This is a genomic window from Trinickia acidisoli, assembly GCF_017315725.1.
In the GTDB taxonomy this organism is placed as follows: Bacteria; Pseudomonadota; Gammaproteobacteria; order Burkholderiales; family Burkholderiaceae; genus Trinickia; species Trinickia acidisoli.
This window is the reverse complement of sequence record NZ_JAFLRG010000001.1, coordinates 3,269,656-4,069,305: the sequence shown is the minus strand read 5'-3', so window position 1 is coordinate 4,069,305 and position 799,650 is coordinate 3,269,656. Positions and strand designations below refer to the sequence as shown.

Genomic DNA, 799,650 nt, shown 5'->3' with positions numbered 1-799,650 from the left:
TTGAATCGCCGCCGCCCGCGCCAGTTGATTGGCCTTACCGGTGACGAAATTGTCGAAGGTCAACACCGGGTTCAGCTTCGAGCGCTCGTACATCGATTCCGATTCCGCGCCCCCCAACCCCGGACGCGCGCCGGGACGCCATGTGCGGCGCGCGGCCGCAGCCTCGTGTGCATCGACGCTCGGCAGATCGAGATCGGCGGCGTCATCGAGCGCGCCATTCGCTGCCTGCCCACCGCCCGACCCGCTCGACCCGTTTCCGGCCTTCGGCCCCGGCGCGGCAGCGCCCATACCGCCCATACTCGCCGCGGCGCCGGCCCCGCCTTCGAGCGGCAAGCCGGCCGCGCTCATGGCGGCGGCCGCGGACGCCGGCACGCGCGGCAGCGGCACCGATTGGGCGCCGCTGCTCGGGCGCATGCCCGCCTTCGGATCGAGAACGAATTGCACTTCGACGGGAGCCTGCCAAAAATCGCGGGCGAGATCGGAGATACGGCCCGAAAACTGGCTCTTGACCCAGTCGAGCTTGAAGCGGTTCGGCGCGGCAATGGACAACATGTTCGCACTAGCGTCGAAGGCGACCGGGGCCAACGGTTTGATCCACGTCACGTACTGTTGGGGCGTCAACTCGCGCTCCAGCAATGCGGAACAGTGTTGCCAGAATTCGTTCATCAAGGCGATATCTTTTTAAGGCACGTCGACCCGCCGCCGCCCTCCCGTGCGTCGCGCGGCGAAAGGACCCGAACCGGCAAAGCGAGCGAGCCCCGCGGCCCGTCGCCACAAGGGTTTGCGGCGAGCTGGCCGAGTCGGAGCGGCGTGCTGGTTTCTTGAAGTAAGGCGAGATTCTACCGCCAAACACGTGGTGCCAGGAAGTTATCCACAGGGCCGGATCGAGCATCGCGTGCGCCTCGCGTGCCTTCTTCGCGCGGCGGGCGCAAGCGGTTGAGACACGTAAGGTATTGACGACCAAGAGAAAAGCGGTTTAAATAGCGGGTTCCCGCGAAAGCGAACACCCTTTTTTCGACCCCGGCCATTGCCTAGCGTTTAGCGGTTCAGCGCGCGCCTAGTGCCGATGCGTACGCGGTCCATTCTCAAGTGAGATCGACATGAAACGTACTTACCAACCGTCCGTTACGCGCCGCAAGCGCACCCATGGCTTTCGCGTGCGCATGAAGACCGCCGGCGGCCGCAAAGTGATCAACGCTCGCCGCGCCAAGGGCCGCAAGCGTCTGGCCATCTAAGTCGAAGGCGACGCGCGCCGTAGCCGTCGCTCGCGGTAACGCGGGCTCTGCCGGCACCGGTTGCACTTCCTCATCGGGCCCGGTTCCGTTGCAAGCGCCAGCAGCCTTCCCCAAAGCCGCGAGGCTCCTTAAAACGGATGAGTTTTCATCCGTTTTTCGTTTGCGCCCGTGGCGCCGCTCGCCGCATTTCGTCGTCTACGCACGGCCGACCGGCCAGGCGGCACGCCTTGGGCTCGTCGTCGGCAAGAAGTTCGCCCCTCGGGCCGCGACGCGCAATCTCGTGAAACGGATCGCGCGGGAAAGCTTTAGGCTGCGCCGCGCCGATTTCGACGGCTGGGACGTGCTGCTGCGCCTGTCCACGCGCTTGGACAAGGCCGCGTTGCCGAGCGCCGTCTCGCCGCCGCTGAGAGCGCTCTGTCGAACGGAAGTCGAGATGCTGCTTGGCAAGGTGGCGCGCGAAATCGCGCGACGCCAGGCATCGCCGCCGCCCGAATCGGCGCAAGATTGACATGCGTGCCCGATGCCGTCCCCGCATCCGCTGCACGCGCGCCCCTGCTCGGTGGGAGCCCGGCTCCCCAATGCTATGCAAACGGTACTGATCGCGTTGCTGCGTCTGTATAAGGTTGCCGTAAGCCCTCTGCTCGGCAACCGTTGCCGTTTTTATCCCTCTTGTTCGGATTACGCGCGCGAGGCAATCCAGTATCATGGCGCCGCGCGCGGGAGTTATCTCGCGGTGAAGCGCTTATGCCGCTGCCATCCGTTTTCCGCGGGCGGGATCGATCTCGTTCCACCCGCACCCCCGAAAAAGCGCTGAAACGCCGCTCCATCGACTCTGAGACCACGCATGGATATCAAACGCACCATCCTATGGGCGATCTTCTTCGTGTCAGCGATCATGCTGTTCGACAACTGGCAACGCGATCACGGACGCCCGTCGATGTTCTTTCCGAACCCGACGCAGACGCAGACGAGCACCGGCCCGGCCTCGGGCACGCCCGGCTCCGAAGCCGCCGCGACTTCGAGCGCCGCGACGCCCAGCGCCGTCACGCCCGCTGCCGGCACGGCACCGAGCCAGCCGCTAGCAGCCGCGCAGTTGATCCATTTCAGCACCGACGTCTATGACGGCGAGATCGATACGCGCGGCGGCACGCTCGAGAAGCTCGTCCTGACGAAGAACGCCAACCCCAAGGGTGCGCCGTTCGACGTCACGCTGTTCGACCGCACCGCGAAGCACACGTATCTCGCGCGCACGGGCCTGATGGGCGGCGATTTCCCGAATCACAACGACGTCTTTACGCCGGTTCCGGGCCCGCTCACACTCAGCGACGACCAAAAGACGCTGCACGTAGCGCTCGAATCGCCGGTCAAAGGCGGCCTGAAGGTCGTCAAGACGTACACGTTCACGCGCGGCAGCTACGTGATCGGCGTCGACACGAAGATCGAAAACGTCGGCACCTTGCCGGTCAAGCCGAGCATCTATATGGAGCTCGTGCGCGATAGCCAGTCCGTCGATACGCCGCGCTTCTCGCACACGTTCCTCGGCCCGGCGGTCTATACGGACGAGCATCACTTCCAAAAGATCACGTTCAGCGACATCGACAAAAACAAGGTCGACGTTGCGTCTTCGGCCAATAACGGCTGGGTCGCGATGATCCAGCACTACTTCGCGACGGCTTGGATTCCGCAGCAAGGCGCCGCGCGCAACATCTACGTCGAGAAGATCGATCCGACGCTCTACCGCATCGGCGTGCAGCAGCCGCTCTCGACGATCGCACCGGGACAGTCGACCGACGTATCGGCACGCCTGTTCGCGGGCCCCGAAGAAGAGCGCGTGCTCGAAGGCATCGCACCGGGCCTCGAACTCGTGAAGGATTACGGCTATGTGACGATCATCGCCAAGCCGCTGTTCTGGCTGCTCGAGAAGATCCACGGCGTGGTCGGCAACTGGGGCTGGGCAATCGTGCTGCTGACGGTGCTGATCAAGGCGGTGTTTTTCCCGCTGTCGGCGGCCAGCTACAAGTCGATGGCGCGCATGAAGGCGATCACGCCGCGCATGCAGGCGCTGCGCGAGCGCTTCAAGAGCGACCCGCAGAAGATGAACGCGGCGCTCATGGAACTGTACAAGACGGAAAAGGTGAATCCGTTCGGCGGCTGCTTCCCGATCGTCATTCAGATCCCGGTGTTCATCTCGCTCTACTGGGTGCTGCTCTCGTCGGTCGAAATGCGCGGCGCGCCGTGGATTCTCTGGATTCACGACCTCTCGCAGCAAGACCCGTTCTTCATCCTGCCCGTGCTGATGGCCGTGTCGATGTTCCTGCAAACCCGCTTGAACCCGACGCCGCCCGATCCCGTTCAGGCCAAGATGATGATGTTCATGCCGATCGCGTTCTCGTTCATGTTCTTCTTCTTCCCGGCCGGCCTCGTGCTGTACTACGTCGTGAACAACGTGCTGTCGATGTCGCAGCAGTACTACATCACGCGCGTGATGGGTAAGAAGAAAGAAGCGTAATCGTCGCCGGCGCGGCTTAGGCCGCGCCTTCCGGCAAGCCGCGCTTCGAAAGCGAATCGCCCGGTGCTAGCCGGGCGATTTTTTTTGGCGTCGATTTTGTTGGGTTGGGGGTTGGCTTCGATGCTGGATCGATGCGCGGCGCGTTTAACGCTCCGCGCTGTCGCCGTAGAACTGCTCGACGAGTTCCTGGACCAGATAGCGATGGTGCGCCGAAAGCGACTCGATCTTCGATGCAAGCTCGATCGTCTCGGGCGTGAGCGGATATTTTTCGTCGCGCGGCAGCGGCTTGGGCGTCGTGCGGGCGGCCGCATTCGGCGGCGGCCCGTAATGCAGCCAGTGCAAATCGACGCGCAGCCATTGCGCGAGCGTGTATAGCTTGTCGGGTGTCGGGACCGTGCGGCCCGTCAGCCATTTGTGAGCCGTTTGGGGGGAGATCGGATGCTCGCCGTGATGGCGCAAGTTGAAGTGCAACGCAAGCTGGGTCCCGCCCGTCGCCTTCTCCGGACTGCGCTGCAACGCAAACTTGAGGCGCTCTGAGAACGCCGCTTTTTCTTCGACGGTTGGCATCGCGAAATTGTGCAATTCAGCGCGCGCAGAGGAGACAACCGGTCGGGCCAGCTTTAGCCTGATCGGGCACGAACACCGCGTGTTCGAAGCGCGCCGCAAGGGGTGATGCATCGGCCTTTCACCGCGCAAAACCCGCATGGCATCGCGCATCATGCCAATATGGCCCCGTTCTCATGCTTCGCTTCGTCCTAATTCTACGCTATCTTAATCGAGATAGATCTTAACTATGCTAACGGGTTGCCGCGCCTTACCGGGTGTCCAGAGGGGCGCAGGTACCGGCGCGCTACAATGCCGGGCATGCGCGGGCATGCATAACGGCGCCGGCCTTGGGCCCTGCAAGCCACCCCGTTCGATTCTTCCCGTTTGACCATGCTCGCTCTCGATTCCGATCCGATCGTCGCCATCGCCACCGCCCCTGGCCGCGGAGGGATCGGTGTCGTCCGTATCTCGTGCGGGCGGGCGGGGGAAGCCGCGGCGCTGGCATGGATGAGCGCGCTGTGTGGCCAGACGCTGGCGCCGCGCCATGCGAGCTACGTGCCGTTCCTCGACGCCGGCGGCAACGCGCTCGATCGCGGCATCGCGCTTTATTTTTCCGCGCCGCATTCGTACACGGGCGAGCATGTGCTCGAGCTGCAAGGCCACGGCGGGCCCGTCGTGCTGCAACTCGTTTTGCAGCGCTGCCTCGATGTTGGGCATGCGTTCGGGCTCCGGCTCGCCGAGCCGGGCGAATTCACGCGGCGCGCGTTTTTGAACGACAAGCTCGATCTCGCGCAAGCCGAGGCGGTCGCCGACCTCATCGAAGCGAGCACGGAAGCGGCGGCGCGCTCGGCGGGACGCTCGCTCGAAGGGGCGTTCTCGCGCGACATTCACGCGCTCGTCGACGAGGTCATTGCCCTGCGCATGCTCGTCGAGGCGACGCTCGATTTCCCCGAGGAGGAGATCGACTTCCTCGAAGCCGCCGACGCGCGCGGCAAACTCGCCCACATTCGCGATCGGCTCGATCACATCCTTGGCGAGGCGCGCCAGGGTGCGCTGTTGCGCGAGGGCTTGTCGGTCGTGCTCGCGGGGCAACCGAACGTCGGCAAATCGTCGCTGCTCAACGCGTTGGCCGGAGCCGAGCTCGCGATCGTCACGGCAATCGCGGGGACGACGCGCGACAAGGTCACCCAGACGATTCAAATCGAGGGCATTCCGTTGCACGTGATCGACACGGCCGGGTTGCGCGAGACGGAAGATGAGGTGGAGCGCATCGGCATCGCGCGCACCTGGAGCGAGATCGAGCGCGCCGATGTTGTCTTGCATTTGCTCGATGCGCGCTTGGGGATGACCGATGAGGACTTCGTCATCGCCAAGCGGTTTCCGGCCGGGGTACCTGTCGTACGCGTGCTGAACAAGACGGATTTGACCGAGATCGGGCCTTCGGTGAATCGACATGCCGTGGATGGAGATGAAGCCGACGTCTGCGAAATCCGGCTGTCAGCGAAGAAGAGCGAGGGCATCGACCTGTTGCGCGCGGAGTTGCTGCGGATCGCGGGGTGGCAGGCGGGAACGGAGAGCGTCTATCTTGCGCGCGAGCGGCATTTGATCGCGCTGCGGGCAGCGCAGGACCATGTGGGGATTGCCGCAGCGCATGCGCAGGAACGCGCGCAATCGCTCGATTTGTTTGCCGAAGAGTTGCGGCTCGCGCAGGAAGCGCTAAACTCGATTACCGGGGAGTTCACGGCCGACGATTTGCTCGGGGTGATTTTTAGTCGGTTTTGTATTGGAAAATAATTGGCGTCGCCTTGCTCGGCTTCGCAGCATTCGATTACCCGCCGGCGGCGAGCTTCCGGGTTCGGCGTGCGGCGGACATCTCGTCACGGGTGGCTAGCGCGCAAGTCGACATCATCGAGCAAGGGCCCGAGATGTTCAGCGATCACAGGTACCGCGCGTTCATCCCGAAGCATGCCCTCGTGCGAACCGGGGAGCCGATAGGTCAAGATCTGGCCGTCGATCAATTTGGACCAGCCCATTTTGGGGTCGACGAGGGGGCTGACCGGTATCTGCTCGCTTTGGAATAAGACTACGTCGCCCGTGAACGCGCGCGGCCGATAGTTGTCTTGCGCATCCGCAAGCGCTGATAAAAACCAGCGGTTCGCCCAGTCTTCCTTGCCCAGTTCCCCAAGTTCTTCTGCGAGACGCAATTTGGACAGCAGGTGCAGCAACCTCTTCCAACGCACGACTCGGGTCGATCCCAAAAACTGCGCAATTCGCAGCTTGCCACTTCGAAGGAGCGTCAATTGATGCCTGCGAAAACGGAGTTTGTACCTTGAGGTGACGAATCCGATAAGAATGCGTTGGACAAAGGAGAACTGCGCTGAATAGCCAGGGCACCAGGTGTCGCCCATCACGACGAGGGGTACCTGTTCGCCGGCCTGCCTGAGCTGATGCGCGGCCTCATAGGCGATGAGTCCCGCGACACATAGGCCGATCAGGACATAGGGGCCGTTCGGTTGCGCCCTGCGGATGAGGTTTACGTAATCGGTCGCAATCTCCTCCAAGCTGCGTTGGGGCAACGAACGAGGGTTGCTGGGATCGAACAACTGAACCGCGAACAACGGCCGATGCGCGCCTATTTTCCTCGCGAGGTTGTAGTACAGCATCGTATTGTTGATGGCGATGACCGGCGTTTTCTCGCCTAACGGCTGAATTTTGACGACATTCCAAGGTTCAGGCGGCGCTTCGGTCCTGGACACACGGACCGCAAACTGCTTGATGGTCGGCGCCGCGAAAAGCGCCGCAACACCCACTTGAACGCCAAAGGCGCTCTGCACTCGGGCAACGATCCGCAAGGCCACCAAGGAATGGCCGCCGAGCTCGAAGAAGTTGTCATGTCGGCCGATCCGATCGAGCTTGAGCAGCTCGACCCAAATCTGGGCCAGACGGGTTTCGACGTCACCGACCGGCGCTTCATCGCCGCGTGCTGCATAGGCCGCGCTGTCCGGGGCCGGCAACGCCTTGCGGTCGAGCTTGCCGTTGGGTGTGAGCGGGAAGGTGTCGAGCCGCACGTAGGCCGCCGGTACCATGTACTCCGGCAATGCCGAGCCCAGATGCGCACGTAGTGCATCGACTGCAATCGACTTGCCATTGGCCGACGTGTAGTAGCAGACCAGCCGTTTCGCATCCGGCTCATCGTCGCGCGCGAGCGCCACCGCTTCCCGTATCCCCGGGTACGATGACAGCCGCGCTTCGATCTCGCCCAGTTCGATTCGGAAGCCGCGGATCTTGACCTGGAAGTCCTCGCGCCCGAGAAACTCGATGTTGCCGTCGGGCAGATAGCGGCCAAGATCGCCGCTTTTATACATCCGCGCATCGGGCTCCCCGGCGAACGGGTCCGCCAAAAAGCGCGCCGCCGTCAGCTCGGGCCGGTTCAGATAGCCGCGCGCTACCCCAGTCCCGCCAATGTGAATCTCCCCCGCCACGCCAGTCGGAACCGGCTCCCCGTTCCTATCCAAAATGTAAATGCGCGTGTTCGAGATCGGACGACCGATCGGGATGCTCGTGGATGCCGCCAGCATGTCCCGCACTTCATGGGTAGCCGCAAAGGTGGTGGTTTCCGTCGGACCATAGCCATTGAGAAGGTGTTGCGGCGGACTGCGCTGAAGCACGTGGGCGATCGCTCTGGGATTGAGCACATCGCCGCCCACAATCAAATAGCGCAGACGGGAGAACGCTTCGGCGAGCGTGTCAGCGTATTGATTAAAGAGCGCTGCCGTCAGCCACAAGACATTGATCGCTTCCTGCTCTAGCCGTTGCTTGAATAATTCATGATCAAGCACGATCGATTGGTCAATGACGACGATGCGGCCACCATTGAGCAGAGGCGCCCATATTTCCATGGTGCAGGCGTCAAATGTCGGGTTCGAGGCAAAGGCGACACGGTCGCTGGCTTGAAAATCGGCATAGCCGCTGTTCAGCACCAGCCGTCCCACCGCTCGATGCGCAATCATGACGCCTTTGGGCTGACCGGTGGAGCCCGAGGTGTACATGACATAGGCAAGATGTCTGGATGTGAGATCGATGTTGCTTTGATCGGGGTTGCTATCCGGCAGGTTCGCCCAGATCGCCGCGTCGGCATCGAGATCGATCACGGGCACGGCTGCCGTCGCCCGACTGAATGCCGCCGGCAACTGCGCCTTGGCATCCGTGAGCACCGCCACCGGGGCGCTGTCGTCGAGCATATAGGCGAGCCGCTCCGCCGGGTAGGCCGGGTCAAGCGGCACATAAGCGCCGCCGGCCTTGAGAATGGCCAAAAGCCCGGCCACCATCTCCAGACTGCGCTCGGCACAGACTGCCACGCGCGAATCGGGCCGGACACCCAGCGTCCTCAGGTGGTGTGCGAGGCGGTTGGCCTTGCCGTTCAACTCGGCATAGGTTAGCCGCGCGTCGTTATGCGCGACGGCAATGGCATCCGGTCGTCGGGACGCTTGTGCCTCGAACAGTTCATGCACGCATTTGTCTTGCGGGTAGTCCGCCTTGGTCGCGTTCCATGCCACGAGCAACCGATGGCGTTCGGCGTCGCTCATCAACGGCAACCGGTCGACCGCCGCCGCGTCATCCTCCGTCATCGCCTTAAGCACGCTGCGCAAGTACCCGCCATAACGCTCAACCGTCGCCCGGTCGAACAACACCGCGGCATATTCCAGCGTACCGGCGATGCGTCCGCCCACCTCGGCGAGGGTGAGCGTCAGATCAAATGTCGCGACAGAGTAAGGCGGCTTCACCGGCGCAACGGTCAGCCCCGGCAGATCGAGGTCGCTTTCGCCGAAGTCCTCCTGCCAGTCGAACAACACCTGAAACACCGGCGTATGCGCTTGGCTGCGCGGCGGCCGCACGATATCGAGCACGTGTTCGAACGACAACTGGTTTTGTTGCACCTCGAGCACTCGGGCTTTGACCCGTCGCAGAAGCCCCGCAACGACGAGTTGCCCGGAAAGGTCCACCCGCAACGCCACGCAGTCGACGAAGCGCCCAATCAGCGGCGCGACCTCGACGGGGCCTCGATTGGCAACCGGCGTGCCGATCACCACATCGTCCTGACCGGAAAGCCGGGCGAGCAGCGCTGCCCAACCGGCCAGCAGCGTCATGAATAGGGTCGCGTTATGGCGCTCGCTCAGCGCCTTCAATCCCACCGTGAGGTTGTCGTCCAGTTCCACCGCAACAGACGCGCCGGAATGTTCCTGCTGGACGGGACGCGGGTGATCGGTGGGCAACTTTAGAACGGACGGCGCGCCCGCCAGAGCGCGATGCCAATAGTCGCGCTGCGCTTGCAGAATGTCCGCGGTGAGCCACCGCCGCTGCCAGACGGCATAGTCAGGGTACTGGATGGCTAGCGCCGGCAGTGGGTCGGTCCGGCCATTCCGGAAGGCGGCGTAGAGCGCGCTTAATTCGCGCCTTATCACGTTCGTCGACCAACGGTCGGAAACGATATGGTGCAGGGTGACGAGCAGAATATGCTCGCGATCAGCCAGCCGGATGAGTCGCCCGCGAATCAGCGGGCCGACTTGCAGATCGAACGCGGCGGTGGTTTCCTCGACGGCTAGCTGCTGCAACGCACTTTCGGTATCGCCGCGGTGGCGCAGGTCATGCTCGCGCAGGTCGAAGACGCGGTGTTTGGCCGCAATGCGTTGAACCGGTTGACCATCGACGGAAGGGAACCGGGTCCGCAGCACTTCGTGCCGGGCGACGAGGCGGTCCAGCGCGCGGTGCAATGCGCCGCGGTCCAACTCTCCGGTCAACCGCAGGCACAACTGAGTGTGAAAGGCCTGGCTGGCGCCCTGCAGTTGCACCAGGAACCAGAGCCGCTCTTGCTCGAAGGACAGGGGCAACGGCTCGTCGCGATTGGCCATGACGATCGGCGGCGGCAGGCGCATCTGCAAGTCCGGACGCCCGAGAAACCGAATGTTGCCGTCGGGCCAATCAGGATCGCCCTTCTGATCGTTCCGCGCCCCCGGTAATACCGTACTGGAGCGACGCGGAGCATCATACTGCCATTGGGCGTCGAGGCAGCCATCATCTCGCGCTCTGGGCCTGCGCCAAAGCCACCGCATGACTTAACTCCCCTCGAATCAAGTTCAGCCCAACAAAGATAGCTCGGATCGGCCGATTAGGTGGCACGAGGCGCCGCGGCCATCGTCGCCATTGCGTTCTCGTCGCCCGCCATCTTGGCGCGAACATCCTCGGATGTCTGGGCGCAACCGAACGAATCCGACCTGACCACGCATCGGCACTACGTGAACAAATTCGGCCAAGACGTGCTCGCGACATGGCGGCGTGGCGCAGTGGGAATGAGGCGTCGGGGCGGTATCATGCGCTCGTTGAAGTGTCGACGCTGCCGGCGGGCTCCCGCCTCTCCCATCTACACGGAACATCGATGAAATCGCAATCTAGGCTCACGAAACGGCTCGCCGCACTAGGCGTCGCTGCTGCCGCCTGCTCTATGCTCGCATCGCCGGCCTCGGCGCAAGGTGTTTCACCCGCCACCGCCAGTACGCTCGACGTTCCAGGCACGCAGGTTGTGGTATCGCTCGAAGCGAGCGGGGTGCAAATCTACACCTGCAAACAGAAAAGCGACGGCACGCTCGAGTGGACGTTGAGAGCGCCGGATGCGTATCTGTACGACGACGCGGGTGCGCTCGCGGTGCATCACGTTGCGGGGCCGTCGTGGCGTGCAAACGACGGCAGTCGAATCGAGGGAAAGGTGCTTCATCAGGCGCCCAGCAGCACGCCGAACAGCATCCCTCAACTGTTGCTCACCACCCAAAGCGTCGGCGCGAAGGGCATGCTCTCGGACGTGCGGTACGTGCAGCGGCTCGCCACCGTTGGCGGCGTCGCTCCGTCTCGTGCCTGCGCGAAAGTCGGCGAAGAAGGTCGTTCGCCCTATCTCGCCCGATACGTGTTTTTGCGCTGAATCATGATGCGGCAGGGGTAACACGCCATCCCCAGAGCGCTCCCCCTTGAAAACCGCCACCCAGCCCCGCATGTTCGGCCCTACTCTGCGTTGGAGAACGACGATCATGGGAAGTCGCCCTGCTTTCATCGATGATCTCGCGCGCGTGCCGTCCGACGACCACAGCGCGGGCGAGATCGCATTCGATCACGATGACGCCCTGCTCGATGCCTACTCGCGCACCGTCATCGGCGCGCTCGAACGCGTTCAGCAGGCCGTCGTCTTCGTTTCCGTCGAGCGCGCGCGGCCGGGCGACAATACCCGGCGCGGCGGCACCGGCTCGGGCTTTCTCTTCACGCCCGACGGCTATCTACTGACCAACAGCCACGTCGTGCACGGCGCAACCGCCATTCGCATCACGCTCGCCGACGGCGCCACGCACGAGGCCAGCCTCGTCGGCGACGATCCGAGCACCGATCTCGCCGTGTTGCGAATCGGTTCGGCCGAGCCGTTGCCGCACGCCGAGCTCGGCGAGTCCGCGAAGCTGCGCGTCGGTCAAATCGCGATCGCAGTCGGCAATCCGCTCGGGCTCGCACACACCGTCACGACCGGTGTCGTCTCCGCGCTCGGCCGCTCGCTACGCTCGGCATCGGGCCGCATGATCTACGACGTGATCCAAACCGACGCAGCCTTGAATCCCGGCAACTCGGGCGGGCCGCTCGTCAATTCGCGCGGGCAAGTCATCGGCGTCAACACGGCCATCATTCCCGGCGCACAGGCGATCTGCTTTGCAACCGCGATCGACACGGCCAAGTGGGTCATCATGCAATTGTTTGCGCACGGGCGCGTGCGGCGCGCCTACATCGGCGTGGCCGGCACCGCCGTGCCGATCGCCCGTAAGTCACAGCGCTATTTCGCGCTGGAGACGGCGAGCGGGGTGCGCGTGATCGAGGTCGTCAAAGGCAGCCCGGCCGCGCTCGGCGGGCTACGTGTCGACGATACGATCGTCGCGATCGACGGAGCGCCAGTGGACGGCGTCGATGCGTTGCAACGCGTGCTCGATGCGTCGAGGATCGATCGTACCGTCGAGATCACGGTACTGCGCTTGACGCAAAAACTCACGTTGCGCGTCACGCCGGTCGAGCCGGCCGATGCGCGCTCGGCGTGAGGCTTAGCGCAACCGCCGCTCGAGATCGGGCAACTCGGCGTGCATCGTCGTCACGGCGCGCTTCAAACTAGCGGCGCAGCAACCGCAGCCCGTTCGCGACGACGATGAGGCTCGCCCCCGCATCGGCGAATACGGCCATCCACATCGTCCCGAGCCCGGCCAGCGTGAGCGCCAAGAATATCGCCTTGATCGTCAGCGCAAATGCGATGTTCTGCACGAGCACTGCGTACGTCGCGCGCGATAGGCGCACGAACGCCGGGATCTTACGCAAATCGTCGTCCATCAACGCGACGTCGGCCGTCTCGATCGCCGCGTCGCTGCCCATCGCGCCCATCGCGAAGCCGATCCGCGCACGCGCGAGCGCAGGCGCATCGTTGATGCCATCGCCGACCATGCCGACCGCACCGCCGTCGGCCGCAAGCGTCTCGATCACGCGCAACTTGTCCTCGGGCAGTTGCTCGCCGCGCACGTCGTCGATCCCGACTTCGGCCGCGATCGCGCGCGCCGTGTGCGTGTTGTCGCCGGTCAGCATGGCCGTCCGAATGCCCAGCGCATGCAATTGCGCGAGCGCGGCGCGACTCGTCTGTTTGATCGTGTCGGCTACGGCGAAGAGCGCGAGAACGCGCGTCTCGTTCATCAGTAGGACGACCGATCGCCCCAGCCGCTCGAGTTCGCTCGCGCGCAGCTCGATGGCAGGGGTGAGCCGCCCCCGTTCGCGCGCGAGCCGCGGGTTGCCGAGCCAATAACGCGCGCCTTCGACGAGCCCCGTCACGCCGCGCCCCGGCAACGCTTCGAAGCCGTCGACGGCAGTGGTCGCGCCGGCCTGCTCGCGGCCGAGCGTCGGCGCCGCCGCGGCCGCAATCGCGCGCGATACGGGGTGCGCCGAGCGCTGCGCGAGCGCGGCCGCGATGCGTCGGCAGTCGGCCACCGGCACGTCGGCCTGGGGCTCGAAATCGGTCTGCGACGGCGCGCCCGTCGTGATCGTGCCCGTCTTGTCGAGCGCGAGCCACGCGAGCTTGCGCCCCTCTTCCAAGTAGACGCCGCCTTTCACGAGGATGCCGCGCCGTGCGGCGGCGGCCAATCCGCTCACGATCGTCACGGGTGTCGAAATGACGAGCGCGCACGGGCATGCGATGACGAGCATGACGAGAGCACGGTAGATCCATTCGCGCCAAGCGCCGCCCGCAACGAGCGGCGGCACGACAGCGACGAGCAGCGCGCAGGCAAAGACGATCGGCGTATAGACACGCGCGAAGCGGTCGACGAAACGCTGCGTCGGCGCCCGTTTGCCCTGTGCCTGCTCGACTGCGTGGATGATGCGCGCGAGCGTCGTGTCGCCGGCGAGTGCGCGGACCCGATACTCGAACGAGCCGGCCTCGTTGATCGTGCCTGCGAAGACGGCATCGCCAGGGCCTTTGTCGACGGGCAGGCTTTCACCCGTGATCGGCGCTTGATTCACGCTCGATTCGCCGGCGACGATCTCGCCGTCGAGCGCGATGCGCTCGCCCGGCCCCACGCGCACGCGCGCGCCGACCGCCACGGTCTTCGCCTCGACAGTGGCCCAACTGCCGTCGGCTTGCTGGACGCTCGCCTGCTCCGGCGCCAATTGCATGAGCGAGTGAATCGCGTTGCGCGCGCGATCGAGCGACTGCGCCTCGATCCGCTCGGCGAGCGCGAACAGCACCATCACCATCGCCGCTTCGGGCCATTGGCGCAATGCCATCGCCCCCGTCACCGCGATGCTCATCAGCGCGTTGATATTGAGATTGCCGTTGCGGATCGCGATCCATCCCTTGCGGTACGTGCCAAGGCCGCTCAGCGCAAGCGCGAAGCCAGCGCAGCCGCCGGCAAGCCAAGGCGACGCGCCGAACCAAGTCGCGGCCTCGGATACAAGAGCCGCCAGCACGGCCAGCGCGAGCGGCCACCACGGACGCGCGAGTTCGGCGGCAGCCGGCTCGCGCGTCGCCGGATCGGGCAACTCCGGCACGAAGCCGAGCGAACGGATGGCGGCGAGAATGGCCGGCTCCGCGCCCGGCGCGTGCACGACCGTCAGCGTCCGTTGCATCAGGTTGAAGTCGAGACCGACCACCTCCGACATACCGTCGAGCTTGCCGCGAATCAGGGCTTCCTCCGTCGGGCAGTCCATCTGCATGATGCGGATCGCCGTCTCGACGCCGTCGGCGCGCCTCGACGCGGCCCGCAGCGGCGTGAGCACCGGCGCCTCGTGCCCGCAACATCCTTCATCGCGGGCATGCCCCTCGCCGTGATCTGCATGGCTGTGCGATGCGGCGTGCTCGTGCTCGTGCTCGTGCTCGTGCTCGTGCTCGTGCTCGTGCTCGTGGCTGCAATGATGCGGCTGCGGGCACGCGCCAGCGGCGTCATGGCGATGCGTATTGCCGTCATTGCCCGTGGCGTCGTCGTGCCGCCGCTCGGGGTGCACGCGATGCGTTTGTGTCATGAAATACCCTCGGAGAACCGTTGGGGTACAGTAAACACCTTGTAGCCACTCCAAGGTCAACCCACGACCGCTGCGAGGCCCCATGAAAATCGGCGAACTGGCGAAGGCCGCCCATTGCACGACGGAAACGATCCGCTTCTACGAGAAAGAGGGGCTGTTGCCCGATGCGCAGCGCACCGAGGCGAACTATCGCAACTACGGCCCCGAGCACATCGAGCGGCTGCGCTTCATCCGCAATTGCCGCGCGCTGGACATGACGCACGACGAGATTCGGATGCTGCTGCGCTTGATGGACCGCCATTCGGACCGCTGCGAATCGATCGACGCATTGCTCGACGCGCACATCGGCCACGTCGATACGCGGCTCGCCGAACTCGAGCATCTGAAGGGGCAATTGATCACGTTGCGCGAGCAATGCCACGGTGAAGGAACCGTCGATGCCTGCGGCATCGTTCACGGGCTCGCCGCGATGGAAACGCTGCCGGCGCCGGCCAAGCGCACGCACGTCGGCTGAGCCGAGCGCTTTCGCTCATGGCTCAGGGTGCGACTCGGCGATAAACGCAGAAGCGCGGCGCAACGGCCGTAAAAATAAAAGCCCCGCGCGACGTTCGTCCGCGGGGCTTTTGGCGAGGCGCTCAGCAAGCGCCGCGCGTCAGCGCAGTGCGACTATGCGACTACTTCGCACGATTACTGCGTGCGATTACTTCGCGCCGACGCTCTTGAGCGGGGCCCACTGGCCATCCTTGACCTGATAGATCGTGATGCCGCCGTTCTTCAGATCGCCATGCGCGTCATACGCCAAGTGCGTCGTCGTCACGCCGGGCATGTTCGTTTGCGCGAGCACCGGCAGGTACTTCGCCGGATCGGTCGAGTTGGCCTTCTTCATCGCCGTCAGCATGGCCATCGTGCCGTCGTAGGCATACGGCGAGTACGTTTCGACGTCGGTGCCGAACGCCTTCTTGTACTTCGCGACGTATTGGTTGCCGCCAGGCATGGCAGTGAGCGGCAGGCCGGCGAGCGATGCGTACGTGCCTTCGGCAGCCGGGCCGGCGATCTTCAGGAAGTCGGGCGTGTGGAGCATTTCGCCGCCCATCAGCGGCGTCTTCATCCCGAGCGAGCGCATTTGCTTGACCATCGGCGCGGCTTGCGAGTCGGCGCCGCCGTAGTAGATCAGGTCGGGGTTCGCGGATTTCAGCTTCGTCAGGATCGCCTTGAAATCGACAGCCTTGTCGTTCGTGAATTCGCGATCGATGATCGTCGCGCCGGCAGCCTTCGCGGCCTTCGCGAATTGATCGGCCAGGCCTTGGCCGTAAGCCGTGCGATCGTCGACGACCGCGATCTTCTTCATCTTGAGATCCTTCACGGCGAACGTGCCCGCGACCGCCCCTTGCTGCGTATCCGAGGTCATCATGCGGAACGTCGTCTTGAAGCCTTGCTGCGTGTATTCAGGCGCCGTCGCCATCGCCACTTCGGGGATGCCCGCGTTCGCGTAGATACGCGAAGCCGGGATCGTCGTGCCCGAATTGAAGTGGCCGATCATGCCCTTGATGCCGTCGTCGACGAGCTTTTGCGCCACGGTCGTACCCGTGCGCGGGTCGGCTTGGTCATCGGCCGAGTCGAGCACGAACTCGACTTGCTTGCCGCCGATCACGGGCTTCGTCGCGTTCATGTCGGCGATCGCGAGCTTCACCCCGTTCTGGAAGTCGGTGCCGTAGTGCGCTTGCGCGCCCGTCATCGGGCCGGCGAAGCCGATCTTCACTTGTTCTGCTTGCTGTGCGTGTGCGGTCCCCACCAGCGACATTGCCGCAACGAGCGTCGCGCCTGCCAGCGTTTTCATTTTGTGCTGCATAGCTTCTCCTAGATACCAAGGTAGTTGGAAGCGGCGTCGGGGTCGCCGCGCCGCTCCCTCTTTTGAATCCATCGACAAGGATTGCTCAGCCGATCGTCATCAAATTCGCATTGCCGCCCGCCGCTGCCGTGTTCACGCTCACCGAGCGTTCCGTCAACAGCCTCTCGAGGGTGTAGTCTTCGTCGCCGTTCTCGAGCGCATGCGTCGAGACGCCTTGCACCGATACGATCGGCCCCGGGCGCTTGGCCACTTCCTTCACGAGCGTAAGCAGTTCGTCGCTGTCGCCCTCGAACAGCACGGCGTCGAACGGTGTCTCGGCGCTCTTTTGCACGTCGGCGAACGGCTTGAGATGCCCAGGCAGCGCCGCAACGAGCGCCTCGCCAGCCGCGCCCGAGAACATCGCCCGGTTACCCGTGGCGAGCACCGCCGCGAACTGCGCACGCGCGCCGGTTACCGTCGAGGGCACGCAGGATACCGTGCCGCGCGCGCCGAGCGTATAAGTGTTGCGCTCGCCCGTGGGACCAGGCAACACGGCCGTGGCACCGGCCGGCATATTTGCGAGATAGCCGTCGCAGCGCGCGGCGAGCGCGGGCTGCAGCTCGGTGATGAGCCAGTCGCGCAGCGACGTGAGCGCGGCACGCGGCGAGCGCGGCGCGCCGCCCTTGTCTTGCTCGCCTGCGCCATCAGCGATGAGCGAAGCCGCCAGCGACTTCGGCAAGCCCGACGGGCGCTTGGCCAAGAGGCGCTGCAGATAGAGCGCACCGCCCGCCTTCGGGCCCGTGCCCGACAACCCTTCGCCACCGAACGGCTGCACGCCGACGACCGCACCCACCACGTTACGGTTGACGTAGATGTTACCGACATGAGCACGCGAAATGACGTGCGCAATGGTTTCGTCGATCCGCGTATGGATGCCTAGCGTGAGCCCGTAGCCGGTTGCGCGAATCTGCTCGAGCAGCTTGTCGAGGCCGCTGCGGCGATAGCGGACCACGTGCAGCACCGGACCGAACACCTCCCGCTTGAGCTCCTCGATGCCGTCGAGCTCAATCAGCGTCGGCGGCACGAACGTGCCGTGTGCGCAGCCTTCGGGCAGTGAAAGCTGCGTGACGAAGCGGCCTTTCTCGCGCAGCGCGGCGACGTGCGTGTCGATCGTGCGCTTCGCTTCGGCATCGATGACGGGACCGACGTCGATCGACAAACGATCGGGATTGCCGAGCGCCAGTTCGTGCATCGCCCCTTTGAGCATCGTAAGCGTGCGATCGGCGACGTCGTCCTGCAAGCACAGCACGCGCAGCGCCGAGCAGCGCTGGCCGGCCGAATCGAACGCCGATTGCATGACGTCGGCGACGACTTGCTCCGCGAGCGCGGACGAATCGACGATCATCGCGTTTTGCCCGCCCGTCTCGGCGATCAGCGGAATCGGCTTGCCGTCCGGATCGAGACGATCGGCGAGCGTTTTGTTGATGAGGCGCGCGACTTCGGTTGAGCCCGTGAACATGACGGCACGCGTCCGCGCATCGGCAACGAGCGCGGCTCCAACTGTTTCGCCGTCGCCGGGCAGCAGTTGCACGGCGCCTGCGGGCACGCCCGCTTCGCGCAGCAGACGCACCGCTTGCGCGGCGATCAGCGGCGTTTGCTCGGCGGGCTTGGCAAGCACGGTATTGCCGGCCGCGAGCGCGGCGGCCACTTGCCCCATGAAGATCGCGAGCGGGAAGTTCCACGGGCTGATGCAGACCACGGGGCCAAGCGGCCGGTGCGTATCGTTCGAGAATTCCTCGCGGATCTGCGCCGAGTAGTAGCGCAGAAAATCGACCGCCTCGCGAATTTCGGCGATCGCGTTCGGCAGCGACTTGCCGGCCTCGCGCACGATGAGGCCCATCAGCGTATGCATCTGCGCTTCGAGCAGATCGGCCGCACGCGCGAGGCAATCGGCGCGCGCATAGACCGGTGTCGCTTGCCAGATCGGCGCGGCGGCGACGGCGGCGACGAGGGCTGCGTTCACGTCCTCGCGCGTGGCTTCGACGACGGTGCCGACGATGTCGCGGTGATCGGCCGGATTGCGCACGACGCGCTCGCTGCGACCCGCCGCGCTCGACGCGGCCAACTCGCCGCTCTCGAGCATCGGAGCGCCGCGCCACGGGTGATGACCGCTCGCGAGCAGCGCCGACGACAGCGAGGCGAGGCGATGTTCGTTCGACAGATCGAGGCCCATCGAATTGAGCCGCTCGCTGCCGTACAAGTCGCGCGGCAGCGGGATTTTCGCGTGCGGCGCGCCGAGCGGGACGATCTTCGAGGCTTCGTCGACGGGATCGGTGACGAGCGCGGCGACGGGCACCGTTTCGTCGGCGATGCGATTGACGAACGAGGTGTTCGCGCCGTTCTCGAGCAGGCGCCGCACGAGATACGCGAGCAGCGTTTCATGCGTGCCGACGGGGGCGTAGATGCGGCACGGGCGGTTCAATTTCTCGCGGCCCGTGACTTCCTCGTACAGCGGCTCGCCCATGCCGTGCAGGCATTGGAACTCGTACTGGCCGGGGTAATAGTTCTGGCCGGCGAGGTGATAAATGGCCGCCAGCGTGTACGCGTTGTGCGTCGCGAATTGCGGGTAGACGGCATCGGGCGCGCCGAGCAGCTTCTTCGCGCAGGCGATATACGAGACGTCGGTGTAGACCTTGCGCGTATAGACCGGATAGCCTTCGAGCCCATCGAGCTGCGCGCGCTTGATCTCGCTGTCCCAATATGCGCCCTTGACGAGGCGAACCATGATGCGATGCCGGCTGCGGCGGGCGAGATCGACAACGTAGTCGATCACGAACGGGCAGCGCTTTTGGTAGGCCTGCACGACGAAGCCGATGCCGTTCCAGCCCGCGAGCTCCGGATCGAAGCAAAGCGCTTCGAGCAGATCGAACGACAACTCGAGGCGGTCGGCTTCTTCGGCGTCGATATTGAGGCCGATGTCGTAGCGGCGCGCGAGCACGGCGAGCGAGCGCACGCGCGGCAGCAGCTCGTTCATCGTGCGTTCTTGCTGGGCGCGCGAGTAGCGCGGATGCAGCGCCGAGAGCTTGATCGAAATGCCGGGGCCTTCGTAGATGCCGCGCCCGCCTGCCGCCTTGCCGATCGCGTGAATCGCCTGTTCGTACGAGGCGTAGTAGCGCTGCGCGTCCTCTTCGGTCGTGGCAGCCTCGCCGAGCATGTCGTACGAGTAACGAAAGCCCCGCGCTTCGTACTTGCGGCTGTTCGCGAGCGCTTCCGAAATCGTTTCGCCCGTCACGAACTGCTCGCCCATCAGGCGCATCGCCATATCGACGCCCTTGCGGATCAGCGGCTCGCCGCCCCTGCCGATCAAGCGCGTGAGCGCCGACGACAGACCCGCTTCGCTGTTGGTCGTGACGAGCTTGCCCGTGATCATGAGGCCCCAGGTGGCCGCGTTGACGAACAGCGACGGCGCATGGCCGACGTGCGACTTCCAATCGCCCTTGCTGATCTTGTCGCGAATGAGCGCGTCGCGCGTCGCGCGATCGGGAATGCGCAGGAGCGCTTCGGCCAGGCACATCAGCGCGACGCCTTCCTGGCTCGACAGCGAGAACTCGTGGATGAGGCCCTCGACGCCGCCGCCCGTGCGCTTGGCGCGCAGCGTCTCGACGAGCTTCGTCGCCATCTTGCCGACGTCGGCCGCCAACTGCGCGGGCAAACGCGCTTCGCCGATCAGGAACGGCACGCACTCGGGCTCGGGGCGGCGATACGCGGCCGTGATCGCCGCGCGCAGCACCGACTGCGGCTGCACGTTCTGCGCGAAATCGAGGAACGGATGCGGCGCGCCGTCGTCCTCATGCTCGGGAACGGGGCCGTCGCCGACGTCGCCCACGGCCGTGACGCCCGATAGCTCGGGAGGAAGCTGCCCATGCTCGATTTTCTCGAGGTACGCGAAGATCGCCTGCTTGATGAGCCAATGCGGCGTGCGTTCGAGACGCGCGGCGGCCTCTTTGAGGCGGGAGCGCAGGAGATCGTCGACTTTGACGCCTAGGGTAGTACTGGCCATGGTTCCTTCGATCGCCGGCGATACGAGCCGGCCGCTGACTAAAAGTTGGCCGAATCCTACGCCTCCCAATAAAAAGGTGCAACCAAATTTCCGTTATGGTTGCACCCCGTAAAAACCTATACCGGACAAGGGTTGCGGCGAAATCGAAGCGAACCGAACATCGTGGATTGCGCTCGGTATTTTCCCTGACGCGAAATCGTTCTCAGCGCCCTATTGCAGGGCTGAGGAATGCCGTTAACGCAGGAAAGCGTTCTAGCGCACGGTAAGCGCCGAGAAAGGAGAGGCGAAATGGAAAAGTGGATCGTAGTCGGCGGTATCTGGACGATGGCCGTGGCCTGTCTCGCGATGTTCGTGCGCGGCGCTTCGCCTGCGCACAGCCGTGCCGTCGCGCTGGCGCGCGTGCGGCAGGCCCGGCTCAAGGCCGAAGCGGCGAACGACTCGCTCCTGATCGAACGTAGCTGAACGGCGGACAAGATCTCCGCCCAAAAAAGGGAGCGACTGCCTCGGGGACGTTCGACGTGTTCGACGCCACCGAGCGACAGGGACGGCCGGGCCTAGGTTGCACCCGGTCGTACCCGATGCAATCGCATGTACTTCAGATCGCACCCACCTCGAGGCTCAACATGATTTGCTCGAACGAAAGCCGGTCCTCCGCCCGGAATCTGCAGGCGGCGCGACGCCGGCGTTCTCCCGTCGCCGCTTGTGCACGCCCTCTCACCTCGCCGGCGCCGAGCTACACGAACCGATTCCGGACGCGTGCGCGCAACGCGCGCAGCCGCCTGCGCTATTGAACCGTTTCCCGCGCCTCGCATCGAAGCGGGCGCGTCGCCGATCTGCGATGCGCCCGCCCGGCATACACGTTTCCTTCTCCTCGCTCACGTCCTAGAAACGCTCAAATGTCGAGCGGATCGACCTCGACACTCCAGCGTATGACGCCCTTCAATGTCCGCAGCGTCGGCTGCCAAGCGCGCAGCGTCGCGAGCAGCGATGCGCGCGACGCGCTCTCGACGAGCAGTTGGGCGCGGTGCACGTTGGCGACTTTGACGATCGTCATCGGCACCGCGTCGTAGACGGTCACGCGCTCGGCGAACGGCGCGTCCGCCAACGCCGCACCGGCCTGGCCGAGAAACGCCAAGGCCGCCTCGAGCGTGCGCCCTTCGGCGCGCAGCAGCGCCTGATAGACGAATGGCGGCAGGTGCGCGTCGCGCCGCTCGTCCAGCGTCGCGTTGGCAAAGCCGACATAGTCGTGGCGGCCCAACGCGTGGTACAGCGCGTGCCGCGGATAGCGTGTCTGCACGAGCACTTCGCCGGGCAGCCCCGCGCGCCCGGCGCGCCCACTCACCTGCATGAGCTGCGCGAACAGCCGCTCGCCCGCGCGAAAGTCGTGCGAGAACAGGGCGGAATCGGCATTGAGCACGCCCACGAGGGAAACGCGCTGAAAGTCGTGCCCTTTGGCGATCATCTGCGTGCCGACGAGGATGTCGACCTCGCCGGCATGCACGTTCGAAAAGAGCGTCTGCGCGCTGCCCTTGCGGCGCGTGCTGTCCGCGTCGATCCGCAACACGCGCGCGCCCGGTACGAGGCCGGCGAGCGTTTCCTCCACGCGCTGCGTGCCGCGCCCGAGCGGCGCGATGTCGACGTTGCCGCAATCAGGACAGGCGCGCGGGACGCGCGCTTCCCAGCCGCAGTGATGACAGCGCAGCGCATGCGCGCTCTTGTGCAGCACGACGTAAGCGCTGCAACGTGGGCAACCGGCCACCCATCCGCAAGCATCGCACGCGAGCACGGGCGCATAGCCGCGGCGATTGAGAAAGACGAGGCTCTGCTCGCCGCGCTCGAGCCGCGATTTCAGCGCGGCGACGAGCGGCCCGGAAATGCCGTCTACGCTGCCTCGCCCGCGGCGGCGCTCCTCTTCGAGGTCGATCATCTTGACGGCGGGCAGCACGGCATCGGCCACCGCGCGCCGCGAGAGCGAAAGCCGCCGATAGCGGCCCTGTTCCGCCTGCCACCAACTTTCGAGCGACGGTGTCGCCGATCCGAGCACGACGGCGATGCCGCGCTGCTTCGCTCGCCAAATCGCCAAGTCGCGCGCGGAATAGCGCAGGCCCTCCTGCTGCTTATAGGCCGGCTCGTGTTCTTCGTCGACGACGATCAGCGCGAGCTCGGGCAGCGAAGCGAGGACGGCGAGCCGCGTACCGAGCACGATCCGCGCGCGGCCCCGATGGGCGGCGAGCCAGCTACGCGCGCGCTCGCCGTCGGCCATCGCGCTGTGCAAGGTGACGATCGATGCGTCGCCGGCAAGCGCGGCAAAGCGTGCGCGAAAAGCCGCCTCGAACTGCGGCGTCAAATTGATCTCGGGGACGAGCACGAGCGCCTGCGCATCGGGCCGTGCGGCGAACAAGCGCTCGAGCGCGCTCAAATAGACTTCGGTTTTGCCGCTGCCCGTGACGCCATGCAGCAGAAACGGCGAGAAACCTTGCGCACCGGCAATGGCATCGACGGCCTGCGCCTGCTCGTCGGTCAAAGCCGGGCGAGCCGCAATAGCGGAGACAGCGGAAGCCATAACGGCGACGGCCGCATCGCCGTCGGCCCCCCAATCGGCGCGAGCGTCGAATGCGCGGGCCGCGTCGGCATCCGTTTCGACGTCGATCCACCCCTGCGCCTGCCAAGCGGCCAACGTGGCGCCAGCCTTGGGATGAAGCGCGCGGGCGTCGGGCGCATCGAGCGAGCGAGCGTCGGCCAACGCCGCGGCGAGCCGGCGCAGCGCGGCAGCACGCGCAGGGAGCGCATCGGGCAGCGCGGCCCGTCCGGCCGCCGTCAATCGAAAACGCGGCTCGACGGCGAACAGCCGCGGCCACCGCGACCGATCGCGCAGCGCCTGCGGCAAGGCCGGCAGCGCGACCTCGCCGAGCGAGCGCTGGTAGTAATCGGCGGCGAAGGCAACGAGGGCGAGCCATTCGGACGAGAGTGGCGCACAGGCGCCGCATGTCGCCTCGATATTGCGCACGCGCCCGGCAGCCAGATCGCTGTGAGCGCTCACTTCGACAACAAGCCCCACGACGCTGCGTTTGCCGAACGGCACGGCGACGAGGGTGCCCGGCTCGGGCGGCGGCGCGTCGCATCGATAATCGAAAAGGGTCGGCAGCGGATGGTCGAGCGCGACGCGAACGAACGTCTCGCTCATTGCGAACGGCTCCCGGGCACCTTGCCGCGGCAGCCCCCCCATCGCACGCACATCGAGCCTCGACCGAACGGGACGAACTTAAAGTAAAACATGAGATTCGCCGCTAACTTATGGATCTCGCTGAACTTTGCCGTCCACCGGAGGCTGCCTGTGGATAACTTTGTTGAAAAGTGTGAAGGCGGAACCGAAAAAAGGCCGTCGCACTGGCGTTCCGTGGGCAACCGCACACGGCGGGTCTTTGGCGCAAACCCTTGTCGGTCAAGGCCTCGACAGCGGGGCTACATCGTTTGCCGGGTTGCGTCAATCTTTCTTCTCTCTACCGCGCCGCAACGAGAAAAATGTGTATAAGTCAAGTCTTGACAAGCGCAAGACGACCCGGCGATGCCATCTTGCGGGCAACTCGCCCCCTAGACCGAGAGCCCACTTTATTGCGATGCAACAAAACCATCATGTCATGACGAGCCGGACCCGGCGCGCATCGCCCGGCTGTATCGGTGCACTTCGTCGACGAGCTCGGCGACGTGCTCGGGCGGCGCGAACTGCGAGATGCCGTGCCCGAGATTGAAGACGTGTCCGGGGTGATTGCCATAGCTGTCGAGCACGGCCCGCGCTTGCGCGCGCACTGCCTCAGGGGGCGCGAACAGCACCGTCGGATCGACGTTGCCCTGTAGCGCCACGCGCGAACCGACCCGCTCGCGGGCGCGCCCGAGGTTGACCGTCCAGTCGAGACCGACCGCATCGACGCCGCATGCCGCGATGTCGTCGAGCCAGAGGCCGCCGCCCTTGGTGAACGTGATCACGGGCACGCGCTTGCCTTCGTGCTCGCGCGCGAGGCGACGCACCACCGCGTCGATGTAATGCAGCGAGAATCGCTGAAATACGCCGTCGGCCAGCGCCCCGCCCCAGGTATCGAAAATCATCACGGCCTGCGCGCCGGCTTGGATCTGCGCATTCAGGTAAGCGGCGACGGCCTCGGCGTTGATTTGGAGGATTCGGTGCATGAGATCCGGGCGCGCATACAGCATCGACTTCACGGTGCGGAAGTCGTCCGAGCCGGCCCCCTCGACCATATAGCACGCGAGCGTCCACGGGCTGCCCGAAAAACCGATCAGCGGGACGCGCTGGCGCCCCTGTCCGTCCGTCAACGCCCGGCGGATCGAGCGGACCGCGTCGGTCACGTAGCCGAGCGTCGCATCGATGTCCGGCACGCGCAACCGCGCGACGTCTTCCTCGGTCCGCACGGGATGCGCGAATCGCGGCCCCTCGCCCGCCGCGAACGACAGCCCCAAGCCCATCGCATCGGGCACCGTGAGGATGTCCGAAAACAGGATGGCGGCGTCGAGCGGGAAACGCTCGAGCGGCTGCAGCGTGACTTCCGTGGCGAAGTCGGGATTCTTGGCCAGGCCGAGAAAGCTGCCGGCGCGCGCGCGCGTGGCGTTGTACTCGGGCAGATAGCGACCCGCCTGACGCATCAGCCAAATCGGGGTGTAATCGGTCGGCTCGCGCAGCAGCGCGCGCAGAAACGTATCGTTGAGGAGGGTCGAGGGCACGGGAGTCCGGCGAAAGGCAGAGCGAAAGAGACAGCCATTTTACCGGAGGCGCGCAACCCTTCGCGCCGCATATCCATCTTCACAACCGTGCGCCGGCCACGGCCACCGCAGCGTCGCCGCCCGTGTCATTTTGGCGCCGCTATCATCGAGCGAAGCGATGCACCCCACGGCCTAAGCCCGCCCTCGTAGAACAAAGGAGACCTCGATGACCAAGCAGAAACGATTCGCGCACATTTCGATCGCCGCGATTGCGCTCGCGGCCGGCTGCACGGGCAGTGCGTTCGCGCAGGCGACGCAGGCAAGCGCGGCTATGCCGGCTGCGACTTCGGGCTCGCGCCTCGATGCGGTCATCGCGCGCGGCACGCTGCGCGTGTGCACGACGGGCGACTACAAGCCGTACTCGTTCCTCAAGCCCGACGGCACGTTCGAAGGCATCGACATCGACATGGCCGAATCGCTGGCCAAATCGCTCGGCGTGAAGGTCGAATACGTGAAGACCACGTGGTCGAACCTCATGAACGATTTCCTCGCGAAATGCGACATCGCCGTGGGTGGCGTGTCGACGTCGCTCGAGCGCCAAAAGCACGTGTTCTTCACGCAGCCCTACATGATCGACGGCAAAACGCCGATCACACGTTGCGCGGACGTCAACAAATACCAAACGCTCGCGCAGATCGACCGGCCGACGACGCGCGTGATCGTCAACCCCGGCGGCACGAACGATCGCTTCGCGAAACAATACTTGACGCACGCGAACGTGACGGTCTATCCCGATAACGTCACGATCTTCAAGCAAATCCTCGCGGGCAAGGCCGACGTGATGGTGACCGATGCCTCGGAGACGCTGCTGCAGCAAAAGCTCAATCCCGGGCTGTGCTCGGTGCATCCCGACAAGCCTTTCCAGTACGGCGAGAAGGCGTACATGCTGCCGCCGGGAGACGTGACGTTCCAGCAATACGTCGATCAGTGGCTGCACCTCGCGCGTGCGACGGGGGAGTTCCAATCGATTTCGGACAAGTGGCTCAAGTGAGTGCCGGCGCCACGCGCCGTGTCGATCGAGATCGAGGCGGCGCGCGGCAAGCTCGTTCAGGCGCTCACTCGAGCGCTCACTCAGGCACGCGCGGCGCTGGCGCATTCGCGCGGTGCGTCGTGCCGAGCAGCCGCTCGTGCTCGACCTTCACGCAGACGTTCATCGCGACGTCGAGCCCCGCCGCTTTCGCGCGAGCGATCGCTTCGTCGTTGACCACGCCGAGCTGCAGCCACAGCGACTTCGCACCGATCGCGACCGCTTGCTCGGCGACATCGGCCGCTTGCTCGGATCGACGAAACACATCGACCATCTCGATGACGGCGCCTTCCTGCGCCAGCGCGTGCGCGGCGTCGGCGAGCGAAGCGTAGCAGCGCTGTCCCAGCACCCCGGCGGTATCGTTTGCATATGCGGGGTTCACGGGCACGATGCGATAACCGTGCGACTGCATGTAGGCCGCCACCGAATGACTCGGACGGTAGGGATGCGTGGACAAGCCGACGACGGCGATCACGCGATCGCGGTCCAGGATGCGTTTGAGTGTCTCAGGCTCGTTCATTGTGTTGCTGCAACGATGGGTAAAAATGTCGGCGTATGCAACGCTTCGGTCGTTTTCACGCGTGGCGTGCGAGCATGGTGGGTCATCTTAAGCCTGCAATTCCATAGACGAAACCCATTTATGCTTTTTTATTGATAAAATCCGCAGACGCTTTTTCACGCTGCATTTCATTTCTTCCCATTAATCGGAAATACTGACTTAATCGCATTGAGGCTTGGTAAAAACTCCCGCAATGCCTTACCTGGCGGGCGTTACAACCTGAAACACTTTGTTACCGCGTCTCCGTCTCAATTCGCCCACAATGCCCCTCAACGGTTTCAACATGGGTGTGGCTCACTTGCTGTCGTCTGTAAATAACAGCAAAACGCGAGCCGGTCGGTCTGCCGAATCCCTCGAGGGGCATCTCTGTTGGAGTCGTTGCCGGTGCGCTGCAGTTCGCTGTCCGCTGCGCCCGACGGCTTCATCATTGGTCTCCTCGCGCTAACCCCGTAGCGTGTGGTTTTTAGCGGGCTACTAAGCCCGCTTTTTTTTTGCCCCCCCGAACTTGGCACGTCGACACGACGCCAAGTCCGGCTCCGTGCGGCGCCTGCCTTCGCTGCGCGCTCGCGTGTCTTGGTGACGCCTCGGTCTCATGCTCCGGTCGGTCCCTGCCCTTTGAGTTCGGCGATCATCCGCTCGCGCATGACGAACTTCTGGACCTTGCCGGTCACCGTCATCGGCATCTCCTCGACGAAGCGGATGTAGCGCGGCACCTTGTAGTGCGCAATCTGTCCGCGGCAGTAATCCTTGATTTCTTCCTCCGTCAACTGCTCCCCCGGGCGCACGACGATCCACGCACAGACCTCCTCACCGTACTTCTCGTCGGGCACGCCGAATACCTGCACGCTCTGAACCTTAGGATGCCTAAATAAAAACTCTTCCACCTCGCGCGGATAAATATTCTCGCCGCCGCGAATGAGCATGTCCTTCAGGCGGCCGACAATATTGCAATAGCCGTCCGCATCGAGGGTCGCGAGATCGCCGGTGCGCATCCAGCCTTCGACGATCGCCTCACGCGTGCGCGCCTCATCCTCCCAGTAGCCACGCATGACCGAATAACCGCGCGTCCACAGCTCGCCCGTTTCGCCGACCGGCACCGTATTGCCGAGGGCATCGACGATTTTCGCTTCCAAGTGCGGGGCGATGCGCCCGACCGTCGACGTCCGCTTGTCGAGCGGATCGTCGGTCGAACTCTGAAACGAGACAGGGCTCGTTTCCGTCATGCCGTAGGCGATCGTGATCTCCGATTGGTGCATGCGCGCGACGACGCGCTTCATCGTCTCGATCGGGCACGGCGAGCCCGCCATGATGCCCGTACGCAGCGTCGACAGATCGAACGAGGCGAAGTCGGGGTGATCGAGTTCAGCGATGAACATCGTCGGCACGCCGTGCAGCGCGGTGCAGCGCTCCTGCGCACAAGCGGCCAAGGCCGCCGCGGGCTCGAAGGCTTCGCCCGGAAACACCATCTTCGCGCCCGTCGACACGCTCGCGAGCACCGATAACACCATGCCGAAGCAGTGATAGAACGGAACCGGGATGCAGAGTGCATCGGCCTCGGTGAAGCGCATGGCCATCGCGATATAGCGCGCGTTGTTGACCACATTGCGATGCGTGAGCGTCGCGCCCTTCGGGTTGCCCGTCGTACCGCTCGTGAACTGGATGTTGATCGGGTCGTGCGCGGACAGCGTCACGCCGATCGCGTCGAGATCGATCGTTTCGCGCGCCACGCGCCCCGCCTCGATCAGATCGGAAAACGTCATCATGCCCGGCGTCTGCGTATCGCACATCCGCACGACGAGGCGCAGATGCGGCAATCGCGCCGCGCGAAGCCAGCCGCTCTCGCATTGAGCGAGTTCCGGCGCCAGTGCTTGCAGCATCTCGACGTACTTCGACGTCTTGAAGCTTTCGGCCGTGACGAGCGCGCAGCAGCCCGACATGTTCAGCGCGTATTCGAGCTCCGCCAACCGATAGGCCGGATTGACGTTCACCAGGATCGCGCCGATGCGCGCGGTCGCGAATTGCGTCAGCAGCCATTCGACACGATTCGGCGACCAAATGCCGACACGATCGCCGCGCACGATGCCGGCCGATGCCAGGCCCGCGGCCAGCACGTCGACTTCGTCGGCGAACTCGCGCCACGTCCACCGAATACCCTGTTCGCGGAATACGACGGCGGGCCGATCGGGAAAGCGCGCCGCCGTATCGCGCAGGAATTGGCCGATCGTCGCTTCGCTCAGCGCGACGTCGGTCGCGCCACGCACGTATGACAGGCCATTGACCGGCGCAATGAGGGCGCCTTCCTCGGGAAGCTGCGTCGCCATCTCGATGTCTCCCATGTCTTTGGAAAAATTTTCCGACTGATTGTGCCATCGAGCACGGGCCGCCCGCATCAAGTCTTACCCGCAGCAAATGACGCCGACGTCGGCGCGCGTGAGTGCTGCAGCACGCCACCCCGGCCCCCGCGGAGGCAAAAAAAACGCCGCGAGGCATTTAGCCCGGCGGCACATACATCTTATTAATCGCATTTCTTTTCACGCAGCGTTGGCCCATCGCAGTGCGATGAGCCATCTGCCAAAACGCCGCTGCGAAGCGCTTTTCTTTTAGTGCTGCGCGCGAATCTTGCGCAAACGAGCGATCGCGGCGAGTTGCGCCGTGGCATAGGCCAGCTCGGCTTGCGCCGTCGCATACTCGATGTTCGAGCCCGAGTTCTGCAGCACTTCCTCGGCGCGTTTGCGGGCCTGCTCGGCTTTCGCTTCGTCGAGATCGGCACCGCGGATCGCCGTATCGGCGAGCACGGTCACCGCACCCGGTTGCACTTCGAGAATGCCGCCGGCAACGAACACGAACTCTTCTTCGCCGTTTTCGGCCTCGATGCGCACGGCGCCGGGACGAATGCGCGTGATGAGCGGGGTGTGGCCCGGCAAGATGCCGAGTTCACCGGCCTCGCCCGGCAGCGCGACGAACTTCGCCATGCCCGAGAAGATCTGCTCTTCCGCGCTGACGACGTCTACTTTGATGGTTGCCATATCGATTCCTGTGCAAGGCTCGGTTGAGCGTGATGCGTGCGGCGAGCCCAGCGGTCAATGCGAACGCCAAGCCCGCCTCGAAGCGAGCACACTTACCGTTACTGGATCTTCTTGGCCTTTTCGAAGGCTTCGTCGATCGTGCCGACCATGTAGAACGCCTGCTCGGGCAAATGATCGCACTCGCCTTCGACGATCATCTTGAAGCCGCGGATCGTTTCCTTCAGCGGCACGTACTTGCCCGGCGAACCCGTGAACACTTCCGCGACGTGAAACGGCTGCGACAGGAAACGCTGGATCTTACGCGCGCGGGCCACCGACAGCTTGTCTTCCGGCGACAGTTCGTCCATGCCCAGAATCGCGATGATGTCGCGCAGTTCCTTGTAGCGCTGCAGCGTTTGCTGCACGCCGCGCGTGATCGAGTAGTGCTCTTCGCCGATCACGTTCGGGTCGATCTGACGCGACGTGGAATCGAGCGGGTCGACGGCCGGGTAGATCCCGAGCGAAGCGATGTCACGCGAGAGCACGACCGTCGCGTCCAAATGGCCGAAGGTCGTCGCGGGCGACGGGTCGGTCAAGTCATCCGCCGGCACGTACACGGCTTGCACCGACGTGATCGAACCCTTCTTCGTCGACGTGATGCGCTCTTGCAGCCGGCCCATTTCTTCAGCCAGCGTCGGCTGATAACCCACGGCCGACGGCATCCGGCCAAGCAGTGCCGACACTTCGGTACCGGCCAGCGTGAAACGGTAGATGTTGTCGACGAAGAACAGCACGTCGAGACCTTCGTCGCGGAAGTGCTCGGCCATCGTGAGGCCCGTCAACGCCACGCGCAGACGGTTGCCCGGCGGCTCGTTCATCTGACCGTACACGAGCGCGACCTTGTCGAGCACGTTCGAGTCCTTCATTTCATGGTAGAAGTCGTTCCCTTCACGGGTACGCTCGCCCACGCCCGCGAACACGGAGTAACCGCCGTGCTCCTTCGCGATGTTGTTGATGAGCTCCATCATGTTGACGGTCTTGCCGACGCCGGCGCCGCCGAACAGGCCCACCTTGCCGCCCTTCGCGAACGGGCAGATCAAATCGATCACCTTGATGCCCGTTTCCAGCAGTTCCGTCGACGGCGACAGCTCGTCGAACTTAGGTGCCTTCTGGTGGATCGAGCGCACGTGCTCGCTTTCGATCGGACCGGCTTCGTCGATCGGACGGCCGAGCACGTCCATGATGCGGCCGAGCGTCGGCTTGCCGACAGGCACGCTGATCGGCTTGCCCGTGTTCTTCACCATCGTGCCGCGGCGCAAACCGTCGGACGCGCCCAGACAGATCGTGCGCACGACGCCGTCGCCCAGCTGCTGCTGAACTTCGAGCGTCAGTTCCGTGCCTTCGAGCACGAGGGCGTCGTAGACCTTCGGCATGTGCTCACGCGGAAATTCCACGTCGATCACCGCGCCGATGCACTGTACGATCTTGCCTTCTACCAAAGCAGTAGTACTCATCGCTTTTCCTTTAGATACTCAATTCTTCACTCGCGCAAACGGCGCTTAGGACGGGTCAAACCGACACGCGTCAGACCGCGGCGGCACCACCGACGATTTCCGACAGTTCCTTCGTAATCGCGGCCTGGCGGCTCTTGTTGTAGACGAGCTGCAACTCGCTGATCACCGTCTTCGCGTTGTCCGACGCGGCCTTCATCGCCACCATGCGCGCCGATTGCTCGGACGCCATGTTTTCCGCGACGGCCTGGTACACGAGCGCCTCGACGTAGCGAACGAGCAGCTCGTCGACGACGGCCTGCGCGTCGGGTTCGTAGATGTAGTCCCATGCGGACTTCGGCGTCGACTCGTCAGTCTCGAAGTGCTCGGCCGACAGCGGCAGGAGCTGCTCGATCACGGGCTCTTGCTTCATCGTGTTGACGAAGCGCGTGTATGCGAGATACACGGCCGAGACCTTGCCTTCCGAGTACAGATCGAGCTGCACCTTCACCGCGCCGATCAGCTTTTCGAGGTGCGGCGTATCGCCGAGCTGAACCACGTGCGAGGCGACCTTCGCGCGCAGGCGCGTCAAAAAGCCGAGACCCTTGCCGCCGATCGCCGTCGCTTCGACGGTTTGGCCCTTGGCCTCGAGTTCCTTGAACTTGGCCACGGTCGCGCGCAGCACGTTCGTGTTCATGCCGCCGCACAACCCCTTATCGGTCGTGACGAGGATGATGCCGGCCGCCTTCGCGCCCTCGTTCGACACCATGAACGGGTGGCGATACTCGGGGTTCGCACGGCTCATATGCGCAGCGATGTCGCGAACCTTGTCGGCATACGGACGAGCGCCGCGCATGCGCTCCTGGGCGCGGCGCATCTTCGATGCGGCCACCATCTCCATCGCCTTGGTGATCTTGCGCGTGTTTTGCACGCTCTTGATCTTGCCGCGGATTTCCTTCATTCCAGCCATTGCTTGCTCCTTGATCGAAGCGGCGCGCGCTTCGTTACGACTCAAGCGCGCGCCGCTTCAAGGTCGTTATGCCTCGCGGATCAATAAGCGCCCGACTTCTTGAAGTCCTTCAGAGCGGCGTGGAGCACGCCCTCGTCGTCCTTCGACAAGTCCTTCGTGTCTTCGATGCGCTTGATGAGGTCGGCATGGCTCGTCTTCAGGAATTCGCGCATGCCCTTCTCGAACGGCAGCACGTCCTTCACGTCGAGATCGTCGAGGTAGCCGTTGTTCGCCGCGAACAGCGACACAGCCAGCTCCCACACCTGCAGCGGCTGATACTGCGGCTGCTTCAAGAGCTCCGTCACGCGGCGACCGCGCTCGAGTTGCTTGCGCGTGGCTTCGTCGAGATCCGATGCGAACTGCGCGAACGCGGCGAGCTCACGGTACTGCGCGAGGTCGGTACGGATACCGCCCGACAGCTTCTTCACGACCTTCGTTTGCGCCGCACCGCCGACGCGCGACACCGACACGCCCGCGTTGATGGCGGGACGGATACCGGCGTTGAACAAGTCGGTTTCGAGGAAGATCTGGCCGTCCGTGATCGAGATCACGTTCGTCGGAACGAATGCCGTCACGTCGCCCGCTTGCGTCTCGATGACGGGCAGCGCCGTCAGCGAACCGCTCTTGCCCTTCACTTCGCCGTTCGTGAACTTCTCGACGTAGTCTTCCGAGACGCGCGCGGCGCGCTCGAGCAGACGCGAGTGCAGATAGAACACGTCGCCCGGGTACGCTTCACGGCCCGGCGGGCGGCGCAGCAGCAGCGAGATCTGGCGATAGGCCCAAGCTTGCTTGGTCAAATCGTCATAAATGATGAGGGCGTCTTGACCGCGGTCGCGGAAGTATTCGCCCATCGTGCAGCCCGCGTACGGCGCGAGGTATTGCATCGCCGCCGATTCCGAAGCCGACGCCGCCACGACGATCGTGTACTCGAGCGCGCCCGATTCTTCGAGCTTGCGCACGACGTTTACGATCGACGAGGCCTTTTGGCCGATCGCGACGTAGATACAGATGAGGTCTTTGCCCTTCTGATTGATGATCGCGTCGATGGCCACCGCCGTCTTGCCGCACTGGCGGTCGCCGATGATCAGCTCGCGCTGGCCGCGGCCGATCGGCACCATCGCGTCGATCGACTTCAGACCCGTTTGCACCGGCTGCGACACCGACTTACGCCAAATCACGCCCGGCGCGATCTTCTCGACCGCGTCGGTCATCTTGGCGTTGATCGGACCCTTGCCGTCGATCGGATTGCCGAGCGCGTCGACGACACGGCCGACGAGTTCGGGGCCGACCGGTACTTCGAGAATGCGGCCCGTCGTCTTGACGACGTCGCCTTCCGAGATGTGTTCGTACTCACCGAGAATCACGGCGCCGACGGAGTCGCGCTCGAGGTTCAGCGCGAGGCCGAACGTGTTGCCCGGGAATTCGAGCATTTCGCCTTGCATCACGTCCGACAGGCCGTGAATGCGCACGATACCGTCGGTCACGGAGATCACGGTGCCCTGGTTGCGAACGTCGGTGCTCGCTTCAAGGCCCTGGATCCGGCTCTTGATCAGCTCGCTGATCTCAGAGGGATTGAGTTGCATTATTCGCTCCTGATAGTCAATTCTGTTGCGTGCCGTGGCGTGCGCTTCGCTTTACGCGGTGAGCGCCGTGCGCATATCGGCGAGCCGTGCGCGAACCGAGGTGTCGAGCACTTCGTCGCCGACGGTAGCGCGCACGCCACCGATCAGCGAAGCATCGACTTGAACCGTCGGCTTGAGCTTGCGCCCAAATTTGCGCTCGAGGCTCGCGACGAGATCGGCGAGCTGGGCCTCTTGCAGCGGAAACGCGCTGACGATCAGCGCATCGGCCGCGCCTTCGCGAGCATTTTTCAGTTCATCGAACTGGACGGCAATTTCGGACAGCAGCGAGAGACGGTGATTGTCGACCAGCATCTGCACGAAGTTCTTCGCCTGCGGCGAGTCTTTCGGGGCTGAGCGGGTTGCGGCCAGCAGCAGATCGACGACCTGCGCGCGGCTCACCTTCGGGCTCGAGGCGACCGACATGAGCTCGGGCAGACGCGCAACCTGTGCCAGCTCCTGCACGAGAGCGGACCAGGCGGCGAGGTCTCCGCCTTCGGCAACGCTGAACAGCGCTTCTGCGTAGGGACGGGCGATGGTTGCAAGTTCGGCCATGATCAGAGCTCTGCTTTCAGTTGATCGAGCAGTTGGGCATGCGCCGCCTGGTCGATTTCACGCTTCAGGATCTGCTCGGCGCCCTTGACCGCCAGCGTTGCCACTTCGGCGCGCAGCGTCTCGCGCGCCTTCACGACTTGCTGTTCGGCTTCGGCCTTGGCTTGGGCAATGATGCGCGCGGCTTCGGCTTGCGCATTGGCCTTGATTTCGTCGGCTACGGAGAGCGCACGCTTTTCAGCGTCGGCGATGCGTTGCTGACCGTCGTTGCGCGCCTGCGCGAGCTGCTGATCGACACGCTTGTGCGCCGCTTCGAGTTCCGTCTTGCCCTTTTCGGCGGCCGCGAGACCGTCGGCGATCTTCTTCGAACGCTCATCGAGGGCTTTGACCATCGGCGGCCACACGAATTTCATCGTGAACCAGGCGAGGATCAGGAACACGACCATTTGCGCAATCAGAGTTGCGTTGAGATTCACGGTGTTTCCTTAAACGTTGCTAATTCGGAAAGTGAAACGGTAAGGCGCTCATCGACGTTACGTTCGATCAGCGCCCGAGAGTCTTCCGTTTCGCCCCTGCGCCGGCTTACGAGCCGCGGCGCAACTATCCGACTGCCCCCATACCTGCCGCTTCGCGTCAGGCCCCCCCGAGGGGGACGGGAAAACTTGGGACGGCCCGGCGTTTCCCCGGGGCGATGAACCTCAGCCCGCCAACTTCGAGAGCAGCGGGTTCGCGAACGCAAACAGCATTGCCACACCAACGCCGATCAGGAACGCCGCGTCGATCAGACCAGCCAAGAGGAACATCTTGGTTTGCAGCGGGTTCATCAGTTCCGGCTGACGCGCGCAAGCTTCGATGTACTTGCCGCCCATCAGGCCGATACCGATACAGGCGCCGATTGCACCCAGGCCGATGATGATGCCGATACCGATGGCGGTCAGACCTTGGATGTTGGCGATGAAAGCTTGCATGATCACTCCTTTGTAAAAGACTTTTTAGAACCGGATTTAAAGAAACGAAAAACGAATCTGCATTCGCGCGGCACGCACTGCGATCAGTGCTTGTCGTGCGCCTGGCCGATGTACACGAGCGTCAGCATCATGAAGATGAACGCTTGCAACAAGACGATCAGGATGTGGAAGATCGACCAAACGGTACCTGCGATCACATGACCGATGAAGCCGAGCACCGTCGTGTCCGCGCCGAAGGTCCAGAGGCTGCCGAGCAATGCGATGAGCAGGAACAGCAGTTCGCCCGCGTACATGTTGCCGAACAGCCGCAACGCGAGCGAAACCGTCTTGGCGACGAACTCGATGATGTTCAGTGCGAGGTTCGGGATCCACAGAAGCGGATGCGCGCCGAACGGGGCCGACAGCAGTTCATGAAGGAAGCCGCCCGGGCCCTTGATCTTGAGGTTGTAGTAGATCATCAGCACGAACACGCCGAGCGCAATGCCGAACGTGCCGTTCAGATCGGCCGTCGGCACGATGCGGTGGTGCGTGATGACGTGCGAGAGACCTACCCACTGGATGATGCGGCCCGGCAGATCGACGGGGATGAAATCGAGCGAGTTCATCAGCGCGACCCAGATGAACACGAACAGGGCGAGCGGAGCGATGAACGTGCGATTGCCGTGAATGATCGATTTCGATTGATCCTCGACCATCTCGACGAGCATCTCGATCGCGCACTGGAAGCGGCTGGGCACGCCCGGCGTTGCATTGCGCGCGGCCATGCGCAAGATGAAGAGCGTCACGAGACCGCACATGATCGACCAGAACAGCGTGTCGATGTTCAACACGTGCATGTCGATGATCGACGTCTGGTGCGAAGTGGCGAAGTTTTGCAAGTGATGCGCGATGTACTCGGACGGATCCAAGTGCGTGCTTTCTGTAGCTGCCATATCGTTTATTGCCGCCTAAATTGTCGAAAATCTTTCGGTGCCCGCACGCTCCGCTCAACCGAGCTCAGTCGCGCGAACGCCGGCGCGCTGCGCCTTTTTCGCGCGCGCCGCCGGCCATCCACCGCCATCCCATTCTCAGCGCATCCTCAACGCCAAGCGAGCGCCAACCAGTACGTCTGCAGCGTGACGAGGAAAGTCACGAGCAGCGGCAGCCACCGCACGTCGTGATACCAGAGCGCCACCGCGACGAACATCGCAACGGTCACCCCCATCTTGAGCATCTCGCCGATCATCCATGTCAGGATGGATCCGGCGCCGCCCGCCCCTTTCAGACGTGCCGCGAACAATGCGCTCGGCACCCAGCAAATCGCTCCTCCCACCAAGGCCGACAGCGCAGCATCGCCCCGCGGCTTAGAAAACAGCCACCAAACCAGCGTGACGATCAGGGACAAAACCACTTGCGCTCTCACGACCTTGAACGGCGTTACGCGCGACGGGCGGCTCACGTCCGAGCCGAAGAGCTTCTCAGCCTCGGCCCGCGTGAGCGGAACGAAATTCTTGTCTTGCTGCTCGGCATCCCACGCATCGTCGAACGTTTCCGAACGACTGACCGCGCGAGCGGAAGAAGGATCGTGTCGCGCGCGTTCGTGGTGCCTTGTGCCCGGCTCTCGATCCGCCATCGCCCTATCCTGAACCCAGTATCCAACCCGCAGCTTTCGCTGTGCTTACGGGGCTGCCTAGCTAATAAATCCGGGCGATTGTAAGCGATAGTTGCAGGCGATTCAAGACTTTAGCCGCGACAAAAAACTGCCTGGAAACGACGTCCGAGGCGGCCGCAAAGCGGCCCGTCTGACGAACCGAAAGGCTGGGCGAGCGCGAACGAATCAAAGCGTGCGTGCCGCTTCATTTGCGTCTTCGTTTGCACCACCCTGGCGCATCGGGGGTGTGACTACAGATGCACGAGCAACCATCCGCCGAGCACGCCGGCAACGAGCCAGAACGGGACCGAGACGAGATGAAACGGCAGCCAAATGCCGCGTACCTTCGAGATCCGCACGGCGATCAGATTGGCCAGCGAGCCAATGGCGACGCCGAAACCGCCTACGCTGACCCCGAACGCCAGCGCGCGCCAATCCTTCGTGAATTGAGCGAGCATGATCGCCGCGGGCACGTTGCTGATGCCTTGGGACAACACGGCACCTGCGACATAAGCGCGCAGGGCTGAATCGAGCCCGAGATGCGCCACCGTGTCGTGAACCCACGACAGCGCCGCAACACTGCGCAGCACGACGAACATCAGCACGAAAATCAGCAGCAAAGCCCAGTCGATTTTCAGCACGGCGTCGCGTCGCCACAACACAAAGCCGCCCGCGACGCCGATGAGGCCGATGCCTGCGTGGTGTGAATCGGCCAGTAGGACGAAGGCAACGAAGAGCACGGCCGCGACGCCGGCATAGGCACGCTCGACGGTTTGCTTCTCGACGTCGCGCGACAAATCGAGCGATTTCGCCTTGAACGCGAACCAGGCCAGCACCGACAGCATCGCCATCAAAAGCGCACACAACGGCAGCATGGCCAAGACGAAGCGGCCGAACGGCACCGCGCCGACTTGCCATAAAAAGAGATTCTGCGGATTGCCGAGCGGCGTCAGAATCGAGCCCGCATTGACGGCCAGCGCCAAGAAGATCGTGAGCCGCTTGACGGGCAGCGGCGTCAGCGCGTGCAGCGAGAGCACGAGCGGCACGACGACGAACAGCGCGACGTCGTTCGTGACGAGCATCGACAGCGCCGCCGCGAGGCCGATCAGCAAGCACGCGAGCGTGCGCTCGGAGCGAACGCGATGCACGACGCGATGCGCGAGCCACATCAACAGACCGGAACGCTCGATCGCCTTCGTCAGCATCAAAAGGCCGGCCAGCGTCATCACGGTCGGCCAATCGACGAGCTTGGGCAGCGCGAGCCAAGGCTGCGGACGCGCGCATTGCAGCACGACGAGCGCAGCAATGAGAATCGTCAGGACCGGCTCTTTCAGTGCGAACGAGACGAGCTTGCGCGGCAGGTTCGAGCGAGCGGGATGCACATCGTCGGCAGTCGGCATGGGCGGCTGGAAGTCGAGCAGGGAGCAAAAGCGAGAGACGCGCGAGGGACGCGCCAGAACCGTGCCAAATTCAGGGCTACAGTCAGGCCGTCGAGCTGCCGCGCAGCCGCACGAGGATGCCGTCGAGCGCGTCCAGATCGCCGAATTCGATCTGCAGTTGACCGCGCCCGCGCCGATTGAGTTTGATCTTGACGGCCGCCGCGAACAGATCCGACAGCTCTTCTTCCAGGCGACGCGTGTCGCGACCGCCATCGTGATTCGCGCGCGCTTTCACCGCGGGCTCGGCTTTCGTCGTGACCGTGACGAGCCGTTCCGTTTCGCGCACCGACATGCGCTTGTTGATCACCTGATTGGCCAGCGTGATCTGCGTCGCCGCGTCGACTGCCAGCAAGGCGCGCGCGTGACCCATGTCGAGATCGCCGGCTAGCAGCATCGTCTGTACGGGCTGAGCGAGGTTGAGCAAACGCAACAGATTCGACACGGCACTGCGCGAACGCCCTACCGACTCGGCCGCCTGTTCATGCGTGAAGTCGAACTCGTCGAGCAGACGCTGAATGCCTTGCGCTTCTTCGAGCGGATTCAGATCCTCGCGCTGAATGTTCTCGATGAGGGCCATCGCCGCCGCGGCTTGGTCGGGCACGTCCTTGACGAGCACCGGCACCTCGGCGAGCCCAGCGATGTGCGCCGCGCGAAACCGGCGCTCACCCGCAATGATCTCGTACCTTTCTTCCGAAACGGGACGCACGAGGATCGGCTGCATGACACCCTGCGCGCGAATGCTCGCCGCGAGCTCCTGCAAACTGCCCTCGTCCATCCGTGTGCGTGGCTGATATTTGCCCGCCTGCAATTTGCCGAGCGGCAGCACATGGGGTTGCCCCTCGCCGCGCACAGCCGTCGTGATCTCGGCGCTGCCGCCGAGCAAGGCTTCCAGCCCGCGCCCCAATCCCTTTTTCTTCGCTACGGCATTCATCGCATTCCCTCGATCCGCTTTGCTGCTTCGCTATTGCGCCGCGCTGTGCTCACAGCGCGCGCACACGTTCAATCATTTCGGCCCCGAACTGCACGTAGGCCTGCGCCCCGCGCGACGCGCGATCGAAGACGACGCCCGGCAGCCCATAGCTCGGCGCCTCGGCCAAGCGCACGTTGCGTGGAATCACGACGTCGAACACCTTGTCGCCGAAATGCTCCTTGAGCTGATCCGACACCTGCTGCTGCAACGTGATGCGCGGATCGAACATGACACGCAGCAAGCCGATCACCTTCAAATCGCGATTCAGATTCGCGTGAACCTGCTTGATCGTATTGACAAGGTCGGACAGGCCCTCAAGCGCGAAGTACTCGCACTGCATCGGGATGACAACGCCGTGCGCGGCGCACAGGCCGTTCAGCGTCAGCAGCGACAATGCCGGCGGGCAGTCGATCAGCACGAAGTCATAATCATCGGCAACCACAGCCAACGCAACTTTCAATTGCCTTTCGCGATTCTGCACGCCGACGAGTTCGATTTCGGCGCCGGCGAGTTCGCGATTCGCAGGCAAGATGTCATACGAGGCCGCCTCGGACTTCACGCGTGCATCGGCTACCGACACGCCATCGACGAGCACCTCGTAGACCGTGTTCTCGCACTCGGCCTTGTTGATGCCGCTGCCCATCGTCGCGTTGCCCTGCGGATCGAGATCGATCAGCAGGACTCGTTGCCCCTGCGAAGCAAGACTCGCGGCGAGATTGACCGTCGTCGTCGTCTTGCCGACACCGCCTTTTTGATTCGCCACGCAGAAGATTTTTGCCATCGTTCGGAGATCCTCGTTACTGCCTCGTTATTGCTTCATTGCTTCACTGCTGCGCGAAATGCTTCATACCGGCGGCGAGTCTTCGACCACGACTTCGACGAGATGTCGCTCCGCATCAAGCAACGGCACATGAAGCCGCACGAGCTGGGCAACGCACGCCCCTGCCGGCAATCGCTCGATTTCGGTATCGGGCTGTACGCCTTTCATCGCCCAAATCGACCCTCGCTCGCTCACCAAGTGCCGCGCAAGTGTAACGAAATCGGCAAGCTCTGCGAATGCACGCGAGACGATCGCATCAAATTTTCCCGGCACTTCAACGCCGGGGCGCAGCGTTTCGACGCGCCCCGTCACGACCGAGAGGTTGTCCAGCTTGAGCTCGGCCTTCGCTTGCGACTGGAAGGCCGATTTCTTCTGCACGATGTCGTTCAGCGTCACGTGGCGCTCGGGCAACGCGATGGCAAGGACGATACCAGGCATCCCACCGCCTGAACCGACGTCGAGAATCGATCGCCCTTCGCGCGCCGCCAAATGCGGCACGATCGAGAGCGAATCGAGTATGTGGTGGATCAACATTTGGCGCGGGTCGCGGATCGCCGTCAGGTTGTAGACGGCGTTCCACTTCGCCAGCAACGCGACATAATCGGCAAGCCGGCCGACCTGCTCCTCCGATAGTGCGACGCCCAGTTCGGCTGCGCCCGCATGCAACAGATCCAACCATGAGGTTCGGTCGGTCGAATGCGCCCCTGCGGCGCGCGACCCCGTCATTGGGCAACCGGAGCCGGGCCGGCCCCGCTTCCATCGGCCGAGCTCGATTCAGTCACACTTGTCTGCGCTCGTCGACCCCATCCCTTTTTCAGATGAACCATCAGCAACGAAATCGTGGCGGGCGTGATCCCTGAAATGCGCGAGGCCTGGCCGATCGTTTCGGGCCGGAACTGATTGAGCTTTTGCCGTGCTTCGAACGAGAGCCCCCGCACCGATGCGTAGTCGATCCCTTCAGGCAGACGCGTGCTTTCGTTCGCCTCGTTGCGCTCGATCTCGTCGGCCTGGCGTTCGATGTAGCCTTGGTATTTGACCCCGATCTCGATCTGCTCCTTGATTTGCGCAAGCAATACCGGGTCGTCAGCTAGAGGCGCATCGGGGCCACAGGCACCGGCCCGCAAACCGCAGACGCCGTCATAAGACACGCCGGGGCGACACAGCAGATCGGCCAAGTTGTATTCGTGATCGATGGGCTTGCCGAGCAATGACGTCGCTTCGTCCGCCGAAAGCGTCTTAGGATTGACCCACGTCGCGCGCAACCGTTCTGTTTCACGTGAAACAGCGTCTCGCTTGCGGCAGAAGGCATCCCAGCGGGCGTCGTCCACGACACCAAGTTCGCGACCCATTTCTGTCAAGCGCATGTCGGCGTTGTCTTCACGAAGGCTGAGCCGATACTCAGCGCGACTGGTGAACATCCGATATGGCTCCGACACACCGCGCGTCACGAGGTCATCGACGAGCACGCCAAGATAAGCTTGGTCGCGTCGCGGGCACCAGGCTTCTTTCTCTTGAACGTAACGCCCGGCATTGATGCCGGCGAGAAGACCTTGCGCCGCCGCCTCTTCGTAACCCGTAGTGCCGTTGATCTGCCCGGCGAAGAAGAGGCCGCGAACCGCCTTCGTCTCGAGCGATGCCTTCAAACCCCTCGGATCGAAGTAGTCATACTCGATCGCGTAGCCGGGCCGCAAGATGTGTGCGTTCTCGAGCCCTGCCATCGAATGAACGAGGTCGAGTTGCACATCGAACGGGAGGCTCGTCGAAATACCGTTCGGATAGAACTCGTTCGTCGTCAGACCTTCCGGTTCTAGAAAGATTTGGTGCGATGTTTTCGACGCAAACCGGTGAATCTTGTCCTCGATTGACGGGCAGTAACGCGGCCCTACCCCTTCGATAACTCCGGTGTACATCGGGGAACGATCGAGCCCGCCGCGAATGATGTCGTGCGTCCGTTCGTTCGTGTGCGTCACCCAGCAAGGCACTTGACGGGGATGCTGCTCCACGCGGCCAAGGAACGAGAACACGGGGACGGGATCGAAGTCGCCCGGCTGCTCTTCAAGCTTCGAGAAATCGATGGTTAAGCCATCGATCCGCGGCGGCGTGCCCGTTTTCAGGCGACCCTGCGGCAACTTCAGATCTTTGAGCCGAGCGGACAGCGATACCGCAGCGGGGTCGCCCGCCCGGCCACCCGTGTAATTGTTCAGACCAACGTGGATCTTTCCATCGAGAAATGTGCCGGCCGTCAGGACGACCGCACGAGCGCGAAAGCGCACGCCGACCTGCGTCACCGCACCGACAACTCGATCGCCTTCGACGATCAAATCCTCCACGGCTTGCTGGAACAGGCTGAGATTCGGCTGGTTCTCGAGCCGGCGACGGATCGCCGCCTTATACAAAATGCGGTCGGCTTGCGCGCGAGTCGCACGGACGGCTGGCCCCTTCGACGAGTTGAGGATTCGAAACTGAATGCCGCCCTCATCGGTTGCAGCCGCCATCGCACCACCAAGCGCATCGACCTCCTTGACGAGATGCCCTTTGCCGATGCCGCCGATAGACGGATTGCAGCTCATCTGGCCGAGCGTTTCGATATTGTGGGTCAGCAACAGCGTCTTAGCGCCCATGCGGGCCGATGCCAAAGCGGCTTCCGTGCCGGCGTGACCACCGCCGACGACGATAACGTCAAATTCTATGGGATAAAGCATGGCGATCCCATGCGACGCGAAGCGCATGAGCCTGTCGGGAAAATGTATGCGCGAAATTATAGCGGGGATCGCGGACGAGGCGGACTCGCTAAACGGCTAAGTACTGTTTCACGTGGAACATACACGCGAGGGGAAGCGGAGCAAAATCACCTCTCACCCGTTGCAGCTAAGGATCTCCCCACATTGCATCCGATCTGCGCGGCCATGCAAGACCCAAGGAACACGGAGGCGGAATGACAACACAGCAATACACCGGCGGGTGCCACTGTGGAGACGTGCGATTCGACGTCGAACTCGACCTCGCACAAACGATTGTCTGCAACTGCTCGATCTGCACGAAGCGCGGCTTTATCTGGGCGTTCGCGTCACGCGAGCAATTCGCGTGGCGCAGCGGAGAAGACGCCACTGGGGAATATCTATTCAACAAGCATGCGATTAGCCATCGATTTTGTCGTCGCTGCGGAGTGGAACCGTTCGCGTTCGGTGTCGCGCCCAATGGCGCCCAAACGGCGGCTATCAATGTGCGCTGCCTGGATGGCGTCGATCTTGCCGGGTTGAATCCAACGCCCATCGACGGTGCCAGCCGCTGAGTTGGCCACCGAGTTGGCCACCGAGTTGGCCACTAAGGCTCGGTACCCTCAGGAGGGGCGTGCATCAACGGCACAACCGCACAGGCGGCCGGACTCGGCTCGCAGTCAAACGTGTGCCTCAAAACGTCCGTGCCCGTGCAACGGGCACTTAGGCCGTCTTCTTCGCCAGACCGAGATAGGTTTCGATGACACGCGGGTTCTGCGCCAACGAATCCGCCGCCCCCTCTAGCGCCAGCTCACCCGTTTCCAACACGTATCCGTGGTCTGAGATCTGCAGCGCCGCCCGCGCATTCTGTTCGATCAACAGCGTCGCCACGCCCGTCCCGCGCAGGGCACTGATGATATGGAAAATCTCTTTGACGATCAGCGGCGCGAGCCCGAGGCTAGGTTCGTCGAGCATCAGCAGATCGGGCTTGCCCATCAACGCACGGCCCAGCGCGAGCATCTGCCGCTCACCGCCTGACAATGTACCAGCAGCCTGCTTGCGGCGTTCCTTCAGGCGAGGAAACCGCTCGAACACCGGCTCGAGTTGATCGAGAAAATCGCGCTCCCCGGCCCGCTTGCGGCGATAGGCGCCGAGTACGAGATTATCCTCGACGGTCATCGTCGCAAACAGCTCGCGCTTTTCCGGAACCAGGCACATGCCTCGTTCGACGCGCTTTTCCACAGGCACCGCGGCGACGTCCTCCCCTCGATAACGCACGGCGCCTTTCGCGTGCCCAATGATCGGCAGCGCCCCCATGACGGCGTTCAGCAGCGTCGATTTACCGGCGCCGTTCGGTCCGATCACGCTGACGATCTGCCCAGGCCGGACTTCGATCGACACCTCATGGAGGGCCTCCACTTTTCCGTAGCGGACGGAAAGCCCGGATACCGACAAAATCGGCATGGTCGTCGTTTCGTTCATTGACTCAATTACTCCACTCACTCCACTCCGCCGAGATAGGCTTCGACGACGGCCGGGTCGTTCTGGACCTCCTCGGGCAACCCGTGTGCGATACGCGTGCCGAACTCCATGACGACCAGGCGATCGGCAAGATTCATCACGAAATCCATGTCGTGTTCGACGAGCAGAACGCTCATCCCGTCCGCCTGCAACTTGCGCAGCAACTCGGCGAGCTGCTGCTTTTCCCGATAGCGCAATCCTGCGGCCGGCTCGTCGAGCAATAGCAAGGTCGGATCGCAACACAGGGCCCGTGCGATCTCCAAGATGCGCTGCTGCCCGAGCGGCAGGCTGCCGGCTTCGTCGTACATATGCTGCTCGAGGCCGACGCGACGAATCTGTTCAGCCGCCTCGAACAACAGCCTGCCCTCCTCGGCCGCATTGAGTCGCCCGACGCTGCGCCAAACGCCGCTCGACCCGCGCAGATGGCCGCCGATCGCGACGTTTTCGAGCACCGTCATCGTCGGCAACAGCTTGACGTGCTGGAACGTACGACCAATACCGCGCTTCACAATTTCACGTGAAGTGAGGGCGTCGATGCGTTCGCCGCGGAAATGGATTTCGCCGCGCGTTGCCTGCAGCACGCCTGTCACGAGGTTGAACGTCGTCGATTTGCCTGCACCGTTCGGGCCGATCAATCCGACGATTTGCCCTGCTTTCACCTCGAAGCTGACGTCATTGACGGCCACGAGGCCGCCGAACTCCTTACGCGCACGATCGACGACGAGCAGTGCCTCTCCCGGCGACGGCGTGGCGCGGCGAGACAACGGCTCGGCATGCTCGGGCGCGCGCGCACGCGGGCCGCGTGGAAACCAGCGCGCGACAAACGGCCATACGCCCTGCCTCGCGTACTGCAAGAGCGCCACCATCAGTACGCCGAACACGATGATCTCGAAGTTGCCGCTTTGTCCGAGTAGCATCGGCAACAGCGTCTGCAAATAATCCTGCACGATGGTGAGGATCGCAGCCCCCAGAATCGCACCCCAAACGTGCCCGACGCCGCCGACCACGGCCATGAACAAATACTCGATACCGTGGTTGAGGCCGAATGGCGTGGGGTTCACGGCGCGCTGCAAGTGCGCGTAGAGAAACCCGGAGATCGCAGCAAGGACCGCCGCGTACACGAAAATGACGACGCGCATCCACGCGGTATGCACGCCCATCGCCTCGGCCATCACGCCCGCTCCGCGCAGCGCGCGGATGGCACGCCCTGGGCGACTATTAAGCAAATTCTGAATCGAGACGACGGCGGCGAGGACAACGAGCCAGATCAGGTAGTAGATGCTGCGTCCCGACTCCAGCGACATGCCGAACACGCTGAGCGCGGGAATGCCGTTGATGCCGTCGTACTTGCCGAGCGTATCGAGGTTGCCGAACAGGTAGTAGAGCGAGAGCCCCCAAGCGATCGTGCCGAGCGGCAGGAAATGGCCGGACAACCGCATCGTGACCGCGCCGATCACGAGCGCCACGACCACCGTCAACGCAATGCCGACGAACAGCGCGATCCAAGGCGAGATGCCGAACTGCGTCGTCAAATAGGCGGTCGCATAGGCGCCGACGCCGACGAACGCAGCCTGTCCGAAGCTCATCATGCCGCCAATGCCCGTCAGCAAAACGAGCCCGAGCGCGACGATCGAATACAAGCCGATGTAATTGAGCAGCGTGATCCAGTACTCGGACACATGCAGCGGATGCGGCAGCACGGGCAGCGCGAACAGAATCGCGAGAAAGCACCAGAACGGCTTCATTCCCGAAAATAGATGCTTCATCGCTCACTCCTCCTCTTCTTCGACGTGCGCGGTGGCTAGGCTGCGCCACAGCAGCACCGGGATGATGAGGGTGAAGACGATCACCTCCTTGTACGCGCTGGCCCAAAAAGACGAGTACGACTCGAGCAGCCCGACGAGGATCGATCCGGCCGCCGCGAGCGGATAGCTGACGAGCCCGCCGATGATCGCGCCAACGAAACCCTTCAAGCCGATCAAGAAGCCGGAGTCGTAGTAGATCGTCGTCAACGGTGCGACGAGCACGCCGCACAGCACACCGAGCCCAGCGGCCAGCGTAAAAGCGAGTCGTCCCGCTTGCGTCGTGCCGATGCCGACGAGCCGCGCGCCGAGCCGGTTGACCGACGTCGCGCGCAGCGCTTTGCCCGAGATCGAGCGCTCGAAGAACAGATAGAGCGCCGCGATGAGCACGAGCGCAGTCACCACGACCCAGAGGCTCTGCCCCGAGATCGATAGCCCGCCCACGCTCCACGAACCGTCGGAAAACGCCGTTGTGCGAAACCCCTCGGCACCGAACATGAGCAGCCCCAACCCCACCATGACGAAGTGAACCGCCACGGCCACGATCAGCAGCAGCAGCGTCGTCGCCTCAGCGATCGGCTCATAGGCCAAGCGGTAGATAAAGGGGCCCATCGGCACGACGATCGCGAGCGTCAGCGCGATCTGCGCGGCCATCGGCAGCGTCAGCGCATAGACGTGCTGCGTGATCGCGTAGATGGCGATCGGGCCGAGCAAATAACGGCTCGCCAGCGACGTCAGCACACGCGGCGCATGCCGGCGACGCTCCGCATGCCGCACGAGCCCCGCCGTCTCGACGACGAAACAAGCGGCTCCGAGCACCACCAACAAGATGACGGTGGCCGGAAACTTCTGCGCCTGCAGCATCGCCAGCGTCAGCGCGCCATATGAAACGAACTCCCCTTGCGGGATGAAGATGACGCGCGTGACGGAGAAGACGAGCACGAGCGCGAGCGCAAGCAGCGCATAGATCGCCCCGGTGGTGATGCCGTCTTGCGCGAGGATCGCCGCAATCGATAAATCCATGCTGTTTGAGTCCTGTGCCTACGACGCTACGAATGACGAATCGACGGAAATCAAAGCGATCAAAAAATCAAAAGAAAGGCTGCGAGCCGAATCGAGGCTCGCAGCGTGAGCGGCAATCCGCCTGCATCAGTCGTTCAACAACTTCCACTTGCCGTCGACGATCTCCACCATGACGCGCGCGCGTTGATCGAGCCCGTTGTGATTCGCCGGCGACGTGTTCATGATCCCTTGCGAAATCGGCAGCTCCTTGATGTTCTCGAGTGCGTCGCGCAGCGCCGAACGGAACGCCTCGGTGCCGGGCTGCGCCTTCTTGAGCGCCTCGGGAATCGCGCGCTGAAGCATCTGCCCCGCGTCCCACGCATGACCGCCGAACGTCACCACGGTGCCGGCGCCGTATGCCTTCTCATACGCGTTCTTGTAGGCGAGCGCCGATTGCTTCACGGGGTTGTTGTTCGGCAGTTGATCCGCCACGAGGATCGGGCCGGTCGGCAGGATCTCGCCCTCGCAATCCTTGCCGCATACGCGCAAGAAATCGTTGTTGGCCACGCCGTGCGTCTGATAGACCTTGCCCTTGTAGCCGCGCTCCTTCAGTTCCCTAGCCGGCAGCGCAGCCGGCGTACCCGAGCCCGCGATCAGCACGGCGTCGGGATTGGCGCTCATCACGCGCAGCACCTGGCCCGTGACGGAAGCATCGGTACGGTTGAACTTCTCGTTGGCGACGACCTTCAGGTGATCGGTGCTCGCGGCCTTGGCGAATTCGGCGCTCCAGCTTTCGCCGTAGGCATCGGCGAAGCCGATGAAGCCGACCGTCTTCACACCGTGCTTGGCCATGTAGTCGGCGATGGCGTTGGCCATGAGGCTGTCGTTTTGCGGCGTCTTGAACGCCCACTTGCGCTTGTCGTCCACCGGTTCGACGATCTTGGCCGAAGCGGCCAGCGAAATCATCGGTGTCTTGGCGGCGGAAATGGGATCGAGCATCGCGAGCGAGTTGGGCGTCACCGTCGAGCCGACGATCACGTCGACGTGATCTTCATCGATGAGCTTGTGCACATCCTGCACGGCTTTGCCCGTATCGGAACCGTCGTCGAGCACGATGTACTGCACGCTCTTGCCGTCGATCTCCTTGGGCAGCAGCGCCACCGTGTTCTTCTCGGGAATGCCGAGCGAGGCGGCCGGCCCCGTCGTCGACAGCACGACGCCAACCTTCACTTGCGCGAAAGCGGCCGTCACCCCGCACATCATTGCCATCGCCACGCTGCAGCGTACCCATTGCTTCATCGTCATTGCTGATCTCCTGAGGCTTGCGCGAGAAAGCGCGTTGTCATTGCCGGCTCATCGGCCGACTCGAATCGATTATTTTCGAAAGCGGATTTTCATCAACGGATCCGCACGGCCAATCGCGCCGTGCAGCGCCGTCGACGATCGTAGCCGATCGCGCCCGCGCAAGCACTGAGCGCCGCATACGGGCAGCGAAACGAAAACGAGAAAGGAAAAATTGGAAAAGCGAATACGGTTGCGAGATCGCGACACGGGGCCGAAGCGCACGCGTGCGAGCTTGGCGAAAGCGTGTTTTTGCGGGAAGAAGATGCGATCGACGAGTGCACGAAGCAGCGTGCACGAAGACAAATGCGCATAGGCAACGCACAAATGAAAAGCGCTGTTGGATCCTATCCAACAGCGCTTCCGTACGGGCACTGAGTGCCTCGATTGTCTCCTCGTTCTCCACCTGTAAATTCGGTGCATCAGAACTGAGACGAAGATTAAACAACCCCGTCTCCGCCCACAACCTAGCACTTTCCCTAGTGGTGCAGAGCAGCACGCAATTCGCGCAAGCATGCATCGTTTCACGTCGAGCCGAGCGCCGGCCCGCTACTGCAAGACCGCCTGATCGGCTTGCACCGGGCGTTCCCGCGCCTCGCCCTCGCGCCGTGCGCGCGCTGCGCTGAAATGGCGCGACGCAGCGCGAAAGCCCCGTGCCTGTTCGACTCACCCGCGCAGCGGCCTGACGCGCGCGACGATCTCGCCGACGATGCCGCGCCTGAACGCCAGCACGCATGCGATGAAGACGATGCCGATCACGATCGTCGTCGAATCGCCGAGCGAATTGAACCAATCGACGTGCGTCACCGAAGCGAGGCCAGCGCCGATGTCGCCGAGCCGATCTTCGAGCGTCACGACGAGCGCGGCACCGAGGAGCGGCCCGAACAGCGTGCCCATGCCGCCCACGAGCGTCATCAGGATGACGAGGCCCGACATCGTCCAGTAGGCATCGCCGAGCGTCTCGAAGCCGAGCACGAGCACCTTCAGCGAGCCGGCGAGACCGGCGATGCCGGCCGAGAGCACGAACGCGAGTAGCTTGAAGCGATCGGTGTCGTAGCCGAGCGAGATGGCACGCGGCTCGTTCTCGCGAATCGCCGTCAACACTTGCCCGAACGGCGAGTGAACGACGCGCACGATCAACGCGAACGCCAACACGACAGCGACGAGCAGAACGTAGTAGAGCGTCAAGTCCGACGATAAGCTGAGGAGTCCGAACAATTTACCGCGAGCCACGCCTTGCAAGCCGTCTTCGCCGCCCGTGAACGGCGCTTGCAGATAGACGAAGTAGACGAGTTGCGCAAGCGCGAGCGTGACCATCGCGAAGTAGATGCCTTGGCGACGGATCGCGAAGAAGCCGGCGACGAGCCCGAGCAGCGTCGCGGCCGCCGTGCCGGCGATGACGCCCAATTCGGGCGTGAGGCCAAGCGTTGCGATCGTATAGCCCGTGGTGTAGCCGGCCGTGGCGAGAAACATCGCATGGCCGAACGAGAGCAGCCCCGTATAGCCGATCAACAAATTGAACGCGGCCGCGAACAGCGCGAAGCAGAGCACCTTCATCACGAACACGGGATAGGCGCCGAACCACGGCGCAACGAGCAGCCCGACGAGCAAGAGGGCGTATAGCGCTTTTCTTTGCATCACCGTTCCTTGCCGAAGAGACCCGCGGGGCGCACGAGCAAAACGAGCGCCATGATGACGAAGACGACCGTGGCCGAAGCCTGCGGATAGAACACGCGCGTGAAACCCTCCACCACGCCGAGCATCAAACCGGTCAGGATCGAGCCCATGATCGAGCCCATGCCGCCGATCACGACCACCGCGAACACCGTGATGATCATCGGCTGCCCCATCAGCGGCGAGACTTGAATGACGGGGGCGGCAAGCACCCCGGCGAACGCGGCCAGCGCGACGCCGAAACCATACGTCAGCGTGATCATCAGCGGGACGTTCACGCCGAACGCTTCGACGATTTTCGGGTTCTCGGTGCCCGCGCGCAGATACGCGCCGAGCCGCGTCTTTTCGATGACGAACCAGGTGGCGAAGCACACGGTCAGCGAGGCGACGACGACCCACGCCCGATAGTTCGGCAGATACATGAACCCGACGTTCGTCGCGCCCGCGAGCGAATCGGGCACGTCGTACGGCTGTCCCGACGAGCCGTAGATCGAGCGGAACACGCCTTCGATGACGAGCGTGAGCCCGAACGTCAGCAGCAAGCCGTAGAGGTGATCGAGCCGATAGAGCCAGCGCAGCATCGAGCGCTCGATGACGACGCCGAACAGCCCGACGATGAGCGGCGCAAGCACGAGCATCGCCCAGTACGGCACGCCGAAATAGGCAAGGCCCATCCAGGCGAGCATCGCGCCGAGCATGAACAATGCGCCATGCGCGAAGTTGATGACGTTGAGCATGCCGAAGATCACGGCTAGCCCGAGACTCAGGATCGCATAGAACGATCCGTTGACGAGCCCGAGCAAAAGCTGGCCCGCCATGGCCTGCAACGGAATGCCGAAGATATTCATCGAACCTGCCGTCAGAGAGAGAGATACGCGCGCGATCTCGCCGCGCGCGTCATTGCCGCATACCGTTTAAGCGCTACTTCACTTCCAAAGATCGCACTGCGTATCCTTCTTCGTCGTGAACGCTTGCTCGCCCGGAATCGTCGCCTTCAGCGTGTAGTAATCCCACGGCTTCTTCGATTCGGCCGGCGTCTTCACTTGGTACAGATACATGTCGTGAATCATGCTGCCGTCTTCACGCACGTAGCCCTTCGCGTAGAAGTCGTCGATCTTCTGCTTGTGAAGCTGGGCCATCACCTTGTCGGCATCGGTCGAACCGACGGCCTTCACGGCGTTCAAGTAATCCATCGTGGCCGAGTAGTCCGCCGCTTGCAGGCTCGACGGCATCTTGCCCGTCTTCTTGAAATACTTCTGCGCCCAGGCGCGCGCCTTGTCGTTCTGATCCCAGTACCAGCTATCCGTGAGCAGCAGACCCTGCGCCGTCGGCAAGCCCACGCTATGCACGTCGTCGATGAACATCAGCAGCGCGGCGATCTTCATCGTCTTGCCGATGCCGAACTCCTTGGCCGCCTTCAGCGAATTCACGGTATCGCCGCCTGCGTTCGCAAGACCGAGCACCTGGGCCTTCGACGCTTGAGCCTGCAGCAAGAACGATGAGAAATCCGACGCCGACAGCGGATGCAGCGAGCGGCCCAGCACCTTGCCGCCGTTCTCTTCGACGACCTTCGTCGTATTCGCGTCGAGCGACTTGCCGAACGCATAGTCGGCCGTCAGGAAGTACCACGTCTTCAAGCCCTGCTTCACGATCGCGGAACCGGTGCCTTTCGCCAGCGCCGTCGTGTCATAGGCGTAGTGGATCGTGTACGGCGTGCATTGCTTGTTCGTCAGCGCGTCGGTACCCGCGCCGATCGAGATGTACGGACGCTTCTTCTCCTTGATCACGTCGTTCATCGCGAGTCCCGTCGCCGAGTTCGTCCCGCCGATCAGCAGGTCGAGGCCTTCCGTATCGATCCACTTGCGCGCGGTCGATGCGGCGATGTCGGCCTTGTTCTGGTGATCCTGAGTGAGCAGCTTGATCGGCAGCCCATTGACCTTACCGCCGAAATCGGCGATGGCCATTTGGATGGCCGTCACGCCGCCCTGGCCGTCGATGTCGGCATACAGGCCCGACAAGTCGGTGATGAAGCCGATCGTGACTTGCGTTTCCGCCGCCACCGCGTGCTGCGCCGCGAATGCGGCCGCGAGCGCGGTGCCGGTTACTGCGAGAGTGCGAACAGCGCTTGCGAGCAACTTGGTTCTCATTGGTATCTCCTTCTTCGCTTATGGTTGTGCGTGCAACTGTTTGATCATGCATCGGATACGGAGCGCCGGGCACGCTCCAAGACAACGGCGTCCGGCATCAAACGCCGAGCAGCTCGTGCAGCACCGGCATCTTGCCTTCGAGTTCGCTCGCGACGAAATGCTCGACGATGCGGCCGTGCTCCATCACGTAGAAGCGATCGGCCAGCGGCGCCGCGAAGCGGAAGTTCTGCTCGACCATCACGATCGTGTAGCCGCGCGATTTGAGCGCGAGGATCATGCGTGCAAGCGTTTGCACGATAACGGGCGCGAGCCCTTCGGAAATTTCGTCGAGCAAGAGCAGGTTCGCCCCCGTGCGCAAGATGCGCGCCACGGCCAGCATCTGCTGCTCGCCGCCCGAGAGCCGCGTGCCCTGGCTCATGCGGCGCTCTTTCAAATTCGGGAACATCTCGTAGATTTCGTCGAGCGACATGGCGTTGTCGCTCGCACCGACCATCGGCGGCAGCAGCAGGTTCTCCTCGCACGACAGACTCGAGAAGATCGCGCGCTCTTCAGGGCAATAGCCGACGCCGCAGTGCGCGATCTTGTGCGTCGACATCTGGATCGTCTCGCGCTCGCCGATGCGAACCGAGCCGGTGCGCCGGCCCGTGAGCCCCATGATCGCGCGCAGCGTCGTCGTGCGTCCCGCACCGTTGCGGCCGAGCAAGGTGACGACCTCGCCGCGTTTGACGGTCAGATCGACACCATGCAGGATGTGCGATTCGCCGTACCACGCTTGCAGGCCCGAGAGCGTCAATGCGGCCGGCGCGTCGGCCAGCGCTTGCTCGGTGCCGCTCACCGCGATGCTTTCCCGCTCCGTATGGTTCATCAGTGCGTCCCCGTCAACGCCGCGTCGGCGCTGCCCATGTAGGCCTGCATCACGAGCGCGTTCTTCGATACCTCGGCATAGCTGCCTTCCGCGAGCACTTCGCCGCGCTGCAAGACGGTGATCGTGTCGGAGATACCCGCGATCACGTTCATGTTGTGCTCGACCATCAGAATCGTGCGGCCCGCCGATACCTTCTTGATCAAGGCGGTCACGCGATCGACGTCCTCGTGGCCCATCCCCTGCGTCGGCTCGTCGAGCAGCATGAGCTCGGGCTCCATCGCGAGCGTCGTCGCGATCTCGAGTGCGCGTTTGCGGCCGTAGGAAAGCTCGACCGTGAGCGTATCGGCGAAATCGGTCAACCCGACCTGCGCGAGCAGCTCGTGCGCGCGATCGTCGAGACGATGCAGCGTGCGTTCGCTGCGCCAAAAGTGGTAAGCCGTGCCGAGCGTGCGCTGCAAGCCGATGCGCACGTTCTGCAAAACGGTCAGATGAGGAAAGACGGCCGAGATCTGAAACGAGCGGATGATGCCGCGCCGCGCGATCTGTGCGGGGCGCTCGCGCGTGATATCGACGTTGTTGAAGACGATTTGCCCCGCGCTGGGCTCGAGGAACTTCGTCAGCAGATTGAAGCAAGTGGTCTTGCCCGCGCCGTTCGGGCCGATCAACGCATGGATCGAGCCGCGGCGCACGCGCAGGTTCACGCCGTTCACGGCGGTGAAGCCCTTGAACTCTTTGGTCAGCCCGCGCGTTTCAAGAATCGTGTCGCCGAGAATCATGTCCCCTTCCATGCGAAGTCACGCGAAACACTGCATGTGGCACGCGCTTGTCGAGCACGTTGCATCGTTTGACGGCACACCCCGCGGTTATCGGGAGATCCGTCGTTTTTGGCATGGTGCATCAACGCTCAAGCGCTCGGTCCAGCACCATGCGGCATCGCGCATTGTCTCGCCAATGATGCAGCGCAATCATTGGGATTTGCACTAGTGCTTAATTGTGTCGTCAACAAACATGCCGCATGCTGTCTCGCATGCCTCGTGTGTATGCGCTCGCTTCTTACGATCGCGTCACGCAACGGTCACGCTCGACGCTCCGCCCACATTTTGAACAGCCCCCGTTCGCGCGCGCCGATCGGCGCGAATCATGTCGCTCGCGCGCTCGGCGATCATCAGCGTCGGCGAGTTCGTGTTGCCCGACGTGATCGTCGGCATGACCGATGCATCGACGACGCGCAGCCCGCTCACGCCGAGCACACGCAGGCGTGCATCGACAACCGCACCAGGGTCGTTGGATGTACCCATGCGGCATGTACCGACCGGATGAAAAATCGTCGTGCCGACTGCTCCCGCCGCGCGGACGAGTTCTTCTTCGGTCTGATATTGCGACCCCGGCAAGATCTCATCGGGCGCATAGCGCGTGAGCGCCGGCGCCTGCACGATGCGGCGCGTGAGCCGCAATGCATTGGCCGCGACGTGGCGATCGTAGTCGGTCGATAGATAGTTGGGCGCGATGAGCGGCGGCGCGAGCGGATCGGGCGATTCGATGTGAATGCTGCCGCGCGAAGTCGGCCGCAAATGACAGGCCGATGCCGTGAACGCATTGAAACGGTGTAGCGGTTCGCCGAAGCGATCGAGCGAGAGCGGCTGCACGTGATACTCGATGTCGGGGCGCGTAATCGACGCGTCGTCCTGCGACGACTTCGCGAAAGCGCCAAGCTGCGACGGCGACATCGACATCGGCCCGCTGCGCCACAACGCGTACTGCATCCCGATCAGCAGCTTGCCCCACCAATGCGCCGACATCGTGTTGAGCGTGCGCACGCCGCGCACGCGATAAGCCATGCGCAGCTGCAGATGATCCTGCAAGTTCTCGCCGACCCCACGCAGGTCGTGCACGACGTCGATCCCGAGCCGTTGCAACCGCGTCCCGTTGCCGATGCCGGATAGTTCGAGCAGTTGCGGCGAATTGACCGCGCCGGCGGCCAGCACGACTTCAACGCGCGCGCGTGCGACGAACTCGCGCGTGCCCGTCGCGCCGCCGCGACAAGCCACGCCCGTGCAGCGCTTTGCGTCGAACGTCAGCCGCCGCACTTGCGCGCCCGTGACGACGGTCAGATTCGGGCGGTCGAGCGCCGGGCGCAAAAATGCCTTCGACGCATTCCAACGAACTCCGCGCTTTTGATTGACCTCGAAGTAGCCGACACCGCTGTTGTCGCCGCGATTGAAATCGTCGGTAGCGGCAATCCCGGCCTGCTGCGCAGCCTCTCGAAACGCGTCGAGCACTTGCCATTTGAGACGCTGCTTTTCGACACGCCACGGACCGCCCGCGCCGTGCCAGGCATCGGCCCCGCCGTGGTGATCCTCGCTGCGCTTGAAGATGGGCAGCACGGCGTCCCACGACCACGACGAATCGCCCGTCGCGCGTGCCCATTCGTCATAATCCTCGCGCTGACCGCGCATATAGATCATGCCGTTGATCGACGAACTGCCGCCGAGCACGCGCCCGCGCGGATAGGCCAACGAACGGCCGCCCAGCCCAGCTTCCGAGCACGTGCGATAGAGCCAATCGGTGCGCGGGTTGCCGATGCAATAGAGATAGCCGACGGGCACGTGAATCCAGCGGTAGTCGTCCTTGCCGCCCGCCTCGATCAGGAGGACGCTGACGTCGGCGTCTTCGCTGAGCCGGTTCGCGAGCACACAGCCGGCCGTGCCCGCTCCGACGATTACATAATCGAACTCGCCTTCGGGAATCGTTTCGCTCATCATCGCGCGCACCATCCGGCATCGAATGAAATGGGGAAGGCCCACACGAATCCGCGAATCCGCGCGCGGGCCCGGGCTTCTCGTCGGCTCGACCTTACTTCGCGACCGGCATCGTGAATTCGGCACCCTTCGCGATGCTGTCGGGCCAGCGCTGCATCACGCTCTTGTAGCGCGTGTAAAAGCGCACGCCCTCCTCGCCGTAGGCGTGATGATCGCCGAACAGCGAGCGCTTCCAGCCGCCGAACGAATGCCATGCCATCGGCACCGGGATCGGCACGTTGATGCCGACCATGCCCACCTGGATCTGACGCGCGAACGCGCGCGCCACGCCGCCGTCGGTCGTGTAGCACGACACACCGTTGGCAAACTCGTGCGCGTTGATCAGCGCGACCGCGCTTGCGAAGTCGGGCACGCGCACGATGGCGAGCACCGGACCGAAAATCTCCTCGCGATAGATCCGCATGTTCGTCTTCACGTGATCGAACAGCGTGCCGCCGAGGAAGAAGCCCGCGTCCTGACCGGACACCTCATGAGCGCGGCCATCGACGACGAGCGTGGCGCCTTCGTCCACGCCGGCTCCGATATAGCCGATCACCTTGTCGCGATGCACCCCCGTCACGAGCGGACCCATCTCGGCATCGGCTTGCATGCCGTCCTTGATCTTCAAGGCCTTCACGCGCGGCACGAGCCGCTCGACGAGTTCATCGGCGATATGGCCGACGGCCACCGCGACCGAGATCGCCATGCAGCGCTCGCCGGCCGACCCATAGGCCGCCCCGATCAATGCATCGACGGCTTGGTCGAGATCGGCGTCGGGCATGACGACGAGGTGATTCTTGGCGCCGCCGAGTGCCTGCACGCGCTTGCCGCGCTTGGATGCCTCGCTATGGATGTACTCGGCGATCGGCGTCGAACCGACGAACGAGAGCGCCGCGACGTCATGATGCTCGATGAGCGCATCCACGGCCTGCTTGTCGCCGTGCACGACGTTGAAAACGCCGTCGGGCAACCCCGCTTCCTCGAGCAACTCGGCCAGGCGCACGGTGACGGACGGATCGCGCTCCGAAGGCTTGAGCACGAACGTGTTGCCGCAGGCGATCGCGATCGGGAACATCCAGCACGGCACCATCATCGGAAAATTGAACGGCGTGATGCCGGCGACAACGCCGAGCGGCTGACGCAAGTTCCAGTTGTCGATGCCGCCGCCGATTTGATCCGTGTAGTCGGTCTTGAGCAGGTTCGGAATGCCGCAAGCGAATTCGACGACTTCGATGCCGCGCATCACCTCGCCTTTCGCATCCGAGAACACCTTGCCGTGCTCGCGCGTAATGAGTTCGGCGAGTTCGTCATGATGCGTATCGAGCAACTGCTTGAACTTGAACATGACCCGAGCCCGCTTGAGCGGGGCCGTCTCGGCCCATGCCGGGAACGCGGCCTTGGCCGCAGCCACGGCGGCAGCGACTTCATCCGTGCCGGCCAGCGGCACGTGCGCCGCGACACGGCCTTCAGCCGGATTGAAGACGTCGCCGAATCGGCCGCTCGTGCCGGCCACGGTGCGACCGCCGATGAAATGCGTCACCTCGCGCACGCCGCTCCGATCTGCTTCGCTCATGTCGATCCTCGCTCAATCAGTGAAACGCTCGTCCGGGCAGCCCTGGCCCCGGCTCATTTGCAAAGAAGCGTACCCGCCAATGCAACTCGAAATCCAATGAGTTCTCCTCAACTGCAATATAAGGCGAGCTAATATCACCGTTATGGACCTCACCCTCCTTCGCGCCTTCGTGACGGTGGCGCGCGTGGGTAATCTCACGCGCGCGGCCGCCCAGCTTCATCTGACGCAGCCGGCCGTCAGCCTGCAGATCAAGAATCTGCAGGAGACGCTCGGCGTGGCGCTGTTCACGCGTACGTCGCACGGGCTCGTGCTGACGCGCGACGGCCAGGCGCTACTGCCGCATGCCGAGCGCACGCTTACCGCGGCAGGCGACGTCGAACGGGCGGCAGCCGCGCTGCGTCAGGAAGTGCGCGGCCGGCTGCGCATCGGCACCATCCTCGACCCGCAATTCCTGCGTCTAGGCGGATTCCTCAGACAACTCGTCGAAACCTATCCTCAGATCGAAACGGCCTTGCGCCACGGCATGTCGGGCTGGGTGGCCGAGCAAGTGCGGGCGAAAGAGCTCGACGTCGGTTACTACATCGGCCAACCCGTCGAAGACGGCATGCCGAGCGGCCTCTTTTATTCAGCGACGCTAACGCGTTTCCAATACCGCGTGCTCGCGCCGGCCGGCTGGAAGGAACGCGTGGGCCGCTCGCCCGATTGGCGCACACTCGCCGCGCTCCCGTGGATCTGGACGCCGCCGGCCTCCGCCCATCACCGGTTGCTGTCGCGGCTGTTCGGGCAAGCCGGGGCGGACCCGGTGAAGGTGGCTGAAGTGGATCAAGAGACGTCGATGCTCGACCTCGTCAAGTCGGGCGTCGGGCTTTCGCTCGCGCGCGACGCGATCGCGATCGACGAAGCGCACACGCATGCGCTGACGATCGTCGAGGGCGTGACGGTGCCGACCGAGCTGACCTTCGTCGCATTAGCGGCGCGCATGGACGAGCCCGCGATCGCCGCCGCGTTCAAGTTGATCGAAGCGCAATGGGCCATTTGACCGTGCCGTTTTCGCAAACGCGCGCCGACACTTTTTGTTAGATTACGGAGTCGGTTTGCATTTGCGTTCCGTTCCTTACGTTCCATCTGCAAGCAGGCGCCCTGCGCGCCGCCCGCTTCTCGTCGTGCGCGTTTTTTTCTAGTTTTGCGTTTCCCGCTGCCCTTTACGGCACGCTGCCGATACGGCCCATCGACGCGATCGGTTCGGTCGCAGCGGATCGGCAGTACTCGGTTGGCCGCCCGCCCCCGTCTCACTTTACGTTTCGACAGGAGCTCGACATGGCACGCAACATTGAACTCAAAGCGCGCGCCCGCGCATTCGACGAGCTGTGCGAACGCGCAGCCGCGCTCTCGGACGACGCCCCGCTCATCTTCCGCCAACAAGATTTCTTCTACGACGTGCCGCGCGGCCGCCTCAAGCTGCGCCAATTCGACGACGGCACGCCGCCCGAGCTGATCTTCTACCAGCGCGACGATCGCGATGGGCCGAAGGCGTCGTACTACACGCGCAGTCCCGTGACGAACCCCGATGCGATGCACGCGCTGCTCGCAACGGCGCTCACGACACGCGGCATCGTCACGAAGGAGCGCCACGTCTACCTGGCGGGGCGCACGCGCATTCATCTCGATCGCGTCGACGGGCTCGGCGACTTCGTCGAGCTGGAAGTCGTGCTCGCGCCCGACGACGATGAAGAAGACGGCGCAGCCGAAGCGCACGCGCTATTCTCGAAGCTCGGCGTGTCGCCGGCCGATCTCGTCGCGGTCGCTTACGTCGATCTACTCAACGAAGGCGTTCCCGCCTGACGCCCAGCGCCTGACGCTCGCGCCGCCGGCCGTTCAAGCAGGCCCGGCGCCGGGCGAAAGATGGTCGAGCGGCAGCGGCCCGTTGCGCTTGAACGTCGTCAGCACGATGTTCGAGCGCACGCTATCGACACCCGGCACGCGCATGAGCTTTTTCATGACGAACGACGAGAACGCGCTCAGATCCGGCGCGACGATCCGCAGCAGATAGTCGGCATCGCCCACCACGGCGTGGCATTCGAGCACCTCGGGCAGCACGTCGATTTGCTGCTGAAACTGCTCGACGATCGAATCGCCGTGATGCTTGAGCTTCAGGCTCGTGAACGCGGTCACGCCGAGCCCGAGCTTTTCCGGTCGCAGCACGACGCGGTAGCCGTCGATAATGCCGAGCGATTCGAGCCGCTGCAAACGCCGGCCGATTTGAGATGGCGACAACGGCACGCGCTCGCCGAGTTGCTGATGGGTCGCGCGGCCGAAGCGCTGCAGCACCTCGAGCAAGGCCAAATCGAAATGGTCGAGATCCAGCATGAAATTTCCCCGCGTTTATAGCCGCATTAATGCGTGATTAATGCATAATATAGATTTTTCTCGCGTCAATCGCGCCATTTACGCATAATACTCGCACTACGGTTGCATCGAACGAATCACCGACGCGGATCACTCGCCATGCCCGCCGCCGCGTCAGTTGTGAAAAAATGGCCGGGTCGATATGGGCCGCGCGGGGATTGGGTCGATCCCTCTATCCTGGGCCCAAATGAAAGGAAAGGAGGTGACGCAATGATTCACAAGCTGACTTCGGAGGAACGCGCAACTCAGCTTTCCCAACTAAGCGGCTGGCAAGCCGTCGCGGGACGCGACGCGATCCATCGTCAATTCAAATTCGCCGATTTCAACGAAGCGTTCGGCTTCATGACGCGCGTGGCGATCAAGGCGCAGGAAATGAACCACCATCCCGAGTGGTTCAACGTCTATCACACCGTGGACATCACGCTGACCACACATGAAGCGAACGGCGTGACCGAGCGCGACATCGCGCTGGCGCGCTTCATCGAAGACGTTGCGAAGGCGAAATAGGCGCTAGCCGTGCACGGCGCGCACGTAGGCTTCCCATGCATCGCGCGCCGTTCGTTCTAGTGCGTCTGCCGGTACGGCGGCCCGACGCTGTACAATCATCAACGCATACGGCTTGGAGAGTGCGCTAGCCTCCTTGCACAAGCTGAGCTCGTCGCCGCTCGAAGGCGAGCGGGCGCGCCAAAAATTGATCGCGGCTTCAAGTTCGCTGATCGTGATCTCGGACATGGTTCATGATCGTTTGGTCGCCCGCCGGAGCTTTTCTTGCGGTGGCACGCTTGGCTGTGGCGAAGAAGGCATTGCCGGTCGGCATGCTAGAAATGCGTTACCCATTGTACTTGAGCGAATCCCATGCGACTCCTTCTGATCGAAGACGACCGCCCTATCGCGCGCGGCATCCAAAGCAGCCTCGAACAAGCCGGGTTTACCGTCGACATGGTTCATGACGGCATCTTTGCGGAACAGGCCCTCACGCAAAACCGCCACGAACTCGTCATTCTCGACCTCGGCCTGCCCGGCATCGACGGCATGACGCTGCTCTCGCGCTTTCGGCAGTCGAACCGTCACACGCCCGTGATCGTGCTCACGGCGCGCGACGAGTTGAACGATCGGGTGCAAGGGCTGAACGCCGGCGCCGACGACTACATGCTCAAGCCGTTCGAGCCCGCCGAACTCGAAGCGCGCATTCGCGCCGTCATGCGCCGCAGCGGTCCGCACAGCGACATTCCGCGGCCCGAGGTCTCGCTCGGCGGGGTTCGCCTGTCGGGCGTCGATCGCCGCATCTTCAACGACGACAAAGCGCTCGAACTGTCTCCGCGCGAATTCGCGGTGCTCGAAATGCTGCTGCTGCGCCACGGAAGAGTCGTCAGCAAAGCACAATTGCAGGATCATCTGACGCACTTCGGCGGCGATCTCGGCGATACCGCCATCGAAGTCTATGTGCATCGCGTGCGCAAGAAGCTCGAAAATTGCCGAGTCGAGATCGTCACGGTACGCGGTTTCGGCTATCTGCTGCAGGAAATCCGCCAGGCGTCGTGAGCGGAGCCCAAGCGCGGGCCGCCGGCACGACGTCGGCCATGCTCGCGCGATGCCGCACACTGCACGGGCGCCGCTCGCGCCTTCTTTTTCCCGTTCCGCACGATTGATCGCCATGCCGCCCGTCGCCGCGACCAGCTTGCGCCGCTCGCTTCTGCGGCGGCTCGCCGGGCCGCTATCCCTGCTCGCACTGATGAGCGGCCTCATCGCCTATTGGCTCGCGTGGCAATACACGCAGCACGTCATCGACCGATCCTTGGCCGATCTCGCAACCGCCATCTCCAAGCAAATCCAAATCGCCGGGCCCAATGCGCGCTCGACGGTGCCGCCGCTCGCGCACGCGATGTTCTCCGATCCGAGCGATCAGTTGATCTACCGCATCAGCGACGGCGTGCACGAAATCGCCGGAGAATCGGCGCTGCCGCTATTCGGCACGCGTGTGCGCGAGCAACGCTCAGCGAACGTATTCGAGGCGCAATACGAGGGCATGCACGTGCGCGTCGCCCAGGTGCGCGTGCTACAGGCTTCAGGCAATCCGATCATCGTCGAGGTCGCGCAGCCGCTGCGGCACCGCTATCGCATCGCGGCCGAGTTCCTCGTCGCGATCATGATGCCGCTGCTGCTGCTGCTGTTTGCGGGTTGGGGCATCGTCTGGCGCGTCGTCAATCAGCAGCTCAATCCGTTGACCGTACTGGCCGATTCGCTGAACCGGCAAACCCACATGTCGCTCGAGCAGGTGGACGAGAGCTACGTCCCGATGGAGATCAAACCGCTGACGAGCGCGATGAACGCGCTGCTCGTCCGCTTGAAGACGGCCCTCGACGCTCAGCGAAAATTCATCGCAGATGCGGCCCATCAATTGCGCACGCCGCTCACTGCCGTCAAGCTCCATGCCGAGCAAGCGGCGAATGCGCGCGATGCGAACCAGACGCTCGTCGCCGTGCGCGAATTGCGCGCCGCGGCCGACCGCGCGGTGCGCCTTTCGAACCAATTGCTGTCGCTGGCACGCGCCGAACCGGGTGCACAAACGGCGCGCTTCGTCGAGCTCGACGTCGCGGCGCTCGCGTTCGAGACCGGCGCCGAATGGGTTCCGCGCGCGCTGGCCGCCCATGTCGACCTCGGCTTCCAGCGCCTGGACAGTCCGTCGAACGACAAACCGCTCATGGTCCGCGGCAGTGCCGTGCTGTTGCGCGAGGTCATCGCCAATTTGCTCGACAACGCGCTCAAGTATTTACCGTCGGCGACACTCCAGGGTGCGAACGTCACGGTAACCGTCTCGGAGGCAGCCGACGAAAACGGCGTGCGCTTCGCGGAAATTGCCGTCGAAGATAACGGCTCTGGGGTCCCGCCCACCTTGCAGGTCGATTTGTTCAAACGGTTTTTTCGCGGCGACCGTCAAGACACAGCCGATCCGAGCGTCGAAGCGGGCGCCGGCCTCGGCTTGGCGATCGTTCACGACATCATGAATTTGCACGGCGGCGACGTGCGTTACGAAGACGCGACGGGTGGCGGAGCACGCTTCGTATTGCGCGTGCCGCTCGTCATTTCCGCACAGCCGGTAACGCCTTCTCGCCAGCCCGCAGACCCCGCGAATATTCCCGATTAGGCCTTGCCGTTCTTCGCGCTACGCTTCGGCGCGAGCATCGTGCCGCGGCACTTGCGCGCGCCGCAACGGCACGCGTATTCGTCTTTGAGCTTTTTCGTCTGGCGTGCGTCGATCACGAGGCCATAGTCGTAAAACAGCTCTTCCTCGGCCGCGATATCGTGCAGCGCATGGATGAACACGCGGCCATCGACCTCTTCCGCTTCGCAATTGGGCGCGCACGAATGGTTGATCCATCGTGCACTGTTGCCGTTCACCTTGCCGTCGATGACGCGGCCGTCCTCGAGCGCGAAGTAGAACGTGTGATTCGGTTCGGAAGGATCGTGCGGATGCCGCCGCAATGCTTCCTTCCACGAGATGCGCTCACCCTTGTATTCCAGCAGACGCTCGCCCGCCTTTAGCGACACGGCGGCAAATACGCCCTTGCCATGCACGCCGGACTGGCGCACGACCAACTTGCGTGAACTCATCGATAAATCCTCAGAAAAACCATGGTGCCGCTTGCCGCCGGCATTGCGTTTTCGATCGCGGGATGGAAAACGCGGCGCCGATTGGGCGCCGCGCAGGCGAACGTCGTCTTCGTCGACGTCACAAATCGAAATCGTACACGCGGACGCCGAGTTCGTTCAACGTCGTCCGTGCGAATTTACGCAACGTTTATGCTTGGGCCGGCGCGAACGCGTCGAGCCACTCCCCGAACGCCTCGTTCGCAGCGCGCTCCAACGCAGGCCCGAATCGCTGGGTATCCGCGCGAAGCCGCGTCGTATCGATGCCCGGCGTCGTCTCGATTTCGTGCGCATGGCCGATCAGCCAACGCTCGAAACGATCGCCGCGAATTTCGGGATGGCACTGAAGCGCGAGGACGTTCGTACTCCAGGTGAACGCTTGATTCTCGCAGACAGGTGTCGAGGCAAGGCGCACCGCGTCGACCGGCAAATCGAACGTATCGCCATGCCAATGCAGCATCGAGGTGCGCGAACCGTCGAGATGCCGAACCGGTGAGTTGCGTCCTGCTTCGGTCAACGTAAGCGGCGACCAGCCGATTTCCTTGTGCCCCGACGCATACACGCGCGCGCCGAGCACACGCGCGATCAGTTGCGCGCCGAGGCAAATACCGAGCGTCGGCCGGCCCGCGGCAATTCTTTTTTCGAGCAGTGTCAGAAGCGGCTTGAGCGTCGGATACGACGCATCGTCGAAAGCGCTGATGGGGCCGCCCAGCACGACGGTCAACGCCGGCGCCTCGGGCTTGGGGGCCTCGAGCCGCGCCGAACCGACGTCGAGATAGCGTACCGACCACGCGCGCTCCCCTAGCGTCTGCTCGAGACTGCCAAGGTCTTCGAAATGCACATGGCGGATGGCGAGCGCTTCACGATTCATCGATTCCTCACGGCGAACGGGCGAACCCCTGACGCGCACGAGCCTCGTACTCGCTCGGCACGGGAAGAAGCGGGACAGGCGCGGGCGACTCGATGCCCGGCATATGGCAGCGCACAACATCGCAGCACGCAAGCGGGCAGAGCGAACCGAGCCTCGTGGGCCGATTACGCGGCGCTTTGCGTGAAGATCTTCCAGATCTTTTTTTGCGTCAGCGAGTCGGCCCCTTCGTGAATCGGGCAGTCGAGCCGCAGCTCGACGTCGCCGATCGGCTGATTGAGCGCCATGCAGCGATGGGCCGCCTTCTTCGGGCTCTTGCTCACGTCGAAATGCTTGCAGGTGACGCACATGCGATGCGGGGGGATGTCGCCCTGAACTTCGAGCTGGCGAATCATCTTGATCATCGTGCGGTAGAAGACGGCCTGCTCCTCGTCGCGTAGCGTACCGATCGCATCGATCAGGAAATCGGGCCACTGCTGAGCACGCTTGGCGGCCGTGCGCCCGCGCGAGGTCAGCTTGACGGCCAGCGCCCGGCCGTCTTCCGTTGCGCGGCGCTTTTCGATGAGCCCTTTCGCTTCGAGCGTGCTGACCGCATCGCTGGTCGTGGCTGCCGTCAGGGCGGTCTCGCGAGCAATCTCCCCAAGCCGCAGCGGAACCTTGCGCTGCATCAGCAGCACGAGGATCTCGCCCTGCGTGGGCGTGAGCCCTGCGCTTTCGGCCCACTCCCACGCTTGGCTGCGCATCGCCGTACTCAAGCGCAGCAAGCTGTGGGTCACGCGCCCAGTCGCCTGCTCTCCGTATACACCTTCGCTCATAGTCTTCGTTCGCTATTTCGCAATTGACAGCATGCCGCTGCTGATTCGGTTGCCTGCTCGCGCCTTATCTTGCGGCGCCCCGGCAGCCCCGTGGGACGGCTCGCCTTGTCGTCGAGCGTGCCGATTTTACTATTTCGAAAGCGCACCGCCCGCTGGACCGTGGAACCCTCTCCGCGCGAGGGCCGTCACGGGCTTGGCAACAGCAGCCGACGCTGCCTCGAACGTACGACACTCGGCCCGGCAGACGCGCCATTTTAAGCGACGAAGGAAAATAGTACAGCTAAGTTATTCCGATGCCGCTGTGGACAAGTTCTGTATAACGATACAAACCGATTGTGCGCGATTTTTGGATAACGTCGGACCGAATACGAATGCCTCTTGAGTTGTCCTGACCTCATGTCAGTTCCGCACGCGAGAACCATCTGGTTATCGTTTACGCATGTGGTTGAAGCGACAGCGGAATTGGGCGTTTTCCACAGACACCTCAGCCCATTGTTAACTACTACTACGAATGTATACGTGTAAACCTCATAAAACCTAAACACCGCGCCATCGTAAGCACTGCTGACGAACGGCTTCGTGCTGCGACTTCTCTTTTGCGACCACGCTGCGCAGCCACGTCGCATCATTGACTTGCCCTTGAGCGATGCCTGCGATTTCGCGCAATGCCGCCGACGAATGAAGCGCCTCGCCATGCGGCTCGATCACGCGGAGCGTCTCGAGAATGTCTTCGAAGATCGTCCGGCGCTGGCCGGTCTGAGGATTGATGCAGGTGCCGCCGAGCCCGAAACGGCAAGCCTCGAATCGATTGAACGTGTAGACGAGATAGTCGTCCTCCTTCGGTACGAACGGCCTGTCGACGAGCAAGTGACGCGCGAGCGTTTGAATGTAGCTGGCGATCGCCGCGGCGCGGTCGACGGACAGCGGCGTGTCCATCACGCGCACTTCGATCGTGCCGAAGCCGGGCTTGGGACGGATATCCCAGTAGAAATCTTTCATGCTGTTGACGACACCCGTCGCCACCATCTTCGAAAAATATTCCTCGAATCCCGCCCAAGTCAGCACGAACGGCGCGCGCCCCGAGAGCGGAAACGCGAACACCGAGTTCAGTCGAGCCGAGTGAAAACCCGTGTCGACGCCCTGCACGTAGGGCGAAGAGGCGGATAGCGCAATGAAATGCGGGATGAAGCGCGACATGGCATGCAGCAGGAACAGCGCGCTATCCGGGTCGGGACAGCCAATGTGAACGTGCTGCCCGAAGACGGTGAACTGCTTGGCCAAGTAGCCGTAGAGCTCGGACAAGTACTGAAAGCGCGGCGTATCGAAGATCTGCCGCTCGCTCCATTGCTGGAACGCGTGGGTGCCGCCGCCGGCCAGCCCGACGTTGAGATGATCGGCCGCCGCCACGAGCGTGTCGCGCAGCGTGCGCAATTGCGCGAGCGCTTCCTCGTGCGAGTTGCAGATGCCCGTTGACAACTCGATCATGCTCTCGGTGATTTCGGGCGTGATGTTGCCGGGAATCTTCTGATCTTTCACGAGCCGCATGAGGTCGGATGCGGCCTTCGTCAGGTCGTAATCGTGCGTGTTGACGACCTGGATCTCGAGCTCGACGCCAAATGTGAACGGCTTGGAATTGATGAACGGTTCAAGTGCCATGATGTTTTCCCTCTGACTTGCGAGCAGCTTTCAAGCGCGCCGTTCGCCGACGAGCGCGAGCGAGCGGTAGACCAACCAGGGGCCGACGAGCTGCAACACGACGATCGAGCACATCACGACGGCGCGCAGCGTCGGATCGAAATTCGGATACAGCGTATAGGTGTCGTCGACGAGCAAATAAGCGAGCGCCGACATCGGCGAAAGCGATAAGCCGAGCGCCACCCCTTGCTTCCATCCGATACCGCTCGGCTTCGCGAACGCGAGCACACCGACGAGCTTGGCGACGAAGCGCGCCACGATCAGCAAGAGCGCCGCAACGCCGCCAAGTGCGATATCGCGCCATTCGAACGCCGTCAGCGTCAGCACGAACAAGATGACCGTGAGCAGCCAGCCGGCCGTGCCGAAGTGCTCGGGCCATAGCTGAGGCTTCGCCTCGACGTTCTTCACGATGATGCCGGCCGCCAACAGGCTCAGGATCGTCGACAGATTGAACAGGTGGGCGATCGCGATCGCGAGCAGCACGAGGCCGAACAGCGCGACGAACGAATGCTCGTCCTGGATCTGCATCGAGCGATAGAACAGCGTGCAGGCTTTGGCGAGCAAGTAGGCGAGCACGAGCGAGCCGACGAGTAGGTACAGCGGCTGCACGATCGTCGCGAAGACGTTGCCGTAGACCTCCTGGTGCAGCCAGCCGGAGGCGATCTTCTCGATGACGACCGCGTACATGCTGTTGAGCGCCGTGAGCGTGAGCAGGCGCTGCGTGACTTGCCCTTCCGCGCGTAACTCCGTCTTGAGCTGGATGACCATCGCCGGCGAGGTCGACATCGCGATCGCGGCGATGACGGTCGCTACCGCCGCGCTAATGTGCGCGAACAGCAACGCGACCAGCACGAGTACGAACGTCAGCGTCGCTTCGGCCAGGCTCGATGCCACGAGCCAGGGATTGCGGCGAATCCAGCGCAGGTCGAGCCGGCCGCCGAGCTCGAACAGCAAGAGGCCCAGCGCGACGTCGAGGAGCAGCCGCAGCGTACCGCCTGAGCCCGCGTCGATCGCCCCGAGGCCGGCCGATCCCGCAATCAGCCCGATCACGGCATAGCCCGAGACCCGCGGCAGGCGCCAGGCACGATAGCAAAGCTCGCCCAAGAGGCCAGCGACGAGCAGCGCGAGCCCGGCCCAGAAGACCGCGTCCGGCACGAGAGGCCAGTGCGGAAGAAAGGAAAACGCCGATTTCATCTGATAGCTGCTCCTTTACGGATAGGCCGTGCAAGGCTTCCCGCCCGCGATGGCTCGTTCTCGTGGCTTGCTTGTCCGGTCCATCGGCGGTAGGGCCGCGACGCGGACGGAAAGGGTGATTGCCGACGAGCCGGCTGCGGCCGGACGTGGCGACGACGAAACGCACCGGGTTCGATACGCGGCCCCGAGCGCTTGGACAGAGCGCGGCGCGTGCCCGGCACGACGAAATTAGATGCGGCGGCCGCCCCCTGGCGGCTTGCGCCGACCCGGCTACGGGCATCGCCCCCATTGGCGCAGCGCATTCGCGATGCGCCGCCGTGCAACTTGTGCAAGAGGAACACGGATTGTGCCATAGCTTGCCTCCAAGTCGCGCGATTCATCATCGATTTGCATTCATCTCGGTATAAACGACGCGCAATTTCGTATTGCGGAGGAAAAATGTCCGATTTCTGCTTGCGTTTGGCTCAACCGACTGCATTCATGTAGACGAAAAATAGCGCGTTGGGGTTCGCCGTGCTTAGGCAATTCGAACAGCGAGGCGTGAGTCGTTAGCTAGGGTTTACCGTTTACGTATGTATACGTAGTAGCAGTTAACAAAGGGGGCCAAAATCTGTGCACAACCGTTGTTTACTCAACTGGATCAATGCTTTGGCGAACGCATAACCGCTTGTGCAGGATGTGTGGGGCGAATCGGTTTCCAAGCATAACTTTTGGCCGATCTCGCATGTGCGCGACTTGTCCCGTTTACGTCCACATCGACCCCACACGAATTTCACGCGTCTTTCGCTCGCTTATCCACACGTTGCAGTGGATAACCTCGTTGGGTGGCATGATGCGATTCGATTTGGCAGTCGGCTAATCTGGATCGAGCGCGCCCTGACGTAACGTGCGCAGCAAGAAGCGACTCGGGTCGAGCGCCTCGGCCAGATCGCGCTCGAGCGGCCAAGGCTCACCTTCGAGCTGGGAGGCGATGAGTTCGGCGCCGAGCGACGCCCAGACGAGTCCGCGCGAGCCGAACGCGAAGCTGCTGTAAAGACCGGGTGAGCGCGGCAGATCGAGCGGCCAGGCGCCGCGCAGCGCTGCTGCTTGATGCGCGCATGCGGCTTCGTCGGCCAGCGCGCCGATCATCGGCAAGCGATCGCTCGTGACGCAGCGAAAGGCTACGCGGCCCGGCAGCGTGGCGGGGTCGAGGCCGCCGTCGGCTTTGGCAGGATCGAAACCGGGAAGCAAGCGCGCGAGCCGGACGAGATTCTCGACGTGGCTTTGCGCACGCAGATCGTCGCCCGCGTCGTCGACGTCGTAAGTCGCGCCGGTCAACAACCCATCCGCGAGCGGGACGGCGTAACCGTCGCCGATGAGCGGTAGTCGCAAGGCAAGTGCGGCGCTCGCCGGCAAGCGCGTCAATTGGCCGCGCACGATGCGCGTCGGCGCATGTTTTGTGCCCGATAGTCGTGCTGCGTCGCGCGCATTTGAGAAGATGACGACAGATGAGCGCGCGATAGGCACATTATTCGCGTCGAAGACAACCCAAGCGTCGCCTTCTCGTTCGATGCGCTTGGCTTCGGTGCCGCGCCAAGCGATCGCGTCACCGGCGAGCGCGCGTTGCGCCGCACATAACGCAGCCGGGTCGAGCGAGCCTCCCGATGGATAGAACCATCCGCCGCGTGCAACGGGCACGCCGGCCGCCGCTTGTGCTTGCGCGCGCGACACTGGTTGTGCGAGCTCGCGCGGGTAGCCGAGCGATTCGATCGCCTCGGTGAGCGTCCGCGCTTCGTTTTCGTCGTCGGCAATCTGCAGCAAGCCATGGCTGCTACGCGCGAATGCGTGACCGGCCTGCTCGAGCGCTCGCCATCGCGCGAGCGCATAGAGAAAACCCGCGCGCGCGATTTTCGAAGCCACGCTGTCGTCGCGCGAAAGCAGTGGATGAAACACCGCCGCCGGATTGCCCGAGGCTTCGCATCCCGCGCGGGCGTGGCGTTCGATGATGGTGACTCGCCAGCCGCGCGCAGCCAGCCTGTCGGCCAAGGCGCAGCCGGCCAGCCCGGCGCCGACGACGATCGCGTGGCGTTCGCGCGTTGCGAACGGCAGCGGGGGTTCATGGCGACGCACGCGCCAGCGCGGCGCGAACCGCCCGACGAGCATGGCGCGCTTGCCTGCGAAACCTTCCGCCTTCGCGCAGTCGAATCCGGCTTCGCCGAGCCCGCGCCGCACGTGTCCGGCGCAGGTATACGTGGCGAGCGTGGCGCCGTCGCCGGCCAGCCGAGCCAGCGATTTGAAGACGGAAGGCGACCACAAATCGGGGTTCTTGGCCGGCGAAAAGCCGTCGAGATAAAACGCGTCGGCGCGCAGCCAAAGCTTGGGCAACAGATCGAGCGCATCGCCGAAAGCGATGGTCAGCGTCACCCGGCCGCCTTCGAATTCGAGTCGATGCAACCCCGGCGTCAACATCGGCCATGCGTCGGTCAACTGCTCGGCGAGGGCGGCCGTTGTGTCCGCAACCATGCCTGTATGTAGCGTGCGTAAGTCGCCGGCGCCGAACGGGTGCTTTTCGATCGAGACGAACGCGAGCCGTTCGCAGCGGTTCGGGTCCGCGCGCCAGGCTGCCCAGGTCGCGAGGAAGTTACCGCCGATGCCGAAGCCCGTCTCGAGGACGGTAAAGATGCGGCGGGCACGCCAGCGTTCCGGCAGGCCGTTTCCACCCAGAAAGACGTGCCCGGCTTGGGCGAAAGCGCCTGCGGCGCTGTGATAAACGTCGTCGTAGGCGGGGGAAAACGGTGTGCCGTCGTCGCGAAAAGCCAAGGTGGCGGGAATTAACTTGGAGCTCATCGGCAAAGCCAAAACTGTGGGAAAAGCGTTACGCGCATGTAAGGGGCAACCCTAACCGGCGCGTTCGGGGCAGCGTCGATCGGCCGCAAACGCCCGCGGGGCAGGGCTTTGCGAGCGTTGGCAAAATCCAACGACATAACGGTGCAATGTCGCGAGCCCCTTGGCAGCAGGCATTCGCGAGTAAGACAATGCTCAAACCCAGCGCCGACAAGGCTTAGCAGCGCTAAATTCTTTGGAAGCCTTGCCGTTATTGGGTTTGCGCTGAGCTATCATAGCAAGCGCCGCAAGGCCGTAGCGCCAGGGGCTCAGCGCGACCGAGCGGCGCACGCTTCGCCACAGCTACTCGACGGCACAGCTTGCGTACGTATAATTCGGCGCGTTTTGCGCTGTCCGTGTCATTTCAATCTGATAAAGAGGAACGTTAATGAACAAACAGGAACTGATCGACGCCGTCGCAGGACAGACTGGCGCTAGCAAAGCTCAAACCGGCGAAACGCTCGACACGCTGCTCGAAGTGATCAAGAAGGCAGTGTCCAAGGGTGACGCGGTGCAGCTCATCGGCTTTGGCAGCTTCGGCTCGGGCAAGCGCGCGGCGCGCACGGGCCGCAACCCCAAGACGGGCGAGACCATCAAGATTCCCGCAGCCAAGACCGTCAAGTTCACGGCAGGCAAGGCGTTCAAGGATGCCGTCAATAAGCGTTGAGCCCGCTTCGGCTTAGCACTTTGTCGACACCCGCCTACGGCGGGTTTTTTTCGCCCATGCCGTGGCGGCACGGGCGGTTCGGGGGCCTCGAGGACCGAGTCCCCGCGATTCAATGGACGACTTGTCCTTCGTCGTCGCCTTCGTGATCATCGGCGTCGATATCCCATGCCGGGAAAGGATCAGGCCATCGCTCCCAGCCTTGCGGACCAAGCGCATATTCGTCGTCGGTCAAGAGGCATGCGTCGAGCTTGGCGCGCCAACGTTCGGCGTCGAGCGCAACGCCAATCAACACGAGTTCCTGGCGGCGGTCGCCGATCGTCGCGTCATTGGCGCTGCCGTGCCAGTCGGCCGCGATTTCCGCCGCGAGTTCGTCGTCCTCGGGCCATTCGTCGCGCGGCTGCGCGGCCCACCACATCCCGGCCGGGCCATGACGGCACACTCCGCCCGCTTGCGATAGCGAGCCCGCCGCGTCGTTGCGCGTGGCCAGCCAGAAAAAGCCCTTGCTGCGCAGCACGCCCTGCCATTCCTCGTGCAGTAGCGCCCACAGCCGCTCGGGATGAAACGGCCGGCGCGCGCGGTAGACGAAATGGCCGATGCCGTATTGATCGGCTTCGCTGACGTGCGAATGCCCGGCATGCCCATGATCGTGATGCTCGTGGCCATGTTCAGGCTCGAGCGACGCGAGCCAGCCCGGTGCGCTTGCCGCAGCCTCGAAATCGAAGCGCTTCGTATCGATGACTTCGCGAAGCGGCACCGCGCCGAAGCGGCTGACGATCTGCACCGCGCGCGGATTGAACCGCGCGAGTATCCGCTTGAGCCGCTCGAGCGCGTCCGCATCGATGAGATCGGCTTTGTTGACGACGAGCACGTCGCAAAACTCGATTTGCTCGATCAAGAGTTCGACGATCGTCCGATCGTCGTCTTCACTGGCCGCGAGGCCGCGCTCGGCGAGCGCTTCGGCCGACGCATAATCGCGCAGAAAATTGAACGCGTCGACGACGGTCACCATCGTATCGAGCCGCGCGACGTCGGCCAGCGTACGGCCCTCGTCGTCGGTGAATGCGAAGGTTTCCGCGATCGGCATCGGTTCGGCGATGCCGGTCGATTCGATCAGGATCGCATCGAAGCGATCTTCGCCCGCGAGCCGGTGAATTTCGGCGAACAGGTCGTCGCGCAAGGTACAGCAGATGCAGCCGTTCGAGAGTTCGACGAGCCGTTCTTCGACGTGCGAGAGCGAAGCGGCGTCCCTGACGAGCGATGCGTCGATATTGACCGCCGCAAGGTCGTTGACGATGACGGCCACGCGCAGGCCGGCGCGGTTCGCGAGAATGTGGTTGAGCAGCGTGGTCTTGCCCGCGCCGAGAAAACCCGAGAGCACGGTAACGGGCAGAGGCGGATGGTTCATTGCAGTCGACATCGGATGGGGCGAAGGCGCAAAGCGCCGCCGCGTGAAGGGCTTAAGGAGCTTAGGGGGCGTAGGGAGCATTGTGCACCAAACGCCGGTGCCCCACCCCAGGACACCGCCACGCCGGCAACCGTTCGCCTTTGGACGCGCGTGCGCGCCGTGGTTCCTTACCGTGCCTTACCTTACCCGCCCTATCCTCAGCGCTGCGCTTGCAGCAGCTTCCATTGCGAGAGGATGCCGATGATCTGATGCGCGTAATGATCGCGCAGCGATGGCGTTTCCGAATGATAGGCGCCGACGGCCGCCCAGGTGTTGCCGTACTTGTTCATCTGTTGCCGCAGATGCCAAGCCGCGATGTATACGGCCTTGCACGGCTCCATCAGCGTTTCCGATGAAATACCGTAATGGGCTAGCGTCCGCAGATGGATCGAGTTGATCTGCATGAGCCCATAGTCGGTCGACCCGTTCGCATTCTTGTGCATAGCGTCGGGATGATTGTGCGACTCTTGCCAAGCGATCGCGCGCAGAATCAGCGGATTGACCTTCTGATAGCGCGCCGCCTCGTCGAAGCAGTCCGCGCGTGCGTTCGCCGCCGCGAGCGACGCGAGCGAGACCGCCAAGATCAGAACTGTCCGTTTCATGATTCGAGTGCCTTCGACAGCTTACGTTTTTGCGTGCAACGCGCTAGCCCGCCCCGGCCAGGGCAGGCGCCACGCGGGCAGGCTGGGGAAAACCCGAGCTTGCCGCTCGATTCAGTCGAAATATTCGCCCGTATGATACCGGGAGCCGCTCGAGCGCCACAGCATGTCGGCCGACATAACCGAGCCGTTGGCGGACATCGCCGAGCCGGCGACGATGCGGATTGTCGCCGATGCGGCTGTCGCGAGGGCTGGCGATCCGGAATTTTCAGACGCAAAAGCGAAGCGTTACTCGGCGCCTCGTGAATAATCGGACACAAAAAACTGCTAATGTTCGTTTTCTGAACGGCGGCCGAGCATCCGACACCAATACCGCGAGGGCCGAGCGGCGTTCGCGAGGCATCGCCGCCGAGGGCAGGCACTTTCGCATTGAACACATCTTCCATGACAAGAAATCGTATGGCACTGCGTCGCATCGCTACCGCGCTCCTGATGGCCGGGCTCATGACCGCACAGGCCGCGTACGCCGACGTGACGCTGAACTTCGTGAACGCGGACATCGATCAAGTGGCCAAAGCGATCGGCGCCGCGACGAACAAAACGATCATCGTCGACCCGCGCGTGAAGGGCCAACTAAACCTCGTCTCGGAGAATCCCGTCCCCGAGGCGCAGGCGCTGAAGACGCTCGAAGCCGCGCTGCGCATGCAGGGGTTCGCGATCGTCCAGGATCACGGCGTGCTCAAGGTGGTGCCGGAAGCCGACGCGAAGCTGCAAGGCGCGCCGACCTACGTCGGCAACGTCCCGCAGGCGCACGGCGATCAGATCATCACGCAGGTATTCGAACTGCATAACGAATCGGCCAACAACCTGCTGCCGGTGCTGCGGCCCCTCATCTCGCCGAACAACACGATCGCGGCTTATCCCGCGAACAATACGCTCGTCGTGACCGACTACGCCGACAACGTGCGGCGCATCGCGGCCATCATCGCGGGCGTCGACAACGCGGCCGGGCAGCAGATCGTCGTCGTGCCGCTCAGGAACGCGAACGCGCTCGATCTCGAGCCGCAGCTATCCAAACTGCTCGATCCGGGCTCGATCGGCAGCACCGACGCCACGCTGAAAGTCTCGGTCATGGCCGATCCGCGCACGAATTCGCTGATGCTGCGCGCATCGAACAAGGCGCGTCTCGATGCGGCGAAACGGCTCGTCGAAGAACTCGACGCGCCGAGCTCCGAGCCCGGCAACATCCACGTCGTTCACTTGCGCAATGCGGATGCGGTGGCGCTCGCGAAAACGCTGCGCGGGATGCTCGGCAAGGGCGGCGGCACCTCGGGCAATAGTGCGGAGTCGAGCAGCGCGAACTCGTTCAGCCAAGGCAATTCGGGGGGCAGCTCCTCTTCCACGGGTACGTCCGGCACCCCGCCTTTGCCTTCTTCGTCATACGGCAGCAGCTCGCTTGGCAGTACCTCGACGTCGGGCTCGAGCAGCGGCGGGCTTGGCGGCAGCAATAGCGACTTCCTCGGCCAGAAGCAAGGCCAGAGCAGTGACGACAATCAACCGGGCGGCATGATCCAGGCCGATGCGGCGACCAACTCGCTCGTCATTACCGCATCCGATCCGGTTTACCGCAATCTGCGCGCCGTGATCGACCAGCTCGACGCGCGTCGTGCGCAGGTCTATATCGAAGCGCTGGTCGTCGAGCTGAACTCGGCGACGGCCGGCAATCTCGGCATCCAGTGGCAGGTCGCGAGCGGCAACCTTCTGGCCGGCACCAACCTCGCGAGCACGGCCGGCAACGTGGGCGGCTCCAACATCCTCACGGTGGCGGGCGGACTGGCCGCGGGCGGAGCGACCGGGGCGGCCTCGCTGGCAACCAACCTTACCCAGGGGCTGAACGTCGGCTGGCTGCACAACATGTTCGGCGTGCAGGGCCTCGGCGGGCTGCTCCAGTACTTCGCCGGCACGAGCGACGCGAACGTGCTGTCCACACCGAACCTGATCACGCTCGACAACCAGGAAGCGAAGATCGTCGTCGGCCAAAACGTGCCGTACCTGACGGGCCAGTACTCGAACCTGACCAGTTCCACGACGAGCAACGCGTTCAACACGTATGACCGCCGCGATGTGGGCCTGACGCTTCACGTCAAGCCGCAGATCACCGCCGGTGGGATCCTCAAGCTCCAGCTCTATACCGAAGATTCGTCGATCGTCAGCGGCACGACGAGCACGGCGACGAATCCGTCGGGCCCGATATTCAACATCCGCTCGATCCAGTCGACGGTTCTCGCGGACAACGGCGAGATCATCGTGCTCGGCGGCTTGATGCAGGACAACTATCAGGTGTCGAACAGCAAAGTGCCGCTGCTCGGCGACATTCCGTGGATCGGCCAGCTATTCCGCTCGGAAACCAAGCAGCGCCAGAAAACCAATTTGATGGTGTTCTTGCGCCCGGTGATCATCAGCGACAGCGACACCGCGCAACAGATCACCCAGAACCGCTATGACTACGTACGCGGCGTGACGGACGACTATCGCTCGGACAATAACGTCATGCGCGACAAGGACTTCCCGGTCGTTCCGCCGATGCCGCTCGGCCCGAGCCAGGGCGTTGCGCCGGCAGCGAATTTGTTCGACCTCAGGCAGATGACTCACCCGACGACGCCCGCGTCTCAGCAGCCGGCGCCCGCGCAGCTCCCGGCCGTGCAGCCGCAGGCCGTGCCGCTGCAGCCACAGGCCGTGCCGCAACAGCCGCAGACGGCCACGCCGGGAGCGTCGCAGTGAGCGACCCGCTTGGTTCTTCCCAAGAAGGCGCGCCGGGCGAACGCCAGGCGCCCTCGCCGTTCGCGGCGCGGCTCGTGCCGTACGTGTTCGCGCGCAACGGCCAAATCCTCGTCGCGCACCAGCGGGCCGAGGGCATCGAGGTATGGATCAGCGACCGCACGAGCGGTGCGGCGCTGGCGGAAGTTGCGCGCAATTTCGGTGCGCTGACGGCCGTTCGCCTACCCGCCGACGAACTCGCGCAAGCGATCAACCGCGCTTACGAACGCCACGACGGCAGTGCCGCTCAGGTTGTCGGCGAAGTCGAGGGCGAAGTCGATCTGTCACGGCTGATGCAAGACATTCCCGAAGTCGAGGACTTGCTCGAATCGGAGGACGACGCGCCGATCATCCGCATGATCAATGCCCTGCTCACGCAAGCGGCGCGCGAACATGCGTCCGATATCCACATCGAGCCGTTCGAGAACGCGTCGGTCGTGCGTTTTCGCGTCGACGGTACGCTGCGCGACGTCGTGCGGCCGAAGAAGGCGCTTCACGGCGCGCTGATCTCGCGTATCAAGATCATGGCGCAACTCGACATCGCCGAGAAACGCTTGCCTCAAGACGGCCGCATCACGCTGCGCGTGGGCGGCCGCGCCGTCGACGTGCGGGTGTCGACGCTGCCGACGGGGCACGGCGAGCGCGCGGTGCTGCGCCTGCTCGAAAAGGACGCGCAGCATCTGAATCTCGAAGCGTTGGGCATGGGGCCCGATACGCTCGGTCGCTTCGACAAATTGATTTCGCGGCCGCACGGCATCGTCCTCGTGACGGGGCCGACAGGCTCGGGCAAGACGACGACGCTCTATGCGTCGCTGTCACGGCTCGAAACGGCAACGACGAACATCATGACCGTCGAGGACCCGATCGAGTACGACCTGCCCGGCATCGGCCAAACACAGGTCAACGAGCGCATCGGGATGAATTTCGCGCGCGCATTGCGCTCGATCCTGCGGCAAGATCCCGACATCATCATGATCGGCGAAATCCGTGACTTGGAAACGGCGCAGATCGCGGTGCAAGCGTCGTTGACGGGCCACTTGGTGCTGGCGACGCTGCATACGAACGATGCGGCCTCGGCCGTCACGCGTTTGACCGACATGGGCGTCGAACCTTACTTGCTCGCGTCCTCGCTGCTCGGCGTGCTCGCGCAGCGGCTCGTGCGCCGGTTGTGCCCGGTATGCAAGGAAGAGCGCGTCGAAGAGGGCCGTGCGCAGTGGCATCCGGTCGGTTGCGACAAATGCGCGAGATCGGGCTATTCGGGACGGCGTGGGGTATACGAACTGCTCCTCATCGACGACGCGATCCGCGCGATGATCCACCACAACGCGGCCGATGCCGAAATCCTTACGGCGGGTCGCGCGCAAGGCATGCGCACGTTGCGCGAGGATGCCGAGCGCTGGCTGTCGTCGGGTTTGACGTCGCTCGAAGAGGTGATCCGCGTGACGGGCGGGGTTTAGCGCATGCCGGCCTTTCGCTTCGAAGCGATCGATACGGCGGGGCACGCGCAAAAGGGCGTGCTCGATGCGGACAGCGCGCGGTCGGCGCGCGCGCAGCTACGCACGCAAGGGCTGACGCCGCTCGTGGTCGAGCCGGCAGGCAGCGCGGCGCGTGGCGAGCGCAGCCGGCGCCTGGCGCTCGGGCGCAAGCTGTCGGCGCGCGAGCAGGCGATCCTGACGCGCCAGCTCGCGAGCCTCTTGACGGCCGGGTTGCCGCTCGACGAGGCGCTCGCGGTCCTGACCGACCAAGCCGAGCGCGACTACATTCGCGAGCTCGTCGCGGCGATTCGCGCGGAGGTGCTCGGCGGCCACTCGCTCGCCAATGCGCTCACGCAGCACCCGCGCGATTTTCCCGACATCTACCGCGCGCTCGTCGCGGCCGGCGAGCATACGGGTAAGCTCGGCCTCGTGCTCTCGCGGCTCGCCGATTACATCGAACAGCGCAATGCGCTCAAGCAGAAGATCGTATTGGCGTTTACCTACCCGGCCATCGTCACGCTGATCGCATTCGGTATCGTCACGTTCCTGCTCAGCTACGTGGTGCCGCAGGTCGTCAACGTGTTCGTGAGCACGAAGCAACAGCTACCGGTGCTGACGGTGATGATGATGGCGCTGTCGGGATTCGTGCGGCATTGGTGGTGGGCGATCCTGCTCGGCGTCCTATTCGTCGTTTATGTGACACGCGCGATTTTGTCGCAAGCGGGGCCGCGTTTCGCGTTCGACCGATGGCTGCTGACGGCACCGCTGGCGGGCAAGCTCGTGCGCGGCTACAACACCGTGCGCTTTGCGAGTACGCTCGCGATTCTCACCGCGGCGGGCGTGCCGATTCTGCGCGCGCTGCAAGCGGCGGGCGAGACGCTCAACAATCGAGCGATGCGCGGCAACGTCGACGATGCGATCGTGCGCGTGCGCGAGGGGACATCGCTGTCTCGCGCGCTCGGTAATACGAAAACGTTTCCGCCCGTGCTCGTGCACTTGATTCGCTCGGGCGAGGCGACGGGCGACGTGACGACGATGCTCGATCGCGCATCGGAAGGCGAGGCAAGCGAACTCGAACGCCGCACGATGTTTCTGACGAGTTTGCTCGAGCCGCTGTTGATTCTGGCGATGGGCGGGGTCGTGCTCGTGATCGTGCTTGCCGTCATGCTGCCGATCATCGATTTGAACAACATGGTGCAGTAGCGGGTGCGATAGCGGCCATGTTCGACGCCGGTGGGCGCGCTTCAGAAAAACGCGCGACCCATGCGGGACGTGCAGCTCAGCGCACGTAGATGGTCGGGCCGCCCGCGTTCGGCGCCAGAGGGACTTCCGAGCGCACGCCGTTGTGATCGATGATGATCGAGCGAGCGCGCACTTCGGCGAGCGTCGTACCGTCGGTGATCTTGCTGCCGAGCGCGATGGCGCGAGCCGGCGCATCGCCGACGCCCACGATCGCCGCGGCGCCTTCGCGCAGCGACAGAATGCCGATGAGCTTGATGTTGCGATTGACTTCGTGCGTGAGTTTGCCGCCGAACAGCGCGGCGGCGTCTTCGACGGACACGCTCGGCGCGACGGCGGCCGCCTGCGGCGGCGGCGCGGGATGCGCGGTGAGCAGGACGATCCAATAGGTGAGCGTCGCGCAGAAAACCGCGAACAGCGCGAACGACAGTAGGCGGATTTGGAGAGTATTCATGCGCGCCATTGTACGAGCTATTCTGGGCTTTGCGCGGTTGACGATTTCTGGCGAGCAGCCCCATTACAATCGGCGGCGCGATGCGAAGCGCGCTCGATGTGCTTGGCCGACAATTTATCGAACGAGGTAGCGAATGATGCAACTGTGGAACCAACGCCGTACCGATATCGCGACGCTGCGCGCGCGACGTCAGCGAGGCTTTACGCTGATCGAGATCATGGTCGTGATCGCGATTCTCGGCATTCTCGCCGCGCTCATCGTGCCCAAGATCATGAGCCGTCCCGACGAGGCACGCCGCGTCGCGGCCAAGCAGGACATCGGCACGATCATGCAGGCACTCAAGCTGTATCGGCTCGATAACGGGCGCTATCCCACCCAGGAGCAAGGGCTGCGCGCACTGATCGAAAAGCCCTCCACCGATCCGATCCCGAACAACTGGAAAGACGGCGGTTATCTCGAGCGCCTGCCGAACGATCCGTGGGGTAACGCCTATCAGTACTTGAATCCCGGTGTGCACGGCGAGGTCGACGTGTTCAGCTACGGTGCGGACGGCAAGCCCGGCGGCGAAGGCAACGATGCCGACATCGGCTCATGGCAGTAGCGCAGCGCATGCCGCGCGTCGCGCGCGGCTTCACGCTGCTCGAAATGATGGTCGTGCTCGTCATTGCGGGGCTGCTCGTGTCGCTCGCGTCGATTTCGCTCAAGCGCAATCCACGCACCGATCTGAACGAGCAGGCACAGCGCCTCGCGTTGCTGTTCGAGTCGGCTTCCGACGAAGCGCAGGTGCGCTCGCGTCCGATCGCTTGGCAGCCTGTGACGGGTGGATACCGGTTCGACATTCGCACCGCGGACGGCTGGCGCCCGCTGCTGCGCGACGATCTGCTGCGCCAGCGCGACTGGGAGGGTGGTGTGACCGATGTGACGATCGACTACCCAGGCTCCGACCTCCATCCGAATCGCCTCGTGTTCGGCGTGGAAAGCATCGGCCAGGCCGTGACCGTCACGCTCTACTCGTCCATCGGGCGCACGACGATCGTCGGCACCGGCAACGGCCGCTACGAGGTGCGTTGACATGCGCACCGTTCGTTCCACTCGTCCGGCTCATATCGCGTCGCGCGCCGGCGGCTTCACGATGATCGAGGTGCTCGTCGCGCTGGCGATCATCGCCGTCGCGCTGGCCGCGTCGTTGCGCGCCGTCGGCATGCTCGCGAACGACGAGGCCGATCTGCATCGGCGCCTCTTGGCCGGGTGGAGCGCCGACAATGCGTTGACTCAATTGCATCTGTCACGCGAATGGCCCGATCTCGGGACGCAATCGTTCGATTGCCCGCAAGGCAATTTGCCGCTGACCTGCACCGAGCGCGTGAGCGCGACGCCGAACCCGATTTTCCGCCGCGTCGAGGTGTCGGTCACGACGCCGGGGCACGCGGGCAATCTCGCCCAACTCGTCACGGTGGTCGCCAATGAGTCGAATCGTGCGCTCTGAACGTCGACGCGCCGCGCGGCGCGAGCGTGGATTCACGCTGATCGAGTTGATGGTCGCGATCACGATCCTCGCCGTCATCGCGATTCTTGCGTGGCGCGGGCTCGACCAGATCATGCGCGGCCGGCAGGCGATCTCGAGCGCGATGGAAGACGAACGCGTGTTCGTTCAGCTATTCGATCAGCTACGCGTGGACGCGCAGCAGGCGGCGACCGACGACGAAGTCGGGCAACCCGCCATCTCCGTTTCCGGCGATGCGCTGCAGATCGTGCGTGCGTTCGGGCTTTCGGGGGAGGCACCGCGTCTGCAAGTGGTGCGCTATCAAGTGACGAACGGGATCGTTACGCGTTTCGCATCGCCGCCCGTCGCAACCGTCGGTCAGTTGCGGCGAACGCTGGCGGCGTCGAGCAGCGGTGAAAATTGGACTGCCGTGCCGCTCATCTCTGGAGTCGGCAAGATCACCGCGCGTCTTTACGTGCCGCGCGTCGGCTGGACGACGCAGATGAGCGACGTCAGCGCCGAGATCGCGCGCAACAACAACAACGTGAAGGTGCCGCAGTTCGGCAACGCGCCGTTGCCGCGAGCGGTAACGGGCCTCGAGGTGTCGATCGGCGCGCCGTCTTTGCACGTGCCGATCCGGCGCATGTTTCTCGTCGGAGAATGACGATGCGTGCGCGACGGCCCTCGTTCAGTCACCCGGTTTCTCGGCCGCGCCTGGCGCTGCGCCGTCAGCGCGGCGCGGCCATCATCACCGCGTTGCTCGTCGTGACGCTTTCGGCGATCCTCGTCGCCGGCGTGCTCTGGCGGCAGCAAGTGCAAATTCGCCGTATCCAGAATCAGCGGCTGCTCACGCAAGCGCAATGGGTGGCGCGCGGCGCGGTCGATTGGACGCGCTTGATCCTGCGCTCGCAAGCGGATACGGCGCCGACCGTCACCTATCTGGGCGGCATCTGGGCCGTACCGATCGCCAAGACACGACTCTCTGATTTCATCGGCAAGTCGGGCGGGGCCGACGCTGGCGAGAGCGCGCAAACGTATCTGTCGGGCTCGATCGAGGACGCGCAAGCGAAGTTCAACCTGCACAACCTCGTGGCGATCCCGGCACCCGGCCTGCTTCAGGTGGATCAAACGGAGACGGCCGCGTTCGCCAGGCTGCTCTCGCTGCTCGGCCTGGACGGCGGTCTCGCGAAAACGGTCGCGGTGCAAATGCGCGCCTCGTTGATGCAGTCGGCCACGCGTTTTCAGAATCCGCTCAGCACCACGCTCGGTTCGGCGGCAGCCCCGCAACCGCAGCCAGGCGGCGCGGTGGGCGCGGGCAACGTCACGGACCAACCGGGCCTCGAAGGCGGCGACGACGAAAGCGCCGATGCGCGGCCGCTGCAGTTCACGAGCGTCGATTCGCTGCTGAACGTGCCCGGCTTCACACCCGAGATCGTGGCGCGGCTGCGCCCGTTCGTTACCGTGCTGCCCACGCGTACACCGGTCAACATGAACACGGCGCCGGCCGAAGTCATCGCCGCCATCGTGCCGGGTATGTCGCTATCGAGTGCGCAGGCCATGGTATCCCGGCGCGAGAGTGCGTTCTACATCAATACGGCCAGCGTACAACTCGCTTTACAGGGCTCGGGCGCGGCGCTGCCCCCGGGGACCGACCTCAGCCAGATTCCCATGGACGTGACGACGAGCTATTTTTTCGTGCATGGACGCGTACAGTACGAGCGGGCGGAGGTCGATCGCACGACGCTCATTTATCGCGATCCGCTGACGCACACGACGCGCGTGGTGCGCGTGCGCGATCAGCTTTGAACCCGATTTAAACCAGGAGAGAGCGGGCCTTGAGCACGTTGATCGTCTTACTGCCGCCGCGAGATCCGGCGGTGCCGTCGCAAGAGTGGCAGCTCCCCGAGATGCCGTTCGTGCTGCTCGACAAGAGCGGGCGCAAGGAGCGCGCGGGCCGTGCGGCGCTCGCCTTCTTGCCGCGCGCGTCCACCACGGTGCTGATCGTCGCGGCGCGCGACATGCTGATGCTTGCCGCCGTGCTGCCGCCGGTCAAGGGGCAGCGGCTCAAGCAGGCGTTGCCGAACGTCGTGGAGGATTACCTCATCCAGGATGCGCAAACCTGCCACATCGCGCTCGACCCACAGCCGATCCCAGGCGGCAAGCGCATGATGGCCATCGTCGATCGAGGCTGGTTTCGCTTCATCGTCGAGGCCTTCAATGCGGCGGGCCACCGGAGCCTGCGTGCCGTGCCGGTCACGCGGTGCTTACCGACGCCGATGACCGAAGCGGCCGCCGCGCAGCCGGCTCCAGCCGAAGGGGTGGCTGCCGTCGGTGCGCTCAATGGCATGCCGGCGCCGACACTGGCCGGGCCCACGCCGCTCGTCGCGGCCGTCCTCGGGACGGTGGCGCAGACGGCGCCCGCGATCTTGGCGGATGCCGCGCTCTCGGCCACGCCGGAGCCGACGCTGCTCGACACCACGGAGCCGCGCGTCGAACTCGCCCTCGCCCGGGGCGATCACGGCGAGGGGCTCGCGGTACCGCTTTCGGCGCTCGGCACGACGCTTGCGGCACTGGCCGGCGAAGCGAGCGTCACGGTGTACGAGCTGACGGGGCTGCCGGGCGGCGAACCGACGCTGGCCGGCGAGGCTGTACCCGCGCACGGCGTGCACGTGGGTGTCGCTCCGCTGCCGTTCGAGACGCTTGCGCGCAACGCGCTCGCCAGCCGCTTCGACCTGTGCCAGTTCGAGTTCGAATCGCGGCCGTGGCGGCTCGATCGCGCGACGCTGCGCCGGTTGCGGGTACCGATCGCGCTTGGCGTCGTGGCGTTGCTGGTTGCCGTGGTAGGCGCCAACATTCAGTGGATGACCCTCGCGCGCGAGCGCGATGCGCTCAATGCGCAAATGACGGAGCTGTTGTTGAACGCCTTCCCGAGGACGACCGTCGTGCTCGATCCGGCGTCGCAAATGACGACGCAGCTCGAGCATCTGCGTGTCGCCGCCGGCGAATTGTCGCCCGATGATTACCTCTCGGTCGCGGCGCGTCTCGATCGTTCGCTCGGGGGCATCCCCGTCAACGGCATTGCGGCGCTCGATTACCACGATCGACGTCTCGACGTGACATTCAAGCCTGGCGTCAAGCCTGACGCGGGATTCGCGCAGCGGCTCGCACAGAACGGGCTCGTCGGCGACATCGATACGAACACCGGTAATTGGGTCATTCGAAACGGGGGCGGTCAATGAATCTAGGCGCATTCGGTGATGTCTGGGCCGGCTTCTGGGAGCCGCGCACCGGACGAGAAAAATTGTTGCTGACTTGGGGTGCCGCGGCCATCGGCGTCGTCGTCGCCTATTCAGTGCTGTGGGCGCCGGCACAGCAAGGCCGCGCGCACTTGCGGGACACGCTGCCGGCGATGCAGCGCGAGATCGCGCAGATGACCGCACAGGCCGACGAAGCGCGCGCGCTCGCGCCGGCCGCGCAAGGCGCCACGCCCACGGGCGGTGCGCTGCGCGATGCGCTGTCCGCCTCTCTGACGCAGGCGGGCCTCGCGACGACGCAGGTGCGCTTGACAGGCGATGCGGTGCAGATCGATGCGAAGAACGCTTCGTTTCCGGCTTGGACGATGTGGCTCGACGATGCGCGCAAGCAATTCAAAGTACGCGTCACCGAGCTGCACGCGACGGCGCTGGCGGCCGACGGGCAAGTCGACCTCACGGTGGCGCTGCAGCCGGCTACGACTCCCGCGAGATCCGAGCAATGACCGCGGTGCGCATGAGTTGGGCGGGCGGCGCGCCGCTGCCATGCCGAGCAAGAGGTTGCGCATGAACTCGGGATGGCGGCGCTTGCTCGCCGTGCTGCCGTGGCTCGTCATTGCCGTCGTGTCGTGCGGCGTGACGCTCGTCGCCATGATGCCGGCCGCCTGGATCACGCCGCAGTTCGCCAAGGCCACGCAGGGCCACGTCAATCTGATCGAGCCGGCGGGCTCGTTGTGGCACGGCTCCGCCGCACTCGTACTGGCGGCGGGCCCGGACGCCGGCGCGGGCACCCTGTTGCCTGGGCGCGTGCAATGGCAGACGGCGTTCTGGCCGCTGCTGACGGGCCACTTGAGCATGAGCATGCGGCAGACGCCGGCGATGCCCGATCCGATCCAAGTCGCCGCCGCGCCGCGAGGTGCCATGATCTCGGCGGGGCAAATCGCCGTACCGGCGGCGCTGCTCGCGGGGTTGGGGGCGCCGTTCAACACGCTCGACTTGCATGGCGCCGTGCAGCTTTCATGGACGCCGTGGCGGCTGCTCGGCGCGCGGACGTACGGGCAACTCGTCGTCACGTTGACCGACATGAGTTCGCGCGTATCGCCCGTCAAACCGCTGGGTTCTTACCGTGTCGCGCTGCAAGCGCAAGGCGATACGTCGACGATCGATCTGTCGACCCTCAATGGGCCGTTGATGCTGAGCGGGCATGGCGCCATCACGGCAACCACGACCTCGTTCCACGGGAAAGCGAGCGCGGTGGGCGCGGCCAGCGACAATCTGGCGGGGCTGCTCAACTTGCTTGGGCGTCCGACCGGCGATGGGGCGATCGCGCTCGACTACACGCGGTAGCGGGCGAGGTGGTCGGCGCAGCCGCTCAGCCCCACGCGCGAGGCCGAGCGACGTCGGCGTGTCATTCGCTTCGTGTCGACGTGCCGGCGGACGCAGCCGCGGCCGGTGCCGCAGCGGCCGCCGCCGGTGCGCAGGCCGAAGGTGCCGGTGCCGCCATGTCGCCGTTTTCGCGATTCATCTGCGCGACGTTCCATCCGCCTCCGAGCGCCTTCACGAGGCCGACCGACGAAACCATCCGCTCGCTCGCCAGATTCTCGAGCTTTTGCTCGGCGGCAAAGGCGGTCGTTTGCGCGGTCAGCACGCTGACGTAGTCGACGGTGCCGGCCTTGTACTCGTTGGTGACGATGGCGAGCGCTTGTTTGGCGGAATCGACGGCCTGCCGCTGGATGACGACCTCCCGCGCGAGGATGCGTTGCGAGGCGAGATTGTCTTCGACGTCCTGGAACGCGGCGAGCACCGTTTGCCGGTACACGGCCGCCTGCTGGTCGTAAGCGGCGCGCGCCGCTTCGGTCTGCGCGTGCCGCAGACCGCCGTCGAACAGCGTCGCCGCGAGCTCGGGGCCGACGGTCCAGAACCGCGACGGCAGCGTGAAGAGTTGCGACAGCACCGAGTTTTGGAATCCGCCTTGCGCCGACAGCGTCAGCGAGGGGAAGTAGGCGGAGATGGCGACGCCGATTTGCTCGTTGGCCTCGGCGGTGCGGCGCTCGGCGCCCGCGATGTCGGGCCGGCGCTCGAGCAGCGCAGAGGGTACGTCGACGGGTACCGTCGGCGGTTCGGCCTCGAGCGGGATCGAGGGAATCGAGAAGCTCGACGCGCTTTGCCCAACGAGCACGGCGATCGCATGTTCGTCCTGCGCGCGCGCCACGCCATTGTCGATCGCGGAGGCCTGAGCCGACTGTAGTTGCGTTTGTGCCTGAATCACGTCCGAGCGTGCGGCGACGCCCTGCGCATATTGGTTTTGCGTCAGCTTGAGCGCCTTCGCGTAAGCCGCGACGGTGTCGTCCAGTAGCTTTTGCATCGCATCGAGCGCGCGGAGTTGAAAGTAGGTTTGCGCGAGCGTGGCCTGGGCCGACAACCGCGCGTTCGCGAGATCGGCCGCCGCGCCCTGCCGCCCAGCCTCCTGAGCCGAGACGGTGCGGCTCACCTTGCCCCAGAGATCGGGCTCCCACGACGCATCGAGCGATGCGCTGAACGCATTGCCGATGCTCGACGTTGCGCCCGTCGAGGCGAGCGTGCTGTTGCGCGACACCTGCTGCCCCGAGCGCGTCGCGCTGGCCGAGAGCCCGAGCGTCGGGAAATACGCCGCGCGGGCTTCGCCGACGAGCGCGCGCGCTTGCCGGTAAGCTGCCGCGTACTGTGCGATCGTTTGGTTGGACGTATCGAGTTCGCCCATGAGCGCGGAGAGCCGGTCGTCGTGATAGATCGACCACCACGGGCCACGGTCGGTTCGGTCGGCCGGCTCGGCCACTTTCCATCCGGCCGGCGTTTCCTTGTATGCCGCAGCTGCCGGCGTGCTCGGACGGTGATAGTTGGGGCCGACGGCGCATCCGGCGAGCGCGGCGGCTACCGCGCAGGCAAGCGCGGTGGTGAGGCGAGCCGTCCGAGGAGCGGCGAGGAAAGGTGTGCGATGACGCGGCATGCCGGCGAGAGTTTCGATGGAGTGCGATGGAGATTCGCCCGATGGTAACGCAGGCGGCGCGCGGCCTGCGTTACCGCACGTTACGGTCGTTACCGCTGCTACCCCGAATCCCGGCCGACGGCTAGTTACAGGACTGAACCATCATTGCATAGAAAAATATTGACAGGGCAATCAAATATCGCGATATTGGCGCGCAATGGAATGCTCGAGCGAGTTGTCCGAGGGGCTCGCGTGATCAAAAAAGGAGAATACGCATGGCAAATGCGGCTTCCGCGGCGGCACGGCCGCAGGCGGGTCCCGCCCCGCTTGCGGGCGGCACGCTGGCACTGCTGACGGTCGGTCTCGCTTTCGGCACGTTCATGGAGGTGCTCGACACCTCGATCGCGAACGTCGCGGTGCCGACGATTTCAGGCAGCCTGGGCGTGGCCACGAGCGACGGCACCTGGGTCATTTCGTCGTACTCCGTGGCCGCGGCGATCGCAGTGCCGCTGACCGGCTGGCTCGCGCGCCGCGTCGGCGAAGTGCGGCTGTTCACGATCTCGGTATTGGCCTTCACGCTCGCGTCGGCCCTATGCGGCTTGGCCGTGAATTTCCCGTCGCTGATCGCGTGCCGTTTGCTGCAAGGGCTCGTATCGGGACCGATGGTTCCGCTTTCGCAGACGATTCTCATGCGCAGCTATCCGCCGCAAAAGCGTGGTTTGGCGTTGGGGCTGTGGGCGATGACGGTGATCGTCGCGCCGATCTTTGGGCCCGTCATGGGGGGCTGGATCACCGATAACTACACGTGGCCCTGGATCTTCTACATCAATTTGCCGATCGGCCTCATCTCGGCTGCATCGGCGTTCTTTCTGCTGCGCGGGCGCGAAACGAAGACGAGCAAGCAGCGGATCGACGCAGTCGGCCTCGGCCTGCTCGTCATCGGCATATCTTGCCTGCAGATGATGCTCGATCTCGGCAAAGACCGCGATTGGTTCAATTCGCCGTTCATCGTCTCGCTCGCGCTGATTGCCGCCGTCGCCCTCGCCTTCCTGCTTGCCTGGGAAATCACCGAGAAGACGCCCGTCATCGATTTGACGCTGTTCAAAGACCGCAACTTCGCCCTCGGCGCGCTGATCATCTTTCTCGGCTATATGACGTTCTTCGGATCGGTCGTCATCTTTCCGCTGTGGCTGCAGACGGTGATGGGCTACACGGCCGGTCTCGCCGGGCTCGCGACGGCGCCGGTCGGCCTGCTCGCGCTGGTGCTCTCGCCGATTATCGGGCGCAATCTGCATCGGCTCGACCTGCGCATGGTCGCCAGCTTCGCGTTCACGGTGTTCGCGATCGTCTCGGTCTGGAACGGCACCTTCACGCTCGACGTGCCGTTCAATCACGTCATCCTGCCGCGGATCGTGCAGGGCATCGGCGTTGCCTGCTTCTTCGTGCCGATGACCACGATCACGCTGTCGAGCATTCCCGATGAGCGGCTCGCCAGCGCGTCGGGCCTCTCGAACTTTTTGCGCACGCTTGCGGGCGCAATCGGCACGGCGATCAGCACGACCTATTGGGAGAACGACGCGATCTACCACCACGCAGTCCTCGCCGAATCCGTCAATGCGTATTCGTCGAACACCGTCGCCTATCAGAACGCGCTCGGCAACCTCGGCGTCACCGGCGACGGTATCGGCGCGCAGTTGAACGCGCTCGTCACCCAGCAGGGCTTCATGATGGCGACGAACGACTTCTTCCGGATTTCCTGCGCAGCGTTCGTGCTGCTGGCCGTGCTCGTCTGGATCACGAAACCGAAGCGCGGCGCCGGCGCCTCGATGGGGCACTGACGCGCGGCCAGGCGCGAAGCGGCTTACTGCGGCGGCTGTGCTTGCGCGGGTTGCGCGGGTTGCGCGGTCTCGGTTCCCGATCGGACGAATTGCTTGAAATCGGCCGTTGCCCGCCAAGGGTTCGGCCGGCAGCCGGCAAGCGGGCGATCGCAGTGTGCGGAAAACCCGATCGTCGACGAACCGTCGGGATTGTGTGCAAGCGTGACTTGGAACGCGGGGGCGCTGCCGCCGCCCGCGGGGCCGGCCGTCTCGATCGCTTCGTGGGTGTCCGTCCGCAATGGGTATTGCGCGTGTTGCGTGACCCATTGGTGCGCGCGTTGCCACCAGAGGTCGCATTCGCCGCCGCGGCACACGAGCGGCTTCGTCGCGATTTGCATCGTTTCCGGATCGACCTGATTGGTCGCAGCGCATCCCGCGATGAGTGCACAGGCGATCACCGATCCTAGCTTTTTCATGCGAACGCCCTCCTCGTTCTCGGGCGCTGCAATTAGCGTGCCTCTAGCTTCAGACAGGCCCCGCGCGCCGGCGTTCGCACGGAGCGAAGCGCGGCGGGTGGCCAGGGCCTCGCCTATACGCTGAAGCGTTCGAGCGTATAGGCGCGGTAGTCGTTGACGAAATCGTCGAACGAGCCCGGCGCGTCGCGCCGTTCGAGTTCGGTGTGCTCGACGAGCGAGCGCTCGACCAGTAGGCGCGCCGCCTGCAAAGCATCCGCCTCGAGCGGCCGAGCGCGGAAATACGCGGCATGCGCCTCGCTTTGCGCCAAGCCGAAATCGAGGAAAGACTGGCCGCGCTCGCGCATCGTGCGCAGCACATGAGCGGAAGGCGTCGTGTCGGGATCGGCAAGCTTGGCGCGCTGCGCGGCAACGGCGCGCACGTGCGCGCCGTTGCCGCCAAGCGCATCGAGCGCACGCGCGGCGGTCTCGATGCGCTCGAACAGTTCGTCGGCCCAGTCGCGCATCGATACGGCGCGGCCCTCGCGCATCAGCGTCAGGCCGGGTTTGCGGCCTTCGAGCGTGACGCGGCCGAAATTCGCATTCGCCTCGGCATAGGCCGCAGGCGGCAGCGTCGGGCTGTCCTCGAGCGCGCAAACCAGCAGATACGCATCGAGAAAGCGCGCCGTTTCGACCGAGATGCCGCACGGTTCGAACGGATCGATGTCGAGACAGCGCACCTCGACATACTGCACACCGCGCGACGCGAGCGCATGCAAGGGGCGCTCGCCCGAATGCGTGACGCGTTTGGGCCGAATCGTCGAATAGAACTCGTTCTCGATCTGCAGCACGTTCGTATTGAGCTGCACCCAGTCGCCGTCGCGATGCGTGCCGATCGACTCGTAGGGCGGATACGGCTCGCTGACGGCGCGCGCGAGCGCTTCCAGATAGCCGGGCAACGTGTCGTAATTGGGCTGCAACGCCGCCTGCGCCGTCGTGTTCGAGTAGCCGAGATCGCTCATGCGCAGGCTCGTCGCGTAGGGGCGGTAGAGCGTGCTTTCGTCGAACGTTTCGAGCGTGTGCGGGCGGCCTCGCAGGAACGCTCTGTCGAGCACGGGCGATGCGCCGAACAGATACATCAGCAGCCAGTTCGTGCGGCGGAAATTGCGGATCAAAGCCAGGTAGCACGCCGATTGGAAGTCGACGGCGGTGGCGGACGTCGGGCGTCGCGCATGCAGCAGACGCCACGCCTCCTCGCTGAGCGAGAAGTTGTAGTGAATGCCGGCAATGCACTGCATCGTGCGCCCGTACCGGAGCGCAAGCCCATGCCGGTAGACGTGCTTGAGCCTGCCGATATTCGACGTGCCGTATTCGGCGATGGGGATGTCGTCGTCTGCCGGCAGGCGGCCTGGCATCGAGTCGGTCCAGAGCAATTCGTCGCCGAGTTGCGAATAAACGAAGCGGTGCAGTTCGTCGAGCTGCGCGATCAGGTGTTCGACGCTCGCCTCGGCCGGCGTGATGATCTCGAGCAGGGCCTCGGAATAGTCGGTCGTGAGCAGCGGATGCGTGAGCGCCGAGCCGAACGCGCGCGGATGCGCGGTCATCGCAAGCGCGCCGTCGCGCTCGATGCGCAGGCTTTCCTTCTCGATTCCGCGCAAGCCACGGGCGAGCACGCCCTGCGCCGCCGGTGACGTCAACACCGACAAGCGCTGCGCGAATGCTTCCAACCTGGATGGTGTTTGGATATCTGACATCGAAGCCGATCGAGGCACCGGGCCGTGCTGCGCAAGGCGCCTCGATGCAATTATTTTTGGGTAGCGGGCACTTTAACACCGCGCCGAGAACCTCGCTTGCGGCCAATGCGGGCAAGGGAAAGCGGCCGCTCGGACGGCGGCGGATCGTGCGTGTGCGGGGTTCTCGATCGACCCATGCGACGCTTGCGGCACAAGCGATCGCGAGGCGCGCGGCGACTCAGCGGTTACTCCGCGGCTACCCGCCGCGGACACCGCCTGCTCGATCGGCGATTTCATTCCAGAGATGCATGGCCGCATACGCGCGATAGGGGCGCCATGTCCGCGTGCGCACCCGCTGAGCGGGGGCGCGCGTGAGCGAGGGATCGCGTGCGGCGATCGACTGCATCAGGACGAGGTCGGTGGACGGAAAAGCGTCGACGTCGCGCCATGCGCGCATCGCGATGTATTCGACCGTCCACGGGCCGATGCCCGGCAGCGCGAGCAGCGCAGCACGCGCGTCGGCCAAAGCGGCGGCCGGCAGGCGGGCGGCATGGATGTCGTCGATCGGCACGGCGCCCGAGGCCACGGCGCGGGCGAGCCCTTGCAGGGCGGCGACGCGCTTACCCGGCATGCCGATTTGCGCGAGATCGGCGTTGGCGAGCGCGGCCGGGCTCGGGAAGCGCCAGGCCGTGCCCGGATGCGGATGATCGTCGATGCGCCGGCCCGCGCGGACGACGAGGCGGCCGATCAGCGTCGTCGCGGCTTTGACGCTGACCTGCTGGCCGACGATCGCTCGCACGACGAGTTCGAATGCCGACCAGGCGCCGGGCAGGCGCAGGCCCGGCGCCGCCTCGACGAGCGGCGCGAGCCACGCATCGCGCGCGAGGTGACGGCCGATGGCGGCCGGGTCTGCGTCGACGTCGAACATCGTGGCGACGTGCGGTGCGAGCGCTTCGGCATAGCCGCTTGCGTCGCCTTCGATCGTCACGACGAGACGGTGCTTGCGCGCATGGCGCGCCACGCAGAGCGTGCCGCTCGCGCCGTCCCACTCGATCGCGCGCCGGTAGGTACCGTCCTCGATCGCTTCGACGCCGGGCGTCGCGCGCCCGGCAAAGAAGCGCAGCACGCGCGTCCAGTCGTAGGGTGCCTTGAACGGCAATTCGAAACTGACGGCGAGTACGGTGCTCAAGCTGCGTCGTCCATGTCGTTGATGTTGCGATTGCGGCGAACCCGGGCGTTTTCGCCGTTTTCGCCATTCTCGCCGCGCTCGCCCGGCGCCTGTTCGACGCCGCCGTGCCGCGCTTCGGCGTCGAGCAACGCCGCCTTGCGCGCAAGGCCCCAGCGATAGCCGGCGAGCGATCCGCCCTTTTGCAGGACGCGGTGACAGGGAATGGCGAGGGCGACCTGATTCGACGCGCACGCGCTCGCCACGGCCCGCACCGCGCGCGGGACACCCAGCAATTCGGCGATCTGCGTGTAGCTGCGCGTTTCGCCGTAAGGGATGTGGCGCAGCGCGTCCCATACCCGCTGGCGAAAGGCCGTCGTGCTGACATCGAGCGGCAGGTCGAATGTCTCGCGCCGGCCGCGCAGGTAGGCGTCGATTTGGTCGATGAAAGGCGCGATGCGGGCTTGATCCTCCACCAGTTCGGCGTTGGCGAAGGCGTGCCGAAGCGATTGAGCGAGTTCGACGGCGTCATCGCCGAAGGCGATGCGGCAAATGCCCTTGTCGGTTGCCGCAACGAGCACTTGGCCGAGCGCCGTGGCGGCGCTCGCGTAATGCACGCGCAGCCCTTCGCCCTTTTTCCGATACGCGGACGGCGCCATGCCGAGTTCGCCGGCGACGCTGTCATAGAGCCGCGAAGGCGAGTTGAAGCCCGCGTCGAGCGCGGCCCGCGTGACCCCTTCGCCGCGCTGAAGCGCTTCGCGCAGCGCGGCGCCTCGCCGGGCGGCCTGATATTCGCGCGGCGACACGCCGACGATGCGTTTGAACAGCCGCTGCAGATGAAACGGGCTCACGTGCACGGCTTCGCTGAGTTGTGCGAGCGTCAGGCGCGCTTGCGGATCGGCGTCGAGGGCCGCGCAAGCGCGCTCGACGATGGCCATGTCGCGCGGCAGCCCGTCCGGGCGACAGCGTTTGCACGGCCGAAAGCCTGCCGCGCACGCGTCGTCGGTCGTGGCGTAGAAGGCGACGTTTTCGCGGCGCGGCAGGCGCGAAGCGCACGAGGGGCGGCAGAAGACGCCGGTTGTCGCGACGGCATAGAAGAACGCGCCGTCCGCCTGCGCGTCGCGCTCGACGACGGCATCCCAGCGTTCGGCATCCGTGTGATAGGCGGTATTCATGATCTTCCTCGACATTGGCTCGGTGGACGATGCCAACTCTATGCGTCCTCGCTCGCGACCGCGCGCCGAATGTTGCGCTGTCATTCCCAATGCGTCACGGCGTGGCGCGATATTTGATTCGACCCCACGAAAAGTCGTAGCTCATTCACGGCAGAGCCGGCGGCGCACGGCGCAAGTCTTGGCCGCGCTGCCGGGCCTTATGAAATCCTTCGTCATTTTCCGTCATAAAAAAGATATTGCATTGCACCATCGCCGTGTGTATAGTTGGAACTGTCTCCTCCATGTCTCCTCCTGATATGGATTCACCCGCTCCGCGTGAGCGGGTTTTTTTTGTCTTTCGGGTTTGTCTTTTGGGTCTGGCGATGGCAGGGCACGGTTCTATCCGCCGGCTGCCGTACACTGATCCTATCCACGGACGCAGTCGCCGACACGTTTGCCCTATGGCCTGCTCGAAAATGGGAGAAGCCTCGATGAAGCCGACGATTCGCGAAATCGACCATGTCGTCATCCGCACGACCGACCCCGCGGCGATGACGCGCTTCTACTGCGAAGCGCTCGGATGCGCGGTCGAAAAAGCGCAGCCCGACATCGGGCTCACGCAATTGCGCGCGGGGCACTCGATGATCGATCTGCTCGCCGTCGGTGCATCGATCGATCGCGCCGACAGCGGGACGCCGGGCGTCGGCCGCAACATGGATCACCTGTGTCTGCGTGTCGAGCATTACGATGCAGCGCAACTGACCGAACATTTGATCGCGCACGGCGCACGGCTCGGTCCCGAGGGGCGAAGGTACGGCGCCGACGGGTACGGCCAGTCGCTTTACTTATTCGACCCCGAAGGCAACATGATCGAACTCAAGGGGCCGCCCGAGTCGGCACGCGTGACCACGCTTTAAGCGGCGCTGCGCGCCTTCAGCACGGTCCACTGCAGCTCGACGGGGTCCGCGTTCGCGCTGCTGAGCCACGCCGAACCGTCCTGCACGGTGAACTGCAGCCGCATCGTGCGCTCGGCGAGCCGGGAAATCGCTTCACCGACACCCTCGGCGAGCGACCAGACTTCGACGTTGCGCAGCCGCTCTACCTTGCCGCGCAAGCCGTCCCACCAGATTTGCGACGTGCGGCCGCCGTAAGCGATCACGTTCACCTGCTCAGCGCGTCCGCTCGCCTTGGCCAGCCGCCGCTCGTCGGGCTGCCCGACTTCGATCCACGTCTGAATCGCGCCCGTCAGGTCCTTTTCCCAGAGGTCGGGCTCGTCCGTGTCGGACAACCCCTTGGCAAGTTCCAGCCGCTCGTTCGCGAAGAACGCGAAGGCGGCGAGGCGCACCATCATTCGCTCGTCGGTTTCGGAAGGATGGCGCGCGACGGTCAGCGCGTGATCGCCGTAGTAATGCCGATCCATGTCTGCGATTTGGAGTTCGGCTTTATAGATCGTCGATTTGAGGGCCATGCGGCGTCGGAAAGGCTCGTTTGCGTGAATCGGTCGCGAATGGGTTGCGTGTCGGTCGCGGCCCGCGTTCGATACGCGCAGCTACCGTCGGCGCGTGATGATAGCGAAAAACCGGCGGTAGCGAAAAATGGGCGGACCAACGGCAAACGGCCCGGGCGTACCGGGCCATCGTCCGACGAATCGATGGAACAAACGACGAAGCGAAGGGCGAAGCTTATCGCCTGCTTTCGCGACTTGCTATTGCTTGATGAATTCGGCGTGGGTCCAAAGGCCCTCGGTATCGTCGTTGCCGGCATTCACGAATTCGACATCTCGCCCGACGACGCGCACGACGCGGAAATCCGCATGCTCCGGCGCCGACAAGCATTGGAAGCCGGAAAAGTATTCCTGCATCTGTTGCTGTTCGCCCGCTTGCGCATGCTGATAGGCGGAATCGAGTTTATCCTTCGATAAGCAGCCGTAGGCGTTCGGCTTGAATTGGAAAGTCTGTTGAGGCTTGAGGACGTTGTCCTGGGCTTGTGCTAGCGTGGCCGCGGCAGTCAATCCCACGAGCACCAAAAGCATGCCGGCTTGCTTTTTCATATATGCCTCCATGCGGGTTTTCACTTAGGTTAGCTATGTATTTAAAGGCAATCCAAAACCCGCAAGTTTTAGCCTAGAGCATGCATGAAAAAGCTCAAGCACATCTTGTGTGCACTTGCAAAAGCGGCGGATTGTCGCACCACCTGAAAGGTGCCAGAAAGATGCGCTTTGGCTCACCCATAGCGGGCTCGAGGCGAGTCGACGGACAATGCGATGGGCTCGATGACGGCATCCTGTAAGGCTTTGCGGCGATCGCCCGGTTCGCATCGAAAAAGAATTAAGTCGCTTAATAAATCGCAAATGCGTTTTGCCGCGCCGCACATAAAGTCACTTTAAAGTGAATGCTGAAAATGCGGAATAACGGTTTAGCTACAGGACAAGAATGATGCCTGGATCCATGCACCCTCTGCGTCGGCTAGTAAGAGCTACCCGGAACTACGAAGCTGCGGAGAAACGAGGCCGTCGATGCGGTCCGGCTTGCATTGCCGTCGGCGTCGTGAATAAATCGACGGACAACACCCAGGAGCCCGCTATGAGTTTCATTCACTGGCTGCCGTTCGCGCTCGCGTCGGCCATCGTCATCGTCATCCCGGGGCCGACGGTATTGCTCGTCGTCTCCTACGCGCTCGGGCACGGCAGGCGTTATGCGCTCGCTACGACGGCCGGCGTGGCGCTCGGCGATCTGACGTCGATGACGGCTTCGATGTTCGGTCTCGGCGCCCTGTTGGCCGCATCGGCCGAGTGGTTCATGGTCCTCAAGTGGATCGGCGCCATTTATCTCGTGTACCTCGGCGTGAAGCTGTGGCGCACGCCCGTCGCCGCGGGCGGCGAAACCCTCGACGTCTCCGAAACCCGGACGAGCCGGGTCGTGGCGCACGCCTATGCCGTCACGGCGCTCAACCCCAAGAGCATCGTGTTCTTCGTCGCGTTCGTGCCGCAGTTCATGGACTTGCACGCGCCGGCATGGCCGCAGGCAGCCGTACTCGAAGCGACGTTCGTCGTGCTGGCGACCCTGAACGCGTTCGGCTACGCGATGCTCGCGTCAGGCGCGCGCCGTGCTATTCGCAATGCATCGGTGCAGCGCGCGGTGAATCGCACCGGCGGATCGCTGTTGATGTGCGCGGGCGTGCTGGCAGTCGCGTGGAAGAAAGCCGCTTCTTGAAATAACCCGACGAATGCGCGCGGGCCCACGAAAGTGGCGTAGCCGATTGCACGCGTCGCGCGACATGCGCCTAGAATGAACCTCACCGTTTTCTGCTTTTGCCTTGCATTGGCACGGGAGACTCATCGTGATCGAGCGAGTGATTTTGGGCGCGTTTCTCGTGCTGCCGTTGTTGATCGTCGCGTTTCTTTTCTCGGATGAATTGTGGCAAGACCACCTGCGCCAGACGCGCGACGCGGCGCGACGCCACGTCGACTGGCGGCATCCGCTGCGCAGTCTTTTACATCGCCAGTAGGGTTTGGCCGGCGCGAGGCGGCAACGGGCCGAGCGGGCCGAGCGGGCCCAAACGCCGCGCTCGCCATGCGCTCAAAGCAACCGGTAAACGAGCCTGGCGGCCGCGCGAGCGGTCCGGCTGTCCTGGTCGTACTCGGGGTTGTATTCGGCGATGTCCGCCACGCGCAACTTGGCCGATGCGCGCACGCGCATGACCATCGCTTCGACCACGGCCGGCGGCACGCCCAGCGCAGCCGGCGCGGACACGCCCGGCGCAGCGCCGGCAGGCAGCACGTCGAGATCGATCGTCAGATAAATGTCGTCGGCCGCGGCGATCAATCGATCGAGTTCCAAGAGCCGCTCGCTCAGGTGGCGCTCCTGCATATCCAGATCGAGCGCGTAATGCGCACCGATTTCGTTTGCGCGTTCAAACAGTGCCGTCGTATTCGCCAGCTCGCTGATGCCGAAGCAGGCATAGGTCAGTGCTACGCCGCGCGCCCCGCAATCGCGAGCGATCTGATCGAAAGGCGTGCCCGAGTTGCCGGGGCGCGTCGTACGCAAATCGAAATGCGCATCGAAGTTGACGACGAGCAGTCGCGGTGCGCGCGCTGCGGCGTCGCCCGCAGGTTGCGCACGCGCGTCGAGCCAGCCGCGTAGACCGCCATAAGTGCCCCACGCCACTTCGTGACCGCCGCCGAGGACGACGGGCCGCCCGCCGGCCGCCAACACGCGCTCAACGTGTTCGCTAAGCGCGGCTTGCGCCCCCTCGAGATCCTCGCCCGCGCATGCGATGTCTCCCGCATCGAAGCATTGGGTCAGCCGATGCGCGGGCAATCCGGCGAGCGCGCGTCGCAACGCCCGCGGCGCATGCGCTGCGCCGACGCGCCCTTGATTGCGTCGCACGCCTTCATCGCAGGCGAATCCGATCAGCACGGGGGCACCGGCTGCCGAGGCTGATGCTTCGTCGTACGCACGGATGCGCTCGAATAGCCTCGCCGTATCGCCGCGCTCGCCGAGGTCGCGGCGGCCGGTCCAGACGGACGGATCGAAGGCGGCGCTCATGCGCGCGAAAGCACGGCTTGCAGGAACGCGCGCGTGCGCGGCTGCGTGGGCGTGGAAAAGATCGTTTGCGGCGGCCCCGCCTCGACGATGACGCCGCCGTCCATGACGACGACCACGTCCGCAACTTCCTTGGCAAAGCCCATCTCGTGCGTGACGACGACCATCGTCATGCCGTCGCCGGCAAGGATCTTCATCACTTGCAGCACCTCGCCGACCAGCTCGGGATCGAGCGCCGACGTCGGCTCGTCGAACAGCATCACGCGCGGACGCATCGCGAGCGCGCGTGCGATCGCGACGCGCTGCTTCTGCCCGCCCGACAGGCTGGCGGGCATCGCGTGCGCTTTGTGCGCGAGGCCCACTTTCTCGAGCAGCGCCATCGCGGCGGCGGCGGCTTCCTCTTTCGAGGCGCCGCGCAGCTTGCGCGGCCCGAGCGTGACGTTTCCGAGCACCGACAGATGCGGAAATAGATTGAACGACTGAAACACCATGCCGACCTCGGTGCGCAGCGCGTTGAGCGCGTGCTCCTTGAGCATCACGCCGTGATCGACGAGCCGATGGCCGCAGATGTCGACCGTACCGCCCTCGGGCTGCTCGAGGCCGTTGCAGCAGCGCAAGAACGTACTCTTGCCGGACCCGCTCGGCCCGATGACGACGACGACTTGCGACGGCGCGACGTCGAAGTCGATGCCGTTCAAAACCGTATGGACTCCGAACGATTTCTTGAGGCCGCGAATGCGGACGATGGGATCGTCGCTCGTGGGCGCGATCGCTTGTGGCAAGGCGTTCATTGCACCATCCCTCCGGCGCGCAGCCGTTGCTCCGCGCGTTGCAGCAAAAAGTTCGTCGTGCTCGTGAGCACGAGGTAGACGAGCGCGATGACCAGATAGACCTCGAGCGAGCGATAGGACACGCTGATGATCTTCTGGCCTTCGTGCATGAGATCGTCGATCGTTAGCAACGAGACGAGCGCCGAGTTCTTGATCAGGGCGATGAATTCGTTGCCGAGCGGCGGAATCATGCGCACGATGGCTTGCGGCAGGATCACGGTGCGCATCGCGAGCGACGACGACATCCCGATCGAGCGCGCCGCTTCCGTCTGCCCCCGGTCGATCGATTGAATCGCGCCGCGCACGATCTCCGACACGTAGGACGCCGAATAGAGCCCCAGGCCGATCACGCCGCAAAAGAAGGCCGGCAGCATGACGTTGAACTGCGGCAGCCCGAAGAACAACAGGAAAAGCTGCACGAGCAGGGGCGTGCCGCGAAAGAACGTCAAGTAGGCCGTGCAGAAGCCATAGATGAGTTTGTGTCGCCGCGAGAGCCGGCCGATGCCGATCAGTAGGCCGAGCGCGCAGCTCAGGACGAGCGAGGCCGCCGTGACTTCGATCGTGACGGCCGCGCCGTGCAAAATCTCGAGCCAGCCGGCGAATACGGGAGAAAAATCGAGTTGCATGAGCAATCGGTTCCTAAAAGCGAAACGCACGGCCGCGGCCATGCGCGGCCGGTAGTCGACGTCGGTTCGACGTCACGTCAACGTTACTTGTTGCTGAACCACTTCTTGACGATCACGGCATACGTCCCGTCGGCCTTGATCTTCTCGATCGCGGCATTGAGCGCGTCGCGCAGTTGCGGTTCGTCCTTGCGCACGGCGATCCCATACTTCTCCGTCGTCAATTGTTCGTCGAGCACGCGAAAGCCGGGCCGCGTCCGCACGAACTGGTAGGCCGCGGGCTTGCCCGTCACGGCCGCGTCGGCGCGTCCGATGCCGACGAGATCGAACATCTCCTCGTTCTTCTCCACCTCGACGCGCTGCACTTGCGGATAGTGTTCCTGCAGGTAGTTCACCGACTTCGTGCCGACTTGGACCGAAACCTTCTTGCCGTTCAGATCGGCGAGCGTCTTGATCGGCGAATCGGCCTTCACGAGCGCGACGAGGCCGCCCGCGTAGTAGGGCTCGGTAAAGTCGACCACCTGTGCGCGCTCGGGCGTGATGTAGATGGCCGAGATCGCGACGTCGAAACGATGCGCGACGAGGCCCGGAATCAAGCCCTTGAAGTCGATGTCGGTCCATTGCACCTGTTTGCCCATCGCCTTGGCTAGCGCGTTCATGAGGTCGATGTCGAAGCCCGTGCGTGCGCCGTTTTCCGTGAATTCCATGGGCGCGAAGGTCGCGTCGGTGGCTACCTTCAGCGTGCCGGCATCGGCGTCGGCGGCGTGCGCGCCACGCGGCGCGACGGCGAAGGCGAGAGCCGCGGACATGAAGAGCGCGGCAAGCAGACGGGTCGGTTTCATCGATGGTCTCCTAATGGGGCCGGTCGGCGCTTCAGCGCGCATCGGGGCCCATGCAAAGCTGCGAGATGCAGCGGTTCGGTCAATCGGTTTGCAGCCGGCGCGAAATCTCGCGCGCCGTGCTGCGGGTCGCGTCGATCAACGCGGCTTCACGGCCCGGCACGCGCGTGACCGGCACCATCAGCGTGATCGACGCGACGCTCGGGCTCCCACGCGCGGTCCGCGCGAAAATCGGAGCGCTCACGCCCCACACGCCGGGGTCGACTTCGCTGTCGCTGACGACATAGCCTTCGGTGCGGATCGTCGCGAGCTGCTCCGCTAGCGCCATTCGGGCCGCCTCGTCGTCGGTGAACATCGTTTCGAGAATCTGCGCGCAGCGGCGCTCGTTCATGAACGCGAGCAGCGACTTGGCCGACGCGCCGGCTTTGAGCGACACGGCCCGGCCCTTTTCGAACGAACAGCGAAGCGAGTGCAGGCTCTCGATCATTTCAAGACAGATCACCTGCTCCTTGACCGCAACGAGCAGCCCGACGCTCTCACCCGACGCCTGAGCGAGCCGCTGCATGGCGCCGCGGCTCGCTTCGACCAGATGCGAGCCGAGATCGAACGACAGCGCGAGCTGCAGGCTGACGGGGCCCGGTGCATACCGGCCGCCGTCTTCGGAGACGAAACCCCATCGCTTGAGCAGCGCGATTTGGCGATAGAGCGTGCTCTGCGCGAGCCCTGTCTTGCCGACGAGTTCGCGCACGGACATGGCTTTGCCGTGATGGGCGAGCGAGGCGAGCACGAGCAAGATTCGCTCGGCGCCGGTCCCGGGGGCATCCTGCATGACAGATCGGTCCGCACAAGAACGTAACGATGCTTAGGATGCCTGACTATTCCCAATAATGAAAAATCGAATTCCCATAGAGCGGGAGTTAAGACAAGGGGGTTTACACCTAACGATGTGAAAAAGCGGACGTTGACGGGGATCAAATTCGCGACCGTCTGGCCGGTCTATGTTGCGCGGTTCCGCGCATCGTTTTGTCATACTAAAAAGCATCTACACCCATTGCGTTTCCAACTATCTCGTCATTTGAAACGTTTTCATCCGATTAATCCCTTAAGGCATATCCCGGATATGCCGTTCACGGCGCTTGTAACCGGCAGGTGTTGCCGCAGGTACCAATGGACGGTGAGAGACGTCCTTTTATTAGAGGTAGTCAAGAGATGAACTTTTCCCACATGAAAGTGGCGAGCCGCCTCGGAATCGGGTTTGCGTTGGTTTCGGCTCTGCTCGTTCTCGTTACCGCCTTCGCGCTGCTGCGCATGTCCGCGCTCGAAACGTCGATGGTCGAAATCACCGACGTGAACTCCGTCGAAGCGAGCCTCGCCAATCGGCTCGACGAAAGCATCTCCAATCGTGCGCTGGCTTTGCGCAATTTGATCCTGCTGCAGGCCGATCAGCAAAGCCAAGTCGAGATCGAAACGCAGCGTTTCGACGAAGAAACCGAGGCCTATGACGACAGCCGGGCGAAGCTCGCCAAGCTGTTCGAGTTGCCGGGTACGACTTCCCAGGAAACGTCGCTGCTGCAGCAGATCAATCAACAAGGCGAACTCTCGCTGCAACTCATGCAGAAAGCGAAAACGCTCGCGTTGTCGGGGCAGCGCGACGACGCCTATCACGTGCTGCGCGCCGAGCTGCGGCCGATCCAGGCGAAGTGGTGGGCCTACGTGCGCCAGTTGCGCGATCTCGAGCACAAACAGAACGACGAGCTGACGGCGAACGCCAAGGCATCCTACGCATCGAGCCGAATCGGCATCTTCGCGCTTGCGCTGGCGGCGCTCGCCGTCGGCGTCGCCTCCGCGGTGCTGATCACGCGCGGCATCATCAAGCAGCTCGGCGGCGAACCCGCCGACGCGGCCGACGCCGCCGATCGCGTGGCGACGGGCGATTTGACGACCGACGTCGTCGTCAGGCCCGACGATCATACGAGCCTCATGCACGCGATGAGGACGATGCGCGAGAGCCTCGTTAGCATCGTCGGTCAGGTTCACCTCAGCACGGGTGCGATTGCGTCGGCGGCGGGCCAGATCGCGAGCGGCAACCTCGATCTGTCCTCGCGTACCGAAGAGCAAGCCGCTTCGCTCGAGCAGACGGCCGCGTCGATGGAAGAACTGACGGCCACGGTCAAGCGCAATTCCGAGCACGCACGGCAAGCGAACGAACTCGCCGCATCGGCTTCGCACGTATCGGCGCGCGCCGGGGGCGTCGTCTCCGAGGTCGTGCAGACGATGGGCGCGATCAATCAGGCGTCGCAAAAGATCGTCGAAATCATCGGCGTGATCGACGGCATCGCATTCCAAACGAACATCCTCGCACTGAACGCTGCGGTCGAAGCGGCGCGCGCCGGCGAGCAAGGTCGCGGCTTCGCCGTCGTGGCATCCGAAGTGCGCTCGCTCGCGCAGCGTTCGGCTACGGCAGCCAAAGAGATCAAGGCGCTGATCGGCGGCTCGGTCGAACAGGTCGAAGTGGGCAACCGTCTCGTCGACGAAGCGGGCGTGACGATGAAGGAGGTGCTCGATAGCGTCAAACGCGTGACGCTGATCATGGGCGAGATCATGAGTGCCAGCGAAGAGCAGGCGACCGGCATCGAGCAGATCAACCAGGCGCTCACGCAAATGGACCAAGTGACGCAGCAAAACGCCGCGCTCGTCGAGGAAGCGGCTGCCGCCGCCGAATCGATGCGCGAACAGGCGAGCACGCTCGTCTCGGCCGTCAGCGTGTTCAAGCTGCGCCAAGGCGAGCACGATGTCGCGACGCACGAACGCGCGGCCCCGCCGCCGTCGCGCCGGCTGGCGAAGCGGGCGGCGAGCGCGATGCTCGCTTATGAGCCGGCCTGATTCGAGCCGATCGAATCGGCGTATCGCGCAAACGTTTCAACGCGATCTTCGCCGCGACCGACCCGATTCGGACGCAGTGGAAAGCCCCGCGCGCTCGAGGGCGAAGCGAGACTGTGATTGCAGGCGCGCGGCGACTAAAGTGGTCAAGGTAACGCAGTGAAAATGGTGGCTTCGATGGACGATCAAGAGCCGGCTTACGAGGTGCAGTCTCATGCGAGCGTGTGCGACGCGCAAAGGGACGATGCGCGATCCGGGCGCGGGCGCGAAGCGGGCGCCAACATCTTTCGTCACGCAGGCGCGCTTTCCGACGACGCGCGCGCCCAGCAATTCGGGCATCCGCCGCTGACGTTTTGGCTGACGGGACTGAGCGGCGCAGGCAAATCGACGATTGCCTTCGAACTCGAGCACCTGCTGCGGCGCGAGCGGCGCCCGTGCATCGTTCTCGACGGCGACAATCTACGGTGCGGCCTGAGCCGCGATCTCGGCTTTTCCGAACGCGATCGGCGCGAGAACATTCGCCGCACCGCCGAAGTGGCGCGCATGATGAACGACGTCGGCCTTATCGTCGTCACCTCGCTGGTCTCGCCTTTGCGCGAGGATCGAGCCGCGGCGCGCGCGATCATCGGCGAGACGCGGTTCGTCGAGGTGTACGTCAGCACGGCGCTGCACGTGTGCGAGTCGCGCGATCCGAAAGGACTCTATCGCAAGGCCCGGCGCGGCGAGCTGACGGAGTTCACGGGCATCAGCGCCCCGTATGAGCGGCCGCTCGCGCCGGCGCTCGCGGTCGACACCTCGGACCTGCGCGCGGGGGGCGGCGCCGCGCTGCTGCACGCGTACCTGATGCGTCGCGATTCGGAGCACCGAGATGGCCTTGCCAGTTGAAGTGTCGCCGCGCTCGGCGAGTACCGCCTACGACGTGTTCAACGGAGACGCGGACGGGCTGTGCGCGCTGCATCAGCTACGGCTCGCGCAGCCACGCGAGGCGTACTGTGTGACGGGCATCAAGCGCGATGTCGCGCTGCTGTGTCGTGTGCCGTGCGAAGCGGGCATCGATGTGACCGTACTCGACGTCTCGCTCGATGCGAACGTCGATGCGCTCGCGCACCTGCTCGATGCCGGCGCACACGTCGCCTATTTCGATCATCACAGTGCCGATCGCGCGTTCGCTCATCCGCGGCTGCAGCTTGCATGGGACGATTCGCCCCATGTCTGCACGAGCCTCATCGTCGATCGCGCACTGGGCGGCCGTTATCGGCACTGGGCGATCGTCGGCGCGTTCGGCGACAACCTCGATACGACGGCCCGCAGGCTTGCGCAAGCGCACGGCATACGCGAGCGCGACGTCGCGGTGCTGGAGACGCTCGGGCGTCTGCTGAACTACAACGCGTACGGCGAGACGCTCGACGATCTGCATATCCGGCCCGACGTGCTCTATCGCACGCTGCACGCCTTCGCCGACCCGTTCGAATTCGTCGCGGCCGCGCCGTGCTATGCACAACTCGAACAGGGCTACCGCGAGGATCTCGCGCATGCCGACGCGCTCATGCCTTACCACGCATGCGGCGGCGGCGCCGTCTACCTGCTGCCCGACGAACCTTGGGCGAGGCGCATCTCCGGCACCTTCGCCAACCGCTTGGCCGGCGAGCGCCGCGATCAATCGTTCGCAGTCCTAAGCGAACGCACGGACGGCTCCTGCTGCATCAGCGTGCGCTCGGCCAGCCCCGACGCACGCCCGGCCAACGTGCTGTGCGAACGTTTCGACGGCGGCGGCGGCCGGCGCGGCGCGGCCGGCGTCAACGCACTGCCGTTCGCGGCCATCGATGCCTTCGTCGACGCGTTTTCAACCTATTTCACAACGACGGGCCGCGCGGACGCGGACGATGCCGTCGGTTCTGCGTAAGCAGTAAGAAGCAAAAAACGAGGACTCGAGAGATGACCGACAAACAAGATCCCGCGCCGGCCGGCGCGCGGCCGCGGCCCGTGTTGATGATTCCGCTGCGCCGCTGCGGCAGCCATGCATTGCGGTTGCGACTGAATTTCAATCCCGATTTTCATTCGCCGTATCCGCTGCACGTCGTCGATTTCATGCCGATCGTGCCGCTGTACGGCAACCTCGAGGATGATTGCGCTTATTTTCGTCTAGTGAGCGACGTCATCGGGTTGCAGGCGGCCAGCATGGTGAAATGGCCGGGTATCGTGTTCGATCCCGTCGAGATCTTCGAAGCCATTCGCCACGAGCCGCGCAGCGTGCATCGCATCGTCTGGGAACTGCTATTGCGGGCCGGCGAGCAGCGCGGCGCCCGCGTGGTGATGGACAAGTCGCTCGACAGCGTGCATTACGCGGACGAACTGATGCGTCTGTTCCCGGACATGCTGTTCCTGAACGTCGTGCGCGATCCGCGCGCGCAGATCGCGTCGATGAACAAGGCCATCATTCACGACTTCGATACGCTGCTCAACGCCCACATTTGGCTCGAGGCGCATCGCGCGGCCGACATGGTGCTCGCGGAGTATCCGGATCGCACGCTCACGATCCGCTATGAGGATTTCCTCGCCGACGAAGAGGCGGTGCTCAAGCAGATTTGCGCATTCTTCGACATTGCGTTTTTGCCGGGCATGCTCGACGTGTCTCATTCGGACGAAGCCAAGCAGATTTCACGCATGTCGGCGCTGTGGTCGTCGAATTGTTTTGCGCCGATCGCGGCCAACGTCGACAAGTACAAGAAGGTGCTGTCGCTGGAAGAGATCGCATTGATCGAAACGCTGACGCACGACCATATGCGGCGCTACGGCTACGAGCGCTTGACCGATGGGGCAGCGGCGATCGACGCGCCGATGTTCGACACGGCGCGCCGCAGCTCCGAGCTCGGCCGGACGCAAGCGTGGCAGGTGCTCGAGCGGACCAATTTCCGCGACTTCGCGCTGCGACGCCACCGTGCCGAGTATTTGACGTCTGTGCGCGCCCGCATGGAGCAATGCGCCGCGGTGCGCGCCTCGCGGCGCGATGGCGACTTCGCACCGATCAAGCTCGACGAATTGACCGAAGCCTTCGAAGTGACGGACTGACGCTCAAGCGAGCGATCATTCGATCGCGAGAACGCGTCACCCGATATAACGAATCAACGAAACGTACCGCATCGGACGCTGCGCGCACCGTACGCGCAGTGCCGATGACGGATGGCCTTGCAACCTGAGAGAGCCCCACCCATGTCGATCGCATCGATATTACAGACGCAGATCGCGCTCGCCGCGCTATCGGGCTTATCGATCGGCTTCGCGCTTGGGCTCGTCGGCGGCGGTGCCGGCACGCTGTCGGTGCCGCTGCTCCTTTATTTCGTGAAGGTCGGCGATCCGCACGTCGCGATCGGGACGACGGCCGCCGCCATCGCCGTGACGGCGCTCGTCAATCTAATCTCGTATGCACGGGCGGGGCTCGTGCGTTGGCGCACGAGCGGCGTCTTTGCCGCCGCGGGCATGGGCGGTGCGTTCGCCGGATCGCGCTGGTCGCTGCACGTCGACGGCGGCGCGGTCATGCTGCCGCTCGCGGCGATGGTCGCGCTCGTCGCGCTGCTGATGTTTTCGCGTACGCAAGCAGTGCAAGACGTCGCGCTCGCGCCCGTGGCATCGACCCGAGGTTTCGCCACCGCGGGGGCCGGCGCAGCCGTGGGCGGCGTGGCCGGCTTCTTCGGCATCAGCGGCGGATTCTTGTCGGTGCCTGCGCTGCATTACATCGCTCGCGTGCCGATGCTCGAAGCGGTGGCGTCGTCGCTGCTGTCGGTCGTCGTATTCGGCGCGACGACAGCCGTCAATTACGCGGTGGCCGGCAAGGTCGACGTGCCGCTTGCCGTCGCGCTCGTGGCCGGCGGCATCGTGGGCGGCCACGCCGGGATGGGCGCGGCCAAGGCCGTTGCCGTCAAGGGCCACCTGCTGCGGCGCATCTTTGCGGCCATGCTGCTGGCGATTGCCGCTTACATCACCTATCGAAGCGTCGGCTAGCCGAGACGATTTTTCGATCGATCCAATCCCCGCTTGTTCCGAAGCCCATTCCGAAGTCATCACCGAGACCCAAAGAGATGATCATGTGTACCCTTCTCGACCCCACCAATGCGACGGCCGCACCGATCACTGCCACGCGCATGGACCACCTCGACTGGCTCGAGGCGGAATCGATCCACATTCTGCGCGAGCTGGTGGCCGAGTGCAGCAAGCCGGCGCTGCTGTTCTCGGGGGGCAAGGATTCGGTGGTGGTGCTGCATCTGGCGCTCAAGGCGTTCGGGCTGGGTGCGAACCGCAAGACGTCGCTGCCGTTTCCGCTGGTGCACATCGACACGGGGCACAACTACCCGGAGGTGATCGATTTTCGCGATCGGCGCGCCGAGCAAATCGGCGCGCAACTGGTGGTGGGGCACGTGGAGGATTCGATCAAGCGCGGCACGGTGCGGCTACGGCGCGAGACCGATTCGCGCAACGCGGTGCAAGCGGTGACGCTGCTCGAGACGATCGAGGCGCACGGCTACACGGCGATGATCGGCGGGGCGCGCCGCGACGAGGAGAAGGCGCGTGCGAAGGAGCGCATCTTCTCGTTCCGCGACGAATTCGGCCAATGGGACCCGAAAGCGCAGCGCCCCGAGCTGTGGAGCCTGTACAACGCGCGCCTGCACAAGGGCGAGCACCTGCGCGTGTTTCCGATCTCGAACTGGACCGAGCTGGACATTTGGCAATACATCGCGCGAGAAGGGTTGGAGTTGCCCTCGATCTACTACGCGCACGAGCGCGAGATCGTGCGTCGGGGCGGCTTGCTCGTGCCGGTGACGCCGCTCACGCCGATGCGCGAGGGCGACCGAAGCGAGAAGGTGCTCGTGCGTTTTCGCACGGTGGGCGACATTAGCTGCACGTGCCCGGTGGAGAGCGACGCGGACGACGTGGAGAAGATCATCGCCGAGACGGCGGTGACCGACATCACCGAGCGGGGCGCGACGCGCATGGACGATCAGGCGTCCGAGGCTGCGATGGAGCAGCGCAAGAAGCAAGGCTACTTCTAATAGTCAGCACTCCGAAACATTGAAGACGGGATTGAGATCATGAGTACTCCTCATCAACCGGCAGACCTCGGTGTGCTGCGATTCATCACGGCGGGCAGCGTCGACGACGGCAAGAGCACGCTGATCGGGCGCCTGCTCTATGACAGCCGCGCGGTGCTGTCGGACCAGCTCTCGGCGCTCTCGCGGGCGAAGAACAAGCGCACGGTGGGCGATGAGATCGACCTGTCGCTGCTCACCGACGGCTTGGAGGCCGAGCGCGAGCAGGGCATCACGATCGACGTGGCGTATCGGTATTTCGCCACGGCGCGGCGCAAGTTCATCATCGCCGATACGCCGGGGCACGAGCAGTACACGCGCAACATGGTGACGGGGGCCTCGACGGCGCATGCGGCGATCATCCTGGTCGACGCCACCCGCGTCACAAAGGGCGACGACGGGCGCACAATCTTGCTGCCGCAGACCAAGCGGCACAGTGCGATCGTCAAGCTCTTGGGCTTGCAGCACGTGATCGTGGCGATCAACAAGATGGACTTGATCGAGTACAGCGAGACGCGCTTCAACGAGATCCGCGACGCGTACGTGGAGCTGGCGCGGCAACTGGGTTTGTCGGATGTGCGGTTCGTGCCGGTGTCGGCGCTCAAGGGCGACAACATCGTGCAGGCGAGCGAGCGGATGCCGTGGTATGCGGGCGAGCCGCTCTTGGACGTGCTCGAGCAGTTGCCGGTGGCGCAGGCGATGGGCGAAGCGCTGCGCTTTCCGGTGCAGTGGGTGGCGCGCCAGGACGGGGCGAGCGCGGACGATTTCCGCGGTTACATGGGGCGCGTGGAGGCGGGCGAGGTGCGAGTGGGCGATGCGCTCGTGGTGCTGCCGGCGCAGCGCGAGGCGACGGTGGCCGAGATCATCGCGCCGGTGCCGGGCGGCACGGCGCAAGTGGACCGGGCGTTCGCGGGGCAGACGGTGACGATCCGCCTGACGCAGGACCTGGACGTCTCGCGCGGCGATACGTTCGTGGCGGCGCAAGCTGCGCCGCAGCCGGCCAAGAAGCTGGAGGCCGATTTGTGCTGGTTCGATGAGGAGCCGCTCTCGACGCAGCGCAAATATCTGCTCAAGCAGACCACGACGACGGTATTTGCCCGAATCGGGACCGTCAAGGAAGTGCTGGACGTGCATACGCTGTTGCATTCGAGCGCGGTACACGACTTGAAGATGAACGATATCGGGCGCGTCGCATTGACGCTGCAAAAGCCGATCGTGTGCGATGCGTATGACGCGCATGCGGGCACGGGCGCGTTCGTGCTGATCGACGAGGCCACGCACCATACGGTCGCGGCCGGCATGATTCGCACGGCATCGGAATAAGTCTATTGCGGAAAAAGAAACAATACCTGTTAACAAATAACCACGTTAAACAAAAAGTTCACAAAAACTCGGTGAAAATCGGCAAGAATTCGCCCCGGCGCAATTGGGGCCGCTGTTCCAATTAACAAAGACCACTCAAAAGAGAAATGATGAAAAAACGTATTCTCGTGGCTGCCGTACTTGGCAGCATCGGCGTTGCCGCACATGCGCAAAGCAGCGTCACCCTCTATGGCTTGATCGACGCGGGCGTGAGCTACGTCAACAACGCCAAGACGGCATCGGGCCAATCGGGCAGCCTCGTGAAGTACGACGACGGCGTCGCGCAAGGCAGCCGTTGGGGCATCAAGGGCAGCGAAGATCTGGGCGGCGGCCTGAAGGCAATCTTCACGTTGGAAAACGGCTTCAACAGCGGCAACGGTACGCTGAGCCAAAACGGCCGTGAATTCGGCCGTCAAGCTTTCGTCGGCCTCTCGAAGGACGGCGCGGGCTCGCTGACGTTCGGCCGCCAGTACTCACTGTCGACGGACGTGCTCGGCAGCTTCACGACGGGTAGCAACACGGTCGCGGGCAACTACGCGTTCCACATCAACGACATCGACCAACTGACGTCGAGCCGCATCGACAACTCGGTGAAGTTCTCGAGCGCGAATTTCGCCGGCGTGACGTTCGGCGCGTTGTACGGCTTCTCGAACCAAGCCGGCGCGTTCGCCGGTGCGCCCTCGACGGGCAGCGGCGCCACGGCCGTGGCCGGTTCTGCGCGTACGTACAGCTTCGGCGCGAACTACGCGGCGGGCCCGGTCAGCGTGGGCGCGGCCTACACGGACATCCGCTATCCCGGCCAGCAATTGGGGATCACGACGGCCATTTCGAACGTGTCCGCTCCCGCCAACATCAAGGAGCTGCGCACGTTCGGTCTCGGCGGCCGCTACCTGATGGGCCCGGCGGCGTTCTGGGCGTTGTGGACGAACACGCGTCTCGTGCAAATGCCGGGCACGGGCCCGTCGGCGCTGGTATTCAGTGCCTATGAAGCAGGCGCGAAGTACTCGTTCACGCCGGCTCTCACGGCCGGCCTCGGCTACACGTACATGCATCTGGCCGATGCTGCCACGGGTCACTTCAACCAGGTCGACCTGAGCCTCGACTACGCGCTCAGCAAGCGTACCGACGTCTATGTGCTCGGCATCTACCAAAAGGCCTCGGGCAACAACGGCAACGTGCCGCTGCAAGCGCAAATCGGCGATTCGACGAGCTTCTTCGGCCCGTCGGGCTCGGGTTCGCAGCAGCAGTTCGCTACGCGCGTGGGCATTCGTCACAAGTTCTGACGTAACGACATAGGCGGTTCATCCCGCCTATCGTCCGAACCAAAAAAGGGGACGCGTGAGCGTCCCCTTTTTGCAACGTGAATGCCTTATTTGCCGAGTTCGTACCCGACGACACCGCCTGCAACGGCGCCGCCGACGGTGCCGAGCGTGCTGCCGTGCGTCAGCTTATTACCGGCTATGCCGCCGACGGCTGCGCCGCCGAGCGTGCATCCGGTGGTTAGAAGCGTGAGCGCTGCCGCGCAAGCAGCGCACACGAACCTTAGTCGTCCTAATCGATTCATGATCGTCTCCCGTCGACCCGGCATAACGCATCGGTGCGCGGTCGGGCTCCGTGAAAAGTTGCTATCAGCAAACGACGATCATGCAAGCTGCGTGCCGGATGGCACGCGTTTCGTTACGACGAACGATGCGCGACTTCGTTCAAGCCGTCGAAGTCGAGAATGCGCACTTCCTTTCCATGCACTTGAATGAGCCCCTGCTTCTGAAAGCGCGACAGCGTGCGGCTCACGGTTTCGAGCTTGAGCCCGAGAAAGCTGCCCGTTTCCTCGCGCGTCATCCGCAAGACGAACGCGCTCGGCGAATACGAGCGCGCCTGCCAGCGGCGCGATAGATCGAGCAGGAACGCGGCGACGCGCTCGTCCGCCGTCATGGTGCCGAGCAGCATCATCGAATGGCTTTCGCGCACGAGCTCGATACTCAGCATGCGAAAGACATGGTGCTGCACGGCCTTGACTTCGCGGCTCAGCAATTCGAGCAGATCGAACGGCATCACGCAGACACTGCTGTCTTCGAGCGCGATCATGTCGCTCGCGTAATGATCGGTCGCAATACCGTCGGCGCCGAGCGATTCGCCGGAGACACAGAAGCCCGTCACCTGCTCGCGCCCGTCGGCCAGCAGCGTGACCTTTTTGAACGAACCAGTGCGCACAGCATAGAGGTTGTTGAAGCCGTCGCCGACGCGATAGAGCGCCTCGCCCTTTTTGACATGACGGTAGCCGAGCACGAGGTCGTCCATTTGCTGCGAGCTGGCGAGCTCGTCGGGGTTGACCGCGCAGACTGGGCGCAGCGAGCAAGTCTTGCAGGAAGACGAAGCGACGCCACGGGACGTTTGCGGGCGCGTCGGCGTCTCGGCATGGACCGAAACCGAAGCAAGACCCTTGATGGCCGCATCGTGCGTGCTGGCCCGTTCGCTGGCACCCAACATTCGTATTCTCCTGTGTACATCGATAAACGCGAGACGCTTCGCCCATCTCGACCGGCTCGCGGCCTATGTCGGCATGCGGCTCACCGCTTACCGTTCGAACGAAGTGTCCCTCAACGCTTTGTCGTCGCCCATCGTCGATAGACGAGAGTCGTGTCGGGGCATTCGCACTCGTTGTAGGGAAATTCCTACTGCACACGGCCTGAGCCTGCGACAACGCCCGTCGTAGCTAGCTTCTTGCGTTGCCGCACCTTTGTCACGCGCTGACGGCGCGGCGAACGGCCGCATCGTGCCCATGCAACACGCTCATGCCACTCACATCGCGATTGTGCGAATGCATGATCCAGGTCAAGTCGATTTGCGCGCCCGCCTGATCTAATCGAAGAGTTTTGGCGATCGAATCGATGCGCCGGCTTTGAAGCCGGGATTCGAATGCGCGCTCTCGCCGCATGCCGTGCTTCCGTTTTCGTCTGCATTGATTAGAATCGACGGCACAGCTACGAAAGACGCATTGCCGTTCCGGTCCGCACCGCTGCAAGCTCAAATGCTGAAAGCCGTGGGCGCGCCGCATATCGTTCGTGTCCCCGGAGACGATGACGTGATGCTGAAAAGAAGAATTGCTGCTGTTGTCCTCACAAGCTTCGTCGGCCTTGCCGCTCATGCGCAGAGCGCGCAGAGCACGCAAACCGAGCAAATCGAGCGCGCGCCCGACACGATGCAAGCCCGAGTGCTGGCCTGCGCCGCGTGTCACGGCGCGCAAGGCCAAGGCACCGACAACGACTACTTTCCACGCTTGGCGGGTAAGCCGGCCGGCTATCTCTACAACCAGCTCATCGCATTTCGCGACGGCCGGCGGCAATACCCGCCGATGAATTATCTGCTCGGCTATCTGCCCGATGCCTACCTGCATCGGATTGCCGACTATTTCGCGAGCCAACGTCCGCCCTACCCGCCGGCCTCGACGCGAGCGGTGTCGGCAGCCCTCTTCGCGCGTGGCGAGCAGCTCGTGAAATCGGGCGACGCCTCGAAGCAGATCCCCGCGTGCGCGGCGTGCCACGGCGCTGCGCTCACTGGTATGGAGCCCGCGATTCCGGGGCTGCTCGGCTTGCACGCCGACTACATCAGCGCGCAACTGGGCGCATGGCGCTACGGCACGCGCAAATCGTACGCACCCGATTGCATGCATGAAGTCGCCTCGCGTTTGACGAACGACGACATCACGGCGGTTGCCGCATGGCTTGCGGCGTCGCCGGATCCGGCCAATCCCGCGTTCGCCCCGGCGGGGAGCTTGAAGATGCCGCTGCGTTGCGGCAGCGAACCGCAATGACGGAGTCTTTCGTGCCAGCCATTCTTTCTCTTTCCCGCTCACTCGCACGCGTGAGCGCGGGTATCGTGCTCGCCGCATCGAGCGCGCTTGCGCTCGCGCAAGGTCCGGCGAGCGCGTCGGCCGACGTCGTCAAGCAGGGCGAGTATCTGGCTCGAGCCGGCGACTGCATCGCCTGTCATACGCAGCCCGGCGGCAAGCTCTTTGGCGGCGGTCGCGCGATGCCGACGCCGTTCGGCACGCTCTATTCGCCGAACATCACGCCCGACGACGAGACCGGCATCGGCCAATGGACGGCCGACGAGTTCTATCGAATGATGCATACGGGCCGCTCGCGCGACGGTTCGTTGCTCTATCCCGCGATGCCCTACGGCGCGTACACGAAAGTCTCGCGCGCCGATTCCGACGCGATCTTCGCCTATCTGCGCTCGGTGCCGCCCGTGCATCAGCCGAACCGGCCGCACGAGATGCGCTTCCCCTACAACAACCGCGAGTTGCTGCTCGGCTGGCGCACGCTCTATTTCCGCGAAGGCGAGTATCAGGCCGATCCCACGCGCTCGGTCGAGTGGAATCGCGGTGCGTACCTCGTCCAAGGTCTCGGCCACTGCTCGATGTGCCACACCGCGATCAATGCGCTCGGCGGTAGTTCGGAGTCCAAAGCATTCGAGGGCGGCCTGATTCCGATGCAGGATTGGTACGCGCCGTCGCTGACTTCGAACAAGGAAGCCGGCCTTGGCGATTGGAGCATCGCCGACATCACCGCTCTGCTGCAAAAAGGCGCGTCCAACCGAGGCGCGGTGTATGGCCCGATGGCCGAAGTGGTCTACGACAGCCTGCAGTATCTGTCCGACGACGACGTGCGCGCGATGGCGGTCTACCTGAAGTCGCTGCCGCAGCACGGCGCCGAAAGCCAAACCGCGGCCAGCCCGGTATCGGGCGAAGAGCGCGACCTGCTCGCGCGGCTCGGCTCGAAGATCTACGACGCGCAATGCGCGACCTGTCATGGCAAGCACGGAGAAGGCAAACTGTCCGACTTCCCGCCGCTCGCGAACAATCAGTCGATCCAGATGACGTCGGCCGTCAACCCGATTCGAATGGTGCTCAACGGCGGCTATGCGCCGGGCACGGCGAAGAACCCCTCGCCCTACGGCATGCCGCCGTTCGCACAGTCGCTCTCCGATGAAGAAGTGGCGGCCGTCGTGACGTTCATTCGCACGGCCTGGGGCAATCACGGCACGCCCGTCACGGCCAAGGAAGCCAACGCCTTGCGCTCGGCACCGCTTTACTGAATCGAGGACGCCATGAACCCCAACAACGAAACGCGAGACGGCGCCATGCAAGAAGAGGACGCACGCGTGGACGAAATCGTGCGCTCGGGGCCGGCAGGCGCCATCGCGGTGGCCGGCATCGCCACGGCTATCGTCGTGGCGCTCTGGTTCGCGTTCTACTTCCTGGTCTTTTTGCCGCGCGGCGTCATTCACTGAGCGAGCGACATGTCGAACACTCCTTCTTCCAGCCACGCCGACGGCGCAGCAGTCGCCGCGAGCGTCGAGCGCAAATGGGCCGCGGTCGCCGTTGCCATCATCGTCTTGCTGGTTGCGATGGTCGTCTTCACGGGCCTGCACTGGGCGATGATGCCGCCTTCGCGCGTCGAGACGATCGATCCGACGACGCTGCACGTATCGGGCGAATTCATCGAAAGCAACCTCGGCAGCGCGGTCGAGACCGACGGCTCGGTGACGGTGCGCATCGTCGCGCAGCAGTACTCGTTCACGCCGCAATGCATCGTGGTGCCGGCCGATACGCCGATCACCTTCCGCGTGACGAGCGCCGACGTCGTGCACGGCTTTTTGATCGCCGATACGAACATCAATTCCATGGTCGAGCCGGGGTACGTCTCGACCTTCAAGACGCGCTTTCCCACGAGCGGCGAACACCTGATGCCATGCCACGAATACTGCGGCACCGGCCACGAAGGCATGTGGGCGCACGTGAAGGTGCTCGATCGCGCCGCATTCGACAAGCTCGCGGCCAACGTCCGGAGGCTTAGCTGTGCTCAATAACAAACGACTCGTCCTCGCGCACTTCTGGTTCGCCTTCGCCACATTCGGCGTCGCGCTGCTGCTCGGCGCCTGGCAGATGTACGTGCGCAGCCCGATGCACGCATGGCTCGGACATCCCGAACTCTATTACCGCTCGGTCACCGCGCACGGATCGGTCATGGGCTACGTGTTTCCGACCTTGATCGCGATGGGCTTCGGCTACGCGATCAGCGAGATCTCGCTCGAGCAGCCGCTCGTCGGCAAGCGCTGGGCGTGGCTCGGATGGTGGCTCGTCGTCGTCGGCTCGGTCACCGCTGTGATTCCCGTCGCGCTCGGCCGCGCCTCGGTGCTCTATACGTTCTATCCGCCGATGATCGGCAATGCGTTCTACTACATCGGCATCGTGCTCGTCGTCGTCGGGTCGTGGATCTGGGTGGCCCTGATGTCGATCAATCTGCGCACCTGGAAGCGCGCGAACCCGGGCAAGCCCGTGCCGCTGCCCATGTTCGCGAACGTCGCGGGCTCGTACCTGTGGGCCTGGACGGCCGTCGGTGCCGCGATCGAAATTCTGTTTCAGATCCTGCCCGTTGCGCTCGGACTCAAGTCGACGATCGATGCCGGGCTCGCACGCGTGTTCTTTTCGTGGACGCTGCACGCGATCGTCTACTTCTGGTTGATGCCGGCCTATATCGCCTATTACACGCTCGTGCCGCGCGCCGTGGGCGGGCGCCTCTACAGCGATGCGATGGCGCGCATCTCGTTCATCCTGTTTCTCGTCGTCGCGATGCCGATCGGCATTCACCACTTGTTCGCCGATCCGCAAGTCGGTTCGGGCTTCAAGTTCCTGCAATCGGTCTTTACGGCGTTCGTATCGGTGCCGACACTGTTGACCGTGTTCACGATCTGCGCATCGGTCGAGATCGCGGGCCGACTGCGCGGCGGGCGCGGCCCATTCGGTTGGCTGCGCGCCCTGCCCTGGCACGAACCGATGATGCTGGCCGTCGCATTCTCGTTCGTCATGCTCGGTTTCGGCGGCGCCGGCGGGCTCATCAACATGAGCTATCAGCTCGACTCGACCATCCACAACACGCAGTGGATCACGGGCCACTTCCATCTGATCTTCGGCGGCGCGATCGTCATCATGTACTTCGCGATCGCCTACGATTTGTGGCCGCAGTTGACTGGCCGCGCGCTCGCGAGCGTCAAGCTCATGCGCTGGCAATTGTGGCTCTGGTTCATCGGCATGATCGTGACGACGTTCCCGTGGCACTACGCCGGCATCCTCGGTATGCCGCGACGCATGGCCTACTTCGATTACAGCAATCCGGGGATCGCGCCCGAGGCGATTACCGTCGATATGTCGGTCGTCGGTGCGTTGATTCTCGTGGCCTCGGGCGTGCTCTTCTTCATCGTGCTCGCGCGCGGTCATCGCGGCCAGGTGGTACCGCAACAGAAGTTTACGTTCAGCACCGCCGTGCATCCGCCCACCACGCTGCCGATCGCCCTCAATAGCTTCGGCCTGTGGGTCGCGCTGATGATCGCGCTGACCGTCGTCAACTATGGCTACCCGATCGCCCAGCTTCTCGTGCTCAAACAGACGTCGGTGCCGGCCATCTACATGGGAGGCCCGCGATGAGCATCGAAGAACGCCTGTTCTCGCTGCGTAACCGCTGGTTTACCGTCAGCGTCGGGTTGACGGCCGGTATCGCCATCGTGTCGATTTTGATCGGCTTCATTTGGCTACCGTCGGTCCATACCGATTCGCAGTTCACGGGGATCTGGAACGCAATCTGCAGCGCGGCCGGCGTACCGCAGCAATGGTTCGTTTCAACGCCCGTCACGTCGCGCGAAAAAACGAGCGAGGTCGTCGTCACGCCGGCGATGTTCGCCCATGCCGATGCGCTCGCGATCGGCCGCGGCGCCACGCTCGCGCTGCGCTGCTCGATGTGTCACGGGCCGCAGGGGATCAGCCAAGCGAACTCGCCGAATCTGGCCGGGCAATACGAAACGGTGATCTACAAGCAGCTCAAGGATTTTCAAAGCGGCGCCCGCACGAATGCCGTGATGAGCCCGATGGTCGCGACGCTGTCCGATCAAGACATGCGCGACCTCGCCGCCTACTACGCCTATCTGCCGAAGCTGCCCGGCTATCACCCGTCGAGCCAGACGGTGCCGCCGATCGTGGCGACGGGCTCGCCGATGCGCAACATCGCGCCGTGCGCGTCGTGTCATGGCGCGGCGGATCACAAGACCGGCGCGCCTTGGCTCGAAGGCGAGCCCGTCGCGTATATCCGCGCGCAGTTGCAGGCATTCGCGGCGGGCGATCGCCACAACGACATCAGCGAGCAGATGCGCAACGTGGCGCGGCAAATGACGCCGGCTGAGATCGAAGCGGCTGCCCGCTACTATGCGAGCCAGCCTTGATAAACGTATAGCGCGGCTGCCGATCCGCAAACGCGGCCCCCTTCGCCGCGAACGGGTCGATGATATTTAGGACTGCTGACCAAATCGTCAGCTTGGAGAACTGCCCGCGTTTGCATGGACCGCGGCATTGTCTCCCGTTTAGGGGCGCGCGGCGAGTCGCCGGGCAAAGAGCGAATGAAGGACAATGCCGGCCAGCATCGCGACGATGAACAGCCATGCTTTAGGCTGGCCGCTCGAGGCGCTCACGACGGCCGGACCGGGACAGAAGCCGGCGAGCCCCCAGCCGATGCCGAACAGCGCGCTGCCGACGATGAGCGGTCGATCGACGCGCATGGCCTTCGGCCATGACATCGGCGCGCCGAGCAGGCTCGAGCTTCGGCGCCGCGCGATCGCGAATCCCACGGCGGTGACCGCCACGGCGCCGGCCATGACGAACGCGAGAGACGGGTCCCAGCGGCCGGCGAGATCGAGAAAGCCGAGCACTTTCTCGGGGTTGGCCATGTGGGACACGATGAGGCCGAATCCGAACAGGAGGCCGGCGGCAAGTGCGGCAAGAGCGGTGAGCGCGAACATGCTAGACGTGATGAAACAGAAAGACGGTTAGGACTCCGAATGATATGAACGTAGCCGTCGCGGCTAGCGAGCGGGCCGAGCCGCGCGAGATGCCGCATACGCCGTGGCCGCTCGTGCAGCCGGAGCCATAGCGGGTGCCGAAGCCCACGAGCAACCCGGCGACGATCAGCGTCGAATCGGATGCGGAAATGGTCACGCCCGGCAACGACGCGAAAACGCGCCACAACCATGGCGCGGCGACCAAGCCTGCAAGAAACGCGAACGGCGCCGCACGGTTCGCCGCTCGAGTATCGATCAAGCTCCCCAGCATGCCGCTGATGCCGGCAATGCGGCCGTTGAGCAGCATATAGAGCGCCGCGGCGACGCCGATTGCCACCCCGCCTGCCACGGCGGACACGGGCGTGAAGTGCACCATATCGATGCTCATGGCGTAGTCCCTTTCGTCTTACCGCAAAAGAGTTCCGAGAGCGTTTGCATGACGCGCACGACTTCGTGGCCGGCGAGGCGGTAGTAGATGTATTTCCCCTCTCGCCGCGCGGCCACGAGCCCCTCCTCGCGCAGCACGCCCAAATGCTGCGACAGGCTTGGCTGGCGAAGCCCGACGCGTTCCTCGAGCTGGCCGACGTTGTGCTCGCCTTCCGTGAGTTGGCACAGCAGCAGCAGCCGATCTTCGTGGGCCATCGCTTTGAGCAATGCGCAACACTGTGCCGCCGATTCACGTAGGTCTTCCAACCTTTGTGCACTAAGCTGGTTTTGCATCGGGTTCGATCTCAATGGCTGTCAGTATGTTGACGTACATTATATTGATCGATATATTGTTTTGACAACATAACCCATCAAAACGAGGCTTGACGATGCATCCCAACGTAGAGCCGTTTTTCGATACCGCCACGTCCACGTTCACCTACGTCGTGCATGCCGGAGACGGCACGCCGGCTGCCGTCATCGATTCGGTGCTCGATTACGATCCGAAGTCGGGCCGCACGTCGACGGCGTCGAGCGAGCGCGTCGTCGCCTTCGTGCGCGAGCACCGCTTGCAGGTGCAATGGCTGCTCGAAACGCATGCGCACGCCGATCATCTGTCGGCGGCGCAGTATTTGAAGCAGCAGCTCGGCGGCAAGATCGGCATCGGCGAGCAAATCCGCGCCGTTCAGCACAAGTTCAAAGGGGTGTTCAATCTGGGCGCCGACGTGTCGGAAGACGGCACCCAATTCGACCACTTGTTCAAGGACGACGAAACGTTCGAGATCGGTGCGCTGGCCGCGCGCGCGCTGCACGTGCCCGGCCATACGCCGGCCGATATCGCCTACCAGATCGGCGATGCGGTTTTCGTCGGCGATACGCTGTTCATGCCCGACGTGGGCTCGGCGCGTTGCGACTTCCCCGGCGGCGATGCGCATACGCTGTACCGGTCGGTGCGCAAGCTGTTGTCGCTGCCGCCGCGAACGCGCTTGTTCATGTGCCACGACTACCCGCCGGCGTCGCGCGTGGCGAGCTGCGAGACGACCGTCGACGACGAGCGCCGCGCGAACGTGCATCTGCACGAGGGCGTGTCCGAAGACGAGTTCGTCGAGATGCGGGTCGCACGCGATCGCACGCTCTCGATGCCGGTGCTGATTTTGCCTGCCGTCCAGGTGAACATCCGGGCCGGCGATATGCCGCCGGCCGAATCGAACGGCGTCCGTTACCTGAAGATTCCACTCAACGCGCTTTGATCGAGCGTAGGGAGCGCGGAGCGCGCTGCCCTGCCGTCAATCGCTCACTTGCGCGCGAGGCGCACGAGCGGCCGCTCGGTCGCGGTCAATCCGATCAGCCGCAAAAGCTTGCCCTGCTCGGCCGCGATGTCGGCCAACGTGAATTTATCGAGCACCTCGAAGTAGGCGCGCAACGCGCTGCCGAGCACACCGCGCAGGCCGCATGCCGCGGTGATCACGCAGGCATTGCCTTCCGTGTCGAAGCACTCGACCATGCGAAAGTCCGGCTCCATCGTGCGCACGACATCCCCGACGGTGATGCGCGAAGCCGGACGGCCGAGCTTCAAGCCCCCTGTCCTGCCGCGCGTCGTGCTCAGATAACCGGCACGCCCGAGCGCATGCACGATCTTGACGAGATGACCTCGTGCGATGCCGAGCGACGCCGAGATTTCGGCGATCGTAACGAGTTCGTCCGAGCGTACGGCCGCATACATCAATACGCGCAGGCTGTAATCGGTGAAGTCAGTGAGTCGCATAGCGCACCTATAAAGTCGATGAATTATATATCTTTTAGGCGAGCCACTGCTTGCGACGATGGATGCAACGCCGCCCCCGTAGCGAACGCGCGATCGAAACATGGATGACATGCATCAAGTTTTCGGCGCCGACCGGTTCGATAATGACCGTAGAGCCGCATCGCCGTGCGGTCATGCACGTCCACGAGAAAGCACATGTCTGCTCATTTGGCGCCACGCCGCGAGACCCCGCCGCAGGTCGAGTCGTCCGATGTCGGCCGCTTCGCCGACATCGACCTATCGGAAGCGCTGATTCGTCGCTTCGACAACGCGGGCCCGCGCTATACGTCCTACCCGAGCGCCGACCGCTTCGTGCCCGAGTTCGACGAAGCGGCCTATCGCGGCCACCTCGCCGAACGCGCGAGCGGCGCAACGCAATCGCCGCTGTCGATATACGTGCACCTGCCGTTTTGCGAGCAGCTTTGCTACTTCTGCGCCTGCAACAAGATCATCACGCGCGATCACAGCCGCGCGGCCCAATACCTCGACTACCTACTTCGCGAGATGGCGCTGGTCGCGCCTGAACTCGGCGCCGATCGACGCACGTCACATGTGCAGCAACTGCATTTGGGCGGCGGCACGCCCACGTTCTTCAGCATCGCCGAGCTGGGTCGTCTGAACGAAGCCCTGCACCGACATTTCGACTTCGCCGCGGACGCCGAACTCGGCGTGGAGATCGACCCGCGCACGGTAACGCCCGACACGCTGTCGCAGCTCGGCGCGCTGGGGTTCAATCGCACGAGCTTCGGCGTGCAGGATTTCGATCCCGCGGTGCAGCAGGCCGTCAATCGCATTCAGCCGCTCGACATGGTGGAGCGCGCGCTGGGCGCGAGTCGCGACGCCGGTTTCGAGTCGGTCAATGTCGATCTCATCTACGGCCTGCCGCGGCAATCGGTCGCGAGCTTCGACCGCACGCTAGACGAGGTCGTGCGCCTCGCGCCCGATCGCATCGCGTTGTACAACTACGCGCATTTGCCGAGCCGATTCAAGGCGCAACGATTGATCGACGCGCGCGAATTGCCGCTCGCGGAGGAACGGCTGCGAATCTTCATGCGCGCGACGCGCCGGCTGCTCGATGCGGGGTACGTTTATATCGGCCTCGATCATTTTGCGAAGCCCGATGACGAACTGAGCCGAGCGCTGCGTGACAACAGCTTGCACCGCAATTTCCAAGGCTATACGACGAGGGCCGAATGCGATCTCATCGGCTTCGGCGTTTCGGCGATCGGCAAGATCGGTCGCAGCTATTGCCAGTCGACGCGTTCGATCAAGACGTATTACGAATGCTTGGACGAAGGGCGGTTGCCCGTCGAGCGGGGCCTGACGCTCAGCGCCGACGATATGCTGCGCCGCGAAGTCGTCATGACGTTGATGTGCAGCGTGCCGCTCGACTATCGCGCGATCGAAGCGCGGCACGAGATCGAATTCGCGCGCTATTTCGAATCCGAGCTGACCGCGTTGCGGCCGCTCGTTGAAGCGGAACTCATCGAAGTGGGTGACGCCGCGATTCGCATCTTGCCGAAGGGGCGCCTGTTCGTGCGTGCCGTCGCGATGACGTTCGACAAATACCTTGCGCGACCGAGCACGGCCACGTATTCGAAGCTGATCTAGACCAAGCCGACGGAGGGCGCACATGCAAAAAGGGAAGATTCGCGTCCAGGACTTTCTGGCACGCATGCCGCTGTTCAACGAGCTTGGGGCCGACGAACTCGATCGCGTCGCGCAAGGCACCACGCAGCAACCGGTGGCGCGCAAGGAGATGGTGTTTCATTGCGGCGATGCCTGCACGGGCTTGCACGCCGTCGTGTACGGCCAGATCAAGCTCAGCGTCATCTCGCCGCTTGGTGAAGAAAAGGTCGTGCGGCTCGTCGGCCCCGGCGACAGCTTCGGCGAAGCGCTGATGTTTCTCGGCAAGCCGTATTTCGTCTCGGCCCAAGCGCTGGCCGATTCGCTGCTGTTGCATGTCACGAAAGCCGCGATCGTAAGCGAGCTGCGCGGCGATCCCGATTTCGCCTGCAAGATGCTCGCGGGCATGAGTGCGCGCTTGCACGCATTGATGCGCGACGTCGAAGCATACTCGTTGCGCTCGGGTACGCATCGTGTGATCGGCTATCTGCTTGCGCAACAGGGCGAGCCGGAGCCGGGCCCAGAGCTGGCGGGCATCCGTGTGCAACTCGAAGCGGGTAAGAAGATGGTCGCCTCGAGGCTCAATCTCACGCCTGAGCATTTTTCGCGGATCTTGCACGAGCTCGGCACGCGTGGCCTGTTGGCCATCAACGGGCGCGAGATCGTCATTCCCGATCCGTCAAAGCTGCGTGCCGCCTGCGCGTACTAAGGAAAGTTCGCGCTTGACGCGCAGATAGATGCGCATCGCGCGTGCCATGTCGACGCCGAGCCACACGCTCGAGACGCCGAACACGAACGCGGCGGGCCGGGCTAGCGCAGCGGGCCACGCGCTTGCCGCGAGCAGCATCAGCAACGCGCACAGATGCGCCCAGTATTGCCTGCGAGCCTGCGAGTCGGGCAAGACGGTTTTCATTTTCGGCACGAGCGGCGAACGCTCGTCGATCGATGCCTGCAAGTGATACCAGAGCAGGAACGGAACGATCTTGTAGAGCATGCCGTTGATCGCCGATGCGACTACCCCCACGAGCAACAGCACGCCGATCGTTACGTCGAGCGACGGCCGATGCGTTGCCGATGCGATCGCCCACGTCAGCGCACCGCAGACGATGCTGACCATCGACGTTCGCCAATAGAGCGTTGTCGTATCGGCGCCGATGCGCTTGCGACGGCCGAGCAATACGAGCGTGACGACGGCAAAGACGACGTAGCCCGCAAACGGCTGGGCGACGAACCATGGCGTGGCGGCGGGTTCGAGCGCTTGTAAGACAAAGTTCGATAACGACGCCAGCACGAGCGTCAGAAACGCGAGCGGCGCGAACGCACGAGCGAGCAGGCGAGGGTAGGGCTCGGTAACTTGAAACATCGGAATGACTTGATAGGCTATGCCAACGGTTAGGAGTCCTATCCATCCTGCCAATCCCCACGTCCAATGAAGATCGGTCAATGCGACGACCGGTACCGACATGGGCCACGTAAGCGAGACGGCCAGTGTCGCGCCGAGTGCCACGGTAACGATCAGCGCGGCCAGCGCGAGGCGAACCGCGTGCAGGATATCGACGACGCCGGGGACGGCGGCCGACGATGCACGCGCAAGGCCGATCGCGCATGCGACGACGAACCACAGGGCGGCTGCGCCACAGGCCAGTGCGGCGATCGGAAATAGTTCGGTCTCCGAACTAATGAACGCAAGCGCGAGGGCGAGCGTGCCGAACGTGAGCAGGGCATGAATGCCCGCGGCGCTTCTTCGAACCGAGGCAACGTGAACGCCGGCAACGACGGGCAGAATCTGCATCAGCGCACCCATCATGACGCTCGCGAATACCCCGAGCGTCATGAGATGGGTCGCGGCGAGCGCATACGGCGACCAGCGTGTAGCCCATGTGGACGGTCCCGCATACAGCAGCAATGCCGCGGCAAGCGACGCGAACACGGGCGCGTTCAAGAAGAATCGCAACGGTGCGCCGAGTGTGGGTGATGCGTCGAGCGCGAGATGACGCCGCATCAGCGCCGGCGCCAAATGTCGATATCGTAGCGCCCGGTGTGCGGACCGCGCACTTCGTAGTCGAAGCCGCCGCGTGTGAGCAGCGCATAGAGCGGCAACGGCTCACGATCGATGACCATGCGCAGATAGCGGCCGTCGACAAGCGTGGGCAACGCGGCGAGCACGCGCTCCATCGGTTCGGGCGGTTCGAGCCCGCATAGCGCGAGCGTAGTGTCACAAACAAGCGGTTTCATGCGCGGTTCTTCGTCGCACCTCGCCCTACACGACGCGGCGCGAATAACGGAATAAGACTTCTGGCCCACGATAGCAAAGGGCGCGGCGTGAGCCGCCATTACCCTCGTTCGCGTCGAGGATACGCTGCAAGCGAAACCCGTTCTTGACCCAAGTTAAGGTCTGCGGGGGACCGTCGCCGCACACTCTCGGATACTTCGAACGTCGTGAGGATGTCCCGTGTCAGTGCCGATGGTTGTATTCGAATCGCTGCGGATCAAAGGCAAGACGTTATTGCCGATCGTGCAGGGCGGAATGGGGGTGGGCGTCTCCGCGCATCGCTTGGCTGGAACCGTCGCCTCGCTCGGCGCGATGGGGACGATATCGAGTGTCGACTTGCGTCGGCATCATCCTGACTTGATGGTCAAGACAGCGCGTTCGCGCGATCGCGCACTGATCGATGCCGTCAATCTCGAAGCTTTGGCGCGCGAGGTGCGCGCTGCATTGGCGCTATCGGCCGGCAAGGGAGCGGTGGCCGTCAATGTGATGCGGGCGGTATCGGCCTATGCCGACTATGTGCGATGCGCGTGCGAAAGCGGCGCGCATGCCGTCGTCGTGGGAGCAGGGCTGCCGCTCGACTTGCCCGAGCTGACGGCCGAGCATCCCGAAGTCGCCTTGATTCCGATCTTGTCGGATGCGCGCGGCATCGGCCTCGTCATCAAGAAATGGATGCGCAAGCACCGGCTGCCCGACGCGATCGTCATCGAGAACCCACGCTATGCGGCCGGGCACCTTGGCGCGCCGACGCTCGACGGCGTTGCGAATCCGAGCTTCGCGTTTCCCGAGGTGATCGAGGGAACGCTGGCGTTATTCAAAGACCTCGGCCTCGAACGAGAACAGATTCCACTCATTGTCGCGGGCGGCATTCATACGCACGAGCAGGTGCGCGCACTCGTTTCGCTCGGCGCCACGGCCGTGCAACTGGGCACGCCGTTCGCGGTGACCGAAGAGGGCGATGCGCATCCGAACTTCAAACAGGCGCTCGTCGATGCGACGCCCGAGGACGTCGTCACGTTCATGAGCGTGGCGGGTTTGCCGGCGCGTGCCGTGCGCACGCCGTGGCTCGCCGAATACTTGGAGAAGGAGGCGAAGCTGCAGCGCGTGGCGAAAGCGCGTCGATGCACAGTGGGATTCGATTGTCTGCAGCAGTGCGGCTTGCGCGACGGCATCGCGAAACATGGGCAGTTCTGCATCGACCAGCGGCTTGCCTACGCGCTTGCCGGCGATGTCAAACGCGGGCTCTTCTTCCGAGGCTCCGAGCCGCTGCCGTTCGGCAATCGCATCCGTCCGTCCCGCGAGCTGATCGACTATCTGCTGACGGGCGCGATGCCTATGATCGAATCGGTTTCGACGACCGATGAGGCTTCGGCGCAATTTCATGAGGCGGCGTAATTGCCGGCGGCGATGTGAGCGGTATCTCTATGACGAACGAGCGATCCCAACAGATGGAGCTGGTGTGTCCGGCCGGCAGTTTGCCCGCGCTGAAAGCCGCGATCGATAACGGCGCCGATTGCGTCTACCTCGGGTTCCGCGATGCGACGAATGCAAGAAACTTCGCAGGCCTAAATTTCGACGAAGCCGCAATCGCGAGCGGCATCGACTATGCCCATGCGTGCGGACGCAAGGTCTTTCTCGCGCTCAATACCTACCCGCAGGCGAGCGCGTGGCCCATATGGCGCGCGGCCGTCGATCGCGCGGCGGCGGCAGGCATCGACGCGGTCATCATGGCCGATCCGGGGCTCATGCGCTACGCACGCGAACGCCATCCCGGCTTGCGTTTGCATCTCTCGGTGCAGGGTTCCGCGACGAATTACGAAGCGATCAACTTCTATCAAGCGCACTTCGGCATCTCGCGTGCCGTGCTGCCGCGCGTGCTGTCGTTGACGCAAGTCGAGCACGTGACCGAGAACACGACGGTGGAACTCGAGGTGTTCGGCTTCGGCAGCTTGTGCGTGATGGTGGAAGGGCGCTGCGCGTTGTCGTCGTATGTGACGGGCGAATCGCCGAATACGCACGGCGTGTGTTCTCCGGCCAAACACGTGCGCTGGCAGAGGACGCCACAGGGCCTCGAATCGCGCTTGAACGGCGTACTCATCGACCGCTACGCCGACGACGAGAACGCCGGCTATCCGACCTTGTGCAAAGGCCGTTTCGAGGTGGGCGACGAGCACTACTACGCGATCGAGGAGCCGACGAGCTTGAACACGCTCGAGTTGCTGCCGCGCCTCATGGGGATGGGCATACGCGCGATCAAGATCGAAGGGCGGCAACGCAGCCCGGCCTACGTGGCGCAGGTGACGCGCGTTTGGCGCGAGGCCATCGATCAATGCCGCGCGAATGCCCAGCGTTACAGCGTCAGGCCGGGCTGGATGAGCGAACTCGACAACGTTGCCGAAGGCCAGCAGCACACGCTTGGCGCTTACCATCGCCCTTGGAAATAACATGGCGCGGCTGCTGCGGCCGCCCGTCGGAGCCCCTCAGTGAAAATTGCATTAGGTCCGATTCATTACTACTGGTCGCGTATTGCGACGCTGCAGTTCTACGAAGCGATGAGCGCGACGAGCATCGACGTCGTCTATCTCGGCGAGACCGTGTGCGCACGCCGACACGAGTTGCGGCCGGCTGACTGGATCGAAATCGCGGACATGCTCGCGCAAGCCGGCAAGGAGGTGGTGCTGTCGACCCAGATCCTGCTCGAATCCGGTAAGGACGTGACGACGATGAAGGCGGTCGCGAGCAACGGACGCTATCTCGTCGAGGCGAACGACATGGGGGCTGTTCATTGCATGGAAGGCGGCGCATTCGTTGCCGGCCCTTGGCTCAATGTCTACAACGAGCCGACGTTGAACGTCTTGGCGGGGCTCGGCGCGAGGCGGTGGGTCATGCCGCTCGAAATGAGTGCCGATGCGCTGGCGCGCATGCAAGCTGAGCGGCCCGCTGGTTTGGAGACCGAAGTCTTTGCCTATGGCCGTTTGCCGCTTGCGTTTTCGGCGCGCTGCTTCACGGCGCGTAATCGAAATCTGCCGCGTGAGCACTGCCAATACGTATGCCTCGATCATCCGGACGGACTCACGCTGCGCACGCGCGAGGGGAAGCCGTTTCTCGTGCTCAACGGCATTTCGATTCAATCGGCGCGCGTCTATAACCTCGTCGATTCGATCGACACGTTGAAGCATCTCGGCGTCGACGTACTGCGCCTGAGCCCGCAATCGCAAGGCATGAGCGAGATCGTCGAACGCTTTCGGGAGGTGATCGACGATCGAGCGACGGGTGCGCAAGCGCTGGAATGTATGGGCCACTTGATGCCGGAGTCGCGCTGCGACGGCTATTGGTACGGTATGCCGGGCTTGGCGCAGCAGGGGGCGGACATGGCGCGAACGTTAAGGAGTACCGAATGAGTCAAGCTGACTATCGTGTGCCATCGGTGATTCGAGGCGTGCTCTCCAAGTTGCCCGCGTATCCGGGCTCGATTTTGTTTGTGAGTGGATTGAACGTCGTCGTCATGCCGCATCTGCCTGCCGATACGTTGACGCAACTAGAAGGCTGCACGCTGCGTATCGACGTGCGCGATGCCGGCATCGCGTTCGATTTCATCTATCGCGATGGGGCTTTTCGTGCCGCTCGGCATGAAGGGGACGTTGCGCTGACGATCGGCGCGAGCGCCTACGACTTCGTGCAGCTCGCGCGCCGCACGCAAGACCCGGACACGCTGTTTTTCAGCCGACGTTTGACGATGGAAGGCGATACGGAACTTGGGCTACTCGTGAAGAATTCGCTCGATGCGATCGATCTGTCGACGCTTTTCGTTGATCGCTTTGGACCTGTGCCTGCGTTTCGACGTAAGCATCGGTCGCCGCATTAGGGGATTCGTGGGCTTGTTTGCAAGCGTGCGGGCTGGGCCGTTTGTTCGGATAAAGAGGAAGGAGGTACGTTGATGAACAACGAACGTCGTGTGTTGCCGCTCGTCTATTCGTGTTCGGGGTGTTCGAGCGCGGCGCAGATGGCTAACCACGTGGCGGTGCAGCTCGACCGGCGCGGCGCAGCCGAGATGTCGTGCATCGCTGGCGTTGGTGGTGATGTGCCGGCTCTATTGAAGCTCGCGCACTCGGGGCGGCCGATCATCGCGATCGACGGATGCCCGCTCGCCTGCGTGAAGCATTCGCTCGCGCGGCATGAGATCGTTGCCGACGAATACGTTCAGTTGGCGGAGCATGGGGTGAGGAAGCGCTTTCATGCGGACTTCGATTTGGAACAGGCCGAGCGGGTGGTGAGGGAGGTTCAGGAGGTGGTGGAACGTCTCAATGAGCGGGAGCGCATCTCGTTGTGAGCGACGTGATGTATCTGCGAAGCGATGGGAATATGCTTAGTCGCTCGCCGAACAGTAGGTGCGTGATTTCCGCCAGGTGATCATCTTATTGCGGCATCGACCTCGTTTTGAGACCGACAGACTATTGGCGGCGATAAGTCGGGATCAGTGTCGGCAGCTACCTGTTTGGAAAGCGGACCCCCGGCTTCCTCCGATACGAGGGCTTCCAATTTGCTGACGCCCTTTCTGTTTTCCCGCGGGTGCACATCGACAAAAACGACTCACCGCCGCCGCACCTCGAAAGCCGAAAACAGATCCCGCATCCGACCGAGTGTCCGCTCGCTCGGATACCCTATGGTCTCCACGGCATTCAACGCCTCATCGCCCGACCCCTGCTTCCGAAAAATTTGCAGCACGTACTTCTCGACCCCCATCCGCGAAAGCATGCGGGCGAGCTGTAACAGCTCGATTTCCGACAGCAAGCTCGGATGCGCCGTCGTCCGACACTCGTAATCGACGCCGCTCGCCAGCAGCGTTTCAAGGCTGCGCCGAGCCGGTTCACCGCTATTGCGCACGCGCGTCACGCGCTCGTAATTCTCGAACGACGCTTTGACATCGAATCCCACCCAATCGAGCAGCGGCAACACACGCTCGAATCGGCGCACGTGCATGCCCGCACTGTGCAGTCCAATCTTGAAACCGAGCGCACGCACATCGCCAATCGCATGCGCGAGCGCCGGATCCGAAGTCGGCTCGCCGCCACTGAAAACGACCCCATCGATGAGCCCGACGCGACGCCCCAAAAAATGCATGACGTCGGGCCAACGTACGCGACCCACTCGCGTGCGTGGTTGCAAATGCGTGTTGTGGCAATAGCCGCACCGCCACGGACAACCTTGCACGAACACGACAGCCGCAAGCATGCCGGGATAATCCGTAGCCGAAAACGGCGTCACCCCGCCGACCTTGAGCTGTCTCGGTGAGGTGGCGCCGTCCAGCGCTTGCGCGATCGCCGCGTCAACCAGCAAGCGACGCCTCTTCCGTAAAGTACGTGCGCTCGTAGAACTCGCCCTTCTTGCCCGTGTTGAACGAAGAAACCGGCCGGTGATAGCCCATCACGCGCGTCCAGATCTCGCACGGCTGCCGCTCCTCGGCGCGCAACTCCAATGCGGTATCGGCAGTAGGGATCATCTCGTTCATCGTTAGGACTCCAAAGTTTCAGGTTGATCAAGTTTGCGTCGAAGCAGCGCCTCGTCGCATTTGGGACAAAACTCGTGCCTCCCGGGCAGATACCCGTGCTTGGGGCAAATCGAAAACGTCGGCGTGACGGTGACGTATGGCAGCGAGAAGCGGCTCAACGTTCGCTTGAGCAGTTCGCGGCAAGCCTCGGCCGACGAGATCGGCTCCGTCATATAGAGGTGCAGGACAGTGCCGCCCGTGTACTTGCGCTGCAGATCGTCCTGATGCTCGAGGGCTTCGAACGGGTCTTCGGTGAAGCCGACCGGCAACTGCGACGAGTTCGTGTAATACGGCATCTCGGGTGTGCCGGCTTGCAGGATGTCGGGATAGCGCTTGCAGTCTTCCTTCGCGAAGCGATAGGTCGTGCCTTCGGCCGGCGTGGCTTCGAGGTTGTACATATGCCCCGTCTCCTCCTGAAACGCGAGCATCTTCGCGCGCACGCGATCGAGCAGACGAATCGCCAACGCATGACCCCATTGCGTCGTCATATCGTGCTCGTCGCGCGTGAAGTTGCGAATCATCTCGTTGATGCCGTTTACGCCGAGCGTCGAGAAGTGATTGCGCAACGTACCGAGATAGCGCTTCGTGTAAGGGAACAAGCCATTGTCGATGTGCTTCTGGATGACGCGACGCTTGATTTCCAGGCTGTCCTTACCGAGTTCGAGTAGCGCGTCGACACGCGCCATCAGCGCCGCTTCGTCGCCCGCATGCAGATAGCCCAAGCGCGCGCAGTTCAACGTGACGACGCCGATCGAGCCCGTCTGCTCGGCCGAGCCGAACAGCCCATTGCCGCGCTTGAGCAACTCGCGCAGATCGAGCTGCAGCCGACAGCACATCGAGCGAATCATGTTCGGCTTGAGCTCGGAGTTGATGAAGTTCTGAAAGTAGGGCAAACCGTAGCGGGCCGTCATTTCGAACAGACGTGTTGCATTGGGGCTATCCCAATCGAAATCGGCCGTGATGTTGTAGGTTGGAATCGGGAACGTAAAGACGCGGCCTTTCGCATCGCCGGCCTGCATCACTTCGATATAGGCCTGATTGATCATGTCCATCTCGGCTTGCAGGTCGCCATAGCGGAAGTCCATCTCTTGGCCGCCGATCATCGGCACCTGCTCGCGCAGATCCTCGGGGCAGACCCAATCGAACGTCAAATTCGTGAATGGCGTTTGCGTGCCCCAACGCGAAGGCACGTTCAGGTTGTAGATCAATTCCTGAACGTACTGGCGCACTTCGTCGTAGCGCAACTGGTCCTTGCGCACGAACGGCGCCATGTAGGTATCGAACGAGCTGAATGCCTGCGCGCCGGCCCACTCGTTTTGCAGCGTCCCGAGGAAATTGACGATCTGTCCGACCGCACTCGACATGTGCTTGGGCGGGCTTGCTTCGACTTTGCCGGGTACGCCGTTGAGCCCTTCGGTCAGCAACGTGCGCAGCGACCATCCGGCGCAGTAGCCCGAGAGCATGTCGAGGTCGTGGATGTGCAGGTCGGCGTTACGGTGCGCTTCGCCGATCGCGGGCGGATAGACATGGCTTAGCCAGTAGTTGGCGACGAGCTTGCCCGAGATGTTGAGGATCAACCCGCCGAGCGAATAGCCCTGGTTCGCATTTGCGTTGACGCGCCAATCGCGGCGGTCGAGGTATTCGTCGATGGCCGAGGCGACTTCGACGTGGGGGGCGGTATGAGCAGAAGCCGGCGCGGGACGGCCGGCATGGCGTAGAGGGGCGGGCGTCGGTCGGCGTTCCATGCGGTTTCTCGGTTGGCACAAGATGTTGCGATATTTGCCATCCTATGCACCACATATAGTGTGGTCAACGTCGCCGGCCGACGATATTGCGTCTGCTTGATGTGGATTAAGTTTGGGGATTCGTATTCGGCAGTTGATTTGTCGTTGTGCGGCGTAGCGAAAGTGATGGGGTGCAAGTGGCACAAGAGGTGTCGCCGAACGGCCATAAAGGGACGGTCGACGAAGCAACATAGATCGTCGACAATGTGCCCTGGTTCTATGCCCAAGCCTCCGGACGCCCATGATCCACAACTACGATCTTTCGGTTATCTTGCCTCGTCTCAGCGGCCCTCTTCGCGAGATACTCGACTCCGAGCTTTGCATCGGTAACGCTATGGTCGAAATCAGCAGTGGTTGGCCAATGCCAAACGTGAATGTATGGCTGAAGGAGCCGCTGGGACGGAAATACGCGGCTGATTACCCGGACCTCGAATACACCTATCTCGGCGACGCGCGACAGTGGCTGGAACAATACGTAGACACCAAGACCGGGGCTATGGTCGCAGCCAAGTGTTGACAATAGGCAGCCCTCAAATGAGTGGCACGCCCGCCGAGTCAGTCGTCTCGATAGTCGACAATCGGCGCGGCGGCAACAATTGACTAGTTGGCGATTTTGAAGCATATGATACAAAAATTTACTATTTCTCGACGAGCAGGGGTAATTGTGGCTTCGCTACTCCTCGCTTTTCTCTACGGGCCCGTAAACGCCTCCGCACAGACCAACACAGCTACCGACGCTTTGATCGATAGAGTTGTTGCGTTGACCGAGCATGGAGATCCAGCCGCCATGGAAAAGACAACAGCTGGATATCAGATTGATGCATCAAGGAAGTTCAATCCAGGGATTCCGGAAGACACATGGGGATCTATCCGTGCTGATGTCAATGACATTATTTCAAACAAAATAAAGCCCAGGTACGGCGAGCAAGCTCTTCTAACAAGACACTTCGTTGAAAGCGCGAAATTCTCGGATGATGAACTCAGGCATCTAATAACGATAATGCAAGATCCTGTCATGCAAAGATGGGGCATTGCGATGCGCGACAGTAGCACTACGGCGTATATGGCAAAGCTATCGCAACAGGTGAATAGTCAGATGTGGATGGTGGTCTCCATTGTCCTCCGACGACATGGGTTGCAGACAACCGACACATCGACAACGGCTAAGCAGAGTCATTGAGCACGTACACCACTTCCGTCGATTCCGGAAAGCGACTTATGAACGTGACGGTCGCATCTGCTCGGCCAGGCGGCCAGCTAAGCCTGCGATTGTCCGTTAACGGAAGCGCCAATTGTCCGCTCCGGGTCGAAATGCGTCCGCCGTGAGGCGGACAGTTGGCGCGCCCGACTTTGGCGATGCAGCAGAGAATGCCAGTATCAACCGCAAAAGACGGATACCTTAAGGTTCGGCGGCCGCCGGGCCGATTCTCGTCGCTTGTCGCGATTCAGCCGCTGCAGCCGCACCCGCCGTTTCCGCCTCCGCCGCAGCTTTCAGTCGCGGCGTGCGCGGTGCTCGCTCCGTGATCGGTGGTGAGCCAAATGCCGAAGTCGATGACCACGCGTTCGGGATTGCGCTCGACATACCGAATTCGAACTTGATCACCATAGCGTTGCTGGATTTGATTCAACAGCGGAAGCGGATCGTGGTCGTTCACGAAGCGCATGGTTTCGCCATGGTCGAGCGTCTCGAGTGCGGCGAAGATGGCCGCATGACGAAAGCGCTTGGCAATGCCGCGAGCGTCGAGGAGGTAAGTCGTGTCGGGGTTGTTGAGGGTCATGTCGGACTCCTTTCGTGGAAGGGCAGTGCGGTGTCGATCTGGGTCGACCCGCCGGTTATCGGAAAATCGATTCGGTGGTGGTTCGAGATTGGTTCGGACTACTAATAATCGACGTCACCTCCTGGTCGAATTGTCGCGAGACTCGCCGCGTGCGGACCATGCCGCGCTTGCCATGACGAAGGCGAACAGTGCGAGCGCAGCAGCATTGCCGATCGCGCCGCCACGACGCAGGGAGAAGGCTTGAGCGAGCGAGCCGCTCACTCGCACCGCGAGCGCGGCATGCAAGGCCAGGAGCGGCAGATAGAAGACCGGGTGATAACGCACGCGCACCCGTGCGACCGCGGGCAAAACGATCGGCGCATGACCGAGCGCCATCGACATGACGAAGCCGAGTGTCAGCGCGTGGAGTGCCGCGTCATGCCAGGGGTGCGGGGCTTGCCACGCGCCGAAGAGCCCAAGTGCTCCGCTGATGGCGAGCCATCCGTAACCGGAAAGCAGACATACGGCGATGAAACGCGCGAGCCCACGCTGGCGCACGGTCGAACGCGCGATGTCGTATCGTGCGAGCCACGCGGCCAGTGCAACAAGACATGCCGAGAAGATGCGCATCGCGAGATCGGGCGCGCGCTGCACGCCGAAGACGGCTGCGAGCATGAGGACGATGACGGCTACGAAGCACACTCGTGCATGGCGAGGCGTGGGACGCATTCTCGTGAGTTCGAGCCGTTCCGCCGCGATCGTCAACACGAGAAAGGCGACCCAGCTCGGGACGGCCGCGAGCGCTGAGCCGGTGACGAGCCACGACACGTTGCCGAACCACCATCCCAACACGCCTAGTGCAAGCACGGAAAGATGTAGGGCAGCGTGCCGGCGCAGCAGGCCGAGTATGCTGGCCAGTGCGAGCGTCGCCGCGCCCACCAGCAGCACTTGCGCTGCAATGGGCGGTGCTCCCACCAATAAGACGGCGCACGCTAGTGCGGCTGCCACGGGCGCGCAGAGATGACGCCCGCCGCCGAGCGCGACGGCACGCTCCAAGCTCACGACTGCTCCGAAAAAGACCGGCAGCACGAGCACGCCATGCCAAGCCGCCATCGACAGCGCGTGGCGAGGAACGGATACGCCGAAACGAGCGAGACCTGCGAGCACGCCGCACGCGAATGCGGCGACGATACAGCCCGCGAGTGCTAGCCGCGCTGCTGAGCGAAGCGGATCACGCGAGCGTAGCGAAGGCGGGCTTTCGCCTTCGCTACGCGAAAACGACGCAATGCGCGAGACGCGATTCAATCGTCGCTCCACCCGAGCGCATCGCGCGCCGCGTCGCTCATCATGGCTGGCTCCCACGGCGGTTCCCAAACGAGGTCGATGTCGACGCTCGTCCCGATGGCGAGCGAAGCGTCGATGACTGCCTGCACATCGTCGAGAATCGACTGCCCCATCGGACAGGCTGGCGAGGTCATGGTCAGCGCGATACGCCAGCCTTCGGTTTTCGATTCGATGTCGTACACGAGACCGAGATCGACGATGTTGATGCCGATCTCTGGATCGATGACGCGTTGCAGGGCGGCGCGTATGTCCTCTCGCGTCGCCGGCGAGTCGGAAGCGATCGATAAGGAGTCCATAGCAATTCTCCGTGGCGATGCTGTGGGATGCGACGGCCTGCTACGAGCGCAGGGCCGTCGCATGGCATCAAGCGAGTGCGTTCGTCATGTCAGACGCGTGGCGCTGCGATCCGAGCGGCGCTCCGCTGCGCTGGGGATTCGACGGGCGCATGTGCGGGGCGCGCGGGCTCGACGCGGCGCAACAGCCGCAACGCGAACCAGCCCAGATAGAGCACGCCGCCCGCAAATACGAGATCCCCTGGCACGCGAACCCACACGAGCGCTTGCATGATCGGCGCATGCACGATCTCGGGCGAGCGCGCATACCACAGCCCCTTGCTGACGCTGGCCCAGGCTTCGTAGATGCCCGACGGCAGGATCGAGAAGAAGACCATCATGAACAAGCCGATGTTGAGCATCCAGAACGCGGGCTTGAGCAGATCGTCGTCCCAGGCTTCACGTGGGGAAAGGCCGCGCAGGCAGAACAGCATGAGCCCGATGCCGAGCATGCCGTACACGCCGAAGAGCGCGGCGTGGCCGTGCGCGGGCGTCATGTTGAGCCCTTGCACGTAGTAGAGCGAGATCGGCGGATTGATCGAGAAGCCGAGCAGGCCGGCACCGACGGTATTCCACACGCCGACGGCGACGAAACAGAGAATTGCCCATTTGTACGTTTGAACCCACGGGGCGGCCTTCGTCTTGCGATAGGTTTGCCAGCCTTCGAGCCCGATCAGCGCGAGCGGCACGACTTCGAAGGCCGAGAACACGGCGCCTACCGCAATCACGGCCGTCGATGCGCCCGTGAAGTAAAGATGGTGCAGCGTGCCGAGAATGCCGCCGAATAGGAACACGATCGTTTCGAGCACGATGGCGCGGTTTGCCGTTTCGATGCGGATCAGGCCGAGGCGCGAGAAGATCAGGGCGATGACGGCGGTGGCGAACACTTCGAAGAAGCCTTCGACCCACAGGTGCACGAGCCACCATCTCCAGTACTCGATCATCGAGTAGTGCGTATTCTGGCCCCACGCGAGCGAGGTCGAATAGAACGCGCCGATGCAGGCGGCGGACAGGAACACCATGCCGATGAGGCCACGCCCGTTCGTTTCGCGATTCTTGAGCGCCGGCATCAGCGCGCGGCCCATCAAGAGCAACCAGAACAGCAGGCCGATGAACAGCAGAATCTGCCAGACGCGGCCCATACTCGTATAGGCGAGGCCTTGATTGCCGATCCAGAAGGCGAAATGCGTGCCGCGATGCTGGAGCGTGCCGAGCCAGCCGCAGACGGTCGAGCCGACCACGATGAACAGCAGCGCATAGAAGAGCACGTTGACGCCGAGCTTTTGCAGCTTGGGCTCGTAGCCGGATAGAAGCGGCGAGATATAGAGCCCGGTGGCGAGCCATGCCGTCGCGATCCAGAGCACGCCGAACTGCGTATGAATCGTCCGGCTCACGACCCACGGCAGCACTTGCGCAAGCGGCAGGCCGAAAAAGCTGTGACCTTCGACGGCATAGTGCGCGGTGATCGCGCCCATCCCGACTTGCACCAGCAGCAGGCCGATGACGACGTAGAAGTACTTCTTCGTCGCCTTCATCGATGGCGTCGGCGTCACGTTGAACAGCGGATCGGCGGCGGGGGCGGCGACATGATGCCCGCCGTCGTCGTGCGAGGCGTGATACCAGATCATGCCGGCGATACCGGCCAGCAGCAGGATGACGCTCACGATCGACCACATGCCGTTGGCGACGGTCGGATTGTTGTCGACGAGCGGCTCGTGCGGCCAGTTGTTCGTATACGTGATGCCCGTTTGGCCGGGACGATCGGTCGTGGCCGACCACGCCGACCAGAAGAAGAACGACGCGAGCGCGGTGCGATCGTCAGCACTCCTAACGGAACCGGCATTCATCGCGTACTGATCGCGCAACGTATCGAGCGAGTGATCGGTGCCGAACAACGCTTCGTAATGCGCGGCCACCTCGCGCGCGGCGGTCGTGCGCTCGTTCGTCATCGTGATGCGGCCCGTCGACGCGTCGTAGCGATTCGCGCGCATTTCGCGCTTGAGGCGGGCGTCGAGCATGCCTTGTTGATCGGGCGTGAGCGCTGCGTAGGGTTTGCTAAATTGCTGCTGCGCCCAGATTTCGCGCAGCCGCGTTGCCTCGCGGTGCAGCCAATCGGCCGACCAGTCCGGTGCCACGTAGCTGCCGTGACCCCATACCGTACCGAGTTGTTGGCCGCCGGCGGCGAGCCATACTTGCTGGCCGCGCTTGATTTGCGCGCCGGTGAACAGCACTTGACCGCTGTCGCTGACGACAGCGCTCGGAATGGGCGGGGCGGCCAGATAGATTTCTTTGCCGAGCCACAGTAAAGCGGCGAACGATAGCAGGCAGACTAGCCCCAGCCATCTCCATAAGCGTTGTGTCGATTGCATATCCTCTCTCCTAGAGGGGTGAAGGGCGCGCCGGTCGTCGAGGTCTACGCGGCAGCCGGCTTACAGCGGCTTAAACATTCATTAAGAATGCATATTAATAGGCATCATAAGTTCGATCATTGACCTATGTAAAGGTGAGAGGATGCGGGAAGAGGCGGTTAGATCATGTTAAACATCGATAAAGTATCGATGTTTAAAGGCATTCGGGCTGCACTTGCGCTATTTGGCCGCAGTGCGTGGGAGGCATGTTGCGTGAGAGCGGACCGACGGGAAGGAGATCCTGGCATTTTTGCAGCCGTGGACACATCTTCGGCTGACGTAAATCAAGCCATCGCCAATAACTTTCCCACCGATACACGCCGATCATCTCTTCGCAAGTCGTCAAGCAACCCCCAGTCCCGCGGCATCGAGACAAACCGCAGCCTGGTACAAACCCTGTGAAGCCAAGCGCCGCGTGCCTCCAAGCGGCCATTCGCCCGTGTCGCTCGTTCACTCGTGCTCGCCCGGCTATTGCCTCGACGCCGCGCCCGCATTAATAATCGCGCTCGCAAGAGGGATAAGCAGGGATAAGCAGGGATAAGCAGGGATAAGCAGGGACACGCGGAGCGGCGCAAAGCGCGCCGTCCGCGGAACCGGCGCGCGCTGGCCGCGCCCGGCATCGAGGAGGCTAGGCATGACAGACAAACATCGAATCTTGGTCTTGGACGATGATCCGCAAGTGCGCGAGTGGTTGCACAAAGTGCTCGAAGAAGCGGGATTCGACGTATCGACGGTCGACACGGCGGCGCGCATGCAGGCTTGCTTAGCGGCAGCGCCGCATGCGCTCGTGATTCTCGACCTGAAGCTGCGCGGCGAAGACGGCTTGACTGTCGCGCGCGAGTTGCGCCGTCGATCGAGCGTGCCGATCATCATGATGAGCGGCCTCGGCGACGAAACCGACCGCGTGCTCGGCCTCGAAACGGCCGCGGACGATTTCGTGACGAAGCCGTTCTCGGGGCGCGAGCTGCTCGCGCGCGTGCGCGCGCAATTGCGGCGCACCACGGAATTGTCGATGCCGCGCATGGCAAACGGGGCATCCGGCGGGCCGCGCTTCGGCTTCGACGGCTGGCTGCTCGACCTCGCCTCGCGCACGCTCACGCACAACGGCGACCCATGTGCGTTGACGCAGGGCGAGTTCGCGCTGCTCTCGGCGATGATCCAGCAGCCCTCGCGCGTTTGGTCGCGAGACCAACTGCTCGAACACACGCGCGGCATCGATATCGACGTCTACGATCGCACGATCGACGTCCTGATTCTGCGGCTGCGACGCAAGATCGAGCCGAATCCCGCGCAGCCGCAGTACATCCGCACGCAGCGCGGCGCCGGGTATCTTTTCAGTGCGCAAGTCGTGAGGCTCTGAGGCAATGCGCCCGCCCCTGGCCCAGCTCGCGCCGCCGAGCGTGCGCGCCAAGCTCGTCGCCACGTTCCTGCTGCTGTTCGCGATCACGTTGGCCGTCGTCATCGTCGGCGTGCTCGGCATGCAGGCGAACCAGCGTGCGCTCGACGAATACGAGGCCAACGTCGTCCCCGAAATCGCGCGCGCGCTCGAATTGTCGGACAAGGTAGCGCAACTCGCGGCGGTCGCACCCAGCACGACGATGACGGCATCGCCCGACCTGCTGCGCGGCGACACCGATTTGTTGCGGGGGCTCCTCGCCGACATTCGGCGGTTGGCGCCGGACCCGCGCGGCAAATCGGGCGCCGATCTCGAGGTGCTCGACGATCTCGATGCGATCGACGAAGACCTGCCGCGCTTGCTCGTGGTGTCGGGCCGCCAGCGTCAGCTTGCCGACGAGCTAGCGAACTTGCGCACCGTCGCGGATCGCATCGGCGACAGCATCGCGCGCCGCAAGCAGATCGTTGCGCAAGGCGCGCCCACGTTGATCGAAGTCTGGGCGCGTACGACCGGCGCGCTGCAAGCGGCCGATGCGGCCGAGCTCGGCAGCGCCGAGAGCGACAACGAAGCACTCTGGCTGCAAGTGCATGCGCGCGGCGAAGACAAGCGGGAGCCCGAGCTCGCCGCCGCGCTGCAACGGCTCGACGGCGGCGCACGCAGCGTCTTCGACGTGCGCCGCGAATTTCTTGCGAGCGAGGCGCAGACCAACTACCTCGTCACGTTGCTGCGTGGACACGCCGATCATCTGAGCGGCAAGTCGGCGCGCTACGTCGAACGCTTGCGGCAAATCGCGCATGAGCGCAGCGAGAAGGTTCGCCGCGTCGCGCTCTCGAGCCAGTCGGGCCTCTTGTTGCTCGCGTTCGCGGGCGTGGCCGTTGCGCTAGCAGGCGTCGCCTACGTCAATCGCATCCTGCGCAAATTGCAGGCGATGACGCGCGTGATGGCGCGGCTCGCGGCGGGCGATGCGTCGGGACAAATCCCGTCGACGCACCGCCCCGATGAAATCGGCGAACTCGCGCGCGCCTTCGAAGTGTTCCGCACGAATCTGCACGAGAACGAGCGGCTGACACAAGGCCTCGAGGCACAGCGCCGCTTGCAGGAGTCGGTGTTCAACACGATGAACGACGGCGTTTCCGTTCACGATGCGCGCGGCTGCCTCATCGCCTGGAATCCGACCTTCGCGACGCTGCTCGGATGTTCGCCCGCCACGCTTTCGAGGGGGATGACGCTGGCGGAACTGCGTCGCGCGATCGCGCCGCCCGCGCGCTGGCGTCAAGTGTCGCGTCAGACGGCGACGCATAGCGCCGACGGTGTGCGCATCGCCGCTTCCGCGGAACTTCACATCAGAGATCGGCGCATCCTCGAGTTTCATTGCCAGCCGTTGCCCGATGGTGGCTGGGTGGCTGTCTGCCGCGATTTGACGAGCCGTCGCGCCGTGGAAGCCGAATTGATGCATGCGCAGAAGATGGACGTGCTCGGCCAACTGACGGGCGGTGTTGCGCACGACTTCAACAACTTTCTCGTCGCCATTCTCGGCAATCTCGAACTGCTGCTGCCGCGGCTAGCCGGTCGTGACGACGAGCATGCGATGGCCGGCCGCGCGAGCCGCGCAGCAGAACGCGCGTCGCGCCTCACGCGCCGCTTGCTGGCTTTTGCGCGTCGCCAGCCACTACAGGCGGAACGGATCGCGGTCGATACCATGCTCGCGGAAATGCTCGACCTCGTCGAATATTCGGCGGGGCTGCGCACGGAGGTTGCGCTCGCGCCGTCCGCGGCGGCGTGCTGGGTCGAGGTCGATCGTGGCCAACTCGAGAACGCGATCTTGAATTTGACGCTGAACAGCGTGGCGGCGATGCCGGACGGCGGCAAGCTCACGCTGTCGGTGCGTCACGGCGAGCCGTTGCCCGCAATGGCGGCACGACGTTCAGTAGTCCTAAGCGTTGCCGATACCGGATGCGGCATCGCGCCGATGTTGCTCGACAAGGTGGTCGAACCGTTCTTCACGACCAAAGCCGCCGGCGAGGGCAGCGGACTCGGGTTGAGCAGTGTCTACGGTTTCGTACGCCAAAGCGGCGGTGACTTGCGCATCCAAAGCGCGGTCGGCGGGGGGACGACGGTCGAGCTATGGCTGCCCGCGAGCGAGGCGCAACCGGCGCGGGCCGAGCGAATCGAGGCCCATGCGCCAGCGAGCGGTGGTCCTCTCCCTATGCGCGCAGGCGCGCGCGTGCTCGTTGTCGAAGACGATCCGGAAGTCCGCGAAACGGCGTTGACTCAGTTCGCCGCGCTCGGTGCGCAGGCGCATGCGGTCGCGAGCGTGACCGATGCACTCGCTTGGCTCGATGCGAACGGCCTCGTGACGCTCGTGCTCTCCGACATCTCGCTCGGCGCGAGCGGCAGCGGCATCGAGCTGGCGGTGCAAGTTACCCAGCGCTGGCCCGCGCAGCGCATCGCCTTGACCTCGGGCCTGCCGCCCGAAGCGCATCAAGGCCATCCCGATTGGCAGCCCGACCTGCCTTTCGTTCCCAAGCCCTTCGATCTCGCCACGCTCGCCGCGCTGCTGCACTGAGCCGCGCGGGCGTCGTGGCCTTCGCGCGATTGCTTCGATTGTTTCGATTGTTAATGGCGCGCCCCAATTCCGCAATCTTCGATTAACGCGGCTCGTGTTTCATACGCATGACGGCGAAGGGGCGCTGCGAACGTTGAGCGCCCGGCAGCCGGCGGCGCGGACCTGTCACCGCGCCGCAGCCCATACCTACACAAACACACCAGGAGACACTCGATGTTCAAGTTGAGGGCAGGCGTGGCAGTCATCGCCTTGATGCTCGCCGCCGGCAGCGCCGGTGCGGCGACCTTGCGGCTCGTTTGCGGCTCGGCCGGCATCGACCAAAGCAGTTGCGAGGCGGCCGCGAAGGCGTGGGCGCAAAAAACCGGCAACCAAGTCGAATTCGTCAGCATGCCGAACAATTCGAGCGAGGCGCTTGCGCTCTACGAGCAATTGCTGAGCAGCGGCTCGGACAAGCTCGACGTCATGCAGATCGACACTGTTTGGCCCGGCATCTTGGCCAATCAACTGGTCGACTTGAAGCCGTATCTGAAAGACAGGATCGCCGACTACTTCCCGAGCGCGATCGCCAACGATACGGTCAACGGCAAACTCGTTGCCGTGCCCTGGTACATCGACACGGGCATGCTCTACTATCGCAAGGACCTGCTCGCGAAGTACCACATGAGAGTGCCGACCACGTGGGAAGAACTCGGCGCCACCGCGCGCAAGATTCAAGACGCGGAACGCGCGGCCGGCAACGAAAAGATGTGGGGTTACGTCTGGCAGGGCCGCGCCTACGAAGGGTTGACCTGCGACGCGCTCGAATGGGTCAGCAGCTACAACGGCGGCAACGTCATCGACGCGCAAGGGCGTGTGACGATCGACAACCCGGCCGCCGCCAAGGCGCTCGAAACTGCCTCGAAGTGGGTCGGCACGATCACGCCGAAAGCGGTTCTGAATTACGGCGAAGAGGAAGCGCGCGGCGTATTCCAGTCCGGCAACGCGGTGTTCATGCGCAATTGGCCGTACGTCTGGTCGATCGCGAACAAGGACGGCAGCCCCGTCAAAGGCGAGATCGGCGTCGCGCCGCTGCCCAAGGGCGGCATCAACGGCCACCCCGCCGCGACGCTCGGCGGATGGCATCTCGCCGTCTCGCGCTACTCGCCCAATCCGAAGCTCGCGGCCGACCTCGTGCTCTATCTGTCGAGCGCCGAAGTCGAGAAGCAGCGCGCCGTCGAAGACTCGTTCAACCCGACAATCCCCGCGCTCTACAAAGACAAGGACGTGCTCAAGGCCAATCCGTTCATGGCCGACATGCTGCCCACCTTCAGCAGCGCCGTCGCCAGGCCGTCGACCGTCGCCGGTACGAAGTACAACCAGGTCAGCAATCAGTTTTGGAATGCGGCGCACGACGTGCTGTCCGGAACGGCTAGCGCATCGGACGCACTGACGCGGCTGGCGGCCTCGCTGCAGCGAATCGCGCCGAGCGGCAACTGGCATTGAGCTGCGGTTCGCAGGCGGACCGAGCGGGCGAGAAGCGGCGACTCGCGGCGTCATAGCGAGCCGCCGCGCGGAGCAGCGGAAAAGCGGAAACAGCGGAGACAGTCGACGTGAGAAGCAACACCCTAACGATTAGGACTCCTACCTATTCGGAGAACGAAGCGGTAGCGAACCCACGTGGTTCCGCGCTGGCGCGTGCACGGCGCCGTCAAGCGTGGCTGATGATGCTGCCGGCCATCGTCGCGCTCGCGGCGATCGCGGGGTGGCCGCTCGTTCGCACCGCCTGGTTCAGCTTGACCGACGCGCAGCTCTCCGACCTTTCGCATTGGCATTTCGTAGGCCTCGCGAACTATATCGGGCCGGCCGGCGTCTTGCGCGATCCCGAATGGTGGAATGCCGTCGCGAACACCGTCGCGTTCGCGCTCGTCTCGGTTGCGTTGGAGACGGCGGCGGGCTTGGTCGTCGCGCTGCTGCTCGATGCGCCGTCGCGCCTGCGAACGCTGTTGCGCGCCGCCGTGCTCGTGCCGTGGGCGATTCCGACCGTCGTCTCGGCGAAAATCTGGAGCTGGATGCTCAACGACCAATTCGGTGTCGTCAACGCGATGCTGCAATCGTTGGGCCTCATCCACACGCCGCTCGCATTCACGGCCGATGCTCGGCTCGTGTTTCCGACGATCGTGCTCGTCGACGTCTGGAAGACGACGCCGTTCATGGCCCTCCTGATGCTGGCGGCCTTGCAGACGGTACCGCGCGATTGCTACGAAGCGGCGCATATCGACGGCGTGCCGCGCACCCGCGTGTTCCGCTGCGTCACGCTGCCGCTTATCTGGCCCGGCGTGCTCGTCGCGATGATCTTCCGCACGCTGGACGCGTTGCGCGTCTTCGATCTGATCTACGTGATGACGTCGAACAGCAGCGCGACCAAGAGTATGTCCATCTACGTGCGCGAACAACTGATCGATTTTCAGCAAGTGGGCTTTGGTTCCGCCGCCGCCGTGCTGCTATTCCTGTCGATCGTGCTGTTCACGGTCGGCTACATGGTCTTGAACCGCAACCGCATGCAAGGTGTGTGAATGAGAAAGCATCCGCTCGAGAGGGCCTCGTATGCGATGTTGTCGGCCATCGTGCTCGTGGTCGCATTGTTCCCGTTCGTCTATATGGTCGCCACGTCGCTCAAGCAAGGCGATGCGCTCTACGATACGTCGCTGATCGCACTCCATCCGTCGCTGGAAAACTATCGGCAGCTTTTTCGCGACCAGCCGTTCGGCACCTACTTGCTCAATTCCGCGTTCGTCGCGGGGGCGACCGTGGCGTTGTCGATCGCTGTCTCCGTACCCGCGGCCTATGCGCTGGGGCGCGTCTCGTTCAAGGGCCGTGGCGTGCTGCTGATGTGCATCCTCGGCGTATCGATGTTTCCGCAAGTGGCGATCCTGTCGGGATTATTCGAACTCGTTCGTACGCTGGGGCTGTACGACCACCTATCGGCGCTCGCGCTGTCGGATCTCGTGTTCACGCTGCCGTTCACGATTTGGGTGCTCGTCACGTTCATGCGAGAACTACCGCGCGAACTCGAGGAAGCGGCGCTCGTCGATGGCGTCGGCGTGATGACGATGATCTTTCGCGTGTTCATGCCGTTGCTGCGGCCCGCGCTCGCCGCCACGGCGTTGCTCGCATTCGTTGCCGCGTGGAACGAGTTCCTGTTTGCGCTCACGTTCACGATCTCGTCGAACGAACGCACAGTGCCCGTCGCGATCACGATGGTCGGCGGCGCCAGCAGCTTCGAATTGCCGTGGGGCACCATCATGGCCGCCTCCGTCATCGTGACCGTGCCGCTCGTTGCACTCGTGCTCGTGTTTCAACGACACATCGTCTCCGGCCTGACGGCCGGTGCGATCAAGGGATGAACCCGCGCGCCTCGACGCCGGAATCGCATGCTGGAGAAAAGAAATGAGTCGTATCGAACTGACTGCCTTGCATAAGAACTTCGGCGCGACGCCCGTACTCGCCGACGTCGACCTCGAGATCGGGCCTGGTGAATTCTGCGTATTCATCGGGCCGTCGGGCTGCGGAAAATCGACGCTGCTGCGGCTCGTGGCCGGCCTCGAGGAGCCGAGCGGCGGCAAGATCGTGATCGACGGCAAGCGCGTCAACGACGTCGCGCCGGCCAAGCGCGACATCGCGATGGTGTTTCAAAGCTACGCGCTATATCCGCATATGACCGTCTACGAGAACATGGCCTTCGGCTTGCGTCATCTGCGCTTGCCCAAAGGCGAGGTGGATCGGCGCGTGCAAGTCGCATCGGCATCGCTGCGTTTGACCGAACTGCTCGAGCGCAAGCCGGCTGCGCTCTCGGGCGGACAACGTCAACGCGTCGCGATCGGCCGAGCGATCGTGCGCAAGCCGAAAGTGTTCTTGTTCGACGAACCGCTTTCGAATCTCGATGCCTCGCTGCGCGTGAAGACACGGGTGGAAATCGCGCGCCTGCACCGCGAACTGGGTCAAGTCAGCATGATCTACGTGACGCACGATCAAATCGAAGCGATGACGCTCGCCGACAAAATCGTACTGCTACGCCCGCTCGAAGGCCGCACCGGCGTGGCGAGCATCGCACAGGTCGGCTCGCCGCTCGAGCTCTACCATCGGCCGGCCAATCTGTTCGTGGCCGGCTTCATCGGTTCGCCCTCCATGAACTTCATCGGCGCGACCGTGGCGGCGACCGCCGCCGCGGAGGTGCGCGCGCTCGCGAATGACGTGCCGCTACGTGCCGCCGTCTCCAGCGAGGGTTTGTTGCCCGGTGCGCCGGTCACGCTCGGGATTCGGCCCGAGCATGTCCGTATCGGCGCCGGCGCGCAGACGGGGCAAGTGACGCACGTCGAACGGATGGGAGAGCACACCTATGTCTACCTCGACACGACGCTCTGCAAGCAACCGATCGTCGCGAAGACCGTGCCTACCGCCATCGGAATCGGCGAACGACTGCGCTTCGACTTGCCGCCGGAGGCATTGCATCTATTTCATGCGGACGGACGCGCGGCGAAGCGGCTTGCGCTCGAACCGGACGAGCGTGTGCTCGCCACGGCCTGAGCGGCGGGCGCGGAGACACGAAGCACAACGGTACTGACTTCTCGCGGCCCTAGGCGCATGGCCGCCAATGAATCGAGCGCCTCCATTTTATGAAAAAGGTTAGGAATGCTAAATAAAAAGCTATCGGTCATCGTGTGGAACGAATTCGAACACGAGCGCGAAAATCCCGGTGTTAAAGCCATCTACCCGCACGGCCTGCACGCGGTTATTGCGAGCGCCTTGGCCGAAACGCCGGCTATGACGCCGGGCGCGTTGCCGCTCGAGATCGGCACCGCCACGCTCGATCAGCCGGAGCACGGGCTGACCGAAGCGCGCTTGGCCTCGTGCGATGTGCTGATCTGGTGGGGCCATAAGGCCCATCAGAAGGTCTCCGACGAGATCGTCGAGCGCGTGCAACGTCGCGTACTCGAAGGGATGGGACTCATCGTCTTGCACTCGGGCCATTACTCGAAGATCTTTCGCCGCCTGCTCGGCACGCACTGCTCGCTCAAATGGCGCGAGGCCGCGGAGAAGGAGCGGCTTTGGGTGGTCGAACCATCGCACCCGGTCGCCGCGGGGCTCGGCGAGTACTTCGAGCTGCAGCACGAAGAGATGTACGGTGAGCGCTTCGATATCCCGCAGCCCGACACCACGGTGTTCATCTCCTGGTTCGAAGGTGGCGAGGTGTTCCGCTCCGGGTGCTGCTGGGAGCGCGGCCATGGCCGCATCTTCTACTTCCGCCCGGGCCACGAAGCGTATCCGACCTACCACGACGGCAACGTGCAGCGCGTGATCGCGAACGCCGTGCAATGGGCGGCCCCGCGCGTGAACATCGCCGACCGCTGCCCGAACTCGCCGCCGCTCGAAAAGCTGAGCGAGCGCAGCACGAACTTCGTCAGCGTCGGCATCGAGCAACACAACGGAGAAAATCGATGAACGACGATTACAAGGTCGAACTCGCCCAGCTCGACGCGGTGATCCGGGGCCGCCGCCTGCGGGTCGGCGTGATCGGACTAGGAATCGGGCGCAAGCATATCGAGGGGTGGCGCGAACATCCCGACGTCGACGTGGTGGCGATCGCCGATCCCGATACGAAACGGCTCGCCGAGCGCGGCGATGCGTTCGGTATCGCGGCGCGCTACACGAGTGCGGAGGCGATGCTGGCTGCCGAAAAGCTCGACGTCGTCAGCGTCTGCACGCCGAACAAGTTTCACCGCGAATTGACGATCGCCGCGTTCGAGGCAGGCGCTCACGTGCTGTGCGAAAAGCCGATGGCGATGAATGCCGAGGAAGCGCGCGAGATGCTGCGCGCCGCCGATCGCGCGGGCAGGCGCTTGATGATCAATTTTTCTTATCGCTTCAGCGCGCAATCGCGCGCGTTGAAAGCGCAGGTCGACGCGGGCTTGTTCGGTGAGTTCTACTTCGGCCGCACGGTATGGCACCGCCGCCGCGGCTTGCCGGGCTTCGGCGGATGGTTCGGCACGAAAGCGCTCGCGGGCGGTGGGCCGCTCATCGATCTCGGCGTGCATCGCCTCGATCTGGCGCTGTGGCTGATGGGCTATCCGAAGCCCGTCTGGGTACTTGGGAGTACTTACGATCCGATCGGCCGCGAGCTGGCTGCCCGTACGGGCAAGACCTTCGACGTCGAAGACCTGGCCGCGACGCTGATCCGCTTCGACAACGGCGCGACCCTCGTGCTCGAAGCATCGTGGGCGACGAATATTCAGGAGGCCGAACTGATGGAAACGCGCCTGTTGGGAACGCGCGCCGGATTGCTTCAAAAAAATCTGAACGAAGGCTACACGTTCGACGCGCAGGTATTCATGGAGCAGAACGGCGCGCAGTTCGATATGCGCGTGAGTCCGGCGAGCACGGCGCATTCGGCGATGTACGACTACGCCGAAGCGATTCTCACCGAGCGGCCGCACCCGGCGACGGGCGAGGAGGGGCTCATCGTGATGGAGATTCTCGATGCGATCTACGCGAGCGCGGCGGCGGGAGCGCCCATTCGTCTAGACGATGCGAAGAAGACGACGATGCCGGTGGCCGACCTCGATCTGGCGACCTGAGCCACGCGCTGTGTGGGCCGGCACGCCATGCGCCGGCCCATCGTTGCGCTCGATGACGCAATAAAAACTGCCGCGCACGTACGCGGCGAGATAACGATATTTGGAGACATTCGATGAACGACCGACAAGGCCGCGCGGTGAGCGCGCGCCATCCTGCTGCGTTGCCCTTAACTCGTTTGACCCGCTTGACCTGCTTGATCCGCCCGACCCGCTTGGCGTTCGCGCTGGCGTGCATGACCGCTTCGGCTGCGCTATACGCGGCAACTCCCGATTCGGCGGCAGCGTCGACGAACGCGGTCGACGGCACCGTGCAGCTTGCACAGGCGACGACGACCGTTGCTGCCGACAGCACGGCGGCGGATGCGGGTTCCGGCAACGCCCCCGCGGGCATCGGCAAGGCGACGGGCGTCGTACCGGCCGATACGACCGCAACGAACACCGCGCCTGCCACGCCACCCGCGGCATGGAATCAATTGACGCCTTGGACGCAGTTTCACGGGTACTTGCGCGCGGGCGTGGGAACGAGTGAAGGCCACGACCAAGCGTGCTTCCAACTGGCAGGCGCGCAGAGCAAGTATCGGCTCGGCAACGAATGCCAAATCTATAGCGAACTCGAGATCGACCAAAAACTGTTTCAGTTCTCGAACGGTTTGGTGCTTTCGGCCGTGGGCATGGCGAGTCTCGTGAACGATGTGGGTTATACGCCGACGTTTCATGGCGACCATGGCGCGATTCGCTTGCCGCAGTCATACGTGCAATTGACGAACTTCCCGGGCCTCGACGATATGCGCGTGTGGGCCGGGCGCATCTACTATCGCCGCAACGACGTTCATATCAACGACTTCTTCTATTGGAATCCGAGCGGCCTCGGGGCCGGGATCGAGAACATGCCCATCGGTCACGGGCTGAAACTCAGCTACGCGATGTTCCGCGAAGATTACATCGATCAGCCCAACTACGCGACGCGGCACGACTTGCAACTGTCGGGTGTGCATCCGAACCCGGGCGGCGAATTGCAGTTCGGCTTCTCCTATATTCCTTCGCGAGGGCCGATCTATGACAGCGACGGGCAGGATACGCACAGCGGCTGGTCGGTGACGGTCCAGCACATTCAGACGAACGTGCTCGGCGGTAAGAACAAGCTCGCGTTCCAATACGGACAGGGACCGGGCACAGGGCTCAGCTACACGGGCACGCTCACGAACAACAATCAATTCAAGAGCCTGCGTGTATTGGACGCCTTCGATTGGCAGGCAACGCGCGATTTCAGCGGGCAATTGCTCGGACTGTACGAACGCGACCTCGCGCCGTCCGGCGGATCGCAGACTTGGGTGTCGATGGGGGTGCGGCCGGTCTATGCGTTCACGAAGCACATCAAGCTGCAAGGCGATATCGGCAATGATCGCGTGACGCCCGACAACGGCCCGACGCGAACGCTGCTCAAGGCGAGCGTGGCACTCACGCTGGCAATGGATCGTTCGTTCTGGTCGAGGCCGGAGCTGCGGCTGTTCTACACGTACGCGCACTGGAATAAAGCGGCGCAAGATGCGGCCGCGCCGAGCGATCCGTTATCCACGACGGGGGTGTTCGGAACGTCCCGCACGGGTTCGACGGTGGGCGCACAGGTCGAGTGGTGGTGGTGAGGTGACGCGACGGAGCCCGGTTCGGTTCCCGCGTACCGGGCTTCGCCACGCTTCGCTTGACGCTACATTTCGCGCTGCACGGCCTCACCGCCTGCCGGCCCTGCTCTCGAAATATTGAAAGCACAGAATGCTGGCGGCCAAAACGATTAGCCCGAGCATACCGATGGTCGTGAAGGTTGCCTTGAACCAAAGCCGGTCGCCCGCAAAGCTGATCACGACCGAAAACAGCAGGAACATCGATACGAGCGACACCGACACTTCCTTCAGCGAAGTGACGAGTCCGACTTGATAGAGCAGGCCGCACACGCCGATGAGCGCGAGCAGCCCCCAAGGCGCGGTATTCATCGTTTGCACGACGCCCTGGTCGAAGAACAGGATGTATAGCATCAGCGCGATCGTCGAAATCGTGAAATACATGATGAGCACTGCATCCGAATCCTCCGATCGCGCGATGCGCTTGATTTCATACAGTGCGATTGCGCCGAACAGCGCCGATGCCAACGCAAAGGCGATGCCGACGACGTCGGCGTGTGCGCTCGGATTCGTGATACACGCCACGCCGATCAATGCGCCGACGATGAACAACCCGCGCGCGTCGAGCCGCTCGCGCCCGGAAATCAACGCGATCGCATAGGCGAAGAACGGCAGCGTGTACGACAGGCATAGCGCCGTCGACAGCGGGATGCGAGCGATCGCGGCGAACAAACAAGACACCGATAAGAACCCGAGCGTCGCGCGCAACACATGCTTGTGCGGGCGGATGCTTCTGAACGGATAGCGCTTATAGGCGAGCAGGCACCAGTAGATCAAAGCAGGCACGCCGAAGCGCGCGAGCAACAGCGCCGATTCGGGCACGCCTTGGGCTGCTTTGATGAACATCCCCATGCTGGCGAGACTGAGCGGGCACAGCAGGACGGAAGCGACGATTTCCGGTTTAATTGAACGCGATATCGTGCTCATTGGCCCAGACCTCGAAGATCAACCAAGCCCAAATCGAATTGCCGAGTGCCGTTGTGGGGCGGTTCATATTCTCCTCGATGCATTTGAGCAATACCTCCTTTTTCACGAAGCCGAGCGTTCGACACGACGAATGCAGCGTGTCCATGAGGTAATCGAATATCGCGAAGCCCGGCCGCAGCATTCCGGCGATGGGCAGCAAAAACGGCTGCTTGCGCCGCGTCAGGATCGCTTCGGGCAAGATGCCGCGCGCGCAATCGTAGATGGGCCGCTTGCGCGCTTGCCGATCGACGAGTTGCGCGTCTTCGCAAGCGGACGCATGGCGATAGACCGAAGGCAGACAAAACGGAACGCGTGCCTCGACCGAATGCGTCATGCTCAGCGCATCCACGCGATGCAGTATGTAATACGGCAGCCGATGCTTGGCTTCGAAGTGAAGGATCTTGCGGAACCAACTGTTTCCGGGAAGGCCGCGAATGAAGTCCTTCAATCGCATGGCGTATTGCATGTCGACCGCGCCGGACTCGATCAAGCGCGTGCGCAGACTGCTCGGTATGGCCGCCAGATCGCCGATATAGGCGAGGAGCGCTTCCTCCTGCACGGGCGCGGTGGCGACCTGAACCATCCGATCGTAACCACCGAAGAAATCGTCGGCGCCCTCGCCGACGAGCGCAACGCGAAATCCGGCGCCAGCGATGGCTTCATAGAGCCTGAACGTACTCAGACAGTGCGCGGCCGCGTTGGGCTGGCTCAACGCTCGGCACATCCGCTCGATGAGATCGGGAAAACGCGCGTTCTCGACGATCACTTGGTGGTAATCGATCTGCACGTGTGCGGCTACTCTCTCCGCGTAGGCCGTTTCGTCTTCGCGCCAGTCGCCTTCGTACCAGACATTGAATGCATGGGACATCTTCGGGTCGCGGCTCGCGAGTGCGGAGACGAGACTCGAATCAATGCCACCCGACAAGGTTGAACAAACGGGCACGTCGGCGTCGGTCATCGGTGCCATAGCGCGACGAAGGTCTTCTCCAAATCCCGTGGTGTCGTAGCGCTCCGGCAACGATTGCTCGAGCGACGGCACATAACGCTCGATCGAAATGCGCTCGCTGTCGAAAGTCAGATACGTGGCGGGCTCGAGTAGCTTGATGTTCGGAAAGATCGTTTGCGCACCGAGAAACGACCGGAATGCGCCATAGGTGTCGAAACTCGACGCTGGCACCGTTCTATCCGATACATCGATATCGGGAAGCGCTTCGATTTCCGAGGCGAAACTCAAGCAGCCGGGTGAAGGCTTGTAATAGACGGGCTTGACTGCGACGCTGTCGGTATACAGATAGAGTTTGTCGTTTTCTCGTGTATCGACGATAGCGATGGCGAACATGCCGTCGAGCTCTTCGACGAAGCGTGGGCCGAGACGATCGAACAACGGCAAGATGACGCTTCCATCGGAATCACCCTCATGCCGAGCAATGCCATACGTTTTCGATAACGCTTTATGATTGTAGATCTCGCCGACGAATAGGCAATGTCGGCCGTTAAGCGTATAGGGTTGGCTGCCATTCAATAGGCCGTTGATGGACAGACGGGTATGACCGAGAAAGCCGCTGCGCAAAAATCGAATGTTTTGCTCGTCGGGGCCGCCGGTATTCAGGTATTCAATGCATTCGATGATTTTGTCGCGCTTGTTGCAGCCGAACAGACCAAACATTCTGCACATTGGTGTTTCTCAATAAGAGGCGGTGATTGCATCGGCAATGAAGCGGGGTGCCGATTCTATTGCGATGATCGCGCACTGTCACATGGAATCTTCCGATAATGAACTGACAAGTTTGGCAGGCGAGGTGGGGGGGCGGCCATCACCGTCATCGCCCGTAAGCTCCCTACCAGGAAGGCTATCCGGCATCAGTGGGTGTCGGTCGGCCGTACTGACGCAGTTCCCGCGAGACGAACTTTCGTGCCGGAGTAATCGGAAGTTGTTGCTTGATTCGAGGTGAGATCGGAAATAATTCCAATTTCATTGGATTTGACGAATTTTCTCCTTGCTGATACCTTCCGCGGTCTCAAACAAAAAGGTTCGTTCTACCCGCCTCAGATTAATTGCGATGCATATCTGGTGGCGGTCAACGTGCGCGTTGCACACGCTTTCAGAGAGAATAAGCCGTGAACTATCCGAATCTGCCGCGCGCGTCATTTGGCCCGTTGCCCTCGCAAAAAAATCGGGCGATCCGGCTCAAGTGGAGCGAACAACAGCGCGAACTCGAACAACTGCTGTTGCCGCAGAGAGTCGATATTCGAGAAACGTTGTGTGGTGGCGTCGAGGGTAGCATCTCCTGCGTTTCGACGAGCGTTGGCATCCCGTTGAACAGCTTTATCGGTTTGCCGATCTCCGTTCAACTCGTAACGGATCAAGGCGGTCTACATCCCATCTCGGGCATCATCGTCGATGCGCGAGAGGGAGAGTGCGATGGCTCGTTGGCTGCTTATCAGTTATTCATCCGCGACGCACTGTCTATATTAGAGCGTCGCGTCAATACGCGAATCTTCCGCCACAAGAATGTGCTCGATGTGATCCAGACGCTCGTTTGGGAATGGCGAAGCAAGAGCACGGTGCTTGGCGGTGCGTTCTATCTCGACCTATCGAAGGTCGATGCTTCGAAGCTTCCCGCTCGAGAGCAGACCGTTCAGTTCGATGAGTCCGATGCCGCGTTCATTCGGCGCTTGTGTCGGCGCGAAGGGATCGGGTGGTTCGTGCGTGCGGGCAAGCTAGGACAAAAGGATGCGACGCAAACCGGCGATCCTGCCCATACGCTTGTCCTTTACGACAACGTGATCAAGCTCAAGCAGTCCGCGATCAGCCCGCTCGCCTATCGGCCCGATGCCGCGATCGGCGAACGCGACGCGGTGACGTCGCTGTGCACGGCTCGACAGTTGATGCCGGGATCGATCCGGCGCTTCAGTTGGGATCACAAGCCCGGCAGAATGGATCGCATCCAAGGGCCGACGCGCGTCGATCAAGGTACGGCGGGCAACGATCTCGCCGAACTGCTGATGGATTCGCGCATTGATGTGCCGCATATCGCCGACTCATGGGCCGACTACGATCGACTCGGTTTGGCGCGCGTGATGTCGCACGACGCACGGGCCGCGCGTGTCGACGGTGCCAGCGGTGTTCGCGATCTCGCAATCGGCGAATGGGTCGAAATCACGAGATCCTCAAAGCGGGATCGTTTATCGAACGACGATCAGCGGCTCACGATCACGAGCCTGCATCACCGCGCCGAGAACAACTTGCCGAAGGATTTGAACGAGCGCGCGCAGGCGTTGTTCACGGCGAGCCGCTGGTCGTTCGATTCGCCGCCGGTGTCGGTGGACACGCCGTCGCGTCGGACGGTCTACGGCGATTCGGCGCAAAGCCGATACGAGAACACGTTCAGCGGCGTTCCGCGCGGGATGCCGCTTGCCCCCACGTACGATCCGCATATCGATCTCCCGCGCGTCTATCCGATCGTCGGCGTGGTCGTCACGCCTGACGGCGAAGAAATCTACTGCGACGAGTACGGACGTATCAACGTCCAACTGCAAGGGCTCGATCCCGAGGATCACGAGCACGCCAACGGCATGGGCACGAGCGGCACGCAGAGCGACAGTGCTTGGGTACGCGTCATGACGGGGCTGGCGGGCGACAACTTCGGCGAGAACTGGTTGCCGCGCAAGGGCATGGAAGTTCTGTTGGATTTTCTTGGGGGTGATCCCGACAAGATGTACGTGGCGGGCGTGTTCCATAACGGTCCAAACATGCCGGCGACGTTCAGCAACACGGGCTCGCTGCCGGGCAATCGCTATGTATCGGGGAACAAGACCCGAGAAGTGAAAGGGCAGCGATATAACCAACTGCGTTTTGACGATACGCCATCGGAAATCAGTGCCCAACTCGCCAGCCAGCACCAAGCCAGCGAGGTTAACCTCGGCTACCTGACGCATCCACGAACCAACGGGGTCGGCGAGGCGCGTGGCGAGGGGGCGGAGCTACGCACGGACGCGGCAGCTGCGTTGCGGGCCGCGCAGGGCATTTTGCTGACGACCTACGCGCGGGCGCAGGCAAGTGGCAGCCATCTCGATCGCGACGAGCTTGTTCAACTGCTCGGCGAGTGCACGGAGCTGTTCAAGTCGCTCGGCGATTACGCCGGGCAGCATGGTGGACAAGCGGCCGACACCACGGGGCAAAGCGCCGTGGCGTCCGCCTTCAAGGGCTGGCAGGCGTCAGGTGGCCAAGCGGTGATGGCGTTCGGCGCACAGGCTGGGTCTGTGAACGTGACGCCGAAGACGCACGTCACCTACGCGGGCGAGAACATCGACCAGGTCGCGCAGCAACACCTTCAACTCATGAGCGGCCGGCGCTTCAACGCGACGGCTGGGCAGGGGATGCAGCTCTTCGCGCGCGGTACGGGCGTCCAGGCAGTCGCGGGCGAAGGCCCCGTATTGCTGCAGGCGCAGGCCGACGCGCTAACGGCGAATGCACAGAAGGGCGTGAAGATCAGTACGAACGAAAACGAAGTATTGGTCACGGCGCCCACGATTCGGCTCGTTGCGGAAGACGGCAGCTATATCAAGATCGGCGCAGGCGTGACGCTCGGCACGAACGGCGATATCAGCTTGTTGTCGGCCTCGCACAAGTGGGGCGGCCCGTCGACCCAGCAGGCGACGAAATCTGCTTTCCATAACGCGCCGACCGATCAGCGGTTTCGATTGCACTACCCCGGCGAGGATGGGCAGACGGCGGTCGCCGCCAATCAGGCGTATCGGATCACGCTCGATGATGGCTGCACGATCGAAGGCAAGAGCGACGCGAGCGGGCTGACCGAGATCGTGAAGGACGATGCGATGCGCATCCTGAAGGTCGACATCCTGAAGCCCGCTCTCTAAGCGGTTAACGGACAAGAAAGGCAACCATGACGAATTCCAGCAACGACTATCACGTGGTGAACCAGGCAGCCGCCGTTACACACGCGAATCGCGCGGGCGACCGTCCGGTGGCGCTGCCTCGTGATTTGCCGGGCATCGTGATCTTCATTCACGGCGTCAACGATCCGGGCGCCGTGTACTCCTTTGTGGAGGAGGGCCTATGCAAGGGGCTGAACGAGCGCTTGTCGAGGGATGACTTGAAGCCGGGCAGTTACGGCGCGGCGTACGAGGCGGCGGCCGGTAAGGACAAATCGCTGAAGACCGAGAAGGACGCGACTCTTCTGAATGACCCCGACCTGTATTTATACCTGCGCGAGGCCGTAGACACTACCCACAGCGGCTTCATTCCGTTCTACTGGGGCTACCGCGCCAGCAGCGACGACATCGCACGCGTGAACAATCCCGGCGACGTGATCAGTCGCGCTGCGGACGCCGACGGCAACCTGATGACGCGTGGACAGTATCAGGACATTCGCGGCAACCGGCTCGACCAACATTTCGCGAAGGGCGGCGGCTTCTTCGCCAACGCGACGAACAACATTCCCGACATGTATGGCGCGGGTTTCAAGGCGGACTGGAAAACGCAGCAAGTGACTAAGAATGCACTGGGCGGCAACTCCATGTATGCGGCCGATGGCCCTGACCGCCGGTACTTCGTCCTTGCGGCGACGCGCCTGGCTAACTTGATCAGCACAATCCGAGCCATCAAACCAAAGGCACTGGCCGATGCCCATGGCCTCGCCCCGCAGCACGAAACGATCACGGTCCTAGGTCACAGCCAGGGCACGATCCTGACGCTGCTGGCCCAGGCGATTCTGAAGCAGAAGAGCCAGCGCTACGCCGACTGCATCATCATGGTCGACACGCCCTACAGCCTGTACCAGACGGACGGCTGCAACCAGACCGGACATGCCAAGCTCAAGACACTGATCGACATCGTCAACGAGGTCACACGCGAGCCATACAGCATCCCGCAACTCGCCGATCTGCTGATCGGACAGGAGAAGCACGGCGGCTGGGCTGGCGCGGGATGGACGCCGACGCAAGGCAAGCGGCTGGACGTCAGCGGCAAAAACTGGATCACGTTCGACGAGCGCGACAACCGCGGCAAGGTGTATCTGTACTTCTGCCCGGAGGACACGGTGGTTGGTCTGAAGAGCATGCACGGTATCGGGACCTTCGGGGTGCCGGACGAGGTTCCGGCTGACGGTGCCGCGCTCACGTCCCCGTCCAAAAAGAAGACGATGGAGGCAATGACGGCCTTGGCGCCAAAACGTTTCTTCCAGCGCATGTGGACGCGCATGGAGCGCGACCACAACGGCGACGGCAAATTCATGAAGGTGTTGGTTGGCCTTAAGCCAGCCCGGGTGCCGGTGCGCGATGCGTTCGAACGTCTGAGCCCTGGGCCGGACGCTGGGGCGTCCATGCTCGGGACGGCGGCGACCATGGGAACGAATGCCGCGCTGCAGGCGAATTTCACGCGCAATGACATCCGGTTCATCAACGCGGAGGAATTGAAGCCGCCGTGCGAGCCGCAGCTATACGGCGGGGAGATCGTTCGCGGTGGCCCTCGGCCAGGGCATGCGGACGTAGCCGGGCAGATGGTGCCCGACGACGTGACGAAAGACGTGGTTCTCGGGAATCAGTACGCAAAGCTGAACTGGATCACGGACTCGCATTCCATGAATCCAGCGGCGGATCTCGAGCAGCGCAAGGCGGCGTTCAATGCGAACCTGGCACCCGATGATCAGTCACAGAACTGGAAGGTCGGCGGAGTGGGCGGCTTTGCGATCCTACGCGAGGAAACGCCGAATGAGGCTCGCAAGCGAATGGCGCGTGACCCGGCCGCCTATGAGGTAAACAACTACCATTCGGCGGTGCTGCATAGCGTGGAAAATCACCGATGGGTTACGGCGATGGACGTGGCGATAGGGCAGGCGGTCACGCTGGACGATCCGGTGTGGCGGGAGTTGCTGGTGTTGATCGCGGACTGGAAGATGGACCGGGCCGCGCTGAAAAAAATCAAGGACAACGCCAATTACGGACGCTTGCCTGCGGAAACCACGACCCTGGTCGAAGCCTGCAAGGATTACTACCAGAACGGTACGTTTCCCGAAGGATTGGTTTCGAGTACGCCGCCCGATCTGGTGACGAGCGAGTTGACGCCGAAGGCCGACGCTGCGCGCCAGCAAGCCGTCTCGGAGCAAATTGCCAACGAGCAGCGCTTCCACCAGAACCAGATGGCGCAGAGCTGGGGCTCGTTGGGAGGGAAGTGGTGAAGCTGCGTATCTGGCCTTACGCGACAGCCTTGGTATTGCTGTCGATCATCTGGACCGTCTACGTGATGGCGGAACACTACAGTTACTGGCGGGACACAGGAGTGGAAATGCCGGGCATGGTGAGCAGTATTCGGAATGGTGTGCTGGTGGTGTCGGCGCTGGTCGTCGTGGTCTTTGGGGCGAGTCTTGCGTGGCTGCACCGATCAGCGGCCGCATCAGGCGCTTCCGGCTTGTCCCCGGCGGTGCAGCAGAAGGCGCAATTGGCCACGGCATCGGGCTTCAATGGTTCGCCGGCGATGCTGTCAGGGACCGGGGCGGACTTCGTGCTCGAAGTGCGGGGGGTAGGTATCGTGACTGGCGACTTTACCAATCGAGAGATCTGGCAGCGTATCGAGGCCAAGGCGAACAACCACGTAACGTATCTTTCGCAAGATCCCGAGGACTATCCGGGTAACGACGATGCGCGGCTCACCAATTTGCAGGTTGCTACCACGACGGCCTTTCTATTCGGAGCTGGCCACGCGATTGATCGCTGGCCGGTGCCAGCAATTGCCTGGGGGCCACCGAAGGACAAGGCAAACGCGGATCGCGCAGCGATGGCTATTGCAGGTGGCCGCCAAGACGCAGGCCTGGGTGTGACGCTGTTCCTGTGGCAGGACGATGCCAACACGAATGACGGCACGGCCATGATCGACGAGCTGTTCCAGTTCTTCGATGCGCACCCGGACGTGCCCGCTGCATTGGTATACAGCGAAGACGGTTCATTGACGCGAAAATTCCTGGGTCCTCCCGGCAGCGGTGGCCCGCCGGTGATGAGGCACATCATCCCGGCCATGCCCGACAGCATCAGTGCATTGCTGGTGACCCGCTCGGACCGCGTCGACCGGTTGATCCGGCCGTTTGCCGTCGAGCAGTCGGCAGGTATCAACAAAACGAATACCGAGTACGACATCATCAAGCTGTGGAATTTCTACTGGTCACTGAATGATGATCGCGGTCCGGACAGTTTCAACGCGCAATTCGAGAAGAGCGAGAAAGACGCAGGTGTGACTTACCCGACGTCGCTTGGCGTCATGTCGTCGAGTTGGTGGCAAGCCCGCCTTCCCGAACTCTGGAAGACCCTGAGCAACCAAGGCCCTGGCCAATTCACCCCGACGCCCTATATCCCCGTGCGCTGGACGACCTGGCAGCTCAAGCAGTTCGACAACGCCCCATTGTTCGGATACCTGCACCGCCCGGTGGACGTCAAGCTCACCGACGATCACGGACGACCGCTGAAGACCACGCAGCAGACCGACGCACTGAAGGCCGGATGGGCCGAGGCGGTCGCGACGCTGCCCGGCGGTCAGGAACCGAAGCGCGTGTTCTACGACACGACGGGCGCCCGTCAATGGGCGATCCCGCTGAACCAGGCGTTGGTGCAGATGGGCAGCACGGCGCCGAACCTCGATGACGTGAAGGAGGGTTACGACATTGGCGCGCGGATCGGCAACACGGGCGTGAGTTCTCCACTGGTGCAGATCGGTCTCGGCCTGATTGCGAGCTACGACGACGGCGGCGCCAGCGCGACAGTGAACCGGCGTCCGAACGGAACGGCAAGCATCGTGATGGTGAGTCCGCCCGACGCGTCGGTGAAAGCGGCATGGTCGCAAAAGCGAAACGGCGCCGACCCATTCCAGTTGAGGCCATGATGCGCGGCGTAATTCGCATCGGCGACTCGACATCGCACGGCGGAAAAGTCCAGACTGGGCGAGAAAAATCGACGGTCATGGGCCGTGCCGTCGCGTGCATCGGCGACAAGTGCTCGTGCCCAATGAACGGCCACGACCACTGCGTGATCGTCGAAGGCGATCCGAACGTCATGATCGATGGGCAGGCGGTTGCATTCGACGGCCACAAGACATCCTGCGGCGCGACGCTGATTTCAAGCGTGCCGTCGTCTGGACGGGTATGACTCGATGGACGACCTACTTCCTGACTATGAGAGTGAGCTCGCCTTGCTGCGCCGTTCGCTCGGCGAATTCGCACAACGCTATCCGAAGGCGGCCGCCCGGCTCGCCATTGCGGGCGAACGATCCGAAGACCCGCATGTCGAGCGGCTCATTCAGTCGGCCGCATTGCTCAACGCGAGGGTAAGCGCGCGCCTCACCGACAATTACCCCGAACTGCCAACCGCGATGCTCGAGATTCTCGATTCCGAGTATCTACGGCCTTTCCCCTCCTGTTCCATCGCGCACTTCGAGGGCACCGGGGCGATTTCGAAACTGACGAATCCCCTAACTATCAAACGCGGCGTCGAACTGAAAGCCCGGATAGGCGAGTATCTATTTCGAACGATCTACGACGTGGTGTTCGCTCCATTGCGAATAACCGACGCGCGCTACACGCCGGCTACCCTTGCGCCCGCCAATGTCCGGCTGCACGAAAACACGACGGCCATCGTTTCGATCACGTTCGCGGCGCATGCGGTGCTCGGTAGTGGCGTGCCCGATCGCGTACGCGTCTTCGTCGATGGTGACCGTCGCATGGTGGCGGCGACGATCGATACGCTCTTGCTGCGCACGTCAAATGCATTCGTCGAGGCCGAAGGGTGCGGAACATGGATTGCACTGGATGCTGTGCCAGTATCGGCTTGCGGCTTTGACCTCGACGAGGCATTGATTGAACGGCGCGACGACAATCAATCGCGGTTTCGAATCTTGCTCGAATACTTTTCCTTTCCGGAAAAGTTCGATTTCCTCCACGTCGATCTATCGGCGCTAATTCGTACCGCTGGCCCCTGCCGCAGTGTGACGCTGCATCTTCCGATCAGAGACCTATCGCGCGACAGCGCGCCCGCTCAACGACTGCAAGCCCTCGACGCGACGCACTTCAAGCTGTTCTGCACGCCGGTCATCAATCTATTCAGTTCATCGTCGGAGCCGCTTCCGCTCGAGAAGGTGGAGTTCCCGGTGTTCCCGATCGTGCCGAGCGCACTGAACGCATCTGAGGTTTCGTCTTATCGAGTCGATGCGGTCCGGTTGACGGAGGACATGCCCAAAGGTACCGTTGCCCGAGAAATAGAGCCCTACCATTCCTTCGCGCACCACGTGACGCAGCATGCATCGACAGCCTATTGGCTCGCGGAGCGCGACGACCGGCTTGCCGAGTTCCTGCCGGGTCGGGATATGCTGCTTTCGCTCGTCGATGGGAACGGCCAGTTGACTTCCGTGCATGGGAAACAGATCGACATGGATCTGACCTGCACCAACGGCAACTTGCCTTCGAGCATGCGAGTCGGAGACTCAAAAGGGGATTTGGTCTACGCGAGCGAGACCCTGACCGGGCGCATATCGATGTTGCGCTTGCCTACGGAAAGCGTCGCACGACCGAACGCGCAGCGTCAGTTGTGGGGCGTCGTCGGAATGCTGTCGGCGGGAGCGCTGAGTTTGACTCAAGCGGGCTTGCCGGCATTCAAGCAACTCATGGCGGCTCATGTGTCTTCGCGCTCATCAGGCGCGATGCGGCATATCGACAGTATGACGTACCTCGCCCGCGAATCCGTCCTCGAATGGGTGCAGATGGAGCCGCAGCCGATGTTGGTGCGCGGTATCCGTGTCCGTTTGGCGGTCGATGAGGCGCGGCTCGTCGACTGTGTGATCAGCGCGTTTGCTCGCATGATCGAGAGCGTCCTGCGGTACTTCGCACCGGAAAACAGTTTCGTGCAACTTCTTCTCATATCGCAGAACGGCGTGCGGTTGTTCGAGGGCCGGCCGTTGCCCGGCGAGGTGGCGCTCATCTGACGGTGGATAACCACAGCCACCCGCAATGGGTCAACGCGTGGCCGATACCTCATCTAAGGGCTCACAGGTATCACGAGCACCGCACGACGCGCGGCTCGGCCCGTCTGCGCAGCGCCCGACTCGACGTCTCGCGCTTTCCCGCACCTATATGCGCCGCCACCCGGTATTCATGGCCGAGCGCGGTCGCCTCGGCATACCTGAGAGCATGTCGGGTTAAATTTCTTTCGATTTGCTTTCGCTTTTCTGCGACGTTGCGGCCAACCTGGCAGGTCGGGGAAATGACATGCAGCAATTGGGGCTGCTTTATCAGCATTTCCTCTTAAAGAGAACGCGAACGGCAACCGAAAGGCAACCAAGTCGCCTGTAGCCGCCGCGCGGGGCCGATCAAAAAGTCCCATCGAATCTAGTTTTTGTATAGGGACGCGTCCTGCGCACTCCCCTATCTTTACGTCAACACGATGCGATGCCCGCCGCCGATGCGCTCGCCGTATCGGCAGACGATGATTCGAAGGAGATGAAGTTGACCAAGAAAGTCCCGCTCAAGATCGCAATCGCTGAGCATCCGCACACATCGGCTATTCGGGACGGATCGATTCCGATCGAAGGCGTGGACGCCGAATTCGTCACCGTCAAGCCGCAGATCGGCGCGTTCCGCCGGATGGTGCGCGACGTCGAATTCGACGTTTGCGAACTGGCCCCGACGACTTACATCATCGCGCGCGCCTACGGTGCCCCCTTCGTTGCGCTGCCGATTTTCGTGGTGCGCCGTTTCCATCACAGCGGCCTGCTCGTGCGCCCGGGCGCGGGCATTAGGAGTCCTAAGGATCTCGAAGGCAAGAAAGTGGGCGTGCGCGCCTATTCGGTCACGACGGGCGTATGGACGCGCCAGGTGCTCATCGACGAGTTCGGGCTCGATTCGTCCAAGGTGACCTGGGTCGTCGACGACGAGGAACACGTCACGCAACTGAAACTGCCGGCGAACGTCATCCACGCGCCGCAAGGCCGCTCGCTGGCGGACATGATGGCCGACGGTGAGTTGTCCGCGGGCTTTGCCGCGGCCGCCGGCATCGGGCGGACCGGTGCGCCGACGGGCGGCTGGAAGGAAGTCGAAGCCGATTACCCCGATCTGCTGCCGAACGCCGCGGAGCTCGAGGCCGAGTACTACGGGCGCACCGGCGTCTATCCGATGCACGGCACGATCGTCGTCAAGGACGCGGTTCTCGCCGAGCATCCGTGGATCGCCCAATCGATCTTCGATGCGTTCGCGCAAGCGAAGAAGGAATGGCTCGCCCGTCTGGATGCCGGCGAGGCGCAAAGCGCGAGCGACAAGAAGTACCTCGAGCTGCGCAAGATCGTCGGACACGACCCGCTGCCGTACGGCCTTGCCGAGAATCTGAAGACGATCGAAGCGCTGGAGGCCACCGCATTCAAGCAGGCGCTTACGCCACGTCGGATGTCGATCGGCGAATTGTTCGTCGAGCCCCTGGCTCGCTGACCCGAACGGAGCAAGCATGATCATCGATTGTCATGGCCACTTCACGACCGTTCCCGCGTCGTTCCGCGCTTGGCGCGCGAAGCAGGTCGAGTTCGCGAACGATCCGGCCAATGCGCCGTCGCGCGATGGCGCCTACGTGAGCGACGACCAGATTCGAGAAGCGATCGGCAACGGTCAGTTGAAGCTGCAGCGCGAACGCGGCAGCGACCTCACGCTGTTTTCTCCGATCGCGGGGTTGATGAGCCATCACCTGGGCAACGAGCGGACGAGTCTGGAATGGGCCGAGGTGTCGAACGACCTCGTCTATCGCGTGACAGAGCTTTATCCCGACAACTTCGCGCCGGTTTGCCAACTGCCGCAATCGCCGGGCGCCGCGCCCGCGAACAGCATCGCCGAGTTGCGTCGCTGCGTCGAACAAATGGGTTTCGTCGGCTGCAATTTGAATCCCGATCCGACGGGCGGCTACTGGAGCGGCAAGCCGATGACCGATCGCGAGTGGTATCCGCTCTATGAAGCATTGGTCGATCTCGACGTGCCGGCGATGATTCACGTGGCCGCATCGTGCAATCCGTGCTTTCACGGGACGGGTGCCCATTATCTGAATGCCGATACGTCGGTGTTCATGCAACTGCTGCAATCGGACGTGTTCAAGGACTTCCCGACGCTGCGCCTCGTGATTCCCCACGGCGGCGGCGCGGTGCCGTATCACTGGGGACGCTATCGCGGCATGTCGCTCGAGATGCGCGAGCGGCCCCTCGAAGGCTTGCTCGATAACGTCTTCTTCGATTCCTGCGTCTATCACCAGCCCGGCGTGGAATTGCTGACCAAGGTCATCCCCGCGGACAACGTGTTGTTCGGTTCGGAAATGATCGGCGCGGTGCGCGGCAAGGACCCCTCGACGGGACAGTACTTCGACGACACGAAGCGCTACATCGACGCCTGCCCGGCACTGACGGACGAAGATCGCTTCAAGATCTTCGAGGGCAACGCCCGGCGCGTGTATCCGCGTCTCGATGCGCGCCTGAAAGCGCGCGGCCAATGAGATCCGGGTACGCCCCGCGCAATTGACAAGGACAGAGGCATTCATGTCGTCTTCAATCGTTGATATTCATCCTCACATCATTTCGGACGATGAGGGCCGCTATCCGCCGGCACCTTTGTTCGGCACACGCTCGGAGTGGTCGAAGGAGCGTCCGACGACGGTCGAAACGCTGATCGCGTCGATGGACGCGGCCGGCGTCGCCAAGGCGGCGGTCGTGCATTCGTCGACGACCTATGGGTTCGACAACAGCTACGTCGTCGACGGTTGTGCGAAGTATTCGGATCGGCTGGCGGCCGTCGGTTCGGTCGACGTGCTGCAGCCCGACGCGCCGGCGCGCATTCGCGGTTGGGTCGAACGTGGCCTCGCCGGCCTGCGGCTCTTCACCGGCGGCAGTACGAAAGAGTTCGACCCGAGCGAGCTCGACGATCCGCGCGCGTTTCCCGCTTGGGAGCTGTGTGCGGAACTCGGCCTGCCGATGTGCATCCAGACGGGGCCGATCGGTCTGCCGCAAGTGACCGCACTCGCGCGACGGTTTCCGACGGTGCCGATCATTCTCGATCACCTCGGACGTCCTGAGGTTGCCGACGGCGCGCCGTACGCGAAAGCGCAAAGCCTGTTCGATCTCGCGCCGCTCGAGAACGTCTATCTCAAGCTCACGCCGCGCATTTTCGGTGATGTGAAGAAGGAGAAGGCGAGCGCTGAAACATTCTTCCCGCGTGTGGTGGAAGCGTTCGGCGCGCAGCGGATGGCCTGGGGCTCGAACTTCCCGACTTCACCTGGGACGCTCGCCGAGATTTTCGCGACGGCCCAGGCGGGGTTGCGAAGCTTGAGCGAGGAAGACCGTGCATGGATTTTCGGCAAGACGGCATTGCGGTTGTATCCGGCGCTCGCTTGACGCTCCGCGCGCGTTAGCGCACACGCACTCGACGGGGAATGTTCCATTCGAGTGCTTCGTAGGTTGAATGAAGTCGCACCAAGCAGACAGGAAGATGGAGACGAGCAAATCAGCAGGACTTGGCAATGCGGGCCGATGGGTGATTCTGGCCCTTCTTGCGATCGGCGTGCTCACGTCTTTCGTCGATCGCACCAGCATTTCCACCGTGTTGGCGGACGCCAACTTCATTCAGCGTTTCGGGCTGACGAACATCCAGCGCGGCTGGATCAATGCCGCGTTCTTCTGGTCGTACGGTGCGTTCCAGATCCCGATGGGATGGGTGGCCGACCGCTATGGCGTGAAGTGGCCGTACGCCATCTGTTTCGGGTTCTGGTGTTTGGCGACGGCGTTGATGGGTACGGTAACGACCGTCGAAGCGCTCGTCCTGATGCGCCTCATCATCGGCGTTTGTGAAGCGATCGTCATTCCCGCTAGCTATCGCTGGATTCGCAACAACTTCGACGAAAGCAACAACGGCCTGGCCGTCGGCCTGCTGGCGATGGGCAACAAGTTCGGCCCCGCGCTCGGCGCGCCGCTCGTCGCGTGGTTCATCGTCAATTACTCATGGAAGGCGATGTTCGTCGCGACCGGCCTCGTCGGGCTGCTTTGGCTCGTGCCTTGGCTGCTGATGGTGCGCAACGATTTGCCGTCGGCCACCGAACTGAAAACAGCCGATCGCCGCGCGCGCTCCGTGGGCCTGACCAGCATCCTCGCGAGCCCGGTGGTGTGGGGCGGCTTGATTACCAACTTCTGCTACGGCTATTTCACGTTTTTCTGCATGACGTGGATGCCCGCGTATCTCGTCGAGCAGCATGGACTGTCGATCGCCAAGTCGGGGATCTACACGTTCTTCAGCTTTGCGGGTATCGCGATCGTCGCGGCCGTCGCCGGATGGGCGGCGGACCGCATCATCGCTCGAGGACACAACGCGATCGCCGTGCGCAAAGCGTTCATCATCGCGGGCTTCGTCGGCGGCTGCACCGTATTGCTCGGCGCGTATGCGCATTCGCTCGAAGTCGCGCTGTTCTGGAACGTCACGTCGCTATCGCTGCTCGGTTTGACGACGGCGAACAACCTCGCCCTGTCGCGCCTGACGTTGATCCCCAAACAAGCGATCGGTCTCGTCACCGGCGTGCAGCAAGTCGCCACGAGCCTGGCGGGCGGCGTCGCGGCAAGCCTATCGGGCTGGCTGCTCCACGTCGGCAAGAGCTATGACCTGCCGATGAACATGATCTTTCTGTTCCTTGTGATCGGCGCGGCGGCAACCGCGATCCTCTATCGACCCGAGTGGGCCCCGAAGGTGGGCGAACTCGATGAGTCCCATGCCGCGAGCGTCGCGGCCAACAAGTAGACGTTGTATCGCGCCCGACCGGACGCATGACGGCATGCGCGGGCGAACGATTCGAATTCCGACGAGATAGTGACTGGAAGACTCATACATGGCGAAGATCGTATTCGGGATGGCGGTGCCCCACAGCGGCATGCTCGGACAAGCCCCGGAGGACTGGCTCAAGAACGGCGAGCGGGACCGCAATAATTCGGAACTGTGGTATCGCAACCGGACCTGGACCTATCCCGAGCTCGAAGCCCATCGGGGCGCGGCGTTCGAGAAGTACCTGACGCTCGAGGAGCGCACCGCGCGCGCGGCACGCTGCCGCGCCGCGCTCGACAAGATGGCGGTCGCTTATCGCGAGGCGCGCGTCGACGTGGCAATCATTCTCGGCAAAGATCAAAAAGAGATCTTCACAGATCTCTCTCCGTCGATCGCGATCTACACGGGCGAGGAAGTGCACAACGGGCCGCCGCAGCGCCCCGTCTATGCGCCCGATCGTCACGTGACCCATCGCTGCCATCCGCAGCTCGCCAACTACTTGATCCAGTACTTCCAGCGCGAAGACTTCGATCTGTCGGATCTCTTCGCTTGGCCCGACAACGTGTGGATGAAGCCGCTGCCCGAGTATCCGGTCGTGCCGCATGCCTATAGCTTCGTCTATCACCAGATCATGGACGACAATCCGCCGCCGCACGTGCCCGTGATCATGAACTGCTTCTATCCGCCGACGCAGCCGTCGATGTCGCGTTGCATCGAATTCGGCCGCGTGTTGCGCGATGCGATTGCCGCCTGGCCCGAAGACGTGCGGGTCGGCATCTTCGCTTCGGGCGGGTTGTCCCACTTCGTCAATGACGAAGAGTTCGACCGCAGCATCATGAAGATGCTGGCCAGCTACGACTACGACTCGCTCGCCGCCGTGGACGAGCGTTCGTATCAGTCGGGCACGTCCGAGATCAAGCTCTACGTCAGCGTGATGAAGGCCGTTCAGGACACGGGCGCTGAGATGACGCTCGTCGATTACGTCCCATGCTGGCGCACGCCCGCGGGTACCGGCGAAGGCATGGGCTTCATGTATTGGAAAGCGGCCGACTGAATCGAGCCGCGCCGGCGCAACCAACGAGAGAGACATCGCATGAGCGATACCCGCCTGAACAGCATCATCCGCGCTTTCGAATCGGGGAAGGTCGCGCACGCGGCCTTCTCCAAGCTCGACAAGCAGACTGCCATCGAGATGAGCGATTCGCCCTATGACGGCATCGTCTTCGAGATGGAGCACAACCCCTACGACGTGAGCGCGCTCGGCGATGCGCTGCAGTACATGCTGAGCCGCAAGCAGATCGCCGAGTCCGGGTCGGTCGCGCCCAAAGTGACGCCGCTCGCACGCATTCCGGCCAACGGCGTCGAAATGAATCAGAGTTTTGCCAAGCAGGTGCTCGATCGCGGCGCCTATGGCGTGATTTGGCCGCACGTGGCGACTGTCGAACAGGCTTACAACGCCGTTGCGTCCTGTCGTTACGCTCGCCCGAAGAACGCTCCGCTGTACGAGCCGAAAGGCGTGCGCGGCGACGGCCCGGCGAACGCCGCGCGCTACTGGGGCTTGAGCATGGCCGAGTACTACGCGAAGGCCGACGTCTGGCCGCTGGTGCCGCAAGGCGAAATTCTCGTCGGCCTCATGTGCGAGAGCACGCAGGCCATCGAGAATCTGGACGACATCCTCGCCAACGTGCCAGGCATCGGTTTCATCCTGATCGGCGAGGGCGATCTGAGCCAGGAGCTGGGCTTCGCGCGCCAATACGAGCACCCGGAAGTCGTCGACGCGATGCGTCGCATCGTGGAGACCTGCCGCAAGCACAACGTCGTCGTCGGCAATCCGCACGTCACGGCCAAGAACCATCGCCGTTTGACCGAAGGGGGCTACCGCTTGATGTTGTCGGCGCCGCAGCGCACCTACGGCGTGGTCGGTCTCGCCCGCGACATGGCGGGGTACTGATGAACGGCGCCGAAAGTCTCGTCGCGACCCTCGTCGATCAGGGCGTGGACATTTGCTTCGCGAATCCCGGCACGTCGGAGATGCATTTTCTCGCGGCGCTGGGCGACAACGCGAAGATGCGCAGCGTGCTGTGCCTGTTCGAAGGTGTGGCGACGGGTGCGGCCGACGGCTGGTACCGGATGAAAGAGACGCCGGCCTCGACGCTGCTGCACCTCGGGCCGGGCTTGGCCAACGGGCTCGCCAACATTCACAACGCCAAGCGTGCGTCGTCGGGAATGGTCAATGTCGTCGGCGAGCATTCGGTGTCGCACCTCAAGTACGATCCGCCGCTGACCTCGGACATCGAGGGGCTCGCGCGGCCGCTCAGCCACTGGGTGCGCCGCGCCGAGTCATCGAACACGATCGCCTGGGACACCGCGCAAGCCGTGGCCAAGGCCAGCGAGCATCCGGGGCAGATCGCCACCTTGATCTTGCCGGGCGACACCTCCTGGCAGCAGGCTGGCGAGAGCCGATTGTTGCCGCCGCCCGTTGCGGTCAAGCGCAAGACGCCGAGCGCTGCGCGCATCGAGCACATCGCGCAGGTGCTGCGCTCGGGCGAGCCGACGCTGATCGTTCTGGCCAACCGAGCCACGCGCGGCGCTGCACTCGAAAAGGCGGGCCGTGTGGCCGCCGCCACGGGCGCGCGGCTCGGCTCGCAGTTCTTCACCGCGCGCATCGAGCGTGGCGCCGGGCGCGTACCGATCGAACGCATTCCCTACGCGGTGGCGCAAGCTACGGCTTTCCTCGAGGATTTCAAGCACATCGTCACGGTCGAGACGAAGGAGCCCGTGGCCTTCTTCGCCTACCCGGACAAACCGAGTTTGCTCAAGCCCGAGGGTACGCTGGTGCATGCGCTCGTCGAGGCCGACGAGGACAGCGAACTCGCGTTCGACATGCTGCTGCAGGCACTGGGCGCGGCCGGCACCGCAGCGCTCGTGCAGCCGCGCATCGAAACGCCGGCGCCGAGCGGCGCGCTCAACCCGACGAGCATTGCGCAGGCGTTGGCCGCGGCCCTGCCCGAGCACTGCATTCTCGTGGACGAATCGCTGACGACGGGCCGCGAGTCCATGGGCGTGACCATGGGCGCCGCGCCGCACGACCTCATCAACAACATGGGCGGCTCGATCGGCTATGCGACGCCCGTGGCGACGGGCGCGGCGCTCGCGTGCCCGGATCGGCGCGTGTTCTGCATGGTCGGCGACGGCAGCGCGATGTACACGATCCAGTCGTTATGGACTCAGGCGCGCGAGAGCTTGAACGTCACGACGATCATCTTCGCCAACAACAGCTACGCAATTCTCAAGGCTGAGTACGCCAACATGGGCGCGGGCACGCCCGGCGAACGCGCGCTGTCGATGATCGACATCGATCGCCCGCGCATCGATTGGCTTTCGATGGCGAAAAGCATGGGCGTGGAAGCCGTGGCTGTCGATACGGCCGAGGCGTTCTACAAAGCCATGGTCGATTCGACGCGCGAGCGCGGCCCGCGTTTGATCGAAGTCCGTTTGTAATTCGATTCACGAGATTCAAGCCAAGGAATGACATCCATGACAACGACGCTGACCGGGGTGCCGACGCTGCGCACCAATCTGTCTGAATACGCGGTGACGAAAGCAATGCGGGACGGACGGGTGAGCTCGGACCTCGTCACGCTCGACTTCTGCGGGCCGACGCCGGCGCACAACGGCTTCAAGGCGATGGTGCGCGAGAACCAGTTCGACGCGGGCGAACTCGCGATCGTCACGTTCTTGCAGGCCAAGGCATACGGCAAGCCGTACGTGTTGCTGCCGACACCGATCTCGGGGCGATTCCAGCATCACTGCGCGGGCTTCAACATCGACTTCGGTCATCTCGATCCGAAGGACATCGAGGGTAAGAAAGTTGGCGTGCGCACTTATACGCAGACGACCGCACTCTGGATACGCGGCATCTTGCGTCACGAATACGGCGTCGATCTGGACAAGGTCACGTGGATGACGCTCGGCGACGGACATCTGGCCGAGTACAACGACCCGCAGAACTGCGAGCGCTTGCCCAAGGGCTCGTCGATTCCGCAGATGATGCTCGACGGCGAACTGGCCGCGGCATTGCTTGGTGAAGACATGCCCAAGGATCCGCGCGTGCGCACGCTCGTGCCCGATGCGCAGAACGCGGCGAAAGCGTGGTTCGCGCGCGAAGGCGTCGTGCCGATCAACCATATGTTCGTCGTGCACGAAAGCATTTCGAAGACGCGTCCCGACGTCGTTCGCGAACTCTATCGAATGATCGTCGAAAGCCGTGCGCAGGCCGAGGGTGTGCCCGCGGTGTTTCCGCCGATCGGGATGGAGGCGAATCGCAAGGGAATCCAATTGGCGATCGACTGGGCGCTCGATCAGAAAATCATTCCGCGCCGGCTTTCCGTCGACGAGCTCTTCGACGACGTGACCGGAAGTCTCGATTGATGTGGATCTAATCATTAGGACTGCGAAGTAAATGCGGAGCAGACGAATACCGGCGTGATGGATCGACGCTCGAATCGCCATAAAGCACAAAGAACCACTACAAAAGGACCAGGAGACACGATGAAAAGAAAATTTGCGATCCCTATCTTGGGCGCGTTGTCGGTATTTGCCGCCGCATCGGCTCAGGCGCAATCGTCCGTGACGCTGTACGGAGTCATCGACAACGGTATCGAATTTCAGAACGCGGGGAACGGCTCGGTGGTGCGCGCGATATCGGGCGGATTGTTCGCGAGCCGATACGGCTTCAAAGGCAGCGAGGACATCGGCGGCGGCCTGCATGTCAACTTCCAGTTGGAAGAGGGCTTCTCGAGTCAGACGGGCGCGGTATCGAAAGCAGGCGAGGCATTCAGCCGGCAGGCATGGGTGGGTTTGTCGGGCGGCTTCGGCGAGGTGCGCATCGGCTTGCAGAACACGCCGCAGTACATTTTCATGAACCCCGAGCTGGACCCGATGGCGGTGATGACCTTGGCGTCACCGATGAACAACTTCAACAGCTTGACGATACGCGAGAACAACGCGATTTCGTATTTCACGCCGACTTATTACGGGCTGAAAGCGGAGTTCATGGTTGCGATGCGCGATTCGACGACCACGCCGAGCAACGGGTTTCAGTTCTACAACGGCGCGCTCCGCTACGAGAACGGCCCGTTCCGCGCCGCGGCCGGCTATGAGCAGGCGGCCAACGCGACCGGCAGCTCGATACTGAAGGTATTCAATGCGGGCGCGTCGGTTCGTGCCGGAGCCGCCACGTTCTTCCTCGCCTATCACACCGAACATCAAACGGATAACAGCATCAAGCGGGACGTCTACGAGGCATCGGCCGACTACCTCTTCGCTCCGGCCGACCAAGTGGCGTTGATGTACGGCTACGCGCGCGACCGGACCGGAAATGGCAATAACGCACAGCAATTGGGCTTGGCGTACGAGCACTATTTATCGAAGCGCACGACGCTTTACGCCGCGGCCGGGTTTATTCAAAATCGCAACCAGGCTGCATTCACGCTCAACGGTACGGCCTATGCGGGTATCCAGGGCGCGCCTGGTGCGGACGCACGCGGCGTCACGCTTGGCATCGTGCACAAGTTCTGACGCGAGCGCGCGTAGCACCGCGCGCTTGGCTTCGGTCCGGGTAAATCGCAGGTCGCGCGGCGCGGCGGTGTGTGCCAAGATGTGGGATGCTGCCAAGGAGATTCAATGACACAGCATGCCATGGCCAAGCATCGGCACGATTGGAACGGAGCGGCAAGATTGACCACCGTTCCGAAGGTTCGCCTATACGTCGATCGCCCTGAAGAACAGAACTGGTTCGTGCACGTCGGGCACGTCACCGAACGAGGCCGCTGGCGAACCGAGCCTCATGCGCATCCCGCTTACGGCCAGGTGATATTCGTCCACAGCGGGCGAGGCGTGATGAACCTCGAAGGCAGCACCGTGCCGTTCGAAGGCCCTTGCGCCTTGCTATTGCCGACCGAGTGCGTGCATGGCCTCGACTACGAGATCGACGTCGACCGGTGGGTCGTGACGATCGAGGTCGCCTATCTCACGCAAGTCAATGCGAAGCTCCATGAATTCATCGCGCTGTGGGCATCGCCGCGCGTGATTCCGTTCGCCGATTCCGCCGAGGCCGGCGCGGCGTTTCATGGCCTCATTCAGCGTTTGAAGCAAGAAGTCGAATCCGACGCGGTCGGTCGCGTGGTGGCCACCGAAGCGTTGTTGACGACGCTGCTGTTGATGCTCGTGCGCGAAGCGAGCGTGGATCAGGCCGGACATGAAGCCGCGGCGCGTAACGACGTGCGTTTGGTGGATCGCTTCCGCAAACTGATCGACGAGCATTACCGCGAGAACTTACCGCTGCAGGAGTACGCGTCGATGATGGCGGTGTCGCTCGTGCAACTGCGGGCCGCATGCACATCGGCGGCGGAGCAGAGCCCCACCAAGATGATCCATGCGCGCATCATCACCGAGGCCAAGCGCAACCTCATCTTCGGCAACATGTCCGTCGAACAGATTGCGTTCTGGCTCGGTTTTGCCGATGCCGCCTATTTCACGCGCTTCTTCCGCAGAGAAGTTGGGCAAGCACCCAGCCAATTCCGCATCGCCGCGCGGCAGCAGTCGCATGGCAAGACGATGCCGAAGTCGGCAAGCTGAAAAAATCCCGGTGAATGCAAGTTTTGTGCAGGGACTGCCGATCGCCGATCGCATACGCTTTGGCGAACGCATCCTCGAAACTTGCCTACGATGACCTCTTTCTACAAGAAGAACACACGGACGCGGTGGGGCATGAAGGTCGCACCGCTTCTGCTTGCGCTGTCGAGCGCGATGTACAGCGCGCCCGATCATGCCGCCGCGCCGCCGGGAGACGACACATCACAGACCGAATTCGCCTATGTCGGCACGCGAGCGAGCCAGATTCGCGCGTTGCGCCTCGATGTCGCGACGGGCAAGGTCACCGTCATAGGCTCGGTCGAACAACGGATGAAGCCGACGTGGGTGAGCGCCGATCCATCGTTGCCGGTTCTTTATGCCGTCGATGAGGAAAGAGACCAAGACGGCAGCGTGACTGCCTACGCGGTCGATCGTGCGACGGGCGCATTGACACGCATCAACTCGGTCGCGTCCGGCGGCAGCGGTACGACCTATTTGTCGTTCGACGCTGCATCGAAGACACTGCTTGCCGCCAATTACGGCAGCGGGTCCGTATCGAGTATCTCGGTCAAAGCCGACGGCAGCTTGGGCGCGCTCGTCTCGACGATGAAGGAGACGGGATCGGGGCCGAACGTGCACCGGCAAGCGAGCGCGCATGCGCACTGCGCCGTGGTCGATCCTTCGGGCGGATTCGCGCTCGTGCCGGACCTCGGGGCCGATCGTGTGTTCGTGTACGGCTTCGATCGCGCGACGCATGCGCTATCGCCCGATGCGGCCACGAATCCTCGCGCGTTCGTCGCTCCGCCCGGTAGCGGCCCGCGTCATCTTGCATTCGGTGCGAATGGCCGTTTCGTTTACCTCGATACCGAACTGTCGGCCGAGCTCATGGTGTTGAAGTGGAATGCCTCGCAGGGGCAACTGACGCTCGTGCAGTCGTTGCCGATCTCGAGCGAGGGATTCAAAGGACCGAAGAGCGGCGCCGAAATCGCCGTGAGCCGCGATGGGCGTTTCGTCTATGTCGAGGATCGCGGAGAAAATGCGGTGGCCGTCTATCGCATCGATCGCGAGTCGGGCAAGGTGTCGCTGATTCAGCGGATCGCTGCCGGTGGCGAGAATCCTTGGGGATTCGGCATCGATCGATCGGGTAAATGGATGCTCGTGGATAACGAAAAGAGCGGCGACGTGCACGTGCTCGGCATCGATACGAAGACAGGGCGGCTTTCGGATACCGGGCAGTCGATCGAGATTCCCGAGCCGATCAGCGTAGCGTTCGTGAAGTGAAGATTTAGCTGGGCTTAACGTGCTTCTCGTCGCGCGACATGCCCGGGTTTTGAGCCGGGCGGTCGTGTCGAGGGATGCGCTGTCATTGGGTGAGTCAATGCGAGAGGCCGCGCTCAAGCCTGTTGCGCGCACGCGGGATTGAACACGCGCTGGGTCGACGGCGGATTGCTCGCCAACTTATTCGCCGGGCGACGCGGGCGAGCGATGAGTTCGCCGCCGCAATTGGGGCATTTTCCATGCAGTACGTTGGTGGCGCAGTCTACGCAAAACGTACATTCGAAAGAGCAGATCCGCGCCTCGTCGGATTCCGCCGACAGGTTCTTGTCGCAGCATTCGCAGCCAGGCCTGAGTTCCAGCATCGGTTTCTCCTTTGATCAAGCGAACTGAAAAGTGGCGGGATACGTCGCAATGTTGCAGGGGAACACCATGCCAAAATTCTACCTGGATCGTGTTTGCAATCGACTTATTTGCACGATCACTTACCGACAAAAAACAGTCTTTTTGATTTGTCCGCGGCCCCCATTCTGGCGCAGAGGAATAGACCCAATGCGGGAAGCGCCATATAGCTCACGCCCAGCAGTGTAACGATATCGCTCGATACCGACGAGACGACGCTGTTGACGCCGAAAGCGATGGCCATTTGGGAGCAACAATACACTGCGCCGGCCGCCCCTCGCCGCGTGGGGAACCGACTCATGCAAATCGCTGAGGCGCACAGCACGATGAACGAGTAACTGAACGATACGCCCGCCACGCTTGCGAGGAATCCCCCGGCAGACATATACCCAAGTTTCGACAGGAGTAACAACGCCGAGCCGCAGATGACAGGTATGACGAACCCGACGAACATTGTCGAAAGCATGCCAAAGTGCGCGATGAGCCTCGGCAACAGCAAACGGCTGATGACGAGCCCGACGCCGACGAGCGCGATGGCCCAGCCGTAGTGCGTGCTGGAAAATCCGAATTGCTGTTGCAGCACGAATGGACTCGAGCTGGTGTACATGACGAAGCAGGTTATGCCGATACCCGCCATGATGGCCGAGGACACAAACGTGGTGTCCGACAACACCACTTTGTAACTGGCAAAGACTTCGCGTGCGGTGATCGATTTGTTCTTGTGCGTATTCGTTTCCCGACACTGCGAGTAAACGACGAAGATCGACGCCAGCAGCAGCGACATGGCTACGAAGTTCCCTCTCCACCCGAACCAGGATTGAACGAAGCTGCCCAGCAGCGGACCCAGCACGAAGGAAAGGCCCGTAAACAACGTGATATATGAGCTGGCGATAGCATATCGTTCTCCCTGAACGATATCCGACAGAACGATCCGCGACAGCGCCAGGCAGGCGCCACTGCCCACTCCCTGAACAAAGCGCGAGATCAGAAAGGCGGCGATCTTCGAAGCGAAAACAGCCCAAAGATTCCCCACGATCGCGATGACAACCCCGATGAGAATGACGGGTTTGCGGCCGCATTTGTCACTCACTGGTCCGTACACGAGCGAACCCACGCCTGTCCCGAACAGAAAAATGGAGATCGACGCTTGCATGTATTGCGGCGACACATGCATGACCTTCGCCATCTCCGGCAACGAGGAGAGGTGAATGTCGGTACCCAGCAGACCGATGAACAACAAGACCGTCACGATCGCGACGATCTTCAATTCGTCACGCGTGAAGCGCGCTATTTTTGATGCGGACACAGTCCATCCTTGTCATGTTTCAGGTTCGAGTGAGGAGGCGAGCGATCGCAACCACATTCTCTTTGCCCATGATGCTGTGGTGATCGCCCGGCACGCGGACAATGTTCAGTTGATCGGCAAGTACGCTCCAGCCGAGGTCCGGTTCGCCGAACTGCCGGGAGAAACCTTCATCGCCGCAGCAGAGCAACACGGGCCCTGCATAGGGTGCGGGACGGTAGGTGCGAAGCGCTTCATCATTCGCCTCCGTCACGGAAAGCACATTCCGTAACTGCCTTTCGCTCGTACCCGGCGGCAACAACCCTTGCGTCGTGGCCGCTTCGAGCACGTGTTGCCACTGAGCTTCGGTTGGCACGCCGAGCAAGCACTCCCAGTCGAAAGACAGCTTCGGCATCAGGATGCCGAGCATGACGGCGTCGTCGCTCAGCCAGTGTCGGCCCGCCATCTTGCCGTAAGTGCCGTTCCGATACAGTGGCTGAACGCTGGCGTTTTGCGCGCGAGAGTCGAGCAAGGCTAACAGCTCGACGCTTTCGCCCTTTTGCGTGAGTTTCTGAGCCATCTCATAGGCGATGCATCCGCCCATCGAGTGTCCGACCAGCCGATATGGGCCCAGCGGACGCACGGATTTCATCAAATCAATGTACGCGCAGGCCATGTCTTCGATCCGCCGCAACGGCGTCGATTCGCCTTGCAGGCCGGCTGCCTGGATGCCGTACACAGGTTGATCGGGCCCGAGGACGCGCGTCAGTTCGACATAGTTGGTTGTGTGCCCGCCGTAGGGGTGGATGCAAAATAGCGGCGTGAGCGATCCTGCGGTTCGCATGCCAACGAGCTGATGGCTGCGAGGCGCGCTAACGTTTTGCAATGCGACGGCGAGGGCCGCCACGGTCGGATTCTCCAGCAACGCCGCAGGCGATAGCCGATGCCCGAAGCGCTGTTCCGCCTGCAAGATGACGCTCAGGGCCGACAATGAACTTCCGCCGAGCTCGAAGAAATTGTCGGTGACCGCTACCGATTCCATCCCTAACACCTGCTCGAAAATCTTGACCAGCTCGTATTCGACGGCGTTGTTCGGACCGGCCGTCAGCGTACGCGGGCCGCAAGCCTCGCCTGCAAGAACGACCTCCTCGTGACGTTGCACCGAAGCCGCCCTGAACGTCTCGCGCGCCGGCGTGCTTTGACGCGCTTGCGGCCAGAAGCGTTGTCGCTCGAAAGGATAGCCCGGCAACGCGGCACGCCGTCGCGCCGCACCTTCGTGCAACTTGTCCCAGCGCGGAGCGGCGCCCGCTACCCACAGCCGTCCCAGGCTCATCGCCAGTGCGCCGCGATCGGACCATCCCGGCGCGCTCGAGAGGGTGGGGGCTACCACCCGCGCATTCGCGCTATTCGAATGCCGCCGGATGATGGAGGTGAAGGTATGCCCTGGGCCCACTTCGAGGAACATCGCGTCCGTCGCTTGCAGCAACGAGTCGAGTCCCTCGGCAAATCGCACGGTCTCGCGCAGATGACGCACCCAGTGTGCCGGATCGGTCGCCTGCTCGTTTGTTACCCATGAGCCGGTTACGTTCGTGACGTACGGTATTTGCGGAACATGGAGCTCGACCTCGCTGACGACCGCCATGAATGGCTCGAGGACGGGATCGAGCATGGCCGAATGAAACGCATGAGACGTCGACACGCGCTTCGCGCGCAAGCCCGCCGCGTCCAATCGCGCATGAACGGCGTCGATCTGCTCAGCCGGGCCGGCAAGCACGCACGCGCGCGCGGCGTTGACAACGGCGAGATCCACGCCGCCCTGCGCGAACGGCGCTAGCTCATGCGCCGACGCTTCCACGGCCAACATCGAACCGGTCGGCAGTTGCTGGATCAATCGCCCGCGCGCGGCGACCAACTTGAGCGCATCAGGCAGCGACATGACGCCGGCAAGACACGCGGCGACGTATTCGCCGAGACTGTGTCCCATCATCGCGCTGGGGCGCACGCCCCAATGTTCCAATTGCCGCGCCAACGCATACTCCACCACGAATAGTGCGGGCTGCGTGATCGACGTCTGCATGAGCCGCTGCCGCGCGACGTCGATCTCATCGAGCGGCGGATAAAGGGCAGCGCGAATGTCGAGCGCCATCAGCGACTGTAAAAGCTGCGCGCAGTGATCGATGCATTCGCGGAACACGGGCTCGGACTCATAAAGGTCACGGCCCATATTGACCTGCTGCAGCCCTTGTCCGGGGAACAGGAACGTGACCCGTGCGGCTGGCACCGGCCCGCCCGTGTAGCTCCAGGCCGATGGCAGAGACGTCAGCGCGTCGACTGCGCTCGATGGGTTGTCGCACACGACGACACGCCGATGCTGAAAATGCGTGCGCCCAACTTGAAGCGTGTAGGCGATATCGGCCAGATCGGCGGCAGGATGCTGCCGCAGATAGCCGGCAAGGTTCTCCGTCATCGCATTCAACGCGTGCTCGGATTTCGCGGACAAAGCCAGCACGTGGAACGCCGAATCGCGCTCAACCGGCGTGTGTCGCGGCGCTTGCTCCAGAATCACGTGCGCATTGGTACCGCCGATGCCGAACGAGCTGACGGCCGCGCGCCGCGGCATTGTTGTCGCCGGCCAGTCGGTCAGCGCATCGTTGACCCAGAACGGGCTGCTTGCCAGCTCGAGTTTCGGATTGGCCGACTGAAAATGCAGGGTCGCCGGAATCTGTCCGTGATGCAGGGACAGCGCGGCCTTGATGAGGCCGGTGACACCTGCCGCGACGTCGAGGTGGCCGACATTGGATTTCACCGAGCCGAGCGCGCAGAACCGCGCGGCTGCCGTATAGTGGCGCCAGGCGCGGGTCAGCGCTTGTACCTCGATCGGGTCGCCGAGCGGCGTGGCGGTGCCATGGGCTTCGACCATCCCGATACTGCTCGGATCGACGTTGGCGCGTTGCAGCGCCTGCTCGATGACGTCGGCTTGCCCGTCCACGGCCGGTGCCGTAAAGCCCACTTTGGCGTTGCCGTCGTTGTTGATCGCCGAGCCTTTGATGACGGCCCAGACGTGATCTCCGTCCGCCAGCGCGGCAGACAGGCGCTTCAAAACGACGATGGCGCCGCCGCTGCCTCGCACGGTGCCTTGTGCGCGGCTGTCGAAAGGACGGCAGCGCCCGTCGGCCGATAGGATGTGACCGTCTTGATGCAGATAGCCCGTGGCGTGCGGTGCTTCGATCGACACGCCGCCGGCCAAGGCAATGTCGCACTCGCCCAGCATCAGTTGCTGGCAGGCCAGATGGACGGCGACGAGCGAGGTCGAGCACGCCGTTTGCACGGTCAGTGCCGGACCATGCAAGTTGAGCTTGTAGGCAAGCCGCGTGGAAAGAAAGTCCTTCTCGTTCAGGATCGTGGTTTGGAACAGTTCGGCGGCGCTTTCCGGATTCGTTTCCAGGTAATGAAGCAGATAGGCCGCGCGGCCCGTTCCGCCGTATACGCCGATCCTGCCGGCGTAATCCGCGTTCGCATAGCCCGCATGTTCGAGCGCTTGCCAGCCTGTTTCAAGGAAAAGGCGCTGCTGCGGATCCATCAACAGGGCTTCGCGTGGCGGATAGCCAAAGAATGCCGCATCAAAGTTTTCCACGTCGTCGAGCACGCCCTTGCGTTTGACGTAGCGCGGATTTGCCAGCGAGGCGGGATCGACGCCTGCCGCGAGCAGTTCCTCATCGGTCAACGACTTGACGGACTCGACCCCCGCGGCCAGATTGCGCCAGAACTCGTCGACGTTTGCCGCGCCCGGAAACCGGCCCGCCATCCCGATGATCGCGATGTCGGTATCCGCGGGTCCCGCGCTGTTTGGCGCTACCGGTGCACGCATGGCTTGGTGCCCGGTACGGTCGGCATCGCCGAGCGACGCAGTAGTCGCTTGATCATTCGTCGCACCGCGCAGATGGTCCGCCAAGGTCCGGATGTTCGGAAAGCGGAACAGATCCATCGTCGGAACGCGATGTTCCAGGATTTTTTCCAGTTCGATTTCGACGCGCACGAGATCGAGCGAATGACCGCCCACTTCGAAGAAGTTGTCGTCGATGCCCACCGCGTCCAGCTTGAGTACCGTTTTCCATACGTCGGCAATCTGCTGTTCGAGTGCATCGCGAGGCGCGATCATGTTTTGCGTTGCCACGCGCTCGGTCGGATCGGGCAACGCCGCGCGATCGATCTTGCCGTTCGGCGTCAGTGGCCATGCGTCGAGCGGAACGATTGCCGACGGCAGCATGAATTCCGGCAATTTGCTTTGTGCATGGGCGCGAATGCCCGCGGCGGAGATACCCCCCGCGTTATCGGCAATCACGTAAGCAAGCAGCGACGGCGCGCTACCTGCCGTTCCACGCGCGATCACGAGTGCCTCACGCACGCCGGCATAGCTCGCAATGACCGACTCGACTTCTCCCAGCTCGATGCGGAAGCCGCGGATCTTCACCTGATGATCGAGGCGCCCGAGATACTCCAGGCTGCCGTCGGGTAGATAACGGGCAAGGTCGCCCGTCTTGTACATACGCGCGCCGGATTCCTCGAACGGGTTGGCGATGAAGCGTTCCGCCGTGAGGTCCTCGCGATTCAAGTAGCCGCGTGCAAGACCCATCCCGGCGATGTGAATCTCGCCTGCAATGCCGACAGGCACGGGTTGCAATTGCGCATCGAGTAAATAGATCCGAGTGTTCGCGATGGGGCGTCCGAGCGCGACGCGTTGAGTCTCCGGCTGCAGATGTGCAATGGTCGCGCACACCGTTGCTTCGGTCGGTCCGTAGGCGTTGAGGAAGCGTCGCCCATGCGCCCACCGCTTGACGATCTCCAGACTGCACGCTTCGCCCGCGGCGGCGACGGTGCGCAGTGTCGGCACGTCTTCGGGTTGCAACAACGCGAGGACCGAAGGCGGCAGCGTGACTACCGTGACGGCGTGACGCGCAATGGTGTTCACCAATGCCGAGCCGGGCATGATGTCCGCTTTCGACGCGAGGCAGAGCGCAGCGCCGGCGCACAGCGCCGTGAAGATCTCCGAGACGGACGCATCGAAACTGACCGACGCAAACTGCAAGACCCGGCTGTCCGGCCCAATGTCGAAAGCAGCGATCTGCGCATGCACCATGTTCGACAAGCCGTAGTGCTCCAGCATCACACCCTTTGGACGTCCGGTAGAGCCGGAGGTGTAGATGACATACGCGAGATCGGTCGGCTTCGACGACAGATCCAGGTTGTGAGCGGACTCATCGGCGATTGCAGCGGCATCCGTATCGACGCACAACTGCTGGATCTTCGCGGACGAAACTTGGGCGGCGGCACCCCGGCGCTTCAGCAGCAACGTCAAGCCCGCATCGTCCTGCATATATGCAAGACGCTCTTCGGGGTAGCTGGGATCGAGCGGCAAATACGCGCCACCAGCCTTCAGCACGGCGAGGATGCCGATCACCAGTTCCGGACTGCGCTCCATGCTCACGCCGACCAACTGGCCCGGCCTCAATCCGAGACGGTGCAAATGATGCGCAAGCTGGTTGGCGCGCGCATTGAGCTCGGCGTAGGACATCGTCTGCGCTTCGTGGTACAGCGCGACGGCTTGCGGTTTGCGTTCCGCCCGCTCCTCGACGAGCCGGTGCACGGGAGTCTGCGGGAAGCGGGCTTCGGTCGCGTTCCACGTCGCGTAGTCACTGCGCTCACGCCCGGTCAGCATCGACAGATGACGAAGCGCCTGTTGCGGTGTTTGGATTGCGCTCGCGATCACTGCCTGGTAATGGCCGATCAGATAGGCGATGCTTTGCGCGTCCCAAAGATCGGTGTTGTACCAGCACACTGCGCGCAGGTGGCCACCGACCTCTTCGACCACGAAGTCGAGATCGAATTTGACGCCATGCTGCTCCAACGGATACGACTCCAGCGGCAGGCCGGCGAGATCCAGTTTGGCGCCGCCCAGACCCATGCGCGCGGCCGCTACCCCGCGCATATGCGCGAGATGAGCCTTCTGGTACGTGAAGGACACCTGGAAAACGGGGCTGCGGCTCGTATCGCGCGCTACGCCCAGTTGTTCCACCAGCAATGGAAACGGATAGTCTTGATGCTCCTTCGCACCGACGAGTACGGCCCGGACGTGCTGCAAAAAATCGGCGAACGAGCGCTCGCCATTGAGTTGTGCGCGCAGCGCACAGGGGCTCGCGAAGTAGCCGACCGTGCGCGCATAGCCGTGCGGCGGCCGTCCGAAACGGGGCGAGCCCACGACGATGTCGTCTTGCCCGGTAGTCCGGTACAGCAGCACATAAAACGCCGCGAGCAATACCGTGTAGAACGTCACGTCCTCTTGCCGCGCGAGTGCCCGGATCTGCTGCGTGAGGGCCTGGTCGAACTCGAACGAATGACCGGCGCCGACGTGAGTTTGCACGCGAGGGCGCGGCCGATCCGTCGGCAGGTCGAGCACGGGGAGCCGATTCAGTTCCTTCTTCCAGTACGCCCAATGCTGATCGCCCACTGAAGAGGCGAGCATGCTCCGCTGCCATTCCACGTAGTCGACGTAAGACAGGCCGGCGGGCGGCAAGTCGGCCGTTTCTCCCGTTGTTTCCGTTTTCCCCGCCAAGCGTGCTCGATACAGAAACCCCAGTTCTTCCATCATCACGATCAGCGACCACGTGTCGGCGGCAATGTGATGACTGTTCAAAAACAGGACATGCTCATCGGGGCGGCTCGAGAACAGTCGCGCGCGAAAAACAGGTCCATTTTTCAGATCGAAACCGGTATCGGCCTCTTTTGACAGGCGTGCATGCAACTCGATGGCGTTCCACTGCGATGCATCTTCGTGCTGGAAGTCCGGCTGTCCGTGGGAATGAATCAGTTGTAGAGGCTCGCCTTGCGGCGCCGCATACGTTGTGCGCAGTACAGGATGCCGATCGACCAAATCCTGCAAGGCGCCGCGAAAGGCATCGATGTCGAGCGCGCTGCCGATCGTCCAGGCCATCGGCAGGCCGTATTCCGCACCCTCTGGGTTCAGATTCCACAAAAACCACATGGCGCGTTGCCCGCGCGAGAGTTCCGCCGTCGCGTAGGAGAGCGAAGACATGCTGGCGTCATCACGGGAAGTCATGCGGTGGTGCTGCTGTTGCGTACTGGTGGTCAAGCTTGTTCTAACCTTCTAAAGACGTTTTTTGGCCCGGGGCTCTTCAGAGCGCGCACGCGCTGTCAAATGAGAGTCCGCCGGGTAAGCGCGCTGGGATCCGGATCAGCGATATATCGAACGAAGACCAGCCGGTAAATTTTTACCGGACGGAGTGACCGTTTGATGGCGGGGGAAATGGCGAAAGGTAGCGATATGGCCCGACAACGTTGTTCGTGCGCTAGCTTGCGGCCTGCATCTCGCTTAGTCGTACAACGGCGCGATGACGGAAATCTTTAGATGCTTTTTGGGGGCTTGAACCAGCGGGTGCGTTGCGTTTGCGCGCGATCACGCATGTCGCGACGATGTACCGGCCCGCGAAATCGTTTGCGCGTGGAATTGCCCTCGGAATGCGAAGCGCTCGAGAGCGTGACGGCATGGGGTAGTCGAGCAGTGTGAATTCTTTCGATTACTTAGTAGTAAGACTCGTCGCTTTGGTGGCGTGAATTTGGCGGCTAACCTCGCGCCGTAGATAGCGGCTATGAAGATCACGACAAGCACGAAGACTGTCGAACGATCTGTTGGGGGAATTCGGCGCGAACAAAAGAAACGGCGCTATGTCGAATGCTGTAAGTAGGGCAACGCAAGGAGCGTGCAGGAGCCTGGGAAATATTCTGCGCATGAACGTCCCTCTGGAGCGGTGGTTTAGCAATTCGATCGCGGTCGCGAAGCCTTAACGAACCGTGATAGTGCCGTAATAATCGACTGCCGTACCGGGAATACTGCTTTCGGCTGTGACATCAAAAATTGACGCAGCTTACGAATTGTCTGGCATTGGGCAGTGTGATGCATCCTTGGCTCAGGCCCCACCGCCCTGAAGGATGTAGCCGGAAGTTGCCGCGGCGCACGCCCTCGATGAACGTCCAGTCGTCGATCGCTCCGTCGTTACGATAAAGCGCGAACCATTCTGAGCGGCTCGTGCCTGCTCTAATGTCTTGCCAAGCGTCGTTGAACCATCCGAGTCGGCCGCCGCTTTGATGGCGCGCTCGTTTACGGCAAGCGTCGCGCGATCGCTGAGATGTGTGGCTGGATAAGTCAGTACGCGTCGCAAGAACGTGTCGGCGGCCGAGTCGGTCACCTTGCGGTCGGTGAGGTTTCGCTGCGCCGACAGGTAGAGAGAATTGGCGCAGAACTGACGCGTCTCGGGACGACGCACGATTTTGAGCAGGGCGACCTTGTATGGCAAGCCGAGGCGACGTGGTAATTCATTTCTTAGGAAATCCGACGACATGGTCAATGCTGGGCGCCATCGCGCGCCGTGGCTGTATGGCCATTATAGGCGGGCAGTCCTGGGCGGCTTCGCCTGGGACTCGTTGCGAGTGACGAGCATTTCGGGATGAGATGTAGTCCTGTATCATACGGCTCGCACTTGAGAGGGTGCATCACCTACCGATTCTTTCAAAAAAAATAGATGAGCCGTTTCGAACCCAGTCTGCTCGATAAATTATTCGGCGACGGCCCGAATCAGGCGGCGCCGGCCGTCGTGCGGCAATTGTCGCTGGATGAACTCAAAGGCACGGTCGCGCGCCACATCGAGTCGCTCCTGAACGCCCGAATCACCTTTACCGACGATCGCCTCGTTGGGTTCGACGAATGCCAGCGGTCGGTGCTGACTTACGGGCTGAATGATTTCGCGGGGCTCAGCCTTGCAAGCCATGACGACCGTACGACCATCTGCACTTCGATTCAACGCGCGATCGAGCGCCACGAACGCAGGCTCAAGCAGGTCGACGTGAAGCTCGAGGTGAACGCGCAGTCGACGAACGTGCTGTGCTTCGCCATCAAGGCGATGCTCGTTGTGCATCCGGCTGCGGAGCCGGTCAACTTCGACGCCATGCTGCAACCGTCCACGCTGCAATATTCGGTCACCCGCGCGCGCCCCAAAAGGTCCTAACAAAAGGCTCTAACAAAAGGCCACGAACACGAGAGCGGCGCTCGGGCCGAGTAACAAATGAATCCTGAGACCTAGATGGAAGAATTGCTGCCGTACTACGAGCGCGAGCTATCGCACTTGCGACATTATTCCGGGGACTTCGCGCAGCGCTATCCCAAGATTGCGGGGCATCTTTTGCCGGCGGATGAGCATAGCGACGATCCGTACGTCGAGCAATTGGTCCAGGCGATCGCGATGCTCGATGCGCGCATCGGCAAGAAGCTCAAGGATGGTTACCCGCAGTGCGTCGAAGCGCTCTTGGACGTGATGCATCCGCATTATCCGCGGCCGTTCCCGGCGCGCTCGATCGCGCAGTTTTTCGTTGATCCAGCGGCCGGGGAGAAGCGTTCCTATGTGTTTGCGCGAGGCACGGAGCTGGTCAGCCGATCGATCAACGGAGTTCAATGCCGCTTCAAAACCGCTTACGACGTCACGCTCGCGCCCCTTACGATCAGCGAGGCACGCTACCTGCCGGCAGCGGCCGCCCCTGTCGTTCTGCCCGCAAACGCTGCCGGGATCGTATCCATTGTGTTCGAGTCGACTGCGCCGCAATTGAATTTGCGCGCGCTCGATCTGCGCACCATTCGCTTGCATTTGAACGGTGAGTCTTCGTTTATTGCCGCACTGGCCGACGGCCTGTTCATTCATGCGTTGGCGGGCTATGTGGAGGCCGATGGCGATGGCCGCTGGAGACGACTGCGGACGGCGCCGGTCGCGCAGGCCGGTTTTGGCGACAACGATACGCTGCTCGACTATCCTTTGAAGTCGCCCCCGGCCTACCAGCCGCTGGCGGAATATTTCGGATTCCAAGAAAAATTCGATTTCGCCGACATCGATCTCGCAGCGATGCTCGATACGGCGGGCTCTTGCCGACGCGTCACACTCCATGTGGTGTTGAAGAAGGGCCACGGCAACCCGCACACGGGGCGACTGCTGGAGTCGTTGTCAACTACCCATTTCAGGCTCTTCTCGACGCCCGTCGTCAACCTGTTCCGCCAGCGTGGCGAACCGATTCGCGTGACGCACGAAGAGGTTGCCTATCCGGTCGTGGCGGATGCGGGCCACGCGTCGGCCTACGACGTTTACTCGATTGATTCAGTGGTGCTCGTACGTCAAACGCAAGAGCAAGATCAGATCATCGAGTTACGGCCGTTTTACACGCAGCGCTACGGCGACGAGCACCGGGCCGGGCATTGCTGGTTTGCCCGTCGAGACGAGGCGGTGGCGTCCATGAGTCCTGGCTACGAAACGGAGATTTCGGTCGTGGACGCCAATTTCGACCCGATGGCCGCGCAGACCGATACGTTGAGTTTCAAGCTGACATGCACGAATCGCGATCTTCTGGCACGACTTGCCGTTGGCCTTGAAGGAGGCGATCTCTTCATGCCGGACGGCGTTGAAAGTGGCCCCGCACCTAGTATCGCGATGCTGCGCCGGCCAACGCAAACGCTGCGCTTCGAGAGCGAGGACGAACTGCATCTGCGGCTCGCCTCACACATGGCGCTCGATCACCTCGCGCTGACGGATGCCGCGCTCAAGGCCGTGTTGGTGTTATACGACGTGCGCCGCTCGGCAGTGTCATCCCGCCACATCGACGGGATCGTCGACGTCGAGTCGCGCAGTGCGGTGCTGGAGTTGCCCGGCAAACCGTACGCGACGCCCGTACGGGGCGTCGAAATGCGTCTTACCATCGATGAGCGCCATTTCATCGGAGCCAGCATCGCGACGTTCGTGGGGGCGATCAACGCATTTCTTGGTAACTACGTCGCGTTGAACAGCTTCGTTCAGTTAATCGTCGTCTCGAAGCATTCGGGCGAAGAGATCGTGCGATGCAAGCCGCGCAGTAGCGATTTCGTTTTTGCGTAATCAGGGGGACTTTGCCGATGAGTACAACCGACGATGATTTCGACGACGATCTGCTGCGGCACTATTACGAAAAGGAACTTGAGATCATGCGCCGCGACATGCGAGCCTTCGCGCAGCGGAACCCCGAAGCGGCCGCGCGCCTATCGATCAACAGCGATGGGCGCTCCGACGATCCGGGCGTCGAACGTCTCGCGCAGTCGACAGCGCTGCTTAACGCCCGCCACAGCGCGAAGATCGACGACGACTATCCCGAGTTGTCCGAGGCGCTGATCTGCCGGACGTATCCGCAGTACCTTCGCCCCTTCCCATCGTGTTCGGTCGCACAGTTCGACATTGCAGGCATGTTCGACGGTTTGGCGGAATCCGTGCACATTGCGCGTGGCACGCAGCTATTGACCAAGCGCGGAAAGTGCAGCTTCCGCACCGCGTACGATGTCGTGCTCGCGCCGTTGCGGATCGCGCGTGCGCATTACGCTCTTACCCCGGCAGCCCCACCCAGCGTGAAGCTGCCGCCGGAGATGAGCGGGATGCTGTCCGTGACCTTTGCTTCGGTCAAGTCCGGCTGCAACCTCGATGTGGCGACACCAGACACCCTGCGTATCCACGTGGCCGGCCAGCCCCAAACGGTCGCTGCACTCATCGATACCTTGCAGTTGCGTACCACCACCGCCTATGTGGAAGACAGTACGGGGCGCTGGACGCGTCTTGCGGACCATCCGGTCAAGAGGGTGGGTTTCGGACCGCAGGATTGGCTTTTCACGGATGCGAAGGAGCCCGGTCAGCCATTCGGGCTGCTCGGTGAGTATTTCGCGTTCGCGCAGCGTTTTCATTTCATCGACATCGATTTCGCCGGGCTGCGCTTGGCTGCCCCCGGCAGCCAACTCACCCTCCATCTGGCGGTGGAGCGTGTGCCGCCGAGTTCGTGGGTGGCGCAACAGCTGGCGCACGTGCATGCGGACCATTTAAAGCTATTTTGCACGCCGGTCGTCAACTTGTTTGCAAAGGCGGACGTGGCATTTAAATATGATGCGGGAACCCGCGCGTGGCCGATACAGGCGCAGGGGCGGGACGATTCACTCACTGAGATCTGGTCGGTGGATCAGGTTCGCACGCCGCAGGGCGTCGCTCTGAGCTCATCGTCCGCACTCATGACCGCGCTCGCAAGTAAAGCGCGCCCAAGTTGGACGTTGTTGCAGCGAGCTCGCCCTGCATCGCCGGATACCGTTCGACCGGCTGCGCTCTCCTTCGCGGGTATCGACGGCGCAACGCAAGCCAGCGGCGACATCGGCCCGCTGTGGGCCGATGTGACTTGCTCGAACGGCGATCTGCCTCGCTCGTTAAGCATCGGCGCCTCTGGAGGCGATATGCGGGTGGAGGGCAAGACGCCGGGTGAGGGCAAGATTGCGCTGTTAAGCGTCCCGACCGCAGTCACGCGACTTCCTCGTACAAACGGGGCACTGTGGAAGCTCATCGGCCAGCAGACAACGCATGCCTTCCGGTTGACCCAGGACGGCCTGCCTGCCTTGAAGCAGATCTTCCAGCAGTTTGCCGTGCTCTCGCCAGCACAAGCGCGGCACATCGACGGCATCACCGCACTGAGCCACAAGTCGGTCATGACGCTCATGATGAGGCGACCCCAGCCGGCCATGGTGCGCGGAATCGAAATCACATTGGTGATCGACGAGCAATTGTTCTCCGCGAACAGCGTTGCTGTGTTCGCTGGCGTGATGGAGCGCTACTTTGCGCCATACGCCTCGTCCAACAGCTTCGTGCAGCTCATGGTTAAGTCAACGGGCGGGGCTCTTTTGTGGCGCGGCGAGCCGCTAAAGGGAGCGGAGCCGCTCCTGTGAACGAGCGGTATTCGTAAAGCAATAATTGCTCAATGCACGATGCTAGATCGGCAATATTTTCTTTTTTCTATTAACGATGGTTAATCGCGTTCCAATCTGTTCTTTCACCGCGCAGTTGTGTGTAGAATCGCCGAACTTTGAATGTTGGCGTTTCTGTCGGGCTTGCCAATGAATACCAACGTGTCTGTCCAAGATCTCCGAAAAATCTCAGCTGGAATGCAGAACAAGCGGCTATTGACGCTGTCGTTCCCGCAGGGCGATGCTCCATACAACATCCTATTGATCAACCGCCTGGAAGGCGAAGAATCTCTATCGCGCGATTTCCAGTTCGTTGTCGAGATACTGTCGGATAACGCAAAGCTCGATCCAAAGGACTTCGTTGGCAAACAGATCTGCGTGCAATTGCTGCGCGATGACGGGAGCTTTCGGTATTTCAATGGCTATGTCTTTGCGTTCCGTCTGGTTAGGACCGATGGCGGGATCGCTTTCTACGAGGCCGATATAGGCCCGTGGATGCGGTATCTGAGACTACGCAAAAACAATCGCTTGTTCCTCGATCTAACTATCCGCGGTCAGACGGCCACGATCTTGGAAGACTACGGCACGCTGCCGGTGTGGGAGTGGCGGGTCTATGAGAAAGACCTGCCGATGACGATGGCGTGCCAGTTCGACGAGCACGATCACAATTACGTTCATCGGCGCTGGGAGCATCAGGGCCTGTGCTACTGGTACGAGCACACCGCGGCGGAGCACAAGCTGATCGTCTCCGATCCCGTGCGTACTGAGCCGGCGATCGACGGCAGCAGTCCCGACATTCCATATCAGGACAAGGCCGGCTCTCAGGAAGCGGACGGCATCGCGCGGTGGTCGCTGATTCAACAAGCCACGTCCACGCACATCGCACAGTCGCGTGCCAACTTCAAAGAGTCGGCGCTGAACGCGCGTACCGGCGGCTTGGCCGACGCGCGAACCGATGCGTCGAAAAGCACAGGCGCGCAGGAACTGGAGTGGTACGAGTACGTTGGCGCATACGGGCATCGCAACACGGATCACGGCCAGCAGCAAACCGGGCGACGTATCGACGCGATCGAGGTGATCGCGCGGCAATGGGAGGCGAGCGGTAACAACCGCTACGTGATGCCGGGCCGCTGGTTTCGGTTGAGGGACCACTTCGGTCAGTCGATCAGCGGTAACAGCCACGACGACGAATACCTGATCGTATCCGCGCATCACACGGCGACGAACAATTACCTTCAGGGTGCGGGCGCCCCGGCGACCTACAGCAATCGATTCACGTGTGTGAGCAAACGCACGCCGTGGCGGCCGATGCCTGGATACAACAGCGTGCAAACACGCATCCTGGCGCCCCAGACGGCGACGGTGGTCGGGCCGAGCGGCGAGAGCCTTTACACGGACGAGTACGGCCGTGTCCTGCTTCAGTTTCATTGGGATCGAGAAGGCAAGTACACAACGTGGGTGCGTGTGTCGAGCGGTTGGGCGGGGGGCAGTCAAGGCATGAATGCGCTGCCTCGGATTGGGTCCGAGGTGGTCGTGCAATGGCTTGATGGTAACCCTGACCATCCTCTTGTAACGGGCCGCGTGAGCAACTCGGCGAACCTGCCGGCGTGGCGGTTGCCGCATCAGCGGGCGCTGACCGGCATTCGCAGTCGCGAGCTTGTCGGCGACGCCGGTAATCGGGCGGGCGGACGCAGCAACCACCTGGTGTTCGACGATACGGCCAACGCTATCCAGACGCAGTTGAGATCGGACCATGTCGCGAGTCAGCTATCGCTGGGGAGCATCACGCGCATCGAGGACTGGCAGGGCCGGCAAGAAGCGCGCGGCGAAGGCTTCGAGTTGCGCACCGATGCGGTCGGCGCCATTCGCTCGGGCAAAGGTATGTTGGTCAGTACCGAGGTACGGCCGGAGGGGAAGTCGCACATCGCCGATGTCAGTGAGCCTGTGTCGCGTCTCACCAAAGCACAAACACTGCACGATCAGCTCGGCAAGCTGGCTCAAAAGCATGAGGCGCAGGACAGCGGTGCCGATCAGAGTCAGGTGGCCGATGCGCTGAAATCGCAGGCCGATGGCATCAAGGGGGCGGGTGGGGGTGAGGGGGCTTTCCCAGAGCTGAACGAAGCGCACTTGCTGCTTGCAGGGGCGGCCGGCTTGGAGATGACTACGCCTGCGACCGCACACCTGACGGGTGGCCAGCACGTTGCCGTCACCTCTGGTCAGAACGTCTCGATCGCGGCAGGCCAATCGCTTTTTGCAAGCGTGTCGGAGAAATTCTCGCTGTTCGTGCACCGCATGGGCGTGAAGCTCATTGCAGCCAGCGGCAAGATTCAGGTTCAAGCGCAGGACGATGAACTCGAGCTACTCGCGAAAAAGGTCGTGGCGATCATCAGTACCACCGACTGGATCAACATCACGGCGAAACAAGGTATTCGGCTCAACGCCGGCAACAGCGAACTCGTGATCGACGCCAATGGTATCAACGGCAAGACCCCCGGCAGCAACGTCATTTACGCGGCAAGCCACAGCACGATGGGGCCAGAAAGCGTTCCTGCACAGTTCCCAGGCAATGACCTTTGCGAGAAGGTTGCGAGTGGGGCAGCCCAGTCGGGCCAGGCGTCGGTCGCACTGAGTTGAGGATCCGGTATGACGATTTCTCAGATGCAGGCCGCCTCCAACCTCTCAGGACCATTGACCCGCGGTTTCTTGCTAATCGAACCGGCAGCGCTAGTTCACGTGCCCGAACTGGCCGAAGTCAATATGCGGCCCTGTACCCCACGGATACTCGCGCACCGCGAGGAACTGATGCCGCAACTGGTCGATGTGGCTGCGTTGGACGACGAAACGCGGGCGCTAGCGACGGAGTGCTGGATGGCGGAAGCATACGTGGAGCGGCCGCCGGTGGTGTGCGCATGGCTTGATAGTGAGGCTGACGCAGACGCAGTCAGCGAACACTTGGCACGCCACCTGGTGGGGCCGGGAGCAGACGGCAAGGCGGCCTTCTGGCGTTATTACGATCCACGCGTATTGACGCTGACGCTGGCGATTCTCGATTCGATGCAGCAACAAGCACTGCTTGGCCCGATCCGCGAGTGGCAGTTTGCGTGGGCGGGCCACCGATGGAGTGTCACGAATGCTCCCAAGGAGGCCGCGGATGACGATCGCCCGTTGGGCTGGCCGCGTCCAGAGCAATGGACCCGCATCAATCACAGCGAAGTCGCTGATCGCGTGCTGCGTCGCCTACCGGCCCTGTCGGTCGAGCTAGCCACTCGACTCCCTGCGACACTCGATGGGCTGTTTTCCGAATTGGAATTGAGTAGCGATACGAAGGATGTCGATGTGCTTGTGGGGTTCATGTCGCAGCGAGTGCGGGATGACTTCGCGATCGACGCCGAAATACAAGGATCGAAACGATGACAACAAAAGGCTGTCCGCTGTGCGATCGCCAGTCGGTACTGATCTATCCTGTTCGGTATGCCGTCGCTTGTCCGCGTGGTGCGGCGAAAGCCCCCGATTTGTCGGGCAATTTCAAAATCGACGGCCGTGCGCCGAAGTCGGTTGGCGCCGCGAAATACACTTTGCGGGGACTGCGCCAGGGGTATCTGTACACCTACGATGAGAAGCGCAAGCGGCTTGACGCCTACATGGTCCTCGATGACGGCTCGTTATGGCATTTTCCGCCCGACACGACGCCGCCGCCCGGGGCCAAGGATGCGCTGACCCAAAGCTGCATCAGCCGAGGCGAAATGGACTTCGAGTCTCTAGGAAGGTGCGTTAGTGTCGAACATACGCCCTCGACGGATGAGGCAACCAATTTTTGGATCGGGTGGTCGAATGTCCGATGGACGAAAGAGCTCGTTCACAACAAGATTGGCGATGCGGCATGGCGCAAGCAGCATATGCAATGCATCAACGTAACGGCGATGATTGCCGGCGGAGCGGCCGACACGGGGGAGTTCGAAGCGGCCCACGGCAAGGTCGCGCACTTCGCGATGGACGACAAAGCGATGAAGGACGCGTTCGGCTTTAGCAATCGCTCACCTAAAGACGAAATCCGCCTACGTCAGCGCAACACCGCAAAGCGCATCGGGGGAGCGATGGCGCAATCCCCTTTCAAGAAGGGCTTCATTGTCGCAGTGAACGACCCGGTCGGCATTGCGAATGATCTCGCCGAGCTGACCGTTCCGAATCGGAACAACGGTTTCGACGAGCAGATTTACTGGAAGTACATTTCGGCCCAACTCTTGGACCGTGCCGAGTCCGGCATTCGAGCTGACGCGAAGGCGCTAACGAACCTGACTTATGGTGGCTCGAAGGTCATTGAAGAAGCGAACAAGGCTAACATCGAAGCGCGTATGCCGGCCGTCGCAGATCCGATGGGCGCGTTCAATATGTTACGTGCGTGGATAAAGACCGGGAGTCTCGATCAAGCTGCAAAAGAGGTACAAGAGAAGACGGACAACATCCCCGCGACACAAGAGGAGGCTGCCAACGAAGCTTGGGAAGAAGCATCGACCAAAATTGGGCCGGACGGTAAGCGGATTAGCGTGATTGATGAGGAGTCGCTGAAACGCTTCCCTGAGGAATACCAACGCGCGCTCGATGCGTTTAAGCCGAAATGGCAACCCCTTGTCCAAGCGCATGCTGACTGGTTGAACTCGCAGCTTCTCGCCGATTGGATGGCGGGCAATCATGACATACACGACATCCGTAGCGGGTATGCGTACAGTGAATCGTGTGCACAGGCGATCGGCACGGCAGCCGGCACGGAAGCGTGTAAGAAGGTACTCGACGATTGGCTAAGCCAAAAGGCGGCCGATACGCGCAACGTCTACACACGAGCGTTGATGTTCAATTACGAACAGTTGATGAAGGCGGCGGACGCACAAGTTCACGGTTCGGATATTCAGTACGAGAACTTTCTCAATATCTATAAAGGTGCCGTCTCGGAGGTCGAGAAGCTCGAGAAGAGAGCCAATCTACGTGATCGACTGCTCGTTACCACCGCTAACCAGGTCGTTGCAATTCTGACGAAAGGCGTTCGCAACGCGGCCCTCGGATACATCACCATCCGGCTGTCGCTTCAAGCGGGCGTTCGGCTCAAGCCATCGCAGGTCAGCAAGCTCGCGATACGCGACTGGACATTGGAGCAAGCCAAAGAGGCGGGTCTTGATCTGGAGGGTGATCGAACGGAAAGGCGCGCGGCGGCGACTCAGGTTGGGAAGGAGGTCACGAAGGCGGCTCCACCGTCCGATCCAAATATCGTCGCCTATGAAATGGACACCGATGCGCTCGTTAAAGATGGGAAACTGAATGCCAGCGCGATCAAGGCCATCAAGGTGCCGGGAGTGGAAACCGCGAAAAAGTGGCTTGGCTCACCCAGTGAGTTCAACCTAGGCGTCGCGACCGCGGTGTTCCAGATGGCGACGCTTGTGTTCGCCACGCAGGACTTGTCCGGCAGCGATCAATTTAACCGGGGCGAAAACACGATGAAGTTCGCCGCGTGTATCGCGTCGGTAATGGGGAACGTGATCGAAACGGCGTCAGAAACCGTTGCGAAGTCGGAAAGCCATCCATTGTCGGCATTCATCATGAAGCATTGGGCGAACGCCGAACGCTATTCGGAGTACGGAAAATACGGAGGGCGGGCTCTCGGCGCGATTGCTGGGCTGGTGCTTGCAGGCTATGACCTGTTTCACAATGCGCCTGAAGCCTTCGGAAATCATGAGTCGAAGTTGGGATGGCTGTACGTCGCTAGCGGCGGGCTTGGAGCATATTGTGCGGTCGCGGCATTTCTGGGCTCAATCCCCTTCTTCTGGCCGATTTTGATTCTTTCGATCCTGGTTGGTGTGGCGATCGCTAAGGTTAAGGCCTCAGCGATTAAAGACTGGATATCGCGGTGCAAATTTGGTAGGGGCGAGCACTATGATTCGCTGGATGCTGAATTGCAGGCGTTTAATTCGGCGGCGGGAGGCTAGTGTATGGACGAACGTTTAATGAAGAACTGTATAGGTAAGCCCGTGCCCGCATGGGACATGGAACACCAACTGCAGATCGATCGACCCATGAGTCCAGATATGTGGGACACCGGATCGATATTCAGAATCAATGCGACATACATGGACGCGACGGAACCCGCGTTTCTAGAGAAACAGTGGTTCATTACGGGGGTCTTTTTTGCTTCCGCTTTCATCGGGATCGGGCCATATGTTTACTGGCTAACCAACGTCCGCTACCCATACGCCGGAGGCGTGCTGGGGAATATCGCGGCAGCAGGGATCTCACTTGTCTTTGCAGCTATTGTCTGGAAGGTGGGCCGAGGCTTGTTCTTCGGCCTGCGCTACCGGCCGATCCGGTTCCATCGCGAGGCTCGGAAGCTGTATGCGATTCGCGCCCGGCGATTCTTCGCAAAGCCGGGCGAGGGCGACGTTGTCTGGGAGGCGCCGTGGGCCGCAGAGTCCCTCTTTTGTTTGCACAAGGAAGTCACGCAGTTCAATACCGTGTACCACATTCGGCACTACACGGTTGACAACCAGGGCAACGTAACCCGCGTGTTCTCGATCGGCCGAGAGTGGGTGGGCGCGGTCGAAGTGGAACTTGCGCTTGCGCAATGGAACTACTGGTGCAAGTACATGAACGACGGTCCTAGCGGCTTGCCTAAACCGATGCTCTTCCACACCGAAAACGAGACACCGCGGGAATCGTTCCTGTTCTCGCTCTATAGTGTGGGCATGCGGGCTCCTGTCTTCTGGCGCATGATCATGATGCCGTTCATTGCGGTGTTCACGGTCATGCGCATTCTCGCCAACGCGACCTGTCGTGCGCCCATCTGGCCGGAGTCGATTGAAAAGATTTCGAAGATCGACCCGAATGACCCCAACGCCGAGCCACGCTCCGGCACACCGGTCGGCTGGGGCGACACTGTGCTGGCCCAGCAGCGAGGCGAGTACCCGAATGATCCGAAGGCGCGGACCGAAGGTTGGAGCGGAGAACCGGACGGCCGGTTGCATGCAGCAGCTTGGCTCAAGGATCCGAGTGTTGACCAACGCCTTGCAGTGAGGCGAGCATGAGGAAGGTTGCAAATGAAAGATGAAAGCGGGCGTGGCGTAATCCGTCTGAACGACACGACGACACATGGCGGCCAAGTGATCACCGCGAGCGACGACCTGAAAGCGTTGGGCGTGCCCGTCGCCTTGAAGGACGACATGACGTGGTGTCCGCAATGCAAGGGAAACTTCAAGATCCTTCCGGAGAACAGCCAGCGCAATCATCACGGTAAGCCGGTCGCGTATCACAACGACCCGACCGAATGCGGCGCTCGACTGATCTCGTCGTTGTAGCCCCGGCACGTCAGCCCTCTCTGGAGAGCAGATTTCACAACATTTCCGCTCGCGTTTCGGCGTGGACGCAGGAAACTTCGCGCCAGTAAGCTTGGTCGACAATCGGGCACTTCGAACCTGATCGGTTGGCGTTAGATTGCCTCCCGAGGTTATGTAGATTGGCTCCACAGTTTCTGAGCGCTGACGCAGGTTGCCGCAACGACTGTCTCTGATGCCCGACGAACGCAAGTGTTCGGGCTAGCCCGGTGCTCCGGCAAGCGAGTGAGGGCATCCAGGCTGTTTTGTTTAGGGCGACAGGAGGTCACGTCTCAGGTCGACCGTCCCCAAATATTTATCTACGATGAACCAACACCACGCCGCCGCGCTGGCGAAGTTCGCCTCGATTGCCATTTTGCCGCTTGTCTTTGTGTCGGACGACGGCGCCGTGAGCATCCGATTTCAAGAAGGGGGCGTAGCTGTCAACGCCGATTTAAATCTGACCCACTTTCCGGCGAATCGACGAAGTAAAACTGACCCACCCGGGCCCTTATCACGTGGCGGCCTTCGCGCCCGCCCGCGTGCTCGTTTGCCCAGCTTTGCGCTTGTCTTTTAAGCGGTAGCTCTCGCCGCTGATTTGCACAATGTGCGCGTGATGTAGCAACCTGTCGAGCATCGCTGCCGTTAGCGTCTGGTCGTCGGCGAACGCCGAAGCCCATTGCGTGAACGGCAAGTTGCTCGTCAATACGATGGCGCCGCGCTCGTAGCGCTTGGCGACGACGTTGAAGAACAGGTCCGCTTCCTCGCGCCCGAACGGCAAATAGCCGATTTCGTCGATTGCGAGTAGCCTCGGTCCGACGACCGCTCGATTGAAGAACTCCTTCAGTCGATTCTGCTGCCGCGCTGTTGCCAGTTGCATCATCAGGTCGGCGGCCGTGATGAACCGCGTCTTGATGCCCGCCTGCGTCGCGCGATAGGCAAGCGCACTCGCAACATGCGTCTTGCCGACGCCGCTTGGGCCGAGCAGCACCACATTCTCGGCGCGCTCGATAAACGCCAAGCTAGCTAACTCTTGAATCTGCGCTCGCGGTGCGCCGCTGGCGAAGGCGAAGTCGTATTGCTCCAACGTCTTGATGCTCGGCAACGACGCGAGCTTCGTGAGCGTCTGCCGCTTACGTTCTTCGCGCGCATCGAATTCCGCCTGTAGCAGTTGCTCCAGGAAGTCGGCCAAGCTCGCATCACGCGTTGCCGCGTGCTGCGCGAGCGAGCCCCAATCGCGGGCCATACAGTCGAGCTTGAGCTGCGTGCATAGGCCGGCAATACGTTCATTCCGGCAAAGGCCAGTTTTTGACGCCTGCACGCGCTGGCTATAGACGAAAAAAAAGCACCGCGATCGCTCGCAAGTGCTTGATTTTCAACTACAGAATTCTTTGGTGGGGCGTGAGTGGCTCGAACACTCGACCTACGGATTAAGAGGCACGTGTAAACCACAGTAAAATCAATGCGTTGCGCTTCCCATGCTTCTACAAAGTCGCTGCCTTGTGTCCCCTCGGAAGCCTCGCCACATCTGGGGGGCGGCGCTGATTGTAGATGGTGAACGCATCGAATTGACCTATCGTCTTGGAGCCCGGATGACGGACGCGACAATCATAGCTATCGGCGGCATCGTAATTTCGTTGATGTCGCTTGCGGTCTCGGTGAGCACAATGTATTTCGCATGGCTGCGGCGGGGCCGTCTGTGCATGACGAGACCATCTGTGGTGTTTTTCGGCTTTGATCCAGTCCCCAAATGGACGGCAAAGATATTCTTGCGAACTTTGCTCTACAGCACGTCTGTGAAGGGGCAGGTGATCGAAAGTATGCACGCGAAACTGTCGCGCGACGGCATTGGCGAAACATTCAGCTTCTGGGGCCACGGCGAGGCCACCCATATCACGCCGGGTAGCGGCTTGTACGTTGGACAAACGGGAGTGTCAGCGAACCATCATTTCGTTCTATCGGTGCATCGTTCGGCGTATGAGTTCGCGGCCGGCACATACACCATCGAGGTATTCGCGCTGCTTGTCGGCGCATCTGCGCCGGTGCGTTTGTCGCGAATTAGCGTCGCGGTGGATGACCGACAGGCTGCAGCTTTAAGTGAGCGAAAAGGCGTGCTATTCGAGTTGCAACCGGAGAGTGGAGCGTACGTGGGCCACCTCCGCGACCAGCGGTAGCCGTCGCGACCGTCGCTTTTAATAGGCTTTCATCCGGCGATTGATTGCGTCGGTTAAAGCGACGCCGGGAAAGACTTGTCACTGGTCCGGGGCTTTGTCAGTTCCGGTCATTATCGGCGGTGGTGCAAGTAGATGAATTGCACGGGGCGTTCCGGCAATGCGGCCGGGCTGCACATCTTGGCGCATCGCATGGAACGCCGCGCTCAACAAGGCGTCGTGCTTTTCGCCGCTTCGCGCAGTGTTACGGTAGGAAATTTCCTTTTGAAAGGCTTGAACCGCGTCCAACACTGCAGGAGAAGCAACGAGCGCTAGTGCATTCACCGCGTCAGCGTAACGATGCTGTGCCTCAGGCGTCGAACGGCCCGAGACGATGCTCGACAGCGCCGAGACGTACTCTTGATAGTGTTCGAGCTTCGTCTGGCGCCAACCTGACTCATGTTCGCGCCGCTGTGCGAGCGTCGACGTGACGACTACCCCGACCAGGGCGAAGACACCGGACGCGAGCGCGGCGAGAATCGCGGGAAAGGCTGCTGTGCTTAGGTTCATATCTGCCCCGTGGTGGTACCTTTTTCGTCAGTCCATCGAGCGGCATTATGCCGAAGGGCGCGACGCTGGGGGAGGGGCGGATTTGAAGTATCGGGTTGTGCGCAATCAGTTGCGCAAGTCAACGACTCTAATCGCTGTAACCGCCGCAACTGTCCCGCCCGCCTCCCTCAACCGGCTTTGGGATGGCTTGGTTGGTCCTAATGATGGCCGTGCAACCGGTTTCGTTGACCCAGTTGCGACCGTCGTAACTGGGCTGTCTGTGTTTAGCGAACCGGCCTCACGCGTTCCCCGATGCGCGTTCTGACATAGTGCTCCGTCATGTTTCGGCTCTGGTGTCCGAGTAACTTTTGCGAGTGCGCGAGGTCCCCGGTATCGCTCGCTGCTTTTGCCCGGAGGTCGCGAAACTGGAACGAAACGCCCGCCAGCTTGCGGGCCTTGTCGAATCTCGATCGCAGTTCGAACGGGCTTACCGGCGTGCCGTCGTCGTTCTGCAACAGGTTCGTGCCCGTCATCTTCCTGGGCCGAGCGATGATGCGCTCGATGACCGCCTTCAACTCACCCTCGACCGCGATTCTCAGGTGCTTCCCGGTCTTGTTCTGGACGATATGTAGGTGATCGCCCCGAATGTCCGCTCGCTTCACTTTGAGCACGTCGGCCGGGCGTTGCCCGGTAAGGTAGGCAACGTCCATCGCGTCTTGCAGCGTCGAATGCGCGACGGCATAGACGGCTCGGAACGCCTCGTCGGTCACGTAGATGTCCCGCCCGCTCTCGCGGAACCCTTTGACGCCCGCGCACGGGTTCGATGTGCTCGCGTAACCCCACTCTCGAGCCTTGTTGTAGATATGACTCAACAGCGCTTTCTCGCGGTTCGCGCGCACCTTCGCAGTTTCCCCTCGAATGTCCAGATACTCGCGCACGTGGACCGGTGTGATTGCGTCGATCGGCATCGCCCCGAACACGGCCTTGAGGTTCTCTAGCTCCTTGAGATTGTCGCTGCGCGTCCGTGGCGATTTTGTTGGCAGCACTTCTCGCGTGTAGCGGCGCGCGACGACCGCGAAGGCCCGGTCGTCGTCTTGCGCCGGCTCAGCTTCGATTTCGGCCCACTTGCGCCTCGCTTCATTCAGATCGGCCCCGAGGGGCGTCCACTGGCGCGGCAGCGATGTTCCGACGTGATAGTAGCGGCCTTCTTTCATGTGCATCCGTGGCGGGAGGTCAAGGTTCGTTTGTCGCCTACGCCCCATGCTCCGCCCCCCGGGTCGTACGTGTTCCGCGCAGCGCCTCGAAACGCGGCCGGTTTGCTGCCGCTGGGGATGCCTCCGGGGCTGACTGTGTTGCGCCAAGCCGTGCCTCGAAATAGCTGCGTGCAACCTTTGGACGGCGCTGCGAATCTTCCGCGAACCGCCAACCGTTCGCCTGCAACCATTCGATTTGCTTGGCAGATCGGACGAATCCCGTCAGATCTTCGAGTTCGATTTTTGAAAGGAACATGCCCTACCTCATCCGTGAGCCGCACCGCACGCGCCGGCACATAGGACGCGTACTGATAGATCGGCGCTCGCTTTGCTGCGCGCGACGATGCGCGAGAACGCGGCCGAGCCTTGCGTGCGGCCGATACGGTTTCTTCATTTTTCGGATGATGTGCATGCGCAAACGGGCCATGTTTGCCAGTGCGCTGACGGCCGTGTTGAGCTTGAATTGCTTTCTCATCGCGCCCCCGCTGCGGTGACCGGCGTTGGTTCCGCGTCGCCTTCCCCCTCGACGGGGAACGAATACACGTCTGCCGTGTGCAGCCGGCTCAGCAGTTCGCCAATTTGGGCCTGCATGCCTTCCAACTGTGTCTTGACGTGATGGCCCTTGAACATCCTTCGAAGCTCGGTATTTTCCTCGACGAGTTCGGCGATTCGAGCCTTCGCGCGCTCGCTTTCGGCTTGCACGGAATCGAGATGACCCATTGCCTGGGTGTAGTAGGCCAACTGGCCGTGCGTAAATCGGATGTCAGGATACTCGGCGCTGCACAGATAGGCCTTGCCGTCTCGATACTCTACATAGAGGTCCGTAAAACCGCATCGGCTCAACCAGACTTCCGGGTTTTGGAGGTGGCAATGCATGACGTACCATGCCGAGAATGGGATGGGGCTTTTGCCCTTTTCCCAATTCCCGATTGTCTTTTTGCTGACTCGAAACAGTGCCGCACACTCATCCGGAGTCAGGTTCACGAAGTAGCGCCGCCAGTGCTCGAACTCGCCGGGCGTGACGCTCTGCCGCTTCATCGCTTCGCGATACCAATCGGGCATGCCAAAGAAGGGTGCATCTTTCCCCTTGCCCTTCGGTTCACGGCGGGCCGGGAATGTTACCGCAGGGTAGCTCCAAACTTTGGCGATATTGGGATGTCGTGCATCAACGTCGCGATGCGCGGCGCCGAACCCGCGCTGCTCGGACACCCTCATCATTCGCAGCGTGTCGCGCCGCGCATCCTTCTCCTCGCTCTGTTGCCGCTCACGAATTGGAATTCTTGTTACCGTCGCATCGTGAAGCTCGGCCGCAATCGTTTGTGGTTCAGATGGTTCGTATCGCATCGTCTTATTCGTTATGTTCGGTTGGCGTCAGGCTACGTACGTGCTTGGTCGCATCGAGAGCCTTTTCGCTTCAATGTGGTCGGTCCTGCTTATGGAATTGATGGGACGAGGCTCGAAAATCGAGGAGATCACCTTCGCAGCACGTCGTTTTTCACGGGTTGGTTTGGGCGGTCCTCGGTGTAATCGGCTTCGTGCGGATGTGTTTCGCTGCCGTCGTGCGTACAGTTATTGACACGAGTCCGAGTGCTCGCGCCTTCGGCGCTGCGCTGAACCTCCTTCCACTCGTAACGCGTCGCCGGGACGAAAATCTCCGCTATGCGGCGGTAATCGCAGATGCCGTCCACGATGTGTGCGAGCCCTTGTGCGGCGACACCGTGCGGAGCGCGCACGAGGCGCAGGCCGTAGCGGCCCTCGCGCATTTCGGCTGTGTACTTCACGGAGATGCGTCGCGCTTCGCCCGCGACGCCACCCATCGCGCGCGCGTATTCCGCCCAATCCGCGCGATGGCCTTCTGTCTTCTGCGCCGCGCGCCACGCTGCGCGAATTTCCGGCGATTCGCTCTCGCTCGGTAGGTCTGCTTCCTTCACGCGCCGCAGTTCGCGCCACACGCCGATCGGTGCCCCGCCGAACTGTTGGAACTGCCGGATGCCCCACATCGCGGCCCAGGCTTCGATACGCATCGATGGCGTGATTTCCACGTCGCCGAGCATGTCGGTTGTGACGACGAAGCCTTCCTTCGTCTTGTGGTCCCCGACGCCGTGGCCGTCGATGTTCTTCGCGATGTACTTCGCGATGTAGCCGGCGGCTGAGCCCTTCGCGTCATCGATGGGCACGAAATCGACACGATGCTTGGCTGCGCCTCGCTCGTCGCCCGAGTCGCGCAGCGCGTGCGCACGCATGACTGCGCAGAATCGATCCACGTCATCGGCGAAAACGATGCCGTGCCAATGGGGCGTGCCGTCATGGTTTGGCTCGGCCACGCGCATGCCAAAGTAGGTCACGCCGTCGCGCTTCAACTGCGCGCGGATACGCGCCCACACCTTCCCCAAGTAGGCTTGCGCATCGCGTGGGTGCGATCCTTGGTACTTCCTGTTCGGGCGAAAGCGCGTCCCGCATTGGCTCACCGCGTGAAACCTGCTAGGGCACGTCAGCGAGAACATGACGCCACGCATGCGTGCATCGACGGCCAATTCCTCGCAGCCTCGCAGGCGCGTCATCAACTCGCCGCGCTTGAGCGCCTTGTTCGAAATGCTCTTCGCCGCGAGTTCGGCCAAGGTGAAGCGGTGCCCGAGTTCGTTTTCCAGCGTTACCGCCTCCAACGTCGCGGCGTTGCGTTGGTTCTGCGCGAGGCGGCGGCGCACTGCGTCATCGCTTGCATACGGGTCTGATCGGTAGTGGACGTAGTGGAGGCGGATATTCGAATGCTCAAGCCCACGGATATGCAGCTTCCGAAACTGCCGGCGCCACCACAGTGCGCAGCGCAGCCGCGCGACCTGGTCGGCCGGCCGATCGAAGGCGGGCGGGACGACGCCATAAGCCTTGCACGTCGCCTTCGCTACGGTGAGCGCGTCATCGTTCGTGAGCCCCAGCGTGCGCAACTGGAAATCGTTGGCGATCCGCCGCGCCTTCTCACAGATTTCTATGTCGGATGCGTTCGGGCGCACCGGCAACGTATCCGGAGCGTGCTCTTCGAGGAATGCGGCCGCGCTTTGCTCGGCCGCATTCAAGTCAAACATGTGCGGCGCGTTCGCGCGCTGAGCGCTGTTGCGGCCAGCTTCCTCTGCTTTTCGATACGCCCGCTTGTACCAGCGGAACGGCAAGCGTTGGCGGGCGCTCTGCATGGCCGGCAACGTCGGAAGGGTGTGGTCAATCGTATGCGCGTAGACCCACATTACCGCCCCCTCCCGGCGCGACGGTCGCGCAGGATGCGATCGAGCGCCGCGGCGCCGACCGGTGTTGCGCGAACGTGCGCGACGCACGGTGGCCGGCGCGCGACGAACGATAAGTGATTCGTGCCGGCGTATCCCGGTTCGCCATCTTCGACGTAGCAGCCGATTTCAACGAAGGCGACGGAATTATTCATCGTTGATGCTCCGCGACGTTTCGCCGCAGAAGCCCTGTCGCCACGCGCTCCATTCGTTCGAGCTTGGGAGGTAGGGGTTATCCCAAACGTCTTTTCCCGCAATGAACGCGGCGCATCCTTCGACATACGCTTGGTGAGCGCCACTCATCCCGCTACTGAACACATCGATTTCCACGTTAGGCCCCCAGCCAATAAAAGAAGCGGTCGAGAGCGTTCGCAACATGTGAGCGGTGGCGGAAGTACGGGCCATCCATCGTGAAGCCGCCGAGTGCTGATGCGTGTATGCGCGCCGACTTGGCCCGTTTGCCTGTCACTGCCGGGTGAGTTCTCGTGTTCATTGCCGAGCCTCGCATTGCGTTTCGTCAGGATGAGTGGATCCACGCCGGGGCGTTCGACGCCTTCGGCGGGGTATCTCGAAATTTGGGACGGGGCGCTTGCCTAGGCGCCGCGCACGGTCAACCGGTGGATACGAGCGGGTTTGTAGCGGTCGGCTGTTGATTCTTGATCGCGGCGACCACAGCCCACATGACGAGTGCGCCGACGACGAGCGTCGCGACGCTGCTGCCCTTTCCAGTCAGCATAGGGAACGGAGCGTCCATTTCTCAGGCCCCCTGTTGGCTGGCTTGGCCCTTGGTCTGCGCTTTCGAGCCTGCTGCGGCCTTCGCGTTGACCTTTTCGTCCGCGCCATCGAGTGATACTTGCGCGACGAGAGGCGAGCCCGAATCGGACGCCTTCCGCTGCACGATGTGCGCATGCGTTTCATCCTTCGCGTCATGATCGAGGTCCGCGAGGAAGTTTGTCCCCTGCATGTAGCGAAACAGCATGTAGTTTTCCGCCATCAGGCCGAATAGCCTCTGGCTGTCCAAGACGGTTTCATCGGTGTAGCCGCCCCACAACCCTTTCGAGGTCACTTTCCGCATGAGGTCCGAGATTTCTTCATCGTTCTCGTCCATGCGTGCGAGAGCCGACTCAACTTCCTGATCGGTCAGTTTCTCGCTTATGGTGAAGCTCATTCGCGGTGCGACGGTTCCCGGAGGAACGGGAAACGCGCCACGAGGTACGGGCGAGATCGCCGGCTTGTCGTTCGTCGACTTGCTGGATTCCTCGGCGCTGATGTCAACGCCCTTTTCCTTGAAGTATTCGACCAGCGCGTCCTGCGCGGACAGCGGGAGCGCGTTGATTCGAAACGTTTCGAAATGCTTGATGAGCGTGACGTTCACGCCCGTGTCTTCGGCGAGCTTTGCCTGAGTGACGCCTACGGCTCGCCGCGCCCGCCTCAGGGCGTCAGGTGAGATTTGAATCGCGGCCAATTTGGTTTCCCCTCGATATGACAGAAATGACGACGGTTGAACTATAAGCCGTCATTTCGTAACCGTCAAGAAAACTGTCAAATGTCGTGATTTCTGTCCATTGGGGGCAAAAAAAATCGGCCGTAGCCGATCAATTTGACTTGGTGGGGTACAACTCCTTGCCCCCTTTAAGCACGAGCCCCTGTTCGCCGTCGTCCTCTTCAAGGTTGAGCCGGTTGCCCCAGTTCGTAAGCATCGCTTCGCTCATCTCCAATGCGACCTTCTCCAAAGCATCGCTCAAAGAACGACCTTCAAAGATGTCGGCGTAGTCTTCTTTCAGTTTTTTCAGCACAGCGTCGCTGATCAGCGACGCTGAGTACAGCAAGCTCGACAGCTTGCGGTCCCCGAGTTTCCTACCCGCCATCGATAGGACGAGGCTGTAGAGCGCATCGCGTTCGTGTGGCTCCAACATGGATATCGCGAACGCCATCCTCATCGGCACGCCCGCTTCATGCTCGTTCGGACGTAGAGTAGTCATCTCCATGCTCGGTTGGAGCGCTTCGAATGGCGCTTCCCGATCGTACAGGAGCCAGTTTGGAGAGACCTTCAGTGTCTCGCACAGAACCCTTATCTCTCTTGCACCCGGTTTATATTCGCCCGTCTCGTACCCGCTGATGACGGTGCGCGAGATCCCTTCTCCATTCACGTCGGCGAGCTTTGTTCGGGTGGCCAGCACAGACTGTGACCAACCATATTCGGTGCGTTTCTGTTGAATGCGCTTGCCCACCCCGTCTTCGGGCGTACTAACCTTCGAGGTCGGCGATTTTGACGATCGCGGGTTCGATTCTTTTCCCTTGCTCATGTGCGCTTGTCCTCCGGCTACTCCTGCGATGACAGCCATATTGCGGCTTCCACGACATGCACTAGCGCTTAGATTTTTGTAGATCGCGCGGCGGGATTGTAGAAGCGAAAAGGGCTTAGCGAACGCTAAGCCCTTGAATTCCTTGGTGGGGCGTGAGTGGCTCGAACACTCGACCTACGGATTAAGAGTCCGCTGCTCTACCAACTGAGCTAACGCCCCAAGAGACTGCGAATTATGCAGGACTTTTTTATGCTTGCCTAGCCCATTTTCGTCATTTGTTCAAAAATTCCGCGTCCGCTCGCCGCACCCCCACTCCCGCCGGCGCGCCTGCGTTGTTCTTTGATACGATTTTTTCCGTCCCGGTATGATGGCGGCACCGCAACGCCGCACCTGTGCGACACCGCTGCCGGAGATGGGGCCAACGCGAGCGCCAAGCGCCCGCCCAACCGCCCACGGAATCCGAGCAAACGCTCCGCATGGAATGTCAGGCGCCGAAGCGATGGTCGAAAGCCCAAGAGCCGACCCGCCTCGACGCGGTCCACAGGAGACACGTCATGACAGAAACCGCCATCCTCGACTTGCTCGATCGCATCCTCGCTCCCTGGGTGCGCTCGCTCGCGCTCAAGCCGGTCTCGGTCTCCGACGAAAGCGTCACGCTGCGGCTGCCGTTTTCGGGCGAATTTCGACACTCGGGCGGCGTGATCTGCGGCCAAGTGTTCATGGCCGCAGCCGATACGGCCATGATCGTCGCCATCTCGTCGGCGCTCGGCGAGTTTCGTCCGATGACGACGGTCTCGCTCAACATCCACTTCATGCGCGCCGTGCGCGCAGGCGACGTGCTCGTGACCGCGCGCGTGCTGCGCATGGGCCGCAATCTCGTCTTCGGCGAAATCGAACTCGTCGATCAAGACGGCAAGATGGCCGTTCACGCAACGACCACCTACTCGCTCGTCAACTGAGCGCCCGCTCGTTCGTCGCGCGGCGTCCCCTGACAAAGGAATCGTTTATGTTCGACCAGGTCGTGTTCGCAGGCGGCGGCAATCGCTGCTGGTGGCAGGCCGGCTTCTGGGACGTCGTTCAACCCGAACTCGGGCTCGCGCCGCGCGTCATCACAGCCGTTTCGGCCGGCGCGGCGACGGCGTGCATGCTCTACACGCGCGATTCGCAATGGGTCATGCGCTATTACGAAGACGTGCTTCGCCACAATAAAAAGAACGTCTATTGGGGCAATCTGTGGCGGCGCGGGGCCGCCGTGTTCCCGCACTACGCGATCTATCGCCAAGCGTTGCTCGACATCTACGGCGAGCCCTTCGTCAAGCTCGCCGGCGCGCCCGAGATCCGGGTCGGCGTCTCGCGCGTGCCGCGGTGGCTCGGCGCTCGCACGTCGGTCGCGGCTGGCCTCATCGCCTACAACATCGACAAGCACGTGCGCAAAGTGCTACACCCCACCCTTGGCCACGCGCTCGGCTTTCGGCCCGAGTTCGTGCGTGTTCAAGATTGCGCGGTGGTCGACGAACTCGCGGATCTGATCTTGCAATCGTCGTGCACGCCACCGTTCACGCCGGTCTTGCGGCGCGACGGGCGCCCCGTGCTCGACGGCGGCATGGTCGACAACGTGCCCGTCGGCGCGCTCGACGAGATGCCCGGCCGCGTGCTGGTCTTGGTCACGCGTCGCTATCCGCATCCGCAAACGTTCGTGGTTTCGCACGGCGCACAGCAGCGTCTCTACGTTCAGCCCTCGCGTAAGGTGCCGATCTCGAGCTGGGACTACACGCAGCCGGCGCTGATGCAGCCCGCATATGATCTCGGCCGCGCCGACGGCGAAGCATTCCTCACCCGTTTGCCGCAGCTTTCGGAATTGACCGCCGAATCCACATAGACGAAATCTGAACGACGAACGACTGCGAGCGAAGGCCGGACGCGTGAACCAAGACGCGCACAGCCCTCGCAAGCGAGACGCTCGTCGGATCAGCGCCGTCGCGCGACGTTCAATGCCTCGGCATTGGCGACGCTCGATGTATCCCCTTCATCGAAGGCAAGGATGTTCTTGAACGCCGCGCTGAAATACAGCTCGTAGCTTTCGCGCTCGACATAGCCGATGTGCGGCGTGCAGATCACATTCTCCATACGTAAGAGCCCGTAGCCCTGCAGGATCGGTTCGCTTTCATAGACGTCGATGGCGACCATGCCTGGCCGATTGTGCGACAGGGCGTTCACGAGCGCGTTGTCTTCGAGCAGTTCGGCGCGGCTCGTGTTGACGAACAGCGCCGTCGGCTTCATCCGCAGCAAATCGGCTTGCTTGACGATGCCGCGCGTCTCGTCGTGCATGCGTAGGTGCAGTGTCAGTACGTCGCTCTCTTCGAACAGCGCCTCGCGGCTCGCCGCGGCCTCGTAGCCGTCGGCCTTCGCGGCTTCGAGCGAATGCTCGCGGCCCCAGATCAGCACGCGCATGCCGAACGCTTTCCCGTAGCCGGCCACGAGTCGGCCGATCTTGCCGTAGCCCCAGATGCCGAGCGTATGGCCGCGCAGCACGGTGCCGAGCCCGAAGTTCGGCGGCAGCGCCGAGGTCTTCAGCCCCGATTGCTGCCAGGCGCCTTGTTTCAGGTTCGCGACGTACTGCGGAATGCGGCGCTGTGCCGCCATGATGAGCGCCCACGTGAGTTCGGCCGGCGCAATGGGCGAGCCGACGCCTTCGAGGACGGCGATGCCGCGCTCGGTACAAGCGGGCAGGTCGATGTGATTCGACACTTTGCCCGTCTGGCTGATCATGCGTAGATGCGGGAGCTTGTCGAGCAGTTGCGATGTGACGCGCGTACGTTCCCGGATCAGCACCAAAGCTTCGACCTCCGCGAGCCGGCTGGCCAACTGTCCAAGGCCGCGCACCGTGTTATTGAACACTTTGACGTCATGACCGGTCAGTAGCTGGAAGCAATCGAGTTTGCGGACGGCGTCCTGGTAGTCGTCGAGGATGGCAATCTTCATAGGGTTGGGAGATGAGTGTTGCAGCGCAAGATGTACGCAATAGACGCAGTGATATGCTTGTCAGTTCCAACCGGTTGACTGGAGTACAAGCTGGCATGAGCGATGCAACACGCTTCGTTACGATGCTCACGGCTTTCACTAGGCAGGACCGTTTCTTTTTAACAGCTTGTCGCGCCGGCGCGCAAGCCGCAGATGACGTGCGCGCGCCAATCGGCTCGCACGGCCCGCGCGGCGCACGAATCGTGCACGCTCGGCGGCAAGCTTTCCCGCTCCTGACGCACCCGTTCGTACGCGCAGCGTACGCGTACGAACGCGTCTCTCGCATGCAGCGTCAGCGAGCCAAGCCCGTTTCCTTCTTAACGATCACAAAACGGAGACTGCTCGATGAATCATTCCGCCTTTGGAGGCTTCACCACATTTGAAGCGCCTGCTTACGTCAAACATCGCAAGCTGATTGACTGGGTCCAACGCATCGCCGCCCTGACGAAGCCCGAGCGCGTCGTTTGGTGCGACGGTTCGCAGGAGGAAAACGATCGCCTGTGCGAACTGATGGTCCAGGCCGGTACGCTCACGCGTTTGAATCCCGAAAAGCGTCCGAACTCGTATCTCGCTTGTTCGGATCCGTCCGACGTCGCGCGTGTCGAGGACCGCACGTTCATTTGCTCTGAGCACCGCGACGACGCGGGTCCGACCAACAACTGGACCGAGCCCGCCGAGATGCGCGCCACGCTCGAGGGGCTCTTCGACGGCGCCATGCGCGGCCGTACGCTGTATGTCGTGCCGTTTTCGATGGGGCCGATCGGTTCGCCGATCGCGCATATCGGCATCGAGTTGACCGATAGCCCCTACGTGGTCGTCAACATGCGGATCATGACGCGCATGGGTCGCGCGGTGTACGAAGTGCTCGGCACCGACGGCGACTTCGTTCCCTGTGTCCATTCGGTCGGCGCACCGCTCGCCGCGGGCCAAGCCGACGTCTCCTGGCCTTGTAATCCGACCAAGTACATCGTCCATTTCCCCGAGGCGCGCGAGATCTGGAGCTTTGGCTCGGGCTACGGCGGCAATGCGCTGCTCGGCAAGAAATGTTTCGCGTTGCGGATCGCGTCGACGATGGGACGCAAGGAAGGCTGGCTCGCCGAGCACATGCTGATTCTGACCGTCACGTCTCATGAAGGCCGCCAATATCGCGTGGCGGCGGCGTTCCCCTCGGCCTGCGGGAAGACCAACTTCGCGATGCTGATTCCGCCGCGGACGATGGACGGCTGGTCGATCTCGACGATCGGCGACGACATCGCCTGGATCAAGCCCGCCAAGGACGGGCGGCTCTACGCGATCAATCCCGAGGCCGGTTATTTCGGCGTTGCGCCCGGCACGAGCGAGAAGACGAACTTCAACGCCATGGCGACGCTGAAGGCCAACGTGATTTTCACGAACGTGGCCTTGACCGACGACGGCGACGTTTGGTGGGAAGGCATGACCGATACGCCGCCCGCGCACGTCGTCGATTGGCAGGGCAACGATTGGACGCCCGAGATTGCGAAGGAAACGGGGCGCAAGGCTGCCCATCCGAATGCACGCTTCACGGCGCCCGCCTCGCAATGCCCGTCGGTCGATCCCGATTGGGAAAATCCGGCAGGGGTACCGATCGATGCGTTCATCTTCGGTGGTCGGCGTTCGGGCACCGTGCCGCTCGTGACCGAGGCGCGCAATTGGGGCGAGGGCGTCTACATGGCCGCGACGATGGGCTCGGAGACAACCGCCGCCGCGGCCGGCAAACAAGGCGTCGTGCGGCGCGATCCGTTCGCGATGCTGCCGTTCTGCGGCTATCACATGGGCGATTATTTCGACCATTGGCTCAAGGTCGGCGCGCGGCTCGACACGCTCGGAGCGAAGCTGCCGAAGATCTTTTGCGTCAACTGGTTCCGCAAGGGGCCGGACGGCAAATTCGTCTGGCCGGGTTTCGGCGAGAACATGCGCGTCTTGCGCTGGATGATCGGGCGTATCGAGGGGCGCGCGGCCGGCTCCGATCATGCGTTCGGCGTGTCGCCTCGCTATGAGGATATCGATTGGAACGGGCTCGAATTTACGCGTGAGCAATTCGAGCAGGTCATTTCCGTCGACGATGCCGATTGGCGGCGCGAACTCTCGTTGCATGCCGAATTCTTCGATTCGTTGCGGCATCGGCTGCCGACGGCGCTGGCTCAGACTAAAGCTGAAATTGAAAACCGTCTGACCCCAGCTTGACGTTCTCGCGCACTCGCTCGGCGCGATGGGCGCCGAGAATGAGACTAAAGACCGCCTTCGGGCGGTTTTTTTCTCTATATGCACAATAATCTGGCGCGAATTTTCACCATATGAATTTTCATGGCGAGATTTGTTGCTGCTTATTTCTTGCTGCGAAATAAAAAGTCGCCGCGCTCGCAACTCTGCACGCGTTTCAAAGTCGTAGGACAATTACGGATTGGCGCGGGAATTTTTTTCTGGCCAACAACAAGCGGCAGGAGTCGTCAATGGATCATTTGCAGTCAATGCGTGTGTTCGTGAAGGTGGCGGATCTCGGTAGTTTCGCTCGTGCAGCCGGCGCGATGGATATCTCCAACGCCGTGGCCACGCGTCACGTGGCCGATCTCGAAGGCCGCCTCGGCACGCGCCTGCTCAACCGCACCACGCGTAGTCTCTCGCTGACCGAATCGGGCCAGGTCTATCTCGAGCGCGCCCGCCAAATTCTCGATGAGCTCGAAGACGTCGAGCAAATGGTTGTCGCGCGCAATCACGAGCCCGTCGGCACGCTGCGGATCGTAGCCCCGGTCGTGTTCGGTTTGCACAATCTTGCCCCCTTGCTGCAAACGTACACGCAACGTTATCCGAAAGTCATTCCCGACCTGACGCTCGTCGATCGCAGCGTCGATCTCGTCGAGGAAGGCTTCGACGTCGGTATCGTCATTGCGCAGAGAGTGCGCAGTGCGAGCATCGTTACGCGCCGCCTGACGACGGGCTGCATGATCGTCTGCGCGACGCCCGCGTATCTGGAAACGCACGGCACGCCGACGCGGCCCGAGGAACTGCTCGAGCACGCCTGCCTGAGCTTGCCGACTGAATATTGGGGCGACGAGCGCATTTTTACGGGGCCGGAAGGCGAAGTGCGCGTGCGGCCGTCGAACGTCATCATCGCGAACAACACGGAGATGCTGCGTCAGTTCGCGCTGCTCGACATGGGCATTGCGATCCTGCCGAGCTATTTGATCGGCAGCGATGCGACGCGCGGCAATCTCGTGCGCGTGCTGTCCGATTACCGGCTGCCGCAAGTCGAGATCAACATCGGTTACCCGAGCCGCCGCCACTTGCCGGCCAAGGTGCGGACGTTCATCGACCATCTCGTCGAGCACTTCAGCCAAACGCCGAACAGCACGCTCGGCGAACTCTGGCTCAAGGATGCGCCGGAGCCGTCGGCCATGCCGGTGTCGCCGCAGATCGACGAATCCATCGACGCGGACGAAGAGGCCTACGAAATCGAAAGCGAGGCGTTCGGCGGCCGGCGCGATAGCGCTATGCGCAAGATGGCGCGGCCGACACGCGCGCGCGTGAGCACATCCTCGCCGCTATAGCGATAGGGCGGTATGCACGTCGATTCGGTCCGATTGCGGCCAAGGCGTGGCGTGATGTGCGACGTTTGACATGACGAAAGCAAAGCGAGCGCACCTGTGCGCTCGCTTCGTTTCTTCTACCGTGCAGCCTCGACGCGTTTAGGCGTTGATTTTTCTCGCCGTCGCCCGCTTGGCCGGCGTTTTAGCCGCGGCCTTGGCGGTTGTTTTCGTCGCGGTTTTGGGGGCGGCTTTCTTGGCCGGCGGCGTGGCCGCGGCGGCTTCTTCGGCGCCGTCGACCTCCGCGTTCGACTTGGCTGCCGTGCGGGACGCGCTCTTGGCCGCCGTCTTGGCCGAAGGCTCTTTCTTTTCGAACTCGAAGCCGATCTTGCCGTCGCTTTGCTTGACGAGATAGGCCTTGAAATTGCGGCCCGTCCGTGATGACTTGAAACTCGTCAGCAAATCGGTGCGGCCTTCGCCGAGCAGCTTCGCCATCTGCTCGCGCGCGATCTCCTGCTGCAGGATCACCTTGCCCGAGCGGAAGTCGCACGTCTTCGGATTCGCCACGGAGTTCTCGCATACGTAGCTCATGCCGTGCTCGAATACGCGCGCATGGCACTTCGGGCAAGCGCCGACGCTTTCCTGCGCGGAGAAATCAGGCGCTTCGCCGTCCTCGCCACCGGCGTCCTGGCCGAAATCGAACTCGAGCTTGTAGTTCTTCGTCTCGTCGTCGAACGAGAGCTTGAGGATGGCCGAAAAGGGGCGCCCCATCTTGCTGCGAAAGCCCGACAGCGGCCCGATTGTCTTCTGCGCGAGCAGCGTTTCGACTTCCTCGGTTTCGAACTGGCGGCTGCCGGGAATCTTCGAAATCGAGAAGTCGCATTGCGTGCAAGCAAAGCGCCGGTAGTTCTCCTTGACCTGGCCTCCGCAGTTCGGGCAGGGCGTTGCGAGCGTCGCATAGTCGCCGGGAATCGTATCGGAGTCGTACTCCTTCGCGCGCTTGACGATGGTCTGCGTCATGCGGGCGATTTCCTGCATGAACGCGTCGCGCGCGAGCTTGCCGCGCTCCATCTGCGCAAGCTTGTATTCCCATTCGCCGGTCAGCTCGGGCGCCGTCAGTTCCTTCACGCCGAGCCCGCGCAGCAGCGTGGTCAACTGAAACGCTTTTGCCGTCGGAATCAAGTCGCGGCCTTCGCGCACGAGGTATTTCTCGCCGAGTAGGCCTTCGATGATGGCCGCGCGCGTAGCCGGCGTGCCGAGGCCTTTGGCCGCCATGGCTTCGCGCAGTTCGTCGTCCTCGACGAGCTTGCCCGCGCCTTCCATCGCCGAGAGCAGCGTCGCTTCGTTGTAACGCGCGGGCGGCTTCGTGGTCAGGCCATGCGCCGCGATTTTGTCCGTCTTGACCTTCTCGTCCTTTTGCACGGGCACGAGATTGGCGTCTTCGCCGCTCGTCTCGCGGCCGTAGATCTGCAGCCAGCCCGGCTCGACGAGCACCTTGCCTTCGGTCTTGAAGTGGTGCCCCGTTACTTCCGTGATGCGTGTCGTGACGCGATATTCGGCCGCGGGGAAGAACACGGCGAGGAAACGCTTGACGACGAGGTCGTACAGCTTTTGCTCGGGCTCCGACAGCGATTTGGGCGCCTGCAGCGTCGGGATGATGGCGAAGTGATCGCTGATCTTCGAGTTGTCGAAGATGCGCTTGTTCGGCTTGACCCATCCCTTGTCGAGCGCCTGCTTCGCGAACGGCAGGTAGTTGTTGCTCTCCTTGAGCATTTCGAGCGTGCTCTTGACTGTCTCGAGATAGTCCTCGGGCAGCGCGCGCGCGTCGGTACGCGGGTAGGTCAAGACCTTGTGCTTTTCGTACAGCGCTTGTGCGAGCCCGAGCGTGTTCTTCGCCGAGAAGCCGAAGCGGCCGTTCGCCTCGCGCTGCAAGCTCGTCAAATCGAAGAGCTGCGGTGAGAGTTGGGTCGAGGGTTTCGATTCCTCGGTCACCGTGCCGATATGGTCGCGGCACGCGGCCACGACCGTTTCGGCCGCGGCGAGGCTCCAAAGCCGCGAGTCGCGTTTTTCCGGGTCGAGTTCGTCGCGCTTGAATTTCGGGTCGAACCAGCGGCCTTCGTAGAACCCGCCCGCGCAGACGAATTCGGCACGCACTTCCCAGTAGTCGCGCGGCACGAAGTGACGAATTTTTTCTTCACGCTCGACGACGATCGACAGCGTCGGCGTCTGGACGCGTCCGACCGTCGTCAGGAAAAATCCGCCGCCCTTGCTGTTGAACGCGGTCATCGCCCGCGTGCCGTTGATGCCGACGAGCCAGTCGGCCTCCGATCGGCAGCGCGCGGCATCGGCGAGCGGTTGCATATCGGCGTCGCTGCGCAGATGGGCGAAACCGTCGCGGATCGCCGCCGGCGTCATCGATTGCAGCCAAAGCCGTTGGACCGGCTTCTTGACGTTCGCATGTTGCGCGATGAGGCGGAAGATCAACTCGCCTTCCCGCCCCGCGTCGCAGGCGTTGATGAGTTGCTCGACGTCCTTGCGCTTGATCAGCTTCGTCAGCACCTTCAGCCGAGATTCGCTCTTGGCGATCGGGTTGAGGTCGAAATGCGGCGGAATGACGGGCAGATGCGCGAAGCTCCATTTGCCGCGCTTGACGTCGTATTCTTCGGGCGCGGCGATCTCGAGCAGATGGCCGACCGCGGAGGAGAGCACGTATTCGTCGCTCTCGTAGTACTCGTCATGTTTGGCGAAGCCGCCGAGGGCGCGCGCGATGTCGTTCGCGACCGAGGGCTTCTCCGCAATGATCAGTGCTTTGGACATGACAGGATTGATTGAGTGACCGGGGTCCGATCCCGGATTGTGTTTCCTTTGACGACCGCTTTATAGCACACGGCGCGGCAGCGGCGGCGCGTCACCCGAAAAAGCACTGAGCCGGGGGATGGCCGCCGGCACCGGTTTGCCTCGCCAAGACGCGTGCGGCGCAAGCCTTTGCGGACGACGAACCGGCGTGCTGAGCATGCACGGAGCGTGCCACGCTTGCCCCGGTGTCGGCGCCGCGCAATGACGGTCAGGCCGTGGCAAGCGCCGGGCGCACTTTCGGCGCGCCCACGGCGCCGGGAAGGGCTGTCAGGTCGGAAAGCAAGCGCTCGGCGATGGCGCCGTGCGGCAGGACCGTCCCGAAAAAACGCGCCGTGACGCCGTCTTCGATCAGCAGCGTCGGGAAATTTTCCACATCGAGGTCGTCGAAGCGGTCCGCGTGCGTTTCGATGTCGATCCAGACGAAGCACATGGCGGGATGCGCGTCGGCAAGCCGATCGAACGTTTCGCAATAGTCGCGGCACGTGCCGCACCACTGTGCGCACAGGCAAGCGACGAGCAGCGTGTTCGGGTCGTTGACGCGCTCGGCGATCCGGTCTGAATCGGTGTCGAGGTTCAGCGCGGGCATGATGCGTTCCTTCTTTCTGGTTCCCGATGATGGTTTGGGGGACTGTAGCACGCCCGATTCGGCTACCGCTTCGCATCAAGCGCGCTCGTGCCGAACGTAACGGCCGCCCGGCTGCGCCGTCAGGTGTCCGCGCAGCTCGAGCTCGAGCAGCGCGCCTTGTAGCGTCGCACTGTCCATTTCTGTGCGGGCGGCCAGGATTTCAAGGGCGGCCGGCGCATGACCGAGCGCCTCGAGCAGCCGCGCGGCGGGGGCGGATAGAGACCGCGCAGGCGTTTGCGTTCGGCGCTGCGTCGGCGTCGGCGGATCGGCCGCTGCATCGAACAGCGGCAGGCTCGCAGCCGGTGGCAGTGGAGCGTCGCGTGGCTCGCCGATGCCCGTGTGGGGGCGCCTGCGTGGATTCGGGGAGCCGCAAGCGGCAGGGCGCACGGCCTCCTTCGGTTTCGCGACCAAAGCGTGCTCGGTGCTTGCCGCGACGATCGGCGCCGCGGCCGCGGTGTCGGCCCGGAGCACACCCGCGGGCGGACCGGATGCCAGGCCGAGTTCGGCGAGAACGTCGTCCGGCGTTTCGGTCAGCATCGCGCCTTCTTTGATGAGCCGATGGCAGCCTCGCGAAAGCGGCGCGTGGATCGATCCCGGTATCGCGAAGACGTCGCGCCCCATTTCATTGGCGAGGCGTGCGGTGATGAGCGAGCCGGAGCGCAGGGCGGCTTCGACGACGAGTACGCCTTGGGTCATCCCGGCAATGAGCCGATTGCGCTGCGGAAAGTGGGCCGGTTTGGCCGGCGTGCCGAGCGGCCACTCCGAGACGATCGCGCCGTGCGCCGCGATCTCGTGCGCCAATGCGCGATGCTTGGCCGGATAGACGAGATCGGCGCCCGTTCCCACCACGGCGACGGTTGTGCCTCCCGCTTCCAGCGCGCCGCGGTGGGCCGCGGCATCGACGCCGAGCGCGAGCCCGGAGACGATGACGAGCCCCGCGCCGGCGAGCTCGCGTGCGAAACGCGCGGCGTCGTCGATGCCTTGCGGTGTCGCATTGCGACTGCCGACGATGGCCACGCTCGGCGCGTGCAGCCATGCGAGCCCACCGCTCACGTAAAGCAGCGGCGGCGGATCGTGCATGTTGAGTAGCGCGTTCGGGTAGGACGGATCATCGAGCGCGACGAGCGCATTGCCGGGCAGTGCGCACCAGTTACGCGTGCGTTCGAACTGCTCGCGCACGTCCGCTCGCGCCGCCGAGGCGATGGCGCGAGCGGCAGGATTGCCGGCCGTTTCGGCGAGCGCGCGAAAGGGTTGCGCGATCAGCGTTCGTGCGTCGCCGAAGGCGGACAGCAGTAGGCGCAGCGCGGCCGGCGCAAGCCTGCGGGCCGTGGCCAGTGCGAGCCACGCACTCAGATCTTCGGGCGTCATCGACCGTGCGTGCATCGACGCTCGCCTTCGCCCGGCAGCCTGCGAACTCCCAAGCACCGTGATAAAATTTTCACCATCCGAAATTTGATTGACGTTGCGGGTGCGCGCGCATGATTGCTGCGAGCGGCCTGACGGCGCGCGCGGTTCAGCGTATCTTCGATTGTCGGCGAGGGCCGCGCCAGCTAGCCGAACGGCCTAGCGCATCGCGGAAATCGCCGGCGCGAGAGGTAAGCGAGAATTGCGCGAAACCCGAGCAACGTCGCAACGACTTTTTGACACCATGGCTTTACTGAGCATTCTCAATTACCCCGACAAGCGGCTGCACAAAATCGCCAAACCGGTCGAGAAGGTCGACGAGCGCATCCGCAAGCTCGTGGCCAACATGGCTGAAACGATGTACGCGGCGCCCGGTGTGGGTCTTGCCGCGACGCAAGTCGACGTGCACGAGCGCGTCATCGTCATCGACGTCTCCGAAACGCACGATCAGTTGCGCGCGTTCATCAATCCCGAGATCGTCTGGTCCAGCGACGAGCGCCAGGTCCATGAAGAAGGCTGCTTGTCGGTGCCTGGCATCTACGATGAAGTCGAGCGGGCCGAGCGTGTGCGCGTACGCGCGCTGAACGAGAAGGGCGAGACGTTCGAGCTCGATTGCGAGGACCTGCTGGCCGTTTGCATTCAGCACGAGATGGATCATCTGATGGGCCGCGTCTTCGTCGAATATCTGTCGCTGCTCAAGCAGACGCGCATCAAGACGAAGATGAAGAAGCTCGCGCACGCGATGTGACGCTCCATCCCGACGCGTATCCGATACCTGCCGTTTCCGCCCGCCCCATGACTCATACGCTGCGCGTCGTCTTCGCCGGTACGCCCGAGTTCGCCTCCGCCGCGCTCGCCGCCATCCATGAGGCCGGCTTTCCCGTGCCGCTCGTCTTGACGCAGCCCGACCGGCCCGCCGGACGCGGCATGAAGTTGCAGGCGAGCGCCGTCAAGCGCTACGCGCTCGAGCACGGCTTGCCCGTCGCGCAGCCGCCATCGCTGCGGCGAGCCGGCAAGTTCCCCGCGGAAGCGGCAGCGGCCATCGACCGGCTGCGCGAGACGCCGCACGACGTGATGGTCGTGGCCGCGTACGGCTTGCTGCTGCCGCAGGAAGTGCTCGACATCCCGCCGCGCGGCTGTCTCAACATTCACGCATCGCTGCTGCCGCGCTGGCGCGGCGCGGCGCCGATTCATCGCGCGCTTCAGGCCGGCGATGCCGAGACGGGCATCACGCTGATGCAGATGGATGCGGGGCTCGATACAGGCGCGATGATCGAGGTGGCGCGCACGCCGATCGCTTCGCGCGATACCACGGCGACGCTGCACGACAAGCTCGCCGCGCAAGGCGCGCAGCTCATCGTCGAGGCGCTTTCGACGCTCGAGCGCACGGGCGCGTTGCCGTCGATGCCGCAGCCCGCGGAAGGCGTGACGTACGCGGAGAAGATCGGCAAGCACGAGGCGGCGCTCGACTGGCGTGAGTCTGCCGCTGCGCTCGCACGGCAAGTGCGTGCGTTCGATCCGTTTCCGGGCGGCGTCGCGACGCTCGAGGACGGCACGGCGCTGAAGGTCTGGGCCGCCGAGGCCATCTCGGCGGCGGGCGTGGGCGCCGGCGTCGCGTCGCCGGGGACGATCGTCGAAGTCTCGTCCGACGGCGTGCTGATCGCCTGCGGCGAAGGGGCCTTGCGCCTTACGCAACTGCAAAAGCCGGGCGGCAAGCGCTTGCCCGCGCGCGAATTTTTGGCCGGCGCGACGCTCAAGGCGGGCCAGCGGCTGCAATTGCCCGAAGCGATTTGAGCGCAGGCTGCCGCCGCTGAAAGACAGATGTCTCGAGCGCGGCGGCCGTGCGATCATCGAGGGGCGAAGTGTTCAATCGAGGGAGACCTAGCGCATGTTCGGCATCGTCCATTTTCCGTTTTTCGTCGCCGCCGTCTTCTTGCTCAACGTGACGCCGGGCCCGGATACCGCGTACATCGTCGGGCGCAGCGTCGCGCAGGGCCGCGGTGCCGGCTTGATGTCCGCGCTCGGCATCTGCACGGGCTGCTGCGTGCACACGATCGCGTGCGCGTTCGGCCTGACGGCTTTGTTGGCCGCATCCGCCACGGCGTTTACCGTCATCAAGTTCGCCGGCGCGATCTACCTGATCTATCTCGGCGCGCGTCTCGCATTCGCTTCGCCGTCCAAAGCGCGGGCTGCCCCCGACGAAGCGGGCGCGGGTCTCGTGCAAGGCTCGCGGCCGCTCAAGCAGCTCTATCTGCAGGGTTTTTGGACCAACGTGCTGAACCCGAAGGTCGTGCTTTTCTTCGTCTCGTTCTTTCCTCAGTTCGTGTCGAACGAAAGCGACCACAAAGCGCTGGCGTTTCTCACGTTGGGCGGTGTTTTCGTCACGATGAGCGTCGTTTGGTGCGTGTTTCTCGTTTGGGTCGCGAGCAGCGTCACGCGGCGCCTGGGCGGCAAGCCCGTGGTGAAGAAATGGCTCGATCGCGTGGTCGGCAGCGCGTTCGTCGGCCTGGGGCTCAGGCTCGCGGCAATGCAGCGCTGAAGGGGATTTTCGTTTTCGCCGCGGCTCGCGTAAGCCGATATCTAACGAATGGCTTACAATTGAGCGCTGCCGCCAGGGGCGGCATCGGTCGGGCTGGCCGTCGGGGCGCAAACGAAAAAGGAGTGCACATGTTCAATTGGGTCAAAACCGCGATGCTGATGGCCGCGATCACGGCCCTGTTCGTCGTGATCGGCGGCATGATCGGTGGCACGCGCGGAATGATGTTCGCGCTCGTCATCGCGCTGGCGATGAACTTCTTCTCGTATTGGTTCTCGGACAAGATGGTCCTGCGCATGTACAACGCGCAGGAAGTGGACGAAACGAGCGCGCCGCAGTTCTATCGCATGGTTCGCGAGCTCGCGACGCGAGCGGGCCTGCCGATGCCGCGCGTGTATCTCATCAACGAAAATGCGCCGAACGCCTTCGCGACGGGGCGCAACCCCGAGCACGCGGCCGTCGCCGCGACCACCGGCATCCTGCGCATCTTGTCCGAGCGTGAAATGCGCGGCGTGATGGCGCATGAGCTCTCGCACGTCAAGCATCGGGATATTCTGATTTCGACGATCTCCGCGACGATGGCCGGCGCGATATCGGCGCTCGCCAATTTCGCGATGTTCTTCGGCGGGCGCGATGAGGACGGGCGTCGGGCCAACCCGATCGCGGGCATTGCCGTCGCGCTGCTCGCGCCGATCGCCGCCGCCATGATCCAAATGGCGATTTCGCGCGCCCGGGAATTCGAGGCCGATCGCAGTGGCGCTCAACTGTCCGGCGATCCGCAAGCGCTCGCCTCCGCGCTCGACAAGATTCACCGTTTTGCGGCCGGCATCCCGTTTGCCGCTGCCGAAGCCCATCCCACGACCGCGCAAATGATGATTTTGAACCCGTTGAGCGGCGGTGGAATAGCCAACCTGTTCAGTACCCACCCGGCAACCGAGGAACGCATCGCGCGGCTCACGGAGATGGCGCGCACGGGCCGTTACGACTGATCTTGCCCGCACGGGCCGAGCGAAGTTGGTAGAGCGGGTTCTAGCCGGTCCGTTTTTCATCGCCGCGCGGCGACGCCGGTTGGACCGCTGGCGCGCCGACGCGAGGCAAGCGCTCGCCCTCGGTCGGGGCGAACTGTGCCCCGCGTTACAATGTCGCGTTTGTTTCGCGCGACGCTTGCTTGCTCCATGACTCGATCTGCCTCCAACCGCCGCGTGGCGCCCAAAGCCGTCGCAGCACGCCTTTCCCCACTGCATCTCGCGCCCGATTCGCTCGGCTTCGCGCTCGACGGCGCGGCGTTCGCCGTGGGCGCCGTGCGCAAGGGCATGGCGTTGCCCGCGGCGCTTGCCGCCGTGCCGGTGTCGGCGCCTGCGGCCATGGCGGGCCACGCGCGAGGCGCCATCCAGGACATCGCTTATCGCACGCTGAGACGGCTCGGCACCGCCGATGTCCTCATCGCACAGCTCGTACGCAAGGCGCCTGCCGCGCACGTCGGCGACGTGCTTGCCTGTGCGCTGGCCCTGTTGGCCGACGATGCGCAACACGCTGCCTACACCCCGTTTACGGTCGTCGATCAAGCAGTCACCGCCATCGGGGCGCGCCGCGAGTTTGCATTCGCCAAGGGGCTCGTCAACGCCGTTTTGCGCACCTTCCTGCGGGAGCGCGAAGCATGTCTCGAGAAGGCGCAAGCCGAGGCGGTCGCGAAATGGAACTATCCGGTCTGGTGGATCGAGGCGGTGCGACGCGCGTGGCCCGACGCCTGGCAGAACGTGCTTGCGGCCGGTAACCGACCGGGGCCGCTCACCCTGCGCGTCAATGCGCGGCGTGCCACCGTGGCCGAGTATCTGCACACGCTCGACGCGAACGGCATCGCGGCCGCAGCGGTCGGGCCGCATGCGGTGAGGCTTGCGTCGCCGTTGCCTGTCGACCGTATTCCGGGCTTTGCGCAAGGCGTCGTGTCGGTGCAGGATGCCGGCGCGCAGCGGGCGGCCGAGCAGCTTGGCGCACGCGACGGCATGCGCGTGCTCGATGCGTGCGCGGCGCCGGGCGGCAAGACGTGCCACGTACTCGAATTGGCCGATGTCGAACTCGTGTCGCTCGAATCGGATCCCGTGCGCGCGGCGCGCATCGAAGAAAACCTAGTGCGGCTCGGGTTGAGCGCGAGCGTGATCGTCGGCGACGCCGGTGCGCCGTCGGCGTGGTACGACGCTCGGCCGTTCGACCGCATTCTCGCCGATGTGCCTTGCTCGGCATCCGGCATCGTGCGGCGCCATCCCGACGTGCGCTGGCTGCGGCGCGCGACGGATATCCCCGCGCTCGTCGCGGAGCAGCGGCGCATCCTCGAGGCGCTGTGGCCGCTGCTCGCGCCGGGTGGGGAGCTGCTCTACATTACCTGCTCGATCTTCCCCGAAGAGGGCGAGGAACAAGCGCGCTGGTTTGAAAGCACGCATGAAGATGCGGTACGATTGGGCGCGCCGGGCCAACTGCTGCCGACCTGCCCCGGCGCTGCGGCCGAGCTCTCGGCGCCTTTACCGATCGGGACGCATGCTGCCGAGTCCGAGCGCACCGGTGCCGACATCGACCACGACGGTTTTTTCTACGCACGTTTTCAGAAACGGTGACGATCAGCAAACGCTTTTTTCGGCTTCGGCTCGTGGCCTTGCTCTGGATGTGGCTGACCGTTTGCCTCGTTGCGGCGGGGCCGGCGCGCGCCGATACGATCGCGGTGCAGCGGGCGTCGCTGCAGGCCGACGGCACGGGCTGGAGCCTCGACGCGCGCTTCGACTTCGAGCTGAACAGCAGCTTGGAGGACGCCGTCAACAAAGGTATTCCGCTGTATTTCACGACCGAGTTCGAGCTCACGCGGCCGCGCTGGTATTGGTTCGACGAGCAGCCCGTGTCGATCACGCAAACGCTGCGCCTGTCGTTCCAACCGCTGACGCGCGAGTACCGCGTATCGAGCGGTGGCTTGCAGCAGGGCTTTTCGTCGCTGACCGAGGCGCTTGCCGTCATCAAGCACGTCACGTCCTGGCACGTCATCGATCGCAACCAGGCGCAGCCGGGGGAGACGTATACGGCGTCGGTGCGTATGCAGCTCGACACGGCGCTGATGCCCAAGCCGTTCCAGGTCGATGCGGTCAACAATCGAGACTGGACGCTCGCTTCCGACTGGAAGCGCTTTACCTTCACGGTGGCCGAACGTGCTAAATAGCGTGCGTCGAAAAGCGGACGTGCAAAGCATACTCGTCCGCGTGATCGTCTCGACGGTAGCCGTCACGGCGCTGCTGCTGCTCGTGCTGCTCGCCGCGGCCAGCGCCAATACCGAGTTCTTCGATCGCTACTACTCGTGGCTCTATGCGGCCAACATCGCTGTCGCGCTCGTCTTCCTGCTGATCGTTCTCGCGCTCGTCGTGATGATCCTAGCGCGGCTGCGCAAGGGCAAATTCGGCACGCGGCTGCTCGCGAAGCTCGCCGTCTTCTTCGCGCTCGTCGGCGTGCTGCCGGGCGCGATCATTTACGTGGTGTCGTATCAGTTCGTTTCGCGCAGCATCGAGTCGTGGTTCGACGTCAATGTCGAAACGGCGCTCACTTCCGGCTTGAACCTCGGGCGCGCGATGCTCGATGCCTCGCTGTCCGATTTGCAGACGAAGGCGCACGTGATGGCCGAGCAGCTCGCGAGCACGGCACCGACGAATACGACGCTGACGTTGCTGCGCATGCGCGATCAATTCGGCATCCAGGACGCGATGCTCGTCGAATCGGCGCGCAGCGTATCGGGTGCGTCGCCCGGGTTGCACGTGATCGCGCAAGCCTCGAACAACATCGCTTCACTGATGCCCGACGATTTGCCCACGCCGATCATGCTCGACCAGGCCCGAACCCGCGGTTACGCCGCGATCGAAGGCGAAGTCGACGGCGACCCGCACGCGAAGGGCGCCAAGGGCGCGTTGCTTTTGCGCGTGGTGGTGCTCGTGCCTGACGTTAGTGCATCGCTTCTGCAGCCGGCCGAGCGTTTCCTGCAGTTGACGCAGCCTGTCTCGCCGACACTCGCACGCAATGCCGACGCCGTGCAGCGCGCCTATCGCGAGTATCAAGAGAAAGCGCTGGGCCGCACGGGCCTGCGCAAGATGTATATTGGCACGCTGACGCTCGCGCTCTTTTTGGCGACCTTCATCGCGATGATGCTTGCGCTCGCGCTCGGCAATCAGCTTGCGCGGCCGCTATTCCTGCTGGCCAAGGGCACGAAGGAAGTGGCCGAGGGCGATTACACGCCCAAGCGCGAGATCAAGTCGCGCGACGAACTCGGCTTCCTGACGCAATCGTTCAACGCGATGACGCGCCAATTGTCGGAGGCGCGGGCTGCCGTCGAACGCAACCGCGTGGCGCTCGAGCACTCGAAGGCTTACCTCGAGAGCATTCTCGCCAATCTGACGGCGGGCGTGTTCGTGCTCGATCGCCAGTTCCGCTTGACCACGGCCAATCGCGGCGCCGAGCGCATCTTCCGGCAGCCGTTCCAATCGATGCTCGGCGCATCGCTCGAGCACATCGGCGTGCTTGCCGAGTTCGCGACGATGGTACGTAAGGCCTTTGCCGATCGCGAGGCGGCCAGCGAGGGGGTCGTCGACGACGGCGGCCATTGGCAGCAGCAGGTTTCGGTGTCGGTGCCGGGCGAGACGGAGTCGCTCACGTTGCTCGTGCGCGGCACGCGGCTCGTGGCCGCGACGCCGCCGGAGGGTGGCGGCGAAGTGGGCACGGCCGGTTACGTCGTCGTGTTCGACGACATCTCCGACGTCATTTCCGCGCAGCGCTCGGCGGCATGGGGCGAAGTTGCGCGGCGGCTCGCGCACGAGATCAAGAATCCGCTCACGCCGATCCAACTATCGGCCGAGCGGCTGCAGATGAAGCTGGCCGATAAACTGTCGGCGCACGATGCCGAGGTACTGAAGCGCGGCGCGACGACGATCGTCAATCAAGTCGCCGCGATGAAGCAGATGGTCGACGATTTCCGCGATTACGCGCGCACGCCGCCGGCGGTCCTCGCGAACCTGCAATTGAACGAACTCGTGACGGAAGTACTGGCGTTGTACGGCGTGGAAGAGGGCAAGAGCGCGATCAGGGCCGAGTTGTCGGCGTTGCCCGTGATCCGCGGCGATGCGACGCAACTGCGCCAAGTCATCCACAATTTGCTGCAAAACGCGCAGGATGCGGTGGCGGACGTCGCAAGCCCGCGTGTCGTCATCGAAACCAAGACAGTAGAATATGGCGACCTCGACGCCCAAGGCAAAATACACGTTGCGGTTCGCCTGACCGTGTCCGATAACGGTCCTGGCTTTCCCGCACGGATTCTCACGCGCGCGTTCGAACCTTACGTGACGACGAAAGCAAAAGGAACGGGGCTCGGGCTCGCGATGGTCAAGAAGATCGCCGACGAGCACGGCGCACGCGTCGATATCCGCAATCGCGTGAAAGCAGGTGAGGCAATCGAAGGCGCGCAGATCTCGATTTTGTTCCTGCAATTGGCAGACGACACGGCACCCGTCGGCGGCTGGGCCTCGAACGGCGGTGCGGTGCCGGGGACGACAAAAGCAATAGCGCAGACAAGGGCAGCATAAATGGCAACCATCCTGGTGGTAGACGACGAAATGGGTATCCGGGAGTTGCTCTCGGAAATCCTGAGCGACGAGGGGCATGCCGTGGAGGTGGCGGAAAACGCGCAGCAGGCGCGCGACGCCCGTCTGCGTCAAGCACCCGATCTCGTGCTGCTCGACATATGGATGCCCGACACCGACGGGGTGACGCTGCTCAAGGAATGGGGGGCGCAGGGGCTGTTGACGATGCCCGTCATTATGATGTCGGGGCATGCGACGATCGACACGGCGGTCGAGGCGACGAAGATCGGCGCGCTGAATTTCCTCGAAAAGCCGATCGCCCTGCAAAAGCTGCTCAAGGCGGTCGAGCAGGGGCTCGCGCGCGGGAGTTCGGCAATGCCGATCGCCGGTGCCGCGGTGATGAAGACGGCGGTGCCGGTCAATGCGGCGACGGTCGCCGCAGCCGTCGCGTTGCCGATGCTCGCGGCCGACGCAATGGCGGTGAGCGCGGCGGCCGCGCAGCCCACGTCGATTTCCTTCGACATCCCGCTGCGCGATGCGCGCGATGCGTTCGAGCGCGCCTACTTCGAATATCACTTGGCGCGCGAAAACGGCAGCATGACGCGCGTGGCGGAAAAGACGGGGCTCGAGCGCACGCACCTTTATCGCAAGCTCAAGCAACTCGGCGTCGATTTGAGCAAGAACAAGGGGGAGTAACGCGCGGCGCCGCTGGGCGTTGGGCCGTTGGGGCGGCTTGGAGCGCGTCGGCGAAAAATGCTTGAGCCCCCTCCAACTCCTTGCTATACTCTCGCTTCTTCGTGGCCCGGTAGCTCAGTTGGTAGAGCAGCGGATTGAAAATCCGCGTGTCGGTGGTTCGATTCCGCCCCAGGCCACCAGCAGTATTGAACCCCAAGAACCGCAAGGTCCTTGGGGTTTTTCTCATGGCGCACACCGCGAGAATTGGCAGGTAACGCGTGACCGGGCGTGACCGGGCGTGACCGGGGAGGGCGCACCGCGAGGGTGTCCTCTGCTCCGCAGTATAAGTGCCGCGCTGCTCGGCCTCGAGAGGTGAAGCATATACTTGGCACCGCAGGGCGGCACAGCGCGCGCGCCGCGCCCGGACATGCGCCGCGCGCTCACCCTATTGATCAGGTCCACGGAGTATTCACGGTGATTCGGACAGACGCTAAGCATCGCGCGCTCGTGCTGTTTTCGGGCGGCCAAGATTCGACCACGTGCCTGGCCTGGGCGCTCGAGCGTTATGAGACGGTCGAGACGCTCGGCTTCGACTATGGCCAGCGCCACCGCGTCGAGCTCGAGTGCCGCGACGGCGTGCGTCAGGCGATTGCGCAGGCGTTCCCGGCTTGGGCCGAGCGCCTCGGCGACGATCATATGATCGACCTGTCCGTGCTCGGTTCGATCAGCGACACGGCCATGACGCGCGAGATTCAGATCGAGTCCGCGGCGAACGGTTTGCCGAACACGTTCGTGCCGGGCCGCAATTTGATGTTCATGACGATCGCCGCCGCGATTGCCTACCGCCGGGGCCTGTCGGTGCTCGTCGGCGGCATGTGCGAAACCGACTTCTCGGGCTACCCCGATTGCCGCGACGATACGATGAAGGCGCTGCAAGTGGCGCTGAACCTCGGTATGGACAGCCGTTTCGTCGTCGAGACGCCGCTCATGTGGCTCGACAAGGCCGATACTTGGCGCCTCGCGCTCGAGCTGGGCGGTGAGGCATTCGTCGAATTGGTGCGCATCGAGACGCATACCTGCTATGTCGGCGAACGCGCCGAGTTGCACCATTGGGGCTTCGGCTGTGGCGAATGCCCGGCGTGTCGTTTGCGCAAGCGCGGCTACGAAGCGTTTCTCGCCGGTGAAAAGGTGTTGCAGCCGGTGTAGCTAGCGGTGCTTAGGCGCCTAGGCGTCGGGCCGATTCGTCGTGGATCGGCCTAAAATCGAGACGGATGAAAGAAGCGGCATGACGTACGCGGTCAAGGAAGTTTTCTACACGTTGCAAGGCGAAGGCGCGAATGCCGGCCGCCCGGCCGTGTTTTGCCGGTTTGCGGGCTGCAACTTGTGGTCGGGCCGCGAGGAGGATCGCGAGAGCGCTGTTTGCCGCTTCTGCGATACCGATTTTGTCGGCACGGATGGCGAGAACGGCGGGAAGTATCGCGACGCTCGCGTGCTGGTCGACGTGATCGCCTCGCTCTGGCCCGAGGGCGAGGGACATCGGTTCGTCGTCTGCACGGGCGGCGAGCCGATGCTGCAGATGGACGAGTCGCTCGTCGGCGCGCTGCATGCGGCGGGCTTCGAGGTCGCGATCGAGACGAACGGTTCGCTGCCCGTGCTCGAGTCGATCGATTGGATCTGCGTCAGCCCGAAGGCCGATGCGCCGCTCATCGTCACGAAAGGCAACGAACTCAAGGTCGTCGTGCCCCAGGACAATCAACGTTTGGCCGAGTATGCCGAGCTCGACTTCGACTACTTTCTCGTGCAACCGATGGACGGCCCTTCGCGCGAACTCAACACCCGTCTTGCGATCGATTGGTGCAAGCGCCATCCGCGCTGGCGGCTCTCGATGCAGACTCACAAGTATCTGAACATTCCCTGATTCACCGTGCTGACGATTACTCGAAAACTCGAATTCGATGCGGGCCACCGCATTCCCGACCACCGCAGCCAGTGCCGCAACTTGCACGGGCATCGCTATGTGATCGAAATCACGCTGTGCGGCGACGTCGTGGAAACGGAAGGCGCACCCGATCGCGGCATGGTGATGGACTTCGCCGACGTCAAGTCGCTCGCGATCGAGCATCTCGTGAGCCGCTGGGATCATGCGTTCCTCGTTTTCGAAGGCGATACGCGCGTGCGCGAATTCCTCCAATCGATGCCCGACCACAAAACGGTCGTGCTCGAGCGCATCCCAACCGTCGAAAATTTGGCCGCGATAGCCTTCGATACGCTGGCCCAGGTCTATGACGCGCACTATGGCGTCAACTTGCGATTGCAGCACGTGCGTCTCTACGAAACGCCGAACTGCTGGGCCGACGTCGTGCGCGACGCCTAGGTTCGGCTCGGCCGTTTCCCGGCAAGCGAAAGAACTCGAAGCCGCCGTGAACGGCCCCTTGACGCTCGCGGTACGGGGTATGCTCCGGCCTTGCAGGTAAGGCTTTCAGGGGTGTTCGTCGCCCCGCATCGGAGCATTTATTGTCGGGGTATGATCGTGCCAGAGCAGGCTGCGCAGCGACGCGGCCAGCCGACGACCGATCCAAGGAACGAGACATGCCGGCCACCGCATCCGCGAGCGTACGTCGCTCGGCGCTTGCGTGGCGCGCGCAGGGAGCACCCCGATGAGCGCGTTCACGAATCCCCTCAAGCAGCGTCTGAAGGAAGGCGAGCCTCTGCTCGGGCTCTGGTTGTCGCTCGCCAGTGCCGATGCGGCCGAAGCGCTCGCCCACGCGGGCTTCGATTGGCTTTGCATCGACATGGAGCATGCGCCGAACGATTCGGCCGATGTAAGCGCGCAGTTGCGCGCGATCGCCGCCGCGCATTTGCCCACCGAGCCGATCGTGCGTGTGCCCGCGCGAGAAGGCTGGCTCGTCAAGCGGGTACTCGACGCGGGTGCGCGCACGCTGATGTTTCCGAATATCGAATCGGCCGAGGATGCCGCGCACGCGATTCGCCTGACGCGCTATCCGGGCGTCGATGCGCCCGACGGGTTGCGCGGCGTCGCGGGCGCCGTGCGCGCGGCCGCGTTCGGCGCGCGCCGCGATTACATCCAAAGCGCGAACACCCAAATCGCCACGATCGTACAGATCGAATCGGCTCAGGCGCTGGCGGACGTCGAGGCCATCGCCGCCACGCCCGGCGTCGATTGCTTGTTCATAGGGCCGGCCGATCTGGCAGCGAGTCTCGGCTATCTTGGCGATTCGAAGCATCCGGACGTGCAGGCGGCGATCGCACGAATCGCCGATGCGGCGAGCAAGGCCGGAATTCCGGCGGGCATTTTTGCACTCGATGTCGCGAGCGCACGCCAGTACCGTGACGCGGGTTTTCGCATGATCGCGCTCGCGGCGGACGTCATTTGGCTCGTGCGCGCGACGCGGGCGGCATTGCAGGAGGCGAGATCATGAGACCAAAGACGATGAAGACGCGGATGCTATCGATGCTCGTGCTCGGCGCCGCGGCGTTCGCGCAAGCGAGCGGTGCGCTGGCGCAGGCCGCCTCGGCGCCGCAGGCGCAAGCGGGTGCGGAGGCCGAAACGCAGACGGCCGTTGCCGATTACAACGCGGGTAATCTCAGCACGGCGCTCAAGGAGTTTCGCGAGGCGGCCGATCAAGGCAATCGGCTTGCCGAGTTCAATTACGCCATGATGCTGCTCAACGGGGAGGGCACGACGGCCAACGTCGACGAAGGTCGCAAGTGGCTGCTCAAGGCGGCGCAGGCGAACATGTCGCATGCTCAATACGTCTATGGAAAGATGTACGACGACGGCGACTTCGTTGCGCGCGACCCGGCCGTCGCGCACCAATGGTTCCTCAAGGCGGCGCAGCAAGGCCATGTGCAAGCGGAACTGGCGCTGGCGAACCAGTTCCTCGACGGACGCGGCACGCCACGCGACAACGCGCAGGCCTTCATTTGGTACAAGAAGGCGGCGGAGGCAGGCGATATGACCGCGCAGTACGTCACGGGCTCGTTCTACGAGCATGGCGGCGACGGCGTGACGGTCAATCTGAACGTCGCGCGAGCCTATTATGCGGCGGCGGCGGCCCAGGGCGATCCGGCCGCCCGACTCAAGTATCAGGATCTGAGCCGGGAGCTGCAGGACGAGGCCAAGAAGCAGCAGTCGAAATAGCGCGGAGCGATCAACTCTTCATCAGCCGCTTCTGTCGGCCGACGCTCATGATGAGGCCGACGGCGATCCCGAGCGTCGTCAGCGCGGTGCCGCCGTAGCTCATGAACGGCAGCGGCACGCCGACGACGGGCAAGATTCCGCTGACCATGCCGACGTTGACGAATGCGTAGGTAAAAAACGCCATCGTCAACGAACCGGCGAGCAGCCGGCCGAATAGCGTCGCGCCGTTGGCCGCGATATAGAGCCCTCGCGCGATCAGCGCCGTATAGAGCGTCAGCAGTACGAGCTCGCCGACGAGCCCGAATTCCTCCGAAAACACCGCAAAAATGAAGTCGGTATGCTTTTCGGGGATGAAGTCCAGGTGCGCCTGCGTACCTTTGAGCCAACCCTTGCCGAGCGGGCCGCCCGAGCCGATCGCAATGACGGCTTGGATCGTATGGAACCCCTTGCCGAGCGGGTCGGACGTCGGGTCGAGCAGCGTGCAGATGCGGTGCTTTTGATAGTCGTGCATCAACGGCCACTGCACTTGCGGCTGGCAGATTTTCTCTTGAAAGGTCGCGATGAGGCTGACCCCGATGACGGCCGCGATCAGCACCGGCACGATCAGCTTGAACGAGAGGCCGGCGAAGTAGATGACGAAGAGCCCCGCTGCGAACACGAGCACGGCCGTGCCGAGATCCGGCTGCTTGGCGATCAACCCCACCGGCACCAGCAAGATCACGAAGCCGACGATGAAGTCGTACCAGCGGATCGAGCTCTCCCGGCGCTGGTAGTACCACGCCAGCATCAGCGGCGTGGCGATTTTCAAGATTTCCGATGGCTGAATGACGACGCCGACGTTGATCCAGCGCTTCGCTCCCTTTTTCGTGACGCCGAACATCGCTACCGCGACGAGCATCGCGATGCCGAACGTATAGAGCGGGACGGCAAAGCGCATCAGCGTTTGCGGCGGGATCGTGGCGAGCACCCACATCAAAACGAACGTCAGCAGGATGTTGCGTAGTTGGTCTTCGACGCGCCCGGGGACGTCGATGCTCGCGCTGTAGAGCGTGACGATGCCGACGCACAACAGCAGAAACACCGTCAGCGCGAGCGGACGATCGAAGCCGGCGAACATCTTCTTGAAGCGGTCGAGCCAGGCGCGCTTATCGAAGGGCATGCCTTTCTCCGTTAATCGTTGGGGCCGGACGCGTCCGGCGTGGCGGCGGCGCCCGTCTGCACATCGCCGCGGTTTTCCCGCGGCACGGCGAGCGCGGCGCTGGCGGCCGCGTCGGATGGTGCACGCCGCTTCTGCGGTGCCGGGGTCGCGCCGTTGGCGGCTGCACCCGAGGCCGCACCTTTATGCAAACGCCGCATTGCTTCGGCGGCCGGAGGCCGCGGTGCCGAGGCCGCCGAACGGGCCGGCGGCGCGGATGCGGCCGCCGTCGCGCGCGAACCGGGCTGACCGCTGCGTCCGGACGGACCGGCGGCTACGGCTGCGCTCGCCCCCGAGGTGGCCGCTGCGGCTGCAGTCGTATTCGACGTCGAGGCCGTTTGCGATGCGGCGACGACATCCGATGCGATCAGCGGTGCCGACGCGTCATGCGGTGCGGACGCCGGCACCGCCGGCAGCGGCAGCGCCGCGAATCCGACCGCAACCTTGACGGGGGCTGCCGTGCCGTCGGCATCGGCATTGGCGTCGGCATCCGATGCGCCGATGACCGGCACCGCCGTTGTTTGCGTGGCCGAGGCGGCGGCGGCGACAGCGGCCTGCAGCACGCCGGGCTTGCCCCGCTGGAGCAGGTAATAGTCGAGCACGCGACGCACGATCGGGCCGGCCGCGCTGGCGCCCCATCCGCCGTTTTCGACGATACAGGCGACGGCGATCGTCGGATGATCGGCCGGCGCGAACGCGATGAACAGCGAGTGGTCGCGCAAACGCTCGGGGATCGCGCCGCCGTGATATTTCTGGCCTTGCAGCGAAAACACCTGCGCGGTACCGGTCTTGCCGGCCACCGTGTAAGGCGCATTGCGGAAGACCTCGTAGCCCGTGCCGGAGGGGTTGCTCGTCACGGCCACCATACCGCGCTTGACGACGTCGATATCGGCTTGGCTCACGTCGATGCGGCCGCTCTCGTGCGGCACCGTGAGCCGCATTTCGCGCGTGATCGGGTTCTCGATTTCCTTGACGAGGTGGGGGCGCATGACGATGCCGTTGTCGGCCAGCGTCGCCGTGGCGTGCGCGAGCTGCAGCATCGTGAACGAGTTGTACCCTTGGCCGATGCCGAGGCTGATCGTCTCGCCTTCATACCAGCGCTGCTGTTCGGGTTTGCGGTATGCCTTCTTCTTCCATTCGGTGGACGGCAGGATGCCGCGTGCTTCGCCGGCGATGTCGATCCCGGTCAGTTGCCCGAAGCCCCACGGCTTCATGAACTTGGCGATTGCGTTGACGCCGAGATCGTGCGCGAGCATGTAGAAGTAAGTGTCGTTCGACACCATGATCGCGCGGTTCATGTCGATCCAGCCCTGGCCTTGCGGCACGTCGTTGCGGAACGTGTGTCCGCCGAACTGGTAGAAGCCGGGATCGTGGAAACCCCATTCGGGCGTGCGCTTGTGCAGCGTCAGCGCCGCGAGCGCCATGAACGGCTTGTAGGTCGAGCCCGGCGGGTAGGCGCTGTGCAGCGGCCGGTTCAGCAGCGGGTGATCGGGCGAATTGTTGAGCTCGTCCCACGTCTGTTGATCGATGCCGTCGACGAACGCGTTCGGATCGAAGCTCGGCGCCGACACGAACGCGAGGACGTCGCCCGTCGACGGCTCGATCGCGACGAGTGCGCCGCGCTTGCCTGCGAACGCTTGCTCGGCCACCTCTTGCACGCCGATGTCGAGCGAGAGCACGAGATTGTTGCCCGGCGTTGCCTGCGTGCGCGAGAGCGTGCGCACGGGGCGGCCGCCCGCCGTCACTTCCACTTCCTCGAAGCCCGTCAGGCCGTGCAGTTCGGCCTCGTAGCTCTGCTCGACGCCGATCTTGCCGATGTAGTCGGTTCCCTTGTAGTTGTTGGCGTCGAGGCGCGGATCGTAATGATCGGGATCGCTGTCGTTCTGTTCGCTGACGGCGTCGATTTTTTCCTGATCGCGCTGCGAAATGCGGCCGATATAGCCGATCACGTGCGCAGCCGTCGTGCCGAGCGGATATTGGCGGAACAGCCGCGCACGCACGTCCACGCCGGGAAAGCGAAAGCGCTGCGCCGTGAAGCGCGCGACTTCCTCGTCGGTCAAGCGCGTGCGGATCGGCAGGCTTTCGAAATTCTTCGAATCCTCGAGCAGCTTTTTGAAGCGGCGGCGATCGCGCGCGTCGATCGTGATAACCGTCGAGAGCTTGTCGATGACGTGGTCGAGCGTGTCGTCGAGCTTGGACGGCGTGATCTCGAGCGTATACGCCGAATAGTTGCGGGCGAGCACGACGCCGTTGCGATCGGTGATGATGCCGCGATTGGGGACGATCGGCGCGACCGAGATCCGGTTCTCCTCGGCCTCGAGCGAATACTTGCTGTAGTGCCAGACCTGCAGGAACAGAAAGCGCAGGATCAAGAGCCCGAAGCAGACGAGCACGAACAGCCCCGCCGCCGCCACGCGGAAGCGGAACTTCGAGAGCTGCAACTGGGTGTTTTTGAATTCCGTCATGCTTTAGCGCGAGGTGCGCTCAAATCGGCCCTCAATGGGCCCTCAAATAGGCCGCGTGTCGTCCGGGTCGGCCGGGCGGCGCTGCGGCATGAGAAGCAGCGAACAGGTGAGCGGCCACAACGCCGCCTCGACGAAACCGTGCACGAGCTGGCCCCAGCCCGGGAACGCGGCGCCGGTCAACAAGCGAATGACGAACGGCACGAACTGCGCGATCACGAGCAGCGGCGCGACCGCGAAAACCTGCACGCCGCGCGGCATCCACAGCACGCGTCGATGGATCGTGATCGCGCCGTACGAGAGCAGCGTATAGGCGAGCGCGTGCTCGCCGAGCAGGCTGGCGTCATGCACGTCCATCAAGAGCCCGAGAAAGAACGCGATGCCCATGCCGACCTTGCGCGGCTGATGCACGTTCCAAAACAGCAGGACGAGTGCGACGAAATCGGGTACGCCGATGAGCCGGCCCCACGGCATCAGGTTCAGCAAGAACGCCGCGGCGAGGCTGAATCCGATGAAATAGGGGTTGACCGGCAGCAGGATGTATTGCGGACGATTCATCGCCGGGCTCCCGATGCGGCGCGCGGGGCGGCCGCGCTATGGGCTTTCGCCTCGGCCGCGGGGGGCGCGGCCTTCTCGGCCTTCTTCGCCTTGGCGTCCTTCGGTTGAGAAGCGGGCGCGGGCGCCTCGGGGCGCGCTGGGACGTCGCTCTTGTAGTGGAGCACGAGCACGTCGCGTGCGCCGCGCACGGCCGCCACCGGCACGCAGACGACACGTGCGAACGCCGTATCGGCCTGCTTGTCGACGCGCACGACCTTCGCGACGGGCAGCCCTTCCGGGTAGACGCCGTCGAGCCCGCTCGTGACGAGTTCGTCGCCGGCCACCACGTCGGCGCTGATCGGCACGAAGTGCAGCTCGAGCGTGTCGCCGGTCGCGGTGCCGTAGACGACGCTGCGCAAGCCCGTGCGCACGACTTCGACGGGCACCGCTTCGTCTTTGTCGGTCAGCAGCGTGACTTCCGATTGCATCGGGAACACACGCGTGACCTGTCCGATCATGCCGTCTTCGCTGACGACCGGCGAGCCGTTTTGAACGCCTTGCTGCGAGCCGCGTCCGATCACGACTTTCTGCGTGAACGGATCGCGCATGCCGTACTGCACTTCGGCCGGGATCGACTGCGTCGTGACATTGTGCGACAAGCCGAGCAGCGCGCGCAGATGCATGTTTTCGGCCGTGAGCGTGGCGACTTGATTGGCCTGCAGCGAAAGCTGGAGATTCTTGGCCGTGAGCGTTTGATTGTCGCGCCGCAGCGTGTTGTTCGCGACGGCGAACTGCGCCGCCCCCAGCACGAGGTCGCGCGGCAAGAGCGCCGCGCGCTGCAGCGGATAGAGCCCCGCATCGAGCACGGCGCGCACGACTTCGAGCGTCTTGAAGCGTGCGTCGGAGACCAGCAGCACCAGCGAGAGGACGACGAAGAAGATGAGCCGCGCAAGCGCGGACGGGCCTTGCTTAAATAGAGGCGGCGGACTGTATTCCATGGTCGACGCCGAAAGCGTGAACGTTGGCGGGTACCGGGGCGGCGCGCATCATTGCTCGATCGGCGATGAACGAGCGATGCGCGCGCGGCATGCCTGCGACGTCACTCGTACGAAAAGATGCTGCCGAGCTTGTCCATGCGCTCGAGCGCCATTCCGGAGCCGCGCACGACGCAGGTCAGCGGATCTTCGGCGACAAGCACGGGCAGGCCCGTTTCTTCGGCCAGCAGGCGATCGAGATCGCGCAGCAGCGCGCCGCCGCCCGTCAGCATCATGCCGCGCTCGGCGATGTCGGCGCCGAGTTCCGGCGGCGTTTGCTCGAGCGCGATCTTGACCGACGACACGATCTGATTGAGCGGATCGGTCAGCGCTTCGAGGATTTCGTTGCTCGAGATCGTGAAGCTGCGCGGAATGCCCTCCGACAGATTGCGCCCTTTTACTTCCATTTCCTTGACTTCGGAGCCGGGGAACGCCGAGCCGATTTCCTTCTTGATCGCTTCGGCCGTTTGCTCGCCGATCAGCATGCCGTAGTTGCGGCGGATGTAGTTGACGATCGCTTCGTCGAACTTGTCGCCGCCCACGCGCACGGAGCCCTTGTAGACGATACCGCCGAGCGAGATCACGCCGACTTCGGTCGTGCCGCCGCCGATGTCGACGACCATCGAGCCCGTCGCTTCCGACACGGGCAGGCCCGCACCGATCGCGGCCGCCATCGGCTCCTCGATCAGGTAGACCTGCGAGGCGCCGGCGCCGTGGGCCGCTTCCTTGATCGCGCGACGCTCGACTTGCGTCGAGCCGCACGGCACGCAGATGATGATGCGCGGGGAGGGCGAGAACATGCGCGATTCATGGGCCGTTTTGATGAACTGCTTGATCATCTGCTCGGTGACCGTGAAATCGGCGATGACACCGTCCTTCATCGGGCGGATCGCTTCGATGTTGCCCGGCACCTTACCGAGCATTTGCTTGGCCTCGCGGCCGACTGCCTGGATGGTTTTCTTGCCGTTGGGGCCGCCTTCCTGACGAATCGACACGACGGACGGTTCGTCGAGGACGATGCCCTTGCCGCGCATGTAGATCAGCGTGTTGGCGGTGCCGAGATCAATTGCCAGGTCGTTGGAGAAGTAGCTGCGCAAAAAGCCGAACATGAAATTCCTGTCTCGCGGGAGAGGCCGGGCTTCGCCGTGATGGCGCCGCGCGGCGGCGGAAAAAATAAAAGCTTCGGGTTCTGAGCGGCTGCCGTTCGAGCGCCGCCACGCGAGCGCGAAGCTGCAAAGAATTCGACCGGAGGCCGTGGCTCGCGAGGCGGCGGCTTATTCTGAGGCGCCGAGTGGCCTGGGGCAGGGCTGTCCGGGTTTGGATCGAACGCGTAATGATACCTTATAATTTCGACCTATTTGTAGTAAACGGGCGGTCCTTTTTGCCGTTGCCGGCCCCCTGTACGAGGGTCCGATCCAACGCCCTAACTCACTGGCGCAACATTGTTTTTTTCCGCGTTGCGCCTTGCCCTTGCCTCCGGTGAAACGCATGGCTTTGACCCTGACCGATGTGAAACGCATCGCCCATCTCGCGCGGCTCGAATTGGCCGACGCCGATTGCGAGCACACGCTCGCCCAGCTCAACGAGTTTTTCGGGCTCGTCGAGCAAATGCAGGCCGTGGATACGTCCGGCATCGTGCCGCTCGCCCATCCGATCGAGCAGATCGAGGACGTCGCGCTGCGGCTGCGCCCGGACGCCGTCACCGAAGCGGTCGATCGCGATGCCTCTCAGCGCTGCGCGCCCGCCGTGCAAGAGGGGCTGTATCTGGTCCCCAAGGTGATCGAATAACGGCCTTGACGGTCTTGACGGATCTACGGAAAGAAAACGACATGTACGAAAAAAGTTTGAGCGAGCTTGCGAGCGCGCTCGCAAGCAAGGCGATTTCCGCCGTCGAGCTCGCGCAGCTCTATCTGAAGCGGATCGACGCGGCGAGCGAGCTGAACGCGTTCATCGAGGTCGAGCCCGAGCGCACGCTCGAGCAGGCGCGTGCCGCCGATGCGCGGCTCGCGCGCGGCGAGGGCACGCCGCTCACCGGCCTGCCCGTCGCGCACAAGGATGTGTTCGTCACGCGCGGCTGGCATTCGACGGCGGGCTCCAAGATGCTCGCGGGCTACGAAAGTCCGTTCGATGCGACCGTCGTCGAGCGCCTCGCGAGCGCCGGCATGGTGACGCTCGGCAAGACGAACATGGATGAGTTCGCGATGGGCTCGTCCAACGAGAATTCGGCGTTCGGCCCCGTGCGCAACCCCTGGAACACGCACGCGGTGCCGGGCGGCTCGTCCGGCGGCTCGGCCGCGGCCGTGGCCGCGCGTCTGGCTCCCGCCGCGACGGCGACGGATACGGGCGGCTCGATCCGTCAGCCTGCGTCGTTCTCGGGCGTGACGGGCATCAAGCCCACCTATGGGCGCGTCTCGCGCTACGGGATGATCGCGTTCGCCTCGTCGCTCGATCAGGGTGGCCCGTTGGCCAAGAGCGCGGCCGATTGCGCCCTGCTGCTCGGCGCGATGGCCGGCTTCGACGAGCGCGACTCGACGAGCCTGCAACGCGCCGATGAAGACTACACCCGCTACTTGGGTCAGCCCTTCACGTCCGCCGCACCCGCCGGCAAGCCGCTCGCCGGCCTGCGCATCGGGCTGCCCGCCGAGTATTTCGGCGCGGGTCTCGCCGATGACGTGCGCGCGGCCGTCGACGCCGCGCTCAAGCAATACGAGGCGCTCGGCGCGACGCTCGTGCCCGTGTCGCTGCCTAAAACAGAGCTTTCGATTCCCGTCTACTACGTGCTCGCACCGGCCGAAGCGTCGTCGAATCTGTCGCGTTTCGACGGCGTGCGTTACGGCCACCGCGCGAGCGAATACCGCGACTTGCTCGACATGTACAAGAAGTCGCGTGCGCAAGGGTTCGGCCCCGAGGTCAAGCGCCGCATCATGGTGGGCGCGTACGTGTTGTCGCACGGCTACTACGACGCCTACTATCTGCAGGCGCAAAAGATCCGCCGCATCATCGCCCAGGACTTTCAAGAAGCCTTCAAGACTTGCGATTTCATCATGGGCCCGGTTGCGCCCTCGGTCGCGTGGGACATCGGCGCCAAGGGAGACGATCCCGTCCAGATGTACCTGGCCGACATTTACACGCTGTCGGTCAGCCTGGCCGGCTTGCCCGGCATGAGCGTGCCGTGCGGCTTCGGCACGGGCGCCGGCGCGGGCCGCCCTGTCGGCCTGCAGATCATCGGCAACTATTTCGACGAAGCCCGTATGCTGCAGGTCGCCGATGCGTTCCAGCGTGCAACGGATTGGCACACGCGAGCGCCGCAAGCGGCTGCGCGGGAGGCATGAATATGGAATGGGAAGTCGTTATCGGTCTCGAGACGCACGCGCAGCTTTCGACCGTCTCGAAGATTTTCTCGGGGGCATCGACGCGTTTCGGCGCCGAGCCCAACACGCAAGCGTGCGTAGTCGACCTGGCGTTGCCGGGTGTGCTGCCCGTGATGAACCGCGGCGCCGTGGAGCGCGCGATTCGCTTCGGCCTCGCGATCGGCGCGACGGTCGCGCCGCGCAGCATTTTCGCGCGCAAGAATTACTTCTACCCCGATCTGCCGAAGGGCTATCAGATCAGCCAGTACGAGATCCCCGTCGTGCAAGGCGGCACGATCACGATCCAAGTGCCCGCGAACGAGAAGGCCGGCACCGCGGCGTACGAGAAGACCATTCAGTTGACGCGCGCGCACCTCGAGGAAGACGCGGGCAAATCGCTGCATGAAGACTTCGCCGGCATGACGGGCATCGACCTGAACCGCGCGGGCACGCCGCTGCTCGAAATCGTCACCGAACCCGAGATGCGCAGCGCCGCGGAGGCCGTGGCCTACGCGAAGTCGCTGCACGCGCTCGTCGTTTGGCTCGGCATCTGCGACGGCAACATGCAGGAAGGCTCGTTCCGCTGCGACGCCAACGTCTCCGTGCGCCCCGTCGGGCAGAAGGAATTCGGCACGCGCGCCGAAATCAAAAACCTGAACTCGTTCCGTTTCCTCGAAGAGGCGATCCAGTTCGAGGTACGCCGCCAGATCGAATTGATCGAGGACGGCGGGACGGTGGTGCAGGAAACGCGCCTCTACGATCCCGACCGCCGCGAAACGCGTTCGATGCGCAGCAAGGAAGATGCGCATGACTACCGCTATTTCCCCGACCCCGATCTGATGCCGCTCGTCATCGATGCGGCCTGGATCGAGCGCGTGCGGGGCGAAATGCCCGAACTGCCGGCATCGATGCAGCAGCGCTTCGCCGAACAATACGGCGTGACGCCTTACGATGCGACGGTGCTCACTTCGAGCAAGGCGATGGCCGGCTACTTCGAGGCCGTCGTCGCGAAGGCGGGCGCGGCGCAGGCGAAGGCGGCCGCGAACTGGCTGATGGGCGAAGTGTCGTCGCAACTGAATCGCGACGGGCTCGAGATCGATGCCTGCCCCGTGTCGGCCGCGCAACTGGCGCTCGTCCTGCAGCGGATCGCGGACGGTACGATCTCGAACAAGCTCGCGAAGGAAATCTTCCTCGCCATTTGGGAAGAAAAGGCGGCCGACGAAGGCGCGGCCGATCGTATCATCGACGCGAAGGGGCTGAAGCAGATCTCCGATACCGGTGCGCTCGAAGCGATCATCGACGAGGTGCTCGCGGCGAATCAGAAATCGGTCGAAGAATTCCGCGCCGGCAAGGAAAAGGCGTTCAACGCGCTGATCGGTCAAGCCATGAAGGCGACGAAAGGCAAGGCCAATCCGCAGCAAGTGAACGAGTTGCTCAAGAAGAAGCTTTCCTGAGTCTCACCAACGAGAGGGGACGAGAGGGCATGGCCAAGCGCGCGCAATTGGATGACTTCCGAGTCCCGTTTTTCGACGGCGACAAACCGAGCAAGGCGTTTTCGCTAGCCGATTTCGACACGGGCGCCAAGCCCTTCTCGGCCGGCTCGAAGCAAGGCGACCGAGAACGCCTGGCCGCCTATGCCGCCAAGCTCGACGAAATGCAGGAGCGCTTGCATGCGCAGCGTCGCGAGCGCGTGCTGCTCGTCTTGCAGGGCATGGACACGAGCGGCAAGGACGGCACGATTCGCGCCGTCTTTCACGAAGTCGATCCGCTCGGCCTGCGCATCGCGACGTTCCGCGTGCCGACGCCCGAGGAAGCCGCACACGATTTTCTATGGCGCGTCCATCGACAGACGCCGCAGGCCGGCGAACTGACGATCTTCAACCGCAGCCACTACGAAGACGTGCTCGTGCCACGCATTCAGGGCGAACTGCACGCCGCCGAACTTGCGCACCGGTACGCGCATATTCGCCACTTCGAGGCGCTGCTCGCCGATTCCGGCACGGCCATTCTCAAGTGTTTCCTGCACATTTCGAAGGACGAGCAGCGCGAGCGCTTGCAAGCGCGGATCGACGACGACACGAAGCACTGGAAATTCGAGCCGTCCGATCTCGAAGCGCGTCGGCATTGGGACGACTATCAGGCCGCCTATACGGAGGCGCTGGCGGCGACGTCGACCGAACGCGCGCCGTGGTACGTGATCCCGGCCGATTCGAAGTCGCATCGAAACTGCATGGTGGCGGCGCTGCTGCTGCGCGTATTCGAGCGTTTGGACCTCGAGTACCCGGGCGCGAAGGAATCGCTGAAGGGACTCACGGTCACCTGAGCCGGTGGCGACGGTTCGCCGGGCGCTTTCAAGCTTTCAACGACTGTCCACGGCATACGCTAGGCATCGACGCTTCGTACCGAACCCGACTACAACAAGGATTTCTCATGCTGCGAGTGATTACGGCCAATTTGAACGGCATCCGTTCGGCCGCCAAGAAAGGCTTTTTCGAATGGTTCGGCGAGCAGAGCGCCGACGTCGTTTGCGTGCAGGAAGTCAAATGCTCGCAAGACGACATGACGCCCGAGTTCCTCGCGCCGCACGGCTTCGGCGGCTACTTCCAGCACGCCGTGAAGAAAGGGTATAGCGGAGCGGGCCTCTACACGCGGCACGAGCCCGACGACGTCGTCATCGGCTTCGGCAGCGAGGAGTTCGATCCTGAAGGCCGTTACGTCGAGGCGCGTTTCGGCAAGCTCTCGGTCATCTCGGTGTACGTGCCGTCCGGTTCGAGCGGCGAAGACCGGCAGCAGGCGAAGTTCCGTTTCATGGACGAGTTCATGCCGCACCTCGCCGCGCTGCGCAAGGTGCGCGAGGTGATCGTTTGCGGCGATGTGAACATCGTCCACAAAGAGATCGACATCAAGAACTGGAAGAGCAACCAGAAAAATTCCGGCTGCCTGCCCGAGGAACGCGCTTGGCTCACGACGCTGTTCGACGAGGTGGGCTATGTCGACGTATTTCGCCGGCTCGATTCGCGCGCCGAGCAGTACACGTGGTGGAGCAATCGCGGCCAGGCGTATGCAAAGAACGTGGGGTGGCGTATCGACTATCAAATCGCGACGCCCGGCATCGCCGAGACGGCGAAAGGCACGTCGATTTTCCGCGACATCAAGTTCAGCGATCACGCGCCGCTGACGGTCGATTATGCGCACAATTTGACGTGAGCGCGACCGTCGCGGCGTCGTGCAGGCTCGACGTCTCGGCTAGCCGCTAGCGGCGGCGGTGGTCCGGCAGCAAGGGATTTTCCGCGTAGTACCGGCGCAGGAAAGCGTGCCGCGGCGTATCGGGATCGATGATGGTTTTCGTATCCACTGCGATCTGTTGGCGCAGCAGCCCGCCTCGGTCTTCGCGCGACGCAGGCCAAGCGGGCAGCGACGGGTCGTTCGGCGTGCCCGTTTTGACGAAATGCGCTACATAACCCGAGAAGATGCGCGAGACGGCGTGGTCCTCGGGCCTCCAGACAAACCGATTCGACAACCCGAGCGTGCCCAGCACGTATTTGATCTCGCTGCTGTGCACCGCACCGTCCTCGGGCAATTGGTCCGGTTCAGGGGTTCGTTTCGGTGGGCGTTTGTGTGTGTAGTAGTAGAAGTAGACGAACGAGCCGCCCGTTTGCCGATGCGCATCGACCCAGCGGCGCGTGGCGTGGCTGATGAAGATGTCGCTCGCCAGCGACGTGGCTGAGCGCCGCACTTCGTCGTCGTCGTTGCCGGGATAGAGCGCCAGCGCTTCGGTCGCGTACGGGCCGAACGTGCGCTGGAGCACGGCGCGCCAGTTTTCGGGCGTCGGCGGCTTGGCATCGAGAATCATCGTATGGGGGGCTTCGTGCGAATTGCTGCCGACGAGCAGCGGCACGCGCGCTTGCGAGCCTGCCTCATACGCCGATTCGAGCGATTGAGTCAGGAAGTGGCTATCGACCGACGGCCAAAAGAGGAACTCCGGATTGTCCTTCGTGCCTGTGGCATTCAGTAGCGCTTGGGCCGGCATGGCGCGCAGCGCGCTGAGCGACTTCGCGTTCACCTTTTGTCGAAATCCCTCCGACATCGTTGTGGCATCGTGGCGCGACCATACCGTGAGCGGCCCGAACGCAGCGCCGCTTTGGCCGATGGCGCGGGTGAAGAGCCCCTTCGACAACGGCGACGCCATATGGGCGCTGACTGCGACGGCGCCGGCCGATTCGCCGCCGATCGTCACTTTATCGGGATCGCCGCCGAATTTGGCGATGTTCTCGCGCACCCAGTGCAGCGCGGCCTGTTGATCGAGCAGACCGTAATTGCCGGCAGCGCCATACGCAGATTCGCGCGCCATTTCCGGCAGCGCCAGGAAACCGAATACGCCGAGGCGGTAGTTGACCGTCACCGTCACGATACCGCGCGAGGCGAGGGCGGCGCCGTCGTATCGCGGCTCCGAGCTGTCGCCAGCCGCGAAGCCGCCGCCATAGAAGTAGACGAGCACCGGCAGCTTCTCGCCGTCCGTCCGCGCCGGCGTCCATACGTTCAAAAAAAGGCAATCCTCGCTCATTTGGCGTGCGCGAAATTCCATGGGAAACAGCGGCAGTTGCATGCAACGGGCGCCGAACTGCGTGGCCTGGCGTACGCCGCCCCAGGCCGCGGCAGGTTGTGGTGGTTTCCAGCGAAGTTCGCCGATGGGCGCAGCGGCGTAGGGAATGCCCCGGAACGCGCGCAATTCGATGTCCTTGAACGCGCTTCTCGCCCCTTCGATCGTGCCGGCCGGCAAGTCGATGCGCGTCGTCGGTTGATTCGCCGCCGCGCAAAGTGCGTTCGACAGCAGGCAGCCGAGCGATGCGGCGACGAGCGCGGCGGCGCGGCGATGTGACGCGCGCAATGGGCGCAATGGGCGCGGGAAAGCAAAGCGTTGAATGGCCGTCATTTGAGTCTTCGTCATGATCCTCTCGAGTTATAAAATAATGAGCGCGGACCGCTATTCGCAATGAAGACGCGAATGAATCATCGACGCCATGAATCGATGGCGTAATGAGATTGCTGCTGAATTGAATTTATTCGAAACGATGCGTCACGCATCGATCGTGTACATACGCCTTGTAGGTATGAAGTTGAGGCAAAGGCGTGAGCGGTATTCTCTTGTAGATTCTGCCGGTGATCGACGCAATTTCCTCAAATAAGACGAAGCGAATCACGATCGAATGTCTATGTCGACTGCATATCGAATTGTTTCATTGCGGCAGGACGATCGTTTGATCGTGCCGTCCTCGCGTCTGGCCGGTTCGATCAGTTGCGCTTCGGGCTGCCCTTGGTCGCGCGCATTCCCGCATAGGCGGGTAGCTGCTCGACGGTGATGCCGCGAGCCTTGGCATACAACGCGAGCATGTCGGGCAGCCGCTTGATGAGGTCGAGCCGCCGCGCGGCGCTATAGGGGTGGATGGCGATGAAGCCGCCGTCCTTCTCGCCGCGTGCCTCGAGCGCGAGCTTGTCCCAAAGCGTGACGGCGGCGCGCGGATCGAAACCCGCGCGCGATGCGATGTCGCTGCCGATGACGTCGGCTTCCGTCTCGTCCGTTGCGTCGAACTCGAGCGAAGCAAGCGGGGCGGTAGGCGCCGGCGTAGAAGGTTCGCCTAGTTCGGACACGCCGAACAGCCGCGAGAGCGCTACCGCGGCAAGGGGTACCCGCTGCTCGCCAAGCTGCTCGCGGACCTGCTCGCGCAGCGCATGCGCGATCTCGTGGCCGAACAGCATCGCCATCTCGTCGTCATTCAGGTGCACGCGTTCGAGCAGTCCGCTGTAGACAACCAGCTTGCCGCCCGGAAAGCTGACCATACGCACGTCGCGCGAGCGGATCACGCTGACCTCCCACCGCCAGTCTTTCGTGCGGTCGCTCCATTTCGTCGCGAGCGGCGAGAGCTTGGCAAGCAGCGTGCGCAGCCGCTTCACGCGCGGATCGTCGGCGGGCAGTAGGCGATCCTCGCCGCGGGCGCGGTCCATGAGCCGATCGTATTCGGCGATCGACTGCGCCTCGACGACGGGAGGCGGCAAAAGATTGCGGAACAGGCGCGTCTGGCCGAAACGGATCGGCTCACGCGATGCGGGCTCGGCCGCAGCGGCGGCGCCGGGCGCGGGCGTGATGGCGGGGGCGCCCCAGGCGGCGAGCGCGAGTGTGGGCGAGAGCGCCGAGGTTATGGTGACTGCCACGGCAACGGTCACCGCGAGGGCGCGGAACATCGAGCGTGACAGGTGCGGCGTGCGGGCCGCCGTCGCTAGGTGCGCGCGCTCCACGGGGCGATCCTCGGCAACAACAACATGCCTGGTGCCGCGAGTGCGGCGCAGACGAGAAAATAGTCGAACCAGCCGATTTTCGCGACGACGAAGCCGCTCGCCGCCGACGCCAGTGTGCGCGGTACGGAGGCGAGGCTCGTGAAGAGCGCGAATTGCGTCGCCGTATAGCGCGGATCGGTGGTACTCGCGATATAGGCCGTGAAAGCGGCGAGCGTGAGGCCCGTGGCGAACGTTTCGAAACCGTAGATGAGCGCGAGCGCACCCGGCGAGGGACCGATTTTTGCGAGCCAGGCAAAGCCGAGCGTCGAGACGATCTGCACGAAGCCGAAGATCCAGAGCCCGCGGGCGATCCCGATCTTCACGAGCCAGACGCCACCGACGATGCCGCCCGCGAGGCTCGCCCAAAACGCCGTGGTCTTCGCGATCACGCCGATCTGCGTCTTGTCGAAGCCGAGATCGAGGAAGAACGACGTCGACAGCGTCGTCGCCATCGTGTCGCCGAGCTTGTAGAGGAAGATGAACCCGAGCACCAGCAACGCGGCGGAAAGGCCATCGCGCGTGACGAATTCGGCGAGCGGCAACGCGATGGCCTCGCGCAGGTTCTTCGGCGGCGCGCCGTGCACTTGCGGCTCGCGCACGACGAGCGTCATGACCATGCCGGGCAGCATGAACGCCGCCGTGACGGCGAACACGGCCGTCCACGGCAGGTGATCGGACAGAATCAGCGACAGCGAGCCGGGGATGAGCGCCGCGACCTTGTAGGCGTTCACGTGCACGGCGTTGCCGAGCCCTTGCTCGGTGTCGGCGAGCAGCTCGCGCCGGTAGGCGTCGATGACGATGTCTTGGCTCGCGCCGAAGAACGCGACGAGCGCGGTCAGCGCGGCGACGGTCCAAATCGCGTCGCGCGGCGAGACGAAGCCGAGCGAGGCGATCGCGCCGGCCACGAGCACCTGGGTTGCGAGCATCCAGCCGCGACGGCGCCCAGGGCGCCAGAACGGCAGCCTAGGCACATAGCGGTCCATCAACGGTGCCCAGACGAATTTCCACGTATAGGGAAATTGAATCAGCGCGAACAGGCCGATTTCCTTCAGATTGACGCCTTCCGAGCGCAGCCACGCCTGCACGAGATAGACGAGCGTAAACAGCGGCAATCCCGACGTGAAACCCAGAAAGACGCAGATCAGGATGCGCCGGTTGAGGAATGCGCGCCAACCGGGGTGAGCCTCATGAGCGCTCAGTGCGGCGCGCTCGTGCGACGGGGGCGGGATATCTCGTTTGATGGTCGGCCTCTTCGATGCAGCGCTCTCAAGCGGGCGCGGGCTTGCCCGTGCTGCGCCTGACGCGATAGACCGCAAGACTACCACGCCAGTTCTCGCCCCAACGCACCGTGCGCCCTCCGTGCAGAACCGCGCGATCGAGAATCTCGACGCCGACCTCGGGCGCGAGCGCCTCGAAGTCGCGGATCGTCAGCACGCGCACGTTCGGCGTGTTGTGCCACTGATGGGGCAGCGATTTCGAGACCGGCATGCGGCCGCGCAGTACCGAGAGCCGGTGCGGCCAATAGCCGAAGTTCGGGAACGAGACGATGCATTCCTTGCCGACGCGCGCCGTCTCGCGCAGGATCGCGGCGGTTTGGTGGATCGTCTGCAGCGTCTGCGAGAGGATCGCGAAATCGAAGCTCTCGTCCTCGAACAAGCGCAGGCCGTCTTCGAGATTCTGCTGGATGACGTTGACGCCTTGCCGCGCGCAGGCGAGCACGCCCGCATCGTTGATCTCGATGCCGTAGCCCGTGACGTCGAGCTCTTCGCTCAGCAGCGCGAGGAGGCTGCCGTCGCCGCAGCCCAGATCGAGCACGGTCGCATTGGGCTCGACCCAGCGGGCGATCGCCCGAAAATCGGCCCGGGTCGTGAGCGAATCGATGGCAGCTTGGTTCATGCGCCTACCTCCAGAGCAATGCGTTCGTAATAGGCGCGCACGACATTGTGATAACGCGCGTCGTCCAGCAAAAAGGCATCGTGTCCGTGCGGCGCGTCGATTTCGGCATAAGTGACGCGCCGCTTGTGGTCGAGCAGCGCCTTGACCAGTTCGCGCGAGCGCGTCGGGGCGAACCGCCAATCGGTCGTGAAGCTGGCCACGAGGTACTGCGCTTGCGTGTGCGCGAGCGCCGCGGTGAGATCGCCGTCGAACGCCTTGGCGGGGTCGAAATAGTCGAGCGCGCGCGTGATCAAGAGGTAGGTGTTCGCATCGAAGTAGTCGGCGAATTTGTCGCCCTGGTAGCGTAGGTACGACTCGACCTCGAACTCCACGTCGAAGCTGAAACGGTAGTCGTCGCCGTTGCCGGTACTGCCTGCGCTGCGGCGCAGCGCGCGTCCGAACTTGGTGGCCATGTCGTCGTCGGACAGGTACGTGATGTGGCCGATCATGCGGGCGACGCGCAGGCCGCGCTTGGGCTTGACCCCGTGCGCGTAGTAGTCGCCGCCGTGAAAATCGGGATCGGAGAGGATGGCCGAGCGCGCCACTTCGTTGAACGCGATGTTCTGCGCCGACAGTTTCGGCGTCGATGCGACGATGATGCAGTGCCCGATGCGCTCGGGATACATGAGGCTCCAGGCCAGTGCCTGCATACCGCCGAGGCTGCCGCCCATGACGGCGGCGAAGCGGTCGATGCCGAAGGCGTCGGCCAAGCGCGCCTGCGCATGCACCCAATCCTCGACCGTCACGACCGGAAAACGCGCGCCATAGGGCTTGCCCGTGGCCGGATCGAGGCTCATCGGGCCTGTCGAGCCGAAGCACGAGCCGAGATTGTTCACGCCGATCACGAAAAAGCGGTTCGTATCGAGCGGCTTGCCCGGCCCCACCATGTTGTCCCACCAGCCGACGTTCTTCGGTTCGCCCGCGTAGACGCCCGCGACGTGATGGGAGGCGTTGAGCGCGTGGCAGACGAGCACGGCGTTCGAGCGCTGGGCGTTGAGCGTGCCGTACGTCTCGACCATGAGGTCGTAGCCGCTCAGGCTCGCCCCGCTTTGCAGCGCGAGCGGCTCGTTGAAATGCATGCGTTGTGGCGCGACGATGCCGATCGATTCCATGTATTCCGCCTTCTGACAGGGCGGCTAAATGGTGTCGGCGGCGCGCGGGAAGGGGGGCGGATAGTGCGCGGCAGACGACCTCTTTAGCCGCATTTATAGTGAACCGGAGTGAAAGCCCAGGTTCGCGCGCCCGCAATCGAGTCGACAAATCGGCGCGCCCGCCTTCAGCGACCTCGACCTTGACCTCGACCATATATCGAGGGTGATCTTCGCTTAAGGCAATAGCAATAGCCGGCAAAGGATAGCGGAAAACCCGATAACGCGCTATTGGAGAATCAGGTGCAATTGAGCGTCCGCGTGCTCGGCCGGCTCGCGCGTGAAGCCGCTGCGCGCATAGCGGTGCCAGCGGCCCACGACGTAGCTCACGAGCAGGTTCGCGCGCACGGCGGGATCGTAGCCGGCCGGCAGCGGCCCGGTGGCGGCGGGCCGGCCGGGCTCGCGCTCGGCCTCGGCCTGATTCGCGTCCATGAGCGCGATGCGCAGGCTTTGCTTGACCGAGGTTTCGACGCGCTCGAGCATCTGCGCGACCCGCTCGGCGAGCCGCGCGTGCTCGCCGACGAGGGCTTCGCCTGTCAGCACGCGCGTCATCCCGCGGTTTTTCGCGGAAAAGTTGAGCAGCATCATCCCGATCGCGCGCGCTTGCAGCACGCCGTTCGGCTCTTTTTCCGCTATCTGGTTGATGAGCCCGAAGAACGTCGCCTCGATGAACTCGATCAGCGCTTCGAACATTTGCGCCTTGCTCGCGAATTGGCGGTAGAGCGCCGCTTCCGACACGCCGAGCCGGGCGGCCAGCGCGGCCGTCGTGATCTTCTCGGTTTTCGGCGCCTCGAGCATCGCGGCGAGCGTCTGCAGAATGTGCACGCGTCGCTCGCCCGGCTTCATGCGCGGCGCGCGCGCCGCGCTCGTCGGCTGCGTATCGCGGCCTACGTCCGCTTCCTGCCCTCGAATCGGCTCCATCTGGTCCCCGCATCGTGACCCGGTCGAAGCGATTTTAGCGAACGAATGCGACGATCGATATAGTGCGGCCGTCCGCTGCCGGGCGCGCGCGCGATTCGCCCGTCGGGCCGCGTCGGCGTGGGGAGGTGCCCGACGATCCAGACGGTGCCGATGCCGAGCCGCTTGTAATGCTTCAAATGCGAGCGCGTGTCCTCGACGAGGATCGCATCCGCGATCGGCACGCGCGCCTCGCGCAGCACCCGGCGCAGCATCGGGAGGTCCGGCTTGGCGTGCCAGGCGCCGCGCCTCTTCATGTGCTCGATCGCGATGACGCGCTCGAACAGACGCTCGATCCCGAGCTCTGCCAGCACCGCGCGCGCGTACGTCTCGGGCGCGTTCGTGAGGATGAGCTTGCGGCCGGGCAGCGAGGCGACGAGCCGGGCGAGGCCGCGCTCGGACCGCACCATCGCCGGCAGATCGGGGAAGGTGTGGACGACGCGCAGGAAATCGTGCGGATCGATCGGATGATGGCGCGCGAGCCCGAGCAGGGTTGCCCCGTAGCGCCGGACATAGCGCAGCCGCAGGCGGTCGGCCTCGGCCGTTTCGACACCGAGTGCGTCGACGATGTAGCGCGTCATGGCCGCGTTGATCGCCGGGAAAATGGCGTGCGACGCGTGATGCAGCGTGTTGTCGAGATCGAACAGCCACACCGGGCCGCCCGCGCGCGGACGCGCACGGGGACGCCTGCGGAAGATCGGCGACGAAGACATGGGCCGGTGTTCGGATGCGGCGCTCGGGGCGACGGCTTCGTCGCGGGCCCGAGCGCGGGCGCTCAATGCGAGCGGATCATCGTGCCGAACGGCTGCTCGGTCAGAATTTCGAGCAGCACCGAGTGCTCGATGCGCCCGTCGATGATGTGAACCGAGCGCACGCCGCTCTTGGCGGCGTCGAGCGCCGAGGCGATCTTGGGCAGCATGCCGCCCGAAATCGTGCCGTCTTCGAACAGCGCGTCGATTTCGCGCGCCGACAGATCGGTGAGCAGCGTGCCGGATTTATCCATGACGCCGGGGATGTTCGTCATCATGACGAGCTTTTCAGCGTTCAGGACGACGGCGAGCTTGCCCGCCACCAGATCGGCGTTGATGTTGTAGGACAGGCCGTCCTCGCCGAAGCCGATGGGCGAGATGACGGGGATGAACGCATCGTCCTGCAGCGCGCGCACGACGGCCGGATTGATCGATTCGACTTCGCCGACTTGGCCGATGTCGACGTACTGTCCCGCGTGGTCGCGGTCGGGCATCATCATCTTGCGCGCGTGGATGAGGCCGCCGTCCTTGCCGGTCAGGCCGACGGCATGGCCGCCGAAGTGATTGATCAGCGTGACGATGTCTTGCTGCACCTCGCCGCCGAGCACCCATTCGACGACTTCCATCGTCTCTTCGTCCGTCACGCGCATACCTTGGATGAAGGTGCCTTGTTTGCCGATCTTTTTGAGCGCCTGATCGATCTGCGGGCCGCCGCCGTGGACGATGACGGGATTGATGCCCACGAGCTTGAGCAGAATGACGTCGCGCGCGAAGCCTTGCTTCAGGCGCTCCTCGGTCATGGCATTGCCGCCGTATTTGATGACGACGGTTTTGCCGTGATATTGGCGAATATAGGGCAATGCCTCGGCCAGAATTTCAGCTTTCAGGGTGGGCGCGATCTGGGCGAGGTCGAGAGGCTCGGACATGGCGGCAAGCTCTACAGGCAACGGTTCAAACGGGGGCGGCGAAAACAGGCGGAATTGTACAGGACTGCGCGGCCGCGCCGCGGTTTTTGGTCGCAGTGCGTGTATGACGCGTCGATTCTTTGACAAAGATGCATGCGACGTGCCGGGAACGCTGGCATGATGACTTCATCGTGTTGTTTTTACGACATTTTTTGTGTACTTCGCTTTGACGATGTTGCCCACGGACGTCCGAGACCCCCTTGTGCGGGCTAAGTCATGCCCGCGCTGTCCACGTTGCGGGGGCGCATTTGACTGCGGCCGCATGGCGCAGCCGTTCGACTGCTGGTGCGCGCGCATGCCGGCGTTGCCGAAGCGGCCGGCAGCGGGCGAAGCCTGCTCGGCGCGCTGCTTGTGCCCGGCTTGCTATGCGGATGAACTGGCCGCGGGCAGCCGCGGCGCCGAACGCGACAACCCCCACTCCTGAATGGCGATGCAGCGTATTACGAATACCGGCCGTGTGAATCTCGGGCACTTGTTTTGGCTGCGCTGCCTGGCGATCATCGGGCAACTCGTCACGATCGCCGTCGTTCAGCAGTTTTTCGGCGTGCATCTCCCGCTACCGGCGATGTTGATGATCATCGCGCTCGAGGTGATCTTCAACGCGGTGACGTGGATTCGCGTGTCGAGCGCGCGGCCCGAAACGGACCTCGAACTGCTCGGGCAGCTATGGGTCGATCTCGGCGCGTTGTCGGCGCTGCTGTTCCTGTCGGGCGGGACGACGAACCCGTTCGTCTCGCTTTATCTGCCCTCGCTCGCGATTGCGGCGGCCGTGCTGCCGTGGCGGCACATGATTTGGCTCGCGATTTTCGCGATGTGCTGCTACGTTGCGCTCGGTTTCGATTCGGTCCCGCTGAACATGGACAACCCCGCGAACGTGTTCGATTACTACCGCACGGGGATGTGGGTGAACTTCATGGTGAGCGTGGGGCTCATCGCCTGGTTCGTCGCGCGCATGTCGAATGCGCTGCGCCAGCGCGATGCGGCGCTCGGCGATGCCCAGCAGCGGCTCTTGCGCGATGAGCGCGCCGTCGCGCTCGGTGTGCAGGCGGCGACCGTCGCGCATGAGATGGGCACCCCGTTGTCGACGATCGCAATGGTGACCGAGGAACTGCGCGAGGCCGCTCGCGGCGACGAAGGCCTCGCGCCGTATGCGGACGACTTCGCATTGCTCGAGCAGCAGATGACCTTGTGCACGTCGGCGCTCGCGCGGCTGCGCAGCCGCGCGACGGTGCCGCCGGCTCGCGAGCGGCTCGATACGTGGCTTGCGAGCTTTTGCGAGCAATGGCGCTTGCGCCATCCGCATGTGAAGTTCGTGCGGCTCGGCGTCGCAGCCGATGACGTATGGCTCGACGAGACGGCTGCCGTCGGCCAGATTTTGACGATCTTGCTCGACAACGCGGCACGCGTGAGCCGCGATCGGGTGACGCTTGCCGCCGCCGCGGCCGACGGTTTCATCGAATTTCAGGTCTGCGATTCGGGGCCCGGCATTTCGCCGGCGCTGCGCACGAAGCTCGGTGCGGCACCGGTCGACAGCACCCAAGGCGGGCACGGGGTCGGCCTGTATCTCGCCTTTGCCGCGGCCGCCCGGTTGAACGGATCGGTCGAACTGCTCGACGGCGAGCCGAGCGGCACGCGCGCGGTGCTGCGCGTGCCGGCGGCGACGGACGACGGACAACCGCGGCGCGGCGCGCCCTCTTTATCGAATTCCCAGGAGAAAGCACGATGAGCGGCAATCAATTTCTCGTTATCGACGATGACGAAGTCTTTTCGGGCATCTTGGCTCGCGGGCTCACGCGTCGCGGCTATACGACCCATCAGGCGCACAACGCCGAAGAGGCGATCGCGTTGGCCAATCAGCATCGATTCGACTTCATCACCGTCGATCTGCATTTGGGCAGCGATTCGGGCTTGAGCCTCGTCGCGCCGCTGCGTGAGCTGCAGTCCGATGCACGCATGCTGGTGCTCACCGGTTACGCGAGCATCGCGACGGCGGTGCAGGCGGTGAAGGACGGCGCCGACAACTACCTGGCCAAGCCGGCCAACGTCGAATCGATCTTGGCGGCGCTGCAAACCGAGGCGAGCGAGGCGCAGGCCGAGGCCGCGATCGAGCATCCGACGCTGCTGTCGGTAGCGCGGCTCGAATGGGAGCACATCCAGCGCGCGCTGGCCGAGAACGGCGGCAATATCTCGGCCACCGCACGCGCGTTGAACATGCATCGGCGGACGTTGCAGAGGAAGCTCGCGAAGCGGCCGGTGAAGCAGTAGACAGGCGTGACGCCGCACGCCGGACCTAGTCGTCTTAGTCGTCTTAGTCGTCTTAGTCGTCGTTCCCGATCGCGATCTTGATGTCGACGATGGGGGTGCCGTCGACCGCCTCGATGGGACCGACCCGTAGCCGGTTTCCGTCGATCTCGCGCACGGTCACGCGATGCATCCCGATCGGGTTGGGTCGATGCGGCGAGCGTGTCGCAAACACACCCGTGAGCGGTCGATCGCGGTCGCCTCGAGGATGAATGACTAGCTTCGAGCGATCGGCCAGGTGAAACCAGGCGAGCACGATGAGTTCGTCGCCGCTCGACAGCCCCGTCAACCCTTCGGCGTATTGGGGAGCGAGTTCGATCCAGGCATCGGGCGCGCCTTCCCCACCCTGATGCGGTGCCGCTGCCAATTCGTCGAGCGACGACCGGATATAGCCGATTGGGTTGAGCGAGAACGTGACAGGCTGTTGCGGCATCGGTGGTTCCCCTTGAGATCGTGGTTCTTTCGCTAACCCGATGAGTGGACAACGACTGGTTGTCCACTCTCCCGTTCCCGCCTCGCCGCTTACAGCACGTAGCGCGACAAATCCTCGCTTTGCGCCACATCGCCTAACGCGCGATCGACATAAGCCGCATCGATCATCACCTTTTGCCCGGTGTGGTTGCCAGCCGAGAACGACACTTCCTCGAGCAGCTTCTCGATGACGGTATAGAGCCGCCGCGCGCCGATGTTCTCCGTCCGCTCGTTGACCGAGAACGCGATCTCGGCCATGCGCTGGATGCCGTCCGGCGCGAACTCGAGCTCGACCTCTTCGGTCGCGAGCAGCGCTTGGTACTGCTTGACGAGGCTCGCATCGGTTGCGACGAGAATCGATTCGAAATCCTCGATCGACAGCGAGTCGAGCTCGACGCGAATCGGAAAACGTCCTTGCAATTCGGGGATCAGATCGCTGGGCTTGGACAAGTGGAACGCGCCGCTCGCGATGAATAGGACGTGATCGGTCTTGACCATCCCGTAGCGCGTATTGATCGTCGTGCCTTCGACGAGCGGCAGCAGATCGCGCTGCACGCCCTGGCGCGACACCTCGGCGCCGCCGGCTTCGCTGCGCGAGGCGATCTTGTCGATCTCGTCGAGAAATACGATGCCGTTCTGCTCGACGTTCTGCACGGCCTTGGCCTTGACCTCTTCGTCGTTGAGCATCTTCGACGCTTCCTCGTCGGTCAAGACCTTCATCGCCTCCTTGACCTTGAGTTTGCGGCGCGCCTTCTTGCCGCCGCCGATGTTCGCGAACATCGAGCGGATCTGCTCGGTCATGTCTTCCATGCCCGGCGGCCCCATGATGTCCATGCCCGCTTGCGGCATTTCGACGTCGAGCTCGATCTCCTTGTCGTCGAGTTGGCCTTCGCGCAGGCGCTTGCGGAACGTTTGGCGCGTCGCGCTGCCGTCGCTTGCGGATGCATCGGTCGCGGCGGCCCCGCCGAAGCCGACGGGCCTCGCGCTCGGCAACAGGATGTCGAGGATGCGGTCTTCGGCTTGATCCTGCGCTTTCGTGCGGACCTTACGCATCTCCGATTCGCGTGTTTGCTTCACCGCGATTTCGATGAGATCGCGCACGATGCTGTCGACATCACGCCCAACGTAGCCCACTTCCGTGAACTTCGTCGCTTCGATCTTGATGAACGGCGCGTCGGCCAGCTTGGCCAGGCGCCGCGCAATCTCGGTCTTGCCGACGCCCGTCGGCCCGATCATCAGAATGTTCTTCGGCGTGATTTCCTGGCGCAGCGGCTCGGCCACTTGCTGCCGGCGCCAGCGGTTGCGCAGCGCGACGGCCACGGCCTTCTTCGCCTTGTTTTGGCCGATGATGTGTTTGTCGAGTTCCGAGACGATCTCGGCCGGGGTCATGGTGCTCATCGGTTCCTCACTTACTCGATCGTCTCGATGACGCGGTTATGGTTCGTGTAAATGCACATGTCGCCCGCAATCCCGAGCGATTTCTCGACGATTTCGCGCGGCGACAGCGTCGTGTTTTCGGCCAGCGCGCGCGCGGCCGCCTGAGCATAGGCGCCGCCCGAGCCGATCGCGCAGATGCCGCCTTCGGGGTCGAGCACGTCGCCGTTGCCGGTGATGACGAGCGTCGTTTGCGCATCGGCCGTGATCAGCATCGCCTCGAGCCGGCGCAGCATGCGGTCGGTGCGCCAGTCCTTGGCGAGTTCGACCGCCGAGCGCGTCAGGTTGCCCTGATGCTTCTCGAGTTTCGCCTCGAAGCGGTCGAGCAGCGAGAATGCGTCGGCCGTGCCGCCGGCGAAGCCGACCAGGACTTTGCCGTTATAGATGCGCCGCACTTTCTTTGCGCCGCCTTTCATGACGATGTTGCCGAGCGTCACTTGGCCGTCGCCACCGAGCGCAACTTTGTCGCCGTTGCGCACGGAGACGATCGTCGTACCGTGAAATTGCTCCATGATGCATTCCTCGAGAATACGGAAGGGGCTCGGCGGCGCTGCGCCGCGCGAGCGGAAAACGGGCGGCGTCAGGCACGCATCGAGCGCGTGCCCGCTTCTGCACGCATTGAGCCCATTTTAGGGCGTCCGCGCTTTTATCAAGAGGAAGGAGATCGGTTTGCGCCGCGGAGAATCGAAGCGGTAAGCGCAGACGAGCGACGGCGCACTCCGCACGGCACCGGTAAGGTTTGCCGATTTCAGGCAACCCGCGGGTGATTGCGGGTGATCGCCCGCGCGGTGCGCCGCCTATCGCGCGGGCGCGACGCCAAGAACAAAAAAAGCGCGCGGGATACCGCGCGCCTCGTCTGAAGCAGCGTACGCATGCGCGGCACGTCTTGCCGCGCTGCCTCAAGCGTCAATCGCCGAACAGCTTTTGCCGCAACTCGCGGCGTTCCTGCGCTTCGAGCGACAGCGTGGCGGTCGGCCGCGCGAGCATACGCGGGACGCCGATCGGTTCGCCCGTTTCTTCGCACCAGCCGTACTCGCCCGATTCGATGCGCGCGAGCGATTGCTGCACTTTCTTCAGCAGCTTGCGTTCGCGATCGCGCGTGCGCAGCTCGAGCGCATGCTCTTCCTCGATCGTCGCGCGATCGGCCGGATCGGGCACGATCACCGTCTCTCGCAGGTTTTCGGTCGTTTGCCCGGCGTTGCGGAGGATCTCCGCTTGAAGCTGTTCGAGCCTGTTCTTGAAGAAGGCGAGCTGATCCTCGTTCATGTAATCCTTGTCGCTCATCTTCAGGATTTCGGCTTCGGTCAAGAGTCGTTTCGTCGTCATCTGCGTGCTTCTTCAATGTGGGGCAAAACCCATACATATTGCCCGCACTTTCGTATTGCCCGCAAGCGGTGCCTTGGAAGCGCCGACGCCCGCGGCCCGTTAGCCGCCAAGACGCCCTCGCGCCGATGCGGGGCCGAACTCCTCTGGAAACCGATCCTCGGGTGCTTCTACCCATTCGATACGGCATCGCAGCACCCGCCGCTCGAGATGCGTGAGCGTGGTGCGGCGTCTTTCGGTGTACTCGTTGTTTTGTTTCGGCTTTTGCCCGGATAAGGTTTCCCGGTGCCGTCGCGTTACCCGTCGCGATACGTCACGCTATCAGCCGCCCTAAGCGGCGGGGACGTATTGTAACTGAATCGATCTTCGGCGCTGCAACAGAGAAAACCCTGCCGGGACGCCTCTAATATCCTGAAAATATAGCGCGCGCCCGTTCAAAAAGCGAACCCCCGAACAGCCGCGCGCGTGCGGCTTCCCACGTGTCGGGCCGAGTCGGGCGACCTATCAGGCGAGGCAAGCGTCGAGTCCGTCCGTGATGAGATCCTGCGGCAGGTCGATGCCGATGAACACCATCTTGTTCGTCTTCTTCTCGGCCGGCAGCCACTTGGCCGCGAGATCGCTGCCCATCATTTCGTGGACGCCCTGGAACACGACCTTGCGATCGACGCCCTTCATATAGAGCACGCCCTTGTAGCGAAGCAGGCGCTGGCCGTAGATCTGCAGCACGCCGCCCAGGAAGTCTTCCAGCTTGTTCGGATCGAACGGGCGATCGTTGCGATAGACGAACGACTTGATGCGATCGTCATGGTGCGCATGGTGGTGATGCGTATGCCCTTCATGAGCACACTGACCATGGTCGTGGTCGCAACCCTCGTGATCGTGATCGTGGTCATGATCGTGATGCGCGTGAGCGTGGTCGTCCTCGGCCAGGAAGTCCGGATCGATCTCGAGCTTCGCATTGAGGTTGAAGCCGCGCAGATCGAAGATTTCCTTGATGTTCGCTTCCCCGAAATTGACGACCTTGATCGCCGCCTTCGGATTCATGTGCACGAGCCGGTGCCGCAACTCGCCCAGAACCGCTTCGTCGACGAGATCGGACTTCGTGACGAACAGCCGATCGGCGAAGCCGACTTGTCGTTGCACGACTTCGTGTTCGTCGAGTTGCGCATCGGCGTGCTTGGCGTCGACGAGCGTGATGATCGCGTCGAGCAAGAATTCGTCGGCGATTTCGCTATCGATGAAGAAGGTTTGCGCCACGGGGCCCGGATTGGCCAAGCCCGTCGTTTCGATGACGACGCGATCGAACGCGATTTCGCCGGCACGCTTGCGCGCGGCGAGATCGCCGAGCGCGCGTGCCAGGTCGCCGCGGATCGTGCAGCAGATGCAGCCGTTGCTCATCTGCACGATCTGCTCGGCTTGGTTCTGGACGAGGATCTCGTTGTCGATGTTCTCCTCGCCGAATTCGTTTTCGATCACGGCGATCTTCATGCCGTGCTTTTCGTTGAGGATGCGCTTGAGCAGCGTGGTTTTGCCGCTGCCGAGGAAGCCGGTCAAGATAGTGACGGGGATCATGGTCAATCGCCTTTGGGTCGAAAATCAGGGACGGTTCAAGCGAGCCGGCCGCGAAAAGAGTGAAGTGTAAACCGCACGCTAATTGGGGGCGGTCATACGATTTGCAACAGCAGCCCCTTCAGGTATTCGCCTTCCGGGAATGCGGCGAGCAGGGGATGGTCCACGCCCGCGCCGAGCCGTTTCAAGATCCGCGCGTCGACGCGTGCGTCGGCCGCGGCGCCCGCGACGATCTTTTGGAACAGATCCGCATCGATCGCGCCCGAGCACGAGTACGTGAACAGCAGGCCGCCCGGGCGCAGCAGGCGAAAGCCGGACAGGTTGATGTCCTTGTAGGCGCGCGCCGCGCGGTCGACGTGCTCGCGCGCGGGCGCGAACTTGGGCGGGTCGAGCACGACGAGGTCGAACCGCTCGCCGTCGTCGACGAGGCTGCGCAGCGTGCGGAAGGCATCGGCATCGAGCCACTGCGCGCGCTCGGCATCGAAGCCGTTGGCCTCGACGTTCGCGCGCGCGAGGGCGAGGGCGTCGCCCGACGAGTCGATCGACACGACGCGCCTGGCGCCGCCGCCGAGTGCGGCCAGCGAGAACCCGCCCGTGTAGCAGAAGCAATTGAGGACGTCGCGTTCCTTCGCGTAGGCTTGCACGAGCGCGCGGTTGTCGCGCTGGTCGACGTAGAAGCCGGTCTTGTGTCCGGCGCGCACGTCGATGTGATACCGCACGCCGTTTTCGCGCGTGATGAGCGTGTCGGGCGGCGCGTCGCCGGCCAGCACGCCCGTCATCTGTTCCAAGCCTTCCTTTTCCCGAATCGACACGTCCGAACGTTCGTAGACGTTCGGGCAGCCGGTCGTGCCAACGAGCGCCGCGACGAGCGCTTCCTTCCACGCCTCGACACCGGCGGCCATGAACTGGCAGACGAGCTGGCCGCGGCCGGCGCCGCCGTCTTCCACGTAGTAGTCGACGACGAGACCGGGCAGGCCGTCGGCTTCGCCGAAGATCAGCCGCACGGCCCCCGTGTCGCGCACGAACGTTTGCCGATGCGCGAACGCACGCTGCACGCGCCGCTTGAAAAACGCGTGATCGATCGGCTCGGCTTCATCGAAGCTCCACACGCGTACGCGAATCTGCGAGTGCGGGCTGTAGGCCGCCCGCGCGAGAAAACGGCCGTCGTGGGCTCGCACGATGACGGTGGCGCCGGGCGCGGGCTTGCCCTCGACGCGGTCGATCGCATTGGCATAGACCCACGGATGGCGGCGCAACAGCGATTTTTCCTTCGACGGCTTGAGCGTAACGGTATTCATCGGGTATTCATCGATCAGTCTGCAAAAACGAAGTTGAGCGGTGCGAGCGCGGCAAGTGCCCGCCAGCCGCGAGTTCGGTCGTCAATCGCGCTTCTTGGCGCGCGGGTGAGCCGTGTCGTAGATTCGCGCGAGATGCTGAAAATCGAGCGAGGTATAGATTTGCGTCGCGGCGACGCTGGCATGGCCGAGCAACTCTTGCACCGCGCGTAGGTCGCCGCTCGATTGCAGCACGTGCGTCGCGAACGAGTGGCGCAGCACGTGCGGATGCACGTTGGCCGGGATGCCCGCACGCAGCGCGGCGCGCTTGACGCGCTCGCGGACGACGTTCGGCGACATGCGCGCGCCGCGCACCGACAGGAACAGCGGATGCGGGTCGGCCTTCACGAATTGGCCGCGCACCGCGAGCCACGCGGCGAGCGCCTCGATCGCCTTGCTGCCGACGGGCACCGCGCGCTGGCGCTTGCCTTTGCCGAGCACGGTCACCTCGGCTGCCGCCATGTCGAGCCAGCCCGACGAGCGGTAGCCGTCGCCTTCGGCGAAGGCGGCATCGAGCCCGACGAGTTCGGACAGCCGCAGCCCCGACGAGTAGAACAATTCGAGAATCGCGTGATCGCGCAACCCCTCGGCGTTTTGCTCGGGGCTCGCTTGCATGAGTGCGGCGGCGTCGTCGACGGACAGCGCTTTCGGCAAGCGCTTCGGTTGCTTCGGCGCGCGCACGGTCGCGACCGGATTCGCCGGAAGCTCGACGCGCTCGCCCAGCCACCGGTAGAACGCGCGCCAGGCGGACAGCCGATGCGCGATCGAGCGCGCCGACAGCCCGCCCGCATGCGCTCTGGCGACGGCGCCGCGCATATCGATTGCCGATAGGCTCGCGAGTGGCCGGTCGCTCGCCAGTTGCGCGAGCATCTCGAGCTCATGCGCATAACTGCGCAGCGTGTGCTCGGACAGCCGCCGCGCGTGCGCGAGGCTGGAAAGGTATTGTGCGATCAGTTCGGCGTGGGCGTTGGCGGCGGGCACGAGCGGGGCTCTTTCGTTGCGCTTTCGTTCGAGGCGCGTGCTGGCCGCGGCCTTATCGCGCGAGCAGGCGGCTTAGCGCCGCGCTCGCGAGCGTGCCGATCTGCATCAAGAAATCGGTCGCCATGCCGTCGTGGAAGCGGCGCGGATCGGGCGAGCCCATCACGAGCAGGCCGAACGCCGGTGCCGCGGGCTCTGCCAGCGCGCCGTCCTGGGACGCATCGTTGCCGAGCGCCCGCGGTTCGCGCAGCGCAAGCAGCGCGATCGATTGAACAGCACCGGCACCGACGTCGCTCGTCGCGCCAGCGGCATCGCCGATGGCCAGCCAGTGCGCCGCCTCGAACCCTGCGTTGGCGCCGCAGTAGGGGGCGTCGAGTCCGTTTGCGAACAGCCGTACCTCCTCGCCCACTTGGCGCGCGAAGTCGGCGTCGCGATAGGTGTCGGCGACGTCCCAGATGCGCAGCGCAGCCTGCGGCACGTCGAACACCTCCATGAGGCCCTGCGCGACCGTGCGCGGCAGCGCGTGGGCGTCGCGCTCGGCGATCACGCGCGCCGTCCAGCGGTTGAACTTGGCGGCGATGCCGTCGTTTTCGTGGCCGTAGCGCACGAGCTCGGCGAGGCGCCGCTCGAGCAGCTTGTTCTTTTCGCGCAGCATGTCCATCTGCCGCTCTTGGAGCGAGACCGCGGCTTTGCCGTGCGGATTGGCGAGCCGGATCGCGGCCAACAGCTCCGCGTGTTGCGAGAAGAATTCCGGATTGGCGAGCAGGTAGTCGGCGACTTCGCGATCGGTCATGGTGGCGGCAAAGATGCGTGCAAAAGCGGATGGGCGGAAAAGGCGGGCGTGCCGTATCGGTATCAGCCGGCGAGCTCGATCTCGCCCTCGAACACGGTCGCGGCGGGGCCCGACATCAAGAGGGGGGCGGCTTCGTCGCGCGCGCCGTCCCAGGCGATCGTCAGCGTGCCGCCGAGCGCGCGGACCGTGACCGGCGAGTCCAGGAGCCCCCGGCGGATGCCCGCCACGACGGCCGCGCAGGCGCCCGTGCCGCAGGCGAGCGTTTCGCCGGCGCCGCGCTCGAACACGCGCAGCGCGATTTCCCGGCGCGAGAGCACCTGCATGAAACCCGCGTTGACGCGCTGGGGAAAGCGCGCGTGATGCTCGACCTTGGGGCCGACGGCGGCCACCGGAAGCGTGCGGACGTCGTCGACGACTTGCACGGCGTGCGGATTGCCCATCGATACGACCGACACCCAGTGCGTGCCGCCGTCGATCTCGACGGGCCAGAGCGTATCGGCGCCTTCGCGGCGGCCGGTAAGGCCGTTCGCGTCGAACGGTACGCGTGCAGGCTCGAGCACGGGGCTGCCCATGTCGACGACGACTTCGCCGTTTCCCTGCATCGTCAGCGTGATGAGCCCGCCGTGTACCTGCACTCGGACGCTGCGCTTCTCGGTCAGCCCTTGGTCGCGAACGAACTTGACGAAGCAGCGCGCCCCGTTGCCGCAGTGCTCGACTTCGCCGCCGTCGCAATTGAAGATGCGGTACTTGAAATCGGCGCCTTCGACCGTGGGCCGCTCGACGAGCAGCAACTGATCGGCCCCGATGCCGAAATGGCGATCGGCGAGCGCGCGCACCTGCTCGCTCGTCAGGGCGAGCGGCCGGCTGTAGCCGTCGAGCACGACGAAGTCGTTGCCCGTGCCATGCATCTTGGTGAACTTGAGCTTCATGATCGCGCTATTGTAAGCGGAAGGGACGCTCCGGGCGTCGCCTAATCGTAGACGCTCGGCATGCCGGGCGGCCGTGTCTTGAACCGCTTGTGCACCCAGTAGTACTGCTCGGGCATGCGCGGAATCTGCTCTTCGAGGAACGCGTTCATGCGGCGCGCGTCGGCGTCGTCGCTGCCCGTGGGGTAGTCGTCCCAAGGTTTGAAGACTTTGAGCCGATATCCTTTGTAGTTCGGCAGCACCTCGCCGATGAAGGGCAGGACCCGCGCGCGGCCCACTTGCGCGAAGCGGCCGACCGCTGTGAGCGTGCATGTCGGGATGCCGAAGAACGGCACGAAGGTCGAATTGCGCAAGCCGTAGTCCATATCGGCGCCGAGCATCACGGGCTTGCGCTCGCGCAGCCAGCGCAGCACGACGCGGGCGCTGTCGGCGCGGCTCGCCATGTCGGCGCCGAACCGGCCGCGCGCTTGCTTCGCGACTTCTTCGAACTCGGGGTTCGACATCGGCTGGTAGAGCGCGGCGCATTGGCGTTGCAGCGCGATGTTGATGAAGACCGAGCCTGCCTCGATGCCGACGAAGTGAAAGCCGAGCAGCAAGGTAGGCGGCATGTTGGGGTCGGTCAAATCCACGTCGCTGTCGACTTCGACGAGCTTCTCGAGCTGCTCGAGCGAGCCGAACCACTGCACGCTGCGTTCGACGTAGCTGCGGATTGCGTGACGAAAGTGCCTCTGCGCGATTTCTTTGCGCTTTTGCGCGCTCCATTCGGGAAAGCACAGCGCCAGGTTCGTATGAACGATGCGCCGCCGCCCGCTCGGGATTTGGTAGAGCAGCCAGCCGAGGCCATCGCCCAGGCGCGCGACGAAACCATACGGCAAGATCGCGAGAAACTTGAGCAGGCCGATGACGCACTTCGTGCCGATCCGTTTCAGCATGCCCGGCCCTCGCGCACGAACGAGCAAAACGAATATCGCGCCGGCATGACGGCAGGCGCTATGGATGGATGCGACGCGCAATGCGATGAATAGAGGGGAAGGCACATGGCAATTCGCTCTGTGACATTCTCGAGAAGCCGTTATAATACGGGCTTCGCCGAGTTAATAGACAACTTGCGGGGCGAAGTCGCCGGGTGCTAGCCGCGTCCGGATGACACGAGAAGTCCGCTAAAGCGTCGCCGCTTCAGGCTCCCGGAGCTGGCTACGTGAACACAAACACCGTAACCCAGGAGTCTGCAACGTGGCAAACGACTACCTCTTCACGTCCGAATCCGTTTCCGAAGGCCATCCCGACAAGGTTGCCGACCAAATCTCGGACGCCATCCTCGACGCGATCCTCGCGCAGGACAAATACTCGCGCGTAGCCGCCGAAACGCTCTGCAACACGGGCCTCGTCGTGCTGGCCGGTGAAATCACGACGACGGCCAACGTCGATTACATCCAAGTCGCGCGCGACACGATCAAGCGCATCGGCTACGACAACACCGATTACGGCATCGACTATCGCGGCTGCGCAGTGCTCGTCGCCTACGACAAGCAATCGCCCGACATCGCGCAAGGCGTGAATCGCGCGCACGACGACAACCTCGATCAAGGCGCGGGCGACCAGGGCTTGATGTTCGGCTATGCCTGCGACGAAACGCCCGAGCTCATGCCGTTGCCGATCCACCTGTCGCACCGGCTCGTCGAGCGCCAAGCGTCCCTGCGCCGCGACGGCCGCCTGCCTTGGCTGCGTCCCGACGCGAAGTCGCAGGTGACGGTGCGCTACGTCGACGGCAAACCGCATTCGATCGACACTGTCGTCCTTTCGACGCAGCACGCGCCGGACATCGAGCTTGCCGCGCTGCGCGAAGCCGTGATCGAGGAAGTCATCAAGCCGACGCTGCCGGCCGAGCTGATCAAGGGCGACATCAAGTTCCTCGTCAATCCGACGGGCCGTTTCGTCATCGGCGGGCCGCAGGGCGACTGCGGTTTGACGGGCCGTAAGATCATCGTCGATACGTACGGCGGCGCGGCGCCGCACGGCGGCGGCGCGTTCTCGGGCAAGGATCCGTCGAAGGTCGACCGTTCGGCCGCTTACGCGGGCCGCTACGTCGCCAAGAACATCGTGGCCGCGGGCCTGGCATCGCGCTGCTTGATCCAGGTGTCGTATGCGATCGGCGTGGCGCAGCCCACGTCCGTCATGGTCAATACGTTCGGCACGGGCAAGGTGTCCGATGCCACGATCACGGCGCTCGTGCGCGAGCATTTCGATCTGCGTCCGAAGGGCATCATCCAGATGCTCGACTTGCTGCGCCCCGTCTACGAGAAGACGGCGGCCTACGGCCACTTCGGTCGCGAGGAACCCGAGTTTTCGTGGGAAGCGACCGACAAGGCGCTCGTGCTGGCCGAGGCGGCCGGCACGGAGCCCGTGGCGGAAGTGGCGTGATCCCTGCTGGCCGCGTTCGGTAGAGCGCGGTAACAGTGCGATGAAAACCCCGGTTTAGTGCCGGGGTTTCTTTATTTTGGCCACGGTGTAGTGACCACGCGGCTATCGTTCACGCCGCATGGCGCCGATAGAGCGCGAGCGAGCCGGCCAGCGCGATCAGCATCGCGCCGCTGATGCGTTCGAGCCACCGCGCCCCCGTTTGCTTGAGCAGCCGAATAGCACGGGCGCCCAAGAGCGCGTAGCCGAACATGATCGACAGATCGAGCAGCGCAAACGTGACGGCGAGCGCGACGTACTGTGGCGCGAGCGGCGATGACGGCGCAATGAACTGCGGCAGGAATGCCGAAAAGAATAGATAGCCTTTCGGGTTCGTCACGGCTGTCAGGAAACTCTTCAGGAAGATCGCGCGATCGCTGTCGCCGCTCGCTTGGGCGCTATCGGTAGCGGCATCGAACGTGCCGTTCGACGTCAGCAAGCGGATACCCACATAGGCGAGATACGCAGCGCCGACCCATTTCACGACCGTAAACCAAAACACCGACGCCGCCAGCAGCGCGCCGAGGCCCAGCGCGACGGCGCAGATCAGTACGAAATCGGAGGCGACGGCACCCGCGAAGCCGTAGGTGGCGCGCCGCACACCGTAGCGGGAGCCGTTCGTCAACGCGAGCAATACGGTGGGGCCGGGCGTCGCGATGCCGACGCATGAGACTGCGGCGAATAGGAACAGCGTAGTTTCATGCATGTCGACGATTCTCGCTTTGTTCAACTCGATTCGATCGAGTATATCGAAAGCGATCGCCTTGGCGCGAGTGGGCAATTTCGTAGAAAGTCGCGGCTGTTTGTCCGCGGCGCAAAGGGTGCGCGCCGCGTTGCCAAGAACGAGCATCGCGACGATCGGCCTGCAGGCTCAATCCCAGCAGTTACGAAAGGCCACCGCTGCGATGACGGGCACGCAAAGCACGAGCGGAATCGCGAAATAGGGCACGTCGAGATCGGTCATCCAACTGTAGACGAGCCAGCCGACGCCGGCCGCGAGCGTTCCGACGCCGACGAGCGCGGTGAGCACGTTCAGCGTACGCTTGGACGGGCCCTTATGCGGCCGTTCTTGGGGAGTGGGCGTATTCATCGCAGCATCCCGGACACATGCGGCCGGGCCAATCGCTATGGATTTCCCGATTTTACGCTCGCGCTAGCGCGCCGCGAATGCGAACCATCCCGCACTGGCCGAAAGCCGACGCGGCCGGCGACTGCCGATGGACGCGGCATGCTGAGTGCCGGCAATCGACGAGCGACGAATCGTCGTGCGACGCAGCAGCCTTCGCAATAGCAAGCGGCGCCCACGCGTGCCGGTGCGCAGCGCCGAAATCACGGCGCGCAGCCAAGCGCGCAGCAATCCGCCCGCGCGCGCCGTCGCCAGAGGGGCTGCATCGCGGCGCGGCAGCACGCGTGTGCGCGCGACGTGGTGCCGCAGCGCGCGCGCCGATGCACGGCGGACCAGGCGGGCGGGACTGAGCGTCAGACGCTGTTGCGTATGACGAGAGACACGAGAGGCGAGACGTTTATGCATGGCAAGGAGAAAGCAGTGAGCGGTCCCGCGACGGCGGCGAGGCCGCTGCAGCGACGCAGCAACCGTGCCACCCGCTTATCGAGCGGGCTTGGGCCGGTGTGTGCGGCGAGCGCGAAATCGGTGGAGACGGCGGTGAACACGCGGCGGCGCGCGACGCAAAACGGGGTCGCAAGCGGCGGGTGACGACGATCGACATGCAGAGCAGCCTACACGCGATTCGTGACATGTGTAAGTCGTGCCGACCCTTGCACTTCAGCGGGGCGGCGACGCACTCTCCTCGCGCGCTTTAAAATAAAACGTTTCCGCCCGAAGCGGGCCCTCCAGCAAGGAAGGTTTCATGTCAGCGCAATCGAAAAAAGAACAAGTGCAGGAGCTGCGCGAGCGCGGCTTCGTCGTCGTGAAAGGGCTCGTGTCGCGCGAGCGGTGTGCCGTGCTCAAAGCTATTGCGATGCAGCAATTGCAGGAGGCGGCGCAGCCGGTCGAATACGAAGCCGATCTGCGCTATCCGGGTGCTCCGGATTCGAAGCACGCGCCTGGGGGGCATACGGTGCGGCGTCTGCTCGATGCCTACGCGCGCGATGCGCTCTTTCGCGAATGGGCGACGGCACCCGAAGTCAAAGGCTGGATGGAGCTGTATTTCGGCGAAGCACCGCGTCTTTCGCGCGCCCATCACAACTGCATGATGACGAAGCACCCCGCGTACGGTAGCTTGACGGGCTGGCATCGCGATGCGCGCTATTGGTCGTTCGAGCGCGACGATCTCGTCTCGAGCTGGCTCGCGCTCGGCAAGGAAACGGCCGGCAACGGCGCGTTGTGGCTCGTGCCCGGCTCGCATGCGATGACGTTCACGTCGGAACGATTCGACGCTCAGAAGTTTTTCCGCGCGGACCTGCCCGAGAACGAAGCGTTGATCCGCACGGCCGTGTCGCCGGAACTCGACGCGGGAGACGTCGTCTTTTTCCATTGCAACACGTTGCATTCGGCGGGCCAAAACGTTACCGACGATGTCAAGTACTCGCTCGTGTTCACGTACCACGGTGCGAGCAACGTACCGTTGCCCGGTACGCGCTCGGCTTCCAAACCTGAAGTGGCGGTGTGAGCGGCGCAGCGCGGCCAGCCGGGGCCGGTCAGCGCTTGCCGGAGGATGCCGTCAGCCCGATGATGCCGGCGAGCGTCGCGACGACGCCGCCCGCGATGAGCCAAATCGTCTTGTTGGTGGGGGCGCCCGTGAAGACGCGCGAGACATCGTTGGCGAGCGAATGGAACGACTGGCCGCCGAAATACAGCAGCACGACGCCACCCGCGATCAACGCCACGGAAATCGCTTTGATCATGGACTCTCTCATCGTTGGTTCGAGCAGGCGGCAGTGTATGAAACTTGCCGTGCACGTGTCCATCGGTTCGCACCCATCGTCGTCGCGCAGCGGTATCGCCGGCGAATCCATCCACGCACTCATCGAGGACTCTCATGGCCTATGAAGCCGCCTGCGCCCGCTACTCGGACATGCAATACCGCACCTGCGGCCGCTCGGGGCTGAAGCTGCCGGCCTTGTCGCTCGGCCTATGGCACAACTTCGGCGATACGACGCCGCTCTCGACGCAGCGCGAGATCTTGCGCACGGCGTTCGATCTCGGCATTAACCACTTCGATTTGGCCAACAACTACGGGCCGCCCTATGGCAGCGCCGAAACGAATTTCGGCCGGCTCTTCAAAGACGATTTCCGTCCCTATCGCGACGAGTTGTTGATTTCGACGAAAGCGGGCTGGGACATGTGGCCCGGGCCGTACGGCCAGGGCGGCGGCTCGCGCAAATACGTGCTCGCGAGCCTCGATCAGAGCCTGCGACGCATGGGGCTCGACTACGTCGACATCTTCTATTCACACCGGTTCGACGCCGATACGCCGCTCGAGGAAACGGCCGCGGCGCTCGCGAGCGCCGTGCATCAAGGCAAGGCGCTCTACATCGGCATTTCTTCGTACTCGGCCGCGAAGACGCGCGAGATGGTGCCGCTGTTGCGCGAGCACAAAGTTCCGCTGCTCATCCATCAGCCCTCGTACAACATGCTCAATCGTTGGATCGAGCATGAACTGCTCGGCGCACTCGATGAGTTGGGCACCGGCTGCATCGCTTTCACGCCGCTCGCGCAGGGGCTGTTGACGTCGAAGTATCTGAACGGTGTGCCGGCCGACGCGCGTATCAACAAGCCCGGCGGGGGCTCGTTCCAGCAAAGCCATTTGAGGCCCGAAAACATCGAGCACGTGCGCAAGCTCGACGAGATTGCAAAGCGGCGCGGCCAAAGTCTTGCGCAGATGGCGCTCGCCTGGGTGCTGCGCGATGCGCGTGTGACCTCCTCGCTCATTGGCGCGAGCCGGCCGGAGCAAGTGCGCGAAAACGTCGGGGCGCTCGCGAACCTCTCGTTCTCGAGCGAGGAGATTGCCGAGATCGACCGCTACGCCACCGAGGGCGGCATCAATCTCTGGGAAAAACCTTCGACCGATCAGCGCATCTGAAGCGCGCGACCGGATCGGGCGCCGCCGGTTCGTCGATCGTCGAATGGGCCTGCGTCGCTACATCAGCGCTGGCAGCCCTTCGACGAGCACGACGGCGAAAACGACGCCAAGCAGCGCGCCCAGCACACGCAGGACGTTGTGCAGCGCGCGCGACGACGTCGGCAGCGCGCCTAGGAACAGCGCGCCTGCCAGCGCCATCGGAATGACGAGGATGAAGTCGCTGATCGTGAAGTAAGTCGGCATGCTCGTCTCCTCTTGATTCGCTGCGGTGCAACGCTGCAAGCGTGAACCGGCGTTGTTCGAGTATAGGAGACGCCGCGCGATTTGCCGTGGAGCCTACGTGCGACGAGCGCGAGCGGTGCGAGCTTGGCGCTAGGCGGCGCCGCGCCGTTCGCGCAATCGAAGCCAAACGGCGGCGGCGAGGCCTAGGCACAGCAACGCGCCGACGAGCACGGTCACGCCGTTCCAGCCGTAAGCGCCGAAGCAGCGGCCCCCGTACCAGCCGACGAGGCTCGACCCTAAGTAGTACGCGAGCAGATACAACGCAGCGGCCTGTCCTTTGGCGTGCTGCGCGAGGCGCCCCACCCATCCGCTTGCCACCGCGTGTCCCGCGAAAAAGCCGAAAGTGACGCAGGCAATGCCGGTCACGATCGCCGCGATCGGCGTGAACTGCATCAGCGCAACGCCTGCGAGCATCAGCACGAGGCTCGCGATCAAGACGCGCGCGCGGCCGAATAGATCGGCCATCCGCCCCGAAAACGGCGAGGCAACGACGCCGGCCAGATAGACGACGAAAATCGCGCCGATCTGTGCTTGGCTCAGGTCATAGGGCGGCGCGAGTAGCCGGTAGCCGACGTAGTTGTACAGCGTGACGAAGCCGCCCATCAACACGAATGCCATCGCGAACAGCACCCGCAACTCCGGTTCGGCTAGGTGCGCGGCGAGCGCTTCGCGGTGATGGGCGAGGGGAAGGCCGCGTCGTGGGACGAAATGCCGCGAGGGCGGCAGCAGCCAACGGAATACGAGCATCGACCCGAGCCCCAGCACGCCGATGACGGCGATCGACGTGCGCCAAGAGAGCAGATCGGCGAGCGTGCCGGCGATGACGCGCCCAGCCATCCCGCCGATTGCCGTGCCCCCGACGTAAAGGCCCATCGCCAGGCCGAGCCCGTCCGGGTGGACCTCCTCGGCCAGGTAGGCCATCGCGACGGCCGGCACGCCGCCGAGCGCCGCGCCTTCGAGCGCGCGTAGCGCCAGCAGTTGCGGCCAACGAGGGACGATCGAGATCGCGAGCGTCAGCAGCGCCGAGACGGTCAGCGAAGCGGTCATCAGCCGATGCCGGCTCAAGCCTTCGGACACGAAGCCGGCCGCGAAAATCGCGAAGGCGAGCACGGCCGTCGTCAGCGAGACGGCGAGACTGCTTTGCGCGGGCGTCGTGCCGAACGTGATGGAGAACGCCGGCAACAGCGGCTGCACGCAGTAGAGCAGCGAGAACGTTGCATAGCCGGCAAAGAGCAGCGCGAGGCTCGCTCGCCAGTAAGCGCGCGAGCCGCGCTCGAGAAACGGGGCGGTTGCCGGCACGTCACTCCCGTGTCGGCGCGGTGGCCGGACCTGTCGCCGGCGATGGCTGCGGCGCGCCGGGCTGCGGGGCGCGATACGCTGTCGTGGCCGTCGGTTTGACGTCGTCGAGGCCGTCATGCGCGCAGGCGCACAGCGCGAGGGCGAAGCCGGCGGCGCCGAGCGCCCGTATGCAGCGGGCAGGCCGCGTGCCGCGTTGCGAAAGCTCGTTCATCGATCGTTCTCCTATCGGTGCCCGTCGCGCCGGCATGGGCGCCATCCCGCGCGAGCGGCCGCGATCGGGCGGTGCGTCGCGCCGCTCGGATGCGCAATTCTTGCGGCTCGTGCGAATTTACCGACCGGGCGTGTTGCATTGCCGCGAGCGTATCGCGCGCCACGCGCTTATGCTTGGACTATACCGCCTCGTACGAAATGCGCGAGGCGCGTGCGGCGAGTCAGTCTTTTGTAAGGGTGATCTTGAGAAATAGCGGTCAATAGGCCGTTACATTCGGCTTTCCTCGATAGCCGGTTCCGGGAACAATCGAGTTACGTTCAAATGCCCCCGGGGGGAGACATCATGCAAGTCGGTTCTATCGTCAGGTCCGTGCATATTGCCGTGCCGTCAGGCGCGCGCGGGATCGTCATGCGCATACTCGGCGATATGGCGATGGTCGTTTGGTTTGCAGGGGAGCCCGGCGCGTCCTTGCAATTGAATACGGAGCCGTTCTTTCTCGAAGACTTGATCGATACGGGCGATCTCGTCGCGCGTCCAGCCGGCTCGCTGGTCCATTGAAGTTCGGTTTTCGCGAATATCGACGGTAGCGGTACGCCGGGCCGTGTGCCGATGCGGCACAATGCCGGCATGGACGAGCCTTTTTCCGATTCCCCCGACACGCGCGACGCAGCCGCCGCGCACCCCTTCACCCGGCTCACGCCGGAATGCGTGCTCGACGCGCTCGACAGCGTGCTGGCGTCGAGCGGCGTGCGCACCGATGGGCGTCTGCTGCCGCTCAACAGTTACGAAAATCGCGTCTATCAGGTCGGCGTGGAGGACGGGCCGCCGGTCGTCGCGAAATTCTATCGGCCGCAGCGCTGGTCCGACGAAGCGATTCTCGAGGAGCACACGTTCGTCGCCGAGCTTGCCGAAGCGGAGATACCCGTCGTGCCGGCGCGAGAGATCGGCGGATGCACGCTACACGCGTTCAACGGTTTTCGATTCTCTGTCTTCGAGCGGCGCGGTGGCCGCGCGCCCGATCTAGACCGGCGTGACACGCTCGAGTGGATGGGGCGCTTCATCGGCCGCATTCATGCGATCGGCAAGCGAAAGCCTTACGCGGCGCGGCCTACGCTCGACATCGCCACGTTCGGCTATGAGTCGCGCGATTTCCTGCTCTCGCACGACTTCGTTCCGCCCGAGCTGCGCGCTTCGTACGAGGCGGCGGCAACGCTGGCGCTCGAAGGCGTCGAACGGGCATTCGACGCCGCGGGCGAGGTGGCCTACCTGCGACTGCACGGCGATTGCCATGCGAGCAACGTGCTCTGGACCGATGCGGGCCCTCACTTCGTCGATTTCGACGACAGCCGCACGGGCCCCGCTATCCAGGACTTGTGGTTGCTGCTGCCCGGTGGGCGCGCGGACGCATCGCATGCGCTGACCGATCTGCTCGCCGGCTACGAGGACTTTAGCGAATTCGAGCCGCGCGAGCTGCATCTGATCGAAGCGCTACGCACGCTGCGCTTGATGCACTACGCCGCGTGGCTCGCGCGCCGTTGGGACGATCCCGCGTTTCCGGCCGCGTTCCCGTGGTTCAACACGCAGCGATACTGGGAAGCGCGCGTGCTGGAACTGCGCGAGCAGATCGGCGCGATGCAGGAAGGGCCGCTTTGGCCGGTCTGAGCCGCGCTCGGCCGCGCGCTTCAATGGCTTCCTGTTGCGCGCTCGCCTATCGCCTCATAGCTTGAACATGAGCCGCATGATGGCGTGAAAGCGTCGTCCATATGGCGGCAGCAGCAGCGAGCGCGCGTTCAAGCGCGGCTGCACGAGCACGGGCTTCATCTTCGAGAACGTCACGAAGCCGTCGTGCCCGTGGTACGCGCCGATACCGCTCGCACCCACCCCGCCGAACGGCAATCCCTCGCAGGCGATATGCAGCAGCGTCTCGTTGACGGCAACGCCGCCCGAGACGGTCTCGTGCAACACGCGCTCGACGGTTCTGCGCGCGTCGTCGAACAGATAGAGCGCGAGCGGCCGCGGCCGGGCGTTGACATAGCGAATCGCGTCGTCGAGCGTGTCGTACGGCACGATCGGCAACAGCGGCCCGAAGATCTCCTCTTGCATCAACGCGCACGTGTCGGGCGCGTTCGTCACGACGCACGGCGGGAATTGCCTGCGCGATGCGTCGGGCAACGCATCGGTCAGCGGATGGAGCGCGGCGCCGAGCGAGACCGCTTGATCGGCTAAATTGCGCATGCGTTCGAAGTGGCGCTCGGATACGAGCGTCGTGTAGTCGCGGTTGCGCGCGAAGTCGGGGTAAAGCCGCGCGACGCGTGCGCGGGCTCGCTCGACGAACGCTCGCTCCATCCCGCGCGGCACGAGCACATAGTCGGGTGCGATGCAGGTTTGTCCGGCGTTGAGCGACTTGCCGGCCACGATGCTATCGACGGCGGCATCGAAGCGAGCATGCGGCCCGATGATCGCCGGCGATTTTCCGCCGAGTTCGAGCGTGACGGGCGTCAGATTGGCCCCGGCGGCGCGCATGACCTCTCGGCCGACGGCGGTCGAGCCGGTGAAGATCAGATGATCGACCGGTAGCGCGCAGAAGGCGGCGCCGACCGAGGCATCGCCGGTCACGACAGCCACCTGCTCGCGCGCGAACGTGCGCGCGATCAACTGGCGAAACAGCTCGGCCGTGCGCGGCGTGAGCTCGGACATCTTGATCAGCGCGCGGTTGCCGGCCGCCAGCGCGCAGATCAGCGGGCCGACGGCCAGCAGGATCGGATAATTCCACGGCGCAACGATGCCGACGACGCCGAGCGGCTGAGGTATCACCTTCGCCATCGCGGGTTTCAGCCACATGCCCGTGGCGCGCCGCTGCGGTTTCATCCAGTGCTTGCCGTGCTTGAGTGCCGTATCGATTTCGCTCTTGACGAGCCAGAGCTCGGAAAGCAGCAGTTCGGCCTTCGAGCGCTGGCCGAAATCGGCATCGAGCGCTTGGGCCAGGGCGTCGACGTTTTCGAGCAGCATCGCGCGCAGCGCCTTCAGATGCGCCGCTCTCGTGTCCCATGACGGGTACGGCTCGCGTGCGTATGCCTCGCGTTGCAGATGCAGCAATGCGTCGAGCGCGGTGGCGCGGGGCAAATCGTTCTTCATTCCGTTTGTCTCCTACTGCGGCCTTCCGCTGCGCACCTCACCGGCGTCGAACCGACGACCGTGAGTAGCGGGTAGCCTTCGACGTTCACGCGGCGTCGAACGCGCGCGCGACGATGGCGCCGTGATCGAACGAGGCGGGCAGCGTGCCGTAGACGCGCCCGCTGGCCCCCGCACCGGCGTCGGCCAGACGCGTCGCGATGAACGCTTGTGCCGGCTGCGTTGGTGCGGTGTGCAGCAGCAAGGCCGCTTGTGCGTACAGCACGAGTTGCTGCGCGAGCCTGCGCGCGCCGGCCTCGCGCACCTCGGGCGGCGCGGCGAGCGATGCTTCCAATGCGTCGAGCGCTAAGGCCAGCGCCGGTGCTTCGTGTGCATCGGCCCGCCATTCGCCGAGCAGCGCTTGCACGCCTTGCGGGTCGCGTTCGAGCGCGCGCAGCACGTCGAGACACATGACGTTGCCCGAGCCTTCCCAAATCGAGTTGACGGGCGCTTCGCGATAGAAGCGCGCCATCGGCCCCTCTTCGACGTAGCCGTTGCCCCCCCATACCTCCATTGCCTCGCCGGTGAACTCGAGCGCGCGCTTGCAAACCCAGAACTTGGCCGCCGGCGTGACGATACGGCGCCAGGCCCGCTCGGCATCGCCCTCGCTCATGCCCGCCCGCTCGGCGACCAAATGCGCATCGAAAGCGCGCGCAAGGCGCATGAACAATACCGTTGCGGCTTCGGTTTCGAGTGCGAGATCGGCCAGCACGTTGCGCATCAGCGGTTGATCGACGAGCCGCCGCGAGAATGCGACGCGGTGGCGCGCATGATGAATCGCTTGCACCAGCGCTGCGCGCATGAGTGCCGCGCTGCCGATCACACAATCGAGGCGCGTGTAGTTCGCCATCTCGATGATCGTCGGCACGCCGCGCCCTTCGTCGCCGATCATGAGGCCGTAGGCATCGACGAACTCGATTTCGCTGCTCGCGTTGGAGCGATTGCCGAGCTTGTCTTTCAGACGCTGAACGCGGATCGCGTTGCGTGTGCCGTCGGGCGCGTAGCGCGGCACGTAAAAGCACGAGAGCGGCGCGTCGGCACCCGTGCGTGCGAGCACGAGATGCGCGTCGCATTGCGGCGCGGAGAAGAACCATTTGTGGCCGACGAGCCGGTATTCGGCGCCTCGTCCCGATGCGGCGCCGAGTGCCGATGCGCGCGTTTGATTCGTGCGTACGTCGGAGCCGCCTTGCTTTTCCGTCATGCCCATGCCGATCATCATCGAGCGTTTGCGTTCGAGCGGCGCATCGCTTGGATCGTGCTCGCGCGCGTAGAGCTTCCCGGCCAATCGAGCGAACAACGCTTGCTCGCGCTGCAGCACGGGAATGCTCGCGAACGTCATCGTCAGCGGGCAGAGCGAACCCGATTCGAGTTGCGCATGCAGGAAGTAGCCGGCGCAGCGCGCGGCCATCGCACCCGCGCGAGGCGTGTCGAACGGCAACGCGTGCAGCCCTTCCTGACGCAGCAGCGCGAGCAGCCGATGCCAGCTTGGATGAAACTCGAGCGTGTCGATGCGCTCGCCGCGCGGGCTGAACGTGAAGAGCTCCGGCACATGGCGGTTCGCTGCGCCGGCGAGTGCGAGGACGTCGGGCGTGCCGAGCGCCGCGCCGTCGCGCGCGAGCGCCGGCGCATGCCACGCGGCGCCTTCGCGTTCGACGGCGGCCATGAGTGCCCCATCGCTCTCGTAGAGGTTGTAGTGCTCGAGCGGCGGGACCTGATTCGTGACTTCATGCGTGGCCGGCGGGGCCTGCGGTTCCATCGTTGGCGTCTCCTGTCGACGAGCGTCGGCGTCTGAAAGCTGCGCGCATAGGCCGCGCGCGCGTGCTTGGCTCAATGATAGGTTCGCGCGGCTGGCCCTGGTTAGAGGAATCGTTCTGCGCAGTGCATGCCGCATGACTCATCTCGCTCGCCCCAACCGTCGCGCTCGCCGAGCGCGCGGCCGGGCTCAGGCGCCGCCCGACGCTTCGCTGGCGTTGTCCGAACGCGTGTAGACGAAGTCGTCGTCGGGCTGGCCCGGCAGCGTTTCGCGCGCGACGTCGAGCCACGCGCGCGCGGCATGCGAGAGGTAGACGGTCTTGCGCCAGGCAATCGCCATCTCCCAGCGGATTTCCGGCTCGACCACGGGCCGGCAGGTGAACTGCGCCGGATCGAGCTGCCGGCAGTACGGCGCGGGCAGCAGCGCGATGCCGACGCCCGTGCGTACGAGCGCGGCCATGAAATCCCAATGGCTGCTGCGCGAGACGATTTGCGGCGCAAAGCCCGCATCGGCGCAGGCGCGCATGACGACGTCGTTCAGCGCCAAGCTCTCGCCGTAGAACACGAACGATTCGGACGCGAGCTCGGCCAGCCGTACCTCGCGCACGTCGTCGAAGCGCGAGCCGTGCGGCGCCACGATCCAGAGCAACTGGAGCGACATCGGCAGCACGTCGAACACCTGCGGGTCGACGGGCAGTAGCACGCCGCCGAACTCGAGTTCCCCGGCCAGCAGCGCCGCTTCGATCGCGCGCGAGCCCTGCTCGAACAACTTGAGCTCGATCTTCGGATAGCGCCGACGGAAGGCCGCGATGACGGGCGTAAACAGCGAGCCGCCCATCGGCGGGATGCCGATCGTCAGCGCGCCTCGGCCGAGCGTGCCGACGTCGTCGAGTTCGGCTTGCAACTGCGCATAGGCCGCGAGCACGTCCTGTCCTCGTTGGAAGACGATGCGACCCTCGTCGGTCAACATCATCTGGCGGCCGTCCCGCAACAAGAGCGGGGCGCCGATCTCTTCCTCGAGCGCCTTGACCATCTTGCTGATGGTCGGCTGCGTGACGAACATGCGCTCGGCCGCGAGCGTGAAGCTCTGCTGCCGGACGACCTCGACGAAATAGCGCAGCGCGCGTAACTCCATGGCGGTCCTCGTTAGTTCCAATTTGGAATGCTTGAGATAAGTTTAATTCATTTTATTTATAACAACATGAATCATACAATTTCGTCGTGGAGTCAATAGGGAGTTTTGCCATGAGCACGAAGTCGATCGAACGTCTGGGCGGTGTGGCCCGTATCGTGGCGCAGAGCGCGTTTTTGGCGGTGGTCTGGTTTGCCGCCGATTTCGCGTCGCGGCACCTGGATCTGCCGGTGCCCGGCAGCGTGATCGGTCTCGCGGCACTGCTCGTGCTGCTGTTGACGGGCGGCGTCGCGCCGCAGTGGGTCAAAGCCGGGGCCGACTGGCTGCTCTCCGATTTGCTGCTGTTTTTCGTGCCGGCGGCCGTCGCCGCCGTCCAATACGGCGGATTGTTCAAGGCCGACGGGTGGCGTCTCGCGCTCGTCGTCGTCTGCGGGACGCTGACGGTCTTGGTGGCGGTCGCATTCACGGTCGATCAGGCGGTGCGGCTCGAACGCTTGCTCGCTACGCGCCGCGCGCGAGCGGTACGCGTCGCGTCGGTGGGATGAGGCGGACCCAGCCCTAGCGCGCGACAGCGAAAATCATATGAGGAGTAGGTCGATGTCGGTTTCATCGGTTCTGTCCTGGCCCGTTACCGCGGCGCGGCCGCAATGGGTGGCCGCCGCATGCTTCGTACTGACGATCGCGTTCTACGCGGCGGGCAAGCGTTTGTATGCACGCTTCAAGCAGCCCTGGCTCACGCCGCTCGTGGTCGTGCCCGCGATGCTGGCCGTCGTGGTGCTCGCCATGCACATTCCGTATTCGGTCTACTTCGCCGATACGCGCTGGCTGATGTGGCTGCTGGGCCCGGCCACCGTCGCGTTTGCGGTGCCGATCTACGAATACCGCGACTTGATGCGGCGCCATTGGATTTCGCTGGCAGCCGGCGTCACGGTCGGGATCGTCGTGGCCGTCAGCGGCTCGTTCGCGCTCGCGAAGCTCTTGCACCTCGCCCCCGACGTTGCGCGCAGCCTGATGACCCGCTCGGTATCGACGCCGTTCGCGCTTGCCGTGTCGGATCAGATCCATGCGCCCAAGCAACTGACCGCGCTGTTCGTGATTGCGACGGGCGTGTGCGGCATGCTGCTCGGCGAACTCGTGCTGGTGTTTCTGCCGTTGCGTAGCCGGCTCGCGCGCGGGGTCATGTTCGGCGCCGCCGCGCATGGCGTGGGGACGGCGAAGGCGCGCGAGCTCGGCAGCGAGGAAGGCGTCATCGCGAGCCTGACGATGATGATCGCCGGGATCGTCATGGTGTTGCTGGCCCCGTTGCTCGCCGCGACGCTCGGCTAGCGTCATCGAGATTGCGCTGCGCCGGAGGCGGTCCTTTGCCTTCGGCGTCATGCGCATTGATGCTACAATCCCTGCCACTTCCGAGGAGCGTTGCGACGGGGCGACCCGCCAGGCTCGGAATTCAATCGGACGGTATGCCCCAAAGCGCGTTGGCTGCGCCCGCATACCGGCTCCATCGAACGGCGCTCACGTCTACTTTTTCTAGAACTCATTAGAAAGGAGGGCGTGATGAACGCCGCAGTTATCGATTCGAAACAGAACCAAGATTTCGTCGTTGCCGACCTGTCGCTCGCAGGCTGGGGCCGCAAGGAATTGACGATCGCCGAGACCGAAATGCCCGGTCTCATGCAAATCCGCGAAGAGTACAAGGCCGCGCAGCCGCTCAAGGGCGCGCGCATCGCCGGCTCGCTGCACATGACGATCCAAACGGGCGTGCTGATCGAGACGCTCGAGGCGCTCGGCGCCGACGTGCGCTGGGCATCGTGCAACATCTTCTCGACGCAAGACCACGCCGCGGCGGCCATCGCCAAGACGGGCACGCCGGTGTTCGCGTTCAAGGGCGAATCGCTCGACGAGTACTGGGAGTTCTCGCACCGCATCTTCGAATGGCCGAACGGCGAGTTCGCGAACATGATCCTCGACGACGGCGGCGACGCGACGCTGCTGCTGATTCTCGGCTCGAAGGCGGAGAAGGACCGTTCGGTCATCGCCAAGCCGACGAACGAAGAGGAAGTCGCGTTGTTCAAATCGATCGAGCGCCACCTCGCGATCGATCCGGCTTGGTACTCGAAGCGCCTTGTGAACATCAAGGGCGTGACGGAAGAAACGACGACGGGCGTGCACCGCCTCTATCAGATGGAAAAGGACGGCCGCCTGCCGTTCCCGGCCATCAACGTCAACGATTCCGTCACGAAGTCGAAGTTCGACAACCTCTACGGCTGCCGCGAATCGCTCGTCGATGGCATCAAGCGCGCGACCGACGTCATGATCGCCGGCAAGGTTGCCGTCGTTGCCGGCTATGGCGACGTGGGCAAGGGGTGCGCGCAGTCGCTGCGCGGGCTCGGCGCGACGGTGTGGGTGACCGAAATCGATCCGATCTGCGCGCTGCAGGCCGCGATGGAAGGCTACCGCGTCGTCACGATGGACTACGCGGCCGATAAGGCCGACATCTTCGTCACGGCCACGGGCAATTATCATGTGATCGGCCACGATCACATGAAGGCGATGCGTCACAACGCGATCGTCTGCAACATCGGCCACTTCGATTCCGAAATCGACGTTGCTTCGACGCGCCAATACACGTGGGAAAACATCAAGCCGCAGGTCGATCACATCATCTTCCCGGACGGCAAGCGCGTCATCCTGTTGGCTGAAGGCCGTCTCGTGAACCTCGGCTGCGCGACGGGCCATCCGTCGTTCGTGATGTCGAATTCGTTCGCCAACCAGACGCTCGCGCAAATCGAGCTGTTTACGCGCGGCGGCCAGTACGAACAGAAGGTCTACGTGCTGCCGAAGCATCTCGACGAAAAGGTCGCGCGGCTGCACCTCGCGCGCATCGGCGCTCATTTGACCGAGCTGTCGGACGCGCAAGCCGGCTATATCGGCGTCGAGAAGAACGGCCCTTTCAAGCCGAATCACTATCGCTATTGATCGGGCTACTCGGCACGGGGCGTTTCGCATTGCGCGCGAGGTCCCCGCGCCGGCTCGCAGGCACTTTCATCGCGGTGTCGCCGTTCTCGGCACCGCGACGTTCAACGCAGTACCGAGCCGCGCGGCATCGCGCGGTCTTTTGCAGTCGCGTTGCCCTCCATCGTCCGATAACACCTTGCCACTACGCCGAAGGAACTCGCCATGACCGTACTGCTGACCTGGGTGATCAACGCGCTCGCGCTCTTGATCATCACGTACCTCGTGCCGTCGATTCACGTTCGCAGCTTCGGCACGGCGCTCATCGTCGCGCTCGTGCTCGGGCTCATCAACGCCGTGATCCGGCCCGTGCTGATCATACTGACGCTGCCTGTCACGATCGTCACGCTCGGGGTGTTCATCCTCGTCGTCAATGCCCTGTGCTTCTGGCTTGCGGCGTCGCTGCTGAAGGGGTTCGAGGTATCGGGATTTTGGTCGGCATTCTTCGGCTCGATCTTGTACAGCATCGTGTCGTGGCTGCTGTCGGCGCTGATCTTCGGCAATCGCAGCCTCGGCTGATTGTGGCTCGGCTCAACGCGGCTCGGCTAAACAGCGGATCCATCGCATCATGAATCCCATCGAAATCTCGTTCGAATTTTTTCCGCCGAAGACGCCCGAAGGCGTCGAGAAGCTGCGCGCGACGCGCGCGCAATTGGCGCTGCTTCGGCCCAAGTTCGTCTCAGTGACCTTCGGCGCGGGCGGCTCGACGCAGCAAGGTACGCTCGACACCGTGCTCGACATGGCCAAGGACGGGCTCGAAGCGGCCCCTCATTTGTCGTGTATCGGCTCGTCGAGAGACAGCCTGCGTGCGATCCTCGAGCGTTACCGTTCGCACGGTATTCGCCATATCGTCGCGTTGCGCGGCGATTTGCCCTCGGGCATGGGCGCAGTCGGCGAACTGCGCTATGCATCGGAACTCGTCGCGTTCATTCGCGCCGAGTACGGCGATTGGTTCCATATCGAAGTGGCGGCCTACCCGGAGTATCACCCGCAGGCGCGCTCGCCGCGACACGATGTCGAGAATTTCGCGCGCAAAGTGAAAGCCGGCGCGGACGCTGCAATCACGCAGTACTTCTATAACGCCGACGCGTATTTCCGTTTCCTCGACGATGCGCGCAAGCTCGGCGTCGACGTACCGATCGTGCCCGGCATCATGCCGATCACGAACTACTCGCAACTGATGCGATTCTCGGAGATGTGCGGGGCCGAAGTGCCGCGCTGGGTGGCCAAGCGGCTCGAAAGCTTCGGCGATGATAAAGAAGCGATTCGTGCGTTCGGTCTCGACGTCGTCGCGCAATTGTGCGAGCGGCTCGTCAAGGAAGGCGCGCCGGGGCTGCATTTCTATACGCTCAATGCGGCCACGGCGACGAAGGCGATCTGCGAACGGCTGGGGTACGGGCGGGGTGGGTAGAGGCTGCTTGCCGATCGCTGCGCGATAACGATCGAACCCGATGCGTGGAAAGCGCGTTGGGTTGCCTTGAGCCATCATCATGCTGCCGATATCGGGCAGTCGCGCACCTCCCGATAGTAACGTTTGACGTTAATAACGGTTAACGTTACTAACGGCCCATGATCACCTCGTTCAAGTGCTGAGACACGGAAACGCTCTTCAACGGCAGAGGAGTTGCCCGCTTCGTCAACATTGAGGGTGTGGCCATGCGCAAGTTGCAGCAGTTGCATGCGGCGGCTGATCTGGATTTCTTGAAGATCCCGCCCGGAAATCAACTGGAGGCACTTAAGCGAAATCGGGTCGGCCAGTACAGCATCCGTATCAGCAGCCAATGGCGTGTGTGCTTCAAGTTCGCGAACGGCAATGCGACGAATGTCGAAATCGTCGACTACCATTAACCCATCACCATGGAGAAATTTATGGTTCGGGAAGTTCCGCTGGCGACGCCTGGCGAGATCCTCGCACTCGAGTGGCTTGAGCCGATGGGCATTTCGCAATATGCCCTCGCCAAAGCGATCGGCGTGCCGGCGCGTCGCATCAACGAGATCATCAAGCACGGACGCGCCATTACGGCCGATACGGCTGTTCGGCTGGGTGCCTTCTTCTCTGTTGATCCGCAAAATTGGATGAACCTTCAGACACACTACGACACCGAGATGGCGAAAGAGCGGATCGGTGCGGAGAAGATTGCGGAGATCAGACTGCATGCTATCGCTGCCTGACCTTCTGCAAAGTGCCTGCGATAAGCTATCACATTCGATTCACGTCATGCATCCGAACAAAGCCCGCTGAGCGAAAGCTAGCGGGCTTTGTCATCGCTGCGTGCCTAGGTGGCGCGCTCGCTCAATAACCCAACGCTTCACCCGCCGGACGCCGCTCGTCGTTCGCGCCGTAGAAGTACCCCACGCGCACCTTGCCCGACACCGACGAATCGTTCCCCGAACTCTGCGAATCATCCATGGCGACGCCCGGCAATCCGACTTCGACCAGCTCGGCGGCGCCCCAAGGCGTTTGCTGAACCATCTTGTAGCCCATGCCGGTCAGCATTTTCAGCGTATCGGCGGACAACCCGTAAGGCTCGTAGTAGACGACGTCAGGCAGCCATTGCTCGTGAATACGCGCGGCATCGACGGCCTCTTGCGGCTCCATGCCGTAATCGATGATGTCGATCGCCGTTTCGAGCGTCGTCGTAATGATGCGCGAGCCCCCCGGCGAGCCGATCACGAGGAACACCTTGCCGTCCTTCGTCACGATCGTCGGCGCCATCGACGAGAGCGGACGTTTGCCCGGGGCAATCGCATTGTTCGGACCTTGCACGAGCCCGAACATGTTTTGCGCGCCGACCTTCGACGTGAAGTCGTCCATTTCGTCGTTGAGGAAGAAGCCCGTGCCCGGCGCCATCACGACGGCGCCGAAGCGGCCGTTGATCGTATAGGTGGTCGAGACGGCGTTGCCTTGCTTGTCGACGATCGAGTAATGCGTCGTCTCTTTCTTCTCCGGCAGCGACGCGGCGTCGGCCAGTTGCATCGACGGCGTCGCTTTATCCGCGCTGATCGAGGCGCGAATCTGCGCCGCGTACGACTTGCTGAGCAACTGATCGAGCGGATTCTTCACGAACGCGGGATCGCCGAGCTTCGTGTTGCGATCGGCGTACGCGTGGCGCATCGCCTCGGCCATATAGTGCACGGCCGTGGCCGAATGCCAGCCAAAGCCTTTGAGGTCATAGCCTTCGAGCGTGTTCAGAATTTCGCACATCGTCGTGCCGCCCGAGCTCGGCGGCGGGGCCGAGATGAACGTGTAGCCGTGATAGTCGCAGGTGACGGGCGTCATCTCGGTGGCGCGATAGTTCGCGAAGTCCGCCGCAGTGATCATGCCGTCGCCCGCCTTCGATGCCGCTTCGATCGTCTGCGGAATCTTGCCCTTGTAGAATGCGTCGGGGCCGTGCTTCGCGATCGCTTCGAGCGTATTGGCCAAATTCTTTTGCACGAGCCGATCGCCGGGTTGCAGCGGCGTGCCGTCCGGGCGCAGGAAGATGCGAGCGATCTCGGGATCGTCCTTGAAGCGCTTGACGGTGGTGTCGAGAATGTCGGTATCGGCACGCGTGAGCACGAAGCCTTCGCGGGCGAGACGGATCGCCGGCGCCATCACCTGCTCGCGCGTGAGGCGTCCGTACTTGCGCTCGGCCATGTCCATTCCCATCACCGTGCCCGGCACGCCCACGGCGCCGTAGCCGAATAGGCTCGCGCCTTTCTTCACGGTGCCTTCGGCATCGAGATACATGTTCGCGGTGGCCGCGGCGGGCGCCGTCTCGCGAAAATTGATGAACGTATCACGGCCATCGGCGAGGTGGATCGTCATGAAGCCGCCGCCGCCGATGTTGCCGCAGCACGGGTTGACGACCGCCTGCGCATAGCCGACGGCCACGGCCGCGTCGATCGCGTTGCCGCCCATTTTCAGAATGTCGATGCCCACTTGCGAGGCGAGATGCTGCGACGTTACGACCATGCCGTTGCGCGCTTCGACGGCGGGACGCGAGGCCGCCATCGCAACGGTGGCGAGTGCGCTCGTTGCGACGATCGCGGCGGTGAGCGCGGCGAGAAGTGTCGTGTTTTTTTTCATCATGTCTCTTCGTTGTTGGAAGTCCTGTATCGATGGTGGGACCAGCGGCCGGTTACGCGTCGTTGGCAACGCGCCCGGCTCTGAGTGCTTCGATGCGCTTCAATCTCGCTTTCGCCTCGATCGGCAGCCGCTGCACGAGCGCCGCGACGATCGATTCGGTTTGCGCGACGGCCGGCACTTTCGTGTCGAACGGCGACGCGCTTTGCACGAGCGAGACGAGTACGGCGTCGGCAAAGCTCGCGATCGGCGAGCGCCACTCGTCGGTCAGCAGCACGACGTGCGCACCGAGCGCATGGGCTTCGCGCGCGAACTGAACGACGCTGTCCTGATAGCGGCGATAGTCGTAGACGACGAGCACGTCGCCCTGCACGAGATCGGCGAGCGCTTCGGACCCGCGCTCGAGCGACGGCTCGACGTGCCGAGCGTTCGGACGCATCTGCGAAAGCAGCACGGCCAGCCACGACGCGAGGAACGTGCTTGCGCGGCCGCCGCAGCAGAGCACCGTGCGCCGAGAATCGGCGAGCAGCGAGACGGCCCGCTCGAAGTCCTCGCGTGAGGCTTGCTCCGCGGTCTTGCCGATGGCGAGCGTCAGCGAGCCGAGCATCGTCTGCTGCATGTCTTCGGCATGGCGCTCGTCGGCCGACGATTCGAGTCTCGACAGCGGCGAATTCATTCGCGCATCGACCTCGGCGAGCAGCGCCCGCTGAAACTCGGGATAGCCTTCGAAGCCGAGCTTCAAGACGAGCCGATGGACCGTCGGATCGCTGACGCCCGCTTCCCCGGCAAGCTGCGAGATCGACGTCAGCGCCGCGCTGGGGTAGTTGGCGAGCAGAACGGCGACCACGCGCCGCTCCGACACGGTCAAGGTTTCTTCGCGCTGCTTGAGCAGCGTCCGCACGGAAGGGCCTGCCACGATGCCTCGTTCGATGAAAACTTCGGTTTCACGAGCAGCGTGAACCGCTCATGTAACGTTCATTACGTTCGAAAGATGCTAACAAGCCAAAAAAGCGCGTCAACAGCGAGATTGCCCGGTGTTTACCCGCAAATAAATGATCGGATGATGCTATGTAGGCGATTGATGACGTGATAGACGTTACATCGACGGTACTGGCATCGCCCGGGCGCCGTGCTACGCTTCTCGGCTGCCCGTCATCGAAGGAGCGCATATGTCGGTACGTCGTTCGCTTCTCGCTGTTCGCTTCACGTCGTCCATCGTGGTCGCGGCCGCAACGGCCTCCGTCTTGCTTGGCGCGCTAGGCTGCGAAGCGGCCGAACTGCCCAACAAGACCCTCGTTTTTTGCTCCGATGCGAGCCCCGCCGGTTTCGATCCTGCCCAATACACGACGAGCGTCGAATTCTCGGCGGCCGCTTATACGGTCTACAACCGTCTCGTCGAGTTCGAGCACGGCGGCACGAAGGTCGAGCCTGGCCTCGCGCAGTCGTGGGGGGTGTCGAGCGACGGCCGTGTCTACACGTTTCATTTGCGCCACGGCGTGAAGTTTCATACGACGACGTATTTCAAGCCGACGCGCGATTTCGACGCGGACGACGTCGTGTTCACGTTCGAGCGCATGCTCGATCCGGATCAGCCGTTCCGCAAAGCGTATCCGGTGCAGTTCCCGTACTTCGCCGATCTCGGGCTCGCCACGAACCTCGAAGCAATCGAAAAGGTCGACCCGTACACGGTGCGCCTCACGCTTCGAAACGCGAGCGCGCCCTTTCTGTCCGAACTCGCGATGCCGTTCGCGTCGATCCTATCGGCCGAGTACGCCGATCAGCTTTTGAAGGAAGGCAAAGCGTTCGAGATCAATCAGCAGCCGGTTGGAACGGGGCCGTTCATCTTTCATAGCTATACGAAGGATGCGACGATTCGCTTCGATGGCAACCCCGATTATTGGAAAGACGGTGTCGTGCGGCTGAGCAAGCTCGTGTTTCAGATCACGCCCGATCCGGCGGTGCGAGTAGAGAAACTGAAAGACGACGAGTGCCAGGTGATGAACTATCCGCCGCCCGCCGATATTGCCTCGCTGCGTGCCGACCCGAATCTGCAAATGCCGCATCAAGTCGGCTTCAATCTGGGTTTCCTCGCCTACAACACGACGCACAAACCGCTCGACAACGTCGACGTGCGCCGTGCGCTCGACATGGCCATCGACAAGCCGGCGATCGTCAAAGCGGTTTATCAGGGCGCGGGCGAAGTGGCCTCGGCGCCCATGCCGCCGACGCAATGGTCGTACGATGCGGCGCTCAAGGACGCGTCTTACGATCCCGCGCAAGCGAAGGCGCTGCTCGCTAAGGCCGGCTATCCCGACGGCTTCACGCTGACCTTATGGGCGATGCCCGTCCAACGTCCCTACAACCCCAACGCGCGGCTGATGGCCGAGATGATTCAGTCCGATTGGGCGAAGATCGGCGTGCATGCAACGATCACGACTTACGAATGGGGCGAGTACGTGAGGCGCGCGCATGCGGGCGAGCACGACGCGATGCTGATCGGCTTCACCGGCGATAACGGCGATCCCGACAATTGGCTCGGCGTGCTGCTCGGCTGCTCGGCCGTGAACGGCAGCAATTTTTCGAAGTGGTGCTACGAGCCGTTCAACGACCTCATCGTCAAGGCCCGCGAGACGACCGACAACGCGCAGCGCACGACGCTCTACACGCGGGCTCAGCAAATCTTCAAGCAACAAGTGCCGTTCACGCCGATCGCCAATTCGATGGTGTATCAGCCGCTGCGCAAGGATGTCGTCGGCTTCAAGATCGATCCGTTCGGCCCTACCCAGTTTTGGGGTGTGGGCTTCAGGTAGCACTCGTGCAGCGTCGCCGTGCGATGGCGGCGACGCTCGAAATCCTCATGCTTGCGGGTAACCCCGCGTTGAAACATCTGATCTATCGCCTAGACATCAGAGTGGCGGCAATGGTTGACGTTGACACGGAATTTTAGTCCCACTAAACATGTGCCGAGCCTAAAGTCAACGCGCACAAATGCTGAGCGTTACCTTTCCCCGACCGCTTGTTCGGGTAATCAAAGCTCAGTAATATCCGCGTACGCTGGCTTTGGCCGGCCTGAGACCTGGAGGAAACATGATGCGAAACAAACTGTTGCGCGCGGTGCGATTGAGCGCGATCGCGGCCGCCGCCGTGACGGTATCGCTGGGTGCGACGATCTCGCACGCGGCCGACATTCCCAACAAAACCCTCGTTTATTGCTCCGAGGGCAGTCCTGCCGGTTTCGACCCCGCGCAATACACGACGGGCACCGATTTCACCGCCAATACCTTCACCGTCTACAACCGTCTCGTCGAATTCAAGCGCGGCAGCACGGAGATCGAGCCGGGGCTCGCGCAGTCATGGGACGTGTCGCCCGACGGCAAGGTCTATACGTTCCATCTTCGTCATGGCGTGAAATTCCAAACGACGGACTACTTCAAGCCGACGCGCGATTTCGACGCGGATGACGTCGTGTTCACCTTCGAGCGCATGCTCGATCCGAATGAGCCGTTCCACAAAGCCTATCCGGTGCAGTTCCCGTACTTCACCGACATGGGCCTCGACAAGCTGATCACGAAGGTCGAAAAAGTCGACCCCTACACCGTGCGCTTCACGCTCAAGGAAGTGAACGCGCCGTTCATCCAGAACATGGCGATGGAGTTCGCGTCGATTCTGTCGAAGGAATACGCCGATCAGCTCATGAAGGAAGGCAAGGCGTCCGACATCAATCAAAAGCCGCTCGGCACCGGGCCCTTCATCTTCAAGAGCTACACGAAGGACGCGACGATCCGCTTCGTCGGCAACCCCGATTATTGGAAGCCGGGCGTCGTGAAGCTGAAGAACCTGATTTTCTCGATCACGACGGATGCGAGCGTGCGCGCGCAAAAGCTCAAGCGCGACGAATGCCAGGTCATGAGCTATCCGAATCCGGCCGATATCGCCGATTTGAAGAAGGACCCGGATATCGCGATGCCGTCGCAGGCGGGCTTCAATCTCGGCTACCTGGCATACAACGTCACGCATAAGCCGCTCGACAACGTCGACGTGCGCCGTGCGCTCGACATGGCCATCAACAAGCAGGCCATCATTCAGTCCGTCTACCAAGGCGCGGGCCAACCGGCGAAGGCGCCGATGCCGCCGACGCAATGGTCGTACGACGGCAACCTGCAAATGGCGTCCTACGATCCGGCCAAGGCGAAGGCGGTGCTCGCGAAGGCCGGCTTTCCGAACGGTTTCGAGATCACGTTGTGGGCCATGCCCGTGCAGCGGCCGTACAACCCGAACGCGAAGCTGATGGCCGAGATGATCCAGTCCGATTGGGCGAAGATCGGCGTGAAGGCGAAGATCGTCACGTATGAATGGGGCGAGTACATCAAGCGCGCGCACGCGGGCGAAGACGACTCGATGATGATCGGCTGGAGCGGCGACAACGGCGATCCCGACAACTGGCTCGGCACGCTGCTCGGCTGCGAGGCCGTGAACGGGAACAACTTCTCGAAGTGGTGCTACAAACCGTTCGACGATCTGATCCAGAAGGGCCGCACGACCACCGGCCAGCCGGCGCGCACGAAGATCTACACGCAGGCGCAGCAGATCTTCGCGCAGCAACTGCCGTTCTCGCCGATCGCGCACTCCACCATCTATCAGCCGATGACCAAGAACGTCGTCGATATGCGCATCGACCCGCTCGGCTATGCCCGCTTCGACGGCGTCAGCCTGAAGTAACCGCGATGCGGTAGGCTCTCTCGGGCATGCCGGGGAGCGCCATGCACGTTCTCCGGCGACAGGGGTGGCGTGTTCCGAGTCGGCGTCCGATCGAGGGGCGCCAACTCGGGATGCCGCCCCTCGTCGCCGGTCGCATTTTTCTTTCTGCAAGATAAAGGGACGAACCATGTTCCGATTCGCTTTACGCCGCATCGGGATGGTGATACCGACGTTCATCGGCATCACGATTCTGGCCTTTGCGCTCATCCACCTGATCCCCGGCGACCCCATCGAAGTGATGATGGGCGAGCGCGGCGTCGATCCGGCCATGCATGCTGCCGCCCTGCACCGGCTCGGACTCGACGAGCCGCTGCCGCTGCAGTACATCCACTACGTGTGGCGCGCGCTGCACGGCAACCTCGGCGAATCGATCATTACGAACACGAGCGTAATGAGCGAATTTCTCGCGCGCTTTCCGGCCACCGTCGAGCTGTCGATTTGCGCGATGCTGTTCGCGCTCGTCATCGGCCTGCCGGCCGGCGTGATCGCCGCGCTCAAGCGCGGCACCGTGGTCGATCACGGCGTGATGGGCACGGCGCTCGCCGGCTATTCGATGCCGATCTTCTGGTGGGGCCTCATCCTCATCATGCTGTTCTCCGTCTCGCTGGGTTGGACGCCGGTGTCGGGCCGCATCGCCGTCGAGTACGACATTCCGCACGTCACCGGCTTCATGCTGATCGACGCGCTGCTCGCCCCCGACGAGGGCTCGTTCAAGTCGGCCGTGAGCCACCTGATTCTGCCCGCGATCGTGCTCGGCACGATTCCGCTGGCCGTCATCGCGCGCATGACGCGCTCGTCGATGCTCGAGGTGCTGCGCGAGGACTACATCCGCACGGCACGCGCCAAGGGGCTCTCGCCCGTGCGCGTGATCGTCGTGCACGCGCTGCGCAACGCGCTGATTCCCGTCGTGACCGTGATCGGTCTCCAGGTCGGCACCTTGCTCGCGGGCGCGGTGCTGACCGAAACGCTGTTCTCGTGGCCGGGCATCGGCAAATGGCTCATCGATGCGATCAGCCGGCGCGACTATCCGGTCGTGCAAGGCGGCATCTTGATGATCGCGACGCTCGTGATCGTCGTGAACCTCTGCGTCGATTTGCTCTACGGCGTGCTCAATCCCCGCATTCGCCACACGCGCTAAAGGAGCCCGCAACCATGGCAGACATTCAAAACACGGTTCCTCAAAGCGTCACACCGCCCAGCGGGCGCGCTCTTGCGCTGCGCGAGTTCTGGAGCAACTTCTCGCGCAATCGCGGCGCCGTGGCGGCCGGCATCGTCGTGCTCGTGCTCGTGCTCATCGCGATCTTCGCGCCGCTCATCGCGCCGCACAGCCCCATCGAGCAGTATCGCGACTACGTCAAGATTCCGCCCGCCTGGCTCGCCGGCGGCAATTGGAAGTTCGTGCTCGGCACCGACGAAGCCGGCCGCGACATCTTGTCCCGTCTGATGTTCGGCGCGCGCATGTCGTTCTGGATCGGCTGCGTGTCGGTCGTGCTCGCGCTGATTCCGGGCATCGTGCTCGGCTTGTGCGCGGCGTTCTTCGGCTGGGCCGACACGCCGATCATGCGGGCGATGGACGTGCTGCTTGCGCTGCCCTCGCTGCTGCTCGCGGTGGCCGTCGTCGCGATCATCGGCCCCGGTCTCGCGAATACGATGTTCGCGATCGCGATCGTCGCGCTGCCCGGCTACGTGCGCTTGACGCGTGCTTCGGCGCAGGGCGAGCTACAGAAGGAGTACGTGACCGCTTCGCGCGTGGCCGGCGCCGGCAAGCCACGGCTCATGTTCTCCCAAGTGCTGCCCAACTGCGCAGCGCCGCTGATCGTGCAGGCGACGCTCGGGTTTTCGTCCGCGATTCTCGATGCGGCCGCGCTCGGCTTCCTCGGCCTCGGCGTGCAGCCGCCGACGGCGGAGTGGGGCGCGATGCTCGCGTCGGCGCGCGACTACATCGACAATGCCTGGTGGATCGTGACGATGCCGGGTATGGCGATTCTCATTTCGGTGCTCGCGATCAATCTGCTCGGCGACGGGCTGCGCGATGCGCTCGATCCGAAACTGAAACGGATGGCATGACCATGAACCCTCTATTGACCATCCGCAACTTGGCGGTCACGTTCGGCGGCGCACCGGCCGTCGACGGGGTGACCTTGGCGGTCGCGCCCGGCGAGGTCGTCGGCGTTGTCGGCGAATCCGGCTCGGGCAAGAGCGTGACGATGATGGCGCTGATGGGCCTCATCGACGCGCCCGGTGTCGTGACCGCCGACGAGATCACCTTCGACGGTAAAGATCTGCTGAAAGCGTCGGCGAAAGCGCGTCGAAAGATCGTGGGCAAGGACATCGCCATGGTGTTTCAAGACGCGCTGACGAGCCTGAACCCGAGCTATACCGTCGGCTACCAAATCAAGGAAGTGCTGAAGTTGCACGAGGGGTTGCGCGGCGCGGCGCTCGAACGACGCGCGCTCGAACTGCTCGACCAGGTCGGCATCCCCGATGCGAAGAACCGTATCTCGGCGTTCCCGCACCAGCTTTCGGGCGGGATGAATCAGCGCGTGATGATCGCGATGGCCGTCGCCTGCAACCCGAAGCTGTTGATCGCGGACGAGCCGACGACGGCGCTCGACGTGACGATCCAAGCGCAGATCATGGATCTGCTCGTCAAGCTGCAGAAGGAGCGCGGCATGGCGCTCGTGCTGATTTCCCACGATTTGGCTGTCGTCTCGCAAGTGGCGCAGCGCGTGGCGGTCATGTACGCGGGCGAAATCATCGAAACGAATCGTGTGCCGGACATCTTTGCGCAGGCCCATCATCCGTACACGGAGGCGCTGCTGGCCGCCATTCCCGAGCACAACCGCGGCGCCAAACGTCTCGCGGCGCTGCCCGGGATGGTGCCGGGCAGCGACGACCGGCCGACCGGCTGCCTGTTCGCGCCGCGCTGCAAGTACGTCGTCGACGATTGCCGCAAGGGCCGGCCCGCGCTCGATCCGCTCGATCCGCACGATCCGCACGATCCGCACGATCCGCACGGTGCGCTTACGCGCGTGCGCTGCATCAAACCGCTCAACCTCGATGCGATCCGCTCGAACCCGATCCAGCACGGAGGCGCCTGATGAACGCAGTACCGGAAGTTTCGCGCGCGCCGCGGCATGAAGATGACCTCGTGCTGATCGCCGAGCGGCTGACCAAGCATTACCCCGTACGGCGCGGCATGTTCGGCCAAGGTACGATCAAGGCGCTGAACGGCGTGTCGTTTTCGCTCGTGCGCGGCAAGACGCTCGCTGTCGTCGGCGAGTCGGGATGCGGCAAATCGACGCTCGCCCGCCAATTGACGATGATCGAGCCGCCCACCTCGGGCAGGCTGCTGATCGAAGGCGTTGACGTTGCCGGCGCCGAAGGCGACAAGCTCGCGCAACTGCGGCGGCGCGTGCAGATGGTGTTCCAAAACCCGTTTGCGTCGCTCAACCCGCGCAAGACGGTCGAGCAGACGCTGTCCGAGCCGCTCGTCATCAACACGCCGATGAGCACTGCCGAGCGCGCGAGCCGCGTGGCGCAGATGATGCGCACCGTCGGCTTGCGTCCGGAGCACGCGAAACGTTATCCGCACATGTTTTCTGGCGGACAAAGGCAGCGCATTGCGATTGCTCGTGCGATGATTCTGGATCCGCGCATCGTGGTGGCCGACGAGCCCGTTTCGGCGCTCGACGTTTCCATTCAGGCCCAGATCCTGAATCTGTTTATGGACCTGCAAGAGCAGTTCAAGACGAGCTACGTCTTTATTTCGCACAACTTGGCCGTCGTCGAGCACATTGCCGACGACGTAGTGGTCATGTATTTCGGCGCCGTGGCTGAACTCGGCGACAAAAAGACGATTTTCGCCAAGCCTCGCCATCCGTACACGCGCTCGTTGATGTCGGCCACGCCGGCCATCTTCGAGGCCGAGCGGCGCACGCAGATCAAGCTGCAAGGCGAAATGCCGTCGCCGCTCGATCCGCCCTCGGGCTGCACGTTTCATCAGCGCTGCCCGTACGCGATCGAGCGGTGTCGCGTGGAGGAGCCGATGTTGCGCGACGTGGACGGCCGGCTCGTGTCGTGCCACCGCGCCGAGGAAGTGGGGGATGCGGATGGCTGAAGCGCGGGCGGCGCGGACAAGTGCGCGCCGCCCGTGCGAGGGCGCCTTTGCGGCCGTCCTCGCGCGGCGGGCACGAGCCTGCCTGCGCCGCATGCGCTCGCTCGTGCTCACGTTCATCTTTACGTTCGCCCTCGATCCACGCTCGGGCGGGCCGATTTCGCCTGCCTACGCAGGGCCCGCCACGGCGCCCGTCGTGCAGGCGGCGCCGGGCGCGCCGATCATGCCCACGTCGCCGAGCGCCCCGATTCCCGGCTTTCACGGGCCGCCGCCCGGCTTCGGCGGCACGAGTGCGAGCGGGCCCGTGCGGGCCGAGCCGGCGCATATGCCGTTTTACGTCGCGACGAAAGGCGCGACGACGATCTATCTGCTCGGGACGCTGCACATCGGCGATCCCTACGATTACCCGAAAAGTCAGCCGTTTCGGCGGCCGATCATGGCCGCGCTCGCGGCTTCGCCGACGCTCGCACTCGAGATTTCGCCCGACGATCTGCTTCGATCGCAAGACGACGTATCGAAGTTCGGCGTCTGTTCCTATGCCTGCCTGCCGCGTTTGTTGCCCGAGGCCATTTGGCGCAAGCTCGCCTTTCGTCTGCGCGGCAATCCGGCCGCGCTCGAGGAGATCCAGAAGACACGGCCCTGGCTCGCCGCCTTGCTCGTCGAAACCTACGATTCGCTGGCGATCGGCTTGCAAACCGAGTACGGCACCGAGGCGCAGCTCGAAAACGTCTATCTGCCCACCCGCGGCAAGATCGTCGGCCTCGAAACGCTAGCTGAGCAGATGCGGGCATTTACGAATCTGACGCTGGCAGAGCAGCGCGAGATGCTGGCGCAGGATCTTGCGCAAACCCCTGTGCAGAACATGGACGACGTCAAGGCGCTGCACCGCCTCTGGCGCGTCGGCGATGCCGACGCGATCGCGGCGTGGGCGTCGGCCAAGTCGGAGCGGCTTGCGCGCACGCCGGCCGTGGCGCAGGCGCTCGACAATCGCATCGTCTACGAACGCAACCGACGCTTCGCGGTGCGCATGACGGCGATCGCCGCGCCGAACCGTCCGGTCTTCGTTGCGATCGGCGCGCTGCACTTGGGCGGGCCGAAGGGCGTGCTCAATCTGCTGCGTCAGCGCGGGTTTACGGTTGACGCGGGCTGATTCATCGAGCATTGCCGGTCGAACGCTTCGACCACGGTACTGATTTCGACGGGGAAGGGCGTCCGATGGGCTCATCGGAGCATTGCAAGCGGATGTGAACTTCAATGCGTCTGAATTTTTCGAGGAGGCGGCAGTTCAGCTCTCCAAGATCCTTATAGTTCGGGCGGTTTCTTCTTAAGGTTCGCTACGCACAATCACGTTGTTTACGCGATGGCTTTCGACGAGCCGGGCCGACGTGCTTGTCTGCCTTTGTTTGAAAATATTTCGACTATCGATGATGAAATCAGATGGCGTTGCCGTATCTGGCGATTTAGCTCTCTGCGTGCCTATGGGTTGGGATGCATACATTTCTAGGGAGTTTCATGAAATTCATCAATGTTTGGTAGCGCTTGGATGGAAATTGATGATTGTCGAGTCGACCGATAGCGAACAATTGTTAGAGTCGATTCGTCAAGCGCGTGTGGTGTTGCTTTGGGAGTGCTATGAAATCATGGAGCGGTATTATGAATCGTTCGCTGCGATACCTAATAGGGTGAGGCGCATCATATTCTGTGATGATGTTCATTATTTCAGCGAGCATCGAAGAGCGCAGCGACAGCGAGCGTTCGACTGGGCGGATTTAATTCTGGCTACTTATCCGAATAAACTAGTCGATTGGTTCCCGGAGACAAAGAAGCGCATCCAATGGGTGCCTCATGCGGCCGCATCCTATTTCACGCCGATATTTGCGCCGGCGTCCGATCGCATATTGCTGTCGGGATCTCGTGCATGGCCCTACCCATTCCGGCAATTCTGTGCCGCGAAGCTACCGCCGAGCGTATGCCATGTCGTGGATCATCCTGGCTATCCCGGCTATCCGGGTGACAAAGCCAATCAAATGCGGGTCGACGCCAAGGCATTAGAGACCGTTGGCAGGGAACGATATGCTTCGCTATTGCGCCATCATCCGGCGATGTTGGTATGCGGTTCTGTATTCAACTACTTGGTGGCCAAGGTATTTGAAGGAATGGCGGCCGGATGCTTGATCGTCGCAGATCGATCATCGCTTGGTGAGCAGCTTTCGGCACTAGAATTCTATGAAGATGAACATTATCTCGGCACTGATATTTTTCACGCTATAGAAGACACCACGTCTATCCAACGATCATTTGCCGTCGGTGATTCGCGCTGGTCGGCGATTACGGAGCGGGCGGCGCAGAAGGTCGCCGCACATCACACAACGGCGTTTCGCGCCAGGGATATTCACGAACTGTGTCTCGACGAGGTGAAAAATTGAATATCGACCATCTGCTGAGGGTCTATCGCAATGCAGGCGCGATTTACCCCATGCCGGCGCTGTCCGCCGCCGAAGTCCGGCAGACTTGGGACAACTATCACTCGCTGTGTGGTGCTGGAAATGCAGTGCTGGAAAAAGAGCACAGGGTATTGGGGCATTTGCTGTATCCGTGGGTTGCGCAACTAGTCGCCCATCCGGCCGTACTCAAAGTCGTGCGCTCATTAATAGGTCCTGACGTGCTCGTATGGGTCAGTGAATTCAATTCGAAACCACCTCGCACGCAGCGATTTTTCTCATGGCACCAGGATATCTATTACTGGCAGCATCGATACGCCGATTTGCGTACCATCCCCATGGTGACAGTCTGGCTTGCGTTGACCGATGCGAACGAGAGAAACGGTGGAATGCGGGTTTTGCCGGCTAGCCACTCAGTGCTCGTTGAGCATACGGAAAGGCCAGATCCTCAGAACATGCTGACGCGCGCGCAGCGAGTGTGCGGCCCAATTGACGAGAGTAATGTGGCGCACGTCAACCTGAACGCAGGCGAATTCTCGGTCCATCATCCGCTGCTGTTTCATGCGTCAGGACCTAATCTCAGCGATTCGCCGCGCATCGGCCTAGTGACACGCTACGTCGCACCTCAGGTTGTACCGGTGGTACGGCCTTCCTATACGTGGCTTTATACGTGGTTTGTCAGCGGTGAAGACTCGCTCGGTAACTGGGACCATGTCGCACCGATGGACGTGCTGACCGGCGCCGCGCTGAGGCAAAGGTGTATCAGTGCCGTGCAAGCTGCAACCGGTGCGCGCTTCAAATAAATGTGAGGCGCAAGCTATGGTTTGCATCGCTCGGGGTGCTCTGCGCAATTGGACCCGTGTCGATCGACATGCATTTGCTTGCGACAACCGATCGGCGCCCCGACATACGCCGTAATGCTTGTCATGGCGACATGCAGCGTGCTGGCGACGCTGATGTTCTATATGGCACAACGCTAGCGGCCCAACGAAACCGATCGGAATCACGGGCCACATCGCACATCCCCTCACCGAAACATCAGCGCATTGAGCAGCACGATGTTCAGGATCAGCAAAAACACGCCCGTCGGCGCTTGCGCCTTGATAACGGCGTTTTTGTCCGGCAGTTCGAGCAGCGCCACGGGCACCATGTTGAAATTGGCCGCCATCGGCGTCATCAGCGTGCCGCAGTAGCCCGAGAACATGCCGATCGCCACCATGACGGCCGGGTTGCCGTGAAACACGTTGACGAGAATCGGCACGCCGATGCCGCCCGTCATCACCGGGAAGGCGGCGAAGCCGTTGCCCATCACCATCGTGAACAGCGCCATGCCGATGCAATAGACGGCCACCGCGACGAAGCGATAGTCGAGGTTCACATAAGCCGTGGCCACGTGCGCGACGGCTTTGCCGACGCCGGAGTCGGCGAACACGAGCCCGAGCATGCCCAGCATTTGCGGCAGCACGGCCGCCCACGAGAGCGCGTCGATGAGGCGCCGAGCCTCCTTCGCCGATTGCCCGACGGAGTCGCGCGTGACGTAGCAGGCCACCGCCAGCGCGACGACGCAGCCGATACCGAAGCCGACGAGCGTCGTATTCTTCGGATCGATGAGCGGCGTGCCGCTGAAGACGAGCCGGCCGGCCAGTAGCGTGACGACCACCGTCACGAACGGAATCGCCAACGCCGGGACGAACAGCAGGTTGCCGAGCCGCTTGGCGCTTGCATGGCGTGCTTCGTCGCTCGGCATGTTCGGCTTGGCGCCGAGTACCCCGCCGAATCCCGCGATCAATGCCATGGCGATGACGAGCACGCCGACCAGCTCGATAGGCAACTTGTCGCCGACAAGGAAGATCAGTGCGTAGATGATCCAAAAGCCGCCGGCCGCGAAGCGGCGCGGATGCGCCTTGTCGGTGACGATCATTGCACCGACGATCAAGAGCAGCGCGCCGACGAGCCAAAACAGATGGGTGAGCAGAAGCGTCATGTTCATTCTCCCGCGGCGTTGGTCGTCGGTTGCGCTTGCGCGCCGGCAGAGAGCGAGGCGTCGCCTTCCGGGGGAGACGCCTGTGCCTGTGCGCCGTGCCCGAGTTCCTTGGCGAGACGGCGGTCGAGCAGATACAGCCGCACGCTGTGAATGATGAATGCGCCGAGGGCGGTCGGCATGCCCCACACGGCCACGTGCATCGGCGCGACGACGATGCCGGTTTCTTTCAGGAACGTCACCATCAACACGATGGCGCCGAACGCGACGAAGATGTCTTCGCCGAAAAAGAGGCCGACGTTGTCGGTCGCGGCGGAGAACGCGCGCAGTTTGTAGCGCACGGCATCGGAGATCTTGCCGTAGCGCGCTTCGGTCGCGCCTTCGGCCATCGGCGCGAGCAGCGGCCGCACCATCTGCGGATGTCCGCCGAGGCCCGTGAGGCCTACGGCGGCAGTCAGCTCGCGCACCAGCAGGTAGACGATCAAAAGGCGTCCGGCCGTGGCTGCTTGGATGCTGGAGATCCACATTTGCGCGCGCTCGCGCAGCCCGTGCCGTTCGAGCAATCCGATGACGGCGAGCGGCAGCAGGATGATGAGCGGGATGTTGCGTGTTTTGAGAAAGCCGGAGCCGATGGCGGCGAGAATCTTATCCGGCGGGAAGTACGCGCAGAGCGGGGTGACGATCGCCGCGGCGGCGACGATGAGCATCGGATTGAAGCGAAGAAGGAAGCCGACGATGATGACGGCTACGCCTAGTAACGGCCATAAATTGGTCTGCATTGTTCTGTCTCCTGTCTCTAGTAAAACGCCTTTTCGACGCGGCTCTAACGGCCGCTTGCCCTGCTTGCGGAGCGCGCCATGTCCCGACTCGGGCACGGCGTGCTCATTTCGATTCCTTCTCGTTCCGGGGCGAACAGCCTTCCTCCGCGGCTGCGCGCCGTGCCGTCAATGGGGCAGCCCCGAAGCGGCGTGCACCCCGATTCCGTTCGTCGAGAGCGTGCGGCGCAGCTTCTGCGCGAACTCGAGCGCATGCGGCCCGTCGCCGTGCAGGCACAGCGTGCGCACGTCAAGTGGTACCCAGTCGCCGCTCACGGTACGGACGCGCTTGTCGCGCACCATCGAGAGCACGTGCTCGAGCATCTCGTCGTCGTCGTCGATGAGCGCGCCCGGCTCGCTGCGCGGTACGAGCGAGCCATCGGCGCGGTAGCCGCGATCGGCGAATCCTTCTTCGACCGCGACGAGTCCCGCCTCGCGCGCGATCGTGATGAAGCGGCTGTTGGCCAGGCCGAACACCGCCACCGAAGGATCGAAGTCGTGCACGGCCGAGATGATCGCCTCCGCGATCGCGGGGTCGCGCGCGGCCTGGTTGTAGAGCGCGCCGTGCGGCTTCAGATGCGCGACGCGCACGCCTTCGGCCTGGGCGATCGCCGACAGCGCGCCGAGTTGATAGAGGATGCCGGCGTAAATGTCGTCGGGCGGCAGATGCATTTCCTTGCGACCGAAATTGGCCGGATCGTGAAAGCTCGGGTGGGCGCCGATCGCTACCCCTCGCTGCACGGCCAGCCGCACGCAATCGCGCATCGCATTGGCGCCTCCGGCATGCCAGCCGCAGGCGATGTTCGCCGAACTGACGAGACCGAGCAGCGCTTCGTCGGCGTCGCCACCTTCGCCGAGATCGGCGTTCAAATCGATTTCCATGACTACCTCGTTACAAAACCTTCAAGCGGCGTGCGAAAGACGCTGCATCCGCTCTTCGTGCATGGCGATCGCGGCATCGATCTGCCGCAGATACGCGTGTTCCTCCGAAAGCGCGTAGCGCGCTTCCTCTTGCGTCGTGCGCACGAAGCGCACCGCGGCGCCCAGCCGCACCTGCGCGAGCTTCCACATGTCGGCGGCGATGACGACACCGATGCGCGGATAGCCGCCCGTCGTCTGTGCGTCGCTCATCAGCACGATCGGCTGGCCGTTGCCCGGGACCTGGATCGTGCCGGGCAACACGGCGTGCGAGAGCAGTTCGGCATCATGCTCGCGCGCGAGTGTGCTGCCCGCCAAACGGTAGCCCATGCGATTGCTGTTCGGCGTCACGCGCCACTCGTCAGACCAGAACGCCGTGCGTGCCGCCTCGCCGAACGAATCGTACTCGGGGCCGCGCAGTACGCGGATCGCCACCGCGCGCTCGGCACCGGCCGCGTGCTTGCCGCGCCGCACCGGTTCGTGCGCCACCTCGGCGAAGCGGCACCATTGCGGTGCCTTGACGCCGAACGCCGGGGCGTCGACAGCCGTCGCCCGCCCCTGTCGCGGTGCGGACGCGCCCGTCGGGAGCCGGTCGCCATCGCGCAGCTTACGCCCGCCGAGGCCGCCGAAGCGCGCGGCGAGATCGGTGCTGCGCGAGCCGAGGACGGGCACGACGTCGATTCCGCCGCGCACGCACACATAGCCGCGCATGCCGCGCGTCGGACCCTGCAACAGCAACTCTTGACCGGGGCGCACCGGTAGGCTCCACCAGGTGTGAACGGGCACGCCGTCCAGTGTCGCGCCAAACTGCGCGCCCGTGATGGCGATGCGCGTGGCCTGCGTAAACCGCAGCGCCGCGGGCCCGACCGTGATCTCGATCGCGGCCGCCTGCGGCGCGTTGCCGACGAGCCGGTTGCCGATGTCGAGCGCGAGCGTGTCGAGCGCGCCGGCCTTCGCCACACCGAGATGGCGATACCCGGTGCGGCCGAGATCCTGCACCGACGAGAGCACGCCGGCGCGCAGCACGTCGATCATCGAACCACCTCCAGCGCGGTGAAGCGCACGCGGTCGCCGGGCTGCAGCAGTGTCGGCGGGTGGCCGGCCGGATCGAAGAGCAGCGACGGCGTGCGTCCGATCAACTGCCAGCCGCCCGGCGACGCCGCCGGATAGATACCGGTTTGCGCGCCGCCGATGCCGACCGATCCGACCGGCACCTCGAGCCGAGGGGCCGCGCGCCGCGGCATGTGCAGCGACGCGTCGAGCCCGCCGAGATAGGCGAAGCCCGGCTGGAAGCCGACGAAGAATACGACGTATTCGGCGCTCGCATGGCGCCGTACGACTTCGTCGATGCTGAGCCCGGCATACTCGGCCACGGCCGGCAAGTCGGGGCCGTCCTCGCCGCCGTAGCGCACGGGAATGTCGATTTCGCGCGTGGACGGCCTGACGCCGACGGCGCGGTCCCACGCGAGCGCGAGGTCGCGGGCGAGGGCTTCCACGTCGGCGCAAAGCGGATCGAAGACGATCGTTAGATTGTTCATGCCCGGCACGACTTCGACAACGTGCGGCCACTCCCGCGCCGCCTCGCCGAGCGCCCAGACCCGCTCCTGGCACGCGAGCGTCGCGGGCGGCGGGGCCTCGCAGACGAGTGCGCTGTCGCCGAACGGATAGATTCGAGGTTCTGTCATCGAGGCTTTGGGCCCGCTGCGGCTGTCCCTTGACACTGGGGCGAGCCGCTCGGACGTGCATTGAGTCAGTCGTATTATCGATAAATTATCGACATTTTACCCATAAGCGTTTTCGCTAGTGCTGAACGAAGTGCGGCCGGCGTACACTTCGCGAACTCTTCCTTTCATTGTTACTTGCAAGTCGCCGCCATGCCGCGTCATCCGACCAAGATCGTGTCTTCGGAACATCTCGTCTCCGAGACGAGCGTCGAGCTGTCCGAATTCGAATACGGGCTGATCATGGCGAGCAATGCGTTCAACCGCTGGATGGTGCGATGCATGTCGGCGGCCGGCGCCAAGGACATGACGGCCATCGAGGTGTCGCTTCTGCACCACGTCAGCCACCGCGAACGCAAGAAAAAGCTCGCCGACATCTGCTTCGTGCTCAACATCGAGGACACGCACGTGGCCACGTATGCATTGAAGAAACTCGTGAGTAGAGGGTATGTAAAAAGCGAAAAGACCGGCAAGGAAGTCTTTTTTTCTGCTACCCAGGCAGGGCGAGACCTGTGCAACAAATACCGCGAAGTCAGAGAAAGCTGCCTGATCGCGGCGCTCAAGGAAAGCGGGTTGGTCAACGAGCAGATCGGCGAGGCCGCTCAGCTCATGCGCAATGCATCGGGCTTGTACGACACCGCGGCCCGCGCCGCCGCGTCGCTCTGAATTCACGTTCGCGCGTCGCGATATGCGATATGCGCGATGCGTAGGCGTAGGCGTAGGCGGCAACGAGGTGCGGCCTACGCCGTTTGCTTGGGTTCCTTGGGTCTCTTTCAGCGCGGATTCGCGAACAGCCCGTCGTCGGTGACGATCGCATCGAGCGGTACGTCGTGCAGTTCGCGCGGCAACGTCGCGCGGCACGCTTCGTAGGCGATCCCGATCGTGACCGGTTTGTCCGTGCCGGGCCAGGCCGCGAGGGTGCGGTCGTAATAGCCGCCGCCATAACCCAGCCGATAGCCCGCGTCGTCGAATCCCACGCAGGGCACGAGCAGCAGATCCGGCAAGACGGGCGGCGCTCGCTCGGGCTCTGGGATGCGATGATGCCCCACGCGCATCGACGTGTTCGGCGTCCACGCGTGGAACTGAAGCGCCTGGCCTTTCATGACGACGACGGGCAATGCGGCTTGGCGCCGCGCGTCGCGCGCGAGCCATTCGCCGACGATCGCGCGCGCGTCGAATTCGCCCGCGAGCGGCCAATAGAATCCCACTGTATGGGGCGCGTAACGCGAGAGCGCCTCGCGCAGATGAGCGGCGAGCGAAGCGTCGGCGCGGCCCGCGGCGGCGGCGTCGCTGCGCGCTTGGAGCAAGCGTTTTCGCAGCTCGGCTTTCGATTTTGCCGTGGGGTTGCGTGCTATGCTTTCGCTCAATTTTTGCTCCACGAACCACGATGTCAAAACGCTTTGCACGAGTATATCGCGCGGTCGCTTGCGCACTCGCCGCCGTCGCGCTCGTCGCCTGCGGCACCGCCTCCGCGGGGCGCCAAGTACGCCCAACCGCCGCGCTTACCGACGATCAGATTTTCGTGCGCCTGCGCGAGGCCGCCCGCAATAACGACGCCGCGCGCGCGGCGCAGCTTGCGGCGATGATTCCGAACTACCCCGCGCCGTCGTATCTCGAATACTTTCAGCTCAAGCCCCAGTTGTACGACAGCGGCGGCCACGCGCGCGTCGACGCGCCGGACGAGCCCGTGCTGTCGTTCCTGCAGCGCCACGACGGCGAAGCGATCGCCGACCGGCTGCGCAACGATTACCTGCTGGTGCTGGGCGCGCGCCACGACTGGCGCGATTTCGACGCGCAGTATCCGCGCTTCGTGCTCAACGACGACACGCAAGTGAAGTGCTACGCGCTGGAGTCTCGCGCCGCGCATGGCGAAAACGTCGCCGAGGCGGCGCGCGCGCTGCTCGTCGAGCCGAGGTATTACGGCGACGGCTGCGTCGATCTGATCACCGCGCTGGCGGCAAGCCACCAGTTCAGCGACGACGACGTCTGGCAACAGATCCGCCTTGCCTACGAGCAAAACGCGACGAGCGCGGGTAGCCGGCTGTTCGACGCGCTCGGCCCGGTGCGCCCCGATCAGACGCTCATCGATCAGGCAACGGGCGCGCCGCCGCTCCTGCTTGCGCGCGGGGTGGGGCCCGACTCGGCCTCGCACGCGCTCGCGCTGCTCGCGATCACGACGATGGCGCGCACCGACGTCGTCACCGCCGCGGCCACGTTCGCGACGATCGCGCCGTCGCTGTCGCTGGCCGAGCGTGCGATCGGCTGGGGCACGATCGGCTATCAGGGCGCGGTCCATCAGGTGCCGGGCGCCGTCGACTGGTTCCGGCTCTCGGCGAATGCGCCGCTTTCGTATCCGGCCTATGAATGGCGTACCCGCAGTGCGCTGCTGGCTGGCGATTGGACGATGGTGCGCTGGTCGATCGAGCAAATGCCGAGCGCGCTGCGCACGCAGCCCGCCTGGGTCTATTGGCACGCGCGCGCGCTCGAGAAGAGCAGCAGCCCCGAGGACAAGGCGCTCGCCGTTCAAGAGTTCACGCGCATCGCGTCGGGCTTCAACTTCTACGGACAGCTTGCCACCGAGGCGCTCGGTCGCAAGATCACGGTGCCGCCGCAAACGACCGTGACCGACGCCGAGGTCGAGGCGGCAAGCCGCACGCCGGGCTTCGATCTCGCGCGCCGCTTTTACGCACTGAATCTGCGGCTCGAAGGCAATCGCGAGTGGAATTGGCCGCTGCGCGGCATGACCGATCATCAATTGCTGGCCGTGGCCGAATACGCGCGCCGCATCCAGCTCTATGACCGCACGGTCAACACGGCCGACCGGACGCAGACCGAACACGACTTTTCGCTGCGCTACCTTGCACCGTTCCGCGACATCGTGGAGCGCGATGCAAAGTCGACCGGCCTCGACGTCGAATGGGCCTATGGGCTCATTCGCCAGGAATCGCGCTTCATCATCAACGCGCAGTCGGACGTCGGAGCGGGCGGCCTGATGCAACTGATGCCCGGCACGGCGCGCATGGTGGCGCGCAAGATCGGCCTCGGGCCGCTTTCGCCCGAGCAAATGAACGACATCGATACGAACATTTTGCTCGGCACCAGCTATCTATCGATGATCTACAATCAGTTCGACGGTTCGGCCGTACTCGCCACGGCGGGCTACAACGCCGGGCCCGGTCGTCCGCGCCAGTGGCAAGCGGCGCTGCAGCGCCCCGTCGAAGGCGCGATCTTTGCGGAGACGATCCCGTTCAACGAGACGCGCGATTACGTCAAGAACGTGCTGTCGAACACGGTCTACTATGCGGCGCTGTTCGAAGGCCGTCCGCAATCGCTGAAGGAGCGGCTCGGGGTGATCCTGCCTCAGACGCCCTGAGGCATGCCGTGCGCGATAGGGCCGCGATGAGCGCGCGGCGGTGCCTGTGGCCGTCGCCCGCAGGGAGTCGAAAATGCGACATCAATCCATTGCGTTGATCGGCGGTTCCGGCTTCATCGGCACGCATCTCGCCAACGCGCTCGTCGCCGCCGGCAAGAACGTGCGCATTGCCACGCGCAAGCGCAGCCATGCCGCCCATCTCACGCTGCTCCCGCTCGACGTCATCGAGCTCGATCCATTCGACACGGTCGAGCTTGCCCGCTTCGTCGAGGGCGTCGATGCCGTCGTCAACCTCGTCGGCACGCTGCACGGCCGGCGCGGCCGCCCTTACGGGCCCGAATTCGCGAAGCTGCACGTCGAGTTGCCGTCGAAGATCGCGGCGGCTTGCGAGGGCAAGGGCGTGCACCGGCTCGTTCACCTGAGCGCCATCGGCGCCGATTCGAATGGCCCGAGCATGTACTTGCGCTCGAAGGGCGACGGCGAGAAGGGCGTGCTCGCGGCCACTCAGCTTGCGACGACCATCTTTCGGCCATCGGTCGTGTTCGGTCCCGAAGACCGCTTCCTCAATACGTTCGCCTCGCTCGCGCGCCTCTTCCCCGTGCTGCCGCTCGCCAAGCCCGACGCGAAATTCCAGCCCGTCTACGTTGGCGACGTCGTCAAGGCCATCGTCGGCACGCTCGATCTCGACGCCGCGCATGGGCGCACCTACGAGCTCGGCGGCCCGACCGTCCATACGCTCGAAGCGCTCGTGCGCATGTGCGGCGAGATGATCGGCCGCCACCCGCGCATCGTGCGGTTGCCCGACGCGCTTGCCTATATGCAGGCGCTGTCGTTCGAGACGCTTCCGGGCGAACCGCTCGTCACGCGCGACAATCTCGATTCGATGTCGCGCGACGCGATCCTGAGCGCGCCGCTCGCGGCCGAATTGAATGTGGAGCCCGTCGCCATCGAAGCGATCGCGCCCACCTATCTGAACGACGCGGCGCTGCAATCGCGCTTCAGCGCCTTTCGGACGACGGCGGGGCGCTGAAGCGGCGGACGCAGAGGAAGCAGCGCAAAGCGCTGCGGCAGAGCACCGCCCGCTCGCTTCGTGGCACCATTGCCGCTTCGTTTCTCTCGTTGTCTCGATGTTCCGATCAATCAACGCTCTTTTCGGTGGCGCATGAAACTCATCATCGGTAATAAGAACTACTCGTCGTGGTCGATGCGGCCTTGGGTCATGATGAAACAGATGGGCCTCTCGTTCGACGAGGTGCTCGTGCCGCTCGGCGAGGCCGATACGAAGGCGCGCATCCTCGAGCACTCGCCCTCGGGCCGCGTGCCGTGCCTCGTGACCGACGACGGTCAATCGATCTGGGAGACGCTCGCGATTCTGGAGACGCTGGCCGAGCGCTATCCGCAGCATGCGTTGTGGCCGAGCGATGCTGGCGCGCGAGCCCATGCGCGCGCGATCGCGTGCGAGATGCACGGCGGCTTCGTCGAGTTGCGCACGCAAATGTCGATGAACATTCGCGCGCATCGGCCCGGCAAGGGGGCGACGCCCGATGCGCTCGCCGACGTCGCGCGCATCGATGCGATTTGGAGCGAGTGCCTTGCGCACTACGGCGGCCCCTTCCTGTTCGGCGAAGCATTCGGCGCCGCCGACGCGATGTATGCGCCCATCGTCTCGCGCTTCATCACCTATGCGCCGCCGCTTTCGGACGCGGCGCGTGGGTATGTCGAGCGCATGAGCGCGTTGCCGGTGATGCGCGAATGGTTCGACGACGCGCGCAAGGAAACGCACCGCGTCGCCCGATACGAAGACGCATGAAGATCTACGCGGTAGGCGGCGCGATCCGCGATGCGTTGCTCGGCGTGGCCGTGTCCGATCGCGATTACGTCGTCGTCGGCGCGACGCCCGAGCAGATGGTGGCGCAGGGCTATCGTCCCGTCGGTAAGGACTTTCCGGTCTTTTTGCATCCGCAGACCCACGAGGAGTACGCCCTCGCACGCACGGAGCGCAAGACGGCGGCGGGCTATCACGGCTTCCAGTTCTACTACGCGCCCGATGTCACGCTGGAGGAGGATCTCGCTCGGCGCGACTTGACGATCAACGCGATGGCGCGCGAGGTCCGGCCCGACGGCGAACTGATCGGGCCCGTCATCGATCCGTTCGACGGGCAGGCGGACCTGCGTGCGCGGCGCTTTCGGCACGTTGGCGAGGCGTTCGTCGAGGACCCGGTGCGCATTCTGCGCGTGGCGCGCTTTGCGGCGCGATTCCACGATTTCACGGTCGCGCCGGAGACGCTCGCGCTGATGCGAACGATGACGCAGGCCGGAGAGGTCGATGCGCTCGTACCCGAGCGTGTGTGGCAGGAGATTTCGCGCGGGCTGACGGAGCGCAAGCCGTCGCGGATGTTCGAGGCGCTGCGCGAGTGCGGTGCTTTGGCACGCGTGCTGCCCGAGATCGACGCGCTGTTCGGCGTGCCGCAGCGTGCCGATTACCATCCCGAAGTCGATACCGGCGTGCATGTGATGATGGTCGTCGATTACGCGGCGGCGCGCGGCTACGCTTTGACGGTGCGTTTTGCCGCGCTCGCGCACGATCTGGGCAAGGCGACGACGCCTGACGACGTGCTGCCGCGCCACATCGGACACGAAACGCGCAGCGTCGATCTGCTGCGGCCGATGTGCGAGCGCTTGCGCGTGCCGAACGAGTGCCGCGATCTGGCGGTGCTCGTCGCACGCGAGCACGGCAACATTCATCGCGTGATGGAGATGGGTGCGCAAGCGCTCGTGCGGTTGTTCGAGCGCTGCGACGCGCTGCGCAAGCCGGCTCGCTTCGCGCAAGCGCTGCAGGCGTGCGAAGCGGATGCGCGCGGGCGGCTCGGCTTCGAGACCCGCGATTATCCGCAGGCGGAGCGATTGCGTGTCGCGTTGACGGCGGCGCGCAGTGTCGACGCGGGCGCGGTGGCTCAGGCATTTGCCGATCAGCCCGCGAAGATCAAGGAGGCCGTGCACCGGGCGCGTGTGAAGGCGGTGGGCGCGGCGTTTGAGGGCCCTGAAGCCGACTGACGGCATCAACGTCGATCAATGTTGATCGACGACAGCCGATATGCGCCGGAATCGATCGATGTCGATCGACATCGATCGACATCGATTCGCGCTTTCACATCCGATCCGCTCACAGCGTATGCGACCGATCCCCCCGCGCGAACGCATCGAGCGTGCCGTCTATGCCGCGCGAGAACGCGATCACCTTGAACAGTTCGCCCATCTCGGCCTCGGACAACAGCTTCTGCACCGCATTGGCAGCCGGCAAGAAACGGCTTGCGTCGGCCGGATCGATTTCCGATAAAACTTCGGTCACCCCCGCGTTCATCAGAAAGCGCGCCTGCGACGTATAGCCGAGCAAATCGGCTCCCGTTTCGACACCTGCTTCGGCGATGCGCGTGAATTCGACGTGCGCCGTGATGTCCTGCAACCCTGGGTAAAGAAACGGGTCGTCGTGCGCGCGGTGCCGGTAGTGGCACATCAGCGTGCCCTGTGTGCGCTGCGGATGGTAGTACTCGGCGCGCGGAAAGCCGTAATCGATGAAAAACGCCGCGCCGCGCTTGAGCATGGCGCAGATGGTGCGCGCAAACGCAGCGCCCGCCGCATGTGTTTCCGCGACATAGTCGATTGCCGGGTCGATCTCGGCATCGAGTTCCGCAAACAGCGCGGCGTCTTCCTTCGTCAATTGCACCGCGGGCGCATCGAGCGCACGCGCTTCGAAACGAAATGCGCCGGCCTCGCCTACGGCCACGCCGCGCGCATGCCAGATCCCGCCCGTGCGTGCATAGAGCTGCACCGGCATCGCATCGAGCACCTCGTTGCCGATTACTATGCCCTCGAACCGCTCGGGCAGCGCGTCGAGCCAGCGCACGCGCGAGGCTAGCTCGCCGCCGAGCGCTTCGATCGTTTCGCGCTGACGCTCGCGCAGCTCGCCCGATAGATCGACGATGGCATAGCTGTCGAGCGATACCCCGAGCGCATCGAGCGCCGACAGGATGCCTGCCGCGAGACGGCCCGTGCCGGCGCCGAACTCCATCAACTCGCGCGTGCCGCTCGCTTGCAGCGCCTGCGCGAGCGGACGGGCCAACGTTTGGGCAAAGAGCGGCGAGAGTTCGGGGGCCGTGACGAAGTCGCTGCCGTCCTCGGCGCGGCGGCCGAATTTGCGCGCGCCGCCGCTGTAGTAGCCGAGGCCGGGCGTGTAGAGCGCGAGCTCCATATAGCGGTCGAACGGCAGCCAGCCGCCGGCGGTTGCGATCTCGTCGCGGATGCGTGCGGCGAGATCGGCGCTCGCGGCGAGCGCATCGGCGGCCGGAACGGGTAAACTAGCGGGTTCGTGAGCATTTTGATTCATTCCGGCATTGTAAATGACCGCTTCCGTCGATCCTCGTCCTGACGCCGACGCCCAAGCGTCGCCCCCGCGCGTCGTGCTCGTGACGGGCGCGGCGCGGCGCATCGGGCGCGCGCTCGCGCTTGGCTTCGCGGCCAAGGGATGGGATGTCGCCGTCCATTACGCGGCGTCGCGGGACGAAGCCGATGCGGTCGTCGAGCAGATTCATGCGCTGGGCCGCCGCGCCGTGGCGTTGGCCGCCGATTTGGCGGTCGAGCGCGAGGCGGCGGGGCTCGTCGCGGCTTGCACGGCTGCGCTCGGGCGGCCCGCGTGCATCGTCAACAACGCATCGCGCTTCGTCGAAGACACGGCGCACGACGCCGGCTACGAGACGCTGCTCGCGCACATGGCCGTCAACGTCGGTGCGCCGCTCGTGCTGGCGCGCGCGCTGTTCGAGGCGACGCCCGACGCGGCGAACGAAGACGAAACACTGCGTAGCGTCGTCATCAACGTGCTCGACCAGAAGCTGTACAACCTGAATCCGGACTACTTGTCGTACACGCTGTCGAAAGCGGCGTTGCAAACGGCTACCGTGACGCTCGCGCAGGCTTTGGCCCCGAAAGTGCGCGTCGTGGCGATCGCCCCGGGGCTGACGCTGCAGTCGGCAGACCAAACGCCCGACGAATTCGCACAGGCGCATCGCGTGACGCCGCTCGGCCGCGCGTCGACGCCCGAGGACGTCGTCGCGGCGGCGTGCTACTTGGCGAATGCGCGCGGCGTGACGGGCGCGACGCTGGTCGTCGACGGCGGCCAGCACCTCGTGCCGCTGCCGCGCGACGTGATGTTTTTGACGCGCTGACGCGCACCGGCCCCGGCCCCCGCCGAACTGGGCCTTTCGCGCTCAAGCAGCGCATATTTTGATTGGAACGAATATGGTTGCCGCTCTCTTGCACCCCCGGCTCGTCGACTGCCGCAGGCTGTTTCTGCGCAATTACGAGGTTTACATCAACATCGGCGTGCACGAGTTCGAAAAGCGCGGGGAGCAGCGCGTCGTCATCAACGTCGAACTGTTCGTGCCGCTCGCGCAAACGACGCCGACGGAAGACAAGCTACACGAGGTCGTCGATTACGACTTCATGCGCGCGACGATCGCCCGCCGCGTCGGCAAGGGGCACATCCACTTGCAAGAGACGCTGTGCGACGACATCGCGGCGATGATGCTCGAGCATCCGCGCGTGCGCGCCGTTTCCGTGTCGACGGAAAAGCCCGACGTCTATCCCGACTGCGATGCCGTGGGTGTCGAAGTCTTTCGCATCAAAGAGGAAGTCGTATGAACGCGCCCGAGAGGATCGCGCCCGAAGGCGCGGCCGCCCAAGCCGACGTTGCAGCCGAGCTTGCGCAAGCCATGCCGGGCGAAGCGGCGGGCGATGCGCGCGAGCATCGCCCGCAGACCCGTCGTGAGCAAAAGGAAGCGTACGAGAACAACAAGCTGTTCAAGCGGTTGGCTCGGCTCGTCGGTCAAGCGGTCGGCGACTTCAACATGATCGAGCAGGGCGACAAGGTGATGGTCTGCATGTCGGGCGGCAAGGACAGCTATGCGATGCTCGACATCTTGCTGCGGCTGCGCGAGCGCGCGCCGATCGATTTCGACATCGTCGCCGTCAATCTCGACCAAAAGCAGCCGGGGTTTCCCGAGCACGTGCTGCCCGAGTACCTGAGAAGCGCGGGCGTGCCGTTCCACATCGAGAATCAGGACACGTACAGCATCGTCAAGCGTCTCGTGCCCGAAGGCAAGACGACGTGCTCGCTGTGCTCGCGGCTGCGGCGCGGCATCCTGTATCGCGTGGCCGGCGAACTCGGTGCGACCAAGATCGCGCTCGGCCACCATCGCGACGACATTCTGCAGACGACGTTGTTGAACCTGTTCTACGGGGGCAAGCTCAAGGGCATGCCGCCGAAGCTGCAATCGGACGACGGCAAGAACATCGTGATTCGGCCGCTCGCCTACGTGAAGGAAGTCGATCTCGAGAAATACGCGCAATTGCGTGCGTTCCCGATCATTCCGTGCAATTTGTGCGGTAGTCAGCCGAACCTGAAACGTGCGGAAATGAAGGCGCTGATCCGTGATTGGGACAAACGTTTTCCGGGGCGCGTCGAGAACATGTTCAATGCGCTCTCGAACGTCGTGCCGTCGCATCTGATGGATGCGACGCTGTTTCCGTTCGCGGGGCTGCGTGCGACGGGGCAGGCCGATCCGCTCGGCGACATCGCCTTCGACGACGAACCCTGCGCGACCGGAGCGACGGGCGAGGGCGACGAGTCGAGCGCCGCGCAGACGATTTCGTTCGTCCCGTTCGACGACCTTTGACGACGCGCCGGGGCCCCGGCGCGGCCGGCCGCGCGCGAGCCGGCGAGCCGCGCCGCACGGGCTTTGCGCGCCTGGCCGCATGTTAGAATCGCGCACTTTGTACCTACATTTTTCGCCGATGCCATGAACATCGTCATATTGGCTGCAGGCACCGGCAAGCGCATGCGCTCCGCGCTGCCGAAGGTGCTCCATCCGCTGGCCGGCCGGCCGCTTCTCTCGCACGTCATCGATACCGCGCGCGCGCTCGAGCCGGCGCGCATCGTCGTCGTCGTGGGGCACGGCGCCGAAGCCGTGCAGCAAGCCGTGGCCGCTCCCGACATCGCGTTCGTGCTGCAAGCCGAGCAGCTTGGTACCGGGCATGCCGTGCAGCAAGCGCTGCCGCTGCTCGATCCCACGCGTCCCACGCTCGTGCTCTACGGCGACGTGCCGCTCACGAAGCCGTCCACGCTCAAGCGCTTGGCCGATGCTGCCATTGACGGCCGCTACGGCATCTTGACCGTCTCGCTCGACGATCCCACCGGTTACGGCCGCATCGTGCGCGACTCGGGCGGTTACGTGACGCGCATCGTCGAGCAAAAGGATGCGACGCCGGAGCAATTGCGCATCGTCGAGATCAACACCGGCATCGTGGTCACGCCCACTGCTCAGTTGGCCATGTGGCTTGGCGCACTGAAAAACGACAACGCGCAGGGCGAGTATTACTTGACCGACGTCGTCGAACGCGCGATCGAAGCGGGCTTCGATGTCGTGACAACGCAGCCCGACGACGTATGGGAGACGCTCGGCGTCAACAGCAAAGCGCAATTGGCGGAGCTCGAGCGCATCCATCAACGCAACTTGGCCGACGCCTTGCTCGGCGAAGGCGTGACGATCGTCGACCCGGCGCGGTTGGACGTGCGCGGCACGCTTACATGCGGCCGCGACGTGTCGATCGACGTCAATTGCGTCTTCGAAGGTCAGGTGGCGTTGGCAGATGGCGTGACGGTCGGCGCAAACTGCGTGCTGCGCGACGCGACGATCGGCGCCGGCACGCGCATCGAGCCGTTCACGCACATCGAGGGTGCGCGTGTAGGCGAGCAGGCCGTGTTGGGGCCGTACGCACGGCTGCGGCCCGGCGCCGTGCTCGGCGACGAAACGCACGTCGGCAATTTTGTTGAAGTGAAGAATGCGACGCTCGGCCAGGGCTCGAAGGCGAACCATCTGACGTATATCGGCGATGCCGACATCGGCGCGCGCGTGAACGTCGGTGCCGGCACGATCACCTGTAATTACGACGGTGCGAACAAACACCGCACCGTGATCGAGGACGACGTCTTCGTCGGCTCGGATACGCAGTTCGTCGCGCCGGTGCGCGTGGCGCGCGGCGTGACGATCGCGGCAGGCACGACGATATGGAAGGATGTGCCCGAAGGCACGCTCGTGCTCAACGAGAAGACGCAAGTGACGCGCGACGGCTACGTTCGCCCCGTCAAGAAGAAAAGCTGAGCCGGCGTCCTGGCGCATGCGCTCCCGCACCGACGCGAGCATAAATGCGCCGCACGCTAAAAGAAAGAAGCATGACTTGCGAAAGGAAGAACTCTCATGTGTGGCATCGTCGGCGCCGTTGCGCAGCGTAATATCGTTCCCGTCCTTGTCGAAGGACTACGCCGCCTCGAATACCGCGGCTACGACTCATGCGGCGTGGCCGTGCTGACGAGAGGCGAACCGCGCCGCGCGCGCAGCGTCGCGCGTGTGGCCGACCTCGACGCACAAGTGCGCGAAGGACACCTCGAAGGCGTCACGGGCATCGCGCATACGCGCTGGGCCACGCACGGCGCGCCGGTTACCGGCAATGCGCATCCGATCTTCTCGCGCGATACCGTCGCGCTCGTGCACAACGGCATCATCGAGAACTTCGAATCGTTGCGCGAGATGCTGCGGGGCAAGGGCTACGAATTCGTGTCGCAGACCGACACCGAAGTCATCGCGCACCTGGTCCACAGCCTCTATCAAGGCAGCTTGTACGAGACCGTTTGCGAAGCCGTCAAGCAATTGCACGGTGCGTATGCGATTGCCGTCGTGCACAAGGACGAACCGCATACCGTGGTGGGCGCGCGGCAGGGCTCGCCGCTCGTCGTCGGCGCGGGGCAGGGCGAGAACTTTCTTGCATCGGACGCATTGGCGCTCGCGGGTAGCACCGAGCAGTTCATGTTCCTTGAAGAAGGCGACGTGTGTGAGTTGACGCAGGCCGGCGTGCGCATCAGCGATCGCGACGGCGCGAGCGTCGAACGCGAAATCCGCACGGTGCAAGCGTACGGCGGCGCGGTCGAACTGGGCCCGTACCGCCACTTCATGCAAAAGGAAATCTTCGAGCAACCGCGCGCGATTTCCGACACGATCCCGCCTGGCGACACCTTCGCACCGAAGCTATTCGGCGAAGCGGCGAGCGAGGCCTTCGCCGACATCGACGGCATCTTGATTCTGGCTTGCGGCACGAGCTATTACTCGGGATTGACGGCCAAGTACTGGCTCGAATCGATCGCGAAGATCCCGACGCAGGTGGAGATCGCAAGCGAGTATCGCTATCGCGAATCGGTGCCCAATCCGAGGGCGCTCGTCGTCGTCATTTCGCAGTCGGGCGAGACGGCCGATACGCTGGCGGCGCTCAAGCATGCGCGGGATCTTGGCCATCGGCACACGCTGGCGATTTGCAACGTCAGCACGAGCGCGATGGTGCGCTTGACCGAGATGCAGTTCCTAACGCACGCGGGCACCGAGATCGGCGTGGCGTCGACGAAGGCGTTCACGACGCAGCTCGTTGGGCTCTTTGTGCTGGCGGTGACGCTTGGCAAACTGCGTGGGCATGTTGATGTCGAGAAGGAAGCCGACTATGTGAAACGGTTGCGTCATTTGCCTGCCGCGCTCAACAGCGTGCTTGCGCTCGAACCGCAAATCATCGCGTGGTCGGAGGAGTTTTCTCGCAAGGAGAACGCGTTGTTCCTTGGGCGCGGGCTGCATTATCCGATCGCACTCGAAGGTGCGCTCAAGCTCAAGGAAATCTCGTATATCCATGCCGAGGCTTATCCTGCCGGCGAATTGAAGCACGGGCCGCTTGCGCTCGTGACGGAAGCGATGCCTGTCGTGACGGTTGCGCCGAATGATGCGCTGCTTGAAAAGCTCAAGTCGAATATGCAGGAAGTGCGTGCGCGTGGTGGGCAGCTTTATGTGTTTGCCGATGCGGATACGAAGATCGTGAATGAGGAAGGCATGCACGTGATTCGGATGCCTGAGCATTACGGGATGCTTTCGCCGATCCTGCATGTCGTGCCGCTGCAGTTGCTGGCCTATCACACGGCTTGTGCGCGCGGGACGGATGTCGATAAGCCAAGGAATTTGGCGAAGTCGGTGACGGTGGAGTGAAGAGGGCGGGCAGTCAACTAGAGTGCCCGTATTCGCACGTTCACGAGGTCCTCGCATCCGCGAGGGCGACCTTTACCTAACCAATCCACCTCGCAACTAACGGCCTTATCGCCTGGCGACATGGTCTACCGGCCACGCCCTCGTCAGCGAAGCCACTGTGTCTCATTAACCGACTCTTTCGAGACACATCCCAGCAGCCACAGGGTACCGTCTGGCAACGCCGGAGCGGCAGAGGTTTTATTTCTTTACCCCACCGGCAAGCCGCGCTACATTCCCCTGACAAGAAATTGAGAGAGATGGGGCCTTCGTGGAAGATAAACTACAACTGGTTTTCGAGAGCCTTGGCGATACACACCTAATCGATCGTCCACAGCTAGACACTTGTTCTAACGCCGCAAGAGTTCGTTTGGACGTTCACCACTCCTCGCCGGCCGAATTCCAGCTCGAGTCTCGCGGCGAGGCGCAGATCGTCGAACTTGACTGGACACCGGCCGACAGCCTTCTGAAGCGTTCGTACCTCAACGCTGACGACGCAAAGCGCGACGGGGCCTATGCAATTGCACTTGCTGCGGTCGAGTAGTTGGAGAATATGGTCGGAGTCGCGCGGTGCGAGACGAGGACCGGTGCGGATTACTATGTCATGGCCGTTGGAAGTGACCCTGAAAATTATCTCGAAGATGCCTATCGGCTCGAAGTATCTGGCTCCGATAGCGCAGAGACGGATGTTCGCTACAGACTGAAACAGAAACGTCAGCAGGCCCTGGACGGCAAGAGCAGTCTTCCGGCCTTTGCTGCCGTTGTTGGCTATCGCGTCAAACTCATCCTACTCGAACCAGCCGCATGACTTGGCTAACCTTTCACCGACAGAGTGAGGCGCTTGCGCAGAACGCGCACGAATCGTTGCGCGCGGGCAATATAGATGTCGCTAGACGACTGTTCTCGCAGGCGGCAGCGCTTGAGCGGCAGGCGCTTGATTCGGTGGCTCCCGACAAAAGCAAAACCCGCGGCATCACAGCCGTCAGCGCCGCGGCGCTCTACTACAAGGCTGGTGAGTTCGACAGTGCGTGTCAGCTCGCGTATCACCAGTTGGGCGGCAGCGCTCTGCCTGCTTTTGCGCGTGCTCAACTCGAAGAACTTGTACAGACTGTGTACAACGAACGCGAGAAGGAAAAATACGACGTCAGTTTCTTGCCCGGAATGGTTAACGTATCGGTGAAAGGTGGCGATGTCCTGCGAGGGGCCGCTCCGCTTGACCTCATTGTTGATCGAGTAAAGACCATTCAGGCTATGTTCTTTCGAGTTATCGAATGGACAACGGCACGGCCCCATCGAAAAGGGCCCCCGACGAAGGATGTCAGTCAGCTCTTTCAGTCGTGGCTATTGCAGGACGTGCCAGGAAGCTTTCAGTTCTCGGTCGCGATTAAAGCAAGCACGCAGCTTGAAATGTTCGAGAAGCAGAATCCCGGTGCGTCCGATGTTGCTCGACAGTTTCTCAACATCGTACAGACCATCTCTACTGACGAGACTGGCGATGCGACCAAAGTGCTTATCTCCGATGACGCCTATCGCACCACGTTCCGCAAGCTAGTTCGCAATCTTTCGCCCACAGGCAGGGAATTTGAGAGCCTCGAGTTCCGCTCGGCCGGTGTCGAAGACGCACCGCGTATCAATGCAATCGCACGCACGAAGATAGCCAAGGTCATTCGTGCCGAGCAACCGGCGCCCGTTGCCGGTGAGACATCGGTGGAGCTGACGGGCAACCTCCGTGCTGTGGACCTCAACGACGATTGGCTGAAGATACATGTGCCCGACCAAGGAGAAGAAAGGGTCTCAGGTGTGTCGCAGCAGGTGGATGACGTGATTGGACCTATGGTTAATCGGCAGGTGCTTGTCCGAGCTGTGCGCGGCAAGTTCGGAAGTCTACGATTCATTGATATCGAACTCATTGCCGAGCCAAATAGGCGAGGAGTTGATGGATGAATGCGCCGGGGCTGCTTGATGCCGACGAATTTCGAGAGTAACCGCTAGGCTTCAACAAAAAAGGTGTGACGTGTGGAGCAGTAAGCCTTATCGACAGCCAACATCTATCCCCAAATCACCTGCATGTTCGGCCCGCAGCGGTAACGTATCCGCTCATGACAGTCTAAATCGACAACAGGCTAAGCGATCGGCTTGGCCGCTAGCGCGCCGTTTGCTCGGCATGTAACGTCGTCTCGCGTCGCGGCGGCGCGTTTAGCTTCGCAGGCCCAGACGCAGACTCGTATCGTTGGTTCAGCATAATCTGCCTGCCCGGTATCGTTCTCTGATTGCAGAGAACGATGGTGTGTTTGATGAACGATATAGATCCGGCCGCCGGTAGCGGTGGCCCGTCTGCTCGGGACGACGACACTCGAGACGCGTTACCGAACGTTCAAAAACCATCGCCAGCCACCACCTCCGGCGGGTCGGAAGTCCTGACTTCGTTGTCGCGGCGTCCCAAACGCAATCAGGTGCGACTGCCGGATGCAACGACAGCCGACTATCACCATGCGACGCCCGAACAATTGCTCGCCGGTGCTCGCCGCCTAGTGGGCAAGCATTTTGACGAGGCGGCGTTGGTCGAAGCGCTGCGCAAATCATCAGATAGTCCGCAGGCGCGCTTTCAGGCGTTCCGGGATGCTGTACTAGATCGTGCACTCGTGCTGCCGACAGGTGCAATGAAGATTGTCGGTCACGGAGGTGACCATGCTGTCTATACAAACATAGAGGGCGCCCCGCAAAACGTGGTCAAGATCAGCAGATTCTCGATCAGCCGATTTGTGACAGGCGGCCTGCTTTTTGGGCGTAAGCACCTCACGACGACCGTCGTAGACGACGGCGAGAAGCGACATCAAAGTGGTGCCCATCATTTTCGATTTGATGGACATCACCGTGACAGAGCCAGAAGGCAAGCCGGGTAGCCGCAAGGGACGCCCGAATTATGATCGCGAGTTTCGACGCCGACTTGCCGCTGCGGCATGCGAGCCCGGTGTGTCGGTGGCGAAGCTGGCGCGAGACAATGGCATCAACGCGAACATGCTGTTCACCTGGCGCAGCCGCTATCGCGCGCAATTGCAGGCCGAAACGACGCCCCTGATTCCCGTGGCGGTAGTTCATGAGACGCCGCCGGCGCGCGTGGCGATGTCGGCGCAAGCATCCGGCGTTGACCATCGGACACCGCGAAATGGGACGATCGAGATTCGGATCGGTAGCGCGCTCGTCAAGGTCGACGGCGCCGTCGACGCCGAGACGCTGCGGCTCGTTCTGGGGAGCCTGCAATCGTGATCTCGCTGCCCACGGGTACACGCGTCTGGCTGGTGGCCGGCGTCACCGACATGCGCTGCGGATTCCAAGGGCTGGCGGCGAAGGTGCAGACGGCGCTCGAAGACAATGCGTTGGGCGGCAACGTGTTCATCTTCCGGGGCCGGCGCGGCGATCTCGTGAAGCTCATGTGGGCGACCGAAGACGGGCTCTGGCTTCTTGCGAAGCGGCTCGAGCGTGGGCGCTTCGTGTGGCCACAGGCCGATGGCGGCAAGGTCCATCTGACGGCGGCGCAATTGTCCATGTTGCTCGAAGGCATCGATTGGCGGCAACCGCGTCGCACCGCTGCACTGTCGATGTTGTAAACCGAGCAGAAGGCTCGTAAACTGCGCCGCATGTCGAACGGCGCCGAACTTCCTGACGATGTTCAAACGCTGCGAGCCTTGCTGCTCGAGGCTCGTGCTCAGCTTGCCGAGCGCGATCTGGAGATCGAGCAGCTCAAGGCGCAGCTCGACAAGCTTAGGCGCATGCAATTCGGCCGCAAGTCCGAGCAGTTGGACCGGGAGGTCGCACGGCTGGAAACCGCGCTTGAGGACCTGACGGGCGAGCGCGGCGTCGCTGATGTGCGGCGCGCCCGCCAATCAAGCGCGGGCACGCCTGTGGGCGACGCATCGCCGAAAGAAGCTCTGCCGCCGCATCTGCCACGCGAAGAACGCGTACTGGAGGCTGACGCAACGTGTCCGAAGTGCGGCAGCGCAATGCAGCCGCTCGGAGAGGACGTGTCCGAGCAGCTCGCCCGCGTCGCGGCGATGTTCAAGGTGATTCGCACGATCCGGCGCAAGACGGTTTGCCCGTGCGGTCACCACTTCTCGCAGCCGCCGATGCCCGGCCTGCCGATCACGCGCAGCATCGCCCATCCGAGCCTGCTGGCCGACATCCTCGTCTCGAAGTACGCTGACCACACCCCGTTGTACCGGCAGTCGCAGATTGCCGCGCGCGACGGCGTGAAGCTCGACCCCGCCAGCATGGGCCGCTGGGTCGGCCAGTGCGAGGCCCTTTGCGATGCGCTGACCGAGGCACTGCGCCGCTACACGGTGGCACCGTCGAAGCTGCACGCGGATGACACACCTATCCCGGTACTCGAGCCGGGCAAGAAGAAGACGAAGACTGGGCGCCTGTGGGTGTATGTGCGCGATGACACCCGTTCGGGCTCGACCGAACCGGCCGCAGTGTGGTTTGCTTACTCGCCGGACCGCAAAGGCATCCATCCCCAGACCCATCTGGCCGGATTCGAGGGTATCTTGCAAGCGGACGCCTACAGTGGCTTCAACGAACTGTACGAGAGCGGCAAGATTCGCGAGGCGGCATGCTGGGACCACGCGAGACGGTACATATACGACGTGCATGCCCGAACGCCGACCGAGGCGACCCGGGAGGTGCTCGAGCTGATCGGTGGACTTTACGCGATCGAGGCCGACATCCGCGGCAAACCCGCCGCGCAGCGGCTTCGCGTGCGGCAGGAGAAAAGCATCCCGCTGCTCGCGGCCATCAAGACGTGGATGACGGACAAACTCGCGACACTGTCGAAGAAATCCGACCTTGCCAAAGCGATCCGTTACTCGCTTAACCAGTGGGATGCCCTCGTGCTGTACTGCGAAGAGGGGCGTGCCGAAATCAGCAACGCCCTGGCCGAAAACGCGCTGCGCTGCGTGAGTTTGGGACGTAAGAACTTCCTGTTCGCAGGCTCCGATAGCGGGGGTGAGCGCGCTGCCGCGATGTACAGCTTGATCGGCACGTGCAAGCTCAACGCCATCAACCCGCGCGCTTACCTCGAATACGTGCTGACCCATATCGCTGATCACCCCATTAACCGCATCGACGAATTACTACCCTGGAACGTAGCAAGTAAGCTGCCGGGCAAGCCTTGCTCGCCTGCCTCCACGGGCTGATTGCCAGCGGGCGAACCCGAGCGCCCGATACCCAATCATGCCTCACGTGCGCGCCGCATTGCGAACGGTCTTCGCGAGGTGCTTACTTTTGGGCGCACAGCCAATACGGAAATGCCGCAGAAATTGTGGGACGAAGCTCGGGCAACGGCGCGGAGTGAGGACGAGAAATATCGGGTAATGGCCGGATACTTTCCAGAAGGATCAATGCCTCCGCAAACGACCAGGGTGGAACTGGTTGCATTACGGGGCGAGACGTTGGACCTTCTGCGACATAGGGATGTCTTGCCCGATCCGCGTCGCGGGTGGCCGCAACTGGATCATTCGGCGATCTATCACGTCCCGGCAATGATTCGCATACAGCGTTTGATCCCCGCGGCGGCGGAGCGAGACAACCCACACTTCAGTCTCAGCATGCGCTTTTTGGAGGGCCTCGACGCTGATGAGTCGCCGCGCCTTTATTCGGTCGCCAACGATAGCTGGGTATTGAATCGGCGCGGTGACTTCGACAAGGAAGCGTTCAAGCACGTCGTGCACGGAACGCAGCTAGAAAGGCTGCATGAACTCACTGAGAGCGATCCTAAACTGCGCGAGAACGTTCGGGACTTTGTCGCGCGTCTTATCGACTACAGCAATGAGACGCGCATGTTGACGGACTTTGGGGGCGATGGGAATGTTGTCTTTGACGGGGCCTCTTACCATTTGATAGATGCGTTCTACGGAATGCCGAACGTATTCGACGATGCCGAGCGGGCGCTCGGACAAATTGGCAGAGGGGAGGCCATTTCTCCACAAGATCGAAACAAAACGTTCTTTTCGGTCAACTATATTCGAGCATTGAATGCGGTTGCCCATGCACTCGGGATCGAGAAGCGCGTCGAACTCGTCAGGTCTGGAAAGGGGCACCAGGAGCCGAATTGGGACCACGTTCGATCGGCGCTACGACCGCCTGATCCAAGCGTGAAAAAGGAGTCGAGCAGCGGAGAGAGCGCTGCTGTTTTCTTCCCGGTGCCGTTTCAACCTTGGTGACACAAACCCAATTCACGACGGCAACTTGGAATGAAAACCCATTTCTGGCTCTTCGATGACTACCCAATCGATCGTTTCCTGAACATTCGATCCGGATTTGCGCTTCTGTGTAACCGTGCAAAGCCAGTACAGTCCCATGAGCATGGGCGTGAACTCTGCGGACCAGGAGAGAAAACTCAATACCTTCTTCTGGCCGGGTACGAGCAAAGCAAGGCGCTTGGTGAATTCGCTTTCGTCGACGATAAGCTTCGTTCGGCCGAACAACTGCTCGCTGATCGGCTGACGCAAGACGGCGTTCAATCTATTCGGCGCCGGAAACAATTCGCCTTTGGCGGCGAATTCGTTCTGAATCAGATCATGGACGGCATCGCTGAATGCGCGCAGTGAAAATGGCGGCTCCAGCCGCTCGCGATTCCTCGGCCGAAGTTAAGCATCGAGGAAGGCCTCCTCCCGGCCACCGAACGACATGTTGTGATGCGTGAACATGTCGTGGATTTGATCGCGATCGATGAGCAGCTTCAACGTCCACAGGAAGAGGCTCTTGCCCGTCGCTTGAGGGCCGACGATGACCGTCAGATCGCCGAATGCGACGTCGGCATGCGCGATCGGGCCGAAACGCTTGACGGTCAGCCTAGGTCGCTTTGATTTCGGCAATCTGAGGTCCTCGTCTCATTGATCGACGATGAATAGCGAGGCTCGATTCTACCCTGCCCATAAACAGGGTTACGGATAGGCTCGCGACCCTAAACAGCCGCGAACACCACCGCACCTTGATTGCCAACCTCAGTGAAGAACCGCATGAATCGATACACTTCTCCGTCGATGTTCAGTTCGTTGAAACCGGACCCTGTGGCTTCGAGAATGGCATCGGCGACGTCGTTCTGAATCACCCCGCACTGTGGGAGGTTCTCGTCCGGTAGGGTTACGTCGCCGACGTATAACGTGCTCGTGCCGCTGCTTCGGCTTTTCACCATGACCAGGTGGGCACCTTTATCCAGGGCGAGCTCCAAGTACTCCGATAGAGTTGCCATCGCCTCCACGTTGGATGCGACGTGATGTCCAGAAGTCGACTTCATTGCGCCCCCCGAATTTTCGACACCTGCTAGCCATCCTACTCCACGGAGTGTCCATCTGCGTGGGCGAAGGTACGGGTCCTCCGGGTTTACGATCGCGCTGCGCGAGCGAGGAGGTGACGGGGTTCGTCGTTGTGCCCGTTGAGGGTATCGGGCACCGTGAAGATCCGCCGAACACCGCCTGCCCCCTCACCCATGTGTAAAGAAAAAACGCGTGAGATGGAAGAAGACCGGCGCCGCAAGACAAATGCTGTCCACCCGATCGAGCATGCCGCCGTGTCCGGCGATCATGTCGCCCCAATCCTTCGCGCCAAGCGAGCGCTTCACGGCGGACAAGACCAGCCCACCAGTGAAGCCGCACCCCACGGTCACGGCCGACATCAACGCGGCTTGCCAAACGTTGAAGGGCGTCAGGCCATGCAGCGCAGTACCGAGCGCGATCGCGAGCGCGCCACCGCCTATAAGCCCTTCCCATGTCTTTGACGGACTAACGAGCGGGGACAGCTTGTGCTTGCCCCACAGCTTGCCGCACACGTATTGAAATACGTCGCTCGATTGCACCACCAGCAGAAAAAACAGCAGTAGCGGCCCGTTGTTGCCGAAGTAGTGCGGGAATTTCAGCAGCAGGATGGCCGGCGCATAGCTCAGCGAGTAGACGCAGACCATGAGCGCCCATTGGATCTTGGCTGTCCGTTCGAGAAAGTCGGCCGTATCCTGCGAGAACGCCGCGGCCGCAGCCAGCACGAGGAAGGCGTACACAGGAATAAAGATGGCGAACAGGCCGTACCAATGGAACACCAGCAGTAGGTACTGCGCGGGCAAGGCAACGTAATAAGTTAGAACGAGCGACCAGTAGTCCGATGGTTTGGTCGGCGTGAGTGCAAGGAATTCGCGCAGCGCGAAGAACGAGCACAAGAAGAACAAGGCGATGGTTGCGTTCGCGCCAAGCCATAGCGCGGCTGCTACGACTGCGATCATGACCCACCATGCGGAGATTCGCGCATTCATGTTGACGATCGTCGCGTTGCCCGGGCCATAGCTTGCTCGCAGGATGGTGCCGGTCGCGGTGAAGGCGCTCAGCAGCGCCAGAATTCCAATGAGCGTGATCCAGAAGACGTGTGGCATGACTATTCCTTATCCCTTGACGGTGTTTTGCAGGCGCACTACGGCATCGCGCGCTTCGATGAGGAACGTGTCTTTGTTATCGCTCGCGGCGCGGGGGATTTCACTGCCGAACGACACATGACAACTGATCGGAACCGGCAGCACCGCGCCCTTGGGCATCGCGCGTGCGAGGTTGGATAAATGCACCGGTACGAGGGCGACGTCGGGAAACTGCCGGGAGAGCCAGTAAAGCCCGCTCTTGAACGGCGCGATCTCGCCGGTGAGGCTGCGCGTTCCCTCCGGGAAGAGGATGAGCGACGAGCCGAATGTGAGTGCATCCTTCACGCGTTCGAGTGGATCGTTGCCGCTCTCGCGTTGGCGTTCGACGAAGACGACGTTGAGGATGCGGTTCGCGATGAAGCGCCGCATCGGCGACGAATCCCAGTAGTCGCGCGCGGCGATGGGCCGGGCATGAATGCGAACCTCGGCCGGCAATGCCGCGAGGATGGCGAGCGTATCGACATGGCTCGCGTGATTGGCGAAGTAGATCGTTTGGCGAGGACCCGGCCGCGCCGCGCCATAGCGGCCATGCGCGCCCACGATCAACCGCACCATGGCCAGCAGCCAGCTTTGCAGGATGCTATGCATGGTTGGCTCCGCCGTTGGCTTCGTGCAAATCCCGAACGATTGCCCGCGTGCGGGTGACGCAGGTCACGGCGCTGCCGGCCGCGATGATCGAAAGCGCGACGAACAGGCCAATGTGATGGCGGTGGAGCAGCGTTTCGGCCGCGGTTGCCGCGCATGCGAGCGAGAGCAGCGCCATGCGGTGCTGCTTGGCCATCGGGCCGATGAATCGCTGTGCCAGGCCGACGGCGCCGCCGAAGACTCTCACATACGCCGTGAGTGCGGCCAAGAGGGCCGTGGCCCAGCCGAGGGATGGCATCCCGACCGCATATCCCGCGGCGGCAAGCAGCAAGCTATCGGCCAGCCGGTCGGGAAATTCGTTGTAGAGCGCGCCGACGACGGATTTTTTGCCGCCTTCGACAGCAACGAGTCCGTCGATTACGTTGCACAGCAGGCGTAATTGGATGCACGCGATGGCGACGATCATCGCCCAAATGCTATTGGGGCGCAGCAATGCGGCCGCACCGATTGCCGCGAAGATGACGCTCGCGCTCGAAATCTGATTGGGTGTGACGGCGCTTCGGGCAAGCATGCCCGCCGTCGCAAGAATGGCCCGGTTCGATCTGGATTTGATGGGCCGGCGGCTTTCGTTCATTGTTTTCCTCGGTCTCTCTCGTTGACGTCTTGACCGAGGATGAATCGCTATTTCGCCACCCCGGCCGGCTGGATCGAGCGACATGAGTCGCTCGATTGCTTTCCGCAACCGGGGCATATTTTATACAGACAATTCGGAATGTCTTGGTGTGATGCCGTCATTCGGACGGTGGGAATGCACGCGCTAACTCGCGTTCAATTCGCCGTCCCATCGGGCGGCTCATCGGGCGGCTCATCGACGCCTATGACGCCAACGCCTCCGTAATCGCCTCGCACAGCTCCTTCGGCGCGAACTTCGCGACGTACCCGTTCGCGCCCGCGTTGCGCACGTGCGCTTCGTTGGCCGATCCCGTCAGCGACGAATGAATGATGACGGGAATATGCTTGAGCCGATCGTCCGCCTTGATCTTGCGCGTGAGCATGAAGCCGTCCATTTCGGGCATTTCCAGATCGGTGATGACGAGCGCGATCTTGTCGCGCGCGCGCACCTTTTCTTTATCCGCTTCATCCGCGTAGCGCTGCAGCATTTGCCATGCTTCCTCGCCTGTCGTGGCGATCACGTGCGGGGCACCGATCGCGGTCAACGCCTGGTCGAGCAGCGTACGCGCAAACGCCGAATCGTCGGCCGCCAAGATCTTCCCGCCACTGGCGTAATGCATCTCCGCGCTCAGCTCGGCCTTGTTGACGTCGCGATGCTGTTCGGGGAATACGTCGCGCATGACCTGCTCGACGTCGAGCACCTGCGCCAAGCGAAGTTCGCCCGAATCGCCGTTGAAGCGCGCAATGCTCGTGATGTAGCCCGCGCCGCCGGCGCACTCGGCCGGATGCACTTGGCTCCACTCGAGCCGCACGATGTCGTCGACGTCTTCGACGGCGAACGCTTGCGTCGTCCGCGCGAATTCGGTGATCAGCAAGATGTTCGGCTCGCGCGACGGCGTATTGCCCGTCAGCTTGCACAGATTGATCACCGGAATGATCTGGCCGCGAATATCGATCGCGCCGATGACGGAGTCGGGTGCGCCCGCAATCGGTGTGATCTCGCGATTCGTGATGATCTCGCGCACCTTGAAGACGTTGATGCCGTACAGCGCCGGCGCCGTGCCCGGGCGCGCGTGCCCCAGCCGAAACAGGAGAAGTTCGAACTTGTTCTTGCTCGTGAGCTGCGTGCGCTCATCGTGCGTGATGTCGTGGCTAGACATGCGTGCCCTCATATGAAATCCGACTGGCCTTTCCGCAGCGTATTGCTCGGAACGTGCCATCAATCTGGTTGTCGGCCGCGCAGAGCAAAAGCTAAGGGCGCGTTACATTTTTCGCGATGCGGGAAAAACAGGGTTGAATTCAGGCGGCGAGCGCCGGCTAGCCGGGTAGGCGCGCGGGAGGGCGAGCCGGGTCGATTCGGCCTAATTCGGCCCGATCTCGCCCGTTTCTCATTGGGTATCGCTTGTTTTTCGCTCGTCTCCCGTGCGCAAGAGGCCGCGTTACTGCGCCGCGTCGGCCTCGCACTTCTTCACGAACGACGTTTTAGCCGCGCCGGCGAGCGGTTTGCCGTTCGAGCCGACGGCCTTGCTTTCGCAAGCGGTTTTGGCCGAACGCATCGCATCCGCCTGGCATTTCTTCATAAAAGACGTCTTCGCCGCACCGGCAAGCGGCTTGCCGTTCTTGCCGATCGCCTTCGCTTCACAGCTTCCCGACGCGGATGCGGTCGCGGCGGTCGACGAGGCTTGAGCGTGTGCCATGCTCACCGCAAACATGCCAGCAATCGCAGCCAAGACAAATTTGTTCAACATGACCATCCCTCCTGAAGTGGCGTGAAGCGGAACGCTTCTTCCCGTTAACGGTGCTCAACCGCGATGGTTGACGGCCATTGCCCTGATTCGGCAGATCAGTGTTCGCTATGCGGTTCGCCCGCTTCGATCAGACGTTCGACGCGGCGATCGGGGACGAGCCAAAGCAACGCCGTGCCCGCGAAGAACGCGAGGCCGATGCTCGGATAGCCAACCCATGCCGCGGCGATGCCGAGTAGATACAGGAGCGGCGACGCCTTGCTCTTCGCCCCCTTGCCGATCGCCCGCGCGAGCAGGCTGTCGGGACCGTGGTGGCGGATGAGGCCGGTTTGCAAGATGGCCCACGCCAGCGCGCAGGCGAGCAGATTGATGCCGTAAAGCACCGTCGGCCAGCGGGCGAAATGATTCTCGCCCATCCATCCCGTGCTGAACGGCAGCAGCGATAGCCAAAACAGCAGATGCAGATTCCACCAGAGAATCGCGCCGTTCACGCGGCGCGTGGCCTGCAGCATGTGATGGTGGTTGTTCCAATAGATACCGACGTAGACGAAGCTGAGCACGTAGCTCAGCGCGACGGGCCAAAGCTGCGCGAGCGCCGCCAGGTCTTCGCCGTGCGGCACTTTGAGTTCGAGCACCATGATCGTGATGATGACGGCCATTACGCCGTCGCTGAATGCTTCCAGGCGGTTCTTTTCCATCGCTATCGCTGGGTCGTCGGTACGGGGCGCGCTCATTGTCGGTCGATCGGCGGACGAACGCAAAGGCTTAGCGTCGCCGTTCAGGCGCGCCCAGGTTGACTTTCCGTCCTGGCCCCGCATAGAATTGCGCGGCCCATATTCCTGCGAGGCTTGCGTCTTGGACACCTGCAGTAGTCGCTTTTCGAGCAGTTCTACGGCCTGACAGGCACGACTTACGCGCTAGCTTCCTTAGCCGCCGTCCTGCCTTCGGGTGGTCGGTGCGCATCGTAGTCATATTTCCCGTGCACCCTTTATGCGTCTCGGCGCGCATGCGTTCTCGCATGGCATCGAGGCTTCGCCGCGAGCCTCGGCTCGCGTGGGTGAATGCATCCGCGCCGGGCGTGCGGCTCGCTCGGCGCGAGCGTTATTTCAACGTCATCCCTATGATTTCCGATTTCGTTTGGCGGCTGCTGGCCGCATTCGCCTGCGGCGTGGCCATTGGTCTCGAACGCCAGATTCGTCAACGCACGGCGGGATTGCGCACGATCACGCTCGTCGCGAGCGGCGCCGCATTGTTCGTGACGCTCGGCATGCTGGCCGGCAACGGGGCGGACGGCGTCACCCGGATCGCGGCTTATGTCGTCTCCGGCGTGGGCTTTCTCGGCGGCGGCGTCATCATGCGCGAGAAGGGTTCGGTGCATGGCATCAATACCGCCGCGACGCTGTGGTGCTCGGCGGCCGTCGGCGTGCTGTGCGGATCGGGCCATTACGCGCCCGCCATCGCCGGAACGGCGATCGTACTCGTCACCAATACGGTGCTCAGGGAGGTCAGCCAGATGATCAACGCGACGCCCGTCTCCGCCGCCGATTTGGTGCGCCAATACGTGCTGACCGTCGTATGCCGAGAAGAGGACGAAATCCACGTGCGCGCGATTCTTTGCAATCCGATGTCGTCGGCGCCGCTCTCGTTTCAGAGTCTCATGAGCCGCGACGTGACCGATCAGCCGCAACGTGTCGAGGTGACGGCGACGTTGCGCTTGCATCCGAAAGATCAATCGAAGCTCGAACTGTTGGCGAGCCGCTTGAGCATGGAAAAGGGCGTGTCGAGCGTCAGTTGGGCTGGGCTCGAGACCGAGCCGACGCTCGAATGATAGAGTGCTCGCTTTGCCGCCTACCGTTCACTGTCGCGTTTGTGTGAGCGTCATCGCATCGCCATGTCGCAGTCGTCGCCGCCTTTCGCCGTCAACCTACGCAAGACATGCCGCGCGCTCGCGGGATGGGGGCCCGGCCTGCTCGTGATGCTGGCCGACTGCGATGCCGGCAACGTCGTGACAGCGGCGCAAAGCGGCGCGCAATGGGGCATTCGCCTGCTGCCGCTGCTGCTCTCGCTTGCCGTATTGCTCTATATGGTCCAAGCGCTCTGCGTTCGGCTGGGGATCGTTAGCGGTCGCGGGTTCGGCTCGCTCGTACGCGAGCGGTTCGGGCCCGGATGGGCGGCGATGACGGCTGCCGCGCTCGTCGTGGCGGTGATGAGTTCGCTCGTGACCGAATTCACGGGCATCGCCGGCATCGGCGAAATGTATGGCGTGCCGCGCGCCGCGTCGCTTTCGCTTGCCGCGGTCTTGCTGCTGGCGGTGGTGCTGACCGGATCGAGCAAACGCGTCGATCGCGTTGCGATGTTCATCGGGTTGTTCGAACTGGCGTTTTTTGTCGTTGCGTGGCGTGCGCGGCCCGATTGGCCCACGCTCGTGCGGCAATTGAGCGATCTGCCTGTGCGGCATGCGCAGTTCGCCTATCTTGCCGCTGCGCTGATCGGCGCGACGTTCAATCCTTGGATGATTTTCTATCAGCAGGCGGCGATTGCCGATGAGCGACGATCGCTGTCCGACTTTCGGTCGGCGCGCGTCGAAACCGCTGTCGGTGCGGTCCTGACGCAATTGCTGACGGGGGCCGTGCTCGTCGCGGCGGCGGCGACGTTGCCGCAGTGGGGCGGTTCGTTAGGACTGCAAAGCGTTGGCGAAATTGCCGCGGCGTTCTTCGGCGTCGCCGGCGAGGAGGCGGGTAGGCTGATTTTCAGCGTGGGCGTGCTTGGCGCTTCGCTCGTGGCCGCGATCGTTTGCTCGCTCGCGCTCGCATGGGGGCTCGGCGAAGTGGCCGGCTATCAGGGCTCGCTCGAAGCGCCGCCTACGCGCGCGCCGTGGTTTTACGGCGTCTATGCCGTAGCCGTCGCGAGCAGCGCCGGCCTTGTCGGGTTCATGCCCAATCTCGTGTCGGTCAATGTCGCGGCGCAGGTCGTCAATGCGCTGCTGCTGCCGTTCGTGGTCGGGCCGCTGATCGTGCTCGGGATCGTGGCGCTGCCGGCGGCCCATCGTCTGCGCGGCGTCTATCGATGGGCAGTCTGCCTCTGCGCGGCGGCCGCTTGCGTGGCCGGGATCGTCGGGGCTGCCGCGGGCTGGTTCGCCTAGCGATAGCGTCCGATCACGGCACGCGCACGGCGGCGGCATCGATCAGTACACCTAACGATCGTCATCGTGTCCGCTTCCCCCCGCGGATGCCGTGCACCCTATCAAACTTGATGGGTATATCGAGCCGTCCCTTTTTGTTAAATTAGCTTAAACAAGATAAACATCGCCTGAGCGATCCGAGCGCGGCCACGTGGTTTCGGCGCGCGTTCTCGCTCGGCATTACGGCTTTCGCGACGGCGCACCGTCGCGTCACCCCATGTCGGCGCCGTTGCCGGCATCCCGCAGGAGATCCTGCATTTCATTATTTAGGAGTCCGAAATGGATGATGTATCGCGCTACTTCGAAGCACCCGACGCCGCACGCATGCCTGTGAAGATCGGCGCCTGGTAAGGCGCTTCGGCATAGAAACAAGGAGGGGGACGTCCCCCTTCGAATTGGAGAATCGGAGAATCGCATGAAGCTGTTGCCTGGGAAGTCGCTCGTCAAATTCGATCGTCAGTTTCCGATCTACAACTTCTTCTTTCCGAGCCAAGGCAAGGCGCGTGCACTCACTACGGCGCCGCAAGTCTGGAGCGAAGCAGCACCTCATGTCGTTTCGCGCGCGCTGTATTTTCATATTCCGTTTTGCGACACGATCTGCAATTTTTGTCCGTTTACGCGAGGGCGGTATTCGAGCCGTGCCGTCATCGACGATTACTTCGAGACGCTTCTTGCGGAGATTCGCCTGAAGGCCGATCTCATCGATCTGAAACGTGTGCCGATATCGGCAATCTTCTTCGGCGGTGGCACGCCTAGCTTGCTGGACCCCGAGCAGATGGTCCGGCTCGGCGAACTGATTCGCAAGACGTTCGACTTGTCGTGCTTGCGCGAATTCTCGTTCGAGGTCGAGGTCAAGAGCCTCACGCTAGAGCGCGCCGAGGCCATGCGCGCGATCGGCGTCACACACCCGCGGTTCGGCTTGCAGACGTTCTCGCCGAAATGGCGCGACACGTTCGATCTGACGGCGTCGCTCGATCAGATCCATGAGGCGGCGGCGTTGCTCAAGCGACGGTTTCCCTATCAGACGTTCGACATTCTGTACGGCATGAGCGGGCAAGACGAAGAAGAACTCATGGCCGATCTGCAAGCCGCCGCCGCGCTCGGAACGACGAACGTCGACATCTATCCGATCGACAACATCGTCACGCAGGTGGGCCTGCACGCGAAGCTGGCGCAGGCCGGCGCGGCACCGACCTCCGCCATGCGCAAGTTCGGCATGAACGTGCTGATCGACCAAACGATGCGCCATGCGGGCTTCATGCCGCACAACGGGCACGGCTACTTTCGCACGGACACGCATGACGAAAGCGAGAAGGTCGTCAGCGACGCCTATTCGTTCGCCTATCACGAACATGTGTACGGGTATCACGATCACGATCTGATGGGCTTCGGCGTCAATGCGATCAGCTCGACGATCGGGCATGTCCTCACGCAGACGCACAGCAAGAAGGTCTATCGCGAAGCCGTATCGCAAGGCCGTATCCCTTGCGAGATCAGCCGGCATGAGCAGGCGCTCGATTTCGCCCGGCCCCTCGTGCTTCGTTTGCCCTATCACGGCCGCGTCGATAAGCGGCGTGTGCAATGGGACGGCGTGCACCCCGAAGTGCTCGAGAAGCTCGATTGCTTGAAACGAGAGGGGCTCGTTGCCGAAGACGCCGCGTCGCTGTCGTTGACCAAGCTCGGCTGGTACTGGTACGTCAACCTCATGTACTTTCTGATGCCGCACGCCGATCAACTGCAAATGAACGGTATGGTGATCGACAAGTTGAAAGACCCAGGGCGCCGCTTCTCGACGCGCGAGCTTTTGTTTCCGCTCGCCCCTGTGCAGACGACCTAGGAGAAGCGATGCTCGCGATGCTGCGAAAAGAGCGCCGTCTCTCCGTTCTGCTGACGGGTAATCTGCTGTCGCAAATCGGCGATGGCGTTCATGAGTTCGTCTTCATCCTCACGGTCTTGCGCGTCACCGACGCCAATGTCGCGCTGTCCGGTGCCGTCTATTTCTTTCGATTCATTCCGTACGTGGTGCTCGGCCCGCTCGGCGGCGCACTATCGGATCGCTGGCCGCGGCGCTCGCTGATGGTCTATGCCGACCTCGCGCGGATGGCGATTACCATCGCGTTTTGCTTGCTGCTTTCGCAAGGGCGAATCGATGTGATTTCACTCGCGCTCATCGGCATGTCGATGACAGCGTTTCGTACCGTGTTTCAGCCCGCGTTTCAAGGTGCGATTCCCGCGCTCGTGCGAGCCGAGCATTTGCCGGCCGCGAACGGAGCGGCGCAGATGGCGGCGGAACTGGGCGGCTTCATCGGCCCTGCGCTTGGCGGCACGCTGCTTTATGCGGTGACGGATCTCGGCTACGTGCTCGCGATCGATGCGGCGACCTATCTCGTGTCCGCGCTCTGTATCCGATATGCGATTGCCGCGCCGGCCCCCGTCGCGCAGACCGAGCCGCGTCGATCGATCACGCTGGGCGGCCTGTACGGCGAGTTCGCCGCGAACTTCAAAGCGGCGCTCGCCAGGCGTGAGCTGTTCGTCAGCATCGGCTACTCGGCACTGTGCATTCTGTTCGTCGGCGCCGCATTGCGCGTGCTTATTCCGACGATGCTCAAAGGCGCGGGCTTCGCGGACAGCATCATCGGCTACGCGATGAGCTTTCTCGCGCTGGGCGCCGCTGCCGGCGCACTCTTGTGCGGTAGCGTTTCACGCGATTTCAGCACGCCGAGCTTGATGACGTATTGGCGTTGCTACGGGTTCATGCTCGCGCTCCTGCCGCTGTGTGCGGTCAGTGCGCCGGCGACGCTCGTCGGATGTTTCGCGCTCGGGGGCATCGGTGCATTCGTCGACGTCGTCCTGCCGACCAATATTCAACGCCTGTCGACGGAAGCGAACATGGGCAAGAATTTCAGCTTGTTCTCGACACTGGCCAATACGAGCGAGGCGATGTCGGGTGCGTTCGCGGGCGCGCTGAGCGTCGTGGCGCCCGTCGGCATCGGCATTTCGATCATCGGCGCCGCTGTCGTTGCCGTCGGCTATGTGGGCGCCGCGCGCTCGGCGAGGCGTCATGCCTGATTCGCCGCATTTCGCCTATGGCCGCCATGTGCTCGCCGATATCGCCGATACGCCTGCCGAGGTGCTCAACAACGGCGATGCGCTTGCGCGAGCGTTGATCGAGGCCGCGGTAGCCGAGGGGGCGACGGTGCTCGGCACGATCCGGCATGCGTTCGAGCCGAACGGCGTGACGGTGCTGCTGTTGCTCGCGGAGTCGCACGTTTCGCTGCATACCTATCCCGAGGAAGGGCGCGCGTTTTTCGACGCGTTTACGTGCGGCGTGCGCTGCGAGCCGTTTGATATTTTTCGGCGATTCGTCGACGCGAGCCCGGTCGGCAGTTATCGAATCATTCGATGCGAACGGGGGGACGCGGGGAAACGTTTGTTGCGCTGATTCGATGACTTCGGTCGACGGTCGACGATCGATAATCGCAGATTCGATTCGTAGTCCTAACGATTGAGCTTGCCAAGCGCCATCGGCGATTTAACGCATTAACGCTTCGCGCGCCAGCGACCCAAGGGTGCGCACGCCGCTTTCGATTCGTGCCGTCCACGAATAGCCCGCGCTCAAGCGCAGGCAGTTGCGAAAGCGCCGGCTGGCCGAGAAGACGTCGCCGGGCGCGAAACAGATGCCGCGCTCGAGCGCTTTGTCAAAGAGGGTGCGCGTATCGACGCTGCGCGGCAATTCGAGCCACAGCACGAAGCCGCCTTGAGGTCGACTCACCTTCGTACCTGCCGGAAAACTTGCCTCGACCGTGCGTGCCATGCGTGCGAGGTTTTCTTGAAACACGCGCCGCACGCGGCGCAAGTGCGTGTCGTAGGCGCCCGTCGCGAGAAAATCCGCTAGCGCACGCTGCGGCAGCACCGCGCTGCACAGGCTGAAGGCGAGCTTGCGCTCGACCACGCGTGCCATGTGCACGCCCGCCGTAATCCAGCCGACGCGATACCCAGGCGCGATGCTCTTCGAAAACGAGCTGCAATAAATGGTGTTCGCGCCTCCATCGAGTGCGATGAATGGCTTTGGGCGCTCGCGACCGAAATGCAAATCGCCATAGATGTCGTCTTCGATCAACGGTATGTCGTGCGCGGTCAGCAGAGCGAGCAACGAGCGCTTGTTCGCGTCGGGCATCGTCGAGCCTAAGGGATTGTTGAAGCTCGACGATAGGACGCAGGCCGAAATCGTTTCGGTTTCGAGCAGCCTCGCGAGTGCGGCGACGTCCACGCCAGCGATCGGATCGGTCGGCAATTCGAATGCTTTTAGGCCCAGCGCTTCGAGTGTATGTAGGAGTCCGAAATAAGTCGGCGATTCGATCGCAACCGCCTGGCCGCGCGAAGCGACGGCCGATAGCGCAAGCACGAGCGCCTCGGTGCAGCCGCAGGTGATCAGAATATCGTCGGCCGACAACGCCTGCCCGACACGCATGGCGCGCTGGGCAATGGCCTGACGCAACGCGTGCTCGCCTAACGGTGCCGAGTAGATGTTGGCGTTCTCGCCCTGCGTTCGCGCCAAGCGAGCCAACGTGCGGTCCAGCCGGGCTGCTTGCAGCAGCGCAGCATCGGGCACGGCGCAACCTAGCGGCACGAGCGACGTGTTGGCAGCATGTTCGAGCAAATGCGTGACGGCGTCGCTGATCGACACGGTCGACGGTTTCGTGCGGCCGCGCGACATCGAGGGTAGCGCGAGCGCCGTCGTGCGAACGCCGTTGACGTAGTAGCCCGATTGTGACCTTGCGGTCAGCACGCCGCGCTGTTCGAGCAGCCGATACGCTTGCAGCGTCGTCGAAAGGCTGACGCCGTGCTGCTCGCTCGCGGCACGCAACGAGGGTAGCCGCGCGCCGGCTGCGAGCGTGCCTTTCTCGATCATCTGCGCAATGAGTTCGGCGAGCTGTTCGTAGCGATGGGATGGCGGGTGGTTCATGGTGATGGTGCAGGCAGGACGATACGCCATTATCGGCGCGCGAGACAGCCCTCGCCAGGGGAATTGTTATGGTCTATTTTTCAAAAAATTGTGACTGTTATCGTCCTCCGCAAGGCGCTACGATCGGCTCGGTTCTCACCACGATTTCACCGAAACCGATCAAGGAGCGGAGATGAACGATCACAGCGAAGCGGCGGCACGCCAAGGCGTGGGCAGAATCGTCAACCTGCGCGAGAAGCTGGGCCTCGTCGCGGACCCGTGGATACCGCGTGTCGTCGCGCAGATGAACGACTATCAGTTCAAGGTCGTGAAGGTACGAGGCGACTTCGTTTGGCACAGTCATGCCGATACGGACGAAACGTTCTTCGTCGTAGAGGGTGAGGTGCGCATCGACATGCGTGACGGCCCCGTGCATTTGCACGCGGGCGATCTGTTCGTCGTGCCGCGCGGCGTCGAGCACAAGCCTTTTGCCGAACACGAAGCGAGCCTGATGCTGATCGAACCGTGCGGTGTGCTCAATACAGGCGACGCGCGCGGCGAACGAACGCAGCCGAACGACGTTTGGATCTGAACGCCATCGGGTTTGACCCTAGGCATATGTCTTCGTCTATTTTCGGAATAGACATATAAACCTCGCGGGAGTCCTGCCGTAATCAAGAAGAGGCGCGTCGGGCGTTCGTCGAACCGTGGCAACGCGCTTTCTCGGAAATTGGTAAGGACCCCAAAATGAATCGACTCGATAGCATGACGGTGCTGAGCAAGCTCTTGCTGGCCTTCGCCGTCGTGATAGGCCTCGGCATGATCGTCGGCGGCGTGGGCGTGTGGGGGCTCGCGACGATGCACGGCATTGCCGCCGACCTCGGCACCTCGCAGATGGACGGCCTGTACGCCATCGAAGAGACGAACAAATATCGCCTCGACGCGGACCTCTCCGGCGCCAACCTCGGATTCGCGGCCGATGCAGCCGCCAAGCAGAAGTTGCAGCAACGGATGGCCGATGCGCTCGTCAACATCCATCAAGACCTCGATCGGTTCGGCGAAACGGTCGATACCGACCACGGGCGCCAGGTCGTGGCCGACATTCGCACCAAAGAGCAGGCTTGGGACAAGTACATCCGGATTCAGATCGGCACCGAGCCGATGCCCGCCGGCATGGATCAGGCCTCCATGGTGCAGGGCGTGATCGCGGCCAGCGACGATTTGCGGGCATCGCTCGAAGAGGCGATTCGCTATAAGCACACGGTGGCGAGTGCTCGCGTGGCCGAATCGACGGAGCGCTTTCAGTCGATGCGCGACATCATGGTCGCGTTCATGGCCGCATCCCTCGTCGCGGGCGCGGCGCTCGCGTGGCTCATCGCGCGGCGGTTGTCGGCGCAGCTCGGCGGCGAGCCCGGCTATGCCGCTCATATCGCTAACCGCGTGGCGGCCGGCGATCTGTCGGTGCGCATCGATACGCGTGCGGGCGATCGGACGAGCCTGCTGTGGGCGCTGAAGGACATGCGCGATCGGCTGGCGGAGATCGTGGCTCGGATCGGCAACTCCAGCGAGGCCATCGCGGGCGCATCGGAGCAGTTGGCGCGCGGCAATGCCGACTTGTCCGAGCGCACGGAGCAAGAAGCCGCTTCGCTCGAAGAGACGGCCTCCAGCATGGAAGAGCTCAGTTCGACGGTGCGGCACAACGCCGACAACGCGCGTCAGGCCAGCACGCTGGCCGGCGCGGCTTCGGAAATCGCGACCAAGAGCGGCAACCTCGTGGGCGAAGTGGTCGACACGATGCGCGAGCTCGCGAACGGCTCCAAACGGATGACCGACATCATCGCGGCCATCGAGGGTATTGCGTTCCAGACGAACATCCTCGCGCTCAACGCGGCCGTGGAGGCGGCGCGCGCCGGTGAGCAAGGGCGGGGTTTTGCCGTCGTGGCCGGCGAGGTGCGCTCGCTCGCGCAGCGCAGCGCCGTCTCGGCCAAGGAGATCAAGGTGCTGATCGAAGCGTCGACGGCGCGCGTCGATAGCGGCGCCGAGCTGGCCGAGCGCGCCGGTTCGACCATGACCGAAGTGGTGCACGCGGTGCGACGCGTGACCGACATCATGGGTGAAATCTCGGCGGCTTCGGGCGAGCAGAGCAAGGGCATCGAGCAGGTCAGCATCGCCGTCTCGCAGATGGATCGGACGGTTCAGCAGAACGCCGCGCTCGTCGAGGAGGCGGCCGCGGCCGCCAGCTCGATGACCGCGCAAGCCGGACAGTTGAAGGCGGCCGTCGCCGTATTCGCGCTCAGCTAGGGGCTACTTGCGATGAGGGGGCGACGAGGGGCGCGAGAACCGGGCTTGAAAAGCGCCTAACTGCTTCACACAACTGCTTCATCGCTTGTCACCGGCTATTGCCGTCCTTAAACTCGCGCGTGATTCCAATGCGCCGCCGCATCGAGGCGGTGCCGTTCACTTCCACCCGCGAGAAGGAGCCCCACGAGCATGGCCGAATCCTATTTTCCGCGCTGGCGCCTTACGCCGAGCGCCGCCGAGGGACGCGTCGTCGCACCCGACGAGCGTTTGCCGTGGCCGCAGACGTTCGCCATGGGCGTGCAGCACGTCGTCGCCATGTTCGGCTCGACGGTGCTCGCTCCATTGCTCATGGGCTTCGATCCGAACCTGTGCATCTTCATGTCGGGCATCGGCACGCTGCTGTTCTTCGTGCTCGTCGGCGGACGCGTGCCGAGCTATCTCGGCTCGAGCTTTTCCTTCATCGGTCTCATCATTGCCGTCACGGGCTACGCGGGACACGGCGCGAACGCGAACATTCCGGTCGCGCTCGGCGGCATCATCGCCTGCGGCGTGGTGTACGCGGTCATCGGCCTCATCGTCGGCGCCGTCGGCACGAAGTGGATCGAGGCGCTCATGCCGCCGGTCGTCACGGGGTCGATCGTCGCCGTCATCGGTTTGAATCTCGCGCCGATCGCCGTCAAGGGCGTGAGCGGGTCGACGTTCGATTCATGGATGGCCGTCGTCACCGTGCTTTGCGTCGGCATCGTCGCCGTCTTCACGCGCGGAATGGTGCAGCGCCTACTTATTCTCGTAGGGCTCGTGATCGCTTATCTGATCTACGCGCTCGCCACCAACGGCATGGGCCTCGGCAAGCCGGTCGACTTCTCGCTCGTCGCCAATGCCGCCTGGTTCGGCCTGCCGCACTTCTCGGCGCCCGTCTTCGATCCGCATGCGATGCTGCTGCTCGCGCCCGTCGCCGTGATCCTCGTTGCCGAAAACCTCGGGCACATCAAAGCCGTCAGCGCCATGACCGGGCAGAATCTCGACCGCTACATCGGCCGCGCCTTCGTCGGCGACGGTCTTGCGACGATCGTGTCGGGTTTTGCCGGCGGCACGGGCGTGACGACCTACGCCGAGAACATCGGCGTGATGGCCGTCACGAAGATCTATTCGACGATCGTGTTCGTCGTGGCCGCCGTCATCGCGCTCGTGCTCGGTTTCTCGCCGAAGTTCGGCGCGCTGATCGAGACGATTCCGGGGCCCGTGCTCGGCGGCGTGTCGATCGTCGTCTTCGGGCTCATCGCCGTGACGGGCGCACGCATTTGGGTCGTCAACAAGGTCGACTTTTCCGATAACCGCAATCTGATCGTTGCCGCCGTTACGCTTGTGATCGGCGCCGGCAATTTCTCGTTGCAGGTCGGCGGTTTCGCGCTCGGCGGCATCGGCACCGCAACGTTCGGGGCCATTCTGCTCTACGCTTTGCTGCGCCGCGAACTGGCGCGTGGCCCCGTGCTCTGATCAGGGCATGGATGCCCGTGGCAGGTCGTTTTGCACCGTAGCGGTGCGTGCGGTTTGCCGCCGCGGCGCGCGTGTCGGGCGGTGCCGGCGATGAGCGCGACACCCGCTCGTCCTGTCTCGCCGGGCATTGCGGCTGCACCGCCCTCGCATCGGTGCGGCCCGCGAGCATAGAGCTTGCTTTCGTTACGGCTCCCACTACAGTAAAAAGAATCGAGGGAGCCGTCGATGACGTTTTTCGCCTTTCGCTTTCGCAGTCGTTTTTGCCACGACGTTCGTGATGTTCGCGACGTTCGTGCGCGTTGTGCATGGAGGTCGGCATGGTGATGCCCGTCCGCGAGCATGCGGCCGCCCGGCCGTCGCTCCAATCCGACGTGGCGTCGGGTTTGCCGCGCTACGCGCTGCGCCATCGCGACCTCACGCTCACGAGCGTCTTTCAGCCGATCTTCAGTTTGTCGCACTTGCGCGCCGTGGGCTACGAAGGCTTGCTGCGCGCGCACGACACCTTCGATCGCCCCGTGCCGCCGCTCGACGTATTCGGCGACGCCGCGCGCCAAGGCGAGCTGCATTATGTCGATCGTCTCGCACAGTCGCTTCATCTGGAAAACTTCAAGACCCTGCAGGCCGAGCGCGAATGGTTGTTCTTGAATGTCCATGCCGGCGCGCTGGCCGATTCGTATCATGCGGCGGCGTTTCGCGCGCACATCGATCGCCTCGATTTGTCGTCGCGTCGCATCGTGCTCGAGTTGCAGGCCGTGCGCGCCGAAGATTTCGACAAGCTTGCCGAGGAGGCGCGCCGGTTTCGCGAGCAGGGCTTCTTGGTCGCGCTCGACGATTTCGGCGCGGGCGATTCGAATCTCGAACGGATCTGGCAGCTCGATCCCGACATCGTGAAGGTCGATCGCATGATGCTTTCGCAAGCGGCGCATCGAACGCAGGCGGCGGCGATCTTGCCGGGCTTCGTGTCGATGCTGCATGAAGCGGGCAAGCTCGTGCTCGTCGAAGGCGTCGAGACGGAGCATGAGGCGCAGCTCGCGTTCTCGTGCGATGCCGATTTCGTCCAAGGGTTTTACTTTGGGCGCCCGGGTCCCGCCGCGGCCGATAGCGTCTATGCAAGCGAGCGCATCGCGGCGCTGGTCGAGCGGCATCGCGCGCAAAGCGAGGCCCGCGAGCGGCAGCGCACCGGCCGGCTCGCGCCTTATCTGCACGCGTTTGCGCGCGCGGGGGAGCGCCTCGCGCAAGGCGAGGCGCTCGAGGAAGTGTGTTGGAACTTTCTTGCGCTCGATCACGCGGCGCGCTGCTTCCTGCTCGACGAGCAAGCGCGGCAGACGGGCCGCAACGTCGTACTGCGCGCCGATCGCGCGGGCCATGAGGCGCGCTTTCTGCCCGTTGCCGATGCGCAAGGCGCCAATTGGATGCGCCGGCCGTACTTTCACGCCGCCGTCGACGCGCCCGATCGTATCCATGCGACGAAACCTTACCTGTCGATCAACGAAGCGTTACCTTGCGTAACGCTGTCGATGGCCGTGCGCGTCGGCGAACGCCTCTGCGTGTTGTGCGGCGACATCGATTGGCGCGACGAGGACGGCTGACTTCTCCCCCGCAAGCCCGTCGTCAGGTGCCGCACGCCGGCTTTGATCTGTTCGCCGCCACGCCTATCATCTGAATAGGCGCGATCGGCGCATCATCCGTTTCGAGCGATCGAGGTGCGCGTATTGCTACGCATGATTGCTTGCACTACGCGCACCGCGGCCGCCATCTCGGACGTTCGCTGCACCGAAGGCCGAGACGCGCTCCCATTCATAAAAAGCACAAGGAGCAGAGAAATGATGGTTCGGCATCTGCACACGTCGCGCGTATTCGTTCGTCTACGGCAAACGGTGCTCGCCGGCACCGGCGTGGCGGCCTTGTCGGTCGCGATCGCACCCGGCGCGGCGCTGGCACAGGAGACGATCAAGATCGGAGTGCCTGTGCCGCTCTCGGGCAGCTATGCGACGGCGGGCAATGACATCCTCAACGGCGCGAAGCTCGCGATCGACGACATCAACAAGCAGGGCGGCGTGCTCGGCAAGAAGCTCGAACTCGTGCAAGCGGACGACAAATGCGATGCCGATGCGGCGGCCGGTGCGGCCCAGACGCTCGTCAGTCAAGGCATCGTGGCCGTGGCGGGCGGCTACTGTTCGAGCGCGGCGTTGCCCGAGTTGCGCGTGTTTCATGGCGCCGGCCTCGCTTATGTGATGGACGCCTCGACGAACCCCGAACTCACGGAGAAGGGCTGGGACGATGCATTTCGCACGATCGGCCGCGACGACGAGCAGGGGCCGTTCGCGGCGAAGTTGATGAAGGACGTCTTGCACGCGAAGGCGGTGGCCGTCATCAACGACAACACGACCTACTCGAAGGGGCTGGCCGACAACACCGTCGATGCGTTGAAGAAGCAGGGCGTCGACGTCGTCTATAACGACGCGGTGACGCCCGGGCAGATGGACTATGCCGACGTGGTCAAGAATGTCGGCGCCTTGAAGCCCGACGTCGTCTACTACACGGGCTATTACCCCGAGGCGGCATTGATCGCGAAGGACGTCCGGCAACTGAAGGTGCCCGTGAAGTATCTGATGGGCGGCGACGGTACGACCGATCCCACGCTGATCAGAACGGCGGGGTCGGCCGCGAAAGGCATGATTTGCACGACGGCTCCGCTGCCGCAGTTCCTCTCGGGGGAAAAGGCGCACCGCTTCATCGCCGACTATAAGAAGGCCTATCACGCCGACCCCGGGCCGTACTCCGTCTACGAGTACGATGCGGTGGCCGTGACGGCGAAAGCGATCGCCGATGCGAAATCGACGAAGCCGGCCGACATCGTCGCTGCGCTGCACAAGGTTTCGAACTTCAAGGGCGCGACGGGCGACATCACGTTCAACGACAAAGGCGATCGGGACAACGCGGTCTATATGGCCGTCATTGCTGAAAAGGGCGCATTCAAACCCTACCGTGAACTCGGCCCGAAGGGAGGCTGGGTCTCGCCGAAGTAGCGCAAGGCGCGGGACACGCCGAGTCGCCGGCGGGTCCCGAACTCGTCGCGCTTACTCGCCTCGCTTACTTGGCGACGACGACAGGAATGCCGCGCAGCGAGCCGGCGCCCTTCATTTCGTCGAGCGCCTGTTGCACGGCGTGGCTCGTGGCAGCTTCGAGGGCGAGGCGTGCCGCCAGGTCGCGCTCGCCGCGCTTCACGCTCGCTAGATTGCGCAGCTTCACGTGCCCGTATCCGCGCACCTTGGCGTGCAGCGCGGCGAGCTTGGCCACGTCTTCGGCATTGGCGGCGTTCAGCGCGGCGAAAGCGCGCCGCATCGTCGTTTCATAGTCCTCGGCGAGCGCGCACTCCATGCGGCGCTCGACGGTACGGCCGAACGGATCGAGCGCCGTACCGCGCAAGCCGCGCCATTTCGCGAGTACCCCGAGCACGGGCCACAGCCAGCCGCCGAACGCCTTCTTGCTCGGGGCTTCGCCTGCCTTGGCTTTCGCGAGCGACGGCGGAGCGAGGTTGAACTTCACGCGGAAATCGCGGCCTGCCTTGCCTTCGAACTGGGCCTCCAAGGCTTCGCGGAACGTCGAGTCCGTATAAAGGCGCGCCACTTCGTATTCGTCCTTGACCGCAAGTAGCCGATAGAAGGTGGTCGCCACGGCGCGGGCGATGTCGGCTCCCGCCACGCTGCCGTCGGCCTGGCGCGCCAGCGCGACGAGCGCACGGTAGCGCTCGACGTAGCGTGCTCCGCCGTAGGCCGCAAGACGGGCTTCGCGATCGGCGACAAGCGTGTCGAGATCGACGGATGCGTCGGTTTGTTCGTCCTTCGCCTGCGCGGCACGCGTGCCGCGCACGGCGTGGCGCTCGGCCCAGATCGCTTCGAGCGCGGCGGGGTCGCCCGCGGCCAGGCGGCCTACGGCGAAGGCGAGCTTGTTCATCGGCACGGCGACGTTGTTCAACTCGATCGCGCGCATGAGCGCCGCGTGCGAGACGGGGATGAGGCCGAGTTGCCAGGTGAAGCCGAGCATCAGGATGTTCGCGCCGATCGTATCGCCGAGGAACTTCGCGGCCAGCGCCTGCCCGTCGCAGGTCGACATCCGCTCGGCACCCGCCGCGTGACGCATCTTGTCGATGAGCGCGTCGGCGTGCAGGTTCGCATCGGGGTTGCTCACGAACGACGCATTGGGGATCGCATGCGTGTTGACGACGATGCGCGTGCGATCGTGGCGGACCGTCTGCAGCGCGTCGAAGCCCGCGCCGACGACCATGTCGCAGGCGAGCAGCACGTCGGCCTGCTGCGTGTCGATGCGCACTTGATTGAGCCACTCGTCGCGCGCGGCGAAGCGGACGAACGAGAGCACCGAGCCGCCCTTTTGCGCGAAGCCCATGAAGTCGAGCACCGAGGCGCTCTTGCCTTCGAGGTGGGCGGCCATACTGATCAACGCGCCGACCGTCACGACACCGGTGCCGCCCACGCCCGTCACGAGGATGTCGTACGGCGCGGCGTCGAGCCCCGCTTGCGGGGCGGGCAAGGCGTCGACGCGGCGAGCGAGCGCCGCTTCGTCGAAGGCGGCGCCGGCGGCCTTCTTCAGCTTGCCGCCCTCGATCGTGACGAAGCTCGGACAAAAGCCGTTCACGCAGGAGAAGTCTTTGTTGCACGACGATTGATCGATGCGGCGCTTGCGTCCGAGCGGCGTCTCGACCGGCTCGACCGATAGGCAGTTCGACTGCACGCCGCAATCGCCGCAGCCTTCGCAGACTGCCTCGTTGATGAACAGACGCTTGTCGGGATCGGGAAATTCGCCCTTCTTGCGCCGACGGCGTTTTTCGGCGGCACAGGTTTGATCGTAGATGAGCACGGTCACGCCGGCCGTTTCGCGCAGTTCGCGCTGAACGGCGTCGAGTTCGCTGCGATGATGAAACGTGGTGCCCTTCGGAAACAGGCCATGATGGCCATCGTACTTTTCCGGCTCGTCCGAGACGACGACGAAGCGCGACACGCCTTCGGCCTCGACTTGGCGCGCGATTTGCGGCACCGAGATGCTGCCGTCGACGGGCTGGCCGCCCGTCATCGCGACGGCGTCGTTATAGAGAATCTTGTAGGTGATGTTCGTGTTCGCCGCGACGGCTTGCCGGATCGCGAGGATGCCCGAATGGAAGTAGGTGCCGTCGCCGAGGTTTTGAAAGACGTGCCGCGTCTTCGTGAACATCGAGTGCGAGGCCCAATCGACGCCTTCGCCGCCCATCTGAATGAGGCCCGTCGTGCCGCGGTCCATCCACGACGCCATGAAATGGCAGCCGATGCCCGCATGGGCGATCGAGCCTTCCGGCACTTTCGTCGACGTATTGTGTGGGCAGCCCGAGCAGAAATACGGTGTGCGGCGCACGGCATCGGCCGCGTTCGAGAGGATCGTCGGCGCCACGAGATCGACGACGCGCTCGCGCCGGTCGAGCGTGGGTTTGTGGCGCGCGAGCCACTCCGCGAACACGGGCAGCACGCGCGACGGGCGCAGTTCGCCAAGCGACGACAGGAGCGGCGCGCCCTGCGCGTCGTGTTTGCCGATCACGGCCGGCCGGTCTTGCGCAGCCCGATTGTAGAGATGATCCTTGATCTGCTGCTCGATGACGGGCCCTTTCTCCTCGATGACGAGCACTTCTGCGAGGCCCTCGACGAACGTGTCGAGGCGAGTCGTCTCGAGCGGAAACGACAGCCCGACTTTATAGATGCGCACGCCGGCTGCGTCGAGATCGGCGACCGTGAGATCGAGCCGGCGCAGCGCTTCCATCAAATCGAGATGCGCCTTGCCGCAGGTGACGATGCCGACGTCGGCACGCGGGCTCGCGGCGATCCATTTGTCGATGCTGTTCGTGCGCGCGAAGGTGCGCACGGCGTCGAGCTTCGCGGCGAGCCGCGCTTCGATCGTCAAGCTCGGCAGATCGGGCCAGCGGTTGTGCAGGCCGCCCGCGGGCGGCGTGAATTCGGCGGGCAAGGGCCAGTGCGCCGTGAGCGCGTCGAGATCGACGGTGGAGCCCGATTCGACCGTCTCCGAAATCGCCTTGAAGCCGACCCACGCGCCCGAGAAGCGCGACAGCGCAAAACCGTATGCGCCGAATTCGAGCATGTCGGCGATGTGCGACGGATTCACGATCGGCATGTGCCAGGCCATCATCGTGAAGTCGCTTTGGTGCGGCATCGACGATGAGACGCAGCCATGGTCGTCGCCGGCCACGACGAGCACGCCACCGTGCGGCGACGAGCCGTAGGCGTTGCCGTGCTTGAGTGCATCGCCGGCGCGGTCGACGCCGGGCCCCTTGCCGTACCACATCGCGAAGACGCCCTCGACCGTGCGTTCGGGATCGGCTTCGACGCGCTGGGTGCCGAGCACGGCGGTGCCGCCGAGCTCTTCGTTGATGGCGGGCAGGAAGCGCACGTCGCCGGCTTCGAGCAGTTTCTTCGCCTTCCACATTTGCTGATCGACCATGCCGAGCGGCGAGCCGCGGTAGCCGCTGACGAAGCCGGCCGTATTCCAGCCCTGCGCGCGGTCGCGTTCGCGCTGCGCGAGCATGATGCGCACGAGGGCCTGCGTGCCGGTGAGAAAGATGCGGCCGTGCGTGGCCGTCAGGTTATCGGTGAGCCGATAGTCGGATAGAGCAGGCGTGCCGTCGATCGGCAGGCGGGCGGTCATGGCGGTGTCTCCTTCGATCCTTTTTTCCCCATATGGCCGTGCCTCGCACATGGGGCTGCGAAGGCTCTATTTTTTCGCGGCGAAGGGGGAGGATTTTTGCTATCTCGGTCGGGATGACTAGCTAATGCGGCGATTTTTGCGCGTATGACCGAGTGTGGGAGCGTTTTCTTCTGCGGCCATTGGTTTCTCGCACGCGATACCCTTTATAAGTCAGATCGTGGTTCGCTGAGCGCGGGCCACCCAAATTCTCGAAAAGGACGCCACCGTGGTCGTCCTTTTTTTCATTTGTGCGCGCTCTCGCTCGCCTGATCGAGCGGCATCACCTCGTCGAACTGCGTGTAGTCGATGTGCGTGACCCCATCCTCGTCGTCGTGCAGCAGATCGACGAAGCGGTGCTGCCAGCGGATTTCGTCGTAGCCCCACGTGTGGCGCCCATACATCGTCTGCGTCGTCGTTTCGTCGGCGCCCTCGATCATCAGCATCAGCGAAGCCTCGCAGGCGGCGAGGCTTTCCGCCGTTTCGCCATAGAGCGGGCTCGATTCGTCGATCACGTGCATGAGATTCCAACCGAGCAGGAAGATCGGATGTTGTTCGCGCATGAGCTTCAAATCATGGATACGCCAGAGCGAGTAGCCCTCCGGCTTGGTCTCGTGGCGCATCAGCCGTAGCCTCGCCTTCGCTTCGACGATGACGTTCTGGCGTGCGTTGGCGGCGCGCAGCATGAGCGTGGGGTGGCCGTCGAGCGGGCGCACGACGGCGAAGCGCGAAAAGATGATGCGCGCGCGCGGGCGCGAGAAGCGCACGAAGATGAGGCCCGTCGCCAACGCGATGCTGGACATGCCGGTGAAGATCTCGAGCGTGGCGATCGCGTGCGCGTAGATCGTCTGCGGATGCATGTCGCCGTAGCCGACCGTTGCGAGCGTCTCCACGCTGAAGAAGAACGCGCCGAGGAAACCGTGCGGCGATTGGTTGGCAATCGGTGCGCTGCCGAATGAATAGAGCACGGCGAAGAAGGCGTTCAGCAGCACGAAGAAGCCGCCGAGCGAGCCGAAGAATACCGGCCAGGTGGCCGTCAGCGCACGGTGGTAGAGGTCGAGCCGTGTGCGATCCGGCATCCCGTGCGTGACGACGGTGCCCGAGCCCGTGCGCAGAATGCGGCCGCCTTTGCCGCCCGGTGCGTGCCGCTTCGGTTCGCGGCGGGCATGGGGCGAGCGCGGCACGCGCGGCGGCGCGCCGGTCGGTGCCGTTTCGCGAACGGGCGTGGGCGAGTGCGTCTTGTCGTGCGTGTTGGTTGCCATAGCGGCGGCCCGTCGTCATGAACGGGCGCAGCGTAGCACGCACGAACGCGGCGCGCGACTACGGGAACGCCTTCGGCTTCGGCACGCCGGCGCCGTGTTCGATGTCGGCAACGGCTTGCCTATGTGCGGACTCGATCGCGTCGGCGACACTCGCGTAGCCCGTATCGCCGCCGATCGTGGTCCAGCGCTGCACCGGTTTTTCCTGGTGCCGGATTTCGTATTCGGCCTCCCAGCGCGTGCCCTCGAGCTCGATGGGACGCACATAGATCGAATAGACGCCGTATAGGAAGTGCTCTTCTGCCATCTTGGACCTCCATCTGCCGTACTTCGGCGAGCGCTCCGATGAGGCGGGCGTGAGCGGCTCGGCTGCGCGAGCCGTCGCGCTACAGCTCGATTTCGCCGAGAATTTGGTGCGCGAGCGTCTTGGCTTCTTCCAGCGCTTCCGACGCGGTGGCGCTCGCGCCCTTGACTTCGTAGACCGTCGTCTCGGGCTCGGTCGCGTCGTCGCGCGCGAGGTGGACTACACCCTGGAACCGCCCGTCGCCGAGCTGGCGCACGCCGGGCGTGGCCGTGTAGATCCCTTTCGTATAGGTGACGTCTTCCATGATGACGCTCCTGTTCGGACGCATGAATTCATCCTAGCACGCGCTTGGGAAGGATTCCGGCGGCGTGCACCGGCCCGTGCGCGTTAGCGCCCGCATCGGCTTGCCGTCAGCATGATCGCGCTCTATTGCAAGAGTGCGACGACCTCATCGAGCGTCGGCGAATGGGCGCCTGCATGCCGGCACGCCGCCCCGCCCGACGCCAGCGCGAATGCCAGGTGGTCGCGCCACGCCCGCTCGGGCCGCTGCATGAGGCTAAACAGCAGGCCGCCGATCGAGGCGTCGCCCGCGCCGACGGTATCGACGACTTCGACGCGCGGCGGCATCGCGGCAATCGTCTCCGTCGGCGTGATCAACGTGGCGGGACCGGCGCCGCGCGTGACGAGCACGGTGGCCTCGCGGTTCATCGCGCGCAGCGTCTCGAGCGCCGTGTCCTCGTCGGTGCCGAACAGGCAGCGCAAGTCTTCGTCCGACACCTTGATGAGATCCGCGAGCGCGGCCATCGTCTCGAGCATCGGGCGATAGCCGTGCGCCATCAAGTTGCGGTAGTTCGGGTCGAAACTGATCCGCACGCCGTGCGCGCGCAGGTCGGCGGCCAGCGTCGCGAGCGTCGCGGAAAGCGGCGCGCGGGCGAGGCTGACGCCGCCGAAATGCGCCCAGCGCGCCGCGCCCATCCAGCCCTGCGGCAGCGATTCGGGATCGAAGGCCAGATCGGCGCTTGCCTCGCCGATGAAGAAGTAGGCGGGCGGATGCGTCTCGTGGACGATCGCGAGCAGCGGCGCACGCTCGACGCGCTGCAGGAACCGCAGGTCCAGAGCGGCCGCCTCGCTCGCGCGCCACAGTTCGTCGGAGAAGCAGTCGATGCCGATCGAGCCGGCGAACGCGGTCGGCACGCCGAGGGCCGCCACCGCGCGCGCAACGTTCCAGCCCGCGCCGCCCGGATGCGAGCGCCAGTGCGAGCCGTCCGTGCGGACGAGATCGGTCAGGATGTCGCCCGCGCTGACGAAGTGGGGGAAAGCGCAGGGCACCGCGCTCCTTGCGCCGCTCGCCGCGGCCGCCGCCGTACTTATTGCGCTCGTTGCGCTCGGGGTATGCATAGATCGTCCGTTCAAGCTCGGTTCGCGAGCGCGTCGCCGCTTCCGTCGAAGCCGTTGCCACTGCCACTGCCGCTGCCGCTGCCGCTGCGATTGCCGCTGCGATTGCCACTGCCGTTGCTGCCGCCCGCCGGCTGCATCGCCCGAGCCGGCGTGCCCGTCGCGTCGCCATGCGTTTCGACGAGCGCGTTCAGCACTTCGTAGCAGGCGCCCATCGTGTGATAGTCGGTCTTGCCGGCGGGGCTCTTCTCGTCGCTGTACTTGCGGTTGTCGCACGTGAGGATGCGATACCAGGCGCCGTATCGATGATCGACGAAGTGTGTCCAGCTATAGCCCCAGATCTCGTCGTACCAATCCCAGAAGCGCTCGCTGCCCGTGCGGTGACCGAGGAGTGCCGCCGCAGCCAGCGTTTCCGCTTGGACCCAGAAGTATTTGTCGTGGTCGCAGATCTTGCCGTCCGGGCCGAAGCCGTAGCACAGGCCGCCGTGCTCGTCGTCCCAGGCGTGCGTGAGCGCGGCGTCGAACAGCTCGACGGCGCGCGGCACGAGCCAAGGCAGTGGGCGGTGGCGCTCGAGGATCAAGAGCAGCTTGGCCCATTCCGTCTGATGCCCCGGCTGAAAGCCCCACGGGCGGAAGATATTCGAGCTGTCTTCTTCGTTGTAATGCCAATCGACGGACCAGTCGGCGTGAAAGTGCTCCCAGACGAGCGCGTGCGAGAGCTTCGCCTGGCGTTCGGTGATGTTCGTCGCCAGCCGCTCGGCGCGATCGAGATAGACGAGATGCCCCGTCGCCTCGTAAGCCGCGAGCAGCGCTTCGGTCGTGTGCATGTTGGCGTTCTGGCCGCGGTAGGTCGAGACGTGCCAGTCGGGCGTCGCCTCATCGGCGTAGAGGCCCGCGGCCGGGTCCCAAAAGCGGCGCTCCATCAGCTCGAACGTTTCGGCGATCTGCAGCCGCGCTTCCTCTATGCCGGCCATCGCGGCATGCGCCTGCGCGAGCAGCACGAACGCGAGCCCATAGCAGTGCCGTGTGCCGTCGATCGTGCGCCTTTCGCGGTTGCGCCACTCGATCTCCCAGTCGTATCCGCGGTGCTGCGGGTCCCAATGTCCGTCGCGCAGGAACGCAAGGCCGTGACGCGCGTAGTCGAGGTATTGCGGATCGCGGAAATGGCGGTACGCCATCGCGTAATTGAAGACGAAGCGGCAGCTACTCACGAGGTGGCGCGTGCTGCGATCGTAGACGGTGCCGTCGTCCTTGAAATAGTGGAAGAAGCCGCCCGACGGATCGTGAACCGCCGGCGCGTAGAACGCCAGCGTATCGGCCACGTGCTCGAGCAGGAAGGCGCGATCGCGAAAATCGTCGACAGGCGGCACCATCGCATTGGTGTGGACGGCGCCGGATGCCGGCTTGGGGCTTCGAGAGGCGTTGGGAAGCTTCGTCATGATGTCGTTTCCGATTCAATGCCGGCCGAGCCGAGCGCATGCTGCGCGCCGGCGCCACCGATCGTACTGGCCCGCACGACGAGCCGGACGGGCAGGCGCACCGTCAGCTCGCCGGGCGCGTCTTCCAACAACAACTGGACGCCGCGCGCGCCGAGTGCTTCCTTGTCGATCGCGATCGTCGTCAGAGCGGGTGTGGCATGCGATGCCGCGGGGATATCGTCGAAACCGACGAACGCGATGTCCTCGGGCACGCGCAAGCCGCGTGCAAGCACGACGCGCATGGCGGCCAGCGCCGCGACGTCGTTGTAGGCGAATACGGCGCTCGGCATGCGCTCGGGGCCGTGCGCGTCGAGCAGACGCTGCATCGCCAGCGCCGCACCCTCGTCGGGCGGCAGGTGGGCGTCGATCGACGTCTCCAGCGAGGGATCGAACAGCAGGCCGGCCTCGAAGAACGCGCGCCGATAGCCTAGGGCGCGCTGCGCGATGCTGTAGTGTGCGAGCGAACCGCCGATGAAGGCGACGCGCTTGCGCCCGAGCGCGAACAGGTGCCGCATCGCCAGCGCCGCGCCCTCGGCATTGTCGAGATTGACCGAGCGCATGTTCGGTGCCCACAGATCGATCAGGACGAGCGGACGCTGCATCGCGGCGACGGCCGCGAGCGTTTCCGGTTCGACGAAGCCGGCTACGGCGATCGCATCGGGCGCGTGCAGGCGCAATTGCTCGGTGACGTCTTCGGTCGGGCCCGCCGTCAGCAGCGACGGCACGATGCCGTGCGCACGGCACGCGTCCTCCACGCCGTGCAGCACGTGCGAAAAGAATGGGCTGGCGCCGAAATTGTTGTGCTGACGGTGCAGCAGGAACGTGAGGCGGCGGATGCGCGGGCGCAATTGCGCGGCATCGTAGCCGAGCCGCTGCGCCGTTTCGACGACGCGCAGCCTCGTGGCTTCGGACAGTCCCGGCTGGTTCTTCAGCGCACGCGACACCGTGCCGATCGACACGTTCGCCGCGCGGGCGATGTCGCGAATCGTTGTGGCCATCGTCGCTCGCATTCAAGTGGGGCGGAATGCGGCCAATTGTATAGTAAAAACGACAGCAAGCAGCCCAGACATACGTTAGGTATTCACCTTAAGCGTTGAAACGGTAAGGAATACGCAAAGAAATTATGTTTAGTAAAAAATACTAAACGATGATTTGAAATTGGGGTCGCCGGCGCTGTCCGATTGAGCCGCGCATTAGCCGAGCGCAGGGGTGCGCTGGAGTGCGGTCGCGCTCTGCGGTTCGTGCAGGTGCAGTTGCAGGGCGCCTTCGTCGAGGTCGATCACGAAGAAGCCGTCGGCCTGTTGCTTGGCTCGATGCTTGGCGAGTGCCGCCACGGACGCGATTTCCTCGCTGCCGTACGGTAGCGCGCCGCGCTCGCCGGGCGTGACGCGCACGCAGCCGATGGCCATTGTCACGAAGCTGAAGAAAGTCGGATTGCCGCGCCGGTCCTCGCCGTGAATGCCGCCCGCGGTGCGGTCTTCGTCCGCGTAAAAGCGCAGCGCACCCGCATTGAACGCGCGCAACGCGCGGGCCGCGCGCTCGCGCCAGTCGTCGCTTTGAAACAGCACGAGAAAGTCGTCGCCGCCCACGTGTCCGAGGAAATCGCGCGTCGGGTCGCAGATGTCGGCTAGGACGGCCGCCCCGAACTTGAGCACCTCGTCGCCTTGCCAGTAGCCGTAACGATCGTTGAACGGCTTGAAATGGTTCAAATCGACGTAGCAGGCGCAAAACTCGGCGCGATGCTCGACGAGCCGCGCGATATGCGAGCTGATCGGAATGTTGCCCGGCAGGAACGTGAGCGGATTGGCGTAGCGAGCCGCTTCGATGCGCACTTCGGTGACGGCGCGCACGAGGCTCTCGCCGGTGCCGAGGCCAACATAGCGGCCTTCGTCCGTGATGACGAAGCCGTCGGCGAGATAGCGTTGATCGTCGCTCGCGAGCAGCTTGGCCATCTGCTCGACCGTCATCGATTTTTCGATGACGACGGGCGAGGCATTCGCGAACAACATGCAGGGGCGCTTGCCGAACAGCTCCCGGTGATAGGGCAGCGCATAGCGATCCATGAAGCTGCGCCGGTTGATCAGCGCGATCGGACGCTCGTGCTCGACCACCGCCACCGCGTGCAGCGTCGGCAAGCGGTTGAACAGCTCGAGCACGTCGTTGTTTGTCGCGCTCTTGGGCAACGCGGGCGCGGTGACGATCATCTTCGCGGCGGCCATGCCGCCCGAGGGCGAGGCGGCGACGGGGCTGCGCGTCGCGCCGGGGAACACGGCGATGTGCTCGGCGCCGAGCGCCGCGCGCGCCGCCTCGGTCAGTTCGCGCGCCGCGCGCGCATCGGGGCGACCGAAGAAAAAGCCTTGGCCGAGCGCGATGCCCATGTCGCGCACGACGATCAGGTCTGCCGCATTTTCGATGCCTTCGGCGACGAGCCGCGCGCCGCTTGCCCCCGCGAAATGCTGCATGGCGCGCACGGCCTCGAACTTGAGCGGATCGTTGGCGATGTCGTCGATGAAAAAGCGATCGATCTTGACGACGTCCGGTTGCAGGCGCACCCACAGGTTCATGCTTGCATTGGCCGTGCCGTAATCGTCGAGCGCGAACTGAATGCCCGTCTCGCGCAGCGCGCTGACGGCAGGCGCGAAGCTCGTCACGTCGGCGATCGCGCATTGCTCGGTGAGTTCGAGCACGATGCGATCGACGTTGAGGCTGCGCCGCTGCAGCCAGGCGATCGTGCGATCGCGCGTCTTGCCGAGCGCGACGAGCGCATCGGCGCTGAAATTGAGGAATAGCTTGCCTTCGCATCCGAGGCGCGTGAATGCCGAGACGCACGTGCGCGCGGCCGCATGCTCGAGCGCGACCGACAGCCCTTCGCGCGCCGCCTGCGAGAACAGTGCGCCCGGCGATTCCAGCGTCGAACCCGCCGGGCCGCGGATGAGCCCTTCGTAACCGAGAATGGTGCCGCCGTCGAAATCGACGATGGGCTGGAAGACGGCGCTAAGCGCGCGCTGCGCGATCAACTCGGCGACTTTCGGCTCGCCGAGCGGCGATGGCTGGCTCAAGGACATGATGCGACAACAAGCCGGAATGATTGGATAGTCGGCTTATCGACCGCGATGGTTGAGAGTTGAATGAATTTTCGGTGAAGTTGTGCACCAACATGGTGCGTGCGACGCATGCCGCCCGCCGCCCGTTTCCGCTCGTGCCGCGTTGCGCCGCCCGGGTCGGGCTCGCCCATGCGCCCCCGTGCTAGTCGGCGACGGGCTCGCGTCCCGGCTGCGCGAGTGCGTCGTTCGCCGCGTCGGCCCGTACGTGCTCGCGCACGCGATCGGCGATCCCGATCGTCGTCTCGGCATCCTGGAGCGAGGCCGCGTCGAGCGGCCGCTCGGCGATGACGACGCGGTTGCGTCCGCTGCCTTTCGCATCCAGCAACGCGGCGTCCGCGCGCCGGATCACGCGCTCGATCGGTTCGCCGCGCACGTGCTGTGCAACTCCTACGCTGATCGTCAGCGTGACTTCGAGCAAGCGCGAGTCTTCAATGCGCCGGCGCAGACGTTCGGCAACGCGCGCCGCGTCCTGCTGATCGGTGCCGGGCAGGAGCACGACGAACTCCTCCCCGCCGAAGCGGCCTGCGACGTCGCTCGGCCTCATGCTGTGTTGGATTTGCTGCGCCACGAGATGCAGCGCGCGATCGCCGGCATCGTGGCCGAAGCGGTCGTTGACGGCCTTGAAATGGTCGGCATCGATATAGAGCACGGAAAACGGCTGGCCCACGCGCTCGGCGCGCAGCAAGATGCGGCGCCCGAGCTCGAATACGCGGCGCCGACGCGGGAGCTGCGTGAGCTCGTCGATGTCGGCGAACGCGCGCAACTGGCGCTCGAGCCGAAAGCTTTTCTTTTGCGAGCGCAGGGCGAACAGATTCGTGACGAGGCTCGTCGAGATCGCGATGAACATCGACAGCACGACGCCAAACTGCTCGACGGCGGGTGGTTTGCTGACGGCGACGAGCGCGAGCGGCCCCGCCACGGCGAGTGCGGCCGCGGCCGGGAAGTCCCACCCACGCAGCAGGACGGGGCTGAACGTGAGCGGAATGAGCACGAACGCGGGCAGCACGATGAGCATGCCGTCGCCCCACTGCAGCGCATGCAGCACGATGCCGGCCTCGAGCGAGGCGATAAAGGCGAGGGCGGCCAAGCTGGCGCGCAGCCCGCTGCCTTTGGCCCAAGCGACGACGAGCGCGGCTGCCATCGGCAGCGCCGGCAGGGCGCCCGTGAGGGCGGCGCTCGCCATGCGCTGCTTGTCGAGCCAGGCGTCGCCGGCGACGAGCACGACGTAGCCGACGAGCGCCGTCGCGAGTTGCGCGCAAAGAAACGACGACAGCCGATGGGCCGCGTAGTCTTCGAATGAATGATTGTCTTCCGGCGCCTCGATCGTCTTGGCGCGCCGCCCCCGCAGGCGCCGCATACGGCGCGACGCCGCTTCATGGCGAACGTCGTCGGATTGATCCTCGCTGTTCATTTATTGTCTCGCTTGGACGTGCATTTTCGGCATTCACGGAAAAAGCTTGTCGGCACCCCGTTTCGTCGCGACATTCTAATAGCGCTAAATGTCGAGCGCGACGATTTTAATAAGATTTATGAGTCATGGACGGCCGCCGTCCGCCGGGCGGTGCTTTGCGCCGCGCGGGTAGGGGCTGGGGTCGAATGTAACGAGGGCTCGTGGGGTAATTGCGCGCGGCACGTTTTTGTAACTTTCGGGTTTCGCCGAGGTTATGCCAAAAGGGCAAACGTTTGCTGCGCGATTGGATTTTCGCGGTGCAAAATCACCGGAGCGGTAATCGTCTTTCTGTATAACCGCGGTTTTGGATGCAATGCAATATCGGCGCAGCGGCTGAATCGGTATGCGTCGCACCCGCTTGGGCGGGGCGGCTGCGCCCCGCCCAAGCGGCGTCTAGTGCGGACGAGCCCCGGCCGGCTCCGAATCTTCCGGGTAGGTGTCGCGCATGGCCCAGCGCTGGGCAAGCGCCGCGCAGACCATCAACTGCATTTGATGGAACAGCATGAGCGGCAAGACGACGGCGCCGACGGCTTGCGACGCGAAGATGACCTTGGCCATCGGGATGCCCGATGCGAGACTTTTCTTCGAGCCGCAAAAGATGATCGTGATCTGGTCTTCGCGATTGAAACCGAGGCGCTTGCTCGTGAACGATGTGATGCCGAGCGCCGCGGCCAGCAGCAGTGCGTTGACGGCGAATAATCCGGCAAGGGCGGTGAGCGGCAAATGGTGCCAAAGGCCCTCGTTGACGGCCTCGCTGAACGCTGTGTAGACGACGAGCAGGATCGAGCCTTGGTCGACGAAGCGCAGGACGAGGCGGTGGCGATCGAGCCACGGGCCGATCAGGGGCCGCAGCAGTTGGCCGGCGACGAACGGCACGAGCAACTGCATGACGATCGCGCCGACCGTATGCCAGCCCGAGCCCGATGCGCCCGCGTGATTGGTGACCACGATGCTCACGAGCGCGGGCGTGAGGAAAATGCCGATGAGGCTCGATGCCGACGCGCTACAGACGGCGGCCGGCACGTTGCCGCGTGCGATCGACGTAAACGCGATCGACGACTGAACGGTCGAGGGCAGCGTGCACAGAAACAGAATGCCCGCATAGAGCGCCGGCGTGACGAGCGGCGCGACGAGCGGCTTCAACGCGAGCCCGAGCAGCGGAAACATGACGAACGTGCTCACGAACACGAGGACATGCAGCCGCCAGTGCGTGGCACCGGCCACCACGGCTTCGCGCGACAGCTTCGCGCCATGCAGAAAAAACAGCAGGCCGATGGCGATATTGGTCACCCAATTGACGGCGACGGCCGTTTCGCCCCGGCACGGCAAAAAGCTCGCGAAGACGACGGTGCCGACGAGCGCTAGGGTGAAATTGTCTGGAACCAGAAAGGGAGGACGACGCATAAACAAACTTCTCGCTATTTCGAAAGGCGCGCAAAAAGATGGCGTTAAAAGCAGGTAGAAAAATGCGTTCCCACTGCCGCCGGACGGTGCCGGCGCAAGGCCGCGCGCATACCCGTAGACAGACAAAACCGCCACAGTAACACCGAGTTACAACGGCGTCGCCCGCCTAACACTTTTTGCCTCGACACCTCGATGGGCGGCCCATAAATTACTTCACGGGATCCCTCGGAGCGCGATTTATCTGACGACCGCTCGGTAAGGAACGCGCCTGCGGCGCGCCGGTGCACGAAGGCATCCCGGCAGAGGGTGGGCGAGTACTTCGATCATGGCGGATTCGGCTTTGAAAATCTTTGGACGTTGGGTGGCGGCTGCGCTGTGCGTGGCCGCGGCTTCGATCGCCCATGCTCAGCCGCCGCACGGTTATCGGGGCCATACCGCCGCACCGCAAGCCCGCACGTTCTGGCGCGGCCCGAGCCGCCCGGCGGCCGTCACGGGGCCGCGCCGCGCGCCGCATGCTTTTGTCATGGCGACCGACCCGTACGGCCACGGCGGCGCACGCAGGGTGCCGGCGCCGGCGATCGCCCCGCCTACCGTCCCGTACCGACCCGTCAGCGAGGAAGCCCGCACGCTCGCGCGCGAGGGCGGAGCCGCCTACCTGCGCGCCGGCTCGCTGCGCGCCGATATCGCTCGCTATAACGAGGAGCGCGACGCGAATCGCGTGCCGCGTCCGCCGAGCGCGCCGTCGCCGCGCCCGCCGCAGACGCCGTCCGTCTACTACCGCAATTAGCGCCCTGGGCCGTCGGTGCCGTCGGCGCCGTCAGCGTCGCGATCCGTTCCGCACGGGAAGGTATCCAAAACCGCTCCCGAAAACCGCGCTGCGCGTCGGTCTTTTCCCTTCTTTTTGCTTTTCGCTCCGACGCATTTCGGCCCGCCGCGCGCTCGATCGCTGCCGCCATGATGCAATTTCGCCACACTTTGCCTCGCAAACCTCGATTTCCCGCGTCAAAGAAGTCGTCCTCTGACGAAATCATTTTGTCGTCCTTCGTGCGTGGGTCACTATTTCTCCCAGTTTCGGAGCGTACGGCTGCGAGCGAGCGCCGGCGCGGCTTTCCGGCTGATCGCGGCGCACGTCCGGGGTGCGCGCGAGCGTCCGCGGGCACCGGGCGCGGGCGTTTGCGCCCCGGCAACCCGCACGCTTAAGCGAATCGCTATACCGGCAATAAGCGGGCGTAATTTTGTCCGGAAATATGGTCCGTAACGATGGTGCCGCCCCCGAACAATGTAGGCGACCCACGGCCCCCCAATGCGATTCGCACGCTTCACTTTTCTGATAAAGACAGGAGATCTCATGAAAGCCAACGTCAGCCGCGCGCTGAAAACCAGTCTTCGCATGGCGGCCGTTGCCGCCTTCGCCGCCGCCGGGGCGAGCGCCGCTCAAGCCCAATCGAGCGTGCAGCTCTACGGCCAAGTCGATACGTGGGCGGGGATGCAGCAATTCCCGGGCGGGCAGCGCGCGTACGTCGTGGGCGGCGGCGGGATGTCGACGTCGTATTGGGGCATGAAGGGCGCCGAGGATCTCGGCGGCGGCTATAAGGCCGTCTTCACGTTGGAAGACTTCTTCCTGCCGCAAAACGGCGCCTACGGCCGCTTCTCGGGCGACAGCTACTTCTCGCGCAACGCGTACGTCGGCCTCGAAACGCCGTACGGCACGGTGACGGCGGGCCGCCTGACGACACCGCTGTTCGTCTCGACGATCCTGTTCAATCCGTTCATCGATTCGTACACGTTCTCGCCGATGGTTTATCACGTGTTCCTCGGCAACACGGCGATTCCGACGGGGGCGACCTACACGACCGACACCGGCGTCGTCGGCGATTCGGGCTGGAACAACGCGGTCGAGTACTCGACGCCCGATTACAACGGCCTGTCGGGCAACGTCATGTACGGCCTCGGCAATCAGGCCGGCGACAACGGCGCGAAGAAGTGGAGCGCGCAGTTCCTGTACTTCCACGGGGCGTTCGCCGCGACGGGCGTTTATCAGTACGTGAACTTCAACAACGCGCCGAACGACCTCGGCACGGTCTCGCCGTTCGGCACGGCCGTGGCGTTCAAGAGCCAGAGCGTCGGCCAGCTCGGCGCCACCTACGATCTGAAGTTCGTGAAGTTCTACGCCCAGTACATGTACACGAAGAACGACGAACTGATCAGCGGTAGCTGGCACGTCAATACCGGGCAGGGCGGCGTGACGGTGCCCGTCGGCCCCGGCACCGTGATGGCCTCGTACGCATACTCGCGTGATAGCGGCGGTCTCGACCAAACGCGTCGTACGTGGGCGGTCGGCTATGACTATCCGTTGTCCAAGCGCACGGATCTGTACGCGGCCTACATGAACGACCAACTGAGCAGCTTGTCGACGGGGCAGACGATCGGCGCGGGCATTCGCGCGAAGTTCTAAAGGGGCCGCTTGACGGCTTCGCGCGGCCGGGATGGGTTCCACTCGGCCGTGCGAAGCGTCGTTTGATGCGTCAATCGTTCGGCATGAGCCTCAGGCCGCGCCGCCGCCCCGGAAATTGCGCAATTTCACGAATATCACGCCAACTAGCGCTGGAGCGAAGAGATTTGACGCTCCGCCGTGTCGAAGTTCGTCGGAGCCAGCCAACGATCGATTGCCGTCTTGCGTGCAGGCCATTCAAGATCGAGCAGCGAAAGCACCGCGGTATCGCGACTGTGCGCCTTGACGATCATGTGCCGCCGAAGGACGCCCTCCTCGCGAAAACCGAGCCTCAGCGCCGCGCGGATCGATGCTTGGTTCTCCGTATCGGATCGCCATTCGCAGCGACGACAGCCCAGGTGCTCGAACGCGTGGCGGACAAGCAGGTATAACGCCTCGGTCCCGCCACGGGTGCCTTGCAACACCGGAGAAAACAGCACATAGGCGATCTCGATGGAACGATGCTCGGCGCAAAAGCGTATGAGGCTCACCTTGCCGACGACCTCGCCGGATCCGCTGGCCACGATCACGAACGGCATGAACAAGTCGCGGCTAACGAGTTCGTCCAGGTGAGCGCGATAAGCCGGCAGATCGGCAAACGGCCCGTCGCGCAGGAAGCGCCACAAGGATGCACGGCCCGGGCCGTGGGACATTGCATACAGCGGCCCGGCGTGAACCGCCGGATCGAGCGGGCTCAGCGCGACGTAGCGCCCGCGTAGCGCGAAGGACTCGGCGCGGCGGGCACGGCCCGTCATGCATACTTCCGAGTCGCGGGTCGACTTTGGGAAGAGGCGAGGAACATGGATGACCGGTCGGGACGATACAGGGTATGCATTGGATGGGCCTGCCCAGTCAACGCGGCGACGACAGCCCGCCCGATCGCCGGCGCTTGCGCAAATCCGCCCGTGTTGTGACCGCCGGTCACGACACAGTACCCCGCACGTGCGGTCGGAATCGTTTCGAAGATGCCGAGGCTCGACGATGTCCATGGGCGAACGCAATATTTGAGTCCGCTCTCTAGATCACCCGACGCCATCGCGGCCTGGTACGCGTGCGGGAAATATTTCTGCGCGGTGTCGATGAGCCCGTCGTATATCACTTTGAGCAGACGCCGATCGATATTGCTCGCATCGACGCCGGTATAGCCGTATCCGGACCCGATGATCATGATTGGCTTGCCGTTCTCGTCGGTGGCCACGGTGATGTTCGCATCCTCGGTGACATGGCCCTTGCGCGCCAGCTTGAGCGAATTGCGCAGCGGTTCATCGAGGTTAGGCAACCTGAGCCATGCCCCGATGACTCCGTTGATTTTCCCTTCCGAAGCCGTGCCCTTCAGCAGCGTATCGCCATAGGCGCCGGGCGAGATGACTACGTTTTCGGCAAGCAGCAGTTCGTCGGCCAGTCTGACGCCCGTCACGTCGCCACGCGCATCGAACATGAGATGCTGCGCCCGCCGATTCCAATGTGTGCGTACCCCGTTGGCCTCCAGCCGATCGAGCAGTTGTCGCATGAACTTGTGCGCGTTGATCGTGAAACCGACGACGTTCACTCCGCCGACGATATGGCCTCCCTCCACCGCCGCGGCGAGTGCGGGCTGCTCACGCGCAACCTCGTCGCCAGACAATACCGAACGCGCCGCGCCGATTCGCTTCTGTCGCGCGATTGCCGCCTCGAAGTGACCCACGTCCGAGTAAATCCGCAGCACCCCGTCGCGGATCAGGCTGTCCTGGAAAAGCTCGGGATCGCTGTCGATCCATGCGTCCCACAGCCCTTTGCTTTCGCGCGTCAAAGAAAAGATGTCGTCGTTGTAGCTATCGGCCAGCCAAGTCGGGATGCTCTCGAACTCCGCCACCCAAGCGTGCTCTTCACGCGACAGGCTGCCGGCGTGATACGTTGCCCACCCCCGATCCGACACCGTGCGCTGGAATTCGGTATTCATCGTTTCATGAATTTCACGCGCGTTGTAGTTGTCCATTTCCGAAAGCGTGAACATGCGAGCGTCATCGCCGCCACGACTGCATGCGAACGACGTCCACGACGCATCCGTGCGCGGATCGGGACGAGCATCGATGATTTCGACCTCGTAATCGTGCTGTGAAAGGTAATGCGCCGTGATGAGGTTGACGAGGCCGCCACCGATCAGCGTGACACGCCGGGAGGCCGACGCGCGGCCAAGGCTCGCGCTGTGCCGTTCCGCATACCGGCCGGTAAAGGCGTGCTCGAGGGTTTTGAGCGCCTCGATGTACACGTCTTCCTTACCGCTGTCGGCGATGGGCAGCACGACGGCGGAGCCGAACGAGCCGGCGTCCGCCGCGTCGCCGTGGTTTCCAATCGAGACGTAGTAACGGTGCTCGGGCTGGCCGTCGGCCCACGCGGCAACGACATCGCTTGGCAACGGTGCGCGCGTCACGACCGCGTCGACGTTGCTTTCCATGAGGGCGCTACGAAGGGCCGCTCGCCCTTTGCTCAGCACATCGGGCCGATAGACTACGTTCTTGGCCAATATGTGATTGGCCAGATCTCCATTCAGGTGATCCAGGATCAGGATCTGCATGTGGTTTTCCTTGATATTGTTTTCTCAGGTTCCAACTGCCGGCCGAATCAGACGATCACGATGATGGCGGTCCCGACCAGCAGCAACGCCATACTTGCATTGAACACGCGCAATCGCGATTCATTGGTCAGCAGTTTTCCGATGCCTACGCCGAACGAGGTCCAGATCGAGCCGGATATAAAATTCATCAGCGCGCAGACCGTGAAAATGCGAATGCCGGCAGACCACGCCGATGTTCCGGGCGGTAGAAACAGCGTTGCCGTCGTGACAGCCTTGACCCATGCCTTCGGATTAACGACCTGGAAGAACGCGGCGTTGAAGAACGTCAGCGGCTTGGTCACCGCCGTGGCCTTGGCAACTTTCGCGCCGACCAGCTTGTATGCGAGATAGATGAGGTAGGCGGCGCCGCACCATTTCAGAATGCCTTGCAGCCAGGGGAAGTAAGTGAATACGACGCCGAATCCGATGCAAAGCAGAAAGGTTTGGGTCGCGCATCCGGAGACGATGCCGCTGACGTGAGGCACGGTCCGGCCAAAACCGAACGTGGCGCCCGACGTCGTCAGCATGACGTTGTTCGGGCCGGGCGTGATCGACATGATCATGTAGTACGTCGCCAGCGGCACGACGGCGATCGGGGCGGGGCTTATCATGGTGGCGCTAGGTCGTTGTGGTATTGGATGATTTCCCAGGAGGCCCGGGAAGGCCTTCACCGCAGGCTGTCGCAGAAGCGATGAATGCGCCGGCAGGCTTCTTCGAGCACCTGCGTCGACGTCGCGTACGAGATGCGGAAGTTCGGTCCGAGGCCGAATGCGCTACCGTGCACTGTGGCCACCGCTTCGTCTTCGAGCAGCGCGGTGACGAAATCCTCGTCGGTGCTGATCAATTTGCCTTGCGGCGTGCGTTTGCCGATCGCCTCGGCGCACGACGGATAGACATAAAACGCGCCCTCCGGCTTGGCGCACCGCAGATACGGCATGCGATTCAGAAGGTCGATCACGAGATCGCGCCGCGTCTTGAATGCATGCCTGAAAAGCGGCAGATGACTCTGAGGCCCATTTAGCGCCTCGACCGATGCCCACTGCGCAATCGAACACGTCCCGGACGTTTGCTGACCCTGGATCAGATCCATTGCGTCGATCAGCGTCTTGGGGCCGGCCGCGTAGCCGACACGCCAGCCTGTCATCGCATAGGCTTTCGATACACCGTTCATCGTCAAGGTGCGCTCGTAGAGCGATGGCTCGATCTGAGCCGGCGTAACGAACTCGAAATCGTCATAGACGAGGTGCTCGTACATGTCGTCGGTAAGAATCCAAACATGCGGATGCCGCACGAGCACATCGGTCACCGCCTTCAGTTCGTCGCGCGTGTAGGCTGCGCCGGACGGATTCGATGGCGAATTGAGAATGATCCACTTGGTGCGTGGCGTAATCGCGCGATCGAGGTCCTCCGGCTGCAGCTTGTACGCATGGCGCGTGTGCGTCTCGACCGGTACCGGGATGCCGCCGCACAGCGACACCATCTCCGGATACGAAACCCAGTACGGACTCGGCACGAGGACTTCGTCGCCCGGTTCGAGGGTGGCCAACAGTGCGTTGAAGATCACGTGCTTGGCCCCGGTGCTCACGATCGTCTGCGACGGCTTGTAGCTCAAGCCGTTTTCGCGCTGAAACTTGCGCGCGATCGCTTCGCGCAGTTCGGGAATGCCGGCCGACGTCGTGTACTTGGTCTCGCCGCGCCGAATCGCGGCAATCGCCGCCTCCTTGATGTGGTCGGGCGTATCGAAATCGGGCTCGCCAGTGGACAGCGACATCACATCGATGCCCTCCGCGCGGAGCATACGTGCCTTTTGCGTAATGGCGAGCGTGGCAGACGGTTTGACGCTGGACAAACGGCCAGATAGGAATGACATGAAAGAATCCTGGGATGAACAAGGAAGAAAACGTTTTCAACCAAATGATTTATCCCGGATGACTGCTTGTCTCGTCGCACACCGGCAGCGATTTGAGCTGATCGAGATAGGCATCGGGAAGAATGTCGCGCCCTGCAAATAGATGAGCGAGATAGGCCGCACGCGGCTTCAATCCTGAATCTAGGTTGTTGCGGGCGACATAAGTGACGGCGGAGACGTATTCGTTGGATTCAGGGCGTAAAATGCTGACGGCAACACGTTCGTAATGGCCGCTTGCGACGTTCTCGTAATGATCGAGAACGTCGAGCCCTTGCTTCGCGATTCGGTTCAGGACACCAAGGACATGTGCGCCGGGGTGCTCTGCCAGATTGGCAGCCGCCGCACCGCGGAAATAGGCCGAGGGTTTGTCGAACGTCAATACCCAATCGTCGAGCCGGCCTAGCACGCGCTCGAAACATGCCACCCCGGCCGGCGCAAGACGCGCATCGATCAAGCGAGCGGGGTCCATGTTGGAGCCGTAGGCGAAATACCAAATCGAATCATTTTCCCCGTGATTCATGACTCACTCTAAATTTAGTTGGTGATCCATCGAGCGCCGATCGACCTAAATGCGTTCGCCAAACTGAAAACAATAGGCGAGATCGTTCGGCGCCGCAAAAAGAGACGAAGAGCTCGTTGGTGCAAATCTGAAAGCCGAAGTGACAGTGCTCGCTTTCGGCGATGGAAATGATGCAATTCCCGGTGTTTGCGTAATTCTCGTATTATTAGAGGACGGCGAATAATACAGCGTCGCCGATCGATCGAGCAAGGAAAAATATGAAATCGCACTCGATCGGTATTTATTTCCTATAAATTAAATTTGTGCGATATCCGATGTATTTTAATGATGCCTTGATTTTATAAGATGAAAACGTTTTAATCGCTGCATGTTCCGTTATTCATGCGACTTGCTGCCGAGCAGGAATACTGCCGAAGAAGGGTGCATTGGCAGGCGCTTCTGAGCGTCGTTTAAAGCGGATGGGCTTCGACGCGGCAACCGTTACTACACCGCCCGTAATAGGTTGTCCCCGTTCGAGTTCGCCGATCTGCCGGCCGGTGTCCAGGGATGGTCGCCCTCGCGAAATCCGGCACGGGAGGCACACGCGAGTCGTGTGCACCGTTGGCTATACTGCGAGAAGCCGCTACATGTGCGCAGCCGGCATGCGCGAGCGAGGGCAGCCATGACCGATCTTTCGACGCCGCAACGTCTCGACCCCGCGGGGCCGACGCCGGCTCCGCGTCTGCGTTTCGTGACGGCCGCCGCGCTGTTCGACGGGCACGACGCGGCAATCAACATCATCCGCCGCATCTTGCAGGCGAGCGGCGTCGAGGTGATTCACCTCGGCCACAACCGCTCGGTCGCCGAGGTTGCGCGCGCGGCGCTCGACGAAGATGCCGATGCCATCGCCGTGTCGAGCTACCAAGGCGGCCATGTCGAATACTTCAAATATCTCGTCGATGCGCTGCGCGAAGGCGGCGGCGAGCGCGTGCTCGTATTCGGCGGGGGCGGCGGTGTCATCGTCGCCGACGAAATCGACGAGCTGATGCGCTACGGCGTCGAATGCCTCTATTCCCCGCAGGCTGGGCAGCGGCTCGGGCTGCAAGGAATGATCGACGACATGATCGCCCGGTGCGCGAAGGGGGCGGCCCGCACGGATTCGGGCGCGCAGACAAGCGCGGCCCAATGGCTGGCGGCGCTCGGCGGGAGCGGGCTCGAGGCTCGGCGTGCGCTCGCGAAGCTGATCAGCGCACTCGAGAACGGCCGGACGGATGCGGCCACGCGCACGGCGCTCGCCGAGCGCGCACGCGCTGCGCGAGCGGTGCCCGTGCTGGGCGTGACGGGCACGGGCGGCGCCGGCAAGTCCTCGCTGACCGACGAGCTCGTGCGGCGCTTTCGGCTCGACTATGGCGACACGCTCTCGCTCGCCGTCCTCGCGATCGACCCTTCGCGGCGCAAGTCGGGCGGCGCGCTGCTGGGGGATCGGATTCGCATGAACGCGATCGGCGACTGGGGCCATGGCGCGCGCGTCTTCATGCGCTCGCTCGCGACGCGCGAGGCGTCGACCGAGTTGCCCGAGGTCATTCCCGACGCGATCGCGGCTTGCCGGGCGGCTGGCGTCGATCTCGTCATCGTCGAAACCTCGGGCATTGGGCAGGGGGATGCCGCGATCGCGCAGGTGGCCGACCGCTCGCTCTATGTGATGACGCCCGATTTCGGCGCGGCGAGTCAACTCGAGAAGATCGACATGCTCGACTTCGCCGATTTCGTCGCGATCAACAAATTCGACCGCAGCGGCGCGCTCGATGCGCTGCGCGACGTCGCCAAGCAGATGCAGCGCAACCGGGGCGCGTTCGCGCAAGACCCCGAGCGCATGCCCGTTATCGGCACGATCGCCTCGCGCTTCAACGACGATGGCGTGACGGCCCTCTACGGGCGCATCGTCGACGCGCTGCGCGAACACGGGCTGCGTACGCCCGAGACAGGCGCGCGGTTGCCTCGGCTCGATGTGCGCCAGTCACGCGACGGCGGTGCCATCGTGCCGGCCGCTCGTGCCCGCTATTTGTCGGACATTGCGGAGACCGTGCGCGCGTATCGCACGCGGGCGCGCGAGCAGGCGCAATGCGCCCGCGAGCGATGGCAGTTGACGGAAGCGAAGCGGATGACGATGCAACACGGCGCCGCCGTCGACGTAGCTCGCGATGCCGATGCCGCTCGCACGAACGCCGCCCATACGAATGTCGCTTCCGCGCCGCGAATGCCGGCCGGCGATCCGCTGACGTCGCGTCTCGATGCGCTGATCGCCGAGCGCGATGCGCGCCTCGGCGCGCGCGAGCACGCGCTGCTCGACGCGTGGCCGCGCACGGTGGCCGAGTACGCCGGCGACGAGCGCGTCGTGACCATCCGCGGCCGCGAGATCCGCACGCCGCTGACGGCGACGACGCTGTCGGGCACGCCGATCCGCAAAGTCTCGCTGCCGAAGTTCCGCGACCCCGGCGAGACGCTGCGCTGGCTCATGCTCGAAAACCTGCCGGGCGACTTCCCGTTTACGGCCGGCGTGTTCCCGTTCAAGCGCGAGAACGAGGACGCGACGCGCATGTTCGCGGGCGAGGGCGATCCGCCGCGCACGAACCGGCGTTTCAAGCTGCTCTCCGAAGGCATGCCGGCGCGGCGCTTGTCGACGGCGTTCGACTCGGTCACGCTCTACGGCGAGAACCCCGACGAGCGGCCCGACATCTACGGCAAGATCGGCAACTCGGGCGTATCGGTCGCGACGCTCGACGACATGAAGACGCTCTACGACGGTTTCGATTTGTGCGACCCGGCAACCTCGGTGTCGATGACGATCAACGGCCCCGCGCCGACGATTCTCGCGATGTTCTTCAATGCGGCGATTGATCAGCAGCACGAACGGCTAGCGGCGCGTTGTGCGGCCGAGCAGCGCACGCCGAGCGCAAGCGAGATCGAGGACACGCGCGAGCGCGCCCTGCGCGAAGTGCGCGGCACCGTGCAGGCCGACATCCTGAAGGAAGACCAGGGCCAAAACACCTGCATCTTCTCGACGGAGTTCAGCTTGAAGATGATGGGCGACGTGCAGGCCTATTTCATCGAACGCGGCGTGCGCAATTTCTATTCGGTGTCGATCTCGGGCTACCACATCGCCGAGGCCGGCGCGAATCCGATCACGCAACTCGCCTATACGCTTGCGAACGGATTCACCTACGTCGAGGCGTATCTCGCGCGCGGCATGGCGATCGACGAATTCGCGCCGAACTTGTCGTTCTTCTTTTCGAACGGGATGGAGCCCGAGTACGCGGTGCTCGGCCGCGTCGCGCGCCGCATCTGGGCCGTGGCGCTGCGCGAGCGGTACGGCGCGAACGCGCGCAGCCAGAAGCTCAAGTACCACGTGCAAACGTCGGGCCGCAGCCTGCATGCGCAAGAGATCGCGTTCAACGACATCCGCACGACGCTGCAAGCCTTGATCGCGATCTACGACAACTGCAACTCGCTGCACACGAACGCGTTCGACGAAGCGATCACGACGCCGACGGAAGCGTCGGTGCGTCGCGCGATCGCGATTCAGCTCATCATCAATCGCGAATGGGGCTTGGCGAAGAATCAGAATCCGAATCAAGGCAGCTTTCTCATCGAGGAACTGACGGATCTCGTCGAAGCGGCGGTGCTCGATGAGTTCGACCGGCTGACGGCGCGCGGCGGCGTGCTCGGTGCGATGGAAACGGGCTACCAGCGCGGGCGCATCCAGGACGAATCGATGCGCTACGAGCATCGCAAGCACGACGGCTCGTATCCGATCGTCGGCGTCAATACGTTCGTGGCCGATGAGGCTGGCGACGAACACGAGGCGCGCGGGCCGCTTGCGCTGGCGCGTTCGACGCGCGAAGAGAAGCAAAGCCAGCTCGAACGGCTTGCCGCGTTTCATGCTCGCCATCGCGACGAAGCGGGGCCGATGCTCGAACGACTGCGACGGGCCGTGATCGATGGCGAGAACGTATTCGCGGTGCTGATGGATGCCGTGCGCGTCTGCTCGCTTGGGCAAATCACGCATGCGCTGTTCGAAGTGGGCGGGCAGTACCGGCGCACTATGTGAGCCGCGCCCGCGGCTGTATTCAACGCAGCGACAGCCGCTCGCGCGCGTCGTCGTACTCGCGCTTCAGGCGCCCGACGAGTTCCGCGACGCTCGGGACGTCATCCATCAAGCCGACACCTTGCCCCGCGCCCCAAATGTCCTTCCACGCTTTCGCTTTGTCGCCCGCGAAGTTCATCTTCGTTTTATCGGAGGCGGGCAGCGCGTCCGGGTCGAGCCCCGCGTTGACGATGCTTTCGCGGATGTAGTTGCCGTGCACGCCCGTAAACAGGTTCGTATAGACGATGTCCGAGGCGCTCGCATTGACGATCGCGTGCTTGTAGTCGTCGACGGCGTGCGCTTCTTGCGTGGCGATGAAGCGCGTGCCCATATAGGCGAGGTCGGCGCCCATCGCCTGCGCGGCGAGGATCGAGCCGCCGTTGGCGATCGAGCCTGACAGCACGATCGGGCCGTCGAAAACGCGCCGCACTTCGCCGACGAGCGCGAACGGCGACGTCGTGCCCGCGTGTCCGCCGGCGCCGGCCGCAACGAGGATCAAACCGTCGACGCCCGCTTCGAGCGCTTTCTGCGCGTGGCGCAGATTGATGACGTCGTGCAGCACGATGCCGCCGTAGCTATGAACGGCGTCGATGATCTCCTTGGCGGGCGCCCGCAGGCTCGTGATGAAGATCGGCACTTGGTGGTCGACGCAGACGCGCACGTCGTGCTCGAGCCGCGCATTCGATTGATGAACGATCTGATTGACGGCGATCGGCCCGATTCGCGCGTTCGGGTTCGCGGCGCGATGCGCGGCAAGCGCCTCGCCCATCTGCGTGAGCCATTCGTCGAGCAGCTCGGCGGGCCGGGCGTTCAGCGCAGGGAACGAGCCGACGATGCCGGCCTTGCACTGCGCAAGCACGAGCTCGGGGTAGCTGACGATGAACATCGGCGACGCGACGATAGGCAGCGTCAGATTCTGTAGGACGGCGGGCAGAGCCATGGCGCGTGTCTCCTCTTCATTAAAAGAACGAACGTTCGAATTATAAAGGATGTAAACGCGGGCGATGGCGGCGCAGGACGTTGGAGTGAGTGCTCTGCTTCTACGTTTCGTGGCGCTCCGAACGAGCGGGCGTCATCCACGCCCTTAAAATACGAGGGGTTCGGACAACGATAAGAGGCAGGAGCGAACAGCCATGAGTTTTGCCGACTTTACTCCGTTTCACGTCGACGCAGACGGCGTCGACCTCTTCGGGCTGACGGGCGGAGAAGGTCCCCCTCTGCTGCTGCTGCACGGGCATCCGCAAACGCATCGGATTTGGGATCGCTGTCTCGGACGTCTTGCCGAGCATTTCACCGTCGTTGCCACCGATCTGCGCGGGTACGGACAATCGGGCAAGCCCGCGAGCGACGACACGCACGCGCCCTATTCGAAGCGGGCGATGGCGGCCGATCAAGTGGCCGTCATGCGTCATTTCGGGTTCGAGCGCTTTTTCGTCTGCGCGCATGATCGCGGGGCGCGCGTGGCGCATCGGATGGCGCTCGATCATCCGGATGCCGTCGAGCGCATGATGCTGCTCGACATCGCGCCGACGCTGGCGATGTACGAAGGCACCGACCGCGCGTTCGCGACGGCGTACTTCCATTGGTTCTTCCTGATTCAACCGCAGCCGCTGCCCGAAACGCTGATCGGCGCGGACCCGGAGGCCTACGTGAAATCGGTGATGGGCGGCCGTCACGCCGGGCTCGCACCGTTCGAGCCCGATGCGCTGCGCGCTTATTGCGAGGCATTGCGCTCGCCCGGCGCGGTGCATGCGATGTGCGAGGACTATCGCGCCTCGGCAACGATCGATCTCGAACACGACCGCGCCGATCTCGAGCGCGGCCGCAAGGTCGGCTGCCCTTTGCGCGTGCTGTGGGGCGCCGAGGGCGTCGTGGCGCGCTGCTTCGATCCGCTGCACGAATGGCAGCGTGTCGCGCGCGACGTCAGCGCTCGCGCGTTGCCGTGCGGGCATTACATTCCCGAGGAAGCGCCCGATGCGTTGATCGCCGAAATCCACGATTTCTTCGAAACCGACGAATCGGACGGGCGCATCGCGAGCGCCTGAGGGCGTCTCAGCGCCCCCCGCGCTTGGGTGCGCGCGGCTTCTTCTCCGCTTCCGTCCCCGTTCCCCGTCGAACCTCGCCGGCCGCTCTCTCTGTTCTCGCCGCGCGGGGCTCGGCCGGCCCGAGCGGCGGCAAGCGTCGCGTGACGGGCGTTGCCTTGACGATGGCCGTGCTCGTCTCGGCGCGCTCGCCGACTTTCATCAGGATGTCGTCGAGTTCCTCGATCGAGCGCAGAAAAAGGCGGCAGATGAAGCAATCGTCGCCCGTGACTTTGTCGCACTCGACGAATTCGGGAATGCGGCGAATTTCATCTTCGACCAGATGCAACTGCCCGGGCAGCGGCTTCACGCGCACGATCGCTTGCAGCGTATAGCCGAGCGCGCGCGGATCGAGTTGTATCGTGTAGCGCTCGATGACGCCTTGCGTCTCGAGGCGCCGCAGTCGCTCGGCCGTGCTCGGCGCGGAGAGCCCGATTTCGCGCGCGAGGTCGGCGGTAGCCGTGCGGGCATCCTCGGCGAGCAGGCGCAACAGCGTCCGATCGGTTGCGTCGAGGTCCGCCGCGATTGAGCCATCGGCAAGGCGTTTTGGCATATCGACCTTCGTTCCGAAGAGAAAATGAATGATTTGCCTTAGTTTAATGCTGTCTATGCGATATTCAAATCGCTACACTAATTTGCATCGATCTTCGATCCGTCGATGTCGCCTCGATGTTGGAGAGGACGGATAAAAACCTAAGACAGGTGCATCCATGACACACGAAGCAAGCAAGGAAGTTCGGCGCGGCGCCATCGAGATGATCGCCGCGATGTTGATCTCGGGCACGATCGGATGGCTCGTCGTTGCGTCGGGGCAATCGCCGCAAAACGTCGTGTTCGTGCGTTGCGCGCTCGGCGCACCGACGCTCGCCGCGATCTGCCTGGCGCTCGGGTTGATCCGCAAAGAGATGTTCACGTGGCGCACGCTCGGGCTCGCGGCTGTCGGCGGCGCGGCGATCGTCGCGAACTGGGTGCTGTTGTTCGCGGCGTACTCGCGCGCCTCGATTTCGATGGCGACGGTCGCCTACAACACGCAGCCATTCATGCTCGTCGCGCTCGGCGCCGTGGTGTTCCGCGAGCGCGTCACGGCGTCGACGGCGGCGTGGCTCGGGGTCGCGTTCGCCGGGCTCATGCTCGTCGTGAAGGTGCAGCCCGCGGTGCTCGCCATGCCCGGGCAGTATCTGAAAGGGATCGGCTACGCGCTCGCGGCGGCTTTCTTCTACGCTGTTTCCTCGATCATTACGAAGCGGCAGAAGGGCACGCCGCCGCAGTTGATCGCATTGATTCAGGTCACGCTCGGCGTGTTTCTGCTCGCACCGTTCGTGAACTTCCATGCATTGCCGAAGACGTTCATGCCGTGGGCCGATCTCGGCACGATCGGGGTCGTGCACACGGGGCTCGTCTATGTCCTGCTCTATGGGGCGATCCAGAAATTGCCGACGTCGATGACGGCAGCGCTGTCGTTCATCTACCCGATCGTCGCCATCGTTTGCGACCGCTTCGCGTTCGGGCAGACGCTTGCCTGGGTGCAGCTCGTCGGCGCCGCGTTGATTCTGCTCGCCGCTGCAGGGGTGAATTTCAAATGGCGCATCGTGCCGGCGCGGCGTGTCGACCGTGCAACGCGCGCGGCGTACGGCGCCGCCAAAGGCGACTGAAAGCCCCTATCCCCGATCTCCAGGGAAATCACCGATGCGTCGCACGAGGCTGCGTCGGTATGATGACAACTGACGCTGATCACGTCGGAAATTGCGCCGTTCGTCCTCGATGATGAACGGCTTTCTTTTTTTGTGCGTCGATTCAGCGCGACGTTGCGCGGCGCAGCCCCCGCGCGCCTAAGCGCGCAGCGCGACGTCGACCACAGGCGCACCCGTCAGTGCGATCAACTCCTGCGGCGACAGATTGAACACCGCGTGCGGATGGCCCGCTGCCGCCCACAGGCTGTCGAGTTGGAGTAGATCCGCATCGATGAGCGTGACGGGCGGGGTCAGGTGACCTATCGGGCAGACGCCGCCGATCGCGTACCCGGTTTTTTCTCGGACGAATTTCGCATCGGCACGGGTGATGTCACCGACGTGCTGCGCGACTTTGTCTTCGTCGACGCGATTGACGCCGCTCGCAACGACGAGCACGGGCGTGCCGTCGTCACGGCGACGAAACAGAATCGACTTGGCGATTTGCGCGACCGAGCAGCCGAGCCCCGCCGCGGCCTCGGCCGACGTCTTGCCCGTGTGCGGCAGCATGACGACCGGCTTTTCGTGGCCGCGTTCGCGCAGCAGCAACGCCACGCGTTGAGCCGAATCAGGCAGTGCCGCAAGCGGTTCGGCGGCGTCCGATGTGCCCGGCATGTTGGTCGGCGTGAAGTGCGGATGCTCCATGTCGCATTCGTTCCTGCGGTTTCGTTATGTTCGTCGATTCGGTTGCGTCGATCGGTTCGTTCGTCGCCGCGCCGCCGCCGTTACGACGCGCATGCGGCGTTGGCCGCTTTGGCGAGCAAAGCCCGCCCTGCGCGCGAGACGTTCGTGCGCCCGATCGCCTTCGAGATGAAATCGCCGATCGCTACGACCGCGTCGAGATCGATACCCGTCTCGATGCCGAGGCCGTTCATCAGATACAGAACGTCTTCGGTCGCGACGTTGCCCGTTGCACCTTTCGCGTAGGGACAGCCGCCGAGCCCGGCCACCGATGCGTGGAAGATCTCGATGCCTTCGAGCAGCGCAGCGTAGATGTTCGCGAGCGCTTGCCCGTACGTGTCATGGAAATGTCCCGACAATTGCTCGCGCGGGAAGACTTTCGTGACGGCGGCGAACACTTCGTGCGTGCGTCCCGGCGTGCCGACGCCGATCGTGTCGGCAATATCGATTTCGTCGCAGCCGAGCGCCGCCATGCGTTGCACGACGTCGACCACGGCCGGCACCGGCACGTCTCCTTGATACGGGCAGCCGAGCGCGCACGAGATGCTGGCGCGCACGCGCATGCCGCTTTCCTTCGCGGCGCGCGCGACAGGCTCGAAGCGCGCGATGCTCTCCGCAATGCTGCAGTTGATGTTCTTTTGCGAGAACGCCTCGCTGGCCGCGCCGAAGATGACGATCTCATCGGCACGCGCGGCGAGCGCGCCGTCGAAGCCCTTCATGTTCGGCGTGAGCACCGAGTAGATCGTCCCCGCACGGCGCTCGATGCCGCTCATCACCTGCGCGCCGTCGGCCATTTGCGGCACCCATTTGGGCGAGACGAACGAAGCGGCTTCGACATTGCGAAAACCTGCCGCCGACAGCCGGTTCACGAGATCGATCTTGATCTGCGTCGACACGAATTCCTTTTCGTTTTGCAGCCCGTCACGCGGGCCGACTTCGACGATCTTGACTGCGCTAGGCAAAGACATGGGATGTCTCCTCGATGGGATTCGTTCGGAATGCTAAGTAAATTGGTGCGATGTCGATGTCGATGCGGATGCAGGCGCAACCCAATGCTTTCAAACACCGCCATTCGCGATTTCAATAGCCGCGCAGAAGGTCGACGATGCCGCCTATCCTTTCGCCGCGCGCAAGTGCTTCAATCTTACGCGTAATTTGCTCGACCGCCGGCTCGCGTAGCGTCAGCGCCGAGATGTGCGGCGTGATCGTGACGCGCGGCATGCGCCAGAACGGATGCTCGGCCGGCAGCGGCTCGTGCGCGAAGACGTCGAGCGTCGCGGCGGCGAGCCGACCTTCGTCGAGCGCGTCGATGAGGTCGTGCTCGACGAGGTGGGCACCGCGCGCCAAGTTCACGAGATAGGCGCCGTGCGCGAGCAAAGAGAACGTGTCTCGGTTCAAGATGCCCTCGGTGTCGGGCGTGCTCGGCAGCAGATTGACGAGCAGTTTCAGGCCGTCGAGAAACGCGGGCAATTCGGCGCGGCCCGAGAAGGCGGTGACGCCGTCGATCGTTTTGGTCGATCGGCTGTAACTGCGAACGGGCAAGCCCAGCGAGGCAAGCGTCTTCGCTACGTGCGTGCCGAGTGCGCCGAGACCGAGCACGCCGACGTGAAACGATTCGCGTCGATGGGGCTCGAGCGCTTGCCAAGGTGCGTTGCCGGCGCTTTCGCGCTGCGCGAGCTCGTATTCGTCGAAGCGGCGCATGTAGCGTAACGCGGTGTGGACGGCGTATTCGGCCATTTGCTCTGCCATCCCCGTATCTTCGAGCCGCACGAGTGGGACGTTAGGTAGCGTGCCGGGTTCGCGCCGTTCGAGCGCGAGCAGCGCATCGACGCCGGCGCCGAGCACGAACACGGCGCGCAAGCCCTCGCGCGGCGCGAAGAGTTCGGCCGGCGGGCGCCAGACGATGGCGTAGTCGGCGCTCGCCGTGTCGCCCGGCGACCATAAGCGCACCTCGGCAAACGGGAGCGCACGCGCGAGCGATGCGATCCAGGCGGGCGCGTCGTCGGCGTGCGGCGTGTAGAAGAGAATTCTCATGTGATGGCTCGGGGCGTGGCGCGAAGCGCGGCCCATATCGGCTGATGATGGGCGTCATTTTAAAGCCGAGCGTGGCCCTACCATCCGCGCGAGCGCATTGATTCGATCAGATGAAAGTCATCTCGATCAAGGACAGAGGCACGAGTTTCAGATCGAGATGATCTGCATCGGGGTCCCATGCGATGACCTTGTCTGTTTCGCTGTCGATGCCGATTGCCGCGTAGGCGTGATATCTGCCGGGAGCGTTGTCGAGTGCGGGAGTCTGTATGAATGCTCGCCTGTGCTTCGGGGAATTCGATTCGGTATACCGGTCAATTTCGTTGGGGCTGACATTCGGCAGTTGCGCCTTCAAATCCCTGCCCTTGATTTCCCGCATTCCATATATCTGCGCGACCTTCCTGATGTTTCGGTCTTCCGAAGTGTTTAGGTTGCTCACCGCGCTTTCATCAAGCGTTTTCCCTTTCGCCGAGCGAAATGCCGCAAGGACGCAGTCGTAGTTGCTTCCGCCGATTTCTTTCGAACTTCTGGCCCATATGGGCTTTTGTCCGTCCCATTTCGGATAGCGCGTCACCACGTCCATCAAAGGTCTACGCACAGCGGTGCTGGTGCTTGCCGCGTCAAGGTCGGCCAGCCACTCTCGCGTCGTCTTTCGGACCGGTGGGCTTTGGAGCGAGACGTCGGAGGAGTCCTCGGAAGACACGACTTCGTTCGAGTACGAAGACTTGCGATGCACCATCGCCGAAAGCGGCGTGGTGGGCGTGGTCGAGCCCGCGGGAGAGACGGAGGCGGTACTGGCGCGCGGCCGCATCTGTTTGATCGGGCGTAGGGCAGGTGCGGTGAAACCACGCCGCTCCGACAATGACGATTGCCGCTCTCTCGGTATTGGCTCGACCGGAGGCGGCGTAGGAGATCTCCTTGCGCGCGGGCTGGTCTTACGCTTGCGTCCAATTGTACTTTTCCACATACGCGTTCCGATACGTCGGTCCCGTTGGGGTCAACGCCGCGCCCCCTTGCTCCGAGCGCAACTCGAGGCATTCGCGCGTGCTCTCCATAAGTAAAACGACGTTAGCCCCGCCGAGCCGCGAAAGCAATTACGCGGCGGCGCAAGGCGGAGCGATCGACAGGAACTTCCTAGGATGTGGACGCGCCGCGCGATTGTCCGAAAACGCCGACGCGCGGCGATAGACCGTCTCGCACATGAGATAAAGCGGGCAACGAGCCGCCGCGTACTACGTACTAGCCCATTGCCTTCCTATCCACGCGTGTTTTATTCCCGGAATAGAGCCTATGAACATCGAAACGATTTACCTGATGACCGAAAACGGGCGCTTCGTCTGTACCGATCAATACGGCGATTTGTCGATCAAGAAGGACCGAGCGGCGCGCTTCCGGGCGTCGGGCGCGTCAGTGGCCGCCGCGCGCACGCGAGCACGGCTCGGCTTCCTCGAGCGGCGCCGGCGCCGCACTCGCCGCGCGCATGCCGAGCCGCTCGAGCAGTTTGCGATCGGCGTCGGCTTGCGGGTTGCCCGTCGTCAACAATTGATCGCCATAGAACATCGAATTCGCGCCGGCCAGGAAGCATAGGGCCTGCAACGCGTCGTCCATCTGCTGACGGCCGGCGGAAAGCCGCACCACCGCGCGCGGCATCGTGATACGCGCAACGGCGATCGTGCGTACGAATTCGAACGGGTCGAGCGGCTCGACGTGCCCGAGCGGCGTGCCCTCGATCGCCACGAGATTGTTGATCGGCACCGACTCCGGATACGGGTCCATGTTCGCGAGTTGCGCGATGAGCCCCGCGCGCTCGCGGCGCGATTCGCCCATGCCGACGATGCCGCCGCAGCAGACGTTGATGCCGGCATCGCGCACGCGCTCGAGCGTATCGAGCCGTTCCTGGTAGCTGCGCGTCGAAATGATCTGCCCATAGAACTCGGGCGACGTATCGAGATTGTGGTTGTAGTAGTCGAGCCCGGCGTCGCGCAACGACTTCGCTTGATGGTCTTCGAGCATGCCGAGCGTCATGCACGTCTCGAGCCCCATCGCTTTCACGCCGCGGATCATTTCCTTGATCGGTTCGAGATGGCGATCCTTCGGGCTACGCCACGCGGCGCCCATGCAAAAGCGTGTCGCGCCGTTGTCCTTCGCGACGCGCGCTGCATCCAATACGGCGTCCACGTCCATCAGCTTTTCGGCTTTGAGGCCCGTGTCGTAATGCGACGACTGCGAGCAATATTTGCAGTCTTCCTCGCAGCCGCCCGTCTTGATCGAGAGCAGCGTCGAGAGTTGAATCGCGTTCGCGTCGAAATGCTCACGGTGCGCTTGCTGCGCGCGGTAAAGCAGATCGTTGAACGGCAGTTCGTAGAGCGCGACGACGTCGGCAACGCGCCAACGCTGCGCAGGGTTCGCTTTCGCTTGCTTGCCCGCTGTCGTTGGGTTGCTCGGCGCGGCGGTTTGCATCGCGTTTTGGGCTTCAGTCATATCGTTCATTCGGTTGGGAATCGATCGTATCGAAAGGGCAAATCGAAGAGGCGCATCAGCCTGCGTGCCTTCGCAGCGCAAGCAGGAGCGTGTCGATGTCGAGGTACGCGGCAGCGCGTTCCGCGGAGGGTGGCGCGAGATGCGGCACCGTGCCGATCAGCGGCACGCCGTGCTCGCGATCGAGCCATTCGCGCAGGGTCTCGACGTTCTCGTCGACGAAACGCATCGCGGGATCGACGATGTTCGCGACCCAGCCGACCATGCGCAGGCCGCGCGCGACAATCGCCTCGGCCGTCAGCAGCGCGTGATTGATGCAACCGAGCCGAACGCCGACGACGAGCACGACGGGCACGCCAAGCGCGAGTGCGAGATCGGCCGTGTCGCGCTTGTTATCGAGCGGTACGCGAAAACCGCCGACGCCTTCGACGACGACGACGTCGGCGCGCCGCATCGCCTCGCGATGGCATTCGACGATCGGCGCGAGTTTGAGTGTCCGGCCTTCCTGCGCGGCGACGATATGCGGTGCGGCCGGTGCTTTGAGCAGGTAAGGCGTTCTGACTTCGGGCGGCAGCAAGGCGCCTGACGCTTCGTCTAGCTGATCGGCATCCTCGTTGTGCCACATGCCGTCGTCCGCGTTGAAATGCGCCCCGGCGGCGATCGGCTTCATCGCGGCGGCGGATAGCCCTGCCTTCGCGAAACCGCGCAGCAGCGCGCACGAAACGAGCGTCTTGCCGATCTCGGTGTCGGTGCCGGTGACGAAGAGCGAAAGCGGCGAACTCATGCGGATTCTCCCGCGCGAACGAGCGCGGCTTGCAGCCGCGCTAAATCGTCGAAGCTGTGGGCCGCCGACAGCGAAATGCGCAGGCGCGACGTGCCGGCTGGAACTGTTGGGGGTCGGATCGCGGGCACCCACATGCCATCGGCGTCGAGGCATGCGGCCAGCGCGAGCGTCTCGTCGTTGCCGCCGATGACGAGGGGCTGCACGGCTGTCGGCGAATCGATCGGACGCCAGCGCGTGCGCTGCAGGATCTCGCGTGTGCGTGCGATGAGTGCCGCGAGATGCCGGCGGCGCGCCTCGCCTTCCTCGCCTGCAATGAGTGCGAGGCTGGCCGAAACCGCATGCGCGGCGGCCGGTGGCGCGGCCGTCGTGAAGATGTAGGGCCGCGCGCGCTGCAGCATCCATTCGATGACGGTCTCGTGCGCAATGACGGCGGCCCCGGCCGCGCCGACGGCTTTGCCGAACGTGCAAAGATAGACGAGATGGGGCGAGCGCAGCGCGGCCTGCGCCACGGCGCCGCGGCCCCGCGGCCCGAGCACGCCGAACCCGTGCGCATCGTCGACCACGAGCCACGCGCCGTGCCGCTCCGCCAGTTCGACGAGCCGCGCGAGCGGCGCAATGCTGCCGTCCATGCTGAACACGGCGTCGGTCACGATCACCTTCGCCGGCGCGTCGGACGCTTCGAGCATAGCCGTGAGCGCCTCGGTATCGGCATGCGGATAGATTTGCACGTCGGCGCGCGACAGGCGAGCGCCGTCGATGAGCGAAGCGTGATTGAGCTCATCGGAAAACAGTGCCGTACCGCGCCCGGCGAGCGCCGTCAACGCGGCGAGATTCGACATATAGCCCGTCGAGAACGTCAGCGCGCGCGGCGCATCCACGAAACCGCCCGCGAAGGCCGCAAGTTCGTCTTCGAGCAACGCATGTGCGCGCGAATGGCCGCCGAGCAAATGCGACCCGCCGCTGCCGGCGCCATAGCGGCGTGCGCCTTCGGCCATCGCCTCGGTCAGGCGCGGATGCGCGGCGAGCCCGAGATAGTCGTTGCTCGCGAAGCCGACGATTTCGCGGCCATCGACGGTCATATGAGCCGCACACGGCGTATCGGCGGTGCGCCGCCGGCGCGTGAGGCCGCGCGCGTCGAGACCGGCGAGCCCTTCGTGCAGCGTATCGAGCAGAAACATCAGCGGGCTCCGTCGGCGAGCGTGGCGTCGAACGTCTCGCAAGTACGCGAGGCAAGCAGCGCGATTGTTTCGGAGTCCAAAATATATGGCGGCATCAAGTAAACCGTGGTGCCGATTGGCCGCAACAACAACTCGCGCGACAAGGCATGCTCGAAGAAGCGCCGCGAGAACGTGCGGGCGGCATCGCCCTCGATCGCCGCGTCGAAGGCGATGATCGTGCCGGTTCGGCGCAAGTGACGCACGGCCTCATGCGATCGCAGTGGCGATAGCGCTTCCATCAACATGGCTGCTTTCGTTGCGTTGCGAACGAGCACGTCGTCGCGCTCGAATAGGTCCAGCGTCGCGAGTGCCGCCCGACAGGCGAGCGGATTGCCCGTGTACGAATGCGAGTGCAGGAAGCCGCGCGCCGTGTCGTCGTCGTAGAACGCGAAATAGATTTCGTCGCGCGAGAGCACGAGCGAAAGCGGCAGATAGCCGCCGCTGATCCCTTTCGATAGACAGAGGAAGTCCGGCCAGATGCCGGCTGGCTCGCAGGCGAAGAACGCGCCCGTGCGCCCGCAGCCGACAGCGATCTCGTCGGCGATCAAATGCACGTCGTAGTCGTCGCAGAGCTTGCGCAGGCCCGTCACGTAAGCCGCGTCATGCATTGCCATGCCGGCCGCACATTGCACGAGCGGCTCGACGATGAGCGCGGCGATACGCGAGGCTTGCGCTTCGAACAGGGCTTGCACGTCTTCCAACGCGCGCAGCGCGACGTCGCGCGCGCTTTCGCCGGGTTCGGCGCGCCGCGCGTCGGGTGAGGCGACGATATGCGCCGGGCGAATCAGCGGATCATAAGCGGTCCTAAACAATGCGACGTCGGTTACGCCGAGCGCCCCGATCGTTTCGCCGTGATAGCCGTTGGCGACGCAAACGAATTCACGCTTTTCCGCGCGGCCGCGATTGCGCCAGTAGTGAAAGCTCATCTTCAACGCGATTTCGACGGCCGATGCGCCGTCGGATGCGAAGAACGCGTGGCCGAGCGTGCCGTCGGTCAGCGCGGACAGCCGTTCGGCGAGCTCCACGGCCCCTTCATGCGTGCAGCCGGCGAGCATCGCATGCTCGAGCGTATCGAGCTGCGCCTTCAATGCCGCGTTGATGTCGTCGTTCGCGTGTCCGAACAGGTTGACCCACCATGAGCTGATCGCGTCGAGATAGCGACGCCCCTCACGGTCATACAGCCAGGCGCCTTTGCCGCGCGCGACGGGCACGAGCGGCAGGCGCTCGTGATGCTTCATCTGCGTGCACGGATGCCAGACGGCCTTCAGGCTCCGGGCCACCCAATCGCGATCGGCCTCGCCTCGGTCGGCCTGTGCATGCGCGTTAGGGTCGTCGATCAGTTGTCTGTTCAATCACCGCTCCATGACACGAAGCCGGCAACACGTTCGCGCCCCGGTTCATGCGAAAAACGCGCGACAGGTACGTCGATTTGCATCGGCGATGGCTGCTGCGCGGACAAAAACGGCGTGAGATTAGCGCGTTCGGCGCGCAATTGCACCTGTCCGCGCGCGGCACCCAGATTGGCTATTTGGGGCTGTTCGGTGCAGGTGGCGACGCTTCGGACAAGATCGATCGAAATCGGCTCAGATGACGACGGCAGAGTGATGTCACGCCAGCAAAAAAATTTGCGAGCGGTGTGCCTGGAACCGATTTATGAGCTGGGCGAGACGCTCGCGCCGAATGCGCCAAGGCACGCCGAGGGGGCGTTCGGCGGAAAAAGAGAGGAAAGGGGGAGCGCGAGCGGGCGCTCGCGCGAGATCAATCGCGGCTGGCGAGCGCCGCTTCGTTCGCGTCGTCGCGGTTCGTCGATAATGCCGTTTGAGTGTCGACGGTCGCGGAAGACTTGTCGTTCCACACGACCTGACTGTCGACGGCGTAGAGCCGGCACGGCGAATTGCCGTTTTCTTTGCGGCAATTGGCGAGCGCGACCGACATCGGATTGTCGCCGCCTTCGGCCCACGACCACGCGCCCGAGGCGGACACGGCGAACGCACGCGTCGGGTACTGATCCAAGAACGTGCGGTAGGCGGCGCGACCTGCCGCGTCGACGTAGGGCACGGAACTCACCGCGTCGATCGAGGCATAGCCCGACGGCTGCGGCATGGTCGGGCCCTGCACTTCATACTGCACGCGCGTGGGCATACCGATCCGCTCGAGGAACGCCGCGACGGACGGCCACCAGATGCGCACGCCGTCGCGATCGACGACGAGCCGGTGCGCATCGTTCTTGTAATCGCCGAAGTCGACCATCTTAGCCGGTGCGCCGTGCTCGACATAGGCGGCGTACATGCGCTTCGTTAAGTTAGGACTCCAAACCGAATCGTTGTCGCCGTAGATCCAGAGCGAGGGCGTGCGCACGGCGTCGCCGTATTGCGCGAACGCCTGCGTGAGGTTGTCCTGCCATCCGGCGCAGGCGTCTTGCCGCAGGCCGCCCGAGAAATTGATGAGGCCGCGCACGCCTTGCGCCGCGCCCATGCCGTAGGCGATCGTCGTCAAGCCGCCGTGCGACGTGCCGGCCACGACGATGTGCGAGGCATCGACATACGATTTGCTCGACATGTAGGCGATTGTCGCCTTGACGTCGTTCGCTTGCGCGACGCCGTTTTTCTCCACGTCGCAGCCTTCTTGCTGATACGTGCCGCCCGAATCGGCGAAGCCTTCGCGGTTCGGCGCGACGACGACGTAGCCGCGCCGCACGAATTCGCGCGCAAACGAGAGCGGACGGCTGCGCGGTTGCGCGCGCGGATCGCCCTCGATCTTGCCGTGATTGAAGACGACGAGCGGGAACGGGCCCTCGCCGTCGGGTTTGTAGATGGTCGCCTCGAGCGTGATCTTTCCGGCCGCATCGACGGGAATGCGCACGATGTGCTCGTTCATGTTTCCCGCGAGCGGGGGCAGCACATAGGCCGTGTCGTCGAAGTCGAGCGGTGCGATGCGCGCGCGGGCGAGCGGCCTCGTGTCGTTCGAGGCGATCGTCATGTCGCGCATGGCGGCGCTCGGCGACGGCGCGGTGGCGTGGGTATCCGCACTTGCACTCGCACCTGCGTCGGCGAAAGCGCTCATCCATGCGCACGCGCACAAACAACCGACGAATACGTTTTTTAAACTCATGCGCGTGTCTGCCCTGAATCACAAAAGTGCATCGCGACGACGAACCGGGCATGTCGATCAACCCGGCACTGTCAGTATCCGCGAGCCGCTCGCGATGCCGTTGCCTGAAAAGAGGCCGGCACCGGCCGCAATTCGCCCCTTCGGCAGCGGCGAAGAAGCGGCGGCCAATAGCGCAAAACAGCGGGAGCGTGGCGTGCGGCGATGATCCGCTAGGCGTTAAGCAAAGGCTTAAACCGTGCGCTCGATTGTTGTCGGCGGCATTTGCAGCCGGCCGAACGCCAACACACCACGAGCATGGTCATCGTAGCGTTGCTGAAATGATCCGTGCAATGCAGGAGAACCCGGGGCGCGTAGCGGCCCGAGTCGATGTGTCGGCAACCTTTGCCGCAGCAAAGATGGCCCGAAAAGGAGCGCGAGTTAGCGCTCGCTGACGTCGCCGTCCACGTAGCGCCAGCGTTCGTCTTCGCCGCGCACGAAGCGGCTGACTTCGTGCAGCCGGTGTCCGCGGCCGCCCTGTTTGTAGCGAGCGACGAATTCGACGATCGCATGACGCGCGTCTTGTGCCTCGAATCGTCTGACCTGCAAGCCGAGCCAGCGCGGTGCGTCGGCTGCGTCGAGGGCGTTGGCCTCTACGTCGAGGTTGGCGGGACAGGTGGCAGCGTCCCATGTCGCGCGCAGATAGTCTGTGTGGCCGAGCACGTAGGCCGTGTAGCGTGAGCGCATCAGTTCGAGCGCCGTCGGCGCCACGGCGCGACCGTCGAGATACGGGCCACAGCAGGCATCGAATCGCGGCGGCCGCGCGTTCGCGGGGCGGCCCGGTGCCGCGCCCCCGCAGGGGCACTCGAGCGGTGCGCTCCTGCGCGTGCCGGCTGCCGTCATCGAGCAAGCCCCCGTGCGATCAGAATCTTTTGGATATCGCTCGTGCCTTCGTAGATCTGACAGACGCGCACGTCGCGATAGATGCGCTCGACGGGGAAGTCGCTGACGTAGCCATACCCGCCGAACGCTTGGATCGCGGCCGAGCAGATGCGCTCGGCCGCTTCGGACGCGAACAGCTTGGCCATCGCCGCTTCGGTCAGGCACGGCAGGCCCGCGTCTTTGAGCGAAGCGGCATGCCAGACGAGCTGACGGGCGGCTTCGAGTTGCGTCGCCATGTCCGCGAAGCGGAATTGAACGGCTTGGTGTGCATAGAGCGGCTGACCGAAGCTTTCCCGCTCGCGCGCATAGGCCAGCGCGGCTTCGAACGCCGCGCGCGCCATGCCGACGCTTTGCGCGGCAATGCCGATGCGCCCGCCTTCGAGCCCCGACAGTGCGATCTTGTAGCCTTCGCCTTCCGCGCCGATCATGTTTTCAGCCGGGACGCGGCAGCCTTCGAAGACGATCTGCGCCGTGTCGGACGAATGCTGGCCGAGCTTGTCTTCGAGCCTTGCGACGACGTAGCCGGGCGTATTCGTCGGCACGATGAACGCGCTGATGCCGCGCTTGCCGGCGGCTTTGTCGGTGACGGCCAGGACGATCGCGACGTCGCCGTTCTTGCCGCTCGTGATGAATTGCTTGACGCCGTCGATGACGTAGCTATCGCCGTCGCGCACGGCGACGGTACGAAGCGCCGACGCGTCCGAGCCCGCTTGAGGTTCCGTCAGACAAAATGCGCCGAGCATGTCGCCGCGCGCGAGCGGTGTCAGCCATTCGCGCTTTTGCTGCTCGCTGGCATAGGCGAGCAAGATGCTGCAAACGGGACAGTTGTTGACCGAGATGGCGGTGGACGTGCCGCCGTCGCCGGCCGCGATCTCCTCGAGGATCACGGCGAGCGCAAGCGCATCGAGGCCCGCACCGCCATACTCCGCGGGCACGAGCACGCCATAGGCGCCGAGCTCGGCGAGTTGCCGGTGCACGTCTTTCGGGAACGTGCGCTCGCGGTCCCATGTGGCCGCATGGGGTGCGATGGCCTCGCGCACGAACGTGTGCACGGCGTCTCGTATCATCGAGTGATCTTGGTCGAGCACCATGGCCGACGTCTCCCTGAATGTCGTATTTGCTTAGGACTGCTTGCGATCTACCGTCATCTACCAATCGATCGCCGTCCCGTCGTATTGAACGAACCGGCCGTGATACGTTTCGCGATCGACCGACGCCGCGGCGACGACCGAGCGCATGCCCGAGACGCTGCGCCCGACGTCGATCGCCGCCTGCGCGCCGCCCATCGCCGTGCGCACCCAGCCGGGGTGCAGCGCGATGCAAGTGGCGCGTCGCGTCTGCAACGCCGCGATGCGCAACGCGCAGTTCAAGGCGGCTTTGCTCGTGCGATAAAGCCAGCCCGTCGTGCCCGTCGCTTCGGTGATGCTGCCCATCCGGCTCGACACCACGCCAAGCACGCCATGGGCCGACTCGACGAGCGGCAGCACCACGGGCATGAGCATCATCGGGCCGCGCACGTTGGTCGTCATGACGTAATCGAAATCTTCGACGGTGAACGACTCGACCCCTTCCGTGGCGGGCCCGTAGACGCCGGCCACGATGAGCGCCGCGTCGAGCCGCTCGCCGGCGAGCTTGCCCGCCAGCGCGGCGACGTCGTCCGGCTCGGTCACGTCGAGCGAAATCGTCGACACGTTGAGCGCGTCGAGTTCGGCGAGCGATTTGCCGTCGCGCGCCGTGGCGATCACGCGCCAGCCGGCCGCGTCGTACTGGCGCACGAATTCGTGGCCGATGCCGCGCGATGCGCCCACGATCAAGACTGTCTTCATCGATCCACTCCCGTCGCGATGCATTCGCGTTCGATTCGTGCGATGCGCATCGACGATGCCCGCGCACCATCGATGCGCAGGCCGCGCCGATCGTTCAGAGGATCTCGACGCCCATCGCCGTTGCCTCGCCGCCGCCGATGCACAGGCTTGCGATGCCGCGCTTGCCGCCGCGCTTGCGCAATGCACCGATCAACGTGACGAGAATGCGCGCGCCCGAGGCGCCGATCGGATGGCCGAGCGCACAGGCGCCGCCGTTCACGTTGACCTTTTCGTGCGGCAGCCCGTGGTCCTTCATCGCGGCCATCGTGACGACGGCGAATGCTTCGTTGACTTCATAGAGATCGACGTCGTTCGCGCGCCATGCGTTTTTCTCGAGCAGCTTGCGGATCGCGCCGACGGGCGCCGTCGTGAACTTGGACGGCTCTTGCGCGAACGACGAATGGCCGACGACGCGCGCAAGCGGATCGAGGCCGAGCCGTTCCGCGGTCGACGCGCACATCATGACGAGCGCCGCGGCGCCGTCCGAGATCGACGATGCGTTCGCGGCCGTGACCGTGCCCGTCTTGCTGAAGGCCGGCTTGAGCGTCGCAATCTTGTCGATATTGGCCTTGAACGGTTGCTCGTCGCGCGTGATCGTCACTTCGTCGCCCTTGCGGCCCGCTACCGTCACGGGCGCGATTTCCCAGGCGAACGAGCCGTCTTCGTTCGCGCGCTTGGCACGCAGCAGCGATTCGATGGCGAACGCGTCCTGCGCTTCGCGCGTGAAGCCGTAAGCACTCGCGCATTCTTCGGCGAACGAGCCCATGAGGCGGCCCTTGTCGTAGGCATCCTCCAAGCCGTCGAGGAACATGTGATCGAGCACCTGGCCGTGTCCCATGCGCATGCCGCCGCGTGCCTTGGGCAGCAGATACGGCGCGTTCGTCATGCTCTCCATGCCGCCTGCGATCATGACGTCGACCGAGCCGGCCGCGAGCATGTCGTGCGCGAACATCGCCGCGCGCATGCCCGAGCCGCACATCTTGTTGACGGTCGTACAGCCCGTCGCGAGCGGCAGGCCCGCGCCCAGCGCCGCTTGGCGCGCCGGGGCCTGGCCTAGGCCCGCGGGGAGCACGCAGCCCATCAGCACTTCCTCGACTTGCTCGGCTTTCAGGCCCGAGCGCTCGAGCGCGGCCGCGATGGCCGCGGCGCCGAGTTGCGGCGACGTGAGCGAGGCGAACTCGCCTTGAAAGGCCGTCATCGGCGTACGGGCCGCCGAGACGATCACGATCGGGTCTTTCGCGTTGTGCGTTGCGTCAGTCATGTTTGAGCTCCTTGATCACACCCTTGGCCACGGCTTCGACGTTCGCGAGATCCGCGGCGTCGGCGGCGACCACGTCGTTTTGCGCCGTTCCGGCCTGCTCGGCCGAGAGCGCGGCGACACAGCGTTGATAGGTTTTCTCGAGCGAGTCGGCGCTCGAAATCGTCATGCCGAGATTGCGCACGCGCCCGTCATGCACGCCATAGGCGAGGCCGTGCACCGTGAGCGGCTGGCTGCGCGCCCAGGCGTCGTTGACGATCGTCGTGCGGCAGACGTTGACGACTTGTTCGATCGTGTTGAGCTCGACGAGGCGGCGATGGCGCGCCACCATCGGCCATTGTTCGAGCAGCGCCTCGTGCTTGGCGCGCACGTCTTGAATGTGATGCAGCCAATTGTCGGCCAGGCCGACGCGGCGATCGTGCAGCGCGGCGCCGACACCCGAGCAGCCGTAATGGCCCACCACCATGATGTGCTTGACCTTAAGCAGATCGACGGCGAATTGGACGACCGACAGGCAGTTCAGGTCCGAGTGCACGACGACGTTCGCGATGTTGCGATGGACGAACACTTCGCCGGGCGGCAGGCCGATGATTTGATTCGCGGGTACGCGCGAATCGGAGCAGCCGATCCACAGATACTCGGGTGCTTGCTGATCGGCAAGGCGCGCGAAGTATTGCGGGTCTTCGGCGAGCATGCGTTCGACCCACGCTTCGTTATTGGCGAACAGTTGTGCGAGCGGATGGTTCTGATCGTTCATAGGGCGTCGTAGTGCGTCGTAGTGGTTGAGCCCTGACGGGCTATGAAGGAAAGCCGACCGAGTGCATGGCGAGCAGGCTCATGCCGCGCGTGCCGCATCCGTGCCGCCGCCGTCTGTGCCTGCCGCCGCGGCTTCTTGGGCCGCAGCGGCATCGTGCGGCGCGGCGAAGCGCGCGGGAAAGCGATGGCTGAAGCGCACGCTTTGGTCGTAGGGAAAGAAGTCGGGCAGATCGCCCTTGAGCAACAGCTCCTTATGTTTTTGCCAGAGCTTGGGGTCGAAGAAATCGGCGTGATGGCGCATGAAATACTGGCGCACGGTGGGGTCGCCGAGCAGGAACGTCGAGTATGTCTCGGGAAAGATGTCGTTGGGCGCGACCCCGTACCAGGGCTCGGCCGAGAGCTCGTCCTCTTCGGTTTGCGCTTGCGGCACGTGACGGACGTTGCAGTCCGTCAAGTATTCGATTTCGTCGTAATCGTAAAACACCACCCGCCCGTGCCGCGTGACGCCGAAATTCTTGTAGAGCATGTCGCCCGGGAAGATGTTCGCCTGCATGAGTTCCTTGACCGCATCGCCGTACTCCTTGACCGCATGCTCGATGTCGGCTTCGGTGCCGTTTTGCAGGAACAGGTTGAGCGGCACCATGCGGCGCTCGATATAGACGTGCTTGATGACGAGGCAATCGCCTTCGTATTCGATCATCGACGGCGCTTCCTTCTCGAGTTCGCGCACGAGTTGCTCGTCCAGCCGGGCGAGCGGCAGCGCGACGCTCGAATATTCGAGCGTGTCGGCCATGCGCCCGAGCCGGTCGTGCCGCTTGACGAGCAGATACTTGTCTTGGATCTTCTGCCGCGTGGTGTCCTTCGGGGGCGGAAATACGTCCTTGATGATCTTGAAGACGTAGGGGAACGAAGGCAGCGTGAAGACGACCATCACGAGCCCCTTGATGCCGGGCGCGATGATGAAGTGATCGCTCGAATGCGAAAGGTGCTTGAGCAGATCGCGATAGAAGTTGTTCTTGCCTTGTTTTTGCAAGCCGACCGACGTGTAGATCTCCGCCTTCGGCTTGCCCGGCATGATCGTGCCGAGGAAATCGACGTAAGCCGAGGGCACGTCCATGTCGACGAGAAAATACGAGTGCGAGAAGCTGAAGATGATCTGAAGCTGCTCGCGCTTGAGCAGCACGGTGTCGAGCGCGAGCAGGCCCGGCTTCGTGTGACGGACCGGCACGGCGAACGGCAGCAGCACCTCGCCGTTGATGATGCGGCCGATGATGTAGGCGGCCTTGTTGCGAAAGAACAGCGACGAAAGTACGTGCACTTGGAAGTTGAACGCTTCCGAGAAGGCGCCGTACGTCTCGTGGATCGTATCGATGATGCAGGCGACGTCGCGCGTCAAATCCTCGAACGGCGGCTCCAACTGGAAATTCGTGACGATGCGCTCGAGCGTGGCGGCCAAACCGTCTTTACCCGGGTAGTAGGCGCGATAGGTGGGTTTCGCCGCCGGCTCCTCGTTTTCGAGGTACTCCGTCGAGATGACGGGCCGCACGAAGATGAAATCGTTGTTGAAGTACGAACGATGCAGAATCTTGCAGCAGACCGAATTGAAGAACGTTTCGGCGCATTCGGGTTGCAGATGATGCGTCAGCAGGCCGATGTAGTGCAGTTTGATTTGCTGCCAGACTTCGTCGTCGATGTTCTCGGCGTCGTATTCGTCTTCGAGCAGATGCACGCATTCCTCGACGCGGTCGTCGTACGACGCGATGCGATCGCGCGCGAGCGTTTGCAGCGCGGGCCAATCGGCGGCTTCGAACAGCGTCTTCGCGCGCACGGCGGCGTCGCGGAAATTGCCGTAGTGCCGATTGAACCCCTCGAGCATCGTCTGTGCGACGTCGAAGCCGATCTGCGACGACAGCAGTTTGGGAAAGTGCTTCATGTGCTCTCTATGTGCCCTCGGATTGCGCGATGCTGTCGTTCGCTACGCCTTTGCGCGGGGCGTCGATACCGTTTTCGGCCAGCATCGAGCGGCACTGCGCTTCATATTGCGCCAAGTCTTCGAGCGTGGCGGTCAAATCTTCGAGCTGACGTTCGAGCACTTGGCGGTGCTCGGCGATCATCGCGAGGAACGCATGCAATTGCGGCACGGTATCGGTCGGCGACTCGTAGAGGTCGAGCAGATCGCGAATTTCCGACAGCGTGAAGCCGAGCCGCTTGCCGCGCAGCGTCAGCTTCAAGCGCGTGCGGTCGCGGCCCGCATAGACGCGCCGCAGGCCGTTCGCGCCCTCGCGACGCGGCGAAAGCAGCCCCTGGTCTTCGTAGAAGCGGATGGCGCGGGGCGTAACGTCGAATTCGCGCGCGAGTTCGGTAATCGTGAAGTGCTGGGTCATGGCGGACGCGTCGGGGTAGAATCGACGGACGTTTACGTTATCGTCAACTTCAACAAAGTGCAACTGGCGATGGGCCGGTTGCGTTCGACCGAGATTTTCCCGATGAATGCGTTGGAACATCAACTCGACTATCCGTTCGCCGACGAATTGCCTGAGCCGGGGCGTTTGCGCGAGGTGGCGCCCGGCGTCTATTGGGTGCGCATGCCGCTGCCGTTCGCGCTCGATCACATCAATTTGTGGCTGTTGCGTGACGAAATCGACGGCCGGGCGGGGTGGACCGTGGTCGATTGCGGCATTGCCGACGAGGCGATCAAGGCCAATTGGGAGCGCATTTTCGAGCACGAGCTCGGCGGCTTGCCGATCTTACGCACGATCGTCACGCATTGTCACCCCGACCATCTCGGTCTTGCCGACTGGATCTGCCGGGGCGGCGCGCATGAGCGCTGGAACGTGCGGCTTTGGATCACGCTCGGCGAATACATGCTCGGGCGCGTGATGGCGGCGGGGGACGGGTCGAACGCCGGCGGCGAAGGCGCGGCGCGCCATTTCGCCCGGCATGGGCTGCTCGACCCCGTTGCGCTCGACAAGCTGCGCAACCGTCGCGATTATTACGCGAAGCTCGTACCGTCGGTGCCGTCGCAGTACCGGCGCATGCGCGAGGGCGACGTCCTTCGAATCGGGGCGAACGATTGGCGCGTCGTGACGGGCTACGGGCACTCGCCCGAGCATGCGGCGCTTTTTTGCGAGGCAGCGGGTGTGCTCATCTCCGGCGACATGGTGCTGCCGCGCATTTCGACGAACGTCTCCGTTTTCGATATCGAGCCCGAAGGCAATCCGCTCGCGCTCTACCTCGAATCGCTCGGACGCTACGAGTCGATGCCCGCCGATACGCTCGTTTTGCCGTCGCACGGCAAGCCGTTTCGCGGGATGCATACGCGCATCGCGCAGCTTCGCGCGCATCACGAAGCGCGGCTCGCCGAAGTGCGCGAGGCGTGCGCCAGCCAGCCGATGAGCGCGGCCGACATCGTGCCGATGATGTTCAAACGCGCGCTCGACATCCATCAAATGACGTTTGCAATGGGCGAAGCGCTCGCCCATTTGCATTTGCTTTGGCTCGCCGGCGAACTCGCCCGGATCGAAGGCGCAGACGGCATCATGCGGTTCGCGCCCGCCGCGTAAGGCTGGCCTCGCATCTGCCGCAAGTGATCGCGGCAGATGGCGCATAGAAAGTGCATCCAACACGAACCGTCTCCGCGCACAAGCGGCGCGGTCGCGTTTTTACGCCCGTATTTGTCCTCACTCAATGTGCATACTCGGCGTGCCGTAAAGCCGATGGGCAACCCGACGAAAGCAGTCGGCGCGCCGATGTCTGCACTCTGAACCGCGAGGCAAATGATGAATATTCGGCGCAAGCTGCAGGTGTTTTCACTGGTGACCGTGCTGTCGATGGGCGCGGGCGTTCTCGTGTGCGCAATGGGTCTGAAGGATGCGATGAAAGCCGAGGACGTCTCGCATCAACGCGAGGACGTCTTGCAAGGCGTCACCGAGATCAAGGCGAGCGCGCTCTCCACCATCCAGCTCGATCCGACCACCGACGATACGAAAAAAGTCTTTGCCGATGCCGAACAGAACATCGGCAAATGGTCGTCGACGTTGAACACGTCGATCGTCGATCCCGCGCGCGCCGACGAATTTCGCGCACTGATCGCCAAGTGGAACGCCTACGATCAAAAATCGCATACGCTGATCGACCTCGCGGCCCATGACGCGAAGGCGGCCACGGATCAAACGACCGCCCTCTACCATTCCGATTTCGAGCCGTTTCAGCATGACCTCGAAAAGATGGCCGACGAGATGAACACGGTCGCCAAGCGGCGAAGTGCCGATGCGCACGCCGTCGTCGATTCGGTATTCGTCACCGTGATCTCGGTCATGCTCGTCGGCATCGCGATCGTCTGCGTCATGATCTTCAAGCTTGCGCGCTCCCTGAACACAGGCATTACCTCCTTGCAGACGGCGATCGAGCGCATCAGCAGTTCGCGCGACTTCACGTTGCGCGCGCCCTTGCTCGGCAACGACGAACTCACCCGCACCGCCGTCGCATTCAACGATCTCATCGAACGTGTGTCGGCCGCGCTGCGCGAAGTGTGGGTGGCCTCCGAGTCGGCCAGCGGCGCAACTCGCGAGATTGCCGCGGGCAATGCCGATTTGTCCGCTCGCACGGAGACGCAGGCAGCCTCGCTCGAGGAGAGCGCCGCGAGCATGGAGGAACTCACGGCGACGGTGTCGCAGAACGCCGAAAACGCCAAGGCCGCGAGCGCGCTGGCCGGCAACGCGTCCGAGGTCGCGCACACGGCGCATGGCATCGTCGAATCGATGGTGTCGACGATGGCCGAGATCAGCCGGCATTCGTCGCGCATCGGAGAAATCACCGCGTTGATCGACGGCATTGCGTTCCAAACGAACATCCTCGCGCTCAATGCGGCCGTCGAAGCCGCACGCGCCGGCGAGCAGGGCCGCGGCTTCGCCGTCGTGGCAGGCGAAGTGCGCAGTCTCGCGCAGCGCGCATCGAGCGCCGCAAAGGAAATCAAGGGGTTGATCGAGACATCGGTCACGACAGTCTGTACGGGCGAATCGCAAGCGGCGCAGGTCCGACGCACCATGGCTGAAATTCAGCAAGGGGCTGGGAAAGTGGCCGACGTCGTCGACGAGATCTCGGCCGCCTCGGTCGAGCAAAGCCGCGGCATCGCGCAGGTCAATCAAGCGGTCAGCCATATGGACGAAGTCACGCAGCAGAACGCCGCGCTCGTCGAAGAGCTGTCGGCCGCTTCGCAGGCGATGGCGCAGCAGATGCAGGCGCTGCGCGATGCGGTGGCGAGCTTTCACCTGGGCGAGACGTCCGCGGCGGCCGTGCCGCTTCGGTCCGCGCAGACACCTGCCGGACGACCACGCCCGCACGCGGCGTCGCACGCGACACGGCTGGCAGCTTGAGCGAGGTGGCGGTGGGCGCGGTTCTCTGTTGCGGTGCGGCGACGTCAGCGCACGCCGCGCATCGCATCGGCGCGCAGCAGCAGTAACTCGCGCTCGCGCGCGTTTTGCGTCATCGCAGCCGCGCGCTCGAACTCCGTACGCGCTTCGTCGTGCCGCCCGAGCTTGGCCAGCAGGTCGCCGCGCACGCTCGGTAGCCAGTGGTAGCGTGCGAGCGTCGGATCGGCCGCAAGCGCCTCGACGATCGCAAAACCGGCTTGCGGACCATACGCCATACCGATCGCGACCGCGCGGTTGAGCTCCACGACCGGTGACGGATTGATCTGCGCGAGCGCATCGTAAAGCGCGACGATTTGCGCCCAATCGGTGTCCTCGGCGCGATGCGCGCGCGCGTGACAAGCAGCCAGCGCCGCCTGTAACGCATACGGGCCCAGCGCGCCGCCGAGCGCCTGCGCGCGCGCGAGCGCCGCGAGGCCGCGCCGAATCAACAGCGGGTCCCAGCGCGAGCGGTCCTGATCGGCGAGCAACACCGGGCGCCCGTTCGCGTCGACGCGCGCACGAAGCCGCGACGCCTGCAACTCCATCAGCGCGACCAGACCGTGTACCTCGCTGTCCTCGCGCACGAGCTCGGCGAGGACGCGCGCGAGACGCAGCGCTTCATCGCATAACGCCGGGCGCATCCAGTCTTCGCCGGCCGTGGCCGCATAGCCCTCGTTGAAGATCAGATAGATCACTTCGAGCACCGATGCCATCCGTGCCGCGCGAGCGTCGGCGCGCGGCACCTCGAACGGCACGCGCGCCTCGCGCAACGTGCGCTTGGCACGCACGATCCGTTGCGCGATCGTCGTTTCGGGCGCGAGGAACGCGCGCGCGATCTCATGCGTGGCGAGCCCGCCCAAGAGCCGCAGCGTCAGCGCGACGCGCGCATCCATCGACAGCACCGGATGGCACGCCGTGAAAATGAGCCGCAGCAGATCGTCGCCGATGTCGTCCGCGCGCGCCGCATCGAGCGCATCGACGAAATCGGGCACGACATGGGCTTCGAGCGCGTCGAGATCGCGCCCCATCGCCTCGTGCTTGCGTGCATGAAGCGCATCTTGGCGTAGCTTATCGAGCGCGCGATGCTTGACCGTCGCCATCAGCCAGGCGCCGGGATTGTCCGGCACCCCGTCGCGCGGCCAATGCTCGAGTGCGGCGACGAGCGCGTCCTGCGCGAGTTCCTCCGCCACGCCGATGTCGCGCACGAGTCGCGCCGCATGCGCGACGACGCGCGCCGCTTCGATGCGCCACACGGCTTCGATTGCGCGATGGGTAGGATTGGCCATGCTCAGCGCCGGTTCGCCTCGAGGGTGCGAAAGCGCTCGATGCTCTCGCTCGGCTCGAAATCCTCGAGTTCGAAGAGCGGCCTCACCTCGATCTCGCCGTCGGCCATCTCGCCGAACGGCGCCGGAAAGCGCCGCGCCCACTCGAGCGCTTCCTCGCGCGTGCGAACTTGAATCAGCGTATAGCCGGCGATGAGTTCCTTCGTTTCGGCAAACGGCCCGTCGACGACCGCGCGCTTGCCGCCCGAATAGCGCACGCGCCAACCCTCGACACTCGGCCTCAATCCATTCGCGTCGAGCAACACGCCCGCTTTCGCCAACTCTTCGTGATAGGCCGTCATCGCGGCCACCAAGCTTTCTTCCGGCATGACGCCCGATTCGCTTTGGGCGTTGGCCCGAACCATGATCATGAAACGCATCGCTTCGCTCCTCGAAAGTGACAGAGCCGCCCGTCGGCTCCTGTTCCTACGACGAACGAAAGGCCCGGCGCTCGACATCGGCGCGTCGAACGCGCGTGACAATCCCGCGTTCTAGTCGGAACAGGGCGCGAGCCGCCTGACTTCGACCGTGCACCATTGCGCCGCCGGGCACTCGGCCGCAATGGCGAGCGCTTCGTCTTCGCGGTCGCAATTGAGCAGATAGAAGCCGCCGACCATTTCCTTGGCCTCGGCGAACGGGCCGTCGATGAAGCGGCGCTCGCCGCCCCGCAACTCGACACGCACGGCTTCGTCGGTCGAGGCGAGCGATTGCGAAGTGACGAGCAGACCGCGCGCTTTCAGATCCTCGGCGAAGCGGATCATCGTATCGTAGGCGGCCCGGGCTTCTTCGGGCGTGCGCTCGGCGCGCTGGCCGACCGGCTCGACGATCAACAGCAGATAGGGCATGGCTCACTCCGGGGAACAGGCGCGCCCGCGGTGGGGCGCGTTCGCCAAGAAGAATAGAGCAGGCGCGAGCGCGTTGCCACCGGGCGAGCGCGCGGGCGGTGGGTTAGGGGGAGAGCGTCTTGGCGTCGGCTCGGCGCAGCGCCATCATGTTGCCGACGAACGTATCGGCGATCTGCTGCGCCAGCGCGGCGACGGCGGCGTTGCGGTCGGCCCGCGGGAAAGCGAGCTTGGCCGGGACGACGTACGGGTGCCATGCGCTCTGGGCATGCGCTGCCGCGGGCGGCGTACCGATCACGGCGAACGGCGTATCGGCGCTGTGTTCGAGATCGGCGACGGTGACGGAAACGTCCGAGCCGAGCGCTTCGGTTTCCGACGCGGCGCCGTCGAGCGCGGCGGCGCCCGCTGCGCCTTGCAAATGGAAGACGCCGTCGAGGAGCCAGCCCTGCACCGGCGGCGGCTCGCCCGGCGCGAGGTAGCGCGCCGCCACACCCGCGTGATTGAGCCGCTGGACGACAGCCTGGGCGACGAGCCCCGTGCCGCGGTTGGCGGGATGCTCGTGCGACGCGGCGCGCAGACGGGCAAGCAGCCCCGAAGGCGGCGCATCGGCCGGCACGGCGATGAACTCCCTGACGTAGACGGCTTCGGGCACGTCCACCATCGGGGCGGGCCCCGCGGGGACGGCCGCGATGGGCGGCGTCGGCATGGGCGCGGGCATCGGCGCCGGCGTCACGCTGACCTGCGTGACCGTCATCGGTGCGACCGAGATTGAAGCGTCCGCCGCCGGCTCGAGTGCGGCCGATTGCGCGAAGGCGGCCGCTGTCGTGGCCCAGATCGTGAAAGCCGCCACCGTGCGGCCGAGTTTTCGCATGACTGCTCTATCGATTCGTCGTTCCGGGCGCCTAGATTAAGTCGGCCGTATCGCAGGCGTCAACGGACGAACAGGCGGACCGGCGTGCAGGCCCACTGCCGACCGCGTCATTTGACGGAGACGTCCGCGAAATCCTGCCGGCCGAACGCGCTGACCTGGTAGCCCGTCACGGTGTCGCGCGTGACGGCGCTCGCGGTCGGATAGCCGATCGGAATCCAAAGCGCCTGATCGTGAATGATCTTCTGCGCGGCCTCGTAGTCCTTCGTCCGCGCGGCGGGGTTCGCGGTGGCGCGGCCGTCGGCAATCAGCTTGTCGAGCTTCGGATCGCAGAAGCGGGCGAAGTTGATGCCCGATTTGACGCCATTGCAACTGAACAGCGGCGTCAGGTAATTGTCGGGATCGCCGTTGTCGCCGGCCCATCCCATGAACAGCAGGTCATGCTGCCCTTGCTTCGCTTCCTTGATGAGTTCGCCCCATTCGACGACCTTGACGTCGGCCTTCACGCCGATCTCGGCGAGATCGGCTTGCAGCAGTTCGGCCCCGGCCTTCGGCTTCGGATCGAGCACGCTGCCTTGCGGGCGCACCCAGATCGTCGTCGAAAACCCGTTCGGATAGCCGGCTTGAGCGAGCAGCGCTTTGGCCTTCGCCGGATCGTGCGGGTATGCGTCGATCGCCTTGTCGTAGCTCCAGGTGGAGGGCGGATAGGGATTCAGCGCCGGCGTGGCCGTATCGTCGAAGACGACTTTCAGAAAGGTGCTGCGATCGAACGCCATGTTGATGGCTTGCCGCACGCGCTCGTCGCTAAGCGGCTTGTGCTGCGTATTCAACGCGACGAACGCCGTCATGAAGGCCGGCGTCTGCACGACCTTGAGCGACTTGTCGTTCTTGGCGGCCGCCACGTCTTCGGGCTTTGGCGACAGCGCGATCTGACATTCATCGGCCTTCACCTTTTGCACCCGCACGGTCGGATCGGGGGTGATCGCATAGATGAGCCGCTCAGCCTTCGGCTTGGGTCCCCAGTAGGTGGGGTTGGCGTCATAGCGGATCACGGCGTCCTTCGTGTAGCGCTTGAGGACGAACGGGCCGGTACCGATCGGCTTGCTGTTCAGATCCGTCTGCTTGCCGGCCTTGAGCAATTGGTCCGCATATTCGGCGGAATAGATCGACGCGAAGCCCATCGTGAGCATGGGCAGGAACGTTGCGTTCGGCTCGTTCAGGTCGAACTCGACGGTGCTGTCATCGACCTTCTTGATGGCTTTCACGAGCTTGACGAGCCCCATCGATTGCGCGTGCGGAAAGCCGTTCGGGCCGGCCACCTTGTGCCAAGGATTGGCAGTGTCGAGCATCCGATCGAACGTGAAGACGACGTCGTCGGCGCTCAAAGGGCGTGTCGGCTTGAAGTAGTCGGTGGTTTGGAACGCCACGTTGGGGCGCAGATGGAACGTGTAGGTGAGCCCATCGCTGCTCACTTCCCACTTGTCGGCCAGCGACGGCACGACTTTCTTCGCTGCTTCGTCGTAGTCGACGAGCGTATTGAAGATGACGTCGGCGGAGGCGTTCGTCGTGACGAGCGAATTGAATTGCACGACGTCGAAGCCGTCGGGGCTTGCCTCGGTGCAGACGGTGAGCGGCTTGGCGAGTGCGAGCGCGGGCAGGACGGCGAGCGTGGCGGCGAGCAGTTTGACGTGCATGGATTCTCCCTGTGGGCGAGGGCCGGCCGAATATCGAAGCTGCGATGGGTCGAGCCGAAGAGCTTAGCCCAAGCGCGCGGTATCGACAACGACGGGCCCCTTATATCGATATGCGGGGGCTCGTCGCGGCGAGGCGGCGCAGGTAGTCGATGCCGTCGATCGCGCGCGAGCCGTACCATGAAACCATCTCGCCATCGACGAGCTGCACTGTCTTTCCCGCGAGCCGCCTATCAGCGGTAAGGGCGTCGCGATCTTTTGCCGTGAAACGGTACGGCTCCGATGCGAGCAAGATCCGCTCGACGCTGGCTAATTCCGGCGCATCGAAGTCGAAGATCGGGTAACGGCTGGCCCCGGTGAATCCGCCCGTGACGTCGGGCCATGTTTGCCAGTTGACGAGACGCAGCATTGCCGAGATGTAGGTATCGCGTGCGATTGTCATCCATGGATCGCGCCAGATCACATAGAGCACGTGTTGCTTGGGCCAAGGCTCATGCGCGAGCGCATCTAGGCGTGATGAAAGTGCGTTGCTCAGTTTCGCGGCTGCTTCTTCGCAATTGAAGATCGTACCGATGAGTGCGTAGAGCGAAAGGTTGTCGTGCGGCGTAAGCGGGTGCGTGACGACGACGTGGGGGACGAATTGCGCGAGCGCGTCGATCGTCGGCTTTTCGTTTTCGTCGATGTTGACGATTACGTGCGTCGGCGCGAGTGCGCGGAGGGCGTCGATCTTGACGGCTTTCGTGCCGCCGACTTTGGGCACGGCACGCACGGCTTCACGTGGATGCACGCAAAAGCCCGTGCGTCCGACGACGCGATCGCCTAGGCCCAGCGCGAACAGTAGCTCGGTGATGCTCGGGACTAGCGAGACGATGCGGGCGTTGGGGCCGGCCGGTGGGTGACCGATTCCGGCGGCGTCGATTGAATGCATGGCGGCCTAGGCGTTTGGCAGCGTTTGGGGGGAAGCGCTAGAGCGCAGGCCACAATGACGATCCAGCGCCCAACCCTTCGCGGCAACGAGGCGTCGATTGCGTAGTCGCCGCGATAGCGCGCTAAACCACCGCTCGCGGCTTTCTCGGTGCTTTCTCGAAAAGCCGGTCATACAGCCAGCGCGGCAAGCAGCCGAGCAGCGTGGCCACAATTCGCATCGGCCAGGGAAACACGGCAAATCGCGACTTACGTGCGATAGCACCGGCGGCTTTCTCCGCAAAGCGTTCGGCATCCATTAGAAACGGCATCGGGTAGGGATTGTGAGCCGTCATCGGCGTGCGAATATAACCCGGCGCGATCGTCACGACGGCAACGTCGAACGGCCGCATTTCGACGCGCAACGATTCGAGATAGGCAAGCGCAGCCGCCTTCGAAGCGCTATAAGCGCCCGAACCCGGCAGCCCGCGCACCCCCGCCACACTGGCGATGCCCACGAGCGTACCGCGCCGCGTCTCAGCCATCGATTTCGCGAACGGCTCGAACGTGGCCGCCATTCCGAAGCAATTGACGTCCATCACTTCGCGAAACGTGGCGAGATCGCCATGCCCGGTCGCAACGCCTTTGCTGATGCCGGCGTTGGCGATGACTATGTCGGGTAGCCCGTGTTCGCTAATGAATTGCGATGCCGCGCGCGCGACGGAAGCTTCGTCGCGCACGTCGGCCGAATAGATCGAGATCGAAAGTTGGGGAAAGCGTCGAGCGAATTGAGCGAGCGCATCGAGGCGGCGCGCCACGAGCCCGAGCGTCGCGCCTTGCCGCGCGTATTCTCCGGCAAGGGCAAGACCGATGCCGCTCGAGGCGCCGGTGATGAAAACTTTCAGCGGCGAATTCATACTGGCGCCTCGCGCGTTAGATCACGCATTACATCTTCTTCGCGCGAACTTGCGAGACGAGGTAGTCGAGCACCTGAATCGTCCCGGGCAGGCTGTCCGTCGCGGCCGGCCCCGTTTCGTACTTGCCTTGCACCGCGAGCGTCGGCACGCCGTCGATGTTGTACGACTGGATCAATTGCTTGTCGCGGTTCAAGTCGCTTTGCGTCGAGAACGAGTTATAGGCGTCCATGAACTTCTTGGGATCCACGCCCTGCGTTGCAAGGAATTTGGCCTGGTCTTGCGGCGTCAGCAAGTAGTCTTTGTTGACGTGGATTTCATGAAAGACGACCGGCGTCAGCTTTTGTTCGAGGCCCAGCGCATGGAGTGCGTAAAGCAGCTTCGAATGCGGAATGAAATCGTCGCGGAAGGCAACGGGCACGCGCTTGAAGACGACGTCGGGCGGCAGCGTCTTGATCCATTTTTCGAGGTACGGGTCGAACTCGTTGCAGTGCGGGCAGCCGTACCACATGAATTCGATGACTTCGATCTTGCCGGCGGGAACGTCGACGGGCTGCGCATTCTTCAGGACCGTGTAGTCCTTGCCGGCGACAGGCGCAGCCGGCGAAGCCTGCGCAACGCCCGCGCCGACGACGGCCAGGCTGACGGAGAACAACAGCGTGCGGATCAGTTTATTCATTTTGGCTCGTGGGTACGATGAACATGGGACGCCTGTTCGGCGAGCCGCGGCGGGGTGGCTCGCATCGACGGCTGCCGATTGAGACTCGCGCCGCCGCCGCAAGGTTCAGCGGCGTGCGGCGCTTACCGAAAATGGGTTACTGCTTGGTAAAGCGAATCACAGCCGTATCGATGCCGGCGTCGGACAGGCGCTGACGCGTTGCATTCATATCCTCGAATTTCGAGAACGGCCCGATGCGCACGCGGAAGTAAGTGACGCCGCCCGCGTCGCGCTGCGATACCTTGGATTCGAAACCCTGGAATGCCAGGCGTGCGCGCTGCTGTTCGGCGTCGGCCGCCGTCTTATAGGCGCCCACCTGCAGGAAGTAGCCCGTATTCGCCTCGTTCGCGCCCGTGGGCGCGCCGTTGGTACCGGGCGCGGCCGAGGGCGGCACGTTCGCCACTTGGGCCGGCTTCTTCTGCTGCGCGGGAGCCTGGGCATTCGCTTGCGTTTGCTGACCGGGCGCAGTGGCCGCATTGCCGGTCGTGCCCGACGCACCGCCCGCTGACGGCACTTCGACGATTTGCGGCTCTTGCAGCAAGCCCGGCGCCTGCGAGGGCGCGGCCGTTTGTCCCGAGGATTGCCCCGGAGCCGTATTCGGCGGCGTTTGCTGAGCGGTTTGCGGAACCGGTTGCCCCGGCGACTTGCCTTGCAACGCGCGGTTCGGGTCGTATTGCTGATCGATCGTGCCCGCATCGGACGCACCGGCTGGCGCGACCTTCGACACGAACGGCGTGGGTGCGCGCTCGATGTAGAGCGCGACGACGACCGCGATCGCCAGACCGACGATCAAGCCCAGCACGATGCCGAGGAATGTACCCCCGGTTTGCTTAGACCGCTTTGACGTGCCCTTGGAGTGCGCCCCGAAGGAAGTCCCCTTGGGGGTTGTTCTGCGTGGCGAAGTACGACTCGGTTTTGCCATTGTCTGAATCACCTGCGAAAGAAACTCGGGGGGCTTGCCCAGCTCGCGCCAAGCGAGAGCCGCGCAAAGGCGGCCATCGATTATAGCGACGGCGCATGGCGCCGCGCGGCGAATGCAAGGCCGTTATGCAAAGCCGTTACATCTTGGCGGGCGCACAGACGCCGATCGTCGCGAGACCGTTGGCGAGCACTTGGCGCGTCGCCGCGAGTAGCGCGATGCGCGCGTCGCGCTCGGACTGCGAGTCGACGAGCACGCGCTCGGCATTGTAGAACGAGTGAAATTCGCCCGCGAGTTCGCGCAGATAGAACGCGATCGCATGCGGCGCGAGCTCGAAGGCCGCGTGCGTGAGCATGTCGGGATACTCGGCGAGCTTGTGCATCAGCGACATCGCGCGCACGCTCGTGAGCACCGAGACGTCTACCCGCGGCAGCGCCGTTTCGTCGCCGCCGAAGCGCGACTTCCATTCGGTGAGGATCGAGCAGATCCGCGCATGCGCGTATTGGACGTAATAGACGGGATTTTCGTCGTTTTGCTTGAGCGCGAGATCGACGTCGAAGACGAATTCGGTGTCGGCCTTGCGCGAGATCAGAAAGAAGCGCACGGCGTCGCGCCCGCGCGTGATCGTCGCCTCGTCGAGCAGATCGGGCGCGGTTTCTTGCCCCGGCACCGCGCCGCCCGACCATTCGATCAAGTCGCGCACGGTCACGTAGCTGCCGGCGCGCTTGGAGATCTTCACTTCCTGGCCGTCGCGCATGACGGTGACCATCTTGTGCAGCACGTAATCGGGGTAGCCCTTCGGGATGCCGACGCCGAGCGCTTGCAGCCCCGCGCGCACGCGCGCGATCGTGCCGTGGTGGTCGGAGCCTTGCACGTTGATGACTTTCGAGAAGCCGCGTTCCCACTTCGCGATGTGATAAGCGACGTCGGGCACGAAATACGTGTACGTGCCGTCGGATTTGCGCATCACGCGGTCTTTGTCGTCGCCGTATTCGGTCGTGCGCAGCCAGAGTGCGCCTTCCTGCTCGAACGTCTTGCCCGTGGCGATCAGCGCCTCCACCGTCTTCGCGACGCGTCCTTCCGTGTAGAGCGACGACTCGAGGTAGTACCGATCGAACTTCACGCCGAACGCTTGCAAGTCCATGTCCTGCTCGTGGCGCAGGTAGGCGACGGCGAACTTGCGGATCGCATCGAGATCGTCGATGTCGCCCTTGCCCTTGACGGGCTCGCCGTCCTTGGCCGCGACCGTCTCGCCGTTCATGTAGTCGTGCGCGATGTCGCCGATGTATTCGCCGTTGTATGCGGCTTCGGGCCAGCCTTCCTCGCCGGGCTTCAAACCCTTCGCACGCGCTTGCGTCGAGACGGCGAGGTTGTGGATCTGCACGCCCGCGTCGTTGTAGTAGAACTCGCGGTGCACGGCATAGCCCTGGCTCGCGAGAACGTTCGCCAGCGCATCGCCGAGCGCGGCTTGACGGCCGTGGCCGAGGTGCAGCGGCCCGGTGGGATTCGCGGAGACGAACTCGACGAGCACCCCCTTGCCGGCGCCGTGCGTCGAGCGGCCGAACGCGGCGCCCTCGGCGATGACGGCGCCCACGACGGCCTGCTTCGCGCTCGAGGTCAGGCGCAGGTTGATGAACCCTGGGCCCGCGATCTCGGCGCTCTCGATCAAGTCGTTCGCGGCGGGCTGCGCGAGCAGGGCATCGACGATGTGCTGCGCGAGTTCGCGCGGATTTTTCTTGAGCGGTTTGGCCAGTTGCATGGCGACGTTGCAAGCGACGTCGCCATGTGCGGCTTGCTTCGGGCGCTCGAGCGCGATCGCGGGCGTGGCGGCGGCATCGCCGTTCGCTTCAGTGACGACTTGCTGGATGCTCGCGGCGAGCAAGGCTTCGAGACTCTGTTTGTGGGCTGGCAGCATGCTGTTTCGATTCGGTCGGCAATGGGGTCCGCCGGGCGGACGCGGGTGTTTGGCGCAATGGCGGGCGGCCGTCGAGGCCGGCGCGCGCCGCGAAGGCGCGCTTGTGTCTAGCCGGATTTTACCAGGTGCTAAAATGTCTCAATGTGGCGACCGGCAAACGGCGCCCGGCCCGCGTGGTTCGGCGCGGGCACGCGCCGCTCGCGGTAAGCAATATGACGGCGCTGTCAGGCATAGTAAACAAAACGAAGGAAACGGGTCCATCATGTTGATTACATTCAAATGTCGTGCGGCGCCAGACGTCGTAATGCTGGAAAATCTGGCCCAATATCTTGTCGGCATCGTCGGCAAGCACTTGGGCGCGCGCGGCGTGATTACACACGAGGAGCTGCCTACGGCGATCTCGAAGCTCGAGGCGGCGATCGTGACGGACAAGCGGGAGATTGCCGAGCACGAGGGGCACTTCCACGAGGGCGAAGAAGGGCACGAGCGTCACGAGTTGCCGATCGGCCTCGCACAGCGCGCTTACCCGTTTCTCGACATGCTGCGCGAGGCGCAGCGCGAAAACGCCGACGTCCTTTGGGGCGTTTGAGCCTCAAGGCCCGCGCGCCACGAGGGGGTGCGCAGTAGGCCTGCCGCTGCTTCCATCTGAAAAAAGAGCCTGGTTCACGCGCTTGCGCGAACCAGGCTCTTTCCGTTTGGGCGCAGGCCGTTCGCGGCCCTGATGCCTATACCGATGCCCCACCGGCGCCTACAACAACGGTGCGAGTGCGCGCTCCGCATCCGGCATGGCGATTTCGTTGCGGCGCGCGAAGTCTTCCACCTGATCGCGATCGATCTTGCCGACGGAGAAGTAACGGCTTTCCGGATGCGCGATGTAAAAGCCCGACACGCTGGCGGCGGGCAGCATCGCGAGCGATTCGGTCACCGTCATGCCGATCTCGTCGGCCTTGAGCGTGGTAAACATGTCGCGCTTGACGAGGTGATCGGGGCAGGCCGGATAGCCGGGCGCAGGGCGGATGCCCACGTAGCGCTCGGCGATGAGCGCCTCGTTGTCGAGCGCTTCGTTCGACACGTAGCCCCAGAGTTCGCGCCGCACGCGCGCGTGCATCGCTTCGGCAAACGCTTCGGCCAAGCGGTCGGCGAGCGCTTTGAGCATGATCGCGCTGTAGTCGTCGAGGTCCGCGAGGAATTGCTTTTCCTTCGCGTCGACGCCGATGCCGGCCGTCACCGCGAATAGGCCGATGTGGTCGGCCACGCCCGAGTCTTTGGGCGCGATGAAATCGGCGAGCGAGCGGTTCGGCCGCATCACGCCGTCAACCACGGGCCGCACGCTTTGCTGACGCAGGTTGCGCCACGTCATCGCCACTTGCGTGCGCGATTCATCGGTATAGATCTCGATGTCGTCATCGCCGACCGTGTTCGCGGGCAGTAGCGCCATCACGCCGTTCGCGGTCAGCCAGCGGCCTTGAATCAGCCGCGCGAGCATCGATTTGGCGTCGGAGAACACGCGCCGCGCCGATTCGCCGACGATCTCGTCGTTGAGAATCGCGGGATAGGGGCCGGCCAGATCCCAAGTTTGGAAGAACGGGCCCCAATCGATGTACTGGACGAGCTCGTTCAGATCGTAGTTCTTGAACACGCGCCGGCCGATGAATGCGGGTTTGACGGGCTGATAAGCGGCCCAATCGATCTTCGCTTTGTTCGCGCGCGCCGCGGCGAGCGTCACCATCGGCTGCGCCTTCTTGTTGGCGTGCTGCACGCGGATACGATCGTATTCGGTCTTGAGATCGTCGAGATACTTGGCCGCGCCTTCGTCAGACAGCAGATTCGAGGCGACCGACACCGACCGGGAGGCATCGGGTACATAGACGACGGGCCCTTCGTAGTGCGGCGCGATCTTGACGGCCGTGTGCACGCGCGAGGTCGTCGCGCCGCCGATCAAGAGCGGGATCTTCTTGACGCGGAAGTACTCGTCGCGCTGCATTTCCGAGGCGACATAGGCCATCTCCTCGAGGCTCGGCGTGATGAGCCCCGATAGGCCGACGATGTCCGCGCCCTCGACCTTCGCTTTGGCGAGGATCTCGTTGCACGGGACCATGACGCCCATGTTGACGACTTCGAAGTTGTTGCACTGGAGCACGACCGACACGATGTTCTTGCCGATGTCGTGCACGTCGCCCTTCACCGTGGCGATGACGATCTTGCCTTTCGCGCGCACGTCGCCGCCCGCCGCGGCGAGCCGCTTCTTTTCCTCTTCGATGAACGGGATCAAATGCGCGACGGCTTGCTTCATGACGCGCGCCGACTTGACCACCTGAGGCAGGAACATCTTGCCCTGCCCGAACAAGTCGCCGACGATGTTCATGCCGTCCATCAGCGGCCCTTCGATCACGTTGATCGGACGCCCGCCCGCGGCATCGATCTTCTGGCGGACCTCTTCGGTGTCGTCGACGATGAAGTTCGTGATGCCGTGCACGAGCGCATGGGAAAGACGCGCTTCGACGCCCTGATTGCGCCATTCGAGGTTCTCTTCCTTCTTCGCTCCGCCGATCTTGAACTTATCGGCGATCTCGAGCAGGCGGTCGGTGGCATCGGCGCGGCGATTGAGAATGACATCTTCGACACGCTCGCGCAACTCGGCATCGAGATCGGCATAGACGCCGAGCTGCCCGGCGTTGACGATGCCCATGTCCATCCCCGCTTGGATCGCGTGATAGAGGAACACCGTGTGGATCGCTTCGCGCACCGGGTCGTTGCCGCGGAACGAGAACGAGACGTTCGACACGCCGCCGCTGATCTTCGCGTAGGGCAGGTGCTGCTTGATCCAGCGCGTGGCCTCGATGAAATCGACGGCGTAGTTGTTGTGCTCTTCGATGCCCGTTGCGACGGCGAAGATGTTCGGATCGAAGATGATGTCTTCGGGCTCGAAGCCCACTTCGTCGACGAGGAATCGATACGAGCGCGCGCAGATCTGCGTCTTGCGCTCGAACGTATCGGCCTGGCCCGTTTCGTCGAACGCCATCACGACGGCCGCGGCGCCATAGCGGCGAATGAGTCGCGCGTGATGGCGGAACGCGTCTTCGCCTTCCTTCAGCGAGATCGAGTTGACGATGGCCTTGCCTTGCACGCATTTGAGGCCCGCCTCGATCACTTCCCACTTCGACGAGTCGATCATGATCGGCACGCGCGCGATGTCGGGCTCGGAGGCGATGAGGTTCAGAAAGCGCACCATGGCCGCTTTCGAATCGAGCATCGCTTCATCCATGTTGATGTCGATGATCTGCGCACCGTTCTCGACTTGCTGGCGCGCGACGGCGAGCGCATCGTCGAACTGGTTGTTCAGGATCATGCGTGCGAACGCCTTGGAGCCCGTGACGTTCGTGCGTTCACCGACGTTGATGAAGAGCGCGCCGGAGGCGACGTTAAACGGCTCGAGGCCGGCAAGGCGCATCATGTGTTCGGTCATGGTTCTCGTCGATGAAAAGCGGTCAAGCGTGAAGCTGAGTGCGAGGCGGCGTGTGGCTCAAGCCGCGTCGCGATAGTGTGCCCACGCGCGCGGCTTCACGCCGCTCAGCGCTTTGGCTATCGCCGCGATATGCTCGGGAGTCGTCCCGCAGCAGCCGCCGGCGAGATTCACGAGCCCGGCTTGTGCGAACTCCTTCAGTTGCCTCGACGTGTCTTCCGGCGTTTCGTCGAAGCCGGTGTCGCTCATCGGATTCGGCAGGCCGGCGTTCGGATAGCACGACACGTAGGTGTCGCAGAGCTTGGCGAGTTCGGCGATGTACGGGCGCATCAGTGCGGCGCCGAGCGCGCAGTTCAGCCCGAACGTCAGCGGCTTCGCGTGGCGCAGCGAATTCCAGAACGCTTCGACCGTCTGCCCCGAGAGAATGCGGCCCGATGCGTCCGTCACCGTGCCGGAAATCATGATCGGCAGCACTTCCCCCGTGTTCTCGAACAACTCATCGAGTGCGAACAGCGCGGCCTTGGCGTTGAGCGTGTCGAAGATGGTCTCGACGAGAAACAGGTCGGCGCCGCCCTCGAGCAGCGCTTGCGCCTGCTCGTAGTAGGTCGCGCGCAGCTCGTCGTACGTGACGTTGCGGGCACCAGGATCATTCACGTCGGGCGAGATGCTGGCCGTTTTGGGCGTCGGCCCGATCGCGCCGGCGACGAAGCGCGGCTGGTCGGGCGTCGAGTATTGGTCGCAGGCCGCGCGCGCAAGTTTGGCCGACTCGAGATTCATCTCACGCACGAGCGATTCCATTCCGTAGTCGGCCTGTGCAACCGTCGTGGCGCCGAACGTGTTGGTTTCGATGATGTCGGCGCCCGCCGCGAGATACTGCTCGTGGATCTCGCGGATGATGTGCGGCTGCGTGAGCGACAGCAGCTCGTTGTTGCCTTTTACGTCGCGCGCGAAATCCTTGAAGCGCTCGCCGCGATAGCGCGCTTCGTCGAGCTTGTAGCGTTGGATCATCGTGCCCATCGCGCCGTCCAGAATCAGAATGCGCGACGCTAGCAGCGCGGGCAGTTTTGCGCCCCGCGTGTAATGCGTGCCGGTAGTGGGCGATGCGGCGGAAGCGGCGGCGGACGAATTCATGGCTGGCGGGCGCAATGCGTGTTCGGGGAAACCGTCATTGTAGCGGCTGCCGGCCTTGCCCGCCGGGCGGGCGCGGAGAGGGGTTCGTAAAAGAAAACCCCGTCCGGCGTGCCGGACGGGGCTCGATGGGGCGATGCCGTGCCGCTTCGCGGCACCCGGCCCGGTGGATTAGTGGAGCACCACGGGCTGCGTCATGAGACTGTCGAATTGACCGAGGAACTCGTCGACTTCGTCGAGCGTGGGTTCTTCTTCGATCAGCTTGCGGACGTGTTCGCGAAACTGTGCCGCCATTGCACCTTCGATGAAGATTTCGCGCTGCGCGTTCTTGTCTACGATTTCGTAGCCACCCGCGTTCATCGCCAGATGGTCTGCTTGCGGCGCGAACTCGACGACACAATAGTTGGGGCTGTTGTAGATCATTTGCATGGCGACACTCCTTATTCCGTTTGGCTCCTGGCCGTTTTCCGCCCAGTACGTGGAGCGTGTTGCATGGAATTTCAAGGGGTGGGTCTTAAACGACGCTTAAAACGGGTTGAAACATTGCAACCAAATGTGCGTTCCGTGCAAATGCGCGTCGTCGACCTACAAGTTAGACCCCGACCATGCAAAACGTTCGAGCGGCAAGGGAAAACATCGAGGATCGTCCGTTTGCCTCGATACACTTGATAACGGCACGCGCGGGCGCCGGTTTAGGGGTGCTCGCGTGCTGGCCCGACTTCGGCCGGCCCGGTATCGACCTCCTTGGCATCGGAAGAATCATCCGGTGTCCTTCCCTTCGATACCGCATTTTCCGCGCCCGGGGCGACGAGCGGGCCGCGCCAAACGAGTTCGATCTGCGAGCCGTTGGGCTCCGTCTGCACGATCCGGGCGGGCAGCCAGCCGAGCGATGGAGCAAGCCAGACGTCGATGCGGCGACGATCGCCCTCGTGTCGCGGCAGTCTCGTGAAGTGGCGCGTCTCGAGGAAACCTTCGGCAGTCCGAATCGATTCGTCGCCGATCGTCTCGATCGGCCACAACTCGCCGCTATCGTCGTCGGCCACGTAGAACGAACGCGTGACGCCGGGCGTGTAGGCATCCGGGTCACCGCGCACGAGGCTTGCGAGCTGCATGACCATGCTGAAGCGATCTTGCGCGCCGTTCGGCAACGCGAGCGTCGCGCTCGTGCGCGTGAAGCCGATGCGCCGCGCCGTGCGATCGAACGTCGTCACCTCTTCGGGGCGGCGTCCGCGTTTTTCGATGTAGCGTTCAGGTGCAAGACCGAACGCGTCGATGCGGCCGCGGCTCTCGTACGAGAACGTGCCGACGAACGGCAGCGGTACCGAGACGATCATCGTATAGCCATCGCCGTCGCTCTCCCACTGGATCGTACCGGGCGCGTTTTCCACCCCGTTGTAAAACGTGTTGTAGTGCAAATTTCCCGATGGCGGGACGGAGAAGCGTACGCCCGCGCTCGGTGCGCTTGCTGGCGCCGCCGCGGCGGCGTGCCAGGCGCTCGGCGCGGATGCACCGGCTGCCGCGCTTCGCCCCGTTGCGTCGCGCTGTGTTTCGCTCGCCGCCTCGGGTGACTTGGGCGCGGTCTCGGCGGGGGCGAGCGCGTGTAATACCGGCGTTTGACTGGATTGCGCCGCGTGCACCGGCGCGGGGCGCGCCTCGGCCGGATGACGGGGACGCGCGCGTGCCGTATCGCGTGCGATCGGTTGCGCGGTCAACAGCGCCACCTGCAGCGGCGGCTTGACCGCTTCCGGGGCGAACGCATCGTGGTACCGATCGAACCACACGAGCGCCGCGCCATGGAGCGCGACGACCGTCGCAAGCGCGATGCCCCAGCGCCGGACGAGCTGGCGCGTCCCGCTGCGAGCGGGGCCGGGGCGAGCGGTGTCGGAGGAGAGTAGGGACGACATGGCGGTGTGCTCGATCGTCGGTGGGGCGACGGCGTGTCGAGCGCCGAAACGGCTTGAAATGCGTGGACAACCCACATGATGCCCGCAAACCGCGCATCGTGCCGGTGGTGGGCGGGCGTGGCGATCGCTACCGCGGCATGTCGCTGTAGCCGAGTTCGTAGGACAGCTTGCTTGCGCATGCTTTCAGCGCGAGCGCAATCTCCCCATCCCACGACAGATCGAACGTGCCTTCGTGCCCCAGCGCAATGAGCCCTAGCGCAAGATCGCCCGAGGCGTCGAACACGGGCATGCAAAAAGCGTGAATGGTCGGCAGCAGCATGCCCGCCACGCGCGCGGCTCCGTGCGCGCGGATTTCGTCGAGCACGCGCTCGAGCTCGGCTTCGCTGCGCGGCCCGGTCGTATGCGCTGAGCGGCGCGAGTCGGCGAGTTCGCGCTCGATCAGCGCCGCTGTCTTGCCGCGCGGCAGATAGGCCGCGAACAGTAGGCCCGTGGCCGAGCCGAGCAACGGCATGACGTCGCCGAGCTTGAGCGACGCTTTCGCCGGGTGGCTCGATTCCGTCCAATGGACGACCGTCGGCCCCAGGTTACCCCACACGGCGATGCCGACCGTGACGTCGAGCCGATCGCGCAGCGCCCCGAGGGCAAGCCGCGCAAGCTTGACGCCGTCCACGCGCGCGAGCCGCGCGAGCCCCATCTGCAGGGCGAATCCGCCCAGCTCGTAGCGGCCCGACACCGGGTCCTGCGCCACGATGCCCAAGCGCAAGAAGCTCACGAGGTAGCGGTGCGCCTTCGCGGGGCTCATCTGCGCGCACTTGGCCAGATCGCGCAGCATCATCGCGCGCGGCTCGTTCGTGAGCACTTCCAGCAGGCGAAACCCGACCTCGATCGACTGAATCCCCGTACGCACCTTCTCCTCGCCTTCGACGGCATCGTCGAGCGGCTCGTGCGGATCGCCGAGCGCGGGATCGAGCGGGTCATGCGAGGAAGACGGATTGGCGGACATGGGCAAGCGTTGAGAACGAGAGGTCGAAGACGGCGAAACGAAGGCAAAAAGCGCGGCACGGCTTATCATCGGCCGAAGCCGGGCGGCGCCGCGCATTCACCATCGTAAAATAGATTCCCTCTATCGTCATCTCACGGCTTCGAATCTCGTCACATGAAACTTGCCACGCTCAAAGACGGTACGCGCGACGGTCAACTCATCGTCGTCTCGCGCGATCTGCGCACGGCCGCCATCGCCGACAGCATCGCGCCGACGCTGCAGCGCGCGCTCGACGATTGGCCCTTCTACGCGCCGCAGCTCGCCGAGCTCTACGATGCGCTGAATCAGAGCCGCGCCCGTCATCCCTTCGCGTTCGAGCAGAAGGACTGCATGGCGCCGTTGCCGCGCGCATTCCAGTGGGCCGACGGTTCGGCGTACGTGAATCATGTCGAGCTCGTGCGCCGCGCGCGCGGCGCCGACATGCCGCCTGAATTCTGGACCGACCCGCTGATGTATCAAGGCGGCAGCGACGACTTCCTCGGTCCGCGCGAGGACATCGTCTGCGCGTCGGAGGCGTTCGGCATCGACTTCGAGGCCGAAGTGGCCGTTATCGCGTCCGACGTGCCGATGGGCACCGCGCCTGAGACGGCGCTCAAGGCCGTGCGCCTGCTCATGCTCGTCAACGACGTCTCGCTGCGCAACCTGATTCCGGCGGAACTCGCAAAGGGCTTCGGCTTCTTTCAAAGCAAGCCGGCCACGGCGTTTTCGCCCGTGGCCGTGACGCCCGACGAACTCGGCGAGCATTGGCGCGAGGGCCGCGTCGAGCGGCCGATGATCGTTCACTGGAACGGAAAGAAGGTTGGCCAACCCGACGCGGGTGTCGACATGGTGTTCCACTTCGGCCAGCTCATCGCGCATGCGGCGAAGACGCGCAACTTGCGCGCCGGCTCGATCGTGGGCTCGGGTACCGTCTCGAACAAGGACGCGCAGCGCGGGTATTGCTGCATCGCTGAAAAGCGCTGCCTGGAGACGATCGCGAACGGCGCGCCGCAAACGGAGTTCATGAAATACGGCGATACCGTCAAGATCGAGATGTTCGATCAGGCCGGCAAGTCGATCTTCGGGGCGATCGAGCAATCGGTCGCCCCGCGCGAGCACGCGTGAGCGTTCCTGAGAGCGCGAGGCTCGCGCCGGGTTTGGCCCGATGCGGCAGGGCCCGCGCGGGCCTACACTGACGATCGAGCGGCGCCGAGCCCAGGCGGGCTTTCGAGAACAACCAACTTGATCCGACACGGATGACCGACACCACGACCCCCGGCGACTTGGCGCCCTACGCGCATTACCGCTCGCTGCGCTTGCGGCGTCATCCGCACGGCGTGCTCGAAATCGTCATGAGCGGGGAAGGGATGAACAAAAGCGGGCTCGCGGCCGCGGACGATCGCATGCATCGCGAGCTTGCCGAGATTTGGCGCGACGTCGATCGCGATCCGGACACGCGGGTCGCCGTGATTCGCGGCGAGGGCAAAGGTTTTTCGGCGGGCGGCGATCTCGGCCTCGTCGAGCAGATGGCCGATCGCTTCGAGGTGCGCTCGCGCGTCTGGCGCGAGGCGCGCGACCTCGTCTACAACGTCATCAACTGCAGCAAGCCGATCGTCTCGGCGATGCATGGGCCAGCCGTCGGCGCCGGGCTCGTGGCCGGTTTGCTGGCCGACGTATCGATCGCAGCCAACGACGCGCGCATCATCGACGGCCACACGCGCCTAGGCGTCGCGGCCGGCGATCATGCCGCCATCGTGTGGCCGCTCCTGTGCGGGATGGCCAAAGCGAAGTACTACTTGCTGCTGTGCGAGGCCGTGAGCGGGGCCGAGGCCGAGCGGATCGGGCTCGTTTCGCTGGCGGTCGACGAAGCCGACTTGCTGCCGAAGGCGTTCGAGGTGGCGGCGCGGCTCGCGCAGGGCTCGCAGAGCGCGATCCGCTGGACCAAATATGCGCTCAACAACTGGTTGCGCATGGCGGGGCCGACGTTCGATACGTCGCTCGCGCTCGAATTCATGGGCTTCTCGGGCCCGGACGTGCGCGAGGGCATTCGCTCGTTGCGCGAGCGGCGCGCGCCCGACTTCCCGGGCGGCGACGAATTTTCTTGATGTGTCTTGACGAATTCTGATCGTATCGGAGGAGCACTCGATGACCGACACTGCCGGCGATAAGCCGCCTTTCCCTGGCTTTCCGGGCTTTCCGCCCGCGGAGATGCTCGACAAGATGTGGGACATGATGCGCCTGACGCCGTTCGGTGCGGCGTTTCCGGGGATGCAGCCGGGGACGGCGCAAGGCTTCGGCTCGCCGCTCACCGCGATGTCGGACATGATGTCGCCGCTCATGAACGTCGAGGAGCTCGACAAGCGCATCACCGACATGCGCGCCGTCGAGCAATGGCTCAAGCTCAATCTGAACATGCTGCAATCGGCGATTCAGGCGCTCGAAGTGCAGCGCTCGACGCTGGCGACGCTGCGCGCGTTCGGCGCGTTCGCGCAGGCGTCGATGACGCAGCCGCCCGAGCGCGCACAGCCGGCGGCTACGAAAGCGAGTTCGTCCTCGCCGTGGGGCGCTTCGGCGGGTAGTGCGCCTGCGTCGAGCCGGCCGAGCGACGCGGGCGGCAGCGCAGGCAGTACAGGCGGCAATGCCGATGCGGCCGGCGACACGCAGGGTTCCGGCACGCAGGCAGACGAAGCTGGCAACGCCGCGTTCGATCCCGCGGGGTGGTGGAACTTGCTGCAGTCGCAGTTCAACCAGCTCGCCGCGTTCGCGATGACACAGCCCGGCTCGGATAGCGAGGCCGGCGCGAAGGCGGCTTCGCCGAAGCAGGCCGGCGGCGCCCGCGCGCAGGGAGCCAAGGCCCAGGACGGCAGCGCCGCGTCGACGGCCAAGCCGGCCAAGCCGGCCGCCAAGCGCGCGCCCGCGCGCAAAAGCGGTGCGAATAGCCCAACTGGATCGAGCAGCGGCGCGGCGCGCGGGGAAAAATGACGCGCGCCGATCAGCGTCGGTCCGCCGACTCGCCTAGTACGCCGGACGAAGGCCCGGCACTGCTCCTGACCGTCGGTCGTTTGCCGTGCGCCTTGCGCTGGTCCTGATGGGAGGCGGCGCGCGGGCCGCTTACCAAGTCGGGGCGCTCAAAGCGCTCGCGCAAATCGCGCAGGAGGTGGCGCCGCTTCATCGCGGCTCGCCGTTCACGATCATCTGCGGGACGTCGGCCGGCGCGATCAACGCGGCCTCGATCGCGAGCCACGCGGACGACTTCGCGCTCGGCGTGGGCCGGCTCATCGATTTTTGGTCGCACGTTCGCGCACCACAGGTCTATCGCACCGATTGGCGTGGGGTGGCCGCGGCCGGCGCGCGCTGGCTCGCGACGATGAGCTTCGGCTGGGCCGTGCGGCGTTCGCCCCGGGCGCTGTTCGACAACAGCCCGCTCGCCGATCTGCTGCACGGAGCGCTCGACTTCGCGCGCATCGGCGAGATGCTCGACGCGCATGCGCTGCACGCGCTGTCGATCACGGCGCTCAGCTACTCGAGCGGCCGGCACCTGACGTTCTACCAGGCGGAGGAGCCGATCCAGTCCTGGCGGCGTGCGCAGCGCGGGGCGCGCATGGTGTCGCTGCAGCCTGCGCACTTGCTCGCGTCGGCGGCGATCCCGTTTCTCTTTCCGGCCGTGCCGCTCGATCTCGACGGCTGCGTCGAATATTTCGGCGACGGCTCGATCCGGCAAATCGCTCCGCTGAGCCCCGCGATCCACTTCGGCGCTCAGCGTATCGTCGTGCTCGGCGCGGCAACACCGCGTCCCGAAGTGCCGGCGGCGGCCGGGCTCCAAAGCGGCTATCCGTCGCTTGCGCAGATCGGTCAACAGGTGCTCGCGAGCGTTTTTCTCGATTCGATCGGCGCCGACATCGAACGCATCGAGCACATCAACCGCATGATTCGCCACCTGCCGCAGCACGTCGAGCCCGAGAGCGGCTGGCGCCACGTGGACGTGCTGCCGATCGCGCCGAGCGAGCGCATCGAACTCATGGCGGTGCGGCACCTCAAGCGTCTGCCGCTAACGGTGCGGGGGCTGCTCGGCGCCGTCGGCGGCAACCGCGCGGCGGGCGCGTCGTTCGCGAGCTACTTGCTGTTCGAAGCCGAATTCGCGCGCGAACTGATCGACCTCGGTTTTCGAGACGCGCTTGCGCAACGCGAGCTGCTGACCGAATGGATACGCGCGACCCTGAACCCAGGCGAGGCGAACGGCGCAAACGGGGCGGCAACCGGTGCCGGCGCCCCGAACGTGGGCGCGCGGGCGACGCAAGGCGGCCGCTAAAGTCCCGCCGGCGTGCTGTTGCAGCGGCACGTCGGGCTTGTCCGGAGGGCTGTGGCGTCGGCGGCGCGTGCTATCATTTCAAAGATTACGATCCGTGGGCGAACACCGAAAAACCATGATCGCGGCAGGCCGTTGCGCCGCTGTTCGCCGGACACGACCAGGGGCTCGGCGCGAAGCGCGGCGCCGCGTTCGATCATCGCCCGAGGCGGTTGGCGTCGGCCGATGTCTTTCCGCGCGGGGGTATCGCCGCTCGTCCGGCTTTGAGTTCGATCAATAAACGGACGCGATCGCAACGTAAAATTGAGTGCTTTTTGCCGCGTCGGCGCGGTGATCGAGCACGCGCGCGACAATAGTCATACGAGTTGTAATGGGCAGACCAGGGGTGGGACCTATGAACACCATGCTTTATCCGGAACTTTACAAATCGCTCGAATCCGTCCGATGGGATATGGAGAAGGACATTCCCTGGGACAAGTTCGACGCGTCGATGCTGACCGACGAGCAGGCGACGACGATCAAGATGAACGCCATCACCGAATGGTCGGCGCTGCCGGCGACGGAGATGTTCCTGCGCGACAATCACCACGACAGCGACTTCTCCGCGTTCATGAGCGTTTGGTTCTTCGAGGAGCAAAAGCATTCGCTGGTCCTGATGGAGTACCTGCGCCGTTTCAAGCCCGAGATGGTGCCGACGGAAGCCGAACTGCACGCCGTGCGCTTCGAATTCGATCCGGCGCCCCCGCTCGAGACGCTGATGCTGCATTTTTGCGGCGAGATCCGGTTGAACCACTGGTATCGCCGTGCCGCCGAATGGCACACGGAGCCCGTGATCAAGCACATCTACGAAACGATCTCGCGCGACGAGGCACGCCACGGCGGCGCCTACCTGCGTTACATGAAGAAGGCGCTGACGAACTGCGGCGACGTGGCGCGTGCCGCGTTCGCGAAAATCGGCGTGCTGATGGCATCGGCGCGCCGCACCGAAAAGCCGCTCCATCCGACGAACCTGCACGTGAACCGCGATTTGTTTCCGCGCGACACGATCCAATCGCGGCTGCCCGATCCCGAATGGCTCGAGCGCTGGCTCGACGAGCAGATCCGTTTCGACGACGGCTGGGAGAAGAAGGTCATCGAGCGCATTTTGCACAACCTCTCGCTTCTGTTCGAGCGCACGTTCACGACGGCTCAAGAGTTGAACCGTTATCGCAAGGAAGTCGCGTCGCGGCTGCAGGCGCAGGGTTCGGCCGAGCACCAAGCCGCTTAAATTCACGGCATCGATTCGTCGAGCCCGTCGGCGCGAGGGAATGTTCCTCGAACCGGCGGGCTTTTCGTCATTAGGACGCCAGCCGGTAGGCCGCAGCGAGCGGGCAGTCCGGCGCCGATCGGATTTTCTCGCCTATGTCTCTCGTTTCGTTCGAACGCAAGATCATGACCCGCGAAGCGCTCGTCGCCCGGCGCGACACGCTCGTTGCGCCCGTCGTCTTCACGAACGGCGTGTTCGACATCCTGCATCGCGGCCACGTCACCTACCTGGCGCGAGCGAAGGCGCTTGGCGCTTGTCTCATCGTCGGGGTGAACAGCGACGCATCGGTGCGCAGGCTGGGCAAGGGGGACGACCGGCCGATCAACGCCGAGGACGACCGGATGGCGCTGCTTGCCTCACTCGAAAGCGTCGATTGGGTCGTGAGGTTCGATGAGCAGACGCCCGTCGAACTGATCGGGGCGCTGCGGCCGGACGTGCTCGTCAAAGGCGGCGATTACGACATGGATGCGCTACCCGAATCGGCGCTCGTGCGCGGATGGGGGGGGCGAGCGCTCGCGATTGCGTTCGAGCACGAGCGCTCGACGACTGCGTTGCTCAAGAAGGTGCGCGCGCAGGCGGGCAAGGCGTAATCGGATGCCTTGCGCGCTAGGCGCTAGGCACGAGAGCGGGCGACGGGCCGGTCGCCCGTGGCGAGCATCCGGTTACCCGCCGAGCGGTGCGGCCGTGATGGAGGGCGTCGGGTCGGGCTGACCGACGATGGCTTGTTCTGCGGATTCGGCTTCCGAGATGGGTTGCGCCTTCAGCCACTCTGGATGGATTTGGCGTTCCAGGTGATGGGGCTCGCGTGTCCCTGCTGCCGGCAGCGGCCCGAGCATGCCGCTCGCCAGAGCGAATGCGATCAAATTGGCGAGAAACAAAATGGCGATCAGCCAACGCAACATCGTTTCGTCTCCTTATTGTTCATACCCCTGCGTGTTCATCCCTTTGACGCCGACGCCTCGTCGTTCGCCGCGATCAGCGCGAGCCCCGAGAGCACCAGCGTGTCGTGGCGCGTGTACGGCGCGTCGAGCGCGGCGGTGACCTGCGCCGCCGCACCGCCGCCGACGACCAGGCGCACCGGCGCCTCCCAGGCGCGGCAAAGTTCGCGCCACGCTCGCTCGATGAGCCCGGCTTGCCCGAGCAAGGAACCCGCCGCGATCGCGTGGTGCGTGTCGGTCGCGAACCAGTGCCGCGCGAGCGCGGCGCCCACGAGCGTGCCCGCCGAGTCGGCGGCCAGCGTCGGCAACTGTGCCGTGTGCTCGCCGAGCGAGCGCATCATCAGCGACCAGCCTGGTGCGATCATCCCACCCACGAAGCAGCCGTCGGCTGTCAGCGCTTCGAGCGTCGTCGCCGTGCCGAGTGTCGCGATCAGCAGCGGCTCGCCCGGAAACGCAGCGTGCGCGCCGATCAGGCCCGCCCAGCGGTCGCTGCCGAGCCGTTCGGGACTGCCGTAGCCGTTGACGACCCCGCATTGCCGCGCGCATGCGCGAATGAAGGTGCGCGACAGGCCCGGCCAACGTGCGTCGAGTAGCGCCGCGAGCCGCTCGGCAACGGCTTCGCCCGCGACATTCGAAATCCAGGCACCGCCCGGGGCGGGAAGCGCGGCCCATTCTACGGGCTCCTGCGCACTGGGCGCACAGAACTCGCCGGCGTCCGCTCGGGCGCTTTCCTGCCGCTCGCCGGAACTGGCATCGGCGCCCAATGCATGTGCGAACACGCCGCTGCGCAAGAATGCGCCGTGTTCATCGGCCAGCGCCCATTTCACGCGGCTGTTGCCGGCGTCGATCAACAGGAACGGCGTGCGGCCGCTCATGAAGCATCGTCGACGAGCCGCAGCGAGACGTCGCCCGTCGCGATGGCTTGCATCCCCGCGTCGGTCGACAGCAGCAACTGGCCGGAGCCGTCGACGCCTGTCGCGATACCGCGCGCGAGCTCGACTCCCTTGTCGATCAGCACGACCTCGCGATTCGCGTAAGCGTGGCACGCGTTCCAGCGGTCGACGAACGGCGCGAAGCCATGCGTGCCGAAGCGCTCGATCATCTCCGTCAGCGCTTTGAGGGCGACTGCCAGCGTGTCGGTCAGATTGGCGCTCGGGAGCGCCTGCGAGAGCGCAGCCGGCGGCGTGGCGCGTGCCTGGGCGGGCGCCCCCGCGGCAGCGGCCTCGAGTTCCGCTTCGAGCGCCTCGTCACGGCGCACGTTGATGCCGACGCCGATGACGACGGCGCTGGCGCTCGCGGTGCTCCAAGCCGTCTCGATCAGAATCCCGGCGAGCTTGCGGCCGTCGAGCAGTACGTCGTTCGGCCATTTGAGCGCGAGCCGCGCGGCTTCGCCCGGCATCAGGCGCGCGAGCGAGTCGACCACGGCTACGCCCGTCGCCAGGCTGAGCCCGGCGAGCCCCGCGAGCGGACGCGGCAGCACGCACGCGAGCGAGAACGTCAGCGCGTTGCCCGGGCTCGCCTGCCAACTACGGCCCTGTCGTCCGCGCCCCGCCGTTTGCCGGTAAGCCGCCCGCACGGCATGTACGCCCGGTGCGACGCGCTCGCGCGGCAACGCCTTCATGCGCGCCATGAGGTCGGTGTTGGTCGAAGCCGTCTCGTCGACGATCTCGAGCGCCTCCGACGGAATCGTGCCAGCGCCGCCGGCGCGTGCGCGTTCGCGGTCGATGCGCCAGTCGTCGGCGCGACCGTTCGCCGCGGAGCCATTGATCGGGGGAGGGAAATGGGTATCGGTCATGGCCGTATTGTAGTGGGGCCGGCGGATTGCGGCGCGCCAAACGTGTTGCGGCGCGTCAAATGCAATGCGGTCCGGTTGCCGCATGCGGGTTCGCCGCGTAGCGAGCCGAGGGCCGCTTTCCAAGGCGTTGCCGGCCCGCGGCCCGCTACAATGGCCCCAGTTCAGTTCATCGCGTAGGGCTTTCCTTTCTTGGACTTCGATACCCCGCCCGGCTTGCGGATCGACACCGGCAGCCGAGGCCCGCTCGTCACGCTGTCCGGACAGTGGACCGCGCTGGCGCTCGCGCGCGACCGCGCCCGGGCCGGCGCCACCTCGCGTCTGGCCGCGCTCGCGCGCGCGGCGCCCGCGCAATGGGACTTGTCAGGCGTCGAGCGAATGGATCACGTCGGCGGGCAGGCGCTGTGGCGCGTGTGGGGCCGCAAGATGCCCGAACAGATCACGCTCACCGATACGCAGCGGGACATCTTCGCGCGGATTGTCCTGCTCGAAGCCCAGCGCGAGAGCCCCGAGCCCGTCGAGCGCGTCGATATCGTCACGGCGCTGGGCCGTTCGGTCCTGGGTTTTGCCGACCACGCCTACGGCGGCTTGGCGATGTTCGGCCGTTTCGTGCTCGACATGCTGACGGTGCTGCGCCGTCCGGCGCGTGCGCCGTGGCTCGAAATCTCGGCGAACATCTACAGCGCCGGGGCGAAGGCGCTGCCGATCACCGCGCTCGTCGCGTTCTTGATCGGCATCGTGCTCAGCTACTTATCGGCGCAGCAACTGCGGCTGTTCGGCGCGAATCAATTCATCGTCAATATCCTTGGCCTCGCCGTGATTCGCGAGCTCGGTCCCGTGCTGTCCGCGATACTCGTCGCTGGGCGCTCGGGATCGGCCATCACGGCGCAGATCGGCGCCATGCGCGTGACCGAAGAGCTCGACGCCATGCGCGTCATGGGAATTGCGCTGGGGCTGCGCCTCGTGCTGCCGCGCGTCGTGGCGCTGTCGGTGGCGATGCCGCTGCTCGTCATGTGGACCAACATCGTCGCGCTGGCCGGCGGCGCGCTCGCGGCGCGACTCGTGCTCGGCATCGACGTGGGATACTTCGCGAAGGGATTGCCGAGCGTCGTGCCGATCGCGAACCTGTGGATCGGGCTCGGCAAGGGCGTCGTGTTCGGCATGCTGATCGCGCTCGTCGCCTGCCACTTCGGTTTTCGCATCAAGCCGAATTCGCAAAGCCTCGGGACGGGCACGACGGCGTCCGTCGTCTCGTCGATCACGGTCGTCATCTTGGCCGATGCGATTTTCGCCATCGTCTTCCAGAACGTGGGGCTATGACCGCGCCGCTCTCCGCCGCCGTGCGCAACCGTCCGCCGCCCGCGATTGCCGAGCGCGTGATCGAGGTGCGCGATCTGACCAAGCGCTACGGCGGCATGGTGGTGCATGAGCACTTGGATTTCGACGTGCGACGCGGGGAAATCGTCTCGATCGTCGGCGGATCGGGATCGGGCAAGACGACGCTGGTTCGCCAAATTCTCGGGCTCGAGGCGCCCACCTCGGGCACGATCGCCGTGTTCGGGCGCGATACGTCGACGATCGACGAACAAACGGCGCACGTCATGCGCAGCCGCGTGGGCATGCTGTTTCAGCAAGGCGCGCTGTTTTCGTCGATGTCGGTCTTCGACAACGTCGCGCAGCCGATTCGCGAGCTCGGCCGCGTGCCGGCCCCGCTGTTGCACGACATCGTCATGCTCAAACTCGAGATGGTCGGGCTGCCCTGCAAGGATGCGTCGAAGATGCCCGCGGCGCTCTCGGGCGGCATGATCAAGCGCGTGGGCATTGCTCGAGCGCTCGCGCTCGAGCCGGAGTTGCTGTTTCTCGACGAGCCGACGGCCGGGCTCGACCCGAAGGCGTCGGAAGACTTCGTCGAACTGATCGCGACGCTGCATCGCGCGCTCGGCTTGACCGTCGTCATGGTGACGCACGATCTCGACACGATGGCTGCGCTGTCGACGCGCGTCGCTGTCATCGCCGACCGGCGCGTGCTCGTTGCCGCACCGATCGAGGAGGCGGCGGCGGTGGACCATCCGTTCATCCGCGCGTTTTTTCTCGGCCGGCGCGGCCGGCGGGCGCTGCAGGCGCTGCCGCCCGAGCGCCGTGCCAAGTTGCCGCCGGCCGCGCTCGCGTCCGCGTCGGCGGAGGTGCCGCTATGACGCGACGGCGCGCCGCTGTTTGACGCACTGCGCTCAACGACGGGACGAAAGCGAATGGAAAACAAATCGCACGCATTTTGGGCTGGGCTCTTCACGATTGGACTCGGCGTCACGATCGCGCTGGCCGTATTCTGGTTCAATCTCGATCGCACCGTGCGCGTACCGTACGATTTGATTTCGCACACGAACGTGACGGGGCTCTCGACCGATGCCGACGTGCGCTATCGCGGCCTCGAAGTGGGCAAGGTGCAATCGATCCATTTCGATCGCGCTTCACCGGGGACCATCGTCATCCGCATCCTCGTCGACAAGAACGCGCCGATCACGCGCTCGACGTTCGGCAGTCTCGGCCTGCAGGGCGTTACCGGCATCGCCTTCGTGCAACTCGACGATACGGGCGCGGATCCGACTCCGGTGCCGAGCTCCGCGCACCACGTTGCGCAGCTACCGATGCGCCCAGGCTTGCTCGATCAATTGCAAGAGCGCGGCGACGCGTTGCTCAGCGAGTTGCAAAGCGTGGCCGCGCATGCGGACGCGATGCTGTCGGACCCAACGCGCATGCAGTTGATGGCGACGGCGGCGAGCCTGCAGCATGCGGCCGACGCGGTCACGACGCTCGCGCAAGCGGTGCAGCCGGCGGTGTCGCGATTGCCGGGCGCGATGGACCAGTTCACGCGCACGCTTGCGGCGACGAACGCGCTCGTCACGACGCTGTCGGCATCGAACGGGCCGCTCGTCTCGAACTTGAACAAGATCGGTTCGGCGGCCGATCGGGCGCGCGGCGCGCTCGCGACGATGAATGCGTCGCTGCTGGAGATGTCGGCGCGGCTCGACTACGAAACGCTGCCGCGGATGAACGCGCTCGCGACCGACGTGAGCGGCGCGGCGCGGGCAGTCGATCGCGCGGCCGACGCCTTCAGCACGAGCCCGAGGAGCCTGTTGTTCGGCGTGGGGCGTGCGCAGCCGGGGCCGGGCGAGCCGGGCTTCGCGTGGCCCGATGCGGCGAGCGCCGGCGCACGGCATTGAGTCGGACGTGGATCGGGCATCGGCTAGGCATTGAATCGAAGAGGAAGCGAACAACATGGCACGTTCAATCGATGTGATTGCGCGGATGCGGGCGCAGTGCGCTGAGTGGGCGCGCGTGGGACGCTGCGCGCGCACGTCGACGGCAGCGGCATGCCTGCTTGCCGCGGCGGGCGTGCTCGGGATGATGGGCGGCTGCGCGTTCGGTACGCCCGCGGCCGTCTCGAACATTCGCTACGACCTCGGCCCCGAGCATGCGCCGGCTTATGCGGGCCCGCTGCCGACGCTACGTTTGTTCGACGTGCGCGCGCCGGCCGCGCTCGATACGGACGACATTGCGTACCGCTTGAGCTACGCGGACCCGCGGCGCACGGCGGCCTATGCGAACAGCCATTGGGCGATGCGGCCCGCGCAGCTTTTGACGGAGCGCGTGCGCGGTGCACTGGCCGCGCGCGGCACGGTGCTCGGCGGCGGCGAAGCGGTGAGCGTACCGCTGCTCACGATCGATCTCGAACAGTTCGAGCAGGTATTCGACAGCGAGACGCAAAGCCACGGCGCGCTAACCGCGCGCGCGACGCTCACGCGCGACGGCGTGCTGATCGCGCAGCAGACGTTCGTGGCGCGCGCGCCGGCAAGCATGCCCGACGCCGCGGGCGGCGTGCGTGCGCTCGCGGCGGCCAGCGACGAATTCGTGGCGCAGCTCATGGCTTGGCTCGGCATGCAAAGCGGTGCCGTCGCGCGGTGAGTCACTCGCGCGCCACGCATGCGACCGCACGCGGGGCACGCTGGCGAACCGTGGCGCGGCCCTGCGCCGAACGGTCTGTCCATCGCGCGAGGCCTTGCAGGACAAGGCGCCAGCGCTCGCGCGCAACGCTCGTTATAATCGGCTCGGCTTCCTTCCTACCCATGCCGGATGCCGACGCTCGCGTCATTCGATGCGATTCGATGCAATGCGACGCGCTTGTGCGACGCGGCGCGCTGCGGCGGCTCGGCTCAACATCCGAACCCAAAGACCATGGACTCCTTCTACAAGTACCACGTCTTTTTCTGCTTGAATCAACGCGATCCCGGCGCCGAGCGCCCGAGTTGCGGACGGCGTTGCGATGCGGAGAAAATGCTCGACCACACGAAGAAACGCGTGAAAAAGCTCGGCCTCGCGGCACCCGGCAACGTGCGCATCAACAAGGCCGGCTGTCTCGATCGCTGCGAGCAGGGACCTGCGATCGTCGTTTATCCCGAAGGCACGTGGTACACCTATTTCGACGAAGCCGATCTCGACGAGATCGTCGATTCGCACCTGAAGGACGGCAAGATCGTCGAGCGGCTGCTGATCGACCAGCCCGCCTGATTCACCGAAGTCCGACCGCCGCGCCATGAACGCTCACACGAAAAAATTTCTCATCGACGGTCCCATCGGAAAGATCGAAGTCGCGCTCGATGTGCCCGACGGTACGCCGCGCGGCATCGCGCTCGTCGCGCATCCGCATCCGTTGTTCGGCGGATCGATGGACAACAAGGTCGCACAAACGCTCACGCGTACGCTCGTGCAACTGGGCTACGTGACCTATCGCTCGAATTTTCGCGGGGTGGGGCAGACCGAGGGCAAGCACGATGAAGGCGTGGGCGAGCGCGACGATCTGCTCGCGGTGCTCGCGTATATGCGCGAGCAGCCGGGGCAAGCGTCCTTGCCGCTCGTGCTGGCCGGTTTCTCGTTCGGCACGGCCGTGATTTCGCACGTCGCGCGCACGCTTGCCGAGCGCGGCGAGGCGGTCGAGCGCATGGTGTTCGTCGGCACGGCCGCGAGCCGCTTCGAGGTGGCGAACGTGCCCGAGAACACGCTCGTCATCCACGGCGAAGAGGACGACACGGTGCCGATCGGTTCCGTGTTCGATTGGGCGCGGCCGCAGGAATTGCCCGTCGTCGTCATTCCAGGGGCGGAGCACTTTTTGCATCGCAAGCTGCACATCTTGAAACGCATCGTGGTCGATGCCTGGCGTTGAGCTGACAACGCGCTGATATTGAGCTGACGAAAGCCGCGACGAAGGCGATCTGAAAGGCCGCCGAGCGGCGGCCGCGCACACGTTCGTGCCGCAAAAAAGCGCGTTTTCGACGGGACGTGCCGCGTATAATGGGCGCAATTTTTTTCGCACCGCCCTGTCGACGCGGTCCCGCGCGATGCATTGCGGGTAGCACGGCGATACATGCAAGCGAATCGAGCGAACCGAATCGCGCGTCGCCGGTCCAACCGGCTGCCGCGCAGCCGCGTCGCTCGTTCGTCGTGCGCCGTGACGGGCGGCGAGCACCGCCCATCGGCGGCCGGCACTTCCCGAATGCGCGCACCGCGCGCGTCGTTTTTCTGCACGAATCGATCTATGCGTTCTTCCTCGTTCCGCCTTCCGTCGCTTGCCTCGTCCTTCGCTCCCTCATCGCTTCATCGCACCGCGCCAGTCTGCGCACTGATCGCCGCCACGCTCGTCGCGGGCGCGGCCTATGCGCCTGTCGCGCGAGCGCAGGTGCCGCCGCCGGCCGTGACGGCCAAGTCGTGGGTGCTCGTCGACGCGACGAGCAATCAGGTCCTCGCATCGGGCAACGCCGACGAGCGTGTCGAGCCCGCTTCGCTGACGAAGCTGATGACGGCCTACATCGTCTTCGAAGCGCTGCAGACGAAGAAAATTTCGATGGACCAGGTCGTCATCCCGAGCGATGCCGTGCGCCGCGTGCGCAACGACGAATCGCGCATGTTCATCGAAGCGGAGAAACCCGTCACGGTGCACGATCTCGTCTACGGCATGATCGTGCAGTCGGGCAACGACGCGGCGATCGCCCTGGCCGAACTCGTCGGCGGCAGCGAAGCTCATTTCGTCGAGATGATGAACACCGAAGCGCAGCGGCTCGGCATGAAGGGCACGCACTACGCGGACGTGAACGGCATGCCGTCGGCGGGGCATTACACGACGGCCGGCGACCTCGCCGTGCTCTCGGCCCACCTGATTCGCGACTTCCCCGAGTACTACAGCATCTTCTCGGTCAAGGAGTTCACGTACAACAAGATCAAGCAGCCGAACCGCAACCGGCTGCTGTGGCTCGATCCGTCCGTCGACGGCTTGAAGACGGGCCACACAGAAGCGGCGGGCTACTGCCTGATCGCTTCGGCCAAGCGTCCGCTGCCGGGTGCGTCCGATGCCTCGCGCCGCCTCGTCAGCGTGATGATGGGCGAGGACAAAGAGCATGAGCGCGTGCAGGACAGCATGAAGATGCTGAACTACGGCTACTCGGCTTACGACACGGTGCGCCTGTTCAAGGCGAACCAGCCCGTGCAGACGCCGCGCGTCTACAAGGGCATGGCGAACACGGTGCAGGTGGGCGTGAAGCGCGATCAGTACATCACCGTGCCGCGCGGCATGGGCGACAAGATCAAGCCGCAGTTCGTGCTGAACGAGCCGCTCGTCGCGCCGCTCGCGAACGGCCAGCAGGTCGGAACGGTGCAGATCGTCGCCGACGGCAAGACGCTGACGCAATTCCCTGTCGTCGCGCTGCAGGCGGTGCCGCAAGCGGGCATCGGCGGGCGCGTCTGGGATTCGCTCTTGCTCATGTTCGGCAAGAAGAAGTGACGAAAGGTGTGACCATGAGCCCCGTGAACGAGTCCTTAATCGACTTTCCTTGCGACTTTCCGATCAAGGTCATGGGCAAGGCGCACCCCGATTTCGCCGAGACGATCGTGTCCGTCGTGCGGCAGTTCGATGCGAGCTTCGACGCGGCGCGCATCGAGACGCGGCCTTCGAGCGGCGGCAACTACATCGGCTTGACCGTGACCGTTCGGGCGCAAAGCCGTGCGCAGCTCGACGACATCTATCGGGCCCTCACCGGGCATCCGATGGTGAAGGTCGTGCTGTGAACTGAGCGCGAAAGCGCTCCACTTCCTCCAACAACCACGTGCGGAATGCCTGCACCCGCGCGCTCGCGAACAGCGGCGGCGGGCAGACGAACCAGTAGGACGACGCGTTCGGCGCGTCGATCTCGAACAGGCGTACGAGGTGCCCCGCGGCGAGCTCGTGTGTCGCGATCGAGCGGCGGATGAGCGCGATGCCTTGCCCGTCGATCGCCGCTTGCAACAGATTCGACGAATCCTGATACAGCACGCCGCGCCGCGGCTCGGGGACGCCGCTGAGCCCGGCCGCTTCGAACCAGGTGCGCCACATTTGATCGTCCGATCGCAGTAGCCGCGGCGACGCCGCCAGTTCGGCCGGCGTCTTCGGCAATGCGCCACCGGCGAACGTCGGCGCGCAGACGGGGAACGCTATTTCGTCGAGTAGCGGCTCGACGTGAAGATCGGGGTAGCGGCCCGGACCGAAACGGATACCGACGTCGACATCGTCGCGCGTGAAGTCCGTCAAGGCGTTCGTCGATAACAGCTCCAGATCGATCTCCGGGTGGCGCTCGATGAAGCGGCCGATGCGCGGCGTGATCCAGCGCGCCGAGAACGAGGACATCGACGACACGACGAGCCGCCGCGCGCGCTGGCCCTCGCGCACCTCGCGCGTGGCGTCGGCGAGCGTCATCAGCGCGGCGCGCACGTCCTTCGCATAGCGGCAGCCGGTGTCGGTCAGCCGGACCCGTTTGCCTTCGCGTAAAAACAACGGCGTGCCGAGTTCGTCTTCGAGCGCTCGGATCTGATGGCTGACGGCGCCGTGCGTGACGAACAGCTCGTCGGCCGCGCGCGAGAAGCTTTCGTGGCGCGCAGCGGCTTCGAACGTCTTCAGCGCATTGAGCGCGGGCAGTTGTCGCAAATCCACGGATCATCCTGCTTGTTAATTTTTCTCACATAAGCGTGAGAATTGATCGTTTTGCCGAATGGCTTGCCACGTCTAGGATTCTAGTCACGGAGCAACTTTTTTGTGAGTCGATCATGCGACAAATTTCCTCAAGTATCACGCTCGAAATCGCACCTGGCGAAACCGTGCCGATGATGATCGCGCACAGCACGCGTTTGTCCGTGCATGGCGCGCCCGTATGGGTCACGCGCAGCAACGACGTCGAGGACTATTGGCTCGCGCCTGGCCGCTCGCTGCGTCTGCGGCCAGGCGAGCGCCTCTGGCTCAGCACCGAAGGGCACCGGGCGGCGTGCGTCGCGTTCGTCGCGCCGTTGCCGCGCGCAGCGGTGCTGACCGATCTGTTCAAGGCGCTGGGCGATTGGTGGGCAGCGCGCGTGAGCGGCTGGTGCACGGTTTGATGCGGACGCGGCGCGCGCGGCAGGCTTGAAGGGGGGTTGATTCAGCGCAAGCAATCCGGGCCGGCGCGGGCGAGCCGGTGCCGATTCCGGTAAACTGCGGCAATCATGTGCGCCGCATCGTCTTTTTCGTCCGCGTTTTCTTCGCCCGTTGCTACGCTGCCGTCTTGCGCATCGAGCGCGGCGTCGCCGGACGCGGTACCAAGCGGCGGCGCCGTGCTCGACGCGACAGCGGGTTGCTCCCAGCCGATCGTTCGCTGGCGCGGCCGCGAGGCGTACGACGTCAGCTTCGACACCATGCGCGCCTTCACCGAGGCGCGTACCTCTGAAACGCCCGACGAAATCTGGCTCGTCGAGCACCCGCCCGTCTTCACGCTCGGCCAGGCCGGCAATCCCGCCCATTTGCTGGCAGCCGACCCGGCTATTCCACTCGTCAAAGTCGATCGAGGCGGGCAAATCACGTATCACGGGCCGGGGCAGGTCGTCGCCTACCTGTTGCTCGATTTGCGCCGGCGCAAGCTGATGGTACGCGAACTCGTGACGCTGATCGAGCAAGCCGTGATCGATACCCTCGCAGCGTATAATCTCGTCGGCGTGCGCCGGGCCGGCGCACCTGGCATCTACGTGGGGCCGGGGCACGGCGAACTCGCGCACGAAGGCGCGAAGATTGCCGCGCTCGGCCTGAAGATCCGCAACGGATGCAGCTACCACGGCGTGAGTTTGAACGTGGAGATGGACTTGCGGCCCTTCCTCGCGATCAACCCATGCGGCTACGCGGGGCTGGAGACGGTCGACATGGCGACGCTCGGCGTCGCCGCCGGCTGGAACGAAGTAGCCGAAACCCTGGCGGCACGGGTTGCCGCGAATCTCGACGGCGCGCTTGCGCATCGCTCATCGACTGGATCACCGAATGACTGACGTTACCCTTGACCCGAGCGGCGCCCTCGAAGCGCCGCAAGCCACTCCCGCGTCGTACGACGCCACCGCCAAGCAAAAGGCGCAGGCGAAGACGGCGCGCATCCCGATCAAGATCGTGCCGATCGAGAAGCTGAAAAAGCCCGAGTGGATTCGCGTGAGGGCGGCGACGGGCAATTCGCGATTCTCGGAGATCAAGCAGATTCTGCGCGAGCACAACCTGCATACCGTCTGCGAAGAGGCGAGCTGCCCGAACATCGGCGAGTGCTTCGGCAAGGGCACGGCCACGTTCATGATCATGGGCGACAAGTGCACGCGCCGCTGCCCGTTTTGCGACGTCGGCCACGGCCGCCCCGATCCGCTCGACGTGGACGAGCCGTTGAACCTCGCCCGCACGATCGGTGCGCTCAAGCTCAAGTACGTCGTGATCACGAGCGTCGACCGCGACGATTTGCGCGACGGCGGCGCGGGCCATTTCGTCGAATGTATCAAGCAGGTGCGCGAGCATTCGCCCGAAACGCGCATCGAGATTCTGACGCCGGACTTCCGCGGCCGGCTCGACCGGGCGCTGGCGATTCTGAATGCCGCGCCGCCCGACGTCATGAACCACAACCTCGAAACGGTGCCGCGCCTGTACAAGGAAGCGCGCCCGGGTTCGGACTATGCGCATTCGCTGAAGCTGCTCAAGGACTTCAAGGCACTGCATCCCGACGTGCCGACGAAGTCGGGCCTCATGGTGGGCCTGGGCGAGACCGAGGAAGAGATTCTGCAGGTGATGCGTGATCTGCGCGCGCACGACGTCGACATGCTGACGATCGGCCAGTACTTGCAGCCGTCCGAGCATCATTTGCCGGTGCGCGCCTACGTGCATCCGGATACGTTCAAGATGTACGAGGAAGAGGCCTACAAGATGGGCTTCACGCACGCCGCCGTGGGCGCGATGGTGCGCTCGAGCTATCACGCCGATCAGCAAGCGCACGACGCGGGCGTGGCGGGCGTGGTTTGAGACATTTGGCCTAGCGCCGCTTATCTCGTTGCGAGCTGCCACGCGGCGGTGCGATCGATCTCGGTGATCGGTTGCGCGGCCGCGTTTTGTTTGTTCGGCGGTTTGCTCGCGAACCCATTCCAGTCTCCAGAGAACCGGACGCCGGGCGTCTCGCTTTCCGGGAACCCGGACTTGGGCTGCTCGCGATACTGACTAATCCCAACAAAATCAAAGGCTAACGCCACATCGCGCATTGGCATCGACCTTGCAATCGATGGACCCCACGAGCGGCCGTCTTGGCTGATCGATTAATCCAAGCTGGGAGACACCGATGCGTCCTTTGAAAAAGCCCTTCTACCGAATCCTCTACGTGCAGGTCATCGCGGCGATCATCGCCGGCGTGTTGCTCGGCCACTTCTCGAGTGCCGTCGCCATCGATATGAAGCCGCTCGGGGATGCCTTCATCAACCTCGTGAAGATGGTCATCGGCCCGATCATCTTCTGTACCGTCGTCACCGGCATCGCCGGCATGGAAGACATGAAGAAGGTCGGCCGCGTCGGAGGCAAGGCGCTGCTCTACTTCGAAGTCATCTCCACCTTCGCGCTCGTGCTGGGCCTCATCGCCACGCACGTGCTGAAACCGGGCGCGGGCTTCAACGTCGACGTGAACGCGCTCGACGGCAAAGCGGTGGCCTCGTACGCGGCGAAGGCGCACGGCCAAAGCACCGTCGACTTCTTCATGCACATCATTCCGCACACGCTGATCGATGCGTTTGCCCAAGGCGAGATCCTGCAGATCCTGCTCGTCGCGCTGTTGTTCGGCAGCGTGCTCGCGACGATCGGCGAACGCGGCAAGCCGGTCACCGATTTCATCGAAAGCGTCTCGCACGTCCTGTTCGGCATCGTGCGCATCGTGACGAAGCTCGCCCCGATCGGCGCGTTCGGCGCAATGGCGTTCACGATCGGCAAATACGGCATCGGCTCCCTGCTGCCGCTCATGAAGCTGATCGGCACGTTCTATCTGACCTCGATCGTGTTCGTGCTCGTCGTGCTCGGCACGGTGGCGCGCCTCGTCGGGTTCAACATCGTGCGTTTCGTCGGCTATATCAAGGAAGAGATGTTGATCGTGCTCGGCACGAGCTCGTCGGAAGCCGCGCTGCCGCAACTGATGGACAAGCTCGAGAAGCTCGGCTGCTCGCGCTCGGTCGTCGGCCTCGTCGTGCCCACGGGTTATTCGTTCAATCTCGACGGCACGAACATCTATATGACGATGGCCGTGCTCTTCATCGCGCAAGCGACGAACACCGACCTCACGCTGATGCAGCAGCTCACGCTGATTGCCGTGGCCATGCTGACGTCCAAGGGGGCGAGCGGGGTGACGGGCGCGGGCTTCATCACGCTCGCGGCGACGCTCGCCGTCGTGCCCACGATTCCGCTCTCGGGCATGGTGCTGATCCTTGGCATCGACCGCTTCATGAGCGAGTGCCGCGCGCTGACGAACATCGTCGGCAACGGCGTGGCCACCGTCGTCATCTCGGCTTGGGAGAAGGAGCTCGACCGCTCGAAGCTGCGCGCGGCGCTCGGCCGTGGCGGCCTTGCCGTCGAGGCCGACACCCAGACGAACACGGCCGGCGTCTAAAGCGCTCGAGGCTCGAGGCGGGTGCGGCCGGCTATGCCACAATAGGCCTCACGTTTTTTTGCCCCGGAATCCGCCACCGTGACGCGCCGCCTCGTCGTCGTTCTCGTGCTCGCCGCGGCGCTCGTCGCGGTGTGCGCCGCCGCCTGGCGCATCACTTGGCTGCGCGGGATCGACGTTTTGCGGCAGCAAGCCGCCGTGCGAGCAGACCGCACGGCCACTGCGCTCAGCGACACGCTCGAGCGCTACGAATCGCTGTCCTACTTGGTGGCGAATCATCCCGCCGTCGGCGAAGCGCTCGACACGGGCTCGCTCGCTGCCATCGCGCGCGCCGACCACTATCTCGAAGACGCGAATGCGCACGCGCACGCCGACGTCACCTACATCATCCGCGCCGACGGCCTATGCGTTGCGGCCAGCAACTGGGGGCAGCCCGACAGCTTCGTCGGTGCGCAATATCGATTTCGTCCGTATTTCGTCGATGCGATCGGCGCGCGCGTTGGCCGCTTCTTCGGCATCGGTACCGTGTCGCACGTGCCCGGCTATTACATTTCGCAGCCTGTGTATCGGAACGGGCACATCGTCGGGGCAGCCGTCCTCAAACTCAATCTAGAGTGGTTTCCGGGCACCGACGCGAACGAGCCGCTGTTCGTCGTCGACAAGCACGGTGTGATTTTTTTGTCGTCGGTGGGCGCGTGGAAGTATCGGGCGGTGCGCGCGGTACCCGACGCCGTGGCGGCCTCGATCGAGCAGACCCGCCAGTACGCCGGGGCGCCTATTAACAGGCTGCCGATGACGCCGGTGCGCGCGCTCGATGCGGCCGATGCGCGGATCGTGCGCGTCGGCGCGCGCGGGGCGTCGCCGTATTACCTGCTGGCCGAGCGCGCCGTTCCCGGTCCCGGCTGGCAACTGATGACGCTCGCGCCCGTGGATTCCGTCGTCGACGACGCGCGCAATGCAACGGCGGCGGTCGGGTTCGGTTTCATTTCGTTGTGCTTGCTCGGGTTCTACTGGCGCACGCGCCGCGCGCGTCTGCGTGACATGGTGAAGGGGCGCGCGCGGCTGCAAAAGGCCTACGCGGAGTTGAACCGGCGTGTCGAGGAGCGCACGGCTGATTTGTCGGCCGCCAACGCGCAGTTGCAGACCGAGGTGGCCGAGCGTTCTCGTGCCGAGAGAGAGTTGCGCGCCGCGCACGCGGAACTGCTGCAGACGAGCAAGCTCGCCGCCCTTGGGCAAATGGCGGCCGGCATCACGCATGAGCTCAATCAACCACTCGCGGCGCTGCGAACCTTCTCCGACAATACGCGCGTGCTCATCGAGCGCGGGGAACTCGCCGATGCGCGAGACAATCTCGAAGCGATCGGCGCCTTGACCGATCGGATGGGCAAGATCACGAATCAGCTCAAGCTGTTCGTCGGCCGCGCGCGTCCGGGCAATGCGCGCTCGCCTGTCGCAGCGGCGTTGCGCAACGCGTTGCATCTGCTGCAAGAGCGGCTGCAGCGCGTATCGCTGCAGGTCCGCATGTGCGGGCCCGAGTGCATGCTCGATCCGCAGGCGTGGACAAAGCCGTGTGACGCAAACGGCTACGCGCCAGTCGATCTGGCCACCGAGCAAGCGGAACTCGCCGCGTATTGCGATGGTTTGCGCCTCGAGCAGGCGCTCATCAATCTGATCGCCAACGCGCTCGATGCGCTCGAGTCAATGGCCGCCCCACGTCTCTGGATCGATATCGACGCCGGCAGCAATACCGTGACGATTACCGTGCGCGACAATGGTCCCGGCATTCCCGTCGATGTCCTACCGCGGCTCTTCGAACCGTTTTTTACGACGAAAGAAACGGGCAAGGGCCTGGGGCTCGGCTTGGCGATCGCTTCGTCGATCGCCCGCGACTGCGGCGGATCGCTCTCGGCGCGCAACGAAGCAGAGGGGGGCGCGGCGTTCGTCTTGGCGCTGCGTCGCGCGGCCGATTCGACGGTGGCGGCTGGTTCGACGGCGGCGGCACCGCCCGACGCCGCGCGACCTCGCTAATACCGCTACGGCTTCAATTTCCTCAAATTTCAATATCAGCATGAACGCGACCGCGACGATAGACGACCCGCAGGTGATCTTCATCGAGGACGACGAGCTCGTGCGGCGCGCGAGCGTGCAGAGCCTGCAATTGGCGGGGTTCGCCGTCGCCGGCTACGGGTCGGTGGAGGCGGCGAGCAGCGCGCTCGGCGGCCTCGATGCGCAGTTTGCCGGCGTGATCGTCAGCGACATCCGGCTTCCCGGTGCGAGCGGTCTCGATTTGCTCGCGCAATGCCGCGAGCGCGCGCTCGACGTGCCCGTCATCCTCGTCACGGGGCATGGCGACATCTCCATGGCCGTGCAAGCGATGCGCGACGGCGCCTACGATTTCGTCGAAAAGCCGTTCGCCGCCGAACGCCTCGTCGATACGGTGCGGCGCGCGCTCGAGCGCCGGCGCCTCGCACTCGAAAACGCGGCGCTGCGCCGCGAGTTGGCCGAGCGAGATGCGCTCGTGCCACGCATCATCGGCCGCAGCGCGGCGATCGACGAAGTTCGCCGGCTCATCGTCAACATCGCGCCGACCGACGCGACGGTGCTCATCGTCGGCGATACGGGCGCCGGCAAAGAACTCGTTGCACGCAGCCTGCACGAGCTATCGCCGCGGCGGGTCAAGCCATTCGTGGCCATCAATTGCGGCGCGCTGCCGGAGTCGATGTTCGAGTCCGAGATGTTCGGCTACGAGAGCGGCGCGTTTACGGGCGCGGCCAAACGTCGCATCGGCAAGCTCGAACATGCGTCGGGCGGCACCGTGTTCCTCGACGAGATCGAAAGCATGCCGCCGGCGCTGCAAGTGAAGCTGCTACGCGTGTTGCAGGAGGGGATGCTCGAGCGTCTGGGCTCGAACCAGCCGGTGCACGTCGATCTGCGCGTGGTGGCGGCCGCCAAGGGCGACATGCAGGCGCTCGTCGCGGCAGGTACTTTCCGGCGCGATTTGCTGTACCGGCTCAACGTCGTGACGATCGATCTGCCCCCGCTCGCGGAGCGACGGGAAGACATCGTGCCGTTGATCGAACACTTCATCCTCGATGCCGCCGTGCGTTACGGCCGTCCCGCGCCGATCCTCACGGCGCGCCAGCGTGCGGACCTGATGGCGCGTGATTGGCCAGGCAACGTCCGCGAATTGCGTAACGCGGCCGACCGGCTCGTGCTGGGCATCGAGCGTGTGATGAGTGACCAAGCGGGCGGCCCAACGAGCGATGCCTCGTCCGCGCGTTCGCTGAAGGAGCGGGTCGAGCAATTCGAACGGGTGGCGATTGTTGACGCGCTCGAGCAGCACGGCGGGGCCGTATCGGCTGCTGCCGATGAACTGCAGATCGGCAAGGCGACGCTGTACGAGAAGATCAAACGATACGGCCTCGCCGAACGCGGCGAGGCCGGGAAGGAAGGGGATTAGCGCCTGCTCACGCGGAACCGAGCGCCTTTTGCAGCAACTGATCGAGCTCGGCGAACTGCGGCTCGCCGACATAGCGCTTGAGGATCTTGCCGTTTTTGTCGACGACGAACGTCGTCGGCGTCATCAGGACGTTGCCGAACTTTTTGGCGGCACTACCGTCGTCCATCGCGACCTTGAACGGCAATTGGCGTGTTTGCGTGTAATTGACGACGTACATCGGCGCGTCGTACTGCATCGCGACAGCGACGAATTCCAGGCCGCGGCCCTTGAAGCGGTTGTACGTGTCGACCATCTGCGGCATTTCCTTGATGCAGGTCTCGCAGTCGGTGGCCCAGAAGTTGACCAGATAGACCTTGCCCTTCAAGTCGGACGTCGTCAGTTTTTGACCCGAGAGCAGCGTGAACGTGGCATCGGGTACATGCTGGCTGCGACCGAACGTGAAATAGCCGGCGATCGCGATCGCGGCCGCCGCGCAGACGAACGCGACATAGCGCAGGGGGCTGGCCCGGCGGGCAGGTGAAGCAGGGGTTTGGCTCATGGATACGACCTCGTGCGGACCATCGCGGCCGGCTGGATACGGGGGCTCGATGGCGGGCAGCCCGAGCGGCGCGATTTTGCGTCGCTATTTTACCCGTATTCGCCGAATCCGGCGGATACTGCTGCGCCCTGCGCCCTGCGCCAAGGCTTGGCGGCTCGATGACGGATAATGGCGGCTTCGGCAGTACGCACCCTTTCGATCCTTTACCGTTTATGCGCTTTCGTCTTTCCGGCTGGTCTGTCCGCCGGCGTTCGCGGTTGCAGCGCCGCTTGGCCGTCATGCTCGTTTCATTGCCATCGCGAATTTCGCGAGCGCGCCGCCTTCCCTTCGTTGCGTTCCAAGCGCTGCTCGCCATCGCGCTCGCCGCGGCATGCACGCCGGCCTATAACTGGCGCACGGTGACCGACCAGGCGGAAGGCTATGCGATCGATTTGCCCGCGAAGCCTACCGTCGACGAGCGCCAGGTCGAGATCGCCGGCAGCGCGTTGCCGATGCACGTGCGTGCCGCCAATGCGCAAGGCGCTGTCTTCGCGATCGCGGCGATCGACCTGCCGCGCGACGATGGCCAGCTACGCCAGGCCGTGGTCGATGCTTTGCGCAGCGCGCTCGCGCGCAACCTCGGCTCGCAGCCGGTCGAGCACCCAGTGAAAATCCCGGCGACGGCTGGTGCGGCAGTGCCGGGCGTCGACGTGGTGGCGACGGGCGGGGCCGGCGCGGCGCACGAGCAGCGCACGATTCACGCGTGGATCGCCGCGCGGGGGCGGCACGTGTACCAGGCCATCATCGTTGCCGCACATGCGCCGCCGCAAGAGCAGTCCGAGCAATTCTTCGGCTCGCTGACGCTCCAGTAGGGCGAGTACGCGACGAGGCGTCGCTAGAAGCGACGCTTGATGCCAGCGCATTCGAATGAAGGTCGCGTGGCAAGAAATGACGCTAATCCCCGGATTTCTTGTAGGTTTTTGGGCTATCCACAGACACTGTGGATAACTCTGTGGGGAAATCATGGCTGTGGGTCCGAAAAGCCCGCGCAGTGGGCCGCTTGCTTCGTTGCTCATAAGCGCGGCACACTAAAAAATTCTTTTAAAATCAATTGGCTGAAACGAATCATTCATGCGTAGCCTTCAAACACCCGTCCAGCCCGACGAATCTCGCATGTGTGTATAAGTCAAGTCTTGACAGCGGATTTTTCAGCTTAATTTTTAGAAAAGACAAGTCTGTATTCTGTCGTTTACGCCATGTGGCCCGTATTTGACATGACGTCGGGACAACATTGAGGGCTGGTCGTGTCGCATTCGCTGGAGCAATGGGAGGGCGAGCGCATCGGCGCGTCGGCGGTGCGCCGCGCTCGCTTCGAGCCAACGGCGCCGAGACTCGCGGGGCGAGCCGTTTCGCTAAAGGGTGGGGCGGTACCATCAGGCGTACCGCGCCCGACAGAACGCTGGGGGCGACACCGCGCTGTCCAGATCAACGCGGGGCGAACACGCGCCGATACTGAATGGCTTCGGCGACGTGGGCGGCATTTGGATCGTCGTCCCCAGCCAGATCCGCGATCGATCGCGCTACCTTGAGCACACGGTAGTAGGCTCTCGCCGACCACCCGAAGCGCTCGCTCGCTTCGCGCAGCAACGCTTCGGCTTCGGCTCCGAGCCCGCAGACTTCGTCGGCCTCGCGCCCGCTCAGATCACGATTCGTTTTGCCTTGGCGTGCGATTTGCCGCTCGCGGGCCGCCGCGACGCGCTTGGCAACCAGCGCGCTCGATTCGCCGCTCCGGGCCGCGCGCGCGGACAACTCGGCCGGCGTCAGCGCGGGCAGTTCGATTTGAATATCGATGCGGTCGAGCAGCGGGCCCGACAGCTTGCGCAGATAGCGCGCGGCGATTTCAGGCGTGCAGCGGCAACGCCCGCCCGGATCGCCGTGCCAGCCGCATGGGCACGGATTCATCGCGGCGACGAGCTGGCAGGCGGCCGGAAAATCAGCCTGCAGCGCGGCGCGCGAAATCGTGATGCGGCCGACTTCGAGCGGCTCCCGCAGCATTTCGAGCACGTGCCGATCGAATTCGGGCAACTCGTCGAGAAACAGCACGCCGAGGTGCGCGAGCGTGATTTCGCCCGGCTGCGGCGGATTGCGGCCGCCCACCAGCGCGGCCGCGCTGGACGAGTGATGGGGCGCTCGGAACGGTCTTTGCCGCCAGTGCGCCGGCGAGAAACCGAGCGTGCTGGCCGAGAGCAGGGCGGCGGAACTGAGCGCTTCGTCGTCCGTCATCGGCGGCAACAGGCTCGGCAGCCGCGCCGCCAGCATCGATTTACCCGCGCCCGGCGGCCCGACCATCAAGACGTGATGCCCGCCGGCTGCCGCCACCTCGAGCGCGCGCCGCGCGCCGTATTGGCCGATGACGTCCGCCATGTCGGGCGGCGCGGCGTGCAATCCCTTTCGCTCCGGCACGGACGCCGCGATCGGGACGAGCCGAGCGTCTCGATCCCCGCATAAATGTGCGCACAACGAAGGCAGGTCCGTTGCGCCGAAGACGGCCACGCCCGGCACGAGCGCCGCCTCCCCGGCGCTTGCGGCGGGCAAGTACAACTCGGGTGAAGCGCCGGGCCGCTCCCTTAGAGCGCTAGGCCGTATCCCGCCTTCTGTCTCGTCGTCCGAGCCGTTCGGCGCTGCGCTCCCCGGCGCCAGGTCGATGCCGCGGCTGCTGCGCGCGGTTCCGCACGCCATCGCGAATGCACCGCGCATCGGCCGCAGGGCGCCCGTTAGCGAGAGTTCGCCCGCGAATTCCCGCTCGCCGAGCGCATCGGCCGGAATTTGCGCGCTGGCCGCGAGAATGCCGAGCGCGATGGGCAGGTCGAAACGGCCCGACTCCTTCGGTAGGTCGGCCGGCGCGAGATTGACAGTAATGCGGCGGACAGGGAAATCGAAGCCGCAATTTTGCAGCGCGGCGCGTACGCGCTCGCGGCTCTCGCGCACTTCGAGATCGGGCAAGCCGACGATCGAAAACGAGGGTAGCCCGTTGGCAAGATGAACTTCGACAGTAACTTCAGGCGCGCGGCCGGCAGCCGGCGCGCGCGAGCGCACCACGGCAAGCGACATGGCTTTCTCTCCGGATCGGACGGCATCCGAGCGGCGCCGTCAGGCTGAGCCTGCCGGCGGCGTGCGCGGCATGCGGCTCGGTGTTTCGTCGTGAGGCGAGGCCCCGCTTGCGTGGGCGGGTGCGCCGTTGCGGGCGCGCGGACGGTGCGCGAGCGGCTTAGGACTCCTGCGACGCGGCGAGCCGTTGCTCGAGCTCGGCCACGCGGTGCTCGAGTTCCTCGAGGCGCGTGCGGGTTCTAAGCAGCACCTGCGTTTGCGTATCGAACTCCTCGCGCGTGACGAGATCGAGCTTCGAGAAGCCTTGCGAAAGCATGGCCTTCACGTTTCGCTCGACATCCTTCGCCGGCGAGTGCTTCAGCAACTCGCCCATACGATTCTGAAAATCCTGAAAAAAATCATTCGGTTGCTTCATGGTGACTCCCCTTCTTTGCACAAAAAATGTGCAGCTTTATCTCCGACTCGCGCCGACGAAGCACGCGTGATCGAACTTGGTGCGCGCAAGGCCGCACGCTCGTGCACCGACGAGCGCCGTTGGTGCGTACCCGAATCCCGGGCGTGCAAACACTCTAGCAACGTTCGAGGGGCCGCGCCAGCACGTCGGGCCGTCGTTGGCCGTTCGACCGGCTCTTGCGCCCGATGCGCGAACGTCGGGTCCGGCGCCCGACAGGTGCCGCATGGCACGGCAGTTGCTTTTTGTGGCCGCACGAATCGGGGGCCGGCACCCGACGCCGGTCGAATGGTCGGCGGCGCTGCGCGGCAACACAGTTTTCGCAACGAAAAGAGGACTTTCATGAAGCTCATTACCGCAATCATCAAGCCGTTCAAGCTCGATGAAGCGCGCGAGGCGTTATCGGCGATCGGCGTGTCGGGCATCACCGTCACCGAAGTGAAGGGTTTCGGGCGCCAGAAAGGCCACACCGAGCTCTACCGTGGCGCCGAGTACGTCGTCGATTTTCTGCCGAAGGTCAAGATCGAGGCGGCTGTCTCCGACGACATCGTCGATCAGGCGATCGAGGCGATCGAGCGCGCGGCGCGTACCGGCAAGATCGGCGACGGCAAGATCTTCGTGACGCAGATCGAGCAGGTGATTCGTATCCGCACCGGGGAAACAGGCGCCGACGCCCTGTAAATCGACATAGCGACAAAAAGACAAAGAGGAAACCGAAAGATGCGCAAACTATTGATGTCTTTGGCGATGGCCGCCACGCTGCTCGCGAGCGGCGTCGGAGCCGCGCTCGCCGACGACGCCTCGTCGGCACCGGCCGCCACCGCGGCCGCCGCGGCAGCTTCCACCCCCGCCGCCGCGGCCCAAGCGAGCAGCGCTTCCGCGGCCGCCGCACCGGACGCCTCGGCGGCCACGGCCGCTGCCGCGCCCGCCGCGCCGACCGCGCCGTTCTCGGTCGATTCGTCCAAGATCAATTCGGGCGACACCGCCTGGATGCTGACCTCGACCGCGCTCGTGCTGTTCATGACGATCCCGGGCCTCGCGCTGTTCTACGGCGGCATGGTCCGCAAGAAGAACGTGCTCGCCACGGTGATGCAAAGCTTTGCCATCACTTGTGTCGTCACCGTGATCTGGACCGTGATCGGCTACAGCCTCGCGTTCACGCCGGGCAATGCCTTCATCGGCGGCTTCTCCCGTGTCCTGCTGTCCGGGATGAACTACATCCACGGCGACAAGGCGACGACGCTCACGGTGAGCCACCTCGCGCCGACGATTCCCGAGACGGTCTATTTCGTCTATCAAATGACGTTCGCGATCATCACGCCGGCGCTCATCACGGGTGCGTTCGCCGATCGCATGAAGTTCTCGGCGATGCTCGTGTTCATGTCGCTGTGGTCGATCATCGTCTACTCGCCGATCGCACACATGGTCTGGGAACCGACGGGCTGGCTCTCGTCGGCCGGTATTCTCGACTTCGCGGGCGGCACCGTCGTGCACATCAACGCCGGTATCGCGGGCCTTGTCTGTGCGCTCGTGCTCGGCAAGCGTGTCGGTTACGGCCGTGAAGCGATGGCGCCGCACAATCTCGTGCTGACGCTGATCGGCGCCGCGATGCTGTGGGTGGGCTGGTTCGGCTTCAACGCGGGCTCGGCCGTCGCGGCCGACGGCCGTGCGGGCTTTGCGATGCTGACGACCCAAGTGGCGACGGCCTGCGCGGCGCTCGGCTGGATGTTCGTCGAGTGGATCACGAAGGGCAAGCCGTCCGCACTCGGTATCGCCTCGGGCGCCGTGGCCGGCCTCGTGGCCATCACGCCGGCTTCGGGCTACGTCGGCGTCGGCGGCGCGCTCGCGATCGGCTTCATCGCCGGCGCGGTCTGCTTCTGGTCGGCAACCTGGCTCAAGATGAAGCTTGGCTACGACGATTCGCTCGACTGCTTCGGCGTGCACGGCGTGGGCGGGATCATCGGCGCGCTGCTGACGGGTATTTTTGCGGTCAAGGACATCGGCGGCGCCGACGGCAGCCTGCTGCTGCAAGCGAAGGGCGTGGCGACGACGCTCGTCTACAGCGGCATCCTCAGCTACGTGCTGCTCAAGATCATCGACCTCACGATGGGTCTGCGCGTGGCCGAAGAGGAGGAGCGCGAGGGTCTCGACGTCGTGCTCCACGGCGAACACGTCGAATAATCGAATCACCGGCTGCGAGCCGCGAGCTGGCCCGCGAGGCTTGCGCCGCGGCCGCGCATCCGAACCGAATCACTGAGCAGTAGCGACTTTTGCCCGCCTTCATGGCGGGCTTTTTTGTTTCTCGGCCGTCACGCAGACGACGCCTCGGCCGCTACGACCCTGTCCGCTATCGGGTCAATAGAGAATGCCTTGCGCGAAGGCCCTTGCGTTCGGCCAAACCACCCCCAAATCGGCCAGGCAATTGCTCTACAATCTTTTTCTCACCTGTTCATCGAGTCATCAATGGTTCCGCACCTAGTTACCGCGTTAAACGGTCCTCTGCTCGAGTTGGAGCGCAAGCTCCTCGACGCTACGCCGGCGATCGAGCGGTGGTTCCGGCTCGAATGGCAGGAGCACACGCCGCCTTTCTATTGTTCGGTCGACTTGCGCAACGCGGGCTTCAAGCTCGCGCCCGTCGATACGAACCTTTTCCCTGGCGGCTTCAATAATTTGCCGGAAGAAGTGCTGCCGCTCGCCGTGCAGGCGGCCATGGCGTCGATCGAGAAGATCTGCCCCGACGCGAAAAACCTGCTCGTGATTCCCGAGCGGCATACGCGTAATGCGTTCTACCTCGAAAACGTCGCCAGGCTCGCGATGATCATGCGCCAGGCCGGCTTGAACGTGCGCTTCGGCACGCTCGACGAAAACATCGTCGGGCCCGTGACGATTCCGCTGGCGGACGGGCAAAAGATCGTGCTCGAGCCCCTCGAGCGCACGCCGCGCCGGCTCGGGCTGAAGAATTTCGATCCTTGCTCGATTCTGCTCAACAACGATTTGTCGGCGGGTTTGCCGCCCGTGCTCGAGAATCTGCACGAGCAATACGTGCTGCCGCCGCTGCACGCGGGCTGGGCCGTGCGCCGCAAATCGACGCACTTCTCCTGTTATGACGACGTTGCGAAGAAGTTCGCCAAGCTCGTCGAAATCGATCCGTGGATGGTGAATCCCTACTTCGCACGCGTCGAGAATGTCGATTTCGAGGCGCGCACGGGCGAGGAGGCGCTGACCGACGCGATCGACGCCGTCATCAAGAAAATCGCGCGCAAGTACCGCGAATACGGCATCGGCGAGAAGCCTTACGTCGTCATCAAATCCGATGCAGGTACCGACGGGCGTGGCGTCATGACCGTGCACGACGCGTCGGAAGTAGCGAACCTCACGAAGGGCGAGCGCTCGCGCATGTCGGCGACCAAAGACGGATTGCAGGTGCACGATGCCATCGTGCAGGAAGGCGTTTATACCTTCGAGCGCATCGGGGAGGAAGTGGCCGAACCCGTCGTGTATATGATCGACCGCTACGTCGTGGGCGGCTTCTATCGCGCGCACGGCAGCCGCGAGCGCGATCAGAACCTGAACGCGCCCGGCATGCACTTCGTGCCGCTCGGTTTCGAGCATACGGTCTTGCCCGATGCGCATGCCAAGCCAGGGGCGGCGCCGCCGAACCGGTTCTACATGTATGGCGTCGTCGCGCGGCTCGGGCTGCTCGCGGCGTCGGTCGAGCTCGAAAAGACGGACCCGGAAGCCATCCAGGTCTAACCGCACTCGCGCGAGGACCCGCGGGGCAAGCGGTTTTGCGGTCGATGCTCGCGGCGCCGCGCGTGTTCGACGCATCCAACGAACGAGAGCCCGCATTCGGGCAGCAGGGGTTTCATGGACATCCTTTTCATCGCCGACCCGCTCGCGCACTTCAAGATCTATAAGGATTCGACCTACGCGATGATGGCCGAGGCCGCGCGCCGGGGCCACGTCGTGTACGCGTGCGAGCCGAAGCATCTGGCTTGGACGTCGGCGCACGTCGAAGCCACGGTGCGCCGTGTCGACATCATCGGCGATACGGCCGACTTGCATCGCCATCCGTGGCACGAAAGCGGGCCGCACGAGCCCCGAAAACTGACCTCGTTCGGCGCCGTCGTGATGCGCAAAGATCCGCCGTTCGACATGGAGTACGTGACCTCGACCTGGCTGCTCGAGATGGCGGAGCGCTTGGGCGCGCGCGTGTTCAACAAGCCGCAGGCGATCCGCGATCATTCGGAAAAGCTCGCGATCGGTGAATTTTCGCAGTTCGTCGCGCCGACGCTCGTGACGCGCGACGCGGCGAGGCTGCGCGCATTCCATGCCGAGCACGGCGATGTCATTCTCAAGCCGCTCGACGGCATGGGCGGCATGGGCGTATTTCGCGTGACGCGCGAGGGCATGAACCTCGGTTCGATCATCGAGATGCTCAGCCACGACGGGGCCCGCTCCGTCATGGCGCAAAAATTCATTCCCGAGATCGCCGCCGGCGATAAGCGCATCTTGCTGATCGGCGGCCAAAGCGTGCCGTACTCGCTCGCACGCATCCCGCAAGGCGGGGAGGTGCGCGGCAACCTGGCCGCGGGCGGTCTTGGGGTCGCGCAGCCGCTTACCGCGCGCGATCGGGAAATCGCCGATACGCTCGCGCCCGTGCTGGCTGCGCGTGGGCTATTGCTCGTCGGCCTGGACGCGATCGGCGATTGGCTGACCGAGATCAACGTCACGAGCCCGACCTGCTTTCGCGAGATCATGGATCAGACGGGCTTCGACGTCGCCGCGATGTTCGCCGACGCGCTCGAGCGCGCGGCCGGGTAAGCTGGCCCGGCGCTCGCGCGCGGGCCGGTCGGTTTCGCGAAAGACGTGCCTGCTACAATGGCCGTCTCCTGAAACGGTTCGCCCGCAAGGTGCGCGGTGCGAAGGCTCTTGACTCGCATCTGTACGCCGCGGCGCACGCGCGCCCAGGGTTAGCGTCCATCTGGATCTGGCCCTTTGAGGCGTTTTTCGTTGTAAGACTGACATGGCAGGCATACTGATCATCGCGCACGCGCCGCTCGCTTCGGCATTGAAGGAGTGCGTTGCGCATATCTACGGCGGGTTGCCCGCGCGCATCGGCGCCATCGACGTATTGCCCGACAGCGATCCCACGCAGGTCGTCGCGCTCGCGCACAGCGAGATCGAGCGCTTGCGCGAGGAGAACGGAATGTTGGTGCTGACCGACATATTCGGCGCCACGCCCGCCAATATTGCAAGTCGGCTGGCTACGCTGCCGGGCGTGCGCGTGCTCGCCGGCGTGAATTTGCCGATGCTCGTGCGCGGCGTCTGCTATCGCACGTGCGAACTCGATGCGCTCGTCGATAAAGCGCTCGCGGGCGCGACGAAGGGGATGCACCTGATCGGGCCGCTCGTTGCGCCGGATCAAGCGGGCAAACCCGTCGCCGAGGCGGAGTGCGCGCCGCCGGGCGTGCCCATCCTCGCGCCGTGTTCAGGTGTCACGGCCGGCGAGGCTGTGGTCCCGCCGGCGAGCGCGGCGAACCCGATCGGCCCCGCACGCTGACCTTTCTCCTTTCGCCTCTCAGGACGAGCCCATGCTTCAACAAGAAACGACGATCGTAAACAAGTTGGGTTTGCACGCACGCGCATCGGCCAAGCTGACGCAACTCGCCGGCAACTTCCAATCGGAAATCTGGATGACGCGCAACGGGCGCCGAATCAACGCGAAGAGCATCATGGGCGTCATGATGCTAGCAGCCGGAATTGGCAGCACCGTGGCGATCGAAACCGAGGGGCCCGACGAGCAAGACGCAATGGCCGCGCTATTGAAACTCATCGCGGATAAATTTGGCGAGGGACAATAAACGTCAGGCCCGTGCCGGCTGAACGAAAACGCCGCGGTTTTTGCCGCGGCGTTTTCGTTCATGGACGGCAATACGTCATTGCGGCCCGCGATGCTGCGCCGCACGCAGTCAACAGCGGTCCTCGGAATTTATAATCGACCATTGAGGTCTTATTGCGGCGGTTATTTCCCGCGGTACCAAACAACTCGAGGAGGTGCGCGTGTCGTTTTCGCTGCATGGTATTCCGGTGTCACGCGGCATCGCGATCGGGCGAGCCTATCTCATCGCGCCTGCAGCGCTCGACGTCGACCATTACCTCGTCGATCCACCGCAAATCGATGGCGAGATCGAGCGCTTTCGCGCCGCTTTGAAGGGGGTTCAGATCGAGCTCGAGCGCCTGAGCGAGGATCTGGCGGCCGACGCGCCGAGCGAGGTTGGCGCGTTCATCAACGTCCATACGATGATTCTCAACGACGCGATGCTCGTCCAAGAGACGATGGACCTCATCCGCACGCGTCGCTATAACGTCGAATGGGCGTTGACCGAACAGCTCGAGCGGCTCTCGCGGCACTTCGACGATATCGAGGACGAGTACCTGCGCGAGCGCAAGGCCGACGTGCAGCAAGTGGTCGAGCGCATTTTGAAGGCCCTGGCCGGGGCGCCATCGGCGGCCTTGCTCGTCGGCGGCGCCAACGCGGATTCGCCCGACGACATGATCGTCGTCGCGCACGATATCTCGCCGGCCGACATGTTGCAGTTCAAGACGCAAACGTTCCAAGGCTTCGTGACCGACCTCGGCGGCCGCACGTCGCATACGGCGATCGTTGCACGCAGCCTCGGGATTCCGGCGGCCGTGGGGGTTCAGCATGCGAGCGCTCTGATCCGCCAGGACGACTTGATCATCGTCGACGGCGATCACGGCATCGTGATCGTCGATCCCGCGCCGATCGTGCTCGAAGAGTATTCGTATCGGCAAAGCGAAAAGCTCCTCGAGCAAAAGAAGCTGCAGCGGCTCAAGTTCTCGCCCACGCAAACGCTGTGCGGTACGAAGATTTCGCTGCTGGCCAACATCGAGCTGCCCGAGGATTCGCGCGCGGCCGTCGAGGCCGGCGCCGTCGGCGTCGGGCTCTTTCGCACTGAGTTCTTGTTCATGAATCACAAGGACCATCTGCCCGAAGAGGAGGAGCAGTTCGAGGCGTACAAGCGCGCGGTCGAGCTCATGGGCGGCTTACCCGTGACGATTCGTACGATCGACGTCGGCGCCGACAAGCCGCTCGAGTCGATCGGCGCCGACGGCTACGAAAGCGCGCCGAATCCGGCGCTGGGCCTGCGTGCGATTCGCTGGAGCCTGTCCGAGCCGCAGATGTTCTTGACGCAGCTACGCGCGATTCTGCGCGCCTCGGCATTCGGCCAGGTGCGGATTCTCGTGCCGATGCTCGCCCATGCTCAGGAGATCGACCAGACGCTGGACTTGATACGCGAGGCCAAGCGCCAGCTCGACGACGCCGGCCTGCCGTACGACCCGGGCGTGCGAATCGGCGCGATGATCGAGATTCCGGCCGCGGCCATTGCGCTGCCGCTGTTCTTGAAGCGCGTCGACTTTCTGTCGATCGGCACGAACGATCTGATCCAGTACACGCTCGCGATCGATCGCGCCGACAACGCCGTCGCGCATCTTTACGACCCGTTGCATCCGGCCGTGTTGCATTTGATCGCCTTTACGCTGCGCGAGGCGAAGCGCGCGGGCGTGTCGGTGTCCGTCTGCGGCGAGATGGCCGGCGACCCGCAGCTCACGCGTTTGTTGCTCGGCATGGGGCTCACCGAATTTTCGATGCACCCGAGCCAGTTGTTGGTGGTGAAGCAGGAGATCTTGCGCGCCAATCTGCCGGCCTTGGAGAAGCCCGTCGCCGATGTCTTGGCGGCGTTCGAGCCCGAAGAGGTGCAGGCCGCGTTACGGTGTCTCACCCAGGTGTGAACCGCCGCTGCCGCACACGGGACATTCGGGCTGGCGGGCGATTTTCATCGTCGTCCATTCCATGCGCAGCGAGTCGAGCATCATGAGCCGGCCCGTCAGCGTGTGGCCGATGCCGCCAATGACGCGCAGCGCCTCGGCCGCCTGCATCGCGCCGATGATGCCGACCGTCGGCGCGAATACGCCCATCGTCGAGCAGGCGACTTCCTCGAACGGCTGATCCTCGGGAAAGACGCAGGCATAGCAGGGCGAGTTTTCGTCGCGGAAATCGAACGTGCTGATTTGGCCGTCGAAGCGCAGCGCCGCGCCCGACACGAGCGGCACCCCATGCTTGACGCAGGCGCGGTTGATCGCGTGGCGCGTCGCGAAGTTATCGGTGCAGTCGAGCACGACGGTAGCGGCTGGGACGCGCGCCTCGAGCCACGCGTCGTCGATGCGCTGATCGACAGTTTGCACGCGTACTTCCGGGTTCAGGCGCGCAATGGTCTCGCGCCCCGATTCCACCTTCTTTTGTCCGATCGAAGCCGTCGCATGCAGAATCTGCCGTTGCAGATTCGTGAGATCCACCGAATCGGCATCGACGAGCGTCAGTGTGCCGACGCCGGCCGCGGCCAGATACATTGCCGCCGGCGAGCCGAGGCCGCCCGCGCCGACCACGATCGCATGCGCATCGAGGAAGCGCTGCTGCGCCTCGATGCCGATTTCGTCGACGAGGATGTGGCGGGAATAGCGAAGGAGTTGATCGTCGTTCATGGCGGCGCGCCGGGGAATGGGCTGATGCGATGGCGCCGCGTAGGCGGCGCTAGCGCCCACGCCCTCCGTTCGCGCAGGCGAACGTGCGTTGGGAGAGCGGGGCGAAGGCCGGCCGGGTGCGGCGTTACTTGCTCGACGCGGGCGCGGAGGCGGGCAAGACGGGCGATGCCGGCTTGACGGCGACGGGCGCCGACGCCGAGCGCGGCGGTTTGTTTTCTGCGAGCTTGCGCTCCATGACCGACTTCGACAACTGCACCGGCTTGCCTTCGAGCTTGTCCAGGGCTTGCTGCAGCATGAAGTCGTCCGCCGAGCCGAATTCGACCGGCTTGCGGTCGCGTTCCTTCTCGCGCTGCTCGGGCGTCATCTTGTCGTTTTCTTCCTCGAGCTGCTGAAGCTGCTGCATGCGATCCTTTTCGCGCTGCTCTTCTTCCTTCTTCTCGTTCGGATCCTGCGTGTTGGCGAGGTGGTTCGAGTAATCGACCTCGCGCGTGACGAGCGCGTCGTCGGGATCGCCGTTGGCGTACTGATCGACGGGGAAGTCGGGGCGAATGCCCTTGTTCTGGATCGAGCGGCCGCTCGGCGTGTAGTAGTAGGCCGTCGTCAAGCGCAACGCCGTGTCGGCCGTCAGCGGACGCACCGTCTGCACGGAGCCCTTGCCGAACGTCGTCTTGCCCATGGTCTGTGCACGGTGCTGATCCTGCAGCGCGCCGGCGACGATTTCGGAAGCCGACGCCGAATAGGCGTTCGTCAGCACGAGCATCGGCACCGTTTTATAGATTTCCGGCAAGTTCTTGAGCGGATCGGAATCGAACGACGGCAGGCGGTAGTTATCGTAGGTGTCGCGATAGACCTGTTTCGAATCGGGGATCTGGCCGTTCGTCGAGACGACGACGGAGCCGGGCTGCAAGAACGCCCCGGCCACGCCGACCGCGCTTTGCAGCAGCCCGCCGCCGTTGTTGCGCAGATCGAGCACGAAGCCCTTCAGATTCGGCTGCTCGCGAGCGATGTCCTCGAGCTTCGACGCGAGGTCGGGAACCGTGCGCTCCTGGAAGCTCGTAATGCGCACGTAAGCATAACCGGGTGCGAGAATCTTCGATTTCACGCTTTGAACGCGGATGATCGCGCGCGTGACCGTGACGGGGAACGTGCGGTCGTCGGTCTTGCGGAAGATCGTGAGCGTGACCTTGGTGCCGGGGTCGCCGCGCATTTGCTTGACGGCCTGATCGAGCGTCATGCCGCGCACGGGCTTGTCGTTGATGCGCGTGATGAGGTCGCCGGGGCGGATGCCGGCGTGGAACGCGGGCGTATCCTCGATCGGCGAGATGACCTTGATGAGGCCGTCTTCCTGCGAGATTTCGATGCCGAGGCCGGCGAAGCGACCCTTTGTCTGCTCCTGCAGCTCTTGGTAGTCCGTTTTGTCGAGATACGACGAGTGCGGGTCGAGGCTCGACACCATGCCCTTGATCGCTTCGGTCAGCAGCTTCTTGTCGTCCACGGGCACGACGTAGTCGTGCTTGATCTGCCCGAACACCTCGGCGAAAAGACGCAACTGATCGAGCGGCAGCGGCGCTGTGGCTTGTTGCTGCGCGGCGGCGGAAAATTGCAGCGTCGCGAAGACGCCGGTGGCGAGGCCAGCGGCGATCAAGCCGATGTTCTTGAGTTTCGTGCGCATAGAGTCTGGTGCGTTCGGGAAACGGGGTATGAGCGCCGTGGGCGAAGGACGGTCAAGTATAACTGCTCGACTGGGGAAGCGCGGGCGGCGCAACGGACTTAAGCGCAGATTGGACCGGCGCGGGGCCGATCGGTTCGCGGCGGGACCCTGCCCGGCGCCGGCCGAGCCCCGCCGCGCGGGTCAGCCGGCCTTGCCTTGCTTGGCGACGGCCGCCTGCGCCTGGGCGATTGCGTCCTGATCGCCCAGATAGTAGTGGCGAATCGGTTTTAGGTTTTCGTCGAGTTCGTAGACGAGCGGCACGCCGTTCGGGATGTTGAGCCCGACGATGTCGCTGTCGGAGATCTCGTCCAGGTACTTGATCAGCGCGCGCAGCGAATTGCCGTGCGCGGCGATGAGCACCTTCTTGCCGCCCTTGAGCGCCGGGGCGATCGACTCGTTCCAGATCGGCAGTACGCGCGCGACCGTGTCTTTCAGGCACTCCGTGAGCGGCAGCTCGGCGCGCGGCACCTTCGCGTAGCGCGGATCGTCGTAGGATGCGCGCGGGTCGGTGGCTTCGAGCGCCGGCGGCGGCGTATCGTAGCTGCGGCGCCAGACGAGTACTTGGTCGTCGCCGTACTTGGCCGCGGTTTCGGCCTTGTTCAGGCCGGCGAGCGCGCCGTAGTGGCGCTCGTTCAAGCGCCATGAATGGACGACGGGCAGGTACATGAGGTCCATTTGGTCCTGCACGTGCCAGAGCGTGCGGATCGCGCGCTTGAGCACCGACGTGTAGGCGATGTCGAACGTGTAACCGGCTTCCTTGAGCAGTTGCCCCGCTTGGGCGGCTTCGCGGTTGCCTTGTTCGGTGAGGTCGACGTCGACCCAGCCGGTGAAGCGGTTTTCCTTGTTCCACGTCGATTCGCCGTGGCGGATGAGAACGAGCTTGTACATGAGGTTGTCGGTCGGTAGTGAGGAAGCGCGACGCGCATCGGCACCTCTCCCGAACAGGGAAGCGCCATCGCGTCAAACGGATATTTTATAATGGCTGGATTGCCGATTTCGTTTACTTCTCCTTTTCGACGGATCCACGTGACGTTCTTCACCGATTACACCAATCTCGTGCTGCTCGCGGCCCTAGTCGTATCCGGCGCGCTGCTGCTTTGGCCGTTGATCTCCGGGCGCGGCCGCGGCGGCCTGTCCGCCCCCGAAGCGACGAATCTCATCAACCGCCGCAACGCGGTGGTCGTCGATCTGCGCACGGCGGCCGACTACGCCGCCGGCCATTTGCCGGCCGCCCGCCACCTCGCGTTCGACGAGCTCCAAGCAAAAATCGGCCAAATCGCGAAAAATAAGGCTACGCCGGTATTGCTCGTGTGCCAGACGGGGCTGCAATCGAACAAGGCTTCGCGCGCCGTCCGAGAGGCGGGCTATACCGAGGTCCACGTGCTGCAAGGCGGGTTGAACGCTTGGCAGCAGGCCGGCATGCCGGTCGTCAAGTAAAGGAGCGCGAGAGTGAATTCCGTCGTCATGTACAGCACGCAGGTGTGTCCGTATTGCCAGATGGCCGAACGCCTATTGAAGTCGCGCGGCGTTCAGCACGTCGAGAAGATCTTGATCGACAAGGACCCGGCCCGGCGCGAGGAAATGATGACGCGCACGGGGCGTCGCACCGTGCCGCAGGTGTTCATCGGCGAGACGCACGTCGGCGGCTATGACGACTTGTCCGCGCTCGACCGCGCCGGCGGCTTGATGCCGCTGCTCGGCCAAGGCTAAGCCATAAGCGGGAGCGGTTGGCGCGCAGGCTGCGCGCCAACGCGTTTCCCGCCCGATTTTTCAAGCTACGCGCGCGCGAGTCCCCGCTCGGGCGCCACCGCACGCAGGCGGCGGGTTTATTGACTGCCGCGGCACCATTTACCCATCGGAGTCACCATGTCGGACCAGAACAACCAGCCGTTCTTCAACATCCAGCGCGTCTATTTGAAGGACCTGTCGCTCGAGCAGCCCAACTCGCCGGCGATCTTCCTCGAGCAGGACATGCCGTCGGTCGAAGTGGAGGTCGACGTCAAAGCCGAGCGTCTCGCCGAAAGCATCTTCGAGATTCTCGTGACGGGTACGGTCACGGCCAAGGTCAACGAGAAAGTGGCGTTCCTGATCGAGGCCAAGCAAGCGGGCATCTTCGATATCCGCAATATTCCGGCCGACCAGATCGACCCGCTCGTCGGCATTGCCTGCCCGACGATCATCTTCCCGTATCTGCGCTCGAACGTCGCCGATGCGATCACGCGTGCGGGCTTCCCGCCGATCCATCTGGCCGAAATCAACTTCCAGGCGCTCTACGAGCAGCGCCTTGCGCAGTTGAGCGCGCAGCCGGACGGCGGCGCGGCGGCGAACGCCACGCAGCATTGAGCGAACGCGGGCGGTGCCGGCCATGAAGGTTGCAGTCCTCGGGGCCGGGGCGTGGGGCACCGCGCTCGCGGCACACCTGGCGCTCAAGCACGACACGTTGCTGTGGGCGCGCGATGCCGCGCTCGTCGCCGAGCTCGAGGCCAAGCGCGAAAACGTCCACTACCTCGGCGGCGTTGCACTGCCGGCTGCGCTGCGATATGAAGCGAGCCTGCCGGCCGCGCTCGCCCACGCGGCAAACGATGCGTCGCTCGTCGTCGTCGCGACGCCTGTTGCGGGGCTGGGTGCGCTGTGCCGTGCGATGCGCGACGAAGCGGGTTGCGTCCCGGCGCATCTCGTGTGGGTCTGCAAGGGATTCGAAGCCGATACGCAGTTGCTGCCGCATCAGGTCGTTGCGGCCGAACTCGCCGGGCATCCGAGCATCGGCGTGCTATCGGGGCCGAGCTTCGCGCGCGAAGTCGCGTTGGGGCTGCCGGCCGCGCTGACGGTCGCGAGCGCGTCGGCCGCTTGCCGTGAGCGCACGCTTGCGGCTTTCCATCATGGCGCGTTGCGCATCTATACCGGCGACGACGTCGTTGGGGTGGAAGTGGGCGGCGCCGTAAAGAACGTGCTTGCGATCGCGACGGGTATCGCCGACGGTCTCGCGCTCGGCCTCAATGCACGGGCGGCGTTGATCACGCGCGGGCTCGCGGAAATGTCGCGGCTTGGCGTCGCGCTCGGCGGCCGTCCCGAAACGTTCACCGGCCTCACGGGGCTTGGCGATCTCATTCTCACCGCCACCGGCGATTTGTCGCGCAACCGCACCGTTGGGCTACAGCTTGCCGAGGGGCGTTCGCTCGACGACATTCTCGGCGGGCTCGGCCACGTGGCCGAAGGGGTGCGCTGCGCGAAAGCCGTGCTTGCCATTGCACAGGCGCACGGTGCCGACGTGCCGATCACGCAGGCGGTTTGCGCTGTGTTGTTCGACGGCGTGGCGCCGCGCGCTGCCGTCGATGCGCTATTGCGCCGCGATGCGCGCGCCGAATCGATTGGGGCAAAAGGCGCGGCGGGTTGACGCTCGCCCCATCTTGGATGGTCTCCGGTACGCGCTGCGAAAGTGCACTACGCTGTATCGAGCGCCGTGCCCTGCCTGATCGCGGCGCACGAGAGGAGGCGCAGCCATGTCCATGCTCATCCTGGGCGCGTGCCGATTGGAGGCGTGCGAGGCCGATATCACGACGCTGGCCGTCGACGCGATCGTAAATGCGGCCAATACCTCGCTGCTCGGCGGCGGAGGCGTCGACGGTGCGATCCATCGGGCGGCGGGCCACGATTTGCTGCGCGAATGCGAAACGCTGGGCGGCTGCGCGACGGGAGACGCGAAACTCACGCGCGGCTACCGGTTGCCGGCCAAGTATGTCGTGCATGCGGTCGGCCCCATTTGGCGGGGCGGCGGCCACCGGGAGGCCGAACTTCTGTCGTCGTGCTACCGCCGCTCGCTCGAGCTTGCGCACGAGGCGCGCTGCGCGAGCGTCGCCTTTCCCGCGATCAGTTGCGGCATTTATCGCTTCCCGGCCGAGCAGGCGGTGCGCATCGCGGTCGATACCATTGCCGATACGCTACCGTCGCTTCCCGGCGTGACTCGAATCGTGTTTGCGTGCTTCGCCGAGCCGATGCTGCGTCTTTACGAGGCGCAATTCGGCCGGCGTCAGGCGCCGCCTTCGAAGCCCGCCTGACGCCATGCCTCGAACACGACGATGGCCACGGTGTTCGACAGATTCATACTGCGATTGTCGGGACGCATCGGTAGCCGCACGCGCTGCTCGGGCGCAAAGCGATCGAGCAGCGCCGCCGGCAGCCCGCGCGTTTCTGCGCCGAAGACGAACCAGTCGCCGGGCGAAAAGCTCCGATCGTGAAAGCGTCCTGAGCCGCGCGTCGTGAAGGCGAACATCCGGGCCGGGTCGGGCGCTTCGCTCGCGAGCAGCGCATCCCAGCTTTCATGCACGCGCATTTGCGCATATTCGTGATAGTCCAGGCCGGCGCGACGCATCTTCGCATCGTCGAGCGGAAAGCCGAGCGGCTCGACTAGATGGAGTCGCGCGCCCGTGTTGGCGCAGAGCCGGATGACATTGCCGGTATTGGGCGGAATTTCGGGTTCGACGAGAACGACGTTGAACATGGGTTCGCTTAAACGAGAGTGTCAATCTTGCGGCGTGCGCAGCGCGACGAAATTCGTCACGCGCCGCGCGCCCGCCATCTTCAATGTATGCGCTGCCGCCTCGAGTGTCGCCCCGGACGTCATGACGTCGTCGACGAGCCCCACGTGTAGGCCGCGCACGCGCCGCGTTACGCGAAAAGCCGCTGCGACGTTGCGCCGGCGAGCGTCGCGATCGAGCCGAGACTGTGGCGCGGTGTCCGCGACGCGCCGTATGAGCGTCGGCTCGGCTGCCACGTTCAGCGCGCGTGCGAGCGTTCGCGCGATCTCCCAGGCCTGATTGAAGCCGCGCTCGACGAGCCGCGCGTGCGCGAGCGGCATCGGCGCGAGGACGTCGGGCGGTGGCGCGCAGGCCGGATGATCGCCGGCTAGGCGCGCCAGGCGCAGGCCGAACTCGCGGGCGACAGCCAGACGCGCATGAAACTTGAGCCCGAGCGCAAGCCGTTCGAGCGGCGGACGGTAGTCGGCCAGCGCAAGCGTCGCGTCGAACGGCGGTGGCGTGCGCGTGCACGCGGCGCAGCGAAACTGCGCAAGCTCACGGGGGCGCTGCCGCAGCGCGGGCAACGGCAGCGCGCATATCGTGCAGCGCAGCCGCGGCTCGTTCCAATACGCCGCGTCGCATGCCGAGCAGATCGGGCCTTGCGACATTGTGCCGCACGAGGGGCTGCACGAGAGGCCGCAGAGCAGGCAAGTCCGCGGCAGTGCGAGGCCGGCCACGCGGTGAACGAGCGGGATCGCGCACAGGGTTGCGCCACGTGCGCGGCCGCGCCGCGCCGGGAGTCTGGCGTTCGCGCTCGGCGAGCCTGCTGCGTTCTCCATGGGCGGCTCTCCTCGCTGGACGGATCGAAGCGAGCGAGTATACTTCGGGCTCCTCGCTCGTTCGACCGTCATGTCCCTCACACCCGCAAAGTCCGGCCGTCCGGCCTACGATTCCCGACTTGTGCGGCGCATTTTCGATCGCCGCGCAGCAAAGTTCGGCGAGGTTGCGTTCCTACCGCGTGAGATTGCCGGGCGGATGCGCGAGCGGCTCGACTATATCAAGGTGAACCCGACGAGCATGCTCGATGCGGGGTGCGGCATGGGCGACGATCTGCCCTTGCTGCGCGAGCGTTTTCCCGAAGCGCCGCTCGCGGGCGTCGACCTGTCCTATTCGATGCTGACGCGTGCACTGCCCCATGCGGTCGGCGACACCGGATGGCGCCGCTTGCTGCCTGCTGCGCTGCAGCGTTCGCTCGGCGCGCGCGGTCCGCGCCTCGCTCAAGCGGATTTTGCGGCGCTGCCGTTCGCGGCCGGCGCATTCGATTTCATCTGGTCCAATCTCGCGCTGCATTGGCATGCGCAGCCCGATCTGGTGTTGCCCGAATGGGCGCGTGTGCTCAAATCGGGCGGCCTCTTGATGTTCAGCACGCTCGGCCCCGACACGCTGCGCGAGTTGCGCGGGGCCTACGCCGAGGTCGAGGCCGCGCATGGCTTGCCGAGCGCGGCGCACGTGATCGACTTCGTGGACATGCACGATCTTGGCGACATGCTTGTCGAAAGCGGGTTCGAGATTCCTGTGATGGATCAGGAGACGTTGACGATCACGTATCGGTCGCCGCAGTCGCTGCTCGCCGACGTGCGTCGCTGGGGGGCATACCCGCATCGCCGCGCCGTCGCCGGAGAGAACGGCTCGCCTGCGGCAGTTGCGCACGCGCGGCGTTTGCACGCGGCGCTGCTGGAAGCACTGGAGGCGCGGCGCCGCGCCGACGACACGATCGCGTTGACGTTCGAGGTGATCTACGGCCATGCATGGAAGGCCGTGCCGCGCACGACGGCCGACGGGCATGCGATCGTGCGCCTGGAAGACATCGGACGCCGCCGCACTGGATAGTCGACGCACGCCCGAGGCGCCGCATCGCAAGAATTCCTAGCCTGCGACGCTTTGTCGCGGATCGTAAAGTTGCGATCCGTTATGGTCGAAATCAGTGGGCGAGACGGTTCGCAAAAAAAGCGGCCGAAAGCCCGCAAAGGCTTGTCGCGCTTGGCTTGCAGGGCGATAGCCGTTTGCTTGTGGATGCCATTGAACGCGCCTATAATGCGTCAGTTTGTCGCCCGGAAGTTCCCCACAGTCCCGGTGCGGCAGGCCCCGAATAGCGCGGTGTGCTTATCGGCATGCGCGGGAGGCGGCGATGGAAGCGACAACCTTGCTGACGGATGCGGAGCCGGTCCTTCGAGATTGGCTGATGAAGCGCAATTGCTCGGTTTCGCCGCGGCAGTTCGTTTGGTTCTATGCGTCTTTGGCCTTGTTTTCGTCGGTCGTCGCCGGCTCGCAAGTCGTGCGTGGCGCATGGCCGATCCTGCTGTTCACGGGCATTGAACTGTTGGCGGTTGGCGTCGCGTTTGTGATTCATGCGCGCCATGCGGTCGATTACGAGCGTATCCGGCTCTTTCCGAACCGGCTCGTGATCGAGCAAATGAGCGCGGAGCGGTTGACGCAGTACGAATTCAATCCGCGTTGGGTGCGGGTCGAGCACGGTGCGTTGCCGCGCGATCCGGTCAAGGTGGTGTCGCGCGGGCAAACGGTCGTGGTCGGCGTGCATCTCGCGCAATACCGGCGCGCGTCGTTCGCAAGCGAGTTGCGCGCGACGCTGGCGCGGTGCGGTTGAGGCGACTTGAGCCGGCCATCGGCGGGGGCGAGGATTTGAATGGAAATTTTGGGTAAGGAAGCTATGAAAACAATCAAGCGAGCCCTCATGGGCGTGCTGGCGACGTGCGGGCTGCTCAGCGTGCATGCCGCCTGGGCAGTCGGTGATAGTCCGGGCGGCCCCGCCGTCAACGAGATCAATTTCCAGCCGCCCGTGACGAAAATCGCTGAAGAGCTCTATCACCTGCACATGATGATGATGTTGCTGTGCACGGTGATCTTCATCGGCGTGTTCGGCGTGATGTTCTATTCGATGTTCGCGCATCGCAAATCGAAGGGACACAAGGCAGCCAATTTCCATGAAAGCACCACGGTCGAAATCATCTGGACGATCGTGCCGTTCATCGTCGTCATCTTGATGGCGCTGCCTGCCACGAAAACGGTCGTTGCCATGAAGGACACGAGCAACGCCGATTTGACGATCAAGGTCACGGGCTACCAGTGGAAGTGGGGCTACACCTACGTCAAGGGTCCGGGCGAAGGCATCAATTTCTTCTCGACGCTCACCACGCCGCGTGCCGAGATCGACGGGCGCGCGCCGCTCACCGATACGTACCTGCAGGAAGTCGACAACCCGCTCGTCGTGCCGGTCCACAAGAAGATCCGCATCATCACGACGGCCAACGACGTCGTTCACTCCTGGTACGTACCCGCGTTCGGCGTCAAGCAAGATGCCATCCCGGGCTACGTGCGCGACACCTGGTTCAAGGCCGAGAAGACCGGTACGTTCCGCGGCTTCTGCACCGAACTGTGCGGCAAGGAGCACGCGTTCATGCCCGTGGTCGTGACGGTCCTGTCCGACGACGACTACGCCAAGTGGGTCGCCGACCAAGAAAAGAAGATGGCGAACGCGAACGACGATCCGAATCGCACCTACACGATGGCCGAGCTCATGCAGCGCGGCGCCGACGTGTACAAGTCGAACTGCGCCGTCTGTCACCAGCCGACGGGCAAGGGCGCGGGCGTGTTCCCGGCGCTCGACGGCAGCAAGATCGTCAACGGTCCGATCGCGAACCACGTGAGCATCGTGCTGAACGGCAAGGGCGCGATGCCGACTTGGGGCAAGACGCTCAGCGACGTCGAGATCGCCTCGGTGATCACGTTCGAACGCAATTCGTGGGGTAACCACACCGGCGACATCCTGCAGCCGCGGCAGGTTGCCGATGCCCGCAACGGCAAGATGCCTGAAGGCGGCGATCACCTGTCGGGCACGGCTGCCGCGCCGGCGGGCGCAAGCGCGGCGCCGGCGGCCAGCGGTGCAGCCGCGAGCGGGCCAACGGCCTCGATCGGCGCGAAGCTCGCCGTGACGGCCAGCCGGGTGGGTAAGAATCAGCCGGAAGTGGTTGCTGCCCGCACCGCGCCGGCGGCTTGACGTGTCGCTGTGTTCATCACAGTCGGTGCCGCACTATTTGCTCTAGGAGATTCTCATGTCTAGCATCGGACACGATGTAGCCGCGGGCCATGGCCACGCTGACCATGCGCACGCCACGCCGCATGGCTGGCGCCGGTGGCTGTTCGCCACCAATCACAAGGACATCGGGACGATGTACCTGGTGTTCTCGTTCACGATGTTCCTCTCGGGGGGCGTCGCGGCGCTGATGATCCGGGCCGAGCTGTTCCACCCGTATTTGTGGATCATGCGCCCCGAGTTCTTCAATCAGCTCACGACGATGCACGGGCTGATCATGGTGTTCGGCGCGATCATGCCGGCCTTCGTCGGTTTCGCGAACTGGATGATTCCGCTGCAGATCGGCGCGGCCGACATGGCCTTCGCGCGGATGAACAACTTCAGCTTCTGGCTGCTGCCAGTCGCGGCATGCTTGCTCGTCGGCTCGTTCTTCGCGCCGGGCGGCGCGACGGCCGCGGGTTGGACGCTCTATGCGCCGCTGTCGACGCAGATGGGCCCGGGCATGGACTTCGCGATTTTCGCGCTGCACATCATGGGCGCGTCGTCGATCATGGGCAGCATCAACATCATCGTCACGATCCTGAACCTGCGTGCACCGGGCATGACGCTGATGAAGATGCCGATGTTCGTGTGGACGTGGCTCATCACGGCGTACCTGCTGATCGCGGTGATGCCGGTGCTGGCGGGCGCCATCACGATGTTGCTGTTCGATCGTCACTTCGGTACGTCGTTCTTCAACGCGGCCGGCGGCGGCGACCCGATCATGTACCAGCACATCTTCTGGTTCTTCGGGCACCCCGAGGTCTACATCATGATCTTGCCGGCGTTCGGGATCGTATCGCAGGTGATCCCGGCGTTCTCGCGCAAGCCGCTGTTCGGCTATAGCTCGATGGTGTACGCCACGGCCTCGATCGCGATTCTGTCGTTCATGGTCTGGGCGCACCACATGTTCGTGACGGGCATGCCGGTGACGGGGCAGTTGTTCTTCATGTACGCGACGATGCTGATCGCCGTGCCGACGGGCGTGAAGGTGTTCAACTGGCTCGCGACGATGTGGCGCGGCTCGCTGACCTTCGAATCGCCCATGCTGTTCGCGATCGGCTTCCTGTTCGTGTTCACCATGGGCGGGTTCACGGGCCTGATGCTGGCGATGGCGCCGCTCGACATCCAATACCACGGCACCTACTTCGTCGTTGCGCACTTCCACTACGTGCTAGTTGCGGGGTCGTTGTTCGCGCTGTTCTCCGGCTGGTATTACTGGTCACCGAAGTGGACAGGGTGGATGTACAACGAGACGCGCGGCAAGATCCACTTCTGGGCGTCGATGATCTTTTTCAATCTGACGTTCTTCCCGATGCACTTCGTCGGGCTGGCCGGCATGCCGCGTCGCTATGCCGATTACCCGGCTCAGTTCACCGATTGGAACCAAGTCATCACGATCGGTGCATTCGGCTTTGGTTTGGCGCAGGTCTACTTCCTGTTCGCCGTCGTGTTGCCCGCGTATCGCGGCGGCGGCGAGCTCGAGAAGGCGTCCGACAAGCCGTGGGATGGCGCGACGGGCCTCGAATGGACGATTCCGAGCCCGGCTCCGTTCCATACGTTCGAAACGCCGCCGACGGTCGAGTAATGTGAATCGGCCGCTCGTCGCCGGCCCACGCGTGCGAAATACACGGGTGGGCCGGTGGCCGGCGCGGCCGCGAAAGACGAGGCGAGGGCGGCCTGCCGCTCCCGCCTCAAGCAAAGAAACATGAGATGAACCACCCACAAAAAAGACGTACGCCGGAGCAGATGCGCACCGGCAACCTGCGGCTCGGCGCGATCCTGTTCGCCATCGCAGCCGTCTTCTTTCTGGGTTTCGTTCTGAAGCAGTGGCTGTCTCATTGAGCCGAGCGTCGGACGTTTAGCGAGGGAAACATGTCGACGCGTGCTCCGCGCGATGCCGATCGATTGCTGAATCGGTCGATGCTGATCAAGCTCGTCGTCATGTCGGCGGTCATGTTCGGTTTCGGCTTCGCGCTCGTGCCGCTCTATCGCTCGATTTGCCAAATCACCGGCGTGAACAACCTCGTCAAGCGTGATGCGACGGTCGGCGAGGCGAAGAACACGCAAGTGGACGCGACGCGCACGGTGTCGATCGAGTTCGACGCGAATGCGCGCGGCGCGCTGGCGTTCAAGCCCGAGCAGAACGCGCTGGACGTGCATCCGGGAGAAGTAACGGTCGTGAAGTATCGCGTGACGAACGGACAGAACCGCACGGTGCGCGCGCAGGCGATCCCAAGCTACGCGCCGGGGCACGCGATCGAATACTTCAAGAAGATCGAATGCTTTTGCTTCACGCAGCAGACGCTTGCCGCGCACGAGACGCGCGAGATGCCGGTGGTCTTCTACGTCGATCCGGCGCTGCCGCGCGACGTGAAGACGATCACGTTGTCGTACACGTTTTTCGAGCTCGACGTGCCGGCCGGTGGCACGGCAAGCGCCGCGGCGACGAAGACGGCCGATGCGCAGCGGGCGGTCACGGCCGTGAGCGGCGCCTGACACGAGCGGATGGCGAGCGATGGAGAGGGCGATGGCCTCGAGCGGCAAAAGCAGTTTTGCCAGGACGATGAAGGCGGTGTTCTGGTCGTTTTTCGGCGTGCGTCGCCGAACCGATCACGAGGCCGACATGCAACTCAATCCGCTGCATTTGATTGCAGCGGGGCTGATCGCGGCGGCCGTCTTCATCGCGATTCTGATCGCGATCGTGCATGCGGTCGTGAACTGAGCGCGAGAGCCGGGCGAGGCAACTGGAAAAGAGAAGCGGTGCGGTATCGACGCGCCGCCGATTAAGTGCATAACTGGACTGAAGTGGAGAATCAACAATGAGCGGTCAAAACGAGAGCCCGTATTACTTCGTGCCGAATCCGTCTCGGCACCCGGCCATGGCGTCGGTCGGCGTCTTCGTCATGCTCGGATCGTTGGGGCTGTGGATCAACGACACGTCGTGGGCTCCGTACACGCTGTTCGCCGGCCTGCTGTGGCTGCTGTTCGTGCTGTGGCACTGGTTCGGCGATGCCATCTCCGAATCGGAGAGCGGCATGTACGGCAAGCGCGTCGACACGTCGTACCGCTGGAGCATGAGCTGGTTCATCTTCTCCGAAGTCATGTTCTTCGGTGCTTTCTTCGGTGCGCTCTTCTACGCGCGCGAGATTGCGATGCACCAACTGGGCAGCCTCGATTTCAAGCTCATTTGGCCCGACTTCACGGCGGTATGGCCGAACGAAGGTCCGGCTCAGTTAGCCGGCCACTTCAAGCGGATGGTGCCGTGGCCCGTTCCGACGATCAACACGGCGCTGCTCTTGAGCTCGGGCGCGACGCTGACGGTGGCGCACCACGCGCTGCGTGACAACCATCGCAAAAAGACCATCGCGTGGCTGGCCGCGACGGTCGTGCTTGGCTTCTGCTTCTTGTGCATGCAGGCGTTCGAGTACATCCACGCGTACAACGAACTGAACCTCACGCTGGCCTCGGGCGTGTACGGTTCGACGTTCTTCCTGCTGACGGGCTTTCACGGCTTCCACGTGTTTCTCGGCGGTACGATGCTGACGGTCGTTCTCGTACGCCTGATTCGCGGCCACTTTACGGCCGATCACCACTTCGCGTTCGAAGGCGCCGCGTGGTACTGGCACTTCGTCGACGTCGTCTGGCTCGGCCTGTACGTCGTCGTCTACTGGCTGTAAATGCAGTCGAAGCCCGTCTGCCGGCAGGCGGCGGGCTGCGGCGCATCGCCCGATCGGCGCGATGCGGCCGAGATGAAGTAGCCGTATCGATGCGCCGCCTTCGAGTCGATCGAGGCGGCGTTTGTGTTTTCAGTGGGAGTGCTGCGGCAATGTGCCGCAGCATCGAGCGGATTGCTCAGCGGCCCAGCGGCACGTGGCTGTATTGAAGCCAGCCTAGCCAATGCGCGAGCCAGAGGAAGAGGAATAGCGAGATCGACAGCCCGACGCGTGTGGCGAGCGACCAGACCATCCGCTTGGACTTGCCGCGGTCGTGCATCATGAAGTACAGGGCCGAAATCATGCTGGCGATGATGAGGATGAAGGCGACGGCAACGAGAATGTGCATGGAATCAACCGATATTCGGAATCGACGTGTAGCAATGAATGCAATTATCGCACCGACGTCCGGCTCGCACGCACGGCGGGAGGGCGGAAGGGCGCTTATTCGGGCACAACTGCCTTCGCCCTGGTCCGTTTGATATGAAAATCCGCCTCGTACCCGCCCTGCTGATCCTGTTCGTGATGGCCGTGACGATTCGGCTCGGCTTTTGGCAGCGCGACCGCGCGCATCAAAAGGAAGCGCTGCAGGCGCAGATCGAACGATATGAGCACGCGCCGGCCCGATCGGTCGGCGCGCAGCCGATCCCGCTCGCGTCGATCGAATATCATCGGGTGCGGGCCGTCGGTCGCTTCATGCCTGCTCACGTCGTTTATCTCGACAATCGTCCGTACCAAGACCAGCCCGGTTTCTACGTCGTGATGCCGCTCGAGTTGACGGGCGGAGGCTATGTCCTCGTCAATCGAGGCTGGCTGCCGCGCAATGCCGACGTGCGCACGGCGATGGCGCCGTATCGCACCCCGACGGGCGAGGTCGCGATCGAGGGCATCGCCCGCGCCAACGCATCGCGCGCGTTCGAACTCGGCCAAGGCGGCTCCGCGCCGCATCAGCAGATTCGGCAAAATCTCGACGTCGCCGCGTTCGCGTCCGAAACGGGATTGGCGCTGCAGCCGTTCGTGGTTCAGCAGACAAGCGACGACGGCGACGCGCTCGTGCGCGACTGGCCTGCGCCGACGACGGGCGTCGACACCAATTACGGCTACATGTTCCAGTGGTGGGGCATGGCCGCCGCGGCCTTGGGCTTCGGCTTGTACGCGGCCAGACGGGCCGCGAAAAAGGGAATTTGAGAGGGAGTTGGGCTTGTCGATGTCATCTAAAGGTTCACGCGAGCGCAGCGGCGCCGCCGATCAAGGCCGCGCCGCATCCGCATCGCCCGTACAAGCCGCCGCGCGCGGCTCTTGGACGCGCGGGCGGTGGGTCGTGCTCATGATTGCGATCATGTGCGCGGCACCCGTCATCGCTTCGTATCTGACGTTTTACGTGTTCAAGCCGAAGGGCGGGACGACGAATTACGGCACGCTGATCGAGCCGCAGCGCCCCATTTCGGACGCGCTCATCGTCAAGGACGAAGCGGGCAAGCCGATGCCGCTCGCGTCGCTGCGAGGGCGTTGGCTCATGATCAGCGTCGACGCCAGCGCTTGCGGCCAAGCCTGCGCGACCAAGCTCTACTTCATGCGCCAGATCCGCGCGACGCAGGGGGGCGAACGCGAGCGTGTCGTCACGGTTTGGCTGCGCACCGACGCCGGCGCCGTGCCCGACGCGATCGAGCGCGCCTATCCCGACACGCGCAAGCTGATCGCCGATCCGGCGGCGCTGAGCGCATGGCTGCCGGCGGATGCGGGGACGAGCGACGTCGATCACATCTATCTCGTCGATCCGAACGGCAACCTGATGATGCGGTTTCCGAAGAACCCGAATCCGAGCAAGATCAAGGGCGACGTCAGTAGGCTCCTGTCGTGGTCGAGTATCGGCTGACGCACGCTGCAGATTGGTTGGAGGGTAATCGATGTTTTGGCTGCAATTGGGTGCGAGGGGGTTTTGCATCGCGCTGCTTCCACTGAGCTACGTCTGGATCAAGGGGAGCGACGATAAATTTCGCAAGCTCGTCTGGGTCACGACGTTTCTGACGCTCGACCTGATCATGTTCGGCGGCTTCACGCGTCTGACCGATTCGGGCCTCGGCTGCCCCGACTGGCCCGGGTGCTACGGCACGGCCTCGCCGTTCCTCGCGCACGCGCAGATCGCGGCCGCGCATGCGGCCATGCCGAGCGGGCCCGTCAGCATGGTGAAGGCGTGGATCGAAATGACGCATCGCTACTTCGCGATGGCACTGGGCGTGCTCATCATCGCGCAAACCGCCAGCGCATGGGTTGCGCGCATCAAGCGCAAAGCGCTGCACGTCTCGCCGTGGTGGCCGACTGCGCTGCTGCTGCTGATCGTCGTGCAAGGCGCGTTCGGCGCATGGACCGTGACGTTGAGGCTGCAGCCCGTGATCGTCACGACCCACCTGCTGCTCGGGTTGACGCTGCTCGGCACGCTCGCTTGGTTCGCCGCGCGGCTGACGCCGCAGCCGGCCTACGAGCCCGAAATCGCGCGCTATCGCGTGGCGGCGCTCGCGGCGCTCGTGCTGCTCGTCATCCAGATTGCGCTCGGCGGTTGGGTGAGCACGAATTACGCGGTGCTCGCCTGCACCGATTTCCCGACTTGCAACGGCCACTGGCTGCCCCCGATGAATTTCGCGCAAGGGTTTCATCTCTGGCGCGCGCTCGGCATGACGGGCGACGGCGAGGTCATCACGCAAGATGCGCTCGTGGCGATTCACTGGACGCACCGCACGTTCGCCCTGGTCGTCATCGCGTACCTCGCCGGCCTGGCATGGAAGATGCGCCGCTTCGAATCGCTGCGCCGCCCGGCAACGGGCGTGCTGATCGTGCTCGCGCTGCAGTTCGCGACGGGCCTGTCGAACATCGTCTTGCAGTGGCCGCTGCCGATCGCCGTCGCGCACAACGGCGGCGCGGCGGTCCTGCTGCTGCTCGTCGTTGTGCTAAACTTTCGAACCGCTTCCAGCCGACTTCGCCGCGCCGCCGTTTCGCCGCACGAAGCCGCACCCGCGTGATCCCATGGAAAGCACGACACTATTTCGCCATCCCGGCTCCCGAATCTCCCAGTATCTCGCCCTCACGAAGCCGCGCGTGACGCAGCTTGCCGTGTTTTGCGCGGTGATCGGCATGTTCTTGGCAACGCCGGGCATGGTGCCTTGGAAAGTGTTGATCGGCGGCACCGTCGGCATCTGGCTGACAGCCGGCGCCGCCTTCGCGATCAACTGCCTCGTCGAGCAAAAGGTCGATGCGATGATGCGCCGTACGGCGTGGCGTCCGTCGGCGCGCGGCGAGATTACGAGCGCGCAGATTCTGCTGTTCTCGGCGGTGCTGGGCGGCCTCGGTATGTGGACGCTCTATACGTTCACCAATGCCTTGACGATGTGGCTCACGTTTGCCACGTTCGTCGGTTATGCCGTCATCTACACGTTGCTGCTCAAGCCGTTCACGCCGCAAAACATCGTCATCGGCGGCGCCTCGGGCGCGATGCCGCCGGCGCTTGGTTGGGCCGCGGTGACGGGCGCCTTGCCCGGCGACGCGTGGATCCTCGTGCTCATCATCTTCGTGTGGACGCCGCCGCACTTTTGGTCGCTCGCGCTCTATCGCCGCAAGGATTACGAGAACGCCGGTCTGCCGATGCTGCCGAACACGCACGGCGAGCAATACACGCGCTTGCATATCTTGCTCTACACCGTGATCTTGTTCGCGGTCACGCTGATGCCGTTCATCTCGCGCATGAGCGGGCTCGTGTACCTCGTGTCGGCGGTCTTGCTCGGTGCCGTGTTCCTCGGCTACGCGTGGAAGATCTATCGCGAGTACTCCGATGCGCTCGCGCGCAAGACCTTCCGCTACTCCATCATCTATTTGTCGCTGCTGTTCGCCGCGCTGCTCGTCGACCACTACACGCACGCGCTGATCCGCTTTTGACCCACCTCATGGCCAAGCTTCCGCTGATGCGCGTTGCGCGCACGTTTCTCGCTGCGTGCCTAGTTGGCGTGACGCTGATCGCCGCCGGTTGCGGTAAGAGCGAGCCGGCGTTCCAGAACCTGGATTTGACGGGCAACACGCAGTTCGGCGCCGATTTCTCGCTGCCGGATACGGACGGCAAGATTCATACGATCGCCGATTACAAAGGCAAGGCCGTCGTGCTGTTTTTCGGCTACACGCATTGCCCCGACGTCTGCCCGACGACGATGGCCGAACTCGCGCAAGCGATGCAGCAACTCGGCCCCGAGGCCAAGCGCGTGCAGGTGCTGTTCGTGACGGTCGACCCCGCGCGCGACACGCCGCAAGTGCTTTCGCAATACGTGCACGCCTTCAATCCTTCGTTCGTCGGCTTGCGGCCCGACGACGCGCAACTCGCAAAGGTCGCGAAGGATTTTCGCGTCTATTACGCGAAGGTGCCGGGCTCGACGCCCGACAGCTATACGATGAACCACACCGCGGCGAGTTACGTATTCGATCCGTCCGGCAAGCTGCGCTTGTTCGCCCGCGACGGGCAGGGCGTGCAGCCGTGGGTTCACGATCTCAAGCTTCTGCTCGATTAATTTTCCCGGCAATTCGTTCGGACTCCGAAGCAATTCGGTAGTCCGATTTTCATCTTCGCGCAATTAGTTCGCACTCCTAATTTAATTGCCCGCTGCGACCGATCTCGACGGCGATTCGCGCCGTGCCGCGTCGTGGAATATCGATATGCGATCAACGTATTTCCGTTTGCTCGATCGCTATGACACCATCGAATCGTCTCCTTATTTTCCCTATAAAGAATCGAGAACTTATGCGACACAGAACGCTATTCAAGCTCCTCTCGTCCATCGCAGCAACGGTTGCGTTCGCTATCGGCTCGGGCGCGCATGCGCAGAATCAGGTCATCAAGGTCGGCACGATCGCGGGCCCCGACGAGCAAACATGGGCCGTCGTGCAGAAGGTGGCGAAGCGCGAAGGACTCGACGTCAAGGTCATCACGTTCAACGACTACGTCCAGCCGAACGCGGCCCTCGATGCGGGCGACCTCGACGCGAACAGCTTCCAGCACGAGCCCTATCTCGACGGCCAAGTGAAGCAGCGCGGCTACAAGATCGTCAGCGTTGGTCTTACTTACATCTCGCCGATCGGCCTCTATTCGAAGAAGCTCAAATCGGTGAAGGATCTGCCGCAGGGTGCGAAGGTTGCGATTCCCAACGACCCCTCGAACGAAAACCGTGCGCTGCTGCTCTTGCAAGCACAAGGGCTCCTCAAGCTGAAGGCTGGCGCCGGCACGAACGGCAACAACGCAACGACGCTCGACGTCGCGGACAATCCGAAGAAGCTCAAACTGTTGGAGCTCGATGCCGCGCAATTGCCGCGCTCGCTCGGCGACGTCGACGCCGCAGTGATCAATACGAACTATGCGTTGTCGGCGGGCCTGCAACCGACGAAGGATGCGATCGCGCGCGAAGACGTCCATAGTCCTTACGCGAACTTGATCGCCGTGCGCACGCAGGACAAGGGCAAGCCGTGGGTCAAGAAGCTCGTGACCGCTTACCACTCGCAAGAAGTGCGCAACTTCATCAACACGCAATTCAAAGGCGCGATGGTGCCTTCGTTCTAACGGGCGCAGGATCTGCGACCGCTTGCGTGGACGTTGCCGCGCTTCTCATAACTTACGTTCCCACGTTTGCGCGATGAGGTTGCGTCCGAAGCGGCGCTCGGGTTCGGTCGCGACGCAATTGAATCCCGCGCGCTCGAATACGCGGCGGCCGTCGTTGAGCACGCCGCACGTCGTCAATGTCAGCGTTTCATAGCCGGCGTGCTGCGCGAAGCCGATGCTTTGCGCGACGAGCAGCGTGCCGACGCCGAGCCCGCGCGATTCGGGCTCCACATACAGCAGCCGCATGCGTGCCGCGCGTTCGGACAGTGCCGCGACGAGCGCTGCGCCAACGATGCTCTCTTGCTGCTCGGCGATCCAACACGTTGCTCGTTGGCGATCGGGTTGACGCGAGAATTCGGCCATCTCTTGAGTCGCGAACGCTTCGAATCCCATATCCGCACCGTATTGGGCCCCGAACAGCAGGGCTTGGCGATGCACGAGCCAGCCGTATTCGCCGGCTTGGGGTGCGCGAAGCGAAACCGGGGCGCGCGACGGCGACCGATCGAGCAGTCGCTCGATGATGCGCATCGCTGCAATGAGTTGCTCTTGCCCGGCCGCCGATAGAGCGTTCAGTACGCCGCACACTTCGTCGATGGCCGCGACTTCGAGCGGCGCATAGGCGGCGCGCCCGGCGTGCGTCATTTCGAGCAGCGACTGGCGCGCGTCGGTTTCCGATTGGCGCCGCGTGATCAATTGCCGACGCTCGAAGCTCGTCAGCAAGCGGCTCAGATAGCCGCTGTCGAGACCGAGCGCGCGCGCGAGTTCGGTCGCCGTGGAAACGGTACCGAGCGCCAGTTCGCGCAACACGCGCACCTCGGTCAAAGAGAACGGGCTTTTTTGCAGAAACTCATGCAGCACGCCGATGTGCTGCGTATAGAAGCGATTGAAACGGCGCACGGCTTCCGCGCGGCGCAGCAGAGTAGGTTCGGTCAATGCGAGCGTCACCGTATCGTCTGAATTAATCAGAACTATATGGGATCATCGTCAACAAACAAGTTTTGCCTGACAAATCAGGTGGTACTAAACCGGTATCTTCCCCGATCGAGATGGCTCGTCATGAGGTGTCGACCCAATCGGGACGGTGACATTGGTATGCACTCCGGGTAAATCCTGATGCCGCGGATAGCCGCCGAATGAACGTCAATTTTTACCTTTGCCTTGCCCAATAAGGTTTGAGCCCATTTTTGCGGTCGCTCGTAGGGGGAATTGACTGGTACTACTGTGGTTATATAATGGGCTCCAATTTCGCAGCCCTCCACGAGATCGCGTCCGCGCTCGAATAGTGCGGGCGCATCGCCCCAGTTACGACAGCGCGCAACGCTCGCGCGCTCGAGCTTTATTGAGATAGCAATCCCATGCTGAACGGAAACATTCTGACGCCGGACGGTTGGATTCTCGGCACGCTGCACACCGAGAACGGGCGGATTACGGCGCTCGAAGGTCGGGCCGTCGATCCATCGACGAACGATGAGCCTTACATCCTTCCTGGCTTCATCGATTTGCACGTGCATGGCGGCGGTGGGGCCGACGTCATGGAAGCAGGCACCGCCATCGAAACGATCGCACGCACGCACGCACGCCATGGCACGACGAGCCTGTTGGCCACGACGATGACGGCGCCGCGCGACGAACTGCTCGCCGTCGTCGCGGGCCTCGGCAACGTCACGCGTACCCGTACGCCCGGTGGCGCGCGCGTGCTCGGCGTCCATCTCGAAGGGCCCTACATCAACCCGGGCAAGCTCGGCGCGCAGCCCGACGCCGCCGTGTCGGCCGTGCTCGACGAAGTGCTGAAATACCTGTCGGTCGCGCCGATCCGCGTCGTCACGCTTGCGCCCGAGATTGCGGGCCACATGGAAATCATCTCGGAGATGGTGGCGCGCGGTGTGCGCGTCCAGCTCGGCCATTCGCTTGCGACCTACGATGACGCGGTGGCCGCGCTCAAGCACGGTGCATGTGGCTTCACGCATCTGTTCAACGCGATGTCGCCGATGCATCACCGCAATCCCGGTCTCGTCGGTGCGGCGTTCGCGCACGCCGAATTCGCCGAGATCATTCCGGATCTGCTGCACGTGCATCCCGGGGCGATCCGGGCGGCACTGCGCGCGATCCCGCGCTTGTATGTCGTGACCGACAGCACGTCGGCCACCGGCATGCCTGACGGCGAGTATCGCCTCGGCAGCCAGCATGTGACGAAGTGCCTTGGCGGTGTGCGCCTGGCGGACGGCACGCTCGCCGGCAGCACGTTGACGATGGAAGGTGCGCTGCGCAACCTCGTCTCGATCGGCCTGCCGCTCGCCGACGTCTCCAATCGCATGTCGCGCTATGCCGCCGACTATCTCGGGGTCGAAGATCGCGGCCGCCTGGCGCGCGGCGCGTGGGCCGACGCCGTCGTGTTCGAGCGCGACCTCACGCTGGCCGCTACCTACGTCGAAGGGGAGCAGATTGTCGAATATGCTTAGGGAGGCGCTCGCAGCGAGTGCCGTCGTCGCGGCGCAGTGCGCGGACAGCGCGCGCGTCGAGCAGGTGGCCGCCGCGCTGGCGGCCGCGCCGCGCCATGTCGCGCTGACCGTCGCACGCGGCAGTTCCGACCATGCGGCGAGCTATTTCGCGAGTCTTGCGATGAGCCGCATCGGCTTGCCCGTCGCTTCGCTGCCGATGTCGATCGCGACGCTGCAAGGGGCGCCGCTGCGCGTGGCCGGCGAACTGGCGATTGCGTTCTCGCAGTCGGGCCGGAGCCCCGATCTCGTCGATACGATGAAGGCGCTGCGGGAAGCCGGCGCCTTGACCGTGAGCGCGGTGAACGCGCCCGAATCCCCGCTCGCCGATGCCTGCGAATGGCAACTGCCGCTTCTGGCCGGCCCCGAGCGCTCGGTCGCGGCCACGAAGAGCTATGTCGCGATGTTGTCGATGTCGGCGCAACTCGTGGCGTATTGGCAGCGCGACCCGATACTGCTCGATGCGCTACGCGCGCTGCCCGATACGCTGAGCGATGCCGCCGCGCTCGATTGGTCGCCGGCCGTCGATACGCTGCGCGACGTCGAACGCATGATCGTGATCGGACGCGGCCTAGGACTGGCGATTGCACAGGAGGCGGCGCTCAAGCTCAAGGAGACGTCGGGCATTCAAGCCGAAGCGTTCTCGAGCGCGGAGGTGCGTCACGGTCCGATGGAACTCATCGATCGCGACTACCCGCTGCTCGTCTTCGCTCCGCGCGGTCCCGAGCAAGCAGGCTTGGTCCGGCTGGCCGCCGATATGCGCGCGCGCGGCGCGCGTGTACTGCTGGCCGCGCCCGCGGACGTAGCGGATGCCCAGTTGCCGCTCGCGACGAGCCGTCACGTGGCGCTCGACCCGATCGCGATGATCCAGACTTTCTATGTGATGGCCGCGGAACTCGCGGCCGCGCGCGGCCGCGACCCCGACGCGCCGCGCCATTTGAACAAAATCACCGAAACCCACTGAGCGAGAGATGCAGATGGAACGTGCTGAGGAGTCCCGATTAATGAATCAATCTCCGGACAAAGTGATTCTGCTCGCGCCGCTGACAGGGCCCGTGGTGCCGCTCGCCGACGTACCCGATCCCGTCTTCGCGGGCGGCATGTTCGGCGACGGCATCGCCGTCGATCCGCTCGACGGGTGCCTCGTCGCCCCCTGCGATGGGGTCGTCACGCATCTCGCGCGCACCGGCCATGCCGTCACGCTGCAAACGCCCGAGGGGGCGGAGATCCTGCTGCACATCGGCATCGACACCGTCGAGTTGGGCGGGGAGGGGTTCGTGGCGAAGGTCGCGTCGGGCGATCACGTGCGGGCCGGCGATCTGCTCATCGAGTTCGACCAAGACGCAGTCGGCGTGAAGGCGCCAAGCCTCGTCTCCGTGATCGCGATCGCCAATTCGGATGCGTTCGACATCGTCGAGCGCGCATCGGGGCGGGTGACGGCCGGCGTGAGTCCGCTGCTCGCGCTGCGTGCGAAAGGCGGCGCGGCGGCAGTCGAGAGTGCGCCCGCGAGCGAGGTCAAGGTCCAAGCGAGCCGCACGATCAAGCTCGCGCAGGCGGGCGGGCTGCATGCGCGTCCCGCGGCGCGCGCGAGGGAGGCCGTGCGCGGGTTGCAGGCGCGCGTCGACGTGCATCACGGCGAGCGGCACGCGAACGTCGAGAGCGTCGTGGGCTTGCTGGGGCTCGGTGCGGGCGAGGGCGCGACGGTCGAGGTGGTGGGAACGGGCCGCGATGCGGCACAAGCCGTCGATGCCGTGGCGCGCGAACTGCTGCGCGAGGTGCACGGCGAACTCGAGGAAACGCCGGCGCGTGTCAAGTCGCCCGCGCCGGGGCAGGTTGTGCGCCCTGTGGGCGTGCCGCTCGATCCGAACACGCTCGCGGGCGTGTGTGCGGCGCCAGGCATTGCCGTCGGCAAGCTCGTGCGTTGGGACGATGCCGAGTTCGCTCCGCCCGAGCGCGCGAGCGGCACGTCGGCGGCCGAGAGCCGCCTGCTCGATCGCGCGCTCGCCACCGTGGATGCGGAATTGAACACGACCGTGCGCGACGCGTCGCAACGCGGCGCCGTGGGCGAAGCGGGCATCTTCGCCGTGCATCGCGTTCTGCTCGAAGACCCGACGCTCGTCGACGCGGCGCGCGACCTCATCAGTCTCGGCAAGAGCGCGGGATTCGCCTGGCGCGAAGCGATCCGCGCGCAAATCGCCGTGCTGACCCATATCGAAGACATGCTGCTCGCCGAGCGCGCGGCCGATCTGCGCGACATCGAAAAGCGCGTACTGCGCGCACTTGGCTACGTGAATCCGGCCGCGCGCGCATTGCCCGACGAAGCCGTGCTCGCCGCAACCGAATTCACGCCGTCGGATTTGTCGTCGCTCGATCGCGAACGCGTGAGTGCGATCGTGATGGCAGCGGGCGGCGCGACCTCGCACGCGGCGATCATCGCGCGCCAGCTTGGAATTCCCGCGCTCGTGGCCGTTGGCGACGCATTGCATGCGATTCCCGACGGCACGCAGGTGGTTGTCGACGCCAGCGCCGGCCGCCTCGAATATGCACCGACGCAGCTCGACGTGGAACGCGCGCGCTTCGAGCGCCAGCGTCTGGCCGGCGTGCGCGAAGCGAACCGTCGCACGTCGCAGCAAGCGGCGGCGACGCGCGACGGCCGTGCGATCGAAGTCGCCGCGAACATCGCGACGGTCGACGACGCACGCACCGCGATCGAGAACGGCGCCGACTGCGTGGGTCTTCTGCGCACGGAGCTGCTGTTCATTCACCGCGAATCGGCGCCGAATGCCGACGAGCATCGACAAAGCTATCAGGCGATCGTGGACGAGCTCCGGGGCCGCACGGCGATCATCCGCACGCTCGACGTCGGGGCCGACAAGGAGGTGCCGTATCTGACGCTGCCGCCGGAGACGAATCCCGCGCTCGGCCTGCGCGGTATCCGGCTCGCGCAGGTGCGCCCCGATCTGCTCGACGATCAGTTGCGCGGCCTCATCGCGGTGCAGCCGCACGGCTGCGTTCGTATTCTGCTGCCGATGGTGACCGATGCGGGTGAACTCGTGCGTGTGCGCCAGCGCATCGACGATCTCGCGCGCGGCTTGGGCCGTACGGACCCGATCGAAGTGGGCGTGATGATCGAGGTGCCGTCGGCGGCATTGCTTGCCGATCAGCTCGCACGCCATGCCGATTTTCTGTCGATCGGCACGAACGATTTGACGCAATACACGCTCGCGATGGATCGATGCCAAGCCGACCTGGCCGCGCAAGCCGACGGCCTGCATCCCGCGGTGCTGCGTTTGATCGACCAGACGACGCACGGTGCCGCCAAGCACGGCAAGTGGGTGGGCGTATGCGGCGCGCTCGCGGGCGACCCCGTGGCCGTGCCGGTGCTCGTGGGCCTTGGCATCACCGAGCTGTCGGTGGACCCCGTCGCCGTGCCCGGCATCAAGGCGCGCGTGCGCAACCTCGATTATCAACTGTGCCGGCAGCGCGCGAGCGATTTGCTCGCGCTCGATTCGGCACAGGCGGTAAGAGCAGCAAGCCGCGAGATTTGGCCGTTGGATTAGCAGTCCTAACTAATCGAACGACCGAAATCGCACTTAGACGATAGACGACAAAGTATCAACGACGAGACAGACCAACTGGAGGATTCAATGGATGCGAACCCATTCCTAAAGATACAGCGCCTAGGACGGGCGCTGATGCTGCCGATTGCGGTATTGCCCGTCGCGGGCATCTTGCTGAGGCTCGGCCAGGCCGACGTCCTCAACATCAAGATGATCGCCGACGCGGGCGGCACGATCTTCGACAACTTGCCGCTGCTCTTCGCCATCGGCGTTGCGGTGGGTTTCGCAAAGGAAAACAACGGCGTGGCGGCGCTTGCCGGGGCGATCGGCTATCTGATCGAGATCGCCGTGATGAAGGACATCAACGACAAGCTCAACATGGGGGTGCTCTCGGGCATCATCGCGGGCGTCGTCGCGGGGCTGCTCTACAACCGGTACAAGGACATCAAGCTGCCCGAGTACCTCGCCTTCTTCGGCGGCAAGCGGTTCGTGCCGATCATAACGGGGCTAGTGTGCGTGGTGCTCGGGATCGTGTTCGGGTACGTCTGGCAGCCCGTGCAACTGGCCATCGACGCAACCGGCCACTGGCTGACGACGGCCGGCGCGCTTGGTGTGTTCGTCTACGGCACGCTGAACCGGCTCTTGCTCGTCACGGGTTTGCACCACATCATCAACTCGCTGGCCTGGTTCGTGTTCGGCACGTTCACGCCTCCGGGCGGCGGCGCCGCCGTGACGGGCGATCTGCACCGTTTCTTCGCGGGCGACCCCACCGCGGGCGGCTTCATGACGGGCTTCTTCCCGATCATGATGTTCGGTCTGCCGGCTGCGTGTCTCGCGATGTTCCATGAAGCACCGAAGGAGCGCCGCGCGTTGGTTGGCGGGCTGCTGCTCTCGATGGCCCTCACGTCGTTCCTCACGGGCGTGACCGAGCCGGTCGAGTACACGTTCATGTTCCTCGCGCCCGTGCTCTACGTGATTCACGCGCTGCTGACGGGGCTCTCGCTTGCGATTTGCCAAGCGCTAGGCATCCATCTGGGCTTCACGTTCTCGGCCGGCGCGATCGACTACGTACTCAACTACGGTCTGTCGACGAAGGGGTGGCTCGCGATTCCGGTCGGTATCGCGTATGCCGTCGTCTACTACGGCTTGTTCCGCTTCTTCATTCGCAAGTTCAACATGGCCACGCCGGGCCGCGAACCCGCGACGGCCGATGCGCAGGTCGAATCGTATGCCGCGGGCGGCTACGTGGCACCGGCCGCCGGCGCCGCGCTCTCGCGTGCGGATCGCTACATCGCCGCGCTCGGCGGCGCGCAGAACCTGACGCTCATCGATGCCTGCACGACGCGCCTGCGTTTGTCCGTCGCCGATGCCGAGAAGATTTCGGAGCCTGCGCTGAAGGCGGCCGGTGCTCGCGGGGTGCTCAAGCGCGATCCGCACAACGTGCAGGTGGTGATCGGGCCCGAAGCCGACTTGATCGCCGATGAAATGCGCGCCGTGGTGGCCGGCGGTGCGGCCGCGGGCGCTGCGCGAGTTGCACCGGCTGCTGCGGCCGCCGCAGCGAAGGTGTCCGACGGGCAAGCCGGACCCCTCGATCCGGACCCGATGCGCTGGCTCGCCGTCTTCGGCGGCGCGACGAACGTCGCTGCGCTCGATCCTGTGGCGGCGACGCGGCTGCGTGTCGTCGTGCGCGATCCGTCGGCCGTCGACCGTCAGCGGCTCGCCGCGCTCGATGTGGCTTGGGTATCGGCCGATACGTTCCACATCGTCTGCGGGCCGGCCGCGGCGCGCTACGCGCAGCAGCTTGCGACGCGTCTGCCCGCATCGGGCGGACCCTCACCTCAGCCGGTTTGAGGCGCAGAGAAGCCTAACGTCGCGTTCGAGCGGCGCAGGCACGAACGGGAAACGGCGCTTGTGCGCCGTTTTTCGTTGGCGGGACGCCATGCGAGACTCGAAGCGAGAGGCGAAGACGGGAAAGCGGAAAGGACGGAAGAACACGGCGAACAAAAAAAACCGCCGCATGAACTGCGACGGGATCGTGTGCGGGCAGGGCAGCGTGCCGACGCCGGACGGGCCGCCCCTGAATCGACTCAGGCGTATTCGGCCAGCGCCGAGCGCATCTTTTTCATCGCACTCGCTTCGATCTGACGAATCCGCTCGGCCGATACGCCGAATTCGTCGGCGAGCTCATGCAGCGTGGAGCCACCCGAGCCGTCGTCCTCGACGTTGAGCCAGCGTGCTTCGATGATGCGGCGGCTGCGCGCATCGAGCGAATCGAGGGCTTGCGCGATGCCGTCCGTTTGCATCCTGTCTTTCTGGCGCGCAGAGAGCACGGCCGTCGGTTCGTTGTGCGAATCGGCCAGATAGGCGATCGGCGCGAACGATTCCTCGCCGTCTTCGACCTGCCCTTCGAGCGCGATGTCGCCGCCCGACAGACGCGTTTCCATCTCCGAGACTTCCTCGCGTTTGACGTTGAGTTCTTTCGCGAGGCCGTCGATTTCGTCGGGCGTAAACGCATGCAGCCCCTGCTTGTGGCTGCGCAGATTGAAGAACAGCTTGCGCTGCGCTTTCGTGGTGGCAACCTTCACCGTGCGCCAGTTACGCAGGATGTATTCGTGGATCTCCGCCTTGATCCAATGGATGGCGTACGACACCAGGCGCACGTTTTGCTCGGGATCGAAGCGCTTTACGGCCTTCATCAGACCGATGTTGCCTTCTTGGATCAGATCGGCGTGCGGCAGGCCGTAACCGAGGTAGTTGCGCGCGATCGATACGACGAGGCGCAGGTGCGACAACACGAGCCCGCGTGCAGCCTCGAGGCTGCCGCGCTGGCGGTATTCGGTGGCGAGCTCGCGTTCTTCCTCGGCGCTCAGCATCGGAATCCGGTTGACCGCCTGGATGTAAGCGTCGATGTTGCCGAGCTGCCCGGGCAGTAGCGATGGCGCGAGCGTCAGAGCACCTGCCGAAGCGGCCTTAGCGGCCGCCGGGCGCAAAGTATTCGGAAGGGTCATAGCGTTGCTCACCTAGGAAACTCCTGTAATACAAATGACTGCACAGTCACGAAAACGACTCCACGGGGATATTAGCACTCCCTTTTGCCGAGTGCTAAGCATTCGAGTCCACCGTCCAAACGAAGTTCCCTTCATCTATCGAAATTGGGTTTCGATAGATTATCTTACGCCTTTCGTTGTCCGGGCGCCTGCCGCGCTCGGTCATGACCCCCTCTCTTCCTATGCAGCCAGGGCGTTGATGCGGATTGAAACGACGTTTTGCGGGAAGCAGCACCGATGCGGCCGATTGATACGAAGTAAGATCATTCGACCCCGGAAGTACAACCGGGAGCGATCGGTACGTGACTCGTTCGTTGGAGTATCGAGATGAATAAGAAAAACGATTTGATCCCGCTCAAAACAGCAGCACTGCGATGCGTCGCGGCGGCGGCGTTGCTCGGCGGCGCGGCGACCGCTCACGCGCAAGCGTCGGCGGCGCCGTCGTCCGACCACACTTTTGGCGTCCAGGTTGCGCTCGGCGTGGCGGAGCACAAGGTCAAGAAAGCCGATCTCGGCTTTGTTTGGGATCCCGGTCTGAACGGGGGGGAGATCGGCGGCTGGCATTTCTCGCTGACGGGCGAGGCGCATCTTAGCTACTGGCACACGGACGAAGGGACGTTTCACAACGACGTCTATGCATTCGGCGTTACCCCGATGGTGCGCTTCATCAAGGATGCGGGCGCGATCCGTCCGTACCTCGAGGCGGGCGCCGGCTTTCGCCTGCTCTCGCATCCGACGATCACCGATAACTACACGCTGTCGACGGCGTTTCAGTTCACGGAAGTGATCGGCGTCGGCGCACAGTTTGGCGCGCGTCAGCAGTACCAGGCGGGGTTTCGCTTTCAGCACATCTCGAATGGCGGTATCAAAGAGCCGAATCCTGGTATAAATTTCAGCCAGCTATACGTGCAATACAACTTCTGACGCTGGCGCATCCGCGCCGGGCGCATGGGAGCGGAGCGATGGCGGCAAAGGTGATCGAGGCGATTCGGGCGCTCGAGCGCGATCGGTTTCGCGCGATGGTGGACGGCGACGTCCCGCTGCTCAACCAATTGCTCTCGGAGAGCGTGAGCTTCGTCCATACCAACGGTAAGCGCGAGACCAAGCAGCAGTTCATCGATGCCATTTCCGCCGGCCATCGACGCTATCGGCAGATCGAGGTGCAATCTCAAGACGTGGTGCCCGTTGGCAGCGGCACTTGCGTCGTCACGGGCCGCGCGCTGCTCGAGATGGAAGCGAACAATGGCGCGTTGCTGTTCCCGATTGCCTATACGGCCATCCAGGCGCAAGAGGGCGGCCACTGGCGCCTCGTCGCTTGGCACGCGACGCGCTGCGCGCTCGAGTAGAGTCGCGCAGCGCGTCGTGGGCGTCGCCCGCTCATGGCGGGCGAGCGCTCGGTTGCGCCAAGTTCGTTCAAGCCGCGGCGGCTTCGTCTTCGCGCTCTCTATCCCATTCGAATCGATTGACGGCGGACACGAGCGCATCGGCCGCCGCTGTCGCCGGGTTCAGATCCACGCCGACGCCATAGCGCATACCCTGGGCGCCTCGCCCGTCGTGGCCGTCCACGCGACACGCGACGAAAGCTGCCGTGCGCCCGTCGCTCGTGTGGACCGTTTCGTAATCGCAGACTTGCACGCGCTCGCGCGCGGCTGTCGAAATCGTCTCGGTGACGGCCCGCACCCACGCTTCTCCGCCGTCGCAGATTGAAGCCGCGTCGATACGCGCGACCTCTCGCCGGCGCCATCGGACAGCGGCATCGACGCGTTCGGCCGGCCCGCTCACGTCGAGATATTCGCGCGAGAACAGTGCGCAAACCGCGTCGCTCGTGACTTCGGCGCCTGAATCGTCGGCAATGCGCTGCACGACATGGCTGAACTCGATCTGCACGCGCCGCGGCGGTGCAAAGCCGAGCCCGCGCTCGAGCAGGTAGGTGGCGCCGCCTTTGCCCGATTGGCTGTTGACGCGGATGACCGCTTCGTATCCGCGGCCGACGTCGGCCGGATCGATCGGCAGATACGGCACCTCCCAGATGCCGTCGCCCTGCTGCGCGAGCCCCTTGCGGATCGCGTCCTGATGGGAGCCCGAGAAGGCCGTGAACACAAGCTCGCCTGCATACGGATGGCGGGGATGGACAGCGATCGCGTTGCAGCGCTCGACGACGCGGCGCACCGCATCGATGTCGGAAAAGTCGAGCTGCGGGTCGATCCCTTGCGTGTAGAGATTCAACGCGAGCGTGACGAGATCGACGTTGCCGGTGCGCTCGCCGTTGCCGAACAGACAGCCTTCGATGCGGTCGGCGCCGGCCAAGAGCGCGAGCTCGGCCGCGGCGACGGCGGTGCCGCGGTCGTTGTGCGGATGCACCGACAGGACGATGCCGTCGCGGTAGGCGAGATTGCGGTCCATCCACTCGATCTGGTCGGCGAAGACGTTCGGCGTCGCGGCTTCGACCGTCGCGGGCAGATTGACGATGATCTTGCGCTCGGGCGTCGGGTGCCAGACCGCGCTGACGGCGTCGCAGACTTCGCGCGCGAAGGCGAGCTCGGTCATGCTGAATGTTTCGGGCGAATACTCGTAGGTCCAGTGCGTGCCGGGCCGCCGCTCGGTCTCCGCCTTGATCAGGCGAGCGCTCTCGACGGCCAGTGCTTTGACGTCGTTCTTCGATGCGTTGAAGACGATGCGGCGGAACGACGGCGCGATCGCGTTGTACTGATGGACAATCGCGCGTGGCGCGCCTTCGAGCGCCTCGAAGGTGCGAGCGATGAGGTCGGCACGCGATTGCACGAGCACTTCGATCGTCACGTCCGCGGGGATGCGCTGCTCGTCGATGAGCTTGCGCACGAAGTCGAAATCGGTCTGCGAGCCCGACGGAAAACCGACCTCGATCTCCTTGAAGCCGATCGCGACGAGCATCTCGAAGAACTCGAGCTTTTGCGCGATGCTCATTGGCTCGATCAGCGCCTGATTGCCGTCGCGCAGATCGGTGCTCATCCAAGTGGGGGCGCGCTCGATCGTGCGGTTGGGCCATTTGCGTCCGGCCAATTGCACGGGCGGAAAGGGGCGGTATTTGACGGCAGGGTTGCGAAGCATGACGGACCTCGTTCGTCGGGTCGTCTGCGAAAACGCGGCTGATCGAGCGGCTAGCCGATCGTGCCGAGACGCGATGCAGCCACGTCGGCGGTTTCGCGATTCACCCGAGCGGTACTCGGCCGAATGCTGACGACTACGGGTTGTAGAAGGAACTGCGGTTTGGGGTGAAACGGAAACTGCTCGGGTTACTGCGGGAGGACCGCGCGGACGGTGCGCGGCGCTACGCCTGGCTTACGCTAGTCGTAGCGATAGAGGCCGCGCTAGGCGGCCGAAGCTAATTCGGAGGGGGTTCTGGATCGAACGCATGAAGCGCACTCTATGACAGCGTGCGGCTCGCTGTCAACTGCGAGCATGCGGTGCGCCCTGATCGGCGCGCACGATCCGCACGATTTCTTCGACTTGTCGCCCGAGCGTGGGCGGCACGCTCGCCTTGCCGCGCAGAACCGATTCGATCCAGTGCGCCGTCGTCTTCGCGTCGCGCGCGGCGGGCAGTTCGGGCCCCGCTTCGTCGGAGGCGGCGCGCTCGGGCGTCACGAGCGTCTCGGCGATGCCGTCGTGAAGCCAGTCGATCTGCACCTGCCGGCGCGTGTCGGCCACGGCCTCGCCCTCGGTGCCGCGCGCGAGCAGCGCGCCGCCGGCGGCGGCCTCGGGGTGGCCGAGAAAGAGTTCAGCCAGGCTGTCGCGGTACGACGGGTGCGTGTAATTGACGAGCCGCAGGCCGGCCGGCGCGAACGGCTGCAGGATCTTGATGAGCGTATGCGTGGAGTTGCGCACACCCATCACGCGCCGCAGAGCGAGCAAGCGCGCGAGCTTGGGCGCGAGCGCTTCCACGGGCGCGAACGCGACGCGGCGCTCGGCGAGCGCCGTTTCGATGTGCGCGTGCGACGCGGATGCCTCGATTCCCAAGCACGCGAAAATCTCCGCGCTCGTGACGCGGCCGGGGTCCTCGGTCACGCCATGCACGAGCGTGGGCACACCCTCGCGTGCGAGCAGCAGGGCGAGCAGCGGCACGAGGTTCGGTTGCTTGCGCGCCCCGTTGTAGCTCGGGATCGACACGGCACCGCTCACGCGGATCGGCGCGACCGCCGCTTGCGCGGCCGCGAGCATGGCGGCGAGTTCGTCGGCCGTCTCTCCCTTCAGGCGATAGGCGAGCAAGACGGCGCCGAGTTCCACGTCGGAGACGCGTCCATCGAGCATCGCGCCGTAGAGCGCAAAGGTGTCCTGCGGCGACAGCGCGCGGGCGCCGTGCGGGCCACGCCCGATTTCCTTGATGAAGCGGGCGCAGGGGAAGGGGCCGGCGGCGGGTTCGGTCATAGCAGGTGAGGGCAAACGTCGATTGCCCTTTCTCAAAGGTGGCGAAAAGAGAACGAGTACCGCATTCGTTGCGATCTGGCAAGACGGCACGCATGCGATTCCGCCCGGCCGGCGTCGGCGCTATGGTCAGGCGGGGTGGGCGCGGTCGCGTTAAACTCGGTGCTTTCGCCCATGCCGTGCGGATCGGTCTGCGGCGCTCTTGCGAACAGAAGGAGAACGCGATGGAATTTGTCTTTGCCCCTGCGCCGGCTGTCGCCGTGCCGATCGCCGAAAGCGCCGATACCGCGAGCGCGCGCGAGCGCTTTCCGGTGCGCCGCGTCTATTGCGTCGGCCGCAATTACGCCGCGCACGCGCGCGAGATGGGCCACGATCCCGACCGCGAGCCGCCGTTCTTCTTCTCGAAACCGGCCGATGCCGTGCTGTACGTGGCGCCGGGCACGACAGGAGAATTTCCCTACCCGTCGCGCACGAACGACGTTCACCACGAAATGGAACTCGTCGCTGCGATCGGCCGCGCAGGGCGCGACATCGCTGTCGAGCATGCGCTCGAACACGTCTATGGTTACGCGCTCGGTCTCGATATGACGCGGCGCGACCTGCAGGCCGAAGCCAAGAAAATGGGTCGTCCGTGGGACGTTGCCAAGGGCTTCGACCACTCGGCCCCGCTCGGGCCCATTCACCCGGTATCGCGTGTCGGTCACATCGAACGCGGCGCGATTTGGCTCGAGGTCAACGGCGCCGAGCGGCAGCGTTCGGACGTCTCGCAGCTCATTTGGTCGACGGCCGAAACGATCGCTTATTTGTCGACGTTGTTTACCCTCGAGCCGGGCGACCTCGTGTTCACGGGCACGCCCGAGGGTGTCGGAGCGGTTGCCCGCGGCGAGCTCATGACGGGCGGCGTCGACGGCTTGGGCGAACTGAGCGTGCGCGTGATCTAACGGGGCGCACCAGGAGACGACGGGAGACGATCGATGAAGCTTTACAGCTATTTCCGCAGTTCGGCCGCTTATCGCGTGCGCATCGCCCTCAATCTGAAGGGCTTGCCATACGAATACGCGGCCGTGCATTTGCTGCGCGACGGCGGCGAGCAACTCATGCCCGAGTATCGGCGTGTGTGCCCCGACGGCATCGTGCCGACGCTCATCGACGGCGATCAGGTGTTGCAGCAGTCGCTCGCGATCATCGAGTACCTCGAAGAGATGTATCCCCATCCGCCGCTCTTGCCGGCCACGCCTGGCGATCGCGCCTATGTCCGTGGGATCGCGCTGCAAATCGCCTGCGAAATCCATCCGATCAACAATCTGCGCGTGCTCAAGTATCTGAAGCACGAACTGGGCGTGACCAACGAAGCAAAAGACGCCTGGTACAAGCATTGGATCGACAACGGCTTCGGCGTGCTCGAATCGAGGCTTGCTGCCGATTCGCGCACAGGCAAATTCGTGTTTGGCGATACGCCGACGATGGCCGACCTGGCGCTCGTGCCGCAAGTGTTCAACGCGCTGCGGTTCGACATCGACATGCAGGCGTATCCGACGATCCAACGGATCTACGACGAAGCGGCCCGCCACGATGCATTCGTGCGCGCGGCGCCGGGACAGCAGCCCGACGCCGAGTAGCCGCGGTAGCCGTGGCACCGGAAGCAAAGCGCGCGTGCCGCTATGTGCGGTGCGCGCGCTTTGCTTCGAGCGGTGCGGCTTAGCCTAGCAGTGCGTCGGCGAATTCTTCCGCGTTGAACGGCTGCAAATCCTCGACCTTTTCGCCGACGCCGATGAAGTACACGGGCACGGGGCGCTGGCGCGCAATCGCCGCCAAGATGCCGCCCTTGGCCGTGCCGTCGAGCTTGGTGACGATGAGGCCCGTCAACGAGAGCGCATCGTCGAACGCCTTCACTTGCGCGAGCGCATTTTGGCCCGTGTTCGCATCGATGACGAGCAGCACCTCGTGCGGCGCGCTCTCCTGCGCCTTGCCGATCACGCGCTTGACCTTGCGCAATTCCTCCATCAAGTGCAACTGTGTCGGCAGGCGGCCGGCGGTGTCGGCCATGACGACGTCGACGTTGCGCGCGCGCGCGGCGCTGACGGCGTCGAAGATGACCGCGGCCGGATCGCCGCTTTCCTGCGAGACGACCGTCACGTTGTTACGCTCGCCCCAGATCGCGAGCTGCTCGCGCGCCGCGGCGCGAAACGTGTCGCCGGCTGCCAGCAGGACCGACTGATCGAATCGCTGTAGATGTTTGGCGAGCTTGCCGATGCTCGTCGTCTTGCCCGCGCCGTTCACGCCGGCAATCATCATCACGAGCGGCTGCGCTCGGCCGAGCATCAGCGATTTCTGGAGCGGTGCAAGCAGATCGACCAGTAGCTCGCGCAGAGCGGTTTTCACCTGCTGCGGATCGGTGAGCCGTTGCGTGCGTACTTTCTCATGCAGCGCATTGAGCAGAAAGTCCGTCGCCTCGACGCCCGCGTCGGACATCAGCAGCGCCGTTTCGAGTTCCTCGTAGAGATCGTCGTCGATCTTCGTGCGCACGAAGATGCCCGTGAGGCCGGCGCTCGTTTTCGACAGGCCTGAGCGCAGTCGCGCGAGCCATGATTGTTTTTGCGCAGGCTCGGGCTGAGGCGGCGGGACGATTTCCTCGATTTCGCGCTCGTCGCCGCCTGCGGGCGGCGTGGCGACGACCGATTCGGCCGCGCGCGGTGGCGAGGCTGCCGGGGTTGGGTCTGCCTGAGCCGAAGCAGCGGGAGCGGCCGGTTGCGAGACGGCCGGAGCGATCGGAGTGCTCGACGCGACGGGGGCGGTCGACGCACTGGGTGCGCTAGGCGTTGCCACCGGCGCTTGCGCGGGCTCGGCGGGCGCAGGGGCCGTTTCGCGAGTTGCCGTCTCCGGCGACTCTACCGCTTGCGTGTCCTGCGCGGTGTCGGGCGTTTTGCCGCCCTTGAATCGTTTGAAGAAGCTGAACATGGTGTGCCGTGATGGATACCGCCGCAAACTGCCTACGGCGGCAATGGATGGCGCATGGCCGCGCATGCGCCGCGGCGGACCGGCTGTGCGGCAATGCGCTCGAAGGGCGCTATTTTACCAGGCGCGCCGCAAGAGGGCGCTGCGCGCGCCTCGCAGGCGCGGCGGTGGCTGTGGTAACGTTGGCCGTCGCGCCCGAGCGGGTTTTCGCCGGGTTTTATCGCTTTCCATTCGCTATCGCACGCATGTCCCGTTCCTCGTCCGTCACCCGCGCGCCCGGCGCGACGCCAGCCCGCGGCAAGCCGCATACCGTTCGCATCATCGGTGGAGACTGGAAGCGCACGCCGCTGCAAGTGCTCGACCTCGAGGGGTTGCGGCCGACGCCCGACCGCGTCCGCGAAACGCTGTTCAATTGGCTTGGCCAGCGGCTCGACGGCTGGCGCTGCCTCGACGTGTTCGCGGGTACCGGCGCGCTTGGATTCGAGGCTGCTTCCCGCGGCGCGGCGCGCGTGCTGATGGTTGAGCGCAACGCGAAAGCGGCGCACCAATTGCGCGAGACTCGCGCCCGTCTGTCGGCGCAGGCCGTGGAAGTCGTCGAGGCCGACGGCTTGCGGCTCGCGGGCGGTCTGCCGCCGGGCTCGTTCGACGTCGTCTTTCTCGACCCACCGTTCGGCGAGGTTTTAGTCCTGGCGCGCGCGCTCGAATCGGCCGCGCCGCTCGTCGCGCAGGGCGGCTATTTGTATGTCGAATCGGGCTCCCCGCTGGCGTTGGGCGACGTCGACGTGCTGGCCGGCTGGCAGATCGTGCGACAGGGCAAGGCGGGCGCCGTACACTACCATTTGCTGCGGCGCGAAAATGATGAATAATGCGCCTTTCCAACAGCAATAGACGTCGGCCACGTCAAGCCGCGTCATGGCCGGCGGCGGCTTAGAGAGCGCATGCCCGCGTCCAACAGGATGATGACAGGAGATGCTCGATGGTAGTCGCCGTGTACCCGGGTACGTTCGATCCGCTCACGCGCGGTCATGAAGATCTCGTTCGGCGCGCGTCGAGCATTTTCGATACGCTCGTCGTCGGTGTGGCCGACAGCCGTAACAAGAAGCCGTTCTTCACGCTACAGGAGCGGCTCGACATCGCGCAGGAAGTACTCGGGCACTATCCGAACGTGCAGGTCATCAGTTTCAAAGGCCTGCTCAAGGATTTCGTGCGGGCGAACAATGCGCGCGTGATCGTGCGTGGCTTGCGAGCCGTGTCGGACTTCGAGTACGAATTTCAGATGGCTGGCATGAATCGCTATTTGTTGCCCGACGTCGAGACGATGTTCATGACGCCTTCGGATCAATACCAGTTCATCTCGGGTACGATCGTGCGCGAGATCGCGCAACTGGGCGGCGACGTCAGCAAGTTCGTGTTCCCTTCGGTCGAGAAGTGGCTGAAGGACAAAGTGGCCGAGATGACGCAAGCGTCGCAGCCGCGACCCTGAGCGTTCGTTTTACTTATGTCGCCTAAATTTTCGGTAGTCGTTCCAACCCATCGTCGGCCGACGTTGCTCAAACGAGCACTGGAAAGCTTGCTTGCTCAGCGCTGCGACTCGTTCGAAGCGATCGTCGTGAACGACGGGGACGACAGCGAAACGAATGCATACGTGGATCAGTTGTGTGATGCTCGAATCAGAGTGTTCCGGCACCCTGAGGCGCTAGGTGCGTCGGCTTCGAGAAATCGCGGCATCTCCGAGGCGCGGGGAGCGCTGATTGCGTTTTTGGATGACGACGACGAACTGAAGCCGGATTTTTTGCAGAGGCATTTGCAGGCGTTCGAATCGGACAACTCCTTGAGCTGGACGTGGAGTGGGATCGAGAAAATCGAGTGCGGAGCAGACAGCGCCAAAGGAGCATGCAGCCGCACGATTTGGGCAACCGCAGCGAGTGACAGGGCATATCTTTACCAGCTCGCCGTCTCTTTTGGCGTTGTCGTTCGCGCGGAGTTGTTACGCAGTCTTGGCGGATTCGACACAAAGATGACGGTGTCCGAGGACATCGATCTGTTCCTTCGCCTCGAAGCGAGCGGGGCAAAGTGTAAGCCGATACCGCACGTGCTTGTCAGTATTTATGCTCATGCCGGCACGAGCCTGAGCAGGAGTTCGATTCACACGAAATTCATTGAAAGCATCGGCCTTCTTCTCAAAAAGAACGCAAGGTTGCTTGATCGATACCCACACGTGCGTAGGCACCATAGCCTTAGCTTGCTGGGGCACTTATACCGAGCGAACCACCTTTCGCGGGCTAGGAAATTATCGTGGGAGCTCTTCTCGCGTCACCCTTTTTCGTGGGCCGTGACGGGAAAGATTCTTCGGTTCGAATTCAAGAATTTGGGCCGCTCAGTTAGCCAGCGCTGAAGTTCGGGCCGCGGCGGCGCGGCGCTCCTCTCTAGGCTATAAGCAGTGTCGATGGCCCAAGCGCTATAATGCTTTGATTTTCTGAGCTGGGTTGGTGGCAGTATGGCTTTGATGATTACCGACGAGTGCATCAATTGCGACGTCTGCGAGCCCGAGTGTCCGAACGACGCGATTTCGATGGGATCTGAGATCTACGTGATCGATCCCGCGAAGTGCACGGAGTGCGTCGGCCATTTCGACGAACCGCAGTGTCGGCAGGTCTGTCCCGTCGAATGCATTCCCAATGACCCGCAGTGCGTCGAGACACCCGATGGGCTGCTCGCGAAATATCACGCGCTTCAAGCGGCGAAGGCGTCGTCCTCAAAGGATTGACGACGGGATCGAAGAGGGCGCCCGAGCGGTGCTGTCTCCTCGGCGCTTCAGCCGCCGCTATGCAACTGCATCATCGCGCGCTCCGGCGCACCCTTCACGACGTGCGGCATGACGGCGAGCGAGCGCTCTATCGCCGCGTCGATCACATCCTGTTCTTCCCTGCGCGGCGGCTTCAGCACGAAGTTCGCGACGTCGGGCCTCGCGCCCGCGCGAGCGCTTTCCGGAATCAGATCGCGCGGATGGCCGATGCCGATTCGCAATCGCCAGTACTGCTGCGAGGATAGGTGCGCCGAGATGTCCTTGAGCCCGTTGTGGCCGCCGCTGCCGCCGCCGAGCTTGAGTTTGACGGCGCCGGGCGGCAAGTCGAGCTCGTCGTGGGCAACGAGCATCTCATCAGGCAAAATTTTGAAGAAGTGAGCGACGGCGACAACGGACTGCCCGGAGCGGTTCATGTACGTCTGTGGCTCCAGCAAATGAACTTCTTCGCCGTAAAGACGCGCCTTTGCATAGAAGCCGTGAAAGCGCCGTTCGTCGCGCAGCGCGGCGCCCGCTTCACGCGCGAGCTGATCGACGAGCCAAAAGCCGGCGTTGTGCCGTGTGGCCGTGTATTCCGCGCCCGGATTGCCGAGCCCGACGATGAGCTTGATCATGCTTTGATGCCGGCGAACCGGCCCAAGAACGAGAGATTGATGTATGCGAAAAAAAACCCGCCGAGCAAGCCGCGGCGGGTCACGTCGTCCGTTTCAATGAAACGGATCGAGAGGGTAGATGCGAGCAGCGTGCCTTATGCGGCAGGCGCTTCGCCTTCCGCGGCAGCTTCAGCCGATGCGGCGCCGGCCGGCACAGACGCCGAGGCAACCACCGGGTTTTCGCTTTCCGTATGCGCCACGAGCGACACACCCTTCGGCAGCGTGATGTCCTTCGCGTGCAGCGATTGACCGGTTTCGATCTTCGCGAGGTCGAGCTCGACGAATTCAGGCAGATCGGCCGGCAGGCACTCGATGTCGATTTCCGTGATGACGTGCGAGATGATCGCGCCGCCGAGCTTCACGGCCGGATTCGTTTCCTGGTTCATGAAGTGCACGGGCACCTTCGTGTGCAGCTTCTTGTTCGGGTCGACGCGTTGGAAGTCGACGTGCAGCACGAGCTGACGGAACGGGTGATATTGCACGTCACGCAGCAGCACGCGTTGCGCTTGGCCGGCCACTTCGAGGTCGAGGATCGACGAGTGGAAGGCTTCCTTCTTCAGCGCATGCCACAGCGCGTTGTGATCGAGTTCGATCAGTTGGGGTTCCGCGGCTGCGCCATACACGATCCCCGGCGTCTTGCCGGAGTTGCGCAGGCGGCGGCTCGCACCCGTACCTTGCAGGTTACGCTCGAAAGCGACGACTTTCATGTTCAATCTCCAATAGCTGCCCGCGACCAGGCAGTGAAACGGAGCCCTTCGTAAGGCCGCGACAGAATGACGCGGCAGATTGGGCTCCGGATGAAAACGGCGCGTTTCGATGACCGAAACGCGCCTTTTGCCGAAGCCGCCCTATGAGGGGGTGCCTTCGGCGAATACGGGATGCTTTGCTTCAGCTTTCGGCGAACAGCGACATCACCGAATCGCCACGGCGGATACGCGAGAACGTCTCGGCGAGCAGGCCCGCGCACGAGAGCGAACGGATCTTCGCGCACACGCGCGTTTCTTCGCTCAGCGGAATCGTATCGGTGACGACGAGTTCGTCGAGCGACGAGTTCGTGATGCGCTCAGCCGCACCGCCCGAAAGCACCGGGTGCGTCGCATAGGCGACGACTTGCTTCGCGCCGCGCTCCTTGAGTACTTGCGCGGCCTTGCACAGCGTGCCCGCGGTATCGACCATGTCGTCCATGATCACGCAGGTGCGTCCTTCGACTTCACCGATGATGTTCATCACCTCGGCGATGTTCGCCTTGGGGCGACGCTTGTCGATGATCGCGAGATCGCAGTTCAATTGCTTCGCGAGCGCGCGGGCGCGCACGACACCGCCGACGTCCGGCGACACGACGAGCAGGTTCTCGTAGTTCTGCTTGCGCAGATCGCCGAGCAGCACGGGCGTCGCGTAGATGTTGTCGACCGGGATGTCGAAGAAGCCTTGAATCTGGTCGGCGTGCAGATCCATCGTGATCATCCGCTCGACGCCGGCGATTTCCAGCATGTTGGCGATGACCTTCGCCGAGATCGCGACGCGCGCCGAACGCGGGCGACGATCTTGGCGGGCGTAGCCGAAGTAGGGGATGGCGGCGGTGATCCGACCGGCCGACGCGCGCTTGAGCGCATCGACCATGATCATCAACTCCATCAGGTTGTCGTTCGTCGGCGCGCACGTCGATTGAAGGACGAAGACGTCCTTGCCGCGCACGTTTTCCTGGATCTCGACCTGGATCTCACCGTCGGAGAAACGGCTGACCATTGCTTTGCCGAGGGGAATGCCGAGGATTTTGACGACTTCCTGCGCAAGCGCCGGATTCGCGTTGCCAGTAAAAACCATCAGGCCGTCATGGCTGCTCATCATGCACCTGCTGCTGGAGGCGGGAACTGCGGGAACGTATGGCAGGGGAGGAAGGACTCGAACCCTCGCATGCCGGAATCAAAATCCGGTGCCTTGACCAACTTGGCGACTCCCCTACACTGACTCTGAGCTTCGTCGGGCCTGCGAGACAGCCCCGACGAAGCCCCAACGACGCGAAACCTATGACGCGAAAGCGAAGAGCGGATGCGTATCCAGACTCGAAGCCACGGCGCTGACCCAACCTGTGGGTAGCATGCCCTGCGCCGCTTTCGCTTCGGCGATGCTCCGAAACGCAGCAAACACACTCGAACCCGATCCGGTCATCCTTGCCGGTGCGATGGGTTTAAACCACTCAAGCACCTGCGCGACTTCCGCGTATTTTCCCACGACAACAGGCTGCATGTCATTCCGGCCGTAGCTTTCAGGCCATCTTGCGCCGCAGCTTTGCTGTGCAAGAAAGTCCGTAATTGTGACGGCTTCAGAGTCCCTTGTCAACGACTTGTCGGAAAAAATCGCTGCCGTCGGAACATGCACGTTCGGCGTGACCACCAGGAAGTAGCGCGGCGGCAATTGTACCGCCGCGAGTGCCTCCCCGACACCCTCGGCGAACGCATTCTTGCCGAAGACGAAGAACGGTACGTCGGCGCCCAGTCGGAGTGCCAGCGTTTCGAGCACACCGCGGGACAGGCCGAGTTTCCACAGCCGATTGAGCGCCAGCAGCGTGGTGGCGGCATCCGAGCTGCCGCCGCCGAGCCCGGCCCCCATCGGCAAGCGCTTGTCGATCTCGATGTCGACGCCGAGCCTCGTGCCCGTATGCGCTTTGAGCAGCATCGCCGCGCGCACGACGAGATCGCTCGCTTCCGGCACGCCGGGCACGTCGGTCTTGCGGTGCACGAGTCCATCCTCACGCAGCGTGAAGTGCAGGACGTCGCCCCAATCGATCAACTGGAATACCGTTTGCAGCGCGTGATAGCCGTCGGGCCGGCGGCCCGTGATGTGCAGGAACAGGTTGAGCTTGGCGGGAGCCGCGCAGTCGCGCAGCGAGTCGGGCATTTCGATCATGTGGGATGCGATGCGAGGCGGTGTGAGACGAGACGCGGTCGAGCGGCGCGCTCAGCGGTCGAGTACGAGCTTGATGTCGAGCGGCGGGTCCTGGCGCGTCAGATCGAGGCGCTTGACGCCCGTCGCGGGCGCGTCGGCATACGCGAGATATTCGATCGTCCAGCCTTCCTGGTCGATCTCCTTCAGGCGCGAGGTTTGCGCCGGATCGACGATCGTCTTCGCGCGCGAAGTGGGCGCGGGCGACGATTCGAGCCAATACCGCAACCCCTCGATCGGCAACGCGAAGCCGAGCGTGTGCTGCATCAGCTCGCTCACGTTGTCGGCCGTCACGGGCTGCCGGTTCGGCATTTCGAGCGAGGCCGACGCCGGCGAGGACGTGACGATCGCGAGCGTTTGCCCGAACGGATTCAATAGCTGCAGCGTGACGGTCTCGCCTTGCTGCTGCCAGTCGAAATTGCCATAGGCATTGCGCTGCTGCCCGTACTGGTCGACGTAGCGGATCGCGAAGCGGCCGTGGTACGCGTGGGTCGTCTGCGTCGACAGTTCGGGTGTGGCGTTGGAAGTCGAGGGGCCGTGCGTCGGGGGCGACGCGCAACCCGCGAGCGCGACGGCGAGAGCGGCCATGACGCTCAGCGCGGCGCGGCGTGCGGGCCGAATAGCGAAAGAGGACGAAACCTGCATCAGAGATCGTTGATGTTGACTTGAAAGCGTTCGAGCGTTTTGACGAGCGTCTGGTTGTCGGGCTCGAGCTGGTGCGCACGGCGCCAGGCTTCGAGCGCCTGCTTCTGATCGCCGCTCTTCCACAGCACTTCGCCCAGATGTGCCCCGATTTCGGCGTTCGGCTGGATGTCGTAGGCGTGCTTGAGCAGCTTCGCGGCGTCGGTCGTGTCGCCCTGGCGGTACTTGACCCAACCCAGGCTATCCATGATGAACGCATCGTTGGGCGCAAGCGCCGATGCCTTCTCGATCAGCTTGTCGGCTTCTCCCAGGCGCTGGTTGCGATCGGCGAGCGAGTAGCCGAGCGCGTTGTACGCCTGCGGATTGTCGGGCTGCTCGTCGATGACCTTGCGCAGCACGTTTTCCATGAGGTCGTACTCGCCGTTCTTCTCGGCCGCCATCGCATAGTCGTACTGAATGTCGGGATCGTTCGGGAAGGCGTCGTTGGCCTCTTGCAAGCGCGATTCGGCTTCGCGATAGCGCTTCGCGTCGAACAGGATGGCCGCGTCCGTGCGGGCGACGAGCGCCTGCTCATGCGGGTCGTCCGTTTGGATGCCGGCGAGGATCTTGCGGGCGTCGTCGACCTTGCCGTTCTTGGCGAGCAACTGCGCCCGCGTGACGCGCGCGGTGACGTATTGCTGGCTCGACGGGGCGACTTTGTCGAGCCATTTTGCTGCATCGTCCTCGTGCTTCTGTTCCAGCGCGAGTTGCGCCAGATAGAGATACGCCTGGCCGGGATCGGCGCCCGGCGTCTTTTCCGTCAAGTCGGCGTATTGCTTCAGATACTTCTGCGCGTCGTCGTATTGCTTTTGCTGAACCTTGATGAGGCCGAGCGCGAGCAACGGCATCGGATCTTGCGGGTCCATCGAGCGCAGCGATTCGAACTGCTTCTGCGCATCATCGAGCCGGTCGCTCGCGAGATATAGCTGGGCCAGCGCGAGGCGAGCGTCGCGCGCCTTCGGATTCTGCTTGACGTACGACTCGAACGACGCGATTCCTTCCTTGCGCTCGTCGGGGCCCATCTGGCCGAGCGAAAGCGCCGCCGGCAGAAAGTCGGGCTTGATCTTCAAGGCGTGCTCGAACGACGCACGCGCGCCGGGACGGTCGTCGGCGAGCAATTGCTGCCGGCCGATCGCGAGCTGCGCCTCGGGGCGGTCCATATCGCTCTTCAGCAAATCCTGCAGTACTTGCAGGCCGCCCACGCGGTTCGGGCCGCGCGAGAGCAGCGTCTGAAGCGCGAGCAGGGCGTTGCCGCGGTTATCGGCCGGCACTTTCGCGAGTTCGCTCGCGAGCATCGGCTCGGCCTCGCTGGGCTTGCCCGACAACACGAGCAGCGAAGCGTCGAGCTGCTCGGCCCGCTCGGAATTGGGTGCATACTCGCGCCATAGTTGCGCGGCGGCCAGCGCGTCGGACGGGCTTTGCGCCCCGAGCGCGATCTCGGCCGCCCGCTCCGCCATGCGTGGATCGTGCGTGTCGCGCGCAAGCGCGAGATAGGTTTGATACGCAGGCGCGGGCTGCTCGCGCTGCAACGCGATTTCCGCCGCCAGAACCTGAAATACGATTTGGCTCGTCAGCGGAACGTCGGGCAGATCTTTGTTTTCTTCCGGCACCGAGGGCCCGAACAGATCCGTTGCGCTAGCGGTGCTGTCGTCCGGCGGGGCCGGGTCCTGGGCGTGCGCGGGGATCGCGGCCAGCGTCCAGGCGCACAGCACCGCGCCGACGATGCGGCCCGCCGGCGCGGCGCGCCGTGCGGGGCGAGCGCCGACCGGGCGCGTGAAAAGCTGCTTGAGGGACAAAATCATGGAGATCCGTTCGAGGTTTCGGTCGATTGTAACGCGCTCGCTACAATACACGCAGAATTGGACCATGCAAGTTACACACCCATTACCGCGTTTTTAAACCTCTTTAGACATGCCCGAGCTGCCAGAAGTTGAAGTTACCCGGCGCGGCATCGAGCCGTACGTCACGGGCCGCCGCGTCGAGCGTGTCGACGTGCGCACGAGCGCGCTGCGCTGGCCGGTGCCGGCCGATCTGCCCCGCACGCTCGCGCAGCAAGCCGTGCGCAAGGTCGAGCGGCGCGGCAAATATCTGCTGTTCGAAACCGATGCAGGCTGGTTCATCGTCCATCTCGGCATGACCGGCACGCTGCGCGTGCTCCGGCACGACCGGGCGGGCGAGCCGGCCAAGCACGACCACATCGACTGGATTTTCGACGAATTCGTGCTTCGCTACCGCGATCCGCGCCGTTTCGGCGCCGTGCTTTGGCACGCGCGCGCCGACGGCGACGTCAATTCGCACCCGCTGCTTGCTAGTCTCGGTGTCGAGCCGTTTTCCGACGAGTTTAGCGGCGAGCTCATTTTCCGGGGCACGCGCGGACGGACGGTCTCGATCAAGCAAGTGCTGCTGGCCGGCGAGATCGTCGTGGGCGTCGGCAACATCTACGCGTCGGAGAGCCTGTTTCGCGCCGGTATTCGACCGACCACGCCCGCGGGCCGCGTCTCGCTCGCGCGCTGCGAGCGTCTGGCCGACGCCGTGCGCGTGACGCTGGCCGCCGCCATCGAACGCGGCGGCAGCACCCTGCGAGACTTCGTGGGCAGCGACGGCGCAAGCGGCTATTTCCAGCTCGATTGCTTCGTCTATGATCGTGCCGGCGCGCCGTGCCGCGTCTGCGCAACGCCGATTCGCCAGATCGTCCAAGGGCAACGCTCCACCTATTACTGCGCGCACTGCCAGCGCTGACTTTTCACCGTCCATGTCCGCTTCTCCGATCTTGACCGAGCAACCCGCCGCGCCGCTGCATGCGGCCTTCGCCACGCAACTGATCGCATGGCAGCGCCGCCACGGGCGCCACGATCTGCCGTGGCAGAACACGCGCGACCCCTACCGCATCTGGTTGTCGGAAATCATGCTGCAACAAACGCAGGTGTCGACCGTTATTCCTTACTACGCGAAATTTCTCGCTCGGTTCCCCGACGTCGCCGCGCTGGCCGGGGCGCCGATCGACGAGGTCATGGCGCTGTGGGCCGGCCTCGGCTATTACTCGCGCGCGCGCAACTTGCATCGGTGCGCGCAGGCCGTCGTGGAGCGACACGGCGGCGCGTTCCCGGCTTCGCCCGAGCAACTGGCCGAATTGCCCGGCATCGGCCGCTCGACGGCCGCGGCGATTGCTTCATTCGCCTTCGGCGCGCGGGCGACGATTCTGGATGGGAACGTCAAACGCGTGCTTGCGCGTGTATTCGGCATCGAGGGCTTCCCAGGCGAAAAGCGGGTCGAAAACGCGATGTGGGCGCTTGCCGAGCGTGTGATGCCAGGGGCGCAGGCGTCCGACGATGACGTGAGCGCCTACACACAAGGGTTGATGGATCTTGGGGCGACGCTGTGCGTCCGCGGCAAGCCCGACTGCGTGCGCTGCCCGTTCGCGGTCGATTGCGTCGCGCAAGCGACGGGACGGCAGCGTGAACTGCCGGCGGCACGGCCGAAAAAGACCGTGCCCACGCGCCGCACGTGGATGCTCGTGCTGCGCGATGGCGCTTGCGTGTTGCTCGAACGGCGCCCGCCGTCGGGTATTTGGGGTGGTTTGTGGAGCTTGCCCGAGGCGTCCGATGAAGCGTCGCTCGCGCAGCGCGCGCATGCATTCGGGGCCGCGCAGGGCTTGGAGCGTCTGGCACCGATGACGCATACGTTCACGCATTTCAAGCTCGACATCGAGCCGCGCTGCGCCGATCTCGACCGCGCGCAGCAAGCGGCTTGCGCGCATGTGCGTGACGACGAAACCGCTTGGGTGCCGCTCGCGCAGCTCGACGACTATGGCGTACCGGCACCCGTGCGCAAGTTGCTCGATGCGCTCAAAGGCTCGCTCGTCTGACGGCCTCGGGCGAGCCGCGTTAGAGCGTTAGAGCAACTGATGCTGCTGCATGTAGTGATGGACCGCATCGATGCGCTCGTTCGCATCGGTGAGTTCCATCAGTTTTTGGCGTGCGCGCAGCGGGATTTGCAGAATTTCCGAAAGGCGGTTGGAAACCCAGCTCGGATCGTCGAAGCGGAACGGCTCGGCGAACGGCAGGCTTTCGATGTCGCGTTCGCGGATGGCTTCGATGATCCGCTCGAGCACCTCGGCACAGGCGCCGAATTTCGCGAGTACGTCCACGCCTTCGAGCGGAACGTCGTCCGCCAAGGGCTCGGCCATACCGACGAGCAATCCGCTCGGCTCCTTGCGGTGCGAGAGCAGGCGAAAACGCCGAGTGCCGCGCGCGCGCACGAGCAGCATGCCGTAATCGTCGACGTCGCACTGCTCGATTCGCGCGAGCGTGCCGACCATCTCGGGTACGCACGGCACGTTTTCCTGTGCGACTTCGCCGCCGCTTTTCAGCAGGCAAACGCCGAACGGCGAATCGTCGCGCAGGCAGCCGCGCGCCATGTCGAGATAGCGCGCTTCGAAGATCTTCAGAGGCAACAGCCCATCCGGGAACAGCACGGTGTGCAGGGGAAAGAGCGGCAGGTCAGCGTAGACGGCGGGAGTGGGGGGCATGGCGCACGCTTCGAATTGCCGCGTAGGCCGCGGCGGGTTAAGCCACTAACCGTGACGATTCGTCGATGGCGACCGGCGCATCGCGATGCCGCACGATCACGGTCGCCTCGCGCGAAAGACGCGCGGCGAGTGTCTCGGCGATGAACACGGAGCGGTGCTGTCCACCCGTGCAGCCGATCGCGACGGTCAGGTAGCTGCGGTTGTCTTCGCGAAAACGCGGCAGCCACTTCATGACGAATGCTTGGATGTCGTCGATCATTTCGTGAACGATCGGCAACGCGTCGAGGTAATCGATAACGGGCTGGTCGCGTCCCGTCAGGGGGCGCAGACGATGGTCGTAGTACGGGTTGGGCAGGGCGCGCACGTCGAAGACGAAATCGGCGTCGAGCGGCAGGCCGCGCTTGAACCCGAACGATTCGAACATCAGCATCAGACCTTCGCGCTGCTCCTCGATGAAGCGCGTGACCCACGCACGCAGCACATTCGCGCGCAGGTTGCTCGTATCGATCTGATGCCCGAACTCCGCGAGCGGCGCGACGAGTTCGCGCTCGCGCTCGATCGCTTCCTCGAGCGAGGCAAGCAGGCCGACATCGGCGTCATGCGCGGGGGAGCCTGAAAGCGGATGGCGCCGGCGCGTTTCGGAAAAACGCTGAATCAGCGACTGCGTGCTCGCATTGAGAAACAGCACGCGCACGTCGTGTTCGCTCGCCAAATCGCGGATGATGCCGGGCATGTCGTCGAGCGAGGCGCTCGAGCGTGCGTCGATCGCGACCGCCAGCCGCTCGTGCCCTTCGTCGTCGCTCGCGAGATACTGAGTGAGCGCGGGCAGGAAGCGGGGCGGCAGATTGTCGACGCAGTAATAACCCGCGTCGGCGAGCGCGTTCAACGCGACGGACTTGCCGGAGCCGGAAATGCCGGTGATCAGAACGATGCGCATGGGGGAGAACCAGTTCGTTTCATCATAGCACTTGCATTCGGGCGCCGCGGGGCTGGTGAAAGGCCGATTGCGGAAAGATCGCGGGCGATTGCGGGCCGGGGCGGCAAACCTGCCCGACGACGGGACGCTTTACATGAGCTTGCCGGGCAATTGGCTATCGGGATCTTGCATCGCGATCCGTTGCCGATCCATGAAATCGCGCAGCGTGTCGATTCCGCGCAACTGGAGGATGGTGTTGCGCACGGCGGCTTCGACGAGCACGGCAAGGTTGCGGCCCGCGGCCACTTGGATCGTTACTTTGCTGATCGGCAGCCCAAGCACGTCCACGGTCTGGCTTTCGAGCGGTAGGCGCTGGAACTCGCCGTCGGGCCGGCGCACGAGTTGCACGATGAGCTTGAGCTTCATTTTGCGGCGTACCGCCGTTTCACCGAAGATCGTCTTGATGTCGAGCAAGCCCAATCCGCGCACTTCGAGCAGATTCTGGAGTAACGGGGGGCAGCGGCCCTCCACGAAATCGGGGCCGAGCCGCACGAAATCGACGGCATCGTCGGCCACGAGCCCGTGCCCGCGGCTAATGAGTTCGAGACCGAGCTCGCTCTTGCCGAGGCCCGAATCGCCGGTCAGCAGCACGCCCATGCCGAGAATGTCGAGAAAAACGCCGTGCAGCGTCGCGCGCGGCGCGAGAATGCGCGACATGTAAAGGCGCAAGCTATCGATGACGGCGGCCGGGGACATCGAGGTCGTAAACAGCGGCGTCGACGAGCGCGTACAGCGCAACACGAGTTCGGGCGGCGCGGCCACGCCGCCCGCGACGACGAGAAACGGCGGCTCGAGCGCGATGAGCTCGGCCATGTGCCGCGACCGGTCTTCGTCCGATTGCCGCTGGTAGTAATTGACTTCGGCCTCGCCCAGCACCTGGATCCGGTTAGGGTGGATCAAGTTCAAGTGGCCGACGAGGTCGGCGCTCGACGTCGCGTTCGCGACGGTTTCGGCGGAAAAGCCGCGCTCCCAGCCTTCGTGCCCCGTCAGCCAGCTCAGTTTGAGCATGGAGGCGTTGTCGTCGAAAATGCTTTGGGCGTTGATGCTGGACGTATCCATGAATCCCTTGCTCCTATTTGACCGCGACGCGCGGCGACGACGTGCGCCAGCCTGCCCGCCAAGGCCCATGAACGGCGCGCGCCACACGCCGCGCCGCCGCGCCGGCTACGAGGCTTGGGCGCTACGGCAAGCTCAAGGGTGCCATTGGGTGAGCAGGCGATGCAACTCTTCGCGATTCTGTTCGGTGTGCAGGCGTTCGCGCGCTTCGCGGTCGGACAGCAATTGCGCGATTTCCGAGAGGATTTCCAAGTGTTGCTGCGTGGCCTGTTCGGGCACGAGCAGGAAAATCAGCAGGGAGACGGGCTGCCCGTCCGGCGCTTCGAACGGGATCGGCTGATCGACTCGCACGAACGCGGCGAGCGGCTGCTTGAGACCTTTGATGCGCCCGTGAGGGATCGCGACGCCTTCGCCCAGCGCCGTGGAGCCGAGCCGTTCGCGTGCGAAGAGATTGTCGGTGACTGCGCTGCGGCCGATTCCGTTCTGGTTTTCGAAAATCAGGCCCGCTTGCTCGAATACTCGCTTCTTGCTGGTAACCGAAAGGCCGATGACGACGTTTTCGAGCGGAAGAAATTTGGCTAAACGATTCATGTTGGCAGGCTAACGCGTCGCCTGGGCGCTCCTCGCGGCAACGGCTGGTTGTCGATTTTCGGCCGTGTGCGTCGGCTCGGCGGACCGACGCCGCCAGGCTCCGGTCGGGCTTTACCGCGGCCGGCTGCCCCTTCAATAACCGGCACATTATAGAACAGGGCGCAAGCATATGGTGCGCCGCGCCAACGAGGACATATTCGGACATGCCATGAAAAAGCCGCCCGTCAAGGGCGGCTGTTCTCGCGGGGTGAGACGCCTCTGCGTCGGCCGCCGTTCTACGGCTGCGCTTGCTCGCCGACCGGCGGCACATCCTGATGTTTGATCGCCTCGTGCTGATGTTCTTGGATGCGCCCCTTATGGCGAACCACCTGCCGGTCCAATCGATCCACCATGAGGTCGATCGCCGCGTACAGATCGCCGTTCGCGCTTTCGATGAAGATGTCCTTGCCCTTTAAGTGAAGGCTGATTTCAACCTTCTGCCGCTTATCCTTTTCCTTATGGTTGTCGACCGAGAGGACCACATTGCCATCGATCACCTGATCGAAATGTCTTAGCACCTTGTCGAGCTTGGTGATCACGTATTCTCGCAACGCCGGCGTTACTTCGAGATGGTGTCCACTGATCTTCAGATTCATAGTGCTCTCCAAACGAATGGCTGCCTGGGCACCATCGGTGCGGCTGCGCCGGTCGGGAGCGGCCCGCTCGAGTCATCACCCCGCGTGACTGACGAGCGGCGGGTCGTATCGGCCGGCCGGTTCCGCCGATGGCGTCAGGGCCGGTAAACGCTCTCCGCAAAACGCGGAAAGCCTAAAGAGACTTGCGCAAGTTGACTGCGGGGATCTTCAGTGCTTCGCGGTATTTGGCAACCGTCCGGCGTGCGACCACGAATCCTTGTTCCGCCAGCAGTTCGGCTATGCGGCTGTCCGAAAGAGGCGTCTTCGAGTCTTCTGCTCCTATCAGTTGCTTGATGAGCGCGCGAATGGCCGTAGACGAGGCCGCGCCTCCCGTATCGGTCGACACGTGCGACCCGAAGAAGTACTTGAACTCGAGCGTCCCGAATGGGGTGAGCATGTACTTGCCGGTCGTCACACGCGATACCGTCGATTCGTGCAAGCCCAGCGTATCAGCTATTTCCCGCAAAACCAAGGGGCGCATCGCGATTTCGCCGTGCGCGAAGAAGTTCTTCTGCCGCTCGACGATCGCTTGCGCGACGCGCAGGATCGTCTCGAAACGTTGCTGGATGTTCTTGATGAGCCAGCGCGCTTCTTGCAACTGCTGACGCAGCGAACCGCTGCCGGGATCGCCGCGGTTGTTGCGCAGGATGTTGGCGTACAGGTGGTTGATGCGCAAGCGCGGAACCACCTCGGGATTGAGTTCGGCTTGCCAGCCGCCGGACGTCTTTCTCACCATGATGTCCGGTACCACGTAATCGGCTTCGGCCTTGCCGTACGCTGCGCCCGGAAACGGCTCGAGCGAGCGGATCATCGCGTGCGCGTCGCGCAGTTCGTCGTCGCTCGCCTTCAGTTGCTTGCGCAAGCGCGTGAAGTCGCGGGCGGCCAGTAGTTCGAGATGGTTGGCGGCGATCTCGAGCGAGAGCTTGCGCGTGGGCGAACCGGGCAGCCTCAGCAATTGCAGCTTCAGGCATTCGGATGCCGAGCGCGCGCCGACGCCGGACGGATCGAAACTTTGCAGCAGCGCGAGCGCGGCGGCGAGTTCGTCGACGTCGACTTCGAGCTCTTCGGGCAAATCGGTCAATACTTCGTCCAGCGAGGACGTCAGGTAGCCGTCGTCGTCCAACGATTCGATCAGGAACGTGACGAGCGCGCGATCGCGCAGGCCCGCTTGCGTGACGCGAAGCTGCGCCATCAGATGATCGCGCAGGGTTGTCGTCGATTCGTGAATTTGCAGCGGCGGCAGGTCGTCGTCGTCGGATGCGCCCGACGAGCGGCCGTAGTCGTCGAGATTCCACTGCGACGAATCGGCGCCGTCGCTTGCGCTGGGCGTGCCGTATTCGTCCGTGCCGCCACCGTCACTGCGTTCGCTGCGCTCGGCACTCTCGGACGTGCCTGCGCCACCGCTCATCGGCTCTTGGGCGGATGACGTCGGCGCCTGCGCGATCACGGTGCCGTCCGACGCGACACGCAGCGGACTCGCGATCCATTCGTCTTCGGATTCGAGCAGCGGATTTTGCGCGACGGCCATCGCGACTTCCTGCTGCAGTTCGAGCGTCGACAACTGCAGCAATCGGATCGACTGTTGCAGTTGTGGGGTCAGCGCAAGATGCTGCGACAGGCGGAGTTGGAGACTGGCTTTCATGGCAATGTGTCTTTCATTGTAGAGACTTTGCCACGCGCCGGAAACCTCGGCCGGCCCCACGGTATGCGGCCGTGCGGCGGCGCGCCGCGGCCCTTACGCCGATTGCGTAAAAAATGCTGGTCCGGCGATCCGGACCTTACATGCGGAAGTGTTCGCCGAGATAGACGCGGCGGACGCTCTCGTTCTCGACGATTTCGTGCGGCGCCCCCGCGGCGAGCACGGAGCCGTCGCTGATGATGTAGGCGTGATCGCAGATGCCGAGCGTCTCGCGCACGTTGTGATCGGTAATCAAGACGCCGATATTGCGCTGCTTGAGGAATTTGACGATCTTTTGGATCTCGAGCACCGCGATCGGGTCGACGCCGGCAAACGGTTCGTCGAGCAGAATGAAACTCGGATTCGTCGCCAGTGCGCGTGCGATCTCGACACGGCGGCGCTCGCCACCCGACAGAGACAAAGCCGGGTTTTCCCGCAGATGCGAAACCTGCAACTCGTCGAGCAACGCTTCGGTGCGTGCCTCGATCACGGATTTCCCCAGCCGTTTGCCGTCTTCGTCGTGCTGCAATTCGAGCACGGCGCGGATGTTTTCCTCGACCGTCAGTTTGCGAAATACCGAAGCTTCCTGCGGCAGGTACGACAGGCCGAGCGCCGCGCGCTTGTGGATCGGCAGCAGGCTGATCGACTTGCCGTCGAGGAGGATTTCGCCGGCCTCGAGCGGCACCAAGCCGACGATCATGTAGAACGACGTGGTCTTGCCCGCGCCGTTCGGCCCCAGCAGACCCACCACCTCGCCGCTCTTGACATCTAGCGAGACATCTTTGACGACGGTGCGCGAGCCGTAGCGCTTCTTCAAGTTGCGCACGACGAGCGAGCTCACCGCGCCGGTTCGCTCGTCCGTGAGCGGCGCCGCGCTCGTCTGCGCGGCGGAGGTGGATAGCGTATTCACTGCGTTGCGTTTCCTTGGATCGCCGACGCGGGCGCAAGCTTGGCCGGCCCGCCGGTCAAAGGTGCGGGGCCGCCGTTGCGCGGCGAAAGCATCGCGCGCACGCGTCCGCTCGGGTTGCCGGGCCCGGCCACGTCCTTGCCCGCGCGCGCCGTGTAGAAGTCGTTCTGGCCATCGTACGTGACGACGCTGCCGTGCACCGTGTCCATCACCGTCGTGAGCCCTTGCAGGCGGTTCACCGTCGCATTCGTGGTGAGCGTCGTCAGATCTTTCTTGCCATCGTAGTCGATCCGTTCGGCGGTGCCCTGGATGTATTCGTCCACGCCCTCGCGCTTTTGACGGAAATAGGCCAGATCCTTGCTGTTCGGGTCCATCGTGCCGGTCGCGTATTGGTAGCCTTGCGGGTCCTGGCGCACGTCCACGCGGTCGGCTTTGATCAGAATCGTGCCCTTTGTCGCGACGACGTGGCCGGTAAACACGGTGACCTGCTTCAGATCGTCGTAGGTCATGTTGTCGGCCTCGATGTTCATCGGCTTGTCCTTGTCCGCCTGCTCGGCGTGGGCGACCGGCCCGAGCGCGAGGCAAGCGAGCACGGCGAGCATCGCGGCGAGGCCGGCGCGCGCCGGCCGGCGTTCGTTAAGAGAGAACGATTCGTTCATGCAGTCACGCTACGAAAGGATGGGACCCGGTTACTTCGAACCGGCGCCAGAGCTGCCGGCCCCCGACATGTCCGAAGCTGCGATGTTGCCTCGGACATTGCCGAAAAGCTGCATCACACGGGTAACATTGTTGTAGGTCATGGCGTTCGCCGTCGCGACGGACAGGCTGCGCCGAAGTTTAACCGGGTTTTTCGACTCGATCACATCGTCGTTCACGAACACGCGAAAGTGCGACGAGTCGGCCTGCATTTCGGGGTCGCCGGCGCCCGCGGCGCGTACGATGCGCGCATTGTCGTACAAATCGACGATCGAGGCGTCGCCGTTGATCGTGCCGCGCTCGCCCGTGGCCGTCACGATCGGCTTGTCCGGCTGGAAGGCCCGGATCGCCGGTTGCGTGAGGTCGCTGTTCTCGTCGTCCTCGTAGTGCACCATCTTGATTGCCGTCAGGCGGTATTGCGTCGTGCCGGACTGATCGAGTTCGGAGACGGAAAAGTGATCGGCGAAGTAATCGGGCGTGTGAGTCTTGGGGCCGCCCTCGTCGCGCGCCGGCGGCGGCCGCGTCGCTTGCAGCAGCCAATAGGTGCCGCCCGCGAGCGCCGCCATGGCGATCAACGAAAGCAGCGACGTGACGCGCGAGGCGTTCATGCGCGCCGGGCGCCGCACGCCTGGGCGAGCAGCGCGTCGTAGCGGTGCTGGGCGCGCAGAATCGCGTCGCAGACTTCGCGTGCCGCGCCTTGCCCGCCGCGGGCCTCGGCCACCCAATGCGCACGGGCGATCACCTCGGGGTGCGCGTTGGCCGGCGCCGCGGCGAAACCGCAACGCGTCATCACGCCGAGGTCGGGCCAGTCGTCGCCCATGTAGCCGCATTGCTCGGCCGTGACGTTGGCTTCGCGCATCAGTTGGGCGAACGCCTCGATCTTGTCGGAGACGCCCTGATACAGGTGCGTGATGTGCATTTCCTGCGCCCGCACGAGCACGATGTCGGAGCGGCGGCCCGTGATGATCGCCGTTTGAATGCCCGCTTCGCCGAGCAGCTTCAGGCCGTGGCCGTCCAACGAGTTGAACGACTTCATGTAATCGCCTTGAGCCGTGAACATCAAACCGCCGTCGGTCAGCACGCCGTCGATGTCGAAAATCATCAGCTTGACGCGGCTCGCGCGTTCGCTTGCCGTAAGGGGCGCGGCGGCCATCAGATCACCTTTTTCGAAAAAAGGTCGTGCATGTTGAGCGCACCGATCAGCTTGCCGTGGGCGTCGACGACGAGCATTTGATTGATGCGGTGGCGTTCCATCGATTCGACGGCTTCGACGGCGAGCTGATCGGCGCCGAGCGTGCGCGGCGAGCGCGTCATGACGTCGACGATCGGTAAATCCCGGAAATCGCCCGCGCGTTCGAGCACGCGGCGCAGGTCGCCGTCGGTGAAGATCCCTTGCACGCGGCCGTCGTTATCGACGATCGCCGTCATGCCCATGCGCTTGGCCGTCAATTGGAACAGCGCATCGCGCACCGTCGCGCGCGTGTCCACCTGTGGCAACTGATCGCCGGTGCGCATGACGTCGCGCACGTAGGTGAGCAGCCGGCGCCCGAGCGCCCCGCCCGGGTGCGAGCGCGCGAAATCGTCGGCGCCGAAGCCGCGTGCGTCGAGCACGGCCATGGCCAGCGCGTCGCCGAGCGCAAGCGCCGCCGTCGTGCTGGCCGTCGGGGCGAGCTCGAGCGGACACGCTTCCTTTCGTACGCCGGCGTTCAAGTGGACGTCGGCAAGTTGGGCGAGCGTCGATTCGGGACGGCCCGTCATCGCGATCAGCTTCGCGCCGAGGCGTTTGACGAGCGGCAGGATCGCGACGAGCTCTTCCGATTCGCCGGAATTGGAGAGCGCGACGAAGACGTCGTCCTGCGTGACCATGCCCAGATCGCCGTGGCTCGCTTCCGCCGGGTGCACGAAAAACGCGGGCGTGCCCGTGCTGGCGAGCGTGGCGGCAAGCTTGCGAGCGATGTGGCCGGATTTGCCGATGCCGGATACGACGACGCGGCCGCGGCAGCTCAGAAGAAAGTCGACCGCGGCGACGAAGCGCTCGTCGACTTGATCTCGAAGCCCGCGGACGGCGTCGGCTTCGATGTCGAGGACTTCCCGGGCGAGCGCCAGTGCCCGGTCGCCATTGATTTTCGCTATCATTCGCCGGAGTATAGCAAAGGCGTTGTTCGCCGCGCCGGGCGGCCCTTGGGCCCTAGCCGCTCCAGGCTGTTGAAACCGAATGCGCGGCGCGCTTGGCGCGTCCGTGCGTTCCGCTGACGAACGAGGACGCGCAACACGTGATTTCTCCGCTCGAGATGACGCTTTTCCTGCTGCTCGCGTCAGTGGTGGGCGTCGTATTGTTCCGTTCGTTGAATCTGCCGCCGATGCTTGGCTACTTGACGGTCGGCATCGTCGTCGGGCCGCACGCGCTCGGTCTTGCGCCCGATTCGGCGCGCGCGCAGAACCTGGCGGAGTTCGGCGTCGTCTTCCTCATGTTCTCGATCGGCCTGGAGTTCTCGCTCGCGAAGCTGCGTGCGATGCGCTCGCTCGTGTTCGGGCTCGGCTTGCTGCAAGTGATCGGCACCGTGGGTGTCGCCGTGCTGGTGGGGCTGCTCCTGGAGCGCTGGATGCACGTCACCTGGCAAGGCAGCATCGCGCTCGGCGGCGCGCTCGCGATGTCCTCCACCGCCATCGTCAGCAAGATGCTGGCCGAGCGGCTCGAGATAGAAACCGAGCACGGGCGCAACATCTTCGGCGTGCTGCTGTTTCAGGATCTGGCCGTCGTGCCGCTGCTTATTATCATCGCCGCGCTCGGCGGCGATTCGCACGATCTGGTGAAGACGCTCGGCATCGCGGCGCTCAAGATCGTCGTCGCGCTCTCGCTGCTGCTGTTCGTCGGTCAGCGCTTCATGACGCGTTGGTTCGACGTCGTCGCGCGGCGGCGCTCGCAGGAACTGTTCGTGCTGAACCTGCTGCTCGTCACGCTCGGCGCCGCGTTCATCACCGATAAATTCGGGCTTTCGCTCGCGCTCGGCGCGTTCATCGCGGGCATGCTGATCGCCGAGACGCCGTATCGACATCAAGTGGAAGAGGACATCAAGCCGTTTCGCGACGTGCTGCTCGGCCTGTTCTTCGTGACGACGGGCATGTTGCTCGATCCGCGCGTGCTCGTCGCGCATCCGCTGCTCGTGCTCGCATTCCTGATCGCGCCGGTCCTGCTCAAGATCGTCATGATCACCGGGCTCGCGCGGCTGTTCGGCGCGACGCCGGGCGTTGCGATGCGCACGGGCCTCGGCCTTGCGCAGGCGGGCGAGTTCGGCTTCGTGCTGCTGAACTTGATTCTGAATAAGCACCTCGTCGGCGCGACGATGCTACAGGCGATTCTCGCGGCCATGCTGCTGTCGATGCTCGCCGCGCCGTTCTTGATTCAAAACGCCGACCGCATCGTCCTGCGGCTCTCGTCGACGGAATGGATGCAGCAGTCGCTGCAGATGACGCGCATCGCGACGCAAAGCCTGCGGCAAAATGCCCACGTCATCATCTGCGGCTATGGCCGTGCCGGACAGAATCTCGCGCGGATGCTCGAGCACGAAGGGCTTTCCTACGTCGCGCTCGATCTCGACCCCGATCGCGTGAGCGCCGCGGCCGCCGCGGGCGAATCGGTCGTGTTCGGCGACGCGGCGCGGCGCGAGTCGCTCGTGTCGGCCGGCATCCATCGCGCCGCGGCCGTGGCCGTGACGTACGCGAACACGCCTTCGGCATTGCGTGTGCTGCACAACGTGCACGAGCTCGAGCCGGCGTTGCCCATCATCGTTCGCACCGTCGACGATGCCGATCTGGAAAAGCTGCTGGCGGCGGGCGCGACCGAGGTCATTCCCGAGATCGTCGAGGGCAGCCTCATGCTCGCTTCGCACACGCTCGTGTTGATGGGCGTGCCGATGAGGCGTGTCGTGCGGCGCGTGGAGGAAATGCGCGACGCACGCTACAGCCTGCTGCGCGGTTACTTCCACGGCGCCGACGATCCGGGCGACGACGACGGGCACGACCAGGTGCGGCTACAATCGGTGGCGGTCGACGGTAACGCCGACGCTGTCGGACGCACGCTCGAAGAACTCGGGCTCGCCTCCATGGGCGTCGAAGTCACGGCGATTCGACGCCACGGCATTCGCGGCGTCGAACCGGGCCGCGAGACGAAGCTGCGGGAAGCCGACATCCTCGTGCTGCGCGGGCTGCCCGAAGCGCTTGCGCTTGCCGAGGAGCGCTTGCTGCGCAACCGCCGCGCCGGCGTGCCGGCCGTTTGAGGCTGCCTGATACGGCCCGCCCCATACCCATCATCCATAACACGACTCGCTCGCCACGGCGGGCGAACCACTGCCAGCGGAGAATTCCATGTTCAATGCGCCCGCGGACGCGCCTCACGATGCCGCCGCGTTCATCAAGAGCCAAATTCGCACGATTCCCGATTGGCCGCTGCCCGGCGTGCAGTTTCGCGACATCACGCCGCTGCTGCAGCGGCCCAAGACGCTGCGGGTGCTGATCGATCTCTTCATCGAGCGCTATGTCGAGGCGAAGCTCGACTACGTAGCGGGGCTCGACGCGCGCGGCTTCATCATCGCGCCGATCGTCGCCTACGAGCTGAACATCGGCTTCATTCCCATTCGCAAGATCGGCAAGCTGCCCTATAAGACCGTGTCGGAATCGTATGCGCTCGAATACGGCACGGCCACCGTCGAAATTCACGAAGACGCCTGCGGAGCCGGCGAGCGCGTCGTCATCGTCGACGATCTGATTGCGACGGGCGGCACGATGATGGCCGGCAAGAATCTGCTCGAACGGCTTGGCGCCGTCGTCGTCGAAGGCGCGGCGATCGTCGATCTGCCCGATCTCGGCGGCTCGAAGCTGCTGCGCGAGAGCGGCCTGCCGCTTTACACGGTGACCGAATTCGCAGGCCACTGAACCATGCCGAACCTTCCGCTTTTCCTTGCCGCCTCCGTGGCGATCACGGTCGCGCCCGGTCCCGACAACTTGCAGGTGCTCGCGCGCGGCATCTCGCAAGGCCGCGCCGCGGGCCTCGTCGCCGCGCTCGGCTTTGCCGCGGGCTTGACGTTTCATACGACGCTCGCGGCGTTCGGCGTGGCGGCGCTGCTGCGTTCGTCGCCGCTCGCGTTCGAGATCGTCAAGATCGCCGGTGGCCTTTACTTGATCTGGATCGGCATCAAGGCGCTCACGAGCCGCGGCTTGGCGAGTGCCCACGACCGGCCGCCGCAACCGCTGTCGGCCGTTTTTCGACAGAGCGTGCTCGGCAACATGATGAACCCGAAGGTGACGCTGTTCTTCGTCGTCTTCCTGCCTCAGTTCGTCGATCCGAGCGGCACGCAGCGCGTCGCCGTGCAGATGATCGAACTCGGCCTCGTCTTCATGCTGCAAACGCTCGCGATCTTTTCCTTGTTCGGTTTATTTGCCGGGACGCTCGGCGCTTGGCTCAAGCGTCGTCCGCGCGTTGGCGTTTGGCTCGACCGGCTCGCGGGCGCGACGTTCATCGCGCTCGGGCTGCGCGTGGCGCTGCGCGACTGACGAGTCGGACTGCCGCTGAGGAGCGCTATGAGTTTGCCTTGCATCACCCGTGCGCGCCGCTTCGATGCGCTTGCGCATCGGCCGTTTTTCATGGCTGCGGAGCAAGTCGGCTGGATTCGCGAAAGCGACGTGCCGTTGCTCGCGCATTGGCCCGACGTATTCGAGATCGATGCAGCGGGCGTTGCACTCGCGGCGCGCTTCGATGCCGACGCCAATAGCCGGTCCGCCGCGCTCGCCGCCGTCATCGGCGCGCTGGCAGGACAGGGACGCATCGAGGGCTGGCGCGACGAGACCTACGCGATTCGCAACGCCTTCGACGGCGCGCCGCTCGCCTTTATCGAACGTGCTGCCTCTCGCTTTTTCGGCACGATGACCTACGCGGTGCATCTGAACGGCATCGTAAAATACGCCGATCGCGCGCCGCGGCTTTGGATCGCGCGTCGCAGCGAAACGAAGGCGACCGATCCGGGCATGCTCGACAACGTCGTCGCCGGCGGCATCGGCTGGGGCTTTTCGATCGAGGAAACGATCGCCAAGGAATGTTGGGAAGAGGCGGGCATCGAGGCCGATCTTGCCGCCAAGGCCGAACCGGGGCGCACCGTGCACGTGCTGCAGTCGTTGCCCGAGGGGACGCAGGCCGAGCAGGTTTTCGTCTACGACTTGCCGTTGCCCGAGGATTTTGCGCCGCGCAACCAGGACGGCGAAGTCGGCGAGCATCGGCTCGCGCGCATCGACGAGGTCGCACGCTGGATCGAAGACGGCGAGATGACGGTCGACGCGAGCCTGGCGACGCTCGACTGCATGCTGCGCCGTCGTTGGATCGACGACGACGCATGCGCCGGCATCGAATCGCTTTTCGCTGCACCGCTCGTCATGCGCTGAGCGGCGCGAATCAAACACAGGAGTTCATCGGTCCTATGTCGACCCACCATAGCTTCATCTTGAAACTGTCATGCCCCGATCGGCCCGGCATCGTTCACGCGGTATCGGGATTCCTCTTCGATCGCGGCGCCAACATTCTCGATTCCGCGCAGTTCGGCGATAGCCATACGGGCGAGTTCTTCATGCGCGTGCATTTCCAGCAAGTGGGCGGCGATCCGGGGCTCGAAGCGCTGCGTGAGGCGTTTTCGACGCTGGCCGGCGAGTTTTCGATGCGCTGGGAAATCCACGATGCGGCGCTCAAGCCGAAGGTCGTCATCATGGTGTCGAAGATCGGCCATTGCTTGAACGATTTGTTGTTCCGCTATCGCACGGGGCAATTGCCGATCGAGATTCCCGCCATCATCTCGAACCACAAGGATTTTTATCAACTGGCCGCGAGCTATGACATTCCGTTCCATCATTTCCCGCTGACGGAATCGACGGCGCGCGCCAAGGCCGCGCAAGAAGCGCGCGTGCTCGAAGTGATCGATCAGCACGAAGCCGACCTTATCGTGCTTGCCCGCTATATGCAGATCTTGTCGCCGAATTTATGCGAGCATCTGGCGGGCCGCGCGATCAACATCCATCATTCGTTCCTGCCCAGCTTCAAGGGCGCGAAGCCTTACTACCAGGCATTCGATCGCGGTGTGAAGCTGATCGGCGCGACGGCGCACTACGTCACGACCGATCTCGACGAAGGCCCGATCATCGAGCAGGAAGTGGAGCGCGTCGATCACAGCATGACGCCCGATCAGCTCACCGCGATCGGCCGCGACGTCGAATGCGTGACGCTCGCGCGCGCGGTGAAGTGGCACGTCGAGCACCGGATCGTGTTGAACGGAACGAAGACGGTCGTCTTCCGTTGACGGCCGCGCACGGCCCGGCGCTGCGGGCTAAATCAAGCGCAGGTAGATGAGTTCGCGCTTGATATACGCGTAGAAGATCGGGGCGGCGATGAGCCCCGGCACGCCGGCCGCAGCTTCCATGACGAGCATGGCGAGCAGCAGTTCCCAGGCGCGCGCTTCGATTTGTCCGCCGACGATCCTCGCGTTCAAGAAGTATTCGAACTTGTGAACCAGCACGAGGAAGACGAGCGAGGAGATCGCCGTCGGCAGGCTCACCGCCAGCGAGACCGCGACGATCAGCGTATTCGAGAGCAGATTGCCGATGACGGGCAACAGGCCGGCGATGAACGTGATGAGCACGAGCGTTTTCGACAGCGGTAGCCGCTGATGAAAGACCGGTAGCGCGACGAGCAGGTACAAGGCCGTGAACACGGCGTTGATCGTCGAAATCTTCACCTGGGCGAAGACGATGCGCCTGAATGCGTCGGCGAAACGCGAGGCGCGCGCGGCGAGCGCTGTCGAGAGCGGTAGGCGCTGCACGTGGCGCTCGCTCGTGATCGCGATCATCGCGCCGATGATCATGCCGAACAGCACGTGCCCGAAGCCGCGTGCGACATTCTTGCCGCCTTGCTGCAATTGCCCCATGTGCGCGTGCATGAGCATGCCCGCCTTTTCCTTCATCTGCGAGACGTCGCCGGGCAACATGGCCGAGAGCCATCCGGGCGAGCGCATGCGCGCTTGATCGACGATCTGCATCACCTGATCGAGCAGGTTTTGGATGTTCGGCACCGTGTGCTCGAAGTGCTCGACGATGCCGATCGAGATACCGGCCAAGCCCCCGACGACCACGCCCGCAATGACGACGACGGCCACCCAGCGCGCGCGCTGCCCCGACATGTGGCGAGCGATGCCGGGCGCGATCGTGTGCACGAGTTGATAGACGAGCATGCCGCCCAGCAGCGCCCCGAGCAGCTTGAAATTCAGGACTGCCCACATGCCGAAGACGGCGAGCAGGTAGCTGCCGATCTCGACGGCAGATAGCTTCGGCAAGCTCATGTCGCTCGTGAGCCGCACGGGACGTCCGCCGACCTCTCTGATGCGGGCGTCTTCGGGGGCCTCGTTGCGCTTAGCCATGTGTTCTTGGTCTCCAACCGGTGTCGGGCGGCCCGGCATCGAACCGTGTGCCGAGCCGCGATCGTTCGCCGCGATCAGCGGCGCTCGAGCAGCGGTGCGAGATAGCGCCCGGTAAAGCTCGCCTTCGATTTCGCGATCTGCTCGGGCTTACCTTGGGCGATGATCTGTCCGCCGCCCGCGCCGCCTTCGGGACCGAGATCGATCACCCAGTCGGCGGTTTTGATCACATCGAGATTATGCTCGATGATGACCACGGTATTGCCATGATCGCGCAACCGGTGGATGACTTCCAGCAGCAGCGCGATGTCGTGAAAGTGCAGGCCCGTCGTGGGCTCGTCGAGAATGTAGAGCGTGCGGCCCGTATCGCGCTTGGACAGCTCGAGCGAAAGCTTGACGCGCTGGGCCTCGCCGCCCGAAAGCGTGGTGGCCGACTGGCCGAGCCGAATGTAGCCGAGACCGACGTCGAGCAGCGTCTTGAGCTTACGCGCGATGACGGGCACGGCGTTGAAGAACTCATACGCATGTTCGACCGTCATGTCGAGCACCTCGCTGATGTTCTTGCCTTTGTACTGCACCTCGAGCGTTTCGCGGTTGTAGCGCTTGCCGTGGCAGACGTCGCACGGCACGTAGACGTCCGGCAGAAAATGCATTTCGACCTTCAGCACGCCGTCGCCTTGGCAGGCTTCGCAGCGCCCGCCCTTGACGTTGAATGAGAAGCGGCCCGGATCGTACCCGCGCTCCTTCGAGGACGGCACGCCCGCGAACAGCTCGCGGATCGGCGTGAATAGGCCCGTGTAAGTGGCCGGATTCGAGCGCGGCGTGCGGCCGATCGGCGATTGGTCGACGTTGATGACCTTGTCGAAATGCTCGAGCCCTTCGATCTGCTCGTAGGGCGCGGGTTCGGCCGATGAGCCGTACAGGTGCTGGGCGACGGCGTGATAGAGCGTGTCGTTGATGAGCGTGGATTTGCCCGAGCCCGATACGCCCGTCACGCAAGTGAGCAGCCCGACGGGTAGATCGAGCGTAACGCGTTTCAGGTTGTTGCCGTGCGCCTCGACGATGCGCAGGCACCGCTCGTCTGGCTCCTTGCGCTCGTCCGGAAACTCGATGCGGCGCTCGCCGGCCAGGTATTGGCCGGTCAGCGAGGCCGGATCGGTCTGTACCTGGTCGGGCGTGCCTTCGGCGATGATCATGCCGCCGTGCACGCCGGCGCCCGGCCCCATGTCGACGACGTAATCGGCCATGCGGATCATGTCCTCGTCGTGCTCGACGACGATGACCGAGTTGCCGAGATCGCGCAGATGCTTGAGCGTCGCGATGAGGCGGTCGTTGTCGCGCTGATGCAGGCCGATCGAGGGTTCGTCGAGCACGTACATGACGCCCGTCAGGCCGGAGCCGATCTGCGAGGCGAGACGAATGCGCTGGGCTTCCCCGCCCGAGAGCGTATCGGCGCTGCGCTCGAGCGACAGGTAGTCGAGCCCGACGTTGTTGAGGAACATGAGGCGCGCGACGATTTCCTTGACGACTTTCTCGCCGATTTCGCGTTTGGCGCCTTCGAGCTTGAGCGTTTGAAAATAGCCGAGCGCATCGCGCAGCGGCCAGCCGCTCACTTCGTAGATCGCGCGCGCGTCGCCGTCCATGCCGAGACGCACGAAACGCGCTTCGCGGCGCAGCCGCGTGCCGTCGCACGACGGGCACGCCTGATTGTTCTGGTATTTCGCGAGCTCTTCGCGCACGGCCGCGGAATCGGTCTCGCGGTAGCGACGCTCGAGATTCGGGATGATCCCTTCGAAGACATGCTCGCGCACCGTCGCGCGGCCGCGCTCGTTGATGTACGAGAACGGGATCTGTTCTTTGCCCGAACCGAACAGGATCAGCTTGCGGACCTTCTCGGGCAACTCCTCGAACGGCGTATCGATCTCGAACTCGTAATAGGCCGCGAGGCTTTGCAGCATCTGGAAGTAGAACTGATTGCGGCGGTCCCAGCCCTTGACGGCGCCGGCGGCGAGCGAGAGCGACGGGTGTGCGACGACGCGCTTCGGGTCGAAGAACGTGATCTGGCCCAAGCCGTCGCAGTCGGGGCAGGCGCCCATCGGATTGTTGAACGAGAACAGGCGCGGCTCGAGTTCGGGCAACGAGTACGAGCAGATCGGACACGCGAACTTCGAGCTGAACAGGTGCTCCCTGCCGGCATCCATTTCGAGCGCGATCGCGCGGCCGTCGGCGAGGCGCAGCGCCGTTTCGAACGATTCGGCCAGGCGCTGCTTCATATCGGCGCGCACTTTCAAGCGATCGACGACGACGTCGATCGAGTGTTTGTCGTTCTTTTTCAGCTTCGGCAGCGATTCGACGTCATAGATTTGCGCCGTGCCTTCGTTGGCCGTGCCGCCTCCCGAGCGGATACGGAACCGGATGAACCCTTGCGCCTGCATCTGCTCGAACAGCTCGGCGTGCTCGCCCTTGCGGTTTGCCACGACGGGCGCGAGGATCATCAGCTTCGTTTCCTCGGGCAGCGCGAGCGCGGCATCGACCATCTGCGAGACGCTTTGGGCTTCGAGCGCGATCTCGTGCTCGGGGCAGTACGGCGTGCCCACGCGCGCGTAGAGCAACCGCAGGTAGTCATGGATTTCGGTGACGGTGCCGACCGTCGAGCGCGGATTGTGCGACGTGGCCTTTTGTTCGATCGAGATGGCGGGCGAGAGCCCCTCGATCAGATCGACGTCGGGCTTCTCCATCAATTGCAGGAACTGGCGCGCGTAGGCCGACAAACTCTCCACGTATCGACGCTGACCCTCGGCATAAAGGGTGTCGAACGCCAGCGACGACTTGCCCGATCCGGACAAGCCGGTGATCACGATCAACTGGTGGCGAGGCAGGTCGAGATTGACGTTCTTCAGGTTGTGGGTGCGCGCCCCACGGATGCGAATCTGTTCCATGAACCTGGGGAGAGGGGGGGCCAAACCTGCTACTATAACGACTTTTCCAAACTGCCGTTACGGCACCCTTACAGCGCGCGGGAAAGAATGAGCCCTATGCTCGTTACGTTCTCGGCCCCCGAAAAATCCCTCGCGGGATGGGAGGCGCTCGAACGACGCCGCTTCGGTTCCCCCTAGCTCGCTTCGATGTCCAATCCGTCCGTTCCTACCTCGCGTATGAGTGCGCCCGAGTTGCGCGCCACAGTGTCGCTTGCCGGCATCTTCGCGCTGCGCATGCTCGGCCTGTTCATGATCATGCCCGTCTTCACCGTCTACGCGAAGACGATTCCGGGCGGCGAGAACGTGTTGCTCGTCGGCATTGCGCTCGGCGCCTACGGCGTGACGCAGTCGATGCTCTACATCTTTTACGGATGGGCCTCCGACAAGCTGGGCCGCAAGCCCGTCATCGCGACGGGGCTGATCATTTTTGCGATCGGCAGCTTCGTCGCGGCGATGGCGCACGACATGACCTGGATCATCGTCGGCCGCGTCATTCAGGGGATGGGGGCCGTGTCCTCGGCCATCATCGCGTTCATTGCCGATTTGACGGCCGACGAGCATCGCACCAAGGCGATGGCGATGGTGGGCGGCAGCATCGGCATCTCGTTCGCCGTTGCGATCATCGGCGCACCGATCGTATACGAGTGGGTCGGGATGAACGGCTTGTTCGCGCTCGTCGGCGTGCTGTCGCTCGTCGCCGTCGGCGTCGTATTTTGGATCGTGCCCGATGCGCCCAAGCCCGTGCACGTACGCGCGCCGTTCGCCGAAGTGCTGCACAACGTCGAGCTGCTGCGGCTCAATTTCGGCGTGCTCGTGCTGCATGCGACGCAAACGGCGCTGTTTCTCGTCGTGCCGCGCATACTGGTTGCGGGCGGTTTGCCTGTCGCGTCGCATTGGGAAGTGTATTTGCCCGTCATGGGCTTGTCGTTCGTCATGATGGTGCCAGCCATCATCGCGGCGGAAAAGCGGGGCAAGATGAAGCCCGTGCTGTGCGGGGCCATCGCGCTTATCCTGATCGGCCAGTTGTTCCTCGGCATGGCACCGCATAGGATCTTGTCCGTGGCCGCGATTTTGTTCGTCTACTTTCTCGGCTTCAACATCCTCGAGGCGTCGCAGCCTTCGCTCGTGTCGAAGCTGGCGCCCGGCACGCGCAAGGGCGCGGCTGCGGGCGTCTATAACACGACGCAGTCGATCGGCCTGGCGCTTGGCGGCGTCGGGGGCGGTTGGCTGATGAAGTCGGTGGGCCAAAACGCGGTGTTTTTTACGTGTTCGGGGCTCGTGTTGGCCTGGCTTATAATCGCCGCCAATATGAAGGCGCCGCGTAAGGTTTGACGCGCATCGAGGCGTCGCGCGCCGCTTGCTCGGGCACCGGGCGCGGCTGCGCAATGGATTAACTGGAGATACTCATGGCATCCGTAAACAAGGTCATCCTCGTCGGCAATCTCGGCGCCGATCCCGAAATTCGTTACCTGCCGAGCGGCGATGCGATCGCCAACATCCGGCTCGCTACGACGGATCGCTACAAGGACAAGGCATCGGGTGAATTCAAGGAAGCGACGGAGTGGCATCGCATCGCGTTCTTTGGACGCCTGGCGGAGATCGCCGGCGAATATCTGAAAAAGGGTTCGTCGGTTTACATCGAAGGACGCTTGCGTACGCGCAAGTGGCAAGGGCAGGACGGGCAGGATCGTTATTCGACGGAAATCGTCGCCGATCAAATGCAGATGCTTGGCGGCCGCGGTGGCGCGGGCGGCGGCGGTATGGGCGGCGGTGACGATGGCGGTTATAGCCGTGAGCCTTCGGAGTCGCGTGGCGGTGGGCGTGCAGCGGGCGGCGGGGCGCGTAGCGGCGGCGGCGGTGCTAGCCGGCCGAGCCAGCCTGCGGGCGGTGGCGGGCTCGATGATATGGATGACGATATTCCGTTTTGACGTCTCGCAAGAGCCAAGAACGAAAACATCAACCCCGCCTTTGTGCGGGGTTTTTTTATGTGCCTAGGGTCTCGCGGATGCGAAAACAGTCCCGCTCGTCGCGATGCGGAAAGTCGAAACTGCCCGCCCGAGTTCCTGGCCCTGATCTTCGAGCGACTGCGCAGCGGCAGCGGCTTGTTCGACGAGCGAGGCGTTTTGCTGGGTCACTTGGTCCATCTGCGTGATGGCTTGATTGACCTGCTCGATGCCTCGGCTCTGTTCGTCCGAGGCCGCGGCGATCTCGCCCATGATGCCGGTCACACGGCCGATGGCGACCGTCACTTCCGACATCGTCCGTCCGGCCTCTTCGACTTCCGTCATGCCGCCGCGAATTTTGTCGATCGATGCGCCGATGAGCTCCTTGATTTCCTTGGCCGCTGCCGACGAGCGCTGCGCGAGACTGCGCACTTCGCTGGCGACGACGGCGAAGCCTCTGCCTTGCTCGCCCGCGCGCGCGGCTTCGACGGCAGCGTTCAGCGCGAGGATATTCGTCTGGAACGCAATGCCTTCGATGATGCCGGTGATCTCTCCGATCTTGCTCGAGCTATCGTTGATGCCGCTCATCGTCGTGACCACGCGCCCCACTGCGTCGTTGCCCTTGTCCGCGACTTCGGAGGCGTTCGAAGCAAGAGCGCTCGCCTGGCGGGCGTTGTCGGCGTTCTGCTTCACCGTCGCCGTCAGCTCTTCCATGCTCGATGCCGTCTCTTCGAGCGATGCGGCCTGCTGCTCCGTGCGGGAGGACAAATCGGCGTTGCCGGCCCGTACTTCGCCCGCGGCCACGGTGATCGAGTCGGTCGACGTCTTGATGGCGGAAATGACCGAGGCGAGCTTTCCCTGCATGCCGGAGAACGCGCGCATCAAGGCACCCACTTCATCCGTCGTCCGGGAGGTGATCGTGCGCGTCAGGTCGCCCGCCGCAATCGCTTCGGCATGCGTCACGGCATCACGCAGCGGCGACGCGATGAGCCGGGAAATCCACGTAGCGAAAACGAGCGAGAGCGCAATCGCCAGCAGCGTGCCGCCGATCAGTACGACCTTGGTCTTCATCTGCAGCGAATCGACCTCGACCGCGCGCACCGAAAGCAACGACAATTCGCTGCCCACGATCTCCGCCAGCGTCGCACGCATCGCAGCCATCTGCGCTTCGCCCGTGTCGCCCTTGAACGCGTCGACGAACTGATCCATCGTCATGCTGACCGACAATACCGACTTGCGCTTCGCGAGCAGATTGTCGGCGAAGCTCGATACCCATTGCGACTCTTGGGTTTCGAGCTTGCGCAGCCGCTCCTGTTGCTGCGGCTCGTCGCTCGTGAGATTCCTGATCGTCGCCAGATGCTGCTTGAACGAGTCCGTTCCGGCGCGGTACGGCCCCAGCATCGCGTCGTCACCGACGATCGCATAGCCGCGCAGGCCCGTTTCCATATTGAGCATGCTTTCCGTCAACAAGCGCGTTTCACCGATGACCTGATACGTGTGGATATTCAAGTCGTTCGCGCTCGTCACCGACGAGAAGAACGAATAGAACGTAACGCCCAGGATCACGAGCACGGCGATAACGATGCCGAAGGCCGTATAAAGCTTCCGGGCAATGGAAAGGTTTGCGACTTTCATTCAATCTCCGAAACACGGGTTGCGTTCATTCGATCCTTCGCGGTGGTGAGTCTCGCGACGACGAACCGTATTACGGTCTGAAATGGTAATACTTTATTTTTTTCTGACGCTTCCCTGCATCCTTACGGCAAATTCAGGAAATCCTTACGACCGGTCGAATCCGGGGGCTACCGGCCAAAGATGCGCCCCGGAAATGAAAGCGTGAGGTTGCCCCGCTCCGACGGGCAGATTTGCAATCAGATAACGATGTGCGGTTAAAGGATCGGCGCGGCTATACTGGTTCGGCGCCGTCCGCCAAAAGCGTTCGGGTCGATCAGGAATGGCACTTTCGACACGACCTCAACGGTCGCTATGTCTTCGTGGAGCGGGTTCAGCAGGACGTTGAAGTCGAGCGGGCTGAGCGCGGACGGCACGCGCATCGCGAGCTGCTCCTGCGTTGCCAGCCATTGCTCGCCAATGGCGACCGTCGCGCGTGGGTCGCGCGCTAGTTCTCCCCATCCGGGGGGCGGCGCGGGCGCGTACGCGCTCTCGTAGCAGTCGTCGGGGATCTCCAGCGTGACAAGGTACAGGCGCCCGGTAGCTGGCAGCATGCCGCCCGTGTGCACCAGCAACTCGAGCAGGGTGGTCGATGCGCGGCAGGACGTGTAGATGGCACGCTTGCCGCGCGGGCTCCAGCGCCCTCCGGCGAGTGCCGCTCCCATCCCGTCAAGGTAGCCGCGACTCCGGCCGTCCCGGTCTGACACTAGCATGTGAAGGTTCACGCCGAGACTCCCTCACTCGCGCGCAGCAGGATGTCCTTCACGCGATCGTATCCCGGCTGCGTGTCGAGGACGTCGAGCGGGCGATCGAGGTTCAGTTGTACAAGCGGCCGCTTCATCCATTCCACCGCCAGTTCCCGGTTGCCGAAGAACTCTCGCGCAGACTTGAGGATGATCAGCACGCGCGCGACGCGGTCGGACTCTGCGGGTGACAAACGGCGGTTGGGGTCGTGTTTGTCGGCCTTGATGCGGCGTTGCAGAGTTGAGGGTGCAAGATCCAGGCTTTTTACGAGCCCGAGCACGGACATGCACAGTACATCCCTGGCGAGGCGCTCAAGGATCTCAGGCGCCATGCCTTCCTTAATCAGGCGTCTTTGCTCGCTCGGATCGAGCATGTCGAAAAGCTCGACGTCATACTCCTGAGCACCAAGTCCGTGGGTACCGACGTGGTCGATCGAAGGCATGGCGATTCTCCCATTTGAGTGTCAACAAATGCTCATTTTAGTGTATCGACCATTTGGGTGTATTTAACTGCTCAAATGGATGTGAAAAAAACCCTAGATCTACCGGCTATTGCGGGCCGTTCAGCAGAGGCATAACATGGCCATGTGATTTCAATCGGCCATGTGATTTCACGTGGCCACGTGAGCGCGATATGGACCCACTCCTACACACATTGCCCGAGGGGCGCGGCTTGTACGCCTTCCGCGATTTGTTCGAGGACACCGGATGGAGGATGGAAGTAGCTGCGGGGTCGGATCATCCCGAGGACATCCGCCTGTCTAGCGAGCACGGTCAAACCTACCACACGGTCCTAAAGTCGTTCAATGAAGGGCGAACTGATCGCGTCACAGCACTCTTTGCGCAGGCGCTGCTCGAGGCGCGCGCGCGCGCGAGGAAGTACCACGTCCGGCCCGCCGTACTGATCTGGGTTCGGAGTGCCTCGCGGTCTCTCGTCGAACGCCTGGTAGATTTCCATCAGGAGTACGGCGACGGAGAGCCGTTCGCTGTTCTTTCCATGGACGGAACCCAGTATGTCCAATTTCCGGGGCTGCATCTTTTTGAGCGCCCCGACGCGTCGACCAGTTCGCACCGGGCTAGTCACAGCACCCCGCCGCGCCTAGTGTTCACGGATCGCTTCCAGTGGATGCTCAAGCTTCTGCTGACGGTCGACATCAAGCGCCAGGATCTGATCGCCGCCGATCCCGTGCGCTACCGCACGGCGACCGACCTGGCGCGCGTCGCCGGCGTCTCTACAATGACGGCTACCCGGCTGCTCAATGCTCTGAAAGCGGAGGGTTTTCTCGAGTCCACAACCTTCCTCACCATCGTGCGACGTCGCCAGCTCGCGGAGCGTTGGAAGGCTGAGTACCGGAAGCCGGCGCTCGCGCTTCCGATGAAGTTCCTGTCGCCGGCGGCACCCGACGAGCAGCTTCGAAAGCTCCTAACAAAGGAGACTGGCTTTCTTGGTCTTTTCGCCGCCGCCAAAGCGCTCGGCTATGGGCATGTTCAGGGCGTGCCGGCTACCGTCTGGGTTCCCAACCTGATGGCAGCCGAGGACTGGCGTCCGCTGCGTCGCGCCCGGGAAGGTGAGCGCCCCGATCTGATCCTGCAGCAGCCCAGCTTCCCGCAAACGCTACAGCGGGGCGTGGTCTTCCGCGACGGCATAGCGGTCACGGACATCCTCCAGACTTGGCTCGATGTCTCGGCTCACCCGGCGCGCGGCGCCGAGCAGGCCGCCGAGCTTGAACACGGCATTCTCGCAAACGTGATTGGAGACAGTGCGTGAGCGACCTCGTCGAATTCAGCAAACTCGCGACGACTCTGGAACCCTGGCGCCCCAGGATCGTGTTCGTTGGCGGCTGGGCTTACCGGCTCTACCAATATGAGGCACGCGCCTACAAGCCCGACTACGCGGCGGTCTTCACGCAGGACGCCGATGTAGCCTACGCCGAACGGGAGCCACTCGAAGGCGATATCAAGAAAGCGCTCGAGGGCGCGGGGTTCAAGGAGGAGCCGAATTTCGCGGGTGGTTTCCGGCCCCCCGCGATGCGTTACACGCTCGGCGAGCAAGCCAACGGGTTCTACGCTGAATTCCTTACGCCGCTGACGGGCAGCGGCTGGCGGCGCAACAAGTCGAGGACGGAGCGCGAGCCGGACGCGACCGTTGCCAACGCCGGCGTCGTCGCCCAGAAGCTGCGTCACCTTGAAGTGCTGTTGCATGAGCCTTGGCTCGTGACGATCCCCGCTGCGGATTCCGGCCTCGGCGAGGCCGTGGCCGACCTGCGCATCCCGAACCCCGTGAGTTTCATGGTCCAGAAGCTGCTGATCCGTGATGATCGGATCCGGGAAAAGCGCGCCCAGGATGTGCTCTACATCTACGATGCGATGTACATCTTCAACGGTGCTATCGAAGATGACCTCGTCCCGATCTGGAAGAGCCTCGATGGCACCCTCACGGATGCACAACGCAAATCCGTTCGCGCGGGCGTCAAAGCGCTATTCACTGACGTGAACGACATCATCCGTGAAGCGGTGACGATCCCTACGGACCGCAGGATCGATCCTGACGACATGCTCAAGCTGTGCCAGAACGGGTTCGGAGAGATTCTCGGAGAGGCCGACTAGCCTGCAGGACCTACGGCCACGACCGCGAAGGCATTTACAGAGTAGACAGCATGCGTCGTCAAGGCGTTGCAAGAGCGTCGTGTACCTCGATTGAGCAATGGGGGGGCTGAACAGTCAGCATACGGTCATATTTTCTTGTTACATCGATTCAATCGTTGCAGCGGTGTCGAAAAGCAACGCGCGATGTCGGCATGGATCAGGACGGCAACGTCGATTGTTGTCGTCGATGCAACATATTGGGCCCTTCCCGAGGCTACCGCCGCTCGCTGGCTGATGAGCGTACGATTCGCACTGACGGCAGCCACGCAAACCGTCTGGAGCGAGCCGGGCAATACGACACCGCCGCAATCGTGCGAAGGCGCATAGCGCTCGTCATTGCTTGACGCCGACGTATGTCATCGGCTGCGACAGCCAACGCTGTCGCGATCTGCGATACGCAGCACTCACCAACCGAGGGACGACCCGTGACAGAAGACGAAATCCGCAACAGCGCGTTTGCGATGCCCATCCTCAATCCGGCGTATCCGCGTCCGCCTTTTCGCTTTGTCGATCGCGAGTACTTCATCATTTCGTACGAGACGGACATGGCCGCGCTCAAGGCCGTCGTTCCGGAGCCGCTCGAGGTCGACCAGCCGATCGTCCATTACGAGTTCATCCGCATGCCCGACTCGTCGGGCTTCGGCGACTACACGGAGAGCGGTCAGGTGATTTCGGTCGTCGACGAGGATGGCAACCGTGGAAGCTATACGCATGCCATGTATCTCGACGATGAAGGCCCCATCGCGGGCGGCAGGGAGATCTGGGGTTTTCCGAAGAAGCTTGCTTCGCCGCGGCTCTCCATCGATGGCAAAGATACGCTGCTCGGCACGCTCGACTACGGAACACAGCGGATCGCCACGGGCACGATGGGTTATAAATATCGCGAAATCGATAAGGCGGCCGAGGGTCGCAAGCTCGCCGAGACGCCCAACTATCTGCTCAAGGTCATCCCGCACGTGGATGGATCGGCGCGCGTGTGCGAACTGGTCCGTTTCTTCCTGCGCGATGTCGACGTGCTCGGCGCGTGGGAGGGACCCGCGGCGCTCGAGTTGCATCCGCACGCACTCGCACCGGTCGCGGACCTGCCCGTGCGTAAGATCGTCGGCGCGCGTCACTTCGTCGCGAATCTGACGCTCGATATCGGTGAAGTGGTGTACGACTATCTCGCGCCCGACGAGTCCGTGAAGCTTGCCGCCAATCGGTAGCGGTAGCATCTCTCGCTAGCTTCTTATCGAATGCGCTGACCGGCGTCGCTAGGACTCGAAGACGCGAGGTGCATATTAATCCGTTGCATATAGGGATCTCGCCGAAAGCCCACCGAAAAGGAAGGCGCCACCATGCCGGTAATTCCTCTCTTCTTCGCATTCTTACTAACGCGCGGCCGCATTACACGCAGCGAATGGCTCACACGCGTCGCGATCGCGGCGCTCGTTTGCGCCGCGTTCGGTGATTTAGCCGGCAACGCGTTCGCAGACGTAGGCTCCGGGCCCTTTGCGCTCTTATTCATCTGGAGCGCGATCGCACTCGCCACCCAGCGTTTGCATGACATCGGCCGGCGCGGCAGTGCGCTCGTCTTCGCGATCGTGCCGGTGATCGGCCCGATCTGGGTGGTCGTGCAACTGCTCAAGCGCGGTGCCGAACATTCGAATCGCTTTGGTGCCGATCCAGCCAGCCGTGCCGACTATCTCAAGGTCAACATCGCGGAGTGATGCACGCCATGCCCACGGTCAACGACGTCACTCAGCTCAACCGCATCGCGGTCATGTCGGTCGTTACGCCCGCGTCGACGCAGGATGTCGTCGACGTGATGACGCATACCGATTTGCCGGTCTCGATCGGCGGCGGCCATTTCAGCATGGGCGGCCACACCGCCAGCCCGAATACGCTGCACCTCGACATGCGACAGATGAATCGCGTCCTGCGTTTCGATCCGCAAGCCGGCGTGATTCGCGTGCAAGCGGGTATTCGCTGGTGCGACGTGCAACGATTTATCGATCCGCACGGCTTCGCGGTGAAGATCATGCAGACGTATGCGAACTTCACCGTCGGCGGCGCGCTGTCCGTGAACGCGCACGGCCGCTATATGGGACTCGGGCCGGTCGTATTGTCTGTGCGCGCAATGACGTTGGTGCTGGCGAACGGTGAAGTCGTTCAAGCGTCGCGCGCGGTCAACACGCCGCTGTTCAAGGCGGCGATCGGCGGCTACGGCGGCATCGGCATCATCGTCGAAGCGGAGCTCGAACTCGCGCTCAACGCGCGCGTGGCGCGCAGCGACCGCAAGATGGACACGACGCAATACAAAACGTGGTTCGACGCCCATGTGCGCGGCCACGAGGACGTCGTGTTTCACAACTTCGATCTGTACCCGCCGCGCTATACGCATGGTCGTGCCGTGAGTTGGACGGTGACCGATGCGCCCGCCACCGCACCGCGTTTGCAACCGCTGTCTCGCGGCTTCTGGCTGGCCAAATATCTGCTGTGGGCGATCACCGAAACGCCGCTCGGCAAATTCCGCCGCGAATATTTTTACGATCCGTTGCTGCATTTGGGCAAGAAGGTGCACTGGCGCAACTACGAGGCCGGTTATGACGTCGCCGAACTCGAACCGGTCGGGCGCTCGCGCCGAACGTACGTGCTGCAGGAGTACTTCGTTCCAGCCGACGCTGTCGGCGATTTTGCGCGAGCGATGGGCGCCATTCTCGCGAAGCACGAGGTCAACGTCGTCAACATCTCCATACGGCATGCGCTCGCGGACAACGAGACCGTGATGGCATGGTCGCGCGGCGAGACGTTCGCCTTCGTGCTGTACTACAAGCAGCGCACGCGCGCGAGCGCGAAGGCACGCGTGGCCGTATGGACGCGCGCGCTGATCGACGCAGTGCTCACGGCCGGCGGCACGTACTATTTGCCCTACCAACTGCACGCAACCGACGAGCAGTTCCATCGTGCCTATCCGCGTGCGCGGGACATGTTCGCGCTGAAATCGGAACTCGATCCGCACTACCGTTTGCGCGGGGCCTTGTGGGACCGCTACTATGCGCCGCTGCTCGTGCGCGCATCGGCGCTCGCGCATGACGCGGTTGCGCCGCAACAGCCGGCGCAGCGCCCGTCGTTGTTCGCGCAGATCTACGGCGATGAGCGCGAGGCGGATCGCTTCTATGCGTTCTTGCAAAACATCTTCCACGTGCTGCCTGAAGATCGATTGCACACGCTGATTCAGGCCGAGACTGCGAAGCACGGCAGCGACGAGGCGATTTATCGTGGCATTCAGGTGGGCCTCAAGTCGATCACGCCGGCACTCGCCATGCTGACGCACGCGTTGCCGTCGCTTGCGGTGCAGAAGGCCGAAATGGGGCGTCAGGCCGCCACGCTGATCGGCGACACCGCGTTGCGCGATTATGTGGAGATCGGTACGACCGGCCGCTATGTGCGCGCGATGAAAAAGCACCTGCGATTGACCGGCGACGTGATGCTCGTGCATGACGTGGCACCCGGCATGAGTCCGGTCGACATCGTCGAGCGCGGACAGTTCGGCAAGCTCGGCGGCTTCGTGCCGCTGAACGACTACGCGCCGATCGCGCTGCCTGAGCGGAGCGCGGATCTCGTCAGTTGTTTCGTCGGTCTGCATCATATGGCGCCGGAAAAGCTCGCGCCGTTTCTCGCATCGATTGCGCGGATCACGCGGCCCGGCGGCTATTTCATCGTTCGCGATCACGACGTGACCACGCCCACGATGGATGCGTTCGTCTCGCTCGCGCATACGGTCTTCAACGCCGGGCTCGGCGAATCGTGGGAGACGAACCGCAAGGAGCCGCGGCATTTCGCGAGCGTCGACACGTGGATTGCTCGGATCGAGGCGGTGGGTTTTCGCCATACGGGGCTGCGGCTCGCGCAGGAAGGGGACCCGTCGGACAATTTGCTGCTCGCATTCGTACGCAACGCGATCTACACGGAAGTGGACACGCAAGCGAATGACCACAGCCGCTCCGCTGCAAGCGTAGATGTCGACGCTGGTATCGACGCCAACCTCGACGCAACCGGAGAGGCAGCATGAGGTGGAATCGATGGCGCGCGGTTCTTGCGGCATGCGCAATTGCGCTCACCTCGGTCGTGGCGTTCGCAGCGGGCTCCGAGTCGAATAGCGCCGTGCCGCCCGATGCGCGGCGAGACACGGAGCAGACGCTCTTGACGTTCCCCGAGTGGTATCTCGTGCATAGCCCCGCGGAGTACGCGCGGATCGTTCGGGTCGAGCCCGCGCACGCGTTTCCCTTCATCGAACAGACCGGGCAGCTCTGGTCGAGCTATGCGACGGTGACCGAGGCGCAGCTTCGCGGCCACTATCCGCTCAACATCGGCTATCACGTGATGATCATGGTGATCGCGACGAGTACGACGGCCGAATATGCACTGCGTTCGATTTACGAAAATACCTTCGGACGTGCAAGCTGGCTGCTCGACGGCGACCATCTGACCGACGAGGATCGCTACGGCGCGAAGGCTGCGCAAGAGTACGTCGATTTCATTCGTCAGGAGCCGTGGTATCTGTTCGACTTCGCCTCGAGGCTCAAGCATTTGTGGACCGACGTTCCGATGTGGGGGCCGCATCTCGTGCGCAAATGGGAGCGCCGCTATGCGCTCACGACGGAATACGCGGTCAAGGCGGTCTACGGCAAGCTGATCGAAAAAGCGACGCGTGCAACGTACACGCCGGCGAAGATGACGACCGATGTCGTCGTCGACCGTTTGCCCGACGGCTTTACGCCGCCCGAGCATGTGAGCGTTTTGCAGCGTCTGCCTGACGGCCGCGCATTGCTCGTGCTGCCGCGCTATTTCGATTTCCGAATTGCCGCGACGAAACTCGCGCAGCAGGGCGTGACGATCGACGACATCGCCGGCAACGGCGCATCGAAGCCGATTCTCGTCACCGTATGGGCCCGCGATCGAGATACGCTCCCGGCGGGCGATTTTCAGGTGCTCTTCGCGCAGCCCCTCACGTTGCCCGCTGCGACGCGGCGTATCGCGCTCTTGATGCCGGTCGGTGGCCTATCGGCGTTTCTCGCACAAGCGAGCGCCTTGGGGCTCACGGTCGAGCACGTCTATGACTACTAGCCGCTAAGCGGTGAGGACTGCCGTGGGCGCATGAACGCACCACATCTACGAAACAACCAAAAATAGGGGACCCACGATGCTACGAGTTTGCCGGATGTGCGTGCCGAACGTGTATACGCTCAAGGCGATTTGCCCAACTTGTGGCAGGGCCACAGTCAAACCTTACGGATCGACGACAAAATCACGCTATGCGCTGGTTCACACGCTCGGTAGAACCAGATTCGACCCGCTGGGAGGGGACGGCGCATATTCGGATTGGATGCAGCGTCACTTCCAAGGTGCCAGCGCCGCGGCCGGCAGTGGATGTCTAGCGGTCAGCCCGCTTCGATACGATGGTCCCGTTGGCAACGTTAAGGATTCGCTGCTCTCTAGTCAATTCAATCGCATATTTGTGCCCCAATTCGCCGGAATACTTGATTCCGTTGCTTTTCAGCAAGCACCCGTCATCATCCTGAATTGGCACATCCGCTTTACCAATGGCACGCCGAACGGATGGACCGGTAGAGGTATAAACGGCGCACTGGTGACGAGATTGACCGAGATGTGCCGGATGGCCGGCAAAAGGCTTGCGATTGTTTACACGATTCATGAGGCCAGCGATCTGACGAGCCACCTACTCATGCCGTCCGGGGTCGTTTCATTGAATCCGGATGTCGGGCATGCGATGGACCTGCAATTCCCCCGTGTTCGCCGATATGTCTCGCGGGTCCCGGGCTTGATGAGCTCGATCCACACGACGAAGATCGATCTGCTGCTCAAGCTAGTCGGGCAGTACCTCAAACCGATCGACCAGTACAGTGCGGCGAGTAACCTCTTTTGGGCACGCTCGCAGCAGTTGCTCAGACTGAGCAATGCACCTGCCGTAGCCAGCGTAGGTATCAAGGGAATCGTCGTATTCGGCATGATCATGCCCAGACACGGGTTGAGCAAAGCGGTGGTCGAGCGATTGGCAACGAAGATGAATGAAGCCGGGCTTCATGCATCGCTGAAGATCGTCATCGCCGGCAAGGAATCCGACGACACACTAGTGGCCAGCATGAAGGCGCTCCCCGCCACGAACCCCAGAGTTCATTACGCTGGCCGTATCGACGGGCTCGATCATTATGCCGGTTGCCGATATGCCATCTCGTTCGATGAACTAGGCTATCGCCTCAATGCATCCGCGATGGTCAACGTCGTGCGAGAAGGGCATCTGCTGTTTTCCAAGCGCGGTGCGGAAACGGATAATCAGCTCATCGATCGTGCGGTAAGGGTCATACAGCTATGCGAAGCCAATCCGCGCTTTTACTACGAGATGCTCGCGCAAAGTCAACCGCGCATCCGCGCGGCCGCGCCGGAACACGTCGGCGATGCGCTCAATCGGTTCTTCAAAAACGTTGCAATCAACTTGGAATAGCCGGTTGCCGGCGGGTAAGCCGGCCCATACGTCATCAACCGCGAAGGGCGACGCCGAGCATGCCGCGAGAGGCTTGCGGCGTCGCGGCCCGATGAACCAAGCCGCATAGACAGAATGTTCGATCCGATATAGAGCCCAAACCACGCGCCTCCCGCGGATGGCGTCGTCGCCGCATCGATTGACGTGCGAAATATCGCTACGTATACAGCGATAAGCGCAACGACACGCAACGTTAGGCAACGTCAAGCGGCAACCATCAGACGGCGGCACGTATGTACAAGCAGGTCATCGATTCTCACCTTCTCAAGATTCTCCACACCCTCATCACAGAGTCGAGCGTTTCGCGCACCGCGGCGCTGCTCGGTGTATCGCAGCCGACCATCAGTGTCGCTCTGCGCAAGCTGCGCACCCTGACGGGCGATCCGTTGCTCGTACGCAGTGGAAGTCGGATGGTGCCGACGAGTCACGCTATAACGCTCGTCGAGCCGCTCGTTCAAGCGCTCTCGGGGATCACGGCAGTGTTGAATCCGACCGCCACGTTCGACCCGGCCACGACGCGTCGCACCTTCCGCATCGGTTCGCCCGACTATCTGGACGTATTCTTTCTGCCTGCCGTCGTCGACGCGTTCAAGCATGAAGCGCCAGGGGCGCGTCTCGAGTTCCAGCATCTCATGACGGTGGACGGCGGTTACGAGCATGGGCTCGAGAGCGGCACGCTCGATGTGGTCGTGGGTAATTGGAGTACGCCGCCGGAAAACTTGCATATCCAACCGCTATGCAAGGACGACATGGTTTGCCTGATGCGCGAAGATCACCCGATTCAGCCCGGCAATCTCACTAGCGCGATCTATCAGGAGGTCGAGCATCTTGGTGTCACCACGCACCACGCGAGAGGGCTCGGTACGATCGACCTCGAACTCGCGCGCAGCGGGTTGTCGAGAAACGTCACGACGACGATGCCCTACTTCGGGCTGGCGCCATACGTGCTGATGCGCACGAATCTGCTCTTTACGACGACGCGGGGGCTGGCGGCGCATTTCTGTACGCTGCTCCCGCTGCGTATCGAACCTATTCCGTGCGTGCCGCAAGCGCTCACTTATTACCAGCTCTGGCACGATCGCACGCATCGCAGCGCGTCGGCAATCTGGTTGCGGCGCCTGGTTGCTCGCGTCGCGAAGAGCCTCGCGTCTGCAAGTGCGGATACCCCGACGTAAAAAAATGGCCGCGAGCGAGCGCTCGCGGCAAAGAACGGTCACGTCGAGCAAGGGAGACAGGAATCCTCGCGTGGACGTAGAGCCGCAACAGGAGTCGGTCAGCGAAGCAGCTGCCTGTCGAAGAGCGATATGCGCAGGGCACGCACCGCTTATAGGGGGGGCTCTAGCGGCTAAGGCTGTGCTTCGCTTGCCATCGCCTGCAGCCAGGCGGCCTTGTCCTTGGTTGCCGCATCGAGCAGCGCGAAGCCCGTCATGCGGCCGGTGGTCGGATCTTCGCATCGTGCGCGGGCGACGTGGCGAGCATCGCCGCTGTCGATCTCCGTGGTCCAAAGACCGTCGGCGGCAGGCGTCACGACTACCGCAGGTATTGCCGGGGTTTTGATCACGATTGGCATGATCGGAAATTCAGCGCGCGTGAGCGTTCCGCACAAACACTGCGCAACCGCGCGTGCGGCATGCATGATCGGCAGCACGTAAGGCCTGACTCGGCCATCGATCGACGCGCAATCGCCGAGCGCGTAGATGTCGGGCGCGCTGGTGCGGCACCAGGCGTCCGTGGCAATTCCGTCCGAGACCGCGAGCCCCGCTTCGCGCGCGAGCAGGACGCGCGGTGCGAGCCCGATCGCTGACAGCACGACATCGACGTCGAATCGAACCGCGTTCGAAAGCAGCAACCGATAGCCGCGCTCGCGCCGCGCGATCGAGCGAACGCTGGTCCCCAGCCTCAGCCTGACGCCCGCGGCTTCGAGCGCGCTTCGGAAGACGTTGCCGGCTTCCTGCGGCAACAATCGCGACAGCGGCAGCTCGGCCGGATCGATGATGTCGACCCTGTGCCCCGTGGCGATCAGATCGTTTGCGAACTCGCAGCCGATCAGGCCCGCCCCTAGAATCGCAACGGAGCGACACGTGCGCAGCGTTTCGCGAAATCGTGCGTAGTCGTGCAGGTCGTTGATCGACAGCACGTCTGCCGCGCCGTCGCCGTCGATCGGTGCGCGCTTGGCATCGGCACCCATGGCGAGAACGAGCGCGCGATATCGGAGCGTCTGTCCGTTATCGAGAACGAGCGCGTGTGCATCGGGTAGAAGCTGCTTCACGGCACACTGCGTCCAGATACGCGCGCGCAATTGCGACGCCATTGCCGTCGCGTCGGAGGTGGCGAGTTGACCAGGCTCCTTCTTCAGAGCAAGCGCGTTCGATAGCATGGGCTTCGAATAGAACCGGCCGTCATCGCGGCTGATCATGACGATCGGTACGTCGCCGTCGAGTTTGCGCAATTCCCGCGCAACCGTATAACCCGCCAAGCCCGTGCCGACGATGACGATGGGGGCCGCGGTATTTTCCGAGCGTTCCTGCGTACTCATTGCGATACCGCCTGCATGTCGAAATCGTGCTTGCCCGTTGCGCAATCGGGGCACACCCAATCGTTCGGAACGTCTTCCCAGCGCGTACCGGGCGCAATACCCTCATGCGGCAAACCCTCGGCTTCGTCATAGCGAAACCCGCAAATCACACATTCCCAGATTGTCATCTTCGCTCTCCCACCTCGCGTTCAACGCACGTACGATTGTCCCAGGCCGATTTCGGCAAGTGCGCGCCGATAAGCGCCCGATGACCGATCCGCGAGAATCGGTGCTTCCGCGGAGCGTTCGATCGGCAAATCTTCCGGGCACTGCAACTCGACGATGGCGCGGTCTTCCTCGAACACTTGTCGGTTGAACGCATAGACTTCTTCGAGCGGAAGGTCCTGGTCGAAATTTCGGACGATGGGCACGAACAAACGGGTCAATCGCGCGGATATGGGGCTTGCTGCATTGAGAATCGCGAGCTTGCCGTTTTCGGGGAAATGCACAGTGAGACGCGCGAAGAACGGAACATCGACTTCGAAGATTCTTCGCCATAGGAAGCCCTCGGGTGCGCGATGCCGCATGGACTTGGGAAAGTTGCTGACCGGGCTCACGTATTCCGCACGCATGCCGTTTTCCCGCCGCTCGACCGAATATCGCGGCACGACGGGGTTGTGCCGGTCCGCGAAGCTGTCGTGGTGAATCCACGCAAAGTGCGCGACGTCGATGAAGCCTTCGGTTTGTCGTCCGGCCGATGCGCGAATGTCGATCGACGGGGGAAGGATCTGCTGATATCCCTCTGTATTCCAAGCCGGGAACTCGGGTAGCGGGATCGCGCCGCCGCCAAGCGAAACCCATACGAGGCCGTATGCCTCTTGCGCCGGATACGTCGCCAGGCAAAGGCGCTCCGGAATGGGACCCTCCGGTTGCGACGGGATGCGGCTGCATGTGCCGCTCGCCTCGTATTCGAGGCCGTGATATGGGCAGACCAGATGATCATTGGCGACCCAGCCCCGGCTGAGGGGCGCGCCTCGATGGGGACACACGTCGCGCGCGGCAACCACGCTGCCTTGCGCACGAAACAGCACGAGCGGCTCGTCGAGCAGCGTCACGCTTAGCGGCTGGTCGCGCACGTCGCTCGCGAATGCGACAGGATGCCAGTAGCGGCTCAGAATCTCCCAGTCGCGGGCGTCGAAGGTGCAATTGCGGGGTAAGTTGTTCGACCGTGATTGGGTCAGCACGGCGGCTTGGGCATGGATCATGGGCGTCTCCTGTGGAAATCGTTCGGAATCGTCGCGGCGACACCGATAACGTCTCGTGCCTCGCGATGTGAAAGCACGATACCGACTAGCCCTGTCTCGTCCCATTCCCGAGTCGCCATGAAGTCCATGCATAGGTCCGCATGGATTGCCGGTGCGCCGGCTCGCGATGCATCGTGCGATGCCGCGTCATCGATCGGTTGACTTCATGCCTAGTGAGATGCCCCATTTGCATGCGTTGTGACCGGTAGGGCTCGGTGCCATACTGTCAGATCATTGCGAACGGAGACCACGCATGTCGCTCGAAGAAAGCCGGGGCCGCCTCATGGCGGCAATAGAAGACGGGGCGGAGTTGGATGTCATAAGAGAGTTCGCCAGAATATGGTTCGCCGACATAAAAAGCTGGGAGAGTACGGACGATTTCGCAACGGCTTTTAAAGAACGGCGCATGACTGCTCGGGCGACCGGCGACGATGCGGCCCTGAAGCAGATTGGGGTGAGGAAGCATGTCGAAACTACGATCAATCTCGATCCTTCTGTCGCTGGCACGATTGCTCGCCTAAATGCAGATAATTTTCTGAAGAAACTGAAGAACGATCTGGGGTTGCATGATCTCAGTGCCGTGCTTCTGCGCCCTGATATCCCACTTGCGAACCAGTTTTTCAAGATAACCGCAAAAACAATCATCGTTTTTATGCCGATTCCTCTCGAGGAAGACCTGGTGGCATTTGCGTTGCTGTCCGCGGTTGCAAAAGCGAATCGAGGCAGTGAGCTCTACACGGAGTATCAAGGAATGCGAGCGAATTTAACTCGCATAAAATACGGCTCTTCGGACGACATGCACTCGGGATTTTTGATAATAAAAAAAGAAAAGACGGGCTCGCCGGGTGAGGATGACGGAAGGCTGCATGTGAGATACGGTATGGCGAACATCATGGGAGGGCCGTTGTCGCCAGGGCTCTTGGAGAGAAGAAGAAACAACGCACATGCGTATCGAACCAAGGTGGCGGTAGCTTCGCAAGAGGGCGAAAACAACGAAGTCATCATTTCCTACAGGAATCACGCCGGCCTGTTTCCTCTATTCGGAAAACCGGGATCGGGCGGTCTCGTATTGACCGATAAAAAAGACAGCAAGATGGGGACGTTGCGCAGCGACGGAGCGATACAGCCGTAACGCATATCGTTATACCCATCTTGGGCATAACGACGTCGTTCTGATTCATTGGAATGGCGTTGTAACGTTAATTTCGACGATGAATGAGGGTGATATGCCGTTTAGCGCCGTTTCTACAGTAGAAGATAGCAATGGTGGAAATTTTCCATCTGTAATGAGAATATTTTTCAATAAATGTGGCACCCAGAATTACAATGGGGGTATCAAATTCTCCGACCATTACCATAAGACGAGGGTGGTGCCGATCTTCAACGACGAATGTCTCGAGGATACCCCGGTGACATACAGTTTATTGCGCCAAATTCGCAAAGCGATGAAGAGCAACAGTATGCTTCACAGTTTCAACGTGAGTGCGCGCTCCATCCATCAGAACGAGCACGGCTATTTACCCTATCAGAGCGGATCGACTTCATCCCGGCTCGAGGTTCATGCTCCGGCCATTCGCAACGCGGCGATGACGGTTGGCGCTTTGCCGCATAATCAGGCATCGGCCAACGTGGATACCAGCGGGCAGTTCATGGAATATACGTGCCAAGACGGTATGCACCAGATCGCCCGGCTTGTCGTTGACTACCGTTTTGGTTTCGTCTATATGACGTTTGGTCATTATCACGAGGATTCGTTTGCGCTGCTGATCCGTTCTCCCGCGGAGCTGTACTTCGAGGTCATGCCGACTCTGCCGGCGATGGATGCCAAGTTCGTGCAGTAAATGCCGCTTTCCGCCGAGTGGCGCACGTGTTTCTGCCATAGGGGCGACGGATCGGTCGAGGCGCGGTTCACGGATTGCCTGAACGATCCCCTCGAAGCTGCGCTCGCTCGCAGGCAGACGCCGAAGCCGTGGCGTTCATTGATCGCGTGAAGAACAGCCGAGTTCGCTGAACGCTTGCTTCGCGAGCCGAACTTCTAGTTCGTCCAACTGCGACTGAAAAAAACGCGCATCGTGTCCAGGCTCGGCGCGTTGGTCAGCAATGGCGCGTAGCCTTCGTCGCCTGCATCCGGCCGGCAAGGCAGCAATCGCATTCGCGCGTTCGGCGCAAACAAGGCACTCGAGTGCGAAGATTTCATCCAGCGTTGCTACTCGCAGGGGCGGCGTGGGGTTTCCTGCAATGGAGCGTTGCGCCGGCGAGTCGAGGGCGACGAATGAAACCCTGACTGTCTCGTTGGCGAGAAAATCTTGTTGATAGTTGACGAGTTCGAGCCCAGCATCAATGAACTCTTCCTCCGCCAGTGGGCTTTGATTCGACTCTGGTTTGATGCCTCGATCGCGTAGCGATCGAGCGAGCAATGGGAGCCGACTGCGGGAGCCGACTGGGGAGCCGACTGCGCGGTAGGTGCCCACCGCCTGTGTGCGCGAAGTCGAGATCCTCGCTCACTCGATGACCGATGCGTATCTTGGGTAACGAGCCGGAGGGGGATCTAGCATTACAAAATGCTGTCGAACCCGCTCCGCGTTGGAAAAAGTAAAGTGTTGACATTTTTCATTCCCCTCACTAGACTCGTTTCTCATGGAAACCGATCGCACCTCCACTCCCGTCTCTCTAGCCGACTTCCGAGCGAACACGTTGACTGGTGTCGTTCAGCGTGAGATCGAGCGCATGATTTTGAGCGGCGAATTGAAGCCGGGTGAGCGCCTGAATGAAAAGGCCGTGGCCGATAAGCTCGCCGTCAGCCGAGGGCCTGTCCGGGAGGCGTGCCGGGCGCTGGCCGAACTGGGCCTCGTATATCAGATTCCGCAACGCGGTGTCTTCATTCAAGAAGTGACGCGTGACGACGCGATCGAAGTGTATGACCTGCGGGCGGGCTTGACCGCGCTTGCGGCTTCGCTGCTTGCGCCGGTACTCACCGCCGAGATGGCTCGGCAACTCGACAGCTACGTGGATGAAATGCAGGACGCCGCTGAGAAGGGCGATTTCTCGCGCTTCGATCCGCTCAATCTCGAGTTCCACGATTACATCGTCCGTTCGACGGGCAACTCGCGGCTGCTCAAGCAGTATCGAGCGTTCGTCAAAGAGTTTCATCTGTTCCGGGTCCACGGCATGGTGCAGCGCGGGGCGCTGCTCGAGTCGAACGAGGAGCATCGCGAGATCGTCAACACGTTGAAATCGCACGACTCGCGCCGCAGCTACGAGACGAGCTTCACCCATGTGTCGAAGGGCAAAGAGCGCATGCTCCTTTCGTTGGATGGCATGACAAAAGCGGGTGCGCGAGAAGCCGGCGATAAGATCGCCTGACCGAAGGCTCGCGCAGCGGCGCTCCATAGGCTGCTCCGTAGCGCTCGCTCTCCCAAGCACTCGATCCGGCATTGCATTGCCGGAAATTTAGTTAGTACTACTTAGCAATTTGTTTTTGATCCCGCACGTTTGCTCGACGAGCGTGCTGTCCGGATTCCTACCGATACGGTACTTGATCTCTATGCTCGAACTATCGCTGGCTTGCCAGAACACAGACCGAACCCGAGCGTTGCTCGACAACAGGGTCTCAATCGAAGGGGTGAAGATCCATTTCGTGACCGGCCCTGCCGAAGAGCTGTTTCAACGCGCGTTTCGGCACGCGGAGTTCGATATTTCGGAGCTATCGCTGGGCACACACCTCATGACCACGGCGCGTGCGGCAACGCATTACATCGGTGTGCCGGTGTTTCTCTCGCGATCGTTTCGTCACTCGGCCATCTACGTTCGTAGCGACCGCGGGATCGATTCGCCCGAGGCACTGAAGGGGCGCCGTATCGGCGTGCCCGACTTTCAGCAAACGGCAGGTATTTGGGTGCGGGGCATGCTCGCAGACGAATACGGTATCGATAGTTGCGACGTGCGCTGGGTAGTCGGCGGTCTCGAACAGGCGGGGCGCGCGGCGCGGGTTCCCTATGCGGTGCGGCCCGACATCGAAATCGAGCCGATCGCACCGGGCGAGACGCTTGCGCGTCTGCTCGATGTGGGCGAGATCGATGCGGTGATCGCGCCCAAGCCGCCTTCGTGCTTTGGACGCAACGAACACGTGCGACGTCTTTTCCCCGCGTTTCGCGAAGCCGAGCAAGCCTGGTTTCGCAAAACGGGGATGTTCCCGCCCATGCACACGCTCGGCATTCGGCGCTCGCTCGTTGAACGGCACCCTTGGCTTCCGGTCAACGTATTCGCCGCGTTCAAGAAAGCGCGCGATATTGCTCTGACGGAACTTCAGGTGACGGATACGCTGCGCATCATGCATCCGTGGATCACCGACGAGTTCAATCAGGTGAGGGCGCTGATGGGCGACGACTATTGGCGCTACGGCGTGAACGAGAGCCGCGGCGAACTCGACACGTTGCAGCGCTACGCGCAAAACGACGGGCTGATCGAGCGCGTGGTGCCGATGAATGAGCTGTTCGCTCAGAGCACGTCGGACGCATTCAATTTCTAATCGGGCTATCCCGCCTCGCGGCGGCGTTGCCTGAGACGAATGCTGGAGGAGACATGAAGAGCATCAACAAAGATGTATGGCTTGCGCTCGGTGTCATCGCACTCGCCGGCGCATACCTGATCATGGACATGCGTTTGCCCGACGTTCGCTTGAGCGATCCGCTCGGGCCGAAGGTTTTTCCCGCGCTGGTCGGTGCCGGTCTGATCGCATCGGCGCTGTTGCTGCTGCTGGAGACGAAAGGCCGGCGCGCTTCGCATGCCCATGAGCCGAAGGCCGTCGAAACAAACGAGGTGTCGGACACGCAGGGACAAGAGCAGGGACACGAGCAGGCCCAGCAGTCGAAGGGCCACTATTTCGTCCTCATAGGCATGCTCGTGTGGACGGGCGTGTACTACGCGTGCTTCGAGCGGCTCGGCTACCTGATTTCCACCTCGGCATTCCTGTTCGGTCTGCTCGCCTATTTCAATCGCAAACGGCTCAAGTCGAATCTTTTGATCGCGCTAGGCGTGACGATCGTTCTCGATCTGCTGTTTGCTCAGCTTCTCGGTGTTCCGATGCCGACGGGCCTTCTTCCATTTTGAGGCAGCCGGGACATGGACAGTTTGCACGGAATCATCCACGGGCTCAGCATCGCGGCGACGCCGACGCATTTGCTTTATACGCTGATCGGCGTGTTCATCGGCACGATGATCAGCCACTTGCCTGGCATCGGGCCTTCGGCGGGCATCGCATTGCTGATCCCCGTCACGTTCGGCATGGACCCGACCTCGGCGTTGATGATGCTCACCGGCATCTATTACGGATGCATGTACGGGGGCGCGGTGACGGCGATCTTGCTGAATACGCCCGGCGATGCGGCCGCGGTGATGACGGTGCTCGACGGCTATCCACTCGCGAGGAAAGGCCGAGCGGCGGCAACGCTCGCGATTGCCGCGGTGAGCTCGTTCATCGCCGGCATGCTGGGCGTGACGGCGCTCACGTTCGTGGCCGCGCCCCTCGCCGCCTTCGCGCTGCATTTCGGGCCGACCGAATATTTCGCGCTGATTTGCTTCGCGCTGTCCACCGTGAGCGCGCTGACCGGCAAGTCGCTCGCGAAAGGGATGTTGGCGGTGTTTCTGGGGCTCGGATTGGCAACGGTGGGCATCGATTTGCAAAGCGGGGTTGCACGTTTCACGCTCGGCTTCGTCCAGTTGCAGGATCGCGTGAATTTTCTCGTAGTCGTCGTAGGCCTATTTGCCATCTCCGAGGTGAGCCGAATGGTGGAAGGCGCGCTCGGCGGCACGCTACACACGGTGCGCGTCGAGGGCAAGCTCTGGTTCACTCGCGCCGAATGGCGCCGTGCCCGCCCCGCGATCTTTCGCGGCTCGTTCGTCGGATTTCTTTGCGGGGCAGCGCCTGGGCTGGGCGGTACGCTTTCGGCCATGCTGTCCTACGTGCTGGAGAAGAAGCTGTCGAAGCACCCGGAGGAGTTCGGGCATGGCGCGATCGAAGGCGTCGCGGCCCCGGAGGCGGCCACCAATGCCGATAGCTGCGGGGCATTCGTGCACCTGCTGGCGCTCGGCGTGCCGGGCTCGGGCGCGACCGCGGTCATTATGGGTGCATTCATCATGTACGGCATGCAGCCGGGGCCGATGCTCTTTCATTCGCAGCCGAATCTCGTCTGGGGCCTCATCGCGAGCATGTACGTGGGCAACATCATGCTGCTCGTTCTGAACCTTCCGCTGGTCGGGATCCTGTCACGCATCCTCTATGTCCCGCCGCGTGTGCTTTTATGCGTGATCCTCGTGATCGCGTCGACAGGGGTGTATTCGTTCAATAACGATACGTTCGATTTGTTCCTCGCACTGTTCTTCGGTGCGGTGGGCTATGTGTTCCGCAAGTTCGATATTCCGAAGGCGCCGCTTCTGTTCGGCCTGATTCTCGGCCATACGCTCGAGCAATCGTTTCGCCAGGCACTGACGATTTCGAATGGCGATCCGATGACGTTCGTGCGCAGCCCGATATCGGCGGTCTTGCTCGGTTGCGCGTTGGTGAGCATCGCGGCCTCGGTCTGGAGCCGTCGCAAAGAGATGGTCACGCTCTCGAAGGTGCTGCGTGGCCGGCTCGTGGATCCTCAACTGGTGGACGAGCCTCGCTGAGCGCGGCGGCTGCGTCAAGGCGAGTCGATATGAGCATCGCATTGGAAAGAGGCACGGCAAACGTATCGTTGCGAGAGATCGTCTTGCTGTTTGCGCGCGTGGGTTTGACGAGTTTCGGCGGTGGGCTCTCCGCGTGGATCTACCGAGAGGTCGTCACGCGGCGGAGCTGGATGAGCGACGACGAGTTTCTCGGTGCGCTGACGCTTGGCCAGATCGTGCCTGGCTCGAATGTGGTCAACTTGTCGATCTACATCGGCTACCGACTGCGAGGCGCGATCGGCAGCGTATTGGCTACCGCTTCGCTGCTGTTGCCGCCGATGATCGTCATCGTATTGTGCGCGACCGGATTTCGCGAGTTCGCGCAGATCGAGTGGCTGCACCGGTTTCTGGAGGGTGTCGCGGCGGCGGCGATCGGCATGACCGCATCGGTCGCCATGCGGAGCGCTAAAGCGATCCTCGCCAGGCAAGTCGCGATGCTCGTGCCGATCGTCGCGGTGTTCATTGCGGTAGGGGTGATGCGTTGGCCTCTGGTACCCGTGGCGCTCATTGTCGGCGTTGCCGGCTTGGCGTTGGCCTGCAAAGGTGGCCGGCGTGCGCGATAACGTCTACTTGCAACTCGTTGCCGTATTTGCGCCGCTGTCGTTGCTTTCCATCGGCGGCGGTCAAAGCATCGTGGCGGATATCGGCGTGCAGGCCGTCACCGTGCATCGATGGGTGACACAGACCGATTTCGTGGAGCTGTTTGCCCTGTCGCGCGCCGCGCCGGGACCGGGTGCGCTTCTGACGACGCTGATCGGATGGAAAGCCGCGGGATGGCTGGGCGCACTGGTCGCTTCGGTGGCGCTCTTCGTTCCCTCGTCTGTCCTGGCGTACGCGGTAACGGTGGCATGGGCGCGGCACGATCGCCATCGGTGGCATAGCGTGGCCGAGCGCGGGCTTGCGCCCGTCGCAACGGGGCTCATGCTCGCGAGCGCGTTATCGGTGCTGCGCGCTGCGCCTTCGACGTGGACCTCCGCCGGGATTGCCGCCGTCGCGATGCTGGTCTTTTTGGGCAGACCTCGGTGCCATACGCTCGTCGTACTGTTTGGAGCGGGGCTACTCGATGTGGTCATAGGGTATCTGTAGGTATCTGTAGGACGGGATTACGTCGCGCTCGTTTGGAAAACGATGCGGCGCTTTGGCGGTACGCGGGATATGCCTCGGGTCGCAGCGCCGGGGGCGTGGAAGCGCCCGCACGAGAGGAAGGTCCTGTTGCTACGTTTTTGGAAAATGTTGACATTTAGCATATGACAGTCTACAACTTCATCATCGACGCTGGCCTGATGCTCACCCCGTTCATGCGGCCAGCAGTAAGCGCTTGAACCCCGGCTTGGCTGCTGAGCCGCGAAGCCGGGCGCAATCAACCCAAGATGTTTCAGGAGACAACGAATGGCAGGGAACAGATGGACGTATCGAGCGATCGTCGCGACATGCCTCGCATTGCTCGGCGCGCAAGTGACCACCGCACGCGCGGCTGATAGTTGGCAGCCGCGCCGGCCCGTCGAGATCGTCGTGCCGAGCGCAGCCGGCGGCGGCTTGGATCTGGTGGGCCGGACGTTGCAGAGCGTCCTCGAGCAGCAGAAGCTATCCAGCAAACCGATCACCGTGGTCAATCGCCCTGGCGGTGGGGGAACGGTTGGGCTGGCCTACATCAACTCCCATCAAGGGGACGGTGATTACGTGAGTGTGCAGGCGCTGCCGTTGATTACCAATCGAATCACCGGGCAAAGCACGCTGGGCCTCGATGACGTGACGCCGCTCGCCGTGTTGGTCACCGAACAAGTGGTGTTTTCGGCGCCGGAGGATTCCCCGGTGAAAAGCGGCCAGGATCTGCTGCAGATGATCAAGAAAAATCCGTCGGCGGTGAGCTTTGCGGTGTCGAGCTCGCCCGGTGGACAGAGTCACGATGCCGCCGCGCTCGTCGTCAAGGCGGCCGGCGTGGACCCGACGAAGCTGAAGATGGTCTTCTTCGATTCGGGCGGCGAAGCGGTCACGTCGCTGATGGGCGGGCATGTCACGGTAGCGGCGACGCCTGCCGGTGTCGTCTTGGGCCCGAGCGAGGCCAAGCGTGTGCGATTGATTGCGATCGCAGGCGGCCATCGGGAACAGGGCGCGCTCGCGGACGTCCCGACGTGGAAGGAGCAGGGCGTCGATGTCGATTTCACGACATGGCGCGTGTTGGTGGGTCCGAAGGGCATGACGCCTGCCGAGGTTGCTTGGTGGGACAACGCGCTGCAAAAAGCGACGTCGTCCCCGCAATGGGCCGCTGCGGTCAAGCGCAACTTGTGGACCGCGGACTATCGAAACAGCGCGGCTACACGTGTCTTTCTGCAAAACGAGCGCACGCGCTTGACGCCCCTGCTGGGCGAACTGGGTCTCGCCAAAAAGTAAGCTTTTGTCACCGTTTCAAATGGAGAATTCAATGTCACGCATCGTTCACCTCGCAGTCAAAGTCGATGATCTCGAGGCCGCCACCCGCTTTTATACCGAAGTGTTCGGCTTCACGGAGGTCAAGACCGGGCGTAATCGGCAACACATCTCCCGGCACATGACCGATGGGCATATCGACTTCACGCTCATGAAGTACGACAGCGAAGAGGCGCATGAAGCCCAACTGGCGGGGCCCGGGCCGCGTCTGCACCACTGGGGCGTCACGGTCGACGATCAGGAAGCGGTGGCCGAGAGGATCAAGACCTACGGCGGCGAAATTCTCTCCGCGAAAGGCGAGGGCGCGCTCAAGTTCCGTGCGCCTGACGGCACGATTGCGGAAGTCGTGAAGCCCGGCCGATACAACGAGAAATAGTCCACGTTCCCCCCGAGACATCGGCCGTGATCTGTCCGTACGCACTACCGCATAGGTTTGCGTGCCGGACAGTGTGCCGAGCGTGCGGTCGTCATCGAACCCGCTTTCGATGCGACGCAGGCAGCGGGCTCGCGCTGCGATAGTTCGACAAGCGGGCAGTACGGCCGGGCGAACTGCGTTGCGAGGGGGCGCGGATGGATTTCGAGTCGGTCTCATTTAATTAGTTCGTAGTACTAATTAATTCGAGGCGCGGCTGAAGTCAAGAATGCTGAAATATCAAAACAACAGGAGACACAATGCGACCTCTCTTCAAAACGGCTTGTCTCGCCATCGCGATGGCGTGCGCCATCGCCGGCCCTACAAGCGCCAACGCAAGTACGGCGACGCACTACAAGCTCGTCAAGACGATCGATTTGCCCGGTAAGGGCGGCCACGGCGACTGGGTCGTGTTCGATCCGGCCACGCGTGAAATCTGGCTGGCGCAATCGCCCGATCACGACGTCGTGGTGCTCGATGCCGATACGCTCGGCGTGAAGGCGACGATCGCCGGCATCGAAGACGGAAACGGCATTGCGCTGAACGACAAGTTTGCCTTTGTCGCCGATGCGGCGAACAACAAGCTGGTCGTCATCGACAAGCGAACCGACAAGCAAGTCGCGGCCGTCGATACCGCCGGTAAAGGACCGGACGGCGTGGCACTCGATACGCGCAACGGCCGCGTGTACGTTGCCAACGACGACAGCGACACCGAGACGGTATTCATGGATCAACCGCCGTTCACAAAGGTGGCGCAAATCGCACTGACACCGCAACCGGCCAAACACGGTCCCGATGTCAACCTTTATGAGCAGGCGCTGGGACGGATCTATCAGCCTGTCGATAACGTCATCGACGTGATCGATCCGGACACGCAAAAGGTCGTCGACGTATGGAATTTTCACCTGAAGAAAGATGCCAAGCCGATGGTGTACGACAGCCAAGGCAAGCACCTGATCATCGGTAGCCGTGACGAGAAAGTGCTGATCGTCGATGCCGACGGCAAGCTCGTCGCGACCGTTCCGTTCGAGGGAGGCAATATCGACCAGACGGCCATCGATGTCGCCGCCCGGCGCATTTTCCTTGGCGACAAGTCCGGCGACGTGGATGTCATCGATCTCGACACCCGCCAGGTTGTCGATCACCTGCATACGGAAAAGAACGTCCACACATTGGCCGTCGATCCGCGGACGCACCGGATCTTCGTGTATTTGAACGAGAGCAACAAGGTAGACGTGTTCGAGCCGGTCTGACTCGAGCTCGCACCGGTTCGGCCCGAACCGGCGGGGGGCTTCGCGCGACGTTCCTTCCTCTGCGCATGGTGTGTAGCGGTCGAAGGTGCGTCGGGTGCGCGTGTGCTTGCGTCCGTGTGTGCGCGACGCCGCGAAAACGCCTGCCTCGGGTCGAAAAAGAATCGATAAATCGAATCGAAAATTTAGGAATCCTAATTAATAGGAGGAGTCGTCATGGGTGAACCCGTCTATTTCCGATCCATCGTGGCCGCGCTCGTCACGTTGCCATTGGCATCGCTCGCGCACGCGCAAAGCACCGTCACGTTATATGGCGAACTCGACGATGCGGTCGCGTATTACAACAATGTCGGACAACATTCGCAGGTGGAACTGCAAGGCGCGGACTTGACGGCCAACAAGTGGGGGTTACTCGGCAAGGAAGATCTCGGCGGCGGCAATAAGGCGATCTTCGATCTGGAAAACGGCTTCAATATCGACAACGGTAAGTTGAGCCAGGGTGGGCGCCTCTTCGGGAAGAAGGCTTGGGTGGGCCTTACCAGCAAAAACCTCGGGACACTCACGCTCGGGCGGCAACTGGATACCACGGTCGATCTGGTCCAACCGCTGACCGGCGACGTGTACGGCCCCGCGTTTACGACCCCAGGCGATGCCGACAACAACGACAATAGCTTCCGATTGCAAAACTCGGTCAAATACGCGAGCCCGATCTACGCAGGCTTTCAATTGGAGTTGATGTACGGGCTAGGCGGCGTTGCCGGCAGCCTGGCATCGCAGAACTCCACCTCGGCCGCGCTAGCGTATACCCACGGCGGATTCAGCGCCGCGGCCGGATACGTGTACGCTCGGACGGACGGCCCCGATGGCGCCGGAACGGCAGACCAGACGCAAAACAACTCGGTGACCCCGCTGTACGGAAGCGTACCGTTCGTCGGGTCGCGCATGATCGTCCATGTCGCGGCTCAGTATCAACATGCCGGAATCACCGCCAATATCCGGTACAGCAATGCGCAATGGAAGCCGTACGGAAATTATTCGGCCTTCAATCGGACCGAGACGTTCAATACCGCCGCCGCCACACTGGGTTACCAGATGACGCCATCGACGCAGGTCGACGTCGGCTACACCTTGACGAAATCGAGCGGCGCTTCTTCGGCGACCTACAACAACGTTGCCGCGGAGCTCCAGTACTTCCTGTCCAAGCGCACCACGCTCTATGCGATCAGTGCCTATTCGCACGCGAACGGTACGACCTTCAGCCAAGATGGGACGAGTATCGTGCCGGCTGGCGGAACGATCGGCGATCTGAACGAGAGTTCGGGCACGCCGAATCAGGTCGCGTTGATATTCGGCATGACGACCAAGTTCTGAACGGCCGCTTGTCCGTATCTTGTCGGTTGCGCTGAAGCTTGCGCGGCATGATCGGTGGTGTGCTCGCTCAAAGGAGCGCGGGGGAAGCTTAAAAGCGCTATCGCGCTTCGCGCTATCATCCCGAGCATCACCGAATCTTCAAGCGACACCAGCCGCCAATGGCCAAGCAAAATACGACAGGCAGCGCGCGCCGCGGTACCCGGCCGCGCAACGAAGCGGCGTCGGCCGCCGAAACGGACGATGCCGCGCTCGAATCGGCAGGCGCACGCGCAAGCGCCGACGACGAGCCTTCGAGTGCGTCCACCTATCTCGTGCCCGGCCTCGAACGCGGTCTGCGCATGCTTGCCGAATTCTCCGCGCGCGAGCCCGTGCTCGGCGCGCCGGAGCTGTCGCGGCGCATCGGCATTCCGCGCACCACCACATTTCGTTTGCTGCAGACGCTCGAAGCGTTGGGCTTTCTCGAGCGCGCGAATGGCGATCGGCAGTTCCGTCTCGGCGTAGCCGTTCTGCGGCTCGGCTTCGAATACCTGAGCTCGCTCGAATTGACCGATCTCGGCGCGCCGGTGCTCGATCATTTGCGCGATGCGACGGGGCTCAGCGCGCATCTGCTGATTCGCGACGGCCGCGACGTCGTATTCGTCGCGAAGGCGCAAGCGCGCGACTCGATGTTCAGCTCGGTCAAGGTGCATGTGGGCACGCGGTTGCCCGCCCATGCGACCGTGCACGGCCAAGTCTTGATGGGCGATCTCACGCTCAGCGAGCTACGCGCGCTTTATCCGGAGAAGCAACTCGAGCGCTATACCACCCGCACGCCCGGCACGGTCGCGGATCTTTATGCACGCGTGCGCGAGAGTGCGGAGCAGGGCTATGCGCTCAGCGAGGGGGCCTTCGAAACGGGGATTTCGGTCGTGAGCGCGCCGGTGCGCGATCACTCGGGCCGAATCGCCGCGGCCGTCACGGTGACGGTGCCGCGCTCGAACATCGGCGACGAAGCCGAGCGCGCACCGTTGATCGCGGCCGTGTGCGGCGCAGCCATCGATCTGTCTCTACGTCTGAACTATCGGCAGCGCGCCAACGATCCCACGGCCGCGCAAGCGGCGCGTCTGCGCACGCTGGCGGCGGGGTGAGCCGCCAGCGGCGGCACGCGATCGGGCAACTGCCGCGCATGGCCTATCAGAACGAATGGTGGATGCCCGCGAGCACGACGCTCTGGTTGCGGCCGCTCGCCGCGCCGGCGGTAAAGAATCCGGCTTGGGCGTTCGCGCTCGCGCGTTCATACAGCACGTTCGCATAGACCTGCGTGGCCTTCGACAGCGAGTACACGTCGCCAATCACGAATTGAGTCCAGCGCTGGCCGGCAAGCGTCGAAGTGGCCGCGCCGCCTACCACGGCATTGGCCACGGTGAACTGGTAGTTCGCGCCCGCATCGTAGCTCTGGAACGTATTGGAATAGCCGTTCGATTGCAGCTTCGTGCGCGTGTACAGACCGTGGACGAGCAGCTTGCCGAACGAGTACGACGCGCCGATCCCCATGTTCTCGACCTTGTCGGCGATGTAGTTCGCAGCCGCTTGTCCTTGGAAGGTCGTGAGGTCGGTCGTCGAGATCGATACGGTGCGGTCATGTTCGTTCGACCACGCCGCGCCCGCCTTGAAGGGGCCGTTCACGTAGCTGAGCGCGTAGCTCATCGTGCGGCCGGTCGAGAAGTTCGTCGTGTTGCCCAGGCCGATCATCGCTTCAGCCGTCAAGCCGTACCATGTGGGCGAGCGGTACTTGGCCGAATTGTCGAACGGCACGACGCCGGTATCGGCGAGCTCGTCGATGTTACCCGGGTGGAACGCATACCAGCTACTTGCGAGGTACGCGGTGCTGAGCGGCCCGAGCACGTCGAACGAAAACGGCGTCTGATGTCCGAGCGTGAGCGTGCCGAATTGATCTGAGCTCAACCCCACGAAAGCTTGCCGGTTGAACAGCACGCCCGATTTCGCGAACGCACCCGTATTGGTGTAAAAGCCGTTTTCCAATTGGAAGATGGCCTTCAGACCGCCGCCCAGATCCTCCATGCCACGCAGACCCCAACGGTCGGGTTGCGTGTTGCCCTGCTCCTCCATCCACTTCGAACTGCCTCCCACGTTGCTGATGTAGGCGACACCCGCATCCATGCTGCCGTAGAGCGTGACGCTGCTTTGCGCCCATGCGCTCGAGACGGCGCAGATTCCGGTCAGCCCCGCGGCGATGATTTGCTTCAAGTTAGGACTCCTCAATGTTTTGACGAACGGCACGGTATCGATGCGACCGGACCAGGCTCCTGACCTCCAAGGCTGCGGCCACTTCTTCAGTCGGCTTTCGCTTGGATTGTGTGTTCCATATATGAATCAACGTAACACCTATGGAAAAGTATAGGGGCAGTTGCCGGACGTCGAAATAAATTTCGGGACGGTGAAAACCCTTGGTCGGGCGGTGAACCCGATAGGCGTGCACGGAGCGCGAGCCCTAGCCGTGAGGGGCTCGGATCGCAGCAATAAGCAGGAGAAAGGGCATCGTTCCAGGCCCTATTTGCGGGTACTTAGTGTTTTCCCGAGGGCGACCAGATTTCTGTTTTTTCGACGCGAAGCCGTGCCTATAATGAACCATACATAAACTGATGTTCCGTATATGGAACGAAGCAGATCGAGATAGGTGAGACATGGCTGAAGAATGGCGCTGCGCCGGGCATGCCGGCAATCTGACTGAAGACGCCCCGCTCGAGTACAAGCTCGACGGGACGGAAATCGGTATCTACAAGGTGGGCGACGAGATCTATGCGCTCGAAAACGTCTGCCCGCATGCGTATGCATTGCTGACGCAGGGTTTCGTCGACGGCGACACGGTCGAATGTCCGCTGCACGAGGCGGTGTTCCATATCCCGACGGGCAAGTGCCTGAAAGAGCCTGGCGGACGCGACTTGAAGCAGTACACGGTGCGTCTGGCCGGGGAAGAAATCCAGATCAAGGTGCAATGACATGCGAGAAATCCCCGTGAACTTCAATCCGTGGCTCAAGCCCTGGCTCGCTCCGCAGCCGAACAACGTTGCGGGCAAAGGCGTGATCGAAAAGCCGGGCGAGACGGAAAACGTCGTTTGGCAAACGCGCAAGGCCGAGCCTACGCAGTACGAAAACGACTTCGGCGATGCGCTCGAGAAGACGTTCGAGGCCGGCGCCGCGGAGCTCGACGAAGTCGTCGCGGGCTTGAACCGCATCGGCTTTCGCACGCCCGAGGGCGCGGCGTGGGACGAAGCGCGTCTCGCCTCGGAACTGCGCCGCCTCGCCGAATGAGCGCACGCGTCGAGGCCGGCGCAGCACCGGCCGCGCCTCGTTACACCGATCACGTATCCGGAGTTCTTTGATGACGTCTCCCACACTCGAATCCGCTGTCAGCGTCGATCCGATTCGCGCCTATCTCGACAGCGGCTTGCGCAACTATTGGTATCCCGTGGCGCCTAGCTGGCAGGTCGGCAATGCGCCGATCGGCCTCACACGCCTAGGCGATCAAATCGTGCTTTGGCGCGATAAAAACGGCAGCGTCCATGCGCTGGAAGATCGTTGTCCGCACCGCGGTGCACGTTTGTCGCTCGGCTGGAATCTCGGCGACCGCGTGGCTTGCTGGTATCACGGCATCGAAGTGGACGGCGGCGGCACCGTGAAGAGCGTGCCGGCCGTTTCGGCATGTCCCCTCGAAGGGCAGAAGTGCGTGAAGTCCTATCCGGTCGAAGAGCACGCAGGTGCGATCTTCCTTTGGTTCGGCGACGACGCGCACAAGGAACCGGCGCCGCTCGTTTTGCCGGAAGAATTGGTGAACGACGCGTATTCGCACTTCCTCTGCATGTCCAATTGGAAGTGCAACTACCAGTACGCGATCGACAACGTGATGGACCCGATGCACGGCGCCTATCTGCACGCGACCTCGCATTCGATGGCCGAAGGCGACAAGCAGGCCGATATGCGTGTGCGCAAGACCGAGACGGGCCTCGTGTTCGAAAAGATCGGCCAGCGCGACGTCAACTTCGACTGGGTCGAACTGGGCGAGACGGGGTGCCTGTGGATGCGTCTCGCGATCCCGTACAAAAAGAAATTCGGCCCCGGCGGCAACTTCGGAATCATCGGCTTCGCCGTGCCCGTCGACGAGGACAACTGCCAGGTCTACTTCTGGCGTACGCGCAAGGTGTCGGGCTGGCAGCGCGACGCGTGGCGCTTCATGTATCGCAACCGACTCGAAGGGCTGCACTGGGCGGTGCTCGAGCAAGACCGTTACGTGCTCGAGAGCATGGCGCCGCGCGCGCGCGATCACGAATTCCTTTATCAGCACGACGTCGGTATGACGCGTGTGCGACGCATGTTGCGTCAGCGTGCGCAGCAACATTTCGCCGATCTCGACGCATGGCACGCCGCTCAGCATGGTGGGGCGCCGTCGTTCGATGCGGGGCACAGCCATGCGTGACGCCGCACACGCCGCGCTGACGGGGCGTCGCGTAATCGTGACGGGCGGTGCGCGAGGGCTCGGCGCCGCTTTCGTCGGCGCGCTCGCCGAAGCCGGCGCACGCGTGACGTTCGGCGACGTGTTGCACGACGCGGGCGCCGCGCTTGCCGACACGCTCTCGCAACGCGGACACGACGTCGGCTATCTGCCGCTCGACCTTGCGCGCCCCGATAGCGTGCATGCCTTCGTCGAAGCGGCCGCGCAACGGATGGGCGGCGTGGACGGGCTCGTCAACAACGCGGCCGTCACCCACTCGGGCGGCAAGCTTGCGAGCGAGTTGACCGTCGATACGTGGGATGCGGTGATGAGTGTCAACGTGCGCGGCACCTGGCTCGTCAGCATCGCGGCGCAGCGGTGGCTGCGTGAGTCGGGTCGCGGCGCGATCGTCAACATCGCCTCGGACACGGCCCTGTGGGGCGCGCCGAAGCTGCTCGCGTACGTGGCGAGCAAGGGCGCGGTCATCGCCATGACGCATGCGCTCGCGCGCGAGTTCGGCGCCGACGCCATTACCGTCAACGCGATCGCGCCGGGCCTTACCGAAGTGGAGGCGACGGCCTATGTGCCGGCCGCGCGTCACGCGTACTACCTCGAAGGCCGCGCACTGCAGCGCGCGCAGGTGCCCGAGGACGTGACGGGCCCCGTGCTGTTCCTGCTGTCCGATGCCGCGCGCTTCGTGACCGGCCAGTTGCTGCCGGTGAACGGCGGCTTTGTCATGAACTGAACAAGTCCAATCGAAAGGAGAAATCGATGGCCGATGCCGATATCGAGCGCAAGTCGTGGGACCGTCCCGCCGACGCCAGCTTCGAACAATGGATGGAAAGCCGCGTGGCGCGCTATCAAACGCGCCGCTACGACTGGGATGCGCTGAAGTTTCAAGCCGACTACGACCCGAAGTACCGCCGCGCACAAATGCGCTACGTGGGGACGGGCGGCACCGGCGTAGCGAAGGATTCGAACACCGTGCCGGCAGGCGGGTTCACGTTTTCGACGATGGTGATTCCGGCCGGCAACATCGGCCCGAGCCACATTCATATCGACGTCGAGGAAATCTTCTTCGTCCTGCGCGGAAAAATGAAGGTGATTTGCGAGCGCGACGGCGAAACCTGGGAAGCCGTGCTCGGCGAGCGCGACTTGATCTCGGTGCCGCCGGGCGTTTATCGCACTGAAATCAATATCGGAGATGAAGACGCGCTGATGTGCGTGATGCTCGGGTCGCCCCAGCCGATCACGCCGACTTATCCGCCCGATTCGCCACTCGCGAAGATCAAGCGATGAGCGTCCCGCAGCCCCTGCCCCCGAAACCGTCCTCGACATCATGAGCGATGCCATGTCCCCGGCGGTTGATGCGACCGCGACGCTCGAAGCGCGTCTTGCCCGCTTTCCTGTCCGCGTAGCGGATCTCGGCGGCGCGTGCGTGAGCTATCGAGAAGCGTCCGGCCCCGACGGCGCGGCGCCGCTCGTGTTGCTGCATGGCATCGGTTCGGGCGCGGCTTCGTGGGTGCAGCAGTTCGAAGTACTCGGTGCGGCGCGCCGCGTGCTTGCGTGGGATGCGCCGGGCTACGGTGCATCCACGCCAGTCGCCGCGCGCTCGCCGATCGCAGCGGATTACGCGCTGCGGCTGCGGGGCTGGCTCGATGCGCTCGGCATCGCGCGCTGCGTGTTGGTCGGCCATTCGCTCGGGGCGATCGTCGCGGGTGCGTTTGCGGCGGCGGCGAGCGAGCGTCTTGATGGCTTGCTGCTGCTCTCGCCGGCTGGGGGCTACGGCGCGGCGCCGCAAGCGGTGCGTGCGCAAAAGCGCGACGCTCGTCTTGCGATGCTCGCCGAACTCGGCTCCGCCGGGCTCGCGCGGCAGCGCAGCGACAACATGCTGTCGTCGCACGCCGACGACGCGTCGCGCGCGTGGGTCCGCTGGAATATGGCGCGCGTGGTGCCGCACGGATATGCGCAAGCCACGCATCTGCTTGCCAACGCCGATCTCGTCGCCGATCTCGCCGCGGCGCGGACCATCTATACGGGGCCGGTCGAAGTCGCGGTCGGCGAGGACGACGCTATTACGCCCCCGGCCGCCTGCGAAGCGATCGCTCGCGCGGCGAACGCGCCGTTCGCGATCGTGCCGGGGGCGGGCCACGCGGGTTATGTGGAAGCGCCTGACGTCTACAACGCGCTGATCGATGCGTTTTGTCGCAGCGCGCAAGCACAACGGAGTATCTGAATGACGCCCAATTCCGCCAGTGCGGCCCCCAGCGCCGACGAAGACCGCGGCGACACGGTCTACCGTGTGCCCGGCCTCGAACGGGGGCTGCGCATTCTCACCGAATTTTCTCCACGCGAGCCGGTGCTCGACGCGCCTGAGCTGTCGCGCCGCCTTGGCATTCCGCGCACGACGGTGTTTCGTCTGTTGCAGACGCTCGAATCGCTCGGCTTCCTCGAGCGCGCCGATCGTGACCGCAACTACCGCCTGGGCGTGGCCGTGCTGCGGCTCGGCTTCGAGTATCTGAGCTCGCTCGAGCTCACCGATCTCGGACTGCCGCTGATCGAGATGCTGCGCGACGAAACGGGTTTGACGTCCCACATCGTGATTCGCGACGGACGCGACATCGTGTTCGTTGCAAAGGCGCAAAGCCACGCGCCGATTTTCAGTTCGGTGAAGGTCAACGTGGGCACGCGTTTGCCCGCTCATGCCACGACGCACGGGCAGGTGCTGATGGGCGATTTCACGCTCGGCGAGCTGCGCGCGCTCTATCCGGAATCGAAGCTCGAGCGCTTCACGCAGCAGACGCCGGAGACGGTGGAGGCGCTTTACGAGCGCATTCGCGAGGATGCCGCGCGCGGCTATGCGGTGAGCGAGTCGTCATTCGAGCGCGGCATCTCGGTCGTATCGGCGCCGGTGCGCAACGACACGGGACGCATCGTCGCCGTCATCACGACGACGATTCCGCGCCCCGGCATCGACAGCGCCTTGCTCGACACGGGTTTGATCGACAAGGTCCGGCATGCGGCCGGCGAACTCTCGAAGCGGCTCAACTATCGGCCGCCTGCGCGCAGCCAGTACATGAAGGCATTGGGGCTCTCATGATTCAAATCGATTTGACGGGGCAGGTTGCCGTCGTGACCGGCGGTTCGTCGGGGATCGGCTTCGCGACCGCCGAACTGTTTCTGCAGGCGGGCGCATCGGTTGCGATCTGCGGGCGTGATGCCGAGCGACTTTCGCGTGCCGAACAGCGCTTGCGCGAGCGCTTTCCGCAGGCGCAACTGCTCGCGACGCGCTGCAACGTGCTCGACGCAACCGACGTGAGCGCGTTTGCCGATGCCGTACACACGCGTTTCGGCGCGACGCACATGCTCGTGAACAACGCGGGCCAGGGGCGGGTGTCCACGTTCGCCGACACCACGGACGACGCCTGGCGCGAAGAGTTGGAACTCAAGTACTTCAGCATCATCCGCCCGACCCGCGCATTTCTGCCGATGCTGCGCGCGGCGGCGGCAGCGGCGAGCGGCAATGCATGCGGCAACGCGTCGATAGTCTGCGTGAATTCGCTGCTCGCGTTGCAGCCGGAACCGCACATGGTCGCGACGTCTTCGGCGCGTGCGGGGGTGCTCAGCTTGATCAAATCGCTCGCGGGCGAACTCGCGCCCGAGCATATCCGTGTGAACTCGATCCTGATCGGCATCGTCGAGTCGGGGCAGTGGCGCCGCCGCTACGAAGCGCAGGAGCCGCGCGGCCGGAGTTGGGACGACTGGACGCGCGCGCTCGCGCGCAAGAAAAACATTCCGCTTGGCCGCTTCGGTCTTCCCGAAGAAGCCGCCCAAGCGCTTTTTTATTTGGCGACCGCCTTGTCGTCGTACACGACAGGCAGTCACATCGATGTATCCGGAGGCGTTGCACGACATGTCTAACACCACTACCGTCGGCGAACTGATCGCCGCGTTTCTCGAACAATGCGGCGTGACGACCGCATTCGGCGTGATCTCGATTCACAACATGCCGATCCTCGACGCCATCGGTCGGCGCGGCAATATTCGCTATGTCGGCGCGCGCGGCGAAGCGGGCGCGGTCAATATGGCCGATGGACTCGCACGCGTCTCGGGCGGCCTGGGCGTGGCGTTCACGAGCACGGGCACGGCGGCGGGCAATGCCGCCGGCGCGATGGTCGAAGCCTTGACCGCGGGCACCGCGCTTTTGCACATCACCGGCCAGATCGAAACGGAATATCTCGATCAAGACCTCGCCTACATTCACGAAGCGCCCGATCAGCTCACGATGCTTTCGTCGATCTCGAAGGCTGCGTTTCGCGTGCGTTCGGCGGACACGGCGCTCGCGACCCTGCGCGAAGCCGTGCGGGTCGCTCGGACCGCGCCGAGCGGCCCTGTGAGCGTCGAGATTCCGATCGATATTCAAGCTGCGTTGACTGCCTGGCCGCAGGATCTCGCCGCGCCGCATTTGAGCGCGTTGACGCACGACGAGGCGCGTGTCGAAGCACTGGCGCAGGCGCTCGCTCGAGCGAAGCGCCCCATGTTGTGGCTCGGCGGCGGCACGCGTCATGCCCGTGAGGCGGTGGAACGTCTCGTTGCGCTCGGGTTCGGCGTGGTCACGAGCGTGCAGGGGCGTGGGGTGCTGCCCGAAGACCATCCGGCCACGCTCGGCGCGTTCAACGTGCATCCGGCCGTGGAGCGCTTCTACACGACCTGCGATGCGATGCTCGTGGTCGGCTCGCGCCTGCGCGGCAACGAAACGCTCAAGTACAAGCTCGCACTACCGCAGCCGCTCTACCGCATCGATGCCGATGCTCTAGCCGACAACCGCGGCTATCGCAACGACCTGTTCGTGCACGGCGACGCGGCCGCGGTCCTCGACGCACTCGCGACGTGCCTCGAAGGCAAGCTCGAGGTCGATCCTTCGTTCGCCGCCGACCTCGCCGCCGCGCGCGAAACGGCGGTCGCCGACACCGCGAAGGGGCTCGGCCCGTATCGACGTCTCGTCGAGGCGCTGCAGCGCGCGGTGGGCCGCGACTACAACTGGGTGCGCGACGTCACGATCTCGAACAGCACGTGGGGTAACCGGATGCTGAAGATCTTCAGCCCGCGCGCCGGCGTGCATGCACTCGGCGGCGGCATCGGCCAGGGCATGCAGATGGCGATCGGCGCGGCACTCGCGGGTTCGGCAGCGAAGACGGTATGCCTCGTCGGCGACGGCGGCCTCATGGTGAACGTCGGCGAACTTGCGACGGCCGTGCAGGAAAAGGCCAACGTGATGATCGTATTGATGAACGACCAGTGCTACGGCGTGATCCGCAACATCCAGGATGCGCAGTACGGCGGCCGCCGCTACTACGTCGATCTGCATCAGCCCGATTTCGCGCAGTTCTGTGCAAGCCTCGGTCTCAAGCACTATCGCCTGTCCTCGCTCGACGAGGCCGAGGCCGTGATTGGCGAAGGGATCGCGCACGCGGGCCCGGTGCTCGTCGAAGTGGATATGCAAGCGGTGGGCAGCTTCGAGACGGCGTTCGCCGGCCCGCCCGTGCGCAAGGAGGAGCCGCAACATGCGTGATCCGCTCGCACGCCCGGCGCCCGTCGACATCGCGATGATCGGCTTCGGCGCCATCGGTCAGACGGTCTACCGCGCGGTCGAGGCGGACCCGCTCGTGCACGTGTCGCATGTGATCGTTCCCGAGCACCACGCGAACCTCGTGCGCGGCCAAGTCGATGCAATGGTCGAGGTGGTGTCGTCGGTCGAAGCGCTGTCGAGCCGCCCGCAGTTCGCGCTCGAATGCGCGGGGCACGGCGCGCTCGTCGATCATGTCATGCCGCTCTTGAAGGCGGGTACCGACTGTGCCGTCGCGTCGATCGGCGCGCTGTCGGATGTCGATCTGCTCGAGCAACTCTCGCTGGCCGCCGATGAGGGTCACGCGACGCTCACGCTGCTGTCGGGGGCGATCGGCGGCATCGACGCGCTGTCGGCCGCGAAGCTCGGTGGGCTCGACGAGGTGCTCTACACGGGGCGCAAGCCGCCGCTCGGTTGGCTCGACACGCCGGCCGAAGAGGCGTGCGACTTGCGCGCGCTCACGAGCGAGCGCGTGATCTTCGAAGGCAGCGCGCGCGAAGCGGCGCGTCTGTTCCCGAGGAACGCGAACGTGGCGGCAACCGTCGCGCTCGCGGGCCTCGGGCTCGATCAAACGAAGGTGCGCCTGATCGCCGACCCGGCCGTGACGCGCAACGTGCATCGCATCGTCGCCCGCGGGGCGTTCGGCGAGATGTCACTGGAGATGTGTGGGCGTCCGCTGCCGGACAACCCGAAGACGTCGGCGCTGACCGCCTACAGCGCGATACGCGCGTTGCGCAATCGCGCCGCGCGCTGCGTGATCTAACGCGCCCGAGCGGACGCGACCGAGGGTGCCGCCCGCTTCGAGCCGATCGTCGAGATCGTCGAAAAGCGGGCAGTGCCGAGACGAATGACCAGTTGGACCAAGTGGGATCTTTGACATGACTCCATTCGATACGAGCCTCGTTCCGAACGGCGACATCTTGATCGGCGGGCAATGGCGACGCGGACGCGCCGCGCCTTTCGTCAGCATCTATCCGGCCGATCAGTCACCGAACATGGAAGTCTCGACGGCCAGCGCGGAGGATGCGCAAGAAGCGGTCGAGGCCGCGGACGCCGCGTGGCGCTGCGCCAACTGGGCCGGCTTGAAGCCGCATCAGCGCTCGCTCGTGCTGTACCGCATCGCCGAGCTCATCACGCAGCGGCATGAGGCGCTCGCGCAGTTGCAGCGCCGCGACAACGGCAAGCCGATCGGCGAGACGCGTGCGCTCGTCGCGAGCGCCGCGAACACGTTTCGCTACTACGCGGCATGCCTCGAAACGCTCGACGAGGAACTGACGCCTTCGCGCGGCGATTACTTGACGATGAGCGTGCACGAGCCGATCGGGGTCATCGCCGCGATCACGCCGTGGAATTCGCCGATCGCCTCCGACGCGCAGAAGCTCGCCCCCGCGCTCGCGGGTGGCAATGCCGTGGTCCTCAAGCCTGCTGAAGTCACGCCGCTTACGTCGCTCGCGCTCGCACGCATCTGCGAGGAAGCGGGCGTGCCCAAGGGCGTGCTCAGCGTGCTGCCGGGCAAGGGCTCGGTGATCGGCGACGTGCTCGTGCGGCATCCGCGCGTGAAGAAGGTGTCGTTTACGGGCGGCACGGAGGTAGGCCGCGGCATCGCGCGTCTCGCGGCGGAAAAGCTGATGCCGGTTTCGCTCGAATTGGGCGGCAAGTCTCCGACGATCGTGTTCGACGATGCCGATCTCGATCACGCCGTGAACGGTGTGCTGTACGGCATCTTCAGTTCGTCGGGCGAGGCGTGCATCGCGGGCTCGCGGCTCTTCGTGCAGCGCTCGATCTACGACGCGTTCATGAAGCGGCTCGTGGAAGGCGCACGCAAGCTGCGTGTCGGCGATCCCGCACGGGCCGACACGCAGATGGGTCCGCTCATCTCGGGCAAGCATCGCGAATCGGTCGAGCGCTACGTGGCGCTTGGGCTCGAAGAGGGAGGGCGTCTGCTGTGCGGCGGCGAGCGGCCCGTGGGCGATGGCCGGGAGAACGGCTTCTTCTATCAACCGACGATTCTCGAAGGCTTGCCCAATCGTGCGCGCATTTGCCAGGAAGAGATCTTCGGGCCGGTGCTCGTGGCGATGCCGTTCGACGACGAGCAAGCGCTCCTCGAGCAGGCGAACGACAGCGTGTTCGGTCTTGCCGCCGGCATCTGGACGCGCGACTACAAGCGTGCCTGGCGGGTCGCGCGCGCGCTCGAGGCGGGCACCGTCTGGATCAATACGTACAAGCTGTTTTCGATCTCCACGCCGTTCTCGGGTTGGAAAGAGAGCGGCATGGGCCGCGAGAAGGGGCGGCTCGGCATTCGCGAGTACATGCAGCAAAAGAGCCTCTACTGGGGTTTGAACGACAGCGCGCTGCCTTGGGCGGGCGCCTGAGCACGCACGGAGACGCACATCATGACGATTCTCGGCATCGAACAGATCACCTACGGCGTGACGGATCTCGACACCTGTCGACGCTTTTTCGCGGACTGGGGTTTGAAGGAGGTCGCGCGCGACGAGACGCGCACGCGCTTCGAAACGATGAACGGCTGTACGGTTCTCGTGGTCGATGCGAGCGACCCGTCGTTGCCCATCGCGTTCGAAGCGGGCCCGACGCTGCGCGAAGTGACGTGGGGCGTGGCCACGTGCGCGGAGCTCGATGCGCTGCGCACGCGGCTCGCCGGACAGCGCGGATTTTATTCAACGCAAGACGCAGTCGGCTGCTACGACCCGGCCGGCATGGCGATTCGCGTGGAGGTGACGCGCAAGCGCGAACTCGACGTGAAAGGGTCGCCATCGAATGTGTGGGGCCAGGTGCTGCGCGTGGATCAGCCTTCGCCCGTCTACGAGCACGCCGAGCCGATCGAAGTGGGACACGTGGTGTTCTTCACGAACCGCCTGGCCGAGCAGGAGCAGTTCTATCACGAACTGCTCGGCTTCGAGACATCCGACCGCTATCCGAATCGCGGCGCATTCATGCGCTGCGCACCGCACGGCGGTCATCACGACTTGTTCCTGCTCGCGCTGCCCGACGGTAGATGCGGCCTGAACCACGTCGCGTTCACCGTACGCGACATTCACGAAGTGTTCGGCGGCGGCTTGCACATCAGCCGCTGCGGCTGGACCACGCAACTCGGGCCGGGCAGGCATCCGGTTTCATCGGCTTACTTCTGGTATTTCAAGAACCCGGCCGGCGGTTTGATCGAGTACTACGCCGACGAAGACATCCTCACGCCCGCATGGCAGCCGCGCGAGTTCGAGCCTGGGCCTACGGTGTTCGCGGAATGGGCGGTCGACGGCGGGCTCGACGGCAACACGCGCCGCCAGAAGAGCGCATCGGCGAACGTGCAAGTGCCGCAAGGCAAGTTCATGACGGAGCGTAAGCAATGAGCGCCGATGCAGCTACGGATGAAGCGCCGCGCACCATCGTCGTGATCGGCGGTGGCCAGGCGGCGGGCTGGGTGGTGAAGACGCTGCGCAAGGAAGGCTTCGATGGGCGGCTCGTGATGATCGCGGACGAGATGCATCTGCCCTACGAGCGCCCGCCGTTGTCGAAGGCGGTGCTCGCGGGCGACGCCGATATCGACACCGTGCGCATCGTGAAGCCGGACGAGTTCGAGACGCTGAACGTCGAGGCGTGGCAGCCCGATTGCGCCACGTTGCTCGATCGCGCGGCGCGCATCGTGAAGACGGCCTCGGGGCGCAAAGTGCGGTACGACCGCCTCGTGATCGCAACGGGCGGTGCGGCGCGTCGGCTGCCGCGGCAAATAGCGAAGACGTCGCACCTTACCTATTTGCGCACGCTCGACGAAGCCGTAGCGCTCGGCGAACGTCTGCGCGGCAGCCGGCGCGTGCTGGTCGTCGGCGGCGGCTGGATCGGGTTGGAAGTCGCGGCCACGGCGCGCAAGCTTGGTGTCGAGGCATGCGTCGTCGAAGGGGCCGCGCGTCTATGCGCACGGTCCGTGCCACCGGCCGTTTCCGATTTCCTGCTCGCTTTGCATCGCGCGAACGGCGTGGACGTACGCCTGTGCGTATCGCTCGTTTCGCTCGATGACCATCCCGACGGCGCGAGCCGCGTGCGCGCGACGTTTGCCGACGGTTCGACGCTCGATGCCGATTTCGCCGTAGCGGGTATCGGTCTCGCGCCGAATACGATGCTTGCCGAGGCAGCCGGGCTGGCGATTGCCGATGGCATCGTCGTCGATGAATTCGGCGCGACCGAGGACCCTCACGTGTTCGCCTGCGGCGACGTCGCGAATCATCCGAATGCCTGGCTCAAACGCCGTGTGCGGCTCGAATCATGGGCCAACGCGCAGAACCAGGCGATCGCCGCGGCCAGGGCAGTGCTTGGCGTGAAGACCCCGTATGCCGAGATTCCGTGGTTCTGGTCCGATCAGTACGACGTGAATCTGCAGATTCTCGGCGACATCCCCACCGATTGCTCGCCGGTCGTGCGCGGCAGTCTCGACGAGAAACGCGCGACGTTGTTCTTTGTCGAGCACGGCAACTTGCGTGGCGTGATCGCAATCAATACGCCGCGCGAGTTGAAGCTCGCACGCAAATGGATGAGCCAGGGCCGCCCGGTCGATCTCGCGGCCCTGACCGACATCGGCAAGACACTTGCATAAATCACACGTAGGGGACAGGAGGACGAGACGCATGGGTATCATCGATAACTTCATCGGGCAGGGCAGCGGCGTCGACTTGAGCGAGCCGCACACGCGCGGGTCGATCATCGCGCGGCTCGAGCGGCTGCCGCGCAACGCCATGCAGGTGCGTGCGCGCTTGCTCATCGGCCTGGCCACGTTCTTCGACGGCTTCGACGTGATCGCGATTGCCGCGACGCTGCCGATGCTGATCCAGAAGTGGCATCTATCGCCTTGGACGATCGGCTTTCTGATCGCCTCCGGGTCCGTCGGCCAGTTGCTCGGCGCGTTCCTGTTTCCGTGGCTCGCCGAGCGGCACGGCCGCGTGCGCGCCATCGCGTGGAGTTCGGGCATCATCGGCGTGACGAGCATTGCGTGCGGCTTCGCACCCGGTTTCGCGGTGTTCGCTGCGCTGCGCGTGGTGCAGGGTATCGGCCTCGGCGGCGAGCTGCCGGTCGCGGCCACCTACATCAACGAGATCAGCCGCGCGCATGGCCGCGGACGTTTCGTGTTGCTCTACGAGATCGTGTTCCCGATCGGTCTATTGGCGTCGAATGCGCTCGGCGCGTGGGTCGTACCGCGTTTCGGCTGGCAGACGATGTACTTCATCGGCGGCATGCCGCTGATTCTGTTCGTCGCGTTGCGTCGTCTCGTGCCGGAATCGCCGCGTTGGCTGGCCGAGCGTGCGCGGCTCGAGGAAGCCGACGTTGCGGTGACGGCGTTCGAGCGTGCGGCGAAAGGCGTGCTCGAGCCGGTGACGAACGCCGCGCATTTCGATGCATTGGCCAATCGTCACCCGAAGCGCAGCGTGAAGGATCTGCTCGGGCCGGCCTATCTGAAACGTACGCTTGCCGTCGCGATGCTGTGGATGACCTGCGGATTTATTCAGTATGGGCTGTCGACCTGGCTGCCGACGATCTATCGCACGATCTACCACGCACCGCTGCAACTCGCGCTGAACTTGGCCGTGGCCGCTTCGGTGCTGGGCGTGCTGGGCTCGCTGACCTGCGCGCTGCTCGTCGACAAGGTGGGCCGCAAGCCGATCATCAACGTCTCGTTCGTGCTGTGTGCGCTTTCGTTGGCGCTGGCGGGCGCGTGCTATTCGATGTCGGTGTACGTCGTCGCGACGTTCTGCGCGCTGGCGCTGGGGTTCCTGGCGAGCGGATTCATCACCGCCTATGTCTACACGCCGGAACTCTATCCCACAAGCATCCGCGCGCTCGGCTGCGGCGTTGGCGGCGCGTGGCTGAAGGTGGCCGCTATCTTCGCGCCGACGATCGTGTCGAAGACGATGATCGGCGGCAATCTCGACGTCGCGTTCTACATCCTCGCGGCCGTGCCGTTCCTTGCCGCCGTGACGGTTCACTTCCTCGGTATCGAGACGAAGGGCAAGGTGCTCGAGCAACTGGAGGCCTGAGCGTCGCTCGTGCCTTCAAGGTCTTTGACGTCTCTAACGATTGCGTTGGCTTGAAGATGGCGCGCCTGCGGGTGCGCCAATTTCGTCATGCCCGCATTAGCGCGCCACGAGCGCGCAATGATCGATGGCGCGCGCGTCGTACTGCTCGATCGTATCGAAGCCGGCCTCGTTCAGCCACTGGACGTGATTGCGCACCGGATAGGCCATCCCTTCGCCGCTCGCGACGGTGACGAAATACAGCGACGATTTGACCGACTGCAAGCCGCCCGCTTCGTCGTCATCGCACATCAGCGACCAAACGAACAGATGCCCGCCCGGTTCGAGGTAGGTGCGCGCCTTTTGGTAGAGGAACCGGATTCTGTCCGGCGAGAAAATCTCGAGGACGTGCGAGAAGATCACGCCGTCACATCCGTTCGGCCAAGGGTCCGCAAACATGTCGACGGCCTCACAGGTGACGCGATCGGCGAGGCCGTGCGCCGCGATGTTGGCCCGCGCCTTCTCGATCACGGAAGGCAGGTCGACGAGTTTCACCTTCAATGACGGATAGCGCTCGCAGAGGCGAACCGCATTGGTGCCGTCGCCGCCTCCGAGATCGAGCAGCGTCGATACGTCGCCGAACTCCTTGACTGCCATCATGCGCGGAGAGAGCCGCGTATAGGCGCCCATCCCCTCGTGAAACAGGCGCTCGAGCGCGGGGTCGACGGCCATGCGTCCGTAAAGCGTTGGCGTATCGCCGGGAAATTCGTCGAGACCGGCATTGCGCCCTTCGCGCAATGCGCGCGTGAAATGCAGGCAGGCGCGATGCTGGATCTTATCGTTCAGGTGGACGAACGGAACCATCGATTGCGCCGATCCGCGCAGCAAACAGCGACGCGTGAGCGGCGCATTCACGAGGGCACCGTCTTCGCGCTCGCTCACGAGCTTCAATTGCTTGAGGCCGAGAAGCAGCACGCGGCAGCCGTGCTCGGCGATTTCGAGCTGCTTGGACAACGAAGCGACTGTGGCGCCTCGCTCGATTGCATCGAATACGCCGAGATCGCATGCCGTCGATAGCACCTGCGTCTTGATATATCCGTTCATCATTTCACACAGCGACTGCCACTCTTCCCACGACAATTCGTCCATTACATCCACTCCTTCCCTTATCCTCGATCGATTAAACCGAGATTGCGATTTCGTCGTCGACCAGTTGCGCCCGCCGCTCGGCAAGGCGCGCATGGATGCGTTCAGCGTCGCTCGCGGGCAAGCGCTGCGCATTCCAGCGCAAATAGCATTCGAGCTCGTGCACGCGCATGCCGATCGGCGTCGACTTGCCGTCGATGAACAGCACGTCGTGCAGCGCCATGGCACGAATCACGAACAGCGGCACGTCGGCACGCATCGGGCGGAACGCGTCGGAATGCGCGCCGCGCACGGTGCTGGCGGGATGAAACTCGCCGAGCATCAAGCCGCATTCCATATAGAACGGCTTCAAGATCGCGTGCGCGCAATCGATGAACTTGTAGTAGGCATCGGCCTGCAAGCCCATCGGAAAAACGGCGAGCGACAGAAGCTCGGACGGCTCGCGGCGTGCCTTGGCCACGTGCTCGAACAGATAGGGCAGGCGCATCAGTGCGGTGATGTACGTGTCGAACGGCATGCTCGCCGCGTCGAAGGCGCTGAGCAGCAAGGCCCGCTCTTCATGCGCCGGTTTTGCGAAAGGGCACACGGCGCCTTTGCGTCCGAGGTCCCGATGCGGCTGCATGATGAAGCGCTGCATCCACGCGAGGCCGGCGGCGTACGTGTCGCGCAGCAGCGGGTCGGATACCGCCTCGATGTCGCTCGACGTGCGCAGTGAGCGTTCGATGTCGAGCAGCGCTTGCGATACCGAGTCGGCAGTGGCGATCGTGGGCGTCATGGTCGTCTGTTTGTTCATACCGGCGAGCCTTGTTTGAAACTGCTGCGATCCGTACGTCGACCGCCTTCGATCATGTTTTTGAAGAGCTGTCCCCACTCGTAGTCGTATCGGTCGGGATGGAATGGGAAAACGCCGGCGCCGGGCGTAAACGTCAACTCGCCGAAATACACCTTGCCGTCGGGCACGTAGAGATCGACGCGCACATAGCCGAGCCCGTCGGCCAGGCGTGTGGCAAGGCGGACGATTTCGTCCCAGTGCGGCGGTGGCGGCGGAGGGACTTTGCTGCGCGGATAGTGGCCGACGGCGAGATCGAGCTGATTCCAGCGCACATCGAACACGTCGCCATGCGGTGTGCCGAAGCGATCCGAGACGATGCCGGCGTAGATGATCGGGCCGGCGGCATCGCGGCCGAACATGTTCATCTTCAGATCGGCAGGGACGTTGCCGGTCCGGTCCAGCAGCAGTTGCTCGAAGTACAGCCTCGGTTTGATCGGCCGGTAATGCCGCTCGCGAGAGGCGCGATAGAAATCCTCGGCCAACCACTTTTGCGCGAGCCGGTTCAAGTGCTCGAACGAGGTCCGTCGCTTGTCTTCGACAATCTCGACATAGCCGCAGCCGTGATTCGTCTTCATGACGAACGAGTCCGGCAGCGAATCGAATACGTCCTCGGTAAAAACGTCGGGTACGGCGATGAGCGGAACTAAATACTCCTCACCGATGCGCTGCCTGACGAACTCGCGCACGGCCAGCTTATCGGCCAGCATGCTCCATTGCGGCTCCGGGTGCAGGCAGCGGTGGAGGATGAATTCGTTGAACGTCTTCGGCGCGATCAGATTGGGAAAACGCCCCACGTGGCGCCGATGCGAAAGCCACAGAAACAGCGTGTCGGGCAGGATGTGTTTGAGGGCGCGCAATGCGTTTCGCACGCGCGTGCCGAGCCACGCGCGGCTTGCGCGCGCCGCCTCGCGTTGTTTGCCGGCACCCAGCGTGGCCGGCGAATCGGCGCGCTCCCCGCGCACCGGCAAGCCGGCTCGCGGCAGCGCGAGCGCGGCGCTGCCGCAGCCGGGCGGCGCGATCGGTTTCGGCTGGTGCGGATCGGGTTCGACTACGTTCGGCATTGGTCCTTCCCTGCGCCATGGATGCGCGTCTCTTGTTCACGGTGCTGCACCCCGTGATAGAACCATCCCACCCGAGGGGGAGCAATAAACCGAGCCGGAAGTCAGGAAGGTTTGGCGTTTTATGACGTGATTATTCGAGGTTATGTTGTGTAGCAATCTTTACTTACAGAATTAGGATATTTGTTTAGTATTGTTACTCATATACGCTCGTAATAGTGAATGTGGAATTAAATACGCAATAAGTTAGAAGAAAGTCGCAGCGGCAAACATTGCGCGACGAGCAAGGTGGTGGTCGCGTGTCGTTTATGATTAACGGCTTTCGTTTCGTCGAAACGGGAATCGCTATCCTGTATGGCCTACGCGCCTACGCGCCTACGCGCCCGCAGAACCTTTGCCGAAGGCCGAAGCCAGCCGTGCCCGAGCGAGCGGCTCGATGGGACAGGGCCGCTCCCTTTTAATCGACTGATGAATTCAATCCGGCCCCTGAACGGCCGACGACGAGCCGCTATAATGCGGCGCACCGTCCCATCCCCGTTGCCTCATGAGTCGACTTCTCCGCGCCTTGCTTGTTTCGCTCGGTTTCGCTGCGTCCGCGATTGCGCAGGCGTCCGACGACGCATCGCGCGCGCCTGCGGCGGCGTCGCAAGCCAGGGCGGCCGGCGCTCGAGCGGCGGCTTCGGCGCCGGCGATTTTGGCCGCGGTGTCGGTCACGGCATCCGAGTCGGAGGCGATCTCGCCGGCATCGGGGGCAACCGCATCCGCGCCGCTCGCGGCGAGCAGCGCCGGGCTCGGCCAAATGCATCGCATCCGCGACATGCTCACGCAAAAGTTTGGGCTTGCGCGCGCGAAAGCCGAGCAAATCTCGTCGGCGGTGATGTCGTCCGCGTCGAAGTATTCGCTGCCGCCCGCGCTCGTGCTCGCGATCATCTCGATCGAGTCGCGCTTCCAAGATCATGCGCGCGGCAAGCATGGCGCGACGGGGCTCATGCAAGTCGTGCCGGCGGCGCACAGACAACTCGTGAAACACCTCGATTTGACCGAACCGGCCGCCAACATCGAAGCGGGTTCGGCCATCTTGCACGGCTATATCGAATCGGCACGCGGCGACGTGAGCGTCGCGCTCAAGAGCTACGGCGGCTCTACCGCGTACGCGCGCAAAGTCAGTACGCGGGCCAAGGATTTCGAAGCGGTCGACGCAGCGAGCGGCGTCGACGTGGCCGCCGTCGTGCAATCGCCGCAATGACGGCGCGATGATCGAGCGATGACGCGTCAACGCACGGCCTAGCAAACGCCGGCGGACATCGCCAAAGGGCGTAGTGCACCCCTGCACTTTGCGCCAGCGCGAACCCATTCACGAGATTTTCAGGCACGCGGGGTTCGCATGCTCTGCTAGAATCCGATCGTCATGCGGAAAAATATGCAGGATGCGGCAAAATCTACCGAACACCAAAATAATTAGCGAATTCGAGAAGCCGGGCCAATGTCGAACGTCGGGACACAAAATATGAATTGGCTCCGCCCTTTGATCGTCTTCACCATTGCGCTCGGCTCGATGGCGTACGCCGACGCCACCCAATGGACCCCCTTGAAAAGCGCTAGCGATCTCGACTACGCGGTCGACTCCGACAGCATTGCAACCGATTCCGACGGCTATATCGAGTACACCGCGAAAACCACTTGGAAGGCGCCGTCGATGATGCCCGGGGCGAGTAGGCCGGTCGCCGTATCGATCAGCCGCTATCAAATCGATTGCGCGGGCAAGCAGTGGCGCACGCTCGACACGCATTACCTGGCCGCGGACGGCACGCCGGCCGGCGTGCTGCGTTCCGCCGATGCGACCTGGGCGGCGGTGAGTCCCGGCACCGTCGTCGACGCGATGTTCCGCAAGGTCTGTTGACACACGCGCGTGCGCAACTTGTTCTAGTATGTGGAACCGCCGCAAGCAGGGTGCGAACCTCGTTGCACAGGCGGCCTCAACAAACTGGAAACAGGAGAGCACGATGCACGTTATGCGAAAGCTGAATGTCGCCGTTCTGTTGTGGGCGGTGGCAACGAGCGCCGCCTTTGCCGAGTCGGTGGTGTTGAAGGCGGATCTCGAGCCGTCGTCCGAAGTACCGCCGAAAACGTCCAGCGGCCACGGCGATCTGAAGGCGACGTTCGACACGTCGACGAAGGAACTCAAATGGAAGATCACGTACGAAGGCTTATCCGGCCCGGCTATGATGGCGCACTTCCATGGTCCCGCGCCCGTGGGGCAGAACGCCGGCGTTCAAATCGGTATTCCGAAGGACAAACTGGCGAGCCCGATCGAAGGCGAGGCGAAGCTTACCAGTAAGCAGGCTGACGATTTGACGAACGGCCAGTGGTACTTCAACGTTCATACGGCGGCCAATCCGAGCGGCGAAATTCGAGGGCAGGTCGTTCCGGCGAACTGATCGACGGATCGTTTCCCGGTACAAGGCGGCGCGCGTTCGCGCTTGCCGCCGTGCATAGCGAGCCCGCGCCTAGCGGGCTCTTCTTCTTCTTTTCTCCCAGTGACGCCGCGGGCTTCGCGTGCGTTCTCGCGCACAGCATCCCCGCGCACGCCCCACGCCCTCGCGCACCCACGTACCATGACGAAAACATGTCAGTCATGTAGGGAGTGCATTGCGATGAGCTGGCAAAGCGCCGTCGCCTGTTGGTTGCTCAAAAGACAATTCCGGCCCGAGACACTCAAGCCCCACGTGAGCGTCGAGCGCGCCCGCGCGCATGCCGCCTCGCGCATCCGCCGCCAGAAGGTGCCCGCCGGTTGGCGGCTGCTCACGTGCGAACGCGCCGCGGACGCACCGCTGCGCGGCGAGTGGCTCGAGCGCACGGCCGATCTCGCGCGCGGCGCGCCGGTGCGCACGATTCTCTATTGTCACGGCGGCGGCTATTACTTCTGTTCGCCGGCCTCGCACCGGCCGCTCGTCTTCGGGCTCGCCACGCGCTCGGGTGCGCGCACATTTTCGCTCGACTACCGGCTTGCACCCGAGCATCCGTTTCCGGCCGCGCTCGACGATGCGCTCGCGGCCTATCGGCGTCTGCTCGCGGAGGGCACGCCGGCCGATTCGATCGTCATCGCCGGCGATTCGGCCGGCGGCGGTCTGGCGCTGGCCACGCTGGTCGCGCTACGCGATGCACGCGACCCGCTGCCGGCCGCGGGGGTGCTGTTCTCGCCTTGGACGGATCTGGCGGCGACGGGCGGCACGCTCCAGTCGAACGACGGCATCGATCCGATGTTCTGCGGCGCTGCAATCGGGCGCGCGGCCAAGCTTTACGTCGGCGATGCCGATCCGACTCATCCCTATCTTTCCCCGCTCTACGCCGATTTCTCCGGCTTGCCGCCGCTGCTGATCCAGGCGAGCAGCACCGAAGTGCTGCTCGACGATGCGCGGCGCGTGGCCGAGCGAGCGCATGCGGCCGGCGTGGCGGTGCAGTTCGAAGTTTGGCCGAAGATGCCGCACGGCTGGCATTTATGGACGCCGTTCGTCCCGGAAGCGAAGCAGGCGCTCGAGGGGGCGGCGCAATTCGTGCGCCGTCACGCGCGCGAGCGCGCCTCCCGCCCGATCGAGGCCGAATCGATGGCGCGATAGGCGGCTTGCACGGCGGCGCTGCCATAGCGTCGCTCGAGACGGCGCACGGTGAAATGGCCATGCGCCGTCTGCTGGAAGTGATCGATAAAGACGGTATTGACGATGGCGCCGAGCACGGCGCCGATCGCTGGGATCGATTTGGCCGCGACCTGTTCGCTCACTTGCGCCGAAAAGCGGGCGGCGATCACGTTCATGAGCCGCACGAGCGCCGGCGCGCCATGTGCCGCGACACCCTTGCTCGCCAGTTCCGACGACGCTTTGGAGATGGCCTGTGCGAGCGCGCCGCGCGCGATGAAGTAGCCGAAGTCGGCGTCTTCGTCCTGCGCGTGGCTACCCATGCCGAAGACGGCGAGACATTGCAGTCGCGCCTCGGCATCGCGCAGGTCCTCGCCTTCGCTGCGCGCGATGTCGCAGATCGAACGGAACATCAGTGTCGTGGTGACGGGTAGCTCGGCAGGCAGCGCGAGCAACCCGAAGGCGCCGCCTGCGGCGCCGGTCGTCGCGACGGCCGCTTTGTGCAGCCAATCGCGGGGCTTAACCGGCTTGATCGGCTTCACGTTCGGCAAGTGGCTTGGGGAGGCGCTGTTTTCGTGGGCAGTCAAAGTGGGCGCGCCGAGCGTCGCGACTGCTGCTTGCAGGCTCTTGTCGAGCGCACGGCGGGTCGCGTCGGCGATTGTGTCGTGCGCGCCGGCCGGCAGCCGCGCGAATAGCCGTTCGATTGGCGTGCCGACGGCGCCGGCCAGCTTCATCGCGAGCGGCTGCGTTTCGAGCGTCCGCTTGGCGGCCGCGAGCGTCGCCAGGTCGTCGGGGGGCAGGGTTGGCTCAGCGATCGGGATCGGTTCCATTTGACAAATAGCCGGACGAAGAGGGAATTTGTGCCAGAAGCGCGTCGCGACGCGCTACGGCGGCAGCCAGCGGATTCGGTTCGGCCATGCTATCATTTCGTATTCATTGACGTATCAACGATTGCTTCTACAAAAAATGGCCGTTCACACCGCCGCTCACCACTCACGTGGGCAGCTCCTGCCGTTCCGGGAATCGCTGCTCGCGATGCTTGGCATCTCGTTCGTGACCATGCTCGTCGCATTCGACCAGACCGTCGTGGGCACCGCCCTCCCGACGATCGTCGCCGAATTGCGCGGTTTCGAGCTCTATGCCTGGGTTGCCACCTCTTACCTGCTGACGTCGGTCATCACCGTCCCGATTTTTGGGCGGCTTGGCGACTACTTCGGCCGCAAGCCGTTCGTGATTGCCTCGATCGTCGTGTTCACGGGGGCGTCCGTGCTTTGCGGCGCCGCCAACAGCATGTTCTTTCTCGTGCTCGCGCGCGCATTGCAGGGCATCGGCGGCGGGATTCTCGTCGGCACGGCATTCGCCTGTATCCCCGATCTGTTCCCCGATTCCGTCGTGCGTCTGCGCTGGCAGGTGCTGATGAGTTCGGCATTCGGCATCGCCAATGCGATCGGGCCGTCGCTCGGTGGTTTTCTGACGCAATACTACGGCTGGCGTTCGGCGTTCTACGTGAATCTACCCGTCGGCCTGCTCTCGCTCGTCTTCGTTTGGCGCTACCTGCCGCACGTGCGGCATATCAAGGCACGCGGCAAGATGCGCCTCGACTGGCCCGGCGCGCTGCTCATCGCCGTTGCGCTCGGGTCGATGCAGATGCTCGTCGAATCGCTGTCGCAACACGGCTTCTCGCGCGACGTCGCGGCGCTGGGCGTCGCCGCGGCCGCTTCGGCCGTTGCGCTATGGAAGTGGGAGCAGCGGGCCGCGCAGCCGATCCTGCCGCTCGACATGTTCGCCAATCGCAGCCTCGCGGCGCTGTTTGCGCTGTCGGTGCTCGCCGGGTACTCGATGTTCTCGCTGATCTTCTACGCGCCGCTGCTGCTGCAGGGCGGCTTCGGGCTGTCGCCGAACGATGCGGGCCTGCTCATCACCCCGCTCGTCGTCTTCATCACGATCGGCAGCATCGTCAACGGCCGGATCGTGACGCGCATCCGACGCCCGAACACCATGCTCTATCTCGGCTGCGCACTGCTCGCGCTCGCTTGCGTCGGCACGGCGATGGCCACGCGTTCGATGCCGCATCTGCTGTTGATGGGGCTCATGATGCTCGCCGGCATTGGGCTCGGGTTCTTGCTGCCGAACCTGACCGTCTTCGCTCAGGAAACGGCGGGGCGCGAACATCTGGGCATCGCCACGGCCCTGCTGCAATCGCTGCGAATGATCGGCGGCATGTTCGGCGCGGCCGTGACGGGTACGTTGATCACGCACTTGTATGCGCGCGGCGTGCGCGGCGCGCTCACTGCGGCCAATGCGACGCAGTGGTGGCGGACGATGCGCGATCCGCAAATTCTGATCAATCGCGACGCGCAGCGCACGCTGCTCGATTCGCTCGCGCACGCGGGGCACGACGGCGCCGCGCTGCTCGAGCAGGCGCGTGTCGCGCTCGTCACCTCGATTCACGCGGGCATCGCCGTGGCGGCCGTCATTGCCGTCGTCGCGCTCTGGCGGTGCCGCAGTGTGCCGCACGTGAGCATCACGCGCAGGGGCGAGCCGACGCCCGCGGCGGAATAGGCGCAAACAAAGGTTGCCCCATGGAAGATTACGTCGCCATCGTTCAGCAGTTCGGCCGCACCTATCGCGCCTTCATGTCCGGGTTCGAAGCCCGGGTCGGGCATGCCATGCCGCGTTGGCGCATTTTGCGCACGCTGACCGAAGACGACGGCGAGTGGTCGCAAAAGCGGCTCGTCGAGCGGTTGCGCATCGATCCGGGCGCGCTCACGCGCCAATTGAAAGCGCTCGAAGCGCTCGGCTGGGTCGAGCGCAGCACCGATGCGCGCGACAACCGCATCACGAACGTAAAGTTGACGGACGAGGGGCGCCACGTCGTCGATGCAAGCCTGCCTCAGCGCAATGCGTTCCTGCTCGAAACGATGGGTGCGCTGCCCGACGAGGCGTTGTCGGCGCTGTCCGATGCGCTGACCAAGCTCGAGCGGTGTATCGGCGACGTGGCGGGCGCGGCGTTGGCATCGGACGACGGCACCGACCCTGCGGAGAGCGGCCTTGCCACGTTGCCGGCGTCGCCCGCATCGCCTGTCTCGCCGGTGCGGCCGCGATGAAGCGAAACGCGCGGGGCCGCCCGGAACGGCGGCCCCGCGCGTTTCGCTCAGAAGAACGTTTCTACCACTTCGGTGATGCGGTAGCGCTTGTCGACGACGAGCAACTGCCGCCACTTGTCGAACGTCAGGCACGGATGCGAGACGTCGAACGACAGCATGTCGCCCACCTTCAGATCCACGCCGGGCGTGACCCGCAGATAGGCGTGCTGATCCATCATCTTCGTCACTTCCCAGCCTTCGCTCTCCGCGATTTCGCGGGGCGCGGCCGTGCCGGGTCGATGGTGGCGCGCCGGGACGGGCATACCGGCGTCGAAGGCCACGTCGCGCTTGCCCAAACCGACGATCGCCAGATCCGGTTCCGGCCGCGACTGCACGTAAGCCCACACTTGCAGCGCCGGCAATAACGCCTCGCCCATCTTCCGGGCGATGGGGTTGCGCGCGAGAATGTCGCTCTGCGCTTTTTTGTAGACACCGACGTCGTGCGTCAAGTAGCAGCCCGGGCGCAGCACCACGTCGATCGTACCCGCACGCGATTCGGCGGCGAACTCTTCTGCCACGACGTCGTACCAGGCCGAGCCCGCACCGGAGAGAATCGCGGGCGCGCGTCCGAACCGGCCCGCTTGCGCGAGCGTGCGCGTCGTCTGCACGGCGCGGCGCAAGAATGCGCGCACGGTTTGCTCGTCGCCGAGAATGCCTTCGTAGAGTTCGATGCCTGCGAGCACCAGCGTGCCTTCATGGCGCGCGATGGCCGACAGCACGATCTCGAGCTGCGCGTCGTCGCGCACGCCCGTGCGGCCGCCCTGGACGCCCAGCTCGACCAGCACCTGCAGCCGGCGGCCGGCCGCCTTGAAAAACGCACCGAGTTGTTCGACGCCGTCCGTCGAATCGACAAGGCAGAAGAACTCGAAGTCCGGGTCGGACAAAAGCTCGGCGATCATCGCCATGTTGCGTTTGCCGACAAGCTGGTTCGCCATCAGCACGCGCTCGACGCCGCCGTGATAGGCCGCCCGCGTTTGATGCGCCGTCGCGAGCGTAATGCCCCACGCGCCCGTTTCGATTTGACGGCGAAACAGTTGCGGCGCCATCGTCGTTTTGCCATGCGGTGCAAGCTTGACGCCGTATTCGGCGACGAAATCCTGCATCCATTTCAAGTTGTGCTCGATCCGGTCGGCATAGAGCACGGCGGCCGGCAGGCTCACGTCCTCGGCGAGCAGATTCCATTCGAGGTTCACCGCTTGATCGAGCGGCACGCTCGTGCTCGGTACCGTGCCGAGGCCCTTGCTGAGCGGATCGATGGAGGCGGCCGAGTAGCTCGTCATCGTCAATGTCATCGGAGTCGTCCCTGGTTCAAACGCGCGCCGGCAGGAAGGCCGGGTTTGGGCTCCCATAGTACAGAAAGTACGAGTAGGATTCTCTCGCAAGTCGACGGCGCCGCCTCTCGCTGCGGTCGTCGCCAGCCCCGTGCCCGTACTCGGAGACGCACCATGCACTCTCACCCCGAAGCCGCCGATACGCTGATTTACGGCGCCACGCTCTACGACGGCACGGGCAAGCCGCCCGTCGTGCGCGACGTCGCGATTCGCGGCGACAAGATCGCGGCCGTCGGCAACTTGTCGAACTGGATCGCCGAGGAGATCGTCGAGGCGGACGGCCGCGCGCTGGCGCCCGGTTTCATCGACGTCCACACGCACGACGACACCCATGTGATCAGCGAGCCGCAGATGTTGCCCAAGCTCTCGCAGGGCGTGACCACGGTCATCGTCGGCAATTGCGGCATCAGCGCGTCGCCCGTCGCGCTGCGAGGGGATCCTCCCGATCCGATGAACCTGCTCGGCGCGCGCGAGGCGTTTCGCTTTCCGACGTTCGGCGCCTACGTCGAGGCCGTGAATGCCGCGCGCCCGGCTGTCAACGTGGCGGCGCTGGTCGGCCACACCGCCTTGCGCAGCAACCACATGGACCGGCTCGACCGTGCGGCGACGCGGGACGAGATCGACGCGATGCGCGTCCAGCTCGCCGAGGCGCTCGCCCACGGCGCGCTCGGGTTGAGCTCGGGGCTCGCCTACGCTTCGGCGTTCAGCGCGCCGACCGAAGAGGTGATGGCGCTCGCCGAGCCGCTCGCGCAAGCGGGGGCGCTCTACGCGACGCATATGCGCAGCGAGTTCGACGCGATTCTCGACGCGTTCGACGAAGCCTGCCGCATCGGCCTGCATGCGCGCGTGCCCGTTGTCGTTTCGCACTTGAAGTGCGCGGGCCCGCGCAACTGGGGGCGCAGCATCGAGGTGCTCGCTGCGCTCGAGCGCGCCCGTACGGCACAGCGTGTTGGGTGCGATTGCTATCCGTACGACCGTAGCTCGACCACGCTCGACCTCAAGCAAGTGACGGGCGATATCGAAATCACGGTGACGTGGTCGACGCCGCATCCCGAGGCATCGGGCAAACGGCTGTCGGCGATCGCGAGCGAATGGGGCGTGACGCAGCAGGAGGCGGCGCAGCGTTTGCAGCCGGCGGGCGCGGTCTATCACAACATGTCGGAGGACGACGTGCGCCGCATCCTGGCGCACCCGGCCACGATGGTGGGCTCGGACGGCCTGCCCAACGATTCGTTGCCGCATCCGCGGTTATGGGGCACGTTCCCGCGCGTGCTCGGCCATTATGCGCGCGACGTGGGGCTGATGCCGCTCGAGGAGGCCGTGCGCAAGATGACCGGTTTATCGGCGCGGCGCTTCGGACTCGAGCGGCGCGGCGAGATTCACGTCGGCTACCACGCCGATCTCGTGCTGTTCGATCCCGGGCGCGTGCGCGACGCCGCGACGTTCGACAATCCGCGCCAAGTGGCCGAAGGCATCGACGTCGTGTGGGTCAACGGCGTGCTCTCGTATCGCGATCGCGCGCCCACGGACGAGCGCGCGGGCCACTTCGTGCCGCGCGGCGCGAGGGCTTCGGGCGATGCGAGAGAGGGCGCGGAGGCGCCGTTCTGACGGCCTAACGGAAAAGGGAGGCCGGCGGGCGTCCCATGGCCGTAGGCCCGCTGCGAACGCTACCCGCCTTCACGTTATTGCCGTGCCGTGCGCGCGTTATCGGGCATCGGCAGGTTGTAGTTGGCGCGAAACGGATTGATGTCGAGCCCGCCTCGACGCGTATAGCGCGCGTAGACGGCGAGCTTGATGGGGCGGCACTCACGCAAGATGTCGATGAAGATGCGCTCGACGCATTGCTCGTGAAAGCCCGTATGCGAGCGATACGAAATGATGTAACGCAGCAGCCCCGCCTGATCGATTTGCGGGCCGACGTAGTGGATCTGCACGCTGCCCCAATCGGGTTGCCCCGTCACCGGGCAGTTCGATTTCAGCAGATTCGAGTACAGCGTCTCTTCGACGGGCGCTTCGTCGAACGCGGCGGTGAGCAGCGTCGGATCGGGTTCGTAGACGTCGGCGTCGAGGTCGAGCCGGTCGAGCGAAAGCCCGTCGAACTCCTCGAACTCGAGCGTGGCGAATTCCACCGGCGTCGTGAGGCGCACCGCGACGGTTGCGCCGCAGGCCGCCGACACGTCGCGCTTGAGCGTGTCTTTCAGCGCGTCGATCGAGTCGATGCGTGTTTGTGCGAACGAGCCGAGATAGAGCTTGAACGACTTCGATTCGACGATGTTGGGCGACTCGGCCGGCACGAAGAACGTCGCGATCGCGATCTGCGGCTTGCCGCGTGCGTTGAGCCAAGACAACTCGTAGGCGTTCCAAATGTCGGTGCCGAAAAACGGCAGCGCCGTGCCGATGCCGATCGCCTCGCGTGCGCGGTTGCGCGCGATCGGAAAGAGCAGCGCCGGATCGTATTGCTCGGTGTAGCTCGTGCTCTTGCCAAGCGGTGAATGTTCGGGAGTCATGAGGTTCGATCGATTACGTGCGAGCTAAGGGCGAGCTAAGGGCGCGGCAACGTCACGCAAGAAAGAGCCGATAAACGGGGTTGCCGCTTTCGTCCCAATGCGGATAGCCGAGCGTCGACAAAAATTGCGCGAATGCTGCGTTGTCGGCCTGCGGCACTTGAATGCCGACGAGAATCGAGCTGTAGTCCGCGCCCTGATTGCGATAGTGAAAGAGGCTGATGTTCCAATCGGGCGCCATCGACGACAGGAACTTCATCAGCGCGCCGGGCCGCTCGGGAAACTCGAAGCGGAACAGACGTTCGTCGCGCGCAAGCGGCGAGCGACCGCCCACCATGTAGCGAATATGCTGCTTCGACAGCTCGTCGCCCGTGAGGTCGAGGGCGGCGAAACCATGCTGCTCGAATGCACTCGCGATCGAAGCCGACTCGTCGCGGCTCTTGATTTGCACGCCGACGAAGATGTGGGCCGCGCTCGCATCGGCGATCCGGTAATTGAACTCGGTGACGTTGCGCTCGCCGACGAGTTCGCAGAAACGCTTGAAGCTGCCGCGCTCCTCGGGGATCGTCACGGCGAACACGGCTTCGCGCGCTTCGCCGACTTCGGCCCGCTCGGCGACGAAGCGCATGCGGTCGAAATTCATGTTCGCGCCCGAGGTGATCGCAACGAGCGTCTGTCCGGTCACGCCGGTGCGCTCGGCATACTGCTTCGCGCCGGCGACTGATAACGCACCGGCCGGCTCGAGCAGGCTGCGCGTGTCTTGGAAGACGTCCTTGATCGCGGCGCACAGCGCGTCGGTGTCGACGGTGAGGACGTCGTCCAGATACTGGCGGCACAGGCGGAACGTTTCTTCGCCGACGAGCTTGACGGCCGTGCCGTCGGAGAACAGCCCCACCTCGGGCAGCGTCACGCGCTCGCCGGCCGCGACCGAGCGAGCCATCGCGCAAGAGTCCTCGGTTTGCACGCCGATCACCTTGATGTCGGGCCGCACTGCCTTGACGTAGGCGCCGATGCCCGCGGCGAGCCCGCCGCCGCCGATCGGCACGAAGATCGCATGAATGGGCGCCTGGTGCTGGCTCAGAATTTCCATGGCGACCGTGCCTTGGCCCGCGATCACGTACGGATCGTCGAACGGATGCACGAACGTGAGGCCGCGCGCTTTTTGCAGCTCGAGCGCGTGCGCGTAGGCGTCGCTGTACGATTCGCCGGCCTGCACGACTTCGACCGTCGGCCCGCCGTGCGCGCGCACGGCATCGACCTTCACCTGCGGCGTCGTGACCGGCACGACGATGACGGCTTTGACGTTGAGCCGCGCCGCCGAGTAAGCGACGCCTTGCGCATGATTGCCCGCCGAGGCCGTGATCACGCCGCGTGCGAGGGCATCGCGGTCGATGTGGACCATCTTGTTGTAGGCGCCGCGCAGCTTGAACGAGAAGACGGGCTGATTGTCCTCGCGCTTCAGATAGACGTGATTGGCCAAGCGGGCCGACAGATTGCGCGCCGGTTCGAGCTCCGTTTCGCGGGCCACGTCGTAGACGCGAGCGGTCAGGATTTTCTTGAGGTAATCGTGGGAAGACGAGGACATGAGTGTGTGGCGCGCGACGATTCGCGTGACGTGCAGGATGCGAAAACGTCAATGATAGCGCCAACGGACGGCGGTTTTCTCACCTTGCGCAGGCAAGCGAGCGTGAGCGACGCGCCATCGCATATTGACCGGACGGACGGTCGGCGAAGCGTTCGACGTCGGTTCGACGTCGAATCGGGCGCACACTCGTATGCACCGTTTCGGGAAGGTGACGACGCCAATCGCGCATCAACGCGTATCGAGATGATGCGGTAGAATTCCGTTTTAAAACCAGGACCGGATAATGCGCTGGCAGCCACGGACCGCCCCTCTGACCCTAGCCCCGCGGGAAGCGCGTCCCGCGGCGCAGCGGCATGCCCGTCACGCACGATCGTGCGGCTAGCGCCCTTCTGATGCGAGCAAGCTGCGCTCGCGCCTACCCGCGCGGCGAGCTTTCGCTCCCGACGCCCAGTTTCCAGAAATCATTGCGCGTGACGCGCATTGCCGGCCGCAAACGTCGATGGACGTTTTGCCCGGCCCATCGATCCGTCCGACCATGAACGCACCTCAAATCATCGATCCGCACGGCGCCGCGGCCGCCCTCGCCGCCGACACCGAACCGCGCCTGCGCGAGATTCCGTACAACTACACGTCGTTTTCCGATCGCGAGATCGTCATCCGCCTGCTCGGCGACGAAGCCTGGAAAGTGCTCGACGAGTTGCGGGCCGAGCGCCGCACGGGCCGCTCGGCGCGGATGCTCTACGAGGTGCTCGGCGACATCTGGGTCGTGCGCCGCAATCCCTATCTGCAGGACGATCTGCTCGACAACCCGAAGCGCCGCGCGTTGCTGATCGAAGCGCTGAACCACCGCCTGAACGAGATCGAGAAGCGCCGCCGCGCCGATCTGACCGAGCATGGCGACGGGGCGGGGCTCGAGCGCGCGTCGCGCGTCGAAATGCTCGTCGTTGCCGCGCGCGGCGCCGTTCAGGCGTTCGCGGCTGAATTCGGCACGATGGCCGATCTGCGCCGCCGCGCCACGAAGGTGCTCGGCCGCTGCACGCAGAAGGACAACATCCGCTTCGACGGCCTCTCGCGCGTCTCGCACGTCACCGATGCGACCGATTGGCGCGTCGAGTACCCGTTCGTGGTCCTGACGCCCGACACCGAAGCCGAGATCGCGCGTCTCGTGAAAGCCTGCTTCGAACTCGGGCTGACGGTGATTCCGCGCGGAGGCGGCACGGGCTATACAGGCGGCGCGGTGCCGCTCACGCCGTTCTCGGCCGTCATCAACACGGAAAAGCTCGAGCAGCTCGGAGCCGTCGAGTTGACGGAGTTGCCCGGCGTGGCGGCGAAGGTGCCGACGATCTTCTCAGGCGCGGGCGTCGTCACGCGCCGCGTGACCGAGGCGGCCGAGGCGGCCGGCTACGTGTTCGCCGTGGACCCGACTTCGCTCGACGCGTCGTGCATCGGCGGCAACGTCGCGATGAACGCAGGCGGCAAGAAGGCCGTCCTTTGGGGCACCGCGCTCGACAATCTCGCCTGGTGGCGCATGGTCGATCCGCAAGGCAACTGGCTGGAGATCACCCGGCTCGAGCACAACCGCGGCAAGATCCACGACGTCGACGTGGCGCGCTTCGAATTGAAGTGGTTCGACGGCGATTGCCCGCCCGGCGAGCGTTTGCTGAGCACCGAAACGCTCTCGATCGAAGGCCGCCGCTTCCGTAAGGAAGGGCTCGGCAAGGACGTGACCGACAAATTCCTCTCGGGCCTACCGGGCGTGCAGAAGGAGGGCTGCGACGGCCTCATCACGTCGGCGCGCTGGGTGCTGCACAAGATGCCGGCGAATACGCGCACCGTCTGCCTCGAGTTCTTCGGCCAAGCGCACGACGCGATTCCGAGCATCGTCGAGATCAAGGATTACCTGTTCGAGACGTCCAAGCAGGGCGGCGCGATCCTCGCGGGCCTCGAGCACCTGGACGAACGCTATCTGCGCGCCGTCGGCTACGCGACGAAATCGAAGCGCAACGCGTTTCCGAAGATGGTGCTGATCGGCGACATCGTCGGCGACGATGCCGATGCCGTGGCCGCGGCCACCTCGGAGGTCGTGCGCATGGCGAACGGCAAGAGCGGCGAGGGGTTCGTCGCCGTCAGCGCTGAGGCGCGCAAGCGCTTTTGGCTCGACCGCAGCCGCACGGCCGCGATCGCCAAGCACACGAACGCGTTCAAGATCAACGAAGACGTCGTGATTCCGCTCAACCGCATGGGCGAGTACACGGACGGCATCGAACGCATCAACATCGAGCTGTCGCTGAAGAACAAGCTGCAACTCGTCGACGCGCTCGAAGTGTTCTTCAAGGGCGGCAATCTGCCGCTCGGCAAGACCGACGACGCCAACGAGATCCCGAGCGCGGAGCTCTTGGAAGACCGCGTGCAGCAAGCGCTGGCGCTGCTTGCGAGGGTGCGCACGCGCTGGACGTTCGTGCGCGACAAGCTCGACCTGTCGCTGCGCGAGGCCCAGCACTATCTCGTTCAGCTCGGCTACGAGGGGCTTGCCGAGAAACTCGCCGATCGCGTCGACGATCAACCGGGCGTCGCCGTCTTTCACGTCATGCAAGACCGCACGATCCGCGCATCGTGGAAGCAAGAGATCCGCGCGGAGCTGCGCCAAATCTTCAACGGCGGCGAGTTCAAGCCGATCCTCGAGGAAGCGCAGGCGATCCACAAGAAGGTGCTGCGCGGGCGCGTGTTCGTCGCGCTGCACATGCACGCGGGCGACGGCAACGTTCATACGAACATCCCCGTCAATTCCGACAATTACGAAATGCTGCAAGACGCGCACAAGGCCGTCGAGCGCATCATGAAACTCGCGCGTTCGCTCGATGGCGTGATCTCGGGCGAGCATGGCATCGGCATCACGAAGCTCGAATTTTTGACCGACGCCGAAATCGCCGATTTCCGCGCCTACAAGGAACGGATCGACCCGCACGGCCGCTTCAACAAGGGCAAGCTGCTGCCGGGCGCGGATCTTCGCAACGCCTATACGCCGAGTTTCGGCCTCATGGGCTACGAATCGTTGATCATGCAGCAGTCCGACATCGGCGCGATCTCCGATTCCGTGAAGGACTGCCTGCGCTGCGGCAAGTGCAAGCCCGTGTGCGCGACGCACGTGCCGCGCGCGAATCTGCTCTACAGCCCGCGCAACAAGATCCTCGCCACCTCGCTGCTGATCGAAGCGTTCTTGTACGAGGAACAGACGCGGCGCGGCGTGTCGATCAAGCACTGGGACGAGTTCAACGACGTGGCCGACCACTGCACGGTCTGCCACAAGTGCGTCACGCCGTGCCCGGTCAAGATCGACTTCGGCGACGTGTCGATGAACATGCGCAATCTGCTGCGCAAGATGGGCAAGAAGAAGTTCAATCCCGGCGCGGCCGCGGGCATGTTCTTCCTGAACGCGACGAATCCGCAGACGATCAACGTCGCGCGTACCGCGATGATGGGGATCGGCTACAAGGCCCAGCGGCTCGGCAACGATCTGCTGAAGAATTTCACGAAGAAGCAGACCGCGCATCCGCCCGCGACGACGGGCAAGCGGCCCGTGGTCGAGCAGGTGATCCACTTCGTCAACAAGAAGATGCCGGGCAACTTGCCGAAGAAGACGGCGCGCGCGCTGCTCGACATCGAAGACAACAAGATCGTGCCGATCATCCGCAATCCGAAGGCGACGACCGTCGATTCGGAGGCGGTGTTCTACTTCCCGGGCTGCGGGTCCGAGCGGCTGTTCTCGCAGGTGGGGCTGGCAACGCAGGCGATGCTGTGGGAGGCGGGCGTGCAGACGGTGCTGCCGCCGGGGTATCTGTGCTGCGGCTACCCGCAGCGCGGCGCGGGGCAGTACGACAAGGCCGAGAAGATCGTGACGGACAACCGCGTGCTGTTCCACCGGGTGGCCAACACGCTGAACTACCTCGACATCAAGACTGTCGTCGTCTCGTGCGGAACCTGCTACGACCAACTGGCCGGCTACGAATTCGAGAAGATCTTCCCGGGTTGCCGCATCATCGACATCCACGAGTTCTTGCTCGAGAAGGGGATCAAGCTCGACGGCGTGAAGGGCACGCGCTACATGTACCACGACCCGTGCCATACGCCGATCAAGACGATGGACCCGGTCAAGCTCGTCAATGAGTTGATGGGCTCGAGCAACGACGGCTACAAGATCGCGAAGAACGAGCGCTGCTGCGGCGAGTCCGGCACGTTCGCGGTGGCCCGGCCCGACATCTCGACGCAGGTGCGCTTTCGCAAGGAGGAAGAAATCCGCAAGGGCGCGGCCAAGCTGCGCGAGATCGCGGTGACTTCGAACGGTGCGGACGGCGCCGAAGCGGCCGCCGCCGGCGACGGCGCAACGGACGTCAAGGTGTTGACGAGCTGCCCGTCGTGCTTGCAGGGGCTCTCGCGCTACAACGAGGACGCGAACGTCGAAGCCGACTACATCGTCGTCGAGATGGCGCGCCACATCCTGGGCGAGAACTGGATGGAGGAGTACGTCGCACGCGCGAACGATGGCGGGATCGAGCGCGTACTGGTGTAATAGCGCGCACGAACGTTTGTCGACGCGAAGGGGCCAAGATGGATTGCGTATTTTGCCGTGAGGAAGGCGGGGTCGTGCTCTGGCAAGACGATGCATTGCGCGTCGTGTTGGCCGACGAGCACGACTATCCGGGCTTCTGCCGCGTGATCTGGAACGCGCACGTGGCCGAGTTTTCCGATTTGCAGCCGGACGAGCGCCAGCGCGTCATGCTCGCCGTGTACGCGACCGAGCGCGCGGTGCGGCGCGTGCTGGCGCCTGCGAAGGTGAATCTCGCGAGCCTCGGCAATCAGGTGCCGCACGTGCATTGGCACGTGATCCCGCGTTTCACGAACGACGCGCATTTCCCGCTGCCGATCTGGGCGCCCCGGCAGCGCGCCGTCTCGGAGGCGCTGCTTTCGCAGCGACACGCGCACGCGACGCTCATCGCCGAGGCCTTGCGGCACGAGATGGCGCAGGCATTCGAGTGACGGCGCGCGTCATGTCGCAGGCAGGGTAGGCCGCGGCCGTGCGGCGGGTTTGGAATGAGAGGCAAGAGATGAGCGGACTGACTTCGAATACGCCGGTGCCCACGAGCATCGTCGTTCATGCAAAATCGCGCGCGCTGGAACTGCAGTACGCAAACGGACTGAGCTATCGGATTCCTTTCGAATTGATGCGGGTCTATTCGCCCTCGGCCGAGGTGCGCGGACACGGGCCCGGACAAGAGACGCCGCAAACCGGCAAGCGCGACGTGACGGTCGTGTCGATCGACGGCGTCGGCAACTACGCGCTGCAGCCGACGTTCTCGGACGGCCATGCTACCGGCATCTATTCGTGGGATTTGCTCTACGATCTGGCGACGCGTCAAGACGAGCTTTGGCGCGCCTACTTCGACAAGCTCGCGGCAGCCGGGCTCGACCGCGACGCGCCGATGGCGGCGCCCGGCGCTGCGCGCGGCCATTGCCACTGAGCCATTAATTTGAGAAAGCGCGGAGGATAAACGCGATGAGCAAAACCCACTTCGGCTTCGAAACCGTCAACGAGCAGGATAAGGCGAAGAAAGTGGCAGGCGTGTTCCACTCGGTCGCGACGAACTACGACCTGATGAACGACCTGATGTCGGGTGGGCTGCACCGCGTCTGGAAGCAGTTCACGATCGCACAGGCGAACGTGCGGCCCGGCTACAAGGTGCTCGACATCGCCGGCGGCACGGGCGATCTGTCCAAGACGTTCGCGAAGCAGGCGGGGCCGAGCGGCGAGGTTTGGCTGACCGACATCAACGAATCGATGCTGCGCGTGGGGCGCGACCGCCTGATCGATCGCGGCATCGTGACGCCGTCGCTGCTCTGCGACGCAGAGAAAATCCCCTTTCCCGATAACTACTTCAACGTAGTCACGGTGGCGTTCGGGCTGCGCAACATGACGCGCAAGGAAGTGGCGCTTTCCGAGATGCGGCGCGTGCTGAAGCCCGGCGGCCGTTTGCTCGTGCTCGAGTTCTCGAAGGTGTGGGAGCCGTTGAAGAAAGCCTACGACGTCTACTCGTTCAAGGTGTTGCCGTGGCTTGGCGAGCGGTTCGCGAAAGATGCCGACAGTTATCGCTATCTTGCAGAGTCGATCCGGATGCACCCGGACCAAGACACATTGAAGACGATGATGGAGCAGGCCGGCTTGGATGTCGTCAAATATTACAATTTGTCAGGTGGCGTGGTAGCCTTGCACTCAGGGGTGAAGTACTAGCGCCCCTAACTTATTGTTTTCATAGGGGATGCCAGCATGACCGATTCGCTTCTTCATTCTTCCAAAAACCTTTCATGGCATTTGACGAAGCGAATCCGGCTCGTTGCAGTGGCAGCGATGATCGCCGTCGGCGCCCTGGCAACCCTCGATGCCGAGGCCAAGCGGTTGGGCGGCGGCCGCAGCATCGGGCGCCAGTCTCAAACCGTTCAGCGTGATAGCGCACCACCCGCGCAGCAGCCGGGGCGTTCGGCGCAGGCGGGCACGCAGGCGCAGCGCGCCCAGAACGCGCCCAGTACCCCATCCACCCCGGTTGCCGCGCCGGCCCGCTCACGCTGGCTCGGGCCGATCGCCGGTCTCGCGGCCGGGCTCGGCATTGCCGCGCTGTTGTCGCACTTCGGCTTAGGGGCGGCGTTCGCGAGCGCAATGGCGAACGTGATCGTCGTTGCGCTGATGGCCATGGTCGGGATTTGGCTCGTGCGCAAGCTGCTCTCGATGCGTCGTCGGCAGACCGAGCCCGCACTGGCCGCGGCGGGCGGTGCTTTGCCGATGGGCCGTACCGCTTTCGCCGGCGGTGAGCCGGCGGAGGCCGTCGGCGTGGTCGGTGCTGCCGGTGCGTCAGTGGCCGCGGAGCATGCCGCCTTCGCTCGTCCGGCCGATTTCGACGAGCGCGCGTTTCTTCACCATGCCAAACTCAACTTCGTCCGGCTGCAGGCCGCATGGGATGCCGGTGACCTGAGCGACATTCGCACCTTTTCGACACCGGAGATGTTCGCCGAACTGAAGCGCGAGTTCGATGCGCGCAGCGGCGGCCGTAGCGACACCGACGTCGTGCAGCTTTTCGCCGAGTTGATCGATGTCGCCGAAGATGCCTTCGAGTACCGCGCGAGCGTGCGCTACAACGGCTTGATTCGCGAAGCGGCCGATTCCGCCGCGCAACCGTTCGCGGAAGCGTGGCAATTGATCAAGCCCAAGCGCGGCGCCGACGGCTGGCTGCTCGCGGGCATCGAACAAGCGGCGCACTAAGCGCATCTACCCGTTCGCCATAGGCCGTTTGCCGATCGCCGGTGCCTTGGCGATCGGGCGCTACAATAGAGGCCCGCGTCGGCTGCCGCCCGCGCGGGCTTTTTATTGCGCTCCAATGACTTTTGCCGCCAAGCCCTTTGCCGCCGCCGTCAATCACTTGCTCGCTCGCGAAGCGTGGGCCCGCGAACGCCTCGCGCCATACGCCGGCAAGACGGCCCGTGTCACGTTCGCGTCGATCGTCTTGACCCTCGCCGTGGAGTCCGACGGCTATCTGAGCGCCGTCGACGAAATCGACGCGCGCGCGGTAGACGTCTCGCTCGCGATCGGGGCCGACGCGCTGCCGGCCTTCATCCAGGGCGGCCAGGCGGCGGTCATGAAGCATGTGAAGATCGAGGGCGACGCCGAATTCGCCACGCAACTCGCGAAGCTGGCCGAACATCTTCGCTGGGAGCCCGAGGAAGACTTGGCGAAGCTGATCGGCGACGCCGCGGCCCATCGGGCGGCCGAACTCGTTCGCACGGCGGGCGAGCAGGCGTTGCGCGCGGGCCGTAGCCTGCGCGATTCGATCGCCGAATACTTGCTCGACGAAAACCCGCAGCTCGTGCGTCGCGATGGGCTCGATGTGTTCAACGCCGAGCTTGCGCGCACGCGCGATGCGCTCGCCCGCGTCGAAAAACGGATCGAGCGGCTCGACCAACAAGCGCTCGCGCGTCATGCAGGCGCTTTGCGCCGCGTGCAATAGCGAGCGGGCCTGTCATGCGTCTATTGCGTTTCATCAAGATCGTCTACACCGTCTGGCGCTTCGGCCTCGACGAAATGATGCTGAGCCGCATCAGTGACCGGCGGGTCCGGTTGCTCGTGCGCATCGGCACGATCGGCCGCCGTTACACGTCGCCGCCGGCCGTGCGGCTGCGGCTCGCGCTCGAAAGCCTCGGGCCGATCTTCGTCAAGTTCGGCCAAGTGTTGTCGACGCGCCGCGATCTGCTCTCGCTCGACGTCGCCACCGAACTCGCCAAGCTGCAGGATCAGGTGCCGCCGTTCGATTCGGCCGTCGCGATCGACATCATCGAAAAGGCGCTCGGTGCGAAGGTCGACATCCTATTCGACGACTTCGAGCGGGTGCCGATAGCCAGTGCGTCGATCGCGCAGGTCCATTTCGCGAAGGTGAGGGCGGGCCAGCACGCGGGCAAGAACGTCGCGATCAAAGTTTTGCGGCCGAACATGTTGCCCGTGATCGATTCCGATCTGGCGCTGCTGCGCGACTTGGCCATCTGGGCCGAGCGGCTCTGGGCCGACGGCAAGCGGCTGAAGCCGCGCGAAGTCGTCGGGGAGTTCGACAAATACCTGCACGACGAGCTCGATCTCATGCGCGAAGCGGCGAACGGCAGCCAGCTTCGGCGCAATTTCGCGGGGCTCGATCTGCTGCTCGTGCCCGAAATGTACTGGGAGTTCTGTACGCCGAACGTGCTCGTCATGGAGCGCATGGTCGGCGTGCCGATCAGCCAGGTCGAGACGTTGCGGGCGGCGGGCGTCGACATTCCGAAGCTCGCGCGCGAAGGTGTCGAAATCTTCTTTACCCAGGTATTCCGCGACGGTTTTTTCCACGCGGACATGCACCCGGGCAACATTCAAGTCAGCCTCAATTCGGCCCATTTCGGCCGCTATATCGCGCTCGATTTCGGGATCATCGGCGCGCTGTCCGATTTCGACAAAAACTATCTGGCGCAAAATTTCCTGGCCTTCTTCAAGCGCGACTATCACCGCGTCGCCACGCTGCATTTGGAATCGGGCTGGGTGCCGCCTACCACGCGCGTCGAAGAGCTCGAAAGCGCCATTCGGGCCGTCTGCGAGCCGTACTTCGATCGCGCGCTCAAAGACATCTCGCTCGGGCAGGTGCTGCTGCGGCTCTTCTCCACGTCGCGTCGTTTCAACGTCGAAATTCAGCCGCAACTCGTTTTGCTGCAGAAGACGATGCTCAACGTCGAGGGGCTCGGCCGCTCGCTCGATCCGGAGCTCGATCTCTGGAAGACCGCCAAGCCTTACCTCGAGCGGTGGATGAACGAGCAAATCGGCTGGCGCGGCTGGTACGAGCGGCTCAAGGTCGAGATGCCGCAGTGGAGCAAGACGCTGCCGCAGCTGCCGCGTCTCGTTCATCACCTGCTCGCCGAGCGGCACGACGGCACGCGCGGGACGCACGACGCGGCGATCAGGCTGCTGCTGCTCGAGCAAAAGCGCACGAACAGGCTGCTGCAAGCGCTGTTGGTATTCGGCGTGGCGGTCGGCGTCGGCGCCGTGGTTGCGCGCGCATGGCTGGCCTACGCGTATGGAGGGTAATCCGATGAACAAGCCGTCGTCCGCTCCTTCGTCTCCGGTGCCGCCCGCCGGTGGCGCGGTGCCCGCTTTTACCACGCGCGATCCGAACACGGCCGCGTTCTGGGACGAGCGCTTTCGTCAAGGCTTCACGCCGTGGGACCAGGCAGGGGTGCCCGCGGCGTTTGCGGCGTTCGCCGCGCGCTCGGCGCCGCCGCAGCCGGTCCTCATTCCGGGCTGCGGCAGCGCCCACGAAGCCCTCTGGCTCGCGCGGGCCGGCTGGAGAGTCCACGCCATCGATTTTTCCGCCGACGCCGTCGCCGCGGCCCGCAAGCAACTCGGGCCACACGCGGCGCTTGTCGAGCAAGCCGATTTCTTCACCTATCGGCCGCCGCTCGCACCGGGTTGGATCTACGAGCGAGCGTTTCTCTGCGCGCTGCCGCCGGTGCGCCGCGCCGACTACGCGTCGCAGATGGCCTCGTTGCTCGCCCCTGGCGGATTGCTCGCGGGCTTTTTCTTCTTCGATGACATGCCCAAGGGGCCGCCGTTCGGCATCTCGCGGGGCGAGCTCGACGCGTTGCTGGGCCCGTCGTTCGAACTCGTCGAGGACGAACCCGTTGCCGATTCGATACCCGTGTTCGCGGGCCGCGAGCGCTGGATGACCTGGCGCAGGCGGTGAGCGGCACTCGCCACGGGCGGTCGGCCCGATACCGGCTTGCACGGCGGGGTTGATTTCCGGTATCGCCGCCCTCATTTCGGAAACCGCGACGCCGCGCGCGCCCCTCAGCCGGGGCGTGGCCAATTGCGGCTATAATTCACCGCTTTGCAAGCGCTTAACCGTTTTTTTGTCGGAAATAGTCGGGAACAGAATCATGCCGATCTACGCCTACCGTTGCGAATCATGCGGCTTCGCGAAAGACGTGCTCCAAAAGATGAGCGATGCGCCGCTGTCGCAGTGCCCGCAATGCGAAAAGGACACATTTCGTAAGCAGGTGACGGCTGCCGGCTTCCAGTTGAAGGGCTCGGGTTGGTACGTTACCGATTTCCGCGGCGGCTCGAACGGGTCGAGTGCCGGGCCGAAGGCCGACTCGAATGCGGCCGCGTCGAGCGGCGCAGCGGCGGAAAAATCGGAAGCGAAGCCGGAAGCGAAGTCCGAGACGAAGTCGGAGAGCACCGCTTCGCAGCCGGCCAGCACGACAGCGCCGAGCGCGTCCGACGCGTAGGCGAGCGTCGCCGGAGTGCGTCGCCCGCAGCCTCACGCCGGCTGCGACACGTGCCGGGACGTCGTCGCACGCATCGAGTCGCGGCGTGCGGCGGCGCGAGAAAACGCGCCGATTCATTCCCAAGCGGTTCTCTGGCGGTACACATGAAAAAGACGACGTTGAAATCCGTGTTCTTGACCGGTTTGCTGGTCCTCGTACCCTTGGCGATCACGCTCTGGGTGCTCGGGCTCATCATCGGCACGATGGACCAAACACTGCTGCTGCTGCCCGAATCGTGGCAACCCGAAAAACTGTTCGGGTTCCATCTGCCTGGTGTCGGCGCGCTGCTGACGCTCGCGTTCATTTTCGTCGTCGGGCTGTTCACGCAGAACTTCGTCGGGCAAAAGCTCGTCACCTGGTGGGATGCGATCTTGCGGCACATCCCGATCGTCGGCCCGCTCTATACGAGCGTGAAGCAGGTGTCCGACACGCTGCTGTCGAGCAGCGGGAACGCATTTCGCAAGGCGTTGCTGATCGAATACCCGCGCCGCGGCTCGTACACGATCGCGTTCCTCACGGGCATCCCGGGCGGCGACGTGGTCAATCACTTGCAAGACGAGCACGTGAGCGTCTACGTGCCGACGACACCGAACCCGACCTCGGGCTTTTTCCTGATGGTCCGCAAGGCGGAAGTCGTCGAGCTCGACATGACGGTCGATGCCGCGCTCAAGTACATCGTCTCGATGGGCGTCGTCGCCCCGCAAATACCGGCGAGCGCACCGGCGCGCCGTCCGGTCGAGCCGCCCCTTTAATGCCGCAGCGCGGCCGGTTTCGACCCGCGCGCGTGGCTCCCTTATGCCAAACGAATGACGAATACCATGTCGATGAGAACTGAATACTGCGGTCTGGTGACCGAACACCTGCTGGGCCAAACCGTGTCGCTGTGCGGCTGGGTGCATCGTCGGCGCGACCATGGCGGCGTCATTTTCATCGACTTGCGCGATCGCGAAGGGCTCGTCCAAGTCGTTTGCGACCCTGATCGCGCCGAGATGTTCAAGATCGCCGAGGGCGTGCGCAACGAGTTTTGCGTGCGCGTCGTGGGCAGCGTGCGCAATCGCCCCGAGGGCACCGTCAACGCCGGCTTGAAGAGCGGCAAGATCGAGGTGCTGTGCCATGAGTTGACGGTACTCAATGCGTCGGTCACTCCGCCGTTCCAGCTCGACGACGACAACCTTTCCGAAACCACGCGTCTCACGCATCGCGTGCTCGATCTGCGCCGCCCGCAGATGCAGAACAACCTGCGCTTGCGCTATCGCGTCGCGATGGAAGTGCGCAAGTACCTCGACGCGCAAGGGTTCATCGACATCGAAACGCCGATGCTCACGAAGAGCACGCCCGAAGGCGCGCGCGACTACCTCGTGCCGTCGCGCGTGAACGCGGGGCAGTTCTTCGCGCTGCCGCAATCGCCGCAACTGTTCAAGCAGCTCCTGATGGTGGCGAACTTCGATCGCTACTACCAGATCGTCAAGTGCTTCCGCGACGAAGACTTGCGCGCCGATCGTCAGCCCGAATTCACGCAGATCGACTGCGAGACGTCGTTCCTCACCGAGCAGGAAATTCGCGACCTGTTCGAGCAGATGATTCGCCACGTCTTCAAGGAGACGATCGGCGTCGCGCTCGACGCGCCGTTCCCCGTCATGCAGTACTCGGATGCGATGGCGCGCTTCGGCTCGGACAAGCCGGACCTGCGCGTGAAGCTCGAATTCACCGAGCTCACCGACGCGATGAAGGACGTCGAATTCAAGGTGTTCAGCACGCCGGCCAACTCGAAGGACGGCCGCGTGGCTGCGCTGCGCGTGCCCAAGGGCGGCGAGCTTTCGCGTGGCGACATCGACGGCTATACCGAATTCGTGCGTATCTATGGCGCGAAGGGGCTGGCATGGATCAAGGTCAACGAAGCCGCCAAGGGGCGTGACGGCCTGCAAAGCCCGATCGTGAAGAACCTGCACGATGCGGCGATCGCGGCGATCCTCGAGCGCACCGGCGCCCAAGACGGCGACATCATCTTCTTCGCGGCCGACCGCGCGAAGGTCGTCAACGACAGCCTCGGCGCTTTGCGCTTGAAGATCGGTCACTCCGATTTCGGCAAGGCGAGCGGCCTTGTCGAAGCGGGCTGGAAGCCGCTGTGGGTGATCGACTTCCCGATGTTCGAGTACGACGAGGAAGAGGCGCGCCACGTCGCCGCGCACCACCCGTTCACGAGCCCGAAGGACGAGCACCTCGAGTTCCTCGAGACCGATCCGGGTCGTTGCCTCGCGAAGGCGTACGACATGGTGCTGAACGGCTGGGAAATCGGCGGCGGTTCGGTGCGGATCTATCGCGAAGACGTGCAGACCAAGGTGTTCCGCGCGCTGAAGATCAACGACGAGGAAGCCCGTGCGAAGTTCGGCTTCCTGCTCGACGCGCTGCAATACGGCGCGCCGCCGCACGGTGGGATCGCGTTCGGCCTCGACCGGATCGTGACCATGATGGCCGGTGCCGATTCGATCCGCGACGTGATTGCGTTCCCGAAGACGCAGCGCGCGCAGTGTCTGCTGACGCAGGCGCCGAGCCCTGTCGACGAGCGCCAATTGCGAGAGCTGCACATTCGCTTGAGGCAGCCGGAGCAGCCGAAGGCGTAACGCTTGGCGGAGTCTGGCAGCAAAGGGAGAAGGCGCGCGAGCGCCTTTTTTCTTATGCGCCCGCACGGGCGACGGTCCGATTGGGTCGGGCCGACGTAGCGGCCGGGTGCCATATCTGCGGCCGGCGCGCTATGCTGACGGACAAACGCGTAACGCTAAGTCGCACAGTCGCGAATCGATCGAACACAATGCTCAAACCGCCGAAAATTCCCGAGTCGGTGCTCGTCGTCATCTACACGCCGGCGCTGGATGTGCTCATCATCGAACGGGCGGATCGCCCCGGCTTTTGGCAGTCGGTGACGGGGTCGAAAGATCGCGTGGACGAACCGCTCTTCGAAACCGCCGTGCGCGAAGTCGCCGAAGAGACAGGCATCGTCGCCGGCGGGCCGCTCGTGCCGCTCGACGCGCTCGTCGATTGGGGCGAGCTGATCGAGTATGAAATCTATCCGGTCTGGCGGCATCGCTATGCCGAAGGCGTTACGCGTAACGTCGAGCATTGGTTTGGGCTCGTGGTGCCCCATCGGCTCGAGATCACGCTCGCGCCCCGCGAGCATACGGCGTATCTGTGGCTGCCTTACGAACAAGCGGCCGCGCGCTGCTTTTCCTCATCGAATCGCGACGCGATCTTGCAACTGCCGCGCCGCTTGCGTGCGAGCCCGGCGGCGTCGGGCGCGCCGGCTGACTCCCCCAAGCCGCCCGAGGGCGCATGAGCGGACACGGCGCGCGTCGACTCGCGCGCATCGGGGCGGCGCTCGTATCGCGACGCCGCGCGTCGCGGCTCGCCTTCACGGCAGGCAATGGCGTGCGGCTCTTCAGCAGCGGGGCCGATTACTTCGACGCATTGATTGCCCATGTCGATTCGGCGCGCGCGAGTGTTGCCCTCGAAACCTATATTTTTTGCGACGACGAAGCGGGTCGGGCCGTTTCCGATGCGCTCGTGCGCGCGGCGCATCGCGGCGTACGCGTGCGCGTGATCACGGACGGGCTGGGCACCGGCCGCCTCGCGCTGTTCGACGCCTGGGGGGCGGCCGGCATCGAGCATCGCGTCTACAACCCCGGCTGGTTCGGCGTGTTCGGTCGATTCGGCTTGTCGCGCACGCACCGCAAGCTCGCGCTCGTCGACGAGCGGGTTGCCTTTTGCGGTGGCATCAATATCGTCGACGACTTCGCCGCGACTGGCGCTCGCCTCCCGCGCCCGCGCTGGGATTTCGCCGTCGAGTTGACGGGGCCCGTCGTTGCGCGCGTCGGCGCCGCCTTGGATACGCAGTGGCGGCGCCTCGCGCTCGGCCACCGGCCCTACACGCAATCGGTGTCGAGCGCGCTCGAACTGCGCGCCGACAGCGCGGCGGGCGGCGCGTCGTCGCCGTCGCGGCGGTTGGCGCGCGCATCCGGGCGCACCCCGAAGGGCCCCAGCGTGGCGTTCATCGCCCGCGACAACCTCGTGAATCGGCGCGCGATCGAGAAGGCGTATCTCGTCGCCATCGGGCGCGCGCGACACGAAATTCTGGTGGCCAACCCGTACTTCATGCCCGGGCGCAGGCTGCTGCGCGCGTTGGCGCGCGCGGCACGACGCGGCGTGAACGTGCGCTTGCTGATAGGCCGCAACGAATTCCCCGCGCTCGATCGCGCAGTGCCTTATCTTTATCGAACGTTCTTGACGGCGGGCGCGCAGATCGCCGAGTACGAGAAGACGTTGCTGCACGGCAAGGTGGCGGTCGTCGATTCGAATTGGGCCACGATCGGATCGTCCAATCTCGACGCGCTGAGCCTCGTGCTGAACAACGAGGCGAACGTGGTGCTGCTCGAGCATCCTGAGATCGGTCAATTGCGCGAGGCGATGCTGGCGGCGTTCGACGAGGCACACCCCATCGACCCGGCACGCTACGCGGCGCGGCACTGGCTCGAGCGCTTGACGACCTGGTGCGCGTATGCGATGTACCGCGCGTCGATGAAACTGCTCACGGTCGGCGGGTACGACTAAGCCTTGCGAAACTGCCCGCCCGGTTAGATTCCGGTTTCTAATAAAGTCCTTGTTTCGCGGACGGCCGCGCTCAATAATAGTACGGCCGTTCGATTTTTGACTGCACAGCGATAGGAACGGTATAGAGAGGCTATGCGAAAAGGTGAACAAACGCGCGCGGCGATTCTAGAGGCAGCGCTCGATCTTGCGAGCCGCGATGGGCTCGAGGGCTTGACGATCGGCTTGCTGGCCGAACGCATGCAGATGAGCAAGAGCGGCGTTTTTGCGCATTTCGGATCGCGCGAGGACTTGCAGGTCGAAGTGGTTCGTGAATACCACCGCCGTTTTGAAGAGGAGGTGTTTTTCCCGAGCCTGCGCGAGCCGCGCGGCTTGCCGAGATTGCGCGCGATGCTGGGCCGCTGGATGGAGCGGCGCATCCAGGAAGTGATGACGGGATGCATCTACATCAGCGGCGCCGTCGAATACGACGACCGCGGCGACAACCCCGTGCGCGAGCAGCTCGTGCTGAGCGTTTCGACCTGGCGGGCGGCGTTGCTGCGGGCCATTTCGCAAGCCGTTGAAGAAGGGCATCTGCGCTCGGATACCGATCCGAACCTGATGCTGTTCGAACTGTATAGCTTCACGCTCGGTCTGCATCACGACGCGCGCTTCCTGCATCTGCCCGATGCCGCTCGTCTCACGTGGGCCGCGCTGGAAAAGACGATCGTTTCGTATCGGAGCGTGCCGGGCGGCATCGAGCACGCTGAGGTCCCCGACGAGGGCAGCGAACGAAGCGAGCGTGGTGGCGATTTATCTCAGAGCGAAAGCCGTTAGTGGAGTGTCGACTGGCGCGTCGACATCGTCGCTGGCGGCTCGATCTCACTGCTGCAAACCTTTGGAGGAAGTCATGGGTCAGTACGCCGCGCCGATGCGCGACATGCAATTCGTGCTGCACGAACTGCTCAACGTCGAAAACGAAGTCAAAGGCATGCCCAAGCACGCCGACCTCGATGCCGACACGATCAACCAAGTGCTCGAAGAAGCCGGTAAATTCTGCGCCGAAGTGCTGTTCCCGCTCAACCAGAGCGGCGACGAGGAAGGCTGCACTTACGAAGGCGACGGCATCGTAAGGACTCCTAAGGGTTTCAAGGAGGCGTATCGCCAATACGTCGAAGCGGGCTGGCCCTCGCTCGGCTGCGACCCCGAGTATGGCGGCCAGGGACTGCCGGCGTTCGTGAACAACGCGCTCTACGAAATGCTGAACTCGTCCAATCAGGCGTGGACGATGTATCCCGGCCTCTCGCATGGCGCGTACGAATGCCTACGCGCGCATGGCACGCCCGAGCAGCAGAAGGTTTATCTGCCCAAGCTCGTGGAAGGCAAGTGGACGGGCACGATGTGTCTGACCGAACCGCATTGCGGCACCGATCTGGGCATCCTGCGCACGAAGGCCGAATCGAACGGCAACGGCTCGTACTCGATCACGGGCACGAAGATCTTCATTTCGAGCGGCGAACACGATCTTGCCGAGAACATCATCCACCTCGTGCTCGCACGTCTGCCCGATGCGCCTCCGGGTACGAAGGGCATTTCGCTGTTCATCGTGCCGAAGTTCGTTCCGAACGAGGCCGGCGAGCCGGGCGAGCGCAACGGCATCAAGTGCGGTTCGATCGAACACAAGATGGGGATTCACGCGAATGCCACCTGCGTGATGAATCTCGACAACGCCAAGGGTTGGCTCGTCGGCGAGCCCAATCGCGGCCTGCAAGCGATGTTCGTGATGATGAACGCGGCGCGTCTCGGCGTGGGCATGCAAAGCCTCGGCCTGACCGAAGTCGCTTATCAAAACTCGCTCGTCTACGCGAAAGAGCGTCTGCAGATGCGCTCGCTCACGGGCCCGAAAGCACCGGACAAGCCCGCCGATCCGATCATCGTTCACCCCGACGTGCGCCGCATCCTGCTCACGCAAAAGGCCTATGCCGAAGGCGCACGCGCGTTCTCGTACTGGTCGGCCCTGCAGATCGACAAGGAGCTGTCGCACGAAGACGAAGCCGAGCGCAAGGAAGCGGCCGATCTCGTCGCGCTGCTGACGCCGATTCTGAAGGCGTTCCTGTCGGACAACGCGTTCGAATCCACGAATCACGCGATGCAGGTCTTCGGCGGCCACGGCTTCATCAAGGAATGGGGCATGGAGCAGTACGTGCGCGATGCCCGCATCAACATGATCTACGAAGGCACGAATGCCGTGCAGTCGCTCGATTTGCTCGGCCGTAAGGTGCTGGGCGACATGGGCGCGAAGCTGCGCAAGTTCGGCAAGCTCGTGACCGATTTCGTCGAAGCCGAAGGCGTGAAACCCGAGATGCAGGAATTCGTCAACCCGCTCGCCGACATCGGCGACAAGGTGCAGAAGCTGACGATGGAAATCGGCATGAAGGCGATGCAGAACCAGGACGAAGTGGGCGCGGCCGCCGTGCCGTATCTGCGTACGGTCGGGCACTTGGTCTTCTCGTACTTCTGGGCACGCATGGCGCGCATCGCACTCGACAAAGAAGCGTCAGGCGACCCGTTCTACCAATCCAAGCTCGCGACGGCGCGCTTCTATTTCGCGAAACTCTTACCCGAGACGGCCAAGACGATCCGCGAGGCGCGCGCGGGTTCGAAGACGTTGATGGAAGTCGACGTGGCGCTATTCTAGGCGATTGCCAAAGCGGCGCGGCGCGAACGAGACGACGCGCCGCGCTCAACCAGGTTTACCGCAACTCGATGGCTCGCAGCGCAGCGTGCGACGCGCGCATCGAGCCAGCGAAAACGCATGAGTCCGACGGAGGAAAGACGTGAGCAATCTGATCATTCGCAAGGTGGCCGTGCTCGGCGCCGGCGTGATGGGCGCGCAGATCGCCGCGCACCTGATCAACGCCAAGGTGCCGGTGCTGCTGTTCGACCTTCCGGCCAAGGAAGGCCCGAAGAACGCGATCGCTTTGAAGGCGATCGACAACCTCAAGAAATTGTCGCCCGCACCGTTCGGTGCGAAGGACGATGCCCGCTACATCGAGCCCGCGAATTACGAGGACGACATCGCCAAGCTCGCGCAATGCGATCTCGTGATCGAGGCGATCGCCGAGCGGATGGACTGGAAGCACGATTTGTACAAGAAGGTCGCGCCGCACCTCGCGCCGCATGCGATTTTCGCCACCAACACGTCGGGCTTGTCGATTACTCAGTTGTCCGAAGGATTTTCCGACGAGCTGAAGGCGCGCTTTTGCGGCGTCCACTTCTTCAACCCGCCGCGTTACATGCACCTCGTCGAATTGATTCCGACGACGCATACGCGGCCGCAAATCGTCGACGATCTCGAATCGTTCCTGACGAGCGTCGTCGGCAAGGGTGTCGTGCGCGCGAAGGACACGCCGAACTTCATCGCGAACCGCGTCGGCATCTTCTCGATTCTCGCCGTCATCACCGAAGCGGCCAAGTTCGGGCTGCGCTTCGACGAAGTCGACGATCTCACGGGCTCGCGTCTGGGCCGTGCGAAGTCCGCGACTTTCCGTACCGCGGACGTCGTCGGTCTCGATACGATGGCGCACGTCATCAAGACGATGCAGGACAATCTCGCCGACGATCCGTTCTTCCCCGTCTACGAGACGCCGGCCGTGCTGGCCGCCCTCGTCGCCAAGGGCGCGCTCGGTCAGAAGACGGGCGGCGGCTTCTACAAGAAGGAAGGTAAAGCGATCAAGGTGCTCGACGCGAAGAGCGGCGAGTACGTCGAGGGCGGTGCGAAGGCCGACGAACTGATCGGCCGCATTCTGAAGCGGCCGCCGGCGGAGCGTCTGAAGCTCTTGCGCGAATCGGAGCACCCGCAGGCGCAGTTCTTGTGGTCGATCTTCCGCGACGTCTTCCACTACATCGCCGTGCATTTGGCGTCGATTGCCGACAACGCGCGCGACGTCGACCTCGCGATCCGCTGGGGCTTCGGCTGGAACGAAGGCCCGTTCGAGGGCTGGCAGGCCGCCGGCTGGAAGCAAGTGGCCGAGTGGGTGCGAGAGGACATCGCCGCGGGCAAGGCGCTCGCGAACGCGCCGCTGCCGTCGTGGGTATTCGAGGGCGCCGTTGCCGAGCAGGGCGGCGTGCATACGAGCGCAGGCTCGTTCTCGCCGGCCGCGAACCAGTTCGAGCCGCGCTCGACGCTGCCCGTCTACGGCAAGCAAGTGTTCCGCGCGCCGCTCGTCGGCGAGACAGGGGTCGATCCGAAGGCTTACGGCAAGACGCTGTTCGAGACCGATTCGGTTCGCGCATGGGTCGATGATCGCGCGGGCGAGGACGACGTCGTCATCGTCTCGTTCAAGACGAAGATGAACACGATCGGCCCGGGCGTGCTCGACGGTCTCGCGCAAGCGATCGAGTTGGCCGAGAAATCGTACAAGGGCGTCGTCGTTTGGCAGCCCACGTCGCTCAAGCTCGGTACGCCGGGCGGCCCGTTCTCGGCCGGCGCCAACCTCGAGGAAGCGATGCCCGCGTTCATGATGGGCGGTGCGAAGGCGGTCGAGCCGTTCGTCAAGAAATTCCAGCAAGGCATGCTGCGCGTGAAATATGCGAACGTGCCGGTCGTCACGGCCGTCGCGGGCATCGCGCTCGGCGGCGGATGCGAAATCATGCTCCATAGCGCCAAGCGCGTCGCGCATATCGAGAGCTACATCGGTCTCGTCGAAGTTGGCGTCGGCCTCGTGCCCGCGGGCGGCGGTTTGAAGGAAGCCGCACTGCGCGCGGCCGATGCGGCCGCTCTCGTCGGCGCATCGAACGGCGAGTTGCTCAAGTTCCTCTCGAAGTCGTTCGAGAACGCGGCGATGGCGAAGGTGTCGGGCTCCGCGCTCGAAGCGCGCGCGATGGGCTACCTCAAGCCGTCGGACACGATCGTCTTCAACGTCTTCGAGTTGCTCGACACCGCGAAGAAGGAAGTGCGTGCGCTCGCGGCAGCGGGCTTCCGTCCGCCGCTGCCGGCCAAGCAGATCCCGGTCGCGGGCCGCTCGGCGATCTCGACGATCAAAGCGCAACTCGTCAACATGCGCGACGGCAACTTCATCAGCGCGCACGATTTCTTGATCGCCTCGCGCATCGCGGAAGCCGTCTGCGGCGGCGACGTCGAAGCGGGCAGCCTCGTCGACGAAGAATGGCTGCTCACGCTCGAGCGGCGCGCCTTCGTCGATCTGCTCGGCACGCAAAAGACGCAAGAGCGAATCATGGGCATGCTGCAGACCGGCAAGCCGGTGCGCAACTAACGCGGCGAACGCAGAACGCATTCAGGAGTTGCAAATGAGCAAACAATTGCAAGACGCATACATCGTCGCCGCGAGCCGCACGCCGATCGGCAAGGCGCCGCGCGGCGTATTCAAGAACACGCGTCCGGACGAGCTGCTCGTTCACGCGATCAAGTCGGCCGTGGCGCAGGTGCCCGGGCTCGACACGAAGGTCATCGAAGACGCGATCGTCGGCTGCGCGATTCCCGAGGCCGAGCAGGGCCTGAACGTCGCGCGGATCGGCGCGCTGCTCGCGGGCTTGCCGCAGTCGGTGGGCGGCGTCACCGTCAATCGCTTCTGTGCGTCGGGCGTGACGGCGCTTGCGATGGCGGCCGACCGCATCCGCGTCGGCGAGGCCGATGCGATGATCGCCGGCGGCTGCGAATCGATGAGCATGGTGCCGATGATGGGCAATACGCCGTCGATGTCGCCGCACATCTTCGATACCGACGAGAACTTCGGCATCGCCTACGGCATGGGCTTGACGGCCGAGCGCGTGGCCGAGCGCTGGAAGGTGAGCCGCGAGGATCAAGACCGCTTCTCGCTCGAATCGCACCAAAAGGCGATCGCCGCGCAGCAAGCGGGCGAGTTCAAGGACGAGATCGCCCCGTACGCCGTCATCGCGCGTACGCCCGATCTGGCCACGGGCGAGGTGAAGACAAAGACGCGCGAGATCGCGCTCGACGAAGGTCCGCGCCCCGAAACGACGCTCGAAGGGCTCGCGAAGTTGCGCGCGGTATTCGCGAACAAGGGCTCGGTCACGGCCGGCAACAGCTCGCAGACCTCGGACGGCGCCGGTGCGCTGATCGTCGTCTCCGAGAAGATCCTCAAGCAATTCAACCTGACGCCGCTCGCGCGCTTCGTGAGCTTCGCCGTGCGCGGCGTGCCGCCCGAAGTGATGGGCATCGGCCCGAAGGAAGCGATTCCGGCCGCGCTCAAGGCCGCGGGGCTCAGCCAAGACGACCTCGATTGGATCGAACTCAACGAAGCGTTCGCCGCGCAATCGCTGGCAGTGATGCGCGAGCTCGGCCTCGATCCGGCCAAGGTCAACCCGATGGGCGGCGCGATTGCGCTGGGCCACCCGCTCGGCGCGACGGGCGCGATTCGTGCGGCGACCGTCGTGCATGGTCTGCGTCGCCGTAACTTGAGGTACGGTATGGTGACGATGTGTGTCGGCACCGGCATGGGCGCGGCGGGCATCATCGAGCGGCTGTAATCGAACCGTGATCCGGCAATGACGGTTCGCGTGCCTCGGAGCAATTCTCGGGGGCCGCGAACCGTTTTCCTATTGGAGAGAGACGATGGACGTTGTGATTGAGCGCAGTGCCGAGGGGGTGATGACGATCGCCTTGAGTCGGCCCGAAAAGAAAAATGCGATCACGTCGGCGATGTATCAGACGATGGCCGATGCGCTGGCCGACGCGCAGGAGGACGCGGCCGTGCGTGCGATCTTGATTCGCGGCGGCGAGCACGCGTTCAGCGCCGGCAACGATCTCGAAGACTTCATGAAATCGCCGCCCAGCAGCGAGGACGCGCCGGTGCTGCAGTTCCTGCGGCGTATCAGCGGTGCGGAGAAGCCGATCGTCGCGGCAGTCGCGGGCGTGGCCGTCGGGATCGGCACGACGCTGCTGCTGCATTGCGATCTCGTCTATGCGGCGCAATCGGCCGTGTTCTCGATGCCGTTCACTCAACTGGGGCTGTGCCCCGAGGCTGCGTCTAGCTTGCTGCTGCCACGCATCGCGGGCTATCCGCTGGCCGCCGAAAAGCTGCTGCTCGGCGAAGCGTTCGACGCACACGAAGCGCATCGGATGGGCATCGTCAATCGTCTGCTGCCTGCCGATGAAGTCGACGCGTTCGCCCACGCGCAAGCGGTCAAGCTCACCACGCTGCCGGCTGCGTCGCTGCGCGTAACCAAGGCGCTGATGAAGCGCGCGCAGGGGCAGGAAATCGCCGATCGCATGAAGGAGGAAATCGTGCACTTCAGCAAGATGCTGCTCGCACCTGAAGCGCGGGAAGCCATGATGGCGTTCTTTCAGAAGCGCAAGCCTGATTTTCGGCAGTTCTCCTAACCTTCGCTTGGCGTTGATCGGAAGCCCCTACCGTAGGCGAACTCAGGTCGTTTCATGACGAATCGTAACCCGTTTGCCATCTCGTCGAGCCCAACCAAGGGGACGTACCTCTTGCGAAGTCAAAATTGCTGGAATATCAAGCCGCGCCGTATTCGACAAAGCTCGTCTCCCTGCAGAAGCTCACGAGCCGAATCCCGGCTTGCTGCGCGATCGCAATAGCCAGCGAGGAGGGTGCCGAGATCGTCGCCACCATGGGAATGCCCACGCGCGCGGCCTTGCGCACGAGCTCGTAGCTGGCACGGCTCGACAGAAACACGAAGCCGTTGGTCGTATCGATGCGATCGAGCACCAGCCTGCCGATGAGTTTGTCGAGCGCATTGTGGCGACCGACGTCCTCGAACGCGAGTGCAATCGCGCCGCCTGCGTCGCACCAAGCGGCGGCGTGCAGCCCGCCTGTCATACCCGTGAGCGCTTGATGCGCCGGCAGCTCGTGCGCCGCGCGCGCAATCGCATCGGGCGCGAGCCGCTCGAAAAACCCCGTCGCAGGCACGCGCTCCGGCGACAAGTCGAGCAAATCGATGCTTTCGATGCCGCATACGCCGCAGCCGGTGCGCCCCGCGAGCGCGCGCCGGCGCGCTTTCAGCGCAGCGAATGCCTGCTGCACGATCGTCAGTTCCACGTGCGCATAGGGCAAGGCCGCGCCATCGCGATGGAACGCGACCTCGATGTCGCGGATGTCGCTGCCGCGCTCGACGATGCCTTCCGAGATCGCGAACCCGACGGCGAACGCCTCGAGCTCGCGCGGCGTGCACATCATGACGGCGTGCGAGATGCCGTTGAAAACGAGCGCCACGGGCCATTCCTGACCGATGCAATCGACGGTCGCGTCGACGATGCCGTTGCGGTGCCGGCGTACTTCTTGCTCGATGACGCCGCGCTCGTCGGCGCCGTCCAACGGGTCGTTCAAGATCGCTCCTCATCCAGGTGACGCACTGCCGGCCCATCGCCGCACCTTTCGGGCGCGGGCCGGCGTTTCATGCATAAGGTTCTAAAATACCCGAAGCGGGCGCCGTTTGCCCGCACGACCCGGCGCACGCGCGCACGCACAAGGACACCGCCATGGGATTGCATGAAACGCCGCTGCTGTTCGATTTCGAGCTCGTCTCGTCGGAGGACCTCACCTTCATGCCGATGTCGGTCCGCTTCAATCTCGATCGCTTCGGTCTTCGCATCTCGCTTGCGCAGTGGCAATTGCTGCCGCATGCGGATCGCGCGCTGCTTGCGCGGTTTCCCGTCGATGAAGACGCGCAAATCGAGCCGAACTTCGATCACGCCTTGTTCGAAATGATGCGCACGCACGCGAACCTCGAGCCCGACTGGTTTACGCCCGATGCCGAGCCGGCCTGGCGCAACGCGGCGGCCGTGCCCGACGGCCTGCTGCGGCACTGCCACACGGCCGGCCTGGCGGCCCCGAACGCAGAGGTTTGGGCGCGCCTCGATCCGTTCAAGCGTTATGTCCTGACGAAACTGTCGCGCAAGCCGGAGGCGAGTCACGACTTCCTGCCGGCCATGCGCGAGTTCGGTTTGGTCGGTTAAAGCAGTTTGTAAGTATTCGCGCCCGAGCATCGAATGCCGCCAGCGGCCACCGGCCGCCTAGGCTGCGTTCGGGCGCTTCCATGCCGATGCGACGGGATTTTTGAGTCGCAACCCTCAACTTGCGGCAAACGCTGCCGTTATCCATGGGTTGGCGCGTAAAGGCGCGCATCGATCTCGTGAAGAAGGATCGAGCGGGTTCGTAGAGATAGCAAGCCGCGCCGCCCCACCCTGAGTGCCCTGCAACCTAGGAACTCCCAATCCAGGGCCTCTGACACGACCGGCGTTCGACATCCAATGAGTTCCTTTCTATCGAAACGGCTGCTGATCAACATCGCAGTCGTCGCGGCGGCGATCGGCGCAAACGCGTTCGTCGCCTACGGGCAGATTCGCAGCGAGCGGGCGACCGATTCGCGCACGATGCGCTCGATGAGCGTCAAGCGCGATCTCGACGCCTATCGTGCGACGCTTGGCACGGGGCTCGCGGCGCTCGGCCGTTTCGAGCAATCGGGCGCGCCGGTTGGCGACGCCTTCGAACGCGAGCGCGAGGCAACGCTCGCGCAAGGTAAAGCGCGCTTGCGCACGGCGCTCGCCGACGATGCCTCGATGCGCGGCGATCTCGAGGCGCTGTTCGCGCTTGCCGACGGCGTGGAGCGCGAGACGCGCACCGCGCTCGTTCGTGCGGCGCAGCAGAGCGCGGGCACAAGCCCAAGCACCGCGGACGCAGCCGCGGCGCGCGCTTGGGTGGGACCCATCTACATGCGTGGGGGCTCGGCGCTCGACGGCGTCGATACGGCGCTCGCGAAGCTGCGCGAGCGCGAGGACGAGGCGGTGGAGTCGTCGCTGGCGGCCTCCGCGCACTCCACTCGCCTTGCCACGTTACTGCTGATCGTGACGATGGTGGCGGGCTGCGGCATGCTCATCTATACGTTCGGCGTGCGGGAAAGCGCTGCGCGCGCGAAGATTCGCGTGGCCCGCGCGATGCGGCGCAGCGACGAACGCTTTCGCGAGCTGTTCGACGCGCACCCGGTGCCGATGTGGATCTACGACCGCGAGACCTTGAACTTTCTCGCCGTGAACGCCGCGGCCGTCGAGCAATACGGGTACGGCGAAAGCGAGTTTCTCGGCATGACGATTCGCGATTTGTCCTCGCCCGACGAGATCGCCCGTCTCGAGTCGTATCTCGTGCGCGGGTACGCGGCGCCGCGACGCGGCCGGGTGTCCGCGGGCGTGTGGCGGCAGCGGCGCCGCGACGGCACGCCGTTGAGCGCCGACATCACCAATCACGCGCTCACGTTCATGGGCCGCCCCGCGATGTTCGTGCTGGCCGACGACGTGACCGAGCAAATCAAGGCCGAAGCCGAGGCGCATCGCTCGAATCAGATGCTCGAGACCGTCATCGACAACATCCCGCAGCGCATCTTCTGGAAGGACCGCGAATCGCGCTATCTCGGCTGCAACATGGCGTTTGCGCGCGATGCGGGCCTGGCCTATACCGAGCAGGTGATCGGCAAGACCGACGAGGACATGCCGTGGGCCGCATTGGCCGACGTGTTGCGCCGCGCCGATCAGGAAGTGATCGAAACCGGCGTGCCGAAGATGAACCACGAGTTCGCCGTGCTGATCGACGGCGTGCACCGCGCGGGCATCACGAGCAAGATCGCGCTGACGAACGGCGCCGGCACCGTCATCGGCGTGCTGGGCTCGTACACGGACGTGACCGATCGTAAGCGATCGGATCTTGCGCTGCGTCTGCAAAGCCGCGCGCTCGATGCGAGCGTCAACGCGATTCTGATTACTGCCGCGTCCGGCAGCGGGCACGTGATCGAATACGCGAATCCGGCGTTCAAGCGCATCACGGGCTACGATCCCGCGGAAATCGTCGGCCAGGACTGCCGCTTCTTGCAGCGCGACGATCGCGATCAGGAAGGCCTCGTCGCGATCCGCGAGGGGCTGGCCGCCAACCGCGAGGTGAGCGCGGTCTTGCGCAACTATCGCAAAGACGGCGCGCTCTTCTGGAATCAACTCTTCATCGCGCCCGTGCCCGACCCGGACGGCAACACGACCCATCACATCGGCGTCATCAACGACGTCACCGATCTGATTCGCTATCAGGAGCAGCTCGAGTATCAAGCGAACTACGACGGCTTGACGAGGCTGCCGAACCGCAATCTGCTGCGCGACCGGCTGAATCAGGCGATCGCGGGCGGCAAACCGCTCGCCGTCGTCTTCATCGACCTCGACGGCTTCAAGAACGTCAACGACAGCCTCGGCCACAGCGTTGGCGACCGGCTCCTCGGGGTCGTGGCGGAGCGCCTCGCCCGCAGCGCGCGACCGAGCGATACGGTGGCGCGCCACGGCGGCGACGAGTTCGTGATCGTGCTGACCGACGCCGTCGACGAGAAGACGCTGATCGGTTGGATGGAACGGGTGCGCGCCACGATCTCCGAGCCGGTCTGGCTCGACGGCACTGAACTCTACGTCGGCTGCAGCATGGGGGCGAGCTTGTTCCCGCAGGACGGAGAAGACGTCGAGACGCTGCTGAAGAAGGCCGACCTCGCGATGTACCGCGCCAAGGACATGGGGCGCAACACGTTCCAGTTCTATCAGCCCGAGATGAACACGAGCGTCGGCGCGCGGCTCAATCTAGAGCGCCGCTTGCGGCGCGCATTGCGCGACGGCGAGTTTTTGCTGCACTACCAGCCGCAGGTGGACATCGAAACGGGGCAGATCGTCGGCATGGAGGCGCTCGTGCGTTGGCACGATCCCGAGGTCGGGCTCGTGCCGCCCTCGGCGTTCATTCCTGTCGCCGAAGAGAGCGGGCTCATCGGTCCGCTCTCGGAATGGGTGCTGCGCGAGGCATGCCGCCAAAACAAAGCATGGCAGGACGAGGGCCTGCCGCCCGCGCGCGTGTCGGTGAACTTGTCGGCGCGCCAGTTTCAGCAGCGCGACATCGCCAAGCTCGTGATGGCGATTCTCGAGGAAACGGGGCTCGAGCCGCAGTATCTGGAGCTCGAATTGACCGAAAGCACGATCATGCGCAATGCTGAGGAAGCTGTGACGATGCTCAACGAGCTGCACGCGCTCGGCATCGGTCTCGCGATCGACGACTTCGGCACCGGCTATTCGAGCTTGAGCTATTTGAAGCGCTTCCCCGTCGATCGTCTGAAGATCGACCGCTCGTTCGTATCGGACATCGGTGCCTCGAGCGACGACGAGACGATCACGTCGGCCATTATCGCGCTTGCGCACTCGTTGCAGTTGCAGGTGATCGCGGAGGGCGTCGAGACGGCGGCCCAACTCGATTTCCTGAAAGAGCGCGCTTGCAACGAAATGCAGGGCTATTTTTTCGCGCGGCCGATGCCGCACGACGCCATTCCCGCGCTGCTGCAGCACGCGCGAGCGGCCAGCATGCGCGAGGCCGGCGGCGTGCCGGCCTGATGTCCGCGGCGCGCGGCCGCCCGAGGGTGGGCCGCGCGCCGCGGCAAAGCGTTACTTCAGTTCGGGCAGCTTACGCGGACGGCGATCCTTATCGGTCGCCACGTAGGTGAGCGTGGCTTCCGTGACTTTGACGAGTTCTTCCGCCAGGCTCATGCGCTGGGCGAACACTTCGACCGACACGGTGATCGAAGTCGAGCCGGTCTTGACGATGTCGGCGTAGAAGCTGAGCAGATCGCCGACGAACACGGGCTGCTTGAAAACGAACGAATTGACGGCGATGGTCGCGACGCGGCCGTTGGCGCGCCGGCTCGCGGGAATCGAGCCCGCGATGTCGACTTGCGCCATGATCCAGCCGCCGAACACGTCGCCGTGCACGTTGGCATCCGAGGGCTGCGGCACGACGCGCAGGGCGCAGCTTTTTTGCGGAAGCAGCGGGGTGGAAATAGTCATCGAGGGTACCTGTTCTGCAACAATGAGCCGAGCCTGCGACAATGAGGCCAATTAGGCTGATTAGGTCGAGCATCGAAATTGTACGGGCAAACGCCGGCGCGCCGCACGTGCCGCACCGCGCCAGCAGGCCGCTGCTCGATCCGCCTCCCACTCTTGTCCGACCCATGCGCCGCCATAGCCCCTCATCAGAACTCGCGCCGGCACCCGTCCCGGGCGCCTCGCGCCGAGACTGGCAGACGATTCGCTCGCTGCTGCCCTATATGGCCGCCTACAAGGGGCGCGTCGCGCTTGCGCTGACCTGCCTCGTCAGCGCGAAGCTCGCCAATCTCGGCGTGCCGATCGTGATGAAGCGCATCGTCGACGGCCTCGTCTCTATGCGCCAACTGACGGCGCTCGGACGCGCCGAGCACGATCCGGCGATCGTGCTCGCGGGCGGGATCGGCTTGCTCGTCGTCGCTTATGCGCTCGTGCGGCTGTCGACGTCGCTGTTCACCGAGCTGCGCGAAATCCTGTTTTCGAAGGTGACGCAAAGCGCCGTTCGCCAGATCGCCTTGCAGGTGTTCCGCCATTTGCATTCGCTCTCGCTGCGTTTTCATCTCGATCGGCAGACGGGCGGCATGTCGCGCGATATCGAGCGCGGCACACGCGGCATTTCGCAGCTCATTTCGTATTCGCTCTACAGCATCTTGCCGACCCTCGTCGAAGTCGGCCTCGTGCTCGGTTTTTTCGTCGTCAAATACGAGGCCTATTACGCGATCGTCGCGTTCGTCGCACTCGTCACGTACATCGTATTCACCGTCAAAGTAACCGAATGGCGCACGCATTTTCGCCGCACGATGAACGAGCTCGACTCGCGGGCCAATTCGCGCGCGATCGATTCGCTGCTGAACTACGAGACGGTCAAGTACTTCGGCAACGAGGAGTGGGAGGCGCGGCGCTACGACGAGAACCTGCAACGCTATCGGGCTGCGGCGATCCGCTCGCAGAACTCGCTGTCGCTGCTCAATTTCGGCCAGCAAACGATCATCGGCACGGCGCTCGTCTTCATCTTGTGGCGCGCCACGCAGGGCGTCATGGCAGGGCGGCTCACGCTCGGCGATCTCGTGCTCATCAACACGTTCATGCTGCAGCTCTACATCCCGCTCAATTTTCTCGGCGTGGTCTATCGCGAGCTCAAGCAAAGCCTGACCGACATGGACCGGATGTTCACGCTGCTCGGCGCCTCGCGCGAGGTGCCCGATGCGCCGGGCGCGCGGGCGCTTGCCGTGCACGGCGGCGAGGTGCGCTTCGAGCACGTGCGCTTCGGCTACGAGAGCACGCGCACCATCCTCGACGACATCACGTTTTCGATCGCGGCAGGCACGACAACGGCCGTGGTGGGGCCGAGCGGTTCGGGCAAATCGACGCTCGCGCGGCTGCTGTTCCGCTTTTACGACCTCGATCGCGCCGTCGGCGGCGCCATCACGATCGACGGCCGGGACGTTCGCGACGTGACGCAGGATTCGCTGCGCGCGTCGATCGGAATCGTGCCGCAAGACACGGTCTTGTTCAACGATACGATCTATTACAACATCGCTTACGGACGTCCCTCGGCGACCCGCGAGGAAGTGATGGCGGCCGCGCGCGCCGCGCACATCCACGATTTCATCGAAGGTCTGCCGACGGGGTACGACACGCCCGTGGGCGAGCGCGGGCTCAAGCTGTCGGGCGGGGAGAAGCAGCGAGTTGCGATCGCGCGCACGCTGCTCAAGGATCCGCCGATCCTGATTTTCGACGAGGCGACGTCCGCGCTCGATTCGCACTCGGAACGCGCGATTCAGCACGAGCTCGATCAGATCGCGCGCGGGCGCACGACGCTCGTCATCGCGCACCGGCTTTCGACCGTCGTGCATGCCGAGCAGATCATCGTCATGGATCACGGGCGCATCGTCGAGCGCGGTACGCACGCGCAACTGCTCGAGGCGGGCGGCGCGTTCGCGCAAATGTGGGCCCTGCAACAGCGTGCGGCGTCCCGCGAGCGCGCCTCGGCGCGCGAGCATGTCGAGCCAGCCGCGCACGGCGAAGACGCCTGAGCGGCGCGTACGCGATCCGTCGCGCCGTGTTCGCCGCGCGCCGGTCGGCTAGCCCGCGGCGCGCAGCGCGGCGTCGAGCGCGCGCAACTGCTCGGGCGTGCCGACGTTTTCCCAGCGCCCCTCGTAAAGCTCGCCGCTCGCGAGTCCGGCCGCGATCGTCTCGCGGTAGTACGGCGTCAGCGCACGCCGCTCGCCGGGCGCAAGTTCGTGGAACATGCGCGTGTCATAGACCCCGATGTTGCCGAACGTGTAGCGCGCCGAGCCGTCGAGCGAAAGTCGCCCGGCCGTATCGAGCGCGAAGTCGCCGCGCGGATGAAACGGCGGATTCGACACCATGACGAGGTGCATGCGCGGTAGCGCCGACGTGGCCAGGCGCGTGGCCGGCGCGCGCAGGCGCGTGTAGTCGAACTCGCAGAAGACGTCGCCGCTGACGGCCGCGAACACGCACGGCGCACCGCCCTCTTCGAGTAGCGGCAGCGCCTGTGCGATGCCGCCCGCCGTTTCGAGCGCCTCGTTTTCGGCCGAATAGGCAAGCTGCACGCCATAGCGCGCGCCGTCGCCGAGCCTTTGCTCGATTTGCTCCCCGAGCCAGGCGTGGTTGATGACGATCTTCGTGAAGCCCGCTTGCGCGAGCCGTTCGATCTGCCAAACGATGAGCGGTTTGCCGGCCGCTTCGAGCAGCGGCTTGGGCAGCGTGTCGGTGAGCGGGCGCATCCGCTCGCCGCGGCCCGCGGCAAAGATCATGGCTGTCGTGAGCGCGTGCGTCATCAAGCGTGCCGCCCGCTCAAAACGTGTAGCCCACTTGCTGCGCGCGTTGCTCGAAATCGTCGAGCAGGCGCGCGAACGGCATGAGCGGACGGTAGCGCTCGGCCACCTTGCGGGCGTAGCCGAGGAATCGCGGCAGGTCGGTCAGGTAGCGCGCCTTGCCGTCGCGGTAGTGCAGGCGGGCGAACAAGCCCAGGATCTTGATGTGCCGCTGCAGCCCGATCCATTCGATCTGCCGATAGAACTCGCCGAAATCGGGATCGACGGGCAACCCTGCTTTTTTGGCGCGCTCCCAGTAATAGACGAAGCAGTCGAGCTCGAACTCCTCATCCCAACTCATGAATGCGTCGCGCAGCAGCGAGGCGACGTCATAGGCGATCGGGCCGTAGACCGCGTCCTGGAAATCGAGCACACCGGGATTGGGCGCGCAGATCATCAGATTGCGCGGCATGAAATCGCGCAGCATGAATACCTGCGGCTGGGCGCGCGCGCTGGCGATCAAGAGCGCATAAGTGCGATCGAGCACGCCGCGCATGTTGTCGTCGACCTCGCGGCCGAGATGGCGCGTCACGTACCACTCGGGCATCAGCTCCATTTCGCGGCGCAGGAACGCTTCGTCGAAGTGCGGCAGCACGTCTTCGCGCGAGCTCGACTGCCAGCGGATCAAGGCATCGATCGCATCTCGCAATAGCGGTTTCGCGCGCGCGGTGTCGTTCGGATCGAGCTCGGCGATGTAGGTGCGCGTACCGAGGTCGGTCACGAGCATGAAGCCGGCCTCGAGATCGCATTCGAGCACGCGCGGCACGTGCACGCCGGCATCGGCCAGCATCCGCGCGACCTGGGCGAACTCGCGGCATTTTTCGGGAGGTGGCGCATCGACCGCGATCAGCGACCCACCGTGCTCGCCGGTGCTCGAGAGCCGGAAGTAGCGGCGAAAGCTCGCGTCGGCCGAGGCCGGCGCCAGGCTGGACAGGTCGAGCCCGTAGCGGCGGGAGAACGTGCGCAGCCAGGCGGCGAGGGCATCGCGCCGGGCGTCGACGGAGGTGTCGGCGGGGGAGTCAGTCATCGTGTCGGCGGGGAGCAAAACGTCTTGCCATATAATACCCGACGACTTTTTGTGTTGCGCCCCTGTTCCCGTGTCGGCTTTCGCACGGCCCCGTTCGACCTCCGGCGCTTGCATGCGTGCGTGCGTGTCTGGCTGGCCTGCGACGCGACATGCCGCTTTTTGCGCGGCGGTACGGGTAACGTGCGACGGGCAGCGAGCCCGCCGCCGAGCCGATTCGCCAAACGATAGATGCCGCCCAGACAGCCAATTTCAACGAATTTTCCCGGCGACACGCTGCCGCGCTTGAGGCGGCTCGCCGCGGCGCTGATTGCCGTACCGGGCTTCTTGCCGTCCGTGTCGCACGCGCAATTGTCGGGCGCGGCCGCGCAGCCGCAGCCGATCGATGCGCCATGGGGCTTGCGGCTCGCGCCGCAGCTCGAGGAGCATCCGCTGGGTTCGGGCAGTTCGCCCGCCACCTTCGTGCTTGGCGACCAAACGAACGGCACGGCCGATCAGGACGTTGCCGTGAAGGGCTCGGGCGAGCTGCGGCGCGGCGTGGCCGTCGTCAAGGGCGATGCCCTCCACTACGATCAGGACACGGACATGGCCGATGCGTACGGCCACGTGCGCGTGATCGAAAACGGCGTGCTGTTCGCGGGGCCCGAAGCCCATCTGAAGGTGGAGGCGAGCGAAGGCTACATGCCGCTGCCGAAGTACCACTTCAGCACGAACGGCGGTTCGGGCAGCGCCGAGCGTGTCGATATGCTCGACAGCGAGCGCTCCGAGTTCACGAGCGCCACGTACACGGCGTGCCAGTGCACCGACCCGTCGTGGTACATCCGCGGCAGCCGCTTCGATTTCGACACGGGCGCCGACGAGGGCGTCGCGCACAACGGCGTGCTGTTTTTCCAAGGCGTGCCGATCTTCGCGAGCCCGTGGCTGTCGTTCCCGCTCAGCGACGCGCGCCGCAGCGGCTTCTTGCCGCCGCTGTTCTCGATGAGTTCGACGAACGGCGTCGAACTCTCGCTGCCGTACTATTTCAACATCGCGCCGGACCACGATCTGACCTTGACGCCGCGGCTCATTTCCAAGCGCGGTATGCAGACGCAGGCGATCTATCGCTATTTGTCGCCGACCTACTCGGGTACGCTGACCGGCGAGTTCTTGCCGGACGACGCGATCAAGCACGCGAACCGGTATGCGATCTACTGGCAGCACAATCAGGATCTCGGCCACGGCTTCGGTGCTTACGTCTCGTACAACAGGGTATCGGACAGCACCTACGCGCAAGATCTCGCATCGGCCGGCAATCAGTTCGTCATCGGCACGCAAACGCTGTATCAGCAGGAAGCCGGTCTCACGTACAACAACGGGCCCTGGTCGGTGCTGGCCCGCGAGCAGCACTGGCAAACGCTGCAGGGCTCCGCGCCGCCGTACGGCCGCGAGCCGCAACTGAACGTCAAGTACGCGAAGTACGACATCGGCGGTTTCGACTTCGGCGCCGAGGCCGATTACTCGCGTTTTCGCATCACGTCGGCCGATATGACCGAGGGCGATCGGCTGATGTTCAACCCGTACGTGTCGTACGGGATCTACGGGCCCGGCTATTTCGTCGTGCCCAAGGTGCAATGGCATTTCGCGTCGTACGACCTCAGCAACATCTCGAGCACGGCGCCGGCCGGGCAGCCGAAGACGTTCACCGAATCGATCCCGACCTTCAGTTTCGACAGCGGGCTCATTTTCGACCGTTCGGTCCGATTGTTCGGCGACGACTACATCCAGACGCTGGAACCGCGTCTTTACTACGTCTATACGCCATATCGCAATCAGGATTTTGCGCCGCTGTTCGATACCGCCGAATCCGATTTCGGGCTTGCCGAGATCTTCACGTCGAACACGTTCGTGGGGAACGACCGCATTGCCGATGCAAACCGGCTCACGGCCGCGTTGACGACGCGCTTCATCAACCCCGCCACGGGCGAGGAACGCGCGCGCTTCGTCATCGCGCAGCAGTATTACTTCACCGATCAGCGCGTCACGCTGACGCCCGACACGCCGACGCCGGCGACGAGCCACTCGAACCTGATCGCCGGGGCCTCGCTCAAGCTCGGGGCCGGTTTTTCGTCGGAAACGGCGATCCAATATAATGCCGATAACAATCAGCTCGTGCGCTCGAGCATCGGCTTCGGATTCAGCCCGGACGAGCGCAAGGTCCTCAATGTGTCCTATCGCTATACGCGCGCGAACACGACGCTCGACAACGAGCCGATCAATCAGGTCCTGATCTCGTCCGAATGGCCCGTTACGCGGCGGCTCTACGCCGTCGGTCGGGTCAACTACGACGTGGCCAACCATCGTCTCGTCGACGGGCTCCTCGGCTTCCAGTACGATGCCGATTGCTGGATTCTCGGCGTTGGCGTGCAGCGTTACGCAAACGGCGAGGACACCTCGGGGCAGTATCAGTCCGGCACGCGCGTGCTAGCTCAGCTCACGCTCAAGGGGCTGTCGAACGTCGACAACGGGCTTGTCTCGGCATTCCGTGCGGGCGTGGCGGGCTACCAGCCGCCGCCGCCGGCGCCGCCGCCGTTGTCGCGGTTCAGCAATTACGAGTGACGGGACGAGCAACGCGCATGGCCTTCCGGCTCGTGGCGCAAAAAAATGGGGCGCGTTTGAGGCGGCCCAAGTTATTTGGAGCATGTGTGGCAATCGTGAATAAGCTTCGCTTGGCAACGCTCGCGGCCTCGATGGCCGCCGCCCTTTTTCTGCCGGCCGCGCCGGCCGCGGCGCAGGCGTTGGGGGGACAAGCCGGTCAAACGAGCGGCTCGGGTCAGACGGCCGGCGCGGGTCAGACGGTCGACTCGGTCGCTGCGGTCGTCAACGACGACGTCATCACCGTGCGCGAGTTGGACGAGCGCGTCGGGCTCATCTCGCGGCGGCTCGTGCAGCAGCACGCGCCGGTGCCCCCGCAAGATCAGTTGCGCTCGCAGGTGCTCAATCAAATGGTGCTCGAGCGGATTCAGCTCGAAAAGGCGAAGGAAGACGGCATCGTCGTCAGCGACGAGGACGTGCAAAAGACGCTGCAGCGCCTGGCCACGGCCAATAACCTGTCGCTCGACGTCTATCGCGCGCGGATCGAGGCGGAAGGCGTGCCCTGGTCGGTATTCACGGGCGACGCGCGCAACGAGCTGATGCTCTCGAAGTTGCGCGAGAAAGAGGTCGACAGCAAGGTGACCGTGTCCGACGCCGAAGTCGCGAACTACATCGCGAGCCAGCGCGGGCCGGGCGCGCGAGCGCAGCAAGATCTGCGCATCGAGCACATTCTCGTGAAGGTGCCGGCCGGTGCGGCGCAGGGCGTCGTCGACGCCGCGCAGAAGAAGGCCGAAGCGATCCTGCAGCAGGCCAAGAGCGGCACCAAGTTCGAATCGCTCGCGAAAGACAACTCGCAGGCGGCCGATGCGAAACAAGGTGGCGATCTCGGCTTCAAGACGCCGGGTAGTTTGCCCGATCCGTTCGTCAAGGCTGCGGCGCAGTTGCGTCCGGGCGAGGTCAATCCCGATCTGATCCGGACCGACGATGGTTTCGAGGTGATTCGGCTCGTCGATCGGCGCATCGGCGTCGGCGGCTCGGCGGCCGATGCGCCCAAGATCGTGCAAACCCACGTGCGCCATATCCTGATCCGCGTCGGCGACGGGCAGTCCGAGGCCGACGCACGACAACGGCTGCTCGATATTCGGCAGCAGATCGAAGCCGGCGGCGATTTCACGCAGTTCGCACGCACTTATTCGCAAGACGGCTCGGCCTCGCAGGGCGGCGATCTCGGGTGGGTCAGCCCCGGCGAAACGGTGCCTGAGTTCGAGCGTGCGATGAACAACCTGAAGGACGGCGAAATCAGCGAACCCGTTCGCAGCGAGTACGGCTACCACCTGATCCAGGTTCTCGGCCGGCGCGATGCGGAAGGCTCGGTCCAGCAGGAAATGGATTTGGCGCGTCAGGCCATCGGACAACGCAAGGCGGAGCAGGCGTACTCCGATTGGCTGCGCGAACTGCGCGATTCGGCGTACGTACAGTACAAGGTCGCCGCACCGCTCGCACAGCAGTGAGCCGATAGCCGATGAAGCGCGCTGCCAGCACTGTCCCGCTGAATATCGCGATCACGACGGGCGAACCGGCCGGCGTAGGGCCGGAGCTGACGGCCGCCGCACTAGCGGGCGCTGCGGCGCATTGGCCGGGCGTGAAATTCACGGTGTTGGGCGATGCCGCGCTGATCGAAGACCGGGCCCGCGCCGTCGGCGTGGATTGGCCGCCGCTCCTGCGCGGCGGGCAGGTGAGTATGGCGAATCGCCCGTTGGCCGTGCCGTCGCACGCAGGCCGGCTCGATGCCGCGAACGGCCGCTACGTGCTCGGGTTGCTCGACGATGCAATCGACGGTGCGCTTGGCTCCACGGTCGGCGGTACGTCCAGCGGTACGTTCGACGCGATCGTGACCGCGCCGCTGCAAAAGAGCACGATCAACGATGCCGGCGTGCCGTTCACGGGTCACACCGAGTATCTGGCCGAGCGGACGCGTACCGCTCGGGTCGTCATGATGCTCTCGGGCACGGGCGAGCGCCCGTTGCGCGTTGCGCTCGCCACGACGCATTTGCCGCTCAAGGACGTCCCGGCCGCGCTTGGTGTCGACAGTCTGGTCGAAACGCTCGCCATCATCGATCGCGACTTGCGGCGCGATTTCGGCTTGCCCGTACCTCGGATCCTCGTCACGGGCTTGAACCCGCACGCGGGCGAGAACGGCTACCTCGGACGCGAAGAGATCGACGTCATCGCCCCGGCGCTCGCCGAGGCTGCCCGGCGCGGCATCGACGCACGTGGCCCGTATCCGGCCGACACGCTGTTTCAGCCGCGCTATCTCAACGAAGCCGACTGCGTGCTCGCCATGTTCCACGATCAAGGGTTGCCCGTGCTCAAGTACGCCACCTTCGGCGAAGGCGTCAACATCACGCTCGGGCTGCCCATCATTCGCACGTCCGTCGATCACGGCACGGCGCTCGATCTCGCGGGCACCGGACGCGCCGATGCGGGCAGTATGATCGCCGCCATCGACACGGCCGTCGCGATGGCGCGCAACCGTCGCGGCGGCTGACGCTCGCCGCGTCTCACCGCCGGCGTTTTTCGATTCGTTTCGGCTCTCTCACGACCTCGATGTCTACCAGCAGACAGCATCAAGGCCATTTCGCGCGCAAGCGATTCGGTCAAAATTTTCTCGTCGACCTTGGCATCATCGATGCGATCGTCTCACTCATCGCGCCCGAGAGCGGGCAACGGATGGTCGAAATCGGGCCGGGCCTCGGCGCACTCACCGAGCCGCTGGTCGAGCGCCTTGCCACGCCCGGGGCACCGCTGCACGCCGTCGAACTCGATCGCGATCTCATTGCGCGTCTGCAGGACAAGTTCGGCGAGCGTCTCGCGCTGCACGCGGGCGACGCGCTGGCCTTCGATTTCGGCTCGCTTGTCGACACGCGCGAGCAGCCGACGCTGCGCATCGTCGGCAATCTGCCCTACAACATTTCAAGCCCGCTGCTGTTTCATCTGATGTCGTTCGCACCGATCGTGATCGATCAGCACTTCATGCTGCAAAACGAAGTGGTGGAGCGGATGGTGGCCGAGCCTGGCACCAAGGCGTTCGGGCGGCTGTCGGTGATGCTGCAGTATCGCTATGTGATCGACAAGCAGCTCGACGTGCCTCCCGAATCGTTCCAGCCGCCGCCGAAAGTCGATTCGGCGATCGTGCGGATGATTCCCTATGCTCCGCATGAGCTCGCGAGCGTCGACATGAAGGTGTTCGGCGAACTCGTCACGGCGGCGTTTTCGCAGCGGCGCAAAATGCTGCGCAATACGCTGGCGGCCTACCGCGACCGGGTGGATTTCGACGGGCTTGGTTTCGATCTCGCGCGGCGTGCCGAGGACGTGTCCGTCGACGAATACGTGCGCGTGGCGCAAACACTCGTGGAGCGGCCGCAGTAACGCACGCTTACTTCGCGTCCGCGCGGCGCGCCGGCGCGTTCACGAGCACGATGCCCGCGAGCACGAGCGTCGACGCCAGCACGAAGCGCGAGCTGAACGATTCGCCGAGCAGCGCGACGCCGAAGCCTACGCCGAACAGCGGCGTCAAGAACGAGAACACCGACAGGCGCGAGGCCATGTAGCGCGTGAGCAGCCAGAACCACGTCAAGTAGCTCACGAACGCGACGGCGATGGCTTGGTAGCCGAGGCTTACCATGGCCAACGGCGTGAGGTGCGCGCGCTGCGGCTCGCCGAGCGCGAACGCCAGCACGAGCAGGATCACGGCCGAGACCACGAGTTGATAGAACAGCGTCTTGCTGGCGCTCGCCTGCGAGAGCGAGGTGGCGCGCACGACGACGGTCGTCGCCGCCCACATGACGCCGCCGAGCACGCCGAGCGCATCGCCGAGGACGCCCGCGAGGGCCGAGGCGCCCGGTGCGGGGGCGCGTGCGAAGCCATCGGCGAACGCAAGCGCGATCCCCGCGAACGCTACCGCGACGCCGTACCACTGCATGCGGCGCATCCGCTCGCCGGCGACGAACGCATGCAAGCCGAGGGCGGTGAAGCATGGCGCCGTATACAGGAAGACGGCCATGCGCGAGGCGCTCGTCAACGTGAGCCCCGCGAAAATGCAGATGAATTCGCCCGCGAACAGCACGCCGGCAAGCAAGCCGGCTCCGAAGGTTCCATCGCGCAGAAAGAGCGGCGTGCCGCGCAAGCGGGCCCAGCCATAGACGAGCACGGCCGCGATCGTCGAGCGCAAGCCCGCCTGGAACATCGGCCCGAGCGCGCCGTTCGTCGATTTGATCGCAACTTGTTGCAGGCCCCAAATGGCGCACAGCAGTACCATCAGCGCGATGGCGAACGAGTCGGGAGCACGGCGCACCGAAGCCGGCGTGGCGATTGCTGCTGCGGTGTTCATTCGAGGTGTCGTTTGTCAGATGGGGGATGAAGGTGCGGCGTGCATGACCGATGTGTCGGCACAGTTGTCGCCCTGCGCTGCACCAGCCTGCGTACCATACCAAAACGGCGCCGCGCCCGCTTTGGCTGCGGTGAATCACCCTATCGACGGCAGGGCCAGCAGCTCGCGCGCTTTCTTGATAGATTCGCATCTTTCTGAAGAAATCGGAGTTCACGATGCGCTTGCTGCATACGATGCTGCGAGTCGGCGATCTCGACCGCTCGCTCAAGTTCTATACGGAATTGCTCGGCATGAAGCTGCTGCGCCGCGATGACTACCCCGCAGGCCGCTTCACGCTTGCTTTCGTCGGCTATACCGACGAAAGCGAGGGCGCTGTCCTCGAGTTGACGCACAACTGGGATACGACAGCCTACGATCTCGGCGCGGGCTATGGCCATATCGCGATCGAAGTCGACGATGCCTATGTCGCTTGCGAGAAGATCAAAGCGCAAGGCGGGACCGTCGTGCGAGAAGCGGGCCCGATGAAGCACGGCACGACCGTCATCGCGTTCGTCACCGATCCGGACGGGTACAAGATCGAGTTTATTCAGAGGAAGGCGCGGTAGCGGCGCTCTGAAGGACTCGGGCGGGCGATTGGAGGCTTGGTCCGCAGGCAGATTTCGTCCGGGAGCATCTGCCTAAAAGGATTTCCTCGTTGCAGCAAGAGTGATTTGATTCATCGGGGTGGTTCCGTGGATTGGGGATGCGATAGCGAGAGGTGTTCGAGTTCTCCTGCTACCGATCTAATCTGTCTCCTTCCTGGCGTGTTGCGTCTTTCTGTGGTGAATGGAATGAGAAACAGATTGGAGGTGAGACCGGATTCAGCCGCGTCATGGGGGCACTGAGTGGGCGGGAACAGCGACTTGTGTCGCATCGAATTTCTCGTCCTCGGCAAGGGCAGCCCAAGGGATGCGCGTGTGCTTGCTGGCTACGCCCGCCAGTGTGCCGTAATAGCGCTCGCACGCCTGTAAAGGTATGATTTCGGGCGAGAGTCGGTCGTTGTGCCGATGAGCGTTGAGCAGGCTTGATTGATTATTTGCCGCACAATAACGCCAAAACAGAATTGCGCAAGCTATGCAGCATGCGCGAGTTCGTGTGAGTTGCGATGCATACGTCAGGAATGACGACGGATAATGATCTCCCATCCGCCGACAAAGCCATAGCTTTCCTTCAATATATATCCTGGTATTTTCAATATATGGGCGGCTAGCGTTCTCGTAAAATGTCGCTTGATAGAGGTTTCTACAATGGAAGGGGTGGAACGAAGCACTTGAAATCTCCCCGCCGTCGGCAAGACGGACAGAAGATTATTCCAAAATTTTGCGCCTAAATCATGCACATGTGCCGGATAGGTAAAATCAAAAGGTGTGCCAATTATTTTGGCGAAATTAAGTAAAGGGGTCACATAGGGCGTCCTGGCGTAAAACACGCTGTCACTGGATCGCATTGAAGAAAGTAACTTGAGCAAAACATCCCTTGGCTCGGGAATATGCTCGATAACTGCGCTGGCAATAATCAGATCCATCGACCGATCGACTATCTCCGTCAACTTATCGGGTCGGAAAAGGTTAATGTGTCGATCGTTTATATCGATATCGCTTTGATCATAGTCCAGCAGCGCTATATGGATGCGCTTCGCGCCGCGCTCAAGTAAATTCTTGGCGATCCGAATTGAAATAGCGCCATCCCCACCACCGTAGTCGAGAATAGACAGCTCTCGGCCAGCTAGCGCGCTCATTGGGAGTTGGGTGTGCCGGAGGATATGACTCGCGATCCGTCTTGGTGCATCTACCGTGATTTTTTCCTTCGCGTCGCTATAGTAACGGGAATAATATCTTGTAAGAACCTCGGGGGTAGGCATTCTTGATGCGGACACTGCATGGCAGGTTAAGCAACGCAAAAGCCGCACGATCGGATCGTTCTGTAATACAGGGCCTGTGACTCTTTTGGTCGAATTGCAAAACGGGCACGAAGTGCTTTGCGGAAATAAATCTTCCTCCCGCATATGCATCGATTGGTGAAATACGGTCGATCGCATTTTTTTCTCGAATTAATTGGCGCTTTAATTTGCATCGAGCCAGCGGACAAGCTCGCCAAGGTGCCTGATTCTTGGAGCAGTTGAACTGCCATAGAGATCATCACGATCAAGCAATATCGTCTTTATCCCTAAGTTCAATGCGGGTTCGATGTCCAATCTTATCGAGTCGCCGACGTAGATAATTTCATCGGCACGTAACCCGGAGATATCAAAAATTCTTGTGAAGAAGTCGGGTGCAGGTTTGCGCACGCCTTGTTCCTCCGAACCGAGAATCCAAGTGAAATTCGCACTAGGAAGTAGCGCCAATTTCTCGCGCAATGATGTGTCCCAGTTGGAAACGATGCCCATGGGCAATTTGATGGCGGCAAGGGATGCAGTATCAGGGAAAGGCCTCCATGGCAAATAGCTACATGACGAGAAGATCGCATTTAATAGCTCGTCGCATGGGACGACGCCAAAGGAGCGTAGTAAGTGGCTATTAAAATCGCGATAAAAATCGCTTGAAGTTCGATCTGGAAATGTAATTACATCGGAGAGCAATCGATGAACTAATAACAGTTTTTCGAAAGATATTGAAATGCCATGCTGCGACAGAGTCTGATGAATCGCTGGATATAGTCCGGGCTTGTATAAGAGGGTGTTGGCCACATCGAAGAAAATAGATTTTATCTTCATTTCTTAAAAAATGAAAAATAGATCACTTCGATTTGATATTTCGGATAGCGATTTATCTCGATAGATCACGTCGTGCATGATGCGGATCGCGCTTCCTTTCGTAATTTGCGGTGAATTCGGCGCCTGTTTCAGGAGCAGTTCTTGCACGGTATAGGCGACATCATTGAAACCGAACTGCGATCTGATCGAATTGGTTCCCGAAATTCTACAATTGATTTCAAACGGAATGATGCCATTTTCGGTGACGCGGCTTTGGATATTGCACGAGCCCCTGAACGGAAAATGCGCAATCATGTGTTCGATAATTTCACGTATGACTGGATCATGATCGAATACAACCTCGCAGCTCGATGTATTGCCGTGATCAAGTTCGCGCTTCAAGGTGATGAGTCCATGCAATTCTCCTGTTTGTAAAACATAGAATGCACTGGTCAGCTCCGGGCCATCCAAATATTCTTGGATGACATAGTCATCGGAAAAATCCTTGGGCGACACCGGGTCGATATGAATATTGCGCGACCCCCGTCCTTCGCGAGGTTTGACAACGATCCTGTTAAATTCGCGCTGATAGCTGGACGGCAGTGTCGAGCGCGCAAATGGTAACCCGAGCGCCGCGAATTTCTCGAAATTCAAATATTTATCTAGGCATAGTCCGGTAACTTCAGGCGATGCCGCCGCAACCCTGCCGGATAAGCTCGCCCGATTGATTGACAGGTAATGAGCCTCGTAATCGGTGCTCGGGATGATGAGCTCGACAGCGTGTCGGCACGACAATTCACGGATCGTCGCAATATAGCCTTCATCATACGCGTAGGGAACTTGATATACGTGATCGCAAAGATGATTGCCGGCGCTAATTTGCAGTGTATTTGTTCCAATGATCGTCGTATCGAGATTCATTGCACGAAGGTTCCGCAAGATGCCTTGCCCGACAACACCACCAATCCCTGTTACCAAAATAGATCTCATGCGTGTCGCACCATGTTTTCCAGGGTACTTCTCAAATCGATATACGGCCGTCCCAGAGCTACTGCATCGTTGAGATCATAAACATAGGACGGACTCGAGTCTTCACCCACGTGCACGATGGATGCACCGGTCAATTCGACCAAAAGATTGGCAACGTCGCGATTACTATAGGAATGCTCACCTATCCCCAGCGCGGCTATCGATTTTTCGCTGCTTATTGCGTTCAGACACATCAATGCGGCGTCATTTACGTCGAGGTAATTCTGGAGTCGCTCGCCACTGCCGATGAGGCGGATACAGCCGTTGCGAGCTGCAGAAACAGCCACTGGTATGAAGCTGTCAGGCCTCATCCCGACACCGATCAATGACGAAAATCGAATAATCGCGTATTTTTGTGATTTACGCACCCAACACTCGGCTGCCAACTTGGACAATCCATATGCGTTTGGTCGGCAAGGTGAGGAGTCCATCGATAGTGGCAAATATTCTGGAGTACCGAACACGGAAACTGACGAGGCAAGCACATGGGTTGCATTGGGATAGGCCTGGACTAGTTTTGCGACAAGATCGACGTTCGTGGGCACCAGGTCGGCTGGTGCCGCATCTCGCGCTGCGGGGATTCTTGCCGCTAAGTGCAAAATGGCGTCGATACTGCTCAAGTCGGCAATCAATTCGTCCACAGACTCATGACTGACGTCGAAACTTGCCGAAGCTCGCGTGCCAGCACGCGTTAGCGCAGCCATTCGCCAGCCGCTCGGCACTTGCCGAACCACCGCGCGCGCCAAAAAACCCGCGGCTCCAGTAATCAAAAGCATCTTGCGCTTCATTGCATTCTAATTTTGATCAAGATCAAAGCCGATTTGATTGCCAACAATATACAATGGCCGCTTTTTGCTTTCGTCAAATGTCTTTCCTAAGTAAATGCCGATGATGCCCAGTATTGAAATAATGATTCCGCCAATGAAGTATAGCGATACGATTAAACTGTTCCAACCTGGGACCGGGGAGCCATAGATTAAAGCGTGCCCTAGAAAATATGCCCCGTAGCAAAATGAGGTAGCCGCCATCAAAAAACCTAACCGTATTGCCAGTCGCAACGGTTTATCTGAATAAGCAACGATTGCATTGGACGATAGCTTCCATAGTTTGGCAAATGTGTACGTGGATTCACCCGCAAAGCGTTCCGCTTGCTCCACCTCGATCGAGGCAGTGGGAAAACCCATCCACTGCACTAATCCACTGAAGAACCGCAATTGCTCTCTCATGCGACGAAAGTTGACAACCACTTTGCGTGAAATGATGCGGAAATTTCCGCCGTTCTCGTGGTACTCGATATCGGCAAGGTAGTTGAATATTTTATAGAACAACCAGGAGGTCAGCCGCTTGAGCGGCACCTGACGCAGAGTGCGACGCCGCGCCAGTACAATATCAAAGCCCTCCCGTGCCTTCCTATATAGGCGTGGAATATCCTCTGGTTGATCTTGTAAGTCGCAATCCATCACGACGGCCCAATCGCCGTTACAAAGGTCCAAACCAGCGGTGATGCCGTAATGCTGCCCGAAGTTGCGGCTGAATTGAATGCCTCTTACCCGCGCGTCAGTCGCTGCTAAACGTTCGATGATTGCCCATGAGTTATCACCGCCACAATCCTCGATCAGAATGATTTCGAAATTATTCGAAATTTCTTCCAGTGATTTTTTTAATCTGAAATATAACTCATTAAGGCAATTTTCGGCCTTATAGACCGGAATAACTACGGAGATATGAGGGGAGCTGCTTACGCGATCCGCGTTCATTGTGTATCTCATTAGAAGGTGCCGACACTATTACGCCGAATCCAGGCTCATCCCGTCAAATAACTTTAATCGGATTTATTGCATGCCCTAGAACCTCAACTATCCTTTCTTGTTGCATAGGAGTCAATCCTATCCATAAAGGCAGGCGGATCAATCGCTCGGAGATTGAATTGGTTACAGAGAGGTTGCCATGTGCCCTGCCGTATCTTTGCCCGCCTGGCGACGAATGCAGCGGGACATAATGAAACACAGAGGATATATTGTTCCGTTTTAACTCTCCCAGAACCGCTTGACGATCAATACCCTGGGAAAGTAGAACGTAATACATATGAGCATTGTGCTGACACTCATCGGGAACGATAGGGCGGCGCAAGAACCCTTGAGAGGCCAATCCTTCGATGATCTGATGGTATCGTCCCCACATAGTCAGGCGCTCTTGCGTGATTCGATCCGCTTCTTGAAGTTGCGCCCAGAGGAAAGCGGCAATCAGTTCGCCCGGCAGAAACGACGATCCAGCTTCTTGCCACGTATACTTATCGACCTCGCCGCGGAAAAATCGACTGCGATCCGTACCTTTTTCACGAATAATCTCGGCTCTCTGGGCCAATTGGGGGGCATTCACCAGCAGGCAGCCCCCCTCCCCAGAGATGACATTCTTGGTTTCATGAAAGCTGTATGCGCCAAGATCGCCGATGCTGCCCAGCGCACGCCCCTTGTAAGTCGACATGGCCCCTTGCGCGGCGTCCTCGACCACATACAAACCATGACGCTTGGCGATGCTCATGATGGCATCCATCTCGCAAGCCACGCCCGCGTAGTGTACTGGGACAATAGCCCGCGTACGTGGCGTGATAGCGGCCTCGACCAGGTGCTCGTCGAGATTTAACGTGTCCTCTCGCACATCGATGAACACGGGCACAGCACCACGCAGGACGAACGCATTCGCTGTCGAGACGAAGGTGTACGACGGCATGATGATTTCGTCGCCAGGGGCGATGTTCAGCAACAGCGCGGTCATTTCCAGGGCCGCCGTACAGGAATGCGTCAGTAGCGCCTTGGTGCTGCCGCTACGCTGCTCGAGCCAGGCGTGGCAGCGCTCGGTATAGGGGCCATCGCCTGCCAAGCGTCCATTGTGGTGTGATTCGGCAATGTAATGTAGCTCTTTGCCGGTCATGTGAGGCCAATTGAACGGAATGTGTTCTTCTGTCATCGAATTGCTTTGGAGCTATCAAGGATCCCGACGAGTTGAACCTCAAGTGCCGCTGCTTGGCTGGCGATTGTGTCGCAACCCGGCAGTAGCTTCGCGTCGATTGTATCCGACTGGGGCAGGGCTCGGCGGACAGCGGCGGGAAGGTCGATGCAATGCATGCGGCATCGCCGACGCGCTCCCTCACAGCGGCGATACAGTTCGCATCGGAGGCGAAGCATCGACGCAAGCGCCGAAGCGTTACGTCAGACATAAGAGCGTTATCACGCCTTGCGGAAACAAATGGATCCCGTGATCGCTCACGTCAATCAGTCAGGGGGCTTGTCATAATTTTCTTGCCACGATCAGCCGCGATCCTCCGATCGGTAGGTTGAAGTTGTGGCGTATCAATGCCGCATCGATACTCAAAACCGCCTCGAATAAAGTATTGAGCCAATCAGCTATCCTGAGTTCTGCATGCCCATTGGCTTCTCTCGCATCGCATCGCTTTTTGCGCAACCGAGATACGAGCATCGCAGGCAGAAGGCCGGTGACAAACGAGGTTGTTCGCAGGATGTCAAAGCCGGCGGCCTTGACTTTGCTATGTAACTCTTTGGCAGTGTAGCGGCGAACATGGCAAGCCCGTTCGTCGACTGAACTCCATAGCCACGCGTGCTGCGGAACGGTTAGCAGCATGATGCCGTGCAACTTCAACGCATCGTGGATTTGACTTAAAACCTGAGCATCCTCCTCGATATGCTCCAAAACATCGAACGCCCCGATCGCATCAAATTCGTTAATGAACGGGATTTCCCTTGCGTCCATTTGCATGAAATCGATGGCGGGCTGCCTAGCGAAAGCGAAATTCAATCCTGCAGTGAATATTTCACTGCCATGAAGTTGTGCTCGAGGATATGCGGACGCGATGCCAGACAAGACGAATCCGGTACCACAGCCTATTTCCAAAAAGGAACGAAATTCCGGGCAATATTTCCCAAGCGCCCATATAATAAGACGATTGCGCGCACGAAACCAAAAGTGCTGCGCCTCGAGGTCAGCCAAGTCGGCAAAATCGGCTGTATTGAAGCCACCTCCAGCCAATGCCAAGGCGGGTGCGTATGCCTGGAATGTCCCCAGTCTTTCCGGAGCCCAGCCACATCCCGGACAATTCGAACTCTGGGAGGGGAAATTAAATCCACATGCGACACATTTCTTCATGTCTCAACCTCTAACAGCTTGCTAGGATGGCCATTATTGTCTGAAGGGAAAATAGTTTAAATTCATCCGCGAATGCAGTTAATCGCAGTTGACATTGTTTCCCCGTGGACCGTCTCGGTTTGTGCAAGGGTTGTTAATCTTTTTGTAATCCGATTTCGAAGTTGATCGCGCAAAGATCGCCGCTTCGATAGTGTTCTCCGGTGGTTATACCGTTTAGGCGCAAACATCTTGCGATTGCATAATTCGGCTTGACTCGGGCGATAGCATCGTCCAGGCGTAAGCCGGTAATGATGGACGATAGGCCAAGATAAGTTACCGGATAAAGCTTTGGGTAATACTTCAAACTTTCATAGGTCATGTCGTCGATGACGATGCCGCCTTTGTTTAGATTCAATCCCGCTTTCTGCACGAGTGCTTCGACATTACGCTCAACGATGCGCGGATCTCGCATCAATGATACTGACGGCCCTTCGTATCCAGCGGCTAATTTTGGATAGAAAATAGAGAAATTGGCGAAAATCGATCCTACGACAAGTACGGCGCACGTGATCGAATATAAATTCACCGCGGCATATGACCATCGTGCTGCTTTCGACAGGCACACTGCGACGAAGATCGTTAAAATAAAATTAATAAAAATTGAGCGATAAAAATTCTGTACGGTATCGTAGAAAAATAGAAAGATCACTGGCCACACGAAAAGCAATGTCGGCATGAATTTTGCGTGATGATTCCGCACAGTCGATGAAATTTCACTCAGGCTTCGGCAGCGTATTATTTGTATAACCGGCTTTAGCGTTGAATGCAGTGCAATCATTATTGCGAGCCCCATCGTTGATACGGCGACTGTCGCGATGTCGCGGTTCAGGTAGATTGGCCAGATTTCACTCAATTTTTCAACGGGCGGCAAATAATTTATTGCATATTGTGGAAGATACTGAAATGCCTTCGTATATTTTGTGATCTTCATTCCCAGTAAATCAACCCAATTCAATCCGCTCGAGTTAGCTCCTTGAAAAGTCATATTGGCCCAGAATTTCTGTATTGAATTGAATTCCAAGCATGTCAGGTGTTGAAAATATAATTGCGTGGAAGTGCCGAAAATCAGCAGCGCGATAGCTAGCCCGCCCATTGGCCAACTTTCAGACGATCCGCTCGCGAGGCGATAAGCAAAATATAAGGTAAGCGGCAAAAACAGGAGGCCCTGGACGTGCACGTACATCGAAAACAACACACTAGCTATGAGCAATACGGTAAGGAGCCATCGAATCGTAACTCGCCTCGCACCAGACTCAAGATACATATAAGCGGCGAGACAACATACAAGATTCATCGTTTGAAAAGACTCGAAGCGCTCGAGCACCAAACTCGAACCAGATACACCTATCAGGGCACTGCAAATAGATAACGCAGCGACAGGGTTAACGCGTTGCGCAGAATGTCGTGCCGCAAGATAAATCGCGATCATGTTTACTGCGAACGGCAGTATTCTTTGCTGCGATATCGAGAAATGCTGCTCAATGTACGAAAGTGACCAAGCGGGAATCAAAAAGGTGGCGGGAACATGCTTGAAATTAGATGTGCATAATGGATAGAGACCATAAATTATGCCGTGATCCGGAATGTATCGAGCTGACGCGATTCTCAGGGCAACTTCGTCCGGATAGATTGGCATCAAATGCCATGCCCATAATCCGATCAAAGAAATCAAAATTGCTACGACGGCAAGAAGGAGTCTAAATAAGTTGTCGGAAGTATGGCGTTTCGAACTTTTGTTATTGCCGATCGGCATATCGCAAACGCGGGAAGTAGTAGAGGCGCTCATAGGCCAGGTATTGGACGGCGAAAATCCTGTACCGCCATTCTAACTGGAAAGCCCCGTACAACGAGGTTTTCCTGGGTCGACTTGGGCGGTTCTGGTCCTGATACCGTCGTTGTCGACGTCGTGTCGCGGTGTTCGGGATTCATGCCGTGCAGACAAAACTACAAGACGTTTGAGTGTGCGCTGCCGGACCAGTCCACCTTGGCGATGGTGCTGTCGACGGCGAACGTGGGGACACCACCGGGGGAGAGGCCGTATCGCGCACGCAATCCCTCAAAGCGCATTGCGTTATACACATCTTTTGCCTAGTTTTTGAGCATACTGCCCGGAAGCCCTTGATACAAGGACTTCGAGGGTTTGACGCCCGCTCGGAGCAGTGCACAGGCAGCGCCAGCCCATCGTCGTAACCCATTGATTCTTATAGGGGGCAAGAGATGTGTATAACGATATGCTCAAAGCGTTGGCAGCAGTTCCGGCGGATGATGCTTGAGCGTGTGCCGCGCCTCGCGAAACTCGGGGAAGATCGACTCGACTGTTTCCCAAAATCGCGGGCTGTGGTTCATCTCGCGCAAATGAGCCAACTCGTGCGCGACGACATAATCGATGATCGACAGCGGAAAATGGATCAGCCGCCAATTCAGGCGAATGCGTCCGTCGCTCGAACAACTGCCCCAACGCGTGGCCGCCGCCGACAGCGCGTAGCCCTTGTACGCGACGCCGAGCTTATCCGCGTAGTAGGCAAGCCGTTCGCCGAACACGCGTTTGGCCTCCGTCTGCAGCCAGCCCTGCACACGATCTTTGATTTGCTGCGCGTCGGCGTGCGCGGGCAGCGTCAGCGACAGCGCCGCGGCCTGTGCATCGAACACGAGCGCCGCGTTCGTCGGCGCGAGCACGATGCGCACCGGCTTGCCGAGATAAGGAATCTGCGCCCCATCGCGCCATTCGATGCGCGGTAAGGCGCGCTGCTCGGTTCGCGTTTGCCATTCGGACAGCTTCGCGAAAATCCAGCGCTCCTTACCGGCGATCGCCGTCTCGATGTCGGCGAGCGTGACCCAACGCGGTGCCGTGATCGTCAGGCCGTTGCCGTCGATCGAAAACCCGATCGTGCGCCGCGACGATCGTTTCAGCGCGTATTCCACTGTGCGTCCGCTCAACGTCAGGCGCCGCAGCTTCACGCCGCTTGGTGTCGGATCTTGCCGAGGCGGGACCGACTCGACGAGCGGGGCAAGCGGGGCGAGCGCGCCATCATCGGCCGGGCCCGCGAAGAGCGGTAGGTCGAGCTGTCGGTTGTCGAGCGCTGTCACCGGACGAGGCGTGGCGGACTTGGGCGCCACGTCAGCCCCGCGCCGCGTCCGCTCGATCGGCCGCACCGCGTGTACGCTTGCGGCCGCGGGTGCGCAGATTGGCGCCGTCGGCACCGTCTGCGTCTTGATAAGCGTCCGGGTCGATTCGGCGCATCTCGGCTTCGATCCAGGCTTCGACGCGCGTGTTGAGCTGGTCAGGGGTGAGGCCGGCGGACTCGATCGGCTTGCCGATCGATACCGTTACCGTCCCCGCGTACTTGATGAAGGAGTTGCGCGGCCAAACATGGCCGGCGTTATGCGCGATCGGCACCACGGGGGCGCCGGAATCGATCGCAAAGCGTGCTCCGCCCGTTTTGTACTTACCTTGCTTGCCGACCGGTGTGCGCGTGCCTTCAGGGAACATGATCACCCACGCGCCCTCGCTCATGCGCAGCCGCCCTTGCTTCACGACGGAGGCGAACGCGTATTTGCCTTCCTTGCGGTCGATATGAACCATCTTCAGCATGCCGAGCGCCCAGCCGAAGAAGGGCACGTAGAGCAACTCGCGCTTGAAGACGTAGCAAAGCGGACGCGGCATGATTGCCGGGAACGCGACGGTCTCCCATGCCGACTGATGCTTCGAGAGCAGCACGGCGGGCCCTTCGGGCAAATTCTCGGCGCCTTCGATACGGTAGCGAATGCCGTTCAAATACCGCACGACGGCAACCGTGGAACGGCACCAGCCGACGGCCATCCAGTAGCGCCGCTCGGCATTCATGAACGGGAACGCGATGAAGCAGGCCGTCGCGTACGGGGCGGTGTAGACGATGAAATAGACAAATAGCAGCAGTGAGCGGATGAATCGGATGAATCGCATCGGTATCTTCGATCGGTTGGGCTCGAGCGTGCTCGCGCGCACTCACTCGTTCTGATCCGCGAGGAAGGACAGCACGAACGCTTTCAAGTCGTCGTGCACCTTGGTGCCTTCGGGCAGGCCGCCTGCCGCGAGCGTCTTCTTGCCCTTGCCCGTCAGCACGAGGTGGGGCCGGAAGCCGAGCGCCGCGCCGGCCTGCAGATCGCGCAGCGCATCACCGACGACGGGCGTGGCGGACGGGTCGATCTCGAAGCGGTCGATGATCATTTGCAGCAGGCCAGGTTTCGGCTTGCGGCATTCGCATTGGTCTTCTGCCGTGTGCGGGCAGAAAAAAACGGCATCGATACGAGCGCCGACCGCCGCCGCCGCGCGATGCATTTTCAGATGCATCGCGTTCAGCGTGGCCATGTCGAACAGGCCGCGACCGATGCCCGATTGATTCGAGGCGACGGCCACGCGATAGCCGGCGTGATTGAGCCTCGCGATTGCCTCGAGGCTGCCCGGAATCGCGATCCACTCGTCGGGCGATTTGATGAACGCATCCGAATCGACGTTGATGACGCCGTCGCGATCGAGGATGACGAGTTTTTTGCCGGAAGTCATACGCGTCTCTTCTGCTCTGTTATGCCGCGAGCTTCGAGATGTCGGCCACGCAGTTCATCTGCGCGTGCAACTCGGCCAATAGGGCCAGCCGGTTTTTGCGCAGCGCTGCGTCCTCGGCATTGACCATCACGTCGTTGAAGAACGTGTCGACGGGATCGCGCAGCGCCGCGAGCGCCGACAGCGCGCGCGTGTAGTCGCGTTGCCCGAGCTGCGCTTGGACCGTCGGCGCAACCTTCTGCAATTGCTCGCTCAGCGAGCGTTCCGCCGGTTCGACGAGCAACGATGATTGCACCGCGTGCGCGGCCGCAACGTTCGGGTTCGCAGCGCCGACCGTTGCCAGGCTCACTTCGGCTTCCGACTTCTTCAGGATGTTCGTGATCCGTTTGTTGGCGGCGGCCAGCGCGCCGGCTTCGGGAAGCGCCGAGAACTCGCGCACGGCGTCGAGGCGAGCGATGATGTCGTCGAGCCTGCGTGGTTGCAGGCTCAGGACGGCCTCGATCTCGCTTGCCGCATAGCCGCGTTCGCGCAGTAGGCCGCGCAGGCGATCCATGAAGAACGCGTAGAGCGCATCGGTGCAATCGGCAGCTTGCGGCGTGGCACGGAAGCAGGCGGCAACTTCGTGCAACAGGGCGACGAGATCGATCGGCAACTGCTTCTCGATCAAAATGCGCAGCACGCCGAGCGCATGCCGGCGCAACGCGAACGGATCTTTTTCGCCGGTGGGGACGAGACCGATGCCCCAGATTCCCGCGAGCGTCTCGAGCTTGTCGGCGAGCGCGACAGTCGTACCCACGCTCGTGCCGGGCAACGCATCGCCGGAGAAGCGCGGCTGATAGTGCTCGGTGCAGGCGAGTGCGACTTCCTCGGCCTCGCCGTCGTGGCGGGCGTAGTACGTGCCCATCGTGCCCTGCAGCTCGGGGAATTCGCCGACCATGTCGGTCAAAAGATCGGCCTTCGCGAGCCGCGCGGCGCGCGCGGCCTGTTGGGGGTCGGCGCCGACGAGCGGAGCGACGACGTGCGCAAGCGCTTCGAGACGCTCGACGCGTGCGAGCTGCGAGCCGAGCTTGTTGTGATAAACCACGTTCGCGAGCAGCGGCACGCGGTCGGCGAGCGGCTTCTTCTTGTCTTGCTCGAAGAAGAATTTCGCATCGGCCAAACGCGGGCGCACGACGCGCTCGTTGCCTTCGACGATCTCGCCCGGCGTTTCGGTCGCGATGTTCGAGACGATCAGAAAACGCGAGCGCAGCTTGCCGCTGTCATCGGTCAGCGCGAAGTACTTCTGGTTCGTCTGCATCGTCAGAATCAGGCATTCCTGCGGCACGGCCAGGAATTGATCGTCGAAGCGGCATTCGTAGACGACGGGCCACTCGACGAGCGCCGTCACTTCGTCGAGCAACGCCTCGGGCATCACGACGCGATCGCCGTGCGCCTGCGCCTTCAATTGCTCGGCAATGCTTGTGCGCCGCTCGTCGAAACTCGCGATCACGCGTCCCTTCGTGCGCAGCGTTTGAGCATAGTCGTCGGCATGCAAGAGTGCGACGAGGCCGTCCGACAGAAAGCGATGGCCGAGTGTCGTATCGCCGGCGTCGACACCGAACGCCGTGACGGGTACCACGTTCTCGCCGTGCAGGACGGTCAAGCGCTGCACCGGACGCACGAATTGCACGCTCGTGCCGTCGGGGCGCTGGTAGGTCATGACTTTCGGGATCGGCAGCTTGCCGAGGGCAAGCGCTTCGTCGAGCGAGGCTTGCAGGCCGTCGGCGAGCGTCGCGCCGGGTGCCGCGTAGCGCAGGAAGAACGCCTCGGCCTTGCCGTCCGAAGCCCGCTCGAGATCGGCGAGCGGGGCGTCGGGAAAGCCGAGCGCCGCGAGCTTTTTCGCGAGCGGCGCCGTGGGCTGGCCGTTCGCGTCGAGGGCGACCGAAACGGGCAGCACCTTTTCGCGCACCTGCTTTTCGGGGGCGACGGCGCGCACGTTCTTGACGAGCACCGCGAGACGGCGCGGCGTGGCGAAGCGTTCGAACGACGGCTCGCCCGCGATGAGGTCGCGCGCGGCCAGGCGTTCGACGAGGCTATGCGCGAACGCGTCGGACAGCCGAGCGAGCGCTTTCGGCGGCAATTCCTCAGTGAGCAGTTCGACGAGCAGTGTGGCTTGGTGGGCTTGATTCATATTCGTTGGGTCTCGTCATTCCTTGTCGATCGCGCGCTCGACCTTCAGCGGCGGCACCCATGCCGGCATCGCGGCATCCTGCTCGTCCGTCGTCAAGCCGGGCACGCCGTGCACGGGATTGCCGAGCATCGGGAAGCCGAGCTTTTCACGCGATTCGTAATAGGCCTGCGCGACGAGCCGCGAGAGCGCGCGAATGCGGCCGATGTAGGCTGCGCGCTCCGTGACCGAGATCGCGCCGCGGGCATCGAGCAGATTGAACGTATGCGCGGCCTTGAGCACGAGCTCGTAGCCGGGCAGCGCAAGCTGTGTCTCGATCATGCGCTTCGCTTCCGATTCGTAGCTGTTGAACAGCGTGAACAGCAGATCGACGTTCGCGTGTTCGAAGTTGTAGGTCGATTGCTCGACTTCGTTCTGGTGGTAGACGTCGCGGTAGGTCAGGCGGCGTAGCTCGGGGCCGTTCGGGCCGGCTTCCTCCCACTCGGTCCAGACGAGGTCGTAGATGTTCTCGACCTTCTGCAAATACATTGCGAGCCGCTCGAGCCCGTACGTGATTTCGCCGAGCACGGGCTTGCAGTCGAGCCCGCCTACTTGCTGGAAGTAGGTGAACTGCGTGACTTCCATGCCGTTGAGCCAAACTTCCCAGCCGAGGCCCCAGGCGCCGAGCGTGGGGTTTTCCCAGTCGTCCTCGACGAAGCGCACGTCGTTCTGTTTCAGGTCGAAGCCGAGCGCTTCGAGCGAGCCGAGGTAGAGGTCGAGGATGTTTTCCGGCGCCGGCTTGAGCACGACCTGGTATTGGTAGTAGTGCTGCAGGCGGTTCGGATTGTCGCCGTAGCGGCCGTCCTTCGGGCGGCGCGAGGGCTGCACGTACGCCGCCCGCCACGGCTCGGGGCCGATCGCGCGCAAGAACGTATGGACGTGCGAGGTGCCGGCACCGACTTCCATGTCGATCGGCTGGAGCAGCGCGCAACCTTGTTTGTCCCAATAGGATTGCAGCGTCAGGATGATTTGCTGAAACGTGAGCATGTCGTGCCTTTCGAGGCAGGCGGCGTCTGGCCGCTGCGATGCCGGAAAACCGGCGGAATCGGGGCTCCCGTCCGGGCGGCCGATGTGCGGGCTGCGGCGATAGCCACCGTCTGCACGGTGAAAACACTAGATTTTACCGGATTGGGGCTGCCTTGCGGCCGTCGCCGGCTGTGCGCCTCGAGTGCGGACCGCCGGCGCGAGTCCAGCGGTAGCGGCCGGGGCGTCGCCGAGCCTGTGCGTAGCGCGGCTTAATTTCGTCTCGGCCCGCGGCGCCCGGGCCCGAACGCGAAGCCGAAAGCGATCAGCACGAGCGAGACGGCCAGCACGAGGTTGTTGCCGACGGTGATATACGGGGTGCGCCCCGTCATACCTTGCACCGTCGCTTCGATTTGGCCCGTCGTGAACGCGGCCAGTCGCGCTGTCACTCGGCCGTGCGGATCGATGACGGCCGTCGTGCCGGTGTTGGTCGCGGCGATGAGCGGCCGGCCCGTTTCGAGCGTGCGCATGCGCGCCATCTGCAAGTGCTGATCGAGCGCGATCGTGTTGCCGAACCAAGCCAAGTTAGATGCATTGACGAGCACGCCGGCCGGCACGGCCGCTTCGCGCAACGTGCGTGCGATTTCCTCGCCGAAGATGTCCTCGTAGCAGACGTCGACGTCGATCGGCTGGTTGTGGACCATGAACGCTTTTTGCACCGGTTTGCCGCGCGCGAGATCGCCGAGCGGGATGTTCATCAGCCGCACGAACCAATGAAAGCCCCACGGCACGAATTCGCCGAACGGCACCAGATGGTGCTTGTCGTAGCGGTACAGTTCACGCGAGCCCGGCGTGACCCCGAAGAAGCTATTCGTTTCGTCGGTGTATCGGCCGTCGGGCGTGATCGTCGCGCCGAACGCGCCGATCAGCAGCGACGAGTCCGTGTTGTCTGCGAACGTGCGCAGTGCTTGCGCGAAGGATTCGGGAAACTGCTGCGGCAGCAATGGAATCGCCGTCTCGGGCGTGACGATGAGATCCGCCGCGTGCGCCGTGATCATCCGCTCGTAAAGGTCGAGCGCGGCGAGCACGCCGGCTTCGTCGAACTTCATTTCTTGCTTGACGTTGCCTTGTAGGAGGCGGACGGTCAGCGGGGCGTTGCCGGGCAGCGTCCAGGCCACGCGCTTGAGCGCGGTGCCTGCGCCCATGACGGCGATCGCCGCCATGGCCGGCAGCAGCACGGCCGCGTGCCGGCGTGGGCGTGCGAACCACGCCGACGCGCTCTGCACGATGAGCGCCGCGGTGAGCGCGAGGACCCAGCCGACGCCATAAACCCCGGCGATTGCCGCGAAGCCCGAGAGCGGCCCATCGACCTGCGCATAGCCGCTTGCGAGCCACGGAAAGCCCGTGAAGACCGTGCCGCGCAGCCATTCGCCGATTGCCCAAGCGCTGGCAAAGGCGAAGGCACCGTGCCAAGTCGGTGCGAACGGACGTGACGCACGTAAGGGACGCGCGTTGCGCGCGCCGTTCGCCGCATGGCCCGCGCAAAACGACCAGAGCCCCGCCGAAATCGCGGGATACAGCGCGAGGTAGAGCGAGAACAGCACGAGCGCCGCGCCCGCGAGTGGCGCGGGCATCCCGCCGTAGTGGTGCATGCTGACATAGAGCCACCAGACGCCCGTCACGAGATTGCCGAAGCCGAATGCGCCGCCCGTGAGCGCCGCGCTCTTCCAGCCGGTCGTGCGCGTGAGCCAGGCGTAGAGCACGGCGAAAATGGCGATTTCGAGCCAGCCGCCGTGCGGCGTGGGTGCGAACGAGAGCGTATTGAGCGCGCCGAGTGCAAGCGCGACGAGGTAATGCCAGCGCGAGAGCGGGCTCGCGGCGGTGCCGGATGCGGTGGTGTTGCCGCGCAGGCGGGAGGTAATCGATTCGGCCATGTAGACGTGGCTTCGGAAATGCGTTGAAAGTTTTTAGCGTCCCGCGCCGTCGTCAGGTCTGAACATGCTGCGCGTCACGTTCGCGCTGGCCCGCGAGCGGGTCGCGCCGCACGAGCAGCACATGAACCTGGCGCGCATCGCCGCGCAGGATCTCGAAAATGAGATCGTCGATGCGCACGCGCTCGCCGCGATGCGGCACGCGCCCGAAATGATGGGTCACGAGGCCGCCGATCGTATCGACTTCCTCATCCGAGAAATCCGTGCCGAACGCTTCGTTGAATTGCTCGATCTCGGTCAACGCACGCACGCGATAGCGGCCGTCGGGCGAGGCGATGATGTTGCCGCTTTCTTCGTCGAAGTCGTATTCGTCCTCGATGTCGCCGACGATTTGCTCGAGCACGTCTTCGATCGTGATCAGCCCGGCGACGCCGCCGTATTCGTCGACGACGATCGCAAGATGATTGCGGTTCATGCGGAAGTCGTGCAGCAGCACGTTCAACCGCTTCGCTTCGGGAATGAACACGGCCGGGCGCAGCATGCCGCGCACGTCGAACGATTCCTCGGCGTAATAGCGCAGTAAATCTTTTGCGAGCAGCACGCCGATGATGTTGTCGCGGTTGCCCTCGTAGACGGGGTACCGCGAGTGCTCCTTTTCGAGGACGAACGGGATGAACTCGTCGGGGCGGTGCTCGATGTCGATCGCGTCCATCTGTGCCCGCGGCACCATGATGTCGCGCGCGCAAAGATCGGATACCTGGAAGACGCCTTCGATCATCGAGAGCGAATCGGCGTCGATCAAATTGCGCTCGTGCGCGTCTTGCAGGATTTCGAGCAGCTCGGCCCGCGATTCGGGCTCGGGCGAAATGAGATCGGTCAGACGCTCGAGCAGCGAGCGTTTCTCGGGGGGCTTGTCGGTATGGCGTCGACTGGGATAGGCGTCGTTCATGGCGATGCGTCCGGAACGGCTGGACGCGTGGTCAACGGAGAGTTAAGGATACACCACGCAAAAGTAGCACCATGCCGGCAGACGGTCCTGCTAAAGTGCGCGACACGCGCCGTCCGGCGCGCGCGGGCCGACGGCATCATCGCTATCGCCACCGTTTCTACCTTGTTTGCGCGAAAGAAATATGTCGGAAGAGTTTGAAGTGCGCGGGCCCCACGAAGAGGCTCTCGAACATGCGGGGCACGGCCACGGTCACGGGCAAGCGCATGGCGGTGCGCCGTCCGATCCGTTCGCGGGCCGCATCGCCGTCATGACGGCCGTGCTGGCGACGGTCGGTGCCGTGTTTTCGTATCAGGGCGGCTCGACCGAGGGGCTCGCGCTCTTCTACAAGAACGAGGCCGCGATCCGCAAGACCGAGGCCGCGAACCAGTGGAGCTACTACCAGGCCAAGGGCGAGAAGCAGAATCTCGCTGAGCTGGGCGCCGCGCTGACGGCGGCGGATCCGAAGGCGAGCGCCAAGTTTGCGGCCGACGTCGCCAAATACGCGCAGCAGAAGACGGACATTCGGGCGCATGCCGAAGCGCTCGAAAAAACCGTGGCGCAGGCCGATGCGGACAGCGAGCGGCAACTGCATTTGCACCATCGGTGGGCACAAGCGACGACGCTCACGCAAATCGCGATCTCGCTCGCCGCCATCACGCTGCTCACGCGCCGCCGCTGGCTGCTCGGCGCAGCGCTCGGCGCGGCCGGGCTCGGCGCGCTCGTCGGCGCGGCTGCATTCCTCGGGTATTGATGGGCGTCGCCCGTGCGGCGGCGCGTTTCAAAGACAGCGTTCGAGCAGCGCCTCGAGCGCCCGGTCGGGCATGCCGCATTCGCGCAGCGCTCCGACGGTGCGGCGGACGTAGTCGAGCGTCGTGCCGTAACGGCCTTGAGCGCAGTTCAGCACCGCCTTGACGATTTCATCGGACAATTTCCCCGTGTAAGTCGGCACGTCGCGCCGCATGACGAACGCGAGCGCTTTGACGCGGCGTCCGTCTGCGAGCCAGCACGGCAGCCATGCCGGCCGATACGATCCCATCGGCATCTCGCGCCGCCAAAGCGCCTCCAAGTGCGGCGCGGCGCCGTCTCCCGCCAGCCGGAATGCCATGCCGGTGCAAGAGCCGCCGCGGTCGAGCGCCAGCACGAGACCGGGTTGCTCCGGCGTGCCGCGGTTCACGCGCGACCACAGGTACAGCCCTCGGTGATAGCCGCGCACCCGCGCGCGCACGGTTTCGGCGGCCGGCATACCCGGGTTCCAGATCAGCGACCCATAGCCGAACAGCCACATATCGCTTTTGCCGTTCCAGTGCTTCATCGTCTCTGCGAGCGAACGGGCGAGTTCGGCGTCGCTGAGCAGCCGGGCTTCGCCGAGCATGGGCGGATAGCCCGTGCAGGGAGGCGAGAGGGGGGCGGGGGGCTGGCTCGTGTCGGACATCGCGCGCAAATCGTCAGCGGGAACGGTCTCCATATGGATCGGCGAAGCCGAGCCGGCCGAGGATGTCGGTTTCGAGCGCCTCCATTTCCTCCGCCTCGTCGTCGTTTTCGTGATCGTAGCCCTGCGCATGCAGCGTACCGTGCACGATCATGTGCGCGTAGTGCGCGACGAGCGGCTTGCCTTGTTCAGACGCCTCGCGCTCGATCACGGAGCAGCAGAGCACGAGATCGCCGGAGACGGGATCGCTTTCGCTCTCCGCGTAGGCGAACGTCAGCACGTTCGTCGCATAATCCTTGCCGCGATAGGTGCGGTTCAGCAGGCGGCCTTCGTCGGCATCGACTAGCCGGACCGTCAGTTCGCCGTCGGCGAATAACGCCGCCTTGATCCAGCGCGCGACGTCCGCACGAGAAACCGCGGCCTTGTGCTCGGGAAATGCCTTGGCGGCGGGAAACTGCAACGTCAGTTTCAGTTGCGGCGTACGTGTCTTGTCGGTCATTCGGTCAATCGCGTTGTGGCGGCCGTCAGCGCCCGTCGATCGGCGTTGCGTCGTCTTTTCTCGTGTGCTGGTCGTACGCTTCGACGATACGAGCGACGAGCGGATGGCGCACGACGTCTGCGCTCGTGAAGCGCGTCAGCGCAATCCCGCGCACGTTCGAGAGCACCTGCTGCGCCTCGATGAGGCCGCTCTTTGCGCCGCGCGGCAAGTCGATCTGCGTCGTATCGCCGGTGACGACGGCCTTCGAGCCGAAGCCGATGCGCGTGAGGAACATCTTCATCTGCTCGGGCGTCGTGTTTTGCGCTTCGTCGAGGATGATGAAGGCATGGTTGAGCGTACGCCCGCGCATGTAGGCAAGCGGCGCGATTTCGATCATTTGCCGCTCGAACATCTTGGCCGTCTTGTCGAAGCCGAGCAGATCGTAGAGCGCGTCGTAGAGCGGGCGCAGGTACGGATCGACCTTCTGCGCGAGGTCGCCCGGCAAAAAGCCGAGCCGCTCGCCCGCTTCGACCGCGGGACGCGTCAGCACGATGCGCTTGACCTGGTCGCGTTCGAGCGAGTCGACGGCGCAAGCGACGGCGAGGTACGTCTTGCCGGTGCCCGCGGGCCCGACGCCGAACGTGACGTCGTGCGAGACGATTTGCTTCAGGTACTCGCGCTGCGCCGGTGTGCGGCCGCGCAAATCGGCGCGGCGCGTGTAGAGCTTCGGGCCAAGCTCTTCGATGCTTTCGTCATCGAGGCCCGCCGGTTCGTCGAATGGGTGGTCGGGATCGTAGCGGCCCGGGCCCCCTTCGTCTTGTCGCGCATCCGTGCCGCGGTTGCCCGGATGACGCGCTTCGACGAGCGCGAGCTGAATGTCGTCGACCGACAGCGGCTCGCGCGCGCGGTTGTAGAACGTTTCGAGTGCGCCGAGCGCAACTTTCGCGCCGCGTCCGCGAATCGAGATCCGATGGCCGCGCCGCTGCAGCGTGACGTCGAGCGCTTGCTCGATCTGCCGCAGGTTTTCGTCGAGCGGCCCGCAAAGGTTGGCAAGGCGCGCGTTGTCGTCGTGCGGTGCGGTGAATTCCAGGGACGGGGCGGTCTTCAAGGCGAGAGTGCGTTCCTTAATTTAAGCGACGGGCTGCGCATGCTTCGCGAGCACGAGCTCGCCGCGCAGCGAATGGGGATAGGCGCGCGTGATGCGCACGTCGATCATCTGGCCGATCAGCCGTGCATGCGAGGCCACCGGTGCCGGGAAGTTGACGACGCGGTTGTTGGCCGTGCGGCCCGCGAGTTCGGTCGGATCCTTGCGCGCGGGACGCTCGACGAGGATCCGCTCGACGTTGCCGACCATCGATTCGCTGATGCGCACGACGTTGGCATCGATCGTCGCCTGCAAATGTTGCAGGCGTTCGAGCTTGACTTCGCGAGGCGTGTCGTCGTGCAGGTTCGCGGCCGGCGTGCCGGGGCGCGGGCTGTAGATGAACGAGAAGCTCGTGTCGTAGCTCATCTCGCCCACGAGCGCCATCGTCTTGTCGAAGTCGCTTTGCGTTTCGCCGGGAAAGCCGACGATGATGTCGGTGGACAGCGAGAGGTCGGGCCGAATCGCGCGCAAGCGGCGGATCACCGATTTGTACTCGAGCACCGTGTAGCCGCGCTTCATCGCCATCAAGATGCGGTCGGAGCCGTGCTGCACCGGCAAGTGCAGATGCGAGACGAGCTTGTCCACCTTCGCATAGACGTCGATGAGGCGCTGCGTGAACTCTTTCGGATGCGATGTGGTGTAGCGGATGCGTTCGATGCCGGGAATATCGGCGACGTACTCGATCAACGTCGCGAAGTCGGCGATCTCCGTCGCGCCGGCCGTGAGCGCGCCGCGATAGGCGTTCACGTTTTGGCCGAGCAGCGTGACTTCGCGCACGCCTTGGTCGGCGAGGCCGGCGATTTCGGTCAGCACGTCGTCGAGCGGACGCGAGACTTCGTCGCCGCGCGTGTAGGGCACGACGCAGTAGCTGCAGTACTTGCTGCAGCCTTCCATGATCGAGACGAACGCGCTCGGACCGTCGACGCGCGCGGGCGGCAGATGATCGAACTTCTCGATTTCGGGAAACGAGATGTCGACTTGCGCGCGGCCGCTCGCGCGGCGCGCATCGATCATCTGCGGTAGCCGATGCAGCGTTTGCGGACCGAACACGAGGTCGACGTAAGGCGCGCGGGAGACGATCGCCGCGCCCTCCTGGCTCGCGACGCAGCCGCCGACGCCGATCAGCAAGTCGGGTTTCGCCTCTTTGAGCTCGCGCACGCGGCCGAGATCGGAGAAGACCTTTTCCTGCGCCTTCTCGCGCACGGAACAGGTGTTGAAGAGGATGACGTCCGCGTCTTCGGGGGAATCCGTCTTGACGAGTCCTTCGGCGGCGCCGAGTACGTCGACCATTTTGTCGGAGTCGTACTCGTTCATTTGGCAGCCGAAGGTCTTTACATAAACTTTCTTGGTCATGAAGCTCGCCGTTCGCAGTGGTTGACCTGGGGGCGTAGGTAAGTGACGGAAGCCGATAAAGCCGCCGCATAACCCGACATTATAGCCGGTCGGGCGTCGCGCTCCCGGGCCCCCATGGGGCAGCGACCGTTCGAGGCGCCTACCGTTCGGCTCCCGGCAGTTGCGACCAGTCGCGCTCGGCCTGCGCGAACCGCTCGACCAGGAAGTCGAGCAGCGCCCGCACGCGCGGCGGCCGGTAGCGGTTGCGGTGAAACAGCGCGTGCAGCGGCGTATCCCACGCGTAGCGCCACTCTGGCAGCACGATCCGCAACCGGCCCGCGCGCAGATCGGCGCCGATGTCCCAGAGCGATTTCAGGACGATGCCGTAGCCGTCGACAGCCCAGATGCGCGTGACGGCACCGTCGTTCGTCTCGCGCGAGGTCTCGAGCGGCGCGATGTAATCCTCGGTTACGCCATCGCGAACGAAGCGCCACTCGTTGAGCGGTCCCGACGCGATCGTCAGCACGATGCATTGAAATCGCGCCAGATCGGCCGGAGAAACCGGCTCGCCATGCCGCTCCAAATAGCCGGGCGATGCGACGAGCACGCGCCGGTTCGTCGCGAGCGGCCGCGCGATCAGCGACGTATCCTCGCGCGGGCTACCGAAGCGGATCGCGAGGTCGATATCGTCCTGCAGCAGATTCGAGACAGAATCGGCGAGCGTCAGCGCGAACGTGACGTCGGGATAGCGCGCGTTGAACTCGTCGAGCCACGCCATCAGCAAATTGCGGCCGAAATCCGACGTCGTCGAAATGCGGATTTTGCCGCGCACGACGGTGCTGCCGGCCTGCAATTCGGCGTCGGCGTCGTCGAGCGCTTGCAGCGCGCGCATGCAGTGCCGCAAATACAGGCGCCCCTCGTCGGTCAACCGCAACCGCCGCGTCGTGCGCTCGAACAGCCGGGTCGAGAGCGCGGCCTCGAGCTTGGCCAGGCGAGCGCTGGCCGCGGCCGGCGTCAGGCCGAGCTTGCGCCCCGCCGCGGAAATGCCGCCGAGCCGGGCCGCTGCGACGAAAAGGCGAATGTCGCCGAGTCGATCCATCGATTATTCGATTTTGTTTGAAGATGATTCAAGCATGGGCCTCATTATCAAACCATGCTGTTGTTCCGACAATACCGGTTTACGTCACTTTCGCGGGAGCCGCCATGCCCATCCCTTTGCTGGCGCTCGCATTGAGCGCTTTTGCCATCGGCACGACTGAGTTCATCATCATGGGCCTGTTGCCCGACGTCGCGCGCGATCTGGCCGTCTCGATTCCGTCGGCCGGCTTGCTCGTGTCCGGCTACGCACTGGGCGTCGCCGTCGGCGCGCCCATCCTTGCCGTGCTGACGAGCAAGCTGCCGCGCAAGGCGGCGCTGCAGTGGTTGATGGTCGTGTTCGTCGTCGGCAACGTCTTGTGCGCCGTCGCGGGCGACTATCGGATGCTGATGATGGCGCGTGTCGTGACATCGTTCGCGCACGGCTCGTTCTTCGGCATCGGCGCTGTCGTCGCCGCGTCGCTCGTGGCGCGCGAAAAGCAGGCAAGCGCGATCGCGCTGATGTTTACGGGGCTCACGCTCGCCAACGTGCTCGGCGTGCCGTTCGGCACGTTCGTCGGGCAATCGTGGGGCTGGCGCCTGTCGTTCTGGATCGTGGCCGGTCTCGGTGTGCTCTCGCTCGCGGGCGTGACCGCGCTGGTTCCGAACCAGCGCGATACCGGCCCCGTCGGCCTTGCCCGCGAAGTGCGCGTGCTCAAGGAGCCGCAGGTGTGGCTCGCGCTTGCGATGACCGTGCTCGGCTTCGGCGGCGTGTTCGTCGTCTTCACGTATATCGCGCCGATTCTCGAGCAGGTCACGGGCTTTTCGCCGCACGCCGTCACGCTGATTCTCGTGCTGTTCGGCGCGGGCCTGACCGTCGGCAATGTCGTCGGCGGCAAGCTGGCCGACCGTGCGCTGATGCCCTCGCTCATGGGCATTCTCGCCCTGCTGGCGCTCGTGATGGCCGTATTCGCGAAGACGAGTCACCTCGCCGTGCCCGCGGCCGTCACGATATTCGTGTGGGGCATCGCCGCGTTTGCAACCGTGCCGCCGCTGCAAATGCGCGTCGTCGAAAAGGCGAGCCATGCGCCGCACCTGGCTTCGACACTGAATATCGGCGCCTTCAACGTCGGCAACGCAATGGGCGCTTGGCTCGGCGGCCTCGCGCTCACGCACGGCGCGAAGCTCGACGTGCTGCCATGGGTCGCCGTTGCGGTGACCGTCGCGGCGCTTGCGGTGACGCTGCTCGCCGCTTACCTCGACACGCGTCGTGCGCGTGCGCTGCGGACCGTGACGCAGTGCGTTTCCTGAGGTGCGCAGCCGCGACAGAGCGGCTGCTAGGGGCGCGCCTCGAGTTCGACTCCTTGTCCGCCATCGAGCCGATCCGTAGTTGCCGCGGTGCAACAGAGCCCGCGCCGCCCTGAGGGCTTTGTCCGAGGTGCGGGTGAGCCTCGTGTATGCTCTTTTGGGCCGGCTCGGTGCCGGCTCAACATACTCAGTGCGTCTTCAGGGCGGGGCGAAATTCCCCACCGGCGGTATGTCGGCCATGTGCCGGCGAGCCCGCGAGCGCCTGCGGCGATCGGCCTTCCAGGCCGGCTCGCGCGGGGTCAGCAGATCTGGTGCGATGCCAGGGCCGACGGTCACAGTCCGGATGGAAGAAGATGCGCAGACAGTCGCGTTCGCCGCCTCGCTCGGCTCGGCATGCTTTGCTGCGCCGAGGGCGGTGGCATTCGTGCCGGTTTGCGATGCCCTGAAACGTTTTTCGCCATTTTTCTCTCGCGAGGAGCGTTTCACATGTCTTTACCCGTTTCCACGGCGTTCGCCGAACTTCCCTTTCTCGATTCCGCGTTGATGCCCCCGCGCATCGCCCGTGCACTCGATGCGCTACGCGAGGGCTGCGCCGTCGTCTTGCAGGACGATCACGACCGCGAAAACGAGGCCGATCTCATCGTGGCCGCCGAGCGCCTGACCGTCGAGACGATGGCGCTCTTGATTCGCGAGTGCAGCGGAATCGTCTGCCTGTGCTTGCCCGACGAAACGATCCGCGCGCTCGAGTTGCCGCCGATGGTCGCACACAACGAGAGCCGGCACGGCACGGCGTTCACGGTATCGATCGAGGCGCGCCATGGTGTCAGCACGGGCGTATCGGCCGCCGATCGCGTGACGACGATCCGCTCCGCCATCGCTCCAGACGCGAAGCCCGAGGACATCGTGCGCCCCGGCCATGTGTTCCCGTTGCGTGCACAACCAGGCGGCGTGCTCGTGCGCCGAGGCCACACCGAAGGCACGGTCGATCTCGCGGTGCTCGCGGGCTTGTCGCCGGCGGGCGTACTTTGCGAGCTGATGAACGAGGACGGCACGATGACCCGCGGCGCCGACGTCGAGCGTTTCGCCGCCAGGCATGGCTTGCCGATGCTGACGATCGAGGAACTCGTCGCGTTTCGCCGCGCGCTGGCCACCGCGCGCGAGCGCGAATGCTGCGCGAGCGAGGCGTGACGACGACACGATGACGCACTCGGGCGCGGCGAATCCGTCTACGACTGGAGTTGCCCGAACTCGCCGCGCAATCCGGCGGCGATGAGCGTGGGCAACTGTTCCATGCGCTCGACAATGCGTGTGACGCCCAGATTGCGCAGCACCTGCGCGTAGCCCTTGGGGACGTGGCTCGCGCCGACGAACGCGATCGTCTTCATGCCGGCGGCGCGGGCCGCGGACAGGCCCGTCACGCTATCTTCAATGACGAGACAGCGTTCGGGCGCGACGCCGAGTTCACGCGCGGCATGCAAGTAGACATCGGGATGCGGCTTCGGCCGCGCGACTTGCTCGGCGCTGAATACGCGCGGCCCGAAGACGTCGGCGAGCCCGGCGCGCGCAAGCGATGCCGCGATGCGTGCGAGCCGGCTGTTCGAGACGACGGCCGCCGGCAGCGGCACGCGTTCGAGGGCGTCGCGTGCGCCTGCGATCGGGGCGAGCGAGCGCTTGAGCTCGGCTTCGATGCCGCGCTCGACGCCGGCAAGAAAGCCGTCGGGAATCGCGATCTCGAATCGCGATTCGAGATCGGCAAGAAAGGTCGACGTTCGCTGACCGAACGCCGAATGGGCGACGGGATTGAAATCGATGGAGGGGAATTCGGCCGACAGAGCGTGCAGCAGCACGCGGTCGGCAATCACTTCACTGTCGACGAGCACGCCGTCGCAGTCGCAGATGAGATGGTCGAACATGAAGAAAAAGGGCGCACGCTGGTGGCCGGCCTAACCCCGTAGCGCGCTTTGTTGTGTAATAAGACCCCCATGATACGGTATTGGCGTTTTTGCGCCCCGCTTCTCATCCTAGTTTTCAGCCTAGTGCCCAGCTTGGTGCGACGATCGGGGCGCTCGCCTTCGCCTATTCGCAAGACGGCGCGCCCCGGGTGGCTCAGTGCGCGTGCACGTACACCCAAGATGCCATCGCGCCGCCCATGAGCGGGCCGAACACCGGCACCCAGGCGTAGCGCCAGTCGCTGCCGCGCTTGCCTGGAATCGGCAGCAGCGCGTGCATGAGACGCGGGGCGAGGTCGCGGGCGGGGCTCATCGCGTAGCCCGTCGGGCCGCCGAGGGAAATGCCGATACCGAGCACGAGCAAGCCGACGGGCAGGGCGTCGAGCGCGCCGAGCCCCACTTGCGGCGAGGCGAGATAAAGCACGCCGAGGATCAGCACGAAGGTGCAGATCATTTCGGTCATCACATTGTGCGGGACGCTGCGAATCGCGGGCGCCGTGCAGAAGCAGGCGAGCTTGATGTCGGCATCTTCCGTCGACGAAAAGTGCTGGCGATAGGCGAGCCAGACGAGAAACGCGCCGGCCATGCCGCCGAGCATCTGCGCGGTGATATAGCCCGCCACCTTGCTCCAGGCGAACTTGCCGGCGAGCGCGAGGCTGATCGTCACGACGGGATTCAGATGCGCGCCGCTGAACGAGGCCGTCACGTAGACGGCAACGAACACGGCCATCGCCCAGCCCCAGACGATGACGATCAGATCGGCGCCCTTGCCCTTCGTGCGCGCGAGCAGCACGTTGGCGACGGAGCCGTTGCCGAGTAGCACGAGCAGTGCGGTGCCCAGAAATTCCGCGATCAGGGGTGACATGGTTATGTGTCTCCGGAATGACTATGGTGGTTGATTGTTGGTCGAGTTACGCGCGCTCAGCTTGCGTCGGCCCACGCCTTGGCGGCGTTGACGGCCCGCTGCCAGCCCGCGGTGCATAGCTGCACGTCGGCCTGCTGCATGGCCGGCGAGAAGCGGCGATCGAGCTGCCATTGGCTTTGGAGCTCGCCCACGTTGCCCCAATAGCCGACGGCGAGGCCCGCGAGGTAGGCGGCGCCGAGCGCCGTCGTTTCGCTGATGCGTGGACGCACGGCCGCCACGCCGAGCAAGTCGGATTGGAACTGCATGAGCAGATTGTTCGCGCAGGCGCCGCCGTCGACGCGTAACTCGCCGATCTTGATGCCCGAATCGGCTTCCATCGCTTTGAGCACGTCGAGCGATTGATAGGCGATCGAATCGAGCGCGGCGCGGGCGATGTGGGCACTCGTCGTGCCGCGCGTCACGCCGAACAGCGTGCCGCGTGCGCGCGGATTCCAATGCGGCGCGCCGAGGCCGGCGAACGCGGGCACGAGATAGACGCCGTCGCTGTGTTCGACGCTGCTTGCCAGCGCTTCGATTTCCGATGCACTCTTGATGATGCCCAGGCCGTCGCGCAGCCATTGCACGACGGCACCCGCGATGAAAATGCTGCCTTCGAGCGCGTAGTTGACTTCGTTGCCGATCTGCCACGCGAGCGTCGTGACGAGGTTGTTCTTCGATTCGATGGGTTTCTCGCCCGTGTTCATCATCAGGAAGCAGCCGGTGCCGTAGGTGTTCTTGACCATGCCCGTCTTCGTGCACATTTGCCCGAACAGCGCGGCCTGTTGATCGCCTGCGATGCCCGCGAGCGGAATCTTCGAGGCGAAGACGGTCGTTACCGTCGAGCCATACACCTCGGACGACGCGCGCACCTCGGGCAGCATGCTGCGCGGAATGTCGAGTGCCTCGAGCAAGTCGCTATCCCATTGCATCGTGTGAATGTTGAACAGCATCGTGCGCGACGCGTTGGTGACGTCGGTGATGTGCAGCGCATGCTTCGTGAAGTTCCAGACGAGCCAACTGTCGACCGTGCCGAACGCGAGCTTGCCTTGCTTGGCCTTCTCTCGCGCGCCGTCGACGTTATCGAGAATCCAGCGGATTTTGGTGGCGGAGAAGTAGGCATCGATCGGTAGCCCCGTCTTCGCCCGCACCTTCTCTTCGAGTCCTTGCGCTTTCAATTGATCGCAGAGCCCGGCGGTGCGGCGGTCTTGCCAGACGATTGCGTTGTAGATCGGCTGGCCCGTCTCGCGATCCCAGACGATCGTGGTTTCGCGCTGGTTCGTGATGCCGATGGCGGCGATGGCCGTGCCGTTGACACCCGCGCGCGTGACGGCCTCGGCCGCGACGCCGGCTTGCGTCGACCAGATCTCCTGCGGGTCGTGCTCGACCCAGCCCGGCTGCGGGTAGATCTGGCGGAATTCCTTCTGAGCGACCGAGACGATGTTGCCCTTGTGGTCGAACAGCATGGCACGCGAGCTCGTGGTGCCTTGGTCCAGCGCGAGGATGTATTGATCCTGCATTGTCTCTTCTCCATGTGTTGTCGTGATATGCCGTGGGCGTCAGCCGCGCAAGGCTACGGGGTGCATCAGGTCATGCGGGTACTGCCATTCGGGAACCGGCTTTGCGCGCTCAGCCGGCCAATGCGGACGGAGTGCGCTGCGCACTCGATATCGGTGAACGAGCGAACCAGGCGTCGATCTCGCTCGCCACGTGCTCGATCGTGTCCGGCCGCAGATGCAGGCCGATCTTCGAGCGGCGCCAGAGAATGTCCTCGGCGCTGCGTGCCCATTCGACGTCGCGCAGATAGCGCAACTCTTGTTCGAACAAGCCCGGCGCGAATTCCTGGCCGAGCTCCGCGAGCGTCTTGGCCGTGCCGAGCAGCTTGGTTGCGCGCGTGCCGTAGGCCCGTGCGTAGCGGCGGGCGAGGTCAGCCGGTAGCCACGGATGTTCGTTTGCGAACTTTGCGGCGAACGGCTCGAATTTCGCGTGGGGAATGTCGCCGCCGGGCAGCGGCGCGCGCGCAGCCGTCCAAGCGCCTTTGGCGATCGGCATGACCGACGCCAGACGGTCGACCGCTTCTTCCGCGAGCTTGCGAAACGTGGTGATCTTGCCGCCGAAGACCGACAGCAGCGGCGCCTCGCCGGTGCCTGCGTCGAGTTCGAGCCGGTAATCGCGCGTGACGGCCGAGGGGTTGTCGGCCCCTTCCTCCTCGAGCAGCGGCCGCACGCCCGAGTAGGTCCAGCAGACATCGGCCGGCGTGATCTTGCGCTTGAAGTAGCGGTTGATCGATTCGCACAGGTAGCGCGTTTCGTCTTCGGTGATGGCGACTTTCGACGGATCGCCGTGATATTCGATGTCGGTGGTGCCGATCAGCGTGAATTCGCGTTCGTAGGGAATCGCAAAAATGATCCGCTTGTCGGGGTTCTGGAAGATATAGGCGTGATCGTGGTCGAACAGACGCCGCGTCACGATGTGGCTGCCCTTGACGAGCCGTACGCTGTGGTGCGCGCCACGGCCGAGCGCATCGTGCAGTAGTTGGCCCACCCACGGGCCCGCCGCGTTCGCGATGGCGCCGGCCCGGACGTCGAGACGCGAACCGTCGGCGCGCGACAATTGCGCATGCCACTCGCCGCCCGCGCGCACCGCCCCGACGAGCTTCGTGCGCGTGAGCACGGCCGCGCCGCGCTCCGCGGCGTCGAGCGCGTTGAGCACGACGAGGCGCGCATCGTCGACCCAGCCGTCCGAATAAACGAAGCCGCGCGAGATCGAATCGACGAGCGGTGCGCCGGCCGCATGGCGGCGCATATCGATGCCGCGGGACCCGGGAAGCAGTTCGCGACGCGCGAGATGGTCGTAAAGGAACAGGCCCGCGCGGATGAGCCAGGCCGGGCGCAGATTCGGCATGTGCGGCATCACGAAGCGCAGCGGCCACATGATGTGCGGGGCCGTGCGCAACAGCGTTTCGCGCTCCTGCAGCGCCTTGCGCACGAGGCCGAACTCCTTGTACTCGAGGTAGCGCAACCCGCCGTGTATGAGTTTCGTGCTCGAGGACGACGTATGCGAGGCCAGATCGTGCTGCTCGACGAGCAGCACGGACAAGCCGCGTCCGGCTGCGTCGCGCGCGATGCCCGCACCATTGATCCCGCCGCCCACGACGAGCAGATCGTATCGACTGCCATGCGTCACTTGCTCTGTCCCCTCTGATGCCCTACGGCTATCGCTGAAATAAAACGAACCTATCAATGTTCGTTTGCGAAATTTAACGAACATATTCGAAAAAGTAAAGGCGGCGTTTAGGGTTCGAATTCGAACCGAGCATGCAGGCATGGGTGAAACGGGCGCGCGAAGGGGCTACCATTTCGAAAAAGCGACTTCAGAGGTGTGCGATGCGTGGATGGATGACGGCGGTGGCGTGTGTAGGCACGATGCTCGTGTCCGGGTGCGTTGGCGTGTTCGCGGGGACGCCCAGTTTCTCGGCGCTTCAGGCGACATGCGGCGGCGCGCAGCCGGACTATGGCGCGGATGCGCAGCCTGTGTATTCGGCGTTGTTCGATGCATACGTGGCACACCGCCACGGGCGCCTTTCGCAGGGCGATTACTGCGGATTCGAAAGCGACATCGCGAGCCACTACCGCGCGCGCGAGGCCGGTGGCCCCGATGCGAAGCGCGTATGGGCGGAGTACTTCAACGCTCAGCGGGCGAAAGCGATCGGTTGGCGGGCGCAGGTCGACCCGACGTTGCGCGGCGGGTAGTCGCGCGGCGAACGGCGCGATGCGCGACCTTGGCCGCGAGGCGGACGCGCACGGCGGCAACGAGTCAACGCCTCGACTCGTTTTCAGCTACGGTTCGGATGAGATGGCGGCTGCGCATGGCCCGCGCGAGGGCGCTAGAGCCCATGCGCGCAACCGCGGCAGCGGCAAAAAGCCAAGCGGAAGCTAGGAGAAGCGTTTGATCGCGCGAATCGCCGAGTCGCCGGACTCGGTCAAGCGCCATTGCTGATGGCCCGAGCCGAGACTTTCGAGTTGCACGAGTTGCTGCTCGAGCAGGGCGTCGAGTTCTTCGCGGTCCATATCGACTTGGTTGGGGGCGTCCTTGACGAGTAGCAACGTGGCGAATTCATGCGGACTCAGCATTGTTCTCTCCATGGGCAATCGGATTGCCTCGGCAGCGGCTGTTCGGCTGCCGTGCGCTCAACCTATCGGGAGTAGGCAAGCGATCGTCTCGGCACGCGTTCGGCATCTCGGCACGCATGCGTCGGGGAACTGGAGTGTAGTCAAGCGCCCGTTTATATCCAAATCGTCCCCTGAAAATTTTCCGTTTGACAACGCTGCCGTAGGGAAGCGGTTCGCCTATCGCGGCAACTTCGCGAATTTACTTGAGCTTTCGCGTGCGATGCAGCATGGAATAAGGCGCCCGCCCTGCTCAATCGGTCTTAGCGACATACACTTGGGTGCCGGCCGCCGCGAGCGTCTCGGCGATCTCCGGCGGCGCCGGTTGATCGGTGAACAGCGCGTCGATCTGGCTCAGGTGGCCTTGGCGCACGAGGGCGGGGCGGCCGAACTTCGAGTGATCGGCGGCCAGGAAGGCGGTGCGGGCATGCTCGATGATGGCCTCCGACACGCGCACTTCGCGCGTGTCGAAGTCGCGCAGCGTGCCGTCGAACTCGATGCCCGACGTGCCGATGATCGCGAAGTCGACTTTGAATTGCCGGATGAAATCGATGGCCAGCTCGCCTACGATGCCCTTGTCCCACGGGCGCACGATGCCGCCCGTGATGAGCACCTCGCATTCGGGATAGCCGCTCATCATGTTGGCGACGTTCAGGTTGTTCGTGATGACGCGCAGGCCGCGGTGCCGGTTCAAGGCGCGCGCGACTTCCTCGGTCGTCGTGCCGAGGTTGATGAACAGCGAGGCCTGATCGGGGATGTGGGTGGCGACGAGCGCGCCGATGCGGCGCTTTTCATCATGGAACATGCGCTGGCGCGCCGTGTACGAGACGTTCTCGGAACTCGTCGGCAGTGTCGCGCCGCCGTGGTAGCGGCGCAGCAGATTCATGTCGGCGAGCCAGTTGACGTCGCGGCGAATCGTTTGCGGCGTGACATTGAAGTGCGAAGCCAGGTCATCGACCGTCACGAAGCCGTCGCGCTGCACCCAGTCGAGCAACGCCTGTTGGCGTGCGTTCAGGCTCAGGCGTGGGTCTCGGCTCATGGCATGCGGCAGGACAGTGAAAGTGAGGACATTGTAAGACCTTCACGTATTCTCCTTTTTGCAAAAGAATCGTTTTCAGAGCGAGATTGCGACAAATGAACCGTTTCGACTGGCACAACCCCTATCCCACGCCGCGCCTGCCGGTGTTCGCCCGCAACGTGGTATCGACTTCCCATCCGCTGGCCGCCCAGGCCGGCTTGCGCGCGCTTTGGCAGGGCGGCAATGCCGTCGATGCGACGATCGCGGCGGCGGCCGTTCTGACCGTGGTGGAGCCGGTTTCGTGCGGCCTGGGCGGCGACGCATTCGCGCTCGTCTGGGACGGCGCGACACTGCACGGGCTCAACGCCTCGGGTGTCGCCCCGGCGGCCTGGAGCGTCGACTACTTCACGCAGCGCTACGGCGAAGCCGGCGGCGTAGCGGTGCAACCCAAGCGCGGCTGGGATACGGCCACGGTGCCCGGCGTGATCGCGGGTTGGGAGGCGCTGCATGCCAAGTTCGGCTTGCTGCCGTTCGGCGACCTGATGGCGAGCGCGATCGAGATCGCCGAGCGCGGCTACGCCGTTGCCAGCATCGTCGCGCGAAAGTGGGCCGCGGCGGTGCCCGAGTTGAAGGACCAACCCGGCTTCGCCGATACCTTCATGCCGCACGGGCGCGCGCCGCTCGTGAGCGAACTCGTGCGCCTGCCTGGCCACGCGCGCACGCTGCGGCTGCTGGCGACGCAAGGGCCGCGTGCATTCTATGAAGGCGAGCCGGCTCAGCGCATCGCGACATTCGCGCGCGAGGGCGGCGGCGCGATGACCGCCGCCGATCTGGCCGATTACCGGCCGATGTGGGTCGAGCCGATTGGGAAAGATTACCGCGGCCGTACCGTCCATGAAATTCCACCGAACGGCCAAGGCATCGCGGCGTTGATTGCGCTGGGCATTCTGGAGCGGTTCGACTTGGGTTCGCTCTCGCGCGACGGCATCGACTCGCAGCATCTGCAAATCGAGGCGATGAAGCTCGCGTTCGCCGATGTATATCGCTACGTGGCCGACCCGCGCGCGATGGACGTGACGCCCGAGCAGATGCTCGACGATGCCTATCTGGACTCACGCGCCGCGTTGATCGACCCGAAGCGCGCGACGCAATTCGCGTTCGGCATGCCGCGAGCCGGCGGCACGATCTATCTGACCGCCGCTGACGAGCACGGGATGATGGTGAGCTTCATCCAGTCGAATTACATGGGCTTCGGCTCGGGCGTCGTGGTGCCGGACACCGGCATCGCGCTGCAAAATCGCGGCTGCGGGTTTTCGATGGACCCGCGTTCGCCCAATGTCGTCGCGGGCGGAAAGCGGCCGTTTCACACCATCATTCCGGCATTCGTGACCGAGCGCATCGACGGTCGGCAATTGCCGGTGATGAGTTTTGGCGTCATGGGCGGCGACATGCAGCCGCAGGGGCATCTGCAATCGGTCGTGCGGATGCTCGACTACGGTCAGCAGCCGCAAGCGGCTTGCGATGCGCCGCGTTGGAAGGTCAATCGCGATTTCACGCTCGACATCGAGTCGACGTTCGACGGTGGTGTCGCGCATGCGCTCGAGGCGCGCGGGCATCGGATCAAGGCGATCGACGATCCCTATATGGACTTCGGCTCGGGGCAATACATTTGGAAGCTGTCGCATGACGAGCCGGAGCGCGGGTATGTCGCGGCCAGCGATACGCGGCGCGACGGGCTGGCGGCGGGGTTTTGAAACAACTGCCAAGCTTGCGGCGCTTGCTGGGCGGGGTGGGGCGCGTCACATCGTCGTCTCACAATTTAGGTGAATCGAATTTTGGGTTATTGGCCGATACGATAGCAAGCGGCCCATTCTCTTCGGATAAATCCGAGTTTGGTTGCTGTGTCGTCGTTTGGCGCGTCACGTTCATTCGAATCCATGCCTCATAAAAAGCGGGTTGGCTTTGAACCGAGGAAAAGATCGGCATGGATTTCAATGCGCGTTTCGAGGCGGCATACGCTAGGGGTTCGCAGCGTGGCCGTTTGATTCGACTCGATACGCCGCTGCGACGCGATATGCGCGATTGGCAGGAACAAACGGGCGAGCAAATCGTCGCCGACGTCTTCGATCAGCATCCGCAGGCGCAGGGTGCTTATCGGTTCGATTTGCGCGAAGCGATGCCGCAGTATTCGAATCGCGTGCAATGGGAAGACGATTGGACCTTCGTGCATCGGAGCTTGGAAGAGGCGGCTACTTCGATCCCGATACGAACACGCAGTACGCGTTGTTCGCCTATACGCTGAAGAAAAGGAAGTCATAGGGCGTTCGTTCGTGCTGCTTGGTCCGTGTCTTGCGCTCTTTCTTGTATCTCAGCGACGATGGCCACCGGCTCCAACGCCGGCCTGCCAGGCGAGTTCATCAGGCGAGTTCGACGGCAGCGTCAGGTGTTTGAACCCTTTTTTAAGCCCGCGCTCGTGATCGTGGCTTTGCGTCCCGGTACTCCCCGCACTGTCGTCATTTTCCGTCATTGGAATCAATCGTCTAACACATCGTAATACGGTCGTTGTTCCCGGCTGCACCGCTTTCGGAACTGCGCTCATGCATCGGTGGTCTGTGCACAGTGTGAAAGCACATTCGCGGAACTCCGGCTAAGATCCGGGGGTATAACGTTTAACGACATTCACCGTACCGCATTTCGATATCTGCAACCGGTTTCTGCGCGTGGGTACCCGCCGCGCAACTTGGGAGCGATGCATGCGGTTTTGGGAGCGCAACGTCATGACTATCGACTCCGACCACGTGATGCCTTGGCGCATCGAAGACATCGATCTGACGCGCATCGATCGTCAGCGTGCCGCAGCCAACGAAGATTTGTTGCTGTTGCTGTGCGCGGCGTCGTTCATCGAGAGCGGCACCGATCTCTATACGAGCAACCTCACGGCCTACTTCGACGGCGACCCCGAAGTCTCCGCATGGCTGAACCATGAATGGGAGCCCGAGGAACTGCAGCACGGCCGTGCACTGAAAGCCTACATCGCGTATGTGTGGCCTGAATTCGATTGGGACACGGCGTTTCGCCACTTCTTCGACGAGTATTCGAAAACCTGCTCGATGGAAGAGTTCGAAAAGACCCGCGCGCTCGAGATGGTCGCGCGCTGCGTCGTCGAGACGGGCACTGCCACGCTGTATCGTGCGATCAATGAATGCTCCGACGAGCCCGTCCTCAAGGAACTCACCGATCACATCCGCACCGACGAAGTGCGCCACTACAAGCACTTTTTCAAATACTTCAAGAAGTACAACGTGATCGAAGGCAACGGCCGGCTTGCCGTGCTGGGCGCGCTGATGCGGCGCGTGATGGAAATCAAGAGCGAGGATTCGGAGATTGCGCTGCGTCACGTGTTCGCGATTCGCTATCCCGAGCGCGTGCACGATTCGGCCTATAACCGCGAAAAGGCCGCGCGCATCAGTTCGCTCGTGCGGCGCAATTTGTCCGCCGACATGTGCGTGAAGATGCTGCTCAAGCCGCTCGATATTCCCGCGCGCCTCCAATCCGGTGTGCATTACCCGCTCGCCAAAGTCGCGCAGCATGTCTTCTTCCGGTGAACCGCACGCGGCCCGTGCGCTCGATCAGCGCGCATTCGATGAATGGCCGCCCGCACTGCGAGCGCTGTTCGACGGCACGACGCTCGTAGCGAAGATCGGCTTCACGGCGTCCTTGATCACGCGCGATGCCGGTGGGCATCTGCGCACCTCCCTGCTTGGCATCGGCGAGTTGTACGCGCCCGATGCTCGATCGCTCGCGTTTGCGCTCTGGCCCACTTCGCGTGCCGCGCGCACGCTCAAGGGGGGCCAAGAGCAGGCGGTCCACGCGCCGGCGCTCGACAACGAGCATCGACGCATACGCGCCGCGCTCACGTTCGTGCACGACGGCGCGTTCTATCAAGTGCAGTTGGCGGTCGAACCCATGAGCGAAGGCGGGGAAGCGGCGCGCAGTGGCCTTGCGCTGTTCGTTGCGTCGATCGACGCCGGCGAAGCTCAGGAGGTAGGCTATGCGCGCCTCACGAGCGGCATCGCCTTCGACCTCTCGGGGCAGGCCGGCGAGCAGCAAGCCGTGCTCGATCGTTGGCAGCGGCAGGTCGACGAATTGCGGCAAGTAGCCAACCGACGGCAAGCAGCCGCCCCGCCGGCGAGGGACTGACGGCTGGCGAGGGGCGGGTGGGAGCGGCGAAGGGCTTGACGGCTGGCAGGCCGCAAACGGTCGGCAAGTGCCGATTGCCGCACGGGCTGGCTGCCAGCAGGACGTCGGCAAGCAGCCAAGCGCCTGCTTGCCGCCAAAAGCGGCGCGGCTGATCAGCCGCGCTGAACGTTGCGCGTCGGCGCAGCTTTGCGCGTTTTGCCGCCAAGCAACGCGCCCGGATCGTTTTGCTGGCGCCGACGATCATCTTGGCCGGCCGCCGCATCACTCCCCGCATTACGACGCTGTCCTTCGGTTTTTTCGTGCCCAGCGCCGCGCGCCGGCTGCTGACCTTGCGGCTGTGCGGCGCGCCCTTGCGGCTTGGCTTGGGACTGCGAACGGCCTGGCCCTTGCGACTTGCCCTGCCCCTGCGGCTTACCTTGCCCCTGCGGCCGGCCTTGCGGCTGCGCCGTTTTCGCCTTCTGCCCTTGCGGCTTAGCCGGGCGGTTTCCCTGCTCGTTTTCTTGGCCGCCTTGCCCGTCGCGTCGAGGCGCAGTGGGTCGCGATGCTTGCTGGCCGCCCTGCGGGCGTGCGTTGTGCTTGGGCTGCTCGCTCGTGCGGGGCTGACGGCCCGTATTTCCTCGGCCTCCCCGCTGCTGAATCGGCTCGGGCTTCGCATTCGGATCGGGCTCGAAGCCGGCGATGACTTCCTGCTCGATCGTGCGCTTGATCAACTTCTCGATGTCCTTGAGCAACTGCCGTTCGTCGACGCAGACGAGCGACACCGCCTCACCGCTCGCTCCCGCGCGGCCCGTGCGGCCGATGCGATGCACGTAGTCTTCCGGTACGTTCGGCAGATCGTAGTTGACGACGTGCGGCAACTGATCGATGTCGATGCCGCGCGCGGCGATGTCGGTCGCAACGAGCACTTGCAGCGTGCCGTCCTTGAATTCGGCCAGCGCGCGCGTACGCGCCGATTGGCTCTTGTTGCCGTGGATCGCGAGCGCGCTGACCCCGTCTTTCGTCAGTTGCTCGGCGAGCCGGTTCGCCCCGTGCTTCGTGCGCGTGAAGACGAGCACTTGGAACCACGCGTGCTGGCGAATCAGATGCGTGAGCAACTCGCGCTTGCGGTCGCGATCGACCGGGTGAATCTTTTGTGCGACGAGCTCGGCCGTCGTATTGCGGCGAGCCACCTCGATCAGCGCCGGCGCGTCGAGCAGGCTATCCGCGAGGGCTTTGATCTCGTCGGAGAACGTCGCCGAGAACAGCAGATTCTGCCGTTTTGCGGGCAAACGCGCGAGCACACGCTTGATGTCGTGGATGAAGCCCATGTCCAGCATGCGATCGGCCTCGTCGAGCACGAGGATCTCGAGCTTGGAGACGTCGATCGTCTTTTGCTGCATGTGGTCGAGCAATCGCCCCGGCGTCGCGACGACGATATCGACGCCGCGCTTGAGGGCGTCGATTTGCGGGTTGATGCCCACGCCGCCGAACAACACCGTCGATTTGAGCTTCAGGTACTTGCCGTAGGCACGCACGCTTTCTTCGACTTGGGCTGCGAGCTCGCGCGTCGGCGTCAGGATCAGCGCGCGTACCACGCGTTTGCCGGCTGCGCCGCCCGGTGCGGGCGTGACGCTTAGACGCTGCAGGATCGGCAGCGTGAACCCGGCCGTCTTGCCGGTTCCGGTTTGGGCGCCGGCGAGGAGGTCGCCGCCACCGAGCACGGCGGGGATGGCCTGTTGTTGAATCGGCGTCGGCGACGTATAGCCGAGCTCATTGACGGCTCGCACCAGCGGTTCGGACAAGCCTAGGGAATCGAATGACATAAAGGGTTCTTTGCAATGCGGTGAGGCGGCCGGCGGTGGTCTCGATGCAAGCGCGAGGACGGCTTGCTCGGACTCGGCGTTCGTGGCGCCGGTTGGCCGCGTGAATCCAGGGCGCAACGGATGTGCCTGCGCCTGAAATGAGAAGGGCGCGGCCGCGGTTGCCCGCGTGACCGCGCCCGAGTAGCGTCATGCAATTAATCGAGCGGCGCCGAGCGCAGATCGCTTACTTGCTGCGGCGACACCGGCGTACCGTGGTTGCCCCACGACATCCGGATGTACGTGACGACAGCCGCAACTTCCTCGTTCGACAGCGATTGCGCGAACGGCGGCATGCCGTACGGATGCGGATTGCCTTCCGTGCTCGGCGGATAGCCACCGTTCAGCACCATGCGGATCGGGTTGACCGCCGAGGGCATCTGAATCGACTGGTTGTTCGCGAGCGGCGGGTAGGCCGGCGGTTTGCCGAGGCCGTTGTCGGCGTGGCACTTCGCGCAGTTGTCGCCGAAGATCTTCTTACCCGTTTGCAGCAACTCGTCGCCAAACTTCTCCGACGTTTCGTACTGCATCGTCTCGGGCGCTTCGTGCTTTTGCGGGATCGTCTTCAGGTACGTCGCCATCGAGCGGATGTCTTCGTCCGACATGTACTGCAGGCTGTTGTGGACGACCTCGGCCATCGGACCGAACACGGCGCCGCGCTCGGAGACGCCGTTCTTGAGCAGATCGCCGATGTCCTTGATGTCCCATTCGCCGAGACCGGCTTCCTTATTCGACGTCAGCGACGGCGCATACCAGTTCTGCAACGGGATCAAGCCGCCGGCGAATGCCGACGAATTCACGGGGCCGCCCATCAGATTGATCGACGTATGGCACATCGTGCAGTGGCCGAGGCCTTCGATCAAATACGCGCCGCGGTTCCATTCGACCGATTTCGTCGGATCGTCCTTGTACGTGCCTTCACGGAAGAACAGCGTACGCCAGCCGATCAACAGATTGCGGTTGTTGAACGGGAAGCGCAACTCGTGCGGACGGCTCGGCACGGCCACCGGCGGCACCGAGCGCAGGTAGGCGTAGATCGCGTCCGAATCGGCGCGCGTGACCTTCGTGTAGCTCGCGAACGGGAACGCCGGATAAAGCAGGCTGCCGTCCTTCGACCGGCCCGTGTGGAGCGCGCGGTAGAAGTCGTCGGCCGACCACTTGCCGATACCGTATTGATCGTCGGGCGTGATGTTCGGCGTATAGAGCGTGCCGAACGGCGTGGCCATCGGCAGGCCGCCGGCGAACTGTTGACCGCCGCGCACTGTGTGGCAGGCGATACAGTCGCCGGCGCGCGCGAGATACTCGCCGCGCTTGATCAGCGCGGCTTGATCGGCCGGAGTGGCCGCTTCGGCCGAACCGTTGTGCAGGTTGTCACTGCCCGACCAGAGGACGGGCACGAGCGCGGCGGCGGCAACGACGAGCGCCGATAGAGCGAACAGGGACTTGCGTTTCATAGGTGTGTCTCTCCTCGCGCTTACTGTGGTTCGCTACCGCAGGCAAGCGGAGTCTTCATCGAGCGGGCCGGAGCCGGAACGGGGTTGGACGGGGCGGGTTGCGTCGACAGCCACGCGGCGACTGCCGTCACGTCTTCGTCCGTCAGGCGCGACGCGATTTCGTGCATGCAATCGGGGGCGATCGCGTGGCGCGTGCCCGAACGCCATGCGCCGAGCTGCGCGCTGATGTAATCGCTATGCAAGCCGACGAGGCCCGGGATGGCAGGTTCCATGCCCGTCAGCGCCTTGCCGTGGCAGGCCGCGCAAGCGGGCACGTTCTGCGCCGCGACGCCGTGCAGGACGATTTCCTTGCCGCGCGCGAGCACGTCGTTCGATACCGTGGGCTTGGACGGCGTCGGGTACGGCGGACGCTGCTGCGAGAAGTACGTCGCGATCTGGCGCAGGTAGTCGTCGGAGAGGTACGTGACGAGGTAGTTCATCGGCGGGTACTTGCGCCGGCCCGCGCGGAAGTTCTCGAGCTGGTTGTACAGATATTGGGCCGGCTTGCCCGCGAGGCGCGGGAAGTAGTCGTTATCAGTGCCTTGGCCGTGTGAACCGTGGCAGGCCGTGCAGCCTTGCACGCGCTGCTCCATCGTGTCGGGGGCTTTGGGCTGACTCTGAGCTTGTGCTGCGCTGTAAGCACCGGCACCGCCAATCAAGAGAAGGGCGAGTAGCGGGCGGAAAATGCGTCTGGAAGACACGCGTAACTCCATCGTTATTCGGGGACCTACCGGGCTACGATCGGCTCGGTATGGCTCTGCGGCTTGATATGGGTGGTTCGATGCGCGATGTTGCAGCGGTCGTCGCGGCAGGCAAGCCGTCGGCCAGGCGCTCGAGCAGGCCGGGCGCTGCGACGCAGCATTCTATCATCGATGGGGGGCATCGGCTATTTGCCGGAAGCGCCGTGAACCGGTCGAGACACGACGACGCGACAATTTGCCGCGTGTAACGGCGTCGCGGCGCGCGTTTCGCGGTCGCGGCGCTCTCGCGCATCGGTGTCTCCTTTTTGCACATCGACGGTGGCCGATGGGCGTTCGACACCTTCGCGCGCGGCGTTCTTCGCACGTACACTCTCGCCTGCGGCGCTCGCGCGCAAAGCCCCGCCGCCCATGGTTGCACCGGCACGGCCGTCGTGCATTTCAACGTCCTTTCGATTTTCTTCCAATGACGTTTCTTTTTGCGCTTCACCGCCGCGCGCGCGGCATGCGGCTTCCTCGTTTCCCATCGCACGGGTCGAGAGGCCAATGAACATGACGGGACTCTCGGTGGGACAGGTCGCGCTCGCGGCGCTCATGAACATCACGTATGCCTTCGCGATCGGCTCGACGCTGCTCGAACGCTGGCTCGCGTTCGAGGGCCAGTTCGCACGGCTCGCCTGGCAGCGCGCACGCGCGTCGCTCGTCGCGGCATCCTTCGCGCTCGTGCTGTCGGACGTGCTCTGGCTTCTGTATCAGTCCGCGTCGATGAGCGGCCTTTCGCTCGTGCGCGCGATCCCGGAGATACCGATCGTGCTCGGCCAGACCCAGGTCGGCCATGCGTGGTGCGTCGCGTTCGGCGGCGCAATTCTCATGTTGGCGACGGCGCTGGCGAGTCGCGGCGGCCGCGCCGGTCAGGCCGTGTTTTGGCTGGCCGCGCTCGTCGTCGCGCTCGGGAAAGCGTCGATCGGGCACGCGGCCGACGCGGGCCCGTGGTCGATTGCCGTTGCGGTGCAGGCGCTGCACGTTCTATCGACGGGCCTCTGGGGCGGCGTCGTTCTCGCCGGTGGGCTCTCGGTGCTGCCGACACTCGACACGTCGACGACACGCGGCGTGCTGATCCGCATCGCCGGGCGCGTGTCTTACGTGGCGGCGCTGGCGTTGGTGGTCGTCGTCGCGACGGGGCTGTTCAACGCGCAGCGTGGGCTCGGCGGTTCGCTGGCGCCGCTCTCGGGCAGCGGGTGGGGGCACGTGCTCACGCTCAAGGGCGCGCTCGTGCTGCTCGCCGTGCTGCTCGGCGCGTTGAACCGAACGTTGGCCCTGCCGCGGCTGCGCCGGACGGCATCGACCACGGATGCTCACACGTTCAACAACGTGCTGCATTTGGAGGCGCTCGTGATGATCGGCATCTTCATCGTTGCGGCCGTGCTTGCGCACATGGCGCCCGGCTCGATGCCGTCCCATTGAGCCGGCCGCGCGCACTGCGCGTGCGATCGCGATCTTGCGCGCGGCGGCCGACGCCTGACGTTTTCGTCCGCGATGTCTCACTAACGAGACGAGGACGGCCGCGAGCCCGTGCGCACGTTGCCGCGCCTAGCGGCGAACGCGCCGGCGAGCCGCGAGGCGCGGCGCGACTGCGCCGTGCGCTGCGAACGACGCCCGTCGCGGGCCTGGGCGCGGGCGCTCGGCGGCGCGGGGTGCGGCGCGAGTAAGCAGGCGCCGGATCGGGTGCGGTTATTCATAGCCGAGCCTGTGACTGAGGATGGGTGAGAGAAACAGCGCGAGGGCCGCGCCGATGATCTTGCCTTCCAGCTCGGCCGACGGCGCATGGACGACGTAAGTGTGCGAGAGCACGTCCACGAGCTGCGGCGCGCAGTAGAGCGCGGCAACGCCGATCGCGCATTTCTCGACGACGGCGATCGGCCAACCGCGGCTGAGCGCGGTGGCGGCCGCCAGCACGCGCAATACGCTGAACACGACGAGCGCGCCCACGGCTGCTTGCTCGCGGATCAAATAGTCCGGTAGGAATTCCCCCATGGCCCGCTCTCCCTGACGTTGTCGTTTTGTGGGAGCAGGAATGCAAGGAGTGGGCCAATGCAGGGGCATGCGTCGCGCCGGCACGGTGGCGCGCTTATGCGACAAGCCTTTCGGCATCCCTGTCGGGTGCGGCCAAGCGAATGAAATGCGGGGTGGGGCGTGCCGTCCGCAAAAAGTGTTGCGTCCGTGAACGATGGCGTGTTGTGGCGTGCGGCGCTAAAGCGCGACGATGGCGGCCGCAGTGTCGGGATGAGCGAGGGGCGAGCGCCGACGCGGCCGCATGCCCCTCGCGTGCAAGCGCAAGCGCGACTGTGAGGCCGCGCTTGCCTGCTGCTGCTACCACTCGGCGACGCTGCCGTCGGCGTGTCGCCAGACCGGATTGCGCCAGCGATGGCCGACCTTCGCCATCTCGCGCACCTTCGCTTCGTCGACGTCGATGCCGAGTCCGGGGCCCTGCGGGATCGCGACGAAGCCACCGTCGTACTTGAAGACTTCGGGGTTGTGCAGGTAGTCGAGCAGGTCGTTGCCTTGGTTGTAGTGAATCCCGAGGCTTTGCTCCTGGATGAACGCGTTGTAGCTGACCGCGTCGAGCTGCAGGCATGCCGCGAGCGCGATCGGCCCGAGCGGGCAGTGCAGCGCGAGGCCGACGTCGTAGGCTTCGGCCATCGACGCGATCTTGCGGCATTCGGTAATGCCGCCCGCGTGCGAGGCGTCGGGCTGGATGATGTCGACGTAGCCGCCCGCGAGGATCGATTTGAAGTCCCAGCGCGAGTAGAGCCGCTCGCCGAGCGCGATCGGCGTATTCGTTTGATTCACGATGTCGCGCAGCGCTTCGACGTTTTCCGACAGCACGGGCTCTTCGATGAAGAGCAGCTTGTACGGATCGAGTTCTTTGGCGAGTACTTTCGCCATCGGCTTGTGGATGCGCCCGTGAAAATCGACGCCGATGCCCACGTGCGGGCCCACCGCTTCACGCACCGCGGCGACGTTCGCGATCACCTGCTCGACCTTGTCGTAGGTATCGACGATCTGGACTTCCTCGGAGCCGTTCATCTTGAGCGCCTTGAAGCCGCGTTCGACGACGGCACGCGCGTTGTCGGCGACGTCGTGCGGGCGATCGCCGCCGATCCACGAGTAGACCTTGATGCGATCGCGCACGGCCCCGCCGAGCAGCGCATGCACGGGCACGCCGTGATGTTTGCCGAGAATGTCCCACAGCGCTTGATCGATGCCGGCGATCGCGCTCATGAGAATCGGGCCGCCCCGATAAAAGCCTGCGCGATACATGACCTGCCAGTGGTCTTCGATGTGGCGCGGGTCTTTGCCGACGAGATAGTCGGCCAATTCGTGCACGGCGGCCTCGACCGTCTGCGCGCGACCTTCGATGACGGGTTCGCCCCAGCCGACGATGCCTTCGTCCGTCTCGATCTTCACGAACAGCCATCGGGGCGGGACGACGAACGTCTCGAGCTTCGTGATCTTCATGGGCGCAATCTCCTTCTTGTCAACGATAACAGCCGCGCGACGACGGCGGCCAGGGACGCAGCGAGAGCGCCCAAATCGAATCGTACATCAAAATTCAATGTAGTACTATTAATAGTATTTAATGAGGGTGAAACACTTTGTTATTCAGGGGATGGGGCACGAGCGCTTGCGCTTTGCTCGGCGGCCGCGATAATCGGCACAGGGGAGGCGGCGCGGCGCTGGCCGTTTCACCCGCATGCCGTCGCGCCGCCGTGCCGCGTGGGCCGAACGCTCGCCGCGGGTGGCCGCCGGTCAATACAATCAGGGAGAACGATGATTCAACGCGATCTGCACGGACGCGTCGCCTACATGCTGGCGACGGCCATCTTGCGCGGCGATTACGCGCCCGGCGCTTTGTTGCCGCGCGAGGCGGAGTTGATGCAGGCGTTCGGCGTGAGCCGCACGGTCTTGCGCGAGGCGCTTCGGACCTTGACGTCGAAAGGGCTCGTGGAATCGCGGCCGAAGGTGGGCACGCGGGTCAGGCGCCGCAGCGCATGGAATCTGCTCGATGCCGACTTGCTCGAGTGGTATTCGCAAGTCGCGCCGCCGCTCGCGTTTGCGTTGAAGCTGCAAGAGGTGCGCGAGATGGTCGAGCCGTACGCGGCGGAACTGGCCGCGCGCGCGCATACGCCGGAAACGATCGATGGGCTCGAGCGTGCCCATGCGGCCATGGTGGCGGCACGCAACGTCGACGAGTGGGTGCGCGCCGATCTGCACTTCCACCTGGGCATACTGGCTGCGTGCAGCAACGAACTGTTGATGCCGCTCGGGCCGTTGATCGAGCGCACGCTCGAAGCGCAGTTGCTGCTCAACGCCAAGCGCGCCGACGTCTTCAACGCCGCGTTGAACCAGCATACGGCCGTTTATGATGCGATCCGCACGCGGCGGTCCGAAGCGGCACGCACGGCCATGGCAGAGCTGCTCGGCGTCACGCGCAAGCGCATCGAGGCGTAGGCGCAGCCGCAACGAAACGAAGCAACGAAACCGAGGAGACATTGTGCTGAAACATCTCGACCCGCTTCTGAACGCAGACGTACTGCATGCGCTGCGCGCAATGGGCCATGGCGACGAACTCGTGATTTGCGACGCCAACTTCCCGGCCGATTCGGTTGCGCGCGCAACCATCGTGGGCAAGCCGCTGCGCATCGACGGGGTGGATTCGGCGAGAGCCGTACGCGCCGTGCTGTCCGTGCTGCCGCTCGACACGTATGTCGAGTCGCCCGCGATGCGCATGGAGGTTGTCGGCGATCCATACACGCTGCCGGTCGTGCAGCGCGAAGCGCAAGCCGAAGTCGATCGGGCCGAAACGCGCAAAGTGTTGTTCGCGCCGATCGAACGCCACGCTTTCTATGCGCGAGCGCGCAAAGCCTATTGCGTGATCGTGACGGGCGAAACGCGCGGCTACGGCTGCTTCATTTTTGCCAAGGGTGTCATCTTGTCCCCCGACGCGCCGCTGGATACGTCCGGGAAAGCCGACGCGTAACTCAAAGGCCTGCTCCCGACGTTCGAGTGCGATCCCTCGCGTGTAACTAGAGGTGTGGCCCTAAAAATGAATCGCCTCTAAAACCAGTGCGCAAACGGCCCATTTCCGAAAACAAACGTTTCCGCTAACGTTTGCGCATTTGTAAACGTTTTCTCCGTTCGGGTTTATAAGTACTTCAGATCGACCGCGCTCGGCCGTTATATCAGGCGTGGTTACGAAGGAAACCGAATATGGGATTGCCTGTACTAGTCGTGGACGATTCGACGCTCGCCCGCCGACTGCTGATCAATGCTTTGCCCGAGGCGTGGGACGTCGAAATTACGCAGGCGACCAACGGTGCCGACGCACTGACAGCCTACCGCGAGGGTCGGGCCTCGGTGATGTTCCTCGACCTGACGATGCCCGGCATGACGGGTTTCGACGTGCTCGAGGCCGTACGGGCGGAAGGACTCGACAGCTTCATCATCGTCGTGTCAGCCGATATTCAACCCGAAGCGAAAGCGCGCGTGAAGGCGCTCGGTGCCGTCGCTTTCATCGACAAGCCGATTTCGGGTGCGAAACTCTTGCCTGTCCTGAAAGAGTACGGATTGTATGAGTGAGCCCATTCTCACCGAAGATCATCGGGACGCGCTGCAAGAGATCGCGAACATTGGCATGGGCCAAGCGGGCGCGCGACTTGCCGCGCTGCTGGGACGCTTCGTGCATCTGTCGGTGCCGCGCATACGGATGGTCGACACCGATACGCTGCCCTCGGCCGTGCGCGACATGCTCGATTTCACCGAGCCCGTGACGGCGCTGCGCCAAAGCTTTCGGTGCGAGATCGCCGGCGAGGCGATTTCGCTGTTCGACAGCCGCAGCGCCGCGCATATGAAGTTCGTGTTCCGCTCGGAAGAGATGCACGCCGAAGAGAGCGACGAAGAGATGTCGGATGCCGAAGTGCTGTCCGACGTCGCGAACCTGATCGCGGGGGCCTGCTTGACGGGGCTTTTCGAGCAACTCGGGCAACTGCCGACCTTTACGCCGCCCCGCTTGATGGGCGTGCAACTCGATCTCGAAGACGTCTTGCATCCGGCCAAGCTGCCGTGGGATCGAGCGCTACTGCTCGAAGTCAACTTGCAGACCGAAGACGGCGTGTTCGGCTCGCACCTGCTGACGCTGATGACGGCCAAGGCCGTGCAGTCGCTCGTGGCGGCGCTCGACGGCTTTCTGGCCAATCTCTGATTGCTGATTTTTGGGTTTATCGAAGCCGCAGATGGACATCCCTGGCACCGCTCGCCTGAGCGAACTCGCGTTGGAGCGCGTCGGGCTCGGTATCTTCGCCGTGGATCGCGAGTACCGCATCGTTCTGTGGAACCGCTTCATGGACGAGCATAGCGGCCTGCCGGCCGCGCAAGCCATCGGGCGCAGCTTCTTCGATTGCTTTCCCGACTTGCCGCGCGCCTGGCTCAAGCGCAAGTTCGATACCGTCTTTCTGCTGCACAGCGGCTCGTTTTCGTCATGGCAGCATCGTCCGTGGCTGCTGCCGTTCGAGCACGATTGCCCCATCACGGGCTCGCTCGATCTCATGCAGCAGGATTGCTCGTTCATGCCGTTGATCGAAAACGGCGAAGTCGTCGCCGTCTGCGTGACGATCGCTGACGTGACCGAGCTTGCCGTCGCATGGAAGGAGCGCGAGACCGCGCTCGATGCATTGCGCGATTCGTCGGAGCGAGACGCGTTGACCGGGCTTTACAACCGCCGCCACGTCGATCGCCGTCTGCAGGCCGAATACAACAGTTGGACGCGCCATCGCGATTCGTTCGCGGTGCTGCTGTTCGACATCGACCACTTCAAGCGCATCAACGATACCTACGGCCATCCGACCGGAGACGCGGTGCTGCGCAACATCGCCGCGACGGTATCGCCGCAACTGCGCAACAGCGACATCCTCGGCCGCTACGGCGGTGAAGAGTTCATGGTGATCCTGCCGCATTGCGACGGAGCAGGCGCCGCCGTCGTGGCCGAAAAAATTCGCTACGCGATCGAGAACGATCCGCTCGAAGTGGCTTCGGGCCCTTTGAGGGTGACGGTGAGCGTGGGCGGCTGCGCGGCCGCCGACGGACTGACGGGCGTCGCCGCGCTCGTGGCCGATGCGGACCAGGCGCTTTATGACGCCAAGCACGCCGGCCGCAATCAAGTGTGTATCGTGCCCGCGCACCAAGCCTGATCGGATGCCGCGGCGAAGGAGGCCCGCGGCCGCCCGCTATCTCTATCTCAATGACTCTCCGAGCGCGCCGCGATCCAATCCATCGCCGCGAACAGCACGCCCGATACGATGAACGTCAAATGCAAGAGGACGAGCCAGCGAATGCGTGTTTCGTCGAGCGGTTGATCTTGCTCCGTGAGGCTCATGAACGCGCGCAGCAACGAGATGGCCGAAATCGCGACGATCGAGCCGATCAGCTTCATCTTCAATCCCGAGAAATCGAGCGTGCCCATCCAACTCGGGCGGTCTTCGCTGTCGCCGGTATCGATCTTCGAAATGAAGTTTTCGTAACCTGAAAAAATTACGATGACGACGAGATTGGCCGCGAGCGAAAGGTCGATTAGCGACAGCGTCGCGAGAATGACCTGCTCGGGCCGGGCGTGGAAGGCGCCCGTCAAGGCGTGAACGAGTTCGCTGACGAACGCGATCAGCAACATCACGAGCGAGAAGACGAGGCCGACGTAAAACGGCGCGAGCAGCCAGCGGGATTTGAAGAGGGAGAGCTCGAGCAGTTTTTCCAAGGGCTTGCGTTGGTGCATGGGGCGTTGTTCCTGTTATTGCGCGGGCGTCGATAGTCGATCGCGCATCGCGGCCGTGCCGGACGAAACGGCAATTTTACAGTTTCCTTTCCGTTTGGCGCGAATCGGTCGAGACACGCTGCTTCACTGCAATAGTCCGAACACGGCCACGCCGTTCGTCGCGCCGACATAGACATGCCCATGCGCAATCATCGGCGTGATGAATTTATTCCCCGGGCCGAACCGATCTCTCGATCCCGATTGGTTGCTGTTGTACAGCTCGTGCCCGAGGTCGCTCGCGTCGAAGGCATGCAGCGCACCCACGCGACCATTCTCGGCGGCCCAGACGATCGCGTCGCGGCTCCCGTTCGCCGAGACGCTAGGCGTTGCGCCTGGATAGGGGAATTTGAAGTCGCTCTTCGAGCTTGGCGTTTCGGCGAGCCGGGCCGATGAAATCGGAAACGCCCTGAGGCTGTCGCCCACGGCGCCGTAGTAGACGACGTTGCCGTAATAAGCCGGCATGCTGTACACACCGCCGACCAATTGCCCGTCGACCTCCTGCCAAACCGCATTGCGCGTGCGATTGAACTTGCCCATCGCGTCGCGATCGAGCACGAAGATTTTCGAATTCTTGCCGGCTCCGACGACGAGATGCCGCACGTTGCCGTTCGCGTCCTCGAGGTCGGGCAAAAGCAATGCGCCACCGGAGCCGAGATCGATGTCCTCGTCCGAATCGGAAACGGTATTGAATTGCGCGAAATAGTCTGCGACCGCGAGTTTGGGCGAAATCGCGAGTTTGAGAAACGCATTGCCGAAGTCGCCGCGCGACGGAAAACCTTGCGTGTTCAGCGTCGTGTCGAAGGTCCCATTGGCATCGAGAAAATACAGCGCACTGCCGTCCGATGCCATGCCCGCGCCGCTCATCCAAACGGTGCCTTCGCTGCCGTTCGGCGTGAGGTTGAGTACGCTCGTTTGCGCGAGCGTGTCGGCGCTGTAGGCCATGACCCAGCCGCCGTATGGGTCGTGGTCGCAGTGAGACGTCCAAGCGAGATAGAGGTTGCCGCCGACGAGCGTCAACGCTTGCCGCTCGGCATATTGCTTCGGATCGAATACGGTGACGCCGTGCTTGCTGTTGGCGCCGCGGCCGGGATAGGTGGCGGCGATCTCCTTCGGGCCGCCGAGCGTTTCGTCACCCGTCGACAGATCGAGGGCATGCAAACGCTGGTGATACGCACCGTGTTTGTCCTTGCTCATCGCCACCGCGTAGATCACGCCGTGCTCGCCGCGCGAACGATCGATGACGGGGGTCGACGTGATGCCGATTTCCGGTGTGATTTGGGTGCAGCGGCGATTGTCGCTCGTCCTTTCGCCGGGGCCGAGCAGCGAGCGCTGCCAAAGTTTCGTGTGGGTATCGGCGTCGAACGCGTAGAGGCTGCCGTGTTCGGTCGCGACGTAGACGATGTTGTGCATGTCAGGCGTCGCGTCGTTCGTTGCACCATTCATCGTGCCGCCTATCGTGCCACCTATCGGGACGCCGCTGACATAAAGCGGTTGCGCATCGACTTTGCCGTCGACGGCAAGGAACGCTACTTTGCCGAAGTGGGCGGCGTCGACGTTGGCGGGCGTGAGCGTCGTCTCCGCCAAGTATTGACCGGTGCGGGCGAGGTCGTTGTGATAGGTCAGCACATCGGTGGGCGACGCGCCGTTGCCGGCCGCCGCCGCGGCCGACGAGGCGTATTCCGCCGCGCAGAACACAGTGATCGCTGCGGCGGCGGATGCGAATCGAAATCGCCGAAAGCGCTTCGTCGCGGGCATCGAGTAGGGCTTGTCGTCCATCGGGGCCTCCGGGCGTGCAGGGGCATCGCAGGGAAAGTAATGCTACAACCCGAATACGTGACACAGCTCGTTCGCTGACACTGGAGGCCGCCGAAGCGATAAGTCGACGAGATGTTTCCGCGTAACGGCTGCTTCGTTTTAAAAAGATGTCTTGAGATCACAGTGATGTCGTACGGCCTATGCTTAGGCTAACGCATCGAGCGTGGCCAGTGCGCGTTGGCCGACGGTTCTTGCTCGGATCGATGTGGCGTCGATCGCTGCATGCTCGGGCGGTTGTCGTGCGGGAGATCGTTATTCGAATATCGGGGAGGTGCCGCCATGTTTTCGAATCGATGCCTGAGGCTGTTGTGGGCCGTTGGGATTGTCTTCCTTGTGGCCGCATGCGTGCAGACGGGGCCGCAGGGCTCGCAAGCGGCGCAGACGGTAGCCACTAAGCCTGCCGGTGCGGCTTGCCGCGCATCGGACGGTGTGGTTGCGAATGGCACCGTCGTTTATCACTGCGCGGTGCCGGGGCAAGGCGTGACAGGGTGTCCCCGATATACCTGTCGCAGATGCAACGACGGGACATGGGGCAGCGAGTATTCGTGTCGATTGCAGTGACAGGCGGCGGCTGTGCCGCGCCAGTAGCCTTTTGGGGTCATGTTCTTCTGCGATGGGGTATTGGGATATCGAAATGACCGATGCTAGGGTATTGCTCGATATCTTCTGTTTGCGAGCCTTGCACAAGGCAATATCGCTTGCTATTGTTGCTCGGCATTGAGCCTTTGGAAGTACGTTGACGCAAATCATGCAGCGCCGCGCCGAACCCTTGGGCTCTTTTTGCGTTCGGGTTATAAAAATACGATAGATCGAGGAGAATCCGATGTCTCAGTTGATTGGCATGCTGCGTCACAAGAACGAGAAGCGATACGCGTTCCTCATGATCTTGTTCGGCTGGATTCTTTGGGCGGCTATTGCCTTCTGGGTATCGAAATATTGGAACGCCCCGAAAACGGGACATGTCGTGCATACCTGTGTCGCGTATGGTGTCGGCATCTTGATTTTCATTTGGATAATGAGTGCCGCGTACCGTGCTTCTGCATTCGGGAACATGGTTCTCGTCGGGCCGAGTCAATTTCCTGAGTTGCACGCGATGGTCGTCGAGGGGGCACGAGAGATGGGTTTGCACGAGCCGCCACGGGCGTTCGTCTACAACTCGAACGGCATCTTCAACGCTTTCGCGCGGCGTCTTTTGGGTGGACGCTACGTGTTTCTCACTTCGGCGCTTGTCGAGGCGAACAACGATGCGCAGGTGCGTTTCGTGATCGGTCACGAGATTGGACATCACGCGGCGGGCCACCTCAATCCCTGGCTCAATGCGCTCAAGCTGCCCGCGCACGTCGTTCCGTTTCTTGCACGAGCGTATTCGCGTTCGCGCGAGTACACCTGCGACAGTATCGGCGCTTATCTAGCGAAGGATGCGCACGCTTCGCGCAGTGCGCTACAGATGTTGGGATGCGGCTGTCGCCGTCTCAACCCCCAGATGAATTGCGACGCCTTTATGGCACAGGAAGCCATGGTGCCGCCGATTTTTGGCTTTCTCACCGAGATTTACCGCACTCATCCACGCCTGACTCGTCGCGTCGCCGCGATCAGTGCTGGCGTGGCAGGAGCGAGCCGTAAGGGCACCTCGTTATACATAAGACTCGTCACCGCCTTCGTCGCGTAGCAAGCGCATTGTTTCTGCGGCGATGCGCACGTGAGTGAGTCCCTTCCAGATTGTTTCCGCACCGGGTTCGCCGTCGCTTTTGCGTGCTAGGAATCCGCCTCGGCGAGCAATCAAGCGCAGCACCTCGTTGAGTTTGGGTTGCGCTGTGCGACGGGTCTTCGTGAGAAGGTAGGCAGCGCGAATTTCATCGGGATCGAAGAACAGATGGGCGTCCAGATCGGGGCAGGTTCGGCCCAGCCGCATCAAATGAGCCACACGCCAGGCCACCACCAGAAACAGCGCCAACGCGCGTTCGAGCCGTTCAATCGTACCCAACTGCAGTTCTTCGACCTCACAGCCGTTCTTCAGAACGTTGAACAGGATCTCGATTTCCCATCTCGCCCTATACCACTCGATCAGTTCGATCGCTTCATCGAGCGTGCTCGCCCCACGATTAGTCAGCAAGCGCCATTCGATCGGTTTGACGCCGGCAGGCGCGTCGAACTCGCGCGCAACCAGGCACGTTGCAGCAATGCTTTTCCCTTTGCTGGCGGGCAACTGCACACGCTCAAGCCACAGGCGCTGGCGTACCGTGCGCGCTTTCAGGCCTTGGCGCGCGGCCATCGTAAAGGCGATTTCGCCCACCGCTTCGCCGCACGTCGTGCGCTCCCACAACTTATCGCCTTCAGGCAAGCTGCGGTTATGCGAGGCACGCACCAGCCAGTCGGCCGGGTTGCCCAATGCATCAGCGCGCTCCATCAACGCCATCAGATCCGCTTCGCGGTCCGCCACATATACCAGGCGAGTCGAGGGCATATCCGGCGCCATCTCGGCGATGCGCTCGTAGCCTTCGATCCAACGCAAACTTTCCTTCGGGCCACCGCGCTTTCCCGACTCGTCCTTCTTCTGGCGAGCCCACATCCACGCGTCCAGGATGCCCAACGGCTCGCGCTGTGGCGTCACCGCATAGGTCGGATGAACGAACATCCCGCGCTGCGCCTCATACGTCAGCGGACCCAGTCCGACCGCCTCCTGACCGTTGAAATCAAGCTCGGTGGTGTCTTGAAGACAGAGCACGACCTGATGCGCCCGCATCCGCTTTTGCGTCTGCTGCCAATGCGGCTCCAGAATCGCATGCCATTGGACCTTCTCGTTATCGAAGAAGCGGTACGCCGCTATCGTTTCGCCCCAACCATGGCATGCCTGCGGCACACTGGCCGTCGGCTCGGCCGACATTCTTTCCATCAAAAGCCTCGCTCGCTTATTCAGGCGCGCGTCGCCCAGGTCCAGTTGCTCGAATTCCGTTTGTGTCCAGGGCGTCGATTCGGTGACCAAGGCGTGCGCTCAAAAGCGCAAAGTAAACGACATCCGCCGACAGTTTACAAGCGCCGCGCTATGTCATTGAAAGTAAACAGGCTTTCTCGCCCGCTCGGCGTGACCGCGACGTTGTGTATAACGACATGCCGTAAGGGGGAGCCGACACCGGACGGCGAGCCGAAGTTTTCGGATCGGCCGTGGCATACGACGACGTAGGGGCGCGCAAAACCATGGGTCCAACGCGCTTTTGTCTCTGACTTGATCCACGCGAGCCGTCTGTGATCTACGCGGCGGCAGAAAATACCTCTGCGTGCATAGGACTTGTGGGAACCGTCCGCGGCTCGTGCCTCTACTGCCTGGCCCCGCGCGGCTGGCGACCATCTACTCTTCGGCGCTTCTGATATCTCAGTTGCTACCAAAGTTAACAGCTATTCGATACCCTTGATGAGCGAAATACTCTTCTCGCGTGATTAGCTGTTCGGTTTAAAACAAGTATTTAAGGCCGACGTCGCGCGTACTTTTCAATCCGGATTTCGGTATCTTCATATCGAATTCGACATCATCCATCACGCTTGTAACAAGGAGACCAAAATGGCTGGAAATCTCAAGGTGCAATTCGCTGTGTATGGAGCCCTCGCGCAGGGATCGCCGGATGGAACGGCTGCCAGTGACGTGGCCGATGCGCTTCAACGCGCGATCGAGGAAAGCAACCCGTACGGCAAGGTTGCGATCAACAACCAAACGTTGAGGGGCGACCCGTGCCCCGGCTACCAGAAGCATTTTGGCGCGACCGTCGTCCGCGATGGCATTCCGCGCTATTTCGCTTGCGTGGAAGGGCAGACCATCAACTTCGAGGTTGGGTCTTAAGGGGCTCAACGCCCTGCGCCAGCGAGGCGCGAGCGGTGACGATGCGCCTCGCTCGAACTCGATTCAGGCATGTTGAAAAAGCAAAGGCCCGATCGATACGTAAGCGTTCGTGCTGCAGACCTGGGAAAACCATTGCTGCGCAAAACTATCTGTCCAATGCACTTTTGCCGCCGGCTTGATCCACGCAAGCGCTTGTTCCAGTCGCTTCGTTTGCTGTATTAGGCCTCGCATGGCTTGAGCCGCGTTGCTACACACGACTGCGTTGCCGGTCTTGTCATCCCTGTATCTCCACCGAAAAATCGAACGATGGTGCGCGATACGATTTCGCAGTTCTTGTGCCTCGTCAAACGGGGCGATGAGCGCAAGCCAGGGCGACGCCTGCCGCCAGGGCAGACGCCGGTAATGAAGTACTACTGAGATTGGACGGCCAGGGACGCGACAAACAAGGACGAGGTAGGAAAATCAGGGCGTAAAAACCTGGCCGCTTTGCGTCCGAGCACGGATGATCGCCGCGATGGCCATGGCAAAAAGCAGGACTGCGGCGGCGAACAGAAGTTGTGTGCCGATTGCCTGATAGATCACCACCCCTGCAACGCCACCAGCCAGGAACGACAGGACGGTTTGCACGTGCAGCCTTAGCTTTGCCCAATAAGGTGCGGCTTCGGCATCGGGTTCGCGCCCCCGGACGATATCGAGGAGCATGCCGAACTCGATCCCGATGTCGGTTGACATGCCTGAAACGTGTGTGGTGCGAACTCTCGCATCGGAGATGCGCGTGACGACAGCATTCTGGATTCCCATCAAGAAGCTCAAGCCAAGGATCAGCACGGGGCCGCGCGCGATGGAGGGGATCGACCATTCGGCAAGGCCGAGCACGGTCATGAGAATGGCCTCTGCAAGGATACCGATTGCGTAGATGCTGCGGATGGCACGCCGACGTCCGGCGTTGATCAGCAGGGTCGACGCGGTGCCGCCGATAATGAATACGGCGACAATGGCGAGGTAGAACATGCTCACCCACCACTGTCCGAGCGCCGCGTGATCCGAGAGCGATGACACGTTGCCGGTCATGTTTGCCGAGAAAAAACCTACGGCGTGGAAGGCCGCAGTGTTGAGCGCACCAGCAATCGCCGCGAGGATGCACGCGAGCTGGCGGTCAATGTCGTGACTGCGGGCTTCTCCCTGACGTAGCAACATTTGCAAGACTCTTGGAAGATGAGACGGACACTCACCGGAGTATATCCATCAACAGGTGGGGCAACCGCGTGGATATCTCCTCGATATGTCGAAGATGGACCCAGCCAACTATTGCAGTGGCATCGTGGCCAAGAAGGTAACGGTTAGCTTCGGGAGGAAGAAGTGCGAGGTTCATTGACCTGCGATCTGACCGAATTGACCGCGCAACGGGCAAAGGTGTAGCCAGGGTATCTCGAACAGGTGGAGGACCAATAGGTCTAGAAACGGAAGCACGGCGTAGTGAAAGCTGTAAAGAGACAAGCGCAGCCCGAGGCGGCGAGGTGGGGGCACCGAGTGGATGTCCACAAGCACACACTCGGAGATTCGGCGTCCATTGCTCATCGACATGGATCGACATTGATCGATGCGGACCCAAAATGCCTACACGGTGCCTACACAGAAGCCAGAAGCGGAAAAGGGTTACAGGCTTTCGCTTGTAACCCTTTGATAATGCTGGTGGCGAATCAGGGAGGACAACCCACTCCGCATAATTCTCCAGCCAGATCAATCGCTTAGGCGTTGGCAAGCCAAGTTTTCGTATGAAGAACTACGGCTCACTGATAGTATCACGACCTATCGCCGTTGGGGGCAGCGTGCTCGGCAATTGGCGAATAAGATGCCGTCCAGAGCATATTGTCGATTTTGATGGGGTGGCTGATTTTTCGACAAACGCGTAAACGGGAGCTATCGATGATTTGTTGTAAGAGCTGGATTGTCGGAGGGGCGATTGGTGTCGCCGCACTCGCTGTTGCCAGATTATTTTTTCTTAGGAAAAGATTGCTCGCGCGGTTTGTTGATATTGAAAAATGGCTTGAAGGTGTTGCGCTCAGATTGTGGGGTTGTATAAAAAGAATTGCGCATTTTGAATTTTCAACCCTGACATTTACGGTTGCTATTCTAGTCCTTGCTGGTATTACTTGCATTATATTGCGGATTTTTTATAATCGCGAAGATTTGCATGGGTTGCAAGAGTATACAGAGGTGGCTTCTTCTATTTTGAATTTCTTGGGGGTCATGCTTGTCGCGCAAGGCGTGATTTTGCTAAATAAGGACAAAATCAATCTAAAATTTCATGCAATAAAGGGTGGCGTGAGATTTTCACGACTTGTGGCTCGGTTGTTTGTTGACGCTTCTGCGTGTTGCGAGAAAGGCTCGATGTTCGTTGTTATTGCTTTTGTCTTGGATATGGTGGCTAAATTCGTATTTTAGTGTTATTTAATAAAATAGAATAGAATGGTGAAGCCAATTATGGCTGCAATGCCTACAAAAACCATGGCAGTAGAATCTTTACCATTCCTGGAAAGAACTCCTTGCCGAGCAATGCCCAATTTTCTGAGATTGAATTTTTGTCCATTGGCGTTCATTGTCTGAATCCCCGTCAGTGTTGATTAATTTTCGGGCGTTTTATCTCACTGGGGAGGTCGTATGTCAATAGGCGGCCGTAGCGAGGCCGGTTTTGGCCGGCAGTGGGTGAGTTGAGCGTGCATCGAGCACGCGCCTTACCGGAGAGCACATGCTGATCCTAGATCCTATCTCGCTCGCGCGATGCTGAACTTCCCGCCTTCCACGAGCCTCCCGATGGCGTGCGCCTTGGTGTCGTAGTCATACATGCAGTAAAGCAGCCAAATACGTTTCCAGAGCTCGTTGTCAGGTGAGAGAAACTGAACTGCCAAACCGAGGCTCTTCGCTTCGTCGAAGTCAATTACGGCACCATGGGACTTGTAGCCGTTCGTGCTGGAAATCTTAGCCAGGATCTCTTGGATTTCTGTCTCATCCTTGCCGCTCATCATGCCCTTTTTGAGGATCGAGAGTGCGAGCTGCCTCATGCGCGCGACAGCAAGGCCGGCGATTTGTCGGATATGGTGCGGCTGGCTCTCGTCTGCGCTCAGGATCTCGCATGGGACATTCATCCCATTGGCACCGCGAAACTGCGGGTCGATCGGGCCGAGTTCCGAGTTGACGCCGAGCAGAATGGTCTCAGCCGATAGCGCAACAACGGTCCCCGCGGATTTAGCCCAACTGGGAACAATCACTCGCCAGCTCTTAAGTCGTTGCCGAAGAATGCCAATCAGCTTTTCGGTGGCGTCAACGTCCCCGCCTGGCGTCTGGATGAACAGGTCCGCGCTGTCGCCGGCCACGCCAGACAGAATTTCCGAGAGGTCGTCCGGGTCGGTGTGATTGATCTGCTGGTCAAGCTGGGCAAAATACACCACGAGCGGGCGCTGCGTTTGCGCCTCGATGTCCCCGATCAAAAGCTGGCGGAGATACCGATCCTTCTCTTTAACCCAATATTTGGGTGATTGCGAAGGGACCGTGGCTCCACGAGGAAACTGCGGCGTTGTCTTCTTCTGCTCGTCGTTGGGCTGGGACATTGTCTCGTCTGTCTGCGCTGAACAGGGTCGCGCTCGGCAGATTCTTTTCGGATTTTGGGGTCTCGAAGACCAGGCCGAGCGGGTTTTCCAACTTCATCTCATTTACACCGGGCGTTGACTTGGGAGGGGCGTTGCTTGTTTCCATGAGCGGCTCTCCTCATTCGAAAATGCAGGACTCCGGCGCTTTTGGGCCTAGCGGCGGACGTTTCGCCATCGGTTGCTCACAGGTTCGCGCGATTATGGGCCAAGCGCGGAGGGGCGTCAAAGATCCCCCAAAATCACAGGAGCCAACCTATCTCAGCCTAGCAGCGGTCGGGGTCGCTTCTTTGATAGGACTCAATCTTTGTGCTGGAAGCTTGCTAGCGGGTCGACCGCAGCGACAACGACCGAACTCCGAATGTCGCCGAGCACAAGCTGCACGTCTTGTGGGCGAAACGCGCCTGTGGTCGCGAAATCAATCCGCATGTGCTCAGCCGCTTGTTGGACGGTCGCCGACGTGGCAGGTTGGGCGCCGTTTTGAGTGGTATCAGTCATCGCAATCTCCGTCATTGATAGCTGCATCAAATGGTTTGTGCCTTACCCATCTAAACTTTCTATCGGTTGTGATGACCGCAAGTTCGATGGGACCGCCGCAAACCTGCGGCAGGCTGGAAAATTTTAGGGCTTTGATCGTGCAGTGAATGCAAGAGTAGACGTAATCGATCGCGTCCCGGATAGGCAGTGACGCCGCTCTTAGCGATTGTGTCGCCACCACTTGCTCGAGTTCCTGCTGTGTCCCGGTCCACTTCCCCGAGGACAAGATTGCCCCTTTCAAGTTTACATCCGCCCCGCTAATGAGTCGGTCGACGATGTTGGGAACGCCCCACCAAGCCGATCCCTCTTGGGTCATTGCCTGCCCCGCCGGCTTTGTGGCCCCGAGTGGATCAAAAAATACGCTCACCGCAGCAGGGGTTCGGTTCGATAGAACATATCCAGCAACGCAGAAGCCCACGCCGAGGCCTGCTTTTAGACTGCCAAACTCCTTCTCCTCTGGCTCGGTGCGCGAGTTGCCGGCGTTTCCGCCAGGGACGAATGGCTGTTTGGCGTTGAGGGCTCTGAATCGTTGGACCGGAGCGAACGCCTGATACTCCACCCAAAATGCGTCAATGAAAGCATCGGCGGCGGCCTGGACCGAACCTGGCGCATTGGCCACGAAGCCATCGGCCACTCGGGCCAGAATCGTGCGATGGCTCAGCGAGCCGAGGCTGCCCAGTCCCCACGTAACGACGCCCAAAGTGCTGTCCTGCCCAACTTCAAACACCTTTTGGTTGAAGTTGAAATAATGCATCCCGCCTTGGCCAACCGTCGAGGCGGTGCTGTCGGCGCCCAAGACTATGCCCTCAGGCGAAAGATAGCAAGCAGCTATTGTCACTGCGTTCTCCCCGCTTGGTCTATCTGGTTGTCGGCGTCGAAACAGAAAGCTTTATCGTCCGCCGTGTTCTTTTGGCGCATCCGTGGTGGGTGTATAGCATCTCAAATGCCAGAGAGCAATAAACGCTTTCCTGAGCGTTCGCGAATTTCGCCACATCTTCGCTCGCTCGATGCCTCCGCAGTCAACGGCCCTGGATGGAAGCGGCCCTAGCTGGTGTTTTTGTGCCTTTCGTCGTAGCGCTCTCGGAGAGGTTTGGTGATTCGCAGCAACTCGGCAAAATCATCGAAAGCTATACCCCGAAGTTCTTGGGCGAAAGCCTCATACGACTCGACGATCGGATTGGGGGCACGTTTGATATCTGAAAACCACGATAGCTTTCTCGTAAGCATCTGCTCCTCGAATCCGCCATGGACGTAACTCGACAGGTTGTCGTAAATTTTAGCAATCGCTGGAATTTTGTCCTCCAAGGATTTCACTAGAGTCATGACATTGAAGCCGTCTCCCTTGAACATTCCGCGAGCGGCTTTTTCATTTGGTCGATACTTTGCCATTAAGCGCTCGACTCCCGCTCGCAACTCTTCGAGGGTCGTTGTCCCAGCCTTGTATTGACGCCAAAGCCGAAGTCCTTTGTGGAGCCTGCCCGCCACCTCCGCGTAGGCTCTAACTGAAAGCGCATACGCATACTCGTTCCTGAATTCTTTCTCGACGAATAACGCGCTCTCTATCTGAACGATCGGCACGAGGCCGGCGAAGTAGGAGCTCCCAGTCAAATAGACAACGGTTTGCGAGAACAGATCGTCGACCACCATCTCGTTCGCGTAAAGCCTGACCTTGTTTAATTCAGCCCCAATTTCATTGAGTCGTCTCTGATGCTCAGAGCCCCAAATTCCATCGTAGAAAAGCTGTGCAATGTCTATTTCAGGCACTGAACTCGTCATAGATCATCCCTTCCGTCGAGGAGCGTTGTTGGTTGAATACGTCTCGTGGACATTCGTCGCCCGCGCGACGCGATTCGAAAGGCGCTGACGCTGCTGCCTCCTCGGTTTCGGGCGGCGCCGACAGCTTCTCTTGACTTGCTGGGCGTTTCGATGTCGATTTTTGTTTATACACCTGACGCACCCTTCGGTGGCACATCTGTGGCACGCTTTTTAGGCGAGGAAAATCACGTCGTCGATCGGGCCGCCTCATGCGAGAAGGGAAGCGATCATCGCCCCGATTTTTCTTTGGGCGTTGAGCGCGTGGAAGCGGAGGAGCCACGCCCCGGCATCGCGTCTTTCGCAAACGAGGCAGGCAACGTCGGACGCGCCTCCCTTCGCCAGAGCGCAATCCGATGCGATCAAGTTCACGCGCGCAGTCGATCGGCTCGACGGCCCGGTTGAGTTGGCCCGCCTGTCGTCGACGACCAGCAACTCGCAGGAAAAATCCATCGCCAACAGGCTTTGCGACGTCTTGCGCGTCGCCATCCACTCGGCTCGAAGCGCCACCGTTTGGGCGGCTGAGGCTCCGACACGCAACGTTTCGCGCGCAATCCAATCGCGAATGCTCAATGGCGCGGCTCCGGCTTGCGCGTCGTCCGATCCTTCGTCGTCGTCCGTTGCGGCGTCGACAACCTCGCGAACTCGCCTCGCGTCGTCCGCTGTTTCTTCGATCAGAGGCATCGCGCTGGCGAGTTGGCCGGACAAGTCAGCGATTGATTGGCTCGCGTGGGCGCATGCCAAGCCCAGGCGCGCCTCCATGTTGACAAGCGCGCTGCGCAGCTCGTCAATGTCGGCGGAGAAGTCTTTTTCTCGTCCGCGAGCCATGATCGAAGCGATGGCCAGGTCAAGCGATCGATCGATGGCGTCGGTCGGCGTTGCATCCGGGGGCAGCTCGCGGGCCAGCGACAGCAGCCGCGTTTTCCGATTCGGCGTCAGCCGAATGCTCACATGCTCCCGGCCCCAGCCCGGCCCCTCGAACTTCATTTCGTCCACTTTCATCGCGCTCCTCGTTGATTCATCTGATTGACCGCGCCGTCAAGCGACCTGAAAAAGGCGGCGGCCCGCAGCCGCCGCCTTCCGTGGTTTTCAGGAGCGTCAATCGACGAGATCGAAAAGATCGTCGGGCAAAAGATTGGCGTATCGGTTGAGCATGTCCATCGATGAATGCCCGGCAGCTCGCATCACCTTGTAGGGGGCATGAGGCGTGCGAAGCACCATGCGGGTGATGCCTTCATGCCGAAGGTCGTGAAAGCGAAAGTCCACAAGACCGGCGCGTTTGGCGTGCTCGCGGAATCGGTCGGAAACGCGCCCCGGCGTTCCGAGCCCGACGAAAACAGGCTTGTCGAGATTGGGCTGCAAACACCGCATCGCGCGCAAAATCTTCCGAGCCCTTGCGGTCAACGGAACGAGGCGGGCCTTTTTTGTTTTGGCGTGTTCCTTGGGAATGAGCCACCAACCGCGCTCCTTTCCCCGGACGGTTCTGAAGTGGAACTCACTCCAATCGGCCAGAACCAGCTCTTGCAGGCGCGCGGCCGTTTCGATTGCAAGCAAGATCAATAGGCAGAAGAGGCGGCCCTCGGCGTTGCGCATTCGGCAGAGGCTGCCAAGGAGGGCGCGCTCTTCCTCCGGAGCCAGACGGCGCTCGCGAGCCGGGTCGTGGTCGTCCGGAAAATGCTGCATAAAGCGGGGAAACGGCGGCGCGGCGACATCCAGCTCCTCGGCCCGCCAGCGGATTGCCAGAGAAATCAGGATCAAGTGGGAGGAGATGCTGCTCCAAGAGTAAATGGTCCTGCGCTTGGACGGCAGCTCTCGCAGCCTTTCGATGTATTCACGGACCCAACGTGGCCGAACATCGCTGACCTTCCGGCCGGACACATGTTTGACGACGGTGGGAGCGAAGCCGCGATGACGCGGCCTTGCGCGAGGGCTGTTGGCAAAAGCGGCGACGATTTCGCCGATGTCTTCGTTCAGCAAATCGGGCGGCAACTCAGCCTCGGGCGCCTTGGCGCCAAGCGCCAACAACTCCCGTTCGAGGCCAGCGCCGAACTCTCGGGCTTGATCCCATGTTTGGAAAGTCCGGCTCACACTCTTTTGGCCTTCAACGCGAACAGTCGCTTGCCATTGAGTTTGGCCGTTTTTCTTGATTCTCTTGGAAATGCTCAGCATGCCATTGGGTCTCCCATTTTTAGGCGAAAACGCCCCTTCTATATCCTCTCGAGCGAGAGGGATTCAGGACGCCCTATGCAATGCTGCAAAGCGGATCGGATAAAAAAATGCAGCAGCATTTGGCGCGGGCCGTTTACTCTCGAAAAAAGGCTTTACGCGCAATAGCTTGCGAGATTGGAAAACTCCGGCGCGAGGTCGGCGGTTGCCCGCCGACTGTAATGTTTTACGTATTTGATACTTAAAATTGCTGACTTTTAATGGTTTTTGAATTGTTATTGAAAGGGCTGGCTCCGAATATCCTAAAAAATGGCAATTAAAAGTCGCTGCTGCGGACTGACGTTGCAGCAAAAATAATCAAAATTAGCCGATAAACGGTTGGCAAAGGACATAAGAGAAAGCTGCGCGAGCGCTTCGCCAACTCGCCCGCGCGTTGGCGAGAGCCGGAGCGGCCAAACGGCCGGAGAATGGCGGCCCCGCCCAAGCGGGCCGCGCCCCGCGCTCCGGCCGCGACAAACGAGGGGGCGGAGCCCGGGCTGTCGCAAGCGCGTCGCGCGACGCCGCCGCGTTGAGAGCCGCGCGACGAGTCCGAAAAAAAGGCCGCTTTCGCGGCCAAAGCGGGCAAGTCGCCCGCCCGAGGCAAACAAGGGGAGCCGCCGGGTCGCCGCCCGTGGCCGAGTCGATCAACGCCGGGGTCAGGCCGCGCCCTCGGGCTTGCGCCACAAGTGCCCGAGGCGGCCGCCAAGGATGAAGATCGCGACAAGAATGTTCAGCGCGAATTCAAGGAAAAACCCAATCTTCATGCCGGAGGCGGTTGGACCGTCGCAAATCGCGGGCAGAAAAAAGCCGAACATGCACGCCGCCGACCCAACGCACAGCCAAAGGAAATCGACCGCGCGCTGAGCGCTGGCGGACATGATTTTCATCGCGATAAAAATGAACATAAACATGCCGATGACGGCGTTGATCAGCGGGATCAGCATGAACATCGCGAAGCCGAGCACGCCGAAGAGCTTCTCGAAAGCCGCGCCGCGCTTCTCCTGGTCTTGCTGGCTTGCGATTTTGGGTTTTTGCATATGCGCTCCGTTGAATGAGGCCGACGCCCCCATGAGGCGGGGGAAGCGCCAGCGAAAGGCGATGGCGTTATTGGGGGGCCGAAAACTTGGCCAACTCCACCCGCGTGGTGGTGCTGGCGGCGTGCGCCGCTTGGTCGACATACTCCATTCGGACGATGCGGCCGACGCTGGGCGCATACCAGTCGGTCTCGCGCGTGACGCCTTGGCCCCGGTTGCCCTCGGTGCCCGACCAACTGACGACTTGCTCGACCTTGAACGCGTCGAACGCGCCCGCAGACGTTTCGACGCGCTCGACGGCGACGACTTTCGCCTCGCGCTCGCCGCGCGCCGCCCAGGAGCCCGCGCGGTAGACATACGAGGCGGACCACGACTTGCCGACGAACAAGGGGAATTGGAGCTTGCCGTCGCTCGGCTGGTAAGAGCCGCTGGCGTTCTTGACGAGGTTGCCGCTCGCGTCGAGCGCGGCCGCGCCGCCGTTGAGGGTCGGCGAGCCGTCGGCGGCGACGCTGGACACGGACTGCGCGTAGGTCGCGTTCTTGGCGGGCTCCAAGGCATTCTCGTATGAGAACGTCCACGCCTCGCCGACGGCGAACGCGGGCGCTTGCGCCTCGGCCAATGGCGGCGCGGGCTGCGCGACGGGGGCGGGGAGGCTCGCCGCGTCGGCGGCGATTGCTGTCGAGGCCGTGGCCGAGAGAAGCGCCACGGCGGCGAGCGCGCGGGCGGTGGATATGAAAGACGCGGCGTTGGCGCTCATCATTGCGCTCCTTGGGTCGTTTGCGTCAGCCGGACGCGCTTGGCGAATGGCTGCGCGTGCCCGTTAATGATGACCCGGCGGGTTGCCGGGGGCGTTGTCGTTTGCTCGTGGACTGTCGCCGCGGCTGCGGTCGTGAACGACCAGCTCAGCGAGAACGGCGTCGCCGTCAGGCTCGTGTTCGTCAGCGTGCCCGTGACTTTGACCGTGTAGGTCATGTTCGTCGCCAGCGGCTGGAACGGCACGCACATCGCTTCGCGGACGGCCTCCGAGTTGTTCGAGCTGTCGACTTCCTGGCATGGAACGTTGGCGCCCGTCGAGTCTGTGATCGCGAACGCAACGTTCGAGAACGCGGCGTTGTCGCTGCCTGTGAGCGTCACCGGGTAGCCCACGCTTTGGCCTTCATACGACGGGCCTGCGGCCATCGGGTTCGGGCTTTCGTTCGCGATCCAGGTCGTGTCGACGCCCGTCTGGCCGTTGTAAGGCCATGCGACAAGTTGGTTGTCCGGCACGACCTGCTTGTAGTCCGCGAAGTCGATCGTCAGCGTGGAGAGCAGCGACGTGTTCGTCGTTTGGGCGGAGCCGACGCCGACGTTGACCGAATCGAACAGCATGATCGCGCGGTGGAATGGAGCGTTGAACAGCAGCTCGACCGGCTCCGTCGAGGTCGAGAACGCGCCCGAGACGCCCGCCGTTGCTTCGCCGACCGACGTCGTCGAGTAATACAGGTTCACGCGGTCCGAAGGGCTCACGCCCGTGAAGCCCGTTTGGCCCGCCGTCTCGTAATGGCCCACGACGTTGTTGTCCTGCTCCCACACGCTGTGGTTGGCCGCCGCTTGCGCGACGCCCGACTGGGACGACAGCGCGGCGAGGCCCGCTTGGGCGCGCATGTTGTTCAGAAAGCCGAAGGAGTCGTTGTTCACGTCGCCCGTCGCCGTGAACGTGCCCGCCGCCGCGCCCGGAGCCGCGAACAGCGAGATCGCTTGCGAGCTTGTCGTCGAGCCGCCTGAGCCCGTGCCCGTCGAGGCGCTGCCGCCGCTCCCGTTGCCGCTTCCACCGCCGCCGCAGGCGGCCAGCGCGCCAGCGGCGAGCGTCGCCGCCATAGCTGTCTTTCGCATTGTTCTTCTCGCTTTGAATGGTCGATAAGGCTGGCTCAGCTTCGTCGCGGGCCAGCGCGTCGCGTCAGATGACGCAAAGCGTCAACATCGTAACTCCAGACGTCATTTTTCGGATCGTGCTGGACGAGAAAATGACACGGGGCGTCGTTTTTTGGACGCAAATTGACGCGCGGAGGCAACAAAATGCGAGGCGAGAGCATGGGCGAGGAGCTGGCGCGCAGAATTGGCGCGGAAATTGCCCGCCAGCGCAAGGCCGCCGGATACACCCAGGCGCGAGTCGGCGACGCGCTGGGCTTGGAGAAAGAGACGGTTTCGAGGATCGAGACGGGGGCGATTGCCCCGACGCTCTTTCGCCTCTCGCAGTTCGCGGAGCTGTTCGGGTGCCCTCTGAGCGCCCTGTTCGGCGAATATCGGGGCCGGTCGTTGGAGGATTCGGCAGACGTGGCCGCCGCGCTGGCGGACCTGCCGGAGGACGCGAGGCGGGCCGCGCTGCGGGTGGTCTCGGAGTTCGCGGCGGTGGCGAGGGAGCGAGAAGAATTACGGCGGCAAAACGAGGCGTTGGGCGTCCGGATGGCGGAGCTGGAACGCCGCTACCTGTCCGAAGCCGTGCCGTCGAAGCCCCCAAGGCCGCGCAAGAAGCTGGGCCTGTGAGGCGGGCGGACGCCGAGGCGGCTTTCAGGGCCGGGGCGAAGAAGCGCCGCCCCGGCCTCTTGCCATTGTCCGCTCGGGAGGCGCGTCAAGGATTCGCTTCGCCGGGCTGCGCCCGCCCTTGACCCTAACTTCGCCCGCGCACAGTTGCGCATTCAGACGCGCGTGACGATGGCCAGAAATTCTTGGCGCACAAGCCTCTTTTCGTGCGCCTCCAAGTTTCGGCCAACCGTCCTGCCGCCCAAGCCCAGCAGCAGTCCGTCAACTTCCCGAATGACACTTTTGGGCGACGCCTTGCAGGCTGTCGCGCAGTGAGGGGTCAGCGCTGCGACGAACACGGCAACATACGCTTTGAGGGCTGCCGTTGCTTGCTCTGCGTTGAGAGCCGCAGCCGGTTGCTGGATTTCAAGATGATTGGCGAAGACGCCGGGTTGCGCGTTGGTGAGGGTCAGAAACGCCCCCACGTCTGCGGCTGACCAACATTTGGAGGTGTCTGCCTCCTGGCTCAAACCCGATGACTGGTTTGTTCTTCCGGCGCAATCGATGCCGAGAAGGTGGACGCGGACGCCAAAGGCTTGGGCGATGGACACGCCAGCGCGCACGTCTTCGTCGCCGGACAGCAATATTGCGTCGTCGATGGCGTGATTGCGGGCCAATTCAATCAGGTCGGTGATGATTAGGGCATCAACGCCTTTTTGTTGGCCAAAGTTGTTGATAATGCCGAGTCGAAGTTTGACGTTGTCGGATTTCGCGAGCGCCAATTGCTCCGCGCTGGGGGCTCCCGCTGCGCCGTCATACCAGTAGATGCGCAACAGCTCTTGTGTTGGTGTCGCGCTCGCCAGCGCTCGAAGCTGGGTCAGCACGGCAGTTGTGTTGAGCGAGCAAAGCTCCCGTTTGACCGGTGCTTGGTCGGCTGAGAGCGCGGCGGAGCCTTGGGCGAAAAGATAGCCTGCGTCCACAAAGACGGCGGTTTTTTGCATAGTTATTGGCGGCCACAACGTAAAAAAGGCCCGAGAGGGCCTTTTGTAGTATGGGACCCCGCTCCGGGGATATGTGCAACTTAGTAAGGAGAAGGGTCCACGCGGCAGATACTATCTTTTGCTGCACAAAACGTCAACAACGATTTGGGGGCGAGGCCTCAGTGGCGTCACGGCGGCGTAGCCGCCGTGACGCCACTGAGGAGGCGCGAAAAGCGCTTTCAGCTTTGGACACCAAAAAAGGGACGAAGTTCAAAATTTCTGCGGCAACGCCACGTCGAAAAGATCAATTGTCTCTTTGAGCTCAGCGAGCGGCTTGTCGTGTTGGTAATTCGTGAAGTGCGGACTGCTGAAATCAACTTTGGCCTGATCGTAGTGGCCAACCAAGGCCATGAGCATGGCGGGATGGACGTTGCGCGCGCTCATGCGCGCGATGAACGTGTGCCGGAAGCTGTGGAAAACCTTGCGGTCGTCCGTTATGCCGATCTCGTCCAAATAGTCGCCGAAGCGCCTGGTGACATTCTTTCCATAGCCGTTTTTGCCCGGTTTCAGTTCGGGGAACAGTTGCGTAGCGCCACTGGCCCTCGCTTTTTCGACGTAGGCCAGAAAACCAGATTCGACTACCGTCCGGTGCAGGGGGATGCGGCGCAGGGAGTTCGAGTTCTTTGCTTTGACGAGTTCGAAGAACCAAACATCCCCGTCCCGTTGAATTTGCGACAAGGCGAGGCTCGCCAGCTCTTCAAGTCGCGCGCCCGAATACAACGCAAGGAACGGGAGCCATCGATAGCCCGGTTTGTCCATTCGGGCGGTGTAGGTGTCAGGGGCAAAAATGGCTTTTAGGTCGTCGGCGCTGAAAGGTTTGTAGGAGCGCTTTTGCTGTTCCAGCTTCGACTTCGAAGACACCTTGGCGTTTTCGAATGGGTTTGGGCCGGGGTGCTGGCCGTTCGCCAATGCATAGGCGAAAAGGTCTCGCAAGTAAGAGAGCTTCGAGTTTATGCGGCTGGCGCTCCCGCCTGCGTCAATGAGTTTGTTCTTGTATGAAACGGCGTCATCGAGCGTGTAAGCGTCCATAGTCCGCGCGCCAGCGCTCGCCGAGAAGTCATCGAACGCGCCTTGCTTGGCTGTGATCGTCCTGGGCGCGTTGTCGAGGGATTTTTCCCGCGCGTAGAGCTTCACGACGTCTGCGAATGGCTTGCCGCGTTTTTTCGGCGCGGAATTCGCTTGTTGGGCGGCAATGGCTGCGGCCACGGCGGGCGTGAAAACCGGCAGATCGAGCGGGGCGGCCAGGCGATCGCCGAACATCTCTTTGGCGAGCCGAACGTCCTCGGCTGTTTCGATGTTCTTGATTTGGGTCCCGTCGGGCAACACGACGTCGAACTCCCGAGCATTCGTGCCCGATAGGTCAAAATCAGAGGCTTTCGGCTTGTTCATCGCCAGTTCCAGATTGAACGCGAGAGCCCAAATCTTAGCTTGGCGATAGTCCTTCGTGCGCAGGGATTTCTTCGTCTCCCGTCCGGCGCGGATCAGCCTGAGATAGTAGACGCCGAAACGGTTTTGGTAGAGATGCGGCAGCTTGTGCATTCGCGGATGGCTCACAAGGTGGCTCACCGCGCGCACAAGACAAAAGGCCCGTGTTCCTGAGAACACGGGCCTCTGCGAAGATTTGGTGGCGAATCAGGGATTCGAACCCCGGACCTGCGGATTATGATTCCGTCGCTCTAACCGGCTGAGCTAATTCGCCGAAGAAAAAGGATTATGGTCACAACGGGCCAGGCTGTCAACCCCATTGTTGAACGCGAAGGGGCGGCGAGTAAAGTCGTCCCCCAACAGCGCCACCGCCCGCCCCGCCGTGCTCTTTCAATCTTCCGCGTAAATGTTCGAGTCCTTGGTTTCCTTCACGAACAGCATCCCGATCACGAAGGTGCCCAGCGCCACCACGACCGGATACCAGAGTCCCGAGTAGATGTTGCCCTGTGCCGCCACGATCGCGAACGCCGTCGCAGGCAGAAAGCCGCCGAACCAGCCATTGCCGATGTGATACGGCAGCGACATCGATGTGTAGCGAATGCGCGTGGGGAACATCTCGACGAGCATCGCCGCGATCGGCCCGTACACCATCGTCACGTAGATCACGAGCAACGCAAGGATCGCCACGGTCATCGGCCAGTTCAGTTGCGACGGGTCGGCCTTGGGCGGATAGCCGGCGCTCTTGAGCGTTCCCGCCAGCGTCGTGCTGAATGTTTTCGCCTTGTCTTTCGCGTCGGCCGCCTTGCCGTCGTATGTGTCGATCACCGTATCGCCGACCTTGATCTGAGCCATCGTGCCCGCCGGCGCCGCCACGTTCTCGTAGTTCAGCCCCGACTTCGCCAGCGCGCTCTTCGCGATGTCGCACGAACTCGTGAACTTGGCCGTGCCGACCGGGTTGAACTGGAACGAACAGTCGTCCGGATTGGCGATGACGACGATCGGTGCCCTCTGTTCAGCAGCCTCGAGCGTCGGGTTCGCATAGTGCGTCAGCGCCTTGAACAGCGGGAAGTAAGTCAGCGCGGCGATCAGGCAGCCGGTCATGATGACGGGCTTGCGGCCGATCCGGTCCGACAGCGAGCCGAAGAACACGAAGAACGGCGTGCCGATCAGCAACCCCAGCGCGATCAGGATATTGGCGCTCGTGCCGTCCACCTTCAGCGTTTGCGTCAGGAAGAAGAGGGCGTAGAACTGGCCCGTATACCAGACCACCGCTTGGCCGGCCGTCAGGCCGATCAGCGCGAGAATCACGACCTTCAAGTTCTTCCATTGGCCGAACGATTCGGTCAGCGGCGCCTTCGACGTCTTGCCCTCGGCCTTGATGCGCTCGAATGCCGGCGATTCGGCCAATTGCAAACGAATCCAGACGGAGATTCCCAGCAAAATCAGCGACGCGATGAACGGGATGCGCCAGCCCCAGGCGCCGAACGATTCCTCGCCCATCGCCGTGCGCACGCCCAGGATCACGAGCAGCGACAGGAACAGGCCCAGCGTCGCCGTCGTCTGAATCCACGAGGTGTAGTAGCCACGACGGTTGGCCGGTGCATGCTCGGCGACATAGGTGGCCGCGCCGCCGTACTCGCCGCCGAGCGCGAGGCCCTGCAGCAACCGCATGGCGATGAAGATGACCGGAGAGGCAAAGCCGATCGACGCGTAGCCGGGCAAGAAGCCGACGACGAAGGTCGACAAGCCCATGATCATGATCGTGATCAAGAACGTGTACTTGCGTCCGACCATATCGCCGAGCCGCCCGAACACGAGCGCGCCGAACGGGCGCACCGCGAAGCCCGCCGCGAAGCCGAGCAACGTGAAGATGAAGGCGGCCGTCGGGTTGATGCCGGAGAAGAAGCTCTTGCTGATGTAAGCCGCGAGCGAGCCCGCTAGATAGAAGTCGTACCACTCGAATACGGTACCGAGCGATGACGCGAAGATTACTCGCTTCTCGTCGCTCGTCATCTGCGCGCGCGCAATTTGCCCGCCAACGGTTGCCATGAGTCGTCTCCAAATAATTTTTGATATTGAGTTCGCAGGCGGCCGCACTTGGCGCACACCCCGTCGTCGATTATTGGAACGGAAACTTACGGCTCACTGACGCCGAAGACATCTTCGTTGCCTATCCGTCAGAAACGGATTTGGTGGTTTTTTTCTATCTTTGTGGCGCTAAAACTTTGAAACATCGTTGATTTAACGATGGCGGTCGATTCGTGCGCGGAAGTGGACGCCGCCGCGGTACCGCGCTCTCAGGGTAAGCACGGAGTGGTTTCCGAAATCGGCAGACTAATGCTAACCAGCGTGCCCGCGAGGCGCGGCGACGCTTGGTAGACGTGATCGTCGAGCGTGAGCGTGCCGCCGTGCATCGTCGCGATTTCCCTGACGATCGCAAGGCCTAGGCCGCTGCCGTCGCCTTCTCGTCCGAGGATGCGATAGAACCGCTCGACCACCTTGGGCCGCTCGGCCGGCGCGATGCCGGGGCCCGTATCTTCGACTTCGATGTGCACGCGATCCGCCTCGCGCTGTGGCCGCACGCGCACGGTGATGCGGCCACCGGCCGGCGTGTAGCGGATGGCGTTGTCGATCACGTTCGACAGCATTTCTCGGAGCATGATCGGGTTGCCTTCGACGAAGACAGGCTCGTCCGGGGGCTCATAGCCGAGGTCCATCTGTTTGGCGAGCGCCGCGCGCACCCAGTCGCGCACCGCGAGGCGCGCGAGGTGCGTCACTTCGACATGCGAGAAGACGTGCCCCGACATGCGGTTCTCCGCGCGCGCCAGCGCGAGCAACTGCGTCACGAGGCGCGCGGCTTGGTCGGCGCCCGTCCCGATCTGCTCGAGCGAGCGTCGCACCTCGGGCGGCACCTCGTGGCGCAGCGCGAGTTCGGCCTGCATCTGTAGGCCGGCCAGCGGCGTTTTCATCTGATGCGCCGCGTCGGCGATGAAGCGCTTTTGCAAGTCGATGTTTTGCGCGAGCCGCGTGAGCAGGTCATTGAACGACGTGATGAGCGGCTCGATCTCGGGCGGCGCGCTCGATGCTTCGAGCGGCGAGAGGTCGTCGGGCCGGCGCGTGCGCAGGTTCGATTGCAGCGTCGTCAGCGGGGCGAGCCCGCGCGAGAGCCCGAACCAGACGAGCACGATCGCCAACGGCAGGATCACGAACTGAGGCAGGATCACGCCTTTGATGATCTCGTTGGCGAGTGCGCTGCGTTTGTCGAACGTCTCGGCCACTTGGACGAGCACTGCTTGTCCCGCGTCTGCGCCCGCGCCGGCGGGAAGCGCCACCGTCGTGTATGCGATACGGATGTCGTTGCCGTGCAGCGTCGCGTCGCGAAATTCGACGAGACCGGGCTGCGGACGATCGTCCTCGCTCGGCAGCGGCAGGTCGGATACGCCCGTGACGAGTTCGCCGCGCGTGCCGATCACCTGATAGAAGACTTTGTCGATGTTGTCGCCCGTGAGGAAATCGCGTGCGGCCTCGGGCAGGGTCAGCGTGGCCACGCCGTTGACCGGGTGAATTTGTCGCGCGAGCACGTAGGTGTCGGTCTCGAGCCCGCGGTCGAACGGTCCGTTCGCGATCGTCTTGGCCACGAGATAAGTGACCGCGATGCTCATCGGCCACAGTAGCAAGAGCGGCGCGAGCATCCAGTCGAGAATCTCGCCGAACAGCGAGCGGGGCCGGCTCGTCGCGCTCGGCTCGGTTTCGTCGGGCGGCGCGAACGGGTTGGCGCGGAGGACGGCGCGCTCGGCCGCAGGCAGTTGCGCGTCGCGCGGCATGGGCGGGAGCGAGCCGGGTGAGCCGGGCGAAGGTTGGACGCCGTCCTGCTCGGAAATGGGCGAGGCCACGGCGGGCCTACTTCGGTCGGGCGCTTGCGGCAACGTCGGTTTGCGTCGGAGAAGGGGCGGGCGCGTTCGGGACGTCTGGCGCCGGAGTCACGATCGCGCGGGGCAGCGGCGTGGGCGTGCCCGTGCAGCTCGAAGCAGGTTTCTCCAAGCAGTAGCCGAGCCCGCGCACGGTAATGATGCGCACGCCGCTCGGCTCGATCTTCTTGCGCAGGCGATGCACATACACTTCGATCGCGTTGTTGCTGACTTCCTCGCCCCATTCGCAAAGATGATCGACGAGCTGCTCCTTCGACACGAGCCGGCCGATCCGCGCAAGTAGCACTTCGAGCACGCCGAGCTCGCGGGCGGAGAGGTCGAGCACTTGCTCGTTGACCGCGGCGACGCGCCCCACCTGATCGTAGGTCAGCGAGCCGTGCCGCACGAGCGTCGGCCCTCCGCCGCTGCCGCGCCGCGTCAGCGCCCGCACGCGCGCTTCGAGTTCGTTCAGATGAAACGGTTTGCTCATGTAGTCGTCGGCGCCGAGGTCGAGCCCCTTCACGCGCTCGTCGACGCCGTCGGCGGCCGTCAGGATCAGCACGGGCAATGCCGAATTGCGGGCGCGCAGGCGGCGCAGGACTTCGAGCCCGGACAGGCGCGGCAGGCCGAGATCGAGGATCAAGAGGTCGAACGTCTGCATCGACAGCGCGGCATCGGCTTCGCTTCCGCTCTTGACGTGATCGACGGCATAGCCCGATTGGCGGAGTGATCGGACGAGGCCGTCCGCGAGTATGCTGTCGTCTTCGGCAATGAGTATTCGCATGATGCGCCGCGCGGCCGGCCGGCGCTTTCGTGCCGGCCCTGAGCGGGTGTCTCCGATGGTCTTGTCTGGATTCGATGTCGGGGGCGGCTCGCACGTGGCGCCGGGTGGACGCTCCGTTGCCGCAACGCAAATCCGCGTGCATCGGGCTTGCAAAGAACCCTGTTTTTTTATACAGTGTCTGCGTTTCGTGCGCTAGCCGGAAATAGTGTCGCAAACGTGGGGCGCCTGCGTGATCGACTGTGTGATCGACTGCGTGATCGCAATCGCGTCTCACAGGCTTCTCACAGACGTCTCACAGACGTCTCACAGACGTCTCACAGACGTCTCACAGCGCCCCATCGCCCGGCCCGCCCGCCTCAGACGCCCGCTCATCATAGCAAAGGACGATTCATGGAAGAAAGCAAGAAAGGCTCGGCTGGACTGACGGCTGAAAAGAGCAAGGCGCTCGCCGCCGCGCTCGCGCAGATCGAAAAGCAGTTCGGCAAGGGGTCGGTCATGCGGCTCGGCGATGGCGAGGTGGCCGAGGATATCCAAGTGGTGTCGACGGGGTCGCTGGGCCTCGATATCGCACTCGGCGTCGGCGGTTTGCCGCGGGGCCGCGTGGTGGAAATCTACGGGCCGGAATCGTCGGGTAAGACCACGTTGACGCTGCAAGTCATCGCCGAAATGCAAAAGCTCGGCGGCACGGCGGCGTTCATCGACGCCGAGCACGCGCTCGACATCCAATATGCAGCGAAGCTCGGCGTGAACGTCAACGATCTGCTCGTATCGCAGCCCGATACGGGCGAGCAAGCGCTCGAAATCACCGATGCGCTCGTGCGCTCGGGCTCGATCGACATGATCGTCATCGACTCGGTCGCGGCGCTCGTGCCGAAGGCCGAAATCGAGGGCGAAATGGGCGACTCGCTGCCGGGCTTGCAGGCGCGGCTTATGTCGCAGGCGCTGCGCAAGCTGACGGGCACGATCAAGCGTACGAACTGCCTCGTTATTTTCATCAACCAGATTCGGATGAAGATCGGCGTCATGTTCGGCAATCCGGAAACGACGACGGGCGGCAACGCACTGAAGTTCTATGCATCGGTGCGGCTCGACATCCGCCGTATCGGCTCGATCAAGAAGAACGACGAAGTCATCGGCAACGAAACGCGCGTGAAGGTCGTCAAGAACAAAGTGTCGCCGCCGTTTCGCGAGGCGATCTTCGACATCCTCTACGGCGAGGGCATTTCGCGCCAAGGCGAAATCATCGATCTTGGCGTGCAAGCGAAGATCGTCGACAAGGCCGGTGCCTGGTACAGCTACAGCGGCGAGCGGATCGGCCAAGGCAAGGACAATGCGCGCGAATTCCTGCGCGAGAATCCCGACATGGCGCGCGAGATCGAAAATCGGATCCGCGAGTCGCTCGGCGTCAACGCGATGCCGGTCGGTAGCGGCGGCGACGTCGAAGTAGCCGACGAAGAAGAGTAAGCCGCGCGTGATACGCAAAGGGCGGGTGGCGCCGGGCGGTCCCCGTGAAGGGCGCCGCTTCGGTGCGCGCGAAGGGCTTCGCGGCGAAGCATTGGGTGCCGACGTAGGTGCCTCCCATGCCGATCCGCTCGACCCTTCGTCGAATCACGAGGCGTCCGATTCGTCGTCTTCCGCGTCCGAAGGCGGCGGTCGCTCGCGTCGGCCTACCCGGTCGCTCAAGGCGCGAGCGATCGACTATCTCTCGCGGCGCGAATACAGCCGCGCCGAGCTCACCCGCAAATTGGCGCCGTTCGTCGAGGAGGGCGATGCGCTCGATCCGCTGCTCGATGCGCTCGAGCGCGAAGGTTTGCTATCCGACGCGCGCTTTGCAGAGAGCGTGATGAACCGGCGCTCGGCGCGGATGGGGGCAAGCCGTATCGTCGGCGAGCTTCGTCAACACGGGCTCGACGGCGCGCTGATCGAATCGGTCGGCTCGCAACTGCGCGACACCGAGCGAGCCCGTGCCCAAGCGGTGTGGCGCAAGAAGTTCGGTCAGTTGCCGCAGTCGCCGGCCGAGCGCGCGAAGCAGGCGCGCTTTCTGGCGATGCGAGGTTTTTCGGGCGCGACGATCTCCCAAATTCTCAAGGGTGACGACGACTGGCGTGACGAGTAGCCGCGTGTCGCCGCGTGGCGCGATTTGCGCCAGGGGTGCCGCGCGTGCGACTGCGGCATGCGGTGCGGACGTACCACAAAGTGGGCGGCCGGCGTCTCAAATATCCGGTATGGTAAAATCCCTCGGTTCTCCTCTCCAGCCGTTCCCCTCGCATGCCGCTTTCGCCGCCCGTTTCCCGCCAGTTGCGCCATCACCGCGCAATCCGAGCGGAAGCCTTCGAGCGCGACGACGGCTTGTGGGATATCGAGGCGTGTCTGACCGACCATAAGCCGCGCGATGTCGCATTGGCTCCCGGTGTCCGGCCCAAAGGCCTACCGATCCATGAACTCTGGCTCCGCATCACCATCGACCGCAAGCTCACCATCGTCGACGCCGAAGCGTCGTCGGAATGGGTGCCGTATCCCGGTCATTGCGAAGCCTCCAATCCCGCCTATCGCGCCCTCATCGGTCTCAACCTCCTCAACGATTTCCGCCGCCAAGCTCGGCGCTTGCTCGCCGGAACGACTGGCTGTACGCATCTCACCGAACTCTGCTCCATCCTCCCGACGGCCGCGGTCCAAGCATTCGCCGGCGACGTCTGGAACCCGCGCGATAGCGCGACGGATGCACCGGAAGGTTCCGACGCTCATCGCGAACCGCCGTTTCAACTCGACCGCTGCCATGCGCTACGGTTCGACGGCGAGGCAGTGCGGCGTTTTTATCCGCGCTGGTACGGGCACGTACCGCGCAGCCTCCAAACGAGCGGCGCCTCGGCGGGCAAGGCGTCGATCTCCGTAAGCCGCACGGCGCAGTCCGACGCGCCCGGCTCGAAGGCACTCAGCGATCACGAAGTTCAATCCAACTCTCAGACTGAAGGGAATCACGCATGAAGATTCACGAGTACCAGGGAAAGGAAATCCTGCGGAAATTCGGCGTCGCGGTACCGCGCGGCAAGCCGGTGTTTTCGGTGGATGACGCGGTCAAGGCCGCTGAGGAGCTGGGCGGCCCGGTTTGGGTCGTCAAGGCGCAGATCCACGCGGGTGGTCGCGGCAAGGGCGGTGGCGTGAAGGTAGCCAAGTCGCTCGAGCAAGTGCGCGAGTACTCGAACCAGATCCTCGGCATGCAGCTCGTCACGCACCAAACCGGTCCGGAAGGCCAGAAGGTGAACCGCCTGCTGATCGAAGAAGGCGCGGACATCAAGAAGGAGCTCTATGTCGGCCTCGTGATCGACCGCGTGTCGCAAAAGGTCGTCGTGATGGCTTCGAGCGAAGGCGGGATGGACATCGAGGAAGTCGCCGCAAAGACGCCGGAAGCGATCTACAAGGTGGCCGTCGACCCGTCGAAGGGGCTGCTCGATTCGGAAGCCGACGATCTCGCGAAGAAGATCGGCGTGCCCGATGCTTCGATTCCGCAAGCGCGCGCCATCCTGCAAGGCCTCTACAAGGCCACCTGGGAAACGGACGCATCGCTCGCCGAAATCAACCCGCTGATCCTCACGGGCGACGGCAAGGTGATCGCGCTCGACGCGAAGTTCAACTTCGATTCGAACGCGCTGTTCCGTCATCCCGAAATCGTCGCGTACCGCGATCTCGACGAAGAAGATCCGGCTGAAGTCGAAGCGTCGAAGTTCGATCTCGCCTACATCTCGCTCGACGGCAACATCGGCTGCCTCGTGAACGGCGCGGGCTTGGCCATGGCGACGATGGACACGATCAAGCTGTTCGGCGGCGAGCCGGCGAACTTCCTCGACGTCGGCGGCGGCGCGACGACCGAAAAGGTCACCGAAGCGTTCAAGCTGATGCTGAAGAACCCGGACCTGAAGGCGATCCTCGTGAACATCTTCGGCGGCATCATGCGCTGCGACGTGATCGCGGAAGGCGTGATCGCCGGCTCGAAGGCGGTGAACCTGAACGTCCCGCTCGTCGTGCGCATGAAGGGTACGAACGAAGACCTCGGCAAGAAGATGCTTGCTGAATCGGGCCTGCCGATCATTTCGGCGGACAGCATGGAAGAGGCTGCGCAGAAGGTCGTCGCGGCTGTCCAGGGCAACGCGTAAGCGGCTCGGGCGCAACCGGATACGAACAGAGGTCAATACATGTCGATTCTGATCAACAAAGACACGAAGGTCATCACGCAGGGCATCACCGGCAAGACCGGCCAGTTTCATACGCGCGCATGCCGCGAATATGCGAACGGCCGCGAAGCATACGTCGCGGGCGTGAATCCGAAGAAGGCCGGCGAAGACTTCGAAGGCATTCCCATCTATGGGAGCGTGAAGGAAGCGAAGGCCGAAACGGGCGCGACCGTCTCGGTCATCTACGTGCCGCCCGCCGGCGCGGCTGCAGCGATCTGGGAAGCGGTCGAAGCCGACCTCGACCTGGCCATCTGCATCACCGAAGGTATTCCCGTTCGCGACATGATCGAAGTGCGCGACCGCATGCGTCGCGAAAACCGCAAGACGCTGCTACTCGGGCCGAACTGCCCGGGCACGATCACGCCGGACGAGCTGAAGATCGGCATCATGCCGGGCCACATCCACCGCAAGGGCCGCATCGGCGTCGTGTCGCGTTCGGGCACGCTGACGTATGAAGCCGTGGGGCAACTGACGGCGCTGGGTCTCGGCCAATCGTCGGCGGTCGGTATCGGCGGCGACCCGATCAACGGGCTCAAGCACATCGATGTCATGAAGATGTTCAATGACGATCCGGATACGGACGCCGTCATCATGATCGGTGAGATCGGCGGCCCGGACGAGGCCAACGCCGCTTACTGGATCAAGGACAACATGAAGAAGCCGGTCGTCGGCTTCATCGCCGGTGTGACGGCGCCCCCGGGCAAGCGCATGGGCCACGCCGGCGCGCTGATCTCGGGCGGTGCCGATACGGCCGATGCGAAGCTCGAAATCATGGAAGCCTGCGGCATCAAAGTGACGAAGAATCCGTCGGAGATGGGGCGTCTGCTGAAGTCGATCCTGTAAGCCGCCGTGTGAGGTCATGCCGCGCGCTGTAGCCCGCGGCACGGCCGGCCAGTCGTTTTGGTATCCTTGCGAAATTCTTTCGTAAGGCTTCCGACAGACGAGAAGAAGCGAGGGAGCAAGCCATGCTCCCTCGCTTTTTTATCGCTGCACGATGCGCTCTGGAACGGTGATTGCCCTCATGTTCGACACCATGCTCGACTTCTTTGCGACCCTTCATTGGGCGGTGGTTTTTCAGATCATCGTCATCGACATTCTGCTCGGCGGCGACAACGCCGTCGTCATTGCGCTTGCCTGCCGCAAGCTGCCGGCGGCGCAGCGGATGCAGGGCGTGTTGTGGGGCACCGCGGGCGCGATCGTCCTGCGCGTCGTGCTCATCGTGTTTGCCGTCGCGCTGCTCGACGTTCCGTTCTTGAAGTTCGGTGGCGGGCTATTGCTGTTGTGGATCGGGATACGCCTGATGGCGCCGTCCCACGATTCGCACGAAAACGTCAAACCCGCGGACAAGCTGCTTTCGGCCATCAAGACGATCATCGTGGCCGACGCCATCATGAGCCTCGACAACGTGATCGCGATCGCAGGTGCGGCCGAGTCCGCCGATCCCGACCACCGTATCGCCCTCGTCATATTCGGCCTCGTGGTGAGCATTCCCTTGATCGTCTGGGGCAGCACGCTCGTGTTGCGTATGCTCGATCGCTTTCCCGTCATCGTCACGTTCGGCGCGGCATTGCTCGGCTGGATCGCCGGCGGCCTCATCATCAACGATCCGGCCGGCGATCGCTGGCCGCTGCTCGATACGCCGGCCGCCGAATACGGCGCGCATATCGCCGGCGCGCTGCTCGTCGTGCTCGTCGGGTATTGGCTCAAGCGCCGTATGCTGCGGCGCGCGGCCGGCAGAGCCTCCGGGCCGCGCCGTACGCCCTGACGCGCCGTTGCCGCCCGCGCTACCCGCCGACCTGGCCGTTCGGCCGACTGCCGGGCGAGAGCCGGTGCCGATACGCTTCGAATACGTTGCCCGCCCATTCGCCGGCGGGCCGTCGTTCGAGGAGCGTGTTCGCCGATGTCCGCCGCCGTTGCTGTTTTTGCCCGCCGCCTGTTGTGCGCCGTCATCTCATGTCGCGCTTCGCGCGATCTCAAACATGGTTTCACGTTGATCGAACTCATGATCGTGCTCGCGATCGTCGGCATCGTCGCTGCCTATGCCGTGCCCGCCTATCAGGATTACCTTGCCCGCAGCCGTGTCGGCGAGGGGCTATCGCTTGCTTCGGGGGCGCGGCTGGCCGTCGCGGAAAACGCGGCCGGTGGCAACCCGTTCGACAGCGGCTACGTTGCACCGCCCGCCACGCGCAACGTCGAGTCCATCTCCGTCGACGACGCAACCGGGGAAATTACGATCCGTTACACGTCGCGTGTCGCACGAGCCGGCAGCGAAGCGCTGGTGCTCGTCCCTTCGTTGCCCGACGCATCCGATCCGCCCACTTCGCGCGTCGCGCTCGAATCAGGCGTTGTGCTGGGCGGGGCGTTGACGTGGGAATGCTTCGCGTCGGGCAAGCAAGCGTCTTCACTGCCTGCACCGGGCTCGGGGCCGATGCCGCTCGCGGGCGCCACATTGCCGGCGAAGCTGGCCCCGTCCGAATGCCGAACTTGAATGCAAGACGGACATGCGGCTACGCACAGTGAAAGGAATTTTTTGTATAGTGCGCCGGTTGCCGACGGCCCCTATCCTCATGACATCACCATTCACTCGCTATCTGTCGTTCGCGTCCCTGGCGTTCGCGGTACTGCTTCCCTACGCGGTTACGAACCATACGTATCCGATTCCGACCTTCTATGCCGAGTTCACGGCGCTCTCGCTCTATCTGCTCGTCGGCGCGGCCGTTCTGTTGATGGTGGTGTCGGCCAGGCCGCGCCCGCAGTATGCGATGCCGTCCGTCGCGCTCGTGCCGATCGCGTTCGGGTCTTTGCTGGTGCTGCAAACGTTCGTGCTGCCGCTTGCTCAGCCGTCGATGAATTGGCTCGGAGCGGGCTTTCTTTTGGCGGGCTTCATGGCCACGCAGGCGGGGTATGGATTCGCTCGCGCAGGCGTGGCCGATACTGCATTGCGCTGGGCGGCAGCCGCGCTGATCGTGGGTGGGTTGTTCGCCGTGTTTTGCCAAGTGGTGCAGTTGTTTCATGCGGAGGCGCGGTTCGCTCCGTTCGTCGTGGCCTACAACGTTGCGACCGAGCGGCGGCCGTTCGGCAACATGGCGCAGGCCAATCACCTGGCGACCGTCATCGCATTCGCGCTCGCGGCGGCCATGTACCTCGTGCAGACGCGCCGCTTGAACATCATCGTGTGGGTTGCCGTGTCGGCGATCTGCGTGCTCGGGCAGGCGTTGACCGTCTCGCGCGGGCCGTGGTTGCAGACGGCCGTCATCGTCGTTGCCGGGTTCTGGATGGCGTTCGTCGTGCCGCGCGGCATCGGCGCAGCGCGGCGCGGCATGCGGGAATGGGTCATTCCTGTCCTGCTCGTTATCTTGTTCGTTGCGGTGAACCTAGCCGTGCGCTGGGCGAATCTTCGTTTCCACTTGGATCTGGACGTCTCGGCCGCGCACCGCTTCGAGGACAAAGGGCAGTTCGTTCTGCGTCTGGCGATGTGGAAGTACGGTTGGACGATGTTTACCGGGCATCCGCTGCTCGGCGTCGGTTGGGGCGAGTTTCCGCGTTTCGAATACGAACTCGTGAAACGGCTCGGCGACGTCGAAATCGCCAACAATTCGCACGACATCATCATCGACTTGCTGGCTAAGACCGGCGCGGTGGGTCTCGCTATCGTCCTGCTGGGCCTCCTGGCATGGCTGTGGCGCGTGCTGCGCGCCCCGCACACGCCCGAGCGCGTGTTCGGTCTCGCGCTGATCGGCGCGCTGCTCATGCACGCGCTCGTGGAGTATCCGCAGCAGTACATGTTCTTCCTGCTGCCGGCGATGTTCGTCTTCGGCATCTTGGAGACGAAGCCACTCGATTTCGTGCCGGGGCGGTTCGCGCTGGGCTTGCAATTGCTGGTCGTAGCGGGGGGATTTGCCGCGCTCGGTCCGATCTATCGCGATTACGCCCGCGCCGAAGTGCTGTATTACGGGGCGCATCCGGCCGAGGAATATCGGGCCGCGCCGTCCGTGCTGTTTGGCGCATGGGGCGAATATGGCATGGCGACGTTGCTGTCGATCGACAGCAACGACCTGCAGACGAAGTTGGCCATGCACGAGAAAGCGCTCGCGCTATTGCCGGGCGAGACGGTGCTGCGGCGATACGCGGCCCTGTTGGCGCTCGACGGCAAGGAGAATCAAGCGTTCGATACGGTCGAGCGGCTGAAAATCTTTGCCGTCGTGTTGCACGATTGGCCGTCGCAGTTGTCGGCGCTATACGGGCTATGCGACGACGAGCCCAAGCTCGCGCCCTTCAAGGCAGAACTCGTCAAGCGCTACGGACCTGCGCCGAAAGCGGCGGACGACGACGACAGCGACGACTGATCGAGCGACTTCGCACGGGTGGACGCCGGCCGGGATCGAGCCGGCGCCGGCGACCGCGGCTTAGCTCGCCGCTTAGCCGCTTGGTAGATTGGTCGGCTCGCCGCTTAGCCCGTCGACGACCAGTGCGGCGCTTAACTTCTACGCTTACGGCGCCTGCCAATCCCCCGACTTCCCTCCACGCTTCTCCTGTACGCCGACATCGGTGATCGTCATCCCGCGGTCCACCGCCTTGCACATGTCATAGACGGTCAGCAGGCCGACTTGCACGGCGGTAAGCGCTTCCATCTCGACGCCGGTGCGCCCAAGCGTTTCGACTTGGGCTGTGCAATGCACGCCGGGCAGCGCTTCGTCGAGCGCGAAGTCGATGGCGACGCGCGTCAGCGCGAGTGGGTGGCACAGGGGAATCAAGTCGGCCGTGCGTTTCGCGCCTTGGATCGCGGCGATGCGCGCCACACCGAGCACGTCCCCTTTCTTCGCATGACCGTCGCGGATCAGCGCGAGCGTCTCGGGTTTCATCCGAATCGAGCCGCGCGCAACCGCGATCCGTTTCGTTTCGTCTTTGCCGCCGACGTCGACCATATGCGCCTGGCCGGCCGCGTCGAAATGGGTCAATTCAGGCATGTCTTGCTCCTTCGATGGGCGCCTATCTTAGCAGCCGCTATGGGCTCATCAGTGAGCCTACGCTGTTGCCCGAGGACCGGCACTCACAGGCCCGCAGCCTCGGAAGCGTGTGCCCGCCCGCCGAAAGTCGATCAAGCGAAGCGGAACAGCCGCGCGGGCGCATCGACGAGCACGGCCCGTTGCTCATGCTTCGTCGGCAGCAGCTTCGACACCAAGGCGTAGACGGAATCGTAGCTTTCGGTGCGCTCATGCTGGGTGTGGGGCCAATCGCTACCCCAGACGAGCCGATCGAGGCCAAAGGCGCTTTCGAGCAGCGGCATCGCAGCCAACGCGGTCTGCTCGCCCGAGTTCGGTTGTGCCGGGTGCGCGTTGCGGTAGGCGCCGGATATCTTGACCCACACGCGACGCGCTGCCCCGAGCGTCAGCAGATACCGAAAGCCGGGATCGTCGACGCCCAGCGTTGGATGGGGTCGTCCGAAGTGATCGACAACGATGTCGATCGCGTCCTCGGCGCGCGCGAGCAGAGGCGCAACGACGTTCGGTAGCCGCTGCGCTTCGCAGTGGACTTCGATCTGCCAGCCGAGTGCAGCGATCCTGGGTAGCGTCGCTCGCCATGCGGCGCTCGCGAAGTCGGGGACCGGCAGACCGAACAGATTGAGCCGGATGCCGACGATGCCGCTGCGCGCGAGCGCGTCGAGTCCGCTCGGATCGGCGGCTACGGCCGCGGGATCGATCACGCCAATCCCGCGTAGACGATGCGGCGCTTCGGCGAGCGCCTGCACCAAGCAACGGTTGTCGATGCCGAGGAAGCTCGGCTGCACGAGCACGCCGTGCGAAATACCGTGTGCGTCGAGATGGGCGAGATAGCGCGATAACGGTGCGTCATACGTCGGCGCGTATCTGCGGCGCTGCGCGAGCGGCAGGTCATGAGAAAACACGTGGGCGTGCGCGTCGATGGCGGTGATCGTGCCGGCACTTGCGCGAAGGAGCGTATCCGCGCCGGCGCCGGGCGCGGTCGTCGTCAGCATGGCAAAAAAACCTTCATTGAAGTTGGGTGTCGATCATCGGCGCGCGGGCTGAACGCTCGACGATGCGCGATGTTCGGCCGCCGCGGGCGCGCTGTCGGCGAGGGCGCGTCCGCGCGTCTCGGGCAGCATCAACACGGCGAACACGACGATCGAATAGGCGATGGCCGCGTCGGCGCCGATCGCGAAGCCGAGCGTCGTCGTCTTGGCCAGATGGCCGACCATCACGGGGAAGCCTGCCGACACGACACGCCCGAAGTTATAGCAGAAGCCGACCCCCGTGCCGCGCATCCCGCGCGGATACAGTTCGGTGAAGAGCGCGCCCATGCTGGCCGGAATGCCCGCCGCAAAAAATCCGAGCGGAAAGCCGACGACGAGCATGGCTTCGTTCGTCAGCGGCACGAAGAGATAGATCAGCACCGTGGCCACGCAGGCGATCGAAAAGAGCAGGATGGTGGCGCGCCGCCCGATCCGATCGAGCAGTTGCGCGCTGGCGATGCACCCGCAAAAGAACGCGACGATGATGACGGCAAGATAGCCGCCCGTGCCCAGCACGGACAGGTGCCGTTCGGTTTTCAGGTAGGTGGGCAGCCATGTCGTCAGCGCGTAATAGCCGCCGTGCGCGCCGACGCCGAGCAGTGCGCCGATGAGCGTCATGCGCAACACGCGCGGCGAGAAGATTTCGACGAACGGCAGCCCTGTGGCGCGCTCGGCGGCCTGCGTCGCCGGTTTCGCGCCCGACGCTCTACGGTCGGACGAGGCCGCGGGCTCCGGCACGCCGCGCCGCACGTAAAGGACGAGCAAGGCGGGCAGAAGACCGAGCGCGAACATCGCGCGCCATGCCAAGGCACCGGGCATCAGCGAGAACATGGCGGTATAAAGCACGACCGCGGCGGCCCAGCCGACCGCCCAGGCGCTTTGGACCGAGCCCATCGCTTTGCCTCTGTGCTGGGCGCGAATCGATTCGGCCATCAGCACCGCGCCGGCGGCCCATTCGCCGCCGAATCCGAGCCCTTGCAGCGTTTTGAGCGCGAGGAACTGATCGAAGTTTTGCGCGAACGCACAGGCGAAGGTGAAGACCGAGAAAAACGCGACGGTGAGCTGCAGCGTGCGGACGCGACCGATGCGGTCGGCCAGCGCCCCTGCAATCCAGCCGCCGAGTGCGGAAGCGATCAGCGTGGCGCCGCTGACGAAGCCGGCCTGTGTCTTGTCGATGGCCCATTCAGCCATGATCGCCGGGATGACGAGGCTAAAGATCTGCACGTCGAGTGCGTCGAGCGCCCAGCCGCCGAAGCACGCCCAAAACGTGCGGCGCTCGGTGGGGGAAATTTCCTTGAACCACTTGAACATTGCCTGTCTCCTATCTATCGAATTTCCACCTGATAGACGAATTCGCTCGCGGGCCCCCGTGAACGGCGCCACTCCAGCGGCCGACGATCGTATCCGTACGCAAGCCGCTCGATGACGACGATCGGCGTGCCGGGTTCGAGGCGCAGCAATCGCCCGTGCATCACGTCGATCGTTTCTACGGTCAGCGTTTCACTGGCTGAGGCGATGATCTGATTGCACTGCCCTTCGTAGACGGGGTAGAGCAGATCGCCGACTTCTTCCGTTGCAAGCGTGGCGAATGCTGCGAAGCGTTCGTATGGCAGCCATATTTCTTCGGCGAGGATCGGATGCTCGTCGACGAGCCGCAGCCGCGACATATGGATGACCTGCGCGTCGGTATCGATCTGCAGCGCTGCGCTGACCGCCGATGGCGCCGCAACGACTTCGCGCATGAGAATGCGGCTCGTCGGGATGCGCCGTTCGCCGCGGCGGTTCTGAAAACGGAAGAATCGAAACAAGGAGCCGTCGAAGCTCGCGCGACGCACGAAGGTCCCGCGCCCTTGAAACCGCTCGAGCATCCCTTCGGCGACGAGTTGATCGACGGCTTTGCGCACGGTACCGACTGCGACGTCATACGTGCGCGAGAGCTCCTGCTCGGTCGGGATGGCCTCGCCTGGGCGCCAGCGATGCGCCCCGATTTGCGCAGCAAGCTCGTCGCGCAGGCGCTGATAGCGAGGGAGGCGGTCGTCTGCTTGCATGAAGCGATCCTTGGGGTGAGGTGAGCAATAATATAGTCAACTATTCATATATATGTTTATATGACTGGTGGATTGGCGCAATCGGGGTAGACCCTCGGGGACATCAAAGCAAGGAAGGGGGACGGGGCCGAGACGCCCCGTCCGACTCAATCGGGGCGAACCATGATCGCCGCGGGGCTCGTGACGAAGCCGAAGCGCGCCGGCAGATCGGCGCGGCGCACCGTTTCGATCGCCAGCCGCCGGCCGGGCAGCCAGTCGAACGTGCCGCCGCGCGCGTCGGCGTCGAGCGTTGCCAATTGCGAGAAAAGATCGAGGTCGTGATCGTGCAATACCGCCACGCGAGCCGGCTGCGACGCATCGGCGAACAACGCGCCGCCTTCGTCGTCGACGAGTACCGCCGCCGGGTCGAACGGCGCTCCCGCGTGATCGGTCAGCGTAGGAGCGGCGGCCGACGAAAGCGCGAGCCTGACGACCCACGGCGTATAGGCCAGCTCGACATATACGCGCTGCGGCCCGTTTTGAAAAAACCAACAACCGTCGTCGTCATGTTCGTAATTGCGCTCGATGAAGCCGACGAGCGCCGCGTGACGAATCGGCGTGCCGAGCTCACCTCGCGCCTGCGCCCCTTCGTCGCGCATGCGCCACTGGCCGCGGCGATCGAGCAGCAGCCACCCGGTGCAATGCGGCACGTTGGGCCATTTCGCGAGTGCGGCTTTGACGAGCTCATCCATCGTGCGCGTACGGTTCCAGAAAAGTGAAGACGCGCCGCGGCAGCCAATCGATGCGGCCGGGGAACGGGCCCGTCATGAAGCCGACGTGTCCGCCGGCCTCGGGTTGGTCGAGCTCGATGGCGGCCGAGACTTCGGCGCGCGTGGGCAGGGCGGCGCTCGGCAGGAACGGGTCGTTACGCGCGTTGAGCACGAGCGTGGGCACGACGACGTCGGGCAGCAGCGGGCGCGTCGTTGCACGCGTCCAGTACTCTTCCGTATCGCGAAACCCGTGGAGCGGCGCCGTGACGACGTTGTCGTACTCGTACATCGTCCGACACGCCAGCACGGCCTCGCGATCGAACAGCCCGGGGTATTGTTCGAGCTTGGACAGCGCCTTGCGCTTGAGCGTCTTCAGAAAGCTCATCGTATAGACGAGCGCAAATCCCTGCGAGAGCGCGCGGCCGCCGGCATGCACGTCGAGCGGCGTGGAAATGGCCGCGGCCGCCGCGACGAACGATGCATCCGCGCCGCGCTCGCCGAGCCAGCGCAGCAGCACGTTGCCGCCGAGCGACACGCCGGCTACGACGAGCGGGCCTCGATGCGACGCGTGCAGCCGGCGCAGCACCCAATCGACCTCCGCACTGTCGGCGAGGTGGTAGAACCGCGGCGCCAGATTGAGCGGGCCGCTACAACTGCGAAAGTGCGGCACGACGCCTTGCCAGCCGAGGGCGCGGGCCGATGCCATCAGCACGCGCGCGTAGTGCGAATCGGAACTGCCCTCGAGCCCGTGAAAGAGCACGAAGAGCGGGGCGTCGGCCGGCGGCGCGGCGTTCGAGCCGGGCGGGTAGGCAAGCCAGTCGAGGTCGATGAAATCGCCGTCGGGCGTATCCCAGCGTTCGCGGCGATATTCCACTGCCGGGAGGCGCGCGAACAGGGCCGGAACGATCGTTTGAGCGTGGCTCGTGGGAAGCCATCGGGGTGGGTTGTAGAGCAATTGGACAAGCCTGTCGGAGGCCGCAGCCCCTGCTGCTGCCGACGAAGCCGGTTTGTCATGTGTGGTGCTCATGACCGTCCTCGAAAACTGATACCGTCCCGCCCGGCTTTCGCTTGCCGGCCGGTCAGTGCAATGCGCCTTGTCCGTGTCGAATCTTCGCGGCGAACTCGGTGGCCGTTTCTTCGGGCATCGGGCTCGCATGAATGTGGGCGATCCGCCATTCGCCGCGCTCGTGAACCATGACGTATGTGGTGTAGATCATCCGCGGCGGCGCGAGCGGTTCTTGGAACCGATGCGCTTCCGCGACCGTGTAGACGACCGTGCCGAGGCTGTCGTAGACGCGCACGTCGAGCGGCTCGATCGCCGTCGGCAGCGTGTGCGCCTGCGCAGCCGCGACGAGCCCGGCGCGGATCTGGTCCACGCCGTGCCAATGCGCTCCGCCCGCGTTGACGTAGCTCGCGAACTCCTCGTCGATCCAAAGCGCCATCAGCGCATCGATGCTGCCCTCGGCGACGGTCTGATAGAACGCGTTGAGCGTATCGGCTGCGGCTTCGAACAAGCGGGCAAAACGTGGCATGGCTCTTTGGGCTCGTAGGTAGCGCGCACAATTCGCGCCGTCGGGCTAACTTGGCGCGCTGCGCATTCATCGGCGCGGCGCGCTCGCGTTCGGTCGTTCAGGCTCGGCGTGCGGCGTCCACGAGTCAATGAACGCATAAAGGCGCAGCGCGTTCCGTGCGTCAGCGCTCGCCGAGCAGCATGGTGCGCAGATCGGCGAACACTTGCTCCGGCGACAGTTCGCGCAGACAGCGCAAATGGCCGAGCGGACACTCGCGGGCAAAGCAAGGGCTGCACTCGAGATGCAGCCATTGTACCTTCGCAGCGTCCGATAACGGCGGGGTGTGGCGCGGATCGCTCGATCCGTAGATGGCGACGAGCGGGCGCCGCAGCGCCGCCGTGACGTGCATGAGGCCGGAATCGTTGCTGACGACGGCGCCCGCGCGCGCGATCAGCGCGCAGGCTTCGCCGAGGGAGGTCTGTCCGCACAGGTTGCGCACGTTCGGCGCTTGGCTTGCTATGGCCTGGGCGAGCGGTGCGTCCTTGTTGGAGCCGAGCGCGACGATTTGCGTGTACGGAAACGACTGGCCGATCATCCGCGCGAGCGCGGCGAAATGCTCGGCGGGCCAGCGTTTGGCGTTGCCGTATTCGGCGCCCGGACAGAAGACGACGAGCGGCACGCGCGTGTCGAGGTGAAAGCGTGCCGAGACGCGCGCCGATTCGTTCGGATCGGTATCGAGGCGCGGCATGCGCAGGCGCGCTTCGAGATCGGGTACGTTCGCGCTTGGGGCATAGGCGAGGGCGGCGTAGTGCTGCACCATCGGGCCGCGTTCGCTCTTGCTCGGGTTCGGGTGGCGAACGTTGAGCAGGCCGACCCGCCCTTCGCCGCTGTAGCCGATACGCAGGCGAATGCCGGCCAGCCACGGGATCAGGGCGGACTTGAGCGAATTGGGCAGGATGTAGGCGGCGTCGTAGCCGCTCTCGCGCAAATCGCCCGCGAGCTGCCAGCGCCGCACGAGCTGCAGCTTGCCGTGCGCGAGATCGGTGGCGTGCACGTCGCTGATTTCGGGCATTCGCTCGAGCACCGGGGCCACCCACGCGGGCGCGAGCGCGTCGATGACGATGCGCGGATGAAGTTGCTTGAGCAGCGTGAACAGCGGCTGCGCCATCAACGCGTCACCGATCCAATTCGGTGCGATTACCAACGCGCGACGCATTAGTGTGGGTATCCGAGAGGTAGGCAAACGCGGCGCGCGAGGCAGCCGCATTCGGCGATTGAGCGAGCGGCGTCGCCCGGCGCCGCATCGGCCACCGGAAGACGGCTTCCGAATGCGCGCACGCGCCGCCCGCGCGCGGTGCCGGTACGAGCCGAGCGAGCGCGACGGGCGGCGCGTGCGCGCCGAAGCGAATCAGTGATGCTTGACGACTTCGCCCTCGCGCAGCTTGTAGCGCGTGCCGCAGTACGGGCAGCGCGCCTCGCCGTGCGTGACGTCGATGAACACGCGCGGATGCGCGCTCCAGCGCGGCATCGCCGGATTCGGGCAATAAGCGGGCAAATCTTTGGCCGACAGCTCGACCAGCGGCATTTCCTTCGTTTCGCTCATGAGACGGATTCTCGTTATAGGCGGTGTGGCGTGCGGCGTCAGATCTTCGTGAGCCAGTGCGTGTACTTCGGGTTCTTGCCGGCGATGACGTCGAAGAACGCCGATTGGAGTTTTTCCGTGACGGGGCCGCGCGAACCCGTGCCGATCGTGCGGTTGTCGAGTTCGCGGATCGGCGTGACTTCGGCGGCGGTGCCCGTGAAGAACGCTTCGTCGGCCGTGTAGACCTCGTCGCGCGTGATTCGCTTTTCGATGACCTCGATACCGGCGTCGCGGGCCAGCGTGATCACCGTGTCGCGCGTGATGCCGTCGAGGCACGAAGCCAGATCGGGCGTGTAGAGCTTGCCGTTGTTGACGAGGAAGAAGTTCTCGCCCGAGCCTTCGGAGACGTAGCCGTCGACGTCGAGCAGGAGCGCTTCGTCGTAGCCGTCGGCCGTGGCTTCCTGGTTCGCGAGGATCGAGTTCACGTACCAGCCCGACGCCTTGGCGCGCACCATCGAGACGTTCACGTGGTGGCGCGTGAACGACGACGTTTTCACGCGGATGCCTTTCGTGATGCCTTCTTCGCCGAGATAGGCGCCCCACGGCCAGGCCGCGATCGCCACGTGGATCGTATTGTTGCGCGCCGACACGCCGAGCTTTTCCGAGCCGACCCAGATGATCGGGCGCAGATACGCCGTCTCGAGCTTGTTCTCGCGCACGACCTCGCATTGCGCTGCGGCCAGCGTTTCATGATCGAACGGCACGTTCATCTGGAAGATCTTGGCCGAGTTCAGCAGGCGCTTCGTATGCTCCTTCAGGCGGAAGATCGCGCTCGCGCCGTCGACCGTCTTGTACGCGCGCACGCCTTCGAAGACGCCCATGCCGTAGTGCAGCGTGTGTGTAAGGACGTGGATCTTGGCGTCGCGCCAGTCGATCAGCTTGCCGTCCATCCAGATCTTGCCGTCACGATCGGCCATTGACATACGTATCTCCTAGCGGTGCGGTGGGGATTGCCCCAGTGAGTTCGCCATTTTAGCGTCTTTTCCCTGCTTCTCGGCACGCCGTAGCGGCTTTGTGGGCGTTCGGTCTTTATAATCGGACACTTTCCCGGTTCAATCCGCGACGGGGTGCGCACAGCGCCGCCGCGCCTCGCCTACATGCCTGCTCGCATCAGCCCTGCCAATCGCGCCGCCTTCCTGAGCGGCGTGCGCGACTACTCGCCGACGCTGATGGCGATCCTCTCGTGGGGGCTCGTGACGGGCATCGCGATGAGCAAATCGGTGATGAGCGTGCCGCAAGCGCTCGGCATGTCGCTGTTCGTCTACGCGGGCTCGTCGCAGCTCGCGGTGCTGCCGCTGATGGCCGCGAAGCTGCCGATCTGGACGGTACTGCTCACGGCGGCCATGATCAACACGCGTTTCGTCATCTTCAGCGCGGGGCTTACGCCGCACTTTTCCTATTTGCCGTTTTGGCGCCGGATGATGCTCGGCTATTTCAACGGCGACGTGGTCTATCTGCTGTTCCAGAAAAAGGCGTTCGCGACCGGCTACGTGCCGGGCAAGGAGGCCTATTTCTGGGGGATGGCGGTGCCGGCGTGGGTGGGATGGCAGGGCTCGTCGATCGTCGGCATCGTGCTCGCCAGCGCATTTCCCGACGATTGGGGGCTCGCGCTCGCGGGTACGCTGGCGCTCGTGCCGCTGATCGTCACCGCCGTCGTGAGCCGCTCGGTGCTGGCCGCCGTCGCGGTGGCCGGCGTGGTGGCGCTCGTGGCGATCGACTTGCCCTATCGGCTCGCGCTGCCGCTGGCCGTGTTCGCGGCGATCGGGGCGGGCAGCGTCGTCGACCTGCTCGCCGAGCGGGCCGATTTGCGCCGCATCCGCGCCGCGCGGCCCGAGGCCGGGACGGCGGACTTGCGCAAGGAGCCCTGAGCGATGTCGGCTACCCAGATTTGGCTCGCGATCCTCGGCTTGGGGCTCGTGACCGTTCTCACGCGCGCATTCTTCCTGCTCGGCGGCGAGCGCGCCGTCCTGCCCGAGCGCGTGCAGCGCGCGTTGCGCTATGCGCCCGCGGCGGCGCTGGTCGCCGTCGTGCTGCCCGACGTGCTGGAAACGCCGCAGGGGCTCTCGTTCGCGCTCTCGAACCATGCGTTCTACGGCACGCTGGCCGGGCTGGCCTGGTTTCTCTGGCGGCGCAGCATGCTCGGCACGATCGTCGTCGGCATGATCGCCTATACGCTGCTGCGCCTTTGGGCGTGACGCCCGCGCCGTGCAGGGGGACGGCCCCCCCGGAACGCCCGCGCGGCACGGTGCTCCGAGTCGTTTGGCGCAGCCCGCCGGCGTTTTCGCGTCGCAGCCGTCGCGGATACGCCAATTTCGCCGCAATTGCGACACACGTTCGTCGAATACGCGACATTCGTTCCAGCATCGGCTTCGAAGCGGGGACGATCGGCTAAAATGATCGACTGCCGCCGAGCCGCGAGCTGGGTCCGCCAGTTCGCGGCGCGTGCGCCCGCCCGCCAATCAACCTGCATGCGTACATTCCCATGAGCCAAGTGCTGCGTCTCTCCGATCTGATCGCAAAGGGCTTGCTGTCCGGCAAGCGCGTCTTCATCCGCGCCGATCTCAACGTGCCGCAGGACGATCGAGGCAACATCACCGAGGACACGCGCATTCGCGCCTCCGTGCCGGCCATCGAGGCGGCGCTTAGCGCCGGCGCGGCAGTCATGGTGACGTCGCACCTTGGGCGTCCGACCGAGGGCGAGTTCAAGCCTGAGGATTCGCTGGCGCCCGTGGCCAAGCGCCTGGCCGAACTGCTCGGCCGCGACGTGCCGCTCGTCGCCAATTGGGTCGAGAACGGCGTGAACGTCGCGCCGGGGCAGGTCGTCCTGCTCGAAAATTGCCGCGTCAACAAGGGCGAGAAAAAGAACAGCGACGAGCTCGCGCAGAAAATGGCGCAACTATGCGACGTCTACGTCAACGACGCGTTCGGCACGGCGCATCGCGCCGAGGCCACGACGCACGGCATCGCCAAATACGCGAAGGTCGCCTGCGCGGGCCCGCTGCTCGCGGCCGAACTCGATGCGCTCGGCAAGGCCCTCGGCAATCCGAAGCGTCCGCTCGTGGCGATCGTCGCGGGCTCGAAAGTGTCGACCAAGCTCACGATTCTCAAGTCGCTTGCCGAAAAGGTCGATCAACTGATCGTGGGCGGCGGCATCGCCAATACGTTCATGCTCGCGGCCGGGTTGAAGATCGGCAAGTCGCTCGCCGAGGCCGATCTCGTGAACGAGGCCAAGGCCATCATCGACGGCGCGCGCGCCCGCGGCGCATCGGTGCCGATTCCGTCCGACGTGGTGGTGGCGAAGGCGTTTTCGGCCACGGCCGAAGCCGTGATCAAGCCTGTCGCCGACATCGAAGCCGACGACATGATTCTCGACATCGGCCCGCAAACGGCTAAGGCGCTGGCCTCGCAGCTTTCGAGCGCAGGCACGATCGTCTGGAACGGCCCCGTCGGCGTGTTCGAGTTCGACCAGTTCGGCAACGGCACCAAGACGCTGGCCGATGCGATCGCGAAGTCGTCGGCGTTCTCGATCGCCGGCGGCGGCGACACGCTCGCGGCGATCGCCAAGTACGGCATCCAAGACAAGGTCAGCTACATTTCGACGGGCGGAGGCGCGTTCCTCGAGTTCCTCGAGGGCAAGAAGTTGCCCGCCGTCGAAGTGCTCGAGTCGCGGGCTTGATCGTGGGCGCGCGCGCTCCGAAGTCGAACAAAAGCCCGGCCCGGCCGGCCCGATCGGCGCACCGTGCCGCGGCCCCCGTGCCCGTGGAGCCAGCCCCGGCTTCGCAGGCGCAGCCCGTGGCGGCCATCGAGCCCGCCGTGCCCGTAGAACCCGCCGCGGCGCCGCCTGCCGGCGCGGCGGCCCAGATTCCAATCAGCCCTAAAGCGACGCCGGCCCGATCCGGCGCGCGCCCCCCCAGCACGAGCGCTTCGCCCCAGGCGCCCGACGCATCGTCTCGCAACGCGTTTACCAGCGATACCACTCAAACGAGGAGATACATGCATCGCGCCACCAAGATTGTCGCCACCATCGGACCCGCTTCGAGTTCGCCCGAGGTTCTCTTGCAGATGATGCAAGCGGGCCTCGATGTGGTCCGCCTGAATTTTTCGCACGGCACGGCCGACGATCATCGCCAGCGCGCCGAGTACGTGCGCGAAGCGGCCCGCCAGACGGGGCGTGCGATCGCCATCATGGCTGATCTGCAAGGGCCGAAGATTCGCGTCGGCAAGTTCGAGAACGGCAAGACCATGCTCGAGCCGGGCCAGCCGTTCATCCTCGACGCGAACTGCGCGCTCGGCAACGACGAGCGCGTCGGCCTCGACTATCGCGATCTGCCGCGCGACCTGCGGCCGGGCGACGTGCTGCTGCTCAACGACGGGCTGATCGTGCTGACGGTGTCGCGCGTCGTCGGCGAGGAAATCCACACGGTAGTCAAAGTCGGCGGCGAGCTGTCGAACAACAAGGGCATCAACCGCCAAGGCGGCGGCCTCACCGCGCCCGCGTTGACCGCCAAGGACATGGAAGACATCCGCACGGCGATGTCGATCGGCGTCGACTACATCGCCGTCTCGTTCCCGAAGAACGCGACGGACATGGAGATGGCGCGCCAACTCGCGAACATCGCCGGCGTGCCGTACGGCAACAAGCCGAAGATGATCGCGAAGATCGAGCGGGCCGAAGCCATTCCGGCGCTGCAAGGCATTCTCGACGCATCCGACGGCATCATGGTCGCGCGCGGCGATTTAGCGGTCGAAGTCGGCAACGCGGCCGTGCCCGCGCTGCAAAAACGCATGATCCGAATGGCGCGCGAGTCGAACAAGCTCGTCATCACGGCCACGCAGATGATGGAGTCGATGATCCATGCGCCCGTGCCGACGCGCGCCGAGGTGTCCGACGTCGCCAACGCCGTGCTCGACGGCACCGATGCCGTGATGCTGTCGGCCGAGACGGCCGCGGGCAAGTATCCGGTGCAGACGATCGAGGCGATGGCCGCGATCTGCATCGAAGCGGAAAAGTCGGAGCACGTCGAACTCGACAAGGATTTTCTCGACCGCACGTTCACGCGCATCGACCAATCCATCGCGATGGGCGCGCTGTTTACGGCCTACCATCTCGGCGCGAAAGCGATCGTGGCGCTGACGGAGTCGGGCGCCACCGCGCTATGGCTCTCGCGCCATTGGTCGCACGTTCCGATCTTCGCGCTGACCTCGCGCGTGACGAGCGAGCGCGCGATGGCGCTGTTTCGCAACGTCACGCCACTGTCGGTCGAGTCGAACAACGATCGCGACCAGGCGCTCAAACAGGCCGTGGACGTCGTCGTCTCGAAGGGCTTTGCCGCGATCGGCGACATGGTCGTGTTGACCGTGGGCGAGCCGATGGGCCAAGCGGGCGGCACCAATACGCTCAAGATCGTGCGCGTCGGCGATCCGTATTGATACTCGGCGCGGCGGATTGAAGGCGGCGCGCCGGCCACGAACCGGCGCTGCGCGCCGTTCGCCGGGCGCTTTGCGCCGCGCGTCGGCGCTTGCCGCGGGGGCACGACGGCCTCCTGAGTTCGGGGAGGCCTCCGCTTCGCGATAAAATCGCGCATTCGCACAAAAAAGTGCCGACCGAGCACCCCGATTTCAATCCTAGGAGTACAGCATGCCTCTCGTATCAATGCGTCAACTGCTGGACCATGCCGCCGAGCACGGCTATGGCCTACCGGCGTTCAACGTGAACAATCTCGAGCAAGTGCAAGCGATCATGACCGCGGCGGATCAAGTCGGCGCGCCCGTCATCATGCAAGCGTCGGCCGGCGCCCGCAAATACGCGGGCGAGGCGTTCCTGCGCCACTTGATCGAAGCGGCGATCGAAGCGTATCCGCATATTCCGGTCGTCATGCATCAAGACCACGGGCAATCGCCGGCTGTTTGCATGGCCGCGATTCGCAGCGGTTTCACGAGCGTCATGATGGACGGCTCGCTCGAGGCCGACGGCAAGAGCGTCGCGTCGTACGAATACAATGTCGACGTGTCGCGCAAGGTCGTGGAGATGGCGCACTCGATCGGCGTGACGGTCGAGGCCGAACTGGGCGTGCTCGGCTCGCTCGAGACGATGAAGGGCGACAAGGAAGACGGCCACGGCGCCGAAGGCACGATGACGCGCGAGCAACTCTTGACCGACGTCGAGCAAGCCGCCGATTTCGTGCGCGCGACGCAGTGCGACGCGCTCGCGATCGCGATCGGCACGTCGCACGGTGCGTACAAGTTCACGAAGAAGCCGACGGGCGACATCCTCGCGATCGATCGCATCAAGGAAATCCACGCGCGGATTCCGAACACGCACCTCGTGATGCACGGTTCGTCGTCGGTGCCGCAGGAACTGCTTGCCGAGATCCGCGAGTTCGGCGGCGACATGAAGGAAACGTATGGCGTGCCCGTCGAGGAAATTCAGGAAGGGATCAAGCACGGCGTGCGCAAGGTGAACATCGACACCGATCTGCGTCTTGCGATCACGGGAGCGATCCGTCGCTATTTGTTCGAGAATCCGAGCAAGTTCGATCCGCGCGACTACCTGAAGCCCGCGCGCGAAGCGGCGAAGAAGATCTGCGTGGAGCGCTACGTCGCGTTCGGCTGTGAAGGCCAAGCGGGCAAGATCAAGCCGATCGCGCTCGATAAGATGGCCGAGAAGTACAAGGCGGGCGAACTGGCGCAAGTGGTGCGCTGACCTGTCCGACGAAGGGCCGCGCGCGGGTTTGTCCGGTCGCGCGGCCGCTTTGAATCGATCGCCGTTCCGATCAATCGATGGGAACGGCGTTTGCCTTTTTTCGTTTTGTAGTGTTTTGTACGGTGTTGTGGTTCAGGCGGCTCGCGGCAGGATGCTTCGAGGCGTTGTGTTTCCGCCTGGTGTTTCATTCGTTCATCACTTTTGACTGACGGCTCACGACGATGTCTACCCTTTACGAATCTTCGCTCCGCTCGCTGCCGCTGCTCGGCCGCGGCAAGGTCCGCGACAACTACGCCGTCGGCAACGACCAGTTGCTGATCGTCACGACCGATCGTCTGTCGGCGTTCGACGTCGTCATGGGCGAGCCGATTCCGAACAAAGGCCGCGTACTCAATCAGATGGCGAACTTCTGGTTCGACCGTCTCGAGCACATCGTGCCGAACCACCTGACGGGCGTCGCGCCCGAGACGGTCGTCGCCGCGGACGAAGTCGAGCAGGTGAAGGGGCGTGCCGTCGTCGTCAAACGGCTCGAACCGATTCTCGTCGAGGCCGTCGTGCGCGGCTATCTGGCCGGCAGCGGCTGGAAGGACTACCAAGCGACGGGCGCCGTCTGCGGCGTCGCGCTGGCGCCCGGCCTCGCGAATGCGCAAAAGCTGCCCGAGCCGATCTTCACGCCCGCGGCGAAGGCCGAAATGGGGCATCACGACGAAAACATCACGTTCGACGAGTGCGAGCGCCGTATCGGCAGCGAGCTCGCCGCGACGATCCGCGACATCTCGATCAAGCTGTACAAGGAAGCGTCGGAATACGCGGCCACACGTGGGATCATCATCGCCGACACGAAGTTCGAGTTCGGGCTCGACAACCACGGCAAGCTGTTCCTGATGGACGAAGCGCTGACGGCCGATTCGTCGCGTTTCTGGCCGGCCACCGAGTATCGCGTCGGCACGAACCCGCCCTCGTTCGACAAGCAGTTCGTGCGCGATTGGCTCGAAGCGCAGAACTGGGGCAAGACGCCGCCGGCGCCGAAGCTGCCCGACGACGTCGTCGCGAAAACGAGCAGCAAGTATCAAGAGGCGCTCGAGCGGCTCACGGGACAAACACTGGCCTGATCTGGCCTGATCGAGATAGAGGAAGGAAGACCGGACCATGACCGAAGAAGTTCAGAGCGCCCACACGCATAGCGCGCCGCTCATTGGCGTGCTGATGGGATCGAGCTCGGATTGGGACGTAATGAAGCATGCCGTGGCGATGCTGCGGGAATTCGGCGTGCCGTACGAAGCGAAGGTCGTCTCGGCGCATCGGATGCCCGACGAGATGTTCGACTATGCGCAGCGTTCGCGCGAGCGCGGCTTGCGCGCGATCATCGCCGGCGCCGGCGGTGCGGCGCACCTTCCCGGCATGCTCGCTGCGAAGACGACGGTGCCGGTGCTTGGCGTGCCCGTGGCCAGCAGGTACCTGAAAGGGGTCGATTCGCTGCATTCGATCGTGCAGATGCCCAAGGGCGTGCCCGTCGCGACGTTTGCGATCGGCGAGGCCGGCGCGGCGAACGCGGCGTTGTTCGCCGTGGCGCTGCTTGCCGGTACGTCGAGCGAGTATGCCGAGCGGCTCGCGGCGTTTCGCGTTCGGCAGAATCAGGCCGCCCACGCGATGGTGCTGCCGGTGCTTTGAGCGTGGGGCCGGGGCTGTGCCCGGCCCGGCTCGTTCCGAGGTCCCGTTTTCGCGACCATTGCTTCCCCGTCCCGCTGCTGCTCGACACGCCGTGGGCGCGACCGACCACTCAAATGAATCAAGAGAACACTCCGGTTTCACCCATCATGCCCGGCGCTTGGCTCGGGATGGTCGGCGGCGGCCAACTCGGTCGCATGTTCTGTTTCGCGGCGCAGGCGATGGGCTATCGCGTGGCCGTGCTCGACCCTGACGAAGCGAGCCCTGCCGGCAGCGTGGCCGACCGGCATCTGCGCGCCGCTTACGCCGATGAAACCGCACTGACCGAGCTCGCGCGCCTGTGCGCGGCCGTGTCGACGGAGTTCGAGAACGTGCCCGCAGCGAGTCTCGATTTTCTGGCGCGCTCGACGTTCGTGAGCCCGGCCGGTCGCTGCGTCGCGATCGCGCAAGACCGCATCGCCGAAAAGCGCTTTATCGCCGAGGCGGGCGTACCCGTCGCGCCGCACGTCGTGATCGAATCGTCCGACGCGCTGGCTGCGCTCGACGACACACAGCTTGCGGCCGTGCTGCCGGGTATCTTGAAGACGGCCCGGCTCGGTTACGACGGCAAGGGCCAAGTGCGGGTCGTGAGCGCCGACGAGGTGCGCGATGCCTACAGCGCGCTCGGCGGCGTGCCGTGCGTGCTCGAAAAGCGTTTGCCTTTGAAGTTCGAGGTGTCGGCGCTGGTTGCGCGCGGCACCCACGGTGCGACGGCGGTTTATCCGCTCGCGCAAAACCTGCATCGTGGCGGGGTGCTCGCGGTGACGGTCGTGCCCGCGCCCGACGCGTCGCCGGCGCTCGCCGAGCGGGCACAGCTCGCGGCGATCAGCATCGCCGAGAAGCTTGGCTACGTCGGCGTGCTATGCGTCGAATTTTTCGTGCTCGAAGACGGCTCGCTCGTCGCCAATGAAATGGCGCCGCGGCCGCACAACTCTGGCCACTACACGGTCGATGCCTGCGCGGCGAGCCAGTTCGAGCAGCAGGTGCGCGCGATGACGGGCATGCCGCTCGGCGATACGCGCCAGCACTCGCCGGCCGTCATGCTCAATATTCTCGGCGACGTCTGGTTTCCCGTCGATCCGAAGGGCTCGGCCCGCCCGACGGCCGTGACGCCGCCTTGGCACGAGGTGGCCGCGATGCCGGCGGCGCGCTTGCACTTGTACGGCAAGGAAGAGGCTCGGCCCGGGCGTAAGATGGGGCACGTGAATTTCACGGCCGCCACGCTCGACGAAGCGCGCACGGCCGCACGCGATTGCGCGCGGCTGCTGCATATTCCGCTCGCGTAAGCGAGGCGCGCGTCTAGGCTCATCGACGATGTCCGACCGTTCGACTTCATCCGCCGCGTCTGCCGCATCCGCGGTTTCCGACGCGCAGATCGACGAAGCGGCCGCGCTGCTCGATGCGGGCGAGCTCGTCGCGTTTCCGACCGAGACGGTCTACGGGCTCGGCGGCGATGCCGCGAGCCCGGCTGCCGTGGCTCGCATCTATGCGGCAAAGGGGCGGCCGGCCAATCATCCGGTGATCGTGCATCTGGCGCCGCACGGCGATCCGCAATATTGGGCCGAGCACCTGCCCGCCGACGCGCAAAAGCTCATCGATGCGTTTTGGCCGGGCCCTCTCACGTTGATCCTCAAGCGCGCGGCGCGCATCCCCGATGCCGTTAGCGGCGGTCAGGATTCGGTCGGTTTGCGTTGTCCGTCACATCCCGTCGCGCAACGGCTGCTCGACGCGTTCAGCGCGCGGCGTGGCGGCCACGGCGGCGTCGCGGCGCCATCGGCGAACCGTTTCGGTCATGTGAGCCCGACGACGGCGCAACACGTGCGCGACGAGTTCGGCGGCGCGATTCACGTGCTCGATGGTGGCGCCTGCGAAGTCGGGATCGAATCGACGATACTCGATCTGTCTCGCGGTTTCCCCGCGCTGCTGCGCCCTGGGCGCGTGACCCCGCGTGAGATCGCGGACGTGCTCGGCGTGGCGCCGCGCTTGCCCGACGGCAGCGACGCGACGGCGCCGCGCGCATCGGGCACGCTCAAGGCCCACTACGCGCCGAGCACGCCACTTGCGCTGCTGCCGTTCGAGGCGCTCGAATCGATGCTGGCCGAGGCCAGTGCGGCCGATACGCGCATCGCATTGGTAGCGCGCGTTTCGCGCGCCGGCGCGTGGGCCGATGCGCGCAACGTGCATTTCGTCGCGGCGCCCGAAGATCCGCATGTCTATGCGCGCGAGCTCTACGGGTTGCTGCGCGCACTCGATCGGGCCGATTGTGTTCGCATCTTCGTCGAAAAGCTGCCCGACACGCTCGAGTGGATCGCCGTCAACGATCGGCTGGGCCGCGCGGCGGCGGCGTTCGAGGCGAACGAGTAGCGATCGGCGTCGTCGGGCGGCGCGCGTGTCAAATGCAGCGCGGCAATGCGCGTCTAGGCTAGGCCCTGCGCACCGCGCGTGCGGCTGTCGTCGCGATCGATCAGTGTCCAATACCGGCGGCCGCCACCTGCTTCTCGACCTGTTGCGCAAACAGCAGATGCAGGTGCGTGGTCGGGTGAACCGTGTCGGCGAACATGTAGGTCTGGTTTGCGTTGGACGCCACCTGCGTTTGCGGCGAGCAGAACAGCGACGAGGCCAGCGACGCTCCGAACTCGGCCGGCGTATCGCCGTTGAGTACGCTCGGGTTGGCGGTGCCGTAAGCCGTGGCCGACGTTTCCATCTGCGTCAGGTTGCAGGCCGTGGCGGTGTTCGTCTGCGTAAAGCCGTCCGCCGCCGCATTCGTGATCACGTTGTCGATGAAGCTGAACGAGTCGACATAGATCACGTCGTTCATGATGCCGGCCGTCGTCAGCGCCGTGGTCAGCGCCGTATTGAAGCCCGAGCTCAAGGCCGTGAGCAGTGCGCCGCCGTCCGATGAGCTGACGCCGAGCGGCGTCTTGCCGATGTCGGGCACGTTGACGAGCACGACCTTCGTCGCACCCTTCTGGAGCAGTGTGCCGACATCCGTTGCGAGCGCGATCGCCGCGTTCTCGACAGCGGCCTCTTCCGTAGCGATCACCGTGGGGTCCGTCGGATCGGCCGCGATGATCTGAGCGGCGGTGAGGATGTCGTTAGCGCCACCTTGGATCAGCACGAGTTGGTTGGTATTGAAGCTGCCGTACGTGCTCAGATAGTTTTGAATCTGCGTAGTGACCGGCACCGCGCTCAGCACCGGGGCCCCGACGCCGGGCGTCAGCGAGACGCGCGCACCGCCCTGCGCATAGCCGAAGCCGCCGATCGCGGTGGGCGTGGTCATCGTGAAACCGCCCGAATAGGCCGGCGTGAGCGTGGTGCCGTAGTAAGCCGCCACGTCCTGCGTCCAGATCGTGCCGGGGTTCGTCGTGAACTCGCCGCCGCCGAAGTTCGGCAGCGCGTACCACGCGTAGGTGCCGACGTCGGAGAGGCTGTCGCCGAACGAGACGGTCTGCAAAGATACGCCGCCTGCCGGTGTTGCGCTCGCGCTGGTCGAACTGCTGCCGCCACCACCGCCGCATGCGGCGAGCAGCGCGAACGTCGCGGTTGCAATCGAGCCTTGCGCCACGCGCAGCCAGGTATTGTTCCGGGTCTTATTACCGTGTTCCATCGACTTCATCTCCTCGTGTAGGCGGCATGGCCGTGTTGTGATGCTTGATGCGTGAAAATCGACGCAGGGCGCCTGTGTCTTGGCCGCAAGACGTTGTCTCCGGCGGCCGGGACGTGGTGTCCAGTGTCTTCGTTATAGGTTATGTCTCGCGCGTAGCCGCAACGGCCGGCCCGGAAGCGGAATACGACGGGTCTATGCCGATGGGGCTTTTCTCGCGGGCTTGCTCGGCGCGTGCCGCGTGATAAGCCGCCGCCCATTCGGGCGGCCCGAAAATCGCGTGCACTTTATCGGCAAAGCGCGGCACGTGCAGTGCGTCGGACAGCATCGAGCGCCATTCGTGGAACGTCGCCGTCAACGGGTTGTACGTGTGCAGCGGCTCGACGATGCCGTATTGCGGCGCGTCGTTTGCGTCCTCGGGCACGTAGCTGCCGAACAGCCGATCCCAGATCACGAGAACGCCGGCGTAATTGCGATCGATGTAGCGCGCGTTCCGTGCGTGATGGCAGCGATGAATCGACGGCGTGTTGAAGACGTATTCGAGCCATCCGAGGCGCTTGACCGCCTGCGTATGAACGAAAAATTGAAATGCGAGATTGATGAGCACGATCGCGATGATTTGCTTCGGCGGGAATCCGAGTAGTGCAAGCGGTGTCCAAAATGCCCACATGCCGGCGATCGGGTACATGAGACTTTGACGGAACGCCGTCGACAAATTCAAGCGCTCCGACGAATGGTGAACGACGTGCGCGGCCCAGAACCAGCGGATACGGTGGCTGCAGCGGTGAAACACGTAGTAGAGCAGGTCCTGTGCCACGAACAGCACGGCGAACGACACCCAGCCGCCGTCCCAGGTTAGCAGCCGAAAATGCGCGTAGACGTAGGCATAAACGGGTACGACCGCTAGCCAGGCGAGCTTGTCGGCCCCTTGATGCATGAGCGCGAGCGTGGCATTGCAGAGCGTGTCGGGCCAGCTATAGAGACCGTCGGTGCGGCGTGTGCGCGCGAAGTGCCAGGCCTCCCAGCCGATGCATGCGAGAAAGACGGGCGCCAGGGCGAGCAGAAGCAATTCGGCGTCCAATTGCATGACGTCTTCCTCCTTCGTGTCTCGTCGTTATTGAAACCCACAGCGCGCGTTGTCGCCGGTCGTTGGCGCGCGGGGCAAAGGCATCCATCCGGTCATGCGCCGGTCGTTGCTCGACAGCGTACACGCTCGCGTCGCGCCCGGCGTCATTTGATCCTAGAAGAAGTATTCGATGGCCGGCGCCTTGCCCGCCGGCCGCTTGGGGGCCTCGCGGCCGTGATTGGCGTGGGAAGCCTTAGCGCAAACCCCGATAGACCCACTCGAGCAGCGCGTCGTGAGCCGCGCGTGCCTCGGCGGCCCGCGGCGCGTTGATGAGGCTGACGACCACGTAGCTTTCGCCGTTGGCCGCGGCCACGTAGCCCGCGATCGAGCGCACGTCGTTGAGCGTGCCCGTCTTGATATGCGCGTTGCCGAGGACGGGTTCGCTGCGCAGGCGGTTGCGCATGGTGCCGTCCACGCCGGCCACGGGCAACGACGCGACGAACACTTGAGCGACGGGGCTTGCGTTCGCGTTTTGCAGCAGATCGGCGAGCGAGCGCGCGCTCACGTGCTCTTCGCGCGAGAGGCCCGAACCGTTCACGAGCGTGAGTTCGGGCATCGCGAGCCCCTGCGAGCGCAAAAAGCGCTCGATGACGTCCGCCGATTTCGCGGGCGTGGCGGGCGGCTTGTCGCCGATGGCGCCGATCGTGAGAAACAGGTTGCGCGCCATCACGTTGTTGCTGAACTTGTTGATGTCGCGCACGATGTCGGCCAGCACGGGGCCGCGGTGAACGGCGATGAGCCGCGCGCCGGCGGGCACGGGCCCTTCGTGCGTGGTGCCGTTGAACGTGCCGCCGACCGAGCGCCACAAAGCGAGAAAGCCGCCCGCGAAGAACGCGGTGTGGTCGAGCACGGCGAGGTTGATCGTGCGTGGGCCGCAGCGCACGGGATAGTCGCCCGAGAAGAGCGCGTCGACCGTGCCGTTCGCCTCGGGCGTGACGCTCGGCGTGAGCGCGGCCTCGACGCCGACGCAGGCCCCGGGACTCGCGTGCAGCGAGTTGTCGATTTGCAGTTGCGCGAGGGCGGGAATGACGTCGATGGCAACGGTGCCGTCCGGTGAGGGCGTCAGCGTGAACGACAGCGATTTGAACGCGTAGAGCAGCGGATCGGGGCCGACGTTGTACGGGGCGTCCGTGTCGTCGTCGAAGGGCGGCAGGTCGCGGGTCGACGGATCGAAAAAGCGCTTGTCGAGTACGAGGGCGCCGTCGATCCCGGTGATGCCCGCTTGCCGGATTTTGTCGACCAGATCGATGAGCTCTTCCGGCACCAGCTTCGGGTCGCCTGTGCCTTGAATGTACAAATTGCCGTGCAGCATGCCGTTGCGGTCCACCTCGCCGTCGGCGTAGGCGCTCGTGCGCCAGCGGTAGTCGGGGCCGAGGATCGATAGGCCGGCGTAGGTCGTCACGAGCTTCATCGTCGAGGCCGGCAGCATCGGCGCGTCCGCGTTGAGCGCGACGAGCGGCGTGCGATTGCCGATGCGCTCGACGACGACGCTGATGTCCGACAGCGGCACGCCCGCGCGCCGGAGCGCGCCTGTCACCGAGCGCGGCAGTTCCGGCGCGGGCGCGACGGCGCGCGCGTGGCGATGCGGCAGTTTGTGCGCGTCGGCCGGCGCGGGCGCGACGAGCGCGCCGACGGCCGCGAGCGCGCATGCCGCGCGGACGAAGGCGATGCGGTGTCGTGCACGGCGCGCACGTCGCATGTCAAGGGCGTGGGCGGTGGGGGAGGCGGACGAAGCGGAGAATGCGGAAAAACGAGACGGAGCTTGGACGGCGCGGCGGCGAAGTGAAAAAAACGAGGCGAGCGTCATGAAATAATGCGAAAAGGGCCGATGGCAAGGGCGATGCGCACGGGGCGCGCGCGGAAAACGCTCATTGTAGGACTCAAGTCGCGTGAGCTGCGCGCGAACGTCGATACGGGACCCGTTAGAATGCGCTAAGTGAACGATTTCGGACGCGTTGAGCGTGAAGCGATGCGAATATTGCTAGTCGAAGACGATCGCATGATTGCGGAAGGTGTGCGCAAGGCGCTGCGCGGGGAAGGGTTTGCGGTCGATTGGGTGCAAGACGGCGAGGCTGCGCTGACGGCCGCGGGCAACGAGACCTACGATCTCGTGCTGCTCGATCTCGGTCTGCCCAAACGCGACGGCCTCGACGTGCTGCGTTCGTTGCGCGCGCGCGGCAACGGGCTGCCGGTGCTGATCGTCACGGCGCGAGACGCCGTGGCCGATCGCGTGAAAGGGCTCGACGCCGGCGCCGACGACTACCTCGTCAAACCGTTCGACCTCGACGAACTCGGCGCCCGCATGCGCGCGCTGATCCGGCGTCAGGCCGGCCGCTGCGAGTCGATGATCCGTCACGGTTCGCTCACGCTCGATTCGGCCGCGCATCAAGTGACGCTCGACGGTGCGCCCGTGGCGTTGTCGGCGCGCGAATTCGCGTTGCTCGAAGCACTGCTCGCCCGGCCGGGCGCCGTGCTGTCCAAGACCCAGCTCGAAGAGAAGATGTACGGCTGGGGCGAGGAGATCGGCAGCAACACGGTCGAGGTCTACATTCACGCGCTGCGCAAGAAGCTCGGGGCGGATCTGATCCGCAACGTACGCGGCCTCGGCTATATGATCGCGAAGGAATGAGGCAACGCGCGCGCGTTCCCCATGTAAACAGACCCTAGATGCAATCCATTCGTCGTCAACTGCTGTTCTGGCTGATCGGAATCGTCCTCGCCGGTTTGGGGCTCGCCGGTTGGCTCATCTATCGGCAGGCGCTTGCCGAAGCCAACGAGCTGTTCGACTATCAGCTACAGGAGATCGCGGCGGCCTTGCCGTCCGAGCCGTTCGCGCAGATTTTCGGCGCGCACAACGATGCCGATGAAGGCATCGTCATCCAAATCTGGAGCCGCACCGGCTCGCTGATGTATTACTCGCACCCGCGGGCGCCGCTCGCGCCGCGCGCCGAGCTCGGGTTTTCGACCGAGCGCACCGACCGCGGCGATTGGCGCGTGTACGGCGCGATCGTCGGCGACAACGTCGTGCAGCTCGCGCAACCGCTGTCCGTGCGCAACCGTCTCGCCGCCAACGTCGCGCTGCGCACGCTGTGGCCGCTCATCGTCTTGCTGCCGTTTCTCGGCGTGGCCGTGTGGGGTGTCGTCGGACGCGGGCTCGCACCGCTGCGCCGCGTGACGCGCGCGCTCGACGCGCGCCGTCCCGAGGCGCTCGATCCTTTGCCCGAAGCGCGGTTGCCGCTCGAAGTGCGTCCGCTCGTGCGTGCGCTCAACGGCTTGCTCGCGCGACTGGCGGTGGCGCTGGACACGCAGCGCGCATTCGTGGCCGATGCCGCGCATGAGTTGCGCACGCCGCTCGCGGCCGTGCAGATTCAATCGCAGCTCGTCGCGCGCGCGCAAGATGCCGACGCTCGCCGCGAGGCGCTGGCCGACCTGCAAGCCGGCGTCACGCGCGCGACGCGCCTGGCCGAGCAACTGCTCGCGCTCGCTCGCGCGGAACCCGATGCGAGCGCGGTCAAGGAGGCTGTCGATCTGCGTACGTTGCTGGCCGAATGCGTCGCCGCGCATGCGCCCATTGCCCAGCGCCGCGGCATCGATCTCGGCTTCGAACAGGCTCAGCCGGCCAGCGTGACGGCCGACGCCGATTCGCTGCGCGTCATGTTCGGCAATCTGCTCGACAATGCGGTCAAGTACACGCCTGCCGGCGGCCGTATCGACGTGACGCTTTCGGCCGGCAAGGACGGCGGCGGGGCCGGGGCTTGCGTGCAGATCGCCGACAGCGGCCCCGGCATTCCGGCCGACGAACGCGCGCGCGTGTTCGACCGCTTTTACCGCGACGCCTCGGCGCGCGCGCGGGCGGACGTCTCGGGCAGCGGCCTGGGGCTCGCGATCGTCAAGCGTGTCGCCGCGCAGCATGGGGCTGCAATCGAGCTCGGCGACGCTCCGCTTGGCGGCTTGCTCGTCACCGTGCGGTTTTGACAGCGGGGTTGCGGGTCGTTTCGACGATGGGTTGACGGTGTTCCGGCCGCAAGAGCGTGCCGCGCACGCCGGGCTTCGCCGCGAACAGACTGGGCCGGGCCTCGAGGCCCCGTTGCTATGGGCCTATCGGACGATTTCACCGTTAAGTCTCCTTTAAGACAGCCCTTTTACTCTGCCTCACATCAAGCAAGGAGGCCTTTCCCCATGAACGCAAGAACGCTGTCCCGCGGTGCCGTGGCTGTCGCCGTCGCCGCCGCGCTTTCCGCCGGCTACGTCGCCGGCACGCGTCACGCGGATCCGCAGATCATCTCGGCCGCCCATGCCGCCGCGATGATGCCGGCGGAAGCCGCCGCGAAAACGGGTATTCCCGATTTCTCCGGGCTCGTGGAAACTTATGGGCCCGCGGTCGTCAACATCAGCGCGAAGCACGTCGTGAAGCAGACGGCGCAACGCTCGATGCAGCAACTGCCCGTCGACCCCGACGATCCTTTCTACCAATTCTTCAAGCGTTTCTACGGCCAGTTCCCGGGCTTCAACGGTGGCGATAGCGGCGGCGGTGGGGGCGGACAGGACGACGTGCCGAGCGCGAGCCTCGGTTCGGGCTTCATCATCAGCAACGACGGCTACATCCTGACCAATGCGCACGTCGTCGACGGCGCCAACGTCGTGACCGTCAAGCTGACCGACAAGCGCGAGTTCCGCGCGAAGGTGGTCGGCACCGACAAGCAGTCCGACGTCGCGGTACTCAAGATCAACGCCTCGAATCTGCCGATCGTGAAGATCGGCGATCCTAACCAGAGCAAGGTCGGCCAGTGGGTCGTGGCGATCGGCTCGCCCTACGGGTTCGACAACACGGTCACCTCCGGCATCATCAGCGCGAAGGGGCGCTCGCTGCCGAACGAGAACTACACGCCGTTCATCCAGACCGACGTGCCCGTGAATCCCGGCAACTCGGGCGGCCCGCTGTTCAATCTGGAAGGGCAGGTGATCGGCATCAACTCGATGATCTATTCGCAGACGGGCGGCTTCCAGGGCCTGTCGTTCGCGATTCCGATCGACGAGGCGATGCGCGTGAAGGACCAACTCGTGAAGACGGGCCACGTGAGCCGCGGCCGGCTCGGCGTGGCCGTGCAGGGCGTCAATCAGACACTGGCCGAGTCGTTCGGCTTGCAAAAGCCGGTCGGCGCGCTCGTCAGCTCGGTCGACCCGGACGGTCCGGCCGCGAAATCCGGCTTGCAGGCAGGCGACGTCATCTTGGCCGTCAACGGCACGGCCGTGAACGACTCGACCGACCTGCCGTCGCAAATCGCGAGCATGAAGCCGGGCACGAAGGCGACGCTCGACATCTGGCGCGACAAGAGCAAGAAGCAGGTGACGGTCACGCTCGGCTCGTTGTCCGATACGAAGGTGGCGGACAAAGGCACGCAGGGGTCGGAGCAAGGGCGTCTCGGCGTGGCGGTGCGTTCGCTCACGCCGCAAGAACGCAGCGGCACGTCGCTCACGCACGGTTTGCTCGTGCAGCAGTCGAGCGGCCCGGCGGCCAGCGCGGGCATCCAACCCGGCGACGTGATCCTTGCCGTCAACGGTCATCCGGTGACGTCCGTTCAGCAACTGCGCGACGTCATCGCCAAAGCCGGCAACAGCGTTGCGCTGTTGATCCAGCGCGACAACGCGCAGATCTTCGTGCCGGTCGATTTGGGCTGACGTTTGCGGGCGTCAGCTCGTAGAGGGCCGCGCAGCAAGAAGCGCGGCCCGCCGGGAACGGCGTTTGCTTGCCTGATTCCCGTAGCGCCGGCAGTCGCAAGTCGACGGGCGCGCAACTCGAAGGAGCGATGCAATGAAAACGCGAACCACCAAGAAAGCAATGCTCGCCACGGCCGTTGCGGCGGCGGCGCTCGGCTTGACGGCCGGCGCGTTTGCGCAAGGCTCGGGCACGGTCGGCGGCACGACCACCGATATGACGAGCGCGGGCAATACGAACGGCGGCGGCATGCCGCAGATTCAGCACAAGGGCGACGTGGCCTATGTCTCGGGCGGCGTCGGCAGCGACGAGTCGGCGGCGCTCAAGAGCGCCGCGCATCAATGGCCGCTCGCCATGCGCTTCACGGGGCCCGGTTCCGACTACCTGGCCGACGTCCATGTGCGCATCGTCGGTCCGCACGACGCCGATGTGCTCAAAGCCGATTCGCGCGGGCCCTACATGCTCGTGAAGCTGCCACCGGGCCACTACACCGTGCACGCGCGCTACAAGGACGACGACCAGACGCGCGAGGTCAACGTTGCAAAGACGCCGGGTGCGCGCGCAGATTTCCACTGGAATACGCAATAGTCCGCGGTCGGGCCGAGCACGCGGCCCGACTTTCGCCGATAATGAAGCCACGGGCGCCCGCTCGTGGCTTTTTTTGTGCGATGCACACGGGCACCCGGCATACGCCTTGCGAGAGGAATTGCTATGACGAATGCCGATGCCTCACATCGTATCGATATCGAGCCGAACTCTCACCGTCTGCGCGTCATCCATGGCGGCATCACGATTGCCGACACGCGTAAAGGATTGACGCTGAAGGAAACCGGCCTGCCGGACGTCTTCTACTTCCCGCGAGAAGACGTGAACATGACGCGCTTGCAGCGCTCCGAAAGCGGCTCGCACTGTCCGTATAAGGGCGACGCTTCCTATTTTCATTTGCGTACTGAAGAGGACGGGCCCGTCGTCGACGCGGCGTGGAGCTACGAGTCCCCGTTGTCGGGCGCCGAGGCGATCAAAGACTGCGTGGCGTTCTATTCGTCCCGCGTCGACCGCATCGATCAAACCTCGTAGGCGAGGGCATCGAGGAGACCGCCATGCAATTGACCGACGCGCTGCGTATCCCGCTCGCTCCGTCCGCGGTCCGGGATGCTTTGCAAGACATCGCATTGCTGCGGGCAAGCCTCGAAAATTGCGAGACCTTCAGCCGGATGCCGAGCGGCGAGTATGGACTGACCTTGACCGTGCCGCTCGGGCCGCTGCGTGCACGCTACGACGTGCGCGCGCACTTGGCGAGCGTTGAAGCCCGGCTCGGGGGGGCGGCGCTCGAGGCGGCGGCCGACTCGCTGCACCGTACGCTGAACTTCAAGGCATGTGCGACCGGTGTCGGATCGCTGCGCGGTCAAATCGACATCATGCTCAAGGGGGATGGTTCCGCCGACGAAAGCGGAGAAGCGAGCGCGACGCGCATCGACTACTCCGTCTGGGCGACGCTGACGGGGCCGTTGGCCGAGTTGCCGCCGCGGCAGATCGAGAACGCGCTGCACGAGCTCGCCGACGATTTCTTCGCCGAATTTTGCGCCGTGGTCGAGGCCAAGCACGGCAAGCGGGCAAACCGCGCCGCCGGCGGTCCGCGCCGTCAGCATGTCTTTCTGAGGCCGATCAATCTGGCCGGGCTCGGCCGCAAATCGTGGGAGCACAATGCGGCGGCCGTACTCGCCGGTCGGGCGGCCGGCACGCTGGTATCGCCGCGCGGCGCACATGGGCTTCATCGCGTATCGCCGCCGCAAGCGATGCCGGCGTGGGCTTGGGTGGCCATCGTCGTGCTTGTCGCCGTGCTGCTGTACGCGTCGCATTGGTTCGGGTGAGCCGTCCGCGGTCGGTCAACCTCACACGCCTTGAAATTCGCGCCGGTAGTTCGACGGCGTCGTATTGAACGCCTCGGCGAAGTGCTGGCGCAGCGATACGGCCGAACCGAAGCCTGCCGTTTCGGCGACGACGTCGACGTTGTCGTCCGTGGTCTCGAGCAACTGCTGCGCACGCGACAGGCGCGCGCCGAGTAGCCACGCGCCGACTGTCGTGCCCGTCGCCAGCTTGAAGCGCCGCGTAAACGTGCGCCGGCTCATCAGCGCACGCTGCGCGAGCGAATCGAGCGAGTGCGGCTCCCCCAAATTTTCCAGTACCCAGTCGAGCAGGCTCGACAGCCGTTCGTCACGCGCGCGGATGCCGAGCGGCTGCTCCACGAACTGCGCCTGGCTGCCTTGTCGATGCGGCGGCACGACGAGGCGACGCGCCACGTAGTTGGCCGCGCGGGCGCCGCAGCGGCGGCGCAACAGGTGCAGGCAGCAATCGAGGCTGGCGGCGGTGCCGGCCGACGTCAGCACGTTGCCGTCTTCGACGTAGAGCACGGCCGCGTCGACGCGCACGGCCGGAAAGCGGCAGGCGAACGTCTCGGCCCAGGCCCAATGCGTCGTGGCCAGGCGGCCCTCGAGTATGCCGGCCGCGGCCAAGACGAATGCCCCGAGACACAATCCCACCATCTGTGCCCCGCGTGCGTGAGCGGCGCGCAGCGCTTGAATGAGCGCCTCGCACGGGGGCTCGAGTGCATCGCGCCAGCTTGGCACGATCACGATGTCGGCGGCTGCGATTGCTTCGAGTCCGTGCGGCGCCGCGATCGCGAAGCCGGCGGTCGTGCGCAGCATGCCGGGTTCCGCGGCGCAGACGCGCACGTCGAAGCGCGGGACGCCGCCTGCGCCGTAGTCCTCGCCGAAGACGATGCACGGGACCGACAGATGGAATGGGCTGATGCCGCCGAATGCGACGACAGCGACGACGGCGATGACGGGAGGATCGGCGGGCGAGGAGCGGGCGAGCGTCATGGCGGCCTTTGAAAGAGACGATGAACGCCGAAACGGTGGGTGAAATTGCGAATGGGCCGGTTATGGCGCAGGTATGGCCCGATTATATCGATGAATGACACTTGGGCCACTGTCGTACGCCTACCGTTCCGGGAACAATGACGTCCATGCCCAACACCGAAAGGAGCTTGAATCATGTTCACGTCGCCGCGCCGCGCATTGATCGTCATCGACGTCCAAAACGAATACGTCACCGGCGATCTGCCCATCGAATACCCGCCCGTGCAAGATTCCCTCGCGAACATCGGCCGCGCGATGGATGCCGCGCGTGCGCACGCGGTGCCCGTGATCGTCGTTCAGCAGGTATCGCCGCCCGATGCGTCGCTGTTTGCGCGCGGCTCTCACGGCGGCGCGCTGCATCCGGTCGTCGCCGACCGCGGGCATGACCACTTGATCGAGAAGACGCTGCCGAGCTCCTTCGCCGGCACCGACCTCGCCGACTGGCTGGCTGCGCGCCGCATCGACACGCTCACGGTCGTCGGCTACATGACGCACAACTGCAACGTGTCGACGGTTCTGCATGCGTCGCACGCCGGGATGAAGGTCGAGTATCTGAACGACGCGACGGGCGCGGTGCCTTATGAGAACGACGCGGGCTACGCGAGTGCGGAGGAGATTCACCGCACGTTCACGGTCGTCATGCATTCGCGCTTCGCCGCGGTGGTCGGCACGGACGATTGGATCGCCGCCGTCGACGCGGGCAAGCCGATCGAGGGCGGGTCGATCGGCGCATCGAACAAGAAGGCGAGAGCGCGAGCCGCCGCCGTGGTTTGATTCGTCTCGAGCGCCGGCATACGTTCAGTGATGAGCGGGAGGCGGCTCCTTGCGCAACGCCCGGCTTGTACGCAGTGCATCGATGCAGGCGTCGACGAACGCATCGCAATGCGAAGCGAAATCGACCGATGCCGGCAGCAGCAGCGTATCGCGCAGGCATCCGCCGACGAAAGCGTGCAAATATAGCGCGCCGCGCCGCGTGTCGAGTTCGGCCGGCAGTTGGCCCTTCTCGACGGCGAGGATCAAATCGGTCTCGATCTTGCCGACGCCCTCGCGCATGCTCGTCTGATGGCGCTCCTTGACGGGGCCCATTTCATCGACGAACTCGCACTTCAAGAACAGAATGTCGAACACGCGCCGCCGGCGCGGGTCGGTCGAGGCTGCCTGCAAGCACCATTTCAACACCAAGGCCAGGCGCGCGAGCGGATCGTCGTCGGCCGCATCGGCCGGCCGCGCGCTCAGCTCGTCGAGCGGTAGCAGCACGCGGTCGAACATCGCCGTGAACAAATCGCCCTTGTTCGCGAAATGCCAATAGATCGCGCCGCGCGTGACGCCCGCCTGCGCGGCGATGTCGGCCAGCGACGTGCGCGATACGCCCTTGTCGTAAAACACCTGCTCGGCCGCGTCGAGAATGCGGTGGCGCGTCTGCAGGGCCTCTTCCTTCGTTCGTCTGACCATTTCGTGCTGCCCGCGAGATGGGCGTTGGTGCGGGCATCCGGCCGCCGTCGGTTCTGTTGCTACGCATCCGCTCGAAAAGGCAAGCGTGCGCGTGGCTCAGGAACATCGTGTAATGGCATGCATTTTACATACAGTCGAGGATGTATATAAAATACGCGGCGTAGCTTGAAGTGCCCTAAGTGGAATCGCGGGTATTATCGTCAGTCGTTTGTGCGCGAGCGCCAGCTTCACCGTGTCGTCATCGCGCGCTTCTTGCGCGGCTCGCGCAGCGCCCAAGATAGGGCGCCCGGGCCGGCGCCCATCGACTTACATCAAGCGTTTTGCGACGAACGTCGCGCCGCGCGCCTCGCGGGGGAAGAGGCGCGGCAGGATCATTTCGTTCCCAAGTTATAGACCAGAGGTCGCTCCATGCGTGTCCAACCGGTTCCATTTCGCTTAATCTGCGCCGCCACCGCGGCCGTGGCGCTCGCGGCGTGCGGACAGAAGCCCGCCGCGCCGCCGCAGCAAACGCCTGAAGTGGGCGTCATCACCGTACAGCCGAGCGCGGTGCCCGTGGTCACCGAACTGCCGGGCCGCACGAGTGCGTTCCTCGTGGCGCAAGTGCGTGCGCGCGTCGACGGTGTCGTGCTGCGCCGCGAGTTCACGGAAGGCGGTGAGGTGAAGGCGGGGCAGCGGCTTTACAAGATCGACCCGGCGCCCTACCAGGCTGCGCTCGACAGCGCGAAGGCGACGCTCGCGAAGGCGCAGGCCAATCTCGCGACCACGACCGCGCAGGCCAACCGCTACAAGGTGCTCGTCGCCGCGAACGCCGTCAGCAAGCAAGACTACGACAACGCCGTGGCGGCGCAGGGCCAGGCGCAAGCCGATGTCGCCTCAGGCAAGGCCGGCGTCGAAACGGCGCAGATCAACCTTGGCTATACCGACGTCGTCGCGCCGATCTCGGGCCGCACGGGCGTCTCGCAGGTCACGCCGGGCGCCTATGTGCAAGCGAGCCAAGCCACGCTGATGGATACGATCCAGCAGCTCGACCCGGTCTACGTCGATCTGACGCAATCGAGTCTCGACGGCCTCAAGCTGCGCCGCGACGCGCAGGAAGGGCGCTTGAAGACGAGCGGGCCCGGCGCAGCCAAGGTCACGCTGATTCTCGAAGACGGGCGGCCGTATCCGCTGCCGGGCAAGCTGCAGTTCTCGGACGTGACCGTCGATCAATCGACGGGTTCGGTGACGATCCGCGCGATCTTCCCGAACCCGAACCGCGTGCTGCTGCCGGGCATGTTCGTGCGAGCGCGCATCGAGGAAGGCGTCAACGAGCACGCGATGCTCGTGCCGCAGATCGGCGTGACGCACGATCAAAAGGGCGCGGCGATCGCGCTCGTCGTCGGTGCGGATGACAAGGTCGTGCCGCGCGAGCTCGTGACGTCCGGCATGCAAGGTCCGGACTGGGTCGTCGACGGCGGCCTGCAAAGCGGCGATCGCGTGATCGTCCAAGGCACGGAAAAGGTCCATCCCGGCATGCAAGTGAAACCGGTACCGGCGCAGTTGCCGGCGGTGGCCTCCGGCGCCTCGGATGCCGCCGCCAGCGGTGCCGCGCCCGCATCGGGCGCTTCAGCGCCCGCCGCTTGATCACGGAGCGCGCGCTACATGGCTAAGTTCTTTATCGATCGGCCGATCTTCGCGTGGGTGATTGCGATCATCCTGATGCTCGCGGGGATCGCGTCGATCTTCAATCTACCGATCGCGCAGTACCCGACGATTGCGCCGCCGTCGATCCAAATCTCGGCGAGCTATCCGGGCGCATCGGCGAAGACGGTCGAAAACACCGTCACGCAGGTCATCGAGCAGCAGATGAGCGGCCTCGATCACCTGCTGTACTTGTCTTCGACGAGCGACGACTCGGGCACGGCAACGATCACGCTGACGTTCGATGCCGGCACGAACCCCGACATCGCGCAGGTGCAGGTGCAGAACAAGCTGTCGCTCGCGACGCCGCTGTTGCCGACGGTCGTGCAGCAACTCGGCACGAAGGTGACGAAATCGAGCAGCAGCTTCTTGCTCGTGCTCGCGTTCGTCTCCGAAGACGGCAGCATGAACAAGTACGATCTCGCCAACTACGTCGCCTCCCACATCGAGGATCCGATCAGCCGTCTCGACGGCGTCGGTACCGTGACGCTGTTCGGCACGCAGTATGCGATGCGGATCTGGCTCGATCCGAACAAGCTGACGAACTACGGCTTGACGCCGGGCGATGTCGTCAACGCATTGCAGGCGCAAAACGTCCAGATCGCGGGCGGCCAGCTCGGCGGCACGCCTGCCGTGCCGGGCCAGATGCTGCAAGCGACGATCACCGAGCAAACGCTGCTGCGCACGCCGAAGGATTTCGGCGACATCCAGCTCAAGGTGAATTCGGACGGCTCGCAGGTGCGCATCAAGGACGTCGCGCGCATCGAGCTCGGCGGCGAGACGTACAACTTCGACACGAAGTACAACGGCCAGCCGACCGCGGGTATGGGTATCCAGCTCGCGACGGGCGCGAATGCGCTGCAAACGGCCAAGGAAGTGCGCGCGAAGATCAATGATCTGTCGAAGTACTTTCCGCACGGGCTCGTCGTGAAGTACCCGTACGACACGACGCCGTTCGTGCGCCTGTCGATCGAGGAAGTGGTCAAGACGCTGCTCGAAGGCATCGTGCTCGTCTTTCTCGTGATGTATCTGTTCCTGCAGAACCTGCGCGCGACGCTGATTCCGACGATCGCCGTGCCCGTCGTGCTGCTCGGCACGTTCGCGATCATGAACGTGGTGGGTTTCTCGATCAACGTGCTGTCGATGTTCGGGCTCGTGCTCGCGATCGGTTTGCTCGTCGACGATGCGATCGTCGTGGTCGAAAACGTCGAGCGCGTGATGCGCGAGGAGGGGCTCTCGCCACGCGACGCGACCCGCAAGGCGATGGGCCAGATCACGGGCGCGCTCGTCGGCGTGGCGCTCGTGCTGTCGGCCGTGTTCGTGCCGGTGGCGCTGTCGGGCGGCTCCGTCGGCGCGATCTATCGTCAGTTCTCGCTGACGATCGTCTCGGCCATGGTGCTGTCGGTGCTCGTCGCGTTGATTCTGACGCCTGCCCTGTGCGCGACGATCCTCAAGCCGGTTTCGGCCGGCGAGCATGCGGCCACGACAGGCTTTTTCGGCTGGTTCAACCGCACGTTCGAGCGAAGCCGCGACAAGTATCACGACGGCGTGCACCATGTGATTCGCCGCTCGGGCCGCTGGCTCATCATCTACTTGGCCGTGATCGTCGCGGTCGGGCTGCTGTTCGTGCGCCTGCCCAAGTCGTTCCTGCCCGACGAAGACCAAGGGCTCATGTTCGTCATCGTGCAGACGCCCACGGGTTCGACGCAGGAAACGACGGCGCGCACGCTCGAGAACATCTCCGACTACCTGCTCACGAAGGAGAAGTCGCTCGTCGAGTCGGTCTTCACGGTCAACGGCTTCAGCTTCGCGGGCCGTGGCCAGAACTCCGGCCTCGTGTTCGTGCGGCTGAAGGATTACGGCTTGCGGCAGCACTCGGATCAGAAGGTGCAGGCGATCATCCAGCGGATGTTCATGCACTACTCGCGTTACAAGGACGCGATGGTGATCCCGTTCAATCCGCCGTCGATTCCCGAACTCGGCACGGCATCGGGCTTCGACTTCGAACTGACCGACAACGCGGGGCTCGGCCACGACACGCTCATGGCCGCGCGCAATCAATTGCTGGGGATGGCGGCCAAGGATCCGACGCTCGCGCTCGTGCGGCCCAATGGATTGAACGACACGCCGCAGTTCAAGGTCGACATCGATCGCGAGAAGGCGCAGGCGCTCGGCGTTTCGCCGGAGGCGATCGACCAGACCTTCTCGGTGGCTTGGGCGTCGCAATACGTGAACAACTTCCTCGATACCGACAACCGGATCAAGAAGGTGTACGTGATGGCCGATGCGCCGTTCCGCATGACGCCCCAGGATATGGGCGACTGGTACGTGCGCAACGCGTCGGGCACGATGGTGCCGTTCACGTCGTTCTCGTCGGGCCATTGGACGTTCGGCTCGCCCAAGCTCGAGCGCTACAACGGCATCTCGTCGGTCGAAATCCAAGGGGCGGCGGCGCAGGGCAAGAGTACGGGCCAAGCGATGCAAGCGATGCAGAAAATCGCGGCCAAGCTGCCGCCCGGTATCGGCTACTCATGGACGGGCCTGTCGTATCAGGAAATCCAATCGGGTTCGCAGGCGCCGATTCTCTATGGCCTGTCGATCCTCGTCGTGTTCCTGTGCTTGGCGGCGCTCTATGAAAGCTGGTCGATTCCGTTCTCGGTCATCATGGTGGTGCCGCTCGGCGTGATCGGCGCCCTGCTCGCCGCGACCTTGCGCGGGCTCGAGAACGACGTGTTCTTCCAGGTCGGTCTGTTGACCACGGTCGGCCTTTCGGCCAAGAACGCGATTCTGATCGTCGAGTTCGCACGCGAGTTGCAGCGCAATGAAGGCATGGGGCCCGTCGAGGCGGCGATGGAAGCCGCACGCTTGCGGCTGCGCCCGATCTTGATGACGTCGATGGCGTTCATTCTCGGCGTGCTGCCGCTCGCGATCAGCAACGGTGCCGGTTCGGCGAGCCAGCACGCGATCGGCACGGGCGTGATCGGCGGTATGTTGACGGCGACGTTCCTCGCGATCTTCTTCATCCCGATGTTCTTCGTCGTGATTCGCGCGAAGTTCGCGGGCGAGGCGGAGGATGCGGACGAAGCGGCGCGTCTCGCCGAGGAGCATCACACGCGGCATGCGCCGGGCCAAGGCGAGAACAAGAACGGCGAAGGACAGTGAGATGAAACGATATTCCTTGATGACGGTCGCCGTTGCCGTGCTCGCGGCGGGCTGCACGTTCGAGCCGAAGTACGAGCGTCCCGCTGCGCCCGTGGCGGCGACGTTCCCGGCTTCGGGCGTGTACGCGACGCAGCCGACGACGAGCGCGGGCGATGCGTCCCACGGCCGCACGGCCGTCGACATCGGCTGGCGCGAATTCTTCGCCGATCCCCGTCTGCAGCGGCTCATCGAAATCGCGCTCGCGAACAACCGCGACTTGCGTGTCGCGGTGCTGAACGTCGACGCGGCCCGAGCGCAATACCGGGTCGCGCGATCGCAATTGTTCCCGACGCTCAACGCGCAAGCCAGCAAATCGCTCCAGCGCGTCCCCTTGGATTTGTCGCCCACCGGGCAGACGATCTCGCAGGAGTACGAGGTGGGGCTCAACGCCTCGTGGGAGATCGATTTCTGGGGGCGCATCCGCAGCTTGAAGGACCAGGCGCTCGAGCAATATCTGGCGACGGCGCAAGCGCGCAAGGCCGCCGAGATTTCGCTCGTCTCGCAGGTGGCCGAGCAGTACTTGCAGGTATTGGCCGTCGACGATCTGCTCAAGATCACCGACGACACCTTGAAGACGGCTGAATCGTCGTACTCGCTGACCAAGCTGCAGTTCGACAACGGCACGGGCTCCGAGCTCGACCTGCGTCAAGCCGAGACCGTCGTCGAGCAAGCGCGCGCGAATCGCGAAGCGCAGGCGCGCGCGCGGGCGCAGGCCGAGAATGCGCTCGTGCTGCTGGTCGGCCAGCCGTTGCCCGACGATCTGCCGCCTGGCCGCAGCCTTGGCGATCAGCGCTTGCTCACCGACATCCCGGCGGGCTTGCCGTCCGATCTGCTCACGCGCCGGCCCGACATCATGGAAGCCGAGGCCACGCTGCGCGCGGCCAACGCGAACATCGGCGCGGCGCGGGCGGCGTTTTTCCCGAAGATCTCGTTGACGAGTTCGCTCGGCACGGCGAGCCCGACGCTCGGCGGCTTGTTCAAGGCCGGTTCGGCAGCATGGACGTTTGCGCCGCAGGTCACGTTGCCGATCTTCGAGGGCGGGCAAAATCTCGCCAATCTCGATCTCGCCAACGTGCAGAAGCGGATCGAGGTGGCGAACTACGAGAAGGCGATCCAATCGGCGTTCCGCGAAGTGGCCGACGATTTGGCCGCGCGCAGTACGTACGATGCGCAGATCCAAGCGCTCGAGCGGACGACGTTTGCGCAATCGCGTACGCTCGATCTGTCGCAGTTGCGCTATAAGAACGGCGTCGACAGCTACCTGCAGGTGCTGACCGCGCAGACGAATCTCTATACGGTGCAGCAGTCGCTCGTCGACGCACGCGTCGCGCGGCTCGACAATCTCGTGGATCTTTACGTCGCCCTCGGCGGCGGATGGATCGCGAACACGGGCGAGACGCCGCGGCCGGCCGATGCGCCGGCAACGGTCGGGGCGGCGTCGGCGCCTGCGGCGGCATCGGCCCATACGTCCGGCTGACGCATCGGTTCGCGTCGCCGTTGGGCGAAACCGGCGAGCTCACACGCTCACCGGTTTTTTTTGTCCTTTCGAAGTCAGAGCGCGAGACGCGGCGCCACGTAAGCCCCATAGTTGGGCCCGACGCCCCACGATTGCACGGGGATCCGATAGCCGCCGACGAAATGTCCCTCGATATACTTTTGGCTGCCGCCGTATGACCCATCGACGTAGAACGCCGCGAACGCGACGATCGGCACGTAGCTGTGCGTGATGATTTGCTCGGCGACAGGCACGACGATCGTCACGCCGACGGGCACGCTGCTGTAGAGCGTCGTCTTCACGCCGGGCTCGATCCAAATGTCGTCGCCGATCGAAAGCGGTGAGGGATTGCCCGATGCGATGAGGCCGCGCACGGTCGGCACATCGTTCGCGTTGATGAGGAACGACGTCCATTGCCCCGCTTCGCAACTCGAGCCGTAAAGCTGTCCGTTGCCGATCTCGAATTCATAGGGATTTCCGGTCGCCGGATCGATCGTCGGTTCGTTCGTTGTCGCGTCCCAGTACTGATCCAGCACGCATTGATCGATGACCATCGGAAAGATGCCGCCTGAATCGACCGTCGACGGCGCGGCGGCAACCGCCACGGCCGTGGCGCTCGCCGGCGCGCTCAGCAGGTCGAGAAAGCCGCCGAGCAGCAGATTGACGGCGCCGCCGTTCTGGCCTGCGCTGCGCGTGACCGTGACCTGCACGGCGGGCACGTCGTAGAGGCCGGGCGTGATCGTCTGTGCTTCGAGCGTCGAGGGCGAACCCGTCAGATTCCAGAACCCCGCTTGCACGCTGCCGACGGTCAGTGTCGTACCGTCCGACGCGTTCAGCGAAACGGCCGCGCTCGTCTCGCTGGCGGCGTCGGCCCAATCCGGTCCGCTGCTGCTGTCGATGAGATCTGCGGCACCCGCGAGCGCGGCCGCGTCTGCCGCGTTCTGCAATTCGTTGCTGACGGTCGCGACACGCGGCAGATCGACGGCGAATGCGCCGAATGTCAGCAAGATCGCCACGGTGAGCACGAACCAAAGCGGCACCGATCCGCGTTGCCGGCCGCGCGGCGAAAGGCGATGCGAGGGGCGCCGCGCGCGTCTACTCATAGTTCATGACCGTCGTCGCGGTGACGGTCACGGGACCCGTCAGCGAGCTCAGTGCCGAGCCGAGCACGAGGCCGTCATACGTATAAGTGACGGTGACCGTGAGCGGGTCTCCCGGCGAGGTGCCGGCCGACTGATCGACGGTGACGACGGGCGTCGTGGCCGTGCCGCCCGTCACCAGATTGTTCTGCGTATAGGCGAGCGCGACGTTCGCGACGTCGCTCGCGGCGAGCTGCGGCACGCGCACGACGACACCCGCACGCGCGGCCTCGCGGCTCGCGTTCGTGATGACGGCCTTGTCGCACAAAAGCAGGCTGGTGTCGACGATGCCGAACAAGACCGTCATGAGGAACGGAAACACGAGCACGAACTCGAGCGCCGCGACGCCGCGTTCGTTCGAGGCAAGGCGTGCCAGGCGGTTCATTCGAGCGTGCCTTGAGGGGAGATGTGTGCCGACGGTACCGACTGCGCGTGCACCGCGCCGCCGCTGCCCACGCGACCGGACGCATCGGATGACGCGCCTTGGTTCGACCACCGCGCGCGCAGGTTTCGATAGAAGAGCAAGTTGTCCTCGGCCGATACCGCCGGCATGTCGGCGGTGAGAATGCGCTTGGCCGCTTCCCCGTTGCCGAGTACGCCATAGGCGAGTGCAAGGTTCTCGCGCGCTTGCGGGGGAGCATCGGGCAGGCCCGCGACGTCGAGCAGCACGTTCGCGCCTTCGCGTGCGTGTCGATCGAGGATCAGCGAGAGGCCGAGATTCGTTTTCAAGCCCTGCGCCTCCGGATGGCGCGCGAGCGCCGCACGGTAGACCGCCTGCGCTTGGCCATGGTTACCCTGCAGATCGAGCGCGGCGCCAAGACCTTCGGCCGCGACCGCGTTGTCGGGATACGCGTCGACGAGACGACGATAGCGCGCAACGGCGTCGTCTAGACGGCGCTCGCGCAGTGCGACGCGCGCGAGCCCGAGTTGCGCGCGCGGATCGTCGGGGGCGGTGGCGGCAACGTGAGCGTAGAGCACGCCGGCGCGCGCGAGGTCGCCCGCTTGGTAGATCGCGTCCGCAAAACCGAGTTCGGCGCGCAGCGAGTTCGGATCGGCCTTGAGCGCCTTTTCGAACAGGGATGCCGCAAGTTGCGTGTCGCCGCTTTCGAGCGCGGTTTCGGCAATGCGCAGATCGGTGCTCTTATCCACGCCACGTTCGGAAACGACGGGCCGCGTTTCGATACGCGGTCCGTTCGCGCAGCCCGTCAGCGAGCCGGCAACGAGTGCGCCGAGCGTGACCGCGCCGATCAGCAGGCGCCGCGAAGGCATGGGGATCGAACGCATGAAACCTCCCACGATTCTATCGATCGTCAATGATGGTGAAACACCGCGATGAGCCGGATGATGGCCGGCCCTGCCGCGATCAACGCAACGGTCGGCATGATGAAGAGCATCATCGGCAGCGTCATCTTCGGCGCGAGTTTCGCGGCCTTTTCTTCGAGCGCTACGATTTGCATCGCCCGTTCGGTGCGCGACAGCATCCGCAGCGATTGTGTGATCGGCGTGCCGTACTGTTGCGATTGCACGAGCGTCGTGACGAGGGCACGCATCGACGTCAAGCCGATGCGTGCGGCCATCGCATTCAGCGCGCTCGCGCTGTCGCCGCCGATCTGCAACTCGTCGGCGGTGAGCGATAGTTCGTCGGCGAGCGCGGGGCAGATCGTGCTCAGTTCGGCAGCGACGCGTTTGATGGCGACGACGAGGCTGTTGCCCGCGTTCGTGCAGATCACGAGCAGATCGAGCGCATCGGGCAGCGCGATCGCGATGGCGCGCTGGCGATGCTTGATCGCGGAGGCGAGCGCGAGCTCGGGCAGCATCATGCCGATGACGAACGCGGCGGCCATCATCAACAGCCGCAGCACGAAGTGGCCGCCGATGCGCGGAATATGCGGCGCGAGCACGATCGCACCGAGCGCGAGACAGGCTCCGCAGACGATCTTGAGGCCAGCGAGGATCGAGACCGACCGCGCGTCGCGAAAGCCCGCGCTCGCCAGTCGGGTCGCAAGTTTGCCGCGCTCGGCGGCGTCGAAGATGGGCATCCGCTCGCCAAGCGTCGCGACGCGATGGGCTAGCTGCTGCGGCATGTTTCGTCCCGGCGCGGCGTTTGCCCGAATGATGCCGTGCCGCACGCGCTGCGCGATTCGCGAACGCACACTTGCCCCGCGCAGCACGAGCCAGAGCGTTGCGACCGCAAGCAGCGCGACGAGCCCGAGATTCATCCAAACGTCGGTCAGCTTCATCGAGAGGTATCCAAGTTGGCGATCTTGCGGATCAGTACGAGCCCGATCGTCAAGAGGACGGCCGCGAGGGTCAGCATCTTATGGCCCGCGCGCGTATCGAACAGCAGCGACACGTAGGGCCGATTGACGATGTAGAGAAAGCCCATGATGAAGAACGGCACACCCGAAATGATCTTGCTCGAGATGCGTCCTTCGGCCGTGAGCGCCCTCGTCTTGGCGCGAATGTCGCGCCGCGTGCGCACGATGGCCGCGAGATTCTCGAGCGTCTCGGCGAGATTGCCGCCCGTCTCGCGCTGCAGGACGAGGCAGACGGCGAAGAACGAAAAGTCGGCGAGCTGCAAGCGCTCGGCGGCTTGCTCGAGCACGTCCTTGACGTCGCCGCCGACGAGCAGCGCATCGCCCATCGCGCGGAACGTCGAGCGCACGGGCTCCTCGCTTTCGACGCCGGCCGTGCAGATGGCCTGAACCGCCGGAATACCGGCCCGCACGGCGCGGATGATCAGGTCGAGGGTGTCGGGAAACACGGCCAAGAAGCGCTGCTTGAAGCGTGTGATGATGAACGCATAGGCGGTGCGCGTGGCGACAGGCACCGCTATGCCGCAAGCAAGCAGACGAACCCAGAGCGGCAACCCGGCGAGCGACGTTGCGCCGAGCACGGCCAAGGCTGTCGACAATGCGACGATGACGATGGCGCGCACGCCCGCGCGCCCGGCCAGCGTCTCGACCCGCTGCCGCTTCGCGCGCAGCCACGCCAGCCAAGCGAGTTCGTCGCCGGGACGGCGACCGAGGCTCACGAGTTGGTGCGATGGCTTCGCGCTCGACGTTTGGCGGTTCGCGGCATGCGGGTCGCGCAGTGCGCCGACGCGCTGGGCAATCCGCGGCGCGGGTCGGCGCCGCATCATCTCGCGCAGCGAACGCGCGATGAGTCCCACGATGACGATCGTGAAAAACGCAGCGGCTGCGACGACATCGGCGGGCCTCACGATTGCATCGCTCCGATCAACTGGTCTTCGAGACCGTAATAGGCGGCGCGTTGCGCGAAGGCCGGCCGCAGCGACGACGATTCGAACGTGCCGTGCACTTGCTCCTCGTAGGCGCTGGCGTTGAAGCGGAAGGTGAACAGGTCTTGCGTGATGACGATGTCACCCTCCATACCCGAGATTTCCGTGACGCGCGTGATGCGCCGCATGCCGTCGCGCATGCGCTCCACCTGCAAAATCATGTGCACGGCGCTCGCGATCTGCCGGCGGATCGAGATGAGCGGCAGGTTACCGTTGGCCATCATCACCATACTTTCCAGCCGCGTGATCGCATCGCGCGGCGTATTCGCATGGATCGTCGTCATCGAGCCGTCGTGGCCCGTGTTCATCGCTTGCAGCACGTCGAACGCTTCGGTGCCGCGCGTCTCGCCGAGAATGATGCGGTCGGGGCGCATCCGCAGCGCGTTGCGAACGAGATCGCGCTGCGAGATTCCGCCAAGCCCCTCGCTGTTCTCGGGCCGCGTTTCGAGACTCACGACATGCGGCTGCTGCAATTGGAGCTCGGCCGCGTCTTCGATCGTCACGATGCGCTCGTGCGGATCGATAAAGTTCGACAGCGCATTGAGCAGCGTCGTCTTGCCCGATCCCGTTCCGCCCGAGATGACGATATTCAGGCGGCACGCGCTCGCGATGCGCAACACCTCGACCATCGCGGGCGAGATGTTGCCTTGCTGGGCCATGCGCGTCAGCGTGATGTTGCGCTTGGCGAACTTACGAATCGAGATCGATGCGCCGCGCAAGGCGATCGGCGGCAACACGACGTTGACGCGGCTGCCGTCGGCGAGGCGCGCGTCGACGAGCGGGCTGCTTTCGTCGACGCGCCGGCCGACGGCCGCGGCAATGCGCTGCGCGACGTTGACGACGTGTGCGTTGTCGCGAAACTTGAGTGGGGTCAGCTCGAGTCGGCCGCCTCGTTCGACGTAGACTTGATCGGGGCCGTTGACGAGGATGTCGGTGACTTTCTCGTCGGCGAGCAACGGTTCGATCGGGCCGACGCCGAACATGTCGTTGAGCATCTCGTCGACGACGAGCGCCTGCTCGGCGAGCGTGATCGTCAACCGTTCGCGCGCGATCGTCTCGGCAGCGATCTGCTCGATGCCCTCCCGCACGTGCGCGCGAGACATCATTAGTGCGGCCGACATGTTCATCGACGCGAACACCGCCGAGCGAATCGTCTTGAACGTATCGGAGCGAATCAGCGCCTCATGGCGGTCGGCCGGTAACGAGGCGGGGGCCGGCACCAACCGTTGCTCCGCGTCGGGGGCGCTCGAAAGCCCCGCGGGTGCGGCGCTCGCCGCCGCATGCCTTGCGCCGGAGCTCGCCGCGTCGCTAAAGTTCGAGCCCGTGCTTGCATTCGCGCGAGGTGCGGTATCGAGCGGCGCGGCCTCGGTCGCGACGCTTGCTTGCTTCGCGATCGGCGGCGTATCGCTCCGGCGCCCGAACATCATGCAGTGCTCCGCTTCGACAGCAGGCGTGCATACCAGGGCGAGCGCGCCGCGACGGCCGGCGCATCCGATCCGGTGATGGCATCGGCGAGTGCGATCACGGCGTGCGCGAACGCCGAATGCTTTCCTTCGGCCATTGCCTCGCCGAGATTCTCGGCGAGCGCGAGCGCTTGCGGCTCGTAGGGAAACTCGTGTACCGATGCGCGGCCGAGCGCGTGGACGAAGTCGGCCTGCGCGACGCGTCCGCGCACGGGCTGCTGCGCATTGTTGAGCAGTACCGATACGGCCGCATCGGCAGGGCGCCCTTCGGCGAAGCGGCAAAGCCGTGCCGTCTCGCGCGCGGCGTGCACGGAGCGATCGGCCACGACGTGGATCGTCTCGCACGCGTCGAGCGTTTCGTCGACCAGCGTGCCGGACCGCTGCGGCAGATCGAGGATGACGTAATGAAAGTGGCGCTTGAGCGCAGCGACGAGTTCGCCGACCGTCCCCGGGCGCAGCGTGAGCGGCTGATCGTAGGGCAGCTCGGCGCCGAGCACGAACAGGCGATCGCTTTGGGCGACGACGGTCTGATGGATGAGCTGCTGATCGAGCCGTTGCGTGTTCTGCAGCAACTCCGAGAGGCCGTTGTTCATCGCGATGCCGAACATCGACGCCGCCGCGCCGCCGTGCAGATCGAGATCGACGTAGGCGATCCGGCGGCGCGTCTTGTCGGCGAGGTGGCGCGCGAGAGAGGTGGCGATCGTCGTGACGCCGACGCCGCCGCGGGCGCCGATGAAGCCGATCGCCTTGCCGGCGCGCGCGGCGGCGGACGGATCGGCGGCGCTCAGCGCACGCTGGACCAGCTCGACGGTCAGCGGCTTGACGAGGTAGTCCTGCACGCCCATGCGCAGCAGCGAGCGGAACAGGCCCACGTCGTTGTGATCGCCGATGACGACGACGCTGACCGACGGATCGACAACCTCGGCGAGCCGCATCAGATCGGAGATGGGCATCGACGAACCCGAGACGTCCACGAGCAGATGCCGCGGCGAATGAGGCAGGCCGCGCATCAGCTCGACGGCATCCCCGATTGCGCCGCGCGTGACGAATGCGTGGGCGATGCCCTGGTCGAGCATGAGATTTCTGACGACTTCCTCGCTGCTCGCATCGGCGAGCACCGCGACGATGCGATCGGTCGCGAGCGGCTGTGCGCGGCCTTTGGTGGAGCGCAGATCGAAAGCACCCATGGCGTAGCGTCCTTAGTAGTCCTTAGTAGTCCTCAGTGCGTGACCGTCGTCGTCGTCGATGTCGACCGAAGCGGCTGCGCGCGGCCTTCCTCATAGGCGCGCACGGCGCTCGCACCGAGCGCCGCATCGGCACCCGCATACGGGATCGGTGCGACGAGGTCGGCCGGTCGCACGAGCATGGCAGCCAAATTCGAGTAGGTCGCGCAGCCGAATTCGACGCCGGGGCGGCCCTGACCCGCGTCGACCATGTGCGACGGCTGATTCAGTTGGTCGCATTGCGGGGGAATCGCGCGGCCACCGTCCGCGGCGGTAAAGCCGATGACGGAGTCGTCGGGCATGCCGAGCGGCGGATGTTCCGACATGCAGCCCGAGAGCCCCATTCCGAAGACGATCGTTGCCGCCGCGAAGATGATTAGGATGACTAAGGGATTGCGCATCGATGCTCTCCGTTCAATAGACGAAGCCGGCGGCGCCGACGAGCCTCGGCGCGTCGCCCGCGAGCGGATCGATACCGAGCGAGCGCTGCAGCGCGAACTCGACGTCGCTGCTTGGATGCGTCACGCTGTCGAGTACGTCGTGCGCTTGCCCGGGGCCGACCGGCTGCACGATATACGGCGTCACGATGACGACGATCTCCGACTTGTTGTTCTGATAGTTCTTCGACGAGAACAACTTGCCGAGCACCGGCAGCCGGGCGAGGCCGGGCAATTCCGAGAGCACGTCGCTGCTGTTGCTTTGCAGCAGGCCGCCGATCGCGAAGCTTTGGCCGCTCGAGAGTTCGACCGTCGTTTCGACGCGGCGCACCGTCAGCGCGGGCACTTTGATCGAGCCGGTCGTCACGCTGTTGTTCGGATCGATTTCGCTGACTTCGGGTCGTACCTTGAGGCTGATGCGGTTGTTCGCGAGCACTGTCGGCGTGAAATCGAGCGAGACGCCGTACGGCTTGAATTCGATCGTGATCGCACCCGTCGTATCTTGCGCGACGGGAATCGGGAATTCCCCGCCCGCGAGGAAGCTCGCAGTTTGTCCCGACATTGCCGTGAGGTTCGGCTCGGCGAGCATCGTGATCAACCCTTCCTGGTCGAGCGCATCGAGTACGCCATCGATTGAAGTGTTATTGGTGTGAAAGCCGCCGAGGACGGAGAACGCGCCTGTGGGCGACAGATTGAACAGGTTCTCCGTCGTACCCGAGGTCGTACTGAAGAGCGTGCGGCCGTTGAAGAGGCCGCCGACAAAGTTGCCGCTCGAACCGAGCGCGCTCCAGTTGATGCCCAACTGCTGTGTGACGTTGCGATCGACCTCGGTGATGCGCACGCGCAGGTGGACTTGGATCGGTTGCGCGAGCGTCAGCCGATTGACGAGCGCTTCCTCGCCGTGCAGATACGGTTTCAACGTTTGCGCGATGGCGTCGGCATCGGCCGGGCTCGGCACGCGCCCGCTCACCATCAGCGAACCGGGCGCGCTCGTCACCGTGAGGCGCCATTGCGGGAAGCGCGCGTCGAGCAGCCGCTGAATCGACGCCGTATCCATGGAGACGTTGATCGTCTTGCGCAAAATCGGACGGTTGTCGGCGCCGAGTGCGAACAGCGTCGTCGTGCCGGCCTTTTTGCCGAGGACGAACACCGTACGCGGATTGGGGACGTGAACGTCGGCGACGTCCGGATCGGCGACGAAAACGGCAACGGCAGCCGCCGGTAGCTGCACCAGCTCGCCGCCGCCGGCTGCAATGTTCAGCACGCCGCCGACATCACCGGCCGCGAGCGCGGGCGTTGCCATCAGCGAAAGACACGCGACGGCGCACACGAGCGTCGCAACCGCCGCGATCGAACGGTACGATGCAGCGCGGCGAAGATGCAGAAGGGAACGAATCGAACCAAGCATCGTTGAGGAGTCCTAAGCAGCGGGATGAATGCTCGTCGCCGCGGTCGGCGTCGTGCCGGGCGTGGCGGTGGGCGCGGCCTGCGGTGCGCCCGAGGGCAGCGGCGGTATCGGGCCGCCCGAACCAGAACCAGAACCGTTTGGCAGCCCCGAATAATCGTTGCCGAACGAATCGCTTTGTTTGGAGCCGCGATAGATGACGACGGGACGCGCGCTCGCGCTCAGGCCCGGTGCGGCGGCATGCGTTGCCGCCGTCATTGCGCGCAAGCCGCGTGACACGTCGCGGGCCCACACCGGCGCCGTTTGCGGCTCCATGACATCTTCCGTCTGGGGGGCATGACGGTCTCGCGTCGCGAAGCTGCGCAGTGCAAGCGAAAGCGAGCCGAGGTGGGCGGCCACCGTGACGACTTCCGCGCTGCGCGGCGTGACCTCGAACGTGACCGTGCGCGCGCGTGCGTTGGCCGTGCTTTTTTGCGACGCATCGTCCTTCGGACGCTTGAATGCGGTGCCGACCGCGAGTACGCGCACGCGCTCGGCGATCGTTTCGGTCTCGACCGTGCGGTCGGCGTCGTTCGGCGCGCCGGGCGTCGTCGCGATCTGCTGCGTCAGCAGGACGTCGACATAGTCCCCCGGCTCGATGAGGCCGGCATTGCCCGAGACATCGTCGATCGCCACCGAGATCGCGCGCATGCCGGGCTTGAGCGCCGCGGCGAGAAAGCCCGGCGAGTTGGGCGAGATGACGTCCGCGGGGCCGAGTGGGGTGCCGGCATGCACGGCATGACGCAGCAAGTCGCCTTTGAGGTCCGTGCTGTCGGGTTGTCCTTCGACGAGCGCGCCGGTCGGCGCGTCGCCGCGCGGGACGCTCTTCCAGATGAGGTCGCTGTCGCGCAGCAGCAAGCCGTCGGGCAAATCGGCCGCGGCGGCCCGAATGCGTACCGTTGGCGTCGGCTTGACGGGTCCCGGGCGCGATGCGGTGATGTAGAGCGTGCGCAAAACGAACGCGCCGATCGCGGCAACGACCATGAGGCCCACTAGTTTGATGATGTTTTGCATGACGACGGCGTTCCGTTATGTGAGCCGTACGTGAATCGAAGGCACCCATGCGGCCTGATGCAGCGGCATCGCATGCGCTTGCGCGAGCGGCAGCCACACGGCGGCGATGCCGCCCGCCGCGAGCGCGACGCCGTAAGGCACGCCGCGCGCGGGCGCGAGCCATGCGAGCGCAGCGGGCGCGCCCGCATCGCCGTGCATCCGACCGCAGGCGAGCTGGACCAGCGCGAGAATCAATCCGGACAACGAAATGACAAAGAAGACGGTCGTCGCGTGGGCGAGACCCGTCCATAAATACACGGCGGCGAACAGCTTCGCATCGCCGCCGCCGAGCCATCCGAAGCGAAACAGCAAGGCTGCGAACACGAGCGCGCCAATGGCTGTCGCAACATGGGCTTCGAGCACGACGCGGCTTTCGCCGTCGAGCCAGGCATGAATGAAATAGAGTGCGGCGTAGGCTACGACCACCGCATTGGGCAGGCGCCGTCGACGCAGATCGGAGACGGCCAATATCGACAACACGACACAGGCAAGGGCATCGATTCCATCCATGAGCGTTTGCCTTTCGATCGATACAAGCCGCAGGCGGCCGAGACGAGCCGTTCGGCGCTGCCGCCGAACGGCATCAAGGGATCATTTGCCGCTGGCCTGAACGCTCGTGACGTTGGTGATCAGGTTTTGAAAGAGGGCGGGGAGGCCGCTGGTGCCGCCGAAAATCGCACCCGCTGCCGCAACGGCAACGACGACGATGCCGGCCAAGACAGAGTATTCAAGTGCGCTGACGCCGCGCTCGTCGCGCGAAAGGAACCGTAGGAAACGCAACATTTATTAGGACTCCTCAATGATTGATAAAGCGGCCGAGGGACCACTTCCGCAACGGGGGATGGGAGAGACAGAAGCTCCCAATTTTGTTTACGGCAAACGTTTGCGCGAATTTAGGAAAATTCGTAGGAAACCTGAATTTCCACGGGCAAAACGTTTCATCTGAATAAAGCGCGAACGATTGGTGTGCGCGCGGACAGCCAGATGCGGCAAGGGTTTGCGCGCGCATTGAGCGCGGCAAGACAATCGTCTGATGTGACGGCGCTAGGCGTAAACGATGAGTCAGTTTCACCAACTATCGGAATATGTCTGATGAAACGGCGAGAGCGAGCAAGGCGATGGCGGTGATCCGGCTAGCGACGCGCATCGGGAGGGAAAAAAGAGAAGGGCGCGCATGGAGTCGGATCGACTCCATGCGCGCCCTGCGTTGAATAGCCGCCTCTCGACGGCCGAACGCATCGTTCAGTTAGTGCATGTCGACGGCGCGCCGCTCGAGTCTCGTCGGGGAGGGGCCTTCATGCTCGTTGCGTGCTGTTTCGTGTTCGCTTTCGCTTTCGTTCGTCCTCGACACACCGTTGAAGATGACGTTGAGCAAGACCGCAGATGCCGACGCGAGCAAGATGCCGCTGTGCAGCAACGGCGACAGCGCATGCGGCAATTGTGCGAAGAATGTCGGCGAAACGACGGGCACGAGGCCGAGCCCGACGCTGACGGCCACGATGAACAGGTTGTGCGGATTGGTGGTGAAATCGACGCGCGAGAGCGCCTTGATGCCGTTGGCCGCAACCATGCCGAACATGACGATGCCGGCGCCGCCGAGCACGAACGGCGGCACCGAGGCGACCACCTGCGCCATCTTCGGGAACAGGCCGAGCGTGACGAGGATCAGACCGCCCGTTGCGCAGACGAAGCGGCTCTTGACGCCGGTCACGCCGATGAGCCCGACGTTCTGCGAGAACGACGTATGCGGGAACGAGTTGAAGATGCCGCCGATGAGCGTGCCGAGCCCGTCGACGCGCAGGCCGCGTACGAGCGTGCGCCGGTCCACGGGGCGGCCGACCATATCGCCTACAGCCAGGAACATGCCTGTCGATTCGATGAACGTGACGAACATGACGGTGACCATCGTTGCGATCGCAAGCGGATCGAAATGCGGCAGGCCGAAATGAAACGGCGCCACGATGCCGACCCACGGCGCGGCGCGCACGCCGTCGAACGAGACGTGCCCCGTCGCGGCTGCGATGACGAACCCCGTGACGATGCCGATGAGCACGGAGATGTTGGCGAGGAAGCCGCGGCAGAACTTGTTGATGAGCAGGATCAGCACGAGCACGAACAGCGACAAGCCGAGGAACAGCGGGGCGCCGTAGTTGGGATTGCCGACGCCGCCTGCAGCCCAGTTGATGCCGACTTCCATCAGCGATAGCCCGATGACCGAAATCACCGTACCGACGACGACGGTCGGGAAGAAACGCAGGAGCCTGCCGATCGCCGGTGCGAGCACGATGCCGATGGCGCCTGCCGCGATCGTCGAGCCGAAGATGTCGAGGATGCCCAGTTGCGGATTCGTGCCGATCGCGACCATCGGACCGACGGCGGCGAACGTGCAGCCCATGATGACGGGCAGGCGGATGCCGAAGATCCACAGCCCGAGCGTTTGGATCAGCGTGGCGATCCCGCACGAAAAAAGGTCGGCGCTGATGAGAAAGGCGATCTGATCTTTGGGCAGCCCGATCGCGCCGCCGACGATGAGGGGCACGGCGACCGCGCCCGCGTACATGACTAAAACGTGCTGAACGCCGAGCGTAAGCAGCCGCGCAAGCGGAAGCTGCTCGTCGCACGGATGAACCGTGGTCGATTGCATGTTGTCTCGCTCCATTGTGTCTTTGTATTGGGTGGCTCAACGGTAGGCGCTTGGGTAACCTGGCACAAGACGCCGCGGCCCTATTCCGTCCTTTTCCGGAACGATATGGGCGCGCGCGGCCGAACGGCCGGCAGCGGCGCTGGTGGGGGCGCGCCACGTGTGCCTGCCGATTTTGGCGGGCCGCACTTCGCACAGCCGTTATGATGTGTATCTCACTATGGGTATGGGGGCGCCGTCGTTGGGCTTCGCGACGTGGCGCGCATGGACAATGCGATGGCCGGCTAGGACAGACCGGCCGCGAAGAGATCGGCGATGATCGTCGGCCTGCCGGCGGTTATGCCGGCGGTTATGCCGGGGAAGGCAATCAATCCAAAGGAGCAATCCCTATGAAGACGAAAGCCGCAATCGCGTGGAAAGCGGGCGAGCCTTTGACGATCGAAGAGGTCGATCTCGACGGGCCGCGCGCGGGCGAGGTGTTGATCGAGGTGAAGGCGACGGGGATCTGCCATACCGATTACTACACGCTATCGGGCGCGGACCCCGAGGGCATCTTCCCGGCGATTCTAGGGCACGAGGGTGCGGGCGTCATCGTGGACGTCGGTGCGGGCGTGGGCACGGTCAAGAAAGGCGATCACGTCATTCCGCTCTACACGCCCGAATGCCGCGAATGCAAGTTCTGTCTGTCGCGCAAGACGAACCTTTGCCAAAAGATTCGCGCCACGCAAGGCAAGGGCCTGATGCCCGATGCCACCTCGCGCTTTTCGATCGGCGGCAAGCCGATCTTTCATTACATGGGAACTTCCACGTTCTCGAATTACATCGTCGTGCCCGAGATTGCCGTGGCGAAAGTGCGCGAGGACGCACCGTTCGACAAGATCTGCTATATCGGCTGCGGCGTAACGACGGGCGTGGGCGCTGTCGTGTTCACGGCAAAGGTCGAGGCAGGGGCGAACGTGGTCGTGTTCGGGCTCGGCGGTATCGGCTTGAACGTGATTCAGGGCGCGAAGATGGTGGGCGCGGACAAGATCATCGGCGTTGACCTCAATCCGGGCCGCGTCGAGCTTGCGAAAAAATTCGGCATGACGCATTTCGTCAACCCGGCGAACGTCGAGAACGTGGTCGACCACATCGTGCAGTTGACCGACGGCGGCGCCGACTACTCGTTCGAATGCATCGGCAACGTGAAGACGATGCGCCAGGCACTCGAGTGCTGCCACAAGGGTTGGGGCCAATCGATCATCATCGGGGTGGCGGCCGCAGGCGAGGAAATCAGCACGCGTCCGTTCCAACTCGTGACCGGGCGCGAATGGAAGGGCTCGGCGTTCGGCGGAGCACGTGGGCGCACCGACGTGCCCAAGATCGTCGACTGGTACATGGACGGCAAGCTCAATATCGATGACCTGATCACGCACACGTTGCCGCTCGATCGCATCAACGAGGGCTTCGATCTGATGAAGCGCGGCGAATCGATTCGGTCGGTCGTGCTGTATTGAATCGAAGCGGAGGCGCACGATGCTCGAAACGATCGAGACCCATCTCACCCACGGCGGCACGCAGGCGCTCTACCGGCACGATTCGAAAACGATCGGCTTGCCGATGCGGTTTTCCGTCTATCTGCCGCCTCATGCGCAGCATAGCCGTGTGCCCGCGCTCTTTTACTTGGCGGGCCTGACCGCCAGCGAGGAAACGTTCCCGATCAAGGCGGGGGCCCAGCGTTTCGCCGCCAAGCATGGGATCGCGCTCATCTCGCCCGATACGAGCCCGCGCGGTGCGAATATCGCCGGCGAAACCGAAGATTGGGATTTCGGTGTCGCTGCCGGCTTTTACGTCGACGCGACGCGCGAACCTTGGTCGCGTCACTACCGCATGTATTCCTACGTGCGCGACGAGTTGCGAGAAACGGCGATCGCGGCGCTGCCGATCGATGGTGCGCGGCTCGGCATCTTCGGCCATTCGATGGGCGGCCACGGCGCGCTCGTCCTCGCGCTGCGCAACCCCGACATTTATCGCTCGGTGTCGGCGTTCGCACCGATCGCGGCGCCGATGCGATGCCCGTGGGGCAAGAAAGCATTCGCCGGGTACCTTGGCGACGACGAGCAAACATGGCGGCAGTACGACGCGAGCGAACTCGTTGCAGGCGCCGATGCGCCCCGCTTCGAAGACGGCATCCTCGTGGATCAGGGCCTGTCCGACAAATTCCGCATCGAGCAATTGCACCCCGACGTGTTCGAGCAGGCGTGCCTGAAGGCCGGTCAGCCGTTGATGTTGCGGCGCCATGAAGGGTATGACCACAGCTACTACTTCATCGAGACGTTCATCGAAGACCACATCGCGCATCACGCGCGGGCATTGACGTAGCGCAAGGCGCCCGCCGTTGCTTGGCTCGCGGCTCAAACCTGCTTGATCGACCCCGTGTATTGGGCAACGAGCGGGTCTGTCGTCACGAGCGCAATGCCTTCGGCGATCGCTTGCGCGACGAGCATCCGATCGAAGGGATCCCGGTGAAGCGGCGCCAGCCCTTTCAGCGAGAGCACGTGCCGATGCGTGACGGGCAATTCGAGATACCCATTATCGACGAGCCCGCGGCGCAAGAGCCGCGGATCGACCCGGAAATCGCCCCTTCCCAAGTCGCTCTTGATCGTGATTTCCCATAGGCTGGCGGCGCTGAACAGCAGGGTGTTGCCTTCGTCTTCCAGCAATGCGCGCGCAGCAGCCGTCAAGCGTTCGGGCTGCGCGGCCGCCCACAGCAATAGGTGAGTGTCGAGCAGCAAATTCACGTATCCGTTCCTCCAAAAAGATGTTCGATCTCACCGGTGCCGATTTGGTCGAAATCGTCCGGCACGAGAATCTCCCCCGCGAGAAAGCCGAGGCGGCGACGCTGCTCCGCGCTGGGGGCGTCGAGCGGTACGACTTTGACGAGCGGCTTGCCGGCCTTCGCGATGATGAAGCCTTCCCCGAGCGCGGCGCGATCGACGAGCCGCGAGAGATGGGTCTTCGCTTCGTGGATGTTCACGATTTCCATGGTGTCTGTTGATGTGGACTAAGTTTCATTAGTTTAGTCTAAATTCGCAATAGACCGAAAGGCCAATACGGCTCTTTCGCAGCGCACCATCGAAAATCGGGGCCTCGCCTTGACAGGTTTCGATGCGTATCCGATCATTCGATCACAAACCGAGCAATTGCTCTATCGTTGAGCGATCGCTCGATCAAAAAAAGCAAGACCACACCAGAAGAAAGACGGGTTTCCCTACACCCCTTTGGAGACGAGTTCGTGAGATTGCACGACAAAGTCGCGGTTCTGACCGGAGCCGCGAGCGGCATCGGCGAGGCCGTGGCCGAGCGTTATTTGCAGGAAGGCGCGCGCTGCGTCCTCGTGGACGTCAAATCCCCCGACGCCATTTGCCCCGGCCTCGCCAAGCGGCATGCCGAGCGGGTGCACGTCGTGCGCGCCGACGTCACGCGGCGCGAGGACATCGCGCGCATCGTCGCGCAGGCGGTCGAGCGCTTCGGCAGCGTCGACATCCTGTTCAACAACGCGGCGATTTTCGACATGCGGCCGCTGCTCGACGAATCGTGGGACATCTTCGACACGCTGTTCGCGGTCAACGTCAAAGGCATGTTCTTCCTGATGCAAGCCGTGGCGCAGCGCATGGTCGAGCAAGGGCGCGGCGGCAAGATCGTCAATATGTCGTCGCAGGCCGGCCGTCGCGGCGAAGCGCTCGTGTCGCATTACTGCGCCACCAAGGCCGCCGTGCTCAGCTACACGCAGTCGGCCGCGCTCGCGCTCGCGCCGCATCGCATCAACGTGAACGGCATTGCGCCGGGCGTGATCGACACGCCGATGTGGGAGCAGGTCGACGCGCTGTTCGCCCGCTACGAAAACCGCGCGCCCGGCGAGAAGAAGCGTCTCGTCGGCGAAGCGGTGCCGCTCGGGCGCATGGGCGTGCCGTCCGATCTTACGGGCGCCGCGCTCTTTCTCGCCTCGAGCGATGCCGATTACGTCACGGCGCAGACGCTGAACGTAGACGGCGGCAACTGGATGAGCTGAGTACGAACCGCGCTTCAACGAGAAGCGCACGTGCATTTCCACCACAACGTACAAGACTTAAGGAGACAAGCGATGCAACGCAATTTCGGCCCTGCCCCTCGACTGACGCGGCGTGCGCTCGCCGCCGGCGCCCTCGCGCTGACCGCGATGGCGGCGCTGCCGGCCGCTGCCGCGACGATCACGGTTGCGGTGGTGAACAACCCCGACATGATCGAGATGAAGAAGCTTTCGGCGGATTTCGAGAAGAGCAATCCCGACATCAAGCTGAACTGGGTCGTGCTCGAGGAAAACGTGCTGCGTCAGCGCGCGACGACGGACATCACGACCAAGAGCGGCCAGTTCGACGTGATGATGATCGGCGCATACGAGGCGCCGCAGTGGGGCAAACGCGGCTGGCTCTCGCCGATGTCGAACCTGCCGGCGAGCTACGACGAGAACGACGTCATCAAGACGGTGCGCGACAGCTTGTCGAACAACGGCACGCTCTATGCCTTGCCGTTCTACGCGGAAAGCTCGATGACGTTCTACCGCAAGGATCTGTTCGCGGCCAAGGGCCTCACGATGCCGCCGAAGCCGACCTATGACCAGATCCGGCAATTCGCCGACAAGCTCACCGACAAGGCGAACGGCGTCTACGGCATCTGCTTGCGCGGCAAGGCGGGCTGGGGCGAGAACATGGCCTACCTGACGACGCTCGTCAACACGGAAGGCGGGCGCTGGTTCGACGACAAATGGCATGCGCAGCTCACGTCGCCGGAATGGAAGAAGGCGGTCAACTTCTACGTCGATCTGATGAAGAAGGACGGCCCTCCCGGAGCGAGCTCGAACGGCTTCAACGAAAACCTGACGCTGATGTCCTCGGGCAAGTGCGCGATGTGGATCGACGCCACGGTGGCGGCCGGCATGCTCTACAACAAGAATCAGTCGCAGGTCGCCGACAAGATCGGCTTCGCCGCGGCGCCGACGGCCGTCACGCCGAACGGTTCGCACTGGCTGTGGGCCTGGGCGCTCGCCATTCCGAAGACGTCGAAGAAGCAGGACGACGCCAAGAAGTTCGTCGAATGGGCAACGAGCAAGGACTACATCCAGCTCGTCGCGAAGGACGAAGGCTGGGCATCGGTGCCGCCGGGTACGCGCGAGTCGACTTATAACAACCCGAACTACGTGCAAGCCGCGCCGTTCGGCGAGTTCGTGCTGAACGCGATCCGCACGGCCGACCCGCTGCATCCGACGGCCAAGCCCGTTCCTTACACGGGCGTGCAGTTCGTCGGCATCCCCGAATTCCAGTCGTTCGGGACGGTGGTCGGTCAAAGCATCTCGGGTGCGCTGGCAGGCCAGATGTCGGTGGATCAAGCGCTCTCGGCGGGCAATGCCGCGGCCGACCGTGCCGTGCGCGAGGCCGGCTACCAGAAGTAATCGCCAAGCCGTGCGAACGGTGCGCATCGAGCGCATCGTTCGCTTGCGGGCCGCTTGCGGAGTGTTTGCCGCGGCCCGCTCTCGACGTCATCCGCGCGATGGCGCCGAATCGACCAGGAGTCCGAACGATGGGACATCTTCATATGCCGCTCTCGCCTGCCGCGGAGCACGGCGCCTTGCCGACGCCGGAGCGGCGTGCCGGCTCGACGCGCTGGCTCGTCGCGCCTTCGGTTGCCGTCCTCGTCTTATGGATGACGATACCGCTCGCGATGACGATTTGGTATTCGTTCTCCCGCTACAACTTGCTCAATCCCGATGAAAAAGGCTTCGCGGGATTGGACAATTACCGCTACCTCGTCACCGATCCCGCGTTCCTACCGTCGATCGTTCACACGCTCGAGCTGATCGGCTCGGTGCTCGTCATCACGGTCGTCGGCGGCATCTTGATGGCGGTGATTTTCGATCGCAAATTCCTCGGGCAAGGGATTGCACGGATGCTCGCGATCGGCCCGTTCTTCGTCATGCCGACGGTCAGCGCGCTGATCTGGAAGAACATGATGCTGCACCCGGTATACGGCGTGGTGGCGGCCGTCATGCGCTGGTTCGGCATGCAACCGATCGATTGGTTCGCCACGTACCCGCTCTCGGCGATCATCGTCATCGTCGCGTGGCAATGGCTGCCGTTCGCCTTCCTCATTCTGTTTACCGCGATCCAATCGCTCGACGAGGAGCAAAAGGAAGCGGCACGGATCGACGGCGCCGGGCCGTTTGCGATGTTCTTCTACATCACGCTGCCGCACTTGAGGCGGGCAATTTCCGTGGTCGTGATGATGGAGACGATCTTTCTGCTGTCGATCTTCGCCGAAATCTATACGACGACCGCGGGCGGCCCGGGCAATGCCACGACGATTCTCTCCTACTTGATCTACGCGTTGGGCCTGCAACAGTTCGACGTCGGCCTCGCATCGGCGGGGGGCATTCTGGCCGTGGTGCTCGCCAATATCGTCGCGTTCTTCCTCGTGCGCATGCTCGCGAAGAATCTGAAAGGGGAGTACGAAGCATGAGCCATCCGACCTTACCCGCCACGCGTGCGCTGCGCGCGCAATTGCCCGGGCTCGATGTCGTCAAGCGCACGCTGCCCGGCGTGCTGGCCTGGCTCATCTCGCTCGCGCTGTTCTTCCCGATCTTCTGGATGACGATCACGGCGTTCAAGACCGAGCGCGACGCCTATTCGATGTCGTTGATCTTCACGCCGACGCTGGACAGCTTCCGCGAGGTGTTCGCGCGCAGCGACTACTTCCTGTTCGCGCGCAATTCGATCCTCATTTCGGCGGGCGTGACCGTGCTGTGCTTGCTGCTTGCCGTGCCGGCCGCCTATGCGATGGCGTTCTTCCCGACGCGCCGCACGCAAAGCATGCTGCTGTGGATGTTGTCGACGAAGATGATGCCGTCGGTCGGCGTGCTCGTGCCGATCTATTTGCTCTGGAAGAACGCGGGGCTGCTCGATACGGTCTCGGGGCTCGTCATCGTCTATACGCTGATGAATTTGCCGATCGCCGTGTGGATGGCATTCACGTATTTCAACGAGATTCCGCGCGACATTCTCGAAGCGGGGCGCATCGACGGCGCCGCGACGTGGCAGGAGATTCTCTATCTGCTGATGCCGATGGCGCTGCCCGGGCTCGCGTCGACGGCGCTGCTGCTCGTGATTCTGTCGTGGAACGAGGCGTTCTGGAGCATCAACTTGTCGAGCTCGGGCGCGGCGCCGCTTACGGTGTTCATCGCGTCGTACTCGAGTCCCGAGGGGTTGTTTTGGGCGAAATTGTCGGCGGCGTCGTTGTTGGCGGTCGCGCCGATTCTGCTCGTGGGTTGGTTGTCGCAAAAGCAACTCGTGCGCGGCCTCACGTTCGGAGCCGTCAAATGACGGCATCGACGATCGGAGCGGGCGAGATGCGGCGCGATCGCGTGCTGATCTGCGATTGCGACGGCGTGCTGATCGACAGCGAGGCCGTCGCGGCGAAGATGCTCGTGCACGAGCTGCAAGCGCGCTGGCCGCGGGCCGACGTCGAGCCCGTCGTGTTGCCGCTGCTCGGGCTGCGCATCGAACGCGTGCTGCAAGAGAGCGCCGCGGCGCTCGGCGAAACGCTGGCGCCGGTGGAGATGGATGCGATACGGCGTAGCGTCGAGGCAGCCGCGCAGCAGGCGCCGGTCGTGGCCGGCGTTGAAGCGGCGTTGACGCAGATCGCGTTGACGAAGGCTTGCGCGAGCAACAGCTATACGGCTTATGTCAACGCCGTGCTTGCGCGCACGGGGCTCGACCGTTTTTTCGGCTCGCGCGTGTTTTGCGCGGATCGCGTGCCGAGACCGAAGCCCGCGCCCGACATCTATATCGCCGTGGCCGATGCGCTCGGCGTGTCGAGCCGCGCCTGTCTCGTCGTGGAAGACAGCGTCGCGGGCGTCGCGGCGGCTAGCACGGCGGGCATGGTCGTGCTCGGCTTCGCGGGCGGCACGCACGCGGAACACGGCGGGCGCGCGCACGCCGATGCGCTCGTGCAAGCGGGCGCGCAACGCGTATTCGACGACATGCGCGTATTGCCCGCGCTCGTCGAGCAATGGATGACCGGCGCAGCCGATGGGGCGCGCACGGCAACGAATGGGAAAGGAGACGCATCATGGCAAGCTTGACGCTGCGTGGCATCGCGAAACGTTATGAAGAGCACGAGGTCTTGCGCAATGTGAACCTCGATATCGCCGACGGCGAGTTCGTCGTGTTCGTCGGGCCGAGCGGATGCGGCAAGTCGACGCTGCTCAGAATGATTGCAGGCCTCGAAGCGATCAGCGGCGGCGAGCTCATGATCGACGCCGCGCGGGTGAACGACGTGCCGCCGGCCAAGCGCGGCATTGCGATGGTGTTCCAGTCGTACGCGCTGTACCCGCATATGTCGCTCTACGACAACATGGCGTTCGGCTTGAAGCTGGCCGGGGCGAAGAAGCCCGAGATCGACGAAGCCGTGCGCAATGCGGCGAAGATCCTGCACATCGACCATCTGCTCGATCGCAAGCCGAAGCAGCTTTCGGGCGGGCAGCGGCAACGTGTGGCGATCGGGCGGGCCATTACGCGCAAACCGAAGGTGTTTCTATTCGACGAGCCATTGTCGAATCTCGATGCGGCCTTGCGTGTGAAGATGCGCCTCGAGTTCGCGCGGCTGCACGACGAATTGAAGACGACGATGATCTACGTGACGCACGATCAGGTCGAGGCGATGACGCTGGCCGACAAGATTGTCGTGATGTCGGCGGGCAACGTCGAACAAGTCGGCAGTCCTAATCGTCTTTATCACGCACCGGCCAATCGATTCGTCGCCGGCTTCATCGGATCGCCGAAGATGAATTTTCTCGAAGGCGTCGTCGAGCAGGTCAGCGGCGATGGCGTGCTCGTGCGCTATGCCACGGGTGAAACGCAGCGCGTGGCGGTCGAGACGCGCGGGACTTCGTCGTCGGGCGCGCGTGCGCTGCAACTGGGCGCACGCGTGACGGTCGGGGTTCGGCCCGAGCATTTGCATGCGCAACCGCCTGCACCGGCGGGCGGCGCGCCGCTATACGGTGTGAGCGCGCAGACGACGACGGTCGAATCGCTTGGCGATGCCGCCTACCTTTACGCGGAAGCTTCGGTGGCGCCTGACGGTTTGATCGCACGCATCCCGCCGCTCGAGCGCCATGAACGCGGCGAAGCGCTCACGCTCGGCGCCGCCCCCGAGCATTGTCATCTGTTCGACGAAGACGGGCAGGCTTACGACAGGAAGATCGTGGAGGTGTTGTCGGCGGCTTGAGGGTGGGTTCGTGACGAATGCATTCGAGTGACTCGCCATCCGCATCGGCGAATTGAGGCGCGCTGAGCCCTAACACGGCCGTGGTAGCTACCATGGCCATGTTAGCCAGCTAGCCGTCTTTCTCACGAAATCTGCGGGTCGTCCTGTCTGCGCCGCTCTTCGTTCCGCGTCGACAGAAAAAGAAATCGACGAAGAGGGGCAGTCTTACGACAGGACGATAGTGGAGGTGTCGTCGGCGGCTTGTGGGAATCGGACGCGAGCGCGCCGTCCGTGGATGTAACGGCAGTCACGCGTGCCGACGCTGATGCTCCAGCATGTATGCGCGCAGCAGTTTGTTGATGCGTGTCTGATAGCCTTGTCCTTGTGCCTTGAACCAGTTCAGCACGTCCACGTCGAGTCGCATCGTCACGGCTTGCTTTGGTGGAACATGCAACTCCGCACGGGCGAAGAAATCGTCGCCCAGTTCAGGGATGTCGCTCGTATCGATCTGCTCGTCCTTGAGCTTCTCTAGTCGCTTCCAGTCAGTTTTTGACACTTTGCTCATATCGTTCGCCTCGTGTTTCGTTGCTTTGCGAGCGGAGATTATCCGGACGACTGGCCCGCAGCATTCGACATAGACTACGACGGCCAGCGTCGCCTTCATCCATCACAGCGCGGTCCAGCGCTCCTCGCCATAGTCTTCCCGCCCATCCAGCGCTACGAGTATCGGATGGTTGAACACATCGATCGCGTCGGTGAAATCGATCCTGTGTTTGCGAATATTGATTCGATTCTTCTCTTCATCCCACTCGAACTGCACAGTTCACCTATTTGCGATTGTATTGACATTTGTACTGACGTGCCGGCTTCAACTGACACTTGAATATCCCAGCGCCGCTGAACGACGTGCACCACAGGGCGTAAGCCACGAGGAAATATGCGGGATGCAACGAATGGGGCGGGCAGGGAAGCGATTTAACCGGACGCGGAGAATGGTCCGGTGAGAGAGTCGACATGAGCGCGGCCATCTGTCGATTTCCGCTTTCCCCATTCGTCGACTACGATCGAAGGGGCCGTGCCTTCGCCTTCGGAGTTCATCATGTCCACGAATACCGTTCGCCTGCATCGTGTTCTGCGTTCCACGCCCGAGCGCGTCTACCGCGCGTTCCTCGATGCCGGCGCCCTGGCAAAATGGCTACCCCCGAACGGCTTTGTCGGCACCGTTCACGAACTGCGGGCCGAGGTCGGCGGCGGCTATCGGATATCGTTTACGAACTTCACCACCGGCCACGCGCATTCGTTCGGCGGCGAGTATCTCGAGTTGGTCCCGCTGGCGCGCATTCGCTATACGGGCAGGTTCGACGATCCGAATCTGCCTGGCGTCATGCAGACGACGGTGTCGCTACGGCAGACGCCGTTCGGCACCGAGCTGGATGTGGAGCAGGAGGGAATACCGGAAATGATTCCGGTTCAAGCGTGTTATCTCGGATGGCAGGAATCGCTTGCTTTGCTGAAGCTGCTTGTGGAAGCCGAGATTCAGTAGTGAGACGGCTGTGTCGAGACGCGAGACGGCGAGGCGGAGCGCTCGTCGCTCGGGGCGCCATCGCCCGATTCGGATATGGCCTGCGCCCGAATCGGCAGCGAGCCGTCAAGCCGTCGTATGCGTCCCGCGCGTCTTGGCGCGTTTCGCCGCGCGGCCGTCCTCGCCCAGTGCCGCGCGCGCGCAGGCTTCATCGGTCACGAGCCCCGACAGCCAGCCCCCTTTGAGCACGGCCAATACGGCGCCGTGCTTGCGCTCGCCGCCGGCGAAGCCGATCGTCGGCCGCTTGGGCGGCGAATCGAGCGGCACGCTCGTCACGCGCCGGCCCGCCGGCGATTCCACGCACTTGCCGTTCACATCGATCGGCAGTCCTAACATTTCCGCCACCGCGCCGCCCTGCGTGAGTTCGCCCACCTCGGCGGCGGTGATGAACCCGTCGACGTGCAACGGACATTTCGGTCCGATGTCGCCGATGCCGACGAAGGCCACGTCGGCCTGCGCCGTCAACGATTCGACGATGCGATAGAGACGGTGATTGACCCATTGCGCACGCTCGGCCTCGCTGTCGGCGATGAGCGGCGCCGGCAGCAGAAAGTGCTTGCCGCCTGTCTTCTCCGAGATGTGCAGCGCGACGTCGTATCGGTTCGACGAGCCGTCTTGCGCGATCGCGCCGACCATCGACACGAGCCGATGTTGCGGCCGCTCGATTTGCCCCAGGTGATCGACGGCCGCCTTCAGCGTCCGGCCGCTGCTCACCGAGATGATCATCGGCTTTTCTTCGCTCAAGTAGCGTTCCATCACCTGCGCGCCGGCGACGGCCAGCTTGCGGTCGATGGCTTCGGGCGTGTCGTCGTCGACGGGCACGACTTCGCACATCGCAAGCCCGTAACGAGCCTTCAATTGCTCGGCAAGCGTCAGGCAATCGGCCAGCCGGTGTTCGATGCGCACGCGCACGAGATTCTTTTCGACGGCGAACGCCACGAGACGCTGCGCGACGGGCCGCGATACTTGCAGCTTTTCGGCGATCTCGTTTTGCGTATTCCCCGCGACGTAATAGAGCCAGGCGGCGCGCGTGGCCAGGTCGAGTTTTTCGTTTGATTTGGACACGGTACGGATGAAGCTGCGAGAGAGGGAGAAAAAATCAAGCGAGCCGCGCACGCGACGGCTCGAACAACGGCCGCACGTGACGGTAGAGCTCGCGGTATGCGTGCAGGCGCGCGCGCAATGGGGCGTGACGCTGCGCGTTCGGCGTGAATTGCGCGACTACGGGTGGCTTGGCGAGCACCTCGCGCGGATTGCCGCCGGCCGCGAGCCAGCCCAAGCGCGCCGCACCGAGTGCCGCACCCGTTTCGCCGCCGCCGTGCTGGCGCGTCGGCGTCGACAAGGCGTCGGCGAGCAGTTGCGCCCAGAACGCGCTGCGCGCGCCGCCGCCTAGCAGCGAGAGCGCGCTCGGCGCTGTACCGGCCGCGGCCAGCGCATCGAGGCCGTCGGTCAGCGCGAGCGTGACGCCTTCGAGCACCGAGTAGCCGAGCAGCGCGCGATCGGTTGCATGCGTCATGCCGAAAAACACGCCTTGCGCATAGGGATCGTTATGGGGCGTGCGCTCGCCCGATAAATACGGCAGGAAGATGGGCGCCGCGTCGCGCGCTTCCGGGGCGAGCGCCGCGGCTTCGCCGACGAGCGTCGGTTCGTCGGTGCCGGTCAGCTTGCAGACCCAGCGCAGGCAACTCGCGGCAGAGAGGACGACGCTCATCTGATGCCAGCGATCGGGAATCGCATGACAGAACGCATGAACCGCCGACGCCGGGTTCGGCGAAAAGCGATCGCCGACCACGCACAGCACGCCCGACGTGCCGAGCGAGACGAAGCCGTCGCCCGGCTCGGTCGCGCCGATGCCGATCGCGCTCGTCGCGTTGTCGCCGCCGCCGGCCGCGACGACGACTTCGCCCGAGAGGCCCCACTCGCGCGCGATCTCGGCGCTCAGCACGCCGGACGGCGCACTGCCCTCGGCGAGCCGCGGCATCTGCGCGCGGCGCATGTCGCAGGCGCCGAGCAACGCGTCGGACCAGTCTCGGCGCGCGACGTCGAGCCAGAGCGTGCCGGCGGCATCGGAAGGATCGGATACCTTCTCGCCGGTCATGCGCAGGCGCAGGTAGTCTTTCGGCAGCAAGACGCACGCTGTGCGTGCGAATAGATCGGGCTCGTGCCGCGCGACCCACAGCAGCTTGGGCGCGGTGAAGCCCGGCATGGCTAGGTTGCCGGCGATGGCATGCAGTTCGGGCGCGCGCCGCGTGAGCTCGTCGCATTCTTCGACGCTGCGCATGTCGTTCCAGAGGATGGCCGGGCGCAATACGCGATCGGCCGCGTCGAGCAGCACGGCGCCGTGCATCTGGCCGGATAGGCCGATGCCGCGCACCTGAGCGAAGGCGTCGGGGCACACGGCGCGCAGCTTGGCGATCGCCTCGCAGGTGCCGCGCCACCAGTCGGCCGGGTCTTGCTCGGCCCAGCGCGGATGCGGGCGCGATACGTGAAACGGCGAGCCCGCAGTGGCGAGCACGCGCGCGTCGGCCGAGAGCAACAACACTTTGACTTCGGACGTGCCTAGGTCGATGCCGAGATACATGGCGGGCGGCCTCTTGGTCGATGCGATTCGTGACGGAGTCGAAAAAAACGGGATTGCGCTACTTTAGCCGTGATTCCAGCCACGCGTCGACGCGTTCGAGCGCCGCTTCGATCACGCGCGTGAGCCGCGCATCCTGTGCCAAGCCGCCCCAGAGCAAACGCGATGTGCAGAACTGCGCGAGCGGATCGGATGACTCGAACCAAGCACGAACGGCGGCTTCGTCGAGTAGGCCGTCTTGATACGTGTAAGGCAGCGTGCCTTGACGCCACCGGTCGAGGAAGCGAAAGAACAGGGCCGGCAAGATCGCCGTGGCATCGGGCTGCGCGTTGCGTGCGAAGCATTCGGCGAGCGTCGGTGCGATGAAGCCGGGAATTTTCGAAAAACCATCGGCCGCGACGCGCTGATTCGTGTCCTGAATGTACGGGTTGCTGAAGCGATCGAGCACGACGTCGCGGTACCGCGCCAGATCGAGCGGGCTCGGCGTGAGGCTGGGGATGACGTCTTGCGTCACGTATTCGTAGGCGAATCGGCGCACGTCGGCATCGAGCGTGCCCTCGTGGATGTACGTGTGGCCGACGAGCGTGCCGGCCCATGCGATGCAGCTATGGCTCGCGTTCAGGATGCGGATCTTGGCTTCCTCGTACGGCAGGACCGATTCGACGAGCTCGGCGCCCACCCGCTCCCACGCGGGTCGTCCGGCCTTGAAGCGATCCTCGATGACCCACTGAATGAACGCCTCGCCCATGACGGGGCAGGCATCGGGCACGCCGGTCGCCTCGAGCACGCGCGCGCGGACCTCGTCGGTCGGGCGTGGCGTGATCCGATCGACCATCGAATTCGGACAGGTAGTGTTCGCATCGAACCACGCGGCGAGTGCCGTCGCACCGCGCGCCGCGAGAAACGCGCGCATGCCCGCTTCGAAGCGCTCGCCGTTGCTGCGCAGGTTGTCGCAGCTTTGCAGGGTGACGGGGCCCGCGCCGCGCGCGCGCCGCGCGTCGAGAATGGCGGCCAACGCGCCGTAGATCGTCGTGCGCGCGCCGGCCAGGTCCGCGGCGAGGTCCGGGTTCGACGTGTCGAGTCGGTCGTGTTCGTCGAGGTAATAGCCGCCTTCGGTCACCGTGAACGAAATGATCTTGCAGGTTGGATCGCACCCGGCCTCGACGAGCGGTTCGAGGGTAGGCGACCAAGGCAGCACGCGCTCGATCGAACGGATCGTCTCGTAGGCGCGCTCGCCCTGTGGCGTGACCGTTTCTAGCGTATAGACACCGTGCTGCTTCGTGAGCGCCTCGAGCACCGCATTCATGTCGCCGCGGATGTTCCCGACCGTCAGTGACCATCGCGCCTCGCCCGGCGCTGCGGCCGCATTCAGCCGATGCAGATACCACGCTTGGTGGGCGCGATGAAACGAGCCTGCGCCCAAGTGCAAGATGACGTTCGAGCCGGTGCCGCGCGTATTGACCATCGTTTGTCTCCTATGTGGGCGCGAAGCCAAGCGCGCGAACGCCGACGACCCACGCCTCAGCAACGGTGAGTGCGGCGGGCTGGGCGCCGCCGGATCCGATTGGATCTTTTGTTCGCTGAATGAGCGAATGATCGGTTTGCGGCGAGCGAAAGTCAAGGCGCGCCGCAGCGAGGGGGGGCGGCGCGCGCCAAAAACAGAAAAGCGGGGGTGGGGCGCGGCCCCAATGGCGGATTGGGGCGCTAGGTAGGGCGTAAGGTAGTACGAAAGCGCAGGCCTCCGACGCCGATCACCGCCGGCGCAACAAACTCGCGCCGTACACGAGCGCGGAGAGCGCGGTGATCCAGAAACTCGTCGGCCAATCGGTATAGAACGCCAGCGTCACGCCGAGCCAAGCTTGCGCGAGCGCAAACAGCGCGGCCAGGCCGACACCGCTTGCTAGCCGCGTCGTCAGATTTTGAGCGGCGGCGGCCGGACCGACCATCAGCGTGAACACGAGCAGCACGCCGACGATCTGCGTGCAAGCGGCCACGGCCAGCGCCGCAATCGCGAGAAACAGCATCGAGACGAGGCGCAGCGAGACGCCCTTGGCTTCGGCGAGTTCCGGTTGCAGCGTCGCGAATAGCAACGGCCGCATGATCGAACCCAGTGCGATGAGACTCGCGGCGGCGATGCCGGCGAGCACCACGAGCGTCGAATGCGTCACACCCAGGACGTTGCCGAACAGCAGCGCCGTGACCTGCGTCGCGTACGCCGTGAAGAAGTGCAAGAACAGCAAGCCGCAGCCGAGCGCGAGCGAGAGCACGACGCCGATCGCCACGTCGCGGCCCGACAGCCGCTCGCCGAGCGCGCCCATCGAGACCCCGGCCGCGAGCGTGAAGCCGACCATGCCCCAAAGCGGCGAGATGCCGACGAGCACGGCCCCCGTCGCACCCGTGAAGCCGACGTGCGATAGCGCGTGGCCGGCGAAGGTCTGCCCACGCATCACGAGGAAGTAGCCGACGATGCCCGCGAGCACGGCGACGATCCCCGACGCCGCAAACGCGTTCACCATGAAGTCGTATTCAAACATCGTGCGTGTGTCCGTGTGAATGGTCGTGGCCATGAGCGCCATGCTCGTGTCCGTGCGCGTGGCTGTGGCCCTCGGCGCCGTTCGCATCGCTTTCGTGCTCGTGGTCGTGTTTCTCGACTTCGACGTCGCCCGACATCACGAAGATGCGGCCGTTCACGCGCATCACGTCGATCGGCGAACCGTACAGCCGCGACAGCACGGGCCGCGTGATCACTTCGTCGACCGTGCCGAGTGCCGCCGCACCGCTGCCCAGATAAAGGACGCGATCGATCGCGTTGAGCAGCGGGTTCAGTTCGTGAGCGGAAAAGAGCACGGTGATGCCGAGTTCGCGTTGCACGCGCCGTACGAGTTCGACGACGCTGCGCTGGTGATGCGGATCGAGGCTGATGAGCGGCTCGTCGAGGAGCAGCAGCCGCGGGTTGCCGAGCAAGCATTGCGCGAGCAGCAAGCGCTGGCGCTCGCCCCCGGAGAGCTCCGACAGCGGTCGCGACGCGAGCGTGCGCGCGCCGACGAGATCGAGCACGCGCTCGACATCCGCACGCGTTGCGGTATCGGCGATGGGCAACCCCCAGCGATGCCCGTCGGCGGCCATGGCGACGAAATCGCGCCCGAGCACACGCCGGCTTGCGAGCGCGCTGCGCGTTTGCGGCATGTAGCCGATAGACGGATTGCCGCGTTCGACGGGGCGTCCGCCGATGCGAATCGCGCCTTGAGCGAGTGGCACGAGGCCCAGCACGGCGCGCATCAGCGTCGTCTTGCCGGCCCCATTGGGGCCGAGCACGCCGACGAATTCGCCCTGGTCGATCGAGAGGCTGACGTCGCGCAAAATTGCGCGCCCAGCGAGTTCGAGCGAGACGCGGTCGAGCTCGAGTTCGAGTTTGCGTTCGGTGGGCCGGCGGGTGTCGTGCACAGTGTTCATCGGTTAATTCGTCTGGCCGAGCGCGGCCGACAGCGTCTCCAACTGGCCGAGCATCCATTGCTGAAATGTCTTGCCGGCGGGCTCCGTTTCCGTAACGCTCATAGCCGGCACGCCCGAATGCTTGGCGAGCGCGAGCATGCGTTTGGTCAGCGCTTCCGTGGCCTGGCTGTTGTAGATGAGCACGCGCACTCGGCGCCCGCGCAGATCTTGCTCGAACGCCGCGATGTCGGAGGCGCTCGGCTCGGTGTCGTTCATGACGGCGAGTTGAAACCGCGCGTTGCGCATCTGCAGGCCGATGGCATCGGACATGTAGCCGAACACGGGTTCCGTGGCGGTGACGGGGACACCCTGATATTTCGCCTTCAGCGCCGCGACCTTGTCGTCGATCGGCTTGAGCGAAGCGAGCAATTGCGCGAGGTTTTTATCGTAGTCGGCTTTGTGCGCGGCATCCGCGCGATCGAGCGCCGCGACGATCTGCTTCGCGACGGCGGGCATCGTTTGCGGGTCGTACCACAGGTGCGGATTGTCGCCGGCCTTCTTGCCGACCAAATCGGCCGCGACGATGACCGCGCGCTTGTCGTTCGACGAGGCGGCGAGCAGCTTGTCCATCCACGGATCGTAATCGGCGCCGTTGTAGACGACGAGCGTAGCCCAGTGCAGATCCCGTGCCGTTTTCGGGCTCGCCTCGAACAGGTGCGGATCTTGATCGGGATTGCTGAGAATGCTCGTGACGGACACGTGGCTGCCGCCGAGTTGCTTGGCGACGTCGCCGTAAAAATTCTCGGCGGCAACGATTCGAATCGGGGCGCCTTGCGCGAGCGCGGCGCCACTCAACGCGAGCGCGGCCAGTCCGAGCGCGGCCCGCTTCGTCAATCGGCGGGCAAAGCTTGCCGCGCCGCCGGTGTGGTCCGTCAATTTCATTCGTTCTCCTAATTATTCGAAAAGAAGCCGAAAACAAGCGGCGATGCCGGGCGCGTCATCGCCGATGCGTGTGCTCGCCACGCCGATGTTGGCAGTCGCCGCACAGGCCACTCAACTCGACGACTTGCTTGTGCACTTCGAAGCCGTGCGCGGGCGGCGTGGACGAGAGGCGCTCGGCAAGCTCCTCCCCGGGAATCTCGAGCGTGTCGCCGCAGCGTTCGCAGATAAGGAACTGGCTTTGATGCGGCTTGCCGACTTCGCAGCATGCGACGAAGGCATTGCGCGATTCGATTCGATGAACGAAACCGTGCTCGACGAGAAAATCGAGCGCGCGATAAACGGTCGTGGGCGGCACGCGTCCGCGCTCGGGCTCGAGTGCGGCGAGCAAGTCATACGCGCCGATCGGCTTGCCGGCGGCAACAACGAGCGCGTAGACCTGGCGCCGCAACTGCGTGAGCGCCAGGCCGTGCTCGGCGGCAAATACGTCGGCGCGGGTAAGGCGCTCGTTTAAGGGTAGGGCGTCGGCTGACATGGCATCGTCCGAAGTCATTCGTGATCGCGATGATATAACATATCATCGCGTCGCGCAGCGGGACGAGGACGATGTCGGCGCGAAGTTACGTGGTGAACGCGAGAACGACGGCGACAGCCGCCAAGCATCCACCGAACAGATAGCCTTGCAGCTTGACCGACCTTTCACCGTTGAAGCGATCGAATATGACGTGCCCGCCATAGACCCAGGGAAAGTGACACACGATGCAAAGGAGCGTGAAGACGAGCGTGATCTGCAGCACTTGTTGCACGAGCGGGATGTCGAGCCGCAGGAATTGAGAGAACAGCACGAAAATCATCGAATGGATTTTCGGATTGAGCGAGACCGACAAAAAGCCGTCGAGTGCCGACAACCTCGGCATGGCCGCTTTCTTGCCCGATGCCGACGGTTTGACGAAACCATAGGCGAGATAGAGCGTATAGGTGATGCCGGCCCACTTGAGCACGTGCGCGGCCGCCGGTGCATCGTGCAGCAGCCGGCTCAATTCGAAGCCGTAGACGAGACACCAGATGAAATTGGCAGCTTCGAAGCCGAACCAGAACGGCGCGGTACCCCTTACGCCGAAGCGCCCGCCCGCCGTTGCGAGCAGGGTATTGCCGGGTCCGGGGCTGATGATCATCGGTACCGAGAAGCCGACGATGAGCGTCCAAATTTGCAGCGAAACCATGCGGTCTCCTTTAACGATCGATGGGTGGCGATCATTAGACGCAGGTTCGCGCGTTCGACCAAGCGACGTATTTTCATCGACTCGATAACATGCGATTATCGAGCGCATGCGTCGCTTGCCTCCATTGGGCGCGGTGCGAGCCTTCGAGGCCGCCGCGCGTCATTTGAACTTCACTCAGGCGGCCGCCGAGCTGCATGTCACGCAGGCGGCGATCAGCCATCAAGTCCGTCAGCTCGAGCAATGGTTAGGACTCCGATTGTTCGAGCGGCGCGGTCACGCGCTGACGATCACAGCGCAAGGGCGTGCATATCTCGCCGACATTTCGGTCGCGCTCGATCGAATCGCGGCCGCGACGGCGCGTGTGAAGGAGGGCGCGCAGGCACCGCTGCGCATCACGGTGCTGCCGTCGTTCGCCGCATGCTGGCTCGTGCCGCGGCTCGATGCGTTTCGCGCGCAGCATCCCGACATCGACCTGAAACTGACTGCATCCAAGCAACGCTGGGATGGCGCCGACGATCGCTTCGATCTTGGCATTCGTTCAGGTCTTGGTCGATGGCCGGGCTTGAACGCGGAGCTGATCGCGCGTGAATCGTTGAGCCCCGTCTGCGCGCCGTCGGTGGCGTCGGGGCCGCCGGCGCTGCGCGAGCTTGGCGATCTTCGGCACGTGCGCTTGCTGCACGATACGCCGAGCGACGCATGGCGCATCTGGTGCGATCACGCGGGCGTTGCCGATATCGATCTCGAAGCCGGTCTCGCTTTCGACGACGCGGCGCTCGTCTTGCGGGCGGCCGTGCAAGGACAAGGCGTTGCGCTCGGCCGGCTGACGCTTGCCGACGATGATCTACGCGCAGGCCGCTTGGTGCGGCCGTTTGCGCAGGCGATGCCGAACGATTACAGCTATTGGCTTGTTTATCCGCTCGCCAAGGCGCAGCGCTTCGACGTCGCGGTATTTCGTGCATGGCTGCTCGCGCAGGCGGGGCGGGGCGTCGAGCCGAGCGTGCGTATAGGCGAGTCGGTGTGAACCGCTCGGCTTCGCTTAGCGTTGGTGCCCGAAGCTAGGGAGCCTTTGCTTCAGAGCACCGTCCGCACGTGCCACAGCTCCGGAAACAACACGACGTCGAGCATCTTGCGCAGATAAGACGCGCCGCTCGTGCCGCCCGTGCCTTGCTTGTAGCCGATGATCCGCTCGACCGTCGTGACGTGTCTGAAGCGCCATTGGCGGAACGCGTCTTCGAGATCGACGAGCTCCTCCGCCATCTCGTAGAGCTCCCAATGCTGCGACGGATTGCGATAGACCTCGAGCCACGCCGCTTCGACCGATGCGTCGTGAGCGGTCGGCTGCGTCCAATCGCGTTCGAGCCGCTCGGGCGCGATCGAAAAGCCGCGGCGCGCGAGCAGGCTCACCACCTCGTCGTAGAACGACGGCGCTTCGAGCGCCGCTTTCACTTCGGCGTACACGTCGGGCCGATGCGCATGCGGCTTGAGCATCTGCGCGTTCTTGTTGCCGAGCACGAATTCGATCTGCCGGTATTGATACGACTGAAACCCCGACGATGAACCGAGGTAGGGGCGCATCGCCGTGTATTCGGAGGGCGTCATCGTCGCGAGCACGCTCCATGCTTGCACGAGTTGCTCCATGATGCGCGAGACGCGCGCAAGCATCTTGAACGCGGGCGGCAACTCGTCGCGCCGCACGCAGCTCAGCGCCGCGCGCAGCTCGTAGAGCGCCAGCTTCATCCAGAGCTCGCTCGTTTGATGCTGGACGATGAACAGCATCTCGTTGTGGTCGGGCGAGAGCGGATGCTGCGCGTGCAGGATTGCGTCGAGCGAAAGATAGTCGCCGTAGCTCATCGACTTCGAGAAGTCGAGCTGCGCATCGTGCCAGCCCGCGTCGCTCGCGGGTACGTGCGGCGCAGCCTTGCTCGATACGTCCCCTACCGCCGGCTCGCCGCCATGTCCGAACGGGCAGCCGCCCATAGCCTGCGGTGCGGGCTCCGTGGTTTCGGGTATGTCCGATAGGCGCATATGTCCAGTCATTTAGGACTCCTTAGGTAACCGAATGGCGAGCGGCATGCTCGGGCGCGCGCCAGGCATCGGTATCGAGTACGTCGCGCAGCGTCTCGACGGCATCCCAGACGTCGACGAAGCGCGTATAAAGCGGCGTGAAGCCGAAGCGCAGCACACGCGGCTCGCGATAGTCGCCGATCACGCCGCGCGCGATCAGCGCTTGCATGACTTCGTAACCGTGCGGGTGTTCCACGCTCACGTGCGAGCCGCGCTGCGCATGCGCGCGCGGCGTGACGAGCGTCAGCGGATGTCGCTCGCAACGCGTTTGGACGAGATCGATGAATGCATCGGTCAGCGCGAGCGATTTGCGTCGAATCGTCTGCATGTTGGTTTCAAGGAAGACGTCGAGCCCGGCTTCGACGAGCGACATCGAGACGATCGGCTGCGTGCCGCACAGAAAGCGGCCGATGCCCTGGCCCGGCGTATAGACGGGATTCATCTCGAACGGCGCGGCATGCCCCCACCAGCCCGACAGCGGCTGTGCGAGCGCATCCTGGTGGCGCTTGGGGACCCACGCGAACGCCGGCGAGCCGGGGCCGCCGTTCAGGTACTTGTAGGTGCAGCCCACGGCGAAATCGGCATGCACGGCGTTCAAATCGACGGGCACGGCGCCGGCCGAATGCGCGAGGTCCCACAGCGCGAGCGCGCCGGCACGGGCGATGATCTGCGTGAGCGCGGCCATGTCGTGCATGTAGCCCGTTCGATAGTTCACGTGCGTGATCATCGCGACGGCCGTGTCTTCACCGATGGCACCGGGCAACTCGGCGGGATCGTCGACGAGGCGCAGCGAGTAGCCGCGATCGAGCTGCTCGATGAGCCCCTGCGCGATATAGAGATCGGTCGGGAAATTCGCACGCTCGGAGACGATCACGCGGCGGCGCGGATCGCGATCGTTGGCCATCCTCAGCGCCGCCGACAGCAGCTTGAACAGATTGACGGAAATCGTGTCGGTGACGACGAGTTCGTCTTGCGCGGCGCCGACCAGCGGCGCGAGCTTGTCGCCGAGACGGCGCGGCAGCGCGAACCAGCCCGCCGCGTTCCAACTGCGAATGAGCCCTTCGGTCCACTCGCGGGCGATGACGGCCTGCGCGCGCGCGGCGGCGGCCGCGGGCGGCACGCCGAGCGAGTTGCCGTCGAGGTAGATGACGTCGGGCGCTAACGCGAACCGGTCGCGCAAGGGGGCAAGGGGATCGTCGCGATCGAGCGCGATAGCTTCGGCACGGGTCTTCATGAAGTCGATTCGAAAAAGTCGAGGCAATGGAAAAGGGTAGGCTTCGTTCGGTATGCTCGGAGGGCCCCGGCGCGCCGCAAGGCTAGGCAACGCGGGCGCGCAGCACCGCGCGCACGGGGCTCGCGTCGAGCGTCGTGAACTTGAGCGGCAGCGCAATCAACTCGTAGTCGCCCGGCGCGACGGCATCGAGCACGAGTCCTTCGAGGATCGACATGCGATGCGTCCGCACGCGGCCGTGCGCATCCATCGTTTTGGAATCCTGAGGATCGAGCGAAGGCGTATCGATGCCGATCAACATGACGCCGTGCTCGGCGAGAAAGTCGATCGTCTGCGCCGCGACCGCGCAAAACGCTGCGTCCCAATGCGTGACGGGTGCGCGCTCGTAGGTGCGCAGCAACACGCGCGGCGGCAGGGCGTCGGCATACGGCACCACGTGCTCGGGCAATACGAGCGGCCCTGCGCCGATGCAATGGACGACGCGGCATGGGCCGAGATAGGGCGTAAGCGGCACGGCGCCGATCGCGGCACCCTCGGCGTCGTAGTGCAGCGGCGCGTCGGCGTGCGCGCCCGTGTGCGGCGAGCACGTCAGCCGGGCGACATTGACGGGCGAGCCCGCCTCCATCCGCCAGATTCGTTCGATGCCGACGGGCGTATCGCCAGGCCAGATCGGCGTGCGCGTGTCGAGCGGCGGCGAGATGTCCCAGATCGTCTCCTGCATGTCTCCTCACTTATCGGGAAGCTTGCGAGGATGATAGGCAACTTCGCGCGCAAAGTGCTTGCGAAATTCTCGCCCCTAACCGGGCAGACTAGAACATAATTCGAGATAAACCTAAAAAGGGGGCCAAAAATGAACGCGATCTCGCTGGACGCCACCGATTGCCGTATTCTGAGCGTCCTACAGAACGAAGGCCGGATCAGCAACCTCGATCTGGCCGACCGCATCTCGCTGTCGCCGTCGGCCTGTCTGCGCCGACTGCGGTTGCTCGAAGAGCAGGGTGTCATCGCGCGCTACCGGGCGTGTCTGAATCGAGAAGCGCTCGGTTTCGAACTCGAGGCTTTCGTTCAGGTTTCGATGCGCAACGATCAGGAGAATTGGCACGAGCGTTTCGCGGAAGCGGTGCGGGCGTGGCCCGAGGTGGTCGGCGCGTTCGTCGTGACGGGCGAGAGCCACTACGTACTGCGCGTGCTCGCGCAGAACCTCAAGCATTACTCCGAGTTCGTGCTCTCCAAGCTGTATAAGGCACCCGGCGTGATGGACATTCGCTCCAACATCGTGCTGCAAACGCTGAAGGAAGATTCGGGTGTTCCGGTGCCGGTTCGGGAGCCGCAGCACTAGCGCGTACCTGCCGCGTGGCGCCGCCGCATCGGCAGTTGCAGCCGTATGCGCTCCGGAGCAGGACTTGAGAAGAATCGGAGAATCTCCCGCCCTGGGGGTAATTGGGTCCGAGATGGCGAGGCCGGAAGGCGGGCGCGCGTCGCCCGCGTCTAGCTTGGCCGCTCGTCCCAATTGCAACGGAGGCAAAAATTGAAATGGAACGAAGCGGCCGTATTGCTCCTCGATCCCGCCGATGCCACCATTCGAATGTGCGCGGATGCGTGGCGAATGCGTTACGCCATTCCGGCAAACCGGTGTTTCTCTCATCGCTTTCCGGGAAGGCATGCGTGGGCCGGCAGATTGCCGCCGGGATACACCGAATTCGCGCGCGATTCGCTCTCGTTCAGCGACCTTGCGACCAAGCTGATCGTCGTGAGCCACGGTCGTCCCGAGGGTGTGCAGAATGACGATCGATTTCAGAGCGCACCGCAGTTCGCCGAGCAACTGGCTACCTGGGGGCTGAGGAAGGTCGGCCTGCTGGCGTTTCGAAGCTGCTTGGTCGGCAAGGGCGACTTTCTCGACCGGCTCGTTGCGCATTTGTCTTATCGGCACGTCGACGTCGGCTGGCTCGTCGGCTACAAGCACGAGGCGCTGTCGGTCGGCATCGATCCGGGATGGCTGACGATCCCGACACTCATTCTCGACACGCAACTGAACGAGAAACATCGCGGATGCACGCACCCGATGGCCGGAAAGCGGAGAGTCGGGCCGAGCGCCGTCGCGCACGAGGCAACCGGCTTTTTCGACAGACTGCTTCGTGAAGCGACGAACGGCCGATGCAAGCTGCCCGATGAGAAACGCGTCAAGATCGTGCGCGGCAACCGGGTTGTCGTGCCGCAGGAGGGGCCGACCCGACGCTATCGTCGCGCGATGCTCGAAACGGTTGTCTGAACGAAGCACGGAGGTGGGCGGCGGGGCCCATCGGGCTCGGCCGCGGGCATGCCGTTTTGCCGCCGAGCAAGTGGGCTCAGAGCGACTTCAACCCATGAAACGCGCCGCCGTGAAAAACGAGCGGCGCCATTTGGGCAGCGTCGGGATGCACGCCGCAGCGCTCCACTTCGCCGACGAAAATGACGTGGTCGCCCTCCTCGTAGCGGCTTCGGTTATGACATTCGAACCAGGCGAGTGCGCCGTCGAGGACGGGCATGCCCGTGTCGCCCGCCGCATGCGAAACGCCGGCGAAACGATCGCCTTTCACGGTGGCGAAGCGCTGGCAAAGATCGATCTGCGAGTCGGACAGCACGTTGACGACGTAATGGCTGTTGCTGCGGAACACGGGCATCGATGCCGATTTCGTCGCCAGGCTCCACAGCACGAGCGGCGGATCGAGCGATACCGAGTTGAACGAGCTTGCCGTGATGCCAATCAACTGCCCTGACGGCGCGCGCGTCGTGATGACCGTCACACCCGTGGCGAATTGACCGAGTGCGCGCCGGAAGACGGCGGCGTCGAAGTTCGGAGGGGCCGCGCGCTTCATCGTGCCGCGGCTCCATCGTGCTGTGCTGCAGCCGCATACGACGCATGCGGGAGGGCCGGCGAAAGGAAGAGGTTCAAAGTCGAAATATCGTTGCGTCAGTCGGCGAGTAGCCGAGATTTTAATGGAATCGGCCGATCTTGCCGCGTCCGGCACCCACCGGAAGCCGGAGGACGCGCGCGCCGGCTCCCATCTTGTCTCAAAACGCACTAAGCTTGTCTCTCGGAACGCAGTGCGCGCCATGACGCGCTGCACCGTACCGCGCACGATACAGGAGAGCGAAAGCCATGAGTCAGACAACCGAAACCGCCACGTTGGGCGGCGGGTGCTTCTGGTGTCTCGAAGCCGTTTATCTCGACGTCGAAGGCGTGACGAGCGTTGAATCGGGCTACGCGGGCGGCAGGCTCGAGCGGCCGACCTACGAGCAGGTCTGCGACGGCGGAACCGGCCATGCCGAGGTAGTGAAGGTCGAATTCGATCCTTCGCGGATCAGCTATCACGAGGTGCTCAAGATCTTCTTCTCGATTCACGACCCGACCCAGTTGAATCGGCAGGGCAACGACGTCGGCGAGCAGTACCGGTCCGTCGTGTTTGCACACAGCGATCGTCAGCGCGAGATTGCGTTCGAGACGATTCGCGAGCTCGAGCGCGACCGTGTGTACGACGCGCCGATCGTCACCGAAGTGCACGCGCTCGACGGCAATTACTGGCCGGCGGAGGCCTACCATCAACGGTACTTCGCTCAGCATCCCGAGCAAGGCTATTGCGCGTTCGTCGTGGCACCGAAAGTCGCGAAGTTTCGCGCGAAGTTCGCCGGCTGGATGCGCCCGGGGGTATAGGACCGCAGCCGATGCGGCGGTGCTCGGACACCGCCACGAGTTGCGGCGGGTGATCAATCCAAATCCGCAGCCGCCGCCGTGTTCGTATCGTCCGGCGGCGTCTCTTCCCGCAACCGGGCGCAGGCCGCCGCGATTTCGCGCGCGAGTGCCGCGCACGTGAGCGGCGCCGATCCTTCCGCTTTGTTGTTCGTGACGATCAGCACGGGTTGCCCGGCGATGGCGTAGCGCGCGGCCAGTTCGGCGAGCGCCGCGCGCGTGGCCGGATCTTCATCGACGAGCCGATTGAACGGCTCGTACTTCGCCTTCGCTTGTTCATACTTGAACCCGCCGTGCAGGCTCCAGCGCACGATGAGCGGCCCGCGTGGCGTCTCGCCGTCGAGCAGCGCGAGGGCAGCCGCTTGGCGCAAGGGGTCGGGCATGCGCGCATGCAGCCCCACGCAGTAGCGTATGCCGCGCTCGCGCAGCATACGGATCAGCCGCGGCGTGAGCAGGCAGGCATCACGAATCTCCAATGCGTAGCAGGGGCTCGGCGCACCACCGCCGGCATCGCCGGCCGCCGCTAGTTGCGGCAGCGCGTCGAAAAACGCGCCGAGCCGTTCGACGAATGCGCTAGGGTCGGCGAGGATGCGCTCGGGCAGCGGCGGAAACTGGAACACGAGCGAGCCGGCCTTGGCGCCAAGGCCTTCGATACATGGCGTCACGAATTCGGCGGCGGCGAGCCGTGCATCGAGAAAGCAGGGATTGTCCGCGATCGGTTCGCCGCGTTCTGCCCGCAGCGTGGCATCCGTCACCGAAGCCGGCGCCTTGACGATGAAGCGGAAGTCGTCCGGGACCTGTTGCGCGTAGCGCAGATAGTCGGCCACCGACAGCGGCGCGTAAAACGAGCGGTCGATGCTGACCGTGCGCAGCAGCGGGTGCGCGCCGTAGGCGGTCAGACCATCGCGTGCCAGCTTCGAGTCGCTGTAAGCCTCGCCGTAGACGATGCCTTCCCAGCCCGGAAACGACCACGACGACGTGCCCAGATGCACGTGACGCGGCAATGCCTGCGCGGCGTCCAGCATGTCGGGCGAAGGTGTCGCCGCGAGTACGGCTCGCGCGCGACGGGTGCGCTTGGCGGGAGGGCCGCCACCGTCGTCGGGGGCGGTATCGGGAGCGGCCGATCGAGGCGATTCGGACGCCGGCTGCGGCGAGCCTGCGTCCGGATGGCCGAACAGATCGAATTGCGTATCGTCGTTGTCTTTGCTTGCTGCCATCGAATGCCGGGCCCTTGCAACGGGCCCTTCGTGCACGCGCTACGCGCTGAGCGGCCGATCGTACATGTAGCGGCGCGACCAAGGCAACGTCTGCGCGCTGCGGCCGGCCTTGCGGCAGACGATCTGAAACAGCGAGACGTCGTCGTTCTCGAACGCATAAGCGCAGCCGGCCAGATACACGCGCCAGATCCGAAACTTTTCGTCGTCGACGAGCGTTTTCAGCTTCTCGCTGTGCGTTTCGAAGTTCTCGGTCCAGATCTCGAGCGTATGCGCGTAATGGCGCCGTAAGCTTTCCACGTCGATTGCTTCGAGCCCGCCGCGCTGCATCGCTTCGAGCGCGAGGCTGATGTGCGGCAACTCGCCGTCGGGAAACACGTAGCGATCGATGAACTCGCCGCCGCCAAGCGCCGTCTCGCCGCTGTCATAGTCGGTGGACGTAATGCCGTGGTTCATCGCGATGCCTTCGTCGACGAGCAGTTCGCGGATTTTGCCGAAATAGGTCGGCAGGTTCTTGCGCCCGACGTGCTCGAACATGCCCACGCTCGTGATGCGGTCGAACTGCCCTTCGATGTCGCGATAATCTTGCAGACGAATTTCGATCTTGTCGGCCAGGCCCGCGGCTTTCACGCGCGCGGTGGCAAGGTCGAACTGATTCTGCGAAAGCGTGACGCCGACGCACTGCGCGCCGAATTTGCTCGCCGCGCGCAAGACGAGCGCACCCCAGCCGCAGCCGATGTCGAGCAGGCGCTGGCCTGGTTGCAGTCGAATCTTCGTCAGAATGTGGTCGATCTTCTTGAGCTGCGCGGTGCCCAGGTCTTCGTCGCCGTTTTCGAAGTAGGCACACGAATAAACCAAGTTCTCGTCGAGCCAGAGCTTGTAGAACTCGTTCGAGACGTCGTAGTGATATTGGATCGCCTTCTTGTCCGACGTCTTCGTGTGATTGAAGTAGCGCCGCACGCGGGCCAGCTTGCCCGCACTCGTCACCGTGTTCTTGGCGAGCGAGTAGCCGATCGAGATGATGTCCGAGAGCTTGCCCTCGATATCGATCTTGCCCTTCACGTAAGCTTCGCCGAGATTGTCGAGGCTCGGCTCGAGCAACAGCGGCAGCGCCGAGGCCGAGTTGACCTTCAGCGTGACCTGCGGCGCCGCAAAGCTGCCGAAGTCGAGTTGCTGCCCATTCCATAAGACGAGGCGCGCCGGCAGGTTCGTCTTGTTGCGCACGTCGTCCACCCACTGCGTCAGCTTTTTCTCCCAGAACATGCCTTTTCTCCGTGTACGTTGAAAATGCAAAGCAAAGTAGAGCAAAGCAGCCGTCCGCGCGTCGCGTGCGCGAATGCGGGCGGCGGGTTCTTGCAAAGACGATCGAGCGTGCTGCCCGCCCGCGGTTGCACGCGGGCAGCGCGCCGGCGCGCGTCAGCTCGCCGTCACGGCGAAAGCCGCGAGAGGCGCCAGCCGCCCGCGCTTTGGCGCGTGTAAAGAATCCTGTCGTGCAGTCGCGACGGACGTCCTTGCCAGAATTCGATCGTGTCGGGCACGAGACGGTAGCCGCCCCAGTGCGGCGGCCGCGGCGGGCTTTCGCCGAAGCGCTCGGCAAACGATTTCTCGCGCGCCTCGAGCAGCGCACGGCTCTCGATCGGCCGGCTCTGATCCGACGCCCAGGCGCCGATGCGCGAACCCAGCGGGCGGGAGTTGAAATAGGCGTCGCTCTCTTGCGCGCTTGTTTTCACCACCGTGCCTTCGATACGCACTTGGCGCTCGAGCTCGATCCAGTAGAACAGCAGGCACGCGTGCGGATTGACCGCCAGGTCCTGCCCCTTGCGGCTTTCGTAGTTCGTGAAGAAGACGAAGCCGCGCTCGTCGACGCCCTTGATGAGCACGATGCGCGTCGAGGGATAGCCGCGCGCGTCCACGGTGGCGAGCGTCATCGTGTTGGGCTCGGGCAGGCGCGCGTCCAAGGCCTGCTTGAACCAGGCGTCGAATTGGCGGATCGGATCGGCGTCGGCGCTCGTTTCATCGAGCGAGCCGCGCGCATAGTCTATTCGGAGATCGGCGAGCGTTGTCATGTTGTTATGCGACCACTACACAGTCGGGGTCAGTATAGCCAACCCGCGAAAAACGTGCCGTGTGTCGGGCCGCCGCAATGCGGGCAAGCGAGCACGCCAGCCACCCGCCATGCGAGCGGCCCGGCTCGGCTCGATGAGGCACAATACAGGCCTCGCTCGTACGATTTACAGGCATCATGTCCAGCCCGCGCGCCACCGCGATGAATTCCGATCTTACTCCCGTGCTCAGCATCGTCGACGACGCCGAACAGGCCGACCGCGCGCGCCGATTCGGCGGCATTGCGCGGCTTTACGGCTCGCGCGCACTGGCCGCGTTCGAGCGCGCGCACGTGGCGGTGATCGGAATCGGCGGAGTGGGCTCATGGGTGGCCGAGGCGCTTGCCCGGAGCGCCATCGGCACGCTCACGCTGATCGATCTCGACAACGTAGCCGAAAGCAACACGAACCGGCAAGTGCACGCGCTGGATGGCAATTACGGCAAGCCCAAGGTCGATGCCATGGCCGAACGCATCGCGCTGATCGATCGCGCGTGCGAGGTGCGCCGCGTCGAAGATTTCGTCGATCCCGGCAATTTCGATGCCCTGCTCGGTGGCGGTTTCGACTACGTCGTCGACGCGATCGATAGCGTGCGCACGAAAACGGCGCTCATCGCCTGGTGCGTCGCGCGCGGGCAACCGCTCATTGCGGTGGGCGGAGCGGGCGGGCAGCTCGATCCGACGCGTATTCGCATCGACGATCTCGCTTTGACGATCCAGGACCCGCTGCTCTCGAAAGTGCGCGCGCAATTGCGCAAGCAGCACGGTTTTCCGCGCGGGCCCAAGGCGAAATTCAAAGTGAGCGCCGTCTATTCCGACGAACCGCTCATCTATCCCGAAGCGGCCGTCTGCGATATGGACGATGTTGCCCAACATTTGAGCACTTCACCCGGTCACGCGGGGCCCGTCGGGCTCAATTGCGCGGGGTTCGGTTCGAGCGTGTGCGTGACGGCCAGCTTCGGGTTCGCTGCGGCCGCCCACGTGCTGCGGGCATTGGCGAAGGCCGCCGGCTGAGGGCCACGCCGCGGGGTTCAGTTCAGCATGGCGCTGAGCTTACGGCGCCATTCCAAGACGAGTTCGGGGCGGTGCGCCGCCAGGTCGAAGACGGAGAGCATCGTCTTGCGGCCGACATCGTCACGAAACGACCGATCGCGTCTGACGATCTCGAGCAGGTGCTCGAGCGCGGGCGCATAGGCGCGTCGCGCGATCAGCGCGTTCGCCAAGTCCAAGCGCGCCTCCAGATTGTCCGGGTTTGTCGCGACGGTGGCTTCCAGCGAATCGGTCGGCGGCAGATCCGTGGCCGCATCGAGGGCGTCGAGCCGCGTCTTCAGTGAGTTGTAGCGGGCATCGATGCCCTGCGTGATTTTCGGCGAGAGCAACTCCGCTTCGCGGCGTGCGTCGTCGATTTGATCCTCGTCGAGCAAGAGCTCGATCAGGTCGAGCCGTGCCTCGTCGAAGCCTGGGTCGAGCGCGAGCGCCGCTTGCAGGTGGTCCAGCGCGACGCCGCGCTGGCCTGCCTCGAGCGCTTGCAGGGCGGTGCGATGCTCCACCTCGGCCGGGTTCGGTACGAGCCGATCGATGAAGGCGCGCAACTGGTTTTCGGGCAGCACGCCCGTGAATTGGTCGACGGGACGCCCGAGCGCGAACGCCACGACGTGCGGAATGCTGCGCACCTGAAAATGCGCGGCGAGCTGCGGGTTCTCGTCGACGTTGACTTTCACGAGCCGCCAGCGGCCCGCGTATTCGTGCTCCAGCTTTTCCAGCAGCGGGCCGAGCGATTTGCAGGGGCCACACCACGGCGCCCAGAAATCGACTAGGACGGGCGCGAACGCCGAAGCATCGATTACGTCTTTTTCGAAAGTCGCCAAGGTGGTGTTCATCGCTTCCTCGTTGGACAGTCAGTTACCGGTGCAGCAGATGGGCGCGGCGCGCGCGATTTCAACCATCTCGCGATGGCGTGCGGCGCCGGCGAGGCGGACGCCGCGCTAGTGCGCGCCGCGTTCGGGCAGCGGAATCCACTCCGTTTCGCCCGGCACCTTGCCGATCGTCTGGGCGGCCCAGGCGGCTTTGGCCTGAGCGATTTTTTCGCGCGAACTCGCCACGAAATTCCATTCGATGTAGCGCTCGCCGTCGAGTTTCGCGCCGCCGAGCAGCATGACCGTCGCGCCGGCGCGGCTCGCTAGCGTCGCCGTCTCGCCCGCTACGAGCACGGCCATGTGGCCGGCGGCGAGCGGCTCGCCGTCGATTGCGAGGTCGCCCTCGACGAGATAGACGCCGCGCTCCTCGTGCTCGGGCTCGATCGCCAGCGCGCCGTCCGGGGCGAAATTCGCGGCGACGTAAAGCGTCGGCGAGTACGTGCGCGTCGGCGCTTGCGCCCCGAAGGCACGGCCGGCGATGACGGTCAGCGTGACGCCGTTGCGCTCGATTTGCGGCAGCGCGGCGGCTGCATGGTGCTCGAACGACGGCTCGTCGGTTTCATGCGCGAGCGGCAACGCTACCCAGGTTTGAATGCCGTGCATGACCTGGCCTTGGCGTCGCTCTTCGTCCGGTGTGCGCTCGGAATGGACGATGCCGCGGCCGGCCGTCATCCAATTGACGTCGCCGGGCGTGATTTTTTGCACCGAGCCGATGCTGTCGCGGTGGAGCATCGCGCCCTCGAACAGGTACGTGACCGTCGCGAGGCCGATATGCGGGTGCGGCCGCACGTCGACGCCCGTCCCCGGCGCGTAGCTGGCTGGGCCCATATGGTCGAAGAAGATGAACGGGCCGACGAGGCGAGCGGCGAGCGCAGGCAGCACGCGGCGCACGGCTAGGCTGCCTATGTCGCGCAGCGACGGCTTGAGGATGGCTTTGACGGACGGCGGCGGCACGGCGCACTCCCTGCGAGACTTGGGCGAATCATTGTACTTCGCCTCACAGGTGCGGCACGCGGGCGGGCGGCCGCGGTTGCCGCGCTCGCCCGCCGTTGCGGCCTCACGCCATGCGGTTCTTCGCCAGCGGCGGGTTCGCGGCGAAGTAGCGCTTGATACCCTTGAGAATGGCGTTGGCCATTTCGGCGCGGTAGCTATCGTCGTTCAAGCGCTTTTCTTCTTCGGGATTGCTGATGAAAGCCGTTTCGACGAGGATCGACGGAATGTCGGGCGCTTTGAGCACGGCGAAGCCGGCTTGCTCGACCGAACCCTTGTGCAGCTTGTTGATCTCCCCGACCTCCTTGAGCACGAACGTGCCGTAGCGCAGGGAATCGCGGATCTGCGCCGTCGTCGACATATCGAACAGCGCGCGGTTGACCGATTCGTCTTGCGTCTTCACGTTGATGCCGCCGATGAGGTCGGATGAATTCTCCTTGTTCGCCATCCAACGCGCCGCGGCACTCGTCGCGCCGTGATCGGACAGCGCGAAGACCGAGGAGCCGCGCGCCTCGGGGGTCGTGAAGGCGTCGGCATGGACCGACACGAACAGGTCGGCGCCGACGCGCCGCGCCTTTTGCACGCGCACGTTCAGCGGCACGAAAAAGTCGGCGTCGCGCGTCATCATCGACCGCATATTGGGCTGCGCGTCGATCAGCACGCGCAGCTTCTTCGCGATGTCGAGCGCCACGTGTTTCTCGTAGGTGCCCGCGCTGCCGATTGCGCCGGGGTCCTCTCCGCCGTGACCCGGATCGATCGCGACGGTTAGCAGGCGCGTGGTATTGCCGGACTTGGGCGTTGTGAAGGCGTAGGCGTCGTCGCCGCCGAGGCCGTCGCCCGTCGCCCCGCCGTTCTGGCCCGGCTCGCCCTTGCGCTGGGCGAGCGCGGGCGGCGCGGCGGGCGGCTTGGTCGGCTTGCGCGCGCCACCTGCGTTGGAGCCTGCGCTTGGGTTCGCGCTTGGCGAAGCCGGCGTGCCCGGTGGCGTGTTTTGCGCATAGCGCTCGAAGAACGCATCGCTGTTATCGGACGGCGCAGGCGATGCCGAAGGCGCCGCATCCGGCCCCGCGAGCGGCGCGGGCGTGTCCTGCAGAGCGTTGCCGCCGCCCGCGCTTTCGTTCAAACGCTTTTCCTTGCGCTCGGTCTCGGCGAGCAGTTCCATCAGCGGATCGGGCGCGACGGTTGGATAGAGGTCGAGCACGAGCCGGTAGCGATAGCTGCCCACGGGCGGCAATGAAAACACCTGCGGCTTGACCGAGCCTTTCAAGTCGAATACGAGGCGCACGACGTGCGGCTGGAATTGCCCGACGCGCACGGTCTGAATTTGCGGATCGTTCGGCGTGATCTTCGAGACGAGATCGCGCAGCGCTTGGTCGAGATCGAGGCCATCCAGATCGACGACGAGGCGATCGGGCCCTTGCAGCAATTGTTGCGTCGCTTGCAGCGGCTGATCCGATTCGATCGTCACGCGCGTGTAATCGCGCGCCGGCCAGACGCGCACGCCGAGCACGGAACTGGCGAGGGCGAGGCGCGGGAACGCGAGCGACGATGCGAGTCCGAGGACGAGCGTCGATGCGCCCGCGCGCAGCACTTGGCGGCGACGCCAGTTATGCGTCGCCGTGGCAGCCGATTCGATCGACTTGAACGGTTTGATCAACATCTTTCGAGACATGCTTTTCCTGATTCGCTGTATGCGCGGGCATCGAGCAGGCGCCGCTCGCCGTCGACGGTGTCGAGGCCGAAAACGAGATCGGGCGTGCCGAGCAGGTTGCCCGCTTTCTGCGGCCATTCGACGAGGCAGATTGCGCCCGCATCGAAATATTCGCGAAAGCCTGCATCGGCCCACTCCGCCGGATCGGCGAAGCGGTAGAGATCGAAGTGGTAGAGCTCGAGTTCGCCTCCATCGCGCGCGAGCGCGTACGGTTCGACGAGCGTGTAGGTCGGGCTGCGCACGCGTCCCGAGTGACCGAGGCCGGCTAGCGTCGCGCGCACGAGCGCCGTTTTGCCGGCGCCGAGATCGCCGAGAAGCTGCACGTGCAGGCCGGTGAAGCCGGGTAGCTTGCGCACGTCGTCGATCGCATGCGCAAAGCGCGCGCCCAATGCATCGGTGGCCGCGAGGTTCTCGAGCGTGAAGCGGCGCTCGAGCAGCGCTTTCGCGAGCGGAAAAGACGATGAAGCGGGCGCGGCGGGCATTCTCGTAAAATAGCGGGATGAAACGAAGTCCGGAACAGGCCGCCCTCGACACGGGCATGCTCGGCCAAGCCGATGCATGCGATGCGGCCGACGCTGCTACCCAGCCCCTCGACGATGCCGCGCTTGCAACGCTTGCGCAGCGCATCAAGGTGTGGGGCCGCGCGCTGGGCTTTTCCGCTGTCGGGATCAGCGATACCGATCTCTGCGATGCCGAAGCGGCGCTTTCCGCTTGGCTCGAGGCGGGCTTCCACGGCGAGATGGATTATATGGCCAAACATGGCGCGAAACGCGCACGGCCGGCCGAGCTTGTGGCCGGCACGCGACGCGTGATCTCCGCCCGCATGGCCTATTTACCCGCAGCGTCGCTCGCGGCAAATCACGATGAAAGCGCATCGTCAGCCACGCTTCGCGGTGCGCGCGGCGATTGGCGCGCGCGCGAGCTCGCGCGCCTCACCGATCCGTCGGCCGCTGTCGTGTCCGTCTACGCTCGCGGCCGCGATTATCACAAGGTGATGCGCCAGCGGCTGCAGCAGCTCGCCGAGCGGATCGAGCGCGAGGTCGGCGCATACGGCTATCGCGTTTTCACCGATTCGGCGCCCGTGCTCGAAGTCGCGCTCGCGCAAAAGGCCGGCATCGGTTGGCGCGGCAAGCATACGCTGTTGCTCGAGCGCGACGCGGGCTCGCTGTTCTTTCTCGGCGAGATCTACGTCGACATTCCGTTGCCGACCGACGCCCAGACGGAGCCCGAGCGCGCCACGCGCGAGGCCGGTGCGCATTGCGGGCACTGCACGCGCTGCATCGACGCGTGTCCGACCGGCGCGATCGTCGGGCCCTATCGCGTCGATGCGCGTCGCTGCATCTCCTATTTGACGATCGAACTGAAGGGCAGCATTCCCGAGTCGTTGCGACCGCTGATCGGCAATCGCGTGTACGGTTGCGACGACTGCCAGCTCGTGTGTCCGTGGAACAAGTTCGCCCAAGCGGCGCCCGTCGATGATTTCGACGTACGGCACGGGCTCGATCGCGCGAGCCTCGTCGACCTGTTCGCCTGGAGCGAGGAGACGTTCGACACGCGCATGCAGGGGAGTGCGATCCGCCGCATCGGCCATGAGCGATGGCTGCGCAATCTGGCCGTGGCGATGGGCAATGCACTACGCACCGGGCGAGCCGAGAGCACGGTACCGCAAGACATGGGCCGCGCGGCGCCCATCGCCGAGACGAGCGCGCTCGATGCCGACGTCCGCGCGCGTATCGTCGCTGCGTTGCGCTCGCGCGCCGACGATCCCTCGCCGCTCGTGCGCGAACATGTGCAGTGGGCGCTGCAAGCGGCGTAAGCTATGGCGCAGCGCACAGCCGCCGCTACCGCTACTTATCGGGGAGATGCGATGTACCACGCCGTCGTGAGCGCGCCGTTCGGCAAAGTCGGAATCGAAGTCGATGCCGCGGCAGGCGTCGTCCGCGCGATCATCTACCTCGAAGATTCGATCCCCGAGCGTGCGCCCGATTCGGCGATCGCCGAGCGCGCCGCGCGGCAGATCGAGCGGTATATGGCCGACGCCGGCGCGCCGTTCGATTTGCCGCTCGCGAATGCCGGCACGCCGTTCCAGCGCCGCGTCTGGCAGGCGATGTGCGAAATCCCGCTCGGCAGCGTGATGACCTATGGCGCACTGGCACGGCAGGTTGGCGGGGTGCCGCGCGCGGTCGGTCAGGCGTGCGGCGACAATCCGTTTCCGCTCGTGATTCCGTGTCATCGCGTCGTGGCCGCGAACGGGCTAGGCGGGTTTTCGCATCATGCGGGCGATGGTTTCTATCCGCGCGTCAAGCGTTGGCTGCTCGCGCATGAAAGCAGCCAGCTCGCGCTCGCGCTATGAACGAGGTGAACGGCTTTGCGCCGGTAGAAGCCCAGGATGCGTTTGCAGCGCCGAACGAGCCGCAGGCCGACGCGGCAGTGCTCGCGCTGCAGGCGGCCAACGTGCGATCGATCGATGCGTTCGGCGATGCCCTTTGGCTCGAACACGGCCTCGCGCGCAACACGCTCGATGCCTACGGCCGCGATTTGCGTCTCTTCGCCGACTGGCTCGCGCGCACGCACGGCGTCGGCATCGACGCAGCGGGCGAGGGGCACGTCAACGGCTACCTTGCCGCGCGCAGCGACGGCAAGCCCACTTCCGCCAACCGCCGCCTCTCGGTATTTCGTCGCTATTTCGCGTGGGCGTTGCGCGAGCATCGCGTATCAAGCGATCCGACGATGAAAATTCGCTCGGCGAAGCAGCCGCCGAGGTTTCCTTCGACGCTGACGGAGGCGCAAGTCGAGGCGCTGCTTGCCGCGCCCGAGGTGGACACCGCGCTTGGCTTGCGCGACCGGACCATGCTCGAACTCATGTATGCAAGCGGGCTGCGCGTGAGCGAGCTCGTGGGGCTCAAGTCCGTCGAAGTCGGCCTGAACGAAGGCGTGGTGCGGGTGATGGGCAAGGGGTCGAAGGAGCGCCTCGTGCCGTTCGGCGAGGAGGCGCATGCATGGATCGCACGCTATCTACGCGAGGGGCGGCCGACGCTGATCGGCGCGCGCGCGGCCGATGCGCTGTTCGTTACGGCGCGCGGCGAGGGCATGACGCGCCAGCAGTTCTGGAACATCATCAAACGGCACGCACGCGCGGCGGATGTGAGAACGCCGCTGTCGCCGCACACGCTGCGCCACGCGTTCGCGACGCATCTCATCAATCACGGTGCCGATTTGCGCGTCGTGCAGTTGCTGCTCGGCCATGCCGATATTTCGACGACGCAGATCTACACGCACGTCGCACGCGAGCGCCTCAAGACGCTGCACGCGACGCATCACCCGCGCGGCTGACTTACAATGCGCCGATGAGTAAAACCAAACACGTGTCGGAGACCTTGGCCACACAGTTCTTGCGTCGCCATGATGTCCACTTCGGCGAGCACCCCTACGAGTATGTGGAGCACGGCGGCACGGGCGAATCGGCACGCCGGCTCGGCGTTGACGAGCACAGCGTCGTCAAGACGCTCGTCATGGAGGACGAGCACGCGAAGCCGCTCATCGTCCTCATGCACGGCGACCGCACGGTATCGACCAAGAACCTCGCCCGTCAAATCGGCGCCAAGCGCGTGGAGCCCTGCAAGCCCGAGGTGGCCAATCGCCATTCCGGTTATTTGGTGGGCGGTACCTCGCCGTTCGGCACGAAAAAGGCAATGCCCATCTACGTCGAATCGAGCATCCTCGAACTCGATCTGATCTATCTGAACGGCGGCCGCCGCGGCTACCTCGTCAGCCTTGCGCCCGCGCTGCTGACGTCGCTGCTCGGCGCGCGCCCCGTGCAATGCGCGAGCGTCGAGTGACCCGCGCGAGCGGCGCGCCGTTCTGTAAAATGAGCCGCCCGCGCGCTCCGCGCTATGCCCGCTAAGTCGAAAGAGTCCCGCCTATGCAAATGCTGATCGCAACCGTTGCCGCCTATTTGATCGGATCGATCTCGTTCGCCGTGATCGTCAGCGCGGCTATGGGGCTGGCCGATCCCCGCTCCTACGGATCGAAGAACCCCGGCGCCACGAACGTGCTGCGCAGCGGCAACAAGATCGCGGCTATTCTCACGCTCGTCGGCGATGCGTTCAAAGGCTGGCTGGCCGTTTGGCTCGTTGCGCGTTTCGGGCCGAACTACGGGCTCGGCGATACGGCCGTCGCGCTGGCGGCAATCGCCGTCTTTCTCGGCCACCTCTACCCGGTCTTCTTCAAGTTCAAAGGCGGCAAGGGCGTGGCAACGGCCGCCGGCGTGCTGCTCGCGATCAACCCGGTGCTCGGCCTCGCGACCGCGCTGACCTGGCTCATCATCGCGTTCTTCTTCCGCTATTCGTCGTTTGCCGCGCTCGTCTCGGCGGTGTTCGCGCCGCTGTTCGACATCTTCATGTTCGGCGCCAATCGAATCGCCTGGGCCGTGTTCGCGATGAGCGCGCTGCTCATCTGGCGGCATCGCGGCAACATCGCGAAGCTGATTGCGGGGAAGGAAAGCCGCATCGGCGAAAAGAAGGGCGGCGCGAAGAAGCCCGAAGCGGGCACCGCGCACGCGCGCAAGCATTGAAGTCGAGCAAGACGGCAAGACGGCAAGGCGCTCGCGCTTTGCCGTCTTGCCGGTGCGCCGCCCGCTTTCGCGCGGCTCGCGCGGTGAGCGTCGGGTCCTCGGATTAGTCGCGGAAGTTGTTGAAGTCGAGCGGGGTGTCGGTCACATCCTTGCGCAGCATCGCGATGACGCTTTGCAGATCGTCGCGCTTGGTGCCCGACACGCGCACCGCGTCGCCTTGAATGCTCGCTTGCACCTTGATCTTGCTGTCCTTCACGAGCCTGACGATTTTCTTGGCGAGATCGCCCGACACACCCTTCTTGATCGTGACGACTTGCTTGACCTTGTCGCCGCCGATCTTTTCGATCTTGCCGTAGTCGAGAAAGCGCACGTCGACGTTGCGCTTGGCCATCTTCGACAGCACGACGTCCTTGACTTGCCCCAGCTTGAAGTCATCGTCGGCGAACATCGTCAGTTCGCCTTCCTTTTGCTCGACCCGCGCGTCCGACCCCTTGAAATCGAAGCGCGTGGAAATTTCCTTGTTGGATTGCTCGATCGCGTTTTTCACTTCGACCATGTTGGCTTCGCAGACGACATCGAACGACGGCATATTCATTTCTCCATATAATCACGACCAAACGCTATTTTACCGACGCCTTTCTTCCGAGAAAATGCCGGGCCGCAGCCGCGCCGATCGATATATCGCATTGTGCGACGGCTGGCCCGACAATGCAGCCAAGCGCGCTCTTGCCGATGTCCTTGTCCGATCCTTCACTGCTGGTACCCGACTATTCGCTGCGTGCGCACAACACGTTCGGCTTCGACGCGCGCGCGCGTTGGTTTTGCCGCATCGAATCGTCCGATCAGTTCTCGGCCGTTTTGCGCGATGCTCGCGTGGCTGGCTTGCCGCATCTCTTGCTTGGCGGCGGCAGCAACGTCGTTTTCACGCGCGATTTCGACGGCGTCGCGATGCTCGTCGCGCTGGCGGGCAAACGCCTCGTGCGCGAGGACGACCAAGCGCGCTACGTCGAAGCTGCCGCGGGAGAGAACTGGCATGCGTTCGTCGCTTGGACGCTCGCGAACGGTTTGCCCGGGCTTGAAAACCTCGCGTTGATTCCGGGCACGGTCGGCGCCGCGCCGATCCAAAACATCGGCGCGTACGGGCTCGAGATGGCCGAGCGTTTCGCTTTGCTGCGGGCCGTCGAGCTCGCCACCGGCGCGACGGTCGAACTCGATGCGGCGCAATGCCGATTCGGTTACCGCGACAGCTTTTTCAAGCGGGAAGGGCGAGACCGGTTCGCGATCACGTCGGTGACGTTTCGCTTGCCGAAGGCATGGACGCCGCGCGCCGAGTACGCCGACATAGCGCGCGCGCTCGAGGCGGGCGCTGCCGATGCATCGCCGCAGGCCATCTTCGATGCGGTCGTCGCCGTGCGGCGCGCGAAGCTGCCTGATCCGGCCGTGCTCGGCAATGCGGGGAGCTTCTTCAAGAATCCCGTCGTCGATGCGGCGACGTTCGAAACGCTGCGGGCCCGCGAGCCGCAGGTCGTCTCGTACCCGCAGGCCGACGGGCGCGTCAAACTCGCGGCCGGCTGGCTCATCGATCGCTGCGGCTGGAAAGGGCGAGCGATGGGCGCGGCCGCCGTGCACGAGCGGCAGGCGCTCGTGCTCGTCAATCGGGGCGGGGCAACGGGCGCGCAAGTGCTTGCACTCGCACAAGCGATCCAAGACGACGTGCGCGAACGGTTCGGCATTCGGCTGGAGCCCGAGCCGGTCGTCGTTTAGCGCGATTGTGCGCGGGCGGGGGCCGCGACGTATGCGAGCGCGCCGAGTCGTTTCGCTGCGGCCGGTCGTTGCATTGCCGGCCGCAGCAAAGACGAGATCGGTGCGTCGGTTGGTGGCCCGGTTCGGCGGGCGGTCAGTGATTGAGCTTGCCGAGCAGCAAAAACTCCATGAGCGCCTTCTGGACGTGCAGCCGATTCTCGGCTTCGTCCCATACGACGCTTTGCGGCCCGTCGATCACGTCGGCGCTGACTTCCTCGCCACGATGGGCAGGCAGACAGTGCATGAACAGCGCATCGGGGCGCGCGCGCCCCATCATTTCGGTATCGACGCACCAATCGGCAAACGCTGCCTTGCGCGCTTCGTTCTCGGCCTCGAAGCCCATGCTGGTCCAGACGTCGGTCGTGACGAGATCGGCGCCTTCGCACGCATCGTTCGGGTCTTCGAACTCCTCGAAGAATGATGCGCTATGGGGGGCGACGAGCGCTGCGTCGAGCTTGTAGCCGGGCGGCGTCGAAATGCGCAGCTTGAAGCCGAGAATCTGCGCGGCCTCGATCCACGTGTAGAGCATATTGTTGGCGTCGCCCACCCACGCTACCGTTTTACCCGCGATCTGGCCACGAAGCTCATAGAACGTGAAGATGTCGGCGAGCACCTGGCACGGGTGGTACTCGTTGGTCAGGCCGTTGATGACGGGCACGCGCGAGTTGTCCGCGAAGCGGCGCAGGATGTCCTGGCCGAACGTGCGGATCATGATGATGTCGACCATCCGCGAAATAACCTGGGCGGCGTCTTCGATCGGCTCGCCGCGGCCGAGCTGGGTATCGCGCGTGCTCATGAAAACGGCGTGGCCGCCGAGCTGGAAGATGCCGGCTTCGAACGAGAGCCGCGTGCGCGTCGAGTTCTTCTCGAAAATCATCGCGAGCGTGCGATCGTGCAGTGGGTGATAGGTCTCGTAGTTCTTGAACTTGCGTTTCAGGATGCGCGCACGCTCGAGCACGTACTCGTAGTCATCCAGGGAGAAGTCGCTGAACTGCAGGTAGTGACGGATTTGTTTGGCGGCCATGAAACAAATACGGCGGGCTTCACCCGGTGCAAGGGCACCGGACGGCGCCGCCGTCGGATGTGGTAACTGCAAGCAGCATAAAGGATTTTTTTTCGTTTGACGAGCCGGCAAGCCGCGGCGTGGACCGGTAGCCATGGGCATGCCCCGTTTGTGTGCAGTGCCGCAAAAGGCCCGTCGCGGTGATATAATCGACAGGTTTTCCCAAGCCCGGCGGGCAGGCTTCGGGCAAGTTTCATGGGTTTTTTACATGGCCGAAGCATCCCACATCGAATACTTCATTCAAGGCGTCACGAAAGGCGGAAAGAAATTCCGGCCCAGTGATTGGTCGGAGCGTCTCGCGGGGGTCATGTCCTGCTACGGTCCCGGCGCCCAAGGTCCGAACGCGCGGCTGCAATATTCGCGCTACGTCCGTCCCCTCCTCCTCGGCGATCTCAAATGTGTCGTTCTCGATTCGCGGTTGCGCGACATTGAGCCGATGGCGTTCGATTTCGTGATGAATTTCGCGAAGGACAACGACCTCGTCGTTACCGAGGCGTGCGAACTGCCGGACGGCCACGGCGCGACGCGCGCAAGGTAAGCGCCAGCCTAAGCTGAGCGCGTCTGAGCGCTCACGGTGTGGCGAGTTGCCACGCAAGCACCGGGTGCGTGGCGCCGGCGGGCATCGCCCACACGCCGCTAGGCCCGAAGTTCCAGCCGACGAAGCTCGCGGGGTTCGACATCTGTGCCGTTGTCAGTCCGTTCGAGGCCGAGAGGCCCGGGCCGCCGTACGATTGCCCGGTCGTCTGCGCGTTCCAATACACATCCGAGGCGATCGTGCCGCCGTTGGCAATACCGGCAAGCTGAGCGGGGTAGTTCGGATCGGGTGACTCTCCGGCTACGAGACCCGTTGCGAACGATTGGCTGATCGTCCCGTTATTGAATGCCACAAGGCCGGCGGCGGCACCCGCCACGAACGTTCCCGCCGCATTGCCGGTTGCATATGACTGGGAAATCGTGCCGTTGTTGGTGCCGACGAGCGCGCCGCCTTCGATCTCGTCGGCGTAAGTGTTGGCGGAGGAATAGAGGTTGCCGGTCGCATAGGATTGCACGATGTGTCCGTTGTTCTCGCCGACGAGACCGCCGGCGGTTCCCTCGGCCCCCACGCTTGCGCCGCTGCCGGCACGCTCGATCGTGCCGTCGTTCTGCCCCGCGAGGCCGCCGGCGAACGATCCGTAGCTGACATCGACATTTCCCGAGACATCAACGTTAGTGATCAGGCCCTGGTTGTCTCTCACTAACAGGCCCGCTTCGCCGTTGCCGCCCCCAAAGAAGCTCGAGGATGCCGCGGTGTCGGTGATGTTCAGGTTGCGCACGACGCCATTCGCGCCGATCGTATCGAAAAAGCCTTGGTACACGTACGCGTCGGTGATCGTATGTCCCATGCCGTCGAATTGGCCCGTGAACGTATAGCCCCCCTGGTTGCCGATCCCCACCGTTTGCGGCGTGTAGAACGAGTAATTTGCGTCGATGTCGTTGCCGAGCGCATAGTTGCCGGCGTAGTTTGCGTGAGGGCCTTGTAACGCGTTCAAATCGTCGAGCGAATTGATGAGTTGATACGCGGTGATTTGCGTGACGAGGCCGCTGTACATCGGCGATGCCCACGATGCATTGCCAAGCAGCGTGCCGGGACTGTAGGTGCCGTTCATGTCGTATAGCAGCGTAGCAATGCCGGTGCTCTTCGACCAGTCGAGGGTGCCGTTGTCGATCACGCCGCCGCCGTTGTCGATCGCGGGCGCATCGGCCCTGAGCGTCAGATTCCCGCCGCCTTGGTTCGCGATCATGACGCCTGTGCCGATCGTCACCGTGTGATAAGCGCCCAGCGTCAGCGAGGCGTCGCCCGTCCAGCCGATATTCGCCGCCACGTCGACATCGCCGCTCGTGCCGGACGCACCGGTCGTTTGTAGATTGATGGCCGTGCCGGCGCTCAAGCTGCGCGAGAAGATCGAGGCCGCCGGCGCATCGATTGCGATGCTCGGGGTCGTGATGTTCCAAACACCCGCCAGCACGCTTGGCATGCAGCCGACGAACGCGAAGCCGGCGGCGTTCGTATCGACGGCGCCGCCGCTGCCGTCCGCGTTGTGCGCTTCGATCGGCTGCGCGAGCGTGATGCCGCCCGTGTCGGCGACGAGCCAAACATGGCCGTCGCGCGTGGCCGTGCCCGTCGCGCGGATCGCGGCGTCGTTGCCCGCGAGCGCGAATATGTTGCCGTCCGCAGCTTGCAGGCTGACTTGCGCGGCGTCGATCGCGCCGAGGTTGACGATGGTGCCGCGGCTGCCCGCTTGCACGAACACTTGCTGCCCGGTGGATGAATCTTGCAGCAGCACGGTCTTGCCGGTGGCCAGCTCGGCAGAGCCGTTGGGCGCTTTGACGCTGCCGAAGTTGTCGATCTCGTCTGCGGAAATAAGAAATACGTCGCCGTTCGTCGAGCCGATCTTGCCGAGGTTGACGACCCGGCGCGTCGAGGAGCCGGAGAACGTCAGCGCGCCGCCGCTCATGAACGCGGCATTCTCGACATCGAGCGTCGATGCCACGAAGCGGCCGCCCGTCGAAACGACGCCGTTCGCTCCGATGACAATGCCCTGCGGATTGATCAGATAGACGCTACCGGTGGCCGAAAGCTTGCCGAGAATGAACGACGTAGCGCCGCCCGTCACGCGGTTCAGCGTCGCGCCGTTGCCGTTGTCGAACACGACGCGATTGCCGCTGTCGATCGAAAAGCGGGTCCAGTCGATCACGCCGCTGCCCGACGTTTGATTGATAGTCAGTGACGTTCCGTTTCCCGTGATCGATCCGCCACCCGCGACGAAGCGGCCGCCGCTTGGCAGCGTACCTGCGTTCGCCAGTGCCGAGATGCCGAACAACATTGCCATGGCAGACCGAATCGCCGACGCCATGAGCGTCGGACCAACAACCTGCGAGTTCACGTCGGACATGCGCGTCATAAGCCCACCGTCAGTTCGATCAGACTTCTAGCAATAGGGAAACGCGGCAATGCATGGAGATGCCCCGGAGGCGTGTCACGGTTCTCGAGTGTCAATAATTATTAGACGAATGGCGCTATCGGCCGCAGGTAGACATTCGGACAAGATCTCGTGCTTTTGCGCCAGGGCCGCCGGGGCAGGGCACCGGCGCGGATAGGGAATAAGCGGGAATAGCCGGGAACCGGGAATCGACCGGAATAGGGAATCGGCTCCGGCCATGGATGGGAGGCGCGAGGCGGTGCTTGCGGCCGACGACGAACTAGGTTCCGACGAGGGAAAATTCGAAGCGCATCGAGTCGATGCCCAATGCGAAACGACCCGGCCGCTTATACGGCCGGGTCGTCGAAGTGCGACTGGTGTAACGCTGACTTGCAGCTCGAAACGACGCGTGCGGCGCGCTTCGGCTCGTGAAACGAACTTACTGCGCAGCGGCGGCTTGCAGGCCCTTGACGGCAGCAGCCAGGCGGCTCTTATGGCGAGCGGCCTTGTTCTTATGAACGATCTTCTTGTCGGCGATGATGTCCATCGTCTTGGACGACGCGCGGAGAAGCTCCGCCGCCTTGGCTTGGTCGCCGGCTTCGATCGCCTTGCGGACAGCCTTGACCGCCGTGCGGTACTTCGAGCGCAGGGCCGAGTTATGCGAGTTCGCCTTCGCGGCCTGACGGGCGCGCTTGCGTGCTTGTGCGGAGTTAGCCATGAGAGTTCCTTGTCCTGTACTGTTTCGGCGCCCGGCCGGTGAAGCCGATCGAGTGCCGCTTTTGGTCCAAACCTCCGGAAGCGATTGCCCGGAAGTGCAAAAACATCGGCGAAGCGTGCTCGTGGTTTTCGCGAATGTGCCGCGAACACGGCGCCTAGCCCACTAGTGGCCGACGCCCGCCGTTGGGTCCTTAGCGTTCTTAGCCGGCCTCTCGGCCAGCAGCCTTGGCCGGCCAAAACGAGGAAAGGCCGGCTTGTGGCTCGGGCTTGTGGCTCGAGGTCGAGCTTCGAAACGCGCGAGTATAGCAACAAAATCAGGCACCTGGCAAGCACGGGGTGGGCCGACGTCTTTGAAACCTGCCACGACCGGCAGCGGACCGGTAGCGGACCGGTAGCGATACGACCGACCGGTCCTCGATACGGGCGGCCGGGCCGCCTGTGTCGGCCGGTGTCCGCCGGTGTCCGTATAATACCTGCCCCATGAATCTCTTCCGAGCCCTGCTGACGGTCAGCGGCTTCACGTTGCTGTCGCGCGTGACCGGTCTGGCCCGCGAAACGCTGATCGCCCGTGCGTTCGGCGCCAGTCAATTCACCGACGCGTTCTACGTCGCCTTTCGGATCCCGAACCTGCTGCGGCGCTTGTCCGCCGAAGGCGCGTTCTCGCAGGCGTTCGTGCCGATCCTTGCCGAATTCAAGAGCCAGCAAGGGCATGACGCGACCAAGGCGCTCGTCGACGCCATGTCGACGGTTCTCGCTTGGGCGCTCGCCGTCCTCTCGCTGCTCGGGGTGGCAGGCTCGTCGTGGGTTGTCTACGCCGTGGCGTCGGGGCTGCGCGCCGATGGGCAAGCCTTTGTGCTTGCAACGGCGATGACGCGGATCATGTTTCCGTACATCATCTTCATTTCGCTGACGACGCTCGCCGCCGGCGTGCTCAACACCTACGGCAAGTTCTCGCTGCCCGCGTTCGCGCCGGTGCTGCTCAACATCGTCTTCATCATCGCGGCCGTTTTTGTCGCGCCGCATATGAAGGTGCCCGTCTACGCGCTCGCATGGGCCGTCATCGTCGGCGGCGTGCTGCAGTTCCTCGCGCAGCTTCCGGCGCTAGGAAAGATCGACATGGCGCCGCGTATCGGGCTGAACCCGTTTGCCGCGCTGGCGCACCGCGGCGTCAAGCGCGTGCTCGTCAAAATGGTGCCCGCGACGTTCGCCGTCTCGGTTGCGCAGCTCAGCCTCATCATCAATACGAATATCGCGTCGCGCCTCGGCCCGGGCGCCGTCTCTTGGATTTACTACGCCGATCGGCTCATGGAATTTCCGACGGCCTTGCTCGGCGTCGCACTCGGCACGATCTTGCTGCCGAGCCTGGCGAAAGCGCATGCCGACGAAGACCCGCACGAATATTCGTCGCTGCTCGATTGGGGGTTGCGGGTCACCTTTTTGCTTGCCGTGCCGAGCGCACTCGCGCTATTTTTCTTTGCCGAACCGCTCACGGCGGCTCTGTTCGACTACGGCCGCTTCGACGCCCACTCGGTCGTCATGGTCGCACGGGCGCTGGCCGCCTATGGCGTCGGCCTGATCGGGCTCATCCTCATCAAGATTCTCGCGCCGGGCTTCTACGCCAAGCAGGACATCAAGACTCCGGTGAAGATCGGCATCGCCGTGCTCGTCGTCACGCAGCTATCGAACTACGCATTCGTGCCCGTGCTGGCGCATGCCGGCTTGACGCTGAGCGTCGGGCTCGGTGCTTGCGTCAACGCTTCGTTGTTGTTCATCGGTTTGCGTCGGCGCGGGATCTATACGCCGTCGAGCGGGTGGCTGCGCTTTCTGGTGCAATTGGCGGGAGCATCGTTGATGCTCGCCGGCGCGATGCATTGGTGCTCGATCAGTTTCGACTGGATCGGCCTGCATGCGCGGCCCGCCGCGCGCATTGCGCTGCTTGCCGCCTGTCTCGTTCTGTTTGCCGCGCTATATTTCAGTATGCTTGGGTTGATGGGCTTCAAATACGCATACTTCAGAAGGCGTGCCAAGTGACGGCCATGACATCCGTTCTCGATTACTTCGCCACCCTCGTTGCCGACGACGACAGCCTGCCGCTCACGGAGACGGCAATCTCGCTCGCGCAGGATGCGTACCCCGATCTCGATCTCGAAGGTGTGCTCGCCGAGCTCGACGAACTCGCGCTGCGTTTGAGGCGGCGCTTGCCCGCAGGCGCCGATCTGGCCGAAAGAATCGGCGCGCTGAATCGCTTCTTCTTCCGCGAACTCGGCTTCGCCGGCAATCTCAACGACTACTACGACCCCGACAACAGCCATCTGAACATCGTCGTGAAGCGTAGGCGCGGGATTCCGATCTCGCTGGCGGTGCTGTATCTGGAACTCGGCGAGCAAATCGGGGTGCCCGTGAAGGGCGTATCGTTCCCCGGGCACTTCCTGCTGCGCGTCACGCTGCCCGAAGGCGACGTCATGCTCGATCCGACGACGGGGCAGTCGCTCTCCGAAGCGCGGATGGTCGATATGCTCGAGCCGTACATCTCGCACACGGAGCAGTCGGTCGGCAATGCGCTGCGCTTGCTGCTGCAGCCGGCTGCACCGCGCGAGATCGTCGCGCGGATGCTGCGCAACCTGAAGGCCGTCTACCTACAGACGGAGCGCTGGCAGCGGTTGCTGGCGGTGCAGCAGCGCCTCGTGATTTTGCTGCCCGAGAGTATCGAGGAAGTCCGCGATCGAGGCTTCGCTTACGCGCGGCTCGATTACCTGCGGCCGGCGCTCGAAGATCTCGAGCGCTATCTCGACGACCGTCCCGACGCCGAAGACGCGACGACGGTCGAGTCGCAATTGAACGAACTGCGTCAGCGTACCGATCACGGCGAGCGCTGACCGGCGCCCGGCGGGCCGTTTACTTCGGCTGCATCCGAATCGCGCCGTCGAGGCGAATCACTTCGCCGTTGAGCATCGGGTTGTCAAAGATTTGCTTGACGAGCATCGCATACTCGCCCGGTTTGCCGAGCCGCGAGGGGAACGGCACCATCGCGCCGAGCGAATCCTGCACTTCCTTGGGCATGCCGAGCAGCATGGGCGTTTCGAAGATGCCGGGGGCGATCGTCATCACGCGGATCGCACTGCGGGACAGATCACGTGCGACGGGCAGCGTCATGCCCGCGACACCGCTCTTGGAAGCCGCATAAGCGGCTTGTCCGATTTGTCCGTCGAAAGCCGCGACCGAGGCCGTGTTGACGATCACGCCGCGTTCGCCGTTTGCATTGGGCGCGTTCTTTGCCATCTCGGCGGCCGCGAGCCGGAGCATGTTGAACGTGCCGATCAGATTGATTTCGATCGTGCGCTGGAATTTGTCGAGCGGATGGGGGCCGTCTTTGCCCACGGTCTTGATGGCGGGGGCGACGCCCGCGCAGTTCACGAGCCCGACGAGCGGGCCGAGCCGCGTCGCGGCCTCGACTGCCTGCTTGGCATCGGCTTCGCGGCTCACGTCGCATTTGACGAAGACACCGCCGAGTTCGCTCGCGAGCTGATTGCCTGCATCTTCGTTCAAATCGGCGATCGCGACCTTGCCGCCGTGTTCGGCAAAAAGGCGTGCCGTTGCCGCGCCGAGACCGGACGCGCCGCCGGTGACCAAAAATGCGTTGCCGCGAATCTCCATGCTCAAGCTCCTTTCGTTTTCAAGAGGGGGGGCATTCCCGTGGCCATGACGGCTCGTGACCGGTTGGCGTACGGGAGCCGACGATTGTAATCGTTCGGGGGGATAAAAAACTGCCCCTGAGGGAAGGCCGTATGGCTAAGGATCTTCACCCGGATGTAGCTGCGGCGCGGAAAACCGCGACACTTGCGCCGCGGCAACCCTCTCGGCCGATTTGAAGCCCCAAAAGAAAATCCCCCACATGAGTTGCCGGTTTGCGCCGGGCCCCGAGGTGAGGGACGTATTGTGGTCGGCGATATCGGCGATATCGGCGATGTCGGCCGATTGCAAGCCAAATTTGTACAACGACAAGCATCCGCCCGAGGGGACGGGCGACGGGCACTTGGCGGCCTACCGCGCGTTATTCGCGTTATCTCAGCGCGTCGAACACGCGCTGACGAATTTCGTCGACGCTGCCCAGGCCCAAGATGCGCCGGTATTGCGGCGCGCTCAGACCGTTTTCGACACCGCGTTGCGCCCATTGCTGGTAGTAGTCGATGAGCGGCTTCGTTTGCGAGACATAGACGTCGAGACGTTTCTTCACCGTCTCTTCCTTGTCGTCGTCGCGTTGGATCAGCGGCTCGCCCGTGACGTCATCCCTGCCTTCGACTTTCGGCGGATTGAATTTGACGTGATAGGTGCGGCCCGATTGGGGGTGCGTCCGGCGGCCGCTCATGCGAACGATGATCTCGTCGAACGGCACGTCGATTTCGAGCACGTAATCGATCGCGACACCCGCTTCCTTCATCGCTTCCGCCTGCGGCAGCGTGCGCGGGAAACCGTCGAACAGATACCCGTTCTTGCAATCGGCCTCGCGTAGCCGCTCCTTGACGAGGTTGATGATGAGCGCATCGGGCACGAGCTCGCCTGCATCCATGAACCGCTTGGCCTCGACACCGAGCGGCGAGCCGGCCTTGACTGCCGCGCGCAGCATGTCACCGGTCGAGATCTGCGGAATCCCGAATTTTTCTTTGATGTAGTTAGCCTGGGTGCCCTTGCCGGCGCCCGGCGCGCCCAACAGGATCAAACGCATGCTGTTCTCCGAATCGTATGTGAATGCTGCGGCGCGAAAAGCAAACGCAATATGCCAATGGCAACATGCTTCCAATCGTCGCGTCGGAGGCGGCGCAGAGGCGCATCGGCCTACCCTCGGGGGCTTGCCGCGTCATTGAGGACGACGCGCGGGCCGCCGGGGGCGACAAAGCAGACGAACGGGAACCTGAAGCGAATAGTGCGAATGCTCGCGCAATCGGCCCTGATTATGCCATGCGGCGTTAGGTCTTCGACAGGAAAAGCTGCCGCACGCGCTCGAGATCGGCCGGCGTGTCGACGCCCGGTGCGGGCGCCTCGTGGGTGACGCGCACCGCGATGCGCTCGCCGTGCCACATGGCGCGCAGTTGCTCGAGCATCTCGGCTTGTTCGATCGGCGCCTGGGCAAGCGTCGGATACGTGCGTAGAAAACGTGCGCGATAGGCATAGAGGCCGATATGCCGCAGGACCGCATCGGCAGGCGGCACCGGCATCGCGGCGACGTCGATCGCCCGCGTGCCGCATTGCGGCCCGTACGCGTCGCGCAGCCAGGGAATCGGCGCACGCGAAAAATAGAGCGCAACGCCGCGGGCATCGAGCACGACCTTCACGACGTTCGGATTGAAGACGTCGGCGGCATCGGCGATCGGGTGCGCGGCCGTGGCGATCGCGCAGTCGGGATGACGCGCGAGGTGCGACGCTACGTCGCGCACGAGTGCCGGGTCGATCAGCGGCTCGTCGCCCTGCACGTTGACGACGATCGTGTCGTCGGCCAGGCCGAGCCGCGTCGCGACTTCGGCGAGCCGGTCGGTGCCCGACGGGTGATCGGCACGCGTGAGCAACGCCTCGAATCCATGCGTTTGCGCGGCTTGCAGCACACGCGGATCGTCGGTGGCGATCAGCACGCGCTGCGCACCCGCTTCGCGAGCGCGTTGCGCCACGCGCACGACCATCGGCTTGCCGGCAATGTCGGCAAGCGGTTTTTCAGGCAAGCGGGTCGAGGCAAGGCGGGCGGGGACGACTGCGACGAAAGGCGGCGCGTCGTGACGGGCGGTGGCGGTCATCTCGGTGCGAAAACGGAGCGGTGCAAACGGGGGCGATGCGCGTCGTGTCTTACGCGACGCCTGTCGGATCGAGCGGCTCGACCGGCGTGCCTTCAACGGTCTGACGCGCTTCGTCGACGAGCATGACGGGGATGCCGTCGCGAATCGGATAGGCCAGCTTGTCGGCGTGGCAGATGAGCTCTTGCTGGGCGCGGTCGTAGGTGAGCGGCCCCTTGCAAATCGGGCAAACGAGGATTTCAAGCAGGCGAGCGTCCACGGAGTTTCTCCACAACCAGAGCAATGAGGCGAGCGGGAAGCGTGGCTTCGACCGGGACGACCCAGATGCGAGCGTCACGCCAAGCGCTCAATTTTACTGCATCCTTCTCGGTCACCAGGATCGCGTCCACCGGTTCGTCGATAAACGGGTTGTCGCGAAACGCGTAGTGATCGGGTAACGGGCGCGTGATCGGCGCGAGGCCGGCGGCGCGCAGCGTCGCAAAGAAACGCTCGGGCGCACCGATGCCGGCGGCGGCCAGCACGCGGGTGCCGGCAAACTGCGCGAGCGGGCGCCGCAGGCTCGGTTCGCCCAGATGCCATGCCTCGCCGGGCATAAGCGTGAGCGCGAACGTGTCGGGCCACGCCGGCAGCGCGCGCTCGAACGGGTTGTTGACGAGCGTGGCGTCGCGGCGCCGCGAAAGCGGTTCGCGCAGCGGCCCGGCAGGCAGCAGGAAGCCGTTTCCGGCCAAGCGCTGATCGAACACCACGAGTTCGACGTTGCGCGCGAGCCGGTAATGCTGCAAGCCGTCGTCGCTGACGATCACGTCGACGTCGACGTGCGCTTCCCGCAGCGCATTCGCGCAAGCGACGCGATCGCGCGCGACCCAAACGGGCGCACTCGTGCGGCGCGCGATCAGCACCGGCTCGTCGCCGGCTTGCGCGGCCGACGAGGCCGACGTGACGGGACGCGGCTCGCCGTCCTTGGACCCATATCCGCGCGAAACCACACCCGGCGTGAAGCCCGCCGCGCGCAGCGCCTCGACGAGCGCAATGACGGTGGGCGTTTTGCCGGTGCCGCCGACCGTTACGTTGCCGACCACGATGACAGGTACGCCCACCGCCACTTGCTTGCGCCAGCCGAGCGCGAACGTGGCGCGCCGGATTGCGGCGATTGCGCCGAACAGGCCGGCGAGCGGCGTCAAGGCCCATGCGAATGCGCCGCGGCGCTGCCATTCGCGCGTGACGTAGGCTTCGGCGTGTGCTTTGAGGCGGTCGGCCAAGCGATTCATAGTGCGAGGTCGTCGGGTTATCGAAAGATCGGAGGATGAGCCCGACACTGTAGCGTGCCCTGCAACAGAGCGGCAAGCGGCCGGCGGCTCGGACGCCCATGCTGACGGATGCCGCACCCTCGTGACGCGCCTGTGGATAACTCTGTGAAGAACTTCCGTCAACGCGAGCCGGAAGGCCGATAAATCAAGCGTCCCATCGGTCGCGTCCAATGTTATGTTGAGAAATATTGATTGAAAATCAGCTACTTAGGATGCTTCTTCGCGCTTTCCAGCGGTTCTCCCCAGTATCTAACGCCATCGGGCATGACGCCTCGCTATGTGGGAAACCTTGCACGAAATGGTGCGCGCACTGGACGTGGGCCGCGCGGCGGTCTATCGTCTGAGCGGCCAAAAATAAGGTTCCGCATGCCATCTCGCTCTCCCTTTCCCCCCGGCGGCTCGAACTCGCCGCTGCCCGCCAGCTCGTTCGAGACCGACGTGGCCGTGCCCGTCTCGGTACTCAATCGTGCGATCGGCACGATGCTCGAGCGCTCGTTTCCGCTCGTTTGGGTGGCGGGCGAGGTATCGAACTTCACGCGGGCGGCGAGCGGCCACTGGTACTTTTCGATCAAGGATGCGCAAGCGCAGATGCGTTGCGTGATGTTTCGCGGCCGCGCCCAGTACGCAGAGTTCTTGCCGCGCGAAGGCGACAAGATCGAAGTGCGCGCGCTCGTCACGATGTACGAGCCGCGCGGCGAGTTGCAATTGAATGTCGAGGCCGTGCGGCGGACCGGGACGGGCCGGCTCTACGAGGCATTCTTGAGGCTCAAGGCGCAGCTCGAGGCGCAGGGGCTGTTCGAGCCGGAGCGCAAGCGGCCGCTGCCGGCGCATCCGCGAGCGATCGGCATCGTGACGTCACTGCAGGCCGCGGCACTGCGTGACGTACTGACGACGCTCGCACGCCGTGCGCCGCATATTCCCGTCATCGTCTATCCGGCGCCCGTGCAAGGCGCGGGTGCGAGCGAGAAGCTCGCCGCGATGGTCGAGACGGCGAACGCGCGCCGCGAGGTCGACGTGCTGATCGTTTGTCGTGGCGGCGGTTCGATCGAAGATCTTTGGTCGTTCAACGAAGAAGGGCTCGCGCGTGCGATTGCCGCGAGTGCGCTGCCGATCGTGAGCGGGGTCGGGCATGAGACCGACGTCACGATCGCCGATTTCGCGGCCGACGTGCGCGCGCCGACCCCCACCGGCGCCGCCGAGATCGTGAGTCCGCAACGCACGATGCTGTTGCGCGAGCTCGATCACCGCACCGCCGCACTCGCGCGCGGCTTCGGGCGGCTCATGGAGCGGCGTGCGCAGCAACTCGATTGGCTCGCGCGTCGACTCGTGAGCCCGGCTGAGCGCTTGCGCCGGCAACGCGCGCATCTGCAACAACTACAGGCGCGCCTTGCTTCCGCGGGTGGGCGGCCCGTGCGCGACGCGCAGGCGCGCTTTGCGATCGTGCGGCTTTCATGGCGGCGCTGGCGCCCCGATCTCGCTGCGCCGCGCGCGGCGGTGGCCACGCTCGCGCAACGGCTCGATGCCGGCTTCGACCGCCAGCGCGAGCGTCGCGCGTCGCGTGTGGCGGCACTCGCGGCCCGGCTCGAGGTGCTGAGCCCGCGGCGCACGCTCGAGCGCGGCTACGCTGCGCTTATCGACGCGCAGACAGGGCGCGCCGTGCGCTCTCCCACCGCGCTCAAACGCGATCGGCTGCTCACCGTGCACGTCGCCGAAGGCTCCGTCGACGTCACGCTCAAAGACGTACAACCGAGGCTCGCCGACGGCTTCTGACCGACATCGACCGATGCGATGCCGGGCATCGTCGCCGGGCCCGTGCAATGCTGGGCGTCGATAGCCCGTCATCGGTCGATAACCCGCGATCGGTGCGACGAAATGCGCGTTGCGAGAGCATTTTTTACGCCGATTGCGGCGCGTGGCGTCAATGCTGCGCATAAAGGCCATCGGTTTGCGGGGTTATTCCAAGTCGCCTACAATCCATTGCTCTACCGCGTTAGCCGCCTACTTCCCCATAACACAGAAGGATCAGCACCATGGAACATACGCTCCCGCCGCTGCCGTACGCGAAGAACGCGCTCGCCCCGCATATGTCGGAGGAAACGCTTGAATTTCACTATGGCAAGCACCATCAAGCCTACGTCACGAACTTGAACAACCTGATCAAGGGTACCGAGTTCGAGAACCTGCAACTCGAAGAGATCGTCAAGAAATCGTCGGGCGGCGTCTTCAACAACTCGGCGCAAATCTGGAATCACACGTTCTTCTGGAACAGCCTGAAGCCGCAAGGCGGCGGCGCGCCGAGCGGTGCGCTGGGCGACGCGATCAGCGCCAAGTGGGGCTCGTTCGACGCGTTCAAGGAAGCGTTCTCGAAAGCAGCCGTGGGCAACTTCGGTTCGGGCTGGACATGGCTCGTGAAGAAGGCCGACGGCTCGCTCGACATCGTTTCGACGAGCAATGCCGCCACGCCGCTGACGACGGATGCCAAGGCGCTGTTGACGATCGACGTGTGGGAACACGCTTACTACATCGACTACCGTAATGCGCGTCCGAAGTTCGTCGAAGCGTATTGGAGCCTCGTCAACTGGGACTTTGCTGCGAAGAACTTCGCATAAGGTCCTGTTGCATGAATAAGGGCCCTCGAACGGAGGGCTCGGGTCGTAGACGAACCCTCGCCACGTGCGAGGGTTTGTTTTTTTGGGGCTGAGTGACGAGTGAATGCTCCCGGACGGGCGCGCAGCTTATCGTGCACGGCTAGTCCGCGCTAGCTTTCATATTTTTGACGCTTCAATGACGGAGCTGACGAGTTGCAACGGCTTATCGTCGAGCGCTTGACAGGATTTTTCGGGTGCGTATATTGAGCCGCCAATCGGATTGCGAAGAATTGCGGATTCGGTTGATTGAAATTTGACTGGCAGTCAAATTTCTTATTGGAAATCAACCTGGTCAGGGCAATTCCGGTCGCTCCATTCGCTAACATTTCAGTCGACGGAGGCTTTCCATATGCAAAAGCGTGTCGTTCTCGCGCTCGTAAGCGGGTTGTTCATGACAGCCATGCAGCCGAGTTTTGCCGCCGGTGCGGGCCACCCGTTCGACGGCAATTGGGTACATCAATATTCGTGCAACGACTACCATATGACCCCCGACGACGTGAAGCTTTGCAAGAAGGATGGTACGGCTGACTCGTTCGAACTCGACAACCTGACGCAGGAAGGGGATCGTATCTGCGGCTCGCACGTGGCCACGGGAAACTTGACGAAGCGCATCGATGAATGGGACGCTGGGGCATCGATTAACGGCATCGTCAAGGGTGGTGTGGCGAAGGTCCGTTTCAAGAGCTCGCTATCCGATGACGAAAATGACTTTGGCGAGGCGACGCTCAAACGCGTTGGCGATACGCTCGTGTGGACGAAGACCAAAGGATTGAAAGGCGAGGACTGGTTTCCCGACAAGGCGGTACTGTCGCGTGCCGGAGGTAAGCCGCGGTATGAGCCGATGCATTGCAGCGAGCAACCGGGAGCGCAATGACGATTGCCGGCCTCGCCTCGGGGTGACAGGGCGATAAAGATCTAGACGAGCCTATTGACGAAGGGAACATCCATAGGCGCGCTTATCGCATTTTTGAAGCAAAAAACAACATGCCGTCCAATTTCGGTTCAAAATATGAAGCGGTTCTCGTCTCGGGCATCCGTACGA

At 63.8% G+C, this 799,650-nt stretch carries 740 protein-coding genes, 4 tRNA genes, 5 pseudogenes and 2 riboswitches (1 of these 751 only partly in view); of the genes and pseudogenes, 384 read left to right on the top strand and 365 right to left on the bottom strand.

Going from position 1 to position 799,650, the window contains the following annotated elements:
- On the bottom strand, positions 1 to 666 hold a 666-nt coding region (locus tag J3485_RS18640), incomplete at its 3' end, for a DnaA N-terminal domain-containing protein (RefSeq protein WP_277991610.1).
- Between the two features lie 434 nt (positions 667 to 1,100).
- Between J3485_RS18640 and rpmH the strand changes: the two genes are divergently transcribed.
- The 4 genes and pseudogenes from rpmH to yidC all read left to right on the top strand — a co-directional run bounded on the left by rpmH (position 1,101) and on the right by yidC (position 3,744).
- Positions 1,101 to 1,235 (top strand): 50S ribosomal protein L34, encoded by a 135-nt coding sequence (gene rpmH, locus J3485_RS18635; protein ID WP_004198824.1) that lies wholly within the window; start codon positions 1,101 to 1,103, stop codon positions 1,233 to 1,235.
- Positions 1,236 to 1,266: 31 nt separating this feature from the next.
- Positions 1,267 to 1,743: pseudogene (gene rnpA, locus J3485_RS18630) on the top strand (ribonuclease P protein component); the annotation flags it as partial.
- 75 nt (positions 1,744 to 1,818) lie between these two features.
- Positions 1,819 to 2,049 (top strand): membrane protein insertion efficiency factor YidD, encoded by a 231-nt coding sequence (gene yidD / locus J3485_RS18625; protein WP_206955570.1) that lies wholly within the window; start codon positions 1,819 to 1,821, stop codon positions 2,047 to 2,049.
- 30 nt (positions 2,050 to 2,079) lie between these two features.
- Positions 2,080 to 3,744 carry a membrane protein insertase YidC gene (gene yidC, locus J3485_RS18620; protein ID WP_206955569.1) on the top strand — a complete coding sequence of 555 codons (1,665 nt, stop codon included), beginning with the start codon at positions 2,080 to 2,082 and terminating at the stop codon, positions 3,742 to 3,744.
- Between the two features lie 144 nt (positions 3,745 to 3,888).
- Here the strand turns inward: yidC and J3485_RS18615 are convergent, their stop codons facing one another.
- A complete protein-coding gene (locus J3485_RS18615; protein WP_206955568.1) occupies positions 3,889 to 4,311 on the bottom strand; it encodes a transcriptional regulator in 423 nt (140 codons plus the stop codon).
- A 369-nt stretch (positions 4,312 to 4,680) separates the two neighbouring features.
- On the opposite strand from J3485_RS18615, the gene mnmE reads away from it, so the two are divergent.
- Positions 4,681 to 6,084 carry a tRNA uridine-5-carboxymethylaminomethyl(34) synthesis GTPase MnmE gene (gene mnmE, locus J3485_RS18610; RefSeq protein WP_206955874.1) on the top strand — a complete coding sequence of 468 codons (1,404 nt, stop codon included), beginning with the start codon at positions 4,681 to 4,683 and terminating at the stop codon, positions 6,082 to 6,084.
- Between the two features lie 83 nt (positions 6,085 to 6,167).
- On the opposite strand, the gene J3485_RS18605 is transcribed toward mnmE, so the two are convergent.
- A complete protein-coding gene (locus J3485_RS18605; RefSeq protein WP_206955567.1) occupies positions 6,168 to 10,223 on the bottom strand; it encodes a non-ribosomal peptide synthetase in 4,056 nt (1,351 codons plus the stop codon).
- A 500-nt stretch (positions 10,224 to 10,723) separates the two neighbouring features.
- On the opposite strand from J3485_RS18605, the gene J3485_RS18595 reads away from it, so the two are divergent.
- Together J3485_RS18595 and J3485_RS18590 are read left to right on the top strand one after the other, a co-directional pair.
- Positions 10,724 to 11,260, top strand: coding sequence for a DUF3455 domain-containing protein (locus J3485_RS18595; protein ID WP_206955565.1), 537 nt, complete (start codon positions 10,724 to 10,726; stop codon positions 11,258 to 11,260).
- Between the two features lie 106 nt (positions 11,261 to 11,366).
- A complete protein-coding gene (locus tag J3485_RS18590) occupies positions 11,367 to 12,407 on the top strand; it encodes a S1C family serine protease (protein WP_206955564.1) in 1,041 nt (346 codons plus the stop codon).
- Positions 12,408 to 12,474: 67 nt separating this feature from the next.
- Here J3485_RS18590 and J3485_RS18585 read toward each other — a convergent pair whose 3' ends face one another.
- Positions 12,475 to 14,622 carry a heavy metal translocating P-type ATPase gene (locus J3485_RS18585; protein ID WP_309477028.1) on the bottom strand — a complete coding sequence of 716 codons (2,148 nt, stop codon included), beginning with the start codon at positions 14,620 to 14,622 and terminating at the stop codon, positions 12,475 to 12,477.
- 9 nt (positions 14,623 to 14,631) lie between these two features.
- Between J3485_RS18585 and J3485_RS28955 the strand changes: the two genes are divergently transcribed.
- Both J3485_RS28955 and cadR read left to right on the top strand, forming a co-directional pair.
- The gene (locus J3485_RS28955; RefSeq protein ID WP_242538833.1) at positions 14,632 to 14,910 is read left to right on the top strand and encodes a hypothetical protein; all 279 of its coding nucleotides are present in this window, start codon (positions 14,632 to 14,634) and stop codon (positions 14,908 to 14,910) included.
- Between the two features lie 37 nt (positions 14,911 to 14,947).
- On the top strand, positions 14,948 to 15,379 hold the full coding sequence (gene cadR, locus J3485_RS18580) for a Cd(II)/Pb(II)-responsive transcriptional regulator (RefSeq protein ID WP_206955562.1): 432 nt from the start codon (positions 14,948 to 14,950) through the stop codon (positions 15,377 to 15,379).
- 186 nt (positions 15,380 to 15,565) lie between these two features.
- Here the strand turns inward: cadR and J3485_RS18575 are convergent, their stop codons facing one another.
- Positions 15,566 to 16,714, bottom strand: a complete 1,149-nt coding sequence (locus J3485_RS18575; protein ID WP_206955561.1) for a branched-chain amino acid ABC transporter substrate-binding protein — start codon at positions 16,712 to 16,714, stop codon at positions 15,566 to 15,568.
- Positions 16,715 to 16,799: 85 nt separating this feature from the next.
- Positions 16,800 to 20,753 carry a trifunctional transcriptional regulator/proline dehydrogenase/L-glutamate gamma-semialdehyde dehydrogenase gene (gene putA, locus J3485_RS18570; protein WP_206955560.1) on the bottom strand — a complete coding sequence of 1,318 codons (3,954 nt, stop codon included), beginning with the start codon at positions 20,751 to 20,753 and terminating at the stop codon, positions 16,800 to 16,802.
- Between the two features lie 288 nt (positions 20,754 to 21,041).
- Here putA and J3485_RS18565 point away from each other — a divergent pair, with 288 nt between their 5' ends.
- Positions 21,042 to 21,215 carry a hypothetical protein gene (locus J3485_RS18565; protein ID WP_206955559.1) on the top strand — a complete coding sequence of 58 codons (174 nt, stop codon included), beginning with the start codon at positions 21,042 to 21,044 and terminating at the stop codon, positions 21,213 to 21,215.
- A 430-nt stretch (positions 21,216 to 21,645) separates the two neighbouring features.
- On the opposite strand, the gene J3485_RS18560 is transcribed toward J3485_RS18565, so the two are convergent.
- The gene (locus tag J3485_RS18560; RefSeq protein WP_206955558.1) at positions 21,646 to 23,937 is read right to left on the bottom strand and encodes a primosomal protein N'; all 2,292 of its coding nucleotides are present in this window, start codon (positions 23,935 to 23,937) and stop codon (positions 21,646 to 21,648) included.
- Between the two features lie 452 nt (positions 23,938 to 24,389).
- Complete coding sequence (gene hemE, locus J3485_RS18555; protein ID WP_206955557.1) at positions 24,390 to 25,487, bottom strand: uroporphyrinogen decarboxylase; 1,098 nt, start codon at positions 25,485 to 25,487, stop codon at positions 24,390 to 24,392.
- 205 nt (positions 25,488 to 25,692) lie between these two features.
- On the opposite strand from hemE, the gene J3485_RS18550 reads away from it, so the two are divergent.
- On the top strand, positions 25,693 to 26,517 hold the full coding sequence (locus tag J3485_RS18550; protein ID WP_206955556.1) for a transporter substrate-binding domain-containing protein: 825 nt from the start codon (positions 25,693 to 25,695) through the stop codon (positions 26,515 to 26,517).
- 76 nt (positions 26,518 to 26,593) lie between these two features.
- Here the strand turns inward: J3485_RS18550 and J3485_RS18545 are convergent, their stop codons facing one another.
- The 16 genes from J3485_RS18545 to mnmG form a co-directional block, all read right to left on the bottom strand.
- Positions 26,594 to 27,073: a CoA-binding protein gene (locus J3485_RS18545; protein ID WP_206955555.1), complete on the bottom strand. Its 480-nt coding sequence runs from the start codon at positions 27,071 to 27,073 to the stop codon at positions 26,594 to 26,596.
- A 629-nt stretch (positions 27,074 to 27,702) separates the two neighbouring features.
- Positions 27,703 to 29,433: an AMP-binding protein gene (locus J3485_RS18540; RefSeq protein ID WP_206955554.1), complete on the bottom strand. Its 1,731-nt coding sequence runs from the start codon at positions 29,431 to 29,433 to the stop codon at positions 27,703 to 27,705.
- 279 nt (positions 29,434 to 29,712) lie between these two features.
- Complete coding sequence (locus J3485_RS18535; RefSeq protein WP_206955553.1) at positions 29,713 to 30,138, bottom strand: F0F1 ATP synthase subunit epsilon; 426 nt, start codon at positions 30,136 to 30,138, stop codon at positions 29,713 to 29,715.
- Between the two features lie 98 nt (positions 30,139 to 30,236).
- Positions 30,237 to 31,631 (bottom strand): F0F1 ATP synthase subunit beta, encoded by a 1,395-nt coding sequence (atpD, locus tag J3485_RS18530; RefSeq protein WP_206955552.1) that lies wholly within the window; start codon positions 31,629 to 31,631, stop codon positions 30,237 to 30,239.
- Positions 31,632 to 31,701: 70 nt separating this feature from the next.
- On the bottom strand, positions 31,702 to 32,577 hold the full coding sequence (gene atpG / locus J3485_RS18525; protein WP_206955551.1) for a F0F1 ATP synthase subunit gamma: 876 nt from the start codon (positions 32,575 to 32,577) through the stop codon (positions 31,702 to 31,704).
- 80 nt (positions 32,578 to 32,657) lie between these two features.
- Positions 32,658 to 34,199 (bottom strand): F0F1 ATP synthase subunit alpha, encoded by a 1,542-nt coding sequence (gene atpA / locus J3485_RS18520; protein WP_206955550.1) that lies wholly within the window; start codon positions 34,197 to 34,199, stop codon positions 32,658 to 32,660.
- Positions 34,200 to 34,250: 51 nt separating this feature from the next.
- Entirely contained in the window at positions 34,251 to 34,790 is a 540-nt protein-coding gene (locus J3485_RS18515) for a F0F1 ATP synthase subunit delta (protein WP_206955549.1), read from the bottom strand.
- A gap of 2 nt (positions 34,791 to 34,792) precedes the next feature.
- Complete coding sequence (locus tag J3485_RS18510) at positions 34,793 to 35,263, bottom strand: F0F1 ATP synthase subunit B (protein ID WP_206955548.1); 471 nt, start codon at positions 35,261 to 35,263, stop codon at positions 34,793 to 34,795.
- A 222-nt stretch (positions 35,264 to 35,485) separates the two neighbouring features.
- The gene (atpE, locus tag J3485_RS18505) at positions 35,486 to 35,755 is read right to left on the bottom strand and encodes a F0F1 ATP synthase subunit C (protein WP_007180033.1); all 270 of its coding nucleotides are present in this window, start codon (positions 35,753 to 35,755) and stop codon (positions 35,486 to 35,488) included.
- 83 nt (positions 35,756 to 35,838) lie between these two features.
- Positions 35,839 to 36,687, bottom strand: a complete 849-nt coding sequence (gene atpB / locus J3485_RS18500) for a F0F1 ATP synthase subunit A (RefSeq protein WP_206955547.1) — start codon at positions 36,685 to 36,687, stop codon at positions 35,839 to 35,841.
- A 146-nt stretch (positions 36,688 to 36,833) separates the two neighbouring features.
- Positions 36,834 to 37,367 carry an ATP synthase subunit I gene (locus tag J3485_RS18495; RefSeq protein WP_206955546.1) on the bottom strand — a complete coding sequence of 178 codons (534 nt, stop codon included), beginning with the start codon at positions 37,365 to 37,367 and terminating at the stop codon, positions 36,834 to 36,836.
- A 269-nt stretch (positions 37,368 to 37,636) separates the two neighbouring features.
- Entirely contained in the window at positions 37,637 to 38,785 is a 1,149-nt protein-coding gene (locus J3485_RS18490; protein WP_206955545.1) for an SLC13 family permease, read from the bottom strand.
- An 82-nt stretch (positions 38,786 to 38,867) separates the two neighbouring features.
- Positions 38,868 to 39,755, bottom strand: a complete 888-nt coding sequence (locus J3485_RS18485) for a ParB/RepB/Spo0J family partition protein (protein WP_206955544.1) — start codon at positions 39,753 to 39,755, stop codon at positions 38,868 to 38,870.
- 49 nt (positions 39,756 to 39,804) lie between these two features.
- Positions 39,805 to 40,575, bottom strand: a complete 771-nt coding sequence (locus J3485_RS18480) for a ParA family protein (RefSeq protein ID WP_206955543.1) — start codon at positions 40,573 to 40,575, stop codon at positions 39,805 to 39,807.
- A gap of 63 nt (positions 40,576 to 40,638) precedes the next feature.
- Entirely contained in the window at positions 40,639 to 41,283 is a 645-nt protein-coding gene (gene rsmG, locus J3485_RS18475) for a 16S rRNA (guanine(527)-N(7))-methyltransferase RsmG (RefSeq protein WP_206955873.1), read from the bottom strand.
- A gap of 53 nt (positions 41,284 to 41,336) precedes the next feature.
- Positions 41,337 to 43,316 carry a tRNA uridine-5-carboxymethylaminomethyl(34) synthesis enzyme MnmG gene (mnmG, locus tag J3485_RS18470; protein ID WP_206955542.1) on the bottom strand — a complete coding sequence of 660 codons (1,980 nt, stop codon included), beginning with the start codon at positions 43,314 to 43,316 and terminating at the stop codon, positions 41,337 to 41,339.
- A gap of 233 nt (positions 43,317 to 43,549) precedes the next feature.
- Between mnmG and J3485_RS18465 the strand changes: the two genes are divergently transcribed.
- Positions 43,550 to 43,906, top strand: a complete 357-nt coding sequence (locus tag J3485_RS18465) for a GFA family protein (protein ID WP_206955541.1) — start codon at positions 43,550 to 43,552, stop codon at positions 43,904 to 43,906.
- A 148-nt stretch (positions 43,907 to 44,054) separates the two neighbouring features.
- Here the strand turns inward: J3485_RS18465 and J3485_RS18460 are convergent, their stop codons facing one another.
- The 11 genes from J3485_RS18460 to J3485_RS18410 form a co-directional block, all read right to left on the bottom strand.
- The gene (locus tag J3485_RS18460; RefSeq protein ID WP_206955540.1) at positions 44,055 to 44,813 is read right to left on the bottom strand and encodes an ABC transporter ATP-binding protein; all 759 of its coding nucleotides are present in this window, start codon (positions 44,811 to 44,813) and stop codon (positions 44,055 to 44,057) included.
- 17 nt (positions 44,814 to 44,830) lie between these two features.
- Positions 44,831 to 46,618 carry a branched-chain amino acid ABC transporter ATP-binding protein/permease gene (locus J3485_RS18455; protein ID WP_206955539.1) on the bottom strand — a complete coding sequence of 596 codons (1,788 nt, stop codon included), beginning with the start codon at positions 46,616 to 46,618 and terminating at the stop codon, positions 44,831 to 44,833.
- A 3-nt stretch (positions 46,619 to 46,621) separates the two neighbouring features.
- Entirely contained in the window at positions 46,622 to 47,677 is a 1,056-nt protein-coding gene (locus tag J3485_RS18450; RefSeq protein ID WP_206955538.1) for a branched-chain amino acid ABC transporter permease, read from the bottom strand.
- Between the two features lie 126 nt (positions 47,678 to 47,803).
- Positions 47,804 to 48,961 (bottom strand): ABC transporter substrate-binding protein, encoded by a 1,158-nt coding sequence (locus J3485_RS18445; protein WP_206955537.1) that lies wholly within the window; start codon positions 48,959 to 48,961, stop codon positions 47,804 to 47,806.
- Between the two features lie 702 nt (positions 48,962 to 49,663).
- A complete protein-coding gene (locus tag J3485_RS18440; protein WP_206955536.1) occupies positions 49,664 to 50,635 on the bottom strand; it encodes a branched-chain amino acid ABC transporter permease in 972 nt (323 codons plus the stop codon).
- Entirely contained in the window at positions 50,635 to 51,519 is an 885-nt protein-coding gene (locus tag J3485_RS18435; protein ID WP_206955535.1) for a branched-chain amino acid ABC transporter permease, read from the bottom strand. Before J3485_RS18435 ends, J3485_RS18440 begins: the two co-directional genes overlap by 1 nt.
- Positions 51,520 to 51,597: 78 nt before the next feature.
- Entirely contained in the window at positions 51,598 to 52,818 is a 1,221-nt protein-coding gene (locus J3485_RS18430) for an ABC transporter substrate-binding protein (protein ID WP_206955534.1), read from the bottom strand.
- Between the two features lie 97 nt (positions 52,819 to 52,915).
- A complete protein-coding gene (locus J3485_RS18425; protein ID WP_206955533.1) occupies positions 52,916 to 53,683 on the bottom strand; it encodes an ABC transporter ATP-binding protein in 768 nt (255 codons plus the stop codon).
- Positions 53,683 to 54,459 carry an ABC transporter ATP-binding protein gene (locus J3485_RS18420; RefSeq protein ID WP_206955532.1) on the bottom strand — a complete coding sequence of 259 codons (777 nt, stop codon included), beginning with the start codon at positions 54,457 to 54,459 and terminating at the stop codon, positions 53,683 to 53,685. The genes J3485_RS18425 and J3485_RS18420 overlap by 1 nt, the downstream gene beginning before the upstream one ends.
- A gap of 288 nt (positions 54,460 to 54,747) precedes the next feature.
- Positions 54,748 to 56,445 carry a GMC family oxidoreductase gene (locus J3485_RS18415; protein ID WP_206955531.1) on the bottom strand — a complete coding sequence of 566 codons (1,698 nt, stop codon included), beginning with the start codon at positions 56,443 to 56,445 and terminating at the stop codon, positions 54,748 to 54,750.
- A gap of 91 nt (positions 56,446 to 56,536) precedes the next feature.
- Complete coding sequence (locus J3485_RS18410) at positions 56,537 to 58,054, bottom strand: CoA-acylating methylmalonate-semialdehyde dehydrogenase (RefSeq protein ID WP_206955530.1); 1,518 nt, start codon at positions 58,052 to 58,054, stop codon at positions 56,537 to 56,539.
- A 142-nt stretch (positions 58,055 to 58,196) separates the two neighbouring features.
- Between J3485_RS18410 and J3485_RS18405 the strand changes: the two genes are divergently transcribed.
- Both J3485_RS18405 and J3485_RS18400 read left to right on the top strand, forming a co-directional pair.
- Complete coding sequence (locus J3485_RS18405) at positions 58,197 to 59,093, top strand: LysR family transcriptional regulator (protein WP_206955529.1); 897 nt, start codon at positions 58,197 to 58,199, stop codon at positions 59,091 to 59,093.
- 278 nt (positions 59,094 to 59,371) lie between these two features.
- Positions 59,372 to 59,896 (top strand): class IV adenylate cyclase, encoded by a 525-nt coding sequence (locus tag J3485_RS18400; protein ID WP_206955528.1) that lies wholly within the window; start codon positions 59,372 to 59,374, stop codon positions 59,894 to 59,896.
- Positions 59,897 to 59,929: 33 nt separating this feature from the next.
- Here J3485_RS18400 and J3485_RS18395 read toward each other — a convergent pair whose 3' ends face one another.
- Positions 59,930 to 60,421 carry an Lrp/AsnC family transcriptional regulator gene (locus J3485_RS18395; protein ID WP_206955527.1) on the bottom strand — a complete coding sequence of 164 codons (492 nt, stop codon included), beginning with the start codon at positions 60,419 to 60,421 and terminating at the stop codon, positions 59,930 to 59,932.
- Positions 60,422 to 60,670: 249 nt separating this feature from the next.
- Here J3485_RS18395 and J3485_RS18390 point away from each other — a divergent pair, with 249 nt between their 5' ends.
- Positions 60,671 to 60,967 (top strand): 4a-hydroxytetrahydrobiopterin dehydratase, encoded by a 297-nt coding sequence (locus J3485_RS18390; protein ID WP_206955526.1) that lies wholly within the window; start codon positions 60,671 to 60,673, stop codon positions 60,965 to 60,967.
- Positions 60,968 to 60,970: 3 nt separating this feature from the next.
- Here the strand turns inward: J3485_RS18390 and J3485_RS18385 are convergent, their stop codons facing one another.
- Positions 60,971 to 61,192, bottom strand: a complete 222-nt coding sequence (locus J3485_RS18385; protein ID WP_206955525.1) for a DUF3717 domain-containing protein — start codon at positions 61,190 to 61,192, stop codon at positions 60,971 to 60,973.
- Between the two features lie 123 nt (positions 61,193 to 61,315).
- Between J3485_RS18385 and J3485_RS18380 the strand changes: the two genes are divergently transcribed.
- Both J3485_RS18380 and J3485_RS18375 read left to right on the top strand, forming a co-directional pair.
- Positions 61,316 to 62,002, top strand: a complete 687-nt coding sequence (locus J3485_RS18380) for a response regulator transcription factor (RefSeq protein ID WP_206955524.1) — start codon at positions 61,316 to 61,318, stop codon at positions 62,000 to 62,002.
- Between the two features lie 112 nt (positions 62,003 to 62,114).
- The gene (locus J3485_RS18375; protein ID WP_206955523.1) at positions 62,115 to 63,605 is read left to right on the top strand and encodes a sensor histidine kinase; all 1,491 of its coding nucleotides are present in this window, start codon (positions 62,115 to 62,117) and stop codon (positions 63,603 to 63,605) included.
- Here J3485_RS18375 and J3485_RS18370 read toward each other — a convergent pair.
- The 6 genes from J3485_RS18370 to mnmC form a co-directional block, all read right to left on the bottom strand.
- Positions 63,602 to 64,072: an SET domain-containing protein gene (locus J3485_RS18370; protein ID WP_206955522.1), complete on the bottom strand. Its 471-nt coding sequence runs from the start codon at positions 64,070 to 64,072 to the stop codon at positions 63,602 to 63,604. The two genes, J3485_RS18375 and J3485_RS18370, sit on opposite strands and share 4 nt — an antisense overlap.
- A gap of 187 nt (positions 64,073 to 64,259) precedes the next feature.
- Positions 64,260 to 64,979 carry a glutamine amidotransferase gene (locus tag J3485_RS18365; RefSeq protein WP_206955521.1) on the bottom strand — a complete coding sequence of 240 codons (720 nt, stop codon included), beginning with the start codon at positions 64,977 to 64,979 and terminating at the stop codon, positions 64,260 to 64,262.
- A 164-nt stretch (positions 64,980 to 65,143) separates the two neighbouring features.
- Positions 65,144 to 65,791, bottom strand: coding sequence for a MarR family winged helix-turn-helix transcriptional regulator (locus tag J3485_RS18360; protein ID WP_206955520.1), 648 nt, complete (start codon positions 65,789 to 65,791; stop codon positions 65,144 to 65,146).
- 537 nt (positions 65,792 to 66,328) lie between these two features.
- Entirely contained in the window at positions 66,329 to 67,447 is a 1,119-nt protein-coding gene (locus J3485_RS18355) for a YbdK family carboxylate-amine ligase (protein WP_206955519.1), read from the bottom strand.
- 30 nt (positions 67,448 to 67,477) lie between these two features.
- Complete coding sequence (locus tag J3485_RS18350; protein ID WP_206955518.1) at positions 67,478 to 68,680, bottom strand: cation:proton antiporter; 1,203 nt, start codon at positions 68,678 to 68,680, stop codon at positions 67,478 to 67,480.
- A gap of 855 nt (positions 68,681 to 69,535) precedes the next feature.
- The gene (gene mnmC / locus J3485_RS18345; protein ID WP_206955517.1) at positions 69,536 to 71,506 is read right to left on the bottom strand and encodes a bifunctional tRNA (5-methylaminomethyl-2-thiouridine)(34)-methyltransferase MnmC2/FAD-dependent 5-carboxymethylaminomethyl-2-thiouridine(34) oxidoreductase MnmC1; all 1,971 of its coding nucleotides are present in this window, start codon (positions 71,504 to 71,506) and stop codon (positions 69,536 to 69,538) included.
- A gap of 424 nt (positions 71,507 to 71,930) precedes the next feature.
- Between mnmC and J3485_RS18340 the strand changes: the two genes are divergently transcribed.
- Positions 71,931 to 72,209, top strand: coding sequence for an HU family DNA-binding protein (locus J3485_RS18340; protein ID WP_074262967.1), 279 nt, complete (start codon positions 71,931 to 71,933; stop codon positions 72,207 to 72,209).
- A 109-nt stretch (positions 72,210 to 72,318) separates the two neighbouring features.
- Here the strand turns inward: J3485_RS18340 and J3485_RS18335 are convergent, their stop codons facing one another.
- Positions 72,319 to 73,614, bottom strand: a complete 1,296-nt coding sequence (locus J3485_RS18335) for a GTP-binding protein (RefSeq protein WP_206955516.1) — start codon at positions 73,612 to 73,614, stop codon at positions 72,319 to 72,321.
- 197 nt (positions 73,615 to 73,811) lie between these two features.
- Positions 73,812 to 74,255: a lytic transglycosylase domain-containing protein gene (locus J3485_RS18330; RefSeq protein WP_206955515.1), complete on the bottom strand. Its 444-nt coding sequence runs from the start codon at positions 74,253 to 74,255 to the stop codon at positions 73,812 to 73,814.
- 441 nt (positions 74,256 to 74,696) lie between these two features.
- On the opposite strand from J3485_RS18330, the gene gspD reads away from it, so the two are divergent.
- From gspD to gspF, 3 genes are read left to right on the top strand one after another with little or no spacing between them, the layout of a single operon-like run.
- Entirely contained in the window at positions 74,697 to 77,033 is a 2,337-nt protein-coding gene (gene gspD, locus J3485_RS18325) for a type II secretion system secretin GspD (RefSeq protein WP_206955514.1), read from the top strand.
- Positions 77,030 to 78,526, top strand: coding sequence for a type II secretion system ATPase GspE (gspE, locus tag J3485_RS18320; RefSeq protein WP_206955513.1), 1,497 nt, complete (start codon positions 77,030 to 77,032; stop codon positions 78,524 to 78,526). Before gspD ends, gspE begins: the two co-directional genes overlap by 4 nt.
- A gap of 3 nt (positions 78,527 to 78,529) precedes the next feature.
- Complete coding sequence (gene gspF / locus J3485_RS18315) at positions 78,530 to 79,747, top strand: type II secretion system inner membrane protein GspF (protein ID WP_206955512.1); 1,218 nt, start codon at positions 78,530 to 78,532, stop codon at positions 79,745 to 79,747.
- Between the two features lie 76 nt (positions 79,748 to 79,823).
- On the opposite strand, the gene J3485_RS18310 is transcribed toward gspF, so the two are convergent.
- Positions 79,824 to 80,237 (bottom strand): general secretion pathway protein GspC, encoded by a 414-nt coding sequence (locus J3485_RS18310; RefSeq protein WP_206955511.1) that lies wholly within the window; start codon positions 80,235 to 80,237, stop codon positions 79,824 to 79,826.
- A 136-nt stretch (positions 80,238 to 80,373) separates the two neighbouring features.
- Between J3485_RS18310 and gspG the strand changes: the two genes are divergently transcribed.
- From gspG to gspN, 8 genes are all read left to right on the top strand, one after another.
- On the top strand, positions 80,374 to 80,838 hold the full coding sequence (gene gspG / locus J3485_RS18305; protein ID WP_206955872.1) for a type II secretion system major pseudopilin GspG: 465 nt from the start codon (positions 80,374 to 80,376) through the stop codon (positions 80,836 to 80,838).
- Positions 80,829 to 81,308: a GspH/FimT family pseudopilin gene (locus tag J3485_RS18300; protein WP_206955510.1), complete on the top strand. Its 480-nt coding sequence runs from the start codon at positions 80,829 to 80,831 to the stop codon at positions 81,306 to 81,308. Before gspG ends, J3485_RS18300 begins: the two co-directional genes overlap by 10 nt.
- A 1-nt stretch (position 81,309) precedes the next feature.
- The gene (gene gspI, locus J3485_RS18295; RefSeq protein ID WP_206955509.1) at positions 81,310 to 81,723 is read left to right on the top strand and encodes a type II secretion system minor pseudopilin GspI; all 414 of its coding nucleotides are present in this window, start codon (positions 81,310 to 81,312) and stop codon (positions 81,721 to 81,723) included.
- Entirely contained in the window at positions 81,701 to 82,384 is a 684-nt protein-coding gene (locus J3485_RS18290) for a PulJ/GspJ family protein (RefSeq protein ID WP_206955508.1), read from the top strand. Before gspI ends, J3485_RS18290 begins: the two co-directional genes overlap by 23 nt.
- 2 nt (positions 82,385 to 82,386) lie before the next feature.
- Positions 82,387 to 83,526, top strand: coding sequence for a type II secretion system minor pseudopilin GspK (gene gspK, locus J3485_RS18285; protein WP_206955507.1), 1,140 nt, complete (start codon positions 82,387 to 82,389; stop codon positions 83,524 to 83,526).
- Positions 83,527 to 83,555: 29 nt separating this feature from the next.
- A complete protein-coding gene (gspL, locus tag J3485_RS18280; protein ID WP_206955506.1) occupies positions 83,556 to 84,959 on the top strand; it encodes a type II secretion system protein GspL in 1,404 nt (467 codons plus the stop codon).
- A complete protein-coding gene (locus J3485_RS18275) occupies positions 84,956 to 85,477 on the top strand; it encodes a type II secretion system protein M (RefSeq protein WP_206955505.1) in 522 nt (173 codons plus the stop codon). The genes gspL and J3485_RS18275 overlap by 4 nt, the downstream gene beginning before the upstream one ends.
- A 61-nt stretch (positions 85,478 to 85,538) precedes the next feature.
- Positions 85,539 to 86,318 (top strand): type II secretion system protein N, encoded by a 780-nt coding sequence (gene gspN, locus J3485_RS18270; RefSeq protein WP_206955504.1) that lies wholly within the window; start codon positions 85,539 to 85,541, stop codon positions 86,316 to 86,318.
- A 61-nt stretch (positions 86,319 to 86,379) separates the two neighbouring features.
- Here the strand turns inward: gspN and J3485_RS18265 are convergent, their stop codons facing one another.
- Complete coding sequence (locus tag J3485_RS18265) at positions 86,380 to 87,957, bottom strand: efflux transporter outer membrane subunit (protein ID WP_206955503.1); 1,578 nt, start codon at positions 87,955 to 87,957, stop codon at positions 86,380 to 86,382.
- 254 nt (positions 87,958 to 88,211) lie between these two features.
- Between J3485_RS18265 and J3485_RS18260 the strand changes: the two genes are divergently transcribed.
- The gene (locus J3485_RS18260) at positions 88,212 to 89,774 is read left to right on the top strand and encodes a DHA2 family efflux MFS transporter permease subunit (RefSeq protein WP_206955502.1); all 1,563 of its coding nucleotides are present in this window, start codon (positions 88,212 to 88,214) and stop codon (positions 89,772 to 89,774) included.
- Between the two features lie 23 nt (positions 89,775 to 89,797).
- Here J3485_RS18260 and J3485_RS18255 read toward each other — a convergent pair whose 3' ends face one another.
- From J3485_RS18255 to ada, 4 genes are all read right to left on the bottom strand, one after another.
- Positions 89,798 to 90,229, bottom strand: a complete 432-nt coding sequence (locus tag J3485_RS18255) for a hypothetical protein (protein ID WP_206955501.1) — start codon at positions 90,227 to 90,229, stop codon at positions 89,798 to 89,800.
- 113 nt (positions 90,230 to 90,342) lie between these two features.
- A complete protein-coding gene (gshA, locus tag J3485_RS18250) occupies positions 90,343 to 91,959 on the bottom strand; it encodes a glutamate--cysteine ligase (RefSeq protein WP_206955500.1) in 1,617 nt (538 codons plus the stop codon).
- Between the two features lie 235 nt (positions 91,960 to 92,194).
- Positions 92,195 to 93,127, bottom strand: coding sequence for a DNA-3-methyladenine glycosylase family protein (locus J3485_RS18245; RefSeq protein ID WP_206955499.1), 933 nt, complete (start codon positions 93,125 to 93,127; stop codon positions 92,195 to 92,197).
- Entirely contained in the window at positions 93,124 to 94,278 is a 1,155-nt protein-coding gene (gene ada, locus J3485_RS18240) for a bifunctional DNA-binding transcriptional regulator/O6-methylguanine-DNA methyltransferase Ada (protein ID WP_242538606.1), read from the bottom strand. The genes J3485_RS18245 and ada overlap by 4 nt, the downstream gene beginning before the upstream one ends.
- Before the next feature lie 470 nt (positions 94,279 to 94,748).
- On the opposite strand from ada, the gene J3485_RS18235 reads away from it, so the two are divergent.
- A complete protein-coding gene (locus J3485_RS18235; protein WP_206955497.1) occupies positions 94,749 to 95,174 on the top strand; it encodes a VOC family protein in 426 nt (141 codons plus the stop codon).
- Here the strand turns inward: J3485_RS18235 and J3485_RS18230 are convergent.
- Positions 95,171 to 95,725 (bottom strand): YaeQ family protein, encoded by a 555-nt coding sequence (locus J3485_RS18230; protein ID WP_206955496.1) that lies wholly within the window; start codon positions 95,723 to 95,725, stop codon positions 95,171 to 95,173. The genes J3485_RS18235 and J3485_RS18230 overlap by 4 nt on opposite strands.
- Positions 95,726 to 95,962: 237 nt before the next feature.
- Positions 95,963 to 96,307 carry a surface attachment protein Sap1 gene (gene sap1 / locus J3485_RS18225; RefSeq protein WP_206955495.1) on the bottom strand — a complete coding sequence of 115 codons (345 nt, stop codon included), beginning with the start codon at positions 96,305 to 96,307 and terminating at the stop codon, positions 95,963 to 95,965.
- A 532-nt stretch (positions 96,308 to 96,839) separates the two neighbouring features.
- Here sap1 and J3485_RS18220 point away from each other — a divergent pair.
- Both J3485_RS18220 and J3485_RS18215 read left to right on the top strand, forming a co-directional pair.
- The gene (locus J3485_RS18220) at positions 96,840 to 97,469 is read left to right on the top strand and encodes a LysE family translocator (protein WP_206955494.1); all 630 of its coding nucleotides are present in this window, start codon (positions 96,840 to 96,842) and stop codon (positions 97,467 to 97,469) included.
- Positions 97,470 to 97,596: 127 nt separating this feature from the next.
- Entirely contained in the window at positions 97,597 to 97,764 is a 168-nt protein-coding gene (locus J3485_RS18215; protein WP_206955493.1) for a hypothetical protein, read from the top strand.
- A gap of 71 nt (positions 97,765 to 97,835) precedes the next feature.
- On the opposite strand, the gene hutG is transcribed toward J3485_RS18215, so the two are convergent.
- From hutG to J3485_RS18190, 5 genes are all read right to left on the bottom strand, one after another.
- A complete protein-coding gene (gene hutG, locus J3485_RS18210; RefSeq protein WP_206955492.1) occupies positions 97,836 to 98,804 on the bottom strand; it encodes a formimidoylglutamase in 969 nt (322 codons plus the stop codon).
- Positions 98,801 to 99,592 carry an amino acid ABC transporter ATP-binding protein gene (locus tag J3485_RS18205; protein ID WP_242538604.1) on the bottom strand — a complete coding sequence of 264 codons (792 nt, stop codon included), beginning with the start codon at positions 99,590 to 99,592 and terminating at the stop codon, positions 98,801 to 98,803. Before J3485_RS18205 ends, hutG begins: the two co-directional genes overlap by 4 nt.
- The gene (locus J3485_RS18200; RefSeq protein ID WP_206955491.1) at positions 99,589 to 100,257 is read right to left on the bottom strand and encodes an amino acid ABC transporter permease; all 669 of its coding nucleotides are present in this window, start codon (positions 100,255 to 100,257) and stop codon (positions 99,589 to 99,591) included. The genes J3485_RS18205 and J3485_RS18200 overlap by 4 nt, the downstream gene beginning before the upstream one ends.
- 83 nt (positions 100,258 to 100,340) lie before the next feature.
- Positions 100,341 to 101,096, bottom strand: coding sequence for a transporter substrate-binding domain-containing protein (locus J3485_RS18195; protein WP_206955490.1), 756 nt, complete (start codon positions 101,094 to 101,096; stop codon positions 100,341 to 100,343).
- Positions 101,097 to 101,175: 79 nt separating this feature from the next.
- Entirely contained in the window at positions 101,176 to 101,922 is a 747-nt protein-coding gene (locus J3485_RS18190) for an IclR family transcriptional regulator (RefSeq protein WP_206955489.1), read from the bottom strand.
- Positions 101,923 to 102,302: 380 nt separating this feature from the next.
- Between J3485_RS18190 and J3485_RS18185 the strand changes: the two genes are divergently transcribed.
- From J3485_RS18185 to J3485_RS18150, 8 genes are all read left to right on the top strand, one after another.
- Entirely contained in the window at positions 102,303 to 103,976 is a 1,674-nt protein-coding gene (locus tag J3485_RS18185; RefSeq protein WP_206955488.1) for a methyl-accepting chemotaxis protein, read from the top strand.
- A gap of 174 nt (positions 103,977 to 104,150) precedes the next feature.
- On the top strand, positions 104,151 to 104,858 hold the full coding sequence (gene cysC / locus J3485_RS18180) for an adenylyl-sulfate kinase (RefSeq protein WP_206955487.1): 708 nt from the start codon (positions 104,151 to 104,153) through the stop codon (positions 104,856 to 104,858).
- The gene (locus J3485_RS18175) at positions 104,842 to 105,876 is read left to right on the top strand and encodes a hypothetical protein (RefSeq protein ID WP_206955486.1); all 1,035 of its coding nucleotides are present in this window, start codon (positions 104,842 to 104,844) and stop codon (positions 105,874 to 105,876) included. The genes cysC and J3485_RS18175 overlap by 17 nt, the downstream gene beginning before the upstream one ends.
- Positions 105,877 to 105,908: 32 nt before the next feature.
- Positions 105,909 to 107,042 (top strand): sulfotransferase family protein, encoded by a 1,134-nt coding sequence (locus tag J3485_RS18170; protein WP_206955485.1) that lies wholly within the window; start codon positions 105,909 to 105,911, stop codon positions 107,040 to 107,042.
- A gap of 141 nt (positions 107,043 to 107,183) precedes the next feature.
- Positions 107,184 to 107,972 carry a sulfite exporter TauE/SafE family protein gene (locus tag J3485_RS18165; RefSeq protein ID WP_206955484.1) on the top strand — a complete coding sequence of 263 codons (789 nt, stop codon included), beginning with the start codon at positions 107,184 to 107,186 and terminating at the stop codon, positions 107,970 to 107,972.
- 83 nt (positions 107,973 to 108,055) lie between these two features.
- Positions 108,056 to 109,018, top strand: coding sequence for a sulfate adenylyltransferase subunit CysD (cysD, locus tag J3485_RS18160; protein ID WP_206955483.1), 963 nt, complete (start codon positions 108,056 to 108,058; stop codon positions 109,016 to 109,018).
- Between the two features lie 39 nt (positions 109,019 to 109,057).
- On the top strand, positions 109,058 to 110,377 hold the full coding sequence (locus J3485_RS18155; RefSeq protein WP_206955482.1) for a sulfate adenylyltransferase subunit 1: 1,320 nt from the start codon (positions 109,058 to 109,060) through the stop codon (positions 110,375 to 110,377).
- Positions 110,378 to 110,526: 149 nt separating this feature from the next.
- Positions 110,527 to 111,699 (top strand): porin, encoded by a 1,173-nt coding sequence (locus J3485_RS18150; protein WP_206955481.1) that lies wholly within the window; start codon positions 110,527 to 110,529, stop codon positions 111,697 to 111,699.
- 86 nt (positions 111,700 to 111,785) lie between these two features.
- Here the strand turns inward: J3485_RS18150 and J3485_RS18145 are convergent, their stop codons facing one another.
- Both J3485_RS18145 and J3485_RS18140 read right to left on the bottom strand, forming a co-directional pair.
- Positions 111,786 to 111,980, bottom strand: coding sequence for a glycine zipper 2TM domain-containing protein (locus tag J3485_RS18145; protein ID WP_206955480.1), 195 nt, complete (start codon positions 111,978 to 111,980; stop codon positions 111,786 to 111,788).
- Between the two features lie 113 nt (positions 111,981 to 112,093).
- The gene (locus J3485_RS18140) at positions 112,094 to 112,903 is read right to left on the bottom strand and encodes a helix-turn-helix domain-containing protein (RefSeq protein WP_206955479.1); all 810 of its coding nucleotides are present in this window, start codon (positions 112,901 to 112,903) and stop codon (positions 112,094 to 112,096) included.
- A gap of 598 nt (positions 112,904 to 113,501) precedes the next feature.
- Here J3485_RS18140 and J3485_RS18135 point away from each other — a divergent pair.
- From J3485_RS18135 to J3485_RS18110, 6 genes are read left to right on the top strand one after another with little or no spacing between them, the layout of a single operon-like run.
- The gene (locus J3485_RS18135) at positions 113,502 to 114,227 is read left to right on the top strand and encodes a c-type cytochrome (RefSeq protein WP_206955478.1); all 726 of its coding nucleotides are present in this window, start codon (positions 113,502 to 113,504) and stop codon (positions 114,225 to 114,227) included.
- Positions 114,224 to 115,513, top strand: coding sequence for a c-type cytochrome (locus tag J3485_RS18130; protein WP_206955477.1), 1,290 nt, complete (start codon positions 114,224 to 114,226; stop codon positions 115,511 to 115,513). Before J3485_RS18135 ends, J3485_RS18130 begins: the two co-directional genes overlap by 4 nt.
- 12 nt (positions 115,514 to 115,525) lie before the next feature.
- Positions 115,526 to 115,708 carry a hypothetical protein gene (locus tag J3485_RS18125; protein ID WP_206955476.1) on the top strand — a complete coding sequence of 61 codons (183 nt, stop codon included), beginning with the start codon at positions 115,526 to 115,528 and terminating at the stop codon, positions 115,706 to 115,708.
- A 9-nt stretch (positions 115,709 to 115,717) separates the two neighbouring features.
- Positions 115,718 to 116,287, top strand: a complete 570-nt coding sequence (locus tag J3485_RS18120) for a cupredoxin domain-containing protein (protein WP_206955475.1) — start codon at positions 115,718 to 115,720, stop codon at positions 116,285 to 116,287.
- On the top strand, positions 116,277 to 117,902 hold the full coding sequence (locus J3485_RS18115; protein WP_206955474.1) for a b(o/a)3-type cytochrome-c oxidase subunit 1: 1,626 nt from the start codon (positions 116,277 to 116,279) through the stop codon (positions 117,900 to 117,902). Before J3485_RS18120 ends, J3485_RS18115 begins: the two co-directional genes overlap by 11 nt.
- Positions 117,899 to 118,690, top strand: coding sequence for a c-type cytochrome (locus J3485_RS18110; protein ID WP_206955473.1), 792 nt, complete (start codon positions 117,899 to 117,901; stop codon positions 118,688 to 118,690). The genes J3485_RS18115 and J3485_RS18110 overlap by 4 nt, the downstream gene beginning before the upstream one ends.
- A gap of 138 nt (positions 118,691 to 118,828) precedes the next feature.
- Here J3485_RS18110 and J3485_RS18105 read toward each other — a convergent pair whose 3' ends face one another.
- The 3 genes from J3485_RS18105 to J3485_RS18095 are packed head-to-tail and all read right to left on the bottom strand — an operon-like array spanning position 118,829 to position 120,022.
- A complete protein-coding gene (locus J3485_RS18105; RefSeq protein ID WP_206955472.1) occupies positions 118,829 to 119,263 on the bottom strand; it encodes a YeeE/YedE family protein in 435 nt (144 codons plus the stop codon).
- Position 119,264: 1 nt separating this feature from the next.
- On the bottom strand, positions 119,265 to 119,690 hold the full coding sequence (locus J3485_RS18100; protein ID WP_206955471.1) for a YeeE/YedE family protein: 426 nt from the start codon (positions 119,688 to 119,690) through the stop codon (positions 119,265 to 119,267).
- On the bottom strand, positions 119,687 to 120,022 hold the full coding sequence (locus tag J3485_RS18095) for an ArsR/SmtB family transcription factor (RefSeq protein ID WP_206955470.1): 336 nt from the start codon (positions 120,020 to 120,022) through the stop codon (positions 119,687 to 119,689). Before J3485_RS18095 ends, J3485_RS18100 begins: the two co-directional genes overlap by 4 nt.
- Positions 120,023 to 120,117: 95 nt before the next feature.
- Between J3485_RS18095 and J3485_RS18090 the strand changes: the two genes are divergently transcribed.
- A complete protein-coding gene (locus tag J3485_RS18090; protein ID WP_206955469.1) occupies positions 120,118 to 120,978 on the top strand; it encodes an MBL fold metallo-hydrolase in 861 nt (286 codons plus the stop codon).
- Between the two features lie 44 nt (positions 120,979 to 121,022).
- Here J3485_RS18090 and J3485_RS18085 read toward each other — a convergent pair whose 3' ends face one another.
- Positions 121,023 to 121,493 (bottom strand): Rrf2 family transcriptional regulator, encoded by a 471-nt coding sequence (locus J3485_RS18085; protein WP_206955468.1) that lies wholly within the window; start codon positions 121,491 to 121,493, stop codon positions 121,023 to 121,025.
- Between the two features lie 195 nt (positions 121,494 to 121,688).
- Between J3485_RS18085 and hemN the strand changes: the two genes are divergently transcribed.
- Positions 121,689 to 123,143, top strand: coding sequence for an oxygen-independent coproporphyrinogen III oxidase (gene hemN, locus J3485_RS18080; RefSeq protein ID WP_206955467.1), 1,455 nt, complete (start codon positions 121,689 to 121,691; stop codon positions 123,141 to 123,143).
- 22 nt (positions 123,144 to 123,165) lie between these two features.
- Positions 123,166 to 123,867 carry a Crp/Fnr family transcriptional regulator gene (locus J3485_RS18075; protein WP_206955466.1) on the top strand — a complete coding sequence of 234 codons (702 nt, stop codon included), beginning with the start codon at positions 123,166 to 123,168 and terminating at the stop codon, positions 123,865 to 123,867.
- Here J3485_RS18075 and J3485_RS18070 read toward each other — a convergent pair.
- Positions 123,838 to 125,160: a hypothetical protein gene (locus tag J3485_RS18070; RefSeq protein ID WP_206955465.1), complete on the bottom strand. Its 1,323-nt coding sequence runs from the start codon at positions 125,158 to 125,160 to the stop codon at positions 123,838 to 123,840. The genes J3485_RS18075 and J3485_RS18070 overlap by 30 nt on opposite strands.
- Positions 125,160 to 125,393, bottom strand: coding sequence for a DUF2249 domain-containing protein (locus tag J3485_RS18065; RefSeq protein ID WP_206955464.1), 234 nt, complete (start codon positions 125,391 to 125,393; stop codon positions 125,160 to 125,162). Before J3485_RS18065 ends, J3485_RS18070 begins: the two co-directional genes overlap by 1 nt.
- A gap of 229 nt (positions 125,394 to 125,622) precedes the next feature.
- Here J3485_RS18065 and J3485_RS18060 point away from each other — a divergent pair, with 229 nt between their 5' ends.
- The 5 genes from J3485_RS18060 to J3485_RS18040 all read left to right on the top strand — a co-directional run bounded on the left by J3485_RS18060 (position 125,623) and on the right by J3485_RS18040 (position 129,757).
- A complete protein-coding gene (locus tag J3485_RS18060) occupies positions 125,623 to 126,822 on the top strand; it encodes an NAD(P)H-dependent flavin oxidoreductase (protein ID WP_206955870.1) in 1,200 nt (399 codons plus the stop codon).
- Between the two features lie 29 nt (positions 126,823 to 126,851).
- Positions 126,852 to 127,871 (top strand): ubiquinone anaerobic biosynthesis protein UbiU, encoded by a 1,020-nt coding sequence (gene ubiU, locus J3485_RS18055; protein ID WP_206955463.1) that lies wholly within the window; start codon positions 126,852 to 126,854, stop codon positions 127,869 to 127,871.
- A gap of 39 nt (positions 127,872 to 127,910) precedes the next feature.
- The gene (gene ubiV / locus J3485_RS18050; protein ID WP_206955462.1) at positions 127,911 to 128,828 is read left to right on the top strand and encodes a ubiquinone anaerobic biosynthesis protein UbiV; all 918 of its coding nucleotides are present in this window, start codon (positions 127,911 to 127,913) and stop codon (positions 128,826 to 128,828) included.
- Positions 128,825 to 129,292 carry a ubiquinone anaerobic biosynthesis accessory factor UbiT gene (gene ubiT, locus J3485_RS18045; protein ID WP_206955461.1) on the top strand — a complete coding sequence of 156 codons (468 nt, stop codon included), beginning with the start codon at positions 128,825 to 128,827 and terminating at the stop codon, positions 129,290 to 129,292. The genes ubiV and ubiT overlap by 4 nt, the downstream gene beginning before the upstream one ends.
- 72 nt (positions 129,293 to 129,364) lie before the next feature.
- Positions 129,365 to 129,757 (top strand): putative zinc-binding protein, encoded by a 393-nt coding sequence (locus J3485_RS18040; protein ID WP_206955460.1) that lies wholly within the window; start codon positions 129,365 to 129,367, stop codon positions 129,755 to 129,757.
- 260 nt (positions 129,758 to 130,017) lie between these two features.
- Here J3485_RS18040 and J3485_RS18035 read toward each other — a convergent pair whose 3' ends face one another.
- Genes J3485_RS18035 through J3485_RS18025 form a run of 3 tightly spaced genes read right to left on the bottom strand, consistent with a single transcriptional unit; the run spans position 130,018 to position 132,720 of the window.
- Positions 130,018 to 130,761, bottom strand: coding sequence for an anaerobic ribonucleoside-triphosphate reductase activating protein (locus tag J3485_RS18035; protein WP_374192448.1), 744 nt, complete (start codon positions 130,759 to 130,761; stop codon positions 130,018 to 130,020).
- Positions 130,754 to 130,936 (bottom strand): anaerobic ribonucleoside-triphosphate reductase, encoded by a 183-nt coding sequence (nrdD, locus tag J3485_RS29290; protein WP_206955459.1) that lies wholly within the window; start codon positions 130,934 to 130,936, stop codon positions 130,754 to 130,756. The genes J3485_RS18035 and nrdD overlap by 8 nt, the downstream gene beginning before the upstream one ends.
- A 2-nt stretch (positions 130,937 to 130,938) precedes the next feature.
- Complete coding sequence (locus J3485_RS18025) at positions 130,939 to 132,720, bottom strand: ribonucleoside triphosphate reductase (protein ID WP_206955458.1); 1,782 nt, start codon at positions 132,718 to 132,720, stop codon at positions 130,939 to 130,941.
- A 280-nt stretch (positions 132,721 to 133,000) separates the two neighbouring features.
- On the opposite strand from J3485_RS18025, the gene J3485_RS18020 reads away from it, so the two are divergent.
- Positions 133,001 to 133,276 (top strand): hypothetical protein, encoded by a 276-nt coding sequence (locus tag J3485_RS18020; protein WP_206955456.1) that lies wholly within the window; start codon positions 133,001 to 133,003, stop codon positions 133,274 to 133,276.
- An 87-nt stretch (positions 133,277 to 133,363) separates the two neighbouring features.
- The gene (locus J3485_RS18015) at positions 133,364 to 133,939 is read left to right on the top strand and encodes a hypothetical protein (RefSeq protein ID WP_206955454.1); all 576 of its coding nucleotides are present in this window, start codon (positions 133,364 to 133,366) and stop codon (positions 133,937 to 133,939) included.
- Between the two features lie 355 nt (positions 133,940 to 134,294).
- Here the strand turns inward: J3485_RS18015 and J3485_RS18010 are convergent.
- The 4 genes and pseudogenes from J3485_RS18010 to J3485_RS17995 form a co-directional block, all read right to left on the bottom strand.
- Positions 134,295 to 134,537 (bottom strand): annotated as a pseudogene (locus J3485_RS18010) (DUF2249 domain-containing protein); the annotation flags it as partial.
- Between the two features lie 114 nt (positions 134,538 to 134,651).
- On the bottom strand, positions 134,652 to 135,803 hold the full coding sequence (locus tag J3485_RS18005; protein WP_508616730.1) for a DUF8744 domain-containing protein: 1,152 nt from the start codon (positions 135,801 to 135,803) through the stop codon (positions 134,652 to 134,654).
- A 14-nt stretch (positions 135,804 to 135,817) separates the two neighbouring features.
- The gene (locus J3485_RS18000) at positions 135,818 to 136,156 is read right to left on the bottom strand and encodes a metal-sulfur cluster assembly factor (protein WP_206955448.1); all 339 of its coding nucleotides are present in this window, start codon (positions 136,154 to 136,156) and stop codon (positions 135,818 to 135,820) included.
- A gap of 89 nt (positions 136,157 to 136,245) precedes the next feature.
- Positions 136,246 to 138,561: a nitric-oxide reductase large subunit gene (locus J3485_RS17995; protein ID WP_206955446.1), complete on the bottom strand. Its 2,316-nt coding sequence runs from the start codon at positions 138,559 to 138,561 to the stop codon at positions 136,246 to 136,248.
- 673 nt (positions 138,562 to 139,234) lie between these two features.
- On the opposite strand from J3485_RS17995, the gene J3485_RS17990 reads away from it, so the two are divergent.
- From J3485_RS17990 to J3485_RS17950, 9 genes are all read left to right on the top strand, one after another.
- On the top strand, positions 139,235 to 139,960 hold the full coding sequence (locus J3485_RS17990) for a winged helix-turn-helix domain-containing protein (RefSeq protein ID WP_206955444.1): 726 nt from the start codon (positions 139,235 to 139,237) through the stop codon (positions 139,958 to 139,960).
- Between the two features lie 4 nt (positions 139,961 to 139,964).
- Positions 139,965 to 142,562 carry an ATP-binding protein gene (locus J3485_RS17985; protein ID WP_206955442.1) on the top strand — a complete coding sequence of 866 codons (2,598 nt, stop codon included), beginning with the start codon at positions 139,965 to 139,967 and terminating at the stop codon, positions 142,560 to 142,562.
- A gap of 213 nt (positions 142,563 to 142,775) precedes the next feature.
- Positions 142,776 to 144,044, top strand: a complete 1,269-nt coding sequence (locus tag J3485_RS17980) for an ABC transporter substrate-binding protein (protein WP_206955433.1) — start codon at positions 142,776 to 142,778, stop codon at positions 144,042 to 144,044.
- 107 nt (positions 144,045 to 144,151) lie between these two features.
- A complete protein-coding gene (locus J3485_RS17975; RefSeq protein WP_309477027.1) occupies positions 144,152 to 145,114 on the top strand; it encodes a carbohydrate ABC transporter permease in 963 nt (320 codons plus the stop codon).
- Positions 145,115 to 145,945 (top strand): carbohydrate ABC transporter permease, encoded by an 831-nt coding sequence (locus tag J3485_RS17970; protein WP_206955430.1) that lies wholly within the window; start codon positions 145,115 to 145,117, stop codon positions 145,943 to 145,945.
- A 43-nt stretch (positions 145,946 to 145,988) separates the two neighbouring features.
- Positions 145,989 to 147,125, top strand: coding sequence for an ABC transporter ATP-binding protein (locus tag J3485_RS17965; protein ID WP_206955428.1), 1,137 nt, complete (start codon positions 145,989 to 145,991; stop codon positions 147,123 to 147,125).
- Between the two features lie 105 nt (positions 147,126 to 147,230).
- The gene (locus J3485_RS17960) at positions 147,231 to 148,040 is read left to right on the top strand and encodes a ThuA domain-containing protein (protein ID WP_206955426.1); all 810 of its coding nucleotides are present in this window, start codon (positions 147,231 to 147,233) and stop codon (positions 148,038 to 148,040) included.
- The gene (locus tag J3485_RS17955) at positions 148,037 to 149,173 is read left to right on the top strand and encodes a Gfo/Idh/MocA family protein (RefSeq protein WP_206955424.1); all 1,137 of its coding nucleotides are present in this window, start codon (positions 148,037 to 148,039) and stop codon (positions 149,171 to 149,173) included. The genes J3485_RS17960 and J3485_RS17955 overlap by 4 nt, the downstream gene beginning before the upstream one ends.
- 113 nt (positions 149,174 to 149,286) lie before the next feature.
- A complete protein-coding gene (locus J3485_RS17950) occupies positions 149,287 to 150,816 on the top strand; it encodes a maltoporin (RefSeq protein ID WP_206955421.1) in 1,530 nt (509 codons plus the stop codon).
- An 84-nt stretch (positions 150,817 to 150,900) separates the two neighbouring features.
- On the opposite strand, the gene J3485_RS17945 is transcribed toward J3485_RS17950, so the two are convergent.
- Complete coding sequence (locus tag J3485_RS17945; RefSeq protein ID WP_206955419.1) at positions 150,901 to 151,776, bottom strand: DMT family transporter; 876 nt, start codon at positions 151,774 to 151,776, stop codon at positions 150,901 to 150,903.
- A complete protein-coding gene (asnB, locus tag J3485_RS17940) occupies positions 151,751 to 153,490 on the bottom strand; it encodes an asparagine synthase (glutamine-hydrolyzing) (protein WP_206955417.1) in 1,740 nt (579 codons plus the stop codon). The genes J3485_RS17945 and asnB overlap by 26 nt, the downstream gene beginning before the upstream one ends.
- 443 nt (positions 153,491 to 153,933) lie before the next feature.
- On the opposite strand from asnB, the gene J3485_RS17935 reads away from it, so the two are divergent.
- The 16 genes from J3485_RS17935 (at position 153,934) to J3485_RS17860 (ending at position 175,556) form a co-directional block, all read left to right on the top strand.
- Positions 153,934 to 156,696 (top strand): type VI secretion system Vgr family protein, encoded by a 2,763-nt coding sequence (locus J3485_RS17935; RefSeq protein WP_206955414.1) that lies wholly within the window; start codon positions 153,934 to 153,936, stop codon positions 156,694 to 156,696.
- Between the two features lie 26 nt (positions 156,697 to 156,722).
- Positions 156,723 to 159,014 carry a T6SS effector phospholipase Tle3 domain-containing protein gene (locus J3485_RS17930; protein WP_206955412.1) on the top strand — a complete coding sequence of 764 codons (2,292 nt, stop codon included), beginning with the start codon at positions 156,723 to 156,725 and terminating at the stop codon, positions 159,012 to 159,014.
- Positions 159,011 to 160,705, top strand: a complete 1,695-nt coding sequence (locus tag J3485_RS17925; RefSeq protein ID WP_309477026.1) for a type VI lipase adapter Tla3 domain-containing protein — start codon at positions 159,011 to 159,013, stop codon at positions 160,703 to 160,705. Before J3485_RS17930 ends, J3485_RS17925 begins: the two co-directional genes overlap by 4 nt.
- Positions 160,705 to 160,968, top strand: coding sequence for a PAAR domain-containing protein (locus J3485_RS17920; protein WP_206955866.1), 264 nt, complete (start codon positions 160,705 to 160,707; stop codon positions 160,966 to 160,968). The genes J3485_RS17925 and J3485_RS17920 overlap by 1 nt, the downstream gene beginning before the upstream one ends.
- Positions 160,969 to 160,972: 4 nt before the next feature.
- Positions 160,973 to 162,796 carry a type VI secretion system baseplate subunit TssF gene (tssF, locus tag J3485_RS17915; protein ID WP_206955410.1) on the top strand — a complete coding sequence of 608 codons (1,824 nt, stop codon included), beginning with the start codon at positions 160,973 to 160,975 and terminating at the stop codon, positions 162,794 to 162,796.
- A gap of 520 nt (positions 162,797 to 163,316) precedes the next feature.
- On the top strand, positions 163,317 to 164,291 hold the full coding sequence (locus J3485_RS17910; RefSeq protein WP_206955395.1) for a PhnD/SsuA/transferrin family substrate-binding protein: 975 nt from the start codon (positions 163,317 to 163,319) through the stop codon (positions 164,289 to 164,291).
- Positions 164,292 to 164,307: 16 nt separating this feature from the next.
- Positions 164,308 to 165,333, top strand: a complete 1,026-nt coding sequence (locus J3485_RS17905; protein ID WP_206955388.1) for an amidohydrolase family protein — start codon at positions 164,308 to 164,310, stop codon at positions 165,331 to 165,333.
- 43 nt (positions 165,334 to 165,376) lie between these two features.
- Positions 165,377 to 166,228 carry an amidohydrolase family protein gene (locus J3485_RS17900; RefSeq protein WP_206955386.1) on the top strand — a complete coding sequence of 284 codons (852 nt, stop codon included), beginning with the start codon at positions 165,377 to 165,379 and terminating at the stop codon, positions 166,226 to 166,228.
- 94 nt (positions 166,229 to 166,322) lie between these two features.
- Complete coding sequence (locus tag J3485_RS17895; RefSeq protein ID WP_206955384.1) at positions 166,323 to 167,618, top strand: MFS transporter; 1,296 nt, start codon at positions 166,323 to 166,325, stop codon at positions 167,616 to 167,618.
- An 88-nt stretch (positions 167,619 to 167,706) separates the two neighbouring features.
- A complete protein-coding gene (locus tag J3485_RS17890; protein WP_206955382.1) occupies positions 167,707 to 168,693 on the top strand; it encodes a DODA-type extradiol aromatic ring-opening family dioxygenase in 987 nt (328 codons plus the stop codon).
- 39 nt (positions 168,694 to 168,732) lie between these two features.
- A complete protein-coding gene (locus J3485_RS17885; RefSeq protein ID WP_206955380.1) occupies positions 168,733 to 169,590 on the top strand; it encodes an HpcH/HpaI aldolase family protein in 858 nt (285 codons plus the stop codon).
- A complete protein-coding gene (locus tag J3485_RS17880) occupies positions 169,590 to 171,140 on the top strand; it encodes an acetolactate synthase large subunit (protein WP_206955378.1) in 1,551 nt (516 codons plus the stop codon). Before J3485_RS17885 ends, J3485_RS17880 begins: the two co-directional genes overlap by 1 nt.
- A gap of 36 nt (positions 171,141 to 171,176) precedes the next feature.
- Positions 171,177 to 172,070, top strand: coding sequence for a substrate-binding domain-containing protein (locus tag J3485_RS17875; protein ID WP_206955376.1), 894 nt, complete (start codon positions 171,177 to 171,179; stop codon positions 172,068 to 172,070).
- A gap of 120 nt (positions 172,071 to 172,190) precedes the next feature.
- Positions 172,191 to 173,219: a porin gene (locus tag J3485_RS17870; protein ID WP_206955374.1), complete on the top strand. Its 1,029-nt coding sequence runs from the start codon at positions 172,191 to 172,193 to the stop codon at positions 173,217 to 173,219.
- Between the two features lie 105 nt (positions 173,220 to 173,324).
- Positions 173,325 to 174,278, top strand: coding sequence for a helix-turn-helix domain-containing protein (locus tag J3485_RS17865; RefSeq protein ID WP_206955372.1), 954 nt, complete (start codon positions 173,325 to 173,327; stop codon positions 174,276 to 174,278).
- 90 nt (positions 174,279 to 174,368) lie between these two features.
- Positions 174,369 to 175,556 (top strand): lactonase family protein, encoded by a 1,188-nt coding sequence (locus J3485_RS17860; protein ID WP_242538602.1) that lies wholly within the window; start codon positions 174,369 to 174,371, stop codon positions 175,554 to 175,556.
- Between the two features lie 113 nt (positions 175,557 to 175,669).
- On the opposite strand, the gene J3485_RS17855 is transcribed toward J3485_RS17860, so the two are convergent.
- The 4 genes from J3485_RS17855 to J3485_RS29435 all read right to left on the bottom strand — a co-directional run bounded on the left by J3485_RS17855 (position 175,670) and on the right by J3485_RS29435 (position 185,349).
- Complete coding sequence (locus tag J3485_RS17855) at positions 175,670 to 175,915, bottom strand: DUF1272 domain-containing protein (protein ID WP_206955370.1); 246 nt, start codon at positions 175,913 to 175,915, stop codon at positions 175,670 to 175,672.
- A gap of 116 nt (positions 175,916 to 176,031) precedes the next feature.
- Positions 176,032 to 177,258, bottom strand: a complete 1,227-nt coding sequence (locus tag J3485_RS17850) for an MFS transporter (protein WP_206955368.1) — start codon at positions 177,256 to 177,258, stop codon at positions 176,032 to 176,034.
- 19 nt (positions 177,259 to 177,277) lie between these two features.
- Positions 177,278 to 184,348 (bottom strand): hybrid non-ribosomal peptide synthetase/type I polyketide synthase, encoded by a 7,071-nt coding sequence (locus tag J3485_RS17845; protein ID WP_206955367.1) that lies wholly within the window; start codon positions 184,346 to 184,348, stop codon positions 177,278 to 177,280.
- Between the two features lie 809 nt (positions 184,349 to 185,157).
- Entirely contained in the window at positions 185,158 to 185,349 is a 192-nt protein-coding gene (locus J3485_RS29435; protein ID WP_309477047.1) for a tlde1 domain-containing protein, read from the bottom strand.
- A gap of 479 nt (positions 185,350 to 185,828) precedes the next feature.
- On the opposite strand from J3485_RS29435, the gene tssE reads away from it, so the two are divergent.
- The 8 genes from tssE to J3485_RS17800 all read left to right on the top strand — a co-directional run bounded on the left by tssE (position 185,829) and on the right by J3485_RS17800 (position 197,421).
- Positions 185,829 to 186,311, top strand: a complete 483-nt coding sequence (tssE, locus tag J3485_RS17835) for a type VI secretion system baseplate subunit TssE (protein WP_206952532.1) — start codon at positions 185,829 to 185,831, stop codon at positions 186,309 to 186,311.
- Positions 186,312 to 186,386: 75 nt separating this feature from the next.
- A complete protein-coding gene (gene tssF, locus J3485_RS17830; RefSeq protein WP_206955364.1) occupies positions 186,387 to 188,216 on the top strand; it encodes a type VI secretion system baseplate subunit TssF in 1,830 nt (609 codons plus the stop codon).
- 17 nt (positions 188,217 to 188,233) lie between these two features.
- Positions 188,234 to 190,066, top strand: a complete 1,833-nt coding sequence (gene tssF, locus J3485_RS17825; protein ID WP_206955355.1) for a type VI secretion system baseplate subunit TssF — start codon at positions 188,234 to 188,236, stop codon at positions 190,064 to 190,066.
- Between the two features lie 216 nt (positions 190,067 to 190,282).
- A complete protein-coding gene (locus J3485_RS17820; RefSeq protein ID WP_242538601.1) occupies positions 190,283 to 192,718 on the top strand; it encodes a type VI secretion system Vgr family protein in 2,436 nt (811 codons plus the stop codon).
- A gap of 9 nt (positions 192,719 to 192,727) precedes the next feature.
- On the top strand, positions 192,728 to 193,498 hold the full coding sequence (locus J3485_RS17815) for a DUF4123 domain-containing protein (protein ID WP_242538600.1): 771 nt from the start codon (positions 192,728 to 192,730) through the stop codon (positions 193,496 to 193,498).
- Positions 193,495 to 196,059 (top strand): T6SS effector BTH_I2691 family protein, encoded by a 2,565-nt coding sequence (locus J3485_RS17810; protein ID WP_206955346.1) that lies wholly within the window; start codon positions 193,495 to 193,497, stop codon positions 196,057 to 196,059. The genes J3485_RS17815 and J3485_RS17810 overlap by 4 nt, the downstream gene beginning before the upstream one ends.
- A 3-nt stretch (positions 196,060 to 196,062) precedes the next feature.
- Positions 196,063 to 197,151 (top strand): DUF6708 domain-containing protein, encoded by a 1,089-nt coding sequence (locus J3485_RS17805; RefSeq protein ID WP_206955345.1) that lies wholly within the window; start codon positions 196,063 to 196,065, stop codon positions 197,149 to 197,151.
- A 12-nt stretch (positions 197,152 to 197,163) separates the two neighbouring features.
- Positions 197,164 to 197,421 carry a PAAR domain-containing protein gene (locus J3485_RS17800; protein ID WP_206955342.1) on the top strand — a complete coding sequence of 86 codons (258 nt, stop codon included), beginning with the start codon at positions 197,164 to 197,166 and terminating at the stop codon, positions 197,419 to 197,421.
- 529 nt (positions 197,422 to 197,950) lie between these two features.
- Here J3485_RS17800 and istB read toward each other — a convergent pair.
- Entirely contained in the window at positions 197,951 to 198,718 is a 768-nt protein-coding gene (gene istB / locus J3485_RS17795) for an IS21-like element helper ATPase IstB (RefSeq protein ID WP_374192447.1), read from the bottom strand.
- Positions 198,719 to 199,028: 310 nt separating this feature from the next.
- On the opposite strand from istB, the gene J3485_RS17790 reads away from it, so the two are divergent.
- On the top strand, positions 199,029 to 199,610 hold the full coding sequence (locus J3485_RS17790) for a hypothetical protein (RefSeq protein ID WP_206955339.1): 582 nt from the start codon (positions 199,029 to 199,031) through the stop codon (positions 199,608 to 199,610).
- A 78-nt stretch (positions 199,611 to 199,688) separates the two neighbouring features.
- Here the strand turns inward: J3485_RS17790 and J3485_RS17785 are convergent, their stop codons facing one another.
- The 10 genes from J3485_RS17785 to J3485_RS17745 form a co-directional block, all read right to left on the bottom strand.
- Positions 199,689 to 200,156: a hypothetical protein gene (locus J3485_RS17785; RefSeq protein WP_206955337.1), complete on the bottom strand. Its 468-nt coding sequence runs from the start codon at positions 200,154 to 200,156 to the stop codon at positions 199,689 to 199,691.
- A 263-nt stretch (positions 200,157 to 200,419) separates the two neighbouring features.
- On the bottom strand, positions 200,420 to 201,349 hold the full coding sequence (locus J3485_RS28950; RefSeq protein WP_242538599.1) for a tyrosine-type recombinase/integrase: 930 nt from the start codon (positions 201,347 to 201,349) through the stop codon (positions 200,420 to 200,422).
- Positions 201,350 to 201,386: 37 nt separating this feature from the next.
- A complete protein-coding gene (locus tag J3485_RS29550) occupies positions 201,387 to 201,644 on the bottom strand; it encodes a DUF4224 domain-containing protein (RefSeq protein WP_206955335.1) in 258 nt (85 codons plus the stop codon).
- Positions 201,645 to 201,859: 215 nt separating this feature from the next.
- Positions 201,860 to 202,732, bottom strand: a complete 873-nt coding sequence (locus J3485_RS17770) for a hypothetical protein (protein ID WP_206955334.1) — start codon at positions 202,730 to 202,732, stop codon at positions 201,860 to 201,862.
- 128 nt (positions 202,733 to 202,860) lie between these two features.
- The gene (locus J3485_RS17765) at positions 202,861 to 204,468 is read right to left on the bottom strand and encodes a replication endonuclease (protein ID WP_242538598.1); all 1,608 of its coding nucleotides are present in this window, start codon (positions 204,466 to 204,468) and stop codon (positions 202,861 to 202,863) included.
- A 155-nt stretch (positions 204,469 to 204,623) separates the two neighbouring features.
- A complete protein-coding gene (locus J3485_RS17760) occupies positions 204,624 to 204,815 on the bottom strand; it encodes a hypothetical protein (RefSeq protein WP_206955332.1) in 192 nt (63 codons plus the stop codon).
- 455 nt (positions 204,816 to 205,270) lie between these two features.
- Positions 205,271 to 205,396, bottom strand: a complete 126-nt coding sequence (locus tag J3485_RS29285; protein ID WP_277991609.1) for a hypothetical protein — start codon at positions 205,394 to 205,396, stop codon at positions 205,271 to 205,273.
- Between the two features lie 21 nt (positions 205,397 to 205,417).
- Positions 205,418 to 206,125 carry a helix-turn-helix domain-containing protein gene (locus J3485_RS17755; protein WP_206955331.1) on the bottom strand — a complete coding sequence of 236 codons (708 nt, stop codon included), beginning with the start codon at positions 206,123 to 206,125 and terminating at the stop codon, positions 205,418 to 205,420.
- 130 nt (positions 206,126 to 206,255) lie between these two features.
- Positions 206,256 to 206,966, bottom strand: a complete 711-nt coding sequence (locus J3485_RS17750) for a helix-turn-helix domain-containing protein (RefSeq protein ID WP_206955330.1) — start codon at positions 206,964 to 206,966, stop codon at positions 206,256 to 206,258.
- A 143-nt stretch (positions 206,967 to 207,109) separates the two neighbouring features.
- Positions 207,110 to 207,185 (bottom strand) — tRNA-Lys (locus J3485_RS17745).
- Between the two features lie 335 nt (positions 207,186 to 207,520).
- Between J3485_RS17745 and J3485_RS17740 the strand changes: the two genes are divergently transcribed.
- Together J3485_RS17740 and J3485_RS17735 are read left to right on the top strand one after the other, a co-directional pair.
- Positions 207,521 to 207,925 carry a PaaI family thioesterase gene (locus tag J3485_RS17740; RefSeq protein ID WP_206955329.1) on the top strand — a complete coding sequence of 135 codons (405 nt, stop codon included), beginning with the start codon at positions 207,521 to 207,523 and terminating at the stop codon, positions 207,923 to 207,925.
- Between the two features lie 47 nt (positions 207,926 to 207,972).
- A complete protein-coding gene (locus J3485_RS17735; RefSeq protein WP_206955327.1) occupies positions 207,973 to 208,845 on the top strand; it encodes a patatin-like phospholipase family protein in 873 nt (290 codons plus the stop codon).
- An 89-nt stretch (positions 208,846 to 208,934) separates the two neighbouring features.
- Here the strand turns inward: J3485_RS17735 and J3485_RS17730 are convergent, their stop codons facing one another.
- Positions 208,935 to 209,948: a D-2-hydroxyacid dehydrogenase family protein gene (locus J3485_RS17730; protein ID WP_206955325.1), complete on the bottom strand. Its 1,014-nt coding sequence runs from the start codon at positions 209,946 to 209,948 to the stop codon at positions 208,935 to 208,937.
- A gap of 384 nt (positions 209,949 to 210,332) precedes the next feature.
- On the opposite strand from J3485_RS17730, the gene J3485_RS17725 reads away from it, so the two are divergent.
- Together J3485_RS17725 and gvmR are read left to right on the top strand one after the other, a co-directional pair.
- Positions 210,333 to 212,192 carry a phosphoenolpyruvate carboxykinase (GTP) gene (locus tag J3485_RS17725; RefSeq protein ID WP_206955324.1) on the top strand — a complete coding sequence of 620 codons (1,860 nt, stop codon included), beginning with the start codon at positions 210,333 to 210,335 and terminating at the stop codon, positions 212,190 to 212,192.
- Between the two features lie 266 nt (positions 212,193 to 212,458).
- Positions 212,459 to 213,553 (top strand): transcriptional regulator GvmR, encoded by a 1,095-nt coding sequence (gene gvmR, locus J3485_RS17720; RefSeq protein ID WP_206955321.1) that lies wholly within the window; start codon positions 212,459 to 212,461, stop codon positions 213,551 to 213,553.
- A 138-nt stretch (positions 213,554 to 213,691) separates the two neighbouring features.
- On the opposite strand, the gene J3485_RS17715 is transcribed toward gvmR, so the two are convergent.
- The 3 genes from J3485_RS17715 to dprA form a co-directional block, all read right to left on the bottom strand.
- The gene (locus J3485_RS17715) at positions 213,692 to 216,346 is read right to left on the bottom strand and encodes a DNA topoisomerase III (protein ID WP_206955319.1); all 2,655 of its coding nucleotides are present in this window, start codon (positions 216,344 to 216,346) and stop codon (positions 213,692 to 213,694) included.
- Positions 216,347 to 216,593: 247 nt separating this feature from the next.
- The gene (locus tag J3485_RS17710) at positions 216,594 to 216,971 is read right to left on the bottom strand and encodes a thioredoxin family protein (RefSeq protein WP_206955317.1); all 378 of its coding nucleotides are present in this window, start codon (positions 216,969 to 216,971) and stop codon (positions 216,594 to 216,596) included.
- Between the two features lie 75 nt (positions 216,972 to 217,046).
- Positions 217,047 to 218,393, bottom strand: coding sequence for a DNA-processing protein DprA (gene dprA, locus J3485_RS17705; protein WP_206955315.1), 1,347 nt, complete (start codon positions 218,391 to 218,393; stop codon positions 217,047 to 217,049).
- Between the two features lie 265 nt (positions 218,394 to 218,658).
- Between dprA and def the strand changes: the two genes are divergently transcribed.
- The 14 genes from def (at position 218,659) to J3485_RS17635 (ending at position 231,384) form a co-directional block, all read left to right on the top strand.
- Positions 218,659 to 219,162, top strand: coding sequence for a peptide deformylase (gene def / locus J3485_RS17700; protein WP_206955305.1), 504 nt, complete (start codon positions 218,659 to 218,661; stop codon positions 219,160 to 219,162).
- Between the two features lie 47 nt (positions 219,163 to 219,209).
- The gene (gene fmt, locus J3485_RS17695; protein ID WP_206955303.1) at positions 219,210 to 220,208 is read left to right on the top strand and encodes a methionyl-tRNA formyltransferase; all 999 of its coding nucleotides are present in this window, start codon (positions 219,210 to 219,212) and stop codon (positions 220,206 to 220,208) included.
- Positions 220,209 to 220,302: 94 nt separating this feature from the next.
- Positions 220,303 to 220,953 (top strand): LysE family translocator, encoded by a 651-nt coding sequence (locus J3485_RS17690; RefSeq protein ID WP_206955301.1) that lies wholly within the window; start codon positions 220,303 to 220,305, stop codon positions 220,951 to 220,953.
- Between the two features lie 128 nt (positions 220,954 to 221,081).
- Positions 221,082 to 221,939, top strand: a complete 858-nt coding sequence (gene htpX / locus J3485_RS17685; RefSeq protein WP_206955300.1) for a zinc metalloprotease HtpX — start codon at positions 221,082 to 221,084, stop codon at positions 221,937 to 221,939.
- A 186-nt stretch (positions 221,940 to 222,125) separates the two neighbouring features.
- A complete protein-coding gene (gene rsmB, locus J3485_RS17680; protein WP_206955298.1) occupies positions 222,126 to 223,559 on the top strand; it encodes a 16S rRNA (cytosine(967)-C(5))-methyltransferase RsmB in 1,434 nt (477 codons plus the stop codon).
- A complete protein-coding gene (locus tag J3485_RS17675; RefSeq protein WP_206955296.1) occupies positions 223,556 to 224,149 on the top strand; it encodes a DUF4390 domain-containing protein in 594 nt (197 codons plus the stop codon). The genes rsmB and J3485_RS17675 overlap by 4 nt, the downstream gene beginning before the upstream one ends.
- Complete coding sequence (locus J3485_RS17670) at positions 224,139 to 226,550, top strand: sensor histidine kinase (RefSeq protein WP_206955294.1); 2,412 nt, start codon at positions 224,139 to 224,141, stop codon at positions 226,548 to 226,550. Before J3485_RS17675 ends, J3485_RS17670 begins: the two co-directional genes overlap by 11 nt.
- Positions 226,551 to 227,243: a response regulator transcription factor EsaR gene (gene esaR / locus J3485_RS17665; RefSeq protein WP_206955292.1), complete on the top strand. Its 693-nt coding sequence runs from the start codon at positions 226,551 to 226,553 to the stop codon at positions 227,241 to 227,243.
- A 103-nt stretch (positions 227,244 to 227,346) separates the two neighbouring features.
- Positions 227,347 to 227,422, top strand: a tRNA-Phe gene (locus tag J3485_RS17660).
- A 274-nt stretch (positions 227,423 to 227,696) separates the two neighbouring features.
- A complete protein-coding gene (queC, locus tag J3485_RS17655) occupies positions 227,697 to 228,428 on the top strand; it encodes a 7-cyano-7-deazaguanine synthase QueC (RefSeq protein WP_206955283.1) in 732 nt (243 codons plus the stop codon).
- A gap of 79 nt (positions 228,429 to 228,507) precedes the next feature.
- A complete protein-coding gene (gene queE, locus J3485_RS17650) occupies positions 228,508 to 229,140 on the top strand; it encodes a 7-carboxy-7-deazaguanine synthase (RefSeq protein ID WP_206955274.1) in 633 nt (210 codons plus the stop codon).
- A 9-nt stretch (positions 229,141 to 229,149) separates the two neighbouring features.
- The gene (queD, locus tag J3485_RS17645; RefSeq protein ID WP_206955862.1) at positions 229,150 to 229,596 is read left to right on the top strand and encodes a 6-carboxytetrahydropterin synthase QueD; all 447 of its coding nucleotides are present in this window, start codon (positions 229,150 to 229,152) and stop codon (positions 229,594 to 229,596) included.
- Positions 229,597 to 229,879: 283 nt separating this feature from the next.
- A complete protein-coding gene (locus J3485_RS17640; protein ID WP_206955271.1) occupies positions 229,880 to 230,662 on the top strand; it encodes an HpcH/HpaI aldolase family protein in 783 nt (260 codons plus the stop codon).
- An 11-nt stretch (positions 230,663 to 230,673) separates the two neighbouring features.
- Complete coding sequence (locus J3485_RS17635) at positions 230,674 to 231,384, top strand: tetratricopeptide repeat protein (protein ID WP_374192446.1); 711 nt, start codon at positions 230,674 to 230,676, stop codon at positions 231,382 to 231,384.
- 10 nt (positions 231,385 to 231,394) lie between these two features.
- Here J3485_RS17635 and rodA read toward each other — a convergent pair whose 3' ends face one another.
- The 5 genes from rodA to J3485_RS17610 all read right to left on the bottom strand — a co-directional run bounded on the left by rodA (position 231,395) and on the right by J3485_RS17610 (position 237,721).
- Positions 231,395 to 232,543, bottom strand: a complete 1,149-nt coding sequence (gene rodA / locus J3485_RS17630) for a rod shape-determining protein RodA (RefSeq protein WP_206955266.1) — start codon at positions 232,541 to 232,543, stop codon at positions 231,395 to 231,397.
- A gap of 11 nt (positions 232,544 to 232,554) precedes the next feature.
- Positions 232,555 to 235,044 (bottom strand): penicillin-binding protein 2, encoded by a 2,490-nt coding sequence (mrdA, locus tag J3485_RS17625; RefSeq protein WP_206955256.1) that lies wholly within the window; start codon positions 235,042 to 235,044, stop codon positions 232,555 to 232,557.
- 42 nt (positions 235,045 to 235,086) lie between these two features.
- Positions 235,087 to 235,599, bottom strand: coding sequence for a rod shape-determining protein MreD (gene mreD, locus J3485_RS17620; RefSeq protein ID WP_206955249.1), 513 nt, complete (start codon positions 235,597 to 235,599; stop codon positions 235,087 to 235,089).
- Entirely contained in the window at positions 235,596 to 236,576 is a 981-nt protein-coding gene (gene mreC, locus J3485_RS17615) for a rod shape-determining protein MreC (protein ID WP_206955240.1), read from the bottom strand. The genes mreD and mreC overlap by 4 nt, the downstream gene beginning before the upstream one ends.
- 101 nt (positions 236,577 to 236,677) lie before the next feature.
- Positions 236,678 to 237,721 carry a rod shape-determining protein gene (locus tag J3485_RS17610; RefSeq protein WP_017772379.1) on the bottom strand — a complete coding sequence of 348 codons (1,044 nt, stop codon included), beginning with the start codon at positions 237,719 to 237,721 and terminating at the stop codon, positions 236,678 to 236,680.
- 379 nt (positions 237,722 to 238,100) lie between these two features.
- Between J3485_RS17610 and gatC the strand changes: the two genes are divergently transcribed.
- From gatC to J3485_RS17585, 5 genes are all read left to right on the top strand, one after another.
- On the top strand, positions 238,101 to 238,400 hold the full coding sequence (gene gatC / locus J3485_RS17605) for an Asp-tRNA(Asn)/Glu-tRNA(Gln) amidotransferase subunit GatC (protein WP_206955238.1): 300 nt from the start codon (positions 238,101 to 238,103) through the stop codon (positions 238,398 to 238,400).
- A 41-nt stretch (positions 238,401 to 238,441) separates the two neighbouring features.
- Positions 238,442 to 239,944, top strand: coding sequence for an Asp-tRNA(Asn)/Glu-tRNA(Gln) amidotransferase subunit GatA (gene gatA / locus J3485_RS17600; RefSeq protein WP_206955235.1), 1,503 nt, complete (start codon positions 238,442 to 238,444; stop codon positions 239,942 to 239,944).
- Complete coding sequence (gatB, locus tag J3485_RS17595) at positions 239,941 to 241,416, top strand: Asp-tRNA(Asn)/Glu-tRNA(Gln) amidotransferase subunit GatB (protein ID WP_206955233.1); 1,476 nt, start codon at positions 239,941 to 239,943, stop codon at positions 241,414 to 241,416. Before gatA ends, gatB begins: the two co-directional genes overlap by 4 nt.
- 29 nt (positions 241,417 to 241,445) lie before the next feature.
- Positions 241,446 to 242,285: a PPK2 family polyphosphate kinase gene (locus tag J3485_RS17590; protein WP_206955231.1), complete on the top strand. Its 840-nt coding sequence runs from the start codon at positions 241,446 to 241,448 to the stop codon at positions 242,283 to 242,285.
- A 107-nt stretch (positions 242,286 to 242,392) separates the two neighbouring features.
- Positions 242,393 to 243,169 (top strand): exodeoxyribonuclease III, encoded by a 777-nt coding sequence (locus J3485_RS17585; protein WP_206955229.1) that lies wholly within the window; start codon positions 242,393 to 242,395, stop codon positions 243,167 to 243,169.
- A gap of 46 nt (positions 243,170 to 243,215) precedes the next feature.
- Here J3485_RS17585 and J3485_RS17580 read toward each other — a convergent pair whose 3' ends face one another.
- The 8 genes from J3485_RS17580 to argB form a co-directional block, all read right to left on the bottom strand.
- Positions 243,216 to 244,910 carry a carboxylesterase/lipase family protein gene (locus J3485_RS17580; protein ID WP_242538596.1) on the bottom strand — a complete coding sequence of 565 codons (1,695 nt, stop codon included), beginning with the start codon at positions 244,908 to 244,910 and terminating at the stop codon, positions 243,216 to 243,218.
- Between the two features lie 344 nt (positions 244,911 to 245,254).
- On the bottom strand, positions 245,255 to 246,172 hold the full coding sequence (locus tag J3485_RS17575; protein ID WP_309477024.1) for a M48 family metallopeptidase: 918 nt from the start codon (positions 246,170 to 246,172) through the stop codon (positions 245,255 to 245,257).
- Positions 246,173 to 246,237: 65 nt separating this feature from the next.
- The gene (locus tag J3485_RS17570; protein WP_206955859.1) at positions 246,238 to 247,524 is read right to left on the bottom strand and encodes an AmpG family muropeptide MFS transporter; all 1,287 of its coding nucleotides are present in this window, start codon (positions 247,522 to 247,524) and stop codon (positions 246,238 to 246,240) included.
- A 37-nt stretch (positions 247,525 to 247,561) separates the two neighbouring features.
- The gene (metW, locus tag J3485_RS17565) at positions 247,562 to 248,191 is read right to left on the bottom strand and encodes a methionine biosynthesis protein MetW (protein ID WP_206955227.1); all 630 of its coding nucleotides are present in this window, start codon (positions 248,189 to 248,191) and stop codon (positions 247,562 to 247,564) included.
- Positions 248,188 to 249,342 carry a homoserine O-succinyltransferase MetX gene (metX, locus tag J3485_RS17560; RefSeq protein ID WP_206955225.1) on the bottom strand — a complete coding sequence of 385 codons (1,155 nt, stop codon included), beginning with the start codon at positions 249,340 to 249,342 and terminating at the stop codon, positions 248,188 to 248,190. Before metX ends, metW begins: the two co-directional genes overlap by 4 nt.
- Positions 249,343 to 249,606: 264 nt before the next feature.
- A complete protein-coding gene (gene slmA / locus J3485_RS17555; protein WP_206955222.1) occupies positions 249,607 to 250,299 on the bottom strand; it encodes a nucleoid occlusion factor SlmA in 693 nt (230 codons plus the stop codon).
- Positions 250,266 to 251,048, bottom strand: a complete 783-nt coding sequence (locus tag J3485_RS17550; RefSeq protein ID WP_206955219.1) for a pyrimidine 5'-nucleotidase — start codon at positions 251,046 to 251,048, stop codon at positions 250,266 to 250,268. Before J3485_RS17550 ends, slmA begins: the two co-directional genes overlap by 34 nt.
- A gap of 62 nt (positions 251,049 to 251,110) precedes the next feature.
- Positions 251,111 to 252,010, bottom strand: coding sequence for an acetylglutamate kinase (argB, locus tag J3485_RS17545; RefSeq protein ID WP_206955217.1), 900 nt, complete (start codon positions 252,008 to 252,010; stop codon positions 251,111 to 251,113).
- Between the two features lie 211 nt (positions 252,011 to 252,221).
- Between argB and J3485_RS17540 the strand changes: the two genes are divergently transcribed.
- The 3 genes from J3485_RS17540 to J3485_RS17530 are packed head-to-tail and all read left to right on the top strand — an operon-like array spanning position 252,222 to position 254,314.
- Entirely contained in the window at positions 252,222 to 252,473 is a 252-nt protein-coding gene (locus tag J3485_RS17540) for a cysteine-rich CWC family protein (protein ID WP_206955858.1), read from the top strand.
- 6 nt (positions 252,474 to 252,479) lie between these two features.
- Positions 252,480 to 253,775: an ATP-binding protein gene (locus tag J3485_RS17535; protein WP_206955215.1), complete on the top strand. Its 1,296-nt coding sequence runs from the start codon at positions 252,480 to 252,482 to the stop codon at positions 253,773 to 253,775.
- Complete coding sequence (locus J3485_RS17530; RefSeq protein ID WP_206955213.1) at positions 253,772 to 254,314, top strand: response regulator transcription factor; 543 nt, start codon at positions 253,772 to 253,774, stop codon at positions 254,312 to 254,314. The genes J3485_RS17535 and J3485_RS17530 overlap by 4 nt, the downstream gene beginning before the upstream one ends.
- A 52-nt stretch (positions 254,315 to 254,366) precedes the next feature.
- Here J3485_RS17530 and tsaA read toward each other — a convergent pair whose 3' ends face one another.
- From tsaA to J3485_RS17480, 10 genes are all read right to left on the bottom strand, one after another.
- Positions 254,367 to 254,783, bottom strand: a complete 417-nt coding sequence (gene tsaA, locus J3485_RS17525; RefSeq protein ID WP_206955210.1) for a tRNA (N6-threonylcarbamoyladenosine(37)-N6)-methyltransferase TrmO — start codon at positions 254,781 to 254,783, stop codon at positions 254,367 to 254,369.
- Between the two features lie 89 nt (positions 254,784 to 254,872).
- Positions 254,873 to 256,219: an ATP-dependent protease ATPase subunit HslU gene (gene hslU / locus J3485_RS17520; protein WP_206955200.1), complete on the bottom strand. Its 1,347-nt coding sequence runs from the start codon at positions 256,217 to 256,219 to the stop codon at positions 254,873 to 254,875.
- Between the two features lie 11 nt (positions 256,220 to 256,230).
- Positions 256,231 to 256,767 (bottom strand): ATP-dependent protease subunit HslV, encoded by a 537-nt coding sequence (gene hslV / locus J3485_RS17515; RefSeq protein WP_206955198.1) that lies wholly within the window; start codon positions 256,765 to 256,767, stop codon positions 256,231 to 256,233.
- 394 nt (positions 256,768 to 257,161) lie between these two features.
- Positions 257,162 to 257,581 carry an RNA polymerase-binding protein DksA gene (gene dksA / locus J3485_RS17510; RefSeq protein ID WP_206955196.1) on the bottom strand — a complete coding sequence of 140 codons (420 nt, stop codon included), beginning with the start codon at positions 257,579 to 257,581 and terminating at the stop codon, positions 257,162 to 257,164.
- 501 nt (positions 257,582 to 258,082) lie between these two features.
- Positions 258,083 to 259,150: a CobW family GTP-binding protein gene (locus tag J3485_RS17505; protein ID WP_206955188.1), complete on the bottom strand. Its 1,068-nt coding sequence runs from the start codon at positions 259,148 to 259,150 to the stop codon at positions 258,083 to 258,085.
- A gap of 92 nt (positions 259,151 to 259,242) precedes the next feature.
- Positions 259,243 to 260,445 carry a class I SAM-dependent rRNA methyltransferase gene (locus tag J3485_RS17500; RefSeq protein ID WP_206955186.1) on the bottom strand — a complete coding sequence of 401 codons (1,203 nt, stop codon included), beginning with the start codon at positions 260,443 to 260,445 and terminating at the stop codon, positions 259,243 to 259,245.
- Between the two features lie 81 nt (positions 260,446 to 260,526).
- Entirely contained in the window at positions 260,527 to 261,462 is a 936-nt protein-coding gene (gene xerC / locus J3485_RS17495; RefSeq protein WP_206955184.1) for a tyrosine recombinase XerC, read from the bottom strand.
- Positions 261,463 to 261,514: 52 nt separating this feature from the next.
- Complete coding sequence (locus tag J3485_RS17490; protein ID WP_206955182.1) at positions 261,515 to 262,252, bottom strand: DUF484 family protein; 738 nt, start codon at positions 262,250 to 262,252, stop codon at positions 261,515 to 261,517.
- 62 nt (positions 262,253 to 262,314) lie between these two features.
- Positions 262,315 to 263,181, bottom strand: a complete 867-nt coding sequence (gene dapF, locus J3485_RS17485) for a diaminopimelate epimerase (RefSeq protein WP_206955180.1) — start codon at positions 263,179 to 263,181, stop codon at positions 262,315 to 262,317.
- A 41-nt stretch (positions 263,182 to 263,222) separates the two neighbouring features.
- The gene (locus J3485_RS17480; RefSeq protein ID WP_206955177.1) at positions 263,223 to 264,110 is read right to left on the bottom strand and encodes a lipid A biosynthesis lauroyl acyltransferase; all 888 of its coding nucleotides are present in this window, start codon (positions 264,108 to 264,110) and stop codon (positions 263,223 to 263,225) included.
- A 301-nt stretch (positions 264,111 to 264,411) separates the two neighbouring features.
- On the opposite strand from J3485_RS17480, the gene metK reads away from it, so the two are divergent.
- The gene (gene metK / locus J3485_RS17475) at positions 264,412 to 265,599 is read left to right on the top strand and encodes a methionine adenosyltransferase (protein ID WP_206955175.1); all 1,188 of its coding nucleotides are present in this window, start codon (positions 264,412 to 264,414) and stop codon (positions 265,597 to 265,599) included.
- A 109-nt stretch (positions 265,600 to 265,708) separates the two neighbouring features.
- On the opposite strand, the gene J3485_RS17470 is transcribed toward metK, so the two are convergent.
- The 3 genes from J3485_RS17470 to J3485_RS17460 all read right to left on the bottom strand — a co-directional run bounded on the left by J3485_RS17470 (position 265,709) and on the right by J3485_RS17460 (position 267,166).
- Entirely contained in the window at positions 265,709 to 266,341 is a 633-nt protein-coding gene (locus tag J3485_RS17470) for a LysE family translocator (RefSeq protein WP_206955173.1), read from the bottom strand.
- A gap of 165 nt (positions 266,342 to 266,506) precedes the next feature.
- Positions 266,507 to 266,725, bottom strand: a complete 219-nt coding sequence (locus tag J3485_RS17465) for a hypothetical protein (protein WP_206955171.1) — start codon at positions 266,723 to 266,725, stop codon at positions 266,507 to 266,509.
- Between the two features lie 63 nt (positions 266,726 to 266,788).
- Positions 266,789 to 267,166 carry a hypothetical protein gene (locus tag J3485_RS17460; protein ID WP_206955170.1) on the bottom strand — a complete coding sequence of 126 codons (378 nt, stop codon included), beginning with the start codon at positions 267,164 to 267,166 and terminating at the stop codon, positions 266,789 to 266,791.
- A gap of 337 nt (positions 267,167 to 267,503) precedes the next feature.
- Here J3485_RS17460 and J3485_RS17455 point away from each other — a divergent pair, with 337 nt between their 5' ends.
- On the top strand, positions 267,504 to 268,265 hold the full coding sequence (locus tag J3485_RS17455) for a phytanoyl-CoA dioxygenase family protein (protein WP_206955167.1): 762 nt from the start codon (positions 267,504 to 267,506) through the stop codon (positions 268,263 to 268,265).
- 28 nt (positions 268,266 to 268,293) lie between these two features.
- Here the strand turns inward: J3485_RS17455 and J3485_RS17450 are convergent, their stop codons facing one another.
- Positions 268,294 to 268,500, bottom strand: a complete 207-nt coding sequence (locus tag J3485_RS17450; protein ID WP_206955857.1) for a DUF3185 family protein — start codon at positions 268,498 to 268,500, stop codon at positions 268,294 to 268,296.
- Between the two features lie 134 nt (positions 268,501 to 268,634).
- Here J3485_RS17450 and mgrA point away from each other — a divergent pair, with 134 nt between their 5' ends.
- Positions 268,635 to 269,678 (top strand): L-glyceraldehyde 3-phosphate reductase, encoded by a 1,044-nt coding sequence (gene mgrA / locus J3485_RS17445; RefSeq protein WP_206955159.1) that lies wholly within the window; start codon positions 268,635 to 268,637, stop codon positions 269,676 to 269,678.
- A 57-nt stretch (positions 269,679 to 269,735) separates the two neighbouring features.
- Here mgrA and J3485_RS17440 read toward each other — a convergent pair whose 3' ends face one another.
- The 3 genes from J3485_RS17440 to J3485_RS29650 all read right to left on the bottom strand — a co-directional run bounded on the left by J3485_RS17440 (position 269,736) and on the right by J3485_RS29650 (position 271,470).
- Positions 269,736 to 269,921: a hypothetical protein gene (locus tag J3485_RS17440; RefSeq protein ID WP_206955151.1), complete on the bottom strand. Its 186-nt coding sequence runs from the start codon at positions 269,919 to 269,921 to the stop codon at positions 269,736 to 269,738.
- 129 nt (positions 269,922 to 270,050) lie between these two features.
- Positions 270,051 to 271,259, bottom strand: a complete 1,209-nt coding sequence (locus tag J3485_RS17435) for an MFS transporter (RefSeq protein ID WP_309477023.1) — start codon at positions 271,257 to 271,259, stop codon at positions 270,051 to 270,053.
- Between the two features lies 1 nt (position 271,260).
- Positions 271,261 to 271,470: a hypothetical protein gene (locus J3485_RS29650; protein WP_242538595.1), complete on the bottom strand. Its 210-nt coding sequence runs from the start codon at positions 271,468 to 271,470 to the stop codon at positions 271,261 to 271,263.
- Positions 271,471 to 271,812: 342 nt separating this feature from the next.
- Between J3485_RS29650 and J3485_RS17430 the strand changes: the two genes are divergently transcribed.
- Positions 271,813 to 272,028 carry a hypothetical protein gene (locus tag J3485_RS17430; RefSeq protein ID WP_206955146.1) on the top strand — a complete coding sequence of 72 codons (216 nt, stop codon included), beginning with the start codon at positions 271,813 to 271,815 and terminating at the stop codon, positions 272,026 to 272,028.
- Positions 272,029 to 272,097: 69 nt separating this feature from the next.
- Positions 272,098 to 273,132 carry a serine/threonine protein kinase gene (locus J3485_RS17425; protein ID WP_206955144.1) on the top strand — a complete coding sequence of 345 codons (1,035 nt, stop codon included), beginning with the start codon at positions 272,098 to 272,100 and terminating at the stop codon, positions 273,130 to 273,132.
- Positions 273,133 to 273,186: 54 nt separating this feature from the next.
- Here J3485_RS17425 and J3485_RS17420 read toward each other — a convergent pair whose 3' ends face one another.
- The 3 genes from J3485_RS17420 to J3485_RS17410 form a co-directional block, all read right to left on the bottom strand.
- Positions 273,187 to 274,605: a coniferyl aldehyde dehydrogenase gene (locus J3485_RS17420; protein ID WP_206955134.1), complete on the bottom strand. Its 1,419-nt coding sequence runs from the start codon at positions 274,603 to 274,605 to the stop codon at positions 273,187 to 273,189.
- 85 nt (positions 274,606 to 274,690) lie between these two features.
- Complete coding sequence (locus J3485_RS17415) at positions 274,691 to 276,397, bottom strand: isovaleryl-CoA dehydrogenase (RefSeq protein WP_206955132.1); 1,707 nt, start codon at positions 276,395 to 276,397, stop codon at positions 274,691 to 274,693.
- A 186-nt stretch (positions 276,398 to 276,583) separates the two neighbouring features.
- A complete protein-coding gene (locus tag J3485_RS17410) occupies positions 276,584 to 277,528 on the bottom strand; it encodes a LysR family transcriptional regulator (RefSeq protein ID WP_206955130.1) in 945 nt (314 codons plus the stop codon).
- Between the two features lie 110 nt (positions 277,529 to 277,638).
- Here J3485_RS17410 and J3485_RS17405 point away from each other — a divergent pair, with 110 nt between their 5' ends.
- From J3485_RS17405 to J3485_RS17375, 7 genes and pseudogenes are all read left to right on the top strand, one after another.
- The gene (locus J3485_RS17405) at positions 277,639 to 278,070 is read left to right on the top strand and encodes a CidA/LrgA family protein (RefSeq protein WP_206955128.1); all 432 of its coding nucleotides are present in this window, start codon (positions 277,639 to 277,641) and stop codon (positions 278,068 to 278,070) included.
- 52 nt (positions 278,071 to 278,122) lie between these two features.
- Positions 278,123 to 278,851, top strand: coding sequence for an LrgB family protein (locus J3485_RS17400; RefSeq protein ID WP_206955126.1), 729 nt, complete (start codon positions 278,123 to 278,125; stop codon positions 278,849 to 278,851).
- Positions 278,852 to 278,927: 76 nt separating this feature from the next.
- Positions 278,928 to 279,046: riboswitch (S-adenosyl-L-homocysteine riboswitch) on the top strand.
- A 33-nt stretch (positions 279,047 to 279,079) separates the two neighbouring features.
- A complete protein-coding gene (ahcY, locus tag J3485_RS17395) occupies positions 279,080 to 280,501 on the top strand; it encodes an adenosylhomocysteinase (protein WP_206955124.1) in 1,422 nt (473 codons plus the stop codon).
- Between the two features lie 201 nt (positions 280,502 to 280,702).
- Positions 280,703 to 281,056, top strand: a complete 354-nt coding sequence (locus J3485_RS17390; RefSeq protein WP_206955122.1) for a phage holin family protein — start codon at positions 280,703 to 280,705, stop codon at positions 281,054 to 281,056.
- 49 nt (positions 281,057 to 281,105) lie between these two features.
- On the top strand, positions 281,106 to 281,948 hold the full coding sequence (metF, locus tag J3485_RS17385) for a methylenetetrahydrofolate reductase [NAD(P)H] (protein WP_206955119.1): 843 nt from the start codon (positions 281,106 to 281,108) through the stop codon (positions 281,946 to 281,948).
- Positions 281,949 to 282,106: 158 nt separating this feature from the next.
- Positions 282,107 to 282,385, top strand: a pseudogene (locus J3485_RS17380) (type II toxin-antitoxin system RelE/ParE family toxin).
- Between the two features lie 21 nt (positions 282,386 to 282,406).
- Entirely contained in the window at positions 282,407 to 282,709 is a 303-nt protein-coding gene (locus tag J3485_RS17375) for a HigA family addiction module antitoxin (protein WP_206955856.1), read from the top strand.
- Positions 282,710 to 282,830: 121 nt separating this feature from the next.
- Here the strand turns inward: J3485_RS17375 and ggt are convergent, their stop codons facing one another.
- Positions 282,831 to 284,531: a gamma-glutamyltransferase gene (gene ggt, locus J3485_RS17370; protein ID WP_374192445.1), complete on the bottom strand. Its 1,701-nt coding sequence runs from the start codon at positions 284,529 to 284,531 to the stop codon at positions 282,831 to 282,833.
- Positions 284,532 to 284,658: 127 nt separating this feature from the next.
- Positions 284,659 to 285,519, bottom strand: coding sequence for a MurR/RpiR family transcriptional regulator (locus J3485_RS17365; protein WP_206955117.1), 861 nt, complete (start codon positions 285,517 to 285,519; stop codon positions 284,659 to 284,661).
- A 253-nt stretch (positions 285,520 to 285,772) separates the two neighbouring features.
- Here J3485_RS17365 and J3485_RS17360 point away from each other — a divergent pair, with 253 nt between their 5' ends.
- From J3485_RS17360 to J3485_RS17320, 9 genes are all read left to right on the top strand, one after another.
- Complete coding sequence (locus J3485_RS17360) at positions 285,773 to 287,413, top strand: ABC transporter substrate-binding protein (protein ID WP_206955115.1); 1,641 nt, start codon at positions 285,773 to 285,775, stop codon at positions 287,411 to 287,413.
- A 277-nt stretch (positions 287,414 to 287,690) separates the two neighbouring features.
- Positions 287,691 to 289,322 (top strand): ABC transporter substrate-binding protein, encoded by a 1,632-nt coding sequence (locus J3485_RS17355; RefSeq protein WP_206955114.1) that lies wholly within the window; start codon positions 287,691 to 287,693, stop codon positions 289,320 to 289,322.
- A 166-nt stretch (positions 289,323 to 289,488) separates the two neighbouring features.
- Positions 289,489 to 290,499: an ABC transporter permease subunit gene (locus J3485_RS17350; RefSeq protein WP_206955111.1), complete on the top strand. Its 1,011-nt coding sequence runs from the start codon at positions 289,489 to 289,491 to the stop codon at positions 290,497 to 290,499.
- A 14-nt stretch (positions 290,500 to 290,513) separates the two neighbouring features.
- Positions 290,514 to 291,428, top strand: coding sequence for an ABC transporter permease subunit (locus tag J3485_RS17345; RefSeq protein ID WP_206955109.1), 915 nt, complete (start codon positions 290,514 to 290,516; stop codon positions 291,426 to 291,428).
- Positions 291,425 to 292,462, top strand: coding sequence for an ABC transporter ATP-binding protein (locus J3485_RS17340; RefSeq protein ID WP_206955107.1), 1,038 nt, complete (start codon positions 291,425 to 291,427; stop codon positions 292,460 to 292,462). The genes J3485_RS17345 and J3485_RS17340 overlap by 4 nt, the downstream gene beginning before the upstream one ends.
- The gene (locus J3485_RS17335) at positions 292,462 to 293,481 is read left to right on the top strand and encodes a peptide ABC transporter ATP-binding protein (protein ID WP_206955105.1); all 1,020 of its coding nucleotides are present in this window, start codon (positions 292,462 to 292,464) and stop codon (positions 293,479 to 293,481) included. The genes J3485_RS17340 and J3485_RS17335 overlap by 1 nt, the downstream gene beginning before the upstream one ends.
- Positions 293,474 to 294,628: a TraB/GumN family protein gene (locus J3485_RS17330; protein WP_206955854.1), complete on the top strand. Its 1,155-nt coding sequence runs from the start codon at positions 293,474 to 293,476 to the stop codon at positions 294,626 to 294,628. Before J3485_RS17335 ends, J3485_RS17330 begins: the two co-directional genes overlap by 8 nt.
- 274 nt (positions 294,629 to 294,902) lie before the next feature.
- Positions 294,903 to 295,904, top strand: a complete 1,002-nt coding sequence (locus J3485_RS17325; protein WP_206955104.1) for a glycosyltransferase — start codon at positions 294,903 to 294,905, stop codon at positions 295,902 to 295,904.
- Complete coding sequence (locus J3485_RS17320) at positions 295,901 to 296,722, top strand: phytanoyl-CoA dioxygenase family protein (protein ID WP_206955102.1); 822 nt, start codon at positions 295,901 to 295,903, stop codon at positions 296,720 to 296,722. Before J3485_RS17325 ends, J3485_RS17320 begins: the two co-directional genes overlap by 4 nt.
- A 224-nt stretch (positions 296,723 to 296,946) precedes the next feature.
- Here J3485_RS17320 and J3485_RS17315 read toward each other — a convergent pair whose 3' ends face one another.
- The 5 genes from J3485_RS17315 to pxpB form a co-directional block, all read right to left on the bottom strand.
- On the bottom strand, positions 296,947 to 297,903 hold the full coding sequence (locus J3485_RS17315) for a DUF979 domain-containing protein (protein WP_206955099.1): 957 nt from the start codon (positions 297,901 to 297,903) through the stop codon (positions 296,947 to 296,949).
- A 2-nt stretch (positions 297,904 to 297,905) separates the two neighbouring features.
- On the bottom strand, positions 297,906 to 298,679 hold the full coding sequence (locus J3485_RS17310; protein ID WP_206955097.1) for a DUF969 domain-containing protein: 774 nt from the start codon (positions 298,677 to 298,679) through the stop codon (positions 297,906 to 297,908).
- A gap of 165 nt (positions 298,680 to 298,844) precedes the next feature.
- Positions 298,845 to 299,597 carry a 5-oxoprolinase subunit PxpA gene (gene pxpA / locus J3485_RS17305; protein WP_206955095.1) on the bottom strand — a complete coding sequence of 251 codons (753 nt, stop codon included), beginning with the start codon at positions 299,595 to 299,597 and terminating at the stop codon, positions 298,845 to 298,847.
- A 21-nt stretch (positions 299,598 to 299,618) separates the two neighbouring features.
- Positions 299,619 to 300,668: a 5-oxoprolinase subunit C family protein gene (locus J3485_RS17300; RefSeq protein WP_206955093.1), complete on the bottom strand. Its 1,050-nt coding sequence runs from the start codon at positions 300,666 to 300,668 to the stop codon at positions 299,619 to 299,621.
- Positions 300,665 to 301,318 carry a 5-oxoprolinase subunit PxpB gene (gene pxpB, locus J3485_RS17295; RefSeq protein WP_206955091.1) on the bottom strand — a complete coding sequence of 218 codons (654 nt, stop codon included), beginning with the start codon at positions 301,316 to 301,318 and terminating at the stop codon, positions 300,665 to 300,667. Before pxpB ends, J3485_RS17300 begins: the two co-directional genes overlap by 4 nt.
- 189 nt (positions 301,319 to 301,507) lie before the next feature.
- On the opposite strand from pxpB, the gene J3485_RS17290 reads away from it, so the two are divergent.
- Entirely contained in the window at positions 301,508 to 302,020 is a 513-nt protein-coding gene (locus J3485_RS17290; RefSeq protein ID WP_206955083.1) for a winged helix DNA-binding protein, read from the top strand.
- A gap of 107 nt (positions 302,021 to 302,127) precedes the next feature.
- Here J3485_RS17290 and J3485_RS17285 read toward each other — a convergent pair whose 3' ends face one another.
- Positions 302,128 to 302,721: a 5-formyltetrahydrofolate cyclo-ligase gene (locus tag J3485_RS17285; protein ID WP_242538594.1), complete on the bottom strand. Its 594-nt coding sequence runs from the start codon at positions 302,719 to 302,721 to the stop codon at positions 302,128 to 302,130.
- A gap of 20 nt (positions 302,722 to 302,741) precedes the next feature.
- Here J3485_RS17285 and J3485_RS17280 point away from each other — a divergent pair, with 20 nt between their 5' ends.
- The 4 genes from J3485_RS17280 to J3485_RS17265 all read left to right on the top strand — a co-directional run bounded on the left by J3485_RS17280 (position 302,742) and on the right by J3485_RS17265 (position 307,781).
- Positions 302,742 to 304,727: a lytic transglycosylase domain-containing protein gene (locus tag J3485_RS17280; protein WP_206955080.1), complete on the top strand. Its 1,986-nt coding sequence runs from the start codon at positions 302,742 to 302,744 to the stop codon at positions 304,725 to 304,727.
- A gap of 73 nt (positions 304,728 to 304,800) precedes the next feature.
- Positions 304,801 to 305,757, top strand: a complete 957-nt coding sequence (locus tag J3485_RS17275; RefSeq protein WP_206955078.1) for a complex I NDUFA9 subunit family protein — start codon at positions 304,801 to 304,803, stop codon at positions 305,755 to 305,757.
- A 132-nt stretch (positions 305,758 to 305,889) separates the two neighbouring features.
- On the top strand, positions 305,890 to 306,537 hold the full coding sequence (locus tag J3485_RS17270) for a glutathione S-transferase family protein (protein ID WP_206955076.1): 648 nt from the start codon (positions 305,890 to 305,892) through the stop codon (positions 306,535 to 306,537).
- On the top strand, positions 306,534 to 307,781 hold the full coding sequence (locus J3485_RS17265; protein WP_206955074.1) for a multifunctional CCA addition/repair protein: 1,248 nt from the start codon (positions 306,534 to 306,536) through the stop codon (positions 307,779 to 307,781). Before J3485_RS17270 ends, J3485_RS17265 begins: the two co-directional genes overlap by 4 nt.
- Before the next feature lie 109 nt (positions 307,782 to 307,890).
- Here J3485_RS17265 and J3485_RS17260 read toward each other — a convergent pair whose 3' ends face one another.
- Positions 307,891 to 309,111, bottom strand: coding sequence for a class I SAM-dependent methyltransferase (locus tag J3485_RS17260; RefSeq protein ID WP_206955065.1), 1,221 nt, complete (start codon positions 309,109 to 309,111; stop codon positions 307,891 to 307,893).
- A 13-nt stretch (positions 309,112 to 309,124) separates the two neighbouring features.
- On the opposite strand from J3485_RS17260, the gene J3485_RS17255 reads away from it, so the two are divergent.
- The 14 genes from J3485_RS17255 (at position 309,125) to J3485_RS17190 (ending at position 321,495) form a co-directional block, all read left to right on the top strand.
- Positions 309,125 to 309,946, top strand: coding sequence for an SDR family oxidoreductase (locus tag J3485_RS17255; RefSeq protein ID WP_206955063.1), 822 nt, complete (start codon positions 309,125 to 309,127; stop codon positions 309,944 to 309,946).
- A 73-nt stretch (positions 309,947 to 310,019) separates the two neighbouring features.
- Positions 310,020 to 310,421: a dihydroneopterin aldolase gene (locus J3485_RS17250; RefSeq protein WP_206955060.1), complete on the top strand. Its 402-nt coding sequence runs from the start codon at positions 310,020 to 310,022 to the stop codon at positions 310,419 to 310,421.
- Entirely contained in the window at positions 310,418 to 311,455 is a 1,038-nt protein-coding gene (gene ttcA / locus J3485_RS17245; RefSeq protein WP_206955057.1) for a tRNA 2-thiocytidine(32) synthetase TtcA, read from the top strand. Before J3485_RS17250 ends, ttcA begins: the two co-directional genes overlap by 4 nt.
- 123 nt (positions 311,456 to 311,578) lie before the next feature.
- Positions 311,579 to 312,940, top strand: coding sequence for a bifunctional UDP-N-acetylglucosamine diphosphorylase/glucosamine-1-phosphate N-acetyltransferase GlmU (gene glmU / locus J3485_RS17240; RefSeq protein WP_206955049.1), 1,362 nt, complete (start codon positions 311,579 to 311,581; stop codon positions 312,938 to 312,940).
- 96 nt (positions 312,941 to 313,036) lie between these two features.
- Positions 313,037 to 314,854, top strand: coding sequence for a glutamine--fructose-6-phosphate transaminase (isomerizing) (gene glmS / locus J3485_RS17235; protein ID WP_206955040.1), 1,818 nt, complete (start codon positions 313,037 to 313,039; stop codon positions 314,852 to 314,854).
- 406 nt (positions 314,855 to 315,260) lie between these two features.
- Positions 315,261 to 315,434, top strand: coding sequence for a hypothetical protein (locus J3485_RS17230; protein WP_206955032.1), 174 nt, complete (start codon positions 315,261 to 315,263; stop codon positions 315,432 to 315,434).
- A 60-nt stretch (positions 315,435 to 315,494) separates the two neighbouring features.
- Positions 315,495 to 315,698 (top strand): hypothetical protein, encoded by a 204-nt coding sequence (locus J3485_RS17225; protein WP_206955030.1) that lies wholly within the window; start codon positions 315,495 to 315,497, stop codon positions 315,696 to 315,698.
- Positions 315,695 to 316,834: a hypothetical protein gene (locus J3485_RS17220; RefSeq protein WP_206955028.1), complete on the top strand. Its 1,140-nt coding sequence runs from the start codon at positions 315,695 to 315,697 to the stop codon at positions 316,832 to 316,834. Before J3485_RS17225 ends, J3485_RS17220 begins: the two co-directional genes overlap by 4 nt.
- Before the next feature lie 350 nt (positions 316,835 to 317,184).
- Positions 317,185 to 317,793, top strand: coding sequence for a hypothetical protein (locus J3485_RS17215; RefSeq protein WP_206955026.1), 609 nt, complete (start codon positions 317,185 to 317,187; stop codon positions 317,791 to 317,793).
- Entirely contained in the window at positions 317,765 to 318,157 is a 393-nt protein-coding gene (gene tnpA / locus J3485_RS17210; protein ID WP_309477022.1) for an IS66-like element accessory protein TnpA, read from the top strand. Before J3485_RS17215 ends, tnpA begins: the two co-directional genes overlap by 29 nt.
- Positions 318,154 to 318,498, top strand: a complete 345-nt coding sequence (gene tnpB, locus J3485_RS17205) for an IS66 family insertion sequence element accessory protein TnpB (protein WP_206951009.1) — start codon at positions 318,154 to 318,156, stop codon at positions 318,496 to 318,498. The genes tnpA and tnpB overlap by 4 nt, the downstream gene beginning before the upstream one ends.
- A 30-nt stretch (positions 318,499 to 318,528) precedes the next feature.
- The gene (gene tnpC, locus J3485_RS17200) at positions 318,529 to 320,082 is read left to right on the top strand and encodes an IS66 family transposase (protein WP_206951010.1); all 1,554 of its coding nucleotides are present in this window, start codon (positions 318,529 to 318,531) and stop codon (positions 320,080 to 320,082) included.
- Between the two features lie 225 nt (positions 320,083 to 320,307).
- Complete coding sequence (locus J3485_RS17195; RefSeq protein WP_206955023.1) at positions 320,308 to 321,108, top strand: hypothetical protein; 801 nt, start codon at positions 320,308 to 320,310, stop codon at positions 321,106 to 321,108.
- 30 nt (positions 321,109 to 321,138) lie between these two features.
- Positions 321,139 to 321,495, top strand: a complete 357-nt coding sequence (locus tag J3485_RS17190; protein WP_206955021.1) for a hypothetical protein — start codon at positions 321,139 to 321,141, stop codon at positions 321,493 to 321,495.
- Between the two features lie 39 nt (positions 321,496 to 321,534).
- Here the strand turns inward: J3485_RS17190 and J3485_RS17185 are convergent, their stop codons facing one another.
- The 8 genes from J3485_RS17185 to J3485_RS17150 all read right to left on the bottom strand — a co-directional run bounded on the left by J3485_RS17185 (position 321,535) and on the right by J3485_RS17150 (position 327,045).
- Positions 321,535 to 321,762 carry a hypothetical protein gene (locus tag J3485_RS17185; RefSeq protein WP_206955020.1) on the bottom strand — a complete coding sequence of 76 codons (228 nt, stop codon included), beginning with the start codon at positions 321,760 to 321,762 and terminating at the stop codon, positions 321,535 to 321,537.
- Positions 321,763 to 321,851: 89 nt separating this feature from the next.
- The gene (locus J3485_RS17180; RefSeq protein WP_206955017.1) at positions 321,852 to 322,184 is read right to left on the bottom strand and encodes a hypothetical protein; all 333 of its coding nucleotides are present in this window, start codon (positions 322,182 to 322,184) and stop codon (positions 321,852 to 321,854) included.
- A gap of 186 nt (positions 322,185 to 322,370) precedes the next feature.
- On the bottom strand, positions 322,371 to 323,306 hold the full coding sequence (locus J3485_RS17175) for a phosphatidate cytidylyltransferase (protein WP_206955015.1): 936 nt from the start codon (positions 323,304 to 323,306) through the stop codon (positions 322,371 to 322,373).
- 9 nt (positions 323,307 to 323,315) lie between these two features.
- Positions 323,316 to 323,933 (bottom strand): lysophospholipid acyltransferase family protein, encoded by a 618-nt coding sequence (locus J3485_RS17170; RefSeq protein ID WP_206955012.1) that lies wholly within the window; start codon positions 323,931 to 323,933, stop codon positions 323,316 to 323,318.
- The gene (locus J3485_RS17165) at positions 323,926 to 324,564 is read right to left on the bottom strand and encodes a CDP-alcohol phosphatidyltransferase family protein (protein WP_206955004.1); all 639 of its coding nucleotides are present in this window, start codon (positions 324,562 to 324,564) and stop codon (positions 323,926 to 323,928) included. The genes J3485_RS17170 and J3485_RS17165 overlap by 8 nt, the downstream gene beginning before the upstream one ends.
- Positions 324,565 to 324,805: 241 nt before the next feature.
- On the bottom strand, positions 324,806 to 325,762 hold the full coding sequence (locus tag J3485_RS17160) for a chemotaxis protein CheV (protein ID WP_206955001.1): 957 nt from the start codon (positions 325,760 to 325,762) through the stop codon (positions 324,806 to 324,808).
- Positions 325,763 to 326,041: 279 nt separating this feature from the next.
- Positions 326,042 to 326,350, bottom strand: a complete 309-nt coding sequence (locus tag J3485_RS17155) for a hypothetical protein (RefSeq protein ID WP_206954998.1) — start codon at positions 326,348 to 326,350, stop codon at positions 326,042 to 326,044.
- 95 nt (positions 326,351 to 326,445) lie between these two features.
- The gene (locus tag J3485_RS17150) at positions 326,446 to 327,045 is read right to left on the bottom strand and encodes a TMEM175 family protein (RefSeq protein ID WP_206955851.1); all 600 of its coding nucleotides are present in this window, start codon (positions 327,043 to 327,045) and stop codon (positions 326,446 to 326,448) included.
- A gap of 422 nt (positions 327,046 to 327,467) precedes the next feature.
- On the opposite strand from J3485_RS17150, the gene J3485_RS17145 reads away from it, so the two are divergent.
- From J3485_RS17145 to speD, 5 genes are all read left to right on the top strand, one after another.
- Positions 327,468 to 328,175, top strand: coding sequence for an MgtC/SapB family protein (locus tag J3485_RS17145; protein WP_206955850.1), 708 nt, complete (start codon positions 327,468 to 327,470; stop codon positions 328,173 to 328,175).
- A 63-nt stretch (positions 328,176 to 328,238) separates the two neighbouring features.
- Positions 328,239 to 329,489, top strand: coding sequence for an NRAMP family divalent metal transporter (locus J3485_RS17140; RefSeq protein WP_206954995.1), 1,251 nt, complete (start codon positions 328,239 to 328,241; stop codon positions 329,487 to 329,489).
- 454 nt (positions 329,490 to 329,943) lie between these two features.
- A complete protein-coding gene (locus tag J3485_RS17135; RefSeq protein WP_206954987.1) occupies positions 329,944 to 331,365 on the top strand; it encodes a coproporphyrinogen-III oxidase family protein in 1,422 nt (473 codons plus the stop codon).
- A gap of 8 nt (positions 331,366 to 331,373) precedes the next feature.
- Positions 331,374 to 332,597 (top strand): MFS transporter, encoded by a 1,224-nt coding sequence (locus J3485_RS17130; RefSeq protein WP_206954982.1) that lies wholly within the window; start codon positions 331,374 to 331,376, stop codon positions 332,595 to 332,597.
- A complete protein-coding gene (gene speD / locus J3485_RS17125) occupies positions 332,590 to 332,970 on the top strand; it encodes an adenosylmethionine decarboxylase (protein WP_206954981.1) in 381 nt (126 codons plus the stop codon). The genes J3485_RS17130 and speD overlap by 8 nt, the downstream gene beginning before the upstream one ends.
- 90 nt (positions 332,971 to 333,060) lie before the next feature.
- Here speD and J3485_RS17120 read toward each other — a convergent pair whose 3' ends face one another.
- Entirely contained in the window at positions 333,061 to 334,494 is a 1,434-nt protein-coding gene (locus tag J3485_RS17120) for an aminotransferase-like domain-containing protein (RefSeq protein WP_206954980.1), read from the bottom strand.
- 172 nt (positions 334,495 to 334,666) lie between these two features.
- On the opposite strand from J3485_RS17120, the gene J3485_RS17115 reads away from it, so the two are divergent.
- From J3485_RS17115 to J3485_RS17095, 5 genes are all read left to right on the top strand, one after another.
- Positions 334,667 to 335,065 carry a cupin domain-containing protein gene (locus J3485_RS17115; protein ID WP_206954979.1) on the top strand — a complete coding sequence of 133 codons (399 nt, stop codon included), beginning with the start codon at positions 334,667 to 334,669 and terminating at the stop codon, positions 335,063 to 335,065.
- A 155-nt stretch (positions 335,066 to 335,220) separates the two neighbouring features.
- Positions 335,221 to 336,774 carry a methyl-accepting chemotaxis protein gene (locus J3485_RS17110; RefSeq protein WP_206954972.1) on the top strand — a complete coding sequence of 518 codons (1,554 nt, stop codon included), beginning with the start codon at positions 335,221 to 335,223 and terminating at the stop codon, positions 336,772 to 336,774.
- Positions 336,775 to 336,963: 189 nt separating this feature from the next.
- Positions 336,964 to 338,271 carry a solute carrier family 23 protein gene (locus tag J3485_RS17105; protein WP_206954970.1) on the top strand — a complete coding sequence of 436 codons (1,308 nt, stop codon included), beginning with the start codon at positions 336,964 to 336,966 and terminating at the stop codon, positions 338,269 to 338,271.
- Positions 338,272 to 338,588: 317 nt separating this feature from the next.
- Positions 338,589 to 339,860, top strand: a complete 1,272-nt coding sequence (locus J3485_RS17100; protein ID WP_206954967.1) for an EAL domain-containing protein — start codon at positions 338,589 to 338,591, stop codon at positions 339,858 to 339,860.
- A gap of 234 nt (positions 339,861 to 340,094) precedes the next feature.
- Positions 340,095 to 341,300 carry a branched-chain amino acid ABC transporter substrate-binding protein gene (locus J3485_RS17095; protein ID WP_206954965.1) on the top strand — a complete coding sequence of 402 codons (1,206 nt, stop codon included), beginning with the start codon at positions 340,095 to 340,097 and terminating at the stop codon, positions 341,298 to 341,300.
- A 64-nt stretch (positions 341,301 to 341,364) separates the two neighbouring features.
- On the opposite strand, the gene J3485_RS17090 is transcribed toward J3485_RS17095, so the two are convergent.
- The 10 genes from J3485_RS17090 to J3485_RS17045 form a co-directional block, all read right to left on the bottom strand.
- Entirely contained in the window at positions 341,365 to 344,976 is a 3,612-nt protein-coding gene (locus J3485_RS17090) for an indolepyruvate ferredoxin oxidoreductase family protein (RefSeq protein WP_206954962.1), read from the bottom strand.
- A gap of 281 nt (positions 344,977 to 345,257) precedes the next feature.
- Positions 345,258 to 346,274, bottom strand: a complete 1,017-nt coding sequence (locus J3485_RS17085) for an ion channel (RefSeq protein ID WP_206954954.1) — start codon at positions 346,272 to 346,274, stop codon at positions 345,258 to 345,260.
- A 58-nt stretch (positions 346,275 to 346,332) separates the two neighbouring features.
- Entirely contained in the window at positions 346,333 to 346,578 is a 246-nt protein-coding gene (locus J3485_RS17080; protein WP_206954952.1) for a hypothetical protein, read from the bottom strand.
- Positions 346,579 to 346,657: 79 nt separating this feature from the next.
- A complete protein-coding gene (locus tag J3485_RS17075) occupies positions 346,658 to 346,879 on the bottom strand; it encodes a hypothetical protein (protein ID WP_206955849.1) in 222 nt (73 codons plus the stop codon).
- A 122-nt stretch (positions 346,880 to 347,001) separates the two neighbouring features.
- Positions 347,002 to 347,973 (bottom strand): carbohydrate kinase family protein, encoded by a 972-nt coding sequence (locus J3485_RS17070; RefSeq protein ID WP_206954950.1) that lies wholly within the window; start codon positions 347,971 to 347,973, stop codon positions 347,002 to 347,004.
- 11 nt (positions 347,974 to 347,984) lie between these two features.
- Positions 347,985 to 349,409, bottom strand: a complete 1,425-nt coding sequence (locus J3485_RS17065) for an AGE family epimerase/isomerase (RefSeq protein WP_206954947.1) — start codon at positions 349,407 to 349,409, stop codon at positions 347,985 to 347,987.
- Positions 349,406 to 350,446 (bottom strand): LacI family DNA-binding transcriptional regulator, encoded by a 1,041-nt coding sequence (locus J3485_RS17060; protein WP_206954945.1) that lies wholly within the window; start codon positions 350,444 to 350,446, stop codon positions 349,406 to 349,408. The genes J3485_RS17065 and J3485_RS17060 overlap by 4 nt, the downstream gene beginning before the upstream one ends.
- Before the next feature lie 195 nt (positions 350,447 to 350,641).
- The gene (locus tag J3485_RS17055; protein WP_206954943.1) at positions 350,642 to 352,513 is read right to left on the bottom strand and encodes an EAL domain-containing protein; all 1,872 of its coding nucleotides are present in this window, start codon (positions 352,511 to 352,513) and stop codon (positions 350,642 to 350,644) included.
- A gap of 181 nt (positions 352,514 to 352,694) precedes the next feature.
- The gene (locus J3485_RS17050) at positions 352,695 to 353,963 is read right to left on the bottom strand and encodes a GGDEF domain-containing protein (protein ID WP_206954941.1); all 1,269 of its coding nucleotides are present in this window, start codon (positions 353,961 to 353,963) and stop codon (positions 352,695 to 352,697) included.
- Positions 353,964 to 354,395: 432 nt separating this feature from the next.
- Positions 354,396 to 355,406: a bile acid:sodium symporter family protein gene (locus tag J3485_RS17045; RefSeq protein ID WP_206954938.1), complete on the bottom strand. Its 1,011-nt coding sequence runs from the start codon at positions 355,404 to 355,406 to the stop codon at positions 354,396 to 354,398.
- A gap of 325 nt (positions 355,407 to 355,731) precedes the next feature.
- Here J3485_RS17045 and J3485_RS17040 point away from each other — a divergent pair, with 325 nt between their 5' ends.
- The gene (locus tag J3485_RS17040; protein ID WP_206954936.1) at positions 355,732 to 356,193 is read left to right on the top strand and encodes a hypothetical protein; all 462 of its coding nucleotides are present in this window, start codon (positions 355,732 to 355,734) and stop codon (positions 356,191 to 356,193) included.
- Between the two features lie 561 nt (positions 356,194 to 356,754).
- Entirely contained in the window at positions 356,755 to 357,861 is a 1,107-nt protein-coding gene (locus tag J3485_RS17035) for a porin (protein WP_206954934.1), read from the top strand.
- A 143-nt stretch (positions 357,862 to 358,004) separates the two neighbouring features.
- On the opposite strand, the gene J3485_RS17030 is transcribed toward J3485_RS17035, so the two are convergent.
- From J3485_RS17030 to J3485_RS17010, 5 genes are read right to left on the bottom strand one after another with little or no spacing between them, the layout of a single operon-like run.
- Positions 358,005 to 358,652 carry a GNAT family N-acetyltransferase gene (locus tag J3485_RS17030; RefSeq protein ID WP_206954932.1) on the bottom strand — a complete coding sequence of 216 codons (648 nt, stop codon included), beginning with the start codon at positions 358,650 to 358,652 and terminating at the stop codon, positions 358,005 to 358,007.
- Entirely contained in the window at positions 358,649 to 360,451 is a 1,803-nt protein-coding gene (locus J3485_RS17025; protein WP_206954930.1) for an NAD(P)/FAD-dependent oxidoreductase, read from the bottom strand. The genes J3485_RS17030 and J3485_RS17025 overlap by 4 nt, the downstream gene beginning before the upstream one ends.
- Positions 360,452 to 360,498: 47 nt before the next feature.
- On the bottom strand, positions 360,499 to 361,101 hold the full coding sequence (locus J3485_RS17020; protein WP_206954928.1) for a LysE family translocator: 603 nt from the start codon (positions 361,099 to 361,101) through the stop codon (positions 360,499 to 360,501).
- Between the two features lie 56 nt (positions 361,102 to 361,157).
- Entirely contained in the window at positions 361,158 to 362,360 is a 1,203-nt protein-coding gene (locus tag J3485_RS17015) for a pyridoxal phosphate-dependent aminotransferase (RefSeq protein ID WP_206954926.1), read from the bottom strand.
- Positions 362,361 to 362,409: 49 nt separating this feature from the next.
- A complete protein-coding gene (locus tag J3485_RS17010) occupies positions 362,410 to 362,919 on the bottom strand; it encodes a gamma-glutamylcyclotransferase family protein (RefSeq protein ID WP_206954925.1) in 510 nt (169 codons plus the stop codon).
- A 661-nt stretch (positions 362,920 to 363,580) separates the two neighbouring features.
- Between J3485_RS17010 and J3485_RS17005 the strand changes: the two genes are divergently transcribed.
- On the top strand, positions 363,581 to 367,006 hold the full coding sequence (locus J3485_RS17005; protein WP_206954923.1) for a methylmalonyl-CoA mutase family protein: 3,426 nt from the start codon (positions 363,581 to 363,583) through the stop codon (positions 367,004 to 367,006).
- Between the two features lie 19 nt (positions 367,007 to 367,025).
- Here J3485_RS17005 and J3485_RS17000 read toward each other — a convergent pair whose 3' ends face one another.
- Positions 367,026 to 367,982, bottom strand: coding sequence for an NAD(P)H-dependent flavin oxidoreductase (locus J3485_RS17000; protein ID WP_206954914.1), 957 nt, complete (start codon positions 367,980 to 367,982; stop codon positions 367,026 to 367,028).
- A 193-nt stretch (positions 367,983 to 368,175) separates the two neighbouring features.
- Here J3485_RS17000 and J3485_RS16995 point away from each other — a divergent pair, with 193 nt between their 5' ends.
- A complete protein-coding gene (locus J3485_RS16995; protein ID WP_206954912.1) occupies positions 368,176 to 369,087 on the top strand; it encodes an alpha/beta fold hydrolase in 912 nt (303 codons plus the stop codon).
- 121 nt (positions 369,088 to 369,208) lie between these two features.
- Here J3485_RS16995 and J3485_RS16990 read toward each other — a convergent pair.
- Positions 369,209 to 369,676, bottom strand: a pseudogene (locus J3485_RS16990) (Lrp/AsnC family transcriptional regulator); the annotation flags it as partial.
- 157 nt (positions 369,677 to 369,833) lie between these two features.
- Between J3485_RS16990 and J3485_RS16985 the strand changes: the two are divergent.
- Positions 369,834 to 370,775, top strand: coding sequence for a DMT family transporter (locus J3485_RS16985; RefSeq protein ID WP_206954907.1), 942 nt, complete (start codon positions 369,834 to 369,836; stop codon positions 370,773 to 370,775).
- A 177-nt stretch (positions 370,776 to 370,952) separates the two neighbouring features.
- On the opposite strand, the gene J3485_RS16980 is transcribed toward J3485_RS16985, so the two are convergent.
- From J3485_RS16980 to J3485_RS16940, 9 genes are all read right to left on the bottom strand, one after another.
- Positions 370,953 to 371,465 (bottom strand): YbaK/EbsC family protein, encoded by a 513-nt coding sequence (locus J3485_RS16980; RefSeq protein WP_206955848.1) that lies wholly within the window; start codon positions 371,463 to 371,465, stop codon positions 370,953 to 370,955.
- A 110-nt stretch (positions 371,466 to 371,575) separates the two neighbouring features.
- A complete protein-coding gene (locus J3485_RS16975) occupies positions 371,576 to 372,499 on the bottom strand; it encodes a hydroxymethylglutaryl-CoA lyase (protein WP_206954905.1) in 924 nt (307 codons plus the stop codon).
- A gap of 112 nt (positions 372,500 to 372,611) precedes the next feature.
- On the bottom strand, positions 372,612 to 373,565 hold the full coding sequence (locus J3485_RS16970) for a 2-hydroxyacid dehydrogenase (protein ID WP_206954902.1): 954 nt from the start codon (positions 373,563 to 373,565) through the stop codon (positions 372,612 to 372,614).
- A gap of 106 nt (positions 373,566 to 373,671) precedes the next feature.
- A complete protein-coding gene (locus tag J3485_RS16965; protein WP_206954900.1) occupies positions 373,672 to 374,373 on the bottom strand; it encodes a hypothetical protein in 702 nt (233 codons plus the stop codon).
- A gap of 596 nt (positions 374,374 to 374,969) precedes the next feature.
- The gene (gene bioB / locus J3485_RS16960) at positions 374,970 to 376,043 is read right to left on the bottom strand and encodes a biotin synthase BioB (RefSeq protein WP_374192429.1); all 1,074 of its coding nucleotides are present in this window, start codon (positions 376,041 to 376,043) and stop codon (positions 374,970 to 374,972) included.
- Positions 376,044 to 376,098: 55 nt separating this feature from the next.
- Positions 376,099 to 376,824, bottom strand: coding sequence for a dethiobiotin synthase (gene bioD / locus J3485_RS16955; protein WP_206954895.1), 726 nt, complete (start codon positions 376,822 to 376,824; stop codon positions 376,099 to 376,101).
- Entirely contained in the window at positions 376,821 to 378,002 is a 1,182-nt protein-coding gene (bioF, locus tag J3485_RS16950; RefSeq protein WP_206954893.1) for an 8-amino-7-oxononanoate synthase, read from the bottom strand. The genes bioD and bioF overlap by 4 nt, the downstream gene beginning before the upstream one ends.
- Positions 378,002 to 379,378: an adenosylmethionine--8-amino-7-oxononanoate transaminase gene (gene bioA / locus J3485_RS16945; protein ID WP_206955847.1), complete on the bottom strand. Its 1,377-nt coding sequence runs from the start codon at positions 379,376 to 379,378 to the stop codon at positions 378,002 to 378,004. The genes bioF and bioA overlap by 1 nt, the downstream gene beginning before the upstream one ends.
- A gap of 421 nt (positions 379,379 to 379,799) precedes the next feature.
- Positions 379,800 to 381,104 carry an alpha/beta hydrolase family protein gene (locus tag J3485_RS16940; RefSeq protein ID WP_206954891.1) on the bottom strand — a complete coding sequence of 435 codons (1,305 nt, stop codon included), beginning with the start codon at positions 381,102 to 381,104 and terminating at the stop codon, positions 379,800 to 379,802.
- Here J3485_RS16940 and J3485_RS16935 point away from each other — a divergent pair.
- Positions 381,019 to 381,357 carry a hypothetical protein gene (locus tag J3485_RS16935; RefSeq protein ID WP_206955884.1) on the top strand — a complete coding sequence of 113 codons (339 nt, stop codon included), beginning with the start codon at positions 381,019 to 381,021 and terminating at the stop codon, positions 381,355 to 381,357. The genes J3485_RS16940 and J3485_RS16935 overlap by 86 nt on opposite strands.
- A 212-nt stretch (positions 381,358 to 381,569) precedes the next feature.
- Here the strand turns inward: J3485_RS16935 and J3485_RS16930 are convergent, their stop codons facing one another.
- From J3485_RS16930 to J3485_RS16900, 7 genes are all read right to left on the bottom strand, one after another.
- Positions 381,570 to 382,031, bottom strand: a complete 462-nt coding sequence (locus J3485_RS16930; protein WP_206954888.1) for a YchJ family protein — start codon at positions 382,029 to 382,031, stop codon at positions 381,570 to 381,572.
- Complete coding sequence (locus tag J3485_RS16925) at positions 382,028 to 383,161, bottom strand: acyl-CoA dehydrogenase family protein (protein WP_206954886.1); 1,134 nt, start codon at positions 383,159 to 383,161, stop codon at positions 382,028 to 382,030. The genes J3485_RS16930 and J3485_RS16925 overlap by 4 nt, the downstream gene beginning before the upstream one ends.
- A 57-nt stretch (positions 383,162 to 383,218) precedes the next feature.
- Positions 383,219 to 383,896 carry an SDR family oxidoreductase gene (locus tag J3485_RS16920; RefSeq protein WP_206954882.1) on the bottom strand — a complete coding sequence of 226 codons (678 nt, stop codon included), beginning with the start codon at positions 383,894 to 383,896 and terminating at the stop codon, positions 383,219 to 383,221.
- Positions 383,897 to 383,990: 94 nt separating this feature from the next.
- Complete coding sequence (locus J3485_RS16915; protein ID WP_206954881.1) at positions 383,991 to 385,196, bottom strand: acetyl-CoA C-acetyltransferase; 1,206 nt, start codon at positions 385,194 to 385,196, stop codon at positions 383,991 to 383,993.
- Positions 385,189 to 385,950 (bottom strand): carbonate dehydratase, encoded by a 762-nt coding sequence (gene can / locus J3485_RS16910; protein ID WP_206954879.1) that lies wholly within the window; start codon positions 385,948 to 385,950, stop codon positions 385,189 to 385,191. Before can ends, J3485_RS16915 begins: the two co-directional genes overlap by 8 nt.
- Before the next feature lie 78 nt (positions 385,951 to 386,028).
- Positions 386,029 to 387,882, bottom strand: coding sequence for a bifunctional isocitrate dehydrogenase kinase/phosphatase (gene aceK, locus J3485_RS16905; protein WP_206954874.1), 1,854 nt, complete (start codon positions 387,880 to 387,882; stop codon positions 386,029 to 386,031).
- Positions 387,883 to 387,889: 7 nt separating this feature from the next.
- On the bottom strand, positions 387,890 to 388,333 hold the full coding sequence (locus tag J3485_RS16900; protein WP_206954873.1) for a MerR family transcriptional regulator: 444 nt from the start codon (positions 388,331 to 388,333) through the stop codon (positions 387,890 to 387,892).
- Between the two features lie 102 nt (positions 388,334 to 388,435).
- On the opposite strand from J3485_RS16900, the gene J3485_RS16895 reads away from it, so the two are divergent.
- Positions 388,436 to 389,512, top strand: coding sequence for an MBL fold metallo-hydrolase (locus J3485_RS16895; protein ID WP_206954872.1), 1,077 nt, complete (start codon positions 388,436 to 388,438; stop codon positions 389,510 to 389,512).
- A 216-nt stretch (positions 389,513 to 389,728) separates the two neighbouring features.
- A complete protein-coding gene (locus tag J3485_RS16890; protein ID WP_206955846.1) occupies positions 389,729 to 391,324 on the top strand; it encodes a methyl-accepting chemotaxis protein in 1,596 nt (531 codons plus the stop codon).
- 44 nt (positions 391,325 to 391,368) lie between these two features.
- Here the strand turns inward: J3485_RS16890 and J3485_RS16885 are convergent, their stop codons facing one another.
- The 10 genes from J3485_RS16885 to argS all read right to left on the bottom strand — a co-directional run bounded on the left by J3485_RS16885 (position 391,369) and on the right by argS (position 401,452).
- Positions 391,369 to 392,646, bottom strand: a complete 1,278-nt coding sequence (locus J3485_RS16885; protein ID WP_206954865.1) for an RNA polymerase sigma factor — start codon at positions 392,644 to 392,646, stop codon at positions 391,369 to 391,371.
- A gap of 2 nt (positions 392,647 to 392,648) precedes the next feature.
- Positions 392,649 to 393,062, bottom strand: a complete 414-nt coding sequence (locus J3485_RS16880) for a YciI family protein (RefSeq protein ID WP_206954863.1) — start codon at positions 393,060 to 393,062, stop codon at positions 392,649 to 392,651.
- Between the two features lie 111 nt (positions 393,063 to 393,173).
- Positions 393,174 to 393,527, bottom strand: a complete 354-nt coding sequence (locus J3485_RS16875) for a YciI family protein (protein WP_206954861.1) — start codon at positions 393,525 to 393,527, stop codon at positions 393,174 to 393,176.
- Between the two features lie 103 nt (positions 393,528 to 393,630).
- Positions 393,631 to 394,395, bottom strand: a complete 765-nt coding sequence (locus J3485_RS16870; protein WP_206954859.1) for a hypothetical protein — start codon at positions 394,393 to 394,395, stop codon at positions 393,631 to 393,633.
- 107 nt (positions 394,396 to 394,502) lie between these two features.
- The gene (locus J3485_RS16865; protein ID WP_206954857.1) at positions 394,503 to 396,086 is read right to left on the bottom strand and encodes an ABC transporter substrate-binding protein; all 1,584 of its coding nucleotides are present in this window, start codon (positions 396,084 to 396,086) and stop codon (positions 394,503 to 394,505) included.
- A gap of 100 nt (positions 396,087 to 396,186) precedes the next feature.
- The gene (locus J3485_RS16860; protein WP_206954855.1) at positions 396,187 to 397,011 is read right to left on the bottom strand and encodes a helical backbone metal receptor; all 825 of its coding nucleotides are present in this window, start codon (positions 397,009 to 397,011) and stop codon (positions 396,187 to 396,189) included.
- A gap of 121 nt (positions 397,012 to 397,132) precedes the next feature.
- The gene (locus J3485_RS16855) at positions 397,133 to 397,903 is read right to left on the bottom strand and encodes an SDR family oxidoreductase (protein ID WP_206954852.1); all 771 of its coding nucleotides are present in this window, start codon (positions 397,901 to 397,903) and stop codon (positions 397,133 to 397,135) included.
- A 28-nt stretch (positions 397,904 to 397,931) separates the two neighbouring features.
- Positions 397,932 to 398,579, bottom strand: coding sequence for a thiol:disulfide interchange protein DsbA/DsbL (locus tag J3485_RS16850; RefSeq protein ID WP_206954850.1), 648 nt, complete (start codon positions 398,577 to 398,579; stop codon positions 397,932 to 397,934).
- Between the two features lie 136 nt (positions 398,580 to 398,715).
- Positions 398,716 to 399,540, bottom strand: coding sequence for an SPOR domain-containing protein (locus tag J3485_RS16845; RefSeq protein WP_206954849.1), 825 nt, complete (start codon positions 399,538 to 399,540; stop codon positions 398,716 to 398,718).
- A 136-nt stretch (positions 399,541 to 399,676) separates the two neighbouring features.
- The gene (gene argS, locus J3485_RS16840) at positions 399,677 to 401,452 is read right to left on the bottom strand and encodes an arginine--tRNA ligase (RefSeq protein WP_206954846.1); all 1,776 of its coding nucleotides are present in this window, start codon (positions 401,450 to 401,452) and stop codon (positions 399,677 to 399,679) included.
- Positions 401,453 to 401,714: 262 nt separating this feature from the next.
- On the opposite strand from argS, the gene J3485_RS16835 reads away from it, so the two are divergent.
- On the top strand, positions 401,715 to 402,041 hold the full coding sequence (locus tag J3485_RS16835) for a DUF1840 domain-containing protein (RefSeq protein ID WP_115532645.1): 327 nt from the start codon (positions 401,715 to 401,717) through the stop codon (positions 402,039 to 402,041).
- A 159-nt stretch (positions 402,042 to 402,200) separates the two neighbouring features.
- Here the strand turns inward: J3485_RS16835 and metH are convergent, their stop codons facing one another.
- From metH to J3485_RS16810, 5 genes are all read right to left on the bottom strand, one after another.
- Positions 402,201 to 404,918, bottom strand: coding sequence for a methionine synthase (gene metH, locus J3485_RS16830; protein WP_206954831.1), 2,718 nt, complete (start codon positions 404,916 to 404,918; stop codon positions 402,201 to 402,203).
- 57 nt (positions 404,919 to 404,975) lie between these two features.
- Positions 404,976 to 406,046 (bottom strand): homocysteine S-methyltransferase family protein, encoded by a 1,071-nt coding sequence (locus J3485_RS16825; protein ID WP_206954822.1) that lies wholly within the window; start codon positions 406,044 to 406,046, stop codon positions 404,976 to 404,978.
- 168 nt (positions 406,047 to 406,214) lie between these two features.
- Positions 406,215 to 406,472 carry a BTH_I0359 family protein gene (locus tag J3485_RS16820; protein WP_206954810.1) on the bottom strand — a complete coding sequence of 86 codons (258 nt, stop codon included), beginning with the start codon at positions 406,470 to 406,472 and terminating at the stop codon, positions 406,215 to 406,217.
- A gap of 263 nt (positions 406,473 to 406,735) precedes the next feature.
- Positions 406,736 to 407,947, bottom strand: coding sequence for a DUF3108 domain-containing protein (locus J3485_RS16815; RefSeq protein ID WP_206954808.1), 1,212 nt, complete (start codon positions 407,945 to 407,947; stop codon positions 406,736 to 406,738).
- Between the two features lie 127 nt (positions 407,948 to 408,074).
- Positions 408,075 to 408,950: an IclR family transcriptional regulator gene (locus J3485_RS16810; protein ID WP_206954806.1), complete on the bottom strand. Its 876-nt coding sequence runs from the start codon at positions 408,948 to 408,950 to the stop codon at positions 408,075 to 408,077.
- 153 nt (positions 408,951 to 409,103) lie between these two features.
- Between J3485_RS16810 and J3485_RS16805 the strand changes: the two genes are divergently transcribed.
- The 6 genes from J3485_RS16805 to rfaE2 all read left to right on the top strand — a co-directional run bounded on the left by J3485_RS16805 (position 409,104) and on the right by rfaE2 (position 415,170).
- The gene (locus J3485_RS16805; RefSeq protein WP_206954804.1) at positions 409,104 to 410,093 is read left to right on the top strand and encodes a fumarylacetoacetate hydrolase family protein; all 990 of its coding nucleotides are present in this window, start codon (positions 409,104 to 409,106) and stop codon (positions 410,091 to 410,093) included.
- 131 nt (positions 410,094 to 410,224) lie between these two features.
- On the top strand, positions 410,225 to 411,073 hold the full coding sequence (locus tag J3485_RS16800; protein WP_206954801.1) for an enoyl-CoA hydratase/isomerase family protein: 849 nt from the start codon (positions 410,225 to 410,227) through the stop codon (positions 411,071 to 411,073).
- 40 nt (positions 411,074 to 411,113) lie between these two features.
- Positions 411,114 to 411,950, top strand: coding sequence for a PhaM family polyhydroxyalkanoate granule multifunctional regulatory protein (locus J3485_RS16795; RefSeq protein WP_206954799.1), 837 nt, complete (start codon positions 411,114 to 411,116; stop codon positions 411,948 to 411,950).
- A gap of 85 nt (positions 411,951 to 412,035) precedes the next feature.
- Positions 412,036 to 413,277, top strand: a complete 1,242-nt coding sequence (locus tag J3485_RS16790) for a patatin-like phospholipase family protein (protein ID WP_206954790.1) — start codon at positions 412,036 to 412,038, stop codon at positions 413,275 to 413,277.
- A gap of 391 nt (positions 413,278 to 413,668) precedes the next feature.
- Positions 413,669 to 414,541 carry a ferritin family protein gene (locus J3485_RS16785; RefSeq protein ID WP_206954785.1) on the top strand — a complete coding sequence of 291 codons (873 nt, stop codon included), beginning with the start codon at positions 413,669 to 413,671 and terminating at the stop codon, positions 414,539 to 414,541.
- 134 nt (positions 414,542 to 414,675) lie between these two features.
- The gene (rfaE2, locus tag J3485_RS16780) at positions 414,676 to 415,170 is read left to right on the top strand and encodes a D-glycero-beta-D-manno-heptose 1-phosphate adenylyltransferase (RefSeq protein WP_206954784.1); all 495 of its coding nucleotides are present in this window, start codon (positions 414,676 to 414,678) and stop codon (positions 415,168 to 415,170) included.
- Positions 415,171 to 415,242: 72 nt separating this feature from the next.
- Here the strand turns inward: rfaE2 and J3485_RS16775 are convergent, their stop codons facing one another.
- Genes J3485_RS16775 through J3485_RS16765 form a run of 3 tightly spaced genes read right to left on the bottom strand, consistent with a single transcriptional unit; the run spans position 415,243 to position 417,313 of the window.
- Complete coding sequence (locus J3485_RS16775) at positions 415,243 to 415,482, bottom strand: hypothetical protein (protein WP_206954778.1); 240 nt, start codon at positions 415,480 to 415,482, stop codon at positions 415,243 to 415,245.
- Positions 415,483 to 415,517: 35 nt separating this feature from the next.
- The gene (locus J3485_RS16770) at positions 415,518 to 416,393 is read right to left on the bottom strand and encodes a type III pantothenate kinase (protein ID WP_206954775.1); all 876 of its coding nucleotides are present in this window, start codon (positions 416,391 to 416,393) and stop codon (positions 415,518 to 415,520) included.
- Positions 416,390 to 417,313, bottom strand: coding sequence for a biotin--[acetyl-CoA-carboxylase] ligase (locus J3485_RS16765; RefSeq protein ID WP_206954774.1), 924 nt, complete (start codon positions 417,311 to 417,313; stop codon positions 416,390 to 416,392). The genes J3485_RS16770 and J3485_RS16765 overlap by 4 nt, the downstream gene beginning before the upstream one ends.
- Before the next feature lie 189 nt (positions 417,314 to 417,502).
- Between J3485_RS16765 and J3485_RS16760 the strand changes: the two genes are divergently transcribed.
- From J3485_RS16760 to J3485_RS16725, 8 genes are all read left to right on the top strand, one after another.
- Entirely contained in the window at positions 417,503 to 418,630 is a 1,128-nt protein-coding gene (locus J3485_RS16760) for an MlaE family ABC transporter permease (protein WP_206954772.1), read from the top strand.
- Positions 418,627 to 419,505: an ABC transporter ATP-binding protein gene (locus J3485_RS16755; protein ID WP_206954762.1), complete on the top strand. Its 879-nt coding sequence runs from the start codon at positions 418,627 to 418,629 to the stop codon at positions 419,503 to 419,505. Before J3485_RS16760 ends, J3485_RS16755 begins: the two co-directional genes overlap by 4 nt.
- A 54-nt stretch (positions 419,506 to 419,559) precedes the next feature.
- On the top strand, positions 419,560 to 420,531 hold the full coding sequence (locus tag J3485_RS16750) for an MlaD family protein (RefSeq protein ID WP_206954752.1): 972 nt from the start codon (positions 419,560 to 419,562) through the stop codon (positions 420,529 to 420,531).
- Between the two features lie 181 nt (positions 420,532 to 420,712).
- On the top strand, positions 420,713 to 421,273 hold the full coding sequence (locus J3485_RS16745) for an ABC-type transport auxiliary lipoprotein family protein (protein ID WP_242538814.1): 561 nt from the start codon (positions 420,713 to 420,715) through the stop codon (positions 421,271 to 421,273).
- Between the two features lie 270 nt (positions 421,274 to 421,543).
- Positions 421,544 to 421,876, top strand: coding sequence for a (2Fe-2S) ferredoxin domain-containing protein (locus J3485_RS16740; RefSeq protein WP_206954750.1), 333 nt, complete (start codon positions 421,544 to 421,546; stop codon positions 421,874 to 421,876).
- 25 nt (positions 421,877 to 421,901) lie between these two features.
- Complete coding sequence (locus J3485_RS16735) at positions 421,902 to 422,528, top strand: alpha/beta hydrolase (RefSeq protein WP_206954747.1); 627 nt, start codon at positions 421,902 to 421,904, stop codon at positions 422,526 to 422,528.
- A 372-nt stretch (positions 422,529 to 422,900) separates the two neighbouring features.
- Positions 422,901 to 424,139, top strand: a complete 1,239-nt coding sequence (locus J3485_RS16730) for a D-alanyl-D-alanine carboxypeptidase family protein (protein WP_206954740.1) — start codon at positions 422,901 to 422,903, stop codon at positions 424,137 to 424,139.
- A 14-nt stretch (positions 424,140 to 424,153) separates the two neighbouring features.
- Complete coding sequence (locus J3485_RS16725; RefSeq protein WP_206954737.1) at positions 424,154 to 424,423, top strand: DUF493 family protein; 270 nt, start codon at positions 424,154 to 424,156, stop codon at positions 424,421 to 424,423.
- On the opposite strand, the gene J3485_RS16720 is transcribed toward J3485_RS16725, so the two are convergent.
- Positions 424,389 to 425,321: a transcriptional regulator GcvA gene (locus J3485_RS16720; RefSeq protein WP_206954734.1), complete on the bottom strand. Its 933-nt coding sequence runs from the start codon at positions 425,319 to 425,321 to the stop codon at positions 424,389 to 424,391. The genes J3485_RS16725 and J3485_RS16720 overlap by 35 nt on opposite strands.
- Positions 425,322 to 425,434: 113 nt before the next feature.
- Between J3485_RS16720 and J3485_RS16715 the strand changes: the two genes are divergently transcribed.
- Positions 425,435 to 425,758: a DUF2917 domain-containing protein gene (locus J3485_RS16715; RefSeq protein ID WP_206954732.1), complete on the top strand. Its 324-nt coding sequence runs from the start codon at positions 425,435 to 425,437 to the stop codon at positions 425,756 to 425,758.
- A gap of 41 nt (positions 425,759 to 425,799) precedes the next feature.
- Here the strand turns inward: J3485_RS16715 and J3485_RS29430 are convergent, their stop codons facing one another.
- Positions 425,800 to 426,054 (bottom strand): hypothetical protein, encoded by a 255-nt coding sequence (locus tag J3485_RS29430; protein ID WP_309477050.1) that lies wholly within the window; start codon positions 426,052 to 426,054, stop codon positions 425,800 to 425,802.
- Between J3485_RS29430 and lipB the strand changes: the two genes are divergently transcribed.
- Both lipB and lipA read left to right on the top strand, forming a co-directional pair.
- A complete protein-coding gene (gene lipB / locus J3485_RS16710; protein ID WP_374192444.1) occupies positions 426,005 to 426,673 on the top strand; it encodes a lipoyl(octanoyl) transferase LipB in 669 nt (222 codons plus the stop codon). The two genes, J3485_RS29430 and lipB, sit on opposite strands and share 50 nt — an antisense overlap.
- Positions 426,666 to 427,676, top strand: coding sequence for a lipoyl synthase (lipA, locus tag J3485_RS16705; RefSeq protein ID WP_206954727.1), 1,011 nt, complete (start codon positions 426,666 to 426,668; stop codon positions 427,674 to 427,676). Before lipB ends, lipA begins: the two co-directional genes overlap by 8 nt.
- A 20-nt stretch (positions 427,677 to 427,696) precedes the next feature.
- Here lipA and J3485_RS16700 read toward each other — a convergent pair whose 3' ends face one another.
- Complete coding sequence (locus J3485_RS16700) at positions 427,697 to 427,915, bottom strand: hypothetical protein (protein ID WP_206954725.1); 219 nt, start codon at positions 427,913 to 427,915, stop codon at positions 427,697 to 427,699.
- Positions 427,916 to 427,986: 71 nt separating this feature from the next.
- On the opposite strand from J3485_RS16700, the gene J3485_RS16695 reads away from it, so the two are divergent.
- From J3485_RS16695 to J3485_RS16685, 3 genes are all read left to right on the top strand, one after another.
- Positions 427,987 to 429,294, top strand: a complete 1,308-nt coding sequence (locus J3485_RS16695; protein ID WP_206954723.1) for a dicarboxylate/amino acid:cation symporter — start codon at positions 427,987 to 427,989, stop codon at positions 429,292 to 429,294.
- Between the two features lie 78 nt (positions 429,295 to 429,372).
- Positions 429,373 to 431,319 (top strand): sensor histidine kinase, encoded by a 1,947-nt coding sequence (locus tag J3485_RS16690; protein ID WP_206954720.1) that lies wholly within the window; start codon positions 429,373 to 429,375, stop codon positions 431,317 to 431,319.
- Between the two features lie 40 nt (positions 431,320 to 431,359).
- Positions 431,360 to 432,751: a sigma-54-dependent transcriptional regulator gene (locus J3485_RS16685; RefSeq protein ID WP_206954719.1), complete on the top strand. Its 1,392-nt coding sequence runs from the start codon at positions 431,360 to 431,362 to the stop codon at positions 432,749 to 432,751.
- Positions 432,752 to 432,758: 7 nt separating this feature from the next.
- Here J3485_RS16685 and J3485_RS16680 read toward each other — a convergent pair whose 3' ends face one another.
- Positions 432,759 to 433,289, bottom strand: a complete 531-nt coding sequence (locus tag J3485_RS16680; RefSeq protein ID WP_206954718.1) for a TlpA disulfide reductase family protein — start codon at positions 433,287 to 433,289, stop codon at positions 432,759 to 432,761.
- A 278-nt stretch (positions 433,290 to 433,567) separates the two neighbouring features.
- Between J3485_RS16680 and J3485_RS16675 the strand changes: the two genes are divergently transcribed.
- A complete protein-coding gene (locus J3485_RS16675) occupies positions 433,568 to 434,140 on the top strand; it encodes a hypothetical protein (protein WP_206954716.1) in 573 nt (190 codons plus the stop codon).
- A gap of 613 nt (positions 434,141 to 434,753) precedes the next feature.
- Here the strand turns inward: J3485_RS16675 and J3485_RS16670 are convergent.
- A complete protein-coding gene (locus J3485_RS16670) occupies positions 434,754 to 436,379 on the bottom strand; it encodes a YifB family Mg chelatase-like AAA ATPase (RefSeq protein WP_206954714.1) in 1,626 nt (541 codons plus the stop codon).
- Positions 436,380 to 436,536: 157 nt separating this feature from the next.
- Positions 436,537 to 436,791, bottom strand: a complete 255-nt coding sequence (locus tag J3485_RS16665; RefSeq protein ID WP_206954712.1) for an accessory factor UbiK family protein — start codon at positions 436,789 to 436,791, stop codon at positions 436,537 to 436,539.
- Positions 436,792 to 437,169: 378 nt separating this feature from the next.
- Between J3485_RS16665 and J3485_RS16660 the strand changes: the two genes are divergently transcribed.
- The 7 genes from J3485_RS16660 to ptsP (J3485_RS16630) all read left to right on the top strand — a co-directional run bounded on the left by J3485_RS16660 (position 437,170) and on the right by ptsP (J3485_RS16630) (position 444,645).
- Positions 437,170 to 437,508 carry a P-II family nitrogen regulator gene (locus J3485_RS16660; protein ID WP_206954710.1) on the top strand — a complete coding sequence of 113 codons (339 nt, stop codon included), beginning with the start codon at positions 437,170 to 437,172 and terminating at the stop codon, positions 437,506 to 437,508.
- A 39-nt stretch (positions 437,509 to 437,547) separates the two neighbouring features.
- Positions 437,548 to 439,008 (top strand): ammonium transporter, encoded by a 1,461-nt coding sequence (locus tag J3485_RS16655; protein WP_206954707.1) that lies wholly within the window; start codon positions 437,548 to 437,550, stop codon positions 439,006 to 439,008.
- 282 nt (positions 439,009 to 439,290) lie between these two features.
- Positions 439,291 to 440,580 carry a glutamate--cysteine ligase gene (gene gshA, locus J3485_RS16650; protein ID WP_206954706.1) on the top strand — a complete coding sequence of 430 codons (1,290 nt, stop codon included), beginning with the start codon at positions 439,291 to 439,293 and terminating at the stop codon, positions 440,578 to 440,580.
- Positions 440,581 to 440,694: 114 nt separating this feature from the next.
- Entirely contained in the window at positions 440,695 to 441,651 is a 957-nt protein-coding gene (gene gshB, locus J3485_RS16645; RefSeq protein WP_206954704.1) for a glutathione synthase, read from the top strand.
- Positions 441,652 to 441,853: 202 nt separating this feature from the next.
- Positions 441,854 to 442,390, top strand: a complete 537-nt coding sequence (locus J3485_RS16640; protein WP_206954703.1) for a PTS sugar transporter subunit IIA — start codon at positions 441,854 to 441,856, stop codon at positions 442,388 to 442,390.
- A gap of 31 nt (positions 442,391 to 442,421) precedes the next feature.
- The gene (locus J3485_RS16635) at positions 442,422 to 442,691 is read left to right on the top strand and encodes an HPr family phosphocarrier protein (RefSeq protein ID WP_206954699.1); all 270 of its coding nucleotides are present in this window, start codon (positions 442,422 to 442,424) and stop codon (positions 442,689 to 442,691) included.
- A 199-nt stretch (positions 442,692 to 442,890) separates the two neighbouring features.
- On the top strand, positions 442,891 to 444,645 hold the full coding sequence (ptsP, locus tag J3485_RS16630; protein ID WP_206954697.1) for a phosphoenolpyruvate--protein phosphotransferase: 1,755 nt from the start codon (positions 442,891 to 442,893) through the stop codon (positions 444,643 to 444,645).
- Here ptsP (J3485_RS16630) and J3485_RS16625 read toward each other — a convergent pair.
- The 3 genes from J3485_RS16625 to gpmA form a co-directional block, all read right to left on the bottom strand.
- Positions 444,622 to 445,395 (bottom strand): HesA/MoeB/ThiF family protein, encoded by a 774-nt coding sequence (locus J3485_RS16625; protein ID WP_206954695.1) that lies wholly within the window; start codon positions 445,393 to 445,395, stop codon positions 444,622 to 444,624. The two genes, ptsP (J3485_RS16630) and J3485_RS16625, sit on opposite strands and share 24 nt — an antisense overlap.
- Before the next feature lie 124 nt (positions 445,396 to 445,519).
- Complete coding sequence (locus tag J3485_RS16620; RefSeq protein ID WP_206954693.1) at positions 445,520 to 447,067, bottom strand: S41 family peptidase; 1,548 nt, start codon at positions 447,065 to 447,067, stop codon at positions 445,520 to 445,522.
- A gap of 180 nt (positions 447,068 to 447,247) precedes the next feature.
- Positions 447,248 to 447,994, bottom strand: coding sequence for a 2,3-diphosphoglycerate-dependent phosphoglycerate mutase (gene gpmA, locus J3485_RS16615; RefSeq protein WP_206954690.1), 747 nt, complete (start codon positions 447,992 to 447,994; stop codon positions 447,248 to 447,250).
- Positions 447,995 to 448,132: 138 nt separating this feature from the next.
- Here gpmA and J3485_RS16610 point away from each other — a divergent pair, with 138 nt between their 5' ends.
- The 5 genes from J3485_RS16610 (at position 448,133) to J3485_RS16590 (ending at position 451,161) form a co-directional block, all read left to right on the top strand.
- A complete protein-coding gene (locus tag J3485_RS16610; RefSeq protein ID WP_206954688.1) occupies positions 448,133 to 448,543 on the top strand; it encodes a rhodanese-like domain-containing protein in 411 nt (136 codons plus the stop codon).
- 12 nt (positions 448,544 to 448,555) lie between these two features.
- Positions 448,556 to 448,816 carry a glutaredoxin 3 gene (gene grxC / locus J3485_RS16605; RefSeq protein WP_206954686.1) on the top strand — a complete coding sequence of 87 codons (261 nt, stop codon included), beginning with the start codon at positions 448,556 to 448,558 and terminating at the stop codon, positions 448,814 to 448,816.
- Positions 448,817 to 448,972: 156 nt separating this feature from the next.
- Positions 448,973 to 449,449: a protein-export chaperone SecB gene (gene secB / locus J3485_RS16600; RefSeq protein WP_206954684.1), complete on the top strand. Its 477-nt coding sequence runs from the start codon at positions 448,973 to 448,975 to the stop codon at positions 449,447 to 449,449.
- Positions 449,450 to 449,471: 22 nt separating this feature from the next.
- Complete coding sequence (locus tag J3485_RS16595) at positions 449,472 to 450,500, top strand: NAD(P)H-dependent glycerol-3-phosphate dehydrogenase (RefSeq protein ID WP_206954682.1); 1,029 nt, start codon at positions 449,472 to 449,474, stop codon at positions 450,498 to 450,500.
- A 112-nt stretch (positions 450,501 to 450,612) separates the two neighbouring features.
- Entirely contained in the window at positions 450,613 to 451,161 is a 549-nt protein-coding gene (locus J3485_RS16590) for an O-acetyl-ADP-ribose deacetylase (RefSeq protein ID WP_206955844.1), read from the top strand.
- Here the strand turns inward: J3485_RS16590 and trmL are convergent.
- Both trmL and J3485_RS16580 read right to left on the bottom strand, forming a co-directional pair.
- Positions 451,134 to 451,604 (bottom strand): tRNA (uridine(34)/cytosine(34)/5-carboxymethylaminomethyluridine(34)-2'-O)-methyltransferase TrmL, encoded by a 471-nt coding sequence (gene trmL, locus J3485_RS16585; RefSeq protein WP_206954680.1) that lies wholly within the window; start codon positions 451,602 to 451,604, stop codon positions 451,134 to 451,136. The genes J3485_RS16590 and trmL overlap by 28 nt on opposite strands.
- 21 nt (positions 451,605 to 451,625) lie before the next feature.
- On the bottom strand, positions 451,626 to 452,459 hold the full coding sequence (locus J3485_RS16580) for a ComF family protein (RefSeq protein ID WP_206954671.1): 834 nt from the start codon (positions 452,457 to 452,459) through the stop codon (positions 451,626 to 451,628).
- Positions 452,460 to 452,529: 70 nt separating this feature from the next.
- On the opposite strand from J3485_RS16580, the gene J3485_RS16575 reads away from it, so the two are divergent.
- The 8 genes from J3485_RS16575 to J3485_RS16545 all read left to right on the top strand — a co-directional run bounded on the left by J3485_RS16575 (position 452,530) and on the right by J3485_RS16545 (position 459,450).
- On the top strand, positions 452,530 to 453,510 hold the full coding sequence (locus J3485_RS16575; protein ID WP_206954669.1) for a methyltransferase domain-containing protein: 981 nt from the start codon (positions 452,530 to 452,532) through the stop codon (positions 453,508 to 453,510).
- A gap of 298 nt (positions 453,511 to 453,808) precedes the next feature.
- Complete coding sequence (locus tag J3485_RS16570) at positions 453,809 to 454,285, top strand: DUF2244 domain-containing protein (RefSeq protein WP_206954667.1); 477 nt, start codon at positions 453,809 to 453,811, stop codon at positions 454,283 to 454,285.
- A gap of 39 nt (positions 454,286 to 454,324) precedes the next feature.
- Positions 454,325 to 455,695, top strand: coding sequence for a cytochrome c oxidase subunit II (coxB, locus tag J3485_RS16565; protein WP_206954665.1), 1,371 nt, complete (start codon positions 454,325 to 454,327; stop codon positions 455,693 to 455,695).
- A 55-nt stretch (positions 455,696 to 455,750) separates the two neighbouring features.
- Complete coding sequence (gene ctaD / locus J3485_RS16560) at positions 455,751 to 457,358, top strand: cytochrome c oxidase subunit I (RefSeq protein ID WP_206954663.1); 1,608 nt, start codon at positions 455,751 to 455,753, stop codon at positions 457,356 to 457,358.
- Positions 457,359 to 457,483: 125 nt separating this feature from the next.
- A complete protein-coding gene (locus J3485_RS28940; RefSeq protein WP_242538591.1) occupies positions 457,484 to 457,615 on the top strand; it encodes a cytochrome oxidase small assembly protein in 132 nt (43 codons plus the stop codon).
- 30 nt (positions 457,616 to 457,645) lie between these two features.
- Positions 457,646 to 458,269 (top strand): cytochrome c oxidase assembly protein, encoded by a 624-nt coding sequence (locus J3485_RS16555; protein ID WP_206954661.1) that lies wholly within the window; start codon positions 457,646 to 457,648, stop codon positions 458,267 to 458,269.
- A gap of 31 nt (positions 458,270 to 458,300) precedes the next feature.
- Positions 458,301 to 458,495 carry a DUF2970 domain-containing protein gene (locus J3485_RS16550; protein WP_242538590.1) on the top strand — a complete coding sequence of 65 codons (195 nt, stop codon included), beginning with the start codon at positions 458,301 to 458,303 and terminating at the stop codon, positions 458,493 to 458,495.
- Positions 458,496 to 458,592: 97 nt separating this feature from the next.
- On the top strand, positions 458,593 to 459,450 hold the full coding sequence (locus tag J3485_RS16545; protein ID WP_206954657.1) for a cytochrome c oxidase subunit 3: 858 nt from the start codon (positions 458,593 to 458,595) through the stop codon (positions 459,448 to 459,450).
- Between the two features lie 175 nt (positions 459,451 to 459,625).
- Here the strand turns inward: J3485_RS16545 and J3485_RS16540 are convergent, their stop codons facing one another.
- Positions 459,626 to 459,835, bottom strand: a complete 210-nt coding sequence (locus J3485_RS16540; protein WP_206954656.1) for a twin transmembrane helix small protein — start codon at positions 459,833 to 459,835, stop codon at positions 459,626 to 459,628.
- A gap of 134 nt (positions 459,836 to 459,969) precedes the next feature.
- Here J3485_RS16540 and J3485_RS16535 point away from each other — a divergent pair, with 134 nt between their 5' ends.
- The 6 genes from J3485_RS16535 (at position 459,970) to J3485_RS16510 (ending at position 465,076) form a co-directional block, all read left to right on the top strand.
- Complete coding sequence (locus J3485_RS16535; RefSeq protein ID WP_206954654.1) at positions 459,970 to 460,674, top strand: SURF1 family protein; 705 nt, start codon at positions 459,970 to 459,972, stop codon at positions 460,672 to 460,674.
- Between the two features lie 19 nt (positions 460,675 to 460,693).
- Positions 460,694 to 461,362 (top strand): SCO family protein, encoded by a 669-nt coding sequence (locus J3485_RS16530; RefSeq protein WP_206954653.1) that lies wholly within the window; start codon positions 460,694 to 460,696, stop codon positions 461,360 to 461,362.
- Between the two features lie 31 nt (positions 461,363 to 461,393).
- Positions 461,394 to 462,503 (top strand): COX15/CtaA family protein, encoded by a 1,110-nt coding sequence (locus tag J3485_RS16525; RefSeq protein ID WP_206954652.1) that lies wholly within the window; start codon positions 461,394 to 461,396, stop codon positions 462,501 to 462,503.
- 4 nt (positions 462,504 to 462,507) lie between these two features.
- Positions 462,508 to 463,413 carry a heme o synthase gene (gene cyoE, locus J3485_RS16520; protein WP_206954651.1) on the top strand — a complete coding sequence of 302 codons (906 nt, stop codon included), beginning with the start codon at positions 462,508 to 462,510 and terminating at the stop codon, positions 463,411 to 463,413.
- An 8-nt stretch (positions 463,414 to 463,421) separates the two neighbouring features.
- Positions 463,422 to 464,033 carry an SCO family protein gene (locus J3485_RS16515; protein WP_206954650.1) on the top strand — a complete coding sequence of 204 codons (612 nt, stop codon included), beginning with the start codon at positions 463,422 to 463,424 and terminating at the stop codon, positions 464,031 to 464,033.
- 230 nt (positions 464,034 to 464,263) lie between these two features.
- On the top strand, positions 464,264 to 465,076 hold the full coding sequence (locus J3485_RS16510) for a MetQ/NlpA family ABC transporter substrate-binding protein (RefSeq protein WP_206954649.1): 813 nt from the start codon (positions 464,264 to 464,266) through the stop codon (positions 465,074 to 465,076).
- Between the two features lie 45 nt (positions 465,077 to 465,121).
- Here the strand turns inward: J3485_RS16510 and J3485_RS16505 are convergent, their stop codons facing one another.
- Positions 465,122 to 466,048: a bifunctional helix-turn-helix transcriptional regulator/GNAT family N-acetyltransferase gene (locus J3485_RS16505; RefSeq protein ID WP_206954648.1), complete on the bottom strand. Its 927-nt coding sequence runs from the start codon at positions 466,046 to 466,048 to the stop codon at positions 465,122 to 465,124.
- A 422-nt stretch (positions 466,049 to 466,470) separates the two neighbouring features.
- On the opposite strand from J3485_RS16505, the gene nagA reads away from it, so the two are divergent.
- From nagA to nagE, 4 genes are all read left to right on the top strand, one after another.
- Positions 466,471 to 467,574 (top strand): N-acetylglucosamine-6-phosphate deacetylase, encoded by a 1,104-nt coding sequence (gene nagA / locus J3485_RS16500; protein ID WP_206954647.1) that lies wholly within the window; start codon positions 466,471 to 466,473, stop codon positions 467,572 to 467,574.
- Positions 467,567 to 468,574 (top strand): SIS domain-containing protein, encoded by a 1,008-nt coding sequence (locus J3485_RS16495; RefSeq protein ID WP_206955843.1) that lies wholly within the window; start codon positions 467,567 to 467,569, stop codon positions 468,572 to 468,574. The genes nagA and J3485_RS16495 overlap by 8 nt, the downstream gene beginning before the upstream one ends.
- A gap of 13 nt (positions 468,575 to 468,587) precedes the next feature.
- Entirely contained in the window at positions 468,588 to 471,170 is a 2,583-nt protein-coding gene (ptsP, locus tag J3485_RS16490; RefSeq protein ID WP_206954645.1) for a phosphoenolpyruvate--protein phosphotransferase, read from the top strand.
- 87 nt (positions 471,171 to 471,257) lie between these two features.
- Positions 471,258 to 473,021 (top strand): N-acetylglucosamine-specific PTS transporter subunit IIBC, encoded by a 1,764-nt coding sequence (gene nagE, locus J3485_RS16485; RefSeq protein WP_206954643.1) that lies wholly within the window; start codon positions 471,258 to 471,260, stop codon positions 473,019 to 473,021.
- 236 nt (positions 473,022 to 473,257) lie between these two features.
- Here the strand turns inward: nagE and rpoH are convergent, their stop codons facing one another.
- A complete protein-coding gene (gene rpoH / locus J3485_RS16480) occupies positions 473,258 to 474,190 on the bottom strand; it encodes an RNA polymerase sigma factor RpoH (RefSeq protein ID WP_206954641.1) in 933 nt (310 codons plus the stop codon).
- A 354-nt stretch (positions 474,191 to 474,544) separates the two neighbouring features.
- Here rpoH and J3485_RS16475 point away from each other — a divergent pair, with 354 nt between their 5' ends.
- Both J3485_RS16475 and J3485_RS16470 read left to right on the top strand, forming a co-directional pair.
- Positions 474,545 to 475,141 carry an acyloxyacyl hydrolase gene (locus J3485_RS16475; RefSeq protein WP_206954639.1) on the top strand — a complete coding sequence of 199 codons (597 nt, stop codon included), beginning with the start codon at positions 474,545 to 474,547 and terminating at the stop codon, positions 475,139 to 475,141.
- 38 nt (positions 475,142 to 475,179) lie between these two features.
- The gene (locus J3485_RS16470) at positions 475,180 to 475,563 is read left to right on the top strand and encodes a nuclear transport factor 2 family protein (RefSeq protein ID WP_206954637.1); all 384 of its coding nucleotides are present in this window, start codon (positions 475,180 to 475,182) and stop codon (positions 475,561 to 475,563) included.
- 67 nt (positions 475,564 to 475,630) lie between these two features.
- On the opposite strand, the gene leuA is transcribed toward J3485_RS16470, so the two are convergent.
- Positions 475,631 to 477,304, bottom strand: coding sequence for a 2-isopropylmalate synthase (gene leuA, locus J3485_RS16465; RefSeq protein WP_206954634.1), 1,674 nt, complete (start codon positions 477,302 to 477,304; stop codon positions 475,631 to 475,633).
- Positions 477,305 to 477,643: 339 nt separating this feature from the next.
- The gene (gene ybiB, locus J3485_RS16460) at positions 477,644 to 478,618 is read right to left on the bottom strand and encodes a DNA-binding protein YbiB (protein ID WP_206954632.1); all 975 of its coding nucleotides are present in this window, start codon (positions 478,616 to 478,618) and stop codon (positions 477,644 to 477,646) included.
- A gap of 221 nt (positions 478,619 to 478,839) precedes the next feature.
- Between ybiB and J3485_RS16455 the strand changes: the two genes are divergently transcribed.
- The gene (locus J3485_RS16455; protein WP_206954630.1) at positions 478,840 to 479,556 is read left to right on the top strand and encodes a fumarylacetoacetate hydrolase family protein; all 717 of its coding nucleotides are present in this window, start codon (positions 478,840 to 478,842) and stop codon (positions 479,554 to 479,556) included.
- A 33-nt stretch (positions 479,557 to 479,589) separates the two neighbouring features.
- Positions 479,590 to 480,234, top strand: a complete 645-nt coding sequence (maiA, locus tag J3485_RS16450; RefSeq protein WP_206954628.1) for a maleylacetoacetate isomerase — start codon at positions 479,590 to 479,592, stop codon at positions 480,232 to 480,234.
- A 79-nt stretch (positions 480,235 to 480,313) separates the two neighbouring features.
- On the opposite strand, the gene ftsY is transcribed toward maiA, so the two are convergent.
- Positions 480,314 to 481,573 (bottom strand): signal recognition particle-docking protein FtsY, encoded by a 1,260-nt coding sequence (gene ftsY, locus J3485_RS16445; protein WP_206954626.1) that lies wholly within the window; start codon positions 481,571 to 481,573, stop codon positions 480,314 to 480,316.
- 242 nt (positions 481,574 to 481,815) lie between these two features.
- Here ftsY and rsmD point away from each other — a divergent pair, with 242 nt between their 5' ends.
- From rsmD to J3485_RS16425, 4 genes are all read left to right on the top strand, one after another.
- Positions 481,816 to 482,436 (top strand): 16S rRNA (guanine(966)-N(2))-methyltransferase RsmD, encoded by a 621-nt coding sequence (gene rsmD, locus J3485_RS16440; protein ID WP_206954624.1) that lies wholly within the window; start codon positions 481,816 to 481,818, stop codon positions 482,434 to 482,436.
- 110 nt (positions 482,437 to 482,546) lie between these two features.
- The gene (gene coaD, locus J3485_RS16435) at positions 482,547 to 483,053 is read left to right on the top strand and encodes a pantetheine-phosphate adenylyltransferase (RefSeq protein WP_206954615.1); all 507 of its coding nucleotides are present in this window, start codon (positions 482,547 to 482,549) and stop codon (positions 483,051 to 483,053) included.
- 15 nt (positions 483,054 to 483,068) lie between these two features.
- On the top strand, positions 483,069 to 483,965 hold the full coding sequence (locus J3485_RS16430) for a glycosyltransferase family 2 protein (protein ID WP_206954613.1): 897 nt from the start codon (positions 483,069 to 483,071) through the stop codon (positions 483,963 to 483,965).
- A gap of 102 nt (positions 483,966 to 484,067) precedes the next feature.
- Positions 484,068 to 484,337: a YfhL family 4Fe-4S dicluster ferredoxin gene (locus tag J3485_RS16425; RefSeq protein ID WP_206954611.1), complete on the top strand. Its 270-nt coding sequence runs from the start codon at positions 484,068 to 484,070 to the stop codon at positions 484,335 to 484,337.
- 47 nt (positions 484,338 to 484,384) lie between these two features.
- Here J3485_RS16425 and pth read toward each other — a convergent pair whose 3' ends face one another.
- The 7 genes from pth to J3485_RS16390 all read right to left on the bottom strand — a co-directional run bounded on the left by pth (position 484,385) and on the right by J3485_RS16390 (position 490,452).
- On the bottom strand, positions 484,385 to 484,987 hold the full coding sequence (gene pth, locus J3485_RS16420; RefSeq protein WP_206954604.1) for an aminoacyl-tRNA hydrolase: 603 nt from the start codon (positions 484,985 to 484,987) through the stop codon (positions 484,385 to 484,387).
- A gap of 134 nt (positions 484,988 to 485,121) precedes the next feature.
- Complete coding sequence (locus J3485_RS16415; protein ID WP_206954602.1) at positions 485,122 to 485,733, bottom strand: 50S ribosomal protein L25/general stress protein Ctc; 612 nt, start codon at positions 485,731 to 485,733, stop codon at positions 485,122 to 485,124.
- Between the two features lie 181 nt (positions 485,734 to 485,914).
- Positions 485,915 to 486,871 (bottom strand): ribose-phosphate pyrophosphokinase, encoded by a 957-nt coding sequence (locus J3485_RS16410; RefSeq protein WP_206955842.1) that lies wholly within the window; start codon positions 486,869 to 486,871, stop codon positions 485,915 to 485,917.
- Between the two features lie 39 nt (positions 486,872 to 486,910).
- Positions 486,911 to 486,987, bottom strand: a tRNA-Gln gene (locus J3485_RS16405).
- A 64-nt stretch (positions 486,988 to 487,051) separates the two neighbouring features.
- Positions 487,052 to 487,933 (bottom strand): 4-(cytidine 5'-diphospho)-2-C-methyl-D-erythritol kinase, encoded by an 882-nt coding sequence (gene ispE, locus J3485_RS16400; RefSeq protein WP_206954600.1) that lies wholly within the window; start codon positions 487,931 to 487,933, stop codon positions 487,052 to 487,054.
- A gap of 51 nt (positions 487,934 to 487,984) precedes the next feature.
- The gene (gene lolB / locus J3485_RS16395) at positions 487,985 to 488,614 is read right to left on the bottom strand and encodes a lipoprotein insertase outer membrane protein LolB (RefSeq protein ID WP_206954599.1); all 630 of its coding nucleotides are present in this window, start codon (positions 488,612 to 488,614) and stop codon (positions 487,985 to 487,987) included.
- Positions 488,614 to 490,452 carry a tetratricopeptide repeat protein gene (locus J3485_RS16390; RefSeq protein WP_206954598.1) on the bottom strand — a complete coding sequence of 613 codons (1,839 nt, stop codon included), beginning with the start codon at positions 490,450 to 490,452 and terminating at the stop codon, positions 488,614 to 488,616. Before J3485_RS16390 ends, lolB begins: the two co-directional genes overlap by 1 nt.
- Positions 490,453 to 490,561: 109 nt before the next feature.
- On the opposite strand from J3485_RS16390, the gene mutM reads away from it, so the two are divergent.
- Together mutM and mutY are read left to right on the top strand one after the other, a co-directional pair.
- The gene (gene mutM / locus J3485_RS16385) at positions 490,562 to 491,389 is read left to right on the top strand and encodes a bifunctional DNA-formamidopyrimidine glycosylase/DNA-(apurinic or apyrimidinic site) lyase (RefSeq protein WP_206954597.1); all 828 of its coding nucleotides are present in this window, start codon (positions 490,562 to 490,564) and stop codon (positions 491,387 to 491,389) included.
- Between the two features lie 13 nt (positions 491,390 to 491,402).
- A complete protein-coding gene (mutY, locus tag J3485_RS16380) occupies positions 491,403 to 492,515 on the top strand; it encodes an A/G-specific adenine glycosylase (protein WP_206954596.1) in 1,113 nt (370 codons plus the stop codon).
- A gap of 27 nt (positions 492,516 to 492,542) precedes the next feature.
- Here the strand turns inward: mutY and J3485_RS16375 are convergent, their stop codons facing one another.
- From J3485_RS16375 to kdsD, 11 genes are all read right to left on the bottom strand, one after another.
- Positions 492,543 to 493,178 carry an LON peptidase substrate-binding domain-containing protein gene (locus tag J3485_RS16375; RefSeq protein WP_206954595.1) on the bottom strand — a complete coding sequence of 212 codons (636 nt, stop codon included), beginning with the start codon at positions 493,176 to 493,178 and terminating at the stop codon, positions 492,543 to 492,545.
- A 37-nt stretch (positions 493,179 to 493,215) separates the two neighbouring features.
- Positions 493,216 to 494,115, bottom strand: a complete 900-nt coding sequence (gene rapZ / locus J3485_RS16370; RefSeq protein WP_206954584.1) for an RNase adapter RapZ — start codon at positions 494,113 to 494,115, stop codon at positions 493,216 to 493,218.
- A 129-nt stretch (positions 494,116 to 494,244) separates the two neighbouring features.
- A complete protein-coding gene (gene hprK / locus J3485_RS16365) occupies positions 494,245 to 495,213 on the bottom strand; it encodes an HPr(Ser) kinase/phosphatase (RefSeq protein ID WP_206954582.1) in 969 nt (322 codons plus the stop codon).
- 132 nt (positions 495,214 to 495,345) lie between these two features.
- On the bottom strand, positions 495,346 to 495,801 hold the full coding sequence (locus J3485_RS16360; RefSeq protein WP_206954579.1) for a PTS sugar transporter subunit IIA: 456 nt from the start codon (positions 495,799 to 495,801) through the stop codon (positions 495,346 to 495,348).
- A gap of 275 nt (positions 495,802 to 496,076) precedes the next feature.
- On the bottom strand, positions 496,077 to 496,436 hold the full coding sequence (hpf, locus tag J3485_RS16355) for a ribosome hibernation-promoting factor, HPF/YfiA family (RefSeq protein WP_206954577.1): 360 nt from the start codon (positions 496,434 to 496,436) through the stop codon (positions 496,077 to 496,079).
- A gap of 172 nt (positions 496,437 to 496,608) precedes the next feature.
- Positions 496,609 to 498,117, bottom strand: a complete 1,509-nt coding sequence (locus tag J3485_RS16350) for an RNA polymerase factor sigma-54 (RefSeq protein WP_206954575.1) — start codon at positions 498,115 to 498,117, stop codon at positions 496,609 to 496,611.
- A 136-nt stretch (positions 498,118 to 498,253) separates the two neighbouring features.
- Positions 498,254 to 498,994, bottom strand: a complete 741-nt coding sequence (gene lptB, locus J3485_RS16345) for an LPS export ABC transporter ATP-binding protein (protein WP_206955841.1) — start codon at positions 498,992 to 498,994, stop codon at positions 498,254 to 498,256.
- Positions 498,995 to 499,059: 65 nt separating this feature from the next.
- Complete coding sequence (lptA, locus tag J3485_RS16340) at positions 499,060 to 499,719, bottom strand: lipopolysaccharide transport periplasmic protein LptA (RefSeq protein ID WP_206954573.1); 660 nt, start codon at positions 499,717 to 499,719, stop codon at positions 499,060 to 499,062.
- Between the two features lie 30 nt (positions 499,720 to 499,749).
- A complete protein-coding gene (gene lptC, locus J3485_RS16335) occupies positions 499,750 to 500,364 on the bottom strand; it encodes an LPS export ABC transporter periplasmic protein LptC (RefSeq protein ID WP_206954565.1) in 615 nt (204 codons plus the stop codon).
- Entirely contained in the window at positions 500,361 to 500,909 is a 549-nt protein-coding gene (locus J3485_RS16330) for a KdsC family phosphatase (RefSeq protein ID WP_206954563.1), read from the bottom strand. The genes lptC and J3485_RS16330 overlap by 4 nt, the downstream gene beginning before the upstream one ends.
- The gene (gene kdsD, locus J3485_RS16325) at positions 500,909 to 501,892 is read right to left on the bottom strand and encodes an arabinose 5-phosphate isomerase KdsD (RefSeq protein WP_206954560.1); all 984 of its coding nucleotides are present in this window, start codon (positions 501,890 to 501,892) and stop codon (positions 500,909 to 500,911) included. Before kdsD ends, J3485_RS16330 begins: the two co-directional genes overlap by 1 nt.
- 137 nt (positions 501,893 to 502,029) lie before the next feature.
- Here kdsD and J3485_RS16320 point away from each other — a divergent pair, with 137 nt between their 5' ends.
- From J3485_RS16320 to purU, 5 genes are all read left to right on the top strand, one after another.
- Entirely contained in the window at positions 502,030 to 504,033 is a 2,004-nt protein-coding gene (locus J3485_RS16320; protein WP_206954558.1) for a monovalent cation:proton antiporter family protein, read from the top strand.
- 88 nt (positions 504,034 to 504,121) lie between these two features.
- A complete protein-coding gene (locus J3485_RS16315) occupies positions 504,122 to 504,688 on the top strand; it encodes an adenine phosphoribosyltransferase (RefSeq protein ID WP_206954556.1) in 567 nt (188 codons plus the stop codon).
- Between the two features lie 3 nt (positions 504,689 to 504,691).
- Complete coding sequence (locus tag J3485_RS16310) at positions 504,692 to 505,306, top strand: LysE family translocator (RefSeq protein ID WP_206954554.1); 615 nt, start codon at positions 504,692 to 504,694, stop codon at positions 505,304 to 505,306.
- 27 nt (positions 505,307 to 505,333) lie between these two features.
- The gene (locus J3485_RS16305; RefSeq protein WP_206954552.1) at positions 505,334 to 506,188 is read left to right on the top strand and encodes an NUDIX hydrolase; all 855 of its coding nucleotides are present in this window, start codon (positions 505,334 to 505,336) and stop codon (positions 506,186 to 506,188) included.
- Positions 506,189 to 506,223: 35 nt separating this feature from the next.
- Positions 506,224 to 507,093 carry a formyltetrahydrofolate deformylase gene (purU, locus tag J3485_RS16300; RefSeq protein WP_206954550.1) on the top strand — a complete coding sequence of 290 codons (870 nt, stop codon included), beginning with the start codon at positions 506,224 to 506,226 and terminating at the stop codon, positions 507,091 to 507,093.
- Between the two features lie 27 nt (positions 507,094 to 507,120).
- On the opposite strand, the gene J3485_RS16295 is transcribed toward purU, so the two are convergent.
- Entirely contained in the window at positions 507,121 to 508,206 is a 1,086-nt protein-coding gene (locus J3485_RS16295) for an AI-2E family transporter (RefSeq protein ID WP_206954542.1), read from the bottom strand.
- Positions 508,207 to 508,280: 74 nt separating this feature from the next.
- Complete coding sequence (uvrA, locus tag J3485_RS16290; RefSeq protein ID WP_206954540.1) at positions 508,281 to 511,142, bottom strand: excinuclease ABC subunit UvrA; 2,862 nt, start codon at positions 511,140 to 511,142, stop codon at positions 508,281 to 508,283.
- A 186-nt stretch (positions 511,143 to 511,328) separates the two neighbouring features.
- On the opposite strand from uvrA, the gene J3485_RS16285 reads away from it, so the two are divergent.
- Positions 511,329 to 512,513: an MFS transporter gene (locus J3485_RS16285; protein ID WP_309477021.1), complete on the top strand. Its 1,185-nt coding sequence runs from the start codon at positions 511,329 to 511,331 to the stop codon at positions 512,511 to 512,513.
- A gap of 74 nt (positions 512,514 to 512,587) precedes the next feature.
- On the top strand, positions 512,588 to 513,109 hold the full coding sequence (locus J3485_RS16280) for a single-stranded DNA-binding protein (RefSeq protein WP_206954532.1): 522 nt from the start codon (positions 512,588 to 512,590) through the stop codon (positions 513,107 to 513,109).
- Positions 513,110 to 513,172: 63 nt separating this feature from the next.
- Here J3485_RS16280 and J3485_RS16275 read toward each other — a convergent pair whose 3' ends face one another.
- The 3 genes from J3485_RS16275 to J3485_RS16265 form a co-directional block, all read right to left on the bottom strand.
- Positions 513,173 to 514,759, bottom strand: a complete 1,587-nt coding sequence (locus J3485_RS16275) for a methyl-accepting chemotaxis protein (RefSeq protein ID WP_206954529.1) — start codon at positions 514,757 to 514,759, stop codon at positions 513,173 to 513,175.
- A gap of 254 nt (positions 514,760 to 515,013) precedes the next feature.
- The gene (locus J3485_RS16270; RefSeq protein ID WP_374192428.1) at positions 515,014 to 515,520 is read right to left on the bottom strand and encodes an RES family NAD+ phosphorylase; all 507 of its coding nucleotides are present in this window, start codon (positions 515,518 to 515,520) and stop codon (positions 515,014 to 515,016) included.
- Positions 515,517 to 515,981, bottom strand: a complete 465-nt coding sequence (locus J3485_RS16265) for an Xre family toxin-antitoxin system antitoxin (protein ID WP_206954527.1) — start codon at positions 515,979 to 515,981, stop codon at positions 515,517 to 515,519. The genes J3485_RS16270 and J3485_RS16265 overlap by 4 nt, the downstream gene beginning before the upstream one ends.
- Before the next feature lie 230 nt (positions 515,982 to 516,211).
- Between J3485_RS16265 and J3485_RS16260 the strand changes: the two genes are divergently transcribed.
- From J3485_RS16260 to J3485_RS16225, 8 genes are all read left to right on the top strand, one after another.
- Positions 516,212 to 517,306 (top strand): RpiR family transcriptional regulator, encoded by a 1,095-nt coding sequence (locus J3485_RS16260; RefSeq protein ID WP_242538589.1) that lies wholly within the window; start codon positions 516,212 to 516,214, stop codon positions 517,304 to 517,306.
- Positions 517,303 to 518,145, top strand: coding sequence for a GSU2403 family nucleotidyltransferase fold protein (locus J3485_RS16255; protein WP_206954524.1), 843 nt, complete (start codon positions 517,303 to 517,305; stop codon positions 518,143 to 518,145). The genes J3485_RS16260 and J3485_RS16255 overlap by 4 nt, the downstream gene beginning before the upstream one ends.
- A gap of 464 nt (positions 518,146 to 518,609) precedes the next feature.
- Positions 518,610 to 519,389 carry an acetoacetate decarboxylase gene (locus tag J3485_RS16250; protein ID WP_206954523.1) on the top strand — a complete coding sequence of 260 codons (780 nt, stop codon included), beginning with the start codon at positions 518,610 to 518,612 and terminating at the stop codon, positions 519,387 to 519,389.
- 132 nt (positions 519,390 to 519,521) lie between these two features.
- Entirely contained in the window at positions 519,522 to 519,893 is a 372-nt protein-coding gene (locus tag J3485_RS16245) for a DUF805 domain-containing protein (protein ID WP_206954522.1), read from the top strand.
- A gap of 8 nt (positions 519,894 to 519,901) precedes the next feature.
- The gene (locus J3485_RS16240) at positions 519,902 to 522,238 is read left to right on the top strand and encodes an FAD-binding protein (RefSeq protein ID WP_206954521.1); all 2,337 of its coding nucleotides are present in this window, start codon (positions 519,902 to 519,904) and stop codon (positions 522,236 to 522,238) included.
- Complete coding sequence (locus tag J3485_RS16235) at positions 522,235 to 523,293, top strand: hypothetical protein (RefSeq protein WP_242538588.1); 1,059 nt, start codon at positions 522,235 to 522,237, stop codon at positions 523,291 to 523,293. Before J3485_RS16240 ends, J3485_RS16235 begins: the two co-directional genes overlap by 4 nt.
- 94 nt (positions 523,294 to 523,387) lie before the next feature.
- Positions 523,388 to 524,689 (top strand): hypothetical protein, encoded by a 1,302-nt coding sequence (locus J3485_RS16230; protein ID WP_206954519.1) that lies wholly within the window; start codon positions 523,388 to 523,390, stop codon positions 524,687 to 524,689.
- A gap of 272 nt (positions 524,690 to 524,961) precedes the next feature.
- Positions 524,962 to 525,903, top strand: coding sequence for a LysR family transcriptional regulator (locus J3485_RS16225; protein WP_206954517.1), 942 nt, complete (start codon positions 524,962 to 524,964; stop codon positions 525,901 to 525,903).
- A 170-nt stretch (positions 525,904 to 526,073) separates the two neighbouring features.
- Here the strand turns inward: J3485_RS16225 and J3485_RS16220 are convergent, their stop codons facing one another.
- From J3485_RS16220 to J3485_RS16210, 3 genes are read right to left on the bottom strand one after another with little or no spacing between them, the layout of a single operon-like run.
- Entirely contained in the window at positions 526,074 to 527,264 is a 1,191-nt protein-coding gene (locus tag J3485_RS16220; RefSeq protein ID WP_206954514.1) for an NAD(P)/FAD-dependent oxidoreductase, read from the bottom strand.
- Positions 527,261 to 527,431, bottom strand: coding sequence for a rubredoxin (locus J3485_RS16215; protein ID WP_206954513.1), 171 nt, complete (start codon positions 527,429 to 527,431; stop codon positions 527,261 to 527,263). The genes J3485_RS16220 and J3485_RS16215 overlap by 4 nt, the downstream gene beginning before the upstream one ends.
- A gap of 21 nt (positions 527,432 to 527,452) precedes the next feature.
- Positions 527,453 to 528,508, bottom strand: a complete 1,056-nt coding sequence (locus J3485_RS16210; protein ID WP_206954510.1) for a Rieske 2Fe-2S domain-containing protein — start codon at positions 528,506 to 528,508, stop codon at positions 527,453 to 527,455.
- 292 nt (positions 528,509 to 528,800) lie between these two features.
- On the opposite strand from J3485_RS16210, the gene J3485_RS16205 reads away from it, so the two are divergent.
- On the top strand, positions 528,801 to 529,679 hold the full coding sequence (locus J3485_RS16205) for a hypothetical protein (protein ID WP_206954508.1): 879 nt from the start codon (positions 528,801 to 528,803) through the stop codon (positions 529,677 to 529,679).
- Between the two features lie 238 nt (positions 529,680 to 529,917).
- Complete coding sequence (locus J3485_RS16200; protein WP_206954506.1) at positions 529,918 to 530,388, top strand: hypothetical protein; 471 nt, start codon at positions 529,918 to 529,920, stop codon at positions 530,386 to 530,388.
- A 135-nt stretch (positions 530,389 to 530,523) separates the two neighbouring features.
- Here the strand turns inward: J3485_RS16200 and J3485_RS16195 are convergent, their stop codons facing one another.
- Positions 530,524 to 531,018: a hypothetical protein gene (locus J3485_RS16195; RefSeq protein WP_206954503.1), complete on the bottom strand. Its 495-nt coding sequence runs from the start codon at positions 531,016 to 531,018 to the stop codon at positions 530,524 to 530,526.
- A gap of 166 nt (positions 531,019 to 531,184) precedes the next feature.
- Here J3485_RS16195 and J3485_RS16190 point away from each other — a divergent pair, with 166 nt between their 5' ends.
- The 11 genes from J3485_RS16190 to J3485_RS16140 all read left to right on the top strand — a co-directional run bounded on the left by J3485_RS16190 (position 531,185) and on the right by J3485_RS16140 (position 541,839).
- On the top strand, positions 531,185 to 531,910 hold the full coding sequence (locus J3485_RS16190) for a GntR family transcriptional regulator (RefSeq protein ID WP_206954501.1): 726 nt from the start codon (positions 531,185 to 531,187) through the stop codon (positions 531,908 to 531,910).
- A gap of 181 nt (positions 531,911 to 532,091) precedes the next feature.
- Positions 532,092 to 533,075 (top strand): PhnD/SsuA/transferrin family substrate-binding protein, encoded by a 984-nt coding sequence (locus tag J3485_RS16185; RefSeq protein ID WP_206955837.1) that lies wholly within the window; start codon positions 532,092 to 532,094, stop codon positions 533,073 to 533,075.
- A gap of 53 nt (positions 533,076 to 533,128) precedes the next feature.
- Positions 533,129 to 533,656: a tripartite tricarboxylate transporter TctB family protein gene (locus J3485_RS16180; RefSeq protein ID WP_206954499.1), complete on the top strand. Its 528-nt coding sequence runs from the start codon at positions 533,129 to 533,131 to the stop codon at positions 533,654 to 533,656.
- Between the two features lie 12 nt (positions 533,657 to 533,668).
- A complete protein-coding gene (locus J3485_RS16175; RefSeq protein WP_206954498.1) occupies positions 533,669 to 535,213 on the top strand; it encodes a tripartite tricarboxylate transporter permease in 1,545 nt (514 codons plus the stop codon).
- A 29-nt stretch (positions 535,214 to 535,242) separates the two neighbouring features.
- Positions 535,243 to 535,815 (top strand): chromate transporter, encoded by a 573-nt coding sequence (locus J3485_RS16170; protein WP_206954488.1) that lies wholly within the window; start codon positions 535,243 to 535,245, stop codon positions 535,813 to 535,815.
- The gene (locus J3485_RS16165) at positions 535,805 to 536,338 is read left to right on the top strand and encodes a chromate transporter (protein ID WP_206954486.1); all 534 of its coding nucleotides are present in this window, start codon (positions 535,805 to 535,807) and stop codon (positions 536,336 to 536,338) included. Before J3485_RS16170 ends, J3485_RS16165 begins: the two co-directional genes overlap by 11 nt.
- Positions 536,339 to 536,641: 303 nt before the next feature.
- On the top strand, positions 536,642 to 537,643 hold the full coding sequence (locus J3485_RS16160; protein ID WP_206954484.1) for a tripartite tricarboxylate transporter substrate binding protein: 1,002 nt from the start codon (positions 536,642 to 536,644) through the stop codon (positions 537,641 to 537,643).
- Positions 537,644 to 537,674: 31 nt separating this feature from the next.
- Positions 537,675 to 538,055, top strand: a complete 381-nt coding sequence (locus J3485_RS16155) for a VOC family protein (protein ID WP_206954481.1) — start codon at positions 537,675 to 537,677, stop codon at positions 538,053 to 538,055.
- A gap of 296 nt (positions 538,056 to 538,351) precedes the next feature.
- A complete protein-coding gene (locus J3485_RS16150) occupies positions 538,352 to 539,344 on the top strand; it encodes a YncE family protein (RefSeq protein WP_206954479.1) in 993 nt (330 codons plus the stop codon).
- A 213-nt stretch (positions 539,345 to 539,557) separates the two neighbouring features.
- Positions 539,558 to 540,712, top strand: a complete 1,155-nt coding sequence (locus tag J3485_RS16145; protein WP_206954477.1) for a porin — start codon at positions 539,558 to 539,560, stop codon at positions 540,710 to 540,712.
- Between the two features lie 158 nt (positions 540,713 to 540,870).
- Positions 540,871 to 541,839, top strand: coding sequence for an IclR family transcriptional regulator (locus J3485_RS16140; protein WP_206954475.1), 969 nt, complete (start codon positions 540,871 to 540,873; stop codon positions 541,837 to 541,839).
- A 46-nt stretch (positions 541,840 to 541,885) separates the two neighbouring features.
- Here the strand turns inward: J3485_RS16140 and J3485_RS16135 are convergent, their stop codons facing one another.
- Entirely contained in the window at positions 541,886 to 542,959 is a 1,074-nt protein-coding gene (locus tag J3485_RS16135; protein ID WP_206954471.1) for a porin, read from the bottom strand.
- A 437-nt stretch (positions 542,960 to 543,396) separates the two neighbouring features.
- Here J3485_RS16135 and J3485_RS16130 point away from each other — a divergent pair, with 437 nt between their 5' ends.
- From J3485_RS16130 to J3485_RS16065, 14 genes are all read left to right on the top strand, one after another.
- Positions 543,397 to 543,711 carry a non-heme iron oxygenase ferredoxin subunit gene (locus tag J3485_RS16130; protein WP_206954469.1) on the top strand — a complete coding sequence of 105 codons (315 nt, stop codon included), beginning with the start codon at positions 543,397 to 543,399 and terminating at the stop codon, positions 543,709 to 543,711.
- Between the two features lies 1 nt (position 543,712).
- Positions 543,713 to 544,024 (top strand): recombinase-like helix-turn-helix domain-containing protein, encoded by a 312-nt coding sequence (locus J3485_RS16125; RefSeq protein WP_206954467.1) that lies wholly within the window; start codon positions 543,713 to 543,715, stop codon positions 544,022 to 544,024.
- 70 nt (positions 544,025 to 544,094) lie between these two features.
- Positions 544,095 to 545,186, top strand: a complete 1,092-nt coding sequence (locus J3485_RS16120; RefSeq protein ID WP_206954465.1) for an aromatic ring-hydroxylating dioxygenase subunit alpha — start codon at positions 544,095 to 544,097, stop codon at positions 545,184 to 545,186.
- Positions 545,179 to 545,946, top strand: coding sequence for an SDR family oxidoreductase (locus J3485_RS16115; protein WP_206954463.1), 768 nt, complete (start codon positions 545,179 to 545,181; stop codon positions 545,944 to 545,946). Before J3485_RS16120 ends, J3485_RS16115 begins: the two co-directional genes overlap by 8 nt.
- A 26-nt stretch (positions 545,947 to 545,972) precedes the next feature.
- Positions 545,973 to 546,500 (top strand): cupin domain-containing protein, encoded by a 528-nt coding sequence (locus tag J3485_RS16110; RefSeq protein WP_206954461.1) that lies wholly within the window; start codon positions 545,973 to 545,975, stop codon positions 546,498 to 546,500.
- 40 nt (positions 546,501 to 546,540) lie between these two features.
- Positions 546,541 to 547,437, top strand: coding sequence for an alpha/beta fold hydrolase (locus J3485_RS16105; RefSeq protein WP_206954459.1), 897 nt, complete (start codon positions 546,541 to 546,543; stop codon positions 547,435 to 547,437).
- Positions 547,438 to 548,301: an IclR family transcriptional regulator gene (locus J3485_RS16100; RefSeq protein ID WP_206954456.1), complete on the top strand. Its 864-nt coding sequence runs from the start codon at positions 547,438 to 547,440 to the stop codon at positions 548,299 to 548,301.
- A complete protein-coding gene (locus J3485_RS16095; protein WP_206954454.1) occupies positions 548,298 to 549,122 on the top strand; it encodes an SDR family oxidoreductase in 825 nt (274 codons plus the stop codon). Before J3485_RS16100 ends, J3485_RS16095 begins: the two co-directional genes overlap by 4 nt.
- Positions 549,115 to 550,773: a thiamine pyrophosphate-binding protein gene (locus J3485_RS16090; protein WP_206954452.1), complete on the top strand. Its 1,659-nt coding sequence runs from the start codon at positions 549,115 to 549,117 to the stop codon at positions 550,771 to 550,773. The genes J3485_RS16095 and J3485_RS16090 overlap by 8 nt, the downstream gene beginning before the upstream one ends.
- Positions 550,766 to 551,590 (top strand): aspartate dehydrogenase, encoded by an 825-nt coding sequence (locus J3485_RS16085; protein WP_206954449.1) that lies wholly within the window; start codon positions 550,766 to 550,768, stop codon positions 551,588 to 551,590. Before J3485_RS16090 ends, J3485_RS16085 begins: the two co-directional genes overlap by 8 nt.
- Positions 551,591 to 551,705: 115 nt before the next feature.
- Positions 551,706 to 553,199, top strand: coding sequence for an aldehyde dehydrogenase (locus J3485_RS16080; RefSeq protein ID WP_206954447.1), 1,494 nt, complete (start codon positions 551,706 to 551,708; stop codon positions 553,197 to 553,199).
- A 21-nt stretch (positions 553,200 to 553,220) separates the two neighbouring features.
- Positions 553,221 to 554,195, top strand: a complete 975-nt coding sequence (locus J3485_RS16075; protein ID WP_206954445.1) for a VOC family protein — start codon at positions 553,221 to 553,223, stop codon at positions 554,193 to 554,195.
- Positions 554,192 to 555,433, top strand: coding sequence for an NAD(P)/FAD-dependent oxidoreductase (locus tag J3485_RS16070; RefSeq protein ID WP_206954434.1), 1,242 nt, complete (start codon positions 554,192 to 554,194; stop codon positions 555,431 to 555,433). Before J3485_RS16075 ends, J3485_RS16070 begins: the two co-directional genes overlap by 4 nt.
- A 31-nt stretch (positions 555,434 to 555,464) precedes the next feature.
- Entirely contained in the window at positions 555,465 to 556,868 is a 1,404-nt protein-coding gene (locus J3485_RS16065) for an MFS transporter (protein WP_206954424.1), read from the top strand.
- Between the two features lie 96 nt (positions 556,869 to 556,964).
- Here J3485_RS16065 and J3485_RS16060 read toward each other — a convergent pair whose 3' ends face one another.
- From J3485_RS16060 to J3485_RS16050, 3 genes are read right to left on the bottom strand one after another with little or no spacing between them, the layout of a single operon-like run.
- Complete coding sequence (locus J3485_RS16060) at positions 556,965 to 557,993, bottom strand: methyltransferase (protein WP_206954421.1); 1,029 nt, start codon at positions 557,991 to 557,993, stop codon at positions 556,965 to 556,967.
- Positions 557,994 to 558,024: 31 nt separating this feature from the next.
- Entirely contained in the window at positions 558,025 to 558,783 is a 759-nt protein-coding gene (locus tag J3485_RS16055; RefSeq protein WP_206954419.1) for a DUF6875 domain-containing protein, read from the bottom strand.
- Positions 558,780 to 559,883, bottom strand: coding sequence for an ATP-grasp fold amidoligase family protein (locus J3485_RS16050; protein WP_206954417.1), 1,104 nt, complete (start codon positions 559,881 to 559,883; stop codon positions 558,780 to 558,782). Before J3485_RS16050 ends, J3485_RS16055 begins: the two co-directional genes overlap by 4 nt.
- Before the next feature lie 541 nt (positions 559,884 to 560,424).
- On the opposite strand from J3485_RS16050, the gene J3485_RS16045 reads away from it, so the two are divergent.
- The 4 genes from J3485_RS16045 to J3485_RS16030 all read left to right on the top strand — a co-directional run bounded on the left by J3485_RS16045 (position 560,425) and on the right by J3485_RS16030 (position 563,497).
- Positions 560,425 to 561,126, top strand: a complete 702-nt coding sequence (locus J3485_RS16045) for a transglycosylase SLT domain-containing protein (RefSeq protein WP_206954415.1) — start codon at positions 560,425 to 560,427, stop codon at positions 561,124 to 561,126.
- Between the two features lie 261 nt (positions 561,127 to 561,387).
- Complete coding sequence (locus J3485_RS16040; protein WP_206954405.1) at positions 561,388 to 561,780, top strand: surface-adhesin E family protein; 393 nt, start codon at positions 561,388 to 561,390, stop codon at positions 561,778 to 561,780.
- Between the two features lie 103 nt (positions 561,781 to 561,883).
- Positions 561,884 to 562,318, top strand: coding sequence for a CHRD domain-containing protein (locus tag J3485_RS16035; RefSeq protein WP_206954403.1), 435 nt, complete (start codon positions 561,884 to 561,886; stop codon positions 562,316 to 562,318).
- Positions 562,319 to 562,534: 216 nt separating this feature from the next.
- Complete coding sequence (locus tag J3485_RS16030) at positions 562,535 to 563,497, top strand: alpha/beta hydrolase (protein ID WP_206954400.1); 963 nt, start codon at positions 562,535 to 562,537, stop codon at positions 563,495 to 563,497.
- Here the strand turns inward: J3485_RS16030 and J3485_RS16025 are convergent.
- Entirely contained in the window at positions 563,443 to 564,342 is a 900-nt protein-coding gene (locus J3485_RS16025; protein WP_206954398.1) for an EcsC family protein, read from the bottom strand. The genes J3485_RS16030 and J3485_RS16025 overlap by 55 nt on opposite strands.
- A 136-nt stretch (positions 564,343 to 564,478) precedes the next feature.
- Between J3485_RS16025 and J3485_RS16020 the strand changes: the two genes are divergently transcribed.
- Positions 564,479 to 566,074, top strand: coding sequence for an MFS transporter (locus tag J3485_RS16020; protein WP_206954396.1), 1,596 nt, complete (start codon positions 564,479 to 564,481; stop codon positions 566,072 to 566,074).
- A gap of 20 nt (positions 566,075 to 566,094) precedes the next feature.
- Positions 566,095 to 566,619, top strand: coding sequence for a MarR family winged helix-turn-helix transcriptional regulator (locus tag J3485_RS16015; RefSeq protein WP_206954393.1), 525 nt, complete (start codon positions 566,095 to 566,097; stop codon positions 566,617 to 566,619).
- Between the two features lie 47 nt (positions 566,620 to 566,666).
- On the opposite strand, the gene J3485_RS16010 is transcribed toward J3485_RS16015, so the two are convergent.
- Complete coding sequence (locus tag J3485_RS16010) at positions 566,667 to 567,950, bottom strand: amino acid deaminase (protein WP_374192427.1); 1,284 nt, start codon at positions 567,948 to 567,950, stop codon at positions 566,667 to 566,669.
- A 153-nt stretch (positions 567,951 to 568,103) separates the two neighbouring features.
- On the opposite strand from J3485_RS16010, the gene J3485_RS16005 reads away from it, so the two are divergent.
- The gene (locus J3485_RS16005; RefSeq protein ID WP_206954391.1) at positions 568,104 to 569,597 is read left to right on the top strand and encodes an N-acyl-D-amino-acid deacylase family protein; all 1,494 of its coding nucleotides are present in this window, start codon (positions 568,104 to 568,106) and stop codon (positions 569,595 to 569,597) included.
- A 74-nt stretch (positions 569,598 to 569,671) separates the two neighbouring features.
- Here J3485_RS16005 and queF read toward each other — a convergent pair whose 3' ends face one another.
- Positions 569,672 to 570,496, bottom strand: a complete 825-nt coding sequence (queF, locus tag J3485_RS16000) for an NADPH-dependent 7-cyano-7-deazaguanine reductase QueF (RefSeq protein WP_206954389.1) — start codon at positions 570,494 to 570,496, stop codon at positions 569,672 to 569,674.
- A gap of 52 nt (positions 570,497 to 570,548) precedes the next feature.
- Positions 570,549 to 572,078 carry a threonine ammonia-lyase, biosynthetic gene (gene ilvA / locus J3485_RS15995; RefSeq protein WP_206954387.1) on the bottom strand — a complete coding sequence of 510 codons (1,530 nt, stop codon included), beginning with the start codon at positions 572,076 to 572,078 and terminating at the stop codon, positions 570,549 to 570,551.
- 535 nt (positions 572,079 to 572,613) lie between these two features.
- Here ilvA and J3485_RS15990 point away from each other — a divergent pair.
- The 18 genes from J3485_RS15990 to J3485_RS15905 all read left to right on the top strand — a co-directional run bounded on the left by J3485_RS15990 (position 572,614) and on the right by J3485_RS15905 (position 594,897).
- A complete protein-coding gene (locus tag J3485_RS15990; RefSeq protein WP_206954385.1) occupies positions 572,614 to 576,645 on the top strand; it encodes a DUF3683 domain-containing protein in 4,032 nt (1,343 codons plus the stop codon).
- 38 nt (positions 576,646 to 576,683) lie between these two features.
- Positions 576,684 to 577,112, top strand: a complete 429-nt coding sequence (locus J3485_RS15985; protein ID WP_206954383.1) for an HIT family protein — start codon at positions 576,684 to 576,686, stop codon at positions 577,110 to 577,112.
- A 68-nt stretch (positions 577,113 to 577,180) separates the two neighbouring features.
- Positions 577,181 to 577,594 (top strand): gamma-butyrobetaine hydroxylase family protein, encoded by a 414-nt coding sequence (locus J3485_RS15980; protein WP_206954381.1) that lies wholly within the window; start codon positions 577,181 to 577,183, stop codon positions 577,592 to 577,594.
- Positions 577,595 to 577,629: 35 nt separating this feature from the next.
- The gene (ubiE, locus tag J3485_RS15975; protein ID WP_206954379.1) at positions 577,630 to 578,361 is read left to right on the top strand and encodes a bifunctional demethylmenaquinone methyltransferase/2-methoxy-6-polyprenyl-1,4-benzoquinol methylase UbiE; all 732 of its coding nucleotides are present in this window, start codon (positions 577,630 to 577,632) and stop codon (positions 578,359 to 578,361) included.
- Positions 578,362 to 578,397: 36 nt separating this feature from the next.
- On the top strand, positions 578,398 to 579,384 hold the full coding sequence (locus tag J3485_RS15970) for a Tim44 domain-containing protein (RefSeq protein ID WP_206954376.1): 987 nt from the start codon (positions 578,398 to 578,400) through the stop codon (positions 579,382 to 579,384).
- Between the two features lie 115 nt (positions 579,385 to 579,499).
- Positions 579,500 to 580,126: a ubiquinone biosynthesis accessory factor UbiJ gene (locus J3485_RS15965; protein ID WP_206954374.1), complete on the top strand. Its 627-nt coding sequence runs from the start codon at positions 579,500 to 579,502 to the stop codon at positions 580,124 to 580,126.
- A 14-nt stretch (positions 580,127 to 580,140) separates the two neighbouring features.
- A complete protein-coding gene (ubiB, locus tag J3485_RS15960; protein ID WP_206954371.1) occupies positions 580,141 to 581,718 on the top strand; it encodes a ubiquinone biosynthesis regulatory protein kinase UbiB in 1,578 nt (525 codons plus the stop codon).
- Complete coding sequence (locus J3485_RS15955) at positions 581,708 to 582,373, top strand: methyltransferase domain-containing protein (protein ID WP_206954364.1); 666 nt, start codon at positions 581,708 to 581,710, stop codon at positions 582,371 to 582,373. The genes ubiB and J3485_RS15955 overlap by 11 nt, the downstream gene beginning before the upstream one ends.
- Before the next feature lie 193 nt (positions 582,374 to 582,566).
- Positions 582,567 to 582,917, top strand: coding sequence for an FmdB family zinc ribbon protein (locus J3485_RS15950; protein WP_206954362.1), 351 nt, complete (start codon positions 582,567 to 582,569; stop codon positions 582,915 to 582,917).
- A 143-nt stretch (positions 582,918 to 583,060) separates the two neighbouring features.
- The gene (locus J3485_RS15945; protein ID WP_206954360.1) at positions 583,061 to 583,708 is read left to right on the top strand and encodes a DUF502 domain-containing protein; all 648 of its coding nucleotides are present in this window, start codon (positions 583,061 to 583,063) and stop codon (positions 583,706 to 583,708) included.
- A gap of 66 nt (positions 583,709 to 583,774) precedes the next feature.
- Positions 583,775 to 585,577, top strand: coding sequence for an aspartate--tRNA ligase (aspS, locus tag J3485_RS15940; RefSeq protein WP_206954358.1), 1,803 nt, complete (start codon positions 583,775 to 583,777; stop codon positions 585,575 to 585,577).
- A gap of 188 nt (positions 585,578 to 585,765) precedes the next feature.
- Positions 585,766 to 586,287: a dihydroneopterin triphosphate diphosphatase gene (gene nudB / locus J3485_RS15935; RefSeq protein ID WP_206954356.1), complete on the top strand. Its 522-nt coding sequence runs from the start codon at positions 585,766 to 585,768 to the stop codon at positions 586,285 to 586,287.
- Positions 586,284 to 587,558 carry a cardiolipin synthase ClsB gene (gene clsB, locus J3485_RS15930; RefSeq protein ID WP_206954355.1) on the top strand — a complete coding sequence of 425 codons (1,275 nt, stop codon included), beginning with the start codon at positions 586,284 to 586,286 and terminating at the stop codon, positions 587,556 to 587,558. Before nudB ends, clsB begins: the two co-directional genes overlap by 4 nt.
- 132 nt (positions 587,559 to 587,690) lie before the next feature.
- Positions 587,691 to 588,371, top strand: coding sequence for a TetR/AcrR family transcriptional regulator (locus J3485_RS15925; protein WP_242538585.1), 681 nt, complete (start codon positions 587,691 to 587,693; stop codon positions 588,369 to 588,371).
- Between the two features lie 73 nt (positions 588,372 to 588,444).
- Complete coding sequence (locus J3485_RS15920) at positions 588,445 to 590,232, top strand: acyl-CoA dehydrogenase C-terminal domain-containing protein (RefSeq protein ID WP_206954351.1); 1,788 nt, start codon at positions 588,445 to 588,447, stop codon at positions 590,230 to 590,232.
- 139 nt (positions 590,233 to 590,371) lie between these two features.
- Positions 590,372 to 592,810 (top strand): 3-hydroxyacyl-CoA dehydrogenase/enoyl-CoA hydratase family protein, encoded by a 2,439-nt coding sequence (locus tag J3485_RS15915; protein WP_206954349.1) that lies wholly within the window; start codon positions 590,372 to 590,374, stop codon positions 592,808 to 592,810.
- Positions 592,811 to 592,844: 34 nt separating this feature from the next.
- Positions 592,845 to 594,044, top strand: a complete 1,200-nt coding sequence (locus tag J3485_RS15910; RefSeq protein ID WP_206954346.1) for an acetyl-CoA C-acyltransferase — start codon at positions 592,845 to 592,847, stop codon at positions 594,042 to 594,044.
- 85 nt (positions 594,045 to 594,129) lie between these two features.
- A complete protein-coding gene (locus J3485_RS15905) occupies positions 594,130 to 594,897 on the top strand; it encodes an enoyl-CoA hydratase (protein ID WP_206954345.1) in 768 nt (255 codons plus the stop codon).
- Between the two features lie 136 nt (positions 594,898 to 595,033).
- Here J3485_RS15905 and fdhD read toward each other — a convergent pair whose 3' ends face one another.
- Complete coding sequence (gene fdhD, locus J3485_RS15900; protein WP_242538584.1) at positions 595,034 to 595,864, bottom strand: formate dehydrogenase accessory sulfurtransferase FdhD; 831 nt, start codon at positions 595,862 to 595,864, stop codon at positions 595,034 to 595,036.
- A 152-nt stretch (positions 595,865 to 596,016) separates the two neighbouring features.
- Here fdhD and J3485_RS15895 point away from each other — a divergent pair, with 152 nt between their 5' ends.
- Entirely contained in the window at positions 596,017 to 596,493 is a 477-nt protein-coding gene (locus tag J3485_RS15895; RefSeq protein ID WP_206954343.1) for a nitrate reductase associated protein, read from the top strand.
- 294 nt (positions 596,494 to 596,787) lie between these two features.
- The gene (locus J3485_RS15890; RefSeq protein ID WP_206954341.1) at positions 596,788 to 599,931 is read left to right on the top strand and encodes a sensor domain-containing protein; all 3,144 of its coding nucleotides are present in this window, start codon (positions 596,788 to 596,790) and stop codon (positions 599,929 to 599,931) included.
- A gap of 51 nt (positions 599,932 to 599,982) precedes the next feature.
- Here the strand turns inward: J3485_RS15890 and J3485_RS15885 are convergent, their stop codons facing one another.
- Positions 599,983 to 600,381, bottom strand: a complete 399-nt coding sequence (locus tag J3485_RS15885; RefSeq protein WP_206954338.1) for an acyl-CoA thioesterase — start codon at positions 600,379 to 600,381, stop codon at positions 599,983 to 599,985.
- A 164-nt stretch (positions 600,382 to 600,545) separates the two neighbouring features.
- On the opposite strand from J3485_RS15885, the gene J3485_RS15880 reads away from it, so the two are divergent.
- A complete protein-coding gene (locus J3485_RS15880) occupies positions 600,546 to 602,453 on the top strand; it encodes an ABCB family ABC transporter ATP-binding protein/permease (protein ID WP_206954336.1) in 1,908 nt (635 codons plus the stop codon).
- 48 nt (positions 602,454 to 602,501) lie between these two features.
- On the opposite strand, the gene murU is transcribed toward J3485_RS15880, so the two are convergent.
- Both murU and J3485_RS15870 read right to left on the bottom strand, forming a co-directional pair.
- Entirely contained in the window at positions 602,502 to 603,221 is a 720-nt protein-coding gene (murU, locus tag J3485_RS15875) for an N-acetylmuramate alpha-1-phosphate uridylyltransferase MurU (RefSeq protein ID WP_206954334.1), read from the bottom strand.
- A gap of 16 nt (positions 603,222 to 603,237) precedes the next feature.
- A complete protein-coding gene (locus J3485_RS15870) occupies positions 603,238 to 604,284 on the bottom strand; it encodes an aminoglycoside phosphotransferase family protein (RefSeq protein WP_206954332.1) in 1,047 nt (348 codons plus the stop codon).
- 228 nt (positions 604,285 to 604,512) lie between these two features.
- On the opposite strand from J3485_RS15870, the gene J3485_RS15865 reads away from it, so the two are divergent.
- From J3485_RS15865 to rsmA, 4 genes are all read left to right on the top strand, one after another.
- Complete coding sequence (locus J3485_RS15865) at positions 604,513 to 606,876, top strand: LPS-assembly protein LptD (protein WP_206954330.1); 2,364 nt, start codon at positions 604,513 to 604,515, stop codon at positions 606,874 to 606,876.
- Positions 606,877 to 606,962: 86 nt separating this feature from the next.
- Positions 606,963 to 608,363, top strand: a complete 1,401-nt coding sequence (locus J3485_RS15860; RefSeq protein WP_206954328.1) for a peptidylprolyl isomerase — start codon at positions 606,963 to 606,965, stop codon at positions 608,361 to 608,363.
- Positions 608,364 to 608,374: 11 nt separating this feature from the next.
- Positions 608,375 to 609,400, top strand: a complete 1,026-nt coding sequence (gene pdxA, locus J3485_RS15855) for a 4-hydroxythreonine-4-phosphate dehydrogenase PdxA (RefSeq protein ID WP_206954326.1) — start codon at positions 608,375 to 608,377, stop codon at positions 609,398 to 609,400.
- A 59-nt stretch (positions 609,401 to 609,459) separates the two neighbouring features.
- Complete coding sequence (rsmA, locus tag J3485_RS15850; RefSeq protein ID WP_206954324.1) at positions 609,460 to 610,281, top strand: 16S rRNA (adenine(1518)-N(6)/adenine(1519)-N(6))-dimethyltransferase RsmA; 822 nt, start codon at positions 609,460 to 609,462, stop codon at positions 610,279 to 610,281.
- Positions 610,282 to 610,288: 7 nt separating this feature from the next.
- Here the strand turns inward: rsmA and J3485_RS15845 are convergent, their stop codons facing one another.
- Positions 610,289 to 611,242, bottom strand: coding sequence for a DMT family transporter (locus J3485_RS15845; protein WP_206954322.1), 954 nt, complete (start codon positions 611,240 to 611,242; stop codon positions 610,289 to 610,291).
- A 215-nt stretch (positions 611,243 to 611,457) separates the two neighbouring features.
- Between J3485_RS15845 and gloA the strand changes: the two genes are divergently transcribed.
- Positions 611,458 to 611,847, top strand: a complete 390-nt coding sequence (gene gloA / locus J3485_RS15840; RefSeq protein ID WP_206954320.1) for a lactoylglutathione lyase — start codon at positions 611,458 to 611,460, stop codon at positions 611,845 to 611,847.
- A gap of 548 nt (positions 611,848 to 612,395) precedes the next feature.
- Here gloA and J3485_RS15835 read toward each other — a convergent pair.
- The 15 genes from J3485_RS15835 to J3485_RS15765 all read right to left on the bottom strand — a co-directional run bounded on the left by J3485_RS15835 (position 612,396) and on the right by J3485_RS15765 (position 629,791).
- On the bottom strand, positions 612,396 to 613,019 hold the full coding sequence (locus J3485_RS15835) for a class I SAM-dependent methyltransferase (RefSeq protein WP_206954318.1): 624 nt from the start codon (positions 613,017 to 613,019) through the stop codon (positions 612,396 to 612,398).
- Between the two features lie 324 nt (positions 613,020 to 613,343).
- Positions 613,344 to 613,994: an HAD family hydrolase gene (locus J3485_RS15830; RefSeq protein ID WP_206954316.1), complete on the bottom strand. Its 651-nt coding sequence runs from the start codon at positions 613,992 to 613,994 to the stop codon at positions 613,344 to 613,346.
- A 3-nt stretch (positions 613,995 to 613,997) separates the two neighbouring features.
- Positions 613,998 to 614,963, bottom strand: coding sequence for an ATP-grasp domain-containing protein (locus J3485_RS15825; protein ID WP_206954314.1), 966 nt, complete (start codon positions 614,961 to 614,963; stop codon positions 613,998 to 614,000).
- Positions 614,960 to 615,790 carry an NAD-dependent epimerase/dehydratase family protein gene (locus J3485_RS15820; protein ID WP_206954312.1) on the bottom strand — a complete coding sequence of 277 codons (831 nt, stop codon included), beginning with the start codon at positions 615,788 to 615,790 and terminating at the stop codon, positions 614,960 to 614,962. Before J3485_RS15820 ends, J3485_RS15825 begins: the two co-directional genes overlap by 4 nt.
- A gap of 6 nt (positions 615,791 to 615,796) precedes the next feature.
- On the bottom strand, positions 615,797 to 616,759 hold the full coding sequence (locus tag J3485_RS15815; protein WP_206954310.1) for a glycosyltransferase family 2 protein: 963 nt from the start codon (positions 616,757 to 616,759) through the stop codon (positions 615,797 to 615,799).
- A 55-nt stretch (positions 616,760 to 616,814) separates the two neighbouring features.
- Positions 616,815 to 617,969 carry a dTDP-4-amino-4,6-dideoxygalactose transaminase gene (rffA, locus tag J3485_RS15810; RefSeq protein WP_206954308.1) on the bottom strand — a complete coding sequence of 385 codons (1,155 nt, stop codon included), beginning with the start codon at positions 617,967 to 617,969 and terminating at the stop codon, positions 616,815 to 616,817.
- 321 nt (positions 617,970 to 618,290) lie between these two features.
- Positions 618,291 to 619,163, bottom strand: coding sequence for a class I SAM-dependent methyltransferase (locus tag J3485_RS15805; protein ID WP_206954306.1), 873 nt, complete (start codon positions 619,161 to 619,163; stop codon positions 618,291 to 618,293).
- A gap of 133 nt (positions 619,164 to 619,296) precedes the next feature.
- On the bottom strand, positions 619,297 to 620,988 hold the full coding sequence (locus J3485_RS15800; RefSeq protein WP_206954304.1) for a hypothetical protein: 1,692 nt from the start codon (positions 620,986 to 620,988) through the stop codon (positions 619,297 to 619,299).
- Between the two features lie 449 nt (positions 620,989 to 621,437).
- Positions 621,438 to 622,319 (bottom strand): M48 family metallopeptidase, encoded by an 882-nt coding sequence (locus J3485_RS15795; protein WP_206954302.1) that lies wholly within the window; start codon positions 622,317 to 622,319, stop codon positions 621,438 to 621,440.
- Position 622,320: 1 nt separating this feature from the next.
- A complete protein-coding gene (locus tag J3485_RS15790) occupies positions 622,321 to 623,136 on the bottom strand; it encodes a lysophospholipid acyltransferase family protein (protein ID WP_206955834.1) in 816 nt (271 codons plus the stop codon).
- A 51-nt stretch (positions 623,137 to 623,187) separates the two neighbouring features.
- Entirely contained in the window at positions 623,188 to 623,745 is a 558-nt protein-coding gene (gmhB, locus tag J3485_RS15785) for a D-glycero-beta-D-manno-heptose 1,7-bisphosphate 7-phosphatase (protein WP_206954300.1), read from the bottom strand.
- A 19-nt stretch (positions 623,746 to 623,764) separates the two neighbouring features.
- Positions 623,765 to 625,912: a glycine--tRNA ligase subunit beta gene (gene glyS / locus J3485_RS15780; protein ID WP_206954298.1), complete on the bottom strand. Its 2,148-nt coding sequence runs from the start codon at positions 625,910 to 625,912 to the stop codon at positions 623,765 to 623,767.
- 15 nt (positions 625,913 to 625,927) lie between these two features.
- On the bottom strand, positions 625,928 to 626,935 hold the full coding sequence (gene glyQ, locus J3485_RS15775) for a glycine--tRNA ligase subunit alpha (protein ID WP_206954296.1): 1,008 nt from the start codon (positions 626,933 to 626,935) through the stop codon (positions 625,928 to 625,930).
- Positions 626,936 to 627,183: 248 nt separating this feature from the next.
- Positions 627,184 to 628,845: an apolipoprotein N-acyltransferase gene (gene lnt, locus J3485_RS15770; protein WP_206954294.1), complete on the bottom strand. Its 1,662-nt coding sequence runs from the start codon at positions 628,843 to 628,845 to the stop codon at positions 627,184 to 627,186.
- A 52-nt stretch (positions 628,846 to 628,897) separates the two neighbouring features.
- Positions 628,898 to 629,791, bottom strand: coding sequence for a CorC family transporter (locus J3485_RS15765; RefSeq protein WP_206954292.1), 894 nt, complete (start codon positions 629,789 to 629,791; stop codon positions 628,898 to 628,900).
- Positions 629,792 to 629,972: 181 nt separating this feature from the next.
- On the opposite strand from J3485_RS15765, the gene J3485_RS15760 reads away from it, so the two are divergent.
- Positions 629,973 to 630,581 (top strand): DUF4337 domain-containing protein, encoded by a 609-nt coding sequence (locus J3485_RS15760; RefSeq protein ID WP_206954283.1) that lies wholly within the window; start codon positions 629,973 to 629,975, stop codon positions 630,579 to 630,581.
- Between the two features lie 27 nt (positions 630,582 to 630,608).
- On the opposite strand, the gene J3485_RS15755 is transcribed toward J3485_RS15760, so the two are convergent.
- The 5 genes from J3485_RS15755 to J3485_RS15735 all read right to left on the bottom strand — a co-directional run bounded on the left by J3485_RS15755 (position 630,609) and on the right by J3485_RS15735 (position 635,312).
- Positions 630,609 to 631,262: a gamma-glutamylcyclotransferase gene (locus J3485_RS15755; RefSeq protein WP_206954280.1), complete on the bottom strand. Its 654-nt coding sequence runs from the start codon at positions 631,260 to 631,262 to the stop codon at positions 630,609 to 630,611.
- A gap of 13 nt (positions 631,263 to 631,275) precedes the next feature.
- The gene (gene ybeY, locus J3485_RS15750) at positions 631,276 to 631,758 is read right to left on the bottom strand and encodes an rRNA maturation RNase YbeY (protein ID WP_206954272.1); all 483 of its coding nucleotides are present in this window, start codon (positions 631,756 to 631,758) and stop codon (positions 631,276 to 631,278) included.
- 25 nt (positions 631,759 to 631,783) lie between these two features.
- The gene (locus tag J3485_RS15745; RefSeq protein WP_206954270.1) at positions 631,784 to 632,845 is read right to left on the bottom strand and encodes a PhoH family protein; all 1,062 of its coding nucleotides are present in this window, start codon (positions 632,843 to 632,845) and stop codon (positions 631,784 to 631,786) included.
- Positions 632,846 to 632,866: 21 nt separating this feature from the next.
- Positions 632,867 to 634,234: a tRNA (N6-isopentenyl adenosine(37)-C2)-methylthiotransferase MiaB gene (gene miaB / locus J3485_RS15740; RefSeq protein ID WP_206954269.1), complete on the bottom strand. Its 1,368-nt coding sequence runs from the start codon at positions 634,232 to 634,234 to the stop codon at positions 632,867 to 632,869.
- Between the two features lie 139 nt (positions 634,235 to 634,373).
- Positions 634,374 to 635,312 (bottom strand): LysR family transcriptional regulator, encoded by a 939-nt coding sequence (locus tag J3485_RS15735; protein WP_206954266.1) that lies wholly within the window; start codon positions 635,310 to 635,312, stop codon positions 634,374 to 634,376.
- Between the two features lie 104 nt (positions 635,313 to 635,416).
- On the opposite strand from J3485_RS15735, the gene J3485_RS15730 reads away from it, so the two are divergent.
- Complete coding sequence (locus tag J3485_RS15730; protein WP_206954265.1) at positions 635,417 to 636,598, top strand: MFS transporter; 1,182 nt, start codon at positions 635,417 to 635,419, stop codon at positions 636,596 to 636,598.
- Positions 636,599 to 636,785: 187 nt separating this feature from the next.
- Positions 636,786 to 636,954: riboswitch (FMN riboswitch) on the top strand.
- Positions 636,955 to 637,081: 127 nt separating this feature from the next.
- Positions 637,082 to 637,783, top strand: coding sequence for a 3,4-dihydroxy-2-butanone-4-phosphate synthase (gene ribB, locus J3485_RS15725; RefSeq protein WP_206954263.1), 702 nt, complete (start codon positions 637,082 to 637,084; stop codon positions 637,781 to 637,783).
- 38 nt (positions 637,784 to 637,821) lie between these two features.
- On the opposite strand, the gene J3485_RS15720 is transcribed toward ribB, so the two are convergent.
- The 4 genes from J3485_RS15720 to glpD form a co-directional block, all read right to left on the bottom strand.
- A complete protein-coding gene (locus tag J3485_RS15720; protein WP_206954261.1) occupies positions 637,822 to 638,508 on the bottom strand; it encodes an HAD family hydrolase in 687 nt (228 codons plus the stop codon).
- Between the two features lie 193 nt (positions 638,509 to 638,701).
- Complete coding sequence (locus tag J3485_RS15715; RefSeq protein WP_206954259.1) at positions 638,702 to 639,409, bottom strand: MIP/aquaporin family protein; 708 nt, start codon at positions 639,407 to 639,409, stop codon at positions 638,702 to 638,704.
- Positions 639,410 to 639,465: 56 nt separating this feature from the next.
- Positions 639,466 to 640,965 carry a glycerol kinase GlpK gene (glpK, locus tag J3485_RS15710; RefSeq protein ID WP_206954256.1) on the bottom strand — a complete coding sequence of 500 codons (1,500 nt, stop codon included), beginning with the start codon at positions 640,963 to 640,965 and terminating at the stop codon, positions 639,466 to 639,468.
- A 109-nt stretch (positions 640,966 to 641,074) separates the two neighbouring features.
- Positions 641,075 to 642,631 (bottom strand): glycerol-3-phosphate dehydrogenase, encoded by a 1,557-nt coding sequence (gene glpD / locus J3485_RS15705; RefSeq protein WP_206954249.1) that lies wholly within the window; start codon positions 642,629 to 642,631, stop codon positions 641,075 to 641,077.
- 200 nt (positions 642,632 to 642,831) lie between these two features.
- On the opposite strand from glpD, the gene J3485_RS15700 reads away from it, so the two are divergent.
- Entirely contained in the window at positions 642,832 to 643,197 is a 366-nt protein-coding gene (locus tag J3485_RS15700) for a hypothetical protein (protein WP_206954246.1), read from the top strand.
- Between the two features lie 183 nt (positions 643,198 to 643,380).
- On the opposite strand, the gene J3485_RS15695 is transcribed toward J3485_RS15700, so the two are convergent.
- A complete protein-coding gene (locus J3485_RS15695; RefSeq protein ID WP_206954244.1) occupies positions 643,381 to 643,578 on the bottom strand; it encodes a hypothetical protein in 198 nt (65 codons plus the stop codon).
- A gap of 289 nt (positions 643,579 to 643,867) precedes the next feature.
- Positions 643,868 to 644,653, bottom strand: a complete 786-nt coding sequence (locus tag J3485_RS15690) for a DeoR/GlpR family DNA-binding transcription regulator (RefSeq protein WP_206954242.1) — start codon at positions 644,651 to 644,653, stop codon at positions 643,868 to 643,870.
- Between the two features lie 95 nt (positions 644,654 to 644,748).
- Between J3485_RS15690 and J3485_RS15685 the strand changes: the two genes are divergently transcribed.
- Both J3485_RS15685 and J3485_RS15680 read left to right on the top strand, forming a co-directional pair.
- Positions 644,749 to 646,386 (top strand): gamma-glutamyltransferase family protein, encoded by a 1,638-nt coding sequence (locus J3485_RS15685; RefSeq protein WP_206954240.1) that lies wholly within the window; start codon positions 644,749 to 644,751, stop codon positions 646,384 to 646,386.
- Between the two features lie 230 nt (positions 646,387 to 646,616).
- Positions 646,617 to 646,880, top strand: a pseudogene (locus J3485_RS15680) (contractile injection system protein, VgrG/Pvc8 family); the annotation flags it as partial.
- 120 nt (positions 646,881 to 647,000) lie between these two features.
- On the opposite strand, the gene J3485_RS15675 reads toward J3485_RS15680, so the two are convergent.
- On the bottom strand, positions 647,001 to 647,159 hold the full coding sequence (locus tag J3485_RS15675) for a hypothetical protein (RefSeq protein WP_206954238.1): 159 nt from the start codon (positions 647,157 to 647,159) through the stop codon (positions 647,001 to 647,003).
- 274 nt (positions 647,160 to 647,433) lie between these two features.
- Between J3485_RS15675 and J3485_RS15670 the strand changes: the two genes are divergently transcribed.
- Positions 647,434 to 648,237: a ferritin-like domain-containing protein gene (locus tag J3485_RS15670; RefSeq protein ID WP_374192443.1), complete on the top strand. Its 804-nt coding sequence runs from the start codon at positions 647,434 to 647,436 to the stop codon at positions 648,235 to 648,237.
- Complete coding sequence (locus J3485_RS15665) at positions 648,221 to 648,832, top strand: hypothetical protein (protein WP_206954227.1); 612 nt, start codon at positions 648,221 to 648,223, stop codon at positions 648,830 to 648,832. Before J3485_RS15670 ends, J3485_RS15665 begins: the two co-directional genes overlap by 17 nt.
- A 152-nt stretch (positions 648,833 to 648,984) precedes the next feature.
- Here the strand turns inward: J3485_RS15665 and J3485_RS15660 are convergent, their stop codons facing one another.
- From J3485_RS15660 to J3485_RS15645, 4 genes are all read right to left on the bottom strand, one after another.
- Entirely contained in the window at positions 648,985 to 650,634 is a 1,650-nt protein-coding gene (locus tag J3485_RS15660; RefSeq protein ID WP_206954226.1) for a DEAD/DEAH box helicase, read from the bottom strand.
- A gap of 194 nt (positions 650,635 to 650,828) precedes the next feature.
- Positions 650,829 to 652,124 (bottom strand): c-type cytochrome, encoded by a 1,296-nt coding sequence (locus J3485_RS15655; RefSeq protein ID WP_206954217.1) that lies wholly within the window; start codon positions 652,122 to 652,124, stop codon positions 650,829 to 650,831.
- Positions 652,125 to 652,144: 20 nt separating this feature from the next.
- Entirely contained in the window at positions 652,145 to 652,876 is a 732-nt protein-coding gene (locus tag J3485_RS15650; protein ID WP_206954215.1) for a c-type cytochrome, read from the bottom strand.
- A gap of 173 nt (positions 652,877 to 653,049) precedes the next feature.
- On the bottom strand, positions 653,050 to 653,457 hold the full coding sequence (locus tag J3485_RS15645) for a hypothetical protein (protein WP_206954213.1): 408 nt from the start codon (positions 653,455 to 653,457) through the stop codon (positions 653,050 to 653,052).
- Between J3485_RS15645 and J3485_RS15640 the strand changes: the two genes are divergently transcribed.
- Positions 653,408 to 654,325 (top strand): CopD family protein, encoded by a 918-nt coding sequence (locus J3485_RS15640; protein WP_206954211.1) that lies wholly within the window; start codon positions 653,408 to 653,410, stop codon positions 654,323 to 654,325. The two genes, J3485_RS15645 and J3485_RS15640, sit on opposite strands and share 50 nt — an antisense overlap.
- A 267-nt stretch (positions 654,326 to 654,592) precedes the next feature.
- Here the strand turns inward: J3485_RS15640 and J3485_RS15635 are convergent, their stop codons facing one another.
- Together J3485_RS15635 and dgoD are read right to left on the bottom strand one after the other, a co-directional pair.
- Complete coding sequence (locus J3485_RS15635; RefSeq protein ID WP_206954208.1) at positions 654,593 to 654,895, bottom strand: hypothetical protein; 303 nt, start codon at positions 654,893 to 654,895, stop codon at positions 654,593 to 654,595.
- 336 nt (positions 654,896 to 655,231) lie between these two features.
- Entirely contained in the window at positions 655,232 to 656,407 is a 1,176-nt protein-coding gene (gene dgoD, locus J3485_RS15630; protein WP_309477045.1) for a galactonate dehydratase, read from the bottom strand.
- A gap of 285 nt (positions 656,408 to 656,692) precedes the next feature.
- Here dgoD and J3485_RS15625 point away from each other — a divergent pair, with 285 nt between their 5' ends.
- From J3485_RS15625 to J3485_RS15605, 5 genes are all read left to right on the top strand, one after another.
- On the top strand, positions 656,693 to 657,373 hold the full coding sequence (locus J3485_RS15625) for a FadR/GntR family transcriptional regulator (RefSeq protein ID WP_206954198.1): 681 nt from the start codon (positions 656,693 to 656,695) through the stop codon (positions 657,371 to 657,373).
- Between the two features lie 43 nt (positions 657,374 to 657,416).
- Positions 657,417 to 657,902 carry an RbsD/FucU family protein gene (locus J3485_RS15620; protein WP_206954196.1) on the top strand — a complete coding sequence of 162 codons (486 nt, stop codon included), beginning with the start codon at positions 657,417 to 657,419 and terminating at the stop codon, positions 657,900 to 657,902.
- A gap of 230 nt (positions 657,903 to 658,132) precedes the next feature.
- Positions 658,133 to 658,501 (top strand): response regulator, encoded by a 369-nt coding sequence (locus J3485_RS15615; RefSeq protein WP_206954194.1) that lies wholly within the window; start codon positions 658,133 to 658,135, stop codon positions 658,499 to 658,501.
- Positions 658,494 to 659,123, top strand: a complete 630-nt coding sequence (locus J3485_RS15610; protein ID WP_206954185.1) for a chemotaxis protein CheC — start codon at positions 658,494 to 658,496, stop codon at positions 659,121 to 659,123. The genes J3485_RS15615 and J3485_RS15610 overlap by 8 nt, the downstream gene beginning before the upstream one ends.
- Positions 659,124 to 659,154: 31 nt before the next feature.
- Positions 659,155 to 660,108, top strand: coding sequence for a sensor domain-containing diguanylate cyclase (locus J3485_RS15605; RefSeq protein ID WP_206954173.1), 954 nt, complete (start codon positions 659,155 to 659,157; stop codon positions 660,106 to 660,108).
- A gap of 47 nt (positions 660,109 to 660,155) precedes the next feature.
- On the opposite strand, the gene J3485_RS15600 is transcribed toward J3485_RS15605, so the two are convergent.
- Both J3485_RS15600 and J3485_RS15595 read right to left on the bottom strand, forming a co-directional pair.
- The gene (locus tag J3485_RS15600; protein WP_206954166.1) at positions 660,156 to 660,686 is read right to left on the bottom strand and encodes a TIGR00645 family protein; all 531 of its coding nucleotides are present in this window, start codon (positions 660,684 to 660,686) and stop codon (positions 660,156 to 660,158) included.
- Positions 660,687 to 660,809: 123 nt separating this feature from the next.
- Positions 660,810 to 662,501 (bottom strand): PQQ-binding-like beta-propeller repeat protein, encoded by a 1,692-nt coding sequence (locus J3485_RS15595; protein ID WP_206954157.1) that lies wholly within the window; start codon positions 662,499 to 662,501, stop codon positions 660,810 to 660,812.
- Positions 662,502 to 663,363: 862 nt separating this feature from the next.
- Between J3485_RS15595 and J3485_RS15590 the strand changes: the two genes are divergently transcribed.
- Positions 663,364 to 664,209 carry a M48 family metallopeptidase gene (locus J3485_RS15590; RefSeq protein WP_206954155.1) on the top strand — a complete coding sequence of 282 codons (846 nt, stop codon included), beginning with the start codon at positions 663,364 to 663,366 and terminating at the stop codon, positions 664,207 to 664,209.
- On the opposite strand, the gene J3485_RS15585 is transcribed toward J3485_RS15590, so the two are convergent.
- Positions 664,174 to 665,523, bottom strand: coding sequence for an IS4 family transposase (locus J3485_RS15585; RefSeq protein ID WP_206954153.1), 1,350 nt, complete (start codon positions 665,521 to 665,523; stop codon positions 664,174 to 664,176). The two genes, J3485_RS15590 and J3485_RS15585, sit on opposite strands and share 36 nt — an antisense overlap.
- 573 nt (positions 665,524 to 666,096) lie before the next feature.
- On the opposite strand from J3485_RS15585, the gene J3485_RS15580 reads away from it, so the two are divergent.
- Positions 666,097 to 666,372: a hypothetical protein gene (locus J3485_RS15580; RefSeq protein ID WP_206954151.1), complete on the top strand. Its 276-nt coding sequence runs from the start codon at positions 666,097 to 666,099 to the stop codon at positions 666,370 to 666,372.
- Between the two features lie 462 nt (positions 666,373 to 666,834).
- On the opposite strand, the gene J3485_RS15575 is transcribed toward J3485_RS15580, so the two are convergent.
- Positions 666,835 to 667,569, bottom strand: a complete 735-nt coding sequence (locus J3485_RS15575) for a YoaK family protein (protein ID WP_206954149.1) — start codon at positions 667,567 to 667,569, stop codon at positions 666,835 to 666,837.
- Positions 667,570 to 668,253: 684 nt separating this feature from the next.
- On the opposite strand from J3485_RS15575, the gene J3485_RS15570 reads away from it, so the two are divergent.
- The gene (locus J3485_RS15570) at positions 668,254 to 668,817 is read left to right on the top strand and encodes a hypothetical protein (RefSeq protein ID WP_206954147.1); all 564 of its coding nucleotides are present in this window, start codon (positions 668,254 to 668,256) and stop codon (positions 668,815 to 668,817) included.
- 320 nt (positions 668,818 to 669,137) lie between these two features.
- Here the strand turns inward: J3485_RS15570 and J3485_RS15565 are convergent, their stop codons facing one another.
- The 9 genes from J3485_RS15565 to J3485_RS15525 form a co-directional block, all read right to left on the bottom strand.
- Entirely contained in the window at positions 669,138 to 669,980 is an 843-nt protein-coding gene (locus J3485_RS15565; protein WP_206954145.1) for an SDH family Clp fold serine proteinase, read from the bottom strand.
- A 336-nt stretch (positions 669,981 to 670,316) separates the two neighbouring features.
- Positions 670,317 to 670,514: a hypothetical protein gene (locus J3485_RS15560; protein WP_206954142.1), complete on the bottom strand. Its 198-nt coding sequence runs from the start codon at positions 670,512 to 670,514 to the stop codon at positions 670,317 to 670,319.
- Entirely contained in the window at positions 670,507 to 671,391 is an 885-nt protein-coding gene (locus tag J3485_RS15555) for a hypothetical protein (RefSeq protein WP_206954140.1), read from the bottom strand. Before J3485_RS15555 ends, J3485_RS15560 begins: the two co-directional genes overlap by 8 nt.
- A gap of 206 nt (positions 671,392 to 671,597) precedes the next feature.
- Positions 671,598 to 672,329, bottom strand: a complete 732-nt coding sequence (locus tag J3485_RS15550; RefSeq protein ID WP_206954138.1) for a hypothetical protein — start codon at positions 672,327 to 672,329, stop codon at positions 671,598 to 671,600.
- A gap of 246 nt (positions 672,330 to 672,575) precedes the next feature.
- The gene (locus tag J3485_RS15545; RefSeq protein ID WP_206954135.1) at positions 672,576 to 673,367 is read right to left on the bottom strand and encodes a hypothetical protein; all 792 of its coding nucleotides are present in this window, start codon (positions 673,365 to 673,367) and stop codon (positions 672,576 to 672,578) included.
- Between the two features lie 96 nt (positions 673,368 to 673,463).
- Positions 673,464 to 674,534, bottom strand: coding sequence for a tyrosine-type recombinase/integrase (locus J3485_RS15540; protein ID WP_206954133.1), 1,071 nt, complete (start codon positions 674,532 to 674,534; stop codon positions 673,464 to 673,466).
- A gap of 692 nt (positions 674,535 to 675,226) precedes the next feature.
- Positions 675,227 to 675,640, bottom strand: a complete 414-nt coding sequence (locus J3485_RS15535) for a hypothetical protein (RefSeq protein ID WP_206954131.1) — start codon at positions 675,638 to 675,640, stop codon at positions 675,227 to 675,229.
- Between the two features lie 34 nt (positions 675,641 to 675,674).
- Entirely contained in the window at positions 675,675 to 676,361 is a 687-nt protein-coding gene (locus tag J3485_RS15530; RefSeq protein WP_206954121.1) for a TapB family protein, read from the bottom strand.
- Positions 676,361 to 677,476 carry a CAP domain-containing protein gene (locus J3485_RS15525; protein WP_206954119.1) on the bottom strand — a complete coding sequence of 372 codons (1,116 nt, stop codon included), beginning with the start codon at positions 677,474 to 677,476 and terminating at the stop codon, positions 676,361 to 676,363. The genes J3485_RS15530 and J3485_RS15525 overlap by 1 nt, the downstream gene beginning before the upstream one ends.
- A gap of 198 nt (positions 677,477 to 677,674) precedes the next feature.
- On the opposite strand from J3485_RS15525, the gene J3485_RS15520 reads away from it, so the two are divergent.
- On the top strand, positions 677,675 to 678,127 hold the full coding sequence (locus J3485_RS15520; RefSeq protein WP_242538582.1) for a helix-turn-helix domain-containing protein: 453 nt from the start codon (positions 677,675 to 677,677) through the stop codon (positions 678,125 to 678,127).
- 152 nt (positions 678,128 to 678,279) lie between these two features.
- Here the strand turns inward: J3485_RS15520 and J3485_RS15515 are convergent, their stop codons facing one another.
- From J3485_RS15515 to J3485_RS15490, 6 genes are all read right to left on the bottom strand, one after another.
- Positions 678,280 to 679,104, bottom strand: a complete 825-nt coding sequence (locus tag J3485_RS15515; RefSeq protein ID WP_206954115.1) for an NYN domain-containing protein — start codon at positions 679,102 to 679,104, stop codon at positions 678,280 to 678,282.
- Between the two features lie 249 nt (positions 679,105 to 679,353).
- On the bottom strand, positions 679,354 to 680,682 hold the full coding sequence (locus J3485_RS15510; RefSeq protein WP_206954112.1) for a site-specific integrase: 1,329 nt from the start codon (positions 680,680 to 680,682) through the stop codon (positions 679,354 to 679,356).
- Positions 680,683 to 680,765: 83 nt separating this feature from the next.
- Positions 680,766 to 680,842: transfer RNA gene (locus J3485_RS15505), tRNA-Met, on the bottom strand.
- Between the two features lie 116 nt (positions 680,843 to 680,958).
- On the bottom strand, positions 680,959 to 682,617 hold the full coding sequence (locus tag J3485_RS15500; RefSeq protein ID WP_206954104.1) for an MFS transporter: 1,659 nt from the start codon (positions 682,615 to 682,617) through the stop codon (positions 680,959 to 680,961).
- A 248-nt stretch (positions 682,618 to 682,865) separates the two neighbouring features.
- Entirely contained in the window at positions 682,866 to 684,392 is a 1,527-nt protein-coding gene (locus J3485_RS15495) for a sensor histidine kinase (RefSeq protein WP_206955833.1), read from the bottom strand.
- Between the two features lie 76 nt (positions 684,393 to 684,468).
- Positions 684,469 to 685,260 (bottom strand): response regulator transcription factor, encoded by a 792-nt coding sequence (locus J3485_RS15490; RefSeq protein ID WP_206954102.1) that lies wholly within the window; start codon positions 685,258 to 685,260, stop codon positions 684,469 to 684,471.
- 390 nt (positions 685,261 to 685,650) lie between these two features.
- On the opposite strand from J3485_RS15490, the gene recA reads away from it, so the two are divergent.
- From recA to J3485_RS15450, 8 genes are all read left to right on the top strand, one after another.
- On the top strand, positions 685,651 to 686,724 hold the full coding sequence (gene recA, locus J3485_RS15485; protein ID WP_206954100.1) for a recombinase RecA: 1,074 nt from the start codon (positions 685,651 to 685,653) through the stop codon (positions 686,722 to 686,724).
- A 7-nt stretch (positions 686,725 to 686,731) separates the two neighbouring features.
- Positions 686,732 to 687,376: a recombination regulator RecX gene (recX, locus tag J3485_RS15480; RefSeq protein ID WP_206954092.1), complete on the top strand. Its 645-nt coding sequence runs from the start codon at positions 686,732 to 686,734 to the stop codon at positions 687,374 to 687,376.
- Positions 687,377 to 687,528: 152 nt separating this feature from the next.
- Positions 687,529 to 688,245 (top strand): DUF2889 domain-containing protein, encoded by a 717-nt coding sequence (locus J3485_RS15475; protein ID WP_206954090.1) that lies wholly within the window; start codon positions 687,529 to 687,531, stop codon positions 688,243 to 688,245.
- The gene (gene sucC, locus J3485_RS15470) at positions 688,242 to 689,411 is read left to right on the top strand and encodes an ADP-forming succinate--CoA ligase subunit beta (RefSeq protein ID WP_206954081.1); all 1,170 of its coding nucleotides are present in this window, start codon (positions 688,242 to 688,244) and stop codon (positions 689,409 to 689,411) included. The genes J3485_RS15475 and sucC overlap by 4 nt, the downstream gene beginning before the upstream one ends.
- A 39-nt stretch (positions 689,412 to 689,450) precedes the next feature.
- On the top strand, positions 689,451 to 690,332 hold the full coding sequence (gene sucD / locus J3485_RS15465; protein WP_206954072.1) for a succinate--CoA ligase subunit alpha: 882 nt from the start codon (positions 689,451 to 689,453) through the stop codon (positions 690,330 to 690,332).
- Between the two features lie 190 nt (positions 690,333 to 690,522).
- Positions 690,523 to 691,254: a TerC family protein gene (locus J3485_RS15460; RefSeq protein ID WP_206955832.1), complete on the top strand. Its 732-nt coding sequence runs from the start codon at positions 690,523 to 690,525 to the stop codon at positions 691,252 to 691,254.
- Between the two features lie 135 nt (positions 691,255 to 691,389).
- Positions 691,390 to 691,977, top strand: coding sequence for a pilin (locus J3485_RS15455; RefSeq protein WP_206954070.1), 588 nt, complete (start codon positions 691,390 to 691,392; stop codon positions 691,975 to 691,977).
- A gap of 79 nt (positions 691,978 to 692,056) precedes the next feature.
- Positions 692,057 to 693,835 (top strand): PglL family O-oligosaccharyltransferase, encoded by a 1,779-nt coding sequence (locus J3485_RS15450; RefSeq protein ID WP_206954067.1) that lies wholly within the window; start codon positions 692,057 to 692,059, stop codon positions 693,833 to 693,835.
- Positions 693,836 to 693,979: 144 nt separating this feature from the next.
- On the opposite strand, the gene moaC is transcribed toward J3485_RS15450, so the two are convergent.
- The 10 genes from moaC to J3485_RS15400 form a co-directional block, all read right to left on the bottom strand.
- Positions 693,980 to 694,456 carry a cyclic pyranopterin monophosphate synthase MoaC gene (moaC, locus tag J3485_RS15445; protein ID WP_206954065.1) on the bottom strand — a complete coding sequence of 159 codons (477 nt, stop codon included), beginning with the start codon at positions 694,454 to 694,456 and terminating at the stop codon, positions 693,980 to 693,982.
- A gap of 131 nt (positions 694,457 to 694,587) precedes the next feature.
- Complete coding sequence (locus J3485_RS15440) at positions 694,588 to 695,484, bottom strand: amidohydrolase family protein (protein WP_206954063.1); 897 nt, start codon at positions 695,482 to 695,484, stop codon at positions 694,588 to 694,590.
- A gap of 33 nt (positions 695,485 to 695,517) precedes the next feature.
- A complete protein-coding gene (locus tag J3485_RS15435) occupies positions 695,518 to 696,831 on the bottom strand; it encodes an MFS transporter (protein WP_206954061.1) in 1,314 nt (437 codons plus the stop codon).
- 14 nt (positions 696,832 to 696,845) lie between these two features.
- Complete coding sequence (locus J3485_RS15430; protein WP_206954059.1) at positions 696,846 to 697,568, bottom strand: GntR family transcriptional regulator; 723 nt, start codon at positions 697,566 to 697,568, stop codon at positions 696,846 to 696,848.
- Positions 697,569 to 697,714: 146 nt separating this feature from the next.
- A complete protein-coding gene (locus tag J3485_RS15425) occupies positions 697,715 to 698,299 on the bottom strand; it encodes a DUF2946 family protein (RefSeq protein ID WP_206954057.1) in 585 nt (194 codons plus the stop codon).
- Positions 698,292 to 699,344: a YheT family hydrolase gene (locus J3485_RS15420; protein ID WP_206954055.1), complete on the bottom strand. Its 1,053-nt coding sequence runs from the start codon at positions 699,342 to 699,344 to the stop codon at positions 698,292 to 698,294. Before J3485_RS15420 ends, J3485_RS15425 begins: the two co-directional genes overlap by 8 nt.
- A 52-nt stretch (positions 699,345 to 699,396) precedes the next feature.
- On the bottom strand, positions 699,397 to 699,849 hold the full coding sequence (locus tag J3485_RS15415; protein ID WP_206954047.1) for a nuclear transport factor 2 family protein: 453 nt from the start codon (positions 699,847 to 699,849) through the stop codon (positions 699,397 to 699,399).
- A gap of 160 nt (positions 699,850 to 700,009) precedes the next feature.
- The gene (waaF, locus tag J3485_RS15410) at positions 700,010 to 701,044 is read right to left on the bottom strand and encodes a lipopolysaccharide heptosyltransferase II (protein WP_206954045.1); all 1,035 of its coding nucleotides are present in this window, start codon (positions 701,042 to 701,044) and stop codon (positions 700,010 to 700,012) included.
- 192 nt (positions 701,045 to 701,236) lie between these two features.
- A complete protein-coding gene (locus J3485_RS15405; RefSeq protein WP_206954043.1) occupies positions 701,237 to 701,431 on the bottom strand; it encodes a zinc-finger domain-containing protein in 195 nt (64 codons plus the stop codon).
- A 38-nt stretch (positions 701,432 to 701,469) separates the two neighbouring features.
- On the bottom strand, positions 701,470 to 702,393 hold the full coding sequence (locus tag J3485_RS15400; protein ID WP_206954040.1) for a branched-chain amino acid transaminase: 924 nt from the start codon (positions 702,391 to 702,393) through the stop codon (positions 701,470 to 701,472).
- 174 nt (positions 702,394 to 702,567) lie between these two features.
- Between J3485_RS15400 and J3485_RS15395 the strand changes: the two genes are divergently transcribed.
- From J3485_RS15395 to J3485_RS15355, 9 genes are all read left to right on the top strand, one after another.
- The gene (locus tag J3485_RS15395; RefSeq protein WP_206954038.1) at positions 702,568 to 703,338 is read left to right on the top strand and encodes an AzlC family ABC transporter permease; all 771 of its coding nucleotides are present in this window, start codon (positions 702,568 to 702,570) and stop codon (positions 703,336 to 703,338) included.
- Between the two features lie 3 nt (positions 703,339 to 703,341).
- Positions 703,342 to 703,665 (top strand): AzlD domain-containing protein, encoded by a 324-nt coding sequence (locus J3485_RS15390; RefSeq protein WP_206954036.1) that lies wholly within the window; start codon positions 703,342 to 703,344, stop codon positions 703,663 to 703,665.
- 287 nt (positions 703,666 to 703,952) lie between these two features.
- On the top strand, positions 703,953 to 705,146 hold the full coding sequence (locus J3485_RS15385; RefSeq protein ID WP_206954033.1) for a phosphoglycerate kinase: 1,194 nt from the start codon (positions 703,953 to 703,955) through the stop codon (positions 705,144 to 705,146).
- A gap of 317 nt (positions 705,147 to 705,463) precedes the next feature.
- Positions 705,464 to 706,900, top strand: a complete 1,437-nt coding sequence (gene pyk / locus J3485_RS15380) for a pyruvate kinase (RefSeq protein ID WP_206954031.1) — start codon at positions 705,464 to 705,466, stop codon at positions 706,898 to 706,900.
- Positions 706,901 to 707,108: 208 nt separating this feature from the next.
- Entirely contained in the window at positions 707,109 to 708,173 is a 1,065-nt protein-coding gene (gene fba / locus J3485_RS15375; protein WP_206954023.1) for a class II fructose-bisphosphate aldolase, read from the top strand.
- A 221-nt stretch (positions 708,174 to 708,394) separates the two neighbouring features.
- Complete coding sequence (locus tag J3485_RS15370; RefSeq protein WP_206954021.1) at positions 708,395 to 709,285, top strand: phosphoribosylaminoimidazolesuccinocarboxamide synthase; 891 nt, start codon at positions 708,395 to 708,397, stop codon at positions 709,283 to 709,285.
- Between the two features lie 37 nt (positions 709,286 to 709,322).
- Positions 709,323 to 709,844, top strand: a complete 522-nt coding sequence (purE, locus tag J3485_RS15365) for a 5-(carboxyamino)imidazole ribonucleotide mutase (RefSeq protein ID WP_206954019.1) — start codon at positions 709,323 to 709,325, stop codon at positions 709,842 to 709,844.
- Positions 709,845 to 709,957: 113 nt separating this feature from the next.
- Positions 709,958 to 711,166 (top strand): 5-(carboxyamino)imidazole ribonucleotide synthase, encoded by a 1,209-nt coding sequence (locus J3485_RS15360; RefSeq protein WP_206954017.1) that lies wholly within the window; start codon positions 709,958 to 709,960, stop codon positions 711,164 to 711,166.
- Between the two features lie 28 nt (positions 711,167 to 711,194).
- Positions 711,195 to 712,244, top strand: a complete 1,050-nt coding sequence (locus J3485_RS15355; protein WP_206954016.1) for an L-threonylcarbamoyladenylate synthase — start codon at positions 711,195 to 711,197, stop codon at positions 712,242 to 712,244.
- A gap of 100 nt (positions 712,245 to 712,344) precedes the next feature.
- Here J3485_RS15355 and J3485_RS15350 read toward each other — a convergent pair whose 3' ends face one another.
- The 3 genes from J3485_RS15350 to dacB all read right to left on the bottom strand — a co-directional run bounded on the left by J3485_RS15350 (position 712,345) and on the right by dacB (position 716,417).
- Positions 712,345 to 713,487: an SGNH/GDSL hydrolase family protein gene (locus J3485_RS15350; protein WP_242538581.1), complete on the bottom strand. Its 1,143-nt coding sequence runs from the start codon at positions 713,485 to 713,487 to the stop codon at positions 712,345 to 712,347.
- A gap of 139 nt (positions 713,488 to 713,626) precedes the next feature.
- Positions 713,627 to 714,571 carry a sterol desaturase family protein gene (locus J3485_RS15345; protein ID WP_206954004.1) on the bottom strand — a complete coding sequence of 315 codons (945 nt, stop codon included), beginning with the start codon at positions 714,569 to 714,571 and terminating at the stop codon, positions 713,627 to 713,629.
- A 232-nt stretch (positions 714,572 to 714,803) separates the two neighbouring features.
- A complete protein-coding gene (gene dacB, locus J3485_RS15340) occupies positions 714,804 to 716,417 on the bottom strand; it encodes a D-alanyl-D-alanine carboxypeptidase/D-alanyl-D-alanine endopeptidase (protein ID WP_206954002.1) in 1,614 nt (537 codons plus the stop codon).
- Between the two features lie 162 nt (positions 716,418 to 716,579).
- Between dacB and J3485_RS15335 the strand changes: the two genes are divergently transcribed.
- The 6 genes from J3485_RS15335 to J3485_RS15310 all read left to right on the top strand — a co-directional run bounded on the left by J3485_RS15335 (position 716,580) and on the right by J3485_RS15310 (position 722,197).
- Positions 716,580 to 717,239, top strand: a complete 660-nt coding sequence (locus J3485_RS15335; RefSeq protein ID WP_206953993.1) for a response regulator — start codon at positions 716,580 to 716,582, stop codon at positions 717,237 to 717,239.
- Between the two features lie 38 nt (positions 717,240 to 717,277).
- Positions 717,278 to 718,585: an ATP-binding protein gene (locus J3485_RS15330; protein WP_206953986.1), complete on the top strand. Its 1,308-nt coding sequence runs from the start codon at positions 717,278 to 717,280 to the stop codon at positions 718,583 to 718,585.
- Positions 718,586 to 718,789: 204 nt separating this feature from the next.
- The gene (locus J3485_RS15325; protein WP_206953984.1) at positions 718,790 to 720,289 is read left to right on the top strand and encodes a DegQ family serine endoprotease; all 1,500 of its coding nucleotides are present in this window, start codon (positions 718,790 to 718,792) and stop codon (positions 720,287 to 720,289) included.
- A gap of 133 nt (positions 720,290 to 720,422) precedes the next feature.
- Entirely contained in the window at positions 720,423 to 720,914 is a 492-nt protein-coding gene (locus J3485_RS15320; RefSeq protein WP_206953982.1) for a carboxypeptidase regulatory-like domain-containing protein, read from the top strand.
- A 123-nt stretch (positions 720,915 to 721,037) separates the two neighbouring features.
- On the top strand, positions 721,038 to 721,403 hold the full coding sequence (locus tag J3485_RS15315) for a DUF427 domain-containing protein (RefSeq protein WP_206953980.1): 366 nt from the start codon (positions 721,038 to 721,040) through the stop codon (positions 721,401 to 721,403).
- Positions 721,404 to 721,426: 23 nt separating this feature from the next.
- Positions 721,427 to 722,197 carry an SRPBCC family protein gene (locus J3485_RS15310; RefSeq protein ID WP_206953971.1) on the top strand — a complete coding sequence of 257 codons (771 nt, stop codon included), beginning with the start codon at positions 721,427 to 721,429 and terminating at the stop codon, positions 722,195 to 722,197.
- 21 nt (positions 722,198 to 722,218) lie between these two features.
- Here the strand turns inward: J3485_RS15310 and J3485_RS15305 are convergent, their stop codons facing one another.
- Positions 722,219 to 723,208 carry a GlxA family transcriptional regulator gene (locus J3485_RS15305; RefSeq protein ID WP_206953969.1) on the bottom strand — a complete coding sequence of 330 codons (990 nt, stop codon included), beginning with the start codon at positions 723,206 to 723,208 and terminating at the stop codon, positions 722,219 to 722,221.
- 174 nt (positions 723,209 to 723,382) lie between these two features.
- Here J3485_RS15305 and J3485_RS15300 point away from each other — a divergent pair, with 174 nt between their 5' ends.
- Entirely contained in the window at positions 723,383 to 724,021 is a 639-nt protein-coding gene (locus J3485_RS15300; protein WP_206953966.1) for a cysteine hydrolase family protein, read from the top strand.
- Positions 724,022 to 724,045: 24 nt separating this feature from the next.
- Here the strand turns inward: J3485_RS15300 and J3485_RS15295 are convergent, their stop codons facing one another.
- A complete protein-coding gene (locus tag J3485_RS15295; protein ID WP_206953964.1) occupies positions 724,046 to 724,699 on the bottom strand; it encodes a TetR family transcriptional regulator in 654 nt (217 codons plus the stop codon).
- A gap of 408 nt (positions 724,700 to 725,107) precedes the next feature.
- Here J3485_RS15295 and J3485_RS15290 point away from each other — a divergent pair, with 408 nt between their 5' ends.
- The 3 genes from J3485_RS15290 to J3485_RS15280 are packed head-to-tail and all read left to right on the top strand — an operon-like array spanning position 725,108 to position 731,057.
- On the top strand, positions 725,108 to 726,322 hold the full coding sequence (locus J3485_RS15290) for an efflux RND transporter periplasmic adaptor subunit (RefSeq protein ID WP_206953963.1): 1,215 nt from the start codon (positions 725,108 to 725,110) through the stop codon (positions 726,320 to 726,322).
- Between the two features lie 18 nt (positions 726,323 to 726,340).
- Entirely contained in the window at positions 726,341 to 729,541 is a 3,201-nt protein-coding gene (locus tag J3485_RS15285) for an efflux RND transporter permease subunit (protein ID WP_206953961.1), read from the top strand.
- A gap of 1 nt (position 729,542) precedes the next feature.
- Positions 729,543 to 731,057, top strand: coding sequence for an efflux transporter outer membrane subunit (locus tag J3485_RS15280; protein WP_206953958.1), 1,515 nt, complete (start codon positions 729,543 to 729,545; stop codon positions 731,055 to 731,057).
- A gap of 74 nt (positions 731,058 to 731,131) precedes the next feature.
- Here the strand turns inward: J3485_RS15280 and J3485_RS15275 are convergent, their stop codons facing one another.
- The 13 genes from J3485_RS15275 to J3485_RS15215 form a co-directional block, all read right to left on the bottom strand.
- Positions 731,132 to 732,178 carry a TadG family pilus assembly protein gene (locus J3485_RS15275; RefSeq protein ID WP_206953956.1) on the bottom strand — a complete coding sequence of 349 codons (1,047 nt, stop codon included), beginning with the start codon at positions 732,176 to 732,178 and terminating at the stop codon, positions 731,132 to 731,134.
- Positions 732,171 to 732,599 (bottom strand): TadE/TadG family type IV pilus assembly protein, encoded by a 429-nt coding sequence (locus J3485_RS15270; RefSeq protein ID WP_206953954.1) that lies wholly within the window; start codon positions 732,597 to 732,599, stop codon positions 732,171 to 732,173. Before J3485_RS15270 ends, J3485_RS15275 begins: the two co-directional genes overlap by 8 nt.
- Positions 732,596 to 733,498 carry a tetratricopeptide repeat protein gene (locus J3485_RS15265; protein ID WP_242538579.1) on the bottom strand — a complete coding sequence of 301 codons (903 nt, stop codon included), beginning with the start codon at positions 733,496 to 733,498 and terminating at the stop codon, positions 732,596 to 732,598. Before J3485_RS15265 ends, J3485_RS15270 begins: the two co-directional genes overlap by 4 nt.
- Before the next feature lie 26 nt (positions 733,499 to 733,524).
- A complete protein-coding gene (locus J3485_RS15260) occupies positions 733,525 to 734,454 on the bottom strand; it encodes a type II secretion system F family protein (RefSeq protein ID WP_374192426.1) in 930 nt (309 codons plus the stop codon).
- Positions 734,451 to 735,437, bottom strand: a complete 987-nt coding sequence (locus J3485_RS15255) for a type II secretion system F family protein (protein WP_206953951.1) — start codon at positions 735,435 to 735,437, stop codon at positions 734,451 to 734,453. Before J3485_RS15255 ends, J3485_RS15260 begins: the two co-directional genes overlap by 4 nt.
- The gene (locus J3485_RS15250; RefSeq protein WP_206955829.1) at positions 735,434 to 736,939 is read right to left on the bottom strand and encodes a TadA family conjugal transfer-associated ATPase; all 1,506 of its coding nucleotides are present in this window, start codon (positions 736,937 to 736,939) and stop codon (positions 735,434 to 735,436) included. Before J3485_RS15250 ends, J3485_RS15255 begins: the two co-directional genes overlap by 4 nt.
- Entirely contained in the window at positions 736,939 to 738,165 is a 1,227-nt protein-coding gene (locus J3485_RS15245; protein WP_206953942.1) for a CpaE/TadZ family protein, read from the bottom strand. Before J3485_RS15245 ends, J3485_RS15250 begins: the two co-directional genes overlap by 1 nt.
- Positions 738,166 to 738,197: 32 nt before the next feature.
- Complete coding sequence (locus tag J3485_RS15240) at positions 738,198 to 738,545, bottom strand: CpaD family pilus assembly lipoprotein (protein WP_242538795.1); 348 nt, start codon at positions 738,543 to 738,545, stop codon at positions 738,198 to 738,200.
- A 70-nt stretch (positions 738,546 to 738,615) separates the two neighbouring features.
- Complete coding sequence (locus tag J3485_RS15235; protein WP_242538794.1) at positions 738,616 to 739,941, bottom strand: type II and III secretion system protein family protein; 1,326 nt, start codon at positions 739,939 to 739,941, stop codon at positions 738,616 to 738,618.
- A 117-nt stretch (positions 739,942 to 740,058) separates the two neighbouring features.
- Positions 740,059 to 741,096: a Flp pilus assembly protein CpaB gene (cpaB, locus tag J3485_RS15230; RefSeq protein WP_206953936.1), complete on the bottom strand. Its 1,038-nt coding sequence runs from the start codon at positions 741,094 to 741,096 to the stop codon at positions 740,059 to 740,061.
- 15 nt (positions 741,097 to 741,111) lie between these two features.
- Positions 741,112 to 741,645, bottom strand: coding sequence for an A24 family peptidase (locus tag J3485_RS15225; RefSeq protein ID WP_206953934.1), 534 nt, complete (start codon positions 741,643 to 741,645; stop codon positions 741,112 to 741,114).
- Positions 741,646 to 741,726: 81 nt separating this feature from the next.
- A complete protein-coding gene (locus tag J3485_RS15220; protein WP_206953926.1) occupies positions 741,727 to 741,918 on the bottom strand; it encodes a Flp family type IVb pilin in 192 nt (63 codons plus the stop codon).
- A gap of 463 nt (positions 741,919 to 742,381) precedes the next feature.
- Complete coding sequence (locus tag J3485_RS15215; RefSeq protein WP_206953924.1) at positions 742,382 to 743,779, bottom strand: nucleobase:cation symporter-2 family protein; 1,398 nt, start codon at positions 743,777 to 743,779, stop codon at positions 742,382 to 742,384.
- Positions 743,780 to 744,165: 386 nt separating this feature from the next.
- Between J3485_RS15215 and J3485_RS15210 the strand changes: the two genes are divergently transcribed.
- Complete coding sequence (locus tag J3485_RS15210) at positions 744,166 to 745,272, top strand: S-(hydroxymethyl)glutathione dehydrogenase/class III alcohol dehydrogenase (RefSeq protein WP_206953921.1); 1,107 nt, start codon at positions 744,166 to 744,168, stop codon at positions 745,270 to 745,272.
- A 19-nt stretch (positions 745,273 to 745,291) separates the two neighbouring features.
- Complete coding sequence (gene fghA, locus J3485_RS15205) at positions 745,292 to 746,137, top strand: S-formylglutathione hydrolase (protein ID WP_206953919.1); 846 nt, start codon at positions 745,292 to 745,294, stop codon at positions 746,135 to 746,137.
- A gap of 32 nt (positions 746,138 to 746,169) precedes the next feature.
- Here the strand turns inward: fghA and J3485_RS15200 are convergent, their stop codons facing one another.
- Positions 746,170 to 746,556: a type II toxin-antitoxin system VapC family toxin gene (locus tag J3485_RS15200; protein ID WP_206953917.1), complete on the bottom strand. Its 387-nt coding sequence runs from the start codon at positions 746,554 to 746,556 to the stop codon at positions 746,170 to 746,172.
- Entirely contained in the window at positions 746,553 to 746,801 is a 249-nt protein-coding gene (locus J3485_RS15195; RefSeq protein ID WP_206953915.1) for a type II toxin-antitoxin system Phd/YefM family antitoxin, read from the bottom strand. The genes J3485_RS15200 and J3485_RS15195 overlap by 4 nt, the downstream gene beginning before the upstream one ends.
- A 249-nt stretch (positions 746,802 to 747,050) precedes the next feature.
- Between J3485_RS15195 and J3485_RS15190 the strand changes: the two genes are divergently transcribed.
- The 6 genes from J3485_RS15190 to J3485_RS15165 all read left to right on the top strand — a co-directional run bounded on the left by J3485_RS15190 (position 747,051) and on the right by J3485_RS15165 (position 753,073).
- Positions 747,051 to 747,827, top strand: coding sequence for an L-iditol 2-dehydrogenase (locus tag J3485_RS15190; protein WP_206953913.1), 777 nt, complete (start codon positions 747,051 to 747,053; stop codon positions 747,825 to 747,827).
- Positions 747,828 to 747,899: 72 nt separating this feature from the next.
- Positions 747,900 to 749,243, top strand: coding sequence for an ABC transporter substrate-binding protein (locus tag J3485_RS15185; RefSeq protein ID WP_206953911.1), 1,344 nt, complete (start codon positions 747,900 to 747,902; stop codon positions 749,241 to 749,243).
- A gap of 128 nt (positions 749,244 to 749,371) precedes the next feature.
- Positions 749,372 to 750,307 (top strand): carbohydrate ABC transporter permease, encoded by a 936-nt coding sequence (locus tag J3485_RS15180; protein ID WP_206953909.1) that lies wholly within the window; start codon positions 749,372 to 749,374, stop codon positions 750,305 to 750,307.
- Entirely contained in the window at positions 750,304 to 751,167 is an 864-nt protein-coding gene (locus J3485_RS15175) for a carbohydrate ABC transporter permease (protein WP_206953908.1), read from the top strand. The genes J3485_RS15180 and J3485_RS15175 overlap by 4 nt, the downstream gene beginning before the upstream one ends.
- Positions 751,164 to 751,928 carry an HAD family hydrolase gene (locus tag J3485_RS15170; protein ID WP_206953905.1) on the top strand — a complete coding sequence of 255 codons (765 nt, stop codon included), beginning with the start codon at positions 751,164 to 751,166 and terminating at the stop codon, positions 751,926 to 751,928. Before J3485_RS15175 ends, J3485_RS15170 begins: the two co-directional genes overlap by 4 nt.
- Positions 751,916 to 753,073 (top strand): ABC transporter ATP-binding protein, encoded by a 1,158-nt coding sequence (locus J3485_RS15165; protein WP_206953903.1) that lies wholly within the window; start codon positions 751,916 to 751,918, stop codon positions 753,071 to 753,073. The genes J3485_RS15170 and J3485_RS15165 overlap by 13 nt, the downstream gene beginning before the upstream one ends.
- A gap of 286 nt (positions 753,074 to 753,359) precedes the next feature.
- Here the strand turns inward: J3485_RS15165 and J3485_RS15160 are convergent, their stop codons facing one another.
- Positions 753,360 to 753,716 (bottom strand): BrnA antitoxin family protein, encoded by a 357-nt coding sequence (locus J3485_RS15160; protein ID WP_242538578.1) that lies wholly within the window; start codon positions 753,714 to 753,716, stop codon positions 753,360 to 753,362.
- A 3-nt stretch (positions 753,717 to 753,719) separates the two neighbouring features.
- Complete coding sequence (locus J3485_RS29425) at positions 753,720 to 753,872, bottom strand: BrnT family toxin (protein WP_309477019.1); 153 nt, start codon at positions 753,870 to 753,872, stop codon at positions 753,720 to 753,722.
- Between the two features lie 279 nt (positions 753,873 to 754,151).
- Here J3485_RS29425 and J3485_RS15150 point away from each other — a divergent pair, with 279 nt between their 5' ends.
- Positions 754,152 to 754,595 (top strand): SRPBCC family protein, encoded by a 444-nt coding sequence (locus J3485_RS15150; RefSeq protein WP_206953901.1) that lies wholly within the window; start codon positions 754,152 to 754,154, stop codon positions 754,593 to 754,595.
- A gap of 105 nt (positions 754,596 to 754,700) precedes the next feature.
- On the opposite strand, the gene J3485_RS15145 is transcribed toward J3485_RS15150, so the two are convergent.
- The 8 genes from J3485_RS15145 to J3485_RS15110 form a co-directional block, all read right to left on the bottom strand.
- A complete protein-coding gene (locus J3485_RS15145) occupies positions 754,701 to 755,699 on the bottom strand; it encodes a sugar-binding transcriptional regulator (RefSeq protein ID WP_206953900.1) in 999 nt (332 codons plus the stop codon).
- Positions 755,700 to 755,733: 34 nt separating this feature from the next.
- The gene (gene xylB, locus J3485_RS15140; protein ID WP_206953897.1) at positions 755,734 to 757,215 is read right to left on the bottom strand and encodes a xylulokinase; all 1,482 of its coding nucleotides are present in this window, start codon (positions 757,213 to 757,215) and stop codon (positions 755,734 to 755,736) included.
- Positions 757,216 to 757,273: 58 nt separating this feature from the next.
- Positions 757,274 to 758,677 (bottom strand): D-arabinitol 4-dehydrogenase, encoded by a 1,404-nt coding sequence (dalD, locus tag J3485_RS15135; protein ID WP_206953895.1) that lies wholly within the window; start codon positions 758,675 to 758,677, stop codon positions 757,274 to 757,276.
- 286 nt (positions 758,678 to 758,963) lie between these two features.
- Positions 758,964 to 759,746, bottom strand: a complete 783-nt coding sequence (locus tag J3485_RS15130; RefSeq protein WP_206955827.1) for a metal ABC transporter permease — start codon at positions 759,744 to 759,746, stop codon at positions 758,964 to 758,966.
- Entirely contained in the window at positions 759,739 to 760,665 is a 927-nt protein-coding gene (locus J3485_RS15125; RefSeq protein WP_206953893.1) for an ABC transporter ATP-binding protein, read from the bottom strand. The genes J3485_RS15130 and J3485_RS15125 overlap by 8 nt, the downstream gene beginning before the upstream one ends.
- A gap of 3 nt (positions 760,666 to 760,668) precedes the next feature.
- Positions 760,669 to 761,586 (bottom strand): metal ABC transporter solute-binding protein, encoded by a 918-nt coding sequence (locus J3485_RS15120; protein WP_206953891.1) that lies wholly within the window; start codon positions 761,584 to 761,586, stop codon positions 760,669 to 760,671.
- Between the two features lie 55 nt (positions 761,587 to 761,641).
- Positions 761,642 to 762,118 (bottom strand): Fur family transcriptional regulator, encoded by a 477-nt coding sequence (locus tag J3485_RS15115; RefSeq protein WP_206953889.1) that lies wholly within the window; start codon positions 762,116 to 762,118, stop codon positions 761,642 to 761,644.
- An 85-nt stretch (positions 762,119 to 762,203) separates the two neighbouring features.
- A complete protein-coding gene (locus tag J3485_RS15110; protein WP_206953888.1) occupies positions 762,204 to 762,806 on the bottom strand; it encodes a LysE family translocator in 603 nt (200 codons plus the stop codon).
- 106 nt (positions 762,807 to 762,912) lie between these two features.
- Between J3485_RS15110 and gcvA the strand changes: the two genes are divergently transcribed.
- The gene (gene gcvA / locus J3485_RS15105; RefSeq protein WP_206953887.1) at positions 762,913 to 763,827 is read left to right on the top strand and encodes a transcriptional regulator GcvA; all 915 of its coding nucleotides are present in this window, start codon (positions 762,913 to 762,915) and stop codon (positions 763,825 to 763,827) included.
- 50 nt (positions 763,828 to 763,877) lie between these two features.
- Here gcvA and kynA read toward each other — a convergent pair whose 3' ends face one another.
- The 3 genes from kynA to kynB all read right to left on the bottom strand — a co-directional run bounded on the left by kynA (position 763,878) and on the right by kynB (position 766,822).
- Positions 763,878 to 764,831, bottom strand: a complete 954-nt coding sequence (kynA, locus tag J3485_RS15100; protein ID WP_374192442.1) for a tryptophan 2,3-dioxygenase — start codon at positions 764,829 to 764,831, stop codon at positions 763,878 to 763,880.
- A 22-nt stretch (positions 764,832 to 764,853) separates the two neighbouring features.
- Complete coding sequence (gene kynU, locus J3485_RS15095; RefSeq protein WP_206953874.1) at positions 764,854 to 766,104, bottom strand: kynureninase; 1,251 nt, start codon at positions 766,102 to 766,104, stop codon at positions 764,854 to 764,856.
- Between the two features lie 82 nt (positions 766,105 to 766,186).
- The gene (kynB, locus tag J3485_RS15090; RefSeq protein WP_206953864.1) at positions 766,187 to 766,822 is read right to left on the bottom strand and encodes an arylformamidase; all 636 of its coding nucleotides are present in this window, start codon (positions 766,820 to 766,822) and stop codon (positions 766,187 to 766,189) included.
- A gap of 129 nt (positions 766,823 to 766,951) precedes the next feature.
- Here kynB and J3485_RS15085 point away from each other — a divergent pair, with 129 nt between their 5' ends.
- Both J3485_RS15085 and J3485_RS15080 read left to right on the top strand, forming a co-directional pair.
- Positions 766,952 to 767,440 carry an Lrp/AsnC family transcriptional regulator gene (locus tag J3485_RS15085; protein ID WP_206953855.1) on the top strand — a complete coding sequence of 163 codons (489 nt, stop codon included), beginning with the start codon at positions 766,952 to 766,954 and terminating at the stop codon, positions 767,438 to 767,440.
- 189 nt (positions 767,441 to 767,629) lie between these two features.
- Positions 767,630 to 768,370 carry a hypothetical protein gene (locus tag J3485_RS15080; protein ID WP_206953852.1) on the top strand — a complete coding sequence of 247 codons (741 nt, stop codon included), beginning with the start codon at positions 767,630 to 767,632 and terminating at the stop codon, positions 768,368 to 768,370.
- Positions 768,371 to 768,446: 76 nt separating this feature from the next.
- Here J3485_RS15080 and J3485_RS15075 read toward each other — a convergent pair whose 3' ends face one another.
- On the bottom strand, positions 768,447 to 768,956 hold the full coding sequence (locus J3485_RS15075) for a flavin reductase family protein (RefSeq protein ID WP_206953851.1): 510 nt from the start codon (positions 768,954 to 768,956) through the stop codon (positions 768,447 to 768,449).
- A gap of 284 nt (positions 768,957 to 769,240) precedes the next feature.
- On the opposite strand from J3485_RS15075, the gene msrA reads away from it, so the two are divergent.
- Positions 769,241 to 769,792: a peptide-methionine (S)-S-oxide reductase MsrA gene (msrA, locus tag J3485_RS15070; RefSeq protein ID WP_206953849.1), complete on the top strand. Its 552-nt coding sequence runs from the start codon at positions 769,241 to 769,243 to the stop codon at positions 769,790 to 769,792.
- Between the two features lie 53 nt (positions 769,793 to 769,845).
- On the opposite strand, the gene J3485_RS15065 is transcribed toward msrA, so the two are convergent.
- From J3485_RS15065 to pdxH, 3 genes are all read right to left on the bottom strand, one after another.
- Positions 769,846 to 771,045: a DUF72 domain-containing protein gene (locus J3485_RS15065; RefSeq protein ID WP_206953846.1), complete on the bottom strand. Its 1,200-nt coding sequence runs from the start codon at positions 771,043 to 771,045 to the stop codon at positions 769,846 to 769,848.
- Between the two features lie 39 nt (positions 771,046 to 771,084).
- On the bottom strand, positions 771,085 to 772,305 hold the full coding sequence (locus tag J3485_RS15060; protein ID WP_206953844.1) for a class I SAM-dependent methyltransferase: 1,221 nt from the start codon (positions 772,303 to 772,305) through the stop codon (positions 771,085 to 771,087).
- A gap of 164 nt (positions 772,306 to 772,469) precedes the next feature.
- On the bottom strand, positions 772,470 to 773,108 hold the full coding sequence (pdxH, locus tag J3485_RS15055; protein ID WP_206953835.1) for a pyridoxamine 5'-phosphate oxidase: 639 nt from the start codon (positions 773,106 to 773,108) through the stop codon (positions 772,470 to 772,472).
- Positions 773,109 to 773,284: 176 nt separating this feature from the next.
- Between pdxH and J3485_RS15050 the strand changes: the two genes are divergently transcribed.
- Positions 773,285 to 774,157 carry a tRNA threonylcarbamoyladenosine dehydratase gene (locus J3485_RS15050; protein WP_206953832.1) on the top strand — a complete coding sequence of 291 codons (873 nt, stop codon included), beginning with the start codon at positions 773,285 to 773,287 and terminating at the stop codon, positions 774,155 to 774,157.
- A gap of 17 nt (positions 774,158 to 774,174) precedes the next feature.
- On the opposite strand, the gene trxA is transcribed toward J3485_RS15050, so the two are convergent.
- The 4 genes from trxA to tsaE form a co-directional block, all read right to left on the bottom strand.
- A complete protein-coding gene (gene trxA / locus J3485_RS15045; RefSeq protein ID WP_206953830.1) occupies positions 774,175 to 775,023 on the bottom strand; it encodes a thioredoxin in 849 nt (282 codons plus the stop codon).
- 105 nt (positions 775,024 to 775,128) lie between these two features.
- On the bottom strand, positions 775,129 to 776,013 hold the full coding sequence (locus tag J3485_RS15040) for a pirin family protein (RefSeq protein WP_206953829.1): 885 nt from the start codon (positions 776,011 to 776,013) through the stop codon (positions 775,129 to 775,131).
- 103 nt (positions 776,014 to 776,116) lie between these two features.
- A complete protein-coding gene (locus J3485_RS15035; protein WP_206953826.1) occupies positions 776,117 to 777,718 on the bottom strand; it encodes an N-acetylmuramoyl-L-alanine amidase in 1,602 nt (533 codons plus the stop codon).
- Entirely contained in the window at positions 777,700 to 778,239 is a 540-nt protein-coding gene (gene tsaE / locus J3485_RS15030; protein ID WP_206953824.1) for a tRNA (adenosine(37)-N6)-threonylcarbamoyltransferase complex ATPase subunit type 1 TsaE, read from the bottom strand. The genes J3485_RS15035 and tsaE overlap by 19 nt, the downstream gene beginning before the upstream one ends.
- Positions 778,240 to 778,256: 17 nt before the next feature.
- On the opposite strand from tsaE, the gene queG reads away from it, so the two are divergent.
- The 5 genes from queG to plsY all read left to right on the top strand — a co-directional run bounded on the left by queG (position 778,257) and on the right by plsY (position 782,330).
- Positions 778,257 to 779,573, top strand: a complete 1,317-nt coding sequence (queG, locus tag J3485_RS15025; protein ID WP_206953817.1) for a tRNA epoxyqueuosine(34) reductase QueG — start codon at positions 778,257 to 778,259, stop codon at positions 779,571 to 779,573.
- 51 nt (positions 779,574 to 779,624) lie between these two features.
- Complete coding sequence (locus J3485_RS15020) at positions 779,625 to 780,110, top strand: methylated-DNA--[protein]-cysteine S-methyltransferase (RefSeq protein ID WP_206953814.1); 486 nt, start codon at positions 779,625 to 779,627, stop codon at positions 780,108 to 780,110.
- On the top strand, positions 780,107 to 781,090 hold the full coding sequence (gene xerD / locus J3485_RS15015) for a site-specific tyrosine recombinase XerD (RefSeq protein WP_206953812.1): 984 nt from the start codon (positions 780,107 to 780,109) through the stop codon (positions 781,088 to 781,090). The genes J3485_RS15020 and xerD overlap by 4 nt, the downstream gene beginning before the upstream one ends.
- A gap of 14 nt (positions 781,091 to 781,104) precedes the next feature.
- On the top strand, positions 781,105 to 781,596 hold the full coding sequence (locus J3485_RS15010) for an aminoacyl-tRNA deacylase (RefSeq protein WP_206953810.1): 492 nt from the start codon (positions 781,105 to 781,107) through the stop codon (positions 781,594 to 781,596).
- A gap of 83 nt (positions 781,597 to 781,679) precedes the next feature.
- Entirely contained in the window at positions 781,680 to 782,330 is a 651-nt protein-coding gene (gene plsY / locus J3485_RS15005) for a glycerol-3-phosphate 1-O-acyltransferase PlsY (protein WP_206953808.1), read from the top strand.
- Positions 782,331 to 782,433: 103 nt separating this feature from the next.
- Here plsY and J3485_RS15000 read toward each other — a convergent pair whose 3' ends face one another.
- Complete coding sequence (locus J3485_RS15000) at positions 782,434 to 782,919, bottom strand: YajQ family cyclic di-GMP-binding protein (protein WP_206953806.1); 486 nt, start codon at positions 782,917 to 782,919, stop codon at positions 782,434 to 782,436.
- A gap of 143 nt (positions 782,920 to 783,062) precedes the next feature.
- On the opposite strand from J3485_RS15000, the gene murB reads away from it, so the two are divergent.
- On the top strand, positions 783,063 to 784,094 hold the full coding sequence (gene murB / locus J3485_RS14995) for a UDP-N-acetylmuramate dehydrogenase (protein WP_206953803.1): 1,032 nt from the start codon (positions 783,063 to 783,065) through the stop codon (positions 784,092 to 784,094).
- 133 nt (positions 784,095 to 784,227) lie between these two features.
- On the opposite strand, the gene argF is transcribed toward murB, so the two are convergent.
- Positions 784,228 to 785,157: an ornithine carbamoyltransferase gene (gene argF, locus J3485_RS14990; protein WP_206953795.1), complete on the bottom strand. Its 930-nt coding sequence runs from the start codon at positions 785,155 to 785,157 to the stop codon at positions 784,228 to 784,230.
- 247 nt (positions 785,158 to 785,404) lie between these two features.
- Here argF and J3485_RS14985 point away from each other — a divergent pair, with 247 nt between their 5' ends.
- Entirely contained in the window at positions 785,405 to 785,734 is a 330-nt protein-coding gene (locus J3485_RS14985) for a DUF3579 domain-containing protein (protein ID WP_206955826.1), read from the top strand.
- Between the two features lie 31 nt (positions 785,735 to 785,765).
- Here the strand turns inward: J3485_RS14985 and J3485_RS14980 are convergent, their stop codons facing one another.
- Together J3485_RS14980 and rpsT are read right to left on the bottom strand one after the other, a co-directional pair.
- Positions 785,766 to 788,138 carry a beta strand repeat-containing protein gene (locus J3485_RS14980; RefSeq protein WP_242538577.1) on the bottom strand — a complete coding sequence of 791 codons (2,373 nt, stop codon included), beginning with the start codon at positions 788,136 to 788,138 and terminating at the stop codon, positions 785,766 to 785,768.
- Positions 788,139 to 788,595: 457 nt separating this feature from the next.
- Positions 788,596 to 788,874: a 30S ribosomal protein S20 gene (rpsT, locus tag J3485_RS14975; protein WP_206953793.1), complete on the bottom strand. Its 279-nt coding sequence runs from the start codon at positions 788,872 to 788,874 to the stop codon at positions 788,596 to 788,598.
- A gap of 479 nt (positions 788,875 to 789,353) precedes the next feature.
- Here rpsT and murJ point away from each other — a divergent pair, with 479 nt between their 5' ends.
- Both murJ and J3485_RS14965 read left to right on the top strand, forming a co-directional pair.
- Positions 789,354 to 790,904, top strand: a complete 1,551-nt coding sequence (murJ, locus tag J3485_RS14970) for a murein biosynthesis integral membrane protein MurJ (RefSeq protein WP_206953792.1) — start codon at positions 789,354 to 789,356, stop codon at positions 790,902 to 790,904.
- A 5-nt stretch (positions 790,905 to 790,909) separates the two neighbouring features.
- Positions 790,910 to 791,749: a SirB1 family protein gene (locus J3485_RS14965; protein WP_206953791.1), complete on the top strand. Its 840-nt coding sequence runs from the start codon at positions 790,910 to 790,912 to the stop codon at positions 791,747 to 791,749.
- 19 nt (positions 791,750 to 791,768) lie between these two features.
- Here J3485_RS14965 and J3485_RS14960 read toward each other — a convergent pair whose 3' ends face one another.
- The 5 genes from J3485_RS14960 to lpxK all read right to left on the bottom strand — a co-directional run bounded on the left by J3485_RS14960 (position 791,769) and on the right by lpxK (position 795,921).
- Positions 791,769 to 792,527, bottom strand: coding sequence for a 3-hydroxyacyl-CoA dehydrogenase (locus J3485_RS14960; protein WP_206953790.1), 759 nt, complete (start codon positions 792,525 to 792,527; stop codon positions 791,769 to 791,771).
- A gap of 406 nt (positions 792,528 to 792,933) precedes the next feature.
- Positions 792,934 to 793,596, bottom strand: coding sequence for an adenylate kinase (gene adk, locus J3485_RS14955; protein ID WP_206953788.1), 663 nt, complete (start codon positions 793,594 to 793,596; stop codon positions 792,934 to 792,936).
- A gap of 241 nt (positions 793,597 to 793,837) precedes the next feature.
- Positions 793,838 to 794,656 carry a 3-deoxy-manno-octulosonate cytidylyltransferase gene (gene kdsB / locus J3485_RS14950; RefSeq protein ID WP_206953786.1) on the bottom strand — a complete coding sequence of 273 codons (819 nt, stop codon included), beginning with the start codon at positions 794,654 to 794,656 and terminating at the stop codon, positions 793,838 to 793,840.
- Positions 794,657 to 794,705: 49 nt separating this feature from the next.
- The gene (locus tag J3485_RS14945) at positions 794,706 to 794,912 is read right to left on the bottom strand and encodes a Trm112 family protein (protein ID WP_206953784.1); all 207 of its coding nucleotides are present in this window, start codon (positions 794,910 to 794,912) and stop codon (positions 794,706 to 794,708) included.
- Positions 794,893 to 795,921 carry a tetraacyldisaccharide 4'-kinase gene (lpxK, locus tag J3485_RS14940; protein WP_206953783.1) on the bottom strand — a complete coding sequence of 343 codons (1,029 nt, stop codon included), beginning with the start codon at positions 795,919 to 795,921 and terminating at the stop codon, positions 794,893 to 794,895. The genes J3485_RS14945 and lpxK overlap by 20 nt, the downstream gene beginning before the upstream one ends.
- A 405-nt stretch (positions 795,922 to 796,326) precedes the next feature.
- Between lpxK and xseA the strand changes: the two genes are divergently transcribed.
- From xseA to J3485_RS14920, 4 genes are all read left to right on the top strand, one after another.
- Positions 796,327 to 797,730, top strand: a complete 1,404-nt coding sequence (gene xseA / locus J3485_RS14935; RefSeq protein WP_206953780.1) for an exodeoxyribonuclease VII large subunit — start codon at positions 796,327 to 796,329, stop codon at positions 797,728 to 797,730.
- A gap of 260 nt (positions 797,731 to 797,990) precedes the next feature.
- On the top strand, positions 797,991 to 798,569 hold the full coding sequence (sodB, locus tag J3485_RS14930) for a superoxide dismutase (protein ID WP_206953778.1): 579 nt from the start codon (positions 797,991 to 797,993) through the stop codon (positions 798,567 to 798,569).
- A gap of 388 nt (positions 798,570 to 798,957) precedes the next feature.
- On the top strand, positions 798,958 to 799,482 hold the full coding sequence (locus J3485_RS14925) for a hypothetical protein (protein ID WP_206953769.1): 525 nt from the start codon (positions 798,958 to 798,960) through the stop codon (positions 799,480 to 799,482).
- Between the two features lie 110 nt (positions 799,483 to 799,592).
- Positions 799,593 to 799,650: the 5' end (the start) of a hypothetical protein gene (locus J3485_RS14920; protein ID WP_206953767.1), read on the top strand. 758 nt of this gene lie beyond the right edge of the window; only the first 58 of its 816 coding nucleotides appear in the window; its start codon is at positions 799,593 to 799,595; its stop codon lies off the right edge, out of view.

Bases quoted from the DNA above. Each gene is read 5' to 3' on its own strand.
- aceK (WP_206954874.1), bottom strand. From the start codon at position 387,882: ATGAAGCACTTTCCCAAACTGCTGTCGTCGCAGATCGGCTTCGACGTC.
- J3485_RS17060 (WP_206954945.1), bottom strand. From the start codon at position 350,446: ATGGCCACAACGATTCGCGACATCGCCCGCGCGGCGAACGTGTCGATC.
- J3485_RS17640 (WP_206955271.1), top strand. From the start codon at position 229,880: ATGAGCGCGTTCACGAATCCCCTCAAGCAGCGTCTGAAGGAAGGCGAG.
- atpE (WP_007180033.1), bottom strand. From the start codon at position 35,755: ATGCAAGCTTTCATCGCCAACATCCAAGGTCTGACCGCCATCGGTATC.
- lnt (WP_206954294.1), bottom strand. From the start codon at position 628,845: ATGGCCGAATCGATTACCTCCCGCCTGCGCGGCAACACCACCGCATCC.
- J3485_RS16870 (WP_206954859.1), bottom strand. From the start codon at position 394,395: ATGCGAAAACTCGGCCGCACGGTGGCGGCTTTCACGATCTGGGCCACG.
- J3485_RS18060 (WP_206955870.1), top strand. From the start codon at position 125,623: ATGGTTGTATTCGAATCGCTGCGGATCAAAGGCAAGACGTTATTGCCG.
- J3485_RS17800 (WP_206955342.1), top strand. From the start codon at position 197,164: ATGAAAGATGAAAGCGGGCGTGGCGTAATCCGTCTGAACGACACGACG.
- coaD (WP_206954615.1), top strand. From the start codon at position 482,547: ATGGTAGTCGCCGTGTACCCGGGTACGTTCGATCCGCTCACGCGCGGT.
- J3485_RS18485 (WP_206955544.1), bottom strand. From the start codon at position 39,755: ATGAATGCCGTAGCGAAGAAAAAGGGATTGGGGCGCGGGCTGGAAGCC.
- putA (WP_206955560.1), bottom strand. From the start codon at position 20,753: ATGGCCAGTACTACCCTAGGCGTCAAAGTCGACGATCTCCTGCGCTCC.
- J3485_RS15450 (WP_206954067.1), top strand. From the start codon at position 692,057: ATGACATCACCATTCACTCGCTATCTGTCGTTCGCGTCCCTGGCGTTC.
- glyQ (WP_206954296.1), bottom strand. From the start codon at position 626,935: ATGCTCACGTTTCAGCAAATCATCCTGACGCTGCAATCCTATTGGGAC.
- J3485_RS18260 (WP_206955502.1), top strand. From the start codon at position 88,212: ATGGCAAATGCGGCTTCCGCGGCGGCACGGCCGCAGGCGGGTCCCGCC.
- J3485_RS16295 (WP_206954542.1), bottom strand. From the start codon at position 508,206: ATGGCTAAGCGCAACGAGGCCCCCGAAGACGCCCGCATCAGAGAGGTC.
- J3485_RS18110 (WP_206955473.1), top strand. From the start codon at position 117,899: ATGAGCATCGAAGAACGCCTGTTCTCGCTGCGTAACCGCTGGTTTACC.
- J3485_RS16825 (WP_206954822.1), bottom strand. From the start codon at position 406,046: ATGAATTCGTCCGCCGCCGCTTCCGCCGCATCGCCCACTACCGGCACG.
- J3485_RS15765 (WP_206954292.1), bottom strand. From the start codon at position 629,791: ATGAACGACGCCTATCCCAGTCGACGCCATACCGACAAGCCCCCCGAG.
- J3485_RS18365 (WP_206955521.1), bottom strand. From the start codon at position 64,979: ATGAATCGTGAAGCGCTCGCCATCCGCCATGTGCATTTCGAAGACCTT.
- J3485_RS17885 (WP_206955380.1), top strand. From the start codon at position 168,733: ATGAGCGATACCCGCCTGAACAGCATCATCCGCGCTTTCGAATCGGGG.
- J3485_RS16030 (WP_206954400.1), top strand. From the start codon at position 562,535: ATGAGCTGGCAAAGCGCCGTCGCCTGTTGGTTGCTCAAAAGACAATTC.
- J3485_RS16220 (WP_206954514.1), bottom strand. From the start codon at position 527,264: ATGAGTACGCAGGAACGCTCGGAAAATACCGCGGCCCCCATCGTCATC.
- J3485_RS16115 (WP_206954463.1), top strand. From the start codon at position 545,179: ATGCGTGACGCCGCACACGCCGCGCTGACGGGGCGTCGCGTAATCGTG.
- J3485_RS17355 (WP_206955114.1), top strand. From the start codon at position 287,691: ATGATGCGAAACAAACTGTTGCGCGCGGTGCGATTGAGCGCGATCGCG.
- rffA (WP_206954308.1), bottom strand. From the start codon at position 617,969: ATGACAGAAGAACACATTCCGTTCAATTGGCCTCACATGACCGGCAAA.
- J3485_RS17890 (WP_206955382.1), top strand. From the start codon at position 167,707: ATGGCGAAGATCGTATTCGGGATGGCGGTGCCCCACAGCGGCATGCTC.
- moaC (WP_206954065.1), bottom strand. From the start codon at position 694,456: ATGCCTGAATTGACCCATTTCGACGCGGCCGGCCAGGCGCATATGGTC.
- J3485_RS16860 (WP_206954855.1), bottom strand. From the start codon at position 397,011: ATGCATTCAATCGACGCCGCCGGAATCGGTCACCCACCGGCCGGCCCC.
- J3485_RS15500 (WP_206954104.1), bottom strand. From the start codon at position 682,617: ATGGCAACCGTTGGCGGGCAAATTGCGCGCGCGCAGATGACGAGCGAC.
- J3485_RS17165 (WP_206955004.1), bottom strand. From the start codon at position 324,564: ATGAACGAAAGCCGCCGGCCCATCAAATCCAGATCGAACCGGGCCATT.
- J3485_RS15920 (WP_206954351.1), top strand. From the start codon at position 588,445: ATGGGTCAGTACGCCGCGCCGATGCGCGACATGCAATTCGTGCTGCAC.
- J3485_RS16285 (WP_309477021.1), top strand. From the start codon at position 511,329: ATGTCCAATCCGTCCGTTCCTACCTCGCGTATGAGTGCGCCCGAGTTG.
- J3485_RS17710 (WP_206955317.1), bottom strand. From the start codon at position 216,971: ATGCCCGCGCTGAACCTCGACACCGATTCAGACCGGATCGCCGAGCGC.
- J3485_RS17490 (WP_206955182.1), bottom strand. From the start codon at position 262,252: ATGACCGATCGCGAAGTCGCCGACTACCTGCTCGCCAATCCGGAATTC.
- J3485_RS15175 (WP_206953908.1), top strand. From the start codon at position 750,304: ATGAGCCATCCGACCTTACCCGCCACGCGTGCGCTGCGCGCGCAATTG.
- J3485_RS15250 (WP_206955829.1), bottom strand. From the start codon at position 736,939: ATGTTCGGGCGCCGGAGCGATACGCCGCCGATCGCGAAGCAAGCAAGC.
- J3485_RS15355 (WP_206954016.1), top strand. From the start codon at position 711,195: ATGTCCGACCGTTCGACTTCATCCGCCGCGTCTGCCGCATCCGCGGTT.
- rapZ (WP_206954584.1), bottom strand. From the start codon at position 494,115: ATGCGCATCGTTCTGATCACCGGCATTTCCGGCTCCGGCAAGTCCGTC.
- can (WP_206954879.1), bottom strand. From the start codon at position 385,950: ATGAACGATCAGAACCATCCGCTCGCACAACTGTTCGCCAATAACGAA.
- J3485_RS15550 (WP_206954138.1), bottom strand. From the start codon at position 672,329: ATGACGAGTTCAGTGCCTGAAATAGACATTGCACAGCTTTTCTACGAT.
- J3485_RS17810 (WP_206955346.1), top strand. From the start codon at position 193,495: ATGACAACAAAAGGCTGTCCGCTGTGCGATCGCCAGTCGGTACTGATC.
- J3485_RS15525 (WP_206954119.1), bottom strand. From the start codon at position 677,476: ATGCGAAAGACAGCTATGGCGGCGACGCTCGCCGCTGGCGCGCTGGCC.
- J3485_RS16515 (WP_206954650.1), top strand. From the start codon at position 463,422: ATGGCCAAGCTTCCGCTGATGCGCGTTGCGCGCACGTTTCTCGCTGCG.
- J3485_RS28940 (WP_242538591.1), top strand. From the start codon at position 457,484: ATGAACCACCCACAAAAAAGACGTACGCCGGAGCAGATGCGCACCGGC.
- cysD (WP_206955483.1), top strand. From the start codon at position 108,056: ATGTGTACCCTTCTCGACCCCACCAATGCGACGGCCGCACCGATCACT.
- J3485_RS18545 (WP_206955555.1), bottom strand. From the start codon at position 27,073: ATGAACGAGCCTGAGACACTCAAACGCATCCTGGACCGCGATCGCGTG.
- J3485_RS15580 (WP_206954151.1), top strand. From the start codon at position 666,097: ATGGCTGGAAATCTCAAGGTGCAATTCGCTGTGTATGGAGCCCTCGCG.
- J3485_RS17590 (WP_206955231.1), top strand. From the start codon at position 241,446: ATGGCCAAGCGCGCGCAATTGGATGACTTCCGAGTCCCGTTTTTCGAC.
- J3485_RS17610 (WP_017772379.1), bottom strand. From the start codon at position 237,721: ATGTTCGGCTTTTTGCGCAGCTACTTCTCCAACGACCTGGCAATTGAT.
- J3485_RS17540 (WP_206955858.1), top strand. From the start codon at position 252,222: ATGTTGCCCACGGACGTCCGAGACCCCCTTGTGCGGGCTAAGTCATGC.
- dprA (WP_206955315.1), bottom strand. From the start codon at position 218,393: ATGCACGCACGGTCGATGACGCCCGAAGATCTGAGTGCGTGGCTCGCA.
- J3485_RS16535 (WP_206954654.1), top strand. From the start codon at position 459,970: ATGAAAATCCGCCTCGTACCCGCCCTGCTGATCCTGTTCGTGATGGCC.
- J3485_RS18420 (WP_206955532.1), bottom strand. From the start codon at position 54,459: ATGATTCTCGGCGACACGATTCTTGAAACGCGCGGGCTGACCAAAGAG.
- gvmR (WP_206955321.1), top strand. From the start codon at position 212,459: ATGGATCATTTGCAGTCAATGCGTGTGTTCGTGAAGGTGGCGGATCTC.
- htpX (WP_206955300.1), top strand. From the start codon at position 221,082: ATGTTCAATTGGGTCAAAACCGCGATGCTGATGGCCGCGATCACGGCC.
- J3485_RS15290 (WP_206953963.1), top strand. From the start codon at position 725,108: ATGCGTGTCCAACCGGTTCCATTTCGCTTAATCTGCGCCGCCACCGCG.
- J3485_RS18490 (WP_206955545.1), bottom strand. From the start codon at position 38,785: ATGCCGACTGCCGACGATGTGCATCCCGCTCGCTCGAACCTGCCGCGC.
- J3485_RS15085 (WP_206953855.1), top strand. From the start codon at position 766,952: ATGAACGCGATCTCGCTGGACGCCACCGATTGCCGTATTCTGAGCGTC.
- J3485_RS18385 (WP_206955525.1), bottom strand. From the start codon at position 61,192: ATGTCCGAGATCACGATCAGCGAACTTGAAGCCGCGATCAATTTTTGG.
- J3485_RS16555 (WP_206954661.1), top strand. From the start codon at position 457,646: ATGTCGACGCGTGCTCCGCGCGATGCCGATCGATTGCTGAATCGGTCG.
- J3485_RS15690 (WP_206954242.1), bottom strand. From the start codon at position 644,653: ATGAGCCGAGACCCACGCCTGAGCCTGAACGCACGCCAACAGGCGTTG.
- J3485_RS16470 (WP_206954637.1), top strand. From the start codon at position 475,180: ATGGCGGCAAAGGTGATCGAGGCGATTCGGGCGCTCGAGCGCGATCGG.
- J3485_RS17530 (WP_206955213.1), top strand. From the start codon at position 253,772: ATGAGCGGCAATCAATTTCTCGTTATCGACGATGACGAAGTCTTTTCG.
- J3485_RS15395 (WP_206954038.1), top strand. From the start codon at position 702,568: ATGCCTGCTCGCATCAGCCCTGCCAATCGCGCCGCCTTCCTGAGCGGC.
- J3485_RS15605 (WP_206954173.1), top strand. From the start codon at position 659,155: ATGGACATCCCTGGCACCGCTCGCCTGAGCGAACTCGCGTTGGAGCGC.
- J3485_RS17735 (WP_206955327.1), top strand. From the start codon at position 207,973: ATGTTCGACCAGGTCGTGTTCGCAGGCGGCGGCAATCGCTGCTGGTGG.
- J3485_RS15595 (WP_206954157.1), bottom strand. From the start codon at position 662,501: ATGGACGACAAGCCCTACTCGATGCCCGCGACGAAGCGCTTTCGGCGA.
- J3485_RS15760 (WP_206954283.1), top strand. From the start codon at position 629,973: ATGTCGGAAGAGTTTGAAGTGCGCGGGCCCCACGAAGAGGCTCTCGAA.
- ispE (WP_206954600.1), bottom strand. From the start codon at position 487,933: ATGATCGAAATGCCCGACTCGCTGCGCGACTGCGCGGCTCCCGCCAAG.
- J3485_RS16775 (WP_206954778.1), bottom strand. From the start codon at position 415,482: ATGTTGCGTTGGCTGATCGCCATTTTGTTTCTCGCCAATTTGATCGCA.
- J3485_RS17465 (WP_206955171.1), bottom strand. From the start codon at position 266,725: ATGAATACGCCCACTCCCCAAGAACGGCCGCATAAGGGCCCGTCCAAG.
- J3485_RS16670 (WP_206954714.1), bottom strand. From the start codon at position 436,379: ATGTCGCTTGCCGTGGTGCGCTCGCGCGCGCCGGCTGCCGGCCGCGCG.
- J3485_RS18105 (WP_206955472.1), bottom strand. From the start codon at position 119,263: ATGTTCGCGCTCACCGCTCTTGCCGCACTTGCCGCCGGCCTCCTGTTC.
- J3485_RS17265 (WP_206955074.1), top strand. From the start codon at position 306,534: ATGAAGATCTACGCGGTAGGCGGCGCGATCCGCGATGCGTTGCTCGGC.
- J3485_RS15320 (WP_206953982.1), top strand. From the start codon at position 720,423: ATGAAAACGCGAACCACCAAGAAAGCAATGCTCGCCACGGCCGTTGCG.
- J3485_RS18235 (WP_206955497.1), top strand. From the start codon at position 94,749: ATGAAGCCGACGATTCGCGAAATCGACCATGTCGTCATCCGCACGACC.
- J3485_RS17255 (WP_206955063.1), top strand. From the start codon at position 309,125: ATGACCGCTTCCGTCGATCCTCGTCCTGACGCCGACGCCCAAGCGTCG.
- J3485_RS17955 (WP_206955424.1), top strand. From the start codon at position 148,037: ATGAACGACGATTACAAGGTCGAACTCGCCCAGCTCGACGCGGTGATC.
- J3485_RS17740 (WP_206955329.1), top strand. From the start codon at position 207,521: ATGACAGAAACCGCCATCCTCGACTTGCTCGATCGCATCCTCGCTCCC.
- J3485_RS15985 (WP_206954383.1), top strand. From the start codon at position 576,684: ATGGATTGCGTATTTTGCCGTGAGGAAGGCGGGGTCGTGCTCTGGCAA.
- J3485_RS15130 (WP_206955827.1), bottom strand. From the start codon at position 759,746: ATGTTTGAATACGACTTCATGGTGAACGCGTTTGCGGCGTCGGGGATC.
- J3485_RS15400 (WP_206954040.1), bottom strand. From the start codon at position 702,393: ATGTCAATGGCCGATCGTGACGGCAAGATCTGGATGGACGGCAAGCTG.
- J3485_RS18550 (WP_206955556.1), top strand. From the start codon at position 25,693: ATGACCAAGCAGAAACGATTCGCGCACATTTCGATCGCCGCGATTGCG.
- J3485_RS17785 (WP_206955337.1), bottom strand. From the start codon at position 200,156: ATGAACCTAAGCACAGCAGCCTTTCCCGCGATTCTCGCCGCGCTCGCG.
- J3485_RS17215 (WP_206955026.1), top strand. From the start codon at position 317,185: ATGAACGATATAGATCCGGCCGCCGGTAGCGGTGGCCCGTCTGCTCGG.
- J3485_RS17855 (WP_206955370.1), bottom strand. From the start codon at position 175,915: ATGCTGGAACTCAGGCCTGGCTGCGAATGCTGCGACAAGAACCTGTCG.
- J3485_RS17095 (WP_206954965.1), top strand. From the start codon at position 340,095: ATGATGGTTCGGCATCTGCACACGTCGCGCGTATTCGTTCGTCTACGG.
- J3485_RS17040 (WP_206954936.1), top strand. From the start codon at position 355,732: ATGGCGGATTCGGCTTTGAAAATCTTTGGACGTTGGGTGGCGGCTGCG.
- J3485_RS15515 (WP_206954115.1), bottom strand. From the start codon at position 679,104: ATGCAAAAAACCGCCGTCTTTGTGGACGCAGGCTATCTTTTCGCCCAA.
- J3485_RS16160 (WP_206954484.1), top strand. From the start codon at position 536,642: ATGGCAGGGAACAGATGGACGTATCGAGCGATCGTCGCGACATGCCTC.
- pxpA (WP_206955095.1), bottom strand. From the start codon at position 299,597: ATGGAAATCGATTTGAACGCCGATCTCGGCGAAGGTGGCGACGCCGAC.
- J3485_RS15440 (WP_206954063.1), bottom strand. From the start codon at position 695,484: ATGCTGACGACGACCGCGCCCGGCGCCGGCGCGGATACGCTCCTTCGC.
- J3485_RS16580 (WP_206954671.1), bottom strand. From the start codon at position 452,459: ATGGAGAACGCAGCAGGCTCGCCGAGCGCGAACGCCAGACTCCCGGCG.
- slmA (WP_206955222.1), bottom strand. From the start codon at position 250,299: ATGGAGCCGATTCGAGGGCAGGAAGCGGACGTAGGCCGCGATACGCAG.
- J3485_RS18465 (WP_206955541.1), top strand. From the start codon at position 43,550: ATGACAACACAGCAATACACCGGCGGGTGCCACTGTGGAGACGTGCGA.
- J3485_RS16475 (WP_206954639.1), top strand. From the start codon at position 474,545: ATGAATAAGAAAAACGATTTGATCCCGCTCAAAACAGCAGCACTGCGA.
- J3485_RS17340 (WP_206955107.1), top strand. From the start codon at position 291,425: ATGACCATGAACCCTCTATTGACCATCCGCAACTTGGCGGTCACGTTC.
- murB (WP_206953803.1), top strand. From the start codon at position 783,063: ATGTCCTTGTCCGATCCTTCACTGCTGGTACCCGACTATTCGCTGCGT.
- rsmA (WP_206954324.1), top strand. From the start codon at position 609,460: ATGTCTACCAGCAGACAGCATCAAGGCCATTTCGCGCGCAAGCGATTC.
- J3485_RS18125 (WP_206955476.1), top strand. From the start codon at position 115,526: ATGAACCCCAACAACGAAACGCGAGACGGCGCCATGCAAGAAGAGGAC.
- J3485_RS18040 (WP_206955460.1), top strand. From the start codon at position 129,365: ATGAACAACGAACGTCGTGTGTTGCCGCTCGTCTATTCGTGTTCGGGG.
- rsmB (WP_206955298.1), top strand. From the start codon at position 222,126: ATGACTCGATCTGCCTCCAACCGCCGCGTGGCGCCCAAAGCCGTCGCA.
- J3485_RS16095 (WP_206954454.1), top strand. From the start codon at position 548,298: ATGATTCAAATCGATTTGACGGGGCAGGTTGCCGTCGTGACCGGCGGT.
- J3485_RS15615 (WP_206954194.1), top strand. From the start codon at position 658,133: ATGGGATTGCCTGTACTAGTCGTGGACGATTCGACGCTCGCCCGCCGA.
- J3485_RS17225 (WP_206955030.1), top strand. From the start codon at position 315,495: ATGGCCGTTGGAAGTGACCCTGAAAATTATCTCGAAGATGCCTATCGG.
- ada (WP_242538606.1), bottom strand. From the start codon at position 94,278: ATGAATACCGCCTATCACACGGATGCCGAACGCTGGGATGCCGTCGTC.
- J3485_RS15150 (WP_206953901.1), top strand. From the start codon at position 754,152: ATGTCCACGAATACCGTTCGCCTGCATCGTGTTCTGCGTTCCACGCCC.
- J3485_RS18100 (WP_206955471.1), bottom strand. From the start codon at position 119,690: ATGAGCATCGATATGGTGCACTTCACGCCCGTGTCCGCCGTGGCAGGC.
- J3485_RS17050 (WP_206954941.1), bottom strand. From the start codon at position 353,963: ATGAACAGCGAGGATCAATCCGACGACGTTCGCCATGAAGCGGCGTCG.
- J3485_RS15350 (WP_242538581.1), bottom strand. From the start codon at position 713,487: ATGGAACACGGTAATAAGACCCGGAACAATACCTGGCTGCGCGTGGCG.
- J3485_RS18025 (WP_206955458.1), bottom strand. From the start codon at position 132,720: ATGGAACGCCGACCGACGCCCGCCCCTCTACGCCATGCCGGCCGTCCC.
- J3485_RS18575 (WP_206955561.1), bottom strand. From the start codon at position 16,714: ATGCAGCACAAAATGAAAACGCTGGCAGGCGCGACGCTCGTTGCGGCA.
- J3485_RS17980 (WP_206955433.1), top strand. From the start codon at position 142,776: ATGTTCAAGTTGAGGGCAGGCGTGGCAGTCATCGCCTTGATGCTCGCC.
- msrA (WP_206953849.1), top strand. From the start codon at position 769,241: ATGAGTCAGACAACCGAAACCGCCACGTTGGGCGGCGGGTGCTTCTGG.
- J3485_RS16410 (WP_206955842.1), bottom strand. From the start codon at position 486,871: ATGAGCAGCCATGACGGCCTGATGGTTTTTACTGGCAACGCGAATCCG.
- J3485_RS15510 (WP_206954112.1), bottom strand. From the start codon at position 680,682: ATGCACAAGCTGCCGCATCTCTACCAAAACCGTTTCGGCGTCTACTAT.
- J3485_RS15955 (WP_206954364.1), top strand. From the start codon at position 581,708: ATGGAGGGTAATCCGATGAACAAGCCGTCGTCCGCTCCTTCGTCTCCG.
- J3485_RS16425 (WP_206954611.1), top strand. From the start codon at position 484,068: ATGGCTTTGATGATTACCGACGAGTGCATCAATTGCGACGTCTGCGAG.
- J3485_RS17335 (WP_206955105.1), top strand. From the start codon at position 292,462: ATGAACGCAGTACCGGAAGTTTCGCGCGCGCCGCGGCATGAAGATGAC.
- J3485_RS17085 (WP_206954954.1), bottom strand. From the start codon at position 346,274: ATGGCAACCAACACGCACGACAAGACGCACTCGCCCACGCCCGTTCGC.
- rfaE2 (WP_206954784.1), top strand. From the start codon at position 414,676: ATGTCTCTCGTTTCGTTCGAACGCAAGATCATGACCCGCGAAGCGCTC.
- J3485_RS17505 (WP_206955188.1), bottom strand. From the start codon at position 259,150: ATGATCCCCGTCACTATCTTGACCGGCTTCCTCGGCAGCGGCAAAACC.
- J3485_RS17280 (WP_206955080.1), top strand. From the start codon at position 302,742: ATGTCAAAACGCTTTGCACGAGTATATCGCGCGGTCGCTTGCGCACTC.
- J3485_RS18350 (WP_206955518.1), bottom strand. From the start codon at position 68,680: ATGAAATCGGCGTTTTCCTTTCTTCCGCACTGGCCTCTCGTGCCGGAC.
- J3485_RS17065 (WP_206954947.1), bottom strand. From the start codon at position 349,409: ATGACGAAGCTTCCCAACGCCTCTCGAAGCCCCAAGCCGGCATCCGGC.
- J3485_RS17020 (WP_206954928.1), bottom strand. From the start codon at position 361,101: ATGATAAGCCCCGCCCCGATCGCCGTCGTGCCGCTGGCGACGTACTAC.
- J3485_RS17535 (WP_206955215.1), top strand. From the start codon at position 252,480: ATGCAGCGTATTACGAATACCGGCCGTGTGAATCTCGGGCACTTGTTT.
- J3485_RS17080 (WP_206954952.1), bottom strand. From the start codon at position 346,578: ATGGCAGAAGAGCACTTCCTATACGGCGTCTATTCGATCTATGTGCGT.
- J3485_RS15945 (WP_206954360.1), top strand. From the start codon at position 583,061: ATGAAAAAGACGACGTTGAAATCCGTGTTCTTGACCGGTTTGCTGGTC.
- J3485_RS18150 (WP_206955481.1), top strand. From the start codon at position 110,527: ATGAAAAAACGTATTCTCGTGGCTGCCGTACTTGGCAGCATCGGCGTT.
- J3485_RS17725 (WP_206955324.1), top strand. From the start codon at position 210,333: ATGAATCATTCCGCCTTTGGAGGCTTCACCACATTTGAAGCGCCTGCT.
- hprK (WP_206954582.1), bottom strand. From the start codon at position 495,213: ATGGATACGTCCAGCATCAACGCCCAAAGCATTTTCGACGACAACGCC.
- argB (WP_206955217.1), bottom strand. From the start codon at position 252,010: ATGTCCGAGCCTCTCGACCTCGCCCAGATCGCGCCCACCCTGAAAGCT.
- J3485_RS17950 (WP_206955421.1), top strand. From the start codon at position 149,287: ATGAACGACCGACAAGGCCGCGCGGTGAGCGCGCGCCATCCTGCTGCG.
- J3485_RS18275 (WP_206955505.1), top strand. From the start codon at position 84,956: ATGAATCTAGGCGCATTCGGTGATGTCTGGGCCGGCTTCTGGGAGCCG.
- J3485_RS16995 (WP_206954912.1), top strand. From the start codon at position 368,176: ATGAGTTTTGCCGACTTTACTCCGTTTCACGTCGACGCAGACGGCGTC.
- xseA (WP_206953780.1), top strand. From the start codon at position 796,327: ATGCCATCTCGCTCTCCCTTTCCCCCCGGCGGCTCGAACTCGCCGCTG.
- aspS (WP_206954358.1), top strand. From the start codon at position 583,775: ATGTCGATGAGAACTGAATACTGCGGTCTGGTGACCGAACACCTGCTG.
- J3485_RS17120 (WP_206954980.1), bottom strand. From the start codon at position 334,494: ATGAACCACCCGCCATCCCATCGCTACGAACAGCTCGCCGAACTCATT.
- J3485_RS29550 (WP_206955335.1), bottom strand. From the start codon at position 201,644: ATGTTCCTTTCAAAAATCGAACTCGAAGATCTGACGGGATTCGTCCGA.
- J3485_RS15160 (WP_242538578.1), bottom strand. From the start codon at position 753,716: ATGAAGGCGACGCTGGCCGTCGTAGTCTATGTCGAATGCTGCGGGCCA.
- queG (WP_206953817.1), top strand. From the start codon at position 778,257: ATGAAACGAAGTCCGGAACAGGCCGCCCTCGACACGGGCATGCTCGGC.
- J3485_RS15560 (WP_206954142.1), bottom strand. From the start codon at position 670,514: ATGACTGATACCACTCAAAACGGCGCCCAACCTGCCACGTCGGCGACC.
- J3485_RS16625 (WP_206954695.1), bottom strand. From the start codon at position 445,395: ATGAACGACGATCAACTCCTTCGCTATTCCCGCCACATCCTCGTCGAC.
- J3485_RS16930 (WP_206954888.1), bottom strand. From the start codon at position 382,031: ATGACGGCAGCCGGCACGCGCAGGAGCGCACCGCTCGAGTGCCCCTGC.
- J3485_RS18370 (WP_206955522.1), bottom strand. From the start codon at position 64,072: ATGAGTTCACGCAAGTTGGTCGTGCGCCAGTCCGGCGTGCATGGCAAG.
- J3485_RS17390 (WP_206955122.1), top strand. From the start codon at position 280,703: ATGACCGTACTGCTGACCTGGGTGATCAACGCGCTCGCGCTCTTGATC.
- J3485_RS18375 (WP_206955523.1), top strand. From the start codon at position 62,115: ATGCCGCCCGTCGCCGCGACCAGCTTGCGCCGCTCGCTTCTGCGGCGG.
- J3485_RS16060 (WP_206954421.1), bottom strand. From the start codon at position 557,993: ATGGACGAATTGTCGTGGGAAGAGTGGCAGTCGCTGTGTGAAATGATG.
- def (WP_206955305.1), top strand. From the start codon at position 218,659: ATGGCTTTACTGAGCATTCTCAATTACCCCGACAAGCGGCTGCACAAA.
- argF (WP_206953795.1), bottom strand. From the start codon at position 785,157: ATGGCCGCCAAACAAATCCGTCACTACCTGCAGTTCAGCGACTTCTCC.
- J3485_RS16550 (WP_242538590.1), top strand. From the start codon at position 458,301: ATGGCCTCGAGCGGCAAAAGCAGTTTTGCCAGGACGATGAAGGCGGTG.
- J3485_RS18565 (WP_206955559.1), top strand. From the start codon at position 21,042: ATGGAAAAGTGGATCGTAGTCGGCGGTATCTGGACGATGGCCGTGGCC.
- J3485_RS15520 (WP_242538582.1), top strand. From the start codon at position 677,675: ATGGGCGAGGAGCTGGCGCGCAGAATTGGCGCGGAAATTGCCCGCCAG.
- J3485_RS15035 (WP_206953826.1), bottom strand. From the start codon at position 777,718: ATGTCTCGAAAGATGTTGATCAAACCGTTCAAGTCGATCGAATCGGCT.
- J3485_RS17815 (WP_242538600.1), top strand. From the start codon at position 192,728: ATGACGATTTCTCAGATGCAGGCCGCCTCCAACCTCTCAGGACCATTG.
- J3485_RS16215 (WP_206954513.1), bottom strand. From the start codon at position 527,431: ATGACAATCTGGGAATGTGTGATTTGCGGGTTTCGCTATGACGAAGCC.
- J3485_RS16075 (WP_206954445.1), top strand. From the start codon at position 553,221: ATGACGATTCTCGGCATCGAACAGATCACCTACGGCGTGACGGATCTC.
- J3485_RS17875 (WP_206955376.1), top strand. From the start codon at position 171,177: ATGACAACGACGCTGACCGGGGTGCCGACGCTGCGCACCAATCTGTCT.
- J3485_RS15890 (WP_206954341.1), top strand. From the start codon at position 596,788: ATGAGTTCCTTTCTATCGAAACGGCTGCTGATCAACATCGCAGTCGTC.
- gpmA (WP_206954690.1), bottom strand. From the start codon at position 447,994: ATGTACAAGCTCGTTCTCATCCGCCACGGCGAATCGACGTGGAACAAG.
- J3485_RS18255 (WP_206955501.1), bottom strand. From the start codon at position 90,229: ATGAAAAAGCTAGGATCGGTGATCGCCTGTGCACTCATCGCGGGATGC.
- asnB (WP_206955417.1), bottom strand. From the start codon at position 153,490: ATGTGCAGAATGTTTGGTCTGTTCGGCTGCAACAAGCGCGACAAAATC.
- J3485_RS18590 (WP_206955564.1), top strand. From the start codon at position 11,367: ATGGGAAGTCGCCCTGCTTTCATCGATGATCTCGCGCGCGTGCCGTCC.
- ggt (WP_374192445.1), bottom strand. From the start codon at position 284,531: ATGGCGGCCTCGCGTCCCGCCGTCGAAGCGCGCAACGGCATGGTCGTA.
- J3485_RS15885 (WP_206954338.1), bottom strand. From the start codon at position 600,381: ATGACTATTTCCACCCCGCTGCTTCCGCAAAAAAGCTGCGCCCTGCGC.
- mrdA (WP_206955256.1), bottom strand. From the start codon at position 235,044: ATGACGGAATTCAAAAACACCCAGTTGCAGCTCTCGAAGTTCCGCTTC.
- J3485_RS15240 (WP_242538795.1), bottom strand. From the start codon at position 738,545: ATGGGGCTCTCGGGCTGCATGTCGGAACATCCGCCGCTCGGCATGCCC.
- J3485_RS15535 (WP_206954131.1), bottom strand. From the start codon at position 675,640: ATGGGGGCGTCGGCCTCATTCAACGGAGCGCATATGCAAAAACCCAAA.
- J3485_RS15165 (WP_206953903.1), top strand. From the start codon at position 751,916: ATGGCAAGCTTGACGCTGCGTGGCATCGCGAAACGTTATGAAGAGCAC.
- J3485_RS17860 (WP_242538602.1), top strand. From the start codon at position 174,369: ATGACCTCTTTCTACAAGAAGAACACACGGACGCGGTGGGGCATGAAG.
- mnmE (WP_206955874.1), top strand. From the start codon at position 4,681: ATGCTCGCTCTCGATTCCGATCCGATCGTCGCCATCGCCACCGCCCCT.
- J3485_RS17770 (WP_206955334.1), bottom strand. From the start codon at position 202,732: ATGCGATACGAACCATCTGAACCACAAACGATTGCGGCCGAGCTTCAC.
- J3485_RS17820 (WP_242538601.1), top strand. From the start codon at position 190,283: ATGCAGAACAAGCGGCTATTGACGCTGTCGTTCCCGCAGGGCGATGCT.
- J3485_RS16810 (WP_206954806.1), bottom strand. From the start codon at position 408,950: ATGTCCGCCAATCCGTCTTCCTCGCATGACCCGCTCGATCCCGCGCTC.
- J3485_RS16310 (WP_206954554.1), top strand. From the start codon at position 504,692: ATGCCGAACCTTCCGCTTTTCCTTGCCGCCTCCGTGGCGATCACGGTC.
- J3485_RS18230 (WP_206955496.1), bottom strand. From the start codon at position 95,725: ATGGCCCTCAAATCGACGATCTATAAAGCCGAACTCCAAATCGCAGAC.
- J3485_RS17425 (WP_206955144.1), top strand. From the start codon at position 272,098: ATGGACGAGCCTTTTTCCGATTCCCCCGACACGCGCGACGCAGCCGCC.
- ctaD (WP_206954663.1), top strand. From the start codon at position 455,751: ATGTCTAGCATCGGACACGATGTAGCCGCGGGCCATGGCCACGCTGAC.
- J3485_RS15050 (WP_206953832.1), top strand. From the start codon at position 773,285: ATGTCCAGCCCGCGCGCCACCGCGATGAATTCCGATCTTACTCCCGTG.
- xylB (WP_206953897.1), bottom strand. From the start codon at position 757,215: ATGTATCTCGGCATCGACCTAGGCACGTCCGAAGTCAAAGTGTTGTTG.
- J3485_RS15805 (WP_206954306.1), bottom strand. From the start codon at position 619,163: ATGAAGAAATGTGTCGCATGTGGATTTAATTTCCCCTCCCAGAGTTCG.
- glyS (WP_206954298.1), bottom strand. From the start codon at position 625,912: ATGAATCAAGCCCACCAAGCCACACTGCTCGTCGAACTGCTCACTGAG.
- J3485_RS15415 (WP_206954047.1), bottom strand. From the start codon at position 699,849: ATGCCACGTTTTGCCCGCTTGTTCGAAGCCGCAGCCGATACGCTCAAC.
- mnmC (WP_206955517.1), bottom strand. From the start codon at position 71,506: ATGAGCTCCAAGTTAATTCCCGCCACCTTGGCTTTTCGCGACGACGGC.
- J3485_RS18085 (WP_206955468.1), bottom strand. From the start codon at position 121,493: ATGCGACTCACTGACTTCACCGATTACAGCCTGCGCGTATTGATGTAT.
- J3485_RS15405 (WP_206954043.1), bottom strand. From the start codon at position 701,431: ATGAGCGAAACGAAGGAAATGCCGCTGGTCGAGCTGTCGGCCAAAGAT.
- coxB (WP_206954665.1), top strand. From the start codon at position 454,325: ATGGAAATTTTGGGTAAGGAAGCTATGAAAACAATCAAGCGAGCCCTC.
- J3485_RS14925 (WP_206953769.1), top strand. From the start codon at position 798,958: ATGCAAAAGCGTGTCGTTCTCGCGCTCGTAAGCGGGTTGTTCATGACA.
- J3485_RS16965 (WP_206954900.1), bottom strand. From the start codon at position 374,373: ATGCGGCCGCGCGCCAGTACCGCCTCCGTCTCTCCCGCGGGCTCGACC.
- J3485_RS17905 (WP_206955388.1), top strand. From the start codon at position 164,308: ATGATCATCGATTGTCATGGCCACTTCACGACCGTTCCCGCGTCGTTC.
- kynB (WP_206953864.1), bottom strand. From the start codon at position 766,822: ATGCAGGAGACGATCTGGGACATCTCGCCGCCGCTCGACACGCGCACG.
- miaB (WP_206954269.1), bottom strand. From the start codon at position 634,234: ATGACCAAGAAAGTTTATGTAAAGACCTTCGGCTGCCAAATGAACGAG.
- J3485_RS16540 (WP_206954656.1), bottom strand. From the start codon at position 459,835: ATGCACATTCTCGTTGCCGTCGCCTTCATCCTCATCATCGCCAGCATG.
- J3485_RS15635 (WP_206954208.1), bottom strand. From the start codon at position 654,895: ATGGGGGAATTCCTACCGGACTATTTGATCCGCGAGCAAGCAGCCGTG.
- J3485_RS17585 (WP_206955229.1), top strand. From the start codon at position 242,393: ATGCTGCGAGTGATTACGGCCAATTTGAACGGCATCCGTTCGGCCGCC.
- J3485_RS16590 (WP_206955844.1), top strand. From the start codon at position 450,613: ATGCTCATCCTGGGCGCGTGCCGATTGGAGGCGTGCGAGGCCGATATC.
- J3485_RS15735 (WP_206954266.1), bottom strand. From the start codon at position 635,312: ATGGATCGACTCGGCGACATTCGCCTTTTCGTCGCAGCGGCCCGGCTC.
- J3485_RS16455 (WP_206954630.1), top strand. From the start codon at position 478,840: ATGGAATTTGTCTTTGCCCCTGCGCCGGCTGTCGCCGTGCCGATCGCC.
- J3485_RS17410 (WP_206955130.1), bottom strand. From the start codon at position 277,528: ATGGAGTTACGCGCGCTGCGCTATTTCGTCGAGGTCGTCCGGCAGCAG.
- J3485_RS18360 (WP_206955520.1), bottom strand. From the start codon at position 65,791: ATGAGCGAAGGTGTATACGGAGAGCAGGCGACTGGGCGCGTGACCCAC.
- J3485_RS15880 (WP_206954336.1), top strand. From the start codon at position 600,546: ATGCGCCGCCATAGCCCCTCATCAGAACTCGCGCCGGCACCCGTCCCG.
- ahcY (WP_206955124.1), top strand. From the start codon at position 279,080: ATGAACGCCGCAGTTATCGATTCGAAACAGAACCAAGATTTCGTCGTT.
- J3485_RS16845 (WP_206954849.1), bottom strand. From the start codon at position 399,540: ATGGCAAAACCGAGTCGTACTTCGCCACGCAGAACAACCCCCAAGGGG.
- J3485_RS16820 (WP_206954810.1), bottom strand. From the start codon at position 406,472: ATGCAAATGATCTACAACAGCCCCAACTATTGTGTCGTCGAGTTCGCG.
- J3485_RS15195 (WP_206953915.1), bottom strand. From the start codon at position 746,801: ATGGAAATCGTGAACATCCACGAAGCGAAGACCCATCTCTCGCGGCTC.
- J3485_RS16915 (WP_206954881.1), bottom strand. From the start codon at position 385,196: ATGACTGACGCAACGCACAACGCGAAAGACCCGATCGTGATCGTCTCG.
- J3485_RS17360 (WP_206955115.1), top strand. From the start codon at position 285,773: ATGTCGGTACGTCGTTCGCTTCTCGCTGTTCGCTTCACGTCGTCCATC.
- J3485_RS17005 (WP_206954923.1), top strand. From the start codon at position 363,581: ATGACCGATCTTTCGACGCCGCAACGTCTCGACCCCGCGGGGCCGACG.
- J3485_RS17010 (WP_206954925.1), bottom strand. From the start codon at position 362,919: ATGAATCACGGGGAAAATGATTCGATTTGGTATTTCGCCTACGGCTCC.
- J3485_RS15265 (WP_242538579.1), bottom strand. From the start codon at position 733,498: ATGCGTTCGATCCCCATGCCTTCGCGGCGCCTGCTGATCGGCGCGGTC.
- bioD (WP_206954895.1), bottom strand. From the start codon at position 376,824: ATGAGTTCGCCGCTTTCGCTCTTCGTCACCGGCACCGACACCGAGATC.
- J3485_RS17140 (WP_206954995.1), top strand. From the start codon at position 328,239: ATGTCGCAGTCGTCGCCGCCTTTCGCCGTCAACCTACGCAAGACATGC.
- J3485_RS18560 (WP_206955558.1), bottom strand. From the start codon at position 23,937: ATGAGCGAGACGTTCGTTCGCGTCGCGCTCGACCATCCGCTGCCGACC.
- gshB (WP_206954704.1), top strand. From the start codon at position 440,695: ATGGACATCCTTTTCATCGCCGACCCGCTCGCGCACTTCAAGATCTAT.
- J3485_RS15315 (WP_206953980.1), top strand. From the start codon at position 721,038: ATGACGAATGCCGATGCCTCACATCGTATCGATATCGAGCCGAACTCT.
- J3485_RS15655 (WP_206954217.1), bottom strand. From the start codon at position 652,124: ATGAAACGCAAGTCCCTGTTCGCTCTATCGGCGCTCGTCGTTGCCGCC.
- J3485_RS18400 (WP_206955528.1), top strand. From the start codon at position 59,372: ATGGCACGCAACATTGAACTCAAAGCGCGCGCCCGCGCATTCGACGAG.
- J3485_RS16745 (WP_242538814.1), top strand. From the start codon at position 420,713: ATGATGGGCGGCTGCGCGTTCGGTACGCCCGCGGCCGTCTCGAACATT.
- bioB (WP_374192429.1), bottom strand. From the start codon at position 376,043: ATGACTGAAGCCCAAAACGCGATGCAAACCGCCGCGCCGAGCAACCCA.
- kdsB (WP_206953786.1), bottom strand. From the start codon at position 794,656: ATGACCGCCACCGCCCGTCACGACGCGCCGCCTTTCGTCGCAGTCGTC.
- waaF (WP_206954045.1), bottom strand. From the start codon at position 701,044: ATGCGTCGCGCGTTGGTAATCGCACCGAATTGGATCGGTGACGCGTTG.
- rpmH (WP_004198824.1), top strand. From the start codon at position 1,101: ATGAAACGTACTTACCAACCGTCCGTTACGCGCCGCAAGCGCACCCAT.
- J3485_RS15385 (WP_206954033.1), top strand. From the start codon at position 703,953: ATGAGCCAAGTGCTGCGTCTCTCCGATCTGATCGCAAAGGGCTTGCTG.
- J3485_RS16210 (WP_206954510.1), bottom strand. From the start codon at position 528,508: ATGATCCATGCCCAAGCCGCCGTGCTGACCCAATCACGGTCGAACAAC.
- J3485_RS15210 (WP_206953921.1), top strand. From the start codon at position 744,166: ATGAAGACGAAAGCCGCAATCGCGTGGAAAGCGGGCGAGCCTTTGACG.
- hslV (WP_206955198.1), bottom strand. From the start codon at position 256,767: ATGGAGCAATTTCACGGTACGACGATCGTCTCCGTGCGCAACGGCGAC.
- J3485_RS16925 (WP_206954886.1), bottom strand. From the start codon at position 383,161: ATGGTGCTCGACCAAGATCACTCGATGATACGAGACGCCGTGCACACG.
- J3485_RS16430 (WP_206954613.1), top strand. From the start codon at position 483,069: ATGTCGCCTAAATTTTCGGTAGTCGTTCCAACCCATCGTCGGCCGACG.
- J3485_RS15000 (WP_206953806.1), bottom strand. From the start codon at position 782,919: ATGCCGTCGTTCGATGTCGTCTGCGAAGCCAACATGGTCGAAGTGAAA.
- J3485_RS15285 (WP_206953961.1), top strand. From the start codon at position 726,341: ATGGCTAAGTTCTTTATCGATCGGCCGATCTTCGCGTGGGTGATTGCG.
- J3485_RS18405 (WP_206955529.1), top strand. From the start codon at position 58,197: ATGGACCTCACCCTCCTTCGCGCCTTCGTGACGGTGGCGCGCGTGGGT.
- pyk (WP_206954031.1), top strand. From the start codon at position 705,464: ATGCATCGCGCCACCAAGATTGTCGCCACCATCGGACCCGCTTCGAGT.
- J3485_RS17350 (WP_206955111.1), top strand. From the start codon at position 289,489: ATGTTCCGATTCGCTTTACGCCGCATCGGGATGGTGATACCGACGTTC.
- J3485_RS17315 (WP_206955099.1), bottom strand. From the start codon at position 297,903: ATGACGCTTCTGCTCACCCATCTGTTTTGGCTCGTCGGCGCGCTGCTC.
- J3485_RS16190 (WP_206954501.1), top strand. From the start codon at position 531,185: ATGGAAACCGATCGCACCTCCACTCCCGTCTCTCTAGCCGACTTCCGA.
- pdxH (WP_206953835.1), bottom strand. From the start codon at position 773,108: ATGACAACGCTCGCCGATCTCCGAATAGACTATGCGCGCGGCTCGCTC.
- J3485_RS18165 (WP_206955484.1), top strand. From the start codon at position 107,184: ATGTCGATCGCATCGATATTACAGACGCAGATCGCGCTCGCCGCGCTA.
- J3485_RS14985 (WP_206955826.1), top strand. From the start codon at position 785,405: ATGGCCGAAGCATCCCACATCGAATACTTCATTCAAGGCGTCACGAAA.
- J3485_RS18340 (WP_074262967.1), top strand. From the start codon at position 71,931: ATGAACAAACAGGAACTGATCGACGCCGTCGCAGGACAGACTGGCGCT.
- J3485_RS17845 (WP_206955367.1), bottom strand. From the start codon at position 184,348: ATGACTTCCCGTGATGACGCCAGCATGTCTTCGCTCTCCTACGCGACG.
- J3485_RS18540 (WP_206955554.1), bottom strand. From the start codon at position 29,433: ATGGCGACGCAGCTTCCCGAGGAAGGCGCCCTCATTGCGCCGGTCAAT.
- J3485_RS15245 (WP_206953942.1), bottom strand. From the start codon at position 738,165: ATGGGTGCTTTCGATCTGCGCTCCACCAAAGGCCGCGCACAGCCGCTC.
- J3485_RS16280 (WP_206954532.1), top strand. From the start codon at position 512,588: ATGGCATCCGTAAACAAGGTCATCCTCGTCGGCAATCTCGGCGCCGAT.
- J3485_RS15460 (WP_206955832.1), top strand. From the start codon at position 690,523: ATGCTCGACTTCTTTGCGACCCTTCATTGGGCGGTGGTTTTTCAGATC.
- ubiT (WP_206955461.1), top strand. From the start codon at position 128,825: ATGAGTCAAGCTGACTATCGTGTGCCATCGGTGATTCGAGGCGTGCTC.
- J3485_RS17100 (WP_206954967.1), top strand. From the start codon at position 338,589: ATGGTGATGCCCGTCCGCGAGCATGCGGCCGCCCGGCCGTCGCTCCAA.
- J3485_RS16680 (WP_206954718.1), bottom strand. From the start codon at position 433,289: ATGAGCCAAACCCCTGCTTCACCTGCCCGCCGGGCCAGCCCCCTGCGC.
- J3485_RS18175 (WP_206955486.1), top strand. From the start codon at position 104,842: ATGGCCTTGCCAGTTGAAGTGTCGCCGCGCTCGGCGAGTACCGCCTAC.
- J3485_RS18450 (WP_206955538.1), bottom strand. From the start codon at position 47,677: ATGGATTTATCGATTGCGGCGATCCTCGCGCAAGACGGCATCACCACC.
- J3485_RS28950 (WP_242538599.1), bottom strand. From the start codon at position 201,349: ATGAAAGAAGGCCGCTACTATCACGTCGGAACATCGCTGCCGCGCCAG.
- J3485_RS16170 (WP_206954488.1), top strand. From the start codon at position 535,243: ATGAGCATCGCATTGGAAAGAGGCACGGCAAACGTATCGTTGCGAGAG.
- cadR (WP_206955562.1), top strand. From the start codon at position 14,948: ATGAAAATCGGCGAACTGGCGAAGGCCGCCCATTGCACGACGGAAACG.
- metW (WP_206955227.1), bottom strand. From the start codon at position 248,191: ATGAACCAAGCTGCCATCGATTCGCTCACGACCCGGGCCGATTTTCGG.
- tssF (WP_206955410.1), top strand. From the start codon at position 160,973: ATGGACGACCTACTTCCTGACTATGAGAGTGAGCTCGCCTTGCTGCGC.
- lipA (WP_206954727.1), top strand. From the start codon at position 426,666: ATGACTGACGTTACCCTTGACCCGAGCGGCGCCCTCGAAGCGCCGCAA.
- J3485_RS18090 (WP_206955469.1), top strand. From the start codon at position 120,118: ATGCATCCCAACGTAGAGCCGTTTTTCGATACCGCCACGTCCACGTTC.
- speD (WP_206954981.1), top strand. From the start codon at position 332,590: ATGCCTGATTCGCCGCATTTCGCCTATGGCCGCCATGTGCTCGCCGAT.
- J3485_RS16050 (WP_206954417.1), bottom strand. From the start codon at position 559,883: ATGCCGAACGTAGTCGAACCCGATCCGCACCAGCCGAAACCGATCGCG.
- metX (WP_206955225.1), bottom strand. From the start codon at position 249,342: ATGGAATCGATCGGCATCGTCGCGCCACAACGCATGCATTTCAACGAG.
- J3485_RS16155 (WP_206954481.1), top strand. From the start codon at position 537,675: ATGTCACGCATCGTTCACCTCGCAGTCAAAGTCGATGATCTCGAGGCC.
- dksA (WP_206955196.1), bottom strand. From the start codon at position 257,581: ATGACGACGAAACGACTCTTGACCGAAGCCGAAATCCTGAAGATGAGC.
- J3485_RS17175 (WP_206955015.1), bottom strand. From the start codon at position 323,306: ATGCCACACGTCTTCTGGATCACGCTCATTGGAATTCTGGCGCTGCTG.
- mutM (WP_206954597.1), top strand. From the start codon at position 490,562: ATGCCCGAGCTGCCAGAAGTTGAAGTTACCCGGCGCGGCATCGAGCCG.
- J3485_RS17330 (WP_206955854.1), top strand. From the start codon at position 293,474: ATGGCTGAAGCGCGGGCGGCGCGGACAAGTGCGCGCCGCCCGTGCGAG.
- dapF (WP_206955180.1), bottom strand. From the start codon at position 263,181: ATGAAGCTCAAGTTCACCAAGATGCATGGCACGGGCAACGACTTCGTC.
- gspF (WP_206955512.1), top strand. From the start codon at position 78,530: ATGCCGGCCTTTCGCTTCGAAGCGATCGATACGGCGGGGCACGCGCAA.
- J3485_RS15540 (WP_206954133.1), bottom strand. From the start codon at position 674,534: ATGCTGAGCATTTCCAAGAGAATCAAGAAAAACGGCCAAACTCAATGG.
- J3485_RS17135 (WP_206954987.1), top strand. From the start codon at position 329,944: ATGAAGCTGTTGCCTGGGAAGTCGCTCGTCAAATTCGATCGTCAGTTT.
- J3485_RS15640 (WP_206954211.1), top strand. From the start codon at position 653,408: ATGAACATGACGGGACTCTCGGTGGGACAGGTCGCGCTCGCGGCGCTC.
- J3485_RS16700 (WP_206954725.1), bottom strand. From the start codon at position 427,915: ATGCCAATGCGCGATGTGGCGTTAGCCTTTGATTTTGTTGGGATTAGT.
- J3485_RS16140 (WP_206954475.1), top strand. From the start codon at position 540,871: ATGGCCAAGCAAAATACGACAGGCAGCGCGCGCCGCGGTACCCGGCCG.
- J3485_RS16415 (WP_206954602.1), bottom strand. From the start codon at position 485,733: ATGAAAGTCGTCGCTTTCGAGCGTAACCTGCAAGGTACGGGTGCGAGC.
- J3485_RS17470 (WP_206955173.1), bottom strand. From the start codon at position 266,341: ATGCATGAAACTACGCTGTTCCTATTCGCCGCAGTCTCATGCGTCGGC.
- J3485_RS15570 (WP_206954147.1), top strand. From the start codon at position 668,254: ATGGGGTGGCTGATTTTTCGACAAACGCGTAAACGGGAGCTATCGATG.
- fba (WP_206954023.1), top strand. From the start codon at position 707,109: ATGCCTCTCGTATCAATGCGTCAACTGCTGGACCATGCCGCCGAGCAC.
- J3485_RS17880 (WP_206955378.1), top strand. From the start codon at position 169,590: ATGAACGGCGCCGAAAGTCTCGTCGCGACCCTCGTCGATCAGGGCGTG.
- J3485_RS18140 (WP_206955479.1), bottom strand. From the start codon at position 112,903: ATGTTGGGTGCCAGCGAACGGGCCAGCACGCACGATGCGGCCATCAAG.
- ttcA (WP_206955057.1), top strand. From the start codon at position 310,418: ATGAACGCGCCCGAGAGGATCGCGCCCGAAGGCGCGGCCGCCCAAGCC.
- J3485_RS15170 (WP_206953905.1), top strand. From the start codon at position 751,164: ATGACGGCATCGACGATCGGAGCGGGCGAGATGCGGCGCGATCGCGTG.
- J3485_RS16150 (WP_206954479.1), top strand. From the start codon at position 538,352: ATGCGACCTCTCTTCAAAACGGCTTGTCTCGCCATCGCGATGGCGTGC.
- J3485_RS16890 (WP_206955846.1), top strand. From the start codon at position 389,729: ATGAATATTCGGCGCAAGCTGCAGGTGTTTTCACTGGTGACCGTGCTG.
- J3485_RS16920 (WP_206954882.1), bottom strand. From the start codon at position 383,896: ATGAAGACAGTCTTGATCGTGGGCGCATCGCGCGGCATCGGCCACGAA.
- J3485_RS15010 (WP_206953810.1), top strand. From the start codon at position 781,105: ATGAGTAAAACCAAACACGTGTCGGAGACCTTGGCCACACAGTTCTTG.
- J3485_RS16205 (WP_206954508.1), top strand. From the start codon at position 528,801: ATGTCGCTCGAAGAAAGCCGGGGCCGCCTCATGGCGGCAATAGAAGAC.
- J3485_RS17995 (WP_206955446.1), bottom strand. From the start codon at position 138,561: ATGCAATCGACACAACGCTTATGGAGATGGCTGGGGCTAGTCTGCCTG.
- J3485_RS17150 (WP_206955851.1), bottom strand. From the start codon at position 327,045: ATGGAAAAGAACCGCCTGGAAGCATTCAGCGACGGCGTAATGGCCGTC.
- gcvA (WP_206953887.1), top strand. From the start codon at position 762,913: ATGCGTCGCTTGCCTCCATTGGGCGCGGTGCGAGCCTTCGAGGCCGCC.
- J3485_RS17895 (WP_206955384.1), top strand. From the start codon at position 166,323: ATGGAGACGAGCAAATCAGCAGGACTTGGCAATGCGGGCCGATGGGTG.
- J3485_RS17275 (WP_206955078.1), top strand. From the start codon at position 304,801: ATGCGACATCAATCCATTGCGTTGATCGGCGGTTCCGGCTTCATCGGC.
- mnmG (WP_206955542.1), bottom strand. From the start codon at position 43,316: ATGCTTTATCCCATAGAATTTGACGTTATCGTCGTCGGCGGTGGTCAC.
- J3485_RS18200 (WP_206955491.1), bottom strand. From the start codon at position 100,257: ATGCAACTCGATTTTTCTCCCGTATTCGCCGGCTGGCTCGAGATTTTG.
- J3485_RS15825 (WP_206954314.1), bottom strand. From the start codon at position 614,963: ATGAGATCTATTTTGGTAACAGGGATTGGTGGTGTTGTCGGGCAAGGC.
- gatC (WP_206955238.1), top strand. From the start codon at position 238,101: ATGGCTTTGACCCTGACCGATGTGAAACGCATCGCCCATCTCGCGCGG.
- lptA (WP_206954573.1), bottom strand. From the start codon at position 499,719: ATGAACGAATCGTTCTCTCTTAACGAACGCCGGCCGGCGCGCGCCGGC.
- J3485_RS16530 (WP_206954653.1), top strand. From the start codon at position 460,694: ATGTCATCTAAAGGTTCACGCGAGCGCAGCGGCGCCGCCGATCAAGGC.
- J3485_RS16350 (WP_206954575.1), bottom strand. From the start codon at position 498,117: ATGAAAGCCAGTCTCCAACTCCGCCTGTCGCAGCATCTTGCGCTGACC.
- tsaE (WP_206953824.1), bottom strand. From the start codon at position 778,239: ATGCCCGCCGCGCCCGCTTCATCGTCTTTTCCGCTCGCGAAAGCGCTG.
- gatB (WP_206955233.1), top strand. From the start codon at position 239,941: ATGAATATGGAATGGGAAGTCGTTATCGGTCTCGAGACGCACGCGCAG.
- hslU (WP_206955200.1), bottom strand. From the start codon at position 256,219: ATGAGCACCATGACCCCGGCCGAGATCGTCTCGGAACTCGACAAACAC.
- J3485_RS17220 (WP_206955028.1), top strand. From the start codon at position 315,695: ATGACTTGGCTAACCTTTCACCGACAGAGTGAGGCGCTTGCGCAGAAC.
- tsaA (WP_206955210.1), bottom strand. From the start codon at position 254,783: ATGCCGCAACAGCCTGTCACGTTCTCGCTCAACCCAATCGGCTATATC.
- purE (WP_206954019.1), top strand. From the start codon at position 709,323: ATGACCGAAGAAGTTCAGAGCGCCCACACGCATAGCGCGCCGCTCATT.
- J3485_RS15665 (WP_206954227.1), top strand. From the start codon at position 648,221: ATGTCTTCTTCCGGTGAACCGCACGCGGCCCGTGCGCTCGATCAGCGC.
- J3485_RS15305 (WP_206953969.1), bottom strand. From the start codon at position 723,208: ATGACGCTCGCCCGCTCCTCGCCCGCCGATCCTCCCGTCATCGCCGTC.
- J3485_RS18535 (WP_206955553.1), bottom strand. From the start codon at position 30,138: ATGGCAACCATCAAAGTAGACGTCGTCAGCGCGGAAGAGCAGATCTTC.
- J3485_RS15700 (WP_206954246.1), top strand. From the start codon at position 642,832: ATGCGTGGATGGATGACGGCGGTGGCGTGTGTAGGCACGATGCTCGTG.
- J3485_RS17055 (WP_206954943.1), bottom strand. From the start codon at position 352,513: ATGTCCTTGAGCCAGCCATCGCCGCTCGGCGAGCCGAAAGTCGCCGAG.
- dalD (WP_206953895.1), bottom strand. From the start codon at position 758,677: ATGGTCAATACGCGCGGCACCGGCTCGAACGTCATCTTGCACTTGGGC.
- J3485_RS17580 (WP_242538596.1), bottom strand. From the start codon at position 244,910: ATGACGAAGACTCAAATGACGGCCATTCAACGCTTTGCTTTCCCGCGC.
- J3485_RS14965 (WP_206953791.1), top strand. From the start codon at position 790,910: ATGACATCCGTTCTCGATTACTTCGCCACCCTCGTTGCCGACGACGAC.
- J3485_RS17500 (WP_206955186.1), bottom strand. From the start codon at position 260,445: ATGAATACCGTTACGCTCAAGCCGTCGAAGGAAAAATCGCTGTTGCGC.
- J3485_RS16130 (WP_206954469.1), top strand. From the start codon at position 543,397: ATGGCTGAAGAATGGCGCTGCGCCGGGCATGCCGGCAATCTGACTGAA.
- J3485_RS15755 (WP_206954280.1), bottom strand. From the start codon at position 631,262: ATGTCCGACACGAGCCAGCCCCCCGCCCCCCTCTCGCCTCCCTGCACG.
- J3485_RS16850 (WP_206954850.1), bottom strand. From the start codon at position 398,579: ATGAATAAACTGATCCGCACGCTGTTGTTCTCCGTCAGCCTGGCCGTC.
- J3485_RS17970 (WP_206955430.1), top strand. From the start codon at position 145,115: ATGAGAAAGCATCCGCTCGAGAGGGCCTCGTATGCGATGTTGTCGGCC.
- J3485_RS18135 (WP_206955478.1), top strand. From the start codon at position 113,502: ATGCTGAAAAGAAGAATTGCTGCTGTTGTCCTCACAAGCTTCGTCGGC.
- J3485_RS16985 (WP_206954907.1), top strand. From the start codon at position 369,834: ATGACACACGAAGCAAGCAAGGAAGTTCGGCGCGGCGCCATCGAGATG.
- J3485_RS15325 (WP_206953984.1), top strand. From the start codon at position 718,790: ATGAACGCAAGAACGCTGTCCCGCGGTGCCGTGGCTGTCGCCGTCGCC.
- J3485_RS17985 (WP_206955442.1), top strand. From the start codon at position 139,965: ATGCGCCCGCCCCTGGCCCAGCTCGCGCCGCCGAGCGTGCGCGCCAAG.
- J3485_RS18155 (WP_206955482.1), top strand. From the start codon at position 109,058: ATGAGTACTCCTCATCAACCGGCAGACCTCGGTGTGCTGCGATTCATC.
- J3485_RS15565 (WP_206954145.1), bottom strand. From the start codon at position 669,980: ATGTCCCAGCCCAACGACGAGCAGAAGAAGACAACGCCGCAGTTTCCT.
- J3485_RS16090 (WP_206954452.1), top strand. From the start codon at position 549,115: ATGTCTAACACCACTACCGTCGGCGAACTGATCGCCGCGTTTCTCGAA.
- J3485_RS15020 (WP_206953814.1), top strand. From the start codon at position 779,625: ATGTACCACGCCGTCGTGAGCGCGCCGTTCGGCAAAGTCGGAATCGAA.
- J3485_RS17480 (WP_206955177.1), bottom strand. From the start codon at position 264,110: ATGCTGAAACGGATCGGCACGAAGTGCGTCATCGGCCTGCTCAAGTTT.
- tnpC (WP_206951010.1), top strand. From the start codon at position 318,529: ATGTCGAACGGCGCCGAACTTCCTGACGATGTTCAAACGCTGCGAGCC.
- J3485_RS16360 (WP_206954579.1), bottom strand. From the start codon at position 495,801: ATGAATCGTTTAGCCAAATTTCTTCCGCTCGAAAACGTCGTCATCGGC.
- J3485_RS16755 (WP_206954762.1), top strand. From the start codon at position 418,627: ATGACCGCGCCGCTCTCCGCCGCCGTGCGCAACCGTCCGCCGCCCGCG.
- J3485_RS18425 (WP_206955533.1), bottom strand. From the start codon at position 53,683: ATGAACCATACGGAGCGGGAAAGCATCGCGGTGAGCGGCACCGAGCAA.
- pth (WP_206954604.1), bottom strand. From the start codon at position 484,987: ATGATCAAGCTCATCGTCGGGCTCGGCAATCCGGGCGCGGAATACACG.
- bioF (WP_206954893.1), bottom strand. From the start codon at position 378,002: ATGTTTCTGCTCGATACGCTGCACGAAGGGCTCGCCGGTCTCGACGCG.
- J3485_RS16020 (WP_206954396.1), top strand. From the start codon at position 564,479: ATGGCCGTTCACACCGCCGCTCACCACTCACGTGGGCAGCTCCTGCCG.
- J3485_RS29285 (WP_277991609.1), bottom strand. From the start codon at position 205,396: ATGCTGACTGGAAAGGGCAGCAGCGTCGCGACGCTCGTCGTCGGCGCA.
- J3485_RS15495 (WP_206955833.1), bottom strand. From the start codon at position 684,392: ATGCCGCGCGACGCGCAACTGCCTGCGGCCGAGCGCGCCGTCCTCCGC.
- J3485_RS15695 (WP_206954244.1), bottom strand. From the start codon at position 643,578: ATGCTGAGTCCGCATGAATTCGCCACGTTGCTACTCGTCAAGGACGCC.
- J3485_RS15835 (WP_206954318.1), bottom strand. From the start codon at position 613,019: ATGAGCGCGCTAGCTGGCCGAGAGCTGTCTATTCTCGACTACGGTGGT.
- J3485_RS18070 (WP_206955465.1), bottom strand. From the start codon at position 125,160: ATGCGGCGTCATCTCGCGCTCGACGCATCACCCACACTCGGCGCACCG.
- J3485_RS16815 (WP_206954808.1), bottom strand. From the start codon at position 407,947: ATGTCGTCCCTACTCTCCTCCGACACCGCTCGCCCCGGCCCCGCTCGC.
- J3485_RS15625 (WP_206954198.1), top strand. From the start codon at position 656,693: ATGATTCAACGCGATCTGCACGGACGCGTCGCCTACATGCTGGCGACG.
- J3485_RS15545 (WP_206954135.1), bottom strand. From the start codon at position 673,367: ATGAAAGTGGACGAAATGAAGTTCGAGGGGCCGGGCTGGGGCCGGGAG.
- dacB (WP_206954002.1), bottom strand. From the start codon at position 716,417: ATGACGCTCGCCTCGTTTTTTTCACTTCGCCGCCGCGCCGTCCAAGCT.
- J3485_RS17290 (WP_206955083.1), top strand. From the start codon at position 301,508: ATGCCGCGTCATCCGACCAAGATCGTGTCTTCGGAACATCTCGTCTCC.
- J3485_RS15910 (WP_206954346.1), top strand. From the start codon at position 592,845: ATGAGCAAACAATTGCAAGACGCATACATCGTCGCCGCGAGCCGCACG.
- J3485_RS16375 (WP_206954595.1), bottom strand. From the start codon at position 493,178: ATGCCCCCCACTCCCGCCGTCTACGCTGACCTGCCGCTCTTTCCCCTG.
- cysC (WP_206955487.1), top strand. From the start codon at position 104,151: ATGGACGATCAAGAGCCGGCTTACGAGGTGCAGTCTCATGCGAGCGTG.
- glpK (WP_206954256.1), bottom strand. From the start codon at position 640,965: ATGCAGGATCAATACATCCTCGCGCTGGACCAAGGCACCACGAGCTCG.
- J3485_RS17690 (WP_206955301.1), top strand. From the start codon at position 220,303: ATGTTCGGCATCGTCCATTTTCCGTTTTTCGTCGCCGCCGTCTTCTTG.
- J3485_RS16785 (WP_206954785.1), top strand. From the start codon at position 413,669: ATGAACACCATGCTTTATCCGGAACTTTACAAATCGCTCGAATCCGTC.
- J3485_RS18605 (WP_206955567.1), bottom strand. From the start codon at position 10,223: ATGCGCCTGCCGCCGCCGATCGTCATGGCCAATCGCGACGAGCCGTTG.
- lpxK (WP_206953783.1), bottom strand. From the start codon at position 795,921: ATGAATCGCTTGGCCGACCGCCTCAAAGCACACGCCGAAGCCTACGTC.
- J3485_RS18395 (WP_206955527.1), bottom strand. From the start codon at position 60,421: ATGCTGGATCTCGACCATTTCGATTTGGCCTTGCTCGAGGTGCTGCAG.
- J3485_RS16025 (WP_206954398.1), bottom strand. From the start codon at position 564,342: ATGGAACCGATCCCGATCGCTGAGCCAACCCTGCCCCCCGACGACCTG.
- ptsP (WP_206954645.1), top strand. From the start codon at position 468,588: ATGGAACGTGCTGAGGAGTCCCGATTAATGAATCAATCTCCGGACAAA.
- J3485_RS15575 (WP_206954149.1), bottom strand. From the start codon at position 667,569: ATGTTGCTACGTCAGGGAGAAGCCCGCAGTCACGACATTGACCGCCAG.
- J3485_RS18310 (WP_206955511.1), bottom strand. From the start codon at position 80,237: ATGAATACTCTCCAAATCCGCCTACTGTCGTTCGCGCTGTTCGCGGTT.
- sucD (WP_206954072.1), top strand. From the start codon at position 689,451: ATGTCGATTCTGATCAACAAAGACACGAAGGTCATCACGCAGGGCATC.
- J3485_RS16570 (WP_206954667.1), top strand. From the start codon at position 453,809: ATGGAAGCGACAACCTTGCTGACGGATGCGGAGCCGGTCCTTCGAGAT.
- kynU (WP_206953874.1), bottom strand. From the start codon at position 766,104: ATGAAGACCCGTGCCGAAGCTATCGCGCTCGATCGCGACGATCCCCTT.
- J3485_RS16015 (WP_206954393.1), top strand. From the start codon at position 566,095: ATGGAAGATTACGTCGCCATCGTTCAGCAGTTCGGCCGCACCTATCGC.
- J3485_RS17015 (WP_206954926.1), bottom strand. From the start codon at position 362,360: ATGTCATTCCTATCTGGCCGTTTGTCCAGCGTCAAACCGTCTGCCACG.
- J3485_RS15310 (WP_206953971.1), top strand. From the start codon at position 721,427: ATGCAATTGACCGACGCGCTGCGTATCCCGCTCGCTCCGTCCGCGGTC.
- J3485_RS16900 (WP_206954873.1), bottom strand. From the start codon at position 388,333: ATGACCCAGCACTTCACGATTACCGAACTCGCGCGCGAATTCGACGTT.
- J3485_RS15475 (WP_206954090.1), top strand. From the start codon at position 687,529: ATGCCGCTTTCGCCGCCCGTTTCCCGCCAGTTGCGCCATCACCGCGCA.
- mreD (WP_206955249.1), bottom strand. From the start codon at position 235,599: ATGAATCGTCCGCAATACATCCTGCTGCCGGTCAACCCCTATTTCATC.
- J3485_RS18205 (WP_242538604.1), bottom strand. From the start codon at position 99,592: ATGAACGCCTTGCCACAAGCGATCGCGCCCACGAGCGACGATCCCATC.
- J3485_RS17180 (WP_206955017.1), bottom strand. From the start codon at position 322,184: ATGAAGTCGACTTCTGGACATCACGTCGCATCCAACGTGGAGGCGATG.
- gspN (WP_206955504.1), top strand. From the start codon at position 85,539: ATGAACTCGGGATGGCGGCGCTTGCTCGCCGTGCTGCCGTGGCTCGTC.
- nrdD (WP_206955459.1), bottom strand. From the start codon at position 130,936: ATGAACGAGATGATCCCTACTGCCGATACCGCATTGGAGTTGCGCGCC.
- J3485_RS16055 (WP_206954419.1), bottom strand. From the start codon at position 558,783: ATGAACAAACAGACGACCATGACGCCCACGATCGCCACTGCCGACTCG.
- J3485_RS16305 (WP_206954552.1), top strand. From the start codon at position 505,334: ATGAGTTTGCCTTGCATCACCCGTGCGCGCCGCTTCGATGCGCTTGCG.
- ribB (WP_206954263.1), top strand. From the start codon at position 637,082: ATGTCTTTACCCGTTTCCACGGCGTTCGCCGAACTTCCCTTTCTCGAT.
- J3485_RS18020 (WP_206955456.1), top strand. From the start codon at position 133,001: ATGATCCACAACTACGATCTTTCGGTTATCTTGCCTCGTCTCAGCGGC.
- plsY (WP_206953808.1), top strand. From the start codon at position 781,680: ATGCAAATGCTGATCGCAACCGTTGCCGCCTATTTGATCGGATCGATC.
- ilvA (WP_206954387.1), bottom strand. From the start codon at position 572,078: ATGTCCTCGTCTTCCCACGATTACCTCAAGAAAATCCTGACCGCTCGC.
- J3485_RS16665 (WP_206954712.1), bottom strand. From the start codon at position 436,791: ATGAAGCAACCGAATGATTTTTTTCAGGATTTTCAGAATCGTATGGGC.
- J3485_RS16730 (WP_206954740.1), top strand. From the start codon at position 422,901: ATGCGTTCTTCCTCGTTCCGCCTTCCGTCGCTTGCCTCGTCCTTCGCT.
- J3485_RS17075 (WP_206955849.1), bottom strand. From the start codon at position 346,879: ATGGAAGACGTCACCTATACGAAAGGGATCTACACGGCCACGCCCGGC.
- J3485_RS18455 (WP_206955539.1), bottom strand. From the start codon at position 46,618: ATGAAGCATCTATTTTCGGGAATGAAGCCGTTCTGGTGCTTTCTCGCG.
- J3485_RS18390 (WP_206955526.1), top strand. From the start codon at position 60,671: ATGATTCACAAGCTGACTTCGGAGGAACGCGCAACTCAGCTTTCCCAA.
- J3485_RS18000 (WP_206955448.1), bottom strand. From the start codon at position 136,156: ATGGACTCCTTATCGATCGCTTCCGACTCGCCGGCGACGCGAGAGGAC.
- J3485_RS15490 (WP_206954102.1), bottom strand. From the start codon at position 685,260: ATGCGAATACTCATTGCCGAAGACGACAGCATACTCGCGGACGGCCTC.
- J3485_RS14960 (WP_206953790.1), bottom strand. From the start codon at position 792,527: ATGGAGATTCGCGGCAACGCATTTTTGGTCACCGGCGGCGCGTCCGGT.
- J3485_RS15275 (WP_206953956.1), bottom strand. From the start codon at position 732,178: ATGAGTAGACGCGCGCGGCGCCCCTCGCATCGCCTTTCGCCGCGCGGC.
- rodA (WP_206955266.1), bottom strand. From the start codon at position 232,543: ATGCCCTTCGATAAGCGCGCCTGGCTCGACCGCTTCAAGAAGATGTTC.
- J3485_RS15650 (WP_206954215.1), bottom strand. From the start codon at position 652,876: ATGGAGTTACGCGTGTCTTCCAGACGCATTTTCCGCCCGCTACTCGCC.
- J3485_RS17730 (WP_206955325.1), bottom strand. From the start codon at position 209,948: ATGAAGATTGCCATCCTCGACGACTACCAGGACGCCGTCCGCAAACTC.
- J3485_RS15425 (WP_206954057.1), bottom strand. From the start codon at position 698,299: ATGGATGAGCTCGTCAAAGCCGCACTCGCGAAATGGCCCAACGTGCCG.
- J3485_RS16975 (WP_206954905.1), bottom strand. From the start codon at position 372,499: ATGTCTTTGCCTAGCGCAGTCAAGATCGTCGAAGTCGGCCCGCGTGAC.
- J3485_RS17270 (WP_206955076.1), top strand. From the start codon at position 305,890: ATGAAACTCATCATCGGTAATAAGAACTACTCGTCGTGGTCGATGCGG.
- J3485_RS15815 (WP_206954310.1), bottom strand. From the start codon at position 616,759: ATGAACGCGGATCGCGTAAGCAGCTCCCCTCATATCTCCGTAGTTATT.
- fghA (WP_206953919.1), top strand. From the start codon at position 745,292: ATGCTCGAAACGATCGAGACCCATCTCACCCACGGCGGCACGCAGGCG.
- J3485_RS16065 (WP_206954424.1), top strand. From the start codon at position 555,465: ATGGGTATCATCGATAACTTCATCGGGCAGGGCAGCGGCGTCGACTTG.
- J3485_RS15970 (WP_206954376.1), top strand. From the start codon at position 578,398: ATGACCGATTCGCTTCTTCATTCTTCCAAAAACCTTTCATGGCATTTG.
- J3485_RS18330 (WP_206955515.1), bottom strand. From the start codon at position 74,255: ATGAAACGGACAGTTCTGATCTTGGCGGTCTCGCTCGCGTCGCTCGCG.
- J3485_RS15295 (WP_206953964.1), bottom strand. From the start codon at position 724,699: ATGGTCAGACGAACGAAGGAAGAGGCCCTGCAGACGCGCCACCGCATT.
- J3485_RS17115 (WP_206954979.1), top strand. From the start codon at position 334,667: ATGAACGATCACAGCGAAGCGGCGGCACGCCAAGGCGTGGGCAGAATC.
- J3485_RS18440 (WP_206955536.1), bottom strand. From the start codon at position 50,635: ATGCAAAGAAAAGCGCTATACGCCCTCTTGCTCGTCGGGCTGCTCGTT.
- clsB (WP_206954355.1), top strand. From the start codon at position 586,284: ATGAGCGGACACGGCGCGCGTCGACTCGCGCGCATCGGGGCGGCGCTC.
- J3485_RS15300 (WP_206953966.1), top strand. From the start codon at position 723,383: ATGTTCACGTCGCCGCGCCGCGCATTGATCGTCATCGACGTCCAAAAC.
- lptC (WP_206954565.1), bottom strand. From the start codon at position 500,364: ATGAACGCCTCGCGCGTCACGTCGCTGCTTTCGTTGATCGCCATGGCG.
- metF (WP_206955119.1), top strand. From the start codon at position 281,106: ATGAATCCCATCGAAATCTCGTTCGAATTTTTTCCGCCGAAGACGCCC.
- J3485_RS18410 (WP_206955530.1), bottom strand. From the start codon at position 58,054: ATGAGCGAAGCAGATCGGAGCGGCGTGCGCGAGGTGACGCATTTCATC.
- J3485_RS15905 (WP_206954345.1), top strand. From the start codon at position 594,130: ATGGACGTTGTGATTGAGCGCAGTGCCGAGGGGGTGATGACGATCGCC.
- J3485_RS16770 (WP_206954775.1), bottom strand. From the start codon at position 416,393: ATGAGCGGCCGCACGCCGTTCCTGTTGATCGACGCCGGCAACAGCCGC.
- atpD (WP_206955552.1), bottom strand. From the start codon at position 31,631: ATGAGTACTACTGCTTTGGTAGAAGGCAAGATCGTACAGTGCATCGGC.
- cyoE (WP_206954651.1), top strand. From the start codon at position 462,508: ATGGAAAGCACGACACTATTTCGCCATCCCGGCTCCCGAATCTCCCAG.
- J3485_RS15360 (WP_206954017.1), top strand. From the start codon at position 709,958: ATGAATCAAGAGAACACTCCGGTTTCACCCATCATGCCCGGCGCTTGG.
- J3485_RS16595 (WP_206954682.1), top strand. From the start codon at position 449,472: ATGAAGGTTGCAGTCCTCGGGGCCGGGGCGTGGGGCACCGCGCTCGCG.
- J3485_RS16635 (WP_206954699.1), top strand. From the start codon at position 442,422: ATGCTTCAACAAGAAACGACGATCGTAAACAAGTTGGGTTTGCACGCA.
- argS (WP_206954846.1), bottom strand. From the start codon at position 401,452: ATGCTGCCAGCCCACAAACAGAGTCTCGAAGCCTTGCTCGCCGCGAGC.
- rsmD (WP_206954624.1), top strand. From the start codon at position 481,816: ATGTCCCGTTCCTCGTCCGTCACCCGCGCGCCCGGCGCGACGCCAGCC.
- J3485_RS15610 (WP_206954185.1), top strand. From the start codon at position 658,494: ATGAGTGAGCCCATTCTCACCGAAGATCATCGGGACGCGCTGCAAGAG.
- gloA (WP_206954320.1), top strand. From the start codon at position 611,458: ATGCGCTTGCTGCATACGATGCTGCGAGTCGGCGATCTCGACCGCTCG.
- J3485_RS14980 (WP_242538577.1), bottom strand. From the start codon at position 788,138: ATGACGCGCATGTCCGACGTGAACTCGCAGGTTGTTGGTCCGACGCTC.
- J3485_RS18335 (WP_206955516.1), bottom strand. From the start codon at position 73,614: ATGAACCATCCGCCTCTGCCCGTTACCGTGCTCTCGGGTTTTCTCGGC.
- J3485_RS17945 (WP_206955419.1), bottom strand. From the start codon at position 151,776: ATGAGCACGATATCGCGTTCAATTAAACCGGAAATCGTCGCTTCCGTC.
- J3485_RS15220 (WP_206953926.1), bottom strand. From the start codon at position 741,918: ATGTTGCGTTTCCTACGGTTCCTTTCGCGCGACGAGCGCGGCGTCAGC.
- J3485_RS17790 (WP_206955339.1), top strand. From the start codon at position 199,029: ATGACGGACGCGACAATCATAGCTATCGGCGGCATCGTAATTTCGTTG.
- J3485_RS15685 (WP_206954240.1), top strand. From the start codon at position 644,749: ATGAACCGTTTCGACTGGCACAACCCCTATCCCACGCCGCGCCTGCCG.
- queF (WP_206954389.1), bottom strand. From the start codon at position 570,496: ATGACTCCCGAACATTCACCGCTTGGCAAGAGCACGAGCTACACCGAG.
- queE (WP_206955274.1), top strand. From the start codon at position 228,508: ATGACGTACGCGGTCAAGGAAGTTTTCTACACGTTGCAAGGCGAAGGC.
- J3485_RS16865 (WP_206954857.1), bottom strand. From the start codon at position 396,086: ATGCACGTCAAACTGCTCGCCGCCACGCTCGCCGTCCTGCCCGCGCTC.
- J3485_RS17460 (WP_206955170.1), bottom strand. From the start codon at position 267,166: ATGCATAAACGTCTCGCCTCTCGTGTCTCTCGTCATACGCAACAGCGT.
- gspK (WP_206955507.1), top strand. From the start codon at position 82,387: ATGCGTGCGCGACGGCCCTCGTTCAGTCACCCGGTTTCTCGGCCGCGC.
- J3485_RS18290 (WP_206955508.1), top strand. From the start codon at position 81,701: ATGAGTCGAATCGTGCGCTCTGAACGTCGACGCGCCGCGCGGCGCGAG.
- J3485_RS16970 (WP_206954902.1), bottom strand. From the start codon at position 373,565: ATGAGAATTCTCTTCTACACGCCGCACGCCGACGACGCGCCCGCCTGG.
- J3485_RS15715 (WP_206954259.1), bottom strand. From the start codon at position 639,409: ATGTCACCCCTGATCGCGGAATTTCTGGGCACCGCACTGCTCGTGCTA.
- J3485_RS17090 (WP_206954962.1), bottom strand. From the start codon at position 344,976: ATGACCGCCCGCCTGCCGATCGACGGCACGCCTGCTCTATCCGACTAT.
- J3485_RS18615 (WP_206955568.1), bottom strand. From the start codon at position 4,311: ATGCCAACCGTCGAAGAAAAAGCGGCGTTCTCAGAGCGCCTCAAGTTT.
- J3485_RS16185 (WP_206955837.1), top strand. From the start codon at position 532,092: ATGCTCGAACTATCGCTGGCTTGCCAGAACACAGACCGAACCCGAGCG.
- J3485_RS16935 (WP_206955884.1), top strand. From the start codon at position 381,019: ATGTCGCGCATGGCGGCGCTCGGCGACGGCGCGGTGGCGTGGGTATCC.
- glmS (WP_206955040.1), top strand. From the start codon at position 313,037: ATGTGTGGCATCGTCGGCGCCGTTGCGCAGCGTAATATCGTTCCCGTC.
- J3485_RS17105 (WP_206954970.1), top strand. From the start codon at position 336,964: ATGGCCGAATCCTATTTTCCGCGCTGGCGCCTTACGCCGAGCGCCGCC.
- esaR (WP_206955292.1), top strand. From the start codon at position 226,551: ATGGCAACCATCCTGGTGGTAGACGACGAAATGGGTATCCGGGAGTTG.
- J3485_RS17420 (WP_206955134.1), bottom strand. From the start codon at position 274,605: ATGAAGAACGATTTGCCCCGCGCCACCGCGCTCGACGCATTGCTGCAT.
- J3485_RS16875 (WP_206954861.1), bottom strand. From the start codon at position 393,527: ATGCCCTATCTGCTGTTGATCGTCGAGCCGGTCGGCCAGCGCGCCGAG.
- ubiB (WP_206954371.1), top strand. From the start codon at position 580,141: ATGCGTCTATTGCGTTTCATCAAGATCGTCTACACCGTCTGGCGCTTC.
- J3485_RS17145 (WP_206955850.1), top strand. From the start codon at position 327,468: ATGATTTCCGATTTCGTTTGGCGGCTGCTGGCCGCATTCGCCTGCGGC.
- J3485_RS18435 (WP_206955535.1), bottom strand. From the start codon at position 51,519: ATGAATATCTTCGGCATTCCGTTGCAGGCCATGGCGGGCCAGCTTTTG.
- J3485_RS16125 (WP_206954467.1), top strand. From the start codon at position 543,713: ATGCGAGAAATCCCCGTGAACTTCAATCCGTGGCTCAAGCCCTGGCTC.
- secB (WP_206954684.1), top strand. From the start codon at position 448,973: ATGTCGGACCAGAACAACCAGCCGTTCTTCAACATCCAGCGCGTCTAT.
- J3485_RS18595 (WP_206955565.1), top strand. From the start codon at position 10,724: ATGAAATCGCAATCTAGGCTCACGAAACGGCTCGCCGCACTAGGCGTC.
- sodB (WP_206953778.1), top strand. From the start codon at position 797,991: ATGGAACATACGCTCCCGCCGCTGCCGTACGCGAAGAACGCGCTCGCC.
- J3485_RS15950 (WP_206954362.1), top strand. From the start codon at position 582,567: ATGCCGATCTACGCCTACCGTTGCGAATCATGCGGCTTCGCGAAAGAC.
- J3485_RS17160 (WP_206955001.1), bottom strand. From the start codon at position 325,762: ATGTCTAGCCACGACATCACGCACGATGAGCGCACGCAGCTCACGAGC.
- hutG (WP_206955492.1), bottom strand. From the start codon at position 98,804: ATGAGCGCCGCCTTCGATCCGTCCGTCTGGACCGGCCGCCGCGACCTC.
- mreC (WP_206955240.1), bottom strand. From the start codon at position 236,576: ATGGAATACAGTCCGCCGCCTCTATTTAAGCAAGGCCCGTCCGCGCTT.
- J3485_RS16085 (WP_206954449.1), top strand. From the start codon at position 550,766: ATGCGTGATCCGCTCGCACGCCCGGCGCCCGTCGACATCGCGATGATC.
- J3485_RS16080 (WP_206954447.1), top strand. From the start codon at position 551,706: ATGACTCCATTCGATACGAGCCTCGTTCCGAACGGCGACATCTTGATC.
- J3485_RS17130 (WP_206954982.1), top strand. From the start codon at position 331,374: ATGCTCGCGATGCTGCGAAAAGAGCGCCGTCTCTCCGTTCTGCTGACG.
- J3485_RS17155 (WP_206954998.1), bottom strand. From the start codon at position 326,350: ATGTTGAACAAATTTGTCTTGGCTGCGATTGCTGGCATGTTTGCGGTG.
- J3485_RS15720 (WP_206954261.1), bottom strand. From the start codon at position 638,508: ATGTTCGACCATCTCATCTGCGACTGCGACGGCGTGCTCGTCGACAGT.
- J3485_RS16765 (WP_206954774.1), bottom strand. From the start codon at position 417,313: ATGACCGATACCCATTTCCCTCCCCCGATCAATGGCTCCGCGGCGAAC.
- gspI (WP_206955509.1), top strand. From the start codon at position 81,310: ATGCGCACCGTTCGTTCCACTCGTCCGGCTCATATCGCGTCGCGCGCC.
- J3485_RS16390 (WP_206954598.1), bottom strand. From the start codon at position 490,452: ATGATTTTGTCCCTCAAGCAGCTTTTCACGCGCCCGGTCGGCGCTCGC.
- ubiE (WP_206954379.1), top strand. From the start codon at position 577,630: ATGAGCAAAACCCACTTCGGCTTCGAAACCGTCAACGAGCAGGATAAG.
- J3485_RS18380 (WP_206955524.1), top strand. From the start codon at position 61,316: ATGCGACTCCTTCTGATCGAAGACGACCGCCCTATCGCGCGCGGCATC.
- J3485_RS15235 (WP_242538794.1), bottom strand. From the start codon at position 739,941: ATGGCAACGCCCGCGCTCGCGGCCGGTGATGTCGGCGGCGTGCTGAAC.
- J3485_RS18445 (WP_206955537.1), bottom strand. From the start codon at position 48,961: ATGACGATGAAGCAATGGGTACGCTGCAGCGTGGCGATGGCAATGATG.
- trxA (WP_206953830.1), bottom strand. From the start codon at position 775,023: ATGAACACCACCTTGGCGACTTTCGAAAAAGACGTAATCGATGCTTCG.
- J3485_RS15330 (WP_206953986.1), top strand. From the start codon at position 717,278: ATGCAATCCATTCGTCGTCAACTGCTGTTCTGGCTGATCGGAATCGTC.
- J3485_RS18065 (WP_206955464.1), bottom strand. From the start codon at position 125,393: ATGAAACCGCTTGTTTGTGACACTACGCTCGCGCTATGCGGGCTCGAA.
- recA (WP_206954100.1), top strand. From the start codon at position 685,651: ATGGAAGAAAGCAAGAAAGGCTCGGCTGGACTGACGGCTGAAAAGAGC.
- J3485_RS16660 (WP_206954710.1), top strand. From the start codon at position 437,170: ATGAAGCTCATTACCGCAATCATCAAGCCGTTCAAGCTCGATGAAGCG.
- J3485_RS29650 (WP_242538595.1), bottom strand. From the start codon at position 271,470: ATGAACGAGCTTTCGCAACGCGGCACGCGGCCTGCCCGCTGCATACGG.
- ybiB (WP_206954632.1), bottom strand. From the start codon at position 478,618: ATGACCGAACCCGCCGCCGGCCCCTTCCCCTGCGCCCGCTTCATCAAG.
- J3485_RS16045 (WP_206954415.1), top strand. From the start codon at position 560,425: ATGAGTCGACTTCTCCGCGCCTTGCTTGTTTCGCTCGGTTTCGCTGCG.
- mgrA (WP_206955159.1), top strand. From the start codon at position 268,635: ATGGCCTATGAAGCCGCCTGCGCCCGCTACTCGGACATGCAATACCGC.
- J3485_RS15800 (WP_206954304.1), bottom strand. From the start codon at position 620,988: ATGAGCGCCTCTACTACTTCCCGCGTTTGCGATATGCCGATCGGCAAT.
- J3485_RS17550 (WP_206955219.1), bottom strand. From the start codon at position 251,048: ATGTCTTCGTCGCCGATCTTCCGCAGGCGTCCCCGTGCGCGTCCGCGC.
- J3485_RS17440 (WP_206955151.1), bottom strand. From the start codon at position 269,921: ATGCCGACTTACTTCACGATCAGCGACTTCATCCTCGTCATTCCGATG.
- murJ (WP_206953792.1), top strand. From the start codon at position 789,354: ATGAATCTCTTCCGAGCCCTGCTGACGGTCAGCGGCTTCACGTTGCTG.
- J3485_RS15215 (WP_206953924.1), bottom strand. From the start codon at position 743,779: ATGCAATCGACCACGGTTCATCCGTGCGACGAGCAGCTTCCGCTTGCG.
- J3485_RS15185 (WP_206953911.1), top strand. From the start codon at position 747,900: ATGCAACGCAATTTCGGCCCTGCCCCTCGACTGACGCGGCGTGCGCTC.
- J3485_RS15730 (WP_206954265.1), top strand. From the start codon at position 635,417: ATGCCCATCCCTTTGCTGGCGCTCGCATTGAGCGCTTTTGCCATCGGC.
- glmU (WP_206955049.1), top strand. From the start codon at position 311,579: ATGAACATCGTCATATTGGCTGCAGGCACCGGCAAGCGCATGCGCTCC.
- J3485_RS16940 (WP_206954891.1), bottom strand. From the start codon at position 381,104: ATGAGCGCTTTCGCCGACGCAGGTGCGAGTGCAAGTGCGGATACCCAC.
- J3485_RS15895 (WP_206954343.1), top strand. From the start codon at position 596,017: ATGGGATTGCATGAAACGCCGCTGCTGTTCGATTTCGAGCTCGTCTCG.
- J3485_RS17345 (WP_206955109.1), top strand. From the start codon at position 290,514: ATGGCAGACATTCAAAACACGGTTCCTCAAAGCGTCACACCGCCCAGC.
- J3485_RS17750 (WP_206955330.1), bottom strand. From the start codon at position 206,966: ATGAGCAAGGGAAAAGAATCGAACCCGCGATCGTCAAAATCGCCGACC.
- ftsY (WP_206954626.1), bottom strand. From the start codon at position 481,573: ATGTTCAGCTTCTTCAAACGATTCAAGGGCGGCAAAACGCCCGACACC.
- J3485_RS17035 (WP_206954934.1), top strand. From the start codon at position 356,755: ATGAAAGCCAACGTCAGCCGCGCGCTGAAAACCAGTCTTCGCATGGCG.
- J3485_RS17030 (WP_206954932.1), bottom strand. From the start codon at position 358,652: ATGACGGGCCGTGCCCGCCGCGCCGAGTCCTTCGCGCTACGCGGGCGC.
- J3485_RS18430 (WP_206955534.1), bottom strand. From the start codon at position 52,818: ATGAGAACCAAGTTGCTCGCAAGCGCTGTTCGCACTCTCGCAGTAACC.
- J3485_RS18515 (WP_206955549.1), bottom strand. From the start codon at position 34,790: ATGGCCGAACTTGCAACCATCGCCCGTCCCTACGCAGAAGCGCTGTTC.
- J3485_RS16880 (WP_206954863.1), bottom strand. From the start codon at position 393,062: ATGCGTTTCATGATCATGGTTCGGGCCAACGCCCAAAGCGAATCGGGC.
- J3485_RS15660 (WP_206954226.1), bottom strand. From the start codon at position 650,634: ATGTCATTCGATTCCCTAGGCTTGTCCGAACCGCTGGTGCGAGCCGTC.
- kdsD (WP_206954560.1), bottom strand. From the start codon at position 501,892: ATGATAGCGAAAATCAATGGCGACCGGGCACTGGCGCTCGCCCGGGAA.
- J3485_RS15390 (WP_206954036.1), top strand. From the start codon at position 703,342: ATGTCGGCTACCCAGATTTGGCTCGCGATCCTCGGCTTGGGGCTCGTG.
- J3485_RS17110 (WP_206954972.1), top strand. From the start codon at position 335,221: ATGAATCGACTCGATAGCATGACGGTGCTGAGCAAGCTCTTGCTGGCC.
- cpaB (WP_206953936.1), bottom strand. From the start codon at position 741,096: ATGCAAAACATCATCAAACTAGTGGGCCTCATGGTCGTTGCCGCGATC.
- J3485_RS18220 (WP_206955494.1), top strand. From the start codon at position 96,840: ATGAGTTTCATTCACTGGCTGCCGTTCGCGCTCGCGTCGGCCATCGTC.
- J3485_RS16315 (WP_206954556.1), top strand. From the start codon at position 504,122: ATGTTCAATGCGCCCGCGGACGCGCCTCACGATGCCGCCGCGTTCATC.
- J3485_RS18095 (WP_206955470.1), bottom strand. From the start codon at position 120,022: ATGCAAAACCAGCTTAGTGCACAAAGGTTGGAAGACCTACGTGAATCG.
- J3485_RS16005 (WP_206954391.1), top strand. From the start codon at position 568,104: ATGCACTCTCACCCCGAAGCCGCCGATACGCTGATTTACGGCGCCACG.
- atpA (WP_206955550.1), bottom strand. From the start codon at position 34,199: ATGCAACTCAATCCCTCTGAGATCAGCGAGCTGATCAAGAGCCGGATC.
- fmt (WP_206955303.1), top strand. From the start codon at position 219,210: ATGACTCATACGCTGCGCGTCGTCTTCGCCGGTACGCCCGAGTTCGCC.
- J3485_RS16100 (WP_206954456.1), top strand. From the start codon at position 547,438: ATGACGCCCAATTCCGCCAGTGCGGCCCCCAGCGCCGACGAAGACCGC.
- J3485_RS15280 (WP_206953958.1), top strand. From the start codon at position 729,543: ATGAAACGATATTCCTTGATGACGGTCGCCGTTGCCGTGCTCGCGGCG.
- xerD (WP_206953812.1), top strand. From the start codon at position 780,107: ATGAACGAGGTGAACGGCTTTGCGCCGGTAGAAGCCCAGGATGCGTTT.
- yidD (WP_206955570.1), top strand. From the start codon at position 1,819: ATGCAAACGGTACTGATCGCGTTGCTGCGTCTGTATAAGGTTGCCGTA.
- J3485_RS17045 (WP_206954938.1), bottom strand. From the start codon at position 355,406: ATGCGTCGTCCTCCCTTTCTGGTTCCAGACAATTTCACCCTAGCGCTC.
- J3485_RS17865 (WP_206955372.1), top strand. From the start codon at position 173,325: ATGACACAGCATGCCATGGCCAAGCATCGGCACGATTGGAACGGAGCG.
- J3485_RS17930 (WP_206955412.1), top strand. From the start codon at position 156,723: ATGACGAATTCCAGCAACGACTATCACGTGGTGAACCAGGCAGCCGCC.
- J3485_RS16235 (WP_242538588.1), top strand. From the start codon at position 522,235: ATGAGGTGGAATCGATGGCGCGCGGTTCTTGCGGCATGCGCAATTGCG.
- J3485_RS15820 (WP_206954312.1), bottom strand. From the start codon at position 615,790: ATGAAGCGCAAGATGCTTTTGATTACTGGAGCCGCGGGTTTTTTGGCG.
- J3485_RS17405 (WP_206955128.1), top strand. From the start codon at position 277,639: ATGAGCACGAAGTCGATCGAACGTCTGGGCGGTGTGGCCCGTATCGTG.
- J3485_RS15530 (WP_206954121.1), bottom strand. From the start codon at position 676,361: ATGAGCGCCAACGCCGCGTCTTTCATATCCACCGCCCGCGCGCTCGCC.
- J3485_RS16795 (WP_206954799.1), top strand. From the start codon at position 411,114: ATGACCGACACTGCCGGCGATAAGCCGCCTTTCCCTGGCTTTCCGGGC.
- J3485_RS17920 (WP_206955866.1), top strand. From the start codon at position 160,705: ATGCGCGGCGTAATTCGCATCGGCGACTCGACATCGCACGGCGGAAAA.
- lolB (WP_206954599.1), bottom strand. From the start codon at position 488,614: ATGCAGGTTTCGTCCTCTTTCGCTATTCGGCCCGCACGCCGCGCCGCG.
- J3485_RS16575 (WP_206954669.1), top strand. From the start codon at position 452,530: ATGTCCCTCACACCCGCAAAGTCCGGCCGTCCGGCCTACGATTCCCGA.
- J3485_RS16740 (WP_206954750.1), top strand. From the start codon at position 421,544: ATGGACTCCTTCTACAAGTACCACGTCTTTTTCTGCTTGAATCAACGC.
- pdxA (WP_206954326.1), top strand. From the start codon at position 608,375: ATGAAGCGCGCTGCCAGCACTGTCCCGCTGAATATCGCGATCACGACG.
- J3485_RS17000 (WP_206954914.1), bottom strand. From the start codon at position 367,982: ATGGCTCTGCCCGCCGTCCTACAGAATCTGACGCTGCCTATCGTCGCG.
- J3485_RS16620 (WP_206954693.1), bottom strand. From the start codon at position 447,067: ATGCGCACGAAACTCAAGAACATCGGCTTGATCGCCGCTGGCCTCGCC.
- J3485_RS17430 (WP_206955146.1), top strand. From the start codon at position 271,813: ATGCAAGTCGGTTCTATCGTCAGGTCCGTGCATATTGCCGTGCCGTCA.
- sap1 (WP_206955495.1), bottom strand. From the start codon at position 96,307: ATGAAAAAGCAAGCCGGCATGCTTTTGGTGCTCGTGGGATTGACTGCC.
- J3485_RS17170 (WP_206955012.1), bottom strand. From the start codon at position 323,933: ATGCATAGCATCCTGCAAAGCTGGCTGCTGGCCATGGTGCGGTTGATC.
- J3485_RS15125 (WP_206953893.1), bottom strand. From the start codon at position 760,665: ATGAACACTGTGCACGACACCCGCCGGCCCACCGAACGCAAACTCGAA.
- J3485_RS17190 (WP_206955021.1), top strand. From the start codon at position 321,139: ATGAAAACCCATTTCTGGCTCTTCGATGACTACCCAATCGATCGTTTC.
- J3485_RS16240 (WP_206954521.1), top strand. From the start codon at position 519,902: ATGCCCACGGTCAACGACGTCACTCAGCTCAACCGCATCGCGGTCATG.
- J3485_RS16675 (WP_206954716.1), top strand. From the start codon at position 433,568: ATGCTCGTTTCATTGCCATCGCGAATTTCGCGAGCGCGCCGCCTTCCC.
- J3485_RS16735 (WP_206954747.1), top strand. From the start codon at position 421,902: ATGAACGCTCACACGAAAAAATTTCTCATCGACGGTCCCATCGGAAAG.
- J3485_RS16855 (WP_206954852.1), bottom strand. From the start codon at position 397,903: ATGAATTCGCCGCTGAAAGTTTTCATCACCGGCGCCTCGAGCGGCATC.
- J3485_RS17870 (WP_206955374.1), top strand. From the start codon at position 172,191: ATGAAAAGAAAATTTGCGATCCCTATCTTGGGCGCGTTGTCGGTATTT.
- J3485_RS17965 (WP_206955428.1), top strand. From the start codon at position 145,989: ATGAGTCGTATCGAACTGACTGCCTTGCATAAGAACTTCGGCGCGACG.
- J3485_RS16180 (WP_206954499.1), top strand. From the start codon at position 533,129: ATGAAGAGCATCAACAAAGATGTATGGCTTGCGCTCGGTGTCATCGCA.
- J3485_RS15370 (WP_206954021.1), top strand. From the start codon at position 708,395: ATGTCTACCCTTTACGAATCTTCGCTCCGCTCGCTGCCGCTGCTCGGC.
- gshA (WP_206954706.1), top strand. From the start codon at position 439,291: ATGGTTCCGCACCTAGTTACCGCGTTAAACGGTCCTCTGCTCGAGTTG.
- J3485_RS16265 (WP_206954527.1), bottom strand. From the start codon at position 515,981: ATGCCTTCGATCGACCACGTCGGTACCCACGGACTTGGTGCTCAGGAG.
- atpG (WP_206955551.1), bottom strand. From the start codon at position 32,577: ATGGCTGGAATGAAGGAAATCCGCGGCAAGATCAAGAGCGTGCAAAAC.
- J3485_RS16495 (WP_206955843.1), top strand. From the start codon at position 467,567: ATGCTTAGGGAGGCGCTCGCAGCGAGTGCCGTCGTCGCGGCGCAGTGC.
- J3485_RS18355 (WP_206955519.1), bottom strand. From the start codon at position 67,447: ATGGCACTTGAACCGTTCATCAATTCCAAGCCGTTCACATTTGGCGTC.
- J3485_RS15925 (WP_242538585.1), top strand. From the start codon at position 587,691: ATGCGAAAAGGTGAACAAACGCGCGCGGCGATTCTAGAGGCAGCGCTC.
- J3485_RS15670 (WP_374192443.1), top strand. From the start codon at position 647,434: ATGCCTTGGCGCATCGAAGACATCGATCTGACGCGCATCGATCGTCAG.
- rpsT (WP_206953793.1), bottom strand. From the start codon at position 788,874: ATGGCTAACTCCGCACAAGCACGCAAGCGCGCCCGTCAGGCCGCGAAG.
- gatA (WP_206955235.1), top strand. From the start codon at position 238,442: ATGTACGAAAAAAGTTTGAGCGAGCTTGCGAGCGCGCTCGCAAGCAAG.
- J3485_RS16895 (WP_206954872.1), top strand. From the start codon at position 388,436: ATGAATGCGTTGGAACATCAACTCGACTATCCGTTCGCCGACGAATTG.
- J3485_RS17415 (WP_206955132.1), bottom strand. From the start codon at position 276,397: ATGGAACCGCAGGCCCCGCCGGCCACGCATGAAGTCACGAATCAGGTC.
- J3485_RS17455 (WP_206955167.1), top strand. From the start codon at position 267,504: ATGTCAGCGCAATCGAAAAAAGAACAAGTGCAGGAGCTGCGCGAGCGC.
- J3485_RS15675 (WP_206954238.1), bottom strand. From the start codon at position 647,159: ATGACGGAAAATGACGACAGTGCGGGGAGTACCGGGACGCAAAGCCAC.
- J3485_RS16070 (WP_206954434.1), top strand. From the start codon at position 554,192: ATGAGCGCCGATGCAGCTACGGATGAAGCGCCGCGCACCATCGTCGTG.
- J3485_RS16040 (WP_206954405.1), top strand. From the start codon at position 561,388: ATGAATTGGCTCCGCCCTTTGATCGTCTTCACCATTGCGCTCGGCTCG.
- J3485_RS16750 (WP_206954752.1), top strand. From the start codon at position 419,560: ATGGAAAACAAATCGCACGCATTTTGGGCTGGGCTCTTCACGATTGGA.
- purU (WP_206954550.1), top strand. From the start codon at position 506,224: ATGTCGACCCACCATAGCTTCATCTTGAAACTGTCATGCCCCGATCGG.
- J3485_RS15420 (WP_206954055.1), bottom strand. From the start codon at position 699,344: ATGAGCACCACACATGACAAACCGGCTTCGTCGGCAGCAGCAGGGGCT.
- J3485_RS15990 (WP_206954385.1), top strand. From the start codon at position 572,614: ATGAACGCACCTCAAATCATCGATCCGCACGGCGCCGCGGCCGCCCTC.
- J3485_RS15345 (WP_206954004.1), bottom strand. From the start codon at position 714,571: ATGCAATTGGACGCCGAATTGCTTCTGCTCGCCCTGGCGCCCGTCTTT.
- J3485_RS16275 (WP_206954529.1), bottom strand. From the start codon at position 514,759: ATGAAAGTCGCAAACCTTTCCATTGCCCGGAAGCTTTATACGGCCTTC.
- J3485_RS18170 (WP_206955485.1), top strand. From the start codon at position 105,909: ATGACCGACAAACAAGATCCCGCGCCGGCCGGCGCGCGGCCGCGGCCC.
- J3485_RS17990 (WP_206955444.1), top strand. From the start codon at position 139,235: ATGACAGACAAACATCGAATCTTGGTCTTGGACGATGATCCGCAAGTG.
- yidC (WP_206955569.1), top strand. From the start codon at position 2,080: ATGGATATCAAACGCACCATCCTATGGGCGATCTTCTTCGTGTCAGCG.
- hemN (WP_206955467.1), top strand. From the start codon at position 121,689: ATGTCTGCTCATTTGGCGCCACGCCGCGAGACCCCGCCGCAGGTCGAG.
- tssE (WP_206952532.1), top strand. From the start codon at position 185,829: ATGAGCCGTTTCGAACCCAGTCTGCTCGATAAATTATTCGGCGACGGC.
- J3485_RS17450 (WP_206955857.1), bottom strand. From the start codon at position 268,500: ATGATCAAAGCGATTTCCGTGGCGTTGATCGCGGGTGGCGTCGTGCTG.
- J3485_RS16545 (WP_206954657.1), top strand. From the start codon at position 458,593: ATGAGCGGTCAAAACGAGAGCCCGTATTACTTCGTGCCGAATCCGTCT.
- J3485_RS15830 (WP_206954316.1), bottom strand. From the start codon at position 613,994: ATGAAGATAAAATCTATTTTCTTCGATGTGGCCAACACCCTCTTATAC.
- murU (WP_206954334.1), bottom strand. From the start codon at position 603,221: ATGACGCACGCGCTCACGACAGCCATGATCTTTGCCGCGGGCCGCGGC.
- tssF (WP_206955364.1), top strand. From the start codon at position 186,387: ATGGAAGAATTGCTGCCGTACTACGAGCGCGAGCTATCGCACTTGCGA.
- adk (WP_206953788.1), bottom strand. From the start codon at position 793,596: ATGCGTTTGATCCTGTTGGGCGCGCCGGGCGCCGGCAAGGGCACCCAG.
- J3485_RS17400 (WP_206955126.1), top strand. From the start codon at position 278,123: ATGTCGGTTTCATCGGTTCTGTCCTGGCCCGTTACCGCGGCGCGGCCG.
- hpf (WP_206954577.1), bottom strand. From the start codon at position 496,436: ATGAATCTGAAGATCAGTGGACACCATCTCGAAGTAACGCCGGCGTTG.
- J3485_RS17325 (WP_206955104.1), top strand. From the start codon at position 294,903: ATGATGAAATCAGATGGCGTTGCCGTATCTGGCGATTTAGCTCTCTGC.
- J3485_RS17025 (WP_206954930.1), bottom strand. From the start codon at position 360,451: ATGCAGATCCTGATCCTGGATCACCTGAATGGAGATCTGGCCAATCAC.
- J3485_RS16695 (WP_206954723.1), top strand. From the start codon at position 427,987: ATGCGTCCTTTGAAAAAGCCCTTCTACCGAATCCTCTACGTGCAGGTC.
- J3485_RS16225 (WP_206954517.1), top strand. From the start codon at position 524,962: ATGTACAAGCAGGTCATCGATTCTCACCTTCTCAAGATTCTCCACACC.
- J3485_RS16715 (WP_206954732.1), top strand. From the start codon at position 425,435: ATGCGACAAATTTCCTCAAGTATCACGCTCGAAATCGCACCTGGCGAA.
- J3485_RS17070 (WP_206954950.1), bottom strand. From the start codon at position 347,973: ATGCATACCCCGAGCGCAACGAGCGCAATAAGTACGGCGGCGGCCGCG.
- kynA (WP_374192442.1), bottom strand. From the start codon at position 764,831: ATGCGCCTATCGGACATACCCGAAACCACGGAGCCCGCACCGCAGGCT.
- ubiU (WP_206955463.1), top strand. From the start codon at position 126,852: ATGACGAACGAGCGATCCCAACAGATGGAGCTGGTGTGTCCGGCCGGC.
- J3485_RS18300 (WP_206955510.1), top strand. From the start codon at position 80,829: ATGGCAGTAGCGCAGCGCATGCCGCGCGTCGCGCGCGGCTTCACGCTG.
- J3485_RS16105 (WP_206954459.1), top strand. From the start codon at position 546,541: ATGAGCGATGCCATGTCCCCGGCGGTTGATGCGACCGCGACGCTCGAA.
- J3485_RS16035 (WP_206954403.1), top strand. From the start codon at position 561,884: ATGCACGTTATGCGAAAGCTGAATGTCGCCGTTCTGTTGTGGGCGGTG.
- J3485_RS15870 (WP_206954332.1), bottom strand. From the start codon at position 604,284: ATGACTGACTCCCCCGCCGACACCTCCGTCGACGCCCGGCGCGATGCC.
- gshA (WP_206955500.1), bottom strand. From the start codon at position 91,959: ATGTCAGATATCCAAACACCATCCAGGTTGGAAGCATTCGCGCAGCGC.
- nagE (WP_206954643.1), top strand. From the start codon at position 471,258: ATGGATGCGAACCCATTCCTAAAGATACAGCGCCTAGGACGGGCGCTG.
- atpB (WP_206955547.1), bottom strand. From the start codon at position 36,687: ATGGCAGCTACAGAAAGCACGCACTTGGATCCGTCCGAGTACATCGCG.
- nagA (WP_206954647.1), top strand. From the start codon at position 466,471: ATGCTGAACGGAAACATTCTGACGCCGGACGGTTGGATTCTCGGCACG.
- J3485_RS16725 (WP_206954737.1), top strand. From the start codon at position 424,154: ATGAGCCCCGTGAACGAGTCCTTAATCGACTTTCCTTGCGACTTTCCG.
- J3485_RS16640 (WP_206954703.1), top strand. From the start codon at position 441,854: ATGGCAGGCATACTGATCATCGCGCACGCGCCGCTCGCTTCGGCATTG.
- J3485_RS15980 (WP_206954381.1), top strand. From the start codon at position 577,181: ATGAGCGGACTGACTTCGAATACGCCGGTGCCCACGAGCATCGTCGTT.
- J3485_RS29430 (WP_309477050.1), bottom strand. From the start codon at position 426,054: ATGGTGTCGAAGCTGACGTCGTACGCCTCGCGGCCGCGCCAGCGAACG.
- J3485_RS16800 (WP_206954801.1), top strand. From the start codon at position 410,225: ATGACCGACACCACGACCCCCGGCGACTTGGCGCCCTACGCGCATTAC.
- J3485_RS16110 (WP_206954461.1), top strand. From the start codon at position 545,973: ATGGCCGATGCCGATATCGAGCGCAAGTCGTGGGACCGTCCCGCCGAC.
- J3485_RS15110 (WP_206953888.1), bottom strand. From the start codon at position 762,806: ATGGTTTCGCTGCAAATTTGGACGCTCATCGTCGGCTTCTCGGTACCG.
- J3485_RS15435 (WP_206954061.1), bottom strand. From the start codon at position 696,831: ATGTTCAAGTGGTTCAAGGAAATTTCCCCCACCGAGCGCCGCACGTTT.
- J3485_RS18460 (WP_206955540.1), bottom strand. From the start codon at position 44,813: ATGAACGAAACGACGACCATGCCGATTTTGTCGGTATCCGGGCTTTCC.
- nudB (WP_206954356.1), top strand. From the start codon at position 585,766: ATGCTCAAACCGCCGAAAATTCCCGAGTCGGTGCTCGTCGTCATCTAC.
- J3485_RS15115 (WP_206953889.1), bottom strand. From the start codon at position 762,118: ATGTCAGCCGACGCCCTACCCTTAAACGAGCGCCTTACCCGCGCCGAC.
- ybeY (WP_206954272.1), bottom strand. From the start codon at position 631,758: ATGACCGACAAGACACGTACGCCGCAACTGAAACTGACGTTGCAGTTT.
- J3485_RS15225 (WP_206953934.1), bottom strand. From the start codon at position 741,645: ATGGATGGAATCGATGCCCTTGCCTGTGTCGTGTTGTCGATATTGGCC.
- J3485_RS18120 (WP_206955475.1), top strand. From the start codon at position 115,718: ATGTCGAACACTCCTTCTTCCAGCCACGCCGACGGCGCAGCAGTCGCC.
- J3485_RS16525 (WP_206954652.1), top strand. From the start codon at position 461,394: ATGTTTTGGCTGCAATTGGGTGCGAGGGGGTTTTGCATCGCGCTGCTT.
- J3485_RS18265 (WP_206955503.1), bottom strand. From the start codon at position 87,957: ATGCCGCGTCATCGCACACCTTTCCTCGCCGCTCCTCGGACGGCTCGC.
- J3485_RS16655 (WP_206954707.1), top strand. From the start codon at position 437,548: ATGCGCAAACTATTGATGTCTTTGGCGATGGCCGCCACGCTGCTCGCG.
- J3485_RS17760 (WP_206955332.1), bottom strand. From the start codon at position 204,815: ATGAATAATTCCGTCGCCTTCGTTGAAATCGGCTGCTACGTCGAAGAT.
- sucC (WP_206954081.1), top strand. From the start codon at position 688,242: ATGAAGATTCACGAGTACCAGGGAAAGGAAATCCTGCGGAAATTCGGC.
- J3485_RS16885 (WP_206954865.1), bottom strand. From the start codon at position 392,646: ATGGCCAATCCTACCCATCGCGCAATCGAAGCCGTGTGGCGCATCGAA.
- J3485_RS18415 (WP_206955531.1), bottom strand. From the start codon at position 56,445: ATGATGAGCGAAACGATTCCCGAAGGCGAGTTCGATTATGTAATCGTC.
- J3485_RS16330 (WP_206954563.1), bottom strand. From the start codon at position 500,909: ATGGCCGCCGCGCCCCTTACGGCAAGCGAACGCGCGAGCCGCGTCAAG.
- J3485_RS16175 (WP_206954498.1), top strand. From the start codon at position 533,669: ATGGACAGTTTGCACGGAATCATCCACGGGCTCAGCATCGCGGCGACG.
- J3485_RS18130 (WP_206955477.1), top strand. From the start codon at position 114,224: ATGACGGAGTCTTTCGTGCCAGCCATTCTTTCTCTTTCCCGCTCACTC.
- J3485_RS16805 (WP_206954804.1), top strand. From the start codon at position 409,104: ATGAAACTTGCCACGCTCAAAGACGGTACGCGCGACGGTCAACTCATC.
- J3485_RS18075 (WP_206955466.1), top strand. From the start codon at position 123,166: ATGCAAAAAGGGAAGATTCGCGTCCAGGACTTTCTGGCACGCATGCCG.
- J3485_RS18185 (WP_206955488.1), top strand. From the start codon at position 102,303: ATGAACTTTTCCCACATGAAAGTGGCGAGCCGCCTCGGAATCGGGTTT.
- J3485_RS17765 (WP_242538598.1), bottom strand. From the start codon at position 204,468: ATGTTTGACTTGAATGCGGCCGAGCAAAGCGCGGCCGCATTCCTCGAA.
- J3485_RS17300 (WP_206955093.1), bottom strand. From the start codon at position 300,668: ATGATCGACGTGCTGCGCGCCGGCGTGCTCTCGTCGGTGCAGGATCTC.
- J3485_RS17805 (WP_206955345.1), top strand. From the start codon at position 196,063: ATGGACGAACGTTTAATGAAGAACTGTATAGGTAAGCCCGTGCCCGCA.
- tssF (WP_206955355.1), top strand. From the start codon at position 188,234: ATGAGTACAACCGACGATGATTTCGACGACGATCTGCTGCGGCACTAT.
- J3485_RS16510 (WP_206954649.1), top strand. From the start codon at position 464,264: ATGCGACACAGAACGCTATTCAAGCTCCTCTCGTCCATCGCAGCAACG.
- uvrA (WP_206954540.1), bottom strand. From the start codon at position 511,142: ATGGAACAGATTCGCATCCGTGGGGCGCGCACCCACAACCTGAAGAAC.
- J3485_RS15600 (WP_206954166.1), bottom strand. From the start codon at position 660,686: ATGCACCAACGCAAGCCCTTGGAAAAACTGCTCGAGCTCTCCCTCTTC.
- J3485_RS17900 (WP_206955386.1), top strand. From the start codon at position 165,377: ATGTCGTCTTCAATCGTTGATATTCATCCTCACATCATTTCGGACGAT.
- J3485_RS18480 (WP_206955543.1), bottom strand. From the start codon at position 40,575: ATGGCAAAAATCTTCTGCGTGGCGAATCAAAAAGGCGGTGTCGGCAAG.
- trmL (WP_206954680.1), bottom strand. From the start codon at position 451,604: ATGTTCAACGTCGTTCTCGTCGAACCCGAAATTCCGCCCAATACCGGC.
- gmhB (WP_206954300.1), bottom strand. From the start codon at position 623,745: ATGACTTCCGGCAAAAAACTCGTCATCCTCGATCGCGACGGCGTCATC.
- J3485_RS16120 (WP_206954465.1), top strand. From the start codon at position 544,095: ATGACGTCTCCCACACTCGAATCCGCTGTCAGCGTCGATCCGATTCGC.
- J3485_RS17960 (WP_206955426.1), top strand. From the start codon at position 147,231: ATGCTAAATAAAAAGCTATCGGTCATCGTGTGGAACGAATTCGAACAC.
- J3485_RS15075 (WP_206953851.1), bottom strand. From the start codon at position 768,956: ATGAAGCGCGCGGCCCCTCCGAACTTCGACGCCGCCGTCTTCCGGCGC.
- J3485_RS16010 (WP_374192427.1), bottom strand. From the start codon at position 567,950: ATGACATTGACGATGACGAGCTACTCGGCCGCCTCCATCGATCCGCTC.
- gspG (WP_206955872.1), top strand. From the start codon at position 80,374: ATGCAACTGTGGAACCAACGCCGTACCGATATCGCGACGCTGCGCGCG.
- J3485_RS16685 (WP_206954719.1), top strand. From the start codon at position 431,360: ATGAACGCGACCGCGACGATAGACGACCCGCAGGTGATCTTCATCGAG.
- J3485_RS18495 (WP_206955546.1), bottom strand. From the start codon at position 37,367: ATGGCGGATCGAGAGCCGGGCACAAGGCACCACGAACGCGCGCGACAC.
- gspD (WP_206955514.1), top strand. From the start codon at position 74,697: ATGACAAGAAATCGTATGGCACTGCGTCGCATCGCTACCGCGCTCCTG.
- J3485_RS17250 (WP_206955060.1), top strand. From the start codon at position 310,020: ATGGTTGCCGCTCTCTTGCACCCCCGGCTCGTCGACTGCCGCAGGCTG.
- J3485_RS15865 (WP_206954330.1), top strand. From the start codon at position 604,513: ATGCCGCCCAGACAGCCAATTTCAACGAATTTTCCCGGCGACACGCTG.
- J3485_RS18145 (WP_206955480.1), bottom strand. From the start codon at position 111,980: ATGAATCGATTAGGACGACTAAGGTTCGTGTGCGCTGCTTGCGCGGCA.
- J3485_RS17310 (WP_206955097.1), bottom strand. From the start codon at position 298,679: ATGCAGACCAATTTATGGCCGTTACTAGGCGTAGCCGTCATCATCGTC.
- J3485_RS15965 (WP_206954374.1), top strand. From the start codon at position 579,500: ATGACTTTTGCCGCCAAGCCCTTTGCCGCCGCCGTCAATCACTTGCTC.
- J3485_RS15645 (WP_206954213.1), bottom strand. From the start codon at position 653,457: ATGAGCGCCGCGAGCGCGACCTGTCCCACCGAGAGTCCCGTCATGTTC.
- J3485_RS17260 (WP_206955065.1), bottom strand. From the start codon at position 309,111: ATGAATCAAAATGCTCACGAACCCGCTAGTTTACCCGTTCCGGCCGCC.
- J3485_RS15120 (WP_206953891.1), bottom strand. From the start codon at position 761,586: ATGAAATTGACGGACCACACCGGCGGCGCGGCAAGCTTTGCCCGCCGA.
- J3485_RS15335 (WP_206953993.1), top strand. From the start codon at position 716,580: ATGCGAATATTGCTAGTCGAAGACGATCGCATGATTGCGGAAGGTGTG.
- J3485_RS16245 (WP_206954522.1), top strand. From the start codon at position 519,522: ATGCCGGTAATTCCTCTCTTCTTCGCATTCTTACTAACGCGCGGCCGC.
- J3485_RS18190 (WP_206955489.1), bottom strand. From the start codon at position 101,922: ATGCAGGATGCCCCCGGGACCGGCGCCGAGCGAATCTTGCTCGTGCTC.
- J3485_RS16980 (WP_206955848.1), bottom strand. From the start codon at position 371,465: ATGCCGGGCACATCGGACGCCGCCGAACCGCTTGCGGCACTGCCTGAT.
- J3485_RS16835 (WP_115532645.1), top strand. From the start codon at position 401,715: ATGTTGATTACATTCAAATGTCGTGCGGCGCCAGACGTCGTAATGCTG.
- J3485_RS18195 (WP_206955490.1), bottom strand. From the start codon at position 101,096: ATGAAACCGACCCGTCTGCTTGCCGCGCTCTTCATGTCCGCGGCTCTC.
- J3485_RS15065 (WP_206953846.1), bottom strand. From the start codon at position 771,045: ATGGCAGCAAGCAAAGACAACGACGATACGCAATTCGATCTGTTCGGC.
- maiA (WP_206954628.1), top strand. From the start codon at position 479,590: ATGAAGCTTTACAGCTATTTCCGCAGTTCGGCCGCTTATCGCGTGCGC.
- leuA (WP_206954634.1), bottom strand. From the start codon at position 477,304: ATGCTTCGCAACCCTGCCGTCAAATACCGCCCCTTTCCGCCCGTGCAA.
- J3485_RS17715 (WP_206955319.1), bottom strand. From the start codon at position 216,346: ATGTCCAAAGCACTGATCATTGCGGAGAAGCCCTCGGTCGCGAACGAC.
- metH (WP_206954831.1), bottom strand. From the start codon at position 404,918: ATGACCGAACACATGATGCGCCTTGCCGGCCTCGAGCCGTTTAACGTC.
- J3485_RS15260 (WP_374192426.1), bottom strand. From the start codon at position 734,454: ATGAAGCTGACCGACGTTTGGATGAATCTCGGGCTCGTCGCGCTGCTT.
- J3485_RS17375 (WP_206955856.1), top strand. From the start codon at position 282,407: ATGGTTCGGGAAGTTCCGCTGGCGACGCCTGGCGAGATCCTCGCACTC.
- J3485_RS16145 (WP_206954477.1), top strand. From the start codon at position 539,558: ATGGGTGAACCCGTCTATTTCCGATCCATCGTGGCCGCGCTCGTCACG.
- J3485_RS15590 (WP_206954155.1), top strand. From the start codon at position 663,364: ATGTCTCAGTTGATTGGCATGCTGCGTCACAAGAACGAGAAGCGATAC.
- pxpB (WP_206955091.1), bottom strand. From the start codon at position 301,318: ATGACAGAACCTCGAATCTATCCGTTCGGCGACAGCGCACTCGTCTGC.
- J3485_RS15180 (WP_206953909.1), top strand. From the start codon at position 749,372: ATGGGACATCTTCATATGCCGCTCTCGCCTGCCGCGGAGCACGGCGCC.
- J3485_RS15060 (WP_206953844.1), bottom strand. From the start codon at position 772,305: ATGTTCTGGGAGAAAAAGCTGACGCAGTGGGTGGACGACGTGCGCAAC.
- J3485_RS17635 (WP_374192446.1), top strand. From the start codon at position 230,674: ATGAAGACGCGGATGCTATCGATGCTCGTGCTCGGCGCCGCGGCGTTC.
- J3485_RS16230 (WP_206954519.1), top strand. From the start codon at position 523,388: ATGTGCGTGCCGAACGTGTATACGCTCAAGGCGATTTGCCCAACTTGT.
- J3485_RS15430 (WP_206954059.1), bottom strand. From the start codon at position 697,568: ATGCAAGCAGACGACCGCCTCCCTCGCTATCAGCGCCTGCGCGACGAG.
- J3485_RS15455 (WP_206954070.1), top strand. From the start codon at position 691,390: ATGTCCGCCGCCGTTGCTGTTTTTGCCCGCCGCCTGTTGTGCGCCGTC.
- J3485_RS15845 (WP_206954322.1), bottom strand. From the start codon at position 611,242: ATGAACACCGCAGCAGCAATCGCCACGCCGGCTTCGGTGCGCCGTGCT.
- mutY (WP_206954596.1), top strand. From the start codon at position 491,403: ATGTCCGCTTCTCCGATCTTGACCGAGCAACCCGCCGCGCCGCTGCAT.
- J3485_RS15270 (WP_206953954.1), bottom strand. From the start codon at position 732,599: ATGAACCGCCTGGCACGCCTTGCCTCGAACGAACGCGGCGTCGCGGCG.